688 protein-coding genes, 20 tRNA genes, 6 rRNA genes and 1 pseudogene (1 of these 715 only partly in view) are annotated in these 780,148 nt (G+C 37.6%); 300 read left to right on the forward strand and 415 right to left on the reverse strand.

All coding sequences use genetic code 11. The features are described 5' to 3' along the window. A protein-coding gene (locus PQ459_15000; protein WDF46204.1) for a DUF4197 domain-containing protein crosses the window boundary here: on the forward strand, window positions 1-461 show its 3' portion. The gene continues 358 nt to the left of window position 1, outside the view; only the last 461 of its 819 coding nucleotides appear in the window; the start codon falls outside the window, past its left edge; its stop codon occupies window positions 459-461. A gap of 77 nt (window positions 462-538) precedes the next feature. On the opposite strand, the gene PQ459_15005 is transcribed toward PQ459_15000, so the two are convergent. Both PQ459_15005 and PQ459_15010 read right to left on the reverse strand, forming a co-directional pair. Further along, window positions 539-913, reverse strand: coding sequence for a hypothetical protein (locus PQ459_15005; GenBank protein WDF46205.1), 375 nt, complete (start codon window positions 911-913; stop codon window positions 539-541). A gap of 16 nt (window positions 914-929) precedes the next feature. Continuing rightward, entirely contained in the window at window positions 930-1,583 is a 654-nt protein-coding gene (locus PQ459_15010) for a CoA transferase subunit B (protein ID WDF46206.1), read from the reverse strand. An 87-nt stretch (window positions 1,584-1,670) separates the two neighbouring features. Between PQ459_15010 and PQ459_15015 the strand changes: the two genes are divergently transcribed. Beyond that, a complete protein-coding gene (locus PQ459_15015) occupies window positions 1,671-3,458 on the forward strand; it encodes an ABC transporter ATP-binding protein (GenBank protein ID WDF46207.1) in 1,788 nt (595 codons plus the stop codon). 81 nt (window positions 3,459-3,539) lie between these two features. After that, window positions 3,540-4,178 carry a hypothetical protein gene (locus PQ459_15020; protein ID WDF46208.1) on the forward strand — a complete coding sequence of 213 codons (639 nt, stop codon included), beginning with the start codon at window positions 3,540-3,542 and terminating at the stop codon, window positions 4,176-4,178. 56 nt (window positions 4,179-4,234) lie between these two features. Here the strand turns inward: PQ459_15020 and PQ459_15025 are convergent, their stop codons facing one another. The 3 genes from PQ459_15025 to PQ459_15035 form a co-directional block, all read right to left on the reverse strand. Next, a complete protein-coding gene (locus PQ459_15025; GenBank protein WDF46209.1) occupies window positions 4,235-4,933 on the reverse strand; it encodes a CoA transferase subunit A in 699 nt (232 codons plus the stop codon). A 364-nt stretch (window positions 4,934-5,297) separates the two neighbouring features. Then, on the reverse strand, window positions 5,298-5,699 hold the full coding sequence (locus PQ459_15030; GenBank protein WDF46210.1) for a hypothetical protein: 402 nt from the start codon (window positions 5,697-5,699) through the stop codon (window positions 5,298-5,300). Between the two features lie 170 nt (window positions 5,700-5,869). Continuing rightward, complete coding sequence (locus PQ459_15035; GenBank protein ID WDF46211.1) at window positions 5,870-6,058, reverse strand: hypothetical protein; 189 nt, start codon at window positions 6,056-6,058, stop codon at window positions 5,870-5,872. Window positions 6,059-6,186: 128 nt separating this feature from the next. Between PQ459_15035 and map (PQ459_15040) the strand changes: the two genes are divergently transcribed. Continuing rightward, window positions 6,187-6,951 (forward strand): type I methionyl aminopeptidase, encoded by a 765-nt coding sequence (map, locus tag PQ459_15040; protein ID WDF46212.1) that lies wholly within the window; start codon window positions 6,187-6,189, stop codon window positions 6,949-6,951. A gap of 24 nt (window positions 6,952-6,975) precedes the next feature. On the opposite strand, the gene PQ459_15045 is transcribed toward map (PQ459_15040), so the two are convergent. Continuing rightward, on the reverse strand, window positions 6,976-7,791 hold the full coding sequence (locus tag PQ459_15045; GenBank protein ID WDF46213.1) for a hypothetical protein: 816 nt from the start codon (window positions 7,789-7,791) through the stop codon (window positions 6,976-6,978). Between the two features lie 81 nt (window positions 7,792-7,872). Beyond that, complete coding sequence (gene uvrA, locus PQ459_15050; protein ID WDF46214.1) at window positions 7,873-10,701, reverse strand: excinuclease ABC subunit UvrA; 2,829 nt, start codon at window positions 10,699-10,701, stop codon at window positions 7,873-7,875. A gap of 516 nt (window positions 10,702-11,217) precedes the next feature. Between uvrA (PQ459_15050) and PQ459_15055 the strand changes: the two genes are divergently transcribed. Further along, a complete protein-coding gene (locus tag PQ459_15055; protein WDF46215.1) occupies window positions 11,218-12,012 on the forward strand; it encodes a S1/P1 nuclease in 795 nt (264 codons plus the stop codon). Window positions 12,013-12,114: 102 nt separating this feature from the next. Here the strand turns inward: PQ459_15055 and PQ459_15060 are convergent, their stop codons facing one another. The 8 genes from PQ459_15060 to PQ459_15095 all read right to left on the reverse strand — a co-directional run bounded on the left by PQ459_15060 (window position 12,115) and on the right by PQ459_15095 (window position 19,759). Then, window positions 12,115-12,951 (reverse strand): GLPGLI family protein, encoded by an 837-nt coding sequence (locus PQ459_15060; protein ID WDF46216.1) that lies wholly within the window; start codon window positions 12,949-12,951, stop codon window positions 12,115-12,117. A 32-nt stretch (window positions 12,952-12,983) separates the two neighbouring features. After that, entirely contained in the window at window positions 12,984-13,472 is a 489-nt protein-coding gene (locus tag PQ459_15065) for a GNAT family N-acetyltransferase (protein ID WDF46217.1), read from the reverse strand. A gap of 15 nt (window positions 13,473-13,487) precedes the next feature. Further along, window positions 13,488-14,411: a UbiA family prenyltransferase gene (locus PQ459_15070; protein WDF46218.1), complete on the reverse strand. Its 924-nt coding sequence runs from the start codon at window positions 14,409-14,411 to the stop codon at window positions 13,488-13,490. Window positions 14,412-14,575: 164 nt separating this feature from the next. Then, window positions 14,576-15,502 carry a mevalonate kinase gene (locus tag PQ459_15075; GenBank protein ID WDF46219.1) on the reverse strand — a complete coding sequence of 309 codons (927 nt, stop codon included), beginning with the start codon at window positions 15,500-15,502 and terminating at the stop codon, window positions 14,576-14,578. A 95-nt stretch (window positions 15,503-15,597) separates the two neighbouring features. Next, window positions 15,598-16,410: an alpha/beta hydrolase-fold protein gene (locus PQ459_15080; protein ID WDF46220.1), complete on the reverse strand. Its 813-nt coding sequence runs from the start codon at window positions 16,408-16,410 to the stop codon at window positions 15,598-15,600. Between the two features lie 8 nt (window positions 16,411-16,418). Next, on the reverse strand, window positions 16,419-17,900 hold the full coding sequence (locus PQ459_15085) for an MFS transporter (protein WDF46221.1): 1,482 nt from the start codon (window positions 17,898-17,900) through the stop codon (window positions 16,419-16,421). A 137-nt stretch (window positions 17,901-18,037) separates the two neighbouring features. Further along, window positions 18,038-19,219, reverse strand: coding sequence for an acetyl-CoA C-acyltransferase (locus tag PQ459_15090; GenBank protein ID WDF46222.1), 1,182 nt, complete (start codon window positions 19,217-19,219; stop codon window positions 18,038-18,040). 114 nt (window positions 19,220-19,333) lie between these two features. Further along, window positions 19,334-19,759 carry a hypothetical protein gene (locus tag PQ459_15095; protein WDF46223.1) on the reverse strand — a complete coding sequence of 142 codons (426 nt, stop codon included), beginning with the start codon at window positions 19,757-19,759 and terminating at the stop codon, window positions 19,334-19,336. Window positions 19,760-19,902: 143 nt separating this feature from the next. Here PQ459_15095 and PQ459_15100 point away from each other — a divergent pair, with 143 nt between their 5' ends. Then, complete coding sequence (locus PQ459_15100; protein WDF46224.1) at window positions 19,903-20,157, forward strand: CPCC family cysteine-rich protein; 255 nt, start codon at window positions 19,903-19,905, stop codon at window positions 20,155-20,157. A gap of 71 nt (window positions 20,158-20,228) precedes the next feature. On the opposite strand, the gene PQ459_15105 is transcribed toward PQ459_15100, so the two are convergent. From PQ459_15105 to PQ459_15115, 3 genes are read right to left on the reverse strand one after another with little or no spacing between them, the layout of a single operon-like run. After that, the gene (locus PQ459_15105; protein WDF46225.1) at window positions 20,229-21,314 is read right to left on the reverse strand and encodes a hypothetical protein; all 1,086 of its coding nucleotides are present in this window, start codon (window positions 21,312-21,314) and stop codon (window positions 20,229-20,231) included. Between the two features lie 6 nt (window positions 21,315-21,320). After that, complete coding sequence (locus tag PQ459_15110; protein ID WDF46226.1) at window positions 21,321-22,010, reverse strand: hypothetical protein; 690 nt, start codon at window positions 22,008-22,010, stop codon at window positions 21,321-21,323. Beyond that, window positions 21,991-22,548 carry a sigma-70 family RNA polymerase sigma factor gene (locus PQ459_15115; protein ID WDF46227.1) on the reverse strand — a complete coding sequence of 186 codons (558 nt, stop codon included), beginning with the start codon at window positions 22,546-22,548 and terminating at the stop codon, window positions 21,991-21,993. The genes PQ459_15110 and PQ459_15115 overlap by 20 nt, the downstream gene beginning before the upstream one ends. A 535-nt stretch (window positions 22,549-23,083) precedes the next feature. Here PQ459_15115 and prfB point away from each other — a divergent pair. Together prfB and PQ459_15125 are read left to right on the forward strand one after the other, a co-directional pair. Beyond that, the gene (gene prfB, locus PQ459_15120) at window positions 23,084-24,196 is read left to right on the forward strand and encodes a peptide chain release factor 2 (GenBank protein ID WDF46228.1); all 1,113 of its coding nucleotides are present in this window, start codon (window positions 23,084-23,086) and stop codon (window positions 24,194-24,196) included. Between the two features lie 20 nt (window positions 24,197-24,216). Then, complete coding sequence (locus PQ459_15125) at window positions 24,217-24,792, forward strand: hypothetical protein (protein ID WDF46229.1); 576 nt, start codon at window positions 24,217-24,219, stop codon at window positions 24,790-24,792. A 74-nt stretch (window positions 24,793-24,866) separates the two neighbouring features. Here PQ459_15125 and PQ459_15130 read toward each other — a convergent pair whose 3' ends face one another. Beyond that, window positions 24,867-26,207 (reverse strand): dihydrolipoamide acetyltransferase family protein, encoded by a 1,341-nt coding sequence (locus tag PQ459_15130; GenBank protein WDF46230.1) that lies wholly within the window; start codon window positions 26,205-26,207, stop codon window positions 24,867-24,869. A 122-nt stretch (window positions 26,208-26,329) separates the two neighbouring features. Here PQ459_15130 and PQ459_15135 point away from each other — a divergent pair, with 122 nt between their 5' ends. The 3 genes from PQ459_15135 to PQ459_15145 all read left to right on the forward strand — a co-directional run bounded on the left by PQ459_15135 (window position 26,330) and on the right by PQ459_15145 (window position 30,121). Next, window positions 26,330-26,620 (forward strand): putative quinol monooxygenase, encoded by a 291-nt coding sequence (locus PQ459_15135; protein ID WDF46231.1) that lies wholly within the window; start codon window positions 26,330-26,332, stop codon window positions 26,618-26,620. Between the two features lie 138 nt (window positions 26,621-26,758). Beyond that, a complete protein-coding gene (locus PQ459_15140; protein ID WDF46232.1) occupies window positions 26,759-29,344 on the forward strand; it encodes a M36 family metallopeptidase in 2,586 nt (861 codons plus the stop codon). Between the two features lie 144 nt (window positions 29,345-29,488). Continuing rightward, entirely contained in the window at window positions 29,489-30,121 is a 633-nt protein-coding gene (locus PQ459_15145; GenBank protein WDF46233.1) for an outer membrane lipoprotein carrier protein LolA, read from the forward strand. 89 nt (window positions 30,122-30,210) lie between these two features. Here the strand turns inward: PQ459_15145 and PQ459_15150 are convergent, their stop codons facing one another. Continuing rightward, complete coding sequence (locus PQ459_15150; protein WDF46234.1) at window positions 30,211-30,915, reverse strand: DUF4294 domain-containing protein; 705 nt, start codon at window positions 30,913-30,915, stop codon at window positions 30,211-30,213. Between the two features lie 57 nt (window positions 30,916-30,972). Between PQ459_15150 and PQ459_15155 the strand changes: the two genes are divergently transcribed. Continuing rightward, window positions 30,973-32,049, forward strand: coding sequence for a M42 family metallopeptidase (locus PQ459_15155; GenBank protein WDF46235.1), 1,077 nt, complete (start codon window positions 30,973-30,975; stop codon window positions 32,047-32,049). A 93-nt stretch (window positions 32,050-32,142) separates the two neighbouring features. Here PQ459_15155 and PQ459_15160 read toward each other — a convergent pair whose 3' ends face one another. Then, window positions 32,143-32,313: a hypothetical protein gene (locus tag PQ459_15160; GenBank protein ID WDF46236.1), complete on the reverse strand. Its 171-nt coding sequence runs from the start codon at window positions 32,311-32,313 to the stop codon at window positions 32,143-32,145. 57 nt (window positions 32,314-32,370) lie between these two features. On the opposite strand from PQ459_15160, the gene rpe reads away from it, so the two are divergent. After that, window positions 32,371-33,021: a ribulose-phosphate 3-epimerase gene (rpe, locus tag PQ459_15165; GenBank protein WDF46237.1), complete on the forward strand. Its 651-nt coding sequence runs from the start codon at window positions 32,371-32,373 to the stop codon at window positions 33,019-33,021. 159 nt (window positions 33,022-33,180) lie between these two features. Here the strand turns inward: rpe and PQ459_15170 are convergent, their stop codons facing one another. The 5 genes from PQ459_15170 to PQ459_15190 all read right to left on the reverse strand — a co-directional run bounded on the left by PQ459_15170 (window position 33,181) and on the right by PQ459_15190 (window position 40,253). Next, the gene (locus tag PQ459_15170) at window positions 33,181-33,600 is read right to left on the reverse strand and encodes a nucleoside-diphosphate kinase (GenBank protein ID WDF46238.1); all 420 of its coding nucleotides are present in this window, start codon (window positions 33,598-33,600) and stop codon (window positions 33,181-33,183) included. Between the two features lie 301 nt (window positions 33,601-33,901). Continuing rightward, window positions 33,902-35,425 carry an amidophosphoribosyltransferase gene (purF, locus tag PQ459_15175; protein WDF46239.1) on the reverse strand — a complete coding sequence of 508 codons (1,524 nt, stop codon included), beginning with the start codon at window positions 35,423-35,425 and terminating at the stop codon, window positions 33,902-33,904. Between the two features lie 16 nt (window positions 35,426-35,441). After that, window positions 35,442-36,164, reverse strand: a complete 723-nt coding sequence (locus PQ459_15180; protein WDF46240.1) for a phosphoribosylaminoimidazolesuccinocarboxamide synthase — start codon at window positions 36,162-36,164, stop codon at window positions 35,442-35,444. 191 nt (window positions 36,165-36,355) lie between these two features. Next, a complete protein-coding gene (locus tag PQ459_15185; GenBank protein ID WDF46241.1) occupies window positions 36,356-38,215 on the reverse strand; it encodes an endonuclease in 1,860 nt (619 codons plus the stop codon). A gap of 151 nt (window positions 38,216-38,366) precedes the next feature. After that, window positions 38,367-40,253 carry a DUF349 domain-containing protein gene (locus tag PQ459_15190; GenBank protein WDF46242.1) on the reverse strand — a complete coding sequence of 629 codons (1,887 nt, stop codon included), beginning with the start codon at window positions 40,251-40,253 and terminating at the stop codon, window positions 38,367-38,369. A 222-nt stretch (window positions 40,254-40,475) separates the two neighbouring features. Here PQ459_15190 and queA point away from each other — a divergent pair, with 222 nt between their 5' ends. Then, the gene (queA, locus tag PQ459_15195; protein WDF46243.1) at window positions 40,476-41,525 is read left to right on the forward strand and encodes a tRNA preQ1(34) S-adenosylmethionine ribosyltransferase-isomerase QueA; all 1,050 of its coding nucleotides are present in this window, start codon (window positions 40,476-40,478) and stop codon (window positions 41,523-41,525) included. An 80-nt stretch (window positions 41,526-41,605) separates the two neighbouring features. Then, window positions 41,606-42,466, forward strand: coding sequence for a hypothetical protein (locus PQ459_15200; GenBank protein ID WDF46244.1), 861 nt, complete (start codon window positions 41,606-41,608; stop codon window positions 42,464-42,466). Window positions 42,467-42,471: 5 nt separating this feature from the next. Here the strand turns inward: PQ459_15200 and PQ459_15205 are convergent, their stop codons facing one another. After that, window positions 42,472-43,173, reverse strand: a complete 702-nt coding sequence (locus PQ459_15205) for a LytTR family DNA-binding domain-containing protein (GenBank protein ID WDF46245.1) — start codon at window positions 43,171-43,173, stop codon at window positions 42,472-42,474. Further along, window positions 43,170-43,856, reverse strand: a complete 687-nt coding sequence (locus PQ459_15210) for a histidine kinase (protein ID WDF46246.1) — start codon at window positions 43,854-43,856, stop codon at window positions 43,170-43,172. Before PQ459_15210 ends, PQ459_15205 begins: the two co-directional genes overlap by 4 nt. A gap of 557 nt (window positions 43,857-44,413) precedes the next feature. Here PQ459_15210 and PQ459_15215 point away from each other — a divergent pair. Continuing rightward, entirely contained in the window at window positions 44,414-45,532 is a 1,119-nt protein-coding gene (locus tag PQ459_15215) for an acyltransferase (protein WDF46247.1), read from the forward strand. On the opposite strand, the gene PQ459_15220 is transcribed toward PQ459_15215, so the two are convergent. Together PQ459_15220 and PQ459_15225 are read right to left on the reverse strand one after the other, a co-directional pair. Beyond that, window positions 45,516-46,052: a GNAT family N-acetyltransferase gene (locus tag PQ459_15220; GenBank protein ID WDF46248.1), complete on the reverse strand. Its 537-nt coding sequence runs from the start codon at window positions 46,050-46,052 to the stop codon at window positions 45,516-45,518. The two genes, PQ459_15215 and PQ459_15220, sit on opposite strands and share 17 nt — an antisense overlap. Before the next feature lie 9 nt (window positions 46,053-46,061). Beyond that, window positions 46,062-49,739 carry a metallophosphoesterase gene (locus PQ459_15225; protein WDF46249.1) on the reverse strand — a complete coding sequence of 1,226 codons (3,678 nt, stop codon included), beginning with the start codon at window positions 49,737-49,739 and terminating at the stop codon, window positions 46,062-46,064. Window positions 49,740-49,831: 92 nt separating this feature from the next. Between PQ459_15225 and PQ459_15230 the strand changes: the two genes are divergently transcribed. Continuing rightward, window positions 49,832-51,034: a DUF5706 domain-containing protein gene (locus PQ459_15230; protein WDF46250.1), complete on the forward strand. Its 1,203-nt coding sequence runs from the start codon at window positions 49,832-49,834 to the stop codon at window positions 51,032-51,034. A 74-nt stretch (window positions 51,035-51,108) separates the two neighbouring features. Here PQ459_15230 and PQ459_15235 read toward each other — a convergent pair whose 3' ends face one another. Continuing rightward, the gene (locus PQ459_15235; protein ID WDF46251.1) at window positions 51,109-53,439 is read right to left on the reverse strand and encodes a GAF domain-containing protein; all 2,331 of its coding nucleotides are present in this window, start codon (window positions 53,437-53,439) and stop codon (window positions 51,109-51,111) included. A 250-nt stretch (window positions 53,440-53,689) separates the two neighbouring features. On the opposite strand from PQ459_15235, the gene rlmN reads away from it, so the two are divergent. From rlmN to PQ459_15250, 3 genes are all read left to right on the forward strand, one after another. Beyond that, complete coding sequence (gene rlmN / locus PQ459_15240; protein ID WDF46252.1) at window positions 53,690-54,724, forward strand: 23S rRNA (adenine(2503)-C(2))-methyltransferase RlmN; 1,035 nt, start codon at window positions 53,690-53,692, stop codon at window positions 54,722-54,724. 66 nt (window positions 54,725-54,790) lie between these two features. Further along, entirely contained in the window at window positions 54,791-55,303 is a 513-nt protein-coding gene (locus PQ459_15245) for a 5'(3')-deoxyribonucleotidase (GenBank protein ID WDF46253.1), read from the forward strand. Between the two features lie 9 nt (window positions 55,304-55,312). Then, window positions 55,313-56,200 (forward strand): hypothetical protein, encoded by an 888-nt coding sequence (locus PQ459_15250; GenBank protein ID WDF46254.1) that lies wholly within the window; start codon window positions 55,313-55,315, stop codon window positions 56,198-56,200. A 20-nt stretch (window positions 56,201-56,220) separates the two neighbouring features. Here the strand turns inward: PQ459_15250 and PQ459_15255 are convergent, their stop codons facing one another. Then, window positions 56,221-57,609, reverse strand: coding sequence for a peptidoglycan DD-metalloendopeptidase family protein (locus PQ459_15255; GenBank protein WDF46255.1), 1,389 nt, complete (start codon window positions 57,607-57,609; stop codon window positions 56,221-56,223). Window positions 57,610-57,888: 279 nt separating this feature from the next. On the opposite strand from PQ459_15255, the gene PQ459_15260 reads away from it, so the two are divergent. Continuing rightward, entirely contained in the window at window positions 57,889-58,866 is a 978-nt protein-coding gene (locus PQ459_15260) for a polyprenyl synthetase family protein (GenBank protein WDF46256.1), read from the forward strand. A 3-nt stretch (window positions 58,867-58,869) separates the two neighbouring features. Here the strand turns inward: PQ459_15260 and PQ459_15265 are convergent, their stop codons facing one another. The 3 genes from PQ459_15265 to PQ459_15275 form a co-directional block, all read right to left on the reverse strand. Next, the gene (locus tag PQ459_15265) at window positions 58,870-59,574 is read right to left on the reverse strand and encodes a hypothetical protein (protein ID WDF46257.1); all 705 of its coding nucleotides are present in this window, start codon (window positions 59,572-59,574) and stop codon (window positions 58,870-58,872) included. A 198-nt stretch (window positions 59,575-59,772) separates the two neighbouring features. Continuing rightward, window positions 59,773-59,976 (reverse strand): helix-turn-helix transcriptional regulator, encoded by a 204-nt coding sequence (locus tag PQ459_15270; protein ID WDF46258.1) that lies wholly within the window; start codon window positions 59,974-59,976, stop codon window positions 59,773-59,775. 3 nt (window positions 59,977-59,979) lie between these two features. Beyond that, the gene (locus PQ459_15275) at window positions 59,980-60,513 is read right to left on the reverse strand and encodes a DUF2975 domain-containing protein (GenBank protein WDF46259.1); all 534 of its coding nucleotides are present in this window, start codon (window positions 60,511-60,513) and stop codon (window positions 59,980-59,982) included. A gap of 135 nt (window positions 60,514-60,648) precedes the next feature. Here PQ459_15275 and PQ459_15280 point away from each other — a divergent pair, with 135 nt between their 5' ends. From PQ459_15280 to PQ459_15295, 4 genes are all read left to right on the forward strand, one after another. Further along, on the forward strand, window positions 60,649-61,929 hold the full coding sequence (locus PQ459_15280) for a replication-associated recombination protein A (GenBank protein ID WDF46260.1): 1,281 nt from the start codon (window positions 60,649-60,651) through the stop codon (window positions 61,927-61,929). Between the two features lie 76 nt (window positions 61,930-62,005). After that, the gene (locus PQ459_15285; protein ID WDF46261.1) at window positions 62,006-62,689 is read left to right on the forward strand and encodes a VTT domain-containing protein; all 684 of its coding nucleotides are present in this window, start codon (window positions 62,006-62,008) and stop codon (window positions 62,687-62,689) included. A 232-nt stretch (window positions 62,690-62,921) separates the two neighbouring features. Further along, window positions 62,922-63,899, forward strand: a complete 978-nt coding sequence (locus PQ459_15290) for a D-glycerate dehydrogenase (GenBank protein ID WDF46262.1) — start codon at window positions 62,922-62,924, stop codon at window positions 63,897-63,899. 79 nt (window positions 63,900-63,978) lie between these two features. Continuing rightward, on the forward strand, window positions 63,979-64,269 hold the full coding sequence (locus PQ459_15295; protein ID WDF46263.1) for a hypothetical protein: 291 nt from the start codon (window positions 63,979-63,981) through the stop codon (window positions 64,267-64,269). A 35-nt stretch (window positions 64,270-64,304) separates the two neighbouring features. On the opposite strand, the gene PQ459_15300 is transcribed toward PQ459_15295, so the two are convergent. Further along, complete coding sequence (locus tag PQ459_15300; protein WDF46264.1) at window positions 64,305-64,700, reverse strand: acyl-CoA thioesterase; 396 nt, start codon at window positions 64,698-64,700, stop codon at window positions 64,305-64,307. Window positions 64,701-64,909: 209 nt separating this feature from the next. On the opposite strand from PQ459_15300, the gene PQ459_15305 reads away from it, so the two are divergent. The 3 genes from PQ459_15305 to PQ459_15315 all read left to right on the forward strand — a co-directional run bounded on the left by PQ459_15305 (window position 64,910) and on the right by PQ459_15315 (window position 67,938). Next, the gene (locus PQ459_15305; GenBank protein ID WDF46265.1) at window positions 64,910-65,326 is read left to right on the forward strand and encodes an endonuclease domain-containing protein; all 417 of its coding nucleotides are present in this window, start codon (window positions 64,910-64,912) and stop codon (window positions 65,324-65,326) included. A gap of 195 nt (window positions 65,327-65,521) precedes the next feature. Then, the gene (locus tag PQ459_15310; protein WDF46266.1) at window positions 65,522-65,953 is read left to right on the forward strand and encodes a hypothetical protein; all 432 of its coding nucleotides are present in this window, start codon (window positions 65,522-65,524) and stop codon (window positions 65,951-65,953) included. Beyond that, the gene (locus PQ459_15315; GenBank protein WDF46267.1) at window positions 65,953-67,938 is read left to right on the forward strand and encodes a urocanate hydratase; all 1,986 of its coding nucleotides are present in this window, start codon (window positions 65,953-65,955) and stop codon (window positions 67,936-67,938) included. Before PQ459_15310 ends, PQ459_15315 begins: the two co-directional genes overlap by 1 nt. Window positions 67,939-67,982: 44 nt before the next feature. Here the strand turns inward: PQ459_15315 and PQ459_15320 are convergent, their stop codons facing one another. After that, on the reverse strand, window positions 67,983-68,771 hold the full coding sequence (locus tag PQ459_15320; protein WDF46268.1) for a hypothetical protein: 789 nt from the start codon (window positions 68,769-68,771) through the stop codon (window positions 67,983-67,985). 477 nt (window positions 68,772-69,248) lie between these two features. On the opposite strand from PQ459_15320, the gene PQ459_15325 reads away from it, so the two are divergent. From PQ459_15325 to PQ459_15335, 3 genes are all read left to right on the forward strand, one after another. Beyond that, window positions 69,249-70,007 carry a hypothetical protein gene (locus PQ459_15325; protein ID WDF46269.1) on the forward strand — a complete coding sequence of 253 codons (759 nt, stop codon included), beginning with the start codon at window positions 69,249-69,251 and terminating at the stop codon, window positions 70,005-70,007. A gap of 288 nt (window positions 70,008-70,295) precedes the next feature. Beyond that, on the forward strand, window positions 70,296-70,997 hold the full coding sequence (locus PQ459_15330; GenBank protein ID WDF46270.1) for a hypothetical protein: 702 nt from the start codon (window positions 70,296-70,298) through the stop codon (window positions 70,995-70,997). 158 nt (window positions 70,998-71,155) lie between these two features. Further along, on the forward strand, window positions 71,156-71,827 hold the full coding sequence (locus PQ459_15335) for a hypothetical protein (protein ID WDF46271.1): 672 nt from the start codon (window positions 71,156-71,158) through the stop codon (window positions 71,825-71,827). A 58-nt stretch (window positions 71,828-71,885) separates the two neighbouring features. Here the strand turns inward: PQ459_15335 and PQ459_15340 are convergent, their stop codons facing one another. Further along, a complete protein-coding gene (locus tag PQ459_15340; GenBank protein ID WDF46272.1) occupies window positions 71,886-73,673 on the reverse strand; it encodes a TIGR04141 family sporadically distributed protein in 1,788 nt (595 codons plus the stop codon). A 427-nt stretch (window positions 73,674-74,100) separates the two neighbouring features. On the opposite strand from PQ459_15340, the gene PQ459_15345 reads away from it, so the two are divergent. The 5 genes from PQ459_15345 to PQ459_15365 all read left to right on the forward strand — a co-directional run bounded on the left by PQ459_15345 (window position 74,101) and on the right by PQ459_15365 (window position 79,632). Beyond that, window positions 74,101-74,490 carry a hypothetical protein gene (locus PQ459_15345; protein WDF46273.1) on the forward strand — a complete coding sequence of 130 codons (390 nt, stop codon included), beginning with the start codon at window positions 74,101-74,103 and terminating at the stop codon, window positions 74,488-74,490. 252 nt (window positions 74,491-74,742) lie between these two features. Then, window positions 74,743-76,368, forward strand: a complete 1,626-nt coding sequence (locus PQ459_15350; protein WDF46274.1) for an NADP-dependent glyceraldehyde-3-phosphate dehydrogenase — start codon at window positions 74,743-74,745, stop codon at window positions 76,366-76,368. A gap of 199 nt (window positions 76,369-76,567) precedes the next feature. After that, window positions 76,568-78,025: an LptF/LptG family permease gene (locus PQ459_15355; GenBank protein ID WDF46275.1), complete on the forward strand. Its 1,458-nt coding sequence runs from the start codon at window positions 76,568-76,570 to the stop codon at window positions 78,023-78,025. Between the two features lie 160 nt (window positions 78,026-78,185). Beyond that, the gene (locus PQ459_15360; GenBank protein WDF46276.1) at window positions 78,186-78,956 is read left to right on the forward strand and encodes a dihydrodipicolinate reductase C-terminal domain-containing protein; all 771 of its coding nucleotides are present in this window, start codon (window positions 78,186-78,188) and stop codon (window positions 78,954-78,956) included. Between the two features lie 130 nt (window positions 78,957-79,086). Further along, window positions 79,087-79,632: a hypothetical protein gene (locus PQ459_15365; GenBank protein ID WDF46277.1), complete on the forward strand. Its 546-nt coding sequence runs from the start codon at window positions 79,087-79,089 to the stop codon at window positions 79,630-79,632. Window positions 79,633-79,710: 78 nt separating this feature from the next. On the opposite strand, the gene PQ459_15370 is transcribed toward PQ459_15365, so the two are convergent. From PQ459_15370 to PQ459_15385, 4 genes are all read right to left on the reverse strand, one after another. Continuing rightward, window positions 79,711-80,121, reverse strand: a complete 411-nt coding sequence (locus tag PQ459_15370; GenBank protein WDF46278.1) for a hypothetical protein — start codon at window positions 80,119-80,121, stop codon at window positions 79,711-79,713. A 71-nt stretch (window positions 80,122-80,192) separates the two neighbouring features. Further along, window positions 80,193-80,456: a SemiSWEET family transporter gene (locus PQ459_15375; GenBank protein ID WDF46279.1), complete on the reverse strand. Its 264-nt coding sequence runs from the start codon at window positions 80,454-80,456 to the stop codon at window positions 80,193-80,195. A gap of 90 nt (window positions 80,457-80,546) precedes the next feature. Further along, window positions 80,547-80,945 (reverse strand): hypothetical protein, encoded by a 399-nt coding sequence (locus tag PQ459_15380; protein ID WDF46280.1) that lies wholly within the window; start codon window positions 80,943-80,945, stop codon window positions 80,547-80,549. Between the two features lie 324 nt (window positions 80,946-81,269). Then, on the reverse strand, window positions 81,270-82,586 hold the full coding sequence (locus PQ459_15385; GenBank protein ID WDF46281.1) for a sorbosone dehydrogenase family protein: 1,317 nt from the start codon (window positions 82,584-82,586) through the stop codon (window positions 81,270-81,272). A gap of 291 nt (window positions 82,587-82,877) precedes the next feature. On the opposite strand from PQ459_15385, the gene PQ459_15390 reads away from it, so the two are divergent. Then, window positions 82,878-84,845 carry a DUF2075 domain-containing protein gene (locus PQ459_15390; protein WDF46282.1) on the forward strand — a complete coding sequence of 656 codons (1,968 nt, stop codon included), beginning with the start codon at window positions 82,878-82,880 and terminating at the stop codon, window positions 84,843-84,845. Between the two features lie 39 nt (window positions 84,846-84,884). On the opposite strand, the gene PQ459_15395 is transcribed toward PQ459_15390, so the two are convergent. The 7 genes from PQ459_15395 to PQ459_15425 all read right to left on the reverse strand — a co-directional run bounded on the left by PQ459_15395 (window position 84,885) and on the right by PQ459_15425 (window position 96,637). Then, the gene (locus PQ459_15395; protein ID WDF46283.1) at window positions 84,885-85,241 is read right to left on the reverse strand and encodes a prevent-host-death protein; all 357 of its coding nucleotides are present in this window, start codon (window positions 85,239-85,241) and stop codon (window positions 84,885-84,887) included. A 147-nt stretch (window positions 85,242-85,388) separates the two neighbouring features. Then, on the reverse strand, window positions 85,389-86,807 hold the full coding sequence (locus PQ459_15400) for a sugar MFS transporter (GenBank protein WDF46284.1): 1,419 nt from the start codon (window positions 86,805-86,807) through the stop codon (window positions 85,389-85,391). Between the two features lie 202 nt (window positions 86,808-87,009). Then, entirely contained in the window at window positions 87,010-89,469 is a 2,460-nt protein-coding gene (locus PQ459_15405; protein WDF46285.1) for a glycoside hydrolase family 3 C-terminal domain-containing protein, read from the reverse strand. Between the two features lie 13 nt (window positions 89,470-89,482). Next, window positions 89,483-90,511, reverse strand: coding sequence for a nucleoside hydrolase (locus tag PQ459_15410; GenBank protein WDF46286.1), 1,029 nt, complete (start codon window positions 90,509-90,511; stop codon window positions 89,483-89,485). Window positions 90,512-90,735: 224 nt separating this feature from the next. Further along, a complete protein-coding gene (locus tag PQ459_15415; protein WDF46287.1) occupies window positions 90,736-91,614 on the reverse strand; it encodes an alpha/beta hydrolase in 879 nt (292 codons plus the stop codon). Between the two features lie 450 nt (window positions 91,615-92,064). Continuing rightward, entirely contained in the window at window positions 92,065-94,359 is a 2,295-nt protein-coding gene (locus tag PQ459_15420) for a glycoside hydrolase family 3 N-terminal domain-containing protein (GenBank protein ID WDF46288.1), read from the reverse strand. 10 nt (window positions 94,360-94,369) lie between these two features. After that, on the reverse strand, window positions 94,370-96,637 hold the full coding sequence (locus PQ459_15425) for a TonB-dependent receptor (protein WDF46289.1): 2,268 nt from the start codon (window positions 96,635-96,637) through the stop codon (window positions 94,370-94,372). A 424-nt stretch (window positions 96,638-97,061) separates the two neighbouring features. Here PQ459_15425 and PQ459_15430 point away from each other — a divergent pair, with 424 nt between their 5' ends. Continuing rightward, a complete protein-coding gene (locus tag PQ459_15430) occupies window positions 97,062-97,814 on the forward strand; it encodes an NUDIX domain-containing protein (GenBank protein ID WDF46290.1) in 753 nt (250 codons plus the stop codon). Window positions 97,815-97,821: 7 nt separating this feature from the next. Here PQ459_15430 and PQ459_15435 read toward each other — a convergent pair whose 3' ends face one another. Next, entirely contained in the window at window positions 97,822-98,163 is a 342-nt protein-coding gene (locus PQ459_15435) for a helix-turn-helix domain-containing protein (GenBank protein ID WDF46291.1), read from the reverse strand. A 124-nt stretch (window positions 98,164-98,287) separates the two neighbouring features. On the opposite strand from PQ459_15435, the gene PQ459_15440 reads away from it, so the two are divergent. Further along, a complete protein-coding gene (locus PQ459_15440; GenBank protein ID WDF46292.1) occupies window positions 98,288-99,349 on the forward strand; it encodes an NADH:flavin oxidoreductase in 1,062 nt (353 codons plus the stop codon). Between the two features lie 657 nt (window positions 99,350-100,006). Here PQ459_15440 and PQ459_15445 read toward each other — a convergent pair. The 7 genes from PQ459_15445 to PQ459_15475 form a co-directional block, all read right to left on the reverse strand. Next, window positions 100,007-100,093: transfer RNA gene (locus tag PQ459_15445), tRNA-Ser, on the reverse strand. Between the two features lie 47 nt (window positions 100,094-100,140). Continuing rightward, a complete protein-coding gene (locus PQ459_15450; GenBank protein ID WDF46293.1) occupies window positions 100,141-101,157 on the reverse strand; it encodes an asparaginase in 1,017 nt (338 codons plus the stop codon). A gap of 227 nt (window positions 101,158-101,384) precedes the next feature. Further along, window positions 101,385-102,341: a D-2-hydroxyacid dehydrogenase gene (locus PQ459_15455; protein ID WDF46294.1), complete on the reverse strand. Its 957-nt coding sequence runs from the start codon at window positions 102,339-102,341 to the stop codon at window positions 101,385-101,387. A 103-nt stretch (window positions 102,342-102,444) separates the two neighbouring features. Beyond that, entirely contained in the window at window positions 102,445-102,846 is a 402-nt protein-coding gene (locus tag PQ459_15460) for a phosphoheptose isomerase (protein WDF46295.1), read from the reverse strand. A gap of 218 nt (window positions 102,847-103,064) precedes the next feature. Further along, entirely contained in the window at window positions 103,065-104,048 is a 984-nt protein-coding gene (locus PQ459_15465; protein ID WDF46296.1) for a hypothetical protein, read from the reverse strand. Window positions 104,049-104,080: 32 nt separating this feature from the next. Continuing rightward, the gene (locus PQ459_15470; protein ID WDF46297.1) at window positions 104,081-104,596 is read right to left on the reverse strand and encodes a hypothetical protein; all 516 of its coding nucleotides are present in this window, start codon (window positions 104,594-104,596) and stop codon (window positions 104,081-104,083) included. A 47-nt stretch (window positions 104,597-104,643) separates the two neighbouring features. Continuing rightward, entirely contained in the window at window positions 104,644-105,342 is a 699-nt protein-coding gene (locus PQ459_15475) for a hypothetical protein (GenBank protein ID WDF46298.1), read from the reverse strand. Between the two features lie 168 nt (window positions 105,343-105,510). On the opposite strand from PQ459_15475, the gene PQ459_15480 reads away from it, so the two are divergent. The 3 genes from PQ459_15480 to PQ459_15490 are packed head-to-tail and all read left to right on the forward strand — an operon-like array spanning window position 105,511 to window position 108,281. Next, the gene (locus tag PQ459_15480; protein WDF46299.1) at window positions 105,511-106,920 is read left to right on the forward strand and encodes an amino acid permease; all 1,410 of its coding nucleotides are present in this window, start codon (window positions 105,511-105,513) and stop codon (window positions 106,918-106,920) included. After that, the gene (locus PQ459_15485; protein WDF46300.1) at window positions 106,898-107,647 is read left to right on the forward strand and encodes a hypothetical protein; all 750 of its coding nucleotides are present in this window, start codon (window positions 106,898-106,900) and stop codon (window positions 107,645-107,647) included. Before PQ459_15480 ends, PQ459_15485 begins: the two co-directional genes overlap by 23 nt. 16 nt (window positions 107,648-107,663) lie before the next feature. Then, window positions 107,664-108,281, forward strand: coding sequence for a hypothetical protein (locus PQ459_15490; GenBank protein ID WDF48734.1), 618 nt, complete (start codon window positions 107,664-107,666; stop codon window positions 108,279-108,281). A gap of 112 nt (window positions 108,282-108,393) precedes the next feature. Here PQ459_15490 and pheA read toward each other — a convergent pair whose 3' ends face one another. The 8 genes from pheA to PQ459_15530 form a co-directional block, all read right to left on the reverse strand. Then, window positions 108,394-109,242: a prephenate dehydratase gene (pheA, locus tag PQ459_15495; GenBank protein ID WDF46301.1), complete on the reverse strand. Its 849-nt coding sequence runs from the start codon at window positions 109,240-109,242 to the stop codon at window positions 108,394-108,396. A gap of 161 nt (window positions 109,243-109,403) precedes the next feature. Further along, the gene (locus PQ459_15500) at window positions 109,404-110,195 is read right to left on the reverse strand and encodes a DUF2490 domain-containing protein (protein WDF46302.1); all 792 of its coding nucleotides are present in this window, start codon (window positions 110,193-110,195) and stop codon (window positions 109,404-109,406) included. A 54-nt stretch (window positions 110,196-110,249) separates the two neighbouring features. Further along, window positions 110,250-110,693 carry a hypothetical protein gene (locus PQ459_15505; protein WDF46303.1) on the reverse strand — a complete coding sequence of 148 codons (444 nt, stop codon included), beginning with the start codon at window positions 110,691-110,693 and terminating at the stop codon, window positions 110,250-110,252. A 32-nt stretch (window positions 110,694-110,725) separates the two neighbouring features. Continuing rightward, window positions 110,726-111,796 (reverse strand): endonuclease/exonuclease/phosphatase family protein, encoded by a 1,071-nt coding sequence (locus tag PQ459_15510; protein WDF46304.1) that lies wholly within the window; start codon window positions 111,794-111,796, stop codon window positions 110,726-110,728. An 8-nt stretch (window positions 111,797-111,804) separates the two neighbouring features. Beyond that, on the reverse strand, window positions 111,805-112,302 hold the full coding sequence (locus PQ459_15515; GenBank protein ID WDF46305.1) for a GNAT family N-acetyltransferase: 498 nt from the start codon (window positions 112,300-112,302) through the stop codon (window positions 111,805-111,807). A gap of 71 nt (window positions 112,303-112,373) precedes the next feature. After that, on the reverse strand, window positions 112,374-113,582 hold the full coding sequence (locus tag PQ459_15520; protein ID WDF48735.1) for a cystathionine gamma-synthase: 1,209 nt from the start codon (window positions 113,580-113,582) through the stop codon (window positions 112,374-112,376). Window positions 113,583-113,612: 30 nt separating this feature from the next. Further along, entirely contained in the window at window positions 113,613-113,939 is a 327-nt protein-coding gene (gene gldC, locus PQ459_15525; protein WDF46306.1) for a gliding motility protein GldC, read from the reverse strand. A 102-nt stretch (window positions 113,940-114,041) separates the two neighbouring features. After that, window positions 114,042-115,028 carry a gliding motility protein GldB gene (locus PQ459_15530; GenBank protein WDF46307.1) on the reverse strand — a complete coding sequence of 329 codons (987 nt, stop codon included), beginning with the start codon at window positions 115,026-115,028 and terminating at the stop codon, window positions 114,042-114,044. 46 nt (window positions 115,029-115,074) lie between these two features. Between PQ459_15530 and PQ459_15535 the strand changes: the two genes are divergently transcribed. The 11 genes from PQ459_15535 to rny all read left to right on the forward strand — a co-directional run bounded on the left by PQ459_15535 (window position 115,075) and on the right by rny (window position 123,596). Then, window positions 115,075-115,599, forward strand: a complete 525-nt coding sequence (locus PQ459_15535; protein ID WDF46308.1) for a GNAT family N-acetyltransferase — start codon at window positions 115,075-115,077, stop codon at window positions 115,597-115,599. Between the two features lie 92 nt (window positions 115,600-115,691). Continuing rightward, window positions 115,692-116,039, forward strand: coding sequence for a hypothetical protein (locus tag PQ459_15540; protein ID WDF46309.1), 348 nt, complete (start codon window positions 115,692-115,694; stop codon window positions 116,037-116,039). After that, entirely contained in the window at window positions 116,039-116,830 is a 792-nt protein-coding gene (gene nadE / locus PQ459_15545; GenBank protein WDF46310.1) for an NAD(+) synthase, read from the forward strand. Before PQ459_15540 ends, nadE begins: the two co-directional genes overlap by 1 nt. A gap of 49 nt (window positions 116,831-116,879) precedes the next feature. Further along, on the forward strand, window positions 116,880-117,536 hold the full coding sequence (locus PQ459_15550; protein WDF46311.1) for a hypothetical protein: 657 nt from the start codon (window positions 116,880-116,882) through the stop codon (window positions 117,534-117,536). A 66-nt stretch (window positions 117,537-117,602) separates the two neighbouring features. Continuing rightward, window positions 117,603-118,640 (forward strand): bifunctional diaminohydroxyphosphoribosylaminopyrimidine deaminase/5-amino-6-(5-phosphoribosylamino)uracil reductase RibD, encoded by a 1,038-nt coding sequence (gene ribD / locus PQ459_15555; GenBank protein ID WDF46312.1) that lies wholly within the window; start codon window positions 117,603-117,605, stop codon window positions 118,638-118,640. 72 nt (window positions 118,641-118,712) lie between these two features. Then, window positions 118,713-119,288, forward strand: a complete 576-nt coding sequence (locus PQ459_15560) for a hypothetical protein (GenBank protein WDF46313.1) — start codon at window positions 118,713-118,715, stop codon at window positions 119,286-119,288. Window positions 119,289-119,355: 67 nt separating this feature from the next. Then, window positions 119,356-120,081: a bifunctional demethylmenaquinone methyltransferase/2-methoxy-6-polyprenyl-1,4-benzoquinol methylase UbiE gene (gene ubiE, locus PQ459_15565; protein ID WDF46314.1), complete on the forward strand. Its 726-nt coding sequence runs from the start codon at window positions 119,356-119,358 to the stop codon at window positions 120,079-120,081. A gap of 1 nt (window position 120,082) precedes the next feature. Further along, complete coding sequence (locus PQ459_15570) at window positions 120,083-120,886, forward strand: porin family protein (protein WDF46315.1); 804 nt, start codon at window positions 120,083-120,085, stop codon at window positions 120,884-120,886. Window positions 120,887-121,105: 219 nt separating this feature from the next. Next, a complete protein-coding gene (locus PQ459_15575; protein ID WDF46316.1) occupies window positions 121,106-121,408 on the forward strand; it encodes a hypothetical protein in 303 nt (100 codons plus the stop codon). Window positions 121,409-121,410: 2 nt separating this feature from the next. Then, the gene (locus PQ459_15580; GenBank protein ID WDF46317.1) at window positions 121,411-121,698 is read left to right on the forward strand and encodes a cell division protein ZapA; all 288 of its coding nucleotides are present in this window, start codon (window positions 121,411-121,413) and stop codon (window positions 121,696-121,698) included. A 326-nt stretch (window positions 121,699-122,024) separates the two neighbouring features. After that, window positions 122,025-123,596 (forward strand): ribonuclease Y, encoded by a 1,572-nt coding sequence (gene rny / locus PQ459_15585; protein WDF46318.1) that lies wholly within the window; start codon window positions 122,025-122,027, stop codon window positions 123,594-123,596. Window positions 123,597-123,712: 116 nt separating this feature from the next. Here the strand turns inward: rny and ggt are convergent, their stop codons facing one another. From ggt to PQ459_15600, 3 genes are read right to left on the reverse strand one after another with little or no spacing between them, the layout of a single operon-like run. Next, a complete protein-coding gene (gene ggt / locus PQ459_15590; protein ID WDF46319.1) occupies window positions 123,713-125,398 on the reverse strand; it encodes a gamma-glutamyltransferase in 1,686 nt (561 codons plus the stop codon). A gap of 26 nt (window positions 125,399-125,424) precedes the next feature. Then, window positions 125,425-125,985, reverse strand: a complete 561-nt coding sequence (locus tag PQ459_15595) for a pentapeptide repeat-containing protein (protein ID WDF46320.1) — start codon at window positions 125,983-125,985, stop codon at window positions 125,425-125,427. Next, window positions 125,986-126,909: a bestrophin family ion channel gene (locus PQ459_15600; GenBank protein WDF46321.1), complete on the reverse strand. Its 924-nt coding sequence runs from the start codon at window positions 126,907-126,909 to the stop codon at window positions 125,986-125,988. Between the two features lie 733 nt (window positions 126,910-127,642). On the opposite strand from PQ459_15600, the gene PQ459_15605 reads away from it, so the two are divergent. The 3 genes from PQ459_15605 to PQ459_15615 all read left to right on the forward strand — a co-directional run bounded on the left by PQ459_15605 (window position 127,643) and on the right by PQ459_15615 (window position 128,864). Beyond that, window positions 127,643-127,741 (forward strand) — tRNA-OTHER (locus PQ459_15605). Between the two features lie 27 nt (window positions 127,742-127,768). After that, window positions 127,769-128,302 carry a hypothetical protein gene (locus PQ459_15610; GenBank protein WDF46322.1) on the forward strand — a complete coding sequence of 178 codons (534 nt, stop codon included), beginning with the start codon at window positions 127,769-127,771 and terminating at the stop codon, window positions 128,300-128,302. Window positions 128,303-128,594: 292 nt separating this feature from the next. After that, window positions 128,595-128,864: a YtxH domain-containing protein gene (locus PQ459_15615; GenBank protein WDF46323.1), complete on the forward strand. Its 270-nt coding sequence runs from the start codon at window positions 128,595-128,597 to the stop codon at window positions 128,862-128,864. 50 nt (window positions 128,865-128,914) lie between these two features. Here PQ459_15615 and PQ459_15620 read toward each other — a convergent pair whose 3' ends face one another. From PQ459_15620 to rpsA, 4 genes are all read right to left on the reverse strand, one after another. Then, the gene (locus tag PQ459_15620; protein ID WDF46324.1) at window positions 128,915-129,898 is read right to left on the reverse strand and encodes a DMT family transporter; all 984 of its coding nucleotides are present in this window, start codon (window positions 129,896-129,898) and stop codon (window positions 128,915-128,917) included. A 147-nt stretch (window positions 129,899-130,045) separates the two neighbouring features. Further along, complete coding sequence (locus PQ459_15625; protein ID WDF46325.1) at window positions 130,046-130,906, reverse strand: proprotein convertase P-domain-containing protein; 861 nt, start codon at window positions 130,904-130,906, stop codon at window positions 130,046-130,048. 276 nt (window positions 130,907-131,182) lie between these two features. Further along, window positions 131,183-131,941 carry a T9SS type A sorting domain-containing protein gene (locus tag PQ459_15630; GenBank protein WDF46326.1) on the reverse strand — a complete coding sequence of 253 codons (759 nt, stop codon included), beginning with the start codon at window positions 131,939-131,941 and terminating at the stop codon, window positions 131,183-131,185. Window positions 131,942-132,024: 83 nt separating this feature from the next. Beyond that, window positions 132,025-133,830 (reverse strand): 30S ribosomal protein S1, encoded by a 1,806-nt coding sequence (rpsA, locus tag PQ459_15635; protein WDF46327.1) that lies wholly within the window; start codon window positions 133,828-133,830, stop codon window positions 132,025-132,027. A gap of 384 nt (window positions 133,831-134,214) precedes the next feature. On the opposite strand from rpsA, the gene PQ459_15640 reads away from it, so the two are divergent. Then, entirely contained in the window at window positions 134,215-135,522 is a 1,308-nt protein-coding gene (locus tag PQ459_15640) for a DEAD/DEAH box helicase (protein WDF46328.1), read from the forward strand. Window positions 135,523-135,535: 13 nt separating this feature from the next. Here PQ459_15640 and PQ459_15645 read toward each other — a convergent pair whose 3' ends face one another. Beyond that, the gene (locus PQ459_15645) at window positions 135,536-136,426 is read right to left on the reverse strand and encodes an SMP-30/gluconolactonase/LRE family protein (protein WDF46329.1); all 891 of its coding nucleotides are present in this window, start codon (window positions 136,424-136,426) and stop codon (window positions 135,536-135,538) included. Between the two features lie 164 nt (window positions 136,427-136,590). Between PQ459_15645 and PQ459_15650 the strand changes: the two genes are divergently transcribed. Next, a complete protein-coding gene (locus tag PQ459_15650; protein ID WDF46330.1) occupies window positions 136,591-136,923 on the forward strand; it encodes a MerR family transcriptional regulator in 333 nt (110 codons plus the stop codon). Window positions 136,924-136,992: 69 nt separating this feature from the next. Then, window positions 136,993-138,324, forward strand: a complete 1,332-nt coding sequence (locus PQ459_15655; GenBank protein ID WDF46331.1) for a helix-hairpin-helix domain-containing protein — start codon at window positions 136,993-136,995, stop codon at window positions 138,322-138,324. A 186-nt stretch (window positions 138,325-138,510) separates the two neighbouring features. Here PQ459_15655 and rluF read toward each other — a convergent pair whose 3' ends face one another. From rluF to PQ459_15690, 7 genes are all read right to left on the reverse strand, one after another. Then, window positions 138,511-139,236 carry a 23S rRNA pseudouridine(2604) synthase RluF gene (gene rluF, locus PQ459_15660; protein ID WDF46332.1) on the reverse strand — a complete coding sequence of 242 codons (726 nt, stop codon included), beginning with the start codon at window positions 139,234-139,236 and terminating at the stop codon, window positions 138,511-138,513. Between the two features lie 102 nt (window positions 139,237-139,338). Then, window positions 139,339-140,226: a T9SS type A sorting domain-containing protein gene (locus PQ459_15665; GenBank protein ID WDF46333.1), complete on the reverse strand. Its 888-nt coding sequence runs from the start codon at window positions 140,224-140,226 to the stop codon at window positions 139,339-139,341. A gap of 213 nt (window positions 140,227-140,439) precedes the next feature. Then, window positions 140,440-141,039, reverse strand: coding sequence for a hypothetical protein (locus PQ459_15670; GenBank protein WDF46334.1), 600 nt, complete (start codon window positions 141,037-141,039; stop codon window positions 140,440-140,442). A gap of 11 nt (window positions 141,040-141,050) precedes the next feature. Beyond that, window positions 141,051-141,749, reverse strand: a complete 699-nt coding sequence (gene truB, locus PQ459_15675; protein WDF46335.1) for a tRNA pseudouridine(55) synthase TruB — start codon at window positions 141,747-141,749, stop codon at window positions 141,051-141,053. A 207-nt stretch (window positions 141,750-141,956) separates the two neighbouring features. After that, complete coding sequence (locus PQ459_15680; protein WDF46336.1) at window positions 141,957-142,775, reverse strand: undecaprenyl-diphosphate phosphatase; 819 nt, start codon at window positions 142,773-142,775, stop codon at window positions 141,957-141,959. An 80-nt stretch (window positions 142,776-142,855) separates the two neighbouring features. After that, a complete protein-coding gene (locus tag PQ459_15685) occupies window positions 142,856-143,161 on the reverse strand; it encodes a DUF3098 domain-containing protein (protein ID WDF46337.1) in 306 nt (101 codons plus the stop codon). A gap of 3 nt (window positions 143,162-143,164) precedes the next feature. Beyond that, window positions 143,165-144,064: a permease-like cell division protein FtsX gene (locus PQ459_15690; GenBank protein WDF46338.1), complete on the reverse strand. Its 900-nt coding sequence runs from the start codon at window positions 144,062-144,064 to the stop codon at window positions 143,165-143,167. A gap of 160 nt (window positions 144,065-144,224) precedes the next feature. On the opposite strand from PQ459_15690, the gene PQ459_15695 reads away from it, so the two are divergent. Next, complete coding sequence (locus PQ459_15695; protein WDF46339.1) at window positions 144,225-145,274, forward strand: DNA topoisomerase IB; 1,050 nt, start codon at window positions 144,225-144,227, stop codon at window positions 145,272-145,274. Here PQ459_15695 and PQ459_15700 read toward each other — a convergent pair. After that, complete coding sequence (locus PQ459_15700) at window positions 145,266-146,753, reverse strand: NAD(P)H-hydrate dehydratase (GenBank protein ID WDF46340.1); 1,488 nt, start codon at window positions 146,751-146,753, stop codon at window positions 145,266-145,268. The two genes, PQ459_15695 and PQ459_15700, sit on opposite strands and share 9 nt — an antisense overlap. A gap of 135 nt (window positions 146,754-146,888) precedes the next feature. Here PQ459_15700 and mscL point away from each other — a divergent pair, with 135 nt between their 5' ends. Beyond that, entirely contained in the window at window positions 146,889-147,263 is a 375-nt protein-coding gene (mscL, locus tag PQ459_15705; GenBank protein WDF46341.1) for a large conductance mechanosensitive channel protein MscL, read from the forward strand. Window positions 147,264-147,308: 45 nt separating this feature from the next. On the opposite strand, the gene PQ459_15710 is transcribed toward mscL, so the two are convergent. Genes PQ459_15710 through PQ459_15725 form a run of 4 tightly spaced genes read right to left on the reverse strand, consistent with a single transcriptional unit; the run spans window position 147,309 to window position 151,519 of the window. Further along, a complete protein-coding gene (locus tag PQ459_15710; protein WDF46342.1) occupies window positions 147,309-148,157 on the reverse strand; it encodes a GLPGLI family protein in 849 nt (282 codons plus the stop codon). 28 nt (window positions 148,158-148,185) lie between these two features. Then, entirely contained in the window at window positions 148,186-149,022 is an 837-nt protein-coding gene (locus PQ459_15715) for a GLPGLI family protein (GenBank protein ID WDF46343.1), read from the reverse strand. A gap of 53 nt (window positions 149,023-149,075) precedes the next feature. After that, window positions 149,076-151,160, reverse strand: coding sequence for a M56 family metallopeptidase (locus tag PQ459_15720; protein ID WDF46344.1), 2,085 nt, complete (start codon window positions 151,158-151,160; stop codon window positions 149,076-149,078). Continuing rightward, the gene (locus tag PQ459_15725) at window positions 151,160-151,519 is read right to left on the reverse strand and encodes a BlaI/MecI/CopY family transcriptional regulator (GenBank protein WDF46345.1); all 360 of its coding nucleotides are present in this window, start codon (window positions 151,517-151,519) and stop codon (window positions 151,160-151,162) included. The genes PQ459_15720 and PQ459_15725 overlap by 1 nt, the downstream gene beginning before the upstream one ends. Window positions 151,520-151,722: 203 nt before the next feature. On the opposite strand from PQ459_15725, the gene PQ459_15730 reads away from it, so the two are divergent. The 6 genes from PQ459_15730 to PQ459_15755 all read left to right on the forward strand — a co-directional run bounded on the left by PQ459_15730 (window position 151,723) and on the right by PQ459_15755 (window position 155,165). Beyond that, window positions 151,723-151,798: transfer RNA gene (locus PQ459_15730), tRNA-Met, on the forward strand. A gap of 194 nt (window positions 151,799-151,992) precedes the next feature. Further along, window positions 151,993-152,068 (forward strand) — tRNA-Met (locus PQ459_15735). Between the two features lie 58 nt (window positions 152,069-152,126). After that, window positions 152,127-152,738 (forward strand): L-threonylcarbamoyladenylate synthase, encoded by a 612-nt coding sequence (locus PQ459_15740; protein WDF46346.1) that lies wholly within the window; start codon window positions 152,127-152,129, stop codon window positions 152,736-152,738. A 118-nt stretch (window positions 152,739-152,856) separates the two neighbouring features. Continuing rightward, window positions 152,857-153,618: a peroxide stress protein YaaA gene (gene yaaA / locus PQ459_15745; protein ID WDF46347.1), complete on the forward strand. Its 762-nt coding sequence runs from the start codon at window positions 152,857-152,859 to the stop codon at window positions 153,616-153,618. A gap of 114 nt (window positions 153,619-153,732) precedes the next feature. After that, entirely contained in the window at window positions 153,733-154,788 is a 1,056-nt protein-coding gene (locus tag PQ459_15750) for a peptide chain release factor N(5)-glutamine methyltransferase (GenBank protein ID WDF46348.1), read from the forward strand. A 14-nt stretch (window positions 154,789-154,802) separates the two neighbouring features. Continuing rightward, complete coding sequence (locus PQ459_15755) at window positions 154,803-155,165, forward strand: hypothetical protein (GenBank protein WDF46349.1); 363 nt, start codon at window positions 154,803-154,805, stop codon at window positions 155,163-155,165. 223 nt (window positions 155,166-155,388) lie between these two features. Here PQ459_15755 and PQ459_15760 read toward each other — a convergent pair whose 3' ends face one another. The 6 genes from PQ459_15760 to ychF all read right to left on the reverse strand — a co-directional run bounded on the left by PQ459_15760 (window position 155,389) and on the right by ychF (window position 163,196). Beyond that, window positions 155,389-156,045, reverse strand: a complete 657-nt coding sequence (locus PQ459_15760) for a rhomboid family intramembrane serine protease (protein ID WDF46350.1) — start codon at window positions 156,043-156,045, stop codon at window positions 155,389-155,391. 39 nt (window positions 156,046-156,084) lie between these two features. Further along, window positions 156,085-158,664: a DNA gyrase/topoisomerase IV subunit A gene (locus PQ459_15765; GenBank protein ID WDF46351.1), complete on the reverse strand. Its 2,580-nt coding sequence runs from the start codon at window positions 158,662-158,664 to the stop codon at window positions 156,085-156,087. Further along, on the reverse strand, window positions 158,664-159,164 hold the full coding sequence (locus tag PQ459_15770) for a hypothetical protein (protein WDF46352.1): 501 nt from the start codon (window positions 159,162-159,164) through the stop codon (window positions 158,664-158,666). The genes PQ459_15765 and PQ459_15770 overlap by 1 nt, the downstream gene beginning before the upstream one ends. 1 nt (window position 159,165) lies before the next feature. Further along, complete coding sequence (locus PQ459_15775; GenBank protein WDF46353.1) at window positions 159,166-161,043, reverse strand: DNA topoisomerase IV subunit B; 1,878 nt, start codon at window positions 161,041-161,043, stop codon at window positions 159,166-159,168. 177 nt (window positions 161,044-161,220) lie between these two features. Then, window positions 161,221-162,018, reverse strand: coding sequence for a choice-of-anchor J domain-containing protein (locus tag PQ459_15780; protein ID WDF46354.1), 798 nt, complete (start codon window positions 162,016-162,018; stop codon window positions 161,221-161,223). Between the two features lie 86 nt (window positions 162,019-162,104). Further along, window positions 162,105-163,196 carry a redox-regulated ATPase YchF gene (gene ychF, locus PQ459_15785; protein ID WDF46355.1) on the reverse strand — a complete coding sequence of 364 codons (1,092 nt, stop codon included), beginning with the start codon at window positions 163,194-163,196 and terminating at the stop codon, window positions 162,105-162,107. Window positions 163,197-163,343: 147 nt separating this feature from the next. Between ychF and PQ459_15790 the strand changes: the two genes are divergently transcribed. After that, window positions 163,344-163,640, forward strand: coding sequence for a hypothetical protein (locus PQ459_15790; GenBank protein WDF46356.1), 297 nt, complete (start codon window positions 163,344-163,346; stop codon window positions 163,638-163,640). On the opposite strand, the gene PQ459_15795 is transcribed toward PQ459_15790, so the two are convergent. The 7 genes from PQ459_15795 to PQ459_15825 form a co-directional block, all read right to left on the reverse strand. Next, window positions 163,618-165,645 (reverse strand): recombinase, encoded by a 2,028-nt coding sequence (locus tag PQ459_15795; protein ID WDF46357.1) that lies wholly within the window; start codon window positions 165,643-165,645, stop codon window positions 163,618-163,620. The genes PQ459_15790 and PQ459_15795 overlap by 23 nt on opposite strands. Window positions 165,646-165,661: 16 nt before the next feature. After that, window positions 165,662-166,309 carry a monofunctional biosynthetic peptidoglycan transglycosylase gene (mtgA, locus tag PQ459_15800; GenBank protein WDF46358.1) on the reverse strand — a complete coding sequence of 216 codons (648 nt, stop codon included), beginning with the start codon at window positions 166,307-166,309 and terminating at the stop codon, window positions 165,662-165,664. Window positions 166,310-166,922: 613 nt separating this feature from the next. After that, a tRNA-Arg gene (locus PQ459_15805) sits at window positions 166,923-166,996 on the reverse strand. Between the two features lie 33 nt (window positions 166,997-167,029). Then, window positions 167,030-167,104 (reverse strand) — tRNA-Pro (locus PQ459_15810). 88 nt (window positions 167,105-167,192) lie between these two features. Further along, a tRNA-Arg gene (locus tag PQ459_15815) sits at window positions 167,193-167,266 on the reverse strand. A gap of 32 nt (window positions 167,267-167,298) precedes the next feature. Continuing rightward, window positions 167,299-167,373: transfer RNA gene (locus PQ459_15820), tRNA-Pro, on the reverse strand. Window positions 167,374-167,394: 21 nt separating this feature from the next. Further along, a tRNA-Ser gene (locus PQ459_15825) sits at window positions 167,395-167,481 on the reverse strand. Between the two features lie 134 nt (window positions 167,482-167,615). Here PQ459_15825 and PQ459_15830 point away from each other — a divergent pair. The 4 genes from PQ459_15830 to PQ459_15845 are packed head-to-tail and all read left to right on the forward strand — an operon-like array spanning window position 167,616 to window position 170,584. Continuing rightward, on the forward strand, window positions 167,616-168,623 hold the full coding sequence (locus PQ459_15830) for an N-acetylmuramoyl-L-alanine amidase (GenBank protein WDF46359.1): 1,008 nt from the start codon (window positions 167,616-167,618) through the stop codon (window positions 168,621-168,623). Window positions 168,624-168,634: 11 nt separating this feature from the next. Continuing rightward, complete coding sequence (locus PQ459_15835) at window positions 168,635-169,300, forward strand: hypothetical protein (protein ID WDF46360.1); 666 nt, start codon at window positions 168,635-168,637, stop codon at window positions 169,298-169,300. A 42-nt stretch (window positions 169,301-169,342) separates the two neighbouring features. Then, complete coding sequence (locus tag PQ459_15840) at window positions 169,343-169,888, forward strand: GNAT family N-acetyltransferase (GenBank protein WDF46361.1); 546 nt, start codon at window positions 169,343-169,345, stop codon at window positions 169,886-169,888. Between the two features lie 30 nt (window positions 169,889-169,918). Beyond that, on the forward strand, window positions 169,919-170,584 hold the full coding sequence (locus PQ459_15845) for a hypothetical protein (protein ID WDF46362.1): 666 nt from the start codon (window positions 169,919-169,921) through the stop codon (window positions 170,582-170,584). A 40-nt stretch (window positions 170,585-170,624) separates the two neighbouring features. Here the strand turns inward: PQ459_15845 and prmA are convergent, their stop codons facing one another. Together prmA and PQ459_15855 are read right to left on the reverse strand one after the other, a co-directional pair. Beyond that, window positions 170,625-171,452 (reverse strand): 50S ribosomal protein L11 methyltransferase, encoded by an 828-nt coding sequence (gene prmA / locus PQ459_15850; protein ID WDF46363.1) that lies wholly within the window; start codon window positions 171,450-171,452, stop codon window positions 170,625-170,627. Between the two features lie 130 nt (window positions 171,453-171,582). Beyond that, the gene (locus tag PQ459_15855; protein ID WDF46364.1) at window positions 171,583-173,382 is read right to left on the reverse strand and encodes a TonB-dependent receptor; all 1,800 of its coding nucleotides are present in this window, start codon (window positions 173,380-173,382) and stop codon (window positions 171,583-171,585) included. A 151-nt stretch (window positions 173,383-173,533) separates the two neighbouring features. Between PQ459_15855 and uvrA (PQ459_15860) the strand changes: the two genes are divergently transcribed. The 3 genes and pseudogenes from uvrA (PQ459_15860) (at window position 173,534) to PQ459_15870 (ending at window position 177,501) form a co-directional block, all read left to right on the forward strand. Beyond that, the gene (gene uvrA, locus PQ459_15860; protein ID WDF46365.1) at window positions 173,534-176,320 is read left to right on the forward strand and encodes an excinuclease ABC subunit UvrA; all 2,787 of its coding nucleotides are present in this window, start codon (window positions 173,534-173,536) and stop codon (window positions 176,318-176,320) included. A 34-nt stretch (window positions 176,321-176,354) separates the two neighbouring features. Continuing rightward, the gene (locus PQ459_15865; GenBank protein ID WDF46366.1) at window positions 176,355-177,329 is read left to right on the forward strand and encodes an HTH domain-containing protein; all 975 of its coding nucleotides are present in this window, start codon (window positions 176,355-176,357) and stop codon (window positions 177,327-177,329) included. A gap of 13 nt (window positions 177,330-177,342) precedes the next feature. Next, window positions 177,343-177,501 (forward strand): annotated as a pseudogene (locus PQ459_15870) (transcriptional regulator). A gap of 352 nt (window positions 177,502-177,853) precedes the next feature. Here PQ459_15870 and PQ459_15875 read toward each other — a convergent pair. After that, window positions 177,854-178,522, reverse strand: coding sequence for a YceI family protein (locus PQ459_15875; GenBank protein WDF46367.1), 669 nt, complete (start codon window positions 178,520-178,522; stop codon window positions 177,854-177,856). Between the two features lie 399 nt (window positions 178,523-178,921). Here PQ459_15875 and PQ459_15880 point away from each other — a divergent pair, with 399 nt between their 5' ends. After that, window positions 178,922-179,803 carry a polysaccharide deacetylase family protein gene (locus tag PQ459_15880; protein ID WDF46368.1) on the forward strand — a complete coding sequence of 294 codons (882 nt, stop codon included), beginning with the start codon at window positions 178,922-178,924 and terminating at the stop codon, window positions 179,801-179,803. A 142-nt stretch (window positions 179,804-179,945) separates the two neighbouring features. Here PQ459_15880 and PQ459_15885 read toward each other — a convergent pair whose 3' ends face one another. From PQ459_15885 to PQ459_15895, 3 genes are all read right to left on the reverse strand, one after another. Then, window positions 179,946-180,716, reverse strand: a complete 771-nt coding sequence (locus PQ459_15885) for a TIGR02757 family protein (protein ID WDF46369.1) — start codon at window positions 180,714-180,716, stop codon at window positions 179,946-179,948. A gap of 155 nt (window positions 180,717-180,871) precedes the next feature. Beyond that, the gene (locus tag PQ459_15890; GenBank protein ID WDF46370.1) at window positions 180,872-182,518 is read right to left on the reverse strand and encodes an alkaline phosphatase family protein; all 1,647 of its coding nucleotides are present in this window, start codon (window positions 182,516-182,518) and stop codon (window positions 180,872-180,874) included. A gap of 294 nt (window positions 182,519-182,812) precedes the next feature. Further along, window positions 182,813-184,951 carry a TonB-dependent receptor gene (locus tag PQ459_15895; protein ID WDF46371.1) on the reverse strand — a complete coding sequence of 713 codons (2,139 nt, stop codon included), beginning with the start codon at window positions 184,949-184,951 and terminating at the stop codon, window positions 182,813-182,815. A gap of 109 nt (window positions 184,952-185,060) precedes the next feature. Here PQ459_15895 and PQ459_15900 point away from each other — a divergent pair, with 109 nt between their 5' ends. From PQ459_15900 to PQ459_15910, 3 genes are all read left to right on the forward strand, one after another. Next, a complete protein-coding gene (locus PQ459_15900; GenBank protein ID WDF46372.1) occupies window positions 185,061-185,636 on the forward strand; it encodes a YdeI/OmpD-associated family protein in 576 nt (191 codons plus the stop codon). Between the two features lie 99 nt (window positions 185,637-185,735). Further along, entirely contained in the window at window positions 185,736-186,299 is a 564-nt protein-coding gene (locus tag PQ459_15905) for a DUF4256 domain-containing protein (GenBank protein WDF46373.1), read from the forward strand. 16 nt (window positions 186,300-186,315) lie between these two features. Then, the gene (locus tag PQ459_15910) at window positions 186,316-187,383 is read left to right on the forward strand and encodes a hypothetical protein (GenBank protein ID WDF46374.1); all 1,068 of its coding nucleotides are present in this window, start codon (window positions 186,316-186,318) and stop codon (window positions 187,381-187,383) included. 12 nt (window positions 187,384-187,395) lie between these two features. Here PQ459_15910 and PQ459_15915 read toward each other — a convergent pair whose 3' ends face one another. Further along, window positions 187,396-187,770, reverse strand: coding sequence for a transcriptional repressor (locus PQ459_15915; protein WDF46375.1), 375 nt, complete (start codon window positions 187,768-187,770; stop codon window positions 187,396-187,398). Between the two features lie 124 nt (window positions 187,771-187,894). Here PQ459_15915 and PQ459_15920 point away from each other — a divergent pair, with 124 nt between their 5' ends. The 3 genes from PQ459_15920 to PQ459_15930 all read left to right on the forward strand — a co-directional run bounded on the left by PQ459_15920 (window position 187,895) and on the right by PQ459_15930 (window position 189,879). Beyond that, the gene (locus tag PQ459_15920; GenBank protein WDF46376.1) at window positions 187,895-188,797 is read left to right on the forward strand and encodes an NAD(P)/FAD-dependent oxidoreductase; all 903 of its coding nucleotides are present in this window, start codon (window positions 187,895-187,897) and stop codon (window positions 188,795-188,797) included. Between the two features lie 47 nt (window positions 188,798-188,844). Continuing rightward, a complete protein-coding gene (locus tag PQ459_15925) occupies window positions 188,845-189,420 on the forward strand; it encodes a Crp/Fnr family transcriptional regulator (protein WDF46377.1) in 576 nt (191 codons plus the stop codon). Window positions 189,421-189,489: 69 nt separating this feature from the next. Further along, complete coding sequence (locus PQ459_15930) at window positions 189,490-189,879, forward strand: RidA family protein (protein ID WDF46378.1); 390 nt, start codon at window positions 189,490-189,492, stop codon at window positions 189,877-189,879. A gap of 55 nt (window positions 189,880-189,934) precedes the next feature. On the opposite strand, the gene PQ459_15935 is transcribed toward PQ459_15930, so the two are convergent. Beyond that, entirely contained in the window at window positions 189,935-190,861 is a 927-nt protein-coding gene (locus tag PQ459_15935; protein ID WDF46379.1) for a malate dehydrogenase, read from the reverse strand. Window positions 190,862-191,120: 259 nt separating this feature from the next. Between PQ459_15935 and pfkA the strand changes: the two genes are divergently transcribed. From pfkA to recA, 4 genes are all read left to right on the forward strand, one after another. Further along, window positions 191,121-192,107: a 6-phosphofructokinase gene (pfkA, locus tag PQ459_15940; protein ID WDF46380.1), complete on the forward strand. Its 987-nt coding sequence runs from the start codon at window positions 191,121-191,123 to the stop codon at window positions 192,105-192,107. A gap of 58 nt (window positions 192,108-192,165) precedes the next feature. Next, window positions 192,166-193,170, forward strand: a complete 1,005-nt coding sequence (gap, locus tag PQ459_15945; protein ID WDF46381.1) for a type I glyceraldehyde-3-phosphate dehydrogenase — start codon at window positions 192,166-192,168, stop codon at window positions 193,168-193,170. Window positions 193,171-193,286: 116 nt separating this feature from the next. Further along, window positions 193,287-194,417, forward strand: a complete 1,131-nt coding sequence (locus PQ459_15950; protein WDF46382.1) for an oxygenase MpaB family protein — start codon at window positions 193,287-193,289, stop codon at window positions 194,415-194,417. A gap of 163 nt (window positions 194,418-194,580) precedes the next feature. Beyond that, on the forward strand, window positions 194,581-195,582 hold the full coding sequence (recA, locus tag PQ459_15955) for a recombinase RecA (protein ID WDF46383.1): 1,002 nt from the start codon (window positions 194,581-194,583) through the stop codon (window positions 195,580-195,582). 52 nt (window positions 195,583-195,634) lie between these two features. On the opposite strand, the gene PQ459_15960 is transcribed toward recA, so the two are convergent. The 8 genes from PQ459_15960 to PQ459_15995 form a co-directional block, all read right to left on the reverse strand. Beyond that, on the reverse strand, window positions 195,635-196,312 hold the full coding sequence (locus PQ459_15960) for a porin family protein (GenBank protein ID WDF46384.1): 678 nt from the start codon (window positions 196,310-196,312) through the stop codon (window positions 195,635-195,637). 105 nt (window positions 196,313-196,417) lie between these two features. Continuing rightward, the gene (gene sucD, locus PQ459_15965) at window positions 196,418-197,290 is read right to left on the reverse strand and encodes a succinate--CoA ligase subunit alpha (GenBank protein ID WDF46385.1); all 873 of its coding nucleotides are present in this window, start codon (window positions 197,288-197,290) and stop codon (window positions 196,418-196,420) included. A gap of 109 nt (window positions 197,291-197,399) precedes the next feature. Further along, a complete protein-coding gene (locus PQ459_15970) occupies window positions 197,400-198,302 on the reverse strand; it encodes an LpxD N-terminal domain-containing protein (GenBank protein ID WDF46386.1) in 903 nt (300 codons plus the stop codon). 229 nt (window positions 198,303-198,531) lie between these two features. Then, window positions 198,532-199,095, reverse strand: coding sequence for an elongation factor P (gene efp, locus PQ459_15975; GenBank protein ID WDF46387.1), 564 nt, complete (start codon window positions 199,093-199,095; stop codon window positions 198,532-198,534). Between the two features lie 27 nt (window positions 199,096-199,122). Next, complete coding sequence (gene lpxA / locus PQ459_15980; GenBank protein WDF46388.1) at window positions 199,123-199,911, reverse strand: acyl-ACP--UDP-N-acetylglucosamine O-acyltransferase; 789 nt, start codon at window positions 199,909-199,911, stop codon at window positions 199,123-199,125. Between the two features lie 3 nt (window positions 199,912-199,914). Then, the gene (locus PQ459_15985; GenBank protein ID WDF46389.1) at window positions 199,915-201,309 is read right to left on the reverse strand and encodes a bifunctional UDP-3-O-[3-hydroxymyristoyl] N-acetylglucosamine deacetylase/3-hydroxyacyl-ACP dehydratase; all 1,395 of its coding nucleotides are present in this window, start codon (window positions 201,307-201,309) and stop codon (window positions 199,915-199,917) included. Between the two features lie 48 nt (window positions 201,310-201,357). Continuing rightward, entirely contained in the window at window positions 201,358-202,380 is a 1,023-nt protein-coding gene (gene lpxD, locus PQ459_15990; GenBank protein ID WDF46390.1) for a UDP-3-O-(3-hydroxymyristoyl)glucosamine N-acyltransferase, read from the reverse strand. A 73-nt stretch (window positions 202,381-202,453) separates the two neighbouring features. After that, window positions 202,454-203,668 (reverse strand): HD domain-containing protein, encoded by a 1,215-nt coding sequence (locus tag PQ459_15995; protein ID WDF46391.1) that lies wholly within the window; start codon window positions 203,666-203,668, stop codon window positions 202,454-202,456. A gap of 191 nt (window positions 203,669-203,859) precedes the next feature. Between PQ459_15995 and PQ459_16000 the strand changes: the two genes are divergently transcribed. Continuing rightward, window positions 203,860-204,162, forward strand: a complete 303-nt coding sequence (locus PQ459_16000) for a hypothetical protein (protein ID WDF46392.1) — start codon at window positions 203,860-203,862, stop codon at window positions 204,160-204,162. A gap of 2 nt (window positions 204,163-204,164) precedes the next feature. Here PQ459_16000 and PQ459_16005 read toward each other — a convergent pair whose 3' ends face one another. From PQ459_16005 to PQ459_16055, 11 genes are all read right to left on the reverse strand, one after another. Beyond that, complete coding sequence (locus PQ459_16005) at window positions 204,165-205,013, reverse strand: diacylglycerol kinase family protein (protein WDF46393.1); 849 nt, start codon at window positions 205,011-205,013, stop codon at window positions 204,165-204,167. 247 nt (window positions 205,014-205,260) lie between these two features. Continuing rightward, window positions 205,261-205,710 carry a DUF6526 family protein gene (locus PQ459_16010; protein ID WDF46394.1) on the reverse strand — a complete coding sequence of 150 codons (450 nt, stop codon included), beginning with the start codon at window positions 205,708-205,710 and terminating at the stop codon, window positions 205,261-205,263. A gap of 1 nt (window position 205,711) precedes the next feature. Beyond that, window positions 205,712-206,497: an RsiV family protein gene (locus PQ459_16015; protein WDF46395.1), complete on the reverse strand. Its 786-nt coding sequence runs from the start codon at window positions 206,495-206,497 to the stop codon at window positions 205,712-205,714. Window positions 206,498-206,559: 62 nt separating this feature from the next. Continuing rightward, window positions 206,560-208,494: a DNA topoisomerase (ATP-hydrolyzing) subunit B gene (gyrB, locus tag PQ459_16020; GenBank protein ID WDF46396.1), complete on the reverse strand. Its 1,935-nt coding sequence runs from the start codon at window positions 208,492-208,494 to the stop codon at window positions 206,560-206,562. A gap of 241 nt (window positions 208,495-208,735) precedes the next feature. After that, a complete protein-coding gene (locus PQ459_16025; GenBank protein ID WDF46397.1) occupies window positions 208,736-210,160 on the reverse strand; it encodes a glutamate synthase subunit beta in 1,425 nt (474 codons plus the stop codon). Further along, a complete protein-coding gene (gene gltB / locus PQ459_16030; GenBank protein ID WDF46398.1) occupies window positions 210,160-214,692 on the reverse strand; it encodes a glutamate synthase large subunit in 4,533 nt (1,510 codons plus the stop codon). The genes PQ459_16025 and gltB overlap by 1 nt, the downstream gene beginning before the upstream one ends. A gap of 531 nt (window positions 214,693-215,223) precedes the next feature. Beyond that, window positions 215,224-216,924, reverse strand: coding sequence for a lysine--tRNA ligase (lysS, locus tag PQ459_16035; GenBank protein WDF46399.1), 1,701 nt, complete (start codon window positions 216,922-216,924; stop codon window positions 215,224-215,226). 412 nt (window positions 216,925-217,336) lie between these two features. After that, window positions 217,337-218,260 carry a 23S rRNA (adenine(1618)-N(6))-methyltransferase RlmF gene (gene rlmF, locus PQ459_16040; GenBank protein WDF46400.1) on the reverse strand — a complete coding sequence of 308 codons (924 nt, stop codon included), beginning with the start codon at window positions 218,258-218,260 and terminating at the stop codon, window positions 217,337-217,339. Then, window positions 218,260-220,398 (reverse strand): glucoamylase family protein, encoded by a 2,139-nt coding sequence (locus tag PQ459_16045; protein WDF46401.1) that lies wholly within the window; start codon window positions 220,396-220,398, stop codon window positions 218,260-218,262. The genes rlmF and PQ459_16045 overlap by 1 nt, the downstream gene beginning before the upstream one ends. Before the next feature lie 96 nt (window positions 220,399-220,494). After that, window positions 220,495-220,872, reverse strand: coding sequence for a cytochrome C (locus PQ459_16050; GenBank protein WDF46402.1), 378 nt, complete (start codon window positions 220,870-220,872; stop codon window positions 220,495-220,497). Window positions 220,873-220,968: 96 nt separating this feature from the next. Continuing rightward, window positions 220,969-221,754 (reverse strand): T9SS type A sorting domain-containing protein, encoded by a 786-nt coding sequence (locus PQ459_16055; protein WDF46403.1) that lies wholly within the window; start codon window positions 221,752-221,754, stop codon window positions 220,969-220,971. Between the two features lie 191 nt (window positions 221,755-221,945). Between PQ459_16055 and dusB the strand changes: the two genes are divergently transcribed. The 4 genes from dusB (at window position 221,946) to PQ459_16075 (ending at window position 228,370) form a co-directional block, all read left to right on the forward strand. Beyond that, window positions 221,946-222,935, forward strand: a complete 990-nt coding sequence (gene dusB / locus PQ459_16060; protein ID WDF48736.1) for a tRNA dihydrouridine synthase DusB — start codon at window positions 221,946-221,948, stop codon at window positions 222,933-222,935. A gap of 188 nt (window positions 222,936-223,123) precedes the next feature. After that, window positions 223,124-224,749, forward strand: coding sequence for a M1 family metallopeptidase (locus tag PQ459_16065; protein ID WDF46404.1), 1,626 nt, complete (start codon window positions 223,124-223,126; stop codon window positions 224,747-224,749). A 90-nt stretch (window positions 224,750-224,839) separates the two neighbouring features. Beyond that, window positions 224,840-226,348 (forward strand): FMN-binding glutamate synthase family protein, encoded by a 1,509-nt coding sequence (locus PQ459_16070; GenBank protein WDF46405.1) that lies wholly within the window; start codon window positions 224,840-224,842, stop codon window positions 226,346-226,348. Between the two features lie 306 nt (window positions 226,349-226,654). Then, window positions 226,655-228,370 carry a hypothetical protein gene (locus PQ459_16075; GenBank protein WDF46406.1) on the forward strand — a complete coding sequence of 572 codons (1,716 nt, stop codon included), beginning with the start codon at window positions 226,655-226,657 and terminating at the stop codon, window positions 228,368-228,370. Here the strand turns inward: PQ459_16075 and PQ459_16080 are convergent. From PQ459_16080 to PQ459_16180, 21 genes are all read right to left on the reverse strand, one after another. Next, window positions 228,367-228,747, reverse strand: coding sequence for a hypothetical protein (locus PQ459_16080; protein WDF46407.1), 381 nt, complete (start codon window positions 228,745-228,747; stop codon window positions 228,367-228,369). The two genes, PQ459_16075 and PQ459_16080, sit on opposite strands and share 4 nt — an antisense overlap. 87 nt (window positions 228,748-228,834) lie before the next feature. Further along, window positions 228,835-230,364 (reverse strand): glutamine-hydrolyzing GMP synthase, encoded by a 1,530-nt coding sequence (gene guaA / locus PQ459_16085; GenBank protein ID WDF46408.1) that lies wholly within the window; start codon window positions 230,362-230,364, stop codon window positions 228,835-228,837. 18 nt (window positions 230,365-230,382) lie between these two features. Continuing rightward, entirely contained in the window at window positions 230,383-231,147 is a 765-nt protein-coding gene (locus PQ459_16090) for a methyltransferase domain-containing protein (GenBank protein ID WDF46409.1), read from the reverse strand. A gap of 446 nt (window positions 231,148-231,593) precedes the next feature. Next, window positions 231,594-232,832, reverse strand: coding sequence for a phosphoribosylamine--glycine ligase (purD, locus tag PQ459_16095; protein WDF46410.1), 1,239 nt, complete (start codon window positions 232,830-232,832; stop codon window positions 231,594-231,596). 102 nt (window positions 232,833-232,934) lie between these two features. Beyond that, window positions 232,935-233,651 carry a pirin family protein gene (locus tag PQ459_16100; GenBank protein WDF46411.1) on the reverse strand — a complete coding sequence of 239 codons (717 nt, stop codon included), beginning with the start codon at window positions 233,649-233,651 and terminating at the stop codon, window positions 232,935-232,937. Between the two features lie 128 nt (window positions 233,652-233,779). Then, complete coding sequence (ilvA, locus tag PQ459_16105) at window positions 233,780-235,048, reverse strand: threonine ammonia-lyase IlvA (protein ID WDF46412.1); 1,269 nt, start codon at window positions 235,046-235,048, stop codon at window positions 233,780-233,782. Continuing rightward, entirely contained in the window at window positions 235,049-236,518 is a 1,470-nt protein-coding gene (locus PQ459_16110; GenBank protein WDF46413.1) for an ATP-binding cassette domain-containing protein, read from the reverse strand. Between the two features lie 236 nt (window positions 236,519-236,754). After that, window positions 236,755-238,236 carry a ketol-acid reductoisomerase gene (ilvC, locus tag PQ459_16115; protein WDF46414.1) on the reverse strand — a complete coding sequence of 494 codons (1,482 nt, stop codon included), beginning with the start codon at window positions 238,234-238,236 and terminating at the stop codon, window positions 236,755-236,757. 102 nt (window positions 238,237-238,338) lie between these two features. Next, a complete protein-coding gene (gene ilvN / locus PQ459_16120) occupies window positions 238,339-238,929 on the reverse strand; it encodes an acetolactate synthase small subunit (protein ID WDF46415.1) in 591 nt (196 codons plus the stop codon). Window positions 238,930-238,936: 7 nt separating this feature from the next. Then, window positions 238,937-240,679, reverse strand: coding sequence for a biosynthetic-type acetolactate synthase large subunit (gene ilvB / locus PQ459_16125; GenBank protein WDF46416.1), 1,743 nt, complete (start codon window positions 240,677-240,679; stop codon window positions 238,937-238,939). 166 nt (window positions 240,680-240,845) lie between these two features. Continuing rightward, a complete protein-coding gene (gene ilvD, locus PQ459_16130; protein ID WDF46417.1) occupies window positions 240,846-242,531 on the reverse strand; it encodes a dihydroxy-acid dehydratase in 1,686 nt (561 codons plus the stop codon). Further along, complete coding sequence (gene ilvE, locus PQ459_16135) at window positions 242,524-243,426, reverse strand: branched-chain-amino-acid transaminase (GenBank protein ID WDF46418.1); 903 nt, start codon at window positions 243,424-243,426, stop codon at window positions 242,524-242,526. The genes ilvD and ilvE overlap by 8 nt, the downstream gene beginning before the upstream one ends. 498 nt (window positions 243,427-243,924) lie before the next feature. Next, complete coding sequence (locus PQ459_16140; protein ID WDF46419.1) at window positions 243,925-245,307, reverse strand: MFS transporter; 1,383 nt, start codon at window positions 245,305-245,307, stop codon at window positions 243,925-243,927. 24 nt (window positions 245,308-245,331) lie between these two features. Further along, window positions 245,332-245,847 carry a nuclear transport factor 2 family protein gene (locus PQ459_16145; protein ID WDF46420.1) on the reverse strand — a complete coding sequence of 172 codons (516 nt, stop codon included), beginning with the start codon at window positions 245,845-245,847 and terminating at the stop codon, window positions 245,332-245,334. Between the two features lie 7 nt (window positions 245,848-245,854). Beyond that, the gene (locus tag PQ459_16150; GenBank protein ID WDF46421.1) at window positions 245,855-247,702 is read right to left on the reverse strand and encodes a glycoside hydrolase family 13 protein; all 1,848 of its coding nucleotides are present in this window, start codon (window positions 247,700-247,702) and stop codon (window positions 245,855-245,857) included. Window positions 247,703-247,954: 252 nt separating this feature from the next. Continuing rightward, window positions 247,955-248,950 (reverse strand): bile acid:sodium symporter, encoded by a 996-nt coding sequence (locus tag PQ459_16155; protein WDF46422.1) that lies wholly within the window; start codon window positions 248,948-248,950, stop codon window positions 247,955-247,957. A gap of 287 nt (window positions 248,951-249,237) precedes the next feature. After that, on the reverse strand, window positions 249,238-251,394 hold the full coding sequence (locus PQ459_16160; protein WDF46423.1) for a glycoside hydrolase family 97 protein: 2,157 nt from the start codon (window positions 251,392-251,394) through the stop codon (window positions 249,238-249,240). A gap of 169 nt (window positions 251,395-251,563) precedes the next feature. Further along, on the reverse strand, window positions 251,564-253,000 hold the full coding sequence (locus PQ459_16165) for a SusE domain-containing protein (GenBank protein ID WDF46424.1): 1,437 nt from the start codon (window positions 252,998-253,000) through the stop codon (window positions 251,564-251,566). Between the two features lie 36 nt (window positions 253,001-253,036). Next, window positions 253,037-254,122, reverse strand: coding sequence for a SusE domain-containing protein (locus tag PQ459_16170; GenBank protein ID WDF46425.1), 1,086 nt, complete (start codon window positions 254,120-254,122; stop codon window positions 253,037-253,039). A 23-nt stretch (window positions 254,123-254,145) separates the two neighbouring features. After that, window positions 254,146-255,705 (reverse strand): RagB/SusD family nutrient uptake outer membrane protein, encoded by a 1,560-nt coding sequence (locus PQ459_16175; protein ID WDF46426.1) that lies wholly within the window; start codon window positions 255,703-255,705, stop codon window positions 254,146-254,148. Between the two features lie 12 nt (window positions 255,706-255,717). Beyond that, entirely contained in the window at window positions 255,718-258,489 is a 2,772-nt protein-coding gene (locus PQ459_16180; protein ID WDF46427.1) for a SusC/RagA family TonB-linked outer membrane protein, read from the reverse strand. Between the two features lie 439 nt (window positions 258,490-258,928). On the opposite strand from PQ459_16180, the gene metG reads away from it, so the two are divergent. After that, the gene (gene metG, locus PQ459_16185) at window positions 258,929-260,962 is read left to right on the forward strand and encodes a methionine--tRNA ligase (GenBank protein ID WDF46428.1); all 2,034 of its coding nucleotides are present in this window, start codon (window positions 258,929-258,931) and stop codon (window positions 260,960-260,962) included. 105 nt (window positions 260,963-261,067) lie between these two features. Next, window positions 261,068-261,922: a DUF4349 domain-containing protein gene (locus PQ459_16190; GenBank protein WDF46429.1), complete on the forward strand. Its 855-nt coding sequence runs from the start codon at window positions 261,068-261,070 to the stop codon at window positions 261,920-261,922. Between the two features lie 48 nt (window positions 261,923-261,970). Here PQ459_16190 and PQ459_16195 read toward each other — a convergent pair whose 3' ends face one another. The 18 genes from PQ459_16195 to PQ459_16280 form a co-directional block, all read right to left on the reverse strand. Beyond that, the gene (locus PQ459_16195) at window positions 261,971-262,234 is read right to left on the reverse strand and encodes a hypothetical protein (GenBank protein ID WDF46430.1); all 264 of its coding nucleotides are present in this window, start codon (window positions 262,232-262,234) and stop codon (window positions 261,971-261,973) included. Window positions 262,235-262,258: 24 nt separating this feature from the next. Then, window positions 262,259-263,728, reverse strand: coding sequence for a hypothetical protein (locus tag PQ459_16200; protein ID WDF46431.1), 1,470 nt, complete (start codon window positions 263,726-263,728; stop codon window positions 262,259-262,261). A gap of 40 nt (window positions 263,729-263,768) precedes the next feature. Continuing rightward, window positions 263,769-264,710, reverse strand: a complete 942-nt coding sequence (locus tag PQ459_16205) for a hypothetical protein (GenBank protein ID WDF46432.1) — start codon at window positions 264,708-264,710, stop codon at window positions 263,769-263,771. A 5-nt stretch (window positions 264,711-264,715) separates the two neighbouring features. Beyond that, window positions 264,716-265,894: a hypothetical protein gene (locus PQ459_16210; protein WDF46433.1), complete on the reverse strand. Its 1,179-nt coding sequence runs from the start codon at window positions 265,892-265,894 to the stop codon at window positions 264,716-264,718. A gap of 217 nt (window positions 265,895-266,111) precedes the next feature. Next, a complete protein-coding gene (locus tag PQ459_16215; protein ID WDF46434.1) occupies window positions 266,112-266,534 on the reverse strand; it encodes a hypothetical protein in 423 nt (140 codons plus the stop codon). A gap of 64 nt (window positions 266,535-266,598) precedes the next feature. Then, on the reverse strand, window positions 266,599-267,000 hold the full coding sequence (locus PQ459_16220) for a hypothetical protein (GenBank protein ID WDF46435.1): 402 nt from the start codon (window positions 266,998-267,000) through the stop codon (window positions 266,599-266,601). A 62-nt stretch (window positions 267,001-267,062) separates the two neighbouring features. After that, on the reverse strand, window positions 267,063-267,506 hold the full coding sequence (locus PQ459_16225) for a hypothetical protein (protein WDF46436.1): 444 nt from the start codon (window positions 267,504-267,506) through the stop codon (window positions 267,063-267,065). Between the two features lie 12 nt (window positions 267,507-267,518). Continuing rightward, window positions 267,519-268,799 (reverse strand): hypothetical protein, encoded by a 1,281-nt coding sequence (locus PQ459_16230; GenBank protein WDF46437.1) that lies wholly within the window; start codon window positions 268,797-268,799, stop codon window positions 267,519-267,521. 20 nt (window positions 268,800-268,819) lie between these two features. Then, window positions 268,820-269,251: a hypothetical protein gene (locus PQ459_16235; protein ID WDF46438.1), complete on the reverse strand. Its 432-nt coding sequence runs from the start codon at window positions 269,249-269,251 to the stop codon at window positions 268,820-268,822. 671 nt (window positions 269,252-269,922) lie between these two features. Further along, complete coding sequence (locus PQ459_16240) at window positions 269,923-270,687, reverse strand: helix-turn-helix transcriptional regulator (protein ID WDF46439.1); 765 nt, start codon at window positions 270,685-270,687, stop codon at window positions 269,923-269,925. 235 nt (window positions 270,688-270,922) lie between these two features. Beyond that, window positions 270,923-272,512 carry an MFS transporter gene (locus tag PQ459_16245; GenBank protein ID WDF46440.1) on the reverse strand — a complete coding sequence of 530 codons (1,590 nt, stop codon included), beginning with the start codon at window positions 272,510-272,512 and terminating at the stop codon, window positions 270,923-270,925. A gap of 192 nt (window positions 272,513-272,704) precedes the next feature. After that, window positions 272,705-273,835, reverse strand: coding sequence for an HlyD family secretion protein (locus tag PQ459_16250; GenBank protein ID WDF46441.1), 1,131 nt, complete (start codon window positions 273,833-273,835; stop codon window positions 272,705-272,707). A 350-nt stretch (window positions 273,836-274,185) separates the two neighbouring features. Then, window positions 274,186-275,496: a TolC family protein gene (locus PQ459_16255; protein ID WDF46442.1), complete on the reverse strand. Its 1,311-nt coding sequence runs from the start codon at window positions 275,494-275,496 to the stop codon at window positions 274,186-274,188. A gap of 88 nt (window positions 275,497-275,584) precedes the next feature. Further along, window positions 275,585-276,430 (reverse strand): AraC family transcriptional regulator, encoded by an 846-nt coding sequence (locus PQ459_16260; GenBank protein WDF46443.1) that lies wholly within the window; start codon window positions 276,428-276,430, stop codon window positions 275,585-275,587. Window positions 276,431-276,659: 229 nt separating this feature from the next. Then, window positions 276,660-277,352, reverse strand: coding sequence for an AIM24 family protein (locus PQ459_16265; GenBank protein WDF46444.1), 693 nt, complete (start codon window positions 277,350-277,352; stop codon window positions 276,660-276,662). Between the two features lie 116 nt (window positions 277,353-277,468). Further along, window positions 277,469-278,866: a TolC family protein gene (locus tag PQ459_16270; GenBank protein WDF46445.1), complete on the reverse strand. Its 1,398-nt coding sequence runs from the start codon at window positions 278,864-278,866 to the stop codon at window positions 277,469-277,471. A gap of 16 nt (window positions 278,867-278,882) precedes the next feature. Further along, window positions 278,883-282,029: an efflux RND transporter permease subunit gene (locus tag PQ459_16275; protein WDF46446.1), complete on the reverse strand. Its 3,147-nt coding sequence runs from the start codon at window positions 282,027-282,029 to the stop codon at window positions 278,883-278,885. Window positions 282,030-282,127: 98 nt separating this feature from the next. Continuing rightward, entirely contained in the window at window positions 282,128-283,276 is a 1,149-nt protein-coding gene (locus PQ459_16280) for an efflux RND transporter periplasmic adaptor subunit (GenBank protein ID WDF46447.1), read from the reverse strand. Between the two features lie 448 nt (window positions 283,277-283,724). Here PQ459_16280 and PQ459_16285 point away from each other — a divergent pair, with 448 nt between their 5' ends. Together PQ459_16285 and PQ459_16290 are read left to right on the forward strand one after the other, a co-directional pair. Next, the gene (locus tag PQ459_16285; GenBank protein WDF46448.1) at window positions 283,725-284,291 is read left to right on the forward strand and encodes a hypothetical protein; all 567 of its coding nucleotides are present in this window, start codon (window positions 283,725-283,727) and stop codon (window positions 284,289-284,291) included. Window positions 284,292-284,314: 23 nt separating this feature from the next. Beyond that, on the forward strand, window positions 284,315-284,866 hold the full coding sequence (locus PQ459_16290) for a hypothetical protein (protein WDF46449.1): 552 nt from the start codon (window positions 284,315-284,317) through the stop codon (window positions 284,864-284,866). Window positions 284,867-284,877: 11 nt separating this feature from the next. Here PQ459_16290 and PQ459_16295 read toward each other — a convergent pair whose 3' ends face one another. From PQ459_16295 to PQ459_16330, 8 genes are all read right to left on the reverse strand, one after another. Then, on the reverse strand, window positions 284,878-285,645 hold the full coding sequence (locus PQ459_16295; GenBank protein ID WDF46450.1) for a methyltransferase domain-containing protein: 768 nt from the start codon (window positions 285,643-285,645) through the stop codon (window positions 284,878-284,880). 3 nt (window positions 285,646-285,648) lie between these two features. Continuing rightward, window positions 285,649-286,458, reverse strand: a complete 810-nt coding sequence (gene map / locus PQ459_16300; GenBank protein WDF46451.1) for a type I methionyl aminopeptidase — start codon at window positions 286,456-286,458, stop codon at window positions 285,649-285,651. Window positions 286,459-286,549: 91 nt separating this feature from the next. Beyond that, window positions 286,550-286,981: a hypothetical protein gene (locus PQ459_16305; protein WDF48737.1), complete on the reverse strand. Its 432-nt coding sequence runs from the start codon at window positions 286,979-286,981 to the stop codon at window positions 286,550-286,552. Window positions 286,982-287,142: 161 nt separating this feature from the next. Continuing rightward, on the reverse strand, window positions 287,143-288,120 hold the full coding sequence (locus tag PQ459_16310) for an acyl-ACP desaturase (protein WDF46452.1): 978 nt from the start codon (window positions 288,118-288,120) through the stop codon (window positions 287,143-287,145). A gap of 203 nt (window positions 288,121-288,323) precedes the next feature. Beyond that, complete coding sequence (locus PQ459_16315) at window positions 288,324-289,691, reverse strand: T9SS type A sorting domain-containing protein (protein ID WDF46453.1); 1,368 nt, start codon at window positions 289,689-289,691, stop codon at window positions 288,324-288,326. Between the two features lie 148 nt (window positions 289,692-289,839). After that, entirely contained in the window at window positions 289,840-291,267 is a 1,428-nt protein-coding gene (locus PQ459_16320; protein ID WDF46454.1) for a helix-turn-helix domain-containing protein, read from the reverse strand. A 139-nt stretch (window positions 291,268-291,406) separates the two neighbouring features. Further along, window positions 291,407-292,933 (reverse strand): 2,3-bisphosphoglycerate-independent phosphoglycerate mutase, encoded by a 1,527-nt coding sequence (gpmI, locus tag PQ459_16325; protein ID WDF46455.1) that lies wholly within the window; start codon window positions 292,931-292,933, stop codon window positions 291,407-291,409. Window positions 292,934-293,065: 132 nt separating this feature from the next. Continuing rightward, window positions 293,066-293,539, reverse strand: coding sequence for a hypothetical protein (locus PQ459_16330; protein ID WDF46456.1), 474 nt, complete (start codon window positions 293,537-293,539; stop codon window positions 293,066-293,068). Window positions 293,540-293,795: 256 nt separating this feature from the next. On the opposite strand from PQ459_16330, the gene PQ459_16335 reads away from it, so the two are divergent. From PQ459_16335 to argS, 8 genes are all read left to right on the forward strand, one after another. After that, window positions 293,796-294,128 carry a translation initiation factor gene (locus PQ459_16335; protein WDF46457.1) on the forward strand — a complete coding sequence of 111 codons (333 nt, stop codon included), beginning with the start codon at window positions 293,796-293,798 and terminating at the stop codon, window positions 294,126-294,128. 229 nt (window positions 294,129-294,357) lie between these two features. Next, a complete protein-coding gene (locus PQ459_16340; protein WDF46458.1) occupies window positions 294,358-295,533 on the forward strand; it encodes a TIGR03862 family flavoprotein in 1,176 nt (391 codons plus the stop codon). A 242-nt stretch (window positions 295,534-295,775) separates the two neighbouring features. Then, the gene (locus PQ459_16345; GenBank protein WDF46459.1) at window positions 295,776-296,630 is read left to right on the forward strand and encodes a nucleoside phosphorylase; all 855 of its coding nucleotides are present in this window, start codon (window positions 295,776-295,778) and stop codon (window positions 296,628-296,630) included. Between the two features lie 177 nt (window positions 296,631-296,807). Beyond that, window positions 296,808-297,146, forward strand: coding sequence for a hypothetical protein (locus PQ459_16350; protein WDF46460.1), 339 nt, complete (start codon window positions 296,808-296,810; stop codon window positions 297,144-297,146). Window positions 297,147-297,241: 95 nt separating this feature from the next. Further along, window positions 297,242-298,402: a M20/M25/M40 family metallo-hydrolase gene (locus PQ459_16355; GenBank protein WDF46461.1), complete on the forward strand. Its 1,161-nt coding sequence runs from the start codon at window positions 297,242-297,244 to the stop codon at window positions 298,400-298,402. A gap of 270 nt (window positions 298,403-298,672) precedes the next feature. Next, entirely contained in the window at window positions 298,673-299,857 is a 1,185-nt protein-coding gene (locus PQ459_16360; protein ID WDF46462.1) for a sigma-54 dependent transcriptional regulator, read from the forward strand. A gap of 111 nt (window positions 299,858-299,968) precedes the next feature. After that, window positions 299,969-301,333 carry an MATE family efflux transporter gene (locus PQ459_16365; GenBank protein WDF46463.1) on the forward strand — a complete coding sequence of 455 codons (1,365 nt, stop codon included), beginning with the start codon at window positions 299,969-299,971 and terminating at the stop codon, window positions 301,331-301,333. 326 nt (window positions 301,334-301,659) lie between these two features. After that, the gene (gene argS, locus PQ459_16370; protein ID WDF46464.1) at window positions 301,660-303,789 is read left to right on the forward strand and encodes an arginine--tRNA ligase; all 2,130 of its coding nucleotides are present in this window, start codon (window positions 301,660-301,662) and stop codon (window positions 303,787-303,789) included. 57 nt (window positions 303,790-303,846) lie between these two features. On the opposite strand, the gene PQ459_16375 is transcribed toward argS, so the two are convergent. Then, window positions 303,847-304,722 carry a hypothetical protein gene (locus tag PQ459_16375; protein ID WDF46465.1) on the reverse strand — a complete coding sequence of 292 codons (876 nt, stop codon included), beginning with the start codon at window positions 304,720-304,722 and terminating at the stop codon, window positions 303,847-303,849. A gap of 316 nt (window positions 304,723-305,038) precedes the next feature. Between PQ459_16375 and PQ459_16380 the strand changes: the two genes are divergently transcribed. The 10 genes from PQ459_16380 to PQ459_16425 all read left to right on the forward strand — a co-directional run bounded on the left by PQ459_16380 (window position 305,039) and on the right by PQ459_16425 (window position 311,758). Then, window positions 305,039-305,209, forward strand: a complete 171-nt coding sequence (locus PQ459_16380) for a hypothetical protein (protein ID WDF46466.1) — start codon at window positions 305,039-305,041, stop codon at window positions 305,207-305,209. An 85-nt stretch (window positions 305,210-305,294) separates the two neighbouring features. Further along, window positions 305,295-306,956: a hypothetical protein gene (locus PQ459_16385; GenBank protein WDF46467.1), complete on the forward strand. Its 1,662-nt coding sequence runs from the start codon at window positions 305,295-305,297 to the stop codon at window positions 306,954-306,956. Between the two features lie 10 nt (window positions 306,957-306,966). Then, on the forward strand, window positions 306,967-307,626 hold the full coding sequence (locus PQ459_16390; protein WDF46468.1) for a response regulator: 660 nt from the start codon (window positions 306,967-306,969) through the stop codon (window positions 307,624-307,626). A gap of 129 nt (window positions 307,627-307,755) precedes the next feature. Continuing rightward, entirely contained in the window at window positions 307,756-307,962 is a 207-nt protein-coding gene (locus PQ459_16395) for a hypothetical protein (protein ID WDF46469.1), read from the forward strand. Window positions 307,963-307,967: 5 nt separating this feature from the next. Then, the gene (locus tag PQ459_16400) at window positions 307,968-308,348 is read left to right on the forward strand and encodes a DUF6232 family protein (protein ID WDF46470.1); all 381 of its coding nucleotides are present in this window, start codon (window positions 307,968-307,970) and stop codon (window positions 308,346-308,348) included. Window positions 308,349-308,394: 46 nt separating this feature from the next. Continuing rightward, window positions 308,395-308,673 carry a hypothetical protein gene (locus tag PQ459_16405; protein ID WDF46471.1) on the forward strand — a complete coding sequence of 93 codons (279 nt, stop codon included), beginning with the start codon at window positions 308,395-308,397 and terminating at the stop codon, window positions 308,671-308,673. Further along, on the forward strand, window positions 308,673-309,119 hold the full coding sequence (locus tag PQ459_16410; GenBank protein ID WDF46472.1) for a hypothetical protein: 447 nt from the start codon (window positions 308,673-308,675) through the stop codon (window positions 309,117-309,119). Before PQ459_16405 ends, PQ459_16410 begins: the two co-directional genes overlap by 1 nt. Next, on the forward strand, window positions 309,112-309,522 hold the full coding sequence (locus PQ459_16415; GenBank protein ID WDF46473.1) for a hypothetical protein: 411 nt from the start codon (window positions 309,112-309,114) through the stop codon (window positions 309,520-309,522). Before PQ459_16410 ends, PQ459_16415 begins: the two co-directional genes overlap by 8 nt. 3 nt (window positions 309,523-309,525) lie before the next feature. Beyond that, window positions 309,526-310,863, forward strand: a complete 1,338-nt coding sequence (locus tag PQ459_16420; GenBank protein ID WDF46474.1) for a beta-carotene 15,15'-monooxygenase — start codon at window positions 309,526-309,528, stop codon at window positions 310,861-310,863. Between the two features lie 10 nt (window positions 310,864-310,873). Then, a complete protein-coding gene (locus PQ459_16425) occupies window positions 310,874-311,758 on the forward strand; it encodes a hypothetical protein (GenBank protein WDF46475.1) in 885 nt (294 codons plus the stop codon). A 137-nt stretch (window positions 311,759-311,895) separates the two neighbouring features. On the opposite strand, the gene PQ459_16430 is transcribed toward PQ459_16425, so the two are convergent. Beyond that, window positions 311,896-311,966 (reverse strand) — tRNA-Gln (locus PQ459_16430). Between the two features lie 100 nt (window positions 311,967-312,066). Between PQ459_16430 and PQ459_16435 the strand changes: the two genes are divergently transcribed. Both PQ459_16435 and arfB read left to right on the forward strand, forming a co-directional pair. After that, window positions 312,067-313,095: an AMP-binding protein gene (locus PQ459_16435; protein ID WDF46476.1), complete on the forward strand. Its 1,029-nt coding sequence runs from the start codon at window positions 312,067-312,069 to the stop codon at window positions 313,093-313,095. Continuing rightward, entirely contained in the window at window positions 313,092-313,484 is a 393-nt protein-coding gene (gene arfB, locus PQ459_16440; GenBank protein ID WDF46477.1) for an alternative ribosome rescue aminoacyl-tRNA hydrolase ArfB, read from the forward strand. The genes PQ459_16435 and arfB overlap by 4 nt, the downstream gene beginning before the upstream one ends. Here the strand turns inward: arfB and PQ459_16445 are convergent. After that, entirely contained in the window at window positions 313,474-314,001 is a 528-nt protein-coding gene (locus PQ459_16445) for a DUF922 domain-containing protein (protein ID WDF46478.1), read from the reverse strand. The genes arfB and PQ459_16445 overlap by 11 nt on opposite strands. Before the next feature lie 79 nt (window positions 314,002-314,080). Between PQ459_16445 and cdd the strand changes: the two genes are divergently transcribed. Next, window positions 314,081-314,560 carry a cytidine deaminase gene (gene cdd, locus PQ459_16450; GenBank protein ID WDF46479.1) on the forward strand — a complete coding sequence of 160 codons (480 nt, stop codon included), beginning with the start codon at window positions 314,081-314,083 and terminating at the stop codon, window positions 314,558-314,560. A 363-nt stretch (window positions 314,561-314,923) separates the two neighbouring features. On the opposite strand, the gene PQ459_16455 is transcribed toward cdd, so the two are convergent. The 6 genes from PQ459_16455 to PQ459_16480 all read right to left on the reverse strand — a co-directional run bounded on the left by PQ459_16455 (window position 314,924) and on the right by PQ459_16480 (window position 321,328). After that, complete coding sequence (locus PQ459_16455; GenBank protein WDF46480.1) at window positions 314,924-316,654, reverse strand: T9SS type A sorting domain-containing protein; 1,731 nt, start codon at window positions 316,652-316,654, stop codon at window positions 314,924-314,926. A 154-nt stretch (window positions 316,655-316,808) separates the two neighbouring features. Beyond that, window positions 316,809-317,918, reverse strand: coding sequence for a DNA replication/repair protein RecF (locus PQ459_16460; GenBank protein ID WDF46481.1), 1,110 nt, complete (start codon window positions 317,916-317,918; stop codon window positions 316,809-316,811). Continuing rightward, entirely contained in the window at window positions 317,919-318,230 is a 312-nt protein-coding gene (locus PQ459_16465) for a type II toxin-antitoxin system RelE/ParE family toxin (GenBank protein WDF46482.1), read from the reverse strand. It lies immediately after the preceding gene. Continuing rightward, complete coding sequence (locus PQ459_16470) at window positions 318,215-318,529, reverse strand: hypothetical protein (protein ID WDF46483.1); 315 nt, start codon at window positions 318,527-318,529, stop codon at window positions 318,215-318,217. The genes PQ459_16465 and PQ459_16470 overlap by 16 nt, the downstream gene beginning before the upstream one ends. A gap of 188 nt (window positions 318,530-318,717) precedes the next feature. Next, window positions 318,718-320,523, reverse strand: coding sequence for a hypothetical protein (locus PQ459_16475; GenBank protein ID WDF46484.1), 1,806 nt, complete (start codon window positions 320,521-320,523; stop codon window positions 318,718-318,720). Window positions 320,524-320,566: 43 nt separating this feature from the next. Beyond that, window positions 320,567-321,328 (reverse strand): UbiA family prenyltransferase, encoded by a 762-nt coding sequence (locus PQ459_16480; protein ID WDF46485.1) that lies wholly within the window; start codon window positions 321,326-321,328, stop codon window positions 320,567-320,569. Window positions 321,329-321,481: 153 nt separating this feature from the next. Between PQ459_16480 and PQ459_16485 the strand changes: the two genes are divergently transcribed. Together PQ459_16485 and PQ459_16490 are read left to right on the forward strand one after the other, a co-directional pair. Next, entirely contained in the window at window positions 321,482-327,439 is a 5,958-nt protein-coding gene (locus PQ459_16485) for an MG2 domain-containing protein (protein WDF46486.1), read from the forward strand. A gap of 205 nt (window positions 327,440-327,644) precedes the next feature. Continuing rightward, a complete protein-coding gene (locus tag PQ459_16490; protein ID WDF46487.1) occupies window positions 327,645-329,897 on the forward strand; it encodes a M12 family metallo-peptidase in 2,253 nt (750 codons plus the stop codon). Window positions 329,898-329,964: 67 nt separating this feature from the next. Here PQ459_16490 and PQ459_16495 read toward each other — a convergent pair whose 3' ends face one another. The 5 genes from PQ459_16495 to lpdA form a co-directional block, all read right to left on the reverse strand. After that, window positions 329,965-330,561 (reverse strand): porin family protein, encoded by a 597-nt coding sequence (locus PQ459_16495; protein ID WDF46488.1) that lies wholly within the window; start codon window positions 330,559-330,561, stop codon window positions 329,965-329,967. Between the two features lie 94 nt (window positions 330,562-330,655). Then, a complete protein-coding gene (locus PQ459_16500; GenBank protein ID WDF46489.1) occupies window positions 330,656-331,342 on the reverse strand; it encodes a porin family protein in 687 nt (228 codons plus the stop codon). Between the two features lie 145 nt (window positions 331,343-331,487). After that, window positions 331,488-332,534, reverse strand: coding sequence for a 3-dehydroquinate synthase (aroB, locus tag PQ459_16505; protein ID WDF46490.1), 1,047 nt, complete (start codon window positions 332,532-332,534; stop codon window positions 331,488-331,490). A gap of 122 nt (window positions 332,535-332,656) precedes the next feature. Continuing rightward, the gene (locus tag PQ459_16510; GenBank protein WDF46491.1) at window positions 332,657-333,709 is read right to left on the reverse strand and encodes a T9SS type A sorting domain-containing protein; all 1,053 of its coding nucleotides are present in this window, start codon (window positions 333,707-333,709) and stop codon (window positions 332,657-332,659) included. An 83-nt stretch (window positions 333,710-333,792) separates the two neighbouring features. Further along, window positions 333,793-335,196 carry a dihydrolipoyl dehydrogenase gene (lpdA, locus tag PQ459_16515; GenBank protein ID WDF46492.1) on the reverse strand — a complete coding sequence of 468 codons (1,404 nt, stop codon included), beginning with the start codon at window positions 335,194-335,196 and terminating at the stop codon, window positions 333,793-333,795. A gap of 251 nt (window positions 335,197-335,447) precedes the next feature. On the opposite strand from lpdA, the gene PQ459_16520 reads away from it, so the two are divergent. Beyond that, window positions 335,448-336,101, forward strand: coding sequence for a YggS family pyridoxal phosphate-dependent enzyme (locus PQ459_16520; protein WDF46493.1), 654 nt, complete (start codon window positions 335,448-335,450; stop codon window positions 336,099-336,101). Between the two features lie 63 nt (window positions 336,102-336,164). On the opposite strand, the gene PQ459_16525 is transcribed toward PQ459_16520, so the two are convergent. From PQ459_16525 to PQ459_16575, 11 genes are all read right to left on the reverse strand, one after another. Continuing rightward, window positions 336,165-337,298, reverse strand: coding sequence for a glycosyltransferase family 1 protein (locus PQ459_16525; GenBank protein ID WDF46494.1), 1,134 nt, complete (start codon window positions 337,296-337,298; stop codon window positions 336,165-336,167). Further along, window positions 337,298-338,086 carry a polysaccharide deacetylase family protein gene (locus tag PQ459_16530; protein ID WDF46495.1) on the reverse strand — a complete coding sequence of 263 codons (789 nt, stop codon included), beginning with the start codon at window positions 338,084-338,086 and terminating at the stop codon, window positions 337,298-337,300. Before PQ459_16530 ends, PQ459_16525 begins: the two co-directional genes overlap by 1 nt. A 1-nt stretch (window position 338,087) precedes the next feature. Next, window positions 338,088-339,017 (reverse strand): glycosyltransferase family 2 protein, encoded by a 930-nt coding sequence (locus PQ459_16535; GenBank protein ID WDF46496.1) that lies wholly within the window; start codon window positions 339,015-339,017, stop codon window positions 338,088-338,090. Beyond that, complete coding sequence (locus PQ459_16540; protein WDF46497.1) at window positions 339,017-340,186, reverse strand: glycosyltransferase family 87 protein; 1,170 nt, start codon at window positions 340,184-340,186, stop codon at window positions 339,017-339,019. Before PQ459_16540 ends, PQ459_16535 begins: the two co-directional genes overlap by 1 nt. A 93-nt stretch (window positions 340,187-340,279) precedes the next feature. After that, window positions 340,280-341,092, reverse strand: coding sequence for a 2,3,4,5-tetrahydropyridine-2,6-dicarboxylate N-succinyltransferase (locus tag PQ459_16545; GenBank protein WDF46498.1), 813 nt, complete (start codon window positions 341,090-341,092; stop codon window positions 340,280-340,282). A 78-nt stretch (window positions 341,093-341,170) separates the two neighbouring features. Continuing rightward, a complete protein-coding gene (locus PQ459_16550) occupies window positions 341,171-341,707 on the reverse strand; it encodes a C40 family peptidase (GenBank protein WDF46499.1) in 537 nt (178 codons plus the stop codon). Window positions 341,708-341,922: 215 nt separating this feature from the next. Next, a tRNA-Ala gene (locus tag PQ459_16555) sits at window positions 341,923-341,996 on the reverse strand. A gap of 127 nt (window positions 341,997-342,123) precedes the next feature. Beyond that, on the reverse strand, window positions 342,124-342,351 hold the full coding sequence (locus tag PQ459_16560) for a DUF2007 domain-containing protein (protein WDF46500.1): 228 nt from the start codon (window positions 342,349-342,351) through the stop codon (window positions 342,124-342,126). Between the two features lie 65 nt (window positions 342,352-342,416). Next, window positions 342,417-343,736 (reverse strand): L-lysine 6-transaminase, encoded by a 1,320-nt coding sequence (gene lat / locus PQ459_16565; protein WDF46501.1) that lies wholly within the window; start codon window positions 343,734-343,736, stop codon window positions 342,417-342,419. A 12-nt stretch (window positions 343,737-343,748) separates the two neighbouring features. Then, the gene (locus PQ459_16570; GenBank protein ID WDF46502.1) at window positions 343,749-344,552 is read right to left on the reverse strand and encodes a hypothetical protein; all 804 of its coding nucleotides are present in this window, start codon (window positions 344,550-344,552) and stop codon (window positions 343,749-343,751) included. Further along, window positions 344,553-346,091 (reverse strand): aldehyde dehydrogenase family protein, encoded by a 1,539-nt coding sequence (locus PQ459_16575; GenBank protein WDF46503.1) that lies wholly within the window; start codon window positions 346,089-346,091, stop codon window positions 344,553-344,555. It lies immediately after the preceding gene. A 187-nt stretch (window positions 346,092-346,278) separates the two neighbouring features. Here PQ459_16575 and PQ459_16580 point away from each other — a divergent pair, with 187 nt between their 5' ends. After that, window positions 346,279-346,461, forward strand: a complete 183-nt coding sequence (locus PQ459_16580) for a hypothetical protein (GenBank protein WDF46504.1) — start codon at window positions 346,279-346,281, stop codon at window positions 346,459-346,461. Here PQ459_16580 and PQ459_16585 read toward each other — a convergent pair whose 3' ends face one another. Continuing rightward, on the reverse strand, window positions 346,462-346,887 hold the full coding sequence (locus tag PQ459_16585; protein WDF46505.1) for a DoxX family protein: 426 nt from the start codon (window positions 346,885-346,887) through the stop codon (window positions 346,462-346,464). A gap of 65 nt (window positions 346,888-346,952) precedes the next feature. Further along, the gene (era, locus tag PQ459_16590) at window positions 346,953-347,828 is read right to left on the reverse strand and encodes a GTPase Era (protein ID WDF46506.1); all 876 of its coding nucleotides are present in this window, start codon (window positions 347,826-347,828) and stop codon (window positions 346,953-346,955) included. Window positions 347,829-348,016: 188 nt separating this feature from the next. Between era and PQ459_16595 the strand changes: the two genes are divergently transcribed. From PQ459_16595 to PQ459_16610, 4 genes are all read left to right on the forward strand, one after another. Then, window positions 348,017-348,697, forward strand: coding sequence for a T9SS type A sorting domain-containing protein (locus tag PQ459_16595; GenBank protein WDF46507.1), 681 nt, complete (start codon window positions 348,017-348,019; stop codon window positions 348,695-348,697). 101 nt (window positions 348,698-348,798) lie between these two features. After that, window positions 348,799-349,803 (forward strand): bifunctional oligoribonuclease/PAP phosphatase NrnA, encoded by a 1,005-nt coding sequence (locus PQ459_16600; GenBank protein ID WDF46508.1) that lies wholly within the window; start codon window positions 348,799-348,801, stop codon window positions 349,801-349,803. A gap of 137 nt (window positions 349,804-349,940) precedes the next feature. After that, window positions 349,941-350,141, forward strand: a complete 201-nt coding sequence (locus PQ459_16605; GenBank protein WDF46509.1) for a hypothetical protein — start codon at window positions 349,941-349,943, stop codon at window positions 350,139-350,141. Continuing rightward, a complete protein-coding gene (locus PQ459_16610) occupies window positions 350,138-350,773 on the forward strand; it encodes a GLPGLI family protein (GenBank protein ID WDF46510.1) in 636 nt (211 codons plus the stop codon). The genes PQ459_16605 and PQ459_16610 overlap by 4 nt, the downstream gene beginning before the upstream one ends. Window positions 350,774-350,939: 166 nt before the next feature. Here the strand turns inward: PQ459_16610 and PQ459_16615 are convergent, their stop codons facing one another. From PQ459_16615 to tilS, 6 genes are all read right to left on the reverse strand, one after another. Then, entirely contained in the window at window positions 350,940-351,305 is a 366-nt protein-coding gene (locus PQ459_16615; GenBank protein ID WDF46511.1) for a DUF1304 domain-containing protein, read from the reverse strand. Window position 351,306: 1 nt separating this feature from the next. Further along, window positions 351,307-352,089 (reverse strand): alpha/beta hydrolase, encoded by a 783-nt coding sequence (locus PQ459_16620; GenBank protein ID WDF46512.1) that lies wholly within the window; start codon window positions 352,087-352,089, stop codon window positions 351,307-351,309. Window positions 352,090-352,092: 3 nt separating this feature from the next. Further along, window positions 352,093-352,590 carry a hypothetical protein gene (locus PQ459_16625; protein WDF46513.1) on the reverse strand — a complete coding sequence of 166 codons (498 nt, stop codon included), beginning with the start codon at window positions 352,588-352,590 and terminating at the stop codon, window positions 352,093-352,095. Window positions 352,591-352,663: 73 nt separating this feature from the next. Further along, the gene (locus tag PQ459_16630) at window positions 352,664-353,182 is read right to left on the reverse strand and encodes a biopolymer transporter ExbD (protein ID WDF46514.1); all 519 of its coding nucleotides are present in this window, start codon (window positions 353,180-353,182) and stop codon (window positions 352,664-352,666) included. Between the two features lie 140 nt (window positions 353,183-353,322). After that, the gene (locus PQ459_16635; protein ID WDF46515.1) at window positions 353,323-355,392 is read right to left on the reverse strand and encodes a protein-disulfide reductase DsbD family protein; all 2,070 of its coding nucleotides are present in this window, start codon (window positions 355,390-355,392) and stop codon (window positions 353,323-353,325) included. Window positions 355,393-355,475: 83 nt separating this feature from the next. Further along, entirely contained in the window at window positions 355,476-356,780 is a 1,305-nt protein-coding gene (gene tilS / locus PQ459_16640; protein WDF46516.1) for a tRNA lysidine(34) synthetase TilS, read from the reverse strand. 117 nt (window positions 356,781-356,897) lie between these two features. On the opposite strand from tilS, the gene PQ459_16645 reads away from it, so the two are divergent. The 7 genes from PQ459_16645 (at window position 356,898) to PQ459_16675 (ending at window position 362,474) form a co-directional block, all read left to right on the forward strand. Further along, window positions 356,898-357,734 (forward strand): OmpA family protein, encoded by an 837-nt coding sequence (locus PQ459_16645; GenBank protein WDF46517.1) that lies wholly within the window; start codon window positions 356,898-356,900, stop codon window positions 357,732-357,734. Between the two features lie 257 nt (window positions 357,735-357,991). Beyond that, window positions 357,992-358,639, forward strand: coding sequence for an O-methyltransferase (locus PQ459_16650; protein WDF46518.1), 648 nt, complete (start codon window positions 357,992-357,994; stop codon window positions 358,637-358,639). A 115-nt stretch (window positions 358,640-358,754) separates the two neighbouring features. After that, window positions 358,755-359,471: a C40 family peptidase gene (locus PQ459_16655; protein WDF46519.1), complete on the forward strand. Its 717-nt coding sequence runs from the start codon at window positions 358,755-358,757 to the stop codon at window positions 359,469-359,471. Between the two features lie 121 nt (window positions 359,472-359,592). Continuing rightward, the gene (locus tag PQ459_16660) at window positions 359,593-360,318 is read left to right on the forward strand and encodes a hypothetical protein (protein ID WDF46520.1); all 726 of its coding nucleotides are present in this window, start codon (window positions 359,593-359,595) and stop codon (window positions 360,316-360,318) included. Window positions 360,319-360,371: 53 nt separating this feature from the next. Beyond that, window positions 360,372-360,755: a hypothetical protein gene (locus tag PQ459_16665; GenBank protein ID WDF46521.1), complete on the forward strand. Its 384-nt coding sequence runs from the start codon at window positions 360,372-360,374 to the stop codon at window positions 360,753-360,755. Between the two features lie 66 nt (window positions 360,756-360,821). Continuing rightward, on the forward strand, window positions 360,822-361,907 hold the full coding sequence (locus PQ459_16670) for a YARHG domain-containing protein (GenBank protein WDF46522.1): 1,086 nt from the start codon (window positions 360,822-360,824) through the stop codon (window positions 361,905-361,907). Between the two features lie 6 nt (window positions 361,908-361,913). Next, on the forward strand, window positions 361,914-362,474 hold the full coding sequence (locus PQ459_16675; GenBank protein WDF46523.1) for a hypothetical protein: 561 nt from the start codon (window positions 361,914-361,916) through the stop codon (window positions 362,472-362,474). A gap of 28 nt (window positions 362,475-362,502) precedes the next feature. Here PQ459_16675 and PQ459_16680 read toward each other — a convergent pair whose 3' ends face one another. From PQ459_16680 to PQ459_16710, 7 genes are all read right to left on the reverse strand, one after another. Further along, on the reverse strand, window positions 362,503-362,754 hold the full coding sequence (locus PQ459_16680; protein ID WDF46524.1) for a hypothetical protein: 252 nt from the start codon (window positions 362,752-362,754) through the stop codon (window positions 362,503-362,505). A gap of 165 nt (window positions 362,755-362,919) precedes the next feature. Continuing rightward, the gene (locus tag PQ459_16685) at window positions 362,920-363,177 is read right to left on the reverse strand and encodes a hypothetical protein (GenBank protein WDF46525.1); all 258 of its coding nucleotides are present in this window, start codon (window positions 363,175-363,177) and stop codon (window positions 362,920-362,922) included. 17 nt (window positions 363,178-363,194) lie between these two features. Next, window positions 363,195-365,375, reverse strand: coding sequence for a TonB-dependent receptor plug domain-containing protein (locus PQ459_16690; GenBank protein ID WDF48738.1), 2,181 nt, complete (start codon window positions 365,373-365,375; stop codon window positions 363,195-363,197). 472 nt (window positions 365,376-365,847) lie between these two features. Further along, window positions 365,848-366,657, reverse strand: coding sequence for a 3-deoxy-8-phosphooctulonate synthase (gene kdsA / locus PQ459_16695; protein ID WDF46526.1), 810 nt, complete (start codon window positions 366,655-366,657; stop codon window positions 365,848-365,850). Window positions 366,658-366,777: 120 nt separating this feature from the next. Then, the gene (locus PQ459_16700) at window positions 366,778-367,641 is read right to left on the reverse strand and encodes a hypothetical protein (protein ID WDF46527.1); all 864 of its coding nucleotides are present in this window, start codon (window positions 367,639-367,641) and stop codon (window positions 366,778-366,780) included. Further along, complete coding sequence (locus tag PQ459_16705) at window positions 367,638-368,168, reverse strand: DUF1697 domain-containing protein (protein ID WDF46528.1); 531 nt, start codon at window positions 368,166-368,168, stop codon at window positions 367,638-367,640. Before PQ459_16705 ends, PQ459_16700 begins: the two co-directional genes overlap by 4 nt. A 233-nt stretch (window positions 368,169-368,401) precedes the next feature. Continuing rightward, the gene (locus tag PQ459_16710) at window positions 368,402-371,887 is read right to left on the reverse strand and encodes a DUF2723 domain-containing protein (protein WDF46529.1); all 3,486 of its coding nucleotides are present in this window, start codon (window positions 371,885-371,887) and stop codon (window positions 368,402-368,404) included. Window positions 371,888-372,104: 217 nt separating this feature from the next. Between PQ459_16710 and PQ459_16715 the strand changes: the two genes are divergently transcribed. After that, on the forward strand, window positions 372,105-373,142 hold the full coding sequence (locus PQ459_16715) for a cysteine synthase family protein (protein ID WDF46530.1): 1,038 nt from the start codon (window positions 372,105-372,107) through the stop codon (window positions 373,140-373,142). Window positions 373,143-373,217: 75 nt separating this feature from the next. Beyond that, window positions 373,218-374,489, forward strand: a complete 1,272-nt coding sequence (locus PQ459_16720; protein WDF46531.1) for a pyridoxal phosphate-dependent aminotransferase family protein — start codon at window positions 373,218-373,220, stop codon at window positions 374,487-374,489. Between the two features lie 54 nt (window positions 374,490-374,543). On the opposite strand, the gene PQ459_16725 is transcribed toward PQ459_16720, so the two are convergent. From PQ459_16725 to PQ459_16735, 3 genes are read right to left on the reverse strand one after another with little or no spacing between them, the layout of a single operon-like run. Beyond that, a complete protein-coding gene (locus PQ459_16725; GenBank protein WDF46532.1) occupies window positions 374,544-375,260 on the reverse strand; it encodes a phytanoyl-CoA dioxygenase family protein in 717 nt (238 codons plus the stop codon). Between the two features lie 39 nt (window positions 375,261-375,299). After that, window positions 375,300-376,184, reverse strand: a complete 885-nt coding sequence (locus PQ459_16730; protein WDF46533.1) for a leucine-rich repeat domain-containing protein — start codon at window positions 376,182-376,184, stop codon at window positions 375,300-375,302. Window positions 376,185-376,223: 39 nt separating this feature from the next. Then, window positions 376,224-377,759, reverse strand: coding sequence for a serine hydrolase (locus PQ459_16735; GenBank protein ID WDF46534.1), 1,536 nt, complete (start codon window positions 377,757-377,759; stop codon window positions 376,224-376,226). A gap of 94 nt (window positions 377,760-377,853) precedes the next feature. Here PQ459_16735 and PQ459_16740 point away from each other — a divergent pair, with 94 nt between their 5' ends. The 4 genes from PQ459_16740 (at window position 377,854) to PQ459_16755 (ending at window position 383,312) form a co-directional block, all read left to right on the forward strand. Further along, window positions 377,854-378,174, forward strand: a complete 321-nt coding sequence (locus tag PQ459_16740; protein WDF46535.1) for a MazG-like protein — start codon at window positions 377,854-377,856, stop codon at window positions 378,172-378,174. Between the two features lie 31 nt (window positions 378,175-378,205). Continuing rightward, complete coding sequence (locus PQ459_16745) at window positions 378,206-378,757, forward strand: DNA-3-methyladenine glycosylase I (protein ID WDF46536.1); 552 nt, start codon at window positions 378,206-378,208, stop codon at window positions 378,755-378,757. Window positions 378,758-378,943: 186 nt separating this feature from the next. Then, window positions 378,944-380,302, forward strand: coding sequence for an orotidine-5'-phosphate decarboxylase (gene pyrF / locus PQ459_16750; protein WDF46537.1), 1,359 nt, complete (start codon window positions 378,944-378,946; stop codon window positions 380,300-380,302). Window positions 380,303-380,495: 193 nt separating this feature from the next. After that, on the forward strand, window positions 380,496-383,312 hold the full coding sequence (locus tag PQ459_16755) for an aminopeptidase (GenBank protein WDF46538.1): 2,817 nt from the start codon (window positions 380,496-380,498) through the stop codon (window positions 383,310-383,312). 73 nt (window positions 383,313-383,385) lie between these two features. Here the strand turns inward: PQ459_16755 and PQ459_16760 are convergent, their stop codons facing one another. Both PQ459_16760 and PQ459_16765 read right to left on the reverse strand, forming a co-directional pair. Next, window positions 383,386-384,156: a T9SS type A sorting domain-containing protein gene (locus PQ459_16760; protein WDF46539.1), complete on the reverse strand. Its 771-nt coding sequence runs from the start codon at window positions 384,154-384,156 to the stop codon at window positions 383,386-383,388. Window positions 384,157-384,242: 86 nt separating this feature from the next. Then, the gene (locus PQ459_16765; GenBank protein ID WDF46540.1) at window positions 384,243-385,001 is read right to left on the reverse strand and encodes a T9SS type A sorting domain-containing protein; all 759 of its coding nucleotides are present in this window, start codon (window positions 384,999-385,001) and stop codon (window positions 384,243-384,245) included. A 198-nt stretch (window positions 385,002-385,199) separates the two neighbouring features. On the opposite strand from PQ459_16765, the gene PQ459_16770 reads away from it, so the two are divergent. Continuing rightward, entirely contained in the window at window positions 385,200-388,409 is a 3,210-nt protein-coding gene (locus PQ459_16770; GenBank protein WDF46541.1) for a hypothetical protein, read from the forward strand. A gap of 165 nt (window positions 388,410-388,574) precedes the next feature. Here PQ459_16770 and PQ459_16775 read toward each other — a convergent pair whose 3' ends face one another. Then, the gene (locus PQ459_16775) at window positions 388,575-389,396 is read right to left on the reverse strand and encodes a sulfurtransferase (GenBank protein WDF46542.1); all 822 of its coding nucleotides are present in this window, start codon (window positions 389,394-389,396) and stop codon (window positions 388,575-388,577) included. 186 nt (window positions 389,397-389,582) lie between these two features. On the opposite strand from PQ459_16775, the gene PQ459_16780 reads away from it, so the two are divergent. After that, a complete protein-coding gene (locus PQ459_16780; GenBank protein WDF46543.1) occupies window positions 389,583-390,548 on the forward strand; it encodes an NAD-dependent epimerase/dehydratase family protein in 966 nt (321 codons plus the stop codon). An 83-nt stretch (window positions 390,549-390,631) separates the two neighbouring features. Further along, on the forward strand, window positions 390,632-391,384 hold the full coding sequence (locus PQ459_16785) for a polysaccharide deacetylase (GenBank protein WDF46544.1): 753 nt from the start codon (window positions 390,632-390,634) through the stop codon (window positions 391,382-391,384). 245 nt (window positions 391,385-391,629) lie between these two features. On the opposite strand, the gene PQ459_16790 is transcribed toward PQ459_16785, so the two are convergent. Beyond that, window positions 391,630-392,835 (reverse strand): metallophosphoesterase, encoded by a 1,206-nt coding sequence (locus PQ459_16790; GenBank protein WDF46545.1) that lies wholly within the window; start codon window positions 392,833-392,835, stop codon window positions 391,630-391,632. 79 nt (window positions 392,836-392,914) lie between these two features. After that, window positions 392,915-393,994: a 3-oxoacyl-ACP synthase III family protein gene (locus tag PQ459_16795; GenBank protein WDF46546.1), complete on the reverse strand. Its 1,080-nt coding sequence runs from the start codon at window positions 393,992-393,994 to the stop codon at window positions 392,915-392,917. A 178-nt stretch (window positions 393,995-394,172) separates the two neighbouring features. Here PQ459_16795 and PQ459_16800 point away from each other — a divergent pair, with 178 nt between their 5' ends. Next, window positions 394,173-394,769, forward strand: coding sequence for a YigZ family protein (locus PQ459_16800; GenBank protein WDF46547.1), 597 nt, complete (start codon window positions 394,173-394,175; stop codon window positions 394,767-394,769). A 3-nt stretch (window positions 394,770-394,772) separates the two neighbouring features. On the opposite strand, the gene PQ459_16805 is transcribed toward PQ459_16800, so the two are convergent. Next, window positions 394,773-395,480, reverse strand: a complete 708-nt coding sequence (locus tag PQ459_16805; protein ID WDF46548.1) for a zinc metallopeptidase — start codon at window positions 395,478-395,480, stop codon at window positions 394,773-394,775. 111 nt (window positions 395,481-395,591) lie between these two features. Between PQ459_16805 and PQ459_16810 the strand changes: the two genes are divergently transcribed. From PQ459_16810 to PQ459_16900, 19 genes are all read left to right on the forward strand, one after another. Further along, on the forward strand, window positions 395,592-396,722 hold the full coding sequence (locus PQ459_16810) for a GNAT family N-acetyltransferase (protein WDF46549.1): 1,131 nt from the start codon (window positions 395,592-395,594) through the stop codon (window positions 396,720-396,722). Window positions 396,723-396,813: 91 nt separating this feature from the next. Next, entirely contained in the window at window positions 396,814-396,999 is a 186-nt protein-coding gene (locus PQ459_16815) for a hypothetical protein (protein WDF46550.1), read from the forward strand. Between the two features lie 119 nt (window positions 397,000-397,118). Continuing rightward, a complete protein-coding gene (locus tag PQ459_16820) occupies window positions 397,119-397,490 on the forward strand; it encodes an NADH-quinone oxidoreductase subunit A (GenBank protein WDF46551.1) in 372 nt (123 codons plus the stop codon). Window positions 397,491-397,558: 68 nt separating this feature from the next. Further along, complete coding sequence (locus PQ459_16825; GenBank protein WDF46552.1) at window positions 397,559-398,119, forward strand: NADH-quinone oxidoreductase subunit B; 561 nt, start codon at window positions 397,559-397,561, stop codon at window positions 398,117-398,119. A gap of 5 nt (window positions 398,120-398,124) precedes the next feature. Continuing rightward, on the forward strand, window positions 398,125-398,619 hold the full coding sequence (locus PQ459_16830; protein ID WDF46553.1) for an NADH-quinone oxidoreductase subunit C: 495 nt from the start codon (window positions 398,125-398,127) through the stop codon (window positions 398,617-398,619). 75 nt (window positions 398,620-398,694) lie between these two features. Beyond that, window positions 398,695-399,918: an NADH-quinone oxidoreductase subunit D gene (locus tag PQ459_16835; protein WDF48739.1), complete on the forward strand. Its 1,224-nt coding sequence runs from the start codon at window positions 398,695-398,697 to the stop codon at window positions 399,916-399,918. A gap of 120 nt (window positions 399,919-400,038) precedes the next feature. Further along, complete coding sequence (locus PQ459_16840; protein ID WDF46554.1) at window positions 400,039-400,548, forward strand: NAD(P)H-dependent oxidoreductase subunit E; 510 nt, start codon at window positions 400,039-400,041, stop codon at window positions 400,546-400,548. A gap of 88 nt (window positions 400,549-400,636) precedes the next feature. Beyond that, complete coding sequence (gene nuoF / locus PQ459_16845) at window positions 400,637-401,992, forward strand: NADH-quinone oxidoreductase subunit NuoF (GenBank protein ID WDF46555.1); 1,356 nt, start codon at window positions 400,637-400,639, stop codon at window positions 401,990-401,992. 125 nt (window positions 401,993-402,117) lie between these two features. After that, window positions 402,118-402,990 (forward strand): hypothetical protein, encoded by an 873-nt coding sequence (locus PQ459_16850; GenBank protein ID WDF46556.1) that lies wholly within the window; start codon window positions 402,118-402,120, stop codon window positions 402,988-402,990. A 96-nt stretch (window positions 402,991-403,086) separates the two neighbouring features. Then, entirely contained in the window at window positions 403,087-404,115 is a 1,029-nt protein-coding gene (locus PQ459_16855; protein WDF46557.1) for a 2Fe-2S iron-sulfur cluster-binding protein, read from the forward strand. Between the two features lie 41 nt (window positions 404,116-404,156). Next, on the forward strand, window positions 404,157-405,221 hold the full coding sequence (gene nuoH / locus PQ459_16860; protein ID WDF46558.1) for an NADH-quinone oxidoreductase subunit NuoH: 1,065 nt from the start codon (window positions 404,157-404,159) through the stop codon (window positions 405,219-405,221). A 135-nt stretch (window positions 405,222-405,356) separates the two neighbouring features. After that, the gene (locus PQ459_16865; protein ID WDF46559.1) at window positions 405,357-405,914 is read left to right on the forward strand and encodes an NADH-quinone oxidoreductase subunit I; all 558 of its coding nucleotides are present in this window, start codon (window positions 405,357-405,359) and stop codon (window positions 405,912-405,914) included. Next, on the forward strand, window positions 405,914-406,411 hold the full coding sequence (locus tag PQ459_16870) for an NADH-quinone oxidoreductase subunit J (protein ID WDF46560.1): 498 nt from the start codon (window positions 405,914-405,916) through the stop codon (window positions 406,409-406,411). Before PQ459_16865 ends, PQ459_16870 begins: the two co-directional genes overlap by 1 nt. A gap of 4 nt (window positions 406,412-406,415) precedes the next feature. Beyond that, the gene (gene nuoK / locus PQ459_16875) at window positions 406,416-406,748 is read left to right on the forward strand and encodes an NADH-quinone oxidoreductase subunit NuoK (GenBank protein ID WDF46561.1); all 333 of its coding nucleotides are present in this window, start codon (window positions 406,416-406,418) and stop codon (window positions 406,746-406,748) included. Between the two features lie 8 nt (window positions 406,749-406,756). Continuing rightward, window positions 406,757-408,670 carry an NADH-quinone oxidoreductase subunit L gene (gene nuoL, locus PQ459_16880; GenBank protein WDF46562.1) on the forward strand — a complete coding sequence of 638 codons (1,914 nt, stop codon included), beginning with the start codon at window positions 406,757-406,759 and terminating at the stop codon, window positions 408,668-408,670. Window positions 408,671-408,677: 7 nt separating this feature from the next. After that, on the forward strand, window positions 408,678-410,171 hold the full coding sequence (locus PQ459_16885) for an NADH-quinone oxidoreductase subunit M (GenBank protein ID WDF46563.1): 1,494 nt from the start codon (window positions 408,678-408,680) through the stop codon (window positions 410,169-410,171). Between the two features lie 81 nt (window positions 410,172-410,252). Further along, the gene (locus PQ459_16890) at window positions 410,253-411,635 is read left to right on the forward strand and encodes an NADH-quinone oxidoreductase subunit N (GenBank protein ID WDF46564.1); all 1,383 of its coding nucleotides are present in this window, start codon (window positions 410,253-410,255) and stop codon (window positions 411,633-411,635) included. A gap of 348 nt (window positions 411,636-411,983) precedes the next feature. Further along, window positions 411,984-412,832, forward strand: coding sequence for a prolyl oligopeptidase family serine peptidase (locus PQ459_16895; GenBank protein WDF46565.1), 849 nt, complete (start codon window positions 411,984-411,986; stop codon window positions 412,830-412,832). A gap of 58 nt (window positions 412,833-412,890) precedes the next feature. Continuing rightward, on the forward strand, window positions 412,891-414,744 hold the full coding sequence (locus tag PQ459_16900; GenBank protein WDF46566.1) for a CocE/NonD family hydrolase: 1,854 nt from the start codon (window positions 412,891-412,893) through the stop codon (window positions 414,742-414,744). A 65-nt stretch (window positions 414,745-414,809) separates the two neighbouring features. Here PQ459_16900 and PQ459_16905 read toward each other — a convergent pair whose 3' ends face one another. After that, on the reverse strand, window positions 414,810-415,802 hold the full coding sequence (locus PQ459_16905; protein WDF46567.1) for an LLM class flavin-dependent oxidoreductase: 993 nt from the start codon (window positions 415,800-415,802) through the stop codon (window positions 414,810-414,812). 152 nt (window positions 415,803-415,954) lie between these two features. On the opposite strand from PQ459_16905, the gene aqpZ reads away from it, so the two are divergent. Then, window positions 415,955-416,668, forward strand: coding sequence for an aquaporin Z (aqpZ, locus tag PQ459_16910; protein WDF46568.1), 714 nt, complete (start codon window positions 415,955-415,957; stop codon window positions 416,666-416,668). A gap of 49 nt (window positions 416,669-416,717) precedes the next feature. Here the strand turns inward: aqpZ and PQ459_16915 are convergent, their stop codons facing one another. Genes PQ459_16915 through PQ459_16945 form a run of 7 tightly spaced genes read right to left on the reverse strand, consistent with a single transcriptional unit; the run spans window position 416,718 to window position 421,661 of the window. After that, entirely contained in the window at window positions 416,718-417,263 is a 546-nt protein-coding gene (locus tag PQ459_16915; GenBank protein ID WDF46569.1) for a hypothetical protein, read from the reverse strand. Between the two features lie 11 nt (window positions 417,264-417,274). Then, the gene (locus PQ459_16920; GenBank protein ID WDF46570.1) at window positions 417,275-417,868 is read right to left on the reverse strand and encodes a DUF5715 family protein; all 594 of its coding nucleotides are present in this window, start codon (window positions 417,866-417,868) and stop codon (window positions 417,275-417,277) included. Between the two features lie 10 nt (window positions 417,869-417,878). Next, on the reverse strand, window positions 417,879-418,862 hold the full coding sequence (locus tag PQ459_16925; protein WDF46571.1) for an acyl transferase: 984 nt from the start codon (window positions 418,860-418,862) through the stop codon (window positions 417,879-417,881). Between the two features lie 24 nt (window positions 418,863-418,886). Further along, a complete protein-coding gene (locus PQ459_16930) occupies window positions 418,887-419,651 on the reverse strand; it encodes a UDP-2,3-diacylglucosamine diphosphatase (GenBank protein WDF46572.1) in 765 nt (254 codons plus the stop codon). Window positions 419,652-419,665: 14 nt separating this feature from the next. After that, the gene (locus PQ459_16935) at window positions 419,666-419,866 is read right to left on the reverse strand and encodes a hypothetical protein (protein ID WDF46573.1); all 201 of its coding nucleotides are present in this window, start codon (window positions 419,864-419,866) and stop codon (window positions 419,666-419,668) included. A 2-nt stretch (window positions 419,867-419,868) separates the two neighbouring features. Further along, window positions 419,869-420,489: a DUF3575 domain-containing protein gene (locus PQ459_16940; protein ID WDF46574.1), complete on the reverse strand. Its 621-nt coding sequence runs from the start codon at window positions 420,487-420,489 to the stop codon at window positions 419,869-419,871. 2 nt (window positions 420,490-420,491) lie between these two features. Next, the gene (locus PQ459_16945; GenBank protein WDF46575.1) at window positions 420,492-421,661 is read right to left on the reverse strand and encodes a thioredoxin fold domain-containing protein; all 1,170 of its coding nucleotides are present in this window, start codon (window positions 421,659-421,661) and stop codon (window positions 420,492-420,494) included. 402 nt (window positions 421,662-422,063) lie between these two features. Here PQ459_16945 and PQ459_16950 point away from each other — a divergent pair, with 402 nt between their 5' ends. The 5 genes from PQ459_16950 (at window position 422,064) to PQ459_16970 (ending at window position 425,960) form a co-directional block, all read left to right on the forward strand. After that, a complete protein-coding gene (locus tag PQ459_16950; protein ID WDF46576.1) occupies window positions 422,064-422,780 on the forward strand; it encodes a DUF3822 family protein in 717 nt (238 codons plus the stop codon). Window positions 422,781-422,823: 43 nt separating this feature from the next. Continuing rightward, window positions 422,824-423,177 (forward strand): four helix bundle protein, encoded by a 354-nt coding sequence (locus PQ459_16955; protein WDF46577.1) that lies wholly within the window; start codon window positions 422,824-422,826, stop codon window positions 423,175-423,177. Between the two features lie 47 nt (window positions 423,178-423,224). Next, entirely contained in the window at window positions 423,225-423,791 is a 567-nt protein-coding gene (locus PQ459_16960) for an RsmD family RNA methyltransferase (GenBank protein ID WDF46578.1), read from the forward strand. Window positions 423,792-423,838: 47 nt separating this feature from the next. Beyond that, the gene (locus PQ459_16965; protein WDF46579.1) at window positions 423,839-424,252 is read left to right on the forward strand and encodes a glucosaminidase domain-containing protein; all 414 of its coding nucleotides are present in this window, start codon (window positions 423,839-423,841) and stop codon (window positions 424,250-424,252) included. A gap of 121 nt (window positions 424,253-424,373) precedes the next feature. Next, window positions 424,374-425,960, forward strand: coding sequence for an ATP-binding cassette domain-containing protein (locus PQ459_16970; GenBank protein ID WDF46580.1), 1,587 nt, complete (start codon window positions 424,374-424,376; stop codon window positions 425,958-425,960). Window positions 425,961-425,993: 33 nt separating this feature from the next. Here PQ459_16970 and PQ459_16975 read toward each other — a convergent pair whose 3' ends face one another. Further along, window positions 425,994-426,281, reverse strand: coding sequence for a putative quinol monooxygenase (locus PQ459_16975; protein ID WDF46581.1), 288 nt, complete (start codon window positions 426,279-426,281; stop codon window positions 425,994-425,996). 16 nt (window positions 426,282-426,297) lie between these two features. Beyond that, window positions 426,298-426,918 carry an NAD(P)H-dependent oxidoreductase gene (locus PQ459_16980; GenBank protein ID WDF46582.1) on the reverse strand — a complete coding sequence of 207 codons (621 nt, stop codon included), beginning with the start codon at window positions 426,916-426,918 and terminating at the stop codon, window positions 426,298-426,300. 101 nt (window positions 426,919-427,019) lie between these two features. On the opposite strand from PQ459_16980, the gene PQ459_16985 reads away from it, so the two are divergent. Continuing rightward, complete coding sequence (locus tag PQ459_16985; protein WDF46583.1) at window positions 427,020-427,916, forward strand: LysR family transcriptional regulator; 897 nt, start codon at window positions 427,020-427,022, stop codon at window positions 427,914-427,916. On the opposite strand, the gene murI is transcribed toward PQ459_16985, so the two are convergent. From murI to PQ459_17010, 5 genes are all read right to left on the reverse strand, one after another. Then, a complete protein-coding gene (gene murI, locus PQ459_16990) occupies window positions 427,913-428,743 on the reverse strand; it encodes a glutamate racemase (GenBank protein WDF46584.1) in 831 nt (276 codons plus the stop codon). The genes PQ459_16985 and murI overlap by 4 nt on opposite strands. Window positions 428,744-428,953: 210 nt before the next feature. Further along, the gene (hemW, locus tag PQ459_16995; protein ID WDF46585.1) at window positions 428,954-430,078 is read right to left on the reverse strand and encodes a radical SAM family heme chaperone HemW; all 1,125 of its coding nucleotides are present in this window, start codon (window positions 430,076-430,078) and stop codon (window positions 428,954-428,956) included. Between the two features lie 53 nt (window positions 430,079-430,131). Then, on the reverse strand, window positions 430,132-431,100 hold the full coding sequence (locus PQ459_17000; protein ID WDF46586.1) for a PorP/SprF family type IX secretion system membrane protein: 969 nt from the start codon (window positions 431,098-431,100) through the stop codon (window positions 430,132-430,134). 18 nt (window positions 431,101-431,118) lie between these two features. Continuing rightward, window positions 431,119-432,186, reverse strand: coding sequence for an RluA family pseudouridine synthase (locus PQ459_17005; protein WDF46587.1), 1,068 nt, complete (start codon window positions 432,184-432,186; stop codon window positions 431,119-431,121). A 44-nt stretch (window positions 432,187-432,230) separates the two neighbouring features. Further along, window positions 432,231-433,277, reverse strand: coding sequence for a PASTA domain-containing protein (locus PQ459_17010; protein WDF46588.1), 1,047 nt, complete (start codon window positions 433,275-433,277; stop codon window positions 432,231-432,233). Between the two features lie 141 nt (window positions 433,278-433,418). Here PQ459_17010 and hpt point away from each other — a divergent pair, with 141 nt between their 5' ends. From hpt to PQ459_17035, 5 genes are all read left to right on the forward strand, one after another. Then, the gene (gene hpt, locus PQ459_17015) at window positions 433,419-433,973 is read left to right on the forward strand and encodes a hypoxanthine phosphoribosyltransferase (protein ID WDF46589.1); all 555 of its coding nucleotides are present in this window, start codon (window positions 433,419-433,421) and stop codon (window positions 433,971-433,973) included. Between the two features lie 47 nt (window positions 433,974-434,020). Further along, complete coding sequence (locus PQ459_17020) at window positions 434,021-434,599, forward strand: adenylate kinase (protein WDF46590.1); 579 nt, start codon at window positions 434,021-434,023, stop codon at window positions 434,597-434,599. A gap of 73 nt (window positions 434,600-434,672) precedes the next feature. Then, entirely contained in the window at window positions 434,673-435,656 is a 984-nt protein-coding gene (gene obgE, locus PQ459_17025; GenBank protein WDF46591.1) for a GTPase ObgE, read from the forward strand. Between the two features lie 42 nt (window positions 435,657-435,698). Next, window positions 435,699-436,184, forward strand: a complete 486-nt coding sequence (locus PQ459_17030; protein WDF46592.1) for a DUF6438 domain-containing protein — start codon at window positions 435,699-435,701, stop codon at window positions 436,182-436,184. Window positions 436,185-436,288: 104 nt separating this feature from the next. Continuing rightward, window positions 436,289-437,536, forward strand: coding sequence for a DEAD/DEAH box helicase (locus tag PQ459_17035; GenBank protein ID WDF46593.1), 1,248 nt, complete (start codon window positions 436,289-436,291; stop codon window positions 437,534-437,536). A 50-nt stretch (window positions 437,537-437,586) separates the two neighbouring features. Here PQ459_17035 and PQ459_17040 read toward each other — a convergent pair whose 3' ends face one another. The 5 genes from PQ459_17040 to PQ459_17060 all read right to left on the reverse strand — a co-directional run bounded on the left by PQ459_17040 (window position 437,587) and on the right by PQ459_17060 (window position 442,223). Continuing rightward, window positions 437,587-437,859 (reverse strand): hypothetical protein, encoded by a 273-nt coding sequence (locus PQ459_17040; protein ID WDF46594.1) that lies wholly within the window; start codon window positions 437,857-437,859, stop codon window positions 437,587-437,589. 22 nt (window positions 437,860-437,881) lie between these two features. Beyond that, a complete protein-coding gene (locus tag PQ459_17045) occupies window positions 437,882-438,652 on the reverse strand; it encodes a TatD family hydrolase (protein WDF46595.1) in 771 nt (256 codons plus the stop codon). Window positions 438,653-438,717: 65 nt separating this feature from the next. Beyond that, window positions 438,718-439,671 (reverse strand): GSCFA domain-containing protein, encoded by a 954-nt coding sequence (locus PQ459_17050; GenBank protein WDF46596.1) that lies wholly within the window; start codon window positions 439,669-439,671, stop codon window positions 438,718-438,720. 87 nt (window positions 439,672-439,758) lie between these two features. Further along, complete coding sequence (locus tag PQ459_17055; GenBank protein WDF46597.1) at window positions 439,759-440,730, reverse strand: polyprenyl synthetase family protein; 972 nt, start codon at window positions 440,728-440,730, stop codon at window positions 439,759-439,761. Window positions 440,731-440,885: 155 nt separating this feature from the next. Beyond that, window positions 440,886-442,223, reverse strand: a complete 1,338-nt coding sequence (locus tag PQ459_17060; protein WDF46598.1) for a serine hydrolase — start codon at window positions 442,221-442,223, stop codon at window positions 440,886-440,888. Between the two features lie 198 nt (window positions 442,224-442,421). Between PQ459_17060 and PQ459_17065 the strand changes: the two genes are divergently transcribed. Beyond that, a complete protein-coding gene (locus PQ459_17065) occupies window positions 442,422-443,471 on the forward strand; it encodes a histidine kinase (GenBank protein WDF46599.1) in 1,050 nt (349 codons plus the stop codon). A gap of 3 nt (window positions 443,472-443,474) precedes the next feature. Beyond that, on the forward strand, window positions 443,475-444,194 hold the full coding sequence (locus PQ459_17070) for a LytTR family DNA-binding domain-containing protein (protein ID WDF46600.1): 720 nt from the start codon (window positions 443,475-443,477) through the stop codon (window positions 444,192-444,194). A 50-nt stretch (window positions 444,195-444,244) separates the two neighbouring features. Here the strand turns inward: PQ459_17070 and PQ459_17075 are convergent, their stop codons facing one another. From PQ459_17075 to PQ459_17095, 5 genes are all read right to left on the reverse strand, one after another. Next, window positions 444,245-445,387, reverse strand: coding sequence for an inorganic phosphate transporter (locus PQ459_17075; protein WDF46601.1), 1,143 nt, complete (start codon window positions 445,385-445,387; stop codon window positions 444,245-444,247). Between the two features lie 24 nt (window positions 445,388-445,411). Next, entirely contained in the window at window positions 445,412-446,050 is a 639-nt protein-coding gene (locus PQ459_17080; GenBank protein ID WDF46602.1) for a DUF47 family protein, read from the reverse strand. A 151-nt stretch (window positions 446,051-446,201) separates the two neighbouring features. After that, window positions 446,202-447,926, reverse strand: coding sequence for a DEAD/DEAH box helicase (locus tag PQ459_17085; GenBank protein ID WDF46603.1), 1,725 nt, complete (start codon window positions 447,924-447,926; stop codon window positions 446,202-446,204). 204 nt (window positions 447,927-448,130) lie between these two features. Continuing rightward, window positions 448,131-449,111 (reverse strand): T9SS type A sorting domain-containing protein, encoded by a 981-nt coding sequence (locus PQ459_17090; GenBank protein ID WDF46604.1) that lies wholly within the window; start codon window positions 449,109-449,111, stop codon window positions 448,131-448,133. A 76-nt stretch (window positions 449,112-449,187) separates the two neighbouring features. Continuing rightward, window positions 449,188-450,606 (reverse strand): L-serine ammonia-lyase, encoded by a 1,419-nt coding sequence (locus tag PQ459_17095; protein ID WDF46605.1) that lies wholly within the window; start codon window positions 450,604-450,606, stop codon window positions 449,188-449,190. A gap of 396 nt (window positions 450,607-451,002) precedes the next feature. Between PQ459_17095 and PQ459_17100 the strand changes: the two genes are divergently transcribed. Genes PQ459_17100 through PQ459_17110 form a run of 3 tightly spaced genes read left to right on the forward strand, consistent with a single transcriptional unit; the run spans window position 451,003 to window position 454,358 of the window. Beyond that, window positions 451,003-453,156 carry a prolyl oligopeptidase family serine peptidase gene (locus PQ459_17100; GenBank protein ID WDF46606.1) on the forward strand — a complete coding sequence of 718 codons (2,154 nt, stop codon included), beginning with the start codon at window positions 451,003-451,005 and terminating at the stop codon, window positions 453,154-453,156. Between the two features lie 31 nt (window positions 453,157-453,187). Next, window positions 453,188-453,733 carry a cupin domain-containing protein gene (locus tag PQ459_17105; GenBank protein ID WDF46607.1) on the forward strand — a complete coding sequence of 182 codons (546 nt, stop codon included), beginning with the start codon at window positions 453,188-453,190 and terminating at the stop codon, window positions 453,731-453,733. A 55-nt stretch (window positions 453,734-453,788) separates the two neighbouring features. Then, complete coding sequence (locus PQ459_17110; protein WDF46608.1) at window positions 453,789-454,358, forward strand: cupin domain-containing protein; 570 nt, start codon at window positions 453,789-453,791, stop codon at window positions 454,356-454,358. A gap of 12 nt (window positions 454,359-454,370) precedes the next feature. On the opposite strand, the gene PQ459_17115 is transcribed toward PQ459_17110, so the two are convergent. The 3 genes from PQ459_17115 to PQ459_17125 all read right to left on the reverse strand — a co-directional run bounded on the left by PQ459_17115 (window position 454,371) and on the right by PQ459_17125 (window position 456,411). After that, the gene (locus PQ459_17115; GenBank protein ID WDF46609.1) at window positions 454,371-455,012 is read right to left on the reverse strand and encodes an alpha/beta hydrolase; all 642 of its coding nucleotides are present in this window, start codon (window positions 455,010-455,012) and stop codon (window positions 454,371-454,373) included. Between the two features lie 69 nt (window positions 455,013-455,081). Further along, window positions 455,082-455,648 carry a YceI family protein gene (locus tag PQ459_17120; protein WDF46610.1) on the reverse strand — a complete coding sequence of 189 codons (567 nt, stop codon included), beginning with the start codon at window positions 455,646-455,648 and terminating at the stop codon, window positions 455,082-455,084. Window positions 455,649-455,826: 178 nt separating this feature from the next. Continuing rightward, window positions 455,827-456,411 (reverse strand): hypothetical protein, encoded by a 585-nt coding sequence (locus PQ459_17125; GenBank protein ID WDF46611.1) that lies wholly within the window; start codon window positions 456,409-456,411, stop codon window positions 455,827-455,829. A 216-nt stretch (window positions 456,412-456,627) separates the two neighbouring features. On the opposite strand from PQ459_17125, the gene PQ459_17130 reads away from it, so the two are divergent. The 4 genes from PQ459_17130 (at window position 456,628) to PQ459_17145 (ending at window position 460,292) form a co-directional block, all read left to right on the forward strand. Further along, on the forward strand, window positions 456,628-457,995 hold the full coding sequence (locus tag PQ459_17130; protein ID WDF46612.1) for a DUF1800 domain-containing protein: 1,368 nt from the start codon (window positions 456,628-456,630) through the stop codon (window positions 457,993-457,995). 12 nt (window positions 457,996-458,007) lie between these two features. After that, on the forward strand, window positions 458,008-459,204 hold the full coding sequence (locus PQ459_17135; GenBank protein WDF46613.1) for a DUF1501 domain-containing protein: 1,197 nt from the start codon (window positions 458,008-458,010) through the stop codon (window positions 459,202-459,204). Between the two features lie 134 nt (window positions 459,205-459,338). Then, on the forward strand, window positions 459,339-459,761 hold the full coding sequence (locus PQ459_17140) for an organic hydroperoxide resistance protein (GenBank protein WDF46614.1): 423 nt from the start codon (window positions 459,339-459,341) through the stop codon (window positions 459,759-459,761). Window positions 459,762-459,863: 102 nt separating this feature from the next. Then, on the forward strand, window positions 459,864-460,292 hold the full coding sequence (locus PQ459_17145) for a MarR family transcriptional regulator (protein ID WDF46615.1): 429 nt from the start codon (window positions 459,864-459,866) through the stop codon (window positions 460,290-460,292). 57 nt (window positions 460,293-460,349) lie between these two features. Here the strand turns inward: PQ459_17145 and PQ459_17150 are convergent, their stop codons facing one another. After that, window positions 460,350-461,372, reverse strand: coding sequence for a ketoacyl-ACP synthase III (locus PQ459_17150; GenBank protein WDF46616.1), 1,023 nt, complete (start codon window positions 461,370-461,372; stop codon window positions 460,350-460,352). A gap of 521 nt (window positions 461,373-461,893) precedes the next feature. On the opposite strand from PQ459_17150, the gene PQ459_17155 reads away from it, so the two are divergent. After that, a complete protein-coding gene (locus tag PQ459_17155) occupies window positions 461,894-462,796 on the forward strand; it encodes a CorA family divalent cation transporter (protein WDF46617.1) in 903 nt (300 codons plus the stop codon). Between the two features lie 5 nt (window positions 462,797-462,801). Then, window positions 462,802-463,713: an endonuclease gene (locus tag PQ459_17160; GenBank protein ID WDF46618.1), complete on the forward strand. Its 912-nt coding sequence runs from the start codon at window positions 462,802-462,804 to the stop codon at window positions 463,711-463,713. Between the two features lie 57 nt (window positions 463,714-463,770). On the opposite strand, the gene PQ459_17165 is transcribed toward PQ459_17160, so the two are convergent. After that, window positions 463,771-464,412, reverse strand: a complete 642-nt coding sequence (locus PQ459_17165) for a DUF6266 family protein (protein ID WDF46619.1) — start codon at window positions 464,410-464,412, stop codon at window positions 463,771-463,773. 460 nt (window positions 464,413-464,872) lie between these two features. Here PQ459_17165 and PQ459_17170 point away from each other — a divergent pair, with 460 nt between their 5' ends. Next, a complete protein-coding gene (locus tag PQ459_17170; protein ID WDF46620.1) occupies window positions 464,873-466,996 on the forward strand; it encodes a Tex family protein in 2,124 nt (707 codons plus the stop codon). Window positions 466,997-467,181: 185 nt separating this feature from the next. Further along, window positions 467,182-468,627: an NAD(P)/FAD-dependent oxidoreductase gene (locus tag PQ459_17175; protein WDF48740.1), complete on the forward strand. Its 1,446-nt coding sequence runs from the start codon at window positions 467,182-467,184 to the stop codon at window positions 468,625-468,627. Between the two features lie 60 nt (window positions 468,628-468,687). Here the strand turns inward: PQ459_17175 and PQ459_17180 are convergent, their stop codons facing one another. The 4 genes from PQ459_17180 to PQ459_17195 all read right to left on the reverse strand — a co-directional run bounded on the left by PQ459_17180 (window position 468,688) and on the right by PQ459_17195 (window position 473,385). Continuing rightward, complete coding sequence (locus PQ459_17180) at window positions 468,688-469,401, reverse strand: 3-ketoacyl-ACP reductase (GenBank protein WDF46621.1); 714 nt, start codon at window positions 469,399-469,401, stop codon at window positions 468,688-468,690. Window positions 469,402-469,634: 233 nt separating this feature from the next. Then, window positions 469,635-470,381: a glycerophosphodiester phosphodiesterase family protein gene (locus PQ459_17185; GenBank protein ID WDF46622.1), complete on the reverse strand. Its 747-nt coding sequence runs from the start codon at window positions 470,379-470,381 to the stop codon at window positions 469,635-469,637. A 125-nt stretch (window positions 470,382-470,506) separates the two neighbouring features. Then, window positions 470,507-472,069 carry a M20/M25/M40 family metallo-hydrolase gene (locus tag PQ459_17190; GenBank protein ID WDF46623.1) on the reverse strand — a complete coding sequence of 521 codons (1,563 nt, stop codon included), beginning with the start codon at window positions 472,067-472,069 and terminating at the stop codon, window positions 470,507-470,509. A gap of 167 nt (window positions 472,070-472,236) precedes the next feature. Further along, complete coding sequence (locus PQ459_17195) at window positions 472,237-473,385, reverse strand: CHAP domain-containing protein (protein WDF46624.1); 1,149 nt, start codon at window positions 473,383-473,385, stop codon at window positions 472,237-472,239. 125 nt (window positions 473,386-473,510) lie between these two features. Here PQ459_17195 and ligA point away from each other — a divergent pair, with 125 nt between their 5' ends. Continuing rightward, window positions 473,511-475,511 (forward strand): NAD-dependent DNA ligase LigA, encoded by a 2,001-nt coding sequence (gene ligA, locus PQ459_17200; GenBank protein ID WDF46625.1) that lies wholly within the window; start codon window positions 473,511-473,513, stop codon window positions 475,509-475,511. A gap of 579 nt (window positions 475,512-476,090) precedes the next feature. Here ligA and PQ459_17205 read toward each other — a convergent pair. Next, window positions 476,091-476,744 (reverse strand): DUF1349 domain-containing protein, encoded by a 654-nt coding sequence (locus PQ459_17205; GenBank protein ID WDF46626.1) that lies wholly within the window; start codon window positions 476,742-476,744, stop codon window positions 476,091-476,093. A gap of 10 nt (window positions 476,745-476,754) precedes the next feature. Beyond that, window positions 476,755-477,315, reverse strand: a complete 561-nt coding sequence (locus PQ459_17210; GenBank protein ID WDF46627.1) for a sugar O-acetyltransferase — start codon at window positions 477,313-477,315, stop codon at window positions 476,755-476,757. 92 nt (window positions 477,316-477,407) lie between these two features. On the opposite strand from PQ459_17210, the gene PQ459_17215 reads away from it, so the two are divergent. Both PQ459_17215 and PQ459_17220 read left to right on the forward strand, forming a co-directional pair. Continuing rightward, entirely contained in the window at window positions 477,408-477,896 is a 489-nt protein-coding gene (locus PQ459_17215) for a hypothetical protein (GenBank protein ID WDF46628.1), read from the forward strand. Further along, on the forward strand, window positions 477,893-478,654 hold the full coding sequence (locus PQ459_17220) for a helix-turn-helix transcriptional regulator (protein ID WDF46629.1): 762 nt from the start codon (window positions 477,893-477,895) through the stop codon (window positions 478,652-478,654). The genes PQ459_17215 and PQ459_17220 overlap by 4 nt, the downstream gene beginning before the upstream one ends. A 171-nt stretch (window positions 478,655-478,825) precedes the next feature. Here the strand turns inward: PQ459_17220 and PQ459_17225 are convergent, their stop codons facing one another. The 9 genes from PQ459_17225 to PQ459_17265 all read right to left on the reverse strand — a co-directional run bounded on the left by PQ459_17225 (window position 478,826) and on the right by PQ459_17265 (window position 487,317). Next, window positions 478,826-479,227, reverse strand: coding sequence for a hypothetical protein (locus PQ459_17225; protein WDF46630.1), 402 nt, complete (start codon window positions 479,225-479,227; stop codon window positions 478,826-478,828). A 117-nt stretch (window positions 479,228-479,344) separates the two neighbouring features. Next, on the reverse strand, window positions 479,345-480,925 hold the full coding sequence (locus tag PQ459_17230; GenBank protein ID WDF46631.1) for a DHA2 family efflux MFS transporter permease subunit: 1,581 nt from the start codon (window positions 480,923-480,925) through the stop codon (window positions 479,345-479,347). A gap of 79 nt (window positions 480,926-481,004) precedes the next feature. Next, window positions 481,005-482,120 carry an HlyD family secretion protein gene (locus PQ459_17235; GenBank protein ID WDF46632.1) on the reverse strand — a complete coding sequence of 372 codons (1,116 nt, stop codon included), beginning with the start codon at window positions 482,118-482,120 and terminating at the stop codon, window positions 481,005-481,007. Between the two features lie 73 nt (window positions 482,121-482,193). Continuing rightward, on the reverse strand, window positions 482,194-483,495 hold the full coding sequence (locus tag PQ459_17240; GenBank protein WDF46633.1) for a TolC family protein: 1,302 nt from the start codon (window positions 483,493-483,495) through the stop codon (window positions 482,194-482,196). Window positions 483,496-483,529: 34 nt separating this feature from the next. Beyond that, on the reverse strand, window positions 483,530-484,162 hold the full coding sequence (locus PQ459_17245; GenBank protein WDF46634.1) for a TetR family transcriptional regulator: 633 nt from the start codon (window positions 484,160-484,162) through the stop codon (window positions 483,530-483,532). Between the two features lie 155 nt (window positions 484,163-484,317). Next, entirely contained in the window at window positions 484,318-484,806 is a 489-nt protein-coding gene (locus tag PQ459_17250; GenBank protein ID WDF46635.1) for a DUF1772 domain-containing protein, read from the reverse strand. A 132-nt stretch (window positions 484,807-484,938) separates the two neighbouring features. After that, complete coding sequence (locus tag PQ459_17255; protein WDF46636.1) at window positions 484,939-485,694, reverse strand: SDR family oxidoreductase; 756 nt, start codon at window positions 485,692-485,694, stop codon at window positions 484,939-484,941. 84 nt (window positions 485,695-485,778) lie between these two features. After that, the gene (locus PQ459_17260; protein WDF46637.1) at window positions 485,779-486,150 is read right to left on the reverse strand and encodes a helix-turn-helix domain-containing protein; all 372 of its coding nucleotides are present in this window, start codon (window positions 486,148-486,150) and stop codon (window positions 485,779-485,781) included. Window positions 486,151-486,210: 60 nt separating this feature from the next. Continuing rightward, entirely contained in the window at window positions 486,211-487,317 is a 1,107-nt protein-coding gene (locus PQ459_17265; GenBank protein ID WDF46638.1) for a DNA polymerase III subunit delta', read from the reverse strand. A gap of 302 nt (window positions 487,318-487,619) precedes the next feature. Between PQ459_17265 and PQ459_17270 the strand changes: the two genes are divergently transcribed. The 3 genes from PQ459_17270 to PQ459_17280 all read left to right on the forward strand — a co-directional run bounded on the left by PQ459_17270 (window position 487,620) and on the right by PQ459_17280 (window position 490,629). Next, complete coding sequence (locus tag PQ459_17270; GenBank protein ID WDF46639.1) at window positions 487,620-488,900, forward strand: hypothetical protein; 1,281 nt, start codon at window positions 487,620-487,622, stop codon at window positions 488,898-488,900. Between the two features lie 85 nt (window positions 488,901-488,985). Continuing rightward, window positions 488,986-489,519 (forward strand): LPS export ABC transporter periplasmic protein LptC, encoded by a 534-nt coding sequence (gene lptC / locus PQ459_17275; GenBank protein WDF48741.1) that lies wholly within the window; start codon window positions 488,986-488,988, stop codon window positions 489,517-489,519. Between the two features lie 57 nt (window positions 489,520-489,576). Beyond that, window positions 489,577-490,629, forward strand: a complete 1,053-nt coding sequence (locus PQ459_17280; protein WDF46640.1) for an anhydro-N-acetylmuramic acid kinase — start codon at window positions 489,577-489,579, stop codon at window positions 490,627-490,629. Here the strand turns inward: PQ459_17280 and PQ459_17285 are convergent. Further along, window positions 490,626-491,012: an SRPBCC family protein gene (locus PQ459_17285; protein ID WDF46641.1), complete on the reverse strand. Its 387-nt coding sequence runs from the start codon at window positions 491,010-491,012 to the stop codon at window positions 490,626-490,628. The two genes, PQ459_17280 and PQ459_17285, sit on opposite strands and share 4 nt — an antisense overlap. 37 nt (window positions 491,013-491,049) lie before the next feature. On the opposite strand from PQ459_17285, the gene PQ459_17290 reads away from it, so the two are divergent. After that, window positions 491,050-491,661, forward strand: a complete 612-nt coding sequence (locus tag PQ459_17290) for an NUDIX domain-containing protein (GenBank protein WDF46642.1) — start codon at window positions 491,050-491,052, stop codon at window positions 491,659-491,661. A gap of 22 nt (window positions 491,662-491,683) precedes the next feature. Here PQ459_17290 and murF read toward each other — a convergent pair whose 3' ends face one another. Together murF and gldJ are read right to left on the reverse strand one after the other, a co-directional pair. Beyond that, on the reverse strand, window positions 491,684-492,955 hold the full coding sequence (murF, locus tag PQ459_17295; GenBank protein WDF46643.1) for a UDP-N-acetylmuramoyl-tripeptide--D-alanyl-D-alanine ligase: 1,272 nt from the start codon (window positions 492,953-492,955) through the stop codon (window positions 491,684-491,686). A gap of 84 nt (window positions 492,956-493,039) precedes the next feature. Continuing rightward, window positions 493,040-494,644: a gliding motility lipoprotein GldJ gene (gene gldJ / locus PQ459_17300; protein ID WDF46644.1), complete on the reverse strand. Its 1,605-nt coding sequence runs from the start codon at window positions 494,642-494,644 to the stop codon at window positions 493,040-493,042. A gap of 161 nt (window positions 494,645-494,805) precedes the next feature. On the opposite strand from gldJ, the gene porU reads away from it, so the two are divergent. From porU to PQ459_17315, 3 genes are all read left to right on the forward strand, one after another. Further along, window positions 494,806-498,783, forward strand: a complete 3,978-nt coding sequence (gene porU / locus PQ459_17305) for a type IX secretion system sortase PorU (protein WDF46645.1) — start codon at window positions 494,806-494,808, stop codon at window positions 498,781-498,783. Between the two features lie 44 nt (window positions 498,784-498,827). Beyond that, window positions 498,828-499,958 carry a type IX secretion system outer membrane channel protein PorV gene (porV, locus tag PQ459_17310; GenBank protein WDF46646.1) on the forward strand — a complete coding sequence of 377 codons (1,131 nt, stop codon included), beginning with the start codon at window positions 498,828-498,830 and terminating at the stop codon, window positions 499,956-499,958. 122 nt (window positions 499,959-500,080) lie between these two features. Continuing rightward, window positions 500,081-502,336: an FUSC family membrane protein gene (locus PQ459_17315; protein WDF46647.1), complete on the forward strand. Its 2,256-nt coding sequence runs from the start codon at window positions 500,081-500,083 to the stop codon at window positions 502,334-502,336. On the opposite strand, the gene PQ459_17320 is transcribed toward PQ459_17315, so the two are convergent. Continuing rightward, the gene (locus tag PQ459_17320; protein ID WDF46648.1) at window positions 502,312-502,923 is read right to left on the reverse strand and encodes a 4'-phosphopantetheinyl transferase superfamily protein; all 612 of its coding nucleotides are present in this window, start codon (window positions 502,921-502,923) and stop codon (window positions 502,312-502,314) included. The two genes, PQ459_17315 and PQ459_17320, sit on opposite strands and share 25 nt — an antisense overlap. A gap of 141 nt (window positions 502,924-503,064) precedes the next feature. On the opposite strand from PQ459_17320, the gene PQ459_17325 reads away from it, so the two are divergent. From PQ459_17325 to fabF (PQ459_17360), 8 genes are all read left to right on the forward strand, one after another. Continuing rightward, window positions 503,065-503,442: a hypothetical protein gene (locus PQ459_17325; GenBank protein WDF46649.1), complete on the forward strand. Its 378-nt coding sequence runs from the start codon at window positions 503,065-503,067 to the stop codon at window positions 503,440-503,442. 152 nt (window positions 503,443-503,594) lie between these two features. After that, the gene (locus PQ459_17330) at window positions 503,595-504,677 is read left to right on the forward strand and encodes an efflux RND transporter periplasmic adaptor subunit (GenBank protein ID WDF46650.1); all 1,083 of its coding nucleotides are present in this window, start codon (window positions 503,595-503,597) and stop codon (window positions 504,675-504,677) included. 94 nt (window positions 504,678-504,771) lie between these two features. Then, window positions 504,772-507,966: an efflux RND transporter permease subunit gene (locus PQ459_17335; GenBank protein WDF46651.1), complete on the forward strand. Its 3,195-nt coding sequence runs from the start codon at window positions 504,772-504,774 to the stop codon at window positions 507,964-507,966. Continuing rightward, window positions 507,944-509,389 carry a TolC family protein gene (locus PQ459_17340; GenBank protein WDF46652.1) on the forward strand — a complete coding sequence of 482 codons (1,446 nt, stop codon included), beginning with the start codon at window positions 507,944-507,946 and terminating at the stop codon, window positions 509,387-509,389. The genes PQ459_17335 and PQ459_17340 overlap by 23 nt, the downstream gene beginning before the upstream one ends. A gap of 184 nt (window positions 509,390-509,573) precedes the next feature. Further along, window positions 509,574-510,167: a TetR/AcrR family transcriptional regulator gene (locus PQ459_17345; GenBank protein ID WDF46653.1), complete on the forward strand. Its 594-nt coding sequence runs from the start codon at window positions 509,574-509,576 to the stop codon at window positions 510,165-510,167. 46 nt (window positions 510,168-510,213) lie between these two features. Beyond that, window positions 510,214-511,215, forward strand: a complete 1,002-nt coding sequence (locus PQ459_17350) for an NADP-dependent oxidoreductase (protein ID WDF46654.1) — start codon at window positions 510,214-510,216, stop codon at window positions 511,213-511,215. 13 nt (window positions 511,216-511,228) lie between these two features. Continuing rightward, window positions 511,229-511,987 (forward strand): SDR family NAD(P)-dependent oxidoreductase, encoded by a 759-nt coding sequence (locus PQ459_17355; GenBank protein ID WDF46655.1) that lies wholly within the window; start codon window positions 511,229-511,231, stop codon window positions 511,985-511,987. A 325-nt stretch (window positions 511,988-512,312) separates the two neighbouring features. Beyond that, window positions 512,313-513,548: a beta-ketoacyl-ACP synthase II gene (gene fabF, locus PQ459_17360; GenBank protein ID WDF46656.1), complete on the forward strand. Its 1,236-nt coding sequence runs from the start codon at window positions 512,313-512,315 to the stop codon at window positions 513,546-513,548. 154 nt (window positions 513,549-513,702) lie between these two features. Here the strand turns inward: fabF (PQ459_17360) and PQ459_17365 are convergent, their stop codons facing one another. Next, on the reverse strand, window positions 513,703-514,233 hold the full coding sequence (locus tag PQ459_17365; GenBank protein WDF46657.1) for a pyridoxamine 5'-phosphate oxidase family protein: 531 nt from the start codon (window positions 514,231-514,233) through the stop codon (window positions 513,703-513,705). Between the two features lie 249 nt (window positions 514,234-514,482). On the opposite strand from PQ459_17365, the gene ahcY reads away from it, so the two are divergent. The 6 genes from ahcY to PQ459_17395 all read left to right on the forward strand — a co-directional run bounded on the left by ahcY (window position 514,483) and on the right by PQ459_17395 (window position 521,588). After that, on the forward strand, window positions 514,483-515,796 hold the full coding sequence (gene ahcY, locus PQ459_17370) for an adenosylhomocysteinase (GenBank protein WDF46658.1): 1,314 nt from the start codon (window positions 514,483-514,485) through the stop codon (window positions 515,794-515,796). Window positions 515,797-515,820: 24 nt separating this feature from the next. Then, complete coding sequence (locus PQ459_17375) at window positions 515,821-516,150, forward strand: hypothetical protein (protein ID WDF46659.1); 330 nt, start codon at window positions 515,821-515,823, stop codon at window positions 516,148-516,150. Continuing rightward, complete coding sequence (yiaA, locus tag PQ459_17380) at window positions 516,150-516,542, forward strand: inner membrane protein YiaA (protein ID WDF46660.1); 393 nt, start codon at window positions 516,150-516,152, stop codon at window positions 516,540-516,542. Before PQ459_17375 ends, yiaA begins: the two co-directional genes overlap by 1 nt. 81 nt (window positions 516,543-516,623) lie before the next feature. Then, window positions 516,624-517,205, forward strand: coding sequence for a hypothetical protein (locus PQ459_17385; protein WDF46661.1), 582 nt, complete (start codon window positions 516,624-516,626; stop codon window positions 517,203-517,205). Between the two features lie 57 nt (window positions 517,206-517,262). Next, entirely contained in the window at window positions 517,263-518,705 is a 1,443-nt protein-coding gene (locus tag PQ459_17390) for an aminoacyl-histidine dipeptidase (protein ID WDF46662.1), read from the forward strand. A 141-nt stretch (window positions 518,706-518,846) separates the two neighbouring features. After that, window positions 518,847-521,588, forward strand: a complete 2,742-nt coding sequence (locus PQ459_17395) for a M4 family metallopeptidase (GenBank protein WDF46663.1) — start codon at window positions 518,847-518,849, stop codon at window positions 521,586-521,588. Between the two features lie 124 nt (window positions 521,589-521,712). On the opposite strand, the gene PQ459_17400 is transcribed toward PQ459_17395, so the two are convergent. Further along, the gene (locus tag PQ459_17400; GenBank protein ID WDF46664.1) at window positions 521,713-522,213 is read right to left on the reverse strand and encodes a peptidylprolyl isomerase; all 501 of its coding nucleotides are present in this window, start codon (window positions 522,211-522,213) and stop codon (window positions 521,713-521,715) included. Window positions 522,214-522,365: 152 nt separating this feature from the next. Here PQ459_17400 and radA point away from each other — a divergent pair, with 152 nt between their 5' ends. The 3 genes from radA (at window position 522,366) to PQ459_17415 (ending at window position 525,879) form a co-directional block, all read left to right on the forward strand. After that, window positions 522,366-523,709 carry a DNA repair protein RadA gene (gene radA / locus PQ459_17405; GenBank protein WDF46665.1) on the forward strand — a complete coding sequence of 448 codons (1,344 nt, stop codon included), beginning with the start codon at window positions 522,366-522,368 and terminating at the stop codon, window positions 523,707-523,709. Between the two features lie 39 nt (window positions 523,710-523,748). Continuing rightward, window positions 523,749-524,321, forward strand: a complete 573-nt coding sequence (locus PQ459_17410; protein WDF46666.1) for an ACP phosphodiesterase — start codon at window positions 523,749-523,751, stop codon at window positions 524,319-524,321. A gap of 97 nt (window positions 524,322-524,418) precedes the next feature. After that, window positions 524,419-525,879: a tetratricopeptide repeat protein gene (locus PQ459_17415; protein WDF46667.1), complete on the forward strand. Its 1,461-nt coding sequence runs from the start codon at window positions 524,419-524,421 to the stop codon at window positions 525,877-525,879. A gap of 318 nt (window positions 525,880-526,197) precedes the next feature. Here the strand turns inward: PQ459_17415 and PQ459_17420 are convergent, their stop codons facing one another. Further along, on the reverse strand, window positions 526,198-526,647 hold the full coding sequence (locus tag PQ459_17420; protein WDF46668.1) for a VOC family protein: 450 nt from the start codon (window positions 526,645-526,647) through the stop codon (window positions 526,198-526,200). 28 nt (window positions 526,648-526,675) lie between these two features. Then, window positions 526,676-527,179 (reverse strand): hypothetical protein, encoded by a 504-nt coding sequence (locus PQ459_17425; GenBank protein WDF48742.1) that lies wholly within the window; start codon window positions 527,177-527,179, stop codon window positions 526,676-526,678. Between the two features lie 63 nt (window positions 527,180-527,242). Here PQ459_17425 and PQ459_17430 point away from each other — a divergent pair, with 63 nt between their 5' ends. Continuing rightward, on the forward strand, window positions 527,243-527,809 hold the full coding sequence (locus PQ459_17430; GenBank protein WDF46669.1) for a HupE/UreJ family protein: 567 nt from the start codon (window positions 527,243-527,245) through the stop codon (window positions 527,807-527,809). Between the two features lie 35 nt (window positions 527,810-527,844). On the opposite strand, the gene PQ459_17435 is transcribed toward PQ459_17430, so the two are convergent. The 3 genes from PQ459_17435 to PQ459_17445 all read right to left on the reverse strand — a co-directional run bounded on the left by PQ459_17435 (window position 527,845) and on the right by PQ459_17445 (window position 533,527). Then, window positions 527,845-528,213 carry a hypothetical protein gene (locus PQ459_17435; GenBank protein WDF46670.1) on the reverse strand — a complete coding sequence of 123 codons (369 nt, stop codon included), beginning with the start codon at window positions 528,211-528,213 and terminating at the stop codon, window positions 527,845-527,847. Between the two features lie 66 nt (window positions 528,214-528,279). Next, window positions 528,280-528,750, reverse strand: a complete 471-nt coding sequence (locus tag PQ459_17440) for an AsnC family transcriptional regulator (protein ID WDF46671.1) — start codon at window positions 528,748-528,750, stop codon at window positions 528,280-528,282. Window positions 528,751-528,877: 127 nt separating this feature from the next. Continuing rightward, entirely contained in the window at window positions 528,878-533,527 is a 4,650-nt protein-coding gene (locus PQ459_17445) for a translocation/assembly module TamB (GenBank protein ID WDF46672.1), read from the reverse strand. A 5-nt stretch (window positions 533,528-533,532) separates the two neighbouring features. On the opposite strand from PQ459_17445, the gene tsaD reads away from it, so the two are divergent. From tsaD to PQ459_17475, 6 genes are all read left to right on the forward strand, one after another. Beyond that, window positions 533,533-534,549, forward strand: coding sequence for a tRNA (adenosine(37)-N6)-threonylcarbamoyltransferase complex transferase subunit TsaD (gene tsaD / locus PQ459_17450; protein ID WDF46673.1), 1,017 nt, complete (start codon window positions 533,533-533,535; stop codon window positions 534,547-534,549). 47 nt (window positions 534,550-534,596) lie between these two features. Continuing rightward, window positions 534,597-535,367 carry a hypothetical protein gene (locus tag PQ459_17455; protein WDF46674.1) on the forward strand — a complete coding sequence of 257 codons (771 nt, stop codon included), beginning with the start codon at window positions 534,597-534,599 and terminating at the stop codon, window positions 535,365-535,367. Between the two features lie 70 nt (window positions 535,368-535,437). Next, entirely contained in the window at window positions 535,438-535,842 is a 405-nt protein-coding gene (locus PQ459_17460) for a hypothetical protein (GenBank protein ID WDF46675.1), read from the forward strand. Window positions 535,843-536,215: 373 nt separating this feature from the next. Next, window positions 536,216-537,118 carry a DUF808 family protein gene (locus tag PQ459_17465; GenBank protein ID WDF46676.1) on the forward strand — a complete coding sequence of 301 codons (903 nt, stop codon included), beginning with the start codon at window positions 536,216-536,218 and terminating at the stop codon, window positions 537,116-537,118. A 93-nt stretch (window positions 537,119-537,211) separates the two neighbouring features. After that, a complete protein-coding gene (locus PQ459_17470; GenBank protein WDF46677.1) occupies window positions 537,212-537,961 on the forward strand; it encodes an RsmE family RNA methyltransferase in 750 nt (249 codons plus the stop codon). Window positions 537,962-538,047: 86 nt separating this feature from the next. Then, a complete protein-coding gene (locus PQ459_17475) occupies window positions 538,048-538,629 on the forward strand; it encodes a DUF1572 family protein (protein WDF46678.1) in 582 nt (193 codons plus the stop codon). A 78-nt stretch (window positions 538,630-538,707) separates the two neighbouring features. Here PQ459_17475 and PQ459_17480 read toward each other — a convergent pair whose 3' ends face one another. Continuing rightward, window positions 538,708-539,367: an RNA methyltransferase gene (locus PQ459_17480; protein ID WDF48743.1), complete on the reverse strand. Its 660-nt coding sequence runs from the start codon at window positions 539,365-539,367 to the stop codon at window positions 538,708-538,710. 557 nt (window positions 539,368-539,924) lie between these two features. Continuing rightward, complete coding sequence (gene yidC, locus PQ459_17485) at window positions 539,925-541,703, reverse strand: membrane protein insertase YidC (protein ID WDF46679.1); 1,779 nt, start codon at window positions 541,701-541,703, stop codon at window positions 539,925-539,927. A 242-nt stretch (window positions 541,704-541,945) separates the two neighbouring features. Between yidC and PQ459_17490 the strand changes: the two genes are divergently transcribed. Next, on the forward strand, window positions 541,946-543,400 hold the full coding sequence (locus tag PQ459_17490) for a hypothetical protein (protein ID WDF46680.1): 1,455 nt from the start codon (window positions 541,946-541,948) through the stop codon (window positions 543,398-543,400). A 71-nt stretch (window positions 543,401-543,471) separates the two neighbouring features. Here the strand turns inward: PQ459_17490 and PQ459_17495 are convergent, their stop codons facing one another. Beyond that, the gene (locus PQ459_17495; GenBank protein WDF46681.1) at window positions 543,472-545,082 is read right to left on the reverse strand and encodes a CTP synthase; all 1,611 of its coding nucleotides are present in this window, start codon (window positions 545,080-545,082) and stop codon (window positions 543,472-543,474) included. A 122-nt stretch (window positions 545,083-545,204) separates the two neighbouring features. Beyond that, on the reverse strand, window positions 545,205-547,202 hold the full coding sequence (locus PQ459_17500; GenBank protein ID WDF46682.1) for a GEVED domain-containing protein: 1,998 nt from the start codon (window positions 547,200-547,202) through the stop codon (window positions 545,205-545,207). Between the two features lie 233 nt (window positions 547,203-547,435). On the opposite strand from PQ459_17500, the gene PQ459_17505 reads away from it, so the two are divergent. The 7 genes from PQ459_17505 to PQ459_17535 all read left to right on the forward strand — a co-directional run bounded on the left by PQ459_17505 (window position 547,436) and on the right by PQ459_17535 (window position 556,466). After that, window positions 547,436-548,998 (forward strand): helix-turn-helix domain-containing protein, encoded by a 1,563-nt coding sequence (locus PQ459_17505; GenBank protein WDF46683.1) that lies wholly within the window; start codon window positions 547,436-547,438, stop codon window positions 548,996-548,998. Next, the gene (locus PQ459_17510; protein WDF46684.1) at window positions 548,995-550,116 is read left to right on the forward strand and encodes a tetratricopeptide repeat protein; all 1,122 of its coding nucleotides are present in this window, start codon (window positions 548,995-548,997) and stop codon (window positions 550,114-550,116) included. Before PQ459_17505 ends, PQ459_17510 begins: the two co-directional genes overlap by 4 nt. Before the next feature lie 3 nt (window positions 550,117-550,119). Then, the gene (locus PQ459_17515; GenBank protein ID WDF46685.1) at window positions 550,120-550,575 is read left to right on the forward strand and encodes a DUF1569 domain-containing protein; all 456 of its coding nucleotides are present in this window, start codon (window positions 550,120-550,122) and stop codon (window positions 550,573-550,575) included. 180 nt (window positions 550,576-550,755) lie between these two features. Beyond that, window positions 550,756-551,202, forward strand: a complete 447-nt coding sequence (locus PQ459_17520) for a hypothetical protein (GenBank protein ID WDF46686.1) — start codon at window positions 550,756-550,758, stop codon at window positions 551,200-551,202. A gap of 89 nt (window positions 551,203-551,291) precedes the next feature. Continuing rightward, window positions 551,292-552,353 (forward strand): NADPH dehydrogenase NamA, encoded by a 1,062-nt coding sequence (gene namA, locus PQ459_17525; protein ID WDF46687.1) that lies wholly within the window; start codon window positions 551,292-551,294, stop codon window positions 552,351-552,353. 308 nt (window positions 552,354-552,661) lie between these two features. Beyond that, entirely contained in the window at window positions 552,662-555,262 is a 2,601-nt protein-coding gene (locus tag PQ459_17530; GenBank protein WDF46688.1) for a DUF2339 domain-containing protein, read from the forward strand. Next, a complete protein-coding gene (locus PQ459_17535; GenBank protein ID WDF46689.1) occupies window positions 555,246-556,466 on the forward strand; it encodes a hypothetical protein in 1,221 nt (406 codons plus the stop codon). The genes PQ459_17530 and PQ459_17535 overlap by 17 nt, the downstream gene beginning before the upstream one ends. Window positions 556,467-556,522: 56 nt before the next feature. Here PQ459_17535 and hemL read toward each other — a convergent pair whose 3' ends face one another. The 7 genes from hemL to PQ459_17570 form a co-directional block, all read right to left on the reverse strand. Beyond that, window positions 556,523-557,803, reverse strand: coding sequence for a glutamate-1-semialdehyde 2,1-aminomutase (gene hemL, locus PQ459_17540; GenBank protein ID WDF46690.1), 1,281 nt, complete (start codon window positions 557,801-557,803; stop codon window positions 556,523-556,525). 74 nt (window positions 557,804-557,877) lie between these two features. Then, complete coding sequence (locus tag PQ459_17545) at window positions 557,878-558,942, reverse strand: glucosaminidase domain-containing protein (GenBank protein WDF46691.1); 1,065 nt, start codon at window positions 558,940-558,942, stop codon at window positions 557,878-557,880. A 316-nt stretch (window positions 558,943-559,258) separates the two neighbouring features. Next, a complete protein-coding gene (locus tag PQ459_17550; protein WDF48744.1) occupies window positions 559,259-560,173 on the reverse strand; it encodes a pyridoxal-phosphate dependent enzyme in 915 nt (304 codons plus the stop codon). A 365-nt stretch (window positions 560,174-560,538) separates the two neighbouring features. Further along, window positions 560,539-561,492, reverse strand: a complete 954-nt coding sequence (locus PQ459_17555; GenBank protein ID WDF46692.1) for a transketolase family protein — start codon at window positions 561,490-561,492, stop codon at window positions 560,539-560,541. Window positions 561,493-561,600: 108 nt separating this feature from the next. Continuing rightward, a complete protein-coding gene (locus tag PQ459_17560) occupies window positions 561,601-562,452 on the reverse strand; it encodes a transketolase (GenBank protein ID WDF46693.1) in 852 nt (283 codons plus the stop codon). A gap of 172 nt (window positions 562,453-562,624) precedes the next feature. After that, entirely contained in the window at window positions 562,625-563,146 is a 522-nt protein-coding gene (locus PQ459_17565; protein ID WDF46694.1) for a hypothetical protein, read from the reverse strand. Window positions 563,147-563,205: 59 nt separating this feature from the next. Continuing rightward, window positions 563,206-564,153: a PhoH family protein gene (locus PQ459_17570; GenBank protein WDF46695.1), complete on the reverse strand. Its 948-nt coding sequence runs from the start codon at window positions 564,151-564,153 to the stop codon at window positions 563,206-563,208. A gap of 102 nt (window positions 564,154-564,255) precedes the next feature. On the opposite strand from PQ459_17570, the gene PQ459_17575 reads away from it, so the two are divergent. Next, window positions 564,256-565,083, forward strand: coding sequence for an SAM-dependent chlorinase/fluorinase (locus PQ459_17575; protein WDF46696.1), 828 nt, complete (start codon window positions 564,256-564,258; stop codon window positions 565,081-565,083). Window positions 565,084-565,141: 58 nt separating this feature from the next. On the opposite strand, the gene PQ459_17580 is transcribed toward PQ459_17575, so the two are convergent. Further along, a complete protein-coding gene (locus tag PQ459_17580; protein ID WDF46697.1) occupies window positions 565,142-567,286 on the reverse strand; it encodes a M12 family metallo-peptidase in 2,145 nt (714 codons plus the stop codon). A gap of 224 nt (window positions 567,287-567,510) precedes the next feature. Next, the gene (locus PQ459_17585) at window positions 567,511-569,661 is read right to left on the reverse strand and encodes a M12 family metallo-peptidase (GenBank protein ID WDF46698.1); all 2,151 of its coding nucleotides are present in this window, start codon (window positions 569,659-569,661) and stop codon (window positions 567,511-567,513) included. A gap of 152 nt (window positions 569,662-569,813) precedes the next feature. Between PQ459_17585 and PQ459_17590 the strand changes: the two genes are divergently transcribed. The 5 genes from PQ459_17590 (at window position 569,814) to lnt (ending at window position 575,507) form a co-directional block, all read left to right on the forward strand. Next, window positions 569,814-570,371, forward strand: a complete 558-nt coding sequence (locus PQ459_17590) for a CopD family protein (protein WDF46699.1) — start codon at window positions 569,814-569,816, stop codon at window positions 570,369-570,371. A 53-nt stretch (window positions 570,372-570,424) separates the two neighbouring features. Then, the gene (locus tag PQ459_17595; protein ID WDF46700.1) at window positions 570,425-571,153 is read left to right on the forward strand and encodes an ABC transporter permease subunit; all 729 of its coding nucleotides are present in this window, start codon (window positions 570,425-570,427) and stop codon (window positions 571,151-571,153) included. Window positions 571,154-571,330: 177 nt separating this feature from the next. Beyond that, window positions 571,331-572,989: a gliding motility-associated ABC transporter substrate-binding protein GldG gene (gene gldG, locus PQ459_17600; protein ID WDF46701.1), complete on the forward strand. Its 1,659-nt coding sequence runs from the start codon at window positions 571,331-571,333 to the stop codon at window positions 572,987-572,989. 53 nt (window positions 572,990-573,042) lie between these two features. Then, on the forward strand, window positions 573,043-573,765 hold the full coding sequence (locus PQ459_17605; GenBank protein ID WDF46702.1) for a DUF2071 domain-containing protein: 723 nt from the start codon (window positions 573,043-573,045) through the stop codon (window positions 573,763-573,765). Between the two features lie 68 nt (window positions 573,766-573,833). Then, window positions 573,834-575,507 carry an apolipoprotein N-acyltransferase gene (gene lnt, locus PQ459_17610; GenBank protein WDF46703.1) on the forward strand — a complete coding sequence of 558 codons (1,674 nt, stop codon included), beginning with the start codon at window positions 573,834-573,836 and terminating at the stop codon, window positions 575,505-575,507. A gap of 12 nt (window positions 575,508-575,519) precedes the next feature. Here lnt and PQ459_17615 read toward each other — a convergent pair whose 3' ends face one another. From PQ459_17615 to PQ459_17635, 5 genes are all read right to left on the reverse strand, one after another. Then, the gene (locus PQ459_17615; GenBank protein ID WDF46704.1) at window positions 575,520-575,849 is read right to left on the reverse strand and encodes a hypothetical protein; all 330 of its coding nucleotides are present in this window, start codon (window positions 575,847-575,849) and stop codon (window positions 575,520-575,522) included. Next, window positions 575,846-576,349: a DinB family protein gene (locus tag PQ459_17620; protein WDF46705.1), complete on the reverse strand. Its 504-nt coding sequence runs from the start codon at window positions 576,347-576,349 to the stop codon at window positions 575,846-575,848. Before PQ459_17620 ends, PQ459_17615 begins: the two co-directional genes overlap by 4 nt. 80 nt (window positions 576,350-576,429) lie before the next feature. Further along, window positions 576,430-576,882: a GNAT family N-acetyltransferase gene (locus PQ459_17625; GenBank protein WDF46706.1), complete on the reverse strand. Its 453-nt coding sequence runs from the start codon at window positions 576,880-576,882 to the stop codon at window positions 576,430-576,432. Then, window positions 576,872-577,186 (reverse strand): barstar family protein, encoded by a 315-nt coding sequence (locus PQ459_17630; GenBank protein ID WDF46707.1) that lies wholly within the window; start codon window positions 577,184-577,186, stop codon window positions 576,872-576,874. Before PQ459_17630 ends, PQ459_17625 begins: the two co-directional genes overlap by 11 nt. 65 nt (window positions 577,187-577,251) lie before the next feature. Then, window positions 577,252-577,764, reverse strand: coding sequence for a ribonuclease domain-containing protein (locus PQ459_17635; GenBank protein ID WDF46708.1), 513 nt, complete (start codon window positions 577,762-577,764; stop codon window positions 577,252-577,254). 134 nt (window positions 577,765-577,898) lie between these two features. On the opposite strand from PQ459_17635, the gene PQ459_17640 reads away from it, so the two are divergent. From PQ459_17640 to PQ459_17685, 10 genes are all read left to right on the forward strand, one after another. After that, the gene (locus PQ459_17640; protein ID WDF48745.1) at window positions 577,899-579,023 is read left to right on the forward strand and encodes an acyl-CoA dehydrogenase family protein; all 1,125 of its coding nucleotides are present in this window, start codon (window positions 577,899-577,901) and stop codon (window positions 579,021-579,023) included. 78 nt (window positions 579,024-579,101) lie between these two features. Beyond that, window positions 579,102-579,599 (forward strand): DinB family protein, encoded by a 498-nt coding sequence (locus tag PQ459_17645; protein WDF46709.1) that lies wholly within the window; start codon window positions 579,102-579,104, stop codon window positions 579,597-579,599. 12 nt (window positions 579,600-579,611) lie between these two features. Continuing rightward, window positions 579,612-580,004 (forward strand): DUF1801 domain-containing protein, encoded by a 393-nt coding sequence (locus tag PQ459_17650; GenBank protein ID WDF46710.1) that lies wholly within the window; start codon window positions 579,612-579,614, stop codon window positions 580,002-580,004. A 239-nt stretch (window positions 580,005-580,243) separates the two neighbouring features. After that, complete coding sequence (locus tag PQ459_17655; protein WDF46711.1) at window positions 580,244-580,711, forward strand: nucleoside triphosphate pyrophosphohydrolase family protein; 468 nt, start codon at window positions 580,244-580,246, stop codon at window positions 580,709-580,711. A 95-nt stretch (window positions 580,712-580,806) separates the two neighbouring features. Continuing rightward, window positions 580,807-581,352, forward strand: coding sequence for a thioredoxin family protein (locus PQ459_17660; GenBank protein ID WDF46712.1), 546 nt, complete (start codon window positions 580,807-580,809; stop codon window positions 581,350-581,352). Between the two features lie 49 nt (window positions 581,353-581,401). Beyond that, entirely contained in the window at window positions 581,402-582,013 is a 612-nt protein-coding gene (locus PQ459_17665; GenBank protein WDF46713.1) for a DUF4230 domain-containing protein, read from the forward strand. 11 nt (window positions 582,014-582,024) lie between these two features. Continuing rightward, the gene (locus PQ459_17670) at window positions 582,025-582,204 is read left to right on the forward strand and encodes a hypothetical protein (protein ID WDF46714.1); all 180 of its coding nucleotides are present in this window, start codon (window positions 582,025-582,027) and stop codon (window positions 582,202-582,204) included. Window positions 582,205-582,359: 155 nt separating this feature from the next. After that, entirely contained in the window at window positions 582,360-582,857 is a 498-nt protein-coding gene (locus PQ459_17675) for a hypothetical protein (GenBank protein WDF46715.1), read from the forward strand. Between the two features lie 200 nt (window positions 582,858-583,057). Continuing rightward, on the forward strand, window positions 583,058-583,198 hold the full coding sequence (locus tag PQ459_17680; GenBank protein ID WDF46716.1) for a hypothetical protein: 141 nt from the start codon (window positions 583,058-583,060) through the stop codon (window positions 583,196-583,198). 106 nt (window positions 583,199-583,304) lie between these two features. After that, on the forward strand, window positions 583,305-583,811 hold the full coding sequence (locus PQ459_17685) for a hypothetical protein (GenBank protein ID WDF46717.1): 507 nt from the start codon (window positions 583,305-583,307) through the stop codon (window positions 583,809-583,811). Window positions 583,812-583,877: 66 nt separating this feature from the next. Here the strand turns inward: PQ459_17685 and leuB are convergent, their stop codons facing one another. The 4 genes from leuB to PQ459_17705 are packed head-to-tail and all read right to left on the reverse strand — an operon-like array spanning window position 583,878 to window position 588,190. Further along, a complete protein-coding gene (leuB, locus tag PQ459_17690) occupies window positions 583,878-584,999 on the reverse strand; it encodes a 3-isopropylmalate dehydrogenase (protein ID WDF46718.1) in 1,122 nt (373 codons plus the stop codon). Next, the gene (leuD, locus tag PQ459_17695) at window positions 584,983-585,588 is read right to left on the reverse strand and encodes a 3-isopropylmalate dehydratase small subunit (protein ID WDF46719.1); all 606 of its coding nucleotides are present in this window, start codon (window positions 585,586-585,588) and stop codon (window positions 584,983-584,985) included. Before leuD ends, leuB begins: the two co-directional genes overlap by 17 nt. Window positions 585,589-585,637: 49 nt before the next feature. Next, window positions 585,638-587,023 (reverse strand): 3-isopropylmalate dehydratase large subunit, encoded by a 1,386-nt coding sequence (gene leuC, locus PQ459_17700; GenBank protein ID WDF46720.1) that lies wholly within the window; start codon window positions 587,021-587,023, stop codon window positions 585,638-585,640. A 3-nt stretch (window positions 587,024-587,026) separates the two neighbouring features. Then, window positions 587,027-588,190: a 2-isopropylmalate synthase gene (locus tag PQ459_17705; GenBank protein WDF46721.1), complete on the reverse strand. Its 1,164-nt coding sequence runs from the start codon at window positions 588,188-588,190 to the stop codon at window positions 587,027-587,029. 149 nt (window positions 588,191-588,339) lie between these two features. On the opposite strand from PQ459_17705, the gene PQ459_17710 reads away from it, so the two are divergent. The 9 genes from PQ459_17710 to PQ459_17750 all read left to right on the forward strand — a co-directional run bounded on the left by PQ459_17710 (window position 588,340) and on the right by PQ459_17750 (window position 596,730). Then, a complete protein-coding gene (locus PQ459_17710; GenBank protein ID WDF46722.1) occupies window positions 588,340-589,875 on the forward strand; it encodes a hypothetical protein in 1,536 nt (511 codons plus the stop codon). 56 nt (window positions 589,876-589,931) lie between these two features. Next, the gene (gene thrS / locus PQ459_17715; GenBank protein WDF46723.1) at window positions 589,932-591,875 is read left to right on the forward strand and encodes a threonine--tRNA ligase; all 1,944 of its coding nucleotides are present in this window, start codon (window positions 589,932-589,934) and stop codon (window positions 591,873-591,875) included. Window positions 591,876-591,944: 69 nt separating this feature from the next. Then, entirely contained in the window at window positions 591,945-592,475 is a 531-nt protein-coding gene (infC, locus tag PQ459_17720) for a translation initiation factor IF-3 (protein ID WDF46724.1), read from the forward strand. 196 nt (window positions 592,476-592,671) lie between these two features. Then, a complete protein-coding gene (gene rpmI / locus PQ459_17725) occupies window positions 592,672-592,869 on the forward strand; it encodes a 50S ribosomal protein L35 (protein ID WDF46725.1) in 198 nt (65 codons plus the stop codon). Window positions 592,870-592,987: 118 nt separating this feature from the next. Next, a complete protein-coding gene (gene rplT, locus PQ459_17730) occupies window positions 592,988-593,332 on the forward strand; it encodes a 50S ribosomal protein L20 (GenBank protein WDF46726.1) in 345 nt (114 codons plus the stop codon). 79 nt (window positions 593,333-593,411) lie between these two features. After that, on the forward strand, window positions 593,412-594,596 hold the full coding sequence (locus tag PQ459_17735) for a M28 family peptidase (GenBank protein WDF46727.1): 1,185 nt from the start codon (window positions 593,412-593,414) through the stop codon (window positions 594,594-594,596). Between the two features lie 114 nt (window positions 594,597-594,710). Next, entirely contained in the window at window positions 594,711-595,385 is a 675-nt protein-coding gene (locus tag PQ459_17740) for a hypothetical protein (protein ID WDF46728.1), read from the forward strand. A gap of 92 nt (window positions 595,386-595,477) precedes the next feature. Continuing rightward, on the forward strand, window positions 595,478-595,966 hold the full coding sequence (locus tag PQ459_17745) for a hypothetical protein (protein WDF46729.1): 489 nt from the start codon (window positions 595,478-595,480) through the stop codon (window positions 595,964-595,966). Then, window positions 595,957-596,730, forward strand: coding sequence for a M28 family peptidase (locus tag PQ459_17750; protein WDF46730.1), 774 nt, complete (start codon window positions 595,957-595,959; stop codon window positions 596,728-596,730). Before PQ459_17745 ends, PQ459_17750 begins: the two co-directional genes overlap by 10 nt. Before the next feature lie 216 nt (window positions 596,731-596,946). On the opposite strand, the gene PQ459_17755 is transcribed toward PQ459_17750, so the two are convergent. Beyond that, window positions 596,947-597,570: an alpha-ketoglutarate-dependent dioxygenase AlkB gene (locus tag PQ459_17755; protein WDF46731.1), complete on the reverse strand. Its 624-nt coding sequence runs from the start codon at window positions 597,568-597,570 to the stop codon at window positions 596,947-596,949. A gap of 9 nt (window positions 597,571-597,579) precedes the next feature. After that, a complete protein-coding gene (locus PQ459_17760; protein WDF46732.1) occupies window positions 597,580-598,356 on the reverse strand; it encodes a helix-turn-helix domain-containing protein in 777 nt (258 codons plus the stop codon). Between the two features lie 61 nt (window positions 598,357-598,417). Here PQ459_17760 and dinB point away from each other — a divergent pair, with 61 nt between their 5' ends. After that, entirely contained in the window at window positions 598,418-599,566 is a 1,149-nt protein-coding gene (gene dinB, locus PQ459_17765) for a DNA polymerase IV (protein WDF46733.1), read from the forward strand. Window positions 599,567-599,586: 20 nt separating this feature from the next. After that, window positions 599,587-602,655 carry a DNA polymerase III subunit alpha gene (gene dnaE, locus PQ459_17770; GenBank protein ID WDF46734.1) on the forward strand — a complete coding sequence of 1,023 codons (3,069 nt, stop codon included), beginning with the start codon at window positions 599,587-599,589 and terminating at the stop codon, window positions 602,653-602,655. A 35-nt stretch (window positions 602,656-602,690) separates the two neighbouring features. Here dnaE (PQ459_17770) and PQ459_17775 read toward each other — a convergent pair whose 3' ends face one another. The 10 genes from PQ459_17775 to PQ459_17820 form a co-directional block, all read right to left on the reverse strand. After that, a complete protein-coding gene (locus tag PQ459_17775; protein WDF46735.1) occupies window positions 602,691-602,993 on the reverse strand; it encodes an ATP-dependent Clp protease adaptor ClpS in 303 nt (100 codons plus the stop codon). Between the two features lie 13 nt (window positions 602,994-603,006). Then, complete coding sequence (locus tag PQ459_17780; GenBank protein WDF46736.1) at window positions 603,007-604,362, reverse strand: hemolysin family protein; 1,356 nt, start codon at window positions 604,360-604,362, stop codon at window positions 603,007-603,009. Between the two features lie 418 nt (window positions 604,363-604,780). Beyond that, on the reverse strand, window positions 604,781-605,653 hold the full coding sequence (atpG, locus tag PQ459_17785; protein ID WDF46737.1) for an ATP synthase F1 subunit gamma: 873 nt from the start codon (window positions 605,651-605,653) through the stop codon (window positions 604,781-604,783). 70 nt (window positions 605,654-605,723) lie between these two features. Further along, window positions 605,724-607,301: a F0F1 ATP synthase subunit alpha gene (gene atpA, locus PQ459_17790; protein WDF46738.1), complete on the reverse strand. Its 1,578-nt coding sequence runs from the start codon at window positions 607,299-607,301 to the stop codon at window positions 605,724-605,726. A gap of 17 nt (window positions 607,302-607,318) precedes the next feature. Continuing rightward, window positions 607,319-607,855 (reverse strand): ATP synthase F1 subunit delta, encoded by a 537-nt coding sequence (gene atpH / locus PQ459_17795; protein ID WDF46739.1) that lies wholly within the window; start codon window positions 607,853-607,855, stop codon window positions 607,319-607,321. A gap of 5 nt (window positions 607,856-607,860) precedes the next feature. Beyond that, window positions 607,861-608,361, reverse strand: a complete 501-nt coding sequence (locus PQ459_17800) for a F0F1 ATP synthase subunit B (protein ID WDF48746.1) — start codon at window positions 608,359-608,361, stop codon at window positions 607,861-607,863. A gap of 84 nt (window positions 608,362-608,445) precedes the next feature. Further along, window positions 608,446-608,637, reverse strand: coding sequence for an ATP synthase F0 subunit C (atpE, locus tag PQ459_17805; protein ID WDF46740.1), 192 nt, complete (start codon window positions 608,635-608,637; stop codon window positions 608,446-608,448). Window positions 608,638-608,673: 36 nt separating this feature from the next. Then, window positions 608,674-609,789: a F0F1 ATP synthase subunit A gene (atpB, locus tag PQ459_17810; protein WDF46741.1), complete on the reverse strand. Its 1,116-nt coding sequence runs from the start codon at window positions 609,787-609,789 to the stop codon at window positions 608,674-608,676. 60 nt (window positions 609,790-609,849) lie between these two features. Then, the gene (locus PQ459_17815) at window positions 609,850-610,221 is read right to left on the reverse strand and encodes a hypothetical protein (GenBank protein WDF46742.1); all 372 of its coding nucleotides are present in this window, start codon (window positions 610,219-610,221) and stop codon (window positions 609,850-609,852) included. Continuing rightward, window positions 610,205-610,456: an AtpZ/AtpI family protein gene (locus PQ459_17820; GenBank protein ID WDF46743.1), complete on the reverse strand. Its 252-nt coding sequence runs from the start codon at window positions 610,454-610,456 to the stop codon at window positions 610,205-610,207. Before PQ459_17820 ends, PQ459_17815 begins: the two co-directional genes overlap by 17 nt. Window positions 610,457-611,161: 705 nt before the next feature. Here PQ459_17820 and ffh point away from each other — a divergent pair. Continuing rightward, window positions 611,162-612,526, forward strand: coding sequence for a signal recognition particle protein (ffh, locus tag PQ459_17825; GenBank protein ID WDF46744.1), 1,365 nt, complete (start codon window positions 611,162-611,164; stop codon window positions 612,524-612,526). A 53-nt stretch (window positions 612,527-612,579) separates the two neighbouring features. On the opposite strand, the gene PQ459_17830 is transcribed toward ffh, so the two are convergent. The 3 genes from PQ459_17830 to PQ459_17840 all read right to left on the reverse strand — a co-directional run bounded on the left by PQ459_17830 (window position 612,580) and on the right by PQ459_17840 (window position 619,586). Next, window positions 612,580-615,030 carry a T9SS type B sorting domain-containing protein gene (locus PQ459_17830; protein WDF46745.1) on the reverse strand — a complete coding sequence of 817 codons (2,451 nt, stop codon included), beginning with the start codon at window positions 615,028-615,030 and terminating at the stop codon, window positions 612,580-612,582. A gap of 118 nt (window positions 615,031-615,148) precedes the next feature. Then, a complete protein-coding gene (locus PQ459_17835) occupies window positions 615,149-616,576 on the reverse strand; it encodes a SusD/RagB family nutrient-binding outer membrane lipoprotein (protein ID WDF46746.1) in 1,428 nt (475 codons plus the stop codon). 10 nt (window positions 616,577-616,586) lie between these two features. Beyond that, window positions 616,587-619,586, reverse strand: coding sequence for a SusC/RagA family TonB-linked outer membrane protein (locus PQ459_17840; protein ID WDF46747.1), 3,000 nt, complete (start codon window positions 619,584-619,586; stop codon window positions 616,587-616,589). Window positions 619,587-619,716: 130 nt separating this feature from the next. Between PQ459_17840 and PQ459_17845 the strand changes: the two genes are divergently transcribed. Together PQ459_17845 and PQ459_17850 are read left to right on the forward strand one after the other, a co-directional pair. Then, entirely contained in the window at window positions 619,717-620,313 is a 597-nt protein-coding gene (locus PQ459_17845; protein WDF46748.1) for a ribonuclease HII, read from the forward strand. Window positions 620,314-620,363: 50 nt separating this feature from the next. Further along, window positions 620,364-623,522: a UvrD-helicase domain-containing protein gene (locus tag PQ459_17850; GenBank protein ID WDF46749.1), complete on the forward strand. Its 3,159-nt coding sequence runs from the start codon at window positions 620,364-620,366 to the stop codon at window positions 623,520-623,522. A 149-nt stretch (window positions 623,523-623,671) separates the two neighbouring features. Here PQ459_17850 and PQ459_17855 read toward each other — a convergent pair whose 3' ends face one another. The 10 genes from PQ459_17855 to folE all read right to left on the reverse strand — a co-directional run bounded on the left by PQ459_17855 (window position 623,672) and on the right by folE (window position 636,916). After that, on the reverse strand, window positions 623,672-625,642 hold the full coding sequence (locus PQ459_17855) for a DUF3857 domain-containing protein (GenBank protein WDF46750.1): 1,971 nt from the start codon (window positions 625,640-625,642) through the stop codon (window positions 623,672-623,674). A 7-nt stretch (window positions 625,643-625,649) separates the two neighbouring features. After that, complete coding sequence (locus PQ459_17860) at window positions 625,650-627,530, reverse strand: DUF3857 domain-containing protein (protein ID WDF46751.1); 1,881 nt, start codon at window positions 627,528-627,530, stop codon at window positions 625,650-625,652. A gap of 14 nt (window positions 627,531-627,544) precedes the next feature. Beyond that, window positions 627,545-628,051 (reverse strand): ferritin, encoded by a 507-nt coding sequence (locus tag PQ459_17865; GenBank protein ID WDF46752.1) that lies wholly within the window; start codon window positions 628,049-628,051, stop codon window positions 627,545-627,547. A 106-nt stretch (window positions 628,052-628,157) separates the two neighbouring features. Next, the gene (locus tag PQ459_17870) at window positions 628,158-628,538 is read right to left on the reverse strand and encodes a hypothetical protein (protein ID WDF46753.1); all 381 of its coding nucleotides are present in this window, start codon (window positions 628,536-628,538) and stop codon (window positions 628,158-628,160) included. Window positions 628,539-628,645: 107 nt separating this feature from the next. After that, window positions 628,646-629,596: a hypothetical protein gene (locus PQ459_17875; protein WDF46754.1), complete on the reverse strand. Its 951-nt coding sequence runs from the start codon at window positions 629,594-629,596 to the stop codon at window positions 628,646-628,648. Between the two features lie 229 nt (window positions 629,597-629,825). Beyond that, complete coding sequence (locus tag PQ459_17880) at window positions 629,826-632,477, reverse strand: 4-alpha-glucanotransferase (protein WDF46755.1); 2,652 nt, start codon at window positions 632,475-632,477, stop codon at window positions 629,826-629,828. 71 nt (window positions 632,478-632,548) lie between these two features. Beyond that, a complete protein-coding gene (locus PQ459_17885; protein WDF46756.1) occupies window positions 632,549-633,280 on the reverse strand; it encodes a carboxypeptidase regulatory-like domain-containing protein in 732 nt (243 codons plus the stop codon). Window positions 633,281-633,391: 111 nt separating this feature from the next. Then, on the reverse strand, window positions 633,392-634,543 hold the full coding sequence (locus PQ459_17890) for a T9SS type A sorting domain-containing protein (GenBank protein WDF46757.1): 1,152 nt from the start codon (window positions 634,541-634,543) through the stop codon (window positions 633,392-633,394). A 118-nt stretch (window positions 634,544-634,661) separates the two neighbouring features. Beyond that, a complete protein-coding gene (gene cysS, locus PQ459_17895; protein ID WDF46758.1) occupies window positions 634,662-636,131 on the reverse strand; it encodes a cysteine--tRNA ligase in 1,470 nt (489 codons plus the stop codon). Window positions 636,132-636,250: 119 nt separating this feature from the next. After that, window positions 636,251-636,916 (reverse strand): GTP cyclohydrolase I FolE, encoded by a 666-nt coding sequence (folE, locus tag PQ459_17900; protein WDF46759.1) that lies wholly within the window; start codon window positions 636,914-636,916, stop codon window positions 636,251-636,253. 181 nt (window positions 636,917-637,097) lie between these two features. Between folE and PQ459_17905 the strand changes: the two genes are divergently transcribed. Genes PQ459_17905 through pyk form a run of 5 tightly spaced genes read left to right on the forward strand, consistent with a single transcriptional unit; the run spans window position 637,098 to window position 641,276 of the window. After that, window positions 637,098-637,337 (forward strand): acyl carrier protein, encoded by a 240-nt coding sequence (locus PQ459_17905; GenBank protein ID WDF46760.1) that lies wholly within the window; start codon window positions 637,098-637,100, stop codon window positions 637,335-637,337. A gap of 25 nt (window positions 637,338-637,362) precedes the next feature. Then, window positions 637,363-638,610, forward strand: coding sequence for a beta-ketoacyl-ACP synthase II (gene fabF, locus PQ459_17910; protein WDF46761.1), 1,248 nt, complete (start codon window positions 637,363-637,365; stop codon window positions 638,608-638,610). A 9-nt stretch (window positions 638,611-638,619) separates the two neighbouring features. After that, the gene (gene rnc, locus PQ459_17915; GenBank protein ID WDF46762.1) at window positions 638,620-639,390 is read left to right on the forward strand and encodes a ribonuclease III; all 771 of its coding nucleotides are present in this window, start codon (window positions 638,620-638,622) and stop codon (window positions 639,388-639,390) included. Then, complete coding sequence (locus tag PQ459_17920; GenBank protein WDF46763.1) at window positions 639,365-639,838, forward strand: IPExxxVDY family protein; 474 nt, start codon at window positions 639,365-639,367, stop codon at window positions 639,836-639,838. Before rnc ends, PQ459_17920 begins: the two co-directional genes overlap by 26 nt. Next, a complete protein-coding gene (pyk, locus tag PQ459_17925) occupies window positions 639,831-641,276 on the forward strand; it encodes a pyruvate kinase (protein WDF46764.1) in 1,446 nt (481 codons plus the stop codon). Before PQ459_17920 ends, pyk begins: the two co-directional genes overlap by 8 nt. A gap of 129 nt (window positions 641,277-641,405) precedes the next feature. On the opposite strand, the gene PQ459_17930 is transcribed toward pyk, so the two are convergent. Together PQ459_17930 and PQ459_17935 are read right to left on the reverse strand one after the other, a co-directional pair. Then, entirely contained in the window at window positions 641,406-643,466 is a 2,061-nt protein-coding gene (locus PQ459_17930; GenBank protein WDF46765.1) for a S8 family peptidase, read from the reverse strand. Window positions 643,467-643,528: 62 nt separating this feature from the next. Further along, window positions 643,529-644,167, reverse strand: a complete 639-nt coding sequence (locus PQ459_17935; GenBank protein WDF46766.1) for a hypothetical protein — start codon at window positions 644,165-644,167, stop codon at window positions 643,529-643,531. A gap of 227 nt (window positions 644,168-644,394) precedes the next feature. On the opposite strand from PQ459_17935, the gene dnaE (PQ459_17940) reads away from it, so the two are divergent. The 4 genes from dnaE (PQ459_17940) to PQ459_17955 all read left to right on the forward strand — a co-directional run bounded on the left by dnaE (PQ459_17940) (window position 644,395) and on the right by PQ459_17955 (window position 655,279). After that, entirely contained in the window at window positions 644,395-649,044 is a 4,650-nt protein-coding gene (gene dnaE / locus PQ459_17940) for a DNA polymerase III subunit alpha (protein ID WDF46767.1), read from the forward strand. 261 nt (window positions 649,045-649,305) lie between these two features. Continuing rightward, on the forward strand, window positions 649,306-650,859 hold the full coding sequence (locus tag PQ459_17945; protein ID WDF46768.1) for a GEVED domain-containing protein: 1,554 nt from the start codon (window positions 649,306-649,308) through the stop codon (window positions 650,857-650,859). Between the two features lie 186 nt (window positions 650,860-651,045). Then, window positions 651,046-653,526: a GEVED domain-containing protein gene (locus tag PQ459_17950; GenBank protein ID WDF46769.1), complete on the forward strand. Its 2,481-nt coding sequence runs from the start codon at window positions 651,046-651,048 to the stop codon at window positions 653,524-653,526. A gap of 160 nt (window positions 653,527-653,686) precedes the next feature. Continuing rightward, on the forward strand, window positions 653,687-655,279 hold the full coding sequence (locus PQ459_17955) for a T9SS type A sorting domain-containing protein (protein WDF46770.1): 1,593 nt from the start codon (window positions 653,687-653,689) through the stop codon (window positions 655,277-655,279). 395 nt (window positions 655,280-655,674) lie between these two features. Here PQ459_17955 and PQ459_17960 read toward each other — a convergent pair whose 3' ends face one another. Continuing rightward, the gene (locus tag PQ459_17960) at window positions 655,675-657,699 is read right to left on the reverse strand and encodes a M13 family metallopeptidase (GenBank protein ID WDF46771.1); all 2,025 of its coding nucleotides are present in this window, start codon (window positions 657,697-657,699) and stop codon (window positions 655,675-655,677) included. 251 nt (window positions 657,700-657,950) lie between these two features. On the opposite strand from PQ459_17960, the gene PQ459_17965 reads away from it, so the two are divergent. After that, window positions 657,951-659,561: a Na+/H+ antiporter gene (locus PQ459_17965; GenBank protein WDF46772.1), complete on the forward strand. Its 1,611-nt coding sequence runs from the start codon at window positions 657,951-657,953 to the stop codon at window positions 659,559-659,561. A gap of 74 nt (window positions 659,562-659,635) precedes the next feature. Here the strand turns inward: PQ459_17965 and PQ459_17970 are convergent, their stop codons facing one another. The 6 genes from PQ459_17970 to PQ459_17995 are packed head-to-tail and all read right to left on the reverse strand — an operon-like array spanning window position 659,636 to window position 666,892. Then, window positions 659,636-659,998: a response regulator gene (locus PQ459_17970; GenBank protein WDF46773.1), complete on the reverse strand. Its 363-nt coding sequence runs from the start codon at window positions 659,996-659,998 to the stop codon at window positions 659,636-659,638. Window positions 659,999-660,013: 15 nt separating this feature from the next. Further along, window positions 660,014-660,589 (reverse strand): chemotaxis protein CheB, encoded by a 576-nt coding sequence (locus PQ459_17975; GenBank protein ID WDF46774.1) that lies wholly within the window; start codon window positions 660,587-660,589, stop codon window positions 660,014-660,016. A 3-nt stretch (window positions 660,590-660,592) separates the two neighbouring features. Next, entirely contained in the window at window positions 660,593-661,423 is an 831-nt protein-coding gene (locus PQ459_17980; GenBank protein ID WDF46775.1) for a protein-glutamate O-methyltransferase CheR, read from the reverse strand. Continuing rightward, on the reverse strand, window positions 661,423-661,788 hold the full coding sequence (locus tag PQ459_17985) for a response regulator (protein ID WDF46776.1): 366 nt from the start codon (window positions 661,786-661,788) through the stop codon (window positions 661,423-661,425). The genes PQ459_17980 and PQ459_17985 overlap by 1 nt, the downstream gene beginning before the upstream one ends. 18 nt (window positions 661,789-661,806) lie before the next feature. Continuing rightward, window positions 661,807-665,421 (reverse strand): response regulator, encoded by a 3,615-nt coding sequence (locus PQ459_17990; protein ID WDF46777.1) that lies wholly within the window; start codon window positions 665,419-665,421, stop codon window positions 661,807-661,809. A gap of 4 nt (window positions 665,422-665,425) precedes the next feature. Continuing rightward, complete coding sequence (locus PQ459_17995) at window positions 665,426-666,892, reverse strand: response regulator (protein WDF46778.1); 1,467 nt, start codon at window positions 666,890-666,892, stop codon at window positions 665,426-665,428. Between the two features lie 542 nt (window positions 666,893-667,434). Here PQ459_17995 and PQ459_18000 point away from each other — a divergent pair. Further along, on the forward strand, window positions 667,435-668,190 hold the full coding sequence (locus PQ459_18000) for a hypothetical protein (protein WDF46779.1): 756 nt from the start codon (window positions 667,435-667,437) through the stop codon (window positions 668,188-668,190). A gap of 77 nt (window positions 668,191-668,267) precedes the next feature. Here PQ459_18000 and PQ459_18005 read toward each other — a convergent pair. The 18 genes from PQ459_18005 to PQ459_18090 all read right to left on the reverse strand — a co-directional run bounded on the left by PQ459_18005 (window position 668,268) and on the right by PQ459_18090 (window position 683,795). Beyond that, window positions 668,268-668,341, reverse strand: a tRNA-Asp gene (locus PQ459_18005). Window positions 668,342-668,374: 33 nt separating this feature from the next. After that, window positions 668,375-668,448: transfer RNA gene (locus PQ459_18010), tRNA-Asp, on the reverse strand. A 138-nt stretch (window positions 668,449-668,586) separates the two neighbouring features. Further along, window positions 668,587-668,904, reverse strand: a complete 318-nt coding sequence (gene trxA, locus PQ459_18015) for a thioredoxin (protein ID WDF46780.1) — start codon at window positions 668,902-668,904, stop codon at window positions 668,587-668,589. A gap of 66 nt (window positions 668,905-668,970) precedes the next feature. After that, a complete protein-coding gene (locus tag PQ459_18020; GenBank protein WDF46781.1) occupies window positions 668,971-670,143 on the reverse strand; it encodes a cysteine desulfurase family protein in 1,173 nt (390 codons plus the stop codon). 51 nt (window positions 670,144-670,194) lie between these two features. Continuing rightward, a complete protein-coding gene (locus tag PQ459_18025) occupies window positions 670,195-670,782 on the reverse strand; it encodes an HAD family hydrolase (protein WDF46782.1) in 588 nt (195 codons plus the stop codon). A 72-nt stretch (window positions 670,783-670,854) separates the two neighbouring features. After that, window positions 670,855-671,580: an SDR family NAD(P)-dependent oxidoreductase gene (locus PQ459_18030; protein WDF46783.1), complete on the reverse strand. Its 726-nt coding sequence runs from the start codon at window positions 671,578-671,580 to the stop codon at window positions 670,855-670,857. Window positions 671,581-671,654: 74 nt separating this feature from the next. Further along, entirely contained in the window at window positions 671,655-672,971 is a 1,317-nt protein-coding gene (locus tag PQ459_18035) for an FAD-binding oxidoreductase (GenBank protein ID WDF46784.1), read from the reverse strand. A 75-nt stretch (window positions 672,972-673,046) separates the two neighbouring features. After that, a complete protein-coding gene (locus PQ459_18040; protein ID WDF46785.1) occupies window positions 673,047-673,937 on the reverse strand; it encodes a decaprenyl-phosphate phosphoribosyltransferase in 891 nt (296 codons plus the stop codon). Window positions 673,938-674,023: 86 nt separating this feature from the next. Beyond that, a complete protein-coding gene (locus PQ459_18045) occupies window positions 674,024-674,719 on the reverse strand; it encodes an OmpA family protein (GenBank protein WDF46786.1) in 696 nt (231 codons plus the stop codon). A gap of 17 nt (window positions 674,720-674,736) precedes the next feature. Then, a complete protein-coding gene (locus PQ459_18050; protein ID WDF46787.1) occupies window positions 674,737-675,228 on the reverse strand; it encodes a lipocalin family protein in 492 nt (163 codons plus the stop codon). 107 nt (window positions 675,229-675,335) lie between these two features. Next, entirely contained in the window at window positions 675,336-677,024 is a 1,689-nt protein-coding gene (locus tag PQ459_18055; protein ID WDF46788.1) for a S8 family serine peptidase, read from the reverse strand. Window positions 677,025-677,042: 18 nt separating this feature from the next. Then, the gene (locus PQ459_18060) at window positions 677,043-677,660 is read right to left on the reverse strand and encodes a WbqC family protein (GenBank protein WDF46789.1); all 618 of its coding nucleotides are present in this window, start codon (window positions 677,658-677,660) and stop codon (window positions 677,043-677,045) included. Window positions 677,661-677,850: 190 nt separating this feature from the next. Continuing rightward, complete coding sequence (lepB, locus tag PQ459_18065) at window positions 677,851-679,488, reverse strand: signal peptidase I (protein ID WDF46790.1); 1,638 nt, start codon at window positions 679,486-679,488, stop codon at window positions 677,851-677,853. Between the two features lie 139 nt (window positions 679,489-679,627). Beyond that, complete coding sequence (gene dapB, locus PQ459_18070) at window positions 679,628-680,326, reverse strand: 4-hydroxy-tetrahydrodipicolinate reductase (protein WDF46791.1); 699 nt, start codon at window positions 680,324-680,326, stop codon at window positions 679,628-679,630. A 79-nt stretch (window positions 680,327-680,405) separates the two neighbouring features. Further along, the gene (locus PQ459_18075; protein WDF46792.1) at window positions 680,406-681,035 is read right to left on the reverse strand and encodes a DUF5683 domain-containing protein; all 630 of its coding nucleotides are present in this window, start codon (window positions 681,033-681,035) and stop codon (window positions 680,406-680,408) included. After that, complete coding sequence (locus PQ459_18080) at window positions 681,036-681,926, reverse strand: ParB/RepB/Spo0J family partition protein (GenBank protein WDF46793.1); 891 nt, start codon at window positions 681,924-681,926, stop codon at window positions 681,036-681,038. A gap of 80 nt (window positions 681,927-682,006) precedes the next feature. Continuing rightward, window positions 682,007-682,780 carry an AAA family ATPase gene (locus tag PQ459_18085; GenBank protein ID WDF46794.1) on the reverse strand — a complete coding sequence of 258 codons (774 nt, stop codon included), beginning with the start codon at window positions 682,778-682,780 and terminating at the stop codon, window positions 682,007-682,009. Window positions 682,781-682,967: 187 nt separating this feature from the next. After that, entirely contained in the window at window positions 682,968-683,795 is an 828-nt protein-coding gene (locus PQ459_18090) for an energy transducer TonB (GenBank protein WDF46795.1), read from the reverse strand. 179 nt (window positions 683,796-683,974) lie between these two features. Here PQ459_18090 and PQ459_18095 point away from each other — a divergent pair, with 179 nt between their 5' ends. Together PQ459_18095 and PQ459_18100 are read left to right on the forward strand one after the other, a co-directional pair. Next, on the forward strand, window positions 683,975-685,309 hold the full coding sequence (locus PQ459_18095) for a PDZ domain-containing protein (GenBank protein ID WDF46796.1): 1,335 nt from the start codon (window positions 683,975-683,977) through the stop codon (window positions 685,307-685,309). 37 nt (window positions 685,310-685,346) lie between these two features. Next, on the forward strand, window positions 685,347-685,862 hold the full coding sequence (locus PQ459_18100; protein WDF46797.1) for a hypothetical protein: 516 nt from the start codon (window positions 685,347-685,349) through the stop codon (window positions 685,860-685,862). Here the strand turns inward: PQ459_18100 and PQ459_18105 are convergent. From PQ459_18105 to PQ459_18115, 3 genes are read right to left on the reverse strand one after another with little or no spacing between them, the layout of a single operon-like run. Further along, window positions 685,859-686,692: a glycosyltransferase family 2 protein gene (locus PQ459_18105; protein WDF46798.1), complete on the reverse strand. Its 834-nt coding sequence runs from the start codon at window positions 686,690-686,692 to the stop codon at window positions 685,859-685,861. The two genes, PQ459_18100 and PQ459_18105, sit on opposite strands and share 4 nt — an antisense overlap. Further along, window positions 686,692-687,303, reverse strand: a complete 612-nt coding sequence (gene recR, locus PQ459_18110; protein ID WDF46799.1) for a recombination mediator RecR — start codon at window positions 687,301-687,303, stop codon at window positions 686,692-686,694. Before recR ends, PQ459_18105 begins: the two co-directional genes overlap by 1 nt. 37 nt (window positions 687,304-687,340) lie before the next feature. Beyond that, a complete protein-coding gene (locus PQ459_18115) occupies window positions 687,341-687,838 on the reverse strand; it encodes a dihydrofolate reductase (protein WDF46800.1) in 498 nt (165 codons plus the stop codon). A gap of 280 nt (window positions 687,839-688,118) precedes the next feature. Between PQ459_18115 and PQ459_18120 the strand changes: the two genes are divergently transcribed. Next, window positions 688,119-689,138, forward strand: coding sequence for a glutaminyl-peptide cyclotransferase (locus PQ459_18120; protein WDF46801.1), 1,020 nt, complete (start codon window positions 688,119-688,121; stop codon window positions 689,136-689,138). 56 nt (window positions 689,139-689,194) lie between these two features. Here PQ459_18120 and PQ459_18125 read toward each other — a convergent pair whose 3' ends face one another. From PQ459_18125 to tsf, 5 genes are all read right to left on the reverse strand, one after another. Continuing rightward, window positions 689,195-689,662 carry a hypothetical protein gene (locus tag PQ459_18125; GenBank protein WDF46802.1) on the reverse strand — a complete coding sequence of 156 codons (468 nt, stop codon included), beginning with the start codon at window positions 689,660-689,662 and terminating at the stop codon, window positions 689,195-689,197. Beyond that, entirely contained in the window at window positions 689,655-690,335 is a 681-nt protein-coding gene (gene trmB / locus PQ459_18130) for a tRNA (guanosine(46)-N7)-methyltransferase TrmB (GenBank protein WDF46803.1), read from the reverse strand. The genes PQ459_18125 and trmB overlap by 8 nt, the downstream gene beginning before the upstream one ends. 109 nt (window positions 690,336-690,444) lie before the next feature. Then, a complete protein-coding gene (locus PQ459_18135) occupies window positions 690,445-691,242 on the reverse strand; it encodes a hypothetical protein (GenBank protein ID WDF46804.1) in 798 nt (265 codons plus the stop codon). 147 nt (window positions 691,243-691,389) lie between these two features. Further along, window positions 691,390-693,657: a choice-of-anchor L domain-containing protein gene (locus PQ459_18140; protein WDF46805.1), complete on the reverse strand. Its 2,268-nt coding sequence runs from the start codon at window positions 693,655-693,657 to the stop codon at window positions 691,390-691,392. Window positions 693,658-693,870: 213 nt separating this feature from the next. Then, a complete protein-coding gene (gene tsf, locus PQ459_18145) occupies window positions 693,871-694,695 on the reverse strand; it encodes a translation elongation factor Ts (protein ID WDF46806.1) in 825 nt (274 codons plus the stop codon). Between the two features lie 238 nt (window positions 694,696-694,933). On the opposite strand from tsf, the gene PQ459_18150 reads away from it, so the two are divergent. From PQ459_18150 to PQ459_18195, 10 genes are all read left to right on the forward strand, one after another. After that, on the forward strand, window positions 694,934-695,497 hold the full coding sequence (locus PQ459_18150) for a hypothetical protein (protein WDF46807.1): 564 nt from the start codon (window positions 694,934-694,936) through the stop codon (window positions 695,495-695,497). Window positions 695,498-695,522: 25 nt separating this feature from the next. Next, window positions 695,523-696,281, forward strand: a complete 759-nt coding sequence (locus PQ459_18155) for a hypothetical protein (protein WDF46808.1) — start codon at window positions 695,523-695,525, stop codon at window positions 696,279-696,281. Window positions 696,282-696,370: 89 nt separating this feature from the next. Next, window positions 696,371-696,985, forward strand: a complete 615-nt coding sequence (locus PQ459_18160; GenBank protein ID WDF46809.1) for a deoxynucleoside kinase — start codon at window positions 696,371-696,373, stop codon at window positions 696,983-696,985. A 76-nt stretch (window positions 696,986-697,061) separates the two neighbouring features. Then, complete coding sequence (locus PQ459_18165) at window positions 697,062-697,412, forward strand: glutaredoxin domain-containing protein (GenBank protein ID WDF46810.1); 351 nt, start codon at window positions 697,062-697,064, stop codon at window positions 697,410-697,412. A gap of 158 nt (window positions 697,413-697,570) precedes the next feature. After that, window positions 697,571-697,819 carry a 50S ribosomal protein L28 gene (gene rpmB / locus PQ459_18170; GenBank protein WDF46811.1) on the forward strand — a complete coding sequence of 83 codons (249 nt, stop codon included), beginning with the start codon at window positions 697,571-697,573 and terminating at the stop codon, window positions 697,817-697,819. After that, window positions 697,819-698,001 carry a 50S ribosomal protein L33 gene (rpmG, locus tag PQ459_18175; protein WDF46812.1) on the forward strand — a complete coding sequence of 61 codons (183 nt, stop codon included), beginning with the start codon at window positions 697,819-697,821 and terminating at the stop codon, window positions 697,999-698,001. The genes rpmB and rpmG overlap by 1 nt, the downstream gene beginning before the upstream one ends. 19 nt (window positions 698,002-698,020) lie before the next feature. Then, entirely contained in the window at window positions 698,021-698,176 is a 156-nt protein-coding gene (locus PQ459_18180; GenBank protein ID WDF46813.1) for a DUF4295 family protein, read from the forward strand. Window positions 698,177-698,287: 111 nt separating this feature from the next. Further along, window positions 698,288-699,241: a signal recognition particle-docking protein FtsY gene (gene ftsY, locus PQ459_18185; GenBank protein ID WDF46814.1), complete on the forward strand. Its 954-nt coding sequence runs from the start codon at window positions 698,288-698,290 to the stop codon at window positions 699,239-699,241. Window positions 699,242-699,276: 35 nt separating this feature from the next. Next, window positions 699,277-699,528, forward strand: a complete 252-nt coding sequence (locus PQ459_18190) for a GlsB/YeaQ/YmgE family stress response membrane protein (GenBank protein ID WDF46815.1) — start codon at window positions 699,277-699,279, stop codon at window positions 699,526-699,528. A 124-nt stretch (window positions 699,529-699,652) separates the two neighbouring features. Next, window positions 699,653-702,550 (forward strand): M12 family metallo-peptidase, encoded by a 2,898-nt coding sequence (locus tag PQ459_18195; GenBank protein ID WDF46816.1) that lies wholly within the window; start codon window positions 699,653-699,655, stop codon window positions 702,548-702,550. A 73-nt stretch (window positions 702,551-702,623) separates the two neighbouring features. Here PQ459_18195 and coaE read toward each other — a convergent pair whose 3' ends face one another. The 7 genes from coaE to PQ459_18230 all read right to left on the reverse strand — a co-directional run bounded on the left by coaE (window position 702,624) and on the right by PQ459_18230 (window position 709,564). After that, entirely contained in the window at window positions 702,624-703,247 is a 624-nt protein-coding gene (coaE, locus tag PQ459_18200; GenBank protein ID WDF46817.1) for a dephospho-CoA kinase, read from the reverse strand. A 7-nt stretch (window positions 703,248-703,254) separates the two neighbouring features. Beyond that, a complete protein-coding gene (locus PQ459_18205) occupies window positions 703,255-704,121 on the reverse strand; it encodes an MBL fold metallo-hydrolase (protein WDF46818.1) in 867 nt (288 codons plus the stop codon). A 24-nt stretch (window positions 704,122-704,145) separates the two neighbouring features. Beyond that, on the reverse strand, window positions 704,146-704,763 hold the full coding sequence (locus tag PQ459_18210; protein WDF46819.1) for an FMN-binding negative transcriptional regulator: 618 nt from the start codon (window positions 704,761-704,763) through the stop codon (window positions 704,146-704,148). 30 nt (window positions 704,764-704,793) lie between these two features. After that, entirely contained in the window at window positions 704,794-705,816 is a 1,023-nt protein-coding gene (gene ruvB / locus PQ459_18215) for a Holliday junction branch migration DNA helicase RuvB (protein ID WDF46820.1), read from the reverse strand. Between the two features lie 93 nt (window positions 705,817-705,909). Then, entirely contained in the window at window positions 705,910-707,517 is a 1,608-nt protein-coding gene (locus PQ459_18220) for a hypothetical protein (GenBank protein ID WDF46821.1), read from the reverse strand. Between the two features lie 60 nt (window positions 707,518-707,577). Next, complete coding sequence (locus tag PQ459_18225; GenBank protein WDF46822.1) at window positions 707,578-708,132, reverse strand: YMGG-like glycine zipper-containing protein; 555 nt, start codon at window positions 708,130-708,132, stop codon at window positions 707,578-707,580. A 145-nt stretch (window positions 708,133-708,277) separates the two neighbouring features. After that, complete coding sequence (locus PQ459_18230; protein WDF46823.1) at window positions 708,278-709,564, reverse strand: adenylosuccinate synthase; 1,287 nt, start codon at window positions 709,562-709,564, stop codon at window positions 708,278-708,280. 523 nt (window positions 709,565-710,087) lie between these two features. Here PQ459_18230 and asnB point away from each other — a divergent pair. After that, window positions 710,088-711,749 carry an asparagine synthase B gene (gene asnB / locus PQ459_18235; protein WDF46824.1) on the forward strand — a complete coding sequence of 554 codons (1,662 nt, stop codon included), beginning with the start codon at window positions 710,088-710,090 and terminating at the stop codon, window positions 711,747-711,749. A gap of 48 nt (window positions 711,750-711,797) precedes the next feature. On the opposite strand, the gene PQ459_18240 is transcribed toward asnB, so the two are convergent. From PQ459_18240 to PQ459_18250, 3 genes are read right to left on the reverse strand one after another with little or no spacing between them, the layout of a single operon-like run. Continuing rightward, window positions 711,798-712,262 carry a hypothetical protein gene (locus tag PQ459_18240; GenBank protein WDF46825.1) on the reverse strand — a complete coding sequence of 155 codons (465 nt, stop codon included), beginning with the start codon at window positions 712,260-712,262 and terminating at the stop codon, window positions 711,798-711,800. A 2-nt stretch (window positions 712,263-712,264) separates the two neighbouring features. Next, window positions 712,265-712,645, reverse strand: coding sequence for a RidA family protein (locus tag PQ459_18245; protein ID WDF46826.1), 381 nt, complete (start codon window positions 712,643-712,645; stop codon window positions 712,265-712,267). Window positions 712,646-712,688: 43 nt separating this feature from the next. Then, a complete protein-coding gene (locus PQ459_18250) occupies window positions 712,689-715,310 on the reverse strand; it encodes a putative LPS assembly protein LptD (protein ID WDF46827.1) in 2,622 nt (873 codons plus the stop codon). Between the two features lie 42 nt (window positions 715,311-715,352). On the opposite strand from PQ459_18250, the gene PQ459_18255 reads away from it, so the two are divergent. Together PQ459_18255 and PQ459_18260 are read left to right on the forward strand one after the other, a co-directional pair. Then, window positions 715,353-716,636, forward strand: a complete 1,284-nt coding sequence (locus tag PQ459_18255) for an N-acetylmuramoyl-L-alanine amidase (GenBank protein ID WDF46828.1) — start codon at window positions 715,353-715,355, stop codon at window positions 716,634-716,636. Between the two features lie 59 nt (window positions 716,637-716,695). After that, window positions 716,696-716,767: transfer RNA gene (locus tag PQ459_18260), tRNA-Glu, on the forward strand. A 73-nt stretch (window positions 716,768-716,840) separates the two neighbouring features. Here PQ459_18260 and PQ459_18265 read toward each other — a convergent pair. Next, a complete protein-coding gene (locus PQ459_18265; GenBank protein ID WDF46829.1) occupies window positions 716,841-717,539 on the reverse strand; it encodes a DUF1826 domain-containing protein in 699 nt (232 codons plus the stop codon). Between the two features lie 122 nt (window positions 717,540-717,661). Here PQ459_18265 and PQ459_18270 point away from each other — a divergent pair, with 122 nt between their 5' ends. Together PQ459_18270 and PQ459_18275 are read left to right on the forward strand one after the other, a co-directional pair. Next, on the forward strand, window positions 717,662-718,240 hold the full coding sequence (locus PQ459_18270) for a Crp/Fnr family transcriptional regulator (protein WDF46830.1): 579 nt from the start codon (window positions 717,662-717,664) through the stop codon (window positions 718,238-718,240). 93 nt (window positions 718,241-718,333) lie between these two features. Then, on the forward strand, window positions 718,334-719,401 hold the full coding sequence (locus PQ459_18275) for an SDR family oxidoreductase (GenBank protein WDF46831.1): 1,068 nt from the start codon (window positions 718,334-718,336) through the stop codon (window positions 719,399-719,401). Between the two features lie 108 nt (window positions 719,402-719,509). On the opposite strand, the gene PQ459_18280 is transcribed toward PQ459_18275, so the two are convergent. The 4 genes from PQ459_18280 to msrB form a co-directional block, all read right to left on the reverse strand. After that, the gene (locus PQ459_18280) at window positions 719,510-720,319 is read right to left on the reverse strand and encodes a ferritin-like domain-containing protein (protein ID WDF46832.1); all 810 of its coding nucleotides are present in this window, start codon (window positions 720,317-720,319) and stop codon (window positions 719,510-719,512) included. 28 nt (window positions 720,320-720,347) lie between these two features. Then, entirely contained in the window at window positions 720,348-721,058 is a 711-nt protein-coding gene (locus PQ459_18285; GenBank protein WDF46833.1) for a ferritin-like domain-containing protein, read from the reverse strand. Window positions 721,059-721,133: 75 nt separating this feature from the next. Next, complete coding sequence (locus PQ459_18290) at window positions 721,134-721,703, reverse strand: fasciclin domain-containing protein (GenBank protein ID WDF46834.1); 570 nt, start codon at window positions 721,701-721,703, stop codon at window positions 721,134-721,136. Between the two features lie 111 nt (window positions 721,704-721,814). Continuing rightward, window positions 721,815-722,285 (reverse strand): peptide-methionine (R)-S-oxide reductase MsrB, encoded by a 471-nt coding sequence (msrB, locus tag PQ459_18295; protein WDF48747.1) that lies wholly within the window; start codon window positions 722,283-722,285, stop codon window positions 721,815-721,817. A 122-nt stretch (window positions 722,286-722,407) separates the two neighbouring features. On the opposite strand from msrB, the gene PQ459_18300 reads away from it, so the two are divergent. From PQ459_18300 to aroQ, 10 genes are all read left to right on the forward strand, one after another. Further along, the gene (locus PQ459_18300) at window positions 722,408-722,542 is read left to right on the forward strand and encodes a hypothetical protein (GenBank protein WDF46835.1); all 135 of its coding nucleotides are present in this window, start codon (window positions 722,408-722,410) and stop codon (window positions 722,540-722,542) included. Between the two features lie 91 nt (window positions 722,543-722,633). Continuing rightward, window positions 722,634-723,203 (forward strand): sigma-70 family RNA polymerase sigma factor, encoded by a 570-nt coding sequence (locus tag PQ459_18305; GenBank protein WDF46836.1) that lies wholly within the window; start codon window positions 722,634-722,636, stop codon window positions 723,201-723,203. A gap of 1 nt (window position 723,204) precedes the next feature. Then, window positions 723,205-724,020 carry an anti-sigma factor gene (locus PQ459_18310; protein ID WDF46837.1) on the forward strand — a complete coding sequence of 272 codons (816 nt, stop codon included), beginning with the start codon at window positions 723,205-723,207 and terminating at the stop codon, window positions 724,018-724,020. 234 nt (window positions 724,021-724,254) lie between these two features. After that, window positions 724,255-724,509: a 30S ribosomal protein S20 gene (gene rpsT / locus PQ459_18315; GenBank protein WDF46838.1), complete on the forward strand. Its 255-nt coding sequence runs from the start codon at window positions 724,255-724,257 to the stop codon at window positions 724,507-724,509. 11 nt (window positions 724,510-724,520) lie between these two features. After that, window positions 724,521-724,592, forward strand: a tRNA-Glu gene (locus tag PQ459_18320). A 107-nt stretch (window positions 724,593-724,699) separates the two neighbouring features. After that, window positions 724,700-724,771: transfer RNA gene (locus PQ459_18325), tRNA-Glu, on the forward strand. A gap of 168 nt (window positions 724,772-724,939) precedes the next feature. After that, complete coding sequence (locus tag PQ459_18330) at window positions 724,940-725,560, forward strand: hypothetical protein (GenBank protein WDF46839.1); 621 nt, start codon at window positions 724,940-724,942, stop codon at window positions 725,558-725,560. A gap of 4 nt (window positions 725,561-725,564) precedes the next feature. After that, on the forward strand, window positions 725,565-726,164 hold the full coding sequence (locus tag PQ459_18335) for a hypothetical protein (GenBank protein ID WDF46840.1): 600 nt from the start codon (window positions 725,565-725,567) through the stop codon (window positions 726,162-726,164). Between the two features lie 71 nt (window positions 726,165-726,235). Further along, window positions 726,236-726,574, forward strand: a complete 339-nt coding sequence (locus tag PQ459_18340; GenBank protein ID WDF46841.1) for a DUF5763 domain-containing protein — start codon at window positions 726,236-726,238, stop codon at window positions 726,572-726,574. A 27-nt stretch (window positions 726,575-726,601) separates the two neighbouring features. Next, window positions 726,602-727,009, forward strand: coding sequence for a type II 3-dehydroquinate dehydratase (aroQ, locus tag PQ459_18345; protein WDF46842.1), 408 nt, complete (start codon window positions 726,602-726,604; stop codon window positions 727,007-727,009). A gap of 80 nt (window positions 727,010-727,089) precedes the next feature. Here aroQ and PQ459_18350 read toward each other — a convergent pair whose 3' ends face one another. The 15 genes from PQ459_18350 to PQ459_18420 form a co-directional block, all read right to left on the reverse strand. Beyond that, entirely contained in the window at window positions 727,090-727,587 is a 498-nt protein-coding gene (locus PQ459_18350) for a hypothetical protein (protein WDF46843.1), read from the reverse strand. Next, window positions 727,550-728,944 (reverse strand): DUF4173 domain-containing protein, encoded by a 1,395-nt coding sequence (locus PQ459_18355; GenBank protein ID WDF46844.1) that lies wholly within the window; start codon window positions 728,942-728,944, stop codon window positions 727,550-727,552. Before PQ459_18355 ends, PQ459_18350 begins: the two co-directional genes overlap by 38 nt. A 37-nt stretch (window positions 728,945-728,981) precedes the next feature. After that, window positions 728,982-729,467, reverse strand: coding sequence for a Coq4 family protein (locus PQ459_18360; GenBank protein WDF46845.1), 486 nt, complete (start codon window positions 729,465-729,467; stop codon window positions 728,982-728,984). An 11-nt stretch (window positions 729,468-729,478) separates the two neighbouring features. Beyond that, window positions 729,479-729,769: a hypothetical protein gene (locus PQ459_18365; GenBank protein ID WDF46846.1), complete on the reverse strand. Its 291-nt coding sequence runs from the start codon at window positions 729,767-729,769 to the stop codon at window positions 729,479-729,481. A gap of 17 nt (window positions 729,770-729,786) precedes the next feature. Next, window positions 729,787-730,626, reverse strand: coding sequence for a metallophosphoesterase (locus PQ459_18370; protein WDF46847.1), 840 nt, complete (start codon window positions 730,624-730,626; stop codon window positions 729,787-729,789). Window positions 730,627-730,740: 114 nt separating this feature from the next. Beyond that, the gene (locus PQ459_18375) at window positions 730,741-731,031 is read right to left on the reverse strand and encodes a transcriptional regulator (protein WDF46848.1); all 291 of its coding nucleotides are present in this window, start codon (window positions 731,029-731,031) and stop codon (window positions 730,741-730,743) included. 2 nt (window positions 731,032-731,033) lie between these two features. After that, complete coding sequence (locus PQ459_18380; GenBank protein ID WDF46849.1) at window positions 731,034-733,859, reverse strand: MSEP-CTERM sorting domain-containing protein; 2,826 nt, start codon at window positions 733,857-733,859, stop codon at window positions 731,034-731,036. 46 nt (window positions 733,860-733,905) lie between these two features. Then, on the reverse strand, window positions 733,906-734,442 hold the full coding sequence (xrtK, locus tag PQ459_18385; protein ID WDF46850.1) for an exosortase K: 537 nt from the start codon (window positions 734,440-734,442) through the stop codon (window positions 733,906-733,908). Between the two features lie 52 nt (window positions 734,443-734,494). Next, window positions 734,495-734,998, reverse strand: coding sequence for a hypothetical protein (locus tag PQ459_18390; GenBank protein WDF46851.1), 504 nt, complete (start codon window positions 734,996-734,998; stop codon window positions 734,495-734,497). Window positions 734,999-735,028: 30 nt separating this feature from the next. Further along, complete coding sequence (locus PQ459_18395; GenBank protein WDF46852.1) at window positions 735,029-735,646, reverse strand: hypothetical protein; 618 nt, start codon at window positions 735,644-735,646, stop codon at window positions 735,029-735,031. A 95-nt stretch (window positions 735,647-735,741) separates the two neighbouring features. Further along, entirely contained in the window at window positions 735,742-736,155 is a 414-nt protein-coding gene (locus tag PQ459_18400) for a hotdog fold thioesterase (protein WDF46853.1), read from the reverse strand. Between the two features lie 111 nt (window positions 736,156-736,266). Then, window positions 736,267-737,067 carry an enoyl-CoA hydratase-related protein gene (locus tag PQ459_18405; GenBank protein ID WDF46854.1) on the reverse strand — a complete coding sequence of 267 codons (801 nt, stop codon included), beginning with the start codon at window positions 737,065-737,067 and terminating at the stop codon, window positions 736,267-736,269. Between the two features lie 125 nt (window positions 737,068-737,192). Further along, complete coding sequence (locus tag PQ459_18410) at window positions 737,193-739,862, reverse strand: zinc-dependent metalloprotease family protein (protein ID WDF46855.1); 2,670 nt, start codon at window positions 739,860-739,862, stop codon at window positions 737,193-737,195. A gap of 235 nt (window positions 739,863-740,097) precedes the next feature. Beyond that, window positions 740,098-741,039 carry a T9SS type A sorting domain-containing protein gene (locus PQ459_18415; GenBank protein WDF46856.1) on the reverse strand — a complete coding sequence of 314 codons (942 nt, stop codon included), beginning with the start codon at window positions 741,037-741,039 and terminating at the stop codon, window positions 740,098-740,100. A gap of 178 nt (window positions 741,040-741,217) precedes the next feature. Next, window positions 741,218-742,759 carry a helix-turn-helix domain-containing protein gene (locus tag PQ459_18420; GenBank protein ID WDF46857.1) on the reverse strand — a complete coding sequence of 514 codons (1,542 nt, stop codon included), beginning with the start codon at window positions 742,757-742,759 and terminating at the stop codon, window positions 741,218-741,220. A 409-nt stretch (window positions 742,760-743,168) separates the two neighbouring features. On the opposite strand from PQ459_18420, the gene clpB reads away from it, so the two are divergent. Next, complete coding sequence (gene clpB, locus PQ459_18425; GenBank protein WDF46858.1) at window positions 743,169-745,760, forward strand: ATP-dependent chaperone ClpB; 2,592 nt, start codon at window positions 743,169-743,171, stop codon at window positions 745,758-745,760. Between the two features lie 118 nt (window positions 745,761-745,878). Here clpB and PQ459_18430 read toward each other — a convergent pair whose 3' ends face one another. From PQ459_18430 to PQ459_18445, 4 genes are all read right to left on the reverse strand, one after another. After that, the gene (locus PQ459_18430) at window positions 745,879-746,682 is read right to left on the reverse strand and encodes a hypothetical protein (GenBank protein WDF46859.1); all 804 of its coding nucleotides are present in this window, start codon (window positions 746,680-746,682) and stop codon (window positions 745,879-745,881) included. 130 nt (window positions 746,683-746,812) lie between these two features. Then, complete coding sequence (locus tag PQ459_18435; GenBank protein ID WDF46860.1) at window positions 746,813-747,520, reverse strand: FKBP-type peptidyl-prolyl cis-trans isomerase; 708 nt, start codon at window positions 747,518-747,520, stop codon at window positions 746,813-746,815. Between the two features lie 104 nt (window positions 747,521-747,624). Then, complete coding sequence (locus PQ459_18440) at window positions 747,625-748,581, reverse strand: hypothetical protein (protein WDF46861.1); 957 nt, start codon at window positions 748,579-748,581, stop codon at window positions 747,625-747,627. Window positions 748,582-748,727: 146 nt separating this feature from the next. Next, window positions 748,728-750,596 (reverse strand): M1 family metallopeptidase, encoded by a 1,869-nt coding sequence (locus tag PQ459_18445; GenBank protein WDF46862.1) that lies wholly within the window; start codon window positions 750,594-750,596, stop codon window positions 748,728-748,730. A 374-nt stretch (window positions 750,597-750,970) separates the two neighbouring features. Here PQ459_18445 and bglX point away from each other — a divergent pair, with 374 nt between their 5' ends. Both bglX and PQ459_18455 read left to right on the forward strand, forming a co-directional pair. Beyond that, window positions 750,971-753,193, forward strand: coding sequence for a beta-glucosidase BglX (gene bglX / locus PQ459_18450; protein ID WDF46863.1), 2,223 nt, complete (start codon window positions 750,971-750,973; stop codon window positions 753,191-753,193). A 24-nt stretch (window positions 753,194-753,217) separates the two neighbouring features. After that, the gene (locus PQ459_18455) at window positions 753,218-753,682 is read left to right on the forward strand and encodes a DUF4265 domain-containing protein (GenBank protein WDF46864.1); all 465 of its coding nucleotides are present in this window, start codon (window positions 753,218-753,220) and stop codon (window positions 753,680-753,682) included. Window positions 753,683-753,721: 39 nt separating this feature from the next. Here PQ459_18455 and PQ459_18460 read toward each other — a convergent pair whose 3' ends face one another. From PQ459_18460 to folK, 7 genes are all read right to left on the reverse strand, one after another. After that, entirely contained in the window at window positions 753,722-754,552 is an 831-nt protein-coding gene (locus PQ459_18460; protein ID WDF46865.1) for an endonuclease/exonuclease/phosphatase family protein, read from the reverse strand. A 39-nt stretch (window positions 754,553-754,591) separates the two neighbouring features. Beyond that, window positions 754,592-755,173, reverse strand: coding sequence for a GDP-mannose pyrophosphatase NudK (gene nudK / locus PQ459_18465; protein WDF46866.1), 582 nt, complete (start codon window positions 755,171-755,173; stop codon window positions 754,592-754,594). A 10-nt stretch (window positions 755,174-755,183) separates the two neighbouring features. Next, the gene (gene fmt / locus PQ459_18470) at window positions 755,184-756,131 is read right to left on the reverse strand and encodes a methionyl-tRNA formyltransferase (GenBank protein ID WDF46867.1); all 948 of its coding nucleotides are present in this window, start codon (window positions 756,129-756,131) and stop codon (window positions 755,184-755,186) included. Between the two features lie 195 nt (window positions 756,132-756,326). Next, the gene (locus tag PQ459_18475) at window positions 756,327-758,228 is read right to left on the reverse strand and encodes a RecQ family ATP-dependent DNA helicase (GenBank protein WDF46868.1); all 1,902 of its coding nucleotides are present in this window, start codon (window positions 758,226-758,228) and stop codon (window positions 756,327-756,329) included. Window positions 758,229-758,310: 82 nt separating this feature from the next. Continuing rightward, window positions 758,311-759,750: an OmpA family protein gene (locus PQ459_18480; GenBank protein ID WDF46869.1), complete on the reverse strand. Its 1,440-nt coding sequence runs from the start codon at window positions 759,748-759,750 to the stop codon at window positions 758,311-758,313. Window positions 759,751-759,775: 25 nt separating this feature from the next. Beyond that, a complete protein-coding gene (locus PQ459_18485) occupies window positions 759,776-761,200 on the reverse strand; it encodes an OmpA family protein (GenBank protein ID WDF46870.1) in 1,425 nt (474 codons plus the stop codon). A gap of 18 nt (window positions 761,201-761,218) precedes the next feature. After that, window positions 761,219-761,635, reverse strand: a complete 417-nt coding sequence (gene folK, locus PQ459_18490) for a 2-amino-4-hydroxy-6-hydroxymethyldihydropteridine diphosphokinase (GenBank protein WDF46871.1) — start codon at window positions 761,633-761,635, stop codon at window positions 761,219-761,221. A 20-nt stretch (window positions 761,636-761,655) separates the two neighbouring features. Here folK and sppA point away from each other — a divergent pair, with 20 nt between their 5' ends. Further along, the gene (sppA, locus tag PQ459_18495; GenBank protein ID WDF46872.1) at window positions 761,656-763,401 is read left to right on the forward strand and encodes a signal peptide peptidase SppA; all 1,746 of its coding nucleotides are present in this window, start codon (window positions 761,656-761,658) and stop codon (window positions 763,399-763,401) included. A gap of 413 nt (window positions 763,402-763,814) precedes the next feature. On the opposite strand, the gene PQ459_18500 is transcribed toward sppA, so the two are convergent. From PQ459_18500 to PQ459_18570, 15 genes are all read right to left on the reverse strand, one after another. Further along, on the reverse strand, window positions 763,815-764,483 hold the full coding sequence (locus PQ459_18500) for a DUF6048 family protein (GenBank protein ID WDF46873.1): 669 nt from the start codon (window positions 764,481-764,483) through the stop codon (window positions 763,815-763,817). Next, window positions 764,449-764,922 (reverse strand): DUF6452 family protein, encoded by a 474-nt coding sequence (locus tag PQ459_18505; protein WDF46874.1) that lies wholly within the window; start codon window positions 764,920-764,922, stop codon window positions 764,449-764,451. Before PQ459_18505 ends, PQ459_18500 begins: the two co-directional genes overlap by 35 nt. Window positions 764,923-764,967: 45 nt before the next feature. Then, window positions 764,968-766,374: a 23S rRNA (uracil(1939)-C(5))-methyltransferase RlmD gene (gene rlmD / locus PQ459_18510; protein ID WDF46875.1), complete on the reverse strand. Its 1,407-nt coding sequence runs from the start codon at window positions 766,372-766,374 to the stop codon at window positions 764,968-764,970. Between the two features lie 3 nt (window positions 766,375-766,377). After that, a complete protein-coding gene (locus tag PQ459_18515; protein ID WDF46876.1) occupies window positions 766,378-767,874 on the reverse strand; it encodes a thioredoxin family protein in 1,497 nt (498 codons plus the stop codon). Window positions 767,875-768,147: 273 nt separating this feature from the next. Beyond that, window positions 768,148-768,255 (reverse strand): 5S ribosomal RNA (gene rrf, locus PQ459_18520). Between the two features lie 184 nt (window positions 768,256-768,439). After that, window positions 768,440-771,196, reverse strand: a 23S ribosomal RNA gene (locus PQ459_18525). 360 nt (window positions 771,197-771,556) lie between these two features. Next, window positions 771,557-771,630: transfer RNA gene (locus PQ459_18530), tRNA-Ala, on the reverse strand. A gap of 12 nt (window positions 771,631-771,642) precedes the next feature. Then, a tRNA-Ile gene (locus PQ459_18535) sits at window positions 771,643-771,716 on the reverse strand. A gap of 182 nt (window positions 771,717-771,898) precedes the next feature. After that, a 16S ribosomal RNA gene (locus PQ459_18540) occupies window positions 771,899-773,416 on the reverse strand. A gap of 706 nt (window positions 773,417-774,122) precedes the next feature. Next, the gene (locus tag PQ459_18545; protein WDF46877.1) at window positions 774,123-774,380 is read right to left on the reverse strand and encodes a hypothetical protein; all 258 of its coding nucleotides are present in this window, start codon (window positions 774,378-774,380) and stop codon (window positions 774,123-774,125) included. 428 nt (window positions 774,381-774,808) lie between these two features. Continuing rightward, window positions 774,809-774,916: ribosomal RNA gene (gene rrf, locus PQ459_18550) — 5S ribosomal RNA — on the reverse strand. Window positions 774,917-775,100: 184 nt separating this feature from the next. Continuing rightward, a 23S ribosomal RNA gene (locus PQ459_18555) occupies window positions 775,101-777,857 on the reverse strand. Window positions 777,858-778,217: 360 nt separating this feature from the next. Beyond that, window positions 778,218-778,291 (reverse strand) — tRNA-Ala (locus PQ459_18560). A gap of 12 nt (window positions 778,292-778,303) precedes the next feature. After that, window positions 778,304-778,377, reverse strand: a tRNA-Ile gene (locus PQ459_18565). A 182-nt stretch (window positions 778,378-778,559) separates the two neighbouring features. Continuing rightward, window positions 778,560-780,077: ribosomal RNA gene (locus tag PQ459_18570) — 16S ribosomal RNA — on the reverse strand. Together the 16S, 23S and 5S rRNA genes with 4 tRNA genes alongside form the textbook arrangement of a ribosomal RNA operon. Window positions 780,078-780,148: the final 71 nt, after the last annotated feature.

Here is a 780,148-nt window from a genome sequence, read left to right on the forward strand (position 1 = left end):
CAACACTTAGAAGCATTGGTTTAGGAAGTCTGGCAGACCAGGGCGTTAAATTGCTCAACAGAGCGGCAGAAGACGCCGTGACAGAAGCAACTCCGATTTTTGCAAATGCGATTACATCAATGACGATTACGGATGCAAAGAATATTCTTTTGGGAAGCAACAATGCAGCGACCAATTATCTTCAAACCAAAACGCAGACACAACTATTTACCGCTTTTCAGCCAAAAGTACAAGCATCATTGAGTAAAGTTGGCGCAGACACAGTTTGGAAAAATATGATTTCAAAATACAACACCTTCACGGGACAAGCGGTAACGACTGACCTTAACGAATATGTTACGAATGAAACCATCAACGGTGTTTTCAAAATGGTAGCTGAGAAAGAATCTGGAATTAGAAATAATTCTGCTATGAGAACCACTTCTATTCTACAAAAGGTTTTTGGAGCAGTTAAGAAATAGATTTAGAAGTTAAAAATTAGATAATAAGAAAATCCACAATTACAGTTTTGGATTTTCTTATTATCTAATTATATTTTTCACTTAACTTCAATCGTGTACAAAGTAGAAAATAGTTTTTTCTTTCTATTAAGGTTGAATTTTGAATTTATCTCTGGTTTATTATTTAGAATAATCGAATCTATATCTTTTTTAATCTTAATTTTTTTATAAGGAAAGCTTTCCTCTGAACCTCCCCATCCTATTGCTGAATAAATAGTGAAATTTTTTTTTGCTTTGATAACTATCGAATCATAAAATATTGAATCAAGTTTAGATTCGTAGAAGTACTTTTTATAATTGGGTTCTGTGAAAACATAAATATCCTTCTCAGAATTATTATTAATTATATAAGAGTATCCAGGATCACAAGAAATAACTGTGAAAATTGAAATAAGCAAAAAGATATATTTCATTAAATAAATTTAAATTTTAAAACACCATCTCCGGAATCTCACCATCAATAATCAATTCAGCTTCTGTTGCTTTGATGATATCTTCAACCGAAATTCCCGGAGCTCTTTCCAGAAGTTTGAAACCTTTCTCGGTCACTTCCAAAACGGCTAATTCTGTCACTACTTTTTTGACACAATTCACGCCTGTCAAAGGCAACGTGCAATTCTTCAAAATTTTAGATTCTCCAGCTTTGTTCACGTGCATCATTGCGACGATGATATTTTCTGCAGAGGCGACCAAATCCATTGCGCCGCCCATTCCTTTCACCATTTTCCCCGGGATTTTCCAATTGGCAATATCGCCGTTTTCGGAAACTTCCATTGCGCCGAGAATCGTAAGGTCAACTTTTTGACTTCTAATCATCCCAAAACTGAAAGCCGAATCAAAAAAAGAACCGCCTGGTAGAATCGTGATGGTTTGCTTTCCAGCATTGATAAGGTCTGCATCTTCTTCGCCTTCAAATGGAAAAGGTCCCATTCCGAGTACGCCATTTTCACTTTGGAATTCTACGGAAAGATTGTCTGGGACGTAGTTTGCCACCAATGTCGGAATCCCGATTCCGAGGTTTACGTAGTAGCCGTCTTTCACTTCTTTGGAGATGCGCTGTGCGATTTGTTCTTTGGTCAACATAGTAAAAACTTATTACTGCAATATATATAAAATTAGGTTTACAGAGAAATGCTTCAGATTTATATCAGTAATTTTGCACCAATTATTATGAAGACATTATTACACTATCTCAAACCTCACAAATGGTTGTTGATTACTTCGTTAGTTTTGGCAACAATCAATCAGGTTTTTTCTTTGTTTGCGCCCGCTATCACAGGAAATATTCTCGACCAATTGGTCACACATCCCAACTTTTTCGATAAAGAAAAATTAATGCCCAGAAACCTGAATCAATTTCTTTACGGGAATGATGTTTTCCACGGCGCGTTTTATTTCCTTGGATTATTGATTGGAACCGCGATGATAAGTAGAATTGCCAAGGCTTTTCAAGATTATGTCGTGAGTGTGATTACGCAGAAATTTGGGGCGAATATTTTCACGGACGGTCTGCAACACTCGATGGCATTGCCCTATCAGGAATTTGAAGACCAAAGAAGTGGCGAAACTTTATCGATTTTAACTAAGGTTAGAGAAGATTCGGTGAAATTTATTACCAATTTCATCAATATATTCTTTGGGATTTTAGTCAGTATTATTTTCGTTTCCGTTTATGCGATTCGTTTGCATTGGTCGATAATGCCGGTTTATGTCGTTGGAATATTTCTCATTGCTTTTATCACGAATCTATTAAGCAAAAGAATTAAAAATATTCAAAAAACAATTGTCACTGAAACCACGAGCTTGGCGGGAAGCACGACGGAAAGTTTGAGAAATATCGAAATCGTGAAAAGTCTAGGCCTAACCAAACAAGAAGTTAAACGTCTGAATAACAACACGTACAAAATCCTCGGACTTGAATTGAAGAAAGTCAAAAGCATCCGCTCATTAAGTTTCATTCAAGGAACGATGGTGAATTTTCTTCAACAATTGATTACGCTGACGCTTTTATATTTGATTTTCAGAAACATCGTGACGCCAGGACAATATCTGTCATTGATGTTCTACGGATTCTTTATTTTCGGGCCAATGCAGGAGATTGGAAACATCATCATTTCCTATCGTGAAGCCGAAGCTTCCTTGAAAAACTTCGATAACCTGATGAAAAAACCAGTCGAAGAAAAACCTTTGACGCCAAAACAAATTGGCGCGATTGAGGAACTGGAATTCAAGCACGTTTCTTTCAAGCATCAGTCAGCGCAATACAAGGCTTTGAACAATATATCGTTTGATGTCAAAAATGGCGAAACGATTGCTTTTGTTGGGCCAAGTGGTTCCGGGAAAAGTACGTTGGTAAAACTTTTGGTGGGACTTTACCGCGCTCAGGAAGGGAATATTTTTTATAATGAAATCAATGGGAAGGAATTTGATTTTGATGAATTGAGAAATCAAATCGGTTTTGTAACCCAAGACACGCAACTTTTTGCAGGAACAATTCGAGAAAATCTTCTTTTCGTAAATCCAGACGCCACCGAAGCTGACATCCAAATGGCTTTGAAAAAATCAAGTTGCACAGGCTTATTAGAACGTGCCGAAAAAGGAATCGAAACCGTGATTGGAGAAGGTGGATTGAAATTAAGTGGTGGTGAAAAACAGCGAATTGCCATTGCCAGAGCCTTGTTGAGAAAACCACATCTGTTGATTTTTGATGAAGCTACTTCTGCTTTGGACAGTATCACGGAAGAAGAAATCACAACCACCATCAAAGATATTTCTGAACAAAAAGAACAAATCACCGTTCTCATCGCCCACCGATTGAGCACCATAATGCACGCCGACAGAATCTACGTTTTGGAACGCGGACAAGTCATAGAAATGGGCTCTCACGACAATCTGATTGCCGAAAAAGGTTTGTATTATGCGATGTGGAGGCAGCAGATTGGGGAGAGGAAAATATAATGGGTTGTAACTTTTTATTTGATTTGCAAGTAATGTATATTTGTTTTCTTAGTTTCTTACTCCCAACTTTAAAAAAAATTAATGATTAATTTTGAAAATTTATTAAGTGCTTTGATTGGTTCTGTAATTGGTATTTTTATCTCTGGGTCTTTTGGTAGATTAAATAATGCGATAAAAATAAATAGTTATAGAAAATTAATTCTAGTATATTCAAAGTTTATTGTCATAAGAAAAGCAGAAAAATACATTTCGAATTTTGAAGAGTCTAAATCTTATATACTCGACTTCGTCGAAATGCATAATTATGGTAAAAAAGCAGAAATTAAATTTGATGCAATGCCTATGTTTAATAGTGATATTTATAAGAGCATTCCTACTGAGTTTTTATACAAAATTTTCCTAAATAAAGAACTGTATACTGACTTCTTAGATACCATTTATAGCATCGATTTTTTAAAATCAAATATGCCATCAAATAAAATTTCAGAGTTTAATCAGAATATTAAAAATCATATAACATATCAAAACATTCCACTTAAAGAAGTAAATAATCATTTAGAAGATTGTTCAACAGTTAAAAATCTTATCGAACGTTTTCAAAAAGATTCTGATTTTAAGATAAAAAGAGCAAAGGGAATTATTTATGAAGTTACAAATATAGATGAGAAGCTTAAAGGCAATAATATCATCTGGATAATTAGATATTTTTTTAGTCAATAATAATTCTCTTAAAAGATTGATTAAAAATTAAGGCAACAACAAATCCTGAGTTCTTTTTACCTCTTCCTTACAGTCCTCTGCTCAATCCTTTTCTCATAATTCTCGCCTTGGAAAATCCTTTGAACCATAATTCCGGGAATGTGGATTTCGTTCGGGTCCAGTTGTCCTGGTTCTACCAGCTCTTCCACTTCTGCAATCGTGATTTTTCCGGCGCCTGCCATTGGGAAATTAAAATTACGGGCTGAACCTTTGAAAATCAAGTTTCCTGCGTGGTCACCTTTCCAAGCTTTTACGATGGAGAATTCTGCTTTGTAGGCGTGTTCCAAAATGTGTGGTTTCCCATCAAAATCTTTGACTTCTTTGCCTTCCGCCACTTCTGTCCCGAAACCTGCTGGTGTGTAGAATGCGGGAATCCCAGCTTGTGCTGACCTGCATTTTTCGGCAAGTGTTCCTTGTGGCGTGAGTTCTACTTCCAATTCTCCGGAGAGCATTTGGCGCTCGAATTCTGCGTTCTCACCAACGTAGGACGAAATCATTTTTTTGATTTGTTTTTTCTGTAATAATAATCCCAATCCGAAGTCGTCAACGCCGGCGTTGTTGGAAATGCAGGTCAAATCTGTGACGTTTTTGTTGACCAATTCTGTGATGCAATTCTCAGGAATCCCGCAAAGTCCGAATCCGCCGAGCATTATGGTCATTCCGCTTTCTATATCTTTTACCGCTTCTTGGGCGTTTTTCACTCTTTTATCAATCATAAAATTGAGTTTTTGTCTTTCAGTTTCTTAGTTCATAAATATAAAAAAATCTGCTTGAGTAGAGGAAATAAATTAGAGAAAAGATTATTTCTATTGAGAAAGACTTCGATTCCGCTTAGCCTGAAAATGTAATCTAACTTTACTTTTCCGAAAATTGATTGGATGCTTACGTGAAAATTCAATCACAAAACTTCCTCTTTTGCGAAGCGCGCCCCGGCTTGAACGGAGCTCTTTTTGTTAGCGCAGGGAAAAGCCTTGGCACAAAAAAGCGGGAGTGGAAGACGGATAAAGGCGCCCAAATAAATCACAAAAAAAAGCCATATCCGAAATCGCATATGACTTTCTTTAATAACAATTTAAACATTTATCTATTATCTATCGTGACGCTCACAGGCATCACGTAAGTCGTAGCCATCATATTTTGCTTCAGTTTGTTGACGTCCACTTTGTAAAGAAGATTGGCCAAAACGTTTTCCAGTTCTTTGCTTACATTTTTGCAGTCGCCTTTGGCGTGGATATTTGTGATTTTTCCGTTCTCAGCGAGACTGAATCTGACGTCTGAATTGATGACGCCTTCCTTATATTCCGATTTTGTGAAGTCGAAATTATCTCTCACTAGATTTCTAAGTTCCCCGAAAGCATCGCCAGAGCGAAGCACCACTTCCTGTATATTTTTCTCAGATTCCTGAGCCTGAGCCACACTGAACAAACCTGCCAATACAAATATTGATAATGCAACCATTTTGCTAATCATTTTCATTTCCATAATCAATTGATTTTGAGTTAATATTTATCTTATCTAATGACAAAGTTACAACATTTTAATATTCCGTTCATATTAAATTAACATTGAAGTTAAAAATTTAACATTGGGATTTCAAAAAAAAATTCCAAGAGAACTGAATCTTCTGGAATTTCTAAATTTATTTTAAATTTTTATTTATGATGTCCTGGTGCGAAAGGCCTTGCAGACTTGCTTCCGTAAACTTTTTTAGCGTGTCCTGGTGGCATTGGTCGCGCCCCGTGTCTCGGATGCTTTGGTGGTTTCGGTGGTCTTGGAGGTGCGACGCAAGAAAAACTAAGAAGGAAAATACCAGTTGCTAAATAAATTTTTAAAGATTTCATAACTTTTATTTTTATGAATAATGACAAAATTGATACCATTTGAAAATTATTGGACGGAGCAAGTCGTCGATATTTGCTTTTTCTAATGATAATCAATAAATTTGATTTACTGAATTAAAATTAACATTATGTCTATCACCAACGAGTCAGAATTAATAGGAATGCAGAAAGCCAGCGAGGCTGTAGCATACGCTTTGAAGGAAATGAGAAACTTCGCCAAAGCTGGAATTTCGACCAAAGAATTGGATGATTTCGGAGGAAAAATCCTTGAAGAGATGGGCGCAAAATCTGCTCCTTATCTGACTTATGGTTTTCCAGGTTACACTTGCATCAGCGTGAATAATGAATTTTGCCACGGGATTCCATCTGAGAAAACGATTCTGAAAGAAGGTGATTTGATTAACATTGATGTTTCTGCGGAGTTAGATGGCTATTGGTCAGACAATGGCGGTTCGTTTGTGATTGGAGAAGATATCAACCAACATCAAAAACTGATTGATGCTTCCAAAGAAATCCTGCAAAAAGCAATTTCCAATATCAAAGGTGGCGTGAAAATCTCAGACATTGGTCATCTGATGGAAACCGAAGCCAAAAAACGTGGTTACAAAGTCATCAAAAATCTGACTGGACACGGCGTTGGCAGAAGTCTGCACGAGGAACCACACGAGATTGCAAATTACCGAGACCGATTCAATACGCAAAGATTCAAGAAGAATTCTGTGGTGGCGATTGAGACTTTCATTTCCACAACTTCCACGATTGCGGACACTCAAAAAGATGGCTGGACAATGGTTGGAAACAAAGGTGGTTTTATGGCACAACACGAACACACGATTGTTGTGACAGACGGAAAACCAATGATTTTGACCGAGGCAAACGGAATTTATAATTAATATTCTTCTTCGAAAATTAAAAATTTAAAGACAAGGCAAACCCAAAAGGTCCATTTCCGAACTCCAGAGTAACTTTATTTTCCCAGTAGGATTGACATCAAAAATGGCTCTTTCCGGAAATTGAACATTCGAAGTCGAAGTTTTATCAAACCATTTGAAGTCATCATAATACGTGAAGTGCAAGTTCTTGTAATGGGAAAAAACTTTCGGATTGTAGTTTCCAAGACCATACATCATCTCCGTACTTTCCTTGGATGCACTCTTTTTGATTGATTTATTGAGTTCAGAATAGTCTTTTCCATAGTCCAGTGGAATCTCCTTTTCTGACGCTATCAGAGGATTTCCCACGGTATTTTTATCGACGTTCAAAATGTAGGCGACATAGTCATTCGAACATTCGTTGGATTGAAAAACGACTCTTTTCACGTTACATTCTTGGGAAGATTTGGTTCCGTAAACAAAGAACTTTTCTTTCATTTTCTTTTTGAAAACATCTTCGAATCTCTTATTGTAGATTAATCTGTTCACAAAAAGCGTGTCGTAATATTTGTAATCCTTCATATCTTTTCCGTAAATCCACGGAAGAGAATCCTTAACCAAAAACGTTTGATATTCCTTAGAAAGTGGAAGATTATCATTATCAAATTGCACCGGAATACAAATCGCGAAATCCTTATCTGTCAACTGATAAACGCCAAAAATTGAACTCTTATCAAACTCATAATTTATTTTTTGCTTGATGGTGTCGCTCTTTTTAGTCGCAACAACAGCAACTGGTTTTTCCTTTTTACAGGATAAAAAGATGGAGAAAATGATGAAAAGATGAAGGCAATTTTTCATTTGTTACTTTTAAGGTTTATAAAAATAAAAAAGAATCTGCTTTCACAAATTCTTTTTCTATAATAATATTGATATTTATTTTTACATTTCCTTTTTCAAAAACTTCGCTGTCAAACTTTTCTTGGATTTGATAATCTGCTCAGGCGTTCCTTCCGCAATGATTTGTCCGCCGTGTTTTCCACCTTCCGGGCCGACATCGATAATGTGGTCAGCGAGTTTGATAACGTCCATATTATGTTCGATGATGATGAAGGAATTTCCTAATTCTACCAATTGATTGATGGCTTCCATCAAGACTTTTACATCTTCGAAATGAAGTCCGGTTGTAGGTTCATCAAGAATATAAAGTGTATTTCCGGTTTGTCTTTTTGAAAGTTCCGTCGCCAGTTTTACACGTTGAGCTTCTCCTCCACTCAAAGTCGTGGATTGCTGTCCAATCGTGATGTAACCCAAACCAACATCCTGCAAAGTTTTCACTCTGATATAGATTTTCGGAATCGGCTGAAAGAATTCTACCGCTTCATTGATTGTCATTTCCAAAACATCAGAAATCGATTTTCCTTTGTAACGAACTTCCAGAGTTTCGCGGTTGAAACGTTTTCCGTGGCAAGTTTCGCAATGAACGTAAACGTCTGGTAAGAAATTCATTTCAATGACTTTCAAACCGCCTCCCTGGCAAGTTTCGCACCGTCCGCCTTTTACGTTGAACGAAAAACGTCCAGCTTTGTAACCTCGGATTTTACTTTCAGGTAATTCCGCAAAAAGATTACGAATATCGGTGAACATTCCAGTGTAAGTCGCTGGATTTGAACGTGGTGTTCTTCCAATTGGACTTTGGTCAACATCTACGATTTTGTCGATATTATCGATGCCTTCGATGCTTTTGTAAGGCAAAGGTTCCTGAATCGCTCTGTAAAAATGGCGGTTCAGAATTGGATAAAGCGTTCCATTAATCAAAGACGATTTTCCACTTCCGGAAATCCCTGAAACGACAACCAATTTTCCTAATGGAATTTCGAGATTGACATTTTTAAGGTTGTTTCCAGTTGCGCCTTTCAGAACAATTGATTTTCCGTTTCCAGCTCTTCGTTCTGCAGGAATTTCAATTTTTCTTTTTCCTGTTAAATAATCCGCCGTGATTGTCTTCGCTTTTTTGATGTCTTTCGGATGACCTTGCCAAAGGATTTCACCGCCGAATTTTCCCGCTCTCGGACCAATATCCAAAACGTGGTCGGCTTCCAAAATCATATCTTTATCGTGCTCCACCACCAAAACCGAATTTCCGATGTCACGAAGATGTTTCAGGGAATTTATCAATCTTTCATTATCTCGCTGGTGAAGACCAATTGAAGGTTCATCCAAAATATAAAGCACGTTTACGAGTTGAGAACCAATTTGTGTCGCCAAACGGATTCGCTGAGATTCGCCTCCGGAAAGGGTTTTCGAGCTTCTGCTGAGACTCAGATAATCCAAACCGACATCCAGAAGGAATTGCAATCTGGTTTCGATTTCTCTAAGGATTTCGTACGCGATAATTTTATTTTTTTCGCTGAAAGTATCTTTTACATCAGCCAGCCATTCCTTCAAATCTAACAAAGAAAGGCCGTTGATTTCTGCAATATTTTTTCCATCAATCTTGAAACTCAAACTTTCCTGACGAAGACGCGCGCCTTTACAAGTCGGGCAAACTTCTTCCGTGGTAAAATTTCTTTCCACCAAAACAGCGTCATAATTTTCACGTTCGTCCACGATTTCTTCAAGAATATGAACCAAACCTTCGAAGTTGATTTTAATCTTTTTCGAGATTCCGGCGTGTTTCAGTTCTTTTGTAATATCTTTATTATGACCGTAGTAAATATATTCCAAAGCTTCTTTCGGAATATCTTTGAACGGCGTTGTCAAACTCAAATCGAAAACTTCCAGAATTAATTTAATCTGAGAGAGAATCCATTTGTTGGATTTGATTTGCTCGAGTGGCAAAAGCGCACCTTGATTGATTGACAATTTATCATTTTCGACGAAATAGTCGGTGTTCACTTTTTTAACTGTTCCAAGACCTTTACACGTTTCGCAACTTCCTTTCGGCGAATTGAATGAGAACGTATTCGGTTCCGGCAAAGCCATTGAATCTCCCGTGATATCGTCCATCAAATTCTTACTGAAAAAATGAATTTCCTCACTTCCCATTTCCTGAATCGCAATCAATCCCTCGCCCATATCGGAAGCGGTTTTCAGGGATTTCTGCATCCTCAGTTCCGTCGCCGATTCTCCGATAATCCATCTGTCAACCACCACTTCCACATCGTGGGTTTTGTAACGGTCGAGTTTCAAATCATATTCGATGTCTTGCAAAACACCGTCGATTCTGGCTTGCGAATAACCTTTTTTGGAAAGATGAATGAACAATTCGTGGTAATGTCCTTTTCTGGAACGCACAACAGGCGCCATCAGATAGACTTTTTTTCCCTTGAAGTTTTCTTTGATGGTCTCAAGAATCTGGTCTTCCGTGTAACTCACCAAACGTTTCCCAGAACTCATTGAATAAGCATCGGAAACCCTTGCGAACAAAAGTCTCAGATAATCATAAAGTTCGGTAATCGTTCCAACGGTCGAACGTGGATTTTTGTTAGTCGTTTTTTGTTCGATGGCGATAACTGGAGAAAGTCCTTCAATTTTATCAACATCCGGACGTTCCAATCCGCCAAGAAACTGTCTTGCATACGCAGAAAACGTCTCAATGTATCGCCTTTGCCCTTCCGCAAAAATCGTATCAAATGCGAGGGAAGATTTTCCGCTTCCGGAAAGTCCTGTGATGACCACCAATTCGTTGCGTGGGATTTTGACGGTGATGTTTTTGAGGTTGTGTTCTCTAGCGCCGTATATTTCGATAAATTCCTGATTATCTTTCATTTATAGATATTCATTTCTTTTTTAAAGGTCAAATGGAATCGCTAATTTTTATTGTTTTCTTCACTTTTAATGACAGCGATTTCATTGAAAAGTCCAATTCTGGGAAAACGCAAATTTACGGAAATTAACTTGTTTATGAATCATTGCAGAGTACCAAGTTTTGTTAAATTAGTAAGGTTTGAAAAATCTTTGGTGAAAAACTTTGAGCTTAGTATTTAACACAAAGACACAAGAAAAATCCGTTGAAAAAAGTTTAAGGCACGGGAAAATCAAAGATTTTCATTTTATAGCCATTTTGACATTGTAATTTGTGCGTTTGCGTAGTAACTTAATCAGCGCCAGAATCCAAGTTTAATAATATTTAACAGAGTTTTGGACTTAAATAAATTTTTGATAGACCTATCTTTGCGACTTGAAATAAATTAAAAAATGAAACACCTATAACTAAAATTTCTTCAAAAAGGAAATATATCTGGGTGTAACATCTGACCATTAACAAAAAATAAATATTTACAGATGAAAAGTATTTTATCAAAATTCACATTTGCTGTTTTAATATTCTCATCTTTCTACTGCTTCGCTTGGGGATTGACTGGACATCGCGTGATTGCAGAGATTGCGCAACATCATTTGAGTTCGAAAGCCGACAGAAAAATCAAGAAACTTCTGGAAAATCAGAAATTGGCCTATTACGCCAACTGGCCGGATTTCATCAAGTCTGATACGACTGGCGTTTGGAAAGAAACGTCGTCTTGGCACTATGTGAACATCAATGCACAGAAGAATTTTCAGCAATTCAAAGATTCTTTGGAGGCTCAGAAAAGTCCGAATCTTTATACACAAATTAAAAGCCTTGCAACGAAAATCAAAGATAAAAATACATCGGAATCTGATAAAAGAAATGCTCTGATTTTCTTGGTCCATCTGGTGGGCGACCTACATCAGCCACTTCACGTTGGGCGTTTCGAAGATTTGGGAGGAAATAAAATCAATGTGACTTATTTTGGACAAAACACGAATTTACATTCACTTTGGGATTCGAAAATGGTAGAGGACAGAAAATATTCTTACACAGAATTTGCAAACCTTTTGGACATCAAATCTAAAGATGACGTGAAAAATATTCAAGGCGGAACTTTGCAGGATTGGCTGTATGACAGTCAGAAAATTGCAAACTCCATCTATTTTCATACGCCGAAAGATTCCAAATTGAGCTACGATTACAATTACCGTTTCGAATCTACTGTTGAAAGACAATTGTTGTACGGCGGATTACGTTTGGCGAAAGTGCTGAATGATGTTTTCGGGTAAAAAATAAGAGATAAATAAATTCTCGCAGATTTTTTGGATTTTGCAGATTAGTATAAATCTGCAGAATTACTAAATCAACAAGAAAAAATTATTAAATAAAAATTATTTTAACAAGTCCAATTCCAACAGGTTATTGGACTTTTTTATTTCTTCCTTCAACCGTTTTTCTCTTTCGCGGAGATAGTCATTTTTGTTGACCATTTTACCATTATCATTGACCTCGTCCATTTCACTCAAAGTTTGTCGAATCGACTTATTCGGGTCATCTCTGAATTCTTTTAAAATCTGTTTATACTTTTCCTGAGACACATTTTGATTGGTTCCGAAATCGAAAACAAAATTATCATCTTTTGCATTGATACTTTTTAATTTCTGAATTCCAGCCAGTGTAAAAGTATGAGAATTAGTAGAATCGTGAATCTTTAAAATAAGGCCCGGCAAACCTCTGAATTTGTATGGACCTTCCTGAATTGGAATTTCCGTCGTGAACCAAGCTGTCCATTTTCTACCAGCAAATTCGGTTTCTGCTTTTTGGATTTTAAAATTTCCTAATACATCATTTTCAGGTGAAATTTTCCAATTGATAACTCTATCATCTTTGACATTGTATTTTACCTGAGCAATTCTTGAAATCATTAAAACAGAAAAATCAGGATAATTTTTGATGATAAAGTACGAGTTTTTACTTTTCTTAATTTTTAAATTTGAATCAGAAATCCCTTTATCAACATTCGATTTTGAGATTGAATCGTATTTAAAATTATCGTAGCTGTAGAATTTTGAAAATTTGTCGGAGACATCCAAAGCCATTAATTCTGATTCAATTTTGTCACGATTGAGAGAATCCGAAACAGATTTGTATTCGTACAGGAATCTTTGGTTTTGAGACTTTAAATTGAAAGAAATGGTGAGGAAAATAAAAAGCAGTTTTAACTTCATTCGAAAATCTTTTCAAATAAAGATAAGAAAATTTAGTCTAATTTTTTAAGCATCCAAAGATTACAACCAGAATGCCCTGAATTCCCCAAAGGTCTTTCCAAATATTGAAAGCCTTGTTTTTCATAGATAGAAACTGCTTTGCTAAATTCTGGAATACTTTCGAGATAAACTTTTTTATAACCTAATTCTTCAGCTTTTTCAAGACATTTTTCGAGTAATAATTTTCCAATTCCTTTTCCTCTCGCTTCTTTTGAAAGATAAAATTTAGCGAGTTCTGTTGTGTCATCAGGCAAATTGTCAGTGGGGAAAATTCCGCAACAGCCTAAAATCAAACCATCTTCCTCCGCTACAAACAAAGCTGATTTCTCAGTTTGAAAGAGTGAATATAAATCATCTGTCGTCGGGTCGGAATAAACTGTTCCATCGGTGCAACTTACTTCAAAATCGTGGAAGGCTGTTCTGATAATTTTGGCAAGAATGGCGTTGTCTTCAGCTTTGTTTTCTCTAATGATTACTGACATTTTTTTGAAAATATTTTAAATTAACCAAGGATATTTGTGATATATTCCATCCAAAAGCATTGCGAGAATTCCAAAGAAAATCCAAAGTCTGAGAAGATTTAAAGATTTGAATTTATCGTTTTTTTGATTTCTGAACAACATATAAACTGTTCCCAGAATCACAACGATTGTCAGTAGAAAATACCAAGCAATAATATTTTTGAAGCCAATTCCAACGCTTAAAATCAATGAAACAATCAAGGTGATAATTAATAAAATTAATAAAATAGACCTCGTGTTTTGAAATCCCAATCGATTCGCAATCGTTTCGTAACCAAACATTTTATCTGCATTTCTTGTCAAAGTATCTTTTGTAACGTCGATGATGAAAAGCATTAGAAAAAGAAAGATTGCCAGAAACAAAATCTTTAGTGAAAACGTCTGATAATAAATCAACATTCCGAAGAATGGATAAAGCGTCAACGCTACGAACGTAAAATTATTAAGGACAATAATTTTGCTGAGTTTATGGCTGTAAAACCACATCAAAAACTGATAAATCAAGAAGAAAATAAAAACACGATGCGATACGAAAAACGCCAATCCAAGCGACAATGCGTTGAGAATGACATACGCCGTCAGAAAATATTTTTCCTTGAGGAAATTCTGTAATCTGGAACGGAAAGGTTTGACCAATTGGTCTTTTTCCTTATCATAAAATCGATTGATAATTCCGCCTGCTAATATGCTGAGAACGGAACAAATGATGATAAAGTGAACCTTATAATCGAAAACGAAATTTCTGAAACTTTCTTCACGATTGAACAGGAAAAACGTGGAAACGTAAATTGCGAATGTGAGCAAAACTGCAACAAAAAAACGAGCGCCCAAAAGAAAACCCATCAACTGAGAAACACGGTACAGGGCATTTCGGGAAGTTGGTTTCGTTTCGTTGGTCATTTTTTATTTTTGATAAATCTTTTAACCACAAAAGTCACAAAAGATTTTGATACAATTGAGAATTAAAATTAAAAAAGTAAAATTCAAAAGAGCAAAAAGGTGAAACTTTGTAGACTTTTAAGTAAAATCTTCAAGCTATCCTTTTGTGACTTTTGTGGTTGAAACTAGAATCTATAAATCACTTCTTTGTGAAAACCTTCCAGCATTTTCTCCGCCTTTTCATAATCTTTGGAGAAGCCAAGAATATAACCTCCGCCTCCACTACCACAAAGTTTGAGGTAATAGGCATTGGAATCGATTCCTTTTTTCCAGATGTTGAAAAGATTTTCCGGAATCATCGGGCGGAAATGTTCGTAAGCCCAAACGGATAATTTCTTCAGGTTCTTGAAAAACGGATTCATATCTTTTCTAAGGAAAGCGTCGATGCAAGCGTTGTTGTAACGGATGAATTCTTCTTTCAAAGTCTTGCGGAAACCTTCGTTTTTCAACTTTTCGAAGAAGATTTGAATCATTGGCCCAGTTTCGCCAATCGTTCCAGAATCAATCAGGAAAATTGCGCCTTTGCCCAATTCTTCTGCTGGAATGGAAACTTTGTCAACGCTGTCTTTGCTTTCAATCAGAATCGGAAGATTCATAAAGCAAATCAACGGGTCGATTCCTGAACTTTTTCCGTGGAAATAACTTTCCAACTGACCGAAAATCATTTTCAAATCCTTCAGTTCGTTTTTGGAAATCGTATCAGGTTCTCTTTTTGTGAAAGAATATTTTTCGAAAATCGCGGCCACCAAAGCGCCCGAACTCCCTACTCCATAACCTTGCGGAATATTGGAATCGAAGAACAAACCTTTTGCGATGTCTGCTTTGAAAGATTGTACGTTGAGTTTAAATTCCTCAGGCAATTCCAAATCCAAAAGATAATTGGAATATTTATCCAAAGATTGGTTGGATTTCTTTTCAAAATCGTTGTCCAAATCGGAAAATTTGAGTGTTCCTTTATAAAAACTGTACGGTAAAGTGAGCCCTTGAGAATCCTCAATAATGCCATACTCACCGAAGAGAAGAATTTTAGCGTAAAATAAAGGGTTTGTCATAGTGTGTTTTGATGTTGCAAATTTACAAAAAATAAACTATTCGACTATTATCAAAAAATGAACCGCGATTTTAAATTTTTATTAATTATTCAAAATTAATCTGATGATGGATACAATTTCAAAAATCCTTCGTAAACGCTTTTGTGCAAAATGGTTGCGTGATTATCGTCCTGCATTAGGTTATATTCTAATTTCAGTTTCTTTTTTCCTGAATTTTTGAGAATTTGAAAAAGTGAATCCGCATCTTTTACCATTGTTTTATGTTCATTTTTCCCGACAGACACATAGACAAATCTTTCTTCATCTTTTTGTGAGGAAAGTAATGAATTAGCCTTATTCAAAAGACTTTCATCATCCCACCAAAGACTTGGACTGGTGATGAAATAGTGGGTGAAAAGTTCTGGTTTATTCAATAAAATCTCAGTTGCCAAAAGTCCGCCGAGAGATTGACCAATGATATATTTTGTCTTATCTGTCTTATAATTTTTATTGATGAAAGATTGCAATTCTTTTTCAACAAATTCAATAAACTTGTCGGAATGTCCTGTCGTAGGATAATCATTCCGCAAATCTTTCAAATCTGTATGGAACGTGAAATCCCTTTTTCTATCAACGTTTGCAATACCAACAATGATGAAATCCGGCATTTTGAACTGCAGATTAAAAAACTGCTGAAGTCCCACCAGATGAAGGAAATCTTCATTCATACTTCCGTCCAGAATGTAAATGACAGGATAACTTTTCGCCTTGTCATAAGTCTGTGGAAGATAGATATTGAGTGTTCTTTTTTCATTAAGAATCTTAGAATCCAAAGTTATTTTTTTCCCAATAATCAAATCTTCTGAAACCGAAGTTTGAGCGTTGAAAGCTGTAAACAGTAATAAGAACAGGAAACCTAAAATTCTCAAAATGACAATTATTTGGTATTATTTTTCACTTTCATAAAACGAATCAATATCAATCCAATCGCGAAGAAAATCGTCATCGATAAAGCGGCATAACGCATATTGTTGTAATATTCTATCAACGTTGCAAAGATGAAAGTTCCTAAAATAATCGCGATTTTTTCCAAGACATCATAAAAACTGAAAAACGTCGTGTTGTCCATAGAATCCTGTGGCAACAACTTGGAATAGGTTGACCGAGACATCGCCTGCAAACCGCCCATCACCAAACCAATCACAGCAGCGATTCCGTAGAATTGATATTCTACATTCGGATTTTCTTTGTTCAAATAATAGGCTGAAAGACAAGCGCCAATCCACAATGCTACGGTGATACTAATGACATTCTTGTTCCCTATTTTCTTCGATAACCAAGAGAAAAACAAAGCTCCGATAATCGCTTCGATTTGAATTAATAAAAGTGTCATTATCAATTTATCCTGCGCCATATTGATTTCACGCTTTCCAAATAATGTTGCCATTAGGAAAATCGTCTGCATCCCAACACTGTAGAAAAAGAAACTGGAAAGGAAGAATTTCAGATTTTTATCGGCAAAAAGATGACCGCCAACTTTGAACAATTCACGGAAACTTTGTTTGAAAACATCAAAATAAAACCCGAAATTATCTTTCAAAACTTCGAAGAAACCACCTTGTTCTCTATGACTTTTAAAAATATTTTTATAATTAAGCAAAACCAAATCTTTCGGCAATTGCTCCTTAACCTGACCAAATTGCGGTAAATGTTTGAAGGTATATTGAGAAAAGCCAAACCACCAAGCACCAGTCAAAAGGAAACTTACACGCGTGTAAATAGCTGCTTGCTTAGGCGTTTCCGCAAAAACCTGAATCAAAACCAAACAGATAATCACCAAAATCACCGAACCCAAATAACCATAAACGTAACCTTTTGCAGAAAGAGAATCCTGCTTGTCCGGCGTTGCAATATCCGGCAAAAAGGAATTGTAGAAAACCAAACTTCCCCAGAAACCAACACTCGCCGTAACGCTGAACAACAAGCCCAGCCAAACAGTTCCCATTCCCGTAAACATCGCCAATCCCATACAAGATGTCGCGCCCAGATAGCAGAAAAACTGAAGGAAAGATTTCTTGTTCCCAATCGTGTCTGCTAACGACGATAAAATCGGGGAAAGCAAAACGACAATCAAAAAGGAAAGCGTTAGAGAATAGCCATAAACCGTGTCTGGATGGTACTGCTTCCCAAAAATGGTAATCATATGAGGCACCGCAACATCAATCCATTGTTTGGTTTCTGCAACATATTCTTTCTTTTCATACGCCGTGGTAAGGATTGCGTAATAAATTGGGAAAATTGTGGACGTGATGACCAAGGAATAAACCGAGTTTGCCCAATCATACAACGCCCAAGCGCGCATAATTTTCGGATTATTTTTGATTGAGTTTTCTGGAATTGTTTTTTCTATTTCGGACATTGGAAATAATTATTTAGACAAAAGTAAAAAAAGGAATTACAAGTTCACGAAAAAATGCGTTTGTATCAAAAATTTAATAACAAAAACCCTTTCAAACTTGAAATCTGAAAGGGTTTAAATTTTATTTTAATTAATAACTATTGCAGGTTTTCGATAACTATAGCCGTTGCGCCACCGCCACCGTTGCAAATTGCGGCCGCACCATATTTTCCGTTGTTTTGTTTCAAAACATTAATCAAAGTGACAATGATTCTTGAACCAGAACTTCCAAGCGGATGACCGATAGAAACTGCGCCACCATTCACATTCACTTTTGAAGCGTCCAATCCTAAAACTTTGGTATTCGCCAATCCAACTACTGAAAATGCTTCATTTAATTCAAAGAAATCGATGTCTTCTTTTGTCAAGTTTGCTTTCTTTAGTGCAATTGGCAAAGCTTTCGAAGGTGCCATTGTGAATCTTTCCGGTTCTACAGCTGCATCAGCGTATGAAATAATTTTCGCCAGAGGTTTCAATCCCAATTCCTCCATTTTCTCTTTTGACATTAGAATTAAAGCAGATGCGCCGTCATTCAAAGTTGAAGCGTTAGCTGCGGTTACTGTTCCGTTTTCTTTTTGAAAAACTGTGCCTAATGTTGGGATTTTATCAAACTTAACCGCTTTATATTCTTCATCTTCCGAGAATATAATCGGGTCACCTTTTCTTTGAGGAATCGAAACAGGAACAACTTCATCTGCAAATTTTCCAGCTTCCCAAGCCGATGCAGCTCTTTTGTAAGATTGGATTGCAAAAGCATCTTGTTCTTCTCTCGTGATGTCGTTTTCTTTCGCGCACAGTTCTGCACAAACTCCCATATGCTGCTTGTTGTAGACGTCGGTCAAACCGTCTTTCAAAAGGCCGTCCTGCATTTTGATTTCGCCGAGTTTCACACCATTTCTTCCATCAATATAATGAGGAACCATCGACATATTTTCCATTCCGCCAGCTACGATGATATCGACGTCGCCAGCTTTTATCGCCTGAGTTGCCATTGTTACGGCTTTCATTCCCGAAGCACAAACTTTATTAATGGTAGTAGAAGGTGTGTGATTGGATAAACCTGCGCCCAAAGCTACTTGTCTTGCCGGAGCCTGACCTTCGCCAGCCTGCAAAACATTTCCCATATAGATTTCCTCAACCAAACTCGGGTCCAGTTTGATTTTGTCTAAAGCTCCTTTTACAGCCACAGTTCCCAATTGTGTTGCAGGAACCGTCGAAAGACTTCCCATAAAACTTCCCATTGGTGTTCTGACCGCTGATACAATGAATACTTCTTTCATAATATTTTTAATTTTTTTTGATTTTAATTAATTTTTAACACAGGTGCACAAAGTTTTTTTTTAACTACTAAATGTTTTAAGGTCACAAGGTTTGACTTTGTCAAATTTCAAAAATCAATTGTGCTCATTGTGCAAATCTTTGTGACTTTGTGGTTTAATGATACTTTTTCTTGATGCAATTAAAATAACCACTGCGCCCAGAAACTCGATGAACCATCCCCAAGATAATTTCACGATTCCTGCGAATGTGGATTGCCAAGACTTGAAGGGTAAAAAGCTGAAATAATCTAAAGATTTCAACTTAATAGCGACAATTGTAAAAACAAAAAGCGATATCATTAAAAATGACATTATTCTCACCAATTTATTTTTACCAATCAGGATGAAAACCAGCGTCAATAAAGAAAATCCCCAAAGTACGATGGCGAGTGTATTATCCACTTTCCAATAGTTCCAGTTTCCAACAATTAGGATATGGACCAAGGGCAGAAAACTCCCTGCTACAACCAAAAATAATCCGATTAACTGTAAATTTTTCATTCTTAAATCCTCTTTGCCAATGTAAATAAAATTTTAGACTTGCAAAAGTGATGCTGAGATGAAATTTTGTTTTAATAATATCAAATTAATTATTTTTAATTTTACTCTTAGAAATAATAACCAATTTTAAAGAACTAAAGTTAATGACAGATAAATATTTTTGTCACTGTTGTGGCTACAATACTTTAAGCGAATTTCCAAATGGCACTTACGAAATTTGTAAAATATGTTTTTGGGAAGATGATGAATATCAAACAAAAAATCCAGAAGAAAATTGTAGTCCGAATAATGTTTCATTAATTCAAGCAAGAAAAAATTTTGAAGAATTTGGAGCTTGCGAAAAAAGTATGATTAAAAATGTCAGAAAGCCTGATAAGTTTGACGTTCGAAAATTATAAACTCAAAAAGCACACTCCTAAAAGTGTGCTTTCGAAAATAATAAAAAAGTGTTCTATGAAAATGTTATGTTTTAAAAATCAATGTTCGCAATCTCGATTCCGATTTGGATTCCGTTTTTGTTTGGTAAGATGGTTTTGTCATTGAAGATTGGTGTAAAATCTTTCTTAATAAATAAAGTTACACCGCCATAACCCAGACTGAATTTTCCTCCGAAAAGAAAAGCATTCACGCCGTCGTCCAAAGTGTAATCATACTTTTTGAAGTTGTCGTTTTCGTTGTAATATTTCACTTTCACGATGCTTCTTGTGTTGATTCCCGCATAAGCACCTACTCCAACCTTCCACATTTTCTTTCTCACGTCCAGATATTGTTTGCCATCATATTCTGTGTATTTTGGATTCAGATACAATTGAAATTCAATTGGTAAAGTCAGGTAGACATTTCTAAGTTTTGAACGTTTCAATCTACCTTCTTCGAAATCTTCAAGAAACAATTGTGAATTTTCCTGAACAAAAACCTGCGGACGTTTCGGCATATAAGTGTCTGTTCTGTAAGCCAAACCGTATCTCAAAACCCACGGGCTCGTGAAACTTCCCAACTGACGGTCTTTTCTGAACTGCACTTCAATGCTGTGAGAATTCCCGATTCTCATTTCGGAATCACTTTCAAACGGATTGAAACTGCCTTTGTCTTTGGTCAGATTTGCGAAAGCGTAACTAACACTTAATGAGCTTTGATTTATATATTCCTTTGGCGATTTATCTTTCTTTTTTATCGAAAGAGATAATCCATTTCCTCCAAGAGACAATTCGGCTTGTGAAGCAGTTTTCCCGTTGAAAGGTTTTTCGTAGATGGATTCTTTGACAGTTTCTTTCGTAATTTCATCCAAATGATTTCTTTCGTTTTCAATTTTTTCATTGATGAGCGTTTCGTACTTTTTAGAAACCGCTTCTTTCTGAGCAATCTGTTCCGCTTTTGTGATTTTTCCGGAAGAGAAAGCTTCATCGATTTTGTCCGTTTCAGATTTCATATTTGCTTTTTCTATCGATACGATGGAATTGACTTTTTCCGTGTAGGATTTCATCTGATTATCGAGCGTATTTTGGGCTGTAGCAAAGCTTGAAAGCATTGCCAAAAGTAAAATTTTGAATTTCATAATAGTTTATTTAGTTGTTATAGAATCTTTGTCGTAGAGCGTAATTCCGAAGAGTTTGATGCGTTTTGGATTGGGAAAATCCGAATCAACTCTAGGTTTTGAAACATTGATTCCCATCGCCGATTTCGGTGTTTCGGTTTTCGCTTTGTCAATTTCCACGCCGAAAAGTAAATCGGAGGAGGAAACATATTTTGGTCGTTCTTTAGGTTTTTGAATTTCATTCTGAGCCAGTTTTTCTTCCGGCTGAGGAATAGAAATTTCTTCTTTTTTAAGTATGACTTCCTTTTCAGAAACTTGATTTACAGTTTGATTTTCCTTTTTAATTTCCTCTGTCATTCTGAGCGGAGTCGAAGGTTTTACATTTTCAACTGCCAATCTTTGATCATCAGTTTCAGAATTAATTTTGATTGGATTTAATGTCTCAACTTCATTATTTTCTGATGGTACAATTGGATTTGAATTTTCAGTATGATTAGCAAATTCCTTACTATCCTTAATATCAGATTTATTATTAATCATCAAAAAACTTCCACCCAAACCAATCATAAGTAGAATCACAGCCGCATATCTTAACCAAAATATTTTCGGCTTCTCTTCTTTCGCAGGCACTTGGTCAAGCTTTTCTTCCAATCTATCCCAAAGACCGTCGGAAACGCGCATTTCCTTTTGTTCGTATTTAGATTTCAGATTCTGCATTTTGTTTCGTATTTTGTTGATTAAAATAATCCGTTAGCCATTTTTTCGCTTTGTTCAGCTGACTTTTGCTAGTTCCTTCTGTGATATTCAGGATTTCTGCGATTTCCTGATGTTTCTTTTCTTCAAAGACCGAAAGATTAAAAACCAATTTATAACCAATCGGCATTTCCCTAAAAATTACCTCCAAATCGATATCCTGAGAAATCGCATCCACATCTTCCGTCTGTTCCGCAATCGAATCCGTAAATTCAGTTTCTGCATACAGAATATGTTTGTTTGTCCTGATAAAACTAATCGCGTCATTCACCACAATTTTCCTCAGCCAAAACGGAAACGATTCATAGTTTTTACAATCTTCAAGCTTCGTAAACGCTTTGTAGAAAGCATTCATCAACACATCTTCCGCATCATCCCGATTATTGATGTAAGAACTCGCCACCGACAACATTTTCCCCGAAAACATCTCGAACAAACTCTTCTGAGCCAGTCGGTCATTTTTCTTTGCTTTGGAAAAGATATGTTGTAAATCTCGATTCATTTTCTCTTTCTGACTATAAGACGGCAAAATACCAAAATGGTTGCCTCGGTTTTGAAAACAATTTGAAATTAATTTACAAACAACTGACTATCAAATAAATAAATTCAAAATAAAATATCGCAGATTTAGCAAATTTTGCAGATTATCATCAAAAAAATCAGCTCAATCAGTCAAATCTGCGAGAAAAAAGTATCAATTTGGGCAATTCCCTCGCCCTTCCAAATGCCACCGCTCGGGTCGGGCTATCCGTTGCAATCTTTTTTTCCTCACCCTAAATCCCTCTCCAAAAGAGAGGGACTTCCAGCCACAAAAAAAGATTTCCACTACTATCCCTATTGCGGGATTCGTCTTCAATTGAAATTTTCTACAAAAATCAAATTTTTAAATTATTTCCATTTAACGAAGTTAGAACGTAGTGCCTTAAAACATAAAGTAGCAAAAATAGCCTCTGTGCCTTTGTGTTTAATTTGTAAGTCTATCATTATTTCCCAACATTCATCAATTTCTTCTTATTTTTGCAAAAATTAAAACAAACGTGGTAAACACAGACCAAATAAAAGATATCCAATCCAGAATAGAAGACCTGCACAAGTTCCTCCAAATCGAGAAGAAAAAAATCGAAATTTCCAACGACGACGAGAAAACCGCAGCACCAGAATTCTGGAACAACTCCAAAGAAGCTGAAGTGTTTCTGAAACAACTCCGTTCCAAGAAAAAATGGGTAGAGGGTTATGACGATATCAAAACAGAATTTGAAGACCTTCAGGTTCTATTAGAATTTGCAAAAGAGGACCCAGATTCTGAAAAAGAACTGGATGAGTCTTTCCCAAAATTAGTTGAAAAAGTCGAAAATTTGGAATTCAAAAATATGCTTTCCAACGAAGGGGACGAACTTTCAGCCGTTCTTCAAATCACAGCCGGAGCTGGCGGAACAGAATCTTGCGACTGGGCAAGTATGCTGATGCGGATGTACACAATGTGGGCCGACAAGCAGGGCTACAAACTCCGCGAACTCAACTTCCAAGAAGGCGATGTTGCAGGAATCAAAACTGTAACGATAGAAATCGACGGCGAGTTTGCTTTCGGATATTTGAAAGGTGAAAATGGTGTTCACAGATTGGTGAGAATTTCGCCTTTTGATAGTAATGCCAAACGTCATACGAGTTTCGTTTCCGTTTATGTTTATCCTTTGGTGGACGATACGATTGAGATTAATATCAACCCAGCCGACATCAGTTTTGAAACGATGCGAAGTTCAGGCGCTGGTGGACAAAACGTAAACAAGGTGGAAACCGCCGTTCGTCTTCTTCACGCACCAACTGGAATTATTATTGAAAACTCAGAATCGCGTTCTCAGCTTCAAAATAAGGAAAAGGCAATGCAACTCCTGAAATCCCGACTTTATCAAATCGAACTTGATGAACGCCTGAAAGCCAGAAACGAAATCGAAGCCGGAAAAATGAAAATCGAATGGGGTTCTCAAATCCGGAATTATGTAATGCAACCTTATAAATTGGTGAAAGATGTCCGCTCCGGACACGAAACTTCCGATGTAGACAGTGTGATGAACGGAAATATCACGCCTTTCCTGAAAGCTTATCTAATGAATGAAGGGCAAGCTGGAAGCGGGGAAATGGATGAGTTGTAAATTCTTATTATTTAAATTTTATGGAAGATTCTATTGAGGAAATTAAAGTTAAACTAGAAAAATCGTTAAAAACTCTTTATACTCAAGAAAAATATTTGTTAGAAAATTCTGCAAATGAAAGAAGCTTGACTCACAAACTTGCAGAATATTTACAAATAGAGTTTCCAAATTATGATGTAGATTGTGAATACAATATTGATATTGACTCTCAAAATAAGAGAAAGAAATGGATTTCTGCAAAAGTCAAAGAAAAAATAGAAAAAATTCTACAACAGATTAAGGATAATATCAGTCCACAAAATTATGACATAACAAATGAAGTTAATAAACTGTCTGTAAATTTTTACCCTGACATTATTGTTCATAAAAGAGGTTGTAATAAATTTAATCTACTAATAATAGAAGCAAAAAAAGATTTTGATGATGATTTTGATGAACAAAAATTAATTGCCTTTACTAAATCAAATCTAGAATATCAAGGTGAAAATATTTACAACTATACTCTTGGTGCTAAAATAATATTTAATACTGGAAATAGATATACAACCACAGATTACGATACACCAATTTATTTTTTAGATGGTGCAAGAGAATAATAATAATAATAATAATAATAATAATAATAATTAAAAACATAAAAAAAGCCTCAGAAAATTCTGAGGCTTTGATTTTATATTTCTGTATTGAGGTCCCAATTTTCAAGATAATCGTTGACGTGTTTCAGGAACATTCCGCCCAGACTGCCGTCCACTACTCTATGGTCGTAAGAATGTGACATAAACATCTTCTGACGGATGGCAATTACATCTCCAAACTCAGTCTCAATAACTGCTGGCTTCTTCACAATCGCTCCAACTGCCAAAATTGCAACCTGAGGCTGAGGAATAATCGGTGTTCCCATCAGGTTTCCGAAAGTTCCAACGTTCGAAATCGTGTAAGTTGCGCCTTGCGTATCAGCTGGCGTCAGTTTTTTATTTCTTGCTCTGTAAGCCAAATCGTTAATTGCTTTTGCCAATCCGGACAAACTTAATTGGTCAGCATTTTTGATTACTGGAACAATCAGATTTCCGTCCGGAAGCGCTGTTGCCATTCCAATATTTATATTTTTCTTCTTAATAATCTTATCACCATCCACAGAAACGTTAATCATCGGAAAATCCTGAATCGCTTTCACGACCGCTCTAATGAAAATCGGCATAAAAGTCAGTTTCTCACCTTCTCTTTTCTGATAGGAATCTTTGTTCTTCGCTCTCCAGGTCACGACATTCGTCACGTCGGATTCTATGAAAGAAGTCACGTGTGGCGAAGTGTGCTTGCTATTCACCATCGCTTCTGCAATGATCTTGCGCACACGATCCATTTGGATGATCTCATCGCCTTCTCCAACTTGAATTGGAGCAATGGAAACCTTCGGAGCCTGTGCTGAAGTCTGAGTAGGTTGAGAGATAGCTTGCTGAGCAGGAGCTGATTTAGCCTCAGCATTAGTTCCTCTATTTTTAACAAAATCAAGAATATCTTCTTTTGTGATTCTACCTTCTAGTCCACTTCCTTTGATATTTTTAAGTTCAGATTCCGTAATATTTTCCTGCTGAACAATATTTTTAACTAATGGCGATAGATATAAGTCTGAATTTTGATTTGATGAATTTTCAAAAACATTCGTTAATGGCTGTTCCAAAGTATTGATCACTTCCGGATCTGGCTGAGGAATCTGATCTTTAACTTCTTCATAAGTTTTTGATTCAGGAACTTCGGGTGAAGAAGAATCCGCATCTGTTTCCAAAATCGCAATGGCCTCACCAATCTTCGCAACATCATCTTTCTGTTTCAGAATCTTGACGATCTTCCCCGAAACTGGTGTCGGAACGTCGGAATCTACTTTGTCTGTCGCAATTTCAACTACAGAGTCATCTTCTTTTACAAAGTCACCTTCATTGAACATCCAGCTGATAATTGTTGCTTCCATTACGCCTTCGCCCATGCTTGGGAGCAATAGTTTGTATTCTGCCATTGTTTCTTTTTTGAATTTCCCCAAAAATACATTTTTTTTTATTAATTATATAATTCTATTTTCTATAATTTATGCCTTTGATTTTTTCATAAATTTGATCTTCAAAATTTACAAGCTTAACAATGAATATTTATTTAAGTGCTGTCATCCATATCAAAGAAAACTCGATGATGGATGCTATCGAATTACTAAAAAAATTAGTAATAGAAACCCGCAAAGAAAAAGGCTGCGTTCAATATGATCTTTTCGAAGATCACAGGAACAAAGGTGTTTTTTTCATCCATGAAAATTGGGAAAGCGGCGAAGATCTACATAATCATCAGGTTTCCGACCATATGATGAAATTTCGGGATGGTATTGCAAAATTATTGGAACAGCCAAATATCGTGTATGTCGGAAACAAACTTTTCTAATTGCGTTATTAATAAATTTTTAGTTAAAGTTTTACCAAAAGATCAAATATTTGAAAATTGTTTATATTTAAATCACTAAAAAGGAAAATTTTCAATATTTTTGTTAATCATTTTTTTTTAAATAAATTTAATTGTAATATGAAAATAAATCAACTATCTAAATGCGCTGGTATTGGCGTATTCTTTTTGTTTGCCAATCTCAATGCGCAGTCAACTGAAAAAATCATTAAAAATTTTATAAAAAGCGATGTCAGTTTTCGTAATAATGAGAATGTAGAATTTAAAATCATAAATGAGGATAATTCTACAAGTTTGAAATCGAACGTCGTAAATGTCCAGCAATATTATGGTAATACACCAATTTATAAATCACTGGCAAAAGCCATTATAAGAGAAGGAAATGTTATTTCTTTTAATAATAATTTCCAGAAAATAAATAACACTGTAATTGCTGACAAGATAGACAAATCGGAGGCCTTGTCAACCGCTTTAAGATTTTTAGATATTAAAGATAGTGGATTCCAGCTGATGGATGAAAAAGATGGAGACCTTATAAATCTTCCGGATAATAAAGTAGCAAGTATCAGATTTTATTTTGAAAAGAATAACACTTTGATTCCCGCTCAGTTATTCTTCATCAACCAAAGTAAAGAAAATAAGTTTTTTGGCACTCTGGTAAGTCTTACTACTGGTGAAATCCTAGAGAATAACAAGATGATTGACGAATGTTCTTTTGAGTCAGATCATTTTTCCGGAGAATCGTCTTCTGATGTTTCAAATCATTTGGTAGCACACTTCAACAATCATACATCTCCAAAGAACACATCAAAGGCTGCTACAGATGCTTCTTACAGCGTGTTTCCATTCCCAATAGAAGCCCCAACGTTCGGCGCTAAAAGTACCGTTACAAATCCTTGGGATCTTACAGCTTCCCCAGAAGGATGGCATTCTAACGGAACTGTAAATTATACTAATACATACGGTAATAATGTACTTGCCTATGTAGACAATAGCGCTACAAATACTGCTGGATTTTCCCCAGTGAGTACTACAACAGGAAGTTTAACATTCGACTTTCCTTTTGCTGAAGGTGCGGCTCTTAGTGCTTACGACAACAGGGCATCAGCTGTTACCAATTTGTTTTATGCAAACAATATGATACACGATATCATGTATAAATTTGGATTTACAGAATCTACAAGAAACTTCCAATCCAATAATTTTGGAAAAGGAGGCGCAGGTAACGATGCTGTACGAGCTGAGGCATTTGACGGAAGCGGATACAATAATGCTAATTTTGCATCTGGCTACGAGATTTTGAACAGTAATGGATCATACTCTACGCAAGCACCAAGAATGCAAATGTATCTATGGAACTACAGCGTTCCTCAAAAGAAAAGATTATTCTATACAGATCCAGCCCTTGCATCCAGACCTGCAGTAAATACAGGTGTAACTAATTTTGGAAGACAGTTGATGGAAACTGGTATTACTGGAGATATTGCTATCCCTTCTGATATCACAGGATGTACAGCATTGACAGCTGGAAGTCTGACAGGTAAAATTGCAATGGTCAATACCACGGGTTGCGCGTACAACATCAAAGCAAAAACTGTACAGGATGCTGGTGCAATCGGAATGATTGTACACAGAACAACATCTAACACTGTCACAGATATTTCGGTAAGCAATGTAACGAATGTCAGCATTTCGACAATTATGATTCCTAGAGATGAGGGCGACTTCATTAATTCAGAACTTACTGCTGGCAGAACTGTAAATGTTAATCTAAAGGATCTTGCTGTCGGATACAAAAATTCAAGTTTTGACAATGGCGTTATGATTCACGAATACGGGCACGGCATCTCTAACAGATTAACTGGTCAAGGCTACAACTGTTTGACCAACTTAGAGCAAATGGGTGAAGGATGGTCTGACTTTTTTGCATTGATGCTTACAAACACACCTAGCTACACTTCCACAACAGGAAGAGGAATTGCTACCTACTCTACGAATACTGCTACAACTGGTTTAGGAATCAGAACTTACAGATACACAACAAACATGATTGCAAATCCATTCACATATGCTTATACAAATAGCACAGGTGGACAGCCTCACGCAGTTGGGCAAATCTGGGCAACAATGCTTTGGGATCTTCATTGGAAAATGGCAGAAAAGTATGGTTACAACTATGACATCACTGCAGATCCTAATTCGGGAAGTGCTAAAGCCCTACAACTGGTAATGGATGGTCTAAAACTACAACCTTGTAATCCTAATTTCGTTTCTGGTAGAGATGCAATTTTACAAGCAGATCAATTAGCTGGTGGAGTAGACAACTGTCTTATCTGGAATGTTTTTGCGAAAAGAGGTTTAGGAATAAATGCATCTGCAGGTACTACCGCTATTACAGACCAAGTTGAGAACTTCGATGTTCCTGAAGCTTGTGTTCTTGCAACAGATGATATCGTTAAAAATAAAGCATTCGGAATCTATCCTAATCCTGCAAGAGGAGAATTCTTCATCAAAACCACTCCTACTGTCGGAAATGCGACTGTAAAGATCGAAATTCTAGACCTGAATGGTAAACTTGTAAAATCGCTTGACAGAAAGAAAAATAGTTCAGAATCTATTTCTACAAAGGGTCTTGTGAGAGGCACTTATCTTGTGGTGATTACAGAAAATGGTAAATCTAGCGCAGAAAAGTTGATCGTAGAATAATCAATACTCATACTTACTTTTGAAACCTTTCCAACTCTTTTGGAAAGGTTTTTTATTTTTAGGTTTTAACAAACTTTATTATTGATAATAATTGGCATCAATCTTGAAAACTTAACTTTGCATAATTAAAATTGCAAAAATTAAATGAAAAATTATATTACAAAATCTTTTTCTGCTATCGCTTTATTGGGAATTAATCTGATGATTTTTGGTCAAACTATCGACACAAAATCAAAGACTATTCTTAATGACATCACCAAGAGCTATAAGAGTAAAAAGAATTCTTATTTCAAATTTTTATATACATCTGGAGCTTCCAGTCAAACAGGTATCTTCTACTCTGATAACAACAGATACAAATTAAAAATAATGGGTACTGAGCAGATTTTTGATGGAAACAAAGTCTACAGCATCAGTGAGGAAGATAAAGAAATTACAATCGCAAAACCAAATGATAACCAAGTGGCATTTTCGCCTTTGAGCTATTTGGATTCCTACAAAAAGGATTACAATGTGACACACTCCGGTAAAAAAACAATTAGTGGAATTCCGGTAGATGTTATTAAAATGACACCTGTAAAATCTAATGGATTGAAAAGTGTTACTCTGTATGTAAATACGCCTCAGAAAAAGCTTATCAAACTAGAACAGCTTTCTACCAGCAATGATTTGGCTGTAATTACGATTAGTAATTACAAAGAGAACCAAACACTCTCTCCATCGACTTTTACATTTGACAAATCAAAATATCAGAACTATCTGATCACTGAATTATAACAGTAAAAACCGAAAATAAAAAATGCATTACAAAATCTGTAATGCATTTTTCATTTAAACTAACTATATAATTAACTAAAAACTTCAAATTATTTTTGGACCTTAAAATCACTTGCACCCGGATAAGGCTGAAGATAACCAAGATTCCAATTAGATTGCAACAATGATTCTATGAATAAATCATCTCTGTACTTATGCGGATCATAGGGCGTTTTCAAACTTACATCTGCAATATTTCCTTTCACATTCCACCAGAACGCACTCCATCCGCCACGCAATTCTTTGATGATTTCATAAACCGTTTTTCCTGTTGCACGGTACATTAATTTAGCAAAAACCTGACCTTCAGTTGTTGTCAGTTGCCTCAATTGTTTTTCGTAGCTAGCAGCCAGATCAGTCTGTCTTTGTTTCATATAGCGACTTCTGTCTGCACCTTTCATATTGGCACTTTCTTTTTGAATATCACGATACTGTTCTAAAGCATCTAAAAATAATGGATATACGCGGTTTAGTTTTTTATTAAGGAAAAAATAAAAATTCCGGTCTAATTGGTTATTGAAATGAGGATTTGCTCTTAGAGTCAGTTCATCCATCACAATCACCTGTTCACCGTTTATTTTATAAATTTTAGCTTTTTGAGCTTCGTCATAAAAATATTCATTACCAAATTCGTCTTTTTGTAAATTGCTTTTCGGAATATCATCAAAAGATTTTACCTGCAAAGTATCCTGCTGTGAATAACAAAATAAGCCTGTAAATAAGAAAAGGATCGGGATCAGTTTACGGAAAATCATTACTTTTACATCATCTAAATTAACAAATATTAATATCAAAAATCATTCCCAATAGATATGAAATTCGAAAAGAAATCAATTAAATTCCTGGAACAATATTTAAACACCGCTTCGCCAACAGGTTACGAACACAATGGACAAAAAGTTTGGATGGACTACATCAAACCTTATGTTGACAAAATTGAAGTCGATCATTACGGAACAGCTTACGGAATCATCAATCCTGAAGCAGATTTCAAAGTCGTAATAGAGGCTCACGCCGATGAAATTTCTTGGTACGTGAATTACATTACAGATGATGGATTAATCTACGTCATCAGAAATGGCGGATCCGACCAGACCATCGCGCCGTCCAAAGTGGTGAATATCCACGGAGAAAAAGGCATTGTGAAAGGCGTTTTCGGATGGCCGGCAATTCACACCAGAAGCGCCAATCAAAACGAACCAACGCCAAAGATTGAAAACATTTTTATTGATTGTGGCGCAACATCCAAAAAAGAAGTTGAGGAATTGGGAGTTTTCGTTGGTTGTATGATCACTTATCCAGACGAGTTTTTTGAACTGAATGATAGATATTTCGTTTGCCGAGCTTTGGACAACAGAATTGGCGGCTTTATGATTGCTGAAGTTGCAAGATTGTTGAAAGAAAACAAAAAGAAATTACCTTTCGGCCTTTACATCACCAACTCCGTGCAGGAAGAAGTTGGACTTTATGGCGCAGATATGATTGCCGACACCATCAAACCAAACATTGCCATTGTGACAGACGTGACCCACGACACCACAACGCCAATGATTGAAAAGAAAAAAGAAGGTGACCAAAAATGTGGCGACGGACCAGTTGTTTTCTTCGCGCCAAGTGTACATCATACCATCCGCGAATTGATTATTGACACAGCAAAAGAAAAAGAAATCCCTTTTCAAAGGGCAGCGGCAAGCAGAGCAACCGGAACAGATACAGACGCATTTGCACACTCAAACGGTGGCGTTCCAAGTGCATTGATCTCTTTGCCTTTGCGATACATGCATACTACAGTTGAAATGGTTTCTAAAGAAGATGTAAGCAATGTTATTAAATTGATTTATGAAACTTTGTTGGAGATTAAACCAGATATGAAGCTCAAGTATCATTAAGATGCAAGGTTTGTTATATCATCTGACTCGTAAGCCAACTTTTATATCCACTGCAACTGCATTATTTTTTATATTTTTAATTTTAATGAGTGTTTATAAACTGTTAGTTCCGCCAAAGGTTGGTTCTGCAGATAATATGATTATTGAAATGCTGTGGATTTTCAGCATCGTTCCATTAGGATTATTTGTAATCGACAGATTAGTCGTTAGATTGATAAACAATATAAAATTAACAATCATAGAAGTAATAATATTTGGATGCATTTTCCTTTATTATTTCATAGTTGTCAATCCATTTTAGAAATAAAAAGTAAAGTAAAAATGAAAACAAAACTAATTGCACCTTCCCTTCTTTCCGCAGATTTTGGAAATCTACAGAGAGACATCGAGATGCTCAACAATTCCCAAGCAGACTGGTTTCACGTGGATGTGATGGACGGCCGATTTGTTCCAAACATTTCTTTCGGATTTCCCGTGATGAAAACTGTTCAACAGCACGCAAAGAAATTCGTGGATGTTCATTTGATGATCGTGGAACCTGAAAAATATGTTGAAGAATTTATAGAACTTGGAGCCGATTTGGTTTCTGTGCATTACGAAGCTTGCGTTCACCTTCACAGAACTATTAATTTAATCCAAAGCAAAGGCGCAAAAGCCGGTGTTGTACTGAATCCTGCGACTCCCGTTTTGATGTTGGAAGATATCATTGCAGACGTCGATCTGGTTTTGCTGATGAGTGTCAATCCAGGATTTGGCGGTCAGAAATTCATTGAGAACACTTACAAAAAAATCAGCGAAACCAAAGATTTGATTTTGAGCAACAACTCCACAGCATTGATTGAAGTAGATGGCGGCGTAAATCTGGATAATGCTTCAAAATTATTTGATGCTGGCGCAGACGTTCTGGTAGCCGGAAATGCAGTTTTCTCTTCCGCAGATCCAGAGAGAACTATCGAATTGTTGAAGTTGTAAATTGATTTGGAGCTTAATCCCGCTATCCGCTATATCTTTTTTGCCAAGGCTTTTCCCCAGCAAAAAAGGATGCCGCTTCTATCGGGGCTATGGAGATACTACAAAAAAATAGGCTATCAGTGTTGATAGCCTATTTTATATTTTAAATCTTAAAAGAAATTAGAAAATCTCTCTTCCAGAAAAATGGAATTGCGCTTCGATCAAAGCATTCTCGTCTGAGTCAGAACCGTGAACTGCATTTTCTCCGATGCTTCTTGCGAAAAGCTTTCTGATAGTTCCTTCAGCCGCTTCAGCAGGATTTGTAGCTCCAATTGTAGTTCTGAAATCCTCTACCGCATTATCTTTTTCCAAAACCGCCGCCACGATTGGACCAGAAGACATAAAGTCAACCAATTCTCCGTAGAAAGGTCTTTCAGAATGTACTTCGTAGAATTTCTTAGCATCAGCAACAGTAAGTTGCGTCAATTTCAAAGCTTTGATTTTAAAACCAGCTTCACTGATTTTTCCAAGGATCGCACCAATGTGTCCGTCTGCAACAGCATCTGGCTTGATCATGGTAAATGTGATTTTTCCTGACATTATTTTTTAATTTTTGTTTTAAAGAAGTGCAAATTTACAATAATTTTTTGTTACATTTGTCAACGGAAATTCTTTTCTGGGAAAAGATATTTTTTGGCACACAGTTTGCTACTTAATATTCGATTCTCATGTTTAATTTGAGTTTTCATGGTTATTAGTTTTTACCCTGCTTCGGCAGGGTTTTTTGTTTCTATTCCTCAAAGTTTGAAACAAAAAAACCTCCAAAACAATTACTCGTTTTGGAGGTTTTTTATTTTATAAATAAGCAATCCTAATTGCAATGGATCTACGCAGTCAAATTCTAATCACCCTGATCTACAAATGCCAGCTCATCCGGATTCTTTACCGGATATTTTTCCGTAAAACATCCAAAACAGTGATCTGGCGAACCTAAAATACTGATCAAATTATCAACGCTTAGGAATTCTAAACTGTCAACATCCAGATATTTTCTGAGTTCTTCCTTATTCATATTGGCAGAGATCAGATCGTCTTTTGTTGGTGTATCAATTCCAAGAAAACACGGCGCAATGATCGGCGGAGACACACTTCGGAAGTGGATTTCCTTCACACCTGCGTTTTTCAATATCTTCACCAAACGTTTGGAAGTCGTCCCACGAACGATGGAATCATCGATGATCACAACTCTTTTTCCTTTGATCTCAGAAACAATGGGATTCAATTTCAAGTTGACCAAATGTTCTCTCATTTCCTGTGATGGAATAATGAACGAACGTCCAATATATCTATTCTTGATCAAAACTGGACGGAACGGAATGCCTGAAGCCTTGGAAAAACCAATCGCAGCAGGAACGCCAGAATCTGGAACACCAATCACAATATCTGCATCCACAGGCGCTTGTTCCCAAATTTTCATTCCGGATTTTTCACGAACCTCGTGTACATTGATTCCTTCCAATGTAGAATCTGGTCTGGCAAAGTAAATATACTCGAAAGCACAAATCTTATTGACACAATCGTCTTTCACGATGTAAGATTGCAGACCTTTCTCATTATCACTCGTATAAATGATCTCGCCTGGCAAAACATCACGCACATATTGCGCTCCTACTCCATCCAAAGCACAACTCTCTGAAGCTACAACGAATGTATTCTCATCGATTGCGCCCAAAACCAAAGGTCTGATCCCATTGAAATCTCGGAAAGCGAAAAACTTGTTTCTTGTAATTCCAACTACGGAATAAGCACCTTCGATCTTTTCCATCGTGGCTTTGATGGCACCACGAAGTCCAAGATCCAGATTTTTTTGAATTAATCTTAAGATAACCTCGGTGTCAGAAGTCGCACGGAAAACCACGCCTTCATCTTCCAATTCTTTTCTGAGTTGCTTGGCATTGGTCAAATTCCCGTTGTGAGCAATCGAAAGGATGATCTGATCATACTCATTCTTTGCAAAGAACGGTTGAAAGTTATATTTCTTTTTGTCTCCCGCAGTCGTATACCTGGTGTGACCGATCACGGTGCTTCCCATATATTGCTGAGGATCTTCTATCGATTTGAAAACGTCCAAAACGAGACCTTCATCTTTCACAGAATGGATCTTCCCGTTGTTCCCAACAGCTATCCCACAAGCTTCCTGGCCACGGTGCTGCAAAGCAAAAAGTCCGAACTGTGACAACGAAAAGGTGTCTTGATTCTCTGTAGAATGCAATCCAAAAACGCCACATTCCTCTTCCATTTTATCAAAAGGATAATGAGCTTCCTTTTCTTCTTTGGAAAGATGCTTGGTTTCTTCGAATTCCTGATAGCGGTTTTGAAAAGCATATTTCGGTAATGTGCTATATTCTTGAAATTCTAAATCCATTGATTTGGTTTTTGGATTATTTAGCTAAAGCGGTTTGTAGTCTGTCGTAGATCTCAACGTAAGCTTCTGTGATTTCACCCAGATCTCTTCTGAATCTATCTTTATCCAGCTTTTTCATCGTGTCCTTGTCCCAAAGTCTGCAAGTATCTGGAGAGATCTCATCTGCCAAAACAATTTTGCCATCTGAGGTTTTTCCCAACTCGATCTTGAAATCTACAAGGATCACATTGGCTTTGTCAAACAGGTCGATCAAAAGTTGGTTGATCTTATCTGTCAAAGCGTACATTTCGTTTAGTTCATCATAAGTGGCTGCACCAAGGAAAACTGCGTGATGATCGTTGATCAACGGATCTCCAAGGTCGTCTCTTTTGAAACAAAGATCAAAAATAGTGACTGGTGATTTCAATCCTTCCTCCACGCCCAATCTCTGAGCCATACTTCCAGCAACATAGTTACGAACGACCATTTCCAAAGGAATGATGTCCACTTTTTTTACCAGCTGCTCTCTGTCATCCAGTTTTGCGATGAAGTGCGTTGGAATTCCCTTTTCTGCAAGATATCCGAAAATAAGTGTAGAAATTGCATTGTTCAATTCGCCTTTTCTATCGAACTGTCCACGCTTTTGTGCATTGAAGGCTGTAGCATCATCTTTGTAACGTACAACAACTTCGTCAGGCTTGTCTGTAGCAAAAACCTGTTTAGCCTTACCTTCGTAAAGCATTTCTTTCTTTTGACTCATAATGACTTTCATTTTTTCAAACAGAATTCGCTTTCACGACGATTTCCGTTCAAACTTTTTTACTGATTAGATTTACGCACAAATTTACGAATTTTTTACATAAAATTAATACCACAGGATAAGAAGGTCATCAAATAAAAAAAAGCCAATTTTCAAAGGCTTTTTAAATTATATTTTGAGAAAATCCAATTCTATCTTTTGATGAATTTTACAGATCTTCCGTCGATATTCAAGATATAAGTATTTGGGAGCAATGAGCTGACATTGATCGATCTTTGATTAACAAATGGATCATTAATGTTTTTTATTAATTTTCCAGACAGGTCATATATTTTAGCAGATTTCACTTTACTCACATCACCGTTGATGTTGAGGACATCCGCCACTGGATTTGGATAGATACTGATCTCATTAATTTTATTATTAACATTATTCACCGCCAATGTACCAAGGTTCAAACAATAATCTGATTCGTAGGTTGTCCATTCCGCACTATCGAAAGTTGATGTTGGATTGATGACATCTGCATTTCTGTAAAGGGATTTATTTGCGTTCGTATTGTCAACGCCTTTGCTTCCTACCGCGTCAATTGTAGTTGACTTATAAGATAATTCTACATAGTTTGTTCCTGTAAAAGTAAGTGCTGGTGCGTTGGATACAAATTTTGCATTCGAAACATCAAAACAACTGAAGTTCGCATTCGGGTTGATGACCACAAAACTTTGGTTATCTTCTATCTTTCCTTCCAATTCCGTTGGTTCTCCGAAAAAATAATTGCTAATCTTCAATTGGATTCCCAACTTGTATTTTTCCAAATCAATAGCGTGACCAGTTCTGTTGGCAATCTCAAAAGCTTTGTTGTAGCCCGTTCCTTCGAGATATTTAACGATTTGAAGGTCTTTTGCAAAAACATCGGTTGCTAAAGTTGTAACATTCAAAGTATTGCTCTGCGGACTTTCCAGATAAGAATTATCATAGGCTTTAACAGTGAAATTATAACTCGTTCCTGGTGTCAAATGGTCAATCGAAACTGAATTAGTTTTTGTAGTCGCCACCAAAACATTATCCTGATATATTCTATAGCCAATAACATCAGGTTCTGAATTGGCTTGCCAGGTCAAGTTAACAAAATAAGCGGAATTTCTCGCTAACAAAAGTGAAGAAGGTGCTGTCGGCGCCACATTATCGGAAGTTTGATTCCAGATAGCGCTTACCCATTCCGGATGATCAACAAATGGATTTCTATTTTTCTGAATATTGAAAACCGAATTATTCCTATCAATCTCTCTTTGCGAAACCGGATCTTGCTGATGCCAATTGAGAAGCATTGCGATGTACCAACTTTCGTAGGCTTTCTCCTCACTTCCGTCCAAAGGATTTTGGTCTTTTGTCGGGTCAGCCGCGTTGGTGGTAAAATTGAAGTTTCCTAATTTCCCTTCATATCGAACGGCAAAATACAAAAGAGACCTTGCCACATCGCCTTTGAACTCATCAACAGGCTCATAAACCCTGCCTGTGTAAGTCGCATTAGGTGTTCCGTTTAAAGCTTGCTTTGACCCGTTGGTAAAATTGTAATAAACCGTTGAACCTGCTTTTCCATAAGGATAATTGCTTCTCAGCTGGTTGATCCTCGCGTCGGTCGGTATTACGAAAAACAAATCGGAATACATCGGATAGGCGCTATTGAAGGAACTTTGCGGCATCATATGTTCACGATTCCATCCAAGTCCTTCTGCATTTGCACTTCCAATAATGTTGTTAAGTGTATAATGATACGCAGTTGTCCCAGTCGGATTATTTGAATAAAGGTCTAATAAGTAAGTTGTGTTATCGGCACCATAATCATAATACTTATCTAGATCTGTTTGCCCATAAAGAGTCTTCAAATCATCGTAATGGTAATTGAATGTCTTTGTAGAAATAATTTCGTGAAGCTTGGTCTTCAAAGCATAACCTGACAGATTTTCTGTCCCAGAGTAATATTCCGCCGGAGCCTGAGCAAGGCTAAAAATTGGGAAAGCAGATAATATAAGTAAGTATTTTTTCAACATAATTCAGATTTAATAACGGTCATAAAAATATCATTTTTTTACAAGATTTAATTTATTATTTTGAATTTGAATATTAATAATGATTTACATTGAAGTACTAAACAAAAAAATCCCCTACGAAAGGGGATTTCTATGATTTATATAAACTTGTTTATTCTCCAGCAATAATATTATGAAGTGAAAGTTTCAAACTTTCCAACTGTTCTTTTTTGCTGTCCAATTTTTCGTAAGTGTCTTTCAATAAAGGATTATCGCGTGTTGCAGTGCCAAAGAATGACAAGTTGTTCTCAAGCTGCACAATCTCTGATTCCAGGTCAGCCACCTGATTTTTGATCTTTCTCGCTTTGTCTGTCAACTGGCTTTCGGAAAGGTTTTCCTCTTTCAGATCGAACTCATTGATTTTGTTGAGTTTCAACTTCTCTCTAAGCGTTTTGTTGAATTCCGTATTGATGGACAATTTATCTTTCGGAACTTTACCAACCGCATTCCACGCGTTTTTGATAGTCTCGATTTTCTCCACAGAACCTTCCTCGTCTGTCAAAGCTTTCAGGTCTTCAAGAAGTGCTTTTTTGCTTTTGTAATTATCCTTCCAGTTATCGCCCGTCGCGTTATTTTTTTCTCTGTAATTTTTGAAGAATGTATTGCAAGCATCACGGAAATCGTCCCAAACTTTGTTCGCTTGGCTCCTAGGAACGTGACCGATGGTTTTCCAGTCTTCCTGAAGTTTTTTGAAAAGTGGAACCACAATATCCCAATCTTCAGAATTCATATTGTCCTGAGCAGTTTTTATCAGACCTTGTTTTGCTTCAAGATTGTGAATTTGTGAACCTTTCAGATTTTTATAGAAATCATTTTTCCCAGTGTTGAACTCTCTCAAAACCACTTTGAAATCTGTCCAATTTTGATTGGAAACTTTCTTCGGAACTGGCCCCAATTTTAGGAACTCGGTACGCAGGTCTTCTACTCTCTTTATCGCTTGTTGCCAATAAGTATGGTTGATAGATTCTGGTTTTGCAAGCGTTTTCAGTTCCTCGATGATTTTGGTTTTCTTCTCGAGATTTTCCAATTGTTCAGATTCGATGACAGCAATCAACTCAGATTTTCTTTCGTGGATCTTGTTGGAAACTTCTTTGAACTCTTCCCAGGTTTTCTCACGGAATTCCTCTGCTACAGGTTCGGCTTCTTCTTTCCAAAGCTTGTGAAGATATTGCAATTCATTCAAGGCTTTTTGAACTACTTTTTCGTCTAGCAATTCTTTGGCTCTTGAGATGATGTGTTGTCTTTTTTCCAGATTGTGGGCAAATTCCTGATGAAGGAATTCTTTATTCAAATCCAACATCTCATTGAACATTTTCAGATGGTGGAAATAATTGTTGTTAAGGTTTTTAAATTCGGATTTGGCCACTTGTCCTGCATTTCCCCAAGCTTCTTTGATCTCTCTTATCGATTTGAAAAGATTGACGCCAGGTTCAGAATTCGTATAAAGATTTTTAAGTCTTTCTATAATGCTCAGTCTCTCGTCCAGATTTTTTTGATGGTCCGCTTCCTGAGACTTATGGAATTTGTCCTGCTTTTCTCTGAAGATGTTGACCAAGGCAGATAGTTTTGAAGCTTGCGGATGATTGAACTCAAAATGCTCTTCCTCATTTCCCTGCTCCACAAAATCGTGCTTTTTATCTTCAACCTCGTCTGCCACTTTATGATTCGCGTGATCTCTTAGGGCATTGAATTTTTTCGAAAACGAATGCGCATCATCTTTGTTGACGATACTTTCCATCTCGTCCAAAGTTTCCTTCAAAGAAAGATTGGAATAGTTTTCTTCCACAGTCTCGATTTCCTGATGTTCAGCTTCCGGTTCAGCCTCAGTCTCCGTTTTTTCCTCTACAGGAACTTCTTCTGTGGATTCGGGTTCAGCAGATTCTATCTTTTCATTTTCGGAAACTACTTCTGATGTCACTTCTTCTACTGATTGATTTTCAGCAGACTCGACTTCAGAATTTGGTTTTTCGATTTCAGGATTTTCGTTTTCAATACTCATAACAAAGCGAATTAATTGGCGATAACAACTTTTAAATGCACTAAATTAAATGTTTTTTGTAGAAAACACCAAATAACATTACTAATTTTCCAAAAAAATATTAAATAATTCACAATGTCGTCAATTTGATTTTCCAAAAGTCAGTTTTACTTGACAAAGGCTTTCTAATGTTGTATCTTTGCCATTCGAACATATTTTAATACAATAAAATCCGTAAATTTTATGAAGACATCCGATTTTAATTTTGATCTGCCAGAAGAATTACTAGCCGAACACCCATCAGAAAACCGTGACGAAGCTAGATTGATGGTTCTTGACAGAAAGACAGAAACTATTACACACCGTCTATTCAAAGACGTTATAGAATATTTTGACGAGAAAGATCTTTTCATTTTCAACAATACTAAGGTTTTCCCAGCAAGATTATTTGGGAACAAAGAAAAAACAGGAGCTAAGATCGAAGTTTTCTTATTGAGAGAATTGGACCGTGAAACACGCGTTTGGGATGTTTTGGTAGATCCAGCTAGAAAGATCAGAATTGGTAACAAATTGTTCTTTACAGAGGACGAATCTCTGGTAGCAGAAGTGATCGACAACACGACATCAAGAGGAAGAACACTTAGATTCTTATTCGATGGTTCTTACGAGGAATTCCGTGCAAAACTGACAGAACTGGGTGAAACGCCACTTCCAAAATATATCAAAAGAGATGTAGAACCAGAAGATGCCGACAGATATCAGACGATCTACGCAAAAATCGAAGGTGCTGTAGCAGCGCCAACAGCTGGTCTTCACTTCTCAAAACATTTGATGAAAAGATTGGAGATCAAAGGAATCGATTTCGCTGAGATCACGCTTCACGTTGGTCTAGGAACTTTCAACCCGATCGAAGTTGAGGATCTTTCCAAACACAAAATGGAATCTGAAGAGGCCATCATCGATGAGAAAAATGCTGCCATCATCAACAAAGCTGTTGAAGAAGGACGCAGAGTTTGTGCCGTTGGGACAACTACGATGAGAGCTTTGGAAACGTCTGTCTCTTCTAACAAAAAGATCTCTGCTTACAGAGGTTGGACCAACAAGTTCATCTATCCGCCACACGATTTCGGAGTTGCCAATGCGATGATCACCAACTTCCACACACCAAAATCTACGTTGATCATGATGATCGCTGCGTTCTCCAACAAAGATTTCATTATGAGAGCTTATGAGGAAGCAATCAAAGAGAAATACAAATTCTATTCTTACGGAGACGCGATGTTGATCCTTTAAGAATCTTGATTTTAAATATAAATGCGCAGCTTTTTGGTTGCGCATTTTTTTATGTCTTATATTTTATTTAATTTCATCGTATGAAAGTATTTTCCTTCTTAGCCTTACTATCGATCACATTTTCTTGTTCTCAAACGCAGGAAAATTTTTCTACCATCGCCTCATTACCAAAAAAAATAAAAGAAGCATCTGCTGCAGAAATCTCAAAAGCGTCGCCCTTGATCTGGACCATCGAGGACAATCACAACCATAATATTCTTTTCGGGTTCAATGAAAAAGGTGAATTGGTAAAACAGATCACCATCACAAATGTTGAAAATAATGATTGGGAAGATCTGACCTCTGACGAAGAAGGAAACATTTACATTGGCGATTTTGGAAATAATGACAACGACCGACAAAATCTTGCCATCTATAAAATCAATGCAGCAGACCTTAATAAGGACGAAGCAAAAGCACAGTTCATTGTTGAATTTTACTATCCTGAGCAGACGGAATTTCCACCGAAGAAAAAAGACAGGATTTTTGATGTAGAATCGTTCTTTATCTTTAAAAATAAATTCTATCTGTTCACGAAAAATAGAAGTTCAAAATTTGACGGAACAACCGTCCTTTACGAAGTTGAAAATAACCCACTTCAGAAATTACCAGCTAAAAAACTTGGAAGTTTTGTGACTTGCGACCAGTTCAATCATTGTGCGGTGACGAGCGCTGACATCAGTCCAGATAAGGACAAAGTTGCGATTTTGAGTTCCGATAAAGTTTGGATCTTCACGAATTGGAAAGGCGACAATTTCTTCTCCGGAGATGTCGAAAAAATTGAGCTGAATCACCATACACAAAAAGAAGGACTTTGCTTTAAAGATGAAAACACGATCTGGATGACAGATGAAGGTGATAAGAAAATCACCGGAAATCTTTATCAGTTGAAATTGAAATAATTCAATCATAATAATTTGGAAGCGGAAAATTGCGTCACAAAATCCTCAAATTCTTTCTTATAACTTCTACCTACAGGAAGGCTGTATTTATTCAATATAATTTCATTGTTATTGAATGCAGTCACATATTTTGAATTAATTAAAAACGAACGATGAATCCTTACAAAACCTTTATCAGAAAGTGAATTTTCTAAATCCATAATTTTATTTTTAGTAACGATTTTTTCTTCGTTTTCTAAAATGATTCTCACATCATTTCCTTGGCTTTCAAAGTAGAGAATATCGGATAAAATTATTTTCCGATTCAATCTATCAGCTTTTACAATGATAAAATCTTCAACTTTTTCATTAGAAGAAATGTTTCTCAACACACGCTCTATAGATTTGAAAAATCTTTCGAATGTAATTGGTTTCAGAATATAGTCAACCGCTTCTAATTCAAATCCTTCTATGGCAAATTCGCGATAAGCTGTAGTGAAAATGGTTTTGGGTTTTTGATTGAGGGATTTCAGAAATTCGATCCCGTTAAGATTGGGCATTTCAATATCCAGAAACATCAGGTCAATAGATTTTGTCTGCAATATTTGATAAGCTTCAATTGCATTTTTTGCAGTTGCAACCAATTTCAAGGAATCAATCTTTGAAATATGATTTTCCAAAAGTTTGATAGCCAAAGGTTCATCATCAATTATAATACAATTTATCACTTTGTTGCGGGCGTAATTATTTCTACACTAAACCAATTTTCATTTTGCAAAATATTAAATTCAAACTGATTGTTGTAAAAGATTTTCAGTTGCTCTTCTATATTATTTAATCCCAAACTTTCTCGTTCAGATTTTAAAATTTCCGAATAGGTGTTTTTAATCCGAAAAACGGATTGATTTTCATCAGTTTCAATTTCAATATTAATTTCAATATCTCCAAAAGATTTTCCAGCGCCGTGTTTAAAAGAGTTTTCAACCAAAGAAAGATACAACAACGGCGGAATTTTGTTTTCAGAATTCAGCTTTTGAGTTTTGAATATTTTTAAACGTTCGTCATATCGGAGTTTTTCAAGCTCAATATAATCATCAATGATAGAAATTTCATCAGAAACAATAACTGTTTTATGTTGACCTTTATAAAGAACATAATCCAAAATCTCCGAAAGTCTACTTATAGATTCTGATGTTTTCCCTGAATTAATAATGGAGAGAGAATAAATATTATTGAGTGTATTAAATAAAAAATGTGGATTAAGCTGTGATTTCAGAACCTTTAATTCTAACTCTGCTTTTTCCTTAAGAAGTTTGGTTGTGTTTTGTTTTTCACTTTTATATCGCAACATAAACATCGCAGAGACAAAGGCAAAATCGCCTGTAATAATAGAAAAAGTATAGTTAATCAATAAATATCTGATGTCTGTAAAAATGCTATAAATGCTGTCCTGTGGAGAATTACAAAAAAATGGTTCAGCTATGTAAACAATAAAAAGGCGATTAATGACAGAAAAAACATACAGAGAAATAAGCAGTAAAACTGAAAATAAGAAATAATTTTTTCGGTCAAAAAAATGCTTTATGAGAACATAATAAATAAAATTCCCGCTGATAATCTGAAAAATCCAATGGCACAAATCATAGTAAAAAATCAATTGGATATTAGCGTTCTCATAATGTCCATAATTCCTCGCTTCTATTAAAAGAAATAATGCTGTCCAAAATAAAATTTGAAAGCCAATGTTTGATTGATATTTTTTCCAAGTTCCGATTTTCACAATCTTCAAAATTATAAATTATAATTCGAAAAAAACTTTTATGAATGTAGAATTGGCAAATCGAATGACAAACAACCAGAATGATAATTTAAAGTGCAAAAAAAGTAATACACATAATAATCTTCGCTTTCTGAATATTATTTTAAAATCACAATAAAATTCCAAACATCTTGCAGGAAAAAAAATTAATGCAGACAACTTCTTCTCAAAGATTTATTGGATTAGACCATTTAAGAGCCATTGCAATTCTTTTGGTATTAATGTATCATTATCGCGCTTTTTCGCACCCAAATTGGATAGACATTTATGGACGTTTTGGGTGGACAGGAGTTGATTTATTTTTTGTATTAAGCGGTTTTTTGATTTCAAATCAATTATTTAAAGAAATTAAAAATCGGGGGAATTTTAGTGTAAAATCATTCTTCATAAAACGTTTTTTCAGAATTATCCCGCCTTATTTTTTCACATTGCTGTTATATTTCTGCTTTCCATTTTTCAGAGAAAGAGAATCGCTTTCGCCGTTATTGAAATTTTTCACTTTCACTCAGAATTATGGCTTAGATGTCATCAACAACGGAACATTTTCACACGCTTGGTCTTTGTGTATCGAGGAACAATTCTATCTGATTCTGCCTTTTTCACTCCTATTACTCATCAAATCAAAAACATTCAAATATCTAAAGTTTATAATCTTCATAATCATACTATTTTCGATTTCGGCAAGATATTTTTCTTGGCAGGAATATGTTTTTCCCAATCTCAATTCGAGTGAATTTTGGAAAGTCTGGTACATGAAAATTTATTATCCAACACACACAAGATTGGACGGACTGGCAATTGGGGTTTTGATTGGATATCTTTTTCAATATTCTTCGAAATTCAGAAAATTGATTGATGAAAATGGTAATCTGTTTTTCCTATTAGGATTAGCTTTTCTTGGTTTTTCATTTTGGATTTGTAATGACCAAACTACTGAAACTGCATCGATATTTGGTTTCACTTTCGTTGCTATAAGTTATGGTTTTATAGTGATTTCTGCAATTTCTAAATCCTCATTCCTGAACAAATCAATAAACTATTTCACGACTCAATTAGCGAATTTATCTTTTGCAATCTATCTTTCTCATAAAGGAATTATCCACATCATTCAAAGCCTGATAGAGTATTACAAAATTTCTGTTTCGGAAAATTTATCATTGATTATCTGTCTAATTGGATGTATTATTGGAGGATTATTTTACAGATATTTTATTGAAAAGCCAAGTTTGAAATTGAGGAATAAAATCTCTGCTAATCTTTCTTTGTAAAAGAATAAAGCAACATATCCGTAAGAACTTCCTGTCTTTTTCTGTAGTCATTTCTCAGTAAACCTTCCAATTCAAAACCACAGAATTCTGCCACTTTTTTGCTGGCAATATTGTCTGGTGCAATTTTCATAAAGATCCGGATCATCTCTTTTTCATTGATACAAAAATCGCGGAAGGTTTTCAGAGCTTCATAAGCATATTTATGTCCAGAATAATTACTGAAGATGAAATAGGCCAACTCTCCTTTTGGTACGCTCCAATCGATCTCTCGGACAGAAATATGACCAATCAATTCATCGGAATCTTTTAGAAAAATCCCAAAGTAAAAACCTTCATTATTCTGAAAACTCTGAATTTTCTTTTTGAAGTAAAACTCGGTTTCTTCGAGAGTTTTGGTAACACTTAAAGTTCTGGAAAAATAATCTTCGAGGTAAGCTCTATCATTCTGAAATTTAACATAAAACTCCTCGGCAAAATCCAACGAATATGGCTTCAGAATTAGACGTTCGGTCTCTATCATCGTATTAATTTAAAAAGTTCCGCCAATTCCCACAACCAATCTTCCACCGTCAGAGGATGTGAAATAGGAGACGTTTGCAGAGATTGCATCCACGGCATTCAACCAAAATCCACCGCCATACGAGTTGTGCCATTTGTTTGAATGTTCATTCGGAACCCAAACCCTTCCAACATCAAATCCACCAAAAAATCCATAAGTCAAAGGTAAAATTGAGTTCTTGATCTTGCCTACTTCATATCTCAGATCAGAACTTTGATAGAAGGAATTTTTCCCATAAAAACGGTTGAATCGGAAACCGCGCAAATCTGTATTCCCACCTAAAGTTGACATTTGATAGAACTCATAATCGTTTCCTAGAAGCCATTTTGCCTTGGCATAAGATGACCAGACCAACCTCTTATCTTGCGTCAAATAATGGAGAAAACCAAGTCCGGTTTCGACCGATGTAAACTGTCTGTCCGTATTTTGAAGATTGATATTGTAAACCGCTCTCACATCGAATTTCATTCCCAACTTTGGATTCGCTTTGTTGTCGTAATTTTCGTAAATGAAGGAAACATCGGCACCTCCAAATTGTTTTGCATTGAAAACATCTTCGGTCACAACGCCAGGCAAAGAAATATAACGGTCGGCCGTTTTGGCAATCTCAAGGATTTCATATTTCAGTTTTGCAGAGAAAGTTGCTGCATTTTTGTTCCAGTTGATGGAAGGAGAAAACGCAAATTCACGCGCTCTTACATTATTAAAACGCGTTCCAAATTCATTTTTTGGATTAATGGTCTCATTTCCGATTCCGTAGAAATTTCGGATGTAATGCGAACTGGTCACTCTCGTGTCCAGACCATAGAACCAGCCGCCTGTCAGCGTAGGAAACAAGCCTTGGTAAGCGAACTCATAACCTTCTGTTCCGGTGAAATAATTCGCTAAGAAATGGTGTTTTTGAGAATATGGTTTTTTGATAAAATCATTCACCGTGTAATCGGCATTGAAACCGATTGCCAACGCATCATCCGGATTGAAATTGAAATTCATATATGTGGTAAAAACGTTGTACTTCGGATTTCTGTAATTGTATTGGTTGATGTCGTAATCATCGGTCAATTTTAGTCTTGCATTGCCTTTATTCTCAAAATCATTCTTCTTGCTTTTGTAGTCGTAGATCTTCACTTTTTTGGAATTTGAGACCGAATATTTGTCATTGTCCAAACCGCCTAGAAGTTCAATTCTGATGCTTGTTTTATTATTGCCTTGCACTACAAATTCGTCATCATCATCCAAGCCGTAAAGCAAGATCTCTTTGGTAACTTCGCCAGGATATATTTTAGAGGAAGCCAATTCCTCGCCGGATTTTTTCAATCTGAAGATCTTGATTTCCGTTTGATCGTTTGGGAATCTTGTGATGACAAATTTGTCTTTTTTATCGGTTCCCGTTAGGATTACTTTTTCCTGTAAGACCTTATAGTATTGTGAGGCGTATTTCTGAAGGTCACCTTTTCTGATCAATAATTTTTGAATCAAATCTTCTGAAACTTTGTCCTGAATTTCTTTTGGTAAATTTTTAAAAGCTTCACGAATATCATTTTCAGTTAAATTATTTTGAATGAATTCTGCTTCTTTCAACCAATCTTTCTGGATTGAATTCTTAGCAAAAACCAGATCCAACGGATAAGGCTCGCGGTTGAACCATTTTACGCTTTCTATCTCTTTGTCAAAGGTTTGCATATGTTTCAGTTCCGGAAATTCCATTAAGATTTCTGTAATGAAACCGTCATATTTTGCAAACGCCTGATCTCTGTCTTTCGGAATTGGGCTGTAGATCACGTTTCCGTTTTCTTTTCTCGCTTCAAATTTCCATTGGTCGTGATGTCTGTCCCAATCGCCGATCAGCATATCGAACAAACGTGCTTTGATCCACTCTTTTTCATCGATTTTATATTTCTCATCTTTCGCAAGATTCAGGATCACTTCATCTGTTCCTACAACCTTGTTCGGGTTTTCCTCCGTTTCCATCGGTCGGTCTTCAAGATAATACAATTCGTCCCCGAAAGTCTCATTGAAGTTCTTTAAGGTTTTCTGTTTCGGAATATAAAAAAGTTGCGGCGTTGTGTGACGGATTCCTAGTTTATCCGACATTTCTCCGATGACCAAAGGTGTGTACGGATGTGAGGTCGTGTAGAAATCCAAAAGGAATTTGTCCGCATAACTTCCTGAGAAATCGTCGATCACATATTGATTTTTAAAAGCCACTGACTGCAAAAATCGAACGCCACTTTTTTTCAAAGCTCGGATGACGTATTCGTTTCCGGCTTTGGTTTCCAATCGCAAAGATTTGGTTTGATGTCCACCTCCTGCTCTATCCGTTTTTACACCGCCAAAAAGTGTGTCCAAAGCAAGATTTCTGACATTGATCTTCTTGGAGTAATATTCTCTGTAATGTTTCCCCCAAAGGAATTCGTAAAACTTGTTTTTCTTCGTCATCGCAGAATCGTAAATTGAAGATTCTGAATATTCCGGGAAATTTTTCGGATAATCTTTGGAGATCTTTTCTTCTTTCCCTAAAACTGTTTTTCTAAACAACAATTCAGATCTTTTGGAATCGAGGTTGTAGAAACTCACTTCCGCATTTCCTGATTTTGAGATCTTCAGTTCAGCGTAACCATTCTTTCCAAAAGAAAAATCATTGCGACCAGTCGCTTTTGCAGCTTCAGTTTTGGAGCCTGCTCCGCTGATGATCTGGCGGATATCACCTTGTTCGATATACTGCAAATTATGGTCGTGACCAGAAACCACCACCACATTTTTTCTTCCACTGATCAAAGTTTTGATTCTGTCCGCCAAATTTTTGTAATTCTGACTGGAAATATCCTGATGCGTGATCCCGCCGGTTGCTCTAGTCAAATTGATGACCGAACCTAAAACTGGTAATGGAAATCTATTCTCCAAAGGAAATATCTGTTTCTCCCAGGAATATTTGCCGCCGTGAGAACCGTGGGTAATCAATGGATGGTGTGTGGCAACCACAATAGTTTTATTTTGATTCTTGTTTAGTTGGTCTTCAAATTCGGTGTAGAAATCCTCTCTAGTTTTGAGGTCGCACTTTTCATTTATTCCTGGATTCTTGCTCCAATCAGCCAAAACCCATTCTGTATCGATCAAAATCAACGTCAGTTTTTTGTTGATCTTTCGAGTTTCAATTGGGCAACCATTTCTAGGTGAAAATGCTGATCTATCTTTCAGTTTTTCCGTGACATAATCTTCTTCGCGTTTCAAACCTTTGATGCCGTTGTTGTACCAGTCGTGGTTTCCGGGAATGAAAATTGTTTTTCCTGCAAAATCATTGGCCAAGGAAATCTGATTGTCGAGCTTTTTCTCTGCCAAATTTCTATTTTGATCATCCTTTTTTGGCATTCCAACTGGATAGATATTATCACCTAGGAAAATGAGAGTACTATTTTCGGAAGCTTTGGAAAGTGAATCTTTCAAGACATTCATATTTTGGAAAGCCTCGTCGTGATCTAGATTTCCTGCGTCGCCCACCAAATAAAAGGTGTGAATAATGCTGTCTTTAATGCTAGAATCTTTCTCAAAATTCTGGACATTTTTTCCGTAATCAGCTCTTTGAACTGCACAGGAAATAGCAGTTATCGAAATCAAAGTCAAAAGGTAAAGCTGATAAATAGATTTCATATTTTTCTGGATTATTAAATTATAACAATATTTAACAAAATTAAAATTAATAAGCAAACAATACTTTCTTAAATTTGTTTCAAATTGCTTTTATGGACATTTTGAAAATCTCGGAAGATCACGTTAAAAATTTATTCAAAGATAGATTATCTTCTGTTTATACTTATCATAATCTTGACCACACCATCCAGGTTGTAGATAAGATCAAAATCCTAGCTAGAGAGGAAAATGTAAATCCTGAAGACACGGAAGATCTGCTTTTGGCAGGTTGGTTTCACGATCTAGGTTATATCGACGACAGCGAAAATCACGAAGAAGAAAGCCGAAAAATGGCAGAGAAATTCTTGAAAGGCCATCAATTTGACGAAGCCAGAATTGCTAAAATTGGTAAACTCATTTTGGCAACTGATAAATTCTACAAGCCTACCAATCATCTGGAAAATATCATCAAGGATGCGGATCTCTATCATTTGGCATCTGATGACTACTTCAGTGTTTGTGAAAATCTGAGACAAGAGATCAAAGAAGTGCATCATCAGAAATTCAGCAAGTTGCAATGGGCAGAACTGAATACTACTTTTTTCGCCAAGCATCAGTTTTACACTAAGTTTGCTCAGGAAAACTGGCAGCCCATTAAGCAAAAAAACACAGAGAAAATATTTGATAAAATTAAAAATCTGAAAGAAGATAAAAAGGAAAAATCCAGTCAGGACAAGGACAAAGCGCTTCTGAATAAGAAAAAACTCGAAAAACTGGAATCTCCCGAACGAGGCATTGAAACGATGTTTCGCGTGACGCTAAATAACCACACAAAGCTGAGCCAAATTGCTGACAGCAAAGCGAATATTTTACTTTCTGTCAACGCAATCATTATATCTGTAGCTTTGTCTACATTGATCCCAAAATTGGATGCGCCAAGCAATTCTCACTTAATCATCCCAACCTTTATTATGATTATGTCGAGCGTGGCTTGTATCATTTTGGCGATCATGTCAACGCGACCTAAAGTCTCCAGCGGAACGTTTACCCGAAAGGAAATTGAAGAGAAAAAAGTGAATCTGCTATTCTTTGGAAATTTCTACAAAATGCCGATGGAAGAATATCTTTGGGCGATGAAGGAAATGATGGCCGACCGACAATATCTTTACGATACAATGATCAAGGATCTTTATTATCTCGGAATTGTGCTGAACAGAAAATATAAATTATTGAGACTGACTTACACGGTTTTCACGATTGGAATAATTGCTTCTGTGATTGCATTTGTGGTGGCTTTTCGGAATGTGACAATGTAAATTGAGAGATTAATTTTCGTGATAGAATTAAACATTAAAATCATGGTTAGACTATTCCTAATTATCAATTTTTATTAAACTACCTCAACAAAATCATAATCCACTTCCGTCGCCTCATAATTCACGCCAACACGCAAAGCTTTCAGCCCGTTAATTCCCTGCAAATCTTCCACTTCCAATTCTTCTACAGTTGATTCCAAAATATTTTGATTTTGAAGAATTTTAATCAATTTCAAATAGTCCTGTCTTTCCTTTTCCTGAGAAAAAATAATGCTGATTTTTCCTGGCTGAGTGATTCTTTCAGTCGAATTTTTAATCGTTGATTTGTCGATGCGTTTTTTGATCATTTCGTAGCGCGCATTGTAGCTTCCATCCACGTCAAAACGTTTTTCATCCATACGGAATCTGATGCTGATAGGCGTGCTGTAAACCAAAATTAATGAAGAGACATCCAGAGAATATTCCAGATTTTTTCGGAATTGATTGTATTGCAATTCACTTTCACAAAGGACACGAAGTTGCCATAATCTCAAGTTTTTCAAAAACACAGGATCGTACGTCAAATCAGGCGCAATAGATGATCCGATGTACATATTATGTTCTACTCCATCCGTTTTGAAACGCTCATAGTAGAACGGAAAACGGACTTGCTGCTCCTCTTGTCTTTTGTCAAGAATATCCGCCAAATTTTTATTAATGGAAGACAAACTCTCATCAAACTTTCTACGGAAATCATAAACCATATTGGTTCTGACATCCAATTTTTTAAAATAATCCGTAACCAACTGATTATAATCAATATTCTGAAGTTTTATCGACTCAAATAATGGATGAATCTCGGACAGAATAAAAGTCTGAACAATATTTTCTGTGTCAGCCTTAATATCGGTTTTCAGTAATTCCTGATAGTAATTCAGCTTATTTATTACAACATCAAAATCATTTTCTAAACCAAATTTTGCTAGTAGATCCGTTATCAATCCCAATTGAATTTCTAAATCTTGCCTGATCACCAAATTCCTTGACACCGAAGAGTTACGAACATCTGTCTGTCCGAAGAGTGGCGTAAGATCCTGAAAACTGATATTCCTGTAAGGCATATCAAATTCCGCATTGAAAAATCCGATGTGACGCTCTGCCTCCTGTCGGAATTTCCAATATACACTGGGATGGATGGATGTGTATTCCCTTTGGATAATAGCCTGAATGCGCGTCTCAATTCCGGTGTAAAGTCTGTCCATTGTATCTACCAGATAAGGCATTACGATTTCCATTTTGTTGGCATTGATGCTGTTTAGCAATTTCTTTTTCGATACCAATTCCACAATCCCAAGGATTCTTTTATCCTTGATAATTGGTGCAAAAATCGCACTTTTGATTCCTGCTTCGTACAACTGCTTCGCCATCTGGCTATCCGGATATTCCTGAAAACTTCTGTCGACATCAGAAACACTGAAGTATTTTTTTGAATCTACAAGCGCGTTGAAGTTCTTTTCGCAGAGCATTTCATTCTTACAATCTCTTGGCCCCGATGTGAGTATAAAACTATCCATAATCCCATTAATAGGACTTCGCACAAATTTATTATCCTCTTGATTGATGGCCGTGTAGCCCAACTCCAGATCAGCAACCTGAAAAATTGAACGAAAAATTGTGTTCAGTTCTCCCTTCAGATTTTTATCGTCTTCGATATTGATCAGCTTACTTTTCAGATTTGAGATGGCGCTTTCTGTAGTCGCATCAAAAAAACTGATGACCGCAAAACCCTTAAGTTCCCAGCTATTAGGAGGGAATTTTTCTTTCCATAGATCGTGATCTTCAAAATTGTCCAGCAATTCGGCAATCTCATCTTCTGTTAATCGTTTGAAATTTTCTTTTGGATTGATTTCGATAAAATCCACATTATTAAGGAAACGATAATGATTCACAATACCTTCCTCCGTTGGAATATCGAATATAAAAGGCTGCACAAAATTAAGTTCCACATTGTAATAATTACGCAAAATAATGCAGCAACTGATCACATAAAAACGGTGCGGATCCATATCCTTAATGATCATATCGAAGTTTTCACCCGCTTTATCAATGATGTTTTGGAAACGTTCCGTTGGGTTGAAAAAGAAATTGTAGAAGGGAAAACCTATTGCCTTGATTTCATTTTTCGTGAGCATATGAGGGAAAAGATCTTTCAAAAGTTCCTTCATCAATGCTTCATTTTCAACAAAAAAATCAAGATTGTTGATTCCATCTTTCAGCTCAGGAAACTCTTTAGTCCTATCTAAAATATTTTTATGAGAAAAGGCATATTCTGCATTTTGAAAAGCTTCGGATTCCATTTTTTGGATCAGTTTTTCAAATGAGAATTTGAGCGTAAAAGGGCTTTCGTAAACGGCTTGGAATTCCATGAGGGTAAAAATCAATGCAAATGTAAGAATTATGAATATATTAATAAAGTCGATTCAAAATTTAAAATACTTTATTTCAATATAACAATAAACCGGTTTAACAGTATAACAATTTAATAATGAATTAAATGACTCAAAACGAAATATTGAAACTTCATACAATGCCTAATTATCACATTTATCTATTGCTATATTGTTACATTTTTAAATTGCTACATTATCCCGTATCTTTGCAAAAAATTTTAGAACATTGAAGGACATTAGAACACTTAACCTGGATCAGATCAAAGACTATTTCGGAACGATTGGCGAAAAACCTTTCCGTGCGAAACAGGTTTACGATTGGCTTTGGAGCAAGAATATGCATTCCTTCGATGAGATGACGAATCTTTCTAAAGACTTGAGAGAAAATCTGACGCGCGATTTTTTCATCAATCCAATTTCTGTCGATTTGTTGCAGAAATCAACAGACGGAACCATCAAAAATGGCGTAAAACTTCACGATGGTTTGATGGTAGAATCCGTTTTGATTCCCACAGAATCTAGAAGCACAGCCTGCGTTTCTTCGCAAGTTGGATGTTCATTGAACTGTGAATTCTGCGCAACGGCGAAACTCAAGAGAATGCGAAATCTGGAAGTTGCAGAGATCGTGGATCAAGTTGCCTTGATTGATAGACAAAGCAAAGAGTATTTTGACAGACCATTGACGAACATCGTGTTTATGGGAATGGGCGAACCGATGATGAATTACAAAAATGTTGTCGAGGCCATTCACAAGATCACTAAACCGGAAGGTCTGGGAATGTCTCCACGAAGAATCACCGTTTCCACATCCGGAATCCCGAAAATGATAAAAATGTTGGCCGATGAAGAGATCAAAGTGAAATTAGCCTTGTCTTTACATTCCGCAATCGAGCATAAGCGAAATGACATTATGCCATTTTCCGAGAAATTTCCTTTGACGGATATTATGGATGCGCTAAAATATTGGTATCAAAAAACAGGATCACCAATCACTTTTGAATATTGCGTTTGGAAAGGCATCAACGATGGCGACGAAGATATCAAAGCCTTGATCAGATATTGCAGACAAGTTCCGAGCAAAGTCAACCTGATTCAATACAATCCGATTGGGGAAGGGAAATTTGACCACAGAAGTATTGCTGCGGAAGAAAAATATGTTCGTGAACTGGAAAAAGCCGGCATCACTATTATGGTCAGAAAAAGCCGTGGTGGTGATATTGACGCCGCTTGCGGACAATTGGCGAACAAATCTGCGGAATAATTTTCTTTTACAATCTTTTAATCTATTAAGTTTTTCCTTCCAAAGATCAATTCTTATTTTTACAATATGAAGACGATTTTAGTAGATATGGACGGCGTTCTTGCCAACACAAACCAACATTTCATCGATTACGAATACAAACGAAACGGAAACCAAATTTGCTGGGAAAATATTTCCGGATTATTGGAAGAAGTCGCATTCCCCAATTTCTTAGAAGATGTGAATGCCAAAGGTTTTTTCAGAACTGTTCCAGTCAATGAAAACGCTGTTGAAGTTTTGAAATATTTGAATGACAAATACAATATTCTCATCGTTTCTTCCGCAACAGAATTCCCAAACAGTCTTACCGAAAAAGCTGAATGGCTAGGCGAACATTTCCCTTTTATCAGTTGGAAGCAAATGATCTTCTGTGGACGAAAGGACTTTATCATTGGTGATGTTATGATTGATGACCACCCGAAAAACCTAAATCTTTTCGCTGGGCAAAGAATTCTTTTTTCGCAGCCTCACAATGAGAATGCAAAAGTTGAAAATTCCACACGCGTTTCTGACTGGAATGATATCCTGAATATTCTTTAATTTCGTGCTATGAAAAAACAATTTTTCTATTTGTTCATTTTGCTTTTCAGTTTTCAAATCTCTGCGCAGAAAACCCAAAAACTAAAACTCAAAAAATATAAAAGTGCCATTCTGAGCGATTCGTTGAGAGAAAGCTCTGGACTGACGGAACTTGACGGCAGAATATTTTCTTTCAACGACAGCGGGAATACGAGTGAAATTTTTGAGATAAAATCAGGAAGTTCGTATATCGAAAAGACGTTTCAAACTGGACTTAAAAACATTGATTGGGAAGCGATAACGAACGATGTTGAGAATTTTTATATCGGAGAATTTGGGAACAATCTGGGGACTAGAAAGGATTTGAAAGTTTATAAAGCGCCTTTCAAGAATGACTCCATAATTATTGATTCCATCAAAGCGATTCCGTTTTATTATCCGGAACAAGAAGATTTTGCGCCGAAGAATATCAACAATAATTTTGATGCGGAAGCGATGATCTTCTTGGATGGGAATATTCATATTTTCACGAAGGAATGGATTACGAACACGGTTTCTCATTACGTCATCAACCCGAATCTACCTGAAAATCAACCTGCTCAGAAATTGGAAAGTTTTGATACTGGATTTGTGGTGACGGATGCTTCTTTTTATGATAACAAATTGTACGTTGTTGGTTACACGAAGAAAGCGCGGGTTTTTCTAATGATTTTCGAGAAGGATGAGAATGGAAATCTGTTCTTTAATAAACCATTGAAAAAGTTTGCTTTGGGAAGAGCTTTCAACATTGGACAGATCGAGGGAATCACGGCGACGCAAAACGGAATCTATATTTCTGGTGAAAGATTCGATATAAAAATCAAAAAAGTGCCTCAAAGTCTTTATTTTATTCCTTACGAAAAAATTATTCCGAATTAAAAAATTCGGAATAACATATTTTAGTTGATTATTTTAAAACTCTCATTATCAGTTCCTTCCGATATTTTCAAAATATAATTTTGAGATTTTTGCAATTTGACATCGATCAGATTTTGTCCTTGTTTTAACTCAATTTTTTTAGATTCAATTAATTTTCCATCCAGGCTGAAAATCTCCATTTTTGTTTTATCCGAAGCAAAATTAGCTTTGCTTATGATTTGCAATTGATTATTCTTGATTGGATTGATTACAGAAAACTTTTTTAATATTTTGGAGTCGGCAACATTCATATTTGCACCATAAACAAAATCATGTGTTACAGTTTCAGAATCAACTGTTACTGACACTTTCCAGTTTCCGTATTGGTTGAATTGGGAGCTTTGAAATGTAAAATACCAATAGGAAGCATAATAAAAAATAGAATTATTGAAGGTACTACTATAAGCAATCGTATTGTCGGGTCTTATCAATTTAAGATTAATGCTTTTCCCAGCCGGCAAATCGGCAAAATACATATAGACCATCACTTTTTCCCCTGTATTGAAGCTGTCTTTGAAGTTCGTAGTTTCCTGAACGCCACATCCATTATCAAAAACAGCTGTATCAGAATGGGTGAAAATTCCATTTATTTTTGGGTCTACATAAGGTTTCTGGCTTGCCCACCAGGAATCTGTGGACGAAGTCCAAGTGTTACAACTACCAGAATAAGTATCAACCAACTGATTATTATTGTTATAGACCTCAAAATGAAGATGTGGACCTGTCGAATTCCCTGAACTTCCCACAACACCTAAATATTCTCCTGCAGAAACGAATGAGCCAACACCTTTCGAAGTTAGTGAATTATTCTTCAGATGTCCGTACCAGGAGACGCTTCCATCTCCGTGTTGAATGTAAACAGCATTCCAATCGCCGTTTCCGAAACTGCAGTTTCTGTCATAATTACCATTGTCTTTTCCGATAATAATGCCATCTGCTGCGGCAACAGCGTGCGCCTGATCGTTGTCCATCATGTACCAGCCAAACGGCCAGGTAAAAATATCGATTCCCATATGATTATAACCATCTGTGGTATCATAAGTTCTCGCGCCGCAATTCCAATCCTCCACCTTGTTGGGATATGCAGAGTTATGATCTACGTGATTTGAAATACTCCAAACGTTGTTGTACTTGGTATTTGGATTCTTTTTAACAGGCCAAATAAAGAGTGGATGCGCCAGTGTTTTATTTTCTTGCAATTTGTTTTGCGCCCTAAGTGATTCTCGATTGAAGTTGATTTCTTCCTGTATAAGTTCTCGCTGCTCAGGTGATAGACAAACTGAATTAGAAGGCTGATAAAAGCCCTGTCCATTTTGTGCATTTAAAGATAACATTCCAAAGACTGAAAATAGTAAGTAATTTTTTTTCATGATTATGCTGTTTTATTATAGGCTAAAATTAAAAAAAATCTGATAAATATTAGTTTAAGCCTGAAGTATATTACAATCAAAAAGAAATGGATTATATTTGTAGAATAGTTTTTTGGTCAATTGACAGACAAATCGTCAACATAGCCCCGATTGCAGTGGAAATCCTTTTTTGGCTAAGGCTGAGCGATGGAAAAAAAGATTGCAACGGAAAGCGGGTTGGACAAGTGAAAAGAAGTACTAGCGTCTTGCTCCAAAAAAAATAATCTCTAAAGGCAAAAAGTGGCGAATACTGTAGAACAAATCAAGGCTCCGATCTCTGAGGAAATGAAACTTTTCGAGCAGAAGTTTTACGAATCTATGAAAAGTAATGTTGCTCTATTGGACAAGGTCACGCGTTTCATCGTCACGACAAAAGGGAAACAGATGCGGCCGATGTTCGTGTTCCTCTGCGCAAAACTGGTCGGCGATGTGAACGAAAAAACCTTCCGTGGCGCAAGTATGATCGAGCTGATCCACACGGCGACCTTGGTGCACGATGATGTTGTGGATGAGAGTTTCAAGCGTCGGAATTTCTTTTCTATCAATGCGCTTTGGAAGAATAAAATTGCGGTTTTGGTGGGCGATTATTTGCTTTCGAAATCGGTTTTGCTATCTACGGACAACAAGGATTTTGACCTGCTTTCTGTGATTGCAAGGACGATCCGCGAGATGTCGGAAGGTGAATTGCTTCAACTTGAGAAAGCTCGAAAACTGGATATTACGGAGGATGTTTACTACGAGATCATCCGTCAGAAAACGGCGACTTTGATTGCGGCGTGCTGTGAAGTTGGTGTTCTCTCCAACAATGTGGACGAGGCGACTGCGAAAAAAATGCAGAAATTTGGGACCTACACGGGAATGGCTTTCCAGATCAAGGATGACCTTTTTGATTATCAGACCAGCAATATCATTGGGAAACCAGTTGGGATTGACATCAAGGAACAAAAGATGACCTTACCGTTGATCTACACTTTGAGGAATGCAAGTCCTGAGAATTACAAAAAATATTTCGCAACCATAAAGCGTTATAACAACGATTCTAAAAAAGTTCGTGAACTTGTTGAATTCGTGAAATCTTCTGGTGGAATGGATTACGCGATCCAAACGATGAAAGATTACCAGCAGAAAGCGCTGGCAATCTTAAATGAATTTCCTGATAATGAAGCAAAAGAGTCCTTGAAATTGATGTTGGACTATGTAATCAGTAGAAAGCTCTAATCTTTAATCCGAAACTTTGTACAGAATGGCATTGCCTGTCGCGCTGGACAATAATCCAAGATCCAAACTTAGACCACCCTTGTTGAAAACAAAGCGAATCTTATCTCCAGCCTGCAATTCGTAGATTGAATCGATATTTTCGTAATAGTAACTTGCCAATAGGACGCTTACGACGGTCACAAGTTTTGAATCAATCAATGAGGATACATTTGAACTGGTTGTTTTTAATATACCAATACGAGTCGTAGTTTGGACTCCTAAAGTCAATAAGGTATTATTCCTAAAATAAAAATCAATTACATATTTTCCTGTTGTGGGAACGGTATAATAAAAATCATTAGCTGCGGAAGTGAAACCAGTTGGGTTTATTTCTACAGTGTCGAATTTTAATATATTCCAGGAGTTGAAGAGACTAAGGTCTAGAGAAAGTAAAGAAAGACCGGAAACAGATTTGACCTTCGCCGCACTTGTATTGACAGGAGAACTCAATAAAGCAGGGCTCACATTGGTAACTTCAAAGCTACTCTCGTTGATGGCCAGGACTTTGTAGCCTGGTAAGACCGATGTTTCAGGAATAGAACGGATTTTCAAATTTCCGTTAATATCCAAAGTGGCTTGTGGATTAGTTGTATTAATTCCTACTTGCGCAAAATTTAAAACGGGGCAAGAAATACAAAATCTAAAGAGAAGACTACTTGTAATTTTCATAGTTTTAATTTTTAAATTAATATTTATCTATTGGTACTCTAGCAACATAAAAAATGGTATTTGATGATTAATAATAATATTTACTGTGATTTAACTTAAAGTTAATAAAAGTATTGCAATATCTATGCTAATACTGAATTATCAATATTAAGTTTTTTCTGATTAAATGAATTGTGAATTTGAAAAGTAACATTCTTTTCATTTCCTATACTCCAATATATCACCAGGTTGGCAATCCAAAGCTTTACAAATTGCTTCCAAAGTACTGAAACGAACAGCTTTCGCCTTTCCCGTTTTCAAAATGGAAAGATTTGATAGCGTAAGGTCTACTTTTTCAGATAGCTCGTTCAATGACATTTTTCGTTTGGCCATCATCACATCCAGGTTTACGATTATCGGCATAGCTTAGATGGTTAGGTCGTTTTCATTCTGTAACTCGATTCCTCTTTTGAAGATTTGAGCGATGACGTAGATGATTCCGGCGAGGAAAATAAACTCTGAAGATGAGTTCACAAACTCCCCGATATCTGGTAGAAACAGTCCTTTCTTAAGCAATCTCTCGGCATAGTTTTGTGTAATGATACTCAAAATCCCAATCTCAAAAGCCGTGTAACTTATTCGCGCAATCAATCGGGAAACCACTTCTGTAAAGGGATTTTCGAGATTTATTTTTTCAAATAACCGTGTTGTCAGAAAAAACAGATAAGCCTGCAGTCCCGAAACAAAAATCAAGAGTGACATTAGAGAAAGATATTCCGTAGGATTACTTTTGGCCAAATCAGAAAGATTGATAATCGAATAAGAATCTCTCAAGCCATCAGGACTCATAAACAGACCGAAAATCAAATTAAATATCAAAGTTCCGGTCTTGATGCACAAACCGATGAATGCAATCCAAGCAAGGACATTCAGAATCGAAAGAATTGTTTTTGTTTTCATTTGTAATCATTTTAACAATGCAAATATCAAAAAATATTTATTGATAAACAATAAATATTAATCTTTTTTCATTAAATAAAATTTTAATATAATCTATTGGTTTTGAAAAGTATTTAATTTCCGTAATTTTGAAATATGAACAATTCTCCACTTGCCGAAATCCTACGTCCAAAAACTCTGGATGACGTTTTGGGACAAGAACATCTCACTGGGAAATCCGGAACCATCAAAAGAATGATGGACAACGACACGTTTAATTCTCTCATTTTTTGGGGACCGCCGGGAACGGGGAAAACAACTCTGGCTGAAATCATATCGGAAAGTTCAGGACGAAAGTTCTACAAATTATCAGCTGTTTCTGCGGGCGTGAAGGACGTTCGGGATATCATCGACGAAGCCAAAAAACAAAATCTCTTTTCCGGAAGAAGCCCGATTCTTTTCATTGATGAGATTCACAGGTTTAACAAATCTCAACAGGATTCTTTACTTCACGCGGTCGAAAAAGGTTGGATTACTTTGATTGGCGCAACCACGGAAAACCCAAGTTTCGAAGTGGTTTCCGCTTTACTTTCGAGAACTCAGGTCTATATTCTCAAAGCTTTGACGTTTGAAAAACTGGAAGAACTTGCTGACATTGCTGTTTCAAAATATAACGAACTGAATCAAACCAAATTCTTCCTCGAGGAAAAAGAAGCCTTCATCCAATATTCCGGGGGCGACGCCAGAAAGTTGATTAATTCAATAGAATTGGTTCTGAATCAATTTAAATTCGCCAAGAAAAATAAAATTTCCAACAAAGATGTCCTTTATGTTCTTCAGGAAAATATGGCCTTGTACGACAAAAATGGAGAGCAACATTACGACATCATCTCCGCATTCATTAAATCGATGCGCGGCTCCGACCCAAATGGCGCTGTTTATTGGCTCGCCAGAATGTTGGTCGGCGGCGAAGATATCAAATTCATTGCGAGAAGAATGATGATTTTGGCAGCCGAAGATATTGGCTTAGCAAATCCAAACGCATTGGTGATGGCAAACAATTGTTTCCAGGCCATCAACGTCATCGGAAATCCAGAAGCCAGAATTATCCTCAGCGAAACTGCCGTCTATCTCGCCGTTTCCCCGAAAAGCAATTCCACTTATAATGCCATCAATGAAGCAATGTCTTTTGTGAAGAAAACCGGAAACCTGCCAGTTCCACTCCACCTCAGAAATGCGCCGACCAAGCTGATGAAAAATCTGGACTACGGAAAAGATTATCAATACGCACATTCCTACGAAGGCAATTTTGTGGATTTGGAATTTCTGCCCGATGAAATTACCGGAACTACTTTCTACAATCCTGCCAACAACTCAACGGAGAAGAAAATCCGCGAACAGCTGAAGGATAAATGGAAAGACAAATATGACCTTTGAGTTAAATATTCCTAATTTTTACATTAAGCTGATTAATTCAAATTCCTTTTAATATCTTTGCGCAAGACAGAAAACTATGGAACATTTCGAAAGCTGGAAAGACCTACTCAACCCCGAATTTTACATCAAAATGGGTGGTTTTTGGCTTATTTTATTTATCATTTTTGCAGAGACAGGACTTTTTGTAGGTTTCTTTTTGCCGGGCGACAGTTTACTCTTTATTTCAGGGATTTACGCCATTAAAATCATCGATACAACTTTCGGAACCACAGGTTCTGATTTTCTGGATACTACGATTTTGGCGACCGCCGTTGCCGTTGCAGCCATCATCGGAAACGAGATTGGCTATTGGTTTGGTTACAAAAGCGGACCGTTGTTGTACGAGCGAAAAGACACTTTCCTATTCAAGAAAAAATACCTTTTCAAGGCACACGATTTCTTCGAAGACCACGGAACTGTGGCTGTCATCCTTGCGAGATTCTTACCAATCGTGAGAACATTTGCGCCAATCGTTGCCGGAATTGTGAAAATGGACAAGAAGAAATTCTTCTATTACAACATCATCGGAGCTTTTGCGTGGTCATTCACAATGATTTTTGCAGGACATTATCTGGACAAGTTATTTATGGACCAGTTCGGCATCGATTTGAAGAAAAAATTAGAAATCATCGTTTTGGTCATCGTTTTGGTCACAACTTTGCCTATCATTATCAAGTTCTTTTTCACTAAGGATAAAGAGAGACCAACGAAAATTGATTAATCAACATTGAAATATCAGCAAAACATATAAAACCGGAGTCACTTTCCGGTTTTTTGCATTTAAATATTTGGGCAGCTTTATCCGCCTTCCACTCCCAATCTTTTTTGCTCGACGATTTGACATTAAATAGAACGAGAGTACAAACAAAAAAGGATTTCCGTTCAAGTCGGGCTGCGGGTTTCGGTACAAAAGAACGTTTGACATTCAATTAAATCTTAAATAAAAATAAGAAATGAAAGTATTTGTAAACAAAAGAATTCCGGACAATGGGATTCAGATTTTGAAAGACGGAAATTTAGACATCATTTTCCCTGAAACAGAAAACCCAACCCACGAAGAATGGCTGGAAAGCTGCCAACAAGCAGACATCATCCTAAGTGTCGGCGGAAAGAACAAATATGACAAAGAATTCTTCGACGCTTGCCCCAATGTAAAAGCTATTGCCCTATTTTCCGTAGGCTTCGACCAAGTAGATATCGAAGAAGCAACTAAACGAAAAATCGCAGTTGGAAACACGCCAGACGTTTTGAGCCGCGCCACTTCCGACGTTGCATTTCTACTGATGCAAATGGTTTCCAGAAAAGTAAACTACAACACTGCAAAAGTAAAATCCGGTAACTGGAAAGACTTCGACCCTTTGGAAGAACTCGGTCAGGAACTTTACGGAAAAACCTTAGGCGTTTTAGGACTAGGAAGAATCGGTTTTGAAATGGCTGAAAAGTGCAAAGCCGCTTTCGGAATGAACATCATCTACCACAACAGAAGCCACAACGAAGAAGCTGAAAAAGAACTCGACGCAAAATATGTTTCTTTTGACGAATTGGTGGAAAACTCAGACATCATAAGTATTCACGCGAATTTCACACCAGAACAAGCTGACCTTTTCAACACATCAGTTTTCGAAAAAATGAAAGAAAATCTGATTTTCATCAACACCGCAAGAGGTGGTTTTCATAATGAAAAAGATTTGTTTGAAGCTTTGATTTCAGGAAAAATTTGGGGCGCAGGTCTTGATGTTACCAATCCGGAACCGATGCAGAAAGACAGTCCGTTATTAGGACTTCCAAACGTTTGTGTCCTTCCGCATATTGGTTCTGCAACTTTGGAAGCCAGAAGCGGAATGGCAAGATTGGCAGCTGAGAACGTCGTTGCTTTCAGTAAAGGCGAAAAAATGCCTACTTGCGTAAATCCTGAAGTTTACGAAGATTAAATTTCATCAAAATAAATCTTTCAAAAACAAAGCTTGGAATCATATTTGTCTATCTTCAATCAACCAAAAAATAAATATTATGACACCAGAAGATAACATCGAAAAAAATTTGGAAGATTTGGATTACAATCCAGGTGACGACATTTTCAACAGAGAAGAGCATATTCCCATCGACGGCGATGGAAATCCAATCAGAAATCCAAGTCAGGTGAACGACGAAATGCCATTCGGACTAGACGTTCCAGGCGCTGAAGATGATGACAACTTCGACCAGGTAACCAATCAACTTCCGGACGAAGAAAACAATTACTACAGCACGAGCGACAATGAAGATGACCACGAAGAAGAAAACGACGACATTGTAGAATAAACAATAAAGCTTACCACATAGGTAAGCTTTTATTTTTAGTTCAAATCTCTAAATATTCTGGAAGGCTTTTTATTTTCGTCAATCGCTACCAGAGTAAAATCGCCTGAGACAGCCTTTTCGCGCGTATCATTGTACATTTCTTCCACAAAAATCTCCACATTCACTTTCACGCTCGTGTTCCCGACGTATTTTATTCGACCAACAAGCTCTACAATCGTATCAGCCGGAATTGGTTTTTTGAAATCAATCCTGTCACAACTTACGGTCACAAAAGACTTTCTCGCAAATCGCGTGGCGGTCATAAAAGCCACTTCATCCATCATTTCCATTACCTTCCCACCGAACATCGTGTTATGATGATTGGTTGTATTCGGGAAAACCACTTTGAAAACACGCGTTTCCGACTGCTGGATTTTGTCTTCGTAATTCATTTCTTGATAGCTTTATAATTGTGTACTAGAATCGTTTTTTGAAGGTGCAAATATAAGTGATAGAAACTGTTCTAAGAAATTTCATAAATTAGATTCTAATAAATCATCAGTCAAAATCATTCTAATGATTTTTCAAATTCCCCTCCTCTGGAGGGGCGACTAAAATTCGAAGAATTTTTGACGGGGTGGTCACTCAAAAACACAAACAAATGAATGAAATCCTAACTCACATCCACGGAGTTCCCATCCGCAGGAACTTCGTAGAACACCTACCCTACAACCCTCACCTAAAAAAATTATTAAGCGGAAAATGCAAAACCGGAATTCTAATCGAAGTTCTTTTCTGGAAGCAAGTTCGAGCAAGAACATTTCATAACATAGATTTTGACAGACAAAAAATTATAGGAAACTATATTGTCGATTTTTATGTCAAGACTCTTGGATTAATAGTAGAAATCGATGGTTCGAGTCACGATGAGAAAGAAGTTTATGATGGCATCAGACAAACTTATCTGGAATCTTTGAATTTGAAAATAGTCAGAATTACTGATTTTGATGTGAAGAATAATTTGGCTTTGGTGATGAAAGAATTGGAGACATTTATTATTGAAAACTACAGATGCTAAAATTCCCCTCCTCCGGATGGGTGGATTGGACAAAAGGGAGAAGACGGGGTGGTTCGACACACTTGACCACCCCCGAAATCTGAAATTTACAATCTCAAATTTCTCCCCTCCAGAGGAGGGGAATTTTTTCTTATTTCATTACTATATATTTTTCAAATTGAATATCTTTAAAACTTTGAAAATCTAGACTTATTTATGAAAAAAGTTTTTACAAAACATCTGTTTTTCTTATTCCTAACTCCGCTTTTACTATTAATTATATTTTACTTTTTATCAGCAAAAGGAGTCGTAGGAACTTATGGTGTCAATAGAACTATAAATTTTGGAGGAATTGATATTGATGGAATTTTGAGAAACCCAATTTATACCGGTTCTTTTTTCCTTTTTACGTATCCAATATATCTTTTAAGCTATTTTATTATTTTTCTGATTGGAAGATTTACAGATTTTCTATATTCTATAGTTCATTTCATTACATTTATTTTAAACTACATTTTACTTTCTAATAATCCTGAAAATAGAATTCTAATTCCATTAACAATGATCGGTTTTATAATTTTCATTTTAAATATATTTAAAACAACAAAAAATCCATCAACTATCAACAAACAACCATCAACGATATAATGACTTTCCAGCAACAAATCAAACAAGGCATTCCCACCGAATTACCTCAGCCAAAACCATACGAAAACCACATCAACCACGCACCGAAACGTAAAGAAATCCTGTCAGACGAAGAGAAAAAGCTCGCTCTGAAAAACGCTTTACGTTATTTCGAACCCAAATTCCACGCAGAATTGTTGCCGGAATTCAGGGAAGAACTGGAAAAATACGGCAGAATTTATATGTACCGCTTCCGTCCCGATTACGAGATGAAAGCAAGAGATATTGCCGAATATCCCGGAAAATCTGAGCAGGCAAAAGCCATTATGCTGATGATTCAGAACAATCTGGATTATGCCGTGGCGCAACATCCGCACGAACTGATTACGTACGGTGGAAATGGTGCGGTATTCAGCAACTGGGCGCAGTATCTTCTGACGATGAAATATCTGTCGGAAATGACGGACGAACAGACGTTGACGATGTATTCCGGTCATCCGATGGGATTGTTTCCTTCGCACAAAGATGCGCCGAGAGTGGTGGTAACCAACGGAATGATGATTCCAAATTACTCCAAGCCGGATGACTGGGAAAAATTCAATGCGCTGGGTGTTTCGCAGTACGGACAAATGACCGCCGGATCTTATATGTACATCGGTCCGCAGGGAATTGTGCACGGAACGACGATTACCGTTTTAAATGCTTTCAGAAAAATTAATAAAGAACCAAAAGGCGGATTATTCGTCACTTCAGGTTTGGGCGGAATGTCCGGAGCTCAGCCAAAAGCCGGAAATATCGCAGGTTGTATTACGGTGATTGCGGAAGTGAATCCAAAGATTACCAAAATACGTCACGAACAGAAATGGGTGAATGAAATCCACGAAAATCTGGATGAACTGGTGGCGAGAGTACGAAAAGCTCAGGAAAATCAGGAAACGGTTTCTCTGGCTTACCTTGGAAACATCGTCGATATCTGGGAGAAATTTGATGAAGAAAATTTAAGAATTGATATTGGTTCAGACCAGACTTCGCTTCACAATCCGTGGGCGGGTGGTTATTATCCGGTTGGTCAAACCTTCGAGGAATCGAATACGATGATGGCAGAAAACCCTGAATTATTCAAGGAAAAAGTTCAGGAAACCTTGAGAAGACACGCTTCCGCCATCAATAAACATACTGCGAAAGGAACCTATTTCTTCGATTACGGAAATGCCTTTTTACTCGAAGCTTCCAGAGCCGGAGCCGATGTAATGTCAGAAAATCCTACGATTGGAAGGGAGTTCAAATACCCATCGTACGTTCAGGATATTATGGGACCGATGTGTTTTGATTATGGTTTCGGGCCGTTCCGTTGGGTTTGTACCAGCGGAAAACCGGAAGATTTGCAGAAAACCGATGATATTGCGTGTGCGGTTTTAGAGGAAATGATTAAAACGTCACCGGAAGAAATCCAGCAACAGATGAAAGACAATATTACGTGGATCAAAGGTGCTCAGGAAAACAATCTGGTCGTTGGTTCGCAGGCGAGGATTCTGTATGCCGATGCAGAAGGAAGAATGAAAATCGCTGAAGCCTTCAACAAAGCCATTGCCAACGGAGAAATCGGAGCAGTGGTTTTGGGAAGAGACCATCACGATGTTTCGGGGACGGATTCGCCGTACAGAGAGACTTCCAACATTTATGACGGCTCGAGATTTACGGCAGATATGGCGATTCACAATGTGATTGGCGACAGTTTCCGTGGGGCAACTTGGGTGAGCATCCACAACGGTGGTGGCGTTGGCTGGGGCGAAGTGATCAACGGTGGTTTCGGGATGTTGCTCGATGGAAGCGATGATGCCGACAGAAGATTAAAATCTATGCTGTTCTGGGACGTGAACAACGGAATTTCGAGACGAAGCTGGGCAAGAAATGAAGGTGCTGTTTTCGCAATTAAACGTGCGATGGAAGCTGAGCCAAATTTGAAAGTGACGTTGCCGAATTTTGTGGATGAGAGTTTGTTTTAAAACTTTTTAGATATGGAAAAACCTGCTGTGAGGCAGGTTTTTGATTAAATCTTATAGTTTTTGTATTTTGATATAAACCCCGTAACTTTTATTTCTAAATCGATTAATTGTTGCCTCTCAGTATCACTTAATGTAGATTTGTCTTTATTAATATTTCTTATTTCCTTTAGTAAATTAGTAAAGTTATTGACTTCTATTTTCAACTCATCTTGGAAGTTACCAAGAATTTGTTTTTTTCTACCATCAAATTCTATTGGATATTTTTTAATATCAACAACCTGATTAAGATTCTGTAATTCCAATTTGATATTTTGTATTTTATTTTCTACTTCATATGAAAAATCGTTATACTTTTTATTATTAAAATCGATCCAGTAATCAATGAAAAAACCAACGTAATTTTCTTGTAACTTTTCTCTTATTTGATCATCATTTAGATTTTTTAAATAAATTTCATACTCAAAGTTTTCTAAATTAAATGTATTATCATCTTTTCTAATTTGTTCTATAATTCTCTCAAAAATAAATAAAATTACATATAAAAGAAGTACGATTTTAATAAAGATAAACTTTTCATCTAATTGTATTTTAATTGACATTATTATCGAAAAAACTATAACTCCAAGGGAAATAAAAAAAATTAATGCTTCCAAAGGCTTATTATTTTCATCAATATTTGATTTTATTAATTTTATATCATCTTTTTCTAAAATTGTATTTAAAACTAATATAAGAGTTATAATATTCAATACTCCTAAAAAAAGAAAGTATACTATATTCAATTGATCTGTTCTGTAAATAAATGAAAATAGAGTACTTAATATTGGTATCATAAAGAAAATTATTGTTAATACATATCCGTAGAAACTAGTGTTTGATTTATCATATTTAATTCTCGTGAAGTTTGAAAAGAATTTTTTCTCAGGTTGAAAAGATGATACTATGAAGTAAATAGCAATCATTGAGTTTGATACAAAACTTACTAAAAATATTGAGTTGTAAATATCTAAATTTTCTAAATTTTGGAAATAGTACAAAGAATTTTTATACAATTTATAAATGCAAAATATCAATGCCGAATATAAAACATATGAAGTCATTCCTGACTCTCTTTTTCTTTGAAAATTCTATCGTTTAGTTTAGAAATAAAATTTTTAAAATTTTCTTGGTTAGCCATATTAGTTTTTTAAATATTAGTAGCAATATAAAAAATATTTAAAGATTCTAATATTTAATTTTGATAAAATCTAAACAAATTATAATTAAAGTATAATTTTAATAATCAAACAAACTCTCAATTTTTTTTTAAAATGCAAAACCTAGGAATCATCGGCTACGGCTGGCTCGGAAATCACATCGCAGAAAGACTGTCAGACCGATACAACATCTTCGCTACCACCACCACGCCTTCTAAAGCACAAGACCTCAACGCCAAAGGCTACCACGCTACTCTAGTCAGTTTTCCCGACGAACTGGATGCCAATATGAAACCGTGGGAAGTTGCAAAAGATTTGGATGCCATTATCATAAGCGTGCCGTTTTCAGGACTTCGCGGGGCGCAGATTGCGATGAATGACAAACGTCAAAACCTGCTGAACTTTCTTGGCGATTACAAAGGTCAATTGTTTTTAATGAGTTCCACCGGCGTTTATCCTCAGTCAGAAAAGGAATTTACGGAAGATGATACGCCTGCTGAAAATGTGGAAAGTGAAAGTTTTATTTTGGAACAATTTCCTCAGACCAACATTCTGAGATTAGCCGGATTAATGGGTAGCGAAAGGCTTTTGAAGAATTATAATATTTCCGACCTGCATCTATTAGTCAACCATATTCACTACGCGGATATTTGTTCTGCTGTTGAAAAAATGCTGGACAATCAATCTCAATCCAAAGTTTACAACATCGTAGCACCCATTCATCCGAACAAAGAGGAAGTGATTAATGCACAGAAAGATTTACCTTACAATGGGGAAAGAGCAACCACGGGCAGAACTATTTCGCCAGCCAGATTAATCTCAGATTTAAACTTCGAGTTCCAATATCCCGATCCGAGGTATTTCCATCTCTAATCTCACTTCAATTTATACAAATCACAAACCTGCCCATCGGCAGGTTTTTTTATGAAAACCGGTCGCTGACAAAACCATTAAGTAGATTTCGTGAAGAACAAAATGTGGTATTTATACGGAACAATCTGACGTTTTTTATCACAAACTTTGTACTGCAGTAGGAAGCTAAGGAAATTCGATTTTCTGAGAAGGAAGTCAAAGGCAGTCGGAAAAGCGAAAACAGAAAGATGTTTTTATTCAATATAATCAAAAGCACAAAGGTTAGTATTAATTATAAAACTACAGATTATGAAAAAGCGATTCTATTTTTTTGGTTTGGTCTTGTTGGCGACCGTCACCCGTGCACAGGTCGGAATCAACACCACCGACCCCAAATCCACACTGGACATCAATGGTAATATGACTATCAGAACTATTGCCAATGTAGAAAATGTGACTTCAGATCATACCATCCTCCTTCGGGATACGTCACCCAATGGAGACAGCGAAATCAAGGAAATCAACAGCGATCGCCTTTTCCACGGAAGCACCGCCTACTATGCCACCAAAAACGGAAACTGGTCACTCCTGAATCTCAGCATCGGCGGAAACTGGCAAAAACTGAACATCACAGGCAGTACAGACACCAAGCTTGGCAATCCTGCCCTGTTTACAGATGGCGTTTATACCGCTCAGAAGTCCGGAATTTATGTTATCAGTTATGAATTCCAATTGGAAGCCGGCGTGAATCTAGAAGCACTTGGCGGTAAAAAACTCGGCATTTTAAAAAACAACGAGATCTGGGAAGAGAAAAGCTTTGACGGCGTACGGGTATCACTGCTTGGCATCACGCTGGCTTCCGTTCCCATTACCTCGTCGGGCATCCAGTCCATCGTTTCACTCAATACCGGAGACACACTCACCTTTGCCGTAGATCTCAACGGACTGCTAAATCTGGGACTGCTAACCAATACAAAAGTGAATCTCTATGTTTACAGGATTACGAGTTAAGTTTTTCTTTGATCACAATTTTAAGTAACTTTTCCAACCTTTGCACATGAAAATGCATCTTAGATAAAAAGACCTTATGAAATCGCCATCATTTCGAAACTGAAATACCGATAAAGATTGAAGATTGCGTAAGACCTAAAAACAAATAAGATCCAATTATGAAAGTTACCATCCCAAAACCGTGTCACGAAAACTGGGCGACGATGACGCCCGAAGAGAAAGGCAGATTCTGCCAAGTTTGTTCCAAGAGCGTACGAGATTTCACAAACGCTTCCGATCTGGAAATTATGAATGATCTTTTCCAAAATCCAAACATCTGCGGCAATTTCCGCGTAGATCAACTGGACAGAAACCTCAGCTATTCCTTCATCAATTCTTTGTTTGCAAAATTTGCCGTTGGTTTTGTCCTCACGTCCGGAGGCATCGTCTCGGCACAGACTCAACCGAAAGTGAATCATCCCGTAAAAACAGACGTCCCGATACAGGTCAGAGGCGAAGTAGCACAAGTTCAACCGCCTAAAGCACAACCTGTTCAAACAGATCAAAACAGACCTATAAGGCTTGGGAAGATTGCTGTATCAAATGCTGATATACAGAATCCAAAAACGCAACAGCTCAGACTTGGAGCTCCTTTATCCATTAACGAAAACAATCAACCATTATACGTTGTAGAGGGAAAGATTATTACGAATAAACAATTTCAGCAGATCGATCCAAATAACATTAAGGATCTTAAGGTTTTAAAAGGCAAAGAAGCCATTTCTAAATATGGAGCGAAAGGGAAAAATGGGGTTGTGATTATTAGTTTGAAGAGCAAAATAAATAAGTAGATTTTCTTTACTGATTTTAAAATAAAAAACCTGCGTTGGGCAGGTTTTTTAATTAAATCTATTTTTCTAATTGTAATATCTGAAAATCCACTCCTAAATTCCTCATATTTTTAGATAATTCAACCAAAGTAAATTTTGCAATATTAGAATCAAATTTATCAATTTCTTTATCCAATCTCCTGCCACTATTAGAGGTGTCTAAAACAGCTAATACAAAAATTATTTTTTTGTCCCTTATCTTCTTAATAAATTGTGTTTTACTTACATCTTCGAATTGTGTTTTTGCATTTTGATAATAAATAGACTCACCATTATTATTTTTCACAGAATCATAAAGACTTTCAAGATATTTGTAATCATCTTTTACATCTTCTAATACTTTTCTCGAGGCAATGTAAACTTGGTTACATAAATCTCGCATTGAATTATCAAATCCTTTTTTAATATGATAAAAATAAATATTATCTCCCTCAATTTTTAGAATATCACAAGCTTCTATATTGAAGGGAGTAAATTTATCAAAAACAAAGGTGTTTTCTTTTGTTAAATAACTAGCATTGTAATCATTCTCTATTTTTAAAGTATCTTCCCATTTTTCAAGTCTTGGGCCTAAATACTTATTTTCTTCAAGAAAATTAGATGTCTGATCGTTTATCTTATCAATAAAAGATTGTTTGATTTGATACCAATCTTTTTCAAGTAAAAAATAATTTTGACCATTATAAACAATTTCTGAGCAAAAGTGACTAGAAAGATTCTCATAAGTTAATGTAATATTGTTTTCATCAAACGTTTCTAATCTTGCAGAATTTATAATTTTTTTGAATTCTTCATAATTTAGCGAATCCCCACAAGCCGTAAGTATTTCAAATATCACCGATTGAAATTCTCTAAACACATCATCAATAATAATTTCTTTAGGTTTTCTTCTAAAATGAAAACTAAGCTTTGATTTAGTTGCTTGAAAATATTTATCAAAATCTTTGTTACTAATTTCAATACTAAAAAAATTATTAGAATCAATATAATTTTGATATGCGTTAGTTACTAATGTATCAAACAAGTTTTCTTTAAGAACAGCTTCAGATTTTGCAACTTTATTTACACTATTTATTTCAATAGGATCCTCATTGTCAAAAAGGTACTCACACCTTTTTATTATTTTCAAAAGTTCATCAAAAGAAATGGATTTTTTTATCGAGAACGAATCTTTTGCAATACATAAACTGTTGCTATTTAAATCTTTTAAATTAAACCCGAAAGATTTTACTAAAATATCTTTTGTGAGTAAAGCATTTAATTCATTGTAAATTTTTCCAAAGCTGTCATTATCATATAGATTATAATCATTCCTGAAAAATTTTATTTCGCCTTGAATCCCACCCGTGAGATTCCTTTCCTTAACTGACTTTAGGGCTTTATCATCACTTTTTACTATTCGCGCTAAAATCTCAATTCCAAAATCAGTAGTTGCGATTTCTTTAATAGTTATATGAGCATAACCTCCTGTTGAAGCATATATTTTGTTTGTTAATTTATTTTGAAATAGAATTATATAACTTTCTGAACTTGATTTATTTACTTTTAAAATATTTTGATCAGCTTCTACTACATTACTAATAAAATCCTTCCATTTTACATCGCTTGGGATTATTTTATAATACACTTTTACATCGTATAGATCGCTTAAATCCTCTTGTACTTTCTGTTCCTTAAAATCTTTTTTCTTTAAAAATTTATTTAAGTAATCAAAGTCTACATTTTTAGTAATTAATTGCTTTCTTGAATTTTGCTCTCTTACCTCTTCTCTTAACAAATAGAGATTATTTTGAATTTTTTCAGACATTAGTAATTAGTTTTATTTATTCAAATCTACAAAACCTCAACCACTTACAATTACGGATTTCCGTAAACCAACAAAATAAACCCAACAAAAAACCACTCTGCCAAACTGTCAAAAACCACCCAAAATCCAAACCCAACAAAAACACACTTAGGTAACGGAAAGGTAACAGCGATGTAACGGAAATCATCACCAAAAACAATCTGCCAAATTGTCAAAAACCACCCAAGTTTTAAACAGAGCAAAAGTACAGCAAGGGTACGGAAAGTGTACGGAGAGTGTACGGAGAGTGTACAGACGTAGCTTACCAAAAACTTAAGTTAAAATGACAAAACCCTATTCTCAAAAACACAAGATTTAACAAATCTTTTAACACCCCAACCCCATCTTTGGAATCATTCTTGAACCTACTCCCGCAAAATCCCCTATTATGGAAGCAAGTACAATCAAAACCATCGCAAAATACGGTTTGGGCGCAATGCTCATCTCAGCAGGAATCGGACACCTTACGTTCGCAAGAAAAGAATTTCAGGCTCAGGTTCCGGAGTGGGTGCCATTGGAAAAAGATGACACCGTTGTCTATTCCGGCATCGTAGAGATCGCAATGGGCGCCGCCATCATAGCCGCACCCAAGAAATATGAATCACTCGTAGGACAACTCGCTGCCGGATTATTCACAGCCGTTTTCCCCGGAAATTATGCACAGTACAAAGAAAGAAGAAACGCTTTCGGGCTCAACTCAGACAACAAAAGATTCGCAAGATTATTTATGCAGCCAGCACTCATCGCTTGGGCATTGAAGTCTACGGATAACAAATAATCAGCATTCGATTAATAACAAAAAAACACAATATTGTCATTCCGTAGGAATCTCGACCACGATATTTCGACAAAGACCGTTTAGATTCCTACGGAATGACAAACACTGTAAAGTAGAAACTCAGCAATATGTTGAGTTTTTTTGATTCCCGCATAGAATAAATCTATGTTAACAGCCTTTCAGAATCAATCTTTATCTCTAAATTTATTGTCATCAAAAATCAAAACGTAATTAATCACAATTAACAAAACTATGAGTTCAGAAAATCCAAGCTTCAAAGACATATTCAAAAGCGAAAACGAAATCCCGGAAGAATACAAAGTGCCCGTCATCCACCAAAGAGAATATCTCCTAAACGGCGAACTGGTACAATGGAACGGCGACGTCACAGAAATCTATTCCCCAATCTGCATCCCGACAGAAAACGGACTGGAAAGAAAACTGTTGGGCAGCATCCCAAACATCAGTCCGGAAGACGCAATGGACGTTCTCGAAGCCTCTGTAAAAGCTTACGACAACGGACTCGGCGAATGGCCATCAATGTCCGTGGAAGGCAGAATCAAATGTATGCAGAAGTTTGTTTACTTAATGATCAAGGAACGCGACTTGGTTATCAAACTACTGATGTGGGAAATCGGAAAAACACTCCCAGATTCGACCAAGGAATTCGACAGAACTGTAGATTACATCAACCAAACCATTGACGCATTAAAGGATCTCGACAGAGAATCATCCAGATTCCAACAGGCAGAAGGCACCATCGCCCAAGTCAGAAGAGCGCCGCTTGGCGTAGTGTTGAGTATGGGACCATTCAATTACCCGTTGAATGAGATTTTCACAACATTGATTCCGGCTTTGATTATGGGAAATACAATTCTCTTCAAACTTCCCAAACACGGTGTTCTTGCTCATTATCCATTATTAAAAGCATTTCAGGAAGCATTTCCGGCAGGAACAGTCAATACACTTTACGGAAAAGGTGCAGAAATCATCACTCCTATTATGGAAAGCGGAAAAGTAAATGTTCTCGCCTTCATCGGATCCAGCAAAGTGGCAAATGGTTTGAAAAAACTCCATCCAAAAGTCAACAGACTGAGAGCAATTCTCAGTCTTGATGCAAAAAACGCCGCCATCGTTACCAAACACGCCAACCTCGATATTGCAGTCAGCGAAATTATTCTCGGCTCACTTTCCTTCAACGGTCAAAGATGTACAGCCTTGAAACTGATCTTCGTTCAGAAAGATGTTGCTGAGGAATTCACTAAGAAATTAACGGCTGCAGTTTCCGCTTTGAAGCCAGGTTTACCTTGGGAAAAAGATGTGAAAATCACACCACTTCCGGAAGTCAACAAACCGCCTTATCTTGAAGAATGCATTCAGGATGCGATATCGAAAGGTGCAAAAGTCCTAAACGAAAACGGCGGTTATAACGAAGCTTCTTTCGTTTTCCCTGCTGTAGTTTATCCTGTCAATGATCAGATGAAATTATACCACGAAGAGCAATTTGGCCCCGTGATTCCGGTGGTTCCTTTTGACAGTATTGATGAGCCAATCGACTATCAAGTGAACGCAGACCACGGAATGCAGGTAAGTATTTTCAGCGAAGATCCACAGGAAACATCTAATTTAATTGATGCGTTTGTAAATCTTGTAAGCCGCGTAAACATCAATTGTCAGGCGCAGAGAGGTCCGGACGTTTTCCCTTTCACAGGAAGAAAAGACAGCGCAGAAGGAACACTTTCTGTCTTTGATGCCTTGAGATCATTCTCCATCAGATCTTTGGTTGCTGCAAAAATCACAGACGCAAATAAGGAACTTTTGAATTCTATCGTTAGAGACCACGATTCTAACTTCTTGAGTACGGATTATATTTTTTAAGAAGACTCAAAGATGATAGACGAATAGATAATTGACTTCTATTATTATATTTAATCCGCAATGTTGAATTGCGGATTTTTGTTATCTGAACGTAGCTTTACATTATTTTTTCGTTATCTGACCGTAGCCGAAGATAAAATCCTCCAACCCATTTCAGTATTGCTTTTTTTGCAGTATTTTTGAAGTTTAAATTTCTGAATTGAAAAAATTAGATCAATATATAATCAAAACCTTTTTCGGACCGTTTCTTTTTATTTTCAGTGTGTTGTTTTTCATCTTCATTGTGAATATTATCTGGACACAAATGTCCCAGCTGACAGGAAAAGGACTGACTTATGGGGAAATCACAAAACTGCTTTTCTATCTTGGAATGAGCGTTGTGAGTATGGTTTTACCATTAACCATTCTCCTTTCATCGATTATGACTTTTGGAGATTTCGGGGAACGGTATGAGCTTGCGGCAATGAAAGCTGCGGGGATTTCGCTTCTTCGTGTGATGATGCCTTTGCTAATTACAGTTTCTTTTCTCGCCGGAATTCTCTTTTTATTTTCGAATAACATTATTCCGGATTTCCAGCGGAAAGCGAAAAATATGTTGTTTAACATCGTGTCTTCAAAGCCGGCACTTAACTTTACACCAGGCGTTTTCATCGATCAGATTTCCGGATATTCGGTAAAGTTTGATAAAATATATGGTGAAGGTGGCGAAAAACTGGAAGGCGTGTTCCTGCACAAGAATGCAAGTCCTTACGACAATCAGCAAACCATCATTGCCAAAAAAGGAAAATTTGCAAATGCTGAAGACAGAAACTACCTGAAACTAATTCTTTACGATGGATATGTTTACGAAGACAACATCTCTGGAAAACCTTACGAAGAAAGAAAAAAACAACCGAATCAATCGGTAAAATATGACAGCCTAGTCTATCACTTTGACATCAGTGAGTTAATTAACAACGCTATTGAAAAAGAAAAAATCACAGACGATTACCGCTTCCAGACTTATATGGAAGTGAATGAAACCCTAGAGAAAAACAGGAAGAATAATATTTCATCCGTGAGTTCTATGGCTTCTCCTGCACTATCGCAGACCAATAATTATGTTCAGTACATTGATAAGATAAAACCAAAGGATAAAACCATTATCAAAGAACAGTATAAAATTGACACTCTAAAAAAAGACAAAAAACTGGAAGTCCTTTGGGGTGCTTACAGTAAAATAGATGTTTTGAAAGCCAGCATAGAAGCAAATCAAGGTGGCATTGCAGACATTGTAAAAAATCATAATAAAATTGTAATGTATCAGCAAAGGATCGTCTCCTACTCTTTTACTTGTATTATTTTCTTTTTGATTGGTGCCAGTCTTGGATCCATCATCAGAAAAGGTGGAATGGGACTTCCTGTGATCATCGCAATCATCATTTTCATCATTTTCTATGTTCTCAATCTGACGGTAGAAAACATCTCCTGGAAAGGAAAACTGAATCCTTACCTCGCGGCTTGGATCCCAAATATGGTACTTTTCCCATTCAGTGTTTGGATTACATATAAGGCGCTGACAGATTCTCAGTTGTTTGACATTGAGAAATATAAAGTGATCTTCAAACCAATCATTGATAAGTTTTCCAAACCGAAAGAACATCAGCGATATCAATAAAATCAAAAGCCGAACGACTCCAAGTTCGGCTTTTTTATGATTTTGAGATAATAGATAAACCGCAGAACAAGCTCTCAAAGATCATTTATATATTTTGTCGTACCTTACTGATATTAATATTCGAAATCAATAATTAAAATAATCATATAAAATTGTAATTATGAAAATAGGATTAATAGGATTTGGGAAGGCCGGAAAAGCGGTTGCAAACGTTATCCTTCAGAATCACTATTTCACACTGGAATGGGTACTGAAGGATAATGACCAACTGAGCCAGCTCTCTGCCAAAGATATTCTTGGAGTCAATGCGGCAGATACCGCGACTATATTTTCTCAGCAGACTACCGATTTGGAAACCTTGTTTACAAATCGACCAGTAGATCTCATCATTGATTTTTCTACAGAGGCAAGCATTTATTATTACGGTAAAACGGCGGCTCAGAAAAAGATCAAAATCATCTCAGCCATTTCGCATTACGGAGAAAATGAAACCAAACTTCTGAGAGAGCTATCGGGAGAAACCGTGGTTTTCTGGTCACCAAACATCACATTGGGCGTCAATTACCTTTTGTTTGCAGCTTCATTATTAAAAAATATTGCGCCGAATGTGGACATTGAAGTGATTGAAGAACATTTCAAAGCTAAATCCGGTGTATCAGGAACAGCGATGAAAATTGCTGAGGTTCTCGATGTTGAAACAGAAAGTATCAACTCCGTGAGAGCAGGCGGAATCGTTGGAAAGCACGAAGTTATTTTTGGGTTTCCTTATCAAACGGTGAGGTTGGTGCACGAGTCTATCTCCAGGGAAGCTTTTGGGAGTGGCGCTTTATTCGTAGCAGAAAATCTGAAGGACAAACCCTCTGGACTTTATAATTTTGAAGATATCTTGAGGCCTTATTTTTTCAGTCAATCTCAAAACAGTTTATCATGATTGGACCATTATCAGTTGCTTAATGTTTGTGGTATTATAAAAGCCGGATTAGAAGTACGGTCTTTTTCATATTTTGATTTTATTAAAAATGCAATTAAAACCTTATATTCGTACCATAAAAGCTGATGTTATGAAAAAAATAATTGTTTCTGTCTGTGCATTGATTGTTCTTCAGTCCTGCATCATGACTACTGCTACAAAAGCAGTGACAGGTGTTGCGAAACTCGGTTACAAAGCCGTGAAAGGCACAGTCAAAGGTGTGAGTTGGGCGGTGAGTAAGGCTAATGGAAAAATCGATAAAGACAGGATCGACGGAACTTGGAAGATTGTCGGTGTTTATCACGGTTCTTTTGAGCAGTTCAGCCAGGATCAAAATCCGGAAAGCTCCTTCAACAGTGAGTGTGTAGATGGTTTTGATCAGATTGTTTTTAATTCCAAAAGATCCAAATACAAACCAGTCCATTGCAATACAGAAAAGGAAAGCTGGGAAAAATATGATTTCGAATTTGGAAAAAATCCGTTGACCAAAGAGAAAGAAAATTACCTGGAGTTCAATTCCAGCAACTATATTTCAATCATTGACATCAACAGTAAGACGATGGTTTTGGAAGGCAGCCTAATGCCCAAACAAGCCTTCACTGGTGGCAAGCTATACCTCTTAGAAAAAGTAAAATAAGCAAAATACTAGAGTTTACTTTAGTAGAAACAATAAATTAAAAAGTCAAAAAGAAATCTTTTTGACTTTTTTGTTTTTCTATTTTATCTTGTCATAAATCACTTTCGTGACTATCGCTCCAAACAAATAATAGCCTACTGTCATCAGCTTCTTCTGAGTAGTTTCCGCAACGGGCGAATCATCCAGTCCCATTTTTTTGGGAAGCATCACAGCGCCTACGCCTGCAGCCACACCAGAAACCAAATTAAAACCGCTCGTAGATGTTGTCGCATAGTATAAACCATTGCTGATCACATCCCCGGCAAGTGTCGCAGCGTACAATTGATTCTGATCTGTAATCTTTTGATCTACGGTTTCTAACGCTTTATTTAGAGCCTCCTCTCCTACTTTGTTCACTTCTGGAACATTATCAAAGTTATTTCTGATGATCTCGTGTAAAAGATTTAGGGCAATTGCGCCACCTAAACCTGCAAGTATTTTCTTGTACATATTGTATGAATTTTGGTAATAAACCTGGTTGCACAAATTGAGCCAATAAAAAGCAATCTCAAAAATGAAAATTAAACAGCAGTTACAAAGGCAAATATCCCAAAGAAAATCCCCGGTGAATTGGCTACCACGATTGGCCAGTCACTCTTAGGCTTTTTCAAAAAACCGTAGGCAACCCACAGACTGCAGTTGATGGCTGCGACTAATGGCTGGAGCCAGTCACCTTTATCACCGTTTAGATTGTGAGAGATTTGTGGAATGTAAGAAAAGTACATTGCCATTGCTGTAACTGTCGCGACCCAGCCTAAGATCTGCATAAATTTTCCTTCTTTCATATATTAATTTCAGTTGAGGTCAACATTTGAAATTATCATACCAAGTGGACATCTATGATAATCTGACATTAGTTTTTGCAAATATTAATGTTAGATGGCTTGGCGAGCTGGCAGATCTTGATGGATATTATTGTAAGTAATGTAAAGATCATAGAAGTAAATATCCTGATCCACATACTCATTCAGTACTTTTTTGTTCGTTTTAAGGTTAGCAGACAAATTATCCAGTGTATCATTTTGCGACTCCGCACAAGTACAATATTGATGATCATATTTGAGGTGTTCTTCAAAGTCCACAACCTTCACATCAGCTGACTGATGATCCACTGAGAGATCAAAGGTTTTTTTGTCCAAGGTGAACCAAGGTTCGCCGTGATAGAAGTAATGATCTATGATCTCTGGACTGCTGAGATCTTTGGTATTTAATACTGTTGAAGAATAGTATCCTTTGCAAATGTTGCAGTGTGCCAATTGTAATTCTAGTGCCATAGTTTGTAATTTGATATGGTCTTCTTATCAGAATTTGTGCCATTAAAAGGGAGTTTCGGAAGTAATCTGAAGATAAAAGTTGATTTTAGTTTTAGATAAATGATATCTGATTTCTATTTTTAATGCGTCATTTTACAACTTTATAAAACTCGTAAAGATTGATTTTGAGGATTTTCCAATCTAGATTTGAGCTAAATTTTATTACTAAATAGAATGAGCTTTATCTATTTTTAATTAATAAATGCGTCAAAAAATTATTTTGATCATTAATGAAAAAAACCTGCTCAACAGCAGGTTTTATATTTTAAATTTAAAGTTCTTGAATTACTTTTTTGTATGTGCAACTCTCCAAACAATACCGCTCACATCATCTGCAACCAGCAAAGATCCGTCAGTAATCTGAAGAACGCCAACAGGCCTTCCATACACATCACCTTTTGCTTCATCTGCTATGAATCCCGTTAGAAATGGCTGATACGGTCCTGAAGCTCTACCATTTTTACAAGGCACAAACGCCACTTGATAGCCTACAAGTGAAGAGCGATTCCACGAACCGTGCTGCCCTATGAAAGCGCCGTTTTTGTACTGTTCCGGAAACTGAGATCCAGTGTAGAATGTCAAACCGAGTGATGCTGTGTGACTTCCCAAAGGTACATCTGGCACAATAGTTTTGGCAACCAGATCTGGTTTCTCTCCTTTTCTTCTCGGATCTTCATTTTTTCCGAAATAGGCGTAGGGCCAGCCATAGAAGGCATCTCGTTTCACGCTGGTAAGGTAATCCGGAACGAGTTCATCACCCAGTTCATCTCTTTCATTCACAACAGTCCAGAGTTGTCCGGTAGTGGGATTCCAGCTCATCCCAACAGGATTCCGGAGTCCGGCTGCGAAAATCTTTTCGCCACTTCCGTCTGGATTGATTTCCAAAATGTTGGCTCTTCGGACTTCGTATTCCATCCCATTTTCACCGACATTGCTGCCTGATCCTACGGAAATGTAGATTTTAGACTGGTCTTTGTTGGCAATTAGATTTCTCGTCCAGTGGTTGTTGTACCCGCCTGCTGGGAGATTGACGATTTTTTTCCCAGGTTGTGTGATCTTGGTGTCGCCTGCTTTGTAGGGATAAACGTAGAGTCCGTCGGTATTGGCAACATAGAATTTGTCTTTGATGATCAGCATTCCGTAAGGCTGATTCAGATTGGCCAGAAATACGGAAGACGTTTCCGGAATGCCGTCTTTGTTGGCATCGCGGTAAAGAATGATTCTGTTGGCAGATTTGCCGCCCACCTCAGCATCACTTTTTCCGCTCAGGTCATTTTTGATCTTATCTGCAGTAGAACGTTCTGAATTGGAAAGTACAACGAAGATATCACCATTCTCTCCCTGAATCATATTTCTCGGACTTTTGATATTCTCTGCAAAACGCGTTACGGTAAAACCTTCTGGCGCGGTGGGAGCTTTATCCTTCGCCCATCCGATGACGTTGCTGAATTTATTTTTGGCACTTTTCTCATCCGGTGGCGGCAGTTTCAAAGTATCGGTTTGGGTCACAGCCTCTTCGCTTGGTCCCGAACCGTCGGTCTTTTTGGTTTCTTGACAACTGAAAAACAGCACGGCGACGGCTGGTAAAAGATAATTTTTCATAATATTTTGAGATTTGGTATTATAAGAATTCTAAAGGCTCAAAAATTACAAAAACCGTTCCCTAAAGGGAAAAGGACTGTTAAGAGTTGTTTAAGAAATAATAGAACCTCTTTTTTCACTTCAATCCTAAGTCTATTAAACCTATAGATTGTGCAAAATAAGACAATGATAATTGAGACGCGTTAGTTTATTTTTGAGATTATGGAAAACCGTAATTTAGTGTGATGAGTTGTATGTATATTTGATGAAGTTCTAAGCGAGTAGTGATATCTAGCAAAAAGCAAATAATTAATGAAAAGAAGTTATTATCAAAATACCATAAATAATTTTTTAAGAGAAGACTCAAATTCTATTTTTGGGCAACTAGCTCAAAATCATCAACACGATCTCGAAGAACTTCAGAAAAATGCTTGGTTAAAACAAATTCAAATTTTAAAATCTGGATTGACTGATCTTGAAGGAAAGATCTACTTTGAGTTTTCTATTCCACGAATGGGAAAGCGTGTAGATACAATTGTCATCATTGAAGACTTTATTTTTGTTATAGAATTCAAAGTTGGTGACTCACAGTACACTCAAGATGCACAAGATCAAACAATAGATTATTGTCTCGATTTAAAAAATTTTCACGCTGGTAGCCATAATAAAACTATTATTCCAATTTTAGTGGCCACCAGAGCCCACAAAATAGAAAACGATGTTCAAAACGCCATGGCATTGGAAAAATCGCTATTATGTAATTCTGAAAATTTTGTAAACATAATAAACGAAATTTTATCTACGCAAAAAGGAACCGAAGAGATTAATGTCACTGACTGGGAAAATAGCATATACAAACCTACTCCTACAATCATAGAAGCAGCTCAAGCTCTTTATAAAGGTCACAATGTTGAAGAAATTTCGCGTAATGATTCTGGTGCTATCAATCTTTCACGGACAGCAGCTACAATTAATAAAATAATTGAAACTACAAAAATCAAAAAAGAAAAATCTATTTGCTTCCTCACCGGTGTTCCCGGCGCAGGAAAAACACTCGCTGGTCTAAATATAGCAAATGAAAGATTAAAAAAAGATGAGTCCGAACATTCCGTATTTCTGTCGGGAAACGGACCATTAGTTGATGTTTTGAGAGAAGCATTAACCAGAGACTCTGTAGAGACAGCAAAAAACGTTGGAAAAAAAGTATCTCGTTCTACAGCTGAACGAGAAGCAAAAGCATTTATTCAGAATATTCATCATTTTCGTGATGACAACTTAGGAAGTAGCAAGCCACCAATAGAAAAAGTTGTAGTTTTTGATGAAGCCCAAAGAGCTTGGCAAAAAGAACAGGTTTCAAAATTCATGAAGACTAAAAAAGGTATTGAAAATTTTGAAATGTCTGAGCCAGAATATTTAATCAGTGTTATGGATCGACACCAAGATTGGTGTGCAATTGTTTGTTTAATAGGTGGCGGCCAAGAAATTAACACTGGTGAAGCAGGAGTTTCTGAATGGATAGAATCACTAAAGGAAAAATATCCCAATTGGAATGTTTACTTTTCTGATAAAATTCTAAGCGAAAAAACAACCTACTTAAATGATGAAGTCCTTTTGGATTGGCTGGAAACAAGCGGACAAAAAGAGACAGACTTACACCTAGCAGTTTCTCTACGCTCTTTTAGAAGTGAAAAGGTTGCTTTGCTAGTACAACATATTTTAGAAATTGAAAGTGAAAAAGCAAAATTGGTTTATGACTCAATCAAAGAAAATTATCCTGTTCGTTTAACAAGAGATTTGAAGAAAGCGAAAGGTTGGATCAAAGAAATGGCGAAAGGCACAGAAAGGATTGGGCTCGTTGCCAGTTCTGGAGGGCGGAGGTTACGGGCAGATGGGATTGATGTCAAAAATGAAATTAAGCCAGCAAACTGGTTTCTAAATGGTAAAGATGATGTACGTTCATCCTATTATCTAGAAGAAGTTGCTACCGAATTTGACATTCAGGGCTTAGAAATTGACTACACTTGTGTTGCTTGGGATATTAATTTATATTTTGAAGACGGATGGAAGCATCAAAATTTTAAAGGTTCTAAATGGCAAAAGATCAATCAACAATCCACTAAAAATTATCTACTAAACTCGTATCGTGTATTGCTAACACGAGCAAGACAAGGAATGATTATATATGTTCCAGATGTGGATGGTCAAGATCCAACGCGTTCTAAAAAACTATATGATGGCACTTTTAACTATTTAGCAAAATGTGGACTAGATGTAATTTAAAATGTTAAAACCTGCTCAACAGCAGGTTTTATATTTATATCAAAATTCATAATTTGAAATTACCATACTCAGGATAAAATGGACGAGATCCTGCTCTGCTTCTTTCCTATCGATCAGCTTCTTTTTGTATCGGTAGGATGAAAGTATCTTCTTTAGATTTTTATATTTTATAAAGTCATCGCCTCTGATGTAGGTATTTACGTTGCCATCCTTTTTTTTAAAAATCTGATCATCCAGTGTTCTCACTTTAAAAAGGACTTCACAAAGTTTTGGTTTTTCAGCATTACAGTCAGCATAGCGCTCAACAATATTAACTTTAAATGAGTTTAAAAGAATAGTAGTAAAGATCACATTGGATTCTCCTTCCCTCACATTAAGTTCAAGCGTGTATTTCATAGATTAGTTTTTACGAATTTAAAAAATAAGAAAAGGAATTTTTTATGACCCTAGTCATATTTTAAACATTTCTCATCTTCTGCATTTTAATCATTGCAGAAAAAAACCTGCTCAACAGCAGGTTTCATATTTTAAAATTTAAAGATTTTAATGTCCAGACTTAGCTTCAGAATCCTGTTTCACGTGCCCCAGATATTTGGTGCAATACGCTCCGAAGATCAGGATAAACAAGTAACAGAACACAGGGATCACAAAGGAATGCTGAACGCCAAACTGATCCGCCAAGTAACCTTGGAAAATGGGAACAATAGCACCTCCTAAGATGGCCATTACGACCAAAGAAGAACCTTGGCTGGTATATTTTCCTAAACCGGAAATTGCCAACGTGTAGATATTAGAGAACATGATCGAGTTGAAGATCCCAATTCCCAAAATGCTGTACATTGCCAGCTCGCCGTGGTTCAGCATCGCTGAGATCAATAGCAGAACGTTGATCCCTGCAAAGATAGAAAGGGTTCTTGCTGGAGCAGATTTTCCGATGAAGAACGCAACGAAATTTAAAGCAATAAATACCAGGAAGAAACTGATCTGTGCAAACGTCAGATTCACAATACTGAAAATCACTAAGAAAACAGCAATGGCTGCACCCAACATATAGATGGCTTTTTTGCCTTGGCTGATAGAATGATTCAGAGAAATCGCACCCAGAAAACGCCCGATCATCGCACCGCCCCAATACAGTGCTAAATAGTTTTTGCTCACAACCTCGGAAAGGTTCATCACTTGTGGTTGTTCCAGAAAGCTGATGATAAAACTTCCTACCGCTACTTCGCCACCTACATAGCAGAACATCGCGAAAACACCGAACTTCAGGTGGTTGTATTTCAAGGCACCATAACCTTTCACGATCTCTTCGCCTTTCACCTGAAAGTCGGGAAGCTTCACTCTAGAGATCAACAAAGCGACCAACAACAGGATCCCGGCAAAAATCAGATATGGAATTTTTGTTGCTGCTGCGGAGAAAGAACCATCAGGTGCGGAGAATAATTCGAAAATTAAATGTCCTCCCAAAACCGGTGCAATGGTTGTCCCGAAGGCGTTGAAAGCCTGCGTCATATTCAGTCGGCTGGACGCGGAATCTTCCGGACCCAACAGTGAAACGTAAGCATTGGCCGTAATCTGCAATACCGTAAAACCCAGGCCTAAGATAAACAAAGCGCCTAAGAACAACGGATACGAAGATAAACTCGCCGCCGGATAAAACAAAACGCAACCAAAAGCTGCAAGGAAAATCCCGAATAGAATTCCTTTCTTGTATCCTACTTTATCGATGGGGTCACCCTGCGTGGTTGAAATTAAAAAGTAAATTAATGAGCCTATAAAATAAGCACCAAAGAAACAGAACTGTACCAACATCGACTGGAAGAAGGTCAGATTGAAAAGCTGTTTCAGGTAAGGAATCAGGATGTCATTCATACACGTGATGAATCCCCACATAAAAAATAAAAGCGTAATGGTAATCAAAGGGATGGTATAGTTCCTCTTCGATTGTGCGTCATTCGTCATAATCATTCAGTTTAAAAATAAAGAGGCTAAAGATAGCCTCTTTTGTTGATAATTGCTTATTTTGAGACAATAATTTGTCATTAAAAATTGAACATTTGTTTTCAAAATTCCATTAAATTATTTTCCCCTTCCCTAAAGGGTGTAATTTTCAGGAGAATTTTACTCCCTTTAGGATTGGGGTAAAGAAAATTCTCCTGAAAATTTAAGGTCTTAAATCTTCAAACTTTGTATCTGCAGGGAAAACGTGCTGTACTTTTTCAACCACGAGTTCTTTTGGTAGCGAGAAATCTGCAGTTTGTTTAATGTCTAACGAAGACGCTCCCAAAGACACTTTATAATTTCCTGCTTCCGCAACCCAAGCGGATTTTGCGGTGATATAAGAAGCCAAATCTTTAGGATTCAAAGTCAAGGTGATGGTTTGAGATTCTCCGGGTTTCAAATCTTTTGTTTTGGCATAGGCTTTCAGCTCAGATTTTGGTTTGTCGATGGATTGGTTAGGTGCAGAAAGATATAATTCTACAACTTCTTTTCCGGCGACTTTTCCGGTATTTTTAACTTCAATTGTTACCTCTAAATTATTATTGAAAGTTTTAGAATTCAGTTTTAAATTACTATAAGCAAAATCTGTATAAGATTTACCGAAACCAAATTCATAAGATGGTCTCACATTGAAGGTATTGAAATAACGGTACCCGACATAAACACCTTCTTCATACGTCACCTCTTTAGGATTATCCGCAGGAATTCCCGGGAAATTCTTTGCTGATGCGTGGTCTGAATAATTGACGGGGAAAGTCATTGTCAGTTTTCCCGAAGGATTTACTTTTCCTGAAACGACGTCAGCTACGGAATGTCCGCCTTCCTGACCTGGTTGCCAAGCCAAAAGAATCGCATCGACTTTGTCTTTCCAGGACGCAGTTTCAATAACACCACCAATATTTAAAATTACCACCACTTTTTTTCCTTTAGCGTGGAACGCTTTGGAGATTTTGTCCAGCATTTCGATTTCTTCCGTTGCCAGATTGAAATCCTCGTTCACTACTCTATCGCCGCCTTCTCCTGAGTTTCTTCCTAAAGTTACAAAAGCGATTTCAGAAGTTTCTGCTTTTTTAGCCAGGAAAGCGTCGTCCATTTTCATTTCAGCCAGTCTTCCCGGAAGTGCTAAAATGCCTCTTGCTTTTCGGCTTTCTTTTTCGGCAGTTGCTTCTTTTTCAGCGAAAGGTTTGTACAAATCAACCAATTCTTTGTCCAGTTTGTAACCTGCAGAATTTAAACCTTCCAAAAGGGAAACCGTATGTTTGTTGTTCACACTTCCACTTCCTGTTCCGCCTGTAATCCAGGCATAAGAAGTTACTCCGAATAATGAAACTTCCTTCTGTTTATCGGTAAAAGGCAATGCATTTTTTTCATTTTTAAGCAAAACCATTCCTTCTGCTGCCGCGTTTCTCGTTACCTCTGCGTGTTCAACCAAGTTTGGTTTGTCGCTGTATTTGTACTGTGCGAAAGTTGGCGTTTTGAATATGTATTCCAAGATTCTTTTCGCATTCAAGTTTGCTACTTCCTGAGACAATTTACCGGTATTTAAAGCTTCCAACAATACTTTTTTCTGCGCTGGAATTCCCGGCATTAACAGGTCATTTCCTGCATTCATTTGTTTGACCACATCAGAAAGTCCGCCATCTTTAATCGATTCAAATCCCGGAAAACCTCCAAACCAGTCGGTCATTACGATTCCTTTGAAATCCCATTCATTTCTTAAAACCTGAGTCAGTAAATCTTTAGAATCTGAAGTGTAAACGCCGTTCAGTTTGTTGTAAGACGACATTACCGTCCAGGGCTGAGATTCTTTAACAGTAATTTCAAAATTTCTCAGATATAATTCTCTCATTGCTCTTTCGGAAACGTGAGCGTTGATTGTCAAACGGTTGGTTTCCTCATTGTTCGCAGCGAAATGTTTGATGGAAGTTCCGACACCCTGAGATTGAATTCCATTCACAATAGCAGCCGCAGTTTTACCGGAAATTAATGGGTCTTCGGAATAATATTCGAAATTTCTTCCGTTCAATGGATTTCTCTGAATGTTCAAAGCCGGAGCCAAAAGAACATCGACTCCATATTCCTTCACTTCATTTCCCATTGCTTTTCCAACTTTTTCCAGCAAATCTTTATTCCAGGTTGAAGCTAAAGCTGTTCCCACTGGAAATGCCGTTGCATAATACGTTTTTGAATCATTATCTCTCGTTGGCTGAATTCTCAAACCAGCAGGTCCATCCGCAACAATCGTCGCCGGAATTCCAAATCTGTCGAAAGAATCTGTTCCACCGGCAGCTCCGGGAACCAAACCTTGTTTTGAATCTCCGACAGGACCTGTCAGCACTTCGATTCCGGGCATTCCGGTTCCGATTAAGAGATTGACCTTTTCTTCGTTGGTCATTTGCCTGATAATGGCGTCGATTCTTTTGTCAACAGAAAGTCTTGTGTCTTCCCAAACATCTAATTTCCCGTTGTTGTTGGAATCTTTAAATGTTTTTCCGTCAACCGTTACCGTTGCATTTTTAGTCTGAGCCTTCGCAAACGACGATGCAGCCAATAAAGCCAGGAATAATCCTGAATATTTTGCTTTCTGAGAAAGTCCTATCAGCGTTGATATATTCTTCTGCATAATTCTATATTTTTTACTTTTTGTTATTGAATAATTTTAGTTTTGAGTAGAAATCTTCGAACATCAGTCGGGTATCGAGTTGGGTGTAGACTCTGATGTTTCTTCGTTTCGGATTGTCTTCGTAAAGTCCGCTGTCATTGATTTTAGGAGCATTTTTAATGACATAAGAACTTGATGACGGGTCGGCTTCAAATGATGATTGTAAAGCTGTCAGCAAAACCAACGGTGAATCTCCCATTATGTAAGTCTCCCCGATTTTCAGATTGAATTTTTGAACCATTTCCATTAAATCTTCAATCTTTTTGGTTAAATAAGCTCCAGTTTTTCCTTCAGGATTAACTTTCGTTAGGAGTTCTGCGTAAGACATCAAAGTTTGTCGATAGGCATTCCTCGGAATTTGCCAAATGTTTAAATTCGATTCGTTGAAAACAACCTGTGCTGCTTTGATATCGATTCCAAGATTGTATTCCAAAGGTGTGTAACCAGGAGGTGGCGTTGCCAAATCGGGATATTCCGGACCTCCAATCCAAACGACAACAATTTTGTCTGCGATTTTTGGTTCAATTAGGTAAGCACTTGCCACTTCCGTCAAACCTGCACCGCAAACTACGAACAAAGGGTTCTTTTCATCTGCTTTCATCGCTTCTGCAACGATGGCTTTTGCACCTTCGGAAATATTGGGTGTTTTCAAATCCGTCAATGGGGCATTGGAACCTTGCAGAACGTTGAATCTGTTTTTTAAATTCATTACTTCCAAAGTTTCGTTGATTTTCTTCACCGCATTTTCCGCGGTAATATTTGATTTATCAAACGGGTCGCCTGCTTTCAGATGAGAACCGATAATTCCTCTAATTTCTGTAGAAGGCGAAAGAATCTGATGAACGAGCTGAAATAAACCATCCGGGTCGCCACCAAAATCATTGTTGACGATGACGCGATAGCGAGGTTTTACGTATTTGTCCATTTCTGAAATCACGGGAGGCGACTGTGCGGACACAGCCACTGCCGCGAAAAAAGAAGCAATATTAAAAAATGATTTCATTATTTTATTTTTAACCACAAAAGTTTTTAACACATTAGTCACATTAGATTTAAGTTTTAAAACTTTGAAAATAAAAGAACACATTAGTCGAAAATCAAAGATTTTCAAAAGGTTTTATGCTCTTTAAAAAGTTTAGTGTTCAAACTTTACAATCAAAAAAGCTTTTGTGACTTTTGACTTCGTCGAATCTTCGATTTGTGGTTTATATTTTGAGTTTAAATATTTTATAAAAACTTGTGGAATTTCAGCCAGTCTAAATACACATCAGACCATTTGTCAACAGGAAGATTCTGTTTTCCCATTCCGAAGCCGTGACCGCCTTTTTCGTAGATGTGAAGTTCGGTGGGTTGTCCTGCTTCGAGCCATTTACTGTACAGCAAAACTGATTTTGGAGCCAGTTTCAACTGGTCATCACTTGCAGCACAAATGAACATTGGAAGAGATGCTTTTGGAATTTCAGTATCTAAAATCTCCTGACTTGGTCCGCCGTAAATAGAAGCTGCGAAGTTGGGTAACGTTGAAGCATCTTTGCTGTGAAGAACGCTTTCCAAAATGACACTTGCACCTGCAGAAAATCCGATAACGCCCAATTTATAAGGATTGATGTTCAGTTCTTTTGCGTGGGTTCTGATGTAGGAAATTGCAGTTTTGATGTCCTCGCCTGCCATTACCTTGATAGGAGCTGTATTTGCATCAAAAGCTTTTCGGTCTTTGATGTTTTCCATCATTTCTTTGGCCGGGTCGTTGGATTTTGTTTCCAATAATCTGTATTTTAAAACGACTGCTGTGATTCCGTTTTCTGCTAATTTTTTGGCGACATCAATTCCTTCCCGGTTGATGGATAAACTTTGGAAGCCTCCACCCGGAGCAATGACAATTACTGTTCCGTTGGCTTTTGATTTATCGGCTTCGAACAATAACATTGAAGGTTGTGCGACGTTGAAAACGACTTCGGTTTTGAACAATTCATTGAATTGCTGTGCTTCTTTCTGCGTCCAGTTTTCTGTTCCCGGCGCTTTTCCTTTGTATAATGGAATTGATTTTTGAGCGTTGATGGTGCTTAATCCTAAAAGGAATGCACTTGCTATGATTAATTTTTTCATTTTGATTTGATATTATTTTTTAATCCCGAAGTTTCGGGACTAAGGTTTTTTTGATTATTAAACTGTTTTTAAGTTCGCAAAGGCGTTCTACTCAGCTAAGACAAACAATTAGATAACAGTTAGTTTGTCATTCCGTAGGAATCTAAGCTCAGTATTTCAAATATCATTGTTGAGATTCCTACGGAATGACAAAAATGCCGTTGACTTATCTCAATAATTTTAGCAGCGAATCACACGCAGCCCGACTTGAGTGGAGCTCTTTTTGTGATTGCGATTGCTGAAAAGTTCAACTTGTTGACTCAGTTTCTTCGTAATGACAAAAAAGCGAGAATCCTTCGACAAGCTCAGGATAAACTACAGGCGGAAAAGCTGCCCAAAATATTCTAATAAAGAAATGAGACCGAACACAATGCCCGGTCTCAAGACATCAATTAACCTATTTATGATGAACTATTGCTTATGATATTTTAGAGTTCTGGCATCTTTAATCACACCAGACCAGTTCATTCCGTACCCGAAATCGTAGTGGTGACCTTCGGAATCTTTGTGCGTTTCCATATCGTAAGGCACGTCTTCTTTCTGCTTTTCAACCGTCGCCATATTCGCAGGCATCTGAAGCGGGAGCAATCCTGAAGGTTCGTATTTTCCGGTCACAATATCCACAACTGCCTGATTTGACACGTTGAAATTCATCAGAATTGCGTCTGCGTGTTTTTCGAATTCATTAAAAATCATCGGCTTGGAAGCTGTGATAGAAACGATAACCGGTTTTCCGTTCATTGCTTTGTACGCATTTTCAATGGCTAACAAATCCGTGAAGTTGGTCGCTGTAGATGTTTTGTTTTTGAAGGTTCTGTCGTGTACAGTCGGTGCAACAACAGGGTCTCCTGCTGCGATACTTTTTTCACGGGCTTCGGTTGCTGTGTACGTTTGGTACTGAAGAGAAATCGGGACATAACCGTTTCCGCCCTCTTTGGCATCAACATCGCTGTAACCGCCTTCTTCACTGTGCGGACTTTTCACAAAAACCAAGGCAAAATCAGCTTTCGCAGGGTCATCGGTCACATTAAAATGCTGCTTCACTTTTTCGATATCGATAGGATATTCCAAAGATGGTCCGGTGTAAATCCCCCACCAGTTGAACGTTGCCGGAGAATATCGCTTCGGAATGTAAGCCGTTTTTCTTTCTTTGATGGGAAGAATACTGGCTTTGTTTTTCAGCATCACGATTGATTTTACCTGAGCTTCGTAACCTGCTTTCATAAATTCAGGATTACCAACGATTTTCTTGGTTTCTTCCGTGTTTACATAAGGGTTTTCAAACAATCCGGTTCTGAAGAAATTCCTCAGCAAACGAACCGCAGACTGCTCAAATTTTGCACGATACGCTTTTTCGCCGTGTTCTTTCACGCCCATTTGATAGGCTTCTAAAACAGGAGCTTTGTCGTTGTTTCCTCCAAATTGGTCAACGCCCGCTTCCAAGACTTTGTAATGACGTTCTGCGATGGACAATTTTTCTGCGCCCCAAGGTTTTCCGGCAAATCCTCCCGGAGATTTTGGTTCGTCTGCGGTGATGAGCCAATCGGTGCAGACTACGCCGTCGTATTTATATTTTCCACGCAGTAAATCGGTGATTAAGTACTTGCTGTAACCGTTTCCAACGTTTTCTCCGTTTTTCGTATCCTGATTGAAACTAATCGTGTAATAAGGCATTACCGCAGAAGCTTCTTTGGTTCCGCCATTCAGTTTAAAAGCACCTTCAGTAAAAGGTTTTACGTGATTCTGGAAATTATTTCCCGGATAAACTGCGTATTTTCCCATTGCCCAGTGACCGTCGCGACCGCCTTCCTCAGGTCCGCCGCCCGGCCAATGTTTGACCATTGCATTCACACTTTTGTTCCCCCAACCGTTTTTACTACCGATAGTTGTCTGGAAACCGTCGATGTAACCTCTTCCCAAATCTGCGGTCAACTCTGGACTTTCGCTGAAAACGTAAGCTATTCTGTACCAGCGAGGTTCTGTTCCCAAATCGATTTGAGGAGATAAAGCGGTTGAAATTCCCAAGGCTCTGTATTCCTGAGCAGCGATATTTCCGAATTTCTTCACCAATTCCGGGTCGAATGTTGCGCCCATTGCCAAACCATCTGGCCAAAGAGAGATTTGTCCTCCAGCTCCTTCATTGAATTCTGCCGTTACCGTTGCCGAATGTCTCGGGTCTGTACTGTTGTTGGCAGGAATTCCCAATCCTAAACCTTCGATGTATGCCTGAATATTATTGCTCCATTTTGCTGCGATTTCCGGAGATTCTACTGTCGTTACCAAGACGTGACGAAGATTATCGTCTTTTAAAAATTTCTTCTGCTGGTCAGTTAAGTCAAAAGCTTTGGCGCCACTTTCTTTGTAGAACATTCCGTTGTATTTTCCTGCTCTGAAGCCTTCTGCAGGAGCCGGAACAGATTGGTGACCGCTGTATAGCATCAATCCTGCAATCTGTTCAACCGACATTTTTGAAGCTAAATCTTTGGCTCTTTCGTCCACCGGAAGTCTCCAGTCTTCATATTTGTCAAGCTTTCCGTTTTTGTTTAAATCTTTAAATTTATTTCCTGCAACCGTCAGGATTTTCACGCCTGAATCTGCAGAATATCCCAAAACCGGACCTTTGGAGTTGGTAACGGTCTGAATGTTTTGTGCAAACGCTGTTATTCCTAAAAATAATGCGGCAACATTTAAAACTGTTCTTTTCATTATTAAAATTTTAGAAATTAAAGCTTACAGAAAACTGTCCTGTCAATGGCATAATGTAGGTTCCCGTCAACAGTTTTCCGTAATATGGATTGGCATCGGTAATCAATTCGGCTCCGTTAATGGTTCCGCTCGCCCCTCTTTGGTTCAGGAAGTTGATAACTGTTGCGCCGAGGTTGATGTTTTTGTTCACCGTATAACTTACTCCACCGAAAGTTTCCCATCTTGGTGCGAAGTATAAAGCATTCGTAAGGTTTGCGTATTGTTTTGAGAAATATCTGAAACTTGCCCAGAATCTCCATTTGTCAACCGTATAACTTGGGTCGATTTCCATCAACACTTTTGCAACACCTAACACATTGTTGTCGTTGTAATCGTAAGCTGTTTCGAAAGCATTGAAATTGAATTTCTTGTACACAGGATTCTGCAAAGTCAATAGATAATGCAGGTTAAATCCTTTGAAAGGTTTGATTACAAAATCGGTTGTCCATCCAATCGTCTGAATATCATAGTAAACCGTAACGTTTTGAGCCTGAGTTGTGTTTGCAGGGTTGACTAAGTTGTATCTGTTCAGGTTATTATTCTTTTTAAGATAAGTTGCCTGAGAAATCAACTGAATGTAATCTGTGTTCCAGAAAATTCCCAACGCTCCCAACGGACTTTTAATCTTGTTGGTATTCGGTTCGAAAGCCTGAGAATAACTTTCCAGTCTTCTGTTTTCCTCGGTATATAAAGCATTTGCGATAACACCGAAGTTTTTGCTGATGTTGTAAGTTGCGTTCAAACTACCTCCAATCTGGTAAAAACTTTGATTGATTTGATTAAACTGGCTTGGGTGTGTAAAGTTGAAACCTACCGTTCTCGGTGTTAGTGAATATTCTCCGTCTAAGATGTGGTTTTTCAAATGCAAGCCGTAGCTTAAGTTGAAATTATCAGAAACTTTCCACTCGTCGGTTCCGTATATTGAAAGTTTATTTTCCGTTCCACTGTGGAATTCACCTCCTGCATTGTAGTTGTAAAAACCGTCTGCATCCGTTGTAGGGCCAATCAGTCTTTGAGGCTGTGGTTCAATAGTCTGGAAGAAAAACGACCTGTTCGAAGTAAATTTATCAATGTTATAATATTGTTCTAAGACTCCAACCGTCACATTGTGATTTCCTATTTGTTTGTTCAGTGAAAAACGTCCTGCAATATTGGTAATCGGTGTTGAAGGCGTGTGCATTGCCAGCTGCGTTCCCACTGCTCCGGTGTAGGCCTGACCTGTTGAAGCAATCGTGTAGCCCGAAGTCGCATCAGCATTGAAAATACTTAAAGGAATAATGTTGGAAGATTTCGCGGTAGCAAAGTGTGCTTTCGTTGAGAATTTGAAATTCCAGCCGTTGTTCAGTAAATAATTACCGAAAATATCGATGTTGTGAGAAGTATTTCTGCTGTCATTTCCGTCCATATTTGCCCAGTAGGTTTGTCCGGAAAAGATGTCTTTCATTTTGATTTGCCCGTCTCTTACGACGTAAGAATCTCTACCTATTCTGAAATTGTCGAGCTCAGTTACTTTACCTTCCGGTCCGTATTGGAAAACGGCGTAATTGGTAATGCTGTAAGAATCCGCGTACTTGTATTGAATCGAGATTTTTCCTTTATCATCATTAAAATATTTGGTCACACCTGCTCTGAAAATCTTTGTTTCATCAACATTTCTTGTAAAACCCAATTTATAAGTGCTCGGGTCGAAGTTGGCAAAAGCCCCAACGGTGTACGTCCAGCCATTTTTAGAAATCGGTCCGGAAACATTCACGTCTCCTTGCAACCAACCAAAAGTACTGGTTGTGAACTTTCCTTTTAATTTAAAATCTTTAGTTCCGGTTTGAGAATAAGAGTTCACTGCAAAACCAAGGTCGCCCATTGTATTTGCAAGCTGGTCCATTTTCAATAATCCGGTTTTTTCCAAGCCGACACTCTGTCTCCAGGTTTTGTTTGGAAGTTCGGGCCAGAAGAAATAAACGGCAGGCAAATCGTTTTCAAGGATGGTAATTCCACCTACTGTTGATGGCAAACCGATATTCACGTCCCTTGGACTCGTGTTGTTGGCTGCGTTCAACATTACGTTTCTGTTGTTGTCTTCTTTGGAAGACGTGGTCACAGTTTTTACGCCTTCTTCATTTTTTGCAGCAGCATTGATTGCGCTTTTCACTGCAAGACTGTCTGTCTTTTCCTGTCCAAAAACTGTGGCGAAGGAAAGCATCAGTCCAAGAGCTGAAATTTTAGTTAAAGATTTTCTCATTTCCAGTTATATATATTTTAATTTTCTTCAGCTTTTAATATCCATTCAATCATCATATTCGATTATTGATACAGATAATCCTGTTGTAATTATTGCCAATAATATTGTTGTCTAATTGAATATAACCTTCAACTTTTGTTTGAAACGGCAACTAATTTCATTGCTTCATATTGAAACATTACAATAGTACATTCTTTATTTTAATTGAACAAATAAATATTAATAAAACTTAACATTGAATATATTTAATTGATAATCAAATAATTAAAACCAAAAATATCAATAAAATTTCATTGATTCAAATAGAATCAATGAAAATATTATGTTAAATCATCACCAAAAAATGACTCGATTTCTTAAAATTTGCTTTTGTTCAATTTTTTTATTAATATTTTTGTAACATTGACATCAGAAACTAATGAAAATGGACTCTAAGGAATTAATCTCACAACGATCGAACGAAGCAAAAGAAATATTTCTCCCGAATCTTTCTGCAGACCCGGTGATTTTTGGATTTGACCAAAACGAACTGAAAGTTCTTCTGCTGAAAATGAATTACAGAAAACTATGGTTTTTGCCTGGAGGCTATGTCAAAAAGGAAGAGGACTTGGACGACGCCGTAGTGAGAATTTTAAGAGAAAGAGCTGGCGTGAACGCCGTTTCTTACCTGGAGGAGTTTGGTGTTTTTGGAAAAAAGAACAGAAGTGAAGATTACTTCGAAGACTTTGATGAGACCTTGTTCCACAAACAAAGGTTTATCACAATTGGGTATTACGCCTTATACAATCCATCTAAAATCGATTTGACGGTGGACGAATATAGTGAGAGTTGTGAATGGATCTACCTCAGCCAACTTCCGGATATCGAAATGGCTATGGACCATAAAGAGATTGTGGAAAAAGCTTTGCTGACATTGCGCGAAAAGATCTCGATCAAGCCAATTGGTATCAATCTTCTACCAGAAAAATTTACGCTGTCTGAGCTCCAAAAATTATATGAAGCCATTCTCGGAAAAGAACTTAACCGAGGAAATTTCTATCGAAAAATAAAGAATCTTGGAATTCTAAAAAAACTGGACGAACAAAGAAAAGGTGGTGCTCACAAAGCGCCAGACCTCTACTCTTTTGATGAGGAAATTTACAACAAAGCGCTTGAAAACGGTTTGATCAGTTGGTAATATTTAATTAGGTCAAAGTATTTTCAGTTTTCATATCATACTCCGCTTCCCATTTTTCCAAAAGTTCGAGGATGGGAAGAAGCGCCAGACCTTTTTCTGTAAGGCAATACTCTACTCTCGGCGGCGTTTCCTTGAATTCTTGTCTCGTTAAAAGATGATCAGTTTCCATTTCTCGCAACTGATCTGTTAAAACTTTTCTGGAAATCACAGCAATTCGTGCGGCAATCTCACCGAAGCGCAATTTTCTATTGTTGATGACCAAAACGATGATCGGCTTCCACTTGCTTCCCAAAGCCGACATTGCCTTTCCCAGCGGGCAACTGCAACCTAATGTTTTCTGCTGTCTCATCTTTTTACCAAGCTTTTATTTTCATTTGTTACCGCCAAGTTACCACTTTTTTCATTCAAAAGATACAAATCCAAACTATTATTAGTTACTTTGTGTAACAATTAATCAAATAACAAAATTTAGAATGAGTTTAGACGCATTATTCACGCCGTTCACATACAAAAACCTTCATCTCAAAAACAGGATCGTAATGGCTCCAATGACAAGAGCCTTTTCCGACAATGGTGTTCCAACGCAACAGATCGCAGATTATTACGCAAGAAGAGCCGGGTCAGAAATCGGATTGATATTATCAGAAGGAACCGTCATCAACAGACCTGCTTCCAAGAATATCCAAAACATCCCGGACTTTTTTGGAACAGAAGCTTTGAAAGGTTGGAAAAACGTGATCGATTCTGTCCATCAAAATGGCGGAAAAATGGGACCTCAGATCTGGCACGTTGGCGATACGAGAAGTTCCCCAGACTATCCCACAACGGAGATGGAAAAAGCTTCGACAATGACCCTGGAAGACATCCAAGATACAATTGCACAATTTGCAGCATCAGCCAAATCGGCGAAAGACCTTGGGTTTGATGTACTTGAAATTCACGGCGCACACGGCTACTTGATCGACCAATTTTTCTGGGAAGTGACCAATACAAGGACTGATGAATATGGTGGAAAAACTTTGATGGAAAGAAGCAAATTTGCTGTCGATATCATCAAAGCAATGAGAGCTGCAGTGGGACCAGATTTCACAATCATCATCCGACTTTCCCAATGGAAACAGCAGGATTACAAAAGCCGACTGGCGACGACTCCAGAAGAAATGGAAGAATGGCTTGTACCAATGAAGGAAGCAGGTGTGGACATATTCCATTGCTCACAGCGAAGATTCTGGGAGCCGGAATTCGAAGGTTCTGACCTCAATTTTGCAGGTTGGGCAAAGAAATTGACAGGACAACCGACCATCACAGTTGGATCTGTGGGACTAAACGGTGATTTTATGGGCGCCTTTGCAGGACAAGGTTCTGAGAAAAGTGACCTATCGGAATTATTAAAAAGATTAGATCGTCAGGATTTTGACCTTGTAGCTGTCGGAAGAGCAATCTTAAGCGACTACGAATGGGCAAAGAAAGTGAAAGAAGGAAGATTTGATGAGATTTCAGATTTTGCCGGAGAAAGTTTAGGCGTTCTTTATTAATAATTAAAATTGAATAAAAAAGCGGCTTATTTATGATAAGTCGCTTTTTTTATTTTTAAGTAGATTGGAAAAAATAATGCCGAAAGAATATTGGAAGGAAATGATCTCAATTCAGATGAAAATATCTATACATAGAAATCTACAAGAAGTCAAATGATCTCGTCATAATGATTGTCTAAAGCACTCAAAAAAAAATCCCCAAAAGAATTGGGGATAAAAACTAATAACCATGAAAACCTTTTAAAAAAATTTCCGTTACAAAAATATGAAAAGTATACTTAGCTTTCGCTAATTAACAATGTTAATTGTATGATAAAAAAAGAATGATAATCTTAATTTATCGTAATAAATTTTATCAAGTTACAATGACTATCTAAATAACAATTCCCAATAAATATTGAAATAATATTTGATAGTGAGGTAAATCATAAATTATAATCACTTTTAAATATAAATTTGTTATGTCCTTTCAAAGGACTTTCATCATTTGTGTTTTTAGCTTCCCTTTTGGGAAGCTTTTTTTATTGACAAAAGACCTTTAAAATATAATAAGTGATGTAAATATAGAGTGAAATTTTATCTCACAAACCTGCATTCTACAGAATCACAAAACAAAAAAGCCTTACTAACAAAACGTTAGCAAAGCTTTTTAGATTGCAGAGAGGAAGGGATTCGAACCCTCGGTACAGTTACCCGCACACTAGCTTTCCAGGCTAGCTCCTTCAACCACTCGGACACCTCTCTATTTGAGGTTGCAAATATAATGAAATATCTGAATTCTCAAAAGATTATTAAAATTCTTCTGTGATTTCTCCCGAAATATTTTCAATGAATAGTTCTGAGAAGCTTCTATCGTACTTTGGATTGTTCAAAATATGCATTGCTTTGGTAATGGCAGACTCCGCGGTCATATCTTTTCCACTAATGGCGCCAATCTTCGTAAAGATATTGCTGTTGCTATATTTCCCGAAACTAATGCCACCTGAAATACATTGACTGATAACGACAACCTCAACGCCTCTATTCCTAAGTTCCTGCAAAACATTCTGCGTTTTCTCATTGTTAAAGATCGTTCCGGAACCAAAAACCTGCAAAATGATCGCTTCGGCTGTTTTGATTTCCAATAACGATTCGAAGTTCATCCCAGGGAAAATCCTACAAAACAAAATATTCTCATTGAGATAATTATCGAGTTCGAATTGACCTTTAGGTTTCCAAAGCACATTCTTATCGACATTCAGATGGACGCCAGATTGCCCAAGGATCGGGTAATTTGGACTTTGGTAAGCATCGAAGAACTCCGCTGAATATTTCAGACTTCGGTTTCCGCGCAAGAGTTTATATTCGAAATAGACTGCCACTTCTTTGATGACCGCTTCGTCATTTTCATATAGGCTGGCGTAATACAGACTTGTCAAAAGATTTTCTTTCGCATCGGTACGCAAGTCTCCAATTGGTAATTGTGAACCTGTAAGAATCACTGGTTTCCCAAGATTCTTCAACATAAAACTAAGGGCGGAGGCCGTGTACGACATCGTATCCGTCCCGTGGAGAATCAGAAAGCCATCAAAATTGTCGTAGTTCTTGTAGATCCAGTCTGCAATCATCCGCCATTCCTGCGGACCCATATCGGATGAATCTACGGGATTCTCGAACGGATGGACGGAAACCTCACATTCCAGAAGATTCATCTCCGGAATCCTTTTGAAGATCGTGGAGAAATCAAACGGAACCAGACTTCCCGTTTCGTAATCTTTTTCCATTCCAATGGTGCCGCCGGTGTAGATGAGAAGTACTTTTCTATTCATAGTTGAACGCCAAATCTTTGGCAATAGTTTGTTTCGAAGGTGAAAACTGCAGCCCGACTTGAGTGGAAATCCTTTTTTTGCTTGGGTACAAGCGTTGGCAAAAAAGATTGGGAACGGAAGGCGGAAAAGCTGCCATAAAATCCCAACAAAAGTAAAATTTTAATCTGAATGGTGAAAATAAAAAATGCCCGTTAAAAAACGAGCATTTTATTTATGTTTAAGTTAAATTATTTAACCAAAAGGATGCTTGCGATCTGATTCGCCAACTCAGTTCCAATTCTATCCTGAGCTTCCTCTGTCGCAGCTCCTGTATGAGGCGTCAAAGAGATCTTCGGGTGGTTCAAGATCTTATCAGAAGGCGTAGGCTCGTTCTCGAAAACATCAAGACCTGCAAACGCTATCTTCCCAGAATCCAACGCTGCAATCAAAGCATTTTCGTCGATCACACCACCTCTCGCACAGTTCACGATGGCTGCACCAGGTTTCATTTTGTCCAATTCGGCCGCGCCGATGATCGGACCATCCTGAGCAGGAACGTGAAGCGTGATGAAATCTGAATGCTGGATCAATTGCTCCAACGGTTCTGTTTCAATTTCAACATTGATGTATTGGCTGTTGTAGAAATCCACTCTGACGCTCGCCTTCCCGATTCTCGTATCAGAAGCGATTACTTTCATTCCCAGTCCAAGTGCTATTCTAGCCACTTCTTGTCCAATTCTTCCGATGCCGACGATCCCGATGGTTTTACCTCTTAGTTCAATTCCAGCTTCATATTTTTTCTTAAGTTTTGCAAACTCGGTGTTTCCTTTCACTGGCATTTGTCTGTTCGCATCCTGCAAGAATCTGCAACCTGAGAAAAGGTGTGCAAAAACCAGTTCCGCCACAGATTCTGATGAAGCTGCCGGCGTGTTGATCACGTGTTTTCCTTTTTCTCTCGCGTAAGCCACTTCGATGTTGTCCATCCCAACGCCACCTCTACCGATGATCTCCAGGCTTGGGCAATTGTCCACCATTTCCTTGGTCACTTTTGTCGCGCTTCTTACAAGCAGAACAGTCACCTGATTTTCGTTGATATAAGTAATTAGATCTTCCTGAGCCACCTTTGCAGTAATCACCTCGAATCCGTTTTCTAATAGCGCATTGATCCCAGACTGCGTCAATCCGTCATTTGCAAGTACTTTCATTCTGTATAATTGATATTTGATAAATGATGAATGATAAAAAGAAAAGTGATAAACAATCTGAATTTACAATCATTTATCACTCACCGATTATCATTTATTATAATTAGTCGCGGAAAACTTCTATGGTCACTTGTTTCTCAACCATATCTGTGAATTTCCCTTTGTATCTCGTTGCTTTTACCAGGTGGTTATCGATCCAGTGGTAGTTTCCGCCTCTTGGTTTTCCTAGCAGTACGCTGTGGTATTTGAAGCCGTGTTTGTTCAACCAGGTTTCTGTCACTTCTCTCAGATCCTCAGTTCTGGAAGTGAAAAAACAGATCTGGTGACCTTCGTCATACCATTTGTTGATCGTTACCAAAGCGTCTGGAAAAGGCTCGCAAGTCACCATTCTTTCCGGCTCCTCATTAGGCACATCTTCTGTAATAGTTCCGTCGATATCGATCAGATAATTCTTGATATCGCCTTTCAACATTGGGCTCAGGTGTTCTACGTATTCTAGTTCCATATTGTGTGTAAAATTGAAGTTGCAAAATTAGGCTTTTCTCTCTGAACTAACAAACTATTATCGAATGCTTAATGAAATCTTAATTTTATAGAATATTTTAAAGAAAAATTTACTTTTAGTTTTACACAAATCATACGCTTGGATAAAAATATTAACCACAACTAATTTTCCGCATCAACAAAAAATGAGAATTAAAACACTGATTCACGATGAGAAGATCACTTCATCTTTGACAAAAGAAACCGAATTTCTGTCATCATAGCTTCAAAAGGTTTTGTTTTTTTGGTCGCAGAAACGATTGTCAGATGCCTATACTTGTTTGAATTTGTCTTCTTAGAGAAAAGCATATTGAGCGATGTTCCCGTGTAGAAGCCATTGGTGTAATGTTTTGTGACCTCAAAATTGTGGAATAGGTCAAGATTCATTTTCTCATACGGAATCACCCAAAAAAATTTGGTGTAGACCATCCTGTCTTTAAGATTAAAAATTTTTCGGGTTGAAATAATGATCAGAAAAACAAAGGCCGGAATTCCCGTTACAAAATCTATAAATCCTATATCAGAAGTGCTTTTCGACTGCAAATTATAAAGCTGATAGAGAAATGCTAAACAGAAAACAACAAACAACACCAAATGAAGTTTGTTGGTCTTGATCAACTCAAATTCGTTATCATCAATTGATTTGAAATAAACCAAGCTATTAAAGCCGAGTGCTTTCTCTTCTACACTTTCCGGCATTTGACTGAGCCAATTTTTATCAATGAGGCCAATAAGCTCTTGGGTATTCTCAGAAATATTTTGACGTTTCATTCCAAAGAACATCAAGTTTATGACGTTGGAAAATCTATCGGTTTTGTCTATAATTTTGTAATTACTTCTATCAAGCTCAATGTTTTCCGCCTCCATTTTCAACTTTTTGTAGAAGAATAATTTTTTGTAAATCTTCTTTTCGACCCAGGAAAAATGGTAGGAGTAATGGTACAAAATGAGAACGATTGGAAAAAAGATAAGAATATTGATCAACAAAGAATAAAAAACGAGCTTCAAAACTTCTTCAATGATAAAATCATCTGAGATAAAATACAGAATCGGAACTAGCGCTATCAGGAGAAAAAGCAGAAGATAGACCAGAATAGAGATATACCCTCGCAACGGAAATATTTCATAGGCTTTTCCATCATTCACAGATTGAAATTTTGTCATTGTTTTTACTTTGATATTAATTATTCTGTGCTTTAATCACCATCTTCACCATCTGTTTTAGCATCTTCCTGAGACACGCAAAACAATCTGTGATGGAACTCGTAATCCGACTTTGTTCGCACCGTTGTTGGCGCAGGTTCTAGTAAATAAGAGATCATACCTTTCGGGATCATTTGCGTAGCTTTTGGCAAGATCTCGACATTGATAGATTTTTCCTGTACTTTCTCCTCCGGGGGATTTCCGTAAACGTAGGTCACAATTCCCAAAACTTCCGTCGATTCATTGATCACGTAGCATTTCCCACTGCCATACGTGAAACTTTGGGTAGGAAAAACCATCACTTTTTCCTCGCTGGTAGTACAATTTTTGATGACGTAAATTTTCGGGCAGAACATATAGATCAGGATTCCCAGCGGGACGATGACCAAGAATGATTTGCGTTTGAAATCTTCCTTGTCATACTTGTTTTCCACAAAAAGGAAGACACCATAAATAACAGCCGCCAAAACAGCCAGTGAAATGTAGAATGCAGTTGCAGTAATGATCATATTAAAAATTTTTTGGGTTTAGTTTTATTGAAATTTCTTTTCGAATGTTATAGTGAAAGAGGAATGAAAACCACTCCAGTTAGTTTATAGCCCTGGATCAGAGTGGTCCATTTTGGCATTTCTGCAATTTTTGAGAGCAATGCTTTTTCTGTTTCCTTAGGCAAAGCCAAAAGCGATAGATTTTGCAAAGTGGCTGTTCCATCACTATCGATTTCTAAAGTAAGAACGACATCTTTGGAAGCCAATGTTTTTCTTAAGATTGGAACAAGATTTTTCTCGGACCATTTATTCAACTCCACAGTACCACCAGGAAATTCCGGATGAATTGGCTGGTTGTTTTTAAATTTTGGAGGCAGATCCTTCGGAAAATCAGCGAGATCAAATTCCTTTTTCACGAGCATCAATTTCCCTTTGTTGTTGGGAGCATAGACATAATGATTGAGTGTTGCAGGTGTTTTCGTTTGGTTGAATTCTATGAAATGTAACTCACTGTCGTTCTTTCTGTAAATGCCAAGATAGGTTTCCTTCGCCAACTTTTTGTCGAAAATCCTTGCAATATGTTCGATCTTTTCATTTTGATTTCCAACGACTTGATATCTGGTTTGTTCCGATTTTTCATCATTTGAAGTGACATCTGATATTTTAAACGTTGCGCCATTCAAGGTCACTTCTTCTCTGAGATCTTGTGCATTGACATTAGCAACAAAAAAGGCTGAAACCAGGATAGTTGACAAGATTTTTTTCATTTGTGTATAAGTTTTTATCAAAAATAATATTTTAAACGATATTTATGATAAGAATTTTTTGGAAATATTATTTATTTGACATTAATAAAGCTTGTCAACAACTTTTAATTCACCCGCCGTCATCAAAATACCAAAGATGTTTTTATATTTGATGAAGAATAAAAAACTATGGAAAAGAAACTCAAACTTTGGGACGCAGTGATGATCGTGATGGGATCGATGATCGGGAGCGGGATTTTTATCGTAAGCGCCGACATCATGCGGAATCTCGGTTCTGGCTATTGGCTGATTGTCGTTTGGTTGATCACAACTGTGATGACCGTAGCGGCGGCAATCAGCTACGGCGAACTCTCGGCGATGTTCCCAAAAGCGGGCGGACAATATACTTACATCACAGAAATCTTCGGGAAACCAATGGGATTTCTCTACGGTTGGGGAATGTTTACCGTAATTCAAACCGGGACAATTGCAGCTGTGGCTGTGGCTTTCGGAAAGTTCACGGCTTATCTTGTTCCATCTCTGAATGATGCTGCTCCAATTTTCCAAAGTGGCGAATTTCAGATTACCTGGATTCAAATCCTAGCGATTGTCGTGATTCTTTTCCTGACTTTTGTGAATACCAAAGGTGTACAATTCGGGAAAATCTTGCAGAATGTTTTCACTTCTTCAAAAATCATCGCACTTCTCGGATTGATTATTTTAGGTTTTATTTTGATCGACAAATCCAATTGGAGTTCGAATATGAGTTTTGGTTGGGACGCTTTTCAAAATTTAAAAAACACAGAATGGACCGGAATCTCCGGTGCAACCATCCTTGGCGGAATTGCCGCAGCGATGGTTGGTTCGGTTTTCAGTTCGGTGGCTTGGGAGAATGTGACTTTCATTTCCGGCGAAATCGAGAATCCAAAAAAGAATGTTGTAAAAGCAATGATCTTAGGAACTTCGGCTGTGATGATCCTTTATCTTTTGGTGAATTTCGTTTACCTGAATGCGCTTGACAGAGATTCTATCGCCTTTGCAGCGAATGACAGAGTGGCGGTTTCTGCAGCGGAGAAAATGTTTGGGAATGCAGGAACAATCATCATCGCCGTTTTGGTGATGATTTCGACTTTTGGCTGTGTGAACGGAATTGTTCTAGCTGGCGCAAGGGTTTTCCAAACGATGGCAAAAGATGGATTATTCCTAAAATCAGCTGTTGAAAACAACAAAAACGGCGTTCCAGAAAAATCCCTTTGGATGCAAGGAATCTGGGCTAGTTTGCTTTGTTTGAGCGGACAATACGGGAATCTTTTGGATATGGTTTCCTTCGTGATCGTTCTGTTTTATATGCTAACCGTTTTTGGTGTGATCTACCTTAGAATCAAAAAACCTGAAATGGAAAGAGGTTACAAAACCTTCCTTTATCCATTCACGCCCGTACTTTACCTTTTGATTGGGACGGCGTTTTGTATTTTGCTTTTGATCTACAAGCCAGGTTACACGTTGCCAGGATTGGGATTGATTTTGCTTGGGTTGCCGGTTTATTTTTTTATTAATAAGAAAATTATTGATGTCAATGATACCACAACTGAAGATTAAATTTTTATTTTTCTTATTATTCTTATCAGTCAAATTTTCAGCTTGTTCTTGTGCAGAAGATGCTATTGCTCAAGAGTATTTTGAATCCGATGTCGTTGGAATAATTACTATAGAATCTACTTATGGAAATGAAGAGCGAGAGGAAAAAATGTTTGGTTTAAGAATTTATAAAGCTAAAATAAGTTTCGATAAACTATACAAGGGAAATAAATTTGAAGAATTGATAATCTTTGGCAGTACTACTGGTGCGAATTCAGGAGCTTGTGAAAAGCTTGTCAAAGCTGGAGAAAAATATCTTCTTCTCACGAGTAAAAATCAAAATGGAGAATATGTTGAGTCTCTTTGTAGCAGTATGTATAAAATTTATGACAACAGTCTGAATGAAGTCAATAAATACAGCAAACAATTCAATTATTTAGAGAAAAATAAAAGCCTCTTTAAAGATTTAAAGTTTATAAATTACTATGATAAATCCGAGAATTGGGATAATGTAAAAAAAATCACAACCAATGAGTTTAAAATTATTTTTGGAAAAAAAATAAAAAACAAATTTGGAGTTTATAAAGTCAAAATAGATAGTCAAAATAAGATTATCGAAATACAATCTATTAAAAAAATTGGACTTAATGAAAGGAAAATGTTGGCATTAATAAAGAAAAATATTAAAATAAACTTTTTATTTGAACAAAATCCTAATTCAGAATATTTGTTACTTCTAAGTTTTTAAGTGTCTACAAATGTCCATCAATCTAAAATCAATTTTCTCAAATCTAATCTCCAAGTTTTCAAACGACGAAAAACTGAAACTTGATTATTGGCAAGAAATTGAAAAATTATATTCCCAAAAAAGCAGGAAATACCACAATCTCGCTCATCTTGAGAATATGATTTTGGAATTGGAAAATGTGAAAGATGAAATTTCAGATTTCGATACTTTATTATTTTCAGTGTTTTATCACGACATTGTCTATAAAGCAACATCAAAAGACAACGAGGAAAAAAGTGCAGAAATTGCAAAGAAACGCTTAGAAAAAATCAATATTTCAAACGAAAGAATAACCAAAATCTACAATCAAATTCTTGCCACAAAATCTCACAAAAAAAGTGATGATTCTGATACCAATTTTCTTCTCGACGCAGATTTGGCAATTCTTGGAAAAGATTGGAATGTTTATGAAAATTATGTTCGACAAATCAGAGAGGAATATTCAATCTATCCGGATTTTCTTTATAAACCTGGTAGAAAAAAAGTTCTAACTCATTTTCTTGAATTTGAAGAGATTTTTAAAACGGATTATTTTAAAGAAAAATATGAGAAAATTGCAAGAGAAAATATCAAAAGAGAAATCTCAATATTGTGATTATTGAATGTCTGTAATAATTTAGTTCTAGTATAATTTTGTCATTCTTAAAGAATCTCAACACACTAAAAAACCGTTTAGATTCCTACGGAATGACAAAAGAATGAGCTTTCTACCCTTCCAACAAAAACTCCTTGTAATTCCCCAAAAACTTCACATCAGCACCAATCGCTTTCAGTTCGTCCACGGAATTAATGTAGAGCACATCATCCCAACCGCCAACAACGGTCACGAAGAAGAAGTAATTTCCCAATCTGGTTTTTAAAGTTCGGGATTCGATTTTGCTAAGGTTCATATTTCGCCACGCAAAAACGGACAAAACCTGATGCAATCCTCCAGCATGATCTTGTGGTAACGTGATGAGCATTGCGGTTTTTTTTCCTATATTTTCCAGATGGTTCTCGTAAGAATTCTCAGTTTTGGAAATGATGATGAATCTGGTGTGATTTTCCTCGACGTCGTGAATGTTTTCGTTAAGGATCTTCAACCCGTATAATTCTGCCGCAAATTTGTTCGCAACCGCCGCGATTTTACGATCAGGATTTTCAGAAACGCGTTTTGCCGCCGCCGCTGTGGAAGCAAAATCTTGTTTCGGAACATCAGGATAATTTTTATTCAGGAAATGAAAACTTTGCGCAAGCGCCTGTGGATGAGAATAGATCTTCTCGATAGATTCTGGATTTTCCTGACTCGGATGGATCATCAAATGATGCGCAATCGGCATTACCGCTTCCGCTTCGATCTTGATTTCGGGCGTTTGATAAAGATAATCCAAAGTCATAGAAACCGTTCCTTCTATCGAGTTTTCCAAGGGAACCACCGCTTTGTCTACTTCATTATTCTGAACCGCCAGAAAGCAATCCAAAATATTGGCTTTTGGGACCAACTCATCATTTGGGAATAACTGCGTTGCGGTCAACTGCGTAAAAGAAGCTTCGGGTCCGAGGAATGCTATTTTCATTTTGCGAAATTAAATAATTTTTGAACCACAAAAGTCACAAAAGATATCGAAAAACAAAAATTTACCGAAGATCAAAAAAATTAAAACTTTAAAATAGACTCCTTTTTTAAACTTTTATAGATCTAAGAAGGATAATAGCTTTTGTGACTTTTGTGGTTAAATTAATCTACAATTTTCTTAGAAAAATCAAAATTGAAATTCGCGCTTACAATAAATCCATTGTTGTATTGGAACACATTCTTTCCCTCGATTTCGCGTCCAAACTGCACAATCTGATTCAGATAACCGCCTTCTACCCTAAGCAAATTATTGAATTTGTAACCCAACAAAACACCGATTCGGTTTTGGTCAAAAATATTCTCGCCGACATTCTTCCCAAATCCTATCATCAATTCGTCATAAACTGCTACGTAAGGCGTTTTATCTCCAATCGAATTTCCCTTCAAAGGCATTTGCAAACGGATCATATATCGCGCTCGGTTCAGAAATGGATATTGGTCTTCGGAAGTTAGACCGGCATTGGAATATCGCCCTACCCAACGCTGTTCTAGCATAAAACGGTGCGACAAATCTACCTTTCCTATTTTGTCAGTAATGGTTGCCATTTCGTAGATCCTGTGTTCTGTGAAATCTTTTCCCATCCCGTTGATCGGAATGTCACCATAAGGAAAAGTCTCTGCCCAAGCGTAACCTACACGCAATTGCAAATTTGGATTTACTTGATAATTAAGTCCCAAACGCAAAAGACTCTGTTGCCAAGTCGTGATGAAATCATTTCTTCGCCACTGATATTCTGTGTGAATGGAGAATTTCGAATCCAGCTTGAAAGTTCCGTTGTACGCGTACCAGCCGATATTATTGTAATCGCTGATTCGGTTTTGCGCTGAAAAAGATGTTGAAATTGAAATCAGAAAAACTGAACTGAGAAATAATTTTGCCTTGGTGAAAAACATATTTTGAAATATCGATTTCAGCAAAAATAGAAATTCGGAAATGGATAGACAACCCTAATCGGTTTTTATCTTTAAAACGGGTGCGCTGTAATTGTTCGTTTTTTTGTCAGGCTCTATGACGCTGGAAGTTTTCAAAAGATCTTCAGCAATCAAGATATTTTCGTTGTGAACAGCGATATCATTAAGGAAAACCAAAGCATTAGCAGGTAATTTGAATCTTTTCTTCGCTTCGGAAATCGTCAGACTTTCGATGGTCATTTTTTCTTTGAGCGTGATGTTGATCAACCCATTTTTTATCAGATCATCAAATTTCGCAGTTTCTGTAGAAGGTGTTTTGTAAACCTGAACCTGCTCGATCTTATTTGGATCCAAACTATTCAAGGTTAGATTTCCCATTACCACATTTTGGACAATGACAATTGGTTTTGGTTCCGTTGTCTGTGAGGAATTTAAAATAAATGCGAAGGAAAGTATTAAACCAAAGATAATCTTTTTCATTATTAATAAATTTAATTTTAAAGATATAAAAATTAATTGGCATCACCTTTCTCGATGCCTTCTTCTATTTTTTCAACCACTTCCTGCTCTTCTTTATCTGAAATTTCCAGTTGATCTTCTGTATCTTCATTTCTGATGACGAGCGATATCCAAATTGGAAAATGGTCAGAATCTACGGACTTTGTGACATTCATATCTACCAATCGGAAATGTGGACTCACGAAAAAATGATCTAATGGCCAACGCAAAAACCAATATTTGGCGTGAAAGGTATTGAACATACCTCTTCCACGTCGGGGATCCAACATTCCACTGGATTTTAGAAATAGTTTGGTGGTTTGTGACCAAGCGACATCATTCAGGTCTCCAAAAACGATGGCTGGTTTTCCGTATTCTTCCGCTTTTTTTCCGACCAAAAGAATCTCAGCATCACGTTCGGTACTTTCTGGATTTTCCTGAGGAACTGGCGGCGTAGGATGAATTCCGTATAACCGAACAACGTTATTATTGTATTCCAGGTCGGCAACGATGGACGGAATATCATCATCTATCAAATAATTGATCTCGTAATTCTTAACCGGAAAATGACTGTAAAACAAAAGGCCATAAGTATTTGCTAATGGAACCTCAATTTTGTATTCATAATCTTTTGTGACCACTTCCAACGCTTTTCTCCACTCTTCATCCGTTTCGAGAAAGAACAAAACGGTGGGATCATTTTCTTTGATCAGGTCAATTAGTTTCTGATAATTTCGGTTGTGTTGATAGACATTACAAACCAAAATATCGAGCGTGGTCTCGTCCGCATTTGGTTTAACTTTGTCGATCATTGTCTTTCCAAATCTTGTGTAAGGAAGAATGATATATAAAAGGTAAAGTGCAAATACCACTTCTAACGCCAAAAGAACTTTGTCGTAATCCGTGGGTTCAGGAACGGCAAATTTCCATAAAAGAATCAGAACAATCAGGATCACAAACTTCTGAAAACGAGGATAATCGAAAATCCTAAAGGTCCAAAATGTGTTTTTGACAGAAGGAATCAGAACAGAGAAGATCGCCAATATGGAAATGATCCAGTACAAACAATACGTGTAGTTTTCCATATATAAATTTAGTCTTTGATGGTTTTGCCTAAAATAATGAGACTTTGTTTTTCGCCATCGAGTTCAGCGATATTTTTGAGATTGGCCCAAAGTTCGAAACCGAATTTTTCAAATAAGGTCAAACTTGGCAAATTGTGAGCGAAGATAAATGCAAGGAGATTCTCGATGCCCAAGCTCGGGCATTTTTCAATGGATAACTTTAAGATCTGTTGTCCGAAACCTTTGCCTCGGAAATTTTCATCAATATAGATACTAATCTCAGCCGTTTTCTGATAAGCCGGACGTCCGTAGAAATCCTGAAAACTGACCCAACCGATGGTATTTTTCTGAGCATCTTCCACCATCCAAAGCGGACGCGTTTCAGAATTGTGCTCATTGAACCAATCAAGTTTGCTTTCGACAGAAACAGGTTCCAGATCGGCAGTAACCAATCGCGACGCCACCGTAGAGTTATAAATTTCTACAATCTTGGGAAGATCATCTAAAGTGACGTCTCGAAAAGTCATATTTTTTATTATAATTGATGAATGATAATTGATGAATGATTTTTAAATAATTAATCAATTATCATCTATCATTAATCATTTATTGAACTAAATGCTTGTTCCAAATCAGCGATCAGATCTTCAGCATCTTCGATTCCGACGCTTAGTCTTACCAAGTCATCCGTGATTCCAAGAACTGCTCTTTTGTCTTCTGGGATCGATGCGTGCGTCATCAAAGCTGGAAGGTTTGCCAACGATTCTACGCCACCCAAAGATTCTGCCAAAGTGAAAACTTTGATGTTTTCCAAGAATTTAACTGCATCTTCTTTCTTTCCAGATTTGAAAGTGAAAGAAACCATTCCACCAAACTCGGTCATTTGTCTGGTTGCCAAATCGTATTGCGGATGAGAAGACAATCCTGGGTAATAGATCTTATCAACCAAAGAATGCGTTTCCAAATATTTTGCCACTTCGAAACCGTTGTCCGAATGTCTTTGCATTCTCAGCGCCAAAGTTTTAATTCCTCTCAGAACCAAATAAGAATCGTGTGGTCCCAAAATTCCTCCACTTGCAAACTGGATAAAATGTAATTTCTCGCCCAACTCTGCATCTTTCGCGATCAAAGCTCCAGCGATTACATCAGAATGTCCGCCTAAATATTTTGTTGCAGAATGCATCACAATGTCAGCACCCAGATCCAAAGGTTTTTGAATATAAGGCGTTGCAAATGTATTATCCACAGCTACCAAAATATCTTTCCCTTTCACGGTGTCAGCCACCATTTTGATGTCCACCAATTTCATCAATGGATTGGTTGGTGTTTCTAGCCAGATCAATTTTGTTTTGTCTGTGATGACATTTTCCAATTGTTCCACATTATCGAATCCAATGAACGTAAATTTCAGTTGGTATTTTTCGAATAATCTGGTGAACATTCTGTAAGATCCACCATAAAGATCATCTACAGCAATGACTTCATCACCTGGATTCAGTAACTTCAAAACACAATCGATTGCGGCCAAACCTGATCCGAAAGCCAATCCTCGAGCGCCGTTTTCGATGCTTGCTAAAGAATCTTCTAAAGCTTGTCTTGTTGGGTTTGCACCTCTTGAATATTCGTAGCCAGAGATCAATTGTCCTGGACTTTTCTGTGCGAATGTTGATGTTAAAAAAACGGGAACGTTGACTGCGCCAGTCGCTGGCTCGTGCTGTTGTCCGCCGTGAATAACTTTTGTATTGAATTTCATATTTCTAATATTTTGTTTGAAGCTGGAAGTTTGAAGCTGGAAGTTTTTTAACATCCATCTTCCAACTTCCAGCATCCTTTTTTTTTACATTTTGATAGCCGACTTCACTGCAAATTCCTCAGCTACTTCTTCCAGCCAACCAGCAACATCTTCTTCTCCAGTTGCACGGAGGTAAGTTTGTCCAAGGGAAACGATGATCTGGTGATAGAAACGTTTCATATGATCCACAGGCATATCTTTTGTCCAAAGATCGATTCTCAACGCTTCGGAAGTTTTCTCGTCCCAAACTGAGATCATCACGGCTTTGGTCTCTTGGTTTTCTACGCCGCCATCTTGTGCATTCCACATCATTTTTTCTGGAACGTGATTCTCGTCCAACTCTATATCTACTGTAATTTTTGTTTTACGCATTGTTATATTAAAATTATTGATTAAAAAATTAAATGATCAAAAAATTAGAGATTTGAAATATGATAGTCTCTAATATCTCTCAAACGCTCATATTCTCCAACTCTACTTCGGTCTGTATTCCGATCCATTGAAAATCTCTGTTGCGTTCTTCTTCAAAAACACGTCCAATTTTTCTTCGGGATGTGCTTTCAGATAATGTTTGCAAATTTGCCAACCTGTCCAGATCGCGATCTGAGGCGAACTTTCTCTGTCAACTTCTGTGTAGAATTTTGAAAAAGGTCCTGGCGCAATGAATCTTTCTGATAATCCGGGATCTGCACTGAAGAGCAAGTCACCTTCTACAAAATAATTCCAGATATTGGCTTCGTTGGCAACAGCCCAATCGTACTGTTCTTTGGAGTAATTCATTTTCAAATGATCAGAAGAAACATTAGGCAAAAAAGCGTCCTGAAGGATCTGAACTTTCCCTTGATAGACCATTTGATCCAAAAATTTCTGTTGCTCTATCGGAGCAGGAACCAATCTTGCGGCAAAAAAAGCAGAGATCTTTGGAACCAAATTTTCCGGGTTCATCGATTTTTGAAAATAGAGATCGAGACCTTTATAATTTTTATTTCCATCACCCATAAATCCCGTAATGTCCACGAAAAGCATATTCTCGTCTTCTCTCAAAAAAATCGGATCCGTCACATTTTGAGGATCGATCACAGATGAATAGAGATAAATATGAGGCGGCTGGAACTTCGGAAAATAATTTTTGATGTGTGAGAAAAGGTCGATCAAATCTTTATCCAGTTTTGTTTTGTTGATTTTGGAAATCGCTTCTTTGTAGATGCGAACTTCCATCGTATCTTTTCTTCTGTCACCGTAATCGGCGTCTGGAACTGAACCTTGGAACCAAGGATATTTTTGTTTGAAATCTTCCAAGCTTACAGAAGAATTGTAGAATTCTCCAGAGAGATCGGTGACATTTATTTTCTTGACAGGATTCTTGATCTCAACATCCCATTTGTTTTCGTTTTCCTTTTTGCAAGCCGATAAACTGAAAACAATTATGGCCGAAAAAGAGATATATCGGAAAAACTTCATTATTTTTACATTAAGATTTTCGAAAAGCAAAAATACGATTTAATAGATGAAGCTACCAATAATTACGGAAAGATTAATTTTAAGAAAATTGACCGAAGCGGATGTTGATAACATCTTCCTTCTGGACAGCAATCCCGACGTGATGAAGTATGTAGGAGTTCCGCCTTCTACTAGTAGAGAACAATCTAAAAAAATGGTTGAGAATATCCTAGATCAGTACGCCAAAAACGGAACTGGCAGACTTGCGGTCATCGAAAATGAAACTAACAAATTTATCGGCTGGAGTGGCATCAAACTTTTGACAGAGGAAGTCAATGGTTTCAAAAATGTTTACGAATTAGGCTACAGATTTCTCCCTGAATTCTGGGGAAAAGGTTACGCGACAGAATCTGCAAAAGCTTCATTGGATCTAGGTTTTAATCAACTGAATGCTGAGAAGATCTATGCTTATGCCGATGTTGACAATGAATCTTCCAATCACATTCTCACGAAATTAGGTTTCGAAAACAAAGGTGCTTTTCTTGATAATGGCGACAATTGCTATTGGTACGAATTAGAAAAAAATAAATAATGAGAGCTTGTAATATATTATTTTTCTTATTCTTATCGTTGATGTGCGTTCCAGTGCATTCACAAACTAAAAACCAAAACAACAAAATAGTTTTGAATAAAACCTTCAGAACATCAGTGGGAAGCATGTGTGTGGAAACCAATACGCCGAAACCCTGTGCTGGATCTACCGTTTTTCTGGAATTAAATTTCAAAAATGATTTTGTCTTGGTTAATGAAAAGAATGAAAATGCTTGTGGAACCATTTCTGAAAATAAATATAAAACGAATTACAGTACACAAGGAAATATTGTGAAAGTTGAAAAGTTGACCCGATATGGCGAACCGTTGAAAATCAAACAATTTTTGTACACCAAGAATAGTTTGATCGGAGAAGCAATCGATGTGGACGGACGCAAAAAAGAATATGTCTTTGAAGAAATTAAAATAAAACAAAAATAATGCAGACACAAAAAGTAATAGATCATATCGTCAACTGGTTAAAAGATTATGCAACCAAAGCCAACTCAAAAGGATTCGTAGTAGGTGTTTCTGGCGGAATTGATTCCGCAGTCGTTTCAGTTTTGGTAGCGAAAACAGGATTGCCAGTTTTGGTTTTGGAAATGCCAATCCGTCAAAAAGCCGACCAGGTGGACAGAGCTCAAGATCACATCGATTTTTTGAAATCTAATTTTCCAAATGTGGATGGTTTCCGAGTGGATTTGACGCCTACTTTTGAAAGTTTTGAAAAAACCACGGAAGGCTACAAAGACGATTCACCGAGCAAAAATCTGGCAGAAGCGAATACAAGATCGAGATTGAGAATGATAACACTTTATTATTACGGTCAGATCAATGGATTTCTTGTGACTGGAACTGGAAACAAAGTGGAGGATTTTGGCGTTGGATTTTTCACAAAATATGGCGATGGCGGCGTGGACATCTCTCCTATCGCTGACCTTTACAAAACGCAGATCTATGAAATTGCCAAAGAACTAGGCATTCTTGAGAGCATTCAGAAAGCTAAACCTACGGACGGACTTTGGGAAGTGGAAAGAACAGATGAAGACCAAATTGGCGCAACCTATCCTGAATTGGAATGGGCAATGGAACAGCAAAAAGCCGGAAAAACCGAAGCTGATTTTGATGGAAGAGAAAAAGAGGTGATGACCATTTATCTTAGATTTAACAGAGCGACGCAACATAAGATGAATCCGATTCCTGTTTGTGAAATTCCGGCGGAATTGAAATAATATTCACAGGACAAAACATAAGATTCAGAACATTAAATAAATAAATTCTATGAAAAATAAAATTCTACTTTCTGCTTTTAGTCTTTTCGCATTCACTTCGGCTTTTCAGTCCCAAGAAACAAAGCAAGAAGAAATAGCCGTTTCAGCGCCGGTTGAAGTGATTGACAGACTCAATATTCCAGGTCCGCTGACATTTCGGGAAAATGAATACATCTTGACCTGGAGCAAACAAAACTCTCCAACTTGGGCGCAACAGCAATATATTTTACGCGATGACGATTTTAATAATTACAAAGAGCTCATCAATTTCTCATACTTCGATAAAGAAATCGATATGGACACTGCTGTAAAACAAAAAGTGGAATATGTAGAAAAAAGAAAGGACAGAACGCAGGACAAGTACTCTTTCGTAAGTGTAACGGAAAGTCCAGACGGAAAGGAAATCGTAGTAGATTACCTCGTGACCGTTGTTCCACAAGAAGGGGAATCTTACGCTGAATACAATATTGACCGATTCAAAAGTTTCGAAGCTGGTGGCAAAAAGTCTTTCTTGATTTTCTCCTATTCCAAAAGACTTGCAGGTGATTTGAAATACGCTTCAAAATCTCTGTCCAAAGAAAGAAGCCGACTGATGGAAGGTGTCATCACCATGGCTATTCCGCCGATTACTTACAAACCAACTGCGGTTGAAGCAAAGAAAAAGTAATTGGTTAATGGTCCGATATTGATAGTTGGCGGATTTATATTAATCTAATTTTTAATCATTGAATCTTTGAATCAAGAGTATTATATCAAACGTTGCATTGAATTGGCACAAAAAGCTTTGGGGAGAACTTATCCAAATCCGTTGGTTGGTTCTGTGATTGTTCATAACGACAGAATCATTGGCGAAGGTTTTCATAAAAAAGCTGGCGAACCGCACGCAGAAATCAATGCAATCAAATCTGTAAAAGAAGAAGACAAGCATCTTATTCCGGAATCTACGATTTATGTTTCTTTGGAACCTTGTGCCCATTTTGGGAAAACACCACCGTGCGCTTTGAAAATTGTAGAACTCGGTTTTAAAAAAGTGGTTATCGGCGCGATGGACAGCCACGACAAAGTGAATGGGAAAGGCAAAAAAATCATTACCGATGCAGGAATCGAAGTTATGTCCAGCGTTTTAGAAAATGAGTGCCGAAAACTCAACAAACGATTTTTCACTTACCACGAAAAGAGAATGCCGTTCATTATTCTGAAGTGGGCGGAATCTGCTGATGGTTTTATGGACAAAGATTACAAACCTACACAGATCAGCAATTCACTTTCGAAGCAGTTGGTTCATCAAATGAGAAGTGAGGAACACGCGATTTTAGTTGGAAAAAATACCGCACTTCGTGACAATCCAAGTTTGACAGTCAGAGAAGTTGAAGGTCGAAATCCTACTAGAATTTTGATTGATTTCAACCTTGATGTTCCAGAGAATTTTAATATTTATAATGATGAAGCGGAAACAATCATCTTTAATTCAATTAAAAATTCCACAGCTCAAAATCTGAAATTCATTAAAATAGAAAAAGAAAATTCATTAGATAAAATCTTAGAAAAGCTGTACAAATTGCAAATTCAATCCGTCATCATCGAAGGTGGAAGATTTACATTACAACAATTCATTGATCAAAATCTTTGGGATGAAACTTTGATTTTCAAAAATCCAAATTTGAATCTTGAGAATGGAACCAAAGCGCCAACTTTCGATTTCAATCCAGAAAAAACGGAAAGTCTGAGAGATTGCGAGGTTTTGTTTTTCAGGAATCCAAGTCTTGATTAATATCAGAATTATTAAAAATCAGCGCTCGGAAAAAAATCCGTAAATTCGCATCCTTAATAGATTTCAATAAATATGAAAAATCTGAGCGCCTCCACAAAAGGCTTGATTTTTTCTTTGCTGGCAATGGGATTTGCGTTCGCTATTTACTTTTTGTTTTTGGCGAAAAAAAATTATTATCTGGTAGACAATCCTACGCCGGAAACTTTCTACTTTAAGATCAATAACGGATCACAAAACATACTTTCTGCAGGACAATATTTGAAGGTTGACCTTAATAAAGGAAAAAATAAAATCGCCGTTTTTGACCAGAATAAAAAGCTACTCTACGATTCTGCTTTTACCGTAAGCAAGATCCGAGGTCTGCTGAACATTGCGAATAAAGATTACTACGTCAACCATCAATATTACGGATATGGCCTGAACAAAGATTCTCTAATGGCCGCAAAGCCTGGAATCGAGATCGACAAAAAGCACTATCTGGGCGACGTGAAGAAGATCAACAAGCTTTACACAGAAGATTTCTATTACAACCTGGACGAAGAATATGACCGCGTCATCAAAAATGTAGCGAAAGTCGAAAGCCGATCGAAGATCTTCAGAAAACAGGATTTCATCAATTATTACAACAATTATTACAAGTTCAAATAGATTTAATAATTAAAAGATCAACCATCAACTATCGGTCGAAGATCATTTATCAACTCTCATCATCAAAATGGAACACAACAACGTAACACCATACAACTCCGAATACAGCAAAAAAAGTCAGGTAGAAGATATGTTTGACAACATTGCGCCAAAATATGACCTTCTAAATCACGTACTGTCTATGAAAATAGATGTGCTCTGGAGAAACAAGTTGGTGAATATGCTAAAGAAAGACCAGCCAAAATTGGTTTTGGATGTGGCCACAGGCACAGGAGATCTTGCCATTGCAGTTCAAAAAGGGACCAATGCAGATGTTGTAGGTCTGGACCTTTCTCAGCAAATGCTGAACGTGGGGATCGAGAAGATCAGAAAGCAAAATCTGGACGGAAAGATCTCTATGCAAAAAGGCGATGCGGAACAACTTCCCTTCGAAGACAATAAATTTGATGGCGTTACCGTTGCATTTGGAGTGAGAAATTTCGAGAATCTCGAAAAAGGATTATCAGAATTACGCAGAGTTGTGAAAGAAGACAAAAGTATTTATATATTAGAGTTTTCAAAAGTAGAAGGATTCTTGGGACCATTTTATATGTTTTATTTTAAAAACATTTTGCCTGCAATTGGGCGTTTGGTTTCCAAAGACAACCGTGCTTACACGTATCTTCCGGATTCTGTGAACGCTTTTCCTTTTGGAGAGAAGATGAAAACGATTCTACTGGATACTGGTTTCAAAAAAGTAGAATACACCAAACTAAGTTTAGGAATAGCCACCATTTATAAAGCTACAAAATAGAATGAAGCAGCGACTTATCAAGATTTTATCCTTTGCAGTACTTCTGAGCGGTAATTTACACGCCCAGACTTTCAACAATCTTTTCAGGACAAAGGACAGACCAGATAATGAGGCTGGAGGTAATGATCTGCAAAAATACAGCTTCGGATTTTATCTAGCTGCCAATAACTTTGATTACAAAATGAATCTCAGCCCTGTGTTTGGGATGAATGGAAATCAAAATCTGGTAGAATCGAAAGCCACTTATAGTTTCGGAGCCGGATTGATAGGTAAAATGAGACTTAATGAATTTCTGGATCTCAGATTAGAACCTGGATTACACTTCGTACAAAGAGACTTGACGTTTAATACATTTGACCATGTAAATCAATACTCGGGCGGAACAAACTATAATTTACCATTTGTACCACTAGATGAATTTACAGAAACAGACTCAAAAAAAATAGTAAAATCTACATATATAGACATTCCGCTTCTTTTGGAAGTTCATGGTGACAGATGGTACAACTCCCGTCCGTATGCCGCTGCAGGAATTAATTATCTGGTAAATTTACAATCAAACCAGACAGCAACCGATGATAATCAACAGAATATTTTCCGGACAACAACACATAACTTTGGTTGGAGTGCAGAGTTAGGAATTCAGTTCTATTTCAGCAAATTTAAGTTTACGCCTGCCATCCGAGGGACATTCTTCACAAACAATGAGTTGGTGCAGGATAAGGAAACCACACCACCCTACTGGACACCAGCCATTTCTACACTGCAGACCAGAGCATTTATGCTGGTTCTGAAATTTGAATAAAAATATAAATTGAGCTTTTTCTGAAGGCTCTTTTTTTTTGTTCACTTTGTGCTTAGAATCAGGCTCAAGGCTTTCATTTCTAATTATTTTGATGAGTTACTTAAAGTTAAATCATTATAAATCAAACAGAAGCAAGATCAATCTCACAAAAGAGAAATATCGTGTTAAATCATCATTAATTTTTCCTATTTTTGTAAAAGTTAGAATTTAATTCTGGTTATGTTAGGCGAATTAGAAAACAACTTTTCTGTTTTAGAAAAAAAGATCCTCAATCTTTACAAGAAGTTTAAGAATCTTTCGGAGAAACACGCAGAAACGTCTGATGAGCTACAAAAATTGAGGGAGGAGTACATGGAGGAGAAACGCAAAAACCAGATCTTAGCAGAAGAAAACAAAGAATTAAAACTTTATTCAGCAATATCCGGAAACGCAGAACACAACCGACTGATGAAAAATCACATCAACAGATTGGTAAAAGAAATAGATATGTGCGTCTCTGAATTACAAAACACCGGCTTATAACTATGGATTTCAGAAGAATAACTATAACTATTGCCGGAAGAAATTATCCGCTGAATGTCCCAGCAGCCGAGGAAGAAACCCTTCGGAAAGTTGGAAAGCAGATAGAAATGATGATAAAGGACTTCGAAGCCAGTTTCGATGTGAGGGACAAGCAGGATGCACTTGCTATGTGCGTTTTGAAACTCGGAACCAATGCAGAAGTTTATTCTTTAAATAATGAGAAAAATATAAAAAATACAAACGAGCGCGTCACCAAGATCAACGCACTCCTTGAGCAATTGGAAAAGTAAATTTTTTCAAATTACAAGCTGCCTACAATAGTTCTAACACAAAGAAGTAAACTCAACAATTAAAAATTACCGGACGAAAGTTCATTCGATGGCGTGCTGCCTTGCGCAGATTACAGAGAATGAAAATCAGTTCAAATCGTGTTTTTATGGAGTTTACTCTATATCTGAACTGTTGTAGGTTTTTTTTATTTGTAAAATGTACATCGTAAAATGTATTAATGATAAAAAACTAATACCTAAAAAAAAAAGACATAAAAAGAACCATACAACGCAAGAATTGCTTTGTAAATTAAATTAAAAACAAAACTCAACATATATATAAATTTATGGACACAATTACCATTATTATCGGTGTCGTTGCACTTATCGTAGGAGCGGTTGCAGGACTTTTCTTCGGAAAGAGTTCTTTGAACACAAAAGCGCAGTACGTAGTAGAAGATGCTAAAAAGACAGCCGAAAACATTATAGAAAAAGCCAATGTACAAGCCGAAGCTGTAAAGAAAGAAAAACACCTGCAGGCTAAAGAAAAATTCCTTGAGCTAAAATCCCAACACGATGCGGACATCCAGTCGCGTGAAAGAAAAATGCAGGAAGCTGAAAAACGCACCAAGGATAAAGAAAACAAATTGAATGACGAGCTTAGCAAAGCCGGAAAACTTGAAAAAGATCTTGAAAGACAGGTTGGCGACTACAACAAAAAACTGGAAGTTGTTCAGAAAAAACAACAAGATCTGGAAGTTGCAACCGCGCAAAAAGTAGAAATGCTGGAAAAAATCTCCAACTATTCTGCAGAAGAAGCTAAGACGGAATTGGTAGAATCTTTGAAAGCTGAAGCTAAAACCAAAGCATCGGCACACGTTCAAAGCATTATGGAGGAAGCGCAATTGAATGCGAAAAATGAAGCGAGAAAAATCATTATCCAGACAATTCAACGAATTGGAACAGAGCAAGCGGTAGAAAACTCAGTTTCTGTATTTAATATCGAATCTGATGAGATCAAAGGTAGAATCATCGGGCGTGAAGGTAGAAACATCCGTGCGTTGGAAGCTGCAACAGGCGTAGAAATCATCGTTGATGATACGCCAGAAGCCATTCTTCTTTCTTGTTTTGATCCGGTGAGAAGAGAGATTGCAAGATTGTCCCTTCACAGATTGGTGACCGATGGTAGAATTCACCCAGCGAGAATCGAGGAAGTGGTTGAAAAAACAAGAAAGCAAATCGAGGAAGAAATCATTGAAGTGGGTAAAAGAACGATCATTGATCTAGGCATCCACGGTCTTCACCCAGAATTGGTAAAAGTGGTTGGTAGAATGAAGTTCCGTTCTTCCTATGGACAGAATTTACTACAGCACTCCAGAGAAGTTGCCAACATCGCAGCAACGATGGCCGCAGAATTAGGATTAAATGTAAAACTTGCGAAACGTGCAGGTTTACTACACGATATCGGAAAAGTTCCAGAGCAGGAATCAGAATTGCCACACGCACTTCTTGGAATGCAATGGGCTGAGAAATACGGCGAAAATGCAGAAGTGATCAACGCTATTGGTGCTCACCACGACGAGATCGAAATGACTTCTCTCCTATCACCAATCATCCAAGTTGCCGACGCTATCTCCGGTGCAAGACCAGGCGCAAGAAGACAAGTTTTGGAATCTTACATCCAAAGGCTGAAAGATCTGGAAGCGGCTGCGTTAAGTTTCGACGGCGTTTCCAGCGCTTACGCAATCCAAGCGGGAAGAGAACTGAGAGTAATGGTAGAAAGTGGAAAAGTGAACGACGAAAATGCGCACCAACTGTCTTACGACATCTCTGAGAAGATTCAAAACGAATTGACTTACCCAGGACAAGTAAGAGTTACAGTAATTAGAGAAACAAGATCTGTGAATATCGCGAGATAATTTTCAGTTTGATATAAAAAATAAAGGCTTCCAGATTTTGGAAGCCTTTATTTTTTTATAGTTTGGATAATTTATCTGAAACGATTAGGAACATTAATTTATACTTTAATAATTTCTTATTCTACTCCAACGGAATCATCTCCTCTCCCATCTGCAACTGCGTGGACATTTTGATTATCATCAACAAGAATGATTTCTGTTTTTCCGATTTGCTTAATTTTCTCGAATTTGTAATTCTTTTTTTCAAGAGCTTTGATCGTAGTTTCCGGGAAGTTATATTCTATTTTTACAACTTCCGGAAGCCATTGGTGATGAAACTTCGGTGTATTGATTGAGAAATTGGCATTTTGATTAAAATCAATCACACCAACAATTGCCTGAAAAACTGAAGTCGGAATTGTAGTTCCACCGGGAGTGCCTACAACCATTCTTACTTTTCCATCTTTTAAAACTATTGTTGGCGTCATAGAAGATAGCATTCTTTTTCCGGGCTCAATTTTATTCGCTTCTCCACCCACTGCACCAAACATATTTGGAACGCCCGGCTTTATGGAGAAATCGTCCATTTCGTTATTTAAGAAAAATCCTGCACCGGAAACAACTGTTTTGCTTCCGTAATAACCATTAAGTGTAGTGGTAATGGAAACCGCATTTCCAAACTTATCCAGAATTGAAATATGTGTGGTTTCTGTACTTTCTTTTGGCTGATTGACAATCTTTCCAACATCCTTACTCGGCGTCGCTAAATCCTGATTATAAGAACTCCAACGTTTTTTGAGATAATCATCAGAAATCAGCATTTGGGTTTTATCTTCTGTAAAATCAGGATCACCCATATATTCTGCCCTGTCAGCATAAGCTCTTCTTTCAGCTTCTATCATAATCTGAACTGCCTCTGCAGAATTCTGCTGATATTTGGAAAGATCTTCATAAGAAGCCAATTTGAGCATCTGAGCCAGCAAAGTTCCCCCGCTGGACGGCATTGGCATAGAAACAATCTGATTACCTTTATAATCGAACGTCAGTGCTTTTCTTTCTTTGGTTTTATACGCTTTAAGGTCTTTTGCCTGTATAATTCCGTTTCCAAGTTTCATTTCTGCGAGAATTAATTCTGCAGTTCTTCCTTCGTAGAATTCTTTTTCTCCAGATTTCTGGATTCTTCTTAAGGTTTCTGCCAGCTCTGGCTGAATCAAAAGATCTCCTGCCTTCCAGCCTTTATCATTAATAAAAACAATTTTGTTCTTGTTATGTTTCTTAAAATCGGCTTGGTGGCGATTCAAAAGATCAGCTTCCTGCTCAGTAATAGAGAAGCCTTTCTGTGCCAAATCTATCGCAGGTTCTATTAGTTTCGAAAAGGGCAGTTTAGCATATTTCAAAGTTTCAAACATTCCCGAGATACTTCCCGGAACGCCGACGGATAATCTTCCGTACTGTGACAAATCTGTATTTGCATTTCCCTTTTTGTCCCAATACATATTGAAACTCGCTTTTGAAGGTGCCGTCTCACGATAATCGAAAGCCAACTTTTTCCCATCAGAAGTCACTGCGACCATAAATCCGCCTCCACCGATATTTCCGGCTTGAGGATAAACGACAGCCAAAGCCAATTGGGTTACTATTGCGGCATCAAAAGCATTTCCTCCTTCTTTCATAATCTTGGAACCTGCCTCACTGGCCAATGGATGCGCGGATACCACCACTCCTTTGCTCTTAACTTTGACTTCTTTGATGAGATTGAAGTCTGTATATTGTGCAGAAACCGTGATGGATAATAGGAAACTTGCGTATAGTATTTTTTTCATTTTTTTTTAAATTTAATAGGTTTTGACTATTCGATAATAATCTGTAATCTGTCTAATAGTCCCGCGAGATTATCTTTTGCAAATTTGGTTTTTTTGAGTTGATTTTTAATAGGATCGATGGAATAATTGATTGCGTTTTTGAGATTGGCATTGTCCAAGATTGTGCGATCGAAAACTGCGTTTGTCAAATTTGATTGGTCAAAAAATGAATTAGACAAGTTGGCTTCCGTAAAATCCACTTCTTTTAAAGTGGAATTTTTGAACGTCGTTTTTCGAAGATCCAATTGATAAAAAGAAGAATGATCCAAAATACAATCTTCAAATTTGAAAGAGATATTGAAGGAATGCGCATCCTCAAAATTAAGTCCGATCATCTTGCAATTCTTGAAAACAACATCCCGAAAAGCTGTCTGATGAATTTTAGCATTGCTCATATCACAATCTTTGAAATCGCAATCTGAGAATTTGAAATCGGACATATTCTGACCAGAAAAATTAATATCGACGAAAACACAATTTTCGTAATCTGCTTTTTCAAGTTCTTTAAAATCGGTTTTTGTAAATTTTTGTTCGGAGAAATAATTCATTTAGTCTATAAAATAAGAGTTAGAAACTTCAAGTTTTGGTTGCGGAATCTGTGCTTGTTCGAAGATAGAAAACTCGATTGTTTTACAAAGCGTGTTGAGTGCGAGATCATTCTCTTCCTCATCAAACGGATCCTGAATTTCATTAATAACAGCATCCAGCGCGATAAAAGTATAACTGATCAGCAAAACGATAATTGGCATCATCCAACCGACCGCATCCACCAAACCGAATGGCAGCCAAAAACAATACATATAAACCGTCCTGTGCAGCAAAACATTGTATGCAAAAGGCAAAGGTGTATTTGCAATCCTTTCGCAGCCACCGACAATATTTGAAAGTTGATTTAATTGATGATCAAGAGAAGTTAAAACAATCGTATCCATATTTTTTTTTCGATTCTGAGTATTGATCCACTCGCCCATTATGTCCAACAAAATAATCGGTTTGAATTTTTTATCTTTTACTTTCTCGAAATTTTCATCGGACAATAATTCTTCTAATTTCTTATTTGCATCTTTGTTTCTGAGTTGGTAGTTGAGCGCCCAGCAAACCGCCGAGATCATTTTGATGAATTCCTGTTTTTTAATTTTTGAATCTGGAGAATAATCATTAATCAAAGTCAAAACCTGACGCGTCAAAGACCTTGTTTCGATGACCAGCAATCCCCAAAGTTTACGTCCTTCCCAAAATCTATCATAGCTGGCAGAGTTACAAAATCCCATAAAAATCGCTAATGACAATCCAAGCAACGTGAAGATCGCTGGATTGAGATGGACTTTGTAATCGTAGATATTCCCTTTGAAATATAGGACAACCAAAGAGAAAATCGTGATGACCAATAATTGCGGAATGATCTTGCGAAGAACAGAACCTTTCCAGACGAACAGCATTTTCAACCAATTGGTTCTTTCTCTAATGATCATGGTAAAATAAATTATAAAAGTCCTATTTTAGACCTTTCAAAAAAGTATATAAAATTACTGAATAGTTTGATGAAGCCGAAATTCTTAAATGGAAAATTCTAAAAAAGTTTTAATTGTCACCTATTATTGGCCGCCTGCTGGTGGACCTGGCGTTCAGCGCTGGTTGAAGTTCGCCAAATACCTTCCCGAGTTTGGCTGGGAACCGATTATCTATACGCCCGAAAATCCGAGTTATCCTTTGGTAGATGAGACTTTGACCAAAGAAGTTCCGCAAGATCTGAAAATCGTGAAGACCAATATTTGGGAACCTTATCAGATCGCGGAGAAATTCAGTAAGAGCAATAAGAAGTTCAAAGGTGGGCAGTTTGATGTTGGGAAGAATCAGTCTTTTGTTTCGAAATTTTCGATTTTTATCCGGGGAAATTTTTTTATTCCGGATGCGAGGAAATTTTGGGTGAAACCTTCGATTAAATTTTTGAAGCATTACTTGAAGGAACATCATATTGATACGATTGTCACGACTGGTCCGCCACACAGTTTGCACTTGATCGGACTTGGACTGAAAAAGGAATTGCCAGATCTGAAATGGATTGCTGATTTCCGTGATCCGTGGACAGAAATTTCTTATTACAAACATTTGAAACTGACTTCAGGTTCTGATAGAAAACACAGACAACTTGAAAAATCGGTTTTTGAAAATGCTGATTTGACGCTGGCAACGAGTTACACGGACGCAGAGAATTTCAGGAAAAATGGGGCGAATGCATTTTGTATTACTAATGGTTTCGATAAACAAGAAACTATCGAGGGTTCGAATCCCTTCCTCTCTGCAAAATTCACATTAAGCTATGTTGGCGTTTTGGAGCAGTTGCGAAATCCGGAGAATCTTTGGAAGGCTTTGATTACGCTTTGTGAAAAACATCAAGATTTTGCTAAGGATTTTGAATTGAAATTTGTTGGACGAGTGGATGATAAGATCTTGAACGAGATCGAGAATTCTGTTTTGAAAAATAACATTCAGAATCTTGGTTATTTGGCGCACGATGAATCGGTGAAGGAAATGGAAAAATCGGATCTTCTTTTGATCACCAATTTCCCTAATGAGAGTTCGAAAGGCATCATTCCGGGAAAGTTGTTTGAATATCTGGCGACGGGAAAGAAAATCATCTCTTTTGGACCGAAAGATGCTGATGTGGAAACGATTTTGGATAAAACGAAAGCTGGGAAACATTTTGATTATTCGGAGATTTTGGAGATTGAAACGTTTGTTTTCTCGCTTTATGAGGATTGGAAAAGTGGAAGATCGATTACGAATTCGGCGAATATTAATGAATTCAGTAGACGTGAATTGACGAAGGAACTTGTGGCTAAGTTGGAGCGTTTGTGGGTTTGAGGGTTGGAGCGTTTGTGGGTTTGAGGGTTGGAGCGTTTGAGGGTTTTGGGAAACTTTGTTTTGATGTGAAAGGGTTCTAATGTGCGCAGCGCGTGAGCGATGGTAACGGTTATCCTTTTTGTTGGCGTGGGGAAAAAGCTGGGCAACAAAAAGATAATAGTGGACAGCGCGGTCCCAGCATTGGACAAAGCCAGGGAAAGGACACGCCCAAAAAAATATCTGAATATTAAATTGTTGGCACAAATTTTTCTTATCACTGGGTAATTAATATTAACAATAAAAAAATTACAAAATGGGAAATAAAACAAATGGCCTATTGGCATTGTTAGGAGTAGGAGCTTTGGCTTGGTGGAAATACAAAAAATCTTCTCCGGAGGATCAACAAAAGGTAAAAGACACCATCAACAACGCGAAAGATAATCTGACAAAATTCGGAAACGATCTGAAAGATAAAGCGACACAAACAGCAGAACAATTGAAAGATAAAGCTAATGATACAGCGGACCAATTCAAAAATAAAGCTGAAGAAGTGAAGACAGACGTTCAGAACGCTGCACAATAAAATAAAAAAACCGTCTCAGTAAAATGAGACGGTTTTTTTATGTCATTTTTTTAGTGGTAAGCTTTGGCTGGCTCTACTTCATTTTTAGATGGTAGATTCATCAGGACAATGGCGAAAAGTATCAATACGATCCCGAACCATTGGATGAGAATGACTTCTTCTTTCAATAATACAAAAGCCATCGTGACAGAAACCGGAAGTTCCAAGGACGAGATGATACTTCCCAATCCCAAACCTGCTTTGGGAAATCCGATGTTAAATAAAATCGGTGGAATGATGGTTCCGAATAATGCCAAAACAAATCCATAGGTCCAGAAAATGGAATAATCGAATGGGCGAATGTGTTGTGTATTTTCTGTAAAATTGAGGTAGAACGATCTCAGTCCTTCAAAATGCAAAGGTCCGATCTGGGCGAAGAATAAAAATAACATTACGACAATCAAACCGCCTGTCAGCATCGTCATACTTTTTCTTAGAACCGGCAAATGCGTTGCAATTGTATTTGAGGTAAACATTGTCATCGTGAAAGATGCCGCGGCCAAAACGCCCCAGAAGATGCCGTGCCAATCAAGCTCGACCTTCATATTGATCAGGTTGGTTGCCAGAATTGTGCCTGCTAAAACGATGATCACTGCGATGACCTTTCTGGCATTCGGGAATTTCTTGGCGATAAAACTTTCAACAACCACGCTGAACCAAACGGATTGCATCAACAAAACGATGGCGATGGAAACATTGATGTATTGAACCGCGATGTAATAGAATAAACTGGTGAATCCCATAGAAGTTCCTGCCAACATCAGCATTCTGATTTCTTTGGAAGTTGGTTTTGAAAGTTGTTTTTTTGAGGTTTTGGTTTGGATGAGATTTAGTATCAACAATCCTATAAATCCTAAGACAAACTGCGCTGTCGTGACCTCGGAAGTGGTAAATCCATCTTTGTAGGACATCTTAACAAACGTTGCCAGCATTCCGTAGATGCTCGCTCCGATGCCGACAAACAGTACGCCTTTTAATATATTTTTTTTCTCCATAACTATTTTTGAGCCGGCAAATTTACGATTAAAAAAATAGCTAGTCGAGTTTGGTTGAAGATAATTGAGATTGAGGATATAAATCATAAACAAAAAACCGCCTCATCGTAGTGAGACGGTTGCAATTCAATTCGGAATTAGGACATTCTATTTCTTGATTAATTTAATAGTCATCAGTCTTTCTCCGTTGACAATAGGTGTAAGGATGTACATTCCAGAAGTCCAACTTTCTGTTGGGATTTTAAGATCTCCTGAAGAATTTTTAGAAGCATTCTGATTGTAAGAATATACTTTTTTCCCATCCATAGAATAGATATCAAACTTGACATCCTTTGCAGAAGTATTGACTTTCAGATTCAATGTTTCTTTGAATGGATTACCCAAAACAGAAAGTCCTGGCGTACTTACAATTGATGTATTGACTCCTAAGAAAGTACCGGGATCAAAAACAACCTGCCAGTTATTGAGCGATCCAGTATCACTTGCCACGGAATCAAAAAGCTTGAGTGACCAAGTTCCATTGACTGCCAAACCAGTAAATAAAGTAGATAAATTAGCCACCGTGTAATCTGCAGGATTTGTGGTAGCACTTACGGATGGCAGATAAGTACCAGCCGGAATATTGTCTCCAGTCAACAGCCCAACAGTACTGATAGGCGCAGTAGCAGCAGAATTGAATGTCAAAACATTAGCAGATCCAAAGTTGGCACTAGATCCTACACCAGTTGCAGTTGTGCTTCCTACTCTTTTAATTAGAGCAATTGCTCCAGTTGTTGCTCCACCGGGAACTACCAGACCAACCGTAACATCTCCACTCCAAGTATGAGTCAGCGCTAATTTGACTGAGACCTTGGAAGGATCAGAAATAGTTTCTACTAAACTAACTGGGATGGAGGAAGTAACTCCTGCGGTACTATTATCAGGAATAGCAGTTAATGTGGTATTGCTAAAAGTTTGAGCACCTAACGCTCCAGATAGCAAGATTGCAAAGAATAATTTTTTGTTCATAATTAATGCATTTAAAAAGTTAACAATCAAATTTATATAACAATTTTAAATAAAATTATACATTTAACCAATATTAACATATAATTAATATTAAAAACAAAATTAAAATATAATATTTTCAAACAAAAATGATAAAATTTACAAAAATTATAAAATTTAAATAATAAACTTAAATCTATGAAATAATCATATTTATATAATATTTAAATAGATAAATACATAAATTAGATTAATATTTTAAATCAAATAAAAAAACCGCCTAATTGGCGGTTTTGGTTATTCTTTTATTAATTTAGTTTGATTTTTACTACCATCATTATATTCGATGGTCAAAATATAATTTCCTTTTTTGAGTTCTGACACTTTTATTTCTTTAGAAATGTTGTTGATTATTTTGATCTTTCTCCCGGAGAAGTCAGATATAGTAAGTGATTTTACAGAATCCGCACTATCCAGATAAATTACATCTTTGAAAGGATTTGGATAAACTTTAATTTCCTTCTTAGCAACATCAGACACTGCTAGAAACGGTGATTGTGTCAATTTGAAATCATCTAAAATAACCCAATAATCTCCTGACATCCATTGTCCTGAAACTCTTAATTTAAAATCAGCTGAAGCTGGAATTGTATTTTGAGGTAGAGAGACAGTCCAAGTCGCACAAGCAGCCACGGATGCTAATGTAATTGTTTGTAAAGCAACATAAGTCTGGCCACCATCAATAGAATATTCTACTTTCAGGTTACCATTTACTGTTCCGTTGTTGTAAACAAAAGTTTTATACTTGAATGAGATATCCAGTTTCCCTCCATTGGATGCTGTTGAAGAGTAGGTAGTAGATCCGGTAGCACCACCACTCCAGAATCCTCTTGTCAAACCATAAGTTCCGGCACAAACAGCTTCTACTCCACTTCTGTAGAAAGAAACATTAGTAAAGCCTGGATACGTTGTATTTTCAAAACTTTCGCTCACATTGATTTGAGCCGATGAAAAGATAGAGGTGATCAAACCTACAAAGAGTAATTTTTTTTTCATTTATTATATATATTAAAATTAAAAGCCACCCGAAATAATTTTCGGGTGGCTAATTTATTAAAAAAATTAAGAATTAGGGAATATTAGTTTCCTTCTTCCATTTTTCTTTTCAATTCTGCCAATACATCGATATCACCAAGCGTTGATTTTTCTTCGTTGTTAGAAGAAGATGATGTGTTGCTGTTGTTGTTAGATCTGTTAGAGTTATCTCTTACATTCTTTTTCTCTTCGTCTCTGAAGATTCCTGTATGAGAAACCACTACTCTTTTGAATTCTTTGTTGAATTCGATCACTTTGAATTGAGCTTCGTCACCTTTTTTGATTTTAGATCCGTCTTCCTTCTCTAATAATCTTGATGGGCAGAACGCTTCAACTTCTACATCTTCGAACTGGATAGATGCACCTTTGTCGTGTACTTCAGTCGCTTTTCCAGCGTGTACAGTTCCTTCAGCGTATTTAGTTTCGAATTTATCCCAAGGGTTTTCAGTCAATTGTTTGTGACCTAGAGACAATCTTCTTGCTTGCGTATCAAGTTCTAATACGATAACGTCTAATTTATCTCCAACTGCACAGAACTCAGATGGGTGTTTGATTTTCTTAGTCCAAGAAAGGTCTGAGATATAGATCAATCCATCAATTCCTTCTTCCAATTCTACAAATACTCCGAAGTTTGTGAAGTTTCTTACAGTTCCAACATGTTGAGAACCTACTGGATATTTAGCTTCGATATTTTCCCAAGGATCTTTGTTCAATTGCTTGATACCTAGAGAGATCTTTCTGTCTTCTCTATCCAAAGTCAATACTTCTGCTTCTACCTCATCACCTACTTTTACGAAATCTCCTGCGCTTCTCAAGTGAGTAGACCAAGACATTTCAGAAACGTGGATCAATCCTTCTACACCTGGAGCGATCTCTACGAATGCACCATAGTCAGCAAGAACTACAACTTTTCCTTTTACTTTGTCACCAACTTTAAGGTCAGCAGAAAGAGCATCCCAAGGATGAGCTTCTAATTGCTTCATACCCAATTGGATTCTAGTTTTCTCATCATCAAAATCAAGGATAACAACTTTTACAGTTTGTCCGTCTTCCAAGATCTCAGATGGGTGGTTCACTCTAGACCAAGAAAGGTCTGTGATGTGGATCAATCCGTCAACACCTCCTAAATCTACGAATACACCGTAAGAAGTAATATTTTTAACAGTTCCTTCAAGAACCTGTCCTTTTTCTAATTGACCGATGATCTCTCTCTTCTGTCCTTCAAGATCCGCTTCGATAAGCGCTTTGTGAGATACAACTACGTTTTTGAACTCAGGGTTGATCTTCACAACTTTGAACTCCATAGTTTTACCTACGAACTGATCGTAATCTTTGATCGGTTTCACGTCGATCTGAGAACCTGGCAAGAACGCCTCGATTCCGTGAACATCAACGATCATACCTCCTTTAGTTCTAGATTTTACAAAACCGTTTACGATCTCTCCAGTTTCGTGAAGTTCGTTTACTCTATCCCAAGCTTTAAGCGTTCTAGCTTTTCTGTGAGATAATTGTAATTGTCCTGTTTTGTCCTCTCTTCTGTCAACCATTACTTCAACTTCATCGCCTACTTTAAGACCTTGGTTGTAACGGAATTCATTTAGAGAGATCACACCTTCAGATTTGAAGTTGATATCTACGATCGCTTCTTTATCAGTCAATCTTACAACTTTCCCGATGATCACATCGTTGTCTGCAAGATTGTTAAGAGAACCGTTATAGATTTCTTCCAATTCTTTCTTCTCGCTTCTGTCTTCTGCGTTAAGACCTGATTCGAAAGAATCCCAATCAAATTGTTCTGGTGTTACGTTTTGGTTCAATAGAACCTCTGCTGAATTTGTCTCTTTTGACATTTTCTAAAAAAATTTGTATTCCTAATTTACTCAGACTTTGGCTTTGCTGTGAATCCTGAAAAATATGGAAGATGTTAATTGTTAATGTTTTACTTCGCCGAAAGTGCGTTCACAAAAGTGGTGCAAAATTAAGAAAAATATTTGAAACCAACAATATTTCACAAGAAGTTCAATACATCCATAATCATCTGATAATCAATTCACAATTATACAAATCATTAGGAGCTTAATCCCGCTATCCACTATTACTCCTCGCGCCGACGCTTTCCCAAGGCTTGCTGTGGGGTAACCGTCACTATCGGGGCTAGGGGTTTGGTATTTTTTATTAATAGACAACACAATTTAGAACTTTCAACCATCTTCCAAATCTCTTATCTTTGCAAAATGGAATTACAACCGATTTTTGAAAAACTGCAGATCCAGGATATGAATCAAATGCAGAAATCTACATACACCGCTTCTGAAAACGAAACCGACATTGTACTACTGTCACCAACAGGCTCTGGAAAAACTTTGGCATTTTTATTTCCGGTTCTCAGAAATTTAAAATCAGATGTTAAAGGAATTCAGGCTTTGATATTGGTTCCCGCAAGAGAATTGGCTTTGCAAATTGAGCAGGTTTTCAAATCGATGGGAACGGATTTCAAGGTTTCTATCGCTTATGGTGGTCACGATAAAAAAATCGAGGTCAATAATCTGATCCAGGCACCAGCAGTTCTGGTTGGGACGCCAGGAAGGATCGCTTACCATTTGAAGAACGAAAACTTCGATCCGGAAACGATCAAGACTTTGGTTTTGGACGAGTTCGACAAGGCTTTGGAATTAGGCTTTCAGGAAGATATGGAATACATCATCGGTTCTTTGACAGGTCTTGAGCAAAGGATCCTGACCTCTGCAACCGTGATGGACAACATCCCGAGATTTGTGGAACTTAACGACGAAAAGAAGATCAACTTCCTCAAAGAAAGCGAGTCAAAACCGAACATCCAACTTCGCAAAGTGATGACGACTTCCGAAGACAAACTGAACACTTTATTCCAATTAATCTGTAAAATCGGAAACAAAAGAACTTTGATCTTTTGCAATCACCGAGATGCAGTCGATAGGATCTCAGAATTATTACGAGAAAAAGGAATCCAGAGAGAAACCTTCCACGGCGGAATGGAACAGGACGAACGTGAGCGCGCTTTGCTGAAATTCAGAAATGATTCGGCGAGAATATTGATCACAACAGACCTGGCTTCCAGAGGTTTGGATGTTCCAGAAGTGGAATCTATCGTGCATTATCAATTGCCGCCGAAAGAAGACGCTTTCATCCACAGAAATGGACGTACGGCGAGAATGAATGCCAAAGGTTTTGCTTATTTAATTATGACCGAGGACGAGAATTTTCCCTTCATCAAAAACAATACGCCGGAAGAAAATGTTTCGGAAAGCAACCGCGTTCCTGAGAGAACACCAAACCAAACGATCTACATCAGTGCCGGAAAAAAAGACAAGGTGAACAAAGTGGACATCGTAGGTTACCTCATCAAAAAAGGAGAGCTTGAAAAAGATGACATCGGTCTGATAGAAGTGAAAGACACCACTTCCTACGTTGCTGTCAATCGTAAAAAGACGATTGAACTGCTGAAAAAACTAGCCAACGAAAAACTGAAAGGCAAGAAAGTAAAAATAGAGATCGCTTATTGATAAGCGATCTTTTTTATTGAATTCCAGTAACATTCATCGGCAAAACATAAACAGAATTTGAAGCCGTGATAAACAAAGTTGAATGGTCTTTTCCACCAAAAGTCACATTAGAGGTCCACTCTTCATCAATCGGAATATTGGTTAATTTTTCACCTTTATTATTGAAGATCGTTACACCTTTTCCTGTTAAATAGAGGTTTCCTTGATTATCGAGCGTCATTCCGTCCGAACCCATTTCGCAGAACAATCTTTTTTCGGAAAGTTTGCCTTTGCCAAGAATGTCGTAAACATAGGTTTTTCCAGCATCGATATCAGAAACATACAGTTTTTTCAGTTTTTGAGAACCGACGATACCGTTTGGCTGGACAAATGTTTCCAGTTTTGTGATCGTTCCATTTTCATTTCGGTAATAAAGACTCTTCTCTGGGATCTCTACTTTGAAGTCTTTCCAATAATCCCTTTCGTACAAAGGATCTGTGAAATAGATGCCACCAAATTTGTCGATCCAAAGGTCATTGGGACCATTTAGCCTTTTGCCTTCAAAACCTTGTGATAAAACCTGGACCTCCTTATTCTTATTGATCTTCCAGATCTCGCCGTTGTCATCCGAACAAGTGATCAGGTTATCGTCTTTATCAAAATAAGTTCCGTTGGCTCTGCCTGTTTTGGCAAGAAACATCTCCACGTTGTTGGTTTTCCAGTTCCAGAAATAGATCTTGTCATTCGGTTGATCGGTGAAAAACACATTTCCCTCTTTGTCAGATGCAGGACCTTCGGTAAAAGTAAATTGACTCGAAAGCAATGTCGGTGGCACTGCAAATAATTTCCCACCTGTATTCTGAACTTTACAGCTCACCAAAATCAACAAAAATGCCGCATAACCCAATTTCCAAAAACTTTTCATATGTTGATATTTATTGTTTTTATTTACCATATGCGATCGCTGTATCGTTATCGTCGTTTGTATTTTCTAATAATGGCGATTTCATAATGTAAATTCTAAAGTTGCAAGTTACAATTTGTGTAAAAGAATTAAAAATAATTATCTTTGAAAACTCGATACAAAGAATGAAACTTAATCTTCCTGACAAACTCTATTATTCGATTGGCGAAGTCGCAAAAGCTTTCGACGTCAACACTTCACTGATCCGCTATTGGGAACAGGAATTCCCTATCATCAAACCGAAGAAAAACAAAAAGGGAAACCGCTACTTCACACCTTCCGACATCGAGAATTTGAAGATCATCTACCACCTGGTGAAAGAGAAAGGTTACACTTTGGATGGCGCAAGAGTGGCACTGACAACCAACACGAAGATCTCGGAAACCATCACCATCATTGACCGATTGGAATTCATCAAAGCAGAACTTCTGAAGCTTAAAAATTCCCTAAACGACTAGTTTAAAGTTTTTTTTATTCAATTAACAAATATTTGATTCATTTTATTTAACTTTGGTTAAAACACAAAGATGAATCAGAAATTACCTTTCCAGATCCGGAAAAGGCAGCTTCTCAGCCTTGCTATTTTCGGGATTCTCATTATTTTTTCGCAGTTTGCTTTTTCTATTTATAAAAAGAATCAGCACTACGAAAAACCTCAAATTACTTTCATCACCCAAAAAGTTGAAGAAATCATCCTCACTGAATTCAATCCAAATGACCTGGATGAAAATCAGTGGAAGCATCTTGGTTTCAGCGAAAAGCAAATCAAAACCATTTTGAAATATAAGGAAGTGGTTGGTGGAAATTTCAAATCCAAAGAACAATTCAAAAGATGTTACGCGCTGACTCCAGAGAAATATGAACAGCTGAAAAATTACATCTTGCTTCCTGAAACTAACCTTGAAGCTAAAAAAGAAAACTTCAGTTTTAAAACTTTTGAGAAGAAAAAGCTGAATATCACAGGGAAATTCAATCCAGATCTATATTTTGAAAAAGACTGGGAAAAACTAGGGTTTTCTGAGAAACAAGCGGCGGCAATCTTGAAATATAAAAATTATCTCGGCGGCAGTTTTATCAGTAAAGAAAAGCTGAAGGAATGCTTTATGATCAACGATGAACAGTTTGCACAAATGTCACCTTATCTGATTTTGCCAGCAAGAACGCCAGAAAATTTGGTGGCAAAGTTTGAGAAAAAGAAAGAGAAAGAAACCTTTAAGATCACGCACCATTTTGACCCAAATGAATTGAATCTTGAGCAATGGCAAGCTTTGGGATTTTCTGAGAAACAAGCTGCTTCTATCCTGAATTATAAAAACAAAATTTTGCGCGGAACTTTCAAATCATTAGAAGACATCCAAAAATGCTATATGATCTCGCCCGAAAAATTCGAAGAGATGAAGCCTTGGATCAAACTTTCTGTTCCTGACAAAACGACGGAAGAAAAGCCGGTGCTTGCGGAGAAGACAGATTTTAGTAAAATAAATCTGAATGAGATCACCTTCAAACAATTACGAGAATATGGTTTTACTGAAAAAGATGCTGCAGGCATATTAGCTTTCAGAAAGAAACTTGGCGGTTTCATCAACAAAAATCAATTGCTGGAAACCTATGAAATCGAAAGAGCTTTGGGCGAGAAACTGATCTATACTGCAAAATTAGACAACTCGAACGTCGCAAAATATTCTTTATCAAACGCTCCTGAAGATTGGCTAAAGAAACACCCTTATTTTAAGTTCTCTGCCGATAGGATAATCTATTATCGAATCACCAATCCGGAAGACAAAAAGATCTGGAAATTTTTGAAATTAAAACCGGAGTATGAAGAAAAGATGAGACTTTATATTATTAATGATAAATGATGGTTGATAGTTGATAGTTGATAGTTGATAGTTGATAGTTGATAGTTGATAGTTGATAGTTGATAGTTGAAAATTAATCACAAAAAATCTCGCAGATTTAGTAAATTCAGCAAATGATTATTTTAAAAAAAAACTGCAAAATCAGCCAAATCTGCGAGAAATAGATCATTTTCAATTTGATAATTATTAATCAAACGTTTTGCTGGAATCTTCTAATAATCCGTTCAGTTCGGTCATTTCTTCTGTTGTCAAGTCTCTCCATTTTCCCACTGGCAAATCGAGTTTGATGTTCATAATTCTAACTCGTTTCAGTTTCTTAACTTCGTAATCCAAATGTTCACACATTCTTCGGATTTGTCGGTTGAGACCTTGTGTTAGGACGATTCGGAAATTCATCGTATCGATTTTTTCTACTTCGCACTTTTTGGTTATGGTGTCCAGAATTGGAACACCATTTCTCATTTTCTCAAGAAATTTTTCGGTGATTGGTTTATTTACCCTCACGTAATATTCTTTCTCGTGATTATTTCGCGCTCTGAGGATTTTATTGACGATATCGCCGTCGGAAGTCAGAAGAATTAATCCTTCGCTGGGCTTATCTAATCTTCCTATTGGAAAAATCCGTTTTGGATGGTTGATGTATTCGATGATATTATTCTTTTCACGCTTCGTATCCGTGGTACAAACGATTCCGACTGGTTTGTTGAAAGCGATATAAACAAAGTCATCATCCTTTGGTTTGCGAATGGTTTTCCCATCTACGAAGATCTCATCATCGTCAGAAACTTTGGTTCCCATCTCCGGGATTACGCCATTGATTGTGATTCTACCTTCTTCCAGAAGTTTGTCCGCAGCTCTTCTGGAGCAAAAACCTACCTCTGACAAATATTTATTAATTCTTATTTTTTCCAATCTGTTCTAAATCTTTTGCAAAAATATGCTTTATTGAAACTTAATACAACAAAAAAGCTCCACTTCGAAAGTGGAGCTTTGAATAATTTTTAAAAAATCAGATTACTTCTTGATTACTTTTTTCGTGTAAGAAGCGTTTTCTGTTTTTACTTTTACAACGTAGTTTCCTTTGCTTAATTCAGAAACGTTGATTGATTTCGCCCCGCCATTAGCAGTTTTCACCAATTTACCTGCAGCGTCATAAACTTCTACAGAATTGATTTTTCCAGCTACGTCAAAGTTCACCACGTCAACAGTTGGGTTTGGATAAACTCGGAAGATATCTTTTTTGGAAACTTCAGAAGTTGCCAAAGTTGCATCAGTTACTTGGATGTTATCAACATAAAAACTTGTACCATAATCATCTGTCATTAGATCAACAATTCCATAACCGGTAAGACTAGAATCGATTGCTCCAGTATGTAATAATTCAGAATTTACATAATATTTAACCTCGTGAATACCAAAATCCAATTCGATTTTTACGTTGTACCAAGTATTTGCACTGAATGATTTAGAAGTTTCAATTAGATCTTCACTTGTAGCATCACTTACGGCAACCGCACCAGTATAATCAAAATCCACAGCAGCTACAACATCGTACTCATCTGAATATACAAGAAAGAAATTGTCTGAACCATTCAAAGCTTCAACATTGATGTCATAAGAAATCACAGCTTTATTATAACTTGGAACCGTGGATTCAATCCCATAGTTAGCCTCAACAGATTCGTCACTAAGAATTTTAACAGATCTTACACCATCTGATGCTTTTGCAGTTGAAAGCGAAGTATAACTGATTGGTGCATCACCCCAAGCTGTCCAGGTCAATTGTCCGTCTAATGCTCCTGCATTATAACCTTCTGAAGTTTCGAAAGAAATTTTTGTTTGAGCATTAGCAGAATAAAAAATTGCAGAAGTAGCAATTAAAGAGAATAGAATTCTTTTCATAAAATTGAAATTTAATTAAACGTTTATTTTAAAAAGGATAGCGAAATTACGTTATAATCTTGAATACCACAAGAAATTACAACAAATACTTTAAATTAAACATTTTATGAAATTTAAAGAAAAGTCGATAGAAATAAAATATAACAAGAAGATATTTGCGACTACAGACAAATTGATACAAAAAATATAAAAGTAACTATTTATTTTTAGTAATTACAGCCTTTCATCTTGACCATAAATTGTGTAATTCTTATTGCTAAAAATCGTAGCACTCACAGAAATACCAATGAAATAAGCATTCGAAACATTAGAATTATAACGATAAATAAATAAGCCACCTTCTTGAATCAATCTCTTTGAGAAAGAATCCTGATAGCCTAATTTCCCTCCAAAGTAATGGGTATTATTGATGTTGGATTGGTTGAATTGCTTTCCGTATTCAAATTCCAAAATGAACTTGCCTTCATCTTTCCCAAAGATAAATTTTGGTTGGACCGTCCAATTCAGAAGATGAAGATTGTCTGAAACATAATTATACTTCAGTCCAGTTCCCAAAGCAAAAAATGGTAAAATATGATAACCGCCGACTACGCCAACACCGTAAGTAAAGTCATTGGGAAGATAAGATGCAACATATTGTTGATAGTACTGAGAATCTTGATTTTGACCATCTTTTATTGAATTTCCTAAATTATAACCAACCTGAAAATTTGGACTAATGTAAAAGCCCATCGTCTTACTTTTATGCTTTTCTGATTGTGCTAATACACAACTGGACAAGACAACAGTCAACGCCAATAAAGTTCTTTTCATTTAGCTTCTTATTATTCTGAGATTTGCAAATCATCATTGATAAAATCAGAGCTTGCATCTTCTACAGAATAGTCTCCGATCTTTGTTCGTCTTAGTTGCGTCAAATATGCGCCAACGCCAAGCTCCTGACCAATGTCGTGCGCCAAACTACGGATGTACGTTCCCTTGCTGCAGCCAACCGTGAAAGAGACAAAAGGCAAATTGATCTCTATATCATTAAGATAATGGATCGTGGTCTTTCTGGATTTCATCTCGACTTCTGTTCCTGCTCTTGCCAGGTCATAGGCACGTTTTCCATCAATTTTTAGTGCTGAAAAAACGGGTGGTTTCTGGTCGATCTCGCCAATCAACTTGGCTAACGTTTCGTGAATATGCTCCTCAGTAATTTGAGAATAATCGGTTTGAAGAATCTCTGGCTTTTCGGTGTCGTAAGATTCGGTTTGGACGCCAATTTTTATTTCTGCCCAATATTCTTTTGGCGCATCTTGGATCTCGGGAATTTTCTTTGTGAACTTACCCGTGCAAACGATCAGTAATCCTGTTGCTCGTGGATCCAAAGTTCCGGCGTGTCCAATTTTGAATTTCTTCGGTAACTCTTTGAATTTTCTTTTCAGTTTATACTTTAACTTGTTGACCGCTTGAAATGACGTCCAATCCAAAGGTTTGTCCAATAGAAATATGTGTCCGGATTGTAGGTCTTCTGCTGTCATTTGAGTTGGAGGTTTTTTGAGTTGGAGGGTTGGTGATTTGAGAGTTTGAGAGTTTTGAAAAAATTTCTTTTAACAAGTAATCTAATGCAGCCCGGCTTGAGTGGAAATCCTTTTTGTGGCTGGAAAAGCGAAGGTAAAAAAGATTGACTTCGTCGAACCACTTCGTTAGGTTTGGAACGGAAGAAGGAAATAGCTGCCCAAATTATTTTATTTAAACCAATAAAAATAAACCAACAATGCTATTCCAACCACAATCCTGTACCAACCCCAAGGTTTGAAACCGTATTTATTCAATAGACTTATGAAAGATTTGATCGCGATCCAAGCCACTACAAATGCTACAATGTTTCCAACAATGAAAATCGTAATGTGGTCTTGAGATTCCAGAATCATCTCATAACCTTTTTGTGGATGAAGCGTTTCTTTACCCCAAGTTTTAACGAAAACAGAATAAAGCGTCACCGCCAGCATCGTAGGAACTGCCAGGAAAAATGAGAACTCAGCCGCAGCTTTTCTGGACAGGCCTTGTGCCATTCCACCAATGATGGAAGCTGCACTCCTACTCGTCCCAGGCATCATAGCCAAGCATTGCCAAAAACCGATGGTCACTGCTTTTTTGATGGTAATCTCTTTCTCGTCGTGGATGACAGGATTCTTGAACCAGCTGTCCGCAAACAACAAGACGACACCTCCCAAAACCAAAACCGACGAAATGGCAATTTGATTTCCTAAAACGGATTCTATCACGTCATCCAGGAAAAAACCGATGATCAAAGCCGGCATCACTGCAAACGCCAATTTGTAATAGAATTGAAGATTACTGAAATCAAAGAACTTTTTTCCGTACGCTACAACCACAGAAAGTATCGCCCCAAATTGAATTGACACTTGAAACATCTTGAGAAATTCGGTTTCCTCCAGACCCATCAGACTGGCGGCGAAACCCATATGAGCGGTTGAAGAGATTGGCAAATATTCGGTTAGACCTTCGATGATCGCAATGATGATCGCTTTGATTAAATCCATTGTTAACTTAGTTTTATTAAAAAAAACTTTGTCTCAGTTCATAACCAAGACAAAGTTTGTAATTGTATTTTGTTTAAATTCTAATCTTTGTTTCTTTTCAATATTGCAAAAATCTGGATCACAAATCCTGCAATGACGAAGAGTGGAGCTATTCTGATCCTTCTGAAAGAGAAGATATCTTCGTTCCAATAATTAGGGTCATACTTCCCATCTGGTGTTGTGTTCGCGTCTGCTCCCATCATGAAGACAAATCCCAGCACAATCATTCCTAAACCGATCAACATCAATTTGAAATTTTTGCTCCCGAAGTAAAATGCTTTTTTCCCCACAGTTTCAGTGGCTTTACCGTAATGATCTGCAGAATATTTGTTTGTTTTTTTAGCCATTTTTTAAGAATAATAAAGGTCATCCACATTGCTTCTAAGGAATCTCCAGGTTGCAAAGATAGTACTTGCAACGGTAATGAAAACACCTACTAACAAAATGATGATTACAAGTAAAACATATTGGTTTGTATCCTGCACGAAAGGTGTTCCAATTTGACTTGTAAAATAGTACCAAAGTCCGCCCAACGCCAATAGTCCAATGAAAGAACCAATCAATCCAAGAATTAAAGCTTCTCTGATGAAAGGCATTAGAATGAATCGCCTTTTCGCGCCAACCAATTGCATCGTTTTGATAATGAATCTTTTAGAAAATATCTTCAGTCTAATTGAATTATTAATCAAGACAATTGCAACAATCAAGAATAAAATTGAAAAAGCTAAAATCCACGTCAAAATCCTGTTTAGATTGTTATAAACATCTATGGTCAACTGATTATCATTAGCGACATCTTTAATACCTTGGATGGCTTTTAACTGCGTCACAACGCCGTCTATTTTTGCTGGATCTACAAATTCGGGCTTCAAAGTTACCTCTACAGAGGCTGGGAAAATATCCTCTTCAAAAAGTGCATCAGCATCGATTCCCAACTGTTTCTTTGCCAGTACAGTCGCCTGTTGTTTTGAGATATATCTAGCCTGTTTTACGTAGTTCTGCTCTTTGATCTTGGCAAAAGTTTCCTCCTGGAATTTCAAAGTTTTTGCCGAGTCACGCGGGTCGAGATACTCGTCGAAGTAAGCTTCCACAACCAATTGCTCCTTGATATAATCTGAATATTTCTGAGCATTGATCAATATTAATCCAAATAATCCTACAAGGAATAAAACCAGTGAAATACTGATGACCACAGTAATATTACTGGATCTGAGTCTGCTTTTATTAAAATCGTCAACTGTCTTTGGCATCAATAAAATTTTTGCTAAAATAGAAATTTTCGTTTAATAAGCTGCCTTACTCTCTGTTAATAAAATCATAAAAGCCGGAGAAAATCTTTATTTCGACGAACATTTACAATTATTTAAAATCGGCATTTTAATTGTTTAAGCAAATCACCAAATCTAAATCATGAAATTAACACGACAGGTTTCTGGAAAGAATTTTTCTTATTTTAATAATAATGAGAAACTTAAAGATAAAGAAAAAATAAACTATATCAATTCACTGGTCATTCCGCCTGCTTGGACAGATGTGGAGATTACGACTAATAAAAGCGCGAAAATCCTAGCTGTTGGCCGAGATCAAAAAGGCAGAAAACAGTATATCTACAATCCAAAATTCCGAGCAAAAAAGGATGCTGACAAATTCGACAGAATCTTACATTTTGCAGAAAATCTGGAACATATGAGACGCGTAACGGGACAACATCTGAGAAAGAAAAAAATAACTCGTGAAAAAGTATTGGCAGCAATGGTAAGACTTCTAGACTCAGCTTATTTTCGTCCGGGGAGTCCCAAATATACGCAGGAAAACCAAAGTTATGGATTGACGACCATTCGCAAAAAACACCTGATGATTGATGGCGACGAAATGATATTTTCTTACAAAGGAAAATCGGGAAAATTTCAAGAAAAGCACATTATCGATTCGAAATTGACAAAAGTAATCTCTGAAATCGAAGAATTGCCTGGCTATAGACTTTTTAAATATTATGACAAAGATAATAACCTCATCACGGTTGAAAGTCAGGATCTGAATGACTACATCCGAGAAATAATGGGCGCCGAGTTTTCAGCGAAAGATTTCCGAACCTGGGCAGGAACAATGATTGCAGCAGGAATACTGGATGAGCTGGGAATCTGCGAAGAAAAACAGCAAAAAGAACTCAAAAAAAGAATCAGAAACGCGATTGTAGGTGTATCGGAAAAATTGGGAAATACGCCTTCTGTAGCACGGGATTCTTACATCGATCCAAGAATTTTTGAGCATTACAAAAATGGACATACGGTTCATTATTTTCAGAAAGAAATTAAGAAATTGCTGAGGAAAAACGAAAATCTGTCGGAAACCGAGGTGGGCGTTTTATATATGTTAAAATCAAAACTGAAGCCTACCAAAACGGCACCTAAGAAAGACTCAAAAACTTCAAATAAACGGAAGAGCAGGATTTCAGCTTAATAAAGATTTGAATACTTCGCCTATTTTACTGATCAAATCGGTTGGTAACATCGATTCTTTTGAGAATTCTTGCGCGGCAAAATCGCCTGCTTTTCCGTGAAGCCAAACGCCGAAAATGCAGGCTTTTTTGATATCATATTTTTGAGAAATTAATGAAGTTAAGATTCCAGTCAAGACATCGCCACTTCCGCCCTTTGCCATCCCTGAGTTCCCTGTGATGTTGTAGAAAACTTCTTTACCGGGTGTTACAACTGCGGTATGATGATCTTTCAAAATAATGAATATCTGTAATTCTTCCGCTTTCTTCCTAGCTAATTCTAAACGTTCAAAAGAATTTTCCGTCTTGCCAAACAGCCTTTCAAATTCCAACGGATGTGGCGTGATAACGGAATTTTTTGGAATCAAATTAATTTTATCTTTTTCAGCAAGAATATTCAACGCATCGGCATCCAAAATCATTGGCTGATTGCAAATCTGTATAAAATCGAGCAATGCTTTGGCAGTTTCCTTTTCTTTTCCCAAGCCTGGTCCGATTCCATAAACAGCCTTATCTAGAACTTCGATTTTCGTAATATATTTTTCTCCAGAGTCCATAAACATTGCTTCTGGCGCTCGTGATTGCAGAATCAAATTTCCGCAAGCTGGTGCAATAGTGAAGGTCAGACCACTTCCTGTTTTTAATGCTGACAAAGTTGACATCAAAACAGCACCAATTTTACCATAACTTCCACCAACAAGAATGCTTTTCCCAAATGTTCCCTTGTGACTGAAATCATCCCGGCGTTTGTAAATTTCTTTGATTAAATGATCATCTACCGCGAAATAATTGGTTTCTGTTTTCTCAATAAAATCCTGATCCAAATCAATATCCAAAACAGTGATCATTCCACAAAATTTTCCTGTTTCTGAATGCAGAAAACTTCTTTTGTAAAACTGGAAAGTCAAGGTATGATCCGCTTTGATGACCGTAGAATTTTCATCAACAATTTTATCTGAAAATAAACCAGAAGGAATATCGATGGCTATTTTCGGCACATTCATTTGGTTTAATTTGTCAACCATATTTCTGATTTCATCAGACAATTCCCTGTTCAATCCATAACCGAAGATCGCATCGATAATAACTGTTTTATCATTTTTAATAATTGAAAAATCAGAAAAATCTTTGATATCAATTCCACTGATTTGTTTTAGCTTTTTGAGGTTAATGTTAGCATCTTCTGAGAATTTTATCTTTTTGTTAATAAAAACTTCTACATCAAAACCCTTTTCATAAAGCATCCTAGCAATAGCAAATCCGTCTCCTCCATTGTTCCCGTTGCCACAGAAAATCAAAAATTTACCAATTCTTCTAAAATTAAGATCAATCCACTGCACGCAAGTTCTTGCAGCCTTTTCCATTAGATTAATGGAAGAAATCCCTTTACTAACGGTTGCAGCATCACAGGCTTTGATTTGATCAGAAGTAAGAATTTTCATAATGCAAGACATCTTTATATTAGACCGAAATCAAATTTAATCATTAATATTCTTTTATGAATAGTGAAAAATAAATCTATTTAAATAAAAAATTATATTTTTGTTTTTGTAACTAACTATTAAAAAAATACAACTATGGGATTTGTAAAAGAATTTAAAGAATTTGCATTCAAAGGTAATGTGGTAGACTTAGCAGTCGGTGTAATAATTGGTGGCGCTTTCGGAGCGATTGTGAAATCATTGGTGGACGACGTGATTACGCCATTATTATTAACGCCTGCATTGAAAGCTGCGGGAGCTGAAAATATTAAAGAATTGGCTTGGAATGGCGTAACCTATGGAAACTTCCTTTCCTCCGTGATTAGTTTCTTAGTGATTGCTTTTGTTTTGTTCTGGCTTATCAAAGTTGCGAACAGAGTGAATAAAAAGCCAGAAGCTGCACCAGCAGGACCATCTTCTACAGATGTTCTATTGGCTGAGATCCGTGACGAACTGAAGAAAAGACCTTAAATATTTCTATATAAATGTAAAACGCCACTTTCCAGTGGCGTTTTTTTATTTCAGTAAATCGAGTTCCAAAACATTATTATTCTTTTTCATTTGCTCTAGTTCCTGTTTTTCTTGTGATTTTATCAATTCGGGACCACTCATTTTATTTCCTGCTTCGTCCGTCATGTAGAGTTCCCCTTCGCTGACTTTTCTTCTGAAATTTGCAGTTGGATCCTTTCTGTAATTTTTATAGATGGTTTGATACTTTTTGTAGTCAATTGGAATTGGCTTTTCCCATTCGAATGCAAAAATATTTCTTTCAAGAATATTATTTTTAATACCTTTCAATTCAAACTTGTAGTAGCCTGACTTGTCTTCTAATTTCACAATAAGTCCCGGCAAACCATGGAATTTATAAGGTCCGTCTTGAACAGGAATATCTGCCGAAAACCAAGCAATCCAATGTCTGCCTGCAAAATCTGTTTCTGCTTTCTGAACAGACCAATTTCCGATACTTTTTTTATCAGGAAGAATTTTCCAATTCATTTTCACCTGTTGACTTGCATTATAAAGCGTCATATCCAATGAAACGACATGATTAATTTTGAAATCCGGATAAGATTTTAAAATTTTATGAGTCACAACACCTTCTTTGCCAGACATTGGAAAAGGCTCGTCGCTATGTGTTGCCATATTTTTGCTAAAATGCGCATTCATCAAAGAGTCATTTTGAAAGACATATTCGCTGTAATATTTGGAGCCTTTTTTATCAACATCCAAAACCATTAATTCTGATTTTTTTGTCTCCACATCTGTAGAATCTGTTTGAAAATGATAATCATAGTAAAATCTTTGGTTCTGAGAAAAACTCAAAATAGAAAGAAAAAGAAAAGCTGACAGGAAAAGTTGATTCATAGTTTAGTTTTTAGTTTTTTGATTCAGCTCATTTTGTGATATCCAGCTCTATCCTATTATTATCTTTTTTAATCTGTGCTTTCAAACGCTCTTCCTGTTCCTTTGCAAACCTAGCACTATTCCCATCTTTACCATTCATTATGATATTTGCACCACCCATCTGGATTTGCTTGATGCCTTTGGTAGGATCATTCTCATATTCTTTTAGGACTTTTTGAAACTGCTTAGAATTAATAGCAACTTCCTTAGCCTCAAAAACATTGATATCCAAATCACTTGTGATGGTTCTGATGCCTTTCAGCTCCATTATATGAGAACCGGTTTTGTCTTCAATCTTAACAATTAATCCCGGCAAACCTTGGAACTTATAAGGCCCATCCTGAATTGGAATTTCTGTGGAAAACCAAGCAGTCCAATGTCTGCCAGCAAAATCTGCTTCTGCTTTTTGTGCGTTCCATTCGCCTATTTTTGCTTTTTCTGATGAGATCTTCCACTTGATTTTTCTATCTTCTGAAACCTTATACGCATCCATAGAAAGTCTTCTGTGAATATAAGTTTTGTAGTCAGGATATGTTTTAGTCACGGAGTATCTCACCACAGGTCTTTTCATAGGCGGTGTGATATTGATAGAACCTGTCGCCTTCAGCTGGCGTTCCAGATCTGCTTTCATAATAGAATCGGAGTTAAAGACCGTGTAGCTATAGTACTTGGATCCATCTTTTGACGTATCCAGATACATCATTTCGGTTTTGACATCAGAAACATCGGTGGAGTCTGGAATCAGTTTGTATTCGTAGATAAAACGTTTGTTTTGAGCGAACGTCAAAGTTCCTAAAAGAACAAAAAGTAAAAGTAGTTTTTTCATATTTTGAGATTAAAAAAGCCGGCGAACCGGCTGTAGTGTTATGGATTTTCGTGTTATTTTGTAGTGACTTCTATTGTTGAAGTCCCATTAGGATTCGTTTTGAAAATTTGCATTTTGGAAATATCAGTGGGATTTAAAGATTCTAACGCTTTATAATCCACTTTTTTTCCATTGACATAAACCTCGGCCGTTTTTGAATTAATTGGTAATGTTTGATTAGCTCTGACAATTTGTTGTGGCGGAGTTATGTAAAGCATATTTTTGTTAGTGGTCAAAAGCTTCAGTTGATCAGGTCTTGAATTGAAGGTCACCGAATAAGGATTGTTTTTACGCGCTTCTTTGTTAAGCTCTTGTTGCTTTTTCTGAAGTTTTTTCTGCTCTTCCAACAATTCGTTTTGCTTCTTTTGCAACTCTTTTCTTTTTTTCTCCAGCTTTTTCAATTCTTTAGGGGACAAATTTGACTTAGCAGAATCTAAAGCACCGTCTGACCAACTAAAATTAAAGCTTTCAGAAAGACCGTCAACTTTTGGAAAAATATAATCGTCTTTGAAATACCTTACAGTCCCATCCGAAAACGCATACTTTCCAAACTGATCTGTGATCATCTTTTGAAACTCTGCTTCATTGTAGACCTTTCCAATATCAGCCGCAGCTATTTTAGCTAATTTCTCAGCATCAGCAATTCTTTTTTTGAACTCTGGAGAATTGTAATACGCTTCTGTTTCTCTTGCTTTCTTTTCTACATCGGCGATTCTTTTCTTGAATTCCGGAGAATTGTAATATGCTTCTGTTTCTTTAGCCTTTTTCTCTACATCGGCAATTTTTTTCTTGAATTTCGGAGAATTGTAATAGGCTTCCGTTTCTTTTGCCTTCTTCTCTACATCGGCGATTTTTTTCTTAAACTCCGGTGAATCATACATTTTTGCGACCGCTTCCGCATTGTCCGCCAATCCTTTGATATTGTTTTTGTAATTGTCAGAGCTTACAATATTTTCCATTTGACTGGCAAGCGTTTCCATATCTTGCTCCAAAGCTTTGTATTGAGATGTCTCCTCTTTCTTAGCTTTTTTAAGTGCAGATAATTCTTTGCCTTTGTCATCCATTTTTTTACTGATCGCTGACATCTTCAAATGGTCTTCCTGCAATGCATCGGAATAGACGCGAGTTTGTCTCTGATGATCCGTCGACAAACTATCTAGCTCGGAAGTTTTAGGTTTGATCGTGTCATTTTTAAGTTCGTTTACTGCTATTTCTATAGCTTTGTTCGTTTCCGTGATCTCTTTATTTTTCGCATTTACCATATAGGCAAATACCATAAAGAAAAGGATTGGTAGCGCAAAAAGTTTGCGTGCGTAGCTGTACTTGGTTTGGTTTTTTGTAAGCATTTTAAGTCTTTTTTTGAGGTTAGATGATAAAAAAGGACTCGTGACAGGAAGTACCGACCCAGAGAAATGACTCTCCAAAAGCATCTGCGCAAATGCTCTCGTGTCGGATTTTTTCACTGCCTTGTTGTCCGCCAAGTATTCGTGAATAAGATTGATTTCTTTGTTGATAAAATAAAACACAGGATTGAACCAAAATACGGATTTTACAATCTGCATCAAGAGTTTGTCCCAACTGTGTTTTTGTTGGATATGGACCATCTCGTGCTTCAAGATCTGCTGTCCTACAGGCGAGTCCAGTTGGATGGATTGTTTCCAGAACAGATTTCGGAAGAATGAAAATGGTGCGTTGTTTAAGTTAGTCTGATAAAATTTGATACCTTCTATCGTCTCGTTCGGAAACTTATTTTTGATAGATTGGATCTTTGTAATTCCTAATACTAATATAACTAAAAGAATGATTGAAACCACTCCAATAATTGCATAAAGAATTTGATAAATAGTGAGATCATTGGTTGAGTTTTGTAGTTGATTTTGATTGAGTTGACTTAGCAACAAGTAAAAATTCTGATTGGTCTCGATGGTGAAGTACGAAACCTTTATCAATGGTAATACCAAGCTGATAATAACCGTCAGTAAAAGATAAAAACGATTGTAATGGTGAAATGTTTTATCCTTTAAGAATAACAAATAGTAAGCAAACATCACCCCTGAACACAGGATCATCTTGCCCAAATAAAACATAAAAGCTTCCATTAGTCCTTATTTTTAAGTTCATCCAACAAAAGTTCCAGATCTTCTACACTGATTTCATTTTTTTCTACCAAAAACGAAACAGCATTGGTGTAAGAACCTTCGAAATAGTTTTTTACCAGACTTTTGATCGATCTTCCGCTGTAGTTCTCTTTACTAATGAGTGGAAAATATTCGTGTTGTCTACCAAAGGTCTTATGACTTACAAAGCCTTTCTCCATCAGGATCTTAAGGATTGTAGAAATGGTGTTGGTGTGCGGTTTTGGCTCGGGAAACAATTCTAAAACGTCTTTCAAGAATCCTTTCTCTATTTGCCAAAGATATTGCATCACCTGCTCTTCTGCTTTGGTTAACTTATTCATAATCTTTACTTTTAAAAACAATCAATCTTATATCACTAAAAAATTAGTAATACAAATGTAGGATTAATTTTCACTCGTACAACTATTTTTATAGTTAAAAGAAGTTAAAAACCATAACGAATTGATAATCAGCACATAAATAATTATTAAACTAAATATTGATTTTAGTCTTGTCTTGTAATGAAAAAGATGTATCTTTGCACCGCGAGGTAGAGCAGTAGGTAGCTCGTCGGGCTCATAACCCGGAGGTCGCACGTTCGAGTCGTGTCCTCGCAACCAAATCAAGAGAATCACAGTGTGGTTCTCTTTTTTTTATTTTATTTTGTTGACAAATTCGTTTACCTTTTGTCGTTTTTGGTAGACGAAATTTATTTTTCTGCAAAATTTGTCTCATTATTTTTCTATTCATTTTCATCAAAAAAATAAAATTACCAATTCCCTTGCCTCGTAATGAAAAAGCTGTATCTTTGCACCGCGAGGTAGAGCAGTAGGTAGCTCGTCGGGCTCATAACCCGGAGGTCGCACGTTCGAGTCGTGTCCTCGCAACCAACTTAAGAGAATCAATTTTTTGATTCTCTTTTTTTATTTAAAATTCGTAAATTTGATTATGGCTAAAATCCTAAAAATATATCCGGAAAACCCACAGGAAAACCTTATCAACGAAGCGGTTAAGGTTTTGCAGAACGGTGGCGTTATCATCTACCCTTCCGATACGATCTACACAATCGGTTGTGATATTTACAATCACAAAGCGATGGAAAGGCTTGCCCAGATCAAAGGAATCAAACTGGATAAGCACAAGTTCTCTATCATTTGTAATGACCTAAGCCATCTTTCCGAATTTACAAAGCCGATAGAAACCGCAACTTTCAGATTTCTGAAAGCGCATTTGCCTGGGCCTTTCACTTTCATTTTGGAAGCCAATAGAAATTTACCGACATCTTACAAAGGTCATAAAACCGTAGGAATTCGGGTTCCTGATCATATTGTTCCGCAAATGATTGTAGAAAAATTGGGTCATCCGATTGTTTCAACGACCATTCACGCTGATGATGAGATTTTGGAATATTCTACAGATCCGGAATTGATCGCCGAGAAATATGAAAAGTTGGTTGACCTCGTTATCGATTCTGGTTATGGTGACAACACCGCCTCCACAATCGTTGATTTGACTTCTGGCGAACCGGAAATCCTTAGACAAGGGAAAGGGATATTATAAAAGTCTTCGAGAGCCTCAGACTGACAACTTTGGAAAAGGCATTCTCTAATTCCAAGTTCGAGATTCAAAGTTTTGAGTGAAGGCTTTGAACATTAAATCATAAACTTTAAACTACTTAATGAAATTCGTTACTTCTCCAGCAAAATTGATGAACATCGAAAATTCGACGGAATTTTTGAAATCTACAACTCCGAAATTCATCAAGGATTCTGAATTTATCCAATCCCATTTGAAAGAGAAATCACCAAAATATCTTTCTGAATTGATGGAAATCTCTACCAAATTAGCTGATGAAAATTGGGAACGCAATCAGAAATGGAGCGCAAAACCTACGGCAAAAAATTCATCGCCGGCAATGTTTGCTTTCACAGGCGAAGTTTACCGAGGTTTGGATGCCAAAACTTTAGGCAAAGAAGCGGTAGAATATCTTCAGAAAAATTACAGGATCTTGTCTGGGCTTTATGGATTGTTGAAGCCGTCCGACAAAGTGATGTTGTACCGATTGGAAATGGGACGACCATTTAAATTTGATTCTTATAAAAACATCTACGAATTCTGGACTGAGAAAGTGACGGAACAACTGAATTCTGAACTAAAAAAAGGAGAATTGCTCATCAATCTCGCGAGTACAGAATATTTCAAAGTCATCGACAAAAAAGCGTTGAAGGCGAAAGTCATCGATTTTGAATTCAAGCAAATACAGCCAGACGGAAAATTGAAAACCATTGTGGTCTACACGAAACACGCTCGTGGATTGGTTTTGCGTTTCTGCGCAGAAAAACAAGTCAAAACTTTGGATGAAATTAAAGCTTTCAATTACGAGAATTATTTGTTTGATGAAAAATTGTCGACCGAAACCAATTTGGTTTTTACGAGATAGAATTTTTCATCAAAAGATTATAAATCGCATATCAAATTAAAAGTCGCAAGTTATTTTGCGACTTTTTCGTTTTGTCAATCAATTAATTTTTGCGACTTTGCGACAAATTCCATTATGAAGCTTTCCGAAATCAAGATCCAATTTCAAGCAGAACTTTCTGAACTCTATTCCAAATCTGAGATTGAGGAATTGTTCTCGATTTTCTGTGAACACTATTTGGATTTGAATAAGATTGAATTGCGATATAGTTTGGAAAACAAATTATCAGAAAGCGATTCCAAAAAATTTTCTGGAGTTATTTGTGAATTAAAAACTGGAAAACCATTTCAACAGATCCTTGGTGAAACGGAATTCTATGGAATGAAATTCTTTGTGAATGAACACGTTCTAATTCCAAGACCGGAAACGGAGGAACTTTTGGAGTTGGCTATAAAAAAGATTCAAGATTCGAAATTCGAGATTCGAGATTCGAGATTTGAGATTCAAGGATTAAAAGTCTTCGAGTCCGCTCAGACTGACAATGTACAACTAGACAGGCTTCGAGAGCCTCAACCTGACAAAGTGGAATCAGAGCTAATTTTTAAGTCTCAAAGTGATAACAGTCACGACAACAATAGCACAAACTCTAAAACACTCCACCGCTCCAAAACTGCAATAAAAATTCTCGACATCGGAACGGGAAGCGGAATTATTCCGATTGTTTTGAAGAAGTATTTTCCGGAAGCGGAAGTTTCAGCGATCGATATTTCGAATGATGCTTTGGAAGTGGCGAAAAGAAACGCGGAATTTCACAGGACAAAAATTAATTTCATCCATCAAGATTATTTGAATAAAGTCTTTGAGTCCGCTGAGACTGACAGCGAGATCTATGATGTGATCATCAGCAATCCGCCATATATTGGCATTGAGGAAAATCCTGAAATCGAGAATTCTGTGAAAGGTTTTGAGCCAAATTTGGCGCTCTTCTCTCCTACTTCGGACGCTTTGATCTTCTACAAGAAAATTGCGAAAGATTGCAAAAAGCATTTGGCTGAAAATGGACTTTTGTTTTTGGAGATCAATCAGAAATTGGGGAAGGAAACTTTGGAATTGTATCAACAAGGTTTTTCCGAAGTTGAGCTTTTGAGAGATATTTCGGGGAATGATAGGATAATCTTTGGGAGAAAATAATTAGTATTAATCTTATGAGGCATTATCTCTTTATAGCCTTCGTATTAATATCTTGCAATAAAAAAGATACTATTGGCAATCTGGAATTCAAGTCTTGCAATGTTAGTTATCCCATTTATGCAAATGAAGAAAAATTTCTTTATGAAGGACATTCGGTTTCGAATGAATGGGAATTGGAGTCTGCAACATACGAATTAGCACTTTGTCTTTGTGAAGAATATCTAAAAAAACCTGATGCAGAAATCAAAGATAAAATACTGGAGATATATCACGCAGAAATGAAATATTATCAAATTGGATATCCTAAAAATTTAGATTTTGATCTGATCCTAAAAAACAGGAAAGAAATCTTTGACCCAACGATTTTGGTCGATTAATAGACATCAAATTTTTCAATCAGTTTAAAAAGGATTTTTTTTAAATTGTGGAAAGAATGACTAAACCTCAACATAGCCCCGATGGGAACGGCATCCTTTTTTGTGATTGCGGTGTAGAAAGTTCTATTGAAGTCTTACTTTGGTTCGCAATCACAAAAAAGATATAGTGGACAGCGGGTTGGAATGTTGAAACAAAAGTCCAATGTAGTTGCTCCTCGTTTTTCTATCCTATTCTCTTTTTGATGAAAATCTCATAAGCCAAATAAATCAAAGGAACAGACATAATCCCAATGTACAATGCATTTTGAACGGCAAGTTGGGGGAAAACAATCACCGCGTACACCAATCCGAAAAACGCACCACCAAGGTGAGCTGCGTGACCAATGTTGTCATTTGCTCTTGGATTGAGCATCATATAGACGGAATACACGAAATACAGGGTCCCGAAAATATATCCATCAATTCGGAAAGGGAGAAATATGATGCCTAATGGAATAAACGGCTCGACAGCCATCACGGCAAATATGAGCCCGGATACGCCTCCACTTGCACCTATTGCGGAATAAAACGGGACATTTTTGTAAACGTAGAGACAAAACAGATTTCCTAATAATATAGAGCCAATGTACATTCCCAAAAATCCTAGAACGCCAAATACTTCTATGATAAGCGGTCCGAACGCGTACAGGACGTACATATTCAAAAACAAATGCAAAAAATCTGCGTGCAAAAATCCTGCTGACAATAGTCTGAAGTATTCCTTCCTTCTCTTGATACTATCAACTTCGAATTTGTACTTGTGAAACAATTCGGGTTTTTGGAATCCAATGTAGCTTGTGATACAAGTGATTACGATTATGATGAGTAAAACGCTATTCATTATTTTTTATTTATTTGTAGGCTCTATTGCCGTTTAAAATTATTCAGTGATATCTTCGTCGAAAAGACTTCCGATGGTTCCGCCGTCGTCGTCCAGATCTTCATCTGATATTTCTTCTACCTCCGGTTCTTCTTCTATGATTTCGGGTGGTTCTGGAATGGTGATGTTGATATTTTTAACTTTATCTCTAGTTAATTGATTTCCAATTGCTTTGATTCCTTTCACCGTAATAAACTCGTCTAAATCTACTGTTTCTGGATCTTTTTGTTTGTCTTTGATTTTTGGATAGACCAATTCTGCAATGGCACCAATTTCTGTCGTCACAAATTCCAAGAAGGATTTCGGGTTTTCGTTGCTGAAGAACGATTGAACATTTGGTGTAGCTTCCAGTAGGAAACGTTTTACGAAATATTTGTCCTTCTCGCCATCGAAATAAATACAGGTGATTGGCTGTTCTGGTTTCCATTTTTCGAGGATCAGATATTCGTCATCGAAACGGTTCATCAAGTCGAATGAAACTAATTTTGCTTCGCCTTGGGAATTGATGGTCAAAATTCTGTCGTCGCCTTTGAAATTTCCGAGTAAAGTTCCTCGTCCATCAGCATTGAGACGTCTTACGGAATCATCGAACCAAATTTTTCTTGGTGCTAATGTGGAAACGCCTTCTTCTTTCAAATCGACTTTTTTGACTGCATATTTTGTCACCAGATTTCCTTTGGAATCTCTTCCTTTGATGGCAATTTCTGAGAAATCAATATCAATTTTGTTTTTTCTGACTCTGGCATTTGGTTTCAATAGTACAGAAACGACTTCCGCTTCACCGTTTGGATTAGCAGAAAAATAGAGCATTTCTGAACCTTTTTTGTCAGACGCCAATTTGTAATCTGTGTTTCTGGTAACGCCAGTCACCGAGAAACGTTTCATATAATAAGGACCTTCGCGACCTTCACGATAGATGGAATTGTAAACCGTGCGCTTGTCGTTCTTTTTCCAAACAGCAACGTGGACGATATTTTTTCCGATGAAGGTTTTGCCTTCTACTTTTACGACCTTCATTGTTCCGTCTTTTTGGAAGGTGATGATATCGTCTATATCAGAACAGTCGAACAGGAATTCGTCTTTTTTGAGTGAAGTTCCGATGAAACCTTCTTCGCGATTGACGTAGAATTTTTCGTTTGCAACTGCTACTTTACTTGCATCGATCGTATCGAAAATCCTCAGTTCGGTTTTTCTTTCTTTTCCTTTTCCGTATTTCTTTTGGATATTGGTGTAATAATCGATTGCATACACGATTAAGTTCTCCAAATGGTGCTTGACCTGCTCAATTTTTCCTTCTAATGCTAGAATATTTTCTTTAAATTTATCCAGGTCGAAACGTGAAATTCGCTTGATTCGGATTTCCGTCAATCTTAGAATATCTTCCTCTGTAACGGCTCTCAGCAAATGTTTGGTGTGCGGTTTCAAACCTTCATCGATTGTCGAGATCACATCTTCCCAAGATTTTACTTCCTCGATGTCGTGGTAAATTCTGTTCTCGATGAAGATTCTTTCCAATGAAGAAAAATGCCAGTTTTCCTGCAACTCGTGAAGCTCGATTTCCAATTCCCTTTTCAATAGGGAAACCGTGTGGTCTGTGTTGTGCTTCAGAATATCCGAAACTGCGAGGAACATTGGTTTGTCGCCAACAATTACGCAGGCATTTGGCGAAATCGGAACTTCGCAATCTGTGAATGCGTAAAGTGCGTCAATCGTTTTGTCAGGCGAAACATCGGGATGAAGATGGATATTGATCTCCACCAAATCGGACGTGTTGTCCTCAATTTTTTTGATTTTGATTTTCCCACGTTCATTAGCCTTAATGATACTGTCAATCAAATCGCCAGTGTTTTTGGAGAAAGGCAATTCTGTGATGGTAAGTGTGTGCTTGTCTTTTTGGGTGATTCTGGCTCTGGCTCGGATTTTTCCGCCACGTTTTCCGTCGTTGTAATTGGTAACATCCAACATTCCTTCCGTCAAGAAATCTGGAAACAATTCGAACTTTTTGCCTTTAAGATACAGAATGGAAGCTGTGATCAACTCATTGAAATTATGAGGCATGATCTTCGTGGAAAGTCCAACGCCAATTCCTTCGACTCCTTGTGCTAGCAACAATGGAAATTTTACTGGAAGGTCGATCGGCTCGTTGTTTCTGCCATCATAAGATTTGGTCCAATGCGTGGTTTTTGGGTTGAAGACAACATCTAGCGCAAAAGGCGTCAATCTTGCCTCAATATATCTTGCCGCTGCCGCAGAATCTCCTGTATAAATATTTCCCCAGTTTCCCTGAGTGTCAATCAATAATTCCTTCTGCCCCAATTGCACCATTGCATCTGTGATAGACGCATCGCCGTGTGGATGGTACTTCATCGTGTTTCCAACGACATTTGCCACTTTGTTGTAACGGCCATCTTCCAACTCACGCATCGAGTGCATAATCCTACGCTGAACCGGCTTGAATCCATCAAAAATAGAAGGAATCGCACGATCCAAAATAACGTAGGACGCATAATCCAGAAACCAATCTTTATACAGCCCTGAAACTTTTTTCAGGCTTTCCTCGTGATGTGTACTTTCTTCCATTAATCTGTTGCTGTATTATCTTGGTCTTCGTTTTCCTTATTTAACTTCATTACTTTACTTAAAGAAAATTTGAGGTCTTTTATTTGTTTTTTGCTTAGAAAAGAAATATCATATTTCAAAATGAGAACATGACTTTTTTTGCTGGAAATATAGATATATAACTTTTTAAAAACCAAAGCATTAACCACACTAAACTTGATCAATTTATACTTCGGAAACTCATCCTTCGCATTCTTCTTCGCAAAAATATAAAGGATATGGTTGTTCCTGAAATTTAGTGCTTCCCCATCACTATCATATTCGAAAATTGGTCTTCCCAGCCAGTACAGGAAAACGAAAAGTAAAGTTGGAACCAACAGTAGAACCCAGGCTTTCTTTCCAAAAATATCAAACTTGTTGATTTCTAGCACAAATGCAATAATGCCTAATATAAATATGATCCCAGCAAGCGAGTATATAAAACTGTAAACTGGTGTTTTATTCCTATTACTCAGTCGCATACTAAACTGTTTCTAAATTTTCTTTTTTGTCAATATCTCCTTCTTCTACCACCAAATTATCCAAAATAAAAAGTTGTCTATCTGGCGTGTTTTTGCCCATATAAAACTCCAGAATCTGTGCGATGGTTTGATCTTTTCCCAAAACCACCGGCTCCAATCTGATATCTTTTCCAATGAAATGCTTGAACTCATCTGGCGAAATCTCCCCAAGTCCTTTGAATCGGGTGATTTCTGGATTTTTCCCTAATTCATTTAATGCTTTCAAACGTTCTGCATCGGAATAGCAATATCTTGTTTCTTTCTTATTTCTTACCCTGAATAAAGGCGTTTGTAAAATATAGAGATGTCCATTTTTAATCAAATCCGGGAAGAATTGCAGGAAAAATGTGATCATCAATAATCTGATGTGCATCCCATCCACATCGGCATCTGTAGCAATGATGACGTGATTGTATCTCAAATCCTCCAAGCTTTCTTCAATGTTGAGCGCGGCTTGCAAAAGATTGAATTCCTCATTCTCGTAAACGACTTTTTTCGTCAACCCGTAACAGTTCAAAGGTTTTCCTTTCAATGAGAAGACAGCCTGTGTTTCCACATCTCTGGACTTTGTGATAGAGCCGGAAGCCGAATCTCCCTCGGTAATGAAAATCATTGTTTCAGATTTCCGTGTTGCTTTTTGATCGTTATAATGATGGCGGCAATCTCTCAGTTTTTTGTTGTGAAGAGAAACCTTTTTAGCTCTCTCTCTTGCTAATTTCTGAATTCCGGAAAGTTCTTTTCTTTCTCTCTCCGAGATCATAATTTTTCTCAGAATTGCTTCCGCCGTTTCGGGATTTCTGTGAAGATAATTGTCCAGTTTGTTTTTAAGCGAATCTATGATGAAGGTTCGAACCGTCATTCCGCCGGGTTCGATCTCATTTGAACCTAATTTTGTTTTGGTTTGAGATTCGAAAACAGGTTCGATAACTTTTATAGAAACTGCTGCAATGATTGACTTTCGAATATCTGCCGCTTCAAAACTTTTATTATAAAATTCACGAATAGTCTTTACAAAGGCTTCACGAAATGCATTGAGGTGTGTTCCACCTTGCGTCGTATTTTGTCCATTAACGAAAGAAAAATAAGTCTCAGTTTGAGATTTGTCGGAATGCGTAATTGCAACTTCGATGTCTTCTTCCTTCAAGTGGATGATCGGATAAAGAATCTCGCTTTCCAACTCCTCTTCCAAAAGATCTTTCAATCCATTTTCGGAATAGAATTTTTCACCATTGAAGAGAATCGTCAAACCAGGATTCAGATAAGCGTAATTACGAAGCATTCTTTCAACGTATTCTTTGCGGAATTTGAAATTGATGAAAATTTCCTCATCTGGAACGAAGCTAATCTCGGTTCCATTTCTGTCGGATGAATCGGCTTCGGGATAATCGATCTTGATAATACCTTTAGAGAATTCCGCCATTTTCACGCGGTTTTCCCTTACAGATTTCACGCGGAAAAATCCTGACAATGCATTCACCGCTTTCGTACCAACACCATTCAGACCAACTGATTTCTTAAAAGCTTTGCTGTCATATTTTCCACCGGTATTCATTTTGGATACGGCGTCCACCACTTTCCCCAAAGGAATTCCACGACCATAATCGCGAATGGTAACCTTGCCTTCATCCACTTTGATCTCGATGCGTTTTCCGGCTTTCATCACGAACTCATCGATGGAGTTGTCTATGATCTCTTTGAGGAGAATGTAGATCCCGTCGTCCGCAGAAGAACCGTCACCCAGTTTTCCAATGTACATCCCAGGACGTAGCCTGATATGCTCTTGCCAATCGAGGGTTCTGATATTATCTTCGGAATAGTTTACAGGATTGATTTCGCTCATATATTTTGATTTCTAAAAACGTTGAAACCGTAAAAGAATCGGTAACTCACAAATTTAACGAAATGAAATTTAATTTGAAAGTTTTGAGAAATTAATTTTAATAGGCATCTGATTTTTTTCAACAAAAAAGCCAGACGATGATCTGACTTTCATTTTTCATTAATAAAATTTTTGAAATTACTTCTTAATTACTTTCTTTGAAATAATTTCCGAACCAGAATGAACATTAAGAATATATTGACCTGCAGGCAATCTTCTAATATCCGCTTCAGTGGATTGAGTTTCCAAAACCATTTTACCGGAAACATCATACAACCTGATTTTCTGAATATTATCTACACCTTTTATTTTAATAAAATCAGAACTTGGATTTGGATAAACCTGAAGATTAGATTTGTCAAAATCTGAAACCGCCAACGTTTCTGTTTCCAAAACCTGAATGTTATCGATGATCAAAACCAAAAGATCAGTACAGTCATAATGCCTGAAAACCACTTGAACATCTTGACCTGCAAACTCGGAAATATCTACAGTCACGTGCTTGGCCTCGTCCATATATCCTGCATCCAAAGTCTCTTCAAAAACTGCAGTTTCTGTTCCTGTAAAAGTAGAATTGGCTGGAATCACATAAACAGCGTAATGCTCTTGAAAAACAGCATCATCAAAAGCACCAACATCAAATTTCAAATTTAATTTTTTTCCAGAATTGTTAGGCAAAGTAATGACTGGACTTGTCAAAGTATTATCCGGCGTGAAAGCTTCAAAATACCAAGACCAAGAAGTTGCATAATATCCCGTGAAAGCATCGACGGAACTATTATCAAACTCCCATTTTTGACTATCGCCATCGCGATCTGTATTGATCCAGGAATTTCTTCCCATCTCCGTTTCAAAATCTTCACTGAAAATAACTGTTTGCGCTGATGTAGTTAAACTCGCCATTAATAAAGAAGAAAGTAGTAATTTTTTAAGCATAATCTTTTATTTTAAATTTTTCTAAAATTAAACAAAAAACGCTTCCATTACTGAAAGCGTCCTTATATTATTTTGAAATGTCTTTATTAAACATTAAATCTGAAATGCATAATATCACCGTCCTGAACAACGTATTCTTTACCTTCAACCGATAATTTTCCAGCTTCTTTCACTTTAGCTTCGGAACCGTAATTCATATAATCGTTGTACTTGATCACTTCTGCGCGGATAAATCCTTTTTCGAAATCTGTGTGAATTACACCAGCTGCTTGAGGCGCCGTCCAACCCTGACCAATTGTCCAAGCTCTAACTTCTTTGACACCAGCTGTGAAATAAGTCTGCAATTTCAAAAGATCGTAAGCTTTTCTGATCAATCTGTTCACGCCCGGCTCTTCCAAGCCAAGTTCTTCCAAAAACATTTGTCTCTCTTCAAAAGTCTCCAATTCATTGATGTCAGCTTCGATTTGCGCTGCCAAAACAACAACTTCTGAGTTTTCGGATGCGGCCATCGCTTCGATTTTTGCAATCCATTCGTTTCCGTTTTTGATGGAATTTTCGTCCACGTTACAAACGTACAAAACAGGTTTTTTGGTCAGCAACTGCACATCTTCGATCACTGTTTTTGTGAAGTCATCGAAAGGAAATTCTCTCGCATTTTTCCCATCTTCCACAAATTTTTGAAGATTTAGCAAAGTCTCATAAGTCAAGACATCTTCTTTTTTTCCTGATTTGATGAACTTCTTGGCTTTGTCAACAGCTTTTCCAAGTGTTTCCAAATCTTTCAGCTGAAGTTCGATATCAATAATTTCTTTATCTCTGATTGGATCTACAGAACCTTCCACGTGGATGATGTTTCCGTTGTCAAAACATCTTAGAACGTGAATAATTGCTTCACACTCGCGGATATTCGCCAAAAATTGATTACCCAATCCTTCGCCTTTGCTCGCACCTTTCACCAATCCAGCAATGTCCACAATTTCTACAACCGCAGGCAACACGCGCTCTGGATTTACGATTTTCTCCAGCTCAAAAAGTCTGGTGTCTGGAACGGAAACAGTTCCAAGATTCGGTTCTATGGTACAGAACGGATAGTTTGCAGATTGTGCTTTTGCGTTGCTAAGACAATTAAAAAGGGTTGATTTTCCTACATTCGGAAGACCTACGATTCCACATTTCATAATTCTTTGTTTATGGTTTAATGTTCAAGGTTTAAACTTTGAATTTTAAACCTTGAACATTGAATTTTAAGTTTGCAAATATACTGATTTTTGCGTTTGAATTTTCTACTTTTACAATCTTAATTAAGATCAGGAAACGAATCCAAAATGGCCAGAAAAAAACGCGAATATCAATCTTCAGAACTTGTGAATTCCTTTGCGAGAATCTATGGTTTTGAGGATAAATTGAAAGCTTTTGAGATCAAGGATTTTCTGGAGGATTATCTTTCTAATGATCTTTATGCCGAAATCGTGAGCGTGAATCTAAAAGAACAAATCTTGATCATCAGAATAAAATCGCCGCTTTTGAAGAACGATTTCCGATTGAGAAAAACTTTTTTCCTTAAAAAATTCCGGGAGGTCTTGAAAGATGAAAATTTGATTAATGATCTCCTGATCCTGTAGTAATTTCGTCTATCATTCGCTTGCTTCCCGCATCAAGCCTTGACTTTAATGGAAAGAAAAAACGGAATGGATTTCTTATAAAATATCTGAAAATTTCGCTGAAAATTTCTCGTGCCTCCTTCATCTCTACTTTTCTGGAACGGAATGCCAATAACATCGACAGTCCAAAACTAACAGCAAAATTGAAGAATCCGATGACAAAAACAGTAATGAACGAAATCCAAAAAGCGTAGGACGAGATCACAAAATCTTTTCCATAAAGCCCTAAAGCAAAGTTACCAGCAGCGAACGTAATGTGACGGATATCGAGATCTAATCCTAAGAAAAGGCCAATCGGCGCAGTTGCCCCAAGAAATACCCCGAACCAGAAATTGGAAACAATTCCCGCCCAATTTTTAGAATAGTACATTGATAATCTTTTTGCGATGCTTTGACCGAAAAAATAATTTATGAATGGATTTTTTGCGATCCTTTTAGGAATCTGGAAAAACACAGCATTATTACTAATATTTCCGGAAATAACGCCTGAAATAAAAAGAAAAACACCGGCAATACAAGCGTGCAAAATAGCTTTGGACTGAAACGGATCCAAATCGTAAAGCAATTTATTAGACTTATCAAAAGCAAAATTTTGTTTGAAAAGAATTTCCAGTCCATAGATGATGATCAATGACACCGGAAACGAAAGCAAAACATTCCCCACAAATGCAATAAACTGAGACCTGAACAGCTGAGAAACAACGTGCGCAAACTCTATGTAGGTGTTTCTGCTATTTCCGTCGGATAGTACTTTTGCCATTGTCGCAGCTGTCATTGCGGGCTGCTTGGTGGCCAACGTAAAATTCATCAGGTAAATCATCACAAAACCCATTGCATAATTCATTGAAAACAAAAATGCATGCGCAAAATCACTGGCTGGAATGTAACTGTAAAGCATTTTCAGAACACAAAGTGCTCCAACGATAACACCACCGCCAGACGCTTTCCAAAACATCTTCATATAAGCTTTGAGCGTGGAAGTGATGTAATGTGTTCCTGTCTCCGCAGTATGATTGGTAATCAGGTGCGACATCAGTCTTGTGCTGTCAGACACGAGATCGCGGAGATTATTCTTGTGAGATTTATACTGTAAAATATTAAAAAACAACTGCTTTGAATTGATCAAATAATCACGGTCGTCATCGATCACAAACAATTTTATAATGTCAGACATCCTGTTCAGCTGTTGTCTGATCTTCAGTAACGACTGATTGGTCTTGCTGGAAATTCCGTACTTGGAGGAATTTTTGAATGCGATGTTCACGAACTCCAAGCACTGTTCCATATAGATCTTGGTCTGTTTGTAAACCTCATCTGTTGAAGTGAATTTGAAATCCGGATTTTGATTGAAGTCAGCATTGATGATGTCCAGTTCATTTTGTAAGGCCAAAAAAGGATTGTCAAAATTACGGTACTCTGGCGCCATCTTCACCACATCTACGTCCAGTGCATTTCCGATAACGCGCCAGGCCAAGATATTGAGAGAAAATAAAAGTTCTTTTTTAACGTGTGGATTGCTGATAAATTTATCAATCTTCAACAATTGAAAAAGTTCATCCAACTTATCTTCCGGCGAATTTTGGAAAAACTGAAGATCTTTCTTCGGCGTTACCAAAACATTGTCCACCAAGTACCAAATAGTGTTTTCGTTTTCAATTGGCGGTAAGACTTTATTGAGAATTCTTTTTTTAAACTCAGGGTAGAAAGCATTTTCTGATAAGATATCAGCTTCCGTCAGTGATAAATTGAATGGCTTATCCTGAAAAATATTATGAATGTAAAAAGTAAGATTATCCTTTATCGTAACATTATCTTTGAGATACGCTGTAAAAACGCCTAGCTCTTCCCGCTTGAGGCTTGTGATAATTTCGGATAAAGGCTGTAAAGACAAAGTCTCATTTCTCTCGCTGAAATAATTCTTTAAAATAGTACTGAAACTGTCTTTTCTAATTAATCTAATTGGCATCTTAGCACAAAAGTAATCATTTCAGAACAATGTTATTCATCTGTCTCATGATCCAGTTGTGTTTTTTGCTGAGATAAGCACTTGGATTTTTAGGATCGTACTTCTTAGGATTCGGCAACACGGCAGCAATCCAGGCCGCCTCACTTTTTGTGAGATCTTTCGCAGGTTTGTTGTAATAATATTGAGCCGCCGCTTCTATCCCAAAAACGCCCTGACCCATTTCGATCACATTTAGGTATCTTTCCAAGATGATGTCTTTCCCCCAAATTTTTTCAATAATAAAGGTATAGATCGCTTCCAGACCTTTTCTAAGCCAGCTTCTCCCCTGCCAAAGAAAAACATTTTTGGCTGTCTGCTGGGAAACCGTACTGCCACCTCTTACGACTTTTCCTTTTTTATCGTTCTTTTTCATTGCTTTTTCGATGGCTTTGTAATCAAAACCATTATGATTGAAAAACGCTTGATCTTCCGAAGCTAAAACTGCTTTTTTAATATTACTCCCCATATCATCAGAGGAAATGTAATCACGGTGCAATTTCCCATACTTGAAGACACTTCCCAACTGCGTCCAAGTAATAGGTGGATTGAAAAAGATTCCGAAAATAACAAAGAGAATATTAACTATAATGACAATAAAAATCAGTCTTTTGATAAACTTCCACATACTGCAACAAATTTTCAGCGAAAATAAAACAAAAAAATATTTTTTATAGCAAAATTGACCTTTAAGAATTTGTGAAATATTAGATAATAAGAAATGATCAGAAAGCCGATCCTAATATATCGCAAAGAAGTAATGTAATGATTACAATGAGCAACAGAACAAAATCATCGAAACTAAATTCGTTGGACTCCACAATTACTCTCTGTCTCTGGTTTTGTCTATGCCTCTTTTCGAATTCCTGTCTTTTTTCAGAATTTAATTTATCAGCATATTTACTATCATCCATCGCCTAATTAGAAGTAATTTATTATAATCTTTAATCGTTTTTTTTCGAGGATGCAAATATTAAATAAAAATATTAATAATGAAATACATTTTGATAAAATACACTAAAAATTAACAAATAACTACAGATAGCTACTAACAATTAAATTAAAATTACAAAATAATTAATACAAAACTAAAAGGTAATATATTATAGTAGAATAAATTTGAAGTATCGCTTACAAGAAAAACGACTAAGACCAATAAAATTTTATGTGACCTCGACAGGATTCAAACCTGCAACCTTTTAAAAACAAAAAACCTCACAATAAAAATTGTGAGGTTTTTGTGAGCGCGTCAGGATTCGAACCTGAGACCGTCTGCTTAGAAGGCAGATGCTCTATCCAGCTGAGCTACGCACCCATTTGTGATTTTTTCGAAAATCACTAAAAATTGTCGGGGCGGCAGGATTCGAACCTGCGACCTCCTGGTCCCAAACCAGGCGCGATGACCGGACTACGCTACGCCCCGAAAATTAAAAATATTTAATATCATCTAGCGAAATAAATATCTAGCTTTGCGATATAAAAAAAAGAGACCAAGAATGATCTCTCTTTTGTGAGCGCGTCAGGATTCGAACCTGAGACCGTCTGCTTAGAAGGCAGATGCTCTATCCAGCTGAGCTACGCACCCATTTGTAATTTTTTCGAAAATTACTAAAAATGTCGGGGCGGCAGGATTCGAACCTGCGACCTCCTGGTCCCAAACCAGGCGCGATGACCGGACTACGCTACGCCCCGATAAGTCATCTTTTTTAGCTGCGGAGAGTAAGGGATTCGAACCCTTGGAACCGTTTCCAGTTCGCTTGTTTAGCAAACAAGTCCTTTCGGCCTCTCAGGCAACTCTCCTTGCAGTTTCAGTGATATATTCTATCCCGTTATTGCGAGTGCAAATATAGAAGACTTTTGCGTAACTACCAAAAAATTTTATTTATTTTTTTTCTTATTTTTGACTCATTAAATATAACCAAAAACAGACACGAATGCGTAATTCATTATATCTCATAACATTAGGATCATTAATCATTTCCTGCGGATCCCAACAAAAAACTGTAAAAAGTAAAACTCCTGTAAAATCTACCACGCCAGTTGCAGTTGTTTCTATAAAAAAACCAGAAATCAAACAGGACGAAGGCGACTATTACAAAGTCAATATTGCGGATATAACGAAAAATGACAACACGATAAGTTATGGTTCTATAGTAAGCGCCAATCCGGCAGGATATAAAGTGACCAAAACATATTTTCCTTCTGTCGGGCAGAATTTCCGCCAACGTTATGTGATTTTACATTATACAGTATTAAATGATGAAAAATCAATCTCAACTCTTACACAACAGGCGGTAAGCGCTCATTACCTTGTGAATACATTGCCAGATAAAGAAATCTATCAATTGGTGGACGAAAATAAGCGCTCTTACCACGCTGGAATTAGTTTTTGGAGAAAGGACCAACAATTAAATGACACTTCCATAGGAATCGAGATCGTGAATATGGGTTACACCGTAGATTCGACAGGTCTGAGAGTTTTCACGCCGTATCCAGAGGAGCAAATCAAGAAAGTAGCCGCTTTGGTGAAGGACCTTATCGTTAGATACAACATTCAACCAACCAATGTTCTCGCCCATTCCGACATTGCGCCAACCAGAAAACAAGACCCAGGTCCACTTTTCCCTTGGAAGAGACTTTACGACGAGTATCAAATCGGGATGTGGTACGACGAAACTGCGAAACAGACTTTCCTCAATCAAATCCTAACGACGAACGAAATCACATTACAATACAATAATCCTGAATTTGTTTCCAGAGTTCAGCAACAGCTGGCTCAGTTTGGTTACGCATTGAGTGTGAATGGCGTTTGGGACAAAGCTACTAAGCAAACCATTGAGGCTTTCCAATTTCATTTCCGACCGATGAATTACAGTGGTATTATGGATGCGGAGACGTTGGCGATTTTGCAGGCTTTGATTCAGAAGTATCCGCAGAAGTAATTAGATAGTTTATGCAAATTACAAGTCGTAAGTTAAACAGTAATGAAAATGATAAACTGTCATTAAGCATTAAGGAGTTAGAAAAAGCCAATGATTTGAAAATAAATTGGCTTGTGATTTTTTCGTTATTGATATCAACTTGCTTATTTGCTATTCATATCTATTATTATGACAAGTCTAATTGGTCATTACTTTCAAAATTCTTGGTCTGTCTTTGTCCAATCATAATGTGGATTTACATTGAAAACAGAGTCAAAATAAAAAAACAAAGCAATAGAGATTTAAACAAAATGCAAGAGTTCAAATCTAAGAACTCAATTGATATTATTGAAATCAATACTAGTCGAATTGTTGAGTTTCTGGAAAATGATGATGAAAGTATTCTTTATTTGATTGAAAATATAAATGGAGAATCAATTTATATTTGGGATGAGCAATATTTTATTTCTGAAAACAATCCTTTTCCTTGTGATAAATTTGAGATTTATCTCGACGATATTTTTATAAAGTTGATCGGAGAAAAAGTATTTTGCAAAGGCGAGAGAATTGAATCAATAGAAATTTCCGGCGAAGATAAATGGAAATATTTCCAGAAAGGATTTCCTCAAGATTTAGAAATTGAAAAGAGAAATCTAAACGAGGTTATTGGTGAAATTGAAAAATTTAAGGAGAATTGAATATTTCACGATTCCAATTAAAAAAAAATTCGCAGAAGTGAGATGAAAACTATTTTAAAAACTGAAAGATTAAGTTTAAGACCGATTTCTGAAAACGACATTGAAAATATATTTGAACTACAATCTTTAGAGCAAACTTCCAAATTCAATACTTCGAAATCCCCGAGTGACATTAATGAAACCAAAATCAATGTTGAAAAATGGATTGCGGAAAATAATAAAGAAAATATCAAGCATTTTACATTTGCCGTCGAATTGATTGATGATGAAAAATTCATCGGATTAATTGGATTGCGTCTGGGAAAAGAGCATTACAAGAATGCAGAAGTTTGGTTTCAATTTGATTACAGATTTTGGAACAAAGGTTACGCGACGGAAAGCTTAAGAAAAATGATTGACTTTGGCTTCGAAACCTTGAAGTTGCACAGAATTGAAGCCGGTTGTGCAGTTGATAATATTGGTTCTTTCAGCGTTTTAGAAAAAGTGGGGATGTTGAGAGAAGCGCATACGAGACAATTGTTACCTTTAAAATCTGGTTGGTCAGATAATTATGGATATGCGATTTTATCAACTGATGAGAGGAAATAAATACTGTGAAATTTAAAAACTAATAACAAAATGAATTTTCTGAAAAAATTATTTACCTCACAAAAAGAACTGAATTTAGAATTTTATCAATGCGAAAATGGATTACATAAGCTAGGAGGGAAATTCCCATCTAACTTTATAATTCCAAAAAATGATTTCCTAAGTGGGTTTCAATATGTAGGTTTTATAAATAAAGGCGATAATTATTTTGATTGGATTCCTTTCGACATTCATCTTATTTGTCCTATTTATTTGGATATAGAAAATGTATTTTTAGATTATTCAAATCCTTTTGCTCCGATAATTATTGAGCCTAAAAACACAAGCGAAATAACTTCGGCTTTTGATGACTTAGAAAAAAATTCTATAGTTGAATTTCAAGAAACAAAACTCTCAATTCGAGAATTCGAAGGAATTACAGATGATAATGAATTTGATATATTAGGGGTTGCTGGAAAAGCAAATTTCTTACAACACGAAGACATTCCTATTTGTCCTAAAAGTGGAAAGAAAATGAGATTCCTATGTCAATTTTTAACTTTTAATAATATTGCAACCGAATTCACAAATGTAGAATGTGAGGATAAATATATGCAAGAATATTTTGAACATATGAATTTCTGGTGCGATGGAAGTCTATATGTTTTTATTGAACCAGAAAGCAAAACTTTATGTTATTACATTCAAAATACTTAAAAATAAAAAGCCTCAGAAATTAAATCCTGAGGCTTTGTTTTTATTTACTCAACAACAAAGAAACCCACTCTTCTCTCTGGATTTTCTTTTCAAGCTTCAGGTTTTGCTCTTTGCAAACTTCCAGAATATCGTCCACATCGAAGAAGCAAAGTCCTGACAACAGCAGTTTCCCGCCGTCTTCCAAAACGGAAACGTAAGTCGGAATGTCAGAAATCAAAATATTTCTGTTGATGTTTGCCAAGATGATTTCGAATTTTTCTTTCCCAAGATTGTCGGCTGTTCCTAGTTCGATGTCCAATTCTACGTTATTACGTACTGCATTTTCTTTGGAATTTTCCACAGACCATTCATCGATGTCGATGGCAACGGTTCTGCCCGCTCCTTTTTGTTTTGCGAAAATGGCCAACACCGAGGTTCCGCAACCCATATCAAGCACTTTTTTGTCCGCCAAATCCATATCCAACATTTGCTGAATCATCAGATGCGTCGTAGGATGATGCCCGGTTCCGAAAGACATTTTCGGCTGAATCACAATCTCGTGCATATTCGGGTCCGAGTCGTGGAATTCTGCGCGAATAAGGACTTTATCTTCTACATTGATAGGTGAGAAATTCTTTTCCCACTCCTCGTTCCAATTGATGTTCGGCATTTCTTCGTAGGTGTAAGAAATCTCGACCTCATCATTTTGAAGGAGATAGATATTTTTTAATTCTTCTTCTTTGAAAAGGTCTTTTTGGATATAACCAAGGATGCCGTCATATTCTTCTGTGAAGCTGTCAAAACCGATTTCTATCAGTTCTGCCATCAATATTTCGTTCCAAGGTTGGAGAGGTTTTATTTTAAAATTGAATTCCAGGTAAACTGCCATTGTTTAATTTTTTGCAAATTTAGGTTAAAACCACAAAGTCACGAAGTTTTTCACAAAGAACACAAAGAATTTTTACGTTTAGAAAACTTGTGAACCTTGTGCAGAACCTTTGTGCCTTTGTGGTTAAAAATTAATTCATCTTAATTTGATACGTAAATCCGACGTGAAACCACCTTCCAGGCATTGGAACCAGATTGCTTTCCACATATTTTGTATCCGTCAGGTTGTTGATTAAGACATAAAAATTAAGGTCTTTGTATCGGAAATTGATTTGCTCATCCATGATATTATAACTTCCAAGATTCACACGTTCTGAGTATTTATAAATCAATTGATTGCTGAAATACTTCAAGAATTTCACATCCACTTGCGCCACAAACTGATGTCTCAAATTCTGCAAAGCGTATCGGGAAAGTTCCTCATTTTTATATTGATTATCAAGATACGTGTAGCCTAATCGATAATTAAGGAATGAAAATAATTGATGTTTGAACTCCGTTTCGAAACCTTTGAGGTGGATTTCTCCAACATTTTCCGCTTTCCACGGACTTTCCGGCGTTTCTTTCAGCCAATCGATGCCATTGTTTGTATTTCGGATAAAACCGCTGACTTTCGCCAATATTTTTTCATTCTGGAATCGATAGCCTAATTCTGATGAAATGGCAGACTCAGGAACCAAGTTTGGATTTCCAATTTCCGCCGGACTTACATAGTACAAATCGGTGAAAGTCGGAATCCTAAAACCTTTGGAAACTGCACCGAAAACTTTATGATTGGGATTGAAAATAAAACCAACATCCATTCCGGGATAGAAGAAATTCTGCCCCGAATAATTCGCCCAACTCGCGCCAGGATTGACTTCCAATTTCTGATTAAAGAATTTGAACTGATGGTCAAAAAACACCTGCGTCACATCCCGTTCTCTGTCGCCCAAATTACTACTTGCAAGAAATTCTTTTCTGTAATCCACGCCAATTCCCGTGGTTCCAAGTGATGATTCATAGGTTGCATTTACCGTTCCGCCGACATTATTTCCAATGTGCATATTTCTGTAATACGATGGATTTTGACGGATAAAAAGATACATATCCTGTCCTCTTCGCCAATAAACACTGGAGTTAATCGACAGTTTATCAAACCTTTGCTCATACTGCAAACTCACCACAGAAGCCTGCGTCTCCTCATATTGATTGATGGCGGTTGGCGATGCGTAAAATCCATTCGCCCCAAATTTCTTCTCAGAAAAACCAGCCTGCAAGCTCAGACTTCCATCGTTTAGTTTTAATTTATTTTGATAAAAAAAGTTTCGGATTTGATAATCGGTATTGAATCGATAACCGTCCGAAGCGCCATTGCTAATGGTAAAAAGATTCGTGAATTTCTCAGAACCAAATGTCGCAGACGCCGACAAATCATAAGTTTTGAAATCACCTCCTTGCGCTTTTATCGTCACTTGTTCTTCGGAAGATGATTTGGTGACGATGTTAATGACACCCGCGTAGACATTCTGTCCATAGAGTTTTGCCGAAGAACCTTTCATTATTTCAATCCTTTCCACCGCCGAAATATCAAACGGAAGATTGAATGTATTATGACCAGTCTGCGAATCATTCATTCTAATGCCATTCACCAAAATCAAAACCTGCTCAAACGAACTTCCACGAATCGTAATATCGCTCTGAACACCATTCGAACCTCGCCTTTTGATATCCAAGCCCGAGTGGAATTGTAATAATTCATCAATGCTGGTTGCAGGACTGTTTTGGATTTGTTGCTTGGTGATGACCGTCACATTTTCATTTACATCGTTATAAGGAATCGATAGAAACCGGCCCTGCAAATTCACCTCATCGATTTCGTTTTCTTTGTTCTGCGCAAATCCATTGATTGACAAAACGACAACCGACAAAGCCACAATTATTCTCTTCATAGTTTATTTCCTTTCAGATAATCGGGCGCAAATATAGAGATTAGCCTGAGTTAAGTCGCTAAATTCATTAAGAAAATCTTAATAGTTTAAATCCAAAATCATATTCCAATTCGATATAATTTTCCGTAATTTTGTGGGTCTCATTTTTACTATGGCTACAACAACCGACATCGATATCAAGAAATTTCTTTTCGTTAAAAACGCACACCTTAACAACTTGAAAAACATAGACGTTCTCATCCCGAAGAACAAACTGATTGTGATTACGGGCGTCTCGGGAAGTGGAAAATCCTCACTGGCTTTCGACACCATTTATGCCGAAGGACAAAGGCGTTATGTAGAAAGTTTGAGTTCCTACGCGCGTCAGTTTTTGGGGAAATTAGAAAAACCAAAAATCGATGATATCAAAGGTTTGGCGCCATCCATTGCGATTCAGCAAAAGGTGATTTCGTCCAATCCGCGTTCTACAGTTGGAACTTCTACTGAGATTTACGATTATATGAAATTGTTCTTTGCGCGCGTTGGCCGAACCTATTCTCCGATTTCCGGCGAAGAAGTGAAGAAAGACAGCGTGACGGACGTCATTGATTTTATTAAAAATTCGAAGAAAGATTCGACGTTTTTGCTTTTGGCGCCTTTGGCATTTGATGCAGAGAATTTTGCCGAGCAACTTAAAACCTTGAAAGTTTCCGGATTTACAAGATTGGAAGTCAATGGAAATGTGGCTGGGATTGAGGATTTGGAAAGTTTCGGATTTGTGCCTGAGAAAGATATGACGATTAATCTGGTCATCGACAGATTCAGTTACGAGGAGGATGAGAGTTTCCTTCAGAGATTGGCAGATTCTATCCAAATGGCTTTTTATGAAGGTCACGGCTATTGCTCTTTGAAAAATACAGACACCGAAAAACTACGAGATTTCTCGAATAAATTTGAATTGGACGGCATTGTTTTCAATGAGCCAACCGTTCATTATTTCAGTTTTAATAATCCTTACGGCGCTTGCCCGACTTGCGAAGGTTACGGAAAAGTGATTGGCATTGATGAAGATTTGGTAATTCCGAATAAAAACCTGTCGCTTCACGAAGATGCAGTCGCCTCTTGGCGTGGAGAAAGTATGAGCGAATGGAAAAAGGATTTCATTAAAAAGAACAAAGATTTCCCTATTCATAAGCCTTACCACCAATTGACCAAAGAACAGAAACAGTTACTTTGGAGAGGTGACAAAACGAAAACCTTCCCGAGCATTGATAATTTCTTCAAAATGCTGGAAGAAAATCTTTATAAAATCCAGTACCGCGTGATGCTTTCCCGCTACCGTGGTAAAACGCTCTGCCCGACTTGCGAAGGATTAAGATTGAGAGAAGAAACGAGCTGGGTGAAAATCGATGGACACAATATTCAGTCGTTCATCGAATTGCCTTTGGATGAATTTCTTCCATTAATAAAATCTTTAAAACTCAACGAGCACGACAGAGAAATCGCCAAACGACTGACCTATGAAATCGAAACCCGATTGGAGTTTTTGACGAAAGTTGGTCTCGGCTATTTAACTTTAAACAGAACTTCGAACACACTTTCCGGTGGAGAAAGTCAGAGAATCAACTTGGCAACCAGTTTGGGAAGTTCTTTGGTTGGTTCGATTTATATTTTGGATGAGCCAAGTATTGGTCTGCATTCCCGAGATACTGAAAATCTGATTGGCGTTTTGAAGCAACTTCGAGACCTCGGAAACACCGTAATCGTTGTAGAACACGATGAAGACGTGATGAAATCTGCGGACCATATTATCGATATTGGTCCGGAAGCTGGTTATCTCGGCGGTGATTTGGTTTTTAACGGAAGTTATGACGAAATGATGAAATCCGATACGCTGACCGCAAAATATCTGAGTGGCGAAATGGAAATCGAAGTGCCTAAAAAACGTAGAAAAACCAAAGAATTTATCGCCATAAAAGGTGCGCGTCAAAACAATTTGAAGAACATCGACGTGAATGTTCCATTGGAATGTTTGACCGTTATCACAGGTGTTTCCGGAAGTGGAAAATCGACTTTGATGAAAGAAGTGATGACGAATGCGATTCAAATCCAGCTCGGAATGGGTGGAAAAAAAGCGGATTATGACTCTGTGGAATTTCCTTCAAAACTGATTCAAAATATCGAATTGATTGACCAAAATCCAATTGGAAAATCGTCCCGTTCCAATCCAGTCACTTACCTGAAAGCTTACGACGACATCCGTGACCTTTTCGCAAAACAAAAATCGGCGAAAGTTCAAGGTTTGAAACCAAAACATTTCTCCTTCAATGTGGACGGCGGACGTTGCGACGAGTGTAAAGGTGACGGCGTTATCACAGTCTCAATGCAGTTTATGGCCGACATCGAGTTGGAATGTGAACATTGCCACGGCACACGTTTCAAGAAAGAAATCCTTGAAATCAAATACGACGAGAAAAATATCTCGGACATTCTTCATATGACGGTTGACGAGGCTTTGGAATTTTTCTCAGAAAACCACGAAGAAAAAATTGCGACCAAGATAAAACCTTTGCAGGACGTTGGTTTGGGCTATCTTCAACTCGGACAATCCTCTTCTACCCTTTCCGGCGGTGAAGCACAGAGAGTGAAATTGGCATCGTTCCTCGTAAAAGGCGTGACAACCGAGAAAACACTATTCGTCTTCGATGAACCTTCGACAGGATTGCATTTCCACGACATCAAAAAATTATTGAAATCGCTTCAGGCCTTGATAGAACTCGGACATTCGGTTGTCGTGATTGAGCATCAGCCAGATATTATGAAAACGGCAGATTACATTATCGACATTGGTCCAAATGCTGGAAAATATGGTGGCGAAGTTGTTTTTGCCGGAACGCCCGAGGATTTGGTGAAGGTGAAGGAATCGGCTACGGCAAAGTATGTTGCGGAGAAATTGTAATTTTAATTATTAGAACTAATAACCAATTTGAACTATGACAATTAAAGAAGCAATATTAAAAAGTCTGGAAGACTTAAAAGTTCCAGTTAACAACAATGAAGTTCTTAATCACATTACCAGCAAAACTTACTATCAATTTTTAAAAGGCAAAACACCTGGAGCAACCATTTCTGCTCAACTTGGAGAATTTATAAGAAATGGAGATTCTAGAGTTAAAAGAATAAAAAAGACTAACGGTTCATATAATTACTATTTAACAAAAAATGAACAACAAATTGGCATCGAAATTTTAAATGACGAAAATGAAGTTGATATTTCAAATATAATTGAACCAAAAATAGTAAAAGCAAAAGTTTATGAAGAAAGAGATTTGCATAAGCTTTTGAGTAGCTATCTTAAAAATACTGAAACTTTCTCAAAAACAATTTTCCACGAACAATCTAACGGAAAAGATAGTAATCAGATTTGGACTCATCCAGATATGGTTGGAATCAAGTTTTTAAATTTACAAACCAAAGTCAGTCAGAATTTTCTAAAGTCAATCAATCGTGTTGATACTTTTAAATTGAGTTCTTATGAATTAAAAAGAGAAATCAACAGCGACAGCGAACTTAAAAAAGCTTATTTCCAAGCAGTTTCCAATTCAAGTTGGGCAAACTATGGTTTTTTAGTCGCTTTTGAATTTAGTGATAGTTTGTATGAGGAAATGGCAAGACTAAATCAATCTTTCGGAATTGGAATTATTGAACTAAATGCCAATCCTTATCAAAGTAAGATTCTCTTTCCAGCTGTTTTTCGTGATTTAGATTTTAAGACAATTGATAAACTTTGTAAAATCAATAAAGAATTTGAAAACTTCATCGAGCAAACAGAGAAACTCTTAACTGCCAGCGAAAAATACATATCTGGAGCAGAAAAAGAACTGAATGAATTTTCCGATAAATACTTTTCTAATGATTCTGAGATTGAAAAATATTGCAAAGACAAAAACATTCCTTTTGAAAAATAATATGTTCTCAAAAATGGAGAATCTAAAACCAATAAAAACCGAACAAGATTACAATCAGGCTTTGGAAAGGCTGGAAGATATTTTCGATGCAAAACCAAATACAAAAGATGGCGATGAATTGGAAGCACTTGCAAATTTGATTGAAGAGTACGAAAACGAGAAATTTCCGATTGAGACTCAAAATCAAACAAAAAGATAGACTTATCCACAAAAAAATGTGGATAACTACGAAACTTTAACATTTAGTTTACATTTTGTATTGTTTTTCTTTCTAAATTTACATCAATAAGATTAAGGAAATCGTTATGAAAACTTATCTATTTTCAATCAGAAGCACTCAAATTTATTGATATAAAAATCAAAGGATAGCACCGTCGGCTATCCTTTTTTGTTGTTGTTTAACTAAAAAAATGAGATGTCTTTATCTATTGAGCCGGCTCCTAAAGAGTCGGTTCTTTTGTGCCATCAACTAAAAAAGACTGTCTCTTTCGAAACAGTCTTCTCCTTTTCACTTTTAAAATCTATTATTTAGCAGCATTTACGTTGATGCCAATTTCGATGTCTTTGCTAATCATCCATTCTGCTGGGTCGGTTTCGTCTGTCCCGAATTTGATTCCCCAATCTGTTCTGTTCACCGTAAATTTAGCTTCAACAGCCGCTTTACCCTCAGTCACAGTAACTTTTGCAGGGAAAGAAACGTTCAACGTTTTTCCTAGCAAAGTCAGATTTCCGCTCACAGTTTTGTTAGAACCTGCTACAGCATCTTTTGGAAGTTCTCCCGCCAGGTCCGCTACAGAAGTGATTTTGAAATCAGCAGTTGGATTTTTGGTTACGTTGAAGAAATCTTCATTTTTCAAGTGCGCTTCCAGGTCAGCCGGCTTTTTGTCCGCTTCAGTTACAGATGCTGGGTCTACTTTTAAAGTCGTCATATCGATTACGAAATCTCCGGAAGTCACAGCATTGTCAGCAACCGTTATTTCGCCAGATTTCAAGTTCAAAGTTCCCCATCTTGGTGCGAAACCACCTTTGTGGAAAGCTTTCCAGTTCACGTTGGACGTCGCCAAATCTACTTTGTAAGCATCTCCGGTTTTCGCTGCAACTTCTTGCGCATCTTTCACAGTTTCTTTTTTGTCATTACAAGCAGTGAACAATAATGCAGCTCCTGCAAATGCCAATACGGTTAATTTTTTCATAGAAAATTATTTTGATTAAACTTTTTTAGTGCAGCAAAAATAAGACCTTAAACAAAGAATAGACGTTGATGTACATCAAGAAAGGTATGACTTATAATTATTTGGGCAGCTTTATCCACCTTCCACTCCCGCTATTTTTTGCCCTCGCCAGATTGCAGCCGCAAAAAAAATGAGCTCCGTTCAAGTCGGGCTGCGAAAGATTCCACGTTTTAAAGCAACTAAAATTTTAACACAATTTAAAAACATTAATAAAAAATGGAATCAAAATCATAAATAACTGATTATCAAATAATATTTATTTTTAAAATCAGTCAAAACGGAGGAAATTCGGCATCGGATTTGATTCTAAAACTTAACTTAATTAACATTTTTTAACAACTTTAAATTCCATTATTTACAATGAAAAAAACTTTTGCGGAAAAATCAAATCTGTTGGTTTTTCTTGGGACTGCTGCCTTAATCTCTACAGCAGTATTTTTTTTGAAATCCTGTAACAAAAAATCAGAAAAAGAACAGGCACAAATTTCAAAAGACATCAATTCAGAAGAAATCGTTCCCAACTCAGCAAAAGTTATCTCCGCAAAACCCGACGTTCCCGACCACCCGAACAAGCGTTATATTTACCTAACCTTCGACGATGGCCCAAACAGAGGAACCAGCAACCTCTTGAAAATCACCGAGAAATATCAAATCCCCATCACAGCTTTTGTGGTTGGAAAACACGCGTACGACAGCAAAACCCAATCAAAAGAATTGAAGGAACTGGAGAACAACAAACTCGTCGAGATTGCGAATCACAGCTACACGCACGCCTTGAACCGATATTCTGACTTCTACAAAAATCCAGAGAATGTGATTCACGATTTTGACAAAGCAAGAGACAGCCTGAAATTCAAAAATAAATACGCAAGAACGCCCGGACGAAACATCTGGAGAACAGCGAACATCAATAATACCGATATCAAAACTTCAAAATTGGCAGCAGACGAATTGCAACAAGCCGGCTATGTTTTGGTAGGTTGGGATTTGGAATGGAAACCAACGAACGCGATGAAACTGAAAGGCACTCATAAGGAAATGACAAAACGTGTGGACAGCATCTTCTTCAACGACTTGGAAAAGACTTCCCGACATTTGGTCTTCCTAACGCACGACCAATATCTTCAGGACGACGATTCGGTTCGGGAACTGGATTTGTTCATTTCGGATTTGCAGAACAGCAACCGTTTTGAGTTCCGGAAAATCTCGGAATATCCTAATATTAATGATATCTTGAAGTAAATTTTTAAACCACAAAGACACAAAGGTCTTCGCAAGTTTCACAATTTTTATTCTTTATGTTTTAAATTGGTTTTATCATATTTCTATGACAAAAAAACGTTGTGTGCTTCGTGAAAAAACTTTGTGTCTTTGTGGTTAATACTTATTCAAACTCTTTAGAAACGCCCAATCCAAACAAAGCAAAATCGTAAATAGCAGGGTCAGCAGAATTATATTTTCTTAGAATCAAATCCAATTCTTCCACAGCTTTCCAATCGTTTTGTTTTCTGGTTAAAATTCCTAATTTTCTGGAAATATTTGCGGTGTGAACATCCAAAGGAACAGATAGAAACCTTGGTTCAATGTTTTCCCAAATGCCAAAATCAACGCCTTTCTTATCTTTCCGAACCATCCACCGCAGAAACATAATCAATCTTTTGGAAGCCGAATTTTTGTAAGGCGAACTCACGTGTTTCTGTCCACGGTGTTGTTCTGAAACGAATTGATTCCGGAATCGTTCAATTGAATGATAGAAATTGGTTTCATCTTCGTTGATGAGAAACGCGTCTTCGAGACTTTCAAACTGAGAATAAATCCGGCGGAAATTTCTTAGAAAAAAAATAAAATCTTCGTGATTGAAAGTTCTGTGAATCGCTTTCTGTGGAATCTTATCCAAATCACTTTCTGTGAAATTCATTACAAAATCGTAGGGCGAATTTCCCATCAATTCCATCATCTTATTCGCGTCATTGATAATTGATTTTCGATTTCCCCAAGCGATACTTGCGGACAGAAAACCTGCAATCTCGATATCTTGCTTCAAAGAAAAACGATGCGGAATCTGGATTGGGTCATCATTTATAAAGTCCGGTGAATTGTAGAGTTCTGCTTTTTCATTGAGCAAATCGAAGATATCTTTTTCTTTTAAATTCATAATCAGTTGCAAATTTCTGCAAAAAAATTGTCATTCTGCAAGAATCTCTACAAAGGCTGTTTAGATTACTACAGAATGACAATATTGGGTTTTTATATTTTATTTAAAAATTAAAGTTGTAAACTAAAATCTAAATTCTAATCTCTAACTCTATTTTATCTTCCAATCACTTCAGTAATAGGATTTCCGATGTTTCCACTTGGAAATTCGATGTGAAGTAATGCGGAAACGGTTGGTGCAATATCGGTCATATTATAATCCTTGTTGCTTTCGCCGTGCTTGATTCCCCAACCCATAAAAATCAGTGGAATGTGAGAATCGTAGGAATTCCAAACGCTGTGCGTGGTTCCTTTTTTAGCGTAGTTTGGTAACATTCCGTCGTGCGAAACGATTTGGATATCGCCACTTCTTTGCCAGTTGTAACCATTGATAGCTCTGGTCTTTATCGGCTCTGGAATCGCAGATGAACCGATTTTCTTCAAATCAACAGCGTACAAAACTCTCGGGTCTTTGTTCAGACTGTTGATGATGGTGGTTTTGATATCGTCTTCGTCCAGTTTTTTTTCTCTAATTAAACTTTGATTTAAATAGATTTGATAATTATCAATTCCCAAAATCACTTTAGAGTTGGCATATTTCTTTTCTAATTCTGCACCTAGATTTTTTTCCATTCCGTCGTCATAGAAACCGCCGAGGATTTTGTTGGCTCTCAGGAAACCTTCTGCATTGGCGCCGCCGTGGTCAGCAGATAGGAAAACCAGATAATTGTCCTTCCCTACTTTCTCATCCAACATTTTGAAAAACGCTGCCAAATCCTTATCCAATCTGATATAAGTATCTTCCACCTCGATGGAATTTGGTCCATAAGAATGTCCAACGTAATCCGTTGAAGCTAGGTTAATGGCAAGAAAATCCGTCTCGTTTCCTTTTCCTAAAGTATAATTATCCAAAGCCGCCTCAGCAAACTTCAGAGTCAGAGTATTTCCGAAAGGTGTGGTTCTGATGACACCTTTCTTTGTCGCGTAATCCGTCAATAGATTTTTGTACGGAAAAACCGGGTCTTTCGCTGTTCCGACCGGATATTCCCATTCTACATTATCGGCTGTACTTTCTGTATATTCCGCAATTGGCAAAGCTGTTTCCCAACCGTTCGCCAATAGTTTTTCAGGAACTTTTTGACCATTAAAATCTGTTACCCATTTTGGCAATTCATTCATATAATAAGAACTCGTGATGAAGTTCCCTGAGGAATCATCAAACCAAAAAGCGCCCGTAGGATTGTGACCAGCTGGCAAAATAGAAGCTCTGTCCTTCAGAGAAACACCGACTACTTTTGATTTGAAATTGCTAGCGATTCTCAACTGGTCTGTAACCGTTGTGGACCAAAGATTTTTTGGAGAATGACTTCCAATTTTTTTGCTGTCCGACCCAACTGGATTCACGCTGTCATCTGCGGTACAATAGACATTTTTTCCGGTTTCTTTATCTGTCCAATCATTTCCTGCAATCCCGTGAATCGATGGAACTGAACCTGTATAAATTGAAGTATGACCAATAGCCGTAACCGTCGGGATGTACGGGATATGAACATTATTAAGAGAATAGCCTTCGCCCAAAAGTCTCTGAAATCCGCCTTTCCCGAATTTCTTTTCGAAACGGTAAAGATAATCCCAACGCATCTGGTCAACGACCAATCCTACCACTAGTTTTGGTCTTTCTCCTGAATTTAATTTTGTTTTCTGAGCATTTACATTTCCGAATGTAGCCACCGCCAACACGAAAATCTGAATTTTTCTGAACATTTAATTTTACTTTTTATTGAGCCCAAATTTACGGCTTTCAAAAGTTTTGGGATGTGAAATTTTATTAAAGTTTCGTGATGTTGCGAAAATTAAACGCAAAGCGCGCAAAGATTTTTTTGAACTTATTGAAAATATTTTTAAGGTTCGCAAATACATAAACTTATCAAAGATTGACAATTTTCTGCTTCATATTACTAAAATAAAAAAGAACGAGCAATTGCCCGTTCTCATTAATCATAAATATTTTAAAAGCTAAAAGCCAAAAGCCACTTGTCAAAAGCTATCTGCTATTTGCTATTTGCTTCCGCCAGAGTTTTTCTCAACATCCGTTTTGGTGTTTTCTTTTACTTTTTGGTTTCCGAATCGTTTGACGAATGTCAGAGAGAAGCCGTACCAATCCCATTTGTTGCGGTTTTGGAATGTTCCGATTTGGCTGTAAGTCGTCATATCCATCGATGGTCTTTTGAAGATATTCATCAACTGCAAACTGGTTTCAATTTGCGAGACTGGGAAAATCTTGGTGACAGAAATATTGTGGAAAAAGTTGTATTGATTGGCAACAGAGTTTCCGTTATTTTGATTATCAACACTCATCCAAGCACTGATGTTGATATTTTTATTAAACAAATTGGTGTACGACAAATTGGTAGAACCTGAGAAATAATTGATGTAATTGCTTTCCGGGCTCAATCTGTTTCTGCTGTTGAAATCGCTGTTGTCAATGTAATACCAGCCAATTCCGAAGTTTACGTTCAACTTGTTTTTGAAAAGATTCTGATTGGTGTTTGCAAAAACGTAAAGCTTCTCCACTTTTCCTTTGAAGTTGTCCGGAAAACTGATTGTTCTGCCGTCTTCCTCCAAATAATTAGTCCAATAATCCTGGTCTGTGAACATATATCTCGCGGAGATGAAATATTTCTTATGAATCCCAAACTTCAAAGCAATCCTGTCGCTTGGATTGGGTAAAAGTTCGGTGTTTCCACGGTAATAAAACCCATTGTTTGAAGGCATTTCGAACGTGTTGAACTCCGAATACCAAGGGCGCCAGAGATTTCGATTGTACGTCAAACTCAAATCATAATTTGGTGAGAATGCATATTTTATCAAGAGATTTGGCAAGAAAGTTCCGTAAGAATCAGTTCTCGCATCTACGCCATTTTGACGGATTTTATATTTGATATATTCGTAGCGAAGTCCGATTCTCGTTTCCAATTTTTCGAAAAAAGTCTGGCTGTAATTGGCATACAGCGAGTTGATGTTTTCCGTGTATTTGAAAATATTGCTGTCAGCCTCCAAACCATTATCAAAAAAATAACGATAGTTGTTCGGAATCACATTGTTGTTGAAATTCGCTTTTCCGCCGACTTCAAAACTTCCGCCTTTGCCGATTGGCATTGTGTAATCCACCTTGGCGAAGTAATTTCGGTTTTGAGAATAATTGTCGATAAATCTCTGCTCGGTGAGAGAATTGCTTTCATCAAATCTATCAAAATTGGTCGTCCCTTTTTCAGAATCGTAGTTGGTTCCAATGTTGATATCCAAAATCCGGTTTTTCTCTTTGTCATAATATTTATAGAACAAATTGGTTCCCAACGTATTATTGATTGTGGCCGAATTTAGATTTTGAACAAATCCATTCTGAAAAACGTCGCCCAGATAATTGTTGACTGTAGAATTGGTCGTAGCACCGCGGTCGCCACGGAAATATTCCAAGACGAGACCGACGTTATTTTTGTCATTCAACTCAAATTCCGACGTGGAGGAAAACGAGGGACTTTTTCCCGTGTAAGCACTTTCCGCATCAATCAGTTGCAAAGAATTGTCCTTGTAATAAGTATTTCGGCTGGAGTTTGAGTTGATAAAAACGTTGTCGCTGTAACTTCCTGTGAAGGTCTGCGTGAAGTATTTTTTATGATAATTAAGGTTCAAACTTCCGTATTGGTTGTTCTTTGTATTCTGAGTATTTGTTAGGGAAATACTACCTTTCAAGCCTTCGTCATCACGCTTTTTCAAGACGATGTTGATGACGGAACCAGTAGCCTCATAACGCGAAGACGGACTTGTGATGACCTCGATTTTCATCAAGTTGTCAGCAGGAATAGTTTTAAGATATTCCTTAAGTTCTTTGCCCGTGAAAACCGATTTTCTGTCATTAATGTAAACCGTCACCGATTCGCCTTCTGCTTTTACATTATCATTGTTATCGATGCTTACCAAAGGCGTCATTCTCACGATGTCCCAAGTCGTATTTCCCGCAAGAATAGAGCTGTTTGCGACGTTGAAAACCGTTCTGTCTGCTTTGTTTTCGACGGTTGGTTTTCTGGCGACCAAAGTCACGGCTTCTATTTCTTTGGATTTGATGGTATCACTTGTCGTTTGCGCGAAAGATAATGCTCCAGCAAACAATCCCACAGAGGATAAGAGTAATTTCATTTCATAGTTTTCTTATTAGACAACTATCGGAGCTTAATTGTTACATTGGAAACTGAAATCTTTTTTGATAGTCTTAATTTTATTTAAATTTGGGAAAACATAAAATCAAATGAGTGAAAAAGTTGACAAGCACATCCAAGAAGCCAAACAATGGAAAGACGAGATGAATACTTTGAGAACCATCATCTTAGACTGCCAGTTGGAGGAAGATTTCAAATGGGGAAAACCTTGTTACGCGTCCAATGGGAAAAATATTGTTCTGATTCAAGGTTTCAAAGAATATTTTGCGCTTTTATTTTTCAAAGGTGGCATAATGAAAGATTCGCATCAACTCCTTGTAAAAATGGGAGAAAATACGCAAGCCGGAAGACAAATGCGTTTTGAAAATGTTCAGGATATTTTAAGTAAAAAGGACATCATCAAAGATTATATTTTCGAAGCCCTAAAAATTGAAGAACGTGGAGAAAAAGTAGAAATAAAAAAGGAAGCAACAGCAATTCCAGTAGAATTTCAAATGAAACTAGATGAAAATCCAACATTGAAATCAGCTTTCGAAGCTTTGACAGCTGGAAGACAACGCGCTTATCTCATTCATTTTTCAGCACCGAAACAATCCAAAACCAGAGACTCCAGAATTGAAAAATATATCCCAAATATTCTTGATGGAAAAGGGATGAATGATTAATTTAAAATAAAAAAATGCTCGTAGATTTTGGCAAATTCTTAAAACTAAGGATTTGCTAAATCTACGAGATAAATATTTTGTTAAAAACAACTAATCGATATGAAAAACAAACCTCGGCTTTCCTTAGAACAACAATCAGAATTAATAAAGATTCTGAAAACCCGTTTCGAAAAAAATATGACGCGCCACGAGAATATCAACTGGGAAAACGTTCAGAAAAAACTGGAATCAAATCCTGAAAGACTCTGGTCACTCAGTGAAATGGAAAGAACCGAAGGCGAACCAGATGTTGTTGGTTATGATAAAAAAACAGACGAATATCTCTTTTTCGATTGTTCCGCAGAAAGTCCAAAGGGCAGACGAAGCCTTTGCTACGACCGAAAAGCTTTAGATTCCAGAAAGGAAAACAAACCGGCAAATAGCGCCATAGATTTGGCCAATGAAATCGGAATCGAGATTTTGGACGAAGCACAATATCGCCATTTGCAATCTTTAGGAAACTTTGATTTGAAAACGTCGAGCTGGATAAAAACGCCGGAAGACATTAGGAAATTAGGTGGCGCAGTTTTCTGTGATAAGCGTTACAACATGGTTTTCCTTTATCACAACGGTGCGGAATCTTATTATTCGGCGAGAGGTCTTCGTGGTTTTTTGAAAGTTTGAATTAATAATTAAAATTATGAAGACAAAAAATTATTTCGTACTACTTATTTTTCTATCAATAAATATTTATGCTCAAAATAAAGCATTTAAATGTGAAAAAGTTTATGATGCAGTGAAGTTAATTGATGAACAGAAATATAATGAAGCAATAAAAATTCTTGAAGAATGCGAAAAAGTTGACCCTGCGGACTACACTTATCCGTATGAAATAGCATTAGCAAAATCATATAGCAAAGATTATGATGGAGCAATAAAAAAATTGATTGAGATAAAAAACTATAAAGAAATTAAAGACAATTATTATCAACTATTGGGAAACAATTACGATTACAAAGGTGATTCTGCAATGGCAATTAAAACCTATGATGAAGGTCTTAAAAAATTTCCTAAATCTGGAAGGCTATATTTGGAAAAAGGAGTAATGTATGAATCTTCAAAACCAATTGAAGCCATAAAAATTTACGAAAAAGGAATTGAAGTAGAACCAATGTACCCCTCAAACTATTATCGGGTTGCAAAGATTTATTTGAAAACAAATGATAGACTCTCTGGACTAATATATGGTGAGGTTTTTATGAACCTTGAACGAACCACTTCTAGAACTCAGGAAATGAGCAAACTTTTATATGAAGGATATAAAGAATCTTTAATTTTCGTATCACAAAATCAAAAGAAAACTGAATTTTGCCCCGCAATAATTGATGCTGAAAAATATGAAAAAAATAAAGCCTTGCCTCTTTGTATGAACTTCGCATATGGTTTTGTTGTAGCAATGATGGATTACAATGACTTTACTTATGATAATTTTGCACAAATGAGAAAAAAATTCCTTAAAGAATATCAAAATGTAAAAACTAAAAACGCTCCTAATGTTTTATTAAACTATTTTAAAACAATGGATGAAAATAAGGTTTATAATGCATACAATTATTACATATTTCAAATCGCTAATAAAAATGCTTTCGCAGAATGGCAAACTATAAACAAAAATGAATATGATAGTTTTGTAGAATGGTACACCAAATCCGGAAATGAGTTGAAAATAGATTCAAAGAACATCTTTATTTCAGACCAAATCAAATAGCCAAATTTGAATTTAGTGGCAATCCTTACAAACACCCGTCAGCACACAATTCACACTTTCCACTTGATAATTTGCTGGCAAAGAAAACTGAACTGGAACCGGCAGACATTCTATCGTTTGACAAACCGTGCACCGGAAATGAAAATGATGGTCGGCTAATTTTTTTTCATCACATTTGATGCAGACGGCGAAGTATTGTTTCCCGTCTTCCGCTACAATCCTGTGGAGAATTCCGTCTTCGCAAAATCTATTTAAGACTCTGTAAATTGTGGCTCTGTCCATTTCCAGATTGATTTTCCCCTCGATGGCGTCTTGGCTCATCGCCTTTCCTGTGGTCGTCAACAGATTCAAGACGGCTTCTTTTGCGGGTGTATTTCTTCTTTTCATTTTATTAATGCGATTCTGTTGCAATAATAGAAATTAATCTTAACTTTGGCAAGAGATAATTGGCTTTTGGCAATTAGCTTTTGGCGAGTAGCTTTCAATTAAGAATATTAATAGAAAAATTAAAATGGAAAATCAATACGATGTAATTATAATTGGAGGCAGTTATGCAGGACTTTCTTCAGCGATGTGTTTGGGACGTTCACTTAGAAACGTTTTGGTCATCGATAGTGGAAAACCTTGCAATGCACAGACGCCACATTCGCAAAACTTCCTGACGCAAGACGGAAAAACGCCGAAAGAAATTTCGATAATTGCCAAAGAACAAGTTGAGAAATATAAGACGGTCGAGTTTTACGAAGGTTTGGCGACAGCAGGCATCAAAACAGAAAATGGTTTTGAAATCACAACTGGAAACGGCGAGAAATTCTCATCAAAAAAACTGATTTTCGCAACTGGAATTGTGGATGAAGTTCCAAACATCAAAGGTTTCAAAGAATGCTGGGGAATTTCGTTAATCCATTGTCCATATTGTCACGGCTATGAATTTCAGAACAAAAAAACAGGCATCATTGCGAATGGCGACCGCGGTTTTCACATTGCATCTTTAGTAAATAATCTGACCAAAGATTTGACGATTTTCACAAGAGGAAAAGCTGATTTCACCGATGAGCAACTTGAAAAATTAAATAAAAATAATATTCAAATTATCGAAACCGAGATTGAAGAATTGAAACATCAAAACGGAATGGTCGAAAGCCTGATTTTATCCGATGGCAATGTCTTGAACTTCGAAGCGGTTTACGGCGCGTTTCCATTCACTCAACATTCCGACATTGCCGAATCTTTGGGTTGCGAGATGACAGAAATGGGCCACATCAAAATCGACCAATTTCAGAAGACAAATGTTGCAGGATTCTTGGCTTGCGGTGACAATTCCAGCCCGATGCGTTCTGTTGCCAATGCGGTTTACACCGGAAATCTGGCTGGCGCGATGGTGAACGCGGAGTTGACCGCAGAATCATTTTAGACCATTAAAATTGAATCTTTATATTCGCAAATCAAAACCTTAATGGAATGAACATCCTGCGAAATCACATCGAAAAAATAATTACCCTCACAGACGAGGAATTTGAGTTGATTGATTCCTGCTTTCATTCTAAAAAGTACAGAAAAAAGGATTTAGTCATCAAAGAAAATGATTCTGTAAGCCAAGTGTATTTCATTGTTTCTGGCTTAATGAAATTGTACGTCATAGACCGCGATACCAATGAACATATCATCTCCTTTTCTATGGAAGACTGGTGGGAAACGGATTATATGGCATTCTACACCGAGAGCAAAGCCACGCAGTTTTTGCAATGTTTGGAAGATACGGAAGTGCTTTGTCTGTCATTTTCAGATTATCAAAAACTTAATGAGGCGATTCCAAAACTTGAACATTTTTTCCTCAAAAAAGCAATTGGAGGACATATTGCCAATCAGAAAAGAATTTTGTCTTTGCTTACTTTGACGGCCAAAGAAAAATATGAACAGCTCCTACATTCCTATTCAAGCCTGTTGCAGAGAATTCCAAAGACGGTTTTAGCAAATTATCTCGGCGTGTCTCGTGAGACCTTGAGTCGATTTTTTGTAGAATCGAAAAAGATGTGATGTACATCACACAAGATATTTCGGGCATCGGCGGAACTTTGCTCCATCATTAAATTAAAATTATTTAAAATGGAAAAAAGAATCATCAATCCCTGGAAATGGCAGGATGCAAGAAATTATGCTCAAGCTGTGGAAGTCAAGAATGTGCAAAGTACACTTTATGTTTCCGGGCAAACTGCTATAGATGATGATGGAATATCAAGTGATGCTGATATGCGAACTCAACTCATCAAAACTTTGGAAAATCTTGAAAAGGTCATTCATCAGGCAGATTTTGAATTAAAAAACATTGTTCGTCTCAATGTTTACACCACTGAGCATTCTGAATTGTTTGAGAACTTTGATGTTCTCCAAAACTGGATTTCCAAGAATGGAATTCAACAGGCAACAACCGTGATGGAAGTCAAAACATTATTCGAAACTTTGAAGGTGGAATTGGAAGCCACCGTTGTAAAATAAATAAAAAAACCGTCCTAAGTAATCAGGACGGTTTTTTTATATCAAAATCTAAAGCTTAGAACTTCAAATCTCCGTTCACATCTCTTACAGCTTTTGCAGCCTCAGCAAACTTCGCTTTTTCGTCTTCTGTCAATGTAATGTCTACAATCTTCTCAACACCATCTTTTCCGATAATTGCTGGAACACCAAGACAGATGTCGCTTTCGCCATATTCGCCGTCAAGCATCAATGAACAAGGAATCATTTTCTTTTGGTCGCAAAGGATGGACTGAACCATTACAGAAACCGCCGCGCCTGGTGCGTACCAAGCAGAAGTTCCTAATAATTTGGTCAATGTTGCTCCACCAACTTTGGTTTCTTCGATAACATTTGCTTTTTGCTCATCGCTCAAGAATTCTGAAACTGGAACACCATTTCTAGTTGCTTTGCTGAAAAGTGGCAACATTCCTGTGTCAGAATGCGCCGCGATCACCATTCCGTCCACATCAGAGATTGGAGATTCCAAGGCTTCTGCCAATCTGTATTTGAATCTTGCAGAGTCCAAAGCACCACCCATTCCGATGATTCTTTCTTTTGGAAGTCCACTAGTTTTGTGTACCAAATACGCCATTGTATCCATTGGATTGGAAACCACAATGATGATTACATCTGGCGAATGTTTTACCAAGTTTTGAGTCACCTCTTTCACGATTCCAGCGTTGATTCCGATCAATTCTTCTCTCGTCATTCCCGGTTTTCTTGGGATTCCGGATGTGATCACAGCTACTTTGGAACCTGCAGTTTTGGAATAATCTCCAGTTGTTCCGGTAATTTTGGTGTCAAAACCGTTAAGAGAAGCTGTTTGCATTAGGTCCATTGCTTTTCCTTCTGCGAAACCTTCTTTGATGTCCACCAAAACAACTTCTGCTGCAAAATCTTTCATTGCAATGTATTCTGCACAACTGGCTCCTACTGCGCCTGCGCCAACTACGGTAACTTTCATAATGTATTTATTTGTTTGTTTTTTGATATTATGGATCGGTAGATCTCACAATATTATTATCTGATTAGTTTAAAATTTCATTTTGTATTGTTCGTAAATATAATAAAACTTGGAAAGCCTGAGAAAAAATTAATTCTAATATTTGTCATATTTCATATCAAGAACCGGATAATCTATGATATAATTTACAGCATAATATTAAAGTCGTTCTTTAATGTGATTCCTATTTCGTAAATTTGCTTTGAAAAAAATTGAAAATATGTCAGAAAACAACATAAAATCTATTGCGGTTTTGACTTCTGGAGGCGATGCTCCTGGGATGAATGCTGCACTTAGAGCTGTTGTAAGAACAGCAAATCACTACAAGATAGACTGTTATGGTATCCGCGAAGGTTACAATGGTCTTATTGCAGGTGATATAATAAAGATGGGACCACGTTCTGTCAAAAATATTATCAATCAAGGTGGAACGATTCTGAAGTCTGCCAGATCAAAGGAATTTATGACGCCGGAAGGCAGAAAAAAAGCTTATGATCAATGTGTCAAATTAGGTGTGGATGCGATAGTTTGTATCGGTGGAGACGGAAGTTTTACAGGTGCAAAGGTTTTCAATGAGGAACACGGCATCAAAGTAATTGGTGTTCCAGGAACCATTGACAACGATATCTTCGGTACAGACAAAACCATTGGTTATGACACTGCGCTTAATACGGCGATGGATTCTATCGACAAGATCCGTGATACGGCAACTTCCCACAACAGAGTTTTCTTTGTGGAAGTGATGGGACGTGATGCAGGTTTTATTGCGCTCAACAGTGGAATCGCAACTGGCGCACTTGACATCCTGATCCCGGAAAGAAAAGATAGTTTGGAAGATCTCTTCAACACGTTCAGAACTGCTGAAAAAGTAGGAAAATCATCCAGCATTGTAGTGGTAGCGGAAGGTGAAGAACTTGGAAACATCTACGATCTTGCGAAAGCGACCAAAGGAGAATTCCCTAACTACGACATCCGTGTAACCATTTTGGGCCACATTCAAAGAGGTGGATCACCGAGCTGTGCCGACAGGGTACTTGCAAGCCACTTGGGCTATGGTGCCGTAATCGGTCTAATGGAAGGACAGAACAAAGTAATGGTCGGAATGCAGTCGAACAAGATCGTCTACACTCCAATAGAAGAAGCCATCAAAAAACATAACGAAATAGACAAGGATCTACTGAAAATAGCTGAGATTTTGGCGATGTAATTCCTTATTTTTTCGTAAATTTATAGTAACAAAAAAAACCTTAATATTTTAAAATAATATGTCAACAATTAAAGTAGGAATCAACGGATTCGGAAGAATCGGACGTTTAGTTTTCAGAGCAATGACTGAAAGAGAAAATATCGAAGTTGTAGGGATCAATGACCTTATCGATGCAGAATACATGGCTTACATGCTAAAGTACGATTCAGTTCACGGAACGTTCAAAGGAGAAGTATCAGTTCAAGGTAACAACCTTGTGGTAAACGGAAAAACAATCCGTGTAACTGCTGAGAAAGATCCTAACAACCTAAAATGGAATGAAGTAGGTGCAGAATATATTGTAGAATCTACAGGATTATTCTTGTCTAAAGAAACTGCACAAGCTCATATCAACGCCGGAGCTAAGAAAGTGATCCTTTCTGCACCACCAAAAGATGATACACCAATGTTCGTAATGGGTGTAAACCACAAAGAATTGACCAGCGATATCGCTATCTTCTCAAACGCATCTTGTACGACTAACTGTCTTGCACCTCTTGCAAAAGTGATTCACGATAACTTCGGGATCGCAGAAGGTCTTATGACAACTGTACACGCTACAACTGCAACTCAGAAAACTGTAGATGGACCGTCCGCAAAAGACTGGAGAGGTGGTAGATCTGCATTGAACAACATCATCCCTTCTTCTACAGGAGCTGCAAAAGCGGTAGGAAAAGTGATCCCATCTCTAAACGGGAAATTGACTGGAATGTCTTTCAGAGTTCCAACTGCTGACGTTTCTGTAGTAGATTTAACTGTAAAATTGGACAAACCAACTTCTTACGAAGAGATCTGCGCAGCAATCAAAACTGCATCTGAAGGTGACCTTAAAGGTATCCTTGGATATACGGAAGATGCTGTAGTTTCTCAGGATTTCGTAAGCGATTCTAGAACTTCTATCTTCGATAAAGAGGCTGGAATTATGTTGAACCCAACTTTCGTGAAATTGGTATCTTGGTACGACAACGAATGGGGCTATTCTAACAAATTGGCAGATATGCTTGTACATTCAGCTTCTTTGTAATCTGAATCATTCAATAAAACTGAAACCTTTCAATTCATTTTGGAAGGTTTTTTTATTTTAATCAATGATAAAACTCAGCGTCCAATTTTGGAGCAATAATTGTAACTTTATCCTAGATGGACAAATCAATTCTACAACCTCGATTCAGAGATTCAGCACATTTCAAAAACTTTTGGGAAACCGGGAACGGTAAACAACTCATAGAATTTTCCAGCGCAGAAGTCAGCTTTAAAGATTTTGATAAATTTTCTAAATATTATTATCACGTTGATGAAATCGGAGATGAAGTCGTCAAAGACATTTACTTCACACAATCCTTTCCCGAAGCTTCAAAACAAATTGAAAATTATATCAGAAATGGCATTTCTGAGAACGATGATGTTCCAGAAAGTGTCAAATTACTTTTTGGACAAACTCAGTCAGTTCCAGATTGGGTAGATTTTGAATTGATAAAAAGTGGCGCCGAACTCTGTATGCGTTGCAATGTGGATTCTTTGATTTCCCTGAGAGATTATTGTTTGATTGGTGGCTACGATTATGCCTATCTCAATAAACCATTGATTGTAACAGAAGCCTTGAAAAAAGGTGCCGTGAAACGCCTATCCGAAACTTTGGATTTTTGGGTTAATGTTACCCGACCCGACTCACTTCTCGCCCAGCGAAAAGGTTACCAGTTTGCCATCAAAACAAGACTCATCCATTCCTACGCAAGACTTTCCATCAAGAAACATTATAAAAATTGGGATACGAAAAACTGGGGAGAACCCATTAATTCCTGGGATATGATGGCAACTTACATCGGTTTCAGTCTGGTGTTTTTATACAGTTTGAAAAAATTGGGAAACACCTTTTCTGAGCAAGAGGAAAAAGGACTTTTTCACCTTTGGAAATATGTCGGCTATTTGTTGGGAATTCCAGAGAACCTTCTACCCGATGACAAAAAGCAAGCGACAGAATATTTTTATCTATGGACTTCTGTGCAACCTTCAGCGGACAAAGATTCCGTTTTGCTAGCACATTCGTTATTAAATGAATCATTGGAGAATCCTATCCTTAAATTTGATTTTCAAAGGCGAAACCTACGCTATCTGCACATCTGTTGCACTTGGTTTTTATTAGACAATGAAGTTTGTGAAAGATTGGAAATTCCGAAAGTGAAAAACAGAAACCTATTTCCTGTTTCAAAAAAGATTTTCAACAAAATCTATGAAAAAACAATCAGCCGAGAAGCAAGAATTAAGAATTAAGAAGGGAAATAAAGACCAAATGAAAGTTCTGATGGATTATTTGAACATCACAAAAAATTCAAATTTTCACTAATTTTCAATTGATAAATTAAAACCGCAAACTAAAATAATATTGGATTTTGATTTTAAAATTCCGTATTTTTGAGAATAATTTTTTGACATAATGAGTACAAACGACGATAAGAAAAAAGCACTACAACTGGTGCTGGAAAAACTAGATAAAACCTACGGAAAAGGAACCGTAATGACTTTGGGCGAGGATTCTGTGGACCACACGATAGAAGTAATTCCATCGGGTTCATTGGGAATTGACCTGGCTTTAGGTGTTGGTGGCTACCCAAGAGGAAGAGTGATCGAGATCTACGGACCAGAATCTTCCGGTAAAACAACCTTGACTTTACACGCAATTGCGGAAGCTCAAAAAACTGGTGGAATCGCTGCTTTCATAGATGCAGAGCACGCATTCGACAGAAGCTACGCTGCAAAATTGGGTGTGGATCTGGAAAACTTGATCATCTCTCAACCAGACAATGGTGAGCAAGCTTTGGAAATTGCAGACAACTTGATTCGTTCAGGTGCAATTGATATCGTGGTGATCGATTCCGTTGCCGCATTGACGCCGAAAGCAGAGATCGAAGGTGAAATGGGAGATTCGAAAATGGGTCTTCACGCAAGATTGATGTCTCAGGCTTTGAGAAAATTGACAGGTTCGATCTCAAGAACAAAATGTACTGTGATCTTCATCAACCAGCTTCGTGAGAAGATCGGTGTGATGTTCGGTAACCCAGAAACGACAACTGGTGGAAACGCATTGAAATTCTACGCTTCTGTAAGAATTGACATCAGAAAAGCAAGTGCACCGATCAAGAATGGTGACGAAGCTGTTGGAAGCCGTGTAAAAGTGAAGGTTGTGAAAAACAAAGTAGCGCCACCTTTCAAAATGGCTGAATTTGACATTATGTACGGTGAAGGAATTTCTAAGTCTGGAGAGATCTTGGATACTGCGGTAGATCTTGCTGTAGTTAAGAAAAGTGGATCTTGGTTCAGCTACGAAGACACCAAATTGGGTCAAGGCCGTGATGCTGTGAAAGACGTATTGAAAGATAATCCTGAACTTTCTGAGGAAATCGAAGGTAAGATCAGAGAGATCATCAAAAATAAATAACATCAACGTTATATTGAACAAAAGGCTGTGAAATTTCACAGCCTTTTATTTTTTATTTAAAGAAGTAAGTAAGTCCTAAACTTAAAACTTGTTCTGATTTTTTCTTTTGTGTATTAGGATCCAGCGTCCAGGATTCTACAAGATTAGGATATGCATTGGAAAGACCAATATCATATTTTATCGCAATCTCTAACTGTCGTTTGTAGCTGTAACCTACGCCCGCTCCCACTCCGATATTAAAAGAATTAGCTTTTCCATTAATATCTGGATACTCTGGGTTTATAATATTTGGATCGTAATAATCTCTTCCCTCGGGATAATTTTTAACCTTCTGACTGATTAAAAAATTGAATCTAGGACCAATCAATCCATAAAATTCAGATTCTGCTTCAGAAAAATACGCTTTAAAATTAAAAGGAACACTCAAATAATTGTTGGCATACACAGCGTGATCCCAGCCTTTAGCCTTTTCATATTCTCTATCCCCGCCTTCACCAGCTCCGAAGTACAGAGCTTCTGCCTGGATGTAAAACTGCTCGCTGGAGCCGACTGGAACTTGTGCAGTTACACCTCCCAAAACAGAAAACCTAGGTCCTGAAGGATTATGAGCATTTCGAACTCTGGAATATGTTCCTCCCGCTACAACACCAAATTCAGTTGATCTGAAATCAATCTGTGCCTGTGATAGAAAGGAAGACAAAACTAGAGATGCAAAAAGTATTTTTTTCATAAATGTGTTTTAAAATATTTTTCTTGTCAAATTTAAATAAAAAAATTGAGAAGCCCTATCTGAGCTTCTCAAAATATATTTAATAAAAGATTTTAGTCAATTATATTATGCTAAAACTTTCGCTACAGTTACTCCAATTTCTGCTGGAGAATCTACGACGTGAATTCCGTTTTCTGCCATGATTGCCATTTTCGCTTGTGCCGTATCATCATCACCACCTACAATTGCACCTGCGTGACCCATTGTTCTTCCTTTTGGAGCTGTTTGTCCAGCGATGAAACCTACAACTGGTTTTGTAGAACCACTCGCTTTGTACCATCTTGCAGCTTCAGCTTCCAAAGATCCACCGATCTCACCGATCATTACAACCGCTTCCGTTTCTGGATCGTTGATGAACAATTCCAAAGCTTCTTTTGTAGTCGTTCCAATGATTGGATCTCCACCGATTCCGATCGCTGTAGAAACGCCGAAACCAGCTTTCACCACTTGATCTGCAGCTTCGTAAGTTAAAGTTCCAGATTTTGAAACAATCCCAACTTTTCCTTTTTTGAAAACGAAACCTGGCATAATTCCGATTTTCGCTTCGTCTGAAGTGATGATACCAGGACAGTTTGGACCGATCAAACGAACATCTCTGTCTTGGATATAATCCTTAACTTTTACCATATCAGCAACAGGAATCCCTTCTGTGATACATACAATAACTTTGATACCTGCCTCAGCAGCTTCCATTACAGCATCTGCAGCAAATGCAGGCGGAACGAAAATAATACTCACATTAGCTCCTGCTTTCTCCACAGCTTCTGCCACAGAATTGAAAACTGGCTTACCAAGGTGCTCAGAACCTCCTTTTCCTGGAGTTACACCACCAACAACGTTGGTTCCGTAATCGATCATTTGACCTGCGTGGAAAGTACCTTCGTTACCTGTAAATCCTTGTACGATAACTTTAGAATCTTTGTTTACTAATACTGACATTTTTTATTGTAATTTATTGATTTTATAAAACTTTGTTACTCGCAAAAATAACGATAATAATCCAAAAATTTCTTGTAATCAATAATTTTTTAGATTAATAAAATATGATTTACTTCAGATTTTTGAGTTTAACCTCTTTTCTGAGATAATCTCGGAATTCTTCGGCAATTGGGCCAAAGTAAGTTCCTTTTTTCAAATCTCTGTTCACACCACATTTTGCTAGTAGAACAGTTCCTTTTTCGATTCTTACACCAGAGGCCATTCCCACTTGTCCCCAGATCGTCACTTCATCCTCGATGATGCAGCAGCCTGCAATTCCGGTTTGAGAAGCGATAAGACATCTTTTACCAATGATCGTGTCGTGACCAATTTGGATCTGATTGTCCAAAATACTGCCTTCTCCAATAATCGTTGGATCCGTTACGCCTCGATCGATGGTGCAACCGTTTCCGATCTCTACATTATTTTCGATGATGACGTTTCCGACAGAGATCAGTCTATCAAAATTTCCGTTGAGTTTTCTGTAATAAAATGCGTCACCCCCTAAAACTGTGTTGGCCTGGATGATCACATTATCACCAATAACGGTTCTATCGCCAATCACAACATTCGGGAAAATGTGGCAGTTCTTTCCTATTTTCACATCGTTTCCAATGACGACTGAAGGGTGAATGAACGTTCCGTCTCCCACTTCCAGGTCGTGAAGTTCTTCTCTGAAGTTTGAGATCCTTGTGAAATGTGTATTGATCTTATTAAAATCCCTGAAAGGATCATCGGAGACCAAAAGTGCTTTTCCGACCGGGCATTCTACTTCTTTGTCTATTAGAATGATCGTGGCGGCAGAATTGAGCGCTTTGTCGTAATATTTTGGATGGTTGACGAAGACAATTTCTCCGGCTTTTACCATATGAATTTCGTTGGTTCCTAAGACTGGGAAATCTTCTGGGCCGATGTATTTTGCATTGATGATATCAGCAATGGTCTTGAGTTGTTGTGGCTGATTGAATGTCATAGTGAGATGTTAGAATTAAGACATTTGGTATTAGATGGAAATCGTTTTTGTGGATACGAATCTGCAGCCCGACTTGAGTGGAGCTCTTTTTCTTTTTGTCTGGGACAAAGCCTGGGAAAAGAAAAAAGCGGGAACGGAAGGCGGATAAAGCTGCCCTAATAATTATTTGGTTTTAAAATAAAAATGGAAGTGTGAAGATCAACTTCAGACTTCCATCCTATATTTTGTTTTATTTTACTCTTTCAAGGTACGAACCGTCCTCTGTACTGATCTTGATCTTGTCGCCTGGCTCGATGAATAATGGAACCATTACTCTTGCGCCTGTTTCTACGATCGCATTTTTCAGTGCGTTGGTCGCTGTGTTTCCTTTCACGCCCGGATCTGCTTCTACCACTTCCAGATAAACGGATTGTGGAAGTTCTGCAGAAAGTGGAGTTTCGTCTGCTTCTTTCAGGATAATTGTCACCTCTTCTCCAGCTTTCATAAGATTAGAGTTTTCAATCATTTCTTTGTTAAGATAAAGCTGAGAAAAATCCTCGTTGTTCATAAAGTGGAATCCATTCTCATCATCATACAGATACTGGAATTTTCTTGTGATCACTTTTACTTCGTCGATCTTATGACCTGCGGAGAAAGTGTTGTCCAATACTTTTCCGTTGGTTACAGATTTCAATTTCGTTCTTACGAAAGCAGGACCTTTTCCTGGTTTTACGTGTAGAAACTCGATCACTTTGAAAATATCATTGCTGAATTCGATGCAAAGTCCTTTTCTTATATCGTTGCTTGTTGCCATTAGTTATATATAAACTTGTATTATTTTTTATTCTTTATTGGATCCGTAACCTTTTACAATACCTCTTGGAGAGTTTTGGATGAATTGGATGATCTCATCTCTTTCCACTGTTGGAAGCATTTCTTTTTCGATGAATTCAATTGCTTGGGTTGTATTCATTTTCATTTGGAAGATGGCTCTGTAGATCTTTTGGATCTCGAAGATCTTGTCATTCGTAAAACCTCTTCTTCTCAATCCTACAGAATTGATTCCGGCGTAAGAAATTGGTTCTCTTGCTACTTTTACGTAAGGTGGAATATCTTTTCTGATCAATGAGCCTCCAGAGATCATTACGTGTTTTCCGATCTTTCCAAATTGTTGTACGGCAGACAGTCCGCCCATTACCACAAAATCTCCGATCTCAACGTGTCCTGCAATTCCACAACCGTTTGCAATGATGACATTGTCACCTACGATGCAATCGTGCGCTACGTGGGAAGTTGCCATGATCAGACAATTGTTTCCAATTTTTGTATATCCTAAAGCTTTTGTTCCTCTGTTGATTGTCACACATTCTCTTAACGTGGTTCCGTCTCCGATAATTACCTGAGTATCTTCGCCTTCAAATTTAAGATCTTGTGGAACGGCACCAATTACTGTTCCTGGAAAAATCTTACAATTTTTACCAATTTTTACATTTTCCATGATGGTCACATTGGGACCAATCCAAGTGTCAGAACCGACTGTTACGTTCGCACCTATAGTTGTAAAAGGTTCTATCGTAACATTCTTACCGATTTTTGCTCGAGGATCTACTGCTGTAAGCTGATGAATCATAGATTAATTTTTTGTTTTTGCAACTTGGGCCATCAACTCAGCTTCTACAACTACGCTGTCTCCCACATAACCGTAACCCTGCATATGTACGATTCCTCTTCTGATCGGTTCTATCAATTCAATTTTGAATATCAGTTGATCTCCTGGAACTACTTTTTTCTTAAATTTCACATTGTCCATCTTCACAAAGTAAGTGGAGTAATTTTCCGGATCTGGAACATTTGCCAAAACCAAAATCCCACCAACCTGAGCCATCGCCTCGATTTGCAAAACACCTGGCATTACTGGTTCTTTCGGGAAGTGACCTACGAAAAATGGCTCGTTCATAGAAACATTCTTCAGTCCAACCACGTGGGTCTCTGACAATTGTAAGATCTTATCAACTAGAAGAAACGGTGGTCTGTGAGGCAATAATTTCATAATGCCATTGATGTCAAAAATAGGTTCTGCTTTGAGATCAAAATCAGGAACATTTTTTCTTTTTTGCAATTTGTATTGTCTGTTTAGTTTTTTTGCGAACTGCGTATTTACAAAGTGTCCAGGTTTGTTGGCAATCACTCTACCTTTGATCCTTACGCCAACCAAAGCCAGATCTCCGATCACATCCAATAGTTTGTGACGGGCGGCTTCATTTGGGAAGTTAAGGGTAAGATTGTCGAGGATTCCGTTTGGACGGATAGAAACTTCGTCTTTACCGAAAGCTAATTTCAGTTTTTCTGTGGTTTCCGGCGTCAACTCTTTATCAACATAAACGATAGCATTGCTGATATCGCCACCTTTGATAAGATTCGCATCCAAAAGTTGCTCCAACTCGTGCAAGAAACTGAATGTTCTCGCTGGTGCAATCTCGTCCTTAAACTCGGAAAGATTTTTCATACTGGCATTTTGGGTTCCAAGAACTTTGGTTCCAAAATCTACCATAGTTGTAATCTCGTAATCGTCTGCAGGAATGACTGTGATCTCGGAACCTGTTGAAGGATCGATGTAGTTCATCACTTCCTTCACCACAAGATATTCTCTTGCAAGATCTTGTTCCTTAACGCCAGCCTTCTCGATAGCTTCTACAAAATATTTGGAAGATCCATCCAAGATCGGTGGCTCTGCACTATTCATTTCAAGGAAGGCATTATCAATATCCATCCCGACCAAAGCAGCCAAAAGATGCTCGCAAGTGTGGATTTTGACCCCTAACTTTTCCAGAGTGGTTCCTCTTTCTGTAGTGGTTACATAATTGACGTCAGCCTCTACCTGAGGATGACCTTCTAGATCTGTTCTTACGAAAACAAATCCGGTGTTTTCCTTAGCCGGTTTGATAGTAAGATTAACTTCTCTACCTGTGTGAAGACCGATACCCGAAAGTTTGATCTCTTCTCTGATTGTTTTTTGTTTATCACTCATTGTAATAGTTTTGAGGCGGGAAGAACTGTGTCTTGGCTCCTGATACCTTTACTCTGATTTTTTATTTTCTAAATCGTTTATTCTCTTGACTATGTCGGTAAAATTACGGAAATGTACGTAATTTCTTCTGTAATCGCTGTAATTGATCGCTGGCGAACCATAAAGTGTCTCACCATCTTTAGCTGCGTGGTTTACCCCACTTTGTGCTTGGATCTTGACTTGATTGCCAATTTTGATATGACCAACGATTCCAACTTGACCTCCAATCTGATTCCAGTCTCCAATAATAGTAGAACCTGCAATCCCAGCTTGAGCTGCTATTACATTGTTTTGACCGATTTTCACATTATGGGCTATTTGAATCAAATTATCGATTTTAGTTCCTTTGCCGATAACCGTTGAACCGATGGTTGCACGGTCGATACTGCAATTGGAACCAATCTCAACATCATCTTCAATGATAACATTTCCTAGCTGTGGAATTTTCTTGAAACCTTCAGCAGTTGGCTGGAAACCAAATCCATCGCCACCAACAACGGTATTGGAATGGATGACACAATTATCACCCACGATACAATAATCATAGATTCTTGCACCACTGTCAATTTTACAGTTTTTTCCGATCTTCACGCCTTTGCCGACGTAAACGTGAGGGAAAATTTGTGTTCCGTCACCAATATCTGCTTTTTCCGAAACGTAAGTGAATGCACCAATGTAAACATCCTCTCCTACTTTTGCAGTCTCGTGAAAGAAAGAGCCAGGCTCAATCCCTGTTCTTCTGCCCTGCATTTCCTGGTAAAGATTCATCAAGACCTGGAAAGACAAATAGGCATCTTCTACAGCAATAATTGCTGGTTTGTAATCTTTATTTTCTACTATTAAGCTTTCTGAAACAATTAGAACTGCGCATTCTGTATTCTCCAAAAATTCTAAAAATCTGGATTGTCCAATAAAAGACAAATGTCCCTTCTCTCCATTCTCAATAGGAGAAACGCCTGTGATGACCGTTTCGGGATTTCCGATGATTTTCCCGTTTATAAAATTTGCAATTTGTTGCGCAGTAAATTCCATAGTTTGCAAAGATAAATATTTTATTAATTAACCATTAATTTTTTATGACGAATCAAACTTACTTTTACTTTACCTATAAAATCTCTCTTGGGAAATAAACAATGTATTTCTTGGTCGCATTTTCCATACAGCCAAACAAAATCTGATTTTCCGATTCTTCCAATTTGAACGTTTCACCAACTTTATTCATCAGATAAATTGGCTGTCTTTCAGTATCATACGGCAAGAGCATTCTGGAAATCTGGCCAACCAATTCTTCTGCATTATTAATATTAAAATATTGATTGGTCTTGTCAATTTTTTCTTGAATAAATTCTTGAGAAAATGGTTTTGATGAAATGATACTTTTCGGAAAATCTCTATAAATTACCACTTTGCAAAGCTTAGCTAAAATAAAATCAGGATTCTCTGTCCATTCTTTTATCGCCTGGAAAACATCCATATCATCGAGCATTGTGAATCTTCTGATGTCTTCTTCCGTGGCTTCATCAAATTTATTTTTAATCAAAAAATATTTCAGGTTGGATGGCGCATCCAATTCCAAATTTTGCGAAACCAAATATTTCGCTCTGTTAAGAATCTGAACCAAAACGTGTTCTGCCAGCGCTGCCGTTTTGTGGTAATAAACCTGCCAATACATAAACATTCTGGCGGTCAAATAATTTTCTATGGAATAAATTCCTTTTGCATCAATGACCAATTTTTCGTTGCTCACGTTCATCATTGAAATGATTCTTTCAACATTCACGTCGCCTTCCGAAACGCCTGTGTAGAAACTGTCACGCTTCAAATAATCCATTCTATCCACATCCAACTGCGAGGAAATCAATTGGTTGAAAAACATTCTGTGGTATTTTCCTTGGAACATTTCAATCGCTAAATCTAATTTTCCATCAAACTCTTCATTCAATCTGGTCATCAACAAAATTGAAATTTTCTCGTGGTGCCAATCGTCCATCAACCTGTTTTCCAACGCGTGGGAAAACGGACCGTGACCAATATCGTGCATCAAAATCGCCAACATTGCGGCTTCTTCTTCCTCTTTTGAAATTTTGATTCCTTTCAACTTCAAAGTTTCCAATGCTTTGAACATCAGATTCATCGCACCCAAAGCGTGGTGAAATCTGGTATGTTTTGCGCCGGGAAAAATCAGTGAAAGCAAGCCGGTTTGCGAAATGCGTCTTAGTCTTTGAAAATAAGGATGTTCTATGACGTCAAACAGAATCTCGTGTGGAATTTTGATAAAGCCGTGAACGGGGTCGTTGATGATTTTGAGTTTATTCTGCACCGGTTATAATTGATAAATGATTATTGATGAATGATACAAAAATAGGGAAATTGGACGATTTTTTTGGGAAAATAAAAATTGGATTATATTTGCCTAGTAAATAATCTAATAACTATGAAAAATAAACTTCCTTTTATTCTATTGTTTTTTTCAGTCTCTATTATAAGGCTCAAGAAAATAAATTCATTTCTTTGGGCAAAGATAAAGACGGAAATACATTATCTTACAAACTAGACAAAACATTAAAAGAAGAATTTTTTTTCTGGTTTAGAATAGAATATACAGAACAAAATGATCCAGCAATATCAAAAAGTGAATATTACATAAATGCTAATTGTAGCAACAAAACCACTGCAATGCTAAAGTATGCGAATGATTGGCGAAAAGATGATGAAGATGACAAAATATATGATGTTCCTGTAAAAGATATTGTCTACAAAGATGCATCAAATAATAAAACAGCTTTCTTATTTAAGGAAAATTGCAAAAAATAATTTCAAACCAAAATCCTCAAACTCTTCGGCAATACTTTAATATGAATCGGGGATTTTATCTTTTTGAATTCGCCATCGATGTGCCAATTTTTGGTGTTGACTTCAAATTCCACTTCTGACACGGGAAGATAGGAAACGTAATCGTCGTCTTTTAAACGTTTTGTGAACATCCGATAGGCAAAAAACGGCGAATAGTAAAGCGGAAACTTTTTGACTAAAACCAAATCCACCAAACCATCAATTTTGCTCGCCATTGGCGCGATGTAAGCGTTGTTCCCGAACTGTCGTGTGTTGGCGACATTTACCATTAAGTAAGTTCCGTTATAGGATTGAAATTTGGAATCGAAAAACCTAATCGTTATTGGTTTGTAACTGAAAAATGTCTCGATGGAAACTTTGATGTAATTTTTGAAACCGCGATTGGTCTTTTCAAATTCCTTCACGACTTTTCCATCAAAACCAGTTCCTGAAACGTTGATGGAGAAATGTTCGTTCACCGTAAACGTATCGATTTCACGGAATTTCTCATTTTTAATCTTATCTAATAATAAGGAGATATTTTTGCTAAAATTCGTTTCGTTGGAAAATCCGTTTCCTGAACCAGCAGGGAAAACTGCCAGAATTTTTTCTGAATTAATGAGCTTCTTCGCCACTGTAGAAATGGTTCCATCGCCACCAACAGCCACAAAAACGTCAACATCATTCCAATGTTCATCAATGAAAGCATCTGTATGTTCCAGGGATTTTGAAACCAGAAACAGAGGATTTTCCACTTTTTTTGAAAGCTCGTCCAAAAAAGGTTGGTAGTTTTTCTTTGCGGAAAATGGGTTGATGATGAAGGCTACGTTCATAGGTTCAAAAGTAAAAATACTCCGAGGATTTCAGAGTATTTTGTTGAATTATTTTATTTTTAATTTAAAAAATTGGTCGCTCCTCTGGAGCTTTGCATATATTGTTCGGTTCTTTTCTACCAATGGTTTCTCCGCTCTGCGGTTCTATTTTAGGGTAAATCTAAGACTGGTTCTTCTCTGGAACTTTGATAGCTATTTTGACCAATACTCGTTGCTTTGAAATTCTATTTTAGATAAAATATTTTTATTAAATCCTTCTGTTGTCGGCTTTCCAGTTTCTAATATTTTCTTTGATTTTGGAAGCGGACCAATCGTTTTCGCTTGCTTTGCTCATTAACTCAATCAAATCTTCTTCTTCTGAAAATCTGAGTGCGAAAACTTGAGAATCGGAAAATTGATATGGTAAACTTTCAAGTCTCGTGCCTGTCAAAGTGAAATAGCGAAGTTTGAATTCATTAATGATAATTCTGTCCTGAAGTCCAACCGCGTAATGTTGTCTCAACATATAGGATATTAAAATTATCAAAACTGAAGCGAAAGAAATCGCAGCCCAAATCCATACAAACTCTTCGTTGACATTGATGTTTTTCCACAATCTGTAAAGTGAAAAAACGAGTAAAACTAAACCGGCCGGATAAACCACAAAATGATGCAATGGATAAAACTTGCGATAATTCTTAAGATTTTGGTTGCTCATTTTATTTGATTTTATATTGTTGGATGAATTCTGGTTTCAGTTGGTCCTTGATGTCTTTGAAATTTAAAGTGATGTAAACCACGCCAGCCGCATAAGCTGTGATTTCGTACTGATTGTAAACGAATGTGATTTTATTCTGGTCAAAAAAGAAGTTATTATTCAGTTCAATTTTATCTACCAACAACATCTCTTTTTGCTCTGGCTCATCAAAATGATTTTGAAGAATCTTGTTCCAATTGACATCAGTAGGATTTTTGAAAATATCGTTTTGTGAAATCACTTTGTAATTTTTCAAATCAAAAGCTTTGTAACTTTCGAAATAATAGCCGTGTGCGCCGCCAGAATAGCCGTTTCCTGCGTATTGCAAAGTCAACACATCGTCTTGGTTAGAAATCAGTTTCATTGCAGACATTTCTTCCCAGGTTTGCTTGAACTCTGGCATATAATCCTGCGATTCATCTTTTTTCAAAGATGCTGCTTTTAGTTTCTCAAGTACGGCTGACAAAGCTTGCTTAGAATACTCTGGAGAAGTGATATTGGCAGGTTTGTAGATACTGTCGAGAAGTGTTTTGTTGGTAATATCTGGGAATAATAAAATTTGTTTTTCGAAGGATAAAGTCAGTGTTTTTGCAATCTGCACAGAATCCTGAACTCTCAAGGAATCGATGGCGAATTCTTTTTTGGTTTCTATGCTATCGGATTTCGTGCTGGAAACTTTTGTGTTTTCTGTTTTATTGCAGGACGAAAGTAAAACGCCGAAAGATAAAATTGCGATTAAGTTTTTCATAAATTTAATTTTTAGAATGATAACAAAAAACCTTCCAAAATTGGAAGGTTTTAAATTATAACTTAAACGTCTATTCTTGCGTAGACTGCGTTCTTTTCTATAAATTCTCGTCTTGGTGGAACCTCATCGCCCATCAACATTGAGAAAGTCGAATCTGCCTCTACCGCATTTTCAATCGTCACTTGTTTCAGGATTCGGTTTTCTGGGTTCAATGTTGTTTCCCAAAGCTGTTCAGGATTCATCTCCCCAAGACCTTTATAACGCTGAACCTCAACACCTTTTCCGTCTGGAGCCAATTCCAAAGTGAATTGTTCACGCTCTTTTTCGTTGTAAGCATAGATTTTCTTGTTTCCTTTTTTCAAAAGATACAAAGGCGGTTGCGCGATGTAGATGTAACCATTCTCGATCATCTCGTTCATAAAACGGAAGAAGAATGTCAAAATCAAAGTCGAGATGTGAGAACCATCGATATCCGCATCGGTCATAATGACAATTTTGTGGTATCTTAATTTACTCATATTCAAAGCTTTGGAATCTTCTTCTGTTCCTACAGAAACACCAAGCGCTGTATAGATATTTTTAATCTCCTCGTTGTCATAAACTTTGTGAAGCATTGATTTCTCAACATTCAAAATCTTACCTCTCAAAGGCAAAATCGCCTGGAAATGACGGTCACGACCTTGTTTCGCTGTTCCACCTGCGGAATCTCCCTCGACAAGGAACAATTCTGACTCAGCTGGGTCTTTGGACGAACAATCTGACAATTTCCCTGGCAATCCAGAGCCACCCATTGGTGATTTTCTCTGAACCATTTCTCTCGCTTTCTTCGCTGCCTGTCTTGCTTTCGCTGCCAAAACAACTTTCTGAACGATGATTTTTGCTTCGTTTGGATTTTCCTCAAGGAAATTTGTCAGCATTTCGCCAACGATTTTATCAACCGCTCCAGAAACTTCGGAGTTACCTAATTTCGTTTTGGTCTGACCTTCGAACTGAGGTTCCATTACTTTTACAGAAACCACAGCAGTCAATCCTTCACGGAAATCGTCACCCGTAATCTCCACTTTTTCTTTTGCAGGAATCCCAAGGTCATCCGCATATTTTTTAAGCGTTCTTGTCAATGCTCTTCTGAAACCTGCCAAGTGCGTTCCACCTTCGTGGGTGTTGATATTATTAACATAAGAGTGCAAATTCTCCGTAAACGACGTGTTGTAACGCATCGCAACTTCCACAGGAATCCCCTCTCTTTCGCTTTCCATAAAAATCACGTTTTCCATAATGGATTCGCGGTTTCCATCGATGTATTCTACGAATTCTCTAAGACCACCTTCCGAATGAAAAATCTCTGACTGGAAACTTCCGTCTTCGTTTGGATGTCTCTCATCAATCAAAGTAATGGAAATTCCTTTGTTAAGGAAAGACAACTCTCTAAGTCTGTTCGCCAAGGTATCGTAGTTGTACACCAATTCCTGGAAAATAGTTCCGTCCGGCTGGAAGAAAACCTCGGTTCCTCTTTCAGAAGTCGTTCCGATTTCTGCAACATCTGCCAACGCTTTTCCTTCAGAATATTTTTGTTGATATAGTTTTCCATTACGGCTAACAGTCGCCACCAACAAAGTTGAAAGTGCATTCACACAAGAAACCCCAACCCCGTGAAGACCACCGGAAACTTTGTAAGAATCTTTGTCAAACTTACCACCAGCTCCGATTTTGGTCATTACCACCTCTAGTGCAGATTTCTGCTCTTTCTCGTGGAAATCAACCGGAATCCCACGACCGTTATCTTTTACAGAAATGCTTTCACCTTCGTGAATAGTCACTTTGATTGTGTCGCAATAGCCTGCCAGCGCCTCATCAATCGAGTTGTCCACTACTTCATAAACCAAATGGTGAAGACCTCTAACGCCAACGTCACCGATGTACATTGATGGTCTCAACCTCACGTGTTCCATTCCTTCCAGGGCCTGGATGCTACTCGCTGTATATTCTTTTTGACTCATATTTTTTATATTAAAGACATAAGACTCAATCTTTCAAATAGTTAGCTTGAGAATATTTCTTTTTAATTTGTTAAATTATTTTGTTAAAATGCTTACAAATATCGTGATTTTTTTCGAGATATGAAAGTATTAAATTGAAGCAGAAAGGAGAAGTTTTTAACAGGGAAGCTTTACTTATCTAACAAAAAAATCGAGCTCAAAAAGCCCGACTAATAAAATTAACATATTATAAACAGTTCTATTAACCCAAAAACTCATCCACCTTCTGCGCACATTTTCTTCCTTCCGCAATTGCCCAAACCACCAAACTTTGCCCTTTTCTCGCATCGCCACAAGAGAAATATTTTGTCTGATTGGTTTTGAATTCCTTATCATTTCCGATGAGATTTCCTTTCGGGTCGAGGTTGATATCCAAATCCTCCACCAAACCTTTGTGCTCGACGTGCGTGTAGCCCAAAGCTATGAAAGCCAGATCACAATCAATGACAAATTCTGAATTTGGTTTTTCCGTATAGAGATTCCATTTTCCGTCGGCATCTTTTGTCCATTCCGCTTCTACCAATCGGATTCCGGTCAGATTTCCGTTTTCATCTTTCACAAATTCTTTGGAATTGACAGACCATTTCCTGTCAACGCCTTCCTCGTGAGACGACGTGATATGCAAAGTCATCGGCATTGTCGGCCAAGGCATCGTTTCGTCGCGCTCGGTTGGTTGCATCGGTTTGTAATAGATTTGATACACGACATCCGCACCTTGACGATTTGAAGTTCCAATACAATCTGACCCCGTATCACCACCGCCAATCACGACGACTTTCTTACCTTTTGCATCAATATCGTTTTCATTAAATGAAATTCCACTGACTTTTTTGTTACTTTGAGAAAGATAATCCATCGCGAAATGAACACCCTTTGCATCACGATTCGGAATCATCAATTCCCTTGGAACTGTACTTCCTAACGCCAAAACTACAGCATCAAAATTCCGATTAAGTTCTTCTACAGAATAATTGACACCGACATTGACATTGGTTTTAAATTCAATCCCTTCTTCCTTCATCCATTGAATCCGGCGTTCCACGATATTTTTATCTAGCTTGAAATCCGGAATTCCAAACCTTAGCAATCCACCAATTTCAGGGTCACGTTCAAAAACCGTAACCTGATGTCCCATTTGATTTAATTGATATGCCGACGCTAAACCAGCTGGCCCAGAGCCAACAACCGCCACTTTCTTATCCGTTCTGAATTTTGGAATAATTGGTTTCGCAAAACCTTTTTCAAAAGCAATCTCGATGATGTTTTTTTCAACTTCCTCAATCGCAACCGGCAAACTATTGATTCCCAAAACACACGCTCCTTCACAAGGCGCAGGACAAATTCTTCCCGTAAATTCAGGGAAATTGTTAGTTGAAATCAATAATTGATACGCCTTTTCCCATTGTTCCTTATAAACCGTTTCATTGAATTCCGGAATCATATTCCCCAGCGGACAGCCACTTTGGCAAAACGGAACGCCACAACTCATACAGCGCGACGATTGTTTGTGAAGATAATCCTCGGAAATCGGTTTGTAAAATTCTTTATAATGCTGAATCCTTTCTTCTACAGGAAGTTTCTTCGGCAATTCTCTATCGTATAATAAAAATCCGTCTGCTTTTCCCATTATTTCAATTCATTTATTTTATTTTCAATCGCTTTTTTATAATCTCGGGGATAAACTTTGATGATGTGTTTCAAATTATTTTCGAAGTCACTTAAAAGATAGGAAGCCAGTTCACTATTCGTCATTTCGAAATGTTCTTTAATCAAATCATTAATAATCGATTTATCATCTTCCGTAATCTCTTCTAGGTTTGCCATATCAGGATTGAAATTCTCTTCCAAAGACCGTTCAATATCCCACACATAGGCAATTCCGCCACTCATTCCCGCTCCGAAATTTCTTCCGACGCCACCAAGAATCAACACCGTTCCGCCCGTCATATATTCACAACCGTGGTCGCCGACGCCTTCTACAACTGCAGTTGCACCGGAATTCCGGACCGCAAAACGTTCACCCGCCATTCCCGAAACAAAGATTTTCCCCGAAGTTGCGCCGTATAAAGCGACATTTCCGATGATGCTATTTTCGTGAGCTTTAATGACAGATTCTTTATCGTGATAAATCGCCAGTTTAGCTCCTGAAAGTCCTTTCCCGAAATAATCATTGGCATCGCCTTCCAGAATCATCGTGATTCCTTTATTACAAAACGCTCCAAAACTCTGTCCGGCAGTTCCCTTAAAATTGAATTTCAAAGAGTCTTCAGGCATTCCTTCTGAATGATATTTTTTAGTCAATTCGTGAGAGAGAATCGTTCCGACCGTCCTGTCTGTATTTTTAATACTAAAATAAGCTTCAGTAGTTCGATTTTCTTCAATCGCTAACTTTGAAACCTCCAACATTTTCCACGAAAGTGAATCATCGATGCCGTGGTCTTGAGTTTCATTTTTAATGATTGGTAAATCAGTTTCAGGTTTGAAAAGAATCGGACTCAAATCAATATTTTTATGTTTCCAGAATGAGATATCTTTTTTCGTGGTCAAACATTGCGATTGCCCGACCATTTCGTCAATTCTTCTGAAACCTAAACTCGCCATTATTTCTCTAACTTCCATCGCCAGAAAAGTGAAATAGCTGACCAAATGTTCTGGTTTCCCTTTAAACTTTTTCCGAAGTTCTTCATTCTGAGTTGCGATACCAACCGGACAAGTATTGAGATGACATTTTCGCATCAAAATACAACCTTCCACAATTAATGCAGACGTGGAAATTCCCCATTCTTCTGCACCAAGCAAAGTGGCGATGACGATATCACGTCCGGTTTTTACTTGACCATCAACTTGAACAGTGACACGCTGACGAAGTTTATTTTTAATTAAAGTCTGTTGCGTTTCCGCCAATCCCAATTCCCAAGGCAAACCTGTGTGCCTTGTTGAACTCAAAGGAGAAGCGCCGGTTCCGCCATCATAACCAGAAATCAAGATATGGTCCGCTTTTGCTTTTGCAACACCGGAAGCAATCGTTCCTACTCCGGCTTTTGAAACCAATTTAACTGAAATTCTTGCGTGGCGATTGGCATTCTTCAAATCAAAAATCAATTGCGCCAAATCCTCAATCGAGTAAATGTCGTGATGCGGTGGCGGAGAAATCAAACCAACGCCTGGAGTGGAATGTCGGGTTTTTCCAATCCATTCATCCACCTTGAATCCTGGCAATTGTCCGCCTTCGCCAGGTTTTGCACCTTGCGCCATTTTGATTTGAATCTCTTCTGCTTCCGCTAAATATCTCGCTGTCACTCCAAATCTTCCAGAAGCAACTTGTTTAATTGAGGAACGTAAGTTATCTCCATTCTCATTAAGCGTATAGCGATTATCATCTTCGCCACCTTCGCCTGTATTACTTTTCGCGCCGATTCTATTCATCGCAATCGCGAGTGTTGTATGCGCTTCCCAGGAAATTGAACCGAAAGACATTGCGCCTGTTGCAAAACGTTTTAGAATATTTTCCAAAGGTTCAACTTCATCAATTGAAATCGCTTCTCGGTCATTTTTAAAATCCATCAAACCTCTTAGTAGAGAAGCTTTCTCGGATAATTGATTGACGTTTCTTGAATATTTTTTGAATAAATCATAACGGTCATTCCAAGTTGCCTGTTGCAATAGATGAACAGATTGCGGATTGAATTGATGATACTCATTTTCTGGTTTCCATTGATAGATTCCGCCTGGTTCCAATACTTTTTGTGGGAGTTTTGTTCCGAACGCATTGAAATGTTTGACTAAAGCTTCTTTGGCGATTTCGTCAAAACCAACACCGTTGATTCTGGAAATCGCGCCTGTAAAGCAAGTGTTGACGACGGTTTTATCAATCCCAATGATTTCGAAAATCTGCGCGCCGTGATAGGATTGCAAAGTCGAAATTCCCATTTTGGAAAATATCTTCAACAATCCATCGCCGACTGCTTTTTTATAATTGTTTTTTAATTGGTCTAGGTTAGCTTCTTCACCAAATTCATTTTTATGAAACATCTCTCTGATGCTTGCCAGAGCGAGATAAGGATTGATAGCCGTAGCGCCAAATCCCAGCAAAGACGCAAAATGATGAACTTCCCAGACATCGCCAACTTCCATCACCAAACCCACTTTTCTGCGAACACCTTTCCGAATCAAATGGTGATGAACAGCCGAACAAGCCAAAAGTGAAGGAATCGTTGCATGACCAGAATCCATCGAACGGTCGGAAAGCACAATCACCTCAAAACCGTCATCTACCGCATCTGTCGCGTAACGGCAAATCCGGTCAATCGCTTTTCTAAGATTTCCATCTTTTCCGTCAGACTTGAAATAAGTATAAATCGTTTTCGACTGGAATTTCCCTGTATCAACACTTCGAAGTTTTTCTAGTTGTTCATTATTAAGAATTGGATTATCAAGTTTTATAGAATGGGCAAAATTTTTATCCTCTTGCAAAAGATTCCCGCTTCCACCGATAATCGTGGTGAGAGACATTACCAATTTTTCACGGATTGGGTCGATTGGCGGATTTGTAACCTGAGCAAATAATTGTTTGAAATAAGAACTTAAATGTTGTGGCTTTTCACTCAAAACAGCCAAGGGCGAATCAAAACCCATAGAGCCAATCGGTTCTTTTCCAAGTTCCGCCATTTCTTTGATAATGACATCCAAATCTTCTCTAGAATACCCGAACGCTTTTTGATATTTGAAAATATCTTCTGACTGTAATTTATTGAAACGGATTTTCGGACTTGGTAATTCATTGATATTGATATTCATTTTATCCAACCAATCTCGGTATGGTTGTGAAGTACAGATTTCTTTCTTTAATTCCTCATCACTTATAATTTCGCCTTTTTTCATATCAACCAAGAACATTTTTCCAGGCTGAAGACGACCTCGCTTGATGACTTTTTGAGGGTCGACCGGCAAAGCGCCAGACTCAGATGCCATAATTACGCGGTCATCCGACGTCACGCAATACCTTGAAGGGCGAAGTCCATTTCTATCAAGCGTTGCACCGATGATATCGCCATCGGTAAATGAAATGGAAGCCGGACCATCCCAAGGTTCCATCATACAGGCGTGGAATTCGTAGAAATCTTTTTTGTAAGAATCCATTTGGTCGTGACCATCCCAAGCTTCCGGAATCAACATCATCATCGTATGCGGAAGTGACCGCCCTGAATGATAAAGCAACTCCACCATATTGTCCAGATAAGAAGAGTCGGATTGTCCCGGTTTTGTGATCGGCAAGATCATATCCATTTCCTGCGCCGTGAAATTGGGACTTTCGAAAGTTTTTTCGGAAGACCGAAGCCAATTGAGGTTTCCGCCAATTGTATTGATCTCGCCATTATGCGCTAAAAAACGGAAAGGTTGCGCTAAACTCCAAGTTGGATTTGTGTTTGTGGCAAAACGGGAATGTACCATTCCAAAAGCGGAACGAAGTCTCGCATCCGTGAGATCTTTGAAATAATTTCGGATCTGGACAGAACGCAACTGTCCTTTATATATCAATTTTTTGCAAGAGAATGAAGCGACATAGAAACCAATGGGATCATTGCTGGTCACACTCATAATCTGATGTGAAATATAATTCTTGAAAACAAATAGTTTTCTTTCCAAATCTTTTTCCGTTTCCGTATCGTAAGGACGTTCAACAAAAAGCATTTCCATTACAGGCTCCACGCTTTTCGCCAGAGCACCGAGATCCAAATTGTTTACAGGAACAGGACGATAACCCAAGATCTTAAGTCCTAATTTCTCAGCAGATTGCTCAATGATCTCTTTGCACTCTTGTCTGATGAAATTGTTCTGTGGAAAGAAAAGCATTCCGAGTCCGTAATGACCCGGCTCCGGAAGGTCGATTCCGTAATTTAGAGCTTCATCGTAGAGTAACTCGTGCGGAATTTGCAATTGGATTCCGGCACCGTCACCCGTATTACTTTCATAACCTGTTGCGCCACGATGTTCCATATTTTCGAGCATCGTAATGGCGTCGCTGACGATCTTGAAACTTTTGACACCTTTAATATTAGCAACAAAACCGACTCCGCAGGAATCGAATTCTGTTTCGGGTAAATAAAGTCCTTGGTTTTTGGGATTTGAATTTTGAGAAATTTCCTTGGCTCTTTTCATCTTCATTCTTTTTGGATACAACCAAATTTAATGAAAAAAGAAAGAAAAATGATTTTAAATTACCAATTCAACAACTATATAACTCATAATTAGAATTAAAATCAATAAAATAATATAAATTTTATCAATGGTTTACATTAAATTAATATTGGGTAATTATTTGTTAAAATTAAATTAATATTAAAAATATTTAAGTTATTGACAATCAATACATTAAGTAAAAAAACATTCATTTTAATTAAAATAATTCAGATAGAAACTCTTTAGATTGACCATAATTTCAAAAATGAATTTTATCCAAACTTACCCTATATAAATATCAAGTAAAAATTTTTAAAATTTAATTTATTTATAAAATTACTATATATTTTAAGTGGTAGAAGTTTAAAAAACTAAAAATTCTAACGGAATACAATTTTTTTTTGAAAACGTACAAAATTAATAATTCAATACACATATTAACAAATCCATATTAAATCAATAAAAAACCCCACTCTTATAAGCAGGGTCGTTAATATTATTAAGAAATCATTAAACTAATTTCATCCACAAAACCTCATCAATCTTATCAACTTTTACCAAATTATTTTTAGTTAAAGTTTTCGATGCTTTGTCCCATTTCTTTCCGGACAATTGAGAACGGTTTTTAACTTCATTAAGTTCTAAAGGTTCTTCCTGAGAATTAAGGATTTCCAGAATTACTTTTTCATCCTCTCCCAACTCCACTTTTGGAACCACTTTCTCTGGTCTCATTTGAGGGAAGAAAAGAACTTCCTGAATGGAGGGATTATTGGTCAGGAACATGATCAATCTGTCCATTCCGATTCCTAATCCAGATGTTGGTGGCATTCCGTACTCCAAAGCTCTTAGGAAATCTTCGTCTATGAAACCTGTTGCTTCATCATCACCTTTTTCGGCTAATTTCAATTGTTCTTCGAAACGTTCCCTTTGGTCAATCGGGTCATTAAGCTCAGAATAAGCGTTTGCAATTTCTTTCCCGCAAACCATCAATTCGAAACGCTCGGTCAAACCTTCTTGTGTTCTGTGTTTTTTGGTCAAAGGCGACATTTCTACTGGATAATCTGTAATAAACGTTGGCTGGATGAAGTTGCCTTCACATTTCTCGCCGAAGATCTCGTCAATCAATTTTCCTTTACCCATTGTTTCATTCACGTCGATTCCGATAGATCTGGCGAAATCGAATAATTCTTGCTCAGATTTTCCAGTGATGTCGAAACCTGTATATTTCAAGATGGCTTCTGTCATAGAAACTCTTGGATAAGGCGCTTTCCAGCTGATGGTATGTTCTCCGAAAGTAGATTCCGAAGCGCCATTCACAGAAGTGGCACAGAATTCCAACAATTTCTCGGTGAAATCCATCATCCAGTTGTAATCTTTGTACGCCACATAGATTTCCATTGCGGTAAATTCCGGGTTGTGGGTTCTGTCCATTCCTTCATTTCTGAAGTTTTTCGAGAATTCATAAACACCGTCAAATCCACCAACGATCAATCTTTTCAAATATAATTCGTTTGCAATTCTAAGATATAATGGAATATCCAAAGCGTTGTGATGTGTGATAAAAGGTCTTGCCGCAGCACCACCAGGTATCGATTGAAGAATTGGTGTTTCTACCTCGAAATAACCAGCATCATTGAAGAAAGTTCTCATCGCATTGAACAATTTTGTTCTTTTTACGAAAATCTCTTTCACTTGAGGATTTACGATCAGATCGACATAACGCTGTCTGTAACGCAATTCAGCGTCATTGAAAGCATCGTGCACTACTCCATTTTCATCAGTTCTTGGCTGAGGAAGCGGACGAAGTGTTTTGGTCAAGATTTGAAAATTCGTCACCTTCACGGTCATCTCGCCAACTTGCGTGTTGAACAATTCACCTTCCACGCCGATGATGTCACCGATGTCTAGAAGATGTTTGTAAACCTCGTTGTATAAAGTTTTGTCTTCACCAGTACAGATCTCGTCTCGGTTAAAGTAAACCTGGATCTTGCCTTCGGAATCCTGCAATTCTGCAAAACTCGCCTTTCCCTGAATTCTTCTGGACATCAATCTTCCAGCAATCACCACCTTTTTCCCTTCTTGGAAATCCTGTTTTATAGAATTCGTGGAATCGGTGATTTTGTATTCAGCGGCCGGGAACGCATCGATTCCCAGGTCGGTCAGTTTTTGCAATTTTTCGCGACGGATAATTTCCTGTTCTGATAATGACATTTTAATTCAATTTTTTGGAATTGCAAAAATAGTGATTTTAAAATGTTTATGGAAGTTAAATTTTGGATGAACCACAAAAGACACAAAAGAAAGCTTTTGCGATTTTTTGAACGCAGAGTCCGCTAAGTTTTTTTTTAAATTATTGAAAACATTTTTAAGGTTCAAAAAGACGTAAAACTCATCAAAGATTTATAACAAATTTGTCATTCCGTAGGAATCTAGACCGCTGACATTGACTTCGCCGAACCACTTCGTTAGGTTTCCTGCGGAATGACAAATCGTGAAGTTTATTTTAACTTTCGATTATATGTTGAATCTGCAGCCCGACTTGAGTGGAAATCCTTTTTTGCGGCTGGAAATGCGATGGCAAAAAGATTGGGAACGGAAGGCGGATAAAGCTGCCCAAATAATTCTAAAACCAATCTCTCCTACTTTCTTTCGGGACAAATGTCCAAGCCAAAATCCGGCTGATTTTCTGACCTTGTGCCATATCGATGGTTTTGAAATCTGGGACATTCAGGTTTTTCAGCAAAGTTGTAAGTTGGTGGAGATTGTCTTTCTTAGAAACCAAAGTCGTGAACCACAAAACCTGAGACTTGAACTGGACACTTTCGTTTATCATTTTCTTGATGAAAGCTTCCTCGCCCCCTTCGCACCAAAGTTCGGATTGGTTTCCGCCGAAGTTGAGAATCGGTTTTTGAACTTTGTTGTTTCTGAGATTTTTGGTTTTTCTGCGATTGCCTTGCATTGCGTCTTCTGCAGATTCGTGGAAAGGAGGATTGCACATCGAGAATGCGAATTTGTCTTCGGATGACAATATATTTTTAAAGATAAAATTAGAATCTGGTTGGAATTTCAAATGAATATTTTCTGATAATTCAGAATTGCTGTCTAAAATTTTTTGAGCGTTTTCCAACGAATCTTTATTAATATCTGTTCCCAAGATTTTCCAACCGTATGAACTATTGGCAATCAAAGGATAAACGAGATTGGCACCGGTTCCAATATCCAAACCTTTCACTGAATTTCCAGCTGGAATTTCGCCATTTTCTTCTGCTAATAAATCCGCCAAATAATGAACGTAATCCGCACGACCAGGAATCGGCGGACAAAGATTACCTTCTGGAATATCCCAATTTTTGACATTGTAATATTTCAAAAGCAAAGCTTTGTTGAGTAATTTCACGGCTTGTGGAAGACTGAAATTAATCGTCAACGTATCGTAATCGTTTTTGAAAACGTAATGTTTGAGTTCGGGAACTGAGACAATCAATTCTTCGAAATCGTAGGAATTGCGGTGGATGTTTCTGGGATGGAGGCTGGATTTTTCAGTCATTATTTTTCTTTCTCTAATTTTTGGATTCCGGTTTTTACATCTGGGTGGCTCATAAATAGATTCCAAATCAAACCGGTTCTGTGATTTTCTATCATCACGGTCATTGGCGCTTGATTCAGTCCCAAAAAGATAGGCGAACACCAATTGTTGTTCAAATCAAATGAATCCCGGAATCCATATTCGCCCCAAAGGAAATCGCCGTAATTGAGGTAGAAATTCTTTAAAACCGCCATAGATTCGGTTGGTGTATAAGGAAAAGAGGCGATTGCTCCGGTTGGCGTCAACTTTCCTGTATCTTCTCTTTCTGTTGGTTCATCTGGATTGTAACCTTTTGGACCGTCAGAAGCAGTCAAGCCCCAACCATCTTTGCCGTAACCTTTCTGTTTTTTCGGATTTTCGACGCAATATAGATAATTAATTTTGGCAATGTTCTGATTGTTCTTGAAATAGTTGGTGTACCTGTCCGTCAAAGCGTGCGGGTCGTAGCCCATAAATGAATAATGCACAAAAAACAATGGTCCACCATTGTTGACACCAACATCCAACTTGATTCCGTAGTAGGAATTCCCATTGGTGTACATTGCGCCCTCGTTGGAATTCCCCCAGTCTTTTCTGTAATCCTGCGCAATTTTGTCCTGACTTGCCCAGCCGGAATAATATAGACTTGCAGGCACAGAATGCGTTGGAGAAGCGATTGCCATTAGATAAGTGACCATCGTTTCGTTCCAGCCAATCAAGTTATGATTGATAATCCAACCTTGGTCTGGTGACCAGTGCCAGTAGAGATATTTGCTGTCAGGTTTTTGGCGGAACCAATCCCACTCGATGCCTTTCCAGAATTTGTCGATTTTTGTTCTAATGTTTTTTTCCTCGGCGTTGTCTTTGTTAAAATATTGATGCGCTACCAATAATCCCTGAACAAAGAATGACGTTTCCACCAAATCAGCTCCATTATCTTTAGTTCCAAAAAAAGGTTCTGTCTTTCCCGTTTTTCCGTCGATGAAATGGGCGATTGCGCCGTGGTATTTGTCGGCTTTCTCTATGAAGTTGACGATTTTTGTAAAACGCTCCACTGATTCTTTTCTTGAAATAAATCCACGCTCCGTTCCTGCAATCAAAGCCATCACGCCAAATCCTGAGGCGCCAGTTGCAATCATATTTTCTCTTCCGTTTGTGTTTTCTTTTGAAAGTCCACTTCCGGTTTCTGCGCCGTCCCAATAATAATTGAATGAGGCTTCCTGAACCATCGTCATCAGTTCTTCATCGGTCATATTTTTGGTTTCAGTAGAGACAAATTCTGACAATTTTGATTCATTGAAAAGCTTGTCGAGGAAACTGATTTTGTAGGCATATTTCTTTCCGGTTTCGTTGGTGAAATCTGCAAATCTATCAATGTAGGCATCCTGGATTCCGACTGGTTTGAACTCTTTACCATTTTCGGAGCGGTAGATTTTGACATATCGGATATTGTCATTTGTTAGTGGATTCCATTTCAGGTCAACGTGTTTCATATAGCCTTTAGCTGATGAAATCGTAGGCGTTTCAGAAATGCTTTTCTTTTCTTTTGAATCGATGAAGGCAATATCATCCAGCCAGATTTTATTGTTTGATTCAGAATTTTCGGATTGAGAGAAAACGAGGGATTTTATTAATTTTGGATTGTCTTTCACAGAAGCATCAAGGTTTGAAATATCAATTAGAATATGTTCCCATTGATTCTTTTTGGTCAATTTGAAATTGATGGGTTTGGAGAAAGTTCCGTCTGTTTTTTGAAGTTTTAAAATTGGTAACACATTGGAATCGCTTTTTTCTGATTTGATCCAAAAACTTAGAAAATTACCTTTGTTGAAAAAATCTTTTCCTCTGACTTCCTCATATTCTATCGACGCTTCCCACTTTCCGTTTTTTGCATTTTTGTAATCCAACAAAAGAGAATTTCCCGGAGAATGGAATTCATTTTTATCTACCAATAATTTGGAATTCTGATTTTTGACAGAAGAATTTCCAGAAGATTTCACATTTCCATAAAAGAAATTGTCCTTCATCAGGCTGTTTGTGAACAAAGTATAATCGTATTGATGTTCCTGAGCGAAAATTGAGGCAGAAACAAAAAGAAGCGATTTAAAAATAATTTTCATAAAATGTAATTTTCTTAAAGTTAATCAAAATCTCGAAATGAGACATAAAAAAAGACAGCTGAAAACTGTCCTTATTTTTTTTATTGATTTCAAATTCTACTTTAAAGATAAAATATATTGCGCCATAAATTTCGCATTTTCCTTGCTGAATCCGTGCGCAGGCATCGGAACATTTCCCCAAACGCCAGAACTTCCATTAATGATCTGATCTGCAAGCAGCTCTACATTTTCAGGCGTGTTCTCATATTTTGCTGCAACCTCCTTATAAGACGGACCAATCAAGGTTTCGTTTACTTTGTGACAGCCGAGACAATCAGAACCTTCTATCAAAGATTTCCCTTCTGCGATCGGGTCTGCAACCACTTTTGGTTCTGGCACTTCTTCCTCAACAATAACATCTTTGTTGCCTGAGTTTTCGTTTTTGGAACAAGACAATAAGATTGCAAAAATCATCATTAACATTACCTTTCTCATAGTTTTCTATTATAATGACAAAGTTATTAATTAAGGAATTAAGATTGATTTTAAATTACTTTATAGTTTGATATAGAACTAAAATACTAATCGTTTTTATTTTAATATTTTTTGACTAATAATTTTGTTGTTTGTATGGATATTCATAAAATATTCGCCTTTAGAAAATTTGGACAAATCTGCCACACTTCCCCTACTTTCTAATATCAACTTTCCAGTAACATCATAAATTTCTATTTTATCTATTTTATTTTTCCCCTTGATTGTTACTACATCAACGACTGGATTTGGATATATTTTAATTTTTTCAATCTCAGTTTCGTTAGTTCCAGAAAGCGAATAATCATGTACCATAATTTCATCCAATTTCAATTCATAAGTTTTGTTAACCTCCTCGCTGTAGTGTCTGAAAACTACCTTAAAAGGATAGTTGTGATTATTGACAACAGATTCTACAAACTTAAAATCCTGTGAATAATCATTGCTTATAACCTCATCAAAAATAGGATATTCAGACCCTGTAAATATAGAATTCGCAGGAATGAGATATACTGCACAATGCGATTTGTTGCTGTTGACCCCATTATTTCCAATTTTAAAACTGACGGCGATATGACCACTTACAGGATAAAGAACCGGACTGACCATGACATCGTTTGTTTTTAATTGTAATGTTGATGATTTGGATGATGACACAGCGAAACCATCCGGAAAGGGATTGACGTTTTTTGAAAACTCCCAAGAAAAACCATCACCATCAAGATCCTTGATTTCCCAATTGGTAGTTGGAATTCCTGATGTGAAATTCTCGACTAGAAGAATTTGAGAATAAAAAATGCTTTGAGTAAAGAGAAAAATAATGAATAAGTAGTTTTTCTTCATAATAAGATTTTGTTTTATGGTTATTTTAATTCTCTTTATTAAATAAAGAACGAATTTAGCAATTTAAAGCAAAATAAACTTAATTTTAGATATTAATATGAATAAAATTTAACAAAAGCAACATACTATTATTTACTTAATAACATAATAATGAAAATGTTCAAACAAAAATGAATCATTATCTTTGCAGAATGGTAAAAATTGGCAACATAGAACTTCCTGATTTTCCGCTTTTACTGGCGCCGATGGAAGATGTAAGTGATCCACCTTTCAGAAAACTGTGCAAAATGCACGGCGCAGATTTGATGTATTCAGAATTCATTTCTTCGGAAGGCTTGATCCGTGATGCGATAAAGAGCCGCAAAAAGCTGGATATCTTCGATTATGAAAGACCTGTCGGGATTCAAATCTTTGGTGGTGATGAGGAAGCAATGGCAATGTCGGCAAGAATTGTGGAAACTGTGGAACCGGATATTGTTGATATCAATTATGGCTGTCCTGTAAAAAAAGTAGTCTGCAAAGGTGCAGGCGCAGGTGTTTTAAAAGACATTGATCTAATGGTTCGATTGACAAAAGCCGTGGTGAATTCCACCCATTTGCCTGTGACCGTGAAAACCAGATTGGGTTGGGACACAGATTCCATCAACATTGATGAAGTAGCCGAAAGATTACAGGATGTCGGCATCAAAGCTTTGACCATCCACGCCAGAACGCGTTCTCAGATGTACAAAGGTGAGGCTGATTGGGAACATATCTCCAGAATCAAAAACAATCCAAACATAGAAATTCCGATCTTTGGAAACGGCGACATCGATTCTCCGGAAAAAGCTTTGGAATATAAAAACAAATACAACTGCGACGGCATTATGATCGGTCGTGGTGCGATCGGCTATCCGTGGATCTTCAATGAGGTGAAACATTTCTTCGAGACTGGCGAGATCTTACCGGAACCAACGATTTCCGAAAGACTGGAAGCTGTGAAAAATCACGCCCTTTGGTCCGTGGAATGGAAAGGCGAACGACCCGGAATTGTGGAAATGAGACAGCATTACAGCAACTACTTCCGTGGAATTCCGCATTTCAAAGAATTTAAAACTAAGTTTCTTCAAGCATTGACACTTGAACAAATTGATGAGATCATCGAGGAGACCAAGCATTTCTATTTGGAAAATGCATTCTAATTTTCTTTAACCACAAAGGACACGAAGATTTTCACGAAGTTCACAATTAATTTTGATTTCGTGCACTTTATGAAAAACCCTGTGTCCTTTGTGGTTAAAATTCTATTAAATTAGAAAAAATATTTTATCGGAATTTCTGTAACTTTTAGCAGTTCGCCATCAACTTATTAAATCTCAAAAAAATAAAAATGAAAAAACTAATTCTTGTCTCTGTTTTGGCAATGGGGTTCTCCAAAGCTCAGTTCTTCGAATCGCCGGAGAAATTTACCAAAACGGATTCCTTAAAAGGTTCTAATACCAAATTCAGAAACTTTTGGGACGTGAAAAAATACGACATCGTTCTTGAAGCCGACTTTGATAAAAAAAGCATCAAAGGAAGCAACAAAATCAGTATCGAAATTGAAAAAAATGTAACCAATCCTACTTTTCAAATCGACCTTCAAAATCCAATGAAGGCAGAAAAAATCAAAGCAAACTTTCCAATTGTAGAGCAAAGAGTTGATGGTGATTTTATATATCTTCACACAAAAAGAAGTTTTAAGAAAGGAGAAAAATTTGTGATTGATATCGACTTTTCCGGAAATCCTGTGATTGCAAAACGTGCACCCTGGGATGGCGGATGGATCTTTACCAAAGACAAAAACGGAAATCCGTGGATGACCATTGCGGACGAAGGAATTGGTGCAAGCATCTGGTTGCCGACGAAAGATATTTGGAGTGACGAACCGGATAATGGAATTACATTCAAAATAATTACCGCGAAAGATCTTGTAGGAATTGCTGGTGGAAGATTAATTAAAGAAGAAAATATTGGCGATAAAAAAGCGTGGACGTGGGAGACAAAAAATCCCATTAATGCTTATTCTATCATCCCTTCTATCGGAAAATATGTCAATTTCAAAGACAACTATGCTGGTGAGAAAGGAAAACTGGACTTGGATTACTGGGTTTTGGATTATAATCTAGACAAAGCAAAGAAACAATTCGAACAAGTGAAGCCAATGATGAAATCTTTTGAACACTGGTTCGGGCCGTATCCTTTTTACGAAGACTCTTACAAATTGGTAGAGTCGCCGCATCTAGGAATGGAGCATCAGAGTAATGTAGCTTATGGAAATCATTATGGGAACGGATATCTTGGAAGTGATATTTCGGGAACAGGAATTGGGATGAGATTCGATTACATTATCATTCATGAGTCAGGACACGAATGGTTTGCCAATAATATAACAGCGAAAGATCAGGCTGATATGTGGGTTCACGAGGCTTTCACAGACTATTCCGAAACACTCTATGTCGAAAGTCTTTGGGGAAAAGCTGATGCTGATACATACTTGCAAGGCTTGAGAGACAAAATCCAAAATGACAAGCCAATCATCGGACAGTACGGTGTGAGAAATGAAGGCAGCGGCGATATGTACTTTAAAGGTGCGAATATGCTTCATACAATCCGTACAGTTATTAATGATGACGAGAAGTTCAGACAAATTCTAAGAGGACTTAATAAAGATTTTTATCATCAAACGGTGACCACAGAACAGGTTGAAAAATATTTTATTGATAAATCCGGAATCGATTTGTCTTCCATTTTTAATCAATATTTGAGAACTGTGAAAATCCCAACTTTGGAATATAAACAAAACGGAAATCAACTGACTTACAAATGGACCAACGTGATTCCGAATTTGAAATTCCCAATCAGACTGGAAGACGGACAGGAGCTGAAACCAACGGAAAAATCACAGACTGTCACTTTAAAATCTGACAAGCCGGTTGAATTCAACAAAAATTACTATATCTTTTACAACAAGTAATCGATCATCAAAATATTTAATTAAAACCATTTCAAACTATATTTGGAATGGTTTTATATTTAACACAAATCAAATATTCAAAAAGAAATTATGAGAAACAAATTCATTTTCTGGGGAATCATTGTATTAATAGTCACCTGGACGACAGCTTTGCTCATAAAAGCACACTACTGGATTCCGATTCTTCTTACATTTTTGTACATCTTAGGAATCTACAATACTTATCAGACAAAACATGCGATTCTTAGGAACTTCCCTGTTTTAGGATACTTCCGTTATATCTTCGAGGAGATTTCGCCTGAGATTCAACAATATTTTATAGAAAGGGAAACAGACGGAAAACCATTTCCAAGACACCAGAGATCTGCCGCTTACCGACGCTCGAAAAACGTTGGTGACACTGTACCTTTTGGAACTCAATTGGAAATCAACCACAGAAAATATGAAGGCATCAAACATTCCATCTACGCCAAACATCCTAAAGAAGAACTTCCGAGAGTAACTGTTGGCGGACAGGATTGCAAACAGCCTTACAATGCTTCCCTATTCAATATTTCTGCAATGAGTTTCGGAGCTCTAAGTGATCGTGCGCAAATGGCTTTGAACCGAGGCGCGAAGAAGGGAAATTTCTATCACAACACAGGCGAAGGCGGGATCTCTCCGCATCATTTGGAAGGCGGTGATCTTTGCTGGCAAATTGGTACCGGATATTTTGGCTGTCGTGATGAAAGTGGAAATTTCAATCCCGACTTGTTCGAAAAATACGCGAATCTTGAGAACGTCAAAATGATCGAAATCAAACTATCTCAAGGTGCAAAACCAGGTCACGGTGGTGTTTTGCCAGGCGTAAAGAACACTCCGGAAATTGCAAAAATCCGACACGTAAAACCTGGAGTTACAATCCTTTCGCCACCATCTCACAGCGCATTCTCTAATGCTGAAGGTTTGCTGAGATTTGTACAGCAACTTCGTGATTTGTCTGGTGGAAAACCAACTGGTTTCAAGCTTTGCATTGGAGATACCAAGGAATTCGAAGAGATTTGCGAACAGATGAACATTCTAAAAATCTATCCTGATTTCATTACTGTTGATGGCGCAGAAGGCGGAACAGGAGCAGCACCACCTGAATTTTCGGATGGTGTTGGTATGCCTTTGGAACCGGCCTTGATTTTTGTGAATAGAACTTTGATCAATTATGAAGTGAGAGATAAATTAAGAATCATTGCCAGCGGAAAAGTTTTAACGTCACTCGACATATTGAGAGCGGTCGCAATGGGTGCTGATCTTTGTAATAATGCCAGAGGTTTTATGTTTTCTTTAGGCTGCATCCAGGCTTTGAGATGTAATACCAATACTTGCCCAACAGGTGTTGCCACACAAGACAAAATGCTGATAAAAGGTTTGGATACGAATGATAAAACAGAACGTGTTTATCAATTTCATAAAAATACCTTGCACACTTGCAATGAGTTGATTGCAGCAGCAGGGAGAGAAACTTATGATCAGGTAGATGCATCTATGTTTATGAGAGGTGATGAATTTGAACATTTGTCAGACACTTATTTTCCGGATATTTTGGAGAATGTAAGAAGGAGATAATTCTTATTTCTATGTTGCTTAAAAACAAAGACCTATTCAGATTTGAGTAGGTCTTTTTAGAAAATTCTTTTCCATTTCGTAAAGAAATGAAGTTCTTATGGTTATAGAATAGATCAAAATTAAAAAATCTGCTATCTAATTACAAAATACAGTGGTGGACATTGGGTGGACAAATCATTTTACAATTAACCAATTCTGAATATCAATTATTTACAAATCAAAAACTTAATTATTATAAAAATGTAATTCACAATTTAAGTGATGGAATCTAGGTTTTTTGTAATTTGCATAAACATAAACCATTATTTGAAGCATATTTATATTTTCACTTTTCTATTTTTCTTCTTCGGGGACTTTTTCTCGCAGCAGATTGTCATTAATGAAAATCTGGATCAAAAGAAAAAAATAGAGTCTGTTATTCTTCAAAACAAAAACTTCGGAAAAGATACACTTGCACTCAAGGCATTTCTGTCGCCTCTTCTAAAATCTCCTGACAAAGATCTACAAGCCGTGTACTACAATCTTCTTGCTAGTGGTTTTGCTTCTGCAAATGAAGGCTTGAATACCAATAGCAATCGATATTTTTCCAAATCTTTGGCGTTATCAAAGGTCAAAGAAAATCATGGACTGGAAATTTGGGCATTGGTCAATTATGCTTTTTATCTGTATGATTACAAAAAAACTTCGGAAGCACTACAAGTCTATTTGGATGCTGATAACAAAATCAGGAATATAGAAAACACCGAGATTATTCTGCCCAGCGATTGTTTCAAAAAGATTGGCTTTTTTATGGGAACAATTGGCGATACCAACGAAGCAATTGATTATCTAAAAAAAGCGGAACAATTTGCACAGCCTGATTCGAAGGAGTTGGCAGCAATACAGGATAATATCGGATTTTATTCCCTCCAGCTTAATGAATTTGATAATGCTAAAAAGTATTTTTCTAAGGCTGCCACACTTTCAAAAAAAATCAATGACCAAATCCGCTATGCAAAAGTTCTGGGAAATCTAGGTTTGCTGGAATTCAAAAAAGGAAATCTGGAAAGAGCCACTCAACTTTTGGATCAAGATCTTGCACTTTCTAAAAAACTTAGCAGTGATTACAATACCAACTACGCCAGAATATTATTAAGCAGAATTCTCATCGAGAAAAATCAAATCTCTAAAGCCAAAAAATTGTTGACGGAAGCAGGAAAATTTGCTGGTTCCAAAGTTCATCTCAAAAAAGATGTCTTCGAAATTGAACTCCTGAACTTGAAGATTGCTCAGCAGGAAAATGATACGCAGCAGGAATTAATTTCATTAAGAAAACTCAACGAACTGGAAGAACAACTGACAAATGGAGACAGCGAAAAGAATCTGGAACGCAGCAATATCTTGGCACAGAAAGAACGCTACGCCAGCAAATTAAGTCTTGCCAATGCACAATTCGAAAAGGAACAGCTGAAAAACAAAGCCATTATTGTGGTTTCGGTTCTATTATTTTTCATCATCATTTTGTTGATTATTTTCAACCAGAAACAGCTTAAAATCAGAAAAGACAGATATGATAAAACTGTTTTAAAACTAGAATTGGAAAAAGTGAAATCTGAACAGAAACTCTCCGAAACCAGCAAAACACTGTCTTCTTACAGCACATATCTCACAGAAAAGAATGAACAAATAGAGCTTCTGAACAAAGAACTTTCGAAGATAAAAAATTCATCTTCCTCATTCATCGAAAAAGAAAAACAACAGTTGCAAAAACTTTTGGATTCTCACCTGATGACGGATGAAAATTGGATGAATTTCAAAAACGCTTTCCAAGGCGAATACCCGGACTATTTCAAAACTCTGATGACGGAATTCTCTGATCTCACAGAATCGAATCTGCGGATCATCACATTGATGAAATTGGGATTGTCCAACCAAGAAATCTCATCGTTACTCGGAATTACTATTGAAGCAGTGAAAAAGTCCAAGCAGAGATTGAAGAAAAGATTTGGTGAGAAATATGAAGATTTGTTTTTGGGGAATTAATCTATAACTTTCTCTTTTTTTGGAATTTTGAATAATAGAATCAATGCCCAAATCTGCAAAACTGTCTGTAAAATATTAATGATTCCGACCACAGTATTGTTTTCCAAATCTTGAATTACAAACGGAATCCCCACGATTCCCAAAAATAAAATTACCGCAAGTAAGAACTTAATCCATTCCGTTCCTTTGCTAATAAGATAACCAATTCCAAAAACGAAACCGACAGAAATTAAAGCTGTAAATATCTTCAGTCCATTGTCTAAAGTATCATACATCCAAATTACATTTCCAATTCCAAGTGCTCCCGAGAGATAAATTAAATCTGCTGCTTTTTTATAATTTGGATGGATTTGGGATTCCTGATTACTTTCATTCATCAATAATAATTTTAAAGGTCAAATATAATATTACCGCAAACAAAAAACCAGTAAATAATTACTGGTTTTGATATTTATTAATAGAATTTACTCCCACTCTATCGTCGCAGGTGGTTTTGAACTGATGTCATAAGCTACTCTGTTGATTCCACGAACTTCGTTGATAATCCTGCTGGAAACCGTATCCAAAAACTCATAAGGCAATCTGCTCCAAGTTGCAGTCATAAAGTCGATGGTGTTTGCAGAACGAACAACCGCTGTATATTCGTAAGTTCTCTCATCGCCCATTACGCCAACAGATTTTACTGGAAGCAAAACCACGAACGCTTGAGACACTTTTTCGTAAAGGTCATTTTTGTACAATTCCTCGATGAAAATATCGTCTGCTTCTTGCAGAATTCTTACTTTTTCTGCATCCACTTCTCCAAGAACACGAATTCCCAAACCTGGTCCTGGAAACGGATGTCTGTAAACTAACTCGTGTGGAATACCCAATTCCTCTCCTACTTTTCTCACCTCATCTTTGAACAATTCTCTCAATGGTTCCAACAATTCGAATTCCATTTCTTCTGGCAATCCACCAACGTTGTGATGCGATTTGATCACTGCTGAAGGTCCTTTCACAGACTGAGATTCGATGACATCTGGATAGATGGTTCCTTGTGCTAGGAATTTGGCGCCTTCAATTTTTTTGGATTCTTCGTCGAAAACGTGAACGAACTCGTTGCCGATGATCTTTCTTTTTTGTTCTGGATCTCCAACGCCAGCCAATTTGGATAAGAATCTTTCGGAAGCTTCTACCAACTTGATGTTCATATGGAAATGCTTACCGTAATTTTCCATTACCTTTTTGTCTTCATCTTTTCTCAAAAGTCCAGTGTCAACGAAGATGCAATTCAGTTGGTCACCGATGGCTTTATGAATTAGAACTGCAGCAACAGAAGAATCCACACCTCCGGAAAGTCCTAAAATCACTTTGTTGTCGCCAACTTTTTCCTTGATTTCTGCAACCGTTTTTTCAATGTAATTGGTCAGTTTCCAGTTCTTATCCGCTTTACAGATCTCGAAAACAAAATTCTCAATCATCTTTCCACCTTCCTCAGAATGAGAAACTTCAGGGTGAAATTGAACACCATATATTTTCTTTTCAGGATTAGAAATCGAAGCAATAACGCCAGATTTTGCATTGAGTTCAAAACCTGCTGGCAATTGGGAAACTTCATCGAAGTGGCTCATCCAAACGATGGAATTTTGGTAAACACCTTTCAGTAGATCATTTTCTTTTACGATTTCCAAATGTGCTTTTCCATACTCGCCTTTTTCGCCTTTCGCCACTTTACCGCCCAAAAGATGTGCGGTCAATTGCATTCCGTAGCAGATTCCAAGAACTGGAATTCCTTGTTCGTAGATTTCTTTTTCTACCAAATGGGCGTTCTCTGCATTCACAGAACTTGGTCCGCCAGAAAGGATGATCCCTCTTGGTTTTTTCTCAAGGATTTCTGACAATGGCGTGTTGAAAGGTAATATTTCTGAATAGACTTCCATCTCACGGATCCTTCTTCCGATGAGTTGATTGTATTGGGAACCAAAGTCTAAAATGATAATTCCGTTGTGCATATAGTTGTTGTAATATTTTTAAAATTTTGCGTAAATAAATGTTCTTTTGAATGGATAGAAGACCGGCGAACCTGGAAGCACTTTTTTAAGTTCTGCCTTGTAATCCGCTTTGTAGTTTTCTCTCAATCCTTCTGGTAATTTTTCTAAAAAAGGGATGATGGCTGTTCCGGAAGCCCATTCGAAAACGGCATCTGAATTTTCCATCACGTGTGGATAGACTTTCTCAAACACATTGATGTCTTTTCCGTTGTTGTCATATAAGATCTTCGCGTACTCATCGATTTTCAAAACTGGATATTCTCTGACCCAAGCTTTGAATTCTTTTTTGTAAGGTTCTATTTCTGCTACTTTCGATAGCAATTGATGAACGATAAAATTATGATTGGAAGGCACCTGAACTGCCAATTGTCCACCTTCATTTAGTTTTGAAATGAGGTCTGGAAAAAGTTCCTGATGTTCTGTGCACCATTGCAAACTGGCGTTGGCGATGATGAGATCAAATTTTTCATCCAACTCCAATTGTTCTTCGACGCTTCTTTGGAAGAATTTCAAATTTTCCGTGGAATGTTTTTCTGCCTTCTCCAACATCTCGGCTGATGAATCGATTCCAGTAATGTTTGGATTTTCCAGATAACCAAAAATCCCCGAAGTCAGTTCGCCTGTTCCGCAACCTAGATCGATGACAGACAAATTCGGTTTTGAATCTACGAGATTCAAAAGGTCAAAAAAGGGCGCTGAGCGTTCTGTTTTGAATTGGTCGTATGTTTCCGGATTCCAGGGCATCTTTTTATGGTTGATGGTTGATAGTTGATAGTTGATAGTTGATAGTGAAGTTAATTCTTATTTTTTTAACGCAAAGTCCGCAAGATTTTTTGAACTTGTTGAAAAAATTTTAAGGTTCGCAAAGACACTTCGACAAGCTCAGTATAAACTACAAACTCATCAAAGCTTTCAACCACTTAATTCTATAATTTTTAATATCTGTAAATGTTCTATTGATTGACAAAACTTCAATTTTTGTAGAGACCCATAGCCCCGATTGACTCTCCTTTTTTTATTTTTTTTTGAATCGTCGAATCTCGTGCCTCGATTTGCAACGGCATCCTTTTTTTGTTTTTGGGTCAATTTCTTTTTGATGACCAAACGTCGTAATAAAAAAAGATATAGTGGAAAGCGGGATCAAGCTCCTAAAAAAAAGAGACGTTAGTTGCCCAACATCTCTTTATATTTTAAAATTTCGCAATATCGTCTCGATAAAAGGCGTAGTCGAACTGAACCGGAACGGCGTCTTCGTACACTTTTTTGCGTGCCTCGTCATATGTGTCTCCCAAAGCCACGATGTTCAACACGCGTCCGCCTGTGGAAACCACTCTGCTTCCTCTGTAATCTGCGCCAGCATAGAGAACTTTGCTGTTTTTCACTTTTTCTACACCTGTGATCTCGTAGCCTGTCTCGTGGTTTTTTGGATAACCGCCAGAGCAAACGACCAAGCACACTGCTTTTTTGTCTTTGAACTTCAGATCCAATTCTTTTCCATTAAGACAATCCTCGATGACATCTACCAAATTGTTTTCCAAAAGTGGCAAAAGCACCTGCGTTTCCGGATCGCCCAATCTCATATTGTACTCTAGAAGGTAAGTTCCGTTTTTGGTGATCATCAATCCGAAAAAGATAAATCCTTTGAAGTTAAGGCCTTCTTTTTTAAGACCTTCCACGGTTGGATTCATAATATTCTGGATGAAATCCTGATTGTGAGCGTCTGTAAATTCCGGGCTTGGTGCCACAGAACCCATTCCGCCAGTGTTTGGCCCTTTGTCCCCGTTTCCAGCTTTCTTATAATCTTTTGCTGAAACGAAAGGGAATATCTCCTCACCGTTTGACACTCCGATAATTGAAGCTTCAAAACCTTGAAGAAATTCCTCAATTACTACCTGTATCCCTGCGTCTCCGAAAATCCTTTTGATCATAAAATCGTGGATCGTACCTTCTGCTTCTTCCAGATCCTCAGCGATCACAACGCCTTTTCCACCAGCAAGTCCACTCGCTTTGATCACGATAGGAAATTCCTGTGTCTGCAAATATTCTTTGGCTTCTACATAAGAGTCAAAAATAACGGCTTTCGCTGTTTTGATGCCATAGGTCTGCATAAACTTCTTGGAGAAAGACTTGCTTCCTTCCAATGACGCAGCTTTCTTAGTTGGACCAAAAACTTTGAGATCAACTTTTTTGAATTCGTCAACAATCCCTTCCACCAAAGGTGCCTCTGGGCCAACAATCGTTAGATCGACTTTGTTTTTGATGGCAAAATCTCTCAATGCCAATATATCGGTTTCGTTGATATTTTCTCCTAATTTTTCGGTAGTGGCGTTTCCGGGCGCAAAGAACATTTTTGTAATCTTGCTATCTTCACTCAGCTTCAATGCTAAAGCCGAAGCACGGCCACCATTGCCTACAATAAGTAATCTCATTTGTTTCAGTTTAACTTTTTAAAGTGTCAAATTTAAGATTTTTTGAGGACAAATCTTATACCGAGTTTGAGGTATTTTTCTTAAAAAAATATAAAGTTTGGATTACTCTGGCAATTGCATCGGAACTTCCATCAACAAAACTTCTGAATCCTTGATGGCTTCCAAGACAAAACTTTCTGTGTCCCAAATTCCGAATCCGTCTCTTTCATTCAAAACCTGATCTCCAATTTTTGCAGAACCTTTGATGACAAAAGCGTAAACGCCGTTACCAGATCTGTTGATTTTATATTCTTTGGAAAAACCGTTTTCAAACTTTGCCAAATTGAACCAAGCATCTTGATGGATCCAAACGCCTGCGTCATCTGCATTTGGTGACAAGATCTGCTGAAAGTCATTCTTAACAGAATTTTCTTCGATGCTCACTTGGTCGTATCTCGGTGTGACGTCGATTTTGTTTGGGATGATCCAAATCTGAAGAAACTTCACAGGTTGTTCCGTTGCATTTTCTTCGCTGTGCATAATTCCCGTTCCTGCAGACATTACCTGGATGTCGCCATTTTTGATAATGCCAGAATTGCCCATATTGTCACCGTGACGCAACTCGCCTTCCAGAGGAATGGAGATGATCTCCATATCGCGGTGCGGATGTCTTCCGAATCCCATTCCACCTTGAACAAAATCGTCATTCAAAACGCGAAGGACGCCGAAGTTCATTCTTTCCTGATTTTGATAACCTGCAAAACTGAAGGTATGTTTGCTTTTCAACCAACCGTGGTCTGCGTTTCCTCTGCTGTCTGATTTATGATAAACTGTTTTCATTTTTTTAATGATTTAATTTGTTAGACTTTTTTATTGACACAAATTTCCAGCTTTCAAAATCCTTGCGCATTGATGTACGATAAGAACGGAAAACTCCGACCATTGCCGGAGTTTTCTTTTTATTAAAATTAAATCAACATATTAAGGACATCGGGATTATCATTGAGGTAAGATTCAAAATAACCGAGTTCTTGCATTCTTTCTTTCAAACAGTCAAAGTCCAAAGGATTTGAAAGCTCGATTCCGACGATTGCCAAAGCGGTTTCCCGTGAGTTTTTCTTGGTATATTCGAAATGCGTGATGTCGTCGTTTGAGCCAAGGACATTGAGGACAAAATCTTTCAAAGAACCAGGTCGTTGCGGGAATTTGACCATAAAATAGTGTTTTAAACCATTGTACAGCAAAGCGCGCTCTTTGATTTCCTCCATTCTCGTAATGTCATTGTTACTTCCGCTGACAATGCAAACCACATTTTTCCCTTTGATTTGATTTCGATATTGTTCCAAAGCAGAAATAGACAATGCTCCCGCTGGCTCCAACACAATTGCATCTTTATTATACAATTGCAAAATCGTTTCACAAATCTTTCCTTCATCCACAGAAATACAATCTTCCAGCGCAGTTTTACAAATCTCAAAAGTCAAATCGCCAACTCTTTTCACCGCCGCTCCGTCCACAAAACTATCAACTTCCGATAATTCTGTATTGATATTATTTTCAATTGATAATCTCATCGAAGGTGCACCTTTTGGTTCTACTCCAATCAACTGAGTTTCTTTTGAAAGTTCCTTGAAGACCGTTGATATTCCTGAAGCCAAACCGCCGCCTCCAATTGGAATGAAGATGAAATCGATATTCTCTTTTTGCTGTTCCAAAATTTCCAAAGCCAAAGTCGCCTGACCTTCAATAATCTGAACGTCATCAAATGGATGAATGAAAGCGGCTCCCGAAGTTTCTGCAAATTCAAAAGCTGCAGTTTTTGAAGCATCAAAAGTATCGCCAACCAATCTGATTTCAGCGTAATTGCCGCCAAACATTTCGACCTGTTCAAGCTTCTGTTTCGGTGTGGTGACCGGCATAAAAATCGTTCCTTTGATTTGAAGTTGCTTGCAGGAAAAAGCCACACCTTGCGCGTGATTTCCCGCACTGGCGCAGACAATGCCTTGAGAAACTTTGCCTTCGTTAAAAAGCGTTTTGATTTTGTTGTAAGCACCTCGCAATTTGTACGACCTTACAGGTTGCAAATCTTCTCTTTTAAGGAAAATATTGGCTCCAAATTTTTCTGACAATCTCGCACTGTATTGCAACGGCGTGTAATTCACGACATTTTCTATACTTTTCCGGGCTTCTTTTACCGCTTCCAGAGTTGGAAATATGAGCGTTTCGTTCATCTTCATTTATATTACAGATTCTTTGATTTTGGTTTTTATTTTTGTGGTTCCATTTTCCAGAACGAGTTTGTGGCTGAGTTTTTTTGGCAATTGTGATTCAAAATGTCCGACGTAAATCAACGATTGTCCCTGACTTGCCAAATCATCAATCACCTGATTGAAATATTTCGTCTGTTCATTGTCCATTCCCTGACAAGGCTCATCCAGAATCAGGAGTTTTGGTTTTTTAATCAATGTCCTTGCGAGTAAAACCAGACGTTGTTTTCCGAGTGGTAACGTGTTTAACTTTTTGTTTTTATCGTCCTTCAAATCGAAGAAATACAGAATCTGTTCTAACTGTTGCTGTTGGTCAAAACTCAGTTTCTGATACAAACTCATCGAATCGAAAAAACCTGAAGCAATCGTTTGTCCGACGTTCGCATTCATATCGAAATACCAGTGCAACTCGGGCGAAATCATTCCGATTTTTTCCTTAATGTCCCAGATACTTTCGCCACTTCCCCGCTTTTGTCCGAAAAGATAAATTTCATTGGCATAAGCCTGCGGATGGTCGCCATTCAGTAAACTCAACAAGGTTGATTTTCCAGAACCATTATGACCTTGTAACAGCCATTGTTCGCCGGAATTCACTTCCCAATCGATGTTCTTCAGGACTTGTTTTTCGCCGTAGGAAATATTGATATTTTCTAATTTGATTAAGTTTTCTCCCTGATTTTCTTTGTTGTTTTGAAGAAAAAAAGGAAGCGATTTTGGTGTTCTTTCTTCGCCTTTAGAAAAGTCTTTTGGCGAATTTCTTTGAACTAATTTCCCATTTTCTATCTCAACAAAATATTGAACGTTTTCGGGATATTCGTCATCATTAGTAATTAAAATCAGTGTGACATTTTCTTTGATTAAATCATCAAACGCCTGATTCAAAAACTTTCTTGATTTGACATCCAAACCTGTGTACGGCTGGTCGATAATCAGAACTTGAGGTTTCAGCCAAAGTGCTTTCAGCAATTGCAACTTTTTATGTTCGCCACTGGAAAGTTCTATCAGTTGTTGATTTTTGAAATTCTCAAATACAAATGATTCTAAATATGATTCTAATATTCCGAAATCCAAGTTTTCTTCTTTTGCGAAATGATTGAGTTCTGCGGAAACATTTATAGTATCATTTTTTACTTGTTGATTATACCGCTGTTGGTAGTAAAAATTTCGGTCGCCTTCCAGATTGCTGAACTGAAACCAGTTGGAAACGTACAGAACTTTTTTTGTCAACTTCGATGTTTCATCAAAACTGACTTTCACTCTTCCTTCGAAATTTTTGATTTCGCCGGAAATGATTTTGGCTAAAGTTGTTTTTCCGCTTCCACTCAAACCGCCAAGCATCCAACATTCGCCGGAAGATATTTCCCAGTCGAAATCTTTCAGTACGATTTGGTTACCGTACTGAAAGTTTAGATTTGAAATTTGGATGATTGGGGTTGACATCTTATTTTTTTAATCAATTTTGAACACAAAGTGCACAAAGGTTTTTTATAATCTTATTGAAAATATTTTAAGGTTCACAAAGGCGTAAAACTCATCAAAGATTTTAATAGTCAGTTTGAATTTAGGAACAAACTTTATTTTATGACAAATCCCATAGCCCCGATTGCAACGGCATCCTTTTGTGATGAGGAACGAAGAGCAAAAGATATAGTGGAAAGCGGGATTAGCTCCTAATTTTAAACTGTTTTGATTAACTTCATCGCCGTCATTGCCTGACGTAATTTTTTGCCGACCACCTCAACGGGATGATTTCGCAAAATATCGTTCACGTGAACCAGTTGGACGTTGTCAACCGATGTATTTTTCCCTTGATTAAAGTCTTTTCCGACCAAATCTGTGTCCACCGATTTCATAAAATCCGCCAGTAAAGGTTTGCAAGCCTGGTCGAAAAGGTAACAGCCGTACTCTGCGGTGTCGGAAATCACACGGTTCATCTCGAAGAGTTTTTTTCTGGCGATGGTGTTGGCAATCAAAGGCGTTTCGTGAAGCGATTCGTAGTAAGCAGATTCCGGTTTGATGCCGGCTTCGACCATCGTTTCGAACGCCAGTTCCACGCCGGCTCTGATGAATGCTGACATCAAAAGATAGTTGTCAAAATAGTCCTGTTCATCGATTTTTACATCGCCTGCTGGTGTCTTTTCGAAAGCGGTTTCGCCGGTTTCTGCACGCCACTTCAAGAGGTTTTTGTCGCCGTTTGCCCAGTCTTCCATCATTGTTTTGGAGAACTCGCCGGAGATGATGTCGTCCTGATGTTTTTGGAAAAGCGGACGCATAATATCTTTTAATTCCTCGGACAATTCGAAAGCTTTTAGTTTGGCAGGATTGGAAAGTCGGTCCATCATTCCGCTGACACCTCCGTGTTTTAGGGCTTCTGTGATGACCTCGACACCGTACTGAACCAATTTGGAAGCGTAACCTGCGTCGATTCCTTTCTCGACCATTTTGTCAAACGAAAGGATAGAGCCTGTTTGTAAAAGCCCGCACAGAATGGTTTGTTCGCCCATTAAATCGGACTTCACCTCAGCTACAAAAGATGATTTCAAAACGCCGGCTTTGTGACCGCCAGTTCCTACGCAATAAGCTTTTGCCTCTGCCCAACCTTTGCCTTGCGGGTCATTTTCGGGATGAACGGCAATCAAGGTTGGAACGCCGAAACCACGGAGATATTCGGCACGAACTTCGGAACCTGGACATTTTGGAGCAACCATAATCACCGTAATGTCTTTACGGATTTGCATTCCTTCTTCCACGATGTTGAATCCGTGGGAATAGGACAAGGTTGCGCCTTCTTTCATCAAAGGCTGAACGGCACTGATTACGGAAGTATGTTGTTTGTCGGGCGTTAAATTGATGACCAAATCCGCAGTTGGAATCAGTTCTTCGTAAGTGCCGACTTTGAAGTTATTGTCGGTTGCATTTTTCCAGGAATCTCTCTTTTGGTCGATTGCTTCCTGACGTAATGTGTAGGAAACATCCAGTCCGCTGTCTCGTAGATTCAGACCTTGATTCAAGCCTTGAGCGCCACATCCTACCACCACGATTTTCTTTCCTTTCAACGCGGAAACGCCGTCAGAAAATTCTGAACTGTCCATAAAATCTGCTTGTCCTAACTGATGCAATTGGTCTCTGAGTGATAAGGTATTGAAATAATTTGCCATATTTTTTTTGTAAAAAGTAAAAAGTATGATGTACTAAGTAATGAGAATTACTGTACTACTTTTTCGGATTAATATCTTTTGAATTTTAAGTTTTTCTTTGAATTACATTGTGAAAACGTCGTCTCGTTTGTCCAAGAATTCGTTTTCTACGATTTCGGCGGAAGGTTCTCTTCGTTCGAACTCGAGGACTTTGTCGTGGATTCCTCGGCTGTTTTTGATGATGGCGATTCTTGCGCCTCGGACAAATTCGATGAGTCCGTACTTGTTGAGTTCTTCGGTCAAACGGTCGATTTCTTCGCGATGACCTGCTGTTTCGAAAACGATGTAATCCTGCCGAATCACAACTGTGGATGCGCCGTATTGACGAAGCAATCTTTCTACATAAACCTTTTCTGTCACGACATTTGCGGGAACTTTATAAAGTGCCTGTTCCTGCCAAACAATTTCGTCGTCTGTGTTGAAATAAGCTTTCATAATGTCAATCTGCTTCTCGAGTTGTCGGCAGAGTTTTCTTACGACTTCATCATTTTCATTAATGACAATCGTGAATCTGTGAATGCCATCTACCTCAGAAGGCGACGTGTTCAAACTTTCGATATTGATTTTTCTTCGTGAGAAAATCCCTGATATTCTGCCGATTAATCCTACAGAGTTTTCGGTGTATAAGGTGATGGTAAATTCTTGTTTTTCCATTTCTTTTTTATTTAAGTCTGATTTCGGAAACCGACGAACCCTGCGTTACCATTGGGAATACGTTATTTTCTTTTCCAACCATTACTTCCAGAAGATAAGCGCCATCGTGATTTAGCATTGTTTCCAAAGCAGGTTTTAGATTTTCTCTATCAGAAATCCTTTGTGCATCGATGTAGTACGCTTTTGCCACTGCAACGAAATCCGGGCTTGTGATATTCACGAAAGAATATCGTCTTTCATTGAATAATTGCTGCCATTGTCTAACCATTCCTAGAAACTCATTGTTCAGAATCATAATTTTGACTTTCGCTCCGAACTGCATAATCGTTCCCAACTCCTGCAAGGTCATTTGGAATCCCCCATCTCCGATAATGGCAACAACTGTTTTTTCCGGTGCGCCATACCAAGCGCCAATTGCTGCTGGCAAACCAAATCCCATTGTTCCCAAACCACCTGATGTTACGCTGGATTTTGAATGATTGAATTTTGCATATCGGCACGTGACCATCTGATGTTGACCAACGTCTGTTGCGATGATTGCGTCGCCGTTCGTTAATTCATTCAGAACTTTGATGACTTCTCCCATCGTCAAAACTTCAGATGTTGGATTGAGTTCTTCCTGAATAACTTCTTTGATTTCGTCTTTTTCCAATTCACGGAATTCGTTTAGCCAAGCTGAATGGTCATTTTCTGTGAGAAGCGCCGTCAACATCGGTAAAGTCTTTTTGCAATTTCCCCAAACCGGAACTGTGGTTTTCACATTTTTATCGATTTCGGCAGGGTCAATATCAAGATGAATGATTTTAGCTTGTTTTGCATATTTATCCAAACGTCCAGTCACTCGGTCATCGAAACGCATTCCGACCGCAATCAGAACATCGCATTCGTTGGTCATTACGTTTGGTGCGTAATTGCCGTGCATTCCCAACATTCCGACGTGTAAAGGATGAGTTGTTTCCAAAGCACTTAATCCCATTACAGTAGCTGCTGCAGGAAGATTTGTTTTTTCAATAAATGCTTTGAATTCCTCTTCTGCTTTTCCTAAAATCACGCCTTGTCCGAAAACGACAAATGGTTTTTTGGCTTGGTTAATGAGTTCTGTAGCTTGCTCGATATATTCGTTTCTAATTTCCGGTTCGGGGCGATAACTTCTAATATGATTGCATTTCTTATATCCCAGATATTCGAATAATTGTATCTGAGCATTTTTGGTAATGTCAATCAAAACCGGACCGGGACGACCCGTGCTTGCAATATGAAAAGCTTTGGCAATCGCTTCCGGAATTTCTGTTGCATCGGTTACTTGATAGTTCCATTTTGTGACTGGCGTTGTGATGTTGATGACATCTGTTTCCTGAAAAGCATCCGTTCCCAAAAGTGAGGCGAAAACCTGACCTGTGATGCAAACAATCGGATTGCTGTCTATCATTGCATCGGCCAAGCCTGTCACCAAATTCGTAGCACCCGGACCACTCGTTGCAAACACAACGCCGGTTTTCCCAGAAGTTCTCGCAAATCCCTGCGCAGCGTGGATCGCGCCTTGCTCGTGGCGAACCAAAATATGTTTTAGTTTGTCAGAATAGTCGTACAGAGCATCATAGATTGGCATAATGGCACCACCAGGATAACCGAAAACAGTATGTACATTTTCCTGCAACAACGCTTCTAAAACAGCTTTTGAACCGGAGATTTCTACGGCTTTCTGCTGTTCTAATTCTGTGTTTTCTATTTGTGAAATGGTATTACTCATTTTTAATATTTTTTCCTTAGAAAGTTGAACCCTTCGGGTTCTGATTTGTTTGGGTTTATATCTATTCCATAGGTTTGGCTTCGCCGAATCTCGTTCCTCGATTTCACCTACGGCTACTGATATTGAATCCTTCGGATTCTCGTTGAAAATATTTCTCTTTGAAATTTTACAAATCGGTGACACAACCTTGTGATGCATCTGCTACAGACTTGGCATATTTGTAAAGCACGCCGCGCTTCACTTTGTAATCTGGTTGCTGGAACTCGGCTTTTCTTTTATTAATTTCTTCGTCTGAGAGGAGTGCGTTGATGGTATTTTTTTCAGCATCCAATTCGATTACATCGCCATCTTTTATCAAGCCAATCAATCCTCCAGAAAAGGCTTCGGGCGTAATGTGACCAACCACAAAACCGTGCGTTCCTCCGGAAAATCTGCCATCTGTAATCAAGGCTACATTTTTACCTAAACCTGAACCCATCAAGGCAGACGTTGGTTTCAGCATTTCCGGCATTCCTGGTGCACCTTTCGGACCTTCGTTTTTGATAACGACAACGTTTCCTTCTTTGATTTTTTTATCTTCGATGCCTTTGATGAATTCTTTTTCGCCGTCGAAAACGATGGCTGTACCTTTGAAATAATCGCCTTCTTTGCCTGTAATTTTTGCTACAGAACCTTTCTCGGCAAGATTTCCGTACAAAATTCTGATATGGCCTGTTGCTTTGATTGGGTCTTTGATATCGTGAATGATATTTTGCTGTCTATCGATAATCGAAGTGACGTGTTCCAGATTTTCTGCAATCGTTTTTCCTGTTACTGTCAAACAATCGCCGTGAAGCAAGCCTAAATCCAAGAGATATTTCATCACTGCTGGAACGCCACCAACATTGTGAAGGTCTTCCATCAGGTATTTTCCGCTTGGTTTGAGGTCAGCCAAAAATGGTGTTTCATCGCTTATTTTTTGAAAATCATCTAAAGTCAAATCGTAACCAATGGATTTTGCAATTGCAATAAAATGTAAAACCGCATTGGTACTTCCACCAAGAATCATAATCAATCTCAAGGCATTTTCAAACGCTTTTGGCGTCATTATGTCGGATGGTTTGATGTCTTTTTCCAAAAGGATTTTCACGTAATGTCCGGCGAACTGACATTCTTCTTTTTTCTCTTTACTCAATGCTGGATAAGATGATGAATAGGGCAAACTCATTCCGAGTGCTTCGATTGCTGAAGCCATTGTGTTGGCAGTGTACATTCCACCACACGCACCGGCGCTTGGGCAGGAGTTTTTTATCACACCTTTGAAATCTTCGTCAGAAATTTTGCCTGCGATTTTATTTCCCAAAGCTTCGAAAGCCGAAACGATGTTCAAATCCTGACCTTTGTAATGTCCGGGCGCAATACTTCCGCCATAAACCATTATCGAAGGACGGTCGAGACGAGCCATCGCCATCAAAGAACCCGGCATATTTTTGTCGCAACCCGGAACGGTAATCAGTCCATCGTAATATTGACCGGCACAAACCGCTTCGATAGAATCTGCAATGATATCACGACTTACGAGCGAATAACGCATTCCGTCCGTTCCATTGGTCATTCCGTCGCTGATGCCGATGGTGTGGAACATTAAGCCAACTAGGTTTTGTTCTTTAACGCCTTTTTTAACGATTTCCGCCAAACCATTCAGGTGCATATTACAAGTGTTGCCGTCGTAGCCCATACTTGCGATTCCAATTTGCGCTTTGTCGAAATCCTCTTCTTCGAAACCGATTCCGTAAAACATTGCCTGAGTTGCAGGTTGCGTTGGGTCTTTTGTAAGCGTTTTGGAATATTTGTTCAGTTCTACGTTACACATATTGCAGGTTTGATTTCAAGTATGAATAATCTTCTTCTAACACCAAATGACGGTAAGCTGTCTGAATTTTTGATGCTAAACTCTCTTCCCAGTTCAATTTGAAAGGAACATCGTCAAGAGAACCCAACGCTACGATTTCGGCTGCTGTTCCACAGAAGAATCCGGCGTCTGCACCTTTCATCTCTTCTGGTTTGAAGAATTTTTCCTCATAAGGAATTCCCAGTTGGTCACAGATTTCGAAAACCGTTGCTCGTGTGATTCCGGGAAGAATACTGCCTTTCGCAGGTGTGAAAAGTTTTCCATCTTTTTCGAAGAAGATATTAGCGCCGGAACTTTCGGCTACATTTCCGTCAGCATCCAGAACCAAAGCTTCATCGAAACCTTTGTCTTTTGCTTCCTGACAAGCCAAAATCGAGTTTACATAATGACCACTCACTTTTGCTTCAACTTTGAAAGCTTTCGGATTTGGACGTTCGAATGATGAAGTCATAATTCTCATTTGGTTGGCCATATAACCGTTATCCCAATTCCAAACCTCAATGACCAGATAACTTTTTTGTCCTTTTGACAAGGCCATATTTGGAGAACAAATGACGAGTGGACGAATGTATGCGTTTGATAAATTATTAATTTCCAATAATTTGTAAGTTGCTTCCACCATTTCTTCGGTTGAATAATCGAAAGGCATCATCATCGTTTGTGCAGACCTTCTTAGTCTGTCGTAATGTTCTTCCGCTTTGAAAATTTTGGTTCCGTTCGCGGTTTTATAAGATTTAATCCCTTCGAAAACAGCATATCCGTAGTGTAGCGATTGACCGTACAAATCGGTCTTGGCTTCTTTTGCTTTTACATATTCCCCACCAAAAAAGAGAACACTGTCGTCATTGTAATACATTTCGTATCGATTTTATATTTGTTTGTTAGATTTAGGAAAATAAAAAACCATCCTCGCAGTGAGAATGGTTTGTATTATTTCAATTCAATAATTAGTACAAGCCATCACTCACCACCGGAATCCGATAATGACAAGAATGACAAGAATAATGATTGTGCTATTCATCTGTTTGTTTTCAACGGTACAAATGTATAAACTAATTCCAATAAACATTGATGTTTTCACAAAAATTTGTTTTCATAAATATTGAAAACATATAAAATACTTGATTTTATACGATATTCATCAAAACCAAAATCTAAGATAAAGTATTGATAGTCAATTTGTGAAAGCTGAAAAAATTACGATGCCTAAAATTTTACTTTGAATCTAAAATTTTGGTTTTGAATTTTAATTTTTGATGAAATTTTAATCAGTAAAAACGAAAAATCCACCGATTGGTGGATTTTTACATTTATTCACACTTCGAAAAGCTCAGTGTGACAACTTAGTTTATTATTAAAAATGAACCTGTTGAATTTCTTCTTCAATTTCTTTCGGTGATTCTTCCTGAGATTTAATGAAAATCAAAGTAATCAAAGCACCCAACAACATACAAGCACCGCCTACGACAACGTAATCAATGGCCATATTTCCGAAAAGCTTCGAAACTATTGGTCCTCCAAAAACACCATTGATAATTTGAGGAACGACAATGAAGAAATTGAAAATCCCCATATAAACACCCATTTTTCTTTGTGGAATAGCGTCAATCAACATTGCGTAAGGCATCGCCAAAATACTTGCCCAGGCAAAACCCAATCCTACCATCGAAATCCACAGCATCGAAGTATCTTTGATGAAATACATTGAAATCAATCCCAAACCGCCACTTGCCAAAGCTAATGTGTGCGTTTGTTTTTTCCCAATCGCTTTAGCAATCGGTGTCAATAAAAACGCAAATGGAATTGCAAATAAATTATAAAGTCCGAATAAATGTCCAGTCAAATCTCCAGCCTTATTAAAGTCAACGGATTTGGTGTCTTGCGGAGAAAGTCCGAAATGATGCGTTGCCAAAGCACTTGTTGTGAAAACCCACATCGTGAAAAGCGCAAACCAAGAAAAGAATTGAACGATTCCCAATTTCTTCATCAAGTTCGGAATATTTGCAAAATCTTTGAACATATCAGAAAACTTCGAAGGTTCCTCTACCACGTCTTTTCCACCTTCGAATTCTGCAAACTCTGCTGGAGAATATTCTTTGGTTGTGAAAATCGTGTAAAGAATCGAAACAATCAAAACAGTTGCGCCAACATAAAATGCATAAATAACGTTATCTGCCACATAACCCTCTGCTGCTACATTTGAAACACCTAATTTCGTTAACCAATTTGGCATTTCTGAACCAATCACGGCTCCAACTCCAATCAAAATGGTTTGGATGGAAAACCCTAAAGTTCCCTGATGTTTCGGCAACATATCACCGACCAAAGCCCGGAAAGGCTCCATTGCAATGTTGACAGAAAAGTCCATCATTGCAAGGAAAATTACGGCTAATAGTAAAACATTTGCAGCAATCATATGCGTTACCGAAGCAGCATTCGGAAGGAGAACCAATCCGATGGCGCAGAGAACCGCTCCAATCAAAAAGTAGGGTTTTCTACGACCAAGCGGACTCCAAGTGTTGTCGCCCATATGACCGATAATTGGTTGCACAATTAATCCTGTAACAGGCGCCACCAACCAGAACCAAGAAAGCTCGTGAACGTCAGCACCAAGGTTTGCGAGAATACGACTCGCGTTTCCGTTTTGCAATCCAAATGCCATCTGGATTCCCAAAAATCCCATACTCATATTGATAATCTGAGCGATGGAAAGATTTGGTTTAATTTTTTTTGTCATTTTATATTTTAAGGTTTTTAAGGTCTATTTTAATTTCTGAATCAACGCATCTTCAATTGGTGCTTTCATTTTTGTCACTTCGTCTACGACTTCATTCGGAACCGTTACCGATAAAACATATTGTTTCACTTTCCATTTTCCACCGATTTTTTCGACAACGCCTGAACCTCTGCAGATTTTCATTTGGGTATCAAGGATTTCATCAAACCAAGCGTAATTTCCATCTTTGCTGAAATAGATATTTCGTTTTAAAGATTTGAAATTCCACGTTGTTTTTTTATCGAAAAATGGTTTTGCCCATTCTTTGAATTCTTTTTTGTTCCAGACTTCGGTCGCATCTGTTCCGATGAAAGTAGATTCTTCCGCAAAACAATCGAAGTATTTATCGAAATCCGCATTCGCTGCAAGCGTGTTGAAATCATCCAGCAATTTGTTGATATTCTTCTTCTGAACATTTTCGTAAAAGCCTTTTTTCTGGGCAGAAAGTGAACCTGAAAATATTAAAAATGTGAGGATGAAAAGTGAAACTATTTTTTTCATTTTAATTTTATTTAAGCTCTAAAATTAATGAAGATTTTCCAGCGACAGACAAATTTGTTTTCAAATCGAAATCTTTGTCAGAAAGGATGTCTTTTCCTTTTGTCAAATTATTAAGACCTTCGGAAAAACGCTTCAAATCCAGGTTTTGAGTTTCTTTGTTATTATTGATAACCACCATTACTCTTTTGTTATCGGTGTAACGGAAGTAAACATAGACATTGTTGTTTGGAATGTAATGCAAGGTTTTCCCTTTGTGAATCGCTTCATTCCCTTTTCTCCAGTTCAGGATTTTTTTGGTATAGGCAAAATAGTCGTTTTGAGAAGCTGTTCTTCCGGATTTTGTGAAAGCGTTGTTTTTGTCGCCAGCCCAACCGCCTGGGAAATCCTGACGAATCTCGCCGTCGCCGCCTTTTCCTTTGTCGCCGGCCATTCCGATTTCGGAACCGTAATACAATTGTGGAATGCCACGAACTGTTAAGATTAAACTCATCGCCAGTTTATAATCTGCAACATTTGGATAGGTTTGATTCAATCTGTTCGTATCGTGATTTTCGGCAAAGACCAAAATATTATTGATGTCCGGATAAAGGAAATCATTGGTGAAATTCCCGTAAACTCGCTGCATTCCTGCGTCCCAGCCTGGTTCTTCTTTAAATGCCTGACCAACGGCATCAAACAATGTAAAATCCATTACCGACGGCAAATGAGAATTATATCCTTCTATCGCTGCGATTTTGGAATCCTTCTGCCAATACGCCATTTGCGCCTGGTCTTGCATCCAAACTTCACCAACGATATTGAATTTCGGATATTCGTCTGTGATTCGTTTTGTCCATTCTGCGATTCCTTTTTTATCGTTGTAAGAGTACGTGTCCACACGAAGTCCGTCCAGACCAGCATATTCTATCCACCAAATCGCGTTCTGAGCCATATAATTGACAACCATCGGATTACCTTGATTCATATCCGGCATTGTGGTGTCAAACCAGCCGTCCATACAAGCGGCTTCGTCCACTTTAGCTGCATTAGTGTCGAATTGTGTGGTCATTCTGTAATTGCTTCTTTGGAAACCGTTTTTCCCTTCTTCCCAATAATGAATCCAATCTTTGGACGGTAAATCCTGAATAATCCAACTTTTTGAACCCCAATGGTTAGTGACATAATCCATCACGAGTTTCATTTTTCGTTTGTGAAGTTCGTCCGCCAGATTTTTGTAATCGTCATTGGTTCCGTAGCGCGGGTCGATTTTGTAATAATCGCTTTGTGCGTAGCCGTGGTAAGAATAGCTTGGCTCGTTATCTTCCAGCAATGGCGTGTTCCATAGCGTGGTAATGCCCAGTTCGCTAAGATAATCGAGGTTTTTTACAATTCCGGCAATGTCTCCGCCGTGACGTCCGCCAGTTTTTGTTCTGTCAGATTTCTCAGCTGTGTCCGGTGTGTTGTCATTTTTCGGATTTCCGTTGGCGAAACGGTCCGGCATCACCAGATACATTACGTCTGACGAAGTGTAAGAATCTCTGTTGGCAGAATTCTGTTGTCTTTGTTTGAATTCGTAATCGATGGTTTTGACGGTTTTGTTTCCGTTTTTGAAATTCAGTTTGGTTTTTCCGGGCTGAATTCCGTTGGTGTCGATGGTTACGAAAAGATAGTTTGGATTTTCAACCTTTTTGACTTCTTTGATTTTGATTCCGTTTGAGAATTCAGGTTGAAGGTTGTTGATGTCTTTTCCGTACACCAGGAGTTGAAGTTCCGGATTCTTCATTCCGCTCCACCAAAATGCAGGTTCTACTTTCTGAACCTGAGAATAGAAAATGGAGGAAAGGATGATTGAAGAAAATGTGATTATTTTTTTCATAAAATATTTTTTTTAAGGTCTATATTAAATTTAAACAAAATTCAGATACTACTGAGAATTAATTATTTGAAATTCTGTTTCGATAGTAATGAGAAATTTTAACGCAAAGTCCGCAAGGATTTTTTTTAATTAACTAACTGTTTTTAAGGTTCGCAAAGTTACTTCGACAAGCTCAGCATAAACTACAAACTCATCAAAGATTATTGTTTGTTCAAAAATTATTAAAGTGAATCATTATGTTTAAATATTGATTTAAATCTCTACAATTTCTGCTCGTTTAGCAATTTTGTTAGCAAGCCAACTTACGTAGAATAATTGGAAGCTGTGATAAATCATTACCGGCAGTAAAAACAAAACTTTCTGCTCATCCGGAATTCCTAAAACCAAGAGGAATAAACTTCCGTGAACCAATGATTTCTTTGAACCACAGAATGTAGTCGTGATGACATCTTTTGGTTTGAAGTTCAGTTTCTCGGCAATGAATTTCAAAATGTAATAGGTAGCGAAAAACAAAAAGACAACGCTTAAAGCCAAAGCAACAAAAACAAATGAAGGCACAGAAACGAAGATGTTTTCTATAAATGCTGTTGAAAAACTTTCGTAAACGATTAATAAAATTATCAGTCTGTCGAATTCTGAAATGACATTCGCGTATTTCGTTACCCATTTTTTGAAGATTGGATTAAGCAAAATCCCTAAGATAATTGGGAGCAAAACTTTGAGTAATAATTGCTGGATGATTTCGGATTGATTTCCACCTTCTCCATTTGATGTCAGGAAAAAACTCATCAAAAGCGGCGTCATTACGATGCCGATAATTCCAGAAATCGACGCATTGAAAATCGCTGAAGTGACGTTTCCTTTTGCTATGGAAACCATTACTACCGATGATGAAACCGTGGAAGGTAAACTTGCCAAAAAGAATACAGAAAGCCAGATGTTGTAATACGATGTGTCTTTTAAAAACGGATAAAACATCAATGCCAACAATGGAAAAATAATGAAAGTTCCCGATTGAATCAGCAAATGCAGTTTCCAATTGGAGACGTCTTTTACGACTTCTTTCAGATTAAGCTTGAGTCCATACAAAAGAAAAATCCCGGCGATTCCCCAATCTATAAATCCAGCCAGATTGAAATACTGATTGTAGGATTCGTGGAAGGGAATGACTTTCGCCAAGACGACCATTCCAATCAATAGGAAAAGGAAAATGTTTTGTTTGTTGAAAAGTTTGGAAATCCAATTCATTTTTTGTTGATGGTTGATAGTTGACAGTTGATGGTTTTTAATCCGTATTCTGTGAACAATTTATTGCTGAATAATGGAAAAAACTTTGTCAAAGCGTTGAACTCTGACAAAGTTTTGATTGAAGTAGAAACCCATAGCCCCGATTGCAGCGGTTACCCCACAGCAAGCCTTGGGAAAAGCTTTGGCGCGAGGAGTAATAGCGGAAAGCGGGATTAAGCTCCTAAAAAACTACCCCCGATTTCCGAACAAGTTCGAAAATCTTCCCTTCAGGGAAGGGGAATTTCTTATTATTTTATCGGTTTCAGGGAAATGGCGTAACCACCGCTTCTTACCAAGTGGATTGGAAGTTTGGTTTTGCTGTCCACTGTCTTTTTGTAGATTTTGTAACTCTGCGGATTGTTGATATAATCGGCATCTTTTCCGTCTTCGTAAACCGTCGCTTCGTACTTTTTGCCTTTGTCAAGGAAAGAAAAATCTACGGTGTAGTCTCTTGGATTTTCGTCGGTAACGCCGCCTACAAACCAGTTTTCGGTTCCTTTGGCTTTACGTGCTGTGTGGATGTAGTCGCCAGGTTCCGCAGAAAGGATTTTGGTGTCGTCCCAATCTGCCGCAACGTCCTTGATGAACTGGAATGCGTCCATATGTTTTGCGTAGTTTTCCGGTAAATCTGCGGCCATTTGAAGAGGCATATACATCACGACGTAAAGCGCCAATTGTTTCGCCAAAGTCGTCTGAACGAAACGTTTATCGCCTGGGAAATAGTAGTCCAATTTGGTTTGGAAAATCCCCGGCGTGTAGTCCATAGAGCCGCCCATCCATCTTGTAAAAGGCAGAATTGTCTGATGGTCTGGCTTGTTTCCGCCGAATGCTTCGTACTCTGTTCCACGCGCGGCTTCTGCAGAAATATAATTCGGGTAAGTACGGCTTTCTCCACCAGGACGAACCGACTCGTGGGAGTTGACCATAATTTTGTAGTCGTTTGCTTTTTCTACGATTCTGTAATAATGGTTGATGGTCCATTGCGAATAATGGTGCTCGCCTCTTGGGATGATGTCGCCTACGTAACCCGTTTTCACGGATTTGTAACCATATTTGTTCATCGTTTCGAAGGCTTTGTCAGACCATCTTTCGTAGTTTGAAGCAGAGCCAGAAGTCTCGTGGTGCATAATCAAATCTACGTTTTTGGAATGTGCGTAGTCATTCAACATTTTTAAATCGAAATCCGGATAAGGCGTGATGAAATCGAAAACGAATTCTTTGGAATGTCCGAACCAATCTTCCCAGCCTGTGTTCCAGCCTTCTATCAACAAGCCCTGGAAACCGTTTGCCGAAGCAAAATCGATGTATTCTTTGACTTTTGTATTGTTGGCGGCGTGTTTTCCATTGGGTGTCAATTTAGAGAAATCGGTTTTTCCGATGTGAACATTTTCTGCTGTAGAGTACGCCCATTGGGATTTTCCGATAATCATTTCCCACCAAACGCCCATATATTTGGTTGGTTTGATGTAAGATGTGTCTTTGTATTTTGTAGGTTCGTTCAGGTTGAACATCATTTTGGAATCCATTACCACTTCGGCTTTTGGCGAAATAATGATAGTTCTCCAAGGTGTAGTTGATGGTGTTTGGATGTAGCCTTTTGCGCCTTGTCTATCGGCTGTCAAATGTGTTTTGAATTTGAAATTCTGAGCGTCCACTTCCAGATGGGAAGCCGGATAATCCAGAACTGCCGCTTCGCCAACATTCACATAAAGAGGTTCTTTGCCTTCTTTTTTCAACATCAAAGGTGACTGAACAGCATTTTTAATCAAAGTCTGAGAAGCGTTTGAGTCAAAAGCTTTCGGCCACTGAGTCGGGATTTCAGAGATTTTTGTAGTTTGATATTGGTATTCCTGAGAATCGTAATCTGCAACAATCCACCAAGCTTTCATATCTGTTGGGAAATCAATTTCGGAATCTTCCTCTCTGATGACGAAATAATTCAGGTTTTTCTGTTGAGGAAACTCGTATCTGAAACCTAGTCCATCGTTGAACAATCTGAATTTGATGACGATGCTTCTGTCAGACGAAGTTTGGTTAAGAGTTACTGCCAACTCATTATAATCATTGATGTAATTCTTTTTCTCACCAAGAATTGGCTGCCAGGTTTCGTTTTTGGAATCTCTTTTTTCGGCAGTTTTTGTAAAGCCGTTGTTGAGGTCAAAACTTGCATCTTCCGGTTTTGCAATTTCGGAAGCGAACTTGATGGATGAATCTTTGAAAAGTCTCAATCCTAATTTGGAATCTTCTACAACAACATTTCCATTGTACTTTAAATTATAAAATGGAACGCCGTTCTTCAGTTGAAAATTTGCTTCGAATTTGCCGTCCGGGGACTTCAAACTTTGGGCATTGATCCCTGTAAACATCATAGAGAGCAAAGCTGCTCCAATGGTGAATTTTTTCATTTGATTAAAATTATTTTTTTAAGGCCAAATGGAATCGCTTTGTATCATTTGCATTTTCATACAAATTTGTCCGTGGCAATCTCACTTTTCCTAAGGTTTATATATGTTCTACAATATAAAAAAAGTGTTGCAACTAGGCAACACTTTATGATAATTACTCCACTAAAAATTAGTTCATTTTTGTGAGCTTGTAAGTTCCTCTTTTCAAATCAACTGTAATGGTGTAAAAACTATCACCACCGTTGAATTTGATATTACCATTGTGATCTTTTGGACCTATAAATCCGGTATTACCAGCTGATGTAATATTACCGTAATCCAAATTGCCCCAAGCCTGTTGCCCGATAAATTTAAATTCAGCGTTATCAGGAATTTGTCTGATCATTTCAAACTTTCCATTTCCAATCGGATTGAATTGTTCTGCAACTTCTGGCTTCCAATCTTGTATTGAACCAACAAGATAAAGGTTAGGAATATCCCAAGTCGCAGTCGTAGGTGTTACAGTTAAAGATTTAACTCCAAAATCTGCATCAATTACTACTTTGTAAATCCCTGCTGCGCCGGTGAATTTCATGTTTTCGTGATCTCCAAACTCAACATTGGAAGATACCGTTTTGAAATATCTCTTTTCTGCATCTGTCGCAGGCAAATCAATACTGTAATTCAAAGGATTCCAATCTGCTTGTCCTAAAAATCTGAAGTTGTCCGGCTGCAGATAAGTGTAGATTTCCGAGATATTATCGTGCTTGTACAAATTGATTGATCCAGCAGCATCCCAACCAGCAGCTGAAGCAGCTCCTACAAGGAAGAAATTAGGATAATCTATTTGGTAAGGTGTAACTTTAAAAGTTACAACTGCCGACTTCAACACGATAGAACCACCTGTGGAAGTTGTGGATGCTGTTACTCTTACACTGATATCATTAGGTTGACTCATAGTTGCACCAGAATTAACTACTGCAGTGTTGAGATCTTTATTAGTAACCGCTAATAGTTTAGCATTGGTTACTTCTCCCAATGAGGTAAAAGTTGTACTACCAGCTTTCGCTACTTCAACCAAATATTTGACATCTACACCATAATTAGAATAGTCGTTCCAAGTAATTGTAGTTGCAACGGCAGTTTGATCTGCAGAATTTAGTACAAGAGAACTTCCTGCTGTTGGTGCAGTGATAATAGGTCCCGCGATTGGATAAACAGTAACTGTAAAGTTGATCGCATTGGAAACTTCTGATCCAGATTCTACTCTAACATAGACTGTCTTTTCAGCATAAGGTGAGAACCCAGCCTGAAGAAGCTTACCATTAAAATCTCCAACTGTAGTTACAAAAGTGTTTGTTGAAGCTGTTCCTAAAGTCACTTTATTAGCAAAATCCTCAGTTGAAGAAAAAACAACTGTATAGTCCGATGAGCCAGTCTTGTCCCAAGTCAAAATAAAAGGATTATTCTTCATAGTTTCATACAACACATTACTTCCTAGAGAAGTGTCTTGTAATTTGAAGCTAGCCTCTGGTGTTGTCCAGTCTCTGTCCGCCTCATTATCACAGGCAGTGATAATGAAAGCAGAGACTAGTGCAACTATAAAATATTTAAATATATTTTTCATAAAATGTTAAGTATTAATTAAGGGAATATTTTGAAATTATTCAGTAGGAATCAAAGTGTAATTTCCTGTCACATCATTGAAATAAACATCATAAGTCCACTCTGCTGACAATGGAATGTCTGCTCCGCCAGCTACTCCAACTCCATAATATTCACTGTTTGTTCCCCAATTGACATCCCAAGCATTATTGGCTCTGAATTTTAGAACGCCTGTTTTCAAACTTACTTTTTTCGCCATCCATAAGTGCGCATCAAAAGTTGATTTTGTAAGCTGAACATCTGCACCATCCGTAGCGGTTCCAATCATTGAAATATTGTTGTAAGTTGTTCCTGGGTTAGTCACCGGAACAATTGTGTAAGTAAGATTCGAAGTATCCACAGTTAGTTTGTAATAACCTTCTGTAAAAACTTTAATATCTCCCGATCCACCATCTGTACTTAGCACACCAGTTGCTGAACCTAAACCAAACTGAGCTGCCCAGTCACCTTTTACTTTGATCATTTTGAATCCTCCAGCTTTAAACAGTCCAGTAAATTCGTATTTGCTGGCGTCAGATGTTTTCAACATTGGAAGCAAATTACCGTTTGTTGCAAGGTTATCCCAACCACCAGCTGTAGCATCACCAATCAGGTAAAGATCTGTATAGTTGTATAGAGGTCTCGCTAAATAAGGTGTAATTGTAAGAGCACTGATATTAGAAGTTTGCAATAAATCATTATCTCCTACGAATGAAGCGACTCTGATGTACATCTTCTGAGCTGCATCCGGAACCAATCCAATTTTCTTTGCTGCATTATTCATCTCAAGTGTAGTAAAAGATGAGTAAGTCTGTGACTGTGCAGTTGTAAACAAAGTTTGAGGATTTGTAAAAGCCTCTGTAGCACTAATCTCTATCTGATATTTTACTTCTACAGGAACTGTAAATTTAGCAGCCTCCCAATTAATGGTTAGCGCAGGATTTGCTGGAAAATTAGAATCTAAAAACAAATTCTGAGCAGAAAGGTCCATTACTATTGGAGCCGACTGATTATCTATTGTTATGATTTCACGATCCTCACACGATGACAAACCCAATACAGTAGCCGCCGCTAGAAAAAAGTGTTTTAATATATTGTTTTTCATTATTTATAAAATTAATTGATTAATTAATAACCAGGATTCTGTTTTAGATTCGGATTTACTGCCAAATCGTTGTTTGGAATTGGGAAGAGATTACGATATTCTCCAACAGCAACGCCATCTTTAACATTTCCTTTCCAAGGCCATAAATATGCTGAGGTCGTGAATTTTCCGAAACGGATCAAATCTGTTCTTCTTGTCATCTCCCAAGATAGTTCTCTGGATCTTTCGTCAAGAATAAAATCTAAATTAAGTACTGAAACTGTTGAAGCATTTGCTCTGGTTCTGATAGCATTCACATATCCTAACGCGTTGCTCATACTACCACCGCCGCCGCGGACTACAGCTTCTGCATACATTAGATAAACATCTGCCAATCTGTACATTGGCAAATCAGTATCTACCCACTGTACGTCTTGAGCAGCACCTCCGTTGCTTTTCAAATTTTTATATTTGATGAACGCATAGCCATCATTAAAGTTTCCTAAATCATTAATTTCTAAAGTTTGACCATCTTTGTAGAAACGACCTCTTAAATCTGCAGGCTCAAACTTGTTTACGAAAGCTTTAGTCGTTCTAAGACCACCCCATCCTCCGTTGACTCCGAATTGTGCAGGATCCATTGATCCACCAATTGCAGCGTGTACTAAGTAAGTTGTTCCCCCATTGGTTTGAGTTCTAACACCGTCATAAACAACGGAGAATATATTCTCTGGGTTGTTAACATTATTATCAGCCAAGAATAAATTCTCATACTTTGGATTCAATCCGTATCCTGCAGAAATAACTTTGTCGCAATTAGCGATGACATCGGCATTTCTTTCTGTTCCAGTGTAAACTTTAGCATTTAGATACAAACGTGCCATTAAACTCCAAGCAGCAGCTTTATCCAATCTTCCGTAATCATTTGTTTTGGGAGCTTTCAATTCTGCTTCTGCCTCTTTTAGCTGTGTTTCTACATAATTAAAAAGATCAGCCCTCATAATTTGTTTTGGAAGAGTTCCCAACGTATTTTCATCTACGAATGGCGCATTACCGTACAAATCCAGAACATGATAGTATGCTTGAGCTCTTAGAAATTTAGCTTCAGCTCTCATTGCTTTTGCTTCATCAGCATTAGCACCTGAAATACCGTTAGCACTAAGCTTTTCGTCTGTTGTATTTCTTATAAATTCATTACAATAAGCAATTTCAGTATATAATCTATAATACATGGCATTATTGAACTCATTCGCAGGCGTCCAGATCATTTTATGAAATTCATGTAATGTTCCGTCATTCCATCCAATAACAGCTTCATCAGTAGTTATAACTTGTAAGGTATAAAGTAAACGAGTATATATAGAGAAACCACCGTCGATATCTGCTACATCACCACTTCCGTCACCACCTTCTTGACCGCCCACAGCCAATCCACCGTAAAGCTTAGCCAAAATACTTTTATAATTAGCAAAATCTTTATATAAACTTGCAGCAGTAACATCTGTTATCGGTTCTTGCTTCAGATCATCAACACAAGAACTTACCGTTAATGTTAATCCTAGCACCGCTGCTGTTAATATTCCTTTTATTTTGAATTTTTTCATTGTCTTAAATTATTAAAATTGAAAGTTTAACCCTAATGAGTAAATTTTTGGTCTTTGATAAAATCCATTATCAATATTTCCAAATATTTCCGGATCAACACCTTTATAGTCTGTAATGACAAAAACGTTTTGAGCCATTCCAAAAACTTTTAAGTTACTGCCCTTATTAAAAATATCTCCGAAATTATAACCTAATGTCAAGTTATCCATTCTGATAAATGAAGCATCTTCCACAAATATATCACTCCAGAATTGTGGCGTTTTAAAACCATATTCTACTGCAGTACTTGAAATATTCTGCATAAAATCGTTAGTAGTGATACTCTGAACATTAGATTGAGAAGCAAAATTGTTATAAACGTAGTTTCCTACAACTGCTCGTAGAGAAGTGGAAAGATCCCAGTTTTTATATTTGAATTTTGTAGAAAACCCGAAAGTTGCATCTGGTGTAGTTGATTTATACAGATACTTATCGTCTGTTGTTATTTTACCATCGCCGTTTCTATCTACATAAACACCTTCCAATGGTTTTCCATTAGCTCCATATGCTTGCTGGTAAACATAAAAACTATTAGGTGTATAACCAACAACATTTGCCTGAACAGTATTTCCAATACCTCCAGAAATAGTTGAACCCGTCGGCATAATAGTACCTGGCGCAACATCAGTAAATTCTGTAATTTTTGGATTATAGTGTGCTACGTTAAAACTGAAATCCCAAGTAAAGTCCTGTGTTTTTATTGGATTGATATTAATTAAAAATTCAACACCATCTGTTTCCAATGTTCCTATATTCTTAATATTTCTATTCGAGAATTCTCCTGCCGGAACATAGATACTGGCTTGCAAATCCTTTGTATTCTTTTTGAACCAATCAATGGATCCAGTGATCCTATTGTTCCAGAATCCAAAGTCCAATCCTGCATTGACTGTTGCAGTTGTCTCCCATTTTAAGTTAGGATTATACTGTCCAGGACGATACATTTGATAGAATTGTTCTGCAAATCCGTAAGATGCTGAAACTTGTGAATAGTTATAAGCTGGAAAAGAGTTGTACCAGCTTCCAACTTCAGAATTTCCAGTTTCTCCCCATCCTGCTCTCAATTTCAAATCAGAGATGAAATTAGAATCTTTCAGGAAATTTTCATTTTTAATTTTCCAAGCTCCCGACGCAGCTATGAAAGTACCCCACATATTATCAAGATCATCCGTTCCGTTATAAAATCTGGAAGTTGCATCTCTTCTAATGGATCCTGTTAATATATATTTATCCGCAATTGTAAAAATACCTCTACCATAAAAACTTAGCATTACAAGCTGTCTTTCAAAATCATTTGACGGTGTAACCACTTTATCTGGATTACCGTAGTAAGTAGTCGCTGCAGGGGTCGCATCATGAAACTTCTGATAAGAATATCCGGCCATTAAATCTACTTTTGTATCGATAGCTGATATCTCTTTGATATAGTTCAAATATGTTTCTAAGAGTTTGTTGGATTTTTCCTGAGAATAATCTCTTCGACTACTAAAGTTTTGAGATCTTACCACGCCACCATAATTAGGTAATTCTGTAACAGCACCGGTTCCTTTTTGATAGTCGTATCCGCCATTTACATTTAGATGTAAATCTGGTAAAAAATGAAATTTATAATCTAATTGTAATCCACCAATTGCTCTGAAAACAGTAGAAACATCTCTTCTCCCATACAGCGACGCAAGTGGGTTCAGAGTTCCATTAACGTTCATTGCATCTGTAAAAACACCGTCAGATGTTGGCAAGTACCACTCCCAATAATTATTTACTCTATTTCCTCTTGTAGAATAGTCATAGATAGACTGTGTAGGATCCATTTGCTGTGCAGCACCAATCACACCCGCATTGAAACGGTTTTCTGTCATTGACCCTTTGAAACTGGCATTCACACTTAGGTGATTTTCAAATAATTTTGGAGTCAAATTCAAACCTACTGAGGTTCTTCTGAACTCGTTCGTTTTTACAATACCATTTTGCTCGGTGTAACCAAGAGACAATCTATAAGGTAATTTTTTAATACCCCCAGACAATGAAACATTGTTATCCGTTCCCCAAGCAGCTTGATAAATCTGATCCTGCCAATTGGTATTAGAAGTTCCCAACATATTCTTGTACTTCTGCTGAGTTGCATTTTCCAAAACATATTTTCTGAACTCGTCAGCGGTCAACACATCCTGATTAGCCATTTTTGTAGATACAGAAGCTGTCGTAGAAAAATTAACTTTTAATTTCCCTGCTGAGCCTTTTTTTGTGGTAATTAAAATGACACCATTGGAAGCTCTGTTACCATAGATAGCTGCTGCAGAAGCATCTTTAAGGACATCAAAAGACTCGATATCATTTGGATTGATTAGAGCCAATGCATTAGATGCTCCTGAGATACCACTAAAGTCCATCGGGATTCCGTCAATTACAATTAGTGGATCGTTGGTAGCTGATAAAGAAGCCCCACCCCTAATTCTAATTGTTGCACCAGATCCAGGATTACCTCCATTACCTGTTACTGTAACGCCAGGCGCTTTACCTACAATCAATTGATCTGCTGATGTAGAACCACCATTAAAATCTTTTGAAGTAATCGAAGCAATAGATCCTGTAAGATCTTCTTTCTTCTGCTTACCGTAACCAATCAGCACAACCTGCTCGATCTCGGTTTCTTTTTTCACCGTATCCGTGGTTTGTTGCGCATGTAACATTGATCCGAGCAATAGAAATGCAGGAGCAATTTTTAATACATTATAGTTTCTCACAAAAAATAAATTTTTAAGGTTTATATTATTTTCAAATTTGTTTCAGAATCACACCTGATCCTGTTTCGCAATTTATAAAAAAAACAACATTCTGTTAAAATATTTTTAAAATTCTTATTATCAAGCATTATTATACAATCAAAACAGAATTAGAACGCTTTTAATAATTTAAAAATCAACAAGTTAAATGTTTTAACAGAATTTTAAAGAATGTGAAATTTTAACATTTTTTCAAACGCTTGTTTAACGTTTTCTTCTCCTAAATTAACCATTATTAATCCTATATTAATGAAAAATGAAATTAAAATCAACAAATGTTAAAATTTTAATTATTGATATTCAAAGACTTTTTAACATTCGTCATCAAATTAATAATATTAAAAGGCCTCCTCTATTTAAACGGAAAATCGTATTTTTGCAAATCTAATTTCAGATTATAATGTCAGACAGAAAATTGATTACGGCAGCGTTGCCTTATGCAAACGGACCGGTTCATATAGGGCATTTGGCGGGTGTTTACGTTCCTGCAGATGTCTATGCAAGATTCCAGAGAAGATTAGGAAAAGATGTGGCTTTTATTTGCGGAAGCGATGAGCACGGGATTCCGATCACCATTCGTGCAAAAAAAGAAGGTGTCACGCCTCAAGATATTGTGGACAAATACCATGGGATCATCAAACAATCTTTTGCTGATCTTGGAATTTCTTTTGACGAATATTCCAGAACAACATCTCCGAAACATTACGATGTAAGTCAAGATTTTTTCAAGACACTATATAATAAGGACAAATTCACGGAAGAAGTTTCCGAACAATACTTTGACGAGCAGGCCAATGAGTTTTTAGCGGACCGATATATCGTTGGAACTTGCCCAAATTGTGGCAATGAAAATGCGTACGGCGATCAATGTGAAAAATGCGGTTCTACCCTTTCGCCTTCAGAGTTGATCAATCCGAAATCAATGTTGAGTGGCAATGTTCCAATTCTTAAAGAAACCAAAAACTGGTATTTGCCTTTGAATGAGTACGAAGATTTCCTGAATTCTTGGATCATACAAGGCCACCACGACGATTGGAAAACCAACGTTTACGGACAAGTGAAATCTTGGCTTAATGATGGCTTGAAACCACGAGCAATGACGCGCGACCTCAACTGGGGCGTTCCAGTTCCATTGCCAAATGCGGAAGGAAAAGTGCTTTATGTTTGGTTTGATGCGCCAATTGGTTACATCTCTTTCACTCAGGAATGGGCGGAAAAAACCGGCAAAAACTGGAAAGACTACTGGCAAAGTCCAGAATCTGATTTGATTCACTTCATCGGAAAGGACAATATTGTTTTCCATTGCATCATTTTCCCAGCGATGATGAAGGCGCACGGCGATTACGTCATGCCAACCAACGTTCCGGCCTTCGAATTCTTGAACCTGGAAAATGAAAAAATATCAACTTCCCGCAACTGGGCAGTTTGGGCGCACGAATATGTAGAAGAATTCCCAGGACAGCAGGATGTTTTAAGATATGCTTTACTTTCATCCGCTCCGGAAACTAAGGATAACAACTTTACCTGGAAAGATTTCCAGACCAAGAACAATTCTGAATTGGTGGGAATTTTCGGTAACTTTATAAATAGAGTTGCTGTTTTGATCCATAAATATTACGACGGCGTAGTTCCCGCAGGAAATGAAAACGCAGAAGAATTAGTTGAAATCAAAAGAGCTGCGGCAGAAATTGCCCAATATCTGGAAAACTTCGAATTCCGAAATTCTTTGACTGCGTTGATGAACTTGGCGAGATTCGGAAATCAATATCTTCAGATTGAAGAACCTTGGAAAACCATCAAGGACAATCCTGAGAAAGCAGCACATTCATTATTTATCGGGGCGCAAATTGCGGTAGCTTTGGCTCAATTGTCAGAACCATTTATGCCATTTAGCTCAGAGAAATTATTGAAAATGTTCAATGTTGAAAAACTGAATTGGGAAGATATTGAAACCAAAAATATTTTGATCGAAACGGGACATCAAATCAATGAAGCCTCTCTTCTGTTCTCAAAAATCGAAGATGAAACCATTGAGTTCCAAATCCAGAAACTTGAAAACACAAAGCAATCCAACAAGAAAACAAACCCCAACGCCAACCCAATGAAAGACGAAATCCAATTTGATGATTTTTCTAAAATCGACCTTAGAACTGCGACCATTCTAACAGCAGAGAAAGTAGAAAAAGCAGATAAACTTCTGAAATTTACAGTTGACACTGGTGTTGATGTAAGAACAGTAGTTTCCGGCGTTGCAGAAAGTTTTTCTCCAGAAGAGTTGGTTGGAAAGCAAGTGATGATTTTATTGAATCTTGCACCAAGAAAAATCCGCGGCATAGAATCTCAGGGAATGTTCTTGTTAACAACAAAATCAGACGGAAAATTGACTTTCGTAACACCTGACGAAACTGTAGGAAACGGAATTGAAATAGGATAAAATTAAATTTTTACTGAATAAATTAAAAAGATCTTTTAGAATTACTAAAAGATCTTTTTTTTTCGCACAATTATTGCTGTCGTTTTTAGAAATAACAAACAATCTATGCGAAATTTGTATTTATTAATTATAATTCTTTTTATTTCTTGCGGAAAACAAGATCATTATAATAAGGCAGTTTCTGTGGATGCTTCTTTGGTTTCTATAATTGATGAAAAAGAAGTGGATAAGCAATCTCCGCCACCAAATAGTATTTCAGAAAAATCTGTTTCTCCATCTGCACCTCAATCAACATCAAGCAAAATCATCAAGAACGGAAGAATCGAAATAGAAGTTGGCGACATTGGTAAGTCTCAAAAAATAATTTCAGAAAATCTTAAAAAAAATAATGCCTACAAACAAGGGGAATTTTTCAGCAACAGCGAAGATCAGGAAATGCTGAAAATGACAATCAGAGTTCCAAATCAAAATTTTGATAACCTTCTGCAATCTATGGATCAAGGCCTTGGCAATGTTATTTCGAAAAATATAGGCACAGACGACGTTACAGAAGAATATACTGATGTTTCTATCAGGCTTGAAAACAAATTAACTTATTTAGAAAAATACCGTGATCTCTTGAAAAAAAGCAATTCTACAAAAGACATCCTTGAAATACAAGAGAACATCCGTGCATTGGAAGAGGAAATAGAATCATCAAAAGGAAGATTGAAATTTATTGATGACAAAGTAAAATACAGCACTATTGAATTGACTTTAATCAAAAATAAACCAAGAGATTCTGTGACTTCAAAGATTGGATTCGGAAGTCAGTTTGCAGATTCGGTTGCTGCCGGATGGAATAATTTTATAGGATTTGTTCTGGGATTGATTTCATATTGGCCATTTTTATTAATCATACCAATCCTGATCATCCTATTCAGAAAATGGAGAAAGCGAAAAGTACAATCTCCAAAATAAGATAAAAATTAAAATCGCTGAAGTTTCGAACCTCAGCGATTTTTTTAGTTAATAAGGATGCGGACCAATATCTTCCGTATCTCTGGCAATCGGGACACCTTCCGGATCCAGAATCATGGCTTCCTGAATATCTGTCTCGTGAAGTGTAGAACCACTTGCAATCATCCTGTAACCATTTTCATATTCTGTAAAATAGCCGCTGGGAAATGCGTGGTAGCCATTTGGCAAAAGGACTTTTGTCTGACGCTGAAAACCCCAGCCGACAACCTTCTGATTAAGAATGTACTTTTGAAAAGCTTCATTGAAAGTCATTTTTTTTTAATTTATTTAATGTTTTTAGAAAATATACCCCAGCGTCACTTGCAAATAACTCAGGTTCAAGCCTTTATTTTCTATTGGTAAAGAACCGGAACTTCCAATTTTTTCGCTAAACTTCGCATTATCCACGATATCATTTTTAAGTTCGATCCCCAGCAAGAAACTGGTGTAACGCACATTCAACCCCAATGTCTTAGCAAATCCAAAAGAATCTGCGCCGGATCCGGATTCGCGTTCTATCTTTGTTTCAAACTCACCAATGCCATCCACACTTTTTACATTTGCCTTATAATTACCTCCAAAACTACCGTAATAATCTGCTCTGCCAAATACATCAATAAACAAGCGAGGTGCAGGATGAAAGGAAAGCGACAAACCAGCACCGGCTGAAGCAACACCCCACAAACTGTACTTGGCGTCTTCATAATTATAATCGGAAGAAGAAAGGTCGTCCCAGCTGTATTGCATCATCGCTACATTAAAATCCGCAGGAATCCCAATCCCAATCCAGGAGGGTAAATTTTTATTAATGAACTCTAAATTAAAAATCCCGGTAAATCCTGCACTGAAACCTGATTTAAGACCAAACTTACCAGTCGAATAAATCTGAGATTCGCCAGGATTCATTACCGCACTTACAGTTCCTGAGAGTTCTTTGGAATCTGCGTTTGTCGGCGTTACATAGCCTACTCTGAAACTAAAAAATGCGATATTTCTTTCTACTTTTAATCTTTCCGCTTCGGCAATTGCTGCCAATCTCTCACGTTCTATTCTGTCCTTTTCCTCTTGAATACGAAGATTTTCCAATCGTACTTTCTCCAGACGGTCGGTCTCAGCCTGTATCGCTTTTTTCCTGTAAGCCAAAAGATTCTGAGTTTCTGCACTGTATAAAGAGTTAGGATATTTATTAATAAAATTTTGATAACTCTCTACCGAATTTTCACTTCTCGCACGAGACCAGTCTTTGGACGTATCAGCTATTTTATCTTCAGTTTTGTTTTTTTTGAGTAATTCACACATCTGGATAATTTTATCATAAACACCATATTTATCGTGTGCGCTGTAAAGGTCAATACTCGAAACTTTTGCCGTTTCTATCAGATTACCATCTTCGTAGGTTTGCTCTGTTGCGCTGTTTTCCGGAAATTCCAAATGGTATTTGCAGAATGATCCTTCCAAAGGAATTATTTTTATCGATGTTACTTTTGACAAGTCAAGATCTTCAACAAGTTCCATTCTTTCCTTGCCATTCACGTTTTTATAAACCGAATTGGTAGCCAATCCACTATTATATTGAATACTGAAATTACTCTCAGAAAAGCTGACTATGACTTTGTTCCCGTTTTCATCATAGCTTTTATCATTGGCGCTCAGCTGATAATTTGTTATACTTGTGGAGAGAGAATCCAGTTTTTCGTAAGTTACATTTTGTGCTTTTATTGCTAAAGAGACCAATAAAAGTAGTGAGGTGATGATTATATTTTTCATATTTTTTTTAATTTTTTTATAAATCATTTATTAAATCCCATTAATATTGGGTCACCAAGTAGCCATCTGATTTTTCCAAAATATTTCCATTATAGTCTAAAATATATCGCGTATTAAACCACAATGCAACCGAAGACAGACTTACTAATCCTCCTTTGGTTCGTCTGCTTTCGTAATAATCAACATCAGCCAAAGCGGATTCTCTTGTTTTATAAAACTTTCCCCATGCAGAATTACCAATTGCATCTGCTCGTTTTCCTGTTTTTTCGATAGAATGGTTTTTATTAAAGTAAATGACTTTATCTGCTTCATTTTCTTCGATTCCACGAAATGCAACTTTATCATTTCCATCTACAATTATACGTTGACCAGTAATATCAATTAAATAAGAGTATTTTTCATTTCCATACGTATCAACAATAAATAAATTTGACCCTTTAATCCTGCGTATATATAAGTTTTTTTCATCGAAAGGAAAAGTCATAACCTCTTCATCATTTAGTTTAAAACCATAAACTTTTCTTTTATCATCAGCAAAAGACTCAACTTTAGACAAGTCTACATCCAAATTTTGACCTTTGACGTTTGATTTCATCATCCCTTTAGCTGCAATTTCTTTGTAACGTCTACTCGCATTTTCGTTGGCAACTTTATCAGCCGCTTCCTTTGCTTTTTTACGTTGTTCTTCTTCTTTTGCAAGTCTCTGGTTTTCCAACTGCTTTACTTCCGCTGCTTTTTTGTCTGCTGCAATTTTGGCTTTGATAATATCTTCTCTCCTTTTATCTTCTGCATTTTTTGCAGCTTTTTCTTTATCATCTTTTGCCTGACAGGCCGGACAAGGATATTTTTCGCTGTTGAAGAACCAGCCTTTCTTATTGAGTTTGCAGTTGTAATTTGCCTGTCCCACTTTATGAGATTGTGCCGTTGCATGGTTTAAGCAAAACAGCATTATTAAGGCCGTTAATAAAATTCTTGTTTTCATAATATCTATTTTTTATTTTTTTCAAACTTTTCTTTTGCGGCTCTCGCAGCTTCTATTCTTTTCGGATCCGGAAAGTCACATCGCATTTGATCTTGTATCGCTTTTTCCCTCGCCATTTTTTCCGCAACTACTCCATCGGGTTCAAAATCCAAGGCGTAAAGTTGTCCGTCATTGGAGGAAATCAGCCAAATGGTTCTTTCATCTAAAATCAGTTGATACGGTTTCCAATTTGTGAGAGAGACATTGCGAAGAATTTTTTTGTTTTTAAAATCATAATGCATAAGGTGATTTTCATACATGATCCAAACTGTTTCATCAGTAATCTTTACAATCTTGCATACGGCATAATTATCCTCCAAATCAGGAGAGACAATATTTTCCAAATCGAGATTCAAAACGAGCTTTCGTCTGTCACCTAGAATCAAAAGACGTCTCTCGCCCAGCAGGAACGTATGCCTATCCGTGATTTCTTTTGTAAAATCCCAAATGCTCATTTTCCTTCTTTTTAGAAATTTTTCCGTGATTGTTTTGCCGTCGTGGGTAGGAAACTCATACTGGTCAACGTTGTACTCCGTTGAATCAATGGTGATAGTTTTCTTGGACTTACTTGGGAGTTGTTTCCCATTGTAATCCAATTCTGTCCACTGTCTTTCATCCACAGCAACAACTATTTTATCGTTCAGATAGACCGGCTGTGAATTGACCATACCCAACGGTCTCTCCCAAACGATTCTTTTTTTTTCGATATCGTAGGCTAGCAATTTGTTCCCATCCATCAATCCCGTGAAATACATTGTATTATTCAAAATACAAGGCTTTGTTGAAATACTTTCGAATGGCAGCTCTTTTATCATTTTGCCGGTTTTAGCATCATACTGCGCCATACTGCTGCGCTCGCCCTTTTTTGTGGCGTGGAAAAAAGAATCTTTGTAGAAATAGGGAGATGTATTGGAGTCTAGACCAACCTGAATCTCCCAAAGTGTTTCATAATTATTTTTATTTAAAGCCCTCAGACGGTAATTTGTCATATTGACCATAATCGCATTCCCCACCATGGTTATAGAATTGTAGATATCCTCATCTTTCGTACTACGAATGACTGGCTCAGATTTGTAGATCTGGGTCTGCGAAAAAGTTTGGGTAGCATAGAAAATCAAAATGAACAGAGTCAATTTAGTTTTCATGGATATCATTTTAGTCCTAACAAAGCTATGCAGTTACAAAACACAAAAAAATACTCCAAAAGGAGTATTTTTTCTTTAGAGATATGGCATAAGCAACTGTAGATTTAAAATGTTTTTACCATTATCTGATAGTAGTTACACATAGGCCAACTGAGTTTTGTAGTGTTTGGTACCTTAGCGATGATGATGATTTGGCTGCCAAGTCTGCGGCTTATTCCTATTTGGTGACTTTACCCTGCCAAGTGAAAAGTATCTCAGGCTTTGTTGCAAATTGAGTTGGGTTTTCCTCCTGTTGATCGCATAACTTCTTTTGGCATTCCGCAATACTTTTACCTTTCTTATAACTCACAACCTTGGAAGTACAGTTCCAGCCTATCTCCTTTTTGCCATAGCGGTAGATAATCACTGCTTCATCATTTTCGACAAGTGTAGTTTGAGAACTTTTTGTATAGGTTTGTAAAAATTGTTTTCTTTTGATGCCATACTCTGCGTACTGCTCAATTTCATCTTTTGTGAAATCGTAAGAACTACAAAAACCATCTTTAGCACTTTCATAAATCCCAACAAAAAGGCGTGGCTTATTTTCCTGAGCAAGAAATTGTATTGACAAAAAGGATAAAACAAATAATAGTGTCTTCATTTGCTATTGTTTTTATTAAAGAAAATTTGGGAATAGTTTTGCGCCATTCCCAAATATTAAAATCTTACTTGCAACTTACATAGAAGTTAATAGTTCTATTATATTTTGAATTTTGCTTTTGCTTTGCTAAAGATTGTCTGCGAGATTCTACTGCTTCGTCATAGGTATTATAGATCCAGGCAGCAGTTGTATTAGGAAACACTTGGCGTTTTGTTGTTGCCTCTTCTGCATTGTAATGCTCCAAGAATTGATGCTTTACATTGTTGTCGCTTCTTTCACAATCGAATGAGACAATTCCTGTTATGATACTCGTACCATCATCTAAATCGTAATCCGTCTCGAAAGAAGTTACGAAAGCATAGTAAGTTTTCTTGGTTTCTGGCTTTTTTGTAAAAGCAGTGATTACAACGAATACGCCCAACATCATTGTGATGGCTAATAATAATTGTTTAGTTTTTGTTTTCATAATTGTATAAAATTTGGATTGTTATAATATTTAAAATTTTGAAGATATATAATGACTGATATTTAATTAGCGAATGGATCATCGTCTTTTGGTAATAATGATTTTAGATGAATGAATGCTTTTGTTATTCTTTCTGCATCGATTTGTGACTCTGCTGTTATTAAATAATATGAACTATCAGTTACATAAAAACGAATCTGTGCATTCTGATTTTCAATCTTTAAAACCTTATTCAAATTAAATGAGATAGATGAGTATATACCTCCTCCACCTACTTTCCAGTTGCATGATATTTTCCCATCGCTACTTATTAACACCTCACCCATATAAATTGTACTATATTCAGTACTAGTATCATAAACTAACACTTCACTATATCGAGCTTTTCCCTCAAGACTTCTCTTTAAATAAATTATCGTTTCGTCAAAAGTCAGAGCTTTTTTTTCTTGCGCACTCGCCAATCCTAATCCTAGGAATAAGACGAAAAGTGTGAGTAGGTTTTTCATAATTGTAAATTATTAGCGGGTTAAAAGCGGAGTTAAAATTTTAGCTATATCTTTTATCTTAAAGGCTTTGGAAAGTGTAACTCCAAAAGCTGGTCTTGAATTTTTAAGTTGATTGCTTATTTCAGCCTGAAGTGTGATTCCAGTGACTGCTTCAGTAATCCACGCTCTTCCCATATAGAATATATAATGTTTCCTATCCATTGGTGGATAGGACTCGCTGCCAAAAACATTCATATCTACTCTCTTGACTGAATTATTATAAAACCTGCCTAGGTAACCGACTGAACTTTGTACTCTAACACTAAAGTCTTTGGTTTCGTAAACCATTAAAGCACCAATGATACCTGCACTAAAATCAAATTCATTAAACTCTGACCTAGTATTTTGATTTAATATAATAGTACTAGGAATATATCCCAGTGAGTGCAATGTATCAATCTTTGTAGGTGTTCCGTAAACTCGTTCCAGATTAATTCGCCTCCAGACGAACTCCAGAGATGGGGCATAATAAAGATTTAAATTATTATCTACTTTTTTACTTATTCTAATAAGGGGACTAAAGAACGCTCCTATATTATCAGAAGTAGCAGTAGTGATTACTGATCCCGAAGTTCTCAATCTAATATAAGTCGAATCTGTAATAGGCTGAACTTTACTTGTCCTTTGACTATATTCAGTAGAATCAGTTCTACTCATTGTCCGATTACCATATAAGCTTAGATAAAATCCATATCTCTTATAATTTGTAGGCGGAACAAAAATATTGGTAGCAAAAAATAAATTTTTGGCTTTTGTTTTGCCTTCAGCCATATCAAAATTAGTCCCTACATAAGAGAGTATCTTATAATCTTCTGAAATATCATCTGGCTTAGAAGATTTTACAATTAATACAAATTTTTTTTTACTCCCAAGATTTTGATCGTTAACATCCTTGTCACTTTCTTTTGTTACCAATTGAAAAACCAATCTTCTATCTCTATCAACTAAGGAATCTTTCTTAATTTTAACATAAATAGTTTCCTTATCTCGCATTTTGGAAAATTCTTTTGAACTAAAATCAATATCATAATCAATATCAGGTAGTGAACTTTTTTCAATTTTTATTCCCAATGTATAATTATTCCAAATCTCTTGCTTTCCAAATTGCTTAGTAATTTCGATAGGAACAATAATTTCATTTGTTTTACTCTTGTTAACTATCAGACTATCTTTCACAAAACTTACATTAAATAACCCTTGCCCCCAAGCCACTCCCGCCCAAAGCAACAGCAGCAATAATAATTTCGTTTTCATAGTTTATTTGTTTTTAAAGATTAAAATGTTTCTTTCTGCTTTGGACAAAAGGTAGAGAGATGCTGCATTGCCTTTTGCATTCTTGCATAAATATCCGTTTCACATAATCTTAGCAACACGCTGGATGTTTTGTAATACACTTTACTATTTGCTTTTCCTAACCTAAAACGTTTAATGACATCCAATTCATAAATCAACTGACCATCTTTTATAGTTACCCCGTCGAACGGAAACGATACCTCGTCTGTATCTTTGGTGTTATCATTATACAACTGGTCATACTGAATCGTAAATTGACATTCGTCAATACTTACCAATCTTGTATTAGAATTCTGCTCTACCAAACAAGTTTTTAATTTTTCTTTTAACCAGCTAATTGTTTCTTCTTTTGTTTGTGCATTTGCAAGAACCGGAACTGCCATCATCATGCAAATCATAATTAATTTTCTCATAAGTATAAATTTTTAGTTGTTATTTTCTCTTCCACCCTTACGTGGTATCTATTCTTTTGGGATTCGGTTGAATCGGAAAGTGGACTTGGATGACTGTGCTACGTTTTTTTATAGCAAGTGATTCATTGGAATTTTGTAAGTGATTTTTATCAATCTCATGTTTCAAATTAGAAAAAGAAAATTTCGATCTATACACCTGAGTCTGCGAAAAAATAGGGGTAGTGTAGAAAATCAAACATAACAAAGTCAATTTAGTTTTCATCATTTTTAGTTTTTTGTTCTAACAAAGCTATGATGTTGGAGAACAAAAAAAAATACTCCTTTAGGAGTATTTTTCAAGAGATAGTAAAAACAGAAAAAAGGTTTTAATGACCGAAATCTTCTTAAGGTTAAAACCGTTGGAACTTATATTCCAGCGGTTTTTTGATTGAAAAAAAATAAAATTAGAAAATCGTAATTTAAACTGAACCAATGAATGCTAGGAAAATATGCAAACTCCTTGTGATACTATTCAACATCCTTATTTCTATTAAATTTATTGCCAGTTTCCGCATATAAGGCATTTTTAAGATTTTTAGCTTTTCAATATCACAAAACTATGTTGTTTTGAAACAAAAAAAAATACACCAAAAGGAGTATTTTTTCTTGAAAATATTGATTTGAAATTTGAGTTAAATAATTCCTTGCTGAATACAGTTTTTTACAAGCTGCGCAGAATTACTGCATTCCGCTTTTTCTAGAATATTGCTCCTGTGTTTCTTTACCGTAAGAGGACTTATAATAAGTTCTTGGCCAATCTGTTCATTGCTTTTCCCCTCGCTTATCAGTTGGATTATGTCGATTTCCCGTTTGGAAAATTCTATTTTATTGCGACCGTCATCTTCCAGACAGATATTCATAAACGAGGGTTCGCCATTGAGACCTATCAATGAGATCTTATAAGTATTTTGACCACTCAGATGGTCGATATGTGTGTGAATATTTAGTGATTTTCCGTAGCCGCCATCTTCATCCATCGTCAACATCAAAGCCTGATGGTTGAACAATCCATAATTTCCATTTCTCAACTTGGACCTAAAACAGTAACTGATCTTGTACGTGAGTAGTTTTTCACGGTGAATGTTATTAGAAAAGAATTTGGTCAAAAAAGCTTCTGCTTTCACCACAAAATCTACGTCGTCAGGATGCATTGCTTTCAGAACATCATCAAAAGTTGCTTTCCGGCCTTCAATATTATGAATATCATAAATTGAATCACTCACATTGGAAATTGACATATCAAAAAAATCGATGATGTAATAATAAAAAGGACCACTGTTCATAATCGAGTTGGTCAATTCATCAAATTTGATTTTATTGTAAGCAGAGAATTTTTTGGGTTTGGCGACAGACCACACTTCGTGCAGATTCTCTAAGTTTTTTAGATTTTCTTTCATAATTTTAGTTTCAAGTAAAGGTAATATTAATTATCTAATATTTCAAAATAAATTAAATTTAAATATTAATTAATCATAAATAACATTAAAAATAGAACAATATCATAACATATAATGATTATTATAAATTAAACAACAATTTAATATTTTGAATTTAACTTATCAATTTGCCTAAAAAAGTAAAGCCCCGCTTTGAAAAACAAAACGAGACTTTACGGGTAAAAACAAGGTTTCTTTATAAGGCTGGACCGGTGGCGCCTTTGAGGTCTTCTTCTAATTTCTTTCTTTCACGGGCTCTGCGTCTGGCGATGACCGATTTTCCGTTGAGGATTCTGATGACTCTTAAATATTCTGTACGTTTTCCGAAATGATGGGTTATTACATAGAGCATCACTCCGAAACCGGCAACGATAATGTATCCGAATATCTTTTTGTTGGCAGAGATGATGGCGTTAAACTGAATGGTTTTCATATTGGTGGCAATCGTTTGTGGCGTGATGGTCATTCCGTCCATATAGACTGCCAAATCTCCTAAACTGACGATTTGAAACTGATACTGAAACCACGAAAACAGGGCTGAGAAAAATCCTACCGCAAGGAAAGTTCGCCATACCAAAACCAATCCGATGGCCGCCAGCATTTCGTTGAGTTCCAGTTTGTCTAACGTGTAATACCAAACCGAGATAAAGAGCGAACACATTCCGTAGCCTTTCAGGAACATCGGTAAGTACCAGTTTTCATAATTGAATTCCAGCACCATCGAAAAGTACATAATGATGGAATAAGCCGTCATTGCTGCGAAGCCTGAAAAGATGAACATTTTCAGCGGTCTTTCTTTTTTAAACCAAAATACTGCGATGACTCCGGCTAAAAATAATCCGGGCGTCATCATCACATTCAGTTTGGCATTCGTCAGTTGGTCGTAACCCAAAACTCCGACGGAATAGATGTTTTGAAGCGATGTTGTTCCCAAAAACATTCCCAGCCACAGGAGCATAAACAGCCCGTTCAGCACATTGCTTTTGGTGAAAATATGAAATGAAATATACGGTCTCTTTAAAGTCAGCTGACGGATGGCCAATAAAGCGAAACTCACAAATGCGGCGATGCTTGCGTTAATGATGTTTTTTGAATTAAGCCAATCCTGCTGTTTCCCAAACGAAAATACGTACGCCGAAAACATAAACGTTGAGACGAACAAAATGACGCTGAGCCAATCGATGTAATGCAACGGAACTTTTAAAGCAAAATATTTATCGTGCATCAGAACCCAGCACAACAATGCCAGTACAAAGCATAAAACTGATGCCAAAATAAAGAACTGCTGGAAGTTGTACAGTATTGAAACTTCCACAGCGTAATAAGCTGAGACTTGATTTAGTATCAAAACAAATGTGTAGAAAACGCCGTAAAAAATCCCACGTCCGCCCAGCATTGCCATTAACGGAAGGAATAATTCAATGGTAATCATCATTTTTAAAAATCCGATAACCAAGGAGGTCATTACAATAACCATCGGTTCGAAAGTGGTTGCGTTGATATAACTTAACGCACCGAGAAGCACCAATAACATCACTATTTTATCACGGACTTTGAACCGCATTTTCATTCTTAAAACCACAGGCATACACGCTCCCATCCCAATGGTGGTGGCATAGTTTGCCCACAGAAAATATTCCTGCATCACGCCGGTTCCGCCCACCATAAAACTGATGTTTCCGGTGTAAACGCCTCCCAACGGCATCACCACAATAAGCAGGAAAACCATCATCAGAAGTTGTACGGGTTTCGGAACCCAATCGCTGAAAAGACCTTTATTATACATTTTTTATGCTTTATTTGTGAATTGTGAATGAGTCAATTGTGAATTTTGAGCCGTTGAAAAGACCTCTATTAAACATTCTTTATACTTTATTTTTGAATTGTGAATGAATCAATTGTGAATTTTGAGCCGTTGAAAAATTGACCATTAACCATTCATTATTGACATTGTTGAAAATTGACCATTGACCATTCACTATTGACCATCCAGGCTTACATTCATATTCATCCCCGCGCTCAGTTTCGCCACATCTTCTTTTTTGTTGGCGTCTGTGAACTCGATTCTTACGGGAATTCTCTGTTGTACTTTGATGAAGTTTCCGGTTGAGTTATCAGTCGGTACGCTTGAATATCTTGAACCGGTTGCTGCGGAAACTGCGGTGACTTTTCCTTCAAACTGTTTTCCACCTAAGGCATCGGCAGTCATCATTAGTTTTTCACCTATTTTAATATTTGGCATCTGGCTTTCAAGGAAATTAGCGGTTACCCATTTTTGATTGTTTAAAACGATGGTTGCAACTTGTTGTCCGGGTTGAATTAACTGTCCTTCAGAAATCGTTCTTCTTCCCATCACACCATCGTACGGCGCAGTGATAACGGTGTAAGAAAGATTGATTTTCGCCATATCCAAAGCAGCTTTTGTTCTTTTGATTTCTGCATCGTTGATGCCTAATTTGCTTTTCACTTCGGTTGTCGAAAGGTTGGCCGATTGTTTCTGATTGACCAAAGTTTCGTAGGCTGCTTTTTGCGCATCGTACTCGGTTTTGGCCTGGTCAAATTGCTGTCTCGTCACCGCTTCTGCTGCTAAAAGGTTTTTGTATCGGCCTAAATTCTGTTCGGCATTCCACAATCTTGCTTTTGCTCCAGCGATATTGGATTCCATCACGCTGACGTTGTTGGAAACGGTATTGATTGAAGAACCTGTAGCCGAACGTTGCGCCAAAGCGTTTTGATATGCCGCTTCCGCCTGCCCGAGCTGCGTGATAATTTCACGGTCATCCAAAATGGCCAACGTATCGCCTTTTTTCACCTGCTGATGTTCGATAAATTTTATTTCCTTAATGTAAGCCGAAACCCTTGTGTTGATTGGATTGATAAATTCCTCCACCTGAGCCGCTTCCGTATAGGTTTTGTCGCCGATGTGAAAGTACTGACGAATCAGCCAAAACAATCCGAAACCAATCACCGCAAAAACAATAACGTTTGAAATGATGGCTCTGATTTTATTTTTCCTGTTTTGTTTTTTCTTGGCTTCAGCACTTGAAACCACAGGTTTTACCGGCGCTTGTGGTTGTGTATCTTGAGTATTTTGTTCCTTGTTTTCCATTGTTTTTGTTTTATATCTTTTTTGAACACGACGTTCAGAGAGGTTTTTCTTATTAAATGTTTTGAGTTCGCAATGCCGTTTTTAACGCAAAGATTTTATTTGAAACCGCTTAATTTTAAGAGTGCAAAGGCAAATAAATTTGCTTCGCAAAGCTTACGTAAAAGCTTAATACAATCAACTTTTTGAATTTATGTTTATTTATTTTTTCTATTACTGATTTTAGTCATTTAAAAATTGTTCAAAATTATTTCCCCAGCCCTAAAGCGTAATTTTGACCAATTTTCAAGAGAATTTTTCCTCCCTTTAGGGTTGGGGCAAAGAAAAATTCTTTTGAAAATTTACATTTGAAATTAAAGCGTCCCAGTCGACTTCAGTAAATTATAATATTGATACAGCACATTGATTTCCGCATTTGCAAAGTCCAGTTCAGACTGTAGTTTCTGGTTTTGCGCATCAATCATTTCTGCCTGTACCGCCAACTGATTAAGATACTTTGCTTCGGTGATTTTATAGTTTTCTTCCGCCAGTCTTTTCGCATCATTTAAAATATCGGCCTGCTGAATTGCTTCCTGATATTTGACGTAAGAAGCGTTTACATTCATATCAATATTCTGTTGGGTTAAAGTCAAAGCGTCATTGGCCTGCGCTTTCTGGAATTCACCCAGCTTTACTTTTTCTTTGGTTTTATACAGATTATCGATGTTGTAGCTTAAAGAAATTCCACCTTGCCAACCGCTCGCATACATATCCAGTACAGGATTTCTATTGGTAATCGGCCTTTGCAGACTGTACCCACCGAAACCGGAAAGCGTGGGCATTCTGTCGGTTTTTATGATTTCAATATTTTTGTCGGCAACACCAATGTTGGTTTGCGCAGATTTCAATTGTGGATTGCTGTCGTGAGCGAGATTTAAATAATAATCCATCCCAATTCCTGATTCTTTATTTTCTAAATTTTCAACGGGAATAATTTCGGTATCGGCAGGCAATCCTAAACCAATATTTAAATTGTAATTAAGGATTTTTCTGTTGTTGGCTAAAGTCAGAATGCTTTGGTCAAGATTTTTAATCGCCAGTTCCCCACGGATGACTTCATTTCTCGTTACCATTCCCTGTTTGTAGAAATCGTTGATGTTCTTCAAACGTTGCTGAGCCAGTTTTTTATTATTATCAAAAACCGATTGTTGGTTGATGATTTTATAAACATCCAGATAATTTGAAATCACTAAAAATTTTACATCCTGCTGATTCTTTTCTAAATCCAGTTCAGAAAGCTGTTCACGAAGTCCTGCCAATTCAATTGATTTATTGACCAATCCGCCTTTGAAAATCAATTGAGTAGCCTGCACACCATACGTACTTCCGTAATGAGGCATCGGAATCGCGGTTGAGTTAGAAAAATCTTTGTCGATTGCCACCACATTTCCCAAATAAAATTGAGTTGTAGAAGCTGTGATGGAAGGGAGTTTCTGAAGTTTGGTAATATCCGTCTGCTGTTTGGCAATATTGATATTCTGTGCCGAAATCTTCAATTGGTAGTGATTCTGAAGCGCCAGTTCGGCAACTTCATTTGCTGTCAGCTGTTTTATTTCTTGTGAAAAAAACAGCGCAGGAAAGATAGCCATCACGAGTGACAGTGCTGTTTTTATATTCTTTGTCATTTTACCTTGTTTTACGAAGCAAAGTTACGACGGATGCAATATCAAACAAATGTTTGAGATTTGGAAAAAGATGTCCAAATGTAGGATTTTAACCTTCGAACTGATTTCGGTATTGAGAAGGACTTACTTGTAAATGTTTTTTAAAAAAGTGAGAAAACGAATACTGGTCGCTGAAACCAAGAATTGTAGAAATCTCTGAAACAGGCTTTTTAGAAGAGTTTAATAACACTTTTGCTTCATTGATTACAATTAAAGCAATAATCTGACTCGCCGACTTTCCTGTAATGGTTTTTACTACTGACGAAAGATGTCTGGTTGTAATCGACTGTCGTTCGGCATAGAACTCCACCGTTCTTTCATTATGATGATGAGAAGCTAAATCATTGAGAAAAACGAAAACTATTTCTTCCTGCCTAGACATCTGATTCATCGAATTGCTGTCCTCGCTGGATATAATTCCGGCCATCTGGTAACAGAAGACTGAGAACAGATGTTCCACCATTTCTTTTTTGTAGGTCATTTCAGTCTGAGAATCGAGAATATATTTTAAAAAATTGACACTTTTCCAGACCACATCCATATCATCCTGATGAAAAGGAACCCCCACATTCATCTGCTGACGGAAGTAACGATACGTAATCAAACGGTTGAATTTCAGAGACAAAGCGGAAATAAATTCCCGTTTGTAAGAAACCATCCTCGACTGAAAATCATCACTCACAGAAATGAGTTCATAAACGGTCTGCGGGTCGGTCACCATAAACATATTTGCAGACAGTTCGAGGTCACTGAAATGCTGTCGCAGTTTGATAGAACCGCTTCTGATAAAGATAAAAGCAGGATTATCAGGACGGAAAGGTTTGTCGGCGGAGATTCTTTCAAAGATATTATGTTGCGTAAAAATCTCAACCCCGAATTTTTCTAAAGCAGACATAATGCAAATTTAACGATTCTAATTTTTAAAAGAAGTTAGAGATTAGATTTTAGAAATTAGAGAATTCATTTGTTTTAATAAGAAAAGTTAAACAAAAAACCTCAGAGAAAATGTTCTGAGGTTTTTGGACTTTCATAGCCCCGATAGTAACGGTTACCCCACAGCAAGCCTTGGGAAAAGCTTTGGCGCGAGGAGTAATAGTGGATAGCGGGATTAAGCTCCTAAAAATTTATTTTGTCACGACGTAAACTTCCTCGTATGGCTGAATCAACACCCAACCGTTGCCGGAAAATTTCATCTGGAATTCTTCGCCACTTCCTCTGCCGATGAGGCTTTTTAGGGAAACGTTGGTCTTTAGTTCTGGTGTTAAATTGCCGGACCACGCAACTGTGGCATTTGGGTCGGTGAAAACCGGTGCGTCTGGCGTTACCAAAAGGGTTAGCGGATGTCCGTGGGTCGTGATAGCGATATGGCCGGTTCCGGTAAGTTTTACTTGGAAAAGTCCGCCTGCCATAACGCCTGCGATGCTTTTTAGCATTTTGATGTCGCTTTTGATGCTTTGGTCGTGCGCCAAAACGTCGTTTCCGTTGACGGAGATGGATTCATTTTCCAGGTAAAGGATTCTTACTTTTTTGCCGTTGTCTGCAACGTACAATCTGCCGGTTCCTTCGGCTTTCATCAGTTTTGTGCCTTCGCCAGAAATTGCTTTTTTGAGAAGGTTGCCCAGTCCGCCTGAAAGCATTCCTTGTCTTTCGAAATTGACGTTCCCGACGTAGCCGACCATACTTCCGGCCTTTGTCCAGACCGCTTGGTTGTTGAGGTTGATTTCCAGAAGTTCTGGTTTCTCCAGCTCAAAATAGTCTTTTTCCTGTGAGTTTTCTTTGGTCTCGTTGACGAAAGCTTCGATTGAAAATTTGCTCATACTTTATTTTTTTTGGTCTTACCAAACTACTGATTTTTTTGATAGGATTGATATTAAATAAAGAAAAACCCAACAAAATTGTCAGGTTTTAAATATAATAGGTAAAAATTTGGTCTCTAAAATTGTCCGCCTCCGAGTGCTCTGTAGAATTCTGTAACGGCTTGCAATTGTTGTAATTTGTCATTAACGCCGGAAAGTCTGGCTTGTAATAAGGATTGCTCGGACGTCAACACATTCACGTAATTGGTATTAGATGAGTAGGTTAACAATTCCTTGTTGTATTCCAACGCTTTTTCCAAAGACTGGATTTGAAGTTGTCTTGTGGTTTCTTTTTCTTTCGCTTTTTGATAAGACAGTAATGAGTTTGAAACTTCGGAGCCCGCCGTCAACAAAGTCTTTTCAAATGTATAGTAGGCCTGCATTTTTCGGGCTTCCATTATTCTGACCTGTGCTTTTCTGGTTCCCATTTGGAAGATATTCTGCGTTACCGTTCCTCCAAGCGTGTAAAATAAAGAATTGGTGAAAAAACTTTCCAAAGTTCTGGACGATAAGCCCAAAGTTCCCGTGATGCTGATGGTAGGATAAACCTGCGCCATTGCCATATTTTTATTTTCAAAAGCTTGTCGGAAGGTCAATTCTGCAGCCTGAACATCGGGACGGTTTTTCAGTAGTGATGCAGGAACTCCGGTTTTCAAATCAGTGTAAACGACTTGGGAATCGATGGAATTTCTCTCGATGGATTGCGGATTGTCATTCATCAAAATAGTCAAGGCATTTTCTGTCTGTTGGATTTGCAGTTCCAAATCCGGAACCGTCAGCTGCGCTGAATAAAGATTGGCCTTGCTCTGCTCCACATCTGCTCCGGTCAAATAAGCGGCGTCCATCAAAAGTTCGACAGTTTCCACATCTTTTTTACGGAGTTCGATGGTTTGCTTGGTGATTTCCAATTGTTTATCTAAAGAAATCAATTGATAATACAAACTGGCGGCCTGAGCAACCATTTGTGTCTGGACAGCACGTTTCGCTGCGTCGGTCTGAAGAAATCCTGCGTAAGCTGAGTTTTTCAGTGCTTTGATTCTTCCCCAAACATCTATTTCCCAACCTGTGGAAATCCCCAATCTGTAAACCAATAAATCAGGCATTACAAAGTTGCCACCTTGCGCTGCGCCACTGTTTTTAGTTTCTGTAATCGAGGCAACACCATCTACACTTGGAAGATTTTGCAGTTTCGATTGTTTGAAAACCGCGCTGGCTTCCTGAATCCTGGTCACAGCTATTTTTAAATCCAGATTGTTCTGAATGGTCTTATTGATAATCCCTTGAAGTTTTTCATCGGTGAAAATCTGCTTCCACTGCACATTTGCGACAGACGTGCTGTCGTTGTTGGTTTTTTGTCGGAAGAGATTGTCCTTTCGGCTTTGCTCGACCTCGGGATTTTTATAAGTATCTGTGACTTTACACGAGTAAAAGAAACCAGCGACACCTGCTAATATGATTAGATTTTTTAAATTCATTGTTCTCAACTTTTGGTTATTCGCTTAGTTCGCCTTCATACTTATCAGACACTTTTTTGCTGCTCACTTTCTCTTGCAAATACATAAAGATTGCAAACAAAATCGGAATAAAAAACACTCCGAATATGGTTCCGAAAAGCATTCCTCCAATCGCTCCAATTCCGATGGATTGGTTACCAACCGCTCCTGCTCCAGTTGAAATCGCCAATGGAATCAAACCGAAAATGAACGCGAATGAGGTCATCAAAATCGGACGAAGCCTTTGTTTCGCACCACTGATTGCTGCGTGTGCAATCGTGTAACCTTTTTTCCTTGCATCTAGGGCAAATTCTACAATTAGAATCGCATTTTTCGCTAAGAGTCCGATTAGCATAATGAGGGAAATCTGCGTGTAGATATTATTAGAACCACCAATCCAGCTGCTGAACATCATTACGCCAGCCAAACCAACCGGCAATGACAACATTACTGCAAATGGTAAGATATAACTCTCATATTGCGCTGCCAAAAGGAAATAAACGAATACACAACATAAGATGAAGATGTAAACCGTTTGTCCTCCAGCGGTAACTTCCTCTCTCGTCAATCCGGAAAATTCGAAGCCGTAACCTTGAGGTAAAGTTTCCTTCGCCACTCTTTCTACGGTGTTGATTGCATCTCCAGAAGAGAAACCAGGATTTGGTGTTCCGTTCAGAGAGATGGCTGTAAATAGATTGAATCGGCCGATTGCCTGCGGTCCGTAAACTCTTTTTGCTGTGATGAATCTGCTCAAAGGAGCCATTTCGCCATTGGCGTTTCGAACCTGAATCATATTAAAACTTTCCAGATTTTCTCTGTCTTCGAAAGGCGCTTGATAAATCACACGATATTGTTTACCGAAAAGATTGACATTGGAAGCGTAAACACCACCGTAATAACCTTGCATTGTCGTCAAGATATCATTAACAGAGAATCCTGCGGCTTTCGTTGCGGCAATATCAATATCAATCATATATTGCGGATAGTTCGGATTGAAAGATGTGAACGTTCTTTGAATATCGGGTTGCTGATTCATTTTATCGATGAAGTCATTGGTCACTTTGGTCAAGTCGGCGATGCTTCCACCTTTCTGGTCCTGAATCTGCATCTCGAAACCTGCGGCATTACCAAAACCTTGAAGCGTTGGTCTTCCGAAGAAAGTCATTTTTGCATCCTTAATTCCAGCGGTTTCTTTGTACATTCTCGCAACAAAAGATTGAAGGTCGGTACCTTTATCGGTTCTGTCTTTCCAGTCTTTTAGTTTGACGATGAGCATTCCGTTGTTGGAACCACTTCCACTTATCATCCCCCGACCAGAAACTTTAAAGATGTGCAGAACTTCCGGTTGTTTTTTGACGATGTTTTCCACCTTTTGCATCACTTCCTTCGTCCTGTTTTCATTGGAACCGATTGGAAGCGAGATATCCATAAAAATCCCACCCATATCTTCACTCGGAACGAAGGATTTCGGTGTCGTATTCATTAGCCAAACGAAGATTCCAGCGAAAACCGCGAGACCTGCGAAAGCAATCCATTTTTTCTTTAATAAAAACAAAATCCCTCTCGTATATTTTTTGACCATCGCATCAAAAATGATGTTGAAATTGGTAAAGAATCTTTCGAGGAAATTCTTTTTCTTCTCTTCGTGAGAATGTGGCTTAAGGAAAATCGCACATAAAGCCGGACTTAATGTCAATGCGTTGACGGCTGATAAGATAATCGAAATCGCTAAGGTCAATCCAAACTGTTTGTAGAAAACCCCGGCAGAACCAGAGATAAAACTCACCGGAATGAAAACCGCCGCCATTACCAACGTAATACTGATAATCGCGCCACTGATCTCGTCCATCGCAGTTACCGAAGCTCGAAGTGGTGATTTTTCGCCATTTTCAAGTTTGCTGTGAACGGCTTCTACGACCACAATCGCATCATCGACCACAATTCCTACTGCTAAAATCAAGGCGAAAAGTGTCAATAGATTAATGGTAAATCCGAAAATACTTAAAAAGAAAAACGTTCCTACAATCGCCACCGGAACCGAAATCGCCGGAATCAATGTTGAACGCCAATCCTGAAGAAAAAGGAAAACCACTATGAATACAAGGATAAAAGCTTCAAACAATGTGTGAATTACTTTTTCAATGGACGCATCCAAAAAGTCGTTGGCGTTGACAAGCGCAACATATTTCACACCTTTCGGAAAAGATTCCTGTGCTTTCTCAAGAACCGCGATCGATTGGTCGATCACTTCCTGCGCATTGGAACCTGCCGTCTGCGCCACAGCCATACCAATGGAAGGACTTCCATCTGTAAAACTGCTTCCTGTATAATCCTGAGCACCAAGTTCCACTCTGGCAACGTCTTTTAACTTTAAAGTTTGTCCGTTCTCAGTCGCTTTGATAATAATATTGTCAAATTCCGGAATTTCGGTCAATCTACCTTTATATTTCAAAGTATAACGGAAACTCTGGTCACTTTCGTCACCTAAACTTCCCGGCGCCGCTTCGATATTCTGTTCAGCCAAAAGTGTGCTGATATCGGAAGGAACCAAGCCATAAGAAGCCATCTTGTTTGGGTCCAGCCAAATTCTGATCGAATAGTCCTTGGAACCGAAAACCGTCACATCACCAACACCCGTTACCCTTTTGATCTGCGGAACGATGTTGATATTGGTATAGTTTTGAAGGAAGGTCATATCGTAATTCGGATTCTCACTGTAAAGGGAGAAGATCAAAACGTTGGAACTTTGTCTCTTCAAAACCGTAACTCCCGCTTGTGTCACCTCTCTCGGTAAAAGTGAGTTGGCTCTGGAAACCCTGTTCTGAACGTTTACCGCCGCAATATCTGGATCAACACCCTGCTTGAAATAAACAGTCACCGAACCAGAACCGTCATTGGTGGCGGAGGAGGTCATATACGTCATTCCTTCTACCCCATTGATCTGCTCTTCCAGCGGAACGATAACACTTTTGAGAATTACGTCGGCGTTCGCACCCTGGTAACTTGTATTCACCACGACCGTTGGCGGTGCAATATCTGGATATTGGGAAACCGGCAAGGTCACAATCCCCAAAACACCGAGAATCACGATGATAATGGAAATTACGGTGGATAATACCGGACGTTCTATAAATTTTTTAAACATATTTTTTAGACTAAAAGAAAAAAGAGGAAAGATAAAAGACTTCCAAAATTAAAAGCTTTCAATTCTCACTTTAGACATTAATGAAATAATTTGAAAGACTATTTTCTCGCGATCACGTTTTGAAGCGTCGTTTCCTTTGGGACAACCACGGTTTCATCTTTCAGAAGACCAATGCCTTCTACCACGATCTTATCACCTTGTTTCAATCCTGAAGTCACGGCGTAAGTCAATCCGTCTGGAAGATCTTCAACTTTGACCTCTGTGGATTTCACTTTGTTATCAGCGCCGATCAGGTAAACCAAAACTTTACCTTGAAGTTCATAAGTCGCTGCTTGTGGAATGATGATGACATTCTCCATATTGTTCGGCAATTGAACCGTTGCACTATAACCACTTCTGATGAGACCTTTTGGATTTGGGAAAGTGGCACGCATTGAGAACGAACCTGTGTTCGGGTCTACCAATCCGCTGATGGATTCTATTTTACCTTTTTCATCATATTTGCTTCCATCGGAAAGGAGCAATTCTACCAATGGAGAATTCTTTAATTTCTCCTTAATTGTCGCACCTTCTGCGTGTTTGAAGAATTCAAGTTGTTGTTTTTCATTAATTGAAAAATAAGCGAATATTTTTGAAACATTCGAAACCGTAGTTAACGGTTGCGCTGTAGCTGTGCTGATGTAACTTCCAGCCTTGTAAGGTAAAGTCCCAACCACACCACTCACAGGACTGTAAAGTTTGGTGTAACCTGCATTCACTTGAGCGTTCGTCAATTGAGCCTGAGTCTCTGCCAATGATGCTTTCGCAGATTTGAGCGCCAATTCTGCAGACTGTAGTTCGTAAGCGGAGATGATCTTTTTATCAACCAAAGGCTTGGTTTTTGTGACTTGCATTTGTGCAGTCGCAACTGCTGCTCTTGCGCTGTTTACTGTTGCTTGTGCTGCTAAAACTGATTGTTCGTACTGAGGATTTCTAATGAGGAAAAGCAATTGTCCTTTGCTGACCTGGCTGCCTTCATCGATGTAGATCTTTTCCACGAAACCGTCTATTTTCGGACGGATCTCTACATTTTCAATCCCTTCCAGTCTGGCAGGATATTGTGTCAAATTTTCAGCGGGACCACTTTTTGCAACGATATATTGATATGGTTGAGGCGGTAATTCTTTTTTCTCGTCTTTGTTCTCTGACTTGGAACATGATGTCAAAAGACCTAAAACAACAAAAAAGCTAAGCGCGATATTCCTCATAAATACTAATTTTTTAGATGTGTTTTCAAACAAACGTTCAAATTTATTGATTAAATATAAAATACACATTATGTATCCAATAATAAAATCTATCAAATATAATCAAGAAAAACTATTATTACTGAAATCCAGCCAGTTAAAAAAATATTTTAATGAATATTTAACACATTGTTTTCAAACAAATGTTTGAAACATCTTTTCGATTTTGACTTTTCTTAAAAGATAAATCCTGATTTCAACATCCAAAAAATTAATTTCAAATATTCATCTTCAGTCTTGATAAATTAGCTCGCAACAAAACTATGTTCTAATTTTCACAAACCACTTACCTGGATTACGGAAATGGTTACCAATTTTACTTATCATCTTTTACAGAAAATTAATTGTACACAATAGAAATTTGGCGAATTCAAAATTTATTTTGGATATTTACATTTAATAATATTCTATGAAAGAAGTCATTCTTGAACTTTTATTTGCCGGAATCTCGTTTCTGATTTTCTTAATATTTTTAATTATTGGGCTCATAAAAAAAAAACGAAATCTAATCATAACATCAATCGTATTTTTATTTATTTCAATTACGATTGGAAGCATTGCAATATTTTCAATTACGAAGAAGACTTATCAAATTAGTAAAAAGGCTTATAACAAGGTTTCGGAACTCAGCAAACCAAGAACTGGGATGGAGATTTATGAAAGTTTACTTGGAAAACCGGAAACTAATTGCGTTGAGATTTTGAATTATGAAGATCAAACAGTTCCGAAAATCGATATTGCCATTCTGCTTCATTTCAAAACTTGCCCGAAGGAATTAAAGAGAATACTAGCGCAAAAAGATTTTGAATTTGAAAAAATAAAAACATCTGAACAATCCGATGAAAGTTGGTTCAAACCAGAGAAAATGGGTGACAGTATTTTGACGTTCAAATACTATGACATCAACGGAAATGGACAAGAAATCTACAGTTCAAAAGACAGCACAGAGGTTTATTTGAAAGACATTTGGGATTAAGATTAATCTTCAAAATAAAAACTATGAAACCAAAATCGTTACCAATCCTCTTCAGCCTCAATTCCCTTTACCTGTCGTTGCTTTACTTCAGGCTATTTTGGACTTCGGATGGTGTGGAAACACCTCAGCTTCTGATTTATAAATATGCGCTATATTCCGTATTCTTGGTTTATCCGCTTTTCATTTTCTCGATTTTGATTTTTTCGAAAATGACAAAAGCGAATATGTTTCTCAAGTTTTTGATTTTCGGATTGGTTTTATCTGGTCCGGTTTTGTACTTCTACACCTTTGATTTATTCCAACAAGAGGAACTTTTGTGTGGTTACTTGGTAATTTTGATACAATGTTTGATTCAATCCCAAGCAGTGAGAGATGAGGAAATGATTGCGAGATTTGCGAGTGTTTATGCAGGAAAATTACTGTTGTGGTTTTTCATTTTGATCTTATCGCTGTCATATCTTTTGATTAATGACAATGATATTTTGATGAATATGCTATTTGGAAGCGTGTACTATTTGAGCGTCGGCATCTTGGATTATTTCGTCAACAAGTATAAATTTCTGACCGAAAAATAATCGAATGTAAATTAGGATTTCCTCACAACCGGCAGAATCTCATTCCTGTTCAAACCAAATCTTTTAATTTCCGTTTCTGAGAATTTTTGAGAATAGAAATTAGCATCAACTTCAAAACCAACACTTTTCAATCGATCGAAGTAATCCATTCCGTACCAACGAACGTGATCGTATTGTCCAAAATGTTTTTGACGTTCCTTCGGATCTGTGATCGTGAAATCTTCGTAAGTCGTTTCGAGAGAATTTCTCATTGGAACTTGCACGATTCCCCAGCCTTTTGGTTTCATCACGCGATAAAGTTCGGACATTGCTTTTCTATCATCGATGATGTGTTCCAAAACGTGGTTGCAAATAATGACATCGTAAGTATTATCTGCAAAAGGCAGATCCAAAATATCCGCTTTCACATCCACAATCGGTGAGAAAAGATCGGCCGACGTGTAATCCAGATTTTTCATCTTTTTGAATTTTCTCAAAAATTCCTGTTCCGGAGCGATGTGCAAAACTTTCAGTTTAGCTGTGAAAAAATCAGTTTCATTTTGAAGATAAAGCCACATTTGGCGGTGTCTTTCTAATGACAAAGTTCCTGGCGAAAGCGCATTTGCACGTTGTTTTCCGTAGCCGTATGGTAAGAATTTGTGATAAGATTTACCATCAATCGGATCGGTGAAATTATCACCTTTGAAAAAGAGAACAATCAACGGACGCAAAAAAATGCTTAAGTTAATAAGCATTGGTCTTGGGATTTTATTGAGTAGAAATTTGGTGAATTTTTTCATTAATTAAAAATCCAGCTGAAACGCTTTTTCCTCATCCGATTTGATTCCTAAAGCTTCGTAGATGTAATCGTAAGTAGAAAGTAAAACCGGTTTTCCGTTGATGATGCAAACATCGTGTTCGAAATGCGCAGACGTTTTGTTGTCCAAAGTCGTCACCGTCCAACCGTCATTGTGGAACTTCACTTTTTCGGTTCCAAGGTTGATCATTGGCTCGATGGCAAGCGCAATTCCGTCTTTCAGGACTTTACCGCTTCCAGGTTTTCCGTAGTTTGGAACCTGAGGATCTTCGTGCATTTTTCTACCAACACCGTGACCTACCAATTCGCGAACCACGCCGTAGCCTTCTTTCTCACAATGTTTTTGGATAGCGTTGGAAATGTCACCAACACGTTTTCCTCTCACACATTGTTCTATACCTTTGTATAAAGATTCTTTCGCAACTTTCAACAATTTTTTGTCTTCAGCAGAAACTTCACCGACTTCAAAAGTGTAAGCGTGATCGCCCACAAATCCGTTCCAGAAAACACCGCAATCTACGGACAAAATCGTCCCTTCTTTTACTGGTTCTGTGTTTGGAATGCCGTGAACAACTTGATCGTTTGGCGAAATGCAAAGTGAGGCAGGAAATCCGCCATAACCTAAAAAGGCAGGCTCTGCACCGTGATCTTTGATAAAATCGTAAGCTAATTTGTCAAGATGTAAAGTTGTAACGCCTGGTTTTATTTCCTTAGCCAACATTCCCAAAGTCTGGGAAACCAATCTTGCACTTTGCTTCATCAACCGAAGCTCCTCTATTGTTTTGAGTTGAATCATTTAAATTTGTATTAATGTATGATGTAAGATGTCCAATGTATTTATAATGTAATACTTTGTACTTGATACATTTTACTTTGTACTAAAAGACTTACCAAAAAAGGCCTTTTTTCTTTTCTTTTTTCATTTTTGAGTAAGCGTGAACTTCGCCTCCTGCTACTTGGAATTCTATTCGCTCATTGATGATCTGGTAGATCTCGCCCCAACCTGGGAATCCTCCAAGATTTCTATCGTCTATGAAAAGGTCGGCGTCTAATTTTCTGGATTGTGTTTCGTGGTCGAAAACTTCACCTTCGAAACTTGAGTTGATGGCGTAAAATTCCAAACCATTCTTTCTGCAGAATTCCACAGCTTCTTCTAGAGATTTACCGTGTCTGTATGTCCAAAGAATCAGTCTATAACCTTCACCTTGAAGTTTTTTCAGGGTTTCGAATGCAAATGTTTTTGCCTTTCCTATTCCTGGATAAGCATCATCCACTATGGTTCCGTCAAAATCGATTGCTAGTTTTTTATTACTTTTTATCATCGTTGTTATTAAAAAAAATAAGTCTGCAAATATACGAATTATATAAATTCCTTTTGAAGATAGAAATAAGATATTAAACCAAACAAAATACATCGATTGTAATCTTAGTATTATTGCTCATCAGTCATAAAAAATGCGCTTAGACAGCGCATTATATTTTAACTTTTCACCCATTTGAAACTGTACGGCAGTTCCGGTGTTTTGATCCTGTCTGAGATTCTTTGCAATCTGTCTGGCAGTTTCATCAAGTAATCTCTGGCTCTTTCTGCTTGATCATTCAGGTTTTTCATTTGGTCGATTTTCCATTCATCCAAAAGATCAGATAGAATATTGATATAATCTTGCGCTGTATAGACCATTGCTCTTTGTGCGGCATCGGAAAAATGTTCCCAAAGTTCGCCGGCTTTTTGTCCAGATTCCCTAAGAAGATGTGCAGGCATTACGATTTTCCTTCTCATCATATCTTCGAAGGCGAGCATCATTCCGCTGGCGTCCATCTCGAAAATCCTTGAGGAGAAATCCTTGTAAGCTTTGGCGTGTCTTGCTTCATCTGCTGCGATGACGCCACACATTTGTGCTAATTTTTTATTTCCGGATTGCTTTGCCAAAGTCCCTACTCTTCTGTGCGAAATATTGGTTGCTGTTTCTTGAAAACTTGTGTAAACGAAATTTTTATAAGGGTCTGAACTGGTTCCGATGTCGAAACCGTCGCTGATGAGATGTTGCGTTGTGATCTCCATCTCGCGCATATTCACGCGACCGCAGAGGTAAAGATATTTTCCGAGAAGGTCGCCGTGACGGTTTTCTTCTGCGGTCCAAGCTCTGATCCATTTGGTCCAGCCTGTATTTTTTTCTTGATTTACGCCATCGAGGTTCATCAACCAAGATTCGTAAGTTGGCAATGCTTCTTCTGTGATGCAATCGCCTATCAATGTTACGAAAAGGTCATAAGGCATTTCTCTGGCAAATGTTTGCAGCTCCTCGATCTCATCTTTGAAATTATCGCTGGAACTGTCCGGAAGGAAATCCGAAGGTTGCCATATTTTCTCGATCGGTGTAAGATATGATGCGATAAACTCGTCCATATTCTTTTCCATCGATCTCATTACCTCTATCTGTAACTCTTTTTCGTGCATTAAATTGAATCTTATTTTATGGTTTCAAATATAGCAAAATCATACCAATGGCTATTGACCTACCGAAGTTTGTGATACTTTAAGAAATTAATAAGAAGATGAAAATAACTTTAAATTTATAAACAACTTTAGAGAATTACAACTAACATTATAAAAAAACCAGCGAAAATGCTGGTTTTTATTAAAGATTATGTGTTAACAAACTATTGTTTTATAATCTTTACGGTTTCTGTTTTACCGTTTCTAAGCATCACTTTTCCAACATAATTACCTGAAGTAAGATTTGATACATTAACTTTATTGTTACTAACCGTAGCATCTTTCACAAGCTGTCCTGCGGTGTTATAAATCAGAATTCTTTCTGCTTCTTGGTTGGAAACGATTGTCATTTCATTCTTAACAGGATTTGGATAGAAACTGAAATTGTTTTTATTGAAATCATTTACTGCCAAGCTAGATTTGGAATATCCAATCGCCTGAAAAACATAATTATATCCATCATTGATCTCCCAAGATTCTCCGTCGTCATAAGAAGTATAAGAATATCCACCGATGCCATCTTGAGACGTGGCTTCCCATTGCAGATAATCCGTGAAAGGAACCTGCTTTGCCTTAACCTCAACAAAATATTTCCCTTGGCTCAATTCTACAGCTTGAGGCAATTCGAAATCCAGATCCACAGCAACCATTTCCAATGGATATCCTGGAACTGGCCAATAACCGAAATAATTTTCAGTCTTCGGACCGATATTCTCAAAAGAGAACAAAATCTCTCCAGGCGCATCATCTACAGAAGAACGGATATTAATTGTTGCATTCTCAATATTTCCTAATTGTAATGTTGAAATTTTAAAGTTTGTAAGCGTAAACTTCGTATTGTCGGGAACAATGATATCATCTGCCAACGATCTTCCCGGCATGCTGGCTCCATCTTCATGCGCGTCGGAAACATTGCCTTGGCTGGTTGCTGTGCCATAATCTGGTTGAGTTTCGCCTGTGGAAGTACAAATACCTGAAACTTGGAAGACATGATCATAATAAGAATAACCGCCAAACCAATCGTCGGAATCAAATTTGGAATAGCCAAATCTGCCTAACTTGGTAGTTTCCTGATTATTGATTTCCCAGCTTGCAGAAGTAGCATCTCCAGGCTTCGCTTTTACGGATAGGTAATATTTGCCTTTCGGCAAATCGAATGTTGAAGGAAGATTCACGTTGATCTCATACGCTGAATTATTTTCCAATGTATATTTGAAAGCTTGAGAAGCGGGAACCACGTTTTCAAATGACTTGATAAGATCTCCTGGCCTGCCAGCATTGTCCTTATAAAAATAAAGATTGACATAAGTAAGATCGGAAGAACCTTTCAGCGCATTAAACTTCACATTATTCACAGTGAGGATCTTCCCAAACTCCACATCAAAATCTGATGCAGATGTATATTCGTAGTTTCCGCCTGTGGTAATATTTTCGCCGTTTCCAGTAGTGTCTGATGAAACACCATAAACGCAGTTTTGAGAAAATGACATCACACCGGACAGCATCATCAAAAAAATCAAATTTTTCTTCATAAAACAGATATTATAATTATTAGATGCTAAACTAGTTTACATTATCATCAAATCCAACGACAAGGCTTTCAAAATCCTTGATTTTTAAAGTGAAAAATAATTCTAAATAACTGATTTAATGATACTTAAAATTTAAAAACTCATTTTATCAAGATTGAGATTTTGAAGCTTCACGGATGAAGACGGAAGGTGAGATCCCTGTGATATTTCTGAAAACGGTCGCAAAAGAACTGTGTGAAGCGAAGCCACATTCCTCCGCCATATAACTTATTTTATAATTTTGATACTCCTTATGATTATAAATTTTTTGACAGATGTAAGCGATTCTCAACTCATTAATGTAAGTATTGAAATTCTTGCCTTTGTATTTATTGATGACTTCGGAAAGATAACTCGTATTGGTTTTCAACTGCAAGGCAAGACTTGAGATCGTGAGTTTTGGATTGGTAAATTTTTCAGAATCCTCAAATTTCTTGAGTTTGTCCAACAGATCTTGTTCTACCGAATTAGGAATCTGGAGCGTTACTTCTTTGGGTGTCTTCTCCAGAGATGCGGGCAACTTGCTTTTTTCCTCGTTATCAGATTCTAATTTACTAATGATATTCTCAAAAACCTTTCTTTCCTTTCTTCTACGATATAGCAGATAAATGATCGCTCCAGCCAGAAACAAACCAAAGATAATTGCTATGACAACGACGCTCTTTTTAGAACTATCTGCGTACGAAATAGCTTGCTTATAATCTTTCTGCTCTGCATCGATGGCAGAAGATATCGCCTGCATTTCCTGTTCCTTGGTTGACTTGTTCAGCTTAATATATACCTCATTGTAGAAAGAATATTGAGATTGGTCGTCCAAAAATTTGTAATTCTGCGAAAGATTATAATAAACATCAGAAAGAAGGCGCTTGTCCAGATTATTTTTATGTTCCAAGACAACCTTCAAAGTATCAATCGCCCTTTGATATGCTTTCCTGCCAGAGTAAACCTGAGACAACGAATTATATATAAAATGGTCAAGCTCTTTGTTGTAATTATTTTTAATGGCCAAAGCCTTATTCAGATAGATCTCTGCAGAATCGTTTTTCAGATAATGATAGGAGTTTCCGATATTGTACAAAGAGCGTCTGTGGTTGTAAACAGCCTGGTCATCTGGATTTTTAACCGACTCAATCTCACGTAAGGATTTTTTGTAATATTCGTTAGCTTTTTGATAGTTTTCTTCGTCAAAATCGATATTTCCGATTTCCAGATAAGAGAGTGTTTTCAGAGATCTTTTCTTATCACTTTCTGGCAGTTTATTAATTTGTTTAATGGCATTGTCCAGATAGAATTTGGCTTTGTTATTTAAATTGAGTTGCACATATTGGTGAGCGATGGATCCATTCATCCTTGCAATCAGTTCATAATCGTCGGTTTTCTCTGCATATTCTTTAGCTTTGAAAAGCAGTTCGGTCGATTTTTTCAGGTCATTATTTTTGAAATAGGCAACCGCAGAAGAAGCCAATTCCTCACTTTTCTTTTTATTGTAAGCATCATCATTGGACAAAATATTTTGGCCGGATACTAGACTTACCATCAAAAAACAACAGAAAAAAAAATTGTTGAACATCTTCATTTTATGAATTGACGAAACTAATTTACATCAAAAAAGCCGGCTGTAAAAACCGACTTTCTATTTTAAATTTTCTTTATCCCAGCCCAAAAGGCAGGAAAATTTAATTGGCTAAAATATTTCCTGTCATTTCCTCTGGAATATCGACGCCCATCACTTTCAAAATGGTTGGTGCAACGTCGCCCAATTTTCCTGGTGTCAAATTCCAGGTATGTTCTTTGTCCATCACGATGAACGGAACCAAGTTGGTGGAGTGTTGCGTGTTTGGAGAACCATCTGGATTGATCATCACATCCGAGTTTCCGTGGTCGGCCAAGATGAAAACCGCATAACCATTGTCGTAAGCCGTAGTTGCCACTTTTTGGATACACTCGTCCACCACTTCTGCTGCTTTGACTGCCGCAGAGAAAACGCCTGTGTGACCTACCATATCTGTGTTTGCAAAATTAAGAACAACAAAGTCTGCTGTTCCTTTTTCCAATTCTGGAACAATTGAGTTTGTGATGTCGTAAGCGGACATTTCTGGCTTCAAATCGTAGGTTGCCACGTCTTTCGGACTTGGGCAAAGCAATCTTCTTTCCTGAACAAATTCTGCCTCGCGACCGCCTGAGAAGAAAAACGTCACGTGTGGATATTTTTCTGTTTCAGCAATTCTGATCTGGGATTTGCCTGCAGATTCCAAAACTTCGCCCATTGTTTTCTGAAGAACGTTCTCATCGAAAACAACTTTTACATTTTGGAAAGATTTATCATAGTTTGTCAAAGTCACATAATACAGATCCAGTTTTTTCATTCCATATTCTGGGAAGTCGTGTTGCGTCAAAACTTCTGTGATTTCGCGACCTCTGTCTGTACGGAAATTGAAGGAAATCACAACATCGTGGTCTTCAATCTTACCAATCGGAAAATGGTTTTGAATCGCTACAATCGGTTGGATGAACTCATCCGTCACATCTTCATTATAAGAATCCTGAATTGACTGTACAAAATCTTTGCTCTCTCTCCCAACGCCGTTTACCATCAGGTCATACGCCAACTTCACGCGCTCCCAACGTCTGTCTCTGTCCATCGCGTAATAACGACCAATCAAAGAAGCCAGTTTTCCCGTGGTTGAATTCATATGCGCCAAAAGTTCCTCTATGAAGCCTTTTCCAGATTTTGGGTCGCAATCTCTTCCGTCTGTGAAAGCGTGAACGAAGACATTTTTGTCCAATCCAAACTCGTGCGCGGCGGTCAATAAGCCTTTCAAGTGATTGATATGGGAATGCACACCACCGTTGGAAACCAAACCGATGAAATGTACTTTTTTATTGTTTGCTCTTGCATATTCGAAAGCGTTTTGGATGACGTGCTCTCTGCCGAGACTTCCCGTTTCCACCGCCATATTCAGTCTTACCAGATTTTGGTAAACGACTCTTCCGGCGCCAAGATTCATATGTCCAACCTCGGAATTTCCCATTTGTCCAGCGGGAAGACCAACGGCCAAACCACTTGCCTCGAGGGTTGTACTTGGAAAAGTTTGAAGGGCATAATCTATAAAAGGCGTTTTGGCTTGTTTGAGAGCGGAAACTTCGTCATTAAGACCGATTCCCCAGCCGTCTAATATTGCAAGGATTGCTTTTTTTGACATTTTGATTTCTTATTTTGTTTATACAAATTTACGAAATGGAATGGGGAATGGGGAATTTTGGTGGGTGTTTTTTTGGTTTAGATAAATTAATACGAACTCAGGTTAAATAACAAAAAAAATGAAGATTAAAAATTAGTGACTGTTAGATGGAGTTCGAGTGTTAGAGGAAACCCCTTTAAACATTAAATTGTTTTCATTTCCAATTTGAATAATAAAAATAGAATCATTCTTATGTTCAATTTTAATTGGCAAATATTTACCCGCCTTATCTTTATATGTAATGTTAGCTATTTTAAAATCATCATTTGTATCTATACTATCTTTTAAAATTATAATTTTCTCTTTTCCTTCTATAATGTCTAAAGAATGTATTATTAACTCATAATTATCTACATAATTGAAATACCTTTCATCATTGTATGTAAACTTTCTCGTTTCAATTTTTTTATTTCTCTGTTTGTAAAAATCCTTTTCTCCATTAGATATTCTAAATTCTAAATCAAAATCTTTATCATCTATGTTTGGATTATAATACGAATAAACAATTAGACCAATAATCATCAATAAAATAATTACTGAAACATACTTCGTATACTTTTTTTTCATTTTCATATATTCAATATCGAATCAGGTATTATTAAGTTTTGAGTAAAAATTTTGAGCATAATTATTCAAAAATGAAATAAAAAGTAAAGTGTTTTCACTGTATCCATTGTTTAGTTTTGAAACTATTGGCAACATTCAAATATAAATATTATTCAAATACAAACTATATCTTAACTTTCAAAACACAATTCCCCTCCACATCTTTCCCACAATAATAAATATCACTACCTTTAAAACCCTTATTTAAATTGACATAATGGACTTGAGAGACCAACTGAAAAACCTTTTCCCGCAACACGATGAGCAGGATTTTGAAATGCCCGATGAAGAAAAAGAAAACTTCAAACAGAAAGAACCGCTCGTTTGCAAATTCGAGAAGAAAGGCAGAAACGGAAAACCTGTCACCATCATAGAAGGCTGGGAAGGCGACGACGAAGGCCTGAAAGAAATCTCCAAAAAAATCAAAACAAAACTCGGCATCGGTGGCTCAGAAAAAGATGGCGTCATCATCATCCAAGGCGACAACCGCGACAAAATAATGACCATCCTAAAAGAAATGGGCTACAAAACAAAACGTGTCGGCGGTTGATTTATAAATGATGAATGATAGGTGATGAATGATTTTTGCTTTGTGGGTTAAACACAGAGGCACAAAGATTTTTCACAATCAATCACTCTTTAAGACACAAGGAAAATCTTTGATTTTTTCATTATTAGCGAAGCTAAACTTTGTGCCTTAAAACACAAGACATTCATCAAAAAACCTTGTGCCTCCGTGTAATTTTCCAATCCTCCAATCTTCTAGAAAAAACGTCCTTTTGAAACAAATCCCTGATAATCAAATCATCATAATAGGCGCTGGTCCTGCGGGATTGATGGCGTCACAAATCCTTGCTGAGAAAGGCTTCAAAGTTCAAATCTTTGAGCAAAACAAAGCTTCGGGAAGGAAATTTCTGGTCGCAGGAAATGGCGGTTTCAACCTGACGCACAGTGAGGAATTAGAATCTTTTATCGAAAAATATGATGCGCCGGAAATTCGGGAGATTGTCAAATGTTTTGATAATAAAAAGGTGGTGGATTGGCTTTCTGACTTGGGAATTACAACTTATGTTGGAAGTTCTGGAAAGATTTTTCCTACTAAGAATTTCAAGCCGATTCAGGTTTTGAAAGCTTGGTTGGACAGGTTGGAGCAATTGGGCGTCGCGATTCATTACGAGCATACTTTTATTGATTTTGACGAGAATTCTGTGACCGTTAAAAATAAAGATAACGAACTTAAAGTTGACTATTCAAAATTAATTTTGGCGATCGGTGGCGGTTCTTGGAAAAAGACTGGTTCTGATGCGAAATGGATTGAGATTTTAAAATCAAAAAACATTGAAATCACACCTTTGGAATCTGCAAATTCCGGTTTTAATACGGATTCTAAATTTCATCAACTGCAAGGTCAATATCTTAAAAACATAAGAGTTTCTTTTGAGGGAAATGATAAAATCGGTGAAGTGGTTTTTACAAAATATGGGATTGAGGGAAGTCCGATTTATTATCTGAATCGCTTCACGAGAAAACACGATTTTCCATTAATCATCAACATCGATTTAAAACCAAATCTCTCAGAAGCTGAAATCCTCGAACAATTAAACGGAACAGAAAAAATAAGTCAGGTTTTGAAACGTAAATTAAAACTCTCGACAACAGCGCTCAATCTTCTGAAAACTTTAGACAAAGAAAGCTACACGGACATTGAGAATCTATCCAAAACAATCAAAAAGTTCCCGATAGAAATTCTAAGCTACCGACCAATCGACGAAGTGATTTCGACTTCTGGCGGTGTTCCATTTTCAGAATTGAATCAGAAACTTGAGCTAAATAAATTCCCCAAAATTTTCTGCGCCGGCGAAATGATAGATTGGGAAGCACCTACTGGCGGTTATCTTTTGCAGGCTTGCTTCAGCACGGGATTTTTTGTGGCAGATGAAATTGCGAAGTCGTAACCACAAAGAGCACAAAGTTTTTCACAAGGCGCACAAAATCTATCTCAAATCATTTTGAGCTTTAATGTATTACAATCTGAGAAAGACTTTAATTACGATTTAATAAAAACTAAATTAAAGCTTTTATGACTTTTGTGGTTGCAAGTGGAGAATTTTGTTAACTTTAAAACCTTTTTAATTTCAAAAATTAGTACCTATTACAATCATTAATTTTTTAATCTTTTAAATTATAAATCAACAATATGATCAACAAATTAGCAGATTCCGAACTGGTCTTAAACGACGACGGAAGTGTTTATCACCTTAATCTTCTTCCTGAAGACCTTGCCGAAAAAGTAATCTTGGTGGGCGATCCGGACAGGGTTCCAAAAGTTTCAAAGTATTTCGACACGATTGACGTCAAAAAGAATAAAAGAGAATTTTACACCCACACCGGAACTTTGCGTGGCGAAAAAATTACCGTGATGTCCACCGGAATTGGGACTGAGAATATCGATATCGTGATGAATGAGCTGGATGCTTTGGTCAATATCGATTTGAAGGCGAAGGAATTCAAGACGGAACATAAGGCTTTGGAACTTTTTCGTTTGGGAACTTGCGGAAGTGTGAATCCGGACATTGAGGTGAATAATATGTTGGTGACAGAAAATGTGGTAGGTCTTGACGGACTTTTGCATTTCTATCAGGATTACGCCTTTGAAAATGAATTCAGCAAAAACTTCTTGGCAAAATTCCCTTACGAGAAGATCAAACCAATGTTGTATTTCTCAGATTGGGCAGAAGATATCTCTGATTATTACGCCGATGCAAAATACAGAGGAAACACCGCTACTTTCCCAGGATTCTACGCACCACAAGGTCGTCAGTTAAGATTAAAAGCTTTGGATGACCAATTCCTAGAAACATTGAATGACCTTGGCGTTTCCAACTTCGAAATGGAAACTTCAGCAATCTACGGCCTTTCAAAGTTGCTAGGCCACAAAGCTTTGACCGTCAACTGTGTCATCGCCAACAGAAGACGAGGCGAATTTGCAAGCGACCACCACGCATCGGAGAAAATGATGATCGAGTGGGTTCTGGAGAGAATCATTAAATAGAAATTAGAGCTTAGACTTTAGATATTAGAAAGCAACATCCATAAAGGTGTTGCTTTTTTCGTATTTGGTTTTATTTATAATTACTTTAACGTTCGTTAAGATTTTGCGGCATTCAAATTGAATAATTGATAGTATCAAATCAAATTTTTCAATTTTTAACTCACAAAATAAATTATTATGAGCACTCAAGATCAAAATTATAACGACGCAGAAAGAGCAGTAAACAAAACAGAAAACTCATTAGAGAACGCTGCAGACAAAACAAAAAACACGGTCAATGAATATGCTGACAAAGCAAGAAATTACATTGATGAGCAAAAAAGAAAAAATGAAGAACCAACAAGAGATGGTTTCTTCGAAAATCTAAAAGCCAGTGCATCTGAAGCTTGGGAAGATACAAAAGACTTCGCAGAAAAAGCTTGGGACAGCACAAAAGATACAGCCTCTGACGCTTGGGAAAAAACCAAGGATGCTAGCGAAGACGTAAAAGCAGAAGTTAGAAAAGCAACGAATTAGTTTTAAGTTAGTAATAGTTTTTCAAAACGAAAGGAGAAGACATTTATCACGTCTTCTCCTTTTTATTTTATATTTGCACTTTATTAAGATGTAAAATGAAAAACTTACTTTTCTCCATATTATTCGCAGGAATATTTGCAAATTCTCAAACATTCAATCAGAATTACGCCGATGTCAGCAATTTGGTCTCACAAACCAACGTCAACACGTACTTGCAAGAGTTTGAAGGTTTGGGCGTAAAAACCACAGGCTCTCCCGCCAACAACAATGCCTACAATTGGCTGAAGAATAAGTATCTCTCTTTCGGATATTCAGAATCGGAAATCACGAGAGACAATTTTACTTACAGCGGTAATTCTACCTCCAACCTTATTGTCACAAAAACAGGAACCAAATATCCGAATACCTACATCATCGTTTGTGGTCACTACGACACGATCACAGGAACAGGAACCAATGACAACGGAAGCGGCGTTTCAGTCATTCTCGAAGTTGCCCGTCTTTTGAAAAACGTCAATACCGAGTATTCCATCAAGTTCATCAATTTCTCTGGCGAAGAGCAAGGTCTGCTGGGTTCCGCACATTATGTTTCAAATGTTGTGAACACCACCAATCCGAAAATGAACATCCGCCTCGTCCTCAACATCGATGAAGTCGGGGGCATCAAAGGACAGACCAACGATACGATCACTTGCGAAAGAGACGAGTCCAGCAATCCTAGCGCCAACAACGCGGCTTCCAATACTTTCACGCAACAATTGATGAATTGCGTCACGCTTTATTCTACTTTGAAGACCAATCTCAGTTACGCTTACGCCTCAGATTATATGCCGTTCCAAGCCAACGGAGAAATTATCACAGGTTTGTTCGAGTACAACGAAACACCTTACGCACACACGGCAAACGATACTTACGCAAATCTAGATCCGGTCTACATCTACAAAATCGCAAAAGCCACAGTCGGCGCGGTCCAACATTTCGCGGTTGCTGGCCAAACTTTGGACACTTGCACGCCAAAAGAGATTGCGATGAGTTTCAGATTCTACCCAAATCCAGCAAAGGATTATCTCCAACTCGAATTCCTGAACAGCAAAACCCAACGTTTCACCTTTACCGTCACAGATTTTGAAGGCAAGACCTTGAGCAAGACAGAAAATCAAACCAGAATCAACATTTCATCACTTCCAAAAGGGATCTACTTGGGAACTTTTAAAGTCGAAGATCAGGTGATCACCAAGAAGATCATTGTAGAATAAAATTACCACCTTTTAAGTTCGAAATGATTTGGGCAATCCCCTCGCCTAGCCTTTGCCACAGCTAGGGTCGCGCTATCCGCTATTATCTTTTTCTGCCCTCACATTCCCCGGGCCATAGAAAAAGGATAACCGCTACTATCGCTATTGCAAGGCCGTTTTGTCGGAAATTTACACGTTCTCTTTTTTAGAACATTTCTACATTGCAATTTTCAGAATAAACAATCATAATAATTTCGTATTACGAAATCAAAAATTTGTATCTTTGCAACTATGCAAAAAATCTTAATCGTAGAGGACGAAAAAGCAATATCCGGCGTTCTACACAGTATTTTATCGGACGAACTTCCTGAATACCAATTCGAAATAGCCGAAGATGGTCTTGAGGGTTTCAAATTTATAGAGAAAGAAGATTTTGCTTTGGTAATTTCTGATATCAAAATGCCAAAAATCTCCGGAACAGAACTTCTGAAACAAACTCTTGCCATCAAGCCAGAGACGACGTTCATCATGATCTCCGGACACGCAGATATTGATACTGCAGTTGGCTGCTTGAGAGAAGGCGCTTATGACTTCATCTCAAAACCAATCGATATCAACAGATTGATCACCAGTGTAAAAAATGCTTTGGACAAAGGCAATCTTCAAAAAGCAAACACCAATCTGAAGCAGGAAAACTCCCAGCTGAAGAAAAAAGTCAATAAAAAATACCAGATGATTGGGCAATCGCCTGCACTTAAGAAGATCCAGGAAATCATCGACAAAGTAGCGGTTTCCGACGCAAGAGTTCTTGTGACCGGACCAAATGGCGCTGGTAAAGAATTGGTAGCTCACGCAATCCACTCCCAAAGTGAAAGATCCAGAGGACCAATGATCGAAGTGAACTGTGCGGCAATCCCATCAGAATTGATCGAAAGTGAATTGTTCGGTCACGTGAAAGGTTCTTTTACAGGCGCGATCAAAGATAAATCCGGAAAATTCGAGCAGGCAACTGGCGGAACTATTTTCTTGGACGAGATCGGTGATATGAGTTTGGTTGCTCAGGCAAAAGTGCTTAGAGCTTTGCAGGAAAGTAAAGTTTCTCCTGTAGGAAGCGACAAAGAGATCAAAGTAGATGTCCGTGTTATCGCTGCAACCAACAAAAATTTAGCTAAAGAAATCGAGCAAGGAAAATTCCGTGAGGATTTGTACCACAGGCTTTCTGTGATCGAGATTAGTGTTCCCTCCCTTAATGACAGAGCGGAAGATATTCCATTGTTGGTAGAGCATTTCACCAATTCAATTGCTTCAGAAAACGGTTCTGCAGCTAAGAAATTCGATGACAAAGCAATCAAATCATTACAGCAATATGACTGGACCGGAAACATCCGTGAGCTTAGAAACGTTGTGGAAAGGTTGATCATCTTAGGTGCTGATCCTGTGACTGCTGACGACGTTGCTAGTTTTGTAAAGAAATAAACTTAATTAAATATTATATTTAACCGCAGTTTATTCTGCGGTTTTTTTTTGGAAAAAAATGAGATTCTATGCGGTAGAATTCTTCATTTAAAAATAAAATAAGATAAACAAATGAAATTTTTAGATAAACAATACACACAGCAAGGGCTGAAACTGGCGCTTCCTGTGATGTTGACACAAGTCGGGCAAGTGTCCGTGAATCTCTTCGACAACATCATCGTGGGGAAACTTTTGGGCGCGCAGGCTTTGGCTTCTGTGTCTTTGGGAAATGCCTTGTTCTTTTCCATTTTCGTTTTGGCATTGGGATTTTCTTTTGCAATTCCGCCGTTGGTTTCTGAGGCTAATTCTCAGGGAAAACACGAAACGATCAATTCTGTTTTCAGACACGGATTTGTCATCAACCTTGGGATTGGGATTTTGCTGATGATCTTATTATTGGCCGGACTTCCATTGATCAAACATATGGATCAGCCGACTGAGATCATTCCAGATACGATCAGCTTTTTGAGTATTATGGCATTTACAATGATCCCATTTATGATGTTCCAGACTTTGAGAGAAGTTTCGGAAGGTTTGTCATTTACGATTGGTGTAACGAAAGCCACAATTATTGCGAATGTCATTAATATCGCTCTGAATTATGTCTTCATCAAAGGCCTTTTTGGATTCCCCGAAATGGGCGTTCAAGGTTCGGCTTTGGCAACGTTGATCGCGAGAATCTTTATGGTGGTTTTCTTATATTTTGTCTTGGTAAAAGAACCGAAAACAAGAAGATACATCAAAGAATTCTCTTTAAAAATAACAGAATTCAGCAAAGAAATGTTCAACAAAATGTTCAAGCTTGGATTGCCAACGGCTTTGCAAATGTTCTTTGAAGTGACCGCTTTTGCAGCAGCCGCTTTCATTTGTGGATTGGTAAGTTCACAGGATATTGCGTCGCATCAGATCGCTTTGTCGATGGCTTCATTCACGTTTAATCTTTGTATCGGTTTCAGTGTCGCTTCTACCGTTATGATTGGGAACAAAATGGGCGTGAGAGATTTTGAAGGTTTAAGAAAAATCGGCATTAATAATTTCAAATTGACATTAATCTATATGGGATTTTGTGGCATTATGTTCATCGTTTTCCGAAACGTTCTGCCTCAGTTTTTCACCAAAGAAAGTGATGTTCTCGTCATTGAATTAGCTTCAAAACTGATGATCATTGCTGCGCTTTTCCAATTGTCTGACGGAATCCAAGTGACGGCTTTGGGTTGTCTAAGAGGAATTCAGGATGTGAAAATCCCGAGTGTGATTACGTTTTTGGCTTATTGGGTTTTCACGATTCCGGTTGGATATTTCCTTTGTGTAACGATGAAAATGGGTGCATTTGGGATGTGGATCGCTTTGGGAATTGGTTTGACGATCTCTGCGATTCTTTTAGTCATAAGGTTTTTGAGGCTGAGCAAGAGGAAAGCTTTGGCTGTTATCAACTAATATTTTATCGCAAAGGCGCATTTTTTTATATTGATAACGTTAAAAGTCGCTAAGCTGCAATCTGTGAAAGTCTTCGACTCCGATTAGATTGACATTGGAACAAACTTTTGGCGACAAAGTGATATAAGGAAACCAAATCTGCAGCCCGACTTGAACGGAAATCCTTTTTTGCGTGGACTAAAGTTCTATTTAGACTGAAACCGTCTGCAAAAAAGATTGGGAGTGGAAGGCGGAAATAGCTGCCCAAATTTTATCAATTATATAATTTGTGACTTTGTTCTGAAAACATATTTTAAATTTTTAAATTTGCAACACAAAATTCTGAAATGAATATCATACAACATATACAATCAAAAATATCCGAGATCATCCCGAAACTTTATGACGTGGAAGGCGTGAATCTCGATGTTCAAAAAAATAAAACCGAGTTCGAAGGTGATTTTACCATCGTCATTTTTCCATTAGTAAAACTGGCTAAGAAAAGTCCAGACGCGATTGGAAACGAACTTGGAGAAGCTATCAAAAACGAGATCGATTTTATCGAAAGCTTCAACATCGTGAAAGGTTTCTTGAACCTTAAATTGAAAGACGTGGTTTTTGCGGATCAATTGTCTGAACTTCAGGATGATTTTGAAAACGTAACACCGAAAAATGCAACGGTGATGGTGGAATATTCTTCACCAAACACCAACAAACCTTTGCACCTTGGGCACGTTAGAAATAATCTTTTAGGGTTCTCGGTTGCTGAGATCTTGAAAGCCGACGGTTACAATGTCATCAAATCTCAGATCATCAATGACCGTGGAATTCACATCTGCAAATCGATGTTGGCTTGGGAGAAATTTGGAAACGGTGAAACACCTGAATCTACCGGTTTGAAAGGCGATCATTTGGTTGGAAAATATTATGTCGCTTTTGATAAAGAGTTTAAAAAGCAATTACAAGAACAAGTCGAAATAGAATTTATTAATTTTTTAAATAAAGCTATTGAAACCCAAATATTAGGTCTAGTAAATATTAATAACGAACCAATACTTAAGATAATTAATGATGGATATGAAAAAGCTCTAAGGAATTTTATAAAGGAAACACTTAAAATTGATTGGGACTATATCAATAGAAAAGTATTTTATTTAAGTGACTTTATTTTAGATAAAAATGATGTAATTGATTCTCAAATAATTCTTAAAAGAAAAGAATTCGTCACCCTATTGGAGAAAAACAAAGGAAGTATTTTAAACTTAAGTAACTTCAATGAAAACAATGAGAATGAGTTGTTAATAGTGACTATTCTTAATAAAGAAATAAAATCAATAAAGAAAGAACTTGAAGGGAATAAAGATGTAGTAACAAAAGTTGCCATTTTAAAAGAAGCTCAGGAAATGCTTTTGAAATGGGAGAATAATGACCCGGAAGTTCGAAAACTTTGGGCGATGATGAATGAGTGGGTCTATGCTGGTTTCAATGAAACATATTCCCGATTGGGCGTTAATTTTGATCAAGTTCAATACGAGAGCAATACTTATATTCTTGGGAAAGATCTGATTCAAAAAGGACTTGACAGCGGGATTCTTTACAAGAAAGAAGACGGTTCTGTTTGGTGTGACTTGACAGATGAAGGTTTGGATCAGAAACTGCTTTTGCGTTCTGACGGGACTTCGGTTTATATGACTCAGGATCTTGGAACTGCGGTTGAGCGTTTCAAGGAAAATGACATTCAGAAATTGATCTATACGGTTGGAAATGAGCAGGATTACCACTTCCAGGTTCTATTCAAAATCTTGAAAAAACTGGGTTATGAATGGGCAGATCAGCTTTACCATTTATCTTATGGAATGGTAGAATTACCGGAAGGAAAAATGAAATCCCGAGAAGGAACCGTGGTTGACGCGGACGAATTGGTTGAAGAAATGATTTCTACTGCGAAAGAAAAATCTGAGGAACTTGGCAAGTTGGAAACGCTTTCTAACGAAGACAAAGTCAAATCTTACGAAACGGTTGGATTGGGTGCTTTGAAATATTTCATTTTGAAAGTGGATCCGAAAAAGAAAATGCTCTTTAATCCTGCGGAAAGTATTGATTTCAATGGTAATACAGGACCATTCATTCAATATACTTATGCGAGAATCCAGTCGCTTTTGGCCAAGGCTGAATATGCTGGACAAGGAAATTTTGGTGCTTATGTTCCGAATGAAAGTGAGAAAGAAGTAATTATGCTTTTGGCTGAATTCAAAGAAGTTATTGCGCGATCTGCGGAAACTTTAAGCCCAGCTTTAGTAGCGAATTACGTTTATGAATTGGTGAAATCTTACAACTCTTTCTACCAAAATAATCCAATTGTAAAACAGGAAGATCTGGATGCGAAACAATTCCGTCTACAGGTTTCTGATCTGGTTGCGAAGACTATCAAAAAAGCTTTATCTATGTTGGGAATCAATGTGGTGAATAGAATGTAAAATTCAATTCGAATAATAATTTAAAACTCTGCTTTTCGGCAGAGTTTTTTTTTAGGCTTATTCACCGCTCCCATATTTACCCAAAATATGTTCGGTAAGCGGTTTCAAATCGCTACCATTTTCAGGGTTTTCTCCATTGCCTGTAAAAAACTCTACTTCATTTTGATATTTTGAATACCATATATTTCTAATTGACGTAATTGTATCAGGTTTTGTTATTTTTTTGAAATTAGCAACCTTTTTAGCATCAATTGCAACCAGATTATTGTTCGGCTTATTACAGTATTCGGGTATATATTCTTTCCCATTCCAATACATACATTGCCTGGAATCAAATAATGTCGCTGGATTTCCATTTTCTTCTGGCATTTTTTCATTTGCCTTGTACATCTTATTTCCAACAAACAAACCTCCACAAAGAATTACTCCGATGATTCCTAGATTACTTTGCTTAGTAAGGAAATCGTGAAGATTAAAAACAGGACTATTAAAAAGTGTAAAACTAAAATTAGTCCCTTTAAAAGATTGTTCATCACCATCAATACTGAATTTCAATGTAGTAGAATCGTTGATTTTGTTTTCAAATGTAAAATTCTTACAAAAATCATCATAATCTTTATATCCGACATATCTACTCAATTGATCCAAAGTTATTTCATCAATAAAACGATCTTGATTCTTCTGTATTAGATCAGTAAAATATCTTTCAAACATCTTATCTGTTTTTGCAGAACCAAATAAACCTTCAAAATGAGCACTAAGATATTCTGCCAAGTAATTTTTAGTAGCATTCTCTTTTTTCAATTCTCTTTTTGCTTGTTCAAAGGCTGTTTTTACTAAAGTTTTCTTCTTGTCATACATATATTTTAATTGAAGAATTAATTCCGTGTCCAAATTAGACAAACCTATGTCTGAAAAATTACGGTTTTCCATAAAAATGATAAAAATCCTGTCCAATCTGTGTCCAGTCTCTGTCTAGGAAAAAGCACCTCATTTGAGTGAAATTTGTAATCAGAAATCAGTGATAAACAAAACATTATAAAAACAAAGTTACAAACTGATTTCCAAAAAACAACCAGATAAAACGGAGAGAGATCTCTGGCTTGGGAAGCAGATGTTTCTTTTCCGTTTTTGAAGGTTGACTTCCCAAAAATTTAAGAAGCGCTTCTTTTTTCAACCACTGTGTCAGCTGCTCGCGATCCGTTTCGCGAGGAAGAACACGAATGCCAACTTTTAAATTTTTAAGACAATGTTCAATCTATTTTTAATATTAATGGGATTATTTTCAAATCCTGCAAGTTCTAATACTTCAAATTGTGGCAATGATGAGCCTACACCTACAATTGCCCCACAACCAAATCCAGGAGATACTGGCGGAGATACCGGACATCCCGTACCACCAAAGATTATTGGCGGATAATGGTTTTCATTAAATTTATTTAATAATACATAGCGAAAGAACATTCTTTCGCTATTTTATTTAAATTTGATAAAAACTAACTATCTTGAAACTTCTATACTTGATATTCATCTTTTGTCTTGTTGCAAGCTGCTCAAAAAAAACAGCTAGCGAAAAAAGGAATGTAACTAATTTGTTCTATGATAAAGCTTTTGAGTTTAGAGATAAAGAAAAAATTGATAGTTCTTTTTTGTATTTCTATAAGGCTAAAGATATTTTCCTGCAAGAAAATGACAGTTTTGGAGTTGGAAAATGCCTGACAAATCTGGCAATTATTCAAGAAACAAAGGGTGATTATTTTGGAAGTCAAGAAACCAGTTTATCTGCTCTGGCATATTTCAAAAGCGTAGATACTTTACAGTATCAATATCAATCTATAAATTATAATTCTTTAGGCATCACTGCCAGCAAATTAAAAAATTACTCTAAAGCAATAGAATTTTATCAGAAGGCTTTAAATTTCACAACAAATATTGAGGATAGATTAATTTATCAAAACAATCTCGGTAACAACTACATCAATCATAAAAATTATGATAAAGCCTTAGAAATATTCAATAATATATTAAAAATTCATAATACTGAAGATGTTATTTATTCCAGGACCTTAACAAATCTGGCTTTGACTAAATGGCTTCTGATTTCTAATTATGACCCCATTCCAGAATACAATAAAGCACTTAATATAAGGCTAAAGTTGAAAGACGATTGGGGTCTTAATTCCAGTTTTGCTCATATTTCAGATTATTACATTAAAAATAATCAAGATTCTGCATTGATTTATGCAAAAAAAATGTTTGATGTTGCAAGACAAATAAAAAGTCCCGATGATCAGATTGAAGCTTTACAAAAATTAATTGTTCTTGACCCTAAAAATTATTCTTCACATTTTAATCGGTACGAATTTCTAACTGACAGCCTGCAAACTGCAAGAAATAAAGCCAAGAATCAATTCGCGCTTATTCGCTATGAAACGGAAAAGAATAAAGCAGATTTTCTGAAAGCGAAAGCGGAAAGTACAGAAAAGCAAAGTAAAATCATAGTGCGAAATATCATTGTTGTCGCTTTAATTATTTTTCTTTTTTTTGGATATTTATATTATACAAGACGGCAAAAAAGACTTAAACAGGAGAAAGAGCTTGAAGTAAAAAATACAGAACTGAAATATTCTAAAAAAATCCATGATCGTGTTGCGAACAGGATCTATCAAATCATGTCGCAGGTTGAGAACACCACAATTATTGATAGAAACGCACTCCTCTTCGGTTTGGAAAATGTCTATGAAACGACCCGGGACATTTCATATGACAACAAGGAAATCAATGAAAATCAGAACTATTATGAGCAGCTTCACAAGATGTTGGATTCATATTCTTCCGACTCAGTGAAAATCATTTACAATGGAAATAATGAAAATCTATGGGAAGATGTCAATTTCCATATTAAAACCGAAGCCTATCTGATTCTTCAGGAATTGATGACGAATATGAAAAAACATAGCAAGGCAGACAAAGTTTTTTTGAAATTCAGTAAAGACAGATCCGACATAAACATCTCATATACAGACAACGGCGTAGGAATGAAAGGTCATTTGCCAAAAAATGGACTTCAAAATATGGAAAACCGTATTAATTCTATAAATGGAAAAATTAATTTTGACGCAGAAACAAATAATCTACTGAAGATCAACATCGAATTTCCAATTTAAAAAATACAATATGTTTACAAGAGTTCTAATTGCAGAAGATTTCGAAAGCTCTAGCCTCTCTGTCCAAAAGGCATTGGATGATCTCAAGATATCCGACCCAAAATATGTCAGTTACTGCGATGATGCGATCAGCAGGATAAAAATGGGCATCCAAGAAAATACACCTTTTGAATTACTAATCACCGACCTGTCCTTTGAAGAAGACCATAGAGCGCAAAATATCAAAACCGGTCAAGAATTGATAGATGCTGCAAAAAACCTACAACCAGAACTAAAAGTGATCGTCTTCTCTGTCAACAAAAAGCAAGGCATTATAGATAAGCTTTTCGAAAAGCAGGAGATCAATGCATATGTTCGAAAAGCCAGAGAAGATGTAAAAGACCTGAAGAAGGCAATCCAAAAAGTTTACAAGAATGAGAAACATCTTTCCTATGACCTCAAAGGAAAAGAGAAAAACGCTTTCGAATTTTCTGAGTACGACACTTTGCTTGTTTCTTTGTTAGCCCAAGGAATACTTTTAAAAGACATTCCTAATTACTTAAAAGAAAACGAAATTAAACCTTCCAGCATGAGTGCCGTAGAAAAAAGACTGAAAGAGATCAAAGAATCTTTGGAGGTCAACAGCAACGAACAGCTGATTGCGTTCTGCAAAGATTTCGGAATTATCTAATACTCAACACTTACAGTTAAAAACTTTCAATTGATTTTGAAAGTTTTTTTGTTTTTTACGGATTTCCGTAAAGAATTGGTTTGGAGTGCGAGTAATTTTGGAGTGTTAAACAAATAAAAATATAACATTATGGCAAAGTATTATGTAAACAAAAAAGCGCAAAGTAATGGCGATCACGAAGTCCACAATTTAGACTGTCAATATCTTCCCAGTTTGGAAAACAGAAAGTATCTGGGTGAGTTTTCTTCTTGCAAAGAAGCGGTAAAAGAATCGAAAAAAACCTATTCAGATTCAAATGGATGCAAAACATGTTCTAATGAATGTCATACAAGCTAAATATCATGGAAACAACAATACAAAACGAAACAACTTTTTATCAAGATTCAACAGTAACTGTTACACAATCAAGATTCGTAACTCAATCAAAGACTTATGCAATGAGAAATATTTCATCGGTACATATTTTTGAAATTGTAAAAAGTAAAATGAAAGCAATACTTCTTATCTTGATCGGAATCCCATTATTCTTTTCCGGGAAAACAATTCTTTTTGCATTCATTCTGATAGCATTAGGAATCTGGTGGTTCATTTATATAAAAAATGAATATGCAGTAAGAATCAGCACCAATGCCGGAGAAGCCAACAGTATCATTTCTAAAGATAAAATCTATATTCAAAAAATTGTTAATGCTTTAAGCGACGCAATAATTCACAGAGGATAATAAGAGATGTTCTAAAATAAATCAAAAATTAAATACTAAAATCATTATGAAAAAACTACTTTTCACCTTACTTACTTTAGGATTATTAATTCCCACAACTTACGAAGCATCAACAAGCAATTTCTCATCTGAAACAGAATTTGCAGTCAAAAAACAAAAGAAGAAAAAATCCCTTAAGAGACAATCATCAAAATCCAACTCCAAAAAAAATAGCTGCACATACAACGGTTATCCATTGGAAGTCGGACCGAGAGGCGGCTGCTATTACTGGTCCGGCAACAGCAAGGAATATGTGGACAGAAGTTACTGTTCTGGATGCAATTGATGATGGAAAAAGCCAACCAAATTAATGACCTCAAAAGATTAGAGATCATTTACAAAACACTTTTTACATTTTGTGCGCTGGGTTGTTTTGTTGCAGTTCTTTCGCTCCCGATTTTATATTACACATTTCTTAGAATCATCGTTTTTGTTGCTTCAGCGATAACTGTTTATTATTTCGGAAGACAGAGAGAGTTTGGTTGGGTCATGATTTTTGGAATTGTTCTTATTTTATTCAATCCCATCATTCCCATTCATTTTTACAGAAAAATCATTTGGATCCCAATCGATATTGCTACCGGAATTCTATTTCTGCTACTTATCATTATCAAGAGAAAAGTAAAAGAAACTCCAAAAAAAGATATTCCGGAGACAACGCCACAACCAAAGACATTCAGCCGAGATAGAATCATTAAAACAAAACCAAAAAATAACTGCAACAATGAATGAAATGATAGAAACAACAGAGAGTCTGAAAGCTCATTTTCTCAGACTTTATCAAATGGCAATTTGTGATGACAATTTCAGTTCGCTAGAGCTGAAAGCGCTATACAAATCTGCAGAAGACAGAGGAATTTCCCAGAAAAAACTGGACGAAATTCTATTGAATCCAATTAATTCTAAAATATCAATTCCAGAGAACATCGAAGAAAAAATCGATTATCTCTACGATCTCACACTGATGATCTGGGCAGATGGAGAAGTAACTCCGAATGAAAAATCTTCCTTAGAAAAATACGTCCTAATGTTCGGATTTATGGAAGAAAACAGTTTGCAGATCGTGGATTATCTCATCCAATCTGTGAAAGAAGGAAAAAGTAAAAACGATATTTTCAATGATCTAAAAAACTAAATTATGACCAATAATATCAAAAACATTTTCAGATTAAAACCTGATCCAATCGTTAAAGAAGAATCTCCTTTGAAAGTTGTTGACAACAACACCAATCATGAATCAACAGAGGAAAGCAGAAAACGTACTTATCACGAGTCCGGCTACAGAGACAGCTCTAGAAACAGCGGGAATCATACGGCATTATCTATTTGTCTGGACGCAATCTATTCCAAATTTCAAAATGAAGAAAAAGAACTGGCTGATAAACAAAATAAGCTTAAAGAACCATACATCAATGAACAGAAAAACAAAGAGACCGAGATCAAAGGCCTCACAGTGTCTCTTGATAATAAGGAAGAACAGATAAAAGAAGTTCAAAACAGCATCGAAAATGTTCAGGATAAAATAGAATCTCTCAAGTTCGAAATCAATGACATCCCGAGAAATCCGGAAGTCTATCACATCAACGCCAGTAAAGGCGCTTCGACAAAATTCTGGATTGGTCTTTTGTTATTAATTCCAATAACGCTTTATCTTTTCACATTTTATATTTCAACCTCATTTTCGGCGTTCTTCAAAACATTTGACCCGAATGTCAGCATTATGCAGAGTGTTTTGGACGCTCAGGCTTTTAACAAAGCGTGGGAAGAAGGTCCTTTGGAAGGTGCTTTCGTAACCTTTATTCCGTTTGTTTTTCTGGGATTAGGCTATTTGATCCATATGTTTGGAGAGAACAAAAACTGGATCAATTACATAAAAATATTTCTTCTTTTCGTCGTGACATTCGTTTTCGATGCCATATTAGCTTACGAGATCGAGTCCAAACTTTATGAACTTAATAAAACCTTTGATTCGCCACCGTTCGATCTATCAATAGCATTTACCAAAAACCAATTCTGGGGAATCATCTTCGCGGGATTTGTAGTGTACATTATTTGGGGATTGGTTTTCGATTTCATTATGAAAGAACATAAAGAAAAAGACAAGATCAAGAATGAACAGCTGAAAAAGCAGAAAGATATCACAGTTCATCAAGACAGAATTACGGCATTCGAAAAACAGTTGGAAGAAATCAAAAACAGCATTGCAAGCATCAAAGATCTAATCATCAAAGCAAAAGGGAGAATTGAGGAACTTCAGAACATCGTTGATGGCGTCATCATCCCAACCAAAGAGTACAAATCTTACGCATCAGAATATGTGCAAGGCTGGATCACTTTTATCAATGAAAAATTAGCAACATCTCATCCTGTTAAACAAGAAATGATCGAGGAATGTAAGAACCAGTACAATTACAATCTTAATAAAGTAGGCGCCAATTCTGACAGTCAGAACTCTGTTTACGTATCCGTTTTATAAATCACCGAATATGAAAAAACTCTATTATTTATTAATTCTCTCTCTTTTTATACACTGTGGAAAGAAGCCAGAAACAAAGACTGGGGGCAAAAGCAATGACTCTATTTCCAGTAGTCATAACTTAAATCTAAGTATCTTAATTGATCTCTCTGACAGAATTGACCCCGAGAAATATCCCAATCCATCGATGGAATATTACCAAAGAGATCTGGAATACATCAAAGCGATCAAGGCAGGATTTATAGATCACGTGAAAAGTAAGAAAGTGATACAGCTGAATGATCAGATGCAGATCTTCTTCAATCCAGAGCCTTCAAATCCAGAAATCAATGAACTTGCAAAGCAACTGAAAGTTTCGTTTGACAAAAATACTTCAAAGGAAAACATCAAACTTGTTGATGAAAAATACACTTCTCTTCCTGAAAGGATTTATCAATCAGCCATTCAGGACAAGCAATATGTTGGCTCGGATATTTGGGGATTTTTCAAAAACAAAGTGAAGGACTACTGCATCAAGGATAAGCACAGAAATATTCTTTTTATTCTGACCGACGGTTATATGTTTCATAAAGATTCGAAATTCTCTGAGGGAAACAAAACGTCTTACCTCACTCCGGAATTGGTAAAATCTATGAAATTGAACACCTCTGATTTTAAAACTAAGATCCAGGACCAAGGTTTTGGTTTCATTAAGGCCAATGACAATCTAAAAGATTTGGAAGTTGTAATACTGGGAATCAATCCGGAAAAAGGAAACCCTTTTGAAGGTGATGTCATCAAAACATATCTGGAAAATTGGCTTATGGAAATGAACGTCAAAAAATACGAGGTGAAAGACGCAGACTTGCCAAGCAATCTAGAACCTATCATTAAAAATACAATTCTGAATAAGTAAAATCTACATTCAGCAAGATTAAAAGTGAACTTTCTAAAGATTGAAAGTTCACTTTTTTTATTACTATCAATTCAAACCTATCATAAAAAAAAAAAAACAACCAGCTGAAATTCAACTGGTTGTAATTTTACAATTTGTAGACCCACAGGGATTCGAACCCCAGATGACTGCACCAAAAACAGTAGTGTTACCGCTACACCATAGGTCTGTCCTTTATTGTGGTGCAAATTTACAGCTTTTTTCTAAACTTCCAAACTTTTTGTAAAAAAAATTGCATAATTTTATAAAATAAATTTTCGCTCAGCCTAATGTTAATCGACCTTTCCAAACCTTCACCCAATCAAGGAACAACATCTAACGAATTTGAAACCAAAGTTTTAGACTTCATAAAAGAGTGGTTTTCGGACTCAAAAACAGTCAAAATTCAGAGTTCTGGTTCTACTGGAATTCCGAAAATTTTTGAGGTAGAAAAATCAAAAATGTTGAATTCTGCTGAGATGACTTGCAACTTTTTGGATTTAAAAGAAGGAAATGTCGCATTAATTTGTCTTCCGATAGAATATATCTCGGGGAAAATGATGGTCGTAAGAAGTATTCTAAGAAAATTAAAACTGAAAATCGCCGAACCTTCCACAAATCCACTTCAAAACATCAATCAAGAAATCGATTTTTGTGCAATGACGCCTTTGCAGGTTGAAAATTCATTAGACAAACTTCATCTCATCAAAAACCTCATCATCGGTGGAGCCTCAGTTTCTGAAACTTTAAACAACAAAATAGTTCATTCGCTCAAACCCTCAAACTCTCCCACTCGAATCTTCGAGACTTACGGAATGAGCGAAACGCTTTCTCACATTGCCTTGCGACAGATTTTTCCGCATCAGGAAGATTGGTTCAACGTTTTTGAAGGCGTGGAAATTTCCTTGGACGAGAGAGATTGTCTGAAAATTTTTGCCCCAAAATTAAATTCAGAAGTTTTACAAACAAACGATTTGGTAGAAATTAATAATCAAAATCAATTTAGATTTCTAGGAAGACTTGATAATGTCATCAATTCCGGAGGCGCAAAGATTTTCCCGGAAGAACTGGAAAAATTAGTCAAACAAAACATTCCAAATGAAGTTATTTTCCTTGGAATCAATGATGAAAAACTCGGACAAAAATTAATTCTAATAATCGAAGGAACCGAATCGGAAGCTATCAACCAAAAACTTTCAGCCATCAACTACGAAAAATCATTTCATAAACCAAAAGACATTATTTTTGTAGAACAAATCCCAAGAACGCCAAACGGAAAAGTCAACCGACTGGCGTTGAAAAAATCAATCGAGAAATGAAAAACTTCACGTCCGAAATCACCTACAAAACTTCCCGCTCTTCCGGCGCTGGCGGACAAAACGTGAACAAAGTGGAAACCGCTGTCACGGCGATTTGGAACGTCTCAGAAAGTTATTATTTCTCAGACGAAGAAAAGCTAAGAATCTCCGAAAAACTCAAAAACCGCATCAATTCCGAAGGCCTTCTGCAAATGACTTCATCAGAAAGTCGAACACAACTCGCGAACAAAAAAATCGTGACCGAAAAGATGCTGGAAATGGTAGAAAAATCGCTTTTCATTCAAAAATTCAGAGTCAAAACCAAACCTTCAAAACGCCAGGTTCAAAAAAGAATCGACAACAAAAAGAAACTCTCAGAGAAAAAAGACAACCGAAAGTTTAAATTTTAAAGTCCGACAATTCTTCTATTTCCTTATCAATTTTCCGAGAATATTCGTACTGTTTATCACGAATCCTACCGTGGTTCGTCACCGTTTCATAATCCTGCTGATAAGCTTTGTAATCGTCATAAATCCGCTCGTAATACTTCTGCAAAGATTTAGCATCCAAATTTTTATCGCTAATCAACTTCCTGAATCTTCTAGCAAACAACTCCGCAATATCAAAATGACTTTGCTCGTGCATCAAAATAACATCGGTTTTATGCTCCAGATGCGCCCAAGATTTGGACGGAACAAAAAACGACTGGATTTTCACCTGCTTCGAAGTGAATTTCTTCGTCGAACTATTCAGCAAATAAGAAATCCCGCAAAAAGTAGTCGCCGCCGTTTTGGAACCATTTGGTTTCGCACCAGATTGAAAATCCGTCCATTCCAACTTCCGATTTTTATCCCAAAAAATTTTGTCCTGAGCATTTGCAAATCCTAAAATCAACACAAAACTCAAAACCAAAAATTGCTTTATCATAACGATTAGATGTTTTTTTTCGCCAAATGTTAATTTGTTTCCATAAAACTTGTATTTTTACCTCCCCTCATTTTTAAAAATGGAAAAAGAAATAAAGATAAATTTTCAGACCTACCCAAGTTACAACGACTTGCCAGAACTAGAAAAAACACTATTCGACAAAGCCAAATCCGTCCGCGAAAACGCCTATGCGCCCTACTCCAACTTCTTCGTCGGTTGCGCACTTCTTCTGGAAAATGGCGAAATCATCACCGGAAGCAACCAAGAAAACGCCGCGTATCCATCTGGATTGTGCGCCGAGAGAACCGCAATTTTCTGGACTTCCGCCAATTATCCCGACGTCAAAATCAAAAAAATATTCGTGATTGGAGGTCCAAAAGACGTCCTCAGCTCCACACCCATTCCACCTTGTGGTGGTTGCAGACAATCGATTCTGGAGTACGAAGCCAAGCAAAAAGACGAAATCGAAATCTATTTTGCCTCACCAGACGGCGAAATCATCAAGACAAAATCCATCCGAGACCTGCTCCCATTCTCATTCGACGGAAGTTTTTTATAAATAATTAGGAGCACGACGATTGGTTTATCGGCAGACGATTCCAACCTGCTGTCCACTATATCTTTTTTGTCATTGCGAACGACGGGAAGTCATTTCAATTGACGTTTTCTCCGCAATGCCAAAAAAGGATGCCGTTCCCATCAGGGCTATGTTGACGTTTTGTATTTCTTTTCACTTTTTAAGCTTGCCTAAAATCCATCGTTAAATGTCAAAGTAGTAGAAAAAATCTGTTTAATTTGCACAATCTGCGAGATAAATATTTCAATAAAATTTAAAAATAACATCAATAAAATCGAAAATCCCATTCAGCAAGTGAATGGGATTTTCTTGTAAAATGTAGATATGGATATGAAAATTTGGTTATTAGTTTTTTATAATTTTCTGAGTCAATTTTTTCCCATTCTCCAACTGAATTTCCACAACATAAATTCCCTTTTCAAGTCGAGAGAAATCTATGGTTTTGTCTGAAATCAGCTTCGCATTCACAACTTGTCCCGAAAGATTGTAAACTTTATGTGTTTTGATTTTGCTGGCTGTTTTTACATTTAAAATATCTTTCACAGGATTTGGATAGATAGAAACCGCCTCATTCTTGAAATCCGAAACCGCCAAAACAGAAAACTCCTTCTCCTCAGATTTATCCGAATATTTCTTGGAAGCATCGATGGTTTTCACACTCCAAAAAATCTTCGAAGGCAAATTCGTCTTGTCCAAATACCAACTTTTGGTCGTCACGATATATTTTGCGATGTCCGCCTTTCCAGACTCTGAACCAACCGTCAATTCATATTGAAGCGAATTCTCCAAAGTCTTGTCATCATTCGCACCAGACCAACTGAAATTGATTTTGTTGTTATTTTCGGTCGCGGTCAAGATTGTTGGCGCATTTGGTTTTTGATTGGAAACCATTGTCGTATTTCTAAACAACTTGGTATAAGGCATCAAATCCGGGTCAGCCCAATCGAAACCATTGGCGAGAATGTCCAGATTTCCGTCGCTATCGTAATCAAACAAAGCCAAAGTTCCGCCACTTCCAAGATTGTACAAACCAGAATCTTCCGACTTTTCAAACTTCTGAAGCTGTGGATTATAAAGATAAACATTCGTGTAACCATCGTAGTTGTCATCATCGCCCATCACTACGAAATCATAATAACCATCATTATTCAAATCGCCGACTTCAACATTTCCAGCCGAAAGTCCTTCGCCCTCAAACTTGCTTTCTGTAAAATTACCTTGTCCATCATTGGTGAAAACCGCCAAGTAAGAATCGAAATTCTCATCCTGACCAGTCACCACAAAATCCAGAAAACCATCACCATTGAAATCCGCAAAAGCCATTTTGCTATCGCTCACCGGTGGAAGTTGAGATTTCTGAACCAACGTCCCGTTCTCATTTATATAAATATTGAAAGTTCCTTCGTAATCAGAATTGAAACCGTTGACAACAGCATCCAGCTCATTATCATTATTCAAATCCACAATCTTGAAACTTCCGTTCTGCGTTCCCGGCAACCAAGCTTCCGTCTTTTGAAAACCGTTGGAATTGTTCGTGTATAAATCCAAATCTTGAGAAAATCCAACGTTGGCAATGTATTGCGTTCCATTGATGGCGTAATCCTGTTTACCATCGTGGTTGAAATCGAAAACGTCCAATCCGCCGTAGATTTTTCCAGGTGCATTATCAATCAAGGTGAAAGCTGAACCCGTATTTTTCCATCTGTATTGCTGATAATTCACAATATCATTATAACTAAGTCCAGTCGTTACAACATCCAAAAGTCCGTCATTATCAAAATCGATAAACTTGACCGCACTCAAATGAACCGAATTGTCTCCAAAATTTTGAATGGATGAGAAATTTCCGTTTGTGTTTTTATAGAAATCGTTGGACGTGACATCTACGTTTGTATCACCGTCAGAATCGATGGCGCCAGTAAAAAATATATCTTGAAATCCGTCATTATCAAAATCTGCCACCGCGCTCGCTGAGTAAAAGTAATTTTGAAGCGCAGGTTGAGAAACCTCTTCAAAACTTTGAGCTTTGGTAATGATAGCCGACAAAGCCAAAATTGAAATATAAAACTTCTTCATATTATTTTTATTTAGAATGATTAAAAATTACTTCGCAAAAGTAAATAGTTATCCATTCCAAAAGTGAATCTGGAATATGACATTTGTCTTGTTTCGGAAAAATCTAGTTTTAGATTAGAATCAAGTTATTGATTTGCAAAAGAATATAGTGATTTTATGAAATTTCAAAAATCTTACTTTCTTCGTGGATTCTCTTCACAACATTTTCTGTACGTTCCTTGTGCGTATCTGTAATGAAGATTTGCCCGAAGTTTTCTTTGTTAACTAACTCAATCAATTGAGAAACTCGGGTGTCATCCAACTTATCAAAAATATCATCTAAAAGAAGAATAGGAGATTTGCCAGTCAATTCTTTGATTCGGTTGATTTGAGCGAGTTTTAAAGAAACCAAAAACGATTTCTGCTGACCTTGCGAACCGATTTTTTTAATCGAGTTTCCATTCATTTCGAAAATCAAATCGTCCTTGTGAATGCCTTTGGAAGTGTAGGTCAGAACTCGGTCTTTATCAATGGAGCTCGACAAAAGTTCTTGAAACGTGTTCTCCGAAAGATGAGATTCATAAACCACAGAAACCTTTTCTTTTCCACCCGAAATAATGTCGTAATAATGCTGGACAATTGGATTTAGATTCTCAACAAACTCCTTTCTTTTCTCGAAAATCCGTGTTCCAAAGCTTGAAATCGGGTCATCGTAGATTTCCAAAGAATCCTTATCAAAATATCGATTTTTAGCAAAATTCTTCAGCAACGCATTTCTCTGCTGAATGGTTTTTTGGTACTGAATTAAATCAAAAAGATAAACCGAATCCGTCTGAGAAATCATTGCATCCAAAAACTTCCTGCGACTTTCCCCAGAATCAGAAATCAAATTGGAATCGTACGGCGAAATCATCACACTGGGCAAATAACCAATGTGGTCCGCTAATCTGTCGTAAGCTTTATCGTTTTTTTTGATAACTTTTTTTGATTCTTTTGGCATCAGAATTTTAATCAAATCTTCTTTTTCTTCATTCTGAATCTCCGAATCGATTACGAAGAAATCCATAGTCTTCTGACTTCCATCTTCCAGCTTCTGACTTAGAATATTATTGAGGTCAGAATTTCCCAAAAAACTTTTGCCAACAGAAAGATAGTGAAGCGCATCCAGAATATTGGTCTTCCCTACGCCATTGTTCCCGACGAAACAATTGATTTGTGGCGAAAAGTCAAATGTAACTTCGGAGTGGCTTTTGAAATTGATGAGTGATAGTTTATTGATAATCATTTACTTGAAATTCTTAACTAAATTTAAAAGGTCTGCTGGGTCTTTTCTTGTGTCCCAAATGAAAAGAATTTCTATGGAATCATCTTTTATTTTATAAAGTAGATAATAATCTTTAACAAGTTTTCCTCTATAAACCTTGCCAGAAATCGAAATGCCCGAATATGGAAAATCGGCAATTTGCTGTGCCGACTCTTCAAACAAAGTATTCAATTTTTTTGAATAACGTTTGGATTTATTTCTCCTTATCCAATATTGAAGAATTTCTTTCCGAATTGCTTTAGCAATCGGCGACCAAACTAATCTTTTAGCCATTCTTCGAAATATTCGTTTACCTCTTCGTTTGTAAAAGTTTGTCCATTTTTTATCTGCTCTTCACTTAATTTTAAAATTTCTAAAATCTCGGAAGGCAATTCTATTTCCTCTTCTTTAAAATATTCATCAACTTCCTCTTCCGTCATTGGTCGTTCGGATTCATAGATGGATTCTGGTTCTGCGACGATGTTTGTGGACTTACTTTCAAAATTTTTGAGAACTGAAGACAACAAATAATAATTCTGGGATTCGCAGATTTTCTGAATCAGTTTTATTTTAATGTCGTTGATATTTTCCATCACTCAAAATTTATGTAAAGATAAAAAAACGGTTTTAGAATTAATTTTAAATCAAAAAAGAATTGAAATTTTAAGCAATATTTTGTCGAACCACAAAAGTCACAAAAGTAATATTTGATTTTAGTTATTCAAAAGTGGAAAAAAGCAGATGTTATAAAACTTCTTTTGTGACTTTTGTGATTAAAAACCTAGTTTCCAAAATTCACAAAATGCGGAATATCTGCGCCAAAACTGTTCAATGGTAAAACGTTGTTTCGATTGCTGTTAAAATCAAAAACAGAATTATTATCGAAAGGAACTCGCGGATAATACGTGAACGAAATCTGAATCCTGTTGAACACCAAATATGGATTATTAATCAAAACGCCAATCCCGATTTTCGTGTTTGCATTCGTTTTCATCAAGCTGTCATTCGGCATCGCCAACCAGCCAACAGCAGTCGTGAGATATGGACTAAAATGAAAATTCTTCCAAGTCTTGTTCACAAAAAGCTGAAGTTGATATCTCAAAACCAACTTCTTCGTTCCAATGTAATCGGCGTTATAAACAGGGAATTCGTCGCGGGCAGAAAGATTGATTCGGTCTCGGTAGGAATAATTATGCTGTGGATTTCCAAGCGCTAAAGTTGGTGCGAAAAAATGTCTGACTTTCGCAAATTTCCAATCCATTAGGTTGGTAAAATAAGTTCCGTCCAATCGAAAAGATTCTCTGTTTTGACTATCCTCATTGAAAAATCTTCCAAACTGCGCTTTCAAATTGAAATAACCGATTTTTGTAAACTCGCCATATCCAGCTGAGATTCCGGCGTAAGGCATCACTTCTTTGCTTCTGGAAAGTACACCTGCAGTGACGCTTAATGAGTTTCCGTAAGAGATATCTTCAGGCAATTCGTATTGGAAAATATTTTTTTCGACGGCAAATTTCCTTTGGATAAAACCAACCGAACCCAACAAACTGCTGTAAGTTTTAAAGTAATCAAACTGGTCAATCCCAGGACTATCTTTGTACTGATAATTTTGAAAACGTCCAATGAAAGCGATGTTACTGGAGACTCTTTCCTCTGGATTCGCCGAAACCGGAATCTGATAACCGCCCCACAAATCCTGACTGTAAACCTTGATTTGAACCTCTGGCAACGCACTTCTGTCCACCATTGGCAAAGCGACATTTCGCATAAAATATTCAAATGAAAAACCGCCAGCCCACTTCGTCAACGGAGAGAAGAAATCTCTTCTCGCATTTACATTAATTCGCTCATTCTTCCAAAAATCGCGTTCGCCCAAAACTTGCGCATTGATATAAGAACCGAACAGATTGTAAGCTGTGTAACTTCCCATCAGATAATCCTGATTTTGCTTGGAATCGTTTCTGTAAAGGAAATTAGCTTCGTGTCCGAGTCCTAAAAAATTCTCTTCTGTGACGCCCATTCCGATTTTGCTTCCGGAGAAACTTCCGCGTGGTTTCAAACTCCAGGAATCGAGAACTTGCACTACGACATCAATAGAATCTTTGGTCGAAGTGCTGTCTGCAATACTGATTTTCACTCGATTTACGAACGGCATTTCACGGAGAAGACGCTCGGATTCGTAGAGCTTCTGGGCGTTGTATTCTTCTCCTTTTTTGAAAAGCAAATAATTATTGACCGTCGAAATTCTGGTATTGGAATGCAGATGATTTGTGAACCAATCGTACCATTTGGCTTTTTCCTTTTTTTCTTTGGTGTTGTATCCAAATGGGTCAATCGTTTCGATTTTGATATTTCGGATGTGCTTTCCGTCGTAAGACGCTTGTGTTTCCTTCTCGGTACGGGTTTTCACCGAAACAGAATCTGCTTCGCGACGAAAGATGAAACGGTGGATGAATTTGGTGAATTTTCTTTTGTCTGAGTACCTTTCAATCTTATAATAGATAGAATCCTTTTTCTCTTTCTCTTGCGCAGACACAAAAGAAACGCTACATAAAAACAGAATTAACGCAAGAATATTTTTATGCATCAGATTACAAATACTTCAAAAATTAATTAGTAAAATCCTTCTATCAATTTACAAGCCAATAAAGCAAAATCACCAACAAAGGCAATCCGCTACAAGATTCTACCCAAAAGGAAAAGTAAGTTCCCTTATTATCATTTTCAGAAAAATAAATCATAATAAATGTGAAAACCGTTGTCATTAAAAAACTTAAGGCAAATTCTCTATCAAGAAATATCAAACTTAATAAACAAGCAACGAAAACTAAAAGATAAGCCAAGTACTTCGTTTTCTGAGCACCGATTAAAATGGGGAAAGTCACCACATCATCACTTTTCATATCACGAATATCGAAAGGAAGAACCAAAGCCGAAATAAACAACCACGAAATCCAGAAAATCTCCCAATTGAATTCGGGGAGAATGAGCCAAGCATTAATCAAAGCCCAAGTCAGGCCAACGTAAAAGACTTTTAACAAAGGAATTTTTCGAATGAATTTCTCAAGGAAAAAAGAATTGTAAAGTAAGCCAATGACGACAATCACAGCCCACTTTAACAATCTGATTTCGTTGTGATTAAATACAATCAAGCAAAAACTCAAAATGCCACAAATGAAATTAAAAACCAAAATCTTGATGAAAGTCTTTCTACGACTCTGATATTTGGTGTATAGATAACCGCTGAAATACGTGATAAAAATCAACAGCAAACTCGGCCAACGGAATATGTTTTGCTCCAGCATAAAAAATCCAGCCATCATCGTTCCCATCAGCGAGACAAAAATCTGGCTGTCAATCACATATTTTTTTGCTAAATTTAAAATCGACATTTTACTTTTAACAAATGTCCGAAAAATTGTTCTAAATCAATAAGATTTCCAAAGTGTTAATTTTTAAAAAAGATTTTAATCTTTCCAACCTTTGATAAAATAATGCATCTTTATACAGTGAATCATTCACTCAAAAAAAAATAAAAGTCAAATATGAAAATCATTAAATCAGTCTCAGTTTTCTTGCTGATGTTTTTCTTCATCAACTTTTCGGCGCAGAACTACTACGATTCTCAATGGAAAAAAGTGGAGGAAAATTACAAGAAAGGAACTTACAAAAGTAATCTTCCGATAATTCTGGACATTCAAAACCAAGCGATGAAAGACAACAACGCCATCCAAATCATCAAATCTCTGAAAGCGGAATTCAGCATCCTGAAGCAAACGCACGACGACACGCAGAATGATGAAAACTCAAAATTCTTTTCGAAACTTCAAAGCACGGAAACCAAACTGAAAGGCGATGAGAAGCAATTGTTTCATCTTCTGACATTGGAATTCATCAATGATTATTACGATAACAATTCGTGGAAAATCAATCAGAAAACGAATATCGACAATCAAAATCTGTCGCAAATTGAGACTTGGAGCAAACTGGATTTTAAGAATTTCTTGACTAAGAATTATTCAGATTTGGAGAAAGAAAATTCAGTTTTGAAGAAAATTCAGACGCAGAAATACAAGGAAATTTTTGAAGCGACAGAAAATTTGGATTACTTCCCAATGCTTTCGGATTGGTCAAATTTCAATTACATCGAGTTTTTGAGAAATCAAAATCTGTTCACGCCAAACGAACTGAAAGTCAATTCAAAGAAAATTAATGACCTTTATGATTCGGAGATTTCGGCGAATTCTGGGAATTCAAAACTGTATTTCCAACATCAAAAAATCAATTATAATTGTGAGCTTAACAATTGCAAAGACAAATTTGCTCAAATTGAAAAACTAGTTGGAGATGAATCTTTGAAAGGAGATTACAAAGTTTTGATTATTGATGAAATGATTGAGCTTCTTCAGCAAAAAGACGATAACAAAACAGCTTTGGTTTGGGTGAATAAAGCGAAAGAACTTTATCCAAAATCGAAGTTCATCAATAATATTCTTAACAAAGAAAACGCGATAAAAAATCCGCAACTTAATTTATTTTACGAGAAAGAAACACAACCGAACAAACCGATTCATATCGTTGCGGAAGTTAAAAATGTGAAGCAATTTTCATTGAACATTTATGAAGTGAAAGATGATTCGCAAGGTTTTTTGAATCACGTTTTCGATTCTTATAAAAATCCTTTTTCTAAGGTCAAAAAATCGTTGGTGAGAAAGGATGAATTCAGTTTGCCAGCGTCTTCGGATTTCAAATCGCATAAAACATCACTCGAACTAAAAGTGCTTCCAGCAGGGATTTATCTGGCGGAATATGTGGTGGAAAATTCGGTTCAGGGAAATTATTATTTCATTGTTTCGGATTCGAAAATTATCTTCTCCAAAAAAGACGACAGCAATCCAAAAGCCAATATTCTGAAACTCGTGAACAACGAAAACGGAAAAGCTTTCATTAATGAAAACCTAGACGTCACCGAATATGTTCGCGGAAAAGCCGTTACAAAATACACTGTAAAAACAGACAAATTCGGTAATTTTCAGTTTCCAAATTCTGCGAATCAGGAATATTACAGAAACTTCCTTGTGAAGAATGGAAACAATTTTTCGATGATAAATGTTTATGGTTACGATTACGGCAACCGAAACAAATCTGAAAATCAGGAAAGCGCGCAGATTTTCCTCGACAGAAAAATCTACAGACCTGGACAAATCGTTTACTTCAAAGTGATTGCAACGGGCATCAATGGCGAAACCCAAAAAATGAAAACGCTTGAAAAAGTAAAGTTGAATATCATTTTGAACGACACCAACGGCGAAGAATTACAGACTTTGAAATTGACAACCAATGAATTTGGTTCTGTTAATGGCAGTTTTACTTTGCCAAAAAACAAGTTGAACGGAAATTTCAATATCGAAGTTGACGACGATAATAATTCCGCTTATAACATCTCTGGTTACGCAGATTTTCAGGTTGAGGAATACAAACGTCCGAAATTTGAAGTGACTTTTGAACCGATAAAAGACGAGTACAAATACGGTCAAACCATCGAGCTGAAAGGAAAGGCGATGATGTTTTCCGGCGTTGCGTTGAGCAATTCGACGGTGAATTATGAAATCAAAAAACAGAATATCCGTTGGCGTTATTTCTGGTGGTATCCGCGTGGAAACGATAATGAAAACTCGATTCTCGGAACGGCAAAAACCAATGAGAAAGGTGAATTTACCATCAAAGTAGAACTTAAAAAAGATGAAACTTTGGAAGGAATTCAAATTGACAATTACGCCATCAACGCTTCTGTGACGGACATCAACGGCGAAACTCAATCTGCGGACACAAATGTGAAAGTAGCTTCGGTTTCTCATTATATTTCAGCGGACAATGTTGACAATATTTTCTCTGATGAAGCTGTAAAACTAAGTGTTTCGACGAAAAATTACAACGACCAGGTTCTTGCAAAATCTTACAATGCAAAACTGGAAAAGCTGGAAGAACCGAAGCAGATTTTCAGAAGTCAGTTTGAAAATACAATTCAGGATTTGCCGAAACTTTCTAAGGAAGAATTTGTGCAAAAGTTCCCGCACGACAGATTTGATAAGACCAATGAAGAGAAAAACTGGAAGGTGGAAAAAGTTGTTTTTGATAGAATTGAGAACCAAGAGTCAGGAAGCAAGAATGCAAATCCTGAATCTCGAATCTTGAATCTTGGCTCTCTAAATGCGGGAACTTACAAACTTCAACTTTATAATATCGAAGGAAAAGACACGATAAAAACGGAGCAATTCTTCAAAGTTTGGGATAAGAAATCGCTGGGGCAAAATCAAAAACCGTTCTTGGAAGTCATTAAACCAAAACAGGATTTAAAGCGTGGTGAGAAAGCGAAAATCTTTGTTTATTCGGCTGTTCCGGATGCTTTGGTAAATGTTTTTGTTCAAAATGGAAAAGGCGAAACGGTAACGGAAACGCATTCTTTCAAAAATGGAATTTTGGAATATGAAACTTTGATTCCGAAGGACGAAACTGTTTCGAGAGTTAATTTACAATTTCAATTGGTTGCATTTAATGATGTGAAAACTGAGAATGTTGATTTGAAAATTGCTGACAGCAAAGATGATTTGAAGATTGAAACGGTGACTTTCCGCGACAAACTTCAGCCTGGACAAAAAGAAAAATGGACGGTGAAGGTTTCTGGTGCTGATAAAGAGAAAATCAATGCTGAAGTTTTGGTGGGAATGTATGACAAATCGCTTGACCAATTTGCCTCGAATAGCTGGAACTGGCAAGGATTTTATTCTCAGTTTTTTCAGAGCTCTTATGATTTGAGAAATGGTTTAAGTCAGGAAAATTTTAATAAGAATTCTAAATATTTAAAGACTTATAATATTAATAATCCACAGTTTAATTGGTTTGACTTAACACTTTTCTATACTTCAAAAGGCAGTTACACCGTCAGAGAAGGTGTGAAATCTGCAGTATATGCGCCTGCTCCCCCGCCGTCCAATGCAAAAGTAATGATTAGGGGAAACTCTACTATCCAAAATGACAAAGCAATGGCAGAAACTGCTCTTTATGGAAGCCGTGGTGGAAGTATTGAAAGCCTAATAAAAACATTACCAAGTGTCAACTCAAATTCGGAAATGAGCTCTCAAGAAAAAGATGACTTAAACAAAATCCCAGTTCGTCAAAACCTCAACGAAACAGCGTTTTTCTATCCGAATCTTTTGACAGATAAAGATGGAAATGTGAGTTTTGAATTCACTTCTCTGGAAGCTTTGACGCAATGGAAATTGATGTTTTTGGCGCATACGAAAGATGCGCGTTCTGCGACTTTGGAAAAATCTGTGGTGACGCAGAAAGAGTTTTCTATCACACCAAATTATCCAAGATTTTTGCGTGAAGGTGATGAATTGAATCTTCAATCGAAATTATCAAGTTTGGTGAATCAAAAACTGAATGGTGTGGCGCAATTGCAGATTTTGGATGCGTTTACGAATGAAGATATTTCGGAGAAATTCGGGATTAGCCAATTGACTGCGGTTCCTGTTTATAATAAAGAACAATCTTTTACATTATCGGAAAACGGCAATTCAGTTGTGAATTGGAAAATAAAAGTTCCGAATGATGTTTCATCAATTATCATTAAAATTGTTGCGAAAGCTGGAAACTTCTCAGATGGCGAACAAAAAGCCATCGCCGTTTTGCCAAATCGAATGTTGGTGACGGATGCGCTTCCAATTTTTGTGAAAGAAGGTCAGACGAAAACTTTCACTTTGGAAAATCTGAGAAACTCAAATTCTAAAACGTTGACCAATGTCTCCAACACTTTGGAACTGACGACAAATCCGATTTGGGAAATTATGTTTGCGCTTCCAAGTTTGAAAAATGACACGAATAATTCTGCGGATGTCATCTTCAACAAATGGTTTGCAGATGTTTTGGCTTCGGAAATCTTCAAAGCCAATCCGAAACTGAAAACGGTTTTTGATGAATATCAATCGAAAGGTTTATTGACATCGAATCTGGAGAAAAATCAGGAGCTGAAACAATTGTTGCTGGAAGAAACGCCTTGGGTTTTGGAATCGAAAAATGAGACCGAACAGATGGAAAAACTGGCGAGATTGTTTGATGCGAATACGATGAGAAATTCCATCCAAAACGATTGGAGCGAATTGCAGAAATTGCAAAATCCTGATGGTGGATTTAGTTGGTACGCCGGTTATCCGAGTTCGTATTACAATTCACTTTATATCTTGAAAAATCTTGGAAGAATCAATGAATGGCTGAAAGGAAATGTGGCGGACTACCAAAGTTCTGAGCAGAAAGAAATGGTTGCAAAACTGATTTCTTATGTGGATAATGAAGTGAATAAATATTGGAAGACAGACAAAGACAATGTTTGGAACAACTTCGTGATTGATTATCTCGACACCCGAAATTATTGGGAAAAAGAGTATCCTTTGAAAAATAAAGGTGCAAATCTGAAAACTTTGGTGATTACAAAAGCGAAAATAGCAAAAATCACGGATTTCACTTTCTTTGGATTGCATCGTTCGGCTTTGTTATTCCATAATTATGGATTGAAAGATGTTTCGAAAAAATTGATGACTTATCTTAAAGAAACTTCCACAGACACAGAAACGCAAGGTGTTTATTGGAAACAAAACCTGAACGATTGGGGTTGGTATTCTTCCAAAACGGTGAATCACGCAGGAGCTTTGGAAGCGTTTAACAAATTGACGCCGACGGATGAAACCTTCATTGAAGAAATGAAAATCTGGCTCGTAACCCAAAAAGAAGTGAATTCCTGGGGAAGTTCGCGCGGAACTACGGAAGTGATTTTCACGATTTTGAATTCAGGGAAATCTTGGACTTCAGCGGAATCTGATAAAGCGGAAATTACTTGGGGCGGAAAAGCTTTGAAGCCTCAAATACAAGCGACAGGTTATGTGAAACAAGCGATTACTTCTGATAATTTGGATAAAAATCTGGCAACGGTTTCCATTAAAAAAGACAGTCCGGGAATTGTGCAAGGTGGTTTGTTCTGGCAATATTATGAGGATTTGGATAAGATAAAATCTTCGGAAAGCTATATTTCCATTACGAAAGAATTGTACAAAAAAGTGAAAACTGAAAACGGTGAACAATTAATTAAAATCAATGAAAATTCGCCATTGAAAGTGGGTGATAAGGTGACCGTAAGAATGATTCTGAACACCGATAGAAATATGGAATTCATTCACCTGAAAGATATGAGAGCGGCCGGTTTTGAACCTTTGGATGTGATTTCTAGATACGAATGGAAAAATAATTTGGGTTATTATCAATCCACAAAAGATGCTTCCACGAACTTCTACATCGAATATATGCCGAAAGGAAAATATGTTTTCGAGTACGATTATGTAGCGAATGCAAGCGGGAAATTCTCTAATGGAATAACGACTTTGCAGAATTATTACGCACCACAGATGAATGCTCATACTCAAGGAACTAAAGTAATAATTTCGGAATAAATACAATCATTAAAATGTTAAAATGACAACCAAATAGAAATGTTTGGTTGTTTTTTTATATTTTTACTCCTTATTAAATAGCTCATAATTTTTAATTAGTTTTAATTAATAAACAAAAAAAATCAAGCTATATAAAAAATTCAGTATCAATAAATAAAATTTTTAAACAATATCTCAAAAAAAATCATCATCTAATTTTATAATAATGGTAAAACAATTATTCACTGTCACTGGCATAATGGCTTCTATGATGCTAAGTGCACAAAAAAACTTTTGGAGTCCGGTTCAAAACAAATCTTCCTTAGCAACTGCTAAATTGATGGAAAGAACCACAACACCAAATGATTACAAGATCTACAGCTTGAACTTGCAAGGCATAAAATCTGAACTGGCGAAAGCTCCAAACAGAGAATCTGGCAATGATAGTTTTGTCCTGAAATTCCCAACAGCTTCTGGAAAGCTGGTTGACTATGTCGTGAAAGAGGCAGCTGTGATGGCGAAAGAACTATCTGACAAATATCCAGGAATCAATTCCTATGTTGGATACCAGAAAGGAAGTCCGGAAAACAGCATCAGATTCAGTATCTCGCCGTACGACGGACTAAATGTGATGTATTTTGACAATACGAAAATCAGTTACCTGGATACTTATACAAGTGACCTAAATAACTACATTGTTTATGAAAGAAGCAGTTTGCCTGTAAATCCGGAAAAATTCAACTGTGATTATGGTAAATATAATTTTGAAAATCCGCCAGTTGAACAGCCGGTTTCTCTAAAAGCACCTTTCGTACAAGATGGCAAACTGAGAACTTACCGTTTGGCTTTGGCTGGAAACTTTGAATATTCCAGATACCATTACAACAGAGCTGGTCTTGCAACCGGAACAGTTGAACAGAAAAAAGCTGCTGTATTAGCTGCTATGAACGCAACAATGACAAGAGTAAATGGTGTTTATGAAAAAACAGTTTCTCTTACAATGGTTATGGTTCCAAATAATGATCAAATCCTATTCGTCGAAAATACCAATGATGGTTACACCAACGGTAGTGGTGGAACAATGTTGGGAGAAAACCAAACTGTTTGCGACTCCAAAATTGGAACTGCAAATTACGATATCGGACACGTTTTCAGTACTGGTGGTGGTGGTGTTGCATACTTGCAATCTCCTTGTAGCTCAATCAAAGCTGGTGGTGTGACAGGATCTTCTGCTCCTATCAATGATGCTTTCAACATTGACTACGTAGCGCACGAAATGGGACATCAGTTTGGAGGAAACCATACCTTCCGTGCCAATACAACAGATGCAGGATCTTGTAGTGGTAATTCCAATACGGTAACTGCAGTAGAACCAGGAAGTGGATCAACCATTATGGCCTATGCAGGAATCTGTACTTCCGTCTACAATTTACAAAACAACAGTGATCCATATTTCCATTCTGTAAGTGTGAATGAAATGTACAACTTCATTACGCGTGGTACGGACTGTTCTGTAAAGACTGCAAACAACAACTCTACACCAATTGCTGACGCAGGTTTGGATTACACTATTCCGTACGGAACTGCATTTGTTTTGACAGGCGCAGGAAGTGACCCAGATGGTGATGCTGTAACTTACCTTTGGGAACAAACCAATGCTGCTGCACTTTTCTACAATCCACAACCACCTACAGCTACTACGGTTCAAGGAACAGTTTTCAGATCATACAATCCTAAAACGACTCCTGAGAGATATTTCCCTCAAATGAGTTCTATCGCAGCAAATAACCTGACGCCAACTTGGGAAGTGATTCCAAGTGTAGCTAGAACGTTGAACTTCTCATTGCTAGTAAATGACAACAAAGCAACTGGTAACCAATCTGCAAGAGATCTAATGGTTGTAACTGTAGCTAATACAGGACCTTTCAAAGTGACTTCTCAGACTTTAGCAGCTAATTACATTGGAGGAACCCAGCTTCCGGTAACTTGGGATGTTGCAGGAACCAATGCAGCGCCAATCAATACGCAAAATGTACAGATCTACATCTCTTCTGACAATGGACTTACTTATCCAACACTACTTGCAGAAGTACCTAACAACGGATCTGCATCTGTTACACTTCCTAACGAAAATAACGGAAATGCAAGAATTATGGTGAAAGCAGCTAACAATATTTATTTTGCAGTGAACTCTGCTAGATTTAATATCAGTAAAAACCTTGCGGTAAATGAATCTGCTTTCAACAAAGGTTTTGCACTATATCCAAATCCTGCAAAAGGAGAAGTTAATATCTCTCTTAGTAATGCAGCCAAAGGTGCAACTTATCAAATCCTAGATCTTTCTGGAAAATTGCTTTCTAATGGATCTTTGGAAAATGAAAAAACTAAAGTGAATATCTCTACTTTAAAAACCGGAACTTACAGAATTGTAATTTCTAACAATGGAGAAACAACTAGTAAAAACCTTATCGTTAAATAATTTAGTTTAATGATAATCCATAAAAAAGACCAACGTAATTAGTTGGTCTTTTTTTATTCATAAAATTCTAAAATCCGTATTGCAGTCCAATTTGCAATGTATTGTTTCGAAGTTGTTTGTCATCATTGCTCCAACTGGTAGATCCTGATTTTTTGATATCTGTAAAGCCTGCAACGTACCTTGCACCAATTGTAATATTATTTACTCTGAATCCTACACCTATTGCTCCGCCCATATCAAAACTATTGTAATTGGAATTATTCCTGTATTTTTTTATTGTCACGACATCGTCAGCTTTGTTGCGGTCACTGTTCCCAATTAAAAAAGAAAACTGCGGTCCTGCTTCTACAAATAATTTAGGAATTGGTTCGAATTGAAACATTATAGGTGCAGAAACGTAATCCAAACCCAGCGTGTGTGATACCCTATTATTATCATACTTTACCCCAACGCTGTTGTAAAGGACTTCTGGCTGAATACTAAAAACACTGTTCACCGGCGCGTGCATATACACACCAACAAAGTAGCCAAGTTTGGCATTAGTATCATCCCAACTTCTCTCCTGGCTAATGGTCGAAATATTGGCACCACCTTTCACACCAAAAGACTGCGCAGAGATCATCGCTGTTGTAGAAATTGCCAAAACCTGAAATATCTTCTTCATATACATAATTGTTTATTAAGGGCAAAAATATAAATTAAGAAACAAAAAAAGACCGAATGAATCGGCCTTTTGTAATATTTAAGATTTTGTAATATTAGAATTTGTAAGACAAACCTACTTGGAAAGTATTGTTTCTGTTTTTGTTGTCGTTGTTCTCTAATGATGTATTACCATTTTCATCGTTGTTCTTTTTATTGATATCTGTGAACCCTGCAACATATCTCGCATTGATACCAAAGTTTGGAGTAAAGTTAAATCCTAAACCAAGACCAGCACCCATATTGAAGGAACTGATACCATCCTTAATATCATTAGAACCTGATGTAGTACTTGTAGATGTAGTTCCTCCTGTAGTTGTTTCTCTAGTGATATCACCTTTGTCTTTTGCACTAATTAAGAATCCAAATTCAGGACCTGCTTCTAAGTAAAAAGCTGGAGTTGCGTGAAATTGGAACATAACAGGCACAGCAATATAATCTAAGTTACGACTTTGAGAAGATCTAAATCTCGTAGTAGTTCCTAAAGCCTCAGTAGTATAACTTTGAGTAACCTTTGCACCATATTGGCTATATAAAACCTCTGGCTGGATACTGAACATTTCAGAAACTGGCGCATTCATAAAGATACCACCGTAGAAACCTGCTTTAGATTTTGAATCTTCATAACCATCTTTAGAGATTGAAGATACGTTAAGACCTGCTTTTAAACCGAATGTTGGACTTGTTTGAGCGAATGCAAAAGTTCCTGCTACCAAACCTAATCCTAAAAATAACTTTTTCATAATATCAAATTTTAATTTTGTTTTACGGGAAGCATACTTCCAAATACTTTGCCAAAAAATTAAAAATTATTGATATTTAAATGTGAAAATTATTCAAACAATTAATATTCAACATATTAAAAAACCTATTCATCGAATAGTATCATTAATTTGTAATGATGTTTTTATAAAAATCCAAAGTCAAATTGATTTGATCTGCGTGCAATTTCTGGTCAAATGCGCAAGTTCCAACACCGTTGATCAAAGAAAAGTTGATATCGCCGTCCTGATTCTTCTTGTCGTTGAACATCAGGTTTACAATATCTTCGTTATTAAATTCGGAAATATCGATGTATGGAAAGAATCTCTGGATCTTGGTAATGATCGTTGATGAATCATCTACATCTATCAGACCTGCCAAGAAAGCCAAATGCGTTTCACAGATCATTCCCAGCGCCACAGCTTCTCCGTGCGGGATCAGGTTTCCTTTTTTCAGAAAAAGACTTTCCACAGCGTGACCAATGGTGTGACCAAAGTTGAGGATCTTTCGAACATTTTCTTCTTTAAAGTCCTTTGTCACCACATCATTCTTGATCTCCATACTTCGGTTGATGAATGGCGCCACGTCGGCAGGTGTAATTTTAAATAACGAACTTAATTCATTCCAATGGTTTGCGTCGGCAATCAAACCGTGTTTCAGCATCTCTGCAAAACCACTTCTGAGTTCTTCAAACTTTAAAGTTTCCAAGAATTTTGGATAGAAGAAAATCCCTTCCGGCAATGCAAAAGTCCCGATGATATTTTTAAGAAACTGATGATCAATCCCGGTTTTTCCACCAATTGAAGCATCGCACATAGCAAGCAAAGTTGTAGGAACATTGATGAATTTGAAACCTCTTTTATAAGTTGAAGCTACAAAACCGCCCATATCCGTCACTACTCCACCGCCAAGATTGATCAATAATGACTTTCTATCCGCTTCCATTTCTGAGAATATTTCCCAAAGCTGAGTTGCAGTGCCAATGTTTTTATTTTCTTCGCCCGCTTCTATTTCGATGATTTCGAATGGTGCGTCGGTTTCCAAGTTGGGTAGTAAGATTGGTAAACAATGGTCGTGCGTATTTTCATCCACCAAAATGAAGATCTTACTTGGCGCAAGTTGACCGATATATTCATTAAGACTACTGAAATCTTGATCAAGTTCCTTTATCATAACTCAAATTTTAACAAAAATAAAAACAAATTAATTAGCAATTTTAATTATTTAAAATTAATTTCATTAATTAAAAAAAGAAAGCTTTCACCTCTCTCTATATCTTTATTAATTTTTGAAAATTACTGTTTTACAAATTTGGTATTCAGTGTTTTTCCATTGATTAAAGTACTCAAATAATAAACTCCAGATTTAAGTTTTGAAACATTAATTCTATTTTGATTAATGGCAGGAGATGAAACCAACCTTCCGGATTCATCAATAATTTGAATCTTTTCTATCTTTTCATTAAAATCCAATTGTAAAAAATCTCTCGCTGGATTTGGAGAAACGCTCAATTTGATTTTGGTGACTTCATCTGTTGCTATCAAACAATTGTCTATGAGATTTACAGACATATTATATCTACTCAGATATTGCTGATAATTGGGAACTTCAAAACAATTCACCTTGAGGTTAACCAAAGTCTCTATTTTTGAAGGATCATTGCCACATGTATTAAATGAATAAAACAGTTTCCCAAAAGCACAAGAACCCCATTCTGCCAAAAATATCCAAATAGTATTTTTACCATTTTGTATGTTAACATTGATTAAGGGATTATTGTAAGAGTAAAAGTACAGTACCGAATTTTTATTATCATAATATTGAGAATAGGCTTCAATATTTCTTGCAGACTGGCTAAAATCTAAATTTCTTAATAAATTATCAGTGCACTTTATAATATATAGTTTATTGACATCATTAAAATTTAAAAACTCTGTAATCTTATTATGATGACAGTAAACTTGTTCTAAATTAATAAGGTCTTTAAAATCCAGAATAGTCAAATTATTATTTTTACACTCCAGAATTTTCAGATTTTTAAAATTATTAATTCCGTCTAAAGAGCTTATGTTATAACTTGGAAGAAAATTATAATCCATTACATAACTTGTAGGACTAGAGTCCCCAGAAATTGAAATCTGACTGATGTTTAAGGCTTCTGAAACATCTATTTGCCCATCATTATTTTGATCGATTTTCGTTGCATTTCCGTTTAAGTCTGCAGCAATATAATTTGTGGAACTAGATTGTAATAATCTCGCTTTGAAATTTGCATCAGGAAAATTAATAATCTGGCTGAAGAATAACTGAGAACAGAAAAGAAGTAAAAGGAAGTAGTTTTGTTTCATAGTTAGCTTATTTTCAACTAAGTTACAAAAAAAAGAGAAGCTAAATCGCTTCTCTTTATATATTGATCTTCTAAATTTTTAGATTACATATGGATTGATCGCTTTCCAGTAGCGTCCAAAGCCGCTTCTTTCACAGCTTCTGCATAAGTTGGATGCGCGTGAGAACTTCTAGCGATGTCTTCTGCACTTGCACGGAACTCCATTGCGATAACGCCTTCTGCAACCAGATCCGCAGCTCTTGCGCCGATCATATGGAAACCTAGAACCTCATCCGTTTTCTCGTCAGCAATGATTTTCACAAAACCGTCTGTGTCGCCACTTGCACGGCTTCTTCCTAATGCTCTCATTGGGAAACTTCCTACTTTGTAAGCCACGCCTTCTTCTTTCAATTGCTCCTCGGTTTTACCAACGCCAGCAACTTCTGGCCAAGTGTAAACAACGCCTGGAATCAAGTTATAATTGATGTGAGGTTTTTGTCCAGCCAAGATCTCAGCAACCAAAGTTCCTTCCTCCTCAGCTTTGTGGGCCAACATTGCGCCTTTGATCACGTCACCAATCGCATAAATGTTAGAAACATTCGTTTGCAAATGGTCGTTGGTTTTCACTCTTCCTCTTTCGTCAAGTTCTACACCAGCTTTTTCCAATCCAAGTCCGTCTGTGTAAGGTCTTCTCCCTACAGAAACCAGAACGTAATCACTTTCGTAAGTTACCTCCTCGCCTTTCTTGTTTTTAGCCGTTACTTTCACAGAATCTCCGTTTCTCTCAACCGCCGAAACCGCTGTAGAAAGTTCGAATTTCATCCCTTGTTTTCTAAGAACTTTTTGCAATTCCTTAGACAAACTTCCGTCCATTCCTGGAATGATCTTATCCATAAATTCGACCACAGTTACCTGAGAACCTAATCTCAAATAAACTGAACCAAGTTCTAATCCGATAACACCTCCTCCAATTACTACCAAATGTTTTGGAATTTCCTTAAGATTCAAAGCTTCTGTGGAAGTGATGATTCTTTCTTTATCAAGATTGATGAAAGGTAAACTAGATGGTTTTGAACCAGTTGCGATGATTGTATATTTAGATTCGATCACTTCGGAAGAACCGTCGTTCTTTGAAACTTTGATCTGGGTTGCAGATTCGAAACTTCCAAGACCTTCAAAAACGGTGATCTTATTTTTATCCATCAAAAAGTTGATTCCCTTTGTGGTTTGATCTACCACTTCGTTTTTGCGGGCGATCATTCTTGCGATATCAGCAGTCGGCTCATTGATGATGATCCCGTGATTTGCAAAGTCGTGTTTTGCCTTTTCGAAATGCTCAGAACTATCAAGCAAAGCTTTTGAAGGAATACATCCAACGTTAAGACAAGTTCCGCCTAAGGTTGAATATTTTTCAATAATTGCTGTTTTGAAACCCAATTGGGCAGCACGGATTGCCGCAACATATCCACCAGGACCAGAACCGATAACGGTTACATCAAATTGACTCATATATTTTTGATTATTATTCGAATAAAAATTTCCTCAAATTTACGAAAATTCAGTCAAATTAAAGATTGATTATGTATGAGATTTCTCAAAGAAGAAAAGTGTAGAAAAATGTAAAATTAAGTTTGAAAGATAAAATAGAATTTAAAACCCATCTATTTTTCTTAAAATCACATAAAACCTATGTTTCTATGTGGTTTCAAATTTAAAGATTCTTATTTTTGTTAAAGTTTTAATTTAATAAACTGATTCCAATGTCACTACAATCAAATTATCAAAACATCATTTCCCAACTTCCCGAAAATGTAAAACTGGTCACGGTTTCCAAAACCAATCCAGCTGAGAAGATCAAAGAAGTTTATGATTTGGGACAACGGGCTTTTGGAGAGAATAAAGTTCAGGAATTGTTGGAAAAGCAACCAGTTCTTCCAAATGATATTGAGTGGCATCTGATTGGACATCTTCAAACCAACAAAGTGAAATTTGTAGCGAGATTTATCTCAATGATAGAAAGTGTTGACAGCGAAAAACTTTTGAAAGAAATCGATAAAGAAGCTCTGAAGAACGAAAGGAAAATCAACGTTTTGCTTCAAGTTAAAATCGCAAAAGAAGAGACTAAATTCGGATTGACAGTGGAAGAAGCCAAAGATATTTTCAATAAATTCTTAGACGGAAACTATCCTAATATTGATATCAAAGGCTTGATGGGAATGGCAAGTTTTGTGGATGATGAAATTCAGATCCGTGAGGAATTTGGAATTTTGAAGCAACTTTTTGATGAACTTTCCAGCTTAAAACCTTTGGAAACTTTATCAATGGGAATGAGTGGCGATTTTCCTTTGGCGATTGAATGTGGCTCAAATTCGGTGCGAGTTGGGTCGGCGATTTTTGGCGAACGGAATTATTAATTGAGTGTGTTTTCAAACACTAGGAGCACTAAGTTTTTTCACAATGTACACAAAGTTTTTTTTTTAATTAGTGTTCTTTGTGTTAACCTTTGAGTCTTTGTGGTTCATTAAACTTTCGTAAACCTTCATCACCTCTTTCGCAATCACCTCATCATTGAATTTCTGGACAAACTCCAAACCTTTCTCCGCACGGCGTTTTCTCTCTGGTTCGTTGTTCCAAAGAAAATTAATTTTTGATCTGATGTCCGCCACATTTTGGGGATCAATATAAACAGAATCTGGTCCGCCTGCTTCGGGAAGACAGCTCGTATTACTCGTGATGACAACTGTTTCAGAATACAAAGCCTCTATCACGGGAATTCCAAAACCTTCGAAGAAACTTGGATAGATGAAAATCTCTGCAAGTTTGTAAATGGCCGACAATTCTTCCATCGAAACGCCTTGAAGAAATTGAACTTCAACTTTGCCTTTCTTGATCTCTTTTCCTATTAATTTAAAATATTTTGGCTTTTTGGTTCCAACTACAACTAGCGGAATCTGAGTTTCCTTCAAAGCTTTGACGATGTTCAAAAGATTTTTTCTTGGTTCTATCGTTCCAACATTCAAAATAAATTTCTCTGGAAGTTGGAATTTTTCCTTGACCTGATCTAGAAATTCAGCGGATTGTTTTTCTTTGAAGCTTTGATGACAGCCTTGATAAACCACTTCAATTTTACTTTCAGGAACTTTAAGATAATCTATAATATCCCGTTTAGTCTGCTCAGAAATGGAAATAATCTTGTCCGCAGCAATCGCCGCTTTCTTGAATTTCCAAAAATGAATTCTGCGGTCCAACCACGTGTAATATTCCGGATATCTTTCAAAAATCAGATCGTGGATCGTCACTACTTTTTTAATCGGCTTTTTGTTCCATTTCAATGGTAGTTCGCCCGATAGACCGTGGAAAATATCAGCACCTAAATTCTGTGCATCGATTCCCATTTTGAATTGTCGTGACAAGTTTCCTTTGGAAGTTTTGACGTGCGAAACGTTGGGAAGTTGTACTATTTGCTTTCCTTTGTCAGACGTCTTTTTGCTGATCAAAATATATTTATTCTCAGGAAAAACCTTGGAAAGAATCCTTACCAGATCTCTGGAATAATTTCCTAATCCTGATACGCTCGAAAAAATACGTTTGGCATCGTAAGCAATCTTCATTAATTTTTATTTTTTTGTGTCCAATCTTCCAAAAATTCTCTGGTCGTAGAAAACTGATAATTATTTTTTTTTGCCCATCTGATAAAATTATCAAAACGATTGACCATAGCTTCATTCGTATTTTTGAAGGTGAAAGCAGGCAATTTATATTTTGGATTCGAGATGTCTGCAAATTCCCACGGATGAAAATAGATGTTCAAAAATCCTGTGGAATTGATTGATAATCTGGATAGCAATTTGTAAACCGAAAGTGGAAAGTTATGAAAACTTAACCAAAACAAAGGAATCCTGAAAATCGTAGAAACCGAAGCTGGAAACTGCAAGCTTCTCTTTTGCCAAAACGGCTGTCTGCTGACTTTGAAATTGTTGTATCTTCCGGGCAAATAAGTTGGATTGATGGAAGAATTATAGAAATATCCTGCATCGGAGACGGCATCTTCTGAAACCGCCATCATTCTCGGCATTCTGAGTCCGACAACTTTCGTATCGAATAATCTTTCTAACGCCTGCTTCGACTCTGCTAGATGTTTTTCTTCAAATTCCGAGTGAAACCAAGTGTGTGAAGCCAGTTCGTGACCTTCCTCCAATAGTTGCCTCACCAAATCCTGATTATTCTGAGCAAAAATTACCGTGGAAAAAAAAGTAGCTTTGACTTGATTTTGATTTAAAATCCTGAGAATATTCTGCAGACCTTTTCTGGAAACCGCCAACTGCTCATCCAAAGGAATCTCTCCCTTGTACTCCAAAGGCATATCAAATTCTTCGATGTCAAAACTTAATAAAATCATTTTAGAAATTTTTATTTTTGATGATATAATTTGGCCTTTGCTTCACTTCTTTGAAGATTTTCCCCAAGTAAATCCCGATAATTCCTAATATTATCAATTGTAATCCGCCGAAGAAAACGATGGTCATAATCAACGATGCCCAACCGGAAATTTCTGTTTTTTCGATGAAGGAATAAAGAACATAAAGACCATAGCCAACGACTGAAAGTCCTGAAAATAAGAATCCTAAATACGCCGCAATGGATAATGGCTTGACGCTAAATGCCGTAATTCCCGTGAACGCAAATGTTATCATTTTCTTCAAATTATAACTGCTTTCGCCCGCCTGCCTTTCGTTGGCCGTGAACTCGATTCCAGTTTGTTTGAAACCCATCCAACTTGTCAGTCCTCGGAGAAACAAATCATCCTCGTTGAAATTTCGCATCACTTCTACCGCGCTAGCATCCATCAAGCGGAAATCCGAACCGCCACCTTTTGTCAAATTGACATCGGAAAGGCTGGATAATAATTTGTAAAAAAAGTCAGACGTTTTTCTTTTAAAAAAAGAAATTTCTTTGGGATAAGTTCTGATGGTAAACACAATATCATTTCCTTCTTCCCATTTTTTAATTAATTCGGGAATCAACTCTGGCGGATGTTGCAAATCGCCATCCATCGAGATTACCGCGTTTCCATCTGCATTATCAATTCCAGCTTTTACCGCGGGTTGATGACCGAAGTTTCTGGAAAACTCTATGAATTTGACTTCACTATACTTTTGGGAAAGTTCTTCCAGCTTCTGCTGTGTGTTGTCTCGGCTTCCATCATTGACAAAGATGATTTCGAAGTCATAATGATTTAATCCATCAAAAACTTGTTTTATTTTTTGATGAATCAAGGCAACGTTTTCTTGCTCGTTGTGTGCGGGAATGACTATGGAAATTTTTTTCATTAATCTAACTTATAATCCTTCTCAAAATCTTTTGTCAACAATTCGTACATCACTCTAAACCAAATGACTATACAAGGAATTGCTTTGGTTGAATATTTTATGAAAACACCTTCTTTGATAGATTTTGGAAACAAATCCGAAAATGCAAAACAAGTGAAAATCATTACAAAAATCAATAAGGCAATGTCAATTTTCAACAATTTCTTCTGCATCAAGAACCAAATCATCACGCCCGCAATCGCAATGATGTAAGTCGGGCTTTCCGAACCTGAGCTGAATAGCACAACAAACAATAATGTGGAAGCCAAAATCATCATCTGAAATGGTAGAAATTTGAATTGTTTTGTTCTGACGTATGGCAACATAAATAAAATAAATCCAGGAACTAGAAATATGAGATTTGAAATGTCAGCATTGCCCAAAACTCTTCTCACAACGCCCATCAGAGAATAGTCCTGACGAGTTCCCAAAGCTTGGTTATCAAGGTTTTTCCCCGACAGAGATGTGTACCAATCAAAATAGGATTGAACTCCAAACTTTGGACTTGAAATCAACATCGGCAAAACAAAAAACAGAATTGAGATGACGATAAATGAGATGATAAATTTGGTTTTATTTTTAACAAAGAAAAAAGCGGAAAGTCCCACGATTCCATAGATTTTTACAAAAACGCCAATGAGAATGGCGAATGCGGATTGGGTTTCTTTTCTTTCATAAATGTAAATCGCAGACAACATCAATAATCCTGTCAGAATAATATTGAATTGAAAATAGGTTGCCGCCGTGATGAATTCCTGAAGACAAAGCCAGGCAAAAAAAGATTTTTTAGCATCCGAAAAAGGAAGTTTGTAAATCGCAAAAAGAAAGACCAAAGTGCTGGCAACATTCCATAAAACAGAACCAAAACCATCCGGCATCATCGCAAAAGGCGCAATCAAAAGACTAAAGAATACGCCGTAATGATTGCTGTCAAAAAACAAATCGGGATATTGTGAAAATATATTTCTTTCTTGTAAAGTATTGTAAAACACACCTTTGAAAATCAGATAATTGTTGTAGCCTCCTGTTCCTCTTTTATATTTGCTGTAAGCAGTGACTGCAGCCACAATAATATAGATCACAAAGATGATACGATAATCAGAAATAAATTTTAAGAACTTCTGTTTCACTGTTTTCGTAGGTTTAGTTTAAAAAAAATGTCATTCTAACGAGAAGTTAAGTTCTCATTAGAATGACAAATATAAGTTTAAAATCTATATCTATTAAACTGCTACATTATTTTCTCTCAAAGCGTCATTCAGAGAGGTTTTTTTGTCTGTAGATTCTTTTCTTTTCCCGATGATCAAGGCACAAGGTACTTGGTACTCACCTGATGGAAATTTCTTGGTGTAACTTCCAGGAATTACTACGGAACGTTCTGGAACGTAACCTTTCGTTTCGATTGGTTCTGGGCCTGTAACATCTATAATTTTGGTGGACATTGTCAAACAAACATTAGCTCCAAGAACAGCTTCTTTGCCTACGCGAACACCTTCTACCACGATACATCTAGATCCGATAAAGGCATCATCCTCGATAATGACAGGCGCCGCCTGCAATGGCTCCAAAACACCACCGATTCCTACACCACCACTTAGGTGAACATTCTTACCTATCTGTGCACAACTTCCAACCGTTGCCCAAGTATCGACCATAGTTCCAGAATCTACATAAGCACCGATGTTAACGTAAGATGGCATCAAAATTACACCACTAGCTACGAAACTTCCGTGTCTTGCAATCGCGTGAGGTACTACTCTAACACCTTTTTCTGCGTAATTTTTCTTCAAAGGAATTTTATCGTGGAATTCGAATGGACCAACTTCTATGGTTTCCATTGTCTGGATTGGGAAATACATTACCACGCCTTTCTTCACCCATTCGTTGATTTGCCAACCGTTTTCTGTTGGTTCTGCGGTACGCAATTCGCCAGCATCCAGTTTTGCAACAACTTCTCTTACTGCATTTTGGTATTCTTCTTCTTTCAAAAGTTCGCGGTTATCCCAAGCTTTTTCGATTTTTTCCTGTAAAGACATATGATTTATAAATGATAATTGATTAACGATAATTGATTTTATTTGGATTAAATTTCATCCAATGCAAAAATAAAAAAACTAAAGCACACTTCTCGCAAAAAGGAAAGCTTTGTTCCAGTAAGCTTCATTCAAGGAAGAAATAATAACACCTTTGGATGTTGAAGCGTGAATAAAGGTCACTTCGCCACTGTTCAGAATATCGTGAACAATTCCAACGTGCGTTACGGATGATCCGCCAGCTGTTGCAAAAAACAAAAGGTCACCTGGTTTTGCCTCGGAAATATTAATGGAAGAGCCAGATTTCCCTTGATCTTGAGAACGTCTTGGCATTTGGATCTTATTCTCATCAAAAACTTTACAAACTAATCCTGAACAGTCAAAGCCGGCTTTTGTATTCCCAGCGTACTTGTAAGGTGTCCCAAGATAATTTTCGGCGTCGCTCAGAATGGAAGCTCTGGTGCCGGACACATTGCCGGAGTACGTAGAACTTAGTTTTTTTATAGTGGTAGATTTGGTAGTCGAAGGTCTTTTGTAGGAATATTTTTTAGTAGATTTTGAAGCACCACAAGACACCAGAATTATTGAAAATAGAATTACCAGTACAGATCTTTTCATAAAACAGATTTTAAACAGCAATTTTTTTTCGATAGATTGATTTTGATTGTATCACAAAAGTAGGACACTTATCTAAATTAAACAAGAGTTTGAATTAAAATTACTTCTTTAATTAAGCAAAATGAAATAATTATATATACTTTTTACTATTAAATTCAATTTTTATCCCTAGAACAAACAAAAATTCCTAACTGTAGTAGTCAGGAATTAAATTGTGGAGGATATCGGGATCGAACCGACCACCTTTAGACTGCCAGTCTAACGCTCTAGCCAGATGAGCTAATCCCCCTTTTGTTGTGCAATGATACTGATTTTGTAGATTATCAACAAAATAAAATTCAAATTAATAATAAAAAATCGGGCTCAAATAAATTTGAACCCGATTTCTGTAAAACGTAAAATTTAAAAATATGAAATCAATTTTGGTTTGATTTTAAATACTCGTCGATGATCTCAAACGCTTTTTTCTCGTCTTTCAGATCAACTTTAATAAAAGTGTTGGTTGCAGTGGGAGTCGAAAGAAAACTAAGATAAGAGTTCTCAACATCACATTTTATTCCTGCATCTTCCAGCTTAGACTTCATCAGCTGGATCTCCTGTGGGCTACTGCTTTCGTAAACAGAGACTCTGGTTGTTGCATCCATAATTCAGATTTTGATATTTATTAAGCATAGCAATTTATAAAAAAAATATCAAAATCAAAAATTCTTTATATTAAATTCTCAAATATTGAATTAATCTTATCTAAAACAATCTGAATTTCTTCTTTTGTTACATTAAGATGTGGACGGAATCTAATGGACTGATCACCGCAGGTCAACACGATGATTCCTTCATCATAAAGCTTTTCTCTCAGCCAGTTTCTGGTGTCGTGGTCTTTCAGATCAAAAGCACACATCAAGCCTTTTCCTCTCGATGCAAAGATATGTTCTGGGAATTTTTGTTCTAATTTTAATAATCCTTCTAATAGAAATTCTCCTACCACTTTGGAATTCTCCACCAAATTTTCATTTTCAATAATTTCTAAAACCAATTGAAAACGAAGCATATCGATAAAGTTTCCACCGAAAGTAGAATTGATTCTGGAACTTTCTACAAAAACGTGATGTTCTACTTCGTCAAGTTTTTCTTTGTTGGCCAAGATTCCGCAAACCTGCGTCTTCTTACCGAAAGAAATGACGTCTGGAATAATTCCCAGATCTTCGTAAGCCCACATTTTCCCCGTCATTCCGATTCCGGTTTGAACTTCGTCGAGGATCAAAAGGATTTCGTTTTCGTCACAGATCCTTCTCAGTTCGGCGAAGAATTCGTTTCTGAAATGGTTGTCGCCACCTTCTGCCTGGATCGGCTCAATAATGATACAAGCCACCTCATCCGGATTTGCCAAAATCGCTTCCTGGATATTAAGCAAAGCCATTTGTTCGTGCTTGATGGTTTCCTCAAGATTCTCTTCCGTAATCGGGAAATTCAGTTTTGGATTGGTGATTCTTGGCCACTCGAATTTTGGGAAATATTGGTGTTTTCTTGGGTCCGAAGTATTTGTCAATGACAATGTGTAACCACTTCTGCCGTGGAAAGACTGTTTGAAATGAATGACCAAACTTGCCTCCTTGTCAATATCTTTTAGCCAGTTCTTTCTGGTCTTCCAGTCGAAAGCTGTTTTCAAAGCGTTTTCAACAGCCAAAGCGCCACCTTCCACGAAAAAGCAATAAGGTAACTCTTTAGGAATCGCCACTCTCGAGAAAACGTCCATAAAATCTGCATATTCCTGAAGATAGACATCGCTCAAAGTTGGTTTGTAAATTGCCATTTTTCCCAACCAATTGGCTTTTTCCAAAATGTAAGGATGGTTATAACCAACGGAAGCCGACGCAAACATAGAGAACATATCGAGATATTCTTTGCCTGTCAAACGGTCCACAATGTAGGAACCGTGGGACTTTTTGAAATCCATTACAAAATCGAAACCGTCTGCAAGGATATGTTTGCCTAGGGTTTCTTTTACTTTATTTTCTGTCGTTATTATCATATTTTGTATTTTTTAGTTACAGTTTTTTTCAAAATAATTTGAGGTGCTAGCAGGATCATAGGTTGTATTAAAATAATTCCCATTAAAAACATACGCCCCATTTAGCAAATCATAGGTTTTAGAATCTATTTTATTATAAATATTATTTGAAAATGCTGAATAAAAGGCTCCATTAATAAAAAATTTACCTTTTAGAAGATTCTCTTGGTTATCATAATCAGAATAGATAATTTCAGTTTTTCCGTTGATATTTCCATCTAAGCTATATCTCCATTTTATGACTTTACTAAGATTTCCATTTTCAACAGTTATAGTTTTTGTAAGTCTGCTGTTTACTTTTTCCAAGATTTGATTGCCAGAATATTCATATAGATAAGTAACCGGATCAGAAGTTTGAAAAGGATATTTTGAAGTAACTTTTTGACTTATAATTCTATCATTTTCAATCACAAATTCTTTGTCATAAGGTCTGATAGTCATATTCGCAGACACTTTAACTGAAACGGTATTACCTGAGTAAGTGATTTCGTCTGACGCTTTATTACTCAAATAAAAACCACCCAAATCTCCTGGCGGACTGCCAACTAAACCTCCTGTAATCTTATTAATCCTCCTTTGAGAATCATACTCAAAAAAAAATCTGTTAAAGTTTACATCAAAACCAGACATGGAAATAATCACGTCATCAAATTGGTAATTTTGTGTTTTAGCTGTGACTATATTACATCCATTTTCAGGAGTTTCAGATTTATCTTCATCTCTGGAACAAGATAAAAATGACACAAATGCAAATGCTAAAAAAATGTATTTTTTCATTTACAAATCGAATTTGATTCCTTGAGCCAAAGGCAAACTAGTCGTGTAATTGATCGTATTGGTTTGTCTTCTCATATAATATTTCCAAACATCAGAACCAGATTCTCTTCCGCCGCCAGTTTCTTTTTCTCCACCGAAAGCGCCACCGATCTCCGCTCCGGAAGTTCCGATATTTACATTTGCAATGCCACAATCTGAACCGCCGTTTGAAAGGAATAATTCTGCTTCACGAAGATTTTGCGTCATAATTGCTGAGCTCAATCCTTGTGGAACATCATTTTGTAATGCGATTGCTTCGTCAAGAGTTTTATATTTAATTAAATAAAGAATTGGTGCAAAAGTTTCGTGCTGAACGATTTCGTAACTATTTTCAACCTCAGCGATACAAGGTTTGACGTAACAGCCAGAAGTATAATTTTCGCCTTCCAAAACGCCACCTTCAACCACGAATTTTCCGCCTTCTGCTTTACATTTTTCGATGGAATCTTGATATTGTTTTACGGCAGATTTGTCAATCAATGGACCAACGTGATTGGATTCGTCCAACGGATTTCCGATTTTCAATTGTCCATACGCTTTTACCAAACGGTCTCTCACTTCGTCATAAACAGATTCGTGGATGATTAATCTTCTCGTAGAAGTACATCTTTGTCCAGCCGTTCCGACCGCGCCGAAAACCGCGCCGATGATACTCATATTGATGTCGGCATTTTCTGTGATGATAATCGCATTATTTCCGCCCAATTCCAGAATCGTTTTTCCGAAACGTTTTGCCACATTTTGTCCTACAATTCTTCCAACTTTAGTTGAACCTGTAAAAGAAACAAGCGAAATTCTTTTGTCATTAACCAAAGTATCGCCAATCTCGTGGTCCGCGATCACCAAACTTGAAATTCCTTCCGGAAGTCCATTTTCTTTGGCTACTTCAGCAAAGATATTTTGACAGGCGATTGCACAAAGTGGTGTTTTCTCTGATGGTTTCCAGACGACAACGTTTCCGCAGATCCACGCCAAAGAAGCGTTCCAAGCCCAAACCGCCACCGGAAAGTTGAATGCTGAGATCACGCCGACAATTCCCAGCGGATGATATTGCTCGTACATTCTGTGACCAGGTCTTTCGGAATGCATCGTGTAGCCGTGAAGCTGACGCGACAATCCAACTGCAAAATCACAGATATCGATCATTTCCTGAACTTCGCCAAGACCTTCCTGGAGGGATTTTCCCATCTCGTAAGAAACGAGTTTTCCTAAGTCATCTTTATATTCTCTCAATTTGTTTCCAAATTGACGCACTAGATCGCCACGTTTCGGAGAAGGAATTTGTCTGAATTCTTTGTAAGCTTCCTGTGCTTTTGACAACACTTTTTCGTAGTCATTGGCGTCAGAAGTTTTGATGGAAGCAATCAATTTTCCATCAACGGGAGAATTGCTCTCTATATTTTTTCCAGAAGAGAAAAATTCCAATCCTGTGGAGGTTCCGTTGTTTTCTGTTGAAATCCCTAATCTTTTTAGGTTTTCTGATATTGAAATTGAGGACATAAAGTTTTTAATTTTGAAGTTTCTAAAGATAAAAATATATTTTGAACGACAAAATTTAAAAACTAACAATCGTTAGTTGATGAGTTTGAAAGTTTGAGAATAAAATGATTAGCGGGTTTTGTGGGCTTAAGTTATTTTGAACAAATCTAAATTGGATAATTTTCCTTAATTTTGAAAAAAATAAAAAATGGAAGAGCATATTCAGACGGAGGAGAAAAAATTACCGAAGTGGAAGATCTTGCTGAAAAAGTTTGGCATCGGCGGAATCATTTTCTTTACTGTGAAAGGAATCATCACTTCTACCCTTATCTATTTCCTTGGTAAAAATTTCTGGATCATCATCCGCGATTATTTTGCCAATCTGTTTTAATTAGTAAAGTGCTTCTTTCTTAGAAAATAACCAATCCAGAGAAAACTTGCCTGAACCTAAGACAAAGATCGTCAGGTAAAAGAAAAAATACACCAAACTCAATTCTTTGGTCGCGTACGAATCTGAACCGTGAGCCACGAAAAACGCGATGAGCATTGTGACCATCAAAGGAATTGTGGCAAATCTTGTGAGAAATCCAAGCATGATGAAAACGGAACACAAAAATTCCGCAAAAACGACAAGCACCAGAGAAATCGCTGATCCCAGTCCCAGGAAATTCATAAATTCTATCTTGTCATTCGCAATCAGCTTATCCAATTTTGGCAAACCGTGCGTCAACATTGATATTCCCACGAATAATCTTATTACCAATATCAATCCGTTTAAAACCGTGTCATTAACTTTCGATGAATTAAAATTTCTCATTTCCAGAATCAATTTCTATCAAAGCTAACAAAAAAATCCTTTATAGAAAAGGATTTAGGAGGTTTTTAACGGTAACCGAAGTTTTTGAGATCTCTGTCATTTTTTCGCCAGTCTTTTTTGACTTTTACGAAAAGGCTGAGATGTATTTTTTTATTAAAGAATTTTTCCAGGTCGATACGCGCTTCTGTACCCACTTTTTTGATCATCTCACCTTTGTGGCCAATGATGATTCCTTTCTGCGTATCACGCTCCACGTAGATGATAGAATCAATAACGATCGCACCTTCTTTTTCCTTGAATTGTTCCGTCACCACTTCTACAGCGTACGGAATCTCTTTCTCATAATTCAACAAGATCTTCTCACGTATTGCTTCATTGACGAAGAAACGCTCTGGTCTGTCCGTGTACATTTCCTTGTCGTAGTAAGGTGGATTTTCCGGTAACATCTCTTTCAGTTTCGGAAGGATCACGTGTGTGTTGAAAGAGTTTAAAGCAGAAATTGGAAGGATCTCAGCTTTAGGGATTTTCTCGTGCCAATCGGTCGCTATTTTCTCCAGCGCTTCCTGATTGGTCTGGTCGATCTTGTTTAATAATAATAGAACAGGAACTGGAATTTTGTTCAATTTATCAATCAAAAATTCTGATTGTTCCGCTTTGTCCGTCACATCTACAATGAAAAGAAAAACATCTGCATCCTGTAAAGAATCTTTCACAACATCCATCATTTTTTCCTGCAAACCGTATTTCGGGTCCAGAACGCCTGGCGTATCAGAAAAAACGATTTGAAGGTCTTCTTCATTATAGATCCCGAAGATCCTGTGCCTTGTGGTTTGTGCTTTTTGGGTCACGATTGCCAGTTTCTCTCCCATCAATTGATTGAGAAGGGTTGATTTTCCGGCGTTAGGTTTCCCAACGATGTTTACGAATCCTGCTTTGTGCATTAATTTGAATTAAAATTAAAAGGTTGAATGACCAAAAGATTTGAGCATTCAACGATTAGAAATGATTTGCAAAGTTACGGAATTTTTGCAGGAAGATTTTTAAAATCGTAATATTAAATCTATCAGTGAGTTATATATATTTTAAAGAATTATTTTTAACTTTATCGTCTAGAATAAACTTATATCTCATGAAAAAAACTCTATTTTTTATTTTTGCTACCAATTTATTTTTTGCGCAAAACTTAGAATTAATCAACACAAACTGGCAGGTGACCAAAGTTGTTGGCGAATTGTCTCCTACTGATCAGCTTCCTCCACCAATGCCTTATCAGCAAATTACAGATTTTGGTACAAATCCTTCAAGAATCAGTCTGTCCTTTTTTAACACTGTCTCAGCAGATGTAACTTATAGTGGGCAAAATGCTTTCACGGTGAACAGTAAAGCCTGTACTTTGGCCGATTACTGGGGAGATAATGGTCAGGTTAACCAGTTTTTTGGATCTTTGTGTAATTTCTTTATAAAAGACTCCAATTATTATTACACAATCGAAAATAATGGCACTGAAAAAACTTTAAAAATTGGTAATGCAATATTCCAGGAGGTTCATTTTAAATCTATTACGTTAGGCACAAAAGACAATGAATTATCTAAAGTTGTTCTTGGTCCTAATCCTGTGAAAGACATTTTAAATGTATCAAATTCCGATGTTATAACCTCAGTGAAAATTTATGATTCATCAGGAAAAGTAATATATGACAAGCTGGTAGAAAAGTCGAAAACTGTAAATATCGACGTGAAAAGCTTTAAAACAGGTATCTATTTTATTCAGTTAAATGGTGAGGAAATTTATAAGGTCATTAAACAATAAAAATAATTTCTTATAAAATGAATAAAAAATCGGTTCAAATTTGAGCCGATTTTTTTATTTAAAGTTTTACCTTTGGAACTTCACTTTTTCAATCATCATTTATGTTTACAGCCAAAGAAATCTCAGAGATCAACGCCCTTCTCGTTCCGGGAAATAATATCGTCATCGTATCACATCACAATCCCGATGGCGACGCGATCGGCTCTTCTCTTGGTCTGAAACATTACCTGAAAACAAAAGACATCGAAGCAACCGTGATCGTTCCCAATGACTTTCCAAAGTTCCTAAAGTGGATGCCGGAAGCGAAGAAGATCGTGATCGGCGAATACAAAAGAAAAGTGGCTGGTGAAGCGATCTACAATGCGGATGTGATCTTCTGTCTTGATTTCAATTCACCGTCGCGAATAGGAATTCTTGGTGATTGGGTAACGAAAGCGAAAGCAAAAAAAATCTTAATTGACCATCATCAGATGCCTGAGCAATTCGATTATGTGTATTCTGACACTACGATCCCTGCGACTTGCCAAATGGTCTATCACTTCATCCAAGCCAACAATGATGAAAAATCTGTGAATCTGGATATTGCACAATGTCTTTACACTGGAATAATGACTGATACAGGCGGTTTCCGTTTCCGTTCAACAAGCGCTAGCACACACAGAATTGTCGCCGATTTGATTGAAAAAGGTGCAGATCCAGCCATCATCACTTCCAACACTTGGGACACAAATACGATTTCCAGGCTTCATCTCCTTTCCCTCGTTCTCAGCAGGATCGAATTGACAAAAGATGGAAAAGTAGCCATCCTTTGGCTGAAACGTGCTGAATTGAAAGAATATGGCTTTGACAAAGGTGATACAGAAGGTTTCGTGAATTATGGTCTTAGCGTTCTCGGAACTAAAATGGCGGTTTTCTTTATGGAAGATCTGTACGAGGATTTTATCAAGATCTCTTTCCGTTCCAAAGATGCTGTGGACACGAATCAGTTTGCGAGAAAGCACTTCAACGGTGGCGGACACATCAATGCTTCTGGTGGGAAATATTTCAAATCTATGGAGGAAACGATTGAGGATTTTAAAGAGAAGATCGAGGCGGAGGATTTTTAATTGGTCAGCAATCCCTTTTGTTTTTCGTCAAGTATTAAATTACCATTATCATTATCACTAAAACAATAGTTGTAAACTAAGAAATTAATCTTAATATTGTATCACTACAAAATTAGTTTTAATCAAAAATTTACGCTATGAAATTTCACCACCTATTTTACCTAATTTTTATATTTCTAATTCAATTTTCTTACGGACAATCTTACAAGATCATCTATGAACTGAAATGGAAATCAGCAGAAACTGACAAAGATTATCAATCTGAACTGACCGCTCTGATCAGAAATGAAAAAGAATCTTATTTGAATCGTTGGCAAAATTCAAGTATGATTCTTTGAAAACCTCATTCGTCTCGCAGGGTTACAGAAATTTCCCAAGTCCAAAAGAAGAATGGAAATTACAACAACTTGTCATCAAAGATCTGAAATCTCAGACTACTACAATAGAATATGAATTCTTCGACAAGGTTTACCTTACAAAATATGACTATAAACCGAAGTGGACCATCAAAGAGATCAAAAGTAAAATCTTTGGTTACAATGTACAAAAAGCAGAAACCGACTTTGGTGGAAGAAAGTGGATCGCGTGGTTTACCAACGAAATCCCGATCAATGATGGTCCGTACAAGTTTTTCGGATTGCCTGGACTGATACTGAAGATCAGTGATTCTGACGATAATTTTATTTTTGAGATCAAAGGTCTGACAAAGGAACAAAGCAACATCGAAAAACGCAACGCCTACACTGCAAAAGTAAACCTGTCGCCAAAACAATGGGATATTTTCTGGGAAAAATATCAAAAAGAACCTTCAATGATCTTTTCCAATCTGAATGACCCGAAAGCCACTTTCAGTTATGTTTACAATGGGAAAAATGTAGATTCCAGGGAAGCAAAAGAATCCTATGACAAGTCGGAGAAAGCAAAAATTGATTGGTTCAAAAACCCGATTGATTTGAAAAGTTGCGAGTAATGATTTGTTGAAACTTTAATCTTTTGAAAACTTTTGGTAGACAAACAAACCCCTAGCCCCGATGGGAACGGCATCCTTTTTTGTCTTATCCGAAAACTTGTTTTTGATGACAAAACTTCTAAGACAAAAAAGATATAGTGGACAGCGGGATCAAGCTCCTAAAAATCTATCTCAACAGCACGAAAACCAAAGCGATGATTGCCGGCAAAGCCTGAACGAAAAATATTTTTTTCGAAGCCGAAAGTGCACCGTAAATTCCGGCTACAATTACGCATCCAAGAAAGAAAATCGCCACATTTTTTGACCAAATGGCGTCGCAAATGAACAAACACCAAATGAGTCCGGCGGAGAGAAATCCGTTGTACAAGCCTTGGTTAGCGGCGAGTCCTTTTGTTGGTTTGAATAGCTCATCCGGAAGCGAACCTTTGAAGGTTTTCTTGCCCAAGGTTTCCCACGCGAACATTTCCATATACAGGATGTAAAAATGCTCTAGAGCGACGATTGCGATGAGGGTTTTTGATAGAATTTCCATTTTAGAGAACGAATTTTTTTGGTAAATGATGAAGCAATTCTGTGTTGATGATCGAGGCGCAAACTTCCGGTTTTTCCCAATGTCCATTGTGTCCGCAATCCAGAACGTAGGATTTGATGTTGGTATTATCGGGCAGGTTTTTGATGGTTTTTTCTGAGTTGACTGCCGAATCGTGTTTGCCAGATAAAATGAGGATTTTGCCTTCGAAGTTTTCTAAGACCTTGGAGCGGTCGGGACGTTCTATCATTCCTTTTTGAGAGGCAAGAACACCGTCGACGGAAGATGTGTACGCGATTTCCTTCGCAAGTTTTATTTTTGATTCCAGAATGTCGTGCTCGTTTGGATTGAAGAGATTGGGAACGCCGGCGTTTACGAAAGCTCTCAGGTTTTCTTTGATGATTCTCAAGCCTTTGGTTCGGGTCTGTTTCTTCTCCTCGTCGTCTGCAAAATAGGTTGAGAAAAACAGCGTGAATGATTTCAAATCCTCAGGATGTTTTTCTGCAAAAGCTAATGCAATGTAACCGCCCATCGAATGTCCGAGCAGGTGGAATTCATTTAATTTCAGATGGTCTGTGAGTTTTTTTACTTCTTCAGCCATCAATTCCATTGTTTGAACTTCGGCAATTACATCTGACTTTCCGAATCCTGGCAAATCGATCTTTATCAATTTGAATTTCTCGGACAGATGCGGTTTCAAATCTTCCCAGATCGAGAGATTTTCCATAAAGCCGTGGAGCAACACCAGGTTTTCCGTTCCGTCTCCTTCTATTTCGTAGTTGAGCATTTTTTATAATTTAATTTTAATATCATCAGCAAAACCCGCATTATTCACAGATTCGTGCAGTTTAAAAGTTTTGCCTCCGTCTTTTGTAGAAAAATTTCTCTTTCCACTTCTCTGATCCAATTTTCCGTTATCGTACTCCGAAATGCTTTGTCTGATGTCTCCATCGAATTTAAGATTTTTCGAAGAAGTCATTCTTGCTGTTCCATTGATCGACAAAAAGTCTTTGCCGTTTACTTGTTTGCCAGAAACTTGATATTCATCTTGTCCAACTTTCTTAAAAGTGATTTTCCCAGTTCCAGAGAGTTGATCGTGTGTCAAAATATGTGTGCCTTCCAGATTTTTGAAACTACGGCTATTGAGAATACTATCGTTGATTTTGGTTCTCGCAACGTTGATTGAATCGATGATTTTTGAGCTGTCAACTTTAGAAACATTGGTCTCTTCAGTTTTTTCACAAGAAATGACTGACAGTAAAATAAGAATTGGAAAAAAATTTTTCATCGGTTAAATTTTCCTCTAAAATAAATAAAAAAGAGCGTCCATCAGACACTCTTCACATTAATTTGGTATTTTTTTATTGAATTTTATTCTCGTACAATTCTTTTTCCTTGTCGTTCAAATCCGAAATCCCGTAACGTTCGGATTTTGTAATTGCTAACTCATCCAGCATATCAACTACTGTCTTGTAATGGGAATCGTCTGTTGGTTTTATGATCACGGTGAAAATATCTTTTTTCGGAGCTTTAGCTTTAGCAACTTCAATAGTTTTTGCAACTTGAGCTTTATCAAAGGAAACTTCTTTCAAACTGTTTTGGTTCAAATCCTTTTTTTCTGCTTGATAATAGAAAACCTTTCCTTCTTTTCCTAAAATGAACGTAATCGAATTTCTAATGTCAATGTCAGTTGGCGTATGTGGTCCTTTTGCCGGAAAACCGACATCCATCACGTTTGGTTTTGAGAAATTGGTCGTGAACATAAAAAATGTGATGAGCAAAAATCCCAGATCCACCATTGGCGTCATATCGACTCTGATCGGTTTTTTGTTTTGAGTTTTCTTTCCGTTAGATTGCTCTTTGATTTGAATTTCGGCCATAGCTTTTAAAATTTAGTAGTTAGTATTTAAAATTAAAAATCCATAACGATTTGTCATCATTATGGATTTTTGGATACAAATTTTGTACCTTATTTCAAATTTTATTAAATTATTGAAAACAATAATTATTCAAAGCATAACTACCTATTTTTATAAAAGTCAATCCCACATTTCAAGAATTTTTTAAAATCCTCTTTTGGCATATAACCAGAAACCGGGATGTTGATCACTTTTTGATCCGGCGTTACCAAGACATAATGCGGCTGGGAATTGTTGTTGAAGTTCACTTGCTGGAACAAACTCCATTTGTCACCAATCGTTTTGACCTTTTTCATCTGACCTTCACCCATATCGATTTTGATCTGCTCATTCGCTGGCAATTCTTCCTTGTCATCAACATAGACAGAAGCGATGATCAAATCGTTTTGAAGGATTGGCAAAATATCATCCTGACTCCAAACGAATTCCTCCATTTTTCGGCAATTTTCGCAACCGTAACCAGTGAAATCTATCAAAACAGGTTTGTTTTCTTTCTTCGCAACTTCAATCGCTTCGAAGTAGTTGTGATAAGGTTTCAAGCCAAGAATTCCATCTTTTTCGTCGTGGAAATAGCTGACATTCAACGGAGGCAAGATTCCGCTTAGCATTTGCAATTTTGGTTTCTCTGATGGAATCAATCCCTGAATCAAATAGACCACAAAAACAATCCCAAAAACACCAAGAATCCTTCTTCCTAAACTGATCTTCGGCTTCTTGTCATCGTGCGGAAATCTGATCTTCCCGAATAGGTAAACGACCAAACCGACTGCAATGATGATCCAAAGCGCGATGAACAATTCTCTTTTCAACAAGAATGTTTTGGAAACCAAATCCGCTTTTGACAGAAATTTAAGAGCTAAAGCCAATTCTATAAATCCTAAAACGACTTTCACAGTATTCATCCAGCCACCAGATTTCGGCAAACTTTGAAGCGCTTGCGGAAACAAAGCCAACAATCCGAAAACCAATGCCCAAGCCAATCCGAAACCACCTAAAGCGAAAGTCAAAAGCGTCGGAACATTCGTAGCTCCAGCAACTACTCCACCAAGCAAACTTCCTAAAATTGGACCTGTACAAGAGAATGAAACGATGACCAAAGTCAACGCCATAAAGAAGATCCCGATCATTCCGCCCGCTTCCTCAGCTTTGGAAGATTTATTCGCGATCCAGCTTGGCAAGGTGATCTCGTAATAACCGAAAAAGCTTAAAGCAAAAAATAAAAATATCGCAAAGAAGAATAAATTCAGCCAAATATTGGTCGAGATCTGATTGAAAATATTACCTGAGATCCCATCAATAATATGAAACGGAATACTCAATAAAACGAAAATCAATAAGATGAAAAACCCATAGATAAAAGCATCACGCTTGCCTTTTGCTTTGTCTTTGTTGCCTTTGGTAAAGAACGAAACCGTCAATGGGATCATTGGGAAAACGCACGGCGTCAGCAATGCGATCAATCCACCTAGGAAACCAAGTCCTAAAACAAGCCAATTGTCATCATTTGGTTTTTGCGCAACAGTTCCGCAATCTGTCAAAGGATTTTTGAAATCTAAAGAATTAACGCGCAAACCGTCTTGTTTTGCAACTGACGTTTGTTCAATATTTGTCGGTTTCAAAATCGTTCCGACTTGTCCAGCTGGAGCGACTTCGTAAACAGTATCTTTTGTTTTTTCAACGTTTTGTTCAGGCGCAACAGCCGTAGCAGTTCCAGCGATTTGCTTTTCAAATTCCAAAGTATTTGGAGCAAGACAAACGCGGTCGTTACAAGTCTGGTACATTATTTCAGCCGTAATTGTTGCTGGTTTCGAAGCATCTTTCGGCTTGAACTTCTGTTTGAAAACAACTTTATCCGAGTAATAAACAATCTGCGCTCCGAAAGCTTCCGAAAATTCATCGTGTTTTTTACCAACTTCGGTCGCTTTTCCGATCAATTGGATTCCATCTTTCGAAGTGATCTTGAATTCAGTCGGAATCCCAGAATCTGGCGGAAGATCTTTGGAGTAGATGTGCCATTTGTCTTCGATCGTTCCTGTCAGAACAGCTTCGTATTGATCATTGCCAACAGAAACCACATCAAATTTGAACTTGACAGGATTTTTGATCTGAGCGTTGAAAATGGTGATGATGAATATAAAAAGTGTGGATAACACTAGTTTTAAGTCTTTCATTTTAGATATATTTTTAAACGCTATTTGTCATTCCGTAGGAATCTCAGCATTGTGGAGGTTTCTACTGAATGACAAAAATATGTTTACAATTTTATTAATAATTCATTTATCAAATTATTGTTTGATGCAAACCTTCCATCTTGCCGGAAAGGTAAAACCCCGATAATCTGTTCATTAGCATCACACAGAAGCCAGATTTTTTGCTTGGCTAAAATAGAGATTTTTTCGTCCTTAAAAAACTTAGAGACCTTCTTTTTGCCAATCATTCCGATAGGAAAAAACACATCGCCTTCTTTCTTTTTTCTTAATTTTAAAGGCAACTTGATTTTGTTTTCATCGATTTTCCAATTACACTTTCCGAATTCTTGGATTTCGTCTTTAATATTTTCTGGAATTAAAATGTTCCTCTCAAAGATTTCAAGAGCAATTTCTTCATCTTCCGTCTTCCATCTTCCATCTTCCATCCTTTGATTCAAAATCAACTCATTTCTATTAATAATCAACTGATATTCTGAATTGAAAAATGTACTTCCAGTTTGTGCCGTGAAGATCTTTTGCATTTCTTTTTCATCATTAAAACCAAACCGTTTCAAGATCTCAAAACGAATCAAATCGGATTCTTTCGAGAATTTCTCTTTATCAATGATAGTTTGTCCGGTTTCAATATTTGTTTTAAAACCATTGATTTTTTCATTGACCAAATCATTTAAAACATCTTTGGTCTGATTCAGAATCTCTATACTTTTTGAAAAATTCTTTAGCAAATTATTATTGATCTTTTCCAATTCCGGAACAACATTGTGTCGAACTTTATTCCTTAGATAATCGGTTTTCTGGTTTGAAACATCTTCCCTAAATTCAATCTTATTTTCTTTTGCAAACTCATAAATCTCATCTTTAGAAAAATTAAGAAGCGGACGAATGATATTATTTTCATTCGCAGGAATTCCACTCAAACCTTTTATTCCAGATGCCTTCGAAAGATTAATAATGAAAGTTTCCAATTGATCATTCAAATGATGGGCTGTGACAAGATATTCGAGATTTTGTTCCTTTTGGATTTTCCGGAAAAACTGGTAACGTAATTCCCGGGCCCAATTTTGGATAGAATTTTCTGGCTTTTGGTCCTTCGCCGAAACTTCGTACAAATGAAAAGGAATACTATAACGTTCACAAAAGTCTGAAACCAGCTTCTGGTCGAGCTTAGAATCCTCATTACGAAGATGATAATTGATATGAGCAACCTGGAATTTCACGCGCGAAACTTGGAACAGATCAGCCAAAACCATAGAGTCCACGCCACCACTTACCGCCAAAAGGTATGTTTTTTGCTGCGACTGAGGTTGTAATTGCTCAAGAACGTTTTGAAATTTTAAGAGACTTAACACAATTTTATAACGAAATATTAAGTTATAAACACAAATATACGTTTATTAATTCTTACTTTTGAAATGTTAAAATTGCCTTTCAGAACTATTATTTAAAACAAATAAATATTTATACATATGAGATTATTTAAAATTCTGACAATTGCCGTAGTGGGACTTTCCCTCACCTCTTGTGTCAGCAAAAAACAATTCGACGCGCTTAATCTAAATTACAAACAATGTATTGAAGATGCAGGCGACAGAATGCGTCAAATCCAGGATTTAAAAGGTGAAAATTCTTCTCTTAAAGGTCAAAATGATCTTTTGGTTGGACAAAACAATGCGCTGAAATCCAGTCTAGATGCTTGTCTTGCCAACGCAGGAAAAGGTTCTACCAACATTGATAAATTAGTTGGTGAGATCAACGCTTCCAACGCTTACATCAAACAACTAATCTCTGGGAAAAGCAGAAACGACAGTTTGAATATGGCATTGTCAAACAAATTGAAACGTTCTCTTGACAATATCGCTGATCAAGATGTAGACGTGAAAGTTCTGAAAGGTGTTGTATTAATCTCATTATCTGACAAAATGCTTTACCAGGTTGGGAAGTACGAAATCCAGCCTTCTGCTCAGGATGTACTAGCGAAAGTGGCAAAAGTGATCAACGATTATGACACTTACAGCGTATTGATCGAGGGTAACACAGACAACTCACCATTGAACAGCAACAACTCACCAAGAGACAACTGGGAACTTTCTGCGCTTAGAGCGACTTCTGTAGCGAAAGTTTTACAAAACCAATTTGGTGTGAATCCTAACAGAATCACAGCTGGTGGTAGATCCGAGTACAATCCGAAAACAACCAACGCATCAGTTTCCGGACGTGGGGAAAACCGTAGAACGGAAATCATCATTATGCCGAAATTGGATGAATTTATGAAATTGATGGACATTGCTCCAGTTAAAAAATAAATGATAAACGATGAATAATCATTGATTCATTCAGAGTTAAGAATTAAACCTTGTCAGAAATGGCGAGGTTTTTTTGTGCTTGTATTTTGGGCAACTTATCCGCCTTCCACTCCCGCTATTTTTTCCCTTTGCTTTTCCAGCCACAAAAAAATGAGCTCCGTTCAAGTCGGGTTGCGGATTTGTTATCCAATCAACATTGGTTTTTAAATTCAAATTACATTAACTTTGAATATTAAATTTTAAATCTTGAATTCCGAATGAGTTATTTCGAAGAATTAGACAAAGAGATGGATCGATACCTGGAAGAAAATGCTTCACAAGAACCAGCAATCCTAAAGAAATTAAGAAAAGAAACTTATCAAAAGACAACGCAACCGCATATGATCTCCGGCTATTTGCAAGGCCGATTGTTGAGTATTTTGACGCATATCATTCAACCGAAAAATGTTTTGGAAATAGGAACATTTACAGGTTACGCTTCACTTAGCATTGCCGAAGGTTTGCCAAAAGACGGAAAAATCTACACGATCGATAAGAACGAAGATCTATCTTATATTCCAAAAAAATATTTTGCCGAAAGTGATTACAAAGATCAAATTGAATTCATCATAGGTGATGCGAAAGAAGAGATCAAAAAACTGGACAAGGTTTGGGATTTGATCTTCATTGATGCGGACAAAGAAAGCTATCTGGAATATCTGAAACTCATCAAACCAAATCTGCGTTCGGGAAGCATCATCCTCATCGATAACGTGCTTTGGTACGGAAAAGTCCTGCAGGAAAACCCGAAAGACAAATCTACAGAACAGATCAAACTCGTGAATAAAATCGTGGCCGAAGATCCCGATTTCGAAAATCTAATCTTACCTTTGCGAGACGGATTGCATCTCATTAGAAAGAAATAAATAGCTGATAGCAATTGGCTTTTGGCAATAGGCTCAATAGGCAATATTTTAGAATATAATCCAATTTTACTTGAGACCAAAAAATTCGTACTTTTAAATTCGTAATCCATAACAAATGAACAAAGGAATTTGCAATGTTTCCATCGCTCCGCTGAGAGCAGACTGCTCCGACAAAAGTGAGATCGTGACACAACTTCTGTATGGCGAATCTGCCGATATTATCGATGTTTCTAACAATTGGACAAGGATCCGAACGCATTACGACAACTACGAAGCTTGGATGGATACGAAGCAGATCACGCCCGTTTCCGACGAATATTTAGTCTCTAGAAAAACAAATCTTATCAAAGAAGCTTTCCAATCGACGATGACGGAAAGTGGAAAGGTGCTTCTATCAATGGGCGCTGAAGTGACTTTTGAAACCAGTTCGCCCACTCGTGGACACGACCTCAGCGAAAGTATTGTGAATTGCGCCAAAGAATTTCTCAACGTTCCTTATTTATGGGGCGGAAAAAGTTTTTTCGGGATAGATTGCAGTGGATTTACGCAGATCATTTATAAAATTCACGGCATCAAAATCCCGAGAGATACATATCAGCAAGCAGAAATCGGCGAAGCACTGACTTTCATCGAGGAAGCAAAACCGGGCGATCTCGCTTTTTTTGAAAATTCGGAAGGAAGGATTATTCACGTTGGATTTATTTTGGCGGACCAAAAGATCATTCACGCGCACGGAAAAGTGCGGATTGACAGTCTCGATTCTTCGGGGATTTTCAACAAAGATCAAAATAAGCACACGCACAAATTGAGGTTTATCAGATCTTATTTTTAGCGATTTTTCTAAGACAAATTATTCTAATTTTTAATTTCTCATAACATTCTGAAAATCATTTCAGAGTGGAACATATCTTGTTGTAAATTTGAAATACCTTCAAATAAAATCATCTGATAATATGAAAATATTATTATTTATTTCTCTTCTTTTCACTGAAGTTTATCAAGCGCAACTTTGCATCATCAATGACAAAGATGGCTTCACCAATGTGCGCGAAAAACCATATCAAAACTCCAAAATCATTGGGAAAATTGTAGAAAATCAAGCATTTGCGATTGACAGTTATGTGCAGGATGAAGAGAATAGATCAAAGGATTGGATTGCTTTAAAATTTCCCGTTAACATCAATAAAAAATCGGACTTTTTGAAATTTGAAGGTGATGAAAAAACAGGCTACATTCACAAAAGTCGATTGGTGGAACTGGAAAGTTTAGCGAAATTTGAAACAACCGAAGTAAATTCGAATAAAACAATTCATCATCAAAAGGAAATTGAGGTCGTCATTGAGACTCAAGCTTTCAAAAAATCAGAACACCAGATAACCCAATCCGATAAGGGATTTTACATCATTGATGACGAGAAAGTTTTTAATTATTATGGCGGAGATACCACAGAAATTAAAAATATAACTGTCAAATCAAAAAATAAAACTTACAATTTTCCGGAATCCAGTTTCAAAAATCTGATGGGAATTGAAGTTACTAACTCGGTTGTTTACAATGGAAAAAAAAGTGAATTGTATATCGTCTTCAATGCGGGCGACGGTGGAGATAGTTACAATATTATCTTTTGCTTGAAGGATAACAAACTAATTTCAAGAACCATCACTTCGACAATTCCTTAAACAAATAGACAAATTCGCAAGACTACTTCTGTTGAGCAAAATCTAAAAATAGAATGAAGATTTTTGACTTATCTATACTTTTTCTCATTGCTGGCGGTAGCTTTATGATTCTCGGCATTTTGTTGATTTTGGTATTTTTCTTGGCGTACTGGCTTTCATTTTCAAATAAATCAAACAATACTTTAATTGATAAAATTTTTAAAGCCGGTAATTTCAGTATCCAATTTGGATTATTTATATTCTTTCTCAGTCTTGCAATGCTATTACTAGGAATCACAATAGAAGGTCTCATCAATGGAAAATATATTCTAAGTTTCGGCAGAACAAATCCTACCAAAACAATTATAACGTGGGAAGAAAAGCCTGTCAGGTTTGTATTTCAGACCATCATTTTTATTGTATTTTCCGTTTGGAGTATTAGATTTGTCATTAAGTAATCTTAGGAATTTTATCAGGAAAACAAAAGAAGAAACTAAATTGGTTAACTTTAATAAAACAAAAGAATGAAAAATCTTGCACTCTTACTTTTATTGATGCTTTTGCCCAATTTGATTCTGGCAAATGATGGTGCTTTTTTCGCAAAAGGAAATCAACTCATTCCGATTTCCGAAACCGATATTTCGGTCAAAAAAGAAATTCTGACTTTGAAAAAAATCAAGAATCAATATATCGAAGTGACGGTTTACTACGAATTTTTCAATCCAAAAGAAGCCAAAACATTGACTGTCGGTTTCGAAGCTTTCTCTCCGCAAGGCGATGTGGAAGGCGCTCCGAAAAATGGGAAACATCCTTATATGAGCGACTTCACGGTAGAACTTAATCAAGAAAAATTAAACTACAAGGTTGCCTACGTTTCTGACAGTTTGTACAATAACGCGGGGAAAATCAAGGCTATCGATTTTAAGAATTTTGAAGGGAACAAAAGCGGAAACTACGTGGATTTTTTCTACGTCTATCATTTTGAAGCCCATTTCAAAAAAGGTCTGAATATCATCAAGCATACTTACAAGTACGATGTTTCAGGCTCCATCGACTACAATTACGATTTTGAATATGCACTTTCTCCGGCGAAACGTTGGGGGAACAATCAGATCGATGATTTCACTTTGATCATAGACAATGGCGATTTTGAAACGTTCTCCATCAACAAAAGTTTTTTTAAAGATGCCAATGAATGGAAAATCGACGGCGTAGGGAAAACTGGAAATGTAAAAGGAGCACCGAACTCATTCATAGAAAGAGATGCTTTGAAATTTCACATTCAAAAAGGAAAGGTTATTTTTAAGAAAATTAATTTTAAACCTGATGGGGATTTGTTTGTGTATTCGGTGAATTCTATTGGCGTTCAGGATTTTGCATACTTGCCACACTCCTATTATCAATCAATAAATATTGCCGAGCCAAAAACGGAGTTTCAAAAAAAGCTTCTGAAAAATCTTCCGTTTGCAAGACGAGGCTACACTTTCCAAAATCCCGAACTGAAAAGTTATTTCGAAGGTCTCGATTGGTATATTCCTGACCCGAAATATATTCCAAACGTGAATCACTTGACGCCAGAGGAAAAAAAGTGGTCCGAAAAATGGAAGTGATAAACTATGATAAAAAGAATCATTCTAATAGTCCTTTTGTACGCAATATTCCTCGTTGGAATCACACTGGCGATGAGTTCGATAAATGACAATTATTTGATTGCCGTTGTATTGTCAAGTTTTGTTTTTGCTTTTTTGATTGGTCGGGAAGTTTACAAAAAATACTTTGTAGGTTTCAAACCGAGCAATCAGAATATTAGTTATAATAATTCAATTCCCAAGGATTTAATTAAAATCTCAACCAAACCATTTCTATTCGGATTGGAAAAAAAATTATTGAGTGATGATGAATTCTACTTTGACAATGAAAATTTCTACGCCGTCAACCCGGAAAATAAAACGGCAAAGTTCAATTTGAAGGACATCACAGAACTGAGCAGAACTGCACTCAATATTAATAATAGAACTATTTGGCAGGTCAAAATCAATATTGAAAACAAAGAATTAGTTTTCAAATTTGCGCACAATTACACGATTTGGAAAAAGAGTTTTCGTGACTTTTATGATAAAATCAAAGCTTTGAATCCATCGGCTGTCAAATCAAAATGGAGTCTTTGGAGAATGTAAAAAACTTTGATCATTAAAATGATAAGAATCACATCAATTTTCTGATCTTCGCCTCCTGCTTGATCTTTCCGTAGTTGAAAATGTTAGCAATGATGATCGGAATAAAGATGACAGGAACCATCGTATAAATCCCAAATCCTTTGGTAATCGTGAAATAGTTGCAACCAACAACCAGCAACACAAAAAATATCATAAAGCCTATAAACTGGTTTTTTGCATTTTTCAGAGTTTTCAGTAGCGCTTCATTTGACAATTTCGAAAGGTTGTCTGAGTTTTTCATTTGGAAATATTTCAGGACATACTACAATTTGAAGTCCAACTTTGCAGCGAAGAATTTTCTTATCGATTTTGCGGGCTCTGAAAAGTTCAATTTGAAAGACATTTAATCTCAAATTAAAAAAGCTTCCACGATTGGGAAGCTTTCTTATATTATCAGAAACAAAAATTAAATGGGCAAATTCCTGCTTTTCATCTCTTCTTTTAACTTGGTAAAATTGGTAATATTACTCATCAAAACCGACATAAAAATGATTGGCAAAATTGTAAAAACACCAAAACCCTTTTTAATGGTAATGAAGATCGCGGCAGCAAACAGCAAAACGAAAATAACGATAAATCCAATCAGAATACCTTTCGCCGTTTTGTAACTTTTCGTCAACACTTCATCGCTCAAATGAGCCATACTTTCCGGTTGTTTATTCATTTTTATAAGATTTAATATTACAATTTGAATTCTAACTTCACGTTGAAGAATCTTCCTGTCAATCTAACTGGCACTGGATAATACAACTGCGGCGAAGCATTTACATCGCTGATCCATTGGTTCGCAATCGTATTGTTGATATTGAACGCGTTGAAGATCTGAACACCCAAAGTCAACTCCTTGAATTTGCCCCAGAAATTTCCGCTCGCTTTATTATCTTTCTGATCGATGAAAACTTTGGTCAAACCAATGTCCACTCTTTTGTAAGCTGGCAATGTTTTCTGATAACGGTAAGCTGCCAAGTAATCAGGCAGACCAGCAGAATCAAACAAGACTGGTGTTCCCGATGGTAATCCGCTCGCATAAGTTAATGTCAAATTCACTCGCATGCTTGGGAACTTCGGCATGTAATCCTGGTAGAACATGGAGAAACGGAAACGCTGATCCGTTGGTCTTGGGATGTAACCCATTCCTTCTATATTTTCATAAACTCTTGCGTAACTTGCAGACACCCACGAATCAATCCCTGGTACAAACTGTCCGAATAATCGCGCATCCAAACCGTAGGCATAACCTTCGGAATTATTTTTACCGGAATATCTCACTCTTACATTGTCCATATAATATGGAATCAGATTTTCCATTTTCTTGTAATAAGCCTCTGTAGTCAGCTTGAAGTTTCTTTCTTTAACCTTGAATTCATAATCATTAGCAAGAATAATCTGATATGATTTTTGAGCCGTGATATCGGAATTGAAAGCACCCGTCAAATCTTTAATTTCTTTGTAGAATGGCGCTTGGTAATAAACACCACCAGCCACTCTGAACAACATATCCATATCCCAGTCCGGTTTGATTGCAAACTGCGCTCTAGGGCTGAATAATGTCTCCTTGTTAAAACTCCAGTTTTGGATTCTCGCACCTCCGTTTACGAAGATTCTGTTGCTTCCCCAATAGAACTTTTTGGAAAACTGAGCGTAAGCCGAAATTCTTGTTGGATTGATATCATTCTGTCCTGCAATATAATATTTGAGATTAAGCGCGGAAGTATCAAGATTTCCTGGAATCACAAAATCTCTTGGATTGCTGTACCCGATGGAATCTACAAACTGCCATTCATTGGTGAAGTCTTTGATGGTTTCTCTTTCGTACTTCACACCAACTTCGATATCTGTATTCACATCCGGAGAAAACTTGGTTCTGAACTGAGAACCAGCAACTCTTACTAATAAGTCATTTCTCGCATGGTCAATTTGTCCACCTGCATCGTAACCAGCAACCGGGTTTCCTTCTTCATCAAAAGCTTCCAAAATATAACCGGATGCGATGGAGTAATATTCTCTTTCTCTGTTTTGATAAGCGAAATTATCCAGGGAAAAATGCCACTTTTTACTTGGTTTGAAGTTAACGCTTACTGTTCCCATCATATTTTTGTACTGGTCATCCTCCTGCCCGTTGTAGAAAACCGTCAGTTTCAAAGGTTGTAAGATACTTCCGAAATCCACTTCTTTCTGTTTCGGATACATCTGATAATCGTTCTTCGCATAATAACCTAAGAATGATAATGACCACTTTTCATTAAACTGATAATTCAAATAAGTCTGAAGATCCATATATCTTGGGTTGAAGTCCGTATCTTCATTCAAAGTATTAAGAACGAGATTTGTATTTCTGTAACGGCCGGAGATCAATCCTGTGAACTTCTTATCCTTTGAAGCAAAACCTGTCGTCAGCCTTCCGCCGATCAAACTTGCTTCTCCGGAAACTTCAAATTTCTCAGGTTGTCTGTAATAAATATTTAATGCGGAGGACATCTTATCACCATATCTAGGTTCAAATCCACCAGCAGAAAAATTGATTGTAGAAACCATATCAGGATTCACGATACTCATCCCTTCCTGCAAAGAGTTTCTGATTAAAAATGGACGATAAAGCTCGATATCATTGATGTAAATTAAATTCTCATCATAGCTCCCACCTCTGACCATATATTGTGAGCTAAGCTCTGCATTGGAGTTCACGGAAGGTAAACTTTTCAAAAGTCCTTCCACACCACCAGCCAAAGACGCTACTTCTCGCGCTTCTTTTGCAGAAATCTCTACAGACGTAAGATCATTGGTTTTGAACATTGGCCTTTTCTGAAAAACAACTTCCTGAATTTCATTCTCCTTTAATGCCGATAAAAACAGGACATTCACATTCTGAGTTTTCGGAGATGTTTTAATGACTTTGGAAAAACCTTTGAAGTTTTCTTTCTGAACCGACAATGTTTGTTCGGAATCCGAAAGCGGCACTTTTACAAATCCATTTGCATCAGTCTGATACGTTTGATTGTTGTAAGTCACGCTGGCTTCGGAAACTGTTTTTCCGTCTTCATCAAGAACTTTGAGGTTAATTTGAGAAAATGCCAGAACAGGCAGGAAGAAAAGAATTAAGAGAATATAGTTTTTCAAAGTTGTAATTTTTTTTCGATTTATATTTTTGAAAATTGAGTCTTGAGAAAGGCAAAAATAACAATTAATCTACAGAACGAAAGAATATTTATAATTGTTATGCAGAAAATTGATTAGTTTCAGAATATTCCTTTGCGAATTATGAAAAATTAAGTAATTATCTAAAATTACTCAGCGAAAACAGCAATAAAAAAGTCCGGAGTTACCGGACTTCATTTTATAAAATAGCTTCTCTAATTCTTGTTAATTTTCCAAGCAAATCATCAAGCAGATCAAGCTTCAGCATATTGGCGCCATCGGATTTTGCAATGGAAGGATCTGGATGCGTCTCGATAAACAATCCATCTGCACCAACAGCAATCCCAGCTTTTGCAATCGTTTCTATCAATTCCGGTCTTCCGCCTGTAACTCCAGAATTCTGATTTGGCTGTTGAAGTGAATGCGTCACATCCAAAATCACCGGAGAATATTCTCTCATCGTAGGGATTCCACGGAAGTCTACTACTAGATCTGAATAACCAAACGTATTTCCTCTTTCGATAATTGCGGTTTTATCATTCCCGGAATCTCTCACTTTCTGAACAGCAAATTTCATTGCTTCCGGAGAAAGAAATTGTCCTTTTTTAAGACTTACCGCTTTTCCGGTTTCTGCTGCTGAGATCAAAAGATCAGTTTGTCTAACCAGGAACGCCGGGATCTGCAAAACGTCCACATATTCTGCTGCCAAAGCGGCGTGAGCATTCTCGTGAATATCAGTAGTTGTAGGAACGTTGAACGTCTCTCCTACTTTTCTCAGGATCTTCAAAGCTTTCTCGTCGCCAATTCCCGTGAAAGAATCCACACGGCTTCTATTCGCTTTTCTAAATGAGCCTTTGAAGATGTAAGGAATATTATATTTATCAGAAAGTTTCACGATATGTTCTGCGATTTGCAAAGCCATTGTTTCGTCTTCGATGGCACAAGGTCCTGCAATCAGGAAGAAGTTTTTGGAATCTTTGTGATGAATTTTATCTAGGTATTGTATCATTATTTTTGATTTTATATGGTTAATTTTAGAAAAGAAATTTCCTAAAATTTGAATACAAATATACGGATTTGAAAGGAATTATTGATGATGTTTCGAACTCCTGAAGAATCGATTCTACAACTACTTCTGACCTTCTTTCAATTTATTTTCAATATCATCAATTCGCGTTTTGTATTGATCTTCTCCGATTTCGCTTTTGTAGATTTTGATCCATTTTCCGGCATTCTTCATATCATTATTATTAAAAAAAGAGATAACCTGATTCACAATGCCTTCGCTTTTATAAAGTTTTGATTGGAAATTTTTGAAATTCTTCTGGAGATAGTCTGCTGCAGGAATTAATTTATCTTGATGCAACAATGCATAATGCATCTCCTTGATCATTAACTCATCATGGAAATTATATTTTTCAGCTTCATTGACTGCATTTTCTGCTTTTGAAAACTGCTGAAGAGCATTGTAGGCAAATGACAATTCAAAATAGAATTTGGCAGATCTGTAACCTTCTTTTCGCATTTCCTCCAATTTCGGCAAAGCCAAGTTTGAATATCCTGCACCATTTTGAAAACTCAGTTTGTCCACCAAAAAATCTTTTTCAGGTTTATTAGATTTATAAAATTTTAGAAACTCCGGAGGATTTGCAAGTCCAAATTCTTTAACACGCGCTTCTGACAGCACTGCTACTTTCAGAGCCAAATTTTGCCATCTTGCAATCATATCTGTATTTTCTTGGGCAGGAACAAGTTTCAATTTTCCATCTTCAACTGTAATGGTTCCATAATATCGGTAACTGTAGCCCGCTGCAGGATCTATGTAAGCTACGCCAATCATCAGTTGTTGATCTTCTGGTTTAGGAGAAAAAATAATGTATTTGTTTTCTGCTTCGTAGAAAGGTGTTGAGAAAGAGAAATCAGCTGGTATTTTAATCTGTGCACATAATTGCAGTGAGCAAATCAGCAAAAAAGAAAATAGAAATTGTTTCATATTAGTTTTTTTATAATTTTTTCAAAAGTATTAATATTCCGGCTCGTCATTTTATCTTTTAAACTTTTCCTGCCAAGGATTTTACCAAATGTTGAATTGAGTGTCTGACCTTTCGGGACTTGCCAATAAAAGATCTGGTTTACAATGCTTCCCTGTTCGCCTTCTTCTTTGATTGCTTTTTCGAATTCTTCCAATAATGTCTCTTCTACTTTTTCGCTGCCGAGAAAAGCGTAATTGTGAAAATTTTCCTTCGGCGGAAATGGATCGTTTTTGAAAATATCATTGATTTCCTCTTCGTTTTTGATGAAGAGAAATGCGTCATAATTGAAATGGTCAGACATTGCCTTTTCTAAAACAGACTTCAATTCTGCCGCATCTTTATCTGATTGAAATAGGATATTACCTGAAGCCAGAACCGAGGAAACATTCTGCATTCCACTGTCTAAAAAGACTTTGCAGACATCGGCCATTTTCATATTGGTTCCTTTGACATTGACGCCACGAAGAAAAGCACAGAATTTTTTCATTGTAAAAAGTAAAATGTATTAATTAAAAAAAGTATAATAATCCGGAGAATTGCTCCATAGCCCCGATGGGAACGGCATCCTTTTTTGTCATTGCGTGGGAAATGTGGATCAATGTTACAAACTCGAATCGCAATGACAAAAAAGATACAGTGGACAGCGGGATTTAGCTCCTAAAAAATTTCTATAAAAGTATAAAATAAAAACGTCCCGAAATTTCGAGACGTTTCCTTTTTTTATTGTGTGACCTTCATCAGCTTTTTGGTTATCTGATCCATCTTTTCAGCTTCGTAAGTGGTGTCATAATCTTTCATAATATCGAAGAGATACGAGTAGAAGGATGTGACTTGCTGCACATCATCCGCCTTTTTGAAAGCTTTCTCCTTGCCCATCTCCTGCAGATCTTTGATGAAACCGTCGAATCTCTTATCAATGACATTCAGTGAGTTTACGAGATAGGCGTAACCTTTGTCCTTCTGTCCGATTTTGTTGTATGCATCAGCCACTGCTCCTACAACCAGGGAATATTCCATTGGTTTGGTCTTCATCTGACGGCCAGCATAAACCTGGAATTTTGGAGATAATCGTGTGTAATAATCATACTCGTTGAAAATTCCTTTTTTAAGATCCTCGGCCAGTTTGAGACCTTTCTGTTCCTGTCCTGCTACGATGTAGGCGTAAACGATGGAACTTAAAGATCTTGGATCGTTGTATTTGGAAACCGGAATCTCTCGGCTAACTAAGTCCAATATTTCGATAGCTCTTTTCTTATCACCCTTCAGAACCAAAGCTTCTGCTGCACGGCTTGCGGATGATCTGTAGCTCACAATATTCTGTGTACAAGTCTCATCAAAATGTGTTTTCAGATGTTTGAAATTGCCCCATCGGTAATTTTTGACTGTATTGTAAAGTTCATCAGCATTCACCATTCCAAGTTCTCCATCTACAGATTCTTCAGTTTTGATTGGCACCAATCTGTAGCTGTGACCATCATATTTCAGATAGTTGGAAAGGAAAAACAGGTTACTTCCGTCGTATATTCCGCCACTAGAGAAGTTGATCGGACGTTTCCAATCAAAATTCGCAAGGATATCCATCATCAACAGATTGTTTTTGAACATACTGGATCCTTTGTAACTGATCACAATCTGTTTCTCTGCTTTTTGCGCCTCAGCTGGTGTGATGATTCCGGCTTTCACTGCGTTATTGACATTTACAGGGAGTACAAATTTGGAAACGGGAAGGAAGTTGAATTTTTCGTAACGCTCTTCACCGAATATCATTTTTATAATTTCATCTTTCTCTGGCGATTTCATTTTTAGGAAGTTAACTGCTTCCTTCAAGGTCATAGAATCCTGAGTGAGATATTTTCTGAATGATGCAAACTCGGTATCCGGCGCGCCTTGCTCCTTCATATTGGCAAAAATGTTTTCCCACTCTTGTTTTCCCATCAAGAAGACCTGATCATTGGAACCTTCGCGGTAATCCTCGTGTACCAAAGTCGAAGGTACAGGCATTGAGTCGTAAGTTCTTCTTTTCACCTGATCAATATTCCAAGGTGTAGAAAGCAATGTGAAATTCACCACTTTTACATCTCTGCGGAATTCCTCAGTTTCCTGAATAGCCCAAACTGGGTAAGTATCATTATCACCATAAACGAACATAATTCCATTCTTCGGTAGTGATTTTAAACTTGAGTACGCATAGTCATAGGCTGCATATCGCTCGCTTCTGTCATGAACATTGTAATTCTGGAAGCCCATCATCAATGGTACACCCAACAAAATAACGCCAACCAAAATCTGAGCACCTTTGCTCTTAATTTTTTTCTGAAGCAGCCAATAGATTGCAGCGACACCAAGACCAATCCAAATCGCAAATGCGTAGAAGGATCCGACCATTGCGTAATCTCTTTCACGAGGTTCAAACGGTTTCATTCCTGTGTAAAACACAATCATCACACTCGTTAAAATAAATAATGACAATATCGCATAGAATCTTCCAAAGTCTCTATTCAGCTGGAAGAAAAACCCGATCATTCCTAAAATCAAAGGTAACATAAAGAACTTAACAGTACTTTCATTTTGGAATTTAGCAGGCATTTCAGCTTGATCGCCCCACAGATTGTTATCGATGAATGGAATTCCTGTGATGAAGTTTCCGTTGGTATTTTCCATGTGACCTTCCACATCATTCTGTCTTCCGGAATAGTTCCAAAGCAAATATCTTACGAAGTAGAAATAATTTTGGAATGTGATAAAATAATCGATATTCTGAGCCAAAGTTGGACGCTGAACGTTGATCAGTCCGAACTGTTTAGCTTTCAGGTAATCATCCATTTTAATGGTTCCGTTATCATATTTTTGACGAAGTTCGTCAAAGAATTGTTTAGCTTCCGGACTTTCAGAAATTTCTTCGTTACCATAGTTGAAAGTAAAATCTGGTGCACCATACATCGAGATGTAATTTGGCATCACAGATTTATCTTCGCTAAACATTCTTGGAAACAAACTCACGTGTTCCGGACTGAAAACATAATTGAATTTTTCGCCTACCAAACGGTAACGTCCAGTTACAGGATCTTTCTCGTAAGTATCGCCGGTTTTTACGGTTTTATAACTTCCATCTTCATTTTTCTGAATTCCGTTTGGATCCAAATAAGCAGTGTAATTTTGACCGTACAAAGTTGGCCAATCGCCGTATTGTTCACGGTTGTAATAATCCAACATTCCCAAAGCATTATCGGGATCATTCAGGTTCATTGGTGGATTTGCAATCGCACGGATCGGAATGACCAACCAGCAAGAGAACCCAATCATCATATAAACGACTGACAATGCAATCGTTTGGTAGAGAGATTTCCCTGTTTTTTTTGTATAAGTAATTAACAGATAACAAAGAACGATCAAAATCACAAAAGCAAAAACAGTCCCTGAATGGAAAGGCAATCCTAAACCGTTCACAAAGAATACTTCAGATTTCCCAAACAAGGTCATAATGACTGGGAAAATGATTTTGAAAACAATGATTAATATTAATAAAGTCACAGCATTGGCGATCAAAAATGACTTCCAAGTGAACTTGTAATTCCTTGTATAATAGATCAAGCAAACCGCTGGCAAAGCCAACATACACATCATATGAACACCGACAGAAAGACCGATGATAAAGAACAATAGGATGATCCAACGCTCATTATCTTTTTCGAGATATTCGTTTTCCCACTTCGTGATAAGCCAGACAATTAATGCGATAAACATACTTGCCATTGCATAAACTTCGCCTTCTACGGCTGAAAACCAAAATGAATCCGAAAATGTAAAACACAAAGCACCAACGGCTCCGGCAAACAATGTTGCAATCTCTTCTGCAATTGTGATGTTTTCGAATTCTCTGTTTAATAATCTTCTTACAAGATGTGTGATCGTCCAAAACAAAAATAAAATGGTGAATGCACTGCACAACGCAGACATCGCATTGATGACCAAAGAATAATTTTGCCCGTCACCGAAAGCAAACAAGGCTGCCACGGCGCCCACCAATTGAAACAAAGCTGCTCCAGGTGCGTGGGTTACCTCCAATTTTACGGCTGAAGAGATATATTCTCCACAATCCCAAAAACTGAAATTAGGTTCGATGGTTGATAAGTAGGTAATGAATGCAATTGCGAAAACGACCCATCCGAGAATGGTGTTCCATTGTTTAAAAGCCCAGTTCTTCATATTGTAACAAGAAATATCGGCGAAATTAACATTTTTGAATTAGTTATCGATGCTTTTAACAAAAATTAAACTTTAGAATTTAATATAAAATAAGGATTTTTCACGGATTAAATTACAATATATCAGACTTATACCATATTAGTATGTGAAAACTAAAAAACATTGCAATTTTTTTTTTATTTTTGCAGACAGTTTTTGAGAGAAAAAATGATATAAAATGACGAATGTATACGATAATATTCTTGGTTTGATTGGCAACACCCCGTTGGTCAAATTGAATCACGTTACCAAGGACATTCCTGCGACAGTATACGCTAAGTTGGAGTCTTATAATCCAGGCCATTCTACAAAAGACAGAATTGCCCTTCACATCATAGAAAATGCAGAAAAGAAAGGTTTGATCAAACCCGACTCTGTCATAGTTGAAACCACGTCCGGCAACACCGGATTTTCTATAGCGATGGTTTGTATCGTAAAAGGTTACAAATGCATCCTTGCCGTAAGTGATAAAACAAAAGCGGAAAAAATCGCCTATCTTAAAGCTTTGGGAGCAACCGTTTATGTTTGCCCAGCTTCTGTTCCGGCAGATGACCCAAGGTCTTACTATGAAGTTGCAAAAAGAATTGCAAGAGAAACGCCTAACTCGGTTTACATCAATCAATATTTCAACGAATTGAATATTGATGCGCACTACCAGACAACCGGACCTGAACTTTGGAATCAAACCGATGGAAAAATCACCCACGTTTTTGCTTGTACAGGTACTGGAGGAACACTTTCTGGAACTGCAAAATATTTGAAAGAACAAAATCCTGATATCAAAGTAATCGGCGTAGATGCAGACGGATCGATCCTGAAAACTTACCACGAAACAGGAAAGATCAATAAAACAGAGATTCACCCTTATCAAATCGAAGGTCTTGGAAAAAACTTGATCCCAGGCGCACTTCTTTTCGATAAAATTGATGAATACATCAGAGTGAATGACGAAATGTCCGCTTACAGAACCCGCGAAATAGCTTTGAAGGAAGCAATAATGGGCGGTTACACAACCGGCGCAGTCACTCAAGCTTTGATCCAATACGCCAATTCCCACGAATTTAAAAGTGATGACTTGGTTGTCTTAATATTCCCAGATCACGGTTCACGCTACATCACCAAAGTTTACAGCGACAAATGGATGGAAGAGCAAGGTTTTATCAATAATTGTTTCCACAATTACGATGAGATCTTCAAAACAGAAATTATCAAATAACAATTCAAAATATTAATAAACCTTTTGGAAAGACAAAAGGTTTTTTCAGTAAATCAAAAAATATCAGTTAGAAAAATGGACATTTTTGAAAGAATAAAACAGAATCCAGGTCCTTTGGGACAATTTGCAGACTATGCAGAAGGCTATTATATTTTCCCACGATTGGAAGGTCCAATTGGGCCGAGAATGAAGTTCCAAGGGAAAGACGTGATCTTCTGGAGTGCCAATGATTATTTAGGACTTTGCAACCATCCAGAAGTTCTTGAAGCCGATGCGAAAGCCGCTGCAGAGTATGGGATGTTTTATCCAATGGGCGCTAGAGCAATGTCTGGCGAGACCGATCAGCATTTGCAGTTGGAAAGAGAATTGGCAGAATTTGTTCAGAAAGAATCCGCATATCTTTTGAATTTTGGTTACCAGGGAATGGTGTCTTGTATCGATGCTTTGGTCTCCAGAAATGACGTGATCGTTTATGACGTAGATTCTCACGCCTGTATCGTGGATGGTGTAAGATTGCACTCTGGAAAACGTTTCACTTACAGACACAACGATATCGCTAGTCTTGAAAAAAACCTTCAAAGAGCTCAAAAAGTGACCGAAGAAACTGGAGGCGGAATTCTTGTAATTACCGAAGGAGTTTTCGGAATGAGAGGACAGCAAGGGAAATTGAAAGAAATCATTGCACTTAAAGAAAAATATGGTTTCAGAATTTTGGTGGATGATGCGCACGGATTTGGGACACTTGGCGCAACTGGCGCTGGTGCTGGAGAAGAGCAAGGTTGCCAAGACGAGATCGATGTTTATTTCTCTACTTTCGCAAAATCTATGGCTGGTTTCGGAGCGTTCCTTGCAGGAAACAAAGAGATCATCCGTTATCTGAAATTCAACCTTAGATCTCAGATCTTTGCAAAATCTTTGACAATGCCAATGGTAATCGGAGGTTTGAAGAGATTGGAACTTCTGAGATCAAGACCAGAGATCAAAGCTAAACTTTGGGAAAATGTCGAAAAACTTCAAGGTGGACTTAAGAAGATCGGATACAATCTTGGAGATACCAACACTTGTGTAACGCCAGTTTTCATCCAGGGAAATCCTGTTGAAGCAATGCTTTTGGCGAGAGATCTTAGAGAAAATTACGGCATTTTCACATCAGTTGTTTCTTATCCTGTGATTCCAAAAGGAATGATCTTGCTAAGATTGATTCCAACAGCTTCTCACACAGATGCAGAAATCAACGAAACGCTCGAAGCTTTCGAATCAATTTATAAAAAACTGGAAACGGGCTATTATAAAGAGTTGGAAGCGCAACAGATCAAAGAGCAGAATTTGCAGTTTAAAGAAATTTAAATTTCGATTTTAAATAAATATACAAACGCCTAAACAATTAAGTTTAGGCGTTTTTTAGTTCAATCTTTCCGACCAATTGATTTCCTCAGGCAATTCCATACTAGAAAACTCGATGTGGATGACTCTGCGTTTTTGATTGTTGGTGGTTCTGTTTGAGCCGTGAAGAATCAATGGTTTCATTATCATAATTCCGCCTTTGTTGACGGAGCAAATCTCTTCGGTTTCCACATTCCAGTCGATAGTTTCCGGCCGGTAGATTTCTTTGCTGTGGGAATTTGGAACAACTTTCAACGCGCCATTATTCTCATTAGTGTCATCCAGATGGATTCTAATCGTGAAAATATTTTTCAAATAATCAATTGGAGGCTGAACAGCAAATTGATTTTGCTTCGTCGTCCAAGGTCCAAAACCATTTAATTCTAATTTCTTATCAACCGAAATCGTCAAATCCTGATGATAGGAAACATACCAATTGGATTTTTCAGGTTTATCAAAATAGATACTTTTCACCACGAAATAATCAGTCCCAAAAATTTCATTAATGATTTTCCTAATGTTATCATTAAAGATAAATCGATGACTTTCAGGAACTTCATTCAAGAATTGTCTAATCGCAAAAAGGTCTTCCGATTTCCTGAAAGTTTCCTTTGACATATCTATGGAATCAATGACATTAATGATTTGATTGATTTCTTGTTCAGAAAAAACGTCGTTTATGATTGTGAATCCTTTTTGGAAGATTTCAGTTTTATATTGTTGTAGCTGTTTCATTGAATAGTAGAAATTAAATCAAGTTCGATGTTAAAATTATTATGAAGAAAAGTAGTTTTTAAGGATTTCGCGTGCCTCCATTTTGTAATTTTCGTATTCGTCTAAAAATTCAGCTATCTTATTTTCATAATTAGGATTACCTAAATTTAATTTTCGTTTTCCTTTCCCTATAAATTCGGTGGATTCGTCATTTATTTGATATAGTGGCGTCCATAAAGTATTTCCAAAATTTAAACATTTAACTTTTGGAAATGCGGTTTCTAGAAAAGCATATTCTTTAGTGTCAAATGTTGCCATTCCAATTTTTATTTGTTTTAAGTTATACAAATTCAAAGCTGGTAAAAATGCAGGATAATCACTTTTATTCATTATAAAACCCAAAGCAAGGACTTCTAAATTTGGTAATCCTTCTAGGAAAGAAAAATTTTCAATTGGTTGATTCCAATCTAAAGTTCCATCAATTTTTAGATATTTTAAATTATTTATTCCCTTCAAACCATCAAAATTCGATACTTTTCTTAAGTTTTCAAAATGCAGGGACTTCAATTTTGTAAGTTTTCGTAGTGGAGATAAATCTGAAAAACCTGAAACATATTCCAAAACTAACTCTTCTAGATTTGTAAGATTTGAAATAAATTCAATATCCGTGATTCTCAAAAAAGAAATTCTTAATCGCTTAATATTAGTAAGATTATTCAGAGATTCAACTTGCTCTTTATTTGGTTCATCTAAAGTTATTTCTTCAATATTAGGAAAATCAAAAACTTGCTTCCAATTTCTATCATTCTTATTTAATGTCGCAATTTTCACATTTGAATTATCATCAATAATTGTATCTAAAGAATAAGAATATCTTTCAACATTTGGAACAATTGTCCAATAATCATTTTCTTTATCTAAAAAATCTGCAAAATGATGTCTCATTCTTTAATTTATTAAAAAATAACTTTCATTGAATAAACTTTAATTAACCTTCTTCAAATCCAAATCCTCAAAATCAAAACTAAAATCCGTGACATCAGAGATTGGTTTCATTTTCGCAGAAACCGCTTTTCCATTTTCATCAAAATTTAAAATGAAAAAAGAATCGGCATCATAGCTTCTATCATCCCACTTCGCCACAAAAGAATTGGCAGAATATGGAATCAAATCGCCTTTCAATCTTGGAGAAGATTTAGAAATAATTCTGTAGCCTTTTCCAACTTTGGAAACCTCAACAATCCCAAACCATTCGTCTTTGTACCAACCGATGAATTGGTCGTCCTTCAACTCAGATTTGAATTTCGAAGCTTTGTCGTAAATCTCTTTCTTCTGCTTTGCAAAACGCTCGTCATTTTTCTTGCTTCTCTCGCCATAAAGCTTCAGCCAATCACGGTTTTCAACTTTCAAATAAGCATCTTTCACAGAGTTGGTGATTGTTGAAAAAGCAGCGCCAGATTGTTGATTGGTCAAAACCACAATTCCCAGTTTCATATCCGGAATCAAGGTAAAATGTGTTACCATTCCAATCAAACCACCGCTGTGCTGAACTTGCAAATGACCTTTCACATCGCTCAGAAACCAACCCAATCCATAACCATAAAACTTCGTCTCGTAAGGCGAAGTCGCTCCAACTTTGTCAGCAATCTGAAGGCACCAAAGTTCGTGCACATTTTTCTCAGAAACCAAGCGTTTTCCATCTTTAGTCACAAAACCATTCAGAAGGAAATCTGCCCAGGTCGTCATATCTTTGATGTTGCTCATAATTCCGCCTGCCGCGTTCGCAGTTTCGTTCCAATCGTGTGGAACCGCAATCGCTTTTCCATCTACTGGCGCGTGTGCATCGATGATATTTTGGGAATTTTTTGCTCGGTTGTAAGAGCCGAAACTCGCTGTCATTCCGACAGGTTTCAGAATTTTTTGCTCGATGAAATCTGCCCATTGCAAACCAGAAACCCTGTGAATCACTTCGCCTGCAACGATGAACATAATATTGTTGTAATCCAAAGTCGTTCTGAACGGATTTTCAGGTTTCAAATATCGAACATTATGGACGATGTCATTCACGGTCAAACTTCCGCCTTCCGGGAAAAACATCAGATCGCCTTGGCCTAAACCTAATCCAGCTCTGTGCGTCACCAGATCTTTGATGGTCACATTTTGAGAAACGTAAGGATCCGCCATTTGAAACTCCGGAATATATTTGCTGACTTTGTCGTCCCAGTTGATCTTGCCTTCATCTGCCAGAATCGCCAAAGCGGTGCAAGTGAAACCTTTGCTGTTAGAAGCAATTCCGACCAACGTATTCTCATCCATTGGGTGATTATTTTTAAGCGAACGAACACCGAAACCTTTGGCATAAATCACTTTTCCATCTTTCACAATCCCAACCGACATTCCTGGAACGTCAAATGTTTTAAGCGAGTTTTGAATCAGTTCGTCGAGTTTTTTCTCCTCGATCTGAGCATTGAACAAGACGAAAGAGAAAAGGAAAAAGGAAGAAAATAGTGATTTGTACATTTTAAAAAAGCTTTGGACGAAGATAAGGATTTTAGGAAAATGGAACTTAAATCCATCAATTTTGTTTGTATTTTTGTTTTAAATAAATACAAAAATGACAAATGATAATTTTAATGAAATCATAGAACGGTCAATCAAAATCCGTAAATCATACCACGATTTGGAACTCAAACAAAACGGTAAAGTCTGGACAATAGAACAGGATGCTTTGGGATTTTTGTCCGATGCAGGATTGGTTGGAAGAAACACAATGTCTCACGAGAAAACTTGGTCCAAAGCTAATTCTGATGAAGAATTGGAACATAAACTTGCTGAATCAATTTGGTGGATCATCAACCTTTCCGACAGAATGGACATCGATATCAAAGTAGCAATGGATAAATTCCTTACTAAAACTGAAAACCTATTCAAATAAATCTAATTACTAAAACCTAATATCCAACAGAATGTCATATTGCGCCGCCATAGAAACAATGCAACCGGAAGAAAGAAAAGCATTGCACCAAAATTACCACGATAACCACTACGGTTTTCCCATCCATAATGATGATGAGCTTTTCGGAAGATTGATAATGGAAATTAACCAAGCTGGATTGAGCTGGGAAACGATTTTGAAAAAAGAAGATTCTTTCCGAAAAGCTTACAGCAATTTCAGTATCGAAAAAATTGCGGCTTACACGGAAAAAGACCGCGAAAGATTGTTGTCCGACCCTGGAATCATCCGAAATAAATTAAAAGTAAACGCTGCGATTGAAAATGCTAAAACCATTTTGGACCTGAAAAAGGAATTTGGTTCTTTCGAAAAATGGCTGGAACATCACCATCCGAAAACCAAGGAAGAATGGGTAAAATTGTTCAAGAAAACTTTCAAGTTCACAGGTGGAGAAATCGTTGGAGAATTCCTGATGAGTATTGGCTTTCTGAAAGGTGCACATTCTGAAAGTTGTAAAATCAATGAAAAGATTTTTGCTGTGAATCCGAAGTGGAAAGAAATTTAATTGAAATAATCTTTCTCGCAGATTAAGCAAACTGAGCAGATTTACATTATCCTTAATTTTTCATCTGCAAAATCTATAAAAATCTGCAAGAATTAATTTCCGCCATTTGTGACCATCGCGAATTCTTTTGTGTCTTTGTGGTTAAAAAAAAATAGCCTTAAATTTGTAGAAATCTAAGAAAAGTAAATGGAAAGTAAAAAAGAATTCTTCCTCGAGTGTTACAAACTTGGGATCATCAAATTTGGGCGTTTCACACTAAAAAGCGGGATTGAAAGTCCGTTTTACGTGGATCTTCGTCCGCTCGCATCTGACCCAAAAATCCTAAAAAAATTAGCTAATTATCTTTTGGAAATGCTTCCGTTGGATAATTTTGATATCATCTGTGGTGTTCCTTACGCGGCACTTCCAATGGCGACAGCAATGTCTTTGGAAAGTTTTATTCCATTGATCATCAAAAGAAAAGAAGCCAAAGCTTACGGCACCAAAAAACTAATTGAAGGCATTTATGAGAAAGGACAGAACTGCTTATTGGTAGAAGATGTAATTACTTCCGGAAAATCTTTGGTTGAAACGATTGATGAAGTAGAAAATGAAGGCATCAAAGTTTCCGACATCGTTGTAGTTTTGGACAGACAACAAGGCGGAAAAGAAAAATTGGAAGCCAAAGGTTACAAAGTTCATTCGTTGTTCAATATTTCTGAAGTCGTGCAAATCTTGAGAGAAGTGAATTATATCGATGAAGATGAAGTGGCGAGAATCCAGGATTTTGTGAGTGGAAACCAGGTTATTTTCGAAGAGAAAAAACGATTGTCTTACGAGCAAAAATTGGAAGTTGCCGAACATTCTTTCGCCAAGAAAATCCTCGAAATTGCGATTGAAAAAAGGTCAAACCTCATTGCCTCTGCAGATTTCATTACTACAAAAGAATTATTGAACTTTGCAGATTTTGTTGGTCCTCACATTGTGGCTTTGAAAACGCACATCGATATTCTGAATGATTTTGATGCCGACGAAACCATTCTTCCATTGAAGGATCTGGCAACGAAACATAACTTTCTATTGATGGAAGACCGGAAATTTGCTGACATCGGCAACACGCAGGAACTTCAATTTTCTTATGGAACTTACAAAATCTCCAATTGGGCAGATCTCGTAACTTCTCACGTTATCGGTGGAAGTAAAAGTTTGGATTGCTTTATGAATGTTGGCGTCGTAGCAATCTTAGGAATGTCTTCCAAAGGAACTTTGACAGATTCTCATTACCGCGAAGAAGCTTTGAAAGTAATTGAAACTCATCCAAGCATCATCGGTTGCGTTGCCCAAAACGAAATATCTGACCAACTTTTATTGTTTACGCCTGGCGTCAATCTTGGTGAAACTGGCGACGACAAAGGTCAACAGTATAATTCGCCGGACCACGTGATTAAAAATTACGGAACCGATTTCATCATCGTTGGACGTGGCATTTACAAATCCGAAGAACCAGAACAGGAAGCTTTGCGTTATAAAAACGAAGGCTGGAAGGCGTATTTGGAAACTTTGTAAAAAAAAATATAAATATTCTTATTATAACCCTTTCAGTGTTTTGAACTCTGAAAGGGTTTTTAATTTCTGTCAGTCTGTGAAGGTCTTGCAGAACCTCAGAGTGACGCATTTCCATTAACATAAAACTTTAACAACCATCTATCATCATTCATCAAAAAAAATCATTAGTTTTGATAAGTACTGATTGTTCCTAATGAAGCGTCTTTTTTGTGTTCTGGTTTCGTTTTCCTTTAATTTCTTGGCGATTGCTCAGCAAGACAGCATTCGGTTGAATGTGAAACTGAATGACGACCAGAAATCGATCTCTGTGGAGCAGACTTTGGTGTATCATAATCCGCATCAGAAATCCATTTACAAAATCAAACTTCTGAATTGGGTTTCGGCTTATCAGAAACGGAAAACACCTCTACTTAAAAGGAAAATCGAAGACAGGAAGAATGATCTTTATTTTGCAAAATACGAACAATTGGGAAAATTGGAAAGTCTGCAATATTCTTTAAAAAATACAACTTCCGAAATACTCAACACAAAACAGGAGAACATTTTCATTCCACTTTCCGAAGCTTTGAAGCCTGGCGAGAGCGTTACTATTAATTTAAAGTATGAGATCACACTTCCAGACGCACGTTTTACGGGTTATGGACTCAATGTGAATCATATTTTGCTTAAATATTTTTTCCTCGTACCAGAGACTTTCGAAGATGAAAATCAGAGCAATTCTTTCTATCGTGACACGGAAGAAACCGCCAACGCTGGTTCATTTTGGAAAGTTAATTTTGAAATTCCCAAATATTTGAAAATCTATTCTAATCTAATTCAAAACAACGAGCTTGAGTTTGAAGGGAAATCCATCAATGATCCGGAGTTTCAAATCTCGAAAGAAATCTATCCTGAGTTTTCACTCAATGTTGATGGGCAAAATGTAAAAGTGAACCTGGGATATCAAACCAATGAATATCAACGCCAGATCTTAGGTTCCGTACTGACCAATCATTTGAAATTCATCAAAACAAAGACCGGAAATCTTCCCGAAAAGCTATTCATTACTGATAAATTTATGAAGAAGGAAGAATTTATCGGGATCGATGACATCAAGTTTTGGAAATTCAAATTCCAGATGTTTACGGATTATGAGAAGACGGACCTGGATTACTTCAGCACCATTTCAAAGAAGGTGATGGACGAATACTTCATCAGTAATAAAACTAAAGACCATTGGTTGAAAAACGGTTTGAAGTCGTATCTCGAAATCCAATATCTTAAACAAAATTATCCAAATCATAAACTTATTGGAAATCTCGCAGACAACGCCAACATCTTCGGAATCAAACCATTGAAAATATTTCACGCTTCAAAGTTGAAATTGAACGAGCGTTATGGCTTGGCGTATCACTACATCTACACTCAGAATCTCGATCAAAAGATCACCACGCCGTTTGACAAATTGAGCAACTTCAATACGACGGCCATCAGCCAGTTTGAGACGGGAAGTTTGCTAAATTATATTTCGGAATATCAAGGAAATGAAACTTTTGACAATTTTCTGAAACAATATTTTTCCGACAACTACCAAAGAAAGGTTGCAGGTGATACTTTCTTAAAAAGTCTTGAAACTGAGTCTCAGGGAAAATCTGCATTTCTAAAAAAAATGATGAGAGAAAAACACAGAATTGATTTTAATCTCAAAAATTTCAAGGAAAAGGAAGACAATTATGTGGTCAACATTCATAAAAATACGACCGATATCATTCCTTTAAAAATAGAAACAGAAAAAAAATCTGGCGAAAAGACAATATTTTGGAAAGATGGAAATGAGTTGAAAAATGATACAATTTCAGTCCCGGAAAATCAGACCAACAAAATTATTCTGAACGACGATTACATCTTTCCTGAAACCAATTTCAGAGACAATTATCTTTACACAAAAGGGATTTTTTCGAATATGAAAAAGATCAGATTCAAGTTGATCAAAGACATTCAGAATCCGGAATATAATGAGATCTTCATCACACCGAGATTAACTTTCAATGCTTATGATAAGGTTCTATTCGGTATGAATTTTAAAAACCAAGGAATTTTTGATCAGAAATTTGATTACTCGGTGACGCCATATTATAGTTCTGGAACAGGAAAACTGACAGGTTCGGCTGGCGTTGGCTACTCTATTTTGCCTCCTGACAGTTTCTTTAGAAGTTGGAATTTTGGGGTTTCGGGATCGTATTTTCATTATGACAATGATTTGGCTTATAAGAAATTTGGAGCGTCAACATCTTTAAATTTCAATAAAAATCCGAGAAGTGCAATCGGCAGAAGTTTGTTTTTCTCATACAATTATTACGAACGTGAACTCTCTCCTCTTAGGATTTTGAATAACGAATATGCGAAGTACAACCTTTGGAATTTGGGCTATGCATACTCCGACAATCAAATGATCCACGAGAAATATATCGGAACCAATATCCAATGGATGGAGGATTTCCAAAAGATATCCGCAGAGGCCTTTTACCGTTGGGAATTTGCAAAGAATAAGAAGATCAGTTTCAGATGGTTTGCCGGATATTTTGTAAAGAATGAAACCAAGAACAATCTCTTCGACTATGGAATTTCACGGGTTTCAAACTATTCTTTTTCATATGGATTATTGGGACAAAGTGCCACATCCGGGATTCTTTCTCAGCAGTTTATCTTGGCGGAAGGTGGTTTTAAATCCATGTTCAACACATCTGTGAACCAATTTATCACAAGTGTCAATGTGGATTCTCACTTATGGAAATGGTTCAATCTCTATGCAGACGCTGGCGTTTACAAAAATAAAAATCACGCTGCAAAGTTCATTTGGGATTCAGGCATTAAGGTAAAGGTAGTTCCTGATTTCTTAGAAGTCTATTTCCCGGTTGCATCTAGCTTAGGCTTCGAACCTTCGTTTAAAGATTATGGCTATAGAATTCGATATACATTGGTGCTTAATTTGGGTGCTCTTATCAACAACCTAAGACGTGGTGTCTTTTAGTGCTCTACAAAATTTCAAAATAAGAAAGGCTTCCTAAATAAGGAAGCCTTCTATTTTTTAAGAAAAACTTAAATTAGTTTTTAATAACTTTTTGAGATACTTTAGTACCGTTTACTGTACCAGTTACGATGTAAACACCTTTTGCAAGAGAAGAAACGTTCAATGTAGAACCTTCTGTTACTTTAGCAGCTTTTACAACCTGTCCAGCAGCGTTGATGATTTGGATATCTGCAGTCTTAGCGAAAGCAATAGACTCACCTACTGAAGTATTTTTAACCAAAGTAGAGTTAGCTTTTGTAAAATCAGCAACTGCTAGGTTATCAGAATAAGTTACATCTAAAGAAAGAATTCTGATTTGCGCAGTTGTAGCTCCAGTTTGGCCATTTTTAAGTGTAATGTTTGAAGCCGGAGTTGCAGCAGCAACCAAATAAGTAGCATTGGTAGCATCTGCAGGATCATAAACAGTTGGAACAACTACACCATCCACAGTTACTACTGCGCTTGTAGGAGCATAATTATCACCTCCAACTAGTCCAGAAGTTTTGATTTTCACAGAATTAATTTTAGTACCTGTTGCAGCAATAAGAGCAATAGAGTTACCATTTCCATCAGCAGTGCTTGAATACATTCTCAATGCTCCTCCACCTGCAGTATAAAATTTAGGACTAGTAGCAGAACCGTTTTGCAATACGCTGTAAGTTAATTTACCTGCAACGATAGTACCAGTTGTAATTTCTTGAGCATTTGTGAAGCCTTGGTTGTTCCAAACGTAGCTAAAAGTTGTTTGAGCTTGTGCAGTAAAAGCTAAAGCTGAAACAGCTAAAATTGTAAAGATTTTTTTCATTTTATTGAAGTTTAAAAATTAGGTTACAAAAATAAGGAAAAAAACGCTCCCAATTACAGGGAGCATTTTTTTAACATTTTTTATTATTATTTTTTAATAATTTTTTGAGAAACAGCTTGTGCGTTTACAGCACCAGTCACCACATAAGTTCCTTTCGGCAAAGCAGAGACATCTAATCTGGAGTTTTCAGAAACCTCAGCAGTTTTCACGATTTGACCAGCAGTATTGTAAACTGATACTTTTGCAGAAGCTCCGAAGATCAATTCGTTAGAAACGATAGTGTTCTTCACCAAGTTAGCTTTTCCTTTTGTAGCATCACCTACTGCCATAGTTGGAGCAGCTTTGTAAGTAACCGTAATTGTAGGGATACGCAATTGTAAGTTATTAGAACCTCCTGTATGAGCATTTTTAAAAGTCACAGCGCCAGTCGCTTCAGCTGCATTGGTCAACGTGTAAGTTGCATCAGCTAAAGTTGCAGTCTGTGTAGTTCCTCCAGCAACGTTATAAGTAACAGTTGGCTTATCTGTAAGAACTGTAAAAGTCACAGAAGTAATGATATAACCTGTAGCAGGTGTTACTGTAAAAGTATTACCTTCTCCTGTCCCTCTTACAGAGTACAATCTCAAGTGTGCTGGTGTACTACCAGAAACAGGAAAATAAGCTGGAGCATTTGCAGTGGAAGCACCAGCATCAGCTTTAAATGTAAGGTTCGTATCGGCAGGATTATTTGTTGTTGCAACTACACCTGCACTGTTGATTCCTGTAATAGTAGAAACTACCGTTGTTTGTGCAGTTACTGTTGCTGTCACAGCTACTGCTGCTAACAAAGAATAGAATTTTTTCATAATATAAAATTTAAAATTGTTATTGTTTTTGTTGTTTCGTTTTATCTGTCGCAAATATAAAATATTATCTTTAACTACAATTTTAACAACCCCTTTCCCGTTTTAAATAATTGTTAATTCGTTTCAAAGCCTATTATAACTACATTTGCTTATCATAATAAAAGGGTGCCTAAGATAAACAAAATTTTTCTGTTAACATTGATTTTTTTTGCGTTAAATCCCTTTAACGCACAGATTTTCAGTTGGAAAAACCCCAATATCCCACAAGATTCCCTTAAAAAAGACAGCATCTTCATCTCCCGGATTAACCAGGATTTTTTCACCAAAGACACGCTCGACTTCGTTAAAAAGCAAAATAAGATCATTTATGATGAAGAAGTACTGGTAAAAAATGACAAGAAAAGAATCCTCGGAGAGCTCAATTCCAAAGGTTCTATCATCAGAGGAATTACTTTTGGAAATAACCAGGGATCTTCTGTTCAGAGTTCAATGGATATGCAGATTTCCGGAAAGCTGAGTCAAGACGTTTCCATCTTAGCTTCGATTTCGGATCACAATCTTCCCGTACAAGCGGATGGCTACACGCAGACTTTGCAGGAATTTGATAAAATCTATCTTCAGCTCAATATCAAAAATCACAGCATCATACGAGCCGGACATCTGGATCTGAATGATGAAACCACTTATTTTGGGCGCTACCAGAGAAGAAGTATGGGCTTGCAGTTTCTCACCGCTTGGGAAAAGAATGGTAACAAAACATCGGTGGATGTTTCCGGTGGCGTTGCCAGAAGTGAATTTTTCAGGATGCGTTTTCAGGGAATCGAAGGCAATCAAGGGCCTTACAGACTGACGGGGAAAAACGGAGAACTGTTTATCACGATCATCTCTGGATCGGAACAGGTTTTCATTGATGGAATCTTAATGAAAAGAGGAGAAAATCAGGATTACATCATTAATTATAATACGGGCGAAATCACCTTTACGAGTTTCCGACCGATCTACAAGCAGAACTTCATCAACGTTTCCTATAATTATACGAATAGAAATTACACCAGATTCCTGGTCACTGGAAACATCAAACATCAACGGGAAAGACTCAAGGCAGGCTTCAGTTGGTTTGCAGAAAATGATAACAAAAATGCCCCCCTTGCCCTCAACCTGAGCGATGAGGATAAGCTTCAATTGGTAAATGCAGGAAACGATCCGAATCAAATGTACTCTCAGTCCGGCGTAGAAACAGAGTACGACGTCAATAAGATTCTTTACAGAAGAGTTTTCTCCGGTAATACTTTCTATTACGAGTTCTCTACAGATCAGACACAGACACTTTACCAAGTTTCGTTTACTTACTTCGGAAGCGGAAAAGGTGATTACCAACTACAGCAAACTACCAACAATGGCCGTGTTTTCCAGTATGTGGGAACAGGACTGGGAGATTATCTCGCAGTGAGGAAATTACCGGCTCCGGAAAAGTCTCAAGTTTATTCTGCTAACGTGGAATATGCTTTGAATGAAGGCGTAATCGGGACAGATGTCTCTTTGAGTAATTATGATCTCAACGCATTTTCTTCCAAAGACAATGATCAGAACATTGGTTACGCCGCAAGAATCTATGCCAACAAGACTTTCAGAAAAAATACCTGGACTGGAATACCAATGCTGGAATATCAGGTCATTCAGAAAAATTTCCACATCTTAGATCGTATTAACAGTGTTGATTTTTGGCGAGATTTCAATTTGACCAATGAGTTCAATCAGATCACTCAAAACAGATTTATTTTTTCTTTCCTTAATGACTTTAATAAAACTTCTAAGATCAATTACAAACTGAATTACCTCGAAGAAAAAGATAATTACAAAGGCATCAAGAATGATATAGATGCGGTTTGGAAGATCGGGAAATTCAACAATCTTGCGGCCATCTCTTATCTTGATACCAAATCGACTGACATCAATACCAACTTCATCCGTGGTGCAGTTTCTACTGAATTGGCGGGCAAAAAAGGAAGCTGGATGCTGGGAGGTTCTATGGAGCACAATGAGAAAAAATACAACTTAACTCAAAACCTGGATGTCACTAGTTTTAGCTGGAAAGAACTTTTCATTCAGAAAAAGATAGCCGACTCTGCAAGAACCAAATTGTTGACAAAACTTTATTTCCGTAGCAACGACTCCGTGCAAGACAATAGATTGCAGAAGATGAACAATATTCTCGGGATTATGGCAGAAAGCCAAATTATTAAAACCGAGAAAACACAGCTATCCACATTGGTTCATTACAGAAAGTTTTTTTACGAAAATCAGAGTCTGGCTAATGATCAGAATCAGGATTTTGTAGTTGGAAATATTCTTTATAATCAGCAGCTCTTCAACAATGGGATGCGCCTGCAATTCTTCTACGAACTCGGAAATGGTCAGGAAGCACAGCGTGAATTCCAATACATCAAGGTGACAGACGGACAAGGTGTTTACAAATGGACCGATTACAACAATGATGGCATACAGCAATTAGATGAGTTCGAGGCGGCAGAATACGCCGATCTGGCCCAATACATCAGGGTTTATACAAATAGTGTGAATTACTTGGCATCGAACAAAAACAAGCTTCAGTTGGCCTTATTCGTCAATCCCTCAGTCATCATAAGCTCTAAAAACGAATTTTTAAAACGTTGGAACTTCAACCTCTCATTGCTTTCACAGAATTCCTATCTCAAAAACGACCAGGTTTTGGTATGGAATCCATTCAAAAAAGAAAGTGACCAGTTGCTGAGAACGCAAAATATCTTAGCATCGGCCATATTTAATTCTAATGACAAATCGGGATGGAACGGGAGTTATCGATATACAGACAATGATAATTTGGTCAACGCCAATTTCAGCAATGAAGCGCACGGCCAGAAATCTCACCTCTTGAATGTTGGCTACTCCTTCACCAAATCTTTCCGTACGGATTGGGAAAATTCTATTCAAAATGTGACGAATAGTTCACAGGTTTACGATTCGCGAAATTATCTTCTTCAAAACTGGGAAACCAAACCAAAAGCGACTTACAAACTGTCCGAAAGTTTACAGACAGAACTCTTCGGCGCCCTTCGCCAAAAGAAAAGAACCGACGGTGTGGAACTACTAAAGACGTACGAGATCTCCGGAACACTACAGTGGGAAAAGGTGAAAACTTCAGTTCGCGCTAATTTTTCTTTCATTAATAATGATTTCACTGGGAACAATTACAGCATCGTCGGAAATCAAATGTTGGAAGGTTTGAAAGTCGGAAAAAACCAGGTTTGGTCACTATTCATCCAGCAAGCCATCAACTCCTTCATCCAACTGAATGTTAATTACGAAGGCAGAAACTCCGGCGAAAGAACGATTCACATTGGAAGTATGCAGATCAGAGCGAGTTTTTAAGTGGGAGTGTCCGGGAGTTTGAGAGTTTGAGAGTTTTAAAGTAATATAGTTGGAGCGAATGAGTATTACAGAAGTTTTATAGATGAAATTGTAAATTAGGATATTCCAAAATTCAAATCCCACAGGCTCAAACTCTCAAACCCACCCACTCTCAAACTCTCCAGCTCAATTCCTGCTCCACTCGCTCCAGCTTCCAACATACAGATTCGGAATTTCGAAACCAGCGTGATCCAAAGCCAAAAGTGAATGACAAGCCGTCACGCCGCTGCCACAATGGAAAATGATTTTGTCAGAATTTCTATTCTTAAAGAACTCTGTGTATTTTTCGTGTAGGATTTCAGGTGATTTGAATAGGCCATTTTCATCCAAGTTATCAGAGAATGGGAAATTCTCCGCGTTGGGAATATGTCCTGCAATCAAGTCGATTGGTTCGGTGATTCCTTGGTAACGCTGGGATTCACGGACATCTACAATCAGAAATTCAGGATTTTCTGTTGCCACCTTCACATCATCAATCCAAAATAGAGGCAATTGCCAGTCTTTGAATTCAGAAATATATTCGGTTTCAGGATAACTGTCATCGCCAGAACTTACAGGATAATTTTGATTTTCTGCAAATTGCAAACCGCCATTCAGAACGCGTGCATTCTTGTGACCAATCGCTTTCAACATCCACCAAAATCTTGCGCCAGCATTCGCGCCATTCTTATCATCATAGATGACAACTTCAGAATCCTTGTCAATTCCCAATTTTCCTAAGGTCTTGATGAAATTTGAAAACGCCGGCAGTGGATGTCGACCACCATTTTTTGGATTATCAATTTCTGCCAGATCCGTATTCAAATCTACAAATACGGCATTCTTCAAATGCTTTTTCTGATACTCATCTTTAGCATTTTGGCCAGTTCGAACATCAAATATTTTTAGATTTGGATGATTAGAAATTTGATAAAGTTCGTCGGTATTTATTATGGAATTCGTTTTCATAGGATTTGAGATTTTGGAACTGAAATTGTAAGTCTTTGTGAACATAAAATTAAACTAATACCACAATCTCACAAAGTATTTCAACTATTTTATTTTGTCAACTTAAACAACAGAAATCTTTTACAGTTGAAAAATTGTACTCAAATATTTAAATTAATTAGATTTGCGAATCAATAAAAGTAAAAAATGGAAACACCACAAGAAAAAATCCTCATTACGGGCGCATTAGGACAGATCGGAACAGAACTCACAGTAAGACTATGTGAAATGTACGGCAAAGAAAACGTGATCGCGTCCGGACTTGAAAAATGGAAAGAAGGCATTACAGAAGCTGGCTACTACGAAAGATTAGATGTCACTAATTTCCAAGCTGTTACTGAAGTGATTAAAGAACACAACATCACGACGGTTTATCACTTGGCGTCTTTACTGTCCGGAACATCAGAAAAACAACCATTGTTCGCCTGGAAACTGAACCTTGACCCATTGATCCATCTTTGCGAGTTGGCAAAGGAAGGAAGACTCAAAAAGATATTCTGGCCTAGTTCCATCGCCGTATTTGGCAAAGGAATCCCAAAGGAAAATGTAGGACAGGAAGTGGTATTGAATCCAACAACAGTGTACGGCATCTCAAAAATGGCTGGAGAAAAATGGTGCGAATATTACTTCGAAAAGTACGGTGTTGACATCAGAAGTATTCGCTATCCTGGTCTTATTTCTTGGAAAGCGCCAGCCGGAGGAGGCACTACAGATTACGCCGTAGAGATCTTCTATGAAGCGGTAGAAAATGCAAAATATACAAGTTTCATCAAAGAAGATACAGCGATGCCGATGCTGTATATGGACGACGCGATCGATGCAACAATCAAGCTGATGACCGCGCCAAAAGAACAGGTTAAAATCCGTTACTCTTACAACCTCGGCGGTATGAGATTTACACCCTCAGAATTAGCTGCTGAAATCAAAAAAACCATTCCAGATTTTGAAATAAAATATGAGCCAGATTTCCGTCAGGCGATTGCCGATTCTTGGCCGGCAAGCATTGATGATTCTGCTGCAAAACAGGACTGGGGATTGGATTACAAATTCGATATTTCATCCATGTCGATAGATATGATAAATAATTTAAAGAAGAAATTAGGCAAATCATAAAATTTAAATTATCAATTTAAGTTAATATGATTTTAACAATTGATTTTTAAGTAATTATAAATAAAATTAAAAATTTACTTTAAGTGATTTTACTTACATTTAACATAGCGATTTCGGAAAAATGCAGAGAATTTACTAAGAAAATTTCTGAGAATGAATTGATATCGTCTATCGAAGAAAATACGAGAATCATCTTATTGTTGTTGGAGTTGCACGAGTACAAAGCTACTTTTTTTGTTGAAGTTTCCATTGCTCAGCAACTTCAAAAATTGTTAAAAAGCCTTTCACTTTCAGGTCACGAAGTTGGACTTTACAATGTCAATTCCGACACCGAAATGGTAACCAAAACCAAACAAGATCTGGAGCAAATTTTAGATAAACCCATCAAAGGTTTAAGACAAAAATCACATCGTCTTCCCTACTCCGAGATCAAGAAAATGGACTTCATTTACGTCTCGAATATTGAAGATTCCAAGATTGATTTTCTTTGGCGAAAGTTGACTGCAAAAACTGAAATCTACACAGAAAATGATTTAACGATTGTTCCGGAAAGTCAGTCGCCTTATTCGCAACTTCCATTCAACGATTATGTACTCCAGGTAACGCCGATGAAGTATTATGAAAGCATGCTTTTGGAAAGCCTGAAATCGAATGAATATGTAATGATTTATGCAAACGCCTGGCAACTTTTCAGCAAAGACAAGTTGCCGTTTGTCCTGCCATTTTATAAAAAGATCAACCTAAGTAGAAGTTTTGAAGACCGATTGGAAGAACTCTTTCAGTTTATGGATGAACACGAAATTGCCGTTTCCAGGATGAAGGATTATTTGTTTTAAAGCTCACACAATTCTTGCATAGAGTGGCAAACATTTTATAGAATCAGCTTGAAAACAACTATAATTCAAAGTCTGTTGATTTTTAATTACTCAAACAAAATTTCATTTTATTTAATTAATCATAATCTTGATAAAGTGAGATCCGCTTATAGGAACGGTATAGCGACCGTATAGAAACGACATATAAAAGCCTGTTATCATTTTTTTGATAAACAGGCTTTATTTTTATTAAAACATCAAATTACTTAACTCAGCTCAAACACAGTGATCTCTGGTAAAACACCTACTCTACCAGGATAACCAATCACCCCGAAACCACGGTTGACATAGAGGTATTTCCCTTCGCTTTCGTACAGGTCCGCCCACTTAGGATACTTGTACTTTACGGGCGACCATTTGAAGTTTTTGAGGTCGATTCCGAACTGCATGCCGTGCGTGTGTCCAGATATCGTCAGTTGAACATTTTTAGGATGGTTTTTGACAATCGCATCGAAATGTGAAGGATCGTGTGACATTAGGATCTTCGCAGCGTCTGCAGGCACATTTTGAGTCGCCTTGTCCAGATCTCCAAATTGTGGAAATGGCGCAATCCCCCAATTCTCTACACCAAGAATGTATAGTTTTTCGCCGTTTTTCTCAATGACCCGATGTTCATTACGAAGCATTTCGAAGCCTGCTTGTTTCTCATATTCAATCAATTGAGGAATGTTTAGAGCTTTTTCTTCTTTGGTTTTAAAGTCGCCATAGTCACCATAATCGTGATTTCCAAGGACTGCAAATTTCCCATCTCTGCTCTTGATCTGTGAAAACAAATCTATGAAAGGCACGAACTCATCTGCATAATTATTGACCATATCGCCTGTAAATAGAATCAGATCAGCATCTTGCTTATTGATCAGATCAATGGCGTGTTGCAAATGCTTTGGATTTTGGAAACTTCCACTGTGAACATCTGAGATTTGGACGATCTTGTAACCTTTGAAAGCTGCAGGTAAATTTTTAAGTTTCAATCTGACAACTCTCGCTCTGTGACGGTATTTCCCGAAGACAATGCCATCCAACACCAGTCCTGCAATAACGGCGGCAGAACCTAAACCAACCAAACTCACGAACTTTCTCCTGGATGGATAATCGTGGTTTTCTGTCGCCACATAATGGTATCCAAAATTGAACAACCGGAAAATATCTTCCACCAAAAGAAATAAGGCAACCAGAATCTTTGGCAAAACAAAGATCAAAATAGTTGAAAAGACGATCTGAAACCTCAGATATTCGTGCGAAGCTCTGTTGAAAGTGAAAACGGAATACAGTAAAAATCCATAGATCAGAACAGTCGGGATCCAATAGATGAATTTTGCATTCTGATTGGAATATACGGTTTTAAAGGCCTGATAAACATAAACTTCCAGCACCAGAAAAATACCGAGAAGAAATAAAATATTCTTTTGCATACTCATATTTTGAAAAAAACAAAAAGGAATAAAAATTTATTCCTTTTATAATTATAAACGTTTAAGTTTCGATTTTACTTTAAAGTTTCCCTTCTGGGAATTTGTAGATCACACAATTGATGTTCATTCCTGCTCCAACGGACGTGAAAAGAATGTGAGAACCTGGAATGAATTCCTGCCCTTCCATTTTTCCTTTTCTGATCAGGTCGAACAAAGTCGGAACCGTTGCCACAGACGAATTCCCAAATTCCTGGATCGTCATCGGAGAGATCGCGTGGTCATAATCCTTTTGTCCATACAACTTGAAAAGTCTGCCGATCATCGCATAATCCATTTTTGCATTGGCTTGATGGATCAATATTTTTGTAATGTCCGAAATATCAAGGTTTGCTTTTTCAATCGTTTTCTTGATCGCATCTGGAACGTTTTTCAAGGCATATTCGTAGATCTTACGGCCTTTCATTTGGATATATTGTCTTGCTTCTTTCGATTCAAGATTCAGACTTGGTCCATTTGCAAGATAATTGAGTTCCTCACCATTGTCACAAAGCGTACTGTCCGCCAAAACACCCACGGTAGTATCTTCTGTCGCCGTCACTACAACCGCACCAGCGCCATCTGCGAAGATCATTTTATTTCTGTCGAATTCGTCCGTTACCCGGCTCAATGTTTCGCCGCCGACAACAAGAATCGTTTTTGCCTTTTTAGCTTTGATCAATGTATCTGCAAGGATCAAAGACTCTACCCATCCTGGACAACCGAAGATCATATCATAATTGACACAAGATCTGTTCTTGATATCCAATTTGTTCTTCAATCTAGCTGATAACGAAGGCATAAAATTAGGAATTCCATCCACATCTACTTCTCCAAAATTGGTCGCGTAGATGATATAATCGATTTCCTCTTTATCAATGCCAGCATCCTCGATCGCTTCTAATGAAGCTCTGAGACCAAGGTCCGAATTGAAATCCTCAGGATTCAAATATCTTCTTCTTTCGATCTCTGTGATGTCCACAAACTTCTGAATGATCTCGTCCGTCGGTTTCTCAATCAGTTGATTATTATCATCATAGAAAACAGAATCCTTGAAATGTGAACCTTCTATTATGTTTTCCGGAATGTAACATCCGGAGCCAATGATCAGTGTATTAGGCATTGATATTAATAAATTTTAATATGCAAAATTACATAAAAATTAATAGTTGGAATTTTTATTTTATTAAATTTTAGGACTCTTGTAATTAATCAATTGTAAATGTGAAGTATAGACGATCAATTCAGCTTTTCCGACTTGATATTTGAATTTTTTATGATAGAATTTCTATTTTTGAAAAATGTTTGAATTCCAAACCATAGACAAAGCAATCGAGGACGTTCTGATGAAGGAAAAAGGAAGCAAATTCATCGGTTTTGCTTATCCTGTCGATTGTGAATCTGAAGTCAAATCCAGACTCCATCATCTTCAAAGCATTCATCCGAAAGCCACACACCATTGTTATGCTTATCGGCTAGGAATCAATGGTGAGAATTACCGCGCGAACGACGATGGTGAACCTTCCGGAAGTGCAGGTCTGCCAATCTACAATCAACTTTTAGCACATCAAATCACGAATGTTCTGGTCGTAGTTATCAGATATTACGGCGGAACAAAATTGGGCGTTGGCGGATTGGTAAAAGCTTACAAAGAATCTGCGAAATATACTTTGGAAGAAGTCAAAATCATCACCAAAGAATTAGAGTCTAAAATCGAATTGAAGTTCAAATTCTCACAACAAAATACCATTTTCACCTTGCTCAATAAGTACGATGCGAAAATCATCACGTTCGAAGCGGAAGATATTTGCACGATTGTAGCCAACTTCAAAACCTCAAAAAAAGAAAGCATCTCAGACGAGTTGTCCGAGATGCTTTTGGAATTTAATATTTCATAACTTTTATCTTCTACTTCCCAGCAACATCGATGCAAAATAAAGCAGTTGTGCTAATGAACCTAAAGCCGCAACAACATAAGTTCTAGCTGCCCATTTCAAAGAATCTTCCGCGCCGGCATATTCCTCACGAGAAACAGTTCCTGTAGTTTCCAGCCATTTCAAAGCGCGATTGCTAGCATCATATTCCACCGGCAAAGTGATGAACGCAAATAGCGTTGTAATAGCAAACAAAATCACACCAATTGCCAAAACGGTCGTATTCCCATTCGGATTATCAATACTTCTTGTACCAGCCATAATTGCAATACCAGCAATCAAAACAAACTGTAATAGATTTGAACTGATGTTCACAATCGGAACCATTTTGGACCGCAATTGCAACATAGAATAGCCAACAGCGTGTTGAACAGCGTGACCACATTCGTGAGCCGCAACCGCAGCAGCAGCGGCATTTCTCTGCATATAAACCGCTTCGGAAAGATTGACAGTTTTGGTTTCTGGATTGTAATGGTCGGTCAATTGTCCTGGAACGGAAACGACCTGAACATCATTAATCCCATTATCTCTCAGCATCTTTTCGGCGATTTCTTTTCCGGAAAGTCCATTTCTGAGATGAACTTTGGAATAATGCTCGAATTTGGATTTCAATCTTGATGAAACAATCCAACTCAGCAGCATAGAAATCCCAATAATTAAATAGTAACCAGTCATTATATTTTCAATTTACATTAAAATAAATTACATCTTTTGATGTAAAAATCGTACCAAAGCCTTGCTTTTTTTTCCTTAAAAACTATCTTTGTCTAATCTATAAACAAGAATATGGGAAATATCAATATAAAGCAAGTAGTTACGGAAAAAGACGAAATGGATTTCATCAAATTCCCGATGGAACTGTACAAAAACAACCCGAATTACGTTCCGCCATTGATTAATGAAGAAAAAAATATCTGGAAAAAGGAAGAAAATCCTGCGCTAAATTATTCTGAAGCAAAGCAGTTTTTAGCTTATAAAAATGATAAAATCGTTGGTAGAATTGCTGTTTTGATTAATAGAAAAGAAGAGAAAGAACTTGGCATCAAGAAAGTCAGATTTGGCTGGCTGGATTTCATCGATGATGCAGAAGTTTCTAAAGCTTTGATTGATATCGCCATTAATTATGCTAAGGAAAATCTAATCGATAAGATTGAAGGTCCGATGGGATTTACGAATCTTGACAAGGCTGGAATGTTGACTTTCGGGTTTGATAAATTGGCTACAATGATAGGACTTTATAACAACGATTATTATCCGAAACATTTGGAAAACCTTGGCTTGGTGAAGGAAAAGGAATGGGTTGAGTTTGAATTGCAATTCCCTGAGATTTTGCCTGAAAAAGTAGAGAAATTCAGTTCTTTGATTGCTCAGAAATACAAATTGAAAACTTTACAATTCAAACATAAAAAAGAGATTTTGCCTTACGTAGAATCGATGTTCAAATTGTTGGATGAGACTTACAAGCACCTTTCCACCTACACTCCGATTTCTGATGAGCAAATCAAAACTTATAAGGAAAAGTATTTTGGATTTATAGACAAAGATTACATCACCTGCGTGGCGGACGAGAACAATCAGTTGGTAGCGTTTGCGATTACGATGCCTTCTTATTCTAAAGCTTTGCAGAAATCAAAAGGAAAACTTTTCCCATTTGGCTGGTGGCACTTTTTACAGGCTGGAAAGAAGAATGAGCGCGCTAACTTTTATCTGATTGGAATCCATCCGGAATATCAAAGAAGAGGCGTGACTTCAATGATTTTTAAAGCGATTCAAATGAACCTTAAAAATAAAGGCATCAAATATCTGGAGACCAATCCAGAATTGGAGGAAAACAAGAGCGTACAGGTTCTTTGGCAAGATTATCATCCTGTGCATCATAAAAGCAGACGAACTTATTCACTACAACTAAATAACTGATAAGTGATAATTGATAAATGATTTATCAAACAATTGTTTAGCAAAATATAAATTTGAGAAAGTGCATTAATCTTTTAAAAATCAATTCACATTGAAAAAGCAACTATACATCTACGTTGGTCTGATAATCCTGTTTGTGGCTTATAATTTCTACAAACCTATCAAAGACGACAGAATGGACACAGCCATCAACATTCTGTTTGCCAGTGTGTTGTTTCTTTACATCGCTTATATTGCCTATCTCGTTCTGAAGCGGATAGGCAAAAAAGACAAATAGATTCTTATTTATAACTGTTCTAAATTTACTAAAACAGACTTTTCTCTTGTTTACATAAGCCTCATAATTTACTATATTAAATCTTTATTTAGTATTTTTGCATAGTTAAATTTGACCTTATGAATTTACCCGAAAATTATATTCCAATACTAATTCAGGCCGCAGTCGGTCTTGGATTCGTAGCTATTTCTTTGTTAGGTGCTCATTTTTTGGGTCCTCAGCAGAAGAAAGGGAATTCTGTAAAAAACCAAGCCTGGGAATGCGGTATTCCTAGTGAAGGTAATGCTAGAACACCATTCTCCATCAAATATTTCCTGACTGCAGTTTTGTTCGTATTGTTCGATATCGAGATTGTATTCTTCTACCCTTATGCGGTTAACTTTAGAGAGTTTGGAATGGAAGGCTTTGTAGCCGTACTTACGTTTGTTGCAATTTTCTTTGTCGCTTTTTTCTACGTTTGGAAAAGAGGCGCATTGGATTGGGACAAATAAATTAAATTAATTACGTTTTGGATTTAAAATTGAATCAATTAAAATCTAAAATTTAAAATCTAGAAAAAATGTCAGATAATAAACCAGTAATAAAAACAGATGCGCCCGCTCCTCCAGGATTTGAAGGAGAAGGATTTTTCGCAACCAACTTGAGCAGTGTGATTGGGATGGCAAGAAAGTTTTCACTTTGGCCTTTACCTTTCGCTACATCTTGTTGCGGAATTGAATTTATGGCGACATTGAATCCAACTTACGATGCGTCAAGATTTGGGATGGAAAGAAACTCTTTCTCTCCAAGACAGGCAGATATGTTGATGGTTTGCGGAACGATTGCTAAGAAATTAGGACCCGTTTTGAAAGAAGTTTACACCCAAATGGCTGAGCCAAAATGGGTAGTTGCTGTTGGGGCTTGTGCTTCCAGCGGTGGTATTTTTGATACTTATTCGGTTCTTCAAGGAATTGACAAAATCATTCCTGTCGATGTTTATGTTCCAGGATGTCCGCCAAGACCAGAACAAATTATCGAAGGTGTAATGCAGGTGCAGGCTTTGGCAGAAAGCGAAAGCATCAGAAGAAGAGATATGCCGGAATATCAGCATTTATTGGATTCTTACAATATTAGTAACTAAGGAAGATGACGAACGAATTTGTATTAGAAGCTATCACGAGAGAATTTCCTGAGTCTGTAATTTCCAGTTCAGAACCTTACGGGATGTTGACAGTTGAAATCAAAAAAGACGATATCAAAAAGGTGATTCATTATTTGAAAGATTCAACTTTAGAAATTAATTTTTTGACAGACGTTTGTGGGATTCATTATCCTGAGACACCTGAGAAGGAAATCGGCGTTATTTATCACTTGCATAATATGATGACCAATTTCAGAATTCGTCTCAAAGTTTTTATGACGAGAGAAAACGTTGAAGTTGATTCTTTGACAGAATTATATGCCGGCGCAAACTGGATGGAAAGAGAAACTTTTGATTTTTATGGAATCAAATTCAAAGGCCACCCGGACTTGAGACCAATCCTTAATATGGAAGACCTGGGTTACCATCCAATGTTGAAAGAATATCGCTTGGAAGATGGAACCAGAACAGACAAGAACGATAGTATGTTCGGAAGATAAAATTAATATAAATGATAAATGATGATAGATAAATGGTTATCGATTATCACCTATCAATTATCAATTATAAAGAATATGAAAGATAACTCATTATCTAATATACTTAACCAATACGACAGCAAGGAACAAATCGACGGGCAACTATACACCCTGAATCTTGGACCTACGCACCCTGCAACTCACGGGATTTTCCAGAACGTTCTTACGATGGACGGAGAAAGGATTCTTCACGCTGAGCAAACTGTAGGTTACATCCACAGAGCATTCGAAAAAATCTCTGAGAGAAGAAACTTTGCACAAATCACGACGCTTACCGATAGAATGAACTACTGCTCTGCCCCCATCAACAATTTGGGTTGGCATATGACAGTTGAGAAATTACTTGGAATCAAAGTTCCAAAACGTGTCGATTATATGCGTGTGATTTTGATGGAGTTGGCAAGGATTGGTGACCATTTGATATGCAACGGTGTAACAGGAATGGATGCCGGCGCAATTACAGGATTGACTTATATGTTCATCGAAAGAGAGCGTATCTACGATATGTATGAGCAGATTTGCGGTGCAAGGATGACGACCAATATGGGAAGAATCGGCGGTTTCGAAAGAGACTTCACACCGAAGTTCCACGAGTTGTTGAAAGACTTCTTGAAAACTTTCCCAGCAAGATTTGCAGAATTCGGACAGTTGTTAGAAAGAAACCGAATCTTTATGGACAGAACCATCGGCGCAGGCGCAATCTCAGCAGAAAGAGCCTTGAGCTACGGTTTCACAGGTCCAAATCTACGTGCGACCGGCGTTGATTATGACGTGAGAGTTGCACAACCTTATTCTTCTTACGAGGACTTCGATTTCATCATTCCGGTTGGAACTGCGGGCGATACTTACGACCGATTTATGGTTCGTCAGCAGGAGATTTGGGAATCTTTGAAAATCATCAACCAAGCTTACGACAATCTTCCAGAAGGACCATTCCACGCGGATGTTCCAGATTTCTATCTTCCCGAAAAGGCAGATGTTTACAACAAAATGGAAGCCTTGATTTACCATTTCAAAATCGTAATGGGAGAAACAGATGTTCCAAAAGGCGAAGTTTACCACGCTGTAGAAGGTGGAAACGGCGAATTAGGATTCTATCTTGTGAGCGACGGCGGAAGAACGCCTTACAGACTTCACTTCAGAAGACCTTGTTTCATTTATTACCAGGCATATCCGGAAATGATTACCGGTGCAGTAATATCTGATGCGATTGTGACGATGTGTAGTATGAATATCATTGCGGGAGAATTAGACGCATAACAAAAACAACAAGAAAAAAGATGAAAGAGTAAAGACTTTCATATCAAAATAAAAATTGAATTTAGAATATAGAATTACGAGTCTTGACTCTTTGTTCTTGATTCTTTAATCTTAAATAAGATGAGCGAAACAATTGCTTTTAAACCTGAAAGCTTAGCACAGGTTCATAAAATTATGGCGAGATATCCGGAAGGCAGACAAAAATCTGCGTTGATTCCCGTCTTGCACATTGCACAGAAAGAATTTGATGGTTGGTTGGCTGTTCCAGTGATGGATTATGTTGCAGAATTATTGAGCATCACACCAATTGAAGTATATGAAGTTGCTACTTTCTATACAATGTTCAATATGAAGCCGGTGGGGAAATATGTTTTGGAAGTTTGCAGAACCGGACCTTGTATGCTGAACGGAAGTGATAATATTCTCGACCACATCAGAACAAAATTGAATATAAAAGATGGCGAAACCACAGCAGACGGACTTTTCACGTTGAAACCTGGAGAATGTCTTGGCGCTTGCGGATATGCACCGATGATGCAGTTGGGAAAATTCTACCACGAGCATCTGACCATAGAAAAAGTTGACGAAATCATTGACCTTTGCAGACAAGGCGCCATCGATTTAGGTTAAGAATTAATTTAGATAAATAATTAAGCAAAAGCTGTCACACTGAACTTGTCGAAGTGCAAAAGCCAATTGCTAAAAGCTTATAAATATAATGAGTAAAAAACTTTTACTTAAAAACGCACATATAGAAGGCATTCGCTACTACGAAACTTACCGCAAACACGGTGGTTACGAGTCGGCAGAAAAAGCCTTTAAAATGAAACCTGAAGAAATCCTGGAGGAAGTGAAAATCTCCGGACTTCGTGGTCGTGGTGGCGCTGGTTTCCCAACGGGACTCAAATGGAGTTTCCTTGCAAAACCGGAAGGCGTTCCAAGACACTTGGTCGTAAATGCCGATGAGTCTGAGCCAGGAACTTTCAAAGACAGATATTTGATGGAGTTTCTTCCTCATTTACTAATTGAAGGAATGTTGATTTCATCTTTTGTTTTAGGTTCCAATGTTTCATACATCTACATCAGAGGAGAATATTCTTGGATTCCGGATATTTTGGAAGAAGCCATCGAAGAAGCGAAAGCAGCAGGTTTTCTTGGAAAAAATATCTTGGGAAGTGGTTTCGATTGCGAGATTTATGTTCAAAGAGGTGGCGGTGCCTACATCTGTGGCGAAGAAACTGCTTTGCTAGAATCTCTTGAAGGCAAAAGAGGAAACCCAAGACTAAAACCACCTTTCCCAGCGGTAAAAGGACTTTGGGAAAGACCAACGGTTGTAAATAACGTAGAATCTATCGCCGCTGTTGTTCCTATTATCGAAATTTCTGGCGCTGAATATGCTAAAATCGGTGTTGGAAAATCAACTGGAACCAAATTGATTTCGGCTTGTGGAAACATCAACAAACCAGGCGTTTACGAAATTGATATGACCATTACGGTTGAGGAATTTATTTATTCTGATGAATATTGTGGTGGCATCCCGAACGGTAAAAAGCTGAAAGCTTGTATTCCTGGCGGAAGTTCCGTTCCAATCGTTCCTGCAAACTTATTACTGAAAACCATCAATGGTGAACCAAGATATATGAACTACGAATCCCTTGCTGACGGTGGTTTTGCTACCGGGACGATGATGGGTTCAGGTGGATTTATAGTTTTGGATGAAGACCAGTGTGTGGTCAATCATACAATGACATTAGCAAGATTCTACAACCACGAGAGTTGTGGACAATGTACGCCTTGCCGTGAAGGAACGGGCTGGATGTACAAAATATTGAAAAAAATAGAAAAAGGAGAAGGCAAAATGGAAGACATCGATTTGCTTTGGGACATCCAGAGAAAAATCGAAGGTAATACCATTTGTCCTTTGGGAGATGCTGCTGCCTGGCCGGTTGCTGCTGCTATCAGACACTTCAGAGATGAATTTGAATGGCACGTGAACAACCCTGAGCTCAGCCAAACCCAAAATTACGGATTGGCAAATTATGCAGACCCAATCCCGGCAGTAGCTAAATCATAAAAATACAAAGAACAAAGTTTCATCAAACAAGATAATATTACTTTTTAATAATATTAAAGTTTAATAGTGCAAAGCACGAGAGAAGCGTTCATATAAAAATGGATATTCGGTATCCAAATAGAATAATGAAGAAGATATTAAATGCATTTTTTGTAACTATCATAGGATTGAATCTTGTAGTAGGACAAAAAAAAAGTATAGATTCGTTGATTGAAAGTGATTCAGTGGATTTACTTCCAGTTAATAAATCAACACTTAAAAAAGGAACAATGTTCGTTTTTTGGGGTTGGAATAGAGCTGGATTTAGCAAGTCAGATATTCGTTTCAAAGGGAATGGTTATGATTTCACATTGAACAATGTTGTCGCTCACGACAGACCATCAGAATTAAGTTTGGATTATATTAATCCTGGAAAAATTTCTGCACCACAGTTCAATTTCAGGTTTGCCTTTTTTTTAAAGGACAATCTGGCTTTGGTAGTTGGAACGGATCATATGAAATATGTGATGGACCAAGAGCAGACTGTTGATTTCAATGGTTATGTTACAAATCCGACTTATGCAGCAATGGTTCAGAATGGGAGCCTAGATCTAACAAGTGCTGAATTCGTTACCTTTGAGCATACAGATGGACTGAATTATGTAAATGCTGGTGTAGAGAAATACAAAAATATTCTAGCAAAGAAGAATTTTGATATTTTCTGGGCTTACGGAGCCGGCGCAGGTGTTCTGTTTCCAAAGAGTAATGTTAAACTTTTTGGAAATGAAAGAAGTGACAGATTTCACGTGGCTGGATTTGGATTGGACGCAAGAGCCAACATCAATCTTGTTTTCTGGAATCATTGGATGGCAAGAGTAGAAGGAAAATTTGGTTACATCAATATGCCAGATATCAAAACTACACTTAATAATAAACCTGATAAAGCCAGTCAGGACTTCGTATTCTACCAAGTTAATTTTGGGATTGGATACGTTTTTAATAGAAAATTAAAGAACTAAAATATACAACAAGTTATATTTTAAATATAAATAGAATTGACAAAAGATCTAGGACAAAGATTTAATCTAAAATCCAAAGATCTAAAACCTTGAAATATGAGCGAAGAAGTCAAAAAATTTAAAGTTACCATAGACGGACAAACGACTGAAGTTTTGCCTGGCACTTCTATTTTGGAAGCTGCAAGACAAATCGGAGGAAAATCTGTGCCGCCAGCTATGTGTTATTATAGCAAACTGGAAACCAGCGGAGGCCGATGCAGAACGTGTTTGGTAGAAGTATCAAAAGGTTCCGAAGCAGACCCGAGACCAATGCCTAAATTGGTTGCAAGCTGTAGAACTGGTGTGATGGACGGAATGGAAGTGAAAAACCTTAGTTCTGAAAAAGCACAGGAAGGTAGAAAGGCTGTGACCGAATTCCTTTTGGTCAATCACCCTTTGGATTGCCCTGTTTGTGATCAGGCAGGAGAATGTCATCTTCAGGATCTTGGCTACGAGCACGGAAACCTGGAGACCAGAACTGAGTTCGAAAGAAATACCTATGATGCAGACGACATTGGTCCAAACATCAAATTGAATATGAACCGTTGCATCCTTTGCGCAAGATGCGTATTGGCAGCGAATCAATTGACGGAGAAAAGAGAGCACGGAATCCTTTACAGAGGAGACCACGCAGAGATCTCTACAATGTTGAACAAAGCTTTGGACAACGATTTCATCGGAAACGTGATCGATGTTTGTCCGGTTGGAGCTTTGACAGACAGAACGGCGAGATTCACCAGCAGAGTTTGGTTCACAAAACCTTACAACGCAACTTGTTCTTGTACAAAATGTAGCGGAAAAGCGGTCGTTTGGATGAAAGGTAATGAAGTGGTGAGAGTAACGGCTAGAAAAGACCAATACGGTGAAGTTGAAGAATGGATCTGTGACGAATGTCGTTTCCACAAAAAAGATACTGCACTTTGGAACATCGAAGGACCAAGACATATCGACAGACATTCTGTGATCTCTCTAAATCATTATGAGAAAAAAACAGACAGCTACAATGTTTTAGAAAATTTTGAAGCCAAAGAAATTGGTGTTTCAGACGAAAAAGAAATTGAAAAATTAGATAATGAGACGATTTGATTTTGAGAATTTCTCAAGAATCAAAACTCAAATAAATTGATATGGAATTACTGACTTTTAAAATCATATTGGTACTTGCTCTATTCCTTCTGGCGCTTACGATTGCAGCCTACTCTACTTGGGCAGAAAGAAAAGTGGCCGCTATTATGCAGGACAGGATCGGACCAAACAGATCGGGACCTTTCGGATTGTTGCAACCGTTGGCAGATGGTGGTAAATTTTTCTTCAAAGAGGATTTTACGCCACAACACGCTGAGAAATTCCTTTTTATATTAGGACCTTCTTTGGTGATGTTTATTTCATTGATCACTGGTGCAGTGATTCCTTGGGGTAAAACATTGAACATTGGCGGAAATTCTTTTGATCTTCAAGTTGCAAATATCGATGTTGGCGTTTTGTTCATTATCGGAATGGCTTCCATCGGTGTCTACGGAATTATGATCGGAGGCTGGGCTTCGAATAACAAATATTCATTGCTTGGTGCCATTAGAGCTTCTTCTCAGATGATCTCTTACGAGTTGGCAATGGGATTGGCACTTCTTTCTATCATTATGATGACAGGAAGTTTGGACCTAAAAATGATCTCTGAAACTCAGGCCACTGGAAAAATCTGGGGATTCATTCCTGCAATTTCCGGGATCAACTGGAATATTCTTTACCAACCATTGGCATTCTTAATATTTTTTGTTGCAGCTTTGGCAGAAACCAACCGTCACCCATTCGATCTACCTGAATGTGAATCTGAGTTGGTAACTGGCTACTCCACCGAATATTCTTCAATGAAATTAGGATTGTATATGTTTGGGGAATATGTGAATATGTTCATTTCAAATGCATTCATCGTAGTTCTTTTCTTCGGAGGTTACAACTATCCTGGAATCGATTGGGTCACTCAGAACTGGGGAGAAAATGCAGCTGGGATTTTGAGTATTGTGGCTTTCCTGACAAAAACAATCGTAGGAATCCTGATCTTTATGTGGATCAGATGGACACTTCCAAGATTCAGATATGACCAATTGATGCACCTTGGATGGAAAACTTTGATTCCATTGGCATTGGTAAACCTAATGATCACTGGTGCTGTGATTTTGGCATTTGGAAATTAATAGGTTGGAAGTCAGAAGTCGGAAGACTGATGTTAAAATATAGAATAATTTGAAAATGAGCTGATGCGAAAAGGCGACGAGGGAATGTACTTCCATCTCCCAGCTTCCATCTTCTAACATTTAATATAAAAAATAATGAAACTTACGAACAGATCAAAAGTTGTTTCGAATAAAGAAATGACCTTGGGCGAAAAGATCTACCTACCTGCGATTTTCAAAGGTATGGGGATCACGTTGAAGCACGCTGTGAGAACCGTTGTAAAACGCGCTCCAAACGTATATTCTTATCCTGAGGTTCAAAAACCAAGAGCAGAAATCTGGAGAGGCCAGCACGTTTTGAAGCGTGACGAAGAAGGCAGAGAAAGATGTACAGCGTGTGGACTTTGTGCCGTGGCTTGTCCTGCGGAAGCGATCACAATGACAGCCGGCGAGAGAACCAAGGAAGAAAAACACCTTTACAGAGAAGAAAAATATGCTGAGATCTACGAGATCAATATGCTAAGATGCATCTTCTGCGGAATGTGTGAAGAGGCTTGTCCTAAATCCGCGATCTACCTAACGGACAGATTGGTGGACGTGGAACAAAACAGAAATTCTTTCATCTACGGAAAAGATAAACTGGTTGAGAAAATTAATGCAAGGATTGACATCACAGAAAGACAATCTGAGAAACAAAAAAATGCAGTAAAATAATGGATCAGATTTTATTTTTTATCGTAGCGTTTTTAGCCATCGCAAGTGCAGTTTACTTTGTATTTGCAAAAAATCCAATGTACGCGATCCTTTCCCTGATTGTTACGATGTTCTCCATTGCGGGAATGTACATTCTTCTGAACGCGCAATTCTTAGGTATAGTTCAAATCATTGTTTACACAGGAGCAATTATGGTTTTGTTCCTTTATATATTAATGATGTTGAATCTGAATGCAGAAGACGAAAGCAAAAAGCAGAACCTTCCGAAGTTCATCGGGATCTTCTCAGTTTGTATTTTGTTTGTTGGGATGTTGGGTGCTTACAAAGGCCTTAGCGGAAAAACAGTAGCAGAAGGCAACATCGATTATTCTGTGGGATTGACAAAAAATCTTGGAAGATTATTGTTTAACGAATATGTATTGCCATTCGAATTGGCTTCTATCCTGATTTTAGCAGGAATTGTAGGTGCTGTTCTAATTGGTAAAAAAGATTTATAAGATTATGGGAGGAGACGTAAATACATTTATACAGCAAGTGCCTTTGGAATATTTCATTATTCTGTGTACGCTTCTGTTTTGTCTTGGTGTTTTGGGAGTTTTGGTTCGTAAAAATGCCATCGTGATATTAGGATGTGTAGAATTGATGCTTAATTCCGTGAATCTTTTATTGGCAGCATTTTCTGCTTACAATGGTGATGGCAACGGTCAGCTTTTGGTATTTTTCATAATGGTAGTTGCCGCAGCAGAAGTAGCTGTAGGATTGGCCATTATCGCAATGATGTACAGAAATACCAAATCTGTGGACGTAAGTATTTTTAATAAATTAAGAGGATAATAAAAGGAATGGAAAATTTAGTTTACGCGATCGTACTTTTACCTTTAATTGGATTTCTCATCAACGGACTTTTCGGGAAAAACCTTCCGAAGATGGTTGTTGGAGGATTGGCAACATTGGTAGTTTTCGCTTCGTTTGTTATCACAGCAAGTATATTTTTCGGATTCAAAAATGACAGCGCACCTGTTGTCATCAAAGCATTCGAATGGTTCACAGTAGCGGGTATTCAGGTTAATTTCGGATTCCAAGTCGATCAATTGTCATTAATGATGGTAATGATTATCACAGGAATTGGTTCATTGATTCACCTCTACTCTATTGGTTATATGAGCCACGACAAAGGATTTTATAAGTTTTTTACTTATCTGAATCTCTTCATTTTCTCGATGTTGCTTTTGGTTTTAGGTAGCAATTATCTGATCTTGTTTATCGGTTGGGAAGGTGTTGGACTTTGTTCTTACTTATTGATCGGATTCTGGTACACCAACGAGGAATATGGAAAAGCAGCAAGAAAAGCTTTCATTATGAACCGTATTGGTGACCTAGGATTGTTGATCGGGATCTTTGCCATTGCAGCAAACGTTAACGCTATCGATTATCTTTCTGTAGCTCAAAATGCTTCCAGCTTCGAATTGGACGGAACAGTGATCATCTTTATCACTGCAAGTTTATTTATCGGAGCAACTGGGAAATCTGCTCAGGTGCCATTATACACTTGGTTGCCAGACGCGATGGCTGGACCAACACCTGTTTCTGCATTGATCCACGCAGCGACGATGGTAACAGCTGGTATTTATTTGGTAGTAAGATCTAACTTCTTGTTTGTCCTTGCACCAACAGTTCAGGACGGAATTTTATTAATTGGATTCTTGACTGCAGCATTGGCTGGTTTCTACGCACTTCGTCAAAACGATATCAAAAAAGTATTGGCATATTCTACAGTTTCTCAACTTGGTTTTATGTTCATCGCTTTAGGTTTAGGCGCCTATTCAACAGCAATGTTCCACGTGATGACGCACGCTTTCTTCAAAGCTTTGTTATTCTTAGGGGCAGGTTCTGTAATTCACGCGATGAGCAACGAGCAGGATATGCGTTTTATGGGAGGCTTGAAAAAATATATTCCAATCACGCATATTACATTCCTGATCGGAACTTTGGCAATCTCAGGATTCCCATTATTATCAGGGATGATCTCCAAAGATGAAATCTTGGTGGCAGCTTATGCTAAAAATCCAATTTATTGGGTGATGTTATTCATCTTGGCGGCTATCACTGCAACTTATATGTTCAGATTGTATTACTTGACTTTCCACGGCGAGTTCAGAGGTACAGAAGATCAAAAGCACCATTTGCACGAGAGTCCTGCAAATATGACTTTACCATTGATTGTTTTGGCTGTCCTTTCAGTAGTTGGAGGTTTTATTAATCTTCCTCACTTTATCGGTCACGGAAATTATGCCAAATTAATGGAATGGCTGAAACCTGTTTTGACGGATGAAAGTTTCAAACAAATGGAAAATACACTTTCCGGAGTTCCATTCAATACAGAAATGATTCTTTTGGGAGCTACGATCATAATGTTCTTCACAGTTTGGTTCTTTGTTAAAAACACTTATGTGAAAAAACAAAAAAGAGCACTTCCTGAAGATCAATACACAGGTTGGGAAAAATTATCGGCGAGAAAATTATTCGTGGATGAAATCTACAACGCCTGCATCGTAAGACCTTTTGAGGAAGCTGGTAAAGCAGCAGCGATGTTTGATAAAGCAGTTCTGGATCCTATCGTGAATTTCATAGGACTTGGCGCGGCAGATTCTGGAAGAGCGGCAAAACGCCTTCAGAACGGAAATGTAGAAAACTATGTGCTGATTATGTCGTTGGCTGTAGGTATCGTATTAATTGTTAACTTTTTATTGAAATAAATAGATAATGTCTTATTTACTATTAACATTATTACTGTTACCTCTTGTAGGTTCGGGTTTACTCTTTTTCTGGAAAAATGCTTCCAGTAAATATATCGCATTGGCCTTTGCCCTTGCACAGATGTTTTTAGCATTTTATATGTTGGGAAGTTTCGATTTCAATCCAACGGTGGATGCGCCATTGCAATACGAGATCACTTATCCTTGGTCCAGCTACATCAAAAGTAGTCTGAATTTCGGGATAGATGGAATGAGTATGCTGATGGTCCTATTGACGAACATCTTGGTTCCATTGATTGTTTTGTCTTCTTACAATGAATCGAAAGGCTATCCAAATTCTTTCTATGCACTGATATTATTGATGCAATTCGGATTGTTGGGTGTTTTCACTTCTTTGGACGGATTGTTATTCTACATCTTCTGGGAAATAACTTTGATCCCAATCTGGTTGATCGCCGGAATCTGGGGACAAGAGGACAAGAGAATCAAATTCACGACAAAATTCTTTGTGTACACCTTCGTAGGATCTTTGTTTATGTTGATCGGTTTGATCTATGTTTACAACCACGCTGCGTCTTTCGCATTGACAGATCTTTATAATGCAAACCTTAACATCAACGAGCAGAATGTGATTTTCTGGTTCATCTTCTTTGCATTTGCAGTGAAGTTACCAGTTTTTCCTTTCCACACTTGGCAACCTGACACGTATACCTACTCTCCTACTCAAGGATCGATGTTGCTATCAGGAATTATGCTGAAGATGGCGGTTTATGGTGTCTTAAGATATCTATTACCAATCACACCATTAGCAATCGGCGGAATTTCAGGCGAAATCGTGATCATACTTTCAGTAATCGGAATTATCTACGGTGCTTTGATTGCAATGATCTCTACAGACAGCAAACGATTGATTGCTTTCTCCTCTCTTTCCCACGTCGGATTGATTGTCGCAGGTATTTTTGCCTCAGCAGTTGTAACAATGAGAACAGGATTGACTTTCGAAGGTGGACAAGGCGCGATGATCCAGAGTTTTGCTCACGGGATCAACGTTGTCGGATTGTTCTATTGCGCAGATATTCTTTATAAAAGATTCAAAACAAGAGACATCAGAAAAATGGGTGGTTTGGCAAAAGTCGCTCCTAAGTTTGCGATCCTGTTTATGATCATCTTACTTGGTGCAACTGGAGTTCCATTGACAAATGGTTTCATCGGAGAATTTATCTTGTTGAAATCAGTATATACCTACAACCATTTGATGGCAGTTTTAGCTGGACTGACAATCATTCTTTGCGCCGCATATATGTTGAGATTCTACGGAAAAGCAATGTTTGGCAAAGGTGACGATTCAGTTTTGGCGACTACAAAAGATGTAAGCAATGTAGAGTTCACAGTTTTGGCAAGTTTATCAGTTTTCGTCATTGTTTTGGGGGTTTATCCTCAACCAGTGATAGAAATGGTAACGAGCTCTGTGAGTTTCATTTATTCATCAATGATCAATTAATTTAAAAATTAAAAATTAGCAGACTAAGAATTGAGAAATTAAAAATCTCATCTCTTATATCTCGCTTCTCAAATCTATATTATGGGTGTTTTAATAGTTTTATTCCTTACGGCAATTCTTGTATTATTCTCGGGTGTTTTCGAGAAAGGAAAATACGCAAGATACATCGGGATCGCAGGATTGATCGTTGGTTTATATGTCAGTTTCCTTCCAGAATGTGAATTTTTTGCGCAGTACAGATCGATGTATGAATACGGAGACAATGCTCAATTGTTCACAAAAATTTCTATTGTAGCAACTTCACTTTTGTTTTTTTTAGGAGGATTTGCATTCAGCAATCACAGAAGCCATCAGTCAGAGTTGTACGCTTTGATGTTGTTCGCACTTTGCGGAGGCGTTGTATTATTCGGATTCCAAAACTTGGTTACATTGTTCTTAGGAATCGAGATTCTATCCATTCCATTGTACGTAATGGCTGGAGCTAACAAAACTGATCTACGTTCTACAGAAGCTTCGATGAAATATTTCCTGATGGGCGCATTTGCAACAGGTTTCTTGTTGTTCGGAGTTGCTTTGGTTTATGGAAGCGCAGGAAGTTTTGATCTTTACACAATCCACGATTTCGCCATCAACAATCCAAAAAATTTGATGTTGATAATGGGAGCAATCTTGATGTTGTGTGCATTGGCATTCAAAGTTTCATTGGCACCATTTCATATGTGGAGTCCTGACGTTTACCAAGGTTCGCCTTCACTGATTACCGCTTTTATGGCATCAGTGGTTAAAATTGCAGGTTTCTTCGCACTATTCAAATTGATGACAATCGCTTTCAACGGAATTGCCGGAGATTGGATTAATATTTTAGGCGTTTTCATCATCTTAACTTTATTATTAGCAAACGTAATGGGATTGGTTCAGACCAATGCGAAAAGAATGCTCGCCTACTCTTCCGTTTCCCACGCAGGTTACATCGCTTTGATATTCTTCGGAATCAATAATTTCTCAACTTACATTTTAGGATATTATTTATTTGCATATTCATTGGCAACGGTTGGTGTTTTCATCAGTTTGCTTTGGGTAGAGAAAATCAAAAAAGAAACTTCTTTCACAGCTTTTAATGGACTTGGAAAGAGAGAGCCAGTTTTAGCAGTCGTTTCCACAGTTTCTATGTTATCAATGGCTGGAATTCCGTTAACTGCTGGTTTCATCGGGAAATTAGGAATTTTCAACCAGGCGATTGGCGGACATTATGAGTTCTTGGTTTTGATCGCCGTTTTAGGTTCTGCGTTGAGTATCGCTTATTATTTAAGATTGATTATCGCAATGTTCTTCTACAAAGAAGACAATTTCAACACGACAGAAAAAGCGAGTATTACTTATAACATCGTATCTGTAGTCATTATTTTGGCGTTGGTTTCAATGGGAATTGTACCAGATTTGTTTGCAAAAATATTCGGATTATAAAAAATTCAAATAATATAAATTATAAACCTGATTCTAAATGAGTCAGGTTTTTTTATTCTGAAAAAAAATTAATTTAAACTAAAAACTCTCCCACTCACCAACTCTCAAACTCTCCCACCAATTATGGCGCCTATATCCGCGCTCCGTTCCCGCTTTTTTCTGTTAATGCTTTCCACCATTTGCAATCGATAAGAAATTTAGTACATCGCAATAACAGAAAAAGAGCTCCACTCAGCTCGGGGCGCGCTTCGCAAATTTGAAAATTGAGCCATCAAAACAAATTATCCAACAAGTTTCAACTTTCAAATTACAAAAAAAACTAAATTCGTAATTCCAATTTTCAAGATTATGAATCATATATTATTATTCTTATTTATAATTTCTCTTTCCGGCTGTTCTCCTTCAAAATTAGATGGAACGAAGGAAATAGAACTCACTGATGTGAAATACGGAAACTATGAAAGGAATCAAATGGATATTTATTTGCCGCCAAACAGAACCGCAAATACTCCATTTGTTGTAAACATTCACGGTGGCGCATGGACAGTGGGGGATAAAAGTTACGACACTTCTTTATCCAAATATCTCTTATCAAAAGGAATTGCCGTTGCCAATATCAATTACAGATATGCCAATGCAGACACGCATCTTCCCGAATTATTGAATGATGTCGATAACGTTTTCAAATATCTCATTGCACACTCCAAAGAATGGAACACCAGAAGCACAGGATTCTCAATCACCGGACAAAGCTCCGGCGCGCACATTTCGCTGATGTACGCTTACACCAGAACCGATAAAATCAAAGCAATAGTTGACCGCTGCGGACCAACGGATTTTACAGATGCAAGCACACTCTGGCAATTCAGTAATCAGCAATTGCTGGATGCGGTCAACAAAATGTCCGGCAACAAAACAATTTGGAAAGAAGGCGATCCTATTCCGGAACTTTACGTCAAATCCAGTCCAGTGAAATCTGTAAAAAACATCCCAATTCTAATCATCCACGGCGATCAGGATCCGATTGTTCCCATTAAGCAATCTTATAATCTGATTGATGAACTCAAGAAAAAAGATTATCCGCACAAATTATTAATTTTTCGAGGGGCGGATCATTCGTTGGACGCACTACCTGGTAATTCGGTCAAAAAAATCACATCAACCGCTGAGTGGATCAACAAATATGGCAAAAATTAGTGTCAATGTAATTTGATTCTCACTCTCAAACTTTATCTTTATTCAAAATTTTATTTCAATGAAAAGATTCATTCTATTTTTCTGTGTACTCTCCTTCGGTCTAGGATTTTCTCAAACCAAAACTGTGGAAGAAAATTTCACAAAGAAGGAAGTTTACATCCCGATGAGAGATGGTACTAAGCTATTTACCATCATATATACACCAAAAGATATTTCGAAGAGCAACAAATATCCTGTGATTATGAACAGAACCTGCTACAGCATCGCACCTTATGGAGAAACGAATTTTAGAAAGAAACTAAGTCCTAACAAATTCATTGAGAATGAAAAATACATCTTCGTTTTCCAGGATGTGCGTGGAAGATATATGAGTGAAGGTACATTTACGAATATGACACCGCAAGTGGATCATAAGAGCAAAAAAGATATCGACGAAAGTACAGATACGTATGACACAGTAGATTGGCTGGTAAAAAATGTTCAATATAACAACGGAAAAGTTGGTCAATATGGAACTTCATATCCGGGATTTTATACGGCAGTAGGAACTTTAGCAAATCATCCGGCTTTGGTGGCATCATCTCCACAAGCGCCAATTTCTGACTTTTGGTACGATGATTTCCATCACAATGGCGCTTTTTTGATGAGTTATTTTAAGACTTTCCCTGTCTTCGGCGTTAATAAAACCAAGCCCGAAAAAGAATCCTGGTTTGCAGATAAAATGATTAAACCAACTTCTGATGACGGTTATCTTTTCTACAAAAATATGGGAACGCTGAAAGATGGCGTGGACAAATATTATAAAGACAACTTCTTTATGCAGGAAGTCGTAGATCATCCAAACTATGACGAATTCTGGCAAAAAAGGAATCTTCTTCCTCATCTCAAAAACATCAATCACGCGGTAATGACGGTCGGTGGCTGGTTCGATTCTGAGGACCTAAGAGGACCATTGGAAATCTACAAAACCATAGAAAAGTCCAGTCCAAAAGCTAAAAACACCATCGTGATGGGACCATTCTCTCACGGCGGCTGGAACTACGATAGCGGAAAACATTATCATAATGATATCTACTTCGGTGACAGTATTGCAACTTATTATCAGAAAAATATTGAGCAGCCTTTCTTCCATCATTATTTAAAAGAAGATTCCAAAACGGCTGCGAAACTTCCGGAAGCTTACATGTTTGATACCGGAAAAAAAGAATGGAAACAATTTGAAAACTGGCCACCTAAACAAGCTGCAAAACAGACTTTTCATCTGAACAGTACAGGAACTCTTTCTAAGACAGGAGAAAATCCGAAAACTTTTGCGTCTTACTATTCTGATCCCAACAAACCTGTGCTGAGCAGTGAGAACTACAAAGATATGAATGGTTTCACGCCGAAAAATTATATGAGCGAAGATCAGCGGTTTGCAAGCAATAGATCCGACGTGTTAAGTTATACAACCGAAGTTTTGGAAAATGACGTGACACTGGCAGGAGAGATTTTAACTAAACTAAAGATTACAGCGACTTCTACCGACGCTGATTTTATTGTAAAGTTAATAGACGTTTATCCGGCTGATGAAAAAGCAAATGCTGACAAACCAAATGTTGTTTACGCAAATTATCATCAAATGGTAAGAAGTGAGATTATGCCAGCAAGATTCCGCAACAGCTTCGAAAAACCAGAACCACTAGTGCCGAATAAAATTGCCAGTGTGGATGTGAAGTTACAGGATGTTTTCCACACGTTTAAGAAAGGTCATAAAATTCAAATTCAGGTTCAGAGCACGTGGTTCCCTCTAATGGCGATCAATCCTCAGAAGTTTTTAGATAATCCTTATAAAGCAACAAAGGAAGATTATGAAAAAGCTCAAATCAATGTTTCTAGCGGAAGTACAATAGAATTCGATGTTTTGAAATAATAAAAATAAAAGCACAGACCTAGGTTTGTGCTTTTATTTTGGTTTAATGAGATGTTGTAATTATCTTAAAGCGATTTGATGATGTCGGCTGCAATCTCGTACGATCTTTGTTTTTTATCAAAATCGAAAATATTGCCTGAAACGATGATCTCATTTGGTCGGTAATCTTTTGCAAACTTCGAGAGTTTTTCCTTTAAAGTCTCTTTGTCACCTACAAAGGTTTTCGCTGCCATTCTGTTGAGATGCAATGCCACATCATCAGAAATATTAGCAAGATCTGTTTCATCTGGTGGCAAAAGTGGTTGTCTCTGATCCGTCAATATATTGACAAAAACCTGAAAATGGGATGTTGACAAATAATGCGCTTCATCCACAGAATCTGCTGCAATTATATTAATACAAATCATCACATAAGGCTCATCCAAAAACTCGGACGGCTGGAAATGTTCTCTGTAAATTTCCAAAGCTACTTCCAATTGAGATGGTGCAAAATGTGCTGCAAAGGCATAAGGCATTCCTAATTTGGCTGCCAAAAATGCTGAGTCCGTAGAACTTCCCAAGATATAAAGAGGAACATCTGCACCTTCTCCGGGAATAGCTCGTACCTTCGCTTCAGAATTTTCATTGGACATATATTTTTGAAGTTCTTTAATATGGAATTCAAAATTATAATTGGGATTGAAATTATTTCCTCTCAAAGCGCTTGCAGTCAGCATATCGGTTCCTGGTGCTCTTCCCAGGCCAAGATCAATTCTTCCAGGAAACAATCCGTCCAAAGTACCAAATTGCTCAGCAACCGATAATGTAGAATGATTGGGAAGCATAATACCACCCGACCCTACTCTCAGAGTTTTCGTTTGTCCAGCTACGTGACCAATTAAAATTGATGTTGCTGCACTTGCTACATTGGGAAAATTATGATGCTCCGAGAACCAATACCTGGTAAAGCCCAACTTCTCTACGTGCTGAGCAGATCTTACAGATTTTTGAAATGTTTTATTGATATCGTCACCTTTGACAATCGTCGCAAGGTCTAGAATTGAATATTTGATTGACATAATTTGAAAGTTATACAACTGTTTAAGACAAAAAATAAACCATACTAAGTTCCTATGATTAATAAGAAATTTTGTCCACATTTAAGAAATTTTTAACAATCCAATGAAAAATTTATTACATTTGCCGCAATAAAAAACAAAAAACATTACAAATGGTATCTACAACATCAAAATTTGTTGCCGAAATGATCGGCACAATGGTTCTAGTCTTAATGGGCTGCGGAAGTGCAGTCATTGCCGGTGCTGATGGCACTACTGGCGTTGGACTTCTTGGAATTTCTTTTGCTTTCGGACTCAGTGTGGTCGCAATGGCTTATGCAATCGGGCACATTTCCGGCTGCCATATCAATCCTGCAATTTCTATCGCAATGGTAGCAGCAGGGAGAATGAAGATGGCGGAAGCCGCTTACTACATCGCGGCACAAATCGTTGGTGCTATCCTAGGAGCTGGAATTCTCTTTATCATTTTCACGAATCATCCAGGTGCTGAACTGGGACCTTGGGCTTTGGGATCTAACGGCTGGGGAACTGGTTATTTAGATGAATACAATACATTAGCAGCTTTTGTGGCAGAATTTGTCTTCACATTTATCTTTTTGTTGGTCATTCTGGGTTCTACTTCTACCAAGAATATCCACGGTGGTTTCGCAGGTTTGGCAATTGGATTGTCACTTGTTTTGATTCACATTGTTGGGATTAAAATCACAGGTGTTTCTGTGAATCCTGCGAGAAGTATTGGTCCTGCAATCTTTGCAAAGGGAGCAGCACTTTCCCAAATCTGGCTATTCATTGCAGCTCCGGTTTTGGGAGGCATTTTTGCAGCATTTGTTTATAATCTTTTGATTGAGAAAAAGGAGTTAGCTTAAATTATTTCATCAATAAAAATAAAAATCCTGTTAAGTCTATTGGCAGGATTTATTTTTTGTTCTTTACTTCGAAAAAATTTTTAAAGATTAATTCTTCCTTTTTTCCTTTCAATTCGAATTTTTTGAAAAGTAAACTTCGGGCAAGATTCCTCATAAAATGATCTTTGTCGCAAAGTTTCCAATAAGAATCCTGATGGATTGTTTTCGGATCTCGAATCTTGTAAAATGTAGTTTCCCAGTTATCCTCATCGTGATAGAACTCAATGATACCACAATGTTCCGGAATCAATTGATGATCGACCATTCCCATTGGCAAGAGAAAACTGAATGAGTTGCAGATGTAATCGCCACAACCAATCTTGTCGTGTTTCAGAAACTTTTCACCAGTTCTCTGGTTGGTATATTTCTTTTTGAAATCGTTTTTAAAATCTGACTTTGACAATTTGATCTCAATCTCGTGGCTGAAACCTTCATTATTGATCGACAAAATATCGGCCTCCCAATCGGAATGGAAAAAATTGGTGAGAACAATTTCTTTATCAAAATCACAATTGGTATTGATAAAGCTATGGACGAGCTCTTCTATTTTCAACATTTTTGATTAATCTAATATCTGCGAACTGTGACGTGATAACAGCTTTGTTGTTTTTCCTTGATGTAAAAAATGCGTCCGAGGTTTTTGTAATATTCAAGTACTTTTTCCAGTTCTTTTTCCAGTTTTGTATTGACCTTCAATTTATGATCGAAACGGACATACGAAATATCAAATGCAGCTCCGTAGTTGTGCGAACTAATTCCCAGTGAGGCATTGGAATTGACTTTTCTCAATCGGCATTGGTCTTCCAAGGTTCTTGTTACAGATGAGACAACGAAAAAACTTTTGGTATCTGTAGCGAACTTGGCAGACATGCTTTCCAAAGTTGCTCTAGCTTTCTTCACCAAATATGGGCGGCTGTATTCCAAAGCCTGCAATCGGTAACCTCGGGACTTCTTTTTAACTTTAACGAATTTTCCCGAAGCAATATATTTATCAACCGATTTTGTACTTTCTAAAATATCGATACCGAAGTTTTGTGCAGCAAGCAAATGTGCCTTGTAAACGGGACTTGGTTCCACTTTCAAAACTTCTTTCAGATCATAACATTTCTGAGATTTGATAAAAGAAAAAAATAATATGAAAATTAGTGATAAAAACTTCATTAATAATAATTTAAGAAACCAAAAGACTGCACCCACGGATATCAGAATGATCTATCCTTCCTAAAACCTGAAAAGTAGCATCCTCCACTCTTCCTAAATCTTGTGTCGCAATGAATGCACACGAATGCTTATTTGCAAGATCAATAATATTTATCGCGCCTGTCCTTCCATCTTCAACGTAGGAAAAAGGATCTTCTGTATTTCTGATGAGAATTTTCATCCATTTTGGACTTTTATAAATATTTTCACCAAGCGAATAAGCCTGTGAAAGCAATTCCGTCATCGAATATTCTGAAAAGATTTTCTCGGTTTTGAAGCCAACTTTGAAAATTTTTAGCAACTCATCTTTTGTCATTTCCTCCTTTCTGCCTTTCATTCCGCCGGTTTCGATAACTGTTAAATTTTGGGATTTAAAAATTGAAAGATTCTCAGATTCCATTGTATCAAGAAAATCCAGTAATGCGAAAGAAACACCGAAAAGAATAACTTTTTTACCAGTCAAACTCTGTAGTAGATTGAATAATTCTTGATGATTGTAGAGGAAATAACCGTTCTCTGATTTATGTGATTTTTTCATCAGAAAATCGACCATATAGATCAAAGATGAATGGGTATTTTCAGAATAATTTGGAAGTAAACCCAAGAAAATGTAATCTTCCGGCTTTCCTATAAATTTTTCAAAACTCCTGTAAATACTTTCTTCATAAAGAGAAAAATCTGCGATATAGTGTTTGGAACGATTCATCTGAGTTGTTCCGGAACTTTGAAAATAATTTTCAGCTTCAGAATTTTTATCTAAAACCAAATGATTCTTGAACATCTCAATCGGTAGAAATGGAATATCACCAACTTCTTTTATTAATGACAAATCAATGTTCAGATAATCAACAAACTTTCTGTAAACATCTATATTTTCGTATTGATAATGAAAAGTTTCCAAACATGCGGTCTGGAAATCGGATTCTGATTTTATGTCAAAAATATTCTGCTTCATTGTCTTCAAATTAAATTTAGGAATTTAATCTTCAAATTTTTTCACTTCAAATGATTCTCCATTGTAAACACCATAGGTGAAATAGACGATCCAATCGCCCAGATTGATATATTTCGCCCCTTTTTTCAAATCAAAAATTAACGGAAGATGACGATGTCCAAAAACGAAATAATTGATGTCTTCTGTTTTCAGTTTTTCTTTGGAATATTGGATGAGAAATTCTTTGTCTTCGCCAAGGAATTCTTTGTCCTCATCTCCGGAAATTAGTTTATTCTTCTGAGACATATAATTGGCAATTCTCATCGCAATATCCGGATGCAGCCATCGGAAAGCCCATTGAGCCAAAGGATTTGTGAAAACTTTCTTCATTCTTTTGTAACCTTTATCACCAGGTCCTAGCCCATCGCCATGTGCCAGCAAAAACTTTTTATCATTGATTTCGTAATACTTTTTCTCAAAGTAAACAGGGATTCCCAGTTCTTCTTCGAAATAATTTTTCATCCACAAATCATGATTTCCAACGAAAAAATAAATCTCAATTCCGAAGTCTTTGAGTTCTGCGATCTTTCCTAGAACACGGATATAACCTTTGGGAACAACATATTTCCACTCGTGCCAGAAATCGAAAAGATCGCCCATCAGGAAAAGAATCTGTGCATCTTTTTTGATGAGATCGAGCCAGCGGATGAATTTCTCCTCGCGGATTCTGCTTTTTGCCAGATCTGGAACACCGAAATGCTGATCGGAAGCAAAGTATATTTTTTTATCTGGATTAAGATTAATCTTCATAAATTGATTTTCAATTAATCAAAATGATTACGTTCGTCGTTCTGATCTCTTTTGCTGTAGATCCACATTCCAACTCCGAGACCAACGACAGCTGCAGAAGCTGTTAACAAAGCTCTTGATAATTTATCCGGGGCGTCATTACCAATGTAATTCATTAGGAAGATGATAACGAATGTGATGACACCGATAAGTAGATATTTGATTTTCGTATTCATTATTATAATTTATAAGATATCATCACGCCCCCTTTATAAGGAAGTAATTCTCCGCTTCTATTTCTTTCCCTTCCCATAGAGTCACCTTCAGTATCATATCGGTCTCCACTAACTTTATCATATCCCTTGTAAAAACTTTGCATTGATCCTAAACCAAAATAAATATCCATATTCAATTTTTCATTCAATCGGAACTGGTATCCTGTGACTCCTCCAATAATGAAAGAAAAACCTTTCTGGTAGAGATTTGAATTGATGTATGGCGTCACTTCTCCATTTTTATGAACATAAAAGTTATCATTCCAATAACCCCATTTTTGAATGTTAAAATGAGCTAAGGAAAAATCGGCACCTAAATAGAAACCTTTAAAAGCTTCATTAAAATAATATCTCCCATTGAAACCCAGCATATAAACTTGAGCATGCTTTCCTGCAAAAGATTTCCATGGTGAAACAAAAACATCAGCCTGTCCCGTAATATGTTCTGAAAAACCGTGTTCCACGCCCACATTCAGAATTCCTATTGGTAAGAATAAGGCGTTGGCTTTGATATAGGTTTCGCTTTTTTGTGAAAAGCTAAAGATGGATAGACAGATCAATGTGATTGATAATACTTTCTTCATTATTATTTCTTATTCAGGATTTCGTTCATTTTTGTGGCATCTTTGTTTTCTTCTTTAGCGAAGTTGGCTGCCATTCCTGCGAACATTTTTGCTTCGTCTTTTTTTCCTAATTTATCATACAAAGTTGCCAAGATGCTGGTAGAATCATAATTCTCTGATGACATTACCACTTTTTCTGCCCATCGTGCAGCGCTTTGCAACGATGTTTTTGTGGAGACTTTGTCTGCAAAAACACTTGCTGCCGCGAGTAATTCTGAATTGTTGAACTCATCCGGATTCTTGTAATATTCCAAAGCGGTTTTTTCGTAAGCTGGAAAATTTTCGTGAGAGATGTAGTAATTCAGTTTATAGATGTTCAGGCTTTTGACAAGGTCTTCTTTTGGAAGCAAACCTTCGCCTTCTTTCAGAACTTTTGCATCGTCGATGGTTTTCGTTTTGTCATCGGTTGCAGAAGTTACGAGTTTCATCAATTTCAAATAATTATCGAACTGCGTGTAATTTTTTTCGGTTAATAATTCTACGATTGCAGATTTATTTGCCGTAAAAACTTTGTAATTAGCGTCGTCAACAGATTGTGTGAAATTCAGAAGAGCGTTGATTTCTTCGCCTGTGAAGGTCTTGTCTTTTTTGTTAGCAAAATATTTTTCTGAGGCTTGCTTGGCTATTATTGGGTCTTTGCTGGCATAAAGACTGATGAAATTCAATAGTGCTGGTTGGTCTAATTTTCCTTTCTGAAATTCTTCTTTCAAATTGGTATTGACCAATTCCGGTTTGTTATTTTTCTTTCCTAAAGCCAGGAATTCTTCGGTTTTAAGATAGCCTAATTCTTTGCCAACGATTTCGCCTTCTCCATTCAGGAAAAGCAAAGTCGGGTAACTTCTGATGCCATATTTTGCAGCCAGAGCAACACCTTCACCCTTTTCCATATCAAAATGGGCGTTGATAAAATTTTTGTTGTAATAATCCGCTACATTTGCATTGGTGAAAACGTTCCGTTCCATCAGTTTACAAGGTCCGCACCAAGCCGCATAAGCATCGAGAAAGATGAGTTTTTTTTCGGTTTTGGCTTTGGCAAGTAGAGTGGCAAAATCTGAATCTTCGAACTTGATGTTTTGCTGTGAAAACGCAAGCTGAATGGCGAATATTAAAAAGAAAAATGATATTTTTTGCATTCTGAGAATAAATCGAATTATCTTGCGAAGATAACCAATTCTGTAAGAATGGACAGAGTTTGAAATCCTAAAGTTTTAATTTTTTAACTTTGCAAATCGTAAGGAAGACTTTGAGAGAATAGACTGATAGAAAATAGACTTTCAACTATTTGTTTTAAATTAAACATCTCGTTTGTCATTCCGTAGGAATCTTAACAATTTAGATTGACTACGTCGAACCACTTCGTTTGGTTTCCTATGGAATGACAAAATTGGATTATATATTTGAATGTTTCAACTTTGCGAAGCGCAGCCCGACTTGAACGGAGCTCATTTTTTGTGGCTGGAAAAGCAATGGCAAAAAATAGCGGGAGTGGAAGGCGGAAAAGCTGCCCAAAAAATTAATTTTATTGACTTTAAAATATGAGGAAATTATCCTTGCTTTTTACGAAAGATGGCTTGCAATGGCAGATTTCTAAATCCAAAAAGGTTTTGGAAGAGAAGATTTTCCTGAAGGATGAGGAAACGCCGGCCAATCTGGTGACGGAAAAACTGGATGAAGTTTTGGCTTCGGAAAAGTTTTCTGAAATCTCCGTAGTCTCGGCTATCAACCATTTTTCTGTGGTGGAAGAAGGTTTTGACCAGCACGATTTGGGCTACGACCTGATTGCTTACAATGCGGACGTGAAACAGGATTCTGAGGAATTGATGTTGTCTGTGAACAAGAAATTTGGCGTTCAGTTCTATTACAGTTTTCCGAAGGATTACTATCAGAAAATCAAGGCGTTGGAAGTTCCGGTTCATTTTAATTTTTCTGGTGAGAAATTTCTGAATTCATTAAACGTGAAAAATCGAAAGGAAATTCACGTGAATCTGTATCATCAGCAGGCGGAATTTTTTGCCATCGAGAATAAAAAAGTGGTGCTTTACAATAATCTGGATGCAACTTCGGAGGTGGATTTTCTTTATTTCATAATGTTTACCTTGAGTAAAATTGATTTTGGAATTACGGAAACTTACTTCTACATCTACGGAGAAACCACGGAAAATGAAACCTTTATCTCTGAAATGCAGAAATTTGTTCCGAACTTGAAAATCGTTTTCGATAATTTGCACAAAAAGAATTTTATAATGGTTTGATGCGGGATGTCAGATGTTGGATGTTTATTATATTGCGTAAAATATGAGTTTTAAATTTGAAAAATTGATTATTTGGCAAAGTTCTATGGATTTTGGCGAAGTAATTTTTAATATGTCCACTACTTTCCCAAAAGACGAGCTATTTAATTTGACTTCTCAAATTAGGAGAGCAGTTGATTCTATAGCATTAAATATTTCAGAAGGAAGTATATTGCAAAGTAATCCAGAATTTAAGAGATTCTTAGGTTATTCGATAAGGTCAATTGCTGAAGTTGTTACTTGTCTGTACAAAGCAAAAAACCGAAATTATATCGACCCAAGAATTTTTGAAGAAAATTATCAAAGGGCTTATAAACTAATGAATCAGATAATAGCATTTAGAAATAAATTGACTTAATACGAAAAAACACCCATCACCAAACATCTAACACCCAGCTAAAAATAATGTATCGAATCATATCCGGAAAATGGAAAGCGAAGAAAATATCGGCTCCAAAAAACTTCGAAGTAAGACCAACCACAGACTTTGCAAAGGAAGCGCTGTTCAGCATTTTGGAGCATCGTTTTGACTTGGAATTCTGCTCCGTTTTGGACCTTTTTGCGGGAATTGGTTCCATCACTTTGGAATTTGCTTCCAGAGATTGCCAAGACATCACTTCCATCGAATTAAACCCTAAACACGCAGGTTTTATCAATTCAACCGCACAGGAATTGGGAATGGGATTGCAAGTGAACACGCAACGTTTTGACGTTTTCGACTGGTTGAAAAGAAAGAAAAACCACGAGAAAAAATACGATATTATTTTCGCTGATGCGCCTTTCGAAACGGACGAAAAAAAATACAATGAACTGATTGATTTGGTCTTGTCTAATGAATTATTAAAACCAAACGGACTTTTCATTTTGGAACATCAAAGCAGACAAAAATATCCGCATCCGAACCTGAAAGACAGCAGAAAATATGGGAATATCAACTTCTCTTTCTTCGAGGCTCAACCAGTTTCTGAATAAAATTTGAAGTGAATATGAGGAATTTCAATATCAAATTTTTGAGCTTAATGATTTTATTTTTCAGCTTAAAAATCTCTGCACAGAATTCTTACATCAACCAACACAAACCACTTGCAACGGAACTTTCCAAGGAATTTGGGATTCCGTCGGCGATTATTCTTTCCATCGCTTATGTGGAAACTGGCGGTGGAAACAGCAAACACGCTCAGACTTTGAACAATCATTTTGGAATGGTTGGAAAAAATACGGTGAACGGCTCTAAATTCAAAAGTTTTGAGAGTTCAAAGGAATCTTTCCGTGCGTTTTGCGAGATGATTTCCCGAAAAAAGTACTATCCAAAAATGAAAGGAAATCTGGATTATTCTGAATGGCTGAATGCGATTGCTTCTGCCGGATACGCCGGAAAACCTGCGGAATGGAAACAGAAAATCAATACCGTCATTAAGAAATTTGGACTTTAAAAATAATTTCTAACTTTGCAGAAATCAAATTCTCAAGATTAAAATGTAAAATTTAATTTCTTTTCAGACAATCTTTCGCAGGCAAACTTGTCTGCTATTGTTCAATTCTAAAAAAGAAATTATGTTAATCTTACAGGATTTATCCTATCAACATCCCAATAAAGATGTTCTTTTTTCGAACATCAATCTCACACTTCATTCGCAGGAAAAATTAGCTTTAATCGGAAATAACGGTTCCGGAAAATCGACTTTGCTCAAAATAATTGCTGGAGAATTACAACCGAAAACTGGATTCATAAAATCGGCTTTCAATGTTTATTACGTTCCTCAAATCTTCGGTCAGTTCAATGATTTGAGTATTTCGGAAGCTTTGGGAATCGATAAAAAATTAAAGGCTTTAAAGGAAATTTTGAACGGTTCTGTCACCGAAGAAAATATGGAAATTCTGGGCGACGATTGGACCCTCGAGGACAGAATCAAAGAAGCTTTTGAATATTGGAATCTTCCCGATTTTGATTTAAATCTAAAATTGGAAAACCTGAGTGGCGGACAAAAAACCAAATTGTTCCTCGCCGGAATGATGATTCATCAGCCAGATTTGATTTTGATGGACGAACCCACGAATCATCTGGATTTCACGAACAGAAAACTGCTTTATGATTTCATCCAATCAACTTCAAAAAGTCTGCTGATTGTGAGCCACGACAGAGTTTTGCTCAATCTTTTGGACAAAACTTGTGAACTTACGAAAAGTGGAATTTCGGTTTATGGTGGCAATTACGATTTCTATTCTGAACAGAAAAAAATCGAAAATAACGCACTCGAGCAAAACATTCAAAATCGGGAAAAGGAACTGAAAAAAGCCAAAGAAAAAGAGCGCGAAACGATTGAAAGACAAAATAAACTGGATGCTCGCGGAAAAGGCAAACAAGAGAAATCCGGCGTTTCCAGAATTATGATGAACACACTTCGCAACAAAGCCGAAAACAGCACTTCAAAGTTGAAATCGATTCATCAAGATAAAATTGAAAACATCAGAGAAAACCTACACGACCTTAAGGGAAACCTTTCTGGCATTGATAAAATGAAAATTAACTTTGATAATTCTCAGCTTCACAAAGGAAAAATTCTGGCGAAAGCAGAGGAAATTAATTTCACTTATCAGAAAGAAAATCTTTGGAAATACAATCTGGATTTTCAAATCATAAGCGGAGAAAGAATTGCGATAAAAGGTGATAACGGTTCTGGAAAAACCACTATAATTAAAATGATTCTTGGAGAAATCAATCCAACTTTTGGTATTCTTAATTTAGCCGAAAAGAAAACTGTTTACATCGACCAGGAATATTCTTTGATTGAAAATGAACTTTCGGTGGAAGAACAAGCGCAGAAATTTAACTTAAGAAACCTTGAAGAACACGAAGTTAAAACGATTTTAGCTCGATTCCTTTTTTTCAAAAATGATTGGGACAAAAAGTGTGAATTCCTGAGTGGTGGTGAAAAACTGAAGCTTCTACTCTGCTGTCTTTCCATTCAAAATCTCTCTCCGGATATGATAATTTTGGATGAGCCGACGAACAATCTGGACATACAAAATATCGAGATTCTGACATCAGCAATCAACGATTATCAGGGAACTTTGATTGTAGTTTCTCACGATAATCAGTTTTTAGAAGATATTAATATTGATAAAATTATCAGTCTATAAAAAACGCCTCGAAATTACTCGAGGCGTTTTTCATTAAACTAATTTTGCAAGATAAATCTCCGCAGGTTCTTCTAATAATTCAGGCGCTTTTTCTACAAATTCTTTGATGTAAGATTGTTGGTTGTGCGCATCCAAACCTTCTTTGCTTTTCCAAATCTCGTGAAATATGAAAACCGCTTCGTCTTCCAAACCTTGCTGTAATTCGTACTTTTCGCACGCTTCTTCTTGTCTGGTATTCAAAACCATATTATCCAAAATCGATTTTAGTTCCTGAATTTTATCTGTTTTCGATTTTAAAATCGCTGTTAAGTAGATTGACATTTTTGATTATATTTAATTAATTCAACACTTTTAGATTCTCAGTTTCCAAAGTTTTTTTGAGATAATTCTTGTACTCGATTTCGTAATTATCAATACGTTCCTGAGTCGCCGATTTTTCCATATCGTGGAAATGGAAACTTCCCAAATGTTTCATTCCGGTGAACGCATTCATTCTGTGAAAACCGAATAAAATACCTTCATCTACCGAATGTTGGTTGAAAAATTCGCCTTTCAAAGTGAAAGCCGTTTCCGGTGCATTCCAGCTTGTGGTGATGAAATAATGCTTCCCGTGCATCAGTCCGCCAGTTCCATAATTGATGGCAGGATTCACTCTGGAACGGCCGTCACTTTTGTAAATGCCATTGTTGTGACCAGCCGTGAAAACTTCGTCGATATAAAATTTCAAACGATTGGGAACCTGAAACCACCAAACTGGAAAATGGTAAACCACAATATCAGCCCATTTAAAATTCTCTGCTTCCTGAGTTGCGTCGAAATCATCATTGACGTTTGTAATTCTAATTTCAAAATTATCATTTTCAAGAACCTCTTTGGTCCAGTTGGTAATGGTTTTGTTGAAGCTTCCGCCAGAATGTGCAAAGGTTTGTCCGCCGTTGATTACAAATATATTTTTCATTAATTGATTATTTAAATTATTGATAGTGCAAATTTCCGACAGAAAAATGAATTATAAAAATAATTTAAATCATACATTTGCATTATAATTATGATGATAAAATGATAAATCTAGAATGGCTCAGAACTTTTAAGAGTGTTTATGAAACCCAATCTTTCACGAAAGCGGCGAAGGAATTGTACATTTCACAGCCTGGCGTAAGTCTTCATATTGGCTCGTTGGAAGCTTATGTTGGTTATACGTTGTTCGAAAGAATTTCTAAAAAGTTGATTCCGACTGAGAAAGCAAAAATCCTATATAATTTCACGCTGGAACCACTTTTGAAGCTGGAAACTGCTGAACAAACTTTCCATAAAACAACAAAAACGGAACGTTCAACGGTGAGTATTGGAATGTGTTTCGAAACCTTTCAATTTACTTTGGAAAAGCATATCCCGAATTTTGATTTTAATGTCATTATTCGTTTTGGTCTGTATGAACAAATGTTTTCGGATTTGGACAATGGCTTGTTGGATTTGATAATTACGCCACGAAAAACCAATTTGAAAAACTTGAATTTCGATTCGTTTTCCAAAGAAAAAATTGTTTTGATTAATGGAACCGGAACCGATACTTCGGAATTCAAAAATCTGATTAAGAAAAATAAAATCGAAGAAGCAGAAGCTTGGTTGAAACAGCAAATCTGGTACAGCACCGCGGCGGATATGGAACACTTGAATAACTTTTGGAAAGCCAATTTCAATCGTCATCCCGACTTCAAACCAAATTATATTGTTCCAAATATTTGCTCTATTGTACGATGTTTAAGTGGAAATTCCGGATTCTCAATCGTCCCCGATTTTCTCTGTAAAAAAGAGATTGCCAGTGGCGGAATCGAGATTGCGTGGGAAGGAAATAATAAAATTGAGAACACACTTTATTTTGGTGAACGTGTGAAAAATAATGTTCAAAACGAGATTGATAGAATCAAAGAGATATTCCGAAATGAGAATTTCTAAAGAACAATATGTTCCAAATCAATCGATTTTCCGAAGAATTTCTTTGAGATTTTTTCGAAATTTTTGGTAATATCGGATAAGAAAAATTGATACGTTGGTCTGTGATTTTCTTCATTGAGAAGATTATGCTTGTCCAAAATCATTTTCAATTGGTTGGCAACGATATTTGGAGAATCGATGACGCGAACGCGGTTTCCGTAGTATTGCTTGATTTCGTCTATCAAAAGTGGATAATGTGTACAGCCGAGAATCAATGTTTCGATATTCTTTAATTTACTATTACTCAAATAATTATAAATAATCGAATGTGTGATTGGATGATTTTTAAAACCTTCTTCAATCGCAGGAACGAGAAGTGGCGTTGCCAATTCATCAACTTTGATGAACTTGTTATGTTTTCGGATTGATTTTTTGTAAAGTCCTGAATTCACCGTTGCTTTGGTTGCAATGACGCCAACGTTGTTGTGAATTTCGTACGACACTTTTTCCGCCACAGGATTAATCACATCAATCACCGGAACCTTCTCCTCAACCAAATCCTGAACTTCCTTCAAAGCATTTGCAGTCGCAGAATTACAGGCAATGACGATGGCTTTGCAATTTTTCTCCAACAAAAACTGTGTGATTTTGGTTGAATATCCAACAATCGCTTCACGGGATTTCTCGCCGTAAGGAAGATGTTTTGTATCACCAAAATAAATCAAATCTTCGTTAGGCAACAGTCGTTTAATTTCCTTTGCAACCGTCAAACCGCCAACGCCGGAATCAAAAATTCCGATGGGCTGATTGGCTGAAAGATCGGTGTAGTCGGCTTTTTTCTTTTTCAAGAGTTTAATGTATGAAATTTGAACACAAAGTTCACAAAGTTTTTATTGACCTTTATTGAAAATATTTTAAGTTCACAAAGGCGTAAAACTTAGCAAAGATTTAGCTTGACAAAAATAGGAATTTTATTAGAAGTTTTTGTCATTTTAAAAGAATCTCGAAGTTTAGATTCATACGGAATGACAAAATGATGTTTAGATTTGAAAGTAAATTTAAACCATAAACAAATCGCTCGCAATTCCGTCTGCTAAAAACCAGTGTTTTTCTGGAATTAAAAGATAATTGTTTTCGATTTTCAGAATTCCGGATTCTAGTTTTGGATTGATTTCTTTGTGTAGATAATCGATTATTTCTGAGGAAAAATTTTGATTGATTTTATTTAAATCAACGCCCCAGACTGTCCTTAAACCAATCATCATCATTTCATTGAAACGGTCTTTCTCGGATAGAATTTCGGTTTCTTTTGGGATAATATTTTGATTGATATTCTTGATGTAAAGCGAATTGTTGGCAACATTCCAGCTTCTTTCGAGATTTCCGTTGTAAGAATGCGCGGACGGACCAATTCCCAAATAAGGTTCAGATTTCCAATACGCTGAATTGTGTTTGGAATGAAATCCAGGCTTTCCGAAATTTGAAATTTCATAGTGGTCAAATCCATTATCTTTCAGAAAATCAGACATATAATAGAATTCCTGATTCTGTTCAGCTTCTTCGGGCGAACTAACTTTTCCATTTTCAATCCATTTTTCCAAAGCTGTTTTTGGTTCGACAGTTAGAGCGTAAGATGAAACGTGCGGAACTTGCAACTCGATGGTTTTGTTGAGATTATGTTTCCAGATTTCGAAGTTTGAAGTTGGCGAACCGTAAATCAAATCGATGCTGATGTTTTCCAATCCAAAATCCTGAGCGCGTTTGATGGAACTTTCTGCTTCGGAAGCGTTGTGCGCGCGATTCATCAGCTTCAAATCTTCATCGAAAAAACTTTGAGTTCCGATGGACAATCGATTAATTTCTGTCTGGGATAATTCTTTGAGGAAGTTTTTACTTAAATCATCAGGATTTGATTCTAACGTGATTTCAACATTCTCATCAAAACTGAAATATTTTTGAAATTCGTCAATCAAAGATTTAATTTCGTCGACAGTAAGAACTGAAGGCGTTCCTCCACCGAAATAGAGTGATTTGATGGTTTTATTTTCGAGCTCGTGATGTCTTAATCCTATTTCTTTTTTGATGGCCAGAAGCATTTCATCCTTCAAACTAAACAAAGTCGAAAAATGAAAATTACAGTAACTGCATTTTTGCTTGCAGAAAGGAATATGAAGATATATCATTAAAAAAGCCCTGAAAAATTCAGAGCTCAAAGGTATTTAATTTTAATTAAAAATTATCTGTATCTGAAACCTCTGGTGTTAATGAAGTTTTCGATATTGAATCCAATGGACAACATAAAACTATTGCCGAAATTCTCTGTCAGTTCTGAAACGCCAAAGTTGTAAACACCACCAAATGTAAAGTTTCCTACTCTACCTTTGATAATGGGTGACATCCCTAGATTCTGGCTTCCAACGGCACTTTTTGCACTTCGGAAACTGATTCCTGCAGAGATATTGTTCTTCTCACCAAATGCGGTTGCCATCAAGTTATAATCGAATATCCTTGAAGAATTGGTATTAAGATTCATCATCACAGAGGGCGTGAGAAAGATACCATCTGTAAAATGCCAATCGTAACCTGCATTGAAATAAAACTTGGTTGGAGAAGGCTCTATTCCGTTGTCGATTGGTAAAGTATTACTGATAGGAATGTCAACGACAGAAACGCCTGCAAAAAAATGACGTGATCTAACTGCTGCTCCCAAATTTACATAAGCCAGAAAAATATCGTTGGTATTTTCTCCTAAAACCTGATCGCCTTCTTGCTCCGCATGAACTTGCCCATAATCGATATTCATATTATAAAGATTGGTTCCCAGACCAAATGAAAACTGGTCCTGGCGATCTTCCTCATCAGAAATAGGAATAAAGTAGGAAGCTCCAAGCATCACTCCATTAGAAGAAATCGGTCCGTTTTGATCTCGAAAAAATGATATTCCTGCTCCGACTCTATCAAAAACATTGGCATGTAAACCGATGGACTGTACGTTTGGAGATTCGCTGAGTTGTGAAAACTGTTTCTGATAATTGAGGTTCAGAACTACATCATCTGTCTTTCCCAACAATGCAGGATTAAACAAAAAATCACCATCAACAAGATATTGCTGATAGAACGGCAAAGTTTCCTGGGCATTTGCTTTTATAGAAAAAACTGCTATAAACAGCAAAAACAGTTTATAAATATGGTAACTTTTCTTCATTATGCAAATATATAAACTCTAGTTATTATCTAGATATTTTCTCCAGCGCTCGGATGCCTCTTGCATATCCTTTGGCATTGGACTTTCGAAGTACATTTCTTTTTTCGTTGTTGGATGTATGAATCCCAAAGTATGTGCATGCAAAGCGTGCCTTGGTAGCACTTCAAAAACATTTTGTACGAATTGCTTGTACTTTGGTAAGTTGATGCCTCTCATTATGATATTTCCCTCGTATCTTGCGTCATTAAACAAAGTGTGTCCAATATGCTTCAAATGAGCCCTAATCTGATGGGTCCTGCCAGTTTCTAATTTACATTCTATCCAAGTCATATAGCGGAAACGCTCCAAAACTTTATAATGAGTCACTGCATGTTTTCCGTGGCTTCCATCTTCATAGGTGTACATCTGCATGCGGTTTTTCGGATGCCTACCGATGTGTCCTGTTACGGTTCCAGTATCTTCTTTTACATTTCCCCACACGAATGCCCAATAGAGACGTTTGGTTGTTCTGTCAAAAAATTGCTTCGCTAAATAACTCAGTGCATATTCAGTTTTTGCAATGACTAATAATCCCGAAGTATCTTTATCAATTCTGTGAACCAAACCTACTCTGTCCAAGTCTGAATTATAATTTGGATCCTTAGCAAAATGAAAAGCCAATGCATTCACAAGCGTTCCGTCCCAATTTCCAAATCCCGGATGTACAACCATTCCCGGATCTTTGTCCACAATGATCAAATCGCTATCTTCATAAACGATATTGATAGGAATATCTTGTGGTATGATGGTATTTTCTCTTGGTGGATGTGCCAGAAGAACGCTTACCTCGTCGCCAGGCTTTACTCTGTAATTTTGTTTTACAGGTTTTCCATTGACAATGACATTGCCAGCTTTACAAGTTTGAGAAATTTTGTTTCGCGAAGAATTCTGACGAAAAATCAATAAAAATTTATCAATTCTCAGCGGTTCCTGTTTTTTATCAACTGTAATATTGACGTGCTCATACAAGCCGCTGTTTTCATCATCAGCAGAACTATCTTGATTAATTAATTCGTCTTCTAGGAAATCTTCTGTCTCGTCCAGCATATTTTAATTCTAAAAAGGCTTCAACTGATGTCGAAGCCTTTGTTTTATTCAATTACCACTTTTTTTGGCTTGGGCTTTTCTACAGGTTTTGTAGAGGGTGGCGTTGTATTCTGTTTCACGGGCGCTGCAGTGTTTGCAGGCTGTGTGGTTGTAGGTTTTGGTTTTGGTGTGGCAGATGTTGTTCCACCCGCTGAAGGGTTCGAAGAAACTGGCGGTTTTGTAACTACCGGTCTTTGCTCAATAGTAGGCGGTGGAACCTCGTTGTACTGGATTGGCGCCAATGTGGTATCAATTTTTGGTCGGTACATCTCATCTAACTGCTGTATTTTACTTTGCATCTCTGCAGGTGTTTTTTTACTAGCCCAGAGATCGATCTGCATGCCTTGATCTCGAAGTGATCCAAATGCGGGATCCTGATAATAAACGATATCCGAATCATCCTTGCCACCATCTTCGTGATCTACGATTCCGACTTCAAACAATGCCTGAGCAATTATTTTTTTAGCTTCCTGAACTGTTCTTCCTACCACATTAGGAATTGAAACATTTCTCAAAGGTCCAGATCCGATTACTAAATCTACACTTGAAAACTTTGGCAATAAAGTTCCAGGTTTGATGCTTGAACCGTTATAAATAATCCTTAGAACCGCATCTCTCTGAATACTTGGTTCAAAAAGCGTATCACCAACTTTTAACCCAACAAGGTTCAATTGATTAAATGCCAAACCTTTATATCTGTCAATAATGTCTGGAACTGCTACTTTTGCCCAAGTTCTTGGATTAACTTTTAGAACGATTGCTCTCCCGCTTTTCACACTTGCTCCAGGCGATGGGAAAACTGCCAGTACCTGAAAAGGACGAAATTTTGGATCATATTTGAAACTATCAACCTCATATTCCAAACCGGAATCATCAAGAATCTTGATAGCGTCGTGCACTTTCATATTCATCACATTTGGCACAGGAACTTCATCTCCATGGTGGGTATGATACTCCAACCAACGGAATGTAAGCCAAACCAAACCGGCGAAAAACGCCATTGCCAATACGATATTAAGTAATACTTTCCAGTGGAAAAGCGATTTGAACATAATTATTCTTTTTCAGAAACGTAACGCAAATATAGATAATTAAATTGTATTACCCTTTTCTATGAATTGTAAAAAAGCGATTAAAAAAAAGAAAATGGGCGGTTTGGTTTAAAAATCTTATTTTTGCACTTTGAAATACATATGGAGTCTATACAAGTTCACGACAAAAGTTTCGTACCATACCTGAAACACGATGAAATTCAGGCAATTATTAAAGAATTAGCAGAAAAAGTTTACGAAGATTACAAAGATGAAACCCCAATTTTCATTGGTGTTCTGAATGGTGTCATTATGTTTTTCTCGGATTTCTTAAAATATTATCCTGGTAAATGTGAAATTGCCTTTTTGCAAGTAAGTTCTTACTCTGGGACGCAATCTACAGGTATTGTTTACAAAAAAATGGAATTGACAAAAGATGTTATGGATCGTCATATCATTCTCATGGAAGACATAGTGGATACAGGAAACACATTGGAAAATCTCTTTGAATATTTCAAAAACACGCAACGTCCTAAGTCTCTGAAAGTAGCTTCTTTACTTTTAAAACCAGATGTCTTCAAAAAAGATTTCATCGTGGATTATGTGGCTAAAGAAATTCCAAACAAGTTCGTGCTAGGTTACGGATTGGATTATGATGAATTAGGAAGAAATTTACCAGACCTATATCAATTGGAAGAAGGTAGAATCAATCATTAATCTCTACTCAAAATAGAAAGAAATAAATCTAAATAAATTAAAGTAATATGATCAATATTGTTCTCTTTGGCCCTCCAGGAAGTGGAAAAGGAACCCAGGCTCAACATCTCATCGAGAAATTCAATCTTAAACAAATTTCTACCGGAGATCTTTTTCGATTTAATATGAAAAATGATACAGAGCTCGGAAAATTAGCAAAATCATACATCGATAAAGGACAATTGGTTCCAGATCAAGTCACAATTGATATGTTAATTGATGAGTTGAGAAAACCGACAGAAACCAATGGATTTATTTTTGACGGATTCCCTAGAACTGCAGTTCAGACAGAAGCCTTGGAAACCATCGTGAAAGAAGAATTGAATTCGGAGATCAGCATCTGTCTATCATTAATTGTAGATGATGCGGTTTTGGTGGAAAGACTTCTGAAAAGAGGAGAAACCAGCGGAAGAACAGACGATTCTAATGAGGACATCATCCGAGATAGGATCACAGAATATTATACAAAAACTGCAGAAGTTGCAGAATTATATAAAAAACAAGGCAAATATGCAGAAGTGATCGGCGTTGGCAACATCTCCGAGATCTCTGAAAAACTTTTTGCTGAAGTAGAAAAAATTAAATAAAGCCGGAAGATGGAAGTCAGAAGCGGGAAGTTTTCCCATCTTCGGACTTCCATCTTCCATTAATAAAAATATTATGTCAAATTTCGTAGATTACGTAAAAATCCACTGTAAAAGCGGTCACGGCGGTGCTGGATCGGCTCACCTTCGTAGAGAAAAATATATCCCGAAAGGTGGTCCGGATGGTGGCGACGGTGGACGTGGTGGTCACGTGATTATGAGAGGAAATGCTCACGAATGGACACTTTTACCATTAAGATATACACGTCACATCAAAGCAGAACGTGGACACAACGGTCAAAAAAACCAATTGACAGGTGCTTACGGCGAGGACGTTTACATCGATGTGCCGATGGGAACAATTGCCAGAAATGAAGAAGGCGAGATCGTAGGCGAAATCCTGGAAGACGGACAAGAAATCATCCTAATGGAAGGTGGAAAGGGTGGAAAAGGAAATGAGCATTTCAAATCCTCTACCAACCAAACCCCAAGATTTGCACAACCCGGAATGGACGGACAGGAAGGTTTCGTGACTTTCGAATTGAAACTGCTTGCTGATGTTGGATTAGTTGGATTCCCGAATGCTGGAAAATCCACACTTCTTTCATCCGTTTCTGCAGCAAGACCAAAGATTGCGGATTATGCTTTCACCACTTTGAAACCAAATCTTGGAATCGTGGAATGGAGAAATTATAAATCTTTCGTAATGGCCGATATTCCTGGAATCATCGAAGGTGCGGCGGAAGGAAAAGGTCTTGGACACAGATTCCTAAGACATATTGAAAGAAACTCAATTCTATTATTTTTAATTCCGGCTGATTCTGAGGATCATTTCCAGGAATTTAAAATTTTGGAGAATGAACTTAAGGAATACAATCCTGAACTTTTGGACAAAGATTTCCTTCTATCCGTTTCGAAAGCTGATCTTTTGGATGATGAATTGAAAAGAGAGATCGCAGCAGAATTCCCGGAAAACAGACAACCATTATTCTTCTCCGGTGTGACTGGCGAAGGACTTCAGGAATTGAAAGATGCCATCTGGAAAAAATTGCACGGATAAATTTCGGAACAATTATTGAAAGTCTAAACACAAAAAAATACGATGAAATATTTATTCACATTAATGGTTTTTTTAGGATTGATGTCTTGTAACTCATCTCAAGTTTCAAAATATTCTGCAATAGAATATGAAGTTGGCCCTTGTTTCGGATTTTGCCCAACCTACAAAATCACAATTGATTCCAACCGAAATGCAATTTTGGAAGCAGAACGTTTTAATTTTACGGAAGGCGGATCGAAAGATGACTTCAATAAACCAAGAGAAGGCACCTTCAAAGCAACCTTGAGTCCAGAAGATTATAATAAATTGGTGGTTGCGACAGATGCTGCTAATATTAAAACATTAAATGAAAGTTACATCGACAAGCAAATTATGGACGCGTCGAAAGTAAATTTGAGAGTTACTTTTGCTGACGGAACCAAAAGAGACATCGCAATGTCGGCAGGCGAAAAACCAAAAACATTGACCGATCTCACAACGTTGATCGATGAAATTAAGCAAAATCAAAAGTGGGTAAAAGTTAAATAAGACTTAATCTCGACTTTATTTTAAATAAGTTACCTTTGCAACATATTAATTCCTCCTAATATACGGAGGAATTTTTACTTTATTAAATTAAAAAAATATTCCATTTGAATTTTGACGAATTAGGCTTGATCAAGCCAATATTAGACGCCTTAAAAGCGCAAGGTTACGAACAACCTACACCAATACAAGAAAAAGCGATTCCATCTATCCTGCAAGGCAGAGACCTTTTGGGAAGCGCACAGACAGGAACAGGAAAAACAGCGGCATTTGCCATCCCTATTTTACAAAATCTTTCTTCTGCCAAAGAACCACACAGAAATCAGATCAAAGCGTTGATCTTGACACCGACACGTGAATTGGCGATCCAGATCGAAGAAAACTTCCAAGACTACGGAAAACATCTGAAACTGAAATCCCTTGTGGTTTTCGGCGGTGTGAAACAGCACGCACAAGAACAGCAACTTAAAAGAGGCGTTGATATTTTGATCGCGACTCCCGGAAGGTTGTTGGATTTTATTTCCCAAGGCATTGTAAAACTTCATCACTTAGAAATTTTTGTTCTGGATGAGGCGGATAGAATGTTGGATATGGGATTTGTTCACGATGTGAAAAAAATTCTGAAATTGATCCCAGCAAAAAGACAAAACCTTTTCTTCTCTGCAACGATGCCGAAAGAAATCGCAAAGTTGGCTTCTGAGATCTTGATCAATCCGGTAAGAGTTGAAGTAGCTCCGGTTTCTTCTACTGCTGACACGATCCAGCAAAGTATTTATTTTGTTGATAATAACAACAAGACCGATCTTTTGATCCACCTTTTGGAAGATCCGAAATTCGATCAGGTTTTGGTTTTCTCGAGAACAAAACACGGCGCAGATAAGATTGTAAAGAAATTGCATCAGTCCAATATTTCTGCAGAAGCGATCCACGGAAACAAGTCTCAGAATGCAAGACAGAACGCACTTTCCAACTTCAAATCAAAAAGAACAAGAATCTTGGTAGCGACAGACATCGCAGCGAGAGGTATTGATATTGATGAGTTGAAATACGTTGTGAATTACGAATTGTCCGACGTTTCCGAAACTTACGTTCACAGAATCGGAAGAACGGGAAGAGCAGGATCAGAAGGAACTTCTTTCTCATTCGTAGATGCTTTGGATCTTGCGAATCTTAGAAATACCGAGAAACTGATCGGGAAGAAAATCCCTGTTGTAACGGATCATCCTTTTCACACAGACAATCTTGTGGAACAGAAGAGAGACAGCAACAACAAGCCTTTCACACCGAGACCAAGACCAAACGGTCAACGCTCCGAAAAGCCTAAGAATAAAAGTAATTTCTACAGAAAAAAATAAAAAGAAAACCGGAAGCAATTTCCGGTTTTTTTTATTTTAAATCGAATAAATTATGCTGGTTTCTTTTTCACCAAATTAATGATTGAGATTACCGTGATTGCGCCACCCAAACCCAGTAAAAAAAGCGCTATCGAATTACCTCCGACCTCACTCCTATTATTGGCAGAGATCTGTCGTGCAGCTTCTTCTGCGCTGGTAGCTGTTGTCGCAATCTCTATATTTTTTTGATTGACCGCGTCACCATCAACTTGAGAGTAAAGATATCCGCCAATGACCAAAGCAATGATGCCTATGACCAGTAAAATTTGAGGTTTGTTTTTCATACTTAGACTATTAGATTTATTATTAGTCTAAAGTACTAAAAATTTTATTGGCATTTTCAGTGGTGATCCTTTCAATCTCAGAAAAGTCTTTTCCGTAAATATCAACCAACTTTCCAGCGACCAATTCTACGTAAGAACTTTCGTTTCGTTTTCCTCGGAACGGAACTGGCGCCAAATAAGGTGAATCTGTTTCCAGAACGATTTTGTCTAATGGAATTTGATTCAAGAACTGATCGATCTTTCCATTTTTAAATGTCACTACACCTCCGATTCCTAAAAAAAATTGAAGGTCGATAGCTTGTTTCGCCTGTTCCAGATTTCCTGAAAAACAATGGAAAATTCCTCGTAATTTCGGATGTTTCTTTCGCTCCAAAACTTCAAAAGTCTCATCAAAACTTTCTCTGGAATGGATCACAATTGGAATATCTTTTTCAATCGCCCAATCGATCTGCTGTTCGAAAGCTTTGACCTGAATATCCAAAGTCGATTTGTCCCAATACAGATCGATCCCAATTTCGCCTATGCCCACAAAGTCGCGCTGAGAAAGATAATTCTGAACGAGATTCAATTCGTTTTCCCAAGAATCTGGCTGTACGGAGCAAGGATGCAATCCCATCATCGAAAAAATTTTCCCAGGATATTCGGTTTCGAGGAGGAGCATTTTCTGATGTGTTTCGGAGTCAATTGCCGGAAGGAAGAATTTCTCCACGCCTTTGTCCAAAGCCCGCTGGATCATCTCTGTGCGGTCTTCATCAAATTGTTCGGAGTATAAATGTGTGTGTGTGTCTATCATTTTTAGTTGTTAGTTGATTGTTGCTGGTTGTCAGAAGAAGCCTATCAACTAAAAACCATCAACTATCAACCGAATATTTTGTGTTTTACTTTCTTCTGCTGATCACGGATCTTTTGATTGATTTTTTCTAAGAATTCCTGATATTTTGGATTCTTCTCATCTGCTGTTTTGTGATTCAGCGCAGTGAGGATCTTATTATTTTCATTAATGAAAAGCTTGGTCTCATCGGTGAAATAAGCATTCCCGAATTTTTCCCAAATGTATTGAACAGCCTGAGAATTCGGGTGGATCATATCTTCCTTGTAAAATCTGTAATCACGGAGATCATCCATCATCAATTCGTAGATTGGAAGATAATGGCAATTTTCTTTTCCAGAAATCGATTCGTGAATGGCCATTATCAATTTTGATTTACTTAACTGATTTTCGACAATCCCATCTTTGGTGTGACGAACGGGCGAAACCGTGAACAGGATCTGCACATCTTTTTTACAAATATCTTTCAGAGTATCAATAGTTTGATTGATGGATTCCGTCAATTCCTGATTGGATAAAAATCGTTTCTCGAAAAACTTCTGTGGAATCTTGTGACAGTTGGCAACCAGCTTTTTCTTTGGAAGAAATTCATAAATGTAAGACGTTCCAAATGTGATAATTACAAAACTCGTGTTCTGCAAAAACTGATTCGCTTCCTCTATATTTTTGTTGATATGCTCCAACGATTGTTTCGCAAACCACGAATCGAAAGATGAATGATGATCGAGACTGATATAACTTTCATTGGCCAAGATCAAATCACTTTCCTGATATTCCTTCGCATCATAGATCTGCTGGATCGCATTATTGATCGAATACGGATTGAAGATTGTCCCAAATGGATTGTTCAAAGATTGGATCTGGCCTTCAGAAAATTTATCGTGCATCTCCGTCGCAAAACACGATCCTATGGTGAAGATGCAATCATCTGTCCCGATTTTTCTCTCACTTGCATTAATATCTACTTCTGTTCTGAATTTCATTATTTTTAAAATGTAACAATTTATCAATGTAAGAATCTACCAATCTCTAAAATCATTGTTAAATTGGTAAATGGATACATTATTATATTAAGATTCTCTTCTCAAAAGATAATTTGCCAGTTCTCGGAATGGCAATTTCTTCTCGTCTGGAAGATTGATCTGATCAAGATAACTTTGACCAATCTCGTTATGTTTTTGGATCAGTCTTAGAACTTTGTCATCCACTTTTGTTCTACGGAAAATCTTCTCAACGCTGTAAACTTTGTCAACATTGTCAGTTTTTTTGGAATACCAATAATTCAGTTCAGATAATTCCTCTGGATTGGCGTGCTCTAGGGCTAAAAGATAAAGAATGGTTTTTTTATTCTCATAAATATCACCCGCGTGTTTCTTCCCAAATTGTTCCTGATTTCCGAAAACATCCAGATAATCATCCATAATTTGGAAAGCGATCCCGATGTGCTTTCCGAAGTTGTACATCGCTTCTGCATCTTCTGCTGACGCTCCAGCGATCAACGCCCCGATCTGAAAAGATGAGGCACTCAGAACACCAGTTTTGAAGGTGATCATTTGGATGTAATCGTCATAAGAGACATTCGACATATTCTCAAAATTGATATCAAACTGCTGACCTTCGCAAAGAACAGCGCCAGTTTCAGAAAATATTTTGATACACTTTTTGAATAATTCCGGTTCCAGATCTTCGAAGAATTGATACGCTTTGATCAATAAAGCATCTCCGGAAAGAATCCCAACATTGATTCCGTGGAGAGTATGGATTGTTGGTTTATTTCTCCTCAATGGGGCTTCGTCCATAATATCATCGTGGATCAAGGTAAAATTGTGGAAAAACTCGATGGCCAAAGATGGTTTCAAAGCTTTTTCCAAATCGCCTTGGAAAAGATCGCAGGCCATTAGCAACATGATTGGACGAAGCCTCTTTCCACCGTGAGAAATGATGTAATTCATCGGGTGGTACAACTCGTCTGGTTTGTTGGTAAACGTATGTTTTTCGATAGCGTCTGCTACAATTTTCTGATACTGATCTAGGAATTCCATTTAAAAACTTGTTTGAGGCAAAAATACGTTTTTTACAATTGTTCTACCAAGATTTTGAATCTTGTTTTATGAGAATTAATGATAAAAAAAGCTTCCCAAAACTGGAAAGCTATTTATGTAAAGATAGAATTAGGATTTCTAACGTTCACAAGAAATCATTTTATCTTTTTACATTTTATGGACATTTTGCCTTGCTCCAAAATCAGTTTTTTCACTTTGTCATTTTCTAGCGTGAAAATCAGTTTTCCTTTTGCACTTCTGAGGTATAGAGTGTTGGCATCTATCCTTTCTAGCAAGGCTCGCTCTCCTGTTTTTCCATCCTGCAGTTCACTCATAAACAAATAACCGTTCTTTGCCTCCGTGATTTCAAATTCCCCAATAGTAATCAATCCTGCTAATTTTGCCCTGTATGTGCCTGTAAAAACTAAGGCCTTGGGCTCGTAGATTTCTGAGTGGTAAAATGTTGGATAAGAATATTTTTTGCCATAATATTTGGAGAGCAAACCAACTGTAACATCATTCAGATTTCCTCTGGAACCATTTGTCAATATGGACAAATACAAATCTTCTGCGGGAAAATAAAACGTTGCGCTCTTAAACTCGTCAATCCTACCAGTATGTCCCCAACAAATTTTATCATAAAACGGTGCTGCGAAAAAGCCGTGACCGATAGTTTTATTTTTCAAAGTTTGCATTGTAGAAAGAGATTTTTTTGAGACCAAATCACCGTGGAACAGCTGATTCATCAATTGATTCAAATCGCTTGTGCTAGAGACTATGGCACCAGCAGAAAAAGGAAGGCTAGGATTGGAGCTCATATCCTCATACCAATCTTCTCCGTTGAACAAGTAAGATTTTATATTATTAACATCTTGCTCGCTTTCCGCTACAAAAGTATGCTTCAAATCAATTTTGTCTATAATTCTTTCCTTGACATTTACAGTATAACTTTTTTTGGTCAGATCTTCGATGATGTAGCCGAGCAAAGTATAATTGGAATTGCTGTAGACACAATCTTTTTTTGGTTTGAACTCAGGCTTTCCGTTGTTGATAATCTCTAGAATTTGTGCTTTAGAAAATTTTTGATTCCGTGTTGAGTAGTAATTTTCCCAAGCTGTAAAATTGAAAATCCCACTGGTGTGCGACAACAGATTTTCTATCGTTATATCTTTCGCATTTTTGATATCCGGATAGAAATCGATTAATTTAGTATCCAGTGTCAACTTGTTTTCTTCTATCAACTGAAAAATCACAATCGCTGTAAAAATTTTTGTGATAGAACCAATTCTATATTGTCCATTTTTTGGTTCAAGCGGATTAGAATTATATTCATAGACAATCTCATTTCCTTTTCTCAGCTCTATGTTTCCGAGAAAAGAATTTTCCTTTGTGAGATAATCCATCAAACTATCGACCGATTTTTTGTAATCTGAATTTTGTGCAGAGGCAAAACCAAAAATATTAAAGATGAGAAAGAAGTAGATTTTTTTCATTGTTAGATATTTATTTAAAGCAAATAACGTCATAAGCAACTTCCATCTTTTCATTTTTTTGACCAACTGCCATAAAACTTGGACAAACAGTTTTCAGACATACATCAAGTATGTTTGTCTAAGAATAACAACCGTTGGTATAAAAATCAATCTATGCCAATGGAAAATATTTAACTTTACGATGTGATTAAAAAAATAATGGGATTATTAAAAGATTATAATTTACTTCGGCTATTGCTAAACTTCCTATTTACAGGGTTTATATTGTTTGCCTCAGTAGATAATAATGATAAAAATCTGCCAGTAGTTTTTATTTTGATCTACAATGTATTGCTTTTTTTGCCAGCTTGGATCAACAATTTTTTGCTTCTTAGAAATCTCCAGCGCAATAAAAAATTAGAACGATATTTAGTCTCGTTACTAGTTGTTTTTATTCTTGCGACAATTGCAACCGGAAAATACTTGCAGTGGCTTTATACTCGATTCAACACCACAGAATTGGCAGATTTTACGCCATTTGCAGTGACTTCTTCTGCGCCAAAAATCATTGAAAATTATCAATACTATTTTGATGCTTTTCCAGCGGTCATCATGGTAATGTCTGCTTTGGCAATAGGCTATTCTGTACAACGTTTTTTACTGAAAATCAAAAACGAAAAGCAGATAGAAACCCAGCAAGCCATTGCTGAACTTAGTCTATTGAAATCTCAAATCAGTCCTCATTTTCTCTTCAATGTCTTGAACAGTTTGTACGCATTAGCACTTAAAAAATCCGAAAAAACGCCAGATGTAATTTTAAAATTATCTGATATTTTGAGATATTCTCTCTATGAAACTCAGGAAAAAGAAATCTCTGTTACCAACGAAATTCATATTTTGAATACTTACATTGAGATTGAAAAACTAAGAATGCCAGCAAGCGCAAGCATCACTTTTCATCATGAAAATGTAAAAGACTCGATGAAAATTGCGCCGATGCTCATATTGCCTTTGATAGAAAACGCTTTCAAACACGGAACAGATTCTACGATTGGCAATTCTTACATCCGTGCCACTTTGAGTTGCGATGATAATAGCCTTATATTTATTTGTGAAAACAGTTTCAAAGAGTCGGCAAAGAAAGATGTTGGAGGTATTGGAATTGAAAATATCCGTAAACGATTGCAATTGATTTATCCTTCAAAACATCGATTTGAAATTGATAAAAACAAAGACATCTTCACGGTAAATCTTGAAATAAAATTTTAGATGATGAAAAAAATAAGATGTTTAGTTGTTGATGATGAGAAGCTGGCCCAGGAAGTTCTGACACATCATATTTCAAAATTTGATATTCTAAAGTTAGAAGGCGTTTTCAACAACGTTTTTGAACTCATTGCTTTTTTAAATAAAGACAAAAACATCGATTTGATTTTTTTGGACATCAAAATGCCCGAAATCAAAGGGACTGATTTTGTCGAAATGTTCAACAATCCTCCTGCTATAATTTACACCACAGCTTACAATCAATATGCTTTGAATGCTTTTGACCAAAGTGCTTTAGATTATTTATTAAAGCCTATTTCGCTTGACCGCTTTTCTAAAAGTATTCAGAAAGCAATTCAATTCTTAACACCAAAACTAGATTTAGCTTCCATAATAAATGAAAATTCTAATGACAGTTTCTATGCGAAAAGTGATAAACGCTTGGTAAAAATAAATCCCGCTGAATTGATTTACATAGAAGGAATGCGAAATTATATTTGTTTGCATACTGAAACAGATAAAATAATAGTGCACGGAACTTTGGCTTCCATTGAGGAAAACTTGAAGGAGCAAAATTTTATCTGCAGGGTACACAAATCGTTTTTTGTCAACCTTAATAAAATCAACTATCTGGAACAAAATGTCATTTTATTAAGCAATAAAAAAAGTATTCCAATAGGATTAAGCTATCGCGAGCAGGTTTACAAAAAATTGAAAATTAAATAAAAAAGCTTCCCAAAACTGAGAAGCTATATGTTTTAAATTTAACTTTAAAATTAAAATACCAATATAAAAAGCAGATAAGTAATTCCTGCAACGATGGCGCTGATCGGAATTGTAAGGATCCAAGCCCAAAGCAAACTTACGGTAATTCCCCATCTTACAGCCGAAACCCTTTTAGTCAATCCAACCCCGATGATGGCACCTGTAACAGTGTGTGTCGTAGAAACTGGAATCCTCAATTGTTCTGTGATGAAAAGCGTGATAGCACCTGCTGTTTCCGCAGCTACACCTTCCAATGGCGTTACTTTCGTGATTCTAGTTCCCATCGTCTTGATGATCTTCCAACCACCACTCATTGTACCCAAAGCGATAGCTAAGAAAGATACAACTGGTACCCAAAGGTAATGCTCTGCAAAGAAATTAAAACGGTCAGCTTCCGGAATGTTCAGATACAAAGGATCTTTCATCATATTCACGTGGAAATAGATCATCGCTGCTCCAATGATTCCCATTACTTTTTGCGCATCATTGGTCCCGTGTCCAAGACTGAATAATGCAGAAGAAACCAACTGTAATTTCTTGAAAACACGTTCCGCCTTATGTGGATTTGCTCTTTTACAGATATTAACGATGATCAAAGTAATGATGATCGAGATCGCCATACCGATAAGCGGCGCCATAAAGATGAATAGGAAAATTGGGATCACCACTTTGTACTTCACAACATTCTGCGTAAAGAGCTGCACAAATGCTTGGTAGGCCTTTTCGAAGAAAGAATAATCTGGATGTGTGATGGCGATGACATGATAATCGGTGATCAAAGCGTGCATCAATGCAGCTCCGATAAATCCACCGATCAAAGTGTGAGATGATGAGGACGGAATCCCGAACCACCACGTCAATAGATTCCACGCAATCGCAGCGATAAGCCCTGCAAAAATAACCTCCAGCGTGATGAAGTTCTCATCCACTGTCTTGGCAATCGTGTTACCAATCTTAAATTCGCCTACAACGTAAGCAGCTATGAAAAACGCGGCAAAATTCCAGAATGCTGCCCAAAGAACAGCTTGAAAAGGCGTCAGTACTTTTGTAGAAACAATGGTTGCGATAGAGTTGGCTGCATCGTGAAAACCATTAATATAATCAAATATCAGCGCGAGAGCGATAATGACAATTAGTAGAATTGGAAATTCCATTCGTTTATTTTTAGATACTGCTTTTTATGCGTATTTGATAACTATGCTCTCCATTGTGTTGGCAACATCCTCTGCTTTGTCCGTCACGATCTCTAGATAGTCCAAGATCGATTTTTGCTTGATGATCAAAAGTGCGTCATTGGTTTCGAATAACTTCACAATTGCCTGGCTCAAAACATCGTCAGCAATATTCTCGTAAGAATTTATCTTGATGCAAGATTCTCTCACCTCGTTTGGATTTTTGAAATCTTTCAGGTTCTCTAACGCTTTCTTGATCTCGATACAACATTTGTGGATCAAAAGAGAAAACTCAGAATAAACTTTGTTCTCCGGACTTTTATATAAATAAATATATTTTGCAGAAGCGTAGATGTAATCAGCAATATCATCCAATCCGGAAGCCAGATAGTTGATATCCTCTCTGTCAAACGGCGTAATGAAATTCTCACCTAGCTGCACATAGATCTCGTGAGTCAAATCATCCAATTTATGTTCGTAATCACTCATTTGATTCAACAATGTTTCATCATTGATATCAAAATCCAGCAAACCGTCGTGAAATGTTTTTGACATCTCCACCAAGTTATCTGCTACACGAAGAAACAGTTCAAAAAAGATTTTATCCTTAGGCTGAAACGCTCTGAAAAGATTACCTATTCCCATTATTTTTGTTTAATTTGTGCAAATATGACTAAAAAACAAAAGGCAATGGAAATTTTTATGTTAATTAATTATTAAGATTAAATAACACAAAAACCTGCTGATTAGCAGGCTTTTACGTATTATATTTTTTATAAATTTTCGGCTTTTTTGACTATTGAGCTACTTCTGCTCTCATTTCTTTTCCCCGAAACTTCATACTAGTTAATCCATCCATAACTTCATTCTTGTAGGACTTTTCAATTTCGAAGAAACTGAATTTGTCCAAGATTTCGATCTCACCAATATCCGCTCTTTTCTTAGATTTAGAAGTCGCTTTGTTGATGATCTCCAGCATATCAACTTTCTTCAATTGGTCTCTTTTTCCAAGGTTGAAGAAGAATCTTACCATATCTTCGTTGTTACGTCTAGGCTTACGGTCTCTGCCGCCATCTCTAGATCCACCACGATCTCCTCTGCCATCTCTGTCTCGGAAAGAACCGCCATCTCTGGAACCTCTATCTCTGTCTCTGCCGTCTCTATCTCTTCTTCCTGGCTTATCGTCTCTGCTATTACCGAATTTCTGATCTGCAAGATCATTGCTATTCTGATAATAAGTCGCCATTTCCTTCAATTGGAATTGCAATAGTTGGCTTACCAACTGCTCCTTAGTGAAAGCTGAAAGATCTGGGATCAAACTCTCGTCAAAATCAATAACGTCTACGTGTTCCGTCAATAACTTTTCGAAAACACCGCCAACTTGAGCTTTAATAATTTCTTTTCCAGTAGGAATTTTTTTCTCAACGATTTCGATCTTGGTTTCAGCCTTGATCTGCTTCATTTTTCTGCTTTCCTCTGGTTTTGCCAACGTCATCGAGATTCCGTTTTTACCAGCACGTCCTGTTCTTCCACTTCTGTGAACAAAAACTTCCGGATCATCTGGTAAAGAGAAATGGATCACGTGTGTCAAAGAATCTACATCCAATCCTCTAGCTGCAACGTCTGTCGCTACCAAAATATCGATGTTTTTCAGTCTGAATTTCTTCATCACTGTATCTCTTTGAGCTTGAGAAAGATCACCGTGAAGTGCATCTGCCGCATAACCATTCTGCATCAAGAAGTCTGCAACCTCCTGAGTTTCCATTCTTGTTCTACAGAAAATAATGGAATATTGGTTTGGATTAGCGTCAATCAGTCTCTTAAGAGCTTCTTTCTTCTGTCTGTAACCAACAACATAAAATTCATGCGTAATGTTTTTCTTCACTTCATTGACAGATCCGATAGTAATTCTATGAGGATTAGTCAAATAATTTTTAGAAATACGTTCCACTTCTTTGCTCATTGTAGCAGAGAAAAGGAAAGTTTGTTTTGTATCTGGCGTTTCTCTCAATATGGTTTCCAAATCGTCTTTGAAACCCATAGAAAGCATTTCGTCAGCTTCGTCTAAAACTACCCATTGCGCTTCAGAAAAGTCCAATGCTTTTCTGTTGATCATATCAATCACACGTCCTGGAGTTCCCACGATGATCTGTGGTTTGTCTCTAAGAGATTTGATCTGATCCATAATACTGCTACCACCATAGACTGCAGTAGTCTTGATGTTTCTAAGGTATTTAGTATAATTCTTGATGTCTTTGGTAATCTGGAGGCAAAGTTCTCTAGTAGGGCAAAGCACCAATAATTGGATTTTACGACTATTGTCGTCTATCATATCCAAAATCGGAAGCGAAAACGCTGCTGTTTTGCCTGTTCCTGTTGCCGCAAGTGCGATAAGATCGCGAGTATCTGTAGAGATAAAAGGAATAGTCTGTTTTTGGATTTCTGTCGGCTCTACGAAGCCGAGGTCGCCAATCGCCTGAAGAACTTCAGCGCTAAGATTGGATTCCGTAAATAAATTCATTTAAAAAGATCGTCTAATAATTGGTGCAAAGGTACACTTTTTATTTTTGATAACAAAATGACTTCTTTTTTAACGATTCCTTATTACGTAAAATTAACATTGAAATAGATGTTATGAGATAGGTTATTAGAATAAAGTTGCCACAAAAAAAATCCTCCTATATTTTGCGATTTAAAAGGATTTTATTTTTGTTTAAAAAGATAGTTACTCTTTTATGAATTTTTCTGAATTCGAACCATTGTCTGTTTCAACATTTAAAATATAATTACCTTTTGGCAAATTTGAAATATTAATTTCTTGAAGTCGCGAAGTTCTCATTAATTGCCCATTAATATTATAAATTTCTGCTTTTTGAAAGTGATCTTTTGTTTCTATATTTAGAGTATTACTAGCAGGATTTGGATAGATTTTTAAAATTGAATTTTTAATATCTGTTGTTGACAAATAACCACAATTGGTGTTATAAGTTGACCAACTATCTCTTTCCGTCCAGTTGGACGTGGAATAAGCCGCATCGTCTACTTGGATGCAATTAAGATTAGGATTTTGCCTGAAACCAACAGAAGAAATATTGACATTATTTCCGTTTTTCAAATTAAGCTTTGTCAAATTATTATTCGAACATAACACCTCAGTAAGAGCCGTATTTTTACTTAAGTCTAAATTAGTTATTAGATTCTGATAACAGCCTAAAAAGAATAAAGCCGTGTTTTTGCTGACTTCAAGACTCGTCAATTTGTTGTTGGAACAATCAAAAGATTCTAAAGCTATGTTTTTGGAAACATCAAGGCTCGTCAGTTGGTTATGATCACAATTGATTGTATTTAATATTGTGCTTGGACTTACAATGAGATTTGTCAGTTGATTATTAGCACATTCCAGTGAAGTTAAGGCGATGTTTTTACTGGTGTCTAAACTTTTTATTTGATTGTCATAGCAAATCAGTTGATATATTTTCACAAAAGCTTCTATCCCTGTCAGACTCGCTATATTGCTGGAAGGACAATCTATAGATCCTGTAAAATTATTAGCTTCGGAAAGTTGTATTTCGCCATCGCCATTGGTATTGATACTAGAATTCCCTAGTAAGTAAGCCTTGAAATTTGCATCTGGAATATTGACATTTTGAGAATAAAGAAAAGGGCAAGAAACTAATCCTGCAATAATTAATAATTGTTTTATCATCGTTCTTAGTTTTTATAATTTTGCAAAGATATTTTTATTTACAACTTATCAAATAGTTAGACCAAGTTTTTTGAGATTAGCATTCCGCAACATTCACTGCCACAGCCAAACCACCTTCCGATGTTTCTTTATATTTCGAATTCATATCCAACGCCGTTTCCCACATTGACTTGATAACACTATCCAAAGAGACTTTCGCTTTTGAAGGATCGCCATCCAACGCCAAAGATGCTGCGGTTATTGCTTTCATCGCACCCATAGAATTTCGTTCGATACAAGGGATTTGAACAAGCCCGCCAATCGGGTCGCAAGTCAGTCCTAGATGATGTTCCATAGCGATTTCTGCGGCCATTAAAACTTGAGCTGGCGTTCCCCCGGAAATCTCTGTAAGTCCAGCCGCTGCCATTGCGGACGAAACGCCCACTTCTGCCTGACAACCGCCCATTGCAGCAGAAATAGTTGCATTTTTTTTGAATAAAGTTCCAATCTCACCTGCAACCAATAGGAATCTGATAATATCTTCCTCAGAATTAAATTCGGTAAAAACCTGCGAGTACATCAAAACAGCAGGAATCACACCACTTGCGCCGTTTGTAGGCGCTGTGATAATTCTTCCGAAAGAGGCATTTTCTTCATTAACGGCAAGCGCAAAACAAGAAACCCATTTTGTGACGGAACTGAATGTTTTTTCTTGGTGTCTAACCATTTCGAACCACTCGTTTTTGTTTTTGTAAATCTGGGTTCCTAGGAGTTTTTCATTCATTTCAGACGCTCTCCTGGTAACATTTAAACCGCCTGGCAAAATTCCTTTTTTGTTGATGCTTTTGTAAACACAATCTTTGATATTTTCCCAAATTTCCAGGGCTTTCTGGCGCGTTTCTTCGTGGGTTCTCCAGGATTCTTCGTTTTGAAAAACCAAGTCCGAGATTTTATCAAGCTTCAATTTATCGATGTATTTCAGAATGTCGCTCCCGTGATGACAAGGATAAAGCGTGCGGACACAACGGTCTTCCATCGAATTATCTTCGGTAGTGGCAACAAATCCGCCTCCAACGGAATAATAATCTTGACTGAAAACTTCACCATTTTCGAAAACCACTTTGAAAATCATTCCGTTTGGATGAAAGTCGAGGGATTTTTCTTTGTTAAGGATTAAATGATGACCATAAACAAATGGCAACCAAATCTCTCCGCCAAGATTGATTTTTTGTTCTGATTTTATTTTATCAATTTTCTCATCAATCTTATTGGTGTCAATCGTTCGGAAATTTTCTCCGCTGAGGCCGAGCATTCCTGCAATATCGGTTCCGTGGCCAACACCAGTTTTCGCCAATGAGCCGAAGAATTCCACAAAAACTTCTTTCAAATCTTGCAAAGAATGATTGCGCTTGACCAAATCCAAAAACATCTTGGATGCGTTCCAAGGTCCCATTGTGTGGGAAGATGACGGTCCGATTCCGATTTTTATAATATCAAAAACACTGATAGATTCCATTAAGACAAATTGATTGCGGTAAAAGTAATTGATTTTTGAAGTCTATGCAATTCGTCGTAAAAAATAGCTCTGAATCAAGCATTAATTAAAAATTAACTTTTGAATATTAATCAATAAAATACACCATTCTAATTAATATAAAATACACTTTAGTTCACTTTAATGAAAATAATTTAATTTTCATTTTATCGCATCAATATTTTATTTAAATTAGATAAGCGTTTATTTTTCAACGACTTCACTTGAGTAATTATATTTTTCACCTTTAATTCTAAGTTTTATTGATTCAAAAATCAATTATCATTAATGAAAAAAAATTAGAGATAGAAGATGATGTAAAATCGAATGCAAAAAGTGGGAAAAATCACTTCAAAAAAATAACCATAAACTAAACCAATGAAAATTCAAATTCTTGCTTTCTCTGCTATCATAGTAGCAACAAGCACTTTAAAAGCTCAATATCAATATCCCAAATCAAAAACGGTGGATGTTGTAGAAACGCATTGGGGAATGAAAATCAATGACCCGTACCGCTGGATTGAGAACATCAAAAATCCTGAAGTCATCAACTGGTTCAAAGCGCAATCGGAATACACCAATTCTCAATTGGCAAAAATCCCAGGGCAGGAAAAATTAATCCAAGAATTCCGAGACCTGGATGCGATGCGCTCTGTGCGCTACAATCCTGTCGCCAAAGCGGGCGGAAAATATTTCTATGATAAAAGTCTGCCCGGCGAGCAGGTGAATAAGTTTTATTCTAAAGACATCAAAACAGGAAAAGAAACCTTGATATTTGACCCGCAAACCCACGTTGCAGGTAAGACATTTGACTTCGAAACCTTTGTGAGCAATGATGGTTCGCGCATTCTATTTTCTCTGAGTGAGGCGGGAAATGAAGTGAGTGATTTGCATATTTATGATGTGAAATCAGGAAAATTTTTACCTGAAATCATTCCTTTGGCGCTTGGACCATCGTTCGTTTCGGGAAGCAACGACCAAATCACGTACACACAAATGAAAAACTACGATGTGCACGACCCAGAAACGATGCTGAATATGCCGTGTAAAATTCACATTGTTGGAACGCCGGTTTCATCCGACAAAATTGTAATCAGCGCAACGACGAATCCAGATTTTGGTCTGCAACCGCAGGAAATGCCGAGTTTGATGACTTTTGAAAATTCTCCTTATCTATTCTTGGTAAAATTAACGGTTGAAAAAAATCTTACCATCTATTTTGCTCACAAATCTGAACTGAATCAAACCAAAATCAATTGGAAACCCCTGACCTCAGCGTCTGACGAAGTTCAAAACATCATTGCTTACGGAAACGATTTGTACTTGCTTTCGGCCAAAGGAAATCCTCATTTTAATATTCTCAAAACCAATTTACAAAATTTGGACTTGAAGAAAGCAGAAATTGTTTTCAAAGGAAATCCGGAATGGAAAATTTCCAAAATATATTCGGCCAAAGATTTTATCATCATCAATAAAAGTAAAAATGAATTAATCATCAAACTATCCTTTTATGATTTGAAGACGGGAAAAATATCATCACCACAAATCAATTTGCAAGGAAATATCAAAGCGAGAAATATCTCCACGCAAGACAATGAAATATTGCTTGTGAACAGCGGTTGGAATATTCCCAATCAATTTTCAACCTTTGATTTGGAAACAGAAAAGATGACCAAAAATCCGTTTGAAATCATTTACAAAATGCCCTTCGTCAAAAATCTGGTTGTGGAAGAAATTGAGGTGCGTTCACACGACGGCGCGATGGTTCCGCTGAGCATCATCTACGACAAAACCAAGGTACAGCGCGACGGAAAGAGCATCGGATATATGTATGGCTACGGTTCTTATGGCACTTCGCTCACGCCGACTTTCCGTACGGAATTCATTCCACTGCTAACCAAAGGGACCGTGATTGCCGTTGCGCACATACGTGGCGGTGGGGAAAAAGGCAACGACTGGCATTTGGGCGGAAAGAAAACTAACAAACCAAATACCTGGAAAGATTTCAATGCCTGTGCAGAATATTTGATTCAGAATCAATATGTTTCTGCTAAAAAATTGGCAATTACTGGCGGAAGCGCGGGCGGAATTTTAATCGGGCGTGCAATAACAGAGCGACCAGATTTGTACAGAGTTGCAATCCCCGAAGTAGGGATGATGAACACCTTGCGTGCTGAATTTGACCCCAATGGTCCTGGAAATATTGCAGAATTCGGAACAATCAAAAATGAAACGGAATTCAAATCTTTGTTGGAAATGGATGCGTACCACCACATCAAAAAAGGTGAGAATTATCCTGCAATTCTAGTTACAACAGGTTTCAACGACCCAAGAGTTGCAAGTTACAATCCGGCAAAATTTGCGGGAAAAATGCAAAATGAAAATGGCTCCAAAAATCCCGTTTTCTTAGATGTGAATTACAATGCAGGACATTTTGGTGGCAGTACAAAAGAGGAATATTTCAACGAAGAATCTAAGAAAATCGCTTTTATCCTTTGGCAATGTGGACATCCGGATTTTCAAATTAAATAAAAAAAAATCTTGTAACCTAAACTCAAACACAATGAAACGAAAAAAATTTATCGCAAGTGCTTTGCTGGCAATACCGACACTTTCGTTTGCTGGCATCATCAATTTTGACCGAAAAAAAATCAATACTGATCAAGGTCCAAAAAAAGGAATTGTTATAAGAGCTGACGAAAGCAGGTTTAATGGAAAACTTACAAAACCCAAAGATGCTTTTTTGCATTGCAAGGTTTCCTCAGTGGACACGCAGGAAGGCTTATTCATCCAAACCTCAACGCCCAAGATTTTCGAACGGATTGGCGGTCCGCCACCACATATTCACAAGTACGAAGACGAAACCATCTACGTCGTTTCGGGTGAATTTGTCGTGCACATCGAAGGCGAAGATATTAAAGTAAAAACTGGCGACACGGCTTTTATTCCGAGAGGAACTCTGCACACCATCATCAATCCGATTGAAAATAATCCCGGGACTGTGGTCGTCATTTGTTCACCGGCTCCTAAAAAAGTGGAAGATTTCTTCGGCTACATCAGTGAAAACGGAAGCATTTCACCCGACATCGTTCCGCTCGGTTGGGACTGAAAATATTCCAATCTTGAAATATCTCTTATAAACATTAATCTCAAATCTCAATCCTATGAAAAGAAGAAATTTTATTACTGCAACTTTGTTGTCGATTCCTGCTTTTTCATTTGCCGGTTTCAACTTTTGGGGCAACAAAACGATACGCAACACTACGAAAAAGGGTTTTCTAATCCGTGCTAACGAAAGTCGGTTCGATGGTGTTCAAAAAACGATGACAAACGACTTGTTGCGATGTGTGATTTCCAACAAAGATTCCGATGGACAATTGCTGTTTGGAACTACGATGCCCGATGCACTGAGGAGAAAAGGTGGTCCACCACTCCACATCCACAAACATCAGGAAGAGGTATTTTTTGTTTTGTCTGGTGAATTTTTGATTCAAATTGGTGATGAGATTTTCACTGCAAAGACCGGCGATGCCGCCTTCATTCCGAGAGGAACACCGCACACATTTGCAAATCCAATAGAGAATAATCCGGGCACCTTGATTTCGATGCACTTTCCTGGGAGCAATGAGATGGAATCCTATTTCAAAACCATCGCTTCGGGAAAATTCCCAGAGGAATCTGAAGCCAATCAAACCGATGTTGGCCCACCGATTAATCTGGATGCAGTGAAGTAAAATTGATATTGATTAAACAAAAATCGTCTTCAAAATCTCAGACACATCTTTCGGTTTGGTGGCCGGGAAAAGGTGTGTTGCATTTTTGATGACAAAATCCGGTTGGGAATTTTTGATGGGGAAAACAATGTCTTTGTCTGCCAAAATCTGAATGACATCGGGAATTTTATCGAATTTCCAATGCGCGACTTTGTCCATAGACCATTTGAGGTAATAAGGGTCTTTCACTCGGAAATATTGATTTAATCTCGGATTTTTCGGGTCGAATAATTTTCTGAAAAATGAATAAAACAGAGTCGTGTTGCCATTGAAAACCCTCGTCGGAATGTATTTGATAGCGTTGGTTTTTTGACCAGCTTTTATTAGCCTTGACTTTTCTGCATCACAACGAATACTTCCCAGAATGACGATTTTTTTCGCCGGTTTCAATTTGTGAATTTCCTGTACGATAATTCCACCGAAAGAATATCCCAACAAATAGAAATCTTCCGAATCGTCTATGGATTCTGACATTCTTAAGATATATTCGTAGAAATCTTCGTTGAGATTCGGAATCAGCCAGGGAATGTGAACCACTTCAATATTTTGATTGAACGTGAGTTTTTCCAGGACTTTTTCGTCTGCGCCAAGACCGCTGATGGTATAAAGTTTCATTATTCAAATTTAATAACAAAAAAAGAGCAGAAAAAATCTGCTCTTTAAAATTATCTATTTTGGGTAAAATTATTTTACGCTGATTTTAACTTTCATATCAACTTCGTCTTTTACCATTACATCTTGCATTGTAGATTTATAAGCAACGTCAAATTTCTGTCTGTCGAAAGAGAATTTGTCAGACTCCAAAGTCACAACACCGTTTGCAGAAGTGATTTTTGCAGGGAAAGAAACTGGTGCCGTTTTACCTTTCACAGTCAGGTTTCCGTTTACCGCAAAGTTATAATCTTTGTTTGTGTTTTTCTTTACAGAAGTGATTTTGTAAGTCGCAGTCGGGAATTTTTCAACTTCGAAGAAATCACCATTTTTCAAGTGACCGTTCAGTTTTCCTTGGTATTCGCCAGATAAATCTGTAGCCGTCAAACTAGTCATATCCAATACGAAAGTTCCACCTACAACTGCTCCATTTTTAAGAACAAGGTTTCCAGATTTTACGTTTACAGTTCCATCGTGAGAAGATGCTTCTGTCTTAGCGATTTTATATCCCCACCAGTGTACGTCTGAGCTTGTCAATTTTTTTGTTTGTCCGAAAGCCAATCCGCTAACCAGTACTGCAAGTAATGCTACTTTTTTCATTATTTTTTTAATTATTTAATGATGCAAATCTACTTAGAATCATTCAAAATAAATATTGATGTATGATAAGTTTTTAAAAAATAAAGCCCACATCCGAAAATGAGGGCTTTATTTGTACATAGTTTATTGAAAAATGTTTTGATTTCTTCGGTTCATCAAACAACGAAAAAATTAGAATCTACTTACCTAATGGAATGTTGTAGCTAAATCCTACACCAATCGCGCCAGCGTTATATTTCTGGTCTGCAATCTGGCCTTTGTCACCAGTAAAAGTCTTGTTGTACTGTGCAAAGAAGTTCCAGTCACGGTTGTGGTAACCAATCTCTGGTTTGATGTAGAAACCGCCGTCTGGCCTTGTAACAGCTACGTTTTCTGCAACATAATCATCTCCAACGATGAATCCGTAACCAACATCAGCTCCGAAATAGAATCCCATTTCTTTTGGATACACTCGGAAAAGTGCTGCTACTGGAATTACTCCAAAGTCATTGTTTCTCACATCTACATTCACACCGTTGATGGCTACGTTTCTATCTTTTCCAAAATAGTTGTTGTAACCAGTGGCGATACCCAAACCAAAACCTGGCGTTACCAAATGTTGGTAAGATAAATCTACACCAAGGTTTGCAGCCGTGTTACCACCTGTAGAAACACCGCCATTCAAGCCTACTTTTAACATATTAGTCATATTTGCACTCTGTGCAGACAATAATCCTCCTGCCAAAATTCCGGCTCCTGCTATTAATTGTTTTAAAGACTTCATATTTTTAAATTTTAAATTTTACAAAGGTCTTACTTGTAAATACCGTGCCAAAGCTGAAATATTGTTTGACCAATCTAACATTAGAAAAATCAATCATCTAATTTTCAATTCATTAAAATCACAATTAAATATTAAAACTTACTCATAAACCGATATTTTCATAATTTTTGCTGTCATTATAACTTCCAATTTCTGTAATGGAAAAAATTGACAGATATGAACAACTTTCTTAAGAATAAACATTTGGCTTCCAGAGCGGGTTTTGGCGTTCATCACAATGAAATTGAGAAACTGAAGAGCAGCAATCAAAAGAAACTTTATGAGCAATTGAAGTCAACTTCCAACTATAAACCGATTGAAATTGAAGCTTATAGGATTTCGTACCAACAGTATCAGGAAATGTCCAAAGCAACGGATAAGAAACCGGTCAATCTTTATAATAAAAACCACAATGCAGCCATAGGAAAGGCTTGGCAGGATTTGATGATTAACAGTCCAAATCAGCTTCAGGAAAAGATGGCGCTTTTCTGGCACGGCCATTTTGCCACGAGGATTCAGCAATCTCTTTTTAATGTTGATATCATTAATATTTTCAGGAAGAATGCCTTGGGAAGTTTCCGGGATTTGGTCTTCGAAGTTTCAAAATCGCCTGCAATGCTGAATTTCCTTAATAATCAACAAAACAAAAAAGCAAAAGCCAACGAGAACTTCGCCCGGGAATTGATGGAACTTTTCACGCTTGGAAGAGGAAATCTTTACACGGAGCAAGATATCAAAGAATCTGCAAGAGCTTTCACAGGCTGGAGTTATGACGAAAATGGAGAATTCCGGGAAAACCTGAAACAACACGATTCTGGAGAAAAAGAATTCCTTGGAAAACGAGGAAACTTTACAGGAACCGATATCATTAATATGATTCTTGAAAAACCGGAATGCGCGGAATTTATCACCAGAAAAATTTATAAATATTTGGTCAATGAAACGCCGGACGAGAAATTAATCAAATCCTTAAGCCAGAAATTCTACGAATCGGATTACCAGATTTTGACTTTGCTCGATGAGATTTTTCTTTCCAATTGGTTTTATTCTGAGACCAATATTGGCGCAAGAGTAAAGTCTCCGATTGATTTGATTGTCGGAATCCGCAGAATAATGCCGATGGACACGAAAGACGGCAACACGATTTACAACTTCGAAAGACTCCTCGGACAACAGCTTTTGCAACCACCAAACGTCGCAGGTTGGCCTTCCGGAACAGAGTGGATTGACAGTTCTACCCTATTATTAAGGATGAAAATCCCATCTGTAATGGCTGGCTACAAAACACTCGATGTAGAACCAAAACCGAACGACGACGTGAATATGGGAAGAGGCGAAAACAAAGTGGTCGTGAACAAAAACCAAAATAAAATCAGCATCCACTGGGAAAGTATTAATAACATTTTGGATGAAGACCTGTTCAGTTTGCTCCTGCCAAATCCCACCGAAAAACTCAGAAATATGATTAATGAGTTCAATACTGATAAGAGCAAACAGCATTTGATGATTAGTATAATGTCGACGCCGGAATATCAACTTTGTTAAAAATAAGCCACTATGATTATCAATAGAAAAACCTTTATACGAACCAGCAGTCTTGCCGCCGCCTCTTTTCTATTCCCGAATTTCCTGAGTGCACTGACACTTCCGGAAGCGATTGAAATGAATGGAAAAACACTCATTATTCTTCAACTTTCTGGTGGTAATGATGGGCTGAATACGATTATTCCCATCAAAAATGATATCTATTACAGTTCAAGAAATCAAATCTCTATCAAGGAAGATGCAGCGCTTTTGCTGACGGATGAAGCGGCCATCAATCCAAGTCTGAAATATTTCAAAAACCTCTACGATAATGGTGAATTGGCGGTAATGAACAACGTTGGCTATCCGGAACCGAACAAATCGCATTTCCGAAGTATGGACATCTGGCAATCGGCAAGTGGAAGTAATGAATTTATCAATTCCGGCTGGCTTGGACGATATCTGGATGAGGCTTGCCACGACTGCACCAATCCGACGCAGGCGATTGAAGTTGATGACCTGCTAAGTCTCGCAATGAAAGGCGAAAACAAAAAAGCAATCGCTCTGAAAGATCCGAAAAAACTTTTCGATAACAGTCAGGAGTCTCTTTATAAAAAACTGGCAGTGGACAATCACGACCACGACCACGATTTGGCAAGTTACCTTTACAATACGCTTGGAAATACGGTCAACAATTCAGAATATATATTCAAAGAAAGCAAAGCGAAACCGACGGACAAAGTTTATCCTGCGACACAAATCGGAAAGGACTTCAAAACGATTGCTTCTCTCATTAAATCTGATATCAATACGCAAGTCTATTACCTTTCTGTTGGCAGTTTTGATACGCACACCAATCAAAATCAAAGGCAAAATCAGTTGTTTAAAACCATTGATGAAGCGGTGGAAGTTTTTGTGAAGGATATGAAGGAGAACGGGAAATTCAATGATGTGATGATTATGACCTTCTCAGAATTTGGGCGACGCGTGGCCCAAAATGCGAGCGACGGGACCGACCACGGAACGGCCAATCAAATGTTCTTCATTAGCGGCGGACTCAAGAAAAAAGGATTACTGAATCCTCTTCCTGACTTAACCAAACTCAATGACGGTGATTTGATTTATACCGAAGATTTCCGAAAAGTTTACGCCACAGTTCTGAAAAAATGGCTAAATACCAATGACCAAAAAATCCTTGGAAAGGATAATGGTTACTATGATTTCATTTAATTTTTAAATTCAAAAAGTATCTTTATAGTTTACATCAATCATCGATTTTGATGTAAACATTATTTTATATTTTGCACAATATAATTTTACACCATACATTTGTCCCATCAAATAATAATTAAATCATCAACAAAATGAAAACATTGTACAGCATTGGCGCTACAGCCACAGGAGGAAGAAACGGAAACGTGAAAAGTGATAACGGAATTCTTGACCTAGAAGTGAGAATGCCAAAAGGATTAGGCGGCGCAAACGACGACTTCGCCAATCCTGAAATGCTTTTCGCAGCAGGATATTCAGCTTGTTTTGACAGCGCACTCAATTTGGTCATCAAACAAAGCAAAATAGAAACTGGCGAAACAACCGTCACAGCAAAAGTTGGAATCGGACAAATCGAAAACGGTGGTTTTGGATTGGAAGCAGAATTGCACGCAAACATTCCGGGTGTTTCTTTGGAACAAGCTCAGGAATTGATTGAAAAAGCACATCAAATTTGTCCATATTCTAATGCTACAAGAGGAAATATGGAAGTAAAATTGACGGTTAGCAACGACTAAAATCTGCTTGCCCAAACTCGTCCTCAGACTCAGTTCAGGATGACACAGAAATAAAATCTGTTATCTTTGAAAATTGCAAACGATTAAATTAAAAAGTCCAATATGGAAGATTTACTAAAACTCGACAAGCAACTTTGCTTTTCCGTCTACGTATTACACCGCGAAATAATGCAGTGTTATCGACCAATCCTAAAAGATATTGGCTTGACATATCCGCAATACATCGCAATGATGACGCTTTGGGAAAAGGATGATTTGACAGTCAACCAAGTTGGAGAAATCTTGCAATTGGATAATGGAACTTTGACACCGTTGCTGAAACGTCTGGAATCCAAAGATTATCTGACTCGCAAACGAAGCAAAGAAGACGAGCGTGTGGTGAAAATCCACCTTACAGAAAAAGGCAGAAAGCTGAAGGAAAAAGCCACTTGCATCCCAATCGAATTGGCGAAAGCAATGAACTTGAGTCTGGAAGAAATGATGCAACTGAAGGCTTTATCCGATAAAGTCGTCAAACAGATCAATGAGTAACAAAAAGCGCTATTGGGAAATCCGAATAGCGCTTTTTTTATTTTTAATGGAACTGAATTAATATTCAAAAAGGACACTTCCCCAAGTGAATCCACTTCCAAAAGCGGACATACAAACCAAATCGCCGCGTTTCATTCTGCCTTCCAAGATGGCTTCACTCAAAGCAATTGGAATAGATGCAGCAGTCGTATTTCCGTATTTTTGGATATTTACGAAGACTTTTTCGTCTGGCAAATGCAACAATTGCTGAACGTATTGTGCAATTCTGATATTCGCCTGGTGTGGAATGAGTAAATCCAAATCGTCAATCTTCTTACCTGCTTTTTCCAAAGCTTCCAAAATCGTTTCTGGGAATCTGGTCACAGCGTGTTTGAAAACGAAGTTTCCGTTCATTACTGGATAGATATCTTCTGAGGTTACAGAGTCTGGGTTTGTCAGTAAAGTATCGCTCCATCCCAATTTGGTTCCAGGAAATTTCACGGCAAGTTCTTCTGCATATTTCCCTTCGGAATGCATATTGACAGACAAGATTCCTTTCGCATTGGCATCTTCACTGGCTGATAAAACCACTGCCCCAGCGCCATCTCCGAAGATGACAGAAACACCTCGGCCAGCATCAGAAAAATCCAGTCCAAAAGAGTGGATCTCTGCACCGACTACCAAAACATTCTTGTACAATCCAGATTTGATGAAAGCATCTGCAACGCTCATCGCATAGACGAATCCTGAACACTGATTTCTAACATCCAAGGCGCCTATCGTTCCACAACCCAACAAATCCTGCAAAAGAACACCTGAACCTGGAAAATAGTAATCCGGAGAAAGCGTTGCAAAAACAATATAATCAATGTCTTGGGCGGTAAGGTTGGCGTTTTTCAGAGCAATCTCTGATGCTTTGAAACCGTAGAAAGAAGTCGTCTCTTCGGAATCGACGCGATTCTTGCGGTGTCTTCTTTCTTTGATGCCTGTTCTCTCGGTGATCCACTCATCGTTCGTGGTCATCAGTTTGGAAAGGTCATCGTTGGTCACGATATTTTCAGGAACGTAATGTCCTACTCCTGAGATTACACTTTTGATCATTTTGGTATTTTAAAAGTACCTGCAAAAATAATTATTTTATTTGTTACATAGGTTTTTTATTGGAAGTTAGAATTGAGAGGTTAGATACTAGACTGATTCACAAGCAAATAAATAATACACAATGGATAGTTCTTTGTCTTGACACAAAAGAACCAAAAAGTCAAGACGGGGAAACTCAGCTAAAATTTTAAATAAATTCCTAAAAAATCCAAACTTGCTGCCAGCGCATTTCCAGCATCAGCTTCAAACAGTGGATTTTTCTTAACGCAATTTCTTTAAAATTTCTTAACGCTTCCGTTTCCAATGTCGAAGCAGGTGAAAGCTTCAATGGATGACAAATCTTGATTGTTGCGAAGCGCAGCCCGGCTTGAACGGAAATCCTTTTTTGCTTTGACTTAATGTTCTCCTTAAACCGAAATGGTCTGCAAAAAAGATTGGGAGTGGAAGACGGATAAAGCTGCCCAAATAATTTGAATGACCGATTTGTATCAAGTGATTGTAATTTTATTTAGTTTTGCGATATGCCAATCGAACAGAAATACAAATCAAAGCACTGGGAATGGGTGGATGTCACGGCTCCCACCGAGGAAGACCTGCAGTTCCTGCATCAGCGTTATCACATCAATTACCTGCTTTTGGAGGATACGATAGACCCAAACCACCTTCCAAAATACGAGGAAGTGGGCGATGTGAAGTTCTTTCTGACCCGCGAATCCACCGACCTGGAGAAGAGAACGCTGAACACCATCAGTGATATCAGCAGTAAGCTCGGCATATTCTTGCTACCAAAACTCATCATCACCACGCACCGGACCAAGAGCAAAAGCATCAATGAACTATGCTCGGAATTGGACAAGGAAGATATCGATTCGGTCAAAATAGATGATCTGGCCTTGCGATTGGCTCTCAAGATCATGAAAAGTTTTGATGACGAAAGTGCCAGTCTGCTGGAAGTGATGGATGCGATGGAGAACGAGATCTTCCTGAAAAACACCAACGATTCTGTACAGATCAGAAGACTCTATAAACTGAAACGCAAGTCTGGCCTCAATACCAGGATCTTGAATATGTCCGGCGAATGGATCTCGAAATTCAAAACCCTGGACCTGGAGGATGTTCAGGTGATGGACCTCATCGACAAGCAGAAGGATGTGATCGCAGATTTTGACCACCTGAATGCGCAGACGACCAACTTAATATCGATGTTCCTGGCGCTATCTGACCAAAAAGCCAACCAGGTGATGAAGCTTTTGGCCATCTATTCGGTATACTTTTTACCGATCACCTTCATTGCAGGTGTCTACGGAATGAACTTCGATAATATGCCGGAACTCCATCACAAGCATGGTTATTTCATCACCATCGGCGTGATGCTGACCATTGTTGCTGTCACCTTTATCTATATGCGTAGAAAACGTTGGTAGCACCTATGGATTCAGAATTGATGATGTTCTACAATGTGGAGAATCTCTTTCCGCCCGATTCCGAATCTGATGAAAAGCCTGCTTCCGGATTTCGCAATTGGGACAGCTACAAGTACAATCTGAAGATCCGAAAACTCAGCAATGTCTTTCGATTCGTAGAGGAAGATTATGGGCAATTGCCGTCCATCATTGGTTTGGCTGAGATTGGCGATAGGACGGTCTTAGAAGATCTGCTTAATGAAGATTCCCCAATTCAGAATTATGAGATCGTCTATCAAAAATCCGAGGACTCCAGAGGATTGAGTGTTGCCTTGTTGTTTGATCAGGCGAAATACACCTTGGTACAATTCAATACTTTGAAGTTTCAGATGGCCGAAAGTGTGGCATTTGATACCCGAGATATTCTTCAGGTTGAACTCTCATTCGAGGGGAAGAAGCTTCACATTTTTGTTTGCCATCTGCCATCTAAAAGGGAAAAAGATGCTAAGAAAGCACAACGCAACTATATCATCAATCAACTACATCTCACTATTCAGAATTTAGTTGATAAAAGAGAACCAATCATCTTGATGGGTGATTTTAATGAGAATCCTGATGCTGAAGAATTGCAGCAATTCTTAACTAATGATAACGGCATTAAGATGCTGAGCAATCCTTTTGAAGCGTTGTTTCTTGATAGTGAATTCTCGACCTATCACGGCAAGAAAGGCCTTTGTTTTGACCAGATTTTATACAGTGAGAATTTGCTTATCGAACAACTTAATTTCCAAACTATCTCTGCCGAAATCTACAACACTCCGCGACTTCGAAACAAAGACCGAAAGAATAGCAGCTATCCGCTGAGGACTTATTCCGGGTCGAGATATATGGGTGGGTGGAGTGACCATTTTCCGGTGGTGGTGCAGCTTAGCAAGTAGATAACACTCCAAATATGTACATTAAAAAAATCCACTCTCTCAAGTGGATTCTTCATTTTAAAGCACAGTGTGCTCGCCCAGATAAAAACTGTTACTTGCAAAAGTCCTCTTCTCGGTGTTGAGGAACGCCCAGACCTCCACCGACTTTCCAATGCAGAAACTTGGGAGGGTGACACTTGCCATCAGGTCGGCGCGCATCACAATACTTTCAAAAATTTGAAAATCGTTCAAATCCTTGCAATAACAGACTAGACTTACCTCATCCGTTGCCGAGGCATTGCCTTGTGTGCTGTTGTCTTCCCACTCCAAATCCAGAACACCATCTGCCTGAGTAGATAGGATGGCATTTTGGAATCCTGTGAGTTCGCCCTTGGTAATCAGCACCTTGTTGTACACAAGTTCCGGAATGCCTGCCAACACCTGCATCGCCTCATTGATGGTGTACGAGGTTGCCAGATTTACTCGGGATTTCACCCCACTACCCGACCCAAAATATTGGGACTGGATGGTTTTCAGCGGTTGCAGAAAAGACACCGCCAGTTTAAACTTTGCCTGTTGCAAAAGTTGCTTCTCGGTAGGCTCTTTTTGTGATGGTTTTGGCAGACTTCGCATAATGTCTTTGCCACGCCAGTTGGCGCCCACTACGGTTCCTACTTTTCCGGAGAATCCACCAAGAATTCCTTTGTTGAATGTAGCCATAATCATTTGTTTTTATTGATTAATGAAACGAAGTTAGGGCACAAAATCACAGGTTGTACACCCCTGACGGGATTTGACCGACTGTGACTTGATTTGACAGGAAATGACCGCTTGTCTCTTAGTTCTTCGGATCATCCTGCACTTTTCTTCGGGTCTTGTTCGGAACAAATCCTCCAATGTAAAATTATTTTTGTTTTTCATAATTTGTGCTTTTTGATGGCATTAAATTAATAAAAAAAACAACACAAAAATATCCATAAGTCACAAAAATTCAATACTTTAAAGACTTAATAATGATAATAAAATATAATTTTAATTTGTTCAAAAAACAGTTTTGATGAGGTCACCAACTATCATTTTAACCTCAGTCAATTTCACGGTTTATATTTTGAAAATTTAGGGATGATGCAATCTTCAGTTCTCATTACAAAACACTATTTTCGCTTTTCAAAACTTAGAGATGACTTCTTCAGATTTTATACAGAAACAGCTAAATATATCCTCCAAAAGCATAGACAGCACCCTTCAGCTCCTTGCAGAAGATTGTACCATCCCCTTCATTGCCCGCTACAGAAAAGACCGCACCGGTAATCTGGACGAGGTGGCGATTGAAAATATATTCAAGCTAAACAAACAGTTTGACGAGATCACGAAACGGAAAGAAAGCATCCTGAAATCCATCGAAGAACAGAATGCACTGAGTCCTGAACTCAAACAAAAAATAGAACAGAGTTTTGACCTTCAGGAATTGGAAGACCTCTATCTGCCATATAAAAAACGCAAGAAGACCAAAGCCGACACTGCAAGAGAAAAAGGTTTGGAATCTTTGGCTAAAATCATTATGAGTCAGCGCAATGACGATGTGGAAATTCTTGCCTCCAAATACCTCAACAAGGATGTGGCTAATGAAGCAGAAGCTTTGCAAGGTGCAAGAGACATTATGGCAGAATGGCTTAATGAAAATCTGTACATCCGAAAAAATTTGCGAAGACTTTTTCAAAGAAAAGCAATTATCTCTTCGAAAGTTGTAAAGGCTAAAAAAGAAGATGAATCAGCGCAAAAATTCTCCCAATATTTTGAATGGCAGGAAGCGCTGAACCGAATCCCAAGCCACAGATTGTTGGCTATGCTCCGCGCAGAAAATGAAGGTTTTGTGAAAGTTTCTGTCGATGTTGACAAAGAAGAAGCGCTAGAAAAGATGGAAAATGCCGTCATCAAGAGCAACAATTCCACGACGAAACAAATAGAACTCGCCATTGCAGATTCCTACAAACGACTCTTGGAACCTGCCATTTCCAACGAAGCGTTGCAGGAGGCAAAAGAAAAAGCAGACTTCAAAGCCATCGAGGTGTTCTCTGAGAATCTTCAGCAATTATTGCTAGCGTCGCCATTGGGAGAAAAAAGGATTTTGGCCATTGACCCAGGATTCAGAACCGGTTGCAAAGTTGTCTGTCTGGATGAGAAGGGCGACCTTCTAAACAACGAAACCATCTATCCACACGCCCCACAGAACGAAACCGGAATGGCGATGAAGAAAATCCGCTCGATGGTGAATGCCTATAATATTCAAGCCATTTCCATCGGAAACGGAACGGCTGGACGAGAAACGGAATTTTTCATTAAGAAAATCGCTTTTGATAAACCGATTCAGGTTTTTGTAGTGTCAGAAGCCGGAGCCTCCATCTATTCGGCCAGCAAGATTGCCAGAGACGAGTTTCCAAATTATGACGTCACAGTTCGAGGCGCAGTTTCCATCGGACGTAGATTGGCCGACCCGTTGGCTGAACTAGTAAAAATAGATGCCAAATCCATTGGTGTTGGGCAGTATCAGCACGATGTGGACCAGACCAAACTGAAAGAGGAATTGGACAATACGGTCATCCGTTCCGTGAACTCAGTTGGTGTTAATCTTAACACCGCGAGCAAATCCTTACTAAGCTATGTTTCTGGAATCGGAGAGAAAATGGCCGAAAACATCGTTAACTATCGAACAGAAAATGGCGCCTTCACGGAAAGAAAAGAACTTAAAAAAGTACCAAGGTTGGGCGAGAAAGCCTATCAACAAGCCGCCGCGTTCGTAAGAATCAAAAACGCTAAGAATCCTTTGGATAATTCGGCGGTGCATCCGGAAGCTTATAAAACCATTGAGAAAATGGCGAAAGACCTGGGCCTCAAAACCGAAGATTTGATTTCGAATAAAGAAAAGATTGCACTCATCAATCCAGAAAAATACATCACGCCAGAAATAGGAATTCTAGGAATTAAGGATATTTTGAAAGAATTAGAAAAGCCAGGACTCGACCCAAGAAAAGCTGCAAAAGTCTTCGAGTTTGACCCAAATGTAAAATCAATTAAAAACCTCAACCCAGGAATGATACTTCCAGGCATTGTGAACAACATTACGGCTTTCGGTTGTTTCGTAGATTTGGGAATCAAAGAAAGTGGATTGGTTCATATTTCACAATTGAAAGACGGATTTGTCTCGGATGTGAATGAAGTGGTGAAGCTTCATCAGCACGTTCAGGTGAAAGTGGTGGAAGTGGATGAGGCGAGGAAAAGGATACAGTTGACGATAATTTTGTAAGCGTTAACCACAAAAGTCACAACAGAAAAATCTACATTCATCATTGGAGAAGAGCAAAAAAGATAACTACATAACTTTGACTTTTTTTTCACTTTTGAATAACTTTCAAAGAATTACAATTTTTGTGACTTTTGTGGTTAAAAAAATTGATAAAGTTCAAATCCTATCAGAACGACCATAATAAAATGCAAACCAAAACACCTTTTTTCACCACCTGCACAGACTGCTTAGGCCTCGGAAAGAAAAAGCGGAGAATCAAGAAAAGTGCGCGCTTCCATTACCAAAAAGCCTTGTTGGAATTTGAGAATGCAGGCCGTGATGGAATTGAACCTACTCCACCAGAAGCGCATTGGTATGTTTGCCCGACTTGCTCTGGCTCAGGATTGATTGCTTCGGATAGTTTTCCTGTTCCAGATGCGGAGAATCTTCCGCACGTCGCCATCATCGGTGCTGGGATTGGTGGCGTGGCATTGGCCGTGGCTTGTCTGCACCGTAGCATTCCGTTTACGATTTATGAACGTGACAATAGTTTTAATGAGCGGTCACAAGGTTACGGGCTTACCTTACAGCAAGCCAGCAAAGCGATTGAAGGTTTTGGGATTTCAAAGTTGGAAAAAGGTGTGGTCTCAACAAGACATCTGGTTCACACGCCCGATGGAAAAGTGGTTGCCGAATGGGGAATGCGAAAGTGGCTTCAAAATTCCGAGAAACAAACACCAAAAAAAACCAATATCCATATCGCCAGACAATCGCTCCGTTCCGCATTCATCGAACAATTGGGCGGAATTGACAAGATAAAATGGGGACATCAACTCATTGATTTTAATGAAACTCAAGACGGTAAAATTGACCTTAACTTTCAAGTCAATGGCGAATCAACAATTGAAAAAGCAGATTTCATAGTCGGTGCAGACGGCATCCGAAGTGCGGTTCGGAATATTTTAATTGGTGAGGAAATTTCCCCTTTGCGCTATTTGGATTGCATCGTGATTTTAGGCATTTGCCCATTGAGTGCATTAGAAAATCCAGACCAACATTTATTAGACTCAGCGACGGTTTTTCAGACAGCCAATGGGAACGAAAGGATTTATATGATGCCATTTGATGCCGATTCCATAATGTGGCAATTGAGCTTTCCGATGTCTGAGAACGAGGCAAAAAACCTCAGCTGTAAAGGTTCAGAAGCGCTTAAGGAAGAAGCCATCCAACGAACCAATTGGCACGAACCAATTCCTGAAATCATCAGTTCAACATTGGCAAGTCAGATTTCCGGATATCCCGTTTATGACCGCGCGTTGCTATCATCAGATTTAATGAAAAACTTCGGAAAAGCCACGTTGATTGGCGATGCCGCACATCCGATGAGTCCTTTCAAAGGGCAAGGTGCGAATCAGGCTTTGTTGGATGCGCTGTCCTTAGCTCGTGAAATCTCAAAAAAATGCAGACCATTATCGCAATGGCGAACCGATGGAATCAGGAAAAGTGTCCTATCCGATTTCGAATCAGAAATGATACAGCGAAGTTCCATTAAAGTTGAAGATTCTGCGGCCGCCGCACAGTTCCTACATTCCGAAATTGCGCTCTATGAAGGGAATGAGCCACGGGGGAAAGTTTTGAAAAGGAAAGATTAATCCAATAAAAAAGCGGTTCTACATTTTTGTAAAACCGCTTTTTGCTTTTTTATTCTGAACTTAAGGATTTGTTGAGAAAATAGAACCGTTGGCAATCAATGCGCGTCTGTTCATTTTCAGGATATCTCTTACCCATTCTGCAAAATCTTCCGGCTGAAGGACTTTGTCTGGATTGCCGTCCGTCAAACCGCCGTTGATGCTCATATCCGAAGCAATCGTGCTTGGCGTCAAAGTGATGACGCGGATGTTTTGTTTTCTCCATTCCGCCATCATCGATTGTGATAATGAAACCACTGCGGCTTTCGAAGCGGCGTAGGCTGACATATTCGGTCCGCCTTTCAAACCTGCTGTGGAAGCTACATTTACGATATCGCCCTGACCTTTTTCTTTCAAGAAAGGATGAACGGCTTTCGCAACGTAATAAACACCGAATAGATTGGTTCTAATCACTTGTTCCCAAGTCTCAGAAGGCATTTCCTCGATGCTTCCAAAATCGCCTATTCCAGCGTTGTTGACCAAAATATCCACACCGCCAAGTTGCTCTGCCAGCGACTCGATTCCGGCTTTCACTTCCAATTCGTTGTCCACACTGAAAACCGCGTAGGCTACTTTCACTCCGGTTGCTTTCAGTTCGTTTGCTGTTATTTTAAGATAATTTTCGTTTCTTCCTGTGATGCCGACATTCACGCCTTCATTGGCTAGGATTTGCGCAACCGCTTTCCCAAGGCCTCTTCCGCCACCGGTGATGATGGCGTTCTTTCCTTTTAAATTCATTGTAATCATTTTTGAAGGTGCAAATTTACCAAACGATTGTTTAGAAAAGAAACATTGCAATTAGATTTAATGAAATCTTATCATTTGGTAAGTCGATAATATATGTCTTCGAGAGCCTCAGACTGACAATTCAAGAGCCTCAAACTGACATTAATAAAAACTCAAAGAGCCTCAGACCGACAAACAGATTGTCACACTGAGGCTCTCGAAGTGCATTAGAAATAGAATTCCTATTACTGATTTTTCAATTGGTCTGGAACATTCGTGGTGACGAATTTCAAACCTTGTTCTTTGAGTTTTTTGTAAACTTCAAGGTCATTCACAGTCCAGGAATTGGTGATTAACCCTAATACATTCGCTCCAGAAATCCAAGTCGGATTCTTTTCGAAAACGCTGTAATGATAATCGATGCCGTCCAATCCTTCTGCCTTTATCTGTTGAGGCGAAAGATTACCTTCCAGATATTGTACTTTGAAGTTAGGTTCTACTTTTTTGATTTCTTTACAAACATTCAAACTAAAAGAGATAAATTCACTCTGAGATTCCAACTTCAAATCTTTGATGGTTTGAATGGTTTTCTTCACAATCTCGTTCTCAAGTTCTGGCGTTTTTGCAGGTTTGATTTCAACAATTAATTTTAAAGACGAATCCTTTTTGCCTTGTTTCAAATAATCTTTCAAAGTTGGAAACTTCTCGCCATTGGAAAGTTTGAGTTTTTCCAATGTTTTGAAATCCGTTTCAGAGACTTCCATTTTCCCGTGGTGCTCATCGTGGTTGATGACAAGCACACCATCTTTGGTCATTCTAACATCGAATTCTGCACCATAGATTTTTAGTTTCTGCGCATTCTCCAAAGCCTTCAAAGAATTTTCAGTCGTTGGCGGATTGGTTTGCCAATAGCCTCTGTGCGCGATGATTTGGGTTTGGGCATTCATTATTATGGAACTTAAAATCGTTAATCCTAGAATTAGTTTCTTCATTAAATTTTTTTTTAAAATTCTCGCTGATTTGGCAAATCAAGCAGATTAGATTAAATGAAATCTGAGTAATCAGCATAATCTGCAAGAGAAAATATTTTTGAATTTGTTTATTTAATCAAATAAAATTATTCGTCGTTGCTCGTTCTTTTCGGCTCGCGTGCAACTGGCCATTTCATTGGTTCGCCTTTTTCGTCGTTTGGCATCACTCTTTTTTCACGGCTTGTGAATTCTGGGTCTTCGGAAGCCATATAAGCTAAAGTGGCTGTCAGAATCACATTGTTCTTCAACTCATCAAAAACAATTTTGTCGTAAGTATCTTTGGTCGTGTGCCAAGTGTAGCCGAAATAGCCCCAGTTAAGTGAACTCAAAGAGAATCCAGGCACGCCCGCCGAAACGAAAGAAGCGTGGTCGGAACCGCCTCCACCAGGCATTCCAGGAAAGTTGGTCTTGATGTTGTCTTTCACTTTTTTAGGAACTGCATCCAGCCATTTTCCGATGTACGCGTAGGAATCTTTGAAACCTTGTCCGCTGATGTCCACCACTCTACCCGTTCCGTTGTCTTGATTGAAAACTGCCTGCACACCTTTGATGATTTCAGGATTGTCTGCCACGAAACCACGAGAACCGTTCAGTCCTTGCTCTTCGCTTCCCCAAAGTCCGACGATGATGGTACGCTTGTTATTTGGATAATATTTTTTGAGGATTCGCATTGTTTCGAGCATCGTCAAAGTTCCCGTTCCGTTGTCCGTCGCACCTTGCGCGCCGTCCCAAGAATCGAGGTGCGCAGAAAGAATGACATATTCGTTCGGTTTTTCTTTTCCTTTGATGATTCCGATAGTGTTGAAGGATTTTGCTTCCGGAAGAACTTTAGACTGTGCATCGATTTTGATTCTAGGTTTCGCGCCTTTTTCTGCCATTCTGTAAAGCATTCCGTAATCTTCCAAATCAATATCGAACATTGGAATCTTTTTGGTCTTGGCCCCGAAAATACGGTTGGTGCTCATAATTCCCGTCCAGTTGGAAATCGCGATGCCCGATGCACCCGCTTTTTCCAAAGCTTCTGGCAACGTGTTGTTATCGTACCCAATCGTTTTGATATAGTCTTGAAAATCTTTGGTCGCCTGTTGTTTTTCGGCTTTCAGTTTGTCGTACAATTCTGGTGTTGCGAATTCCTTGATTTGGTCATCGGAACGACCAATTTTCTGGTATTGCGCCATCAAAACAATTTTTCCTTTCACCGATGTCAACCATTTGTCAAACTCAGCTTTGGAAGTCACTTTCGGAAGAATTACCACTTCAGCTTCAACTGCTTTTTTGGTTGATGGACTCCAGGCCAATTGCGTTGCCGACAAAGTTTTTGTTCTTGGAAAAACCATATCCACGTGTGTGGTTCCGCGTTGCCAGCCTTTCCACGTTCCAAATTGCTGAAGGTTTGCTTCGATGCCCCAAGATTTCAGTTTATCGGCGGTATAATTATTTGCGGAAAGCATTTCTGGCGTTCCAACAAGTCTTGGTCCGATGCCGTCCAAAAGTTCATAGGCCATATCCTCGAGTTGGGAATTGTTGTTGGCCTCGTTGACAAAACTTTCGACAATCGGATTGAGTTTTTCTGTTGATTTTGTTTGAGCGTTAGAAAATTGGACTGCAAAGAAAACTGCAGACATCGTGAACAAAGTGTTTCGCTTCATATCTTTTTATTTGATTCCGATAAAGATAGTAAAATCGGGAGAAAACCGGACTTGGCACTGGCTCAAAAATGACAAAAAAGTCTTAAACCATAAAAGTCACAAAAGAAAAATTAAAAATGAAAAGACTTTCAAAGTCTAAAAAAAAAGATAACGACAATAAAGAACGTTTAACACAAAAGCCACCACAAAGTAAAATTCTGAAGCTTACCGTCTTTAAAATAAAATAAAAACGCATCGTCCGAAAGATGATTGAGATAAATTCTAAAGCGTACTTCATCATTACTCACCTGTTCAGCATCAAGCTGTGGAAATAGTTTTTTGAAATCTTTCAGTGTGGTCCTTTTATCTAAAATAATATGGTGCGACGGAATACTAAAAGTATGATTTTCCGCCTCTGCCCTGTTAAAAAGAATGATGTGATTGTTGGTAGAATATTCGATTCCTTTTTTGTAAATCGTGGTGATTTCACCTTTGAAGTTTGGAAAATTGCCCGCTTTACCATCATATTTTCCATAGGTTTTTTCCATCCAAGGTCTGTCGAGCCATTCAAACGGATTTCCACATTCCCAAAGGTCTGTCTTCGTTGAATCTGTTTTTAACTTAGATATTTTTTCGAAATCAACTTTATTAATAATCAAGCTATTAGAATCTACTAAAGCATCTTTTATCTCAAGATATTTTGATGAAAATATAATGGGTTCCACCTTTTCGGTTGGTTTATTTTCAGTCTTTTCTTTTCTGAGCCAGCCAAGAACGCGGTCGTTTTTGATTTCCCATTTTCCGTTTTTAACTTCGAGCGGAAAAGTTTCTCTAGGTGGACTAAATGGCCCCGGATTTTGTTGAATAATTTCTATTTCATTGTCAGAAACTTTGGAGATAATCGCCACGTGGCCGTAACGGTTGAACAGACTTCCACTGAAAATTATCAAATCATTTTCCTGAGGTTTTAAACGACTTGAATTCTGAAATTGCAACAATTCACGTTTCTCATTTATCTCGCCATCTTTTAGTTTTCCGTCAAAAAAATCTTTGGCGTTGCCGTAATTGTCGGGCATTTTGTGATTTAAGTATTCGTAATAATATCTTTTCACAAATTCTACACATTGGTATTTGAGACCAAGATTGTATCCGTCTTTTGTCGTATTCCTTTCCTCCACGTGATTTACGCCTCCGTTGTAATAAACCACAACACCATTCAAGCTGTCTAGTTTCTGACCAACTTCATACTTCTGATTAAGATTAAATTTTTTGACCGACCAGTTAACCGACAGTATAATTAGTAGAAAAACTGCAACTGCAACTATTTTTTTCTTCATTTTAAACGATATGCTTTTTGTAAAATTAATGAAATATTCTTTGGTTCATTATCAAATATAAGTTTTGTCAAAATCCACTTTTGAACTTTTATTCTAATGCCTACATTTGTAAAAATTAATTCCCGATGTCCGAAAATATTCAGCAAAAGATAGAACAGCTCCGCAAAGAACTCAACCAGCATAATGAAAACTATTATCTGATGGATGAGCCCAGCATCTCTGACCTTGAATTTGATTTATTATTAAAAGAACTTCAGGATTTGGAGGCCAAACATCCCGAATTTCACGATGACAATTCTCCGACTGTGCGTGTGGGTGGCGGTGTAACCAAGATTTTTCCGACCGTTCAGCATCAGTTCAGGATGTATTCTCTTGATAATTCTTACGATTATGATGATTTGGCAGACTGGGAAAAGCGCATCATTAAAACCATTGATGAGCCTGTAGAATTTGTAGCTGAATTAAAATATGACGGTGCTTCGATTTCAATTCTGTATGAAAACGGAAAATTGGTTCAGGCAGTGACGCGTGGCGACGGTTTTCAGGGTGACGAAATTACTTCCAATGTGAAAACCATTTCAGATATTCCTGTAAAACTGACCGGCGATTTTCCTGAACGTTTTTTTATGCGTGGAGAAATTTATCTGACAAGAAAAAACTTCGATAAAATCAACAAACAGCGTGAAGAAGAAGGCCTTGACCTTTTTATGAACCCAAGAAATACAGCAAGCGGAAGTCTGAAAATGCAGGATAGTGGTGAAGTTAGAAAACGCAGACTGTCTTCGGTTTTGTACCAGTTTGTTTCGCAGGAAGTTCCGGCGGAAACCCATTGGGAACTGCTTCATCAAGCTCACGACTGGGGATTCACAATTTCAGAACAGGCAAAACTCTGCAAAAATTTAGATGAAATAAAAGAATTCATCAACTTCTGGGATACGGAAAGACATAATCTTCCATTTGAAATTGACGGAATTGTTTTGAAAGTCAACTCATTAAAACAGCAGAGACAGCTTGGTTACACTGCAAAATCGCCACGTTGGGCGATGGCTTATAAATTTAAAGCTGAAAAAGTAGAAACCGAACTTGAAAAAGTAACTTACCAGGTCGGAAGAACCGGAGCGATTACGCCTGTGGCGAATCTGAAACCCGTTTTATTAGCCGGAACGACCGTAAAGCGCGCATCTCTTCACAACGAAGATATTATTAAAAAACTCGGTCTGCACGAGCACGATTTTGTGTATGTGGAAAAAGGCGGTGAAATTATTCCTAAAATCGTCGGCGTTAACGAAGAAAAAAGAACTTCTGACAGCAAAGAAATTGAGTACATCAAAAACTGTCCGGAATGCGGAACTGAACTGATAAAACTGGAAGACCAGGCGATTCATTTCTGCCCGAATGATTTGCACTGTCCGCCTCAGGTGGTCGGGAGAATGATTCATTATGTTTCCCGAAAGGCTTTGAATATTGATAATCTGGGAAGCGAAACCATCGAACAGTTATATAAAGAAAGACTGATTGAAAATCCTGCAGATTTTTATGCTTTAACAAAAGAGCAGATTCTTCCCCTGGAAAGAATGGCAGAAAAATCGGCTCAGAATATTATCGACGGTATTGAAAAATCGAAAGAAATTCCTTTTGAAAAAGTACTGTTTGGAATAGGTATCAAACACGTTGGAGAAACGGTTGCGAAGAAATTGGTGAAAAATTTCAACACGATTGATGATTTGAAAAAAGCGACTGCAGAAGAATTGTGTCAGGTGGAAGATATCGGGATGAAAATTGCGGTGAGCATCGTTGATTTTTTCAATAATCCTGAGAATATTCTGATGCTGGAAAGATTAAAATCTTACGGCGTTCAACTGGAAAAAGGAGAAAATACAAATGAAGTTTTATCCAACGCTTTGGACGAAAAAACGTTTTTGTTTACCGGAAAATTATCACTTTTCACAAGAGAATCGGCAGAAGAAATGGTGGAAAAACACGGCGGAAAGAATATTTCTGCGGTTTCTAAAAATCTGAATTATCTGGTGGTTGGAGAAAAAGCAGGGAGCAAATTGAAAAAAGCACAGGATATTGGGACGATTACTATTCTTGATGAGCAGGAATTTTTGGATTTGATTGGATAGAGTAATAAAATGATTACAGCAAATAAAAAATATAAAATAGCATCGATAATATATTCTGTGATTCTATTTTTTTCTTTCTTTTTTCTACTGGTCATAATTTTTGCAAGTAGTCATAGAATTAATCTCGGAGCTGAATATTATTTGACAGGCTTTTATTTGATTGTAAATTCTTTTCTTTTACTTAAATTTACAAAAATTCATAATCATAAAGCCAAATTATCAATAGGTTACTTCCTAATTACAATTCTAATCATAAACTTATTTTTTTCACTTTATTTTATCTATGATTTATTTAGTGAAAGTTTAATTTCCAGCTTTTACTTTTTCCTAATTGTAATGTTTATGGCTTTCTTAACCTCTTCAATAATTATAATTAACGAAATACTGAAGATGTTAAAAATATTGAAGTTTGACAAAAGTTGAAAATAGAGACAAAACCCCTAGCCCCGATGGGAACGGCATCCTTTTTTGTGGTGGACGCAACGAAGTGGAGACCGCCGCAAAAAAGATACAGTGGACAGCGGGAAACAGCTCCTAAAAAACAAAACTCTCAGATTTGGGTTTCTGAGAGTTTTATATTTAATTCTGATTTTTCTTCAGCCATTCCAACCGGCGTTGGTCGGGAAGATGTTTTACAGAGAAGTTTTCGAAAGTAGCCTTGAAGCCGTTTCCATCCGGACTTGCCGCCATAAATCCGACCTGTACAGGTGTGTTGTCCTGTAAATAGGCATTTCTCATCATCACATATTCTTTGTCGTCGAATGAATAGAAAATCTCGACTGCATCGAGTCTTCGTACTGCTTTTATCCAGACAAAAGGTGGCGTTTTTTCTAAAACGATAACGCTCCAGTCGCTGGTTTTGTGCGTCACGACGGTACTCAGATTGAACTTTCCGTCCACGAATTCTACGCCGGCTTTGATGTAATTTTGTTCGTCAATTCTCAGCATCAGTCCCATTTGGTCGAAGCGGGCTTTATAATCGCCCGTGATTTTCACTTTGGTTTCGAATTCTCCGCCATACGTTGAGTAATAAAATGGTGCATCATCAACAGTAAAACCGTAGTGTGAAATCCGCCAGTAGTCACTTTGTGGCGTGACGTTCATTATCAGTTTTTTGTCTTTGATTTCCCACTGAGAAGGCTCGTTGAACCAAGTCATTTTTTCAAGAGATTGGGCTTTCAGTCCTGAAAACAAGTTCAGAAATATGATGGAGGACAGTATTATTTTTTTCATCTTGATTGATTTATAGTTCGCGAATGACTTTGCACGGATTTCCGACCGCTAAAACATTGGCAGGAATATCTTTGGTCACCACGCTTCCCGCTCCTATCACCGTATTGTCTCCAATCGTTACGCCGGGAAGAATGGTGCAGCCTGCGCCAATCCACACATTGTTTCCCACCTTGATTGGATAAGCGTATTCCAAAGCTTTGTTGCGCTGCTCGACGTCGAATGGATGACCAGCTGTGTAGAATCCGCAGTTGGGTGCAATCATCACGTTGTCTCCGAAACTGACTTTTGCACAATCAAGAATCACGACGTTGACGTTGGTGTAGAAGTTCTCGCCAATCTCGATATTGTAGCCATAATCGCAGTAAAAAGGTTGCTCGATGTGGAACATTTTCCCGGTTTTGCCGAAGAGTTTTTTGATTAAGGCTTTTCTTTCTTTAAGCTTGGAAGGCTGAAGGTGATTGTATTCAAAACAGAGGTCTTTGGCGATATTTCGTTCTTTGATGAGATGTTTGTCTGACGCGTCATAGATTTCTCCGCTCAGCATCTTTTCTTTTTCGTTCAGATTATTCATTGTATTTTTACTTTGATAATGGGCAAATTTATGGTGTTTGGCTGTTTTTATCAATACTGATTTATAACCAATTTGTTACAACTTGTAATTCAATGAAAAATTACATTCTAATATTTTCAATAATTTTATTCAATTCCTGTGAAAAGAAAGTTGCAGATAACTTTCCAATTCTATCTGAATTTAATCAAACAAAAAATCAATATCGTGTTGATTCCACAGCGTTAGAAAATGTTTCAAGTGAAGGTGGAGAAATAATTTGTTATCAGAATAATTCCGACAAACTTGTTTTTGATTTTTTCATATATGGTGAAACAGGAAAATTAAATTACACTTATTTTACAGATAAGACTTTAAAGTATCAGTTTGTTGTTAAAAGAAACTATGAATATGATAGACTGATAATTGAAAAAAACGTGAAAATTGATTCTACAATTAATTACATAAACTACAAACCAAATAAAATTCTTTACGATGAAAATTCAAACGAAATAAAAGACATAAAAAAACTAAATACTACTCTTTCAGAAATAGACTCTTTCTTTAAAAATACATTAAAGAATAATGTAACTATCAATAAATGAAAACCATCCAATCCGACCTCAACGAAAAACTCCTTCAACAAGAATTCTCTTCCTCTTTAGAAAGCGAAAATTTGCAGTTACAAAAGTGTCAGGAAATTGCACAGCATTTTGTGGTTTTAGAAAACGGCATTGCAGTTCTCAGCGACCTTCAAAATAATAAAAGTTATGTTTATTCAGGGAAATTGGCGGATGCACTGGACATCTTTCAGGAAGAAAATACACAGGAGATTGAGAGCATTTGGGAGGAAGAACTTTTTGCGAAATTAAATGCTGAAGATGTTTTGCAGAAGCATTTGCTGGAACTTCAGTTTTTTCAGTTCATCAAGACGATTCCGTTTGAAGAGCATAAAGATTATTGTGTGGTGAGCAGGTTGAGAATTGCTGACAACCCCAATCAGAAAGCGCTTTTGCATAAAATGTTTTATTTTACCAATCCTGATGATAAAAATGTAGAACTGGCACTTTGCCTTTATCATTTTGATTTTCTGAACTCGTCTCTTCATCACGGAATGATCATCAATACGGCGAACAGTTCGGTCATTCATCAGACGGAGGCCGGGAATTCTGCGTTTCTATCGGGTCGGGAAAAGGAAATCTTGAAGATGATCCAGGATGGGAAAAGAAGTAAGGAAATTGCGGAGTTGCTTTTTATCAGCATTAATACTGTGAATCGGCATCGGCAGAATATGTTGGAGAAACTGCGTGTTGGGAATATGACGGAAGCCTGTGTGATGGCGGCGAAGTTGCGATGGATATGATGAGTTGGAGGGTTGGAGAGTTCTTTTTGGTTGTAAAAATTGGTTAAAGGTTGAAAATCCCTAGCCCTGATTGGAACGGCATCCTTTTTATTGGTAGCCTTGGACTATGCTCAGGTACCGAGAAAAAGATATAGTGGACAGCAGGTTCCCGGCTCCTGAATATTTAGATCATTACTTTTCGCTTTCCAGTTCTTTGAGGTCGATGTCTTTGATGTTGGCTTCTATCTTCTCGACTTTCAGGCTTTGGCGCAGGTAGCCGAAGAGACTCATATACCAATTCGCAACCCAAACCAATGCAAAAAATGCCAGCAGGTAACCGCGCCAATCGTCGTAAAGCAACTTGTACTGCGTGATGACAAGAAATATGAAACTGATGTAATGGCTGAAACAGTACTCGCAGGTGAAGAGGTAAAAGAATTTTCGCTTCGCCAGAGACTTCGTCGTGCCGCAAACATTCTGGCAATATTCCCTCGGTTCGCGGAAAATTTCCTCGTGAGTGACCGTCCAGGCGACGCAAGCGACGGGAAGTGCGATGACGAACAGATAGATCAATTGAGAAGCGAGAGGCAGCATAAGATTTGGTTTTGAGGTGATCGTGCGATAAGCGATAAGCAGAAAAATCAGTGCCAAAAAAACTCAGAACCATTTCTGATACTGAGTTTTTACACAAATAACTAAAAAAAATAAATATTAATGCGCTGAGCTAAGGTCGATCTTCTCGCCCTTGCCTTTGCGTTCTCTTACGAATAATACGAACGGGATACAGATGAGGAACATCAATCCTAAATAAAGGAAAACATCCATATAAGAAAGTACTGTAGCCTGTTTCGTAACGCCATAATCCAGAATCTGATAAGCCGACTGAAGTGCTTTGTCCGGCGCCATTCCTTTTGCGATGAAACTTGCCTTAAGTCCGGCAACTCTCTGTTGAACATCCAAATCGTTGACATCCAAATGTGCGACAAGTGTGCTTCTGTACAATTCACTTTTGTTGGCGATGAAAGTCGTGATCGCGGCAATCCCAAAGGAACCACCGAGCTGACGCATCATTCCTGTGAAAGCGGCACCTTGACCGATCTCAGGACCTTTCAAAGTACTTAATGATAATGAGGTGATTGGAATAAATAACAATCCCAAGCCCATTCCGCGGACAATCAACATCCAGAAGAAGGCGTCTTTCCCTGTGTCTGGTGTGATGATCTTATAACCCCAGAAACTGTAAACGAAGAATATCAATAATCCTAAGGCTACCAAGATCTGCTGTTTGACACCTCTTGTCAACAATTGTCCAATGATCGGCATCATAAAGGCGGTCGTCAACGCTGCAGGTATCATCAAAGCTCCAGATTGCAAGGCTGTCCAGCCGAGAATACTTTGTGTATAAAGTGGAACGATGAACGTGGAACCGTACAAACCAAATCCTAAAACGAAGGACATAATGGTTCCGATCCTCAGGTTTCCGTTCTTCAAAACTCTAAGTTCTACAATCGGATATTTGAAGGTGAGTTCTCTCCAAATGAAAAGGATGAAGCCTACAACTGCTGTGATGGTTAAGAAAACGATGGCTTTGCTCTCGAACCAATCGTCCTCGTGGCCTCTTTCCAAAATGTATTGCAATGAACCTACGAAGGCTGCCAACAATCCGATTCCTGCCCAATCGACATCGGAAATCGAACGTTTCTCCGAGTATCTCGGACTTTTTACAAACTGTATCGTCAATAATGTGGCGATAATCCCCAAAGGAATATTGATGTAAAAAATATAAGGCCAGCTGTAATTATCAACAATATAACCTCCCAAAGGTGGACCTAAAGTTGGACCGATAATAACACCCAGACCATAGATCGCCTGCGCCATACTTCTCTTCTCCACCGGATAGGATTCTGTAATGATCGTCTGCGAAGTCACCAAAAGTGCTCCACCTCCAATTCCCTGCATCAATCGGAAAAATACCAATTCCCAAATGTTGGTGGCATTACCACAGAGAAAAGAAAAAATCGTGAATATAATGATGGACGCCGCAAAATAATTTCGTCTTCCGAACTGCTGAGACAACCAGCTTGTCATCGGAACGATAATGACGTTACCAATGGCATAAGCGGTGATGACCCAACCCACTTCGGAAAGTGTGGCACCAAGATTACCTTTCATTTCATTAAGGGCCACATTCACGATCGTGGAATCTACAATCTCCAGAAGGGCGCACATAATGGCGGTGATGGTAATAATGGTTCTGCGGAATCCATATTCTACTAATGAATCGTCTTGCATAATTTCTGAGTTGGAAGACAGAGGCTGGAAGATGGAAGTTTAAAACTTCGTGTTTCCCTTTTCCGGCTTCCTTATTTTATTATTTTAATGAAACCGTTGTTTGAACATTCATCCCAACGCGTAGTTTCTTCATAATATCTTCATTAAGATTATCAAACGTAATCTTCACCGGAAGTCTCTGAACTACTTTCACGAAGTTTCCACTGGCATTGTCCGGAGGAAGCAATGCGAATGCAGAACCTGTTGCCGGAGAGAAAGAGCTGATCGTTCCCTGGAATTTTTGATCAGGATAAGCATCGATCTCGATCTCTACTTTTTGTCCTTCCACCATTTTTTCAACCTGTGTTTCTTTGAAGTTGGCAACCACCCATTTCTGATTGCTCAATACCACACTGAACAACTGAGAACCAGCCTGGATAAACTGTCCTGCCTGAACTGGAATTTTAGAAACATAACCACTTTCTTTCGCCGTGATCACTGTGTAGGAAAGGTTCAACTTAGCCGTTTCCACTTCCACTTGTCTTTGTTTCAAAGTAGAATTGGCAATACCGATATTCTGATAAGTCGCATTGGACTGAGAAGTCACCACGCCAGTCTGAACATTGGCCTGATTTTTCTGATCTACCAAAACCTGAAGTTGTTTCTGAGCGGTTTGATAAGCTGCAGAAGCCTGCTCGTATTGTTGTTGCGTGATCGTGTGGTCTTTTACCAATTCAGTATATCTTTTCATATCCTGCTCTGTTCTCCAAACATTCACTTTTGCAGCTTCAATCTGTGCATTGGCTGTTTGAACGGCTGCTCTGGAATTATTGATCCCTGAAGCTGCAGCCTCTGAACCTGCGTGCGCGGAAGCGACATTACTTTGAGCTGTTCCCAAAGCTGCTTCCGCCTGAGAAACTGCCATTGTCTGATCTCTGTTATCCAGGATGATCAATGTATCTCCTTTTTTCACGAATTGATTGTCTTTCACTTTAACCTCAGAGATGTAACCTGAGATCTTAGAGATTACTGGACTCACGTCTGCTGCAATCTGTGCATCATCAGTCTCCTCGTGGGCTTGTCCATATTGATATTGTCTGAAACCAAAGAAAGCCGCTGCCAAAACTGCAACTGTAAGAACGATGTAGAAAACCGGACTTTTTTTCTTTTTCACAGGAACTTCGCCCTGCTCGAATTTTATATTGTCTTGTGCCATTATTTTTTTATTTAAAGTTTTTTATGTTCTAAGTTTAGAGTTCGTTATGTTATCAATTATCGTTGATCGATTATCAATTATTAGTAATTGTTCCTGTAGTTTGTAATAATTTTTTGTGAGCCAATGCTGCGTCTGCTTTTGACGTGACCACGTTGACGTTAGCCGTGATCTTTGCTGTGTCAGCATCTAGAAGGTTGGTGATGGTTTCCAATCCTGCGTTGTACTTGTTAAGTGTAATTCTGTAATTTTCCTCCGCCTGCTCCAACGCTCTTTGATAGACATCGATCTTCTTGTGGGCGTAGAGGTCATTTTGATAATCACGTCGCACTTCCAAGGTCACGTTGTCATTAAGCAAATCATTGTTCGCTGCCAATTCCTGTTCTCTAGCTTTCGACTGGATGTAACTGGAATTCTTTTTCCAGATGTTGGAAAGATTATATTGCAATCCAACGCCAACATTTACAGCATTGTAAATCGTCAAAAGTTTCGGAACATCTGCCGCTACGTAACCACCTGTGAAAGCAATCGAAGGAAGATTTTCCGCTTTTGCAGATTTGCTTCCAAGCGCTGCTGCTTTTCTTTGATAGTCCAAAGCTTTCAGATCATTTCTGTTTTCTCTAGCCAAGTTCAAATAATAATCATCCGGTTTCGTAAGGTCATCTTCTCCGATGTAATTGGAATCCACTTCGATCTCTGTGTTGTCAGGAAGTCCTAATAGCAGATCCATATTGATGTTGGCGATGCTGTAATTGTTCTCGGCTTCCATCAATTGCAATTCGATATTCGAAGTTTGAAGTTGTGCTTTCAAACGGTCATTTCTTGCGATCACGCCGTTATTTTCCAACTTGATGAAAGATTGATCTCTCTTTTGAGATGAGGTCAGATTTTCTTTCAGAAGTTTTACAACCTCATTAGCTTTGAACAAATTGTTGTAGGCTTGAGAAATGTTGTAGGCAATGGCATTCTTATCATTTTCAGCATTCAGTTTTGAAGCTTCAACGAGATATTCTGCAGATTTGATCCCGTATTTGATCCTTCCACCAGAATAGATCGGCACTGAGACATTAGCAGAACCATAAAGCACGTTGCTCACTTTTGGTCCGCCGCCAGCCATTCCCTGGATCTTCAGGTCCACGTGTGGTTCTAGTGGTAAATACAAATAACTGCCAGAAACCGTCAGTTCCGGTAATTGTTTGTTCTTCGCTGCCAAAAGGTTGGCTGTAGATTCTTCGATCTGAGCGCGGTCTATTTTTAGATTTTTGCTGTTCTCGATCCCTAATTTAACAGCTTCTTCCAGACTAATGGTTCGTTTTTCCTGAGCAGAAAAGAAACCGAAAGTTCCGACAAGAATAATTGCTGTTAAAAATTGATTCATTGTTTGCATTATTGTTGATATAATTGAGTGTAGTTTAATTTTCTTGATAACCGATGAGTGCTCTCACAACCGTTTTCACGTGAGCAGCAGCTTCCTGAAAGTATTGGCTTTCGTAAAGTTTTTCGTCAAAATCTGCGTTGTTCTTTTTCAGATATTCCTTGTACATTTTGATGCCGTGCATCGCATTGAAGATAGTTCCGGAAATCGTGCATTGCAACAGATGGAAAGATGGTCTCTTGGTGAAAATGCCTTTCTCCAATCCTATTTCTACGATTTTCTGATTAATTTCTATATAATTGATCTTCGAAGCTCTTAGGAAATTCTGAATATTTTTGTTTTGGCTGATGACCTGCTGTGTGTGGATCAACAAATAAAAATCCCGAAATTTTTGCACACGATTCACAAAATTATCGACAAAAGCGTCAATCTTTTCGATTTCTGTAAGGTCAGTGTTTTCTACGATATTCTTGGCGAAGTTGAGGCCTTCTTCCATTCTCCATTTAAAAAGCTCCTCCATCAGGTTTTCTTTGGACCCGAAATAGTAAGAGATCATTGAGACATTCACTTTCGCTTTGGCAGCAATATCTCGCACAGAAGTTCCATTATAACCGTTGGCAGCGAAGAGTTTTTCCGCGGCCATCATGATATGTTCTTCTTTTGTTGGCATATTCTTGATTTTAGCGCTGCAAAGTTAAATCAAAAAACACATTCAATCAAACATTTGTTTGATTAATTTTTTATGAACAAAATTAGAGGCTTCATTTAGAATTTAGAAGTCAGATTTAATAATGGTTTGGAGGAATATTAATGCTCAAAAAAAAATTAAAGATCTGAGTTTCGCTTGAGAGAATAGATTTTATCAACAGCAAGAAATGAGAAAATAACACCAACGAGAAGTATGAAAGACCGTACCCAATTCATATAACTCCATTCCGATGAGATGGTTTTGAGAGTTTCTGTATCGAGAATCGGTTGGGAAAGATACATCAGATCATTCCGAGGATGGAAATAAGTAAATGCCAAAATATCGCCCAAAATTGAACACACCAAAGCAATTCCAAGAAACAATCGCACAGACTTTCCTGTCTTCCAAAATAAAATCAAAGATAATAAAGTAAAAACTTGGGTAACTGGCGAAAATATCTTGAAGAAGTCGCCGGGATTTACGGTTTTGAAATATTCCCTCGCCGCTACGATGGAATTTGGAATATCACTTCTGGCAGCATCAGAAATGACTATTGAATTAAAAACATTTGCGAACAAAATACCACTCGCCAATGCAACGGAAGTGAAGAGGATTGCTTTTTTCATTTTCTGATGATTAATTTGATATAAATTTAATAATAAAAGCTATAACAAACTACAAAACAGATAATTATATATTAAAAAAAAGCGAACAACTGATGTTATTCGCTTTATGAATGATTTTTTACTAATGCAATTTTATCTCGTGGTGTAACCGCCGTTTGCAAAAATAGTTTGTCCGGTGATCCACCATCCGTCCGTTACCAAAAACTCTACCAAAGGCGCAATGTCTTTGATATCTGTCAATCCGCCCAAAGCTGAAGCCGACTTGTGATACGCAACTGCTTCCGGCGCTTCTTGTCCGTAGAAAAATGGCGTATCCATCGGTCCTGGTGCCACTGCCGAAACTGAAATTCCTCTTTCGCCAAATTCTTTTGAAGCCATTCTCGTGAAATGCTCAACTGGCGCTTTTGCTCCAGCGTATGTAGAGTACAAACCTGTGTAGGCCGCTAATAATGAAGTAACGATGGTGTTGATCTTTCCATTTTCGTTCAAATGTTTCCCCGCTTCCTGGATGAAAAAATATGCGACTTTTGAATTGATGTCGAACATCGTGTCATAATCTGCTTCCGTGGTTTCCAAAAAAGGTTTTTTCAGGACCATTCCAACCGTGTTGATGGCGATATCGATGCCGCCGAATTTTTGTTTTGTAGCTTCGAAAAGTTTAGAAATATTTTCAACTTTGGTCAAATCTGCTTGGAAGATAAAGGCCTCACCACCGGCGTTGGTAATATCTGCCAATGTTTTTTCGGCATCTACTTTTGTGCTGTCGCTGTTGTAGTGTACAGCAACTTTTGCTCCTTTAGCTGCAAAATTACGGCTCAGTAGTCCGCCTAAATTTTTTGCGCCACCTGCAATCAATACTACTTTTCCGTTTAAATCGTTTCTTGACATCTTTTATATTTTTAGAATCTTTTAATGATGCAAAGATGCAGAAGGGAAAAAATAATATCGTGGTGAACTTTTCGGAACTTTATTTTAGAATGATTTTAATTGTTCTTTGCGAAATTCCCCAGCTGTTTTGCCTGTAAATTTTTTGAAGAATTTTCCAAAATTGGAAGGATCATAAGTGAGTTTTTTTGCAATTTCTGCTATAGACAAATCGGTTTCTGTCAAGAGGAATTTAGCTTTATCAATTATTTTCAGGTCATAGAAATGGCAGGGATGATGACCTGTGGATTCTTGTACAATATCAGAAAGATGTGAGTGGGAAATATTCAATTTTGAAGCTATCTGATTGAGTTCCAAAAACTCTGGAACATCACCGTTAGAAACATCTTCTATATGTTGATCTAAAAATTTTAAATACTGGTTTGTGATTTCCTCACTGCGTTTTTTAGTTTCCTTCATCTTTTGCGTTGATTTCAGTGTTTTTATTAATGAAATCTTAAGAAAAATATTATTAAAATATTAACTCGAAGCCTTGTGAATGTATCTTGTCAATTTGATTCCCATATCTGTCAATACGATCTTGGAATTGGCGTTTCTGGAAATATGATAGGAAGCGTCCGTGATCTCCTCCACGATGGAAACAATATTGGCTCCGTGAATAAATTTCGAAAAAGCTGACCAGTTGAAGTTGCCTTCGGAAAGTTTTTTATAAACCAGATTGTCATTCCCATAATTTTGGAGCATTGCCAAACGGAAGATTTCGATACAGTAATTGAGGAATTTCATTTGTTTCTCACGGTTCCATTCGGAGATTTGGCGTGCCCATTTCACGATTTCGCGCAAAACTTCTGGTTTCTTTTTGGCCTGAAATGCATTACGAACCCATTGAATAAATAAAGTCTCAAATTCTGATGTCCCGACATTATTTTCAGATAGAAATTTCGCAAGATTCCAGTCACCTTGAGATTGATACGAAATTTCCTTGGCTGTTTCTTTATTTGGAAGGCTTTGCAAAATATCCTCATTATCGATTCTTGGGACATTCACGATTTGACATCTTGATAAAATGGTTGGCAAAATATCATTTGCACTTGGCGCACAAAGAATGATGTAGGTATTTTTAGGCGGTTCTTCCAGGAACTTCAGGATTTTATTGGCTGCAGAATCGTTCATTTTATCGGCTCGCCAAACAATGAGAATCTTGCTTCCGCCTTCAAAACTTTTGAGCATAAAACGCTGACCGATGTCCTCGGCCTCGTCTGCAGAAATGAAAAATTGCTTGTTCTCAGATTCCAGGAAACTGGTCCAGTCATCAAAAGATGAATAGGGATTTTCCAAGATCATTTCGCGCCATTGGTCAAAGTAACGCTTGCTTAGTGAAATATTTTTTTCGGTAAAAACAGGAAAACTGAAATGCAGATCAAGATGATTCAGATTCTCAACTTTGTGGACGGATGATGGATTTTCTTTCTCAAAGATTTCCTGGGCCATCGCCAAAGCCAAAGGTAAGACGCCGTAGCCCTCTTCTCCCAGAAAAAGTTGTGCGTGCCCAACTCTGGAATTTTGGATACTGTCTTGTAAAACATTTTTGAGCGCCTGCTGGCCGATAATCTTTTCCCAATTCATATGGACAAAGATAAATATTAGTTTTTAGTTGGAGATTATCGCCGTACAGATTTTATAATGAATGGATCAGGACAGGAACTCATTAATCTAAAAATAGCTATGATCCATAGTAAAATAAGTCTCAACCGTCGAAATTACTTAACAAACTTTAACCGAAATATATTTTTGCAATTCATTATTAATTAAGATATTTGCGGATTGAAATTTTAAAGGCTAAAATCGCCAAAGTTCAGGTCATCAATAGACAGAAACGGATATTGACGGATTTTTATCACCTTTAAAAAAACAATCAATATCTATATATGAAAAGAATTTTTGTTTTATCATCATTAGTTGCGGGATATTTGCTTAATGCGCAAAGTATTGGAAACTCACCGTACGGCGCTTATGGAATTGGAGATGTGAAATATGATAATACAGTGGAGACAAATGCGATGGGAGGCATCTCTACGGCTTATATTTGGGATTTTAATAACAGTTTTAATTTCCGAAACCCTGCTGCAAATACCAATTTGGAACTTACAACCATCAAGGTAGAAGGTACAAACGAGAATAATTATTACAAATCAGACTTTAACAACCTGAAGTCTACCAAACATTCTACTTATCTATCCAACATCAGTATCGCATTTCCGCTTTCCAGAAAAGTGAAATTCGGGATGGGATTTCAGCCGTATAGCTCTAAGAGTTATAAAATCCAAACAAGCGATGTGCTGAATCAGACTGATAATGTTACACAATATCACAACTTCCGAGGTGAAGGTTCCCTAAACACCATTCAGGCTGCGTTGTCTTACCAGATCACGTCTGAGTTTGCATTGGGTTTGAGATCTAATTTTTATTTTGGAAAATTGTATGACATCGAAGAGGTTAGTTTTTCTTCTGCAGAATTGATAAGCGGATACTCCAACAGTTACAGAGTAAAAGCATTCAATTTCACGTTGGGAACGACTTATCAGAAAAAAATGCCAAACGATCATAAGCTGACTTTGGGTGCAACATACACGATTGGGAACAGTGGTAATATGAAAAACATGTACACCAACAGTACTTATTTCTATTTAATCGGCGAAAACAAAGCTTACGAAACAATCATTGAGCAACAAACCAACTATGACAAAAAGTTCCTCCCTCAAGAAGGATCATTAGGTATTGGTTACGGAAAAGACACAAAATGGTTTTTGGGAACTCAGCTAGACTACAAGAAAGGAGAAAATTTCAATTTCTTGGGTAACACTCTGGCTTATCAGGACTCTTACAGATACTCAGTCGGAGGTTGGTACTTACCCAACTTTAATAACTTCCGTTCTTACTTTTCAAGAATCATCTACAGATATGGTGCATATTATGAGAAAGGAAATCTTCAGATCAATGGAACCAATATCAACAAATATGCTTTGACTGCCGGCGTTACGCTACCTTTCCAAAAAAGTGTGATCAATCGTATGAACAGCATCGATCTTGGATTGGAAGTTGGAAAAAGAGGAACGCTTGAAAATAATATGATCCAGCAGAATTTTGTAAACTTAAGAATTGGAATTAACTTTGCAAACAAGTGGTTTGAAAAGCGCTACTACAATTAATGACAGAAAATCAAAATAATCTATGAAAGATTATTGTTTCAAAATATTAAACTTAAAAACATCACAACAATTCTTTTTGTTGCTGATGTTTTTTCTTATGCAGTCCTGCGAAGAGGATCTCACGAAGATCAATCAGAATAAGAAAACCAATTTTGCTTCCACAATTATTCACAACGGAACGATCATCCAAAGAGACTCCGGCGCTGTAAAGGTAAGATTCAAAGCTCCGCTGATAGAGCAATATGAGTTGATTGACTCACCATACATCGAAGCAAAAAAAGGAATCTACCTGGAATTCTTTGACAAGAAAAACCCAAAAGTTCCGGGGAAAATCTGGGCAAAATATGCAAAAAATAACATTAAGAAAGATTTTTACTTTGCAAAAGGAAGAGTGAAAATAATCACTACAGAAGGACAAACCTTTGTCACCGAAACCATCAACTGGGACAAAAAGAAGCAACAGATGTACACCAAAGACACCGTGTTTGTTTCGGACAAAGACGGAAACATTTTGGTAGGTGCACACGGAATGGTTGCTAAAGATGACTTCTCCGAATATACATTTTTTAATAATTCAGGGAGTTTCAATTCTACCAATTTACCTGCTACAAGCAAATAATTTTTCAGACTTCAGAGCTTAAAGATTAGCATCTAGATATTCAAAAAAAACTTTTCTATGTCAACTTTTCACGCAATCGGTTTGATGTCTGGAACCAGTCTGGACGGTTTGGATATCTGTTATTCGAGATTTACACGAGACAACTCCACCTGGACTTTCGAAATTTTGAAGTGTGAAACCGTCGCCTACTCTATTGATTGGGAAGATGACCTGAAGAATGCGATTCACACTTCCAGCGAAAAGTTATTACAACTCAGTTCCGATTATGGATTTTATCTTGGAGAGAAAGCGCAGGAATTCATTTCTAAAAACAGCATTACAGATCTTGATATAATTGCCTCTCACGGACATACCGTTTTTCATCAACCCAAAAATAAATTCACTTTACAAATTGGCGATGGACGAGCGATTAAAATTAAGACTAATAAAAAGGTGGTTTACGATTTTCGAAGTCAAGATGTTTTGCTTGGTGGAAACGGCGCTCCTTTGGTTCCAATTGGTGACGAATTGCTGTTTTCCGAATATGACGCTTGCTTGAATCTTGGCGGATTTTCCAATATTTCTTTGAAGCGAGATGGGAAACGAATTGCATTTGACATTTGTCCAGTTAATATTATTCTGAACGATCTGGCTTTGAAACTCGGAAAGAAATATGATGAGAATGGTGATATGGCAAGGTCCGGAAGTATTGATTTCGAACTTCTGAATGAGTTGAATCAATTAGATTTCTATACTGAAAAAGCACCGAAATCTCTGGGAATCGAATGGATCAATGCACAGGTTTTGCCATTAATTAAAAATAAAAAATCGGAAGATCTTTTAGCAACTTTCACGGAACATTCTTCGATTCAGATTGCGAAAATATTGGATGAATTCGAAATTAAAAATGTTTTGATAACCGGCGGAGGTGCTTACAACAGCTATCTCATCGAAAAAATAAAAGCAAAGACCAAAACCAAAATTCAAATTCCTCAGAAAGAAATCATTGAATATAAAGAAGCTTTGATTTTTGCTTTTATGGGTGTTTTGAGATCATTAGATCTCAACAATGTTTTGTCATCAGCCACCGGAAGTTTGGCAGATCATTCGACCGGAGTGATTGCCAATTAAAGTTGTTCGATTTTATCTGTCAAAGAATTGATGAAATTTTGAAGCGGTTTTTCTACCATCATTTTGATAAATGGATTGAATTTCCCTTCGAATAACAATTGAACTTCGGTTTGTTTGTCGTTCAAAGGATTCATATTTCCTGTCAAAGCAAAATCAAGACTGGAGCTTGCAGATTTCAGAACGACCTCTTTATCAGATACGTTATCAATCTTCAAAGCGATTTCTGGCATTCCCTTCAATCCGAATTTAAAACCATCTTCTCTCGCTTCGAAACTTTGTAATCCTTCTGGCATTAGATCCTTATAATCTTGTGGATTCTTCAGCATTCCTGCCAATTCTGATGAAGATTTATTTACTATAATTTTTCGTCCTTCTAAATTCATTTTTTATATTTTTGTATTAATATCAAAAGCCTTACAAATGTATAAAGTTTTTATCAATGAAAAAAAAATAGTTTTGAGTCAGAAGCCTCAGGACAGTCCAAAAACATTGAATTACGATGGGACGCATAGCTTTGAATTTGCGGTAGATCTTCTTACAAATACGGCATCGCAAGGCTTGAATATTTATCATAATGATATTGAGCAGTTGTGGGCAGATTTCAAAGGATTCTTTAGAAACATAGAAGCAGCCGGTGGGATTGTTTTGAATCCTGAAAATAAAATTCTTTTCATTCACCGCTTGGGAAAATGGGATCTTCCGAAAGGAAAAATTGAAAAAGGGGAATCCAAAGAACTTGCTGCCGTGCGAGAAGTGGAAGAAGAATGCGGAATTTTCGATCTGGAACTGAAGGATTTCATCAACTCTACTTACCATATTTATACTGAGAGAAACGGCGACAAAGTCCTGAAAACGACCTACTGGTTTGAGATGTTTTACAGTGGCACGGGAACACCAAAACCGCAGATAGAAGAAGGAATCAATGAAGTGGGATGGAAAAATGAAGACGAAGTAGAAAATGAAATCTTGCCTTCGACATTCCAAAATATCAAACTGATTCTGAATGATTTTAAAAATAAAAAACCTCAATAATAATTGAGGTTTTTCTATGTTTTTATAGAAAGTCGATAATCTTCTCAAGTGCTATTCCGCGTGATGCTTTGAGCAGAATATTTTCTTCTTTGATTGGGACCAGCTGCAGTCTCTCAATCAATTCTGATGTATTAAGGAACGCATTTACTGATTGATAGACAGATTTGAAATGTGGACCAACAGTAACGATCTCATCAAAATTACAAGACTTTGCAAAATCTATGATGGCTTGATGTTCCTGCAAACTTTCTTCGCCCAACTCCAACATATCGCCAATGATAATTGTCTTGCTGCCCTCAAATGTTTTGAAATTTTCCAAGGAGACTAACATACTGCTTGGATTTGCATTGTAGGTATCCAGAACCAATGTTTTCTCTCCTTTTTTCTGAATCTGAGACCGCATATTGGAAGGAACATAATTTTCAATCGCCGCTTTTATGTCTTCAATGTTTAATTTAAAATGTAATCCCAAAGCGACTGCTGCTGAGATATTATCGTAGTTGTATTTACCTGTCAGATTAGAAAAAATTTCTGTCTCTTTGTATTTAATCCCAACAAAATTATTCTTGAAGATTGATTCAAATTGATAATCAGAGGTGGGTACTCCGAATGTTATTTTTGAAGAGTAGCTGTCTGTTTTTTCTTTTTGAATCGCATCATTTTCATTAACTAAAATTGTTTGATCATTATTTATCAAATAATTATACAACTCAGATTTTCCTTTAATGACGCCCTCGTAACCTCCAAAGCCTTCAAGATGCGCTTTCCCAAAATTGGTAATGTAACCGATGTTTGGTTTTGCAATTTCGCACAACATTTCGATTTCCTTCTGGTGATTGGCACCCATTTCGATAACCGCCATTTCGTGCTCTTTTCTGATGGATAGCAGCGTCAATGGAACACCGATATGATTATTAAGATTACCAAAAGTAAATTGTGTTTTGAACTTACTAGCTAAGACGGTGCTGATTAATTCCTTTGTTGTGGTTTTCCCGTTGCTTCCCGTAAGTCCAATGATTGGAATATCCAGTTGATCTCGGTGTAATATAGATAATTGCTGTAGAAATAGTAACGTTGAGGGAACATAAAAAATATTATTCTCAGGATCATAATAATTCTCATCTTCCATAATCACTGCTATGGCACCCTTATCAATCGCCTCCTTAGCTTTTTCAGCGGCGTTGTAATTGTCACCTGAAAAAGCAAAGAAAATGCTTCCACGTTCTATTTTTCTACTGTCGATAACAACATTTGTACTCTGCAAATAAATGGGATAAAACTCGCTAATATTCATAAATCAAAAATAAACAAATGCTGTGATTTGAAATAAAAAAAACAGCAGAAAATTCTGCTGTTTTTATATTTTACTTGGATGTAATTATCTTTTTGTACGTCCTGATTTACTGTTCTTAGCATCTTGTGCTACACGGAAACCAATCCAACCATAACCTTTCATCTGGTTTTTGAATCTTCTTTGTCCTGGATCCAACCAATAAGCTGAATCTAACCAAGAACCTCCTTTCACCACTCTGCTGTAATCATTGATCTGAGAAGTAGCTTTTACTTTTTCTTTCTGTAGTACTACGCCACCATCCTTGTTAACAATGAATTTCGGTTTAACAGAGTTGTACATATTGAATTCTGTACTATCACTTGGTGCAGTTCCTCCAGCATCTAGTGAAGACTGGTAATCACCATCTCTGTAGTTTCTGTTATCTTCTACTACTTTCTTTTCAAATTCTCCAGGTAATCCTTGGTAAACCAAACGACCGTCTGCAAGTGTATCATACTTGATGTCTACATTACCTACTTTTTTGTAAGTTCCGTCTGCATTCTTAACAGATTGAACAACAACGTTTCCTCTGAAATAATTGAAATCACTAAATTCCTCATCAATCATCGGTCTGTAGATATCTGCTACCCACTCTGCAACGTTACCGTACATTCCGTAGATTCCTAAATCGTTAGAAGGATATTGTTTAACGTCTGCTGTTGTAGGTGAACCATCATTTTTCCAACCAGCAACACCGGAGTAATCTCCTCGTCCCATCTTGAAGTTTTCAAGGTACATACCTCTATTTCTTCCTTTTGTTCCTTTGATTTTGTCTAACTGGGTATTCTTTCCAAGATAGTTATTATACTCTCTTTCTTTTTGAAGGCCAAGTGCTGCAAATTCCCACTCAACTTCTGTTGGAAGTCTGAATTTCTCAACAATTCCTGAAGATGCATTTCTATTGGCAGCTGCAATTTTTTCATTAGCAGTTTTGATTCCACTTCTTTTTTGAAGTTTCTCTTTATCAATATATGCGTCAAGTTCTGCATCATTCGATTTGAACTTATCCATATTAAAAGTAGCTCCAGCGGTAGCAGCTTTATCTGCAGAATAGATATCTTTTGATATTACTCCCTGCTTCATAAGTGCTTTTTCATTAGCTCTCTCTGTCAACCAGTCGCAATATTTTGTAGCCTGCAACCAAGATACACCTACTACTGGATAGTAGTCATACTCAGGAGATCTAAAATAAGTTTCTGCATAATCATTACGAGAAAGTTTATTGTTCCACACCAATGTATCTGGCAAAGCACCAGTGTATATATGTTTGAAGCTAGGATCTGATGAAGGGAAAACGAACTTAAGCCAAGTTGTATATTCTCTATATTCTGAGTTGGTAATTTCTGTATCGCCAATGAAGAATGAGCTCACCTGCATTCTTCTAGGTGTATTGTTCCAGTCGTGCATTACATTATCTTCCACCAATCCCATGGTGAAGGTTCCACCTTCTACATACACCATTCCTGGCCAACCTTTTTGCTTTTGTTGCTTGCCGGAAAAAAACCACCCGTCTTTTTCGTTGGGCTTCCAACCAGTCTTGCTCACAAAACCTTTTGTGCCGCCACCTTTCTTCGAGTTCCCTCCTCCACAACTTACTAACAGTAATGTAGCGCTAAAAGTAATAATCGAAAACAACCTAATTTTTTTCATAATGTGGTATAGAAATTTTCAAAGTACAAAGAAAAAGTAAATTCTTTGATTAATCAAATATTGTTTGTCTTTTTTTGATAAAACGCAATTAATTTAATTTTATTATATACCATTTTTTTAAAAAAATCGTTTATTTTGTAATCTTAAATAAAATAGCATTGATGAAATTCAAATTTTATATTTTAACTTTTTGTGTTTTCTCCATTTTTGGACACGCTCAAAAGATTTCTCTTGTATGGGACGGTTATAAAGAAATGGATTATGGAACGGAGAAAGTTACGTATCCATTTTTCAGTAATCATAATTATCAGGTGGAAGCAAATTCTATTTCTGCTAATCTTAATATCAAAACTGGAAATCAGATAACGCTAGATCAATTTGTCTGGGAAGTACTTCCTGATAAGGATATTAAAGATATAAAAATCAATTCTATAACTTCTGCACCAAGGGTAAGTGTGAATTACTTTTTTAATGAAAGTGACAACGCGGAAAACGCCAACATCAATGTGGAAGCTATAAAATTAGATAAAAACAAAATCTATAAGCTCATCTCGTTTAACATCAATCAAACTTCTAAAACTGCGGCTTCTGCCTACCGAAATAGCAGTAACAAAATTGGTAACACGGAAAATCCTTTAAAATCTGGAACCTTCTACAAAATAAAGGTTGATAAATCCGGAATTTTCAAAATTACCAAGCAATTTTTGCAGCAAAATGGTATCAATCCAGCCAATATTAATCCGAAAAATTTTAGAGTCTACGGAAACGGAGGTTTGATGTTGCCCGAGTTCAATCAATTGGTTTACGATGATCCTGTGTACGGAAGAGGCGTAAATTTGCAATATGACGCCTTGCAGGAAGACGCAATCCAGGTGATTGGCGAAGAAGATGGCGTGTGGAATGATAATGATTATGCAATCTTCTACGCACAAGGCCCTAATGGATACAACATCCACAGATCTACCAATGGAAATGGAAACAGAAGAACCGAGACTAGAGACACTCCTACAACTGATAATTTTGTAAATATCTACGAAGATTTTTCTTACTATTTCATCAACTTTGATATTGGTGAGGGCAAGAGAGTTCAGGTGATTGATACTGCCCTTCCACAGAATCTCATCACACGTTATGATGATTACCAATTCATTAATGAGGAAAAATTTAATTTAGAAAGATTAGGAAGAATATGGACTGGCGATGTGATCCCTGGAAGTCGTGAAATCACTTTCAACACAAGAAGTGCTATTAATCCGGATGACGTTATCATTTTCAAAACACAAGTCATTGGATATGAAGCACAATCAACAAAAATAGTAATTAACGTCAATGGTACAACATCCGAACCTTCGGTAGCCAGTAATGCAAAAAGTTTTGTTAAACTGAGGACTGAGAATGCTTTATATGATCAAACAGGAAATACGATCAAGTTCAATTACACTCCAAATATCAGCGGAAATCCAAATGCCAAATTTTACTTTGATTACGCAGAAGTACAGTACAAAGAAAATTTGAATTTCAATGATACTCAGATGAATTTCAGAGCGTATGATATTGTAGAGGGATCAGGCAATTCCTACGGTTTTTCTATGTCAAATGCTGCTGGCGTGGATCAAGTATGGGATGTATCGGACATTACAAACCCAAAAAAACTAACGAATAAGAATGCCCAGAATACCGTATTCAATTTTGGATATGTTGCAGGAAGTCCTTATTTTAATAATGAATTTGCAGCCTTTAAAAATTCTGCAGCTTACGAGCCTAGTTTTGTAGGGAAAGTTGATAATCAAGATTTATCTTCTATTCAAAATATAGATTACTTGATCATCACACAGCCATCGTTTTCAGCTCAGGCTGAGAGATTAGCGGCTTATCATAGGACTGCTAATAACTTCAATGTGTACGTTGCTGATGTCAATAAGATTTATAACGAATTCAGCAGCGGAAGCAAGGATATCACAGCTATCCGAAACTTTGTCACCAAGCTGAATAACCAGAAACCTCTGAAATATGTCTTCATCCTGGGAGATACTTCTTACGATTTCAAAAATAGAATTGCCCGAAACACAGATATCATTCCTAGCTACCAGAGTGAACACAGCGCTGATTTGGAAAATTCGTATGTTACAGATGATTATTTTGTAATGACCAAACCACAGACCGCAACAAAAATCACTCAAATCCTACCCGATCTACCTATCGGAAGATTACCTGCCAGCACTGTTGCAGAAGCTAAAATTATGTTGGATAAAACTTTGGCATATTATAATGCTCTACCTGGTCAATCTACCCCATTTGGTGAGTGGAGAATGAAACTTAATTTTGTAGCAGATGATGACTATGACGGAAGCGGTCCTTTTGGCATTCCTGGTCCGTTCCACAATCTTTTGGATTACAGTGTTAAAGAAAACTTTGAAACCAATACAGACAAACCAGAATACAATATTAAAAAGCTCTACATGGACGCTTTTCCTGCAATTACAAGTGCCGGAGGACAAAGATTTCTCCAAGTAAATCAAGCTATTTCTAATGACATCGGTAACAGTTTGTACCTACTTTACTTTGGGCACGGTGGTATTAATAGCTGGGCTCAGGAAAGAGTTTTATCTTCTACCGAGATTCAGGGATTCAATAACTTCACATCTGTCTATAGCCGTTTTCCATTGGTATCAACTATTACTTGTGAATTCACTCTTTGGGATGAGCCAAACACAAATTCTGCAGGAGAGCAGTTTATCAAATTAGCTACAGGAGGTGCTGCAACGATGATTACTTCCAGCCGAAAAATCAGTGTAGACTATGGAAGAAAATTCACACTTCTTTTCAACACTAATATTTTCAAATTATATGCAGACGATTTCCTCCCATTAGGTGATGCACATCTCATCGCAAAGAATCAGTATTTTACAACATATAATTCTTCTCCAGACCATCTAAAGGTGAATTTCCTGGGGGATCCTGCTATGAAACTTAGCAGACCTAAAAGATTATTAACGATTGATAATGTAGAAACACCTGTACCTGGAAAAATAAGAGCGCTGGATTTTGTAACAATCAAAGGGCACGTAAATAAAGCCGACGGAACAGTGGACACTTCTTTTAACGGACGTGTGGCAATTAATATTTTTGATAAAAAAATTGAAAAAACAACGCTTAATAATGATAAGGTTGACAAAACCAAGCCACCGTATATAGATATGATATACAAATTTGTGGAGGAACCTAGTGCCATCGTGAAAGCGTCTGGAACAGTTGTCAATGGACAATATACTGTAGAATTCTATGTCCCAAAAGACATTAATTATGAAAATGGAAACGGAAGAATCCTGGCCTATGCAGATAACAAAAGCTTTGATGTTTTCACTAATGAAGTGAGAGAGATAGGCGGCATTAATCCGGATGGAATTAATGATAATGAAGCACCAGGCGTCAATCTGTATATGAACAATACCAACTTTGCCAATGGCGGAATCACAGATCAGAATCCAATGTTGCTTGCCTGTGTGAAAGATAATATGGGAATCAACTCCACTGGTGCGGGTATCGGTCACGATATTACATTTGTACTGGATGGTGACGTTGTCAATACAACAACCATTAATGATTATTTCTCTTCAGGCGATGGTAATGGCTGCAGCTTCACAGGGTTAAAGGATTACCAAAAAGGTTCTGTCACCTTTCCGCTGAAGAGTCTGACGCCGGGAGAACATCAATTGGTTTTTAAAGTTTGGGACATCAACAATAATTCTACATCATCTACGTTAAACTTTGTAGTAAAAGACGAGTCCGAGAGAAAACTGACTGTAAACAGACTTCTCAATTGGCCAAATCCTTTCACAAATAAAACCTACGTTCAGTTTGAACATAACTGTGATGATATTCTGGACGTGAATGTTCAAATCTATACCATTACTGGAAAAATAGTAAGAACATTGTCTACAAGTGTTACAGCAGAGCAAACAACATCCCTGCAAGGCTTCAGAACTCCAAGACAAGCCATAGAATGGGACGGAAAAGATGATTTTGGTGATACTGTTGCAAAGGGTACATATATTTTTAAGATATTTGCACGCAGCCAAAATCAGGAAAAATGTTCCGGAAGTGCAACAGCGGTTGAAAAAATGGTGTTATTAAAATAATAAAAACATAATATATCGGTAAAATTTACCCTAAAAGAACAAAAATGAATTTAACAAAAAGATTATTTTTAGGATTAGGAATTGGCGTTTCTGCCTTTGCTTTTTCTCAAAACATTCAGCCGGTGCTTACCGGAGCCCCATTCCTAAGAATTTCTCCAGACGCGAGAGCTGGTGGTATGGGTGACCAGGGTGTTGTAACATCTACAGATGTTTTCTCTCAATTTTGGAACGCTGCGAAATATCCATTCGCAAAGGTATCATCAGGATTCGGGGTTAATTATACGCCTTATATGAGTAAGCTTACGAGTGATGTATTTTTACTATACGGATCTTACTACACTTTTTTGGGTGATGATGAGCGTTCTACTTTGAGTGCCAGTATCTATTACTTCAATATGGGAGATGTAGATTTGACAGACTTTGTAGGAAACGAGGTGATACAAGGTGGTACTGCGAAACCAAACGAATTCTCTGTCGATGTTGCTTATGGTTTGAAATTGACAGATAATTACTCAATGGCGGTTACTGGTAGATTCATCAGATCCGATATTGGTGGAGGTTTCAACTCCAACAGTACTTTGAAACCTGCTAATACTTTTGCAGTAGATGTTGCCGGTTACTATATGTCTCCAAAACACGAAAGTATCAGTGGCTACGAAGGTAGAGTGAAAGCTGGTTGGGCAGTTCAGAATCTGGGTCCTAGATTGGATTACACAGGTGATGAAGAATCCAGATCTTATCTTCCTACAATGGCAAGATTAGGTCTAGGCTATGATCTATTGATTGATGACCAAAACCGTTTCAGCCTAAGTGGTGAAGCTTCCAAAATTTTGGTTCCAGGACCAGACGAAACGACTGGAGATGTACCAAATGTAGGAGTAATCGAAGGGATTGGTAAATCTTTTGGTAATGAGAAAAGTATCATTTTCAGTGGTGCTGCCGAATATTCTTACGACGAGACTTTCGCCTTGAGAGCTGGTTATTTCACAGAAGCACCAGAACAAGGAGCTAGACAATATGCGACCGTAGGTGTTGGTTTCAAATATGCTTCTTTTGGACTGGATCTTTCTTACCTGATCAATACTTCAAAGATCAACTCTGCTTTGGATAATACTTTGAGATTTGGTTTGACTTGGAACATCGGTAGCGAAACTTACAACGCACAAGATTATTAATTAGATCGATTTAAAAATCATTTAAATAAAAAATGCCAGAGCTTCACGCTTTGGCATTTTTTTTAGCATTAACATAATTTCATTAATATCAATTTTAAATAGACTTTCCGTAAATTCGCCATATGAACTACAGTTCCGAACTCAAAAAATTCCTCACCAGCCAATACATCTATTCCGGAGCAAGGATCGCTTTGGCAATAGTGATTCCAAGTATCATCTTGGCGCAATTTGGTTTGCTTAAGGAATATTTTCTTTTCCCGCTCGGAACCAGTTTTGTAGGATTGACGGATCAGCAAGGTCCATTCATCCGAAGAAGAAATACATTAATCCTATCCATTTTTTCTTTCTTTCTCATCGCCCTTTTGGCCAGTTTGGTGAAGGAATTTCCGATTGCCGTGTATCTGGAGATCATCATTTTCGGATTTTTCTTTTCGATGATCGGCGTTTACGGTTTGAGACTCGCCACCTTCGGATCCATTGCGCTAGTAGTTCTGAGTATCTTTATTGATGGACATTTGACTGGTGAAGACATTCTGAAAAGCACCTTCATCTTTTTCTTGGGATGCGTGTGGTTTTTTGTGATTTTTATGATTGTCTCAAAGCTTCAGCCTTACAAGTTGGCAAGTCAGGTTGTTGGGGAAAATTATCTGGAATTAGCAGATTATCTTAGAATTAAAGCTAAATATTACACTAAAAATCCCGACTTCAATGAGTTACTGAATCAACTGATCACTCAACAGATCAAAATCAAAAATCATCAGGAAGACACGCGAGAGATTGTCTTTAAAACCAGACAGATCGTGAACGAATCTACTACGCAAAGTAGAATTCTAATGTTGATGTTCCTCAATTCCTTCGATCTGTTTGATAAGCTCTTGACTTCCGAAAACGACTACAAACGGATGACCCAGGTTTTTGGAGACACAACGCTGTTTCACAAGATCCACGATTATCTTTTGGCGATGGCAGATGAAATCACCAACCTCGGCATTTCGCTTCAAAGTGGTTTGACATTTAGACAAATTACCAATTTTGATAATGAACTAAAGAAAATCTACGACGATTTCTTCGACCACAGATCACAAAGATTTTCCTCAGAAACCTTGGAAGATTTTATGATGATGCGTCAGGTTTTGATGAGAATCACAGAGATCACAGACGAGGTGAAAACCATTTTGACCGTTCATTCTCAAGATAAAAAACTGGCCAAAAGTTTATCGTCAGGATTGGATTATTCGAAGTTTTTACCGAAAGAGGAAAAGATGAATTTGAAAGTTCTATTTTCTAATTTCTCACTTAATTCTGGACATTTTCGTCATGCAATTAGAGTGACGATTGCCTTATTGATTGGTTACATCGTCTCAAGATTTGAGATCCTCGGGATTGGGCATTCGTATTGGATTTTGATAACAATTATTGCGATTCTTAAACCCGCTTATTCCACCACCAAACACAGGAATCTTCTCCGATTGTTTGGAACCATTGCCGGCGGCGTAATCGCTTATATTATCTTGTATTATGTCAAAGATCCAGGCGCTATTTTGGTCATTCTTTTATTAAGTATGATTCTGTGTTTCAGTTTATTGAAATCAAAATATTTTTGGGCGGTTTTATTTATGACGATCTACATTTTCTTGTCTTTTAATTTCTTAAGACCTGGAAACGTGAATGTTATTTTTAAAGATAGAATTCTGGATACCTTAATTGGTGGTGCAGTGACTTTTCTGGTAGCCTACTTTATCTTGCCAGTTTGGGAACACACGCAGAATTTGGATCTGATGAAAAAATCGTCCAAAAGCAATCTCGATTATTTCCGATTGATCATGGATCATTTTATGAAGAAAGAATTACACGACCAGGATTTCCGGATTAGCAGAAAAAACGCGATCATCGATTTGGCGAATCTCTCCGACAACTTTCAAAGGATGATCTCGGACCCAAAAAACCAGCAAAGAAAATTGGAAACGGTTCACCAGTTTGTAACTACCACGCACTTGATCACGGCATACACCGCATCATTATCGCAATATGCAAAGTCTGGTCACGAGTTTCCGGAAATCGATTTTCAAAATTGGAAGATCAAGATCTCTGCAGAGTTGTTGCGCACTTCTTCCCTACTCTTCCAGCAAGATCTGGATGAACAGACGAGAACGGAAAGTCACATCAAGCCGGAAGATCAGGTTTTTGACCTTTTGGAAAAACGAAAAGCGGAATTGGAAAACCAAGCAATTTCAAATGAGCGAACGTTCACCGTCAGTCATTTGACCGAGATCAAGAACATCAGAGAACTTTTGGCACTGATCTACGACGTTGCGAAGGACCAAAGAAAGATTATTGAGGAATATCGCATCTATCAATCCACAACTGCGAAACAGTAATTATCAAAGAAATTGATTTTTGCTTTGAAGAAATCTTCATTCTGATCATCATAAACTCTGCATTTTACAGACAATTCCTCCTTTAGGTTGAACGGCAATACATCGTAATGCTTTTTCAAAGACCAATGTTTGCTGTGATGGATTTTGTAAAGCGCTTCTTTCACGCACCAGATCGCTGTCAGGAAATCCACTTCCTCCGCGTCATCAATGAAATTATTTTCGTGAAGGATAAATTTGTGTCGGATATTTTTGATTTTCTCTTTGCGCTTTTCGATATCGATCCCGATTTTATTTTTTGAGATCGCCAAACCTGCCAGCGGAAAAGAATGACTCACAGAGATCTGAAGATCATTAGGGAAAAGGTAAGGTTCACCGTCTTCTTTATAAAGGATCTTGTGATTGGGAAGCACCGATTTCAGCATTTTTCTCACCATCAAAACCTCAGCGATCTTGTTGGGATGATAGTTCAGGATCTTGTTTTGATTTTCCGGTTCCAGCAAGATCTCAGGGTCCAATTCTTCGGCCTTATCAAATTCCCAAATGAGAATGGTGGCAACATCGTCGGAAAGATCTTTGTAAAGTGGCATCGGAAATTATTGTTTTGCTAATTTAATAAAAACAAAATGATCACCAAAAATAAACCAACAATGCGCCCAACTTAAAAATTCCTTAAATTTTTATATTTAAGATGTTGTTAACAATTAAGCAAGTAAATTTGCAGTATCAAAATGAGAAATGGTATTATATATTTACTGATGTGCATTTTTCTACTGTTTACGGTAGAGAACAAGCAATCTCTTGATTTCCAGCCAGATTTCGGAAGTCAGAATACCTCATCTCAATTTTTTTCATTTGCAAAAAAGCACCGCTCCACCCATTCTTTGGAGAGAACCTCTTTGCAGCAGATCAATGATTCTTTGGATTCTCCGGAAGAATTTGATCTCGGTCTTTCAAACGCCTTCAATGCCATTGCAGTTCTAACTGTTTTTGGCTTAGGTTACCTTTTACATCTATATTTCAAACGTACTAAACAGAAATTCCACGAGCCGGAAACGATTATCTATTCGATAAAAAGGTTCATTCTGCTGCGTTCAATCCGTATTTAAACTTTACTTATTCAAAGACCTTATTACCCTTATTCCAAAGTGGTAACATTCCTTGTTGTCTTTGAGATTTCCCTATTCAACATTTCACTGAAATTGATGGTCTTTTTGATCATTGATTCAACATTCAATTAAAAAAATAAAACTTATCAAAAATGAAAAGAGTCACATTTTCTGTTGCTCTCAGCGCCTTGCTGATTATCTTTAGCTGTAAAGACAAAAAAGAAGAAAAAGAAGAAAAGGTCGTTTATCCCACTACCACAGCGGTAAAAATGGATACGGTCATCACCAAAGAATTTGTTTCCCAGATCAGATCGGAAAAGAATATCGAGATCAGAGCCCAGGAAAAAGGCTTTCTGGAAAAAATATATGTGGATGAAGGTCAGCACGTACAGGCCGGACAAGTGTTGTTTAAAATAATGCCTCAACTTTATCAGGCGGATGTTTTAAAGGCAAAAGCAGAAGTAGCACAGGCCGAGATCGAGCTACAGAATTCCAGTACGCTGGCCAACAGCAATGTCGTTTCCATCAACGAAAAAAGAATGGCAAAAGCAAAACTGGATGCTGCAAAAGCTGAATTGAATCTTGCTCAAACACACCTATCATTCACCACCATCAGAGCACCATTTTCCGGGATCATCAACCGTCTTCCGCTCAAGCTGGGAAGTCTTGTAGATGAAGGTGATTTACTCACAAGCCTTTCCGACAATGGCGGGATCTACGCTTATTTCAATGTCTCAGAGCCAGAATATATCAATTACCAAACGCACTCTGCTGAACGTGGCAACAACCAAGTTTCCCTATTAATGGCCAATGGCGAAGCATTCCCTGACAAAGGTATCATCCAAACCATTGAGGGTGAATTTGATAATGAAACTGGAAACATCGCTTTCCGGGCCAAATTCCCAAATCCAGATCAGTTATTGAGAAATGGCGAAACGGGAAAGGTACAGATGACAATGCCGTTGAAAAATGCGCTCATCATTCCACAAAAAGCGACCTACGAAATTCAAGATCAGATCTATGTTTTCGTGGTGGATAAGAATGGAAAAGTAAGTTCCAAAAACGTGAAGGTGGCTTACAATCTCCCAGATCTTTATGTGATCTCCGAAGGTCTTAATGAAAATGATAAGTTCCTGTTGGAAGGTGTCCAAAAAGTGAAGGACGACCAGAAAGTGGAAACCAAATTCCAAGATCCGAAGAAAGTCTTGAACTCTCTGAAACTACAGGCAAACTAAGATAAAAATGATAAATGATAATTGAGAAATGATTCCGACTCCTGGTCTAAAATCTTTTTCGTCTATCATCTATTGTCTAAAAAAATAATTCTTTATGTTTAAGAAATTCATTCGCAGACCAGTTCTGTCTATCGTGATCTCTTTGATCATCGTATTTTTAGGGATTTTATCTTTGGTAAAATTACCCGTTACCCAGTTTCCATCGATCTCACCGCCGAAAGTCAACATCACGGCAGAATATCCTGGAGCCAACAACGAATTGCTCATCAAATCTGTCGTTATTCCTCTGGAACGTGGACTAAATGGGGTTCCCGGAATGAAATATATGACTTCCGATGCAGGTAACGATGGTGAGGCTTCCATACAGGTTGTGTTCGATCTGGGAACCGACCCGAATGTTGCAGCAGTCAATGTTCAGAATCGTGTTTCATCGGTTGTCAATAAACTTCCGCCGTTGGTCGTGCGTGAAGGTGTGAAGATCACCCGTGAGGAACCGAATATGCTAATGTACATCAACCTTTACAGTGACGACCCAAAAGCTGATCAGAAATTCCTGTTCAATTATGCCGATATCAATGTGATGTCCGAGCTCAGACGGGTGAATGGTGTTGGTAATGCCGACATCCTGGGAACCAGAGAATATGCGATGCGTATTTGGCTGAAACCTGACCGAATGACAGCTTACGACATTTCGGCTGACGAAGTGATGGAAGCTTTGAATGCGCAAAGTTTGGAAGCATCACCCGGAAAAACAGGTGAAAGTTCCGGAAAACGCTCTCAGTCTTTTGAATATATTCTGAAATATCCAGGCCGTTTCAACAATGAGAAAGATTATGGGAACATCATCCTAAAAGCCAAAACCGATGGCGAATTTGTAAGGCTGAAAGATGTAGCTGATGTAGAATTTGGTTCATCGATGTATGACATCTACTCTACTCTGAACGGAAAACCGTCTGCCGCAATTACACTGAAACAATCTTACGGTTCCAACGCAAGCGATGTCATCAAAAATGTCAAATCATTAATGGCTGACCTGCAGAAAACAAGCTTCCCAAAAGGAATGCATTACGAGATCAGTTATGACGTTTCCCGCTTTTTGGATGCATCCATCGAAAAAGTAATTCATACGTTATTTGAAGCGTTTATTCTAGTGGCAATCGTGGTTTTCCTATTCTTGGGGGATTGGCGTTCGACTTTGATCCCGACGATTGCAGTTCCGGTTTCATTGGTTGGAACATTCGCCATTATGTCCGCTTTCGGGATCACATTAAATTTAATTTCACTCTTTGCTTTGGTAATGGCAATTGGAATCGTGGTCGATGATGCGATTGTCGTCATAGAAGCTGTTCACGCCAAGATGGAAGAAAAGCATCTCTCGCCGCTCAAGGCAACGGAAGAAGCTATGCACGAGATCAGCGGGGCAATCATTGCAATCACTTTGGTAATGGCTTCGGTGTTCATTCCGGTAGCATTTATGTCTGGTCCGGTTGGGGTTTTCTATCGTCAATTTTCCATTACAATGGTTTCCTCCATTATTTTATCAGGCGTTGTAGCATTGACTTTAACACCAGCTTTATGTGCTTTGATCCTCAAAAATAACCACGGTAAAGAGAAAAAGAAAACGCCAATCACCAGATTTTTGGATGGTTTTAATAACATCTTTACTGTTGGAGCAACTAAATATCACGGTTTGCTTAATAAAGTGGTAACCCGAAAAATGGTGACACTTCCACTACTTGTTCTTTTCTGCATCGGAACTTTCTTTTTGAGTAATAATTTGCCGACAGGATTTATCCCAAGTGAAGATCAGGGAATGATCTACGCCATCATCCAAACACCTCCTGGATCCACGCTCGAAAGAACGAATCAGATCGCATTGCAATTGCAAAAAGCTTCTGAGGATATTGATGGTGTTTCGTCTGTTTCATCTTTGGCTGGTTATGAGATCTTGACCGAAGGAACTGGATCCAACTCCGGAACGTGTCTGATCAATTTGAAAAGTTGGGACGAGAGAAAAGAATCTTCTACCGAGATCATCGAGCAATTGGAACAAAAAGCAAAAGAAATCCCTGGCGCTAACATCGAGTTCTTCCAACCGCCGTCAATTCCCGGTTATGGTGCTGCAGGTGGTTTTGAACTAAGACTGTTGGACAAAGCCGGAAGTGGTGATTATCACAAAATGGAAGAAGTAAGCAACGATTTTGTCAAGGAATTGAAAAAACGGCCTGAGCTTGGATCAGCATTCAGTTTCTACTCCGCAAGTTTCCCTCAATATATGTTGAAAATTGATAATGATCTGGCAGAACAAAAAGGCGTAACGATTGAAAAAGCAATGGACAATCTATCAACTTTGATCGGTTCCAATTACGAAACCAGCTTTATCCGATTCGACAGACCTTACAAAGTGATTGTCCAGGCAAGTCCGCAATATCGCGCTATGCCAACAGACATTCTGAAACTCTATGTGAAAAACGACAAAGACGAGATGGTTCCCTACTCCGATTTTATGCATCTGGAAAAAGTATATGGACTGTCAGAGATCACTAGACATAATATGTACAACTCTTCTGAGGTCAGCGGAACGCCGGCGCCTGGTTACAGTTCTGGAGATGCGATCAAAGCGATCCAGGAAGTGGCGGACAAAACCTTGCCAAGAGGTTTCGGAATCGATTGGGCGGGAATTTCCAAAGATGAAGTTTCCAGAGGGAATGAAGCGATCTATATTTTCTTAGTTTGTCTGGGATTTGTTTATCTGATCCTTTCCGCACAGTACGAAAGTTTCATTTTGCCTTTGCCAATCATTTTGTCGTTGCCAACGGGAATTTTCGGCGCATTTTTATGCTTAAGTCTTTTCGGATTGGAGAACAATATCTACGCACAAGTTGCGATGGTCATGCTCATTGGATTACTTGGAAAGAATGCCGTTTTGATCGTAGAATTTGCGGTTCAGAAGAAAGCGGAAGAAGGACTTTCGACCAAAGAAGCCGCGTTGCAGGGAGCTTCTCTAAGATTCCGTCCAATCTTGATGACCTCATTCGCATTCATCGCTGGATTGATTCCTTTGGCCTTGGCAACTGGACCTGGCGCGGTTGGAAACAGAACGATTGGAACAGCCGCAGCTGGCGGAATGTTGATCGGAACCATCTTCGGATTGATGATCATCCCAGGATTATACTACATTTTCGCCAACATTGCTGCAAAGTCCAAACTGACCTATTACGAAGAAGAAAATCCTTTAACAGAACAAACCGAACCTTACCAACACGATGGAAAATTTGAAGACCAATAAAAATTTAATAGCGACCGCATTCATTTCATTAATGTTAATTGGATGCAAAGCACCGATGGCAACCAAAATTCAGGATCAGGTGAAAGAAGCGATTCCTCAGAATTTTGATAACCAAAATATAGCCGAAAACAATTCCGGAATCACACCTTGGAAACAGTTTTTCACAGACCCAAATCTTGTCAATCTAATTGATAAAGCACTGAAAAACAACCAGGAATTGATGATCACATTGCAGGAAATCGAAATCGCAAAAAGCGACGTGATGTACAAAAACGGAAAACTGAGTCCAACACTTGCCGCAAAATTGGGCGCTGGCGTAAGCAAAGCCGGAAGATACACTTCTGAAGGTGCCGGCGACGCAACAACCGAAATAGAACCGGGACGAGAAATGCCAGAGCCATTAGGAAACTTCGAAGGTGGACTGATGGCGAATTGGGAAGTCGATATTTGGGGCAAACTCCGAACTGAGAAAAAAGCGGCTGTTGCGCATTATCTCTCAACAGTCGAAGGTAAGAATTTCGTGCTGTCAAGTTTGATTTCCGAGGTGGCTGACAATTATTATGAATTATTGTCGCTTGATAATCAGCTCGATATCATTCACCAATATATGGAATTGCAGAAAAAAGCCTTGGAAGTTGCGAAAATTCAAAAGCAAGCGATGGCTGCAACCGAATTGGCCGTGAAGAAATTCGAGGCTGAGTTGGCAAAATCCAGCGCGACCGAATATGACCTCAAACAACAGATCACAGAAAAGGAAAATTCAATCAATGCTTTATTGGGCCGTTATCCGCAACCAATTGTGAGAACGAAAGAGAGTTTTATGTCCATCGTTCCGCAGACGGTTTACACGGGAATCCCGTCCCAGTTGTTGGCCAATCGTCCCGACATTAAACAAGCCGAGCTGGAAGTGGAAGCGGCAAAACTGGATGTGGAAGCAGCGAGAAAAGAATTCTATCCAAGTCTGGAAATCAATGCGACACTTGGTCTGGAAGCTTTCAATCCGACCTATTTGGCGAAGTTGCCAGAATCTATTGCATTCAACCTGGTTGGCGAATTGGCTGGTCCGCTTATTAACAAAACGGCGATTCAATCCAGATTCAAAACCGCTGATGCTAAACAAATCCAGGCTTTGTATGAATATGACAAGACGATTCTAAGTGCTTACATCGATGTGGCCAATCAAATGTCGAAAATAAAAAATCTGGATAAATATTATGAATTGAAAGCGCAGGAATCAAAAGCGTTGGATGACGGAATCGGCATTGCGAACCAATTATTCAGAAACTCCCGAGCCGATTATCTAGAAGTCTTGATGAATCAACGTGACGCGTTGGACGCAAAGATGGAACTCATCGAAGCTAAAGAAAGACAATTGAGTTCGGTTGTCAATATCTACAAAAGCTTGGGTGGCGGCTGGAAGTAAACCGCTAACGGCTATTTGCTAATTGCATCTAGCTTTAAGTCTAACATCTAAATTACACTATTTTTTACTTGAAATGCTTTCGGAATTTTCCGGGAGCATTTTTTCATCAATTAAAAATAATAAATAAAATATACCGATTGGTATTTAAATTGTATATCTTTGCAAAGTCAATTCAATTTACAAAATGTCAAAAGCAGAGAAAACCAGACAGTTCATCATTGAAAGTACAGCGGAACTTTTCAACAAGAAAGGTTACGCCGGAACGTCTCTGGCAGATATTTCCGAAAAAACGGGATTGACGAAAGGTAGCATCTACGGGAATTTTGCGAACAAAGATGAAGTGGCAAAAGAAGTTTTTCGCTACAATGCAAAACGCCTGTCTTCTGCTATAGAAAATCAATTGAGTGCGACGATGACGACACGTGAAAAGCTCATCGCATTTTTGGATTATTACAGAAATTCTTGGGAGCATAATTTTTCCCGCGGCGGTTGCCCAATGATGAATACAGCGATAGAATCTGACGATACAATGCCTTTTTTGAAGACCGAGGTCGCCACGAGTTTTGCAAATTGGTCCACCAAAATAACAGTAATTCTGGAAGAAGGAAAAACCAAAAACGAAATTGTAAATTCTATCAACGCTTCAGAATATTCTTACTTATTTATAATGCTAATAGAAGGTGGCATTCTGCTTTCAAAAACTACCAACCATCCAAACCACCTATATCAGGCGCTGGACAGAATCATCAAAATCATCGACGCAGAATTAATCAAATAAAATTTTTTATCACAAAATATACCGACTGGTATTTTAAAACCAAATTATGAAAGCATTCATCACAAAACAGTACAGCAAGACAGAAAAATTGGAACTTACGGAAGTTCCCAAACCAAGCATCAAAGAAAACCAAGTTCTTTTAGAGATTCACTCAGCAAGTGTCAATCAACTCGATAGCAAACTCAAAAGTGGCGAATTCAAAATGATGCTGCCTTACAAATTACCTTTGATTCTGGGGCACGACGTTGCAGGAATCGTCATCGAAATTGGTTCAAAAGTAAAAAATATCAAAATCGGCGACGAAGTTTTCTCCCGCGTTCCCGACTTCCAAATTGGCGCATTTTCAGAATACATCGCGATAGATGAAGATTTTGTGGCTCCAAAACCAAAGAACATTTCGATGGAAGAAGCCGCTTCTATCCCACTCGTTGGCTTGACGGTTTGGCAGGCATTTATTGAAAAAGCAAATCTTAAGAAAGGTCAGAAAGTCTTTATCCAAGCTGGCTCAGGTGGCGTCGGGACTTTCGCGATTCAGTTGGCGAAACATTTGGGTGCCTTCGTAGCGACCACAACCAGTGAGAAAAATATTGAATTCGTGAAACAACTCGGAGCAGATTTGGTCATCGATTATAAAACTCAAGACTTCGAAAATATCCTGAAAGATTACGATTTGGTTCTCAACAGCCAGGACCAGAAAACATTGGAAAAGTCCATCAGAATATTGAAACCTGGCGGAAAGGTCATTTCCATCTCAGGTCCGCCAGATGTAGATTTTGCTAAGACAATCGGACTGAATTTCCTTCTTAGAACCGTAATATTCCTATTGAGTTTCAAAACCAAAAAATTAGCAAAAAAGCAAAACGTAGATTACGCATTCCTCTTTATGCAAGCCAATGGAAAGCAACTCACAGAAATCTCAAAACTCATAGAATCCGGAATCATCAAACCAACCATCGACAAAATATTTCCTTTCGAACAGACCAACGACGCAATGAATTATGTCGAAAGCGGACGCGCAAAAGGAAAAGTCGTTATCAAAATAAAATAACAAATCCATCATTATGAACACAAGCAACAACACCATCCTCATCACCGGCGGAAGCGCAGGAATCGGTTTCGAAATCGCTAAACTACTTTCCGAAAAAGGAAACAACGTCATCATCACCGGCCGAAATGAAGAACGTCTCCACCAAGCTGCGTCCAAACTTACAAACGTCAAAACCATCGTTTCAGACGCTTCAAAAGCAGACGATGTCGAAAAATTGGTCATTCAAGTCAAACAGGAATTTCCCCAACTCAATATCGTCATCAACAACGCTGGACAGGCTTTTGTGTTTGACATCACAGCAGAAAACGCCGGCGGATTCGAAAAAGCAGAAGCCGAAATGCTGACCAATTACCTTTCCGTCATCCGACTCAACGAGAAACTTTTACCATTATTAAAAACTCAGGACAACGCGGCGATTGTCAACGTTTCCTCCATCACAGCCTACGTTCCGAGCGGTTTGGCAACCTATTCCGCGAGCAAGGCCGCACTCCATTCTTACACCCAGGCATTGCGTTTTGCATTGGAAAAAGACACATCCATCAAAGTTTTCGAACTCGTACCGCCATTGGTCGACACCGAGTTTTCTGCACCAATTGGTGGAAAAACAGGAATATCTCCCACTTTGGTTGCCGAAGAATTGATTACAGCTCTAGAAACTGACAACTTCGAAATCCGCGTTGGGCAGACCGAAGACATCTACCAACTATCATTAGCCGCTCCAGCAGAGGCTTTCAGGGTGATGAACCAAACCAGAATTCAGGAAGTTTTGTAAATCATTGCAATTTGGGCAGCTTTTCCGCCTTCCACTCCCGCTATTTTTGGCCAAAGCTTTTACCAGCACCAAAAAATGAGCTCCGTTCAAGTCGGGCTGCAGATTGAAGTATAGAACAAGTTTTGTCACAAAAATTGGGAATTACCTTTCATAAGGAACATCCAATCAATTTAAAAACTGAAATTAGAAAATCAAATGCCTAAATTTGCGGATTCTTATTCCTTACATAATAGTTCAGGAACAGAGATGAAGGCAGAAACCTGAGAATATTCTTTTCTCTAAATTAGTCTGCCTACAAAATATTTAAAATTTAAAAATCAGATAAATGAAACGAGTTGTAATCACCGGAATGGGAGCCGTAACACCTTTGGGAAATGATGTCGAAACCTTTTGGAAAAATAGTTTGGCTGGAGAAAGTGGCGCTGCAACCATCACGCACTTCAATCCGGAAAAATTCAAAGTTCAGTTCGCTGCGGAGGTCAAAAACTTCACGCCCGAAAAATATCTGGACAGAAACGAAATCAAACGAAGCGACCTTTTCACACAGTTCGGAATCTATGCTGCAGCCGAAGCAATGGAAGATTCTGGTTTGGACCTGGCAAGCATCGACCCTTTTGACATCGGTGTGATTTGGGGAACAGGACAAGGCGGAATGCAAACCTTTGAAGATGATGTAGTCGCCTTTGCTACAGGCGATGGAACACCAAGATTCAGTCCGTTCTTTGTTCCAAAACTGATTGCCAATATGGCTTCCGGAATGATATCGATGAAATATGGACTTCGCGGAATCAATTACACGACAGTTTCTGCTTGTGCAACTGCAAACACCGCATTTATGGATGCCTTCAATTACATCCGTTGGGGAAAAGCGAAAGTCATCGTTAGCGGTGGTTCGGAAGCGCCAATCACGCAAGCTTCTGTCGGCGGATTCTCATCGATGAAAGCTATGTCCACCAGAAATGAAGACCCACAAGCAGCAAGCCGACCTTACGACGTAGAACGCGACGGTTTCATAATGGGAGAAGGTGCCGGCGCATTGATTCTGGAAGAATACGAACACGCCAAAGCAAGAGGCGCAAAAATCTATGCAGAAATGATTGGTGCTGCAATGACCGCCGACGCGTATCATATGACCGCGCCACATCCTGAAGGAATTGGAGCAGCAAAATCTATGGAATTGGCTCTTGAAGACGCCAACATCACGTCCGACCAAGTTGATTATCTGAATCCACACGCTACTTCTACACCACTTGGAGACTTGGCAGAACTGAATGCCGTTACCAAAGTTTTCAAAGGAAGTCCGAACCTGGACATCAGCGCAACCAAATCTATGACTGGCCATTTGCTGGGAGCAGCTGGCGCGGTTGAAGCCATCTTATGTATCAAAGCGATTCAAAACAGCATCATTCCGCCGACCATCAATATTTCAAATCTTGATGAGAATATTCCGGAAGGCATCAATATCGTGACTGAGCCGAAACAAAAGGAAATTAATATCGCGATGAGCAATGCTTTTGGATTTGGAGGACACAACTCGACGGTGATTTTTAGGAAGATTTAATTAAAATAAACTTTGTTTCCCCGACCCTTATTTTAAAACAAAAAACACTTCGACTCCGCTCAGTGTGACAATTAATCTTAAAATTTTGAAATATGTTAGTCTGAGGTCCTCGAAGACAAAAAAAAGGCTTAGTAAAAACTAAGCCTTTCATTATTTATTTTGTTTGGTGATTCTGGTCGTTTCTGTGTTCCATTATTTCAAGATTTGCATCTACAAAATAAGCACTTCCGAAACCATTCACGTACGCACCTTTCACAGGATGAAGCGCCACTAAGATGAAATCTGTCATTTCATTAAGAACATCTACAATCTTACCGTGTCTTTCTTTCAATTGTCCTACAACGTTGGTCCATTCAGCAGAATCTCTTTCGATTTGAGAAGTAGAAACTTCAACTGTCAATCTTTCTCTTGCATAAACTTGTTTCGTCGCAGACTCATCCTCGATAAACATCGCAGAAACTTTTCTACCTTCCGAAAGATTCTTCGTGTGTTTTGCCATAAAAGAAACCAAAATGTAGAATTTGTTGTCAATCTCTACAAACGGCGCGTAGCTTGCGTTCGGCGTTCCTTCTGCATCTACTGTTGCCAAAGTAACGCTAAGTGTTTTAGCGATTAATTCTTTTACTTTCGGCGCAACTGGTTTTGCTTGTCTTTGGGCATCTTGCGTGTGTGTACTTTCACTCATAATGTAAATTTATTTTTGAATAGATATTAATTTTAATGTTAATGAAAATCGATTAAGAAAGATAAGTTCAATGTTTATCAGTCCTAACTACTTTGCAAAAGTAACTATTTAGAATTAGAATAAATAATTTTTACCAATGTATAATTTCATATAATGGATCCGGTTTCTTAATTTTTATATCTTAATTATATATTGTAATTTTGCACTATAGTTTAAAGAACTGATTTTTAAATTTATTTCATTATAAATATGAGTACAACAACACAATACGTTCCTTATAAAGTTAAGGATATTTCCTTAGCAGAATGGGGAAGAAAAGAAATCACTTTGGCGGAAGCTGAGATGCCAGGTTTGATGTCTATCCGTGAAGAATTCGGACCATCTCAACCACTTAAAGGTGCTAGAATCGCAGGATGTCTTCATATGACAATCCAGACTGCAGTTTTGATCGAGACTTTGGTAGCACTTGGTGCTGAGGTGACTTGGTCTTCTTGCAACATCTTCTCTACTCAGGACCACGCTGCGGCTGCGATTGCTGCTGCTGGAATCCCGGTTTACGCTTGGAAAGGTCTAAACGAAGAAGATTTTGACTGGTGCATAGAGCAGACTCTTTTCTTTGGTGAAGACAGAAAACCATTGAATATGATCCTTGATGACGGCGGCGATTTGACCAATATGGTTTTTGACAGATACCCAGAATTCACAAAAGATATCAAAGGACTTTCTGAAGAAACCACAACCGGTGTTCACAGATTGTACGAAAGAATGAAAAACGGAACTTTGGTAATGCCTGCAATCAACGTAAATGATTCTGTTACCAAATCTAAATTCGATAACAAATACGGTTGTAAAGAATCTGCAGTAGATGCTGTAAGAAGAGCGACAGACCTTATGTTGGCTGGAAAAAGAGTTGTAGTTTGCGGCTACGGAGACGTAGGAAAAGGAACTGCGGCTTCTTTCAGAGGAGCTGGTTCTATCGTAACTGTAACTGAGATTGACCCGATCTGTGCGCTACAAGCGGCAATGGACGGATACGAAGTGAAAAGATTGGACACAGTAGTTGACAACGCAGACATCATCATCACGACGACTGGAAATTACAACATCGTAAGAGGAAACCACTTCCTTAAAATGAAAGACAAAGCAGTAGTTTGTAACATCGGTCACTTCGACAACGAGATCGATATGGCTTGGTTGAACGAAAACTACGGTCACACAAAGTCAGAAGTGAAGCCTCAAGTTGACATCTACACCATCGAAGGTAAAGAAGTGATCATCCTTGCAGAAGGAAGATTGGTAAACCTTGGTTGCGCAACTGGCCACCCAAGTTTTGTAATGTCTAACTCATTCAGTAACCAGACTTTGGCTCAAATCGAACTTTGGACAAACTCAGAAGCTTACGGAAACGAAGTTTATATGTTGCCAAAACATTTGGACGAGAAAGTAGCAGAATTGCACCTTAAGAAATTAAGCGTAGAATTAGAAACCCTTACACCAGAACAAGCAGATTACATCGGCGTTGACGTGAAAGGACCTTTCAAACCAGAATACTACAGATACTAAATGCTGGAAGTCAGAAGTCGGAAGATGGATGACAAAAATATATTTAACAACGCTTCAGATTTTTCTGGAGCGTTTTTTTATCCCCAAAACTCACAAACCCTACAACTCTCCAAATCCCATACTCTCCAGCCCAATCAGGAGCTATTTCCCGCTATCCGCTATTACTCCTCGCGCCATTGCTCTCCAACCCCAAACCCACCAATTCTCCAACCCAACTGTGGGGTAACCGCTACTATCGGGGCTATGGGTTTTCTCTTTGAAAGAAATTATCTCAACAAATCTCAACGACTTCAATTGATTTATCAAAAAAAGAATATATTTGATATTATAAAATCATTAAAAAACAAAAACTAATGGCAAAACAAAAAGTGTCAAATGCTTTCGTAGCAGCATCTTGGGTCGCTTTGGGCGCAGGAATGATTGGTTTCATCACAGGACTTGCACGCGCCGATATGGAACTGAACGAGAAAGGCTACTACTTCACCATCCTACTCTATGGCTTGTTCGCAGTCGTTTCTTTGCAGAAAGCCGTTCGTGACAAGATGGAAAATATCAAAGTGACCGACATCTATTACGGACTTTGTTGGTTCGCCACATTATCATCGATCGTTCTTCTAGTAATCGGACTTTGGAACGCAACGATTCTCCCAAGTGAAAAAGGATTTTATGCCTTTGCATTTTTGCTCGCCCTTTTCGGAGCGATTGCAGTTCAGAAAAATACGCGTGACAATATGCTGGAAGATTAAAAAGTAATAAAACTATATCAGCAAAAACCTCTCAAATTATTGGGAGGTTTTTATATTTTTGAAAAAAACTAGCTTAACTAAATGAAAAAACTGATTCTACTTTTATTTGCCTTTATTGTATTAAGTTCTTGCACAGTCAATGGCTGGGGAGATGATTCTGAAAAAATGCCAGACCATTATCGTTATCGGGTAAAAACCTTAGATAGCTTTCAAAATTTAAATCAAAATTTTATATATAAAATTACGGGAGAGCAACTATCCGAGGAACTTAAAAATCATCCAAAAGCAATTGTATATATCTTTACAAACGGCTCTTATTTGAGACTAAAGCCATTACAAGAGTTTATTGATTTTGCCAAGGAAAAAGATTACAAATTGTTCTTTGTGATGGATGGCTATATGAATCTACGTCAAACCCTAGAAGAGCTAAGCAGCAATCCATCTCCAATATTTGTTATTAATAGAAACGCTGATGAAGATAATTTCAAGCCAAGTTATGTAAGTCGTTTTGAAAATAGACTTAACGTCAATATCTTTGTAAAAGACAAAAAGATAACCTGCTTTAATTGCCTTCTCTATTTTGAAAATGGTGCGTTCATCAAAAGAATTGAAGAATACTCTGGCACAAAACCAAGAAACAAAATTACATTCAATGGCAAATAAGCTTTTAGTTATAACTCTGTAATTAGTACCTTGCAGTTTCAAAAAATTTCAAAAAAAATGGAATATTCTCAACTGGAACCAAAAGTGATCTGGAAAAACTTCGAGGCACTTAATTCCGTTCCAAGACCTTCAAAAAAAGAAGAAAAAGTTATAAAATTCATAAAGGAATTCGGTGAAAAACTGGGATTGCCAACAACCGTTGACGAAGCTGGAAATGTCATCATCACAAAACCCGCAACAGCAGGAATGGAAAACCGTCAGCCAATCGTGATGCAATCGCACCTAGATATGGTTTGCCAAAAAAACAACGACGTCGATTTTGACTTCGAAACCCAAGGCATTCAAATGTTTGTGGATGGTGATTGGGTGAAGGCAAATGGGACAACACTTGGGGCAGACAATGGTCTGGGCGTTGCAACAATTATGTCGATTCTTGAAAGTGACGATATTCCTCATCCAGATCTGGAAGCACTTTTCACCATAGATGAAGAAACAGGAATGACTGGAGCTTTAGCTTTGAAACCTGGACAATTGAAAGGCGAAATTCTATTAAATTTAGATACTGAGGAAGATGATGAGATCGATATCGGTTGTGCTGGTGGCGTAGATGTGACAGCTTCTGCGAAATTCGATTTGAATGATTCCAAAGGCGAAACTTTCAAGATCGAGATCAAAGGTTTGCAAGGCGGACACTCTGGAATGGACATTATCAAAGGGCTTGGTAATTCCAACAAATTATTGGGCAGATTTTTATTCTCAGCTTTAGAAAATCAAATTCAGCTAAGCTCAATCGATGGTGGAAGTTTGAGAAACGCTATTCCAAGAGAGGCAAATGCTACTTTCACGGTAGAAAATTCGTCTGAATTTTTTAAGAATGTAGAGCAATTAAAATCTGAAATATTAGAGGAGTTTGCATCATTGGAAAAAGATCTAACAATTAATATTGAAAAAATAGATTTACAGGAAAAAGTAATTTCTGTTGAAAATTCTAAACAAATAATTTTCGCGATCAATGCGGCTCACAACGGTGTTTTCCGAATGAGTCCAGATGTGGAAGGTCTGGTAGAAGCCTCCAACAATGTTGCACGAGTTGAACTTAAAAATGGAGAGATCAAAATCCTTAATCTCACAAGATCCTCCGTAGAATCTACGAAATGGGAAGTTGCCAACCAACTGAAATCTGCGTTCGAAAGCAACGGTTTGCAAACGGAATTTGGTGGTTCATATCCAGGTTGGAAACCGAAGCCAGATGCAGAGATCATCAAAGTGATGACGGATCTTTATGAAAACAACTTCGGCGAAAAACCAATGGTGGTTGCTTGCCACGCCGGTTTGGAATGTGGCATCATCGGAGCCAACTATCCAAAAATGGAAATGGTAAGTTTTGGACCGACGATCAAAGGTGCACATTCGCCAGATGAGCGAGCTAGCATCTCATCAACTCAAAAATTCTGGAAGTACACACAAGAAATTTTGAAAAATATTCCCGTAAAAAAATAGGAACAATATCGAAATCCAGCAGAAATGCTGGATTTTTTGTTTTAATCTGATTTATTTAAAAAATCAACAATTTAATAGACTTAGTATTAATTTAAATTTAAAAAAAACATTACTTTAGCAAACAAATTAATATTGGAATATATGAAAAAACAATTACTCTGTATTGGCATACTGGGCTTGCTTTTGGGATCTACAAACGATTTCTCCGCTCAGAGCTACATCAATAAAAAAATCAAAGACGAGAAAGGAAATCTCAGTCTGATAACCTTCAACCAGAATAGCAACCTCACCTCATCTTCCGCTAACTCTATTTTTGCTGAAGTTCTAAAATTAGCGCCTAATGTCGAATTAAGACTGAGTCAAAATTTAGCAGACGGAAAATTCTCCGATGAGAAATACAAGATGTTCCTTAATAATATTCCAGTGGAATTTGGCGGTTACAATCTTCATTACAAAGATGGAAAACTGACAAGTATGAACGGGGAAATCTTCTCCACAGAAAATACAAAGACCACTCCTAGATTAACCTCTCTGGATGCTTTCCAAAAAGCAATTACTAGCGTGAATGCTAAAAAATATATGTGGGAAGATGCTGCCTATGTTGCAGATAACAAATATAAAAAACCAGAAGGACAATTGGTTCTATTGCCTGTACAGACCAATGCGGGCGAAACTAAACTTTACCTAGCTTATAAATTTGATATTTATGCGGCAGAGCCAATCAGCAGAGCAATCATCTATGTGGATGCAATAGATGGTAGAATTATTTTTTCAAATGCTGTTTTGAAACATCAAAGCCAGGATCTCATTCCAAACAAATCAATAAAGCAAACCCCAATTGCTATAAAAACTGACTATAAGAATCCTCTAATTTTCGAAACCGGAAACGCCGATACAAAATATAGCGGTGCAAAATCAATAGAAACCACATTGTCTGCTGGAAGCTACATTTTGCAAGACGCAACCAGAGGAAATGGTGTAAAAACCTACAACCTGAAAAAGTCATCTACCATCAGTACTGCCGTTGACTTTAAGGATAACGATAACAATTGGACTTCTGCCGAACATAACAATTCAACCTTTGACAATGCTGCTTTGGACGCGCATTGGGGAGTTGAAAAAACTTACGACTATTTTAAAACAACCTTTAACAGAAACAGTTATGATAATGCCGGCGCAGTTTTAAAAAGCTATGTTCACTATGGTAGCAGCTACGAGAATGCAGGCTGGTCCGGAACAGAGATGATCTACGGTGATGGCGCAACAAGATTCCGACCATTAACGGCATTTGACGTGACAGCTCATGAATTAGGGCACGCCGTTTGCGAATACACTGCAGACCTTGCTTATCAGAGAGAATCTGGCGCGATGAACGAAGGTTTTTCTGATATCTGGGGCGCAGTTGTGGAACACAAATATGCGCCTGAAAAACAGAATTTCCTAATTGGAGAAGATATCACAATTGCATCTCCCGGCCATCTGAGATCTATGGATAATCCAAAAGTTGCCTTGTCTCCACAGCCAGATACTTATCGCGGTATCAACTGGAAAGCTGCGACAGTAGAAGAAGGCTGCGCAACACCAAGTGGAGGAAGTTTTGGAAATGACTATTGCGGCGTGCATACCAACAGTGGTGTTCTTAATCATTGGTTCTACATTCTCGTGATGGGAAAAACAGGAACCAATGATCTTGGTAAATCATATAATGTAACAGGAATCGGCTGGGACAAAGCTGAAAAAATAGTTTACAAACTGGAATCTACCTACCTGACTGCAAACTCGACATTCAAAAATGCAAGAGACTATGGTGTACAGGTTGCCAAAGAACTTTTTGGAGACAAGACGCCTGAAGCCATTGCCACACAAGATGCTTTTTACGCCGTAGGAATTGGCGCCAGATATCTTGCCACGCCTGATACAACTCCACCAACCGTTCCAACTAATCTTGTTGCCAGCAATATCAAAGGTACCAGTGCCAATCTCACGTGGAATGCTTCCACAGATAATGAAGATATGGATGGCTACATCATCTACAAAGATGGAACAGAAATAGCGAGAACCTCCACACTCACCTACAAAGTGACCGGACTATCAAGACAAACTACTTATAACTTTACTGTAAAAGCAAAAGATGTTTATGACAATATCTCCGCCACCAGTAATGTTGCAACAGTTACTACAACCAATCAGGTGGAATATTGTGCTTCTGCAGGAACCAATACAGCTGACGAAAAAATAAAACGAGTTGTTTTTGCAGACATAGACAACACCAGCACAGGAACAGCTGGCTATGAAGATTTCACCCACATTTCTACTAATTTGACAGAGTCAAAATCTTATCCAATCAGTATCACACCAGTTTGGACCAGCACGGTTTACAATGAAGCCTACTCTGTCTTTATCGACTGGAACGGTGATGGCGATTTTGATGACGCCAATGAAAAAGCGTTCACACAGACTATTACCAAAAACACGCCGGTAACGGGAACTATCAACGTTCCAGCAGGAATTTCTTTTGACTTACCAATTGTTATGAGGGTTTCTATGAAATTCAATGCGGTACCTACAGCGTGCGAAAACTTCTCTTATGGACAGGTAGAAGATTACACGCTTATTGTAAAAAAATTACTGGCAGTTTCTGACGTTAATAAAACTAATGAGATGGCAATCTATCCAAACCCGGTAAGAGAGGTGATCAATATCCAGTCGAAAGATTCCAGTGAACTATCTTATCAGATTTATAATACTGCGGGACAAGTCGTTCTGTCTGGTAAATCTTCTGATAAAAAGATCAACGCTCAGAGATTGACTTCCGGAAATTATATTTTGGAATTAATAAACAAAGAAGGCGTAAAATCGACTCAGAAATTCATCAAGAAATAAATCTAAATCAATCATTTAAAGCTCCTGAAATTTGGGAGCTTTTTTTATGTTTAACATTCATTAATTAATAAAAAAACCTACTCAAATAATCAAGTAGGTTTTATATTTTCAGAAAGAAATTGGATTAATGTCCAGAATGACCATCTTCTCCGTGAGCGTGACCGTGTGCTAATTCTTCTTCTGTTGCTGGACGAGCATTCAGAATTTCAACATCGAAAAACAAACTTTTCCCAGCCATTGGATGGTTCAAGTCAACAGTAACAGCTTCTGGTGTTACCTCCAAAACCATCGCCTGGAAATTATTTCCACTATTGTCAGAAAGTGGTAAAACTGCTCCAACTGGTGGCAATTCCTGACCTTCGAACATATCAACTGGTAATTGAGTCACAGCTTGAGGATCTCTCTCGCCATAGCCTTCGCCTGGTGCAATCTCGAAAGAAGCTTTGTCTCCGATTGTCAAATCTTTGATCTCCTCTTCGAATTTTGGAATCATCATTCCTACGCCATATAGAAACGTCAAAGCATTCTCAGCAGAAGTTTCTTCTACAAACACTTTCTCTCCATTTTCATCATTAGTATGTAGAACGTATTTTAAAGTCACTACATGATTTTTGTCTAATGCCATTTTAAATTATTTAATATTATAAATTTTTGGATGATATCATTCGCGATGTATCACACCGCAAAATTAAGCTTTTGAAAATTAAGTGACGGAATTTGAAATAAAACTTCTTTTTAATCTTTTTCTTTTCCGAAATTTTTCTTGAACTTCGCAGAATGGCAAAACTCAAAACTCTATATTTCTGTCAGAATTGTGGCGCACAATATTCCCAGTGGCACGGGCAATGCAAAACCTGTGGCGAATGGAACACTTTGGTGGAGGAAATCGTTGAAAAATCCACCAAATCTGTAGCGACAAAATCCAAATCTTCCATCATTAACATCATTGAGGTGGAAGCCATAGAAGAACCAAGAATCGTGACACCTTCAGAAGAACTCAACCGTGTTTTGGGTGGCGGAATTGTACTCGGATCGGTAACTTTGATTGGAGGAGAACCAGGAATTGGGAAATCTACCCTTCTTCTTCAACTTGCCTTGAAGATGAAGAAAAAAATCCTGTATGTTTCGGGCGAAGAAAGCGCCTCACAAATCAAAATGAGAGCAGACAGACTCGCGGACGTAAAGAATCCAAACTGTTTCCTTTTCACAGAAACGTCATTAGAAAAAATCATACACGAGGCAACGAAACTGATGCCCGATTTTGTTATCATTGACTCTATCCAGACTTTGCAATCGCAATTGATAGAAAGTTCACCTGGAACAGTTTCACAAATCCGTGAGTGTTCTAATGAGATCATCAAATTTGCCAAAGAAAATAATATTCCTGTATTCCTTGTCGGTCACATTACAAAAGACGGACAGATTGCAGGACCAAAAGTTCTGGAACATATGGTAGATGTGGTTCTTAATTTTGATGGTGACAGAAATCATTTATTCAGATTATTGAGAGCAAACAAAAACCGTTTTGGTTCAACTTCGGAAATTGGAATTTACGAGATGATTTCCAGCGGTTTAAAAGAAATTAAAAACCCATCAGAAATTCTGATTACAAAGAAATTTGAAGAATTATCCGGAAATTCTGTTGCAGTAACTTTGGAGGGAAACAGACCTATGCTTTTAGAAATTCAAGCTTTGGTTTCCACCGCAGTTTACGGAACGCCCCAAAGAAGTTCCACCGGTTTCGACTCCAAAAGACTGAATATGCTACTTGCAGTTTTGGAAAAGCGAGCCGGTTTTCAACTAGGTTCAAAAGATGTTTTCCTCAATATTACTGGTGGAATTAAGACTGATGATCCGGCTTTGGATTTGGCGGTTGTTGCCTCTATTTTATCAAGTAATGAAGACATTGCAATTTCAGAACATTATTGTTTTGCGGGAGAAATTGGTTTGAGCGGAGAAATCCGTCCTGTTGCACAAGTAGAACAACGCATCACAGAGGCAGAAAAGTTAGGCTACGAGAAGATATTCATTTCTAATCTGAACAAACTTCCTAAGAAAAAATTCGGAATTAAAGTAGAGGAAATTAGTAAGATTGAGGATTTTGTAGAGTCATTATTCTAAATTAATTCTGTAAATTTATAAGACTAAAAGCATGCTCACTTGAATTACCTCGCCCACTCTATCCTCTCTTTTACCAATGGACAACTCGTTGGCAATATGATTGCGGATTTCATAAAAAACAATGAGCGAGAAAATTTTCCTTTGGAAATACAAGAAGGCATCACGGTCCATCGGGCGATTGATACTTTTACGGATTCTCATCCGGCTGTTTCGGAGGCTAAAAAGATTTTCAGTCCTTTGGTAAGGCTCTATTCCGGAGCTTTTGTGGATGTTGCTTTTGATTACTTTGTGGCGCATCTTTACACTGAAGAAGAATTAAAAATACATTCCACCAAAGTTTACAAAATCCTTTGGGAAAATGAACAATGGCTTCCTGAAAATTACAAAAAAATGCTTGTAAGAATGGAGCAAGATGATTGGCTCAGTAATTACAGACAAGACCAAGGCATCAAATTCAGTATGCAAAATGTTTTGCACAAGGCCAAATATCTTGACACAAGCATTCCCATTTTTGATACTTTTCGACAGAATAAAAAAGAGCTTCAAATTCATTTTGATGCATTCTTCCCGGATATTTTATTGGAGTGTACGAAGAAATATAAATCGATTTAATTTTGGCTTTACGACTGATATCATCATCCGAAAAATATTTAATATAAATATACGATTATCATTGATTTTTTAATACTTTTGTCGCTACATCAAAGCTGTGGAATTTACAAAAAGATTAATACTAGTACTACTATTAATTGCGTGCATATTACAAACGAAAGCGCAAGAATACACGCCTGAAAAGATTGACAATATTCTTTCTGAGACGTTTCATCTGGCAGATAGAAACAGGGCTTTGAGAATAGGCCTGGATACTTACAACATTTCTGACAACAACGGATATTACCTTGGCAAAGCAAAATCCTTAAAGGTGATCATCAATTCTTACTTAGGCTTGGGAGAACAGCAAAAAGCTCTGGAGGCTGCTGATAAACTTCTGAACTTGGCCAACAAGGAAAGTGATGATTATCACTCAGTTCAAAGCTTAATTGCCAAATCACTCGCCTACTCCTATCTTGGTTTTTTTGATAAAGCAACCGAAACAAGCACAACTGCGGAAAACCTTTGCCAGCAAATAAAGGATAACTACGAGTATTACAGCTCTATGGGACAGATCTATGCAGGGAGATCGGAAATCATGAATTTAAAATATGAGCTTCCTCAACACACCATCAAAAATGATCTGAAGAGTGTAGAATATTACAACAAAATAAAAGATCCAAAGAAAAGAAACGGCTGGCTCGCAATCCAATACTCCAGTGTCGGTTACACTTACATAGATCTCGACCAACACGACAAAGCACTCTACTACAACCGCAAAGCCTATCTCTTATCAAAAGCAGATAACGACTCTATAAACCAAGCTTTTGGACTGTACGGACTTGGCAACACTTATCTGGAAATGAACAAGATGGATAGCTCTATCTATTATTACAAACAGGCATTACCAATCTTCGAAAAAGCACAGGACATCTACAGATTACAATACATTTACGATGATCTTTCAACCATTTATGAAAAAATGGAAGATGACAGACTCTACGGCTATTACGCCAAAAAATCTAAAGAACTATATGATGTAATCAGAAAAAAAGAGAAGGCAGAAACGGACAATATTTCAAAAAACATTATCGATAGTGAAAAAACGAGCTGGTACAAAAATTTATATTTCATCATAGCCGGCCTTATTATTTTCTTCATTGTTAAAATGTATTTCACTATTAAATATTTCAAAAGATTCCGAAGAGAAAGACAAAAAAGAGTCAGAACCAAAATTCACCTGATTGCGAAAGAAAAGGAACTAGATCAATTGGAATCAAAAGTCAATGATGCTTTTGCCGAAGTTTTGGAATTGGCCAAGTGTAATGACTCCTCTTTTCTTAGCCGTTTCAAAGAAGTGTATCCGGATTTTTATTCAAATTTAAATAAAACCTATCCGGAAATGACAAGCGGGCAACTTCGGTTCTGTGCACTTCTCAAACTTAATTTTTCCACAAAAGAAATTGCCAATTGCACCCACATATCCGTAAGAAGCGTGGAGATGAAAAAAAGCAGATTGCGAAAACAATTGAACATTGCATCCGATGTTGACCTTAATAACTGGATGATAAATTTCTAATATTTATAAATAATACAACTGATAACCAAATACTTAACAAAGTGTTGTAGATATGTTGTAGTCTGTTTTTTGCATATATTATGTTAAATAGCAAACTTTGCACCTGATTGAAAAACAGTAATTTTAATTACTACAAATTTATTGCTTAAAGGCATTTGCGCTCAGGTTCTGAAAACACAAAAGAACATAAATCTGTAAGGATTTATTTATGCTAGACAATCAGCTTATTTTTCAAATTGAAAATTAATTCATATCAAAAAGCTGATAAAAAATGAAGCTTTGAATCTATATGATTCTTAGCTTTTCTTTTTTCCGATATCACCTATGTTGATCTATGAGGATTTTATTACCATCCGGATCTGTAAGCTCAATATAAGCCGGACCTTTGGTTTTCTCATCTGCCTCTGTATTTAGTTTGATTTGATTACTCTTCAGTCTTTTCTGAATTTCACGCACATCTGTAAAAGGATTGACTTCCTTCGCTTTTTCGTCCCAACCCGGATTAAAGGTTAGGATATTCCCTTCAAACATTCCCTGGAAAATCCCGATAATAGTAGTGCCATTTTTCATTATCAGATAATTTTGTTTCATATCACCGCCCATCTGAGAGAAACCAAGATTTTCATAAAACTCCTTAGATTTTTGTAAATTTTTCACATTAAGGCTTACCGAAAAAACACCTAAAGGAAGTGGAGTTTCTGTCTCTTTATTTTGCGAAAAGATTTTGAAGGAAATTAGTAGAAATAACAATGCAGCTGACTTTTTCATATTTAAAGTTTTTGGTTGAGTTATTAAATTAAAACTGCTGATAGAGATAACGGTCAGGATAATTCAGTTTTTCACTTTTGCGTTTGCCTTCTACGACGATGTGAATAATATTCATTTGATCATCAAATAGATTGTACAAAAAACTCACAGCTGTTTCCACTTTTTTTGGTGCTGATAAAGTTTCAGATTCCAGATAGACATTCACACTTTCGTGATCTTCTTCATATCCTACGTAATTCACTTTTATGAATTGATTATCAGCTTTTAGTTTCAGATATTCCGAAGCATACTGTTCTAATTCTTTATTAATTTCTGATTTATATTTTGGATCCAGAAAATGAACCGATTTTCCATATTTCTTATTGAGCGCATTCTCGAGGTCATCCATAAAAAACCGTCCTGTGACCTCAAAAGTTTTTGATTTTGAGTTGTAATTAAATTCTACCGAACCCACGTGATAAGGATGAACCTCGAAGGAAACAAGACAGAAAACAAAACAAGACAGAATAAGTAGCAGAAAGGATTTTTTCATCAGCAAAACATAATTGAAATCAAAATTAATCATTATTTTCGTACGGTTTTCAGAAATTGAACGATGAAGGATTTTCTATTTTACTTACAGCTGGGTTGGGATCACATAATTTCTTTGGACGCTTTGGATCATCAGCTTTTTATTTTAGCGTTGATTGCGGCGTACAGCTTCAAGGACTTTAAAAGGTTACTAATACTGGTCACCGCTTTTACCATTGGTCACTGTATTACTTTGGCGTTATCTAGTTTCGATATTATCCGCGTGAAAAGCGTCTGGATAGAGTTTCTGATTCCCTGTACGATTGTAATCACCGCTTTGGATAATATCTTGTTCAAGGGGAAACATCCTTATCAATATTATTTCGCCTTATTTTTTGGACTGATCCACGGGATGGGATTTGCGAATACTGCACGAATGATGCTGGCTAAAGAACAAAGCATTACGATTCCGCTTTTAGGCTTCAATATCGGTCTGGAACTGGGGCAGATTGCAATGGTTTTGATCATCCTGATAATCTTCACGTTTGTCACAAAATTTACAAAACTCAACCAGAGAGATTGGCTCCTAATCACCTCATCTGCAGCAGGAGCACTGGCGCTTCAGATGGCGCTGGAAAGAATGCCTTTTTGATCGGAGAAGGCAAATTATAGTATTATTTAACCGATTTATCGCAAAACCTGCCATCTTGGGATGATTGCCAGCAAACCGAGTCCGATGTACAGAAAAATCACGGTAACGTCTGAATATAGAAATGTGCTGAGGTAATAGTTGTGCAGTGCAAAATGAACCGCCACAAAGATTGGGAAAAGAATGACACCTATCTTCCTGTAAAGTAAAATCAAAACCCAGCTGATGATGACCATAAAATCTACGCCGAAAGTGTAATAGAAAAAATTACCCGGAATATTGATCTTTTGATGAAGCGAATATTCGGCGTAATCTGTATTGATACTGAGTAGATAAACCAAAATAATTAATCCGAAAAAGAGATAATAATCTTTGTTGTTTTTGAAACTTTTGTCTGCTGCTTCCATCGCATAAAAGTATAAAAAAAAGAGCTTATATGAATAAGCTCTTTCTATAGAAATTCTATTAACTAACTATATACTAACCGCGTTTATCAAACGGTTCTTATCACTGATGTACTCCTCCATAGAGATCATACTTTCTGTTCTCATTACATCCTGAATATCATCTATTTGATAAATGATTTTTTTCGCATCCTCTGTGTTTTTTGCTTTCATTTTGCAGAAGATGTTATATTTTCCTGATGTTACACTAGCTTCTACCACATTTGGAATAAGAGCCAATTGCTTCAATACTTCCTGTGTGTGGTTAGATTTTGTAAGTAAAATACCGATGAATGCAGTGAAGTTGTAATCCAACTTGCTGTAGTCTATGCTAAGAGAAGATCCCAAAATAATTCCTGCATCTTCCATTTTCTTTACTCTTACGTGGATAGTTCCTGCGGACACGTCCATTTGCTTAGCAATTTCCGTAAAAGGCATTCTTGTGTTTTCTACTAAGAAATCAAGAATTTTTTTATCGATATCGTCCAATTGATAGTTCATTGTAATTTTATTATTTATTTAAAATATATCTAATTTTTTTGCAAATTTATAAAAAATTAAATTAACTAAAAACAAATATTAAAACATTAACAGCTTTTAACAAACCAACCATATTCTATGATAATTATCATTTTATTGGCTTGTTTTTTAAGGAATCTTCTTTATTTGCCTCCACAGCTGCAGAGTCTCTTTTTATTCTTTCACGTCTTTTGAAGATATATTTGAAGGAATTAAAACTTTTACTGTACACAACTCCAACACCATAACTCTGATTGAGAACATTAGCCGTTCCCAGACCAAGGTTAGAAGGTTTGGAATAGGCTCTTAGCAATCGGCTTCCGTTATTCAGTCGGCTCCAGTCATATTCAATAGTTCCTTCGGCGGATAGATAATTGCTTGTCGCGTTCTCCGTCCTTGCTACCGGCACTCCTAATCCTGTTTTTAATTTGAATCGAGGTGATAAGGCCAAACTCACGCTGGTATTAGCTCTGTCTGACGTATTGGAATTCGGATCACCACTGATATAGTCCAGATTGACCTGGAAGGCACTACTGATCGTATTTAGCACCGACCCCAATTGCTTGAACAACATATTATAACCTGTGTTAATCGCCGTATTCTGCAGATTAAAATCAAGTCCACCACTGTTGACAACATTGAAACTGTTAAGTACCAGAATAGACCCAAACTGGATTGTACGCTCATCCTGATTATTCATTTTAGTCGCCAGCGTTTCCCTTACTTCGGAAGAGCTATCGGGCGCTGAGACTCCAAATTCTATATCAGGTTTTGTAAGTGTATTGGTAATTTTTGTAGTCAGCACAACGTTGATTGGCTGCGTAAGAGACATTCCTAAGTATTCGCCGGCATTGGTGACTGGTCTTGTATAATTGGCCGTGATATCAAGATCCGGCGTCATTGGGCTACCACTCCATCGGATGATGCTGTTTCTTGCGATCTGGAAAGTTCTGTCGAGGATTGCTTTGGAGACAAATGTTCCGTTATCCACCGTGTAAGTCCCATTCATACTGATATTTCCACTTCTTTCCATCCTAAATTTTAAATGGTCTGCATCGCCTTTCACAGCAATACTTCCCACATCATCTCCTACCAGAACATTCACCAATGTCCCTTTGTCAACAGATATATCAAAATCCATTAGCATATTAGCACCGGATTTTTTCTTTTTTTCCACAGAGATTCCACCTTCGTCATCACGTTTTAGGAATCTTAAGATTTTGAATTCGTCCACATTGGCTTTCGATGCACTGTTAAAGGTAAATGTACTATTATTCAGAACTTTCAGACCGTCATTTGGGGTGGAAATTTCCAACCCGGAAACAGGTCCACTGACGTAGATATCACCCTGACCATAGACGCGCCCCCAGAACAAATCATTATCTTCCTGAGAATTATTAATCACTAAAAGATTATCCGCCCGCATAATTAAGTTGATTCCCAGCGAAGAAAGTGTTTCAAACTGAATAGAACCAGAGATATTACCTTTGGAATTAGTCCTTCCGTCCTTGATGCCTATATTATTCAGAAGTGCAAGACCTCTGGAAAGATTAATGACGGTATCATCAAATGAATAATCAACTCCTGTGAACAATAATTTCAAACCAAAGCCTTTCAACGCAAGATCACCGCTGTAATCTATGTCATTCAACGCGCCAGAAATTTTAAGATCACCTGTTGCTTTTCCTCGGAAGTTTCCGAAGATCTCTTTTACAAACTGCTGTGCAAATGCGAGATCAAACTCATTCATTTTCGCATTCACATCCAAAACCGGAGAGGCTGGATTATTATCGATCGTTCCTGAAACATCCAAAGTATTTTTTCCTAAAAACTCAGATGATAATGCCTGGATGCTTACATCAAACACGTTTGGTTTTTCGCTTTTGGTAATCTTTGTTTCAAGATTTCCCATCGCTTTTCCATTCATAAAGATTTCATTAACATCCAAATCAACCAATGGCTCCAGGTTTGTTCCGGATTTTTTGATCTGTATTGTTCCGTTGGCGATTCCTTTAATATCTAAAGCGTTTTTACTATTTCCTAAGGCTAACAATTTTGAAATATCCAGGTTTTTGACCTCAGCATCCGCTGTGAAATCTTTTGCAGATTTGAAGTCGGCATCTTTTATCAGTAGTTCGCTTTCATCAGAATAAATCCTGAGATTTTTTATCAGGAAATCTTTTTCTCTTTTTCGATAAGTGATAGAATGATTAAGTTCCGGACTGGTATCAATACTCCATGCCACCTCATTTAATTTGATGGTGGTTGGTTCAAATCTGAGTACATAATCGCCTGCAGTATTCGTGGTTTGGTTGATATTAACAGCATATTCCTTCATCTGTTTTGCACTTTCATCTTCCAAACTTCCTAATTTGAAGACGGTCCCAATATGCAGAACCTGGGAATTTTCATTATTAGCCGTGAGCTTCACATCCTGCAAAACATTTTTGCCATACTGCGCTCTTTTCACGGTAGCAAGCAATTGCTGACTCAAATCGGCTGTGTTGATTCTTAAACTTAGGCTATCTACCATCGCACTGTCACTTGCCTTGTTTAGATCTGGCTGATAAGTTGCATCTGTTTCTGCTAAGAATTTTTCAGCTTCACTCAATTCTTTTTTGCTTGTTAAAACATATTTGATTTGAGAAGCATCAGCATTCAATATCAGATCATTTGTGTTTCCATTGTAATTTCCGCCAACTTTTGCTCCGTTCTTAAGTTCAAGATCTGGGACGAAGAAAGAAACCAAACCTTGCTTCACATCAAAGTCGAAGTCGAAACTTTGTCCGTTGTATGTTTTCTTTGGTGGATTACCAACCAATATTTTGTTGATACTATTGGTGACCATATTCCCAATATCTTCGAGATCAAATCTTCCTGAAATCCTTCCCGTGATCGTACCTGGCGCATCTACGGAGACAATTCGGTTTCCATTTTCGAAGAATGCCTTTAGTTTGGAATCTGGAATACTGAGTTTCTGTTTGCTTGAATTAAGAGTTAGACCTTTGATATCCGCATCCAGATTCAGGTCGTTCAGATTGGTCATCGAGACTTTTCCGTTGACAACGCCGCTTACAGAATTGGTGTCTCCCGCATTGATCCCGAAATATTTTAAATTGACATATTGAATATCGGCCGCGAAATCTGCGAACAGTCTTTTGGTAGAAAAATCCACAACACCTTTGAAGGTTCCTTTGGCATTGGGATCATTGGCAACCACATCTCCAGTGAATCTTTTTTTATTAAGAACACCTTCTATGGCGATATTATTAAGGCTTTTGCCCATCAGGTCAATATGCGCAACATCTGATTTTGTTTTGATGTACAATGTATTGACATCGAAACCTTCACCTTGCACATCGAATTTCCCAGAGATCAATCCAACCTGTTTGTTCTTGGTCAATGCTGTGACGTTCAAATCTTTCACATCCACATAACCTCTGTATTTAGGACGTTTTGTACTGTAATCTACAAGATTGAAATCCTTCATTTTCGCCTGACCGATTCCTGTCACCACCTCTCCGGTCGCAAAGATCTGTTTTGGATTCACTTTCACAGAGCCGTTGTATTTCATCCTTCCAAAATCATCAGCGATATTTCCCAACTTCGAAGCAATGAAATTTGGTAAAGAAGCCTTTAAAGCTTTGTAAGTAAAATCGGCAGAGACATTTTTACTTTCGATGAAGAATTTTTTATCGATAACGCCATTGATTGTCAGTTTTTTGGTATTCAGATTGACATCCTGCGAGCGGATGAGAAAATTATTCAATGCAAAATCATTCAGCGGACCAGTCATTGTTCCTGAGATATTGATCGGCGTGTAATTATCCCAATCGGTCACGAAATAACTGAGGTCATAACCACTGATCTGGCTTCCAGGAATGATCTTCAGATCCCAACTTACCTTCTTTCCAAAATCTGCAAATCTAGTTACCGGATCCAGATTCATTACCGCTTCACCTTGTAACAGCGAATGATCGGTATTGATTGTCAGATTCCCAAACTTCAAATGTTTTTTCGTGATCTCGAAGTTGGTGGAAAATGTATCGACAATGTGTTCTTTGCCGTATCGTTTCGTGATCAAACTGAAGTTTCTGATATCCGCGAAAACATCTGCACCTTCAACTTTTAAAGAAGTGACGTGCATATTGATTTTCCTTGCGTCCAGCCATCTCCCGGCTTCTCCCGGACTATTTTCATTCACAATCGTGGAAACACCGTTGATTAGGTCGATCTTCATCCCCATTTTGAAAGGTTTCTTCTTTGGGTCACGTGGTTTTCCGTCATTGAAGTTATCTACATATCGGATAAAATTACTGATGCTATCACCTTTATAAGTGATCACGCGGATCACGGGATCGATGATTGTTGCTTGATTGAACTTAATATCTCTCGTGTTAAAAGCCAAAGCAAACCAATCAGAGTCAACACGCAATTCCCTGGCTTTCACGAATTCATAATCTTTGTAATCTCTAATTCTAAGGCCTTTGATCTTCACATCGCCAAAGAAATTGACCTCGACATTCTCGACAGACATTCTCATATTGAGGTCTTTGTTCAATATTGTGATGGCCTCATCTGCGATATACCTTTTGGTAACAGGAAGATTGATCGCAATGAAAAGCAGAACCACCAGTCCGATGATCCCGAAAAATAAGTAGTTGAGGATCCTCCAGAAAAGTGGTGTTCTTTTCTTTTTGACTGGCTGGTCACTGTTCGGATCTTCGTTTGTTGTGTTTTTATTTTCTAAATTTGCCATCTATTATGAGTGCATCTATTATTCTAGGTATCGAGTCTTCTTGTGACGACACTTCTGCAGCCATCATCAGCGGTAGCAAAATCCTGTCCAACATTGCCGCCAACCAGGCCATCCACAACGAGTATGGTGGTGTGGTGCCCGAGTTGGCTTCCAGAGCGCATCAGCAAAACATCATCCCTGTGGTGGAAAAAGCATTTTCCAAAGCAAATATACAACAAAATGATATTTGCGCGATTGGTTTCACGCGCGGTCCCGGACTTTTGGGATCGCTGCTCGTAGGAACTTCTTTTGCCAAATCTCTGGCGATGAGTCTGGACGTGCCTCTGATCGAAGTGAATCATTTGCAGGCACATATTTTGGCACATTTTATAGACGATGCCAATCCAACGCCACCTACTTTTCCATTCCTGTGTTTGACGGTCTCAGGCGGTCACACGATGATTGTTTTGGTAAAAGATTATTTCGATATGGAGATCATTGGAAAAACGATAGATGATGCAGCAGGCGAAGCTTTTGACAAGATCGGAAAGATCTTCGACCTCGATTATCCAGCTGGACCAATTATCGATAAGTTGTCGAAAGAAGGAAATCCTGATGCGTTCCAGTTCAACAAACCAAGAATGGAGAACTATGATTACTCCTTTAGTGGGATTAAGACTTCAGTACTCTATTTTATCCAGAAAGAAGTGCGGAAGAATCCGGATTTCATTAAGGAAAACCTGAATGACCTTTGTGCATCTGTCCAAAGATCCATCATTGAAATCTTAATGAACAAATTAGAGAAAGCTTCCGTTGACCTTCATATCAAAGATGTTGCGATTGCCGGCGGTGTTTCTGCCAACTCGGCTTTGAGAAAAGCAATGGAAATTAATCAGGAAAAACTGGGTTGGAATATCTTCATCCCAAAATTTGAATACACGACAGACAATGCTGCGATGATTGCCATTGTTGCCAAACTGAAATATGAGCGTGGCGAGTTTACGGATATTAGGACGACGGCGACGGCGAAGTATGATTTGTGACAATGCATCTTGTTTAATTTTTAATAATTGAAACTTAATATCTGACTATGAAATCAATAATTACAGTTTTTGGCATTTTAATTAATCTTCTAGCTTATTCAAAGTGTGGAAACAATGGAATCGAAGTATTTCCTACGACAACAGAAATCAATAAGAATTCAATTTTCCTGATTGAAGGTTTTGCGACCAGCCAAAAAATCATTACCTCTCTTAACAAAGAATATAAAATATATTTGCAAAATGGCGATCAGAAAATCAATCTGAAAGTTACTGAAACGCTTATAGGAGATTTCCAGTTGACTCAAGCCATTTTAAAACCTGAATTTCCACTTGAAATTGGTAAAGAATATATTTTAAAAATTGATAATCTTCCGAAATACGAAACGATAGATAGATTCTACAGTTACAATATAACATCTAAGCCAATCACTTACAAAGTCACTTCCAATGTGGACATTGAAAAGCCAATTTTTACCAAAAAACCTTTCGAATTAAAAAAAGCTTATATCCCCTACGGATGTGGACCAGAAGTAAACGTATATTTTTCACTTTTAACAAATGACTCTTCGCCGTTATTAGTCAAAACTAAATTTAAAAACCTTGTAACCAATAAAGTGACAACGTTCTATTTATTGCTAAGAGACAATAAGCTAGCGGTGGGTTACGGGATGTGTTCAGGCGCATTTAAATATGATAAAAATTTAGCTTACGAAGTTGAATTTGACTTGATGGACTCTTCCGGAAATATAACCCAATGGAATAGAGAAGGTATAAAATTTACTAGACCGACTGAAGCAAATCTAGATGACGGAGAATAATCATAAATCATTCACAATAATAGCCAGATGCTCATACTAGCTTAAATAGCTGACAGCCAAAATAAAATCTATGAAAATATTACTAGAAGAAAAACAACTCGGAACACATTCCAAAAAGAATTCAAAATATTACTGGATTTTAGAAACGATTACGGGAAAAAATGAAAACGCAGAAGGATATGACGATTTTGAACTGACAAGCTCTGAGACAGGTTATATTCAAAACATCAAAGAGGAAATTCTGGAGACGATCAATTCTGAAAATGTTTTCAGCTTTGCCTACGAACCAAAAGAAGGTGACTTCTTGTCCATCAAAAACAACTTGCGAAAATTTGAATATCTAAATCTTATTTTCATCAATGGAAGTTGGAAAGAAGAAATCTATATGTGTTCTCTGCGGGAGTGTAATACAGATATTTATACAACTATGAAAACAGGTGTTGCATTTCTCAGTGAAAATGAAATAGCGTTTTAAAAAGATTTCATATTTGCATAAAATCTACTTAGTTGAGTCATTGATTCACTTAAATGCATCGATGATGTGATTAGTTACACCATTTTTTAAGTTAGTTGAACCACTGATTCATTTAGTTGTCCCATTGATTCATTTAGTTGTCCCATTGATTAATTTAGTTGCCCCGTTGATTCACTTAGTTGAGCCAGATGCAACGAATTTGTTATAACTAAATGAGTCAGTAAGACCACTAATAAATACTTTTAGCATATTTCAACTATTTTTGAATTACGAAATAGCTTTCTTAAGATTCCAATACAAATCTTCGCTATCCAAAACATTAACCATTGAATTTTGAACTATAAAACTTATTTTTGTATCAAAATAAAAAGTTATGGCTTCAGGATTCTTCGCAATCTTAGATGATATTGGTGCATTGATGGACGACATCGCAGTGACCAGTAAACTCGCAACAAAAAAAACAGCCGGAATCCTCGGCGATGACCTTGCAGTCAATGCGGAGAAAGCAACTGGCTTCCTTTCGTCCCGTGAAATCCCGGTTTTGTGGGCAATTACCAAAGGTTCTTTCATCAATAAGCTGATCATTCTTCCGCTGATTTTTCTTCTGAAGTGGCTGTACGAACCGGCCATCAACTATATTCTGATTCTTGGCGGTGTCTATTTGGCTTACGAAGGGATGGAAAAGATCGTTGAATTTCTATTTCACCGCGAGAAAAAAGGTCACGAAGTAGTTCAGGAAAGTACTTTGCCTGAAGAGGATGAGAATTCCGAAAAGTCAAAGATCAGTTCGGCGATCAAGACCGATTTTATCCTTTCTTTGGAGATTGTCATCATCGCTTTGGGAACTGCGCTGGAAAAACAACATCCTTTGATCACCCAGATCATCAGTGTTTCTTTCGTGGCCATCATTGCAACAGTCGGTGTTTACGGACTTGTCGCATTGATCGTTAGGATGGATGACGCTGGATTTTTCCTTCAAAAAAAATCTAACAACCAAGGTTTTCTGAACGGACTTGGACAGGTTCTTATCAAAGCTTTACCAATTGTAATCAAGGTTCTTGGTGTTGTTGGGACTATCGCTTTGCTTTTGGTTTCTGGCGGGATTTTCCATCATTACATAGATGCCGTTCATCATTGGGTTTCCGAAAATATTCCAGCCAATATTCCTGAGCAGGTGCCACAATTTGGATTGGGGATCGTGTTTGGATTGATAGCGGTTTTATTGGTGACAATTGGTAAGAAAATATTTTCTGCAATGAAACCTGCTAAGAAATAACATACACTTTTGTCATTCCGTAGGAATCTCAACGCGATTTAAAAATTTAGATTCCTACGGAATGACAAATAATCTGCAAACAATTAATATAAAATGAAACTTTTCTTTGGACAGATCTTCCCCGAAATTCTAATTGATTCCGATGAACAACAGCACATCGCAAAAGTTCTCAGAATGCGCGAAGGTGAAGAGATCTACTTGACCGATGGAAAAGGAAATCTTGCCAAAGGAACACTTATTTTCGAGGGCAAAAAAGTAACGCTCAACGTTTCCGAGGTCAAAGAAGATCTACCTGATTTTTCACCAAGACTTCACATCGCCATTGCGCCAACGAAGAACATCGACCGAATAGAATTTTTCCTGGAAAAAGCAGTCGAAATGGGAATTTCAGAAGTTAGTTTCATCCAAACCGAACAAACTGAGCGAAAGAATATCAGCATCGACAAATTGAGAAAACAAGCCATCAGCGCTTCGAAGCAAAGTTTGCGTTCACACTTTCCAAAGGTAAATGACCTTCAAAAATTTTCTGAGTTTATGAAAAATCTAAATCCTGAAAATACATTTGTGGCGCATTGCAATGAGAACTTGGAAAGAATTAATTTGAACGCGCTTCGACTCTTCGACTCCGCTCAGGATGACAATTCGAGCGATGTCAGTCTGAGGCTCTCGAAGACATCTTCAGAACTAACATTCCTTATCGGTCCGGAAGGCGATTTTTCTGATAAGGAAATTCAGCTATTGGCGGAAAAAGGTGTCAAAGCGGTTTCGCTTGGAAATCAGAGATTGAGAACGGAAACGGCGGGAATTTTTGTGGCGGCCTGGAATTATGATAAGATGTTCTGATATTTAACTTGAATTATTTACGATAAAAATTATTTCCTTTCCAGACCGAAAGGATTTTTTTATATTTATAGGTAAACAGATTCACAATGAAAGACCTGTTTGTAAAACGTTTCCAATATTACAAAAACATCGGAGACAAGACCTTAGCTCAACTTTCCGAGGAACAATTTTTCTGGCAATACAATCAGGAAAGCAATTCGGTAGCAATCATTATAAAGCACGTTGCAGGAAATATATTGTCGCGCTGGACCAATTTTTTGACAGAAGATGGCGAGAAGGATTGGCGAAACCGGGACCTGGAATTTACAAATACCTTCAAAACAAAAGACGAAGTTTTGGAATATTGGGAAAAAGGCTGGCGTTGCCTTTTCGAAGCGTTGAATCAAATCACGGATGAAAATATCAATGCAACGATCTACATCCGAGGCGAGGCACATTCTGTGTTAGATGCGGTTTTCAGACAACTCGCGCATTATCCTTATCACGTTGGTCAAATCATTTATATTGGAGAAATGATGAAAGATCAAGATTGGCAAACACTTTCTATCGCCAGAAATAAATCTGAAGATTTCAATCAAGAAATGCATTCAAAATTTGATGGACAAGAAAATGCTTCTCCCGTTTGTTTTGCGAAGAGTGATGAAGTACGAGATGATTTTAAGGTTTAAGATATTTAAATTTTACATTAAAACTCAGTATAAAAAAGTGAAGTGCTGAGAAAATTGATTCTAATCAATTGTCTTAATTTAATGATTTTCCTGTAAATACCTTGCTAAAATTTGTTCCCCACTTTGAATAGAATTCACTGCCCAGCGGATTTTCAATTGAAGCAATTTTTCTTCGGATAATTTGTAGTCGATGTTGGATTTGAGGAGTTTTTGCTTGAGTTCATACATACAAATGGCGGCCGCAACAGAAACGTTGAAGCTTCTCGTGAATCCGAACATTGGGATTGCCAAGGTTTCATCAGCAAAATCCAGAAGTTCGTCCGTTGTTCCCTCCCACTCTGTTCCGAAGACCAAAGCCAATGGCTCATCAACTTTATAATCTGGGAGCATTTTTGCGTTGTTCTCGGCAGAAACAGCGACGATCTTGTAACCTCGGTTTTTGATCTGTTTTAATGCCTCTATCGTTCTCGGCATTTTCTCGACCTCGACCCACGTGTCTGCACCTTTGGTGACTTTCAAATTGGGTTCAAAGAAGTTTTCTTTTTCCATCGCTACAACCTTATGAAATCCGCAAGCTTCCACGCTTCTGACAATTGCAGCGGCGTTTCGGAATTGGTAAATATCTTCCATCACCGGCAAAACGAAATCTGAACTTTCTTGAGAATAATGTTCAATCTTAGCGAGGCGCTCTGGTGTTAGAAAGGTTTGGAGATATTCGTAAGTGGAATTTGGGTTCAAGGTTTTGGGTTTAAAGTTGGCTGGTGCAAATTTCGTGATTTTTATTTTTATAAAATGTAGATTTTGAACGCAAAGTCTGCAAAGTTCTTTTTGGACATTATCGAAATATTTTAAGGTTGGCAAAGGCGCTGATGCTCAGCATAGAGGTAATTATTTCTCGCAGATTGGGCGGATTTTGCAGATTGAAAAAAAACAATTTTGTTATTCTTAGAAATCAAAACAGTTTGGATTGACTTCGTTAACACTGCATTAGGTTTCGTATTGAATGACAAACTTTATATTTTAATCTGCAAATACTGTTTGGATAACTAAATCCCTAGCCCTGATGGGAACGGCATCCTTTTTTGTTTTTCTGTGGCCCACGTTGTTTGGAATGACAAAGGTTCTGGAAAACAAAAAAGATATAGTGGACAGCAGGATCAAGCTCCTAAAAATTACTTCAAATGGGGAAAAACCTCTTCTGAGTTGAAAACTTCAAAAGAAAAACCCCTTCAGAATTTGAAACTCTGAAAGGGTTGAAGAACAAAAAAGCGGTAAAAAATTACCGCTTTCTATATTTATTTCTTTTTGTTTTGTTGCTGTGCCTGCTGTTGTTGTGCCTGCTCCATCATTTCTCTCATTCGCTTTTGGAACTTACCTTCTTTCTTCGGTTCCTTTTGCTTGTTGGCCTGGATTTGCGCGTGGATCTTTTTCTCATCCAAGATGAAATATTTGATGACCAAGATGATCACGATGTTGATTGCATTGGATACGAAGTAGTACCAAGATAGACCAGAAGCTGAACTGTTCAGGAAGAATAGGAATGTGATCGGGAAGATGTACATCAACACTTTCATATTTGGCATTCCTTCTTGCTGAGGCTGTTGGATGTTTCCGGAAGTCATCACGGTGTAGATCAAGATCACAACCGTACAAGCCAAAGCGAAAATACTCAAATGCTCACCTAATAATGGCACTTTGAATCCGAATTTGATCACATCATCATAAGCCGTCAGATCCGGTGCGAACCAGAAGCTCTTGCCTCGAAGGTCGATCATATTTGGGAAGAATCGGAAGAGTGCGTAGAATAACGGGATCTGAACTAAGGCTGGCAAACAACCCGCCATCTGATTTACGCCGGCTTTCCTATAAACAGCCATCGTTTCCTGCTGTTTTTTCATCGGGTCTGCATCCTTGAATTTGGCATTCACCTCATCGATCTCTGGACGTATGACCTTCATCATTGCACTTAGTTTGTGCTGTTTGAACATTACCGGAGATAAGATCAATTTGATAATGATAGTCATCCAGAAAATGGCCCAACCTGCAGCGATGCCCCAACCTGAGATCAAGCTGTACATCGGCATAAACACGTGACGGTTCAATGATCCGATGAATGACCAACCAAGTGGCAAGATCTCGTCGAAGTTTTTGTCGAATGACTTCAGCAACTCCATATCCAATGGCATGAAGTACCAAGTGAAATCTTGATTCAATTCGTTTCCAGCCAAGTTGACCTGACCATTGTAATTGAATTTCTTCAAGAACTCACCTTCTTCAATGATCTCTTGATTTCCTTTTGATTTTGTGAATCCGTTCTTAGCCTCGATAACGGCAGAGAAAAACTGTTGTTTCACACCGATCCAGTTAAGTGTTTCATCTGGCTCATTCATATCGGTACGAGCGTCGTAATCGTAGTCTTTATAATTGTTGAAAGAGTAGGCAAACTCTGTGTGAGTTTCCTCCTGCGACCTTCCTTTTTCTGAACCTTTCACCGTGTAATCCCAGATAAATTCAGCTTTGCCATCATTCACCAATGTTGCCAAACCTTGAGTTTTCACTTGGAAGTCTACCGTATATTTTGCTTTAAGTGTATAAACAAATTGAATTACAGCAGTTCCGATCTTCGAGGTCAAGGTTACGGAGTTTCCTGCAACGGTTGGTACAAAGACAAGATCCTTGGTATTGAAAACCTTGTTGGTCTTGTCTTTGAACTGGAAGCCATAGCTTGCGTTGTTGTTGCTGAAAAGATAAAGTGGTTTTCCACCGAAAGCTTCATATTTGTTCAGTTTTACGGAGCTCAGTTGTCCACCAACACTAGAGAACTCAAGTGCTAGTTCGTCATTCTGAAGATTGACCTTCTGCACAGAAGCTGGTGTCACAGTTGCGGCATTCAGGTTGGTAGCAAGCGGTTTTGCTTTGGTCGTCTGCTCTGTTTTTTTGGCATCAATGGCCAGTTGTTCCTGCTCGGCTTTTGCGTTTCGGTTTTGGAAATAAAACATAAAACCGATAAGAATCATAGAAAAAATACCGAAGCTGATCAGCTGGCTTTTATCTAATCCGTTGTTTTGCTGCATTATAGAATATAATTTAAAGTTTAAGATCCTTAAATTGAAAGTCTTTGAGAGCCTCAGACCGACAGTTCAAAAATCTACATCATTTTGGTCTGCAAAAATAGGATTTATTTTTCAGATTCTGTTATAAAGACGATTAAGGAAAGGAATTACTTTTTAGAAATTAAAAGTGGAAAATATTTCCCAGAAGATTTCAAGCATTCTCATTTGATATTTTATTAATTTAGTACTCAAAACACAACTGAATGAAAAAAAACAACCTGCTAAATAAGGTGGCCGAATTTTTCACATCGCCTTCATCAAAAAAAATCTCCATCAAGAAGATCACTGGATTCCAATTAGCAAGATCATTAGTCATTCTAATGTTCATTTTCAATTCTTTTTCTGTCACCAAAGCCCAATCGAAGCCTTTTGCTGCTTACGAAAAAACCTTAGATACAATCGTTAAAAAATATGATCCCAAACATCCTAATTATAAATACCTCAAACTTTTTGTTGATAATTTCAAAAATGCAAAAAAAACTGATGCAGAAAATCTAACAAAACTGGTGACTGGGATTGGATTTTATTTGGATTATGACAATACAGATCTGGACATCTACCCCGCCATCTTCAGTCATAGAAATGGGAAAGTAGATATTTCCGGACTCCGCTCTCCCACTACAAAAAAACCGAGCGAAGAAATGAAAGAATATGCTAACATTTATCTACATAATTGGAAAGAAATTGGACAAACAAAAACTTTCAAATGGTTGATCACGCACGTTCCCACTGCAAATAGTTTGCTGACGGAAATGACCTATGAACAAAAGGTCAATAGCTATGATGACATTTCCTTCATCCGTGGTGACAACGATTGGATGTATGCCGTCAGCTTCGGGGATTATGGAATTGGAATGTACGCCTTCAAACTAAGTATGGCAGATGAAGAAATATCTGGATCTGCAGTGATTGAAAAAATCAAGGAAGAAAAAGATGCAGAATTTCGAATCTTCTTAGACGAATATCCATTTGCCCATTATTCAAATAGCGTGGATATCTTAGTAAATCATCTTCGCGAGCGCAGTTCATTGAGTAAAGATCAATCATTTTTGAGAAATACAGAAAGCATCAAGAAAGAATTAGATAGAGAAAAACTGGCAAATTACGCTCCAATGCTAAACTATCTTTTGGAATATAAATTCCCATCTGAAATGTTGGTTGAAGGTAATATAAATATTGATAAATACGGTCTTAAACATTTCTCCGCTCACACTTTGGGCGACTACTATTTTTCGCAGAAAAATTACAGCAATGCCATTGATCTTTACAAAAAATCAGTGTTGAATTTTCCGCCTGATAATGACGATGATGAGATCCGAAGTGATACCAATAATGCGCTTTTTTCGATTGCCAAAGCCTATCATCATCAAAACAAACGCAATGAATCTTATGCTTCATTCCTAGGTATTCTTTTTTCGGAAAATGAACTTACCAAAGTTCAAAGTCAAATATTAACTCAATACCTGACAGATAGTAAGGAAGATAAAAAACTTTTCAAAGCTGATCTGGAAAAAGCGATAGTGAGTATCAAAAAGATGAAGGGAAACTATTATTCTTTCATCTTTAGAAAATCAGAAAGCTTCTTCTACACTGAGAGATCTGTTGAAAACAAGAACGATGAAATTAAAAAAAGTAATTTTTACAGATCGTTGAATTAACATTAATATTAAAACAAAAAAACAGCTGCGAAAATCAATTCACAGCTGTTTTTTTTTAATTTAAGTAAGTTTTATTTTCCTTTGACCGCAGCGCTGATAAACGCTTTGAACAATGGATGAGGCGTTGCCACCGTACTTTTATATTCTGGGTGATATTGAACACCAATGTAGAAAGGATGATCTTTCAATTCCAAGGTTTCCACCAATTCTGTTTCTGGATTGAATCCTGTTGGTACCAACCCTTTTTCCTCGAAATCTTTTTTGTAATCACTGTTGAATTCGTATCTGTGGCGGTGACGTTCTGATATGGTTTTTGCACCGTAGACCTCTGCTAATTTGGAACCAGCTTTCAATGCACATTTCCAAGCACCAAGACGCATCGTTCCGCCTTTGTCCACTACATTTTTCTGTTCTTCCATCAAAGAGATCACCGGATCTGGCGTTGATGTATCGAATTCCATACTGTTTGCTTTGCTCAGTTGTAGAACATTTCTAGCAAACTCGATCGTCATGATCTGCATTCCAAGACAAATTCCCAACAATGGCACTTTGTTCTCCCTTGCATATTTGGCCGCCTGGATCTTACCTTCGATCCCACGATCTCCAAAGCCAGGTGCGATCAAGATCCCGTCTACATCTTTCAGTAATTTTTCAGCACCTTCTTCCTCGATGTCACCACTATAGACCCATCTTACCTTCACTTCGGTTTCCATATCAGAACCTGCGTGGATAAAGGCTTCTGCAATCGATTTGTAAGAATCCTGAAGAGAGACATATTTACCGACCAAGGCAATCTCGACAGTTTTCTTTGGATTTTTATATTTCTTAAGGAAAGTTTTCCAATCCTTTAAGTTTGCATCTTTTCCTACTGGAAGATTGAGTTCATTCAATACAACCTCGTCGAAGTTCTGTTTTTGTAGGTATAATGGCACTTCGTAGATCGTATCCATATCGATACATTCGATCACGTTTCCTAAACCTACGTTACAGAATTGCGCCAACTTAGCTTTTTGTTCTTTTGGAATCGTGTGTTCTGTTCTACAAACCAAAACATCTGCCTGGATCCCACTCTCCATCAATTGACGAACGGAATGTTGGGAAGGTTTGGTTTTAAGTTCTCCACTTGACGCCAAATAAGGCAACAAAGTCAAATGGATCACCATTGAATTGTTTTTGCCTAATTCCCATTGCAATTGACGAACACTTTCGATATAAGGAAGCGACTCGATATCACCAACCGTTCCGCCAATCTCTGTGATAATGATGTCATAATCCTTTTTGGAAAGCATCTTGATCCTGCGTTTGATCTCGTTGGTAATATGTGGAATGACCTGAACGGTTTTCCCTAGGAAATCACCTTTACGTTCCTTTTCGATAACGGTTTGGTAGATCTTACCTGTGGTAACGTTGTTGTTTTGGGAAGTTGGACTGTCTAGGAATCTCTCGTAATGTCCAAGGTCAAGGTCTGTTTCTGCGCCGTCTTCGGTCACATAACATTCGCCGTGTTCGTAAGGATTGAGGGTTCCCGGATCGATATTGATATAAGGGTCAAGTTTTTGGATAGTCACTTTAAAACCTCTCGATTTTAATAGAAGTCCCAAAGAAGCGGAGACTATTCCTTTACCCAGTGACGATGTCACACCTCCTGTCACAAAGATGTATTTCGTTTCTTTTTTACTCATTAGATTAGGTTTGTGCAAAGTTAAAGCATCTGGAGTTAACCTGCAATTCTGAGCGGAAAAATAAAAAGAGCGGATAGAAATCTACCCGCTCTTTTCGATTAAAATTATAAAAACACAAATGATTATTCTTTGATAAATTTGAAGGACTTCACCAAACCATCCACGTTGGCTCTGATGATGTAAGTTCCTTTGGTCAAATTAGATAATTCGATCTTGTTGTCTGATAAATTCTCTACGGATCTCACCTTTTGTCCAGCAACATTATAAACCTCAACTTTCGAAATATCTTTTGCGCCGTTGAAATTAAGAACATCCTTCACCGGATTTGGATAGATGGAAACTCTGTTTTTGCTGATATCGGACGTTGCCAAAGATTCTTTCACATCTAGCATATAATCTTCTGACTGTCCGTACAATGCTGTTTCATTATTACAAGGATCGGTAGAAGAAACATCCCAGTTGAGGACCACTCTCATTCTAGTTTTACCAGTAAGAGCACCAGCTGGCACAGCGATATCGCCTGTAATTTGAGCGCCATCTTCTCCGTCAGAGGTCATTGCACCCACTTCATAAACTTCACCTGCATCTGTGAAAGTTCCATTTTGATTCCAGTCGATGAAAACAGAAGCATAGTCATAACCGAAATTGGTGTTGGCCTCTAGAACAAACGGATATTGGCTGCCTTGGTAAACCTCGCCCACTTTGTCTAGGAAATATTCGTTTGCGCTGGCAGAATAAGGGTCAGAAGTATTATCTATCCCTGCAAACTGAACTTTTGTGATAGAATCAATACCCCACTGTGGTGAAGCTGAGCAATACAAATCTTTTACAGTCACCTGGAAAGAACACACATAAACGACTTTTCCATCTGCATCTACCAGATTATGAACAACATTGGTCGTTCCAATCGGGAATTGTGCACCTGATTCGAATCCTGAGACCAAAACCGTTGTCAAACCTGCTGAAGGAGATGAGCCACATACGATTGGCAAAGTATAATTCACAACTGCAGAAGTCTGAGTCACGTTGGCAATAGTTACTTCTGTATTTTCTGGACAAGTGATTGCACAATCATTGGTTCCAAGTAATAGATTATTTAAATTAACAATCCAGCCGCCAGCAAAGAAAGGTGGAATCGTGTTATCAAATCCACAAACGAAATTACCGTTCGGCGAGATATTCATCCCTGTTCCCAATTTACCATCTAATGTGGTGATAGTAACGCCATTTCTAATTAGAACATCTTTAAGGAAAATAGGACCAGAACCTAATGAAGGATGATAGATGATTACCTCTCTGTTACCCGCATCGCCTGCGTATCCCAACGCAATCCCATTTTCTGAAACAGAAGTAAAAACCGCCCTGTTAAATCCAGCTGGTGGACTGAAAGATTTGTAAATCCCAGTCGTAATATCGTAGATGAAAGGCTTCGTACCTTTGTAACCTACAATCAAACCTGCATTGTTGATATCTGCAGCTTCACCATTTTCAAGTGTTCCCATATCGATGTAATGAATCGTTCCATTGGGCTCGAAATAAGCAGGAAGCCACAAAGTTCCAGTGGTAACAAGGTCTTCTCTGTCCGCAAAACCAGCGACGATTCCGCTGTTGTTCACCGCTTCTCCTCTACCATTGACGTAAGTATTATCACCCGAAAGTTTGGTAAGCGTATTGGTTTCTGTATCATAGATGAAAGGCCAGCTTGTAAATCCTGATGCACCAATCTGTCCGGTCACATATTTGCTGTTCTGCGAGATGTCGTTGGCGTTAGAAAATGAACTGCTGCTAGGCGTTTCTCCTGCGAAATAATCGATGTTGTACCAAGTTCCATTTTTTCTGTAAGCGGACATCGCAATACTTTCTTCTTCAGAAATGACGATTGCAGTTGCTCCAGCAACATCACCTGCATTGTTCATACGGTTGGTAGCCTGCCCACCCTCTGTAGGTGTGGTTTCATTGGTCGTGTAATTGTAATATGCACCAGAATGGATGGCGTTTCCGCTGTCGTTGACATCATAAAAACGAGCACCCATCTCGTCTATTAATCTGAATTCCATTTGTTGTGCCTTCAAACCTGTCATCGCAGTGATACCAAGTAAAAGTAGATAGACTTTTTTCATAATTATTCTTAAATATTAAAATGTGAAATTTTCATTAAACTTATTTGTACAATTTTAAGTCTTAATCATCCAGAATCCTAACTTTTATCTTTTCGAATTCGTGAATTTAGAAAGTATCAATTATTTAAAATATTAATAATCAAATCATTAAAAACAAAGCTTTATTAATTCTATATTAGCAATGAAATCGTAAAAATCGTGTATTTCACAAATAAAAAAGCTATTTTTGTGCTATGCGACGATTGCTTTTTCTATGGTTGATTCTTTTTTCCGGTGTCATTTTGACCTCGGCACAAAGCAACCCAGAAACTTTGCAACTTCTGGACAAGGCTTACAAAAGTCTCTACGAAAATCCCGACAACGCATTTCAAATCCTTCAAAACATTAATGAGAATAAGGAATCAGAACTCATCAAAAAACGTGTTCAAATCTTAACTTCCAGAGCGTACAATTTCAAAGGTGATTATGCAAAATCCATCGAGCAATCCATTAGTAAAAATCTGAAGGAAAATAGAAACGATAACGCTTCTTTCTACGCCGATTATGCCTTGGCGCAACAATATCAGTCATTAAGGCTTTACAAACAATCAATCAGAATTTCGCAAAATCTGGTAGACAATGCTTCGAAGATAAAATCCCAGCGTTACCCCGAAAACTTGTTAGCTTACATCTATCAATTGAACGCTTCGAATCTGATGGTTCAGAAAAAATGGAAAGAAGCGCAGGAAAACCTGAAGCAAAGCAATGCGTTATTAAAAGATTCTGATGAAGATTTTATTATTTCGATAGAAAATCAGATTTATGAGACCTTCCTTTATATTTCTCAAAATCAAATTGATAAAGCGGAAAAAACAGCGAACGAAATTCAGACTAAACTTGATAAAACACCGCAATATGTTTTCTTGAGAGCTTTCAATCTGGATAATTTGGGAAGGATTCATTTCCTTAAAAAAGATTATCAAAAATCTACAGAAAATCTGAATCAAGGTTTGGAATTGATTCAAAATAAATCTTACGATGCGCTCAAAAACAGAATCTACGATGATTTGTCTAAGAATTATTTGGCCTTAAAAAATGAAGCACTTTATCAAAAATTTTATTCCATCTATAAAGAGCAAACCGATAAACTCGACAAAAATAAAAAAGAAGCCATTCGGAATCTCGTAAAACTGAATGACCAATACGAAAATCAACGCATTGAAAATTCTCACAAACACTTCACAACAAATATTCTAATCATTTCCATCATTTGTTTGATTGGAATCGCAGCGATTATTTTCTTCAGCATTTCCGAAAAAAGAAAGACAAAATCCATCCAAAAACAAATCGATTTCGACTTGAAACAACAGGAATTCAGCAAAAAAATCGAAGAGAAAGAAATCATCAAAACCGAAAAAACCGAAACTGAAATCTCCAAAAAACCAGTCGTCATCTCCAAGGAAAAAGAAGCGGATATCTTGGCAAGACTGGAGGAATTCGAGAAATCTGAAAACTTCCTGAGCAAGGAAATGTCACTCGCCGTACTCGCCGGACAACTGGAAACGAACACCAAATATCTCTCGGAAGTCATTAATAAATATAAAGAAAAAAATTACAACAACTACATCAACGAACTAAGAATCAACTACATCGCTTATCTTTTAAAAACCGATTCAGCTTACCTTAATTACAAAGTAAGTTATCTGGCAGAGAAAGCTGGATTCTCGTCCCACAGCGCTTTTACAACCGTTTTCAAATCCGTAACTGGCATTTCGCCAAACACTTACATTCAGCAACTGACACAGAACAAAAAATGAAACGCTTCCTTTTCATATTCATCCTTTTCTCATTTACCGGAATTTTCAAATCCCAGTACAATGAAGAATTGTACAAAAAAGCGTTTTCCTACGTCTACGAAAATCCCGACAACGCCATCCAGCTTGTAGAGAAAATGCTAAAAGGTGAGAAGGATACAGACAACACCATCAAGCTTTATCAGCTGCTTTCCCGAGTTTATATGTCCAAACGGGACTTCGACAAATCTTTGGATTGCGTCCTGAAAATGAAAGAACTCAGCAAATCCATTTCCAATCCTGAACAAAAAATCAAAATCCTGAATTCCATTGCATTACAGTACCAAAATATGGGACTTTACAGCAAAACGATGGAATCTCTGGACGAATATTACAAGCTTTGTCAGACTTTGCCAGATGGGAAATTCAAAACTTTGTATCTCGGATTAAATTCCGCAGTTCGAGGTTTGGTTTATAAAAATCAGGACAACAACGAGTTGGCTTTGGAGAAATTCTTCACCGCTTTGGATTACATCAAAAAGGTCGGCAATTATGAGAATTCCATCGCCAACAGTAGCGTTATTCTGTACAATGTCGGCTACAGCTATTTCTATCTCAAAAAATATAATGAGGCGGAAAAATACTTCAGACAATCCGCAGAGGTCGCCAAAGCCGTTCACGCAGAGAGTCTGGAAGCTTTCGCTTACAAAGGTTTGTCGGAGAATTACACCGTCTTGGGAAAACATCAGGAAGCCATCGAACTTTTGAAAAAATCTGTCAATCTGTCCAAAAAAGTCGGCGACCTTGTCCTGAGTGAAGGAATTTACAAAGGTTTTTCGGACAATTATCTCGCACTTCAAGATTGGAACAATTATGAAGTCTACAACAAACTGTACATCGAGACCAAATTTGCAAGGGAACAAAGCGAACTCGCCTCTCTCAACAAAAGCATCGATGTGCTGAATGAGGAAAACAACAAAAAAATCGAGGAGCAAAAAGGCAGATTGAGAATCATAAGTTCCGTCATCATCGCCATTTCTGCCGCCGTATTTATTTGGTTTCTTCTTAATTTTATCAAACACAAGCGACGCAACAAGTTATTAATTGAAAAGCTGAATCAAATCAACAAAATCACCAACTAAAGAATGAAGAATATTTTCGACCAAAACGATACGAGCCATTTCATCAAAAGAATCAATGCGCTTACGGAAGATTCTTTCCCAAAATGGGGCGTAATGTCCGTAGACAAGATGCTGGCACACTGCAACATCACCTACGAACTCATCTACGAATCCGAAAAACACAAGAAACCTGGCCTCATCACCAAATGGATTCTGAAACGCTTCGTCAAATCAACGGTCGTGAGCGAGACGCCGTACAAACACAACTCGCCAACTTCCGCAATGTTCGTCATCACAGACAACAAAAGCTTCGAGGACGAGAGAAAACGCATCATCGGGTTCATCCAGAAAACCCAGCAACTGGGCGCAGATGCGTTCGAAGGGAAAGAAAGTTTCAACTTCGGAAAACTCACTTCTACCGAGTGGAACAATATGATGGCCAAACACCTCGACCACCATTTGCAGCAATTTGGCGTTTAGAATGATTCGGGCAGCTTTTGACTACGCCGAATAGCAATTTGTCACTATTTTTATGGCAGCTATTTCCGCCTTCCACTCCCGCTATTTTTTGCCTACGCTCTTCCAGCCACAAAAAAATGAGCTCCGTTCAAGTCGGGCTGCGAGTGATTCACCGTTCCAATCACCATCAAATCAAACCATATGAAAAAACTCGTTTTTATTTTAGTACTAATTTTTGGCTTCACATTTTTCAACGCTCAAAGCATTGAAAAAGAACTCAAAAACAACAGTGAACTTTTCATCGGAAAAATCGACAATTCTGCCGCTTTGAAAGTTCTTTTCGAAACCGTCTCTTCCGAAAATCCAAAATCAGGCATCTACAAAGTCACCGGATATTCCGACGTCGAAGGAACAAAAGCTGACTTCGAAGGCACAATCACGTTTAATTCCAAAAAAAGTAAAAACTCAAAAGAAAGAGTCAAAATCTACGATTTGAAACTCTCAGAAAAAGGAACCGGAAAACACAACGGCATTTTCACCGGAGAACTCACCACCAAAAAATCATCAGAAAAAAACCAATTGAAATTCGAAGGTACTTGGGCGAATTATGGAAAAACTTTAAAATTCCCTTTCTATTTCAATAATTAAAACAGAAACTTCGACAAGTTAGTTTGAAATTTCTAATCCTAATTGTCAGGCTGAGTCTCTCGAAGCCATTTTATCATAAAAATTTAAAAATGAAACTTTTCACACCAATAAAATTCAGAAACATAGAACTGAAAAACCGAATCGTAATGTCGCCAATGTGTATGTACTCTGCAGTAGAAGGCGTTGCGAATGATTTCCATTTCGTGCATTACGGCAGTCGTGCACAAGGCGGCGCAGGACTTATCATTGTAGAAGCAACCGCCGTAGAACCGCGCGGAAGAATTACCAACAAATGTCTTGGGATTTGGAACGACGAGCAAGCTTTGGCTTTGAAAAAAATAGTCAATTTCGTTCACGAAAACTCAGAAAGCAAAATCGGAATCCAGCTGGCTCACGCCGGCAGAAAAGGTTCTATCTCCACAGAAACCAATCGTCAACTGGATTTGGAACAAGGTTGGGAAACCATCGCACCAAGCCCGATTCCGTTTCATCATTCAGAAAGAACGCCGCACGAATTGACTGTCGAAGAAATAAAAGGGTTAGTTGAAGATTTCAGAAAAGCTGCAAAAAGAGCTGTTGACGCAGGTTTTGATGTGCTAGAAATCCACGGTGCACACGGCTATTTGATTCATCAATTCTTGTCACCACTTTCCAACACAAGAACCGACGAATATGGTGGAAATCCAGAAAACAGAGCAAGATTCCTGATGGAAATTGTCGATGCAGTCAATTCAGAAATCACAAACGACATCGCACTTTTCGTAAGAATCTCCGGAACAGAATATGCAGAAAACGGTTGGAATGTGAACGACAGCGCAGAACTTGCCAAAGTTTTGAAAACCAAAAACGTGGATTTGATAGACGTTTCCAGCGGTGGAAATATCAATGGCGTCACGATTCCATTGAGTCCAGGTTACCAAGTTCCACTAGCAGAAGATGTGAAGAAAATCGCAGAAATAGATACAGCCGCAGTAGGACTCATCACAACAGCTGAACAAGCCGAAGAAATCCTGGAAAGTGGACAAGCAGATTTGATTTTCCTGGCAAGAGAGATTCTGAGAAATCCATATTTTGCAGTGCAGGCAGCTTGGAAAAATGATGAGGAGAATTTCTATCCGCACCAGTATTTGAGAGCGAAACCAGCGAAGTAATTTTTAAAAACAAAAAGCCGTTCTCCGAAAAAGAACGGCTATTTAATGAAAAACAAATTTCATTATAGAACTGCTAAAATATCAATTATTTTAATTAATGAAAAATTTTTAACGGATTATTTTAAATTATTTCAAAAATATATTTAAATATTTGGAGTTGATCGGCAATCGTATCCCATTATCCCAACATATTACTAATCAAAACTTTCCTTTTTTGGAGAGTTTTTTGTTTTTCCGTCAGATTGAATGATATCAACAAACATAGTTGTATCTTTCATTTCTTTATCTTTGTTAACGGAAGACACTCTATGGAAATATTTTTACTCTTACTCATCTTGGTTTTTATGATTATCATTCACAACAAATCAACAAGCAACCACAAAGCGACCCAGGATTCAATTCAGCAGCTTCAAGAAAAACTGAATGCCCTGAAAACTGAAATCAACATTCAACCTGTCAGCAAAATTGACCAAGAAAATCTAATAGTAAAAGAAGAAATTAAACCGGAAATAATTGTTACGGTTCCAGAAACACCTCCAGTTGTAGAAGAAATCACCGAAGAAAAGCAACCTGAAATTGTTGAAAAACCAATTCCTGTTGTAGAAAATGAAGTTCCAGTTTCAGAAATTGAAACTCCAAAAGCAGAACAGAAAGCAGCTTTCTCTGTTCAAGATAAAATCAGAGCTTTGGATAGTGATTTCAGAGAGATTTCAACGCCTAAAAAATCGTGGATTGAAAACTTCAAGGAAAACAATCCGGACATCGAGAACTTCATTGGAGAAAATCTGATTAATAAAATAGGGATTCTAATCTTAGTTCTCGGAATCAGTTTCTTTGTGAAATATGCAATTGACAAAGATTGGATTAATGAGCCTGCGCGTGTCGGAATCGGTATTTTGGCAGGCGCTCTTGTGATGGGAGTCGCACATCGATTGAAAAAAAATTATGCAGCTTTCAGCTCTGTTTTTGTGGCTGGAGCGATTAGTATTTTTTACCTTACGATTGGTATTGCATTCCACGATTACCATTTGTTTAGTCAGACTGTGGCATTTATTATAATGGTTATCATTACCATTTTCAGTGTATTTGTTTCCGTTTCTTATGACCGGAAAGAACTCGCAATTCTGTCTTTGATTGGCGGTTTTGCCGTTCCGTTTATGGTAAGCACAGGTGAAGGAAATTACAAAGTTTTGTTCACATACATTGCGATCCTCAACATCGGAATGCTGATGATTGCTTATTTCAAAAAATGGAATCTGGTGACTTTGCTGGCTTTCATTTTTAGTTGTCTTCTTTATTCAGCCTGGTTTGGAAAAGGTTTCTATGACGATAAATTGCCTTATCGCGGAGCATTATTTTTTGCCACAATTTTCTACATCATTTTCAGCGTTGCGACGGTTATCAATAATTTGAGAAATAAAGGAACTTTCACAAAGCTGGAATATTTCATAATGGTGGCCAACACATTCTTCTATTTCGGAATGGGAATTAGCATTATCGAAAACTGGAAACCGGAGTTAAAAGGTTTGTTCACCATTGCGCTGGCCTTGTACAATCTGGTTTATGCTCTATTTTTATACAGAAAATTCGGACTGGACAAAAATGCAATTTATCTTTTATTGGGATTGACCTTGACTTTTGTGACGTTAGCCATTCCAATTCAATTCAAAGGAAATTACATCACTTTATTCTGGGCTGGAGAGGCGGTCTTGCTTTTTTGGCTTTCTCAAAAATCAAAGATCAGCACGTTCAAACTTGGAGCAATCATCGTCCAGCTTTTGATGCTGATCAGCTTGATTATGGATTGGGAAAAATATTATTCCGGCAATCTGATGGAACTAAAACCTTTCCTAAACAGAATCTTCATCACAGGAATTGTTGTTGTAGTTTCATTGATTTTGACTTATATATTATTAAAAAAAGAAAAAGATACGACTGAAATTTTAGGCTTCACATTCTATCCGGCTGATTACAGAAATATCATTTTAGGCGTTCTGATTCTGGTTGGATATTTCACGGGAATGTTGGAAATCAGCTATCAAACGGAAGATTATATCTCCAACTATTCTTCCGGAATATCTTACTGCGTTCTGTATCACTTTCTTTTCAGTGTTGGGTTGATTTATTTCATCTTAAAGTTGAATAGCAAATTGTGGAACAGCTTCGGTGTAGTTTTGGCTTCGGTGAACATTCTATTGTACATCGCATTTTTCTTCCAATTGCCTTTCAATGAAATGAGAGAAAATTACACTTTGAATCTTTCTTCCAAGTCAGCATATTTCATTCATTATGTTTTATTAATTTGTCTGGCATATTTTGGTTATGTTTTGATTAAATTGAGAAATAATAATTCATTTTCTGCGATTCTCAATCACAAAGTTGCATTATGGGTTCTTGCATTTTGCATTGTTTATGTTTTGAGTAATGAAGTGATGATTCACGGATTGATGTTTGGAAATGAAGTGGTTTCCAGTGCAGAATTAGCCAAATTCCCGGCAATGAAGGCTGGCGAATTTAATTATGACAAAGAGTTGTTTATTGATGACAAATTCGAAGCTGCAAAAGTTCAAATCATCAAAATTGGCTATCCAATTCTTTGGGGTGTTTTGTCCTTTGTTTTCCTGATAGTCGGAATCAAAAAGCAAAACAAACAACTGCGAATTATTGCACTTTCTTTATTAGGAATTACGATTATCAAACTATTTTTCTACGACATCAAAAATGTATCAGAGACAGGAAAAATCATTGCTTTTATTCTGTTGGGTGTTTTGATTTTAATCATCTCATTCGTTTATCAAAAAATAAAAAAACTGGTTATTGATGAAACTAAAACGGAAATTCACGACAAAAAAACCAATGAAAAATTACCCGAAGAATCTCAAAATCCAAACGATGAAGAAATTAATTAGTCTATTTTCCTTTCTAATCATTGGAATTTCATCGGCTCAAAATTATCAGGGAAAACTAAACAAAGTCTCTGATAATGGATTGAATCAGATATTGCTTACTCCAGAGCTTCGTTCTGCGTCTCAGAATAATCTGGATTTTGTTAGAATTTTCGATTCTAAAAACAATGAAGTTCCTTATGTCAATTATCAAGGAAAGTCAAGTAATTCCAGTTTCAAAAGCTTTACAATAATCTCTAAAACTGCAGTTCCGAACAAAGTCACTTCCATCGTTGTCTCCAACGAACAAGCGTTGAATCTAGATTATCTCACTTTGAAAATTGCAAATACCGATGTTGATAAAACCTACAGCATCAGTGGCAGCAACGATAATAAAGAATGGTTTGGATTGGTCATTAATAAAACAATAATAGGACTGAACGATGCTGGGGAAAACTTTGTGGAACGTGATTTTGCTTTTCCTTTGAATAATTATAAATTTCTGAAGTTTGATTTCATTGATAAAAACTCTCTTCCAATCAATGTTTTGGAAATAGGTTTGGAAGAAAATTATGCTATTAAAAAATCAAAAATAGAACTTCAAAATTTCGAACAAAAAATCACCAAAGACAAAAAGAATAAACAAACGAAAATCACCATCAGCTTTCAGAATCCTCAGGTGATTGACGCCATAGGTTTTGATATTTCTGCACCAAATTTCTATCTAAGGGAAGCTAGAATTGTTATTAATAAAACCCAAATTCAGAAAAGAACTGAAGTTAATTTTGCTGAAACAATTAGTAATTTCCAATTAAATTCGAAAGTAAGAAACAGCTTTGACCTCTCGGAATTGTTCGTCAAAGAATTCACGATTGAAATTGACAACAGAGACAATCCTGATTTGGAAATCAAAAAAATTCATCTTTTCCAATCGCCTGTCAGCATTTTAGCAGATTTGCAATCCAACGAAAATTACACTTTAAAAATCGATTCCACTTGGTCGGAACCTCAATACGATTTAGCCAATTCTGGAATTGATTTTAATCAAAACTATCCCGCTGCGACAATTTCAAATTTAGAAAAACTGGATAAGTCAAAACCAAATGAACAAGCAAAGACTTTCTGGCAAACGCCTTTATTTATGTGGATTTGCATTGTTTTATCGGCTGTGCTTATCGGTTATTTTGCTTTGGGATTGATTAAGGATATGAATAAGGAAAATCAGTAATTGAATATTTAAAAAAAAAGAAAACCTTTCCAAAATCGGAAAGGTTTTCTTTTTATCTAATACTGAAAATTCCTAAAAGCTTCCAGCGTCTTATCAATCTCCGCATCGCCAATTGCAGACGAAATAAACCAAGTTTCATATCCACTCGGCGGAAGGTAGATTCCCTGTTCCAAAACCTGATGAAACAGATTGTTGAACAAACCGATATTGGAATTATTCACCTCATTAAAATTGCTCGCAGAGGTCACATCAAAGAAAATAGACATCATACTGCCCTTTCGGTTGATTCTGTGTTTGATACCTTTCTCATTCAGGATTTTTCCAATCTCGAAATCCAAGGTTTCCGTGGTTTTCGCTAATTTGTTATAAAATTCTGGGTCTTGTTTTATCAATTGCAACGTTTTGAGTCCAGCCCGCATCGCCAAAGGATTTCCACTCAAAGTTCCGGCTTGGTACACGTTTCCTCTTGGCGAAAGATAATTCATAATTTCGTTGCGTCCGGCAAATGCACCAACCGGCAATCCACCACCAATCACTTTTCCGTAAGTCACCAAATCGGCTTTTACATTCAAAGCTTCCTGTGCGCCACCAAAGGCCAATCGGAAACCCGTCATCACCTCATCGAAAATCAAAAGTGCACCATTCTCGTCACAGATTTTTCTAAGGTTTTGAAGGAAATTATTTTCCGGCAAAATACAACCCATATTTCCAGCAATCGGTTCTACGATGATGCAGGCAATCTGTTCTGGATTCGCTTTGAAAAGGTCTTCAACTTGCTCAAAATTATTATATTCTGCCAACAAAGTATCTTTCGCAGTTCCTTGCGTTACGCCTGGCGAATTGGGACTTCCAAACGTTGCCATTCCACTTCCCGCCTGAATCAAAAACGAATCCGAATGTCCGTGATAACAACCTTCGAACTTGATGATTTTCTCTCTTCCAGTAAATCCTCTTGCCAAACGAATTGCGCTCATACAAGCTTCAGTTCCGGAAGAAACCATTCTGATTTGGTCAACATTTGGGACATTTTCTACGATGTACTTTGCAATCTCAGTTTCCAATTCTGTTGGCGCTCCGAAAGAAAATCCTTTCTCCGCCTGCAATTTCAAAGCTTCCAAAACTTCGGGATGCGTGTGCCCCAAAATCGCTGGTCCCCAAGAATTGATGTAATCGATGTAGTTTCTGTTGTCCTCATCGGTCAAGTAAGCACCTTTGGCAGACTTCATAAAAAGTGGAACGCCACCCACAGATTTGAAAGCGCGAACTGGTGAATTCACACCGCCCGGAATATATTTGTACGCTTCTTCAAAAAGCGCTGAACTTCTTTGGTATAACATTTTCTTAGGTATTTGGTATTTAGTGTTTGATGTTTAGATATGCTAAAAACAAAACACAATAAACTATAAACTAATTAGCTTCTCGGTTTCTTATTCTGAAGATAAATCAATTGTCCGGATTTCGGCTGTTCACCTTGGTTCATCCTGTTTTTGCTATAAAGTTTTTTCTCCTTGATGGCAAATTTCTGAGCAATATCGTGCATCGTTTCGCCCGTTCCAGCTTTGTAAGTCGCCTTGTTTCCAGATGAATTTTTACCTTCCAGGAAAATGATGTCGTTCTTCGCGAGTTTAGAACTTTCCAATTCGTTATACTTCATCAGACGTTTTTCACTGATTCCGAATTTCTTAGAAATCTCAGAAACATCCGCATCCACAGGCATTATGAAGAATTTAAGACCATCGTTTGGATGATTTTTCACGAGGATATTTTTCAAAAGTGCCGTTCTTGTTTTAGAATCTACGATTTCCGAAACTTTATTTTGTTGTTTGGCGTAGGAGCCTTGCGTGTAATCCACTTTGATGGTTGGCGGAGCAACTCTGTCATTTTGTTTTTCCTGACCCAATTGCGCCATAAAAACCGCATCGTTATTCAGCGCAGGATACAATTTCAAGATGGCATAGTAAACCTCATCTTTGCTCGTATTATCAAACTCGTATAATTTGTACCGCTCGATTTTATCAATCAAAATATGCGCATATCTAGGATTCGTCGCATAGCCCGCTTTTTTCAGTCCGTGCGCCCAAGCCTTGTAATCCTTCGCATCCAGCTTGAACAATCCGACATAGTATTTTCGCGTCGCTAAAAAAATCGAATGGTCTTCGTAAGACTGCTTCGGGTCATCATACACGCGGAAACACTCGTTGGGAGCGTCGTCCGTGTGGCTCATCGTTTTTCCCGTCCAATCCTCTTTGCATTTGATTCCGAAGTGGTTTTTCCCTTGTTGTGCCAGTCGGCTTTGTCCGCCACCGGTTTCCAAAAGTCCCTGAGCCAGAGTGATGCTCGCCGGAATCTTATATTTCTCCATTTCTTCCACCGCGTACGGCGCAAATTTTTGGATGTATTGGTCTTCCGTTTTCCAGGTTTGCGCTTTCACCAAGCCTAAAACACCCACAAAACCAATCACTAATAACTTTCTCATATTTATTTTTTACAAAATACTTTTAATTTTTCAGGAGCTTATTGACTAACGTTGAATAGCAACTTAACATTTCTTATTTGGAGCTATTTCCCGCTATCCACTATTACTCCTCGCTCCAAGGCTAAATCCATCGCCTGCTGTGGGGTAACCGTTACTATCGGGGCTATGGGTTTCTAAATTCTTTTCAACATTTCCCTACCAAAAGAATCTTTGTCATTCCATAGAAAACCCAACGAAGTGGTATGACGGATTCACTCTATACACAGCCATTCAACAAATTCAATTTCACAATATAGATTCCTACGGAATGACAATATTATGGAAATTCGTTTATCTGAATTCTTCCTTTGCTTTTCAAAAACAAATTCGCGCCTTTGATGCCTTGCAATCCGCCCGTATGAAATGTCAGAATCTTTGAACCTTTCGGGAAAAATCCCTTTTCTGCCAATTCAAAAATAGTCTGCATCAGCTTTCCTGTGTAAATCGGGTCCAGCGGAATCTGATATTCCTCAAAGAACCAATTTATAAAACGGACATTCTCTTCTGATATTTTGCCATAACGGTTTTCATCAGCATTTACCAATTCGAAATTTTCCTTTCCACTCCATTCCAGAATTGTCTTTTCCAGCGAATCATCTCTTACAACCTTGATGCCTAAAACCTTTTGACCAGCTTCCGCAAATTTGGAAATTCCGGCAATTGTTCCGCCGGTTCCAACTGCGGTGCAAAGATAATCAAAATCTTTGGTGTCGTTTCCCAGCATATGTTGCACACCTTCCACAGCCGATTCATTGCTTCCACCTTCCGGAATAATCAATGAATTCGGATATTGAATTGAAAATTTTTCCGAGAGTTTTTCTTTATTTTGATAATCTTCTCTTGACACAAAATGAAAATCCATTCCGTTTTTTGAAGCTTCGGAAAGTGTGGGATTTTCCTGCCAGTTGTTTTCCAATTCGTTTCCGCGGATGATTCCAATCGTCTTGATTCCAAACGCTTTACCGAAAGCTGAAACTGACGCAATATGATTGGAAAATGCGCCACCAAAAGTTATTAACAAGGGATTCTCAGGTTTGGATTCCAAATATTGATTGACATTGAGGAAGAGTTTCCAGAATTTGTTTCCGGAAATTGTTGGGTGAATAAGGTCTTCCCTTTTGATGAAAATCTGGACATCAAATTTGGTTTCGATTTCTGTGATGGGGATTTTATGTTCCGGAATTTGAAGCATCTTCAAAATTACTGATTTTGATTTAGAATTGCGTTTTATTTGCCAGATAAACCACCCCGTCTTCCAAATTTTACAATTTGGAATCCACCCCTCCAAAGGAGGGGAATGGTGTACCTTTTTTTTGGAATGTTCAATTAATCTTGAAACTTGGTTAGGATGACAAAACCCATAGCCCCGATAGTAACGGTTACCCCACAGCAAGCCTTGGGTAAAGCTTCGGCGCGAGGAGTAATAGTGGATAGCGGGAAACAGCTCCAAATAAAAAACATTAAGTAACGGTTCGACTTAGTCAAATAGCTCCTAAAATTTTGCAAACAAAAAATCCACCTAAGTTGGTGGATTTTGTATGGTATGATTTCTGAGAATTATTTTGTTCTCTCGATGATTTTTTTGACTGCTTTTACGACCGCTTCTGCATCGATTTCGTATTTTTTCATCAACTGTGCCGGCGTTCCTGATTCTCCGAAAGTATCGTGAACGGCTACAAATTCTTGAGGTGTCGGTCTTCTTCTGGACAACATTCCAGCGATAGATTCGCCCAAACCGCCAAGGAAATTGTGCTCTTCTGCAGAAACTAATTTTCCAGTTTTCTCTACAGACTTAAGGATGATTTCTTCGTCCAACGGTTTGATTGTGTGGATATTGATGACCTCGCAAGAAATTCCTACTTTCTCCAACTCTTCCACTGCCAACAATGATTCCCAAACCAAATGTCCGGTTGCAACGATGGTAACGTCTGTTCCTTCTTGCAAAAGAATTCCTTTTCCAATCTCGAAAGGCATATCTTCTGGAATGAAAACGGGAACGACAGGACGACCGAATCTCAGATAAACTGGGCCTTCGTGCTCTGCTGCGGCTAAAGTTGCGGCTTTGGTCTGGTTGTAATCGCAAGGATTGATCACCGTCATCCCAGGAAGCATTTTCATCATTCCGATGTCTTCCAAAATCTGGTGTGTTGCGCCATCTTCGCCCAAGGTTACTCCGGCGTGGGAAGCTGCGATTTTTACATTTTTGTTTGAATAAGCAATCGACTGACGAATTTGGTCGTAAACTCTGGATGTTGCAAAGTTGGCGAAAGTCCCTGCAAAAGGAATCTTCCCGTTGATTGTAAGACCAGCTGCCAAGCCCATCATATTGGCCTCAGCAATCCCGGTCTGGAAGAATCTTTCCGGTGCTTTTTCTATAAATTTTTCCATCTTCAGAGAGCCTATCAAATCTGCGCAAAGTGCGACAACATTTGGGTTGGTGTCAGCCAATTCTGCCAAACCAGCTCCGAAGCCTGAACGTGTATCTTTTTTTTCTGTGTATGTATATTTCATTTTTTCTTAATTGATGGTTGAATATTATAATTGATAAATGATGGTTGATAAATGATTTTTACCGTGATTTAAAAAAATCATTCATCACTTATATTTTATCATTGATAATTAATAATCAGTTGGAGCTTCTAGGTACAATTGTTTGAAAGCAGTGTCCAACTGCTCATCATTTGGTGCTTTTCCGTGCCAAGAGTGGCTTCCCATCATATAATCTACGCCGCTTCCCATCTCTGTATGAAGTATGATCGCTACTGGTTTTCCGTTTCCTGTTTCTGCTTTCGCTCGGTTCAAGATTCCAATCACAGCTTCCAAGTCGTTACCGTTTTTCTCTTCTAAAACCAACCATCCGAATGCTTCCAGCTTGGCGTGCAGATCTCCCAATGGCAGGACCGTATCCGTATCTCCATCAATTTGTCTTCCGTTGTAATCTATGGTAGAGATGATGTTGTCCACTTTTTTACCAGCGGCATACATAAAAGCTTCCCAATTCTGACCTTCCTGCAATTCGCCATCACCTTGAAGTGTGTAAACCAAAGAGTCATCACCAGCCAATTTTTTGCCTTGCGCAGCGCCTAAAGCCACGGAAAGACCTTGACCTAAAGATCCTGATGCTACTCTTACACCTGGCAAACCTTCGTGCGTGGTCGGGTGACCTTGCAATCTTGAATCCAGCTTTCTGAAAGTAGCCAATTCTGCAACCGGAAAGAATCCAGATCTTGCCAAAGTGCTGTAGAATACTGGTGAAATATGACCATTGGAGAGGAAAAACAGATCCTCGCCCTTACCTTCCATCGTGAAAGGTAATTTGTAGTTCATAATTTCCCCATAAAGTGCTACGAAATATTCTGTACAACCAAGAGAACCTCCTGGATGTCCGCTGTTAACATCGTGAACCATTCTAAGAATGTCCCTTCTGATCTGCGTTGAAAGGCTTTTCAACTCTTCAATAGATTTGCTCATTATTTAAGATTTACTTTAATGCGAAATTACTGATTTTTTATGTGTCCTTCCAAGCTGAACTCAACATAATAAAGATGACTTTTTAACAATTAACAATTTTTAATAATAAAAAATGTGAAAACAAAAAACTCCGATGAGAACATCGGAGTTAATATATACTTTAATGGCAAATTTATTTCAGATTGAAATTAAATCCGACGATAACCGCACCTACAGATTCTTTACCTGCAATAGGTCTGTCATCATAATATCTTCTGTTATCTCCTGAAATGCTTTGATATCCTACGTACAACTCACCAGCTGGAATGTTATACATAAATTTTGGAACTGCATAAAGACCGCCATCTACATTATCATTTGTAGAAATTCCATATCCTAAGTCCAATCCTACTGCGATTGGAGCACCCGAGAATGAGTATTTACCTGATACTGCTACTGGAATAAATCCAAAATCATCCGCTTTGATTCTTCCTCCTGGGTAATCGTAACTTTTACCAATAAAATGGGAATATCCAGTTGCAACACCTAAGTCAAAACCTTTTGCAAGATTCCATCTGTACGCCGCATCTAACCCAAGAGTAAAGGGAGAATTACCAGTTGTTGGAGCACCAATATGAGCACCTAATTTAAAACCTTCCTGCGCTTGTGTAAAGCCAAATACTGCAATAGCTGCAGCTAAAAATATCTTTTTCATAGTTTATAAAATTAAATTTTCATAAAAAAGACACCAAGATTTATACCAAAGCAAAAATCCTATTTCCTCTCAATACTGTTGTAAGCCATTATGATTTTCTTCACAACCGGATGCCTCACGACATCTTCTTCCGTAAGATGCACAAAGCCAATTTCTTCTACATCTTTCAGAATGGTCATAGATTCTTTGAGACCTGACTGCTGATTTTTCGGTAAATCAATTTGACTTGGATCGCCTGTGATGATAAATTTCGCATTCATACCCATTCTGGTCAGGAACATCTTCATTTGAGAATGTGTGGTGTTTTGCGCTTCATCTAGGATTACAAAAGCTTCATCCAGCGTTCTACCTCTCATAAATGCCAATGGTGCTACTTCGATAATTCTTTTCTCCATGTAGCCTTCCAGCTTTTCGTGCGGAATCATATCTCTTAATGCATCGTACAGAGGCTGCATATATGGATCCAATTTCTCCTTGAGATCACCAGGAAGGAAACCAAGACTTTCGCCAGCTTCTACTGCCGGTCTTGTAAGAATGATTCTTTTCACTTCTTTATCGCGAAGCGCTCTTACTGCCAAGGCAACACTGGTGTAAGTTTTTCCTGTTCCCGCCGGTCCAATGGCAAAAACCATGTCTTTCTTTTCAGAAACTTTTACCAGTTTTTTAAGATTGGTAGTTTTGGCTTTTATTACTTTTCCGTTGACACCTTTTACGATGATATCCTGATCGAAGACCAATTGCTTTTCGGAATCGTCCTTAAGTTTGAGTAGAGATTCCAATTGTTTTACTTCTAAGGAATTGTGCTTGGAAATATAATCGGAGACATCATCCAATTTTTTCTTCAGCAAGTCCAAGGTTTCTCTGTTTCCCATTGCGAAGACAAAGTTATCTCTACCAGTGATTTTGAGTGTGGGGAAGCTGGACTTTATCAAATTGAAATTTTGATTCTGAACACCATAAAAAGTTTTGGTGTTTATACCCTCGAGTTCATAATTTATTTCGAACATATATAATAATAGTGGTTAGTCTAACAAATATATGAATAGATTTGATACGATATTAGTCTTTAAAAATTGATTTATATTAAATTTGCAACAAATACAAAAAATATGTCAGTCATTACACTCACTTCAGATTACGGCCTTGTGGACCATCGCGTTGCAAGCATGAAAGGTAAAATCCTAAGCTGGAGCGAGGAAGTAAAAGTGGTTGACATTACACATAACATTACGGCTTACAATCTTTTACAAACAGCGTACATTGTCCGAAATGCTTATAAATTCTTTCCGGAAGGCAGCATCCACATCGTTGCGGTGGACAGTTTTTATCATAAATCTAGAAAGAATATCATTGCTAAAATTGACGGTCACTATTTTATTTCTGCTGATAATGGAATTACAAATCTGATGTTTTTCGACATCAAGCCGGAAGCTATTTATGAAATTACGCTAAACAACCGTTTCGACGACAAGGTGATTTTCCCTGCAACTGAAATCTTTGTTCCTGCTGCAATGCATCTTTATAAAGGAGGTTTGCCGGAAGTGATTGGAAGAAAAATAAAATCTATAAAAGAAGTCTCTTTTCCAAGAGCAATCTATAATGAAGCTGAAAAAATGATCATCGGAGAAGTGATGTACATAGATAATTTTGGAAATGTAGTTTCTAATATTAGTCGAAAATTTTTTGAGAAATACGCTTCAATTTCAGAGAAATTCACTGTGAAATTCAGGAATATTGTTTCGTCCAAAGTATCGGATCAATATACAGATGTTGTGACAGACTGGGACAGAGAACAGGAATCTCATGGCAAATCATCTGTCATCTTCAATGATGCAGAACTCCTGGAAATCACCATCTACAAGGGCAATGTTTTGAACGGCGCTTCCTCCCTTTTCGGAATGACTACAGGCGAAAAAATTTATATCGAATTTGAATAAAAAAATAAAAAAAACCGACATTGCTGTCGGTTTTTTTATTGTTAATTTTAAATAATCCTTATTGTTTTATCAGATTCTTACTGAAACTGTCATTCGCTGTTTTGATTTTCACCACATAGTTTCCGGTTTTAAGTCTAGAAACATCAAAAGTATTTTTAGACAAACTATCAGCATCAAATTGCTTCACCAATTTTCCAGAAATATCATAGACTTCAACTGAATTAATTTTTGCAATTCCTTTCAGCGTAAAATGATTTTTCACCGGATTTGGCGATAATGCGATATCTTTAGAATTAGCAACATCACTTACTGCTAGTGCTGTACAGCTAAAGTTTGCTTTGAAACCAGGTCTTGTCTGTCCAGTAGTAGATCTAAAAGTAATTGTAATTGCACCACTCTCGTGAGTAGATTCGTAGTCATTAGGAATATTGGATCCTGTCAACCTTGCTGCACCAGTAAACACTGGAGAAGCTGCAGTTCCATTTCTAATCGTGATGTAATCATTCTCATTCAAATCAAAATCGGTAAAAGATATTTTCAGTTTTTGTGTAGGATCATTTGGATAAAAAGTTTTTGTCCAGTTTTCATTAATAGAATAATTGGCATCTGCCCCACCCGTATCTGTGATTGCTTTTCCACACCAGTTATCGCCTGTTAAAACAACAAGTGATCTTTGGTACAACGGTGAACAGTCTGTACCAACTTCAACTTTGTAAAAAATATTTGGCGACAAACCTGTGATGCTAATTACTTTTGCCGAAGAGATTCCTGATTTCACAATTGTTCCATCTGTTGTTGAAACTCTGTACTTCCAGGAGGTAGATGTATTGTCTGTAAGTGTAACCGTGATGGCGTTTTCTGTTGCATTAGTCAAAGTCATATTAGTCAAGGTGACATCACAAGATTTGGAACAATCACCACTCATACAAGCTTTGGAATCAATGGTTTCTCTGATCAGATCACCAGGCTGCTCACCAAATCCATTAGCGAAACTAATTCCTACTGAATTGACCAAATGACAATAACTCATAATAGTTCCTTTGGTCGTTGTAGGAAGTGGTCCATCACAACCTTCATCTGCACCAGCTGCCGGTCCGCAACCATCGATGGCTGTATTGTTTCCATTCCAAGCACAAGCGTGGGTGTGAGGCGAACCTAAATTGTGGCCTAGCTCATGCGTCATAGCTTCGATATTCCAAGAATAAGTCGGCACGGCAATATTTTGAGAGTTGACACCACAATAAGAATACTTATTTACGGTACAAAGCGCATTAACCCAAGCCACACTCGTAGTAGCAGGATTCCTCAAAAGCTGACCAAGATCTCCGTTGAAAGTAGGTCTTGCCGCTTTGAATTGATTAAGGATTCCGCTTGGTGTTCCAGAATATGGATCAGTAGTAGTCCAAACAAAAACTTCACTGATTGCCACATTTACATTTTCGTTATCATATAAAGTTTTCACATTATTGAATAAAGCTGTTACCCAAGCCGTTGTTGCAGAGACACTAGATCCATTTTGAGTATAAGGACCATAGCCCACTTCGAAGTAAATTCTCACGCAGTTGGCAGTTAGCTTAGGCGCTTGCTTTTTCGGATCAAAAGAGATTTTGTTTGATGTATTCTCAGGAAGTTCTTCAGCGCTGCAGGAGAACGGGTTTTTAGCTTTTAATTTATAATCACTGTACGATACAAAATCCTGCGAACTTTTGGTTTTTCCCAGAACGATGTTTCCAAAACGATCGCCAGAAGCCACTCCTACAACATCATTGTCGAAAAAGCTGAAAGCGACAACGGACTTGTTATCGCCCTTAATAATTCCTTGGTAATAAACACCAGGCATGTAGGCCTTATCACCTTTATCTGTGCTTACTTTGAAATCATTGGTGAAAATATTATTTTTAACCAATTCTACCGTAATATCAGTACCTTCGAATGGAAAGGTAAGTTCCAATGCTTCTGGTTTTTCATTCACAATGGTCTGTAATTCGGAAGGTTTGAGTTGCATTACTGTAACATCTGCTGCTTCATTTTTATAAATATTAGCATTCTTCGAAGTTACATCTCTTGTAAAGGGATTAAACTTTACAAAACTTTTGTTTTTGGATTTTTGGTCTGCTACTTTTTGCGCTATTGGTTTCAGGTTTTGTGAAAATCCTAAAATAACCATAGAAACAGAAAATAACAGTTGTAAAATTCTCTTCATAATTATATCATTAAATTTATGATACAAAAAAAGCGTTTTTTTATCAGAATTCATTTCATAATTCAAATTTTAACTATTTTACAATAATTAAAATATTACTACAAAATCGATTTTTATTCTACATTTTCAGAAAATTATTTTAATTATATTTGAATTTCACCACAATCATTCAAAAAAAATAGCCAAAAGTAAATTTTTGGCTATTTTTTATTAGTAAAGAATTTTTATTCTTTAATAATTTTCTTACTCACAGTTTCTTTATCTGTTTTAATCATAATGACATAATTGCCAGTTTTCAACTTAGAAACATTGTAATTATTCTCAGATATAGAGTTAGTTTCAAATGTTTTAATCAATTTCCCAGAATTATCAAAAACCTTCACAGATTCTATTTTACCATTTCCTTGGATCCTGAAGTTACTTTTAACAGGATTTGGAGAAACAGACATTTCTTTTGAATTCGACAAATCGTCAACAGCCAAAACAGCACAACTCAAATTAGCTTTGAATCCTTTTGCCGTAACACCTCCATCCGAGCGGAATGTGATTGTAATTGCTCCTGTCGCATGAGTCGATTGGTAAGAACCCGGTAATGTAGTACCCGACAAATTGGTAGCACCAGAAAAGGCTGGAGAATTTGCAATTCCATTTCTAATAGTTAAGAAATCATAACCTTCTTCCAGATCAAATTCCTCAAAAGTCATCTTCAGTTTTTGATTTTCGCTATTTGGGTAAAAAGTCTTGGTCCAGGTTTCATTATCTGTGTAGTTTGCAGTTTCCCCGCCAGAATCTGTCACAGTTTTCCCACACCAGTCATCTTCAGTTAAGAAAATCTGACTTTTTTGAAAAGCTCCGGAACAATCTGTCCCTACCTCAAATTTATAGAAAGTGTTTGGAGAAAGACCTGTTACAGTAACTACTTTTGTGTCTGCAGACCCTGATTTGATCACAGAACCATCCATTTTGATCACTCTATATTTCCATTGCGTAGATACTGCATCCGTAATTGTAGCTGTGACATTAGTTTTAGTAATGTTGCTGACCGCCAAGGTACTTACGGTAATAGCACAAGCCGTAGTACAATCCACACCTAAACAAGCCTTGGAGTCTACAGTCTGTCTGATCAGCTCACCTGGCTGTTCTCCAAAACCTGAAGATAAATTGATCCCAACAGAGGTCAGGTGACAGTAGCTCATTATTGTTCCGCCAGCACTTGGGATCGGACCTACAAGATCACAACCTGTCTCAGGATATCCTGCTACCGCTCCACAACCGTCAATAGGTGTATTATCACCATTCCATGCGCAAGCGTGCGTGTGAGGAGAACCTAGGGAATGTCCCATCTCGTGAGTCATTGCCATAATGGTCCAGGAATATGTTGGAACATTATTATAAGTCATATTAATCCCGGAATATGCATATTTATAAGTACCACACAAAGAGTTTAGGTAGGCAACACTTGTCGTAGATGGATAGTTTACCAAATGGGCGAGATCACCATCAAACGTAGGCCTGTTGGTTCTGAATGCTGCAAGATTCTGACTGTACGTTCCGGTGTAAGGATCCGCAGTTTCCCATACAAAAATGGTTTTGAGAGACATTTTCACACCATCATTGACGTATAAAGTATTAATATTGTTGTGAACGGCAGAAATCCAGTTGATCGTCGCCGTAACATTAGAATTATTTTGCTGGAAAGGCTTGTAACAAACTTCATAATAAACCCTTACACAAGAATTTGTAGCCTGCGGCGCTTTGGAAGTAGGTTTATAGTTTATCTTTTGTTTTTCATTTTCCATCATCTCATCCGCAGCACAGATGAATGGATTTTTCCCTGTCAGTTTCTGGTCATTGTAAACGACAAAATCTTCGGAAGCTACAGCTTTACCCAAAGTCACATTTCCAATATTAGGAGCAGATGCCACACCTATGACGTCATCCTCAAAGAAACTGAATGCTGCCACAGATCTAGTATCACCTTTGATAATCCCACGGTAGAAAACACCTTTTTTGTAATCTGTCACCACTTTTTTATTGGTTTCTGCTTTGAAATCGTTGGAATAGATATCAACCTTCAACAGTTCTACGGTAAGTTCTCTATCCTCGAAAGGAAATGTCATTTCTATTGCTTCGGGTCTTTCGGACAAGATCGCCGATAGCTTTTTGTTGTCAAGCTTCAAAACCTTGGCGTCTCTCGCAGCCTGCTGATAAATCGCTTGCTTCCCACTGTTATCCAAACTGAAAGGCACTACAGATTTGAAAGCAACCCGCTGAGCGTGATAATCATTAACTTCTTTGGCAATAGGTCTTAGTGCTTGTGCAAATCCTAATACACCTAAAACCAAAAACACAAACAATTGTAATCTTCTATTCATACTTCTATTTTTATTTATTTAACACAAAATAAACGATTATAATCTATATTCAGTAAATAAATTTTGATTTTAACATCAATAAATCAAAACCAACTCGATACTTTCTTGTTTTATCTTCTATCAATAAAAAGTATCTTTGCAAAAATTTTCCGATGCTTTATTCTGTTATCAAAGCGATTCACATTATTTTTATGGTAAGTTACTTTGCTGGGATCTTCTACTTGGTAAGACTTTTTGTTTACTATAAGGATACGGATGATTTTGATGAGGTGAAACAGGAAATCCTTAGAAATCAATACATCTTTATGGCCGTCAGACTTTGGAATATCATCACCGTCCCTGCCGGAATATTGATGCTACTTTCTGGATTGACCATGATCTTCCTGAATTCTGGATTGATGAAAACGCCTTGGTTCCATTTGAAACTGACATTTTTGGTCGGATTGGGAATCTATCATTTCTGGTGCTGGAAAAAAGTCAAGGAACTCAAAAAACTGAATGGCAATATTTTACCGACAAGCAATATCAAACTTCGGCAGTTCAATGAGATTGCAACGTTTATTTTATTTGCCGTGGTTTTTACAGTAATCCTTAAATATTACGTTCTAGAATATTGGTGGCAATTGATCTTAGGATTCTTCGGTATTATATTGTTAATTACTTCCATTGTAAAACTGGTCAATCGAAATAAGACAAAAGGACCAAAATAAAAGCATCAAGAATAAAACCCATCAACTATAAACCATCAACTGACAACTAAATTATGATTGCAATATTCAAAAAAGAACTTTGGAATTTTTTCGGAAACTGGAGCGCGTGGATCATCATCGCTGCCTTCAGTGTCATCTCTGCACTTTTCCTTTTCTTCTTCGAGAATGATTTTAATATTTTCGATATTGGAAGTGCAACGCTGCAAAGTTTTTTCGTGCTTTCACCTTGGCTTTTTATGTTCATCATTCCCGCAATCAGTATGAGAACTTTGGCTGAGGAGCAACAATCTGGAACCTTGTTTTGGCTTTTTTCTCAACCTGTGAAGATCACGGAGATCGTTGGTGGAAAATTCCTTTCTGTTTGGTTGGTTGGGGTTTTATGTCTATTGCCATCGTTGATTTATTATTACACCGTTTACATTTTGGGTGTTCCGGAAGGCAATATTGATGGAAGTATGACCTTCGGAAGTTATATTGGCTTGATCATTTTGATTGCTACTTTTTCCGCAGTCGGGATCTTGGCTTCATCGCTTTCACCTAATCAAATCACGGCTTATCTTTTGGGCGTTTTCATTTGTTTTATTTCATATTTCGGGATCGAGCAATTGGCCAGTTACAAATTATTGGGAAGCGCAGATTACATTTTGCAAAATATTGGATTCTACCAACACTTTTTAGCGTTCACCAGAGGACAGATCGATACGAGAGATGTTTTTTACTTTCTCTTCGTGATATTCTTGGGATTGGGATTGGCGAGTTGGTTTGTCTGGAAAAAGAAGTAAGGAAAGAATCAAGAATAATGAGTTAAGACTTTATACATAGAATCTGCAGCCCGGCTTGAGTGAACTCTTCGAGAGCCTCAGAGTAACAGTTTGGGAACGGAAGACGGATAAAGCTGCCCAAATAATAAAAAAAAGAAAATCCATCAACAGACAATTAACAACTGTCAACTAATCAAGATGAATAAAAAAAATAAAATCACCCTTATCATTATCACTGTTCTTCTCATCATCGGGATGAGCGGATTGGTTTACAAACGTTTCGATCTGACGGCGGAAAAACGATACACGCTTTCGGACTCCACCATCAAAGTTTTGGAAAGCGTGAACAAACCGATGACGATAGAAGTCTATCTGGATGGCGATTTCCCAGCTTCCTTCAAGCAGCTTCAGAATGAGACCAAGTTTATGTTGGACGAATTCCGAAAAATCAATCCGAAGATCGATTACAAATTCCGTGACCCGATTGCAGAGAAAATCCCGCAAGATACTTTGGCCGGAATGGGAATGCAACCTTCGATCCTTCCGGATATGAAAGATGGAAAGATCTCCGAGATCGTGATGTTTCCTTACGCCGCGATCAAATACAATGGCTACGGAACTTCGGTGCCACTCATCATTCAGCAATCTGGAATCGATGCATCGACTCAACTCAACAAATCGATTGAAAATCTGGAATACAATTTTGCCTCGACCATCAAAGGAATGACGGAAGAAACAGCTAAGAATATTGGATTTTTGGTGAATCAGCAGGAACTGAGTCCAGATGAATTCCGAGGATTTTTGGATGTTGCGATGGAAAATTACAATGTTGGCCCCGTGATTCCGGAAAACAAGACCGAATTGTCTTTGGCCGATGTTCCGAAACTGAAACAAATGGATGCGCTCGTCATCGCAAAGCCTAGAAAAGCTTTTACCGATGGCGAAAAAGTCATTCTTGACCAATACATTATGAATGGCGGAAAAACCCTTTGGATGATTGATGCTGTGAATGCCGAAATGGACACACTTTTCCAGGCGAAGAAAATAATGGCTTATCCGCTAGACCTCAACCTGACGGATTTTATGTTCAACTATGGATTGAGAATCAATCCTGCTTTGACGAAGGATATGAAAAAATCCGCTTTGATCAGGATTGTTTCGGGCGAAGTAGCTGGTAATCCGCAATACAGCAGTTTTCTATGGCCTTATTTTCCGTTGGGAATATCAGAAACAAAGAACCCGATTACGAAAAACATTAATCCTGTAAAATTTGAATTCCCGACTTCTATTGATACCTTGGGAAGACCAAATATCAAGACCAAAGTTCTGTTCGAATCGAGCGAAAGAACCATTAGCAAAACGGTTCCTAATTATGTGGCTTTGTCCGAAATCGTGCGCGCAGACAGCATCGGTGAGATGGAACGTCCTACGCCACCGAAAATCTTCGCCGTGGCTTTGGAAGGGAAATTCAGTTCAGCTTATGCGACGAGAAGTGAGAAAAATACTTATCCAGGCTTCAAAGCTCAAAGCGCAGAAAACAAAATGCTCGTAATTGCCGACGGTGACATTGCAAGAAACCAGATCTGGAAAGGAAAACCGCTCCCTCTGGGTGAAGATCTACTAACAAAAGAACATTACGGAAATGCGCAATTCCTAAGAAATGCCTTGGATTATCTTTTGGACGACAGCAATATGATGGAACTCCGCAACAGATCCATCGAAATCCGTTTGCTGGACAGAGAACGTGTGGACGAAGAACGCTCGAAATGGCAATGGATCAATCTGCTTTTACCATTGGGGATTTTGGGAGTTTTAGGTGCTGGATTTTATTTTATGAGGAAGAAGAGATTTTCGTAAGAATTAATTTCATTTCCTAATGTTACTCACAACATTGTAAATACCTTCATAAAATGAAAATCCCAACAATTCACGGATACATTGACAGAAGAATTTTAATCAACTTCACAGCTGACCCAAAAGTAGTTGAGAAAATCATCCCATTTCCATTCAGACCAAAACTTTATAAGGAAAAAGCAATCGTTGGAATTTGTTTAATAAGATTAAAACACATTAAACCAAAAGGACTTCCTGACTTTCTTGGAGTGAACTCAGAAAATGGCGCTCACAGAATTGCCGTAGAATGGGACGAAAATGGAGAGACCAAATCTGGAGTTTACATTCCACGGCGAGACACTTCACTTAAACTAAATACTCTTGTTGGCGGACGAATATTCCCTGGGAAACATTACCAAGCAAAATTCAATGTCAATGAAAACAACGGAAATTATCATATTGACTTTAAAAGTTCTGATGAGACCGAAATTTTACTTGATGCTTCTGAGACAAATGTGTTTAATGACAATTCAATTTTTGAAACATTAAATAATGTTTCCGATTTTTTTGAAAAGGGAGATCTTGGTTATTCTCCAAACCACAACAAATTCGAAGGACTGAGATTGAAAGCTTATCACTGGGAAGTTCGACCACTTGATATAAAAAATGTAAGATCATCTTTTTTTGAGAATGAAGAACTTTTCCCAGAAGGTTCAGTGACTTTTGACAACGCTTTGCTGATGACAAATATTGAGCACGAATGGAAAAGCGAAACAGACAAATATAAAGAACCAATGTAAAATGTCTGTCCTGCGCACATTTATTAACTTCAATATGAGTATTTTTGTTAAATCATATTTTGATAATAATGAAAAACCTTCTATTAGCTTTAATATCCGGAGTTTTGCTCGCCATTTCCTGGCCGACTTACGGGATTCCGTTTTTTATATTTTTCGCATTCGTTCCACTTTTGATGATGGAACACAACATTGCGAAATTCAGTGATATCAAACGGAAAAGTTTGGCGATATTTGGTTTGTCCTATCTTACGTTTGTCATTTGGAATGCGGTTACGACCGGTTGGCTCTACAATTCCAAACTTCCGGACGGGAGCAATTCTCTTCTGGCCGTTTTGTTTCCAGTTTTGACGAACGCCTTTTTTATGTCAATCATCTTCCACTTCTATCGACTTTACAAAAGAAGTCAGGGAACCTATTTCGGGTTGGTGTTTTTCGTGGTGATTTGGATGGCATTTGAGAAGTTGCACTTGGTTTGGGAATTCACCTGGCCTTGGCTGAATCTCGGAAATGTCTTCGCAGATTATCACCAATTCATCCAATGGTACGACACTTTGGGCGCAACTGGCGGCAGTTTTTGGATTTTGATATGCAATGTCTTGGCATTTTACACTTTTAGAATTTGGGAAGCTGGACGCAAGAAAAAACCACTTATTAAAAATGTATCGATGGTGGCCGGTTTTATTATTTTACCAATGTTGATTTCTTTGGTCAAATATTATAATTACACACCGAAAACGGTCGGCACTTTGAATGTGACAATGCTTCAACCTGCTTTGGACCCTTACAATGAAAAATATCAAAAAGACAGTTTGACCATTGAAAGCGACCTTTTAAAAATAGCTACCGAAAATTCAAAATTTGTGGACCCAAATCCACCAGAAGATGCGAAAATAGCACCGCAAGACATCGACCTTTACCTTGCTCCGGAAACTTCTTTGCCTGGACCAGGTTCTATCAGTGAGCGCGGATTTAACAATAGTTTGCTCATTAATAATATAAAAACATTTTTAACTCAACATCCGAAATCAGTTTTTGCAGGCGGAATTTCCAGCTATTACGTTTATAAGGATGATGAGGAAAAACCTGTCACGGCAAGTTATCTTGAAAGACAAGGAATCTGGGTGGATGAATATAATTCGGCGATACAAATCATCCCAAATCAGCAACCAGAAGTTTATCACAAAGCGATGTTGGTTCCAGGCGTTGAGATTTTCCCTTATATCAATTTCTTCAAACCAATCTTGGGTGATGTGATGCTTGATTTAGGCGGAACAACCCGTTCTCTTGGCATTTCCAAAGAAAGAAAAGTGTTTGCAAATCCTTTTAACAAATCCGTCATCGCACCCATCATTTGCTACGAAAGTGTCTATGGCGAATACGTGACTGATTATGTGAAAAAAGGAGCCAATCTCCTAACCATAGTTACCAACGATTCCTGGTGGGGTTATTCCCAAGGACACAAACAATTATTGGATTACGCAAAATTAAGAGCAATAGAAACCCGACGAGAAATTGCCAGAGCAGCGAACAGTGGAACCAGCGCGCACATCAATTCCCGAGGCGATATTGTGGATGATTTACCTTATGGTGCAAAAGGCGCTTTGGTGGCAAAAGTGAATCTGATTGACCACGAAACTTTCTACACAAAAAGCGGTGATTTTCTTGCCAGATTATCGATGTTTGTGATTGGGGCTTTGCTGTTGTTTATTCCGGGAAGGAAGTATTTGACTAGGAAGAAATAGAAACATTTAAAGTTATTTCATTGCATAATAACAACTTTGGCTGTATAAACGGCTCAAGTTACTTTCCGATATCCAATTATATTTTAATAAGATAATATCTTTAAATATATTGAAATCTACAAAACTGATTTCTTGATTAATAACTGAACCACTTTCGTAAACATAGTCATTTGCAAATTTGTTTACTTCTTTACAGATTGAATTAATTTTTTCTAAATCGTCAGAAGAGATTTCCGGATACTTTTTATGAAGTCTTTCGTTAATTGGTTTCAACCACTTTTCACCGAATTCCATTGACATATCTAATGCAACATTGAGTATTTCTTTAGATAAGTCCATCATAAATTCGGCAAATATCTTTCCTTAATAATATTCAAATGATGAAGGTTATGACCAACGGTTAATTTTCCAATCGTTTCAACTTTTATCTCATTCCCATTCACAATTCCAATCAATTGTAAAGCTTCTGTGGGAAGTGTTTTGAAGAAAATAGACGATTGCTTTCTCGTCACTTTGAATTCCTTAATCAGACTTTTCAAAGTTCGGGTTTCTGCGTATGAATTGTCTGCCCAGCTTTCTTCATCAAAACCGGAAACCAAAGACTGGTCTTTTCTGGAAAATCTCAAAGCGCGATAAGCAAAGACTTTTTCCGTATCAATCAGATGTTGTAAAAGCATTTTCGAACTCCATTTTCCTTCAGCATAGGCAAAGTTGCCTTGTTCTTCGGAAAGTTTTTCATAAATCTCCAAAGTTTGTTTCCCTGATATTTTCAATTCCTCAATCCAATTTTCTGATGGAACAAGGTCGAGATAACGCTGGATATATTTCTCGAAATCGGTCATTTTTTAATTTAAGATTTAAAATTCAAGATTTAAAATTTTTTGGCATCGAAATGAAAATCATTTATCAATTATCATTTATCTTATGATTCCACTTCCCACTCATAGAAATTGACCTCATCATATTTTTTGAAACCAGCACTTGGATATAACTGATTTCCTATCATATTTTCCTTTCCGGTTTCGAGGTACATTCCGCACGAATTGGATGTTCTGCAAAGCTCTTTCGCTTCTTCAATCAAAGCTTTGGAATAAGCTTTTCCCCTAAATTCAGGATTAACATAAAGGTCATTCAACAACCAATAACGTTTCATTCTCGTAGAAGAAAACAATGGATAAAGCTGTACAAAACCGCCTAACTTTCCTTCTTCCTCCACCACAAAAATCTCAGAATCTTCGCTTTCCAATCTTTCGGAAATGAACTGTTCTGCACCGGAAATATCAGAGGTTTTGTGATAGAACATTCTGTATTCGTCAAACAACTGAGCCAATTGCGAAAGGTCGTCGATGGTTGCTTTTCTTGTATTATTCTTCATCGCTTTCTTCTGAATTTTCATCGCCATCTTCGTACTGCTCAAGGTAATAGCTGAAAGTGAAATCTTCCACTTCCTCCTCCACATCTCCCAAGGTCGTCAAAAGGTCTTCGAAAGTTTCCAATTGGTCCACGCTCATATTCACAAATTCGATGTGGATTGGAAGTTCCAGACCGCCAGAAATCACATCCGAAAGCGCATCCAAATTGTCTCCGAAATGTTCCGGCAATTCTACTTTTGATTTCAATTGTTCATAGAAATCTTCGTAGTCGCCGATGTTTGAAAAATCGATTAGTATTTCTTTCATTTTTAATTAAATTATTAATTGTTGGAAGTTTTCTTCGCACTTCAAACTTCCATCTTCCAGCTATTTTATTTCTTCTCAAAACTTTTATAATGATTCTTTGTTAGCCAAACATCACCATCTTCGGTAAAGACAATTCGGTCTGCGCCGCGGTTTCCGCAGTTATAATTCACATCTGCTTCATAATATTGTTCGCCTTTTGGAAGTTGTTTTTCACGATTGCTGAATTTGTCGCCACCAATTGCTTTTCCGGGCAAAACATCACAAAGATTTCCTTTTGATGCACTCCAACCTTTACTTTTCGCTTCGGATTTTGTAAGATAGTAATCAGGAAGTTCGTGATTGGCTTTAACGTAGGAAATGACCTTATTATCATTCGTCAATTCTTCGATGGAATTTTCTGAATTTGATTCTCTGTGAGTTTGGTTTTCAGATTTGGCAACTTCTGACTTCCGATTTCCAGCTTCCGCCAGATATTTATTTCGCTTCTCGATTTTGTAATTTGTGATGAGAAACATTACCGAGATTCCGGCAAAAGCACCGACGAGAAAGAATAAAAGGGTTTTTAATTTCGGATTCATTGCGAAAAAATTCTAGGCTAAAATAATGAAAACCTCGATTCTTAAAGCATAAAAAACAAATTTTAAAAATAATTTATCCTTATCCTAATTTTTCTATATTTGGCGACAAAGATAAAAGTATGGATACTGCCACTATGGACAACCTAAAAATGATAGCTGAAACGGCAAAAGATTTTGCTGAAAAAAATATTCGCCCCAACATTATGGATTGGGACGAGAGCCAAACTTTCCCTGTAGAATTGTTTCACCAGTTGGGTGAATTGGGATTTATGGGAATCGTAATCCCTGAAGAATACGGCGGCTCTGGTCTTGGTTATCAGGAATATGTGACGATTTTGGATGAAATCTCACAAGTTGACCCATCGATTGGATTATCCGTTGCGGCGCACAATTCACTTTGTACCAACCACATCTACGAATTCGGAAATGAGGAACAAAGAAGAAAGTGGTTGCCAGATTTGGCTTCCGGAAAAGTCATCGGTGCTTGGGGATTGACGGAACACAACACTGGTTCAGATTCTGGCGGAATGTCCACAACAGCTGTGAAAGATGGCGACGAATGGGTTATCAATGGTGCAAAAAACTTCATCACGCACGCTATTTCCGGCGATATTGCAGTGGTAATGACAAGAACTGGAGAAAAAGGAGCAAAGAATAATTCCACAGCTTTTGTTTTGGAAAAAGGAATGGCAGGTTTCACATCCGGTAAAAAAGAAAATAAATTGGGAATGCGCGCCTCGGAAACAGCAGAATTGATTTTCGACAATGTTCGCGTTCCGGATTCTCACCGATTGGGCGAAGTTGGAAGCGGTTTCAAACAAGCAATGAAAATCCTGGACGGCGGTCGTATTTCTATCGCAGCCTTGAGTTTGGGAATTGCGAGAGGCGCTTACAAAGCGGCACTTAAATATGCTCAGGAAAGACACCAGTTCGGAAAATCGATTTCAAGTTTTCAGGCGGTAAATTTTATGTTGGCTGATATGGCGACAGAAATTGACGCTTCAGAATTGCTAATCAGAAGAGCTTCTGACCTTAAAAATGCAAAAGCAAAAATGACACGAGAAGGAGCAATGGCAAAATTATACGCTTCTGAAGCTTGTGTTAGAATTTCCAATAATGCGGTTCAAATCTTTGGAGGTTACGGTTACACAAAAGATTTCCCAGTTGAAAAATTCTACAGAGATTCTAAACTTTGTACAATCGGCGAAGGAACTTCTGAAATCCAGAGATTGGTGATTGGAAGAGACATTACGTCTTAAGAATCAAAATTTTACATTTTAAAATATCAAACCCTTTCAAATTTTTTTAACTTTGAAAGGGTTTTTAAATTTAATACTATGATTAAAGAATTGTTAATCTCAGAGTTTCTGCAGGAAGCCGGAAACACACGCAAAGTCTTGGAAGCGATTCCAGATTCTGCGCTTGGCTGGAAATCTTCAGAAAAAACTTGGTCCACTGCAGAGCTGGCTTCGCACGTTGCAACGATTTATGCTTGGTATCCCGAAGTCCTTTTGTCTGATGCGTTTGAGTTGTCAGATTTCAAATACGAAAGAGAAAATCACTCGGCTTCGGAAAATATTCTGAAAAAATTTGAAGAGAATTTTTCTCTGGCCAAAGAAGCTTTCGAAAAGCTCGACGAAAATAACCTGAACACACCCTGGACAATGACGATGAAGGAAAAAGTCCTGATTCCACCAACGCCAAAGTACAACATTATCAGAACAACGCTCTTCAATCATCTATATCACCATCGTGGCGAATTGATTGTTTATCTCCGGGCAACAGGCAACAAAGTTCCAGGTTTTTACGGTCCGACTGCGGATGATAAGTTTTAAATATAATAATTAATGAATCCCGACATCACTTCCTACAATCAGAAATTAGAATCTGAAGACGAGAAAATCGCAACTCTTCTTTCCGAAGAAATTGCCAAACATCTTCCCGAAGCCGAGAACAAAATCTGGCACGCGCATCCAGTTTGGTTTCTAGCTGGAAATCCAATTGTCGGTTACAGCAAACAGAAACGAGGAATTCGATTGATGTTCTGGAGCGGAAAATCTTTCGCTGAAGAAAAACTGAATGTGGAAGGCGAAAAATTCCAAGACGCGTCTATTTTTTATAATGATGTGAATGAAATTGATAAAGACGATTTGAAACGTTGGCTGGAAAAATCCAGAGAAATCCAATGGGATTATAAAAATATTGTGAAGCGGAAAGGTGTTTTGGAACGGTTGAAGTAATATTTAAAAACATAAAAGAAATACTTTTAAAACTAATATTAAGTTTGTCATTCCGTAGGAATCTAACCATACTTTTATCAATTATAGTGGAAATTCCTATGGAATGAAAAAATTCTGTTATCACATAAAATTCTTTCGTGACTTTTGACTTCGTCGAATCTTCGATTTGTGGTTAATAAAAAATAAATGCTGTCTTTAAGGATGGCATTTTTTATATTTGTTTAAATTTTAGAAAATATATGGAAAAGATAGACAGCCTGAACCAAGTTGCTGAATTTCACAAAACCTTCAACGCCCCAATTCTTGACACACCTCAGATTCCTTCAAAAGAACGTGCTGAGCTGAGAGTGAGCCTTTTACAGGAAGAATTGGACGAGCTGAAAAAAGCGATTGAAGACAACGATTTGGTGGAAGTTGCTGATGCACTTTGCGACCTTCAATACGTTTTGAGCGGCGCTGTTTTGGAATTTGGACTGGGCGATAAATTCGTGGAATTGTTCAATGAAGTTCAGCGTTCCAATATGTCCAAAGCTTGTGATAACGAAATTCAGGCGCAGGAAACAGTAGAATTCTACAAAGCCAAAGGAACAGATGCTTACTACGAAAAATCTGGCGATAAATACAATGTTCACCGCGTTGCAGACAACAAGGTTTTGAAGAACAAGTATTACTCCGCTGCTGATTTATCAGATATAATCAATAAATAATATTTACCACAACGGACACTAAGATTTTCACAATGACCACAATTTGTGAACTTCGTGAAAACCTTTGTTAACCTTGTGGTTAAAAATAAAACATAATGAAAAAAATTTCAATATTACTTGGGTTGCTAGCTTTGATGTTCGTCAGTTCTTGCGCAGAACGCGTCATCGTCAATCGTGAAGTAGAATCCAAGAACGATGGCAAAATGCTTTTGGGAACGCAGTCGCTTGACCAATTCCGAAAAGAACCTTACAAAACCTGGTTTGACGAGGAATACAACCGCTACCAAATCGACCAGACAAGTTTGGCAGAATTGAAGAAAGAAAAACTGAACAGTTATTCTTTGGTAGTTTTCGTCGGAAGTTGGTGCGAGGACAGCCACAGAGAATTTCCGAGATTGATAAAAATCCTGGAAACTTTGAAATACAATACGGACAAAATGCAAATCATCGCCGTGAACCGCAAAAAGGAATCTCCAGCTGGCGAAGAAGGTCTTTACAACATCACGAGAGTGCCGACAATCATCGTCAAAAAATACGGAAAAGAAATCGGAAGAATCACAGAAATGCCCGAAACTGGATTTTTGGAGAAAGATTTGCTTAATATTTTGAAAAAAGATAATAATTCAGGCTTATTTAAGTAGAAGAAATTGATTTCAAAACTTAATTGGCTGACAAATCGCAATCATTCAAATGACAAAGTACACAGGCATCCTTTCTTTTATTTTCGGAATCATTCTTACGGTTTTTTTATTTCTATCGTGGAGAAGCTGCAACAAGAAAGAAGATGCGGCGCTCATCAATCAAGATTATTACCTCATCACGAATCAAATCCAGAAGATGAACAAAATGGTGGTTTTGGAACAGGATTTTTCCAGCTTCCAAACGCACAAAAGTTCGGCGGCAAATATCGCAGGATTTGATATTCTACCAAGAGAAATGGTGCTTTACACGACTGCAAAGGCACAGGTTTCCTACGATTTGAAACAAATGAAAATCGATGTGGACACGGTGAATAAAAAATTGATTCTGCAAGAAATTCCCCAGCCCGAAATCAAGATTTTCCCGGATGTGAAAATTCATTTTATGGATGATTACGCGATTAACAGATTCACGCAGAAAGACATCAACGGTGTGATGGAATCTGCCAAGAAAAATATGGCAAAAAGCGTGAACCAGAACAGCCTGAAAGAGCAAAGCAAAAAACAATTGAAAGATAATCTGAACGATATATTCGTTTTGGCAAAGGCATTGCATTATTCCATCGAGGATAAGACCAATACTTTTCCCGCCACCGAATTATAAAATCAATCGTTATGGAACCAGATAAAAAACAAGAAAGCAACAACTCGTCCGAACAGAAAAAACAGACCGAGGATTTCCGAGATATTCCAGCATCATCTGACAAGCAAAACCCGCCTGACATTGATAAAGAAGATGTCGAAAAAGGTTCCAAGGTCAACAAGGACGGAAAAACAGACAACACAGAAAAATAGTTTTCTTTGCGAAAAATTCAACAAGCCTTTCAAATTTATTTTGAAAGGCTTGTTTATTTGATAAAATTAACATATATTTAATATTAGAAATCAGATGACATAAAATCTGGTTCAGAAGTGTTCTTTTTATTTCGTCTCATCAAAACATTACAGCTATGTCTTATATTGTTGTAGGGCTTTTTCCCACTCAGCTAGAGGCTGACAAGGTCCTTTTAAAATTGGAAAACGCTGGTTACAATGACTACAATCTTTCTCATTCTCATCACGAGACTGTGCAAAATGTGGACATTGAGAAGAAAAATGGTTTTTGGAATTGGTTATTTGATGACAATCACATCGACAAAGCCCGTTTCGAATACGCAAGTATCGACCACAACACGATTACCGTCCATCTGCAGACCGAGCAGGACGCGCACATCGTGAAGGACATCCTGGACAACAATGGCGCCGTGAATGTAGAGGAGAAAGCTCAGGACCATATGACTGAAAATTTCCCGAATCACGAATATGTGATTTCCGAAAGCCGAAATGCGAAAATCATCGCAAAAGCCCGAAACAATCTATTCTTTACCAATGACCGAAAACCACACCACCACCACGAGAAAAGAATTGCGGATGAGATTGATGGTCTGGGAATCACTAAATTCAAATAGTTAGCAGTTAGTTAGTTAGTTAGTTAGTTAGTTAGTTAGTTAGCAATTTTTTGGGCAGCTATTCCGTCCTCCACTCCCACTCTTTTTTGCACGACGATTGGTCTACGATATTAACATTTCGGCAAGCAAAAAAGGAGTTCCGTTCAGGCCGGGCTGCGTAACCTCGGTGTTATAGCAACTTTTTTAAAATAAATCAAACTATGGAAACCTTTCGGATGAACTGGAAGGTTTTTTTTATGCAGAAATGTTCAACTTGGCGAAGCGCGCCCCGACTTGAGCGGAAATCCTTTTTTGTGGCTGGAAAAGCCAAGGCAAAAAGATTGGGAGCGGAAGGCGGATAAAGGCGCCCAAATCTTAAATACTGTTAAAATTTTGTCCGACAGTAGATTGTGTCATCATTTTTGTTTGGGTAAGGGAAATAAGTTTAACCACCAAAAAAATATTATTATGTCTTACACGATTATCGGGATTTTCCCAAACGAAGCAGAAAGCAGAGATGTTATCACCAAACTGGAAGAAGCAGGCTTGTACGAATATTCCCTGGCGAACGCAGAAATTGAAGCCCTGGACAAAGTTGAAACAGTAGATACGGACAGAAAAGCAAGTTTTTTTGACTGGCTGTTTGACAGAGATGTTGTAGAGACGGACCGCTACGAATATGCAAGTATCGACAGCAACAGAATCACGGTTTACGCTGAAACAGAGGACGATGCAAACGCTGCTAAGAAAATCCTGGACGAAAACGGCGCGATAGATGTGGAAGAAAAAACGAGAGGATATCTTGCAGAAAAATATCCGGACAGACACAACGAATATCCAATCCCGGAATCTACAAGAGCAAGAATCATCGCAAAAGCGAAAAACGATTTGTACTTCACAGATGACCGTGGAACGGCTTACAGACCGGAAAAAGGAATGTCAGACGAGATGGATTCTCAAGGCAGAAAAGACTAACTGAATGAATTTTAATTTTATATTTTACTGAATGAGAGCCGAATTAATTTCGGCTCTCATTTTTTTTTAAACAATTGTGGATTTTCCTAATTGAACATTTTCGTGATTATAATAAGACCTTTCCGAAAAACGAATGTAATCTGCGATGAAATCTCCTACTTCACTGGTCGAGTAATTGATATCTGGATTCAGGTCAATCGTCACATATCTGCTTTCGATGGCATTTTCCACGCTTTCTCTTAATTTATTCGCTGCTTGTGTCAGTTCCAAATGGTCGAGCATCATTGCGGCACTTAGGATGGAAGCGATTGGATTGGCAATTCCTTTTCCTTTCGCTTGAGGATAAGAACCGTGGATAGGTTCGAAAAGAGCGTTGTCCTTCCCAATTGATGCGGAAGGCAATAAACCGATGGAACCGCCAATCACGCTGGCTTCGTCGGAAATGATATCGCCAAACATATTTTCTGTCAGAATAACATCGAACTGTTTTGGATTCAGAATCATCTGCATTGCAGCGTTATCTACGAACATAAAATCCACTTTGACATCTGGATATTCCAAAGTAATTTCTTTCACGATTTTTCTCCAAAGTCTGGATGTGTCTAGAACGTTGGCTTTGTCAATCAAGGTTAGTTTTTTCTTTCTTTTCTGAGCGTCTTGAAAAGCTAAATGTGCAATTCCTATAATTTCTTCTTTGGAATATTTGCAAACATCGTAAGCGTAATCACCGTTTTCCTCAGTAAATTTTTCTCCAAAGTAAATCCCGCTAATCAACTCCCGATAGATTTGAATATCCGTTCCTTCGACGATTTCTCTTTTCAAAGGACTTTTTTTGATTAATGAAGCGTAAGTTTTGATTGGCCTAATGTTGGCGAATAATCCCAATTCTTTTCTTAATTTCAACAAACCTTGTTCTGGACGAACTTTCGCGTCAGGATTGTTATCAAAAGCCGGGTCGCCGATTGCGCCAAATAGAACAGCATCGGAGTTTTTGCATAATTCCAAAGTTTCGTCTGGCAAAGGATTTCCTGTTTGATAAATCGCTTCAGCGCCCATCACGCCATAATCGAATTGGAAATTGTATTGATAGGCTTCACCAATTACTTTCAAGACTTTCACACTTTCGTTGGTCACTTCCGGACCGATGCCATCGCCTGGCAAAACTGCTATTTTATAATTCTTGCTCATATACTTTCTGTGTTTTTTGTTCAAATTTCTGAATCGCTTCTTTTTTACTCGTTAAAAAATCAATATCGTCGTAGCCGTTTATCAGGCATATTTTTTTGTAAGAATCCAACTCGAAACTTTCTGTTTTGTAATTGAATGAAATTGTCTGTTTTTCGACATCAACCGTAATTTGAGTTGAAGGATTTTGCGTAATAGTTTCCATTAAATTTTTAAGATAATCCTCAGAAACTTTCACTGGAAGAAGTCCATTATTAAGTGCATTACCTTTAAAAATATCAGCAAAATAACTTGACACCACCACTTTGAATCCATAATCTGTCAACGACCAAGCCGCGTGCTCTCTACTGCTTCCGCATCCGAAGTTATTTCCTGCAACCAGAATTTCGCCGGAATATTTAGGATTATTTAAAACAAAATCTGGATTGGGTTCATTCGTGTGAACATTATACCGCCAATCTCTGAAAAGATTTTCACCGAAACCTTCTTTGCTGATACTTTTGAGGAAACGCGCCGGAATAATCTGGTCGGTATCTATATTTTCGCTCGGCAACGGAACGGCCTGAGATTTTATTAAAACTAATTTTTGCATACGTTTAATTCAAGATTTAAAATTCAATGTTTTAAATTCTAGTGTTTAATTAATTCAGATTTTCAAAAGCAGGGATTCTACCTTCCACAGCAACTTTAGCCGCGGTTAACGGACTTGCCAAAAGTGTTCTTGCGCCTTGACCTTGTCGGCCTTCGAAGTTTCTGTTGGACGTGGAAACGCAATATTCGCCTTCGGGGATTTTATCATCATTCATTGCGAGACAAGCGGAGCATCCAGGCTGGCGGATTTGAAAACCTGCATCGTTAAAGACTTTATCCAAACCTTCCTCATAGATTTGTTTCGCGACTTTTTGTGAACCCGGAACCAGCCAAGCCACAATATTTTCAGCTTTTTGCTTTCCTTTGACATAAGTTGCAGCAGAACGGAAATCCTCAATCCTTGCGTTGGTGCAACTTCCGATGAACACATAATTTACTTTGATGTCTGACGTTGATTGTCCTGCATCAAGTCCCATATATTTCAAAGCTTTTTCCTCGGATTCGTTTTGAGCTGTCGGAATTTTAGAATCGATGGAAATTCCCATTCCAGGGTTTGTTCCGTAAGTTATCATTGGACGAATATCTTCCGCTAAGAATTCAAATTCCTTATCGAAAACAGCGTCGGAATCGGATTTTAAGGTTTTCCAATATTCGACTTTTTCAGTCCATTCTTCTCCTTTTGGTGCGAAAGTTTTATCTTTTAAATAATTGAAAGTAGTTTCGTCTGGCGCAATCATTCCGCCTCGTGCTCCCATTTCGATGCTCATATTACAAACTGTCATTCTACCTTCCATCGACATTTCTTCGAAGACATTTCCTGCATATTCACAGAAATATCCCGTTCCGGAATCTGTGCCGACTTTCGAAATAATATAGAGAATCACATCTTTGGGCTGAACATCTTTATTCAGTTTTCCATTTACAGAAACCCGCATCGACTTTGGTTTGTTCATCAATAAACACTGACTTGCAAAAACCTGTGCGACTTGACTTGTTCCGATTCCAAAAGCAATGGCACCAAAAGCGCCGTGTGTTGAAGTATGACTGTCGCCACAAACAATGCTCATTCCAGGTTGTGTGATTCCCAATTCCGGTGCGATGATGTGAACGATTCCCTGATATTGATGACCAAGTCCGTACAACTCGATGTTATTTTTTTCGCAATTTTCTGTCAATTGCTGAACCTGCGTTCTCGATAATTCGTCTCTGATGGGTAATTCCTGTCCCAAAGTCGGAACGTTGTGGTCGGCAGTCGCCACAATCTGATTCGGACGAAAAACTTCCAAACCTCTTGCTTCCAATTCCGCAAAAGCCTGTGGACTCGTCACTTCGTGAATCAAATGTTTGTCGATATAAATCACCTGAGGTCCATCTGGAACGGTTTCTACAACGTGTGCATCCCAAACTTTATCAAATAGTGTTTTTCTTTGGCTCATTTTCTATCCAATTTTTTGATTAAATGATTTCATCATAAAGCTTAAATCATCATTATTAACTTCTTTTTTGGTATCAGCGATTTTCAAAAACTCTTGATACAAAAAGTCCAATTCCACTTTTGTCACATCAAAGCCGATATTTTTGAATCGATAGGCCAAAGCAGAACGTCCACTTCTTGCGGTCAAAACAATGGAAGACTCATTGATTCCGACTTCTCTAGGGTCGATGATTTCGTAGGTTTCTCTATTTTTGATAACGCCATCCTGATGAATTCCGGAACTGTGTGCAAATGCATTCGCACCAACGATTGCCTTGTTTGGTTGAACCGGCATTCCCATCATTTCTGAAACCAAACAACTCATCTCGTTCAGCATTTTGGAGTTGATATCGGTGAAGAAATTAAGGTCAGGATGTTGTTTTATAATCATCACGACTTCTTCCAAAGCCGTATTTCCGGCACGTTCGCCAAGTCCGTTAATCGTACATTCGATTTGTCTGGCACCGTTGATGATTCCTGAAATTGAATTTGCTGTTGCCATTCCAAGGTCATTGTGACAGTGGCAAGACAAGATTGCTTTGTCAATATCTTTTACATTTTCTCTCAGATATTTTATTTTTCGGCCGTATTCTTCGGGCAGACAATAACCAGTTGTGTCAGGAATATTAAGAACCGTTGCGCCGGCTTTAATTACTTCTTCACAGACTTTAGCAAGGAAATCATTATCAGTTCTTCCTGCATCTTCAGCATAGAACTCAACATCATCTACAAAATTCTTTGCATATTTCACCGCTTCGATTGCACGTTCCAAAACCTGCTCTCTCGTAGAATTGAATTTGAATCTAATATGAGAATCAGATGTCCCAATTCCGGTGTGGATTCTTGGTCTTTTCGCATGTTTTAGAGCTTCTGCAGCGACTTCAATATCTTTTTTGTTGGCTCTCGTCAATCCGCAAACTTTCGCATATTTTACGATTTTTGAAATCTCCTGTACAGACTGGAAATCACCTGGACTTGAAATTGGAAAACCAGCTTCGATAATATCAACACCAAGAAAATCGAGTTTCTCGGCGATGATTATTTTTTGTTCTGTATTGAGTTTACATCCGGGAACCTGCTCACCATCTCTCAACGTCGTATCAAAAATTTCAATTTTTTCCGGATTCATAATAAAGTTTTTTACCTAATTTTGATATTCAAAAGTAGAATTTGATTTATGATATCTGATTGAGACTTTCCAAAAAATACAATATTCAATTCCTTTAAAATAATCTACAAAAGGTTAATTATCAATTATTTATATATTTTAAATTTACAATGTCAGAATTACAGAAAGATTTTTTATTTGTTCTAATAAAGTCACTTTCGACGTCGGAAAAGCGACAATTTAAGTTGTACGTGAACCGACTTGGAATTAACGTCGATGCAAAATTTCTGTTACTTTTTTCTGAATTGGACAAAATGAAAGAATATAGTGAGGAAGTTATTATTGATAAAAAAATATCATCGAAGCAACAACTTTCCAATCTGAAAGCGCATCTGTATAAACAAATCCTGGTAAGTCTGAGACTGAATCCCAGTCTTCAAAACAGCAGAATCCAATTGCGGGAACAGCTTGATTTTGCGACTATTCTTTATCAAAAAGGTCTTTACAAACAAGCTTTGAAAATCCTTGACAAAGCCAAACAATCTGCATTGGATTTAGATGAAAAAAGTATCGCCTCCGAAATCATTGAACTTGAAAAAGTGATTGAATCTCAATTCATTACAAGAAGTATCGATGGACGAGCAGACGAATTGATTTTGCAATCGACCGAAATCAATAAACAAAACAGTTACGCCACTCAACTTTCCAATCTTTCTTTGAAATTGTATAGCGAAATGTTGACACACGGTTACATCAAAAATGACGAAGACCGTGAGAAAATCTTGGATTTATTCGATAAAAAAGTCAAAAAAATTGACCTTAACAAACTTAATTTTACGGAGAAACTTTGGTATTTCAAAGCGCACGTTTGGAAAAATCAGCTTTTGCAGGATTACAAATACACTTTGAAATACGCCTATCAATGGGTAGAATTGTTTCACGACAATCCTGAAATGATAAAAAATCATCCGGTTTGGTACATCAAAGGAAATACTTATTTGTTCAAAATTTTGTTTCTGTATGGCAATATTAAAAGGATTGAAGAAAGTTTTGACAAGTTCAGTCGCGTTGTAAAATCGGACACTTTCATTCATAATGAGAATTCGCAGTCGTTGATTTTCCTTAATTATTATAACACCAAAATGAATCTTTATTTTATCAAAGGAGATTTTTTTGGTGGCACAAAGATGATTCCCGAATTGGAATTAAAAATGGAAAAACATCGGGACAAAATAGATGAACATCATTTTCTCATTCTTTTTTTGAAAATCGCATCGATGTATTTTGGTAGTAAACAATATCAAAACACCATCAAATACGGTTTAAAAATCATTAATTCAAAAGGAAATATTCAGGAGGATTTGCTTTTCCACACGAGGATTTTGATTCTGATGGCGAAGTTCGAAGCTGGTTTTGATGACGATTATGATGACTTCGTAAAGAGCACAATCAAGTTTGTGAAAAAGATGAAAAATCCAGGCGATTTGCATTTCAAAATCGTCGATTTCTTTAAGAAAATAAATGACCAAAATTCCAATGCGCAACTTTCAACTTTCAAGGAATTCGAAAAACATCTTCAGGAATCAGAAAAAAACCGATACGACAAAAGAACGCTCGTCTATATCGACATCCACGGCTGGGTAAAATCTAAAGTCAGAAATGTGGACGTCATCGAGATTATAAAAGAGAAAGTTAAGCTAAAATAAATCCGGTTTTTTCTCTAAAAAATCACTATTTTTGCATCCTAAAAATTTCAGTCATAATGCTAAAAATTACTCTTCCTGATGGCAGCATCAGAGAATATGAAGGAGCAGTTACTCCACTACAAGTTGCACAAAGTATCAGTGACGGTTTGGCAAGAAACACCATTTCTGCCGTCGTAAACGGAAAACAGACAGAAGTAGACACCACGATAACGGAGGATTCTACAGTGCAGCTACTGACGTGGAATGACGATATGGGAAAAAAAGCATTCTGGCATTCGTCCGCTCACCTGCTGGCTCAGGCTATTATGGAATTTTATCCAGAAGCTAAGCTGACAATCGGGCCTGCAATTGCTAATGGATTCTATTATGATGTAGATTTCGGTGGAGAACCTTTGTCTGAAAAAGATTTCGAAAAGTTGGAAAAGAAAATCTTAGAAAATGCTAAGAAAAATTCGACTTTCAACCTTCGTGAAGTTTCCAAAGCTGACGCATTGAAGGAATATGCAGACAATCCTTTCAAAACTGAATTGATTGAAAATCTGCCTGATGGCGAAATCACTTTCGTGACACACGATAACTTTACAGACCTTTGTAGAGGTGGACACATCCCATCAACAGGAATCGTAAAAGCTGTAAAAATATTGAACGCAGCTGGCGCTTACTGGAGAGGTGACGAGAAAAATCCACAGCTGACAAGAGTTTACGGCGTTTCTTTCCCTAAACAAAAAGAGCTGACAGAATATCTTGAAAGACTTGAAGAAGCAAAAAGAAGAGACCACAGAAAACTAGGTAAAGAATTGGGGATTTTTGCATTCTCAGAAAAAGTTGGTGCCGGACTTCCACTTTGGTTGCCAAAAGGTGCTGCGCTTAGAAAAAAATTAGAAGAATTCCTTTCCAAAGCTCAGAAAAAACAAGGTTACGAATTCGTAATTTCTCCGCACATTGGAGCTAAAGAATTATATATCACTTCAGGACATTGGGAAAAATATGGCGAGGACAGTTTCCAGCCAATCAAAACACCGAATGAAGGGGAAGAATTTTTATTAAAACCAATGAACTGCCCGCACCACTGCGAGATTTACAAAGCGCAACAATGGTCTTACAAAGATTTGCCGAAGCGTTATGCAGAATTCGGGACAGTTTACAGATATGAGCAATCTGGAGAATTACACGGTTTGACGAGAGTTCGTGGATTTACTCAAGATGATGCGCACCTTTTCTGTACACCAGACCAATTGTTACAGGAATTCGAAAAAGTGATTGACCTTGTCCTTTATGTTTTCGGTTCGCTTGGATTTGCTGATTTTACAGCTCAAATTTCATTAAGAGACAAAGAAAACAGAGAAAAATACATCGGTTCCGATGAGAACTGGGAGAAGGCAGAAAACGCCATCGTAACCGCTGCAAAAGCAAAAGGCTTGAAAACTGTAACCGAATATGGCGAAGCGGCTTTCTATGGTCCGAAGCTTGACTTTATGGTAAAAGATGCGTTGGGAAGAAGCTGGCAGTTGGGAACAATCCAGGTAGATTACAATTTACCGGAGAGATTTGACCTTTGGTACAACGGAAGCGACAACGAGAAGCACAGACCTGTGATGATTCACAGAGCGCCGTTTGGTTCTATGGAGCGATTCATTGCGATATTGATTGAAAATACAGCGGGCGATTTCCCACTTTGGTTGAGTCCGGAACAGTTTACTATTTTGCCAATCAGTGAAAAATATTCAGATTATGCAAAAAAAGTTTCAGAATCATTGGAAATTCACGATATTTGCGGATTGATAGACGACAGAAACGAAAAAACGGGTAAGAAAATCCGTGATGCCGAATTGAAAAAGTTACCATTTATGCTTATTGTAGGTGAGAACGAAGAAAACAACGGCACAATTTCTGTAAGAAGAAGAGGCGAAGGCGATTTGGGAGAAATGAAAGTAGAAGACTTCATCTCTTATTTCAAAGAGCAGGCAAAACCGGCATTTGAATTGGGAGCAAACCAATAAGCTGACAACAAATTATTAATTTTAAAATTTAAAACCATAGCACTAAAAAGAAACAACAGCAGAGGCCCGATGAGACGTCCAGTCCAAGAAGACCTCCATCAAATCAACGGAAAAATTCGTGCAAACGAAGTACGTCTTGTTGGTGACAACGTAGAACCAGGCGTTTATCCGTTATCAAAAGCTTTAGAAATTGCAAGAGAGCAAGAGCTTGACCTTGTGGTAATTTCTGACAAAGCTGAGCCTTACATTTCTCGTATCCTTGATTATAAAAAATTCTTGTACGAGCAAAAGAAAAAAACCAAGGAGCTAAAAGCGAAGCAGATAAAAGTAGTTGTAAAAGAAATCAGATTTGGTCCTCAGACCGATGACCACGATTATGACTTCAAGAAAAAGCACGCTGAGAAATTCTTGGAAGAAGGTTCAAAACTGAAAACCTATGTTTTCTTCAAAGGTCGTTCTATCATCTTCAAAGACCAAGGAGAGATCCTTCTTTTGAAACTTGCCCAGGATTTGGAGCACGTGGGGAAAGTAGACCAGCTTCCTAAGCTTGAAGGAAAAAGAATGATCATGATGATGAGCCCTAAAAAGCCTGCTAAATAATATTGATACCATTCAATTGATATATAAAACCTCAAATTAGTTTTTGAGGTTTTTTGCATTTTGAATTAATAAAATCAAACACAGATTTTACCGCCACAGTTTCAGAATTTTTTTGTAATTTTGCAAACTATTATTAGTGGAGATATTCATTAATAATAAAAATAGATATTGATAACAAAACATAAAAAGCAAAACAATGCCAAAATTAAAAACGAAATCAGGTGCTAAAAAGCGTTTTGCTCTTACCGGAACCGGAAAGATCAAAAGAAAAGGTGCTTTCAAAAGCCACATCTTGACAAAGAAAGAAACTAAGCAAAAGAGAAATCTAACGCAAACTTCTTACGTTGCAGAAGTGGACAAGAAAAGTGTACTACGTCAATTAGCGTTAAAGTAGTTTTTATAAATCATTTCGGTTTATAAGAATTAAAACAATTCAAAAATTAACCCTGAAACGGTGCCCCTAAGAGTTCTATTCAATTAGTTCCGCCCTTTTCAAAAAAACAATTTAAATTATGCCAAGATCAGTAAATTCTGTAGCGTCTAGAGCGCGTAGAAAAAAAGTTTTAAAAAAGGCTAAAGGTTTTTTCGGTAGAAGAAAGAACGTTTGGACTGTAGCAAAAAATGCGGTAGAGAAAGCAATGTCTTACGCTTACCGTGGTAGAAAAGAGAAAAAAAGAAGTTTCAGAAGCCTTTGGGTAATGCGTATCAACGCAGGAGCTAGAGAGCACGGATTGACTTACTCTCAGTTTATGGGAGCTCTTAAGAAAAACAACATCGAGCTAAACAGAAAAGTGCTTGCAGACCTTGCAATGAACTATCCAGAAGCTTTCAAAGCTGTTGTAGATCAAGTAAAATAATTACAAATCTTTGTTATCAATATAAAATCCTGAGAATTATCTCAGGATTTTTCTATTTTTGCTGAAAATTATCTTAATAATGTTCAGAAAATATATTAGTTCATTAGTTTTATTAGCAACTATACATTTCGCAGAAGCGCAAACTTTCATTCAAGCTTATCAGAATAGAGCAAATCAGGTTTCTCAAAGCAACGTAAACACCTATCTGCAGGAGTTTGAAGCTTTAGGCGTGAAGAAAACTGGAACGACACAGAACACCAATGCCTTCAATTGGATCAAAAACAAATACACTTCTTTCGGTTACAACACTACGAATTTCCAAGAGCATTCTTGGACAGCCAACGGATTGTCGTCCAAAAACTTTATTGTAACCAAAACTGGAACGCTGTATCCAAATAAGTTTGTGATCGTTTGTGGACATTTCGATTCCATTAATGGACCTGGAACAAATGACAACGGAAGCGGAACATCCATCATTTTGGAAATCGCCAGGATTTTGAAAGATGTTCCCACAGAATATTCTATCAAGTTCATTCATTTTTCTGGTGAGGAGCAAGGACTTTTGGGAAGCTCCAGATATGTTTCCGAAATCGTGAACGGAACCAGTCCTAAAATGGACATCAAAGTGGTGGTGAACCTAGATCAGGTTGGCGGATTGGCAACAAAAGCGAACACAAAACTTTATCACGACAAAGACCAAAGTGCGCCAAACAGCAACAATACTGCAGCTGCAATAGCGGTTCAGGAGCTGGCAAACTGCACCACATTATATTCCCCGCTAGGTGTAGATTTTGATCCGGCAGAAAGCACAGACTACGTTCCCTTTCAACAAAATGGTGAGATCATCACAGGTTATTGGGAATACGAAGGCGGCTACAGCAATCCCTATGTCCACACAGCAAATGACCTTTATGTCAATATGGATCCTGTTTATGTTTTCAATGTTGGCAAAGCTGCGGTTGGTGCAATCCAGCATTTCGCTGTAGCTTCTACCTCCATTTTGGCTGTGGAAGATATTTCGCTTTCCAAAATATTGAAGTCTGTGGAATTCTATCCAAATCCTGCTAAGAATACTTTGAATCTTAAAATGGAGAATCCTTCAAAAGCTTTTACATTTGAACTGACCGATATGAGTGGAAGTCAAATTTTGATTAATAAAAACAATGCGCATCAAATTGATATTTCGCATTTGAAACCTGGCGTTTATCTTGGAACAATCACTATTGACAATGAAAAAGTGACCAAGAAGATTATTATAGATTAAATCATAATTGACACAACATCACAAATCCTGAGAATTATCTTAGGATTTTTTAGTTTTTATGAAATAATTAGTTGAATATCCACGTTAAATTATTAAATTCTAAATAACTTAACTATGAAAACAAATGTATTTGCCTTTTTGGCTGTATTAATTCTTCTGAGTTCTTGTACACGAACAGAAAGCATTGAAGATGAAACTACCGAAACACCATTTTTTAATTTGAAAGTAGGTAATGAGTGGGTTTACAAAACGTATGACAGACAAGACTTCACTTCCGAACTCAAACCAAACGGCGAAGTTGATTCGGTTAAAATAGTTTCAACAGCAACACTTAATGGTAAAAACTATTTCAAAGTTGAAAACATCAATAGAAGACCACCTAACTACTCTCCCAATAGAACAGTTAGTTATAGTTATTGGAGGGTGAATGACAAAGGGCATCTGGTAAGTCTTAGTTCTTATCATTTTGACCAGGGAAATTCCTCAGACGCTGTAGAATATGTGAAACACTCTGGTAATGACAACGATTATTCCTATACAGATAATAGTTATTATGGCGACATTGTTTATAAACTATATCCAAAAACAAATGTTATAATTAATGACCAAACATACGAAGTAATCCCATACAACGGACAATTCACGCCAAAATCCCAATTCCCCAATATGATTCCTAAAATGCAGGAAAATAATTACAAAGCGGGCGTTGGTCTGGTTAAATCCATTTGCCACACATTTGATGGAACTTATAACTTTGAGCAACATCTTGAAAGTTATTCGATGAAATAATTTCGAAAAATTCCCATAACAAAAATCATAAGCCTTATTATTTAAGGCTTATTTTTTATGCTTAGATTTGTTCTTAATAAAAATTAGAACAAATGTTTTTATCAAAAACTTATTTCAAAAAACTAACTACACTTTCCCTGCTCGGAATTTCTGTTTTATATTTTGCTCAAGAAAAAGCACAAGTTGAACACGCCAACGAAAGTAACCTAGAAAAACATATTATTTACCTAGCTTCTGATGAATTGCAAGGCCGATTAACTGGTTCTGAAGGCGAAACAAAAGCAGCCAACTATCTTTCCGCCGAGCTTAAAAAATTAGGATTGAAGCCTTATGAAGGAAAAGATTTCATCCAAAATTTTGAATACAGCGTCAAACTAAATCCACACGACGACCAAACTTCGACACCTGTAAAAGGTAAAAACGTGATTGCAGTTCTGGACAACAAGGCTGATAAAACCATTGTCATCGGTGCACATTACGACCATTTGGGTCTTAATGAACATCACAATTCTACTTTACCGGACAAATCCACAACGGTGCGGATGATAACGCTTCTGGAACAGCCGCTGTTTTGGAATTAGCAAGAATGTTTTCTCAAAATAAAACGAAGGAAAATGCAAATTACGTTTTCGCATTATTCTCGGGCGAAGAAGATGGATTGATGGGTTCTAAGAAACTTGCAGAAACAATTAAAACCACTTATCCAAATACCATTTTTATGATTAATATGGATATGGTTGGGCGACTTAATAACAACAAAGACCTAACTGTCGGTGGCGTTGGAACCTCTCCTATCCTACCCGGATTGGTGAAAAAATATAAGCCTGAAGGTTTCAATCTAGCGTTGGACGAATCCGGCGTTGGTCCAAGTGACCATACTTCTTTTTATTTGAAAGACATTCCGGTTCTTTTCCTTTTCACAGGCACGCACAACGACTATCATAAACCGACAGATGATTCAGATAAAATCAATTATCCAGGCGGAACGGTGATTGCAAATTATGTTTTTGATTTGGCGAATGCTTTGGGAAATGAAAAAGAAATTCCGTTTGTGAAAACCAAAGTTGCAGCGAGCAAATCGGTTCCGAAATACAAAGTGAGTTTGGGAATTATGCCAAATTACGCCGACAGCAAAGACGGAATGGGCATCGATGGCGTCATCGACAACAGACCGGCTGCCAATGCTGGAATCCTGCAAGGTGATGTTCTGACAAAAATTGGAAAATGTGAGGTGAAAGAAGTCTATTCTTATATGGATTGTCTCTCAAAAGTGAATGCCGGCGAGGAACATTCTGTGACAGTCAAACGAAATGGCGAAGAAAAAATCTTCAATGTGAAATTCTAAATAAAAAAACCGATTGTGATTTCAATCGGTTTTTTGTTTGGAATTCCTTTAGGAACCTTTTTTTATTTTTATATAAAACCACAAAAGTCACAAAAGTTATTGCATTTTTTAAGTCTTGAAAAGTTCAAAAAAGTGTAACTATTCTAAGTTATCTTTTTGCTCTTTTCTAAAAATATTTTTTAAAGTTTATCTTTTGTGACTTTTGTGGTTTAAACTTTACAATTCCCGAATATTACGAAAGGTCAGATTAATCCGAGGTTTCATTGGTCTGGCGGATTTGGGAATCCGATGCTCCCAATTGGTTTGCAAATCACCTTTCATAATGAGCAATGAGCCGTGCTGAAGTGGCAACGTATATTTGTTCTGATGATTGTCCTTCTTTCGAAAATCAAAATTCCTCACTTGCCCGAAACTGACCGATGCAATCACAGGGCGATTTCCCAATTCACTTTCCTTGTCGCGATGCCAAGCTACAGAATCGTTTCCGTCTCTGTAGAAATTAAGCAAGACAGAATTGAATTGATGACCAGTCAATTTCTGAATTTTATATTTCAAACCTAAAAGTTCCGGCGTCCACGCATTCACACTGAATTCATTGCCTCCCAAATGATAAGATTTTTCATCGTCGCCGTACCAAGCAGTCAGTCGTGGCGTCAAAACTTCTCTGTCAAACATTTTTTGCGTTCTCTGTTTCCACGGAACCGTTTCTATGAGTATCTTTTCAATTTCCGTTGCTCTTTCCTCAGACAAAAAATGTTCGGTATAATCCAATAACTCGGTCGGAAATTGGTAATATTCGCCTGCATCAAACAAACTGAGTTGCATATCTGTACTGTACATTTTTAAAATTTATTTGGAATTCGAAACCTTGTTGTCCAACGCTTTGATATCTTTTCGGATTTCCAAAAACATATCTTTCAAATTATAATTATCAAAATTATCGGGTTCAAAATCCTCAGGAAAAATCCCCGACGCATATTGCCAGATTTCCACAATCTCACTCAACGGAATCTCATAAGGTTTGTAAAAAGAATTGTCCGCCGAAACCTCGATGGCTTTTTTCTTTTGACCTTTGAATCGTTTATAGGAAATCCCGTCATTTAAAGTCACGAAAATGTAACTTTTATTGATTTTCAAATCCTCAATATCTTCCACATATTTCCCGATGATGAACGAACCATCTTTGAAAGGAGGCATAGAATCACCTTGCGTAGGGAAAGCCCTATATTTTCCATTCGTCAAAAATGGCAATGAAATCCTTTGAAGACTTTCGATATATTCCGGGTCGCTGTAACCTGACAAATAGCCCATCGATGCTTTTTGAGGAATGATTTCGATGCTGTTATTTCCTGATTCATCAACGATAATTGGAAGGACAATTCTGTTATCGGGAAGATTCATCATTTCTTCCAAAGGATATTTCCGGATGTCCACGGTCAAAAGCAAATCGATGCTGATGTGGAAGAATTTTGACATCGTGATAAGCACGTCATACGGCGGTTCCGAACGGCCATCTTCATAAGAAACGTACCGTGACCTTGTGATAATTAAGGTATCTGCCAACTCCTGTTGAGTCGTCATTTTCTTAGCTCTTAAAAACCTGATGTTATCTGAAAAAATTGACATTGTTATAATTTGTAACAACAAATATAATCATTTTGTTTTAAAATGTAACTAATTTTGTCACGTGAATCGAGCAATTGTACATATGGATTTAGATACATTTTTTGTGTCCTGCGAAAGACTGAACCACTCAGAACTCAACGGAATCCCTCTGATAATCGGTGGTGGCGACCGTGGCGTGGTGGCTTCTTGCTCGTATGAAGCGCGAAAATTTGGGGTGCGTTCTGCAATGCCGATTAGAATGGCACTCAGACTTTGCCCAGATGCAAAAGTAGTCAAAGGCGATTATGAGAATTTTTCTAAAATGTCTCATTTGGTAACCGAAGTGATTCAGGATAAAGTACCGTTGATGGAAAAAGCGAGCATCGATGAATTTTATCTCGACCTGACCGGAATGGACAAATTTTTTGGCTGTTATCAATGGACTCAAGAAATTGCATCAGCTGTAAAAAAGGAAACCGGGCTTCCGATAAGTTTTGCTTTATCCAATAACAAAACCGTTTCAAAAATCGGAACCGGAGAATCTAAACCCGAAGGAAAATTTCAAATCAGGGAAACAGAAGTACAGCCTTTTTTAAATCCTTTATCTGTTAAAAAAATCCCGATGGTTGGTGATAAAACATTTCAGCTTCTTTCGAGAATTGGCGTACGAACCATTCACACCCTTTCCGAAATGCCCGTTTTAGTCCTTCAACAAATGATTGGCGCGAACGGAAAAGAACTTTGGAAAAAAGCAAATGGCATTGATGAAAATCCCGTCGTTCCCTACTCCGAAAAAAAATCAATTTCTTCAGAACGGACTTTTGTAACCGATTCCATTGACGTTTTGGAAATAAAAAGGTTGATTTCTGGAATGGCGGAAAAATTAGCCTACCAATTGAGACAAGAAAAATGGCTGACTTCCACGGTCGTTATCAAAATCCGATATTCCAATTTTGATACGGAAACGAAGCAACATAAAATCGCTTACACGTCTGCCGACCACACGTTGTCCAGAGTGGCGCTTGAACTTTTCAACAAAGTTTATACGAGGAGAATGCGAATCAGACTCGTTGGTTTGCGCTTCACAGATTTGGTTCACGGCAATCATCAGATGAATCTTTTCGAAGATACTGAGGAACAAATGAGCCTTTACCAGACGATGGATTATCTAAAAAACCGATTCGGAAAAGACGCGCTTGGACGAGCGTCCGGTTATGATTTTGGTAAATAATTTTTTAAAACTTCAATTAAATGTATCTCAACTGTCATTCTTATCATAGTCTTCGCTACGGCACTTTATCGGTTCAAAATCTGGTAGAGCAAGCTTCCGAACTTGGAATCAAAACATTGGTTTTGAGCGATATTAATACGGTGACCGCCATTTATGATTTCAAAAAAGAATGTAAAAATGTTGGAATAAAACCAATTGCAGGCATTGAAGTGAGAAAAGAAAATCGACTACTTTACATTGCAATTGCAAAGGAATTCAGCGGAATTGGAGAAGTGAATAAGATTTTAACTGAACATAATTGCGACGGCGTTGAACTTTCTGAAACGGCACCGAATTACAATCAAGTATTTGTCATTTATCCAATTCAAAATATTCCTGAAACTCTAAAAGAAAATGAATTCATCGGAATCCGAGAAGAGGAATTGAATCTGTTGATTCGACCGGAATTTAAAGATAAAATCAACAAAATGGTTGTTCTTCAGCCTGTCACTTTCAGCACGAAAAAGGAATATAATCTTCACCGAATCCTAAGAGCGATTGACGGAAATACTTTGATTTCAAAACTTTCTAATGATGAGATTTGCAGAAAATCGGAACATTTCAAACCGGAAATCGATTTGATAAAATCATTCGAACAATATCCTGAAATCATTAACAACACAAAAAAAATTCTCGCTGAATGTAGTTTTGAATTTACATATAAAGAACCGCGAAGCACTGAAAATAAGAATAAAAAATATTTTAAAGAATCTCTGGAAGAGGATATGAAATTGTTGAGCGAGCTTGCTTATTCGGGATTGGAAAAACGATATGGCGCAAATGATGAAGTTGCCAGAACCAGAGTTGAAAAAGAACTCAAGGTGATTGGTGAACTCAAATTTTCGGCGTATTTTCTGATTACCTGGGACATCATTCAATACAGCAACCGAATGGGTTTTATGCACGTCGGGCGAGGAAGTGGCGCCAATTCCATCGTCAGTTATTGCCTTGAAATTACAGATATTTGTCCGATAGAACTGGACCTGTATTTTGAAAGATTTCTAAATCTGAACCGAACTTCTCCACCAGATTTCGATATCGACTGGAGTTGGCAAAACCGAGATGCAATCATCCAATATATTTTTGACACCTACGGAAAAGATAAAGTTGCTTTTTGCGGAACCGATGTTAAATTTAAATATAAATCGATTTTTCGGGAAGTGGGGAAAGCGTTTGGTTTGCCCAAAGAAGAGCTTGACAATCTGGCTGGTAAATCGATGGAATATCACGACCGAAACTCGATTGTAAAGTTGGTGCAAGAATATGGACAATTAATGGAAAAATTCCCGAACCAACGAAGTATGCACGCTTGCGGAATTTTGATTTCTGAAGAACCCATCACAACTTACACAGCTTTGGAAATGCCTCCAAAAGGATTTCCAATTGCTCAGTTTGATATGAATGTTGCAGAAGATATTGGTCTGGAAAAGTTTGACATCCTTTCTCAACGCGGTTTGGGAACCATCAATGACACCGTAGAATTAATCAAAAAAAACAGAGGCATTGAGATTGACATTCGGGACACTTCTATTTCTAAGGACGAATCTGTTTGCAATGAATATTTAGCGATTGGCAAAACAATCGGCTGTTTTTATATCGAAAGTCCGGCAATGCGTGGACTGCTGAGAAGATTGAAATGTGACAATTACAGAACTTTGGTGGCCGCTTCCTCCATCATTCGACCCGGCGTGGCGCAAAGTGGAATGATGCGGGAATATATTTTCCGGCACAACCATCCGAATCAGTTCGAATATTTTCATCCAGTCTTTGAGGAAAACCTTAAAGAAACTTATGGCATTATGGTCTATCAGGAGGATGTGATTAAGATTGCCCAATATTTTGGGGGACTTTCTCACGCGGATGGTGACATTTTGAGACGGGCGATGAGTGGAAAGGAACGTTCAATTCAGAAATTAAATGAAGTTAAAGTCAACTTTTTTGAATCCTGTAAAAGAGAAGGACATTCCGAGCAAATGACGACGGAAGCTTTCCGGCAAATTCAATCTTTTGCAGGCTATTCTTTTTGTAAGGCGCACTCGGCTTCTTATGCAGTGGAAAGTTACCAGAGTTTGTATTTGAAGGTCTATTATCCGTTGGAATTTATGGTTTCGGTCATCAATAATCAAGGTGGTTTTTATCGGACGGAAGTTTACATACACGAAGCGAGAATGTCTGGTGCTGATGTCCAAAATCCTTGCGTGAACAACAGCGAATATCAGACGATTTTGAAAGGAAAAGAAATCTATCTGGGTTTTATGGTTTTGCAATCGCTGGAAACTAAAATCGCTCAAATCATTTCTGAAGAACGGGAGAAAAACGGCGATTACAAATCTCTGGAAAACTTCATCAAGCGCATTCCGATTGGGATTGAAACCATTCAAATCTTGATTTTCATTGGTGCTTTCAGATTTACGGGAAAGCCTAAAAACGAACTTTTGGTGGAAGCGAGATTGTTGTTAATCAATTATAAAGTAGAAAATAGAAATATTGCTCTTTTCGATGAACCGGCCAATGACTTTAAACTTCCTGAACTGAAACGAGAACAGTTTGAAGATGCTTTTGATGAAGTTGAAATCATCGGATTTCCTGTTTCGTGCAGTCCATTTGACTTGTTACAAACCAAATTTAGAGGCAATGTTTTTGTAAAAGATTTGCTGAAGTTTCATAAAAGCCAAGTGAAAATGTTAGCATATTTGATTTCCAGAAAACACGTTCCCACGAAAAAAGGCGCAATGTTTTTCGGAACTTGGGTTGATGTGAATGGTGATTATTTTGATACCGCTCATTTTCCGGACAGTTTGGAAAAATATCAATTTCAAGGTGGCGGCTGTTATCTTTTGCTGGGAACCGTGGAAGTGGATTATCATTTTCCGACCATCACGATTCATAAAATGGCAAAGATGCCGATGATTCCTGACCCACGCTACGCTTATGACAAGGAAAAGCAGTACGATGTCCACAAGCAAATCAGAGAAGATGTCAGTATGACGTCCCGAAAACCTTATCCACAGGCACACGAGATTAATTTGCCAAGGCAGAAGTTTAATTAAAACAAAAAAACGACCGCCAAAGCAATCGTTTTAATTTATACTATTTCGGAACTAAGACCTTTATCTAATAATGCCTGATGCATTGGTTTTAATTTTTCCAAAGCGCCTGTTTTTACGGTGCATTTTCCTTTGTAATGAACGAGCATTGTACATTGTTCTGCCTGTTCCAAAGTGTGTTCACAGATCTCGATCAAACATTCGATCACGAAATCAAAGGTGTTGACGTCGTCGTTGTGGAGGACAATTTTATAGACTTCGTCTTCCATCTCCAAAACCGCTACTTCTTCTTCGTACTGGCGTTTTGGTTCGTCATAAGATCTGTTATTATAGATTTTCATAACGTTGATTTTTTTATTCAGTGATCTCGTCTGTTATATCTTCCAAAAATGGTTTGTCGTATAAAAGCTCTACCAATTCAACACTTTTGTTTTGCATTTTCAAGATCTTGAAATGGTAATTACCATAATCGAATTCTTGATTTTCTTCTGGTATATCCTGCAATTCGTTCAAGATAAAGCCTGCAAGCGTATTATATTCTCCTTCTTCAGATGGCGGAATATTCTTCGGAAGCTGCTCATTGATCTCGTCCAATGGTTGCGTTGCTTTTACCCAATAGATATTTTCGCCCACCTTGTCTACGATCTTTTCTTCCTCGTCTTCCTCATCTTGGATCTCTCCAACCAATTCTTCCAGAATATCTTCAAGTGTAATGATTCCTTCGGTTCCTCCGAATTCATCGATCACGATTGCCAAATGTTGTTTCTTCAATTGGAAAACTTTCAGAAGGTCTGATATTTTCTTGCTGCCGACCACAAAGAATGCTTCTCTCATAAAGCCTCTCAGACTTTCGTGAGAAACTTGTCCTTTGCTTTTGATATATTCTCTAATGATCTCCTTCGTGTAGAAAATCCCGATAATATTATCAATCGAACCTTCGTAAACAGGAATTCGCGAATAACCGCTTTCCATAATTTGGTTGATGATATCTTCCGGATCATCATTGATATCGATGGACGAGATATTCTGTCTGGTGATCATGATCTGCTTTGCATTGTGATCTGTAAAATCGAATGCATTTTTGATGATCTCGTAGTTTTCTTCTTCAATTTCGCCGCTGTCAGCCGATTGTTTTACCAACAATTGCAATTCCTCTGTCGAGTGAATATCGTGTTCCGAAGCTGGAAATATTTTGATTAATTTCAGGAACGCGTTGGATAATGAGTTCATCAACCAGATAAATGGTCGGAAGACATTATAAAAAACGTGCAATGGATAAGCGATGAATAGCGTCGTCGCTTCTGACTTTCTGATGGCAATTGATTTAGGTACCAATTCTCCGAAGACGATGTGCATGATCGTGATCAGCAAGAAACTACAAACGACAGAAATGGTGGTTACAGTTGCTGCTGCCAATTCTATGTTCAAAGAATGGAAAGTTGCTTCGATGATGTGATGCAAGGCACTCTCTCCTACCCAACCTAAGGCAAGGGAAGCGAGTGTGATCCCCAACTGTGTTGCTGAGAGATAGGCATCAAGATTCTTGATGATGTTTTCGGCTTGTTTGGCCACTGCATTCCCTTCAGCCGCTTTGATCTGGATTTGGGAATAACGTACTTTTACTATCGAAAATTCGGCGGCTACAAAGAAGCCATTCAGAAGAACTAGAAATAATGCTATAAGAAGTTTGACTAAACTATCAGAATCCATTTAATGTTGTATATACAATCTGTGCAAAGATAGATATTTTTTTTAACTTGGTAATTAGATGTTAGTAGTGAGATAAACCACCCCGTCAAAAATTCTTCGAATTTTTGAATCCCCTCCAGAGGATGGGAATTTTTACAAGCAAAATGTCTTTTTTTGATTGAAAGCTCGTTTTATCTGGAAGCTGCAGCCCGACTTGAGTGGAGCTCTTTTTTGGAGTTGGAAAAGCGTGGGCAAAAAAAGCGGGAACGGAAGGCGGAAAAGCTGCCATAAAAAACAATAAATAGGTTTCGACGAATGTCTAAATAGCTTCCCAAATAAAATAATTGAATTGGTACAAACTGTCCTAAATAATAAAAAGCACTGAAGTTTGACCCTCAATGCTTTTTATAACTAACTACTAACTTTAACTTTATCTTTATTAACTGTTCTTGAGCGCTTCTGCTCCGGAAACAATTTCTAATATTTCGTTGGTGATGGCTGCCTGTCTTGCTTTGTTGTAGAAGATCTTCAGGTCACTTCTAAGTGCGTCTGCATTGTCGGTCGCCTTGTGCATTGCTGTCATCCTTGCACCGTGTTCTGATGCTACGGAATCCAGAATGGCTTTGAAGATCTGAGTCTTGATTGATTTTGGGATCAAAACATCCAGAATCTCTTTTCTGCCCGGCTCGAAGATATAATCTACATTGATATCTGCTGAACCAGCTTTCTCTTCTGTTGCTGATGAAATTGGCAAAACCTGCTCTGTCACTACCTCCTGCGTTGCCGCATTGATAAACTTGTTGTAAACAACATAGACTTTATCAAATTTGCCCGCTTTGAAGTCTGACATTACTTTCTCCGTCATATTTGAAACGTGATCGAAAGAAAGATTGTCGAAAAGTGAACTGTGGTTTTCGTAAACTGTTTTGTTTCTTCTCACCGCATCGAAGGCTTTTTTACCTACTGTCAAAACTTCGATCTCCGTGTTTTCGTTTGCAGAAAACTGGATGTTAAGTTCTTTGATCACAGATGAGTTGAAAGCTCCAGCCAAACCTCTGTTGGAAGTCACGGTGATGAAAAGTACTTTTTTCACTTCTCTTTCCAATGCAAATTCCGAGATGTTCTCTGCATCAGACGCCGCACTTACATTCTGTATGATCTCCTGAAGTTTTTCAGAATAAGGTCTTAGCATTACGATCGCATCTTGCGCTTTCTTTAGTTTCGCAGCGGAAACCATCTTCATAGCGCTTGTGATCTGCATCGTAGAAGATATAGATGTAATCCTGCCTCGTATTTCTTTTAAGTTTGCCATTCTAAGGATTCAAAATTTAATATTCCGAATTCAAAATCTTGAACTTTGAATTCCGAATTTTGAATTAATTTTAGTTGTATTTCGCAGAAAGTTCTGTCGCTACTTGCTTCAAAACGCCAGTCAATTGATCATCAATTTTTCCGGATTTAAGAGCTGCCATTACTTCTGGATGTTTGTTTTTCAAGAAATCCACATATTCTACCTGGAATTCTTTCACCTTCTTGATAGGGATATTTCTCAATAGATTCTCAGTTCCTGCGTAGATCATCGCTACTTGGTTTTCTACCGGAAGTGGAGAGTTCACCGGTTGCTTCAAAAGCTCCACGTTTCTTTCTCCTTTTGAGATCACTGCCATTGTAGCAGCATCCAAATCAGAACCGAATTTAGCAAACGCTTCCAATTCTTTATATTGAGCCTGGTCAAGTTTTAATGTACCAGAAACTTTTTTCATTGATTTGATCTGTGCATTACCACCAACTCTGGATACAGAGATACCAACGTTGATCGCCGGACGAACTCCTGAGTTGAAAAGATCTGTCTCCAAGAAAATCTGACCATCTGTAATAGAGATTACGTTTGTTGGGATATAAGCAGAAACGTCACCAGCCTGAGTTTCGATAATTGGAAGTGCTGTCAAAGATCCGCCACCTTTTACGATCGGTCTTAGAGATTCTGGCAAATCGTTCATTTGAGAAGCGATCGTGTCATCAGCAATTACTTTTGCTGCTCTTTCCAATAGTCTGGAGTGAAGGTAGAAAACGTCACCTGGATAAGCCTCACGTCCCGGTGGTCTTCTCAATAGTAGAGAAAGCTCACGGTAAGCAACCGCTTGTTTTGAAAGATCATCATAAACGATCAAAGCGGCACGACCAGTATCTCTGAAATACTCACCGATAGATGCACCAGCCATTGCAGAATAAACCTGCATTGGAACCGGGTCAGAAGCGTTAGCCGCAACGATCACCGTGTAAGCCAAAGCACCTTTGTCCTCTAACGTCTTAACGATTTGTGCTACAGTTGAAGCTTTTTGCCCAATTGCAACATATATACAATATACTGGTTGCCCAGCATCATAAAATTCTTTTTGATTGATAATGGTATCGATAGCCACAACTGTCTTACCTGTTTGTCTATCACCAATGATCAACTCTCTTTGTCCTCTTCCTACAGGGATCATAGAGTCGATAGCAACGATACCAGTTTGAAGTGGCTCTGTTACCGGCTGACGGAAGATAACTCCCGGCGCTTTTCTTTCCAATGGCATTTCGTAAAGTTCTCCTTGGATAGGTCCTTTTCCATCGATAGGATTACCTAGAGTGTCTACAACTCTACCAAGCATTCCTTCACCAACTTTGATGGAAGAGATTCTGTTTGTTCTTTTTACAGTATCACCTTCTTTTACCAATTTGGATTCACCAAGAAGTGCAACCCCAACGTTATCTTCTTCAAGGTTAAGTACGATACCTTCTACACCAGCTTGGAATCTTACCAATTCTCCGTACTGCACATTTTCCAAACCGTAAACACGGGCAATACCATCACCGATGGTTAATACAGTTCCAACTTCTTCTACGTTAGATTGAGTATCGAAATTTGCTAATTGCTGCTTCAGTATCGCTGATACTTCTGCCGGATTTATTTCTGCCATTATATGGTTGTTTTTTCTTAATTAAGTTGAAATTCTTTTTTAATATTGCCCAGTTTTGTTCTTACTGATGCATCGATCTGCTGATCTCCCACTCTTAGGATATAACCTCCCAAGATCTCTGGTTTTACAATCGTCTCCAAGTCATAGTTGGAAATATTTACCATTTTGGAATCCGTAATGATCTTCTGAATATTTTCTTGCGACAAAGGAGAAGCTGTTACCAAAGAGATACGCTGCGTACCTTTGATGTCTTCTACTTTATTGATGAATTCCTGAGCGATATTTCTAAGCTGAGATTCTCTGCCTTGTTTGATGACCAATCTGATGATGTTCTTCGAAACCGGAGAGAAATCTTTGAAGATCTCCAAAGCGATCGCTTCTTTCTTTTTTGCATCAATGATCGGCGTATTCACAAACTGATTCAGTTCTTTGGAAGAAGACATGATTTTCACAATATCCTTCATCTCACCGAAAACAGCATCTGTGTTACCAGACTCCTGCGTGAAATCCAATAGACCTTGAGCGTATCTTTTAGCTACTTTAGATGTTAACATCCTGATTAGTTAAGGTTAGATTTGTTAAGAATATTTTCTACCAAAGCGTTCTGCGCGCCATCGTTGTCCAATTTCTCTTTAAGGATATTTTCAGCGATGCTTACAGACAAAGTTCCGATCTGAGTTTTGATGTCTGCCATAGCAGCATTTTTCTCAGTCTGGATAGATTGTCTAGCTGCTTCGATCATTTTTTCGCCTTCAACTTTAGCGCTGTCCTTAGCTTGATTTACGATCTTATCTTTCATATCTCTAGCTTCTTTCAAGATACCATCTCTTTCAGCTCTAGCCTCACGAAGGATTCTTTCGTTATCTTCTTTCAACTGTGCCATTTCTTGTTTAGCCAATTTAGCTTGATTAAGAGCATCGATAATAGATGTTTCTCTCTCGTCTATTGATTTAAGAATTGGTTTCCAGGCAAACTTTCCTAATACAAAAAGTAAGATCAAGAAAATGATCGTCTGAATGATAAATAATCCTGATGAAAACTGATGAAGTAATTCCATTATATAGTTAGATTAAGTTTTTTAAATTTTTAAATTAAACATTGTTGCAACCAACCGTTGCAACAATGTTTTAGTTTTGTTTGGGGCTTATGATGCGAACAACGCAGCAAAAGCAACACCTTCTACCAATGCAGCAGCAATAAGCATCGCAGTTTGGATCTTTCCAGATTGCTCTGGTTGTCTAGCGATTGCTTCAAGAGCAGCCGCACCGATTTTTCCAAGACCGATACCTACACCAATAACGATAAGTCCGCTACCAATAATTTTAGGAATTTCCATAATATATAATTTAAAAAATTGTTTTTATAATTTTAATTAATGAGCGTGATCATGCTCATGTTCTTCTACTGCCATTCCGATAAACAAAGCCGAAAGCATTGTAAATACATAAGCCTGTAAGAATGCAACCAACACCTCTAGCAAATAAATTACGAAAGTCAAGAAAGGAAACGCTACTCCTGCAATCCAGTTTTCGAAGATATAGATTGACCCGATCAACGTCATTACAACGATGTGACCTGCTGTCATATTAGCAAAAAGACGAATCATCAATGCAAACGGCTTGGTCAAAGTTCCCAATATCTCAATCGGCATCATAATAAACTTCATCGGTACAGGAACACCTGGCATCCAGAAGATATGCTTCCAGTAATCTTTAGACCCTGAGAAAGTGGTGATCAAATAAGTAATGATAGCCAAAGAAAAAGTAATTGCAATGTTACCAGTCACGTTGATTCCGAAAGGCATTAAACCTAAAACATTTAACAACAAGATAAAGAAAAATACAGTTAACAGGTAACCCATAAATCTCTTGTACTTATGACCAATGTTTGGAATCGCAATATCATCTCTAATGAAAATAATCAGTGGCTCAAGAAATTTTGCAGCACCAGAAGGCACCAAAGATTTCTTGTACGATCTAGCCATTCCGCCAAAAACCACAATTAATAAAACTGCAACAAAAATAAGAGTTAAAACACTCTTTGTAATTGACAAATCCAAAACTCTCTTTTCAGTTGGATGATGATCTTTATCTAAAGTCAAAGTTCCTTTGGAGTCTGTTCTGTAAATTTTTTCGTGGTTGAGCGTGTAGAATTTACCATCACTTTCTACTGGAGAACCGTGGATAAACTCGTGGCCATCTACGCCTTTCGTATTACTCATAAAAGTATGGAAACCTTCATCGTAAATGATAATTGGCAAAGGAAAACCAATGTGATGACCGTCTTTAACCATTAAGGCAACATCGTGAGCATCCAAAATATGATGGTCTACGAATTCTTTAACCTCTCGAGTTCTCTCTTCTTTTCCAGAAAGTTCAGAAGTTTCAGCTACAGGTTTACCATGTTGATTTTCAGCGGTTTCGTGCTGTGCGAAAGCTGTTGTAAACGTGAATAAACTGTAAAATAAAATTGCCGTTTTCTTTAACATCGGTACATTTTTTTTTCGTTTTGCAAAAATAGACTATTTTTTTGCTTTTGAAGAATTAATTTACTGTTTTTTATCATAATTAATTAACTGTATAGCATAATAGGTAAGCAACGCAGTTAGAATAAAATAAGGAATAATAAAGTGGAATTTGTAATGCGGAACCTCCTCTAAATGCAGTTTATTCTTGATCAGATACATCAGTCCGAACTTCATCAAAATAAGACCTATCATTGCCATTCCTAAGAACTCTGGCACAAGTTTGTTGATAATTAAAATCATTGTAATCATCATCATAAAAATGATGGTCAAAAACAGATAAAACTTGATGATTGTGACTTCATCCAAATGGAAAACGAACTTCCAAATCGCGAAGTGAATGATAAATGTCAAGAAAAATAAGACACTGATGACGATGTTACTTTTGTTTTGCATTTTCTTCTTCTTTATTTAAAATTTCGAGACGTTTAAGCGTTGTGTATAGTGAAAGACAAAGTCCGCTGAGTCCAATCACCAAAACCAAGACATTGGAGCCGGTTTCGAAGTAAAGATCCAACTGATGTCCGCCCCAAAATGAGATCCCGATGATGAACAGCATCTGGAAAACCACGGAAGAATATTTCCCATATTTCCGCAATGCACCTGAAGGATTGTTTTGTTTGTCTTCCAAAATTTGATTTTTGCAAAAGTAAGTATTAAAGTTTGAAGTCGGAGGTTGGAAGATGGAAGTTTATGAATCAATGTTTGAAATGGAGATCCATTTGATGTGAATCTGGTTAAGAATATTATTATAAAAATTTAAAAGTCGCAGAGCGATGACCTGTTAATAGAAACCAATGACCACGACAAGCAAAGCTCCAGAGGAGCGACCTGTTAAAAGCATTGGTAAATCGAAAATATATTTCAATGAATATATCTGTGTAAAATTGATATCGTAAAATAATTAGCCAACTCGAAGAAGCATTATTGTTTTTTAATTTAATTAAATATGAATCTGTTTAAAGGTCGCTCCTCTGGAGCTTAAACAAATTGACCCATCGATTTCTACCAACAGGTCGCCGTTCTACGGCTTTGTATATATTGTTAAATTCTTAGCCCGGCTTGAACTTAAATGTTATTTTAAATTTTACTATATATTAAGCAAGAGCTGCTTATCTTGAATCTGCAGCCCGGCTTGAGCGGAAATCCTTTTTTGCGGCTGGAAGAGCGTAGGCAAAAAGATTGGGAGCGGAAGACGGATATAGCTGCCCAAACCTTCAGGTTCGACGGAGTCAAATAAAATAAATGATAAATGATGATCGATAAGTGATGAATGAATCTATTTCCTTTGTTTAAATTTTCTTATTTTTGCAACCTTAATATATTACACAAAGTTATGTTCAACAGTTTACAAGATAAGCTAGATAAGGCGCTTCATAATATTTCCGGCCGCGGAAAGATCTCTGAGATCAACGTTGCAGAAACTGTAAAAGAAATCCGACGTGCACTCGTAGATGCCGATGTGAACTACAAAGTTGCAAAGGACCTGACGAAACGCGTGCAAGATAAAGCGCTGGGACAAAACGTCCTGACGTCTCTTACGCCGGGACAATTGATGACGAAGATCGTTCACGACGAGTTGGTGGATCTGATGGGTGGAAGTCAAGAAGGAATCAACCTTTCTGGGAAACCAAGCGTTATTTTGATTGCTGGACTTCAAGGTTCTGGAAAAACGACGTTCTCTGGAAAATTGGCGAATTATTTGAAACAAAAACGAAGCAAAAAACCACTTTTGGTAGCTTGTGATGTTTACAGACCTGCCGCAATCGACCAGTTGAAAGTTCTTGGTGGACAGATCAATGTTGAAGTTTACACAGAACTTGAAAATAAAAATCCAACTTCTATCGCATCCAACGCCATCAACTATGCAAAATCGAATGGTTTTGATACGGTGATCGTGGATACCGCGGGACGTTTGGCAATTGACGAGCAGATGATGATCGAGATCAAGTCTGTTCACAGCACAATTCAGCCGAATGAGACTTTATTTGTTGTAGATTCTATGACAGGTCAGGATGCGGTGAATACGGCGAAAGCATTTAACGATACACTAAACTTTGACGGTGTTGTCCTTACGAAATTGGATGGTGATACGCGAGGTGGAGCCGCTTTGACAATCCGCTCTGTTGTAGAGAAGCCAATCAAATTCATCTCAACAGGAGAAAAAATGGAAGCCTTGGATCTTTTTTACCCGGAAAGAATGGCGGACAGAATTCTTGGAATGGGAGATGTTGTTTCCTTGGTGGAAAGAGCTCAAGAGCAATTTGATGAAGAGGAAGCGAAAAAACTTCATAAGAAGATTGCCAAGAATGAATTTGGTTTTGATGATTTCTTGAAGCAGATCAATCAGATCAAGAAGATGGGTAATATGAAGGACCTAATGGGAATGATCCCAGGTGTTGGAAAAGCCATCAAAGATGTGGACATCAATGACGATGCTTTCAAACACATCGAAGCGATCATCCACTCTATGACGCCAGATGAGAGAAGAAGACCTTCTATCATTAATGTTTCAAGAAAACAGAGAATTGCTAAAGGTGCTGGAAGAAAATTGGAAGATGTGAACGCCTTGATGAAGCAGTTTGACCAAATGGGAAAAATGATGAAGATGATGCAAGGTCCACAAGGTAAGCAAATGATGCAGATGATGAGCAAAATGCCGAATATGCCAGGAATGGGCGGTGGATTGTTTGGGAAATAGGAATCTCACTTAAATATAAAAAAACCTCAGAATATTTTTCTGAGGTTTTTATTTTATCTACTTTTAAGAAGTAGCCACATTGTTTTATTGGAAACCCTTGTCCCTTTGCTTGTGTAGGAATAGACGACCCAATACGAGTCTGAAGGCATCAATATATTATTGACTTTTCCATTCCAAAAATAATCTTTTGTGTGAGTGAAAAGCAATTTGCCATATCTGTCATATATCTTGAGATCGATATCCTGAAATACATTGAGCAAGGAATAATCCCAAACATCATTGAAACCATCGTTATTTGGTGAAAAGGCATTTGGCAATGTCACTGACTCCGGCACGACAGTAGGCCTTACAAGAACAACTTTTTTGATGATGTAACAACCTTGCTGATTTGTAACTCTTACATAAATCTCATTAAGTGGTTCTGAGAAATTGGACAAAGGATCTTTCAGTTGATTCTGTTCTTTTTCCGCATCGGCTAATGTTGGATAAAAATCGAATGTTTCATTATTTTCATTATTGATTGCTGTGTACAAATCAAAATAATAAGTGTCATCTAAATAAGATTTTGGCTGAAGTTCGGATTTAACATCTGCGATTGGATTCGGAAGCACATTGAAATTGGCTTTATAAACCTCATAATATCCATCAGTCGCTGTTAACTTGTAGATTAATCTATCTGCACCTGCAAAAGTATCATTCATTTTTACAATTACTTTTCTGTCCTTGATTTCTGCACTACCGTTGTTTGGTTGTGTCAGAATTTCTAATTTAGAAAAAACGTAGCCAGGCATTGTAAATTTGGGTTCAATCTCGAAAGTATGACAAACACTTCCAATGTTAACTTCATAAACATTATATGGACAATTCGGAATAAAAACCGGTGTTGTGGTAAAGCTGAATCCAAGATATGTGACCACACATTGATAATTCCCTTCTAAAGTTGGTTGATATTCAAAACTTGTAGCACCAAAAATATCAACGCCATTAAGTTGCCATTGAAAACTTAGAAAAGAGGTATTGCTCAATTTCAGAAAAACACCTTCTTGGATGCAGTTTCCATTAACTAAAATATATGGGTCATTAGAAAAACCTGTATAGCTGCTAGCGTAGCCAGTGTATTGGAATCCGCCTACAAGATCAACATTTAAACTCTGATCTGATTGTATTTGTAAATCACCAGAAATCGGTACCAATGTATAATATCCCCAGCCAGATTTACCAACCATTGGAGATGGGTTTGACATTGTCACTCCATTCACTTTTACATTTGCAGAAACAGGTGTTTTAATTGACAATTTTGATTGACCAGTAAAGTTTCCAATCTTGTTGGATGAGGGAATCGTAATAATATTCTCAAGACCCTGCTGTGGTTTTGGGTAGTATTCTTTATCCAAAGGATATGAAAACGTCATTGCACTGCTGTCAAATGTCAAATCCCTACCAGGACCTCTAAGGAAAAAATCGTAACCTCCAATCATCTGATAAAGATAGATGGGTTCAGACGATCTGATGAACATTCCCTTCGTAGGGATTACTCTAGGCTCTGGATTTGTAAAAGTCGGCTGGTTACCTGCTAAAAAACGGTATTTATTATAGGGTCCTATGTAATGTTCGCCTTCATTCAAGGTAATTGCCGGCATAGTCTCATCATTGAAGTAGATCTTTGTATTATTTTTAGTTGCGACAATTAGAGATTTTTCCATTCCTTTTTCTGAAATGGTCATTCCATTTACAAGGAAATATTCTCTCCCGATTTTATCAGTCGGAACATTCTGATCCATATTAATATTTCCGCTGACTTCACCAATATTCTGACTAATAAAATTACCATTATTGATTACAACTGGTTTATCTGAAGTGATCTTTGCTCCAATAAAATTAGGATCCCAATCATCTAATATCACAGGAGGGTTTGGATTATCCTCTTTCTGCGCAACTATGATGTAGGATTGATCTTTATTGAGTGTAATATTTAATTCATCACTTTTATCACCATTGATGAAAACTAGATTGGAGTTATAGCCCAATAATTTTATATGTGTATTATCTTCTGTTGCCATTACGGAGGTTTGATAGTTCATTCCCTTCGGATTATTTCCATAAAGAATAATTTGGTCCATCACAACGAAGAATTCCTTACCTAAAGCACTTTTACCTTTAGAAGCCATGATCTCACTTTTACAGCCTGATCTACACCCCGCAATCCGGAGGCTGGCATAAAAACTTTTTTCACCAGAGAGATGTATCCCCATAGATGATGGTGACATTACTCTCAATACTGTCGATGCTTCCAACATAGAAGACGAAGATAAAGTATAAACTACAGGTTTGCTTTTGGATATGTTTACAACATCTATTTCTATATTGTTGTTGAAGATTTTCACAGGAAACTCATTTTCTTTATCAGTTGACAAATAAATATCAACCACAGAAATATCATTAGGAGAAGTTCTAAAGTATGGCGGAAACCAATGTTCTAAATCTAACTGCCCAAATAACTGCAATGTTCCTAAAACTAAAAAAAATATTGAAAAAAGCTTTCTAAACATAATAATCCAAAAATACATAAAAAAAAGAGACTGCATAAGCAATCTCTTTTTTTATAAATAAAATTTCTGAATATTAGTTTACGTCCCAGAAAATTTTAGTAGTCGCTTTATCTCCTCCAATTTTGGAAGCAGCAGCCTCTACATTAGTTCTGTTCAGTACATACTCTTGGTCAGAATAAGGCATTCTCACAGGAAGTCCTTCTAACTGGTTGTTAGGTGGCAATACAAATCCTGAGATATCTAATCTTCTTGTAAAGTTCCAAGCTGCAAAACCTCTGTTGAAAAGAGCAATCCAAGCCTCTTCGCCAATTGATTGTTTCCAGTTTGCAGCGTTGTAAGGATTAGCAGCAATATATGTAGCTGTATCAGCAGCAGACACTCCGTTCTCAGCCATAGAAGCAGCAATTGCTTCAGCAAAGAAAGTTGCAGCAGTACCACCAACAGAATATCCTCTTTGTGCAGCCTCAGCTTTTAAGAAAAGAACTTCTGTATAACTAAGTAAGTTAGCATCAGCATCTCTTCCAAGGAAGAAATCACTCATATGAGAGAAGTTAGCGTAAGTATTCAATGTTCCGAATACTCCACCTACATAGTTACCACCAACGGTAGTAAACCAAGTAGCTCTTCTTGGATCATTTTTAGTATTCATTTTATTAACTACTAAGTTTGTAGGAATAAAATCATTTCTACCAGAAGCTACAAGATCATCAAACACAGGGTTGGTATAAGTTCCACCGTCAAAAGTAAGTGAAAAAGATTCTGCTTCAGAAGAGATAACTCCACTTGCGATAGCAGATTCAGCAGCTGCTTTAGCAGTTGCAGCATCAGTATCGGCAAGATTAAGTGCCAATCTAAGCTTCACAGAGTTTGCAAGATGTTTCCATTTTGTCATATCACCACCGTAAACAAGATCACCAACAGCATAGCCTTCTTGGTTTTCATCAATAGTAGCAACAACAGCAGTAATTCTAGCTAATAAATCTGTATAAATTGCCTTAGCATCATCATACTTTGGAGCGAAATTACTTTCTGATGCTTTTAAAGCTTCAGAGTAAGGGACATCACCGTACGTATCAACAAGAGTTTCCCATACTGCAATTTGAGAAATTTCCAAAGTAGCTAATTTATTTCTTTTAACTACCGCAGTACCTCCTTCTTCAACAAGGTTTTTCTTTGCTGTTTCGAAGTTGTTCAAAGAGTAAACATACATTCTGTTCCAGTTGTTACGAGGTTGAGTTCTCGTTACAAGGTTGTAATTGGTTTCGTCTGTATAGGTAGTCTCAGTCCACTGTTGTGTGAAAAATCTAAAATTATTAAAGTTTACACTAGGTGTAAAAGTATAATAAAAGAACTGCTGCTGACCCATAGCCAATAAGTTTTGCGAAGGTAAAACTTCCGGCTGCTTCGGGTTTTCGTTAAGAGAGGTAAGATCTCTCTCACAAGATGTTAAGCTAATTGCTGCTAAAACACCTATTGTAAGTATATTAAATATCTTTTTCATTTTTTTTAATTTAGAATTTTAACGTTACGTTTACTCCGATATCTCTTGTAGTTGGAAGAGATCCGATAGATGATCCGTAAGAACGGTTTCCACCTCCAAGCATTGCTTCAGGATCTGCATAAGGTAGATTCTTATGGATGATCCACAAGTTTCTTCCTACGATTGATATTTTAGCATCATTAACAAAAGTTCCGAACAATAGAGATTTTGGTAAAGAATAACCAATACTAGCCTCTCTCAGTTTTACATAAGATCCATCATATACGAATCTGCTAGTTGGCATACTAACATAACCATCCATAGCTCCAAAAGTACCTGGTGTAGCAGTTACAGTTGTGTTAACCTGTCCGTTAGGATTTACACCCTGCCAAACTGTTCCACTTTCTCTGTAATCTCCTGTTTCTTTGTAAAGACCTGTTGCCAAACCGTAATACATATCAGTAGAATATACATCACCACCTTTCTTAACATCGATCAAGAAGCTTAGCGTAAATCCTTTATAAGAGAAACTGTTTCTTACACCTCCAATCCAATCTGGTGTAGTATTACCAATGATTTGATTGTTTTGTCTCAAATATCTACCTGTAGTAGCGTTGATCACTTTTTCTCCGTTTAGGTAAACGTAATCAGATCCAACTAATGCACCCCAAGCTTCACCTACTCTTGCGTTCATAGAAACACCTCCTGTGAAACTAGAAATCAACAAGTTTTCAACTCCAGGAATCAAAGAAACAACTTTGTTTCTGTTTTGAGACCAGTTAACATCCAAATTCCAGTTGAAGTTTGTTGTTTTAATTGGAACCAAACCTAAGCTTGCTTCCCAACCCCAGTTGTCAATCTGTCCAGCATTTTGCGCAGCAGTAATTACACCTGATGCAGTAGAAACTGGAAGAGTTCCCAAGATCTGATCAAAAGTTTTAGTTTTGTAGTAAGCTACATCAGCGGTAACTCTACCATTGAAGAATTGTGCTTCAGTACCAAATTCAAATTCTTTAGACCTTTGTGGTTTCAAGAAAGCATTTGGCTGGTTAGTTTGAGATACATACATTCCAACATCACCAAAGAAACCGTTAGAAACATAAGAGTTAGCAAGCAAATAAGGATCTGCAGTACCTCCTACTTCTGCGTAGTTTCCTCTCAATTTCCAGAAGCTCAACCAACTTGGTTTGAACAATTCTGTCAAGATTAATGATCCAGTTACAGAACCATATTTATAAACGTTGTTTTCTTTTGGAAGTGTAGAACTCTGATCGATTCTATAAGTACCATCTACATAGAAAATTTTATAGAAATCCAATGATGCAGTAGCATAACCACTATTAGTCTGCTGAGTTGACTCATTTTCAGTTGGAGCCAAAGTTGGAAGTGCAGAATTACCTAGAGAGTAGATTCCAGGAACTACTAGTCCACCTTCTGTTGATGCAGATATTGAGTTATAATAATTTCTTCTGATGTTCCCTCCTACTACACCACTTGCGTTGATGTTGTCAGTAATATCAAACTTATAGTTTGCCATTACATCGTAGTTAGTTTCAGTTCTAACAAAATCTTGTCTAGCATATCCTGAATAAACAGCTTTTCCTGATTGTCCGAAGTTAGAAGATGCAGATCCTACTGCCAATCTATTCTGGATAGAAAGGTTTGTTCTGTCATATGAAACTTTACCTGTTAGTGTTAAGTTCTTTGAAACATCATAGGTTAAACTACCAATACTGAAAGTTCTTGCTCTTTTATCGCTAATAACATTTTCGTAAGCTTGGAAATATGGATTATTCCAATATCCCGCGTGTCCGTCTGTTGAGCTGTATCTGTTCCAACTTACGTTTCCGTAATTATTAGCTTCTGATGGATTAGCTACATTACTGAAATAAGCTCTTTCTTGATCCTTCAAATCAACATTGGTTTGCCACCATTGTCTGAAACCAGACATTAGGTTATCACTATAACCAGTAATACTTCTACCTCTGGTATCTTGAAGTGTCAAAGTAGAATAAAAAGATGCGTGTAATTTTTCAGTTAAATCGTAATTAACTTTCAATGACATTGAATTCTTAGCAAGGTGAGAGTTTGGAACCAAACCGTCAGATGTCATATTATCATACGTAAACAATATGTTTTTTCCTTTTTCACCCTTTTCCAATGATACAGTATTAGTGTAAGTGATTGGAGTATTAAAGAATTTAATTGGTCCATTTTTCGCAGCTACCCAAGGTGTTGCTTTTCCGAAATTTGGAGAGGTTGGATCAAAAGCATTCCATTGGTACACCATTTGATTAGGATTAAATGCTGGTCCCCAAGATGCATCCTCATAGAAGTTAGCATATGGATTGCCATCTGGTGCGTTTGCTTCCATATAGAAGTCAGCATCGTATCCACCACCATATTTGTTCTGGTATTCTGGAAAAGTACTTTTATCAATAAATCCAGCTTGAACAGTTGAAGAGAATGTTACACCCCAAGATCCATCATCTTTACCTTTACCGTTTTTGGTAACGATAACGATAACGATAACACCATTAAGACCTCTCTCACCATAAAGAGCAGATGCTGCTGCACCTTTCAATACGTTGATAGATGCGATATCCTCTTGGTTGATATCAGATAAAGCATTACCATAATCTACAGCAGAAGTATACGTTGATGTATTGTTGATTGGAGAACCATCAATTACAATTAATGGGTTACCTCCCTGTACACTTTTCACACCTCTAATCAATAGATTAGAAGATCCACCAAAGTTACTTGTGGTTGTTACATTAAGACCTGCAATTTTCCCGGACAACTGAGAAGCGATGTTCCCTGTATTAGTTGTTCCGTCTGACAAAGCACTTGCTTTAATCTCTTGAGAAGCATATCCTAAAGATTTTTTTTCTCTCTTGATACCTAAAGCCGTCACTACAACGCCTTCGATATCTTGAGTCTTAGCCGTATCCTGTACCGTTTGCGCCGAAACCATTGCAAAAGACGAAGAAAGAACCACTGCTAAAACGCTTGTTGTTAATTTTTTCATATCAAATCAAATTTTTCAATAAACAAAAATGCAAAACTTTATTAATATATACAACACAAATTGTTAAAAATTTGTTAATTGTATTATGTAAAGTTTACTATTTCTATAACTTTGACAAGTAATATTTATTATGCCTCTACTAAAAAACTTTTCAGAATCACTTTTAGAAGCTGGCTGCGACGAGGTCGGAAGAGGTTGTCTCTCAGGTCCCGTTGTAGCTGCTGCTGTGATTGTTAACAAAAATTTTAAGCAAAATTTAGTTAATGATTCTAAAACGTTAAATTTTAAAACAAGACAGAATCTCGATCTATATATAAGAGAAAATGCAGTAGATTTTGCAATCGCTGAACTTTCTCCGGAATTTATTGACCGACATAATATTCTCAATGCAAGTATCCACGCGATGCATTTGGCACTTGACCAACTGAAAAGCAGACCGGAATTGATTTTGGTGGATGGCAATCGTTTCCATCCTTATAATTACACACCGCACCATTGCATCATCAAAGGTGATAGCAAATTTCTGTCAATCGCCGCCGCTTCCATCATCGCAAAAAATTACCGTGACAATCTGATGATAAAACTTCACGATGAGTTCCCACATTACGGCTGGGATACCAATTTTGGCTATTGTACAAAAACGCATCAGAAAGGACTTAAAAAATTTGGACCTACAATTCACCACAGAAAATCTTTTCGATTGGACTACGATGTCGAGATTGATTAAATTTTTTTAAAACTATTTTGTAAATTGCTTCCTTAACCTATTATATAAGGATGCAAAACTCATACACCGTCATCAATGCTTCCGCCGGCTCTGGCAAAACTTACCGTCTGGTTCAGAGTTTATTGATGATTTGCCTTCGATTTCCCAATCAATCCGATGCTATCCGAACGATTTTGGCATTGACTTTCACCAATAAGGCGGCCAAAGAAATGAAGGAAAGAATCCTCTTCTATCTCGGCGAATTTGTAAAAGAAAATTACACTGAGAATCAGGATTTAAAGAATGTTCAGGAAGCATTGGCAAGTCAAGGTTACAGGATTACGTTGGACGATTTGCATCATCGTTCGCAGAAAGTGCTTGATTATATTTTGCACCACTACTCGACTTTGAACATTGGGACGATTGACAAGTTCAATTCCCGATTGGTAAAGAGTTTTTCCTACGAATTGGGATTGGCTCAGAACTTCAATCTGGAAATCCAGCCAGAACCTTATTTGATTGAAGCGGTTGACAAAATGCTGGACGAAATTGGCGAAGACGAAACCGTTTCCGATGCTTTTATGGATTACGTGAATTATAATTTGGATAATAACGAGCGTGTCAACCTCAACCAAACGCTTTATAATTCAGCAAAAAAATTTGTGAGCGATGTACACTACAAACCTTTGCAGGACAACAAAGATTTCGAATGGGAAGCTTATGAAAACAAGAAAAACGAACTTAGAGAAACGATTAAAAATCTAAAATCTGAATCGCTTGAAATCGCAAAACGAGCTTTGGAATTAATTAAAAGCAAAGATATTGAGATTGAGGATTTTGCGAGCGGAAAAAATGGAATCGGTGGATTTTTTGTCAACATTCTTGAGTTTCATAAAACCAAGGATAAAAAATTTCCGTTCCCGACAACTTCCGAAGATTCGAAGATTGAAACTTTCTTAAAAGGTGCTTCCACAAAAGGAAAACACAAGCAAGCCGAGATTCAGGATATTTTACCTCAACTGATTTCTTGGCGAAGAGAAATCATTGATTTATACATTAATTCTCAAAAAAAAGAAAAAGTTCTGCAAGCGATTTTGCCTTTAAAGGTGAACGCCGACATTCAGAAAAAACTATTGGAAATCGAGGAAGAGAACGATTTGGTTTTGCTTTCGAAATTTAATATTTTGATTAATGAAAATCTTCGGAATGAACCTTCAGCATTTATTTATGAGAAAGTTGGGACGCAGTTTCAGCATTATTTCTTTGATGAATTCCAGGACACTTCCACGATGCAATGGCAGAATTTCCTTCCGCTTCGGGACAACAGCATCACGTCGGACGACACGAGTTTCACCATCGTTGGCGACCCGAAACAGAGCATCTACAGATTCCGTGGTGGCGAAAGTGAATTGATGCTCAATATCATTAATAAAAAAGAAATCACACCCAAATTTGCAACGGCAGAAAATCTCGGTTTCAACTGGCGAAGTGCGAAGAATATTGTCGATTTTAATAACAAATTGTACGACTTTATGTCTGGCGATTTGAATGATGAGCATCAGAAAATCTTCGGAGAAAATGCTTTGCAGGAATCAAAATCCAAGTTGGAAGGTCGCGTGAAAATTCATCTTTTGGAAAACTCGACCAAGAACGTTTTCTACGAAGAAACGGTGGCGAAAATGCAGAATGACATTCAGGAAAGTTTGGATAATGGTTTTGATTTTTCGGACATCACGATTCTTTGCAGAGGAAATTCAGATATTTTTAATTATTCTCAGCTTTTGGGAAATTTGAAAGTCAATTACAAAGGAAAGGAAACTTACATCAAAACGATTTCCGAGAAAGGTTTGACCTTGGATTTAGCCTTTACCATCAAAGCTTTAATTGAGTTTTTGAAATGGAATCTTGTTCCAAAAAACCGTCAATTCTTGGTTAAAATGATGTACTTTCTGAATGTTTCGGGAAGAATTACAATGACGGATTTTACTTCGGAAATTAAAGAAATTTTGAAGTTTGAAAACAAGAAAGACATTGAAGATTTCATTAATGAAAAATATAATGTAACCCTGATTCAGAAGGACATTCCGCAACTTAATCTTTATAATTTCATTGAATATTACGTTCACGAATTCTCGGTCGAAAATAAGGAAACCGATTTCCTTTTGAATTTCCTTGAAATGCTTCACAATTACACGCAAAATACGGGAGCAACGCTGAAAGAATTCCTGAAATATTGGGATGATGAAGCTTCGAAAATCAGTATTCAGGCGAGTGAAAATGTGGATGCGATTCAGATTATGACGATTCACAAGGCGAAAGGTCTGGAATTTCCCATCGTTTTCATTCCAATGGAAAATAAAAATAATGATGGCAAATTTTCGGAATGGTTTGATTTGGGAAGCGAAGATGAACTGAAAACCGTGATTCTCAACCAATTTTCGCCTGAACTGGAAAGATATGATGAGGAATTGGCGGGTTTTAATTTAATTAATTCTTACCGAAACAAAATCGACCGTTTTTGCATTCAATATGTGGCGACGACAAGACCTGTGGAACAACTTTTTTTCTATCTGGAAAAACCGAATAAATCTGCAAATCATTTGGAATTGTTTGATTTCGCCAGTCAATTTCAGCCAGTCGAAAATGGTGAATTATTAGATTCATTTGATGTTTACGAAGTCTCAGCAGAATCCTTAAAAAAACAAAAACGCAAGGAGAAAAAAAAATATCAATCCGAAAATATCAGTTCGATTTCTCAGAAAACCGAGAAAGCTTCGAATATCGAAATTGCGACCTCATCCAAAAGTTATCAAAACCGGGTGGAACACGTGCGAATGGGAATTTTCACGCACGAAATCCTATCAAAAATCAAAACAAAAAAAGATGTTTTGAAAGTTCTGAATTCTTATGTTTTGGAAGGCACCATCACAAACGATGAGAAAACTTCGATTTTAGAACGCATTGAGAATATCATTAATGATAAAAATTACAGTTCTTATTTTGCGGAAAATCTAAACATCATCAATGAACGAGATATGCTTTCTGTGGAAGATGGAACGTCGAAAACCTATCGTCCGGATAGGTTGATCAAAACAAAAGATGGCTTTATCATCGTGGATTTCAAAACGGGAAGCGAGAAGGAAAAAGACCAGAAACAGGTGGCGCTTTATCAGGAAAAATTGGAGCATTTTGGGGAAAAGGTAGTGAGGACGGATGTGATTTATATTTAATTCCGTGCAAAGGTCGCTCCTCTGGAGCTTCGCTTGCTTTGCTTATTAGATTGCTACCAATAGATTGTCGCTCTGCGACTTTCAAAATCTTATTAATCAAAAGCATAGACAAAAAAAATCCCGAGGAATGATTCTCGGGATTTGCATTTTTATTTCTTAACAGCGGTTACAACCTGGCCTTCCATCTTGGTAATATTATCAAAAATCTGTTTGAATGCTGGATAATATTCTTTCGGATAAACCGGGTCTTCAACTGTTGTGGTGGTTTCTACAGTCAGTTTGTTTCCTTCCTGAGTCACTTTATAAACGTATTGGATCGCATTGTCCTCGGTTCGGAACTTTTTAGATTTCGGAACGTTTTCGAAAGCGTAGCCATCAGGCAGAGTAATCGTCACTTTTTTGATTTTGTCGTAACCTGTGTAGAGTTCGATTGGTGAACGTCGAGTTTCTGTCTGGTCAAATTCGTGGGATTTGTTGTACAAGAACAAAAGAGGATTGAACACTAATTTACCGCCAATTCCATCTACAAATGTATCAGAATCAAAGTCGAAACTGGTTTCAAAATCACCTTTTTCTGTGACACCTGACTTTATATTACTGTAAGGAAATTTGTATCTTTCTTTGTAGTTTTCCTTTTGGTATTCTGTTTTATCCTTATCGTGTCTTTCGTTATTCATCATTGCATAAAGCATCGTATCTCGATCAGAAAAATTACCTGCAAAAGTTCCATCTGGATTCAGTTTGGCATCTACCGTAAGGTAGGTCATACTTTTCTCTGGGCATAGAACGTGGATTTGTTTTGCATCGGTCTTGGTCATCACAAATCCATAATAATTAAGTGCTGCAGGACGAATGATGTTTGGTGACGTCATCTTGGAAGTCGCATCATACAATGTAAACTTGCCATTAATATCTATAGATGCTAAAACGTAATTAAGCATTCCAATACTAGGCGAATACCCTGTCAAAATGCCTCTTCCGACAGTGGAAAGCAACACAGGCTCAGCATTAAGACCTGCACTTCTCATCAATAAAATCAATAACAAATTAATTTCTGCCGAGTTTCCTGATTTTGTATTGATTAGATTTCTAATTCCTTTATCCGAAAAAGCTGAATATTCTCCATCCCAGCTATATCTACCTTGGGTAAACTTTAAAACTGCAGCAGCTCTTTGCTCTTCATTTTTAATTGATTTGATATCTTCTGGAAGTAGGTCTTTTACAAGACTCGATCTCTTCAGCTCATCGCCAAAATTTTCATCTTCATAGAGTTGTTTTCTAATATCCTGCCATGTTACGCCATAGGACTTGAATCCTCCTCTAAGTGCACCGTCATAAACACTGTTTCCTCCCGTCAGTGGGAAATCAGTAGAGTTGAGCTCAAGGCGTATGGAAGTTCTGTAGTTTTCTATATTATTGACATATTTTTCATCTTTATACGCGGCAATATCTTTGTAAGCGAAGCGATAAGTTCTGCAATCGGCACCATACAAAATTTTCTCCGTAACTTCCTGCTTAAATGGTTTCAACTCGCCTTTATAATTAATATTGTATCCAAATTGTTTTGGTGCATCAAAAACGTATTCTAAGTACCTGATGGGAACTTCATCCTCTATCATAACTTTTGGAATGACATATAGGAACGGAGATAGAACAGAATATTTGTATTCTACAATAGAACCGTCCTTTACATTTTCGAAAGCAAATTTGGTGACAGATATGTTCTTGTTTTCTTTGGATTTAAATTTAGAATTCTTATCAACAGATGTTGCTGCTATTTTTCCATTTTCAAGATTATACGTATTGACTTTGAGTGATGTTATTTTTTCCTCGCTCTTACTTTTGCTTTGATAGGTGTAGATCTCCTCTTCCAAAAACTTTTTCGCATCATCTTTCTTGTATATTTTCACCCTACTCACAACATCCAGATGCAATTCTCCATCTGTGATATAATAATGAAAAGTCTTGTAAAGTACTTCTGCAGGTTCGGATGGATTCTTGGAGTATGATGTCAATTTTAAATCTTCTGCATCCAGTTTTGGAAGATCAAGAAATTTGTACTGTCCAAAAATTGGTAAGACAATGCAGGTTAGTACAAATTGTAGAATTTTTGTTTTCATTGTTTGATTATAGTTTTGTTATTAGAATTTTGGTATGGTCTATTTTTGAGGTTTTCTTTCGGAAATTAATGTAGTCAGAAATCTTATCTGCGGCAAAAATACCTTTCTTCAGCATAAATTTTCTTCTGACTAATAATTTTTTATCCTGAGGAATAAACTCCATAGAAAAGCTTCCAAACTCCGAGTCAATTTGCACAGGTGCTATGGTTTCGGAGAATTTATGCGTGTCTGGAATTGTATATTCGATTTCGTAATCATCTGTAAAACCGAACGGGATTTCTATTGGCATCTTTCTATCAGAATTTTCCAGGTAAAAGTCAGAATCTACGAAGGGAATTGCTCTGAAGTAGATATCAGAGCCCAAGGATTTAGAGTAATTGGCAGCTTTGAAGTTTAGATCAAAATTAATATTTCCATGATCTCTGTCATTGATCATATTCTGAATATCGATGCTGGAAAGTTGAAGATTGTCATAACGGTGTTTCAACGCATCCCGTTGTTCTACAGGCGTTAGTGACAACAATGACATAGACATATCATACAAACCTCCCGAATATGAAAATTTAGACGTTACATCCAAATTATTATCTGCAGAGATATTGGCTTTTACTCTTAAAATCTCTTTATTATTTTCTGTGATGGATTTTGGTGTATCTACGATTTCTGCGGTACCATCTTTTATCATTAGTACATTTCGGTCTGTTGTGCGATAACTCAAATGGTTGTATGCAATTCTCTGAGACGTATTCTCCAGCCAGATATTTCCTGTTTCAGTCGGGACGCACAGTATCACGTGATTGCCATCCATTCTCGGGAAATCCTTATCAAAAAGTTTTGGCGTGTCATCCATATAGATTACGGAATAATAAGATGGGATTCCCGCAGCTTTAAGCAGCACTCTCATGTAATTTGTCAGCGCTTTGCAATCGCCGTAGCTCTTTTTCCTCACATCTTCTGCCAGCATTGGTTGCCAGCCTCCAATTCCTAATGCAACAAAAACATATCTCGTTTTGTTTTGCATATATTGATAAATGGTCTTTACTTTTTCTTCCGTGGTTCCTTTCAGATTAAGTGCATTCACCTCTTGTTGCAGCTCTGGCGTAATCACAGAAACAGGCTCCAAGATATCGTTATACCATTTTCCAAAACTTTGCCAATTGGACATATCGCCACGTTTGCCCTTCAATGTAAAATTATCTAAAGCAAACTCCGCCCTTGGCATCAATGTCACAGGATTGGGAGCATATTTTTCTTCTACGAATGCAGGAACATTATTATAGGTAAGAGAAAAATTATTTTCGTCGCCTTCTAATAGAATTGTTCCATAATCTGTATTCTTTATCTTCCGTCTTAATTTTATTCCAGACTTGTTTGTAAAACTATATGAGGAATTTTCTACTGCAGCATTGTAACCGTAGAAAGTAAAAAAAGGATTCAGAAAAGCCGTATCAGAGGAATCTTCGTCATAACTAAGTTCAATCGTGTAAGGATAACTGTTGGAAATGATTTTCAGGTACAACATCCTGGACTCCGTGTACAACTCGAAACCTTCGGAAGAAGAAAAATCTGAAAAATCTTTTTTCGAATACGTTTTTGACAATCGCCCCGAGGCATCAAAGGTTCGGACTTTGATGTCGCTCACTTTATTGGTTTTGTCATACGGGATTTTCAGAGCGGCATAATCATCTCCCGCTTTGGTCATGATTGTGATCGCTTTTGTAAAGTGAGTCTCAACCTGGCTTACAGAGCTTACAACAGTTTTCTGATCATAATTTCTGATGACAACATCGGCGTCTTTTAAAAGTTTTTCTGGTATTTCAGTGACGCCATAGTTTTGTGAAAGCATCTTTACAGACACCATCACGAAGAGGGTTATTAGTTTTTTCATTAGTTTTTAAAGAATTAATTCGCTGCCGGAACAAAAACCCTTTGAGCCAATTCCTGGTCAAATAGATACAATGCAGACGGATTGTCCTTCACCATTTTGATTTTTGAGACCAATGTAGATGCGCTCGATTCCTCCTCTACTTGCTCGTTGATGAACCATTGCAAGAAGCTAGTCGTTGCAAAATCACTTTCTTCATTCGCCGCTTTTACGATGTTGAAGATACTTCTCGTCACCAATCTCTCGTGATCCAAAGCTTTTTCGAAAATCTCCTGAGCATTGTTGAACTCGTGTGGTGGCTTTGGAACTTCGTTTAGAATGATTTTTCCACCAATATCATTCACGTAATCAAACATCTTGTCGGCGTGCATCAATTCTTCTTTGGATTGCACCCGGAAGTAGTTTCCGATTCCTTCCAAATCCTGAGCGTAGAACCAAGCACTCATCGAAAGATATAATTGCGCGGCGTATTGCTCTTTTGTGATTTGCTCGTTGACAAGTGTAACTATTTTTTCTGAGACCATAACTTTTTGTATTAATTTTTTATATTTCAACTTTAAAACTCAAATATAAAAAAAAAGAGCCGTTAAAATTAACGACTCTTACTAAAACTAACCACAAAATAACATACTATTTAACTACAGCGGCATCCACCTTCTTTCTATCTTTGAAATTGGCTTTTCTATCTGCCATTTTTTTTGCTTTAATTTCCTGATATTTTTTGAATTGATCTGGCGTCAGGATTTTCTGCATTTCCGCCTCATTCTCTTTCATCTTCTGCATTCTGTCGCCTTTTTTAGCTTCAAAATCTGCTTTCCTTTCTATCGCTTTCTTTTCGTGCAAGGTTTTCAATTGCAACACTTGCGCGTCTGTAAGATTCAGTTCTTGCTTCATTTTTTGAAGATGCTCAGCTTTTTTCTGAGTATGATCTCCTGTTGCTGATTTTGATTGTTGTGCAAATCCGAAAACTCCTAGTCCAAGAAATGCGGCGCTTAAAATTATTTTTTTCATTTTAAATTGATTTTTAATATTAATAAATTTTATCTGTTTGTTTGATGTGCAACAAATAATAAAGTTAATTTGAGAAATTATAAAATTTTGTTAAATTCTCAATCAACTTATCTTGAAGTTAATCTCATTCCCGATCCTCTGTTTCCGTTGTCAGATTTTGGAGACGCATTTCTTTGTCCGCCATTGCCTCTCACCTCAGATTTTCTGATGGAATTTTGATTTTGTCGGATGCCATTATTCTGGCCTCTCGTTCCTTCATTCCTAATCGCTGGAGCAGTCTGCGTTCTGATGTTTTCACTTTTTATTCCGCCCGTGCTATTTCCTCTAATGTTACCTTGGTTTCGGACACCATTATTCTCATTGTTTCGCACCACGCCATTTTGTGAATTTCTGATTCCTCCGATGTTATTTCCATTCGCTCCACTTCTGATTGGTTGCGTACGCATTCCCTCATTTCTATTCGGCGTGATCATATTTTGATTTCTTCCCACATTTCTAAATCCTTCTTTGAAATTCCCTCTGTTGACTTTGTAAACATTAATATTCACATTTCTGTAAACAGGTCTCACTGGATATCTTCTCGCATAGAAATTCACGTTTCTATTTCTGTAGAACACAAATGGACTTGCGCCTCGGAAATAAGAATTTTGATAAACTATGAAAATCCTTGGCCCCAGAATATTTTGTAGTGCATAGAATCTGTCGTAGTACCATCTGTCCGGATTCCATCTATAGTAAGAGTTCCAAGCATTGTAAGAAGCAAATCTGTTATTCAGCATCATAATTTGCTCTATCTGAAACGGACTCAAACGGTTTTGAAAGAAGAACTGGTCCCAATTCACATTGACAACGGATTGTCTATAGTCATTGTAATATCCCTGATAATATTGGTCTGGATAGTAATCCGTTGGATAATTGTAATAGTAGTCCTCAGGATAATCATAAGAGTTATCGTAATACTCGTATCCGTTGTATTCGTTTGGATAAGTATCGTAATAATCTTGGGCAGAGATCAATCCTCCAAAGATGATAGCAAGGGTAAAAAATATCTTTTTCATTTCTTTAAATTTATTTAATTAAGAAAATTCATTTTCTCTAATGAAACTTTCTACCTTTTGGATATTGGATAGGAATAAAAGTTAAAGTCTGACGAATTAATATTTCTAAAAACGATGATAAATTTGAGATTAATGACTGATAATCAATGGCATTATTTTTTGTCAGAAAATAAAAAGCCTTTCAAAGTTCGTAACTCTGAAAGGCTTTTAGTAATTTATTTTAATGATTTTAATCTCGTCCGCTTGCTTCTATCCAACCAGCAATTTTCTGATTGAAGTCTGTTTGCTCTTTCAAATCTTCCAATTTCAAATGCATTCTGTAACGCCAGTAATGTGGGAAAACCGCAGGATTGTTAATTCTTTCTTCGTCCATATTTGGATTCATCAAGTTGTCATCTGTCGCCAAAAATTCCTGAATTGGGAAGATCGCCAACATCGCTTCCGTGAAAAGATGCTGTTTCATTATCATCTCTGACAAGTCCGGCGTCAAATCCCAAGGCGCAGTTCCATATTGTCCTAATTGTTGATTGAAATATTTCTGAGTCAGGTTTCTGTCCTCGTGCCACCATTGTCTCAAGGTAGAACTGTCGTGGGAAGAAGCTGTTACTACGTTCAAATAACTTGCATTTTTCGGGTCGTAGAACGGAATATTGTCGGAAGGCATTCTTTGAACTTTCAAAGCGGTAATTGCCAACTTATCCATCACCACAGGCACAGAATCTGGAACCAAACCTAGATCTTCACCACAGATCAACATCGTAGTCGAATTGAGTAAAGCTGGTAATTTCTCCATTGCCTTTTGGTACCAAAGTCCGTCCTGACGTTTGAAGAAATAATCATTGTAAACATCGCTCAATTTCGCTTTTTCCCAATCTGGCAGATATTTGTAAGATGTCGTTTTAGCGATATTGAATCTTGGATGATAAACGATTCCGTTCTCAGTTTCTTCGGTCAAGAACAAAACATTTCCGGCCAAAGAGATCAATTTTTCTTCTGCCCAATCCCACGATTCTTTTTTGAAGTAATCGGTTAATTTTCTTTGTGTATCAAATTCCGGTTTGAAGGTAAAATTTCCATTTTGATGATCAAAGAAATGATTTTGAATTTTCTCTTTCGATTCGCCAAATGTCTCCCAAAGAATCGGTTCATTCACAAATGGTTTGATGTAACGATCATAATTGAAAGGAATCTGTCTGTCAGAAAACTCTCGCTCTGTCACAGGAACAGCTGGATAAAAATAACCCAACAAACCTTGTGTCGCAGAGATCGGCATTCTCCAAATTCTAAAGAATCCAAGAATATGGTCGATTCTCATCGCATCAAAATATTGTTCCAAAACTTTGAAACGTTTTTTCCACCATTGGTAATCGTCGGCTTTCATCACTTCCCAATTGTAGGTCGGGAATTCCCAGTTTTGACCTAGATCGGAGAACTGATCTGGTGGTGCTCCTGCTTGGAAATCCATCCCGAAAAGTTCTGGCTCCGTCCAAGCTTCTACGGAATATCTGTAGATCCCAATTGGAAGATCGCCCTTCACCGAAAGTCCTAGTTGATGCAAATATTCCACCGCATCCTGCAATTGCAAATGCAACTGATATTGGACCCAAGCGTGAAGCATAATGGTTGCATAGTCCTTATGTTTAGGCGCATAAAGCGTCGCTACTTTTCCGGCAACAAATTTCTTATGGGTTTTCCAATCGTTGAAATTTGGCGTTTTGTATTTGTCTCTCAAAACACAAAATGCAGAATAAGGCATCAGCCATTCTTCGTTATCTTTAATGAATTTCTTGAAGTTTTTATCCTTCAGAATCGCTTCTTGATTTTCCTCGAAAACAGCTTTTGCAAACTTCCATTTTCCGGAGATCATTTGCTCGTAATCGATTAAACTCAAAGCATTTAATTCAGCTTTTTTATCTTGATATTCTTTTACTAACTTTTTCGGTAAAGCATATTCCAACTTCTCAACCGAAAGATATTGCGGGTGAAGTGCGTAAACTGAGATCGCCGCGTAAGGATAAGAATCGGTCCAAGTATAATTGGCCGTTGTATCATTGATCGGCAAGATCTGAATCACGGAAAGCTTTGCATCATTGGCCCAATCTCCTAATTTTTTGATATCAGAAAATTCACCAACTCCGAAACCATCTTCCGTTCTCAAAGAGAAAACAGGAACTGCAACGCCCGCAGAATGCCAAAGTGTTTCATTATTAAACTTAAAATAATGATCCGCTTTCACGTACAAAATATCCTTCGTCGGATTTCCGAAAACCCAACGATTTTCGCCTGGTTCTAGGGAAACGATTTGTTTTGTTATTTTGTCTTTGATCGCATATTTGTAAAGAACGGTTTGGTGCGTCGGAATTTCAACGCCCGCTTCCCAAACGCCATAATCTGTTTCTTTGAGTTCTACGGCTTTTTCCGGACTCCAATTTCCCAAAGCATCTACATTTCCAATCAGGACCAATTGCCAGTTTGGATTGTAAAGTGGCGCTTCTATGCGGAAAAGGTGCGAATGTTTTTTTACAACGGATAATTTTGCCGGCTTGAAACCTTGCAAACGGTTGTGTAGGATTTTGTTGGTCAAATAATTTTCCGGGAAATTCTTAAGATTCCACTGATCGAAAATCACAAATTCTTTGAAACTGTTTGGAAGATCTAATTTGTGAGTCGGGATTTCTTCATCCAAAACCACGTTTTCTTCGTTCAACAAAAGATATTTGTACTGAATTGATTTTGAGAAATAATCAATTTCTGCTGTCCAGTTGTTATTTTCGGAATAGTTCAGGTTGTAGTCTCGGTGGTCGTTTTTCTCGTCGTATAGGCGCAAAACGAGCCGTTGGCCAACTTTTGTTCCGAAGTTAACATTAAAGTATAGTTTCATTTATTAAGGTCTATTAATATGGATGCAATTTAATGATTTATTGAATTATAACTATTATTCCATCAAAAAAATCATTTTCCTGCAATTCTTTCCAGATAGTCCTTAATATTATTATCAAGAGATATCGTAATTCCACCGATGTTCTTGGCTTTCATATACATCAAAACCTTCTCGTCTCGCAGAGAAAACATTAGGAAATCATTAAACTTGTCAGGCGTAATTCCTGCTTCTGCAAAATATTCTAAATCCACATTATGGTTGATCCAAGCCAATCCTTCCTGTAGATCTTCATATTTATAAAGCCGTTTCATTCGTCTGGACTTTCCACTCACAACATCATAAATCGCCTGAACATTGACCATTGGAGGAATTCTTATCAAAGGTCTTACAATATCGTCCACTGCATCTGCCGGTTTTTCCCTTGGTTTCTCTGGTCCTTTTGGCAAACCGATAGATTGTCTCAATTCTTCTTTCTTTGCCTCCGCCACTCTTTTATTTTCAATCGTGACTTCTTCAATTTCCATCGGAATTTTGGACAATCGAATTGTGATGTTAAGATTATCGCTGACAATCCATTTCTCACGTTCGTACTTTTCTTTTACGAATCGGATTTCGTCGCCAGTTTTTGCAGGGATGGAAAACTCCCCGAGCTCATTGCTCAAAACCTTTTGATCCGAACGCATATTGACGACCAAAGTCTTTGGAATGCGCGCAGATTCCTCCGTCATCACAATTCCAGAAAGCGTTTGAGAATAGATTGATATAGAAATCAAAAGAAAATAAAGGAATAGAAATTTCTTCAAATGGTCTTAATTTTCGTCAAAAATAGATTTTTATTGAAACAAAAAAATACGGTTTAACTTTCATTAACCGTATTTCTTAATATTATTATAATTTTAAAAAATCAAAATCTGTTACCTCACAATAACCTTTTTGGAAATAATAGATTTTCCATTTTCAGATTCGACATTCACGAGATAAACGCCGGAAACGAGCTTTCCAAGTTCAATTCTATTTTCGGAATTGCTGATATTATTGATCTTTTTGTCCATCACCAAAGTTCCAGCCGAGCTGTAAATCTTCACTTGTGCATTTCCTTTTTGGGAGTTGGTAAGTTTTACATTCACAAAACCTTCGGAAATTTTTGTAGGATAGATGTCATTCTTATCAATATTAACAATCTGTTTGTTGCTCCTCAAAACATACGGACTTCCCAAATCATAGATTGGCATATTGATATTCGAAGTCATTGGTTCAGCTTGCATAGTTTCTAATTTTAAAGAATGTAAAACGCCTCCTTTCGCGCTTGCCAAAATGATTTTCCCATCCGCATTCACCGCAACGCCGTTTGTAGAAAAATTTTCCGGAAGACCTTTCACTTTGCCAAGGAATTTGGCCTTCATTTCATTGACATTAAATTTAAAGACATTTCCCGTAGCCGAAAAAATATAGAAATTGTTGTGATCGTCCGCAATCATATCGCCTCCGAAACCAGTCTGCATCTTGCTCAGTTGATTGTCTCCGTTTCCAGAATCATCCTTCACAATTCCCAAGTCTGTAACTTCATACTTACCATTTTTACTGGAAATTTTCAAAAGTTGAGAACCGGAATTTGAAAGTGTGTAAATATTACCATCACTTCCCATCGTCATTCGGGAAAACTGAGAACCTGCGTCGCAAGCTGTTGGATTGGACAGTTTATTTTCCAACAAAGTAATGTCCTTGGTCTTAGAATCCAAAACGTAAATATTGGGAGAATACATCGGCATATAAACCAATTTTCCATTTCCATCTACAGCCAAAGTTGCAATCTGACTGGCCAACGCGTTCGCCGGTGATTTTTTATCTTCAGAGATTTCCTTATTTAATGTGTTGGAATAAATTCTGGGTTGGTCGTTGCCAGATAAAAGAATATTTTCGGTAATGCCTTTTTTGGAATCCAAAGCGCGGAAATCCTGGAAAATAATGTTCGCGGATTCTTTTCCTGTGAGTGCAAAAATGTCTTGTTGCGCAAAAGAACTTGCTCCGACAAACAATAAAATTAAAGTGGATAGAGATTTTTTCATAGTCTAAGTATTTTTAATTATTGATACTAAGTTAAGTATTTTTGCAACATCAAAATCATATCCACAAAAAAACCTTCCGTTTTTTACGAAAGGTTTAAATATTTATGATTTTGATGAATTAATTCAAAACGTAAGTTGTTCCGTCTCGTCCATCTTTCAGCTCAATTCCTTTTTCAAGAAGTTGGTCACGGATCTGATCGGATAATTCCCAATTCTTTGATTTTCTGGCTTGATTTCTCAAATCGATCAAAACCTGCAAAGTTTGATCAAGCTTATCGTTATTCGATTCTTCAATCGTTTCCAATCCTAAAACATCGAAGACAATCGCGTTTAAAAATTGTTTCAAATCTTTATAATCATTGGTCGAAATACTTTCTTTTCCAAGCTTCGAAGCTGAAATAAACTTCACCGCCTCGAACAAATGGGAAATCAAAATCGGACTGTTGAAATCGTCTGACAAAGCTTCCAAAACTTTCTCTTTCCAATTTTTATAATCAAAAGAAGAAGTTTCTACACCTTCCGTTGGAACTTGTGTATTTAGGATTTTTACGGCTTCCATCAATCTGTTGAAGCCTTTTTCGCTCGCCAACATCGCGTCATTGGAAATATCCAAAACACTTCTATAGTGCGCCTGTAAGAAACAGAATCTCAAGACACTTGGATGAAAAGCTTTTTCAAAGAAATCATTGTTCCCGCTCACTAATTGTTCTGGCAAAATAAAATTACCAGTCGCTTTACTCATTCTTTGTCCGTTCATTGTCAGCATATTGGCGTGCATCCAATATTTCACAGGTTCTACGCCGTTGCAAGCTTTCCCTTGAGCGATTTCACATTCGTGGTGAGGGAATTTCAAATCCATTCCGCCACCGTGAATATCGAATTGGTCGCCCAAATATTTCGTGCTCATCGCAGTACATTCCAAGTGCCAGCCTGGGAAACCTTCTCCCCAAGGCGACGGCCATTTCATAATATGTTCCGGCGAAGCTTTTTTCCAAAGGGCGAAATCTTGTGGATTTTTCTTTTCAAATTGCCCATCCAAATCTCTTGTGTTGGCGAATAGTTCTTCGATATTTCTTCGTGAAAGCTCACCGTAATTAAGACCTCTTGCATTGTACTCCAAAACATCGAAGTAAACGGAACCGTTACTTTCGTAAGCAAAACCTTTTTCAATAAGATCTTTCGCAAGTTCCAATTGCTCGATGATGTGACCCGTTGCAGTCGGCTCAATGGTTGGCGGAAGCAAGTTAAATTTCTTCAAAACCTCGTGAAAATCGACCGTATATTTTTGTACGATTTCCATTGGCTCCAGTTTTTCAAGTCTGGATTGCTTGATGAATCTATCGTTATTGATATCGCCATCGTCCGTCAAATGTCCGGCATCGGTGATATTTCTGACATATCGAACCTTATAACCCAGAAACTGAAGGCTTCGGTAAATAAAATCGAATGACAAAAAAGTTCTCACATTTCCCAGATGCACATTGCTGTAAACCGTGGGTCCACAAACGTACATCCCGATATTACCTTCTAAAATGGGTTTGAAAACTTCTTTTTCGCCTGAAAGCGAGTTGTATATTTTTAGTTGCATTGTTTTTATGAATGATAAATTAGAATTGATAAATGATTTAAATATTTGACGCAGAACAACCGCAACAAATAATTGTTGTGATGAAAATTTGATGCGTCAGTTTTTTATATTTTATCATTTTAATCAAATTTCGCGTGACTTCCTACATAATGCAGAAATTCCTGTCTCGTAATTGGATTCGTTCTGAAAATCCCACTCAATTCTGCTGTGATCGTAGAACTTGCAGTATCTTTTATTCCACGACAATTCACGCAAAGGTGTTTTGCATCGATGATACACGCGACGTTATTGGTTCCTAAAGCTTCTTTCAAAGCATCAACGATCTGCATCGTCAATCGTTCCTGAACCTGCGGACGTTTGGCGTAATAATCTACGATCCTATTGATTTTAGATAAACCGATCACTTCTCCACTTGAAATATAAGCAACGTGCGCTTTCCCGATAATTGGCAAGAAATGATGCTCGCAGAAAGAATAGACTGTAATATCCTTCTCCACCAACATTTGACGGTACTTATATTGATTTTTGAAAGTTGAGATCCCAGGTTTATTTTCCGGGAGCAAGCCTCCAAAGATTTCATTCACGTACATTTTCGCCACACGCTTTGGAGAATCTTTGAGGGAATCATCGGTCATATCTAGACCAAGCGTTTCCATAATTTCTGCAAAAAGCCCTTCAATCTTCTTAATTTTTTCTTCCGGTTTCAGATCAAAAGCGTCTGGTCTGAGAGGCGTGTGATCTTTTCCTGTAAACAGATCATCATCATTGTCAGGAATGTGTTCCATAATATCATTAGTAATAAGAAGCAAAAATAAACAAAAAATAGATAGTCCGCTGAGACAAAATCTAAAGATTTGATTATAAAAAGAATAGATTTAGAAAGTGTCTAAAAAACTAAAAAAAAATTGAAATGATTTGATTTTTTATATATTTGCACCAAATTAACATAATTAAAAATAAAATACTATGTCAGACATTGCATCAAGAGTAAAAGCTATCATCGCTGATAAGCTTGACGTTGAAGAAACAGAAGTGACTCCAGAAGCTAGCTTCACAAACGATTTAGGAGCTGATTCTTTGGATACTGTTGAACTTATCATGGAATTCGAAAAAGAATTCAACATTCAGATTCCAGATGATCAAGCAGAGAAAATTACAACTGTTGGTCACGCTATCGCTTACATCGAGGAAGTTGTAAATAAATAATATTTATTCAAGACAAAAAAAATTTATGGAATTAAAGAGAGTAGTTGTAACCGGCTTCGGCGCTATTACACCAATCGGAAATAACGCTAAAGAATACTGGGAAAGCCTTAAAATAGGAGCAAGTGGCGCTGCCCAGATTACTCTTTTTGATTCCACTAATTTTAAAACCAAGTTCGCCAGTGAGGTGAAAAACTTTGACCCGCTTAATTATTTCGATAAAAAAGAGGCGAAAAAGATGGATAGAAATTCTCAGTTTGGGCAGATTGCTGCAAGAGAAGCTATCGCTCACGGACGACTTATTGAAGACAATGTCGATAAAAATCGCGTTGGTGTGATCTGGGGATCAGGAATCGGCGGGCTGGAGACTTTTGAACAAGAAGTTTTAGGTTTTGCAGAATCCAAAGGTATTCCGAGATTCAATCCTTTCTTTATTCCAAAAATGATTGCGGACATTACGCCAGGAAATATTTCTATTGAATATGGTTTCCACGGGCCTAATTATACAACTGTTTCTGCTTGTGCTTCTTCTGCCAATGCTTTGATCGATGCTAAAATGCTTATCAACTTAGGCAAAGCGGACGTCATTGTTTGTGGAGGTTCAGAAGCGGCTGTTACAGCGAGCGGAATGGGAGGTTTCAACGCAATGCACGCACTTTCTACAAGAAACGATGATCCAAAAACGGCTTCCAGACCATTTGACAAAGACAGAGATGGATTTGTATTGGGCGAAGGCGCTGGCTGTATCATCCTTGAAGAATACGAACACGCAAAAAAACGAGGTGCAACAATCTATGCAGAATTAGCTGGTGGCGGAATGAGTGCTGATGCACATCATATGACAGCTCCACACCCTGAAGGACTTGGCGCTTATCTGGTAATGAAAAATTGCTTGGAAGATGCCGGTGTAACTGCCGATGAAGTAGATCATATCAACATGCATGGTACATCTACTCCACTGGGAGACATCGCAGAATCTAACGCGATTGCAAAATTATTTGGAGAACACGCTTTCAACATTCAGATCAATTCTACAAAATCAATGACTGGTCACCTATTGGGAGCGGCCGGCGTTATTGAAGCTATTGCAGCATTACACGCCATTATCCACGGTATTGTTCCACCAACAATCAATCACTTTACTGATGATGAAAACATCGACCCAAGATTGAATTTTACATTCAATACTGCGGTTGAAAAGGTAGTTAACATCGCAATGAGTAATACTTTTGGTTTCGGAGGCCACAATGCTTGCGTTCTTTTCAAAAAAATATAAAATGTTTTTATGGAGTTGAAAAATTATTTTTCTAAATTCCTTCTTAAAAACAGAGCACAAAAACTTTCGGAAAAAGATATTCTTTTTCGCAAAAACATTTCAAACATCGTTGGTTATAATATCCACGATATAGAAATCTTTAAAGAAGCTTTTTCTTTGAAATCGTCTTCAAAAAGCACGAATAAAAAAAATTACGAACGTCTTGAGTTTTTAGGGGATTCTGTTTTAGGAACCATTATTTCTTGTCATCTTTTTCAAACCTACCCGAATGAAAACGAAGGATTTCTCACGCAGATGAAATCCAAAATCGTGAATAGGAAAAACCTCAACAAACTGGGAGAAGATCTTAAATTAAGTTCCCTTTTACAAGCTGACACAAGCCAGACAATTCTCAGTGAAAATATTTCAGGAAACCTGTTGGAGGCACTAATTGGTGCGCTTTATCTGGACATTGATTACGAATTTTGTAAGAAGATTGTCTTAGACAGAATTCTTACACCTTCTACAATCAATAAACTGGAAAATAAAATCATCAGCTACAAAGGATTATTATTAGAATGGAGTCAAAAGAAAAAGATTCCTATCAAATATGAAACCTGCGAAGAAATCCAGCCTAACAAAGTCACGGTTTTCCGTTGTCACGTGTGGCTTCATAACGAGAGGATTGCCAATGCTGTTGAAACTTCTAAAAAGAAAGCAGAGGAAAAAGCGGCACAGAGAGCATTTTACGTTTTGAGTAAGAAAGAAAACATTATTGAGCATCAAAAAACAATATCTTAAACTAGAAGAAGATCTTACAGAGATCAACGTCGGATTGATTAGACTTGCAAAACCAATCCCGGAACACGAATTGTTTTTTTTCATCAATGACATCAATACTTTCAAATTCAGACGTGTTGATGATATCTTAATAAAAGGCGAATATTTCGACCATTCTTTTTCCCGCTATCAGGCTTACGACAAATCGTCCAAAAACTGCTACAGCTTCATTTCCAACAAATCGATTGTCTCAATTCAGAAAAAAGAGCAGAATCAGCTTTTTTCAGATGAATCAAATATTAAATTTCTACTAAATCTGCATCAAGACGTGGATTACATTTTAACTAATTCCGATATGTTTGCGGAATTTTCGTTAATTTTGCTTCCGGAAAATTTTGTATTCCAAATTCAAGAATATCCATTGAGCTCTGAAGAAGAGCTTTATCAATTAATTCAATATTATGAATAAAAACCTTAAGAAAACAAAAATCATTGCAACACTAGGACCAGCATCTTCCAGCAAGGAAACGATGATCCAAATGATCCAAGCCGGTGTTGATGTGTTTAGAATAAACTTTTCACATGCTGATTACGAATTGGTGTTGAAAAATGTCAATATCATCCGTGAGATCAACAAAGAATATGGTTACTCTGTATCTATTCTTGGAGATTTGCAAGGACCAAAACTAAGAGTTGGTGTTGTAAAAGAAGGATCTTTCCTTAATCCTGGAGACATCCTGACTTTTACCAACGAAAAAATCGAAGGAGATTCTACAAGAGTTTACATGACTTATCAACAGTTTCCTCAAGACGTAAAAGTTGGAGAGAGAATCTTGATCGATGATGGTAAATTGGTTTTCGAAGTGATCGAAACTAATAACCTAGACACAGTAAGAGCAAAAACAATCCAAGGTGGACCTTTGAGTTCTAAAAAAGGGGTAAACCTTCCTAATACGAACGTTTCTTTGCCTGCATTAACAGAAAAAGATATCGAGGATGCAAACTTTATGTTGGATCACGAATTTGACTGGATTGCATTATCTTTCGTACGTCACGCTCAGGATATCATCGATCTTAAAGATTTGATGGCAAAACATCCAACCAACAAAACAAAAACGCCAATCATCGCAAAAATCGAGAAACCAGAAGGTGTGAAAAACATCGATGAGATCTTGTTGGAATGCGACTGTCTAATGGTTGCCAGAGGAGATCTAGGTGTAGAAGTTCCTATGGAGCAAGTACCAGTGATCCAGAAAAACTTGGTGAATAAAGCTAGACTTTATGCTAAACCTGTTATCATCGCAACTCAGATGATGGAAACAATGATCAATATCCTGACGCCTACAAGAGCGGAAGTGAATGACGTTGCCAACTCTGTACTTGATGGTGCTGATGCGGTAATGCTTTCAGGAGAAACTTCTGTTGGAAAGTATCCTGTAGAAGTGGTAAGCAATATGGCGAAAATCGTGAAGAACATTGAGAAAACAGCACTTTACTCAAAACTAAACCACGTGATCGAAGAAAAGATCAATTGTGTAGATGAGCGTTTCATCACAGATAAAGTTTGTCGTTCTGCAGTAGATATTGCAAAATCTACAGGAGCTGAGGCTATTGTGACTTTGACTTCTTCTGGTTACACGGCGTTCCAGATCTCTGCACACAGACCATCTTCTCACATCATCGTTTTCAGTAACAACAAACGAGTGATCACGATGCTGAACCTACTTTGGGGTGTAAGAGCTTTCCATTACGACATGGAAAAGTCTACGGACGAAACGGTTATCCAAGTAAATATGTTGACGCATAACTATGGATTTGTAGAGCAAGGTGACTATGTCATTAACTTAAATGCAATGCCGGTTCACAATGGTGGAAAAACAAATACATTGAGATTATCAACGATATAATTTTTTATATTTAAAAAACAAAATCCTGCTCTATTGAGTGGGATTTTTTGTTGGATCCTTCATCATCATTTATACTGCAAAAAAAATCCTGCGAATTGCAGGATTTAATTTGTATGAAATTTACTAATATTATTCTTTAATGATTTTCTTAGATATCACGCCAGTTTTGGTTTTCACTGTTAAGATGTAAATAGAATTTGGAAATCTGCTCAAACTAATTGTTTGAGATTTTGAAGCTTTAAGATTTTCAAAAATCAATTTTCCGTTCATATCAAAAAGAGCTACCCTTTCTACTTCAGTTGGTGCTACTATATTGATCATATCTTTTGTTTTCGTCGGATAGATTTTTACTTCATCCAACACAGAATTACCAGTGGCTAAAGTTGCTTTTTTTGTTCCTGTTGCAACCCAAGCAAAATCCTGAGTAGATGCATTTCCATCCTGATCTACCAAACTATTTTTATTACTAACTTCTATCCTATAGATTTCATTTGCCAAAGGATTATCAATAACAATTTGTTCTACATTATCAACAGTGTTATCGCCTTTTGTAGCATTTGCATTCGGATTACTGACATCCAGTTTCCACGGATAATAAACATTTCCAGAACTTACTTCTACCACTCTAAGATCAAGATCATTCACTATTCTGGACGTGGTGTTCTGCTGAAGATCAATATCTGTTGTAAAAGGAGCAATTGCAGGATCTATCCACGAGATGCTAACTTTCAAAGGCTCATTGCCTCGCGCCGTGATCTCTTTGGTAAATTTAATGCCTGACTGCAAACTATCTTTATCAAAATAAGCTTCTTCATTTAATTTATTAGCAAGAACCAGTGCCGCTTTTCTACCATCAACTAGTCCCCAACCGTACCACACATCAGGACCAGGTCTTCCGGCTTCGTTAGCGGTGTGCGTCAGTAGGGCTTTCATTTCGTCCGCATCAAATGTAAAACTACTGTTTCCCGAAATATTTCTTTGAATCTGAGTCAATGCGCCAGCAATACCAGAAACCATAGGTGCCGCGTAAGATGTACCAAAGTTCAGTACATATTGGTTGGTTGCGTTGGGACTTGCATTGGTATAATTTGCCATAATCATATCTACACCAACTGCAGTGAGGTCAGGTTTCACAGCACCGTCCTTTCTTGGACCAGCACTGCTGAAGCTGCCTTTTACGACATCACTAGCCTGATTATATTTGTGATTGCCTGGCAGTTGATTTACCGCTCCTACAACAATAATATTTTTGGACAGTGAGCCATAACCAATACAGTTATAACCTTGACTGCAATTGGCAGGCGGAATTTCGTCACCTGCAGCAAAAGGAACCCAAGATTGTGTCGCTATAATATATTTGTATTTCGGGGAATTAGCAGATGGGCCAACACCGTAATAATTGCCAGTAGATTTTACAATGATCTGTTGAGGCTGGGCATAAACAATTTTATCAAAATTATAGTCATTCTCATAATAGGCACCGGAATAGGTATCCTGATGATTCAGTTCATAATTTCCATACCAATAATAAGAACTGCCAGATTGCAGCCAGCCGAGATTGACACCATAAGAATGATTGGAAATATTAAGATTTGGCAAAGTTGCCAGTTTTTGGTAATTATTGCCTAAAGCCGTTGCAGCAAACATGTAATTATCCGTTGTTCCTTGTGGTAGGATCCCTTTAGCGTTAGCTTTAGGATAAGCAACACTACTCTGTGTGAAATTTCCAGTTGCAGTTCCATTCCCTATCAAAATACTGTTAACGTTTGTGCCGTGATAATGTTTGGCTTCTGTTGCAGCTTCCTGATTAACGGCTCTGCTATTAAACTGCTCGTGCGTATCCTGGATTCTTCCTGCATCAAAAACAGTGATCTTGATACCATTTCCAGTGACAGGTGAAGAAATTCCTGGAACAGATCCTGCCTGTAATTCGTCTACATTTGCAGTAGCATTAGCACTAGTTTCTTCGGTTGAATAGAAAACTGGAATCTGCCCGGCAAAACCAGCAAGATTTTTTTTCAGACTGTCTTTTTCCTTGCCAGAATACTTTGAGGATTTGGATAAAAAGCTGTCCAACTTATCTTCATTTATCAATCTTTGCTTGGCAAATTCATTTTTCAGTTTAAGATTCTGAGCATTAGAAAAATAAAAAGAAAACAACATTCCAACGCTTAGTATAACTTTTTTCATCTTTATAACTTTTTGCAAAGATAAAAAATACTTAGATCATAATAAGTTTTAAAAAATGTTAACTATTTATTTTTGAATTTCTTAAATGTAGTTTCGAAGTGAAGTTTCAGGTTTCCAACATCTTCTTCGCTGCAATAGCCATATTTCAGAATAGTTCTAGTCCCAAAACTTTGAAGTGAATAGAAGATAAAAGAATTAATTTCCTCAGATATTAATCCTAAAGAAATAAAATAATCATCTGTCAGATTTTCACGCAACCATTCCACAAAATCCGACGAAGTCCATTTGTTATCAATTTTTCCAAAACTTATACCTCCACCGACTGGCTGTACAAATTCGCCGTGTCTTGGTTTCATTAATCCCTCGCTGGATTTGGTTTTGAAATAGACTTTCAGATCATTATTCAAAGCTACTTTTTTCTTGTTTTCATTGAAAAGTTTAGAATCCTCATCAAGATTCCCAGACAACTTTTTCCTGACCTCAACTTCCTCAATTTCCGTGACTAATTTTATTAAATTAATGACAACTTCATCAGTATTAATGATTTTCAAAACCTTCCTTTCGTAACCTTCTTTCACAAACCTTAGCTCATCACCGAAATCTGCATTAATGACAAACTGACCTTGTGAATTGGAATTGGTTTTTTCCTGAGAATTAATATTAATGATCAAAACTTGATTCACCAAAACAGAATCTGACACAATTTTACCTCTAATATTTTGTGAATAAAAGGTTTGAAAAAGCAGTAAAAAACAAGAGAATAGAAATATCTTCAAAGGCTATTTTTCATCAAAAATAAATTTAATTCCGGCTTGCAAATGACATTTAACCAGGATTAACTTTTTTGTGAACATTTAACAAAATCGGATTTCCAAAGCATTTTATTTCTCTGTTTAAAACCTTAACTTTACGCAAAATTACAATGTAGATGTACTTAGTTTTCGATACAGAGACCACTGGTTTACCCAAAAATTTCAACGCACCGCTCTCAGATTCAGACAACTGGCCAAGAATGGTCCAGATTGCCTGGCAAATCCACGATGACAATGGAAACCTGATAGAAAACCAAGATTACATCATCAAACCAGAAGGTTATGACATCCCGTTCAACGCTGCGAGAATCCACGGGATAACGACTAAAATCGCCAATGAAGAAGGTCGCGATCTGGAAGAGATCTTAGTAGAATTTTCTAAAGCTTTGGAAAACGTTAGAGTTGTTTCCGGACACAATGTGGAATTCGATTACAACATCGTTGGGGCAGAATTTTTCAGGAAAAACATTACAGATAATCTTCAGGAAAAACCAAGAGCAGATACGATGATCCTGGGAACAGATTATTGCCAATTGGCTGGCGGACGTGGCGGAAAATTCAAATCACCAAAACTGGAAGAACTTTACGAGAAACTCTACGGACATAAATTTGATGAAGCGCATAATGCCGCAGCCGATGTAAATGCGACTGCGCAGGTTTTCTTTGAAATGATGAGAATCGGCGTGATTCCGACCGATGTTTTGAAGATCAATGAAACGCAGTTAAAAGAATTTCAAACCCACAATCCAAATCCGATCAAACCTTTCGGAATCGTCATCAGAAGACAGGTTGCGAGTTTTAACAACAAGAAAAAACAATCCGATGTTGGCAGCATTGATGACATCGACCTTGGAAAATATTTCAATTTCGACAACCACAGTGTTTTCTCGACTTTGACGGCTACGACCAACATCAACGACCTTATCAAAAAAGCAACGGATGAGAATTACGCTGCCGTTGGAATGGTAGATATTGGCAATATGATGGGCGCGTTCAAGTTCGTTTCTGCGGTTGAAGACACGAATTCCGGAAGAAATAAAAAGCATAAAGAATATTTGGCTAAAAAACAGGAAGCCGAAGAAAAAGGAGAAGCTTTCAACGAAGAAGAGCCAATTACAGATCAATTGATTCCAATTGTCGGTTGCGAATTTTTCATTTCCAACAGATACGAGCAAAAGCAATTTACCAAAGATGATCCGGACAGACGAACGCAAATGGTGTTGCTGGCAAAGGATTTCAATGGTTATAAAAATTTGATCAAACTTTCCAGTATTGGTTTTCAGAAAGGATTTTATTTTGGCGTTCCAAGGATCAGCAGGGAATTGATCTCTCAATACAAAGAAGGATTGATTGCCTTGACTTCTGGGATCAACGGCGATATTCCGAATACCATCTTAAATATCGGAGAACAAAAAGGGGAAGAATTGTTCCAATGGTGGAAAGAGGAATTTGGTGATGATTTTTATGTCCAGATCCAGAATCACAATTTGCCCGAGGAAGAGCATTTGAATGAAGTCCTACTTCAATTTGCTGATAAATATAATGTCAAGATCTTAGCTCAAAACGAAACTTATTACACCAACAAAGACGATGCGAATATCCAAGACATTTTGGGTTGTATCAAAGATGGCGAAAAGCAATCAACGCCGATTGGCAAAGGTTTCGGAAAGAGAAAAGGTTTGACGACCAACGAATATTACATCAAAAGTCAAGATGAATTAAAACAAGCTTTTTTAAATTATCCAGACGCTTTCGAAGCTTACGAGGAGTTTTTAGCAAAGTTCAAACCTTATACTTTGAAACGTGATGTTTTGCTTCCGAAGTTTGACATTCCGGAAGAATTTATTGATCCAGAAGATGAAGCTGATGGCGGAAAACGTGGTGAAATGGCCTACCTGCGACATTTGACCTACGAAGGTGCGAACAAACGTTATCCGGTCATTACGCCTGAAATTCAGGAGCGATTGGATTTTGAACTGGAAGTTATCGCCAACACCGGTTATCCCGGTTATTTCTTGATCGTTCAGGATTTCTGTAATGAAGCCCGAAATATGGGCGTTTCGGTTGGTCCAGGTCGTGGATCGGCGGCGGGATCGGCAGTTGCTTATTGCATTAAAATCACGAATGTCGACCCGATCAAATACGACCTCCTTTTTGAGAGATTCCTGAATCCGGAAAGGGTTTCGATGCCCGATATCGATATCGATTTTGATGATGAAGGACGTGACAAGGTCATCAAATGGGTGGTTGAAAAATATGGTCAGGAACAAGTGGCGCAAATTATCACATATTCGGTTTTGGGAGGAAAATCGGCGATCAAAGATGCTGGTAGAGTTCTCGATCTTTCGATTCCAGAAACGAATATGATCGCGAAACTGATTCCGCCAAGTCCAGGAATGAATATTGCGAAAGCGCTTTCAAAATATGACAAGTTAAAACCGGAAGACCAACAATTGGTGGATGAGATGAAGTTCATTCTTTCAAACTCCGATGATTCAAGATTCTCGGTTTTGGAAAGTGCCAAGAAAATGGAAGGCTGTATCCGAAATACGGGAATTCACGCTTGTGGTGTGATCATTACGCCGGAACCTGTGAGCAATTTGGTTCCAATTACGATTGCGGCGAAAGATGCGGACATTTTGGTCTCTCAGTTTGACAACTCGGTGGCGGAAAATGCGGGTCTTTTGAAGATGGATTTCCTTGGACTAAGGACTTTGACCATTATCAAAGATGCGGTAAAACTTGTGAAAGAACGTCACGGCGTTGATATCGACCCGGATGAAATTCCGTTGGATGACGCCAAAACTTATCAATTATTTAAAGAAGGAAGAACGATTGGGATCTTTCAATACGAGAGTCCCGGAATGCAAAAATATATGCGTGAACTGAAACCAACGGTTTTCGCCGATCTGATTGCGATGAACGCCTTGTATCGTCCAGGTCCTATTAAATATATCCCAAATTTCATTAATAGAAAACACGGAACCGAGGAAATCATCTATGACCTCGAAGAAACAAAGGAATATCTTGAAGAAACTTACGGAATCACCGTTTATCAGGAACAGGTAATGCTTCTGTCTCAGAAATTGGCCAACTTTACGAAAGGTGAAGCCGATACTCTGAGAAAAGCGATGGGTAAAAAGCAGATCGAAGTCCTTAATAAAATGTACCCGAAATTCATTGAAGGTGGAAGGAAAAATAACTTGGATGAAGAAAGACTTGAGAAAATCTGGAATGACTGGAAAGCCTTTGCAGAATACGCCTTCAACAAATCCCACTCGACTTGTTACGCGTGGATCGCTTATCAAACCGCTTATCTGAAAGCCAATTATCCCGCAGAATATATGGCTAGCGTAATGAGTAATAACATTAATAACACGGCTTCCATCACAATGTTTATGGAGGATTGCAAAGCTATTGGCGTTGATGTTTTGGGTCCGGATGTGAATGAATCTCAATATAAATTCTCCGTTAATGAGAAAGGACAGATTCGTTTTGGATTGGGCGCTATCAAAGGAATTGGTGAAGGTCCGAGTGAAGCGATTGCAACATTGAGACAAAACGGAAGATATAAAAATGTCTATGATTTCTTTGAGCGAATTCCGCCTTCGCAAGTTAACAAAAGGGTTGCGGAAAGTTTGGTGACTGCCGGAGCCTTTGACGAATTGGACACTTACCACCGCGGACAATATTTTGACATCGATGCTTCCGGGAAAACGAATATTGAAAGACTTTCACGTTATGGACAGAGTTTCCAGGACAGCAAAAATGAAATGGACAATTCTCTATTTGCAGATTTTGCCGAGGAAGTTCAAATCGAGCAGCCGAAACTTTTGCCTTGCGCAGAATGGCCGAATATGCATAAACTCAATAAAGAGAAGGAAATTATCGGATTCTATTTATCGGCGCATCCTTTGGACGAGTTCAAGTATCAATTTAAATTTATGCAAGGTGTGCTTTCCAAAAAGGCAATCCTTGATGAGAAGAAAGATGAAATCCCAGTTTTGGATGAAGTGATCCCAATTTTGGAAACTGACAATACGCCTGATGAGGAAGTACCTGATATTTTGGTTTCTGATGAAGTCGGATTGGAAGATGAGATCATTGAAGAATCTGGCAAAAAAGCAGAACCAAAAGGGAATTTCAATTTCCTGAATCTGGACGAAGTGGAAGCTTTCAAAGATTTGGCATTTCCGCCAAAAGCGCCCGAACTTTTTGAAGAAAAGAAAAGCTGGAAGGACAAAATGAATGAAAAAGACAACACCAAAGAATATACTGTTGCGGGTCTGATCACGGAATATCGTGTGGCGGATGGTTTCCGCAGTGGGGAAAAAGTGGCTTTTGTCCTGTTGGAAGATTACACAGGCTCCTACTCTTTCCGTTTGGGAGACCGAGATTATATGAGGTTGAAAGACAAATTGGAAGTTCAGCGTTTTGTGATTATGAAACTCAAATTCTCTCAAGGAAAAGACGGACGTGTCTTCGTCAACGTGAATGATGTTTTGGAGTTGAAAGAGGCTTTTGACAGATTTGCAAGAAGCTTATCAATCGTTGTTCCACTGGATTCCTTACGTAAAACTGATATTGAATTCTTTAAAGAGAAGATCATTGAGAATCACGGCGAGCAGAAGCTTAACTTCTTTATCAAAAATCCGGAAGACGAATCTGTTTTGGAAGTGGTGAGTATGAAACATCATATCAATATTAATGAGGATCTTTTGGAAGTGATTCATTCCATTAATAATTATGAAGTTTTCCTAAATTAACAAAACAAACTAAAAAACAGATCAGTAGTAAAAAAAACTTCATTACCCCATCCCTACAACAATAAAAATCTACTTTAATTCATTAAGTAGATTTTTTTTTTAAACATTTTAATTTCAATTAAAAATATTCTTTCAAATTTTTATTTTAAATCAATTATCATTAATTAAATATGGATTTTGTTAAATATTAATTATTATATTTGTATGATTAATATAAATTAAACAATTATGAAGAAATTTTTACTATCGTGCTTTGTCGCCATGGCAATTGGTGCAAATGCGCAGATTACCGTCAATGAGAGCTTTGAAGCTTCTACATCATTACCAACAGGCTGGACTTCTACAGGAGGATATTCAGACACAAGTGGGAGCACTAATGGAGTTTACACTGGAGTAACTTGTGATGGCAATCAAGGTTTGGGTGCGGAAATGTACGGCGCAACCAATGGGGGGAGAACTCTTACTATAGTTTATACCAGCAACCCATCTACTTCCAATGCGAAGAAAATAGATTATTCTTTTAAATGGTTTGCTGATCCTTATTCTACCGGGGATGGTGTAACTGGAACTATTACCGTTTCTTATTCCAGAGTAACCGGGAATACTTACACGACATTAGGAACAACAGCCATTAATGCTCAAACGGGATGTCAAACTATCTCGGGAACAATACCTGAAAGTACAAGTGCTACAACTGGCGTTCCAGCGAATGCTCCTTTTAAATTTAGAGTTGTTGTGACAACTACCAACAATACAGCTCTTCAAAATGATTTCTATTGGTTCATAGATGGAGTTAAATTAATGCAAGAAACAACAGTTGCTCCATCTTGTACAACTGTTACACTACCAACTACCGGAGCAAATCCAAACAACAATAACTCTATTACTTGGGGAACCGTAGGAGGCGCATCTAGTTATAAAGTATATTTAGGAACAAGTGCGGGTAACTACGACATCGTAAATGGTACTGCTGTTGTTAATTCTCCTTATTCTCTTACAGGTTTGCTGTCAGCCAATACAACTTACTTTGCTAAAGTTGTACCGACAAATGCAATCGGTGATGCAACGGGATGTACTGAAAGTAGCTTTACTACTGGCGCTGCTGATTATTGCACCGTGAAATCTAATTCCGACAATAGATTGGATTACATATCTAATGTGAGTTACGAAGGAATTACCAATACTACTACTGCTGGTACAGCAGCTTCTGGACCATCTTATTTTGATTATACAGCTCAAAAAGCAACAGTTAAAATAGGAGAAGCAAAAACACTTTCTGTAACTTTAGCAGCTGACCCTGGATATCCTACAGACTATCTTACAGCTTATATCGACTGGAATCAAGATAAATCTTTTTCTGCCTCAGAAAAGTATGTACTTGCTAGTTACACTGGAAGCGGAACTTACACAGCTAATGTTTCAGTACCTGCAGATGCTATTTTAGGCGATACGAGATTAAGAGTAATAGCTGAATATAACGGCTCTTCAACATATGTTCCTACCGCATGTAACAATTCTTATGGCTATGGTGAAGTTGAAGATTACACAGTAACTGTTCAAGAAGCAACATTGGCAGTATCTGATGTAGACAAGGGTAAAATCTCTGTTTATCCTAATCCATTTACAGATGTTCTTAAAATTTCTGATGTGAAAGGTGTTAAATCCGTTTCTGTTACTGATGTCTCTGGAAGAGAAGTTAAATCTTTGGCTCCTTCTGCAGAACTTAACCTTTCTAGTCTTAAAACAGGTTTATATATTGTAAATCTTAAGATGGAAGATGGAAGCGTAAAAACTTTTAAAGCAATCAAAAAATAATTGTCAAAAATTATAAACAAATAAAGCCGTCTCATTTAAATGAGACGGCTTTTTCTTATTGTTACCTAAGACAGATTATTCAATTTATTAAAATACTAAAATATTTCTATATTAAATTTAAAAATACCTTCTATTTATTGAAAATAATTATTAGATTTGCCAAATATTAAATAAAATTAAATAATTATGAAGAAATTTTTACTACCAAGTTTATTTGCGATTGGTTTTTTTGCAAATGCTCAGGTTGATGTTACTGCCTCTGCTGGTACAGCAACAGCTTCCTACACTACATTAAAAGGCGCATTTGATGCCATTAATTTAGGAACACATCAGGGAAATATCAAATTAAGCATTTCAGGAAACACAACCGAAACAGCTTCTGCATCATTAAGTGCAATAGGTGGAGCAGTAAGTTACACTTCTATTTTGATAAAACCTACAGTAGCAGCAACAATATCAGGAACTGTAAGTGCAGCTGCTCTAGTGAATCTTAATGGTGCTACAAATGTTACAATTGATGGTTCAATAATTGAGAATGGAACAACTAAAGACCTTACATTTTCCAATACAAACACAGGTACAACTTCAAGTGTTTTAAGATTCATCAATGGTGCTTCAAATAACAATGTTAAAAACATTATTCTTAGAGGTGTTTCTACAGGTACTACAAATGGAGTTCTAGTATTCTCTACTTCTACCGCTGCTGCTGGTAACAATAATAATACAGTAACAAATAGTGAAATTACAAAAGGTACCACTAACCCTGCTGTTTTAGTTTACAATTCTGGAACAACTGCAAAAGCTAACACTAATAATGTTGTTTCTAATAGTAAAATATATGATTTTACAACTTATGGTGTTTTTGATGGTGGTAATTCTGATGGTTTCAGTATTTTAAACAATGACATTTATTTATCAGCAGCCGTAGCTTCTACAGCACTTACAGGTATTAGACCTAATACGGGAACAGTTGTTTCTTCTATCTACAGAGGAAATAAAATCCACGATATTGTGACAACTACTGCTGCAGGAGCTGTGACTGGAATTAATCTATATACAATTAGTGCCACTTCTTCCATTCTGGTAGCAAATAATATGCTATACAATTTAAGTGGACCTACTGCTGGATCAGGTACAATTATCGGTATATATGACCAATTAGACCCTGGTTCTGTTGCAAATATCTATTACAACACAGTTTTAATTAGTGGAGCTGTAACTGGGACAACTGGTTCATATGCATATTACAGAGCTTATCAAAACCCAACTGTTTTAAAAAATAATATTTTTGCTAATACTAGAACTTCTAGTGGAGGATATATCCAGGCTGCTTTCCGTAATAGCAACTCTGTAGGTACATTCACATCAGATTATAATGTTCTTTACAACAGTGGTGGTTCTGCTAACATTTCTGCAATTGATCTTGTTGGAACTACAGCAACTCAATATGCAACTTTTAGTGCTTATCAAGCTGCGGCTACAAACGCTACGCCTGCAAGAGATGTTAATTCTAAAGGCGTAGAACCAGTATTTGTTTCTGCAACAGACTTACATTTGTCAACTACAGATTTTAAAAATGAAAATCTAAGCAACTGGGCAACACCAATAGCAGCTGTAACGACAGATTTTGATGGTGACACTAGAAGTGCTGCTACGCCAGATGTAGGAGCAGATGAATTCACATATGTACCATCTACACCAGCACCAAACTGTACTACAATTACTTCTCCAAGTGCTTCTGCTACAGGAGTTACAATAAATCCAACAACTATTACCTGGTCTGTTGCTCCAAATGCGAGTGCATACAAATTATATGTAGGAACAGCTACTGGTAGTTACAACTTAGTAAATGGTACCGTTACTACTAGCACATCTTATACCTCTAATCTGGCAGCAAATAGTACTTATTATGTAAAAGTAGTTCCTTATAATGCTACGGGAGAAGCTACAGGATGTTCAGAACTTACTTTCACAACAGGATCGTATTGTTCTGCGGCAGGAACAGTGGACGGAAATACAGGATTGGGTATTACAAAAGTAGAATTTAGTAATTTAAGTAATACATCAGTTCGTGCAGCTTTCCAAGATTTCACAGCAGTAGCTCCTGCATCTGTAGAAGCTAGCAGATCTTATAATATTAGCATTACCAATGCAAATTCAACTGGCTATTATACAGGTGATGTCGCTTACGTTTGGATTGACTATAACAATGATGGAACATTTGATGACAGCACAGAACGTACTGCAGTTACTGTAAATGGAATTACAAGTACAGGAGCTATCGTTATTCCAGCAACTGCTACACTTGGTACAACTCGTATGAGAGTAAGATATTCTAACGCTGGTGCAAATGCCAACACAGCTTGTGGAACTGCAACTTATGGAGAAGTTGAAGATTACTCCGTGGAGATCAAACAATATTTAGCGGTATCAGATGTAAATAAAGCAGGTATCTCTGTATATCCTAATCCATTCACAGATGTTCTTAAGATTTCTGATGTAAAAGGAGTTAAATCTATCTCTGTTAATGATATTTCTGGAAGAGAAGTTAAATCTCTTGCGCCATCTGCAGAGCTTAATCTTTCTAGCCTTAAAACAGGTTTATACATTGTAAACCTAACAATGGAAGACGGAAGCGTAAAAACTTTCAAAGCAATTAAAAAATAATTTTCAAAATAAATTATTAATAATAATGAAGTTGCCTCGTTCTAGAACGAGGCAACTTTTTTTGTTATCTGTAAGTTTTATCCTTTTTAAGTGTTAATATTCTTTTTTAAAAAGAAAAATTACTTTATATTCGTATCAGTTTTAATAAATTTATAATATTATGAAAAAAATTCTATTCTCTTGCCTTTTGGCACTAGGTGTTGGAGTTAATGCCCAACTAGATTTCAGCGAAGATTTTGAAGGCGATGCTACCGGTATGATCCAGTTTGGTGGTGGTGGTTTCAATACAGTGAACTACTGTAGTGCTACAACTTCAGGATCTTTAACTTACAGCGCAACAGTTACACAAACAGGATGGCTGGCAAATCTTTTGGAAAAAGGGGACTTAACAGGACAAAGTAACAATGGCCAAAAACTTGACATTACTTTTAGTTATAAAAAAGCAGCTAACCTTACAGGGACACTTTATGCAGCTTATGCTGTGTTAGATGATGTATCCAACCTATGGTCAATTGTGACATTAGGAACTGGTGTTCCGTTGACTGCTACTGCTGTTACAACTTGCGGCACTGTGACAGGCTCAATTCCTGCTGGAACATTTGACCCTAACAAAACTTACGCAGTGGGAACTTGGATGGCTAAAACCGGAACCGGTGTAGGAGCACTTTACGTGGATGACCTTATCATTAAACAAGCGCCTGCAACTGCAGTACCAGCTTGTGCTACATTTACTTCTCCAACAAGCGGAGCTAGTGTACCAGGAGGTACTTATGGACTTGCTTGGACAACTTCTCCTACCGCGAGCTCTTACAAGATCACTATTGGAACTACACCTGGAGCTTCAGATGTAGTGAATGCAACTGTTTACGGAAATACCTTGAACGTAGCACTTCCAACAAATTCAACTTATTATGCTAAAGTAACAGCTACAAATACTGTAGGTGATGCTACAGGATGTCAAGAGATCACATTCACAACAAACAGCAACGTTGGACACTGTGGCCCTATCACTTCTACTGCACCGTCAGTAATTGCACCAATCAGATCAGTTACTTTTGCTGGTGTTACAAATACTTCTGATCCTACACCTGCAGGACTTGGCGCTTTCCCTGTACATCAGGATTTCAAAAATATTGAGTTCCCAGTGAAAAATGATGTTACTACATTACCATTATCTATCATTGGTAGTAATAACGCAACTGCAGCAAATGGATGGGGTATGTCCGTATTCATTGACTGGAATAACGATGGTGATTTCAATGATGCTGGAGAGGCTTACTTCAATACTTTTGAAACAAAAGTTAGCACATCTGGAATTCCAACTACAGTTCCACTTACAGGAAACATCACAATTCCAGCAGGTACTGCTCTAGGTAAGAGAACAATGAGAATCAAGTACAACTTCCAAAGTACCGCTGCTCAAGACATCAATCCTGCATTGGCCGATGGTTGTGCTAACATGACAAATGGTCAGGTAGAAGATTACACAATTGATTACCAAGATGCTCTTGCAGTTTCTGATGTAACTAAAGCTGGTATCTCTGTATATCCAAATCCATTCTCTGATGTTCTTAGAATATCTGATGTAAAAGGTGTTAAATCTGTATCTGTTAATGATATCTCTGGAAGACAAGTTAAAACACTTGCTCCTTCTGCAGAACTTAACCTTTCTACCTTGAAATCTGGATTGTACATCGTTAACCTTCAAATGGAAGACGGAAGCGTAAAATCTTTCAAAGCAATCAAAAAATAATTCTTTAGAATTAGATTAATATTTAAGTCCCTCTCGTCAATAGACGGGAGGGACTTTTTTTATCTTATCTCAGTCAATCATTCAATTCCAGATCTCATCTTACTCAACCGCAGCCTTTTTCTATCAGCTAATAACGAACCCTTTTTTCTGGATCGAGATAAAATACCTTAAGAAACATTTCATAGCCATACAAATGCAAACTTATCATAACGAGACTTCAAAATCCAAAACAATATGATTTTTTATTAATGAAATTTGATTTATTAAACATTAAAACTTAAAAGTATACAAGATTTTGTTTTCTTCAAGAATTGCATCTAACAAACAATTCGGAATATCAAACAAAAAAAGTCCCGCGAAATTCACGGGACTTTAATTTTATAATTTATAGTTGATTACCAGATCTTCACTCTCTCTTCTGGTTTTTTGTAAAGCTTGTCGCCTTGTTTCACATCAAACGCTTTATAGAAAGCCTCGGTGTTCACCAATGGTCCAAAACTTCTGAAGAAACCTGGAGAGTGTGGATCCGTTTTCACCTGATTGGTCATAAACTTCTCCGTAGAAAGCGTTCTCCAAACGGTTGCCCAGCTTAGGAAGAATCGTTGATCCGGTGAGTAACCATCAATTTTACCTGGATTACCTTTATCTTTAAGATACATCTGAAGGGCGTCATAAGCGATGTTCACACCACCAAGATCGGCGATATTCTCTCCGTTGGTGAAAGTTCCGTTCACGTGAACATCCTTCACTGGCGAATAAGTATCGTACTGAGCTGCAAGACTTTTCGTCGCTTTCTCGAAGTTAGCTTTATCCTCTGCGGTCCACCAGTCTGTCAAGTTACCATCGCCGTCGAACTGTGCACCACTGTCATCAAAACCGTGCGTCATCTCGTGACCGATCACCGCTCCAATTCCTCCAAAGTTGACCGCTGCATCAGCATCAGCATTGAAGAAAGGCGGCTGAAGGATCGCGGCAGGGAAAACGATCTCGTTGTTCACCGGATTGTAGTATGCGTTCACAGTTTGTGGCGACATTCCCCACTCTTTCTTGTCCACTGGTTTTCCAATTTTTTCTAATTCCTTAGCATAATGCCAGCTAGACACGTTTTGAAGATTTCCATAAAGTGTTCCACCATCTTTTTCAGACTTCAAAGTCAATTTGGAATAATCTTTCCACGTATCAGGATAAGCGATCTTTACAGTGAATTTATTCAATTTTTCCAAGGCTTTGGTCTTGGTCACAGAAGACATCCAAGTCAAGCCATTGATATGAACAGCGAAACTCTTCTTAAGATAATCGACGTAGGTCAACATCTGCGCTTTAGCTTCCGGCGTGAAATATTTCTCAACATAAACCTTTCCGAAAGCTTCTCCCACAACACCATTGATCAAGCCAAGCGCTCTTTTGTTCATCGCTCTCTGCTCTTGCTGGCCTTGTAGATATTTGCTGTAGAAATCAAACTTCATCGTATCCAACTTCTGGTTCAGGTAACCTGCGCTTCCAGAAACCAAATTGAATTTAAGATAATCTTTGATCAAAGGAATGTTTTTCTCTGTCAAGAATGTATCAAGATTTTTATAGTAGCCAAGCTCTCCAATGATCACTTTGTCGGTTTTCACACCTACCTCAGCCAAATATTTTGGAAGGTCGATGTTTTTCACCAATGATTTTAGTTCCGGCAAAGTTTTAGGATTGTACTGTAAAGTTGCGTCACGCACCTGCTCGTTGGTCAGCAAGGTCTTAGCAATTTTCTTTTCGAAATCAACGATCTGACCAGCTACAGCAGCAGAATTTTTGTATCCGATCTCAGTAAGGACCTGAGCTACATATTTTTTGTACTCCTCGATGGTTTCGGTATTCTTCGGAGAATCTTTTTGGTAATAGTCTCTACCAAGCCCAAGAGAAGCATCGCCTAAATAAACAGCGTTCATCTTAGAATCTTTAAGGTCACCATCCACACCCCACTCGTAGAAAGAGTTGTCGCCTCTTTTCGTGGCATCGATCAGATATTTTTGAAGATCAGAAAGATTCTTGATCCCATCGATCTTCGCAAGATCAGCCTTGATCGGGTTCAGACCATCAGCATTACGCTTGTTCATATCCATATAAGTCTGGTAAAGCGCTTGGATCTTCTGACCTTCGGAACCATTTTCGAATTTTTCCTTTAGGATATTGTCCAAAAGTCCAAGAGAATTATTATCTGTCGTCTCTCTCAATTGTGTGAAAGATCCCCAACTTGGCTTGTCTGCAGGGATCTTGGCAGTCTTCATCCAAGTTCCGTTGACATAGTTGTAAAAATCATCTTGCGGACGAACAGTAGTGTCCATATAGGTCAATTCCAAAGCGTTTTGCTTGGATTGGGCAGAAACGGTGCTTACCAAAGAAGCTATCATTAATGCTGTAAGTGAGATCTTTTTCATTTCTTGATAAAAATATTTGTTCTATAAGTAGTTTTAAAGCAGAATTTGTTACAAATTAACCTCCTAAATTTCGAAAAACTAAAATTAAGACTTATTACCCAAAATACTTCTATAACTGATTAATAATTAAAGTATTAATGAAATAATTAACAACAACACATGTAATACTCGAATTAATTGACCTATGATATAGGATTTTAGTTGACAGAATGATATTTTTACACCTCAAATTCAAAACAATTATTACACAAATGCATCATAATTTATTATTGATATTAGCCTTATTATTCTCAGTTTTTATGATGGTAATGGTGGCCCGGAAAATGAAGATTGCTTATCCCATATTCTTGGTCATCGCCGGACTGGCCATCAGCTTGCTCCCCGGTATTCCCGAAATAGAACTGGATCCGGAATTAGTCTTTCTAATTTTCCTTCCACCTCTGTTATATGAAGCTGCTTGGTACACCTCGTGGAACGACTTCTGGAAATGGAAAAGACCAATATCTCTTTTGGCTTTCGGTTTGGTTTTCGCGACGTCTGTCATTGTGGCTTACCTTTCTCAGGCGATGATCCCAGGTTTCACGTTGGCTTTAGGATTTTTGCTAGGCGGAATTATTTCGCCACCGGATGCCGTAGCTGCCACTTCTGTTTTGAAAGGATTACCAATTCCGAAAAGAATTGTGAGCATTTTGGAAGGCGAAAGTTTGGTAAATGATGCGTCATCTTTGATTGTCTTCCGCTTTGCCTTAGCTGCGATTTTAACTGGCAGTTTCTCTATGCACGTTGCAGTGGGTCAGTTTTTTTTAGTGGCTGGAATGGGAATAGTCTGCGGACTAGCTGGTGGTGGGATTATGTATTTGATCCATCGTTTTCTCCCGACGACCTCAGCAATTGATGCGGCATTAACGATTATGACGCCGTACATCTTATATCTTGGTGCAGAGCAGTTTCATTTTTCTGGTGTGATGGCTGTGGTGACTGGTGGACTTTTCATCTCTTACAGATCGCACGAGATCTTCAAAAACGGTAATACGAGACTTAATATGCTTGGCGTTTGGACAACCGTTATCTTTGTGATGAATGCAATGGTTTTCATATTAATTGGACTGTCGTTGCCATCTATCATTAACGGTTTAGAAGAAGCGTCATTAATACAAGGGATTAAATATGGTGTGGTCATCAGTATTGTCGCTATCGCAATTCGGTTTTTGTGGATCTATCCGGCCGCATTTGTTCCAAGATGGCTTTTCAAATCTGTAAGAAAGGAACAAAATCCCGGTTGGAAAGGACCGCTCGTCATTGGCTGGGCGGGAATGCGTGGTGTGGTTTCATTGGCAACGGCACTTTCAATTCCTTACCTTTTGCCGGATGGCTCTCCTTTTCCTCATCGTAATTTGATTTTATTAATAACATTTGTTGTCATCTTTATAACTCTGGTTGTGCAAGGATTGTCTTTGCCATTCCTCGTTAAGAAACTTGACATGCCTGCAATGGATGTTGTACTGCCACAAGAACAACAGGAAGCACAGATCCAAATCAGACTTAATAGATTGGCATTGAGTCACATTAATAATAATTACAGCGAAGCATTAGAGAAAAGCAATCTCCTGAAAAACTACAGAATGCAGATCTCGTTGGAAACAGAAAACACAGAGAATCAACTGGACCTGATGGAGTGCAATAACTGTACAACCCAAGAGATCGATAATTTTGAAACAATACTGAAAGAAATCTATGACAAACAAAGAGTGGAGATCTTCCAAATGAGAAAAGAAAAATATTATGAAGACGAGGAAATCAGAAAAGCCGAGCTACAATTGGACCTCAACGATTTGAGGATTAATCCGGATTTCCATTCATAAAATAACATCAAAAAACTCTTCCCGAATTAGGAAGAGTTTTTAAATTATTGTTGTACAGTTTACAAAAAATACACTTATTTCAAATTCATATAATGCGCCACTTTTTCTTCTAAATCCTCAAGATTAAAAGGTTTTGCAACAAAATCATCTGCCTGTGCACTTGCTGCCAATGCTGCAATATCATTGTTCGCTGTCACGTAGATCACAGGAATATTTTTAAATTCTTCGTTACTCTTTAATAATTTCGTTGCTTCTACGCCGCCGATATTCGGGATCCAATTGTCCATCAAGATCACATCTGGGCGAAACTTCGCCACTTTTTCTATGATGTCGTGTGAGGTCTCGGAGATCTCTACCTTGTAGCCATTTTCTTCAAAAATGATACTGATGACCTCGAGAATGCTTGCATCGTCGTCAAAAATTAAAATCTTATTCATTGTCTATATAGTTAGTTATTTTAATTGGTTAATATGCTTCGCCAGATCATCTGGTTTCACGATGAGATCATACTCCACATTTTCGACCGCCTGTCTTGGCATATAATCTACGTCTGCGGTTTCCGGATCCTGAATCCAGACCTTGCCATTATTTCTTTTGATATATTTCAACCCTTCCACGCCATCCGAATTGGCGCCTGACAACAGCACACCTACAACACTTTGTCCGAAGATCTCGGCAGCCGATCTGAAAGTGACATCGATTGACGGTCGCGAATAATTCATTTTTTCTGAGCCATCCAGAGAAACCGTATTTTTATCCTCAAACAAAAGATGATAGTCCGATGGCACTATGTAGATCTTATTATTCTTGATCTCAGTTTTGTCCTCGATTTCCAGCACATCTATCAAAGAGAATTGTTGCAACAACCTCGGAAGAATACTTTCTGCCTGAGCCTTGCGATGCAGGATCAAAACAATGGGAAAGTTGAGATCGCCATTCAGATTTTTGACCATTGTCAGGATCACCTGCAGACTGCCTGCAGATCCGCCGATGACCACTAAATCCGTTATGAGACCTTTCGTTTCCATCTCTTAATTCTGATCTACTTTTTTCCAGATCTTCTGATCATCGATCTGATGGTAAAACTTACCCAAATTTGAAAACCTCAAAGTTTCCTTGGAGCCTAAAGCCAAGTAGCCAAAATTCTCCAGACTTGCATCAAAAAGGGTGAAGACACGCTCCTGCAATTCCTTATCAAAATAGATCAAAACATTTCGGCAAATGATCAACTGAAAACTATTGAATGAACTGTCTGATACCAAATTGTGCGTAGATAAAATGAGTTTTTCCTGAAGTGCTTTATCAAATCTGGCACTGTCGTAGTTGGCAGTGTAATAATCAGAGAAATCTCTTTTACCACCCGAAAGCATATAATTCTCCGAATAGGTTTTCATATGATGCATCGGGAAAACGCCAGATCGCGCACTTTCCAACACAGATGGATTGATATCTGTTCCGTAAATCAAACATTTATGATAAAGTCCAGCTTCCTTCAGCAAAATAGCTATTGAATAAGCTTCCTCGCCTGTGGAACAACCAGCAACCCAAATCCTGATCAAAGGAAAAGTACCTAACTGAGGCAGGATCTTCTCTCTAAGTGATTTAAAAAAAATGGGGTCACGAAACATCTCTGTCACATTGACCGTGATCTCTTCTATAAAATGTTTGAAATAGTCACCGTCGTTCAAAACCTGATAGCGCAGTTCTGCATAGCTCGTAAATCTATCTATCATACATATCCGATTGACCCTTCTGGTGAAAGAAGCGCGGCTGTACAGCGAAAAATCATAACCGTAAGATTCATAGATATCTTTGATCAGATGTTCTATTTCGTTATCTTTTACGATACTTGGTTCCAGCATTAGCAATGTTTTTCTATAGCCGTCAATAACAGATCAACGTCTATGGGTTTCTTTATATAATCTTGTGCGCCTGCCTCGAGACACTTTTCGCGGTCGTCGTCCATTGCCTGTGCTGTGACTGCAATGATTGGCGTTTCGCTGATCTCAGGTGTATTCCTAATAATTTTGATGGCCTCATATCCATCTATTTCCGGCATCATCATATCCATCAATACGACACAGAAATCTTTATCTTCTTTTAGAATTCGGATTGCTTCGTCTGCCATCATACAACTCTCGAGTTGGTATTTTCGGGCTTTCAAGGTTAATCTCAGGGCAAAAATATTGTTGGGATCGTCATCCACAATTAAAATTTTCTTACTCATAAAAAATTCAAACAGTTTTTAATTCTCATATAACCAAACACGTAGCAAAGATAGCAATTGATCGATATCCACAGGTTTGGTAATGTAATCCGATGCACCAGCCTGAAGACATTTATCCCGATCACCAATCATCGATTTTGCAGTCACTGCAATGATCGGCAACCTCTTGAAGCTCGGCATTTTTCTGATTTCCTGGATTGTTTCGTAGCCATCCATCTCCGGCATCATCATATCCATCAAAACGACGTCGATATCAGGATTAAGTTTGATCTGATCCAAGGCCTGCTTACCATCCATCGCCAAAACCACTTCTACTTTGTATTTTTCCAGCGCTTTGGAAAGTGAAAATATATTGCGAACGTCGTCATCTGTGATCAGGATCTTCTTCCCACTCAGGACTTCCGTCAATGATCCCAGAGTTTTGTTTCTGATGGTCTCGACAGAACTATTTTTCTCCTCCACCAAATGTAGGAACAAACCGACCTCATCTAAGATCCTTTGGTAAGAATGTGCAGTTTTCACCACTATAGAATCTGCGTACTGTTTGATCTTCAGTTCTTCTGATTTGGATAAATTGCGCTCTGTAAAAATAATGATGGGTAGGTTTTCCAGACCTTCGTAGGTCTTTATCGATTCGATGATCTGATAACCATTTCCTCTGGCTGGTCCAATATCCAAGATTACACAATCAACCTCGTTGGAGGTCAAAGCTCTCACACTATCTTCTAAATTATCTTCGACAGACAGTGAAATATTAAAGTTGCTCAGGAAATATGATAAGGCATTTGCGTGTCTTGCATTTTCCTCCACGATCAAAACTTTCTGCGGTGACCGCTTCAGTGCATCTTCGATCTTGGCAAAAACCTCCGACATCTGTTCCATCGCGACAGGTTTATTAATGAAATCGATCGCGCCTTTCATCAAACTTTGTTGTCTTACGTGCAAAGAAGACATCATATGGACAGGAATTGGTTTGGTTTGAGGATTGGCCTTCAGCTCGTCCATCACTTGCCAACCATCTTTCACAGGAAGCTGAACATCCAACAAAATTGCAGCTGGACGATATCTCAAAGCTGCAGAAATCGCGTGATCACCTCTCACAGCTACAATGCCCTTATAGTCCTGACGTCTTGCATATTTCAATAACGCTTTGGCAAAATTGGTGTCATCTTCTACGATCAATATGACTTTATCATCTTCCTTAATATTGTCCCGATCATCAGCAACATCTTCCGGAATTTGCAGATCATTGATCGGTGTAGAAATCCCGTATTCGTTGTAATCGATGATGTTTTTCACTTCCTCTACATCTTCCTGACGGATGACCTGATCGGTGATTTGGTCCTTTTGAACTTTGTTGATCTTCGTTTTTTCGTTTTTTGGAATGATGAGACTAAACTCGCTACCTTCATTCACTTCACTTTCCAGAACCAATTCGCCTCCAAGTAATTTGGCGATCTCTCGGCTGATAGAAAGTCCCAATCCTGTTCCTCCGAATTTCCTTTGTGTCGATCCATCGGCTTGTTGGAAGGCTTCGAAGATCACCATTTGCTTCTCCTGTGGAATTCCAATTCCGGTATCTTTTACGGAGAAGATGATGAGGTCTTCATTCTTCGGATCTTGTTTAATACTCAATTCAACGCTACCTTCTTTTGTAAATTTCATCGCGTTGGAAAGAAGATTCCTCAACACCTGATCCAGACGCAAACGGTCTGTCTCGATTGTTTTTGCGAGATCATTTTCAATGTTGATATTAAATTCGATGCCTTTGTTTTGTGCTATTGGTCCCATTAGATTTTTAAGGTCTCTCAAGACATTATCCAAAGCAACTTCCTCATATTCGAGAGACATTTTTCCGGATTCTATTTTCGCCAGATCTAATATTTCGTCAATTAAGGTCAATAAGCTTGTTCCTGAACTTTGGATCACTTTTGCAGATTCAATTTGGTCTTCGTTTAGATTGTCATCAGAATTTTCTGCCATCAACCTGGACAAAAGTAGAATGGAGTTTAGCGGTGTTCTCAACTCGTGCGACATATTCGCCAGGAACTCAGATTTGTATTTGGTGCTTAATTCAAGTTCTTCCGCTTTCTTCTGAATTTCTGAATTTCGTTCAGCGATCAGGTGATTTTTTTCTTCCAACAATTTGGACCGTTCTTCCAATTCTGTATTGGTCTGCATCAGTTCTTCCTGCTGCACTTTCAGTTCTTCTTCGGAGGCCTGAAGTTTTTGCGTCTGTGCTTCCAATTCTGTATTCAGATTTTCCAGTTCGGAATGCTGCACTTGCAACTCCTCAGATTGTGCTTGGGTTTCTTCTAGCAAACGCTGCTCTTTCTCGCGGCCTTTTGCAGCATTGAGTGCGATGGCGATATTTCGGCTACTTTCAGCAAAATACTCGATCTGTTCTTGTTCAAAGTTTGAATTAGAGCTTAGTTCCAGAATTCCGATACTGTCGTTATTCAAAATGATCGGGATCAAAGCGATTCCATTGATTTTGACTTTTCCGGTTGCGAAGGTTACAGCGAAATCATTTTCATCAAGGTCATTATAAACCTTTGGTGTTTTTTGAACAAAAGCCTGACCGACCATTCCTTCTCCTGGATCAAAGGTCTGCTTCATATTATTCTCCAATCCGAATGCTGTGGTAAGCCTTAAAACACCTTCTTCGAACAGATAAACGGCTCCATTGGTACAATTTCCGTACTCGATCAATTGGTTTAAGGAATCTATTGTTACTTGGCTTACAGACTTATTCCCGACCAACGATTCATTGATCAAAGCCAAACCTTTCTGATGCCAATCGCTCTGGTTGATCTTGTCAAATGCTTCCTTCAAGGAATCTGTCATATGATTCAAAGACTCAACGAGGTCGCCCAAGTCACCATCAAAATCATCAGTTAATCTTTGAGTATAATCACCATTCGAAACTCGGTTTGCCACCTGTTGAATGACACTGACACGTCTGGAAATCTCCAGGTCTTTTGCCTTGAGTTCCTTCTCAAGTTTTTCTCTCCTCAATAGATCGTTGCGGAGTTTGATATAGAAAAACACGGTAACAGCAATGGCTGCCAGTGCAGAAAATAGGATGAATAAAACGGTTGTATTGGATGAACTGTCGAGATCCTTGTTCTTTTGCGCCAACTGTGCCTCTTCGAACTGTACGAAATTATGGACAAGAATTCTGCATTTGTCCATATACACCTTGCTCAGCATCATTTGATCCTGGGTCATCGCGATGCCGTTGCGCTTGTTCTGGACAAATTGTTTCAGATTGCTCATATTGCCATCCACATTCTGCTCCAGACTTTTCAGGCGTTCAAGCTGTTCTTTGTTATCAATATCAAATGACTTGGCCAGCTCTATCGCTTTAGAATATTCTTTGATACTGCGGTTGTAAGGCTCCAAGAAGCCTTCTTTTCCAGTGAGTTGAAATCCTCTGTTCCCTGTTTCGGCATCCAAAAGCGCGATCAAAACATCCTTCACAGCGGTCATAGACTTTCTGCTTTTGGAAACGTTTTCGCGATGCTGCATTTGTTTTTGGATGCTCCAATACGATGCAATTGAACTCGCAATTAATATAAATAAAGAAAATCCAATCCCAACTTGTAGATTTCTGATAACTTTTCTCGGCATAAAATTAATTTAATGGTAATGTGAAATAAAATGTAGAACCTTCCTCTACCACACTGGATAATCCAATTGTTCCATCGTGCTGCTTGATGATCTCCGAACAGATGTAAAGACCAATTCCCATTCCCTGGAATTGCAGGGAAGACTCTTCCACACGGTAAAATTTCTTAAAAACAGCATCCTGTTTGAAATCTGGAATGCCGATCCCGAAGTCTGTCACGCTGACTCTCACTTGCGTCTCATCTACAAACGTTGTGACAATCACCTGGTTGTTTTCTGGCGAATATTTGATAGCATTGGTCAAAAAATTAATTAAAACCTGCTCAATTCTTATCTCATCAAAAGGAATTTCGATGTCTGGAATGAAACCGTGTCTGCTAATTTTGACTTTATCATCGTGTGTCTGGATGATCGTATCAATTGCATTATTGATCACATTCTCCAGATTGCCTCGTTTTTTATTGATCTTCAGTTTTCCGTTATCGATCTTGGATACATCCAAAAGATCGGTAATCAGGGTATTAAGTTTTTCAACTTGGGACAAAGCCTTTGTCACATAGCTGGCCTCCGCATTTTCTTCATTGGTTCTAAGTTTACGTTCCAACAGCTGCATATAAGCCTTGATACTTGTCAGCGGTGTCTTCAGCTCGTGGCTGGCGATACTTAGGAATTCATCTTTTTCTTTTTCAACTTTCTTTTGGTCGTCGATATCCGTGAAAGTTCCCACCCAGTTTTTAATAGATTTTCCATCGAAAACCGGTGACATTCTCAATAGATGATATCGGAATTCTCCTGTTTTAATATTCTTGATCCTGATCTCTAATTGTAAAGCCCTTTTATTCTTTCTGCAACGTTCAAATTCCATCAGAATGCTGTGATCGTCTTGATGCGCAACGGGAAATACTTTTTCGGAAACCGAATATTCGTACCATTTGCTGTTTACAAAAGTCACTGCGCCGTCTGCATCCAAAGTGAAGGCGATCTGTGGCAACGCTTCCAACATCAGGTGGAAGTGGTCGATCTCAGATCGCATGGTCACTTGGGCTTCCCTTCTGCCTTGCACTTCCAACTCAAGACTTTGCTGGCTTCTGCGCATTGCAATATTATTCTCCTGAAGATTGTAGAATGTTTTTACCTTGAGTAAAAGGATTTCCGGATCAATTGGTTTGGTCACGTAATCGATACCTCCAGATTCGTATCCACGGGTGATAAATTGTTTTTCTGTGTTGACGGCTGATAAAAATATGATGGGAATATCCTTGGTCTTGCTGTATCCGGCAAAAGATTCCGCCACTTCGAAGCCATCCATTCCTGGCATCTGGACATCCAAAATAATCAACGCGTAATTATTTTTGAGTGCTTTGACCAACGCCTGTTCGCCAGATTCCGCCGTATCTACCTGAAAATCTTTCGACTCCAGTAATTTTTTTAATGAATAAATATTGTTCTGATTATCATCGACAATTAAAATCATAATATATATTTGGTCTAATACCTGGTTTACATTCCTTAATTTCAAAAATACTCACATATTTTCAAAAAGCACGCCATTATCACAAGTATATTTAGGAAATAAATCATTTGAATAAAATTTTGATTATTCATAATATATTATTATTTAATTATTATGAATCCTTTCACTGAATTGATATTGATATAAAAATAAAACACGTGAAAATAAAATTATAAATAATACAGTACTACCTAGTAAAACTTCACCAAGTTTCTAAATCAGCAATTTAGATTTCCCTACACATTGTATCATATAAAAAATTCCAAATCAAGATAAAAAATCACATTACTTCATATTAACAATAAAATATTTTTTCACTAATTTTAACACTTTAATAAAATCTTTCTACATAAACTTAATGTAGATTTTTATATTAAATATAATAACCAAAATTAATATCAAGCCATTTAAAATAGGTAGACAAATCTAGATATAAAATAAAATACCATCTTCTAACTAAAATATCAATAATTGTCAACCTAAGTTAAATTGAATTCAAAAAAATGAAAAAGAAATACATTTTTATAATGCTCATTATTAATTCCTATGCGTTTGCACAAGTTGGAATTAATAATGATTCTCCAAAAAGTACATTGGATATCACCGCAGCACGCCCAACTGGCACTTTAAATCCAGAAATCAAAGACGGTATTATCATCCCTAATATTGATAGAGCCAGAGCACAAGCCATAGGAAACAACAGCGCACCAGCTACCACACATTCGACTTTGATATACGTCAACAGTATTGCAACCGGAGCATCTGCACAATCTGCAATAAACATTGGTTCAACTGGATTTTATTATTTTGACACCACAGAACTTCCCGCACCTGGCGTTTGGATGCCTATCAAATCCTCTGTAAATCTTGATATTTATGGTGCTCAACTCAGAATACCACCACATAATCAATTTATAGGTGATTTTATAAACCATACCAACGCAAGCTATGACAGTGATAATTGGTTTGTCATCTCAAAAAATTCTACCGTCTCCGCCAGCAACCAGCCCGCAAAGATGATTATTGTTTATGAATTCCAGGGCAATCCGTTCAATTTGACCAATCTTTATCCTCAGTTGACGGCAGGGAACAACTCAAGTTTACCAGACGCTTATGTTGCGAATGTGATATCGATTACCAACAATGGAACTTCCGGAAGGACCAGATTAACTGTAGCTGTTGTGCGTATTGATAACTTTGTAAACAGCTGGGCAGGTACATTCCTTCTGAACGTACTTCTAAGCCGAAGATTAAATTAGAAAATATAAGATCTGAAAATAAAAAACCTTAAGCAAATTGCTTAAGGTTTTTTTTGATGAATAATGAAAATCATCTGCGATCCGGACGGGACTCGAACCCGCGACCTCCGCCGTGACAGGGCGGCATTCTAACCAGCTGAACTACCGGATCAATTTTTTGAAAAGTAATTGATAAAACTTTATGCGATCCGGACGGGACTCGAACCCGCGACCTCCGCCGTGACAGGGCGGCATTCTAACCAGCTGAACTACCGGATCTCTTGCCCAATAAACTAAGAAAACTATCGTCGTTTATTGTGGTTGCAAAAATACAACAATAATCTAATCCTGCAAATTAATTTCAAAAAAAAACACCTTCCACAGGGAAAGGTGTTCATTTTCAATTATATTAATTTCTTATAAGAAGGCATTCAGCTTCTCAGCGATCACCTCTTTTGGTGCAACACCTACGATTTTATCTACCACTTCTCCGTTTTTAAAGATTAAAACTGTAGGAATATTTCTAATTCCGTAATCTACAGAGATCTGCTGATTGTTATCAACATCTACTTTTCCTACTAGAGCTCTACCTTCAAAGTCATTTGCTACCTCTTCGATGATCGGGCCAAGCATTCTACAAGGTCCACACCAAGCTGCCCAAAAGTCAACTAAAACTGGTTTATCTGAATTTAATACTGTTTCCTGAAAGGACTGATCTGTGATTTCTACTGCCATGATTTCTTTTTCTTTGTTAATTTGTAATACAAAATTACAAAATTTATATTCTATTTTTTCTGTTGATTATCTATGTAAACTATCGGCTTTTTCTATAACGAACTGGTTGCCTATTTCCTCCAAAGCTGCCACCAAAGCATCAATATCCGATTTTTTAGTATAATGACTGAAGGAGACTCTTAATGGTGTTTTATTATCCAGATCGTCTTCTGACAACACGGACATTAAAACCATTGACGGTTTGGAAGCTCCGGAACTGCAAGCACTTCCTTGAGAAATAGCAATACCTTTCATATCTAATTGTAAACCAATTAAAGGATTTTTGTATGGAAGCAAAACATTAAGAACCGTGTAGAGACTTTCATCGCCTGCACTTCGGCCATTGAATTTAATTCCGGATATTTTCTCTGTTAATTGTTGGATTGTGTAATGTTTGATGTCGAGAATATGATTTTTATATTCCTCCATTTTATCCTGAGAAATTTCCCAAGCTTTGCCTAAACCTGCAATTCCAGTCACGTTTTCTGTACCAGCCCTCAAACTTCTTTCTTGCGGACCACCAGTGATAATCCCTTTCAACCCTGAAGATTTTCTTACAAATGCAAAGCCAGCGCCCTTTGGACCGTGGAATTTGTGCGCGCTGCAAGACGCAAAATCAACCGGAATTTTAGAAAAATCCAAATCGAGATGCGCCATTGTCTGAACGGTGTCCGAATGGAAAAGTGTATTGTTTTCTTTGCAAAGATGCGCTACTTTTTCGATGTCGAGAAGATTTCCGATCTCGTTGTTGGCGTGCATCAATGTGACCAAGGTTTTCTTGTCTGATGATTTTAACGCTTCTTCTAATTTGTTTAAATCAAAATCGCCGTTGGAATCTGGTCTTAGATAAACCAATTCCACGCCTTTCAATTTTTTCATTTCGAGGCAGGTTTCGGCAACACATTTGTGCTCCAAAGCAGAAGTGATGATTCTTTCCACGCCAAGATAATTGACCGCGGATTTGATGATCATATTGTTGGATTCCGTTCCACAAGAGGTGAAAACGATTTCTCCAGGTGTGACTTTCAAAGAATCTGCGATCTTTCGCCTTACTTCCTCCAAAATGGTTTTGGCCTCCTGTCCCAGACTGTGCGTGGACGACGGATTGCCATAATTGAATCTTAAAACATTCACCATACAGTCTATGACCTCATCGTCGAGAGGCGTAGTTGCAGCATTATCCAGATAAATTCTTTCCATTTTAAATTTAGATTTGAAAGCCGTAAAAGCTCGAAAAATTAAGGTACTAAATTAGTGAAAAAATCGGTAATGCGATTCATTGGCAAACTTAAACATTGGTTTGTCCCCAGAAGTGTCTCCGAAAGCTATAATCTTGTCGAATTTCTTATCGCCAAGTTCTGCTTCTATTCTGCAGACTTTTTCGTCTTTATTACAATTTTTACCGACGAACTTTCCTGTAAAAATATCATCTTTGAACTCTGCTTTTGTAGCCAGCAAAGTCATATCAAATTTTTCCGCAAATGGTTTTACCCAAATATCCAAAGACGCTGAAACGATGTACGATTCTGTATTTTCTCTGTTGATATTATTAATGAAATCCAAAGCATTTTCTCTGAACAAACTTGGATAATTCTCCTCGAAGAACAGTTTTGCTTTTTTCTCGATCTGATATTTGGATTCTCCTTTTAAAATCGATGAAATAAAACTTTTTTTCACAGCTTCTGCGCTGGCCAATTTTAACTTTAATAAAATAAAAAGCGGAACGTGTTTTAGAAATTGAAACGAATATTTGGCAGGATTATAAAACTTCAAAAACAAAAACATCGTGTCTTTGTAAGTGAGCGTTCCATCGAAGTCGAATAGATATAGTTTTTTCATAAATAAAGTTGGAAGATGGAAGATGGAAGATGGATGTAAACTTCAATCATCCAACTTCTAACTTCCATCCTTCTAAAGTTTTAACTTCTTAAAAATAAACTCAGGAATGTTTCTGATAATAAACATTACAATCGCCCAAATTGGCAAAACGTATGCGACGTCTTTTTTATTTTTGAAAGCTTTATAAATTCCTTCGGCTGCTTTTTTTGGACCAGCTGTCAAAGCAGGATTCAATGGTAAGCCTTCTGTCATTTTGGTATCCATAAAACCAGGTTTCACGGTCAACACGTGGACTTTTTTATCAAAAAGATAATTTCTGAGTCCGCTTAAATAAGCCGTCAAAGCTGCCTTTGCAGAACCATAAATGAAATTGCTTTGTCTTCCTCTTTCGCCTGCGACAGATGAGAGCACAATCATAGTTCCGCTTCTTTTGGATTCCATTCTTTTGGCGAAGAAGTTGAGGACAGGAACTAATTTCGCATAATTCACATCAATGATTCTTTCAGTATTTTCATCATCGTAAAGTCCTTCTTCCGTTCCCAGACCAAGATAGCCAGTCGCGCAAAACAGAACATCAGAATTGATATTTTCCAGAGTTTTATAATCGATGTCGTTCATCAGATCCAAAGGAATGATCTCAGAATGCTGAAAAAACTTTACCTGAATATGTCCAGCGAATTTCTCTGTCGTTTCCGGATTGGAACTTAGGAGATAAATGGTCTGAAATTTTTCGCCTTTCGCCAAACATTCTTCTACAAATGCCTGTGCAACTTCGGAATTGGAACCTAATATTATCATAGTAATTAGTTGTCGGTTGTTAGTTGTTAGTTGCTGGTAGAGAATAGATGTCTATCAACCATCAACAAAAACTATCAACCATTATTAATAATTCTTTTATGCTGAAGTGAAACAAACTTCGAGGAATCAACGTTTTGAAGATAATTGGTGAGCGATGAACGACTCATACTGTCTTTGGTCAAATAAATACGTCCACCGAAATTCTCTACAATTGTATCGAGTTGGTCAACCAACTTTCGAAGTCCTTTGTTTACTTTAAAGTCCAAAGCCAAAGTGTAACCTTCGACTGGAAAAGAATTGTAAGCTTGTGGATTATTTTTTCCGAACAACTTTAGAACTGCTAAGAAAGACCCATTTCCACTTTTTGCAATGGTATCTAGAATTTGTCGCATTCCTTCTTTTCCATTTTCTTTCGGGATGACCATTTGATATTGGATAAATCCACTTTTTCCGTAGATCTTGTTCCAATCATTGATGACATCCAATGGATAGAAAAACGTTTCGTAGTCGATGAAATTATTGAGTTGCTTCTTCGTCTGCTTGTTGTAATAAAGGAAATTGAAAATCTTAATACTCAAAGAATTTAAAACGAATCCCGGAAAATAAAAAGGAATCTTCGGCTTTGGTTTCTCTTTCAGCTTCAAAGTTTTCTTTTGAAGGTTAACAGGTAATTCGGCTTTCAAAGCGTGTTCGCCTCTCATCAAAATTGAACGACCTAGATTTTTTCCTTTCTGAAAGCAATCGATCCAGGCGACATTGTAGGTCCAATCTTCACTTTCGTCGAACAATCGGAAAACCTCATCCAGATTTTCAGCTTTGATGCTCTCTTGCTTGATGTAAGCAGATTCTATATTTTTCAGTTTGAATTTGGCTGAGAGAATGATTCCCGTGAGTCCCATTCCGCCGATCGTCGCCCAGAATTTGTCAGCATTTTCTTCGCGTGAGCAAATCAGGACTTCAGAATTTTCGTCTATTAATTTAAATTCAATGACGTATTCTGAAAAGCAACCTTCTGCGTGGTGGTTTTTCCCGTGCACATCGGATGCGATTGCGCCTCCAACGGAAATATATTTGGTTCCAGGCGTCACGTAAAGAAAGTAACCCTGCGGAACAGAAATGTCCAAAACTTCTGACAACAAAACGCCCGCTTCACATTCTATAACGCCATTGAGTCTGTCAAAAGAAATAAATTTATTAAGTCTTTTGGTTGAGAAAATATGCTCGCCAAGGGAAGCATCGCCGTAGCAACGTCCGTTTCCTCTTGCGATGACTTCGTTGTGGTCTTTTACAAATTGTTTGATCTTCGAAACAGAATCTTCCGACTTCATCTCCTTCTCTACCACGGGGAAATTTCCCCAATTGGTTACTTTTTGAATAAAATTCGGTTTCATCTTTTATTAGTTTTAAAAGTCACACTTGATCTCCATAATGTCTTCATCATTGTTTTATGTTTTTAATACTTTTGATTATTCTTTTTTAAAATAGATCTGCAATAGAAAAGCAATGACCCAAAGTATAATGGTCAGCTGAATATATCGGTCCTTATAAACTATCTTGGTTGGTGATTCGGTCTTGTTGTAAACCAATGTCTGCTGCAAATATCTGAGGAACGCGAAGACAACGAAAATCACGGTGTAGAAAACCCTGGGGTGAAATCTGTTCTGAACCTCTGGTGATAAAGTAAACATCAAATAACAAATAATTGCTAACGTACAACTGATGGATAGTGCAATGTCTGCAAACTGAACATTGTAACCATCGAGTGCTTTTCTTGTTTTTCCGGAAATTTGAGCGTTGATTAATTCGCCTCTTCTTTTACCTATTGCTAGTACCAATGCCAAAACGAATGTCAGTAAAATAGCCCAATTAGTAACGATAATACCTGTCACGTAACCACCTGCCAAAACTCTTAAAACAAATCCGACTGCAATGATGCAAATATCAACAATTGCCACTTGCTTTAGTTTGAAAGTGTAGAAAAGATTCATCACAAAGTAGAAGCCGATGATAACGCCGAATTTCCAAAAATTGGTTTGAAAAATGTAATTTCCTGCGAAAATAGAAGCCACTGACAAGATGACCAAGAACGCAAATAAAACCTCCGCACTTCTCTTGGAAACCGCGCCGCTGGCCAAAGGTCTGTTCTTTTTTTCCGGATGTCTTTTATCTGACTCTATATCAAAATAATCATTGATAATATAAATCGAACTCGCTGTGAATGAAAACACTAAAAACGCAAAAATACTTTCGTAAAATAAATGAGAATTTGTAATATTTCCTGAGAAAAATAAGGGCGCAAAAACAAATAAGTTTTTAACCCATTGTTCTACCCGTATTAATTTTAAATAGTTTTTCATCAAATGTTCAATAATGTTACAAAAGTAGCATTAAAATAAAAAAACCGCAAATTGCGGTTTGTTATTTATTTGAAAATGAATGATTATTAATTTGAACCAGCATTTGCTGCATCATTGATCATTTTTTCATTCGCAGTGATTGCAAATTCTACACGTCTGTTTTGTGCTCTACCAGCATCCGTATCGTTAGAAGCTATTGGGCTTGATTTCCCTAGACCTTCTGTGAATAATCTAGAAGATGAAATACCTTGAGCCGTAAAATAGTTTTTCACAGCGGCCGCTCTCTGTCCAGATATTCTCAAGTTCACCGCATCTGTACCAACACTGTCGGTATGTCCATAGATGTTAATGTTTGTATCAGGATTATTTCTAAGAACTGTTACCAATTTATCTAAGTTCGTTTTTGCAAGTGAAGTCAGGTTTGATGAGTTGAAGTCGAAGTTAACTGTATTCTCGTGAAGCGTTACTTTAATGCCTTCTCCTACTCTTTCTACCTCAGCACCTGGTAAAACATCTTTGATCTCTTTGGCTTGTTTGTCCATTTTGTTACCGATAACACCACCAGCAACACCACCTACAACACCACCAAGAACCGCACCCAAAGGCGCATTTCCACCTTTTCCAAGATTGTTTCCTAAGATTCCTCCCAGTACTGCACCAGCAGCTGTACCAATTGCAGCACCTTTTTGTGTATTATTGGCATTTTGCACAGCTTCACAACTTGTGATCAGTAAAGACCCAGAGATCATAAAGGCTGCAATATTTAATTTCGTAAATTTCATTTTAATTTATTTTAAGGTTATTTAGTTCTGATAAAGTTATATCTGATATCCATTGGTTTTCCATCTGCATTCACAGACTGTATCAGAGTAAACGTATTGGCTGTCGGGTTTTCCAACATCAATTTATAACCAGAACCAACTTTTTTAGCTTTTTCGCCTTCTCCAATTTTTTTAATGGAAACAACTCCAGTTTTATCTACACTGAAGGTAATATTCTGAGTTCTATCCGGACAAGCTGAGCTTCCGTGTATTGTGTATGTTCCAGTATAGTTGTTAGGAATGAAAGTCCAAGAACTTCCAACGAAACAACCGATGCTTACACCTTCGTCAAAAGGCTTCACACTGAATTCTTTATTGTAATCTACATTCGAAATATCCCACTGACCTTTAAGTTTCATAACTTCGGAACGTACAGTTTGAGCTTCACCGGCACTTACGCCAGTTTTACTTGCACAAGAAGTAGCCAACAAACCTGCGGATACCATTCCTAAAAATAATAATTGTTTCATAGTTTTAAAATTAATACTAAGTTATCATAAAAAATTATGCCAAAGAACGAAAACCAAAAAATCTGAGAAATTCTCAGATTTTTTGGTTTTGCGGAAAAGTGTACTAATTATAGTTTAGACTTGTCAATTGCTTTATTCGTTTTTCCTTTTTTAACAGATTTTTTCACAGCTTTTGATGATGAGTTAGCTCTGTAATAGTTGGTGTATGCATATTCTGCTGCTTTTGCAACATCTATTACTCCCGCTGATCTCGACAGGTTATCGAAACCGTTGGTTGTATTTGCATTTGAAGTTTTCACCAAAGACTCAATGATTTGCTCCGGTTTCAAATTAGGCATATAAGCTAGTAAAATAGCAGCAGAACCAGCCACTACTGGCGATGCCATAGAAGTCCCCTGAAGATACTCATATTTCCCGTCTGGAACAGTAGAATAGATCTCTGATCCTGGTGCAAAAACATCTACCATTTTTTTATCATAATTAGAGAAACTTGATTTCAAAGCGTCGGCATCTTTGGTATTAGATCCTACAACAATCATATTATTGATAAAAGGTTTTTCGTCTGACTGAGATTTGAAATTGGTAGGATAATACTGATGTTCTGCAATATCTTCATTTTCGTTTCCTGCCGCCTTCACTAGGAGAACACCTTTACTTTCTGCATATTTGAATGCATCCCAAACCACATTTTTACCTGGAGAAACTGGTTTTCCAAAACTCATATTAAGGATTTTCGCACCATTATCTACAGCGTAACGAACAGCATTTGCTACATCTTTATCTCTCTCATCTCCGTCTGGAACGGCTCTTACAGTCATTATTTTTGCAACTCTGGAAGCTACACCATATTGGTTTTCAGATCCGTTGACCAATCCTGCAATGATCCCGGCAACGTGCGTTCCGTGTTTTGCATCCGGACCTTCGTAATGATTGTTACCATAACTTTTTTCAGAATAATCGTCATAGTTGTCTCCAACGATTTCTTTTCTCGGATCAAAATCCAGGTTGAAGCCTTTTTCTGCTTGCGGTGTGAAATAATCCAACGCCTCCTTCATCTGGCTTTTCAAATATGTTTCAACCTCTGTAGCTGGTTTTCCAGCAATTTGTGGATCGTTTGACATCTGAGCTAAAACCTGCATTGCCATTGCTTCCTGCTGGTTTGCTGGTTTGATTCCCGCCAAAGTTTCTTTGGTCAGATTTTTACCATTCAACAATTTTACCATATCTGGAATCGCATTGTTGATCATCGTGTAGAGCTGAAGACTTTGTTTTGCTTCTTCACCTTTTTTAGAGAAGATGTCCTTCGCCTTCATGTACATTGCAAAATCCTCCGGAAATTTGCTTTGATTTTCCTTATTTTTTGCAGAGTCATCGCCTTCAAAAAGTGGTTTGTACTTTTTCACGACTCTGGTAACTTCCATATTATCCACGTCAATATCGCCGTTTTTGCCACCTAGGAAGTTCCATCCGTAGATGTCATCGATGTAGCCGTTTCCGTCGTCATCTTTTCCGTTGTTGGGGATTTCGTTTGGATTTTTCCACATATTTTTCACCAATCCCGGATGATCTACTTCTACACCGCTATCCAAAACACCTACTACCACTGTCTTTGGTTTAAGGCCTTTTGATTCCAAGAATTTATAGGCATTTTCGGTATTCACGCCGTAAACTTTTGTTGTAGCATAATCTTTATGATACCAAGTTTTAAGGTCTTTATCTTTTTCCGGAGTAGCTGTCTGAGCTGTCATCATTGCGAAACCGCTATAAAAAGCAGCCGCTATCAATAATTTCTTCATAATGCTTAAATAATATTTCTAATTGATTTTGATATTTTTAATATATGTCAGACTTTCTGGTCCGATGTTACAAATCAAATCCAAAATTGACAAATCTTTCAAGAAACCGTTCTTGGCGGAAAAGCTTTGGTAATATTCCGGGAATTCGTTTTCTGATTCTGCTTTGGCAGAGAATTTTTCTCTGTAATTTGCGGATTCAGGTGTTTTGAAATATTCTTCTGTCAAAGTGAAATCTTTTTCCGTCTTTAGGATTTCGAGAATCACTTTCAAAGCTTTGAGATTGAATTCTACTAATGATTCCACTTTTTCTCCGAAAATCTTTTTCAGTTTATCTTCGTAATATTCGAAATAAGGTGTGCTTTGATAAGCTGTTTTGATGGATTTCCAGTGAAGTTTTTGCCAATCTTCTACGTAGGAAATCTCGGTGTCTTTGAATTCTCTTTTTCCGGTATGTTTGATTGGAATTATTAATGGTAATTTTCCATTGGCTCCATAGATCAACGCTCGGTTTCTGTACGTTTGTTTTGGAAAATTTTCGAATTGCTCGAATGTGATTTCACTTTCAGGATTCAAAAAAACTGAGAACCACGAAATGGGTGGTAGATAAAATATGGGTAAAAGAATCTTGTTATTCATATTTGTTTTAAACTAAAAAAACTTTGTTGAAGCTGGATGGCCTCAACAAAGTGTTGTATTTTTATTTGGACTTCCAATCCACTAGCCCCGATAGGAACGGCATCCTTTTTTTGCTTTGTTCTTAGTTTCTACTGATGACAAATGTGCCAAGCAAAAAAAGATATAGTGGATAGCGGGAATCAGCTCCTAATTATTGATCTTCTTCTTTTTTCTTTCTGAACAGATTGGCAAAGTAATCCCATCCGAAAAACAGAACCAAAATTAGAACTGCAACCCACCAGTATGAGGTTTTGTTGGCTTCTCCTGTGTTAGTCGCTTTGAACATTCTGTCCCAACGCAATCGCAATCCATCTGCCTGGTAGGATGAACTAGCGTCTTTGAACAAACCTTCTACACTCATCCAAGTGAACATTGGGCGTCCTACGATATTTTCTTCCGGCACAACGCCGAAATATCTTGCATCCAGGGAAGCATCGCGGTTGTCCCCGATCATCATATAGTAGTTTTGTTTGATGGTATATTGGTTGGTCTCCTGACCGTTCACATAGATTTTTCCACCTTTGTTTTCAAGTTTGTTGTGCTCGTACTCAGAGATGATCCATTTGTACATTGGAAGTGTTTCCTGATCCAATTTCACAACGTCTCCTTTTTTCGGAATTCTAAGTGGGCCGTACCAGTCTTGGTTCCAAGGTTTGTTGACCGGATAGATGGAATTGGTGGTATCGACGTTTTTTGTGTAAGCTGTTCTGTCCGCATTCAACTTGAATCTTATTGCAGCTTCTCCTTGCTTCTCCAGCATTTCATTCATCTCAATAACCTGAGGAAGCGCTTTGATGTCTTTTGCTGTCTGATCTGTCAAGCCTTGGAAAGCATACTCAAAACCTTCGTTGGTTTGGTTTTCCTGCACTGGAAGGAAACCGTAAGCCTTGTACAATTGAGGAATATCCAGCTGTGAACCAGTCTTTACCAAATAGCCGTGCTGTTGATACTCGTCGCCAAGAATTTTTTCAGGTGCATTGTTTATAAATAATCTTCCTGCACGAAATTCAATAACATCGCCCGGCGTTCCGACACATCTTTTCACGTAAGGATCTTTTCTATCGATTGCCGTGTGAACAGAATCCTGTGGATAGTTGAAAACAACGATGTCATATCTCTCGATTTCATCGTAGCCTGGAATTCTTAAGTAAGGTAATTTTACTGCATCCACATAAGACTTCATATCATCTTTCGGATTGCCCTTCTGACCTGAGTCGAATGTTGTGCCTTGTAAAAATGGTAATGCTACTGGTCTCATTGGCATTCTGTAGCCATAAGCCCATTTGTTTACGAAAAGAAAATCTCCTACAAGAAGTGTTCTTTCCATAGATCCAGTAGGAATCCCAAAAGGCTGTGTGATGAATGCATGAATTATCGTCGCAAAGACAATAGCAAAAGTCACAGATCCTAGGAACGTTTCCTTCTTTTTACCTTCTTCTTCCTCTTCCTCAGTTTCTACTTGTGGATCTTTGCTGTAATTGACAGTTGCCATAAAAATGAATGGTAAAATCACCGTCAGCAATCCATTTACAAATCCTCTTTTTCCGAACTTATTCATCAGGAAAATGTGGAAGGCAGACATCATGATCGGACCAACAATTGGAAGATAAGACAGAATAGACCACCATTTTGAATGTCCTGTTTCTTTGAGAATAATCAGATAATTATAAAAAGGAACGAAAGAAAGCAATGGATTGTAACCCATTTTTTTGAATAACTTCCAAGTGGTAAGCCCCATCAATACGCTGATGATGAGAACATAAATTGTATAAGTAATGATGTAATTCATATTTTGGCTTTTGGCAATTGGCTGTTTGCTTTTTTGCTGATTTTTTATAATTAGTTTTTGATGTGTTGTTTTTGTTACAGAAATAATCAGACGAAATTAATTTTCCCCAATCCTAAAGTGAGAATTAATTTCAAAAATATTACAATCCTAAAACATCTTTCATTGTAAATATTCCTTTTTTATCAACAATCCATTCTGCGGCAATCACGGCACCCAATGCGAATCCGTTTCTATTGAAGGCGGTATGTTTGATTTCGATTTCATCCACTTCGGATCTGTAAAAAACGCTGTGTGTTCCTGGAACCTCATCTTCGCGGATGGCAAAAATCCCCAACTCCTTTTCTTTGGTCTCGTCCAATTTCCAAGCTTCGAAGTTTGAATTATTGATAATGCCTTCTGCCAGAGAAATCGCTGTTCCACTTGGTGCGTCCAACTTGTGAATATGATGAATCTCTTCTAACTGAACAGAATATTCATTGAACTTATTCATCATCTTGGCCAAATTCTCATTAAGTGCAAAAAAAAGATTCACGCCTAGACTGAAATTTGAACCGTATAAAAATGCGGTGTTATTTTCCAGAGCAATCCTTTCGATTTCTGGTTTTTGATCTAGCCAACCAGTTGTTCCGCAGATGACAGGAATTTTATTCTCAAGACAAGTTTTGATGTTTTCAAAAGCCACTTCGGGATTGGAAAATTCTATAACAACATCAGGATTGTTTAAGTTTTCGGTAGTTGGTGTCTCGCGCAATCTTGCAACAACTTCGTGACCACGACTTTGAGAAATCTCATCGATAATCTTTCCCATTTTCCCGTAACCTACCAATGCTATTTTCATTTTTCTTTATTATTTGTAATGGAAAATAAAATTCGTTTTCCCAATTCTAAAGGGAGAAATTTTATTTTAAGTATTTTAATTAAAATCTAAAATTAAGGCTCAATCCTGCTCGTGCATAGGAGTTTGTAAATTGATCATTGATGATGGTTGGCATCACGGCAAGATCCGGATCGTGACGACCTTCGTACAAATGCGCGTCTACTACCGCGTCTACAATGTTTAGAATATAAATCAAAGCAGAAATTCCTATGGCGTAATCGCGCTGTCTTTTGGATCTGTCCTGTGCGTTACCAAGAACATTTTTATCAATTCCGTTGATTCCGGAAAACTCGTGTGGAAGTCCATTAAGTTCAGAAACAAAAGCATTTCTGTAACGTTTGTATTGATTTTCATTCCAAAGTGCAACTCCAATCCCGGTTCCCACTGCGCCCCAAACAATCGGGATTTTCCAATATTTCTTATTGTAAAACTGTCCCAATCCAGGCAATACAGCGGAGTAAAGACCAGCTTTCGCGGGACTTAATTTAGTAACTTTTATAGGTGCGTTTTTCTGATCGATGTCTTTCAAAATCTGAGCTTCAGAAGTTGGTTTCGCAGCAGGAATGCTGTCTTTCGGATGATTTTCCACACGAATCGTATCGTTGGGATTCACCTGCGAAAAAGCAAAACTGAAAGAAAAGAACAAAAAAAGTGTGAGTAATTTCTGCATTTATCTAATGTGTGCAAGAATGCTTTCCAGCTCTTCTTCATTTTTAAAATCAAGAACAATCTTTCCTTTTTTCCCATTTGCCGAAGTTTTAATCTCAACATTTACATTCAAGATATCGGACAAACTTTTCTGAGCTTTTTTGAAATGATTTGGAATGATGGATTGCTTCGCAACTTTTTCCGTGTCCTGAGCGTTTTTCATCAGACCAGCCAATTGCTCGGCTTGTCTGACGTTTAATTGTTCCTTGATGATTCGATCAAACAAGATCTGACGCTTCTCTTCAGAATCCAATCCCATAATCGCACGACCGTGACCAGCAGAAATCTGACCACTTCTCACGCCTTTCTGCATATCTGGAGACAACTTCAAAAGACGAACACTATTTGTAATCGTACTTCTCTCTTTTCCAACACGTTGACTCAGATTTTCTTGAGTCATCCCAACTTCGTCCAATAATCTTTGATAAGTCAAAGCCACTTCAATCGGATCAAGATCTTCTCTTTGGATATTTTCCACCAAAGCCATTTCCAACAATTCTTGGTCATTAACCAAACGAATGTAAGCTGGAATCGTTTCCAAACCTGCAATCTTAGAGGCACGATAACGTCTTTCTCCGGAAATGATTTCGAACTTCGGCCCGTCTTTTCTTAGCGTAATTGGCTGAATAATACCTAAGCTTTTGATAGATTCGGCAAGGTCATTCAATGCTTTCTCATCAAAGTAAGTTCTTGGTTGATTTGGATTTGGGTAGATATCATCGATGGAAATCTCAACGATGTTTCCAACCAAAGATTTCGCACCTTCATCCGAAGCGGAGTTGATATTGGACTTGCTTTCGGCATTCAAAATTGCGCCGAGACCGCGACCCATTGCTCTTGTTTTGTCTTTCATATTTTTGGGATGGAAGATGGAAGAATGAGGATGGAAGTTGTAAAAAAACTCCTGACTCCAGCTTCTGACTTCCGGCTTTTTTAATTTTTAATTAATTTCTCGTTTCTCAGCAAAACTTCTTCTGCCAATTGGATGTATTGGATGGCGCCTTTGCTTTCCGCATCATAACTTAAGATGCTTTCTCCGAAACTTGGTGCCTCGCTCAATCTTACATTTCTGCTGATGATTGTTTCGAAAACCATTTCTGGGAAGTGGGAATTTACCTCCTCCACTACTTGATTGGACAATCTCAATCGGCTGTCGTACATCGTCAAAAGCAAACCTTCGATATCTAAATCCGGGTTGTGAATTTTCTGTACATTCTTGATGGTGTTCAATAATTTGCCCAAACCTTCCAAAGCAAAATATTCGCATTGGATTGGGATGATCACAGAATCTGCAGCAGTTAAGGCATTAATCGTGATCAAACCTAAACTCGGTGCACAATCGATGATGATGTAGTCGTAATCGTCTCTGATGGATTTCAAAGCTTCACGCATCATATACTCCCGGTTTTCACGATCTACCAATTCTATTTCTGCCGCTACCAAATCGATATGAGACGGGATAATGTCCACGTTTGGCGAAGTTGTAGGTAAAATACATTTGGCCGCTTCTGCGCTGTGCTCCAACAAATGATAGGTAGAAAAATTGATTTCTTCAACACCCAAACCAGAACTTGCATTCGCTTGTGGATCTGCATCGATCAAGAGAACTCTCTTTTCTAATACGCCCAAAGCTGAAGCTAGATTGACAGCCGTGGTAGTCTTCCCAACGCCACCTTTCTGATTTGCAACACCTATAATTTTTGCCATAAACATTAATTTAATCGTCAAAAATACGATTTTTTAGCACTTAGAAAGTTTTGAAAAACCCGGAAAGCCGTTAAAGTATTGTTAATTAAACGATTGACTTCTAAAAAAATTATCCACATTTCCTTCGAAAATGTGGATAATTATAAAAAATCTTAAGTTTAAAATTTACATAGTCTTGATTTTCAGACTATTCAATTTTCATGGAAATAGGCATTCTGAAAGATGATCTTACAGCTTTGCCTTTTAGTTGTGCAGGTGTCCATTTTGTTTTGATTGCTTTAACAGTTCTCTCTGCTTCTGCATTGAAATCGGAACTGGAACCTGTGACTTTCAGATTGGAAATGCTTCCGTCTTTTTCTACTACAAAAGTAATAACACCAGATACCATTCCTGTTTTATCAATAGATTCTGTATCAAAATTTTGAGCTACCTTCTGACGAAAGGCATCAATACCACCTTTGAAATCAGCGGACACATCCGCTTCATTTTGATTGATTAATTTATTCGGATCTTCTGCCGGTTTAGCTGGAGGCGTGTAAGCAGGCGCAATCGCTGGTGGACCAACTTTAATTGCTGGCGGCGCAACAGTCAAAGACGTTTCAGGCCCAGCGGAGGTTTCGGAACTTAGAGCTGCATCCTTTTTATCCTCTTCGGTTGGAGCAGGCTTATCTTTTTTCACAACTTTAACCGGAATATAAGTTTCAGATTCAACAGTTTTTACTTTTGTAGGAAGTATCGCAGAAACTGGTGGATTTACAACATCAGGTTCATCGATTACAATTATTTCTCTTTCAGAAAAATCATCTGCGGGAATAGTAGCTTTAGATTCAAAAGCTGAAATAATTAAAGGAATAACTGAGACTGATGCAAAAAATGCCACACCTACAAACAAAGCTTTAGTAAGTTGGTTGGAATATTCGTTTCTGAGAGCATAAGCACCGTAGGCTTTATTTCTGTTAGAGAAAACAATTTCGTCCAGATTATCTTTTCCAAATAGCGTTGATAGATTTTTCATGATAAATAAAAGTATTAAATTAAATAATTAACAAAGTATTACAATATTGTTTGAAATCACATCAAATTATATTCCATTTTTATAACTAAAAATCAAATAAACTATGAATTACATAAGTATTACATAAAAATACATCTGTGGAAAATTGTAGTTATGGAAAATTAATGTAATTTAATCTTATGAAATTTTTATTCATTTTCTGTTTACTGATTTGCACCTACATGAGAGCTCAGGAGGGTTTTGCGCTTGCTGATGCTGATAAAACTGTAATTAACTTTAAACTAATCAACAATCTCATCCTAATCCCAATGAATGTGAACGGTGTTGAGCTTAATTTTATGCTAGACTCCGGCGTTGCGGAAACACTTCTCTTTAGCCTGGACAATAAGGATGTTGATTTTAAAAACATCGAAAAAATCACATTCAAAGGCTTGGGAGAGACAGTTGATATCGAAGCTTTAAAATCTATTAAAAACAATGTCAAGATAGGCAGCAACTTCATCGATAGATCACACACTATTTATCTAGTTTTGGATCAAAATTTTAACATCTCTCAAGATATTGGAATTCCTGTGAATGGCATTATTGGCTATTATTTCTTTATGAATCATCCGATAGAAATCAATTACATTAAAAAAACAATCACTGTCTATAAAGACAAAACTAAATTTCCAAAAAAAATCAATAGATTTTCCCAACTCCCACTGAGCGTCGAATTCAACAAACCTTACATAGAGGCCAACGTAGAAATGAAACATGAGCAGCAAAGCTCCAAACTGCTTTTAGATTTGGGTAATACAGATTCGGTATGGCTGTTTCCCGTACTGATCAAAGACTTTTTGTACAACAGACCAAATATTGACGATTTTCTGGGGCGTGGTTTCAGCGGTGATATTTTTGGAAAACGCAGCAGGATCAATTCACTTTCTATTGGCAAATTCAAATTCGACAAACCTATTGCTTCCATGCCGGATGAATACTCTATTCAACATCTGAAGCTGGTGAAAGACAGAAAAGGCTCTATCGGCTCTGAAATACTTAGGAGATTTACGGTTGTTTTTGATTATCAGGACCAGAGAATTTATTTTAAACCTAATAAAAACCTTCGAGATCCATTTCTCATAGATGGTAGCGGACTGGAAATAAAACAAGACGGGATTGTGTGGGAAAAAGAAGAAGTGCATATACAAACGGCAAAAACAAGTCGTGCAGGGAATGACATCAACATAGTTAACAACGATCCGGACAAGTTCCAATATAAATTCAAATTGAAACCATTATTTTTAGTTTCCGGAACCAGAAAAGACTCCCCTGCGCAAAAGGCTGGCATTCTCAAAAATGATCAACTTGTAAAAATCGACAACAAGAACGCCAAAGACCTGACTCTAAACAAAATCCACCGCATATTAAAAACAGATGTATCAAAAAAAATAATTTTGGAAGTCAATAGAAATGGTATTCCGCTGAAATTCGAGTTTATGCTGGAAGATCCAATCCCTTACATTGAGGAATGATTTTAGCAATGAATGTTTTGAAAACTAATATATAATTATGAATGAGACACTGAACAGCATACGGAACAGACCTAGATTTAAGCTATACACAGATTTTACATTGGAAGAATATGAAACAAATCTGAGAGATTACCTAGAAAAGAATAAAGATCAATTCTACGGAAATATCAACAAAGAAGTCGCTACAATTTTTGTAAGAAAAGAAGAAGATAATTATTGGAAACCCAATCTTGCGCTAAGGATCGAAAAAGAAGATGATAAGACTGTCATCCGGGGAATCTTTGGGCCGAGTTCTGCAGTTTGGACTTTTTTTATGTTTTTATATTTTTTATTAACCGTTTCGTGGATGACGTTTTTCACACTTTACTATGTTGAAAAACAAATTAATACCAACAATTACCCGTGGGCGCTTCCAAGTTCACTCGTGGTCTTAGGTTTGATTGCGCTCACCTATGCCGCAGCAAGATTTGGACAAAACAAAGCCAAAGATGAAATGCTGGAATTACGAAGGTTTGCAGAAGAATCTACACTTCATACAGAGAAAAAAGATTAATTTTTAATTTTTCTTCCCTCTACAAAATGCTTAAGTTTTAAACCAACTTTCATCAATAAGTATTGAAATGGTTTTTGTCTCTTGTAATATTTGGAGATGAAAATATCCATTGCACCAAAAAATCTCTCCAGATAAACTTTGTCCTTCACTGTGCTCTCACCTTTGTAATGCAATAATGAGTACTTACCGTAATAGATATTTCTGTAACCTTTTCTAAGAATCGTGTAGCAAAGATCGATGTCTTCGCCGTACATAAAATAACGCTCGTCGAAACCTCCAACTTCCTCATAGACAGATTTTTTCATCAGAAGATTTGCGCCTGTCATTACTTCAACTTCTGCAATTTCTGTTTCTGCAATATCGTTTCTGTAATACGTTTTGGAATCGTTATTGAGCTTGGTGAAAAGTTTTTCAAAGGAATTGATCAGTGCTGGAACCGATCTTTTACTTTCGGGCAAAAAGTTGCCTTTTGCATCGTGCATTCTTAATCCTAAAGCTCCGAATTTTTCTTGTCCATCGCCAAAATCAAGAATTTCTTTGAAGTAATTTCCTTCTATTTCTGTATCTGGATTTAAGATGTAAATGTACTCTCCTTTTGCAGATTTGACGCCGATATTGTTCGCTTTTGAGAAACCTAGATTTTCTTTCAATTCGATAAAATTGACCTTGTCAAATTCATCAGTCAAAACCTTCCATTCCGGATTCGGCGAATTATTATCCACAACAATGACCTCATAATCAAATCCTTGAAAATATTTTTGAATCGAAAGAATACAGTTTCGCAACAGATCCTTCACCTGATAATGGACGATAATCACACTTACTTTCATCAGCCGGCTTCGTTATAAACAGTTCTGTTGGTTATGGATCTCCCGAGTGAAATTTCATCTGCATATTCCAGCTCGTCACCTACGGAAATCCCTCTGGCAATACTGGAAAACACCACCGGAAAAGTTTTGAATTTTTTATAAATATAATAAGCCGTCGTGTCGCCTTCCATCGTTGCGCTGAGTGCAAAAATAAGTTCCTTCACCACGCCATTATTCAGTTTTTTTTCTATGCTTCCGATTCTCAACTGACTTGGCCCAATGCCTTCCATCGGGGAGATTTTCCCACCAAGAACCAGATATTTCCCACGGAATTTTCCTGTGTTTTCTATCGCCATCACATCGCGCACATCTTCTACGATACAAAGCAACTCCTCATTGCGTTTGTGATCACTGCAAATCTCACAGATCTCGGAATCCGAAAAGTTGTGGCACTCTTTGCAATATTTGATTTCCGTGACCAGATTTTGGATGGATGTTCCCAAAGAAATCCCCTGCGAAGCCGGCTGACGCAACAAGTGCAACGCCAGACGAAGCGCCGATTTTTTCCCGATGCCGGGCAAACCAGATATTTCTTCTACAGCTTTCGATAAAACTTTACTTGGGTAATCCATAATTTAAGGTACAGGACAAAAATCTAAGAATCAAGATCTATGCGTCTTTGTTGATTTTCTCGTAGGTTTGGAAATAGAAATTATGATTGTTCTTATCGTCTTTCTCGTGGAATTCTTCGGATAATTTTTGCCAGATCTTCAAATCGATTTTTGGAAAAAATGTATCCGCTTCGAAGTCGTTATCCACAAAAGTGATTTCCAACTTGTCGGCCAATTCCATTGTCTGATTATAAATCTCGCCTCCACCAATGATAAAAACGTTCTCATCAATTTTCTTGGCAAACTTGATCGCTTCCTTTAGTTTTGAGACAATCAGAATATCTTCTGAAAACCAATTTTCTTTTCGGCTTACCACAATGTTTGTACGGTTTGGCAAAGGCTTGCCAATACTTTCATAGGTTTTCCTTCCCATAACGATGGGATGATTTTCTGTAAGCGATTTGAAGTGTTTCAGATCTTTTGGAAGTCTCCAGAGCAGTTGGTTGTCTTTTCCCAATGCGTTGTTTTTTCCTATTGCTGCAATTATCGTAATCATAATATCTACAAAACTACATTTTTATGTTTAATTAAGAAAAAATTATGATACGTTAGTTTTCATATTTTGTATTTTTGGCAAAGTTTCTGGTAAATGAGCGCCAAAAGGCTTCTGAGTCTAGAATTTGGTTGAAACAAATCGAAACATAAAAAATTAATTTTAATAAAATCCGAATCGTATCGGACTGTCATATTTCTAATGGACTTGCATCTATATTTAATTCAAATATGGATTGAGATTTAGATATGACCTTAAATAATTAAAAAAGTAAAATCTATATATGAAAAAGATTTTTTTAGCATCTGCTTTTGCACTGTTGGTTTTAGCAAGCTGTAACAAAGATAAGGACATTCTTAATTCTTTGAATGATTACAATCTCAGCCAACAAAACAAAGGCTACAACTTCGGCGACAAACTTCAAATTCCACAAGATGTTTTGGATTATGCTGAAGCTATCACCATTAGTTATGGTGACAAAGAAAGCAGTAACCTAACAATCGATCCTAATTTTTTCACTCTGGGTGAGAATGATGTGACTTTCAATATCAAAACAAAAGATGGCGAAACACTACAACAGGATGCAACCATCAATGTTTTTGCTAAGGCGAAAGCAGTTAATCTGTCATATGAAGTTGTAAATCAATATCCGCACAGTGCTGATAATTTCACAGAAGGTTTTGAAGTTCACGACAATACAGTCTATGAAAGTGTAGGTTTGGAGGGGAAATCTAAGCTTATAAAGTACACATTGGGAACCACAACTCCACTTCAGGAAGTTTCACAACCGACAAATATTTTTTCTGAAGGACTCACAGTTTTTGGAAACAAGATTTACCAATTGACTTACAAAACTAAAATGGGATTCATCTATGATTCTAATATGAAACTTGAGAAGGAATTCGAATATCCGAACGTCATAGGCGAAGGTTGGGGAATGACGAATGACGGAAAAAACCTGATTGTTTCTGATGGTACAAAAAATATCTACTTTCTAAATCCTGAAAATCCTTCGCAAGTTGTGAGATACATTTCTGTTGCAAGTGATAAAGAAGGCTATGATCAAATCAACGAACTGGAGTATCACAACGGATTCATCTATTCAAATGTTTGGCATAAACCGATTATTCTAAAAATAAATCCGGCGAATGGCGAAGTGAATGGGATTATTGATCTTACAAATATTGTTAAGCAAAGTTCAAGTGGCGGAGAAGATGTACTAAACGGTATTGCCTTCAAAGGAGATAATATGTTGGTAACAGGAAAGAACTGGAGCAGAATCTATGAAATTTCCATTAAGTAATTCAGGATTAATTTCCGATATATAAAAAAGGAGCTTCGTAAATGAAGCTCCTTTTTTTATTGAATGACTGCTAAATTACTATCATCCTGCTTTTTTACGACAGAATATTTTATACTAACCTGCGTATTTTCTGAAAGGGTTTTGCGGGCGAGGTAAGGACTTTTGCAGACCTCAGATCGCATCACATAGTCGCCTTGTTCCACGACTATGCTTTCTGTTTTTTTTGCTGCAACAGGAACTGTGTAGCTTTTCCCGCCAAGAATATTCATTGTGAAGTCACAATCAGATTCATTATTGATGATGAGCACCATATGCTTGTTGGACTCGTCTGTATTGAACAATTGATTAAGAAGCGTGACAGCCTTATCCTGAATTTTCAATTTGACTTTTACCGGTTCCAGTTCCATATCATTTGCTCCTTGCTGTACAGATGGCGTTGCCGATACTGATAATGGAGTGACTGTTTTGGTCGTCCCACAACTAATTAAGCAAAAAGCAAAAAACAGAAAAAAATATTTATTCATTTTTTAATTTGAATTTGATGTAGGTAATTGTCTTTCCTTTGGAAGAGAACAATTCCTCGTAGTAGGTTCTTATATCTTTCAGTAATGGTGTGTCGGGCTGATATTCTGCAGCGCCGTAGATGTCGTGATGGGCCGTGAGAATCTCGTGCCCCAAACCTTGCAAAAGACCAAGCGTGTACCCATGCAAATATTCGGAATCTGTTTTTAAATGGATGATTCCGTCCTTTTTCAGGATGTGCCTGTACTTTTGTAAAAATTCTGGATTTGTAAGTCTATGCTTTGTTCTTCTGTATTTGATCTGCGGATCCGGAAAGGTGATCCAAATTTCAGAAACTTCATTCTCAGCAAACAGATTGTCAATCAATTCTATCTGGGTTCTGAGGAATGCGACATTGGTCAAGTTGCTTTCGATAGCTTCTTTGGCTCCGAACCAAAATCTTGCGCCTTTGATGTCTACACCTATAAAATTTTTCTCCGGGAAGGCCTTCGCCAATCCTACAGAATATTCTCCTTTTCCACAGCCTAATTCTAAAACAATTGGATTGTCGTTGCCAAAAAACTCCTGCCACTTTCCTTTGTGTTCAAAATTATTAATAGCCTGATCACGGGTTGGCTGGATGACATTTGGAAGTATTATATTTTCTCTGAATCTTGCTGCTTTGTTCTTGCCCATTTATACAGTTTTCATTTTAATTTTAAAACCGCAATAAAAATATATATTTATATTGTAATCACAAAAAATATTTAATATAAATTTAAAAATCAATAAAAATAAATCAATATCAAAGAGTCCCAGATGTAACCTGCATCAAATGAGAATTTTGCAATCTTCGAAGATAAATCGGAAGATATTTTTCGATGTAAGTTTTAGCAGCTTCGTAGTTACTCGTCTCCAGATAATCTGTAATGTTATCCGAACTGTAAACGAACTGTAGAAAATTTGGGATCAATTCTTTAGGGATTTTCATTTTGATAAAATAATCATCACCGTAGTAATCCTGAAGATTTTTGATATTTGTGGCCATCCTCTCGTACTGATAGTAGCGTTCTTTCTTTTTCTTCTCCCCGGAAATCAAATCAAAAATACTGTCTATACTGAAGCTCAAACCCTGATTGAATGACATAACGGGAAGTTCCGGTGAGTTACCATCGCCTTTCGGTTCTGGCAGACCAATCATCTTTCTAAGTTCAAAAGCTTTTTCTGAACCTTTCAGCATTGCAACATCCCTGCGCAGGTTTCCTGTGGGTTTAAAGGAACTCAGAATCACTTCCTGAATCTCGTAATATGCAATCTGCAACTCTACAAAATTCTTCCTCATTTCCAGCATCTGAGCCGTGACTTCTATATCTTTTCTTTCTGTTGCGATGGATGTAAATCTGAGAACATCGCCTACTTTGACAGGGATTCTAAACTCGCCGTTGTAGTTTGCCATTACACTTTTGTGTGCATTGATATTGGTTACATAAACCTGATTGAGATAGAGACTGGATTTGTCTCTGATGAAGATTTCACCTTCCAGATCTTGTCCGTAAATTGGTAATAAACAAAGCAATAGAAAAACGGTAAATATCTTCTTCATAATAATTCGGCAAATTTATAGAGAATTACAAATAGAATCGTTACAAAAAAGGAGCCGACAAGGTTAAAATTATATTAAACTTTATTGGATTTTTGTTAAGTAATGAGAATAAAAATCTGATTTTTAAAATTATTGTTAAATCTGATTTTATTCCGAGTTCCTGTTTTTCAACAAGATCCAGCCTGTATTTTGTACTCTTTTAGGATTTCCAGATTCATTCCATTCCAAGATGTACCAGTAAGATGACGTTGGTAACTTTCTACCATTGGAAGTTCCATTCCAAATGAACTTATTGCTCGTGTCTCCCTTGAAAACCAAAACACCATTTCTGTCATACACTTCAAATTTTGGATCAAGTTTGTTTAACAGTGATGAATAATTAATAAAATCATTCACGCCATCATTGTTAGGTGTAATGACGTTTTGCGTATTGATCAAGGAAAATTCTTTTGCAACTACAGCGCAACCATCTGCTCCTCTGACATAAATAGTATGCGTTCCAAGATCAACATCAGTAAAATTACTCGAACTTTGATAAAGACCATTATCCAAAGCATAAAGATATGGCGAAGTCCCTCCGGAAACCAAAACCGTCACAGTTGTTCCTTCTATCACAACGTTATCGATAACAGGATCTTCTGCTTCTGTGATTTTAACGAATTGTTTATAAACACAGCCATTGAAACCCAGTTCTACCCAATAATCTCCAGGTCCTACTTTTTTTATCTCTTGCGTTGTTTGCCCAGTGTTCCATTTGTAAGAAGTAAATCTGAGACCAGTTACTGGGTCTAATCCATCTCCTGCATCCAAATTTATTTCCTCACCTTTGCAGATGATGGTTTTCATATTTTTAAGATTTTCAGACTCTTTCGGTTTTTTGAATTTGAATCTTATTTCTTTATAATTAGGACAAAATTCATCCTTTTCTATTCTAATGAAAAATTTCGCATCTGCACTGATGGTTTGCGAACTTGAGATGGTTGAAGCTCCACCAATCTTCGCTTTTGCTTCTGTATCGAAGTAAGTTGGAACAACATCGGTTTCATTTGTAATTATTTTAATATAATCTGCTAAATCAAAAGTCTGACTTCCATCAATATCATTATCACAAATATCTTGTTCCTGAACAGCATTAAAACTAAGCTTTGTTCCAAAAGTAAACTGAATCGGATAAATCTCCGGCGCACAGGTTTTTGAATTAACTGATAAGTATAAAGTCTGTGGATTGCTTGTAAAATCAAACTCAGTGTCCGGATTTATTGCAGTACCGCCAGGCGTCCGCGAATATGTACGGTAGAAGACTGCTTTGTCATAATTTTTAATAATCTCATTATCAAACCTGGAAAGTTTAGCTGCAAAACTTCCATTGAAATCGTAATCACAAACCACAATGGGCGAGGTCGTAACCTGGGCGACAGGCGCTTTTTCCACCGTTACACTTCCTGCCAATTTACAGCCACTTGCCAACTCTACATCAAGGCTGAAAACTCCATCTTCATTATTGACTTCATAATAATCTGTTGTGATAGGATCTCCAAATGAGTCCAAAATCTGCGTTCCATTTTTAAACCACGAATATTTCGCAGACGCATCTATAATTGGCGGATTAGGCGTTATGATATATGGCACACCTTTACAAAGTGGATCCGCATTTCCAATGGTAAGATCTTTCCCAATATCTATATTCCCTGTGAAACTACCCGCTTTTAGGAAAACCGCAGAATCAAAAATACCGTCCTTATCACCGTGATCTGCAATGACAAGTTTAATATGATATTTCACACCTTTCTCAACAGTAGCAATCGCCTTCAGAACTTTAGTTTGACCATTAAAATTTGTGGCGGATGTAGAACCAGAAATATCTGGATTGTAGTTTCCAAAAAAAGCAGGATGCCCATCCTGATTATTACACGTAATACCACTAACTGTTGTAGAGGTCACAGGAATATTGGTTCCTGGAACCAAAGCGATATTTCTGTAGTACTCTGTATTATCTGCCTTTTTTATCAGGAAAGCAAATACGTCTGAAAAGTAGCAATTACTACTTCTGTACTCTTCCGACAGAAACATGTAATCGAAACTAATCACATCACTTTGGTTAGATATAAAATCAAACTCCAGATAAGTAGCATTTCTTACATTGTTTGTATTCATACCTGCAGTCATCAACATTTCAGACAAATCTATATCACCATCCCACCGGGAAAAATATTCGCTTTGCACGTTATCATTGGGACCAGGTGCAAGAGAAACTTTTCCAGTGGAAAGTATGATCCCTTCATCAAAAGGGAAAGCACTGCCATTTTTATAAAAGTAGCCAAAACTAAGATCTGTATTGCCAAAATTTTGCCCCCAGACTTTTACGTTGTCTGCGGTAATACAACTGGCATTCTGCGAACCTACAAATTTTTTCACCAGATCCTCTTTGGATAGACTTTTATCTACACTGATAAATTGCGCTTTAGTATAATTAATGAAAATTAAACCAACAAAGCAAAGTAGGAATTGGGAAAATCTGGAGAATTTCATTTAATATAATATGGAGTGCAAATTTACTTCTAAATATGATAACAAAAAATCCTGCTATAAAAATATAGCAGGATCTGATTTATTTGTTTTGAATCTTAATTAAGAAAGTGCAACTCTTACGAATCCAGTTACTTTAAGATCTCCGTTCACAGACTTCACATAGTCAGCAACACTGATTCCAGCATCTTTGATGAAAGACTGATGTACCAAAGTGTTGTCTTTGTAGAATCTCTGCATTTTACCTTTCAAGATATTATCGATGATGTTTGCAGGTTTTCCTTCTTTTGTCAACAATTCTCTTTCGATCTCCAATTCTTTGTCGATAGTCTCCTGAGAAACCTGAGTTTCGTCTAGAGCAATTGGGTTCATTGCAGCAACTTGCATAGAAACAGATTTTGCAGCTTCATCAGCACCGTCTACTTTTGCAGAAAGTGAAGTGATAGAAGCGATCTTGTTCCCAGCGTGGATGTAAGCTCCCAAGAACGCACCTTGAATACTTTCAAAAGCACCGATCTCGATCTTCTCTCCGATGATTCCAGTTTGCTCGATCAATTTATCAGCAACAGATTGTCCGTGGAAGTCAGAAGCCAAAAACTCTTCTTTGTTAGAATATGCAACAGCTTGCTCAGCCAATTCGTAAGCCAATTCTACGAATGCATCATTCTTAGCAACGAAGTCAGTCTCACAGTTAAGAGAGATGATCGCTCCTAGTGTGTTGTCTTGGTTTACTCTTGCGATCACAGCACCTTCAGAAGAATCTCTGTCCGCTCTGTTAGCAGCTACTTTTTGACCTTTTTTTCTAAGGATGTCGATTGCTTTTTCGAAATCTCCTTCAGCTTCTGTAAGAGCTTTCTTGCAATCCATCATTCCTGCACCTGTGGTGTTTCTTAGTTTTGCTACATCTGCAGCTACTGGTGTATACATAATGAAATTATTTTTTATTATTTGTTTTGATTTTACGCTTTCACGTTTTTCAGCGTGCAAATATAGTGATTTTTATAAAAAAATAATGCACATTATTATTCTTAATGAAATAGAGGTGCGACATTATTTTTTAATATTAATTGATGATCCATTTATTTAATTATCATAATTTTTCAATCATTTCACAAGATTTAATTTATTTTTACGTTTCAAATTCAATCCAGATATTTATATTATAATGAAGAAGATATTTTTACTTTTGTTTCTCACGATCGGAATTTCTGCATTTTCACAAAGCGTTTTCGAGGCCAAACAGACGACAGATAGAGCGGTAGTTGAAAAATTTATCCGCGAAAATCCAAACCATCCCGCTATTCCTCAACTAAAACAAAGAGCACTATCTTTAAAATACGGAGGATCATCCACAGTTGCAAAACCAGCCATCACCCAGATGACTGAAAAGAAAATAGAAAGAACATCCACTGTAGGAACATCCGCTGCAAAAGGAGAACCTTCTCAGCAGGCAAAAAATACGGCTGCTGTACTTACAAATCTTTTTAACAACGATCCTAATAAAAAGGAAGCTGTGATTCAAATCGTGAACAAATCCAGCTGTGTTCTCATCGTAAAAATAAGTGGAAAAAAATTCTACAATCTTACAGTCCCTTCCAACGGGCAAAACTACATCCTGGTGGATAAAGGATCGTACAACATTACGACATCCATCTGCGATGCAAAGTACAACCAGAATAAAGCTGTGACAAAAGATATCATCATCACCCTGAATGGAGGAAGGCGATAGAAATCAATTTTCGAAACATATTTCATTGAAGTTAGTTTACCTCATATTTATATTAAGTTCAAGCCTATTTTTTTCCCAGAAGAAAATAGGCTTGGATTCTTTGAACACCAAAGATGTGCAGGAATTGTTCGGCGACGATTATGGCAGCATCTATCTCTACAAGAACAAAGATCTGAGTTTCACAAAATATGATTCGCTCGGAAATCAACTTGGGAAACTGATGTTGACCTTTCCCTACAAGATCCAAAGCGTCAATAATCCGCTCAACATTGTGATGTTCTCCGAAAATGCTCAGGAGATCAAATTCTTTGACCAAAATCTGAACGAGATCCAAAAGATCAACCTAAGTATGAATTTTGGTTTCATCAAAGCCGTTTATGCAGAAGACCTTCAATTTGCGTGGATGATAGACGAAAGCAACAAAACCCTTATCCAATATAATTTTCGCAGCACCTCTGTGATAAGCTCTTTTCCTTTTAATATCAATCTTCAGTCGCTAAAAGATTTTGTGGTCTACAACAATCGAATCTACATTCTAAGAGAAAACACTTTTGAAGTTTACAGCACAAAGGCAACACTACTCTATTCGACGCCCATTTCCAATGCCCGAAAAATCAGGAGGATCAACAATGATATTTTGATATTCGGAAGCCAAACCGTAAGCAGATTTGACGGCAAAGACCTCACTCAAATTTTTCAAAATGAAAGCGCAAAAATTGTGGATAAAAATAACGCGGGATTTTTGGCACTCATAAAAGACAAACTATATCTTTACACCAAATAAATGATAATCGATAAGCGATAAATGATTTTTCACTTTCCTTTTATCAATATTATCATTCATCAATTATCACCTATCAATTATAATTAGAAATGCATATCGCTGTTACAGGAAATATTGGAGCCGGAAAAACAACCCTTACGACAATGTTATCAAAGCATTACAATTGGGAAGCGCAATTTGAAGATGTAGACCACAATCCTTATTTGGACGATTTCTATGGCGATATGTCAAAGTGGAGTTTTGCACTTCAGATCTACTTTTTGGGAAGCAGATTCCGACAAGTGAAAGAGATCCGAGAGAGTGGAAAAAACGTTATCCAGGACAGAACGATCTATGAAGATGCACACATTTTTGCAGAAAATCTAGCTGAGATGAATCTCCTTTCCGAGCGCGATTTTAACAATTATTTATCAGTTTTTTCACTGATGAAAGACTTTGTTTCGGCACCGGATTTGCTAATCTACCTGAGAGCAGATGTTCCGACTTTGGTGAGACAGATCTCCAAAAGAGGACGTGAATATGAAGCCGGGATCAGCATAGATTACCTATCAAAACTGAACAACAAATACCAAAGCTGGATAGAGAATTATAAAGAAGGAAAACTTCTTATAATCGATGTTGATGACCTGGATTTTGTAGAAAGACCAGAAGATTTCGGGTACATATTAGAAAGAATTGATGCAGAGTTGAACGGTTTGTTTTAGATTATTTTTGGCGAAATAGTTTAGCAGACCTTAGAAAATTACAATCGCCAAAGTTTTAATTTAAAGCATCACTGTTATGATCAAAGTAATCCACAACAACAGCTGTCCGAAGTCCAAAGCCATTTTGGAATATCTGGATGAGAATGATATCAAATTTCAGATCATTGATATCAAGAAAGATCCACTCAGCCTTTTTGAGTTGAGAACACTTTTCAAAAAACTAAACAAGAATCCAAGCAGGTTGCTAAGACACTCCAAAGAACTTTATAAAAAATATTTCTCAGATTCCGAATCTGTGAATGATGAACAAGCCTTGGAAGTGATCGCTTTAAATCCCGAATTGATACAATGTCCTATCCTAATTAAAGGAAAGGTGGCGATGCCGGGAAATCCGTTGGAAAACGTCAAATTCTTCATAGAAAACTAAATTACACTGCATATACAAAGAAGCGAACGTGGAATATCAATTATCAAATATTTCACGTTCGTTTTTTTATGAATTATTTTTAAAATAATTTGCCTATCCGGAAAATAATCCTTTATTTTGCACTCTCAAATATTCATTAGTCAAAAGAACATCGAGATATGTCAAGAATTTGCCAAATAACAGGTAAGCGTGCAATGGTAGGAAACAACGTTTCCCACGCTAATAACAAAACGAAAAGACGTTTTGAAATTAATTTACTAGAGAAGAAATTTTTTCTTCCTGAGCAAGATAAATCAGTAACCCTGAAAGTTTCTGCACACGGATTGAGAATTATCAATAAGATTGGTATCGAGGAGGCGCTTGAAAGAGCAGCTAGAAATGGATTTATTAAAAACACTACTAAGTAATGGCTAAAAAAGGTAACAGAGTTCAGGTAATTCTAGAATGTACTGAGCACAGAGAAAGCGGCGTAGCAGGAATGTCAAGATACATTACTACAAAAAATAAAAAGAACACTACAGAGAGATTGGAGCTTAAAAAATTCAATCCGGTTCTTAAGAAATATACTGTTCACAAAGAGATTAAGTAATCTATAAAAATATTTTACAATGGCAAAAAAAGTAGTAGCAACGCTTCAAGGTGGTGCTGGATCAAAAAAAATGACCAAAGTTATCAAAATGGTGAAGTCTTCTAAATCTGAAGCTTACGTTTTTGAAGAAAAAGTAATGAACGCTGACGAAGTTGAAGCTTATCTTAAAAAATAATCTCTCAACCGGATACAATATAGAAAACTACTCTTTTTAAGGGTAGTTTTTTTGTTATATTTGTTTCCGGTAAAATCATTTATCGATCATCATTAATCATTTATATATCAAATGAGTTGGTTTAAAAAAATATTCAAAAAAGAAGATAAGGAAACACTTGACAAAGGATTGGAAAAATCCAGCCAAGGTTTTTTTGATAAAATCTCCAGAGCTGTTGTCGGGAAAAATACAGTGGATGATGAAGTGCTTGACAATCTGGAGGAAGTTCTCATCGCATCCGACGTGGGCGCAGAAACGACCATCAAGATCATCAAAAGAATCGAGGATCGCGTTGCAAGAGACAAATATGTGAATGTAAGCGAACTGGACGAAATCCTTAAAGAAGAAATCTCTGGGCTATTACTAGACAATCCACACCTTGATACGGACAACATTGATACTAGCAAAAAACCATACGTTATTATGGTTGTCGGCGTCAATGGTGTTGGTAAGACGACGACGATAGGGAAACTTGCTCATCAATTCAAATCCCAAGGCCTGAAAGTGGTTTTGGGTGCAGCAGATACTTTCCGTGCAGCAGCGGTAGACCAATTGGTCATTTGGAGCGAGCGCGTTGGTGTTCCAATCGTGAAACAGGAAATGGGATCCGATCCTGCTTCTGTGGCATTTGATACCGTACAATCCGCGGTTGCTCAGGATGCCGACGTGGTGATCATCGACACTGCAGGAAGACTTCACAACAAAGTGAACTTGATGAACGAACTTTCGAAGATTAAACGTGTGATGCAAAAAGTTTTACCCGATGCGCCTCACGAAGTTTTACTGGTCCTGGATGGCTCGACTGGTCAAAATGCTTTTGAACAAGCAAAACAATTTACTGCCGCAACAGAAGTTACCGCACTGGCTGTTACAAAGTTAGACGGAACAGCGAAAGGCGGCGTTGTAATAGGGATTTCCGATCAATTCCAAATTCCTGTAAAATATATTGGCGTAGGCGAAAAAATGCAGGACCTTCAAATTTTTAATGGTATGGAATTTGTAAACTCATTCTTTAGAAAGAGATAAACAAATTACACTATTAACATTAAAAAATTTAAACTATGGGTATTTTAACTTGGATTATTTTCGGTCTTATCGCCGGAGCAATCGCAAAAGCAATCCACCCAGGAAATGATCCTGGCGGTTGGGTAGTAACAATCATTATTGGTATTTTAGGAGCTATGCTTGGAGGCTGGTTAGGTTCTATGCTTTTAGGCGTAGATGTATCAGGATTCAACTTTTCTAGTTTCTTGGTAGCCATTGGAGGATCTGTTCTTCTGCTATTTTTGTACAGGATGGTCACAAACAAATAACTTACTTTCTAAGTAATTTACAAGAATAAAGGGTTATATTTATAAATGCGTCATTTTTTATGACGCATTTTTTTATTTTATTCAAAGAAAACTTCTATATTTGATTTAAAATTAAATTAAAAATATGAAGAAAATCTTTACTTCTCTTCTTTCCTTAGGTATGATAACTGGCGCTTTGGCACAGTGGAGTCCTGCTTCTATGAAAGGAGAAAAATTACGACAAACTAAAGCTACACAGTTCTATTCATTAGATCTTGGTGCAATCAGATCACAACTTTCTCAAGCTCAGCCAACTGGAAAAACCAGCAAACCGGTTATCATCAGCCTTCCAACATTAGGCGGGAAGATCGAGCAATTTGCCGTTTATAGTCTACCTGTAGTTGCAAAAGAAATGGCAGATCGTTATCAGCTAGGTTCCTACACAGGCGTTAAGCTAGATGATCCAACTGTTTATGTAAGATTCAGTGTTTCTCCTTATGATTTTCAGGCTATGTTGTTCAAAGATGGAGAATATCAATTCATTGAACCTCAGAACACAGACAGAACGGTTTACGGTGTTTTCCCTAAAACCAATAAGCCGACCTCCGGTAAAGCATTTGAGTGCAATACAACGGAGAGTTTCCTTAGCAAAAAACAAATGGATGCACTGTCCAACTCAACTGATTTCACACATAATGTAACTGATTTCAGCAAGGCCAGCGACAAAAAGTACAGAACTTACAGACTAGCAGTTTCTGTAACCGGTGAATACACCACTTATTTTGGAGGTGTTCCTCAGGCTGCCGCTGCAATCAACGCAACAATGACAAGAGTGAATGGTGTTTTTGAGAAAGATTTCGCAATACACATGAATGTTCAGGATTTCCCTCAATTAATCTACACCAATGCTGCTACAGATCCTTACTCAAATGCATCTACGGGAGCTAGCGGTGCTTGGAATCTTGAAGTTCAGCAAACGTTAACCTCTGTTATTGGAAATGCGGCTTATGACATTGGGCATCTATTCGGAAGATCTGGCGGCGGAGGTAGTGCCGGAGACATCGGGAATGTTTGTAGAAACCCTTCAAGCAATTCAGATGCAGAGGCAAAAGGCTCTGGTTTTACTTCTCCAGGATCTGGCGGTCCGGAAGGAGATAATTTTGATATTGATTATGTAGCTCACGAAATGGGACATCAGTTTGGAGCAGATCACACATTCTCACATGGTATCCAAACGGCACCTTATAATACAGCTCACATGGAACCAGGTTCCGGATCTACTATTATGGGATATGCAGGTATCACCAGTGCAGATGTACAGCCACATTCAGATGCTTATTTCCACGTAAGGAGCATTGAGCAGGTACAAACTTATGTTGGTACTCAAAGTTGTGATGTGAATACAACAATCGCAAACAATCCTCCAGTTGTAGCAGCACTACCAAACAAAACAATTCCAAAAGGAACAGCTTTCGTTTTGACGGCATCTGCAACAGACGCAGAAAATGATCCATTGACGTACAATTGGGAAGAATATGACAGATCTACTTCTGCTATTACAACCGTTATAGGAAACAATACAGCTGGACCTAAATTCAGATCTTTAAACAGTTCTACTCTACCTTACAGATATTTTCCAAAATTAAGTAATGTTTTAGCAGGAACTTTATCCAGTGCTACAGACTGGGAAGCAGTATCGAATGTTGCCAGAGCTATGAATTTCCGAGTGACAGTAAGAGATAACAATGCTGATGTTACCAAACAGCAGACTCAAATTGGTTCTCAATTAATCACTGTTGGAAATGATGGACCTTTCAAAGTTTCTTCTACAAAAGTTTACAACAATTCGCCTGGTGCTTTCACTTGGGATGTTGCAAATACAGCAGCTGCACCTTATAGTGTTGCAAATGTAAAAATAGATTACACCACAGACAACGGTGCTACCTGGACAGTTTTAGCAGCATCTACTGCAAATGACGGAACTGAGAACTTGAGCTTCACTGGAATTCCTACAAATACGGTGATTACAATCCGAGTTTCAGCTATTGACAACGTTTTCTACGCTGTTGGTAAAGTCACAGTTTCTGCAATGGTAAATTGTGATGGAACTGCTCCTGCAGGATTAGCAACTTCTTCTATCACTCAAACTGGTGCTAAAGTAGATTGGGATGCAATCGCTAATGCAACTTATATCTTAAGATACAAGAAAGCATCTGATGCAACTTGGACAGAAGTAAACAATCTTACAACCAATACTTATACGATTGCAGGATTGACACTTAACACCGCTTACAATGTAAGTGTTGCAGCAATCTGTACTGGAACTGTTGGAACCTATGCTAATGTTAACTTTACAACGGCAGGAATCAATTACTGTACTGCTGGTGCAACAAGTACTAGCTACGAAAAGATTTCAAATGTAACTTTTGCAAACATTAATAATAATTCCACTTCTACTGCTGGATATGAAGATTTCACAGCAGTGACCGGAAACGTTACTAAAGGGGAGGTTTATCCTTTCTCAGCTTCATTTACTGGAACATCTTATGCAGATGATCAGGTTTTTGTTTGGATCGATTTTAACCAAGATGGAGATTTCGAAGATGCTGGTGAACTAGTTTTGACGACTGCTAAGAAATTGTCTCCTTGGACTGGAAATATTACCATCCCAGCGACTGCACTTACAGGAAAAACAAGAATGAGAGTTCGTCTGCACGATTCTTCTTTGACACCGAATTCTACACCTTGCGGAACTTCTAGTTACGGACAGGTTGAAGATTACTCAGTGAACATCGGAGCTTTGGCAGTGGCTGATGTTAAGAAAAACAACATTCAGGTGTATCCTAATCCTGCTACAGATGTCATCAACATTTCTAATGTTTCTTCTAAAACTAAGTTTGAAATTTACAACGTAGGTGGACAATTGGTAAACCAAGGCACAACTGACGGAAAAGTAAATGTTTCTAAACTGACAAAAGGTGTTTACATCTTGACAGTAGAATCTAACGGCGAAAAATCTCAAACCAAATTCATCAAGAATTAAGATTAAGATTTTAACTAAATAAGAAATCCCCGAAATGACTTTCGGGGATTTTTGTTTTTATATAAATGATAAACTAATTAAGTTCTGAGATAAAGATATCAGTTTCACTTTCCAGATTATCTCTATCGGAATTGTTGTAGATAATAAAATCAGCCAGTTTAATCTTATCTTTTTCCGGCATTTGATTTTGCATTATCGTCTCAATCTCCCTGTATGTTTTGTTGTCTCTGTCCATTGTCCGTTTGATCCTCAGATTGTCATCGGCTGTAACCAGGAGAGATTTGTAACATTGTTCATTTAATTTTAATTCGAATAACAATGCCGTTTCTTTAAAAACAAATTCTGAGGTTTGAGATGCCACCCATTTTTCAAAATCTAATCTTACTGCCGGATGAATCAAATGATTCAGCTGATCCAAAAGTTCTGCGTTATTAAAAACTTTATCAGCAACAAATTTCCTGTTGTAAATCCCTTCAGAATACGCTTCTACTCCTAGAAGTGAAATTATTCTTTCTTTCAATTCAGAATCGACGTTGACAATGTTCTTCGCTTGATCGTCTGAATAATAAACCGGAAAACCTTTGTTTTCCAAAAATTTCGCAACGGAAGTCTTTCCAGATCCTATTCCGCCTGTTAACCCAATGATCCTGGGAGGAGGGACATCCTCCTGATTTTGATTTATATCTTGTATTTCCATAATCTAATTAATATCCAAAAACTTCATTAAAACTAAAGGTCTGATCCAGCTTTACGCCTCTCTCAGTCATCTTCAGACTTGCCAACTCATTGTGTGCATCGTGTTCGAAAAACAAAAGGTAGTCATTATCCACGCATTGTTTCAAAAATTTTCCTTTTTCTTCCATCGTCAACATTGGTCTTGTGTCATATCCCATCACATAAACCTGTGGAATGTGTCCGGCAGTTGGGATCAAATCTGCTGCGAAAACAATTGTTTTTTCCTGATATTGGAGAACTGGAAGCATTTGCTTTTCCGTATGTCCATCCACAAAAATAACATCCATTTTCAGGTCTGGTGCAAATCCGTAATTACCTGTTTTAGGTAATGGTAAAAAGTTAAGCTGACCGCTTTCCTGCATTGGCAAAATATTTTCTTTCAGGAAACTTGCTTTCTCTCTGGGGTTTGGTTCAGTTGCCCACTGCCAATGATTCTCGTTGGTCCAGAAGTGCGCATTCTTGAAAGCTGGTCTGTAACCGGATCTGTCATCATTCCACTCCACTGCTCCACCGCAATGATCGAAGTGAAGGTGCGTGAGAAAAACATCCGTGATATCATCTCTCACAAAACCATATCTTTTTAAATTCTTGTCCAAAGAATCATCGCCCCAAAGTGAATAATGTCCGAAGAATTTCTCGTCTTGTTTGTTACCAAGTCCGCAATCGATTAAGATTAATTTCTTACCGTCTTCCACTAGAAGAGAACGCGTTCCAAGTTCAATCAGATTTCTTTCATCGGCTGGATTGGTTTTTTCCCAAAGTGTTTTTGGGACCACGCCAAACATTGCACCTCCGTCTAATTTGAATTTTCCACACTGGATTGGATATAGCTTCATAAATATTTTATTTTGAGAGAATTGTTAAATCAAACTTCGATTTTGTTTCATCAACTCTGCAATTTTTTTATCGTTATCAAAATCTGATTGCTCTAAATTAAGAATAATATTTTCAAAATCCTCGTCATTTCGGTTTTGACTTAATTTATTTGCGATAAAAATTTCTGTCGGAATAATATTAATTCCAAAAGCACCTTTCATTTCTTTCCTCACCAACTCTTCTCCCATATTTTCTACAAACATTGGACATTTCTGTGCTTTTTCATATTTGAAAGTCAACTTTGCTAAATGTTGATACAATTCATCATCACTCATCAATTTCACTTTTCCACGAATTTGAACAGCTTCGTAATTCCAAGTTGACACATTAGTTTTCTCGTACCAAGACGAAGAAATGTAAGAATGTGCTCCTAAAAAATCACACAAAACCTCATCGCCGTCTTTCAAAACTTTAGCTTGAAAATTCGCTTTTGAAATATGCGTTTCGAGATAAAAACCTGCATCACTTTCATTCAACAAAAACATAGAATGTGTTGCTGATAGCATATCTTTATCAGAAATCAAAAGCGCAAAAGCATTTTCATTGATGATTTTCTTCATCAATTCATGGTCTTCGCTTTTGTATATTTTGGGGATGAACATTTTATTTAAAATTTTGGATAAAATAATAAATTAAAACAATTCTCCAGGATTCTTCGGTCGTGAGATTCCCAAATGTTTATAAGCCTTATCTGTAACTTCTCTTCCTCGCGGCGTTCGGATAATAAAACCTTCTTGAATCAAAAACGGCTCGTAAACCTCTTCCAAAGTTTCAGGATTTTCGCCGATAGAAGTTGCCAAAGCTGAAATTCCCACCGGTTTCCCACGGAAGTTTTCAATCATCACGCGCATAATTTTATTGTCCATATCGTCAAGTCCAAACTCATCAACATTTAAAGAGTTAAGTGCATATTTTGTAATCTCGATTTCGATTTCGCCGTTGCCTTTGATCTCGGCAAAATCCCTAACTCTTCTCAAAAGGGCGTTTGCAATTCTCGGCGTTCCACGGCTTCTTCTTGCAATTTCCAGAGCGGCGTCTTCGTATATTTTAATTCCTAAAACCCTTGCACTTCTTTCGATGATCATTCCGAGAAGTTCTATCGTATAATATTCTAATCTAGATTGAATTCCGAATCTTGCAAGCATCGGTTTGGTCAACATTCCGGAACGTGTTGTTGCGCCAACCAAGGTAAAAGGATTGAGTCCGATTTGTACAGAACGTGCATTGGGACCCGTTTCCAGCATAATATCAATCTTGTAATCTTCCATCGCGGAGTACAAATATTCCTCAACGATCGGCGAAAGTCTGTGGATCTCGTCAATGAAAAGGACGTCATTTTCTTCAAGATTGGTCAATAATCCAGCTAAACTCCCGGGCTTATCCAGAACTGGCCCTGAGGTGATTTTGCAACCTACACCCAATTCATTCGCAATGATGTTTGCCAAAGTCGTCTTTCCCAATCCGGGCGGACCGTGCAAAAGGACGTGATCCAAAGCGCCACCACGATTCTTCGCAGCAGCCACAAAAACTTCCAGATTGTCCAAGGTTTTTCTTTGTCCGGCAAAGTCATTGAAACTCTGCGGACGGATCTTTTCTTCCTGAATCAAATCGTCGTTGGAATAATTCTCCTTATCGGGATGTAAAAAATCGGGCATTTTGGTTATTTAATATTTAAAAATGAAGAATTAAATAAACTTAAAATGATGCATTTAAAGTTCATAGTCAAAGGTAAAGAAAAATTAAGGGAACTAGGGATTGAGTTTCTGAGTTTCGGCGATGATTTTCTTCAATTGAATTTTTTCTGCAGCCGTTAATTTTCTCTGAAAAAATCCGCTTTTATAATCCTTAACTAAATACTGAGGGAAAATGCCGTAATAATCATAAAGCTTCAAATCGTAAAGATTAAGCGATGGAAAATGATCCTTATGTTCAATTTTTTTTGAAGAATTAAAATTCAAATTACCAATTGTATAATTCTTAGAAATTTTTACCGAGTTATATTGAGCCGGTTTATAAAGCTGAGACCAACTAAAATCTGACATTCTGTTTCCGATATTGAACTTTTGAATCATTCTAGGAAATATGAAAATGACTGAGACAAAAAGTGAGAGAAAAACAGTGAAAAACAATAATTTCTTCTCCGAAATATACTTAACTAAAATAAAAATTGCAATCACATAAACATCAATAAAAAACCTGTACTGTGCTGAAATAGTAAAAATTACTACTGATTTAACAATTAAAAAAATTAATAATAAATAATAGAATCTACTTTTTTTCTTAAATACAAAAATGCCAACTATCAATAAAGAAACGATGATTCCAATATTAAAAACAGACTTATAACCAATTGTAAACCAATGAAATATTCTATCAAAAAAATCAAACTGTGAAATCTGTTGATAAGTATATTTCATATCGTAGGACTTCATCAAACCAATTTGGGAAGAATATGTGATCATCTGCTGACTGGGTTTCCAGGGCAAATTAAAATCAATCAAAGAAACTGGAAAAAGTGGAAATCCAAACAACCAGAGATTCTTTGCTATCGATAAACCTGCAAAAATGAAAATCGGAACGACAACTTTAAAATTGAATTTTCTTTGATGAGCGCTTTGAAAAATGACTAAAAGTGGCAACCAGAAAACGATCGGTTTGATACAAACGGCAAACAATGATAAATATAAAAGAATTGAATTTTCCTTTTTATGAATCAGTTCATTAATCACGATTAAAGTAATAATCAACACAGGTAAATCTGGACTCGGCTGTTGAACAAACAATAAAAATATGGGAATGAAAATCAGTAAAAAATATTGTTTTCTCTCATAGATATAAATCAGAAACAGAACAGACAAATAAGAATTAATCTTAAAAAAAGGATCTATAAAATGAGAAAAACCAGCCTGATAAATATGCCAAAACGAGGTCTGACCAAGCAAAAGATCAAAATTTGAAATACCCTTTACAAAACCAACTTGCTTTAAATATGAAACCGTTGGAACATAGTAACCGTAATGGTCAAAGAGATAAGGAGAGAATGAAGCCGAGAAGATTATAATTAGAAAGAAAAAATAAAACCAATAACTAAATTGATAATTGATTTGTGATAAATTTCCTCTGCTCCAGTACCATCCAACGCCCGCTAAACCTGTTAATATAAAAAGAAACTCCAAGAAAGAATTTAATGGAGCGAAGAATGCTGCCAACGTTTCCAAAAGCGTGATACCAACAATTCCTAAAAAAGAGATCAGAACAAAACTTTGATTCTCAAATTTCAGAATTCTTTTGATGATAATTCCGTTTCCGAAATTAACACCAAGCAAGATCAAAATTGTCAGTAAAATTGAAAGCATAAAAAAAAGATTGCTTAAAAATAAGCAATCTTTCGTTTTTAATATATATGTGAAGAAAATTTACTTCTGTACTCGACCAGTTTTTCTATCGTTGGCTCTACCAATCGTATAACCAGTTGCTCCACCAGCAACACCACCAATCACAGCACCGAGACCAGGATTTTTCTTAGAAATAATCGCTCCAGCTGCGGCACCACCAACGGTTCCAATCACAGTACCTTTTGCTGCACTACTCCATCCTTTTTTCTGAGTCGCTGTAGTTCCGGCAGAACTAGATGAACCGGAATTAGAAGCTGTAGAGCCTGACGATGATCCACCACCGCCAGAGTTACCAGAAGATGAACTTCTTCTTGGTGTGGATTTTCTTGCCACTCTGTTGGCCTCAGCTTTTCTTTCGGCTTCTTTTTCTTCTTCTACTTTATTGAGGCTATCTTTTTGTTTTTCGAAAGATATTTTTTCTTTTTCTATCGCTAATTTTTGTTTTTCAAGATCAATTTGCCTTGCCTGATAGTCCAATTTTTGCTGTTCTAGAGATGCAGTCTGTATTTTTTCGTCTTTATTACAAGAGGTCAAAATCAATGTTGCTGCGAATCCTGTTAAAAATAACTTTTTCATAATCATTCATTTTTTCACAAAGAGTGAATTATTGAGTTATTGTTTTCAATTATTATTCCAAAAAATAAATTGGTTGTTAAAGTTTCCTAAAGAAAAAAAAGCTTTCCCGTTGTGAGAAAGCTTTTAGAATAAGTTTTATTTTTTCTTAGAAAAGTTCTTTTCTAATAATATTTTGTGAACGTTCCGGTCCTACAGAAACCAAATAAACATTGATTCCCAAATGCTCTTCAATAAACTCTATGTATTTTTTTGCATTCACTGGAAGCTCATCATAAGTTCTGGCATTGGTAATATCTTCGTCCCAACCATCCAATTCTTCATACTGAGGTTCGTAATCATATAGCTTTGTAGTAGAAGAGGTAAAATAATCGATGATTTTTCCGTCTTCAGTTTTATATTTCGTAGCAATTTTCAAAGGATGAATCCCAGTTAGAACATCCAATTTTGTGATCACAAGATTATTAATTCCATTGATCATACAAGCGTGCTTCAAAGAAACCAGATCCAACCAGCCAGTTCTTCTAGGTCTTCCAGTCGTAGCACCAAATTCCGCTCCGATCTGTCTGATATTTTCACCTAGTTCATTGTCTAATTCCGTAGGGAAAGGTCCGTTTCCTACTCTTGTGGTGTATGCTTTTGCAACACCAATCAGATTTTGCAAAGCCGTAGGAGGTACACCTGCACCTGTACAAACGCCGCCTGTAGAAGGTGATGATGAGGTCACAAAAGGATACGTTCCGAAGTCGATATCCAACATCAGGGCTTGTGCACCTTCGAAAAGAATATTTTTTCCGTCTCTTATCGCTTCGTTAAGTTCCAGCTCTGTATCTACAATTCTGTCTTTCAACAATTCACCTAAAGCGATGAATTCCTGGAAGATTTCTTCAACATCCAAAGTCGGTTTCTCGAAGTATTTTTCGAAAAGTGAATTTTTTGTTTTAAGATTTTTTTCGATTTTTTCTCTTAGAACTTCAGGATTCAAAAGATCGATCATTCGGATGCCGACTCTCGCAATTTTATCTTCGTAGCAAGGGCCGATTCCTTTCTTTGTAGTTCCAATCTGTGTTCCGCCTTGTTCTTCCTCTCTGTAAGTATCTAGCAAAATGTGGTACGGCATAATCACGTGTGCTCTTCTGCTGATGAAGACGTGATCGGTTCTCATACCTTTGCTTTCGATTTGGTTGATCTCTTTCACAAAAGCTTTTGGATTTACTACCACGCCATTTGCAATGATACATTTTCCTTTGCACTGCAGAACACCAGAAGGCAAAAGGTGAAGTACAAATTTCTCATCACCTACGTAAACCGTGTGACCAGCGTTGTCTCCACCTTGGAAACGAACAACATAATCTGATTTTGCCGATAGAACATCCGTTATTTTTCCCTTTCCTTCGTCTCCATACTGAAGACCTACAACTACGTAAGTTGACATATTTTTTACTTTTTTTAGATTATTGACAAAGTTAAATCTTAAATATCGGCTGGCAAAATCGATTGCACAAAAAACCCTCTTACTAATGAAAATAAGAGGGCAAAAACACAAATGATGAAAAAAATTATAAATGCATTTCGAAGTAATTGCTTACTCCACATTTACAATACAATTTTCGGTGCAAAAATCGTACTTTTTTTATCACTTATCCTAATAAAAAGTAAACTTTATTTTTAATTTTTAATTTTTTACTTTATAATCATTAATTTATTTAAATATTTTAACACAAAATTGAATAAACTAATTTTTATTACATTGAAATTTACAAATCATCAAACAACTTATTAAGATTAAAAAAAATAAAGAATAATCGCTCAATTTCATTCAAATTAAGAAAAAAATAAATCAATTCAAACTTATTAATTCGGTTTATTTAATTTTTAAGTAAATTTAATTTCGTTTTTGAATTAAGAAACTTACTTTTGTAACATAATTTTAATCAAAATCAAAAAACAAATAAACAATGTGTGGAATTGTATGTGTTTTTGACACCAAACAAAAGAACGAAACAATAAGACCTCAGATCCTGGAAATGTCGAAGAAAATAAGACACAGAGGACCGGACTGGTCGGGTATCTATCAGCACGATAACGTAATTTTCTCTCACGAAAGATTGGCTATTGTAGATCCTACATCGGGAAAACAGCCTTTATTCACAAAAGATAAAAAAGTAGCTTTAGCAGTCAACGGAGAAATCTACAACCATCAGGAATTGAGATCGGAATTCCCAGACTACGAATTCCTGACTCAATCCGATTGCGAAGTAATCCTGGCTTTATATAGAAGAGACGGGAAAGATTTCTTAGAAAAACTAAATGGAATCTTTGCTTTTGCTTTATATGACGAAGAAAATGATGCCTACCTCATCGGTAGAGATCACATGGGAATCGTTCCACTTTATATGGGTTGGGACAAAAACGGAAGTTTCTACGTGGCTTCTGAATTGAAATCTCTTGAAGGCGTTTGTAACAAAATCGAAGAATTCTTACCTGGACATTTCCTATACAGCAAAGACGGGCAGGAACTTCAACAATGGTACAAAAGAGACTGGACAGAGTTCGAAAACGTAAAAGACAACGAAACCGATATCGCAGCCATTAGAAAAGGTTTGGAAGAAGCAGTTCACAGACAATTGATGAGTGATGTGCCTTATGGTGTTTTGCTTTCCGGCGGTTTGGATTCTTCTATCATTGCAGCCGTCACAGCAAAATACGCAAGACAAAGAATTGAAAGTGGCGACACGCAGGAAGCCTGGTATCCAAGACTGCACAGTTTCGCGGTCGGACTGGAAGGCTCTCCGGATTTGGCAGCTGCAAGAAAAGCGGCGGACCATATCGGATCTGTGCACCACGAAATTAAATATACTGTTCAGGAAGGATTAGACGCTATCAAAGATGTGATTTACCATTTGGAAACTTATGATGTAACCACTATCAGAGCTTCCACGCCGATGTACCTTTTGGCCAGAGTCATCAAATCAATGGGAATCAAAATGGTACTTTCCGGAGAAGGATCGGACGAATTATTCGGCGGTTACCTGTACTTCCATAAAGCTCCATCTGCACAGGCTTTCCACGAAGAAACAGTGAGAAAACTTGGAAAACTGCACCTTTATGATTGTCTTAGAGCCAACAAATCTTTGATGGCCTGGGGAATTGAAGGCAGAGTTCCTTTCCTTGACAAAGAATTTATGGACATTGCGATGACCATCAATCCAAGAGATAAAATGATCACGCCAGAGAGAATGGAAAAATGGGTTCTTAGAAAAGCTTTTGAAGATTTGTTGCCGGAAAGCATTGCGTGGAGACAGAAAGAGCAGTTCAGTGATGGTGTTGGCTACTCTTGGATTGACACTTTGAAACAGGTTGCAGAAGATGAAGTGACGGATGAAATGATGGCGAATGCCAAACATAGATTCCCGATCAATATTCCGATGAGTAAAGAGGAATACAGATACAGAACGATCTTTGAAAGTCATTTTCCAAGTGATTCTGCTGCAAGCTGTGTTCCTTCTGTTCCATCCGTTGCTTGTTCTACACCAGTTGCTCTGGAATGGGATGAAGCTTTCAAAAAGATGAATGACCCAAGTGGAAGAGCGGTGAAAGTGCATGAGACAGCTTATTAAGAACTTATTAAAACTAACATAAACTAACTACAAAGGAAAACCACAAGCCTAGACTTGTGGTTTTTTATTTTTAGATTGTAATTGCTTTTCTCGTTTTTTCCGTCTTTCGTAGATGACCTCGGTGATCTTTCCGCCAATCCAGGAAAAGGGAAAGAAGATGAGGAAAATGGATATCTTATAAAATACCGGATGATAAGGATAAATGATAATATCCAGCATAGCAATGAACAGCATAATGAAGCCTATCAAAATCGCATAAGCTACCTTAGCGTATTTTACAATAACCGCTGTCACCACACCGCCAAATGTCACACCCAATCCGCCGAAGAACAACAATGCCACGAAGAATGAATCTTTGTGCTGCACAGATCTAAGCAACGTTTCCCAATGGTCAAAAGGGGCAAATTGTTTATAGGTTACCCATGTGGAGTCTATCTTTATCCCTAATGTGATAATGAGAGCGGCGACTGCCAATCCAGCCAAAACACCTATGGTATTCCTACAGAAATTCATTTTTAATCTTTGAAGGCAATCATAGAGATTTCCACGTCAACATTTTTCGGAAGACAAGAGACCTGCACGGTTTCTCTCGCAGGATAAATTTCGTTTTCAAAGTACGAGGCATAGATCTCATTCACTTCCGCAAAATCATCCATACTTTTAAGAAAGATAGAAACCTTCACCGCATTGCTGAAATCCATATCTGCAGCTTTCAAGATCGCTTTCAGATTTTTCATTACCTGATGCGTTTCTCTATCGATCCCTTCTACCAATTTTCCGTTTTCAGGATCTACGGGAATCTGGCCGGAAATATATAAAGTTCCGTTGACTAAAGTTGCTTGTGAGTAAGGTCCGATTGCAGCAGGAGCCTCTGATGTATGAATGATCTTCTTCATTTATTATTAATTTTTACAAAACTATACAAATTTTCATTAAGTCCTAAAAAGTACTGTTCGGTTGCGTAAAACTTCTCTCTTTGTACTTCACAGCATCTTTCAAGATGTTGGCTTTGATTCCGATAAAGAAATCGTATACCTTGTACTGACCAAATGGCACCCAGTTGAAGGTAATGGTGAAACTACGCTGATCTCTGGCAAATCCAAAACGTGTATAGCCGAGTGCTTTTTGCTCGATATCATAATTGGTACTTCCATTGATGTTCCAATATGGCGTCAGTTTTATACTGCCGTCCAATCCCAATGTAGCAACTTTGTTACCAAATCTGGACAAAGTTCTTGTATATGAGTAGTTTGCATTCACGTTCAAAGTCCAGGTTGGTGTGTAGTGAGAATAGTTGTCGTCATCAAAGAAGTAATTCTCGTTCCGGATCTCACCCTTCTTTTTGTACTTTTTCGAGAGTTCTTCTTTTTTACCAAAAATAGCCTCGCTCATTGGATAAGACAGCTGAAGATTGAATCCCTGTAAACTGAAGTATCCGAAATCCTCTGTTCTAATTCCAGTATTGCTACCATCTGTGAATGCAATCCTGTAAGGTTCTAATGTAAGACTGGTGTTGACGTTTAGTTTATTATTAAAGAAAGAAGATTGTCCGTTTACAGTGAAGACAGACCATTTATTTTTCTCGGCAGCAAAATTGTAACCTCCTGTCACATTCAGGTTTTCAAAGATCTTCACCTTCTTCACTCCTGTAGAGTCAGATTTGGATCTGATCTTCATCTCCAGATTATTATTGATATTAAATCCAACACTCTGGGTAAGACCAGAAGTAGGTGCACCATAGATTCCATTATCGAAAATTGAATACGGAGTCATCTCGCCACGCGCATTGGAATAGTTTCTGAAATAACCCCAGCTTCTCTCGCCAAAATCCGGAGAGTAAGTAAAACTCATACTAGGAGTTATCATATGTCGAATCGCGACGATGGGAGATGTTTTCTTAAAGTTTTTCTGACCATACAAAACAGTCTGCAAACTAGCGCTGGTAGAGAAAGTTGTGTATCCTGCTATTCCTTTATTATACTTATCGTCTACAACATTGGTCAATGGATTGTAACTCTTTTCCAAAGTTTTGGTAGTAAGCACATTGTCCGCATTAGCCGACAGACTGAAGGTAAAATATTTTGCAACAGTTGTATTGGTTGACATGGAAATATTATTCTTTGCACCGGTTTTCAACTCGTCCCACATTTCCTTTTTGAAGAGTTTGTCCTCTGTTGTAGTGACGTAATTACTAAGTGCAAAACCTGTATTCACGTTGATGTTTTCCAGCAATCCAGTTCTTACGCCAGTCTTTGGCTTAAACAAATAAAACTGATTGATCGCCACCGTCATATCCGGAAGTCGAAGATCTGTCGCCTTTGTTGCAAAGTTTTGGTTGTACGACATACTGGCGCTGATCGTCACAGGCAAAGTCAGAAAACGTTTGGTAACATTCACACGGGAAGTCTGTTGTGTATTCAGAACATTCTGGTTGAAGATGTAGTTGTTATTCACCGTGTTATCGTAGAATTTTGTACTTACAATATCCACACTTGCATTGAAGGTAAAATAAGGATTGGCTTTAGAATCCTGAGAATGTCGCCACGCAATTCGAAATGTTTTGTTTCTGGAATAGTCATCCAGACCTTTAATGCCTCTCACCGTATAGCCATAATCCGCGGCAAAATTTCCGGAGTACCTGTATTTTTTGAGATAATTAAGTTCAGGTTTCAAGTTCCAGCTTCCTTTGGTATAGATGTCAGCTAAAATTTTCAGATCAAAATGGTCGCCAATAGGCTGATAGTAGCCAAGTCCATTCAAGAAAAAACCAACATCCTGACGTTCTCCAAAACTTGGAATCAAGATACCTGCAGACCTCTTATCAGAAAACGGAAGAATCGCAAATGGAAGCACCAAAGGCGTCGGCACCTGCTCGATATACATTTGAATTGGTCCTGTGACAATCTGTGCATTATCCTTTGTTTTAAGAAGTTTGATCATCCTGGCAGACATATGATAATCTGCAAGGGAATCTTTTTTCTTAAGAAAGTATTCATCCGTTGTGTACATTGCCCTGCTCATCACAAAAACAGAGTCATCATACTTCTTTGTCTTCTGTGCGACGATGACACCTTCACTTTCCTCTGTCCTTGCATTGAAGGCAATGGCCTGCTTCGTTTTGGTATTGTAGATAACCTCGCTGTATTCGAATTTTTTACCACCCTGAGTGGCAACAGCGGGCTTGATGATTTTTCCTTTTTCGTCCTGCTCACCTCTCGCATAGATCTTTCCGGTTTCCCATTCGAACCTGATGTAATCTGCATCAATCTGCATATCCTGATAGATGATCTGGGCATTTTTGTGAAGCGTAGTCTGCTTGCTGCCGATGGAAGAACTGGTTCTGTTTTCAGCCTTCATCTTTACCACATCCTCCAGTTGTTCTTTGGGGATGATGGTGTCTTTCTTTAGATTTAAGGAATCTTTGCCTATATTTAAAGAATCTTGAACACCGCTATTTTGACCAATATTTTGAGGCACAGTTTGTGCTAAAATATTGTTAAAAATTAGGATATTTAAAATTAGTAATATACTTTTGAAAATACTTCGAGCCAATGCAGTCATTCTGAAATTGGGTTCAAAATTAATTAAATTTTAAAGATTAAAATGATTAGGTCAACACTTTATAATAAATTTTTTTTTCTGTTAACATTTTTTATTGGTTTTAGCTGCCTTTATTCACAGAAAAAATTCACATTGGTGCTGGATGCAGGCCACGGTGGAAGTGATATTGGAGCCAACAGAAACTACTCGGACATCGGTTCTGTACAGGAAAAAAATGTAACATTGGGAATCGTTCTGAAACTGGGACGGATGTTAGAAAAAAATAAAGATTACAAAGTCATCTATACCAGAAAAATAGACGAATATCCCTCATTAACATCCAGAACAGATCTTGCCAACAGAAGCAAAGCAGATCTCTTCATCTCAGTTCACGTGAACTCTTCTCCCAGCAAAAGTGCGACCGCGCAAGGAACCGAAACTTTTGTACAAGGTCCCAATCAAAATAGAGCAAATTTAGATGTTGCCAAAGCAGAAAACGACGTAATCTTCCTGGACGAAAAGGATAAGGAAAATTTCGCCTCCTACAATCCAAGTTCGCCCGAATCCCTCATTGCCCTAAAAATTCAGCAAAGCAAATATCTGGAAGCCAGTCTCATCATTGGAGGTTTGGTAGAGGATAATTTCGTAAAAAAAGACAAAAGAATGTCCAGAGGTGTGAAACAAGAAAACTTGCACGTTTTGAGGATGAATGCCATGCCATCTATTTTGATTGAGACAGGCTTTGTCAACAATTATGACGATGCACATTACATCTCTACAGAAGATGGCCAACAGGCAATCGCAGAAAGCATCTACAACGCTATCGTGAGTTATAAAAAATTGGTGGACAGAAATGTGAAAGAACCTGAGCCAGAGAAACCAGTTGAGCAACCATTGAAAAATGATTTCAGAATCTTGTTGATGAGCACTCCAAACAGATACAACAGTGAAGATCCTGCTCTTAAAGGTTTGAAATACATCTTACCGATTAAAGAAAACGGATTCTACAAATATTATTATGGTACCACAAACTTTGCATCTGTAAAAGATAACAATCTGAAAACCGCAAAAGACGCAGGCTTTAGAAATTCGATCGCAATCAGTTTTGTTCCAAATCAAACTTTGGGAACTGGATATTACACCTTGGAGATCTACGCCGGAAAAGATAAACTGGATTCTAAGTCCAACATCTTGAAAACGCTTCCTGATATCACGAGAAACAAGGAAAATGGTATTTTTTACTATACCAATGGAAAATACAAATCTCTGGAAGACGCCATCAAAGCACAGAAGGATTTGGAGAATAAAGGAATCAACAATACGATCATAGAGAAAAGATTGAAATAGACAGAATCATTTGTCAGAACTGTAGAAAGTCAGTATTTTTGCAGTCCACAATACCAAACGGCCTATTCGTCTAGTGGTTAGGACTCAAGATTTTCTTTCTTGCAACAGCGGTTCGATTCCCCTATAGGCTACAAAACCGGAATAGCAAATACAATTTTTGCTTTCCGGTTTTTTTTATTTATTATCCTGAAAATATCGTGAGACTTAGCAGATCAAAAGTAGTCGGTATTCGCCATCGTTCTCTTTCGGCGCTCTGTGGATGCAGGGCAAAACCTTTTGCTCAGGATTGTCGACAGCCAATTTCCAGAGATGTCCTTGTCCCAAATTAACCGGAACAGCATCAGGCTTCGGCTCATAATGAAGGTCAAAATAGTTTTCTTCCAAAAACGCTTCAAAGCCTTGCTCGGAACCTTGATATAGATCTCTAAGTTTTTCCCGGATCTCTGGGATCAAGATTTTTTGAGTTGCCTGGTCATTAGATAAAATATCACTGGCTGCACCAGCATAAGTGCACAAAAAGGTACTCGTCCCAACAGGCGAACGATCGACGTGGAAAGAATAAACATCGGTCGAAATGAAATCAAATTCATCATCGCGTTCATAATTCTTCAGCAAATTGAGTGAAGGCTGCGCGCCAAAATCGGACAGCAATTGTAGATCTTTGAGAATAATATCTCTCGCTGCATTGCCATTCTCAGATAACTTCAAAGCCAAAAGATCTTCCGCCGTGACCTCTGTTATATTATCTTCCAACTGAAGTTTGGAGACTATTTCTTTAAAATTCCCGACCAAATCCCTTTGCCAGCAAACCGCGTTGATAGCATCTTCAAAATTCGTATTTACAAGCTCAGCAAAAGAAGAAACCTTTGCGATCTGTTGAAGGTCTGGAATTCTTTCGTTCATATTAAAAGGTATATATATTTAACGACTACAAAACTAACATATAACTTTAAAATCATCACTGTGGCGATTTATAAATGATAACTTTACAGTAATTTAAAATACTAAATTGTTTAAGCAAGCTTATGTTTGATGTTCTAATATCCCACATTCAGGAAAAAGTCGCTATCACAACGGCGGAAATTGAATTGTTGAAATCATTCTTCAGTCAGAAAAAACTCAATAAAAAGGAATATATATTGCAAGAAGGACAGATCTGTAGAGATCTTACATTCGTCAGCAAAGGCATTCTCAAATCTTATATTCTGGATGACAAGGGAAATGAGCGCATCAATCTTTTCGCTTTCGAAGGTTGGTGGATCTCAGACTTCAATAGTTTCCTTAATGAAGAAAAAGCTTACCTTAATATAGATGCGATCGAGGAATCTGAATTATTAACCATAAGTCGTGAAAACTATGAAGCACTGACTTTAAAGATTCCTATTATGGATCGGTATTTCAGAATACTTTATCAAAATAGTCTGGTCACAAAAGACCAAAGATTGGTGATTTCTAATAACTTCACAGCAGAAGAGAAATACCTTCAATTATTGGAAAGCAATCCCAAAATCACCCAAAAACTTTCTCACGCCCTGATTGCATCTTACCTTGGCTTAAGTCCAGAAACCATTAGTAGAATACGAAAGAAAATTGCTTTGAAGTAATTCTCCATTTGATTCACATCAACACCAACTCATGATCTACATCAAGTTTTTTTGGTGGTGATGAGCTTAACTTTGTCGTCAAATAATTTAATCATGGAAAATATTGCATTGGTTGTCGGCGCTACCGGGATCACGGGAAGCAATCTCGCGCAGGAATTAATCTCAAATGGTTGGAGAACTTACGGATTGGCAAGAAATCCGAATTCCAACGTTTCGGGTTTGATACCTGTAAAAGCTGATCTTTTAGATGTAGATAACCTTGAAGCTGCCTTGCAACACATCTCTCCTACCCACATATTTTTCACAACCTGGATGAGAAATGACACAGAGGAAGAAAACATTAAAGTGAATAGTGCGCTGATAAGAAATCTACTCAGTGCCTTGTCTGCAAAAAGAAGCATTCAACATGTTGCATTGGTGACTGGACTGAAACATTACCTTGGACCTTTTGAAGCTTATGCAAAATCAGGATTTTTGCCGGAAACACCTCTACGCGAAGAGCAACCACGCTTGGAATATCCTAACTTTTACTACGCACAGGAAGATGCAGTCTATGAAGCGGCGGAGAAAGACGGTTTCACCTGGAGTATTCACAGACCTCATACCGTTATTGGATATGCGGTTGGGAACTTGATGAATATGGGAACCACATTAGCAATCTACGCAAGTATCTGTAAAGAAACAGGTAGAAAGTTTATTTTTCCAGGTTCATTTGCACAATGGAATGGTTTGTCTGATGTGACTGATGCTAGAATATTAGCCAAGCAATTGATTTGGGCATCGACCACAGAAGCTGCAAAGAATCAAGCTATCAATATTACAAACGGTGATATTTTCCGATGGAAATGGCTTTGGGAAAAAATAGCGGATTACTTCGAAATCGATTTTGAAGGCTTTGAGAATGAAATCAAACCTCTTGAAAAAGAACTTCAAAACGATCAAAAAACCTGGAAAAACATTGCTGAAAAATATAATCTTAAGGAAAATAACCTCTCACGAATAGCTTCTGCCTGGCATACAGATCTGGATCTTGGAAGACCAATTGAAGTGATGACAGATATGGCCAAAAGCCGAAAATTAGGTTTCACAAATTTCCAGAGTACACTGGAGTCTTTTACCGATCTCTTTGATAAATTAAAGGCAGAAAAAATCATTCCTTAGAAACTCAAAATAAAAAACCGAAGTCAATATTGACTTCGGTTTTTATGATTAAAATCCTTCCCCAAAACTGGAAAAGGATCAGATTGATATTTGCATCATTTGTTGTTTCTATACAATAAACAATCCTGCAATTGCCGCAGCATCACTTCCGCTAAGAACTTCATCGTAAGCAGCAGAACCCGCTTCAGCACCAAATGCAGTTGCTGTATTGAAGCCAGCCTGAACAGTAACTCCCTCACCTGCATAGACAGGATTTGTAGCAGATGGCATATTACCTCCGTTTGCTAATTCTATCCAGCCTTTCTGGTTTCTCATTCGTCTTACCTCAGAAGCGTGTCTTGCCTCTACAGAGTGAATCTGAAGTGCTGCAGTCAAAACATCTTTGTTAGACATTACGTTTCCTGCCTGTCCTTTATAGGCTCTTACTCCCGTATCTTCAAAAGCCTGTGCTAGAACCAAAAAGGTCTGATAGTCATTCATTGGATCAAAGTTTCCACCAACTGTAAAGTCGAATGTTGGTTTTGCAGCAGGAGCGGTTCCTAAAGCTGTTAATGTACTTTTAAGGAAAGCCACGTGAGCCGTTTCGTGTTTTGAAATTTGAGAAAAAACCGTTCTGTCTGCCGTTGGAATCAGACCAGCTTTTGCCAATCCCATACGGTAATATTCATCTTCTAAATATTCTAATGTCAATGCTAATTGTAAAGCATCTGTCAATGGTGTTTTGAAGGCACTTGCGCTAGAAGTGGTTGTTTCTGCATGAGCTGGTGTGGACATCAATCCTGCCAATCCAAGTGGAACAGCTGCAACAGCCGCTTTTTTACCGAAATCAGCTATGCTGGATAATGTTTGTAGTCTTGAAGCTTCTCCTGTAAAGAATTTGTCGTTAGAGAGCTTATCTAATATTCTAAGAATGTTCATAATAGTAAATTTTGAAGTTAATAATGAATTAAATACCTCTCTCTTTCCAAGTAAATGGCGTTTTGAAGAAGCTTCCTGCTGCTGCAACAATGTCTTTCGGTTCTTTCGCTAGATCCAGCCCCATTGCATTGATCACATCATCACCAGAGAAATCAGCTGATTTTGGATTGATAAGATCTCTGATTGCCGCTGCGTGTCTTGCCTCAACCGAAACAATTTTACCTGCAATTACAAGATAATCCGGATTGGTAATATATTTTCCTGCCCCGTTGTAAGCCGCAACACCTGTATCTTCTAATGCTTTTGCAGTAGCAAGAACAGAGGTTCTGCTTTTAAAATCTACACCATTATACTGAAATTCTAAAGTTGGCAAAATACTGTTAGGCGCAGCACCGCCAATTGCTGCTTTGAAAAAGTCTCTGTGGATTACTTCGTGATGATACAGATCTGTAAAAATTTGTTTTTCAGCTTCTGAAATTCCTGTATAGAAGCTATTCACGACCTTCGTATAAAAATCGGCTTCAAGCTGTTCTAGGGCATAAGCGTAGTTCAAAACCCCTACGTCGCCCGTTCCAAGGTCAAATACATCTCCACCTGGATTGATGATCAGATCATCGTCATTACAACCTACGAGTGCAAGGCCTGCGATTGCTAGACCAACACCGCTTAGTTTCAAAAAGTTTCTTCTGTTGGTATCCAAGGTGGCTGCACCATTGGAGACGCTAATTGTTTTTTTCATAATATTATTTTTAAAGTTTGGTTTTAAAAAATTGAAAAAACCAGCATAAAAATTTATGCTGGTTTCAGATCATTATTAAGGCATAAGAACAGTATCGATCACGTGGATCACACCATTGGACTGATTCACATCAGCGATGGTCACTTTCGCGCTTGTTCCTTTTGCATCTTTTACATACAAGTCATTTCCTTTGGTCCAGAATGTCAATTCTTCACCTTCCACAGTTTTCATTGGTGCTTTTCCATTGCCGGCTTTCACTGCTGCCCAGATCTGTTTTGCATTGTACTTCCCTGCTAAAACGTGATAGGTCAATATCTTGGTCAAAGTTTCTTTATTCTCTGGTTTCACAAGGCTTTCTACAGTTCCCGCAGGAAGTTTGGCAAAAGCCGCGTCTGTTGGTGCCAAAACGGTGAATGGCCCTTTTCCTTGTAAAGTTTCCACCAATCCTGCTGCTTTCACTGCGGCAACAAGTGTTGTGTGGTCTTTGGAGTTCATCGCATTCTCAACAATATTTTTTGAAGGATACATAGCGGCACCGCCTACCATTACTGTTTTTTCTTTCATTGCCTGTGCAGCTACATTTCCACTGAATGCGAATGATAATGCGATCATTCCGAAGGCTGCGATTTTAGTTCTTGAGTTCATTTTGTTTATTTTATATTAATATTTTGTGAGTGTTAATTGCAGTTACGAGGTTGGTTTGTCTTTGGATTGAAAAAATTAAAAATAAATCACAAACAACTGTAAATCAATTGATTATTTTTTAACAATTGGAACGAAATCCAGACAGACCGAGTTCATACAGAAACGTTTTCCCGTTGGTGCAGGTCCGTCATCGAAGATATGTCCCAGGTGAGAATCGCATCTTCCGCAAAGGACTTCTGTTCTTATCATATTATGAGAATCGTCTTTTTTGTAGATGACACTATTTTTGCGAATCGGTTCGTAGAATGATGGCCAGCCGCACGTTGTCGCGAACTTAGATGTTGAAAGGAACAGGGCATTTCCACAAACGGCGCAGTAATAAGTCCCTTTCTCATCAAACTCATAGAACTTCCCGGTGAAGGCTGTTTCGGTTGCGGCCTCTCTCGCGACCTGATAGAGTTCTGGCTTCAGGATCTTCTTCCATTCTGCGTTGCTGACCTTAAGTTTTGCAGTTTCGGTCTTTGAGTAGTATGGATTTTTGGTCTTGAAGTTGGCTGACTGTGCCGCGATGTTCCCGTGCATCAAAGCGACGGAACTGACGAGGAATATTTTTTTAAGTTTTTTCATTGTCGTACTATTTATAGTTACTTACGACAGATGGAGAAATTTGGTTTTAGTTTGAATGACCGAGTGTATCAATAAGAATGGAAAAGCCACTACTTTGCGAAGCGCGCCCCGGCTTGAGTGGAGCTCTTTTAGTCATTGCGATGGTACAAAATTTCTTTGAACGACCTCCCGTGGTTCGCAATGGCAAAAAAGCGGGAACGGAAGACGGATAAAGGCGCCCAAATCATCACATTAAATAAAATAAACTGGTGAAAATTCAACAAAATCAAATAATAAATCAATATTGGTATAATTTTTATATATTTGATCGGTAAATCACTAATTATTAAAACAATCTACTCCGAGGAAGAACTTTTGGAACTGCTCAGAAAGAAGAGCGAAATAGGTTTCAAATATCTGTACAATCACTATTCCGGTGCATTGTACGGTGTTATTTTCCGGATAGTGCAATCCAAAGAGTATACTGAGGAAATAATCCAAGATGTCTTTGTCAAGATATGGAACTCCATCCATCAATACGACGTTGTCAAAGGCCGATTCTACACCTGGATGATCAATATTGCGCGGAATACCGCCATTGATTATCTGAAATCCAAATCTTTCCAGAACGAACTTAAAAACCAATCCCTTCCGGATTTCGTATATAACAGTACGAAACTCTCAACGACGAATAAGTCGTCGGATTTCATTGGTTTTACAGATGTTTTGTGTAATTTGGAATCCGATAAGCGGGAAATGATAGATCTGGCCTATTATCAGGGTTATACCCAAAGTGAAATATCTGAAAAACTTAAAATCCCATTGGGTACCATTAAGACCAAGATGCGAACTGCACTTGTGAAACTGAAAGATCTCTTAAAAGATTATAAATAAAGTGAACATAGAAGAATACATATCATCCGGAATCTTAGAATCCTATATTCTAGGTCTTGCTTCTCCCGAGGAGGCAGGCATTTTGGAGTGTGTGATGAAGAATAGTGCTGAAGTAAGATCAGCATTTGAAGAAGCACAAAAAACTTTGGAAGATTTGGCTACAGCACAGGCTGTAACGCCGCCTAACGATCTGGAAACCAAAATCTGGGCCAAAATACAGCAGGAACAAACCACTGAAAACATCAAACCGTTGGTTGCTGAAAAAACAGATTTAGAAGTTGGTGAAATCACTCAGAAAATCTATCCGAACAAAGCAGTCAATTGGCAGAAATATGCGATTGCGGCTTCTGTTCTTTTCCTTGTAAGTATCATTGGAAATTTATTTTGGATCAATGACATTTCTAAAAGCAAAACAGAAATAGCACAGTTGCAAACCGAGAAGAAGTCACAAGATATGGCTTTGAAGAACTCTCAGGAGAAACTCGCGATCCTATCCAACCCAAATATTTTGACGGTTCCATTGAAAGGTGTTGAGAAATATCCAGATTCCAAAGCGATCGTGTATTGGGATAAGGACTCTAAAAACGTCTATCTGAACGCGGAAGACCTGCCAAAAGCACCGGAAGGAATGCAATATCAGCTTTGGGCACTTGTCGATGGCAAGCCTGTGAGTGCTGGAATGTACTCATCTGAGAAAAATACGAAAGCAATCCTGGCCAACATCCCGAAAGCACAAGCCTTCGCCATAACCCTTGAAAAACAAGGCGGTAGCGCTGCGCCAACTATGGAAAATATGTTCGTGATCGGAAACATCTAAATTTGGATATCAAAAAAGTTGAAAAAAAATTTCAAAATATTTTGAAATTTAAAAAATATCCATACTTTTGCACCACTCTAAAGGAGAACAAGAAGATACTAATTCTTCATAATTAAAAATGATTTCGAATCATTGAATTAGCTCCGAATAGGGAAAATAAAAAATTTTAATTTTTAAAAAAAAGGTTTGCAAATTAAAAAATAGTTTTTATCTTTGCACCCACATTTGAAAGATATGGCAAATCATAAATCAGCACTTAAAAGAATCAGACAAAACGAAGTTAGAAGACTTCGTAATAAATACAACCACAAAACTGCTAGAACAGCTTTGAAGTCACTAAGAACTGAAGAGAACAAAGCAGTAGCAGTAGAGCAATTGCCAAGAGTAATCTCTTTACTTGACAAATTAGCTAAGAGAAACATTATTCACAAGAATAAAGCAGCTAACTTAAAAAGCAAATTAACTAAGCACGTAAACAGCTTAGCTTAATATAAGTCCTTGGCCCGTTCGTCTATCGGTTAGGACCTCAGGTTTTCATCCTGGTAAGAGGGGTTCGACTCCCCTACGGGCTACTTAAAATACCTTCACTAATTTTTCTGAAGGTATTTTTTATGAAACATTTAAATTCTGTATATTTCAATAAGATTATGCAGATAATAAATAAAAGAAAAATTAACTAGGCCCGTTCGTCTATCGGTTAGGACCTCAGGTTTTCATCCTGGTAAGAGGGGTTCGACTCCCCTACGGGCTACTTAAAAATCCTTAGAATTTTCTAAGGATTTTTTTTGGTTTCATATGTAATATCTCCGGGATTCCTTCGTTGATATTCCTGGACGATTCGTCTACAAAAACTGCTCGTTCATCTATATTTTTTTCGAGGAATAGCAGACTTTAATATCTTTAATAAAAAAACACAATTATGTACATTATCATCGCAGTCATTCTGGTTTTAGTTGTCATCTTCCTTATCAACTCTTCTAAACTGGAAGGTTTCCGAAGCAAGCGTGGCAGAACTCTGGAATTCTTCATCTCTCTTATCTCAACTTTCATCGGTTTCTTTTTTGCCTTGAGTCTAAACACTATGCTGGCAGACATCAATCAAAAAGAAAATCTGGTAAAGCTATTGGACGCTACCAACCTTTCTCTCGAAAACAGCGAAATGAAAACCAAAGGAATGTATCTGAATCCAGCAAAAAGCGGCGTGGATGTTTCAGAAATCATTCAGTATTCCCCTTTAGAAATTCCTAAGCTTTACACGAATCTTGAAACCAATTCTCTGGTGAGTGATTATTTTTTGTCCAATGCTTTTCAGGCATATATTTTGTGTAACGACAATCTGCAGACTTTTGTAAAAGGTGCCAATGCGGCCAACGCAAGTTCTGACAAGAAAACTTTGATTTTAGAAAAATACTTAGCCTACCTGAGTCTGGCGAAACAAGTAAACACTTTGGAAATTAAAAGGCTGAATGGCGAAATATCTGAGTCTGACGAGAACGCCGAATTACAAAAATTAACAAAACAGATTATTAACAATCAATAATAAAATGAAAAAAACACTTATGTCATTGGCCTTAGCAGGATTACTACTGACGGCCGCAAGTTGCAAAAAGAACGAAACCTCTAATGTGAAGATAGATTTCACACAGTCTTATGAAGATGCTGCATTGGCATTGGCTACAGCACAACAAAATTATCAGGAAGCGGTTGCCAGCAAAGACCCGGCAAGAATAGAAGCAGCCAAAATAGAATTGCAGAAAGCGCAGGACAAATATGTGGAGTCCAAAAAAGTGTATGTAGCGGAAGGCGGAACTGTGAAGACCGAATATGAAAACAATCTGGCGACGTCTACGCAAATCCTTGGAAATTCTTCAACTGGAATTGTAAGCAATGCAATCAAGAAAACCGACAGCCTAATTACAGGGAAAACCAATGCTGAAATCGACAATGCTGCGAAAGAAATCAAAGATAAGGTGAATACAGAAAAGGCAAAATTGGTGGAAGATGCCAATAAAAAAGTATCTGATGCTAAAGTAGAAGCTGAAAAAGTAAAAGCTGATTTCAAAAAATCGACTGAAGAAACGAAGAAAGCAGCTAATGAAAAGATTGATAAGGCTCAAAAAGACCTCAATAATCTTTTTAAATAAATTGTAATAAATACATATCTTTATAAAATCCTTAGAAATTCTAAGGATTTTTATATTTACAATTATCCTCAATGAAATCCATTTCCATTCTCTTCTTACTGTTTAGTTTCATTTTTGCAAATTCCCAAACGGTTTATTATACACCGAGCGGACAAAAATACCATACAGAAAATTGCAGAATGGTAAAAAATGTCTCAAACAAAACAGACCTTAACTCTGCTTTGGAAAAAGGATTGACTGCTTGTAAAATATGTCAGCCAGTTTCTACTTTAGGAATCTCAAGTCCTGAAAAAAAGAAACCTCAAGGAACAGAAGCCACTGTACAATGCAAAGGCACCACAAAAAGTGGCTCTAGGTGTAAACATAGAACGAAAATCGGAAATGGATACTGCTTTCAACATCAGCCTTAATTTTATATCTTTGAAAAAATATTCTGAATGAAAATCCTCATCATCAACGGCCCAAATCTCAACTTGCTCGGAACACGCGAACCAGAAATCTACGGTTCGGTCTCAATGGAAGATTATCTTTCCGATTTGAAGAATGAGTTCGAGTCTGATGATTTATTTTATTATCAATCCAATATTGAAGGCGAACTCATCAACCGTTTGCAGGAAAATAACTTCGACGCTGTGGTCATCAATCCTGGCGCGTTTACGCATTATTCTTACGCGATTTCGGATTGTCTTAAGAATATCAACAAACCGAAAGTAGAAGTTCATATCAGCAACATTTACAAACGTGAGGAATTCCGTAAGAAATCTGTGACCGCTGAAAGTTGTGATGCTGTGATTTCTGGTTTTGGAATGAAAGGTTACCGATTGGCACTTCAAAGTTTTAAATAGAAGTTAGATGTTAGAATCTAGAAATTAGATTTTAATTAATACTTAAATAAAAAAAGAATCTCGATTGAGATTCTTTTTTGTTATTCTATTTTGACAAAGAATTTTCCGACTGGTTCGCCGTCTGCCATATTGTTCTTGGCAAATATCAGCCAATATTCTCCTTTTTGTTTGGTGTTATATTCAATAGTTGGTCCGAAAGGTCCGTCGAAAGTATTGTCCGGCATTCTGATTTGGTTGATTCTTACATTCATCGGCGTTTCGGTTTTCACGTAGCCTTTGATTTTTGGTTGGTCCAGGTTTTCCAGTTTTAGAATAATCTGGTCGTTGGGATTTGTGATTTCGAGGTTTAGTCGGATTGGCATTTTGGATGCATCGACTGTAATGATTTTTTGGTTGGATTCTCTTTCGGTCTTCACAATGGTTGACAAAGAATCTACTGGTTTTTCGATGGTTGTGACAGTATCCACTTTTGTATCTTTCACTTCCGGTTCTTTTTTACAAGCGACCAGAAACAATGGAATTAAAGCTAAATATTTTAAACTATTGACGGTCTGGTTTCTCGATGTTAATCGTTTCATAATATAAAATTTTTGAGAGGAAAGTTTCTTTTTGATAAGATTCGATTCTTTCTTTGAGTTGGTTTTTCATTTCGGAGTTTCCGGTTTTCTCGGCGTAATCCAGCAATAACTTTTCGTTATAATTGATGGAAACCAAGTGGTAATTGTCCGCAAAATCCTTTCTCTTAATGTTATTGGACGTGATGATTCCGCCCCAATTGACGTAACTGCAAACCAAAATCAAGCCATAAGACGCCCAGAACATCCTGTTGAAAAGGAAAGCGTGGGTCTTTCTGTTTTGAATTTTGATGAAGGTAAAAATCAATCCAATCAAAGCCATTGTGAGGAAAGCATAAACATCCAAACGTTTGTATGTCAATCCGAAATTGATGATGTATTCTGAGTTTTTGAGTGATGCTGAAATGACCAAAACAGCATTCAGAACAATCCAAATCTTGGCAGAAATTTTCAGCGACTTTGCTTTTTCATCAAAATTGAAACCTCTTTTAAAATAGAAAAGAATGACGAGAATCGCCATTACGATGGACATTATTACAGAATTAACTCGTTCGTGGGTTTCTGCACTTAATCCGTCAGCTGACTTTGTGACTTCGAAAAACTGTTCGTAGTTGTAAGTGGCGATGAAAACCAAAAGCAAGATATTAAGCGCAGAAAAAGAAATCAATCCGCTGGTTCTTTCAGAATCGATATCGAGGAAAGAGAAGGTTGGCTTTTGAATTTTTATCAAGCCTGAAAAATTGTCATTCAAAAATCTGTTTTGTTTGAAGATGAATCTTTCCACACCGAAGTTCCAAAATATAAATCCAACATAAAATCCAATGACTGCCAGAATAATGATATCAAAAAAACTAAAATCAAACTTTATCTCACTAAAAAATTGGTCGAAATGTGAACTTCCTGCTGAATAGATGCAAAGGAAAATGGTAATCAAGATGCCGGGAATTAAGATAAACGTAATCAGTTTTTTGCCAAAACCGCCGCCTTCCTTTTGCTTTTCGAACCATTGTTCTGTGTAGAAAACCCTTCCCAGAAATGAAAAAAGATTGAATAATAAAACCTCGATGTAGAGAAATGGTTTGAGTTTCGGATAAGTCCCTTTGAACCTTAATAAAAATACAGAAACGAAAACGGCGACAAAAGAAATAGCATCGCCAAACCAAGCAAACGCAAACGAGGAGAAAATTGAAGTGACAAAAAGTGTGAGAAATGTTTTGGTCCGAAACTCAGATTTGGTTTGGGCAAAAGTCAGAATGCTCAGGAAAATTCCGAAAATCCCAAGATTGAGCGCGACATATTCTTTGTAGAAAAGGACGATAACCGCTAAAACTGTGATGAAAATCAAATGGTGCTTTTTCATAATTATGATGTTTTATTAATTAAAAAGTAAATGGATTTTAGTAGAAAACTGGCGTTTGCTTTTGATAAACAAAATCTCTGATGTTCTCAAAATTGTGAGTGAGTAACTTTTCGAAATCCCAATAGTAGAAAGGCCTCATACGTTTTCCCTTCTTGTAAGCCTGAATATAAATCCTGAAATATTCCGGCAGAATGAGAGTTCCCAAAAAGATAGCAGCAAGAAGATGCGCATTCATCTTTCCATTTCCGAGAAGCAAAAACTGCATTACAACTTCCTCCTCGAACTTGGTTCCGCAATCGGTCAGCAGATGATGAACGTCGTGATTTTCCATTTTTGGAATCATTGTAAAACCGTGCTTTTTGTAGAACTCGCCGAGCTTTCTTCCTAAAGTATCTTCTTCAAAAGCCAGTAATTGCTGTTGGGAAAATGCCCATTGTCTTTTCTTTTTCTTAAAATATTTTCGATAAAGCTTTTGTGTATTGTCATAAACTAAAAGCAGAAATTGGATGCGGATTTTTTTCATAACATTTATTTTTAAATTGAGATTCCGATGTAGAAATAGAGAATGGCGATGGGAATATTTATGAGCAGAATCAATGCGGATTTGATGGCATCAGTCGTATATTTTGGAGCGAAAATTCCAAATAAAAGCAATCCGGAAAATGCAATCAGATTGATAACTGTTCCATAGGTCAGAAGCAAAAATCCTATGATTTGAAACACGCCATTTCCTGAAATAATGTAACCGAAGAGCGCAATATTTCCCAAGATAAATGAAAGCCAAAACAGAAACTTCCCGATGTGTAGAATTTTAAAGTTTTCCATAAGTGTTGATTTTAATATTAAATAGATTTCAATTTGAAAAGTGTAATCTCCGGTCTGCAATTGAATCTGACCTGGTAAGAATTTCCCAAAGCACGGTTGATGTAGAGCATTCGCCCATCATTCAAATCAATAATTCCGGAGGTGTATTTTCTGTTTTTCACGGGTAAAATCAGAGGTGGAAGAAAAGGAGGTACTGCTTGTCCGCCGTGCGTGTGTCCAGAGAGAATCCAGCCTTGATAACCGTTCCAGACATCCAAATCGCAGACATCGGGATTGTGGCAAAGGACGAGATTGGCTTCATCTGAATTGATGGTTTTCGTCAGATTTTCTGGGTGAAAATTAGTTCCCCATAATTCTTCAAAACCAAAAATATTCAGACCGGAAACTTCAGTTTTCTCATCGCGGAGGACTTGTATTTTGGAATCCGTGAGAATTTTTGAAACCTCATCGGCGATGTATTCTTCTTTCCATTCTGCGCCGTAATCGTGGTTGCCGAGAATTGCGGCTGTCCCTAGAGTTCCGAGAACGGCTTCTTTCATCACGATTTTCAGTTGTTCGAATTGTTCCGGATTATTTTCCCAGCAAACGAAATCGCCGGTGTAAACCACGATGTCTGGTTTGTAATTTTTTGCTTTCTTAAAAGAATCAATTAAGAAATTATAGTCGAAACGATTGCCTACGTGTAAATCTGAGATTTGCATCAGCATTTTGTTATGAAGCTTTGAAGGCAGATTTTTAATCGGTAAATCCTGATGGACAAACTCCAACCAAAACGGCTCGACTTGCCAGGAATAAATACCCAGTGAAAGTCCAGCAGTCGCGAGTAAAGATTTAGTAATAAATTTTCTTCGATTCATTTTTTTTCAATTGTAAAGTTCTTTGAATTACAAAGTTAGTTTTCAAAAAAAATCGGGAATTATCTTCCCAACAATTTTATTTCCCCAACCCTAAAGGGAGCAAAATTCATTGTGCTATCTTCCCAACAATTTTTCCAGGTTATTGATATGTTCTGTGAACGCATCTCTACCCTTTTGCGTCACGCGGTAAGAGGTTCTTGGTTTTTTGCCTACAAATTCTTTTTTCACCTCGATGTATTCTGCTTTTTCCAGCGCTGTGCTGTGGCTGGCTAGATTGCCGTCGGTGGCGCTCAGAAGGTTTTTCATTTCGGTAAAATCAACCCAATCGTTGACCATAAGAACGGACATAATGCCCAATCTTACACGACTTTCGAATTCTTTGTTGAGTTGATTGATGTTTAACATTGTTATCTTTTGGATTGCAAATTTAACTTAATTTTTCTCTTTCTATATTCTTGAAATGCCACAAAAATCAAGATTAAAATACCAACCACAATGAGTTCTGGCTCGGACATCTGTTGCATTTCCTCTTCGCCCGCGTCCAAGGATTTGTTGCTATTCAAGATTTGGTCTTGTTTTCTTTTCAAAACGGCTTTTTGCGCTTCATTTTCCAAAGCCAGATAAGATGTTACCGGCATCATTACTTTGGCATTGAAGCTGTGTTTTACAGATGAAATCCAATCTTCATTTTCAACTTCTGGATGCAGAATTCCGGACCAATATTTCCCTTGCATCAGAATCGCTGAATTCCAATTTTTCTCTTTGATTTCTTCATCCGAAAGAACAAATTGACTTGATTTTAAAATCAAACTGGGCTCTTCATCGTTTTCAAGATAATAAGTTTTGTTCCCTATTTTGTAAGGCAAAACTTCATTATCCAAAATGATTTTCGGGTTGTTTTCAGTTAAATTCTTAGGATTTCCCACCAAAGAAAAAGAGGTTAAAATACCTTTATCACCTAACTGATAGAATAATTTATTATCAGGAAAAGTGAATTCCAAATCTGCAAAATCCTTATCCAAAACAGCATTCTGAATACTGTCTGTAACGGCTATAAAAAACGGGAATTTACTATCTGAATGTTCGTAAGACTTTATCAATTCTGTCCTGATTGCTCTATCCAGGAAATAACCACCTTCAAATTTTTGGTCAATGTTTTTATCGTTTAAAGGATAACTATTTGTGTAAGTATTGACAAAATAAGTCTTTGAATTTTCCACCAATTGAGGATATTGCTTTTTAAGCGTTTCAATCTGAGAAATGAAAACGTCTTTTTTATTTGCTTTCCCTTTCGAAGCATCCAACAGAAAGACAAAGTAAGGATTGCGCTTTATCGGCTTCAAACTTTTCTTTTCTTCTGCAGAAACATATTTAACAAATTGATTTTCAAAACTATGATTTTGAGAGTTTTCCGTCACATTTCCTAATTGAATTTCTTGATTTTCAATCGTGATTTTCAAAGGTTCTTTGTGCAAAAATTCGATTCCGGTTTTTCTTGTTTCATTAGTCACAAAAGGAAAAACTTTGAAAGCAATCTTGTTTCCTGTAAGATAATGGAGAACTCCCGGGTCTCTGTTTTCCGACGTAATCTGATTATAAATCCACATTGCAGATTTTTTCTCGGCCAAGATTCCAAACTCTTTTCGGTCTCCAATCATGAGATAATAATCGGAAACAAAACAGCCGTCAGGCAAATTAAAAATTGTAGAAAACTCGTGAGGTCTGCTGCCATCTGTATGGTCTGTCATTTCAAAATTCACCCAAGTTCTCCAGGCTTTTTGTGAAGAATCAAAAGTAGTTTGCGTAGAAATATTAGAAATAAAAACACGGTCTCTGCCTCTTGTGTTCGTAAAAATCTTTTCAGAAGATTTGCCAAAGAATACTTTTTCTATATTGGTAATTTTGGCGTCGGACAAGGTTAAATTATCCAAGACAAGCCAGTTGAAATATGATGTCAAATATGGAATATTGCCGTCATTCGAAAACATATCTCTGTTGTTTTTGTAGGAAGTGACAACATTTAAAGTTTTTCGGAGCGACTGTTTATCTATATCATATCTTTTGGAATAATCTGGTGTGTAGAGGAATTCTAATGTTTGATTTAAAATCTTTTTATCATTCAAATATTTAATTGTAATCGCAGTAGGAATGACTAAAAATCCAATTACAGAGATTGTTTTGAGTACATTCTTGGAAAAATTAATTTTTAAAAATGAAAAATCTTCTGCTAACTGAGAAATATGAAATATAAATAAAATAAGTGGTGAAAGCATCAAAAATCCAAATCCAACCGCAACAATTGCAACGACAGAAAGTGGTAAAAACGGTAAGAAAACAATGAAGAAATAAAATGTAAATGCAAATGTGACACTTCGAAGGACGAATAATATTAATCTAATATTTTTATTGTCAACATTCGGAATACAAAGCAAAACCCCATTAAAAACGGCTAAAAGCCAGAACCAAAAACCATTGAAATCTCCAAATATACCTCGTTCATTACTGGAAGAAAAATCAAAAGAAAAAATTCCCGCATTTACCAAAAGTCCTATAATTGGTAAAATAATGGCAAATAGTATTTTCCAAATCAGTTGATATTTCCTGAAAAAATCTGATTTCATTTGAATTAAAATGAAAATTCCTCTCAGTAAAAAGAACAGGAAAAATAAGGTTCCTGCAATAAAAACAAGAATCAAATGATTGTTGTAGTCTGTTTGAAAATTCCTGAATAATGGGACAATCAATTGAACCACAAGATAAAACAAAAGAGGAACACAAAGCGCCAAACCAAAACTTCGCCAAGGACTTTTCAGTTTGTTTTCCGGTGTAAAATGAACGACTAAAATAAACAGTGAATAAGCCAAAGTAGGCATCAAAAAAGTACCGACATAAAACATCGTCTCGCCCGAAAGCATCCATTGTGGAACAGATGGGGGAATGATTTCATTAAAATTATAATAGTAGAAATACAGAAAAACAATATTCGAAATCAACATAAAAAAGGCGAAATCCGTTTTGATTTTATAGTTTTTCAAAACCAAAAATACAGCAAATCCAAAGTTGATCATTCCTAAAGCCACCAACCAAAACGTGCAACTTTTCCACAACCAAATAGTTTCTGGCTTTAGCAATGTTTTGATGACAGAAAACTCTTGAAAACCGAGGATAAGCAACACTAAAACCGGTAAAGTGTTGATCAGGAAAATCCATTTTGGGCTAAGCAAACTTTTCATAAGTTGATTTTATTGTTTTTCGAAGTTGTATGCAATTGCAGTATTTTCATTCATTTTTATTTTTCCAAATTATGGCGAACCTAAATTTATTTTTCAAAAAATAATCGACACTTAAATACAGCATCATAAGACAGCAGACATACATAAAAGTTCCTTCCACTTGATGCACGTAAATGCTTTCAGCTTGATAAATCCCATTCGTTACAACCTGCAATAAAATCCTGGAAACAGTCACCAATATTGTAAATCCATAACTGAAAACCAAAGCTAATGGTAGAATTAAAAACATCCTTTTATCCTGCGGAAAATGCTTTATCAGTAAAAAAGTGAGCATCAAAAAAACAATCAGCAGAAAATTAAATCCAGAACAAATCTTATTGATGATAATATTCAGATTTTCATTGATATAACCAATCTCCGGTTTAAAAACAGAATCAGAACCCGTCGCAATATTGACTAATTGATTAATGGGTTTCAGTAAAAATAATACATCTTCATTACTGGAATCAGAATACCAGAATTTCAGCAAAACAAAGATTACAATTGCTGCAATAGAAAGAAATATATTTTTAAAATTTTGCATTTCTGATATTTAGCTTATTCTTTGTTGAGTTGATTGATGTTTAACATTTCTTTTAAGTATTAATTGGCTTCCAGTTTCCTTTTTTGAAAAACATATTCGAATAAGGTTTAGTTTTAAAAACTAAATAAAAATCCCAAGAGTTTCTATATAATGTAGGCTCTGCTCCTAAAATGAAATTTGGATTTTCATTAATGATTTTCAAATGTGGACTTGCTCCTCCTTCTATAAATTCAATTTTTCTTTTATAAATCTTTAATACTTTGCTTTCATTTGTAACATATAGATTCAATTCATCATCTTTTGTGATTTCGAATCTATAGTGATTGTATTGCCAATCAGCATTTTTCCCTTTAAAAAATTTTCTATCAACAATGTATGTTCCATAGAAATCTTCTTTATTAACTGTCGTTTTACTATTTAAAAAATTAAAAATAATTCCCGACACAAAAAAAAATCCAATTAAAATCCAAAGTGCAATAGCTGTGACTTTAAATATTTTCTTTTTTGTAAAGTAATTCAACCATAATAAACCAAATGTGATAAATACTGGAATCAATAATATTAATAAAGAAAACAACCACATAATCTAATCATACTTCCTATACATTAAAATCCCATAAAAAATATGCAAAAAACCAAATCCAATCGCCCAAAATACCAAGCCCCAACCAAGCCAAAACAATGCAATTAACCCAAGAACGACTTCACAAATCCCAAGATATTTGATGTCACTTAATGTGTATCGTTCGGCATTAATCAAAGCCAGACCGTAGAAAATCAGCATTGCTGGCGCAATCAATGGAAAATAATGATGGTACCAGAGTGCAACACAAAAAATCCCGCCTGCTGCTAATGGAATTGCAAAATTGAATAATAACTTCTTCGTAATCGAATCCCAAATCTTCAGATTCTTCCTTTTACTTTTTCTGGCTGTGAAAATATAACCACTGGAAATGGCTAAAACCAAAACTACCAAAGCAACCAAGAATAATTCTTTTGCCAAAGCTGCTCCGTAGATATTGCGTTCGCCATCAAAATAATCGATGCCTTCTCTCTGGAAAACAAAATAAACGTAGACAGAACCCAGCAACGCCACGATTCCCGCAATCACACCGGACAAACCACTCAATGAAATAAATCTCGAACTGCGTTCCATCATCTGACGGATGTGCGCCAACTCTTCCTGATAATTTTTCGATTCCATAAAAAGAACTTTGAATTACAAAGCTACAATTTATTTTAAAACTCCAAAATAAATTTTGAAGTTTTTTTGTCAGGCTGAGACTCTCCGTAGCTTTTCTATAATTCCGTTACTTTCTTACCAATTTTGTAAACCGTTCCTCTGAAACCTGCAACAACCTCATCATTCTGATTCTTGATCGTAATGTCATACACTGCAGTTTTTCTGGTGTCGGTGAGCAAAATACTTTCGGCAGTCAAAACATCGCCATCTCGTACAGCTTTTGTAAAATTAATATAACAATTGAGTGCAACCGCCGCTTCCCCAGTATTATTGGAAGAAAAAGCCAACGCCGAATCTGCAAAAGCGAAGGTCACACCGCCGTGAACGGTTCCCAATCCGTTGATCATTTCTGGTTTGATGGGCATTTTTACAAGACAATAGTTTTCTTTGATATCAATGAGTTCAATTCCCAACCACTGAGAAAACAGGTCTTTGCCGAACATATATTCGGCGGTCTCTTTTGGAGTCATATGCGATAAATGATGATTGATAAATGATGGATAATGGATGATGGATGATGGAAGCTAAAATAAAAAACGCTCAAAAAATTTTCAAACTCTCCAATTCTCCCACTCTCAAACCTATTTCCCTTTGTAATTCGGTAAGCGTTTTTCGATAAAAGCAGTCACACCTTCTCGGAAATCCTCTGTTTCGGCTGCATCTTGCTGAATGATGGATTCGTAATCCAACTGTTCTTTCAATGTGAAATCATAGGATTTGTTGAAGGCTTTTTTGGTGAGATAAAGTGCTGTGGTTGCTGAATGCGCGAGTTGAGTCAGCACTTCCATTGATTTTTCAACAAATTCTGAATCTGGGAAAAAATCGGCTATCAGACCAATTTTCTTAGCTTCTGGTGCAGGAACTTTTTTTCCTGTGAATGAGAGATAACTTGCCAATTGTCTTCCTACCAATTTAGGTAAGAAATAAGTTCCAGCAGTATCTGGAATCAAACCAATATTAGCAAAAGCGAAAGAAAAATAGGAACTTTCCACCGCCAAAGTAAAATCACAAATAGAAGCCAACATCGCACCAGCGCCGACTGCAGGACCATTGACCAAAGCAATCACAGGTTTTCTGCATTTCACGATTTCCAAGACCAAAGGATTGTAATATTCGATGACAAAACGTTGGATCTTTCGGTCGTCGTCGTCATTACCAAAACTTAGGGCTTCTTTCAGGTTTTGACCAGCACAGAATGCTTTTCCTTTTCCTGCAATCGCAACGCAACGCACGTTTTCATCTTCACTGAATTTGTGAACGGCATTTCGCAATTCGGAAAGCATTACTTTGGTCAAGCTGTTATAACTTTCCGGTTGGTTGAGGTAGATCAATTGTAATTTTCCGTCGAACTGGGCGTCTATTTCTATTTGTGTATAATTCATTTGACATAATTATTGTTAGTTGCAATTTAATATATTTTATTGAAAGCCCTGAAGAAAGTTCTATTCTAAAAATAACAAAAGCCGACCATTGCTGGTCGGCTTTGAAATTTATAAATAATTCGAAATTATTTGATCATCAATTTCTGAGTGTAGTTAGCTTTTGGAGAAGTTACTTTTAGCAAGTAAACACCTTTTGTCAAGTTAACATTGAACTCATTTGTAGACTCACCTGTCAAAACGTTGAAGCCAGAAGTGTGAACCAATCTTCCATTCATATCGTAAATTGCCACTTTAGCATTTCCGCCAAGATCTTTTGACTTGATGAAGAAATTACCGCTTGATGGATTTGGATACACTTTGATATTGTTAGAATTGAAAGCACTTTCGTTTACAGCCAATAACTGCGCATCTCTAGTACATAATTCCAGTGACCAAGTCGTTACTTTACCAGTTAGATTTCTCACGTTGTCAGAAACAAATAGATTCCAAACACCTTTCGTATCGTTTCCTTTGAAAATGGTCAGAGACTCATCTGGTTTTACAGTTCCAGCAATCGGCGATGCACAAACATAAGTAGAGCCTTCATCACTGAATGTTGCGTTAATACCCTGACTTGTACACTTTCTATTCCACAACCAAGCACTTTGACCTAATGGCCCTTGAATTCCTACAACCAGTTGGCTAATTCTTGGGTGATCAACGGTTGGCTTCACTCTTATTTTTGTAATTACAGCAGAATCCTGAACATCAATCGGTACCATAATCTGAGGAGATGAAATTGGTCCACTTGTGCTTCCTGTTCCATCATTGATATCTACAGCAGGACCTGTGTAATTGTATGTAGTACAAACTTCGCCTGTTGCAGAGTAATCTATCACAAAACTAGGACTCATTGCAAAGTAAACATTGTCAACCGCTTCTATCATAAAATAAGCATTAGCCGCCTGTGAACCAGCAGGGATAGAGATAGACTCTTCTCCATCATTAGCTGTATTAGCCGCTACCGTGGTGAAAGTTTTACCGCCATCCAACGATAATTTGATATTGACATTAGATGTATTTACCGGAGCAACATTTGTGTTGGCAACATTCCATTTCACATTGTACGTTGCATTGGAAACCAAGCTTTCTCCAAAAGTTGGCGCTGTCACTACAAACGGTCCAGCCGCTGCACTCACAGTCACTACTACTTCATCTGTATTGGTTTGAGCACCATTGGCAGAATTGTCTCTCGCTGTCAAAGTAAAATTCAAAGTTCTTCCAACGCTTGAAAGTGCTTCCCAACGAGTTGCATTAACGCCTGCTAACACCTTTCCGAATTCAGGGAAATATCTTACAGGCTCAGATTTTGGAGGGAACATTTTGAAGTTTGGACCACCTGCCTTCGTAGGAGATGCGTAAGAACCTGTTGTAAATTGTGCCGATGAGGTTGCAGGATTATTCTGCTCCCAAACGTAAGATAACGTGTCATTTTCAGCATCAGTCGCAGTTCCTCTCAATACAAATGGTGTGCTGATTGGGATTGTAACGTCTGCCCCAGCATTTACAACTGGTGCTGTATTTGTAGTTGGTGTATTAACTGCGCAAGCTTTATTAGCTAAATTATTCTGAATTTGCAGAATATTTCTGTAAGTAAAGAAGTCATTTGAGTTAAACTGTGTATCGTAAGCACCTGTGATTCCCGTATAAGCCATAATGGTGTTACCACTACCCACTTCTACCTGAACACCTGAACCTTCGGATCCGCTGTAAGTATGTGTGTGATTTCCTCCTACCTGGTGACCAATCTCGTGAGCCACATAATCGATATCAAAAATGTCACTTACAGGAATGTAATGTGAGGTGAAGCCAGAACCTTTTGTAGCGTTTGTACAGATACAACCAATACAACCTGCATTACCATTTGGACTTGCATACACTACAACGTGTCCGATATCGTAATTTGCAGCTCCAATGACAGAGTTCAACGTAGACTGCACCTGTGAGTTGTATGATCCAGTATAAGGGTCTGATGCTGCATCTAAGTAAATGATCGGTAGAATATCAATCAAGTTGAAGTGTACTGCCAGATCTTTCTCATACAAAGCATTCACTCTCGTCACTGTGTTGTTGATTGCCGCTAGAACGACTGCTTTCTTTTCATCATCAGTGGCATCTGTTGCACCAGCTCTTTGGATATGATATTGGGAATACTCTGCCTGTGCAGACATTGCCAGTCTGAATGTTTTATAAACCTGATTATTAGACCTATTGGTGGATGTTGCATCCTGGTTTCCTTCTATAATCTCGTCCATCGTGGAACAGATAAACTCATCTTTCTGATCCAAAATTCTGGATGCTGACGAATACGCAGCATAAACGTCATTACCAGCAGTATAAGCTTCAACAAAACTAGACTCTCCTATTCTGAATGTTGACGACGAAAGTCCAAGATCAGAAATTGAAAATCTCAAATAAGCCGACTTATCCGTAACTCCAACTCCCATATAAGATCTGATGCCAGGAAACATAGCCTGTACCTCTGGCGTGAAGTTGGAATATTCCCAAACCTGGAATTTCTCCAAAACACCTTTTGCATTAGGCATCAAAATCTCCACGCCTTTTTGTCCGGAGAATTTTTGAGGTGCGTTTTGCAATTTTGATTGCATTAGACCCTTATCCAGAGAAAAAAGTTGCTTTTCCTTGAGGCTTGCAAATTCAGCTTTCACCTGCTTGCTCGTATTGCCCACTTTTGACCATTGGGCAAAACTCAACATTGGCAGAACCAATGCAGACATTAGTAAATACTTCTTCATATTAAAATTTTTGTGCAAATTAAGAATTTTTAACAGAATTTTCACAATATAAATTCAACAAAAAATATCAAATGTAATTTTTGTCATTATAATCCCACACTATAATTATGAATATAAAAATAAAACACCACAAATTTTAAAAAATCAATAATTGACCAATCACCCTAATAATCATATAAGAAAACCCGCTAGAATTAATCTTCAAGCGGGTTTTATTTTAATTTGGAGTATATGTTTACTTTCTGATGAGTTTATTCGTCAAAGTAATATTGGAAGATGTTTTTGTTTTAATGATATAAACACCTTTAGCCAAATCCTGAACTTCCACTTTTGACCGATCACCGTTTAAAGTTTTTACCAGTTTACCACTCGCATCGAATATATTGACAGAGACAATTTTCATCGATCCCATATTCTGATATTCGAAATGATCTTGAGCTGGATTTGGATAGATGTCAACTTTCGATTTTGGGTTGGCATCAGCAACATTCAGGAAGTCACATTCTGCCTCCAACTCGTACAAACACTCCTGATTGATCAGCTGAAACCAGTCAAAAGTATCACTTCCCATAGCCAGACTTTCTCCTACGACACCTTCGCCGGTATCATAATGCGCCGTTGAGGACCACGCGTTGGCATCAGATTTTGTGCTCATCCAGATTCTTCCGTCCGACATCGTTCCGTTCAAAACAATTGGTGTGTTTAGTTTAATTTTGATTTTTCTGATGACAAATTCGTGCAAAGGCTCATAACCTACTTCCTCAAAGGATTCAATACTGCTGTCGGTCACAGATAGGATTTGTTGACCAGGAACATTTCTTCTTGGGTCTTCGGGATCTTCTGGCGTAGAAAGCGTGTTGTCATAGAACAAAAAATTCACAAACGTTGGCGGCAACTTACTCGCCAAGGTCACGACAATGCTGTTGATCTTGATGGTTTGGTTCGTTGCGATTGGAATGTCCACTGCTGCTTTTTGTCCGCCAGCGCCGATGATGAAAACACCGTTCTCTTCCTCCGTATCATTAATGACCACGGTGTTGCACGTTTCTGCCTTAAAAGCTGTTTTAATTGGCGTGCTTCTAGGTGTAGAATCCGAGAAGGATTTCCCGTAACCCAAGCTTTGAGAATAGACCACCATCGAACCTAAAGCCGATAGAAAAAATACAATTTTCTTCATAATTAATTTTTTAAGATTTAATAAAATTTTTTGCGATAATCTTATCAATCAGAAATATTTTTTATTTCATTGATGAAGTAAATGTATATACTTTAAGAATCAAAAAAAAGCTTTTGTCTTCCAAAATATCATATTTCAAAAGTAAAAAATGAATATTAAAATTCAGAAAATCAGATTATTAAATATTTTGACATTTCTTTTCGGCTTCACGGAGAAATGAGGATGGAGAAATCCCAGTGACATTTTTAAAGACCGTTGTGAACGAACTATGGGAAGAAAAACCGGCTTCTTCTGCCAGATAACTTATTTTATAATTAAGGAATTCCGGACGTTCGAGAATCTGTTTGCAGATATAATTAATTCGAAGCTTGTTCAGATAATTATTGAAGTTTTTCTCTTTGTGTTTCTTGATGGTTTCGGAAAGATAAGTTGGATTGGTTTTGAACATTACCGCCAGACTTGCAACCGTCAGCTTTTGATTTGTGAATTTCGCCGATGCTTCAAATTTTTCCAACTTTTCCAAAATCATTGTTTCCGCAGAACTTGGAACAGAAAATGGTATTTTTTCTTTCTCCTCAATTTCTGGCTGAGTGATTTCTTCAAGCTTGAAAGCCTTCTCTTCTTTTTCAAGATTGGAAATAAAATTCTGGTAAAGAAGTTTCTCTTTTTTTCTCTTTTGATTAATGTAAAAAATAGAGATTCCACCAATGAGCATTAAAAATCCACAACCAATTATCAACAGTTGATTATGCCCTTCTTTGTCAGAAATCTTATCCATAAGACTCTTCTGCTCGATTGTCACCGCCGTATTGATGGCTTTCAGATTATTGTCTTTCACATCAGGCTCAAGTTCCAAAAGCTTTTCAGAATATTCGATGTATTTTTCTTTGTCATTTAAAGTTTTATAAGCTGCGATAAGCTTTTTGTACATATCAGCTTTGAGACGATTATCCTTAAAAGCATCTTCTTTCAAAACGATTTCCAAAGAATCAATTGCTTTTTGATTTTCATTTTTATCGATATAAACTTTTGCTAAAGTATTATAAATGAAATATTTAAACTCTTTATTTTCCGTATCACGAATCGCCAAGGCTTTATTAAGGAAATATTCCGCCGAATCATTTTGTTTGAGATAAGCGTAGGAAACGCCCATATTGTAAAACGCTCTTCTGAATTGAAAAATGTTCTTTTTGTTTGGATTTCCAATGTTTCCTAAAAACTTTAAAGCTTTTTGATAATCTTTTTTTGCGACCAGAAAATTCTCTTTGTCGGCTTCAAGATTTCCATATTCGATGTATAATCTGGCCGTGAGGAAATTCTTTTCGTAACCATTCGGCAATTTATCAACCTGCTGTTTCGATAAATCCAAGTAAGGTTTTATTTTATCCGGAAAATTCAAAAAAGAATATTGATTGGCGATAGAACCATAGATTTTCGCTTTCAGTTTGGTGTCATCTAATTTTTCAGCAATTTCTTTCGCTTTGAAAAGCATTTCCGTTGACTTTGCAAAATCTGGTTTTTTGATTTTCAGATATGCATCCGCCATTTTCATTCGGACTTCATATTTGGCTTCTTCTGAGATTGGCTGCTCGAGCTTTTTGAGACTTTGATTAAGAATTGATTCTGGCGAAATTTTACTTCTGTCCAAAGTCTCGGAACCAGACAAGTCTTCCTGATTTTGATTCTGTGCAGAACAAAACAACATCAAACAAAAGGTCATCGAAAAAATTAGAAAACGAGCCAACTTCAGATTTTATACTCAAATTTATAAATAAAAAATACGATTTGAAATATTAAGAAATTGAGATGATAGAAAAAACGTTACCAAATTGACAATCATTTGAAAGCAAAAAATCAAATTATCGGAAATTTTGTCGTTCTCATTTTAATTAAAATTCAATTATTCGGAAATTTTGTCTGATAATTTTAAAAATTCAACAAAAGAATACTTTTTGCGATAAGCTATTCGAATTAAATGATTGATAAAGCATTAAGAAAGCTAACCTCAAAATTACTTTCTTAATGTTTTTTAAAAATAAAAATCATCTTTTCAAAACTCAAAATTGAATAAAATTTGATGCTATTTTAAAATCAATTATCATCTATCAACCATCAATTATAATAAAGATATGAACTTAAACCAATATACCGTAAAATCACAGGAAGCCATCCAGGCCGCTCAGCAAGTGGCAATGGAATTTGGCAATCAGCAGATAGAACCACAACATTTACTGGAAGGAATCTTTCAGGTAGATGAAAATATATCGCCTTTCTTATTGAAAAAATCTGAAGCAGACGCAAATTTAGTAAGAGAGCGAAACAGAGAAAATTTAGAAAGACTTCCGAAAGTACAGGGAGGGAATATTTATCTTTCAAATTCAGCAAACAAAGTTCTGTTGGACGCACCGAATATTGCCAAGAAAATGGGCGATGAATTTGTAACGATTGAACATTTATGGCTTTCGCTTTTAGAAACTAATTCAGAAGTTTCAAAAACGCTGAAAGATATGGGCGTAACCAAAAGTCTTTTGGAAGGTGGAATAAAAGAATTAAGAAAAGGCTCGAAAGCCACTTCTGCAAGTTCGGAAGAGACGTATCAATCCTTAAATAAATATGCTAAAAACTTTAATGAATTAGCAGCAGAAGGAAAACTCGACCCGGTTATCGGACGTGATGAAGAAATCAGAAGGGTTTTGCAGATTTTATCGAGAAGAACTAAAAACAATCCAATTCTAATCGGTGAGCCAGGTGTCGGTAAAACGGCGATTGCAGAAGGAATTGCACACAGAATTATCAGCGGTGATATTCCTGAAAATTTGCAGGATAAAACTTTGTACTCTTTGGATATGGGTGCTTTGATTGCCGGTGCAAAATACAAAGGGGAATTTGAAGAAAGGTTGAAATCTGTTGTGAATGAAGTCATCAAATCAGACGGACAAATCATTCTTTTCATCGATGAAATCCACACTTTGGTGGGAGCAGGCGGTGGAGAAGGTGCAATGGATGCTGCAAATATCCTAAAACCTGCTTTGGCAAGAGGAGAACTGAGAGCCATCGGTGCAACCACTTTGAATGAATATCAAAAATATTTTGAAAAAGATAAAGCGTTAGAAAGACGTTTCCAGAAAGTAATGGTGGAAGAACCTGATACTGAATCGGCAATTTCCATTCTTCGAGGTATTAAAGATAAATATGAAGCGCACCATAAAGTAAGAATCAAAGATGAAGCGATTATTGCGGCGGTGGAAATGTCACAAAGATATATTTCAGACCGGTTTTTACCGGACAAAGCAATTGATTTGATTGATGAAGCTTCGGCCAAACTGAGAATGGAAATCAATTCGAAGCCTGAAGAGCTGGACGTTCTCGACAGAAAACTGATGCAAATGGAAATTGAACTGGCTGCTATTTCGAGAGAAGGCAATCAGACGAAAATCGACCATTTGAAGGAAGATATATCAAAAATTTCTGAACAGAGAAACGAAATCAACGCCAAATGGCTTAAAGAAAAACAAAAATCTGAAGATTTAACTTCGATTAAAAAAGATATTGAATCTCTGAAACTTGAGGCTGAAAGAGCTTCGAGAGCAGGAGATTATGCGAAAGTCGCAGAAATTCAGTACGGGAAAATCAAAGAGAAAGAAGATGCTTTGCAGAAACTCGAACTGGAAATGCAAAACCATCAGAATGAATTGATTAAGGAAGAAGTAACCGCAGATAACATCTCAGAAGTGATTGGAAAATGGACGGGAATTCCTGTGACCAAACTTCTTCAGTCTGAGAGAGAAAAATTATTGCACCTTGAAACCGAACTTCATCACAGAGTTGTGGGTCAGGAAGAAGCCATCGAAGCGGTTGCAGACGCCATCAGAAGAAACAGAGCGGGTTTAAGCGACGAGAAAAAACCGATTGGGAGTTTCTTATTTTTGGGAACAACCGGAGTTGGTAAAACTGAGCTGGCAAAGGCTTTAGCTGAGTTTTTATTCGATGATGAAAATAATATGACGAGAATTGATATGAGTGAATATCAGGAAAGACATTCCGTTTCTCGTTTGGTTGGTGCGCCTCCGGGATATGTTGGTTACGATGAAGGTGGACAGCTGACTGAAGCTGTGCGAAGAAGACCTTACTCAGTCGTGCTTTTGGATGAAATTGAAAAAGCGCATCCGGATGTTTTCAACACATTGCTGCAGGTTTTGGACGACGGAAGATTGACGGATAACAAAGGTCGTGTGGTGAATTTCAAGAACTCAATTATCATTATGACTTCAAATCTCGGTTCGCATATTATTCAGGAGAATTTTGAAAATATTACCGAGGAAAATCAGGATGAAATTGTGGACAAAACAAAAATTCAGGTTTTTGATTTGTTGAAACAAACGCTTCGTCCCGAATTCCTGAACAGGATTGATGAAACCGTATTGTTCCAGCCTTTAAGAAAAAAAGAAATCGGAAAAATCGTTCAATATCAGTTGAGAGGTTTTAATGATATGTTATTGAAAAGAAATATTATGATGACCGCAACTCAGGATGCTTTAGATTACCTGACCAACAAAGGTTACGACCCGGTTTTCGGCGCGAGACCTTTAAAAAGAGTCATTCAGCAGGAAGTTTTAAATAAATTATCAAAAGAAATCCTCGCAGGAACCGTGAATGACGGTGACCGAATTACCTTGGACTATTTTGAAGAGACAGGTTTGGTTTTCAGACCAGTGGAATAAATTACATTAAATTTTTCTTCATATTAAATACTATTTTAAAACAAGAAAACCTCAGCTAATTTTGGCTGAGGTTTTTGATTTTAAATAATACTAATAAACTAATAAAAAAAAACAGAGTTTAATTGATAGTTTTTATACCCGAAATTTCAAAAGGTGTTTCATAATTTACATTAGGCGGCTGAACTGGAATTCCCTGTGTTGTATAACCTTGATCTGTAGGAAAGAAATCGCCCGTGTTTTCACGATGAAAGTAAGCATTAAAAGTATTAACATCATTACCAGTAACTGGCAATCTCGGAACAAACCAAAACCAATCATCTCCATAATTAAATCTAAGGGACATTTTATACCAATAACGACCAGATTGCAAGTTTAAATCCTTAATATCAGTATCGACCTTATAAACAAGCTTTGCCTGTTGATTCATAGTAGAAGAGGTTGTAAGATGATTAACTCTATAGATATTTGTAGCTGATATAGATTTAAACACATTATCATTCATATTTCCGTAAACCTTTTTTGAAGTGGACAGTTTTGGATCACCGTCATAAATCTCTAAAACAAGGGTTTTAATATAACTGACACTGTTTGGCAAAATATCAGGATTCATAATGAAAAAAGAAAAATTATCGATTTTCCAGCTTTCATTTGGCGGAATAATAAAATCATCTGAAACAGTATGTCTCGAAGGTTCAGCCCAATTCAGATAAAATGCACTTAACATACCTTCACTCCCGGCTGGAATTTCACTAAATTCAAAACCGGTTGGTGCAGCTAGCCCTGTAGATGAAACTTTGCCTGTTGAGAGACTACCATTTTTGTAGCTAAAAGGTTCTTCTGTTTTGGAAGCATCCTCTAGTCCATCACTCGAACAGCTGAAGATCAAAAATGATACACCAAAAACAAATAATAGATTTTTCATAATAATTAATTTTTAGATTATAAAGTTACTAATCACATAACGAAAAACCAAATATATTATTATATCCGCACAAAATAATCTTAAAAGACCTTCTGCTAACGTTTTTTAATTTTTGTTGAACTAATTGACTTTACTTAATACTCACCAATTCCACATCAAAGATTATAGTAGCACCACCTGGAATTGCACCTCCAGCGCCTTGGTCTCCGTAAGCCAAATCGGACGGGATATAAAATCTATATTTAGAACCTTTGCTCATCAACTGAATTCCTTCTGTCCAACCTTTGATGACACCACCAAGATTGATATCCATTGGTGCGCCGCCATTTTTGTCGGTAGAATCGAAAACGGTTCCGTCCAAAAGTTTTCCGGTGTATTTTACCTGCACAACATCTGTTGCTTTTGGTTTTGTTTTGCCATCACCTTCTTGCAAAACTTCATATTGCAAACCTGAAGCAGTGGTTTTTACCTTTGGGTTAGTTTTGTTTTTCGCAAGAAAATCCAGACCTTTTTTCTTATTGTCATTGGACTGTGCTCCCGCTTCAGACTGTTTTTTTTGCTGTTGCTTCATCATAAAGTCTTGCATAAAGCTGTTCATTTCTTCAGCTGGTAACATCTTTTTCTTCGTGCTGTCCATTTCCTCTTTGATACCTTGAGCCAAAAGTTCTGCATCTACTTTGAAGCCTTCTTGTTTCATATTTTGAGCGATACTCATTCCTATGTAATAAGAAGCTTTTTGCTCATCTGTATATTTGCTGTCGTCTTTCTTGTCACCTTTGTCAGCACACGAAAAACTAAGTGCTGCTATGCAAAACAATGCGATAGTTTGTCTTTTCATTTTATAATTTTATGATTACGAATTAATGGTTGCAAATCTATTATTAATAATAGAAACTTTCCTGCTAGAATGAATTTTTCTACTGCTGATTTTTAAATTTCATTTCAAGACTCCGAAATCATCTTATCCAAATCCAACAGCAGATAATTAATATTTTGATTAATGGTCCTCGTCGCAGACTGCATTTGGTTCAACATCGAGGCTCGGTTCTGCAAATCCGAGGCTCGATAATAGCCACCCGTTCCAAAATTCACAGATTTGTTCGCAGCATCTTCATCGTTATCAAACTGGTACTGAATCCACCGTTGCTTCATATTCTGGATGATAGAATGTTCGCGGTTGCCCGTAAATTTTTTCTCGGTGTACATATACCAAATGAATGGTGGGAAATTATGAGATTGTAATTTCTGTTCCCAAATATCCTTCAGCAGATTCCGCTCGTGGATGAACTCCACCTTCTTCCCTTTCGGATTGAAAGTCGCCAAACCAAGACCAGCTCCCAAAAGTCCACCACCAATACTCACGATGTTTTCCGCATTGTCATTTTTAATAATCCCGCCAGCAACCGAAGTCACCGCACCTGTGATGATGGAAAACAGAATCAGTTTGTTATTCCTGTTATTATTCAGGTTGTCTAAGTAATTCGCCATCTGGTCCACGCGTTCACCTTCGCAGTCAAATTCGGCAGCAACAGCATCCAACTCTGTAAGAGAAATACTGATTTTACTATTGATTTTAGTTTTCAGCTGCAGCACTTTCACTTGTGCTTCCAGGCTGTTATTCTTTTTGAGGTCAATGATGTTTTCCACTTCATCCACACTTCCCAAAGCATTCAGAATCAAAATACTCTGGTCAGAAAAATAATCCTTCAATTGACTGTTTGCCGAAATGATAGAATCGGAATTGTACGAAGGCAAACGCTGTGTATAGTTGTACTGCAAAGGCGCTTTGCAATAGCTGTCTCTCAACGTCAGGATGTTATTTTGTAACGTTTTCGTTTTATTGGAAACGCAGGAAACCAACAGCGAAATAGCAACAATTGATAAAACTATTTTCTTCATCGACATTAAATTTGGTGAGCTGAAACCACATAGAAACATAGATTAATACACAAATTATAAAGCTAAAGGAAAAATAGAAATCAAACTATCTATTTCATCTTCTTAATCCTTACTAAACTATGTTTCTATGTGGTTAAAAATAATATTTAATTCTGTCCTATTAATTTCAAATTATCTCCTGGCGTGTAATCCATAAAAATCCCGCCATCCAGATTAATAGATTTGATTTTCTTCTTAGCAGGAATATTCAGATTGGTTACTTTCTGGTCCTTCTCCCAAACCGCTGGCGTGAAATGTCCTTTTTCTGTCGTTCCATCTTCATAGGTCAAAACCACATCAAACGGAACTGCAAATCCACCGACATTCTCAACCGTTAAAACCAATTGTTTGTCCTGCTGAGTCACAGACGCAATTTTTAAATCAATATAATTGTTCGTGTAAAACCAATTGTTGAAAAACCAATTCAAATTCTTCCCCGAACCAGCATTCATCGAATTGAAATAATCCCAAGGAATAGGATGTTTCCCGTTCCAGTTGTCCATATAATGATGCAAAGCTTTCTTAAACAAATCATCACCCAAATAATCCTTCAAAGCCAAATAAGACAACGCCGATTTCACATAGGCATTGTTCCCATATCCAGCGCCCGAAAGCTGAGAACTCATCGTGATAATCGGTTGGTCTTGCTCGGTGGAAGCATCATTAATCCAACGTTTTACACGGAAGTTCTTCATAAATTTGTCCGCAGATTCTTGCCCATTTTCAGAAATTCCAATCAAATATTCCAGCATCGTCGCCCAACCTTCGTCCATAAAAGCATATCTGGTTTCATTGATTCCCATATAGAAAGGGAAATAAGTATGCGCAATCTCGTGGTCAGCCGTTAATCTCGCATCCTGCAAATCGTCCGGAATGCTCGTGTCGTTTATCATCATCGGATATTCCATATCGGCGTAACCTTGCACGGCCGTCATCGCTGGGAACGGATATTCCACGCCGGGCCAATTGTCCGTAAACCATTTCAAATTATAGCGCATCCATTCTGTATATTTCTCGAAATCTTTCGCCCCAACTTTATAAGCGGATTGCACGCTCGCTCTCTTAGTTTTCAGCTGAACACTCGAAGCATCCCAAACGTAATGATTGCTCAAGGCAAAACAAAAATCTACAATATTATCTGCTTTGAATTTCCAAACATTCCACTCATTCTGCTTCGTCACTTTCCCCGATTTCATTTCAGATTCATTGGCAACGTGGATGATTTTATCAGATTTCAAAGATTCTTTAAAACGTTTCAAGTATTCAGGATTCAGAACTTCTTCAGGATTCAGAAAATCTCCCGTTGACCAAACCACAAAATTTTTAGGTGCAGAAATCGCAAAAGAATAATCATTGAAGTCATTATAAAACTCCTGTCTGCCGTTGTGCGCCAACATATCCCAACCGTTGTAATCATCATAAACGGAAACTCTCGGGAAAGAATACGCCACATAAAAAGTCTCCGGGTCTATCTGCCCTTCTCTCCCACTTTCCTTTGCCAATGGATATTCCCAATCGATTTTGATTTCCGTTTTCGATTTTGCTGAAATTGATTTCGTTAGTTTCACCGCTTCCACAGTTCCCCAGTCATCGCTGTTGATGTTGTATTTTTCTCCGTTGATATAGAAAGATTTAATTTTCAAACCATCTGTCAAAGATTCCTTCGAGACGTATCCGGCTCTCGGAGACTGCGGTTTGGTCATATTATTCACAAACCGAATCGCCAAAACCTTCAACTCATCCGGACTATTATTGGAATATTGGATGGTCTCAGAACCCGAAACTATTTTCGTTTTCGCATCCACTTTCACATTCACATCATAAACACATTTGTTCTGCCAGTAATTTTTTCCTGGTTTTCCAGAAACATCGCGAGTCCCTTTCGCATAAGCATTCTTGATATTCCTCGGCATATACAGTTCCTGCGCAGAAATCGCCGTTCCCATCAGCATCAATCCCAATAATAATTTTTTCATTTCCAAAATTTAAAACTCAAAAATAAAGAATTAAAACCAATTCCCTCGCTGAGCATCATTTATCCAATATTGAATAATGATTTGGGCAGCTTTATCCGCCATCCGCTCCCAATCTTTTTTGCAGACGATTTCAGTTGAGTTGAACTTGAGTACAAGCAAAAAAGGATTTCCGCTCAAGTCGGGCTGCGGATTCCAAGACAAATCAAACATTTGCAATAATTACCAAGTTTGTCAACTTCTCAGCACAAAAAAAAACATCTCTAAATTCCCCTCATCTGGAGGGAATTCAAAAATTTGAAAAATTTTTGACGGGGTGGTTTATAATAATTACATTTACCTCAATCAATTTCTCAAAAAGAGACAACAACATTACAATGAAAAAATATAGCCTTTCACTTCTTCTATTAATCTTCGGAATCAGCATCTCCGCTCAAAAAAGCATCGACCAAAAAGTCACCGAACTTCTGTCCAAAATGACCTTGGAAGAAAAAGTCGGACAACTCGTCCAATACAGCGGCTTCGAATATGCCACAGGTCCACAAAACTCAAACTCCAAAAAAGTCTTGGACGAAATAAAAAGCGGCAAAGTTGGCTCAATGCTCAACGTAACCGGCGCAGAAGAAACCAAAGCCTTCCAAAAATTAGCCTTAGAATCCCGACTCAAAATCCCGTTGATATTCGGACAAGATGTAATTCACGGTTTCAGAACGACTTTTCCGATTAACCTTGGTCAGGCCGCCAGCTGGGATTTGGAAATGATAGAAAAATCCGAAAGAATTGCCGCAATAGAGGCTTCCGCATTCGGTGTTCACTGGACATTCGCGCCAATGGTGGACATCGCAAGAGACCCAAGATGGGGACGCGTAATGGAAGGTTCCGGAGAAGATACTTATCTCGGAACCAAAATCGGATTGGCAAGAATCAAAGGTTTCCAAGGCAAAGGCTTAGGCAACATCGATGCGATAATGGCGTGCGCGAAACACTTTGCCGCTTATGGTGCAGCAGTTGGCGGACGAGATTACAACTCGGTTGATATGAGTCTTCGTCAACTTCACGAGACTTATCTTCCACCTTTCAAAGCGGCTTCGGAAGCGGGCGTTGCTACTTTTATGAATTCATTCAACGACATCAACGGAATTCCCGCAACTGCTAACAAATATATCTTGAGAGATTTACTAAAAGACCAATGGAAATTCCAAGGCTTTGTGGTTTCCGATTGGGGAAGCATCGGCGAAATGATAAAACACGGCTATGCAAAAGACAACGCCGAAGCCGGAGAAAAAGCCATCCTCGCAGGTTCCGATATGGATATGGAAAGCAATATCTATATGGAGCAACTTCCTAAATTAGTCAAAGAAGGAAAAGTCGATATTAAATTTGTTGACGATGCTGTGAGAAGAATCTTAATCAAGAAATTCGAATTGGGATTGTTTGACGACCCATACAAATTTTCAAATTCCGAAAGACAAAAACAACAAACCAATAATCTTGAGCACAGAAAATTCGGAAGAGAATTCGGGGCAAAAAGTATCGTTCTTTTGAAAAATGAAAAGAAAATCCTTCCACTTTCAAAATCAACTAAAACTGTTGCCTTGATTGGACCATTCGGAAAAGAAGCAGTTGCGATGCACGGATTTTGGTCGGTTCCTTTCAAAGATGACGCGCAGAGAATTGTCACTCAATTTGACGGCATCAAAAATCAATTAGACAAAAACTCAACTTTGCTTTATGCGAAAGGCTGCAATGAAAACGACGACAACAAATCGATGTTTGCAGAAGCTATCGAAACGGCAAAAAAAGCAGACGTCGTGATAATGACTTTGGGCGAAGGTCACGCAATGAGTGGCGAAGCGAAAAGCCGAAGCAACCTACATTTCTCCGGTGTTCAGGAAGAATTGTTGAAAGAAATTGCCAAAACAGGAAAACCAATTATTCTGATGATAAACGCCGGAAGACCTTTGGTTTTTGATTGGGCAGCGGACAATATTTCAACCATCGTTTACAGTTGGTGGCTGGGAACAGAAGCTGGAAATTCTATCGCCGATGTCATCTTCGGAAATGTGAATCCTGGCGGAAAATTGCCAATGACTTTCCCAAGAACAGAAGGTCAAATCCCAATCTATTACAACCATTACAACACGGGAAGACCAGCCGGAAAATCGACAGACAGAAGTTACGTTTCCGCTTACATCGATTTGGACAACGACCCGAAATTCCCGTTTGGATTTGGATTGAGCTACACGGATTTCAAATACTCTAACTTCAATTTGAGTTCTGAAAATCTAAAAGGCAATCAAACTTTGACCATCAATGTGAATGTTGCCAACATCGGAAAATTTGATGGTGAGGAAGTGGTTCAGCTTTACATCCGCGACCTTTTCGGGAAAGTGGTTCGCCCTATCAAAGAACTGAAAGGTTTCCAGAAAATATTTTTGAAGAAAGGCGAAAATAGAAATGTAACTTTTAAACTGACTCCTGAGGATTTGAAATTCTACGATGACGCTTTGAATTACGATTGGGAAGCAGGCGAATTTGAAATAATGGTAGGGACTAATTCCAGTGAAGTGATGGTGAAGAAGATTGTTTGGAATAAGTAACTTTGTTTTCAAATAAAATTTCAAATGAGCGATAATTTAGAAAAAATTTTAGTCCGATATTACAGTGATGTTCTTGAAGAAATTGTTGTTGAAACACTTTGGGCGGAAATTATAAATTCAAATGATGGCCTTTATAAGATTGACAACATTCCATTTTACGGTCCGGGTTTTTCTTCTGGAGATATTGTTTTTGCAGAATATGACGAAGAGGAAGAACGCATTACCTACAGAAAAATTGTAGAACATTCTGGAAATTCCACAATTCAAATCGTTGTTCTTGATGAGAATATTGATGTAATGGAATTAAGAAAAGAATTTGAAGGTTTAGGATGCGAAAGTGAAGGAATGGGAAATAAATATTTTGTGATGGAAGTTCCGTTCAATACCAGTTATTCAATCATATTCAAAAAACTATCAGAATTAAGTGACGATGAAAAAATAGGTTTTGCAGAACTAAATATTTCGCAAAAACATTCTTCTGAAAAATAAAAAAAGTCCTCTTTCAACAAGAGGATTTTACGTTTATAACTATTTCTTAAAACTAATCTCCGCCAAAATCGGAAAATGGTCTGATGGATAAAGCAGATTTTCCCGCCTGTCATTGATTGTCCGGTTCGATTGGACTTCGAAGCCCTTTACAAAAACATAATCGATTCTTTCTTTTGGAACTGTGTTCACATCAAAAGCTGTAAAAGTTCCTTTTGGTCCATAATGCGGTTTCTTCGAATGGTAATAGACATTGTCCAATGATTGAGAAATGATTTTTATTGGTTCTGTATCGTCCGTCAAATTGAAATCGCCTGTCAAGGTCAAAGGCAGATTTTGTGGATTCAGTTCTTTGATTTTTTCAAGGATTAATTTGGAAGAATTGACTCTCGCCACATCGCCAACGTGGTCAAAATGGAGATTCATCGCCAAGAACTTTTTCCCACTTTTCTTGATTTTAAAAAATACGTAAGTGCAAACTCTGTTATAAGCCGCATCCCAACCTTTGGATGGTTTTTCGGGTGTTTCGCTAAGCCAGAATGTTCCTGATTTCAGAACTTCCAATTTATTCTTGTCGTAGAAAATCGCCGAATATTCGCCTTGATTTTTCCCATCGTCTCTACCAACGCCGACATAATCGTAATCTTTCAAATTAGTTTTGATGTCAACCATTTGCTGAGGAACTGCTTCCTGCACGCCGAAATAATCCGGATGATAATAACTCATCAGCGCCAGAGCATCGTCCTTTCTTTTGTCCCAAGCGTTTTCTTTATCACTTTCCAATGACAGTCGGATGTTGTAGGTCATTACTTTCAAATCCTGAGAAAAGAAGAGATTGGAAGCGAACATTAAACCAAATAATAATTTTTTCATTTTAGATATTTAAGTTTGATAATATCGGATTGAAGATTTTTATAATATATTTTTAAGCCTAAGATGCTGAATCAGCATAATCGTTTTAGCATCTTTGATTTCGCCATTATCAATCATATCAAGCGCTTTATCAATATCCAATTCCAGAACTTCTATTTCTTCCTGCTCTTCTTCCAGTCCGCCACCGTCATTGATTTTCATCGATTTGGAATATTCCGCAATGAAAAAATAGAGAATCTCCGTCACAGAACCTGGCGACATATAAACTTCGAAAACTTTTTTGATATCCGAAATCTCATAACCCAATTCCTCTTCCGTTTCTCTTTTGATGCAATCTTCGGGATTATCTTTATCCAAAAGTCCGGCGCAAGCTTCAATCATCATTCCGTCCTCATTGCCATTGATGTAAGTTGGTAGTCGAAATTGTTTTGTCAGAATGACTGTTTTCGATTCTTTGTTATATAGCAAAATCGTCGCACCATTTCCGCGGTCGTAAGCTTCTCTGCTTTGGGTTTCCAGCGTTCCGTCTTTCTTCTGGTATTCGAAAGTCACTTTGTTCAAAGTGTACCAATTATTGGAAAGAATTTCTATTTTTAGAATCTTGATTTTACTATTTTGCATATGGGTTGGATTACTTTTTATAATCTTCAAAATTCTGGATTCCATTCAAAAAATCTTTGACCGGCAACCTTTTCTTACCTTGAATCTGCACATCTTCTGGATAATAGATTCCGTCTTTTGTATAAAATTTGAATTCAGTTTTGGAAATATAAAAATCACCAGCTTCACGGGAATGTGATTCAACTTCGAATTTTCCTTTGAAGATTTTCAAGGATTTTTCTTCGTCACCAACTTTCAGAATCGTGAAAGCCGTTGGATAAGGCGACATTCCTCTCACAAAATTGTGAACGGTTTCCGCACTTTGATTCCAGTCGATTTTCAGGTTTTCTTTGAAAATTTTGTAGGCAGTTTTTGGATTTTCTTTGTCAGGTTGAGGTTTTTCTTCGATTGAATTATCAGCCAATCCATCCAAAGTTTTGATGATTAATTCCGAGCCGATGTTCATCAATTTATCGTGCAACGTTCCAGCATTGTCTTCTGATAAAACGTCGGTCTCAGCTTGAAGAAGAATGCTTCCTTCGTCAATTTTTTCATTGATGAAAAACGTCGTCACGCCAGTTTTGGTTTCGCCATTGATAACCGCGTAATTGATTGGCGCCGCGCCACGATAATCCGGCAACAATGAAGCGTGGAGATTGAAAGTTCCCAATCTCGGAATCGAAAACAAGACCTGAGGCATCATCCTGAAAGCTACCACGACAAAAACATCGGCATTCAGATTTTGAATGGTTTCCAAAAATTCCGGGTTTCTCAGTTTTTCGGGTTGAAAAAGATGGAGCCCATTTTCTTCTGCAAAAACTTTGACTGGTGAAGGCGTGAGTTTCATTCCTCGTCCGCTGGCTTTGTCGGCAGCAGTTACAACGCCAACCACATTATGATGAGATTTGAAAATGGCTTCCAAAGAAGCTTTGGCAAAATCGGGAGTTCCGAAAAAAACGACATTGAGGGATTTCGTCATTGATTTATAATTGATAAATGATAGTTGATAATTGATTTTTGATTCGAATCACTCGCAGCCCGACTAGAACGGAAATCCTTTTTTGCTTATACTCAAGTTCTATTTAAACTGAAATCGTCTGCAAAAAAGATTGGGAGTGGAAGGCGGATAAAGCTGCCCAAACCTAACAAAGTGGTTCGACTTATTCAAATAATTTTATTGGTTTAACATATAGGTTTTGTAATTCAACATTTTGACTTTACCTATGTCCAAAAGAAAGATTAGCGTGTCGGAAATGGATTCTTTGGAGTGAAAATTGAGATTGGCAGCCACCTCTTCCAAAGCCATCGGTCGCTTGGCAAGTTGTTCGAAAATCTCTGTTGACAAAGTTCTCTTCGTATTTGTTTTCTTTCTGCAGACAGAACATTTGCCACAATTATCGGCATCGCGTTCTCCGAAATAACTGAGAATCAATTTCATTTTGCAGAAGTCTGTGTCCTTGATGAAGAATTTATTTTCCTCCCATTTCTTTAATTTATTTTTCTGAATGTGATTGAAAAGCTTCCAATATTCTCCCGAAAGATGTCGGTCGTTCCGAGGTTTCAGGAACTTGATGGAATGTTGACTTCCGTCGAGATATTCCAAATGTCCCGCTTTCTGCATTTGCTTCAGTCTCTCTTTGAAACTCAAGATATCAAATCCATTCTTTTTGCAAAACGCCAAGTCGCTGAAATGAACTTTTTGAATCGCCAAACCTGGCAAATTACGGAACAACAATTCCATAAAATAAGCATCCGACGGCGCCAACTGTTCCAAATCTTCGGAATTGATGAAGCTTTGAAGCGTGGACGATGAGATTGAGTTTTTATAATAAATCAATTCCTGATTGTTCAAAAACGTCAGAATATTTTTGATTTTCGCATTAGAGCATTTGCTTAGATTTTTGATTCTGTTGATGTCCAACTGGAAAGTCCGTTCCGGCAAATCCGAATCTCCAATCTGAAAAATGGAATACAGATACATCAGAATTTTCTCGTACTCGGTTTTGTTGGGGATTTGGTTTTTAAAAACATCATCGATATTCTTCAATTCCTGTTCATTCCAAAGTAGCAGGACAATTGCCTCTTGTCCGTTTCTTCCCGCTCTTCCAATTTCCTGATAGTAATTTTCCAAAGTTGAGGAAGGTGAAAAATGAATTACAAATCGGACATTATCTTTGTCAATTCCCATCCCGAAAGCGTTGGTCGAAACCAAAACGTGGAATTGGCTGGTAATCCATTTTTTCTGAAGATTCTCTCTGTCACGAGCAGTCATCCCGGCGTGGAAAAAATCCACATTTTGGAATTTATTATTTTTGAGATAAAGCGTGAGTTCTTCCGCTTCCCTTCTGGTTCTGGTATAAATAATTCCGGAAGCTTGATTTTGTCTGAGAAATTCTAAAATCCTTTGATACTTGTCCGCGGTATTTGCAACAATGATATTGAGATTTTCTCTTCGGAAACTTTGTTTAAAAACCTGAGGTTGGTGAAGTCCCAACTTGATTGAAATCTCGTCAACAACTTGATTGGTCGCAGTCGCCGTCAATGCTAAGCACGGCACATTTTTAAAATCCTGACGAAACTTTTTGATGTTCTGATAACTCGGGCGGAAATCCTGTCCCCATTCCGAGATACAATGCGCCTCATCCACCGCAATAAATGAGATGTGAATTTCCTGAATATTCCTTAAAAATAATTGGTTTAGCAATCTCTCCGGCGAGACAAAAAGTACTTTGGTCAAACCTTCCTTACATCGATTATAAACGGTTTCTTCTTCGAATTCATCTAAGTCGGAACTTAGCAATTCGGCCTCGATTCCTAAAGCTTGCAATGATTGCAGTTGGTCTCTCATCAACGCTAACAAAGGCGAAATCACGAGGCAAGTTCCTTCCAGGATTATTGCTGGTAATTGGTAACAAAGTGATTTCCCACCGCCTGTTGGCAGAAGTGCCAAAGTATCTTTACCATTGATGATGGATAGGATTATTTGTTCCTGAGAAGACCGAAACTCATCGAACCCCCAAAATTGTTTGAGCGTTTGATGAATTAAAATATTTTGTGATTCTTTGGAAGAAAGCATTTGTAAATTTAATCAATTCTTTAAAATAAAAAAACCGTCTCGTAATAAAACGAAACGGTTTTTGTTTATTTAGAAATATATCTTATTTAGCTTCAAAATATACTCTTCTGTTTGCTCTGTTTTTCCATTCTGGACATTTCTCAGCTGGCTCACATTCTGGATAGAGAAGGTCTTTCTCTCCTTTACCAAGAGCTTCCAATTTTGCTTTGTCTGCACCATTCTGGATCAAGTAACTCTTAACGTTGTTTGCTCTTCTTTCAGAAAGGTTTTGGTTGTATGCATCTGTTCCTCTTGTATCAGTTCCACCAATCACTTTAAAGTTATTGTTAGAAGCATTGATATAATTGATTGCATTATTCAAAATCGGTGTATTTGACGGAAGAATTCTATCCGAATTCAAATCAAACTCGATTCCTTTCATAATTGTAGATTCATCTGTAACCACACCTGTAGAAGAATTATTCATTGTCAAAGGACAACCTTGGTTTTCTACCGGTCCTGGAACTGTTACACATTTGTCATAAAGGTCGATAACACCGTCCAAGTCAACATCTAATGCTACACCAGCACCATCGACTCTTGCTCCGGCAGGCGTATCCAGCTGTCTGTCCCAGTCGTCACAAACACCATCGTTATCAACATCTCCTTTTTTACAAACTTCCAGATCTTGCGTTTTGTCATTAAGAACATCTAACTTGTAATAGATCTCCTGCAATGGATCGTGCCACATCAAGTGAGACTCGTGCTTACCAAGTTTGAATGTAAGTCCTAAAGTTGTGTTGAAGAAGTTGTCCGAGATTTGATCCTCAGTTAGGTTATAACCTGTTTGTCCAACTCCAGCTCCATCGAATTCATCATCACCGGTAACAACGTACATTACTCTACCTTCTAGATCAATTCTATTATTGATTTTAAATTTAAGACCTGCTCCAGCTTGTCCAAATAGAGAACCTAATTTGAAAGGTTTTTTCTCGTAGTTGAGAACTTGGTTATAAACTGGTCCTGGATCTTGTCTGTAAGATTTGTAGGCAATTGTTCCGATACCAGCGTACCCGTGCAATGCCCATCTGAAAGGAGATTTGTTGTCAACTCTTCTAAGAAGGTTAGAAAAATTAAGGTCTCCTAAAATTGAGATTGCATCATATTGGGTTCTACCTGCAGGATAATTTCCTTCAATCGGCGTGTGGTCTTTTGTATTGACCTGACCTTGTCTTGTTTCTCCTCTATCGTATTGTAAATTAAGTCCGAATGCGTGAGTAATAGCTTTATCTACACTTACATAGGCAGAATATCCAAAAAGATTTTTCCCGTTTCCATTTTTTATAGAAGTCATATCAGCAGATTGGATCAAAGGTACACCAGCACCAATTGAAATAGACCAATCATTGAATCTTTTAGAAGACTGTGTAAATGGGGAAACATTTTGAGATCCGGAGTTGGCATCTGTAGATTTCTCCTGACCTGCTAAACTCATAGGCAACAACAAACCTATTGCTACTAATGATAATAAATTTTGTTTCATATTTGAATGTTTTTTTTCTAGTTTATTATTTTGCTACAAAATATACTCTTCTGTTCGCTTCATTTTTCCATTCCGGGCATTTGGTTGCCGGATCGCATTCTGTATATTTAAGATCTTCTTTTCCTCTACCTTCCGCAGAAAGGACTGATGAAGACACACCTTTGCTAACTAAGTAATTAAGAACCGCATTGGCTCTTGCCTGCGATAATTTTTTGTTGTAAGCGGAAGAACCTCTGCTGTCTGTAGCGCCCACTACAATAAAGCTGTCCCCTGCTCCCAAAGTTTTGATAATGTCTGCAGCCTGATTAAGATCCTGGAAAGATTTTGGTCTGATAACATCTTTGTTCAATTCAAATTCTATTCCATTGAAATATTTGTTGATCTCTTCTATAGCGCCTTGTTTTGTAACTGTAGGTGCAACATTTCCAACAGGACAGCCATTATTTTCAACTGGTCCAGGTATTGTTACACATTTATCATTCAGATCAATTACACCATCTAAGTCTAAGTCTAAAGCAACTCCGGCTCCATCAACTCTTGCGCCGGCTGGTGTATCCAGCTGTCTGTCCCAATCGTCACAAACGCCATCATTATCTCCATCACCTTTCTCACAAACTTTGAAATCCTGGAATTTTTCCTCAAGCACTGCAGTTTTTGCGTAAGCCATTTGTAATGGATCTACCCAACGAAGATGATCCTGATGCTTTCCTAATTTGAAAGAGATTCCCAGGTTTACAAGCCATGCATTATCTGTGTAAGAATCATTGATCAAGTTATATCCTGGAGGAGATTCTCTAGCCCAGCCGCCACCGTCAAATTCTTCGTCACCACTTATGATGTACATTGTTCTCAGTTCCAAATCGATTAATCTGGAAACATTATATTTTAGTCCAACACCACCAATGTAGGTGAATGATGCGATTCCCATTTTTTGCTCAATGTAAGAAGGCCATCTGCTAAGCATATCATTATCCTGCAAGAATGCTTTGTAGCCAGTAAATCCAATTCCTGCGTAACCGTGCAATGCCCATCTAAAGTTGGATTTATTATCCACTCTTCTCATTATATTTGAGAAGTTGACATCTCCAACCAAAGCTATTTGATCAAATTTTGTGTAACCGTGACCAACACCTGCAAGATCATTAAGGTAGGCTTTCTGCTTAGTCTCACCTCTTGTATATAATAAGGAAAGACCAAAAGTATGGGTAATTTGTTTATCCAAACTTACGTAGCCGTTCCATCCCCAGTTCACTTTTCCACCATAGAAAGATGTAAGATCTGCATGAGCCATAAATGCCCCCCCGCCTCCTACAGAGACAGACCAATCTTTGAAAAGTCTACTTTTGTTATTAAATGGTTGAGTTTGTGAATCCGCGCTGTTTGAGATTTCATTTGTCTGAGCAAAGCCTAGAAGTGGCAGTAGGAAAAATAGAAATAGTTTTTTCTTCATATCATTTGTGTTCTAAATTCATTTTACTTCATTAATCAATTCCTTTGCAAAATCTCTTTCATAAAGATTTTTCTGGTGAGGAATAACTAATCTCTTCGAGATAAACTTTATATTATTATATAATACTATATCAATATCTATAATCCTATCCTGATAAGCCTCAAAGTAGGATGAATCTTTTACACGACCCATCTCTATTTCAATCTTCTTCAGCTGGTCCAATAGCATTACAGGCGAAAATTGTGTTTTTATTTTAACTGCAATATTACAAAAATTATTGTTACTGTCAAATTCTACGGGCGTTGATATGATTAATTCAGAATTTTTTAATATTGCACCCACAGATGCCTCAAGTTTTTCTAAAGCGATTTGGATATTTTTTTCGGGATTATTAATATTACTTCCCAGTAACAAAACCACACTGTTGTACGACATATCAAACAAATTATTTTATAATGAAAAGTTTTTTCAAACTAGTTCTCGCAAATTTAACTGCAATTTTCATAGTGATTGCAGGTTTCTTTGTATTTTTTATTGGCTTCTTAGTCCTGTCTTCTATTTCAGAAACATCGGATGTAAAATCTGATTCCGTATTGACTTTAGATCTTAAAACAAAAATAATAGATAGTCCATCCGAAGATCAGGAAGATTTTTTCTCCATTAATAAAGAGCAAAAAGCAGTCCTCCTGTACGACGTTTTAAAAGCTATTGAAAAAGCAAAAAATGATGACAAGATTAAAGGAATCAGCATAGAAGCAGACAATATCAATGCTGGAATCACACAGTTGGATGATATCAGAAATGCTTTGATCGATTTCAAGAAAAGCGGAAAATTCGTCTATGCCTACGGAAACTCTGTGTCTCAAGGCGCATATTACCTTGGTTCCGTGGCAGACAAATACTATCTGAATCCTGCGGGAGGAATTGAATTGAAAGGTCTTGCAGCGGAAGTTACTTTCTTTAAAAGTTTTGCTGAGAAATACGGAATCGGTATCCAGGTCATCCGTCACGGAAAATTCAAGGCAGCGGTGGAGCCATTCTTAAAAGATGAAATATCTCCGGAAAACAAGGAACAACTTTCCACATTGCTAAATGACATCTGGGCACAGACATCGAGCAAAATTGCAACGTCCAGAAAAATCCCGGTATCAGAATTCAAAACGATTACGGACAGTTTGTATGGCTATCTTCCAAACTTGAGTCTGCAATATAAACTGACTGATCAATTGATTCAAAAAACGGAGTATGATAACATCATCAGAAAAAAACTAAACATTGATGCGGATAAAAAAATTAATAAAATCTCGTTCGCAAAATATGCAGAATCCATAGAATCTGAAAAGGGAAAAGACAAAATTGCTATCCTATACGCTTCCGGCGCCATCAATAATGGAAAAGGCTATGACGCAATCTATTCCGAAAACTTCAGAAAAGAAATCAAAAAACTTCAGAAAGATGACAATGTGAAAGCAGTTGTTTTCCGCATCAATTCGCCAGGTGGAAGCGCTAATGCATCGGACGAAATCCTTTTTGAGATGCAACAATTAAAAAGTAAAAAACCGGTGGTGGTTTCTTTCGGAGACTATGCAGCATCTGGTGGCTACTACATTGCAATGGGTGCAGACAAGATTTTCTCGGAACCTAATACTTTGACGGGCTCTATTGGTGTGTTTGGTGTCATCCCTTATTTCAAGGATCTTGCTGCTAAAAATGGAATCCGCAGTGATGCCGTCACTACTAATGCCAATTCTAATATGATCTCCGCAATCAACGGACTAAGTCCTGGAACGCTTACAATAATGACGAGAAGTGTAGAATCTACCTATCAGCGTTTTGTCCACTTCGTTACCTTGAACAGAAAAAAATCTTTTGAACAGATAGATGCTGTGGGCGGCGGCAGAATATGGTCTGGCGTGAGAGCTAAAGAAATTGGTCTTGTGGATGAGTTGGGTAGTTTGCAAGATGCCATCAACTTTGCAGCTCAAAAAGCCAAACTGAAAGATTACGGCGTGTCTACGTACCCTGCGAAGATGTCAAAATTTGAGCAAATCTTTTCGGCTGAAACAGATGAAGATTTCTCTACCAGAGTGATTAAAAATAAAATAGGGAAAGAGAATTTCAAAATCTTTCAACAAGTGGCGGATCCTAACGCAAAGGCTTCTGTAATGATGGAAATGCCGTTCAACATCAAATTGAATTAATTATTATTTTAAATTCTAAAACATAAAAAAGCACAAAGCAGTTGATCTGTTTTGTGCTTTTTGTTTTAATATTAGGCTGATATAATGATTTTAATTATAAAGAAAATTTTGAAATGCGAAAAAGTAGTGTTCCTTTCTGTTATAGCAAGATTACGACAAGAAGCTGATACTTTTTGCTTGATGATTGAAGTGGTTTAAAATTATTTTTTGGTGCCAATGATAATTTGGAAAAACTCTTTTGAAACTTAACTAAAGCCAAATAGAAGCTCTGCTGCAGCCCGACTTGAACGGAGCTCATCCCGAAAATAGCCTGGGAAAGGAATGGCTTTTCGGGATAGCGGGAGTGGAAGGCGGATAAAGCTGCCCAAATCATTAGTCATAAAAAAAGTCCACAACTTGCGGACTTTTTTGTTTTAAAATTTATAAGCGATGCTCCAGCTGAAACCCATATTGAAGCTTCCTGAGCTTTTCCCAAATCCGGGAACAATCATTGGTTTGATCTCTTCCTGCTCTGTGGTGTAAGCCAGAAAACGCGGCTGTGCATTGACATCGATAAAGAAATTACTGTTGAAAACCTGTACTCTTGCTCCTAGAGATGCCTCTATCCAATAGCTGCTCTGTGTGGATGGGTCAAATGCAATCGTAACGCCTTCGCTGTTGATACCCTTTACAGGAATTGCTTTGTACTCCTGATTGTAGAAACTTCCTGCCAGTTTTGCACCTCCATAGAAACCATTGAGATCGTTGTCGGGATCCATAGATAACATATAAAAACCTCCAATCTTGGCAAATAATCCGTCCGCCTTGGCATCGTATCCATTTTTCTGATAGATATTGTTATCATATCCAAGATCTATAATGGCGTGTACCTTTTTGCTAATGCGGCTGGAAACAAAACCCTGAATCATTTGTCGGTCTCCGAAAAAGCCTGCACCCAAATTCAGAACATCGATACCCACAGTAAAGTTGGGCGTGTACTTCCACTTCACAGAGTCCTGCTTCTTCTCCTCGGGTTTGGTCTGGGAAAAGGCGGAAAGCGGTAAAAGACTAAAAGCGAAGATAAAAATTGATGCTATTCTCATCAGTCAATGTTGTTATGTTGGATTGTATGCTTTGTACAGGATTGGTCTGTAGAACTTCGCCTTGCAGATTTTCATAATTGATTTTGAAACCGCAAGCGGGCGAAACGTAGATGGACTTCTTGTCATAACTGATTCGGATTTTACTACGTGGCCCGGCCAATCTCTGTCTGACATAGAAATCCGTGTACGGACTGTCATCTATCCTTAGAGGAATCATAACGGAATCCTGATTGGGTAAAGCTGTAATGAAACTCTTGAGAGAATCTTTACCGTAATCCACATCTACATACAACGTATCCACGGCTGCTAACTGATTGTTGGCATTGCGGAACAATAGTTTGAGTCTAGGTGTAGATTCCTGACCCAGGCAAATGTCATCATCACTACCACAACTTGTGAGCAGCAACAGAAGACCAAAAATCCATAGTACGTTTTTCATTAATCAATATAATATTAAAGATCTTAGATCAAATAAAATTAAACCTTATTTTCTAATCAACAAAGCGATATTCTCTACGTGATGTGTTTGTGGGAACATATCTACGGGAAGGATTTTCACCAGTTCGTAGTCGTCCTTCATCAAAGCAATATCTCTCGCCTGAGTTGCAGAATTACAACTGACGTAAACAATTCTTTCCGGCGCCAACTTCAGGATCTGCTCTACAACTTTTTGATGCATTCCATCTCTTGGCGGATCTGTGATCAGGACATCTGCCTTTGGATGATTGGCCAAAAACTCATCATTGAAAACATTTTTCATATCACCACAGTAGAAGGTGGTGTTCTTAAGACCATTCAGTTCTGCATGTTCTATGGCTGCGTCTATTGCTTCCTGAACTGCTTCAATTCCTATGACGTGTTTTGCGTTTCTTGCTACGTACTGAGCAATGGTTCCTGTTCCTGTGTAAAGATCATACACAACTTGGTCACCCGTTAGATCTGCAAATTCTAAAGTCTTTCTGTATAATTCTAAAGCTTGTTTATAATTGGTCTGGAAGAAAGATTTTGGTCCTATTTTGAATTTAAGGCCATCCATTTCTTCATAGATGAAGCCTTCTCCATAATAATTCTGGATTTCCAAATCGTAGATGCTGTCATTGCCTTTGGGATTGATGGCAAAAACCAAAGTTGTAATTTGTGGGAACTGGCTAAGAAGAAAATCAAACAATTTGATTCTCTCTGCCTTATTCTCCTTGTACAATTGGAATAGAACCATCCAGTCGCCTTTCGAATTCTGACGAAGCATCAATGTTCTTAAGAATCCTTTTTGCTCTTTGACATCATAAAACTCCAAACCATTCTCGACTGCATATTTCTTAACCGCCAATCTGACTTGGTTTGATGGATCTTCCTGAAGCCAGCATTCTTTCAAATCCAGAATCTTGCTCCACATTCCCGGAATATGAAATCCTAAAGCATCTCTGTTTCCAAAATTTTCTTCTGAGCTGATCTCATATTGAGTCAACCAACGCGCATTGGAAAAAGAGAACTCCATTTTGTTTCTGTAGAAATACTGATCTGGTGCACCAAGAATTGGAATTTCTTCGAACTCTGGGAAACCACCAATTCTCCTGATGTTGTTCACCACCTCACTATGCTTAAAATCGAGTTGTTTCTCGTAAGCGATATTCTGCCATTTGCAACCGCCACACGTTCCGAAGTGGATACATTTAGGATCTACTCTGTGTTCAGAATATTCTAAAATCTCAACCGCTTCTCCTTCGAAATAGTTGCTTTTCGATTTTTTGACTCTCACGTTGACAAGGTCACCAGGAACTGCGCCCTTTACCAAGACCGTTTTTCCATCCTCTGTCTTACCAACAGAAACTCCTTTCGCACCTGCGGAAAGGAGTTTAATATTTTCAAGAATTTTGTTTCTTCTTTGTTTCATCTATTATTTTGTTTTTGCAGAATCTGCATTTGGATTCTGTTGCAACAAATCATTTTGCAATTGAACTTGTGGATTTACAGTCGGTGCCTGAAGACCAGAGATTTTGTTCATTTCTTCTACAAACTTAGCATCTCCTAAATTATAGAAAGTCTGGCTTGCGACTTTGCCATCCTTATCGATCAAGAAGAAACCAGGAATTTTAAATCCATAGATAAAGAACTTTTTAGCATATTCTGATGATAATCCACCGTCGGCATAGTAACTTGTTCCAGGGATACCTTTCAGCATAGCGTTTGCTGTTCTTGTAAATTGTTCCTTTGTATCGTCTAAGTTTACATAAGCAAAATTAACTTTAGCTTTATAAAAATCTACTACTTCTTTCAAAACTGGAATTGTAGATTGAGCAATATAGGGATTCCAAGATGCATAACTCATCACCAAAGTTGGTTTGCCATTTACTTCCAGATTTGTAGACTTTCCATCCAATTTAGTAAAACTCACTTTTGGAGCTTCTTCTCCTTTTTTCAAACCAAACACAGCATTGATTGCCGAGTTTAAATCTTTCTTAACTTCAGAATCTTTGATATATTCATCGCTGATTTTCTTAACCTTTTCGACTTCGCTTGTGTAAGGATTAAGATCGAATTTTGCAATTACAAACGCTAACAAATAATCTTTGGTTTTTTGAGACAATTCTTTATCTGTTGCAAGGAATCTAGCAAAGATTGCGGACATACTTGCTGTATTTTTATCAGTTTGCTTCTCTGCAAAAGTCTGGAAATTTTGTCCAACCTTATTCAACAAGTAATTTCTGTAAACAGGCAAATTTTCTACCATTCTGTCGTTATTCTCAGTTAATGTCTTCTCATAATCTGTGAATTTTTTAGAAACTTTGAATGATGGATCACCAGATACTTGGCCGTGAGCAGATTGATACTGAACTAAGAAAGTCAGGATATTAGTCGTTAATTCATCTTTTTTAAGTTTAACAACTTCGCTGTCAGCTCCTAATTTGTCAGCATTCTCGTCTAGATTTTTTTCAAGATCAGAATGGATTTTTTTGATATCGGTTAAGAATTCAGACTCTTTCTTTTGTAGCATCTGCATATTCAGCTTCGAGCTGTAAGATTCCAAATATTTTTGAGTCGCAGTGATGAAATCATTATTCTTCTTAGCGTCGCCTTCGATTTTGTAGACTTCAGGGAAAGTAGCTGCATCACCTGAGATATTCAAAGTCTGGCCTTTTTTAAGATAAATGAAATTCATTTTACCTGCATAGGTCATAGCATACATTCCATTTTTAGGAGCTTTGAATTCACCTTTGAAGTTCCCTTTTTCGTCCACACCAATGTTGACAAGTGGTAGCGTCGCAACTCCAGATGCTTCTATAAATTCTATTCTTTCCAGAGGAGAACCTCCTTTTACATTTCCTTCAACTTTAATTTTGGAGCAAGAAACTACCATTAGAGAAATTAAAAGAAGAATTAAGTATTTTTTCATTTTAAAAATTAATTTGTGCAAAAATAACTTAATTAAGATTTGAAAAAAAATGAAATCACTATTTTTATTATAAGATTAACAGATTTTAAGTCATATTAATGAGAACCTAAAGATTAGATTAAAAATATAAAGGATTGTAAAAAAATTTATTTGATTTACAAAGACCGTAAATTTTAATACTCATTAAAAGTTTTACAAAAAATGTTATACATATTCCTTTGGGTATATATCAAAAAAAACGCCCACCAAATGAATGATGAGCGTTTTTAAAAAAACTGGCGGCGACCTACTCTCCCGCTTTCGCAGTACCATCGGCGCTAGAGGGCTTAACTTCTGTGTTCGGAATGGGAACAGGTGAGCCCCTCTGCTAAAACCACCCTAAAGGTTGTTTTGTACAAAAGGATGTACAGTATATTTATATTATTGTATTTTGTATTAATGTAAATTGTATTCACAATGATTATAATCGTTAATACTTTTTACAGCTCTACATTTTACAATAATTATCGATAAAAACGTTCACAAAGAGAGAACCTTGTTGTGCAATTGAGCACTATGCCAATTAGGCAATAAATCTACGGGTAATTAGTACTACTCGGCTATGACATTACTGTCTTTACACCTATAGCCTATCAACGTCGTCATCTCCAACGACCCTTAAAAGATGTCTCATCTTGAGGCAGGTTTCGCACTTATATGCTTTCAGTGCTTATCCTTTCCAAACGTAGCTACTCAGCGGTGCACCTGGCGGTACAACTGATACACCAGAGGTTTGTTCAAATCGGTCCTCTCGTACTAGATTCAAGCCCTCTCAAACATCTAACGCCCGCAATAGATAGAGACCGAACTGTCTCACGACGTTCTGAACCCAGCTCGCGTGCCACTTTAATGGGCGAACAGCCCAACCCTTGGGACCTTCTCCAGCCCCAGGATGTGACGAGCCGACATCGAGGTGCCGAACCTCCCCGTCGATATGAGCTCTTGGGGGAGACTAGCCTGTTATCCCCGGAGTACCTTTTATCCTATGAGCGATGGCCCTTCCATACGGAACCACCGGATCACTATGTCCTGCTTTCGCACCTGATCGACTTGTAGGTCTCACAGTCAAGCACCCTTATGCCATTACACTCTACGCACGGTTACCAAGCGTGCTGAGGGTACCTTTGAAAGCCTCCGTTACTCTTTTGGAGGCGACCACCCCAGTCAAACTACCCACCACGCAATGTCCTTCTAAAAGAAGTTAGGCTCCAAGTAAGTAAAGGGTGGTATTTCAACGTTGACTCCACAAACACTAGCGTGCCTGCTTCAAAGTCTCCCACCTATCCTACACATTACTTACTCAAAGTCAATACGAAGTTATAGTAAAGGTTCACAGGGTCTTTTCGTCCCATTGCGGGTACTCGGCATCTTCACCGAGACTACAATTTCACAGAGCTCATGGTTGAGACAGTGCCCAGATCGTTACACCATTCGTGCAGGTCGGAACTTACCCGACAAGGAATTTCGCTACCTTAGGACCGTTATAGTTACGGCCGCCGTTTACTGGGGCTTCAGTCAAACGCTTCGCATTGCTGCTAACGCCCTTCCTTAACCTTCCAGCACCGGGCAGGTGTCAGACCCTATACAGCATCTTTCGATTTAGCAGAGTCCTGTGTTTTTGATAAACAGTCGCCTGGGCCTCTTCACTGCGGCCAGCATTGCTGCTGGCGTCTCTTCTTCCGAAGTTACGAGACTATTTTGCCTAGTTCCTTAACCATGATTCACTCTAGCACCTTAGGATTCTCTCCTCGACTACCTGTGTCGGTTTATGGTACGGGTTGCTTCACTTCGGCTTTTCTTGGAAGCACTTTCCTTACAGCAGCTTCGCCCGAAGGCTAGGCCTTGACTATTCCGTCAGTCTCCAGTAAGTACGGCACTCCGTCCCCTTTTTAGTGTGAGCAAGTTAGGGAATATTAACCCTATGTCCATCCACTACCCCTTTCGGGTTCGCGTTAGGTCCCGACTAACCCTCAGCTGATTAGCATGGCTGAGGAATCCTTAGTCTTTCGGTGAGCGGGTTTCTCGCCCGCTTTATCGTTACTTATGCCTACATTTTCTTTTCTATCCGCTCCACAATACCTCACGATACTGCTTCGGCGCAAATAGAATGCTCCCCTACCAGATGTACTAATGTACAAATCCATAGCTTCGGTAATATGCTTATGCCCGATTATTATCCATGCCGGACCGCTCGACTAGTGAGCTGTTACGCACTCTTTAAATGAATGGCTGCTTCCAAGCCAACATCCTAGCTGTCAATGCAGTCCAACCGCGTTATTTCAACTTAGCATATATTTTGGGACCTTAGCTGTTGGTCTGGGTTCTTTCCCTCTCGGACACGGACCTTAGCACCCGCGCCCTCACTGCTGAGAAACATTTATTAGCATTCGGAGTTTGTCAGGAATTGGTAGGATTTGACTCCCCCGCATCCAATCAGTAGCTCTACCTCTAATAAACTTGTCTCAACGTTGCACCTAAATGCATTTCGGGGAGTACGAGCTATCTCCCAGTTTGATTGGCCTTTCACCCCTACCCACAGGTCATCCGAAGACTTTTCAACGTCAACCGGTTCGGTCCTCCACTTTGTGTTACCAAAGCTTCAACCTGCCCATGGGTAGATCACAAGGTTTCGCGTCTAATCCTACTAACTAAGCGCCCTATTCAGACTCGCTTTCGCTCCGGCTCCGGACCTTAAGTCCTTAACCTCGCTAGTAAAATTAACTCGTAGGCTCATTATGCAAAAGGCACGCCGTCACCCAACTTGTGGGCTCCGACCGCTTGTAGGCGTACGGTTTCAGGTTCTATTTCACCCTTCTATTCGAAGTGCTTTTCACCTTTCCTTCACAGTACTAGTTCACTATCGGTCTTTCAGGAGTATTTAGCCTTGGAGGATGGTCCCCCCATATTCAGACAGGATTTCACGTGTCCCGCCCTACTCATTTATCATCCAAATATGCCTTTCATATACCGGGCTATCACCGTCTATGGCTGTTCTTTCCAGAACATTCTATTAAACATATAAAGACTTTTGGGCTAATCCGCTTTCGCTCGCCGCTACTTACGGAATCTCTTCGATTTCTTTTCCTCCGGGTACTTAGATGTTTCAGTTCTCCGGGTTTGCTCTCCTTGCGGAGTGACTGGTCTTCAACCAGCCGGGTTGCCCCATTCGGACATCTCGGGATCAATTCGTGTGTGCCGATCCCCCGAGCTTTTCGCAGCTTACCACGTCCTTCTTCGCCTCTGAAAGCCTAGGCATCCGCCATACGCCCTTAACGATTTCTTTCCTAATTATTAATTAGTTCAGTATTTTTATTGCTTGGTATCGCTACCAAGCGGTATTCTTATAAACTCAAGTGCTCAAGTGCACTCGGTTTTCTCTTTGTGATGTTCTTATCGTTAATGTCAATGATCTTTTATCTTCTTACTCAACTGATGAACAGATATTGTTTTTGGCTCTATCCGTAACTTTTAAATCAGTCTCGTAAAACAGTAATATATAAGAGAGTCGAACTCTTTACACTCAATAATGCATTCATTATTATAGTGCCGGACCCTATCGTCCATAAATCTTGTCTTTCGTAAATGTATAATCTTCTGTTCTTGTTACATCTCTGTAACTCTTTTTATTACTTTCCAGTAATTGTGGAGAATAAGGGAGTCGAACCCTTGACCTCCTGCGTGCAAGGCAGGCGCTCTAGCCAGCTGAGCTAATTCCCCTCTATTAATTAGTAGTCTCGGGCAGGCTCGAACTGCCGACCTCTACATTATCAGTGTAGCGCTCTAACCAGCTGAGCTACGAGACTCTTTATGAGTGATATTTGACGAATAATAAACGATTACTCTCTATCATTCTTCAAGATTCTCTATCTCTCTGTTCCCTCTTACTAATCTTTAGGGGTATATTGTTATATAAGCAACCAAAGTAAACCAAAGCTTTTTCAAGTATAAAAAACTTAATTTTGTTTATCGTCTAAAAGACGCTCTAAAATGAGATGTTCCAGCCGCACCTTCCGGTACGGCTACCTTGTTACGACTTAGCCCTAGTTACCTGTTTTACCCTAGGCAGCTCCTGTTACGGTCACCGACTTCAGGTACCCCAGACTTCCATGGCTTGACGGGCGGTGTGTACAAGGCCCGGGAACGTATTCACCGCGCCATGGCTGATGCGCGATTACTAGCGATTCCAGCTTCATAGAGTCGAGTTGCAGACTCCAATCCGAACTGAGACCAGCTTTCGAGATTCGCATCCAGTCACCTGGTAGCTGCCCTCTGTACTGGCCATTGTAGCACGTGTGTGGCCCAAGACGTAAGGGCCGTGATGATTTGACGTCATCCCCACCTTCCTCTCTACTTGCGTAGGCAGTCTCACTAGAGTCCTCAACTGAATGTTAGCAACTAGTGACAGGGGTTGCGCTCGTTGCAGGACTTAACCTAACACCTCACGGCACGAGCTGACGACAACCATGCAGCACCTTGAAAAATGTCCGAAGAAGGATCTATTTCTAAATCTGTCATTTCCCATTTAAGTCTTGGTAAGGTTCCTCGCGTATCATCGAATTAAACCACATGCTCCACCGCTTGTGCGGGCCCCCGTCAATTCCTTTGAGTTTCATTCTTGCGAACGTACTCCCCAGGTGGCTAACTTATCACTTTCGCTTAGTCTCTGAAGCGCAAGGCCCCAAAAACGAGTTAGCATCGTTTACGGCGTGGACTACCAGGGTATCTAATCCTGTTCGCTCCCCACGCTTTCGTCCATCAGCGTCAGTTAAGACTTGGTAACCTGCCTTCGCAATTGGTGTTCTAAGTAATATCTATGCATTTCACCGCTACACTACTTATTCCAGCTACCTCAATCTCACTCAAGACCCGCAGTATCAATGGCAGTTTCATAGTTAAGCTATGAGATTTCACCACTGACTTACGGATCCGCCTACGGACCCTTTAAACCCAATAAATCCGGATAACGCTTGCACCCTCCGTATTACCGCGGCTGCTGGCACGGAGTTAGCCGGTGCTTATTCATACTGTACCTTCAGCTACTTACACGTAAGTAGGTTTATCCCAGTATAAAAGAAGTTTACAACCCATAGGGCCTTAGTCCTTCACGCGGGATGGCTGGATCAGGCTCTCACCCATTGTCCAATATTCCTCACTGCTGCCTCCCGTAGGAGTCTGGTCCGTGTCTCAGTACCAGTGTGGGGGATCACCCTCTCAGGCCCCCTAAAGATCACTGACTTGGTGAGCCGTTACCTCACCAACTATCTAATCTTGCGCGTGCCCATCTCTATCCACCGGAGTTTTCAATATCTTACGATGCCGTAAAATATATTATGGGGTATTAATCTTCCTTTCGAAAGGCTATCCCCCAGATAAAGGCAGGTTGCACACGTGTTCCGCACCCGTGCGCCGCTCTCAAAGATCCGAAGATCTTCTACCGCTCGGCTTGCATGTGTTAGGCCTCCCGCTAGCGTTCATCCTGAGCCAGGATCAAACTCTCCATTGTATGTTTGTTTGTCCTTATACTCAAACTCAATTTAAAATTGACGCTTTGGTTTTCTTAATTTGGTTGTTATATGTTATGTCAATGAACTGCGTTCTGTTCGCTTCCTCAGGATTCTAATCTGTCATTGTTGACCCTGATTTGCGAGTGCAAAAGTAAAAAGTTTTTTCCAAACTACCAAAACTTTTTTAAAGTTTTTTTTCGTTACTCGAAAAGTGTTTTGATAATCTTTTAAACCGTTCTCCTACGCTTCCCAATCTCTCGATTTGGGTTTGCAAAGATAAAGTTTCCTTTTTAAACCTACAAGTCTTTTTTTTTAATATTTAATACCCTTTACAAGTCTTAAAATATATCATTCCCTATAGGACTCCTGCGCTGCTCTTTCTTAAAGCGGTTGCAAAAATAGGAACTTTTTCCGACACCACAACTATATTCACAAATTTTAAACAAACATTTAAGTACCAAACTGGTTATCAGTGAGATTAATTTTAAATGAATAAGGGTACTAGTAGCAGCCCGTGTTTCTTATTAACGGACAAGAGTAATAGCAGAGTACTTTTATGAAAGTGAAAAAACAGTAAATAACTGCAAAATCGTAATTGTTTCGTTTTAAAATATCATCATAATCCGAAAACTAGCTGCCAAAGAAAAAGACAATCGATGAGGATTGTCTTTTTTAATATTATTATTTTAGAATTTAATTCTGATTTTAGAATCTGTAACCAAACGAAATTCCAGATCTTACGCCAAGCCACTTGGAATCCAAATCAATCACCGCACCGGAAGAGTCTGTGCTTACTTTATAATCAAATAAACTTATATCCAGGTCCTCTATATCCTGTTTCAGCTGGTTCTGCTCATATGGTGTAAGCGGACGGGACGATCTTCCTGTTATACTCCCACTAGCACCTCCATAATGACCGCCTATAAACCAAACATCCAAAACCCAATTGTCCTTCCTGCCCAACAACCACTGAGCTCCTATAAGTAATCCTATTATTCGAAGAAATCCTGCTTATAGATCTTATCTCTTTTTATTTAAATTATTGATACTGGAGACTTTTAGATCATATTAAGAATTATCATTCTTTTTTCACATTCGAAGAATGAAAGGAAACTTAATCAAAAACTATGGACTTCGAACTTGGAAATAAATTATTCTGTGCTATTTTGATTCAAGAAACAGTTAAGTTTAAGAAGTTCTGATATAAGCTTACCCTACTTTAAGGTAGATTTAAAGTATCATTAATGAGGTTTTACAAAATAATTAGATCTCATTAGCCATACAGAGTGTCATTAAAAAGTATCAATTTTATTCTATCTGGCTGGATTGATTTCTTTATTATAAAACAAAAAAAACTCCTTCATTCAATAAAGAATGAAGGAGTTAAAAAAAACTGGCGGCGACCTACTCTCCCGCTTTCGCAGTACCATCGGCGCTAGAGGGCTTAACTTCTGTGTTCGGAATGGGAACAGGTGAGCCCCTCTGCTAAAACCACCCTAAAGGTTGTTTTGTACAAAAGGATGTACAGTATATTTATATTATTGTATTTTGTATTAATGTAAATTGTATTCACAATGATTATAATCGTTAATACTTTTTACAGCTCTACATTTTACAATAATTATCGATAAAAACGTTCACAAAGAGAGAACCTTGTTGTGCAATTGAGCACTATGCCAATTAGGCAATAAATCTACGGGTAATTAGTACTACTCGGCTATGACATTACTGTCTTTACACCTATAGCCTATCAACGTCGTCATCTCCAACGACCCTTAAAAGATGTCTCATCTTGAGGCAGGTTTCGCACTTATATGCTTTCAGTGCTTATCCTTTCCAAACGTAGCTACTCAGCGGTGCACCTGGCGGTACAACTGATACACCAGAGGTTTGTTCAAATCGGTCCTCTCGTACTAGATTCAAGCCCTCTCAAACATCTAACGCCCGCAATAGATAGAGACCGAACTGTCTCACGACGTTCTGAACCCAGCTCGCGTGCCACTTTAATGGGCGAACAGCCCAACCCTTGGGACCTTCTCCAGCCCCAGGATGTGACGAGCCGACATCGAGGTGCCGAACCTCCCCGTCGATATGAGCTCTTGGGGGAGACTAGCCTGTTATCCCCGGAGTACCTTTTATCCTATGAGCGATGGCCCTTCCATACGGAACCACCGGATCACTATGTCCTGCTTTCGCACCTGATCGACTTGTAGGTCTCACAGTCAAGCACCCTTATGCCATTACACTCTACGCACGGTTACCAAGCGTGCTGAGGGTACCTTTGAAAGCCTCCGTTACTCTTTTGGAGGCGACCACCCCAGTCAAACTACCCACCACGCAATGTCCTTCTAAAAGAAGTTAGGCTCCAAGTAAGTAAAGGGTGGTATTTCAACGTTGACTCCACAAACACTAGCGTGCCTGCTTCAAAGTCTCCCACCTATCCTACACATTACTTACTCAAAGTCAATACGAAGTTATAGTAAAGGTTCACAGGGTCTTTTCGTCCCATTGCGGGTACTCGGCATCTTCACCGAGACTACAATTTCACAGAGCTCATGGTTGAGACAGTGCCCAGATCGTTACACCATTCGTGCAGGTCGGAACTTACCCGACAAGGAATTTCGCTACCTTAGGACCGTTATAGTTACGGCCGCCGTTTACTGGGGCTTCAGTCAAACGCTTCGCATTGCTGCTAACGCCCTTCCTTAACCTTCCAGCACCGGGCAGGTGTCAGACCCTATACAGCATCTTTCGATTTAGCAGAGTCCTGTGTTTTTGATAAACAGTCGCCTGGGCCTCTTCACTGCGGCCAGCATTGCTGCTGGCGTCTCTTCTTCCGAAGTTACGAGACTATTTTGCCTAGTTCCTTAACCATGATTCACTCTAGCACCTTAGGATTCTCTCCTCGACTACCTGTGTCGGTTTATGGTACGGGTTGCTTCACTTCGGCTTTTCTTGGAAGCACTTTCCTTACAGCAGCTTCGCCCGAAGGCTAGGCCTTGACTATTCCGTCAGTCTCCAGTAAGTACGGCACTCCGTCCCCTTTTTAGTGTGAGCAAGTTAGGGAATATTAACCCTATGTCCATCCACTACCCCTTTCGGGTTCGCGTTAGGTCCCGACTAACCCTCAGCTGATTAGCATGGCTGAGGAATCCTTAGTCTTTCGGTGAGCGGGTTTCTCGCCCGCTTTATCGTTACTTATGCCTACATTTTCTTTTCTATCCGCTCCACAATACCTCACGATACTGCTTCGGCGCAAATAGAATGCTCCCCTACCAGATGTACTAATGTACAAATCCATAGCTTCGGTAATATGCTTATGCCCGATTATTATCCATGCCGGACCGCTCGACTAGTGAGCTGTTACGCACTCTTTAAATGAATGGCTGCTTCCAAGCCAACATCCTAGCTGTCAATGCAGTCCAACCGCGTTATTTCAACTTAGCATATATTTTGGGACCTTAGCTGTTGGTCTGGGTTCTTTCCCTCTCGGACACGGACCTTAGCACCCGCGCCCTCACTGCTGAGAAACATTTATTAGCATTCGGAGTTTGTCAGGAATTGGTAGGATTTGACTCCCCCGCATCCAATCAGTAGCTCTACCTCTAATAAACTTGTCTCAACGCTGCACCTAAATGCATTTCGGGGAGTACGAGCTATCTCCCAGTTTGATTGGCCTTTCACCCCTACCCACAGGTCATCCGAAGACTTTTCAACGTCAACCGGTTCGGTCCTCCACTTTGTGTTACCAAAGCTTCAACCTGCCCATGGGTAGATCACAAGGTTTCGCGTCTAATCCTACTAACTAAGCGCCCTATTCAGACTCGCTTTCGCTCCGGCTCCGGACCTTAAGTCCTTAACCTCGCTAGTAAAATTAACTCGTAGGCTCATTATGCAAAAGGCACGCCGTCACCCAACTTGTGGGCTCCGACCGCTTGTAGGCGTACGGTTTCAGGTTCTATTTCACCCTTCTATTCGAAGTGCTTTTCACCTTTCCTTCACAGTACTAGTTCACTATCGGTCTTTCAGGAGTATTTAGCCTTGGAGGATGGTCCCCCCATATTCAGACAGGATTTCACGTGTCCCGCCCTACTCATTTATCATCCAAATATGCCTTTCATATACCGGGCTATCACCGTCTATGGCTGTTCTTTCCAGAACATTCTATTAAACATATAAAGACTTTTGGGCTAATCCGCTTTCGCTCGCCGCTACTTACGGAATCTCTTCGATTTCTTTTCCTCCGGGTACTTAGATGTTTCAGTTCTCCGGGTTTGCTCTCCTTGCGGAGTGACTGGTCTTCAACCAGCCGGGTTGCCCCATTCGGACATCTCGGGATCAATTCGTGTGTGCCGATCCCCCGAGCTTTTCGCAGCTTACCACGTCCTTCTTCGCCTCTGAAAGCCTAGGCATCCGCCATACGCCCTTAACGATTTCTTTCCTAATTATTAATTAGTTCAGTATTTTTATTGCTTGGTATCGCTACCAAGCGGTATTCTTATAAACTCAAGTGCTCAAGTGCACTCGGTTTTCTCTTTGTGATGTTCTTATCGTTAATGTCAATGATCTTTTATCTTCTTACTCAACTGATGAACAGATATTGTTTTTGGCTCTATCCGTAACTTTTAAATCAGTCTCGTAAAACAGTAATATATAAGAGAGTCGAACTCTTTACACTCAATAATGCATTCATTATTATAGTGCCGGACCCTATCGTCCATAAATCTTGTCTTTCGTAAATGTATAATCTTCTGTTCTTGTTACATCTCTGTAACTCTTTTTATTACTTTCCAGTAATTGTGGAGAATAAGGGAGTCGAACCCTTGACCTCCTGCGTGCAAGGCAGGCGCTCTAGCCAGCTGAGCTAATTCCCCTCTATTAATTAGTAGTCTCGGGCAGGCTCGAACTGCCGACCTCTACATTATCAGTGTAGCGCTCTAACCAGCTGAGCTACGAGACTCTTTATGAGTGATATTTGACGAATAATAAACGATTACTCTCTATCATTCTTCAAGATTCTCTATCTCTCTGTTCCCTCTTACTAATCTTTAGGGGTATATTGTTATATAAGCAACCAAAGTAAACCAAAGCTTTTTCAAGTATAAAAAACTTAATTTTGTTTATCGTCTAAAAGACGCTCTAAAATGAGATGTTCCAGCCGCACCTTCCGGTACGGCTACCTTGTTACGACTTAGCCCTAGTTACCTGTTTTACCCTAGGCAGCTCCTGTTACGGTCACCGACTTCAGGTACCCCAGACTTCCATGGCTTGACGGGCGGTGTGTACAAGGCCCGGGAACGTATTCACCGCGCCATGGCTGATGCGCGATTACTAGCGATTCCAGCTTCATAGAGTCGAGTTGCAGACTCCAATCCGAACTGAGACCAGCTTTCGAGATTCGCATCCAGTCACCTGGTAGCTGCCCTCTGTACTGGCCATTGTAGCACGTGTGTGGCCCAAGACGTAAGGGCCGTGATGATTTGACGTCATCCCCACCTTCCTCTCTACTTGCGTAGGCAGTCTCACTAGAGTCCTCAACTGAATGTTAGCAACTAGTGACAGGGGTTGCGCTCGTTGCAGGACTTAACCTAACACCTCACGGCACGAGCTGACGACAACCATGCAGCACCTTGAAAAATGTCCGAAGAAGGATCTATTTCTAAATCTGTCATTTCCCATTTAAGTCTTGGTAAGGTTCCTCGCGTATCATCGAATTAAACCACATGCTCCACCGCTTGTGCGGGCCCCCGTCAATTCCTTTGAGTTTCATTCTTGCGAACGTACTCCCCAGGTGGCTAACTTATCACTTTCGCTTAGTCTCTGAAGCGCAAGGCCCCAAAAACGAGTTAGCATCGTTTACGGCGTGGACTACCAGGGTATCTAATCCTGTTCGCTCCCCACGCTTTCGTCCATCAGCGTCAGTTAAGACTTGGTAACCTGCCTTCGCAATTGGTGTTCTAAGTAATATCTATGCATTTCACCGCTACACTACTTATTCCAGCTACCTCAATCTCACTCAAGACCCGCAGTATCAATGGCAGTTTCATAGTTAAGCTATGAGATTTCACCACTGACTTACGGATCCGCCTACGGACCCTTTAAACCCAATAAATCCGGATAACGCTTGCACCCTCCGTATTACCGCGGCTGCTGGCACGGAGTTAGCCGGTGCTTATTCATACTGTACCTTCAGCTACTTACACGTAAGTAGGTTTATCCCAGTATAAAAGAAGTTTACAACCCATAGGGCCTTAGTCCTTCACGCGGGATGGCTGGATCAGGCTCTCACCCATTGTCCAATATTCCTCACTGCTGCCTCCCGTAGGAGTCTGGTCCGTGTCTCAGTACCAGTGTGGGGGATCACCCTCTCAGGCCCCCTAAAGATCACTGACTTGGTGAGCCGTTACCTCACCAACTATCTAATCTTGCGCGTGCCCATCTCTATCCACCGGAGTTTTCAATATCTTACGATGCCGTAAAATATATTATGGGGTATTAATCTTCCTTTCGAAAGGCTATCCCCCAGATAAAGGCAGGTTGCACACGTGTTCCGCACCCGTGCGCCGCTCTCAAAGATCCGAAGATCTTCTACCGCTCGGCTTGCATGTGTTAGGCCTCCCGCTAGCGTTCATCCTGAGCCAGGATCAAACTCTCCATTGTATGTTTGTTTGTCCTTATACTCAAACTCAATTTAAAATTGACGCTTTGGTTTTCTTAATTTGGTTGTTATA

The organism is Chryseobacterium sp. KACC 21268 (assembly GCA_028736075.1).
Lineage (GTDB): Bacteria > Bacteroidota > Bacteroidia > Flavobacteriales > Weeksellaceae > Epilithonimonas.

Excerpts from the sequence above, each read along its gene's own strand:
- PQ459_15005 (WDF46205.1), bottom strand. The coding sequence starts at position 913 with ATGAAATATATCTTTTTGCTTATTTCAATTTTCACAGTTATTTCTTGT.
- PQ459_15010 (WDF46206.1), bottom strand. The coding sequence starts at position 1,583 with ATGTTGACCAAAGAACAAATCGCACAGCGCATCTCCAAAGAAGTGAAA.
- PQ459_15015 (WDF46207.1), top strand. The coding sequence starts at position 1,671 with ATGAAGACATTATTACACTATCTCAAACCTCACAAATGGTTGTTGATT.
- PQ459_15020 (WDF46208.1), top strand. The coding sequence starts at position 3,540 with ATGATTAATTTTGAAAATTTATTAAGTGCTTTGATTGGTTCTGTAATT.
- PQ459_15025 (WDF46209.1), bottom strand. The coding sequence starts at position 4,933 with ATGATTGATAAAAGAGTGAAAAACGCCCAAGAAGCGGTAAAAGATATA.
- PQ459_15030 (WDF46210.1), bottom strand. The coding sequence starts at position 5,699 with ATGGAAATGAAAATGATTAGCAAAATGGTTGCATTATCAATATTTGTA.
- PQ459_15035 (WDF46211.1), bottom strand. The coding sequence starts at position 6,058 with ATGAAATCTTTAAAAATTTATTTAGCAACTGGTATTTTCCTTCTTAGT.
- map (WDF46212.1), top strand. The coding sequence starts at position 6,187 with ATGTCTATCACCAACGAGTCAGAATTAATAGGAATGCAGAAAGCCAGC.
- PQ459_15045 (WDF46213.1), bottom strand. The coding sequence starts at position 7,791 with ATGAAAAATTGCCTTCATCTTTTCATCATTTTCTCCATCTTTTTATCC.
- uvrA (WDF46214.1), bottom strand. The coding sequence starts at position 10,701 with ATGAAAGATAATCAGGAATTTATCGAAATATACGGCGCTAGAGAACAC.
- PQ459_15055 (WDF46215.1), top strand. The coding sequence starts at position 11,218 with ATGAAAAGTATTTTATCAAAATTCACATTTGCTGTTTTAATATTCTCA.
- PQ459_15060 (WDF46216.1), bottom strand. The coding sequence starts at position 12,951 with ATGAAGTTAAAACTGCTTTTTATTTTCCTCACCATTTCTTTCAATTTA.
- PQ459_15065 (WDF46217.1), bottom strand. The coding sequence starts at position 13,472 with ATGTCAGTAATCATTAGAGAAAACAAAGCTGAAGACAACGCCATTCTT.
- PQ459_15070 (WDF46218.1), bottom strand. The coding sequence starts at position 14,411 with ATGACCAACGAAACGAAACCAACTTCCCGAAATGCCCTGTACCGTGTT.
- PQ459_15075 (WDF46219.1), bottom strand. The coding sequence starts at position 15,502 with ATGACAAACCCTTTATTTTACGCTAAAATTCTTCTCTTCGGTGAGTAT.
- PQ459_15085 (WDF46221.1), bottom strand. The coding sequence starts at position 17,900 with ATGTCCGAAATAGAAAAAACAATTCCAGAAAACTCAATCAAAAATAAT.
- PQ459_15090 (WDF46222.1), bottom strand. The coding sequence starts at position 19,219 with ATGAAAGAAGTATTCATTGTATCAGCGGTCAGAACACCAATGGGAAGT.
- PQ459_15095 (WDF46223.1), bottom strand. The coding sequence starts at position 19,759 with ATGAAAAATTTACAGTTAATCGGATTATTTTTGGTTGTAGCAGGGAGT.
- PQ459_15100 (WDF46224.1), top strand. The coding sequence starts at position 19,903 with ATGACAGATAAATATTTTTGTCACTGTTGTGGCTACAATACTTTAAGC.
- PQ459_15105 (WDF46225.1), bottom strand. The coding sequence starts at position 21,314 with ATGAAATTCAAAATTTTACTTTTGGCAATGCTTTCAAGCTTTGCTACA.
- PQ459_15110 (WDF46226.1), bottom strand. The coding sequence starts at position 22,010 with ATGCAGAATCTGAAATCTAAATACGAACAAAAGGAAATGCGCGTTTCC.
- PQ459_15115 (WDF46227.1), bottom strand. The coding sequence starts at position 22,548 with ATGAATCGAGATTTACAACATATCTTTTCCAAAGCAAAGAAAAATGAC.
- PQ459_15125 (WDF46229.1), top strand. The coding sequence starts at position 24,217 with ATGGAAGATTCTATTGAGGAAATTAAAGTTAAACTAGAAAAATCGTTA.
- PQ459_15130 (WDF46230.1), bottom strand. The coding sequence starts at position 26,207 with ATGGCAGAATACAAACTATTGCTCCCAAGCATGGGCGAAGGCGTAATG.
- PQ459_15135 (WDF46231.1), top strand. The coding sequence starts at position 26,330 with ATGAATATTTATTTAAGTGCTGTCATCCATATCAAAGAAAACTCGATG.
- PQ459_15140 (WDF46232.1), top strand. The coding sequence starts at position 26,759 with ATGAAAATAAATCAACTATCTAAATGCGCTGGTATTGGCGTATTCTTT.
- PQ459_15145 (WDF46233.1), top strand. The coding sequence starts at position 29,489 with ATGAAAAATTATATTACAAAATCTTTTTCTGCTATCGCTTTATTGGGA.
- PQ459_15150 (WDF46234.1), bottom strand. The coding sequence starts at position 30,915 with ATGATTTTCCGTAAACTGATCCCGATCCTTTTCTTATTTACAGGCTTA.
- PQ459_15155 (WDF46235.1), top strand. The coding sequence starts at position 30,973 with ATGAAATTCGAAAAGAAATCAATTAAATTCCTGGAACAATATTTAAAC.
- PQ459_15160 (WDF46236.1), bottom strand. The coding sequence starts at position 32,313 with ATGCATCCAAATATTATTACTTCTATGATTGTTAATTTTATATTGTTT.
- rpe (WDF46237.1), top strand. The coding sequence starts at position 32,371 with ATGAAAACAAAACTAATTGCACCTTCCCTTCTTTCCGCAGATTTTGGA.
- PQ459_15170 (WDF46238.1), bottom strand. The coding sequence starts at position 33,600 with ATGTCAGGAAAAATCACATTTACCATGATCAAGCCAGATGCTGTTGCA.
- purF (WDF46239.1), bottom strand. The coding sequence starts at position 35,425 with ATGGATTTAGAATTTCAAGAATATAGCACATTACCGAAATATGCTTTT.
- PQ459_15180 (WDF46240.1), bottom strand. The coding sequence starts at position 36,164 with ATGAGTCAAAAGAAAGAAATGCTTTACGAAGGTAAGGCTAAACAGGTT.
- PQ459_15185 (WDF46241.1), bottom strand. The coding sequence starts at position 38,215 with ATGTTGAAAAAATACTTACTTATATTATCTGCTTTCCCAATTTTTAGC.
- PQ459_15190 (WDF46242.1), bottom strand. The coding sequence starts at position 40,253 with ATGAGTATTGAAAACGAAAATCCTGAAATCGAAAAACCAAATTCTGAA.
- queA (WDF46243.1), top strand. The coding sequence starts at position 40,476 with ATGAAGACATCCGATTTTAATTTTGATCTGCCAGAAGAATTACTAGCC.
- PQ459_15200 (WDF46244.1), top strand. The coding sequence starts at position 41,606 with ATGAAAGTATTTTCCTTCTTAGCCTTACTATCGATCACATTTTCTTGT.
- PQ459_15215 (WDF46247.1), top strand. The coding sequence starts at position 44,414 with ATGCAGACAACTTCTTCTCAAAGATTTATTGGATTAGACCATTTAAGA.
- PQ459_15220 (WDF46248.1), bottom strand. The coding sequence starts at position 46,052 with ATGATAGAGACCGAACGTCTAATTCTGAAGCCATATTCGTTGGATTTT.
- PQ459_15225 (WDF46249.1), bottom strand. The coding sequence starts at position 49,739 with ATGAAATCTATTTATCAGCTTTACCTTTTGACTTTGATTTCGATAACT.
- PQ459_15230 (WDF46250.1), top strand. The coding sequence starts at position 49,832 with ATGGACATTTTGAAAATCTCGGAAGATCACGTTAAAAATTTATTCAAA.
- PQ459_15235 (WDF46251.1), bottom strand. The coding sequence starts at position 53,439 with ATGGAATTCCAAGCCGTTTACGAAAGCCCTTTTACGCTCAAATTCTCA.
- PQ459_15245 (WDF46253.1), top strand. The coding sequence starts at position 54,791 with ATGAAGACGATTTTAGTAGATATGGACGGCGTTCTTGCCAACACAAAC.
- PQ459_15250 (WDF46254.1), top strand. The coding sequence starts at position 55,313 with ATGAAAAAACAATTTTTCTATTTGTTCATTTTGCTTTTCAGTTTTCAA.
- PQ459_15255 (WDF46255.1), bottom strand. The coding sequence starts at position 57,609 with ATGAAAAAAAATTACTTACTATTTTCAGTCTTTGGAATGTTATCTTTA.
- PQ459_15265 (WDF46257.1), bottom strand. The coding sequence starts at position 59,574 with ATGAAAATTACAAGTAGTCTTCTCTTTAGATTTTGTATTTCTTGCCCC.
- PQ459_15270 (WDF46258.1), bottom strand. The coding sequence starts at position 59,976 with ATGCCGATAATCGTAAACCTGGATGTGATGATGGCCAAACGAAAAATG.
- PQ459_15275 (WDF46259.1), bottom strand. The coding sequence starts at position 60,513 with ATGAAAACAAAAACAATTCTTTCGATTCTGAATGTCCTTGCTTGGATT.
- PQ459_15280 (WDF46260.1), top strand. The coding sequence starts at position 60,649 with ATGAACAATTCTCCACTTGCCGAAATCCTACGTCCAAAAACTCTGGAT.
- PQ459_15285 (WDF46261.1), top strand. The coding sequence starts at position 62,006 with ATGGAACATTTCGAAAGCTGGAAAGACCTACTCAACCCCGAATTTTAC.
- PQ459_15290 (WDF46262.1), top strand. The coding sequence starts at position 62,922 with ATGAAAGTATTTGTAAACAAAAGAATTCCGGACAATGGGATTCAGATT.
- PQ459_15295 (WDF46263.1), top strand. The coding sequence starts at position 63,979 with ATGACACCAGAAGATAACATCGAAAAAAATTTGGAAGATTTGGATTAC.
- PQ459_15300 (WDF46264.1), bottom strand. The coding sequence starts at position 64,700 with ATGAATTACGAAGACAAAATCCAGCAGTCGGAAACGCGTGTTTTCAAA.
- PQ459_15305 (WDF46265.1), top strand. The coding sequence starts at position 64,910 with ATGAATGAAATCCTAACTCACATCCACGGAGTTCCCATCCGCAGGAAC.
- PQ459_15310 (WDF46266.1), top strand. The coding sequence starts at position 65,522 with ATGAAAAAAGTTTTTACAAAACATCTGTTTTTCTTATTCCTAACTCCG.
- PQ459_15315 (WDF46267.1), top strand. The coding sequence starts at position 65,953 with ATGACTTTCCAGCAACAAATCAAACAAGGCATTCCCACCGAATTACCT.
- PQ459_15320 (WDF46268.1), bottom strand. The coding sequence starts at position 68,771 with ATGATACCAATATTAAGTACTCTATTTTCATTTATTTACAGAACAGAT.
- PQ459_15325 (WDF46269.1), top strand. The coding sequence starts at position 69,249 with ATGCAAAACCTAGGAATCATCGGCTACGGCTGGCTCGGAAATCACATC.
- PQ459_15330 (WDF46270.1), top strand. The coding sequence starts at position 70,296 with ATGAAAAAGCGATTCTATTTTTTTGGTTTGGTCTTGTTGGCGACCGTC.
- PQ459_15335 (WDF46271.1), top strand. The coding sequence starts at position 71,156 with ATGAAAGTTACCATCCCAAAACCGTGTCACGAAAACTGGGCGACGATG.
- PQ459_15340 (WDF46272.1), bottom strand. The coding sequence starts at position 73,673 with ATGTCTGAAAAAATTCAAAATAATCTCTATTTGTTAAGAGAAGAGGTA.
- PQ459_15345 (WDF46273.1), top strand. The coding sequence starts at position 74,101 with ATGGAAGCAAGTACAATCAAAACCATCGCAAAATACGGTTTGGGCGCA.
- PQ459_15350 (WDF46274.1), top strand. The coding sequence starts at position 74,743 with ATGAGTTCAGAAAATCCAAGCTTCAAAGACATATTCAAAAGCGAAAAC.
- PQ459_15360 (WDF46276.1), top strand. The coding sequence starts at position 78,186 with ATGAAAATAGGATTAATAGGATTTGGGAAGGCCGGAAAAGCGGTTGCA.
- PQ459_15365 (WDF46277.1), top strand. The coding sequence starts at position 79,087 with ATGAAAAAAATAATTGTTTCTGTCTGTGCATTGATTGTTCTTCAGTCC.
- PQ459_15370 (WDF46278.1), bottom strand. The coding sequence starts at position 80,121 with ATGTACAAGAAAATACTTGCAGGTTTAGGTGGCGCAATTGCCCTAAAT.
- PQ459_15375 (WDF46279.1), bottom strand. The coding sequence starts at position 80,456 with ATGAAAGAAGGAAAATTTATGCAGATCTTAGGCTGGGTCGCGACAGTT.
- PQ459_15380 (WDF46280.1), bottom strand. The coding sequence starts at position 80,945 with ATGGCACTAGAATTACAATTGGCACACTGCAACATTTGCAAAGGATAC.
- PQ459_15385 (WDF46281.1), bottom strand. The coding sequence starts at position 82,586 with ATGAAAAATTATCTTTTACCAGCCGTCGCCGTGCTGTTTTTCAGTTGT.
- PQ459_15390 (WDF46282.1), top strand. The coding sequence starts at position 82,878 with ATGAAAAGAAGTTATTATCAAAATACCATAAATAATTTTTTAAGAGAA.
- PQ459_15395 (WDF46283.1), bottom strand. The coding sequence starts at position 85,241 with ATGAAATACACGCTTGAACTTAATGTGAGGGAAGGAGAATCCAATGTG.
- PQ459_15400 (WDF46284.1), bottom strand. The coding sequence starts at position 86,807 with ATGACGAATGACGCACAATCGAAGAGGAACTATACCATCCCTTTGATT.
- PQ459_15405 (WDF46285.1), bottom strand. The coding sequence starts at position 89,469 with ATGCAGAAGAATATATCAACGCTGATAGGACTTTCTCAGAAAGCAAAA.
- PQ459_15410 (WDF46286.1), bottom strand. The coding sequence starts at position 90,511 with ATGAAATCATTTTTTAATATTGCTTCTTTTTTCGCGGCAGTGGCTGTG.
- PQ459_15415 (WDF46287.1), bottom strand. The coding sequence starts at position 91,614 with ATGAAAAAATTAATCATAGCAAGTGCATTCCTTTTAGGATTAAGCACC.
- PQ459_15420 (WDF46288.1), bottom strand. The coding sequence starts at position 94,359 with ATGAAAAGAACAGTTTTAAATGTTGCCGCATTATTTTTAGGAATAACA.
- PQ459_15425 (WDF46289.1), bottom strand. The coding sequence starts at position 96,637 with ATGAGAAAATCTTTAACTAAAATTTCAGCTCTTGGACTGATGCTTTCC.
- PQ459_15430 (WDF46290.1), top strand. The coding sequence starts at position 97,062 with ATGGACTCTAAGGAATTAATCTCACAACGATCGAACGAAGCAAAAGAA.
- PQ459_15435 (WDF46291.1), bottom strand. The coding sequence starts at position 98,163 with ATGAGACAGCAGAAAACATTAGGTTGCAGTTGCCCGCTGGGAAAGGCA.
- PQ459_15440 (WDF46292.1), top strand. The coding sequence starts at position 98,288 with ATGAGTTTAGACGCATTATTCACGCCGTTCACATACAAAAACCTTCAT.
- PQ459_15450 (WDF46293.1), bottom strand. The coding sequence starts at position 101,157 with ATGAATAGAAAAGTACTTCTCATCTACACCGGCGGCACCATTGGAATG.
- PQ459_15455 (WDF46294.1), bottom strand. The coding sequence starts at position 102,341 with ATGAAAGTACTTGCAAATGACGGATTGACGCAGTCTGGGATCAATGCG.
- PQ459_15460 (WDF46295.1), bottom strand. The coding sequence starts at position 102,846 with ATGGAACTAGAATACGTAGAACACCTGAGCCCAATGTTGAAAGGCGAT.
- PQ459_15465 (WDF46296.1), bottom strand. The coding sequence starts at position 104,048 with ATGACAAAATTTCAATCTGTGAATGATGGAAAAGCCTATGAAATATTT.
- PQ459_15470 (WDF46297.1), bottom strand. The coding sequence starts at position 104,596 with ATGATCATTACTGCAACTGCATTCTACATTTCACTGGCTGTTTTGGCG.
- PQ459_15475 (WDF46298.1), bottom strand. The coding sequence starts at position 105,342 with ATGAAAAAAATCTTGTCAACTATCCTGGTTTCAGCCTTTTTTGTTGCT.
- PQ459_15480 (WDF46299.1), top strand. The coding sequence starts at position 105,511 with ATGGAAAAGAAACTCAAACTTTGGGACGCAGTGATGATCGTGATGGGA.
- PQ459_15485 (WDF46300.1), top strand. The coding sequence starts at position 106,898 with ATGATACCACAACTGAAGATTAAATTTTTATTTTTCTTATTATTCTTA.
- pheA (WDF46301.1), bottom strand. The coding sequence starts at position 109,242 with ATGAAAATAGCATTCCTCGGACCCGAAGCTTCTTTTACGCAGTTGACC.
- PQ459_15500 (WDF46302.1), bottom strand. The coding sequence starts at position 110,195 with ATGTTTTTCACCAAGGCAAAATTATTTCTCAGTTCAGTTTTTCTGATT.
- PQ459_15505 (WDF46303.1), bottom strand. The coding sequence starts at position 110,693 with ATGAAAAAGATTATCTTTGGTTTAATACTTTCCTTCGCATTTATTTTA.
- PQ459_15510 (WDF46304.1), bottom strand. The coding sequence starts at position 111,796 with ATGGAAAACTACACGTATTGTTTGTACTGGATCATTTCCATATTGGCG.
- PQ459_15515 (WDF46305.1), bottom strand. The coding sequence starts at position 112,302 with ATGACTTTTCGAGACGTCACTTTAGATGATCTTCCCAAGATTGTAGAA.
- PQ459_15520 (WDF48735.1), bottom strand. The coding sequence starts at position 113,582 with ATGTTAAAAAACTTCCAGCTTCAAACTTCCAGCTTCAAACAAAATATT.
- gldC (WDF46306.1), bottom strand. The coding sequence starts at position 113,939 with ATGCGTAAAACAAAAATTACAGTAGATATAGAGTTGGACGAGAATCAC.
- PQ459_15530 (WDF46307.1), bottom strand. The coding sequence starts at position 115,028 with ATGAAGTTTTTCCGATATATCTCTTTTTCGGCCATAATTGTTTTCAGT.
- PQ459_15535 (WDF46308.1), top strand. The coding sequence starts at position 115,075 with ATGAAGCTACCAATAATTACGGAAAGATTAATTTTAAGAAAATTGACC.
- nadE (WDF46310.1), top strand. The coding sequence starts at position 116,039 with ATGCAGACACAAAAAGTAATAGATCATATCGTCAACTGGTTAAAAGAT.
- PQ459_15550 (WDF46311.1), top strand. The coding sequence starts at position 116,880 with ATGAAAAATAAAATTCTACTTTCTGCTTTTAGTCTTTTCGCATTCACT.
- PQ459_15560 (WDF46313.1), top strand. The coding sequence starts at position 118,713 with ATGAAAAATCTGAGCGCCTCCACAAAAGGCTTGATTTTTTCTTTGCTG.
- ubiE (WDF46314.1), top strand. The coding sequence starts at position 119,356 with ATGGAACACAACAACGTAACACCATACAACTCCGAATACAGCAAAAAA.
- PQ459_15570 (WDF46315.1), top strand. The coding sequence starts at position 120,083 with ATGAAGCAGCGACTTATCAAGATTTTATCCTTTGCAGTACTTCTGAGC.
- PQ459_15575 (WDF46316.1), top strand. The coding sequence starts at position 121,106 with ATGTTAGGCGAATTAGAAAACAACTTTTCTGTTTTAGAAAAAAAGATC.
- PQ459_15580 (WDF46317.1), top strand. The coding sequence starts at position 121,411 with ATGGATTTCAGAAGAATAACTATAACTATTGCCGGAAGAAATTATCCG.
- rny (WDF46318.1), top strand. The coding sequence starts at position 122,025 with ATGGACACAATTACCATTATTATCGGTGTCGTTGCACTTATCGTAGGA.
- ggt (WDF46319.1), bottom strand. The coding sequence starts at position 125,398 with ATGAAAAAAATACTATACGCAAGTTTCCTATTATCCATCACGGTTTCT.
- PQ459_15595 (WDF46320.1), bottom strand. The coding sequence starts at position 125,985 with ATGAATTATTTCTCCGAACAAAAATTTACAAAAACCGATTTTAAAGAA.
- PQ459_15600 (WDF46321.1), bottom strand. The coding sequence starts at position 126,909 with ATGATCATTAGAGAAAGAACCAATTGGTTGAAAATGCTGTTCGTCTGG.
- PQ459_15615 (WDF46323.1), top strand. The coding sequence starts at position 128,595 with ATGGGAAATAAAACAAATGGCCTATTGGCATTGTTAGGAGTAGGAGCT.
- PQ459_15620 (WDF46324.1), bottom strand. The coding sequence starts at position 129,898 with ATGGAGAAAAAAAATATATTAAAAGGCGTACTGTTTGTCGGCATCGGA.
- PQ459_15625 (WDF46325.1), bottom strand. The coding sequence starts at position 130,906 with ATGAACAAAAAATTATTCTTTGCAATCTTGCTATCTGGAGCGTTAGGT.
- PQ459_15630 (WDF46326.1), bottom strand. The coding sequence starts at position 131,941 with ATGAAAAAAAAATTACTCTTTGTAGGTTTGATCACCTCTATCTTTTCA.
- rpsA (WDF46327.1), bottom strand. The coding sequence starts at position 133,830 with ATGTCAAAAGAGACAAATTCAGCAGAGGTTCTATTGAACCAAAACGTA.
- PQ459_15640 (WDF46328.1), top strand. The coding sequence starts at position 134,215 with ATGGAATTACAACCGATTTTTGAAAAACTGCAGATCCAGGATATGAAT.
- PQ459_15645 (WDF46329.1), bottom strand. The coding sequence starts at position 136,426 with ATGAAAAGTTTTTGGAAATTGGGTTATGCGGCATTTTTGTTGATTTTG.
- PQ459_15650 (WDF46330.1), top strand. The coding sequence starts at position 136,591 with ATGAAACTTAATCTTCCTGACAAACTCTATTATTCGATTGGCGAAGTC.
- PQ459_15655 (WDF46331.1), top strand. The coding sequence starts at position 136,993 with ATGAATCAGAAATTACCTTTCCAGATCCGGAAAAGGCAGCTTCTCAGC.
- PQ459_15665 (WDF46333.1), bottom strand. The coding sequence starts at position 140,226 with ATGAAAAGAATTCTATTCTCTTTAATTGCTACTTCTGCAATTTTTTAT.
- PQ459_15670 (WDF46334.1), bottom strand. The coding sequence starts at position 141,039 with ATGAAAAGAACTTTATTGGCGTTGACTGTTGTCTTGTCCAGTTGTGTA.
- truB (WDF46335.1), bottom strand. The coding sequence starts at position 141,749 with ATGACAGCAGAAGACCTACAATCCGGACACATATTTCTATTGGACAAA.
- PQ459_15680 (WDF46336.1), bottom strand. The coding sequence starts at position 142,775 with ATGGATTTAATCAAAGCGATCATCATTGCGATCATCGAAGGTCTAACC.
- PQ459_15685 (WDF46337.1), bottom strand. The coding sequence starts at position 143,161 with ATGGCTAAAAAAACAAACAAATATTCTGCAGATCATTACGGTAAAGCC.
- PQ459_15690 (WDF46338.1), bottom strand. The coding sequence starts at position 144,064 with ATGCCAAAGACAGTTGACGATTTTAATAAAAGCAGACTCAGATCCAGT.
- PQ459_15695 (WDF46339.1), top strand. The coding sequence starts at position 144,225 with ATGAAATTAACACGACAGGTTTCTGGAAAGAATTTTTCTTATTTTAAT.
- PQ459_15700 (WDF46340.1), bottom strand. The coding sequence starts at position 146,753 with ATGAAAATTCTTACTTCTGATCAAATCAAAGCCTGTGATGCTGCAACC.
- mscL (WDF46341.1), top strand. The coding sequence starts at position 146,889 with ATGGGATTTGTAAAAGAATTTAAAGAATTTGCATTCAAAGGTAATGTG.
- PQ459_15710 (WDF46342.1), bottom strand. The coding sequence starts at position 148,157 with ATGAATCAACTTTTCCTGTCAGCTTTTCTTTTTCTTTCTATTTTGAGT.
- PQ459_15715 (WDF46343.1), bottom strand. The coding sequence starts at position 149,022 with ATGAAAAAACTACTTTTACTTTTTGTTCTTTTAGGAACTTTGACGTTC.
- PQ459_15720 (WDF46344.1), bottom strand. The coding sequence starts at position 151,160 with ATGGAAGCTTTTATGTTTTATTTGGGCAAGATGATCCTGTGTTCAGGG.
- PQ459_15725 (WDF46345.1), bottom strand. The coding sequence starts at position 151,519 with ATGAATAAGTTAACCAAAGCAGAAGAGCAGGTGATGCAATATCTTTGG.
- PQ459_15740 (WDF46346.1), top strand. The coding sequence starts at position 152,127 with ATGGCTAAAATCCTAAAAATATATCCGGAAAACCCACAGGAAAACCTT.
- yaaA (WDF46347.1), top strand. The coding sequence starts at position 152,857 with ATGAAATTCGTTACTTCTCCAGCAAAATTGATGAACATCGAAAATTCG.
- PQ459_15750 (WDF46348.1), top strand. The coding sequence starts at position 153,733 with ATGAAGCTTTCCGAAATCAAGATCCAATTTCAAGCAGAACTTTCTGAA.
- PQ459_15755 (WDF46349.1), top strand. The coding sequence starts at position 154,803 with ATGAGGCATTATCTCTTTATAGCCTTCGTATTAATATCTTGCAATAAA.
- PQ459_15760 (WDF46350.1), bottom strand. The coding sequence starts at position 156,045 with ATGAATAGCGTTTTACTCATCATAATCGTAATCACTTGTATCACAAGC.
- PQ459_15765 (WDF46351.1), bottom strand. The coding sequence starts at position 158,664 with ATGGAAGAAAGTACACATCACGAGGAAAGCCTGAAAAAAGTTTCAGGG.
- PQ459_15770 (WDF46352.1), bottom strand. The coding sequence starts at position 159,164 with ATGCGACTGAGTAATAGGAATAAAACACCAGTTTACAGTTTTATATAC.
- PQ459_15775 (WDF46353.1), bottom strand. The coding sequence starts at position 161,043 with ATGAGCGAAATCAATCCTGTAAACTATTCCGAAGATAATATCAGAACC.
- PQ459_15780 (WDF46354.1), bottom strand. The coding sequence starts at position 162,018 with ATGCTTAAAAAATTACTACTTTCTTCTTTATTAATGGCGAGTTTAACT.
- ychF (WDF46355.1), bottom strand. The coding sequence starts at position 163,196 with ATGAAATGTGGAATCGTAGGTCTTCCGAATGTAGGAAAATCAACCCTT.
- PQ459_15790 (WDF46356.1), top strand. The coding sequence starts at position 163,344 with ATGGCCAGAAAAAAACGCGAATATCAATCTTCAGAACTTGTGAATTCC.
- PQ459_15795 (WDF46357.1), bottom strand. The coding sequence starts at position 165,645 with ATGCCAATTAGATTAATTAGAAAAGACAGTTTCAGTACTATTTTAAAG.
- mtgA (WDF46358.1), bottom strand. The coding sequence starts at position 166,309 with ATGTGGAAGTTTATCAAAAGACTGATTTTTATTGTCATTATAGTTAAT.
- PQ459_15830 (WDF46359.1), top strand. The coding sequence starts at position 167,616 with ATGCGTAATTCATTATATCTCATAACATTAGGATCATTAATCATTTCC.
- PQ459_15835 (WDF46360.1), top strand. The coding sequence starts at position 168,635 with ATGCAAATTACAAGTCGTAAGTTAAACAGTAATGAAAATGATAAACTG.
- PQ459_15840 (WDF46361.1), top strand. The coding sequence starts at position 169,343 with ATGAAAACTATTTTAAAAACTGAAAGATTAAGTTTAAGACCGATTTCT.
- PQ459_15845 (WDF46362.1), top strand. The coding sequence starts at position 169,919 with ATGAATTTTCTGAAAAAATTATTTACCTCACAAAAAGAACTGAATTTA.
- prmA (WDF46363.1), bottom strand. The coding sequence starts at position 171,452 with ATGGCAGTTTACCTGGAATTCAATTTTAAAATAAAACCTCTCCAACCT.
- PQ459_15855 (WDF46364.1), bottom strand. The coding sequence starts at position 173,382 with ATGAAGAGAATAATTGTGGCTTTGTCGGTTGTCGTTTTGTCAATCAAT.
- uvrA (WDF46365.1), top strand. The coding sequence starts at position 173,534 with ATGGCTACAACAACCGACATCGATATCAAGAAATTTCTTTTCGTTAAA.
- PQ459_15865 (WDF46366.1), top strand. The coding sequence starts at position 176,355 with ATGACAATTAAAGAAGCAATATTAAAAAGTCTGGAAGACTTAAAAGTT.
- PQ459_15875 (WDF46367.1), bottom strand. The coding sequence starts at position 178,522 with ATGAAAAAATTAACCGTATTGGCATTTGCAGGAGCTGCATTATTGTTC.
- PQ459_15880 (WDF46368.1), top strand. The coding sequence starts at position 178,922 with ATGAAAAAAACTTTTGCGGAAAAATCAAATCTGTTGGTTTTTCTTGGG.
- PQ459_15885 (WDF46369.1), bottom strand. The coding sequence starts at position 180,716 with ATGAATTTAAAAGAAAAAGATATCTTCGATTTGCTCAATGAAAAAGCA.
- PQ459_15890 (WDF46370.1), bottom strand. The coding sequence starts at position 182,518 with ATGTTCAGAAAAATTCAGATTTTCGTGTTGGCGGTGGCTACATTCGGA.
- PQ459_15895 (WDF46371.1), bottom strand. The coding sequence starts at position 184,951 with ATGAAATTACTCTTATCCTCTGTGGGATTGTTTGCTGGAGCATTATCT.
- PQ459_15900 (WDF46372.1), top strand. The coding sequence starts at position 185,061 with ATGAGTGAAAAAGTTGACAAGCACATCCAAGAAGCCAAACAATGGAAA.
- PQ459_15905 (WDF46373.1), top strand. The coding sequence starts at position 185,736 with ATGAAAAACAAACCTCGGCTTTCCTTAGAACAACAATCAGAATTAATA.
- PQ459_15910 (WDF46374.1), top strand. The coding sequence starts at position 186,316 with ATGAAGACAAAAAATTATTTCGTACTACTTATTTTTCTATCAATAAAT.
- PQ459_15915 (WDF46375.1), bottom strand. The coding sequence starts at position 187,770 with ATGAAAAGAAGAAATACACCCGCAAAAGAAGCCGTCTTGAATCTGTTG.
- PQ459_15920 (WDF46376.1), top strand. The coding sequence starts at position 187,895 with ATGGAAAATCAATACGATGTAATTATAATTGGAGGCAGTTATGCAGGA.
- PQ459_15925 (WDF46377.1), top strand. The coding sequence starts at position 188,845 with ATGAACATCCTGCGAAATCACATCGAAAAAATAATTACCCTCACAGAC.
- PQ459_15930 (WDF46378.1), top strand. The coding sequence starts at position 189,490 with ATGGAAAAAAGAATCATCAATCCCTGGAAATGGCAGGATGCAAGAAAT.
- PQ459_15935 (WDF46379.1), bottom strand. The coding sequence starts at position 190,861 with ATGAAAGTTACCGTAGTTGGCGCAGGCGCAGTAGGAGCCAGTTGTGCA.
- pfkA (WDF46380.1), top strand. The coding sequence starts at position 191,121 with ATGTCAGAAAACAACATAAAATCTATTGCGGTTTTGACTTCTGGAGGC.
- gap (WDF46381.1), top strand. The coding sequence starts at position 192,166 with ATGTCAACAATTAAAGTAGGAATCAACGGATTCGGAAGAATCGGACGT.
- PQ459_15950 (WDF46382.1), top strand. The coding sequence starts at position 193,287 with ATGGACAAATCAATTCTACAACCTCGATTCAGAGATTCAGCACATTTC.
- recA (WDF46383.1), top strand. The coding sequence starts at position 194,581 with ATGAGTACAAACGACGATAAGAAAAAAGCACTACAACTGGTGCTGGAA.
- PQ459_15960 (WDF46384.1), bottom strand. The coding sequence starts at position 196,312 with ATGAAAAAAATACTTTTTGCATCTCTAGTTTTGTCTTCCTTTCTATCA.
- sucD (WDF46385.1), bottom strand. The coding sequence starts at position 197,290 with ATGTCAGTATTAGTAAACAAAGATTCTAAAGTTATCGTACAAGGATTT.
- PQ459_15970 (WDF46386.1), bottom strand. The coding sequence starts at position 198,302 with ATGACATTCAATCAGCCACAACAACTCAAGACCATTGCTGATATCATC.
- efp (WDF46387.1), bottom strand. The coding sequence starts at position 199,095 with ATGGCAACAAGCAACGATATAAGAAAAGGACTTTGCATCGAATTCAGC.
- lpxA (WDF46388.1), bottom strand. The coding sequence starts at position 199,911 with ATGATTCATCAGCTTACAGCAGTAGATCCTCGAGCAAAAATCGGTAAG.
- PQ459_15985 (WDF46389.1), bottom strand. The coding sequence starts at position 201,309 with ATGAGTGATAAACAAAAAACAATCAGAGAAGAGATCAAACTTTCGGGT.
- lpxD (WDF46390.1), bottom strand. The coding sequence starts at position 202,380 with ATGGAATTTACTGCGCAACAAATTGCAAATTTTATAAACGGGAAAATC.
- PQ459_16005 (WDF46393.1), bottom strand. The coding sequence starts at position 205,013 with ATGAACGTAGCCTTCATCATCAACCCATTTTCCGCAAAGAAAAACTAC.
- PQ459_16010 (WDF46394.1), bottom strand. The coding sequence starts at position 205,710 with ATGAGCAACCAAAATCTTAAGAATTATCGCAAGTTTTATCCATTGCAT.
- PQ459_16015 (WDF46395.1), bottom strand. The coding sequence starts at position 206,497 with ATGAAAAACTTAATCGCAATTTTATCTTTCGGCGTTTTACTTTCGTCC.
- gyrB (WDF46396.1), bottom strand. The coding sequence starts at position 208,494 with ATGAGTCAAAAAGAATATACAGCGAGTAGCATCCAGGCCCTGGAAGGA.
- PQ459_16025 (WDF46397.1), bottom strand. The coding sequence starts at position 210,160 with ATGGGAAAAGCAGACGGATTTTTATTATACGATAGAGAATTGCCGAAG.
- gltB (WDF46398.1), bottom strand. The coding sequence starts at position 214,692 with ATGAAAAGAGCCAAGGAAATTTCTCAAAATTCAAATCCCAAAAACCAA.
- lysS (WDF46399.1), bottom strand. The coding sequence starts at position 216,924 with ATGTCATTATCAGAACAGGAAATTATCCGTCGCGAAAAATTGCAAAAA.
- rlmF (WDF46400.1), bottom strand. The coding sequence starts at position 218,260 with ATGACTGAAAAATCCAGCCTCCATCCCAGAAACATCCACCGCAATTCC.
- PQ459_16045 (WDF46401.1), bottom strand. The coding sequence starts at position 220,398 with ATGAAAATTATTTTTAAATCGCTTCTTTTTGTTTCTGCCTCAATTTTC.
- PQ459_16050 (WDF46402.1), bottom strand. The coding sequence starts at position 220,872 with ATGAGAAAGGTAATGTTAATGATGATTTTTGCAATCTTATTGTCTTGT.
- PQ459_16055 (WDF46403.1), bottom strand. The coding sequence starts at position 221,754 with ATGAAGAAAAACTACTTATTCATTATTTTTCTCTTTACTCAAAGCATT.
- dusB (WDF48736.1), top strand. The coding sequence starts at position 221,946 with ATGGTAAAAATTGGCAACATAGAACTTCCTGATTTTCCGCTTTTACTG.
- PQ459_16065 (WDF46404.1), top strand. The coding sequence starts at position 223,124 with ATGAAAAAACTAATTCTTGTCTCTGTTTTGGCAATGGGGTTCTCCAAA.
- PQ459_16070 (WDF46405.1), top strand. The coding sequence starts at position 224,840 with ATGAGAAACAAATTCATTTTCTGGGGAATCATTGTATTAATAGTCACC.
- PQ459_16080 (WDF46407.1), bottom strand. The coding sequence starts at position 228,747 with ATGAATGAAAGTAATCAGGAATCCCAAATCCATCCAAATTATAAAAAA.
- guaA (WDF46408.1), bottom strand. The coding sequence starts at position 230,364 with ATGCACAACGGAATTATCATTTTAGACTTTGGTTCCCAATACAATCAA.
- PQ459_16090 (WDF46409.1), bottom strand. The coding sequence starts at position 231,147 with ATGCCCTGGAATCCGGAAACATACGACCAATTCAAAACAGAACGCTCA.
- purD (WDF46410.1), bottom strand. The coding sequence starts at position 232,832 with ATGAGATTACTTATTGTAGGCAATGGTGGCCGTGCTTCGGCTTTAGCA.
- PQ459_16100 (WDF46411.1), bottom strand. The coding sequence starts at position 233,651 with ATGAAAACAGTTTATCATAAATCAGACAGCAGAGGAAACGCAGACCAC.
- ilvA (WDF46412.1), bottom strand. The coding sequence starts at position 235,048 with ATGAAGATGAACGAAACGCTCATATTTCCAACTCTGGAAGCGGTAAAA.
- PQ459_16110 (WDF46413.1), bottom strand. The coding sequence starts at position 236,518 with ATGTCAACCCCAATCATCCAAATTTCAAATCTAAACTTTCAGTACGGT.
- ilvC (WDF46414.1), bottom strand. The coding sequence starts at position 238,236 with ATGGCAAATTATTTCAATACCTTATCACTCAGAGACCAATTGCATCAG.
- ilvN (WDF46415.1), bottom strand. The coding sequence starts at position 238,929 with ATGGAAAAACAAGAATTTACCATCACCTTATACACCGAAAACTCTGTA.
- ilvB (WDF46416.1), bottom strand. The coding sequence starts at position 240,679 with ATGAGTAATACCATTTCACAAATAGAAAACACAGAATTAGAACAGCAG.
- ilvD (WDF46417.1), bottom strand. The coding sequence starts at position 242,531 with ATGTGTAACGTAGAACTGAACAAATATTCCAAAACGCTTACAAAAGAC.
- ilvE (WDF46418.1), bottom strand. The coding sequence starts at position 243,426 with ATGTATTACAATGACGACAGTGTTCTCTTTTTTGGTGGGGAATATGTA.
- PQ459_16140 (WDF46419.1), bottom strand. The coding sequence starts at position 245,307 with ATGACAAAAAAAATTAAACCAAATCTTTCCATCGCTCAGATTATCAAT.
- PQ459_16145 (WDF46420.1), bottom strand. The coding sequence starts at position 245,847 with ATGAAAAAAATAGTTTCACTTTTCATCCTCACATTTTTAATATTTTCA.
- PQ459_16150 (WDF46421.1), bottom strand. The coding sequence starts at position 247,702 with ATGAAAAAAATAATCACATTTTCTTCAATCATCCTTTCCTCCATTTTC.
- PQ459_16155 (WDF46422.1), bottom strand. The coding sequence starts at position 248,950 with ATGAATTGGATTTCCAAACTTTTCAACAAACAAAACATTTTCCTTTTC.
- PQ459_16160 (WDF46423.1), bottom strand. The coding sequence starts at position 251,394 with ATGAAAAAATTCACCATTGGAGCAGCTTTGCTCTCTATGATGTTTACA.
- PQ459_16165 (WDF46424.1), bottom strand. The coding sequence starts at position 253,000 with ATGAAAAATATATTTAAATATTTTATAGTTGCACTAGTCTCTGCTTTC.
- PQ459_16170 (WDF46425.1), bottom strand. The coding sequence starts at position 254,122 with ATGAAAAACAATATATTAAAACACTTTTTTCTAGCGGCGGCTACTGTA.
- PQ459_16175 (WDF46426.1), bottom strand. The coding sequence starts at position 255,705 with ATGAAAAAATTCAAAATAAAAGGAATATTAACAGCAGCGGTGCTAGGA.
- metG (WDF46428.1), top strand. The coding sequence starts at position 258,929 with ATGTCAGACAGAAAATTGATTACGGCAGCGTTGCCTTATGCAAACGGA.
- PQ459_16190 (WDF46429.1), top strand. The coding sequence starts at position 261,068 with ATGCGAAATTTGTATTTATTAATTATAATTCTTTTTATTTCTTGCGGA.
- PQ459_16195 (WDF46430.1), bottom strand. The coding sequence starts at position 262,234 with ATGACTTTCAATGAAGCTTTTCAAAAGTACATTCTTAATCAGAAGGTT.
- PQ459_16200 (WDF46431.1), bottom strand. The coding sequence starts at position 263,728 with ATGAAAAATATAATCATCACCTCACTACTTTTATTGGTCTCTTTAGCA.
- PQ459_16205 (WDF46432.1), bottom strand. The coding sequence starts at position 264,710 with ATGAAAACAAGAATTTTATTAACGGCCTTAATAATGCTGTTTTGCTTA.
- PQ459_16210 (WDF46433.1), bottom strand. The coding sequence starts at position 265,894 with ATGAAAACTAAATTGACTCTGTTCATTTTGATTTTCTATGCTACCCAA.
- PQ459_16215 (WDF46434.1), bottom strand. The coding sequence starts at position 266,534 with ATGAAGACACTATTATTTGTTTTATCCTTTTTGTCAATACAATTTCTT.
- PQ459_16220 (WDF46435.1), bottom strand. The coding sequence starts at position 267,000 with ATGAAAACAAAAACTAAACAATTATTATTAGCCATCACAATGATGTTG.
- PQ459_16225 (WDF46436.1), bottom strand. The coding sequence starts at position 267,506 with ATGAAAAACCTACTCACACTTTTCGTCTTATTCCTAGGATTAGGATTG.
- PQ459_16230 (WDF46437.1), bottom strand. The coding sequence starts at position 268,799 with ATGAAAACGAAATTATTATTGCTGCTGTTGCTTTGGGCGGGAGTGGCT.
- PQ459_16235 (WDF46438.1), bottom strand. The coding sequence starts at position 269,251 with ATGAGAAAATTAATTATGATTTGCATGATGATGGCAGTTCCGGTTCTT.
- PQ459_16240 (WDF46439.1), bottom strand. The coding sequence starts at position 270,687 with ATGAAAGAAAATCTAAAAAACTTAGAGAATCTGCACGAAGTGTGGTCT.
- PQ459_16245 (WDF46440.1), bottom strand. The coding sequence starts at position 272,512 with ATGTATAATAAAGGTCTTTTCAGCGATTGGGTTCCGAAACCCGTACAA.
- PQ459_16250 (WDF46441.1), bottom strand. The coding sequence starts at position 273,835 with ATGGAAAACAAGGAACAAAATACTCAAGATACACAACCACAAGCGCCG.
- PQ459_16255 (WDF46442.1), bottom strand. The coding sequence starts at position 275,496 with ATGACAAAGAATATAAAAACAGCACTGTCACTCGTGATGGCTATCTTT.
- PQ459_16260 (WDF46443.1), bottom strand. The coding sequence starts at position 276,430 with ATGTCTGCTTTAGAAAAATTCGGGGTTGAGATTTTTACGCAACATAAT.
- PQ459_16265 (WDF46444.1), bottom strand. The coding sequence starts at position 277,352 with ATGAGCAAATTTTCAATCGAAGCTTTCGTCAACGAGACCAAAGAAAAC.
- PQ459_16270 (WDF46445.1), bottom strand. The coding sequence starts at position 278,866 with ATGAATTTAAAAAATCTAATCATATTAGCAGGTGTCGCTGGTTTCTTT.
- PQ459_16275 (WDF46446.1), bottom strand. The coding sequence starts at position 282,029 with ATGTTTAAAAAATTTATAGAACGTCCGGTATTATCCACCGTAATTTCC.
- PQ459_16280 (WDF46447.1), bottom strand. The coding sequence starts at position 283,276 with ATGAGGAATATCGCGCTTAGCTTTTTTGTTGTTTTAGGTCTTTTGACA.
- PQ459_16285 (WDF46448.1), top strand. The coding sequence starts at position 283,725 with ATGAAAGAAGTCATTCTTGAACTTTTATTTGCCGGAATCTCGTTTCTG.
- PQ459_16290 (WDF46449.1), top strand. The coding sequence starts at position 284,315 with ATGAAACCAAAATCGTTACCAATCCTCTTCAGCCTCAATTCCCTTTAC.
- PQ459_16295 (WDF46450.1), bottom strand. The coding sequence starts at position 285,645 with ATGAAAAAATTCACCAAATTTCTACTCAATAAAATCCCAAGACCAATG.
- map (WDF46451.1), bottom strand. The coding sequence starts at position 286,458 with ATGATTCAACTCAAAACAATAGAGGAGCTTCGGTTGATGAAGCAAAGT.
- PQ459_16310 (WDF46452.1), bottom strand. The coding sequence starts at position 288,120 with ATGCACGAAAAAGAGTTACAGATAGAGGTAATGAGATCGATGGAAAAG.
- PQ459_16315 (WDF46453.1), bottom strand. The coding sequence starts at position 289,691 with ATGAAGAAAAATTTGATTTTTTTGATGATGCTGTCCGGTGTGATGTCA.
- PQ459_16320 (WDF46454.1), bottom strand. The coding sequence starts at position 291,267 with ATGGTAAGTCTAGTATCCGGCCAAAATATTTTGTCCAATGATGATGCT.
- gpmI (WDF46455.1), bottom strand. The coding sequence starts at position 292,933 with ATGTCAAAAAAAGCAATCCTTGCAATATTAGACGGCTGGGGAATCGGT.
- PQ459_16330 (WDF46456.1), bottom strand. The coding sequence starts at position 293,539 with ATGAAAAAAAAGTATACGAAGTATGTTTCAGTAATTATTTTATTGATG.
- PQ459_16335 (WDF46457.1), top strand. The coding sequence starts at position 293,796 with ATGGACTTGAGAGACCAACTGAAAAACCTTTTCCCGCAACACGATGAG.
- PQ459_16345 (WDF46459.1), top strand. The coding sequence starts at position 295,776 with ATGATCAACAAATTAGCAGATTCCGAACTGGTCTTAAACGACGACGGA.
- PQ459_16350 (WDF46460.1), top strand. The coding sequence starts at position 296,808 with ATGAGCACTCAAGATCAAAATTATAACGACGCAGAAAGAGCAGTAAAC.
- PQ459_16355 (WDF46461.1), top strand. The coding sequence starts at position 297,242 with ATGAAAAACTTACTTTTCTCCATATTATTCGCAGGAATATTTGCAAAT.
- PQ459_16360 (WDF46462.1), top strand. The coding sequence starts at position 298,673 with ATGCAAAAAATCTTAATCGTAGAGGACGAAAAAGCAATATCCGGCGTT.
- PQ459_16365 (WDF46463.1), top strand. The coding sequence starts at position 299,969 with ATGAAATTTTTAGATAAACAATACACACAGCAAGGGCTGAAACTGGCG.
- argS (WDF46464.1), top strand. The coding sequence starts at position 301,660 with ATGAATATCATACAACATATACAATCAAAAATATCCGAGATCATCCCG.
- PQ459_16375 (WDF46465.1), bottom strand. The coding sequence starts at position 304,722 with ATGGAAAACCGTAATTTTTCAGACATAGGTTTGTCTAATTTGGACACG.
- PQ459_16380 (WDF46466.1), top strand. The coding sequence starts at position 305,039 with ATGTTCAATCTATTTTTAATATTAATGGGATTATTTTCAAATCCTGCA.
- PQ459_16390 (WDF46468.1), top strand. The coding sequence starts at position 306,967 with ATGTTTACAAGAGTTCTAATTGCAGAAGATTTCGAAAGCTCTAGCCTC.
- PQ459_16395 (WDF46469.1), top strand. The coding sequence starts at position 307,756 with ATGGCAAAGTATTATGTAAACAAAAAAGCGCAAAGTAATGGCGATCAC.
- PQ459_16400 (WDF46470.1), top strand. The coding sequence starts at position 307,968 with ATGGAAACAACAATACAAAACGAAACAACTTTTTATCAAGATTCAACA.
- PQ459_16405 (WDF46471.1), top strand. The coding sequence starts at position 308,395 with ATGAAAAAACTACTTTTCACCTTACTTACTTTAGGATTATTAATTCCC.
- PQ459_16410 (WDF46472.1), top strand. The coding sequence starts at position 308,673 with ATGATGGAAAAAGCCAACCAAATTAATGACCTCAAAAGATTAGAGATC.
- PQ459_16415 (WDF46473.1), top strand. The coding sequence starts at position 309,112 with ATGAATGAAATGATAGAAACAACAGAGAGTCTGAAAGCTCATTTTCTC.
- PQ459_16420 (WDF46474.1), top strand. The coding sequence starts at position 309,526 with ATGACCAATAATATCAAAAACATTTTCAGATTAAAACCTGATCCAATC.
- PQ459_16425 (WDF46475.1), top strand. The coding sequence starts at position 310,874 with ATGAAAAAACTCTATTATTTATTAATTCTCTCTCTTTTTATACACTGT.
- PQ459_16435 (WDF46476.1), top strand. The coding sequence starts at position 312,067 with ATGTTAATCGACCTTTCCAAACCTTCACCCAATCAAGGAACAACATCT.
- arfB (WDF46477.1), top strand. The coding sequence starts at position 313,092 with ATGAAAAACTTCACGTCCGAAATCACCTACAAAACTTCCCGCTCTTCC.
- PQ459_16445 (WDF46478.1), bottom strand. The coding sequence starts at position 314,001 with ATGATAAAGCAATTTTTGGTTTTGAGTTTTGTGTTGATTTTAGGATTT.
- cdd (WDF46479.1), top strand. The coding sequence starts at position 314,081 with ATGGAAAAAGAAATAAAGATAAATTTTCAGACCTACCCAAGTTACAAC.
- PQ459_16455 (WDF46480.1), bottom strand. The coding sequence starts at position 316,654 with ATGAAGAAGTTTTATATTTCAATTTTGGCTTTGTCGGCTATCATTACC.
- PQ459_16460 (WDF46481.1), bottom strand. The coding sequence starts at position 317,918 with ATGATTATCAATAAACTATCACTCATCAATTTCAAAAGCCACTCCGAA.
- PQ459_16465 (WDF46482.1), bottom strand. The coding sequence starts at position 318,230 with ATGGCTAAAAGATTAGTTTGGTCGCCGATTGCTAAAGCAATTCGGAAA.
- PQ459_16470 (WDF46483.1), bottom strand. The coding sequence starts at position 318,529 with ATGGAAAATATCAACGACATTAAAATAAAACTGATTCAGAAAATCTGC.
- PQ459_16475 (WDF46484.1), bottom strand. The coding sequence starts at position 320,523 with ATGCATAAAAATATTCTTGCGTTAATTCTGTTTTTATGTAGCGTTTCT.
- PQ459_16480 (WDF46485.1), bottom strand. The coding sequence starts at position 321,328 with ATGTCGATTTTAAATTTAGCAAAAAAATATGTGATTGACAGCCAGATT.
- PQ459_16485 (WDF46486.1), top strand. The coding sequence starts at position 321,482 with ATGAAAATCATTAAATCAGTCTCAGTTTTCTTGCTGATGTTTTTCTTC.
- PQ459_16490 (WDF46487.1), top strand. The coding sequence starts at position 327,645 with ATGGTAAAACAATTATTCACTGTCACTGGCATAATGGCTTCTATGATG.
- PQ459_16495 (WDF46488.1), bottom strand. The coding sequence starts at position 330,561 with ATGAAGAAGATATTTCAGGTTTTGGCAATTTCTACAACAGCGATGATC.
- PQ459_16500 (WDF46489.1), bottom strand. The coding sequence starts at position 331,342 with ATGAAAAAGTTATTTTTAGGATTAGGTTTGGTAGCAGGAACTTTTGCA.
- aroB (WDF46490.1), bottom strand. The coding sequence starts at position 332,534 with ATGATAAAGGAACTTGATCAAGATTTCAGTAGTCTTAATGAATATATC.
- PQ459_16510 (WDF46491.1), bottom strand. The coding sequence starts at position 333,709 with ATGAAACAAAACTACTTCCTTTTACTTCTTTTCTGTTCTCAGTTATTC.
- lpdA (WDF46492.1), bottom strand. The coding sequence starts at position 335,196 with ATGAGTCAATTTGATGTAACCGTTATCGGTTCTGGTCCTGGTGGATAT.
- PQ459_16520 (WDF46493.1), top strand. The coding sequence starts at position 335,448 with ATGTCACTACAATCAAATTATCAAAACATCATTTCCCAACTTCCCGAA.
- PQ459_16525 (WDF46494.1), bottom strand. The coding sequence starts at position 337,298 with ATGAAGATTGCTTACGATGCCAAACGTATTTTTTCGAGCGTATCAGGA.
- PQ459_16530 (WDF46495.1), bottom strand. The coding sequence starts at position 338,086 with ATGATTTTATTAAGTTTTGACATCGAAGAATTTGATATGCCTTTGGAG.
- PQ459_16535 (WDF46496.1), bottom strand. The coding sequence starts at position 339,017 with ATGAAAAAAATTTCCATAGTCATTCCCGCACACAACGAGCAAGAAAAC.
- PQ459_16545 (WDF46498.1), bottom strand. The coding sequence starts at position 341,092 with ATGTCTTTACAGGAAAAAATCGAAAAAGCTTGGGATAACCGCGAACTT.
- PQ459_16550 (WDF46499.1), bottom strand. The coding sequence starts at position 341,707 with ATGAAAAGATCTGTACTGGTAATTCTATTTTCAATAATTCTGGTGTCT.
- PQ459_16560 (WDF46500.1), bottom strand. The coding sequence starts at position 342,351 with ATGGATGCAACAACCAGAGTCTCTGTTTACGAAAGCAGTAGCCCACAG.
- lat (WDF46501.1), bottom strand. The coding sequence starts at position 343,736 with ATGATAATAACGACAGAAAATAAAGTAAAAGAAACCCTAGGCAAACAT.
- PQ459_16570 (WDF46502.1), bottom strand. The coding sequence starts at position 344,552 with ATGAAAAAATACATTTTTTTAGCATTTGCATTTGTGTCATTTTTATCT.
- PQ459_16575 (WDF46503.1), bottom strand. The coding sequence starts at position 346,091 with ATGTCCTCAATTTCAATATCAGAAAACCTAAAAAGATTAGGGATTTCA.
- PQ459_16580 (WDF46504.1), top strand. The coding sequence starts at position 346,279 with ATGGAAGAGCATATTCAGACGGAGGAGAAAAAATTACCGAAGTGGAAG.
- PQ459_16585 (WDF46505.1), bottom strand. The coding sequence starts at position 346,887 with ATGAGAAATTTTAATTCATCGAAAGTTAATGACACGGTTTTAAACGGA.
- era (WDF46506.1), bottom strand. The coding sequence starts at position 347,828 with ATGCACAAAGCAGGATTCGTAAACATCGTTGGGAAACCTAACGCCGGA.
- PQ459_16595 (WDF46507.1), top strand. The coding sequence starts at position 348,017 with ATGAAAAAAACTCTATTTTTTATTTTTGCTACCAATTTATTTTTTGCG.
- PQ459_16600 (WDF46508.1), top strand. The coding sequence starts at position 348,799 with ATGTTTACAGCCAAAGAAATCTCAGAGATCAACGCCCTTCTCGTTCCG.
- PQ459_16605 (WDF46509.1), top strand. The coding sequence starts at position 349,941 with ATGAAATTTCACCACCTATTTTACCTAATTTTTATATTTCTAATTCAA.
- PQ459_16615 (WDF46511.1), bottom strand. The coding sequence starts at position 351,305 with ATGGAAATTCTATCAAAAACCCTCATCGCAATCGTCGCTCTAGAGCAT.
- PQ459_16620 (WDF46512.1), bottom strand. The coding sequence starts at position 352,089 with ATGCTCAACTACGAAATAGAAGGAGACGGAACGGAAAACCTGGTGTTG.
- PQ459_16625 (WDF46513.1), bottom strand. The coding sequence starts at position 352,590 with ATGAAAAATTTTTTTCCAATTCTTATTTTACTGTCAGTCATTTCTTGT.
- PQ459_16630 (WDF46514.1), bottom strand. The coding sequence starts at position 353,182 with ATGGCCGAAATTCAAATCAAAGAGCAATCTAACGGAAAGAAAACTCAA.
- PQ459_16635 (WDF46515.1), bottom strand. The coding sequence starts at position 355,392 with ATGAAAGACTTAAAACTAGTGTTATCCACACTTTTTATATTCATCATC.
- PQ459_16645 (WDF46517.1), top strand. The coding sequence starts at position 356,898 with ATGAGATTATTTAAAATTCTGACAATTGCCGTAGTGGGACTTTCCCTC.
- PQ459_16650 (WDF46518.1), top strand. The coding sequence starts at position 357,992 with ATGAGTTATTTCGAAGAATTAGACAAAGAGATGGATCGATACCTGGAA.
- PQ459_16655 (WDF46519.1), top strand. The coding sequence starts at position 358,755 with ATGAACAAAGGAATTTGCAATGTTTCCATCGCTCCGCTGAGAGCAGAC.
- PQ459_16660 (WDF46520.1), top strand. The coding sequence starts at position 359,593 with ATGAAAATATTATTATTTATTTCTCTTCTTTTCACTGAAGTTTATCAA.
- PQ459_16665 (WDF46521.1), top strand. The coding sequence starts at position 360,372 with ATGAAGATTTTTGACTTATCTATACTTTTTCTCATTGCTGGCGGTAGC.
- PQ459_16670 (WDF46522.1), top strand. The coding sequence starts at position 360,822 with ATGAAAAATCTTGCACTCTTACTTTTATTGATGCTTTTGCCCAATTTG.
- PQ459_16675 (WDF46523.1), top strand. The coding sequence starts at position 361,914 with ATGATAAAAAGAATCATTCTAATAGTCCTTTTGTACGCAATATTCCTC.
- PQ459_16680 (WDF46524.1), bottom strand. The coding sequence starts at position 362,754 with ATGAAAAACTCAGACAACCTTTCGAAATTGTCAAATGAAGCGCTACTG.
- PQ459_16685 (WDF46525.1), bottom strand. The coding sequence starts at position 363,177 with ATGAATAAACAACCGGAAAGTATGGCTCATTTGAGCGATGAAGTGTTG.
- kdsA (WDF46526.1), bottom strand. The coding sequence starts at position 366,657 with ATGATACAATACCTAGATAAAATTCATCACAAAGATTCCAAAAACTTC.
- PQ459_16700 (WDF46527.1), bottom strand. The coding sequence starts at position 367,641 with ATGAAACAATTTCTATTTTCTTTTTTGCTGATTTGCTCACTGCAATTA.
- PQ459_16705 (WDF46528.1), bottom strand. The coding sequence starts at position 368,168 with ATGAAAAAATTCTGTGCTTTTCTTCGTGGCGTCAATGTCAAAGGAACC.
- PQ459_16710 (WDF46529.1), bottom strand. The coding sequence starts at position 371,887 with ATGAAGAACTGGGCTTTTAAACAATGGAACACCATTCTCGGATGGGTC.
- PQ459_16715 (WDF46530.1), top strand. The coding sequence starts at position 372,105 with ATGACGAATGTATACGATAATATTCTTGGTTTGATTGGCAACACCCCG.
- PQ459_16720 (WDF46531.1), top strand. The coding sequence starts at position 373,218 with ATGGACATTTTTGAAAGAATAAAACAGAATCCAGGTCCTTTGGGACAA.
- PQ459_16725 (WDF46532.1), bottom strand. The coding sequence starts at position 375,260 with ATGAAACAGCTACAACAATATAAAACTGAAATCTTCCAAAAAGGATTC.
- PQ459_16730 (WDF46533.1), bottom strand. The coding sequence starts at position 376,184 with ATGAGACATCATTTTGCAGATTTTTTAGATAAAGAAAATGATTATTGG.
- PQ459_16735 (WDF46534.1), bottom strand. The coding sequence starts at position 377,759 with ATGTACAAATCACTATTTTCTTCCTTTTTCCTTTTCTCTTTCGTCTTG.
- PQ459_16740 (WDF46535.1), top strand. The coding sequence starts at position 377,854 with ATGACAAATGATAATTTTAATGAAATCATAGAACGGTCAATCAAAATC.
- PQ459_16745 (WDF46536.1), top strand. The coding sequence starts at position 378,206 with ATGTCATATTGCGCCGCCATAGAAACAATGCAACCGGAAGAAAGAAAA.
- pyrF (WDF46537.1), top strand. The coding sequence starts at position 378,944 with ATGGAAAGTAAAAAAGAATTCTTCCTCGAGTGTTACAAACTTGGGATC.
- PQ459_16755 (WDF46538.1), top strand. The coding sequence starts at position 380,496 with ATGAAGCGTCTTTTTTGTGTTCTGGTTTCGTTTTCCTTTAATTTCTTG.
- PQ459_16760 (WDF46539.1), bottom strand. The coding sequence starts at position 384,156 with ATGAAAAAAATCTTTACAATTTTAGCTGTTTCAGCTTTAGCTTTTACT.
- PQ459_16765 (WDF46540.1), bottom strand. The coding sequence starts at position 385,001 with ATGAAAAAATTCTATTCTTTGTTAGCAGCAGTAGCTGTGACAGCAACA.
- PQ459_16775 (WDF46542.1), bottom strand. The coding sequence starts at position 389,396 with ATGAAAACGAATTCCATAATAAATACCGACGAACTTTATCAAATTTCT.
- PQ459_16780 (WDF46543.1), top strand. The coding sequence starts at position 389,583 with ATGGAAACACCACAAGAAAAAATCCTCATTACGGGCGCATTAGGACAG.
- PQ459_16790 (WDF46545.1), bottom strand. The coding sequence starts at position 392,835 with ATGCAAAAGAATATTTTATTTCTTCTCGGTATTTTTCTGGTGCTGGAA.
- PQ459_16795 (WDF46546.1), bottom strand. The coding sequence starts at position 393,994 with ATGCCTAATACACTGATCATTGGCTCCGGATGTTACATTCCGGAAAAC.
- PQ459_16800 (WDF46547.1), top strand. The coding sequence starts at position 394,173 with ATGTTTGAATTCCAAACCATAGACAAAGCAATCGAGGACGTTCTGATG.
- PQ459_16805 (WDF46548.1), bottom strand. The coding sequence starts at position 395,480 with ATGACTGGTTACTATTTAATTATTGGGATTTCTATGCTGCTGAGTTGG.
- PQ459_16810 (WDF46549.1), top strand. The coding sequence starts at position 395,592 with ATGGGAAATATCAATATAAAGCAAGTAGTTACGGAAAAAGACGAAATG.
- PQ459_16820 (WDF46551.1), top strand. The coding sequence starts at position 397,119 with ATGAATTTACCCGAAAATTATATTCCAATACTAATTCAGGCCGCAGTC.
- PQ459_16825 (WDF46552.1), top strand. The coding sequence starts at position 397,559 with ATGTCAGATAATAAACCAGTAATAAAAACAGATGCGCCCGCTCCTCCA.
- PQ459_16830 (WDF46553.1), top strand. The coding sequence starts at position 398,125 with ATGACGAACGAATTTGTATTAGAAGCTATCACGAGAGAATTTCCTGAG.
- PQ459_16835 (WDF48739.1), top strand. The coding sequence starts at position 398,695 with ATGAAAGATAACTCATTATCTAATATACTTAACCAATACGACAGCAAG.
- PQ459_16840 (WDF46554.1), top strand. The coding sequence starts at position 400,039 with ATGAGCGAAACAATTGCTTTTAAACCTGAAAGCTTAGCACAGGTTCAT.
- nuoF (WDF46555.1), top strand. The coding sequence starts at position 400,637 with ATGAGTAAAAAACTTTTACTTAAAAACGCACATATAGAAGGCATTCGC.
- PQ459_16850 (WDF46556.1), top strand. The coding sequence starts at position 402,118 with ATGAAGAAGATATTAAATGCATTTTTTGTAACTATCATAGGATTGAAT.
- PQ459_16855 (WDF46557.1), top strand. The coding sequence starts at position 403,087 with ATGAGCGAAGAAGTCAAAAAATTTAAAGTTACCATAGACGGACAAACG.
- nuoH (WDF46558.1), top strand. The coding sequence starts at position 404,157 with ATGGAATTACTGACTTTTAAAATCATATTGGTACTTGCTCTATTCCTT.
- PQ459_16865 (WDF46559.1), top strand. The coding sequence starts at position 405,357 with ATGAAACTTACGAACAGATCAAAAGTTGTTTCGAATAAAGAAATGACC.
- PQ459_16870 (WDF46560.1), top strand. The coding sequence starts at position 405,914 with ATGGATCAGATTTTATTTTTTATCGTAGCGTTTTTAGCCATCGCAAGT.
- nuoK (WDF46561.1), top strand. The coding sequence starts at position 406,416 with ATGGGAGGAGACGTAAATACATTTATACAGCAAGTGCCTTTGGAATAT.
- nuoL (WDF46562.1), top strand. The coding sequence starts at position 406,757 with ATGGAAAATTTAGTTTACGCGATCGTACTTTTACCTTTAATTGGATTT.
- PQ459_16885 (WDF46563.1), top strand. The coding sequence starts at position 408,678 with ATGTCTTATTTACTATTAACATTATTACTGTTACCTCTTGTAGGTTCG.
- PQ459_16890 (WDF46564.1), top strand. The coding sequence starts at position 410,253 with ATGGGTGTTTTAATAGTTTTATTCCTTACGGCAATTCTTGTATTATTC.
- PQ459_16895 (WDF46565.1), top strand. The coding sequence starts at position 411,984 with ATGAATCATATATTATTATTCTTATTTATAATTTCTCTTTCCGGCTGT.
- PQ459_16900 (WDF46566.1), top strand. The coding sequence starts at position 412,891 with ATGAAAAGATTCATTCTATTTTTCTGTGTACTCTCCTTCGGTCTAGGA.
- PQ459_16905 (WDF46567.1), bottom strand. The coding sequence starts at position 415,802 with ATGTCAATCAAATATTCAATTCTAGACCTTGCGACGATTGTCAAAGGT.
- aqpZ (WDF46568.1), top strand. The coding sequence starts at position 415,955 with ATGGTATCTACAACATCAAAATTTGTTGCCGAAATGATCGGCACAATG.
- PQ459_16915 (WDF46569.1), bottom strand. The coding sequence starts at position 417,263 with ATGTTGAAAATAGAAGAGCTCGTCCATAGCTTTATCAATACCAATTGT.
- PQ459_16920 (WDF46570.1), bottom strand. The coding sequence starts at position 417,868 with ATGAAGTTTTTATCACTAATTTTCATATTATTTTTTTCTTTTATCAAA.
- PQ459_16925 (WDF46571.1), bottom strand. The coding sequence starts at position 418,862 with ATGAAGCAGAATATTTTTGACATAAAATCAGAATCCGATTTCCAGACC.
- PQ459_16930 (WDF46572.1), bottom strand. The coding sequence starts at position 419,651 with ATGAAGATTAATCTTAATCCAGATAAAAAAATATACTTTGCTTCCGAT.
- PQ459_16935 (WDF46573.1), bottom strand. The coding sequence starts at position 419,866 with ATGAATACGAAAATCAAATATCTACTTATCGGTGTCATCACATTCGTT.
- PQ459_16940 (WDF46574.1), bottom strand. The coding sequence starts at position 420,489 with ATGAAGAAAGTATTATCAATCACATTGATCTGTCTATCCATCTTTAGC.
- PQ459_16945 (WDF46575.1), bottom strand. The coding sequence starts at position 421,661 with ATGCAAAAAATATCATTTTTCTTTTTAATATTCGCCATTCAGCTTGCG.
- PQ459_16950 (WDF46576.1), top strand. The coding sequence starts at position 422,064 with ATGAGGAAATTATCCTTGCTTTTTACGAAAGATGGCTTGCAATGGCAG.
- PQ459_16955 (WDF46577.1), top strand. The coding sequence starts at position 422,824 with ATGAGTTTTAAATTTGAAAAATTGATTATTTGGCAAAGTTCTATGGAT.
- PQ459_16960 (WDF46578.1), top strand. The coding sequence starts at position 423,225 with ATGTATCGAATCATATCCGGAAAATGGAAAGCGAAGAAAATATCGGCT.
- PQ459_16965 (WDF46579.1), top strand. The coding sequence starts at position 423,839 with ATGATTTTATTTTTCAGCTTAAAAATCTCTGCACAGAATTCTTACATC.
- PQ459_16970 (WDF46580.1), top strand. The coding sequence starts at position 424,374 with ATGTTAATCTTACAGGATTTATCCTATCAACATCCCAATAAAGATGTT.
- PQ459_16975 (WDF46581.1), bottom strand. The coding sequence starts at position 426,281 with ATGTCAATCTACTTAACAGCGATTTTAAAATCGAAAACAGATAAAATT.
- PQ459_16980 (WDF46582.1), bottom strand. The coding sequence starts at position 426,918 with ATGAAAAATATATTTGTAATCAACGGCGGACAAACCTTTGCACATTCT.
- PQ459_16985 (WDF46583.1), top strand. The coding sequence starts at position 427,020 with ATGATAAATCTAGAATGGCTCAGAACTTTTAAGAGTGTTTATGAAACC.
- hemW (WDF46585.1), bottom strand. The coding sequence starts at position 430,078 with ATGATATATCTTCATATTCCTTTCTGCAAGCAAAAATGCAGTTACTGT.
- PQ459_17000 (WDF46586.1), bottom strand. The coding sequence starts at position 431,100 with ATGAAGAAAAGTTACCATATTTATAAACTGTTTTTGCTGTTTATAGCA.
- PQ459_17005 (WDF46587.1), bottom strand. The coding sequence starts at position 432,186 with ATGCTGGACGAGACAGAAGATTTCCTAGAAGACGAATTAATTAATCAA.
- PQ459_17010 (WDF46588.1), bottom strand. The coding sequence starts at position 433,277 with ATGTTCAAATCGCTTTTCCACTGGAAAGTATTACTTAATATCGTATTG.
- hpt (WDF46589.1), top strand. The coding sequence starts at position 433,419 with ATGGAGTCTATACAAGTTCACGACAAAAGTTTCGTACCATACCTGAAA.
- PQ459_17020 (WDF46590.1), top strand. The coding sequence starts at position 434,021 with ATGATCAATATTGTTCTCTTTGGCCCTCCAGGAAGTGGAAAAGGAACC.
- obgE (WDF46591.1), top strand. The coding sequence starts at position 434,673 with ATGTCAAATTTCGTAGATTACGTAAAAATCCACTGTAAAAGCGGTCAC.
- PQ459_17030 (WDF46592.1), top strand. The coding sequence starts at position 435,699 with ATGAAATATTTATTCACATTAATGGTTTTTTTAGGATTGATGTCTTGT.
- PQ459_17040 (WDF46594.1), bottom strand. The coding sequence starts at position 437,859 with ATGAAAAACAAACCTCAAATTTTACTGGTCATAGGCATCATTGCTTTG.
- PQ459_17045 (WDF46595.1), bottom strand. The coding sequence starts at position 438,652 with ATGATAGACACACACACACATTTATACTCCGAACAATTTGATGAAGAC.
- PQ459_17050 (WDF46596.1), bottom strand. The coding sequence starts at position 439,671 with ATGAAATTCAGAACAGAAGTAGATATTAATGCAAGTGAGAGAAAAATC.
- PQ459_17055 (WDF46597.1), bottom strand. The coding sequence starts at position 440,730 with ATGGAATTCCTAGATCAGTATCAGAAAATTGTAGCAGACGCTATCGAA.
- PQ459_17060 (WDF46598.1), bottom strand. The coding sequence starts at position 442,223 with ATGAAAAAAATCTACTTCTTTCTCATCTTTAATATTTTTGGTTTTGCC.
- PQ459_17065 (WDF46599.1), top strand. The coding sequence starts at position 442,422 with ATGGGATTATTAAAAGATTATAATTTACTTCGGCTATTGCTAAACTTC.
- PQ459_17070 (WDF46600.1), top strand. The coding sequence starts at position 443,475 with ATGAAAAAAATAAGATGTTTAGTTGTTGATGATGAGAAGCTGGCCCAG.
- PQ459_17075 (WDF46601.1), bottom strand. The coding sequence starts at position 445,387 with ATGGAATTTCCAATTCTACTAATTGTCATTATCGCTCTCGCGCTGATA.
- PQ459_17080 (WDF46602.1), bottom strand. The coding sequence starts at position 446,050 with ATGGGAATAGGTAATCTTTTCAGAGCGTTTCAGCCTAAGGATAAAATC.
- PQ459_17085 (WDF46603.1), bottom strand. The coding sequence starts at position 447,926 with ATGAATTTATTTACGGAATCCAATCTTAGCGCTGAAGTTCTTCAGGCG.
- PQ459_17090 (WDF46604.1), bottom strand. The coding sequence starts at position 449,111 with ATGATAAAACAATTATTAATTATTGCAGGATTAGTTTCTTGCCCTTTT.
- PQ459_17095 (WDF46605.1), bottom strand. The coding sequence starts at position 450,606 with ATGGAATCTATCAGTGTTTTTGATATTATAAAAATCGGAATCGGACCG.
- PQ459_17100 (WDF46606.1), top strand. The coding sequence starts at position 451,003 with ATGAAAATTCAAATTCTTGCTTTCTCTGCTATCATAGTAGCAACAAGC.
- PQ459_17105 (WDF46607.1), top strand. The coding sequence starts at position 453,188 with ATGAAACGAAAAAAATTTATCGCAAGTGCTTTGCTGGCAATACCGACA.
- PQ459_17110 (WDF46608.1), top strand. The coding sequence starts at position 453,789 with ATGAAAAGAAGAAATTTTATTACTGCAACTTTGTTGTCGATTCCTGCT.
- PQ459_17115 (WDF46609.1), bottom strand. The coding sequence starts at position 455,012 with ATGAAACTTTATACCATCAGCGGTCTTGGCGCAGACGAAAAAGTCCTG.
- PQ459_17120 (WDF46610.1), bottom strand. The coding sequence starts at position 455,648 with ATGAAAAAAGTAGCATTACTTGCAGTACTGGTTAGCGGATTGGCTTTC.
- PQ459_17125 (WDF46611.1), bottom strand. The coding sequence starts at position 456,411 with ATGAAGTCTTTAAAACAATTAATAGCAGGAGCCGGAATTTTGGCAGGA.
- PQ459_17130 (WDF46612.1), top strand. The coding sequence starts at position 456,628 with ATGAACAACTTTCTTAAGAATAAACATTTGGCTTCCAGAGCGGGTTTT.
- PQ459_17135 (WDF46613.1), top strand. The coding sequence starts at position 458,008 with ATGATTATCAATAGAAAAACCTTTATACGAACCAGCAGTCTTGCCGCC.
- PQ459_17140 (WDF46614.1), top strand. The coding sequence starts at position 459,339 with ATGAAAACATTGTACAGCATTGGCGCTACAGCCACAGGAGGAAGAAAC.
- PQ459_17145 (WDF46615.1), top strand. The coding sequence starts at position 459,864 with ATGGAAGATTTACTAAAACTCGACAAGCAACTTTGCTTTTCCGTCTAC.
- PQ459_17150 (WDF46616.1), bottom strand. The coding sequence starts at position 461,372 with ATGATCAAAAGTGTAATCTCAGGAGTAGGACATTACGTTCCTGAAAAT.
- PQ459_17155 (WDF46617.1), top strand. The coding sequence starts at position 461,894 with ATGCCAATCGAACAGAAATACAAATCAAAGCACTGGGAATGGGTGGAT.
- PQ459_17160 (WDF46618.1), top strand. The coding sequence starts at position 462,802 with ATGGATTCAGAATTGATGATGTTCTACAATGTGGAGAATCTCTTTCCG.
- PQ459_17165 (WDF46619.1), bottom strand. The coding sequence starts at position 464,412 with ATGGCTACATTCAACAAAGGAATTCTTGGTGGATTCTCCGGAAAAGTA.
- PQ459_17170 (WDF46620.1), top strand. The coding sequence starts at position 464,873 with ATGACTTCTTCAGATTTTATACAGAAACAGCTAAATATATCCTCCAAA.
- PQ459_17175 (WDF48740.1), top strand. The coding sequence starts at position 467,182 with ATGCAAACCAAAACACCTTTTTTCACCACCTGCACAGACTGCTTAGGC.
- PQ459_17180 (WDF46621.1), bottom strand. The coding sequence starts at position 469,401 with ATGAATTTAAAAGGAAAGAACGCCATCATCACCGGTGGCGGAAGAGGC.
- PQ459_17185 (WDF46622.1), bottom strand. The coding sequence starts at position 470,381 with ATGAAGAAACTAATTCTAGGATTAACGATTTTAAGTTCCATAATAATG.
- PQ459_17190 (WDF46623.1), bottom strand. The coding sequence starts at position 472,069 with ATGAAGCGAAACACTTTGTTCACGATGTCTGCAGTTTTCTTTGCAGTC.
- PQ459_17195 (WDF46624.1), bottom strand. The coding sequence starts at position 473,385 with ATGAAGAAAAAAATAGTTGCAGTTGCAGTTTTTCTACTAATTATACTG.
- ligA (WDF46625.1), top strand. The coding sequence starts at position 473,511 with ATGTCCGAAAATATTCAGCAAAAGATAGAACAGCTCCGCAAAGAACTC.
- PQ459_17205 (WDF46626.1), bottom strand. The coding sequence starts at position 476,744 with ATGAAAAAAATAATACTGTCCTCCATCATATTTCTGAACTTGTTTTCA.
- PQ459_17210 (WDF46627.1), bottom strand. The coding sequence starts at position 477,315 with ATGAATAATCTGAACGAAAAAGAAAAGATGCTGAGCGGAGAAATCTAT.
- PQ459_17215 (WDF46628.1), top strand. The coding sequence starts at position 477,408 with ATGAAAAATTACATTCTAATATTTTCAATAATTTTATTCAATTCCTGT.
- PQ459_17220 (WDF46629.1), top strand. The coding sequence starts at position 477,893 with ATGAAAACCATCCAATCCGACCTCAACGAAAAACTCCTTCAACAAGAA.
- PQ459_17225 (WDF46630.1), bottom strand. The coding sequence starts at position 479,227 with ATGCTGCCTCTCGCTTCTCAATTGATCTATCTGTTCGTCATCGCACTT.
- PQ459_17230 (WDF46631.1), bottom strand. The coding sequence starts at position 480,925 with ATGCAAGACGATTCATTAGTAGAATATGGATTCCGCAGAACCATTATT.
- PQ459_17235 (WDF46632.1), bottom strand. The coding sequence starts at position 482,120 with ATGGCACAAGACAATATAAAATTCGAGCAGGGCGAAGTTCCTGTGAAA.
- PQ459_17240 (WDF46633.1), bottom strand. The coding sequence starts at position 483,495 with ATGAATCAATTTTTAACAGCAATTATTCTTGTCGGAACTTTCGGTTTC.
- PQ459_17245 (WDF46634.1), bottom strand. The coding sequence starts at position 484,162 with ATGCCAACAAAAGAAGAACATATCATGATGGCCGCGGAAAAACTCTTC.
- PQ459_17250 (WDF46635.1), bottom strand. The coding sequence starts at position 484,806 with ATGAAAAAAGCAATCCTCTTCACTTCCGTTGCATTGGCGAGTGGTATT.
- PQ459_17255 (WDF46636.1), bottom strand. The coding sequence starts at position 485,694 with ATGTCAAGAAACGATTTAAACGGAAAAGTAGTATTGATTGCAGGTGGC.
- PQ459_17260 (WDF46637.1), bottom strand. The coding sequence starts at position 486,150 with ATGAAGGAAACTAAAAAACGCAGTGAGGAAATCACAAACCAGTATTTA.
- PQ459_17265 (WDF46638.1), bottom strand. The coding sequence starts at position 487,317 with ATGAATTGGGAAAAGATTATCGGCCAGCAGGCGCTCAAAAATGTTTTA.
- PQ459_17270 (WDF46639.1), top strand. The coding sequence starts at position 487,620 with ATGAAAAGAATTTTTGTTTTATCATCATTAGTTGCGGGATATTTGCTT.
- lptC (WDF48741.1), top strand. The coding sequence starts at position 488,986 with ATGTTTTTTCTTATGCAGTCCTGCGAAGAGGATCTCACGAAGATCAAT.
- PQ459_17280 (WDF46640.1), top strand. The coding sequence starts at position 489,577 with ATGTCAACTTTTCACGCAATCGGTTTGATGTCTGGAACCAGTCTGGAC.
- PQ459_17285 (WDF46641.1), bottom strand. The coding sequence starts at position 491,012 with ATGAATTTAGAAGGACGAAAAATTATAGTAAATAAATCTTCATCAGAA.
- PQ459_17290 (WDF46642.1), top strand. The coding sequence starts at position 491,050 with ATGTATAAAGTTTTTATCAATGAAAAAAAAATAGTTTTGAGTCAGAAG.
- murF (WDF46643.1), bottom strand. The coding sequence starts at position 492,955 with ATGAATATTAGCGAGTTTTATCCCATTTATTTGCAGAGTACAAATGTT.
- gldJ (WDF46644.1), bottom strand. The coding sequence starts at position 494,644 with ATGAAAAAAATTAGGTTGTTTTCGATTATTACTTTTAGCGCTACATTA.
- porU (WDF46645.1), top strand. The coding sequence starts at position 494,806 with ATGAAATTCAAATTTTATATTTTAACTTTTTGTGTTTTCTCCATTTTT.
- porV (WDF46646.1), top strand. The coding sequence starts at position 498,828 with ATGAATTTAACAAAAAGATTATTTTTAGGATTAGGAATTGGCGTTTCT.
- PQ459_17315 (WDF46647.1), top strand. The coding sequence starts at position 500,081 with ATGAACTACAGTTCCGAACTCAAAAAATTCCTCACCAGCCAATACATC.
- PQ459_17320 (WDF46648.1), bottom strand. The coding sequence starts at position 502,923 with ATGCCACTTTACAAAGATCTTTCCGACGATGTTGCCACCATTCTCATT.
- PQ459_17325 (WDF46649.1), top strand. The coding sequence starts at position 503,065 with ATGAGAAATGGTATTATATATTTACTGATGTGCATTTTTCTACTGTTT.
- PQ459_17330 (WDF46650.1), top strand. The coding sequence starts at position 503,595 with ATGAAAAGAGTCACATTTTCTGTTGCTCTCAGCGCCTTGCTGATTATC.
- PQ459_17335 (WDF46651.1), top strand. The coding sequence starts at position 504,772 with ATGTTTAAGAAATTCATTCGCAGACCAGTTCTGTCTATCGTGATCTCT.
- PQ459_17340 (WDF46652.1), top strand. The coding sequence starts at position 507,944 with ATGGAAAATTTGAAGACCAATAAAAATTTAATAGCGACCGCATTCATT.
- PQ459_17345 (WDF46653.1), top strand. The coding sequence starts at position 509,574 with ATGTCAAAAGCAGAGAAAACCAGACAGTTCATCATTGAAAGTACAGCG.
- PQ459_17350 (WDF46654.1), top strand. The coding sequence starts at position 510,214 with ATGAAAGCATTCATCACAAAACAGTACAGCAAGACAGAAAAATTGGAA.
- PQ459_17355 (WDF46655.1), top strand. The coding sequence starts at position 511,229 with ATGAACACAAGCAACAACACCATCCTCATCACCGGCGGAAGCGCAGGA.
- fabF (WDF46656.1), top strand. The coding sequence starts at position 512,313 with ATGAAACGAGTTGTAATCACCGGAATGGGAGCCGTAACACCTTTGGGA.
- PQ459_17365 (WDF46657.1), bottom strand. The coding sequence starts at position 514,233 with ATGAGTGAAAGTACACACACGCAAGATGCCCAAAGACAAGCAAAACCA.
- ahcY (WDF46658.1), top strand. The coding sequence starts at position 514,483 with ATGAGTACAACAACACAATACGTTCCTTATAAAGTTAAGGATATTTCC.
- PQ459_17375 (WDF46659.1), top strand. The coding sequence starts at position 515,821 with ATGGATGACAAAAATATATTTAACAACGCTTCAGATTTTTCTGGAGCG.
- yiaA (WDF46660.1), top strand. The coding sequence starts at position 516,150 with ATGGCAAAACAAAAAGTGTCAAATGCTTTCGTAGCAGCATCTTGGGTC.
- PQ459_17385 (WDF46661.1), top strand. The coding sequence starts at position 516,624 with ATGAAAAAACTGATTCTACTTTTATTTGCCTTTATTGTATTAAGTTCT.
- PQ459_17390 (WDF46662.1), top strand. The coding sequence starts at position 517,263 with ATGGAATATTCTCAACTGGAACCAAAAGTGATCTGGAAAAACTTCGAG.
- PQ459_17395 (WDF46663.1), top strand. The coding sequence starts at position 518,847 with ATGAAAAAACAATTACTCTGTATTGGCATACTGGGCTTGCTTTTGGGA.
- PQ459_17400 (WDF46664.1), bottom strand. The coding sequence starts at position 522,213 with ATGGCATTAGACAAAAATCATGTAGTGACTTTAAAATACGTTCTACAT.
- radA (WDF46665.1), top strand. The coding sequence starts at position 522,366 with ATGGCAAAACTCAAAACTCTATATTTCTGTCAGAATTGTGGCGCACAA.
- PQ459_17420 (WDF46668.1), bottom strand. The coding sequence starts at position 526,647 with ATGAAAAAGTCAGCTGCATTGTTATTTCTACTAATTTCCTTCAAAATC.
- PQ459_17425 (WDF48742.1), bottom strand. The coding sequence starts at position 527,179 with ATGAAAAAATCCTTTCTGCTACTTATTCTGTCTTGTTTTGTTTTCTGT.
- PQ459_17430 (WDF46669.1), top strand. The coding sequence starts at position 527,243 with ATGAAGGATTTTCTATTTTACTTACAGCTGGGTTGGGATCACATAATT.
- PQ459_17435 (WDF46670.1), bottom strand. The coding sequence starts at position 528,213 with ATGGAAGCAGCAGACAAAAGTTTCAAAAACAACAAAGATTATTATCTC.
- PQ459_17440 (WDF46671.1), bottom strand. The coding sequence starts at position 528,750 with ATGAACTATCAATTGGACGATATCGATAAAAAAATTCTTGATTTCTTA.
- PQ459_17445 (WDF46672.1), bottom strand. The coding sequence starts at position 533,527 with ATGGCAAATTTAGAAAATAAAAACACAACAAACGAAGATCCGAACAGT.
- tsaD (WDF46673.1), top strand. The coding sequence starts at position 533,533 with ATGAGTGCATCTATTATTCTAGGTATCGAGTCTTCTTGTGACGACACT.
- PQ459_17455 (WDF46674.1), top strand. The coding sequence starts at position 534,597 with ATGAAATCAATAATTACAGTTTTTGGCATTTTAATTAATCTTCTAGCT.
- PQ459_17460 (WDF46675.1), top strand. The coding sequence starts at position 535,438 with ATGAAAATATTACTAGAAGAAAAACAACTCGGAACACATTCCAAAAAG.
- PQ459_17465 (WDF46676.1), top strand. The coding sequence starts at position 536,216 with ATGGCTTCAGGATTCTTCGCAATCTTAGATGATATTGGTGCATTGATG.
- PQ459_17470 (WDF46677.1), top strand. The coding sequence starts at position 537,212 with ATGAAACTTTTCTTTGGACAGATCTTCCCCGAAATTCTAATTGATTCC.
- PQ459_17475 (WDF46678.1), top strand. The coding sequence starts at position 538,048 with ATGAAAGACCTGTTTGTAAAACGTTTCCAATATTACAAAAACATCGGA.
- yidC (WDF46679.1), bottom strand. The coding sequence starts at position 541,703 with ATGCAGCAAAACAACGGATTAGATAAAAGCCAGCTGATCAGCTTCGGT.
- PQ459_17490 (WDF46680.1), top strand. The coding sequence starts at position 541,946 with ATGAAAAAAAACAACCTGCTAAATAAGGTGGCCGAATTTTTCACATCG.
- PQ459_17495 (WDF46681.1), bottom strand. The coding sequence starts at position 545,082 with ATGAGTAAAAAAGAAACGAAATACATCTTTGTGACAGGAGGTGTGACA.
- PQ459_17500 (WDF46682.1), bottom strand. The coding sequence starts at position 547,202 with ATGAAAAAAGTCTATCTACTTTTACTTGGTATCACTGCGATGACAGGT.
- PQ459_17505 (WDF46683.1), top strand. The coding sequence starts at position 547,436 with ATGCGACGATTGCTTTTTCTATGGTTGATTCTTTTTTCCGGTGTCATT.
- PQ459_17510 (WDF46684.1), top strand. The coding sequence starts at position 548,995 with ATGAAACGCTTCCTTTTCATATTCATCCTTTTCTCATTTACCGGAATT.
- PQ459_17515 (WDF46685.1), top strand. The coding sequence starts at position 550,120 with ATGAAGAATATTTTCGACCAAAACGATACGAGCCATTTCATCAAAAGA.
- PQ459_17520 (WDF46686.1), top strand. The coding sequence starts at position 550,756 with ATGAAAAAACTCGTTTTTATTTTAGTACTAATTTTTGGCTTCACATTT.
- namA (WDF46687.1), top strand. The coding sequence starts at position 551,292 with ATGAAACTTTTCACACCAATAAAATTCAGAAACATAGAACTGAAAAAC.
- PQ459_17530 (WDF46688.1), top strand. The coding sequence starts at position 552,662 with ATGGAAATATTTTTACTCTTACTCATCTTGGTTTTTATGATTATCATT.
- PQ459_17535 (WDF46689.1), top strand. The coding sequence starts at position 555,246 with ATGAAGAAATTAATTAGTCTATTTTCCTTTCTAATCATTGGAATTTCA.
- hemL (WDF46690.1), bottom strand. The coding sequence starts at position 557,803 with ATGTTATACCAAAGAAGTTCAGCGCTTTTTGAAGAAGCGTACAAATAT.
- PQ459_17545 (WDF46691.1), bottom strand. The coding sequence starts at position 558,942 with ATGAGAAAGTTATTAGTGATTGGTTTTGTGGGTGTTTTAGGCTTGGTG.
- PQ459_17550 (WDF48744.1), bottom strand. The coding sequence starts at position 560,173 with ATGCTTCAAATTCCGGAACATAAAATCCCCATCACAGAAATCGAAACC.
- PQ459_17555 (WDF46692.1), bottom strand. The coding sequence starts at position 561,492 with ATGAAATATACATACACAGAAAAAAAAGATACACGTTCAGGCTTCGGA.
- PQ459_17560 (WDF46693.1), bottom strand. The coding sequence starts at position 562,452 with ATGAGCAAATCTATTGAAGAGTTGAAAAGCCTTTCAACGCAGATCAGA.
- PQ459_17565 (WDF46694.1), bottom strand. The coding sequence starts at position 563,146 with ATGAAAAAGATATTTTTAGCTGCAGCTATTGCAGTATTTGGCTTTACA.
- PQ459_17570 (WDF46695.1), bottom strand. The coding sequence starts at position 564,153 with ATGTTCGAAATAAATTATGAACTCGAGGGTATAAACACCAAAACTTTT.
- PQ459_17575 (WDF46696.1), top strand. The coding sequence starts at position 564,256 with ATGTCAGTCATTACACTCACTTCAGATTACGGCCTTGTGGACCATCGC.
- PQ459_17580 (WDF46697.1), bottom strand. The coding sequence starts at position 567,286 with ATGAAGAGAATTTTACAACTGTTATTTTCTGTTTCTATGGTTATTTTA.
- PQ459_17585 (WDF46698.1), bottom strand. The coding sequence starts at position 569,661 with ATGAATAGAAGATTACAATTGTTTGTGTTTTTGGTTTTAGGTGTATTA.
- PQ459_17590 (WDF46699.1), top strand. The coding sequence starts at position 569,814 with ATGCTTTATTCTGTTATCAAAGCGATTCACATTATTTTTATGGTAAGT.
- PQ459_17595 (WDF46700.1), top strand. The coding sequence starts at position 570,425 with ATGATTGCAATATTCAAAAAAGAACTTTGGAATTTTTTCGGAAACTGG.
- gldG (WDF46701.1), top strand. The coding sequence starts at position 571,331 with ATGAATAAAAAAAATAAAATCACCCTTATCATTATCACTGTTCTTCTC.
- PQ459_17605 (WDF46702.1), top strand. The coding sequence starts at position 573,043 with ATGAAAATCCCAACAATTCACGGATACATTGACAGAAGAATTTTAATC.
- lnt (WDF46703.1), top strand. The coding sequence starts at position 573,834 with ATGAAAAACCTTCTATTAGCTTTAATATCCGGAGTTTTGCTCGCCATT.
- PQ459_17615 (WDF46704.1), bottom strand. The coding sequence starts at position 575,849 with ATGATGGACTTATCTAAAGAAATACTCAATGTTGCATTAGATATGTCA.
- PQ459_17620 (WDF46705.1), bottom strand. The coding sequence starts at position 576,349 with ATGACCGATTTCGAGAAATATATCCAGCGTTATCTCGACCTTGTTCCA.
- PQ459_17625 (WDF46706.1), bottom strand. The coding sequence starts at position 576,882 with ATGAAGAATAATACAAGAAAAGCAACCATCGACGACCTTTCGCAATTG.
- PQ459_17630 (WDF46707.1), bottom strand. The coding sequence starts at position 577,186 with ATGAAAGAAATACTAATCGATTTTTCAAACATCGGCGACTACGAAGAT.
- PQ459_17635 (WDF46708.1), bottom strand. The coding sequence starts at position 577,764 with ATGAATCCGAAATTAAAAACCCTTTTATTCTTTCTCGTCGGTGCTTTT.
- PQ459_17640 (WDF48745.1), top strand. The coding sequence starts at position 577,899 with ATGGACAACCTAAAAATGATAGCTGAAACGGCAAAAGATTTTGCTGAA.
- PQ459_17645 (WDF46709.1), top strand. The coding sequence starts at position 579,102 with ATGATTAAAGAATTGTTAATCTCAGAGTTTCTGCAGGAAGCCGGAAAC.
- PQ459_17650 (WDF46710.1), top strand. The coding sequence starts at position 579,612 with ATGAATCCCGACATCACTTCCTACAATCAGAAATTAGAATCTGAAGAC.
- PQ459_17655 (WDF46711.1), top strand. The coding sequence starts at position 580,244 with ATGGAAAAGATAGACAGCCTGAACCAAGTTGCTGAATTTCACAAAACC.
- PQ459_17660 (WDF46712.1), top strand. The coding sequence starts at position 580,807 with ATGAAAAAAATTTCAATATTACTTGGGTTGCTAGCTTTGATGTTCGTC.
- PQ459_17665 (WDF46713.1), top strand. The coding sequence starts at position 581,402 with ATGACAAAGTACACAGGCATCCTTTCTTTTATTTTCGGAATCATTCTT.
- PQ459_17670 (WDF46714.1), top strand. The coding sequence starts at position 582,025 with ATGGAACCAGATAAAAAACAAGAAAGCAACAACTCGTCCGAACAGAAA.
- PQ459_17675 (WDF46715.1), top strand. The coding sequence starts at position 582,360 with ATGTCTTATATTGTTGTAGGGCTTTTTCCCACTCAGCTAGAGGCTGAC.
- PQ459_17680 (WDF46716.1), top strand. The coding sequence starts at position 583,058 with ATGGAAACCTTTCGGATGAACTGGAAGGTTTTTTTTATGCAGAAATGT.
- PQ459_17685 (WDF46717.1), top strand. The coding sequence starts at position 583,305 with ATGTCTTACACGATTATCGGGATTTTCCCAAACGAAGCAGAAAGCAGA.
- leuB (WDF46718.1), bottom strand. The coding sequence starts at position 584,999 with ATGAGCAAGAATTATAAAATAGCAGTTTTGCCAGGCGATGGCATCGGT.
- leuD (WDF46719.1), bottom strand. The coding sequence starts at position 585,588 with ATGCAAAAATTAGTTTTAATAAAATCTCAGGCCGTTCCGTTGCCGAGC.
- leuC (WDF46720.1), bottom strand. The coding sequence starts at position 587,023 with ATGAGCCAAAGAAAAACACTATTTGATAAAGTTTGGGATGCACACGTT.
- PQ459_17705 (WDF46721.1), bottom strand. The coding sequence starts at position 588,190 with ATGAATCCGGAAAAAATTGAAATTTTTGATACGACGTTGAGAGATGGT.
- PQ459_17710 (WDF46722.1), top strand. The coding sequence starts at position 588,340 with ATGTCAGAATTACAGAAAGATTTTTTATTTGTTCTAATAAAGTCACTT.
- thrS (WDF46723.1), top strand. The coding sequence starts at position 589,932 with ATGCTAAAAATTACTCTTCCTGATGGCAGCATCAGAGAATATGAAGGA.
- infC (WDF46724.1), top strand. The coding sequence starts at position 591,945 with ATGAGACGTCCAGTCCAAGAAGACCTCCATCAAATCAACGGAAAAATT.
- rpmI (WDF46725.1), top strand. The coding sequence starts at position 592,672 with ATGCCAAAATTAAAAACGAAATCAGGTGCTAAAAAGCGTTTTGCTCTT.
- rplT (WDF46726.1), top strand. The coding sequence starts at position 592,988 with ATGCCAAGATCAGTAAATTCTGTAGCGTCTAGAGCGCGTAGAAAAAAA.
- PQ459_17735 (WDF46727.1), top strand. The coding sequence starts at position 593,412 with ATGTTCAGAAAATATATTAGTTCATTAGTTTTATTAGCAACTATACAT.
- PQ459_17740 (WDF46728.1), top strand. The coding sequence starts at position 594,711 with ATGAAAACAAATGTATTTGCCTTTTTGGCTGTATTAATTCTTCTGAGT.
- PQ459_17745 (WDF46729.1), top strand. The coding sequence starts at position 595,478 with ATGTTTTTATCAAAAACTTATTTCAAAAAACTAACTACACTTTCCCTG.
- PQ459_17755 (WDF46731.1), bottom strand. The coding sequence starts at position 597,570 with ATGTACAGTACAGATATGCAACTCAGTTTGTTTGATGCAGGCGAATAT.
- PQ459_17760 (WDF46732.1), bottom strand. The coding sequence starts at position 598,356 with ATGTCAATTTTTTCAGATAACATCAGGTTTTTAAGAGCTAAGAAAATG.
- dnaE (WDF46734.1), top strand. The coding sequence starts at position 599,587 with ATGTATCTCAACTGTCATTCTTATCATAGTCTTCGCTACGGCACTTTA.
- PQ459_17775 (WDF46735.1), bottom strand. The coding sequence starts at position 602,993 with ATGAAAATCTATAATAACAGATCTTATGACGAACCAAAACGCCAGTAC.
- PQ459_17780 (WDF46736.1), bottom strand. The coding sequence starts at position 604,362 with ATGGATTCTGATAGTTTAGTCAAACTTCTTATAGCATTATTTCTAGTT.
- atpG (WDF46737.1), bottom strand. The coding sequence starts at position 605,653 with ATGGCAAACTTAAAAGAAATACGAGGCAGGATTACATCTATATCTTCT.
- atpA (WDF46738.1), bottom strand. The coding sequence starts at position 607,301 with ATGGCAGAAATAAATCCGGCAGAAGTATCAGCGATACTGAAGCAGCAA.
- atpH (WDF46739.1), bottom strand. The coding sequence starts at position 607,855 with ATGTTAACATCTAAAGTAGCTAAAAGATACGCTCAAGGTCTATTGGAT.
- atpE (WDF46740.1), bottom strand. The coding sequence starts at position 608,637 with ATGGAAATTCCTAAAATTATTGGTAGCGGACTTATCGTTATTGGTGTA.
- atpB (WDF46741.1), bottom strand. The coding sequence starts at position 609,789 with ATGTTAAAGAAAACGGCAATTTTATTTTACAGTTTATTCACGTTTACA.
- PQ459_17815 (WDF46742.1), bottom strand. The coding sequence starts at position 610,221 with ATGCAAAACAAAAGTAACATCGTCATCAGTGTCTTATTTTTCTTGACA.
- ffh (WDF46744.1), top strand. The coding sequence starts at position 611,162 with ATGTTCAACAGTTTACAAGATAAGCTAGATAAGGCGCTTCATAATATT.
- PQ459_17835 (WDF46746.1), bottom strand. The coding sequence starts at position 616,576 with ATGAAAAAGATATTTAATATACTTACAATAGGTGTTTTAGCAGCAATT.
- PQ459_17840 (WDF46747.1), bottom strand. The coding sequence starts at position 619,586 with ATGAAAAAATTAACAACAAGCGTTTTAGCAGTGGTTCTTTCTTCGTCT.
- PQ459_17845 (WDF46748.1), top strand. The coding sequence starts at position 619,717 with ATGCCTCTACTAAAAAACTTTTCAGAATCACTTTTAGAAGCTGGCTGC.
- PQ459_17850 (WDF46749.1), top strand. The coding sequence starts at position 620,364 with ATGCAAAACTCATACACCGTCATCAATGCTTCCGCCGGCTCTGGCAAA.
- PQ459_17855 (WDF46750.1), bottom strand. The coding sequence starts at position 625,642 with ATGAAAACAAAAATTCTACAATTTGTACTAACCTGCATTGTCTTACCA.
- PQ459_17860 (WDF46751.1), bottom strand. The coding sequence starts at position 627,530 with ATGAAAAAACTAATAACCCTCTTCGTGATGGTGTCTGTAAAGATGCTT.
- PQ459_17865 (WDF46752.1), bottom strand. The coding sequence starts at position 628,051 with ATGGTCTCAGAAAAAATAGTTACACTTGTCAACGAGCAAATCACAAAA.
- PQ459_17870 (WDF46753.1), bottom strand. The coding sequence starts at position 628,538 with ATGAAAAAAATAATTTTAAGCGCCGCATTTCTTGGACTAGGAGTTTTC.
- PQ459_17875 (WDF46754.1), bottom strand. The coding sequence starts at position 629,596 with ATGAAAAAGATATTTTTTACCCTTGCTATCATCTTTGGAGGATTGATC.
- PQ459_17880 (WDF46755.1), bottom strand. The coding sequence starts at position 632,477 with ATGAAACTATACTTTAATGTTAACTTCGGAACAAAAGTTGGCCAACGG.
- PQ459_17890 (WDF46757.1), bottom strand. The coding sequence starts at position 634,543 with ATGAAAAAATCTCTATCCACTTTAATTTTATTGTTTGTCGGAGCAAGT.
- cysS (WDF46758.1), bottom strand. The coding sequence starts at position 636,131 with ATGCAACTAAAAATATACAACTCGCTTTCAGGCGAAAAAGAAGTTTTC.
- folE (WDF46759.1), bottom strand. The coding sequence starts at position 636,916 with ATGGAACACATTCCTGACAATGATGATGATCTGTTTACAGGAAAAGAT.
- PQ459_17905 (WDF46760.1), top strand. The coding sequence starts at position 637,098 with ATGTCAGACATTGCATCAAGAGTAAAAGCTATCATCGCTGATAAGCTT.
- fabF (WDF46761.1), top strand. The coding sequence starts at position 637,363 with ATGGAATTAAAGAGAGTAGTTGTAACCGGCTTCGGCGCTATTACACCA.
- rnc (WDF46762.1), top strand. The coding sequence starts at position 638,620 with ATGGAGTTGAAAAATTATTTTTCTAAATTCCTTCTTAAAAACAGAGCA.
- pyk (WDF46764.1), top strand. The coding sequence starts at position 639,831 with ATGAATAAAAACCTTAAGAAAACAAAAATCATTGCAACACTAGGACCA.
- PQ459_17930 (WDF46765.1), bottom strand. The coding sequence starts at position 643,466 with ATGAAAAAAGTTATACTAAGCGTTGGAATGTTGTTTTCTTTTTATTTT.
- dnaE (WDF46767.1), top strand. The coding sequence starts at position 644,395 with ATGTACTTAGTTTTCGATACAGAGACCACTGGTTTACCCAAAAATTTC.
- PQ459_17945 (WDF46768.1), top strand. The coding sequence starts at position 649,306 with ATGGCAATTGGTGCAAATGCGCAGATTACCGTCAATGAGAGCTTTGAA.
- PQ459_17950 (WDF46769.1), top strand. The coding sequence starts at position 651,046 with ATGAAGAAATTTTTACTACCAAGTTTATTTGCGATTGGTTTTTTTGCA.
- PQ459_17955 (WDF46770.1), top strand. The coding sequence starts at position 653,687 with ATGAAAAAAATTCTATTCTCTTGCCTTTTGGCACTAGGTGTTGGAGTT.
- PQ459_17960 (WDF46771.1), bottom strand. The coding sequence starts at position 657,699 with ATGAAAAAGATCTCACTTACAGCATTAATGATAGCTTCTTTGGTAAGC.
- PQ459_17965 (WDF46772.1), top strand. The coding sequence starts at position 657,951 with ATGCATCATAATTTATTATTGATATTAGCCTTATTATTCTCAGTTTTT.
- PQ459_17970 (WDF46773.1), bottom strand. The coding sequence starts at position 659,998 with ATGAATAAGATTTTAATTTTTGACGACGATGCAAGCATTCTCGAGGTC.
- PQ459_17975 (WDF46774.1), bottom strand. The coding sequence starts at position 660,589 with ATGGAAACGAAAGGTCTCATAACGGATTTAGTGGTCATCGGCGGATCT.
- PQ459_17980 (WDF46775.1), bottom strand. The coding sequence starts at position 661,423 with ATGCTGGAACCAAGTATCGTAAAAGATAACGAAATAGAACATCTGATC.
- PQ459_17985 (WDF46776.1), bottom strand. The coding sequence starts at position 661,788 with ATGAGTAAGAAAATTTTAATTGTGGATGACGATCCCAACAATATTTTT.
- PQ459_17990 (WDF46777.1), bottom strand. The coding sequence starts at position 665,421 with ATGCCGAGAAAAGTTATCAGAAATCTACAAGTTGGGATTGGATTTTCT.
- PQ459_17995 (WDF46778.1), bottom strand. The coding sequence starts at position 666,892 with ATGATTTTAATTGTCGATGATAATCAGAACAATATTTATTCATTAAAA.
- PQ459_18000 (WDF46779.1), top strand. The coding sequence starts at position 667,435 with ATGAAAAAGAAATACATTTTTATAATGCTCATTATTAATTCCTATGCG.
- trxA (WDF46780.1), bottom strand. The coding sequence starts at position 668,904 with ATGGCAGTAGAAATCACAGATCAGTCCTTTCAGGAAACAGTATTAAAT.
- PQ459_18020 (WDF46781.1), bottom strand. The coding sequence starts at position 670,143 with ATGGAAAGAATTTATCTGGATAATGCTGCAACTACGCCTCTCGACGAT.
- PQ459_18025 (WDF46782.1), bottom strand. The coding sequence starts at position 670,782 with ATGAAAAAACTATATCTATTCGACTTCGATGGAACGCTCACTTACAAA.
- PQ459_18030 (WDF46783.1), bottom strand. The coding sequence starts at position 671,580 with ATGATAATATTAGGTTCCAATTCCGAAGTTGCACAGGCATTTGTAGAA.
- PQ459_18035 (WDF46784.1), bottom strand. The coding sequence starts at position 672,971 with ATGAAACCGAATTTTATTCAAAAAGTAACCAATTGGGGAAATTTCCCC.
- PQ459_18040 (WDF46785.1), bottom strand. The coding sequence starts at position 673,937 with ATGAAAAACTATTTAAAATTAATACGGGTAGAACAATGGGTTAAAAAC.
- PQ459_18045 (WDF46786.1), bottom strand. The coding sequence starts at position 674,719 with ATGAAATTTACGAAATTAAATATTGCAGCCTTTATGATCTCTGGGTCT.
- PQ459_18050 (WDF46787.1), bottom strand. The coding sequence starts at position 675,228 with ATGAAACAATTATTATTTTTAGGAATGGTATCCGCAGGTTTGTTGGCT.
- PQ459_18055 (WDF46788.1), bottom strand. The coding sequence starts at position 677,024 with ATGAAGAAATTATTGATAGCGGCTGCTTTTTATAGCGGTTTCGCAATG.
- PQ459_18060 (WDF46789.1), bottom strand. The coding sequence starts at position 677,660 with ATGAATAACAAGATTCTTTTACCCATATTTTATCTACCACCCATTTCG.
- lepB (WDF46790.1), bottom strand. The coding sequence starts at position 679,488 with ATGAATTACATCATTACTTATACAATTTATGTTCTCATCATCAGCGTA.
- dapB (WDF46791.1), bottom strand. The coding sequence starts at position 680,326 with ATGAAAATAGCATTGGTAGGTTACGGGAAAATGGGAAAGATTATCGAT.
- PQ459_18075 (WDF46792.1), bottom strand. The coding sequence starts at position 681,035 with ATGCAGAAATTACTCACACTTTTTTTGTTCTTTTCTTTCAGTTTTGCT.
- PQ459_18080 (WDF46793.1), bottom strand. The coding sequence starts at position 681,926 with ATGAAAGACAAAACAAGAGCAATGGGTCGCGGTCTCGGCGCAATTTTG.
- PQ459_18085 (WDF46794.1), bottom strand. The coding sequence starts at position 682,780 with ATGGCAAAAATTATAGGTGTTGCAAATCAGAAAGGTGGCGTTGGGAAG.
- PQ459_18090 (WDF46795.1), bottom strand. The coding sequence starts at position 683,795 with ATGAAAAATCTATCAACGCTATTTGGAAAAGATAATCTGGACGAAATT.
- PQ459_18095 (WDF46796.1), top strand. The coding sequence starts at position 683,975 with ATGAAATTTTTATTCATTTTCTGTTTACTGATTTGCACCTACATGAGA.
- PQ459_18100 (WDF46797.1), top strand. The coding sequence starts at position 685,347 with ATGAATGAGACACTGAACAGCATACGGAACAGACCTAGATTTAAGCTA.
- PQ459_18105 (WDF46798.1), bottom strand. The coding sequence starts at position 686,692 with ATGAAAGTAAGTGTGATTATCGTCCATTATCAGGTGAAGGATCTGTTG.
- recR (WDF46799.1), bottom strand. The coding sequence starts at position 687,303 with ATGGATTACCCAAGTAAAGTTTTATCGAAAGCTGTAGAAGAAATATCT.
- PQ459_18115 (WDF46800.1), bottom strand. The coding sequence starts at position 687,838 with ATGATTACGATAATTGCAGCAATAGGAAAAAACAACGCATTGGGAAAA.
- PQ459_18120 (WDF46801.1), top strand. The coding sequence starts at position 688,119 with ATGAAAAAGATTTTTTTAGCATCTGCTTTTGCACTGTTGGTTTTAGCA.
- PQ459_18125 (WDF46802.1), bottom strand. The coding sequence starts at position 689,662 with ATGAATAAATATTTTTTTCTGTTTTTTGCTTTTTGCTTAATTAGTTGT.
- trmB (WDF46803.1), bottom strand. The coding sequence starts at position 690,335 with ATGGGCAAGAACAAAGCAGCAAGATTCAGAGAAAATATAATACTTCCA.
- PQ459_18135 (WDF46804.1), bottom strand. The coding sequence starts at position 691,242 with ATGAAGAAGATATTTACCGTTTTTCTATTGCTTTGTTTATTACCAATT.
- tsf (WDF46806.1), bottom strand. The coding sequence starts at position 694,695 with ATGTATACACCAGTAGCTGCAGATGTAGCAAAACTAAGAAACACCACA.
- PQ459_18150 (WDF46807.1), top strand. The coding sequence starts at position 694,934 with ATGAAGAAGATATTTTTACTTTTGTTTCTCACGATCGGAATTTCTGCA.
- PQ459_18160 (WDF46809.1), top strand. The coding sequence starts at position 696,371 with ATGCATATCGCTGTTACAGGAAATATTGGAGCCGGAAAAACAACCCTT.
- PQ459_18165 (WDF46810.1), top strand. The coding sequence starts at position 697,062 with ATGATCAAAGTAATCCACAACAACAGCTGTCCGAAGTCCAAAGCCATT.
- rpmB (WDF46811.1), top strand. The coding sequence starts at position 697,571 with ATGTCAAGAATTTGCCAAATAACAGGTAAGCGTGCAATGGTAGGAAAC.
- rpmG (WDF46812.1), top strand. The coding sequence starts at position 697,819 with ATGGCTAAAAAAGGTAACAGAGTTCAGGTAATTCTAGAATGTACTGAG.
- PQ459_18180 (WDF46813.1), top strand. The coding sequence starts at position 698,021 with ATGGCAAAAAAAGTAGTAGCAACGCTTCAAGGTGGTGCTGGATCAAAA.
- ftsY (WDF46814.1), top strand. The coding sequence starts at position 698,288 with ATGAGTTGGTTTAAAAAAATATTCAAAAAAGAAGATAAGGAAACACTT.
- PQ459_18190 (WDF46815.1), top strand. The coding sequence starts at position 699,277 with ATGGGTATTTTAACTTGGATTATTTTCGGTCTTATCGCCGGAGCAATC.
- PQ459_18195 (WDF46816.1), top strand. The coding sequence starts at position 699,653 with ATGAAGAAAATCTTTACTTCTCTTCTTTCCTTAGGTATGATAACTGGC.
- coaE (WDF46817.1), bottom strand. The coding sequence starts at position 703,247 with ATGGAAATACAAGATATAAATCAAAATCAGGAGGATGTCCCTCCTCCC.
- PQ459_18205 (WDF46818.1), bottom strand. The coding sequence starts at position 704,121 with ATGAAGCTATATCCAATCCAGTGTGGAAAATTCAAATTAGACGGAGGT.
- PQ459_18210 (WDF46819.1), bottom strand. The coding sequence starts at position 704,763 with ATGTTCATCCCCAAAATATACAAAAGCGAAGACCATGAATTGATGAAG.
- ruvB (WDF46820.1), bottom strand. The coding sequence starts at position 705,816 with ATGCCCGATTTTTTACATCCCGATAAGGAGAATTATTCCAACGACGAT.
- PQ459_18220 (WDF46821.1), bottom strand. The coding sequence starts at position 707,517 with ATGCTTTCAATTTTACTGACAATTTTGATCTTGCTTGGTGTTAATTTC.
- PQ459_18225 (WDF46822.1), bottom strand. The coding sequence starts at position 708,132 with ATGAAAAAGTTATTTTTAACAGGATTCGCAGCAACATTGATTTTGACC.
- PQ459_18230 (WDF46823.1), bottom strand. The coding sequence starts at position 709,564 with ATGTCAACTTACGTAGTTGTAGGTCTTCAGTATGGAGACGAAGGAAAG.
- asnB (WDF46824.1), top strand. The coding sequence starts at position 710,088 with ATGTGTGGAATTGTATGTGTTTTTGACACCAAACAAAAGAACGAAACA.
- PQ459_18240 (WDF46825.1), bottom strand. The coding sequence starts at position 712,262 with ATGAATTTCTGTAGGAATACCATAGGTGTTTTGGCTGGATTGGCAGTC.
- PQ459_18245 (WDF46826.1), bottom strand. The coding sequence starts at position 712,645 with ATGAAGAAGATCATTCATACATCAGAGGCTCCTGCTGCAATCGGACCT.
- PQ459_18250 (WDF46827.1), bottom strand. The coding sequence starts at position 715,310 with ATGACTGCATTGGCTCGAAGTATTTTCAAAAGTATATTACTAATTTTA.
- PQ459_18255 (WDF46828.1), top strand. The coding sequence starts at position 715,353 with ATGATTAGGTCAACACTTTATAATAAATTTTTTTTTCTGTTAACATTT.
- PQ459_18265 (WDF46829.1), bottom strand. The coding sequence starts at position 717,539 with ATGAACGAAAGAATTCCAGACCTTCAACAGATCGCAAAGGTTTCTTCT.
- PQ459_18270 (WDF46830.1), top strand. The coding sequence starts at position 717,662 with ATGTTTGATGTTCTAATATCCCACATTCAGGAAAAAGTCGCTATCACA.
- PQ459_18275 (WDF46831.1), top strand. The coding sequence starts at position 718,334 with ATGGAAAATATTGCATTGGTTGTCGGCGCTACCGGGATCACGGGAAGC.
- PQ459_18280 (WDF46832.1), bottom strand. The coding sequence starts at position 720,319 with ATGAACATTCTTAGAATATTAGATAAGCTCTCTAACGACAAATTCTTT.
- PQ459_18285 (WDF46833.1), bottom strand. The coding sequence starts at position 721,058 with ATGAAAAAAACAATTAGCGTCTCCAATGGTGCAGCCACCTTGGATACC.
- PQ459_18290 (WDF46834.1), bottom strand. The coding sequence starts at position 721,703 with ATGAACTCAAGAACTAAAATCGCAGCCTTCGGAATGATCGCATTATCA.
- msrB (WDF48747.1), bottom strand. The coding sequence starts at position 722,285 with ATGCACGGGAACATCGCGGCACAGTCAGCCAACTTCAAGACCAAAAAT.
- PQ459_18300 (WDF46835.1), top strand. The coding sequence starts at position 722,408 with ATGGAAAAGCCACTACTTTGCGAAGCGCGCCCCGGCTTGAGTGGAGCT.
- rpsT (WDF46838.1), top strand. The coding sequence starts at position 724,255 with ATGGCAAATCATAAATCAGCACTTAAAAGAATCAGACAAAACGAAGTT.
- PQ459_18330 (WDF46839.1), top strand. The coding sequence starts at position 724,940 with ATGTACATTATCATCGCAGTCATTCTGGTTTTAGTTGTCATCTTCCTT.
- PQ459_18335 (WDF46840.1), top strand. The coding sequence starts at position 725,565 with ATGAAAAAAACACTTATGTCATTGGCCTTAGCAGGATTACTACTGACG.
- PQ459_18340 (WDF46841.1), top strand. The coding sequence starts at position 726,236 with ATGAAATCCATTTCCATTCTCTTCTTACTGTTTAGTTTCATTTTTGCA.
- aroQ (WDF46842.1), top strand. The coding sequence starts at position 726,602 with ATGAAAATCCTCATCATCAACGGCCCAAATCTCAACTTGCTCGGAACA.
- PQ459_18350 (WDF46843.1), bottom strand. The coding sequence starts at position 727,587 with ATGAAACGATTAACATCGAGAAACCAGACCGTCAATAGTTTAAAATAT.
- PQ459_18355 (WDF46844.1), bottom strand. The coding sequence starts at position 728,944 with ATGAAAAAGCACCATTTGATTTTCATCACAGTTTTAGCGGTTATCGTC.
- PQ459_18360 (WDF46845.1), bottom strand. The coding sequence starts at position 729,467 with ATGAAAAAAATCCGCATCCAATTTCTGCTTTTAGTTTATGACAATACA.
- PQ459_18365 (WDF46846.1), bottom strand. The coding sequence starts at position 729,769 with ATGGAAAACTTTAAAATTCTACACATCGGGAAGTTTCTGTTTTGGCTT.
- PQ459_18370 (WDF46847.1), bottom strand. The coding sequence starts at position 730,626 with ATGAATCGAAGAAAATTTATTACTAAATCTTTACTCGCGACTGCTGGA.
- PQ459_18375 (WDF46848.1), bottom strand. The coding sequence starts at position 731,031 with ATGTTAAACATCAATCAACTCAACAAAGAATTCGAAAGTCGTGTAAGA.
- PQ459_18380 (WDF46849.1), bottom strand. The coding sequence starts at position 733,859 with ATGAAAAGTTTGCTTAGCCCAAAATGGATTTTCCTGATCAACACTTTA.
- xrtK (WDF46850.1), bottom strand. The coding sequence starts at position 734,442 with ATGCAAAATTTTAAAAATATATTTCTTTCTATTGCAGCAATTGTAATC.
- PQ459_18395 (WDF46852.1), bottom strand. The coding sequence starts at position 735,646 with ATGGAATCGAAAAATTATCAGGAAGAGTTGGCGCACATCCGTCAGATG.
- PQ459_18400 (WDF46853.1), bottom strand. The coding sequence starts at position 736,155 with ATGACTCCAAAAGAGACCGCCGAATATATGTTCGGCAAAGACCTGTTT.
- PQ459_18405 (WDF46854.1), bottom strand. The coding sequence starts at position 737,067 with ATGAATTATACACAAATAGAAATAGACGCCCAGTTCGACGGAAAATTA.
- PQ459_18410 (WDF46855.1), bottom strand. The coding sequence starts at position 739,862 with ATGAAGAAGTATTTACTAATGTCTGCATTGGTTCTGCCAATGTTGAGT.
- PQ459_18415 (WDF46856.1), bottom strand. The coding sequence starts at position 741,039 with ATGAAGAAAATTGTATTTTTTCTATCGGCTTTAGGTTCGATGGTGGTC.
- PQ459_18420 (WDF46857.1), bottom strand. The coding sequence starts at position 742,759 with ATGACCTTTTGTTTGATGTTGTTTTGTTCTGCACAGAATCAAAATCAG.
- clpB (WDF46858.1), top strand. The coding sequence starts at position 743,169 with ATGAACTTAAACCAATATACCGTAAAATCACAGGAAGCCATCCAGGCC.
- PQ459_18430 (WDF46859.1), bottom strand. The coding sequence starts at position 746,682 with ATGAAAAATCTATTATTTGTTTTTGGTGTATCATTTTTGATCTTCAGC.
- PQ459_18435 (WDF46860.1), bottom strand. The coding sequence starts at position 747,520 with ATGAAAAGACAAACTATCGCATTGTTTTGCATAGCAGCACTTAGTTTT.
- PQ459_18440 (WDF46861.1), bottom strand. The coding sequence starts at position 748,581 with ATGAAGAAAATAGTTTTATCAATTGTTGCTATTTCGCTGTTGGTTTCC.
- PQ459_18445 (WDF46862.1), bottom strand. The coding sequence starts at position 750,596 with ATGAAAAAATTATTATTGGGATTGATGCTGATGGGAACGGCGATTTCT.
- bglX (WDF46863.1), top strand. The coding sequence starts at position 750,971 with ATGAAAAAATATAGCCTTTCACTTCTTCTATTAATCTTCGGAATCAGC.
- PQ459_18455 (WDF46864.1), top strand. The coding sequence starts at position 753,218 with ATGAGCGATAATTTAGAAAAAATTTTAGTCCGATATTACAGTGATGTT.
- PQ459_18460 (WDF46865.1), bottom strand. The coding sequence starts at position 754,552 with ATGAAAAAATTATTATTTGGTTTAATGTTCGCTTCCAATCTCTTCTTT.
- nudK (WDF46866.1), bottom strand. The coding sequence starts at position 755,173 with ATGCAAAATAGTAAAATCAAGATTCTAAAAATAGAAATTCTTTCCAAT.
- fmt (WDF46867.1), bottom strand. The coding sequence starts at position 756,131 with ATGACGAAATCCCTCAATGTCGTTTTTTTCGGAACTCCCGATTTTGCC.
- PQ459_18475 (WDF46868.1), bottom strand. The coding sequence starts at position 758,228 with ATGCTTTCTTCCAAAGAATCACAAAATATTTTAATTCATCAAACGCTC.
- PQ459_18480 (WDF46869.1), bottom strand. The coding sequence starts at position 759,750 with ATGAAACAAAATTTATTATCATTAGTAGCAATAGGTTTGTTGTTGCCT.
- PQ459_18485 (WDF46870.1), bottom strand. The coding sequence starts at position 761,200 with ATGAAGAAAAAACTATTTCTATTTTTCCTACTGCCACTTCTAGGCTTT.
- folK (WDF46871.1), bottom strand. The coding sequence starts at position 761,635 with ATGTCGTACAACAGTGTGGTTTTGTTACTGGGAAGTAATATTAATAAT.
- sppA (WDF46872.1), top strand. The coding sequence starts at position 761,656 with ATGAAAAGTTTTTTCAAACTAGTTCTCGCAAATTTAACTGCAATTTTC.
- PQ459_18500 (WDF46873.1), bottom strand. The coding sequence starts at position 764,483 with ATGAGAATAGCATCAATTTTTATCTTCGCTTTTAGTCTTTTACCGCTT.
- PQ459_18505 (WDF46874.1), bottom strand. The coding sequence starts at position 764,922 with ATGAAAAACGTACTATGGATTTTTGGTCTTCTGTTGCTGCTCACAAGT.
- rlmD (WDF46875.1), bottom strand. The coding sequence starts at position 766,374 with ATGAAACAAAGAAGAAACAAAATTCTTGAAAATATTAAACTCCTTTCC.
- PQ459_18515 (WDF46876.1), bottom strand. The coding sequence starts at position 767,874 with ATGAAAAAATACTTAATTCTTCTTTTAATTTCTCTAATGGTAGTTTCT.